Here is an 892,339-nt window from a genome sequence, read left to right on the forward strand (position 1 = left end):
TACCGGGGAAAAGAACGGCCGCTCGACCTTTACAGTACGTTCGACGCCGAGGATCACGTGCTCTTCGTGAGCCTCTATCAGGCCGGACCTTATCTGCTCGATCCGTTCTATCACGCCGCTCGTGCCCCCAAGCCAGGCGTGTGGCGCATGCGGGAACTGGCGCCCGACCGTTTCTTCTCGAGCGAATACTACCGGACCTACTACGTCCAGACGGGGCTTGCCGAGGAGGTCGGCTTCTTCGTGCCGGTCAGCGAACAGGTCACCGTCGTCCTCTCATTGATGCGGCGGGAGGCGACGGGCGTCTTCAGCGCGGCGGAATTCGCACTGCTGAAGAAGGCGGAGCCGCTGGTGCCCGCTTTCGTGCGCCATCATTGGGCGGAACTCGACCGTCGCTTCGATACGGCGCTCGCGAAAAAGGGCAGGGGCCGCCGGAAGGCGGCGCATCCGCCGGCAGACGGGGTCTGGCGGCATCTCAACCTCACCGAGCGGGAAGCCGCCATCATCGAACTCGTGCTTCAGGGGCATTCTTCCGAATCGATCGGATTGAAGCTCGGCATCTCGACGGGCACGGTCAAAGTGCACCGCCGCAACGTCTATCGGAAGCTCGGCATTTCCTCGCAAACCCAGCTCCTGTCTCTCTACATCAAGAATCTCGGTCAGTAGAGAGACCGCCTCCGCTTCTCCCGCTCGCCAGACTCCCTTGGCTTTTCGAAAACTCAGCGGAACGCATCGCCGATGTGCCCGCGTTTTTTCGGCATGCGACCAACTCAGACTTGACAATTTTTTCAACCCATGAAAATTATTTCATATCGAGATAAAAATATCATGCGCTGCAAAAATTATCATGCAATGCAGCATGGGTGGAGGACATGGCGATCATCGGTGGAATGGCTGTCCGCGACGACGAGGCGAGCATGGCGACCCGCGCCGCTTGGCTGCATTACGCGGGCGGGCTGACCCAGGCCGAGGTCGCCAAGCGTCTGGGACTGACGTCGCTCAAAGCGCATCGGCTGATCATGAAGGCCAATCAGGAAGGCTTGGTGAAAGTCTATATCGACGGGGACGTTTCCGAATGCGTCGAGCTGGAGCAGAAGCTTTCCAGCCGTTACGGCCTGGACTATTGCGAGGTGGTCCCGGACTTCGACAGCGACGACCTGCCGCTGAAGGCGCTCGGCATCTCCGGGGCACAGTTTCTCAGGCGCGAGATCGAGCGCGGAGAGACGGCGCTGATCGGCGTCGGCCACGGACGCACGCTCGCAGCCAGCATCGAGTACATGCCGCGCACGGCGAGCAACAATACGCGCTTCGTTTCGCTGCTCGGCGGGCTCACGCGAAAATTCTCCGCCAATCCGCATGACGTGATCCACCGCCTGGCAGAGCGCACGGGCGCCGAAGCCTATGTGATGCCGGTGCCGTTCTTCGCCAACACGGTCGAGGATCGCGATGTCCTTTTCAGCCAGCGCGGCGTGCGTGAGGTCTTCGATCTCGCGAAGTCGGCCGACCTTCTGATGGTCGGAATCGGCACGGCCGAGCGCGAGGCGTCGCTTGTGGCGACCGGGATGATCGAGATGCGCGAAATAGCGGAGATTCAGAAAGCGGGCGGCGTCGGCGAGCTGCTCGGCCACTTCTTCGACGAGAAGGGCAGGCCGATCGAGACCGCGCTTTCGAACCGCACTTTCACGCTTGGCCGGCAGGACCTGAAGAACCGCCGCACCGTGGCGATTGCCGGGGGCAGGGTCAAGACGCGCCCGATTCGCGCGGTCCTGGAGAGCGGATTCCTGAGCGGGCTCATCACGGACGAGCGCACTGCGCAGACGCTGGCCGCTTGAGAAACATGGGACCGAGGAGCGACGAAAATCGGCGCTGCGGTCCGGGGAGGCAATACCGGTTGGGTAGCCGGCAGCTCAGTCGAGCAGTTTTACCCGTAGTGGAGGAGAGAACAGATGTACGACAAGGAGAAAGACCTCATTGGCGCATTCCTGCGCGGAGAGGTGGACCGTCGCGGCCTGTTGAAGGGCCTTGGCGCGGCAGGCCTGACGGCGGGCACCGCCGGCACCCTGTTCAACATGATGTCGACCCAGGCGCTTGCCGCCGACTTCGACTGGAAGGCACATTCCGGCAAGTCGCTGAAGCTGCTCCTGAACAAGCATCCTTATGCGGATGCGATGATCGCCAATCTTCAGGCGTTCAAGGACCTGACCGGCATCGAAGTCACCTATGACGTCTTCCCGGAGGATGTCTATTTCGACAAGGTGACGGCGGCGCTCTCTTCCGGCTCGTCGGAATACGACGCCTTCATGACCGGCGCCTATATGACCTGGACCTACGGTCCGGCCGGCTGGATCACGGACCTCAACGAGTGGATCAAGGATCCGGCGAAGACAAATCCGCAATATGGCTGGGACGACTTCCTGCCGGGCGTCAAGGCTTCCTGCGCATGGAACGGCCAGCCGGGCGGTGCGCTCGGTTCGGAAGATGCCAAGCAATGGTGCATTCCGTGGGGCTACGAGCAGAACAACCTCTCCTATAACCAGGAGATGTTCGAAAAGGTCGGCGCCAGCGTTCCGAAGAACCTCGATGAACTCGTCGCCACGGCGGCAAAGCTCAACAAGGACGTAGGCGGCGGCGTCTACGGCATCGGCGTGCGCGGCTCCCGTTCCTGGGCGACCATCCATCCGGGCTTCCTTTCCGGCTACGCCAATTTCGGCCAGAAGGATCTGAACGTCTCGGAGGACGGCAAGCTTTCGGCCGCGATGAACACGGCGGAATCCAAGGCCTTCCACGCAAAATGGGTGCAGATGATCCAGGAAAGCGGCCCGAAGGACTGGTCGACCTATACCTGGTATCAGGTCGGCACGGACCTCGGCGCCGGCGCCTCCGCCATGATCTACGACGCCGACATTCTCGGCTATTTCATGAACGGCGGCGACAACAAGATGGCAGGCAAGCTCGCTTACGCTCCGTTTGCCGCCAACCCGGAGGCAAAGGCTCCGACGCCGAACATCTGGATCTGGTCGCTGGCCATGTCCAACTTCGCGAAGGACAAGGATGCGACCTGGTATTTCCTGCAATGGGCATCGGGTCTCGAGCACGCGATCTTCGGCGCGACCAAGATGGACTTCGTCAACCCGGTCCGGGCATCGGTCTGGAAGGACGAGATCTTCCGCGAGCGGCTGAACAAGAGCTATCCCGGATATGTGGAGATGCACGACGTTTCGGCGCCGGGCGCGAAGATCCACTTCACCCCCCAGCCGCTTTTCTTCGACCTCACCACCGAATGGGCGGCGACCCTGCAGAAGATGGTGGCGAAGGAAGTGCCGGTCGACGAGGGTCTCGACAGGCTTGTCGAGAGCATCAACCGGCAGCTCGCGGAAGCCGGGCTCGGCTGATCGCACTCCCGGCTTGGAACGGAAGCGGGCGGACATCATCGGACGTCGCCTTCCGCTCCAGGCCAGCCCGCCGCCGGCGGGCCGCCGTTTCGGCACGAAAAACAGATGGAAGAGGGGGTCTGGCTGCGCCGGCCGCGGCCGACCCCTTATGTCATAGACACAGGCATTTAGACGGAGCTGGCCATGGCTTCAGTAACGCACTCCAGCCCAAGGGGCAGCAGGTTCAGGATCAGCAAGAGGGCCTTGCCCTATGTGCTCTCCCTGCCGGCGCTTCTCGTGTGCATCGGTATCCTGATCCCGTTCTTCACGGCGGTGATCTATTCCTTCCAGCGCTACCGGCTCAGCCAGCCCTGGGCACGCCAGTTCAACTGGGGTGAGAACTATCTGAACTTCTTCACCGATCCGGGTTTCTGGAACACGCTGAAGATCTCGCTGCTCTATGCCGGCGTCACCGTGACCCTGGAGCTGCTGCTCGGTCTCGGCATTGCGCTGCTCCTGCAGCGCCGCTCGACGGTCAACAACTTCATCTCGATCATGCTGCTCCTGCCGCTGATGACGGCGCCGGCGCTTGCGGCGCTGATGTGGAAGCTGATGACCAATCCCGGCTTCGGGATCCTGAGCTATCTCGCAAGTCTCGTGGGCCTTGAGAACTTCCGCTGGGCATCGTCGCCGGACACGGCGCTGCTGACCGTCGTGCTCGTGGACATCTGGGTCTATACGCCCTTCATCATGATCCTGCTGCTCGCGGGCCTGCGCTCGCTGCCGACGCAGCCATTCGAAGCGGCCGCGCTCGACGGCGTGCCGCGCAGCTTCGTCTTTTTCCGCATCACCCTGCCGATGCTCACGCCCTATATCCTGACGGCGACGCTCTTTCGCCTGCTCGATTCCATCCAGCAGTTCGACATCATCTACGCGATGACGCAGGGCGGGCCCGGAGACACGCTGACGGTCTTCCAGGTCGAGGCTTACCTCAACTTCTTCCAGTCGACCAATGTGGGGCGTTCCGCGGCGCTGCTGATCATCCTGTGGGCGATCACCTACGCGCTGTCGAACATCTTTATCAAGAACTGGCTCCGGCTGCGCGAACGCGCCCGCGGCGAAGCGTAAGGAGGCCGAAAATGGAAACCACCTCTCCGGTCGAAAGACTCCTGCGCGGCGTCGCGCTTACCCTGGTCGTCGTCTTCTTCATGTTCCCGATCGTCTGGATCTTCCTCATGTCGTTCCAGACGAACGAGACGATCCTCAGAATACCCCCATCGGTGGTCTTCACGCCGACGCTCGAGAATTATGCGGCGCTGATCACCGGCAAACTCCAGACCGCTTCCGGCACGCTCGATATCGCCTTCATGCGCAATCTCGGCAATTCGGTCCTGCTGTCGGTCGCTTCCGTAGCGCTGGCGCTGGTCCTCGGCGTGCCGGCGGCCTATGCCTTCGCTCGGCACAAGTTCAGGGGATCGGAGGACATTGCCTTCACGCTCCTCTCCTTCCGCTTTGCGCCGCCACTGCTCGTGTTGCTGCCCTTGACGCAGTATTTTCAGTGGCTTGGCCTCTCGAACACCTATTTCGGTCTCATCTGGATCTACCAGCTGATCTGCCTGCCGCTCATTCTCTGGATCGTGCGCGGCTATTTCGAGGACATCTCGGCCGACGTCGAATATGCCTATCGCATCGCCGGCCACTCCTGGTTCTCGACGTTCCGCAAGATCGCCCTGCCGCTGGCAGGTCCCGGGATCGCAGCGGCCGGTCTGCTCGCCTTCATCTTCGCCTGGAACAATTTCGTGTTCGCCCTGGTGCTGGCTTCCGCAGACAAGCAGCCGGTGACGGTCGGCGCGCTGGCCTTCGTCACGGCCTCGGGCATCCAGTACGGCCAGATCGCCGCCGCGATCGTGCTCTCGATCACGCCGACGCTCGCACTCGCACTCTACGCCCAGCGCTACCTCGTCGAAGGCCTGTCGCTCGGTGCGGTGAAGGGATAATCGAATGACTACGCTGCAACTGAAAAACATCGTCAAGCGCTACAAGAGCCAGACGGTCCTGGACGATCTTTCGCTCGACGTGGCCAATGGCGAGCGACTGGTGCTCTTCGGTCCGTCCGGTTCCGGCAAGACCGTTCTGCTTCGGCTGATCGCCGGCGTCATCGAACCGGATGGCGGCCGGGTCCTGATCGGCGGCGAGGACATGACGGACGTGGACGCGGAACATCGCGGCCTCGGCATGGCGTTCCAGAACTTTGCGCTGTTCCCGCATATGAGTGCTTTCGACAACATCGCCAGCGCGCTGACCTCGCGGAAGTCGTCCAGGGATACGATCGCCGCCGGCGTGCACAAAGTCGCAAAGCTCCTGAAGATCGATCATGTGCTGAGCCATCATCCGAAGGCGCTCTCCAACGGCCAGAAGCAGCGCACGGCGCTTGCACGCGCCCTCGTGGGCTCGCCGCCGCTGCTGCTCCTCGACGATCCGCTTCGCAACGTCGACGCCAAGCTGCGCTTCGAGATGAGGCTGGAACTGCCGCGCCTGCTTGCCGCTCAAGGGGCGACCGTCATCTACGTCACGCAGGACTACAAGGAGGCAATGGCGCTCGGCGACCGCATCGCGGTCATGGCGCATGGGCGTATCCGCCAGATCGGCACGCCGGCGGAAATCTACAACGCGCCTGCCGACATCGAGATCGCCCGGCTCTTCGGCGATCCGACCATCAACCTGCTCGATGTCGTGCCGCAGCGCGGTCCGGACGGCGCCTTCGTCGAACTCTCCGACATGCGGCTGCGCCTGCCGGGCTTCGGCGCGGAAATTATCGAAAAGCAGTGCGTCCTCGGCCTGCGCCCCGAGACGATCGCTTTTGCCGAAGCCAGCGCGCATGGCGCGATTCCGGTGACCGTCGAGGCGGAAACGCCGCTCAACGAGAAGACCGTGACGCTGGCGCTGACCGCCCGCGGCCGCGAGATACTGGTGTCCCGCCCTGCCGGCACCCCCGGCCCGGTCGCCGGACCGGCGCATATCGCAGTCGACGGTCGGGCGGCCTTTCTGTTCGACAAGGCGACGGGTCAGCGCATCCTTCCTTCCGAACTGGCATCCAAGCGCGATGGAGAAGCGGCATGAACGCTACCGCTCTTTTGATCGACAACGTCGACAAGTTCTATGGTCCGGTCGACTACGGCGTTCACGCCGTGAAGCAGCTGAAGATGGAGGTGAAGAAGGGTGAGATCATCGCGCTTCTGGGCTCCTCCGGCTGCGGCAAGACCTCGACCCTTCGAATGATTGCCGGCTTCGAACCGGTATCGCGCGGCACGATTTCGGTCGCCGGCCGGCAGGTGCATATGCTTGCGCCGGTCCGCCGCAACGTCGCCATGGCCTTCGAGGGCTATTCGCTCTATCCGCCGCTGACGGTGCGGGAAAACATAGCTTTTGCGCTCAAGGCGTCGAAGCTTTCGCAGAGCGTCGTCGAAGAGAAGGTAGCGAGCATCGCCAAGCTGCTCGAGATCGAGGATATTCTCGGGCGTTATCCGAGTTCGATTTCCGGCGGCCAGCAGCAGAGGGCGTCCCTCGGGCGTGCGCTCATCCGCGATGCCGACCTGCATCTTCTCGACGAGCCGATGGGCCAGCTCGAGCCGCAATTGCGCGCCGTGCTGCGCGGCCGCATCAAGCACTACATCAAGGAGCGCGGGCTGACCGCCATCCTCGTCACCCACGACCAGACCGAGGCGAATGCGCTCGCCGACCGGATCGCCGTCATGGAAGGCGGGGTGCTGCAGCAGTTCGACACGCCCCAGAAGATCAAGGAACGGCCGGCGAATCTCTTCACCGGAACCTTCGTCGGCGAGCCGCCGATGAACGTCTTCGAGGCAAGCATCAGCGGCACGGATGCTCGCGTGACCTTCGGCCTCAAGGACGGCGTCCGGCTCGAGTATCAGGCCGCCGATTTCTCCCATGCCGTCCGCGATGCGCTGATGAAGCGCCAGAATGTGGTTCTCGGCATCCGGCCCTATTCCGTCCGGCGCAGTGCAGACGGGGTGACGGGCCGCGTTGCCGTCAATCAATGGCTCGGCGACCAGACCCATATCGCGGCCGATTTCGCCGGCGGCACCATGGTGCTGGTCGAACATGACCGTACCAGCCTGGAGATCGGTCAGCCGATCGGCATCCGGCTCGACCCTGCAAGCCTCCACGTCTTCGACAGCGAGAGCGGTATGGCGATCTCGCACGGCGAGGAGCTCGCCTGATGCGCGACATCCTCATCGGCATCGATGCCGGGACGTCCGTCATCAAGTCGGTCGCCTTCGATCTAGGCGGCCGGCAGCTGGCGATGACGGCGGTTCCGAACAGCTATGAGGCGGTGGGCCGCACCGGCAGCGTTCAGGAGTTGCGGCGTACCTGGACGGACACAGTCAAAACCCTGGTCGAGCTCTCGGCCAGGATCGAGAACCTCCCTGGCCGTGTTGCCGCCATCGCGGTGACCGGTCAGGGGGACGGCACCTGGATGATCGACAGAGAGGGCGAGCCGGTGGGCAAGGGCTGGCTCTGGCTCGATGCGCGCGCGGGCGCAATCGTCGAGCGCCTGCGTGCCGAAAGCGGCGATGCGGAGCGTTTCTCGCGCACCGGCTCGGGTCTTGCCGCCTGCCAGCAGGGCCCGCAGCTGCGCTGGATGAAGGATCATGCGCCGGAGATGCTGCAAGGCGCTGCGACCGCTTTCCATTGCAAGGACTGGCTCTATTTCAACCTCACGGACAAGCGCGCGACCGATCCCTCGGAAGCGAATTTCACCTTCGGCGATTTCCGCAAGCGCCAGTATTCCGATGAGGTGATCGACTTTCTCGGTCTCAACGAACTCAAGCACCTGCTGCCGGAAATCGTCGACGGGGCGAGCACGCATCACCCTCTCTCGGCCGCCGCCGCGGCTGCCACGGGCTTGCCGGCGGGGACGCCGGTGGTGCTCGGCTATGTCGACGTCGTCTGCACGGCGCTCGGCGCGGGCCTTTACGATCCCGGAACCGACACGGGCTGCTCGATCATAGGCTCCACGGGCATGCACATGCGTCTGGCGGCCGGCGCCGACGATGTCCGGCTCAACCAGGATCACACCGGCTACACCATGTGCATGCCGATACCCGGCACCTATGCGCAGATGCAGTCGAATATGGCGGCGACGCTCAATATCGACTGGATCCTGCAGTTTGCGGGAGGTCTCCTCAAGGGCATGGGGATCGAGAAATCGAAGAACGATCTGCTCGCCCATGTGGACGGCTGGCTTTCCGAAGCGAACGAGACTCCGCTTCTCTTCCAGCCCTATATTTCGGAGGCCGGTGAGCGCGGCCCCTTTGTCGATGCCTCGGCCCGCGCCTCCTTCGTCGGGCTTTCGATCAACCACGGCTTCGGGGACATGGTGCGCGCGGTCTTCGACGGCCTCGCCTTTGCCTCGCGGGACTGTTACGCCGCGATGGGGCCGCTGCCGGCCTGCGTCCGTCTGTCGGGAGGAGCTGCGCGCAGCGCCTCGCTACGCCGCATTCTCGGCGGGGCTCTCGGCGCCAGCATCCAGACCAGCGAACGCGAGGAGGCGGGTGCCGCCGGTGCGGCGATGATCGCCGCCGTCTCTCTGGGCATCTATCCCTCCATGGCCGACTGCGTCCGCGAATGGGTGCGGCCGCACCATCGGCCGGCAGAACCCGCGGATGAAGAGCTCGCGCGCCGCTATGACGCGCTTTTCCCCGCTTACAAGCAGTCGCGCCTCGCGCTTCAACCCGTCTGGCATGCGCTCTCCCACGCAGCCGGAACGGGAAACCAACAGGAAAGACCGCAATGAAGAAGATAGCCATTATCGGCGACCGGTTCATGCTGCCGGATGTTTTTCGCGACAAGATCGTCGAGGCATGCGGCGACGAGCATGAGATAAGCATGCTCGAGCTGCCCTGGCCGGACGTGCCGATGGAGCACGGCTATGCCGTCGAGGGGATGGACGGCCTCAAGGAATATCTCGGCAAGCCCGGGGACATCGTCGACTTCGTCGGCGATGCCGAAATCCTCGTGACGCAGCTTGCGCCGCTGTCCCGAACCATGCTGGCCGACCTGCCGGGATTGAAGCTCGTCGCCGTCTCGCGCGGCGGTCCGGTCAATATCGACATGAAAGCCGCTCGCGAGGCGGGCGTCCTCGTCGTCAATACGCCCGGCCGCAATGCGAGCGCCGTCGCCGAATTCACGATCGGTGCCATCCTCGCGGAGACGCGCCTCATCCGCGTGGGGCACGAGGCGCTGAGGCGGAGCGAATGGCGGGGTGATCTCTACCGCGCCGACCGCACCGGCCGCGAGCTTTCCGAAATGACGGTCGGCGTCATCGGCTACGGCAATATCGGCACCAAGGTGGTCCGGCTGCTTCGTGCTTTCGGCACCAAGGTGCTCGTCCACGATCCCTATGTGCAGCTCAGCGCCGAAGACCGGAATGCCGGCGTCGAACACGTCGCGTTGGACGAACTGCTTGCCCGCGCCGACCTGGTTACGCTTCATCCGCGCGTCAGCGAAGAGACGAAGAACTTGATGAATGCGGAGACCTTCGCGAAGATGAAGCCGGGGGCGATCTTCGTGAACACGGCCCGCGGGCCGCTCTGCGACTATGACGCGCTTTACGAGAATCTCGTCAGCGGCCATCTCGCAAGCGCGATGCTGGAGACCTTTGCCGTCGAGCCCGTGCCGGAAGACTGGCCGCTCTTGAAACTTCCCAATGTGACGCTGACGCCGCATATAGCGGGCGCGTCGGTGCGCACCGTGACCTATGCGGCGGAAATGGCCGCAGAGGAAGTGCGCCGCTACATCGCCGGCCTGCCGCCGGTCAATCCGTGCTGAGGTAGGACGATGAACGAACTTCAACTGCGCCAGTCGATCATCGACCATTGCCGCCACATGAATGCGATCGGCCTCAACCAGGGCACTTCGGGCAATATCAGCCTGCGCCACGGCGGCACGATGCTGATCACCCCGTCTGCGATCCCCTATGCCGAGATGACGCCGGACATGATCGTCGCCATGCCGATCGAGGGCGAGTATGGCGCCTGGGTAGGGCCGAAGAAGCCCTCGGTCGAATGGCCCTTCCACCTCGACATTCTGCGGGCGCGGCCGGATGTCGGCGCCGTCGTTCATACCCACGCGAGCTTCTCGACGATCCTCGCGATGGCGCGCAAGCCGATTCCCGCCTGTCACTACATGATCGCCGCCTTCGGCGGTTCCGACGTGCGCGTCGCCGATTACGCCCGCTACGGCACGAAGGCGCTGTCGGAAAACGTGCTGAAGGCGATGGAGGGGCGTTCCGCCTGCCTCATGGCCAATCACGGCATGATCGCGACCGGTTCGAGCCTGGAAAAGGCGATGTGGGCGGCGGTCGAGCTCGAGACGATCGCCAAGCAATATTACCACGTGCTCCTGATCGGCGGTCCGGTGGTCCTGCCGCAGGAGGAAATCGCCGGCGTCATCGAGGGATTTGCCACTTACGGCCATCAGGACAAACCCAAGGGCGAGGCCGCCTGACCGCATGACGACGACAGGAGACAAGCACGTGAGTTCCGAAACCGGCACATACGACCTTTTCGTCATCGGCGGCGGCATCAACGGGGCGGGCATTGCCCGCGACGCGGCAGGGCGGGGGCTCTCGGTCCTCCTCTGCGAGAAGGACGATCTGGCGCAGGGCACGAGTTCCCGCTCCGGCAAGCTCGTCCATGGCGGCTTACGCTACCTCGAATATTACGAGTTCCGCCTGGTGCGCGAAGCCCTGATCGAGCGCGAGGTTCTGCTGGAATCCGCACCTCACATCATCTGGCCGATGCGTTTCGTGCTGCCGCACAATCCCGCCGACCGGCCGGCCTGGCTCGTGCGGCTCGGCCTCTTCCTCTACGATCACCTGGGCGGCCGCAAGCGTCTCCCCGGCACGCGGGTGCTCAACCTGCGCACGGCCCCGGAAGGCGCTGCGATCAAGCCGGCCTATCGCAAGGCCTTCGAATATTCCGACTGTTGGGTGGACGATGCCCGACTCGTGGTGTTGAACGCGCTCGACGCGAAAAAGAAAGGCGCCCGGATACTGACCCGCACCGCCTGCACCAGTATTCGCCGGCGCGGCGACCTCTGGCACGTCGAGATGACCGATGCGGAGACCGGCGCGAAGACGGAGGCCAAGGCGCGCTGCGTGGTCAACACCGCCGGGCCTTGGGTCAACGACGTGATCGGCCGGGTTGCCGGACTGAATTCGAGCCGCAGCGTGCGCCTCGTCAAGGGCAGCCACATCGTCGTGCCGAAGTTCTGGGAGGGGCGGCAAGCCTATCTCGTCCAGAACCCAGACAAGCGCGTGATTTTCATCAATCCCTATCAGAACGATCTGGCGCTGATCGGCACCACGGATATTCCCTATGACGGGCGGCCTGAGGACGTCACGGCCGACGAAAACGAGGTCGCCTACCTCCTGAAATCGGTGAACCGCTATTTCAAGCAGCAATTGGCGCCGGGCGACATCCTTCACAGCTTCTCGGGTGTGCGTCCGCTTTACGACGACAATGCCGAAAATCCGTCGGCGGTGACACGCGACTATATTTTCGAGCTCGACGCCGCCGGGAAGGAAGCGCCGCTGCTCTCGGTGTTCGGCGGCAAGATCACGACCTTCCGCAAGCTCTCCGAGCACGCGCTCGAACGGTTGAGGCCTTTCTTTCCCACGATGGGCCCGGCCTGGACGGCGCGTGCGCATCTACCGGGCGGCGACATGGCGGATGCGGATTTCGACCAGTTCCTCGGCGAACTGCGCGCGCGCTACCGATGGCTGCCGGCGGACCTCGCCAAGCACTACGCCCGGCTTTACGGCACGCGGGCGCATGATCTGATCGGCGGCGCCACCTCGCTCGACGAGCTTGGAACGGCGTTCACCCCGCTCTTCCGGGAGCGGGAAGCCCGCTTCCTCATAGAGAATGAATGGGCGCGCACGGCGGAGGACCTGATCGAGCGGCGCACGAAGCACGGCCTGCACATGAGCGAAGCCGAGAAGCGGGCCTTCAGCGGCTGGTTCGAAGGCCAGCAGGCTGCGGCGTGAGAAGGAAGAATTGATGTTGCGAAGCTCCGAATTCGAAGCGCTTCTCGATCTGTCGGCGCGTGTCGGCGCCGATCCGGATCTCGTCCAGGGCGCGGGCGGCAATACCTCGATCAAGGAGGGTGGAACCCTCTGGATCAAGGCTTCCGGCCTGTGGCTTGCCCATGCCCGTCGGCGCGACGTGATGGTGCCGGTCGCGCTCGACCCGCTGCTCGACGCGCTGGAGCGGGACGACCCGGCGACGGAGAAGGCGCAGGATTTCGTCGTTAGGGATCTGAACCCCTCGGGCCTTAGGCCGTCGATCGAAACCACGGTCCACGCGCTGATGCCGCAGAAGGTGGTGGTGCACGTTCATTGCGTCGAGACGATCGCGACCGCCGTTCGCGCCGACGCGGCGGCGATTGCCGGGGAGAAGCTTCAGGGCATTCCCTACGCCTTCGTTCCCTATGCCAGGCCGGGGTTGCCGCTCGCCAAGGCAATTGCCGAGCGGATTCAGGCGGACACCTCGGTCCTGGTGCTCGGAAATCACGGGCTCGCCGTCGCCGCCGAGACGGTCGGGGACGCGGCGCGTCTTCTCGCAGAGGTATCCCAACGCTTTGCCGTGCCGGTGCGGCAGGCGCCTTCCGCCGACCTGGAGGCGCTGTCGCGCCTTGCGGTCAACAGCGCCTATCGGTTGCCCGACGACGGGCGGATCCACGATGCCGCGACCGACCTCGAAAGCTGCAGAATTGCCGCCGGAGGCAGCCTCTATCCGGACCACGTGATCTTTCTCGGCAAGGGATCGGTTGTCGCGGCTCCGGGAGAAAACGCGCTCTCTCTCGAAGAGGGCTTCCGTCGCGCCGGAGAGAGCCTGCCGCCGGTCCTTCTCTTTCCCGGCAAGGGCGCCTTGGTGCTCAAGGATATTTCGGCCGGCGCGCTCGCCATGGCGCACTGCCTTTCGGACGTGACGGCGCGAATCCCGGACGGTGCAAGTCTGCGCTATCTCACCGATGCGGAAAACGCGGAACTTCTCGGCTGGGACGCGGAAAAATACCGCCAGCAGCTGAACCGTGCAGGGCAGGTGCTGCAATGAGCGGGCAGGGCAAGCTCGTTCTCGGAATCGACCTTGGCACGTCCGGTGCGCGTGCCGTGGCGATGACAGCTGCAGGCGAGATCGTCGCATCGGGCGCAGCCAGGCTTACCGCCTTTTCCGATGACCATCGCGATCCGCTCGGCTGGTGGAAGGCGGTTCAGGCCGCGCTTGCGCAGGCACTCGAAGCGATCGACGGCTCGCATATATGTGCGGTCGGCATCGACGGCACGTCGGGCACCATGCTCCCGGTCGCTGCGGACGGCGCGCCGCTCGCGACGCCGCTCATGTATAACGACCCGGTCGGCGACACCGCCATTCTGGAGCGCATCGCCGTCCATGCGCCCAAGGAGAGCGCCGCGCATGGCGCGACCTCGGGGCTCGCCAAGCTGCTGACCTTCCAGTCGCTCCCGGAGGTCTTCCGTGTCATTCATCAGGCCGACTGGATTGCCGGCCATTTCACCGGGCTTTATGACATCAGCGACGAAAACAACGCGCTGAAGACCGGCTACGATCCCGTTGCCCGCAACTGGCCGGAATGGCTTGCGCGGACCGGCGCGCGTATCGATCTTCTACCCGATGTTTTGCCGGCGGGGGCGCCGGTCGCGACGATCTCGCCTGCCGCGGCGGAAGCCTTCGGCCTGCCGAGCGAAACCGTTATCGTCGCGGGTACGACGGATGGCTGCGCTTCTTTCCTTGCGACCGGGGCTGACCGGCCGGGTGACGCCGTAAGTGCGCTGGGCACGACGCTGACTGTGAAGATGCTCTCCGACAAGCCGCTCTTTGCCCCGGAATTCGGGCTCTACAGCCACCGGATCGGCGACATGTGGCTTGCCGGCGGCGCCTCCAACACAGGCGGCGCGGTTCTCGCCGCGCATTTCAGCAACGATCGGATCGCCGAGCTTTCGGAGCAAATCGATCCGGCGAGCGACACGGGCCTCGACTTCTATCCGCTGCTGAAACCCGGCGAGCGGTTCCCGGTGGCCGATCCCGCCTTCATGCCGCGCATGGAACCGCGCCCGACGGAGGACGCCGAATTCCTGAAGGCGATCTTCGAGGGCATCGCGGGCGTCGAGCGTCTTGCTTATGAGCGGCTCGTATCCCTCGGCAGCCCGGCCCTGGGCTCGATCCGCACCGTCGGCGGCGGCGCGAAGAACGGGGTGTGGACCGAAATCCGAAAACGGAGGCTCGTCGTTCCCTTCCTGCCGGTGCTATCGGAGGAGGCTGCTGCCGGCGCCGCTCGCCTGGCGCTTTCCGGAGCGAAAGAGGCGGGCGTGCTATGAGCGTCGTCCGGGAAATTCCAGCCCTCTCTGCGGTCGCAGACGCATATGATGCCTTCCTCGTGGATCAATACGGAGTGCTGAGAGACGGGCGCGGACCCTATCCGGGTGCGGCGGAAACGCTTGTCCGCCTCAAGCAGGCCGGAAAGCGGGTCATCATCCTCTCCAATTCCGGCAAGCGCTCGGCCGAGAACGACCGGCGGCTGGAGGCGCTCGGTTTCGAGGGCGGAAGCTGGGACTGGTTCCTGACCTCGGGGGAGGTTGCCTGGCAGCTCTTGAAACGAGAGGCCGAAGGCGAGGGTGGCGCAGCGCGCAAATGCCTTCTGATCAGCCGCGATGGCGATCAGTCGCCGCTCAAGGGGCTGAACCTCGTCCGCACCGAGAGCGGTGAGGATGCCGACATCGTGCTGCTGGCGGGGAGCGAGGGCGATATCCATCCGCTTTCCTATTACGAAGATCTGCTGGGCCCGGCGGCCCGGCGGGGCATCCCGTGCCTCTGCACGAATCCGGACAAGGTGATGCTGACGAGGAGCGGCCCGGCCTTCGGCGCCGGTCGCATCGCCGAGCTTTACGAAGAGCTGGGCGGTCCCGTCCGCTGGATCGGGAAGCCGTTTGCCGACATCTACGACTTCGCGCTCGATTTTCTCGGGCGGCCGGACCCGCGGCGCGTCTGTGCCATAGGCGATAGCGTCGAGCATGACATCGCCGGGGCTGCGGCGGCCGGGCTCGGCTCGGTGCTCGTCGCCACCGGCATTCTCGAGCACCGGTCGGACGCGGAGCGCCGGCAACTCTTCCGGGAGCACGGCGCGAGCCCCGATTTCATCCTCCCGAAATTCCTCTGGTAGCAAGGAGCCGGCAATGGCCTTCACGCTGTCGCTCAACACCAATCCTCTGGTCAACCGCTTTGCCGAGGCGGACGACCTGATCGATACCATCGCCGAGAAGATCCGTATCGGTCATGTCCAGCTCACCCATGAATTCGTCAATCCCGGCTGGCCGGCGGCGACGATCAACAAGACGCTCCGGCAGTTTCGAACGGCGCTCGGCCGTACCGGCGTGAAGATCACCTCCGGCATGACAGGCCCCTATGGCCGTCTCAATCATTTCGGACATCCCGACGCGGACGTCCGGCGCTATTATGTCGACTGGTTCAAGACCTTCGCCGATATCTCCGCCGAGCTCGGCGCTTCCGGCATGGGTACGCAATTCGCGATCTTCACGCTCAGGGATTATCACGACCCTGCGCGTCGGGAAGAACTGATGACGATCGCCATCGAATGCTGGCGCGAGGTGGCGGAGCACGCCAAGGCCGCGGGCCTTTCCTATGTCTTCTGGGAGCCGATGTCGGTCGGCCGCGAGTTCGGCCACACGATCGAGGAGTGCAGGGCACTCGACCGGCGTCTGGCGGCAGCCGACCTGCCGATCCCGATGAGGATGATGGTCGACATCGACCATGGCGACGTCACATCGCCGAACGCCGCCGATGTCGATCCCTATGCCTGGGCGGAGGCCTTTCCGCGGCAGTCGCCGATCATCCACGTCAAGCAGTCCTCGATGAACAAGGGCGGACACTGGCCCTTCACGGCCGTCTACAACAAGGACGGCAGGATCACGCCCGAGCGACTGCTCGACGCCGTCAGGAGGGGAGGCGGCACGGACAACGAGATCTGCCTCGAACTCTCCTTCCGCGAACGTGAACCGACCGACCGCAACGTGGTGGAGATGATCCGGGAGTCTGTTGAATTCTGGGAGCCGTTTATCGACACCGGATTCAATGCTTCGAAATATCACATGTGAATGTAACAAAATCCCAGATTTGAGTTGAAAAATAACATAAGAATGTTACCTTTCCCTTGGGGCAGCGGAGGCTGCACCTGACGGGACGATACGATGAAACCGGAAGACAGACGCCAGGCGATCATGGATGTTCTGATGGAGGCTGGGACAGCCTCCGTCGAGGAACTCGCCCTTCGCTTCGGCGTCAGCAAGATGACGGTTCATCGGGACCTTGACGATCTCGAGCAGGCGGGGCTCCTGCGGAAGGTCCATGGCGGCGCTTCCATTCAGTCGAGCCCGCAATTTGAAAGCGATTTCCGGTACCGTGAAAAGATCGCGACCGGCGAGAAGCGCCGCCTTGCGCAACATGCGGCGACGCTGATCGAGCCCGGCCAGAGCATCATCATCGACGACAGCTCGACGGCCGGCGCGATCGCAGGGTTTGTCAGGGATATTCGCCCGCTCACCGTCATCACCAACAATCTCGGCGTCATTGCCGATCTTTCGGGAGCACCGGGCATCAACCTGATCGCGCTCGGCGGTCATTACAGCAAGAAATTCAACGGCTTTTTCGGTGTCGTCACCGAGGAGGCGCTGCGCTCGCTGCGCGCCGACGTGGCCTTCCTGTCGAGTTCGGCCATCGAGGGCGCATCAGCTTTCCACCAGGATCAGGAGGTCGTGCAGATCAAGCGCCAAATGGTGAAATCCGCCAGCCGCAAATATCTCCTGGTGGACCACGGCAAGTTCGGCCGCTCGGCCCTGCATTTTCTGACGGGGCTCACGGCCTTCGATGCGGTGCTGACCGGAAACGAAGTGTCCGAGGGGAATGCGGCGGCGCTCGGTGACGCCGGCGTCAAGCTCGTCAGGATCGACGTCAGGAAAATATTGGAGAACGCATGAGCAAGTCTGGTCTCTGGGTCGGCACGAGCTGGAAGATGAACAAGACGCTGGCCGAGGCAATGGTCTTCGCCGACGGTCTTGCTGCCGCCGACGATGCGCGCGATCAGCGGATACAGCGCTTCGTCATTCCTCCGTTCACCGCCGCGCGGCAGGTGAAGGAAAGGCTTAAGGCGACGAGCGTCAAGGTCGGTGCGCAGAACATGCACTGGGACGATGCCGGCGCCTGGACCGGCGAAATTTCCCCGGTCATGCTGAGCGATTGCGATCTCGACATCGTCGAGCTCGGCCACAGCGAGCGGCGGGAGCATTTCGGCGAGACCGACCGCACCGTGGGCTTGAAGACGGCAGCCGCCGTCAAGCATGGGCTCGTGCCGTTGATCTGCATCGGCGAAACTCTCGCGCAACGCGAAGCGGGCGAGGCGGATACTGTCCTGAAGCGCCAGGTGGAAGGCGCCTTTGCCTTTCTCGAAGGCGCGGCGCGGAAGGCGCCCGTTCTTCTGGCTTACGAGCCCGTCTGGGCGATCGGCGTCAACGGCATACCGGCGACCGCCGACTATGCGGACGCCCGCCATCGCCTCATTGGCGAAGTCGCCGAGCGTGCACTCGGCGTGAAGGTTCCGGTGCTCTATGGCGGCAGCGTCAATCCTCAGAACTGCGAGGAATTGATCCTCCAACCCCATATCGACGGGCTCTTCATCGGCCGCTCCGCCTGGGACGTCGGCGGCTATCTCGACATTTTGCAACGCGTAGCCCGGGCGATCTGAGTTGCCGGGCAACAACACCTTAGGGAAAGGAAACGACATGAAAATCGCGATTGGAGCCGACAGCGCCGGCAAGCCCCTGCTCGACGTCATCGCCGCGCATCTCGCCAAGAGAAGCGATCTCGAAGTCAAGGACCTGAGTCAGACCGGCTACTATGCCGATCTCTCCCGCGATCTGGCGCAGACGATCACGGCCGGCGAAAACGAACGCGGTATTCTGATCTGCGGCACCGGCATCGGCGTGTGCATCTCGGCCAACAAGGTGCCCGGCATCCGCGCCGCGCTGACCCACGACACCTATTCCGCCGAGCGGGCGGCCAAATCCAACAACGCCCAGATCATCACCATGGGCGCGCGCGTCATCGGCCCGGAACTGGCGAAATCGATCGTCGATACGTGGCTCGCCTCCGAGTTCGACCCCAACGGTCCCTCGGCGGCAAATGTCGAAGCGATCGACCGCCTGGATCAGGCGAAGTAACGGTCGCGAATTCTGCGGGGCATGCTGATCCTCCCTCATGCGCACGCAGCGAGACGCCCGGCAGCAATGCCGGGTGTTTTCGTCTGGGGGGCGGTGTGCCGGGTGCTCCCCGTTTTGACGCTACGGCATGCACATATCTCTTGTTGTCCGGCCCTTCGCGGATTTACTCCGGAGTGGCCGCATCTGTATTTCCAGCAGTGGCGAGGCTTGGGGATGGGTCCTTGGGATCAAACCCGTATGCGCTAACATTGGCATTAGCGGTCACCCGCCCCTCATCCGCCTGCCGGCACCTTCTCCCCGCAGGCGGGGAGAAGGGACAAGCGGCGCCAACTGAACCCCGCATTCACCGTCCGCCCGAGGGAGCGAGCGGGCGCGGCATATCCCTTCTCCCCGCCTGCGGGGAGAAGGTGGCGGCAGCCGGTTGAGGGGCAATCCCGACCGAGCGAGGTTGAGGCGGTTGGGTTCCCGAGGGATCCCTTTCATGAGCAGTATCCGCCGCACCGGCGCGCAAGAGATATGTGCATGCCGTAGCATTTTTGGGTAGTGTGCTGAAGGTTCTGCAAATTCACTGAGAGAGGCGGTCATGGCAGGCTGGTGATGTTGACGTCACCTGATTCCCTGGAAGGAACGCCACCATGACCAAGACTGAAGGTAAGACAGCCAGCGCCGCCGTCAAAGACATTTTGCTTTCGAACCCCGATGGGCTGCGCGAGGTGATCCGCACGGTGATGCAGGAGGTGCTGGAAGCGGAGATGGACGAGGCGCTGGGAGCTGCGAAAGGCGAGCGCACGCCGGAGCGGCTCGGCTACCGTTCGGGCCACTATGGCCGCACGCTGATCACGCGGGTGGGCAAGCTCGAGCTGCGGGTGCCGCAGGATCGCTCGGGGCACTTCTCCACCGAATTGTTCGAACGCTATCAGCGCTCCGAGCGGGCGCTGGTGGCAACCTTGGCGGAGATGTATGTGCAAGGGGTGTCGACGCGGAAGGTCAAGGCGATCACCGAGGAGCTGTGCGGCCATGCCTTCTCGGCGTCATCGATCTCGGCGATCAACAAGCGGCTGGACGAGAGCCTGAAGGCCTTTGCCGAGCGCTCGCTTCAAGAGCCGTTTGCCTACCTGATTCTCGATGCCCGTTATGAGAAGGTGCGCGAGGCCGGTGTGGTGATGAGCCAGGCGGTGTTGATCGCTGTCGGCATCGACTGGGACGGACGGCGGCAGATCCTGTCGGTCGAGATGGCCGGCCGTGAAAGCCGTTGCGCCTGGAAGGACTTCCTCGTCAGGCTGAAAGGGCGCGGTTTGAAGGGCGTCGAACTGGTGGTCTCCGACGACCATGCCGGTCTCGTCGCGGCAATTGGCGAGGTGATCCCGGAAGCTGCCTGGCAGCGCTGTTACGTGCATTTCCTCAGGAACGCCCTCGATCACCTGCCGCGCAAACATGGCGACGATTGCCTGCAGGAGCTTCGATGGCTCTATGATCGCCGCGACCTTGATGAGGCGAAGGCCGATCTCGCCGCGTGGCTGGGAAAATGGTCGGTCCGCTATCCGCGCCTGACCTCCTGGGTTGAGGAAACCATCGAGCAGACGCTGACCTTCTTTCGTCTGCCGCGCCAGCATCACAAGCACCTCAAGAGCACCAACATGCTGGAACGCCTCAACGAGGAAATCCGCCGCAGAACCTACGTCGTGCGCATCTTTCCCAACACCGAGAGCTGCCTACGCCTCGTCCGCGCGCTCGCCGTCGAAACCCACGAAAACTGGATGGAGGCCAATCGCTACATCAACATGGACGACCTGCGAGAGCACAAGAAACTCGCACTCCGTCAAGCCGCATGACCAGCACGCATGACCGCCCAATTTTGCAGAACTTGACGCACACAACCCATTTTTGACGGGGAGAAGGGACAAGCCGCGAGGCCGCGAGTCCCCTTCGCCCCGCTTGCGGGGAGAAGGTGGCCGGCAGGCCGGATGAGGGGGAGGTCCCGCCCTTTACCACTTCTTGCTGAGCTTCAGCGTGAAGGTCCGGCTTTCGCCATAGCCGCAGGTCTGGAGACCCTGGCAACCCGCAACATATTCCTTGTCGAACAGGTTGGCGACGTTGAGCGACGCCGTCCAGTCGTTCTTCTCGTAGCGGATAGCGGCGTCCACGAGTGTCGCAGCGGGGACTTTCTTCGTGTTCTCCGCGTCGGCCCAGGATTCCCCCTGGTAGCGCACGCCGGCGCCGAGGCTCACGCCCTCGAACGTGCCGTTCGCAACCGTGTAGTCGAGCCACAGCGACGCCTGTGTTTCGGGAATGAGAACCGGTGTATTGCCGATGAGACTGGCGTTGAGATCTTCCGTGACCTCGAGATCGGTATAGGAGAAGGCGCTTATGATCTTCCAGTTGGTATTGAGATTGATCTTGCCCTCGAGTTCGACGCCCCTCGAACGGACCTCGCCAAGCTGCGAGTTGACGAAGAAGCCGGGAACGGCAATTGAGACGTTCTGCTTGGTTATCTGGAAGACTGATGCAGTCAACAGCCCGTCGATAAAGGAGGGCTCGTATTTGACGCCCGCCTCGTATTGATAGCCTTCCTCCGGCTCGAGCGCGACCATCTTTGCCGGATTCGTCGGATCCGATGGATCGCTCGTGCCCGTGCCGACCAGCGGATTGAAGAAAGTCGCAGCGCTTACATAGGGCGTGAGGCCGTTGTCGAACTCGTAAGCGAGGCCGGCACGGCCACTGAAGGCACCGTCATTCGATTCGTAGCTCGTGCCGATCGCGGCGTCGGATTTGGTGTCCACATAGTCGTAGCGGCCGTTGAGCGTAACCAGCCAGCCGTCGCCAAAACGAATCTGGTCCTGTGCGTAGAGGCCGATCTGCTGCTGCGTGACGATCTGATCGAGATATACGAAATTTGCACCCTGAGGTGTGCCGTAAACCGGATTGGTTGCGCTGATCGGGGTCGCGCCGCAGCATGCCTGAATATGGTCGAGCCGGTAGTATTTGTAATCGAGGCCGGCGAGGAAGGTGTGGGTCGTGGCGCCGAGATCGAAATCCGTTTCCGTCCGGTTGTCGATCGAGAAGCTGTCGACTTTCGACGTCGCCTCGAAGCCGATGCGGTTCAGGAGGTAGTCCGGGCCGGTAGGTGCGCCGCCGACATAGCCATAGGTGTACGGGTACTTCTCGTGTTTGTGAAGATTGGCGTAGCGCGCGTTCTGGGTGAAGGTCCAGCCATTGTCGAAGTCGTGCTTGAACTCGTAGCCGAGCATCTGCTGCGTATAGCTGCCCTCGTCGATATCAGGCTCGCTGTAATAGGCATCCCGGTCGATCTTGCCGAAGGGCGCGTCTTCGACGGTTCCGACATAGGGCAGGAAGCCGTTGCCGACATGGACCTGATCGAGGCCCTGGAGCAGGCCGAAGACGGTCAGGCTGGTTGCGTCATCAGGCGCATAGGTTACCTGAGGAAGGATGAAGCCGCGCAGGTCTTCGGAATAGTCCGAATAGTTGTCGCCGCCGGCGACCTTGCCGGTGAGGCGGTAGCGAACCGTTCCGTCATCGTTCAGCTTGTCGTTCACGTCGAAGCCGGTGAAGGCATTGCCGTTGCTGTTGATGCCGACCTCGGTGTAGTAGAGCGGCTCGTCAAGCGGCCGCTTGCTGATCAGGTTGATGATGCCGCCCGGATTGGACCCGCCATAAAGCACGGAGGCCGGCCCTTTCAGCACCTCGACCCGCTCCAGCATGAAGGGGTCGACCTGGAAATTGCCGAAGCCGAAGCTGAAGAGCGGCAGTCCGTCGAGGAAGAGGCCCGTCTGTGCCGCATCGAAGCCGCGGATGTAGAACCAGTCCGTATCCGGGTCGGTGCCGAATGGTGCCGACAGGACGCCCGGCGTATAGCGCAATGCTTCATCGACCTTGTTGACCACGGCGCGGTCGTCCAGTTCCTCACGCCCGACGACGGAGACCGACTGGGGGATTTCGTTGAGCGGCATGGCGGTCTTCGACCCGGTCGCGGTCGCCTTTGCGACGTAGCCGTCCACCGGTCCGGTCGCGCTGGCGCCGGCCGCATTGCCGCCCTCGACGACGATTCGCTCGAGCTGCGTGGCGTTTCCCTCCTGCGCCAGCGCGATTCCGCTCATCATCAGCGGCGCGAGCGCAACTCCGCTCGCCAAAAGAGTCTTCAGATGCGCCCCGCGGATCCTGCACTTCATCTCATTCATGCCCCGAAATCGGCCGGTCCCGCCGTTGCCCCGCGTGACCGGTACTGTCAACGATAAGATGAGTGTCTAGATCAACTATTTTGGCGGCGCTTGTCCCGATATCGGGAAATTGAACGATTTTGGGCAAAACTGCGCGGTGCCGGCGGACTCGTCAGGCGGTGTGACTTTTCTTCCAGAGGGCCGGAGTCGTGCCGACTGCCTTGCGGAACACACGGGTGAAGTGCGCCTGATCGGCAAAACCCGTCTCGGCGGCAATCGAGGTCAGCGGGGCGTCGCTCCTGAGCAGCATCTGCTTTGCCCGTTCGACCCGCGCATTCATGTGCCACTGGTGAGGCGCGACACCCGTCGAAGCCTTGAAGGCGTGGCTGAAGTGCGATTGGGAGAGGCCCGTGAGGCCGGCGAGCTCCTCGAGCCGGACATTACGGGCGAAATTCTCCTCGATGAAATCGACCGCCCGCCGCAATTGCCACGCCGCAAGCTGGCTGCGCTTGCGGCCGCTTCGCTTGCCGATCTTCATGAGATCGATGAAAAGCGCCACCGTAAGACTGTCGCCGTAAAGATCGTGGAGGGGCTGGGGATTGAGGCACTCGGCCGCGATCAGCCCGGCAAGCGTGAGGAAGCGTTCGTCCTGGAACATCAGCCGGGGCGTCTCGATTGCCGCGGCGTCCAGGTCTTCCTTCAGGCGCCTGCCGAGCGCATCGACGTCGAAGTGAAGATCGAGATGCCGGATGTAATGGATGTCCACGACATCGGTCCAGAGCTCCATTCCGGCCGGAATATAGGAGAGGGCCTGCCGATGATAGTTCTGGACGGCACCCTTGCCGTTCGCGGCGAGCTTCACCCTGCAATTGCCGCCGCCCCTGGCATCGAGCACGATGAACATGCGGGGGTCCTCGGCGACATAATAGCCGCCCGCATGCGGAACGCATTCCACGTCCCAGACATCCGCAACCACACCATTCCACTCTCGGCGGTTGAGACCGCCTATGATCGAAAACCCGCTGATCCTGTTCTGCATGCGCGGCTGGAACGTCATCGTCGCTTTCTCCGGTCCTGCCGGCTACAAGGCAAAACCGCAACAATCCTTCTCATTTAAGTCAAGTTTATTAGCGCGCAACGCGCGGGTTTTCAATCGCTTCAATGCCAAGGCGCGCGGCCATGCCGGCCGCGCGCCTTGGAATGCCGGAGGGCTGCCGCGAGTCTCCTTCGCCCCGCCTGCGGGGAGAAGGTGGCCGGCAGGCCGGATGAGCGGCAGCACCGTTCAGGCGTCGACCAGCGCAAGCTTCGCACGCGCATCGAGAATCTGCGCGCAGGCATTCGCGGCTTCCTCGCCCTTGACGACGAAATGGTCGCGGAAGAAGGCGATCAGCGGCTCGCTTTCCTGGAAGTTGTGGGGTGTCAGGACCGCGGAGAGCACCGGCACGTCGGTATCGAGCTGGACGCGCATCATGCCGTCGAGCACCGTGCCGGAGACGAAGTCGTGGCGATAGATGCCGCCATTGACGACGAAGGCAGTGCCGAGGATCGCCGCGTAGCGGCCGGTCCTGGCGAGCGCCTGCGCATGCAGCGGGATTTCGAGCGCTCCCGGCACGTCGAAGATCTCGACATCGGCGGCGCTGCCGCCGAGTTTCGTCCATTGCGCGACGAAGGCGTCGACGCAACGGTCGACGATATCGGCGTGCCAGCGGGCGCGGACGATGGCAATTTTGGCGGAGGGATGGGAAAGTATGGTCATGGTCTCAAGCCTTTCAGGGTTGGCATTTTTCCAATGATCCCGTCGGGCGAACATGCATGCGCGAAGACCCCGGGGAGGGGCGACGCTTCTGCTTGCTCTCTTCCATCCGGACTATAACCGTCGGCTCCGGAATTCGACCGGATCTGCTGACCTTCGCACGAAATGCGAAGCGCTCGCGGGCTCCGACCACCGACCATTCCCGATCCTGTGTTCGCTACCGCCGGTGGGGAATTTCACCCCGCCCTGAGAACGCTTGCGACTATAGCGGCTGTTTCGCCGCCGTCAAATCTGTGCTGCGACGTGAAAGCAAAAAATCACGACAGAATTTTCCAAGGATTTCACGCCCCTGAACAATTCATTCCGGCCGCTCTATTCGCGGATGACGAGCAGGTCCTTTGCCGCGAAACGCAGCGTGACGCTCTCGCCGGCGACCGGTGGGGTCATGCCCGGATCGTTGAACATATCGAAGGAGATGATGTCTTTGCCGACCCGCAGCTTGGTGCGGATGACGGAGCCGAGAAAGCTCCTCGATACCACTTCGCCCGGAAGTGCGGTATCGCCCCTGGCGCCCTCGGCGATCGAGCCTGCTTCCGGCCTGAGCGCCAGCGAGATGCTGTCGCCGCCTTTTGCCCCGGCAATCGGCTCTTTCAGTGAGATGCGCTGCCCGCCGATGGTGACTGCGCCGCTTGCGGGATCGGCCACCTTGCCCTCGATGATGTTGAGCGTGCCGACGAAGGAGGCGACGAAGCGTGTCGCCGGGGTGTTGTAGATCTCGAAAGGGGTGCCGATCTGATCGGCGCGGCCGGAATTCATGACGACGATCCGGTCGGAGATCGACAGTGCCTCCTCCTGGTCGTGCGTCACGAATACCGTGGTGATGCCGAGCTGCTGCTGGATCTGGCGGATCTCCTCCCGCAGCGAGATGCGGATCTTTGCATCGAGCGCGGAGAGCGGCTCGTCGAGGAGCAGCACCTGCGGCTTGACGGCGAGGGCGCGGGCAAGCGCCACGCGCTGCTGCTGTCCGCCGGACAATTGATAGGGGAAGCGGTCCGCCAGATGCTCTAGCTTGATCAGTCCGAGCATCTGCTTAACCCGTGCCTCGATCTCCGTTCTGGAGGCGCCGGCGACCTTGAGGCCGAAGGCGACATTGTCGTGGACATTCATGTTGGGAAAGAGCGCATAGGCCTGGAACACCATGCCGATATTGCGCTGGTTCGGCTTCAGCGCACCCTGGTCCTTGCCGTCGATGAAGATCGAGCCGCCGGACGGGGTCTCGAAGCCGGCAATCATGCGCAGGATGGTCGTCTTGCCGCAGCCGGAGGGGCCGAGAAAGGAGACGAACTCGCCCTTGTCGATCCCCATGTCGAAATTATGCACGACCTGAACCGGGCCGAAGGATTTCTGAATATTGGTCAATTGCAGGAATGCCATGTGATCAAGCCTTGGCCGGAGCGGATTTCTGGAAGCGCGACACGAGCTGGATCAGTCCCATGCTGAGCCAGGTGATCGCGAATGCGATGACGGCGAGCGCCGAAGGCTCATAGGCCTTGTTGGCGCCGACGAGCTGCAGGTAGGGGCCGAAGGCGGGGCGGTTGAGCAGCGCCGCCATAGTGAATTCGCCCATGACGATCGCGAAGGTGATGAAGGCCCCGGAAAGCACGCCGCTCATCACATTCGGGAAAATGCAGCGGAATAGGATCGTCGGCCACTTGGCGCCAAGGCTTTCCGCGGCCTCCGTCAGCGTCCTGACATCGATGGCCCGCATCGCCGTGTCGACGGCGCGGTACATATAGGGAAGAGACAGCGTCATGTAGGAGAACATCAGGAGCGCGTTGGTGCCTGAAGTGGAGCCGGTCAGCGGCAGGAACGATGAGGAATTATAGAGTCTGAGATAACCGAAGACGATGACGATCGCAGGAATGACGAGCGGCAGCAGGGTGATGAACTCGATGACGGGGCGGACCTGCGGCAGGCGCAGCCGCACCCAATAGGCGGTCGGCACCACCAGCAGCATGCCGAAGATGATCGTGAAAAACGCCATCAGCATCGAATAGCCGAAGGTCTCGCGAAACTGGAAGTCGGAGAAGACCGACCGGTAGGCGTCGAAGGAATAGGCATCGCGGCGCATGCGCAGCGAGAATTCCAGCGTGCCGAGCAGCGGAATGATGAAATAGCTCGCCCCGATGGCGATGGCGATCCAGGCGCCGAGACGTCTTGCCTTCATTTCTGCCACCGTTCGGCGCGCATCCGCAGCCAGATGTAGAGAATATTGGAGATGCCGGTGATGACGATCATGCCGAGCGCCAGCGCATAGCCAAGGTTCGGATTATGGAGCACGTCGCCGCGGATCTGCGCATAGAGCAGGATCGGCACGATATTGAGCGAACTGCCGGTCAGCGCGTAGGCGGTGGCGATCGCGCCGAAGGCGTTGGCGAAGAGCAGGAGCGTCGTGCCGAGCAGGCTCGGCCAGAGGATCGGCAACGCCACCATGCGCCAATATTGCCAGGTGGAGGCGCCGAGAATTTCGGAAGCTTCGCGCCATTCCTTCTTCATGCCGTCCAGTGCCGGCGTCAGGATCAGAACCATCAGCGGGATCTGGAAATACATGTAGGTGATGGTGAGGCCGAGGAAGCTCAGGAGGTTGAAGCCGGTCGAATAGAGGTTGAAGCCGAACCAGTCGCGCAGAAACACGGTGACGAGCCCGGTGCGGCCGAGGGTCGCGAGAAAGGCGAAGGCGAGCGGAACGCCCGCGAAGTTGGAAGCGACGCCGGAAAAGGTAAGGAGGCCGGAACGGATCCACTTCGGCATGCCGCCGAGCACGATGGCCCAGGCAAGAAAGAAGCCGATGAGGGCGCCGCCGAGCGAGGAGGCGACCGACACCCGGATCGAGATCCAGTAGGCGGAGAGGATCGACGGGGTGAAGAGGTCGGCGATGTTCTTGAAGGTGAATTCGCCCGCCGGCGTCAGAAAGGCGCCGGTGACGAGATAGAGCGTCGGGACGACCAGGAACATCAGCGCGAAAATCATGAAGGGTGCAATACCCAGCCAGTCGATAATCGCTCGTTTGCTGATCAGAGGTGCTGCTGCTGTTGTCGTGGTCATAAAGCTTTCGGCTGTCCCGGCATCGGAGGAAAATGACCTCCCCGCCACGTATGAGGCGGGGAGGCACGCAATGGCAGTTACTGCACGCTCGCGCCGACGACGCTATCCCACTTGGTGGTGATCGCTTCCTTGCCCTTGGCCTGCTCGTCGAGTGTCGGGAACACGGCCTTTTCGTAGGATTCGGCCGGCGGCAGCTTGTCGAGCATCTCCTTCGGAACCTTGCCGTTCTTGACGAGGTCGTTGAAGCGGATCGGGTGGCAATAGCCCTTCAGCCAGCCGAGCTGACCTTCGTCCGAATAGAGATACTCCATCCAGAGCTTGGCGGCGTTCGGATGCGGAGCGAAGGCGGAGATCGCCTGCACATAGACGCCGGCGACGACGCCGGAGGCCGGGACGACGACTTCGACCGGCGGGTTGCCGTTCAGGCTGTCGCGCCAGGAGAGGCCGTTATAGTCCCAGGCGATGATGATCGGCGTCGAGCCCTGCGCAAGCGAGGCGGACTTGCCGATGACCGGGACGAAGTTGCCGGCCTTGTTGACCTCGGCGAAGAACGCCAGGCCGGCTTCGCCGGCCTTGGCCGCATCCGTTTCACCGGCCGCAAGGCCGGCGGCGTAGACCGCCTGCACCGCCTGGTTGGATGCGCGCGGATCGCCGGCGAGTGCGACCGAGTTCGCATAGTCGGACTTCTTGAGGTCCGCCCAGTCCTTCGGCACGTCCTTGACGATATCGGTGTTCACCACGAAGGAGAGAACGCCGTAATAGTCGCCGTACCAATAGCCTTCCGGATCCTTGGCCGTGTCCGGGATCGTGTCCCAGGTCGACACTTTATAGGGTTGAATCAGGCCTTCGGCCTTGGCCGAGGGGCCGAAAGAGAGGCCGACGTCGATGACGTCGGGGGCCTGCGGGCCGGTGTTGCCCTTGTTGGCCTTGATCGCCTCGATCTCGTCGCCGGAGCCCGCATCCGGGTTCAGTTCGTTGACTTCGATGCCGTATTTGGCCTTGAAGCCGGCGATCACGTCGCCGTACCCGCACCAATTGTGCGGGAGCGCGATTGTCGTCAGCGTGCCTTCCTTCTTGGCGGCTGCGATGAGCTCTTCGCTCGGCTCGGCAACGGCTGCTGCCGTGGTTGCGAGCAGCATGGCGGTCGAAAGCGAGAGCAGGCGTTGAGTCCTTGAAATCACTGGCGTTCTCCTTATTGGGTTTTCAGTCAATTTCGCCGATGCAGTTAAAGATATGCGATGAAGCCTATGTGACAGGCTTTGTCCCGTCTGCGGCAGATATGTCGGCTTCGGATCAATCCGCTCCGGTTGCATTCGAAAGTCGCCTGAATGCTCTTCCATCAGGAATTCAAGCCGCCGGAGCCCTCCTAGACCGGCTTTCGGAAAATGCGGGTCGAATCGAAAAGGCCCTCCAGCGTCTTCATCCGGCCCCGGGTTTCATCCCAGTTCGAGCTCTGCACGGCCTCGACCAGCGCCTCCACGAGGAAGAGCAGCATGACCGAACTGTCCCAGGCCGAGGGAACCTCGATCCGGGCGCGGAAGACCTTGGACGAAGACTTGGCGACGGGAGAGCCCCACTGGTCGGTAAAAAGGATGATCTCGACGCCGCGGTTGCGGGCGAAGCGGGCGAGCGTTTCCATCTCCTGCTCGTAGCGGCGGATATCGAACAGGATCAGGACGTCTCCCGCCTTCATGTCGAGCACGTAGTGCGGCCACGAACTCGGATTGGCGGCGATCTGCGTCACCCCGGTGCGGATGACCTGGAGATGGGTGAAGAGATAGTCCGCAATCGAGCGGGTGATGCGCCCGCCGACGAGATAGACCTTGCGTTTCAGGTCGGCGACGAGTGCTGCGGCCGTGTCGAACTCCGCCGGCTCGATCTGCGACAGCGTCTGGCGCATATTGCCCATGATCGCGTCGGCGAAGCGGTTGAGCGTATGGGTTCCCGGCGCGCTGGCCGCCCAGCGATCATGTTTCGCGATGGGATTGGAGATCGTCGCCTCGAGCTCCTGGTGGAGTCGCGCCTGGAAGTCCGGGAAACCGCGAAAACCGAGTTTCTGGACCATGCGGGCGACCGTCGGCGTCGAAACGCCGGCGTTCTCGGCGACCGTGGTGATCGAACCGAGACCGGAGACCGGGTAGTTGTCGAGAAGTGTCTCCGCCAACTGCCTTTCGGCGCGCGTCAGCGCGGCGAAATGTGCGTTGATCACATCCGACACCGTCATGGAAGCCGTGTTGCCGTTCAATGTTCGCCCCTCGGCCGGTCTTTGCCAGCTTGTAAGAAATTAAACATCGCTGTCACAATCGGAGTCAATCGCAATTTTGAAAAGATCGTTTCAGTTTTCCATTGACACCTGCCGATTCGTGAAGAATTCTCTTCACAATCATCGTCTGACGAGGCATTGGGGAGCCGGTTTTGACGGGACTTTTGACTGAGGCAGAGGGCGACCCGGTCGCGATCGAGAATGCGCAAGCGAAGGGAGAATTCCTCTTCGTCTGCGAGCATGCCTCGAACCGCATGCCCGAGAGTTTGGGAACGCTCGGGCTCTCGAAAGAGGCGCTCGAGAGTCATGTCGCCTGGGATCCCGGCGCACTGGCGGTCTCCCGATTGCTCTGCGAGAAGCTCGACGGCACGCTGATCCACCAACGCTTTTCGCGGCTCGCCTATGACTGCAACAGGCCGCCGGAGTCCGACGCGGCGATGCCTGTTCTCAGCGAAGTCTATGACGTGCCCGGCAACAGGAGCATGTCGGCGGCAGAGCGGCGTTCGCGGGTGGAGGAGATCTATCTGCCGTTTCACGAGGCCGTCACGCGCGCGGTTGCAGACCGCAAGGCCGCGGGCAGGCGGCCGGTTCTCGTGACGATGCATAGTTTCACTCCGATCTATTTCGGCAAGCCGCGGACAGTCGAGTTAGGCATTCTGCACGATGCCGACGGCCGGCTCGCAGACGGCATGCTTGCCGCCGCAGCCATCGGCGAGGCGGGATACGACGTCCGCCGCAACGAGCCTTACGGGCCGGCCGACGGTGTGACGCACAGCCTGATCGAATACGGCATCCGCTTCGGCGTGCCGAACGTCATGATCGAGATCCGCAACGATCTCATCCGCGATAAAATCGGCCAAAGGGTCATGGCCGATTATCTGGCGGGGCTGCTCGCGAAGAGCGTAGCTGCCCTTCCGGCGCACTAGAAGACCCTGGGGGAGCGGCCAAAGCCGCGGTGCTGCTCCGGTTTCCGGAGCAGGGTGACATGATCTTCCGCAATGGCGCGGCGGGTCTTGGAGAAACAGGGGAAAAGGATGTCAGACTACACCGAAGTCGATAAGAAGCAGGATATGCAGATCCTGCATTCGATGGGCTATGCCCAGGAACTCGAACGGCGAATGAGCCAGTTCTCGAATTTCGCCGTCTCCTTCTCGATCATCTGCATTCTGTCGGGCGGCATCAACTCGCTGGCGCAGGCGACATCCGGGGCGGGAGGCGCCGCGATCGGCATCGGCTGGCCGCTCGGATGCTTCATCTCGTTCGTCTTCGCGGTCGCCATGGCGCAGATCAGCTCGGCCTATCCGACCGCCGGCGGCCTCTATCACTGGGGTTCGATCCTCGGCAACCGCTTTACCGGCTGGCTGACCGCATGGTTCAATTTGCTCGGTCTGGTCACCGTTCTCGGCGCCATCAATGTCGGCACCTATTATTTCTTCATGGGCTCGTTCGGAACGCCTTACTTCGGTCTCGAGGACACGACGATGACGCGCATCGTCTTCCTGGCGATCATCACCGGCGCGCAGGCGCTGGTAAACCATATGGGCATCGGACTGACGGCGAAACTCACCGACTTCTCGGGCTATCTGATCTTCGTTACCGCCATTCTCCTGGCGCTGGTCTGCCTTGCCGCTGCCGACACTTACGAGATCAGCCGCCTTTTCACCTTCTCCAATTATTCGGGCGAGACGGGCGGCAATGTGTGGCCGCAAACCTCGGGAACCTGGGTGTTCCTTCTCGGGCTGCTGCTGCCGATCTACACGATCACCGGCTATGACGCGTCGGCCCACACCTCGGAGGAAACGGTGAAGGCCGCACATTCCGTGCCGCGCGGCATGATCTCCTCGGTGCTCTGGGCGGCTCTTTTCGGCTACATCATGCTTTGCTCCTTCGTGTTGATGATTCCTGACATGGACGAGGCGGCCAAGCAGGGCTGGAACGTGTTCTTCTGGGCGATGGATGCGCAGGTCAATCCGATCATCAAGGACGTTCTCTACCTCGCCATTTTCGTCAGTCAGTGGCTGTGCGGGCTGGCGACGGTTACCTCGGTTTCCCGCATGATCTTCGCCTTCTCGCGGGACGGCGGCCTGCCGGCTTCCAAGGCTCTTTCAAAGGTGAGCCCGACCTATCGCACCCCTGTGGCGGCCATCTGGACGGGCTCCATTCTTGCGGTGCTCTTCGTCTGGGGATCGTCGCTCGTCTCCATCGGCGACACGCCGGTTTACACGATCGTCGTCTCCTGCACCGTCATCTTCCTCTTCTTCTCCTTCGCGATCCCGATCACCCTGGGTCTGTTCGCCTGGGGAACCTCGAAGTGGGACAAGATGGGGCCGTGGAATCTCGGTGAGGGCATGTTCAAGCTCTTCGCGATCCTTTCTATCGTCGCCATGGTGCTGATCTTCGTCCTCGGCATTCAGCCGCCGAACGATTGGGCGCTCTACATCACCGTCGGCTTCCTGATCGTGACGGGCATCATCTGGTTCGCCTTCGAAAACCGCCGTTTCCGCGGTCCGCCGATCGGCGACGAGGTTGCGCGCCGCCAGGCGGAGATTGCCGCTGCCGAAAAGGCGGTCGGCGAAGCCTGAACAATAACAAGAGAGTGGGGGTCGCGACCGCGATCCCCGCTTCGTTTCGCGGTTCAAGGGAACGGCCGCGCCGAACATGGGATGACACTTTCATGAGCTATTCGTTCGAGGAACTGAAAGAGGATGTTGCCGCCGGGCGCATCGACACGGTGCTCGCCTGTCAGGTGGACATGCAGGGCCGCCTGATGGGCAAGCGTTTTCATGCGGAATACTTCGTGGAAAGCGCGTGGAAGGAAACGCATAGCTGCAACTACCTGCTTGCGACGGACATGGAGATGGAGACCGTGCCCGGCTACAAGGCGACGAGCTGGGAGAAAGGTTACGGCGACTACACGATGAAGCCCGACCTTTCGACGCTCCGGCGCATTCCGTGGCTCGAAGGCACGGCGCTGGTTCTCTGCGACATGCTGGACCATGACACGCATGCGGAGGTGCCGCATTCGCCGCGCGCCATCCTGAAGAAGCAGGTGGCGCGCCTCGAAGCCATGGGCTTCAAGGCCTATATGGCGAGCGAGCTCGAATTCTTCCTCTTCGATCAGTCCTATGACGATGCGCGGCTCTCAGGATATCGCGACCTGCAGCTCGCCAGCGGTTACAACGAGGACTACCACATCTTCCAGACGACCAAGGAAGAGGATGTGATGCGGGCGATCCGCAACGGCCTTCAGGGAGCCGGGATCCCGGTCGAGAACTCCAAGGGCGAGGCGTCCGCCGGCCAGGAGGAGATCAATGTCCGTTACGCCGACGCCCTGACGATGGCCGACCGGCATGCGATCATCAAGAACGGCTGCAAGGAAATCGCCTGGCAGCGCGGCAAGGCGATCACCTTCCTCGCCAAGTGGAACTACTCGGCCGCCGGCTCCTCGTCGCACATCCACCAGTCGCTCTGGAGCAAGGACGGCGAAACGCCGCTGTTCTTCGACAAGAACGGGCAGTACGGCATGTCCGAGCTCATGCGCCACTATGTGGCCGGTCAGCTCGCCCATGCGAGCGAGGTCACCTATTTCCTGGCGCCCTATATCAACTCCTACAAGCGCTTCATGGCCGGTACCTTCGCTCCGACCAAGGCGATCTGGAGCAAGGACAACCGCACCGCCGGCTATCGCCTCTGCGGCGAGGGCAGCAAGGCAATCCGCATCGAATGCCGCGTCGGCGGCTCCGATCTCAATCCGTATCTTGCCTTTGCCGCCCTGATCGCGGCCGGCATTGCCGGCATCGAGAACAAGATGGAACTGGAGGCGCCGTTCGTGGGCGACGCCTATCAGGGCAAGGAGGTGCGCGAGATCCCGCATACGCTGAGAGAGGCGGGCGAGGCGCTCTCCGGCTCGAAGATGCTGCGCGCCGCTTTCGGCGAAGAGGTCGTAGACCATTATGTGCACGCCGCAGAATGGGAGCAGCAGGAATATGACCGGCGGGTGACCGATTGGGAGGTCGCGCGCGGGTTCGAAAGGGCGTAAGTTTTTGCGGCTTTACCCCTCCCCAACCCCTTCCCACAAGGGGGAGGGGCTTAGCCTGCGGCGCCATCTTGCCCAACTCGACGTTTCCGTAAATGGCGACGCTTCGAGTGGCGGAAAGGGTGCCTCGACTAGCCCCTCCCTTGTGGGGAGGGGTTGGGGAGGGGAATTCATTGTGAAATGAGAACAGGAAGACGATCATGACGATGATCCGATGTGTTTCGCCGGTCGACGGCGAGGTTTATGCCGAGCGCCCGGCAATACCGCTGGAGATGGCGAGGCAGGCCGTGGCACATGCGCGCCTCGCGCAGAAGGCCTGGGCCAGGCGCCCGCTCGATGAGCGTGTGAAGCTGGTGCTTGCCGGCGTCGCACGCCTCAACGAAATGGTCGACGAGGTGGTGCCGGAACTCGCCTGGCAGATGGGCCGGCCGGTGCGCTATGGCGGCGAATTCAAGGGATTCAACGAGCGCTCCAATTACGTAGCCTCGATCGCGGCCGACGCGCTGAAGCCGCTCGTCGTGGAGGAGAGCGACCGCTTCGAGCGGCGCATCGCGCGCGAGCCGCATGGCGTCGTCTTCGTCATCGCTCCGTGGAACTATCCTTATATGACCGCGATCAACACGGTCGCGCCGGCGCTGATGGCCGGCAATACCGTGATCCTCAAGCACGCCAGCCAGACGATCCTCGTCGGCGAGCGCATGGTGCGCGCCTTCATAGAGGCGGGCGTTCCGGCGGACGTTTTCCAGAATCTGTTCCTGGATCACGACACGACGGCGGCGCTGATTGCCGCCAAGAGCTTCGACTTCATCAACTTTACCGGATCGGTCGAAGGCGGCCGGTCGATCGAGCGGGCGGCGGCCGGCACCTTCACCGGCCTGGGGCTCGAGCTCGGCGGCAAGGATCCGGGCTATGTGATGGAGGATGCCGACCTCGACGCGGCCGTCGACACGCTGATGGACGGCGCGACCTACAATTCCGGCCAGTGCTGCTGCGGCATCGAGCGCATCTATGTGCATGAATCGCTCTATGACGCCTTTGTCGAGAAATCGGTCGCCTGGGTTTCCAATTACAAGCTTGGCAATCCGCTCGATCCCGAGACGACGCTCGGTCCGATGGCCAACAAGCGCTTTGCGGCAACCGTGCGCAATCAGGTCGCCGATGCGATCTCCAAGGGTGCCAGGGCGCTGATCGACCCGAAGCTCTTCCCGCAGGACGATGGCGGTGCCTATCTCGCGCCGCAGGTCCTTGTCGATGTCGATCATTCCATGGAGTTCATGCGCGAGGAGACCTTCGGGCCGGCCGTGGGCATCATGAAGGTGAAGAGCGACGCCGAGGCGATCGAATTAATGAACGACAGCCGGTACGGTCTCACCGCGTCGCTCTGGACGAAGGATGCGGAGCGCGCCGCACGGATCGGGCGTGACCTCGAAACCGGCACGGTTTTCATGAATCGCGCCGACTATCTCGATCCGGCGCTGTGCTGGACCGGCGTCAAGGAGACCGGCCGGGGCGGCTCGCTCTCGGTGCTGGGCTTCCACAACCTTACCCGCCCGAAATCCTATCACCTGAAGAAAGTGACCGCATGACCATCACCGCCAACTGGAGCTATCCGACCGCCGTCAAATTCGGCGCCGGCCGGATCAAGGAGCTTGCCGACCACTGCAAGGCGCTCGGCATCAAGAAGCCGCTGCTCGTAACGGATCGCGGACTTGCCCCGATGGCGATCACGCAGCAGGCGCTCGATATTCTGGAAGCGGGTGGCCTCGGACGGGCGATCTTCGCGGACGTCGATCCGAACCCCAACGACAGGAACCTCGAAGCCGGCGTGAAAGCGTTCCGTGACGGCGGCCATGACGGCGTCGTCGCCTTCGGCGGCGGCTCGGGCCTCGACCTCGGCAAGTGCGTCGCCTTCATGGCCGGCCAGACGCGGCCGGTCTGGGATTTCGAGGATATCGGCGACTGGTGGACCCGCGCGAGCGTCGAAGGTATCGCGCCGATCGTCGCCGTTCCGACGACCGCCGGTACCGGGTCCGAAGTGGGGCGCGCCAGCGTCATCACCAATTCGGCAAGTCACGTGAAAAAGGTGATCTTCCATCCGAAGTTTTTGCCTGGCGTCACGATCTGCGATCCGGAACTCACGGTCGGCATGCCCAAGGTGATCACCGCCGGCACGGGCATGGATGCCTTTGCCCATTGCCTCGAAGCCTATTCGTCCCCCTTCTATCACCCGATGTCGGCCGGGATCGCGCTCGAGGGCATGCGGCTCGTCAAGGAATACCTGCCGCGCGCCTATAAGGACGGAGCGGACCTCGAAGCCCGTGCCAATATGATGAGCGCGGCGGCGATGGGGGCGGTCGCGTTCCAGAAGGGCCTCGGCGCGATCCACTCGCTGTCGCATCCCGTCGGCGCGATCTACAACACCCATCACGGCATGACCAACGCCGTGGTGATGCCCCCGGTCCTGCGGTTCAACCGCTCCGCGATCGAGGAAAAGATCGGTCGCGCCGCCGCCTATCTCGGCATTGCGGGCGGCTTCGACGGTTTCTACGACTATGTGCTGCGGCTCCGGGAGGAACTCGGCGTACCGGACAAACTTTCCGCACTCGGGGTCGGCACGGACCGTATCGACGAGATGGCCGAGATGGCGATCGTCGATCCGACGGCCGGCGGCAATCCCGTCGAACTGACGCTCGATGCCGCGGAAAAGCTCTTCGCAGAATGCATTTGACGGGAGCCGTCGTTAATTTTTTCAAGCCCGGAAACCCATGTTTTCCGGGCTTTTTCGTTGCCCTTCAATGGAAAATGCGTCCTCCGGTTAACTTTTGGGGGCCAAAAGTTTCCATTTCGGAGTATATGTTTGTAATGAATTCAATAAGTTATTGGCTGGTTTCCAAAAGGTTTCCAAATTCCGGTTTCCAACCGGTTTCCAAGTTTATTTTTTATTGCTGACGATCAAGCGAGGCTTGCGGCGCGCCGTCTCCATTGCGGAGACCTTATCCATGGCCTGAATGGCCAGCCGGGCCTGCGATGCCTTGCGCGTATAAAGCTCGGCATATGCGATATTGCGGTGCCCGAGGGTGTCCATGATCTGGCGGGTGGATGCGTCGGCTTCGGCCAGCTTTACCCCGAGCGACTTGCGGAGCCCATGCATCGTGTAGCCGGGCGGAATTCCCGCTTTCTCGCACCATTCGGCCATGGCGATAGTGAGCGTGATATCTGCATAGAACCACCCGCGCTTTTTCGATTTCAGCTGCTTTTTCAAGACCGGCCCTTCCGGGTCGCGTTCCAGCGGCGCCAACTCGGTCGCGAGCATCGGCGTCATGGGCAGGAACATTGCCTCGCCTTTTTTCTTGCGGCCCTTCCATTGGACGAATTCAAAGCCTTCGTATTCGCACAACGTCCCATCGATCATGATCTGCTTGACGGTGTAGTGCGACCAGCTAAGGCGGGCCACATCACTGACGCGGTTGCCAAGCCATAACGCCAGAGCATAAGCGGTGCGCGGTCGGCTCCCTATCGGCCACTTCGCCTCGAATTTCGCCATGATGTCCGCAGGCCAAGGGTGGTGGCCTTGCGTCGGTGTGTTCTTCTTCAATCGATAGGTCGGGTCGTGCTTAATCCATTCTTGATCGAGAGCGATCATGGTCAGCTTTTTCATGCAGATCAGCGCCGTGCGCGCCATATGCGTCGGGAAATGCTTGAGGATGTTTTTGACGTGGGCGCGCTCCAGATCGGCGAAGGGGCCGTCTCCGATGGTGCTGTTATTGCCGGCGGGAAGGTCCAAAATCCGCTCGATCGTCCGCGCATAAGTCGCCTGCGTTTTCAGTGGATCGAGCGCGAGCCATTCATCCTCTTGCTTGAGAAGCTGATAGGCGGCCTTGAGGCTGCGCGGCGCGGCGGCCTTTGGGTGCCGGATGACATCGGCGTTCGGAAGCGCCCGGCCTTCAATGATCGCGCTGTAGGCAGCATCAAACTCGGGCGTGTGCGGCTCGCCCGGCATCATCGCTTCTTTCCCTTTCCGGCGATAGCGCCACAGCGTCTTGCCGTGCCGCGTGACCATCGGGGATACGCCGGGGTAATCAGGATGCTGCGCCATTTCGCCCCTCCAGCCGATCGGCGATCCACACCTTAATCAGCGCTTGCCGGGTGATCCCCAAGCGCTGCGCCTCTTGGTCCAATTTCCCAACCACCCACGAAGGGAAATCGACATTGACGCGATGGGGCTCCAGATTGGGGCGCTGCGCCTTATCCCAATCAACCGCGTCGGTGATATCCTCGCCGGCATCAAAGCGCCGGTCAAATTCAGAGGCTTTCATAGTGCTCTATCTCCTGTTTCCGGGCGCGGCGCACCGAAATGATCCGAATGGCTGTGCCACGATAGGTGAAAACCGCTGTCCAGTGCTTGCCGCCGATCTGGCCTATTGCCAGAAAGCGGGGCTCATCTTCGGTTTTCGCAGGGACTTCCAACAGCCGTTCATCGAGCCAGAGGGCCTGCGCGGCATCAAAGTCGATGCCGTGCTTTTCAAGGTTCGTGGCGCTCTTGGGTGGGTCAAATTCGAAGTCCATGGCCGGACGTTAGGATAGAAAATATATTCGTTCAATGGGTATTTCGCAACCTACCGGCGGCCCAATCACTGCCGCTTGGTCGCCGCTGCGCGGTCGAAGAAATTCTCCTGACCTTCCTCGGGAAGTTCCGAAAACGCCACGTCCAGTGCGACGCGATCCCATACCGTGCGCCCGTCAAGGCGCTTCGGCTTCGGCATGCGTCGGTCGGCCACCAACTGATCGAACTTGCTTAGGCCGACGCCGATATAGCGGGCGGCCTCCTCACGGTTAAGACCGCGAGGCGGGTAAGAGATGGGGTCTGATTTGAGCGTCATAGCGGCAAGCTCGTTTGCAACTCCTCCTCACAGGCCCACCGCAAATAGTCGTCGGCGATGGCCTGCATAACTTCGATTTCACGCTCGGCGGATTGCTGCCGCATGCGGCCCTCGGCGACGAGCCGGGAATAGACCCACCGCCGCTGCTTGACTTCGCGGGCGGCGCAATTGGCTTTCTCGCGGGTGGTAATCATTGGCGCGTCATCTCCCTATCCGGGTGCCCTTCCGGGCCGAAAAGGATCATTTCATTGACGGGGATCAGGTCGCCGACATTTGCAATAAGGGCGTCGAGCATCTTCTTGCGGAGATTAGGCGACCAGCCGGCAATGAAGGTGGCGACCAGATCGGCAAGCACGACGCTTTGGACCTCGGCCGGGTGGCCGGCCAGAAGAGGCTTAATAGCCTCCACGATCAAATTGACCTGATCGCAAATTTTAGCGGCTTCTTCCTGCGTCACCATTGCCTTGCTCCTTTGGCTTGGCGGCCAGCGCATCGAGATAGCGGGTCGCCTCCGGGCCTTTGATATCGCCTCGGATAAGCTGTTCCGCCGTTCGGCAGCACGCCTCAACAAAGGCGATATCGTCGGGCAATTGTTGCACGCACGCCGCCTTGACGGTTGGGGCGAGGTTTTCGAGCTTCCACTGCGCCGAGGTTTCCTCATCGGTCGCGAATTGCAGAAACTTCGCGATGCATTCGTCACGATGCGGGGTGGCAGCGGCGGCGGGGTTGCCTTCAGGATTGGGGGATTCGCCACCGCCGCTGCCTGCGTCGGCCTCGCTGGAGGATGAGGCCGGCGGTTCATCGTCGCCGGGATCGGGCGACTCCTTGGAAAGCGTCTCGGGATCGATGCCAGTCACGCGCTGCAAATAGAGCATGGCGTCTTCGTAGAATTCCTCAAATTCGGGCTCTGTCAGATCATTCAGGCTGCGCGGGTACATGATCCGCACGTTGCCGGCCGTGCCGCCGTCGTCCATCAGCCCGAACGTCCGCTTTATCGCGTTCGCGGCGTCCTTGACGGTGCGCCAGGGCGTGTTGCAATTCCTAATGACGAGTCCGAGGATCGCCCAAAATTTGCGGCGCTTCTTGCTTTGCGGATCGGTGATCGGCTGGACGAACATCGTCGTGCCATGCCGGTACGACTCGAGCCTTTCGGCGGAAAAGGCATCGGCCGGCGTCAGCTTGCCGGGGCCGACTGTCAGTCGGAGCGGGGGGATATCGTTCTTCATTGCTCTATTCCCATCAATCGCCGTGAGAACCGCGAATAGGTCGCGCCCATCCTCTGGTAGATCAGGCGGTCGGCGTCGCGGTCGCTTTCCACCGCTTTTTCATAATTGAGGGCGGCGAGGCGCTGGTATTGCTCGGCGCGCCACAATTGCTCCTCGTCCTTCGTCATGCCGGCACCCGATCGGCCAGCAGGGCGTCAAAGCGTTTCCGCATGCGCTTGAGTTCCGACATCGCCCCGCGCCCGTCGCGCTTGGCGACCTCCTCTAGATGGGGAATGCCCGAGGCGATGGACGCCTCGATTTCGGCGCGGGTCGCGGCGCGTCCGCGTGCGTAGAATTCCAGCCCTTCCGGCTCGCCGACGAAGAACAGGACGCCGTTTGAAACCTGCATCAGGCTATAGAAGCGCGTCACCCAAATCGCGGTCACGCCGGGATTGCGCTCAATCATGATCCCGGCGACCTCGCGGGCCTCGGGCAGATCGCGCTCGCGGCGCCGGGCGTCGGGATTGGAAAGAAAGGGGCATGCCTTGGCGGCAAAGACCGCGCATTCGTAATGCGACGGCGGCTCGGCCGATACCCGGTTTATGCAGCACATCGGGCCGAGGGCAAACGCCTTGCGGGTGCCCATCACATCGCCGCAAAGCCAGCAAAGGTTCTTCGCGGCAGCTGACGTAATCATAATATTGCTCCGGGTCCTGCGCGGCGATCCAATCAATCAGGGCGCCATTGTCGAACGTCGGCCTCATTTCCCATCCTCCTTTTCCAGATCGCGCAGCCGGCGCGCTTTGATCTTCTGGCAAATCTCTTGATCAAGGTCGGAGCCTTCGAACCGCGCCATCGGGTCAAGCTCTGTCCAGATTTCCTCCACGCTGGCGGCGTCTTTCGCCTCGGCCAGCCGGTCGCGCAGTTCGTCAAAGAATTCCGCGTCCGGGGTGGAGTCGGCATCGACGCCGCCTATTTCCTCGCGATCGGGGTCGGGCTCGTCATCAAGGGGGGAGGCCGAGTCTACCGGCGGCTGCCCGGTCCCGGACTCGACCTCCGTCGCATCGCCCTGCGCCGTCTGGATTTTTTCACCAGCAGGGCTCTGCTGACCTATGCGCGGCGCGCGCGGCGCTGGCGGCAATAGGGCAATGTTCTGATCTTCGGCGATCCGCCGGCCCTCGTCCTCGTCGTAGATGCCGGCAAAGCCGAAGGCATAGCGGGCGCATTGCATCAGCGCCTTGTGGCGCAACATGCGGTGCTTCATCTTCCACGGTTCGGTGTCGCGCCAGCACTCGGCGAGGTATTCGGTGACGGCGGTCGGGTGGCTTCGGTCCTTGCGATGCATGATGCATGTGCAAGAAATCGGATCGCCGTTGGCATCGCGCTCCCACGTGAATTCAAAGCCGTCGCAAGCCGGGTGCGAATTGACGAGGTTGATCCACCCGTCAATCGAGACGATCGGCACGACGCCGCCGCCGCGCTTCGGATAGGCGAAAATCTCGCGGGTTAGCGGATTGAGATCGTATTTCTTGGCGACCAGCAGGAAGGCGGCAAACTCCTCGCGGGTCAGCGGACGGAATTGCTCGCCCTTCTTTGGGGTCGGCGAGCATTGCGCCCGCACCGTCATTTCGAAGGCATCGGCCTCCATGCCGAAGTGCGCGGCCATATCGACAAGCACAGACCGGCGCGGCGCTTTTGCAAGCTGGTTCATACCACTGTCCTTTCCTCGACAATCTCCATTCCAGGCACCGCGACATTGGCTTTCGCCAAGCGCGCGCAGGCCTTATCGGCGGCGTCCTTGATTTCTTGGCTGTCCTTGATCGAGGCGAGGAAGGTTTCGAGATCGATGATCCGGCCGACGCGGCGGGTGCGCAGCGATGTCTTGGCGCCAGTCCGCCCGGCTTGCGGGCGCCTGTATTCCGCCTCGCGCTCTGCCTCTTTCGCGGCGGCCAGCTTTTCGCCGGCCTCGCGTTCGGCCTCGGGCGTCTTCGCTTTGCTCAAGGTTTCCTCGGCCTCGCGGCGCAAGCGCTCCGCTTCGGCTGCGGCGGCCCGCACGCGCTCCTTTTCAATCCGGTCTTGCTCTTGGAGCCACGCCAGCTGATGCCGTTTCAGGAGCTTTTGCAGGCCCTCGGGCTCCTCACGCAATTCGCGCCATTTGGAGTCGATCTTCCGGGCCTTGACGAGAACCGGCGCTTTTTCATCGGCGTGCAGCTTGTCGGCCCGGTTGGCGATGTCCTTGAGCCGCCGCGCCGATATGGCCGCCTTGTCGGCTTCCTCCTTGCTGGCAATCGGCTTTTTCAGGAAGGCGAGGGCCTGTTCCCTTTCGCCGAGCCATTCGATCCGCAGGGCCTCATATTCATCAGCCTCGGCGCCGCTGTTATGGCCGATGCCGGCGGCTGGCCGCTCGGGCTCGTCGGCCCATCCGTTGCCGGCCTTGGCCCGGTCAAACGCCTCCTCGCTGATGGGCTGCTTGACCGCCCACAGGAACAAATCATCGATCTGGTCGCGATCGACGGGGCGGCCGGATCGCGTCGCGTACCAATCGCCGTCAGCGCCCCGCCAAAACTGCACCGGCTCCCAATCGCCGCCCTTGCGGCGGACGCGGAAATAGCCGGTCCACGGCTCGCCCGGATGAATGGTGAGTTTTCCGGTGCCAATCTTGCTCGGATCGGCGAGCGCGGCCTGCCATTTATCCCAATCGTTTTGCATGAAGTCCTCCTATAGTGGAGATCCTCATGAAAACAATAATTTCACACATCCACAAGATCGGTGAAAAGCTTATTTGCAGAATCGGAGTAGCGTCGCTGGCTAACGTGGGTCAGTCCGATGGGGGGACTCGCCCCCGAAGCGCGTTTGCGGCCTCGGGCGGCGTCAAGATATCCGTAAGTGTGGTTAGCGATCGGCGCGCGCGATGGATCGGGCGGCCTGCTGCTTGGCGCGCATAATGTCGATATCCGCGCCGGTCAGCGTCATCGAGATCGGTGCACGCCTGGGGAAGTGAAGATGATAGTTGAACTCGTCGGTAGCCGGGTTAAACAGGACATGGCTCTTTTGCACATCCGCGCGTGCGGCGCGCCGGATCACCTCGGCGAATTGCCGGGCCGGGTAAGGGGCGTTTCGAACGCTGGAAATCATCGCTGCGAGGGCTTGGCTCGCCTCATGCTGGAGCCAAGCGGCGTCATCAAACGATCGGATCAACACGGCCATTCGCCGGCCGTCATCCGTTTGCATTTGGGCGATGAAATGATCGCCCACAGCAACGACGTGAAAATCTGTCAGAGCCGGTGGAAGCCCTTCCTCTGAATCCATTGCTGACGATACCAAGAGTCTACCCATAACCGCATGAATCCTCTCATTTATTTGGTTCCCGCCGCTTTGAATAATCCCCCGCTTGAACATCGGGAGGCCCCGAGTCCTCGTCGTCGTTTTGCTCCTTTCGCCCCAATGCGCGCAGCCGGTTATCAATCATGGTCTGAAAGTGCTCATAGAGCGTTTCGTATTCTTCCGGCGGCAACAATTCCAACTTTGAATCGATGCTCGGCTTTGCGATCGGGGTGCCTTTCCCCTCGGCCAGCCATGCATGCGAAATATTAAATTCCTTGGCGATCGTTATCAGGTGATCGCGTTTCATCCCGACGCCGATTTCCCAATTTCCTACGGCGCCTCGGGTCACCCCAAGGCGTTCGGCGAAATCGGATTGTCGGTGATAACCGAGGATTTCCTTCCTGAGGTATCTGATGCGTTTGCCAAGCTCCACAAGCTCTGCATGCTTTTCAGCCTCCCTTTTTTTACCCGCCGCCAATTCGGCTCGGCTCACCAATCGCCTTTTCCCGCTCGTCACAGGTGCATTTCCCCCACCAGGTTCAACCATGCCACACGCCAGCTTAACTTGTCACCGTGAAATTCTCAAAATCTCTTGATCCCGCGTGAAAATATTGCTTACATTTATAAATGAACGCGAGCAAACAAAACTTATCGACTGATCCTCGGGCCATTGCATGCGAGGCCGCCAAGACTCGCGCAGGCGGGGCAAAGTTCCTCGCCCAAAGGCTGGGCGTTTCCCGCCAGCTGGTCCACGCCTGGAAGATCATCCCGGCAAAGCACGTGCTGCGCGTCGAAAGGGAAACCGGCATTTCCTGTCACATTCTGCGCCCCGACGTATTCGGCCCGGCGCCAGTAAATAAGGAGGCGGCGGAATAGCCGCCTGATGTTCCGCCGACCATGCCCCGGCCGGCGGGAAAGGCCACCGCGCCCCCACTCTCCGCCGTGGGGCTTTCCTTCCCTCCACGGCGCCCTCGCGACGCGGTGGCCGCCCCTAACCCAAGAGGAGGCCCCCAATGCCCGCCACCATCGGCGATAATTCCAAGGACCTTACACCAGCCGAGCAACGTGCTCTTTACATGCACCACTTTAACCAAATCTTGGTCCAGACCGAGAAGTGCAAGGCCGAAAACGCCGTCCGGCTGAAACTTCGCAAAGAGGCCAAGGCGAACGGCATCGTCCTCGCCGACATCGATTTCGGCCTCCGCTGCGCGCAGATCGAGGACCCTTCCATCATCGTCAATGAGCAGAAGCGGCGCGCCGAGATCGGCCGCTATTTCGCGCTTCCGATCGGCGCTCAATCAGAATTCGACTTCGACCGCGAGCCGGCCGTCGATCGCGCACGGCGCGAGGGCGAAAGGGCTGGATATGAAGCCGTCAACGCCGACACCAACCCATATGACGAGAACTCGGCGCAGGGCCGGGCATGGGCGAAGGGCTGGAAAGAAGCGCAGGCGGAAATGGCCGCTAACCTACAGTCCGCCATGGAAAAGAAGCAGGCCAATCGCGCGCAGAAGGCCGCCGATCTGGCCGCCGCTGATGATGGCGAGAACGATCCCGAGGACGACGACGAGGCCGATCTGGCCGAGGCCGCCGAATAGGGGGCCGCCGCCATGCAACCCGAGAAAGTAATCTGGAAAGAGGCCGACCGGGACAAGGTGGCCGAGATGCTCAAAAAGGGCTGGTCGGCCGCAAAGATCGGCCAAGAGATGGGCATTTCCCGAGGCGCGGCCATCGGCCGGATTTTCCGCAATGCCCGGTTAAGGGCGCTGATGAAGCGCCCGCCCAAAGCCGCAAGCCCGAGGAGGTGGCCGGTGAAGAAAGTCGCGCGCTCGACCATTAAAGCCAACCCGGCGCCGGTCCTCCAGTTGCCTCCTCCGCCCATGCGATTTGTGCCGCTGGCCGAATTGAAGCGCGGCGATTGCCATTGGCCGGTGAGTCCGCACGGCGCCGCCCCGGATCAGCACCTATTTTGCGGCGCCGGCACCCGCAAGGGCGAGAAATGGTGTCCTTATCACCAACTGATCGGCTATCAGCCTCGGGTGCCCCGCCATGGGTAAGCGATCCGACTTCCCCCGGCGCAAGGCGGACGATTACGCCACGCCCTTGAAGGGGGGCACGCCAGTGCTCCCGCATCTTCGCGCCGAGGGGATCGTGACCTTTGTCGAACCGTGCGCGGGCGCTGGAAATCTGGTCGCGCATCTATGCAGCTTTGGCTTCCTTTGCGCCTTTGCCCGCGATCTGCGCGACGGCTTCGACGCCCTGACCTGCGATCCAAACATATTTCAGGGCGCCGACGCGATCGTGACGAACCCGCCGTGGACGCGGGCTGTGCTCCATCCGATGATCGAGCGCTTTTCCGATATCCTGCCGACATGGCTCCTGTTTGATGCCGATTGGGCGCACACCAAGCAAGCGGCGCCTTATCTCGATTATTGCTCCCACATCGTCGCTGTCGGCCGGCTCAAGTGGATACCGGGCACGAAGCATCAAGCCAAGGATTCCTGCGCGTGGCATCGCTTCGACCGCCGGCATTCTGGCGGCCCGCACTTCATCGGCCGGCCCTCAAATCAAATCGCAAATAGTTACGTGGAGGCGGCGCAATGACTGCGGAACTCGCCCGATACGATGCCATGTGCCGGGCCATCGATGAGGCCTACCAAATCGATGAGGTCAAAGATATTCGGGACAAGGCGCTGGCGCTTGAGGTTTATGCCCGGCAAGCGAAAAACATCGAAGCGGAACGCCGCGCGTGTGAAATCCGGCTCCGGGCCGAGCGCAAGGCCGGCGAGCTGCGGCGCCAAGAGGAAAAAAGCAGGGGCGGGCGACCTGCAAAAAACCCTCCCGACCAAGCCGGGAAGGTTTCGACCAATGCGGAGCGCCGCGCCGAACTCGGGATTTCAAAAGATCAGGACGAGCGCTGGCAAAAGCTCGCTGCGGTTCCCAAAGAGGAATTCGAGGCGGCACTCGCCGAGCCGGGCGTGCCGACCGCGAACAGCATCATCGCGAAGATTGCTGAAAAGCGATCGAAGCCCATGGACAGCGCCGCCCTATGGCTTTGGGGCCGCATGAAGGACTTCGAACGGAACGGAATTCTGGCCGACGATCCCGACCGCGTTTGGGCGGAAATGGCGGATCACATGCGGGCAGATATGCGCCGGCTGGTACCGCGCGTCTGTGAATGGCTCAACCAATTGGAGGCGTCAAATGCCGAACAAGGGAACATCGGAGGCCGCGAGGCTGCGCGAAATTCTGTCTGCCGTGTATGAACGGCGGAAAGATGAGGCCCGCGTGAGCCCGTCGTGGCTGGCGACCGAGGCAATGACCGAGCTTGACCCGGATCGGGAGGCGCCGCCTCTGGTCTATCTCGGTTGCCATTTGGAGCTACGCCAGATCGCGCGGGAATTCTGCCGAAAGCGCTTCGAGCCGGAAGATGATGGGGAGGCGCATGATCTTTTCCCCGCTCTACAGGCCCGCTATCCAACGGCGCGCTCATCCAAGGATGACACCGAATATGTGAAACTCGAATGTCTGAATCGCGACGACATTGCCTTTAACGTCAACCGGCTTCGGTCTGAGGCCGCGCACAAGCTGGCACACGCCGACGCTTTGGAAGAATACGGCGAGTTGCGGGCGGCCTGATAATGCTGATCCTCGGCCTCGACCAGTCCATAACACGCACCGGGTTCGCGCTCTACGAATACCCCGGTGACGAGCGAGACATGCGCTGCGGCTCGTTTTCGTGCAAGGACGGGGCCGATCCAGAGGAAAAATGCGAACTGTTCGCCCGCCAGTTCAAACGGCTGGTCGGGCCGAAAGAGCGCCGCCCGGATTTCATCGTATGGGAGCGCGCCCGGCGGCGCATCTCGGCTTATCCCAAGAAGCCGAACCCCAATTTGCTCGGCCTGGGCGGCGACGGTCCCGCCCTCTGGACGGTCAATGCCGATCAGCTGCTCTTGCCAGAAATCCAAGGCATCATCCGGGGCGAGGCGATCAGCTACCGCATTCCGCATGAGTCAGTTCCGCCGGCCACATGGCGCGCGGCGATCTATGGCAAGGGCGGCGGCAAGCTGTCGCGCGCCGACGCCAAGGCGCAAGCGAGGACCTATTGCAAGGCGCTTCGGATCGCGGCCGGCAACGAGGACGAGGCCGAGGCCGCATGCATCGCCAGATGGGCCGCGACGTGCTCGCAAAAACTCCGCCTCCTATTTGCGGAGGCGGCAGCATGACGGCGGAACGGTGGATGCGCTTCTATCCGTCCGACTGGCTCGGAGACCCCGCCTTGCGCACATGCAGCTATGCCGCGCGCGGCCTCTGGGTGGACATGCTTTGCCTCATGGATGCCGCTAAGCCTCGCGGTCATCTCAAGCTAGGTCGCCAGAAGGTCGATGCACAGACGCTCGCCACGCTGACAAACGGCACGCCGAGGCTGGTCGAAAAGCTGCTGGCCGAACTGCAAAAAGCGGGCGTTTTTAGCGTCAATTCGAGGGGCACGATCTACTCCCGGAAAATGGTACGTGAAGAAAAGTGGAGCAAAAAGGGAAAAAAGATGTCGGCGGCTCGGTGGTCGAAAACTGCTGAAAATAAAGCGGAATTCGGCACAAGCAATGCTCGCAGCATGACTCCAGAATCCAGAGTCCATAATAAGCAAGAATCTTGTAGCTCTAGACTCGGAGCCGCGCGCGCGAAGCGCCACCATCAGCCCGACCACGATCCCCCCGATTTCAGCAACGATCCAGTGAACCCAAGCGAGGCGCTTTTGCGCACTCGCATCGTCAAGCATTGAACCGAACGGAGGAAGCTATGGAGCTAAGTGAGTCGCGGCAGCGTTCAGGTTGCTGTCAACGGGGATTGCTAGAAGGTTTGTTATCCGGACAGCAGACGGGAGCGATTGAAGTGGCAAACGTCATGAAATTCCGATGTGCCCAATCACGGCGTCGCAAGCGACGCAGACCATACGCAAACACGTCACGAAACAGGGAACCTCCAATGAAAAGATCATCAGACAAGACCGTCGCCGCAGGTCTTACTGCATGGCCGAAATTCCGGTCTCGCTGGCTGAGTACAATACTTGCTGGCACCACGCTGGTCCTGGCCACGACTGCTCTTGCTCCGACCGCAAGCGCCGGCGTCGTCTACGGTTTCACGGCAGTCGTGTGCGCGCCTGAGGACAAAGCCTGTGAGAAATACCAGAAGTTCGTGGAAGAGTGCAGACAGGCAGGTGGTACTTCGAAGGGTACGTGCGTAATTCAGGAGTTAGGCGGCGCAGGTGGGCGGCGTTTAGATTGACCGGGCCATGCGCTTCAATGCGCATGGCCCCGAAGGGCTGATCAATGGCAAGGCTCCCGGTCTGCCATCACGTTTGAACGATCACAAGCACGGAACTGGCTCTCAAACCGCGTCGCGAAATCTACCAGGACATCGTCGCTCATTGCTGCGACGCCCGCCGCAAGCTCCAAAGTCAGCCTAGGCGCATCATGTCCATCGGGCAGAGAATGGGCAAATAGGTCTTGATCAATGAGAGGCCGTGCTATCGCCTATGGTCGGGTTATTCGGTCGCTGGGTCTCTCCAGTTTTCAGCCGCGTGCCACGCAGTGCGTTTCCGCCTGTGCGTTAGCGTTCGTGGGCGCCGTTATCCGACATGCTGAACCCGGCTCCATCGGCGTGCACCAATCGTCATTCTCGGCGAACGCTGTTCTGGATGGCCATACAGCAGTCGCTGCGGTACAGCAGATGACCGCGCAGATAATGACGTATCTGCTTGAGATGGGCGTCGACCCGAAGCTCCTGCAACTCAGCCTTTCGGTGGCACCCAACGATATGCGGTACCTGACAGCAGCCGAAATGGACGAATACAACGTGACGGCGGGGCTACAAAACGCCGTTCCCGAAACACTACCTGACACCACAATGACACCCTCGGACGAAACCACCGCTCACGAGGAAGAAGAAAGGCCCCTCGCAAATGAAGACAGGGCCCTAGCGTTTGTCTCTGCCTATTACCAGGCGTGGTCGCTGGGAAATGCGGAGGCGCTCGTGTTTATGGATCGGGCATATAACGAGACAGTGAGCTTCTACGGGAAACCAAGGTCGCGGATTTATGTTGTCGACGAGAAGGTGAAGTTCGTCATGCGCTGGCCGGTCCGGGCCTACAACGTCAAGCCGGGCACCGCTACGGTCTCATGCGCCGCCTACTGCGTTGTTGCAGGGATCGTCGACTGGTACGCGAGGCGTGATGTCGGGTACGGAGTATCATCCGGCTCGGCGCGCTTCCTGATCTCGTGGGACCCCTCAACACAGAAGATTGCTTCCGAGAGCGGTGAAGTGCTGGATGTGGACAAGGATGCTGTGGCTCCGGTCCGCGTCCTATCGCAGTGGTACGATCAGAATGCTGTTTGCCGCGGAACCGTCGACAACACCGAAAGGACACAGGCGGCCTGTACATATCGGGAAGTGATTGCAGCGAAGTTGAAGGCCGTCGGCTGGTGCTACGCGGGCGAAGGCCAGGCCGCATATCAGACGGACTGGCATAAATGCGATACCACCGGCTCGAGCTTCGCGAATGGGAGCCTTGCATCAAAGGCAGAGTTCCCACGCGCCGCGCGATATGCGGTGACGGAGCGTTTCACCGGCCGAACTAAGCTTCCAGATTTCCGCGGGAGAGACCGAAAGTTCAACTCGTTCCGCACCCGAATCCGCAACGGCATGCGCGAAGGCCCCAACTTTGCGGGGCATTTCTCTGTGATCCAGATTGGATGCGGAACTGGGTGTACCTTTGCAATTGTCGGTGACAATAACAGCGGAAGACCTGCCAATCTCCCGCGCGGCGGTGAGGAAAATATGTACATGCAGCTTCACTTCGAGATAGGAAGCCGCCTTCTAGCAGCGCAGTGGCTCGACTATAAAGCCAATAAGTGCTTCGTTGAGTTCTTTGATTACAACCGCAAGAAGTGGGAACTGATTAGTAAGCTCGATGTCGGATCGTCTGATGCATGCTACCGGACCGTGGCCGAAAACCTGCGCTGAGAAGAGCTCGTCCGCCAATGCTGACTACCAATGTCGTTGCACGTTTGATACGCGCCGCGAACGACGTTGGTCGTCCGACCAGAGCTAACCGGATAAAGGCTCAGCCCGAACCGGTAATAAAGCCAGACGGCATGAGCAACGATTTCGATCGGGAAGCGATGGTTCTTGTAGGTGGCGCATGCTTGGACCATGCGCCACCTGACCATCGTCAAACCGTTAAGTCAAAATCAATGTGACAGCACCGGTCGGCGACATGTCCGGGCACTGCGGCGACAAAGAAGCGCAGTGCAAAGGCCGGCCCCATCCGGCGGGGCCGGCCGAAAGGCAGCCTTGAAAAAGACGGCTGCCAAGACAGGAGGGCAGGCTTAACGGCCTGCCATCCGAGATTCAGCGCGCCGGAAGTTGTCCGATTTCCTCGCGCTCCGGTGCGGCGATCACTCTGTCAGCCTTCTCCTGGGCTTGCGCCGAAGGCTGGTTGCAACAAGCGCCGAAAACAGTCTTTGCGCGCTCGGTGGCTGCGGCTCTTTCTGCACCGCTCAGTTCGTTGTATGGCTCCGTCTCGAAAGAGAATTTGCCGGAATCGAATGCCTCCCCTTCGGATTGTTGGGCGACCATGGACCACATGGCCGATGTAGTCATGTCTTTTTGCCCGTAGGCGCTGAGGCCGGTCAGCAAGGCGGCAAGCTGGGCGCCTCTCAGATTTCCCTGTTCAGTCAGATGCACCGCTTCGTTCAGCCAATCCTTGTAAACGGCGGGATCGACGTCGAAGGCCTTGTTGGCAAGCTTGGCTTCGGCCCGGGCGGCATCTACGGCGCGGAAATCCTCGAACAAGACAATGGCCTTGGCATTGACATCCCCCGCGGCCGCGGCTTCGCGCATCAAATCGCCGGAATTGCGGATGTCTTCCGCGGTGACACCGCTGCACTGCACCTCCATCGTGCGAATCTTGAAAGCGGTGGCGGCGACAAGATCTTCGAAGTTCCTGTCGCCGCTTTTTTCCAGTTTTGCGGCATCGGCCAGATCCTGGTCGTGATGGCTCCGAGATTCGAAATAGTCGGCGCATCCCCGCGCCAGAATCGCTGCGCCGTAGGCGGGATGCCCTCCGTAATCCTTGGCCTGCAATGCATATTGCGCCGGATCCAACAGATCAAATCGAACGGGAGCTTGAGGGTCGGCAGCCAACTCCTCATTGTTGGATATGAGGATCTGATTCGGGATCGCAGGAGATTGCTGCTGGGAAATCTGTGGCAACACCTCGGCCATTGCTGCAATTCCATCCGACTGGACCGCCAAAGCTGTAAGCGATACGAGAAGGACGCGCAGCAATTTCTTTTTGCCTGTTGCCTTTGAGTCGTAGATCGGCATTTTTTTATCCTTGGATTTTGACGCCAGCCCACTGCTTTCAATGGGCCGGCCGAAGATTCGAACGGGCAAATGCAATTCAAGATTTCACGTCGGCAGCCAGTTCCTTGGCGTAGGCGGACATATCCCTGCCGTCATCGTTGAAGGTAACCAGCTTCTTCTCAGCGGCCGCTTGCGCACGGGCCCTGCTATCCCAGAGTTCGTCGCAGAGTGTGGACTGCGTGCGGGTCGAGCAGCCGTTTCTGCGCCATTCGCTCAACCAATACGCCGCATCGTTCAAGGCGCGCGCGATATCGCGGTAATTCTTCTCCATGGCCAGAAATGCGTTATTTACTTTTGTCTTGTCGTCGACGATTTCGTCGTAGTTCGGCTTATCGGTCCTTTTCGCCTTGTCGATGGCATTGTGCGCAGCAGACATTTCGGAATCGGTCTTTTTGAGAGTCGCCTGCGTCGCCCATCCGCAGGCGCTGGCGGCGGCGGCCACGCTCCCGGACTTGACGATTGCCTTGATGTGCGACGCAGCTCCAGGCCCGTCGGCCGGCTTCCACGCGGCTACAAAGCCGGCGGCGATAGCGCCGCAAAGATTGGTGACCACAACCTTGGTAAAGTCGCCGTCGCTCTCTCCGGTTCCCGCCGTAATGAGCATATTGGTCGCGCCAACCGAGCCCCAGCCAGCCCAGCCGCGCCAATCGAAATATTCCTTGATCAGATTCGCGGGGGTCCAAAAAGCGCTCAGGATCGAGTGATCGTCCGGCGTGACAGCATGCGCCGACCCTGCCAGCAAGCTGCCCGACAACAGGCAGGCACAGGCGATTTCTGAAAGCTTCCTCGGTGATTTTTGCTTATACGGCGCCTGTGGCAGATGCCACAGTTCTTTGCCGTGGCGCGGAATGCGCTCCGACGTCGACTCCATTTGATCGTTCGGATTGTCAGACGGTGCAGAAAAATGATCCATGACGCTTTTCCAACTACATGAGGGTTTTAGTCCGTCGCTGCTTATAAAGCATTGCGTGCTGCGTTAGTCAACACCCACCGTCGGTCACACGCGCGTCGTCTACGAACCGACAGACCCCTATCACCGGGCCTTCAAGCGGATCGAACGGTCTTTCGTGGTTATGGAGCCACGCGGCTTACCAGTTGCCTGCCTGCTGAAAGTGGAAACTCTACGGCAAGATTAAGAGCTAATGCTGACGGAACGGCACGAGAACACGTTCAGTACGGATGTGGATTCGGGAACAAAGCGGCCGAAGAATTGCGCCGCCAGCACCACAACGGCGAATTTGACGCCTCGAAAGCGGAAAGCAGAGCCGCGTGAATCATCGACGCGCCATGGGCGCACCTGGTCTGGAGCCGATATCTGCTCGTGCTCGACCGATCTGACCACGCCGGCCCCGAGGCGGGACGATGGTTTTCTACATGCCCGGCGCCACGCATGAATTCGTCCTGCAAGCGCTGGACCCGGAACGGCTCATCCCCAAGGACGCGCCGATCCATGGAAGCGGCTACCGGCCGCTGATCCCGCCAAACACCTGTCAGTTCAAGGCGACTGGCACACTGCCGCGCTGGCGAGACTTCAGGTAATCGTGACGCTATCGTGGCCGAGGAAAGAAGCCACTATGCCCCGGCGCAAATTTCCGCTCGCGCTGGAATAAGCTGCTTGCCGATGCCTATCCGCTTGCCTACTGAGAATTGCGGCCGAGCCCGCCTATGTGGCATGGGGCGGGCTCGGCCATTCCGGGTGCACCATAGTCGGCCCTGGTCAAGGGGGGATGCAGGGCGGCGGGCTACGTGGGGTTTCCCCGCCATTTCTCCGACTAGCAGCGTTCTTTCGCAGTTTTGGCTGCGCTCTGCTGCGATCAGCCACCCGGAATTAGAATTATTCTACGGCAGGTGCCCCGGGGGTCATCGCCGGAGTAGAGGCCTTTAACCGCTCCACCGCGAAAGTGACCAGCTTCAAGGGGACGGGCATTTCCGGCAAAGGATGGTCGCCCCGACGGCCGAACATAGCATTGGTCAGATTTCCAGCGCCTGGGCTTCCTTGTAGCGGCCAAAGTCGGCGAGTCGCTTTGCATATCCGTGACGACCCGGCCCCCACCAGCGGCGATGCTCGTTGGCCAATCAGGTAAATATTATTTTCTATCATACGTATTTTTCCCCTCAGTTTTTATGGCTAATGCCTCAAGCGCGAGCCCGATGATCCGGGGTGAGCCCTGGAACGCGTGGCGCTGAGACGTGTGAGGCCCTATTCGCAAGGATTCTGCGGCCATTTGAAACCCGTTCCGAGAGCGGCGAGCGCGGCTTTGTATTCGCTTGTTGTCACAACTGCCGGATGATAGTTGCCAATCTGATCGAAAACAATATTGACATAGAGAACTGTTATCTCAACCATCGAGCGTAAGGAAGGGCAAATTGAAAGAAATACGGGTAAGGGCAAGCGCAGATGCGCGTTGAACGGAGAAGAATGAGGGAGATGATGTGGTGCTGCCTCGGAGGCTTCGATCTGACCCGCTTCCTCGTCACTTCCGCCGCCCGGTCGACCCAATATTCTCGGTCGCGCGTGGAAGAGGATCCCAGCCTCGGGCCGATGGAAGGCAGGATGCGGAATTTCCTGCAATGAAAGGGCGGAGCATGAGACAGAGTTTGAAAGTCCAGACCACGGACATTGATCAGAAGATAGGCGCCCGCATTCGGGAATTCCGGCTGCTGCGGAGCATGTCGCAGGGAGCGCTTGCCGAAAAGCTCGGGATCACGTTCCAGCAATTGCAAAAATACGAGAAGGGCGCCAACCGGATCTCGGCCTCGGCGCTGATCCTGATCTGCAAGGAGCTTGGCATCACGCCCAACCATATTCTTGGCGCGTTTTTCGATAATGACGAGGACTCCGGGCTCGTCGATTAGCTGATGCATCAGATCGCCGTGCGCGACCGCGAGCTCAAGGCTATTCAGGCGGCTTTCTCAGAGAAAGGCCCGCCCTCGCGAGGCAGCGCTCGCGTCAGATTGAAGAGGGCCGTCCAATGATCCCGCAATATCGCGTCTTCGCGCTGGCCGTGGCGGTCGCCATCGGCCTACTCATGCTTCTGATCGTCCGAGCCGGGACTGCGGGTTTGTTATAATCGGGCGACCCCGTTTGATTCACGCCCGAGGCGTTCATGGTAAAGAGGAAACCGCACGATCCGCACCGTTCCCTGCGCGGCGTCGTTGTCGATAATCCATTCTACAGCCGCGCCCATTCAGGGACCGCCGGCAACCCCAAGCAGATCAGCGCGGTAATCAATACCCGCCAGAGCGCGGTCATCATGCTTTACTCGCGTGGCCGCCTCGATCCCGCGCAGCTGGCCGCCGCAAACAGGTTCGGCGCCCTTTGGGAAACCATGGGCGGCAAGGGTGCCGGCGCCATCGACTATGGCAAGGAGCCGGTAGACGGCGGCCAGCGATCCGATCCGATCACCGAACGCCAGCTGGTGGCCGCTGATGAATTGCGCCGCGCCCGGCGCCGCTTGCGTGATCCCGATCGCTACCGGCTGGTATGTCGGATATGCGGCGAAGGATATGCCTTGCATGAACTCGGCCGATCGAGGCGCGGCAAGCTGGCCGCCGCCAATGAACTCCGCTCCTGCCTGGACGATCTTGCCGATTTGTGGGGCCTTGCCACCCGCCGCTGAAATCCCCATATGCGTCGGGCAAAGAAGGAAGAGTAATATGTACCTGTCTATGGAGTCACAAGCTCCTGCAATTAAAGCGCAAAACTGGATAGGGGGCGAGCCCCTTGCGAACTTCCAGCCCGGCACAGTCTACGTCCTCGAATTTTTTTCCACCACGTGTCCACATTGTGTGGCGCCGATGCTCAATCTGATACAGCTGCAGGAGAAATACAGGGACCGAGGACTGGAGGTCGTTGGCGTGGCTGCAGAAGAACGGGCTGCGACTGCCGATGACGCTCGAGCGCATTTGGACCCATGGTTGACGGAAAACGTCCCGAAGTTGAACTTCCGGGTCGGGATCGACTGCACAGGCGAAATGGAAAAGCTATGGAAGGAAGCGAGCTTTTCTTTCGGAGTTCCATATTCGTTTGTGGTCGACCGAGACAGCCGCATCGCCTTTATCGGTCATCCGACGGACCTCGATTCTGTCCTGCCGCAGGTGCTTGACGGCACGTGGCGTAGCAGCGATCAAGCAAAAGCCGTCGAAAGGGAGCGGATCGCCAAAGGGCGAGACGACGCGCAACTGAACCCGATTCTAGACAAATTCACCGCGGCGATAGAGATGAAGGATTGGATGACAGCGCTCCCGGCGATCGAAGAGGCTATCGCTTTGATGCCAGATGACATCGACCTCCGCACGACTCATGTGGAAACTTTGCTTTACAAAATGCGCGACATGCAGACCGGCCTGACCGTACTGCGGCGATTGGTTCGTGACGCTATCGACAGAAACGACCAGGAGTGGCTGTTGAACGCGTTGGACCAACTCTTCAATCCAGATGAGTATGATTACACGCACTTTCCGTCTGCCGAGCGCCTTGCTATGGGCAAGGAGCTCTCCGAACACATCCTTGCACTGACAGGGCTGAAAGACGAGGTAAAGGCGTCGTATTATCGGGCCGTCGCTCCATACTACTATGAGAGCGGCAATAAAGCTCGCGCGGAGGAATTGCTCGAGCTCGCACTCAAGCTGGCGGACGGACTGCCTCGGGTAAACCCGTCCTGGCTAGAGGGTGTGCTGCAGACCCTCGCCACCTACAAGGGCGAGAAGGTTTGTCACGGAGCTCCTTGTGTGGCTCCGAAGGAGAATGTTCCGAATGGTGCCACACGGCAGGCGGAGAAGAAGAACCCGGCTTGAGGATGGCTCTAGATGTGAGCTTTCAGGACGTTGAGGGTGTAGACACCCCCTCGCTCCGTCGCTGCGGCAAAGTGCTGCCGTTGATCATTACTTGAATGGAGGCGTCGATGTCCGGCGCTTGCCGCGCGGGCAATGGTGGCATTGCAGCAACGTGATTACTAGGAGTCCTTTATAGTCATGCAATTTTCGGCAGCATTGCTGAGCTGACCGGTACTGAGTTTGCCAGCACTTGAGCCGGCCGTGCAGTATCGCGTCTGGAACTTCCATTCAAAGCTGAAGTGATGTTCGAACACATGTCCGAGCTGCACCGAATGGTCACCTCGCCCAACCACCGCCCCTTAACGGACCAGTCAAGTTTCTCTTGCCCCGAAACCGAAATGTCGGCGCATTTCTCGTTGCCGGACTCGTGCAAACTTGCTTTGCCGACTTGACAGGATGTGACCGGAATCCATATATAGCAGCTATATCCCCGTCATTGCCACTAGATTTAGGAAGCGCCAGCCCGATCGGCGTTCGATGCGATGCCTCGACTCCGCGCTTTGCAAGCAAACATTTCAACGCTGTCGCCGCTCGTCGGCTATGCCTCCGACGATGCCGACAAGAAGCGGCGAACCTTCCAGCCATGGCGTGCTTGGTACAATACCGCCGCATGGGAGGACCTGCGCCAAGCCGTGTTCCTGCGCGACAATTACACATGCCAGCGCACAGGCGAGCTTTGCACCGCAAAGGCGCCGGCCCCGAATAGTCCCGTCGCGCACCATAGGACCCCGCATCGAGGAGATCCGAAGCTCTTTTGGGACATCAACAATATCCAGACCGTATCCAAGCGGGTGCACGACGGAGAAATCCAGCGTGAAGAACAGGCCATCCCCCACGGCCAATGGGATTGACGCCATGCCTTGGCATCTTGCCTTCTCGGTGCTGATCATCGTCGGCGCCCTGATCATCTTCGTGCTCGTCACCGGCATCGCCCCATAGGGACGGAGGGGAAAGGTCGAAAGAAGGCCCCCCTGCTGGCGATGCGCACGCTGTCATCACGCCAGCCTTCTTCGGCTTGCCGTCAAGCAGCCGCTAGCCTCGACCTATTGCGACTTTGGCAACGTGGCATGGCGAACCTCGGCGAGCGAAACTGCTCAGACAGCTCACATTTTGCAGCTGACAGAGAACTTTTGTCCGGCTTCCAGGCGACCCTTCCACGTGCAGTCCGGGCGATTGTTGCGTGTCACAAGTAAATCGATCTCGCCCGGCTCGAAGGCATAGGTGCCGTCTGGCTTGGCCTCCCTTGGGCGCCATCCATTTATTTCGATAACGAAGTCCACAGGAGGGACTGGCTCGACGAGGACCGTCAGTGTTGGAAATTGGTAAAGCTGCATGAAGACGTATTTGGGCTGCAGGGTACTGACTATCTCCGCATACAGATGTGAGCCACCGAGCCTCAGGTCCGCCTTCCCGGCATCTCCTTCGCCAACTATGCCTCCTGGTACGGTGCTGACATAGCCGCCTTGTTCTATAACCGTCGCGAACTTCGCGACCTCAACCGGATCGACACCAGCTTTCAACGCGTTTGTGCTTATCTTGGTCGCCACATCCTTCAGTGCAGCTTCCGCCGCCGCAGGTGTCACAATAATACCAGCTTCGGCCGACCACTGAGCGATCACCTTTTCCAGTGTTACGTCGACCTCTTGTGCACGTGCCGATGTTGCGCCGGCGCTGAGAATTATCAGCAGAGCTCGTAGCCTCCAACTCAGCCGCCAAGCCCAACTGCTTGTCATGACGTTCCTCCGGAAGCTGTCTCCTTGAGACGTTCAAATGCAACTAAGGCGACTACAATTGCAAGCAAGAGGACGCCAAGCAAAAAGAAGCAAAAATGCATCCGATAAAGCGCTTGTATGCGCATTGTTCCGACCAGTTCGTAGCATCCATTAAACCAAAGATTTGAAATCTGAAACTTCCACAATATTGCACAAAGAACTGATGCGGCAATAGCTATCATAGATAGCAATGTGAAAAACATGCTCCAATTTGATAATTTAAGATTACCTTGAATTCCGATTAGGACAGCAGCGGATAATCCTAATAGGCCCGTACACAAGCCTAATACCAGTTCCATGGTTGTAGAGAGAAAGTCGACGGTCTCCTTGTACCTTTCGACGGGCGTACCGAGCGTACATGGGTCGAGCGGAATCCAGTGGACCGCCGCAATCATCACTCCCGTGATAACGACCACCCCCATAACCGCTGTAGCAACCGTTCGTATCGACACGATGTCCCCCACATCTATTTACGAGCAATCTGTCGCAACGTACAGGGGGGAGGGTGAAACATGATAGCCCAAAGCAGCCCAAGGACCGGCCCTCGCGCAATTCGGAGATTTTTTTCGCGCGGCGGAAAAAACGAGAGCGGAAATGGAGGATTTTTAAAGTCCATCATGGAAAACGCCGAAGATTGGGCGCCATAAGGTCGAGAGGCGGGCTGTATCGGTCCTTCAGGCTTTTGGCCAGCAGATCGGCGCGACCTCGCCGGGCCGCGTGACCTCCGGGTCGACGGGACAGACGATCAGACGATCCGGATAAGCATTCGGCCGGGATATTGCCCGGCGGTGACATGGAGAAGCAGCGGGCTGTCGTTGGCGACCGCATTGCGGATGACTTCGGCGGCGATGAACTCGACTTCATTAATGCAGCCATAGCTGGCTTTCTCGTCCAACCAGAGGCTGAAAGGCATGGTCTCGGGATTGTGTTCCAAGGCATGGACGACGGCGGGCTTTTCGCCCGCGTCCAGATTGGCATTGTGCATCAGGTAGACGCCATAATCGCAGCGCAGCCAAAAGCCCGGCTCGGGAGCATCCTGGTGCCAAAGGGCGCGCTGCCCCTTCGACCAGCTTGCCTCGGCGGATTTGAGCAGGTCGCGCAATTGCGCGACTGGGAAAGTCAGTAGCATTGTTGGGTGCTCCATTCATAGCATGCGGAAAGCACGCCTGCGCCGCTCGGGGCCTCGCATCCGATTTCTTGCCCGCCCTCGGCTGGTGTGCAAACCGCGCGAGCGCATGATTGCCGACGATAACCATACCGGCGGGTAAAATCATAGCGGTCATCCGGCCTCTCCGGTCGCGCCGGTTTTACTCGGCCCGTGCCGCGTTGCGCTGCGCCTCAAGGGCGGTGACCGCGAAGTTCCGGTATTTGTTCGTCGCCTTCGGCGAGAAGGAAACCGGATTGATCGGGAAGGCCTTTAAGGGTTGATATCGCCCTTTTCGCCCCCGGACGAGGAAAAGCGATGCGGTGAATTTGACCGCGTAGGCTTCCGGCGAGGTCAGGTCGGGGTGGTCTTTTAGGTCCTTCCTTGGTTTTTGCCGGCCCCTCATTGGCGCGTGCTCAACACCTATAGAGACCGGGGTCGGGAGTTATCACTAAGTGGTTGTTGTTGCAGTAAAACGGTAAGCCATGAGCAAGCGAAAACAAGCCGGCCGGCCGCCGCATGAGCCGAGCGAAAAAGATCGGAAAATGGTTGAGGTCCTATCGGGCTTCGCGGTGCCGACAAAGGATATAGCCGAGGTCGTGGGGATCACTCAGGCCACGCTATTCAAGCATTACCGGGATCAGCTGCGGCGCGGCGGCGCGCTCGTTCAGGCCAAGCTGGTCGCCAATCTCCTGCGGATCGCCAGCGGCAGCGATGGCACGGCGCTAAAGGCAATCACCTTCGCGCTGCAATGCCGCTTCGGCTGGTCGCAATATGTGCCGCGCCCGGATGGTGAACGCGATCGGCCTCCGGGCAAGAAGGAAATTCAGCAGCGCGAGGCCGAAACCGCGCATACCGAATCCGATTGGGGCCGGCTGTTGAATTGACCGGCTGGAACTTCGCCTGCCCGGATTGGGAGCAACGGCTCCTTGCCGGTAAATCGCTGATCCCGGATTTGCCGCTGGACGAGGCCGAGGCGGCCCGCGCCGTCGATATCTTCAATAAGCTCCGCCTGCCCGATGTGCCCGGCCAGCCGCTCCTGCGCGATGCGGCCGGCGAATGGCAGCGCGATATCGTCCGCGCCATCTTCGGCTCAATGGTCGGCGACACGCGCATGGTGCAGGAGCTTTTCTGCATGGTGCCGAAAAAGAACAACAAGACGACCGGCAGCGCCGGGGTCTCGTTGACCGCCTTGCTGATGAATTCCCGGCCGCATGCCGAATTCATCTATGTGGGGCCGACGCATGAGGTCTCCGACCAAGCCTTTCAGCAGGCGGTCGGGATGATCGAGGCCGACGATTATCTAAGCAAGCGGTTCCATATCGCGCACCATACGAAGACGATTCTGGACCGGCGCAACAAAGCCCGGCTCAAGGTCAAGACCTTCGACATGAAGGTCGTCACCGGCTCCAAGCCGATTTTCGTGTTGCTGGACGAACTGCACCTTATGTCGTCCATGGCCGCCGCCGCCCGGATCATCGTCCAGATTCGCAACGGCATGCCGGCGCCGGAATCGGTGCTGGTCATGATCACCACGCAATCGGACGAGCCGCCGGCCGGGGCATTCAAGACGGAACTCCGATATGCGCGCGGCGTCCGCGACGGCCGGATCAAAGAAAGCCGTATGCTGCCGATCCTCTATGAATTCCCGGAGGAGATGCAGCGCAGCGGCGCGTGGCGCGATCCGGCGGTCTGGCCGCTGGTCAATCCGAACCTCGGCCGCTCGATCACGCTGGAAAAGCTGAAATCGAGCTATCAGGCGGCAGTCGAAAAAGGCGACGAGGATTTGCGCCTGTGGGCGTCGCAAAGGCTGAACGTCGAAATCGGCGTCGCCCTGCATGACGACCGCTGGCTCGGCGCCGATTATTGGGAAAGCGCGGCCGATCCGTCCATCACGCTCGACTCGCTGATCGCCGAGTCCGATGCCATCGTTTTCGGCATCGATGGCGGCGGGCTGGACGATCTATTCGGGCTGGCGGCGATCGGCCGTTGCAAGCGCAATCGCAGTGAATGGCGGCTCTGGTCGCATGCCTGGGCGCACAAGGATGTGCTCTCCCGGCGAAAGGAAATCGCCGACCGGCTGCATGACTTTCAGCGCGACGGCGATCTAACCATTTGCGAGACGCCGACGCAGGATTTCGAGGAAGTCGCCGACATCATCGCCCGCGTCCGGGATACCGGGCTGTTGCCCGAAAAGGCCGGCGTCGGCCTCGATCCGGTCGGCGTCGCCAACATGGTCGATGCGCTGGCGGTGCGCGGCATCACTGGCGATCAGGTCGTCGCGATCCCGCAGGGCTACCGCCTTTCGGGCGTCATCCAAGGCACAGAGCGCAAATTGAAGGACGGCACGCTTTGGCACGCTGGCGCGCCGCTCATGGCGTGGTGCGTCGGCAATGCAAAGGTCGAACAACGTGGGAATGCGGTGCTGATTACCAAGCAAGTCGCGGGCAAGGCGAAAATTGACCCGCTCGTCGCCGCCTTTGATGCGGCCATGCTGATGAGCAAGAACCCCGAGGCGGTCGGGGCGGGCATGGATAGCTATTTCCTAAGCCTCGCAGGGGCAGCGGCGTGAGCCTCCTCCGCAAAATGGCGACCTTCTTCCGGCGGCTGTCCTTGCGCACCCCGGACGGCTGGTATCCCGATGGCCAGCGCTCGGACGCGGGCGAGCCGATCACCGACCAGAACATCCTCGCGATTTCGGCTGTATGGGCCTGCGTCAATCTGCTGGCCGGCACCATCGCATCACTCCCGCTCATGGTCTATCGGACCAACAGCCGGGGCGAGCGCACGCTGGCGCGCGATCATCCGTTGTTTCGCATCCTGCATGACAGCCCGAATTACGACCAGACGGCCACCGACTTTTGGGAATACTCCTCGGCCTCTATCGAGCTTTGGGGCAATTCCTACGCGGCGATCGAAAGGAATGGCGGCGGCCGGGTCGCGGCGCTTACGCCCTTGCGCCCGGATAGCGTCAGCGTCCGCCGGCTCGAGAATGGAAATCTGGAATACCGCTGGACCATGGACGGCGAGAACCATGTCGGCAGCGACCGCGCCATTCTTCATATTCGCGGCTTTGGCGGCGATCCCCTCGGCGGCATGTCCACCTTGCATTTCGGCCGGCATGCTTTCGGCCTTGCCCGCGCGATCGATCGGGCGGCGGCCGGGACATTCAGCAACGGCATGATTTCGCAAACGGCGCTGACATTCGAGCGGTGGCTTACCGACGAGCAGCGCAATCTGGCCGAAACCAAGCTCTCGGAGAAATACATCGGCGCCAAGAATAGCGGCCGGCCGATCATCCTTGAGGGCGGGACGAAAATCGATGTGCTTTCGATCAAGCCCGAGGACGCGCAGATGCTCGAATCGCGGGGATTTTCGGTCGAGGAGGTCTGCCGGTTCTTCGGCGTCCCGCCCTTCATGGTCGGGCACACGCAAAAGGTGACCAGCTTCGGCTCCGGGCTTGAGCAACAGGTTTTGGGCTTCCAGAAATTCACGCTTCGCCGCCGCCTAAAGCGGATCGAGCAGGCTTTGGAAAAGCAGCTGCTTACGCCGGCCGAGCGGGCCGCCGGGCTCACCATTGAATTCAATCTGGAAGGATTGCTGCGCGGCGATAGCACGGCGCGGGCGGCCTTCTATCAGTCGGTGCTGGCCAACGGCTGGATGACGATCAACGAGGTCCGGGAAAAGGAAAACCTGCCTCGCGTCGAGGGCGGCGATGTGCCGCGCATGCAGATGCAGAACGTGCCGATCACCGAGGCGGGCAAGCAACAGGAGGCATTGCCGGCGCCGGCCGAAAATCAGGAGCCGGAACCATGAAAACCAAAGATTTCACCCTCCAAGTCAAGGAACTGACCGAGGACGGCACCTTCGAAGGCTACGGTTCGATTTTCGGCAATGTGGATGCCTACGGCGAAAAGGTCGTTCCAGGCGCCTTTGTGGAGAGCCTCGCCAAGCACCGCCGCGAGGGCACCAACGTCCTGATGCTCTGGCAGCACGACCCCGACAATCCTATCGGCGTTTGGGAGGATTTGGCCGAAGATGCCAAGGGCCTTTACGGCAGAGGCCGGCTGATCCTCGAAATCCAGAAGGCCCGCGAGGTCCGCGCGCTGATGCTGCAAAAGGCAATCGGCGGCCTCTCCATCGGCTATCGCGAAGTCGAGACAGAGCCGGATGGCAATGTCCGCCTCCTGAAAAAGCTGGAGCTTTACGAGATTTCCCCGGTCGCATTCCCGGCCAATCGCCGGGCGCGGATCGAGGCCGTCAAATTCGGAGAATTCGAGGCATTGGCGCGGCGCGGCGAGCGCCTCCAAGAGCTGGCGCGGTGCTTCCGCGACGGCGAGCCGATGCCGGCAAAGGAATTCGAGGAAATCCTGCGGGATGCAGGCTTCCCGAAAAGCGCAGCCGTACAGATCGCCTCTGTCGGCTACGCCAAGGCCATTCGGAGTGAGTCCGAGGGCAGCAAGGCGAACGAGCAGGCCGCGTTTCTTCAAGCCCTTTTGCGCGGCTGATTTTTCCCCTCACTGCGAAAGGACTCCGCTATGCCGGACCCTGTAGAAAAGACCGCCGAGCAGCTGGCTCTGGAGGTCAAAGCCGAATTCGACAAGACCATAAATCAGGTCAAGGAGATTGCCGAAAAGGCACTCGCCGAGGCCGCCAAGGGCGTCGGCTTGACCGACGATTTGAAGGAAAAGGCCGACGAGTCTCTCCTGAAAATGAACGCCCTGACAGAGCAGGTCGCCGACATCGAGCAAAAGCTCGCGCGCGGCGGCGGCAACAAAAACACCCCTGAAAAGACCATCGGCGAGCAGTTCGTCGAGGACCAGGGCGTTAAGGACTGGGCGCAGTCCAGTCCGAGCAAGGGCAAGGCGGACGTTCGCTTTAAGGCGACGATCACCTCCGCGACGACCGACACGGCGGGCGCCGCCGGGGCCGCCGTCGAGACCACCCGCCTGCCGGGCATTCTTGCCCTACCGCAGCGGCGTTTGACCGTTCGCGGCCTGATTTCGCCGGGTCGCATGGACGGCAATTCGCTGGAATACGTCCGTGAGACGGGATTCACCAATTCGGCGGCGCCCGTCGCGGAAACAGCGGCCAAGCCGGAGTCGGACCTGAAATTCGATCTGGTCACGACCTCGGCGAAGGTCATTGCCCACTGGATGAAGGCGAGCCGTCAGATTCTTGACGACTTCTCGCAGCTTCGTTCGATCATCGACCAGCGGCTCCTGTATGGCCTCGCCTATGTCGAGGAAGGCCAGCTGTTGAACGGTGACGGCACCGGCCAAAACCTGCATGGGATCATCCCGCAGGCCACCGCCTATGCCGCCGCGTTCACGCCCGATGCGCCGACCGCGATCGATACCCTGCGGCTTGCTCAGTTGCAGGCGGCGCTGGCCGAGTATCCGGCCACCGGCCATGTCATGAACCCGACCGATTGGGCGCGGATCGAGTTGGAAAAGGACACGACCGGCCGGTACATCATCGGCAATCCACAGGGCATGATCGGGCCGACTCTTTGGGGCCTGCCGGTCGTCGCCACGCAGGCAATCGCGGTTGACAAGTTCCTGACCGGCGCATTCCGGCTCGGGGCGCAGCTTTTCGACCGCTGGGACGCCCGCGTCGAGGCTGGGTTCGTCAATGACGACTTCATCAAGAACCTCGTCACGATCCTCGCCGAGGAACGCTTGGCGCTGGCCGTTTATCGGCCGGAAGCCTTCATCTATGGCGATCTTGGCTATGTAGCCTGATCGATGGGGGCGGCTTTCGGGCCGCCCTTTTCCTTGCCTTGAAAGGGAGCAACCACCATGGCCGAGTTTACCGTGAAGCGGCAGCATCTTGGCGACCGTATGTATTTGCCGGGCGATACCCGCCAAGCGGACGAAAAACAGGTCGCGCATCTGGTCAAGGCCGGCGTGCTCGGCGCGGCGGGAAATCAAGCGCCTGAGACCGAGCCCGCGACGCCAACGCCAGCCCCGACTCCAGCCCCGGCGCCCGCGCCAGCCCCGACGCCGACGCCGACGCCGACCCCGACGCCCAAGCCGGAAACGCCAACGATCCCGGAGGAGCCGGTGCCCGAGAAACCCGAGAAGCCGGAAAAGCCCGAGAAGCCGGAAAGGCCGGAAAAGCCGAAAGCAAAGGCCGTGGCCAGCGCGCCGAGGAATAAGGCCCTGAAAGCGGCTCCCAAAAATAAGGGTGCATAAGCATGCTCGTTCCAACGCATCGCCCGGTCCTTGTCACGCCGCCGGCTGCGCCGCCGGTCAGCCTCGCCGATGTCAAGCAGGCGCTCCATGTCGAACACACCGAAGACGACGGCCGGCTCCAAGACGAGATAGACGCGGCCGTCGCGCATTATGAGGGGCCGGATGGCATTCTCGGCGGCGTCATTCTTTCCGAGCAGCAATGGCGGCAGGATTTCGATCGTGTCGAGCAAAAGCTGCTTCTGCCGCTGCGTCCGGTCGGCGATATCGTCAGCGTGATCTGGAAAGACGAAGACGGCGCGGAGTCGACCATCGGCGACACGAATTATGCGCTGCTGACCGACGCGGCTGGCCGATCTTATGTCCGCTTCCACGATTCCTATGAACTGCCGAACTATCTCTATGAGGTCGCCGGGGCGTCGGTCGAGTTTGCCGCTGGCTATGAGACCGTCCCGGCCGACATCAAGACTGCCATCATTGTCCGCGTGCAATTGCAATATGACGAGGTGGCCTCGGCGAATGGCCAGAACCTTGAGCGGGTCGAGGCGAATCTGATCCGCAAATATCGCCGACCGGGGATCGCATGATGGCTATCGCGGCCGGCGACCTGCGCGAAAAAATCACCATCGAGCGCGCCAGCTACGTGCCCAACGAATTCAACGAGCCGGTTGAAACATGGGCGCCCTATATCAGCCGCCGCGCCCGGCGCGAGGATTCGGGATCGGGCGAGAAAGAGGCGGCCGGGCAGGTTGGCGCCTTCCTGATGGCGCGCTTTGCGATCCGCCGCGACGCCCTTGTCGATGGCATCAAGCCCGCCGACCGCATCTCCTATGACGGTGCCCATTGGAACATCAAGGAGATGAAGCAACTCCGCGACAATACGCGCTTCCTCGAAATTACAGCGGTAAAGGACTTAGGTTGATGGCCGGCGTCCGGGTCTCAATCGAAGGGCTGAAACAGCTTGACCAAGCCCTGGCGGAACTGCCGAAAGCGACCGGCAAGGCGGTTTTGCGCCGCACGCTGATCAAGGCCGGCGAGCCGCTGGCCGATGATATGCGCGCCGAGGCGCCCGACGATCCGGCAACCGGCGGCAACGATCTGCGAAGCTCCATCGGCGTCGGAACCAAGCTGTCCAAGCGGCAGGCGAAACTGCATCGCAAGGAGTTCAAGAACGACAAGGCAAGCGCCGAGGTTTTCGTCGGCGCCGGGCCGGTGCCGCACGCGCATCTGCAAGAATTCGGCACCTCCCGCCATGGGCCGCAGCCTTTCGCGCGCCCCGCTTGGGATGCCGGCAAAAATCAGGTCCTCGACACCATCAAGGACGAACTCGCCGTCCAGATCACCAAGGCGGCGCAGCGGCTTGCGCGTAAGGCGGCAAGGCTGGCGGCAAAGGGCTAAATCCGAAATGGAAGAAGCGATTACGGCGCTCCTGTCCGGCGTGGCAGGCGGGCGGCGGTTCTGGACGCGCGCGCCCCAAAAGCAGGCGGACGGCTCGGCCATGCCGCGCCCCTATGTCGTGCTGTTCCGCATCGATGGCGTGCCCTCCTACCACTATCGGGGCCGCGACCTGATCTCATCGCGCATTCAGGCGAATTGCTACAGCGACACATTCACGTCCGCCAAGCAGACGGCCCGCGCCCTGATCGCCGCCGTAGAGGGCCATAGCGCCGGGATCATTCAGGGAATTTTCATCGAGGACGCCGGTCGGGATGTGACCGCCTCCGACCCCGGCGAGGTCACGCCGCTGTTCGCGATCGCCGTGGAATTCACGGTCATTCACTCCGCCTAACCCACCCCCAAGGAGCGCCGTCATGGTTACTGCCGCTGCAATCGGCTGGTCCACTACCTATGAGATTTGGGATGCCAGCCTTACCACTCCCGCCTTCGCGTTTGTCGCGGAGGTCAATTCCGTCACGCCCGGCGCCGCCGAGGTCGATCGCATCGACGCCACGCATATGCAAAGCCCGAACCGGCGCCGCGAATATATCGCCGGCCTGATCGACAACGGCGAGGCATCTTTCGAGATGAATTTCGTACCCGGCAGCGCAAGTGACGTGCTGATCAGGGGCCTCCTCGATAGCGGCGCCTCGGTCCAGCACCGCATCACTTTCCCGAATGGCCACCGCGTCACCTATAACGCGGTCATCACCGGCTACGAGAAAGAAATCCCGGTCGATGACAAGATGACCGCGACCGTGACCGTGGCGGTATCCGGGGCCGAAACTTGGGATGAGGCACCCTGATCATGGCAAATCCACACCGTGGCTCCGTCGCGTTCAACGTCGGCGACCGGGCCTATACCCTATCGTTCTCGATCAACGCGATTTGCGAGCTTGAGGAGCTTCTCGGCCAGCCGGTCCCGCAGATCGCCGCCACCCTCAACAAGCCCGAGGACATCCGCATGACGACCGTCCGCGCGCTGATCTGGGCGGCGCTGCGCGACTATCATGAGGAAGTCGATCTGAAAGAGGCGGGCGCCATCGCCAGCGAGGCCGGCATGCCGGCGGTTATGGAGGCGATTGGCCGCGCCTTTCAGCTTGCCTTCCCGGAGGCGGCGGACAACGCAAACCCTCGGAAAGCCCCGGCGCGGAAACCGGGGCGGGCGGCCTGAATCCGGTCGATCTGTTGCGGACATGGGTCGAAAGCGGTCAGGACCCCGCGCGGTTCTGGCGGCTTACCGTCCGGGAAATCACCGTCATCCTTGAGGGCTGCGCTAATCGCCTGAAACGCCAGCATAACGAGCGGGCGTGGCTGGCTTGGCATATCGAGGCGCTCGCCCGCCAGACCCGACTCCCGAAACTGAAAACGCTTCTCCACGGCGCGCCCGCCGGCAAGCGCCGCATGTCGCCCGAGGAAATCGAGGCGGTGGCGCGCACGTGGCTCGCCTCAAGGCAGAGGAAAAATCATGACATCAGCGGTCATCGGCGCCCTCCGGGTGAATCTCGGACTCGATAGCGCCGCCTTTCAGGATGGATTGAAAAAGGCGCAGTCCGGGCTATCGCGCTTCGGCTCGATGGCAAAGACTGGGCTCATAGCTGGCGCCGCAGCAGCCGCCGCCGGCTTGGCCGCTTTCGGCGTTTCGGTGAAGGGAGCGATCGACGCCGCCGACGACATGTCGAAAATGGCTCAGAAGATCGGCATTCCGATCGAGGAGCTATCGCGGCTGAAATACGTCGCCGATCTATCGGGCGTCTCGATGCAGACGCTTGCCACCGGGGTTCGCAAGCTCTCCGTTAATATGACGGACGCGCTGGCCAAGCCCACCAGCGAGGTCGCGGCGGCCTTCCAGAAGCTCGGCATTGAATTGACCAACGCTGACGGCTCGATGCGGTCGTCGCAAGATATCCTCGTCCAGCTGTCCGACAAATTCGCGGCCATGCCTGATGCCGCGGAAAAAACGGCGCTGGCGATGAAGCTGCTTGGCAAATCCGGCGCCGAAATGATCCCGCTGCTGAATGGCGGCTCGGCGGCCTTGAGCCAGATGATGGCCGAGGCCGACTCCTTCGGGCAGGTTTTCACGAAGGAAATGGGCGCCAACGCCGAGGCCTTCAATGACAATATCTCGCGGCTGACCGGCGTCATCGGCAATCTCGCGGCGCGGGTGGCGACCCAACTCCTGCCGCATATGGTGGCCTTCTCCGAATGGCTCGTCCAGAACGCCCCGGCAATCGCCAACTTCGCCGTCAAGATGGTGGAATTCGGCGCGGGCGTCGCTGAACTCGGGATGGCAATCGGAAAGCTCGGGCAGGATATTTATGCGCTGGTGACCGGTGCATGGGCGGAATTCGAGGCGGCTTGGAACCGCATCATCGAGAAGCGCAATCAGCTTGTCGCCGCGATGCAGTCGTTCGGGCAGGAGGTCATTGCGGCCTTCATGGCGCTGCCCGCGCGCATGGCGGAAGTCGGCGGGCAGATCATTGATGGGCTCTGGAATGCCATCAAAGCACGGTGGGAGGTGGTCAAGGCCGGCCTCGCCGCGTTCGGGCACGAAATCGTCGCCGCCTTCAAAGCGATCCCCGGCCAAATGGCCGCGATCGGCACAGATATTATTGATGGCCTCTATAGCGGCATTCAGCAAAGGTGGAACGCCGTCAAAGGCGGCCTTTCCTCGATCGGCCATGGCGTCATCAATTTCATCAAAAACCCGCTCCAGACGCACTCGCCGTCGCGCGTCATGCATGAAATCGGCGGCTACGTCATTCAGGGCCTCGCCAATGGCATCATGGCCAACCAGCCTTTGGCATTGAGCGCCGCGCAAGAATCCGCCGGGGCGATCACAGGCGCCTTCAATGGCGTGCAGCAGATCGGCGGCACGATTTCCGGGATGCTTACCAGCGCGTTCCAGGGCCTTATAGACGGCTCCAAAAAGGTCAAGGACGTTCTGAAAGACCTTCTCGGCCAGCTGGCGCAAATGCTGGTGAACCAAGCGTTCCAAACGCTGTTCGGCGGCGGCGGTGGTGGGAGCGATCCATGGGCCGGCCTCCGCTCCGTACGCGGCGGCGGTGGTGGTGGAATCTTTGGCTTGATCGGCAGTCTGTTCGGCTTTGCCAATGGCGGCTCGTTCAAAGTCGGCGGGGCCGGCGGCGCCGATAGCCAGATTGTCGCCTTCCGCGCCTCGCCGAATGAGCGCGTCAGCGTCACCAAGCCGGGGCAGGAGACGCGGCACGGTGCCCCGGTCGCGGTCCAGGTCGGCGTGACTGTCGATGATGACGGCAGAATTCGCGCCTATGTGACCGACATGGGCTCCAAGGCGGCGCAGACGGGCGCGGCAATGGCCGTGCGGCAAGTCAAGTCCAGCATGCCGCACCTGATCGCCAACGCGCAATCGCGGTCAATGTGATCATGACGCTACGTTGGCCGCTCGATATCTTGCCGCCGCGCGAGATTGTCGCCGATATCGCCCCGCGATCCATGGCCGCCCCGGCCGCCGTGTCCGGGGTCCAGCAAGTCGTCGCGTCCGACGCTGGCCTCTGGAAAGTCGCCTTCGGCGGCATCCCGGTTGTCAATGGCAATGCGGTGCTGACGTGGCGGGCGATCGCGGCCACGCTTGAGGGCCGTATCCAGCCGATCCTCGTCCCGCTTTCGCACTGGTATCAGCCGGAGCCGCCCAATGCCGAGGCGCTCGGTCTCTGGAACCCGGTGGCGCATTCCGACAATACCCGCTTTACCGATGGCACCGGCTATCAGGGCTCGGTCAATGACGTGCGCCTTCTCTCGGCCGTCGCATCGCGCGCGGTCTCGGCGACGTTCAATGTCGTTGCGGCCGGCGCCAAGATGCAGCCCGGCCAAATCTTCTCCCTCGGCGAGCGGCTTTATCGGCTGCGCACCGTCACTTGGACATCGGCCACAGTCGCGGCGGTGACATTCCGGCCGCCGGCCCGCGAGGCCGCCGCAGCCAGCCAGCGGGTGGAGCTTGATGATCCAGTGTGCCGGATGCGCCTTGCCTCCGATGCCGAAATGGACCTGCCGCTGGATTATGGCCGCTGGTCCTTCCCCACCGTCAATTTCATCGAGGATGTTTGATGTCGTCGTTTTTCAGTGCCGACCAGATCGAGGCAATGAGCGGCGCCGTTGTGCGCTGCGACTTGCTGGTCGAGATGGCGTTCCGATCGGAAACTATTCGCGTCTGGAATGGCAATACCGAGCTTATGGCCGGCGGCAGGAAATGGCTCCCGATGTATGGCTATGGCATCGTGGACGGCCTTTCCATGCCAACGTCGGCCGTCTCCGAATCCATCACGCTACAGCTGAACGGCCTGCCAAATCAGGCGGCCGATTTCCTGAAAGTCGCGATTGATGAAACGCCCGAGGTCGATCAGCAGACCGTCACCGTTTTCATCCAGCTATTCAACGAGGATTGGCAACCGTTCGGGGTCCCGGCGCCGATCTGGTGGGGCTACATGCAGCCGCCCCGCATTTCCCGGACCCAAGTCCGCGACCTTGAAGGCGCGGTTCAGACAATCACGCTGACGGCCGAGAATGCTTTCTTCGGTCGATCGCGCCCGCCCTTCGGCCGCTACACGGATCGCGACCAGCAGAACCGCTCGCCTGGCGACCGCTTTTTCCAGTTCACGGCCAGCCTCGTCTACAAATCATTCCGCTACCCGGATTACTGATGACGGTTGATGAATTCATCACGGCCGAGCTTTCCCGGCCGTTTTCATGGGGCAAGAGCGATTGCGCCGCCATGGCCGATCGCTGGGTGCAGGCCGTCGCCGGCTTTTCCCCTATGGACCTTTTCGGCCGCCGCCACCGCGACGAGGCCGAGGCTCTGGAATGGCTGCGCGAGCCCGGCAGCATTGCCGTGGCCGTCAATCGCGTGATGCGCGCCGCTGGCTTCAAGAAAACCGCCGAGCCAAGGATTGGCGACGTGGGGCTCGTCTTCCATGAGGGCCGGCTTTGCGTGGCGATCCTCGCGGGGTCGGTATGGATTTGCCGCGATGAGTCCGGCCTGATCGGCGTCGCACCGGCCGCGCTTTGGAAGGCGTGGAGGATCGAATGCCTGCGGCGGTAGTGGGCATCATTGGGGCGATCGGCGCCGCCGTATCCGGGATCGCCTCCACCGTCGCCGGATTGTTCGGGGCGATCGGCTCCACCGCGATCGGCACCGCCTTGCTGAAACTCGGCCTGTCCATCGGCCTGTCCTATCTGGTCAGCGCGTTCAACAGGCCGAAGCAACCCAAGCCCGAGGACGTGCAGCAATCGTTCCGGCAGGCGACGGCGCCGAGGGTCCGCCATTACGGCCGGGCGAAAGCCTCCGGGACATGGGTCTTTGCCGAGGCCAAGGGCGGGCATTTCTACAAGGTCCTCGCGATCGGGCAGGGGGAAATTGATGCGATTGAGGAATACTGGATTGATGATAAGCAGGTCACGCCCGATGCCGTGACCGGCAAGACCGGGACGAATGTTCGGCTCCGCGCGCGCCTCGGCAAAACCACCGAGACCTATTACGACGAGCTTGCCGCCGTCTTCCCGGATAGCTGGACGGCCGAGCATCGCGGCGACGGCGTGGCGTCGGTTTTCGTGACGCAATACGCGGTCGAGCAAAAAAACTACCTGCGCAATTTCCCGAACGGCATCAACACCACCGTCCGCCTCGTCTTCCGGGGCGCCAAGGTCAAAAATCCGATTACCGGCGCGACCGCATGGAGCGACAACGCCGCTGCGGTGATCCGGGATTACATGACGCATCAGGATGGCATGCGCCTCCCGGAGAAATTCGTCGCCACCGCCAAGGCCCACGCGGGCTGGCGCACGGCTTTTACGCGGGCGGCGGAAACGGTCCCGCTCAAGGGCGGATTGTCCGAGCCGCGCTATCGCCTTTGGGGCTCCTACCAGATGGACGAGCGGCCGGCCGACGTGCTGAGCCGCATGCTGGCCGCCTGCGATGGCCGGTTGGTGCCGACTGCTGACGGCGGGCTGACGCTGGATATCGGAACGTGGGCCGAGCCGGCGGTGGTCCTCGATAACGACTCAATCACCGGCTTTTCCGAGCTTGGCCGTGGCCGCGATATCCTGACGACCGCAAACACCGTCCGCGCCACGTTTCTTGATCCGTCGCAGGATTATCAGGCGGCCGACGCCGATCCGTGGGTCGATGCCGAGGACGTATCCCTTCGGGGCGAGATCGAGCAGGACATTCAGCTGAATATGGCGCCAAGCCACAGCCAAGCGCGGCGGCTGATGAAATTGGCGGCGTGGCGGGCGAATCCCGCATGGATTGCCACCTTCCAATGTAACCTGCGCGGCCTCGCCGCCTTCGGCGAACGCTTCGTCCGGATCGATTATCCGTTGCTCGGCATCAACTCCGTTTTCGAAGTGGACGATTTCCGCTTTGTCATCGATGAGGGCGGGCTTCTGGTCGGCGTGACCATTCAGGTGCACTCGATGCCGGCCACCGCCTATTCATGGGACCCGGATCAGGAACAGGGCGACGCGCCGGTATCTGAGAATTCCGAGACCGACGACGAAATCCCGGTGCCCGACCCGCCGACAGTGACCTTCGTCGGCATGGCCGCCGAGCTTTCCTTTGAGCCGTCGCCGTCGCCGATCCTCAATATTGAGGCGCGCTGGAAGCGGACAAACCAGAGCACGTGGACGGAGTCCGGCGTGCTGGCCAATGCCGCGTCCACCTTCACGACCCCGGCGCTAACAGAGAACGTCGAATATGAATTCCAGCTTCGCTATGTGACCGAGCGCGGCTTGGAGGGCAATTGGTCGGTGAGTGCGCTCGGCACGCCAAGCGGCGATCCGGCGGCGCTCGACTCCTTCACAGCGGTCGGCGGGTTGGGCCGCGCCACGCTCAATTTCGATACCGCGACCGTGGACGGCAATCTCAACACCATTGCCATCTACCGCGTGCCATTCGGCCAAGCGCTGAACAAGACGACGCATTTCCTTACCCGGATTTCGGCCGCTCCGAACGATACGATATCGCTGACCGATGGCGACGCGACACCCGTCAATCTGCTCACCAATCCGGGATTTTCGAGCGACGTGGGCTGGACGACGACCGCCGGGTGGGCAATCGCCAACGGCAAGGCATCGCACGCGCTCGGCGTCTATGGCGGCATTTCTCAGGCGGTCACGCTGGCGGCGGGCACTGTCTATCGCATCGCATATACCATCCTCGATTACGACGCCGGGGCGCTCCAAACGCGCCTGACCGGCGGCACCCCCGTTGATGGCGAGTGGATTTGGGGCAATGAGCGGAAATTGCTCAAGCTGACCGCCGCCAGCGGAAACACTGCATTCCAGGTGGACGCATCCACCGACTGCGGCGCCTCAATCGATGACGCCGTGATCTTCGCGGAAACCGGCACATGCGCGCCGCAGGGCGTGTGGAATTACTACGCGATCCCCGAAAGCGCCGCGCTGGTCGAGGGGCCGGCATCCGGCCCGATCACCGCGACAATCATCTGACAAGGGAGAAAACGAATGGCTACGGCAAATGAAATCTGGCGCGATTTCAATGTGGACGGCGTTCCGTCTTCCGGTCCTTATGATCCCGAAAAATCGCAAATCCGGCAGTGGGGCATGCAGCGGGTAGGGTCCACCGCCGTCTCCACAATTGTCAAGCTGACGCAAGCACAATACAATGCGCTCGGCACCAAGGACGCCAACACGCTCTACATCATCGTCGGTTAGGCCCACTCCATGTATGTCGGAACCGGCAAGGTCGCCGCCCTCCACGTGGGCAGCGATCTGATCAGCCGCGCCTATCTTGGCGATGAGATTGTTTATCCGCCGGGCTCCTATCCGCTCGGGTCGCTTTCGACCTTGGCATGGTGGCGCGCCGATGATGCCTCGTCGCTGACGCTTGTCGGCGGCAAGGTTTCGCAATGGCGTGACCAGATCGCCGGCCACTCCATGGCGCAGGGCACTGACGCCCGCCGGCCGGTCTATTCGGCTGCCAGCTTTGCCGCATCGCCGGGCGTCCAGTTCTCCTCCGCCGGTCAGACTTATCTTTCGATGAGCACGTCGCCTTGGCCGATCGAGGGCGATGAAGGCGCGGTGTTGATCGTCTGCGATCAGCTTTCGCCCGCCAGCGCGACCGTGCCGAAGACTCTCTTTTCCTATGGCAACACCGCTTTCACGCAACGCAAGGTCCAGCGCCTTGTCGTCGCGGGCGTCAATCGCGCGGCGGCGGATATCGGCAACACCTTTTCGACTTATCCGATCTATGAGGGCACACAGAACTTTTCCGGCATCCATGCCGTCACCGCCTTTTTCGGCGATGTGAATACGACCGTGGCGATCGAGGAAGAGTTTGCCGGCGTCAACACGCTGGCTTTGCGCACCGAGGCCGGGCGGACCCGGATCGGGGCCGATGCCTTGGCGGCGCCCACCGAATATTGCGACAGCATTATCCGGGATGTCGTCATAGTCGACACCACCACCATGGAGCCCGGCGAGTTTGACCGCTTCGTTGATTGGGCGATCGGCAGGAGGACTCCGGTGTGATCAACCTCGGCAGCGCTGAGATCGCCGATCTCCGGGTCGGCGCCAGTCAGGTCGCGCGCGTCTATCTCGGCGAAGACATCATCTGGCAACCGAACTTCGACTCGCTGCCCGCCGCGATCTATTTCTCGGCCGCCGGCAATGATGATACCGGCGCCGGGACGCAGGCCGCCCCGTTCAAGACGCTCAAGATGGCGAACGCCGTAGCGAGGGCCGGCAAGACGCTCTATTTCCGGGGCGGCGATACCTTCACCGGCACGCTGCTTTGCCGGCCCGGCTGCGTCTATAATTCCTATGGCACCGGCAAAGCCACGATCAGTTCGGGCAACTCCGAGGCGGTCCTGCTGGACAATGCCGATAGCGCCCAAGTCCGCCAGCTGATCGCGCAAGGATCGGGCACGACGGTCAACGGCTCGCACGGCATCCGGGCAATCAACAGCCATGCCGAGGCCATTCAGGTCGATGACGTGGTGATCGATAGTTGCGAGGTGCGCGGCTATGGCCGGAACGGCATCTTCGCGACGGTCGCCAATTATCCGTCCGGGATGGCGGGACTCCAGATCACCAACAACATCGTGGAGGATTGCACCGGGAACGATGTCCGGGGCCATACCGGCGGGATCATCGTCGCGGCCGAGGAGGCGGACTTTTGGGGGCTGGCCACCTATCCCGCATCGCATCGGGATGTCGTCGTCACCGGCAACACCGTCCGTCGCTGCAAGGGCAAGCGGGACGCGGCCAACCATGTCGGTTCCGGGATCATTGTCGCGCAGACCGAGGGCGCGCTTGTCGAAAGCAATCTCGCCGAGGATTGCGGCGAAAACTCCACCAACAACGCCGGCCCGGTCGGCATATGGGCGTGGGATGCGATCGGCGTCGTCATCCGCAAGAATACGACTTTGCGGCAACGTTCGGCCCGATCCGATGGCGGCGGCTTCGATCTGGACGGCGGCTGCAAGGATTGCGTTCTCGAATATAATTTCTCGATGGGATGCACCGGCCCCGGCATCATCATTTTCTCTTTTGACGATACCGCCTATCCGAACAAGCTGCTCGATTATTCCAACAATGTCGCCCGCTATAATCTGTCGGTGCGAGACGGCCAGACCGTCCGGTCGGAGTTCGGAATGTTCATCGGCACCATGCGACCGGTCGGCTCCGATTTCCAGAACATCCGCGTCTACAATAATACGATCGTCACCGATACGGTCGGGGCGTTCTCGCCGACGTGCCTTTCTATCCAGACCTTCGGCGGCGTCGATTTCAGCCATGCGACCGGCGTCATCGCCAACAATATCTTTCTCCAGAAAGGCGCCGGGCTGCTTTGCGACGTGCGGACGACCGCAATGCAAATTCACGGCAATTGCTTCCACTCCGTCCAGGGCACCGCCATGCGGTCCTTTGGCTTTGATTGGGAGACCGTCGATCAATGGATTTCGGCGTCGGGCAATAAGGAATTCCTGCACGGCACCCACACCATCTTTGTCGATAACCCGCAGCTGGTGAACGACTCCGGGAGCACCCCGGCGGATTTCCGCCCGGCCAATAGCTCGCCGCTCTATGGCGTCGGGATGGATATCAACGCGGAATTCGGTATTGCGCGCCCGACCGAGGATTACCTCGGCAACGCGCTTCCGGCGACGCAGCGGTTCTTTACGCCCGGCGCTATGGAGCCGGCCACGCCGCTGCCGAATTTGCTGACATCGCCGAACGTCCTAAACACCGGATGGGAGCTTAACGACATCGATCTGATTTCCGGCCTGCCCGGCATGTTCGGCGGCACCTCGGCGCAACTTATCAGGATTGATGACGATGGCGCGGCGGTGGGGCAAACCCGCTCGTTCGCATCAGGCACCGAGAAGATTTTCCGGCGTGGCGGCTTCGTCAAAATCAGCGGCGATGTGAAAGCGGCGGTGATCGGCAATCGCCAGCCCGATATCAACGACTATTGGTGGACGTGGTTCGATCTGGTCGCGGGGGAACTGGACGATGCCGAAGCATGGGGCGCCTATCTGCAATCCGTGCCGCGCTTCCGAATGCAAAAGCGGCCGAACGGCTTCTGGCTAATCATGCATGAAATGAAAGTCCCGAGCACTTGGACCAACGATAAGTTTTGGGCACAGCCCTCGCTCCCGTTCCCGGTCAGGGGCGGGCTTGAGGCAAGCGGCCAGCGCGGCCTCATCCACGACGGGTTTTTCGAGTTCCTCGTCGGCTAAATCCATAATTGGAGAAATCATGGCGACCAGCAGCTTCAAAGCGGCGCTGGCGCGGGTGCTCGTCCATGAGGGCGGGTATGTAAATCATCCGCGCGACCCCGGCGGCGCCACCAATCAGGGCATTATACAGCGGACATATGATGCCTATCGGCGCAGCAAGAAATTGCAGCCGCGCTCGGTCCAGAAGCTAACCGCGCCCGAGCGCGACGCGATCTATCGGCGCCAGTATTGGGACGCGATCAAGGGCGACAAGCTGCCGGTCGGCGTCGATTATGTCGTGTTCGACGGCGCGGTGAATTCCGGCCCGAACCAATCCATCAAATGGCTACAGCGCGCGCTCGGCTCGGCCTATCGCGGCCAGATCGACGGGGTGATCGGGCTGGCCACTTTCGCCGCCCTTGAGGCGACCGAGGATCACGACGCGCTGATCGACCGGATTTCCGATCGGCGCATGGCGTTCCTGAAAGCGCTTGAGCCCTGGCCGGTCTTTGCCGGCGGCTGGACGAGGCGCGTTCAGAACGTGCGCGCCAACGGCAAGGCCGAGGCCGCCGGCCGCAAGGATGTCGTCGCCGTCCATATTGCCGGCGCCGAGACAAAGGCGACGATCGAGGACGCCCGCAAGGCGCCGTCGCCAGCGCCAGCCGATGCGGCTACCGGCGGCGGGATCGGGGCGGGCGGCATCGCTGGCACATTGCAAACCCTTCAGGATCAGCTGACGCCGTTCAGCGCGGCCGGCAATTGGATCACCACGCTCGTCGTCGTGCTGGCCGTTTCCGGCGCCGGCCTTGCGGCTGGCGGGATCGCCTATCGCTGGTATGCGAAGCGGCGCGCGGCGCAGCTGGCCGACGCGCTTGATGCGGTGCCGGCATGATCGCTTTGCTTACCGGCCCATGGGGAAAGTGGATCGGCGTCGCGGCGATCGCCGTCGCGCTATTTGGCGTCGGCTATTGGAAGGGCCGCGCTGATATCCGCGCCGATAAGCTGAAAGATACCATCCGCGCAATCGAGAAAAGGGAGCGGATTGATGAACGGATTCAGGGCTTGGACGGCATTGCTCTTTGCAATGAGCTTCTTGGTGGCGGGATGCACGACGAATGCCAGCAATTGCGCGGGGTGGAGGAAGATACCCGTCAGCCCGGCCGGCGCCGTTAAGCTGGCCAGCGATCCCGATCTAGTTCCAACCGGCCAAGGCGTTGCCAGCACCAACTCTTTCGGGCGCGCGCAGAAGTGCTGGAAATAGGAGGCCGCAATGATTGAGGCACTGATTGCCTTGGCGATCACCATTCTCGTCGTCGGGCTGATCGCGGGGCTGGTAATATTCCTGATCCGGCGGGCGCCATTCATCCCCGCGCCCTTCGGTCAATGGGCCGAATATGTCGTGATCGTCATCGCCGTTTTGATTATCCTGTTGCGGGCGCTGCCGCTGTTAGGAGTCAGCGTGTGATGACCTTCGAAGTCGATACCCGGACGATCAATATCAACACGGTGGTCTCGGTCGCCGGGTTTCTCGCGACGTTCGTCTTCATCGGCATCGCGTGGGGCGCCTCGCAAGCGGCGCTGTCCGATCTGGAAGAATGGCGCATCCAGCATGAAGGCGTGCACCGCGATTTACAGGCCAGCGTGCGCTCGCATGATGCCGTGGTGGATCAGCAGATTTCGACCCTCCGCGCCAACCTCGCCAAGCTGGACCAGATCGAATACCGCATTACAGCGAACGAAAAAGGCATTGAGGCACTCGATACCCGGATAGGCCGGATTACCGAAAGCTACAGCAATCAGTTCTCCGATTTCCGCAATCAGCTGTCATCGATATCGACGCAGATCGCGTTGACCAATCAGACCCTCCAGCGGATCGAGGCGGCGACGCCGGCCGCCCCGCGCTGATCATTCCTCCCGGCGCGGGCTAGGCAAACCTCGCCCGGCGGCCCGCGCCTAACTGTCCCGCCTTTGGCTTCACGTCGGGGCGGGCTTTTTCTTTTTCGGGCGGGGGAAGGTTTCCAGAATGCCCATGAACGTATCAGAAACCAAATCTGGAAACCAAATCGTTAACGAATTGAAAATACATACTCCATGGGTAACATTTCGTTAACCATGTTCTGCAAGGTTCTATTAAGAAAACCGCGCGTCGGGCAAAGCTGGGCGGACCGGAAACGAGCAAGGACGAGGTGAGAGAAATGGCGGTCATCACATTCGCCAATGCAAAGGGCGGTGCGGGAAAGACGACCGCGGCGCTGATCCTGTCGACGGAACTGGCGAGGCAGGGGAATCGCGTCGTGGTATTGGACGCCGATCCGCAGCGCTGGATCACGAGCTGGTCCGAAGTGTCCGGCCGTGTCGCCAATCTCGAGGTGATTTCGCACGTCACTCCGGCTTCGCTTCCCTGTCATATCCGCGAGCTCAAGGGTGAGGCCGATTTCATCGTCATCGATCTCGCCGGCGCCAAGGATGCGATCGTCGCGTTGGCGCTGGGGCTGTCCGATCATGTGCTGATACCGGTTCAGGGCTGCGCCATGGACGCGCGTGGCGCCGTACAGATTCTTGAACTTATCCGCCATATCGGCGAGAAGGCGAGGGTGCGCATCAACCACTCGGTCGTCTTGACGCGCGTCAATTCGCTGGTGACGACGCGGGCGCTGCAGACGATCAAGGCGCTGCTCGCCTCCCGCGGCGTTTCGGTCCTCGATACGCCGATCGTGGAGCGTGTTGCCTATCGCGAAATCTTCGAGTGCGGCGGCACCCTGCAGATGATGGACCCGAACCGGGTCAGCAATCTCGACAAGGCGCGCGAAAACGCATACGCGCTTGCCGCCGAGGTGCAAAACCTGCTCCCCGTGACCGCACGCCGCGCCCTGATGTCCCGCCTGCGCTCGGCTTTGCCGCGGGCGGCGTAGCGATCGCTCGCGAAGGGCGGTTGCCGTTCAGAACCGTTTGTCGATGAAGTGTTTCGCCTGGGCGCCGGCGTGGTAGAAGGCGGACTTCAGAGTCCGCCACGGATCCGGCGTGACCGGCGTCTCCGCAAGCGGTATCGCGGACGTATCGCCGGTGACGTGGCGGGCAAGCGCCCGCCCGAAGACGGTGCCCGGCGCGATCCCTCGGCCGTTATAACCGCTGATCGATACGACGTTGGGAGCGAGCACATGCATGGCCGGCAGATTGTTGGTCGTCATGCCGATGCGACCGTCCCACCAGTGCTCGAAGCGGAAGTCCCCGATATAAGGAAAGAGCTTGCGCACCGAGCGCGCGGCGAAGGCCCGGTGCGTGCCTGCGGCGATCGCATCCAGCCTGCCGATCGAGCCGAAAATCAGCCGGTTCTGCCTGTCCATGCGGAAGGAGGTCATCACCAGCCCCGTGTCCCAGGCTCCCTGGCGTTCGGGCAATATCCGCGCGGCCACGTTGTCGGGCAGCGGATTGGTCGCGAACTGGAAATAGGGAAGGATCGTGAGTTCCTGCCGGTACTCCTTCCATGGGACGCCGGTGACAAGGCTCCCATAGGCGTTGGTCGCAAGAATGACGTGACGGGCCGTTACCGTTCCCCGCGGGGTCTTCACGTTCCAGAGATCGCCTTGGCGGCTGGCTGCAAGGAGGGGGGTATCGGTGAAGATTTCGGCGCCGGCGGCAAGCGCTGCACGGGCCAATCCTCGCGCATAGGCGAGCGGCTGTATCGTTCCGGCGCGGCGGTCGAGCAGTGCGCCGGTGAAGCCCTCGGCTCCTGAAAGCGCGTGCGCCTTTTCAGCCGAAAGCACCTCGACCGGAGCACCGCGCTTTTTCCATTGCGCCTCGCGCTCCCGGATTTCCTTGAGCCCTTCCGCGCCGACCGACATATGCAGCGTGCCGTTGCGAACGGCTTCGCATTCGATTCCATGTTTCGCAACGAGATCGTAGACGAATGACGGGCCGTCGCCGAGTTCGTCGAGAAGCCGGTTGCCCGCCGCTGCTCCGAGCGTTGCGATCAGGTCGTCCGGCTGCACCCACATGCCGGCATTGACGAGGCCGACATTGCGGCCCGAACCGCCGAAGCCGATCATCCGCGCTTCGATCACCGCAGTCCTGATGCCCGTCTCCGCCAGATGAAGTGCGGCCGAAAGGCCCGTGAAACCACCTCCGACGATCGCCACCTCGACCGTCAGGTCGCCTGCTAGCGGAGCGGTGCGCGGAGCGGCCGGTGCCGTCGCATGCCAGAGATTGGGGAGAGCACGCTCCGTTGCCATCGCGGACAGTTCCTTAAGGTCAGGGGTGTTTCGTCTGTGATAAAGGCAATGCGGCGGAGTTTTTCATGACAATGTTTCATGACGTCATGAGGCTGCTGCGACCGGCAGGGGGGTATGGCCTTCGAAGCAGCTCAAGCGCGTCGCGATCAACCGCATTGACGCGACACGCTTGGCTGATTGTCGTGCCTCAGTCGACGAATTCGACCGTGACGCCGGTGCTCACCATCTTGCCGAGTTCGGTCGCGTCCCAGTTGGTCAGGCGGACGCAGCCATGGCTCTGGGTCTTGCCGATCTTCGACGGCTCCGGTGTCCCGTGAATGCCGTAGGTCGGCTTCGACAGCGCGATCCAGACGGTGCCCACCGGGCCGTTCGGACCCGGTTGCAATTGCAGGATCCTGTCGTTCGCGCCCTGCTGGAAGTTGATCTTCGGGTTGTAGGTATAACCAGGATCGAAGGCGATACGCTCGACATGCACCGTACCGGAAGGCGACGGCGTGTCGGAGGAACCGATGGTGGACGGATAGGCGGCGATCAGTTTCCCCGCCTCGTCATAGGCGAGCACCTGCTTGCGGGCCTTGTCCGCGACGATGCGCGCCACCTTGCCCTTCTTGTTCGGGCCGGGATTGACGACCTTGATCGTAGTGCCGGGAATTGAAAAATCGACACCGGGATTGAGCTCGCGCAGATACGCCTCGTCCATGTGGAACTTCTCGCCGAGCATCTCCGTCACGGACGTGAAGGACAGATGCGGAAGCTGCGCCTTGTGGGCGTAATCTTCCGGGATGGAGGCGACAAAGGGGCCGGCCGCATCCGCGGCGGTGATCGTGTAGGTCGTAATCGGCAAGCCGCCGTTGAAGCGCAGCCGCTCCAAAATGTCTTCGGTATTGTTCGGATCGAGCGTTTCACCCGTTGCCTGCTGCCAGGCTTCGATGGCCTTGGTGACGTTCGAGCCCATCTTGCCGTCGATCACGCCGGGAGAAAAGCCCTCGCGGTCGAGGAAGACCTGCAGGGCAGCGATCTCAGCGCGCGACTTTCCCGTCACCGTCATGGCCGGCGGCATCGGCTGTGCCAGCGGGTCATCGTATTGCGGATCGTAGGCAGCCTCCTCGCGATCGGAGAGCGAGGGAAGGCTGTTGGGCAGATCCTCGCGCTCGACCGGAGCGGGCGCAATATCGCGGTATTCGGGGATGGCGCCGGTAAACTCGCCGGGTTCGGAATAGCCGTAACCGCGATCGCGGGGCTCGGGATAGCCATCGCGCCCGTATTCGCGGCGCCGCTGTCCGCGACCATAGCCGTCATTCGGCACGACGGTGGCGACGATATTGCCCCACGGATCCACGAGCACCGTGCGTCCGCGGCGGTCGCGCATGGCATGAACCTCGGCCTCTCCGGGGATATAGTCGAGAATGTCGCCTTCGGGCGTGACGAGCATCACGTCGCCGCCGCCCCAATAGCCACCATAGGCATCCTGTGCGTTGGCGGGCGCAAGCTCCATGGCCATGAGGGCGAGTGCTGCGAAGAGCGAAAGGCCGGTGCGGGTCGCGGGCGTCACTAGGGAACCTGTCTTCATGGCGGTTGCTTTGCGGCGGTACATACCGATTTGGACGTTAATGTGAAAAAAGTGAATTCATCATGAACAGCCGGTTAAATTAGTTAGGCCAACATCCTGCCCATTGCAACGCTCGCCGAAATGGCCCGGTTCCGAGGCTTCGACTATCATGGATTCCATGCCTGATTCCGGGCTCCTTCTCTGGAGGTGAAATGCGGACGACCTTGAACGCGGCCGATGGCGCGGCGAGCCACCTCCTGTTCGACCCGTCCTCGGCACTCGATGTCGCGGCCTTCGTCGTCGCCGGTGTCGATCTGTCGCCGGGCGCGGCGATCCCCTCGGACGGCGATCCGCGCATCGACCGCGCGCTCGCGGGTTTCCTGTTTACCTGCGGTCCCGAGCACATTCGACATCCCGAGGCTCTGGAAGGCGGCGCCGGCGCATATTATCCCCTGCATGGCTCGCTCGCCGGAACGCCCGTCAGCCGGACCGAGATGTGCGGTGCGGGCGATCGTTGTACTGCCGTCACCGAAGTCGATCTCGCCTGCGGCGGCCGGGCGGCTATCGAGCGCCTCTGGCAAGTCGATGCGGCCGCGCACGCCGTGACGCTTGCGGACCGCGTCATCAACATCGGTTCGTCTGCCTTTGCGCCGATGATGATGTATCACATGAACATCGCCGGCCGGCTGCTCGGCGAGGAAACGCGGATCGAAAGTCCGTCGGTCGACGGCGGATCGTTTCCTTGGCGCTTCGGCGAGGGGGAAAGCGCGCATTTCTGCCGTCCGGCCGTTGCCTGTGACGGATGGTCGGAGGTGGCGCTGACCGCAATGCCGGGTCTTAAGGGGCGCGCACTGCGTGTGCGGTTCCGGACCGACACGCTGCCGTTCCTGCAGATGTGGCGTTGTCAGCGCGGCGGCGCCAACGTCGTCAGCATCGAGCCGGCCTCGCATCGCCTGGCGAAGCGGCCGCAGCTTGCCGCAAACGGGGAGCTCGATCCTCTTCAACCCGGCCAATCGCGCGATTATAGCCTGGCTTTCACCGTCTCCTGATGACGCCTTCTCGATTGACGCCGCCCGGCGCCGGGCCTAAATCAGGGCAACGCTTTTCTTGAGGGACGCCACATGGACATTCGCCAGATCAACGATGAGTACTCGGTTTCGGGCCAGATCACCGTCGACGACCTCGACGAGATCAAGGCGCTCGGCTTCAAGTCCATCGTCTGTCATCGCCCGGATTTCGAGGCACCCGATCAGCCGACCTTCGACGCCATCGCCGCGCGTGCCCAGGAACTCGGGCTGGAGATCACCCATATCCCGGTCGGCCCGATGGGCGTGACCGCGGACGCGGTCAAGAGCATGGTCGACGCTCTGGACGAATTCCAGCGCCCGATGCTTGGCTATTGCCGCTCCGGCGCCCGCTCCACCGCAGTCTATCAGCAGACACTGCACATTCGGGGCTGAGGCGCCGAAAACGGTTGTGACGAGGGCTTCGCTCCGCGAATCATCTCACGGATTGCGATCTCTCTCTCATCCCTCGAGCACTGAGGAGGTTGGCAGGCATACCGCGATGCTCGCGAAGACGGCCGAGATCACGCATGATGTCGAGATGCAGACACGTCGAATGCAGTGGTTTGATCGGGCCGCCTCTGCCCCTCATCCGCCTGCCGGCACCTTCTCCCCGATTACGGGGAGAAGGAACAAGCGGGCACTGCTTCGTCCTCTTCTACAGCGCCGCGCGTCTTATCAGACGCGCAAAGGTCGCTGTAGCACTTTGATCTGCTGCATGTTTTTGTCCTTTGATCGGATACGATTAAAGGAAACATGCAGTAGAGGGCGGAGACGGGGCTGGGAGCTTGCCGCTTGTCCCTTCGCCCCGCTTGCGGGGAGAAGGTGCCGGCAGGCGGATGAGGGGCTTTCGAGAATTCCGCTGAGCGCCGCATTACGGCGGCCCCATCCTACCCTTTCCGGATCTCGCTCAGCGTCCGCGTCGGCGTGATCGCTTCCGGGTCGAGCTTGATCTCGATGATGGCAGGCTTGCCGCTCTCACGCGCCCGCAGGAAGGCGCCTGCGAATTCTTCCGTCCTCGCCACCGTTTCGCCGTGGCCGCCATAGGCGCGGGCGAGCGCTGCGAAATCCGGGTTCGTCAGATCCGTGGCGCTGACACGGCCGGGATATTCGCGCTCCTGGTGCATGCGGATCGTACCGTAGATACCGTTGTTGACGACGAGCACGATGATCGGGAGTTCATAGCGGACGGCGGTCGCGAACTCCTGGCCATGCATCAGGAAACAGCCGTCGCCGGCAAAGCAGACCACCTCGCGATCGGGATGCAGATGCTTGGCCGCGACTGCGGCCGGCAGGCCGTAGCCCATCGAGCCGGAAGCGGGAGCAGCCTGCGTCCCGTAACGGCGGAAACGGTGGAAGCGATGGAGCCAGGTGGCGTAATTGCCTGCGCCGTTGGTGAAGATCGTCTCCGGCCCCGTATTCGCCTCCAGCCAGTTCACGATCGGTCCCATCTGCACGTCGCCCGGTCCCTTTTCCGGCGGCGTCGACCATTTGAGATAGGCCGCATGCATTTCTCCGGTGCGGGCGGACCAGTGGGGCTCGGCTGAAGGCGTCAGGTTCGAGAGCGCGGCGACGAAGTCGCGCGGGCTCGCGGCAATTGCGAGGTCCGGACGGTAGACCCGGCCGAGCTCGCCCGGATCCGGATGGACATGCACCAGGGTCTGCCTGGGGTAGGGGACGTCGATCAGCGTGTAGCCGGAGGAAGGCATCTCCGAGAACCGCCCGCCGACGAGGAGGACGAGGTCGGCTTCCCGGATCTCGCCTGCCAGCGACGGATTGATGCCGATGCCGACATCGCCCGCGTAGTTCGGATGCAGGTGGTCGAAAAGCATCTGGCGGCGGAAGGAGCAGCCGACCGGCAGCTGCCAGCGCTCGGCGAAGCTCTGGAACCCGGCCACGGACTCGGCGGACCAGCGGGTACCGCCGAGAATGGCGATCGGCCTTTTCGCGGTGGAGAGAAGCTCTGCAAGCTTGGCAATCTGGCTTGGGCCCGGGTGGCTTTCCACCGGCTGGTAAGCGCGGGCGGCCGGTGCCTCGGTGCTCTGTGTCAGCATGTCTTCCGGCAAGGTCAGGACCACAGGCCCGGGACGGCCGGACGTCGCGACGGCGAAGGCACGCGTCACGAATTCCGGGATGCGCGCCGGATCGTCGATTTCGCCGACCCATTTTGCGACTTCGGTGAAGGCCCGCCGATACTCGATCTCCTGAAAAGCCTCCCGCTCGCGGGCTTCGCGCTGCACCTGGCCGATGAAGAGGATCATCGGAACCGAATCCTGCCGGGCCACGTGGAGGCCGGCGGAGGCATTGGTCGCGCCGGGGCCGCGGGTGACCATGCAGATGCCGGGCTCGCCCGTCAGGCGGCCCCAGGCATCCGCCATCATTGCGGCCCCGCCCTCCTGCCGGCAGACGACGACCTCGATGTCGGCGTCGTAAAGCGCATCGAGCACCGCCAGATAGCTTTCTCCCGGAACGCAGGAGATGCGCTTCACCCCGTTTGCGGCAAGCGCTTCCACCACCAGTTGTCCGCCCGTTTTCATATGCACCTCCCAATGCTGTCCTGTTTTGCCGATGTCAGATCGCCGGCGACACCGGCGCGATACCAGCCGTTTTCTGCACCTGCCGCTCGCGCCAGATGATATAAAGTCCTGAGCCGATGATGATCGCGATGCCCAGCCATTTCAGCGCGTCCGGCAGATCGCCGAAGACGAGCCAGCCGAAAATCGTCGCCGAGACGATCTCGAGATATTGCAGCGGCGCGAGCACCGAGGCCGGCGCCGCCCGATAGGCATAGACGCCGAGCACGCCGGAGATCGTCGCGGTGACGCCGACCCCGAGCAGGTAGTACCAGGCGCGCCCGTCCGGCCAGACCGGATCGAAGACGCTCGATCCGCTGCCCTCGCCGAACCAGAGCAGCGCGAGACAGAAGAGGCCTCCCCAGATGCCGGCATGGAACTGCATCGACCAGGGGTCCTCGTTCTGCGCGACCATGCGCGTCACGAGCAGGAAAACGGCGAGGCCGAAGGCGGCGACGATCGGAAGAAGTGCGACCAGACCAACTTCCTGCATGCTCGGCTGGATCACGAGCAGCGAACCGAGGAAGCCGACAGCGCAGGCGGTATAACGGCGCCAGCCGATCGTCTCCTTCAGGAAAATGCTGCCTAGAATCGTGAGGATGATCGGTTCAACGAAGAAGATGGCGATGGCATCGGCCACCTCCATGACCTTCAGCGTGGTGATGAAGGAAAGCATGGTCACCACCAGAAGGCCGCCGCGCAGCGCATGCAGCGCACTCTTGCGCCATGTGAGATCGAAGAGCGTACCGCGCACAAGGACGATCGGCAGGATGAAGACGATCTGCAGCAGGAAGCGTGCCGCCGTGATCTCGGCCGAGGGAACCGTCGCGATGGCTAGCTTCGAGAAGATGTCGATCAGCGGCGACAGCAACACCGAAAGGACCATCAGCGTCAGGCCGTAGGAAATCCGGTTGTGGTCGATTGCCGCCTTGGAAAGGGAGAGCTCGCTCATTGACCGTGGCGCTTTCCCCGGACTGCCTTCAGGCACCAGGCGGCGAATTCCTCCGTCGCTTTTTCCCGGCCGATCTCGTTGAGCGTTTCGTGGCGCATGCCCTCGTGAATTGCGATCGTGACATTCGTCATGCCCCGCGCTTTCATGCGGTTGCCCAGCCAGCGAACGGCCTCTCCGTTGAGGGTGGAAGGATCGGCACTGCCGCCGACGAGGTGTACCGGAAGGCTCGACGGCAGCCGCGACAGCCGGTCGGGGCGGGCACCGGCGAAGGCGAAGGCGAAGACGTCGAGCCACAGCGATACGGTCGGGTCGAAACCGCAGTGCGGATCTTCGATATATCTGGCGACCTCGCTTTCATCGCGCGAGAGCCAGTCGAAATCGGTCTGCCGGTCGGCGATGGTGGTGCTCCAGGCGCCGAAGGTGAGTTTCGTCACGAGCGGACTTGGCACGTCCGAACCCTTCAGCATCTTCTCGATCGCCAGCAGCAACTGGCCGCCGCGCCCGGCAAGGCCCGGCCGGAAATTGGAGTTCCACACAGCGAGCGCGTCGTAGAGGTCCGGATCGGTTTCGGCGGCGTTCAGCGCGATCAGTCCCCCCATCGAATGGCCGAACAGCACGACCGGCAGGCCTGGATGAGCGGCCGCTGCCATATCGCGGAGTGCGCGCAAGTCCGTGACGACCTTCGCCGCACCTTCCCGCTGGGCGAACATGGCGGGAGGCGCATCGGGGGCACAGCTCGTGCCGTGGCCGCGGTGGTCATGGGCGTAAACGTGGAAACCTTGGGCGGCCATGGTTTCGGCAAAGCGGGCATAGCGGCCGGAATGCTCGGCAAGGCCGTGGCTGATGACGAGAATGCCTTGCGGTTCGCCTGCCGCGCCCTCATGGCGCCAGCCGAGCGTCGCGCCGGTCGGGCTTTGATGCGTCCTCACCTGCCCGAACATGCCATGCGCTCTCCCCCACTTGCGGATGCCGTACGGATATCAAATCGATTTGGGTGGGAAAGGCAATCGCAGCTTGTTGCTCGTTGCGCATGAGATCACAACGAATCCGCGGATACCGATTCAGGGTTGCAATTTTCCCGTATATGGGGTTTTTTGTTCCTGTTTTGTTTTCCTTTAGAGGGTTTGGGGCAATGAAGACAAGGGCGATGATGCATCTGATGAGGTTGGCGGCTGTGGCGCTGGGGTTGGCGAATGCGCCCCTCGCGGCGGCTCAGGAGAGTTCCGCGAGCGAGGGCGAAACCGGCGGGGGGAGGACGGAATATGTGCTCGCCGTCAGCTGGCAGCCGGGATTCTGCGAGACGCGGCCCGATCGCAAGGAATGCATCGGCCAGACGGCGGAGCGCTTCGACGCGACGAATTTCTCGCTTCATGGCCTATGGCCACTCAAGAAGAGCTATTGCGGCGTGGAAGCGGATCTGAAAGCGCGCGACCGCAAGGGCGACTGGCTGGAACTGCCGGAAGTCGACATGGGGGACGAGACGGCCAAGCGCCTGCTTGTCGCCATGCCGGGGGTCAAGTCCGGCCTGGACCGGCACCAATGGCTGCGCAACGGTACCTGCCAGACGGCAAATGCCGAGGACTACTTCGCGCTGCAGCTCCGGCTTCTGGACGAGCTCAACCGTTCGGCCGTACGTGCGCTCTTTGCCGACGCGATCGGCAAGGAACTTGACGAAAAACAGATCAAGCAGGCCTTCGACCAGGGTTTCGGGGCGGGGGCCGGAGACCGGGTGCGCATGCGTTGCCAGTCGGTGAACGGCCGCGACGTGATCACCGGGCTGACGATCGGGCTCTCGGGCGACCTCTCGGGCAAAGCCGAACTGGCGGATCTGATCCAGGCGCAATTCGCATTGAGGGAGCGGCGTGGCAGCGTTGGGGCAAGGGCCTTTGACGTTGCCCCGCCACCATAATTCGCCTACATAGCGGGCAAAATTCCCTTCCGATGCGGAGCATTCCTTTATGGCACGTCAATTCATCTATCACATGGCCGGGCTGAACAAGGCCTACGGCAACAAGAAGGTCCTTGAGAACATCCATCTCTCCTTCTATCCGGAGGCGAAGATCGGCATTCTCGGCCCGAACGGGGCCGGTAAGTCGACCGTGCTCCGGATCATGGCGGGCCTCGATACCGAATATACCGGCGAGGCCTGGGTCGCCGAAGGTGCGAGGGTCGGCTATCTCGCGCAGGAGCCGCAGCTCGATCCTCAGAAGACCGTGCTCGAGAACGTGATGGAAGGGGTGGCCGCCAAGAAGGCGATCCTCGATCGCTATAACGAGCTGATGATGAACTATTCCGACGAGACGGCGGACGAAGGCGCCAAGCTCCAGGACGTCATCGACAGCCAGAACCTCTGGGACCTCGACAGTCAGGTGGAAATGGCGATGGAGGCGTTGCGTTGCCCGCCGGGCGATGCGGAGGTCACCAATCTCTCCGGCGGCGAGAAGCGCCGCGTGGCGCTTTGCAAGCTTCTGCTGTCGCAGCCCGAACTGCTTCTGCTCGACGAACCGACCAACCACCTCGACGCGGAAACGATCGCCTGGCTCGAAAAGCACCTGCGCGAATATCCGGGCGCCGTGCTGATGGTCACGCACGATCGCTACTTCCTCGACAACGTCACCGGCTGGATTCTCGAGCTCGACCGCGGCCGGGGCATTCCCTATGAGGGCAACTACTCCGCCTATCTGCAGTCGAAGGCCAAGCGGATGGCGCAGGAAGGACGCGAGGAGGCCGCCCGCCAGAAGGCAATCAGCCGTGAGCAGGAATGGATCTCTTCAAGCCCCAAGGCCCGCCAGGCGAAGTCCAAGGCCCGTATTCGCGCCTATGACGAGCTGGTCGAGGCGGCTGCGGACCGGCGTCCGGGCGACGCACAGATCGTCATTCCCGTTGGCGAACGCCTTGGGCAGGTGGTCATCGAGGCGGAAAATATTTCCAAGGGCTATGACGACCAGCTGCTGATCGAAGGCTTGAGCTTCAAGCTGCCGCCGGGCGGCATCGTCGGCGTCATCGGCCCGAACGGCGCCGGCAAGACGACGCTCTTCCGCATGATCACCGGCCAGGAGCAGCCCGACGACGGCTCTATCCGGATCGGGGACAGCGTGCAGCTCGCCTATGTCGACCAGAGCCGCGATGCGCTCGACGCCAACAAGACGGTCTGGGAAGAAATCTCGGGCGGCAACGACATCATCAAGCTCGGCAAGCACGAGGTCAATTCGCGGGCCTATTGCTCCACCTTCAACTTCAAGGGCGGCGACCAGCAGCAGAAGGTCGGGACGCTTTCGGGCGGCCAGCGCAACCGCGTTCACCTTGCCAAGATGCTGAAGTCCGGCGGCAACGTCGTCCTGCTCGACGAACCGACGAACGACCTCGACACCGAGACCCTGGCGGCACTTGAGGATGCGCTCGAAAACTTCGCGGGATGCGCTGTTATCATCAGCCACGACCGCATGTTCCTCGACCGCCTTGCCACCCATATCCTCGCCTTCGAGGGCGACAGCCATGTCGAGTGGTTCGAAGGCAATTTCGAGGACTATGAAAAGGACAAGATCCGGCGTCTCGGCCCGGACTCGGTCAATCCGAAGCGGGTAACCTACAAGCGTCTGACGCGTTGACCGTCATACGCTTGCGGCGGCGCATCGCTGAAGCGTAGAGCGACATGCGTCCAGATGGAGCCAAGAACAAAAGTCCTTCACGGCGCGGACGCGTCGTGGCTGGATGCCTGTGACAAGCACAGGCATGAGGGGAGTGTTTGGGCTGCCGTAATCGACCGGTATCGGTGAACGGGCGCCCGATCCTTCCTCATCCTTGTGCTTGTAACAGGGATCCAGCAGCGCCGCGTCCGCGGCGCCAGAGAGTCACGGCGAAACGCACGTCCGTAAGGGCGACCGCAAGGTCGCCCGCTCTTATCCTCCAAGCGCCATTCTGTAGCCCTTATGCGCAAATCTCTTGCGCCGTCGCCGCAAATCACATAAACATATCTTTATGTGTTGATGGGGAAGGCTATGGCTGATCGGGAAACGCTTGGTTTGGATGCGCTGGTCGACGTCCTGAAAGCGGCGGGCGAGCCGACGCGCCTGCGCCTGCTGGCACTGCTCTCGGCCGGCGACCTGACGGTCACCGATCTTACCGAAATTCTCGGGCAGTCGCAGCCGCGCATTTCCCGTCATCTGAAATTGCTGGCCGAGGTCGCGCTCATCGATCGCTATCAGGAAGGCGCCTGGGCCTATTTCCGTCTGCGACAGGAGGGCCGTCGCGTCGCGCTGATCCGCGAGCTTCTCGCATCGGCTGCGGCCGACGATGCGATTCTGGCCAGGGATGCGATCCGCCTTGCCACGTTGAAAAGAACCCGCGCGGAGAAGGCGCAGGCCTATTTCAGCCGCAACGCGGCCGAATGGGACAAGCTCCGACGTCTGCACATCGCCGAAGGCGACGTCGAGGCGGCGCTCAAGGCGATGGTCGGCGACGAGCCGGTCGACAGCCTGCTCGACCTCGGCACCGGAACGGGACGCATCCTGCAGCTCTTCGAGGGCATCTACCGGCGCGGCATCGGCGTCGACGCCAGCCGCGACATGCTGGCGGTTGCGCGGTCCAACCTGGACAGGGCCGGCATCACCAAGGCGTCGATCCGCCACGGCGACATCTTCAACCTGCCGCTGGATGGTCAATCCTTCGATCTCGTCACGATCCACCAGGTGCTCCATTATCTCGAGGAGCCCGAGGCGGCGATTGCCGAGGCCGCGCGCATGCTCGTACCGGGCGGCCGGCTCGTGATCATCGATTTCGCGCCGCACGGGCTTGAACATCTGCGTGACGACCACGCCCATGCGCGCCTCGGCTTCTCGCACCAGACGATGAGCGAATGGCTGCAGAAGGCGGATCTTTCGCTCGAGAAGACGACCGATCTTGCGCCGGAAGGCGGGCAGGAGGGGAAGCTGACTGTCACCATCTGGCTGGCGCGCGACCAGCGCGCGGCCGAAACCGTTGCCGACTTGCCGCGCCAGCGTCTTCATGCAGGGGGAGTTTGAGAATGAACGGACGGACGCCTTACCCCGTGGACTGTGACGGGCTTAGATTTTCCTTCGAGTACTTCCCGCCGAAGAACGACGAGATGGAGACGCAGCTCTTTCAGACAGTCACGGCCCTCTCCGTTTTCGCGCCCGCCTTCGTCACCGTCACCTGCGGTGCCGGCGGGTCGACCAAGGCACGCTCCCTGACGACGGTCAAGCGGATGATCGGCGAGATGGAGATCGCGAATACGGCGGCGCACCTCACTTGCGTCGGCGCGCCGAAGGCGGAGGTGGATGCGGTCATCGACGAGTTCCTGGCCTGCGGCGTGCGCCATTTCGTGGCATTGAGGGGTGATCCGCAAGGCGGTATCGGCAGCGTCTACGAGCCTTTTCCGGGCGGCTATGAGAATGCCGCCGCCCTCGTCAAGGCCCTGCGGGCGCGCGGCGATTTCGAGATCTCCGTCTCCGCCTATCCGGAAAAGCATCCGGAGAGCCCCGACGTCGCTGCCGACATAGACATGTTGAAGCGCAAGGTCGACAATGGCGCAACGCGCGCGCTTACGCAGTTCTTCTTCGACAATGACGACTTCGAGCGCTATCTCGAACGCGTAAGGCGTGCGGGCATCGCGATACCGATCGTACCCGGGATACTGCCGATCAATAATCTCACCCAGGTGCAGAAATTTGCCGGTCTTTGCGGCGCCAGAGTTCCGGAGTCGATCGTTTCGCGGCTGGGCCCTATTGACGATCAGCCGGAGGAGCGCTTCCGGGAGGCGGCCCATATCGCGGCCGAACAGGTCGCCGATCTCGTCCGGCGCGGCGTCAGCGATTTTCACCTCTACACGATGAACCGCCCGCAGCTGATCACCGCCGTTTGCGAACTGATGGGCTATGATCCGGAAATCGCGCCGGCTCAGCCGGCCGACACGGAGCGCTCAGTCCGGGCGGTCGCGAGGGCATGACGGCCGACCTCGGATAACGCAGCAGCAATAGCGAAAGCCCATGAGTGCCGCAGCATTCATGGGCTTTCTGATTGTTGCAGCCTGTCGAACTATTGCGCCTGAGCGGCCGTCAGACATGCCTCGCTGCAAAAATGGATTTTCCGGAAATTAAAGTCCCCGTTTCGGCTGGACTGTCAGTGGCCTTGGATCACACGAAAAGCATTACGGCCACGAATGCGAACGCTGCACTGATCATAAGGACGTTCAACGAGTGTGTAAGTCCCATAAGCTGATCCTCCCTGCGTTGACGGGTAAAACATAGGGCGAAAAAACGGCATGTGAAAGCGAAACTTGTGCTGCACTGCGAAATTCCGTATGTCAGATTTTCTCGCGAATACATCTAAATTGCTGAAATTATTTTATTATTTGGAATGCCACATTTTATTCACAATTCCTGCCGGGAGGTTAATGTAACCGTCTGTAACGCTGCGTGAGTGTGTGAAAATGACGGTGAATCACTTCATCGGCGTGCGCCGGGGCGGGATTGCGGCGCGCGGAACGGTCACCGTCCGGCGGAATATCCGAGCTTCAGGACGCGCCCGTCCAGGATCGCCAAGCCGGCGGCGATGAGCAACATGCCGCCGACGTCCGTCGCCTGCAGCATTTCTCCCAGGAAGAGATAGCCGAGCAGGATGGCGCTTGGCGGGACAAGCAGCGTTACCAGCGACGTGTTGGTGGCGCCCGCTTCGGCCATGATGCGGAAGAACAGGATATAGGCATAGGCGGTTGAGACGAGCGCCAGTCCGAGGATCGCGAGCACGGTCGTGAGCGGCGGCATCGGCATGGTCCATGGCATGTCGACGAGGACCGCGACCGGCAGCATGATGAGTGTCGATGCCGTCAATTGCCCAGCGGCCGTCACCGGCGGGGCCAGATCGCGGAAGCGTTTGCCGTAAGTCGCGGAAAAGCCGTAGCTGACTGCTGCCAGGACCGGCAGGACGAGCGCCCAGAGCGGCACGTCGCCGGCAGTGCCGAAGAGGCCGGCAAGCGCACTCGGTCCTATGAGCACGACGGTACCGGCAAGCCCGAGCAGGCAACCGCTGAACTTCGCGGTGCTCAACTTCTCATCCTCGGTCGCGACATTGGCGATGAGCACCGTCCAGACCGGCGTCGTGGCGTTGAGGATTGCCGCGAGACCGGCGCCGATGTGCGTTTGGCCGAGAAAGATGAAAGCATGCGGAATGGCGTTGTTGATGAGCCCCATGAGCAGGAATTCGCGCCAGCGCCCGGCGAGCGCCGGATATATGCCGTGTCGGCCCCGAAGATAGAGATGCAGGGCGAGGGCGGCGAGGCCGAGACGCAAAAGCACGAGCGTGAAAGGCGGCACATGGGCAACGGCGACCCGGGCGAAGAAGAAGGAGCCGCCCCAGATGAGACCGAGCAGCCCGAGCAATGCCCAGAGGCGCATGGTCATGTGGGTGCTGATGGAATTTGCGGATGAAGCCATATCTTGCCTGCGCAGCAGCTACCGCATCGGCCCGAAAATCGTCCGATTTTCGGAAAGCACGATGCGTCGGCTGAATCTAAGCCGGGATAGGAGCCCGACAATTCTGAATTGTGCAAGCAGTATTGCAGCGAAGCGGGTGTTGCCACCCGCTTCTTGTGTCCTGCAAAAGGTTAAAGCGCCTCCAGCAGGCCCGGTGTTGCCCACCCGTCGGCGGGAATCCCGAGCTTCAACTGCTCCTTCTGCAGCGCGGCCCGCGTGCCCGAGCCGAGAATGCCGTCGATCTTGCCGACGTCATGCCCAAGTGCCTGCAATCTGGTCTGCAGGGCCTTCATCTCGGCGTCGCCGAGCCCCGGTTCCGGATTTCCCTGTTGATAGGGAGGCGCACCGGCAAGCCGGGTCGCGAAATAGGCGGCGGAGGTCGTGTAGATGAAGGACTGGTTCCACTCGAGATAGATCTTGAAGTTCGGGTAGGTCAGGAAAGCAGCACCTTTGCGGCCCTGAGGGAGCACCAGCGAGGCTTCGAGCCCACTATTGGAGGTGTTGCCGTCACGCGGCGCGACACCGAGTGCGAACCAGTCGCCGGCGGTCATGCCGGGCTGCAGGCCGGTCTTTTCCCATGGCAACTGCTCCGGAACGCGGACCTCCTGAATCCATGGTTCCCCGGGCTTGAAGCCCAGGCTCTGGATGAATTTCGCCGCCGTCAGAATGGCATCCGGAGAACTCTTCTTGAGATTGACATGGCCGTCGCCGTCGCCGTCGACGCCATAGGCGATGATGTCCTCAGGCAGCATCTGTACCTGACCGATCTCGCCCGCCCAGGCGCCGGTGGTCGCGGCGGGATCGAGATCGCCGTGCTGCACCATCTCGATTGCGGCGAGAAGCTGCGGCCGGAACATTTCCGGGCGGCGGCAGTCATGCGCCAGCGTCACCAGCGCATCACGCGTATTGAAATCGCCCTGCACGGCGCCGAAGTCGGTCTCCATGGCCCAGAATGCGGTGATCACGGGCGCCGGTACGCCGAACTCCTGCTCGGCCCGGGCAAAGACGTCGGCATATTCCCGCATCTTCTGCGCACCGATGTCGAGGCGCGACTTGCTGACGGTACGCTTCGAAAATTCGGTGAAGGTCTGCTTGAACACGCCCTGAGCGCGGTCGCGGCTCAGCACCTTCTGGTCGATGGCGGCGCCTGCGAGCGCCCGATCGGCGACGTCTGCGGGGATGCCCTTGGCGACCGCTTCGGCCTTGACGCCCTCCAGAAAGGAGCCGAGGTCGCCGCCGCACGCGGCGGCTGGGTTCCCCGGTTGAGCCGGAGCTTGCGCCAGGGCCGGCGCGCCGGCGATCGCAAGGAATCCGAGGGAGAGAAGGGCTTTGCGCGCTGTGGCTGTCATTACAATTCCTTTCCATGCCGGCCGCACAGGAATGCCGCCGGGCCCGAAGTCTGTCGAGAATGAAATCTATCGATGCTCTCTCAGAGCATTATGACCGAATGAAGAAAATGCGGACCATGCCGCCGCGTCCTCTGGTCTATCTTGCCTGCGAGACGGTCGCGACCCACTTCTGCCAGTTCCTGGCGGAACCGGCGAAGGCGTTGATGTCCGTGCTGCCCTGAATGCCGGGGATCACGCCGGTGCTGGTATATTGCCAGAAGGCCCAGCGGCGTTCGACGTAGATGTCCTTCGGGTGCTTGGCTACCGAGCGCACCCAGAAATGATAGTCGTTGAAGGCGCCGACCAGATTGTCATGGTGGAAGTCGACGGACGTGTAGATGATCGGCCGCTTGCCGTAATGGGCCTCGAGCCGATCCATGAACCGCTTCATTTCGGACCGCACGGTTTCCGGCGCCGGCCGGTGACGGCAGGTCTTGGATTCGCCATTCCATTCGACATCCAGGACGGGCGGCAGGTGGACGGCGCTCTTCGGCACGTTGGCGATGAACCAGTCGGCCTGGGCGTCGGCGGTGGAGCAGAAATAATAGAAATGATAGGGCGCGTAGGCGAGGCCGACGGCGCGCGCCTGCTGCCAATATTCGTGGAAGCGCGAGTCCACCCGGTCCTTGCCCTCGGTTGCCTTGATGAACGCGAAGGACACCCCGGAATTCTTAACCTTCCGCCAACGATGTCGCCGTTCCACTTGGAGACGTCGATCCCGTGAACGCTGTGATGGTGCGGCGTGCGGCCGCCGAAATCCTGGGGATCGGTGTCGTGGAAGCGCGGCTGAATGGAGGCCGTCTTGACGAGATCGTAATCGGTGGAGGTACAGGAGGAGAGAATGGTGGCGATGGGCAGCAATGCCAGGAGAAGCCGGCGCATGGGGGTTCCGTTTCGAGACGAACGACGATCCTGCCTCACGCGATGGTTTCCATGATTGGTGATGTCCCCCAGGGAGGCGTGACCTCCTTTTCACCATATCATCGTAAAAATTGCGTTAGCTCAAGTGTGAATTGCAGCCGAATGCAATCCGCCACCGTCCGCTACGGTGCCGCGCGGCGATAGACGACAAGCCAGGCATAACCTCGTCTCAGCGATCTGACCTCGAGCGCCGCTCCGTTTCTCTCGGCTCTTTTGCGCATCACATCGAAAAGCGTTTCGCGCGGCGTGACGTGGAAGCGTCTGAGCCAGGCCTGGAGGAAGCGGCGGAAGCCGGCCGGCCAACCTTCCTGCTGGCCGAAGTCGGCGATATGCAGCGAGCCGCCCGGCTTGAGCGCGGCAATCGCGGCATCGACCGCCTTTTCCCATTCGGGAACCATGGAAAGGGCGTAGGAAATGACGATCCGGTCGAAGCCTTCCTGATCGAATGAGGCGGCGGTGAAATTCGTCGCGTCGGCGACCCGCAACACTGCGTCCGGCCGATTTTGGCGCCGGAGCTTGGCTTTGGCGGTCGCCAGCATTTCGGCCGAGATATCGAGGCCGAAGAGGCGCGCACCGGGGTAGAGATCCCCGATCACGGCGAGATTGCGGCCCGTGCCGCAGCCGACTTCCAGCACCGATGCGCCTGGCGGCGGGTTCAGTTCACGGATCAGCGTGTCACGGCCGAAGAGATAGTATTTGCGAGTGAAATCATAGATGTACCGCTGGTAGCGATACATGCGGTCCATCAGATGAGCGTGGCTTTCATTCGCGGTCTGCACGGCGCTCATGCTTTCTTCCGGTAGATGTGGAAGCCGCCATAGATCGCCGACCGGTCTTCAGCGCCGAGCCTCATCGAAGTCTCGGCATCATAGTACCACTGATCGAGGAGGGTGGTGGAGAGGCGCCCCGGCAGGATGCTCGCTTCGGCCGCCGTGCGGAAGATCACGACCGCGCCGGCGTCGGCGGTGCGGGTGATCTCCGTCCAGAGGTCGTTCAGCTGCTGGTCGGTCATCCAGTCCTGTGCGTCGAGGAGCACGTAGCGGTCGACTGAGGCGGCGGGCTTGCCGGCGAGAAGCTCCGTGAAGCTCGCATGGTGGACCTCGACGCGCTCCGCATTGTCGCGAATCGCTTCGTATCGCGATGCCTGAAGATAAGGTGGCAACTCGCCCTCGTCCGGCCGCGGGTAGCGCCGTGCAAAGGCCTGCCAGGCGAAGTAGTTATCGCGCAAGGGGAAATGACAGGTCAGCTTTTCCAGGCGATTGCGCAGCACCGCGGCGACGGATTTCTCCCGGCTCAGGCTCGCGAGTTCGTCGAACTGCTGCGGCGGGATGCCGAGGCCGAAAAGGGAGCTCTTGCGGCTGGTGATCCAACGGATGACCGGACGCTCGAAGAGCGGAGCGAGCTTGTCGTCGAAGAACTGCCGCTGCTCGCGCATGGAGCGCGCCTTGACGAAATCTTCCGGATTGATGCCGTGCAGCCGTGCGAGAGCATGGCTGGCGGAAATGAAACGGCCAAGCAGGCCGGTACGATAAACGTTGCGCCCGAAGACGCCGATGCGCCGGCGGCCGGTGAGATCTCGGCCGTTCCAATAGGCGCGGGTTGCCGGATCGAGCTTCGGCGCGAGGAACACGTCGTAGGCCTGGCCATTCGTGCGCGTACCTTCGACGGCGAGGAACCGCACCACGTCCTTGTGGCTCGGCAGGTGGCGAAAGGCAGACAGCTTCAGCCGGTTGAGCGCGATGTGATGGGGGTTGAGATCGACCACGTCTATCCGGGCAGGCTCGGCGGAGAGATAGGTCAGCATGTTGCAGCCGCCGGAACCGATCGTCACGATCCGATGTCCGGGACGGATCTGCATCGCTTCCATGTCGACAATCGGGTCCTCCCAGATCTGCGGGTAGACGAGTCCGGAAAAGAGCAGCCCGAACAGGCGTTCGGAGAGACCGGCGGGGGAGAGAGCTTTGTGCTGCAGGAGTGCGCTTTTCAGTTTCGGATTCTTCTTGCCGAAGCCGGCATCCGGGGCGAAGTCGGTCATCTTGCCTGTCGTCCAGTTGAAACTGAGCCGCTTCTAAGGTGACTCGGCTACACTTTGATGACGAGGTTTCGCACAGGGGCTTGCAGGGATTCGGGTATTGCCTCTCATCTGCCTGCCGGCATCTTCTCCCCGCAAGCGGTGCGAAGGAGAGTCGCGGCGACCACCAGGCCCTTCCGACAAAGCGGTTGCGGTGACGGCATTTTGCGACGAAAGGGCAAACCGGAGGAGAGGTCATCCTCACCACCTGAGCCTCTGCTGCCGGATACAAGACGCAATAGTCATGTACACTGGTCAGACGGGCGAAAGCGCTGTAGCACTTTATACAAAGGGCAGGAGGGCGAGAATGAAGGGTCTGCTGAAGACGCTTGGCGGGCTGGTTGTGGCTACGCTCGCGGGCCTCGTTGGCTGGCTGGCGCTGTTCCCGCCTGAACTCCTCAAGGTGGGCGATGGCTATGCCGCCAAGATCGTCTGCTCCAATGTGTTCCTCGCGGGACGCGATCCGCAGGAAGTGCTGGAGGAAGACGTGCAGGCGCCTGGCCACCCGCTCCTGAAGCTCGTGCGCGTTTCGGTCGATCGGGAAGAGCAGAGCGTGACGGCGCGTCTCCTGGGCTTTGCTGCCCCAGGCCGCGCCGTCTACCGTCCGGGCCGCGGTTGCGCCAATGTGAGCGGAGGCAGCGCCGAGGCCATCGCGGGGATGCGCGGGACCGAGTCGGCAACGGCGCCGCTCGCCCCCGATCCGAGCCTCGACTGGCCGGACGGGGACAAGCCGGACATCGACCCGGCCATTCAAAAGCTTGTCGAAGATCCGGCACTGGCAGGTCCGGGCATGCGTGCAATCGTGGTCGTCAGGGATGGCAGGCTGGTCGCGGAGACCTATGCGGCGGGCTTCGACCGGAACACGCCCCTGCTCGGCTGGTCGATGACGAAGTCCGTGACGGCGGCGATCATCGGCCGGCGCATTGCCGAAGGGCGGATGGATCTGGCCCAGACCAATCTGGTGACCGAATGGAACGGCGATGACCGGGCTCGCATCAAGCTGACGGACCTTCTCGCGATGCAGAGCGGGCTCGATTTCAACGAGGATTACGGCGACGTCACGGACGTGACGCGTATGCTCTATCGGGAAAGCGACATGGCCGGCTTCGTCGCCTCGAAGCCGCTGGAGGCGGCTCCGGGCACGAAATTCGCCTATTCGAGCGGCACGAGCAATCTTCTGTCCCGGCTCTGGATGCAGACATTCGACGATCCGGCCGAAGCGCTTTCCTATCCGCGCGAGGCGTTCTTCGCTCCGCTCGGGATGACGAGCGCCGTTATGGAGACGGATGCAAGCGGAACCTTCGTCGGCTCTTCCTACATGTATGCGTCGGCACAGGACTGGGCGCGCTTCGCCGAGTTTCTGCTTCAGGACGGAAGCTGGAAGGGGAGGCGGCTCCTGCCGGAAGGTTACGTGTCCTTCATGCGCACGCCGACTGCGGCTTCCGGGGGCGACTACGGGGCAGGCCAGGTCTGGCTCCAGGAAAACGGCACCCGCGCCGGAACGGCGAATTTCCCGCCCGATACGTTCTGGATGCTTGGACATGACGGGCAGGCGATCATGATCGTCCCCTCGCTTCGCCTCGCGGTCGTCCGCCTGGGGCTGACACCGTCGCGCCTCGGCTACGACGTGCAGAAGCTGAATTCGAGGATAATCGACGCGCTCGATTGAATGATGTCTGGCAGATAGGCCAGCCGCTGGTCGCGGCTTACCTCATATTCAGCTCGTCGAGCATGCCCTTGCGCTTGGCATGGTAATAATAGCCGCTGGCATAGAGCCTTACCGCGCCGTCGTGCTGGTTGTCGGCAACCATCCACGCTCCGCGCAGGTACTTCGTCGCGTATTTGAGGTTGGTTTCCGCGTCGAAGAGACCTTCGGCCGGGCCCTCATAGCCGAGACCCTTGGCCGTGTTGTAGCGGATCTGCATCAACCCGTAATTGCCTTTGCTGTAGGCTCGCGGGTTGTAGTTGCTCTCGCGCCTGACCACCCGGTGCACCAGCTCGAGCGGCAGACCGTTCAGCTCGGCATAATGTTTGATCAGCCTGTCAAGCTCCGGCCGCGAGCTGGTCGGTGTTTTTCCGGGCTTCAGCGAATCGGGGATGACGCTTGCGACCGCGCCGACTGCGGTGCCGATCACGCCTGTCTTCGGGCGCTCCGTCGGAACGATCATGCGCTTGGCGACAAGCGTTTCCAGACCGACCGGCTCGCCGGTGTCGAAATCCGATTCCCACGAGGCGGCGACCCCGATGAGCGGGACGGACTGTCCGGCGCCTTTTTCGGGGACCGGCGGCGCGGCTGCCGGGGCGATACCTGCCGAGGCGGGTGTCGCCATGGCTACTTCAAAGGGCTGTGCGGGTTTGGCCGCCGGCACGGCTACCGACTGGGGAGCCGCGAAAGCGAGGGTCGTGTCTGTCGCGGGCGCCGTCTGCGTTTCGCCGGCGGAACCGGTTCCTGCGGCGCTTGCCGGCACTGCCGACGAGGTTTGCGCGGTCAATGCGGCCGACGTGCTCGCCGCTGCGCCGATCGGCGCAGGCAGCGCGTAAGCCGTCGCCTCTGTGCCCGGCTTCGGCAGGGGCGTGACCGTCTGCACGGCCGTTAACTCCGCAAGCGACGTATGCTCGACCGTGGAACACCCGGAAGCAACGGCGACGGAAACGAGGGACACGGCGGCAAGTGCCCGCTTCGAAAGGGGAATACGGAAATTCGCCATGCTGTCACTTTCGTGCTTCTGGGCCCCGTAGCCCCTGCAAATCAGCGGTTGCCACCCGCCGCGCTTGAATCTCCATTAACCTATGCCGCCGGTTGCGGCAAGCACGTGGGAGCATTTCAGAGACTGCTCATTTCAGGACGTGGCGCGCTTCAGCCCTGCCGTCAGAAAGCCGGCGCCGATGAGCAGCGAACCACCGAGGCGATTGACGATGCGCCGGATATTCGGCTTGCGGATGGTGCTTCCGGCCGCGGCAGCAAGCCAGGCATAGAGCGCAGCGTTGATCGTCGCGAGTATCAGGAACGTCGTCTCGAAGATCGCCATCTGCGCGAAAAGCGGCCGCGACAGATCGAGGAACTGGGGCAGGAAGGCGACGAAGAAGAGAATGCTTTTCGGGTTAAGTGCGGTCACCGCATAGGTGTGAAGGAATATCCGCAGCGGTCTTTCCGCAGGACTCGTTTCAACGGTGCTCCCGCTGTCGTTGCCGACCGGCGCCCTCCAGAGCTTGATGCCGAGCCAGACGAGATAGGCGGCGCCGATCCACTTCAGCACGGTGAAAACCGCCGCCGAGGTTGCAAGCAGGGCACCGAGGCCGAGCATCGAAGCGGTCATTGCGGTGAAATCGCCAAGAGCGACACCAGCCACGGTCGCGCCCGCGATCTTGCGGCCGTGGCCGAGCGCGTAGGAGATGACGAGAAGGATCGTGGGGCCGGGAATGGCAAGCAGCACCGCAGACGCGGCGGCAAAGGCGAACCAGTGTTCGAAGGACATGAAGGGGCTCCGCGGTTGAATGCTCGTGAAGAGGAGGGAGCCATGCCGGCGCGCAGCCGTCAACTCCTCCCGACCAGAAGCCCCAGCGAGAAGCGGTTCGCCGCTTCAGAAAACAGCGAACCGTTCCTCGTCGTTCATCAGTCGGCCGTCTGCCACTTCTGGCCGACGACATCCATGACCTCGCCGAACCACTTCGCGGACGTGTCGAAATGCTTTCCGCCCTTGATGCGCGGGAACTCGATCGTGCGCAGCCGCCCGCCCTGATCCTCGTCGTGGCCCGTCACGCCGGAGACCTTGTTGAGCGCGCTCTCGACCGCCAGATCGACCATGCTCTGGATGAGGCGCAGATCGTCGACATTGGCGGGGGCGGAGCGTGCATAGTAGCCGGACTTCTGCACCATTGAGCGCTCGGCGCCGAGGAGCGCCGCGAACTGCTTGGAGAACCAGTTTCCGACGTTGATCGTATCGATCTTCACATGGCCGAACGCGTCGCGCTTGACCGTCTCGCCGGCGGCCTCCCGTTCGGCGACGATGGCGTCGAGGCAGGCGCCTTCGCTCACGAACAACGTGACGAAGCCGGCTCGATCCATGACTTCGCGCAGGCGCGCGGCTTCCGCTTCGAGATCGAACGCCATCTCGGGAAGGTAGAGGCCGTCGATGTTCTTCAGCTGTGCGTTCATCATGAAGCCGTCGACATATTCCTTGTTGCCGGCCAGATGGATATAGGCGCGCGCGGTTGCCGCGGTCAGCCAGCCGCAGTGTCGGCCCATGACTTCATGGACGACGAGGGTGCGCGGCGCGGCGCTCTGTTCGTTGCTGACATGGTCGAAGAAGCGTGCGCCGTATTCGGCGGCCGTCCAGGCGCCGAGCGTCTGGCGGATGGGCACCACGTCGTTGTCGACCGTCTTCGGCAGGCCGACGACCGTCAGATCGTAGCCGTTGGCCCCGAGATAGGCTGCGAGATCGGCGGCGGTGGTGTTGGTATCGTCGCCGCCGATCGTGTGCAGGATGCTGATGCCGTCGGACGCGAGCCTCTCGGCCGCGACGCGCAAAGGATTCTCCCCTTCCTTGACGAGGCCGCGCTTCACGCAGTCGGCAGTGTTGGTGAGCTTCACGCGGCTGTTGCCGATCGGCGATCCGCCGTGGCGGTGGAGCACATGCGCCTTCTCGCGCATGGCCGGGGTGATTTCGATCCGGTCGGCGAGAAGCAGGCCCTGATAGCCGGAACGGTAGGCCACGAGCTCATAGTCCGGCGCGATGTCGGTGTAGCGTTCGATCAGGCCGCCGACAGCGGATGAAAGGCAGGGCGCGAGCCCGCCTGCCGTCAACATTGCGACTTTCTTCTTGGCCATGGGGTCCTCCTGGGGATTTCGGCATCAAGCGATCGCTCGTGAGATCGACCGCATTCTAATTCCTTGCCTTGGATCAAAGATAGCGGTGGTCTAACCCAAATCCGATGGAAATTAAATGACAGGCCTGTGGATCGCGAGAAATGGGAACCGGCTCGCGGTTGCGGCGTTGCGCCTGAAAGTCGCACGGTGGCGTCCAGGAATTCGATTGAGATTTGTGGCGATATGAATTATTGAGGGGCCATCACAAATTCGTCATCCATGATGATTGACGCGGCTCTGCCGCTTGCAAATCGCCACCGCATAAGATCATGCTCGCGTGGTGGACAGGGAACAATCGCACTTATGTCATTTTGGGACAGCCTGCTCAAAATCGTCACGACCACTGGTAACGCGCTTACGGGAGTGGTCGAGGCGGTCCGGACGCTCTTCGAAGGAGATCCGGAAACTCGGCGAAAGGTCGCCTTTTCGGTCGCCATGATCGCCCTTTCGGCGAAAATGGCGAAGGCCGACGGCATCGTGAACGAGGCCGAGGTGAGCGCCTTTCGCGACATCTTCAAGTTTCCCGCGGACCAGGCGAAGAACGTCGCCAGGCTTTACAATCTCGCCCGCCAGGACGTTGCCGGCTACGAGGCCTATGCGGAGAAAATGGCTTCGCTCTGCTCCTCCTGCGAGAGGAATTGCCCGATCCTCGAAGACATCGTCGACGGCCTCTTCCATATCGCGAAGTCCGACGGGGCGGTGCACGAGAAGGAACTTACGTTCCTGAGGCGCGTGGCTGAGATATTCAGGATGGATGACGAGCATTTCGGATGCATCATGGCGCGCCACGTTCATGGCGACGACCGCGATCCCTATCAGGTTCTCGGCGTTTCGCCGAAGGATGACTTTTCCGCGATTCGCAAGCGCTACCGCGTTCTCGTTTCCGAGAACCACCCGGACATGCTCGTGGCGCGCGGCGTGCCGGAAGAATTCCACGCGATCGCCAACGATCGCATGGCCGTGCTCAACGCGGCCTACGAGGCGATCGAAAGAGAACGTCGCGCCGCATGACATCCGAGACCTGCGATTTCCCCGGCGCTCATCTCGTGCCCTCGCCCAACCATGGCGAGCGCGCCGGCGGGCGCAGGCCGGATATGATCATCCTTCATTATACCGGCATGGAGACGGCGGCGTCCGCGCTCGACTGGCTCTGTCGCGAGGAAAGCCAGGTCTCCTGTCATTATTTCGTGGACGAGGAGGGGCGAATCGCCCAACTGGTGCCGGAAGAACGCCGGGCCTGGCACGCGGGCAAGGGCGTCTGGAAGGGCGAGACGGATATCAATTCGTGCTCCATCGGGATCGAGATTGCCAATGCCGGTCACCCGGGAGGCCTCCCGGATTTCCCTGAGGCACAGATCGAGGCGGTCGCCGAATTGTGTCTGGACTGTGGCGAACGCTGGCAAATCACCCCGGAGAGGGTGCTTGCGCATAGCGATATCGCGCCGATTCGCAAGGTTGATCCTGGAGAAAATTTTCCTTGGGATGTGCTCTTTCGTCGCGGGGTCGGGCACTGGGTTGAACCGGCGCCCGTGAGGGGCGGCCGCTTCTTTCAGCGCGGCGACAGCGGTCAGCCCGTGGAAGCGCTCCAGTCCATGCTTTTGCTTTATGGTTATGGGGTTGAAATCACTGGTGATTTTTGCGCGAGAACCGAAGGCGTGGTCGCCGCGTTTCAGCGCCATTTCCGACAATCGCGAGTAGACGGCATCGCCGACGTTTCCACCATCGATACGCTGCACCGCCTGCTTTCGGCATTGCCGATTCCCAACGCCTGACAGGCGATTTTTGTTCCCCCTAAATTAGCGTGGGTTTGTTTTTCGTGCACGATTTTCTCGTGCTGCCACATGTTTACCATGATGCGCCGGTCATTTCCGTTGCATCAACTGCAGGGGATGTGGCGCCGAGCGCGGCACCTTTGTCAATGAAAACGATCGGGAAATTCGATCGTGGCGGTGGGGTGCGCCGCGCGATCGGTTCCCCAGACCGGAGACTTCAAACTAAATGAGAATAGCGTCTGTTGCTGCGGTGGCGGCATGCCTTGGCATGTTCTTCGCCGGGATTGGTACGTCGTATGCGGGGGGCATCGACAAAACCGTCAAGACTTCTGCGATTCCGTCGGTGACCAGAACGACGGGTTATCCGAAACCTGACCTGACATTGCCACGCGGATCCCAATATACGATCCTCATCCAGTCCTATGCCAAGCAATACGGCATTCCGGCCGATCTCGCTCACGCCATCGTCGAGGTCGAGAGCAACTTCAATGCCAAGGCTCGCGGAAGCGCCGGCGAGGTCGGTCTGATGCAGATCAAGCCGGCCACGGCCCGGATGATGGGCTATACCGGCTCGATCAAAGAACTCTACGAGCCTGAGACCAATATCAAGTTCGGGATGAAGTACCTGGCGAAGGCGCAGGAGCTTTCGGACGGGACGACCTGCGGCACCATCCTCAAATACAATGCCGGCCATGGCGCGAAGCGAATGAACCCCGTTTCGAAGCGCTACTGCGGTAAAGTCAAGAACATCCTGGACTGGCTGTGATCTACCGGATGTGACGCTGCAAGACATAGGCCGGATGGGTATCGCGTTCCGGCATATTGTTGATTGTTCGAAGGAATTCGGTGCGGAAGCCTGAACGGCATGCTATCTCGGTCGCGAAGCGAACATCGGGGAAGGGCATGTCGGAAAGCGTTGATTTCGTCATCATTGGCAAGGGGATGATGGGCGCAGCAGCGGCGCGTCATCTTGCGAGGGCAGGCGCCGGTGTCGCGCTTATCGGCCCCGATGAGCCGGAGGACTGGGCGAACCACGGCGGCGTTTTCGCCAGTCATTACGACAATGCCCGCATCACCCGTACGATCGACGACGACCCGGTCTGGGCGCGTCTGGCTCGGCGCTCGATCGATCGCTATCCGGAAATTGCACTGGAGAGCGGCGTCGAATTCTATTTTCCCGTCGGCTGTCTGATCGCGGCTCCGGCTCCCGGCGGCGCGTTCGATTATATCGAGAATGTCGAGCGTGCCCGCGACAGACTCGGCGTCGAGGCGCCGCTGATCCCTGGCGACGACCTTGCCGGGCGGTTTCCCTGGTTCCGCTTCCCGCAAGGCTATGCCGGAGTTCACGAGGCAAGCGGCGCAGGTTACATAAATCCTCGTTCGCTCGTCCGCGCGCAAACGATCGCGGCCGAGAAATCGGGTGCACGGGTGATTCGCTCGGAGGTGGTCTCGGTCGAAGACGGTCCCGATCGCGTGGTGGTCAGGACCATCGACGGGCACCTGGTTCGTGCCGGCCGCGCCCTGGTCGCCGCAGGCGGCTTCTCGCTATCGCAGGCGCTTCTCCCGCGGGCGCTCGATCTTGCGGTAAAGGCGCGCACCGTGCTTTTTGCGGAGGTCGGCGCGGATGATCTTCCCATCTATCAAGGCATGCCATCGCTGATCGGGGCCGCGCCGGAGCAGGAGAGAAGCTACTATCTGTTGCCGCCGGTTGCCTATGCCGACGGCAGACACTACATAAAGATCGGCGGCGATCCGACCGATCGGATCCTTGCGAGCGAGCCGGCGATCAGGGATTGGTTTCGAGGCGGTGCAAACGCGGAAGCGGCCGAACACATGCGCGGACTGCTCGCCGAGACGATCCCCGATCTGAGACCCGTTTCGACGCATTATTCGCCCTGCGTCACCGCGTTCACGCGACACGGCTATCCTTATATAGGTTTCGTGAGCGACCGCATCGCCGTGCTCACCGGCGGCAACGGCCAGGCTGCCAAGAGCTCCGACGAGATCGGCAGGCTCGGCGCGGTGCTGGTGGCGGACGGCCGGCTCGAGGCGGACGAGTACGAGACGGATTTCGCGGTCGCGTATCGTTAAGTAACCGCCGGACGGGGCGGCAGCGCCGATTTCTCTGGCGCTCGCTGCGCCGGTCGTTTAATGAGCCTCTGCCAGTTGGCCGGGCAGCCGCGCCTCGCAAGTGCCGAAAGGCCGCGGGGCGAGGAAAGTCCGGGCTCCACGGAAACACGGTGCCGGATAACGTCCGGCGGGGGCGACCCCAGGGAAAGTGCCACAGAAAGCAGACCGCTCCGCTTGCGGAGTAAGGGTGAAAGGGTGGGGTAAGAGCCCACCGCGGACATGGCGACATGGACGGCACGGCAAACCCCACCGGGAGCAAGACCGAATAGGGACGACACGGGCGCGCAAGCGCCCAGCCGGTTTCCAGGCGCGTCGTCCGGGTGGGTTGCACGAGGCTGCGCGCAAGCGCAGTCCCAGATGAATGGCTGCCAAGTTTCGTCTCTCCGGAGGCGGAGCCATACAGAACCCGGCTTACAGGCCAACTGGCTTTTTTCTTTGCAGCGCTCCTGCGGCAAAGCACGTTTCCTGAATTTCCCTGGTTCCTGCGAATCACGCCTGCGAGGTTTGCCGCACCTCACCGGCGTGGCTCGCTTTTGCGCGCGATTCCAAGGGATTAGGGTTCGGATCGTAACCCTTTGTTAAACTTAACAACCTATCAATATTTGATCATCCGCAAGGCTGGTTACGAGCTTCTCCCATTGACGCCCATTTGGTCCCATGTTATCCCATAATGGTACTGCGCAAGGGCCGTGCAATGGCCCGCCATCGCGAAATTCGAGGCTTCCGTCGATGGAAGGATCAGGCGGGCACGCACGTGCCCGGCGGGGGATCTTTGCGCGGTCGTGCGAGTGTATGTGCGGGCCGATGATCGTGGCCCGTCAATCGGGGGCGGCCGTTTCGCGTCATGAACCGCTTCTTGTCACATGTTACGAACCGGATCGATGCCAAGGGGCGGGTCTCCGTCCCTTCGGTCTTCCGTGCCGTGCTTTTGGAGGCGGGCGTGCGGGAGTTATACTGTTTTCAGGACTTCGTCTTTCCGGCGATCAGCGTCGGCGGACCGGAGCTTCTGGACCGGTTCGAGAAGCAGATGGCCGCCGAGGATCCGTTTTCGGATGCGGCCAACGAGATGTCGCTCCTTGTTCATGGGGGCGGGGTCTATGTGAAGCTCGACCCGGAGGGCCGGTTGATGGTGACGGATTTCATCCGCGACTTTACCGGCATCTCGAACGACGTGACCTTCGTCGGGCGGGGCGATCATTTTCAGCTCTGGGATCCGCAGGCGTTTGCGAGGGCGCAGGCGGAGGCCAGGGAAGGGCGCAAGCAACGGGGGCTGCGTTCGCAATAGAGTGGAGAGGCGGAATGGTGACGGATCAAGGCGGCGGAACTTCTGAAGCCGACGGCGGACCGGTTCGTCACATTCCCGTCCTCCTGAAGGAAGTTCTCGCAGCTCTGGACCCCGCTCCCGGCAAGATCATTCTCGACGGCACCTTCGGCGCCGGCGGCTACGCATCCGCCATTCTCGATGCCGGTGCCGACGTCGTCGCGCTCGACCGCGATCCGACGGCGATCGCCGCGGGGCAGTCGATGATGCACGCCAGCGGCGGGCGGCTGAAGCTCGTTCATTCCCGTTTTTCCGATCTGGCCGAACATGCGCCGGCACAAGGGCTCGACGGCGTCGTGCTCGATATCGGCGTCTCTTCCATGCAGATCGACGAGGCGGAGCGTGGCTTCTCCTTTCAGAAGAAGGGGCCGCTCGACATGCGTATGTCGGCCGCCGGGGTGTCCGCCGCCGATGTCGTCAATCGCGCGAAGGTGTCGGACCTCATCCGCATCTTCGGCTTCCTCGGAGAGGAAAAGCAGGCGGGGCGGATTGCGCGTGCCATCGAAAAGCGCCGCGCCGAGACGCCGTTCGAGACGACCCGCGATCTCGCAAATCTCATCGAGACGGTTACGCCACGCAAGGCCAAGGACAAGATCCACCCGGCAACGCGCGTCTTCCAGGCGCTGCGCATCTTCGTCAACGACGAGCTGGGCGAACTCGCCCATGCCCTGTTTGCGGCCGAGCGGGCTCTGAAACCCGGCGGCCGGCTTGTCGTCGTTACCTTCCATTCGCTCGAAGATCGAATCGTAAAGACGTTCTTCCAGGATCGCTCCGGCAAGGCGGGCGGCTCCCGCCATCTGCCGCTGGTGACGGCGCGCGCCGCAACCTTCACGCCAGTCGGCAAGCCTATGGTTGCGGCAAGCGAGGAGGAGGCGTCCCGCAATCCTCGTGCCCGGTCCGCGAAGCTAAGAGCGGGTGTCCGCACCGAGGCTCCGTCGCCGGGCGCCGATCTTTCGATTTTCAATCTGCCGGAACTGGCGAGCCTTGCAAGGCTGGGGGGCTAGAAGACGATGCTCAGAACGCTCGATATTGTCCTGATCGTCATCATGACGGCGGCCGCGACGGTCACCTACACGATCAAGCATAAGGCCGAGAACAAGCTCGAAGAGGTGCGCAGGCTCGATGCGGCGATAAAGCTCGAAGAGGACACGATCGATCTGCTCAAGGCCGACTGGGCGCTTCTGACCCAGCCGAACCGGCTGGAGAGGCTGGTGACTGTCTTTGCAGCCGACCTGCAACTCGCGCCGACCCCCTCGACGCAGCTGGCGCGGCCGGAGGAGCTGCCGATGCTGAGGGCCGATCTGCCTCCTTCCGAAGAGGACAAGAAGGCCAAGGACAAGGCGGCCGACAATATCGCCGCCGTCATCGAGGCCGATAATATCGCAACAGGTTCGGTGGCGCGCTGATGTCGTTTCTCTCTCGTATCATGGTGCTGAAGAGCAAGGCGCATTTTTCGGCGGGCGGCAATAATCGCCCTGCCGACAGCGGGCTCAACGTCGCTTTCGAAGGAACGCGCAAGAAGAGCGCAAGCCGGGCGAAAAGCCGGGTAGCGATCATCATCGCCAGTTTCGGCCTCGTCTATGCGGTGATCGGAGGGCGCCTCGTCCAATACGGTCTCGCGCAGCCGGAAACGGTTTCCTCGATCGGCCGCGCCGACAGTCTCATGGCCTCGCGGCCGGATATTCTCGACCGCAACGGAGAGGTTCTCGCAACCGATATCCGTACCGTCTCGCTCTATGCGGAGCCGCACAAGATCGTCGATGCCGACGAGGCGGTGGAGCGTTTGGCGACGGTGCTTCCCGATCTCAACGCACGCGAGATATACAACAAGCTCAAGTCGAATTCGCGCTTTCAATGGCTGCGCCGGCAACTGACGCCGAAGCAGCAGAGCGAAATACTCGCGCTCGGCATCCCCGGCATCGGCTTCCGCCCGGAGAAGCGGCGCTTCTATCCGGGCGGGCCGACTGCCGCCCACATTCTCGGTCACGTCAACATAGACAACCGCGGCGTCGCCGGCATGGAGCGCTACATAGACGAGCAGGGCCTCGCCGATCTTGCGGCGATCGGAATGACCAGCGATGCCAAGCTCGAACCGGTCAGGCTTTCGATCGACGTGCGCGTACAGAACATCGTGCGCGACGTCATCGACGCGGGCATGAAGAACTACCAGGCGATTGCCGCCGGTGCCGTCGTGCTCGACGTCCATACCGGCGAGGTGCTGGCCATGGCCTCCGTGCCGGATTACGACCCGAACAGGCCTGCGGAAGGCGCAGAAGAGGGCTGGATGAACCGCATGTCGAACGGCACGTTCGAGATGGGCTCCACCTTCAAGACCTTCACCATCGCCATGGGCCTCGACTCCGGCAAGGTGACGCTCAACGACAGTTTCGATGCGACGGCGCCGATCCGCATCGGCGGCTTCACGATCAAGGACTTCCACGGCAAGCGCCGCGTGCTCACAGTGCCGGAAATCTTCCAGTATTCCTCGAATATCGGCACCGCCAAGATCGCCGACCTGATCGGCATTCCGGGCCACAAGGAGTTCCTCACCCGGATAGGCCTGCTGACGAGGCTTCCGACCGAACTGCCGGAAGTCAAGGCGCCAAGCCAGCCGCGCGAGTGGAAGAAGATCAACTCGATCACGATCTCCTTCGGCCACGGCGTTTCGACGACGCCGCTGCAGACGGCGGTCGCAGGTGCCGCGCTGGTCAATGGCGGCAAACTCATCCCTCCGACCTTCCTGCCGCGCAGCGAGGAAGCGGCGAGCGAACTCGCGAGCGCCGTGGTCAAGAAGAGCACCAGCGAAGACATGCGCTATCTGCTTCGCTGGAACGGCATTGCCGGTTCCGGCAAGCGGGCGCTCGTTCCGGGTTTCAATGTCGGCGGCAAGACCGGCACGGCCGACAAGGTCGTCAACGGCCGCTATGCCAGCGACCTGAACTTCAATGCCTTCCTTGCGGCGTTTCCGATCGACGATCCCAAATACATGGTGCTGACCTTCATCGACGCGCCGAAGACCGGCGAAGGCGGGGGACGCACGGCCGGTTCGAATGCCGCCCCGATGGTGCGCGACATCATCAGCCGCTCCGCTCCGCTGCTCGGCGTGGAGCCGAAATTCGGAGAAGACGGTTCTGCCTTGCTTGTGTCTTATTGACCGTGAAATGAAAGGCGGACGATTCGCGATTCCGCTGCATGGCTCCCTGAACCCGGAGTCGATTCAAGGACGAGACCATGCTGCATTCAAAGTGTTACGGCGACCTTTGCGCGTCTGAAAAGACGCACGGCGCTGTTGGATCATATCGATGTGAGACGTGCAGTTCATGAAGATCACGGACCTGGCGGGATCGAATTTCCCGGAACTTTCGGCGCAGCTGAAGGGCGACGCCGCGACCATCGAGATCGGCGGCATCACGGCCGATAGCCGGCAGGTCAAGCCCGGCGACCTCTTCGTCGCGGTCGCCGGATCGAAGGCGGACGGGGCTGCCTACATAGCGGACGCGCTGTCTCGCGGAGCTTCGGCGGTCGTCGCCGGAACCGGCACCCCGGCAGAAGCGGGTGCGCCCGTCTTTGCGATCTCCGACCCGCGCAGGTTCCTTGCAAAAGCGGCATCCAGCTTCTACGGACGCCAGCCGGAGACGATGGTGGCGGTCACGGGTACGGCCGGAAAGACGTCCGTTGCCTCCTTCACCCGGCAGATATGGGCGCATAGCGGTTTCTCGGCGGCGATGATCGGCACCACGGGGGTCGTGGCGCCCGGCCGCACCGAATACGGCTCGCTGACGACCCCCGACCCGGTATCCCTGCACAAGCTGCTTGCCGAACTTGCCGACGAGGGCGTGACCCATGCGGCAATGGAGGCTTCGAGCCACGGGCTGGACCAGAGGCGGCTGGACGGGGTCGAGCTCGCGGCCGCCGCCTTCACCAATCTCGGCCGCGATCACATGGATTACCATCCGACTGTCGAGCACTACATGGCCTCCAAGATGCGCCTCTTCGGGGCGCTCCTGCCGAAAGGTTCGCCGGCGGTGATCTTCGCAGACGACCAATGGTCCGCCGAGGCGATCGCTGCCGCTCGCAAGGCAGGCCACGATGTGCGAACCGTCGGGCGCAACGGCGATTTCATCGCGCTGAAGCGCGTCGAGCACTTCCGCCACAAGCAGTCGGCGGAAGTTCATGTCGGCGACGACATCTACGAAATTCACGTTCCGCTCGCCGGTGATTTCCAGATCGCCAACGCGCTCGTTGCCGCGGGCCTCGCAATGTCCACCGGGATCACCGCAAAGGCGGCATTCTCGGCGCTGGAGAGGCTGCAGGGCGCTTCGGGGCGGCTGGAGCTCGTCGGACAGACGAAGGACGGTGCACTCGCCTATGTGGACTACGCCCACAAGCCGGACGCACTCGCAAACGTGCTGGAGTCCGTGCGTCCCTTTACCACCGGCCGGGTCGTGGTGGTTTTCGGGTGCGGCGGCGACCGGGACAAGGGCAAGCGCCCGATCATGGGAGAGATTGCCAGCCGCCTCGCCGACGTCGTGATCGTCACCGACGACAATCCGCGCTCGGAAGTACCGGAAGTGATCCGTGCCGAGATCATGGCCGCGGCCAAGGGAGCTACGGAAATCGGCGATCGCGCCGAGGCGATCCGCGCGGCTGTCGGCATGCTGAAGACCGGCGATACGCTGATCGTTGCCGGAAAGGGGCATGAAGAGGGGCAGACGGTCGGTTCCGTGACGCTGCCTTTCTCCGACCACGCGGAGGTCCGCAAGGCACTGGGAGGTCTTTGATTTGAACTGGCTCTGGACAAGCAGCGATCTTCTGGCCGCGATGAACGGCCGCCCGGTCGGAAACCTGCCGGAAGGTATCACCGGCATTTCGATCGACAGCCGCACGATCGGCGACGGCGAGGCCTTTTTCGCGATCAGGGGCGATCGCGTCGACGGCCACGACTATGCCGGTATCGCGCTTGCAAACGGAGCCGCGCTCCTGGTCGTCAGCGAAGCGAAGCTGCCGGCGCTCGGGCGCCTGATCGCCCCGATGATCGTCGTCGACGACGTGCTGGAGGCGATGATCCGGCTCGGTTGCGCGGCACGCGACCGCAGCGCGGCGAAAATCATCGCCGTCACGGGATCGGTGGGCAAGACCACCACGAAGGAGATGCTGAGGCACGTGCTGTCGCCCCTCGGCCGGGTCCACGCCTCCGTGGCGTCCTTCAACAATCACTGGGGCGTGCCGTTGACGCTTGCGCGCATGCCGGAGACGACCGATTTCGGGGTCTTCGAGATCGGGATGAACCATGCGGGCGAAATTCTGCCGCTGACACGGATGGTTCGTCCGCATGTGGCTGTTGTGACCAGCATTGCCGCCGCCCATCTCGGCAATTTCACGAGCCTGGACGAGATCGCGGCGGCCAAGGCCGAAATCTTCGAAGGCGTGGTCAATGGAGGTCATGCGGTCATCAATCGGGACAGCGCGCAATACGATCTCCTCGAAAGGGCGGCTGCCGCGGCCGGGGTGAGCCATGTCCATTCCTTCGGCGCAAATCCGAGATCGGAATTCCGTCTGGCCGAGTTCGCCGGCGGAGCGGAAGGCTCGGTGCTCTGGGCCGGCATCGGAGGCAGAACGCTTGAAATCGCGATCGGCGCCCCCGGGCGCCATATCGCGGAAAACGCCTTGGCGGCGATCGCCGCGGCGACGCTGGCAGGCGCGGATACCGACCGCGTCGCCGCGTCGTTTGCGACCATGCAGCCGGAAAAGGGCCGGGGGCTGCGGCATCGCCTCAGGATCGGCACCGGGCACCTCACCGTGATCGACGAGAGCTACAACGCCAATCCCGCGTCGATGCGGGCGGCGATCTCGCTTCTTCGCGACGCCGAGCCGGCGCCCGGCGGGCGACGCATCGCCGTTCTCGGCGACATGCTGGAAATGGGCGAGCATTCGGCGGCTGTTCATGCGGCGCTTGCGGGACCCGTTGTCGAGGCGGGTATTGCCGATGTCTGGCTGGCCGGACCCGAGATGGCCCATTTGCGCGACGCTCTGCCGCCGGAGGTATCCGTCGTTCATCGAGATGTGGTGGGCGATCTCACGGCCTACGCCCTCGGCGCGGTTTCGGCCGGCGACGTCGTGATGGTCAAGTCTTCGAAAGGCACGGGTTGCGCAAAGATCGTCCAGGCGCTTCTCGATGCCTATCCGCAGGAGACGGCCGGAGCAGGGGAAGTATAGGGACGTTGCCACCGCTGCATGTTTCCTCGAACCGGAACCGGTTTACGGAAGAACATGCGGCAACTGAAAGCGTGACGGCGGCTCTTGTACGCCCGAAAGGGTGCGCGGCGCCGCAGTGCTGGTGGATACGGCCTTCGGCCAGGGGAAATGGCCTAACATAGTCGAACGCAAGCGGGTATCTTCTGGCAGATGATTCTGTTGGACGATGTCCGATTATAAACTTCTGGGGGAAAGGTCCCTTATGCTGATCTGGCTTGTGGAACTGGCGGACCACTTTCAATTCTTCAATCTCTTTCGCTACATCACCTTCCGTACGGGGGCGGCTCTCTTTACCTCTGCCTTGATCGTGTTCCTGTTCGGCCCCGCCATGATCGCCTCGTTGCGCATCCGCCAGGGCAAGGGCCAGCCGATCCGCGCCGACGGCCCCCAGACGCACTTCAAGAAGGCCGGTACGCCGACCATGGGCGGGTTGATGATCCTGACCGGCATCGTGGTGTCGTCGCTGCTCTGGGCCGATCTGTCCAGCATCTACGTCGTATCGACGCTTCTGGTGACGCTCGGTTTCGGCGCGATAGGCTTCTACGACGACTATCTCAAGGTGACGAAACAGTCGGAAAAGGGCTTCTCCGGCAAGGCACGACTCGGCATCGAGTTCGTGATCGCCGCCGTTGCCGTCTTCTTCATGATGCAGGCGGCGCTTTCCGCAGGGGCGGCGGGTTCCACCTTCGGCTCGTCGGTGACCTTTCCCTTCTTCAAGGACCTGATGCTCAATCTCGGATATTTCTTCGTGCTGTTCGGCGGGTTCGTCATCGTCGGCGCGGGAAATTCGGTAAACCTGACCGACGGCCTCGACGGGCTCGCGATCGTTCCCGTCATGATCGCGTCGGCCGCATTCGGGCTGATCGCCTATCTTGCGGGTAACGCCGTCTTCGCCAATTACCTGCAGATCCATTTCGTGCCCGGCACCGGCGAACTCGCGGTGATCCTTGGCGCCGTGATCGGCGCGGGACTCGGCTTCCTGTGGTTCAACGCACCGCCTGCCGCGATTTTCATGGGCGATACGGGTTCGCTTGCGCTCGGCGGCCTGATTGGCACCGTGGCCGTCGCGACCAAGCACGAGATCGTCATGATCATCATCGGCGGGCTCTTCGTCATCGAGACGCTGTCGGTGATCATCCAGGTCTTCTGGTTCAAGCGCACCGGGCATCGCGTGTTCCTGATGGCGCCGATCCACCATCACTTCGAGAAGAAGGGCTGGACGGAAAGCCAGGTGGTGATCCGTTTCTGGATCATCGCAGTGATCCTCGCAATGGTCGGCCTCTCCACGCTGAAGCTGCGGTGAGCCACGATGATCCCGGTCACCTCATTCAAGGGCAGGAAGGTCGCACTCTTCGGGCTAGGCGGCTCGGGCCTCGCTACGGCTCAGGCACTCGTTTCGGGCGGCGCAGATGTCGTGGCGTGGGACGACAATCCTGACAGCGTCGCCAAGGCTGCCGCGGCCGGAATAGCCACCGCTGATTTGCGCGGCGCCGACTGGCATGCCTTCGCCGCCTTCGTGCTTTCGCCCGGCGTTCCGCTGACGCATCCGAAGCCGCACTGGAGCGTCGATCTCGCGCATCAGGCCGGCGTCGAGATCATCGGGGATGTGGAGCTCTTCGTGCGTGAGCGGCGCAAACACGCGCCCGATTGCCCCTTCATCGCCATCACCGGCACCAACGGCAAGTCCACGACGACGGCGCTGATCGCCCATATCCTCAGGACAAGCGGGCGCGACACGCAGCTCGGCGGCAATATCGGCACCGCGGTGCTGACGCTGGACCCGCCGAAAGCAGGGCGCTTCTATGTCGTCGAATGCTCATCCTACCAGATCGACCTTGCGCCAACGCTCGACCCGACCGCCGGGATACTGCTCAACCTGACGCCGGATCACCTGGATCGCCACGGCACGATGCAGCACTATGCGGACATCAAGGAGCGTCTGGTGGCGGGGAGCGGAACGGCGGTGGTCGGCGTCGACGACAGCCTCTCGAGCCTGATCGCCGACCGGGTGGAGCGGGCAGGAACAAAGGTCGTGCGTATCTCGCGCCGCCACCCTCTTGCCGAAGGCATCTATGCCGAAGGCTCGGCGCTGATGCGTGCGCAGGACGGGGCATCGTCGCTCTTTACCGATCTCGCCGGGATCCAGACGCTGCGCGGAGGGCACAATGCCCAGAATGCTGCGGCTGCGATCGCCGCCTGCCTGGCGGTCGGCATCTCCGGGAAGGATATCGTCGACGGCCTCAGGAGCTTTCCGGGCCTCAAGCACCGGATGCAGCCGGTTGCGAAAAAGGGAGAGGTCGTCTTCGTCAACGACAGCAAGGCGACCAATGCAGAGGCTGCAGCCCCGGCGCTTTCGAGTTACGACCGAATCTACTGGATCGCCGGCGGTCTGCCGAAGGAGGGCGGCATCACGTCACTGGCGCCGTTCTTCCCGAAGATCGTCAAGGCCTATCTGATCGGAGAGGCGGCCCCCTCCTTCGCCGCGACACTCGGCGAGGCAGTGCCCTACGAAATCTCCGGGACGTTGGAAAAGGCGGTTGCGCACGCGGCAGCGGATGCGGCGCGGGACTCGCAAGGTCCGGCGGCCGTGATGCTTTCTCCGGCTTGCGCAAGCTTCGACCAGTACAAGAACTTCGAGGTGCGCGGAGATGCCTTCGTCGGCCATGTGGCGGCGCTCGAGGGCGTGAGCATGCTGATCTGACGGCTCCGGCCGGTAGTGGATGTTGGCGCACTAGGCGCCGGGAAAGGGGACAGACTGATGGTAAGCCGAGCCGAACGTGGCCCCGTGGCCGACTGGTTCTGGACGATCGACAGATTTTTTCTCGCCGCCTTCATCCTGCTGATGGGCGTGGGCTTCATGCTCTCCTTCGCCGCAAGCCCCCCGGTCGCCGAACGGCTCGGCCTCGACAGCTTCCACTTCGTCAAGCGCCATGCGCTCTTCCTCCTGCCGTCGCTGGTGGTGATGGTCGGCATCTCCTTTCTCTCGCCGCGACAGGTGCGGCGCACGGCGATCATCCTGCTCGTGATTTCCACGGCGATGATGGTGCTGGCTCTGTTCTTCGGCCAGGAGGTCAAGGGTTCCAGGCGGTGGCTGTCGCTCGCCGGCATTTCGATACAGCCCTCGGAATTCATGAAGCCCGCCTTTGTCGTGGTCTGCGCCTGGCTTTTCGCCGAACATGCACGGCAGCCGGAAATTCCCGGCAATCTGCTTTCGATCCTCCTCTTCGGTATCGTCGGGGCGCTCCTCGTCGCCCAGCCCGACCTCGGCCAGACCATCCTCACGACGGTGGTCTGGGGCGGCATGTTCTTCATGGCGGGCATGCCATGGCTCTGGATCATCGTGCTCGCGTCGGTGGCGATAGGCGGGTTTTTCGCCGCCTATTCCATCCTGCCTCACGTCGCCGGCCGCATCGACCGGTTCCTGACCGGAGAAGGCGATACGTTCCAGGTGGATACGGCCCGCGAGGCGATCATTCGCGGTGACTGGTTCGGCCGCGGCCCGGGCGAGGGCGTGGTGAAGCGCATCATTCCGGACAGCCATACGGACTTCATCTTCTCCGTCGCTGCGGAGGAGTTCGGCATCGTCTTCTGCATGGTCGTCGTCGTGATTTTCGCCTTCGTGGTTATGCGCGGCCTCAATCATGCCTTCCGTGAGCGCAACGATTTCAACCGGTTCGCGGTTGCCGGGCTGGTCCTGCAAATCGGCATTCAGTCGATGATCAATATCGGCGTGAATCTGGAGCTGCTTCCGGCCAAGGGCATGACGCTCCCGCTGATTTCCTATGGCGGGTCGTCGATGGTGGCGATCTGCGTGACAGCGGGATTCATTCTGGCACTGACGCGTCATCGGCCCGAGAAGCGTGCCGTCGAGCGCAGCCTCTTTCGATCGGGCGTCGGAGTGCCGGCGGAGTGAGACATGGATAAAGGCATCATTCTTCTTGCCGCCGGCGGGACCGGCGGGCACCTCTTTCCAGCCGAGGCGCTGGCGCATGAGCTGAAAGCGACGGGTTATTCCGTGCATCTGGTGACGGACAGCCGTGCCGAACGCTTCACGGGGAAGTTCCCGGCCGACGAGATTCATGTCGTGCCGTCGGCGACGATCGGCTCGAAGAATCCGGTGAAACTCGCCCGGTCGGTGTGGAAGCTCTGGACGGGTCTGAGGGCGGCCCGGCGATTGATTGCCAGGCTTAAGCCCAGGGCCGTCGTCGGCTTCGGCGGCTACCCGACGGTGCCGCCGCTGCTTGCGGCCACGGGCATGGGCATTCCGTCCATCATCCACGAACAGAACGCGGTGATGGGCCGCGCCAACAAAATGCTCGCATCGCGGGTCAAGGCCGTCGCCGGCGGCTTTCTTCCGGAAGGCACCGGAGCCTTCGCGGCGAAGACCGTGGCGACCGGAAACCCTGTGCGCCCCGCGGTACTGAAGGCTGCCGGGGTTCCTTATGCGCCGGCTGCCGGCGATGCGCCCTTTCATCTCGTGGTCTTCGGTGGCAGCCAGGGCGCGCAATTCTTCTCGAAAGCGGTGCCGCAGGCGGTCTGCCGGCTCGACGACGCGCTGCGCCAGCGGCTGAAGGTGACGCAGCAGGCCCGGCCCGAGGACCGGGAAGGCGTCATCGCGGTCTACGAGAAGCTCGGCGTTCCCGCTGAGGTCTCCCCCTTCTTCACCGACATGGCCGGTCGGATCGCTTCGGCGCAGCTCCTTATCTGCCGCTCGGGCGCTTCCACCGTTTCGGAAATCTCGGTCATCGGGCGCCCGGCGATCCTGGTGCCATATCCCTACGCTCTCGACCACGACCAGGCAGCCAATGCCGCCGCACTCGCCGCGAAAGGGGGGGCGCGCGTGATCGCGCAGGTGGAGCTCAGCGCCGAGCGCCTCGCCGGCATCCTTGCGGATGCGATGAGCAACCCGGATGCGCTGGCGCAGATGGCGGCTGGCGCCCGCCAGACCGGCAAGCCGGATGCCGCGCGCTTGCTTGCCTTGCTGGTAGAGGCTATTGCCAGCGGCTCGACAGTCGCGAAGTTCAAGGAAACACGCTCATGAAGATGCCGAAGACGATCGGGCTCGTACATTTCATTGGTATCGGCGGCATCGGCATGAGCGGTATTGCCGAAGTCCTGCACAATCTCGGCCATCGCGTCCAGGGTTCCGACCAGGCCGACAGCGCCAATGTGCAGCGTCTGCGGGAAAAGGGCATCAGCATCTCCATCGGGCACAAAGCGGAAAATCTCGGCGATGCCGAGGTGGTCGTCGTCTCGACGGCGATCAAGAAGGACAATCCCGAGCTCATCGCTGCGCGCGAGAAATTCCTGCCGGTCGTGCGCCGGGCCGAGATGCTTGCCGAGCTGATGCGCTTCCGAAATGCAATTGCGATCGGCGGGACCCACGGCAAGACGACGACGACCTCGATGGTCGCCGCCCTGCTCGATGCGGGCGGCCTCGATCCGACCGTGATCAACGGCGGCATCATCAACGCCTACGGCACCAATGCGCGCATGGGCGCCGGCGAATGGATGGTGGTCGAAGCGGACGAATCCGACGGCACGTTCCTGAAGCTGCCGGCCGACATCGCGGTCGTCACCAATATCGATCCCGAACATCTCGACCACTACGGCAGTTTCGACGCCGTGCGCGCCGCCTTCCGGCAGTTCGTCGAGAACGTGCCCTTTTACGGATTTGGCGTGCTGTGTCTCGACCATCCGGAAGTCCAGTCCATGGTCGGCAAGATCGAGGACCGGAAGGTCGTCACCTACGGCGAGAACCCCCAGGCCGACGTGCGCTTCCACAATATCCGCATGGACGGTGCGACCTCCATCTTCGATATCGAGATCCGCCGCCGCCGCACGGGCCAGGTGATCGAGATCAAGGATCTCAGGCTGCCGATGCCCGGACGCCATAATGTCTCGAACGCCACGGCTGCCGTAGCGGTCGCACAGCGGCTCGGCATCAAGCCCGAGGACATAGCGAGAGGTCTTGCCACCTTTGGCGGCGTCAAGCGCCGCTTCACGCTGACGGGCGAATGGAACGGCGCGCGCATCTTCGACGATTACGGCCACCACCCGGTCGAGATCAGGGCAGTCCTGAGGGCGGCGCGGGAGGCGTGCCAGGGGCGCATCGTCGCGGTCCACCAGCCGCATCGCTATTCGCGCCTGTCGAGCCTCTTCGAGGACTTCACCTCCTGCTTCAACGACGCCGATACGATCCTGCTCGCTCCGGTCTATGCGGCCGGCGAGGAAGCCATAGAGGGCGTCAGTTCGGAAGCGCTTGTCGACCGCATCAAGGCTGCCGGCCATCGCGATGCCCGCCACGTCCCCGGACAGGAGGCACTGGCGCCTGTTATCGCGAAGATTGCGCAGCCGGGCGATTTTGTGGTTCTCTTGGGAGCTGGCAGCATTACCTATTGGGCCGCGGCCTTGCCCAAGCAGCTCGCGGAAATTTCAGGAAATCGAGCATGAAACAGGTCAACGGTCAGAAACTTCTCGATTCGCTCGGAAGCGGCGTCGCTGCAATCCGCGGACGTCTCACGCCCGATGCCCCGATGGACCGCGTCACCTGGTTTCGTGCGGGCGGCCTTGCCGAACTCATGTTCCAGCCGCACGACACCGACGACCTCGTCGCCTTCCTGAAGCTGGTGCCCGAAGAGGTGCCGGTGATGGTCGTCGGCGTGGGCTCCAACCTGCTCGTGCGCGACGGCGGTATTCCGGGCGTCGTCATCCGGCTTTCTGCGAAGGGCTTCGGCGATCTCGAACTCGCCGGTGAAAACCGCATCAAGGCGGGCGCGATCTGCCCGGACAAGAACATCGCCGCCATGGCGCTCGACCATGGCATCGGCGGCTTCTACTTCTATTACGGCATTCCCGGTTCGATCGGCGGGGCACTCCGCATGAACGCCGGCGCCAATAGCGGCGAAACCAGCGAACGCGTCGTCGAGGTCCATGCCGTCGACCGCAAGGGCAACAGGCATGTCCTGAGCAAAGCGGAGATGGGCTATGGCTACCGCCATTCCGGCGCGGCCAAGGAGCTGATTTTCACGCATGCGATCTTCGAGGGTTATGCGGAAGACAAGACCAAGATCCGCACCGACATGGACGCCGTGCGCCAGCATCGCGAAACGGTGCAGCCGATCCGCGAGAAGACCGGCGGATCCACCTTCAAGAACCCGGACGGCCATTCGGCCTGGAAGCTGATCGACGAGGCCGGCTGCCGCGGGATGATGATCGGCAATGCCCAGATGTCGCCGCTTCACTGCAATTTCATGATCAATACCGGACAGGCGACGGGCTACGAGCTCGAATATCTCGGTGAGACCGTGCGCCAGCGGGTGATGGAGCATTCGGGCGTGAAGCTGGAATGGGAAATCAAGCGGGTCGGCAATTTCATGCCGGGCTACGAAATCAGGGAATTCCTCGGCCGCGCCACGGCCTGAGCCGAAATCAGGACCAAAGAAAAGGGCCGCGACGGATATCCGCCGCGGCCCTTTTTCAGGATTATTCCATCTCAGCCCGAGACCTCTTCCTCGTTCGAAAGAAGCAGGCAGACGAGCGTGATCGAAGCCGCCGCCAGCAGATAGTAGCCGACATGGCCGAGGCTGTAATTGGTCGCGAGCCAGGTGGCGATGTAGGGCGCCAGCGACGCGCCGAAGATGCCGGCGAGGTTGAAGGTCATCGAGGCGCCGGTGTAGCGCACTGCGGTCGGGAAGGGGGCGGCCAGTGCGGCGCCGATCGGCCCGTAGGTGAGGCCCATCAGGCCGAGGCCGACGATCGAGAAGACGAAGGCCCCGCCGAGACCGGATGACAGGAGCGGTGCCATGAAGAGGCCGAAAACGCCGATCCCGATCGTCGTCAGTACCAGCACGAGACGGCGGCCGAAGCGGTCCGAAAGGATGCCGGAGACGGGGATCATCAGGCCGAAGAAGACGACGCCCGTCATCTGTACGAGGAGGAACTGTTCGCGCGAATAGCCGAGCTTGGTCGTGCCCCAGGAGAGCGAGAAGACGGTCATCAGATAGAACAGGACGAAGGTCGCGAGCGCCACGAAGGTGCCGAGTACGAGGCTTCGCTTGTGCGAGCGGAAGATCGCGGCGACCGGCACCTCGACGCGCTCGTGCTTGTCGATCGCCTTCTGGAATTCCGGCGTTTCGGTGATCTTCAGGCGGACATAGAGGCCGACGATCACGAGCAGCACGCTGGCGATGAAGGGAACGCGCCAGCCCCAGGCGAGGAAGGCCTCTTCGCTCATGACCTCGCCGAGGATGAGGAAGGTTCCGGCCGACAGGATGAAGCCGATCGGCGCGCCGAGTTGCGGGAACATGGCGTACCAGCTCCGCTTGCCTTCAGGCGCATTCTCGGTGGCGAGCAAAACCGCGCCGCCCCATTCGCCGCCGAGGCCGAGGCCCTGGCCGAAGCGGCAGAGGGCAAGCAGCAGCGGTGCCACGACGCCGATCGTCGAATAGGTGGGCAACAGGCCGATGACGACCGTCGAGATGCCCATGGTCATCAGCGCGGCGACGAGCGTCGCCTTGCGGCCGATCCTGTCGCCGAAGTGACCGAAGATCACGGCGCCGAGCGGGCGGGCGAAGAAGGCGATCGAGAAGGTGGCGAGGGACTGCAGCATTGCCGAGGTCGGATCGGCTGCAGGGAAGAAGAGGTGCGGGAAGATGATCACCGCTGCGGTCGCATAGACATAGAAGTCGAAGAATTCGATCGTCGTGCCGACGAGGCTGGCGAACAGCACCCGGGCAGGGGAGTTCACGGCCTGCCGATGCAACGCACCATCCTGCGGCGACAGCGAGGTTGTCGCGTCTGTCATTGGTTCGTTCCTGGAGCAATTGGCGGGAAAGCGAGTAACTCTCCCCCGCCGGAATTGCGTAGTTTCATAGGGTTAGATCAGTTCGCTGTCCGATGGACACAATCAAACGATCTGGCGGTCATGCCGTCTTGGGAGGCGGGCGGCCGGTTCTTAGCGCAAGTTTTCACATCGAGAAAGCCTGATTTCGTAAGAAATGCGAACTAAATGCGCTTGCCGGCGAAGGAATATTCCACCGGCATATCGCCGCCCGTGTGCTCGATCAGCCGGCATTCCCGCCTACGCGAATTCATTGTCTTCCCGTATTGCGGGCATCGCCTGAAAATACATCTCCCGCTTGACGGGAATCGAATACTGGAGAACTCTCGCCGGCGAAGCGTTTTGCTTCGGTTCGGGGGAATATTCATGTTCAGGAAGCTCTCTGTGGAATTTCTCGGTACTTTCTGGCTCGTTCTCGGCGGGTGCGGCAGCGCCGTGCTTGCCGCTGCCTTCCCGGAGGTCGGCATCGGCCTGCTTGGGGTCTCCTTTGCCTTCGGCCTTACGGTGCTGACCATGGCCTATGCGGTCGGCGGGATTTCGGGCGGTCATTTCAATCCGGCGGTATCGGTCGGGCTTGCCGTTGCCGGCAGAATGCCGCCGGCAAGCCTCGTCGGTTACATCCTCGCGCAGGTCGCCGGCGCGATCGCCGCAGCTGCCGTGCTCTACGTGATCGCCAGCGGCAAGGCCGATTTCCAGCTTGGCGGTTTTGCCGCCAATGGCTACGGCGAACACTCGCCGGGCGGTTATTCGTTGACGGCGGCGCTCGTCACCGAGGTCGTCATGACCGCCTTTTTCCTGCTCATCATTCTTGGCTCGACGCATAGCCGTGTGCCTGTGGGCTTCGCGCCCATCGCCATCGGCCTGGGGCTGACCTTGATTCACCTCGTCTCGATCCCGGTCACCAACACCTCGGTCAATCCGGCGCGTTCGACCGGACAGGCTCTGTTCGTCGGCGATTGGGCGATTTCCCAGCTCTGGCTCTTCTGGGTCGCGCCGCTGATCGGTGCGGTCATCGCCGGAATCGTATGGAAGATCGTCGGCGACGATAGCTAGGTCGAGAAAGATAGCGCGACGCAAGGCCTTGTAGAGCCCGCCTGCACACGCAGGCGGGCTCTACCTTTCCTAAGATTATTTCCCTTGCAAGCCACAGAAAGCTCTGATTCAGCTAGGAAATCTTGTCTCTGGTTGATTCTTGACGGGTGTCGCCGAAGCGCGTTTCGCGGCGAGAGTTAACCAAAGTAAACACTTCATTAACCATAATGTCGTTGTAGTGGTTCTACGCGGCGGTCTCGCGAATCGCGGCTTCGAAATCAGCCAGGTGCAAGCAAGCTTCGCGATAGTGGCGTATTGTTTGGGGGTTTGAATGAGCAGCAAGCATGTTGCTGTCCTGTTGGGCGGATTTTCCTCGGAGAGGCCGGTGAGCCTGTCTTCGGGGACTGCTTGCGCGGATGCCCTGGAGGCCGAAGGCTATCGCGTCACGCGCGTCGATGTCGGTCGCGACGTCGCGGCGGTTCTTCAGGAATTGCGTCCGGATGTCGTCTTCAACGCGCTTCATGGGCCGTTCGGCGAGGACGGGACGATCCAGGGCATTCTCGAATATCTCGAGATTCCCTATACCCATTCGGGCGTTTTAGCCTCGGCGCTGGCCATGGATAAAGATCAGGCAAAGCATGTCGCCAAGGCTGCCGGCATTCCGGTTGCCGAAGCCTTGGTCATGGACCGGCGCAGCTTCGGCAATCAGCACCCGATGAAGCCGCCTTACGTGGTGAAGCCGGTCCGCGAGGGGTCGAGCTTCGGAGTGGTGATCGTCAAGGAGGATCAGTCGCATCCGCCTCAGGTGATCACCTCGAGCGAGTGGCGCTACGGCGACCGCGTCATGGTCGAGCGCTATATTGCGGGGCGCGAATTCACCTGCGGTGTCATGGGCGACGTCGCCCTCGGCGTCACTGAAATCATTCCGCAGGGGCACGCCTTCTACGATTACGACTCGAAATACGTAAAAGGTGGTTCGAAGCACGTCATACCTGCACAGATTTCACCAAATATTTACCAAAAAATACAAACACTGGCGTTGAAGGCGCATCAGGCGATCGGTTGCCGCGGCGTCAGCCGGTCCGACTTTCGTTTCGACGATCGTGGGGATGGTGAGGGCGAGTTGATCTGGCTCGAGATCAACACCCAACCCGGCATGACCCCAACATCCCTGGTGCCCGAAATGGCGCAGCATGCTGGCCTTCAGTTCGGTGAATTTCTCAGGTGGATGGTGGAGGACGCGTCGTGCTTGCGCTGAGGGGCAGAAGGGGCAAGAGGGTTCGTTACCCGGCCGACGGTGTCGCCGAGGCGGATGAAGCGTTCGTCCTGCCGCGGCCGCTGCGCAGGGGCGTGCGCTTTCTGATCAGCCTTGGCGCCGGTCGAATCCGCTTCCCGAATCATACCGGAACAGTAGCCGCCGCAGCTTTCATGGTGGCGACGGGCCTCTATGGCATGTCGCTCGGCGGCCATACGCAGAGCTTCGCGCAGGTCTCGACGACTGCCGCCGGCTTCGCGATCGAGGACGTCCGCGTCTCCGGCAACGCGCAGACCTCCGAGATCGACATCCTCCAGCAGCTCGGCCTGGACGGCACGACGTCACTGGTGGCGCTCGATATCGAGGAGGCGCGTCGGCTGATCGGCGAACTGCCCTGGGTCGAGACCGTCACGGTTCGCAAGGTCTATCCGGGCACGATCGAGGTCGTTCTCAAGGAGCGCGAAGCCTTCGGTATCTGGCAGCACGGATCGGATCTCTCGCTCATAGAGCGCAGCGGCAGCGTCATCGCGCCGCTCAGGGACAACAAGTTCGCCAGCCTGCCGCTTTTCGTCGGCCGCGACGCGGAGACGGCGGCGGCCGCGTTCTACGACGAGTTTTCCCGCTGGCCGGAGTTCCGCTCCCGCGTCAAGGCCTTCGTGCGCGTGGCCGGGCGCCGCTGGGATCTGCGGCTCAACAACGGCGTCGTGGTGAAGCTTCCGGAAAAGGATGTCGCCCGCGCGATGAGCGTGCTCGCCGGTATGCAAGACACGCATCAATTGCTCGAGCGCGACATCGCCGCCGTCGATCTCAGGCTCGAAGACCGCACGACCGTACAGTTGACGCCGGAAGCTGTGAAGCGCCGGGAAGTCGCACTCAAGGCGAGGGAGAAGATGCTGAAAGCCCAGGAGAAGCGGATATGAGTTTGTTCGGATCCGCCAATTTCGGCCTTCCGCGTCTGAAGCCCTTGCCCTCGAAGCGGTCGCATGTCGTGTCGGTGCTCGATATCGGCTCGACCAAGGTGGTATGCATGATCGGCCGCCTGACGCCGCGTGCCGAGAGCCAGATCCTGCCCGGGCGCACGCACAGCATCGAGGTCATCGGCATCGGTCACCAGAAGTCGCGGGGCGTCAAGAATGGCGTCATCGCCGATCTCGATGCGGTCGAAAGCGTCGTCCGGCTTGCGGTCGATGCAGCCGAGCGCATGGCGGGACTGACGATCGACAGCCTCATCGTGAATGTTTCAGCCGGCCGCCTGCAGAGCGACGTCTATACCGCGACGATCGATCTCGGCGGGCAGGAGGTCGAGGCGAACGATCTGAAGAAGGTACTCGCTGCCGCGGGGCACCAGTCGCTGCGCACCGACCGCGCCATCCTGCACTCTCTGCCGACCGGCTTCTCGCTGGACGGCGAGCGCGGCATCCGCGACCCGCTGGCGATGTTCGGTGACGTTCTCGGCGTCGACATGCATGTGCTGACGGCGGAGCGGCCCGCACTGAAGAACCTCGAGCTCTGCGTCAATCGCGCTCACCTCTCGGTCGAGGGCATGGTCGCGACGCCTTATGCCAGCGGGCTTGCGGCACTCGTGGATGACGAGGTCGAGCTCGGATGTGCGGCCATCGACATGGGTGGCGGTACGACGACGATCTCGGTTTTCGCCGAAGGCAAGCTCGTCCATGCGGACGCCGTCGGCCTTGGCGGCCACCACGTCACGACCGATCTGGCGCGCGGCCTGTCCACCCGCATCGAGGATGCCGAGCGTCTGAAGGTCGTGCACGGTTCGGCGCTTCCGAACAGCGCGGACGAGCGCGATATCATTTCGGTTCCGCCGATCGGCGAAGACGACCGCGACCAGCCGACGCACGTGCCGCGCGCTCTGGTCTCGCGCATCGTTCGCGCTCGCATCGAAGAGACGCTGGAACTCATACGCGACCGCATCCAGCGGTCCGGTTTCAGCCCGATCGTCGGCAAGCGCATCGTCTTGACGGGGGGAGCCAGCCAGCTGACCGGTCTGCCGGAAGCGGCGCGGCGCATTCTTGCGCGCAATGTCCGCATCGGCCGCCCGCTCGGCGTATCCGGCCTGCCGGCCGCTGCCAAGGGCCCGGCCTTTTCCACGGCCGTCGGGCTGATGATCTACCCTCAGGTCGCCGACCTCGAGACACATGCCGCCGGCAGCGGCATGTTCTCCACCCTCGGCGGCAACAGCCGTTTCGCCCGGATGGGGCAATGGCTGAAAGAAAGTTTCTAGATCGGTCGGCATATCGCCGGACGAGACAGGTGTTCGAGTTTGAAGGAATTGGCCGGCTCGGCAAGGCGGCCAGGGAAAGAGAAGGAACAGGACATGGCCATCAACTTGCAGAAGCCGGACATTACCGAGCTGAAGCCGCGTATCACGGTCTTCGGCGTCGGCGGCGGCGGCGGCAACGCCGTCAACAACATGATCACCGCCGGGCTCCAGGGCGTCGATTTCGTCGTCGCCAACACGGATGCCCAGGCACTCACCATGACCAAGGCCGAGCGGATCATCCAGATGGGTGTTGCCGTCACCGAAGGTCTTGGTGCCGGCTCGCAGCCGGAAGTCGGCCGTGCGGCCGCTGAAGAATGCATCGACGAGATCATCGATCACCTGCAGGGCACGCATATGTGCTTCGTCACCGCCGGCATGGGCGGCGGCACCGGCACGGGTGCTGCTCCGATCGTCGCCCAGGCTGCCCGCAACAAGGGTATCCTCACCGTCGGCGTCGTCACCAAGCCCTTCCATTTCGAAGGCGGACGCCGCATGCGGATCGCCGACCAGGGTATTTCCGATCTTCAGAAGTCGGTCGACACCCTGATCGTCATTCCGAACCAGAACCTCTTCCGCATCGCCAATGACAAGACGACCTTCGCGGACGCCTTCGCCATGGCCGACCAGGTTCTTTATTCGGGCGTCGCCTGCATCACCGACCTCATGGTCAAGGAAGGCCTCATCAACCTCGACTTCGCCGACGTCCGTTCGGTGATGCGCGAAATGGGCCGCGCCATGATGGGTACGGGCGAAGCCTCCGGCGAGGGCCGCGCAATGGCCGCTGCGGAAGCCGCGATCGCCAACCCGCTGCTCGACGAAACCTCGATGAAGGGCGCTCAGGGTCTGCTCATCTCCATCACCGGTGGCCGCGACCTCACGCTCTTCGAGGTGGATGAGGCTGCGACGCGTATCCGCGAGGAGGTCGATCCGGACGCCAACATCATTCTCGGCGCGACCTTCGACGAAGAGCTCGAAGGCCTCATTCGGGTTTCCGTCGTCGCCACCGGCATCGACCGCACGGCCGCGGAGGTGGCCGGCCGCTCCGCCGACTTTCGTCCGGTAGCGCCGAAGCCGATCGTCCGCCCGTCCGCCGCCGTTCCGGCTCAGCCGCAGCCGACTGTCTCGCTGCAGCCGGTGCCGCAGCCGCAGCCGGTGCAGCAGCCGCTCCAGCAGCAGAATGTCGACCACATCGCGCTCGCCATTCGCGAGGCCGAAATGGAGCGCGAGCTCGACATCGCTGCGCGCGCCCAGGTCGCCGCACCGGCACCGCAGCCGCAGCCCCACCTCCAGGAAGAGGCCTTCCGTCCGCAGAGCAAGCTCTTCGCCGGCGTCGCTCCGACGGAGGCCGCACCGGTCATGCGGCCGGCGCAGCCGGCACCGCGCCCGGTCGAGATGCAGGCGCCCGTCCAGCCGCAGATGCAGGCGCAGCCGGTCCAGCAGGAGCCCACCCAGGTCGTGCGGCAGCAGGCCGAGCCGGTACGCATGCCGAAGGTCGAGGACTTTCCGCCGGTCGTGAAGGCAGAAATGGATTACCGGACGCAGCCGGCGCCTGCGCATCAGGAAGAACGCGGGCCGATGGGACTCCTGAACCGGATCACCAGCTCGCTCGGGCTGCGTGAACGGGAAGCGACGAATGTCTCGTCCGACATGACCGCCGCGGCACCGAGCGCCGCCTCGCAACAGCGCCGGCCGCTTTCGCCGGAAGCCAGCCTCTATGCGCCGCGTCGCGGCCAGCTCGACGATCACGGTCGCGCTGCACCGCAGATGCGGTCGCATGAAGACGATCAGCTCGAAATTCCGGCGTTCCTGCGCCGCCAGTCGAGCTGATACCTACGGCGCCGTGCGTCCGATCGGACGCGCAATGTCGCCGTAGTACTTTCAGTCGCCGCAGTTTTTCCTGAGCCGGCTCCGGTTCAGGGAAACATGCGGAGGCTGTTCCTTCACCTTGCCGATGCCCGGGCGCCAGCCCGGGCATTTTTCGATTTTTTACGCGAAATCAGAAGCTTATCAATTGCATTGCGCGCATATGAATTGCGTAACAAAACGAAACGAACAGTGATTTGGAATGGTGCCTCCAAACTCTTATTTTCAAGATCGGAATTGGGGACGCATACGATTCGATCGGGCGCTGTTAGTTCGAAGACGAGATTTCCGCCGGCTGCGCGGGTCCCGGTACTTCGTCTTGTGTCTTGAGCAGCGTGGCACCCTTTAGGATTTTGGCCGAAGGCCGCCTTGATTGAAAGTGACGAGAATGGGAATCGAACTGCTCGGGTTTCAGACGACGATCGCAAACCCGATAACCCTCAAGGGAATTGGCGTTCACTCCGGTGCGGAAGTCGAGATCACCTTCCAGCCGGCCGATGCCGACGTCGGGATCGTGTTCCAGCGTGTGCTTGCCGGCGGCCGGCTGAGCGAATTCCGGGCCGTCTCGTCGCAGGTCGGCAACACCGATCTGTGCACCGTCCTTGGCCTCTCGCCGGCAACCTCGATCGCGACGATCGAGCATGTCATGGCGGCGGTCTATGCGCTCGGCCTCGACAACCTGTTGATCGAGGTGCATGGCGCTGAAATGCCGATCATGGACGGCAGCTCAGCCCCCTTTATCGAGGCGATCGAGCAGGCAGGTATTCATTCGCTTGCCGAGAAGCGCCGCTATATCCGCATTCTCAAGCCGGTGCGCATCGAATCGGGCGCTTCCTGGTCGGAATTCACGCCCTATGACGGCATGCGCTTCGAAGTCGAGATCGACTTCGACTGCCCGCTGATCGGCCGTCAGGCATGGAAGGGCGACATGACGCCTTCCGTTTTCAAGCGGGAGCTGTCGCGGGCGCGTACCTTCGGCTTCATGCGCGATGTGGAGCGCCTCTGGGCAGGCGGTTTCGCGCTCGGCTCGTCACTCGAGAACTCCGTGGTAATTTCGGACGACAACACGGTCATCAATGTCGAGGGCCTGCGGTATACGGACGAGTTCGTCCGCCACAAGACGCTCGATGCCGTAGGCGATCTTTCGCTGGCGGGTGCTCCCTTCCTCGGCTGCTACCGCTCCTATCGCGGCGGGCACCGGATGAATGCCAATGCCCTCAAGGCATTGCTCAGCGATCCGACCGCCTATGAGGTGGTGGAAACGGCAACGCCGCGCCAGCGCACCCGTTCGCGGGACATGGTGGCGGTTGCCGCACCGGGCTTTGCGCCCTGGTCCGCCTGACGGCATAGGATATTCCTTCTCCAGTCGCCGGCCGAAAGGCCGGCATTTTCATGATGATTCGATAGTTGCCCTGAGTAACGCGTGTTCTTCGGCACCTATTTTCACGGTGCCAGAGGCGCTTTACACATCCGAAAAGGGGTGCAGCGCTGCAGCGCGCCACAAATTTGCATGAATTGCCGATCATGACGTTGCGGTCTTGAGGTAACTTGCTCTAAAACGCGCAAGTCTGGCGCGATGCTAGGCGCTGAGTGAAACGGGAATATCCGATGGTTCTTGCAGTTTCTGTCGACATAAGAAAATCAGCGCGCGTCGCCGCGGTCGTTCTTGCGGCTATCGCCGGCTCCAGTCTGATCACGGCCTGCCAGAACGATCCGGACATCGACATCACCAAGCTCACGGCCGAGACCGATCCGCCGGACGTGCTCTACAACCAGGGCCTCGCAAACCTGAACGCCGGCAAGACGACGGAAGCGGCGCGGAAGTTCGAGGCGATCGACAAGCAGCATCCGTTCTCCGAATATGCCCGGAAAGCGCTGGTGATGAATGCATTCGTTGCCTATCGCAACGGCCAGTATCAGGACGCGATCAACTCGACCAACCGCTACCTGAATCTTTATCCGCAGTCGGAAGACGCAGCCTACGCGCAATATATCCAGGGCCTCGCCTATACGAAGCAGATTCCGTCGGTGACGCAGGATCAAAGACCCGCGGCGAAGGCGATCGAGGCGATGCAGGTGGTCGTCGACAAGTATCCGGACTCCGAATATGTCGACGATGCGCAGGCAAAGATCCGCTTTGCACGCGACCAGCTCGCCGGCAAGGAGATGCAGGTCGGCCGCTATTATCTCGAGCGCAAAGAATATCTGGCAGCGATTTCGCGCTTCCGCACCGTCGTCGAGCGGTATCCGACCACCAATCAGGTCGAGGAAGCGCTCGCCCGCCTCGTCGAAGCCTATTATGCGATGGGCGTGACCGGGGAAGCCCAGACGGCGGCAGCGGTTCTCGGGCATAACTACCCCGACAGCCAATGGTATGCAGACTCCTACAAGCTGCTGCAATCCGGCGGGCTTGAGCCGCGCGAAACCGGCACGTCCTGGATCGCGCGGGCGGGAAAGAACCTCATCGGCGCGTGATTTTCCCGGCGCCTGACAACGAAGATATGAAACCGGATGCTCGCCCAGCTCGCGATCCGCGATATCGTCCTGATCGAACGGCTTGACCTCAGCTTCGATGCCGGGCTTTCGGTGCTGACCGGCGAAACCGGCGCGGGCAAATCCATTCTTCTCGACAGTCTGTCGCTTGCGCTGGGCGGCCGCGGCGACGGTTCGCTCGTGCGCCACGGCGAGGACAGGGGCCAGGTTACCGCTGTCTTCGACGTCCCGGCCGGCCATACGGCGCGGCTCTTCCTGCGCGAGAACGGCATCGACGACGATGGCGATCTGATCTTCCGCCGCGTGCAATCGGCCGACGGCCGCACCAAGGCGTTCATCAACGACCAGCCGGTGAGCGTTCAGCTGATGCGGCAGGTCGGCCAGACGCTCGTTGAAATTCACGGCCAGCACGACGATCGGGCGCTTGTCGATACCGACGCGCACCGCACGCTGCTCGATGCTTTCGGCGGCACCACCGAAGCTGCGGAAGACGTCGCGGCCTTCTATCGCGCCTGGAAGGATGCCGAGCGCTGTCTGAAGAAACACCGCGAGAAGGTGGAGGCAGCAGCCCGCGAGGCGGACTATCTGCGTTCCTCCGTCGAGGAACTCGAGACGCTTTCGCCACGCGACGGCGAAGAGGAGGAACTCGCCGAGAACCGGGCCCGAATGATGAAGGCCGAGCGCATTGCCGGGGACATCAGCGAGGCATCCGAGTTTCTGAACGGCAACGCCTCGCCGGTACCGCTCATCGCGTCGCTCGTCCGGCGGCTCGAACGCAAGAGCCATGAGGCACCCGGCCTGCTCGAAGAGACAGTCGAGCTTCTGGACGGGGCGCTGAACCAGCTTGCGGATGCCCAGATGGCGGTCGAGCGCGCGCTCCGCGACACCGAATTCGATCCGAAGGAGCTAGAGCGCGTCGAGGAGCGGCTTTTTGCTCTGCGCGCCGCGAGCCGCAAATATTCAGTTCCCGTCACCGAACTGCCGGCACTTGCCGCGCGGATGATCGCAGATCTTGCCGATCTCGACGCCGGCGAAGAGAAGCTGAAGCAACTGGAAATACAGGTCGCCGAAGCCAGGGCGGCCTTCGACGTTGCGGCCCGCTCACTTTCCGAGAAGCGCCACAATACGGCTGCTGCACTTTCGGCCGCCGTCATGGAAGAACTGCCTGCGCTGAAGCTCGAACGCGCCCGTTTCATGGTCGAGGTGACGAGCGACCCGGGATCGCCGACGGCCGACGGGATCGATGCGGTCGAGTTCCACGTCCAGACCAATCCCGGCACCAGGCCGGGACCGATCATGAAGGTCGCTTCGGGTGGCGAGCTCTCCCGCTTCCTGCTCGCGCTGAAAGTGGCGCTCGCCGATCGCGGTTCGGCGCCGACGCTCGTCTTCGACGAGATCGATACCGGCGTCGGTGGCGCCGTGGCGGATGCGATCGGCCAGCGCTTGAAGCGGCTTTCGAAAACCGTGCAGGTGCTTTCCGTCACCCATGCGCCGCAGGTTGCTGCGCGGGCGGCGACGCATCTCCTGATTTCGAAGGGGCCTTCCGCGGAAAAGACCGAGATGATCGCGACCCGCGTCGCCCGCATGGACGAAGCGGCACGCACGGAAGAGATCGCCCGCATGCTCGCCGGCGCCTCGATTACCGAGGAGGCGAGGGCCGCAGCCGCGCGATTGCTCGCCGGCAACGGTTGAATAGCCCTCACGTTCCTTCGCGTCGGTTACCCTCAAAATCGATTCCGATTTGAGGAATCATGCAGTAAAAGCGACTCCAAAGTTCTGGAGCCGCATCCATGCTGAATCAAAGAAAATCCGTCGAACAATTGAACGAAGCGGAAGCTGCCGAGGAACTCGCCTTCCTGGCGGCGGAGCTTGCCCGCCACGACATGCTTTATCACGGCAAGGATGCTCCGGAGATTTCGGATGCGGACTACGATGCGCTGAAGCGGCGGAACGATCTGATCGAAGAGCGCTTCCCGGTACTTGTCCGCGAGGACAGTCCCTCGCGGAAGGTCGGTGCCGCACCCTCGCTGACCTTCGCGCCGGTCGTTCATGCGCGGCCGATGCTGTCGCTCGACAATACCTTCTCGGACGAGGATGCCCGCGCATTCGTCGCCGGTGTCTACCGCTTCCTCGGCAAGCTCCCGGACGGCTCGATCGCCTTCACGGCCGAGCCGAAGATCGACGGGCTGTCCATGTCGCTGCGCTACGAAAACCGGCGGCTCGTCACGGCAGCTACCCGCGGCGACGGCACGACCGGGGAAAACGTCACCGCCAATGTCCGCACCATCGGCATGATCCCGCAGACGCTTCCCGCGGACGCGCCTGATGTCGTCGAGATCCGCGGCGAGATCTATATGGCGAAATCGGACTTCGCCGCGCTCAATGCCGAAATGGCGGCGCAGGGCAGGCCGCTCTATGTCAACCCGCGCAATACGGCGTCGGGTTCGCTCCGTCAGCTGGACGCGAAGGTGACGGCGAACCGCAAGCTGCGCTTCTTCGCCTATGCCTGGGGCGAGATGTCGGCGATGCCGGCGGATACGCAGCTCGGCATGGTGGAGACCTTCAAGGCCTGGGGATTCCCGGTCAATCCGCTGATGCAGCGCTTCTTCTCCGCCGACGAGCTCCTGGAGCACTATCACCATATCGAGCGGGAGCGTCCGGACCTCGACTACGACATCGACGGCGTCGTCTACAAGGTCGACCGGCTCGATCTGCAGGCCAGGCTCGGCTTCCGCTCGCGCAGTCCGCGCTGGGCAACGGCGCACAAGTTTCCGGCCGAACAGGCTTTCACGCGTCTGAAGGGCATCGACATTCAGGTCGGCCGTACCGGCGCCCTGACGCCCGTCGCGCGGCTGGAGCCGATCACCGTCGGGGGCGTCGTCGTCACCAACGCCACGCTGCACAACGAGGACTATATCCGCGGCGTCGGCAACACCGGTGAGCCGATCCGCGATGGGCGCGACGTCCGTATCGGCGACATGGTTATCGTCCAGCGGGCAGGGGACGTGATCCCCCAGATCGTCGACGTGGTGATGGACGAGCGGCCGGAAGGCGCCGAGCCCTACAGGTTTCCGACGACGTGCCCCATCTGCGGCAGCCATGCGGTGCGTGACATCAACGAAAAGACGGGCAAGGTGGATGCCGTGCGCCGCTGCACGGGCGGCTTCGTCTGCCGTGCGCAGGCGGTCGAGCATCTGAAGCATTTCGTCTCGCGCAATGCCTTCGACATCGAAGGCCTCGGCTCCAAGCAGATCGAGTTCTTCTTCGAAAGCGAAGACGAGAATCTGAGGATCCGCACCGCCCCTGAGATCTTCACGCTCGAACGCCGCCAGGAGGCATCGCTCAACAAGCTCGAGAACACCGACGGATTCGGCAAGGTAAGCGTCCGCAAGCTGTACGAGGCGATCAATGCCCGCCGCTCGATAGCGCTTCATCGCCTGATCTATGCGCTAGGCATCCGCCATGTGGGCGAGACGACGGCCAAGCTGCTTGCGCGCTCCTATGGCAGCTACGAGCATTTCGGGGCCGCCATGACCGAGGCGGCGGGCTTTTCGGGAGATGCCTGGAACGAGCTGAACAGCATCGACGGCATTGGCGAGGTGGTCGCGCGCGCCATTGTCGAGTTCTATAAGGAGCCGCGCAACCTGAAGGTCGTTTCCGAGCTGCTGCAAGAGGTTACGCCGGAAAGCGCGGAGTTGCCCGTCGCGACCGGCAGCCCCGTCGCGGGGAAGACGGTGGTCTTCACCGGATCTCTCGAGAAGATGACGCGCGAGGAGGCGAAGGCGAAGGCGGAGAGTCTCGGCGCCAAGGTGGCGGGATCGGTGTCGAAGAAGACCGACATCGTCGTCGCCGGCCCCGGCGCCGGCTCGAAGCTCGACAAGGCCCGCGAACTCGGCGTCCAGACGATGGACGAGGACGAGTGGCTGGCGCTGATTGGCGGGTAGAGCGTTCACTTGCCCCTCATCCGCCTGCCGGCACCTTCTCCCCGCAAGCGGGGCGAAGGGGACTCGCGGTGATGCTCCGCTTCTCGGGCGCTCAAGGAGAAATGGCGATCCAGCAGCTTGTCCCTTCTCCCCGCCTGCGGGGAGAAGGTGGCGGCAGCCGGTTGAGGGGCATCCCGTGTGACCCGTTACAGCGGCGCGCGTCTTATCAGACGCGCAAAGGTCGCTGTAGCACTTTGATCTGCTGCATGTTTTTGTCCTTTAATCGGATACGATTAAAGGAAACATGCAGTAGTTTAGATCGTCACGCCTGCTGCTGTGCCGACATGTCCATCCACATGAACTCCCAGACGTGGCCGTCCAGGTCCTGGAAGCTGATGCCGTACATGAAGCCGTAGTCGATTGCCGGCTTCCATGGCTTGCCGCCCGCGGCAATAGCCTTGTCGAACATGTCGTCGCATTCGGCACGGCTCGCGGCGGAGAGCGCAGTGATGACCTCGGTGCCCTTGGCCGTGTCGCTGATCTCGCCGACTATGAAGCTACGGAATTTCGGCTCGGTCAGAAGCATGGCGAAGATATTGTCGTCGATGACCATGCAGGCGGCGGTCTCGTCGGAAAACTGCTCGTTGAATGTGAAGCCCAGAGCGGAGAAGAAGGACCGGGAGGCTTTCAGATCCTTGACCGGCAGGTTGACGAAAATCATGCGCATGGGGTGCTCCTTGTTGAAGATGGGATGAGCCAAGGACGAAGACATGTGCCGCATGCCGACAGGTCTCGCCGAATTTTGTCGCCCGCTCATAGTCGACTACGTCTGATGCGCCGATCAGGTGCGGCGCTTCGAATTTGAGCCCATTTCCGTTTGTATTTTTGCGCTGCACAAGATAGAGCTTGCAGCCAAAATTTGTGCAATTGCCTTTTCGCGGGGCTGGCGCCCGCAGCCGCGCGTCTTATCGAACGCGCAACTGTCGCTGTAGCATTTTGACGATGCAGGAGCCATATCAGCGAAGCGGGGCGTGTCCAACGTCCCGGCGGATTGGAGGGTCCGGAATGAGAACCATCAGCACCATCGCCGATCTGCGAGAGGCCCTTGCCGAGCATCGGCGCGCGGGCAGATCCATCGGATTGGTCCCCACCATGGGCTATCTTCATGTCGGCCATATGGAGCTCGTGCGCCGCGCCGGCAGCGAGAACGACGTGGTCGTCGCCAGCATATTCGTCAATCCGCTGCAGTTCGGCGCGAATGAGGATCTTGGCAAATATCCGCGCGACCTCGCCCGCGATCAGGCGCTGCTGACCGATGGCGGCGTCGATTTCCTTTTTGCCCCCGGCGTTTCCGACATGTATCCGCGCCCGATGGAAACGGTGGTCGACGTGCCGAAGCTCGGCTCCGAACTCGAAGGCGCAGTGAGGCCCGGCCATTTTGCAGGCGTCGCGACGGTCGTGACCAAGCTCTTCAACATCGTCCAGCCGGACCGCGCCTATTTCGGCGAAAAGGATTTCCAGCAGCTCCAGATCATCCGGCGCATGGTCGAGGATCTGGCGCAGCCGGTTACGGTCATCGGCGTACCGACGGTGCGCGAGGAGGACGGGCTCGCCTGTTCGTCGCGCAACGTCTATCTGACGACGCAAGAGCGGCGTGCAGCCGCGATCGTGCCGAAGGCGCTGGACGAGGCCGAGCGGCTGATCGCAAGCGGCGTCACCGAACCGGCCGAGGTCGAGAAGCGTGTCTTGGAATTTCTCGCCGGCGAGCCGCTGGCCCGGCCGGAAGTGGTGGCGCTGCGCGACCCGGAAACGCTTGGGCCGGTCAGCGAGATCGAAGAAAAGCCGGTCCTGCTCCTGCTCTTCGTCCGCTTCGGCACCACGAAGCTGCTCGACAACCGCGTGATTGCCCCGAAATCCGCCCGTTTTGCAAAGGTAGCCTGAGAATGAGCGTCCAGACCACGAAACGGCGGCTCAGCCCCGCCAGCATCGAAGCCCTGAAGGGTGAGCGCCCGATCGTCAGCCTGACGGCCTATACGACGCCGATCGCACGGCTTCTCGATCCTCACGTGGATTTCCTCCTTGTCGGCGATTCGCTCGGCATGGTGCTCTACGGCCTCGATACGACCGTCGGCGTCACGCTCGACATGATGATTGCGCATGGCCAGGCGGTCATGCGCGGTTCGGAGCGCTGTTGCGTCGTCGTCGATCTTCCTTTCGGCGCCTATCAGGAATCCAAGGAGCAGGCCTTCCGCAGTGCCGCGCGCATTCTGAAGGAAACGGGCTGCAGCGCAGTGAAGCTCGAGGGCGGTGCCGAGATGGCCGAGACGGTCGAATTCCTTGTCAGCCGTGGCATTCCGGTGCTCGGCCATGTGGGCTTGATGCCGCAGCTCGTCAACACGACGGGGGGCTACCGCTCGGTCGGGCGCAACGAGAAGGAGGTGGCCAAGATCCGCCGCGACGCCAAGGCGATCGACGATGCCGGCGCTTTCGCCATCGTGGTCGAGGGAACGGTGGAGCCGGTCGCCCGAGAGATCACTGCCACGCTGCGCGCGCCGACCATCGGCATCGGTGCTTCGCCGGCCTGCGACGGCCAGATACTGGTATCGGACGACATGCTCGGTCTTTTCAACGATTTCAAGCCGCGCTTCGTCAAGCATTTCGCCGAGTTGGCACCGACGATCTCAAAGGCGGCGGAGGCCTATGCCAATGAGGTGAAGGCGCGCAGCTTTCCGGGCATAGAGCACACGTTTCAAGTAAAGCGCTGACGTGTCGGGGCGGGCGTGTTCTTTGCGTCCGCCTTCTTATGGTAGGCCGACCGAGCACCAGGTCTCGTGTGCTCGTTCGGGAATGACGCGCGTCCAACCATCAGAAAATTCAATCGCCGCATCAGAGTAATTGAATTGTCGCGATCTGCGGCAGCCCCTATCTGTCCGGCATGCTCGTTACGGGCGGCCCCGCAGGAGAATTTCATGAGCAGAGGCGATTTCCGGGAAGGGCTGCGCGGCGGCTTTCCGATCATGCTGGCGGCGTCGCCCTTCGGAGCGCTTTTCGGCGCGCTTGCGGTGGATAACGGGTTTTCGATTGCCGATGCGGTATTCATGAGCGCCACCGTCTATGCGGGTGCAAGCCAGATGGTCGGCATCGAACTCTTCGGAAGCAACGTGCAGCCCTGGCTGGTGGTGCTCTCGGTCTTTGCGGTCAACTTCCGCCACGTGCTCTATTCCGCTTCTCTCGCCAAGCACATCCGCCATTTCAGCTTCGTTCAAAAGCTGATCGCATTTTTCCTGCTCGTGGACCCGCAATATGCGGAGACCGAACAGCGCGGCCAGCGCGGATTGCCGGTCACCTTCGCCTGGTATGCGGGCTTCGGCGTCGTGATCTATGTTCCATGGCTCATCAATACGCTGATCGGTGCGATCTTCGGGCAGTTGATCGGCGATCCCAAGGCGATCGGCCTCGACGTGCTCCTCCCGATCTACTTTCTGGGGCTCGTGATGAGCTTCCGCACGCGCGACCGCTTTCTGCCGATCGTGGCCGTGAGCGCCGTCGCTTCCGTCGCTGCGATGCATTTCGTCGGCTCCCCCTGGCATGTCAGCATCGGCGCGCTTGCCGGCGTCCTGCTTGCGGCCTGTCTGCCGCCGAAGCGACCGGCGACCGAAACCCACGCCGTGGAAAAGGAGGCCTGATCCTTGGACGCGCAACACCTCGATCTGCTCTATCTCATCGTCGCGGCGGCGGTCGCCACTTATGTCACGCGCTTCGGCGGCTACGTGCTTATCACGCAGTTGAAGAACATACCTCCGCGCGTCGAGTCTGCGTTGAACGCAGTCCCGGCGGCTGTACTGACAACGCTGGTGGCGCCCGCCTTCGTCTATGGTGGCATGGACGTCGCCGCAGCGATGCTCGTCGCCTTCGTCGTCGGGCTGCGCTTTTCGACGCTTCGGATGCTGCTCGTGGGCTGGATCGCGGTCATGGCGATCCGGCACCTGATCATGTAGGTTCCCGCCCGCCTCAGCATGGGTCCGGCCGCTCGGATTGGCGCCAGGCCGGTTCTGGACTATCATCTTCTCGTTGCCGGGGAGGCAGCCGCCCCCCGGCCCACGGAGGAGCGACCATGATTACCAGAATTTCCGTTGCGCTGTTTCTCGCGCTTGCGCCTGTTACCGCGTTTGCCAACCAGTGCCCCGCCATGATGCAGGCGATCGATGCGGCCATGCCCAACGCATCATTGTCCGAGGCCGACATGGCCAAGGTGAAACAGTTGCGCCAGCAGGGCGAAGACTTGCACAAGGCTGGCGACCATGCGGGCTCGGAAGCAGCGCTCGGCCAAGCCAAGACGATGCTTGGGATCTGACCGGGAAGGGGCCTGCGCTCCATTCAGACTATTGTCGGATTAAGGCTGCGATTCAGTAAAATTCGCGGGTTACGCGAGAGCGTCGCCGCAAATATAACCATGCTGTTGGTTGAGAAATCGACCCTCCCAACGGAGGCCCGGCGGTACCCCAGCCCCAGCCCACACCGCCGGGCCGCCCGTTCCGACCCTATCGCACGATTGCTTCCGTAGCACTGGCCAGCCAGTCTCTCGTTTCCGTGCCCGACAGCAGCGGCATCAGCTTTTCCAGCGTTTCCGCGTGGTAGGCGTTCAGCCAGTCAAGCTCGTCGTCGGTCAGCAGGGCGGGAAGGACGAGCCGGCGATCGATCGGGCAGAAGGTCAGCGTGTCGAAGCCGAGCATAGGCTGGTCGCCGCCCTCGATCTCCTCCGGCTCGCGCACGACGACGAGATTCTCGATGCGGATGCCGAAGGCGCCGGGGCGATAGTAACCGGGTTCGTTGGAAAGGATCATGCCGGGCAGCAATTCCTGCGTGGCAAGCCGGGCAATGCGCTGCGGTCCTTCGTGGACCGAGAGATAGGAGCCGACACCGTGGCCGGTCCCGTGCGCATAATCGGCGCCCGCCTTCCATAGCGCGATCCGGGCGAGCGGATCGAGGTCGACGCCGCGTGACCCCTTCGGGAAGCGCGCCGTGCTGATTGCGATCATGCCCTTGAGCACGAGCGTGAAGAACCGCTTCTGTTCTTCCGGCACCGCGCCGATCGCGACCGTGCGGGTGATGTCGGTCGTACCGTTGATGTATTGCGCGCCGGAGTCGATCAGGAACATGGTACCGGCCTCGATCCGCCGGTCGGTTTCGTTCGTGACCCGATAATGCATGATCGCGGCATGCGAACCGGCGCCGGCGATCGTGTCGAAAGAAACGTCCTTCAGGGGGTTCTGCATGCGCTCGCCGACGGCCGCGCGCGTCGCCTCCAATTGCCTGGTTGCGCCGATTTCGGTGACGCTGCCGGGCTCCCTCCCGTCCAGCCAGGCGAGGAACTCGACCATCGCCGCACCATCCTGCAGGTGCGCCCGGGTCGATCCGGCGATCTCGGCTGCATTCTTGCAGGCGCGGGGCAGGCGGGCGGGATCGACCGCCTCGACCACCGAACCTTCCTTCCTGCGAATCAGCTCGCCGATCGCGAAGGGGGCGAGATCCGGATCGATCATGATGGCTGCGCCGGTTGAGGCGAGGGCGGCGAGCCGATCGTCGAAGCTCGCGGGCGCCATTATGTCGGCGAGCTGGGTCAGGTAGGCTTCCTGCTCGATGCCGGTCTTGCGTTTGTCGAGGAAAAGCTCGGCGCTGCCGTCCGCATGGATGATGGCGCGCGCCAGCGGGTGCGGCGTGTGCGGCACGTCACTGCCACGGATGTTGAAGGTCCAGGCGACGGAGGAGGGATCCGTGAGAACGACGGCGGCGGCCTTCGCCTTTGCCACGCCCGCCGCGATCTCCGCGATCTTGTCTTTCGCCAATTGCCCCGCATGCTCGACCGGCTGGATCGTCACCGGGCCGAGCGGCGTTGCGGGACGGTCGGTCCAGAGCCGGTCGAGCGGATTGTGGTCGAGAAGGACGACACTGCCGCCGATCGCGGCAAGCGCCTTTTCGAGCCGGCGAACTTCCGCCGCGGTGTGTAGCCAAGGATCGATGCCGAGGCGGAAGCCCTTGGGTCCATGGCGCTCCAGCCAGACATGCGGCGGTTCGCCGATGAGATCGCCGCCGGTGAAGACGCTGCCGTCCACCTGCTCCTTGAGCTGGGTTACATAACGGCCGTCGACGAAGACGATCGCTTCGCGCTGGGTCACGAGCGCTACCCCGGCCGAACCGGTAAAGCCCGTCAGCCACGACAGCCGCTCGGAACTGCGGGGCACATATTCCCCTTGAAATTCGTCGGCACGCGGCACGAGGAAGCCATCGACGCCCAAGGTTGCGAGGGCGGCACGCAGGGCGGTGGTTCTCTCCTTGCCGAACTGGGGCGTGGAGGTGACTTCGAAGGATTGGAACATGGACTTTCCCGGTAAGCTTGGCGGAGACCGCAGGTGAGATGGGCATGTTAATGCATCTCTTCCAAAAGTGGAGCAGCGGTTTTGGAATAACGACCTGCATAAAGTAACAACTTAAACTCGTTCGCGCAGGGGGGAGACGAGATTCGCCCATGAACAGCGTGTACCTCGGGTGGTGCAGGACGCGCATTTGCCCATTTGTCATACATATGCACGCGGCGCATGGCACCCATGCCGGAATGTATCTTTCTCTATCGGAATTATGGTTTATAAGCCCGCTCAACGAACACGGACGAACGTCCGCCGGTTCAAAAGACTGCAGTTCCGAGAATAGTTGGTCATCTGTTCTCCTCCTCCCTCAGGGTGGCCAGCTTCGGAACGGTAGAGCCCGCTTGAGCGCTCCTCCTCCTCAAGCTCGCGGGTATGGTCGGCCAAAAGCCGGTCAGCAGGCGATGCTTCGGCATCGCCTTTGTTTCGAGAAGGCTGCCCCGTCATGATGGACCGGGCGGCCTTTTCGTTTTCTCGGTTCCCCTTTCGGTCGATACTCCTTCTATCGTCATCCCTGCGCTTGGCGCAGGAGGGAGGATCCAGTTCGGCGCAATAGAGCCTGTCCGGGACGGAAGTGCCTGTGGAAACAGGCGGTGTCCACGGGAAAACAAATGAAGAACGGTTTGCTTCGTGATAAGCCTGCTTACGGTCGACTTGCGAGGATATCTCTCAAACGGAGCATGCAGAGGTAGGAGCGGCGATGCTGAAAACCGATACCCGCCAAGCGAATTGGCGCCGTGCCAATCCAGGGAAATACGATGCTCATCTCGCTGTGCAGCGAGCAGTGAAGGCAGGCGAACTGGAAAAGCAAACGTGCGAGGTCTGCGGGATCGAAGCGGTCGATGCCCATCACGATCAATACGACGAGCCTTTAAAGGTGCGGTGGCTTTGCCGCCGACATCACACGAGGCTTCATCACTACGGCGAAGACATGTTTCCGATCAGGGATGCACTTTAGAGATCCCCGGAGCTGAATTACGGCAGGGCAAGTTGGTCTTGCCGTCAGCGCGGCTGGATCACGATCAGCGAATGTAATTACGACGTTCTGGAACGATCGTACTACCTCGATTCCGGACAAGAACCGGTTGGTCGCTTCAGCGATGCGTTTCTTGAGAAAGTGCGACAAGCTTTCGTGCCGTTTTTGGCGGCAGGATCAGCGCGGGTCAATCGAACCTGACGGCGCGCCGGACCCTGGCGACAGCGTGCAAGAAATACGAGCGTATAAATGACGACCTTGATCGGGTATGCGCGAGTCTCGAAAGCGGATGGCAGCCAGCTTCATGACCATCAGCGCGATGCACTGATCAAGGCCGGCGTTCTACAGGAACATCTCCATAGAAATGCGGCGTCCGGACGCCGCGACCGGATGCGTCTGCGACAAGCGTGACTTACCTGGTCAGATGAATGGTTACCCAGCCATTGCGCCAGAGGGTGCGCGCATGTTTGAGGTTCTGACCGTTATAGGCTGCGAGCACCTTCCAGCGCTGTTCGGCGAGAATACCGGAAAGGATGACCGAACCGCCCGGAGCGAGGTTGGCCACGAGTTGCGGCGCCATCTTCATCAGCGGCCGCGCCAGAATGTTGGCGATGATGAGGTCGAAGGGGCCGTTGGTGCTGAAGGTGGTCGAGTGGAAGCCGGGCGCGGTGGCGAAGGTCAGGCCGGTGACGACGCCGTTGCGACGGGCGTTGTCGGCGGCGACGCGGGTTGCGATCGGATCGATGTCGGTTGCGAGCACCGGGACGTGCAGGAGCTTCCAGGCGGCGATCGCCAGCACGCCGCTTCCCGTCCCGAGGTCGAGCGCGTTGCGGACGGGCCGGGAGCGGGCGACGGAGGCAAGCATTTCGAGGCAGCCGGCTGTCGTGCCGTGATGGCCGGTGCCGAAGGCCTGGCCGGCGTCGATCTCGATGGCGATCTCACCCGGCTTCACCTTGTCGCGATCGTGCGAGCCGTGGATGACGAAGCGGCCCGCGCGCACGGGGGCGAGGCCCTCCAGCGACTTGGCGATCCAGTCGACATCCGGCAGCACTTCGCGCTCGATCGGAAGATGCGAAAATTCGACTTCGAGTGCCTGAGCGAGGCGTGATCTCACGCTCTCCTCTTCATCCGTCATCATGTAGACGGAGGCCTCCCAGACATCCCGCTTCTCGTCGATCTCCATGGTCGCGATCGCGTAATCGTCTTCTTCGAAAATTGCGCTCATGACGTCGAGGACGGCTGCCGCCTGCTTCTCGGTAGTGGTGACGAAAAGTCGTATCTCGCTCACGGTGCTTTCCTTCGGCGTGCAGCCATTCAAAAGGGCCACAGCGGCTTCGGCGCGTCCGATCGGATGCGCGGCGCTGTGGGCGGTTCGCCGCTATCATGAATGAGGTACAAAGGCAAAGCGCCGGGTTTACCGGCGCCCGCAGGATACACGGGCAAACATTGTTAGCCGCGCGTGAGGTTTTCCAGCTTCTTGACGGCCGTTTCCGGGTTTTCGCCATAGGCGATCGTTCCGCTGAACTGGCCGTTGGCGTCGAGCAGGAAGACAGAGGCGGTATGATCCATCGTGTAGTCGCCGTCCGGCTTTGCCTCGTCGGTGGGGACTTTCTTGTAATAGACGCGGTAACCCTTGACCATTTCCAGCACCTTGTCGGGCGGACCGGAGATGCCGGTGATGCGCTTGGACACGTTTGAAACATACTGGCCGAGCACTTCGGGTGTATCGCGCTCGGGATCGACGGTGATGAAGTAGGCCTGCAGCTTGTTGCCCTCGGGATCGACCTTATCGAGCCAGCCGTTGAGTTCGAACAGCGTGGTCGGGCAAACTTCCGGGCAATGGGTGAAGCCGAAGAAGAGCGCCGTCGGCTTGCCGGTGAACGCCTTCTCGGTGATCTGCTCGCCATTCTGGGCGACAAGGGTAAAGGGCACGCCGAAGGGGCCGGATGCGGCCTGCTGCTTCGGCTGGGTCATGTCGAAGGTCAGCCAGCCGAGGACGGCCACCATGACGAGAATGGCTACCCAGAGAACGATGCGTATGGATTTCATCATTGCCACCAGTCTGTTGCTGCCCCGACGCATCTGAGACAGACGCGCGGCGCCGTCGGGCCGTCAGGAATGTAGAGCGTTGATACCGCGTCGGACACACGGGTGCAAAGGGGACAATTGCCGCAGGTTCGCTTGAGGCGGTGCGTCTCAGATGCACCAGGCGAGACCGGCTTGCGCCAGCGACAGGAAAATGTCGGCGCCATTCGCGATCCAGCCTTTGAAGGCGAGCAGGAAGACGAGCGCGAGCACGCCGGTGGCGAGGGCGAAGATCAGGGGAGAGAGCGACTTCTTGGTATCCGTGCGCATGAAGCGATCATAGCACCGTGAGACGGAAGGAAAAGGGCAGCAGCGGTCGAAACGCGCGAACTTCCGCAAAGTCGCGGGCAGTGTTTTAGCGATTGTTTAAGGTCTGTTTGCCACTGTCCGCCGACGCGGAGAAGTGCACCACTTCGATATGACATGAGGTCATCCGGTTGATCGAGCCCGGTTTTCCGCATCGATCGCAACGGAGGACCCCGCCTGCCGCCGGCGGGTCCAGCTATGGACTGCCATATCGATGAACACCGTTCCATCCGCCAAGGGAAAGCTTTCCGTCAGCCTACGCCTTGCGACGCTTGCGGGCGCAGCCTTTCTAGGTTTCGGTTCCGTTCTCGCCGTCGGCCTTTATGAGCAAGGCGGCTCGCAAGAGGCACTCGACAAGGCGGTTATCGCTCAGCGCGGCATGGGAACGCTCGAGGAAATGCGCCTTGCCCGCCTGGAGCTCGTGCTTGCGGCAATGGACACCATCGTCGACCGCGGCGAACGCCGGATACAGCCGGAACGTGCGGCCCAGATCGGATCCTCGCTCGAGGTCATCGAGGGCAGGCAAGCCGATCTCGAAGCGCTCGCGCGTCTTATCGGCAAGCCGGAAGTTCTTGCCGGTTTCGAATCGGATATGGCCCAACTGCGCAAGGCCGTCGAGCAGGACCTGAAAGCGCTCGTGGAGGCCGGAGCGCCAGCCGAGGAATTCGCCCGCATCGACGATGTCATCGACGCCGCAGGCGAGCGCGTGGGCGCATCGCTTGCGCAATTGGCCGATGCCGCAGCCAGCCTGGCCGCGGGGCGCATCGCAGATGTCCGCACCAGTGGTGAGCATGCGCTCATGCTCCAGGCAGCCGCCTGTTTGCTGGCAATGGCGACCCTGATCGGCCTGATCTGGTTCCATGGGAACGTCTTGCGCCGGGGCATCCTCGGTCTGCGCGACAGCATGCGGCGGATACATTCGGGCGATCTCACGGCTGAAGCGGCGGGGCTCGACCGCGGCGACGAAATCGGCGAGATGGCACGTTCGGTGGAGCTTTTCCGGGTCTCGGCAATCGAGAAACGCGCGCTCAAGGAAAGGGCCAGGGCGAGCCGGCAGGAAACCGAGACGGAACGCGAGCGTCACGAGACGGAGCGCGAGCAGGCGATCGGACTGATCAACACCGCAGTCGAAGCCCTCGGCGGAGCGCTCAATCAGCTTGCAGACGGCAATCTGGCGGTTGCGATCCGCGAGCCTTTCGATGGCGGGCTCGATGCGTTGCGCCGTGACTTCAACGACACGGTGGAACGGCTGAGCCAGGTCCTTTCGAGTGTCAAGGAGAATACCGCCTCGATCGAATCGAACGGGCGGCAGATGCGCAGCGCTGCCGATGATCTGGCGCGGCGGACGGAAAAACAGGCCGCGTCGCTGGAGCAGACGTCGGCCGCGCTCGAGGAAATCACCGTCACGGTGAAGACAGCGACCGAGCGCGCCGAAGAGGCGAGCCACATGGTCGACGAGACACGCATCAATGCGGAGGAGTCCGGGCGCATCGTCGGCGAGGCGATCGCCGCCATGGCCCGCATCGAGGGCGCTTCCAGCGAGATCGGCAAGATCATCGACGTGATCGACGAGATTGCGTTCCAGACCAATCTGCTGGCGCTCAATGCCGGGGTCGAGGCCGCGCGGGCGGGAGAGGCCGGCAAGGGCTTTGCCGTCGTTGCCCAGGAGGTGAGGGAGCTCGCCCAGCGCGCTGCCGGTGCCGCGAAGGATATCAAGGCTCTGGTGAGCCGCTCGGGCAATGAAGTCAAGACCGGCGTCAGGCTGGTTCAGGAGACCGGCGACGCGCTCGGCCGCATCGGTGCCAAGGTGGCCTGCATCAACGAACATATGAGCTCGATCGTCATGGCGGCGCGCGAGCAATCGACGGGCCTTCGCGAAATCAATACCGCTGTCGCTCAACTCGATCAGATGACGCAGCAGAATGCCGCAATGGTCGAGCAGACCAATGCGGCGAGCCATACGCTTGCGCAGGATGCCGAGAAACTCAGCGAGATCGTCGGGCAATTCCGCCACGGGCAGGCGCGCGAGACGGCGATCCGCACGGCGGCGATCCAGCCGCCGGGCAGGGCAGGCTCGGCGACGGCAAGCGCTCCGGCGCGGGCGGCAACAGCGACTGCTGCCGCGCCCGTGTCGCTTCGCAAGCCCGCGGCCGCGCAATCATCCACGCGTCCAGCTCCATCTCCAGCAAAGGCGTTGATGGGAAAACTGGCTGGCGCATTCGGTAACAGGCCGGGATCAACGCCGTCGGTAACGGCGTCCGGTGAAAATTGGGAAGAGTTTTGATCATGAGCAACGCAATCAAGCAGTCAGGCGCCTATCTCGAAATCGTCTCCTTTCACCTGGGCGAACAGGAATTCTGCATCGACATCATGGCAATCCGGGAAATCCGCGGTTGGGCACCGGTGACACCGATGCCGCACACGCCGCCCTATGTTCTCGGCCTCATCAACCTGCGTGGCGCGGTGATCCCGGTCATCGACATGGCCTGTCGTCTCGGCATGAAGATGACCGAGCCGTCGGAGCGCTCCGCCATCATCGTCACCGACATCAACGGCAAGCTCGTCGGACTGCTGGTCGAGCAGGTCTCCGATATGATGACGATCCGAAGCGAAGACCTGCAGCCCGCGCCGGAAATCATCCCGGAAGCCCAGCGCGCCTTCTGCCGCGGCATCGTCGCGCTTGAAAAATCCATGGTCTGCTTCCTCAATCTCGACACCGTCATCGCCGAGGAACTGGCGCAGGCGGCCTAGATCACGATGTTTTCAGGTCGGATCGACCTCACGAACGTGATCGATTCGAAGAAGTTAGCGCGGGATGCGGGCGGAAAGCCGCACCCACTTTCCTCATTCCGCCCCGAGGATCGCCACGCACGGTTTCTGCAAAGGCCCGCGAAAGCGGGCCTTTTCGCATGAGCCGGCAGACGCTCGGCGGCTACTGCACGGCGGTCGGCATCACGGCGGAGCGAGCAAATGTGAAAACGTACCGGTCGCGCGCAAGGAACCCCTGCACGCGAAACGAGTTATGAACAGGCAGCATTTGGCGAGAAGCCCTCTGCTGGTGATTACAGCCTCCGCGTTTGGAAGCTGATGTGGAAACAGACAGGAGCAACGCCATGAAAGTTTCTTTCAGAACATCGCTCGCTGCATTTGCCCTCTCATCGGCGCTTGCCGGCGTCGCCGTGCCGGCCTTTGCAGACAGTTACTATCCGGGCATCGACCCGCATAATCCTCCGGGCACCCAGAACAGAGGGGCGGTAATGGTGCCGGCACGTCCCTATTATGTCGATCCTGCCCCGACCGGCAGCGTCTATGTCGATCCCGCACCGACGGGCAGCGTCTATGTCGATCCGGCGCCGACCGGCAGCATCTACATGGAACCGGCGCCGGGAAGCCGAGCGACCAACGCGCCTGGCCGGGTACGTGAACACTATACGAACGAGTATCAGGGCCCCGGCGACGGCGACTATTATCAAGGCATCTCGCCTCCGGCTCCCCGTCCCTAAACATTTTTAGTTGCCTTCGAGCGCATTGCGCTTTCGCGGACCATCGCCTTCAGAGGCGATGGTCCGCCGCTGTATGCTCTTTCAGTCCAAGGACGCGCCACGATGCCGCCCCGGTGGTGGGGGGGGGCGGTCAAGTTACAGTTATGTAATGAGCATCACTCTTGGATGAGCAAAAGTGACAAATCGTCAAACGCTTTCGACCGGTGCCGGGTGTTATCTTGGTAACCGCAGCATCCGTAGGAGGCTCGTATGCTGAACAGTAGCATCCATTGGGAGGTGGGATGCCTAACGGACATAGGAGTTAATGCCATGAGAGTTTCTCTGAAAACATCATTTGCTGCATTTGTCCTGTCATCCGCCTTGGTCGGTGCCGCGGTGCCAGCCTTTGCGGACAGCTATTATCAGGGCCTCGACCCGAACCACCCTCCGGGAACCCAGAACCAGGTACGCATGCCGGCGTCGCGTAACCTGCCTCCGTCTTCGGTCGACCCGACTGCAACGGGGAGTATCGACGGCGGCCGTATGATGTCTCCAAGCGGTACCTACCAGGAGAGATACGACCCGGGTGAGGGCGACTACTATCGGGGCATTGTGCCGCCTAAACCGTAAGGCGCGAAATCAGCTACTGCATGTTTCCTCGAGGCGCACCAGCTCAAGAGACGATGTATGCGGCGTAAAATGCGGCAGACCTTAGTCTCGCAGGAAGCGCGCACTGTAGCTCGGAAGGGGAGTGCGGAAAACCCGTACTCCCCTTCCGGCCGTCTTGATCTGCTGCGTTCGCCGGATCGATTATTCCGGCCGCCCATTCTTCCAGGTGACCGATTGGCCATAGAGCGGGACCGTGGTGATCGACATCTTGGCCGATCCGTCGGTCAACTGCCTCGAATGCGCCAGATAGATCAGCGTGTCGTTGGCCTTGTCGTAGATGCGGGTCACCAGCAGGTTCTTCCAGATGAGAGACAGTCCGGAACGGAAGACTTCCTCTCCCTCCTTCGACAGGTCGATATCATCGATGGCGATGGGGCCGGTCTGGCGGCAGGCGATGGAGTTGTTCGACGGATCCTCGAGCCAGTTGCCGTTCTTCAGGCGGTCGATGACGCTGCGATCGAAATAGGTGACGTGGCAGGTAACCCCGGTCACCTTCGGGTCGCTTACGGCATCGATCTTGATGTCGTTGCCGAGCCAGTCGACCCCGACCTGGCCAACGGTTTCGGCGTGGACCGGCGAAACCGCCGCGGCCGAGACGGTGAGGCCGGCGACAAGCAAGGCACGGATGCGGCGCAACATGAGTATCCTCCAATGAACTGCACCGTTCAGATAGGCAGCGGATGCTGCAATGCAAGCACCGGCCGCCAGACCCGTCGATATGCAGGATCCATCGTGCGAGAAGTCACGCCGAGTGGCGCAGTTCCGACCGGGCGGCACGGGCTTCGCGCAATTGCGCGGCGGCTGCCGCAAGGGCGCGGGCGCTGGCGTCGATGCGGCGATCCCTTGCTACCGAGCAACGGTCGCGACCATCCGCCTTTGAGTCGTAGAGAGCAAGGTCGGCGCGTATCATCACGTCGGTAATCGTCTCGCCCGCAATGGCGGCGGCGATCCCGATGCTCACGGTCAGACGGATGCGCTGATGCGAGCGGCCGGCCGGCGTCTCACGCACCACGCGGCAGATATCCTCCGCAAGCGCCCTTGCCTGCTCTTCCGTGTGGTCCGGCAGGACGATGCCGAATTCCTCGCCACCGATCCGTCCGAGGACGCCCCGTCCGGCGAGGAAAGCCGAGACGGTATCGGCAAAATGCGCGAGCGCCATGTCGCCGCAGGCGTGCCCATACTGATCGTTGATTTGTTTGAAGAAATCGAGGTCGAGCAGCAGGAAGGCAGCCGGCTCCTGGCGTGCCACGCACTCGGCGAAGATCCGCTCGCCCTCTTCCATGAGCGTCCCGCGTGACAGCGCACCGGTCAAGCCGTCGCGTGCGATCATGGCCCTCAATCCGGCGATGACCCGGGCCTGCATCGTGAGGATCATGGCCAGGAAGAGGAGGGGAAGGCACAGCACCCGCATGGTGACGAGCAGGAAATCGAACAGGCTCGAAGCGGGCGAGCCCGCCGGTCCCGGCAAGACGTGCGCCGATGGGCCGAGGGCATGGGCAAGGGCGGTGAAAACCACGGCGGCGGAGCCGACGACAACGACCTGGATCGCCGGCTTTTCGCCCGGCCAGCGGTCGGCTGCGGCCAGACCAAGGACGAGAAGTAGAGCTGCGACAACGCCCGCAACGACGATCATGCCGGCGGCCGGGCTGTCGTGGCCGCCGAGAGCGATGATGAAGCCGAGCACGCCGCTCGAGAACGCGAGCACCAGACAAAGCGAGGCCGGAATCGACAATGCGAGGAACCGGCGGAGGCCCTGGAGGACGAAAAACAGGGAAACGGCGAGACCCGCATAGCCGAACATTGCGGCGACCGGCGCCTGCAACGCCGCCGCAACCGTCAAGGCGCCTGCCGACGCTGCCGAGAGTGCGCAACTGGCGGAGAACTCCCGAACACCGGCAACCGGCCGCAGAGAAAGGAGAACGGGTAGCATGGCAAGAAGTGCGATGACCGGTATGGCGGAGAGAAAGCTCATTTCGAAACGGCCTGTCGTGCTAAAATAAAGTGCGGCTTGCGTTTCAGCCATTATGCGAGGCCATTGGTAACGATGGCGCATTAACGAAAGCTGGCGAAATTCGCTGCAATTTGAGCGATCACTCTCTCCATAGTTGTGGCGATCGGTCGCAGAGCTTTTCAGGGAGCGGTGTCATGGCCCAGGAAGGCATATCCTTTGCAGACATACCCTTTGCAGACAGGGCCGATGCGGGTCGAAGGCTTGCTCGCGTCATCGAAGCGCATCTCACCGAGAAAGCGGACTTCGCCGACCCGCTCGTGATGGCCTTGCCGCGCGGCGGCGTACCGGTCGCCTTCGAGGTGGCAAGAACTCTCGGCGCGTCCCTCGAGCTCCTCATCGTTCGCAAGATCGGCGCACCGGGTCATCCCGAATTCGGTCTCGGAGCGCTGGTCGACAGCGACGAACCGCAGGTCGTGCTCAATGCCGAGGCAATGCGTATCGCGAACCCTTCCGAGAAGTACGTTCAGGCGGAGACCGAGCGGCAAAGGCTCGAACTCGCGCGACGCCGCGTCCTCTATCTGGGCGACCAGGCGCGAATTTCTCCAAGCGGTCGCAATGTCATCATTGTCGACGACGGCATTGCCACGGGCGGAACGGCCAAAGCTGCGGCGAAAGCCCTGCGGCAGGCAGGTGCCGCGGCACTAATGCTCGCCGTGCCGGTCGCCCCGAAGAGCGCGATCGCAAGCCTGGGGGACGACGTGGACCGGCTCGTCTGTCTCGCCAGCCCCACCCCTTTCCATGCCGTCAGCATCTATTACGACGATTTCGAGCAGACCACGGATGCCGAGGTGATCGCGCTGTTGAGGCAGGCGAGGGGCGGTGACACAGGCTTCGGGCAAAGATAGTTGTAATGCGCCTGAACTTGCGAACGAGGATTGAGAATGTCCGACTATCTTGCCATACGCCCGGTAACGCGCCTCGACTATGAGCAGTGGCTGCCGCTTTGGGACGGCTACAACGCCTTTTACGGCCGAGCCGGCGAAACCGCGCTCCATCCCGACATCACCCGGATGACCTGGTCCCGCTTCTTCGATGCCTATGAGCCGATGCATGCGCTGGTCGCCGAAAGCGAGGGGCGGCTCATCGGACTGACGCACTACATTTTTCACCGCAGCACGACGTCGATCCAGCCGAATTGCTATCTGCAGGACCTTTTCACCGATGAGGCCGCCCGCGGCAAGGGAGTCGGCCGGGCGCTCATCAACGGAGTCTACGAAGCGGCGAAACGCGTGGGGTCGCCGCGTGTCTATTGGCTGACCCACGAGACCAACTACACGGCGATGCAGCTCTACGACAAGGTGGCCGAGAAGTCGGGCTTCGTTATGTATCGAAAGATGTTTTGAGGCCGACAAGGTAGAGCGGAAAACCGCTGCACGGTTTTCCCGGAAGTGCTCACACCCGTTCTACGAACCCATCCAGCACGCGCTTCTGCCCGGCGCGGTCGAAATCGATCGTCAGCTTGTTGCCCTCGATCGCCGCGATGTTGCCGTTGCCGAACTTGATGTGGAAGACCCGGTCGCCGACATTGAAGCGGGAGGGCTCGGCGCTCGTCGACTTGGCGACGAGCTCGCCTTCGATGGTGCGGGTGCGGGGGCCCGATTCGCCGTAACCGATGCGTTCGATGGCGTGGCCGGAGCGGGTGCCCCAGTTGTCTCGGGTGGCCTCCGACCGGTGCTGCTGGGCGCGTTTCCAGCCGGGCGTCTGGTAATTGTTCTCGAAGGGATCGGCCTTGTCGAAGCGCGACTGGCCGTAACCGCCGCGACCGTAACCGCCATAGGAGACCTCCTGTTCGGCCACTTCCACATGAGCGATCGGCAACTCGTCGAGGAAGCGCGAGGGAAGCGTCGATTGCCAGAGGCCGTGGATGCGGCGGTTCGAAACGAACCAGATATGACAGCGGCGCTTGGCACGGGTGATGCCGACATAGGCGAGGCGGCGCTCCTCCTCCAGACCTGCGCGGCCGCCTTCATCCAGGGCGCGCTGATGCGGGAAGAGCCCTTCCTCCCACCCCGGCAGGAAGACGGTGTCGAATTCCAGCCCCTTGGCCGAATGCAGCGTCATGATGGAGACGGCATCCATATTCTCGTTCTGCTCGGCGTCCATCACCAGCGCGACGTGCTCGAGAAAGCCGCGCATGGACTCGAAGGCTTCCATCGAACGAATGAGCTCCTTCAGGTTTTCGAGGCGCCCGGGCGCTTCCGCCGATTTGTCGGCCTGCCACATGGCGGTATAGCCGCTCTCGTCGAGGATCCGCTCTGCAAGTTCGGTGTGCGGCGTCGTTTCGAGCAATGTCTGCCAGCGGCGGAAATCGGCGACGACGTCGAAGAGGCCCTTGCGAGCCTTCGGCTTCAATTCGTCCGTCTCGACGATGTCGCTTGCCGCGGCCAGCATCGGGATGTCGCGGGCCCGGGCATAGTCGTGCAGGGTGCGGACGGTCGTCTCGCCGAGGCCGCGCTTCGGCGTGTTGACGATCCGCTCGAAGGCGAGGTCGTCGGCGGGCTGGCAGACGAGGCGGAAATAGGCCATGGCATCGCGGATTTCGAGCCGCTCATAGAAGCGAGGGCCGCCGATGACGCGATAGTTGAGGCCGAGCGTGACGAAGCGGTCTTCGAATTCGCGCATCTGGAAAGAGGCGCGCACGAGGATCGATATGTCGTTCAGATTGTGCTTCTTGCGCTGGAGCTGCTCGATCTCTTCGCCGATCGCGCGAGCCTCCTCCTCGGAGTCCCAGGCGGCATGAACATGCACCTTCTCGTCGTCGGGATTCGTGCGCTCGGTAAAGAGCGTCTTGCCGAGCCGGCCCTCGTTATGGGCAATCAGATGCGCCGCCGCGCCGAGGATATGCTCGGTCGAGCGGTAGTTGCGCTCCAGCTTGATGACCTTGGCGCCGGGGAAATCCTTCTCGAAGCGGAGAATGTTGTCCACCTCGGCGCCGCGCCAGCCGTAGATCGACTGGTCGTCGTCGCCGACGCAGCAGATGTTGACGGTGGGTTGCCCCTCACCCCGGCCCTCTCCCCGTTCTGACGGGGAGAGGGGGGATTGCGAACGCGCCGCTTGTCCCTTCTCCCCGTCGGACGGGGAGAAGGTGGCCGGCAGGCCGGATGAGGGGCGATTTCGCGACGCTTGCGTCTGCTGGGCCAGCAGCCTCAGCCACATATATTGCGCCGTGTTGGTGTCCTGGTACTCGTCGACGAGGATGTAACGGAACTTGGCGTGATACTCCTTCAGCACGTCCGGATTGGCGCGGAACATGCGGATCGGATGCAGCAGCAGGTCGCCGAAATCGCAGGCATTCAGGGTCAGCAGCCGGTTCTGGTAGGCGGCATAGAGCTCGCGGCCCTTGCCGTTGGCAAAAGCGCGGGCATCGCCTTCCGGGATTTGCGACGGGTCCAGGCCCTTGTTCTTCCAGGTGTCGATCATGCCGGCGAACTGCTTGGCCGGCCAGCGCTTGTCGTCGAGACCCTCCGCCTGGATGAGCTGCTTGATGAGGCGAACGACGTCGTCGGTGTCGAGGATGGTGAAGTCGGACCGCAGGCCCACCAGCTCGGCATGGCGGCGGAGGAGCTTGACCCCGATCGAGTGGAAGGTGCCGAGCCAGGGCATGCCTTCGACGGCGTGGCCGACGAGCACGCCGATGCGCTCCTTCATTTCCCGCGCCGCCTTGTTGGTGAAGGTGACGGCGAGGATCTGCGAGGGATAGGCGCGGCCGGTCGAAAGGATATGGGCGATCCGCGTCGTCAGAACGCGCGTCTTGCCGGTGCCGGCGCCGGCGAGCACGAGTACCGGACCTTCCAGCGCCTCGACTGCCTCCCGTTGCTCCGGATTGAGCCCGGAGACATAGTCCGGTCGCTGGGCCTTGTCGCGGGCGGCCATGGCGCGCGCGGCGATGCCGCCGTCGGCGGCCGCGGGTTTCCGCGGCGCGGGCTCCTCGTCGAAAAAGGGAATATCGTCAAAACCTTTGGTCATGCGGCCCAATGTAGTGATTCGGGACCGAAAGGCCAGAAAGGATGTTCTTCTTTTATTCCGAAACCTTCACCCACCCGGGCAGGCCTGTGGAAAGACTGATGTTTTCAGGCCGGCATGCCGACATTTTATGTTCTGCCGGACGCGTCGAACACCGGATCGACCGGCACCTGCAGGGCCGTCGCGAGCTGGTTGGTCTTGGCGGCAAGCGAAATGACGCGCAGGAGATCCGCGTGCTCGGCGTCCGTCATTCCCTTGGCCCTGGCGGCGGCGGTATGGGAATGAATGCAGTAGCCGCAGCCATTGGTCACGGAAACGGCGATATAGAGCATCTCCTTCACCAGTGGGTCGAGCGGCGAAGGCGTCGCCATCACCGCCTTGACCTCCGCCCAGGTCCGCTCCAGCAGATCGGGGTCGAAGGCGAGCCAGAGCCACATATTGTTGATGAAGTCCGATTTCCGGGTCGCGCGGATGTCGTCGAAGACGGCCTTGACGCGTGGGTCGGATTCGGGACCGGATGGCGGCGCAACAGTGCTCATGCTTGCTCCATGCGTTTCAAACGAGAGCGAAGACGCGGGCCGGGCCGCCGGTGCCGCCGCGGTGCTTGGGCGCGCCGAGGACCAGCGTCGCGCCCTTCGCCGGCAGCTTGTCGAGATTGGCGGCCGCCTCGAGCCCCCAGCGGCCTTCCGGCAGCCAGGCGTAGTGGGCGGCGAAATCGGGTGAGATGCCGTGGTCGAGCGAGAGCGTATCGACGGCAATGCCGGCTGCCCTCGTGTCCTCGATCAGGAACTTGGCTGCTTCGACGTGAAAGCCGGGGAAATGCATCTTTCCAGCCGTGTCGGCATTGCGGAACTTGTCGCTGCCGAGATGATCCGACCAGCCCGACAGCATGGCGACGCAGGCGTTCTCGGGAATGTCCCCGTTGGCGGCGATCCACGCTTTGATGTCGTCCGGCGTCAGCTGCGCATCCGGATCGGCGGCCGCCTTCTCGCGGATGTCGACGACGCAGAGCGGCACGATCAGCTTGTCGAGGGGCAGCTCCGCCACCGAAAGGCCGTCGGCGGAGAAGTGCAGCGGCGCGTCGACATGAGTACCGGTGTGCTCGTTCACCCGAAGTTCGAACAGGTTGAACTTGTGTTCGGCATATTTGAACTTCTGCTCCCGGAAGAATTGCTGCTGGCCGAAGAAGGTCGGAAACTCCTCATGAAGTTCATGGGTGAGATCGGTGACGCTGCCGTGGCCGGCGGCAAGCGCCGGAGGTACGATTCCCATGCCGGCGGCGGCAATGCCTGCCGTACCGACCGCGGCCGCACGGAGCAAACCGCGCCGCGACACCATCCGCTGCTTGACCGATTCGATGACGCATGCATCGCACATTGCCGTCTCCCTTCGTGTCGAGAGCCGGCCCGAAACAGCCGCCGGCGACGAACAGAATAACCGAGCCACGCAAGCTGTAAACATGCCGCCGCCTCACCGCCGGCGTGTGCGTTTCAGGACGGGCGCAAGCGCCATCATGCCGCCACCAAAATCGCTTTTGTTACAATTGCGTAATGATGCCATTCCGAGATTGCCCGGACGTCTGCAAACAACGATAATCAGCGCAAATCGGAACGTTCCATCGGGTGCGCGCCTCGTTGGAGCGCGCTTTTCTTTTGGAGAGCTTTTCTTTTGGAGACATGAATGCGCTTTTGGAATCAGCTCGCGATCAGCGTCGTCGTCCTCGCCGTCGGGGGCGCCGCGTGGGTGCGTCTTGCGCCCGGAGCGGGTGAGACCTTGGCCGCGATCGGGGTTTCGCAACCGTTGATCGATGCCTTGTCGGGACCGCAGGGCGGCGAAGGGGCAAGGGGCGGTTCGGGCGATAGCGAGCGCGGGCAGGGTCGACGCAGCGGCTTCGCGGAAGCACCCCTGGTCGTCGTCAAGCCGGCCGAGCGCGCCGTCGTCAACGACAGGCTGAACGCGATCGGCAACGGCGAAGCGATCCGCTCGGTTACCGTGACGCCGACCGCAACGGGAAATCTCACAGAAATACTGGTGAAGTCGGGCGACAGGATCACGGAAGGCCAGGTCATCGCGCGCCTCGACAGCGACGACCAGATGATCGCTGCCGAGCAGGCGCGGCTTACGCGCGACAGTGCCCGGGAGAAGGTCGAGCGCTACCGCAATCTCAGCACCGCGCGCGCAGTGACGGCCGTTGAGGTGCGTGACTCCGAGATCGCGCTGCAGGCGGCCGAACTGGCGCTGAAAACGGCCGAGCTCGACCTGAAGCGTCGCGATATCGTGGCGCCCTCCAAGGGGGTGGTCGGGATCATCACCGTCAATATAGGAGATTACGTCACGACCTCGACGCCGATTGCCGTCGTGGACGACCGGTCGCAGATCCTCGTCGATTTCTGGGTGCCCGAGCGCTTCGCCGGCAAGATCTCCGTCGATCAGCCGGTGACCGCGAGCGCGATCGCACAGCCGGGACGCGCGCTTCAGGGCGTCGTTCACGCGATAGACAACCGCCTCGACCCGGAGAGCCGGACGCTCCGGGTCCGGGCGCGACTCGAGAATCCGGATGACATGCTGCGCGCCGGCATGTCCTTCTCCGTCACCGTGGCATTCGACGGCGACCGATATCCCACCGTCGACCCGCTGGCCATCCAGTGGAGCTCCGAAGGCTCCTTTATCTGGCGGGTCAAAGGCGACAAAAGCGAGCGCGTGCCGATCAAGATCATCCAGCGCAATCCCGACAAGGTGCTTGTCGATGCGGAACTCGCCGAGGGCGACCGCGTCGTGACCGAGGGCGTGCAGCGGCTTCGCGACGGCGGCGTGGTGCGCATCGCCGGCGAGCCTGCGGCCGAGGCCGAGCAGAAGGTCGCGGGAGACGCGCAATGAATATCGGTATGGGAGGCCATCAACCGGGTGGAGGGCAGGGCGGAAAGACGGGTTTCACCGCGCTTTTCATCCGCCGGCCGATCTTCGCCCTGGTCGTCAACACATTGATCGTCGTGGCTGGTCTTGCCGCCTGGAATGGCGTCGAGATCCGCGAACTGCCGCAGGTCGACCAGCCGGTGGTCTCGGTCACGACCGAGTTCGACGGCGCCTCGCCGGAGACGATCGACCGTGAAGTGACCTCGGTCATCGAAGGTGCCGTCTCGCGCGTGCAGGGCATCAAGGGCATTTCGTCGTCCTCTTCGTTCGGGCGCAGCCGGGTCACGCTCGAATTCTCCGACACGACCGATATCGGCCAGGCAGCCAACGACGTTCGCGATGCGCTCGGCCGGATCACCGGCCAATTGCCTGATGATGCCGACGAGCCGCGCATCGTGAAGGCGGATTCCGACAGCCAGCCGATCATGCGCCTGGCATTGACCTCCGACACGATGAGCATGGACGACATGACGCTGCTCGTCGAGAACGAGATCAGCGACCGACTGGCGGCGGTCGAAGGCGTTGCCGACGTCACCGTCTACGGCGACCAGGAGAAGATTTTCCGTATCGACCTCAACCAGGCGAAGCTCGCCGGACGCGGCGTCACCGTGGCCAATCTTCGCGAGGCGCTTTCCGACGCCTCCTACGATGTGCCTGCAGGCTCGCTGACGAGCGCAAGTCAGGACATTTCCGTTCGGGCGACGGCCGATCTTCAGACGCCCGAGCAATTCGAAAACCTCATGCTCGGCAACAATGTCCGGCTTCGCGACGTGGCGACCGTGACCCTCGGCCCGGATACGGGCACCTCGGCGCTGCGCTCCAACGGCCGCGAGGGTATCGGCCTCGGCATCATCCGTCAGGCCCAGTCGAACACGGTCGATATTTCCGAAGGCGTGCGCAGCGTTGTGGACGCGATCTCCTCGGATATCCTCCCGACGGGAACCGAGCTCAAGATCACCAGCGACGACGCGGTGTTCATCAACGGCGCCATCCACGAGGTGGAGATCGCACTCTTCGTCGCCGTTTTCATCGTCACCCTCGTCATCTATCTGTTCCTGCTCGACTGGCGCGCGACGCTCATCCCGACCATCACCATGCCGATCGCGCTGATCGGAACGGTGGCCGCGATCTATCTTGCGGGCTTCTCGATCAACATCCTGACGCTTCTGGCGATCGTGCTTGCGACCGGGCTCGTCGTCGATGACGCGATCGTGGTGCTCGAAAATATCGTGCGGCGCCGGGCGGAGGGCCTCGGTCCGCGCGCCGCCGCCGTGCACGGTACGCTCGAGGTCTTCTTCGCCGTGCTCGCAACCACGGCCACGCTGGCGGCCGTGTTCGTTCCTCTCTCCTTCCTGCCGGGGCAGACCGGGGGCCTCTTCCGTGAATTCGGCTTCGTGCTCGCCTTCTCGATCCTCCTGTCGTCCTTCGTCTCGCTGACGCTCTGTCCGATGCTCGCCTCGCGCATGCTGACGAAAGAGCCGCATGAGCATGACGGGGTGATGCAGCGCTTCGGACGGCGCGCTTCCGCCTTCTACCGCGTGACGCTTCGCGCCTGCCTCAATGCGCCGCTCATCGTCTTCGCGGTGGCCGCTTTCTTTACCGCCGCCGGCGCTCTGGGCTTCCTGACGCTCAAGTCGGAGCTGACGCCGAACGAGGACCGTTCGCAGGTCATGCTGCGGATCAACGCGCCGCAGGGCGTCTCGCTGGAATACACGCAGGCACAGCTACGCCGCATCGAAGAGGGCCTGCAGCCGCTGCTCAAATCCGGCGAGATCAGCAATGTGTTCTCGATTTCCGGCCAGGGCGGCTCGGCCAATAGCGGCTTCATGGTCCTGACGCTTGCCCCGTGGGAAGAGCGCGAGCGTACGCAGGGCCAGATCGTCGCCGACATCAACAGGGCGACCTCGAAGATCCCGTCGGTTCGCGCCTTCACCATCCAGGCGAACAGCCTCGGTATCCGGGGTGCCGGCAGCGGCCTTCAGGTCGCGCTTGTCGGCAACGATTACACGAAGCTGGGCGACGCGGCGGCGAAGCTCGTCAGGGCAATGGAGGATACCGGCCGTTTCGAGAATGTGAGGCTCAACTACGAGGCCAATCAGGCGCAATTGTCGGTGACGATCGACCGCGAGCGCGCCTCCGACCTCGGCGTGGACATAGGTGGCCTCTCCTGGGCGCTGCAGGCGATGCTCGACGGCAGCAGCGTCGTCGACATCTTCGTGGAAGGAGAAGCCTATCCGGTCAAGCTGCTCTCTTCCACCGAGCCGCTCAACGACCCGACGGACCTGCAGAACATCTTCGTCAAGGCCGGCGACGGCCGCATCGTGCCGATGTCGTCGATCGCAACGGTCGAGGAGAAGGCAGTGGCGCCGCAGCTTTCCCGCGAATCGCAACTGCGCGCCGTTTCGCTCTCGGCGGGGCTGAAATCCGATCTCGCACTCGGCGAGGCGCTGTCGATGGTCGAAGAGATGGCCGAACCCCTTCTGCCGCCGGGATCGCGGGTCATGCCGCTTGCCGAGGCCGCGACACTGGACGAGAACGCCAACGGCCTGTTCGTTACCTTCGGCTTCGCGCTCGTCATCATCTTCCTGGTGCTTGCGGCGCAATTCGAAAGCTTCGTGAGCGGCCTCATCATCATGTCGACCGTGCCGCTCGGTCTCGCCTGCGCCGTCTTCGCAATGATCGTGACCGGCAACACGCTGAACATCTACAGTCAGATCGGGCTCGTCATGCTTGTCGGCATCATGGCCAAGAACGGCATCCTGATCGTAGAGTTCGCCAACCAGCTCCGCGACCGGGGGCAGGACGTCCGCAGTGCCATCGAGAATGCCGCCAATATCCGTCTTAGACCGGTGATGATGACGATGATCGCGACCGTCGTGGGCGCGGTACCGCTGGTGCTGGCAAGCGGTGCCGGCGCCGAAGCGCGCATCGCGCTCGGCTGGGTCCTCGTCGGCGGGTTGGGCCTGGCGGTGGTCGTGACGCTCTACCTGACGCCGGTCGCCTATCTGGTCATTGCCCGCTTTACCAAGCCGCATGCCGACGAGGAGCGGAAGCTGCAGGAGGAGATGAACGCGGCCGAGGTGCTCAAGATCTGAGATGGGCGAGATCTGGCGCGCAGCGGCAGGTGGCGCGGTGCGATCGCCGCGAGATCGTCAGAAGCCGCCTGCTGCGGCAGCGAGATAGATGACGGTGGCGAGCGCACCGAGGGCGCTGCGGCCGGCATGGAGCTTGCCCCAGCGCTCGATGAGTTCGCGGGTCTCCGCATTCGCCTGATCCGGACGGGTCGTCTCCAGGCGCTGATTGACGGGCATGATGACGAACAGCGTATAGGGCCAGTTGAGTATGATGACGGCCGCTCCCAAGCCCCAGAGCGCATCGCCCGACTGCCACCATGCCACAGCGCCGAGAAGGCAGGAAACGATCGCGAGAGGAGCCTGCATCTCGAAGCCGCGCCGATAGGCGGGCACCCATTCCCGGAGCGCTGCGCCTCCGTCCAGGGCAAGCCTGGCAGGCTGTTCAGCCACATTGATGTAAATGGCGGCGCCGAAGAAAATCGACGCGGTGATCAAAGCAAGCAGCCCGAACATGCGACGTTCTCCCTTTCCGGACATAATACCCTATAGGCCTGCAAACAAAAGACGCATTCGCTGCGGCGCCGGTGCAGTTGGCCGGACTTGTGACAAGCCGGTATCACCGGCGGTAATTTTTTGACGCGAGGGCACTCCAAACCGGTGAACTTCTGGACAAAGTGATTCCGATTTGCACAGTAGCCCGTTGAAATGTAAGCGCTTCCGGCCGGCCGGCTGGCTGGGACGCGTCCGGATCGATCTTCGAAGCCGTCCAAAGCGCCCGAGACGGATTTGCGAAAGCGGAGGCGGGAGAGTGAGCTCTCGCGTATTTTCCTTGTCGCGCCGGACCGGTGCCCTTAATTCGAGTGCGGATTAGGGATAGATTATGCGGGCGCTCAAGACGAAAGAGCGCTCTTCCGGGTGCCGCGAAGGCGCATCGGGAGATGAGAAGGAGAATTTTCGTGGCGTTGAACGCAATCCGGGCAGGGGCGAGAAACGAGAACGGTATCGCGGCGGCCAAAACATACCTCGCCACACGCTTCGGCGATCGATTCCAGACCGGTGAAGCGATCCGGGCCCAGCACGCCAACACGACGACCTACATTCCCGCGCAGCTCCCCGATGCCGTGGTTTTCCCCGAAAGTGCCGCCGAGGTGCGCGAGATCGTGGAGATCGCATGTGAACACCGCGTGCCGCTCATCCCCTTCGGAACGGGCTCCTCGCTCGAAGGTCACGTCAACGCGCCCCATGGCGGCATCTCCGTCGACATGATGCGGATGAACCGCGTGCTCGCGGTCAACGCCGAAGACCTGGACTGCACGGTGGAGCCGGGCGTGACGCGGGAGGAACTCAACAGCTACCTGCGCGACACCGGTCTCTTCTTCCCGATCGATCCGGGCGCGAACGCCTCGATCGGCGGCATGGCGTCGACGCGTGCATCGGGCACCAATGCGGTGCGCTACGGCACGATGAAGGAAAACGTGCTCGCCGTCACGGCCGTCGTCGCAGGCGGGCGCGAAATCAGGACGGCCCATCGGGCGCGCAAGTCGTCGGCCGGCTACGACCTGACGCGCCTCTTCGTCGGCGCGGAAGGCACCCTCGGCATCGTCACCTCGATCACGCTGCGCCTGCAGGGCATACCGGAGGTGATCTCCGGCGGCGTCTGCCCGTTTCCGACGATTGCCGACGCCTGCAATGCCGTGATCCTGACGATCCAGTCCGGCATCCCGGTGGCGCGCATAGAACTCCTGGACGCGTTGCAGATGAAGGCGTGCAATGCCTATTCGGGCCTGACCTACCAGGAAACGCCCACCCTTTTCGTCGAATTCCACGGCAACGGGGAGAGCGTCGAGCTGCAGTCCCGCCAATTCGCCGAAATAGCGTCGGAATTCGGTTCTACGGGTTTCATCTGGACGACCAATCCGGAAGAGCGGGCACGGCTCTGGAAGGCACGGCACAACGCCTACTGGGCGCAGAAGAGCCTCATGCCCGGGCGCGCCATTCTCTCCACCGACGTCTGCGTGCCGATCTCGCGCCTTGCCGACTGCGTCGCGGCGACGCATGAAGACATTGCTGCGCATGGCTTGGTCGCGCCGATCGTCGGGCACGCCGGCGATGGAAATTTTCATGTGGGGTTGCTCTTCGACGACAAGGATGCGGCTGATGTGGCGCAGGCGGAGGCTTTCGTCGAGCGGCTGAATGCGCGGGCGCTGTCCATGGACGGCACCTGTACGGGCGAACATGGGATCGGGCAGGGCAAGATGCCGTTTCTTGCGGCCGAACTCGGTGATGCGCTGGATCTGATGCGGCAGATCAAACGCTCTCTCGATCCCGACAACATCTTCAATCCGGGCAAGATCTTTGCCTGAGACTTGCAAAACCGGCTCAAAGCCGCAATGCAGGGGGCGAACGAACTGACGGGAATGTGACACGGTGCTGGCGCGAATTCTGGTTACCCTCGGAGGACTGTTGGTTGTCGCGCTCTTTGCCGCGCTGATCGCACCCCTGTTTATCGACTGGACCAGCTTTCGTAACGATTTCGAGCGGGAGGCAAGCCGCATCATGGGCAAGCCCGTGGTGGTCCACGGCAGCGTCGATGCGCGTCTCATTCCCTTTCCTACGGTCACGCTCAACGACGTCCGCGTCGGAGCGAGCGACGGCGGCGCACCGCTGATTCAGGTCGCGCAGTTTTCGATGAGCGCGGAGCTTGCTCCCTTCCTGAGCGGCGAGGCGCTGATATTCGACATGCGGCTCGACCGGCCGAAGGCGCGGCTCCGGCTCCAGCCCGATGGCACGCTGGATTGGGCACGCGGGTCGCGCGCCGCGATCCCCGCCCATACGGTCATCCTGGAGAAGGTGGAGATCGCCGACGGCGAGATCGAGTTTGTGGATGAGCAGACGGGGCGCACGCGCCGGGTCAGTGACCTCTCCGCCGACCTCTCGGCCCGCACGCTCGCCGGACCTTGGAGGGTCGAGGGCCGTGCGACGCTCGACGGGGAGGCGGGAAGCTTCTCATTGTCGAGCAACACCGTCGACGAAACGGGCGCCTTGAGCCTGCGGGCGCGGCTGGTGCCGGACGAACGGCCCTTCGGCGTGGAGCTCGACGGCGATCTGAAGATCGTCGATTTCAGACCGGTTTATGCCGGGCGCTTCACGCTCACGGAGAACCGGCCCGCCAGCGAGGTCAAGGCGGACGGCGCCCTTCGCATCAACGGCGAGTTCCAACTCACCAACGAAAGCATCCGCGTACCGGAATACCACTTCGAGATCGGGCCGCCCGACGATCCCTATATCGTCACCGGCGAGGCAACGCTCGACACCGGCAAGGACCAGAGATTCCTGCTGATCGCCGACGGCCAGCAGATCGATGTCAGCCGCATCGGCAATTCCGGCAGCAGCGGCAAGACCGGGCGCGACCCGGCCATTTCGCTGCGCCAGCGTATCGACGCAATGCTGGCGATCGCCGCCGATATCCCTATTCCGCAGGTGCCGGGACGGGCCAGTCTGAAACTTCCGGCGATCGTGATCGGCGACACGACGGTGCGCGACGTCCGCCTTGACGTCCGGCCCGACGGCGCCGGCTGGATCGTCGACAACGCGGTCGCACTCCTGCCCGGCCGCACGCAATTGGAAGCCAAGGGCCGGCTGAACCTCAAGGAGCAGCGCTCCTTTCGCGGGGACCTCGTCATCGCCTCGAACCAGCCATCGGGATTTGCCAATTGGCTGGCGGGATCGGTCGATCCGGCGATACGCACGCTGAAAACGGCCGGGTTTTCGGCGACGGTCAATCTGACCGACACTCTGCAGCAGTTTGAAAACCTTGAAGTGGCGGCAGGTCCGGCCACGTTGCGCGGCAGGATCGAGCGCCAGTCCTTCGCCGAGCAGCCGCCCGCGCTGTCGTTGCAGTTGAAAGGCAACCGCATAGATCTGGAGGCGCTTCAGGCCCTTGCCGGCCTTGTCGCGGGCGACGCCTCCACCGGGACGTTGCTGCAGCACGCCATCGCTGCCGATCTTTCCGCCGAGACATTCTCCGCTTTCGGTGAGGAAGCGCATGACGTCCAGGCGGTGCTCACCTTCAAGAACGGCCAACTGCAGGCGGAGCGCGTGGCGATCGGCGCTCTTTCCGGCGCACAGCTTGCCTTCTCCGGCCGCATGAGCGGCGGGCTCGAAAAACCGGTCGTGTCGGCGAAGATGAAACTCGCCGCGCAGGAGCTTACGCCCTTCCTCGACATGATCGGACGGCATAGCGCGGCCCATCCGGCGCTCGCACGGCTGATAGAGGCCGGACCCTATTACTCCGACGCTGCTTTCGATGTAACGCTGACGGCCGGCAACAAGGAGGGTAACGCGCCCTTCACCTTCGGCGTGATCGGGACCGCCAACGGAGGCAAGATAGCCGCCAGCTATCAGGCGCCCGATCTCGCCCAGGCGCTCGCCGGCCAGGGCATGCTGCTGGAGGCGACGCTCGAGAATCCGCAGACATCCGTTCTCCTGGGGCAGGCCGGATTGGACCCGCTGCCCTTCGAAGCGGACGCAAACGGCATTCTTGCCATAAAGCTGCAGAGCACGGACGGCTCGAAGGCCAATGGCTCGCTGACCTTCACCACCGAGCGGACGTCGCTTGCGGCGAACGGTGTCTTCGATCTTGCGCGCGCGCACTATCTCGAAGGGCAGGGGAAGCTCACGCTGAAATCCGAGGACCTGGAGCCCTATCTGCTGTTGCAGGGCATCGGGCTGCCCCAAATGGGCAGCGGTTTGCCGGTGACGGCCTCGGCTGAGTTTGCAACCGACCCCGAAAAAATCTCGATCACCGCAATAGAGGGCAAAGCCGACCAGAATGGCTTCGCCGGCGCGCTTTCGATCGACCGCAAGGTCCCCGGCAAGGCCGAAGGGGAGCTTGCGATCGACGCCCTCGATCTCGCTTGGCTCGGCGAAGGCATTCTGGGGCAGGTTCACGACACAAGCACCGGGGGACTGGCGCTGGCACCGGTCGTAAAACCGGCATGGACCGGACTCGATGTGGCGCTCAACGTAAGCGCGAAGCGGTTCTGGCCAGGCGTCTACGGCCCGGTGACCGGTTTTGCCGGGAAGCTGCAATGGAAGGGCGATGAACTCGCACTCAGCGACGCGACGGGAGACTGGCTGGGGGGCAAGCTCGCGGGGCGGCTGCAATTCGGCAATGCCAATGGCTCCGGCTACCTGCGCTCGAAGTTCGATCTCACGGGTGCCGACATTGCCGAAACGGGTTGGGTGCGGGCGACTGGCCCGGTGGCGACCGGCCGCTTCGATCTTGCGGTGGCGATGGAGGCTGCGGGCGCAACGCCGCAGGCAATGGTGCATTCGCTCAGCGGATCGGGAACGGCGAGCTTCAACGGGCTTACCCTCAACGGCATCAATACGGCGGCGCTGCCGCAACTGATGGCGGCGGCGGACGCCATGAAGACTGATATCTCGCCCGATGCGATCCGCAAGGCTGCAGAGAACCTGCTCTTCACCGGCCAGTCGGTCGTCGGCGCTGTGAAGGTGCCCTTCGGCATAGCAGGCGGAACCGTCAGGGCGCAGAACGTCACCGCGGGCGATGGCAACGCCGCTTTCAGCGGGGAGGCCGCTTTCGACTTGCCGGCAGGGCGAATGAACGGGTCGATCGATCTGACCTTCCGTCCCGGCGAGGAGGCGCTTGCGGGAGCAGAGCCGCGCGTCCGGTTCGGCTATGCCGGGCTGCTTGCATCGCCCGGTGTGACGGTCGACGTCACGGAGCTTTCGAACTTCCTGTCGCTCAGAGCCTTCGAGCGTGAGCGCAGGCGTGTCGAGACACTACAGGCGAATGTGCTCGAAAAGCAACGTTTGCGCCGCGAGGTCTCGCTTTACCGCGCGCGCGCGGCGGAGCGTGAGCAGCAGCGATTGCGGACGATCGCCGAAGAGCGTCGCCGTCAGGCAGCGGCGGCGGAAGCGGCGCGGATGCGGGCGGAGGCGGAAGCACGAGCCGCCGCCGAACGCCGCGCGGAGGAGGAGGAGCGGCTGAGAATGCGGCAGCTGCCGCCGCGCAGCATCGGTCGCCAGCAGGCGCCCGTCACTCCGCCGGAGGATGGCGGCACCCGACAGGGGCAGAATGCGGGCCCGCCGGCAGGTCATGGCCTGAATTTCGATATGCTTCCCGACATTACTGTGCAGTAGCAGAGCAGTGTGCGGCACCCGCCCCTCATCCCGCTGCCGCGACCTTCTCCCCGCAGGCGGCTACGGCATGCACATATCTCTTGCGCGCCGGTGCGGCGGATACTGCTCATGAAAGGGATCCCTCGGGAACCCAACCGGCTCAACCGCGCTCGGTCGGGGTTGCCCCTCAACCGGCTGCCGCCACCTTCTCCCCGCAGGCGGGGAGAAGGGATATGCCGCGCCCGCTCGCTCCCTCGGGCGGACGGTGAATGCGGGGTTCAGTTGGCGCCGCTTGTCCCTTCTCCCCGCCTGCGGGGAGAAGGTGCCGGCAGGCGGATGAGGGGCGGGTGACCGCTAGTCCAATGCCAATGTTAGCGCATATGGGTTTGATCCCAAGGACCCATCCGCAAGCCTCGCCACTGCTGGAAATACAGATGCCGCCACTCCGGAGTAAGTCCGCGAAGGGCTGGACAACAAGAGATATGTGCATGCCGTAGCCGCAGGCGGGGAGAAGGGATATGCCGCCCTCTCTACAGCGCCGCGCGTCTTATCAGACGCGCAAAGGTCGCTGTAGCACTTTGATCTGCTGCATGTTTTTGTCCTTTAATCGGATACGATTAAAGGACACATGCAGAAGTCGCCGACGATCCAACGGCCTGCAGAGAGCTATGCGCCGCCTTTCGCATCGGCGCGTGCATTGACCCAGGCGAGCACATAGACCCGTAAGGCCGACGACAGATTTCCATCCTGGCCGCGACCGTCGTCGATCTCGGCGATGAGCCGCGCGAGCGGCATGTCGCGGTCCCTGGCGATCGATTTCAATTCCAGCCAGAAGGGTTCTTCGAGAGTGAAGCTGGTGCGGTGTCCGTGCAACGTGGCCGAATGCTTGACGACCTTCCCCTTGCTCATAAGCGGATTCAAGCGGCTGCCAATTCGATTCGGGAAACTGCCGCAAGTCCTTGAGTGGGAATCGCTTTTGCGGCGGCGGTCGTCACGGCTTCTCCCGGTCGACTGAAGTCTCGCCGCCCGCTTGATCGAACCTGCCCTGATCAAGCTTCTTTGCTGCCTTTTCGTTCAAGGCCTTGGTCAGGGTTTTCTCGGCCTTGCTGCGGCCGAAGGTGACGCGATTCTGCTCGGCCTGCTTTTCGTGTTCAGTCCGAGCCTGGCGTTTGCGGAACTGACGCAGATTGATCACGTCGCCGGCCATGGTCCGCGCCTCCTGGTGTCGTCAGTTTTTCTTGCGGAAGGAATCGAGCGAGACGACGGAAGCGCCGCCGCCCTTCGGGCCGTCAGGCTTTTCCGTGTTGTCGTCAGTTGCGGTTTCGGTGGCTTCGTCGAGGGGATAAGCGGTTATTTCCGCCGAATCGGCTGCTTCCTCCTCGCCGGCCGCCACGTCGAACTCCAGTTCGAAGTTGACCGAGGGATCATAGAAGCCGCGAATCGCATTGTACGGGATCACAAGCTTTTCCGGTGTGTCCGAGAACGAAAGGCCGATTTCGAAGCCGGTCTCGGTAACCTTCAGATCCCAGAACTGGTGCTGGACGACGATCGTCATCTGTTCCGGATACTTGGCCTTGAGATGTTGCGAGATCCGGACACCGGGCGCACCGGTCAGGAACGTAATGAAGAAGTGGTGATCGCCGGGCAGATGGCCCGTGGCGGAAACTTCGGCCAACACCTTGCGAATGACGCCGCGAAGCGCGTCCTGCGCCAGAATGTCGTAGCGAATATGGTCCTGGCCCATTTGGTCCCCGTTCTCTTCAAGTCACTTGATGCATGATTCCTACGACCGGAACTCCATTCAGGAAATCATGCAGCGATTCAAGGTGCTACGGCCAAACCTGCGCCTTGACTATGTCGGCGCCGTGGCCTGCTCCTTCATTGCCCGTCTGTTTATGACGAGTCAATTATTGAGGCATCTATAGACCATTTCACGACGGGGGAGAAGGTGAAGGCTTCTGTTGCCAGGTGCCTTCGGACCCCGCCTTACGGTGCTACCCGGAAGGACTTGATTTGAAGTGTCGCACCGCCGTTAGGCAGCGAGACGTGCTTCAGCATAGTTGTCGTTTGCAACTATAAGTTTAGCCCGATAACGGTGGTACAATGCCGAGCAAAAAGTCGATCTTTACGCCCTTGTCGATCCTATTTCGCCCCCATCAAAAGCCGGTCTGCACAGGCCGGTTTTTGGTGGAGGCGCCGGGTACCGCCCCCGGGTCCAATGGGTTTATTGCATCGCCCGTTTATTGCCATAGCCGCCCGAAGACGGCACTCGTCATATAGGTCTTTCCGACGCCCAAGAAAAGGGCTTCTCGAGGGAAATGCCGGATTTATGTCGGTCTCGCCAACTCCGCACGAAATGCTTGACTTACACGAGCGGCGTGAAAAACTCCGCCTGCTGCACGCGGTTCGCGAGAAGGGCGGCAGCTTTTGAGAGCAAGTGCAAAGTGGAGGCTTCATGACTGATTATCTTGCGGACGTGCAGAAGTATGACAGCAGCGCCGACGAAGCAGTTGTCAACAAGATCGTGCGCCATCTCGGTATCGCCCTTCGCAATAAGGATTCCGCCCTCGTTTCGGCCTCGGATCCAAAGGAACTGGAGCGCGTCAGGGAAAAATGGTGCGAGAAGAAACTCGGCGTCGGCGGGTCAGATGCAGATGCCGCTATTGCCGCGACGGCCAAAGCGATGGCGGATGATCGCAGCAAATCGCGTGTGACCTTCTATTATCTGGTCGCCAAGAATCTGGGCAAGCTCCAGACGCTCTGAACGAGGCTGGTTGGCAATGCGCTTTCCGGTCGGCGACGAGCCGGCGGGCGCAGAGCTGCCTCGGCGGCGCCGCGACCCGGCGCCGATCGTCTTTTATTCGCCCCCTGTTTTCGGCTATTCGCGCGCGCCGACGCTGTCGGGCCACAGCGACTGGATTTCCTTGGGCAAGGTGTCGCGTACCTTTGCAGTCTGGCCAAGGTCGACATGCCGTGCCAGGACCCGAAATACGCTCCTCGCCGCGTCGGCGGGATCGACCGGACGCGTATCCTTCATTCCTTCGGCGATCCGGGCGAGAAATTCGTCGAGCGAACGGGTGCCCTTGTCCGGCGGGTGGTTCGGCCGGTATTGATCGTAATAGGCGCCTCGCACGATCAGCGGAAGCTCCGCGCCGAGATGGGCCGCGATTTCCGGAGGAAGCCGGTCCCGCAGGACCCGCAGCACAACGGTCAGGATGTGCCAGGCGACTTTCCGGTCGGGTCCGTGTTGTTCCATGATTTCGCCGAGCCAAATATGGGTCGTCTGCAGTGTTTTCTCGAAGACGTCGAGACCTGTGGCGCTCATCGTCACCTCCCTTGCTTGTTGGCTGAAGCGCGACCGCATGTCTCTCTGGTGGAGCCTGTCCAGGCACGAACATGCAGAATTTCGCGTCCCGCGAAGAACGCGGCGCTGTCGATTGGCCTAACAGCCATCCGCCGCGATTGTTTCGCCGCTGCCGACAAATACTGCTCCGCCTCGTGCTGCCGAACAGCGTCGCGATGGCGGAACATTCGCGGTTCAGTGCGGTTAAACGAGGGAGTGAACCAGGGGCGCCCCGGAACAAGTCGCAGAGCAGGAGGAAGGCCGATGACATCGTCCAAACATCCGAAGACACGCCGCCCGAGCGACAAGGACCTGAAGCAGGATCCTGGGATCGGACGCACGAAGGGCATTCGCGGACCGTCGGACTACGAAGCCCTGAAACGCGGCAACACCATCGAAGGAGATGTCGCGAACGACACGACCGCGCAAGGCGGCGCGAACCCGGACCAGCGCGGTCGCACCAACAAATAGGAGCAAGGCAATGGTCGGCAGAAAGACGCAAGAGCAGCAGAAGCGCGTGCTGCAGGGCCGCGAGAACACGTCGAACGCGGACAAGGACTTCAATGCCGAAGCGGATCTGCACCGTTCCGACGCCTTGAGAAAGGCGCAACGGAAAGGGCAGGACTTGAGCACCGAGCATGGCGATGCCCGCGAGGCGGACGATCGCAGCATTCTGCGCGGGAAGAATCAGGAGAGCAGGCATCACAAGGGCGCCGGCGACTGACGAAGCTCGGCCGGCGGCCGGCATTTCCGAAAATCGATGAAAGGAGACTGCGATGGCTCACGCCAGCAAGAAGAACATGGGAAAGCCCGACAAGGGCAAGGGCGACGGTAGCGGTGCGCAAACCGAGCTGAAGGAAGGCGTCCTCGGCGAAAACGACGTTCTGTCGAACAGGGACAAGGCGCAGCATTCCGACTCGCGCGGCCTCGACGAGAGGGCGGTAAGGAACGAGCAGTATCAGGACCACGCCGCAAACCGACGCCCGTCGAAATGAACCGGCGGGCGCGTTACCGGAGATCTTGGGCGGGTTGGCCCGACCCAAGGACGGCATGGCGATTCGAAGCGCGGGAAAACACCTTTCCACCATTGGTTCGCGCGGCGGTTCGTTCTATTTTCGCAGCTACGAACGAATCGTCGGCGGAAAAGCATGCGACAATATCTCGATCTCCTCGAACATGTGATCACAACGGGTACCGACCGGGGCGACCGTACGGGTACGGGCACGCGCTCGGTTTTCGGCTACCAGATGCGCTTCGACCTGTCGCAGGGTTTCCCGGTGCTGACCACCAAGAAGCTGCATCTGCGTTCGATCATTCACGAGCTTCTGTGGTTCCTCAGGGGCGACACGAACGTCGCCTATCTCAAGGACAACGGGGTGAGCATCTGGGACGAATGGGCGGACGAAAACGGCGAGCTCGGACCGGTCTACGGCTACCAATGGCGCTCCTGGCCGACGCCCGATGGCCGACATATCGACCAGATCGCGGCGCTGGTCGAAGGCCTGAAGACCAATCCGAATTCCCGCCGCCACATCGTTTCGGCCTGGAACCCGGCGCTTGTGGACGAAATGGCGCTGCCGCCATGCCACTGTCTGTTCCAGTTCTACGTGGCGGACGGGAAGCTCTCCTGCCAGCTCTACCAGCGCTCGGCCGATATCTTTCTCGGCGTACCCTTCAATATCGCTTCCTACGCTCTGCTGACGATGATGGTGGCGCAGGTGACGGGGCTCGAAGCCGGCGATTTCGTTCATACGCTTGGTGACGCGCATATCTACCGCAACCACTTCGAGCAGGCGCAGCTGCAGCTGACGAGAACGCCGAAGCCGCTGCCCAAAATGGAAATAAATCCGGCGGTGAAGGATATATTTTCGTTTAGATTCGAAGACTTTGAGCTCGTCGGCTACGAAGCCGATTCACATATCAAGGCGCCGGTCGCGGTCTAGCTAAAGCACTCGGTGAAAGCCGGTTCTCGCGTTCCCGGTGGTGCTCCAATGGGAGGTTTCCATGCTGACGCTGATCCACGCGCCTTTGTCGCGCTCATCGCGCATCATCTGGCTGCTCGAAGAGCTCGGTGCCGAATACGAGATCCGCTATGTCGATATCCGCCGTTGGGACGGATCGGGCGGCCCGGACGAGAACAATCCGCATCCGCACAAGCAGGTGCCGGCACTCCTCCACGACGGGACATTGATCTGGGAGTCGGTCGCGGTCGTGCAATATCTGACGGATCTCTATCCCGATTGCAGCCTGAGCCGGCCGCCGGGCCATCCCGAGCGCGGCGCCTATCTGTCGTGGCTCGCCTACTATGCCGGTGTCATCGAGCCGACCGCTCTCGCTCATATATCCGGAGTGACGGTGAACAATCCGGGGCTCGCGAGGCTTTACACCGAAATGTGTGCGCATGTGATCGACGCGCTTACGCGGCACACCTATCTCCTTGGTGAATCGATGAGCGCCGCCGATCTGTTGCTTGCAAGCGCATTGCAGTGGATGCGCAAGATCCTGCCGGAAAGCGACGTGATAGATCGCTATATTCGCGTCGTCACGGACCGGGCGGCGCTGGTTCGCGCGCGCGAAATCGACAACAAGCCGAGTGGTTTTCATGACTGAGGCGGAGCAGAAGATGACGACCCGACCGAAGATCGTTTTCGTCGTCGCTGTCGCGGCGAATGGAATAATCGGCCGCGAGGGCGATCTGCCCTGGCGGCTTTCGACCGATCTCAAGCGCTTCAAGGCGCTGACGATCGGCAAGCCGGTCGTCATGGGACGGAAGACCTGGGCCTCGCTCGGGCGGCCCTTGCCCGGCAGGCCGAACATCGTCATCAGCCGCAACCCCGATTTCGAGGCTCCCGGCGCGGAGGTGGCGCCGTCGCTTGAAACGGCGCTCACGATCGCGCGGGAGCGGGCGGCCGCGGTCGGGGCCGACGAGATTTGCATCATTGGCGGCGGCGAGATCTACCGTCAGTCGATCGGCATGGCCGATGTGCTGCACGTGACCGAAGTGCAGGCGGAGGTGGATGGCGATACGCGCTTCCCTTCTATCGACCCGGCGACTTTCGAGAAGGTGATGGAGGAAGATCTTCCGCGCAGCGAGAAAGACAGTCACGCAATGCATTTCGTGACCTGGCGCCGCCGCACGCCGCCGCCGGAAGGTGCGGGAGCCTGAGCGGTCTTCGGCGCTTATCCATGCTCTTGCCTATCGCTGCGGCGCAGCGGTGAACAATTTTAACGCATTTACGGTGAACTCGGCCGTATCGCGTTGAAAGCAATGCACATGATACCTATAACGGGTTCACATCGTGACCGGCCGCAATGCCTGCGGGGCGTTCAGCGACAGAGTTTCTTGGAAGTGAGGATTTGATGCCCTGGAGCAATCAGAATGGCGGCGGCGGCGGCCCGTGGGGCGGCGGCGGCGGCAATCAGGGGCCATGGGGCCAGGGGCCCAACCGGCCGCGCGGCGGGAGAGGTGGTCCGCCGGATCTGGAAGAGATCATCCGGCGCGGCCAGGACCAGTTGAAGAACGTGGTTCCGGGAGGCTTCAACGGCGGGATCTTCGTGATCGTCGGCCTGTTGATCCTCGGCTTCGTCCTGCTGAATTCCATCTATACCGTTCAGCCGGATGAACGCGGCGTCGAGATGCGCTTCGGCAAGCCGAAGGAAGAAATCTCCATGCCGGGCCTGCACTATCACTTCTGGCCGCTCGAAACCGTCGAGATCGTCAAGGTGACGGAGCAGCAGCAGAATATCGGCGGCCGCACGGGCCAGTCGAATGCCGGCCTGATGCTCAGCGGCGATCAGAACATCGTCAACGTGCAGTTCTCGGTGCTGTTCTCGGTTACCGATCCGAAGGCCTATCTCTTCAATGTCGAGAACCCGGCCGACACGCTGCAGCAGGTTGCCGAAAGCGCGATGCGCGAGGTCGTCGGCCGCCGTCCGGCCCAGGACATCTTCCGCGACAACCGCCAGGCCATCGCCGCGGACGTGAAGAACACGATCCAGGCGACGATGGATTCTTACGGCGCCGGCATATCGGTGAATACCGTTGCGATCGAGGATGCCGCACCGCCGCGTGAAGTGGCCGATGCCTTCGACGAAGTGCAGCGCGCCGAACAGGACGAAGACCGCTTCGTCGAGGAGGCGAACCAGTACGCCAACCAGGTGCTCGGCAGGGCCCGCGGCCAGGGCGCCCAGATCCGCGAAGAGGCGGCCGCCTACAAGGACCGCGTCGTCAAGGAAGCTCAGGGTGAGGCTCAGCGCTTCATCTCGGTCTACGACGAATATTCCAAGGCCCCGGAGGTCACGCGCAAGCGGCTTTACATCGAAACGCTGCAAGGCGTTCTCGGCAAGTCCAAGAAGGTCATTCTGGACGAGAAGAACGGCCAGGGCGTGCTGCCCTATCTGCCGCTCAACGAAATCGGCAGGCCCGTTCAGTCGGGAGGAAACCAATGATCAACAATCGCAGTTCAATAATCCTGATCGTCCTCGCCGCCGTCCTGTTCGTCGTCTATTCCTCGGTCTTCGTCGTGAACGAGCGCCAGCAGGCGATCGTCGTTCGCTTCGGTCAGATCCGGGAGGTGAAGAGCGAGCCGGGTCTCTACTTCAAGCTTCCATTCGGCTTCATGGACGCCGACCGCGTCCAGTATGTCGAAGACCAGGCACTCCGTTTCGATCTCGACAATATCCGGGTGCAGGTCTCCGGCGGCAAATTCTACGAAGTGGATGCATTCGTCGTCTACAAGATCGCCGACCCCCGCCGCTTCCGCCAGACGGTTTCCGGAGACCGGGAATCTGCGGAGTCGCGGCTTAGGACGCGCCTCGATGCGTCGCTGCGCAGGGTCTACGGTCTGAGGGGGTTCGAGGCGGCGCTTTCCGACGAGCGCGCATCGATGATGCGTGAGGTCCGGACGGACCTCAGCGCGGATGCCGAGTCGCTTGGCCTCAATATCGAGGACGTGCGCATCCGCCGTACGGACCTGACGCAGGAAGTTTCGCAGCAGACCTACGACCGGATGAAGGCGGAACGTCTGGCCGAAGCCGAACTGATCCGTGCCCGAGGCAACGAGGAAGGCCAGCGACGCCGCGCGATCGCCGATCGTCAAGTGGTCGAGATCGTTGCCGAAGCGCAGCGTGATTCGGAAATCCTGCGCGGTGAGGGCGAAGCGGAGCGGACCCAGATATTTGCCGACGCATTCCAGCGCGATCCGGGCTTCTTCGAGTTCTACCGGTCGATGGCTGCCTATGCGCAGTCGATCGGCAGCCCGGACACAACCATCGTGCTGTCGCCGCATTCGGAATTCTTCCGTTATTTCAACAGTGCGGACGGTGCGGATCAAACGCCACCGAGCCCGGGCCTGGCGGCGCCGACCACCGCAGATTGAGCGGACGATGTCCGACTTTCTGACCGGTCTGGCTTTTTTCCTGATCATCGAGGGGCTGGTGTACGCACTGGCCCCTTTGGTTTTGGTGGAACTGGCGAAGCGATTGCCGTATGTCCCTGAACATCAGCTCCGATTGGCCGGATTGACTTCGGTGGCCGTCGGCGTCGGGCTTGTATGGTTGCTTCGAGGATAATGCGAATGCCACATAAATTGCTCATCCGGCTGGTCGATGCCGAATATGCCATTACCCGTCTGAACGTCGGATCCGCGATTCCCGAGTGGCTGCCGGGTCCGGGGTTCTGGACGGTTTCCAGTTCCCGCGAGGAAATGACGCTCGTCTGTCGCGCCGCCCGTGTTCCATCGAGCGTGCAGAGTTCGCTCGGCTGGCGCTGCTTCCGCATCGAGCAGCACTTCAGTTTCGACGTGCCCGGCGTTTTGTCGTCGGTGCTGCGGCCGCTTTCGGAGGCAGGTGTCGGCGTCTTCGCCAATTCGACCTTCAGCACCGACTACGTCTTCGTCGCGGGGTCCAATCTCGAGCAGGCCGTGGAGGCTCTGAAGGAGCACGGACACGAAATAACCATCTGAGGCGCCGCCGGTTCGCTGCCCGGATCAGGAAATCGTGTTTGGACGCTTCGGAATTCCGCCGTATCTTCAAGAGAAGGTTCGCGTGTTGCGCGTCTCGATCAGGTCGCGCTGCGCTGTAGTTCGTTGCAGCCGAACGATGTTCATGCATCATCCTTGCCGGACGGCCGGGGACCGGCGTTACGTAAGGGAAATGATAGGAGCCTAGCGACTTGTCGAAACGACCCGAATTCTTCCGCGGCCTGGTGCTGGCGGCCGCGACGGCACTCATATTCACCAATGCGACGCTGGCCCAGACGGCCACGTCCCGGCCTCCGGCCGGCCCGCCGTCCGTCGCCGATCTCGCCGAGGGACTGCTCGACGCCGTCGTCAACATATCGATTTCGCAGAACGTCAAGAGCGACGACGACAATGCGCCGATGCCGCAGGTGCCGGAAGGATCGCCGCATCAGGAGTTCTTCGACGAGTTTTTCAGGGGACAGGGCGGCGAGGGCGGCCGGCCGCGCACGGTCAACTCGCTCGGTTCGGGCTTCATCATCGATCCGGCCGGCTACATAGTCACCAACAACCACGTCATTCAGGATGCCGACGATATCGAGATCAACTTCTCCGATGGATCGAAACTGAAGGCGAAGCTTGTCGGCATGGATACGAAAACCGACCTCGCCCTCCTGAAGGTCGAACCGAAGAAGCCGCTCAAGGCCGTCTCCTTCGGCGACTCGCGAAAGATCAGGATCGGCGATTGGGTGATGGTCGTCGGCAATCCGTTCGGCCTTGGCGTATCCGTGTCCGTGGGTGTCGTCTCCGCACGCGGTCGCAATATCAATGCCGGACCCTACGACAGTTTCATCCAGACCGACGCGGCGATCAACCGCGGCAATTCGGGCGGTCCGCTCTTCAACATGCAGGGTGAGGTCGTCGGCATCAATACGGCGATCCTTTCGCAGACCGGCATGTCGGTCGGTATCGGCTTTGCCGTGCCGGCGGAGCTTGCGGTGAACGTCGTCAATCAACTCAAGGAATTCGGCGAAACCCGCCGTGGCTGGCTCGGTGTACGGATCCAGCCCGTCACGGACGATATCGCCGAGAGCCTGAAGATGGAGCTGCCACGCGGCGCGCTCGTTTCGGGCATCATCGAAGGCGGTCCGATCACCAAGGGCGAGATCAAGCCGGGCGACATCATCATCCGCTTCGACGGAACGGATATCGCGGAAATCCGCGACCTCATGCGCACTGTCGGCGAGAGCCCGGTCGGCAAGGCGGTCGATGTGGTCATCATCCGCGACGGCAAGGAACAGACCGTTCGCGTGACGCTCGGTCGGCTGGAGGACGGCGAGCAGCTCGCCAATGCGAAACCGGGGGAAGTGCTGCCGAATGGCGGTGAGGCGAAGCCCGGCGAGCCGCCGGCCGCGCAACTGCCTGCGAGTGACACGGTGCTCGGAATGAAGCTTGCCGAGCTCGACGCCGACAGTCGCCAGAGTTTCGGCATCGCCGAAAGCGTCAAAGGCGTCGTGATCACCGAGGTACAGCCCAATTCGCCCGCGGCCGAGCGTCGGGTAGAGCCGGGCGAGGTGATCGTCGAACTCGGTCAGGAAGCAATGGAAACGCCGGAGGATGTCACCTCACGCGTCACCGAACTGAAGGCCGACGGGCGCCGCAACGCCTTGCTGATGATCGCGAACAAGAGCGGCGAACTGCGCTTCGTGACGGTGCGGATGGAATAGAGCTCGCGCTCCCGACCGTGGCGACGGGGTGCTACCGCTTCGCGGCCGAGCCATCCCGCCGCCATTCTTCCGCGGTTGTTGCGTAAAGCACGTGGCGTCTGAGATGGGGATGCGTGTCCGGGACGCCGGAATGATCGAAGTCGCGCTTGGAATCAGGACGCATGCCGATCCGCGTCATCACGGCGGTGGAGCGAGTGTTGGCCGGAACGGCGATGGCAACGATCTCCCCGAGCTTCCTCTCGCTGAATCCATAATCGAGAAGCGCCCGCGCTGCCTCCGTCACGTAGCCCTTTCCCCAATGGCGGAGAGCCAGGCGCCAGCCGATCTCGACGGTGCCGTCGGGCAGGTGCGGTTCGAGGTCGGTGCGTGCAAGTCCGCAGAAGCCGATCGGCGCGTCGTTCTCACGGAACGCGAGCGCGAAGAAGCCGAAGCCGGTTTCGCGGATGTTGCGGTTGTTGCGGTCGAAAAGCGCGTCGGCCTCCGCGCGGGTGCGGCGGAACGGGAAGAACTCCATGACCGCGGGATCGCTGTTGATCTCGGCAAAGAGTTCGCGATCGGTCTCGATCCAGGCGCGGAGCCTGAGCCGCCCGGTCTCGAGGATGATCACGTCACGAAATCCGTCTTGCGGTATCCCTGGAGATAGAGCAGGGCGGTGAGGTCGCCATGGTCGATACGGATCTTCGCCTGGTCGGCAACGACGGGCTTGGCGTGGAGCGCTACCCCAGTGCCGGCAAGCTGCAGCATTCCGAGATCGTTGGCACCGTCGCCGACGGCGATGACGTCCGCCGGCGTGATGCCGAGCCGTTCCGAAATGTCGATGAGTGCGTCGACCTTGGCCTGCTTGCCGAGGATCGGCCGGGCAACGTCGCCGGTCAGCTTGCCGTTCTCCTCAACGAGAATGTTGGCACGGTTTTCGTCGAATCCGAGCTTCTCTGCGATGGGGCCGGTGAACACGGTGAAGCCGCCGGAGACGAGGGCGCTGTAATGTCCCTTCGCCTTCATGGTGGCGATCAGTTCGCGGCCACCCGGCGTCAATGTGATACGCGTGGCTATGACCTCCGCGACGACGGTAACGGGCAAGCCCTGGAGAAGCGCCACTCTTTCGACGAGTGCCGGCTCGAAAGCGATCTCGCCGTTCATGGCGCGCGCGGTGATTGCCGCGACCTTTTCCTTCAAGCCGACTTCCGCGGCCAGCTCGTCGATGCATTCCTGTCCGATCATGGTGGAGTCCATGTCGGCGATCAGAAATCGCTTGCGGCGGCTTTCGGCATCCTGCACGGCGACGTCGATCGCGGCGCCGGCGACCGCCTGGCGCAGCCGAGCCTCCGCTTCGCCGGCCTCGGCGCCATCCCTCAATACGATGTCGCAGGCAATACCGTCCGCGAGCCAATAGAGCCCGGATGCATCGAGCCTTTCCGCCGCCGCTTCCGCGCGTGCCGGCGTCAGAACGGGATTTGACGGATTAGCGATAAGCGTGGCAACGAGAGCCATGATGCAAAACCTTGCGAGAGACATCGACGCGATCCTGATAACCGGGCCGACCGCCAGCGGCAAGTCCGCGCTCGCGGTGAAGCTCGCGCAAAGGCACGGCGGCGTCGTGATCAATGCGGATAGCATGCAGGTTTACGGGACGCTGAAAGTCCTGACAGCGCGGCCGGATCAAAGCGAGATGGGTGGCGTCGAGCATTTCCTTTACGGTCATATCCCGCCAGGCCGGGCCTATTCCACCGGCGTGTGGCTCCGCGAAGCGGAAGCGCTCGTGGCGCGGCTGGGGAAAGAAGGGCGGCTGCCGGTCTTCGTCGGCGGCACGGGCCTCTATTTCAAAGCGCTGACGGGAGGGCTTTCGGATATGCCCGAGATTCCGCTCGAAACCCGCAAGCGCTTGCGCACCCGACTGACAGAGGAGGGGGCCGAGGCGCTCCACGGTGAACTTTCCGCACGCGATCCGGAGACGGCGGGGCGCGTGCGGCCCAGCGATGGGCAGCGTATCGTGCGCGCGCTGGAGATAATCGAGGCGACGGGAAGGCCGATCGGATCTTACCAGCAGAGCCGTGGGCCGGTGATCATCGACCCGGCGCGAGCGCAGAAGATCGTCGTATTGCCGGAGCGGCCGGTTCTTCATGGCCGTATCGATCGGCGCTTCGAGACGATGCTTGCGAGAGGCGCCGTCGAGGAGGTCCGCGCGCTTCTCGCGCTCCGCCTTCCTCCGGAGATGCCGGTGATGAAGGCGATCGGCGTCCCACAGATCGCAGCGATGCTGAAAGGCGAGATGAGCGAAAAGCAGGTGATCGAGGCCGGCGCGGCTGCGACGCGGCAATATGCCAAGCGCCAGATGACCTGGTTTCGCAACCAGCTTGACGAGACCTGGCAGCGTATCGAGGACCCGGATGCCTTGGGCTAGATCACGATTTAGGTCGGGTCGACCTGTTTGACCTCCTCATCCCTGTCACAAGCACAGAGATGACGGGGGAGAGAGATTGTAGTCCCTATGCTGCGGTCTGAAGCGGCATCAGTCGATGCCGTGTTCCTTCAATACCGCCTCTTCGTCGCCGCTGATCCAGCCGAAAATCTTCGGCTCCCCGTCACGCAGCTGAACGAGGTAATGGACCTCGAAATCGATGGTGACATTCGGCTGCTCCTCCGCGTCGAAGACGGAGCGCCAATCGACCTGTACGAGAAAATGCAGCGCATCGATCGGGGTGACAGTGGTTTTGCGGATCTTCAATTCCCTGGTGCCGATCGCGCGATAGCGGGCGTAGCCCTTTTCCATGGAAACCGTCAGGGTTTCGTCGTTTTTCCCCGTCATTACTCCGGCCGGCGAGGCGGCGATAAAGTCCGAGGCGAAGGCGGAGGTCGTATCTCCGACCGGAAGCGTCCCCGCAAGGACCTGATTGGCCATGCTCTCGTAGCGCTCGAAGAAGCGCCTCAAAATCTCTTCCATGATTTTCATCCCAATTCGCTCCGCGCAACGGAGGCGGAGGCTTGCGGTGCTGCAGGTCAATCGACCGGCGTGTGCTGGTGTTGAATGAGCTTCCAGTCTGCTCCGACGCCGTGGTAGGTCGAGGTGCAACAGGCCGCATAAGGCCCGCCTTCCGCGCGTCGCGCCTCCGCAAGATAGCCGAGTACGATAAAGTTCTCGCCGATCCGGCTCATGACCTTCTCGCTGATCGTGAGATGCTCCCACCGCGGAATTCCCTGGAGACTTCGGATTATGACCGATCTTCCGCGCAGCAGACCGACCGGCGCAGGGAATGCCATGATGCAGTCTTCGTCCAGCAATTCGCGATATGGATCGGAACCCTCGAGCCAGAGCCGCCGCTCGTTTCTCCATGCGTCATTGTCGTCCATGGTCGTCTCCTCGCCTTGACGTCACCTCAACGCTTGAGAAGAGCCCCCGGATCCAAAATTGCAATCAGCGCAGGTTCAGCTGCCAGGACACGCCGTACCGTCCGCTTCTGCGTCATTTGCGGATAAGGCTGCCGAGTGGTCGTCTGAGCAGGCTTTCGCGAAGCGACCCCTCGTGACGCGGTGCCGGCTTGCCGAAGCCCGCATCCGATTGGCCGGGCGCCTTGGCGGGTCGGCCCGATATCCTCTCCGCCTCTCCGGACAGGACCTGCTCGCGGATCCGGCTGAAGCGTTCGATCTCCGGGTTTCCCGGCTCGGACGAGCGGGGAAGCATGTCGGGGCTATAGGGCTCGAATGGGGGGTATCGTCGCGAAAGGGAGTCCGCGACCTCGGTTCCGGTGTCTTTCCCGCTCCAGTTGTCGTCCTCGAGCACCGGCGCCTGCTTCGTCTGTGACGCCAGATAGCTCTGTTGGAAACTCGATATGTCGGGACCGTTCACGGCACGCATTCGGCTGACGATCGAACGGAGGTCGGCGAGGGGCGGCGCGTCGTCGTCAACCTTGTCGGTGATGCCGTGGGCGCGGGGCAACCGCGCATCGTCGACGCGGGCAAAGCGCATGCGCATCGGTACTGCGACCGCCTCGCCGAAGGCGATTGCCTCGCCGTTGCCGATCGACGAAATGAAGCTGGTGGTGGAGATCGACGAATTGGCGATCGCCGAGCGGATGATTTCCTGGTCGCGATCATTGGCGAGCCGCATGGCGAAGACGGTCGAGCATTGCGACAGGATCGTCGGATCGAGCTCGCCCGGCCGCTGGGTGATGATGCCGAGCGAGACTCCGTATTTGCGACCCTCCTTGGCGATCCGTGCAATAGCCTGACGTGTCGGCACAAAGCCGAGCGACGGATCGGCCGGCACATAGCGGTGCGCCTCTTCGCAAACGACCAGCATATGGATGGCGCCATTGCCCCAGAGGCCTATCTCGAAGGCCATGCGGCAGAGCACGGAGGCGAGGGAATTGACGACTTCCGAAGGGATCCCGGCAAGCTCGAAGGTGGCGATCGGCTTGCCGTCGCCCGGAATGCGGAAGATCTTTGCAATCGTGTCCTCGATCGTGTCCGTGATCGTGTTCTGCGAGAACATGAAATGGTAGCGCGGATCGTTGACTGCGGAGACGATCCTGACCTTGAGGGAGCGCAGGTACGGCTTGTCGTTGCGCCCCTCCAGCCGGCCGATGCGCTCATCGATCAGCGCCAGGAGGTCGGCGATGCGGTACGGGACGGGCGTATCTGCGGTGATCGAGCTCTTTTCCGTCTGCCGCCGCATCAGGCCGGATTCGCCGCCCTTGAACGCCTTTTTTGCGTCCGCGATGACGTCGCGCAGGATATCGAGCTCGTCCGGCACCGGCGGGCGCCCACGAAAGATGACCTCGGCCAACTCCTCGAGCCGGAAGAACCAGAAGGGGAGGTCGAGCGTATCCGTGTCGATGACCACCGCCTGGTCCGGAAAGGCGGCGGCGAACTCGTTGTGCGGATCGAGGATCAGCACACGCAGCTTCGGGTCGGCGGCGATCGCCTTGTTCAGGAGCAGTGTCACGGCGGTCGACTTGCCGACGCCGGTGGTGCCGACGATCGCAAAGTGCTTGGAAAGCATGGAAGGTACATGGATGGTGGCGTCGAGGCTTTCGTCCTGCGTCAGCTTGCCGATGACGCAACTGTCCGATTGACCGGAGTCGTAGATGCGGGCGAGATCGCTCACGCGGATGCGGTGGGCAATCGCTCCGAGATAGGGATAGCGGCTGATGCCGGCGGAAAACTCTTCCCGCCCATCCGGACCGACATGAACCTCGCCCATCAATTCCACTTCGATGCGGAAAGTGTTGTTGACCTCTTCGCCCCAACCCTCGGAAATGGTCTGCATCGAATAGACGAGGGCGACGACACGGTTGGTGCCGACGGAAATCGAAACCAGTTTGCCGACCGACCAGAGCTCGGTGAGCGAAGTCTCGCCATTTTCGGCGACCGCCGCGATCGTGGCGCGCGAGCCGTTGCAGGCGACGACCCGCCCGAGAAATCGATTGCCGGGCTTCAACGTATCGCGGCGATCCGTCTCGGCGGCGCGAGGCGCCGATTGATTTCCACTTTCGAGCAACGCAGCACCTCGGGCGAAAACGCCAATCACAGCAGGATGCGCACCGAAATCCGGCGCCTGTTTCCTTGCTGGTCCCAGGATAGCGGCTGCGGTTTAATAACTGGTTGCTCACAAGCCTTGCCGATCAGGTCACGCCAAAGCCGTTGACGGATGGGGAATTTCCGTTTAACAAATCGCCCCATGAAAAATTTCGCGGTTATTCTTGTGGTGGGACGGCGCATGGGCAGGGTGGTGTAACCATCCGGCGGTAGCCACCCATGCGCTGAACGAGGCTCCTGACGGGGCCTTTTTTTATGCCTTCAAACACGTTATTCACCCAAACCTGAACGAGGGACGGAAGCAGGCCAATGAGCGGAACTGAGAACCAGATGACGGGCGCGGAGATCGTTCTCCAGGCTTTGAAAGACAATGGCGTCGAACACATCTTCGGCTATCCCGGCGGTGCCGTGCTCCCGATCTACGACGAGATTTTCCAGCAGGAGGATATCCAGCACATCCTCGTCCGCCACGAGCAGGGCGCCGGCCACATGGCCGAAGGTTATGCCCGCTCCACCGGCAAGGTCGGCGTCATGCTGGTGACTTCCGGCCCGGGAGCGACCAATGCGGTCACGCCGCTGCAGGACGCGCTGATGGACTCGATCCCGCTCGTCTGCATCTCGGGGCAGGTACCGACGTCGCTGATCGGTTCGGACGCCTTCCAGGAATGCGACACGATCGGCATCACGCGGCCCTGTACCAAGCACAACTGGCTGGTCAGGGACGTCAACGAGCTCGCCCGCGTCATCCATGAGGCTTTCCGCGTCGCTCAGTCCGGCCGTCCGGGTCCGGTCGTCGTCGACATTCCGAAGGACGTCCAGTTCGCAACCGGCACCTATACGCCGCCTTCGGCCGTTCCGACGCAGAAGAGCTACCAGCCGAAGACCCAAGGGGACCTGAAGAAGATCGAGGAGGCGGTCGCGCTCATGAAAACGGCGCGCCAGCCGGTCATCTATTCGGGCGGCGGCGTCATCAATTCCGGGCCGCAAGCCGCGCATTTCCTGCGCGAGCTGGTCGAGCTCACCGGCTTCCCGATCACGTCGACCCTGATGGGCCTCGGCGCCTATCCTGCCTCCGGCAAAAACTGGCTCGGCATGCTCGGGATGCACGGGACCTACGAAGCCAACCTGGCGATGCATGATTGCGACGTCATGATCTGCATCGGCGCGCGCTTCGACGACCGGATCACCGGCCGGCTCAATGCCTTCTCGCCCAACTCCAAGAAGATCCACATCGACATCGACCCGTCCTCGATCAATAAGAACGTCCGCGTCGACGTTCCGATCATCGGCGATGTCGCCGCTGTTCTCGAGGACATGATTCGCCTGTGGCGGGCTGCGGCCAAGACGGTCGACCAGACGCGGCTTGGCGACTGGTGGAAGTCGATCTCCAAGTGGCGGGCGCGCAACTCTCTGGCCTATACGCCGAGTGCCGACGTCATCATGCCGCAATATGCGATCCAGCGGCTATACGAGCTCACCAAGGACCGCGACACCTACATCACCACCGAGGTCGGCCAGCACCAGATGTGGGCCGCGCAGTTCTTCGGCTTCGAAGAGCCGAACCGCTGGATGACCTCGGGCGGCCTCGGGACCATGGGCTACGGATTCCCGGCCGCGGTCGGCGTCCAGGTCGCGCATCCGGAGAGCCTCGTCATCGACATCGCCGGCGACGCCTCGATCCAGATGTGCATCCAGGAGATGTCGTGTGCGGTTCAGTACGGCCTGCCGGTCAAGATCTTCATCCTGAACAACCAATATATGGGCATGGTCCGGCAGTGGCAGCAACTCCTGCACGGCAACCGCCTGTCGCATTCCTACACCGAGGCGATGCCTGACTTCGTCAAGCTCGCCGAGGCCTATGGCGGCGTCGGCATCCGTTGCGAAAAGCCGGGAGAGCTCGACGATGCGATCCGGCAGATGATCGACACTCCGGCTCCGGTCATCTTCGACTGCCGCGTCGCCAATCTCGCCAACTGCTTCCCGATGATCCCTTCGGGCAAGGCGCATAACGAAATGCTGCTCCCCGACGAGGCCACGGACGAGGTGGTCGCCAACGCCATCGATGCCAAGGGCCGCCAGCTCGTTTGAGGACAAGGGTAGGAACAGGAAAATGAATGCACATCTTCAGCCGACGGGCTCCGCCTACTTCATCGCCAAGGAAACGGAGCTTGCGGAAACGCACACGCTTTCCGTTCTGGTCGACAACGAGCCGGGCGTGCTCGCCCGCGTCATCGGCCTTTTTTCCGGTCGCGGCTACAATATCGAGAGCCTGACGGTCTCCGAGACGGAGCACGAGGCTCATCTGTCGCGCATCACCATCGTGACCCGCGGCACGCCGCACGTGCTCGAGCAGATCAAGAACCAGCTCGAACGCCTTGTTCCGGTGCACCGGGTCGTGGATCTCACGGTCCGCGCCGCCGGCCTCGGCCATGAGCGGCCGATCGAGCGTGAACTGGCGCTCGTCAAGGTACACGGCTCGGGCGAACATCGGGTGGAGGCGCTCAGGCTCGCCGACGCCTTCCGCGCCTCGGTCATCGACGCCAATATCGATCACTTCGTCTTCGAGATCACCGGCAAGCCTTCCAAGATCGAGCAGTTCATCGCCATCATGAAGCCGCTCGGGCTGATCGAAGTCTGCCGCACCGGCATCGCCGCGATGAACCGCGGGCCCCAGGGGATGTAAAGAAGCTCCCTCAACCGCAATAGAGACGTTCTGTACCTGTGACTGCCCCTCTCCTCGGGTTTAACCCGAGGACTAGCCCTCTCCCCGCGCGCGGGGAGAGGGGACTTTGGAGCGAGAGTTCGAGGCTTGTCCCTTCGCCCCGCTTGCGGGGAGAAGGTGCCGGCAGGCGGATGAGGGGCAATCGGGGCAACGCTCGCCATGATCGCTCCTCAAATCACCTCCAGCCGCGTCTTCCTCCTCGGCGGCGGGAAGTGGCGGTCGAGTTCGGCGAGATTTTCCGTCGTCAGGTGGATATCCATCGCGTCGCGGTTTTCGCGGGCGCGTTCGGGCGAACCGGTCTTCGGGATCGAGATGACGCCGGAACACGTCTTCAAAAAGGCGAGTGCCACCTGGGCGGGCGTCGCCTGATGCGCCTTGGCGATGTGAATCAGATCGGCGTCATGCAGAAGGCGGCCCTCGTCGAGCGGTGAATAGGCCATGACCGGCACGCCTTGAGCGCGGCACCGGGGCAGCAGGTCGAATTCGATGCCGCGGCGGGCGAGATTATAGAGCACCTGATTGGCCGCGACGTTGCCGCCGTCAGGAACGGCCGACAGTTCCTCCATGTCGTCGACGTCGAAATTGGAGACGCCCCAGGCACGGATCTTGCCGGCCTTCTTCAGCTCTTCGAAAGCGGCGACGGTCTCGGCGAGCGGATAGCCGCCCCGCCAGTGCAGAAGGTAAAGATCGACGCAGTCGATGCCGAGATTGCGCAGGCTGCGTTCGCAGGCGGCAACCGTACCCGCCCGGCTGGCGTTGGAGGGCAGCACCTTGCTGACGACGAATGCCTCGTCGCGCCGACCCTTGATCGCTTCTCCCACGATACGTTCGGCAGCGCCGTCGCCGTACATCTCTGCAGTGTCGATCAGCGTCATGCCGAGATCGAGCCCGGTTTGCAGGCTGCGGACTTCGTCGGCGGTCTTCGCGCGGTTTTCACCCATCCGCCATGTCCCCTGGCCGAGCGCGGGAACCTTGCGGCCGTCCGGAAAAGCGATGGTCGGGATCGGATCGTGCATGGGGGATTGTCCTGAGAGTTGGTCCAGTGCGGAGATTTAAGGCCCGTTGGGGGAAAGTCCACAAGCTAATTGCAGCATTGCTGCCTTGGCCGGGCCGCCTGCGGTCGCGCCGATAGTCTTCTCCCGAAAGAAAATAAAATTGTGCCTTGTAAGAAACACAATGATGACCTACATAGCTCGGTATCGATATTGATCGACGATATTTGTTTCTGCGCCAAGGCGCATCGTCACGAAAATCCTGACAACATCGGTTTTGATACACCGTTTTTATGCGGTGGCGGTTTTCCATGGCTATTGAAAGGACATCGACGTGGCTTCTGGAACGGTAAAGTGGTTCAACAGCACCAAGGGCTTCGGTTTCATCCAGCCAGATGACGGCGCCGCTGACGTGTTCGTCCATATTTCGGCGGTTGAACGCGCCGGCCTGTCCACGCTGAAAGACGGGCAGAAGGTAAGCTTCGAGCTGACGCAGGATCGGCGCTCGGGCAAGACCTCGGCGGACAACCTTCGCGCTCTCTGAACGGATCGCGCGTTTGTGCCCTAACACGGCACTTCATGACATTATTGTCTCCCCGCCCGTGACCACGGATGTACTGGCGCGGCGGGTTGAGATGATGAGGAAGGTCGGGCCTGTCCCGGCCTTTTTTATTGGCTGAAATTTGATGGAGGATCTCGCATGAAGGACGTCGGCAACCGCATTTTCAAGGCCGAGAAGAAGAACCCTGCGGATCGCGCGGATCAGGCCACAATTGCGTCACGCGCCATTATCGAGCAGGAGGCTGCAGCGCGTGTGAAGAAGACGGCTCGCCTCAAACAGATGCGGCTGGAGAAAGAGGCCGAGGAGGCGGCAAATCCAGTTGCCGCTCCCGCCAAGAAGGGCAAGGCGCAGAAGCGAAAGTAGCCGGACCTTACGGCATGTTTCTTGAATTCGGCGCTTGCCCTATCCAATAGGGCGGCGCGAAGCGATCGCAAACACTACTCGCGCATCCCGCGCGGCCGACTCCTACCTTTGTGCGGCAACGAGCAGCATCATCGGCCGGTCGACCTCTTCCGCAAGGTCCGGATTGCGGGCGATCTCATCGGCGGTCGGGCTCCACTCCTGAACGCGGCGGATCGCGAAACCGGCTGCAATCAGGGTGTTCAATGTCGTGCCGAGCGTACGGTGATACTTGACGACGCCCTTGGCGAGCCAGTCGGTGACTCGCTTTCCTTCGACCGAGTAGCGGTCGAGCGGCCAGATGCGGCGGCCCTCGGCGTCCGTGGACCAGCCAGGGTTCGTCGGGGCCATGTAGACCGGGTGTTCGATGGTGAAGACGAAATGCGATCCGGGCAGGAGACTCCTATGGATCGTTCGCACCAACCGGTCGAAGTCTTCGATGTAATGGAAGGCGAGCGAGCTGTAGGCGAAGCCGAAGCTCGCTTCGGGCAGAACCAGATGCTCGAGGTCGGCGATTCGATACTCGACCGAAGGATCCTCCGTCTCTTGCCGCGCGCGTGCGATCATTTTCTCGGAGAGGTCGAGGCCAAGGACTTGAGCCGCGCCGTTCTCCCGCGCCCAGCGGGCGAACCAGCCGAAGCCGCAGCCGAGATCCAGGACGCGCAAGTCCCTGAGATCGGGCAGCATTGCGCGGATTGCGGGCCATTCGGCAGCGCCGGCGAGTCCATGCAGGGATCGCCCGAGTTGACTGTAGCCGGTGAAGAATTCGGGTCTGTCGTAAACGTTCTGTGCCATTTTCCATCTCCATGATGCCGATGGACGGGCGCCTGAACTACAGCGCCGCGCGTCTTATCAGACGTGCAAAGGTCGCTGTAGCACTTTGATCTGCCGCATGTTTTTGTCCTTTAATCGAATGCGATCAAAGGAAACATGCAGTAGAAGAAAGCCCCGTCCGCTTGGGCGAGGCTGCGGGGTTACGCGTGCTTGCGCATGCAATAGAACGCGCGGCGCTGTTGTCAGCGTGTGCGAAGCCCCTGCATCCCGCCTGTTGGGATGCCGGCGAACCGGGCGACAATGTGGGTGTCATGTTCACACATGGCGTGGCTATCCCATGGAAAACGTTAGGGGTCAAGCCTGCGCAGCATCCCCAGCTTTCGGTTTGTCACCGTGACAAGATTTGGGTGGCGGTTGCATTTGGGTCAGCTAGCTTGACCCACTGCTGCATGTTTCCTTTGATCGTAACCAATCAAAGGAAACATGCAGCAGATCAAAGTGCTACAGACGCGCGGCGCTGTAGGGGCGCCGCCCGGGGAGATTGCTCGATGCGAATCCCAGGTTTGCAGCGGCGTCCTCGGCAGACCCGCGGCTTTGGAGGAACTCATGCAACTGGATACGCTTCTGGCGCTGTTCCTGTTTGCCTTCACGACATCGATCACGCCCGGACCGAACAACATGATGCTGTTCGCCTCGGGCGTGAACTTCGGTTTCGTGCGCACGATTCCGCATATGCTGGGGATCGGCATCGGCTTCTTCGTTCTTCTCATTGCCGTGGGGCTCGGTCTCGGCGCACTGCTTCATTCCGTGCCGCTCCTCTATACGGCCCTGAAGTTCGCCGGCGGCGCATATCTCGTCTGGATCGCCTGGAAGATCGGCACGTCTCGCTCGCTCGGCGAAGGGAGGGCGAATGCGGTGCCGATGACCTTCCTGCAGGCGGCTGCTTTCCAATGGGTCAATCCGAAGGCCTGGGTAATGGCGGTTTCGGCCATGGCCACCTATACGAGCAGCGACAGCTATCTCATGAGCGTGCTCGTCGTCGGCCTCGTCTTCGCGCTCGTCAACGTGCCGAGCGTCTCGACCTGGGCGGGTTTCGGCTCGGCCCTCAGGCAATGGCTCTCGGAACCTGCGCGACTCAAATGGTTCAACATCACCATGGCCGTCTTGCTCGTCGTCAGCCTTTGGCCGATGCTCAGGTAGTCGGCCGACAGGGGACGTTTTAGGGTCAATGCATTAAGATCAGCAGCCTTCTGTAGAGGAGCCAGGAATGTCCGAACATCATCATGGGCATGGCGACGATCACGGCCATCACCACGACAACCACCTGACCGACATGGAAGCCCGGGTAAAGGCGTTGGAGACGGTGCTGACGGAAAAGGGTTTGATCGATCCTGCGGCGATCGACGCGATCGTCGACGCGTACGAGACGAAGGTGGGACCGCGAAACGGCGCACGCGTCGTCGCCAAGGCCTGGAGCGATCCGGGTTTTGCCGATTGGCTGAAACGCGACGCGACCGCGGCGATCGCCAGCCTCGGCTTTACCGGGCGCCAGGGCGAGCACATGCGTGCGGTGTTCAACACGTCCGAGACGCACAACCTCATCGTCTGTACGCTGTGCTCCTGCTATCCCTGGGCAGTGCTGGGGCTGCCGCCGGTCTGGTACAAGGCGCCGCCCTATCGTTCGCGCGCCGTCATCGATCCCCGCGGCGTGCTTGCCGAATTCGGGCTCGAGCTGTCGGCTGAAAAGAAGGTCCGCGTCTGGGATTCGACGGCCGAGCTCCGCTACCTCGTCGTGCCCGAGCGGCCGGAAGGGACCGACGGCTTCGGCGAGGACGCGCTGGCGGAGCTCGTGACGCGCGATTCCATGATCGGCACCGGGCTCGCCCTTTCGCCGGAGGATGTGCGATGAACGGTCCGCATGATCTCGGCGGCCAGCATGGCATGGGCCCGATCGCTCCGGAACGCAATGAGCCCATTTTCCATGCAGAGTGGGAGAAGCGGGCGCTCGGCATCACGCTTTCCTGTGGCGCTTTCGGTGCCTGGACGCTGGACGAAAGCCGGCACGCGCGCGAAAGCCTGGCCCCGGCGACCTATCTCTCCGCGAGCTATTATGAAATCTGGACTCGAGCCCTGGAAACGCTTCTCAAGCGCCATGGCTTCGTGACGCAGGCCGAGCTCGATGCCGGCCATATGCTCGACAAGGGGCGGGAGCCGAAACGGGTGCTCACAGCGGACATGGTGGCCGGCGTGCTCGCCAAGGGCGGGCCATGCGACCGGCCGGTCGAAGCGCCGCCGCGCTTTGCCGCCGGCGACAGTGTGCGTACGAAGAACTTCAATCCGGAGAGCCACACGCGCCTGCCGCGCTACGCCCGCGCCCGGACAAGCATGGTGGAGGCCGTGCAGGGCAGCTTCGTCTTCCCGGACGACAACGCCCACGGCAAGGGCGAGAACCCGCAATGGCTCTACATGGTGGTCTTCGATGCCGGCGAGATCTGGGGTGAGGGCGCGGACCCGACGCTTACCGTCTCCATCGATGCCTGGGAGAGCTATCTTGAACACGCTTAGATCGACGCCTGCTCTTCCCCGTTCCCCGCTTCTGGCTTCGGCGGAACTGCCGAAATCGCGCGAGGGCGACCCCGTCTTTGCCGAGCCCTGGCAGGCGGTAGCCTTCGCCATGACCGTGCGGCTTCATGAGCAGGGCGTATTTTCATGGAGCGAATGGGCGGAAGCGCTTTCGGCCGAGCTCTACAAGCCCGGCCGCAGGGCGGACGGGACCGACTATTACGATTGCTGGGTTGCGGCGCTGAGCCGCCTGGTGACGGAACTCTCCATCGCTTCCGGTCCCGAACTGGAAGCGCTGGTCGGCAGCTGGCAGCGCGCAGCGGAAGCGACGCCGCACGGAACGCCGATTGCGCTCGCGAACGATCCTCTGCGTTGAAGCATCACCCGCCGTTCCATCAAGAGCTCTCTGATCCCTCGAACTGGCGATAACATTCGTCGGCAACCTTCTGCAGCAGCTCGCGCGGTACTTCGCCGGTGACGGCATAGCCGATTTCACCGTCGATCCAGTAGAACGTCTCGACATTTCCCTGGCTGGCGATCCGGAAGCTCGTTTCGCGGTTCTCGGTGTTGCGGCCGAGAAGCACCGTCAGCCGCCCCCCGGTCCCGTCTTCATACATCAGCATCGCGCCTGCCTTGCCATTGACCGGGATGAGCCGTCCTCCGACGAGCGAGAAGCCGAGCGACGAAAGATCGGGGATTTTCAGCGCGTAGTCGAGACGCTTGCCGAGCCATGTGGCGAGATGATCCCGCTCGCCGGCGCCGACCTCCACGGGGTGGCGCACTTCGCTGGCATAGATCAGGAAAGCCGACTGCGCCTGCCGGGGGAGAGCCTCGGAGGCCGCGGCGGCCAATTGCGATTGCGGGACGATGAGATCGCGTGCGTAGGCGCCGGCGAGCGCGCCTGCGGCGAAGATCAGAAATCCGGCGGCGAGGCGCCGCAGCGTGGGCGCGGGTGATGCGAGACCGGTGCTTCCTGCCGAACGGCGGGCCCTTACCAGAGCGCGATCGTTCTCGCCGCTGCGGGCATAGGAGGCGAAATTCTGTTTCAGTGCCGCCGCCTGGGCCTGCCACTGGCGCACCTCTTCGGCCCTTGCCGGGTGCCTTTCCAACCAGGATGCGATGCGTTCGCGCTCCGGTGGGCTCAATTGGCCATCCACATAGGCGTGCAGTTCGTCTTCGGAGACGGTTTCGAATTCGTCGGTCATTTCGGTCTCCGCAGGGCGATCACGTTATCGTCCTTCATCGCTTCGGCAAGCTGGCGGCGGGCCCGGGAGAGGCGGGACATCACCGTCCCGATCGGGATTTCCATCATGTCGGCCACGTCCTGGTAGCGATAACCCTCTATGACGACGAGCATCAAGACGGCTCGGTTGTCGGCCGAGAGCCGCTCGAGCCCGCGCATCAGGCGTTGCCGCTCCAGGGGATCCGCATTGTCCTCCTCCGCACGAAGGCCGAGCGCCTCGTCGAACTCCACTTCGGGATGCTGGGCACGGCGGCGGTGGCCGTTGCGAAAAAGATTGGTCATGATGGTGAAGGCCCAGGCGCGCAGGTTCACGCCCCGCCATTGTTCACGTCTTGCGAGCACTTTCTCGACGCAGTCCTGCAACAGATCTTCGCCGTCGGGATCGGAGTGGGCGAGGCTGCGCGAATAGCGCCTGAGCGCCGGCATCAATTCCAGGACCTCTTCCTCGAAAGCATCAGGGGCGGCGGGATCGGCCCGCGCCCCTGTTTCCGGACCGTCAGGGCCGTGCGACATCCCATTCGCCCTTCACGCCGTCGCCGGTAACGTCACCCATCTTCTCGTCCTTTACCCAGAAATAAAGCGGCATTCCGTCCTTCGCCCATTGCTTGGTGCCGTCCTTTCGCTCAACGATCGAATAGGCACCCTCGGCCGCTGCATCGCCTTCCACCATGAAGGGCGGCCAATTCTTGGCGCAGGCATCATAGCAGGCGGAGACGCCTTTCTGGTCGTCCTTGTAGGTGTAGAGCGTCATTCCGTTCTCGGCGGCGAGCACAGGGCCTTTCTCTGATTCGACCGTTTTCACCGGCGGAGCGGCGAAGGCGGCGGCGGCCGTGCCAAGGGAAATGGCGATGGTCAACGCAAGCGTTCTCATGGGTTTCCTCCTCAAGATGTCTTCAACGCAGAACCGCGCACGGGCGGGTTCGAGGATAAGACACGGAGGGCTATGGATTTATTCCCGGCGCGAGTGACGATACGGACAAGCAGGAGCTTGCCGCCTTCGGACCACGCGGACGCGGTGACGCAGGTAGATCGATGGCGCTGGCCGGGTTTTCCGCGCGGCTGGTCCCTTCGACAAAGGAGTGTTGTTTCCATTGACAACACAAAATTCCGTTGTTAGTCATGATAACATGAGCGCGGTCCTGCTATCCAAGGAACGATCGGTCCTAAGCGAAGAGGCGTTCTTTGAAATCGTCATTTGGCAGGTTCCCGCGCCGGTTCCGGGCAGCGCTCACCTGTACAAGTATCGGCTCGCCCTCGTGGTGAAAGGCGAATGTGTTCTCCGTTACGACAATGAGCGAGGCAAAGGCGACCATCGCCACGTCGGAGAGCACGAGGAGCCAATTACCTTTTCATCGCTGGATGACCTCCTGATCGCTTTCCAGCAGGACATTGAAAGGATGGCCCTATGAATACACTCATTGTTCGGTTGGGCGGCATGGACGATATCCGCAACAGGATCGCAGTTGCCGCCAAGCTCGCCTCGGAGGGAAAAGACCCCGAGGCCAATTCCACTCTCAATTTCGCCAGTTATGAGGATATGCACCGCATCCTCGCCCCGTCCCGTCTCGCTCTCGTCAAGACATTGGCCGGACAGGGCGCATTGTCGATCAGGGAACTCGCGCGTCGTGTCGGCCGCGATGTGCAGGCCGTTCATCGCGACGTAACCACTCTCATCAATTCCGGCGTTATCGAGCGTTCCGACAAGGGGGTCGAATTTCCCTACGAAAATATCCATTTCGAGTTCGACGTAAGAGCCGCCGCTTGAATTCATTCACGCCCGGTCGGCGACGAAGCGGGCGAGGGCGGGGCCGATCAGCGTGATTATGAGCAGACGGGCCGTCTGCAAGGCCATCACGAAAGGAAGATCGACATTGCTGGAGGCGGCGATGACCGCGATCGAATCGAGTCCGCCGGGGCTGGTCGCGAGATAGGCGGTCAGCGGATCGATGCCCGCGACCTTGATGAGCAACAGCGCAAGAAGACCGGAAAAGGATATCAGCACGACGATGGAGACGATCGTCGGCATCAGGGCGCGGCGAGCGTGCGCCAGAATTGCCCGCGTGAAGCCGAGGCCGATATTCCAGCCGAGCATCGCGAAAGAGAGCGCCAGCAGCCATTGCGGCAGTTCGATCGTAAGCGTTCCGGTAATGTTGAGGGCCGAACCGATTGCAAAGGGCACGAGGAAGGCGCCGGCCGGTACACGCAATATCTTGCCAAGGATGCCGCTCGCGATTCCGACGGCGAGCGTCATGAAGAATGGCAGACCGGCAATCGGGGCAAACCAGTGAGTTGCCGTTTCGGCTTCGACGCCGCTCACCCAGAGATGGGACACGATGGTCGCAGTGCTGGCAACGAAGACGACGCGCAGATATTGCATGAAGGCGACGAGCCGGGCGTCCGCGCCATAGGCATCGGCCATCAGCAGCATCGTCGAGGCAGCGCCTGCCGACGAGCCCCAGATCGCGGTCGTGCCCGGCAGGATGCCCATCCGGGTGATCGTCCAGCCGCAGAGCGTGCTGACGCCGATCACCGACAGAATGATGGCAAGAAAGAGGAGCCAATTGCCGGAAAAGGTCACGAGAAGATCGGGGGTCATCGAAGCGGCGATCATCATCGCCAGCACGACCTGAACGCAAAAGAAGAGCTGTCGCGGCAGCCGGATCGTTCCGCCATTCATGCCGACGAGCGCACCGGCGATCATCGGCCCCATCAGCAGGCCCGCAGGAATTCCGATCATTTCGAGGACGCCGGCGAAGACGGCGGAAAGCAAGGCCAGCAGGCACCACTGCCAAACGGCGGACAGACGTCCCAGTCCGCCGTTCTTGGGCAGCATCGGGGTTGAGGGCTGTTCCGGCTTCAAGGTCATTCTCCGGCGGGCGGCGCGGCTTCCTGCACACTGTATGCAGCGCACCGTTGGTAGCAGGATCGGCCGCCCCAATTCAAGGTGCAGTGCAAAAAACTGTGCCACAGCCCGTTTTGCCGGAAGTTGGGCGCAAAGTCGGTGATTGCGCACGTGTGGCCGCCGCCTAGCAGCGCGCCTCACGAGCTTCGTCGGCTGGCCGGCCAAATCCGCACTTGCGCCGGGCGGCCGAATCCTGACACTCAAGGTCATGCAGTTCGCTCCGCAACAGGATGAGGCCCTGAAGGCCGTTTCGCAATGGTTGAAGGGAGGCCGTTCTCAGCTCTTCCGGCTGTTCGGCTATGCCGGCACCGGCAAGACCACGCTCGCCCGCCATTTCGCAGAAAATGTGGATGGCGAGGTGGTGTTCGCCGCCTTCACCGGCAAGGCCGCGCAGGTGCTGCGCTCCAAAGGAGCCACGAACGCCAAGACCATCCACTCGCTGATCTACCGCCCGCGCGGCGAGGAGGAAGTGGAGGACGAGGAGACCGGCAAGACGTCGATCGCGCCGATGTTCGCGATCAACCGCCAGAGCCCGGTCGCGAAAGCGGCGCTGATCATCGTCGACGAATGCTCGATGGTGGACGAGGCGCTCGGCAAGGATCTGATGAGCTTCGGCACGCCGATCCTCGTTCTCGGCGATCCCGGACAATTGCCGCCGGTTTCCGGCGGCGGCTACTTCACCAATCACGAACCGGATTTTCTCCTGACGGATATCCATCGCCAGGCGAGGGACAACCCTATCATCCAGCTCGCCATGCAGGTGCGCGAGGGCAAGGAGATCATGCACGGCGACTACGGCACCGCCCAGGTCATCTCCAAGGGGCAGGTGACACAGCCTCTGGTGCTGGAAGCCGACCAGGTGCTGGTCGGGACCAACAGGACGCGGCGGCGCTACAACCAGCGGCTTCGCGAACTGAAAGGCTTTACCAGCGAGTATCCGCAGTCCGGCGACAAGCTCGTATGCCTTCGCAACGATCCGGCCAAAGGCCTGCTCAACGGCTCGCTCTGGCAGGTGATGAGCTCGTCCAAGGAGACGGTCAAGCCAGGGATCAACCTGATGATCCGCCCGGAAGACGACGACATGGATCGCGGCGCCGCCAAGATCAAGCTCCTGAAGGCGGCTTTCGAGGACGTCGAGGGCGAAATCCCCTGGTCCACGCGCAAGCGTTACGACGAGTTCGATTACGGCTACGCGCTGACCGTGCACAAAGCCCAGGGCTCGCAATGGAACAACGTCGTGCTTTTCGACGAGAGCTGGGCTTTCCGCGATACGCGCGAACGCTGGCTCTACACGGCGATCACACGCGCCGCGGAGCGGTTGACGATCGTGCGGTGAAGCTTCGGCCTTCCGTCATGCCTCCAGCCGTTGCCCCTCACCCAAATTGGGGATTTGGCCCCTCATCCGCCTGCCGGCACCTTCTCCCCGCAAAGCGGGGAGAAGGGACAAGCGGCATGCACTCAGTCCCGATGAACTCGAGCGTGCACCGCCAGTCTCCTTCGCCCCGCTTGCGGGGAGAAGGTGCCGGCAGGCGGATGAGGGGCTGTCGCGCGGTCGTTCACTCTTTCAATAAGTCGGTGCTATCTGCAATTGCGGCAGCGGCCGCGGGGCGGTCTTCGTCAGGTCGGGGCCTTCACCGCTCCATTTCTCTCCCTCACCGATCAGCTTTTCGAGAAGCCGCGCCGCCTCTTCGCGCTCCGCCTTGCTTGCGAAGCGGTAAGAGGGCGGCTTCGACGTGGCGTCGTGGGCGAGCGCATAGGCGGGCTCGTAATCGGGGATTTTCGGCCGGTAGGCGTCGCTCGCGGCAATGTCGATGGTGTAGCGCTGGAGCGCCGAGGCGAGATTGCGCCACCGGATCCAGTAATGGTTCTCGAAGGAGAACCGGGCGAATGCCTCGCCGGCGGCCGTGCCTTTTTTCGAGACGGCCGCGAGGACCTCCTTCGACATGGCGAGGTTCAGGCCGCCTTCCTGCGGACTCAACGAGACGTGGACGATGCGTTCGCGATGCCCGGGCGCGCGTGACTGGAGGAGATCGCGCCAATTCTGCATGGTCGCGACAATCGCGAAGACGAAGGCGCAGAGTTCGTGGACTGCCGACTTGCGCGCAATCGGCTGATAGTGCCGCTGCCATCCCTGCCGGTTGTTCTCCGGCAGAAAGACCTCCGGCCGCGAGCCGGTATCGGAGGTCTCCGGATAAACGAGATTGATGGCGAAGGTGGGCCATCGCGGCAGCGCTCGGTCAAAGAGGTGGATCGGGAAGTTGCTGCTGATGCCGCCGTCGGAGAACCAGCAGATCCGGAACGCGGCGGGCCTCGCCCTGCGCTTCTTGCCGCCGGTGGTCAACGCTTCCGTGCTGTCCAATACGGTCTTCTGTTCGTCCTCGTCCGAAGTCGTATCTTCGGCTTCGTTTTCTCCGTCGGATCCCGGCAGGCTTTCGCGGCGGGCCGGCTCATGCAGCGGCACCGCGCTGATCAGGAGGGGGAAGCTGAGGCTCATCCGTGTTGCGACGAGGACCGGCATGTCGGCGCCATGCGGGAGCAGATAGTAATCCTCACCCGCCACGGTGACCGGCTCCCCGGCCTTCTCTACCATCCAGTCGACGACGACCTTCGGAAAAAGCGCTTCGAATTCCTTGCGCCGGAACCAGAAAAGCGCGCTTTCGAACGGCAGGCTGCGCGGCTCCTGGTGCGATATGCCAGTCGTGATCATCTTCAGGGTAACGGCGCGGTCGGAGCCCGGTTCGCCGGGGTAGCGCTCCGCCGTCCAAAGATCGCCGAAGGTGAGGGGCTGGCCCGAAGCCTTGCCGGACAGTGCCTGCAGGGTTTCGTGAAGCCAATCGGTCAAGACCATCCTTGGCCGGCGGGCGGGCTGATCCGGTGCCGTGCCGGTACAGAGGCCCATCAGATTGCGGCGCAGGACACGAGCGATGCGCAGTACCGCGAACACCACCCCTCCCAGATAGGCGCAGATCGCAGCCGGTAAAGCTGCGGCTATCATGCCTGTTTGCCCCCCGACAGCATAAGCAAGACCCGCGAGTGCCGCGAGCAGCAGCAGCGTTTCGACGGGGGCGATGCGAACGACGCTTCCAAGAAGCGCAACGCCTTTGCGAAGAACGCCGGTGTTGCCGGCGAGTGTGACGAGCAAGCGGAATGCCTGGCCTGCGCCGGCCGCAGGCTGGAGGAGGTCCTTGATGAACCCGGGCGAGGCGAGATTCGCCGATGCCTTTGCAAGGCCTTCGAAACCGACGCGCTCCTCCGGTTGAGCGATCGCCGCCTTCATCTGCTTCCGCCGGTCTCCGACTGCAGCCGCCGCACAAGCCGCAGCTGCGATCGCTCCGGCCGACGTGCCGCCGATATTCTTGAACCGGTAGTCCCGCGCAAGCGCCAGAGCGGCGTTCGGGTAGACGATACCGCTGGTGATGCCGCCCTTCATGACGAGATCGCAGTATTTCGCGGGAGTGCGTGCCATCGATCGTCTCCTGATGCAGATCTGACGAAAAATCATCCTCCAGGCGCCGGGTGCCTGCGCCGTCTTTCTTTTCAAGGTTGCGCTCAAACCGTGCGGCAATCCAGTGCCGCCTGCGATTACGGCATTGTCTTTGCAACACAAGAAGGCGCGTCCTAACGCTCGTCGAAGGGGAAAGGTTGCCCGGTTGCGCGTTTTGCAACTGCCCGCCGATTGACATTGATCTAACGGGCCATCAGCCTTCCCCGAGTCGGTCCCGACACCGCGTGCAGTCAGGGGTGATATTTCGCACGTCAGGTCGGGATCACGTCGGAAAATGCGAGACAGACAGGTCGCCCTGAAGCAGCGCCGCGCGTCTGAGCGGACCTGGCTGGCGAATGCGGGAGTGGTGCATGCTGCGCGAGAGCCGGACAAACACACCACGGCGAGCGGCCGAGCGCGGGAAGCGCCCGGGTGGTTCTTCCGTGCGTGGCGGCGAGCGGCGTATCGTCACGGCGCTTTGCTATGATCTGGTCGGGTCGACCGATCTGATGCACGTGATGGATATCGAGGATTACCAGGAGCTGATGTCCGCCTTTCAGCTTGCCTCGAAGCAAGCCATCGCATCGCATTCCGGTGTGATGCAGCACGAGGCCGGCGACGGCGGTGTTGCGCTCTTCCCGATCGAACTCGAGGCGAAGGACGCCGCCTCGCTCGCAATCCGCGCGGGGCTCGGGATCGTCGAGGCGTGCAAGCGCGTCGGCCGCGAGGCAGGGCAGGACGATCTGCAGGTCCGCGTGGGCATCGCGACGTCCGTTGCCCTCGTTCTCGAAGGATCCCGCGAAGGCTGGACTCGCGAACCGGTCACAGGCGCGGCCCTTGCCATGGCTGCCCGGCTGCAGGCCATCACGGCGCCGAACAGCGTTCTGGTCTCCGAGGAGACACGCCATCTTGCAGGCAGATCCTATGCCTTCGTGTTTCAGGGCAGCAAGGAGCTCAAGGGCTTTGCAGCGCCTGAGAAAGTGTGGCGGGCGCTCGGCCATAAAGTGGGGGTGGACCGCTTCTATGCCTTCGGACGGATGGGCGGGCCGCTGATCAACCGTGAGAACGAACTGAATACCATCGGGCAACTCTGGGATGGCGTCCTTGCGGGACAAGGCTCCGTGGTCCTGATCCAAGGGGACGCCGGCATCGGCAAATCGCGTCTTCTCAGGGAAATTCGCAGACGGACGCGCGCGAAGCGTTCCAAGCTTCTCTTCTTCCAATGCCTGCCCGGCGGTTTCCGCTCGACCCTTCATCCTCTCTTGAACAATCTCCCGGAGGCGGTGTCGGGGAGCGCAGGGCAGATGGGTCCGACGGCCGCCGCCGTGGCGGCGCTGTTCGAACGCAACGGCATCAGGGACCCGGCGGTCGTCGATGTCTTCTCCTACCTGCTTGGGGCGCAGGGTAGCCGTCTGCAGTCGAACGAAGATCCGAAGGCGATCCGCGAGAAGGCTCATCGCGCCCTGCTCCGTGCATTGGAAGCCGTGTGCCGACGCGGGCCGGCGGTGGTGGCTGTCGAGGACGTCCACTGGATCGATCCGACATCCCGTGACCTGCTTGGCGAAGCTGCGAGGATCATTGCAAAATTTCCCGTCTTGCTCGTTACCACGTCGCGCCCTTCCTATGCTTCGGAATGGCTCGACGCCGCCAATCCGACGCGGCTTGCGTTGCGGCCGCTCGATTCGGATGAAACCAGGCTGGCGATAAAGGCAAAATGGCCGGAGCACCGCCTGGCGTTGCTTCCCGATCTCTTCGACGCGACCGAACGGATATCCGGCGGCGTTCCGCTCTTCATCGAGGAGATCTGTCAATGGGTGTCGCAAAATGTCGAGCCCGACACGATGCGCCTGTCGGAGAGCGCCAACCCGTCGCATGTGTCGGCGTTCGAGTCGATATTGGAATCCCGCCTGCAGCAGTTGGGTACGGCCAGGGAGGTCGCGCGCGCGGCGGCAGTCGCGGGCACGCAGGTGACGCTGCCGCTGCTCCGGGCTCTTTTGCCGGATTTCGGCAAGAGCGCGCTTGCGAACGCAGCCGATACTCTCTGCGAGACGGGATTCCTGACGCGGATAAGGGTGCCGGGGCGGACCGCCTATGGCTTCCGGCATACGCTGATCCAGGAGACGATCTACAACGCCGTGCTGCGCAAGCAGCGGCAGGTGCTGCATCGGCGGCTCTTCACAGCAGTCAACCAAAATCGTGGCATGGCGGCCTGGATCGATACCGGCGCGCTTGCCGAGCATGCGGAAAGGGCGGGGCTTGTCGAAGAGGCTGTCCCCTTGTTCATCGCCGCGGGAAAGGAGAGTTCGAGCCGGTCCGCAATGATAGAGGCGAGGCAATTTCTGGAGCATGCCCTGGATCTCTGCGGCCAAATGAGCGAGAGCGACACCGCCGAAGCTCTGAAGCTTTTGGCGTTGACGGCCCTCGGTCCGATTTTGATAGGAACGGTCGGCCTGAGTTCCGAACCCGCGCGAAGGCTTTATGAGGACGCGGTGGAGATCGCCCGGCGACGACCGATGTCCGAGCAGTCCCAATGGTTTCCGATATATTGGGGTTGGTGGCTCACAGGACAGGACTTCCGTGTCATGCACGACCGTGCCCTGGAGGTGCGGTCGATGCTGTCGAAGGCCAACGAGCCGGAAATTCAGCTTCAGGTCAATCATTGCATCTGGGCGATCGATTTCAATCTCGGCCGTCACCGGGAAACGCAGGATGCGATCAAGGCCGGCCTGGCGCTCTATGACGAGAAGCGCGCCAAAGAGAGCCGAACGGAGTTCGGCGGGCATGATGCGAAGGTCTGTGGCCTCGGCCAACTCGCGCTCTCCCTATGGCTCACGGGGCGCACGAAGGCCTCGGACGCGGCGCTATCGAGAATGATCGCTTTCACGGACCGGATCGCGCATGCGCACAGCAAGGCACACTCCCTGGATACCGAGGCGGTGTCTGCCTTTTACCGGGACGATTTCGAAAGGCTCACCGAGGTTTCGGCGCGAATGGCGGATTTCGCCAAGAGGCACAAGATGCAGTCCCTGTCCGGTCAGTCGCTTCTCTTCAGCGGGTGGGCCGAGGCGCACCGCACGGGCCTTGCGAGTGGCCATGCGAGATTTCAGAACGGTCTGTCGCTTCTGCGCGAACTTGGGGCGGTGGCGGATCTGCCGATCTATCTCTGCATGCACGCTACCTTGCTGGGTCTGGCCGGCAAGATCGAACCGGCGATCGAGGTCGTCAACGAAGCGATCGGCAGGGGGGAGGAAACCGGCCACGCCTATTGGCTGGCGGAGTTGCACCGGTGCCGCGCAATTCTGCGGGCGCGGGCAGGCGAGCGTAAGGATGCCGTCGCTGCAGATCTGCGCTGCGCCGTTGAAATCGCGGAAAGCCAGGGGGCGACGGCGCTCACCAGGAGAGCGAGGCATTCGATGCGGGAGCTCGGCATTGTTATCGGGCGCTGAACGAAACGGTGCGAAATCGAACGACGGCGCACGCGCGGCCCTCGCTGATCTCCATGCCTCGATCGTTTCCGCGCGGAAGGCGCCCTTTTCGGATCGCCCGATCGAGGGGAGTCTGGAGCGCTGTCTCGCCGCCCTGGCGCCACTCTGCCGCCGCGCCCGCATTACGCGGCTGGGCGACCTGACGGGCCTCGATCGGCTCGGCCTGCCGGTGATGCAGGCCGTGCGACCCGCCGCGCTTTCAGAGGTCACATCTCTCGGACGCGGTCTGTCGAGGGCCGAGGCGGCAGTCGGCGCGCTGATGGAATCGCTCGAGCGTTATTTCGCCGAGGCCATTCCGGCGGAGCGGACCTTTCTGGCGACGGCCGACCAACTCGAAGTCACCGATGGCCTTTTCGAAAACCTCGTGGTTCCCGAATGGCGCGGGAAATGGCGGCAAAGGACAATTGCCTGGATCGAAGGTATCGATGTCGTCGGCGGCTCAGCGTACCCGGTGCCGCTGGAACTTGTGCATACGCGCTACAGCGAACCGCAGCCGGCCCATGACGGCGCCTTTCTGCGGACGACCACCGGGCTTGCCTGCCATACGAGCCGCCATGGCGCTTTCCTGCACGGATTATGGGAATGCCTTGAACGGGACGCGATCGCACGCGCATTCGGAACGCACGGCTTCTTCGACCGGTGGCGCATTGCGCCCTGCGGCCTCGGTGACGGGGTGGATCATATCCGATCGCTCGCGGGCGCTCGCGGAATATCGTTTGCACTGTGGCTCGCTCCGTCGCCGGCGGCTGTTCCCGTCGTCTGGTGTCAGACGGTCGAGGCCGGGCACGGGGAGCCAATCCTTGCGCTGCCGACGGAAGGCTACGCCGCCGGGCCAAGCATCGAAATGGCGGCGGCAAGCGCAATGCTGGAGGCGCTCTCGGCCAGGGCAGGGGCGATCTCCGGCGCCCGTGATGACCAAACGAGGGAACATTACCGCAGGAGCACCGATGCCGCGGTGGCTAAGGCCCGCGAGCTCGTCCTCGCCGATGCGGCGTCGAAGCCCGGAGAGGCGACGTACGCGACGATTCCGGACCCCGGTACATTGCTAGACCGGGTGGTCGAAGCCGGTCTTGGACCTGTGCTGGCCATTCCCGTGGGCGTCGACGAGGAGGCGGGCGTCCATTGCGTGCGAACCGTTCTTCCCGGAGCCTCTCCCTTTTTCGTCCTGCGATGAGTATGTGATGGCCGGCCGAGGCGACAATCCGATCCTGGTGTTTCTCGGTCCGACTGTTCGTCTTTCCGAGGCGGAGAAAGTCCTCGACGCGATTTATCTGCAGCCGGCCGCGCAGGGGGATGTCCTGCTTGCGGCACATGCCTTTCGCCCTCGGGCCATGATTCTGATCGACGGGCAGTTCGAGGACAGACCGGCTGTCCGGCACAAGGAAATTCTCTGGGCGATGGCGCAAGGGATCGTCTTCATCGGCGCCGGCAGCATGGGCGCACTCAGGGCCGCGGAGCTTGACGCTTTCGGCATGATCGGCGTTGGTCTCATCTACAGGTGGTATCGACGCTTCGGACGTGGTCCTCTTTCCAGCCCTGCGCCCGACGATGCGGTCGCCGTACATTCGGGACCGCCGGAACTCGGCTTTCTGCCTTTGACGGATGCCCTTGTCGACCTGCAGCGAACCTTTTCCGCGTGGTCGCGCCTCGGTGCTGTCAGCCCTTCGGAACGCGACCGCCTTACAACTCTCGCGCGAGACATGAATTTTCGGGAGCGCTCGCTTTCTGCGGTCTTGCAGGCCGCGGGCTGGGCTCAAGAGAGAAGCAGAGAACTGCGGCAGCAGATGATCGGGCAGAAGAGGCACGACGCGATCCTGGCACTACAGCAAGCGCCAACCCTTCTGGCGCAGCATAGCGGCACGCAGCAAGATGGCGGCTGGATCGCGACGAACACCTTCCTCCGCGACCTGGAGGCTGGCGGCATTGACTCGAATTTGGTGAACACCTATAAATTGAAACCATAATTTAGGCATTTTTATTCCGGGGGGCAGTGTGCGATGCGTCTGCTTCGAGACGAAGCCCTCGAGTCCGGCGATTCTCGTCTGGGCACGCGGTTCTGGATTTTCCCTCAGCCACCATTCATTCCGGGCTATGAAAAACCGGACCGCGTCTGGCTGCCGATACCGAGGGACGAGATCGGTGAGGGGCCGAGCGACGCGACGATGTATGTCGTCGATCCGCTCGATGACAAGGAACCCTACGGCTTCGACCGGCTGCCGCCGTTTCACGGCGCCGCCCGTGCACCGGTGGGACCGGGTCCGGATCTGCATTTCGACAACCTGTCTCCCGACTCCCGGGCGTTCCTTCCGGTTCATGCCTATGCGTGCGTGCATTTCGTTCTCAACATCTGGCAGAGTTATCTCGGCAGACCGGTCCGCTGGTTCTTCGACCAGACCTTTCCGCGGCTCGAGATCGTTGCCTTCGTGAACTGGGACAATGCCCAGGCAGGCTACGGCTTCCTGGAACTTGGCTGTTCCGACATTGACGGAATAAGGCGGCCCTACGCGCTCAATTTCGACACCATCGCTCACGAAACCGGACATCTCATCTTTCTTTCGGAAACCGGTATCCCGACGGCTGTGTCGCGCGGAGACGACTTCTTCTCCTTTTCCGAGGCCTTTTCAGATCTTGTGTCGCTGATCTCGTTCCTGCACTTCGATTCCGCGATCGACAGGCTGCTCCGGCGGACGAAAGGGAACCTCCTGCTCTACAACGAGCTCAACCGCTTCGCCGAGACGAGTCCGGAAACCCAGATCCGTCTCGCCACGAATTTCCGCCGCATGTCCGAGGTTACGCGCGAAGTGCATGACCGCGCACTGCCATTCGTGGGGGCGATCTTCGATTCGATCGTGGAACTCTATCACCGCGAGCTCGTGGCACGCGGCTGCGCCGACATCCGGCTGCTCGATATCGACCTCCGGCATCTGGAGCAGGATGATTTCGACCGGTTCCGTGAGACAACGGCAGAGGCTTTCCGGATCAAGCCGATGATCTTCGGACTTGCGCTACGGTCGGCCCGCGACGCGGTGGGGCAGGCGCTTGCAGCTTCGCTGCGGTCGGTCAATCCGGACACCTTGCGGCTGGATCAGGCCGCGGCCGCTATCGTTGCGGCTGCCGATGGAACGGCCGCCGGAGTTCTGGAGGCGAATTTCGCATGGCGTGAAATCATCAGCTCGAGATAGGGACAGAAAAGGAGAGGAAGATGAGCAATTGCAGCAGCCATCCCGGTGTGGGCAGAGAGCCGGGCGGCCTGTCCGGACCAGTCTACGATACGTACAATCCGAGCGAAGTACGCCTCTACGGGCGACCGGCAACGCGAGAAGAGATATTCAAGATCACGGACGAGCAGATCCGGCAAAGAATCAAGTCGTCGCTACGCGAAACTTCGCTTCGGGACGAAGACCTGAATACGCTCGTGAGAATAGTGAAGGAGGCGGCGATCGGAACGGTCGACAACGACGTTCTCGCCGGTATCTTAAAGCAGCAGATCGTCCTCGCCATATTCGATGATGAGCTGAAGTTCAGTCAGCTTCCGGTCAGCGTCAACATACCGGCGAAGAATTTCGAGAAGGGCGGCGAGCGATATATCAAGAGCATCGGCGTGATATACGGCTATGCCTATGAGGGACATTGTTACAAGTTGCCGAAGCCGCAGATCATGTATCTGCCGGAAGAGCCGCGCGAGATCCTCGGCGGGGATTGCGGATGCGACTGCGGATATGTTCCCGAACTCGGCTATGCCGTATGGCAGATCGACAAACTCGAGCGCGTCATTGCGCTGGACGTCCGCTCCGACGACGTGAAGACCCTGGTGCTCGACGAGAACATGCCCGGCAGCCGGTCGCCCATGGCCTATGCGCAGGTCATGGCGCTTGCTCCGCAACGGCATCGCGACTGAACCGTCGAGCGGCGCCGGTGCCTATTGCAGGCTGCCGTCGCCGCTTCTGTCGGCCGATTTGAAGTCGGCCATGACCCTGTTCAGGAACTCGGTTTGGCTAAGCTTCCCGTCGCGATTGGCGTCTGTCGCGGCAAACTGCTGCGCGTTCAGAACCTGCGCCACTTCTTCCGAGCGCAGACTTCCGTCCTTGTTCCTGTCCAGGTTCCCAAAGGCCGAGGTCATGAAGGCTTGGTATTCCGGCCGGTCGACGGCCCCGTTCCCGTCACGGTCCAGCCGATTCATCTGGCCCTGGTTCATGGCCATCGGCTGATCCTGCGCCGCCGCTGCAATCACCTGGGAAAGCGCGAACGCCGCCACGAGGACTGGTCTTTTCATCACCCTGCTCCTTTGGGTCAGGTGCAGGTCAGGGCGCTGCCCGCTGCGCTGCCGAGTACGGCACCGCCGCCCACGGCCCAGAGCTGCCCGGTTCCCGAGCCGATGGTCGCGCCGGCCAGTCCACCGACGACCGCGCCACCGACGGTGCCCGCGATACAGCCGAACTCACCGGTCCGCCCCCCGGTCATCGAGGCGGTTTGGCAGCCGGATAAGGCGAGGCAGGCTGCGAGAGCGAGAGTGATCGTGCAATTCTTCATTTCTTCCTCCAAGCATTCCGCCCGTATGAAATACAGATCGTAGGAGGCGCCATTAAGTGGCGTCGAATGGAAAAGGACTTCCGAATATCTCCCTCGTAAGAAGAGGGTTCTTCTGTTCCATTGGAAGCTGCCTCTCGGCAAAACACGCGGTCCATCTGAAAAGACGTGCGGACTGTCGGTAAATACTACCGCTGCCTATGAGTGAAAACAACTCTCGGGCCAGTTGATCACCGATCACCAATGGCAACATATGATGTCGGCCGTGATTGTGAGCTGGTCATATTTCCGTTTGGGGGCGGCTCGCCGGGTGAAGAACCATCTGTGTAGAGCTCAGTGACCGTTGATCTTGTGCGGACTGCTGACCGAGAGGATGAAGAAGGGCTCGTCGCCCTTGAGCGGCTTCAGCTTCTGCTGGCAGTTCCACGCCTCCTGGAAGCTGTCGCGCGTCAGCAGCTTGCGGTACCGCGCGGTCGCCGACATGCATTGCATCAGCGTGCTTTGCAGGCCCTCCAGTGCGGCATGAGCATAGATTTCGCCGTCCAGAGCGAAAAGCTGCGCCGCAAGCGAGGTGCTTTCGTAGAGGATGTCGCCCTCGCTATCGAGCCTGTCCGCGGTGATGAAGTCCTGGCGCAGGGGAATGCCTTCGCCGTCGTGGGAAAGCGTGACCCGGATTCCCGGCGCAGGCGCGTCATGCCAGGCGAGCGCGATGGAGAATGCTAGCGCCTGATTGCCGGAAGCCGGCTCACGGCCGCCGTCGGACGCGCTTGCCTTCGCAAGCGTTCCATGTCGAAGCGCCGCCTCGCGCAACTGGGCGGCAAATCGCCCGGTGCTCTTGTGCTGCGGGCCGGTAACGCTGATGCTGACGGAGGGAAGCCCCCGGACCGCGGCCATCGGACCATTGACGAGCTTGGCCTCGGCGTCGATGTCGAGCGACATTTCCGATTCCGGCAGAGGAGCAAAAAGGAGAAGCGGCAGCACCGTGAGCACGGCCCAGGGAGAGGAGAAGGGGGCGGGCTGCCAGGGCGGCCTGCGCCCGGACTGCCGGCTGCGGGCGCCCGCGGTATCGTGACCTGAAGCCACAGGCACACTGGACGACTGCCGGCGATACTCCGGCACATAGGTCCCCTTTGGCATGACGATCTGCCATTCTTCGTCGGCGCCGTCCGTTTCGTAAAAGGCCTTGAGCAGCTTGCGCAGCTTGCCGGCATGGACGCGGACAAGCGGATCGCTGTCCGCATCGAAGGTCTGACTGCGTCCGAAAACATCGATGGCGATCGAGTAGCCCTTCAACTGGGCGCCTTCACCGAGCATCTCCTTTTCCACCACATAGGCGAGAAACGCGCGCAGCCGCTCGGAGCGCTGAAAGCCATTGCTGTCGAGAATCCGGGCGAGCGCTCGCCGGATCGTCTCGTTGCATGGCCTTTCGGCTGGCGTCATCGATGGCTCCAAGAGAAGATGCGGCTCAATGCCGGAAAAATGTTTTAGAACATAAGCAACCTTAACCTGATTCGAAACTTAGGCCCAAAGATGGTGGTTGTCAGGCCGCGCGTCGGAAAGTGCGCGTTTTTCCAGCTGAGCAGCAGAAATGCATCGATTCGCGGGCGCGCGCGACCGTCACCTGCGCGGTCCTCTATGGACGGGCAGCGACGGTCCCTAAGACGGCCGGATCATCCGCCGCTGCTATATTCGAGTTTCGGGTACCAGTCGGCACCCCGGCCTTCGGGCGTGGTGTCGAGCAGGGTCCATAACGGGTCGGGATCGGGTGCGCCGCGCGGGTCCTGGCCCGGATCGGCCATCTCGCCGCTGATCTCCGCACTCCAGAAATGCCGGATCGTTCCGTCTCTCCGCGTGAAGACCGTGTAGCCCGGAACGTCCTCATCCTCGGCACTGACATAGTCTCGGGTGAAGGCGCCGTCGCTATCGGAATAGACCTTCAATTGCGTCCAGCCGCGGGCCTTCTTTGCAGCGAGCAGTCTCTCCACCGGCGAACGGGCGACCATGGCGAGTGCCACGCGCTGTTCGATATCGGGCACCTTGCCTTCCCAGCCGGCCATCAGGGAGGTGCACATGGGGCAGGGCCTTTCGCGCTGCGGTCCGAACATATAGCTGTAGATGATGAGGGTATTCTTGTCGCCGAAGAGATCGGCAAGTGTAACGGGTCCGTTCTCACTCTCGAAACGATAGGTCTTGGTCACTTCGCCGCCCGGCGGCAGTCGCCTGCGCAGCTCCGAAACCCGCTCGATGTGGCGCCTCAATTCGATCTCCTCGGCGAGAAGCGCATTACGCGCCCGGCGGTAGTCGGCACTTTCGTTGGGAAAGCGGGCGCGGTTTCGCGCTGCCAGCTCCTTAGCGGCGATCGGCGTCGTCTGCATGGTCATGTCTCACTCCTCCGGTTCGATATGGTGCACTCGGCGATTAAGTTGATATCAACGTATCTGACCGCTGTCAAAGAGGCGCGCTGCGCAGAACCGCGAATGAGCGATTCCTGTTTCCTGAAAACTGCGGTAGAACAGCGGCGTAGCCATCATTCGGCCCCTCGTGCAATTGGGGCGTCTCGTCTGAAAGTTCCGATATGCCTGCAAAGCTCTCCGTAAATCTCAATGCCATCGCCATGCTGCGCAACCGGCGTGATCTCCCCTGGCCATCCGTGACCGGCCTCGGGCGCACCGCCTTGCAGGCGGGAGCGAGCGGACTGACCGTTCACCCGCGCCCGGACCAGCGGCATATCCGCTTTTCCGATCTCCAGCCGATCCGCGACCTGATCGACGACGAGTTTCCGGCTGCGGAATTCAACATGGAGGGCTTTCCGAACGAGGCGTTTCTCGAACTGGTCGAGCGGCACGAACCGGAACAGGTGACACTGGTGCCGGACGATCCGGCGCAGGCGACCTCCGACCATGGCTGGGATTTTCGCAAGAGCCATAACCTGCTCGGCAACGTCGTCGGGCGGCTGAAGAAGAGAGGTTTCCGCGTCTCGCTGTTTGCCGACGGCATTCCCGACCCGGAGGCGCTGAAGCTTGCGAAGGAGACCGGGGCCGACCGCATAGAACTCTATACCGGACCCTATGGCGGCTGTTACGACGATCCGGAGAAAGCGGAGCGGATCGCGATCGAACTGGGCCGCACTGCGGAGATCGCGATCGGCCTTGGCCTGGCCGTCAATGCCGGCCACGACCTGACCGTCGCCAACCTGCCGTTGCTCGTCGAACACATTCCCGAACTCGCCGAAGTCTCGATCGGACACGGGCTGACGGCCGATGCGCTCGAATACGGAATGGCCGAGACCGTACGACGCTTCCGCCGTGCCTGCGGCGAGACGGCTTAACGCGACGGATTCATAGCTCGGCGCGCCTCCTGCGTTGCGCGCCGCTTTGACGAGGGACTTCCGCGAGCGCCCATTTTGAAATGAAGCTGCGCACCGAGTGCCGGCAGTTCTCTCTATCAGGACGATCTTGCGCGCTATCCCGCGTCCATGCAATATCCATACATTGCAAGAACTCGAAAGGCTCCGATGGCCGTGGATCGCGTGGACGTTTCCTGGGTGCCGGCCCTCGGCAGGGCGGGAGGCCCGCTGTATCTCGCAATTGCCGACGAGATCGCCGCGGACATCGCGGCGGGCCGGCTGGAGGATGGAGTGCGCCTGCCGCCGCAGCGCGCTCTGGCGGCCGCGCTCGGCATCGACTTTACAACCGTCAGCCGAGCCTACAACGAAGCGCGCCGGCGCGGCCTGGTCGAAGGTCGCGTGGGGCAGGGTACCTATGTCACGGCTCGGCGGAGGAGCGCGGTACGTCCCTCCTCGGGCGGTCTGGCGGGCGGCCTGTTGGGCAGTCTCGTCGACATGAGCATGAACCTGCCGCCGCTCTTCGACGACCCGGCCCTGTCGGAGAAGATGTGGGCGGATGTTGCGGCTCTCGATCAGCGTGGTCCCGAACTGCTGATGCGCTATCAGCCTGTCGGCGGCGCGGAGCGGGACAGGGCTGCGGGTGCGGCCTGGCTCAAGCCGCGGCTCGGCGATCTTCAAGCCGATCGGTTGGTCGTCTGTACAGGAGCGCAAGGGGCTCTGCTTGCGAGCGTCGGGATGCTGGCGACGAAGGGCGACAGGATCTGCGCCGAGGCGCTTACCTATCCCGGCCTCCGCTCACTGGCGGCGCATATGGGTATCGAACTCGTGAGCGTCGGGATCGACCGCAACGGGATATTGCCTGACGCCTTCGAGGAGGCGTGCGCCCGGTACAAGCCGAAGGCTCTTTACTGCAATCCGACCCTTCACAATCCGACGACCGCGACGCTTCCGCTCGAACGCCGCGAGGCGATCGTGGCGATCGCACGCCGCCATGGCGTGGTCGTAATCGAGGACGACGCCTACGGCGCATTGCCCGCGAACCCCGTTCCCCCACTGGCCGCGCTCGCGCCGGACCTCGTCTTTCACATAGCAGGCCTTGCCAAGTGCCTCTCGCCGGCGCTCCGCATCGCCTACCTGGTCGCGCCTGACCGATCGGCGGCCGTCCGCCTCGAAGGGGCGATTCGAGCGACAGTCGGCATGACGTCTCCGCTTTCGGCGGCCATCGCCACGCGCTGGCTGGAGGAGGGAACGGCGCAGGCGGTTCTGGCAGCGATCCGCACGGAAGCCGGCGCGCGCCAGCGGATCGCGATCAAGGGCCTCGATGGTGCCGATCTTCTCGCCGATCGCGAGGGTTTTCATCTTTGGCTGAAGCTGCCTTCCCGGTGGAGCCGCGGCGAGTTCACGGCGCAACTGCGAATGGCCGGGATCGGCGTCGTCGCCAGCGATGCCTTCGCGATCTCCGACCCACCGGAAGCCGTCCGGCTCGGTCTCGGCGCTGCGCGGACACGCGATGAACTGCGGCATAGCCTGGACGTCATCGCCGGTCTGCTCGCTCAGTTTCCAGCGGCCCATAACCTCATCGTTTAAAGGTGATACTCCTGTGCGAAGATGCTGCGTGGAATTGCCGCGCCCCTGAATGCATACAATTTATTGTTCTTGTATGGTTTGTATGTCATATTTTTTGGGTCGCCCAAGCGGGTGGTGCCCGGCCGACGGGAACGTCTCGCAAGGTTGCGGGTTTGCGGGGCACGCAGAAGACTGAAAGGAAGAACGATGCCGGATCAAGAGTGGCCGCCTCTATCGCCGCTGCATACGGGATTGCGCGGTCGCTGCCCCCGTTGCGGCCAGGGGCATATGTTCGATGGCTTCCTGAAGCTCAGGCGAGGATGCGAAGTCTGCGGGCTGGACTATTCCTTCGCCGATCCCGCGGACGGGCCTGCTTTCTTCGTCATCTGCTTTGCCTGCGTGCCGAGCGTTTTTCTCGGCGTGTGGCTGGAGGTGCAATACAACGCACCCCTTTGGGTCCATCTCCTGGTCACCGGGCCGTTCATGCTCCTGACCTGCATTCCGCCGTTGAGGCCGTTAAAGGGGTGGTTGGTGGCGAGCCAGTATTTCTACAAGGCCGAGGAGGGCAGGGTGGCTCGCCGGGCCGCAGCCGCGGCGCCGGAGAGTTCGAGCGAGACCGCCCTGCGCTGAACGCCGACCTCGGTCACTACCCTCGAATCAGCCCAGAAAAGGCCCGGTCGTTTTGCCGGGCCTCCTGCGACCTATGATCAGTGGGCGAGCGCCGCCCTATTCGCCTCCAGGAAGGAGGCAAGGTCGATGGGGTGCCTGCCGGTAAGGCCGGCGGTGTCGTCGGTTACGATGTCGAAATGTCCTTTGCGGGTATTGGCGTCGAAGGAGACGAGGATCGGAACGAAGAAGTCCGGCAGACCCGCATTCTTGAGACCGCCGGCCAGTGCTTCGTCAGAGACATGGACGACCTCGAGCTTCTTGCCCGTGGCTTTGGCAACAAGGGCGGCGATCTCGCCGGTTGTGAGAGCCTGCGTTCCGGTCAGGGTGTAAGTGCGGCTTTCCGCCGAGTCCGACTGGAGAGCGGAAGCGGCGGCCGCGGCAAGGTCACGGCGCCCGATGTGGGAAATACGGCCATCGCCGGCGGAGGAGAACCATTGTCCTGCCGCGAGTGCGTGCGGGAGCGACAGGAGGAGGTTTTCCATGTACCAGGCGTTACGCAGAATCGTGTAGGGAATCCCCGTCGCCTTGATGGCTTCTTCGGTGCCGAGATGGTCGGACGCGAAAGGGATCACCGACGCTTCCGGCTGCGGCATCGACGTATAGAGGATGTGCTTCACCGCCGCCTTCCTGGCCGCCTCGACGGCGGCAAGGTGCTGCTTCAGACGCTTGCCCGGTTCGTTGAGAACATCCGTCGAAATGATGAGTATTCGGTCGGCGCCGGCGAAGGCCCGCTCGAGCGAAGCCGGATCGTCGAAATCGGCGGCACGGGTCTCCACGCCCTTCGCTGCGTAGTCCGCCAGTTTGGCAATGTCCCGGCTGGTGGCGATAATATCGGCCGGCTTCGTCTTGCCGGATGCCAGGAGGGCATCGAGCACGAGTTTGCCGAACTGGCCGGCGGCGCCGGTTACGAGCAGTCTTCCAGACATGATTTTCCTTTCTTTTCCACTTTAGCGCGTTGTTCAGCATGTCCTGTCGACATGAGCTCATGCCGAAAGCTGGTCTCTTTTTGAGAGTTGCTCTTATCCCGTGATCTGCTAAGAGCTGTAAAGGAGGCAGTTTTTTCTGCCGTGGTTACGGAAAGGGTACCGCCATGACCAGGGCGTCGGGCACGTTGAAGGGCGAGCGGGTGGCAGTCGTCTGCGGCATGCCTGTGGACATCGACAATTGTCCGGTGCGGGACGTGATGGACAATATCGGCGGTAAGTGGAACTCGCTGATGATTCTGTCGCTCGCCGACGGTCCCTTGCGGTTCTCGCAGCTCAGGCGGCTCATCCCGGACATTTCACAGCGGATGCTGACCCAGACGCTGCGTGACCTGCAGCGTGATGGCTATCTGCGCCGTACCGTTTACCCGACGCAGCCCCCGAGCGTGGAATACAGCCTCACGGATCTCGGCCGCTCATTCCTTGCCGTCCTAAGGGTCTTCGTCGACTGGTCGCTAGAGAACCACCAGGCTATCCGACAGGCACGGGCGGAGTACGACGACGCGCAATAGGCGGATTGTCGCCACAGGCCTGTGGTATCGCCACGCTCATGGCAATCGGCATTGCAATCGGCGTAGGTGTTGGGGCAGCCGTGGGGTCCGCGCTCGACAATGTCGCGCTGGGCATCACGATCGGCATCGCTCTCGGTGCTGCGCTGGGCCTCCTATATCAGCGCCGTTAGGCAGGCAGCTTACTGCCGGTCGCGAAGCGAGAATTCGACCGCCGCCTCGGCGTGGATGGCGGTGGAATCGAAGCCCGGGAGCGGCAAATCGGCCGGATCGAGAAGGAGGCAGATTTCGGTGCAGCCGAGAATGACGGCGTCCGCACCTTCCGCTTTTGCTTTCTCGATGAGCCCGATCACTGCCGAGCGCGAGGCGTTCAGCACTTGGCCGGCGCAGAGCTCGTCGAAGATCACGTTGTGGGTCAGTGTCCGCCCATCGGCATCCGGTACCATCAGGTCGATATCATGTGTCTTCATGCGCTCGGCATAGAAGCCTTGTTCCATCGTGTAGCGTGTGGCGAGCAACAGGGGCTTGCGGCTGCCGGCGGCTTTCAGGCGCAGTGCCGTTTCGTCGATGATGTTGATCAACGGGACGTCGACCGAGGCATGCACCGCGTCGGCAATGAGGTGCATTGTGTTGCTGCAGATCAGGATGCAGTCCGCGCCGCCGGCGACGAGCCCGCGGGCAACATCGGAGAGAAGCAGGGCGGCGTCGTCCCAATGGCCGGCTCTCTGCAGGTCCACGATCCGCTGGAAGTCGACGGAATGCAGAAGCACTTCCGCCGAATGTAATTTGCCACGTCGCCTGCGCACGGCCTCGTTGACCAGGCGATAGTAGACTGCCGAGCTTTCGAAGCTCATGCCGCCGATGAGGCCGATTTTCCGCATTTCCATCGTCGCGTTCCCTGCTGCTGTCCTGTGGCCGGTCGGGAACGCTTCGCCACGTTCCCCGTTCCATTGCTAGATTATCGTGCGGGCCCGGTCGCATGTGTTTGCTTTGATCGGCGCTTGGCCAAATTTTAGCAAGCCGTTTGCGCCAAATCCGAATGTTCCGAAAAATTTCGGCGCACTCTATGGCAAGAGCAAGGAGTCGGAGCGTGCTTGACGAGAGAGACCGGAAGCTGCTCATGCTTCTGCAGCAGGATGCGAGCGTCGCCATGGGCGACCTTGCCGAGAGGGTGAGTCTTTCGCTTTCCGCCTGCTCGCGGCGCATTCAGCGGCTGGAGGAGGCGGGCTATGTTACCCGGCGCATCGTCGTACTCGACCGGGAAAGGATGGGCGTGCCGACCACGGTTTTTGCGCTGATCAAGACGGCGCATCACTCCGACGACTGGATCGAAAAGTTCCGCAGGGCCATCAGCGACATTCCGGAGATCGTAGAGGCGCACCGGCTGACCGGCAATTACGATTACATCGTCAAGGTGGTTCTGCCGAGGGTCGAACATTACGACGTCGTCTACAAGCAGATCGTGCGGAAGGTGGAGCTTTTCGACGTTTCCGCGTCGATTTCGATGGAAGTCCTGAAAAGTGGTACCGCAGTGCCCGTCGGCTATGCGGAGTAGGGCCGCCGAAACATCACGCGAAGACCATCCGCGGATGCAATGCAGCCATGCCGGGCGAAGGCTTGCGCTCCGGCTTGTGGAGTTGAACAGTCTTGCCAGCCAGAGCGGGATGAGGAACAGGACGAAAGACCATGCAGGAAAGACATCATGTCGTCGTGGTCGGCGGAGGTTTCGGCGGGCTGCAACTCGTCAACGACCTCAAGGGTGCGCCGGTCAAGGTCACGCTGATCGACCGGCGCAATCATCACCTCTTCCAGCCGCTGCTTTACCAGGTGGCGACCACGGTGCTTGCGACTTCGGAGATCGCATGGCCGATCCGCCGGCTCTACCGCGACCGACAGGAGGTGACGACGCTGCTCGGCGAGGTGGCGGGCGTCGATATGATTGCGAAGGAAGTGACGCTCGCGCATGGGCAATCGATCCCCTACGACACGTTGGTGTTGGCGACCGGCGCAACGCACGCCTATTTCGGCCACGATGAATGGGCGGCGGTCGCGCCCGGGCTCAAGACACTGGAGGATGCGACGACCATTCGCCGCCGCGTGCTCATCGCCTTCGAGCAGGCGGAGGTGGAGGAGGACACCGCCAGGCGCGATGCGCTGCTGACCTTCACGATCATCGGCGCAGGACCGACGGGGGTCGAGCTTGCGGGCATCATCGCCGAAATGGCCCATAGAACGCTGCCCGGCGAGTTCCGCCGGATCGATACGCGTTTGGCCCGCGTGGTGCTCGTCGAAGCCGGCCCGCGCATCCTTCCCGCCTTCAGCGAGGAGCTTTCCGCCTATGCTTCCCGCGAACTGGAGAAGCTTGGCGTCGAGGTCCTGACGGGCACGCCGGTGACCGACTGCACCGACGAGGGGGTCACGATAGGCGAGAGCTTCGTCCCGAGCCGGACGCTCGTCTGGGCGGCGGGGGTCCAGGCCTCGCCTGCAGCCAGATGGGTCGGCGCCGACGCGGACCGCGCCGGCCGCGTTAAGGTCGGGCCCGATCTGACCGCGCCGCACCACCCGGACATCTTCGTCATCGGCGATACGGCATCGGTCATCCAGGAAGACGGCAAGCCGGTGCCCGGCATCGCGCCCGCGGCCAAGCAGCAGGGAGCCTACGTCGCCCAGGTGATCCGTGGCCGGCTCACGGGCTCGCCGGCGCCGGGGCCGTTCCGCTACCGGCACCAGGGAAGCCTGGCCACCATCGGCAAGCGCGCGGCGATCATCGATTTCGGCCGGATCAAGCTCAGGGGATCGCTCGCCTGGTGGATCTGGGGCATTGCCCACATCTACTTCCTGATCGGTACCCGCAGCCGCTTTGCCGTGGCCTGGAGCTGGCTATGGACCTATCTGAGCGGCCAGCACAGCGCCCGACTGATCACGCAGAAGGATACGCTTCGGGAGGAGAGGTGACCGCGGGAGCGGATCTTCCACCTATTGCCAAGGCCGGACGAAAATCGGACAGTCCCGTGAAACGACAGTTTCATGAGAGTGCCGATGGCTGCCAAAGAACGATCCTTCCTCGCTCGTGTCCGCGAAATTCTGCCGGAGCTGCACCCGGCCGAGCGGCGGCTCGGCGATTTCCTCTGTGATTTTCCGGGGGAAATAGCGAGCTATTCCGCGCAGGAGCTGGCGGCTTTGGCCCATGTGTCGAAAGCGACCGTGTCGCGCTTCGTTCAGCGTCTCGGCTATGAAAACTACGAGGAAGCGCGGCGGCACGCGCGCGCGGACAAGCAGACCGGGTCGCGCCTCTTCCTGGCGACGGCCACCGACGCCGACGGCCGGCAATCGGTCGCAGCGCATGTCGCCCAGGGCGTCGCCAATCTCGAAGCCACGTTCCTCGCGATCGGCGAGGCTGAGATCGATGCGGCTGCCACAGCCATCCTGGAGGCACGCAAGGTGTGGGTCATCGGCTTTCGCGCCAGCCATTCCTTCGCGACCTATCTGCAATGGCAGCTCACGCAGGTGATCGAAAACATCGCTGCCATTCCCGGAGGCGGGCAGACGCTCGGCGAGCATCTGGTCAGCATCGGTCCCGACGACGTCGTCGTTCTCTTCGGCCTGCGGCGCCGCGTCGCTCTGATGGAGCAACTCATGGCGCAGGTGGAAAGAACCCAGGCGAAGTTGCTCTACATCACCGATGAAGGCGTGCCTCCCCTGAGCCGTGCGGCTTGGCACTTCCGTTGCCAGACGCTGGCGCCGGGACCGCTTTTCAACCACGTGTCGGTTATGGCGCTCTGCCATCTCCTGACCACGCGCTGCATCGAGACCGCAGGCGTGGCCGGCCGGAACCGGCTGCGTGGTATCGAGGCACTGAACGACACGCTGGAAGAGCTGTGAGTCCGCTGAATGCAGGCCGCGACGGCTTATCTCGCCGTCGATAGGGCTCTGGCTGGAACGCCTTGCGTGTGGATCCTCGGGTCAAGCCCGAGGATGACGACCGGGTCAAGCCCGAGGATGACGACCGGGTCAAGCCCGAGGATGAAAGGATGTTTCGATAAATTGCCGCGACGAGCGTCCCCCCCCCTGGCTGATATGAACCGTGCACGGGCCTCGCTGCGCCGGTTTCATGCGTCAACCCCTCAGCCAGTCATCCTCGGGCTTGACCCGAGGATCCAGCCACGAGCCACCAAGGCAGCGCGACCAAGCCCGTCAATGGCGACGCGCCGGGGACTGCCGGGAGGGGCAGGAATCCCTCTCCGTCGCCCCTGTGGATTCGGGGCTACGAAACTGTAGTTTCTTTATGTATGATTGAGAAGCTAAGTTTTCACGCTCGTTCAACCACAAGGGGAACAACAATGGCAGCGGAAAATATGGTGCCGACCGGCGGGAGTTCGCCGGTCATTCGACAACTGGAATCGGCTTTCACCAAAATCGGCGTTACCGGCGCGCACAAGCAGATCCTCGCCCTTGTCCTGATCGGTTGCCTGTTCGACAGCTTCGAACAGAACACGATCGGCGTCGCCGGCCCCATTCTCAAGGAGCACTGGGGTCTCACCGGCACGGATATCGGATTTCTCAACACGATCACCTTCGGCAGCGCCGCCATCGGGCGACTGCTGTCGGGCATTCTCGGCGACCGCTACGGCCGGCGGGTCATGCTGACGATCAATCTCCTGCTGTTCACCATCGGCTCGGCGGCCTGCGCGATGGCGCCGAACTTCACCATGCTTTGTTTTGCCCGCGCGATCGTCGGCTTCGGCGTCGGCGGCGAAATCTCGACGGCGGTGACGATGCTCTCCGAATTCTGCTCGCCCAAGTTTCGCGGCACGGCCGCAGGCCTCGTGAATGTCGGCGCCGGTGGCTTCGGCAATTTCCTGGCGCCGGCATTCGGTCTGCTGATATTCACGCTTTTCCCCGGAGAGAACAGCTGGCGCTGGCTATTCGCATCGCTGGCGCTGCCGGCACTTCTGGTCGTCTTCTATCGCCGCTTTGTACCCGAGACGCCGCGGTTCCTCGCCTCGAAGAACAAGATCGGCGAGGCGAACAAGGTGCTGTCCATCCTGGCCTCAGGCTCGCTCAAACCGCGCAATCTCGTGGTGCACGAATACCTGACGACAGACCATATGACGGACGAGGCACCCGATGAAGAGCGACTGGCGGGAACTCTTCCGCGCACCCTTCATCGGGCGGACCATACCGGTAGCGATCGCCATTCTCATGAGCTATGGCGCGCAATTGTCGGTCCTGACGCTGATGCCCGTCATCTTCGTGTCGATGGGCTATACGCTCTCCGGCAGCCTGCTCTACAGCATGATCATCCAGAGCGGCAGCGTCCTCGGTGCGATCGCCGCTTCGATGTTCGGCTACTATCTGCCGCGCAAGAAGGTGCTGACCGTGGGTGCGGCGCTCGCCTGCCTTGCGGCGGTGTCGATCGTCACTCTCGGCACCAATATTTACCTCGTTCTCCTGTTCGGAGCCATCTTCCAGTTCTTCGTCCTGCTCCTCAACACGTCGATCTGGATCTACGCGCCGGAACTGTTCCCAACGAGAATCCGTGCCTTCGGGGTGGCCCTCATCCTGGCAACGGGATCGGCGGCCGGCTCGTTCGTGCCCACGATTTCCGGCATGCTGTTCGACAGCTACGGAATGGTCGGCGTCTTCGGGCTTGCTGCGGGGATGTATGCGGTCTTCGCATTCTGCATCCAGCTCGGGCCGGAAACCTACGGCCGATCGATGGAGGATCTCTCGCAACCGGCGGAGGCCGATCAGCCCAAAGTCGCGCAGCAGCAGGGGCCAGTCGCCGTGGAGCTCAGAACGTGAGCTCCCATCTCCTGCTGATCAACCCGAACAGCTCGCAGGCGACGAGCGAGATGATGGTCTCCATCGCGCAGAAGGCTGCGAACGGGCGCCTGGCCGTGGCAAGCGCCACGGCCAGGCGCAGTCCCCGGATGATCCTGAAGCCGGACGAACTGGCGGCCGCCGCCGACGAGGTGGTGGAAATCGGCACCAGACACGAGCCGGGCTGCCTCGGGATCATCGTCAGTGCTTTTGGCGATCCCGGCCTTGCCCTGCTTCGGGAGCGTGTCGGTATCCCGGTCGTGGGCATCTGCGAAGCTTCGATGCTGGAGGCTTCCCGGGATGGACGACGGTTCGGCGTTGCAACCACGACGCCCGACCTCGCGGATGCGATCGCCGAGCGGGCACGGCATCTGGGGCTTTCGCATCTCTACTCCGGCATCCGCTGTACGCCCGGCGATCCGCTCGCCGTTGCCGGAGACGAGGAGCGTCTGCGGACCTCGCTTTGGCACGCAGTTCGCGCCTCCGTCGACCTTGATGGGGCAGAGGCAGTCATCATCGGCGGCGGTCCGCTAGGAAAGGCCGCCGAGCAACTGCAGCCGCTATTCGATGTGCCCGTCATCGGCCCGATACCGTCCGCCGTAATGCGGGTACTCGGGCTGTTGCAGGTCGATGCCTGAGCGCAATTTCCGCGCGGAAACTTGGAAACCGTCACGTTTCATGATCATAATTTGATCCAACCCGGATCGTTCCGCTGTCTCGTTGGAACATCGAAGCGATCCGGCTCCTCCCGGCAGTCTAAAAATCACCGTGATCAGGGAAGCGGATATTCGATGTCTTCCGCCGAAACGCCCGAAATCAGTACAGCCCTCGTCGAACAATTGATTTCCGAACAGTTTCCGCAATGGGCGGACCTGCCGATAAGGCCGGTCGAGTTCGGTGGGTGGGACAACAGGACCTTTCACCTCGGCGACGATATGAGCGTGCGGTTGCCGAGCGCCGCCCATTACGCGCTTCAGGTGGAAAAGGAGCAGCACTGGCTGCCTCGACTTGCACCGCACCTGCCGTTGCGTATTCCTGTGCCTTTAGCCATTGGGCGGCCGGGCAGGGGCTATCCGTGGCATTGGTCCGTCTATCGCTGGCTCCGGGGCGAGACCGCGACCCATGCGCCCATCGCCGATCTCGCCAGTTTTGCGACGACGCTCGGTGAATTCCTGGCTGCGCTGCAACGGATCGACGCGTGGAGCGGTCCGCCGCCCGGGCAACACAATTTCTACCGAGGCGGTCCTTTGGCCGTCTACGACCACGAAACGCGCCGGGCATTCGAAGCGCTCGAGGGCACGATCGACGTTGCCGCCGCACGTGTGGTGTGGGAGGCGGCGCTTGCCTCCGCATGGAACGATGATCCCGTCTGGTTCCATGGCGATGTCGCCTCGGGCAACCTCTTGGTCGAAAACGGCCGCTTGAGCGCCGTGATCGATTTCGGCACGTCCGGCGTTGGCGATCCGGCTTGCGACCTGTCGATCTCCTGGACGATGTTCGATGAAACAAGCCGCGCCGCATTCCGGGACGCCCTTCCGCTCGACGAAGAGACCTGGGCGCGTGGCCGTGGATGGACCTTGTGGAAGGCGCTGATCGTTGCCGCCGAGATGCCGGGCACCGATCGACTGGAAATCGAAAAATCGCGGCGGGTCATCGATGCGCTTCTGTCGGATCATCGCCGCTATGGGTAGCGAATTTTAATCCCGCGTCCTGTTGCCGATGCGGTTCAACCGGAAACGCGCGCGGTGGACTGACCGCACCACGACTGTGGCTGCCCGGTTCGCTTTCTGGCGAGCCCCTCCGATATGAGGATGTCTCCGAGGGACCTGCCGTTCCTGACGACGAGCCGCCGCTTGCCCGGCTCGTCGCCGGGGCTGGTTTCGGATGCAACGAGGGCGAAGTTTCCGGAATTCAGCAACTCGCGCAATCGTGCCTTGGCATAAGAGCCGCGCGACCGTTCCTCGTCGCATTTCGCGAGCTTCGTTTCCGGCGCGTCTATATCGGCGATGAGAATCCTCTGGCCCTGGTACAGGAAGGTATCGCCGTCGAGAACGCAGTTATCGTGGCGGATGCCGCAAAAATAAAAGGTGCCGCTCTCGGCCGGGCGCAGACTCGCCTGTTCGAGAGACTGCCTAACCGGTAGTTCAACGGGTGCAGGCGGGATCAATGCGGTCTTCGGCGCTATCGACCCGGTCTGCTCCTTCGGACGGAAAGGGATCGGAATGGTCGCCAGTTCCACCTTCTTTGGTGGTTTCTTCTCGGCCGGCTTCTTCGCCTGCGCTCTTTTCTCGGCCGGTTTCTCGGCGTGCGAAAGCAGTGCCGTCAGCTTCGATGCGCCGGGCAGATGGCCGAACTCCCCCCGATGCTCGTAGGCCACAATCCCGCCGACGATGACTGCGGCCGCCAGATACCAGCGGCCCATACCGCTCCGGCTGCTCTTGCGGGCCGTACTGCGCTTTCGTCTTTTGGAATTTGTCTTGGTCATGGGATTCGGTCCTCGATTGCGGCGGCATTATCGGGACCAGGGGTTAGTGAAAGGTTGTCGTAGCTGCGCGGGTCAAATCATTTCAGGTTCTGCACTCTTCCCGATCCCGCCCTGACTACAGCGCTCAAGAAGGGAAGGGCGGCACCTGCGGGAGCCGCCCTTCAAGAGTTACCGTTGACGTTGCTGGACAAGCGCCCCGGCTTGTCACTTTCCCAGTCTGACCGTAAGCCGTCAACGGTCGTGATCACTCTTCTTGCTGATGCCAGGGACTTCCGTCACCGCGGCGATTGCCGCGGCTGCTTACTTGTCGCCCTTGGCTTTTCCGCCCTTGTCCTTCCCGCCTTTGCCTCGGCCGTCTTGATCGCCCTTATTGTTGTCCTGGTGGCCCTTACCGCCGTCCTGGTTACCCTTGTCGTTGTCCTGGTGGCCCTTGCCGCCGTCCTGGTTGCCCTTGTCGTTGTCCTGGTGGCCCTTGCCCCCGTCCTGGCCACCCTTTCCGTTATCCTGGTGGCCTTTGCCGCCGTCCTGGTTACCCTTGCCATTATCCTGGTCACCCTTGCCGGGATCCTGACCACCGCCGCCGTTGTCGCCGCCGCCGCCGCCACCGCCGTTGTCGCCGCCGCCGCCGCCACCGCCGTTGTCGCCGCCGCCGCCGCCACCGCCGTTGTCGCCGCCGCCGCCACCGCCGTTGTCGCCGCCGCCGCCACCGCCATTGTCGCCACCGCCGCCACCGCCACCGCCGCCGCCGCCGCCGCCACCGCCGCCGCCAACACCGCCGCCGCCCTTGCTGCCGCCGCCTTTGCCGCCACCTCTCATCGGACCGCTTGCCGTGGAGTCGCTGCGATCGTGGCGTCCGGTGCCGGCGCCGATAGATGCCGTCGTCAGGGGCGGACACATCTTAATCTGCGCGGGGGTGAGAATCTTCGTTCGGTTTATTGCAACGCAACATGCCGCGAAGTTGTCTTCCGAAAGGGGACTGCACTGACGGGCAGTCATGCGCTGGCGCTGTACTGCATCCGCATCCGTCGTAACGATTACAGCTCCAATCGTGGCCGTGGATAGTATGAAGAATGTCCGAAATATCGATCTATTAATTCTTTTCATTTCTATACTCCTAAAAACATTAACTTTAAAAATACTTTTTAGAATTGAATTAAAATTAACTGTGGTCAATTTACAAATTGTTAGTAGATGGCCATATCGCTGCCTCATTTCGGGTTATCAACCATGGCTTAATCTATCTTAGCTAGTCTCTACGGCGGACCGGGGGACTTATGCCCGCCGTTGGAGAACGCCTCGTGAAACGCTTCATTGCGCAGACAGTCTTTTTGTTGCTGATTGCGGCCCCTGGGGCTGCCGATGCCGGTACAACCATGAGGACCGCCGGCAAGGCCTTCGCGCCGCCGGCCTTCGCATCCTTCTGCGTCCGCGAGCCGCGGCTCTGCAACACTGGCGGCGGAAAGAAGGCCGTCGTTCTCGCTCCGGAAAAAATCAGCGAGCTCAAGCAGATCAACAGCTCCGTCAATGCAAGCATCCGAGAACGCAGCGACCGCGCAAACGTCGGCAAGGAAGATGACTGGCGTGTGCCGACCGCCTATGGAGACTGCGAGGACTTTGCAATTCTGAAGAAGCGGGAGCTCCTGAAACGGGGTTGGCCGGCCTCGGCTCTGCTACTTACGGTTGCGCGCTACCGCGGGGAGGGCCACACGGTTCTCACGGTCCGCACGAGCGAAGGTGACCTCGTGCTCGACAACAGGACCAACTCGGTCAGAGATTGGTCGCGCACCCCTTATAATTACTTCGCCCGGCAGTCCCAGTCGAACGGTAAGCGCTGGGAATTGATCGCAGGCGCCCAAAATATCTGATTTCGACTGAAACGGCGCTTTTCCCGCGCGGGAAAACCGTTACTGCGTGGAAGTGATCTAATCCGCGCTGAGGGCCACCGCCGGCTGGAGGCGCGATGCGTTTCTGGCCGGCAGATAGCCGAAGAGCAGGCCGGTGAGAAATGCACAGGCGAAGGCAAGCGCGACGGGGCCAGGCGTGAAGCTGACGGGCATGCCGAAGGCTTTAGCGGCGTAACCTGTCGATAGACCGGCCACGACGCCGATCGCCCCGCCGATCGCGGAAACGACCAGCGCCTCGACGATGAACTGCACGAGTATGTCCCGCTCGCGCGCTCCGGTCGCCATTCTCACGCCGATCTCGCGTGTGCGTTCACTGACGCTGACGAGCATGATGTTCATCACGCCGATGCCGCCGACGAGCAGCGAAATCGCTGCGACCGACCCCAGGAAGAATTTCATGGTGTTCGAAGTCTCGGTAAAGGCCTCGCGCACGGAAGACATGTTGGTGATCTGGGTATCGTCCTTCCTGTGGCGCTCATTGAGCAACGCTTGAATTCTCTCCTGGGTCAGGTCTATTGCCGAGGCATCCTGCACCTTGACGGTGATCGTGCGGATGTTGCGCTGACCGAAGAGGCGCATGCTGCCGGTCGTGAGCGGCACGAGGACCACGTCGTCCTGATCGTTGCCGCCGGCGCTGGCGCCCATCCCGCTCATCACCCCGATCACCTGGAAGGGGATCTTGTTCACGAGCACGTATTGACCGATCGGGTCGGAGCCCTCCGGGAAAAGCGTCTTGACGACGGTCTCGCCGAGCACCGCGACCGGTGCATATGTTTCCATGTCGTTCCGGTTGATGAACTCGCCGCGGCCGATCTTCCAGGACTTCGCTTCCGTGAACTGCGGCACAGTTCCGTTGGCGGTCGTCTGATAGTCGATGTTGCCGCGCCGAAGCGTCACCGTGCTCGTCATTTCCGGGACGGCGAACGCGACATTCGCAAGCTCGGTGATCGCGTCCGCATCTGCCGGCACGAGGGTGACATTCGTCCCGCCGGCGCTGCCGCGGAAATTCGCCATGCTGGGGCGGACGACGAGAAGATCCGATCCCATCGACGAGATGCGGTCGAGTACCGAATTCTGCGCGCCGGTGCCGATGGCGAGCATGGCGACAACCGAGCCGACGCCGATGACGATGCCGAGAAGCGTCAGGATCGTACGGAAGAGGTTTGCCCGTAGCGCCCGCAGTGCCATCTTCACCGCTTCCGACACGTCCGCGATTGCCGCGAAGCCCTCACGCGTGCGCTGGGCGAGACCGACGGCTGCATCGCGATTGCTGCGTCTTTTCTTGGAGCGGTCGGCAACGATGTGCCCATCGCTGATCTCGATCAGCCTGTCGGCCTGTGCGGCCACCTCGCGCGAATGGGTGATGACGATGACGGTGTGGCCGTTTTCGTTCATATCGCGAAGGAGGCGCATCACCTCGTCGCCGCTTTGGCTGTCGAGCGCGCCGGTCGGCTCGTCGGCAAGGATGACGCGGCCTCCATTCATCAGGGCGCGGGCGATCGAAACGCGCTGCTGCTGGCCACCGGAAAGCTGGTTCGGACGATGATCGATCCGTTCACCGAGCTTGAGCGACTGCAGGAGCGCCTCGGCACGATCGTGCCGGTCGCGGGCGGAAACGCCGGCATAGACCGCGGGCACCTCGACATTCTCCCGGGCGCTCGCGGTCGGGATCAGATTGTAGGACTGGAAGATGAAGCCGAAGGTGCGGCGACGCAGCGCCGCGAGCTCGTCGCTGTCGAAGCCGGAGACGTTTTCGCCTTCGATGAAGTAGCTGCCCGAGGTCGGCTGGTCGAGGCAGCCGAGAATGTTCATCAGCGTCGACTTGCCGGAACCGGATTGTCCGATGATCGCGACGAACTCGCCGGCCTCGATATCGAGGGATATATGGTGCAGGACCTCGACGGCGATGTCGCCGTTGAAATAGGTCTTGCTGACATCCTGGAGTGAAATGAGCGGCGCCATCGGCGTGCTCAGAACATCGGCGGCATGCGCATGCCGCGCCGGGTGGCATTGGGAGCGCGGCTGCCGTTCGTGGCGGAGGCAGCGTCGACGACCACTTTCTCACCTTCCTGCAGCCCGCTGACGATTTCGGCGCTCACCCGATTGCGGACACCGACTTCGACGGTGCGCGTCTGCGTCGCACCGGACGGCGCGACGACGGTCACTTCCGCTCTTGCGGGCCCGTCGGAGGCCGCGGCTTCCACGGTGCGGAGTGCCGCGCTCGGCACGACCAGCACATTCTTGGCCGCCGCCTGGACAAAGAAGACCTGCGCGCTCATCGACATCATCAATTCGCCCGTGGGATTGGGGACATCGAAGAGGGCGTAGTAGAGGACGACGTTGTTCTCGGTATCGGGCATCGGCTCGATCTGGCGCAACTTGCCGGTGAAGCGCTTTCCGGGCTGTCCAAGCAGGGTGAAATACGCATCCATGCCGAGCTTCAGCTTGCCGACATCGGCTTCGGAGACCTGCGCCTTGACCGTCATCGTGGAAAGGTCGGCGATGGTGACGATCGTCGGCGTCGTCTGGTTGGCGTTGAGGGTCTGTCCCTCCTTGGCGGGATCGTCGACGATGGTGCCGGCCATCGGAGCATAGATCTTGGTATAGCCGAGATCGACCCGGTCCCCGGCAAGGGTGGCCTTCTGCTTGCGGATCTGCGCCTCGATCGCCTGCACATCGGCCCCAGCGGCCGCATGATCGGCGACGGCCTGGTCGAGCGTCGACTGCGAAACGCTGTTGGTGGCGACGAGATTGCGCTGACGCTCGATATTGGACTGCTTCAACACGAGCTGGGCCTTCTTCGAGACGAGCTGCGCTTCAAGATTGGCCAGTTCCGCCTCATCGATCTCGATCCTGTTCTCGATCGAGGCGGGGTCGATCTCAGCGATGAGCTGGTTCTGTTCGACCTTGTCGCCGATCCCGACATGCAGCGACTTCAACTGGCCGGAGACCTGTGCGCCGGCATCGACCGATTTGACCGCATCCAGCGTGCCGACGGCGGTCACGCTCTCTTCGATGTCGCCGCGCGTGACCGCCTGGGTGATCACGGTGGTGGCCGGCGGCGCCCCCTGGCGGCTCCAGGCATAGTAGCCCGTGCCGACAACCGCGAGCACCAGGAGCGCAAAGATCCAGGGGCGGCGCGAGCGGCGCTTCTTGCGCGGCGGCGTCACCGGAGCCGGGATGACCGTGACATTCGACGGTGTCGAACCACGCGCCGCTTCGTCTTCCCTCGTCATCGCTGTGTTGCTCATCGATTTTCTCTATCTCAGGCATCTTCATTCAAGATAAAGATCAACCTGTTCAGCGAAAAGCTTTGAGATCATTATATTTTCGTAATGTAGGGAGGGCCGCGCCGGCAAAGCGGGCTCGGGTGCGACGCAGGCAGGGAAACCGCACTCCGTCAGTGGGTTGCTCGGTTTTAGAGCAGGGCTGCCCTTAAAACGAGCCGGATATCCAAAACCGCTTGACGTTCCCCGATCGGACAATTAGAAACCTCACGAACCGTACCGTACGGTACTGATGAGGCGACAGCGAGTGCAAAACGTCGGAGCGATGAGAGAGGCAGGCGCCGCAAACGGCCTGACGGAGCGCCAGGGAGCGGTGCTCGAACAGGCGTTGCGCCTGCTTGTCGACGGGGGCGAAAAGGCGCTGACGACGGCGGGTGTGGCGCGCGCGGCGAACTGCTCCAAGGAGAGTCTCTACAAGTGGTTCGGCGATCGTGAAGGGCTCCTTTCGGCCATGATCGCCTTTCAGGCGAGCAAGGTTCGCACGCTCGACGTCTCCGCCGCAAAGCTGGACGGGGGCAGCTTGAGGGTGCATCTCGTCGCTTTCGCCAAGGACCTTCTCGACGTGCTGGCAGGCGACGTGTCGCTGGCGCTCAACCGGCTGGCGATCGGACAGGCGAGCCGGGAAGGCTCGAAGCTCGGCCACATGCTGCAGGAGCGCGGCCGCCGGCAGATCGGACGCAGGGCGGGAGCGCTGCTCGAAGCGGGCCGCAAGGCCGGTCTCCTCGCTTTCGACAACGCCGATGAGGCCTATGGCGCACTTTACGGCCTCGTCGTCTCGGACTGGCATTTGCGCATGCTTCTCGGCGAGGAGCCGGGCAGCCTGAAGAAGGATTTCAGCCGCAGGGCGGAGCGGGCGGTCGACGCCTTTCTCGCGCTCTACGGCGCGAAAAGGTAGGGCGGCCGTATCTGCGGCTGCCAAAGCGAAACGGACAAGCAAAGGGAAGGAAAATTCGATGCGCGTCTATTACGATCGTGATGCCGATCTCAACCTCATCAAGTCGAAGAAGGTCGCCATCATCGGCTACGGCAGCCAGGGCCGCGCCCATGCGCTGAACCTGAAGGATTCCGGCGCCCAGAACGTCGCCATTGCGCTGAAGTCGGGTTCCGCCACGGCAAAGAAGGCCGAAGCGGACGGCTTCAAGGTCATGACGGTTGCCGAAGCTGCCGCCTGGGCCGACCTGATGATGATGGCGACGCCCGACGAGCTGCAGGCCGACATCTACAAGGCCGACATCGCCGGAAACATCCGCGACGGCGCGGCAATCGCCTTTGCGCACGGCCTCAACGTCCACTTCGGCCTCATCGAGCCGAAGGCCTCGGTCGACGTCGTAATGATCGCTCCGAAGGGCCCGGGCCATACCGTCCGCGGCGAATACCAGAAGGGCGGCGGCGTCCCCTGCCTTGTCGCCGTTCATCAGGACGCTTCCGGCAATGCCCTCGATCTCGCTCTCTCCTACGCCTGCGGCGTCGGCGGCGGCCGCTCGGGCATCATCGAGACCAACTTCAAGGAAGAGTGCGAAACCGATCTCTTCGGTGAGCAGGTCGTTCTCTGCGGCGGCCTGGTCGAACTCATCCGCGCCGGTTTCGAGACGCTGGTCGAGGCCGGCTATGCGCCGGAAATGGCTTATTTCGAGTGCCTGCACGAAGTGAAGCTGATCGTCGACCTGATCTATGAAGGCGGCATCGCCAACATGAACTACTCGATCTCGAACACGGCCGAGTGGGGCGAATACGTCACCGGACCGCGCATCATCACCGAAGACACCAAGGCCGAGATGAAGCGGGTCCTCAAGGACATCCAGACCGGCAAGTTCACCTCGGAATGGATGCAGGAATACCGCTCCGGTGCCGCTCGCTTCAAGGGCATCCGTCGCGTCAACGACTCTCACCAGATCGAGGAAGTCGGCGCGAAGCTGCGTGCAATGATGCCCTGGATCGGCAAGAACAAGCTGGTCGACAAGGCGAAAAACTAAGATCCGCCTGCGATGAACAGAAAGGAAGCCGGAGCCCACGCTCCGGCTTTCTTATTTTCAGCGTCTTACATCGGATCCTTACCCTTCATGGCATTCGCCATATGGGACTTGCACTTTTCCTGGTCGTTCGCTGCCAGTGCCTCCTTGGCCATGGCGAGCTCCTTCTGCGCCATCTCCTTCCGGCCCGTGTCGGTGATCTGGCCCACGTCAGTCTCGAGCCTCGTCATGCCTGCCTGGTCGCAGACCATATCGGCCTGGGCAAAGGCTGGGGACACGCAAGCGGCGGATATCGCGGCTGCAACCAACATTTTCCTCAACATCTGTAACCTCCAGTTTCGTCGCTTCATGCGATACACGGCTCCAAACCGCCGAGGGACCGATCAGTTCCTTGCAGCAGGCTGCAGGTGCTCCCGCACGGGAAGCCGCTACACACTTTTCCCGGAAATGCTCCAAGCGCGCAGTGATGCCGCGGCAGATGCGTACGGCATTGAGAATCGCGACGGCGTCGCTATGGTGCCAGCGAGGCTCAGGCCTTCGAGCGAGGGCGAAATCCGATGCCACCAACACGCCGTAAGCTGACCACCATCTTCTGTGCCGACGTGCAGGACTATTCGCGCCTGATGGGCAAAGACGAGGAGGGAACGCTTGCGGCTCTCAAGCGCAGCCGGGATGCCATGGCGCGCCTGATCGAGGCGCGTGAGGGACGGGTGGTCAACACCTGGGGCGACGGGGTGATCGCGGAGTTTCCGAGCGTAGTCGAGGCGGTGAGGGCGGCGATAGACGTTCAGAACGAGTTGGCCGGACTGAATGCCGAACGGCACGGCGAGGCGCGGATGGATTATCGCATCGGCCTCAATCTCGGCGATGTGATCGCTGACGGCGACGACCTTTACGGCGACGGCGTCAATATCGCGGCCCGCCTGCAAGCCTCGGCACCGGCCGGTGGCATCGTGATTTCGAGCACCGTCTATGATCAGGTTCGCAACAAGCTGGCCGTCGGCTTCGAATTCCTTGGCGCGCTGACGGTCAAGAATATCGACGGGGGCGTTCCGAGTTATGTGGTCCAGATCGGAACGGCCGAGGGCACGGTGTCGCACAAAGGGGGCAGCGACTGGGGGCGACCGGGTGCACTTTCGGACCGCGGGACCCCGGCCGCCGACACCGGGGCAGGGCGAGCGACGATCGTCGAACGCACAGCGGCAGGCCGTCGCCTTTTTGGCGTCCTCGCCGTAGCCGCAGCGGCGGTCGTTGCCGTAAATCTGCTTTCCTGGGAGGGAACGTTCTGGGCCAGATGGCCCCTATTTGCGCTGGCCTTGATCGGGGTGCTCCGTTGCCTATGGACGTCCACGCGGCTCGACCGCGGGCTCGCCCTGCTCGGGGCAGCCGGATTTGCGGTCCTTGCGGTCAATCTCCTTTCCTGGGAGGGGAGATTCTGGGCGGTATGGCCTCTGCTTGGAATTGCGGTTGCGGCGGGAATTCGGTGGGTCACGCGCCGTCCCGTGCAGTGAGCACCGGCTCGCATAGGTTAAGCGGCGGAAGGGATGCGGTGTAACCGGAAGTTGACGGGACTCGGCAAGCCGTGCATTGTGCGCGCCAGGGAAGATAAAGCCCAGCAGGCATTCGTATCGGGACGACGTTCAGATAAACCTTTTCGGGGGGCACTGTGGGGAGAGGCCGGGAGTTCCTTTGTGCGGCGGCGCTGGCGTTGGCCGTGGCTGCGCCGGCAGCGGCGGCGGATCTGGTGATCGCAATGCCGCCCTGGCCATCCGGACAGGCAGCCGCGAATATTCTCAAGCTCGGCATCGCCAAGAAATTCAGCCTTGAGGCGGAGGTGCGCGAACTCGGGACGCTGACCGCCTTCATCGGCCTCGAAAAGGGGGAGGTCGATATCCAGCCGGAGGTTTGGCGGCCGAATTTCGACGAACTCGTCCGCAAATTCGTGACCGAAAAAGGCGTCGTGACGCTTAGCGAGCGTGCGGTACCGGCATGGCAGGGGATTTGCGCCACGCCGGAAGCGGCTGCGACGATCAAGTCCGTCGCGGATCTCGGCGATCCGGCCAAGACCAAGATCCTGGATACCGACGGCGACGGGCGCGGCGAAATGTGGATCGGTGCCGCCGAATGGCTTTCGACGGGCATCGAACGGGCGCGGGCGGCGGGCTACGGCTATGCGGCGAACCTGACGCTCGTCGAGGCCAAGGAGGAAGTAGCGATGGCGGCGGTCGACGCGGCGATCGCGACCGCGCGGCCGATGGTCTTCTACTGCTACGCTCCGCACCACGTTTTCAAACTGCACCAGATCTCCCGGCTCGAGGAGCCGCCTCACGACCCGGCGAAATGGAAGATCGCGCCGCCGAACGACCCGCTATGGGTCAGCAAGTCGAGCGCCGCCACGGCCTGGGACGCCGGGCAGTTTCAGATCGGCTATGCGACGGCCTTCGCAAAGAAGCATCCGGAAGTCGCGCAGTTCCTTCAGAAGGTGGACTTCTCGCCGGATGAAGTGACGGCGATGAGCTATGCGCTCGAAGTCGAGCGACAGGCCCCTGCGGACTACGCCAGGAAATGGGTTGAAAGCCACGCGGAACGGATCGACGGATGGGCGAAATGACGATGATCCAGACGCTCTCGAAAAGACAGGCAGGCCGCCGTAAATTCGGCAAGGCGCTGCTTCTCCTCGGTCTTTGCCTCGTTCCGCTTGCAGCGCTTGCCCAAACGCAGATCTACGATTCCAAGACGAAGAAATGGGTGAACTACGACAAGAGGAAAGCGCGGCAATATTTTGCGCGAAACAATCAGGTTCCCGAGGCCTTTCGCCGGCAGATGGTGCCGTTCCGCACGGCCGAAGTCCCGGGCACGATCATCATCGATGGCAACCAGCATTTCCTCTATCTCGTGCAGCCCGGCGGTCAGGCCATTCGCTACGGTATCGGCGTAGGCCGCGAAGGTTTCGGCTGGGCGGGCATCGTTCGGGTGGGGCGCACGGCCGAGTGGCCGACCTGGACGCCGCCGCCCGAGATGGTCGCGCGCGATCCGAACGCGGCAAAATGGGCAGGCGGCATGCCGGGCGGGCCTGACAATCCGCTAGGCGCTCGCGCGCTCTACCTTTACGAAGGTGATAACGATACGATCTACCGCATCCATGGTACGGTGGAGCCCTGGACGATCGGGCTGGACGTTTCCTCCGGGTGCATAAGAATGAACAATGATGACATTATCGACCTGCATTCGCGCGTCGGGGTGGGCGCGAAGGTCATCGTGCTGATGCAGGGGGCTGCGCTCTATAAGGGCGTGTGACCGGCCGAAACGCGGCCGGACGGGCGAGAGCGCGAAGATACGGGCTATATGTGCCAAGACCGGAGGATGTGGATTTGTCGACGAGTAACGTGGGAAGCCGTCCAATTCAAGCGTCTGTGGTGGCTGCGGCCTTGCTTCTTGCCGCATGCCAATCGAACCCTGAGCCTCAGGAAATGGCCCGCACGAGCCTCCAGACAGCCCCCGCCGACCTCCAGCTCCTGTGCGCCAATGCCGTGGTCGCCCAGGCCGGCGGCGCCAAGGTCCTGCCGATGAGTTCTCGACAGCTCGATGCGACGAGCTACAGCGTCGACCTCGATGCCGCCGGTCGCAAGTTTACCTGCATCGTGGACAGCAGCGGCAGCGTGAAGTCGGTCCAGCCGGCATAGCTCTTGAGACGGGCGTATCCGGGCGAAAACCTCTTTCCGGATTCTCTTTTGCGGCGCAGTATAAATGTTGCGATGCAAGAAAAATAAAGAATAGAGTTCTCCTTCGGCAGTTATTCTGCGAATTTTCTTCCAAAAACGCGAAAATTGTGTTCTGATACCATTGTGGGTAGGAGGAGCACTATGTCCACGATCATACAGCACTTCGCTCTTTTCGACTTGCTTATCTTGGCCGGGATTTCGTTTCTCTTGGTCTGCAGCTATTTCGACGAGGGTGAAGCTTAAATATCAGGAGACATTTGCCGCCTCCTGCTGACCGGAGCGCATCCGGGCCGATCGTTGGCATTTCAAGCCGCGACGACCGCTGTTTTTGACGCTGTTACCCGGAGCGCGAACTCCTCGACGCCGTCAGGCTGCCACCGGTACTCCATCGCTACTGGCATCAGTTCCGGGTCGCTGCCGCCTATCCGAGCGGTGCAGCCCTTATGAATTCGCGGCCGCCCCCTCATCCGCCTGAAAGCACCTTCTCCCCGCAGGCGGGGCGAAGGAGACGGCGCGGCTCCGCACTCGTTTGCCCGGTCGAAGGCACGGTCGAGAGCTCAGCAAGATAGGTCAGGAATATTGACTTAAATATTGCGCTGTGTTCATGTCCCTCGGGTGCAACCGGGAGGACCTCCATGCTGGATTGGGAAAGCATTTTCGCCACGCGCTCGAGCCGGATGAAGGCTTCGGAGATCCGCGAATTGCTGAAGCTGCTCGATCGCCCCGACATCATTTCCTTTGCGGGCGGAATTCCCGATCCGGAGCTTTTTCCGAATGATGCGTTCAGAGAGGCTTACGCCGAGATTTTCGGTGGGCCGTCGGTCGGTGCCGCGCTGCAATATTCGATAAGCGAGGGCTATCGCCCGCTTCGCGAGTGGCTCGCCGGGCAGATGGCGGCACTTGGCATTCCGGCGAGCGTCGACAACATCTTCATCACCTCCGGGTCGCAGCAGGGGCTCGACTATCTCGGCAAGCTGTTTCTGTCGCCGAAAGACACGGCGCTCGTCACCTGGCCGACCTATCTCGGTGCGCTGCAGGCCTTCAACGCCTATGAACCTAGCTACGATCAGCTGAACCCCGCCGGTAACCGGACGCCGGCAGCCTATGCCCAGGCCGCAGCGGAAGCGGGCGGGCGCGTCAAGTTCGCCTATCTCTCGGCCGACTTCGCCAACCCGACCGGCGAGACGGTGGGCCGCGCCGGGCGCGAGCGCGTCCTCGAACTTGCCGAGGAGCTCGACATCGCCATCATCGAGGATGCGGCCTACCAGTCGCTGCGTTATGACGGCGAGGCGATCCCGCCGATCCTTGCACTTGAGATCGCCCGCAAAGGCGACATAAACAGCACCCGCACGATCTATTGCGGCAGCTTCTCGAAGACACTGGCGCCTGGCCTTCGCGTCGGCTGGATCTGCGCCGCCGAACCGGTGATCCGCAAGCTGGTGCTGATGAAGCAGGCCGCCGACCTTCACTCCTCCACGATCAACCAGATGGCGATCGCGACCGTTGCCGAGCGCGGCTTCGAGGAGCAGGTGGCCAAGATCCACAAGGCCTACCGGCAGCGGCGTGACGCGATGCTGTCGGCGCTCGAAAAATACATGCCCGCCGGCGTCACCTGGACGAAGCCCGAAGGCGGCATGTTCATCTGGGTGACGCTGCCGAAGGGGAGCGACGGCGCTGAGCTGCTCGCCAAGTCGATCCAGACGGCCAAGGTGGCTTTCGTCCCCGGCCGCGCCTTCTTCGCCGACGGCTCCGGCGAAAACACCCTGCGGCTCAGCTTCTCCTGCGCCAACGACAGGATGATCGACGAGGGCATCCGCCGGCTGGGCGATCTCGTTCGCGGCGAGGTCGCGCAGGCGGCCTAGGCGGAAGTCGCGGCGGGCTCTGGGTATTGCCCCTCATCCGGCTGCCGCCACCTTCTCCCCGCAAGCGGGGAGAAGGGACAAGCGGCATTCACTCAGTTCCGATGAACGGTTGCGGAGAAATTTCGAGCGGCTACCGCGAGTCTCCTTCGCCCCGCTTGCGGGGAGAAGGTGCCGGCAGGCGGATGAGGGGCGGCCGCGGATCCAGAAAGTGCTGCCGTCACTCAGATATGCGGCCCGAGCAGCGACAGATCGGCTTCGCCGAGGCGGTCCTTGGCGGTCCAGAGCTGATGCCAATAGGGATAGAGCACCGGCGGCAGGCTGACGGCGTCGAGGAGTTCGCGTTCCTCGTCGGTGAGCTTCAGGCCGGCGGCGGCGAGATTGTCGCGGAACTGGTCCTCGGTGCGCCCGCCGATGATCACCGAGGTGACGGCATCGCGGCCGATAAGCCAGGCGAGCGCGATCTGCGCCGGGGACACGTTGCGCTCGGCGGCGATCGCCACCAGCATGTCGACGATCTTCCACAGCCGTTCCTCGTCGCGGATCGGCGGCTCGTTCCAGCCGGCAAGCTGGCGGGTGCCTTCCGGCGACTGTCCGCGCCTGTGCTTGCCTGACAGAAGGCCGCCCGCAAGCGGGCTCCAGACGAGGATGCCGAGACCCTGGTCGATCGAGATCGGGACCAGTTCGTACTCGGCCTCGCGTGCTTCGAGCGTGTAATGAATCTGTTGGCTGACGAAGCGCTGGCGATGTTCGAGCGCACTGATACCGAGTGCCTTCATGATGTGCCAGCCGGAATAGTTGGAGCAGCCGATATAGCGCACCTTTCCCTGGCGCACGAGCGTATCGAGCGCTTCCATCGTTTCCTCGAGCGGCGTCTGGCCGTCCCATTCATGCACCTGGTAGAGGTCGATCACATCGGTCTTCAGCCGCTTGAGGCTCGCCTCGCAGGCGCTGATCAGGTGATGGCGCGAAAGACCGCCGTCATTCGGACCCGGGCCCATGGAGAAGCGTGCCTTGGTGGCGATGAGCACACCGTCCTTGCGCTTTCCGCCGAGAACCTCGCCGATGATCTCCTCGCAGGCGCCGGTCGAATAGATGTCCGCCGTATCGATCAGATTGACGCCCGCATCCAGGCAGAGGTCGACATAGCGGCGGGCGTCCGCGATGCCGACATCGCCGACCTGGGCGAACTTGCCGCCGCCGCCGATCGTCATCGTGCCCATGGTGATGGTCGAGATCTTGAGCCCGGAGCGGCCGAGCCGACGATATTCCATTGTCTCGCTCCTTGTGTTTTTGGTCGAGTAGGGATGTTAGAGGAATCTCGCGGGTATCGCGTCCTTATAGGGAAAGAGCGGGAAATAAGGCCGCGCCTCGGCCAGCGTGCGCTGGAAGGAGGGGCGCTCCAGCAGGCGCTCGAAATAGGCGCCGAGGCTTGGATGCGTGCCGTCGAACGGGGCCACGATCCCGGCATAGAAGAGGGCGGGCGCGGCGGCGCAGTCGGCGATCGAGAAGCTTTCCCCAGCGGCAAAGCGCCGGTCCCTGAAGTGGCGTTCGGCAAGATCATAGGCGGTCGCGAGCGACGCTTGCGCATCGGCGACGCCGCGCCGGTCGTTCTCGCCGGAAGCGCGGAGCGTGTCGGTCACGATCTTCTGCATCGGCACCTGGACGTAAAGGTCGAAGAAGCGGTCCCAGAGCCGCGCCTCGAGCGCCAGGGCGTCGTCGCGCGGGATCAGCGGCTGCGCTCCGGGGTAATGCTGGTCGAGATATTCGATGATCACCGAGGTTTCCGGCACCGTCCTGTCGCGCGCACTGTCGTGCAACACGGGGATCTTGCCGACCGGCCAGACCTCCAGATAGCGCGCATGCTCCGCCGGGTTCCCGAGGTCCACGATCTGCGGCTTGAACGGAGTGCCGGCTTCGTAAAGCGCGATCAGCACCTTGTGACAGAAGGATGCGAGCGGATGAAGATAGAGGGTGAGCGTCATGCGACATTTCCTTGGGCCAAACCCCCAGTGACTATAGCGCGGATTCGGGAAGGGAAAAGTACGCTTGTCCGCAACGCCCTCGGTGGAAGTCCGTCATCGGCCTGGTCGAGGTGACGGCGCGCGGCCGCGTTGTGGGTCTGGGGGCTGCAAAGGCGCAGGAAAAGGGATCGCAGTGTCGAAGGAAACGCCGCAGAGGGGACAGAGCGACTTCACGCATGAAAACGACGCGCAAGGGCGCGTCGCAAAGTGGTACCAGCCTACAGCGGCAGACGTGCAAAGATCGCCGCAGCTGTTGTGCAGCCGGAGCGGCGCGCCTCAGCGCGCGCGGGCGACTTTCTTCGGCGACGGCAGCAGGCCTTCTCGCTGAAGCTTCTTGCGCGCCAGCTTGCGGGTGCGGCGGACAGCTTCGGCCTTTTCGCGGACGCGCTTTTCGGACGGCTTTTCGTAGGCGCTGCGCATCTTCATTTCGCGGAAGACGCCTTCACGCTGCATCTTCTTCTTGAGAACGCGAAGAGCCTGGTCGATGTTGTTGTCCCTGACGAGTACCTGCAAAGTAGATCCTTTCCGTATTTATGGGATTGCTGATTGGGTTCTTTATTTCGGCGTCCTGATGCTCAAGGGTTTGAACCAGGGCTTACCGTCGAGCGATGCCGCCTGGCCATGTTCCTGAACCGGCGAAGCCGTTTCCGAAGGATCGATGTCGTGTTCGAAGATGCGCCGCTCGAAGTTCTCCGCTCCGAACCGCACCCGATACTGCGCTTCCCCATGTTCGGCCGCGGGCAGGATCGACACGATGCGGCAGGTCCGGTCCGCAGCAGCCGTGCGCGTGAGATCGGCTCTCAGGACGACACTGTCGCCAACGCTGTAGGTGTTCCGGCCCATGGCCATCTCCTTCGTCCATGCCACCCGGAGGGCGGCACAAGCAAAAAAGGCCGGGCGTTACCCCGACCTCCTCTTGAGCGCCGCGCGTCTTTTCAGACGCGCTAGGGCGCCCCCGTCATTCAAACGCTCCCTGCCAGTACATCCGTGGTCAGCGGAGGCGAATGACGAATTTATGCGGCCCGCAGATTGTCTGCCGAGCTCTTGCCGGACTTGGTGTCGCGGACGATGTCGTAGGTAACCTTCTGGCCTTCTACGAGCGAACGCATTCCAGCGCGTTCAACGGCGGAGGCGTGCACGAATACGTCCGTAGCGCCATCGTCGGGCTGAATGAAGCCGAAGCCCTTGGTGCTGTTGAACCACTTTACGGTGCCTGAGTTCATAACGATTTCCTTTCAATCGCTAGAGTTCCCGGACGAATATCAGTCCGGTATGATCGATATTGAGAGGAAATCTGACGAAGCGCTTCGGCGCGTAGACAAAGGTCACAAGCAAGTTTCGATGAGCTATATATAAACGCTGCTTCGAGATATGCAATGGATGAACCGAATTTAATTGTGCGAGGGCCTCACCCCGTCCGGAAAATACGATCAAGCCGCTGATTTGAATCGCAAATAATATTCTCGAGGGATCGTTCGAAAACATTCGGGGGAATGCTCCGGCCGGCGGACGAGCTGAGGTTCTTCCGGCTTTTCGCTGTCACATCCCTGTAAAACACCCGCTCTATCCCTCGGCGCGATCTTTCTCCGACCGAGGGCAAACTCATGAAAACGCTTCTCCCTGCCGTCGCCGCCGCGCTCGTCGCCGGCCTTCTGTCCACTGCCGCTTTCGCTGAAAGCCTCGTGCTCTACACCAGCCAGCCGAACGAGGACGCGCAGGCGACGGTCGATGCGTTCGAGGCGGCGAATCCGGGTGTCGAGGTCGAGTGGGTGCGGGAGGGGACGACGAAGATCATGGCCAAGCTGATGGCCGAGATCGAGGCGGGCAACCCGGTGGCGGACGTGCTTCTGATCGCCGATACGGTGACGATGCAACGGCTGAAGGAAGCGGGACATCTGATGCCCTACAAATCTCCGGAAGCGGCGGCTTATGACGCCTCGCTCTTCGATGGGGAAGGCGCCTATTATTCGACGAAGATGATCACCACCGGCATCATCTACAACGCTTCCGCTTCGATGAAGCCGACCGGCTGGCAGGATCTTGCGAAGCCGGAGGCCAAGGGTCTCGTTACCATGCCGAGCCCGCTCACCTCGGGTGCGGCGCTGATCCATGCGCAGACGCTTGCCGGCATCGACGGGCTCGGCTGGGACTATTACAAGGCGCTCGCCGAAAACGGCGCGACTGCTGCCGGCGGCAATGGCGGCGTATTGAAAGCGGTCGCGACCGGCGAGAAGGCCTATGGCATGGTGGTCGATTTCATGGCCATCCGTGAGAGGGCCAAGGGTGCGCCGGTGGAATTCGTCTTCCCGGCGGAGGGCGTTTCCGCCGTCACGGAGCCGGTCGCCGTTCTGAAGACCGCAAGGAATCCGGAGACAGCAAAGAAATTCGTCGATTTCCTGCTCTCCGAGGAGGGCCAGCAGGTGGCCGTGAAAATGGGCTATATCCCGGCGCGCGACGGCATGGCCTTGCCGGCGGGCTTTCCGGCGCGCGAGACGATCAAGGTGCTTCCCGTCGATGCTGCCGAAGCCGTCAAGAACTCCGAGGCGGATCTGAAAACCTTCTCCGGCATTTTTGGTACCAACTGACCTTCCGATGCCGGACACTGACGAGATCGCCCGCAGCCGGCGCCGGGTACCTCGCACGCCGGCTGCGGACCCGAATGCCGAGGGAGGTTCCGGCTTGAAAATGCTGGGGCGCCCTCTGCGCGTAATGGCAAAGGCGCGGTCCTGGCGGTGGCTTCGGTTCGCATTCGGCGGCGCGACGGAGGAGGGGGCCGAGCGGAGCAGGGAACCGACCCGGGCCCCGCTACCGAAGGCGCTGACGCGGACGCTGCGCGGCTTCGAGGTGCCGCCGTCACCCTACGTGACGGAAGATCGATCACCTAAGACGAACTCCTCGAAGGCCGGGACGGGGTGGCGAGCGGCATATTTTCGACTTCGTGGCCAGCGCATGTCCGCGGGCGGGGAGCCCGCATGGCTCCTGGCATTGGTGTTCGGCGCAGTCTTTCTGCTTTCGGCGCTGCCGCTGATCCGACTCGGATGGGCCGGTATCAAGGGGCTCGAAGGAGGCGAGGCGGTGAGGGTGCTCTTCGAGGCGGCGACCTTCGCGGCGCTCCGCAATACGCTGATTACGGCGGCGGGCGGCATGGCGATCTCGCTCTTCGTCGGGGCACTCTTCGCCTTTGTCGTTGCGCTTACGGATATCCGCGGCAAGCTTGCCCTGAGCTTCGCCTTCATGCTGCCGATGATGATCCCGCCGCAGGTGACGGCGCTCGCCTGGGTGGAGATGTCGGGTCCATCGAGCCCCCTGCTCAAGACGCTGGGGCTTGCACCGCCGCTCGGCAGCCCGCAGCCACTCTATTCGCTTGCGGGGATCGCCTTGCTTCTCGGCGTACAGCATGCGCCGCTCGTCTTCCTGGCGGTCAAGGCCGGACTTGCAGCGGCCCCGCGCGACGGGGTCGAGGCGGCGCGGCTTTCCGGCGCCTCGCCCTGGCGCGTCTTCCGCGACATCGTTCTGCCGCTTTCCTCTCCGGGGCTCATCGCCGGAGCGGCGATCGCCTTCGTCTCCGGTATCGGCAATTTCGGTATTCCGGCGATACTCGGCATTCCCGCCTCGATCGAGACGCTGCCGACCTTGATCTTCAGCCGGTTTGCGAGTTTCGGTTCGTCCACCTTCGGCGAGATCGCCGTGCTTTCGACGCTGATCGCCCTGATTTCCGCAGCAGGGCTGCTGCTGCAGCAGCGAGCGCTCAAGGGCAGGGACTATCGCCTGATCGGCCTTGCCGGCGCGAGGGCCGCCTTCACGCTCGGGCGCTTGCGGATCGCCGCGGAGGCGCTGCTTTGGTCAATCCTGGCGCTGCTGCTGGTCGCGCCGCTCCTGGCGCTCGTCGCAAGTTCCCTGGTGCCGGCCTACGGCGTGCCGCTCAGTTTCGACACCATGTCCTTGAACGCCTATGGGGAAGTACTCTTCCGCCAGTCGATGACGCTGACGGCGCTCAAGAATTCCCTCTTCCTCGCCTCCGCCGCTGCAGTCGGCCTGCTTGCGGTCACCATACCGGCCGGTTACCTGCTCGTGACGCGACGCGGGCGGCTTGCCAGTCTGCTGGCGATCCTGATCGAGATCCCCTATGCGCTGCCCGGCATCGTGCTCGCCGTCGCCTTCATCCTTGCCTTCGCGGCACCGCTGCCGCTGATCGGCGTTTCGCTCTACGGTACGATCTGGATCATTCTTGCCGCCTATTTCTCCTCCTTCCTTGCCGTGAGCCTCAAGCCGGTGATGAGCGCCTTCCTGCAGATGGATCCCTCGCTCGAAGAGGCGGCGCGGCTTGCGGGTGCGGGGTTCCTGCGCCGTATGCGCGATGTTCTGCTGCCGCTTCTGGCCCCGGCCGCCGGCGCCTCGGTCATCCTCGTCTTCCTAATCGCGGCGAACGAATTGACCGTCTCGGCGCTCCTGTGGTCCGCCGGCACGCAGACGCTCGGCGTCGCGATCTTCAATCTCGACGACAGCGGCTCTTCCGATCTTGCCTCGGCGCTCTCCGTGCTCGTCGTCGTCATGGTCATCGGGTTGATGGCGGCGCTCGAATTCCTCGCGAAATACCTGCCGGAGGGCGTGCTGCCATGGCGCAATTGATCCTCAACCACCTGACCAAGGACTTCGGCGGCAAAGGTGCAGACCGTAAGGCCGGCTGTTTCGGACGTGTCGCTGGCGCTGCGCAAGCAGGGATTTCTCGCACTGCTCGGGCCTTCCGGCTGCGGCAAGACGACGGTGCTCCGGATGATCGCCGGCTTCGAGCAGCCGACGGACGGCTCGATCGAGCTCGGCGAGCGCAGGCTTTCGGATGCAACCCGCGTGCTGCCGCCGGAAAAGCGCAACATGGCGATGGTGTTTCAGTCCTATGCGCTCTGGCCGCATATGACGGTGGCGGAGAATGTCGGCTACCCGTTGAAGGTCCGCGGCATTTCCGGGGAAGCCTGGCGCAAGCGGGTAGGCGACGCGCTTTCGCTGGTGAAGCTTACGGATTTCGCCGATCGGCGGCCGGCTGTACTTTCCGGCGGTCAGCGGCAGCGTGTGGCGCTGGCGCGCTGCCTGGTCACGGAACCGGACGTGGTGCTGCTCGATGAGCCCCTCGCCAATCTCGATCAGCATTTGAGGAAGTCGATGGAGGAGACCTTCCGCGCCTTTCACGAGCGCTCCGGCGCGACGATGATCTATGTGACTCACGACCAGGCCGAGGCGATGGCGCTTGCGACCGATGTCGCGGTGATGTCGGAAGGCAAGCTTCTTCAGGTGGCGCCGCCGGCGGAAATCTATGCGCGGCCGGAGGGGCGGGTCGTCGGGGGCTTGATCGGTCGCGGCGCGATCGTGCGGTTGAATTTGCCGGAGGGAGGGGCGCGTGCGCTCGATTGGCCGCTCCTCGGCGCCGCGCTTGGTGAGATGCCCGCGGGTGAGGAGCATGCAGGCGGGGGGCCGCTTTCCGACGTGCTCGTCCGTCCGGAGCAGGTTCATCGGGATAGCGAAGGCATTCCGATGCGGGTTCTCTCCTCGGTCTTCGCGGGCGAACGCTTCGCTCTCACACTGGCGCTGCCGGACGGGCAGAGCGTCAAAGCCTATAGCAGCGTGCCGCTCTGCGAGGGCGCTCGCGTTCCTTCGTCGTGAGTGGAGGCTGGCGGCTTTGAACGAAGCTTGCGGCGACAGGCGGCCTTGCGGGCCGGAACCAGCCTTGGCCTTGCACGTTCCACCGTGCAGCACGACAATAGCGGCGGCTAACGATCGAGCGGATCTGGCGGCCGGCGACAGAAGGAGGCGGCGCGCAGATGTATGTCATGGCTCTTGCGACGGATTACGACGGCACACTTGCAGACTACGGTGCCGTCCGTCCTGAAACTCTGGAGACCTTGAAGAGGCTGAAGGAGAGCGGGCGCAAGCTTCTGCTCGTGACCGGGCGCGAGCTGCCGGACCTCAAGAGCGTGTTTCCCGAAATCGACGTGTTCGACAAGGTCGTCGTCGAGAACGGCGCGCTGCTCTATACGCCGGAAACCGGGGAGGAGCGGCTGCTTGCACCCTCGCCGCCGGAGGCCTTCATCGAGCGCCTCAAGGAGAAGGGCGTCGACAGGATGTCGGTCGGCCGTTCCATCGTCGCCACCTGGGAGCCGTTCCAGACAGCCGCGCTCGAGGCGATCAACGAACTCGGCCTCGAACTTGAGATCATCTTCAACAAGGGCGCCGTCATGGTGCTTCCGACGGGGGTGAACAAGGCCACGGGGCTCAAGGCGGCCCTCAAGGAGATGGGGCTTTCCTTTCTCAATGTGGTGGGGGTAGGCGATGCCGAGAACGATCACGCGCTTTTAAGGATGTGCGGCTGCGGAGCCGCGGTCGCCAACGCCCTGCCGGCGCTCAAGGATACGGCCGACGTGGTCCTCGAGGGTGTGCGCGGGGCCGGCGTCGAGCAACTGATGAACCGGATCATGGAGTCCGACTATGCGTTGTGCGCGAGTGCCCGTCACCAGGTGCCGATCGGTGAGGATGACGAGGGGCAAGTGGAGATCGGACCGCAGGACGTGCTGCTGATCGCGGGGAGTTCCGGCATCGGCAAGTCGAGGCTGGCGACCGCCCTTGCGGAGCGATTACGGGAGCGGCACTTCCAGCTCTGCATATTCGATCCCGAGGGCGACTATGAGGGGCTTGAAGGCGCCGTGACCGTGGGTAACGGGTCTGTCGCGCCTACGGGCAGGGAGGTGCTGGAGCTGCTGGCCAATCCGGACGACAACGTCGTCGTCAGCGCAACAGGCGTCGAACCCAACGACCGGCCCGAGTTCTTCGCCAACCTGATGCCGGACCTGTCGGCGCTGCGTGCCAGGACGGGCAGGCCGCATTGGCTGATTATCGACGAGGCCCATCACCTCATGCCGGCAGCGCGCGACAGTGCCTCGCTCGCGCTTTCCGACGACCGCTCCGGCATGATCATGATCACGGTCCATCCGGATTCCGTCTCACCGGATGCGCTCAAGGAGATCACTGCGGTCGCAGCGCTCGGTCCAAAGGCGCGCGACGTAATCGCGACGATATGCTCCGTCTTCGACGAGGCGCTGCCGGCCGGGCTGGACGCTTCTTTCGGGGAAGACGAGGTTCTTTTCTGGCGGCGCACGCCGCCCACGCCGGTTCGGCGGATCAAGGCCGAACAACCCCGGGAAGCCCGCAAGCGGCATACGCGCAAATATGCGGAGGGCCGGTTGGGCGAGGAGGCAAGCTTCTATTTCCGCGGTCCGAAGAACGAGATGAATTTGCGCGCCCACAATCTGACGATGTTTCTGCAGATCGCCGAAGGCATAGACGACAGGACCTGGGAGCACCATTTGCGTCGCGGCGACTACTCGAAGTGGTTCGAGGAACGCATCGGCGACGAGGAATTGGCCGGGGAGGCGGCAGGCATAGAAGAGGATCGTTCGCTCTCGCCCGCCGAAAGCCGGCAGAGGCTGGCCGAGGCGGTGCGCCGGCGCTACACCGCGCCCGCATCCGAAGCGGGTTGAGCCGGCGCCTGCCGCGGGCGTTGAAAGGACGACCTCTTTACTTTTTCGGCTTCTGCTTCGAGGCGGCGCTGCGGCCGTCGGAGCTTTTCGAACGTTCGTCGAACCGCTCGGCGCCTTTCCTAAGGTCGGACCCCTTTTGTGCTTCTGTCTTTTTCTCTTCCTTGGCGGCGCTTTTGCGCAGGCCGGTGGCGGATTGCTTGCCCTTTGCCGTCGGGGCTTGTTCGATACCCATGGCAGCCATTCCTCCTTGAGCGAAACCCAGATTGAACGTGCTCAGATATTTCTTTGTTCCTCTGCCGATGAAGGTAGTTGTGGACTGCCTTGATTTTGTCGCTCTTGCCTTCTCTGTGGCTTTTTTGAATTCCTAGAATGAAAGCGCCTGATTCGCGCCGCACCGCATACGATCTCCGTGTTCCGAGTTTTCGGGCGGCCGGGGAACTGCCCAAGGAGAAGAACCATGACGGAATACAAGAAGCCGATCATTACCGAGATGCGCCCGAAGATCACGGTCATCGGCGTCGGCGGCGGCGGCGGCAACGCGATCAACAACATGATCGCCGAAAACCTGCAGGGCGTCGATTTCATCGCCGCAAACACGGACGCGCAGGCGCTGGCGACATCGAAGGCGGAGCGGCGGATCCAACTGGGCGCTGCCATCACCGAGGGTCTCGGCGCCGGTTCGGTGCCCGACATCGGCAATGCGGCCGCCCAGGAATCGATCGACGAGATCATGGATCACCTCGGCGGCACGCATATGTGCTTCGTCACGGCAGGCATGGGTGGCGGTACCGGTACGGGAGCGGCGCCGGTGATCGCGGAAGCGGCGCGGCGGGCCGGCATCCTGACGGTTGCGGTCGTCACCAAGCCCTTCAGCTTCGAGGGACAGCGGCGCATGCAGACGGCGGAGCTCGGCGTCGAGCGGCTGCGGGAGAGCGCAGACACGGTCATCGTCATCCCCAACCAGAACCTCTTTCGCATCGCCGATGCCAAGACGACCTTCGCCGACGCATTCATGATTGCCGACCGGGTCCTCTATTCGGGGGTCAGCTGCATCACCGACCTGATCGTCAAGGAGGGGCTGATGAATCTCGACTTCGCCGACGTCAAGACGGTGATGAAGGGCATGGGCCGGGCGATGATGGGCACGGGCGAAGCGACCGGCGAGAACCGGGCGATGCTGGCGGCGGAAGCGGCGATCGCCAACCCGCTGCTCGACGAAGTCTCCATGCGCGGTGCCAAGGGCGTCCTCGTGTCGATCTCCGGCGGCATGGACATGACGCTTTTCGAGGTGGACGAGGCGGCGACCCGCATCCGCGAGGAAGTTTACGACGAGGCCGACATCGTCGTCGGCGCGATCTTCGACCGGAGCCTGGACGGCACTTTCCGCGTGTCCGTCGTCGCGACCGGCCTCGACAGCAACCGCAGCGCCCAGCCGACGGCGCCGGAGGCCATGAACGGCCAGACGGCGGCCGCCGTTCCTTCGCGTACGCTGCAGTAGGATAGCGGATACGGCGGATGCCCCCGTACGGGGGAGATGTCACGAAAGTGACAAACGGGTGCGAGTTTTCAGGAAACACAACACTACTGCAGTTTGCCCCTCTCCTCGGGTTAAACCCGAGGACTAGCCCTCTCCCCGCAAGCGGGGAGGGGGGACGTGCCTGATCGGGCACATCCCATTCCAAGCAATCTGGCGGAGGCAACAGAGCGCTGCGAGTCCCTTCGCCCCGCTTGCGGGGAGAAGGTGCCGGCAGGCGGATGAGGGGCGGGTCTTTCGGCAGCAGCTGGATATCAGTCAGGCAGGCCGGCGCGGTGCAGATCGCGGACGAAACGATCGATGAAATCTTCCGGCATGACCGGCACGCTGCCGAAGTAGAATTCGGCGCGGGCCGTTTTCACGGTCATGTCCGGCCGCCGGCGAAGAAGGTTCGCCACGGCTGAACCGGCTTCGTCGGACCGCTCCGTGGCACCGAGGGAGGCTGCCAGGACCATTGCCGGCCAGAAGGTGGCGTTCTCCTGGCGCAGGGAGGCGCGGGCCGCTTCGGCGGCTTGCGCGAAGCGACCCGACTGATAGTGGGCGATGGCCACCATGTTGTAGAACGTCCACAAATGCGGATCGCGGGGGCTCAGCCGGAAGGCTTCGTTGATCGCGGCAATGCCTTCCTCCGGGCGGCAGACATAGCAAAGCGCTTGCCCGAGGGCGAAGTGGCCCTGGGCGAAGCTTGCATCGAGCCTCAGCGCATTGCGCAGGTGGTCTATGCCGCGCTGCGGCTGGCCGCCGAGCGCCCGTGCCCGGCCGAGCGCAAGATGGGCAGCCGGCTCACGGTCGTCGAGCGCGATTGCGCGTTCCGCGAGCGCCGTCGCGTCGGCGATCCGCTCGGCCCGCTCGTCCAGGGGGCCATACCAGCCGAGCTGTATATGGACATAGGCAAGCCGCGCATGGGCCTGGGCAAAGGCGGGCTCGAGATCGATCGCCCGCTCGAAGAGCGCTTTGGATATCCTCAGATTCTCCAGATCGAACTTGTAAAGGTGCCATAGCCCCTTCAGATAAATGTTCCAGGCATCCATGTCCGTCGCGGTGTGGCCGCGTAGCGCAGCGAATTCGATGAAGCCGAGTTCCGGCTCCACGGTGCCGGTGATCTGCCCCGCGATCTCGTCCTGGAGCACGAAAACATCGTCCAGCATGCGGTCGTAGCGTTCTGCCCAGAGCAGCATGCCGGTCTCGCCGCTCAGCAATTGCGCCGTGATGCGGATGCGGTTCGCCGCGCGACGTATGCTGCCCTCGATCACGTATTTGACACCCAGGTCTTCCGCCACCCTCCTTACGTCGGCTGCCTTCCCTTTGAAGGTGAAGGAGGAGTTGCGGGCGACGACGCGCAACCACCGGCATCGGGCGAGCGTGGCGATCAGTTCCTCGGTAAAGCCGTCGGAGAAATGTTCCTGTTCTTCGACGCTCGAAAGATTGACGAAGGGCAGGACGGCGATCGAGGGGCGCTTCTTACCGGGCAGGGGATCGGTTTGCGCCGGCGCCGGCGGCTCTTCGCCTGCCGCGCCGCCCGGCTGCCAGCGCCAGGCGCGCAGCGGACCGGGGAGATCGGCAAATGTCCTGCAGCCGATTTCGGTCAAGGGGAAATCCACCTTCAAGCCGATCTGGTCATAGACCTGCTGCGACACGCAGACGCCCCCGGGCGGCGCCATCTCCTGCAGGTGCTCGGCAACGGCAATGCCTTCGCCATGGATATCGCCATCGTCAGCGACGATATCACCGAGATGGACGCCGATGCGCAATTCCAGACGCTCCGCTTCGGCGCCTCCGGCGTGGTCATGCATCGTTCGCTGGATCGCGACCGCGCAGGCGACCGCGTCGAGAACGCTTGCGAATTCCGCAAGCGTGCCGTCTCCCGCCTGCTTGACTATCCTTCCGCCATGGGCCGCGACCAAAGGCAGAATGAAGGCATCACGGCACCGTTTGACCGCCCGGTACGTGCCCGCTTCATCCAGTCCCATCAGCCGGCTGTAGCCGACGACGTCCGCGTCCATGATCGCTGCCAGCCGCCTCATGCCGTCCGTCTCCCGGCGATGTCGTGAGCGAAAAACCGATCGGTTGAACATGTGTGAGCGGTAATTCGTGCGTAGTTTCCGGTCCGCTCCAAAGTGCCGCGGACGCCATGAAAAGTCGCATTGCGATCGCCTCGAGTGGGAGAGTAGCAATGGGGAAGCGGCAAGTCTATCGGGGCGAAAACCGCTATCTTCGGCTGACGCGCCAGATGACATTGCCGACATCGTCGGCGACGAGCAGGGCGCCGCGCCTGTCGATCGCAACGCCGACCGGCCGGCCCATCGCCTTGCCGTCCCGGCCGACAAAGCCGGCGAGGACGTCTCGCGGCCGGCCGTTCGGCTTGCCGTTGGCGAAGGGCACGAAGATCACCTTGTAGCCGCTGTGCACGCTGCGGTTCCAGGAGCCGTGCTGGCCTACGAAGGCGCCGTTGGCATAGGCGCGCCCGAGCGATGCGCCTTCGGAGAATGTCAGCCCCAGCGAAGCGGTGTGCGAACCAAGAGCGTAGTCGGGTTTTACCGCCTTCGCTACGAGATCCGGGCGCGGCGGCTTGATGCGCGCATCGACGTTCTGACCGAAGTAGCTGTAGGGCCAGCCATAGAAGGCGCCGTCCCTGACGGAGGTCATGTAGTCCGGCACGAGATCGTCGCCGAGCTCGTCCCGCTCGTTGACGGCGACCCAGAGCTCGCCGCTTTCCGGGTTCCAGGACAGACCATTGGGATTGCGCAGGCCCGAAGCGAAGACCCGGGTGCGGCGGCTTGCCTTGTCCACCTCCAGGACGGCGGCGCGATATTTTTCCGCAGCCATGCCGTTTTCCCCGACATTGCTGTTGGAGCCGACGGTGACATAGAGCTTTCGTCCGTCCGGGCTCGCGATCACGTCTTTCGTCCAGTGATGATTGAGATTTCCCGCCGGCAGATCGATGATCTTTTCCGGCGTGCCCAGGCGCGTCTGGCCGCGGGAATAGGGGAACGCGACGAGCGCGTCGGTATTGGCGACATAGAGCTTGCCCTCTGAGAGCGTCATGCCGAAGGGCGCGTTGAGACCTTCGGCGAAGGTCCTGCGAAGATCGGCGATACCGTCGCCGTCGGTATCGCGCAGGAGCGTGATCCGGTTGGCGCTTGTCGCCGCGGCGCCCGCTCGCTTCATCGCCAGCTTCATGAATGCCTTCTTGAGGCTGAAGCCTTCGTCGTGCTTGGCCGGTGCATTGGTTTCGGCCACGAGCACGTCACCGTTCGGCAGCACATGCAGCCAGCGCGGGTGATCGAGGCCCGCAGCAAAGGCGTTCACCTTCAGCCCTTTTGCCGGCGTCGGCGTGGCGCCTTCCTGCCAGCCTTTTGCGTCGGCGATGTTGACGGTCGGGATCACCGTAGGGTTGGGCTTCGGCAAGTTCGGATTCGGGCCATAGCCGACAACGCCCGTCGTACGGGCCGCTTTTTGCGCCGAAACGCCGGCGCAGCCCGCCATAAGCGCACCGGCCATGGTGATGACGATCAGGTTTCGCGGAACGGTAGTCATCCCTATGCCCTCCGGAAGAGATCGGCTGTTCTCGCAGTGAGACGGAACGCCGTGTCATACTATTCCCTTCCGCATCCGATCGGCAGCGTTCTCGGCTCGTTCCCTGCAATCTTTGCGAGGGGCCGCATTCGGGAGTATTCTCTCCTGCAGCAAGAAAAAAACGGGGCGCAGCGCGTCTCCAGACGATGCTTGTGCCTCTTCAGCGATTGTGAATGCCCGCGAAAAAATCCGCTCCCAAGACGGGAGGGAGTTCGCGCGCAGCCTTGGGAGGAAAACATGAAACACAGAGCCGAAAGCGGGGGGACATCGCGCCGCAGATTCCTGCGCGGCGCTGCAGCGGCCGGGGCGGCCATGGCTGCAGCGCCAAGTATCGTGAGGGCACAAGGGCCGGTCAGCATGCGCTGGCAAAGCACCTGGCCGTCCAAGGACATCTTTCACGAGTTCGCGCTCGACTTCGCAAAGAAGGTCAACGACATGACCGGTGGCGACCTCAAGATCGAGGTGCTTCCGGCCGGTGCCGTCGTGCCGGCATTCGGACTGCTCGATGCGGTTTCCGAAGGAACGCTCGATGGCGGCCACGGCGTGATGGTCTATCACTACGGCAAGCAGACTGCACTGGCGCTGTGGGGATCGGGGCCCGGCTTCGCCATGGATGCCAACATGATGCTGGCCTGGCACAAATATGGCGGCGGCAGGGACCTGCTCGCCAAGCTCTACGAGTCGATCGGCGCCAATGTCGTGTCGTTTCCCTACGGGCCCATGCCGACACAGCCGCTGGGCTGGTTCAAGAAACCGGTCGCCAAGGCCGAGGATCTGCAGGGACTGAAGTTCCGCACCGTCGGTATCTCGATCGATGTGTTCACCGGGCTTGGTGCGGCAGTCAACGCTCTTCCGGGCGGCGAGATCGTCGCCGCACTCGACCGCGGCCTGCTCGATGCGGCGGAATTCAACAACGCCTCATCCGATCGCCTGCTCGGCTTTCCCGACGTCTCCAAGGTCTGCATGCTGCAGGGCTATCATCAGAATGCCGAGACATTCGAGATCCTGTTCAACAAAGGAAAGTTCGACGGCCTGCCGGACCAAATGAAGGCAATCATAAGCAATGCGGTGGACGCGGCGTCGGCGGACATGGCCTGGAAGGCGATCGACCGCTACTCCACGGATTATCGCGAGATGCAGACGGCCGATCAGGTCAAGTTCTACAAGACGCCCGAAGCGATCCTGAAGCGGCAACTCGAAGTCTATGACGAGGTGGTGAAGAAGAAATCTGCGGAAAATCCGGTGTTCAAGGAGGTTCTGCAGTCCCAGATCGCCTTTGCCGAACGCGCGACACGCTGGGAGCAGGATACCGTCGTCAACCGGCGGATGGCCTTCGACCACTATTTCGGGCGAGACGGGGTCGCCAAGTCGCTCTGACTTCATCCCGATCCCGCACATCACCGGCGCGGGGCCGGTGATGTGCGGTCAGGACCTGGCCATCCCGGGGGTGCGCGTGAACGTTCAGCATCTGCTCATGAGGATCGACGCCATCAGCGTCTGGACCGGCAAGGCGGCCGCGTGGCTGATCATCGGTCTGATGGTGCTGGTCTGCGGTGAAGTCTTCAAACGCTACATCCTGAACATGCCGACCGCATGGATATTCGATGCCAGCAACATGCTCTACGGCAGCCTCTTCATGCTGGCGGGCGCCTATGCGCTGGCGCAGAACGCGCATGTGCGCGGTGATTTCATCTACAGCTCGTTGAAGCCGCGCACGCAGGCGGCGCTCGACCTCATCCTTTACATCTTCTTCTTCCTGCCCGGCATCGCCGCCCTCATCTATGCAGGCTACGACTACGCCGCATTGTCATGGCGGATCGGCGAGCACTCGACAGTCACGGCTGAAGGGCCGCCGATCTACTACTTCAAGACGGTCATTCCGATCGCAGGCGCGCTCGTCATTCTTCAGGGACTGGCGGAGATCCTGCGCTGCATCGTCTGTCTCAGAACCGGGGCGTGGCCGGCGCGGCTTAAGGACGTCGAAGAGATCGACGTCGTAGCCGAGCAGCTTGCCCATAGCGAGCATCTGGACGAGGAAACGCGCGAGGCTGCCATCGAACGCGCGCAGGACATCGACAGGGCGGCCCGGCAGCGCGGCCTCGGAGGGGGAGAGCGGTGAGTGAACCATTCCTTGGCTTGACGATGCTGGGCCTCATCGTGGTCGTGATCATGATGGGATTTCCGACGGCCTTCACCCTCATGGGTCTCGGAATGCTGTTCGGTTTCTACGCCTTCTACAATCCGGTGGAACCCTGGATCGACAATCGCGTCTTCGATCTCATGGTCCAGCGCACCTACGGCGCCATGACCAATGACGTGCTGATCTCCATCCCGCTTTTCGTGCTGATGGGCTACGTGATGGAGCGGGGCGCGCTGGTCGACAAGATGTTCTACAGCATCCAGCTGTCATTCCGGCGCGTTCCGGCATCGCTCGCGGTGACGACGCTCATCGTCTGCACTTTCTGGGGCATAGCCAGCGGCCTTGTCGGCGCCGTGGTTGTGCTGATGGGGGTGATCGCCATGAACCCGATGCTGCGGGCCGGTTACGATGTGAAGCTTGCCTCGGGCGTCATCACCGCCGGAGGAACGCTGGGCATCCTGATTCCTCCTTCGGTGATGATCATCGTCTATGCGGCGGTGGCCGGCCAGTCGGTGGTCAAGCTCTATGCGGCGACGATGTTTCCCGGCTTCTTTCTGGCGCTCCTCTATCTCGCCTATGTCCTCGGCTGGGCGATGCTCAATCCGAAGATCGCGCCGCGGCTGCCGGAGGAACAGACGCGCGTACCGGTGCCGCCATGGATGAAGCATTTCGCAGAGGTCTATTCATCCAACATGCTCGCCGGTCTTCTCGTCGCTCTCGTTTCGCCGTCACGCGCGCTCGGGATCAAGGCGGGGGAGGGACGGCTCACCTATTGGAAACTCGTCAAGAACCTTGCTGCGGCGTTCGTTCCGCTTCTGCTGACGGCGTCCACGCTCGGTCTTCTCTGGTGGTATGTCGTCATTCATCAACAGGCCGCCGCGACCGAAGCGCCGGAGGGGCTGGAAGAGCTCGGCGCGCCGCTTGCGGATGCAGGGCCTGCGACGGCTGACGGCCCTGCGACGAGCTTCTACGTCTGGTTCGGCCTCGCCGCCGCGGTCGCCGTCTTCGCGCTCCTGCGCTACTATCGCAACATGACGGCCGAACGGCTGCAGGTGGTGAAGCTCCTCGTTTCCTCAGTCATGCCGCTCGCAATCCTGACGGTGGTGGTGCTCGGGGTGATCCTGTTCGGCATCACCACTGCGACGGAATCCGCCGCAGTCGGCGCGGCCGGTGCCTTCTTGCTGGCGCTCCAGGCGCGGACGCTTGACTGGCAGCGCACCAAGGAAGCGGTGTTCCTGACCGCCAAGACGACCGCCATGGTCTGCTGGCTGTTCGTCGGGTCGGCGCTTTTCTCCGCCGTTTTCGCGATCCTCGGTGGACAGGCTCTGGTGGAGCAATGGGTTCTCGCGCTGAACCTCACCCCGGTGCAGTTCATGATCCTGTCGCAGGCGATCATCTTCATTCTCGGCTGGCCGCTCGAGTGGACCGAGATCATCATCATCTTCGTGCCGATCTTCCTGCCGATGCTCCATCATTTCGACATCGACCCGATCCTCTGGGGCGTGCTCGTCTTCGTCAATTTGCAGGCTGCGTTCCTGTCGCCGCCGGTTGCGATGTCGGCCTACTATCTCAAGGGGGTGTCGCCGCCGCAGGTGACCCTCAACCAGATATTCGCGGGCATGATGCCTTACATGCTGATCGTCATTCTCTGCATGATCATGATGTATATCTGGCCGGGCATGACGCTCTGGCTGCCCGAATATCTCTACGGCTGACGCGCTTGCTGCGGCGGTGCAACGGCGCCGCCGATATGACGCGCGAATGTTCATCTGATACAGCGCCATACAAAAACAGGGCCCGCCGTCAGCGAGCGGGTCCTGGTAGATTGCGGCGAAAACTTCAATCTCTCTATATTCCCGGCGGCAATATCACGCCCGGGTGCCAAACGCACCGGGCATATCCATCACTCTCCGCCCGGGGGCCGCCGCGAGCTCGACCGGGTACATCCTCGCAATCGGAGTTCACCCTGAAGCGAGCTCCGATCTAAATTGCTACTGAAATCATTTCCCTGATTGCACCGCTATTTTTGACGAGATCGGTGGCCTTGGTCCAGTAACTTTTCAGGGCGATTTGTTACGAACTACGACCGATTCTTGCGCAAGAGGCGGCTTGAAGAGCGTTACACCCCGGGCGCCTCCGGGAATCCCGCCTTTTGTAAAGATTTCATAAAAGCCGAACGTGTTTCGTAACGGTCTCAAAATTAGTTAATGCTTATGTGTTGCGGTGGGGCTGCTGAGAGGGAAGGCTATGAGGGCCGCGACGTTCCGCCTGCATTTGAGAAGGCTGGTGCGCGACAGGGACGGCAACTTCGCCGTTCTTGGCGCGATCGCATTCGTTCCGATCATCGGTGCGGCTGCGCTGGCGATCGACTTCGCCGGGGCTTACTTCGAGGCGGAGAAAATCCAGAGCGCCCTCGATGCGGCCGCGCTCGGCTCGGTCCGAGCCTATGGCGAGGGTGCCACCGAGGACGACGCCTACGACGCGGCGCAAAAGTTCTTCTGGAGCAATTATGCGTTGCCGCAGGAGAGCGTCGTCGACGCGCTGGCCGTCGCCACGGAACCGTCCACGCAGGCATTGTCCGTAAAGTTCACGCGCAATGTGAATGAAGATACCGCTACCGCAGAGTTCGTGCTGGACCACAATCCGCTCTTCCTCGAGCGCCTCCCGCTGCAGATCCGGCGCCTGGCGGTTGCGGCACGCGCGTCCGGGGCCGAGGCCTGCATTCTTGCTCTTCATCACACGGCAGACCGGGCATTCGAGGTCAGCGGCAGCGCGATTGCCGATCTGACGGGATGCGCGGTCCTTTCGAACTCCGGTGACGATCAGTCGGTCTATATCGGCGGCTCAGGCAAGCTCAAGGCCGAATGTCTTTACGCAGCGGGCGGCATCTACAGCTCGCCGCAGGCGGTACAGCTCGCCTGCGAGGCCGCCGTGGAAGGGTCGCCGCGCATACCCGATCCGTTTGCGAGCAAGGCGCTCCCCAAACCTTCGGGCTGGACGGATCTTTCCGGCTGCGGCCAGGCCTTCGTCGCCGGAGGCGGCGGCAACGGCGATTGCAACGGCACCGGAAAGACACCCAAAAATGCCGACGGCTATGTGGTGACGCTGAAACCCGGCACCTATGGCGGCCTGGATCTGAAAGGAGCCGTCGCACTCCAGCCGGGCAATTACATCATCGATGGTGGCCGGCTCGAACTCGGCAGCCAGACGGTCGTCAGCGGCCAGGGCGTGACCTTCTTTCTGATGAACGATGCGGAGGTCAGGATCAACGGAGGCGCCACCTTCAATATCTCGCCCTCGCTCGAGGGCAGTTGGGCCGGCTTCTCGATCGTTGCAGAGCACGGCAACACCGCATCAGCCGTCATCAACGGCAACAGCAAATCCTCGCTGACGGGAATCGTCTATTTCCCCGACGCCGGCGAACTCCAATATGCCGGCAATGGCACGACCAGCGGTGAGTGCATCAGATTGATCGCACAGGAAATCACGCTGATCGGCAACAGTACCTTCAAGATGGATTGCAGCAAGGAGCTTGCAAATACCCACTTCAATTATCCGGGCGCCATCCGTTTAGTGCGCTGACCCTGAAAGCAGCGATGCCAGCCCTCCATTGGCAAGGCCGGCGGGGCGCAGGATAATCGTCAAACAGCCGCCCAGCGACCGGCAAAAACGCGCCATTCCTGGGTCACAGTAGCGAATCGGCGAAGAAATTTGCGCCATTTGCGCAAGAGAAGCGGTCCTTGCCACAATTTCGCTTCACCTAACCGGCAAGTTTTCGCCTGCTAACCACCGGCTGGCAGGGGAATTTCGAACTCTCGCAAAGCGACCGCCATCAGGTTGGGGGCACGGCCATTGCAATTCGCGGGCCGGCTGCAACACCGGGCTGAAAATCCATATTCGATTTTCGGGGGCCGGCCATGTGCAGCCTCAAAGCGCTAGAGAGTCCTTCGTGCTTTGTGACGAAGGCGTGGTGCAGCCTTGACGGCTGTCGACACGGTACTGCTTACGGGCGGACCGTGCAGCGATTCAGGCATGCGGGCTTGGAGCCTTTAACGGGCGCCGGGCGCGGCCGTTTGCTGCACGCCTCGTTCAAGGACGCTCTAGCCCTTTGATTCCGGAGCATTCTTCATCCGCGATCGGGACGCATTCCCGAATGCGGAGCGGCTCGGCGCGTGCATATGCGCGTCTGCGGAAGGGGCGAACTTCTTGCGGTGGACGGGAAACGAAGAGGCAGGCGAAGGCCGGCATGACGCCGTCCGCGCCGGCTGCATGTCGCCGGATCGCAGTCGATCCGGAAACAGGCAGCAAAACCAGGTGCTACGGCGACTTTTGCGTCTGATTGGACCGTAGCGCTGTGAGGGAGACCAACTCATGAAGGTTGTCGCGCTTCTGACTGCAGCATTTCTTGCGCTTACGTCACCCGACACCGCATCAGCGGGAATGCTGACCCAGGCGCAGCAATATGCCGGGCTGCACGAGGTGAAAAACAACAGGCGCCTGCGCGCCGCTCTCGGCATCAATCCGGCCCGTACGCCATGGTGCGGCCATTTCATGGGAATGGTTGCCCGGAAGTCCGGCCGGCAGCCACCGAAGAGCTATGGCATCGCCCGCTCGTGGCTGAGGTTCGGTGCTCCCGTCAAGCTGTCCTACGCACGCCCCGGCGACGTCGTCGTCGTCAGAGCCGGACGGAGCTATCACGTCGGCGTCCTGTCGCAGATGTCCAAATCGACCGCACGTCTTATCGGCGGGAACCAGTCGGGCCGCGTGCAATTGTCTTATTTCAGCCGGGCCCAGGTGGTGGCGGTAAGAAGATAGCGGCCAAGGCCGCGCACGGGTTCATCGCAACTTTCACTCTCTGGCGGACGGCTACGCTCCGGAGGGCTCGCGCGCGGCACAATCTGCAGCTTTACACTCTTGCTCGTCCCGCTCTAATCTCCGCGGCAATTCAATGTGGAATTGCCCCTGATGTCGCTTCGCCTTGCCACCTTCAATATCGAAAACCTCATGAGCCGTTTCGATTTCTCCGGCTTTCGCAATCAGCTCAAGCAGGATCGGGTGTTGCGGCTCTTCGACGTTCGCAGCGAGGCGGAATACCAACGTCTGGAAGAGGCGCGCACGATCGCGCACACGGATGACACCCGGCAGATGTCGGCGCTGGCGATTGCCGATTGCGACGCCGATATTCTCTGCCTGCAGGAGGCCGACAACATGGCGGCACTGCAGGCCTTCGAGTATGGCTATCTGTTCCGCATGGCCGGCAACGGCTATCGCCAGAAATACCTGGTCGAGGGCAACGACTCCCGCGGCATAGATGTCGCCGTGCTGATGCGGGAGGAGACCCGTGACGGCCAGAAGATCGAGTGCCTGGAGGTCAAGAGCCACGCTGCGCTCACCTATGAGGATCTCGACCTTTTCAACGACGAGCTGGCACTTACGAACCGGCCCCGCGACCGCATCTTCAAACGCGATTGCCTCGAAGTGGACGTGAGAATCGGCGGGCGGCCGCTGACCCTCTATGTCGTGCATCTCAAGTCCATGGGGCCGGCGCGCGAGGGTCTCGACGGCCGCCAGGCGACGATGGCCGTGCGTATCGCGGAGGTGAAGGCTGTGCGCCATATCATCGAACGCCGCTTCGGCCGTGGACATACGGCCGACAAAGTCTTCGCGATCTGTGGCGACATGAACGATTATCAGGAGAAGGTGAAGGTGCTGGGCGACAGGCGCAACGGCTATGAATTCTTGCCGCATGAGGAGACGACCAGCGCGCTCGACGTCCTCAGCCACGACGGTTTTGTCGAAAATCCCAATCTGCGCCGGCCGGTCCTCGACCGATGGACGCTCTTCCACAGCAGGGGGCCGGAAGATCGGCATCTCTGCCAGCTCGACTATATCTGGCTGTCGCCGGAGCTGGCGCGCCGCAACGCGGCCCGGCTGCCTGAAATCATCCGTGCCGGGCAGCCCTATCGCACGATCTTTCCCGCGGGGCAGGAGGTCGAGCGTTATCCGCGCACCGGCTGGGACCGGCCGAAGGCCTCCGACCACTGCCCTGTCGTGATGACCCTGGACATTTGAAGATGACCTTGCCCGAAACCGACCAGGCGCAATGGCCTCTCGACGGGACGATCTTTCCGGTCGCTGAAATCGATATAGAGGTCTCGCCCGAGCCTCACCCGTTCCATCTGGCAGAGGCGGAGCGGGCGCGCGAAAGCTGGGGGCGGGAAATCGCCGCGAACCCACACCTATTCGACGGCAGGATGGTACTGCAGAGATCGGTCCGGATCACAGACGGGCGCATCAGCGCGCGTGCCCATATCGTTCCCTATTCGACCTTTCTCTGGTGGCGGAAAACGAGGGCGGCGGGCGCGAGCCATATCTTTGGCATGCCGATGCTCGTCTCTTCGGACGGTGCCTTGATCGCTATCCGCATGGGTGCGCATACGGCCAATCCGGGGCGGGTCTACAGCCCAGGCGGTTCGCTGGAGCCTGAGGACATCATCGACGGGCGCTGCGATGTCGCCCGCAACATCGCGCGCGAGGTCATGGAGGAAACCGGCATCTCGCTTTCCGAGGCGATCGCAGAACCGGGCTGGCACGCCATCCGCATGGATGGCACCCTTACCGTTTTCCGCGTTTTCCGTTTGGCGGCCACGGCGGAGGAAATCCTTGCGCGGGTGGCGGCGCATGTCGCTGCCGATCCCCATCCCGAGATCGACGAGGCGGTGGCGATCCGCGGGCCGGAGCCGGCCGCACATAATTATCCGGAGTTCATTCCACCCATACTCGAATGGCTTTTTGCGCGTGTCCGCGGGCAGCAGACGGCGTGAAGGAACGCTGCCGCGGCATTTTGCCTTGCCGCCGGGGCGCTGGCGTTGCAAGGTCGCGAGCGGTGCGGCACCGCAGAGTTTTGCACCCGACGTCGCGGCGTCGGCAGAGGGGATCTTCGTAACACCGCGCTACCCGAACCTAACCCACAGCGACCCGGACCAATAAGGGGACATGTATGGCACGGCGTTACGCGATCTACGATGTCTTTACCGAAAGGCGGCTGGCGGGCAATCCTCTTGCCGTGGTGTTCGAAGCCGAGGGGCTTGCCGAGGAAGCCATGCAGGCTATCGCCCAGGAGTTCAACCTTTCCGAAACGGTCTTCATCCTGCGGCCCGGCAACGCCGCCCATTCCGCCCGCCTCCGGATATTCACGCCGGCACACGAACTGCCCTTCGCCGGGCACCCGACGGTCGGAGCGGCCGTAGCAATTGCGGAAGCGGCCTACGGGGAGGCCAACAGTGCGCTCGAACTGATGCAGGTGCTGGAGGAAAGCGTGGGGCCGGTCCGCGCTGCCGTCAGGCTGAAGCCGGGAGCGGCGACCTTCGCCGAATTCGACCTGCCGCGCAAACCGATCCGGCTCCACGCGCAGTTGGACCGGCAGGAGATCGCCGACGCGCTTGCGCTCAAGACGACGCAGGTCGGCTTTGAAAATCATGTTCCGTCGTTCTGGAGCGCCGGCGTTCCCTTCGTCATGATACCCCTTCGCGACGTCGGCGCGGCGGCTTCGGTGGAATTCGATCCGCAGCGCTGGGAGCACTTGGCACCCCTTGCCGAAGGCCGGCTCGCGGCAGCCTATCTCTACTGTCGCGGCGGCATCAACCATACAGCCCGCTTTCATGCCCGGATGTTCGCCCCGGGCATGGGCCTCGCCGAGGACCCGGCGACCGGCTCGGCCGTGGCCGCTCTTTCCGGCGCCATCAACTTCTTCGACGGCCTGGTCGACGGCCATCATCCGATGCTGATCGAGCAGGGCGTGGAAATGGGCCGCCCTTCCTTCATTCATCTGCATCTGGACATAGCGGAGGGCAAGATCGCGGGCGCGCGGATAGGCGGCCATGCCGTAAAAGTTGCCGAAGGGGAGCTGGCGGTCTGAAGTGGCGGCACGAAGGACGCACGAATGCACTGCGCTGAAATTTTTGCAGAAAACTTGCAAAGGGCGCTGGACAAGCCCGGCGAACGCCATTATACGCCCCACCAGACCGCTGCGAAGCGGTTCCGGTCGGGTGATTAGCTCAGTTGGTAGAGCAGCTGACTCTTAATCAGCGGGTCCACGGTTCGAGCCCGTGATCACCCACCAAAAACCTCTTGAAATCATTGTAGAATTTCCAAGTTGTCCGGTATTTCCGGACAGCTGGTTTCCAAGAAATTGGAAACGGTTTCCAATTCACGTTCCGTTCTTGTTCCTGAAAGCCGCCGGCTCGATCTCGCTCCAGCGTGCTTCCATGAGCTTCATCGCGTCCTTCGCCAGGCTCCTCAAAGCCACCTCTCGGCCGTAGTGCTGCACCATCTGCGCCGACATGTTGCAGATCGCTCCGACCTGGTTCTCGGTGCAGCCAACCTCCAGCAGATTGATCACAGCGTTCTTGCGCAGACCGTGGAAGACGATCCGGTTTTCTCGGAACGGCTTGAACGCGTCCTTCGCCATGAGCTTCTGCCATTCGGTCCGGAAACCGTCGGGGCTCTTGTATGACGTGGCGCGAGCGCCGGCGTGCAGCATCACGCTATCGGACGTCGGCACGCGATCGATCCATTTCCGATAGGCGAAGTGGATCGGAATCCAAACTGTGTTTCCCGTCTTCTGCGCACGAACGGCGATCGTGTTCTCGCCGGCCTTCGGCTTCGTCATAGCCAGCACATCGCCCTGGCGCTGCCCGGTGAAGAATGCCGACATGGCGATCATCTGCATATGGAACGGTGCGTGCTCCAGCAGGATCTCAAAAGCCCAGTTCGGCCACGGCACCCACGGTTCTCCGCCAGGTATCTTTTCCGTCATCTCCACGACGTTGGTCTTGCAGTAGCCGCGGGAGGCGCCCCACGCCATCAGGCGGGACAGGAATGCTCGGAACTGGTTTGCCTTCGCCGGCGTCTCTCCGAGGGCGTCTATCGCGTCCTGCGCGTCGACCGTCGTCAAGTCGACGGGAAGGTCGTCTCCCCATGTCTCCTTAATGATGTCGCCAGATGTTCGGTAGCCGCGCTGGGTGGAAGCCGCCAGCTTGGTCCAGAAGGGGTTGGTCTCGCTCTGGAAGGCTTCGACGAGCGCCTTGAAATCCTTGATGCCCTGGCGGCCACGGCGGATGAATGCTTCGTGTGCCTTCGTGGCCTCGGGCCAAAACTCTTTGCTCTTCAGGTCCGGTAGCCGCTTGCCGTCCAGCAGAAAGCCCTTCTCATCGCGGGCCATGGCTTCACAGATCGACAGGCGTTCGGAGAACTCCTTCTCGAGCGGTTCCGGAAGGGCGATCGACGGCCACGCCTCCTTGGTGTTCCGAAACCTTGTGTAGAAGGTGTAGACGGTTTGCGAACCGTTGGCGCGTCGCTTGATGACGCGGTGCACGTGCTTAGGCAGTTCCACCGTTCCGCTTTTCCCTGATCTTTTCACGGAACTTCGCTCCCAATCCTGAGGACATCGTCGATGTGCCGAGGTTCATCGCCCGGTCCAGATCCTCACGATACCAGAACTTCCGTCGCGTGCTGTCAACGATGCGCGGGTTCGGATAGGTCGTTCCGACGCGCTCGAGGAAATCTTCGACATGCTTTTCCCCGCAATACCCGGCAGCCATGTCAGCGGACATGCGAGGCGGCCAGCTGCCTGGGGGAACGAGGGATTGGCGACGTTCTCTCATCTTTCGCCTCTCTTCGCCGCTTCCCGCTCATTTGCGATCGCCGTCCCGATCGCCAACAGGACTTCGATATGGGTCATCGGCCGAGGCGGACCGGCTATAGCCTTTGCTACCGTGCGGATCTCCTCGGGAAGAGCGTAGTATTCGCGCGTGGCGGGGGTGGCGTTGGTCAGGTCGGGGATCATGGCTTCTCCTCGGCGCGCTGGCGGATGGCGGCATCGGCAAGCTCCTGGACTGTGCAATAGAATGCAGATTGAGCTTCCGACATCGCGGCATATTCGGGATCGACATTGAGCCAGTTGCCACGCTCCCGTTCCGCGCGAACGAACTCAAAGCGAGCGTTGTAAGCAGCTACCGCATCAACGTAGGCTTTGCGGGCGGCAACGATCGTGTCGAATGCCTCGGCTTCGCTCTGCGCGCCGTCCGTATCGGCGGGGGCGATGTTCCAGTTTTTAGAGCCACTTTTAGGGTCATTTGGGCAGGTTTTTTCCGGCGTTTCACTGTTCGTTCCACTGCCGTTCTTGTTGACAATTGGCGTGATCGGGGAATTCGCCGCTGCGGGAGGGGTGGAAGCGCCTTCCTCCCTCTTTTGTGGAGCGTCGTAGACGGTCAGAAGCCACCGTTCTAGATGGTTGTCTATGATCGATTCCAGATCGCCTGCCTTGACCAGCAGGGAGTCGGGATGTTCCGGGGCAGTAGTATCGCCGAGCTCGCAAACGGCCCTGACCACACGTTGGGCAAGCGTCAGTTTCTCAGTCATGCTTCGTCCCTCGACCGGAGCGCGCCGGCGTCGGCCAACGTCCGATTGATGATGGCAGTTGCGAATGGCGCCGCATCCTCGCCCATATCGGTCCAGAGGCCGTGTATGGTGAGGGCGAGCACGTGCGGGTTGATGCGGGCCGCGCGCCAGAACCGCTCTTCGCTCATGCCGTGCTGACGGCGGTGCTCGTCCGGATGAAGAGGCAGAACCCAGCGGTCGGAAACCTTGCTGCCCTTGCCGCGACCGTAGTGGCCGTACCGAGGAGCCGCGCAAGACAGGTGCGCAGCCTCGACGCCGTACCGGCCCGAAACGCAGCAGGGCAGTTCATGGATGAATGCCAGGTAGTTATTGCTCTTCGCCGGCTTGCGCTTGGGCGTCGGATCCGGGCGGATGGAATTGGCGATGCGATAGGCCACTATGCACTCTCCGAGTTGCGCGGAACCTTACTGAACGCGGGCGGTTGAAGCCGCGACACGAAAGGACTCCGACCATGAGTGATCCCAAAGACGGCAAACCTACCGAACAGCATACGCCATCCCGACGGACGACTGTGCCACCGGATATGGATTTCGAACCGGTTCCGTTGCCGGACCGGCAGGGCGGATCCGGTACCGAAGAAGTCGATGATCCCGCACGAAGCGGCAAGTCCAAAGGGCGGGGGAAGCCGACGCAAGGTGCCGGCAAGAATAGCCCCGGGGATCAAACCTAAGGTCTGGAAAAGGCGCAGCGACGCAATCATGCGGCCACCTTCTCGATCTGGTCGATGTTCTGCTTGATGACCGTGAAGGTGTAGGCGGCAACCCAAGGGTTGGCGTCCCATGCGCCTTTGCCGTTGATGCTGTCCATAGCGTTCGGTAGCTATCTACCGCAGAGGCGCAGCATTGGGTTTGCGGCATGAGGTAATCACGCCACCCATCACTATCGCGTTCGACACCCTCCGCTTCAGCGTCGTTCTCGCTGATGTCCTGCAGCCGCTCGACGCGAACGTCGGTGACGAGAAGCGTGAGGCGCGAATCCTGCCTGCGCATGAAGATCGACGGACGCCAGCGCGAAAGCTCCGGCTGCACGTCATCGGCTCGGTAGTAGACGAGCCTTGTCAGATCTGGACAGGCCATATGGTCGTCGCCGTTGTCGCCGACGCGGGCATGAGTTTCCTTTACCCACAGACGGTCGCCACGGCTTATCTTCACCGGAACTTCGCCTCCGAAGTTGCCGAATTTCGTGCGGCGCTCGAATGCGTGGTACGGCTCTTTGCCAAACGGCCGGATAGTCTTCCGGATGATCGTCACGCCTGGCGGCGACAGGTCTTTGCAAAGCCGACGCGTCTGCGTCTTGCGGCCGTCGAGCAGCGCACGGACCATCGGGCCGGAGAAGAGAATAGGGCGGTCGGTCATCATGCTACCTCCGGGAATGCATCATGCGTCACTCCGTCCAGTTCGCGGCCGGATAGCTTCTTGCCGATCTTGATCATTGGGATGCCGCCGACGGCGTGCTTGTTGTCGAAGCAATGAACCGTGCCATCCGTGGCCACGATGAAAGCCGGTGGTTTGCCGGCATTGCCTCGCGATGTGTCGTATTCGTGCTCTTCGGTTGCCGCGATCCACTCGCCGTTTTGCTTGTGGTGGTAGGCGAGCCCATGCGCCAGCGCCTGGTCGCGGATATTGCGGAACCAATCGGGATGAGTTGGGCGAGCCTTGTGGCTGCCCTGGTCCGTTTCGCCTCCGGTGATCCACCAACCGACAGCCGGCAATTTCGCCCAGCCATCTGCGCCGATCTTGATACCGCGCTCGAAACGCTCGCCTTCCAACCGGCGTTGAGTATGAGGGTCGCCCGTCATCCAAGGAGAAAGGTCGCCAAGATCACCGAGCAGCGGTTCGCAACTGGCAAACAGGAAGAGCGGGCGTAGGCCTGCGGCGACGACGAGCGACGCGAGGTTCTTTGTTGCCCGCTCGCGATCCTCGATGGTGGTGCCGAAGGCGATGTTCTTCGGCATGAAGCCAACGGCCTTGACCATCTTGACGATGTTCTGTGGACGCTTCGTGAGCAGAAGCCAAACCAGATTCGGCGTGGCCTCGATCAGCGTGAAAAGGTCAAAGCGCCAATCGGCGGGCACCTCGTTGTCGAATACGTCGGCGAGCGACGAGCAGAACACGAACGGGCGGCGGCCATCGGCGGCAGCCTTCTTGTTCCATGCGATCGGCTTTCGCCAGTTCGCCGCGCTCGTCCGCTCGCGGGTGCCGGAGCCGACGCCTGGTCCGCCCCACTTCACGCGACCCATACGCGTTTCCATAAGGTGAGCGGCATAGCAGCCGTCGCAAGCCGGGGAGACGCGAGTGCATCCTACCCACGGGTTGAACGTCATGTCTGCCCAAGAAATCAGGGTCTGGTCGGCCATCTCAGAAGCCTCGCTCATCGGGTTGGCGAGGAACGTCCCCGGGCTGAAGACGGCTCACCTTCATCTTCTTGCCGTCGCGGGTGACGAGGAACATGGGGAGCGGCCTGCCGACCCAATTGACAGAGACGTCATCAGCCTCGTCGAGTTCCAATCCGAATTCCTCGTCTTGGGTCATCGCGTCGGCCTTTGCTCTGGCCTTCTCCAAGCTTCCCGCCTTGATTGTCACGCGGATCGTGCCGCGCACCGAGAAGGTGGCCTCATATTCTCCGGGCCTCTCGTCAGCGATGAAATCGGCCTTGTTAGGTAAATCGCTCATGCCGCCAACTCCTTCGCGCTGTCGACGAAGTGCTCGCGGTACGTCCGGTCAAAGACGGCTTGGAACTGCGCGACAACATCGTCGGCGCGGTCAGCATCGACAAAGGTCGCGGCGAAGCTCGCATGCATCTGCATCATGTACGCGGCGATGCCGATGAGCATGTGATCGACATTCGCGCCCGGGCGCTGGATCTCCGAGTTGACGAACTTGACCAAACTCTCATGAACGGTGGAGACGGACATACGAGCGATAAGGCTCGTGATCGGATCGTCGCAGGTTAGCGCGTCCACTTCGGACATGCTTCCAGGCAAAAGACGGGCGTTCTCGGTCATGCTGCGGCTCCCGCGTTTCGTTGTGTGGTGCCGCGCTCAACCCCGATCAGATCGTCGAGGAAGTCGAGAACGGCCGTTTTGCTTTCCTGGAAATCCTGCTTGCCCATGGCCTTCATGGACTGGCTCTTTGCCACGTACCGAGTGACGGTCGCCTCCTTCACGTCGACGACGGAGAAGGCGTCGATCGGACGGATGAAGGCGGCTAGCCGCATCGCCTCGGCCTTCGTGCTGCAGACGATCGTATGAGCATCGCAGTAGCCGGTCCGGATCAGCGCATAGGCACGCAGGTGCTCGGCGGATTCGGCGAAGGGCAGGCCGGAATACTGTTCCGGCAGATTGCGCCAGGCATCGTTCACCGCGGCGAAATAGTGCCGGTGAGAATTCATACTGCGGTCGTTGTGCTCGGCGAGCGTATAGAACTCGCCGACCACGAAACGCTTGTCGCATTCGCGGGCCCAATGCCGGTTCGCCGGCTGGAAGGCCTCGCCGTTCCACTGCAAGAGGACCGGGCCGCTCATGTCAGCCCGCCATCAGCGGATGGCTGCGGAGCTCGGCATCAGACGGGCCTTTTGCCGCCGGCCGCGCAATTGCGGCTTCAAGCCGCCTCTTCAGTTCGAGCGCATCGCCCGGATGCTTCGACCAGAACATTTTCAGTGGCTCGCGGTTGGCGTCCCGCCATTTCGCTACTTTTGCCGGCGGCTCCTTTTCGATGAACTCGCAAGCCCGGTCGAAGAATTCGCCGACGGGCACATTTTCAAGCGCCCAATTGTCGCCCCAGGTGATCGTGATGGAATTGGAGGCGCCGACGGCTTTGAGGCGGTTTTCCTCGCGCTCGTGCTCGACAATCTCGGACGCGGTCAAGTCGATGATCTTCGCCCGATCCATTTCCGCTTCGTCATAGAGACCGGTGAACTGCTCCGGCCAGCCGGCGCGCAACGCCTGCATCTCGGCGCACTTGGCGATCATGAGGCGGGGCATCCGGCACCAGTTGCCGGAGTCATCCAGCGTCTGCTTGCCGGTCTTGTAGTTTTTGCCGGTCTTTTCGTTCTCCGCCCATTCATCTTTGATCGGGGCGAACTCCTCCCAATACGACTGGCCGGCGACCTCGTACCATTCGCCAGACTTTGGGTCCTGCTTCCAGAGATAGACGGTGGCGGATACGATGCCCTGGGGGTTGAGCGGGCTCTTGAGCGAGGCGTCGAGCTCATACGTGGCTGGCTTGCTCGCCGGCCGGTAGTCGCCGCAGCGCTGCGCAATGACGCGCTGGCCGTCGCGGCTGATGATGATCGTCATCTTCCGCTTGTTAGCGTTGTTCTTGGAGAAGACCATCGGAATGATCTGGCCGAGGAACGGATCGAGGCCCTTTGCCCGGGCAACCTCCATGAAGAGGTTGAACTCTTCGGCGTTGCAGTCTTTGGCGACGGTCTGCTGAACCAGCGCGATCTGGCGCGGCGACAGGTCGAATTTCGTGATGGCGTTCATGGATTACTTCCTCCGGACGGAAAGAGAGATGCTGCCGTTGTCGAGGTTTGCGCCGGGCACTTGCTCGCCGGCTTTGATCGCGGCGGCTAAGGCCTTCTTGTCCAGCTTCGGCGCGGGGCGCTCCTGCTCGACGAAGAACCGGGAAGGGATGTCCGCTTCGCTGTTGACGATCAGGCCGGGCGCGCGCTTCGTGAGCGACAGGGTGGCTGTAGGCAGCTTTAGCGAGGTTTGATCGGTGGCGAGCATCGCCTGTTCGATCAGAGCCCGAACGCGCTCGGCGCGTCGCTCGATCGACTTGCGGCGGGTCTCGAATTCCTCTTCCTTGGCTTTCAAGCCGGTGATGAGGACGTCGCACTCGTCGATCTGGGCGACGGCAGCTTCGATAGCCTCGAGGAGGTTGGTTTCGCCCTCGATCGCGTCAGCGACCAGTTCGGCGTCATCGTCAACGCCTTGGTCGCGAAGGCTGGACAGAAGCGACTTTGCCGCCTCGGTCTGGCGATGAAGGTTGTAGTCAAGGTCGGGCATGGCCATCAGATGTTCCTTTCGTGGGCGACGAGTTCCTGAACCCGGTCGGCATTCCAAAGGCCGGCCGCAAGCACGCCGAGAACGGCAGCCAGGAAGATCAGGGACATGGCGAGTGAGTAGCTTGCGCGGTTGAACTGCTTGAGCGCTTCAAGATCGTCGTCGCGATCGACAGCGCAGCGGTTGCAGGTGCAGCCGAACTCGGAGGCGGGGCAGTCCTTCATTGGGCTGCCTCCATCTGTGCGGCAACCGAGACGCGGGCGCGGTTCTCGTATTCGCGCTGGTCAATGTAGAAGCCCTCTCCGAAGCCCGATGCCCGGAGGATCGCCAGCACGTCGTCGATTGCATCGTTGTATGCTTCGTCGTCGGCGCATTCGTCAGCGCCGCCGAGCGCTTCAATTTCCCGGTACAGCTCGTGAAGCTTCACCCGACGCCGGCTCATGCTGCGCTCCGCTCGACCGAGACGGCTTCGGAGAGGAAGAAATCGGGGAAGGTCGAATAGCGTTCGAAGCGCTCGACGGTCGTCCCGGGGAATGCGGCGGCTTCTTCGAGAGCCTCGTCTTCGCGACGGAACTGCAGAGCGTCGTCGACTTCGTGGGAGAAGAAATATTCGTTGGTAAGGACCCGGCCGACCTCATCTTCAATCCTGTATCGGGTAACCATCGCCATTGCTTCGTCCTCTCGTCAGCGTCCTGCTGTAAAAGGATATAAGCACAACTAGAAAACCGATTCAAGCAAAACTTTAAAGCAAAACTAGAAAACGCCTCTCGACTCTTCGGCAAAAAGAATCAATTGTGAGAACAAGACGTGAACAAAGGAGAAAGGAATGAGGCTGCCTACGAGCGAGCCACTCTTGGGAGATGTGGCGTCCGTGTCTGTCGAGTGTTCAGATTGTGGGAGGGCGCGCTGGTGGCAAGTCGGCCAGTTATTGCGCTTTCCTGGCATTTTCGGCGGGACGCCGCTGGCGAAACTGTCGGCCCGGCTTACTTGCTCCGCCTGTCAGGAAGACGGGCTGCCGGGGAAGAGCATTTCCGTCCAAGCCCTATTTGTGAGCGAGAGAGCGCGCGTTCGAGTGGAAGCGCATATCCTCAATAGCCGAGAAGTTCTGCCAGAGGTATCACGCGCCATAGCGCCTTCACGGCGTACCGGTTGAACGTCAGTTCCTTTGGCGGGTTGTACTGGCTGACGATGATCTCGGATGCAGTCCGCCGAACGAAGTACTTGATGTAGGATTTCCCGACTTCCCCTTCATTCTCGGGGAAAAGCTCAATCACGATGTGGTCGCCAGGTACTGGCTCTCGGCCGCCAACGTATATGAGCTCGCCGGGGAAATAGCGCGGCACCATGCTGTCGCTGATCGTATGAAGTGCGAAAGCCTTCACCACGCCGATCAGCCCGGGCGGCCGGCGAACGAAGCCTTGGCGTTCACCGTTGAACCTGAAATCACCATCGTCGCCACCGGCTGTGGTTCCGAGGACTTCAATATCCAAGGGACCGGAAGGCGGCGGGGCAGGGTCGGTCACGCGCTCGGCATCTGCGAGCGGCTCATCTGTTAGGCTGACGACTTCGCCGTGGCTAAGCGCGCCCTGATCGACGCGAAGGAAATCGGAGAGCGCGATCAGGTTCTCGGTCGAGGGCAGGTTCTTGCCGCTCTCGTAGTTTCCGATCGCTGCAACGTGCACGCCGAGGTGTTCGGCGAGTTGCCGCATAACCAGGCCGCGCTGTTTTCGCGCCCGCTTGATTGCTGCACCCACAATCTTGGCTTTTTCCTTCGTGTCCATAGCCAGCATGTGAGTTATGGAACCCCATATCGTCTATAAAAGTTTTGCTTGAATATATTTTCTAGTTATGCTTATAATCAGGCATGAGCACAGAACCCCTCCCACTCACCCTGGTTTTCAAGCAGGCAGGCAGCGCCAGCGAACTGGCGCGTCGGCTTAAGATCACGCCTTCTGCCGTGTTGCAGTGGGACAAGGTCCCTCCGACGCGCGTTTTGGAAGTTGAAAGGATCACCGGAGTTTCGCGGCATTTGCTGCGGCCCGACATCTTCGGCGCACGCCCCATCGAAGGGGTCTCGGCATGAGTGCTGACGCCCAGATCATCCCCGAAGACATCATGAAGGCAGCCGAAGAGGCGCTGGATAACCTTCTCTGCAATTGCGCCGAGTCCTGTGGCGGTGCAGCCGGGCTTCGCAAAGCGTCGATCGAGGAGATCGCCAAGGCCATCCTCGCCGAGCGCGAGCGCTGCGCCTCCGTGGCGGACTATTTCAGTCAAGCCTGCGTCTGCTCCGAGTGGACAGAAGAAGCGCGGGGCGCCGGCTACTACGCTTGCGCTGACGTGGCCACCTCCATCCGCAATCCATCCCCGCCGAAACAGCCGTCGCCGCCTATCAGCGATGACGACCTTCCGTTCTGAGGAGCCACCATGTCCGACGCACACGGCATTGCCCGCGACCAACTCCGCGCTTTCATCGAGCGCATTGAGCGTCTCGAAGAGGAAAAGAAGTCGATCGCCGACGACATCAAGGATGTCTATGGCGAGGCGAAGTCGATGGGCTTCGATAGCAAGATCCTGCGCAAGGTCATTTCGATCCGCAAGCAGGACGCGGACGAGCGCGCCGAGCAAGAGGCAATCCTCGACACCTATCTGCACGCTCTCGGCATGATCCAGCTCGACATTTTTGAGGAGCCCGAGGCGGAAACCAGCCCCAAGCTCGTCGCCACGGTCGCGACCGCCATGCAGACGCAAGCGGGCAGGGCGGCACTGCTCACCGCAGTAGACATCATGATCGAGCGCGAAGAGCGCTTTGACGCCGAGACCGGCGAGATCCTCGACGACATTGAAGCTTCGGCCGGCACGGCTCCTGCCGTTGAAACCTCGCTGGCAGCGCGGGGGGCCGAAGAAAGCGCTGTTTCCAATTCCGGGATCGCCACTGCCTCGCAGGGCGGAACCGCATCCCCAAGCCCTGACGCTGAGTTGAGCAGCGCCGGCGCCAACGCAGGAGGAGGATATGTAAAGAGCAGCGCAGAGCGCGCATCCGTCGCAAACGTAGCGTCTGGCCCGGACGAGAAACAACGGGCACCCCTTTTCGCGGCCAAGCCGACGTCTATTCGTCGCCCGCACTGCCTCGATCGGGCTGGCTGCGCTTCCTACACGGAAGAGCACTGCGCACGCTGCAAGGCGGCGATGCAGGAGCGCGAGCAGGCGGAGGAAGTCGCATGATCGAGGCAAGGTCATCGTCCTCCGTAGCGGCAGCACGCCAAGTCCAGCGCCGCCAGTTCAAAGCGATTTCGCACCACGTCTGTGATCGGTGCGAGCGCGTCCTTTCCATAAGCGAAATGATCGAGCGGTTTTGCGAGAGCTGCGAGCAGCACACGACGCCGGTCAAAAAGGAGGCAGCATGAACACGTCCGTTCTTATCGCCTGCATCGCCGCCGTCTTGTGGATGGCCGCTCTCACCCTCGTTGTTCGCGGCTTCGCTGAACACGAATTCCGCCGCAACGGCTTCAAGGAAAAGATTAAGCGCTGAACTCCTCCCGAGGCGCTTAACGCGGCTGGTCCTGGTCCTCCTCCCTCGGGACCAGCCGCAACACATGCACCCTGATCCGCTTGTTCGCCAAATTCATAACCACGGCTCGAACAGCGTCACCCAGGGGAATAGGGGCCGGCGACGACGAGGTCACGTCGCCGGCAGTAGGGGCAGCTGCGGCGGAGCCCCTTCGAAACGGAAAGACCTGGGAGGGACCGGCAGCCGCGCCAACGGCGCCGTCCTCTCCTTCAGAAGTGAAGTTCCTGTGCATGACAGTGTCTCCTAAGCAAAGAGACATTCGCACAGGAGGCAGACAAGGTGTTGTCGAAGCGTGACAAGAAGTTGTCGAGTAAGGACAAGGTAATGAACGACACATTACGCGCCCAGCAACTATTTTTGGAGGCGTATCCCGAGATCCGCTACGGGAGCGTCAAGGAACTTTATAGGCAAGCCCACAAGTTCATTTCCAAGCATGTGACGAAAGAACTGACCTTCCGGCGTATCCGCTCGATCAAGGAAGGCAAGGCCCGCCGCATCGATGGCGAAGAATTGGACGCACTGCGACTGGCAGTAATCGAGGAGAGCAAGCGTGAACAATCCGAACTCCGTGCCCGTCTGGCTGCGCTGGATGCGAAACTTGCCTCTGTCGATGCGGTTGATGCTCGCTCGCCGTTGGCAACGCATCGCAAAAGAGCGCGCTGATTGGGTCGAGTTCATTGCTCCGGAACTGAAGGACGAGGACCAATGAGCATTTACGTTCTCAGATCAGACAACCTCGTGAAGATCGGGTTCAGCGACAACCTGAGAGCGAGGGTGCAATCGATCATTGCCACAGTCCCAGTCCCCGTTGAGTTCGTCGGACACATGCCAGGAGGCAAGGAAGTCGAAGAGCACCTGCACTCCATTTTCGCGGCCTCGCGCTTCTCTGGCGAGTGGTTCGTGGAGAGCGAGGAAATGCGCGCGGTGTTCGAAACACTTCTCACCCCACGTCTGCCAGATCCGGACCGACCGAAGCAGATCAGGCGGTCTGTCGAGAAGACCTCAACGCAGCAGGTTTCGCTGATGGTGAGGGAGGCCGCAGCCCACAAGTGGCCAACGAAAAACAAGTCCGAAATCGTGGATGCGCTGGCGAGCGATCTCGGGTGGAGCAGGACCAGGGCGAAGGATTTCTACTATGCCGATCCGAGAATTGCACTCCGAGCCTACGAAATGGCGGAAGTCGAGAAATGGCTTGCTGCGGTTCGCTCGGCGCTTGGCATTCGCAATCGCGCCTGAGCTGAGGGAAGAAGAGGGGGATCGCAATGTTCAGGACTGACCTTTTCAGCGAGACTAGCACCGGCGCTTTGATGGCCTCCGCCTATGTCGGCGCGCCCCTTATCGTCGATAGCTTCGCCGGCGGCGGTGGAGCCTCGACCGGCATTGAGATGGCGCTCGGCCGCTCGCCGGACATCGCCATCAACCACAACCCTGATGCGCTGGCGCTCCACGCGGCCAATCATCCAGAGACGCACCACCTCTCTGAGAACGTCTATCGCGTCGATCCTCTCGACCACCTCAAGGGCAAGCACATCGGCCTCGCCTGGTTCTCCCCGGACTGCAAGCATTTCTCCAAGGCCAAAGGCGGCAAGCCCGTGGAGCGCAACATCCGCGATCTTTGCTGGATCATTCCTGGCTGGATCGAGCGCATCCAGAAGAGTGGCGGCCGCGTCGATGTCGTCATCATGGAGAACGTCGAGGAGTTCAAAGATTACGGTCCGCTGGTCGCGACCGATCGCGGGCTGATGCCTCACCCTGAGCGACGCGGCGAGAACTTCGAGAAATGGTGCAAGAAGCTGCGGCGGCTCGGCGGCAAGATCGAGTTTCGCGAGCTGCGTGCCTGCGACTATGGCGCTCCTACGATCCGCAAGCGGCTGTTCGTGATCATTCGGTTCGACGGCAAGCCGATTGCCTGGCCTGAGCCCACTCACGGTAAACCTGAGGACCCGGATGTGATGTCCGGCAGGAAGCTGCCGTGGCGCACCGCAGCTGAATGCATTGACTGGTCTCTGCCTTGCCCCTCGATCTTCGACACTTCGGCAGAGATCTGGGCGAAGCACCAGCTACGCGCGGTGCGACCGCTCGCGGATGCAACGATGGCCCGCGTGGCCCGCGGCATGAAGCGCTATGTGCTTGATGCGGAGCGTCCGTTCTTGGTCAGTGTCGCGCACGGCGATAGCGGGGGTCGCAGGGAGTATCCCATTGACGAACCGCACGGCGTCGTCACCGCAGGAGGTATCAGCCATGCCGTCGTTGCCCCCTCGGTGATCCGCTTCAACACCGGCGCGACCGGACAGGATATGCGCGATCCGCTGTCAACGGTGACGGCGAACAGCTTTATCAAGCGGCCGGGTGGCGCAGCGCCTTTGGGCATCATTGCGCCGGTTCTGACCGCTGCTCAGCAAGGCGGCTCCGTCCGCTCGGTGGCGGATCCGCACCACACCATTACTGCCAGCAGCAAGGATCAGAATTCCGTCATCGTGCCGACGCTGGTGGGTTGTGGCGGCCGGGCAGGGCAAAGCCGTCCGCGTGCTGGCGACGAGCCTGTCGGAACGATCACGGCCAAGGCGGATGGCTGCGTTGCGGTCGCCTTCCTTGCGCAAAACAACTATCTTGAGCCTGGCCATGATGCGTGCGAACCACTGTCGACAATCGTCGGCAGGGGCAGCACGCAGAGCCCAATAGTTGCTTTCATGGCCCAACACAATGGGGATCCGCGCCCCGATGGTAGCGAGACCGCTCGTCCGGGCCGTGCGGCGGATGAACCGTTGGCGACCATCACCCAATCGGGAAGCCAACAGAGCCTCGTATCTGCATTTGTCGCTCGCCAGTTTGGCACCTCGACGGGTCATGCCGTTGACGATCCTGCAGCGACGGTTATGGCGGACGGTGGTGGCAAGTCGCAGCTCGTCATGCCCTACCTGCAGGCATACTACGGCACGGGCGACGGCCAGCACGAGACCGAGCCGATGCGGACGGTAACGACCAAAGATCGGCACGGCCACGTCGAGGCGACTATCAGCGTCCCGCCCTTTACCGATGCGCAGGCCGATCGCGCGCGCCAGGTCGCTAGCTTCATGCGCGCGCACGGCTTCTGGGACGATCGCGAGTTCGTCACAGTCGAGATCTCGGGCGAGACCTTCGTAATCGTCGACATCGGAATGCGGATGCTAACCCCGCGCGAACTCTTCAATGCGCAGGGGTTCCCGTCCGACTACGTCATTGATGGTGCTTGGAACTATCAAGCAGACGGCGCCGGCCCAGTCTGGCGCGAGTTCTCGAAGTCGGTCCAGGTCTCCTGTGTCGGCAACTCTGTCTCGCCCCCGGTCGCCTGTGCGCTGGTCTCGGCGAACTGCAGCCACCTCGCTGTTCAGAGGGAAGCCGCATGACCACCACACCTACATCAATCGGAGGCAAGGCGATGGCAGAGCATCTTCTTTTCAGTGAACATCTGACCGCAAAAGACGTGCACCGGCCGATTGCTGAAACCTACTTAGGCCAAGCGCACATCGCCGGCACGGGTCCGGAAGGCAAAACTTGTCGCGAGTGCATCTTTTGGCACGTATGGAAATCGAGGAAAGTGTCAGGGGGTACCGAGAAGATCCCCGCAGACCCGGGCTACTTCGGCAAGCGTCATGCAAAAACGCCCTGCGAGCTGAAAAAAGCCCGCTGCAACCGTCCTATCCTGAACAAAGCCAACCGTCTCATCCCGCACACCGCAAAGGCATGCCGGTTGTTCGAAGCGGCGGAACACGTCCTTCCGGCCAAGAAGAGCGGGTAAACGGATGCCGGCGATGATCCCAGAAAAGATCGCTTTTCTCGACAGCGAAATAACCGGTTTGCGCTCCCGAATCGGTGATGGCGGCAACTCCGTCCAGCGTGCCAAGCTCAAGATGTTGCGTGACATCCGCGAAGACTATCAGAAGTCGATCGATGTTGCCGCGCGCCGAGAGCAGGGAGGTGCGGCATGATGGGTTCAACCGCTCATCTTCGACGGAACCTCCTTGCCGGGCACCGGACTGATGTCGGGTGCGTCCGGGCCTACGTCGGGCTCTGGCTCTTCGATCGGTGGCTCCGGCAGATCTGGCGGCACATCCGTCGGCATGTCTGGTGCGTCCGGGCCTACGTCGGGCTCTGGCTCTTCGATCGGTGGCTCCGGCAGATCTGGCGGCACATCCGTCGGCATGTCTGGTGGGAATTCAGGGTCATCGGGCTTGGGGATCGGCTTGATAGGCATTCAGACCTCCTCTTTGATCGCGCAACCGATGCTGAGCTGTGTTTGTTCCACGAGCTGGGAGGTGTGGCATGACCTTCCTGGATGCCTACGCCAAGTTCGGGCCCGACACGATGGCGATCGCTGAGGCTTTGGATATCAAAGAGCACGAGGCCGACACCGTCATCAACATGAAGATGGACCGCGATCGTCTGGGCCCAACGATATGCCAGATGGCGGCTTTGAACGCTCCCCGTAAGCCAGTTCGTTTCGCCGGCTACGACGAAACAGAAAAATCGTGGTGGTGAGATGACCGTTTCAGCCGCCATCCGCCGCATGCTTGCTGCCGGTCTCACGATTGAGCAGGCTCTCGTCGCTGCTGAAGCGTTCGAAGCTGAGGCTGCGCCGCAAGAGCCGGTGCTCTCAAATAAACAGGCCAGAAACAGACGCTATTACGAACGTCTTAAATCGTCTGAAAAGCGTCTTAATGCAGACGATCAAGACGTTTCAGACGCTGGTGACGAACCTTCTTCCCCCGAAGGTTCTTCCCCCACACCCCCTTCTCCTAAACCCCAATCATCCATACCCCCTTCGCCCCCTAAAGGGGGCTCTTCCCCCACGGGGGTCGACCAGGTCGTCACGGCGTTTTCGGAAATGGCGCGTCAGTCCGGGCTTTCCGTGCCGAGGGCCGTCACGGCATCCCGGCGTCGCTCGCTGCTGCTGCGGATCGAGGAACATGGCCTCCCTGCAGTCCTCGACGCCATCCAGCGCATCGGCCGCAGCCGGTTCTGCCGCGGCGAGAACGACCGGGGATGGCGTGCCGATCTCGATTTCCTCTGCCAGCCCAAGAGTTTCGTTTCGATCCTCGAAGGCAAATACGACGACCGACCGCTGCAGCAATCGCAATCGCCGCCCCGGCCGCAAAGCCCATCCATGCAACGCCATCACGACATCCACGCAAGGCTGAAACGAGAACTCTACGGTGAACCAGATGAACAATTTGCCGGCCAAACTGTCGACCTTGCAGCAGGAGATTTCCGCTCTCACTGAGCAGCTTGCTCCGGCCGGCGCCGACGAAATCGGCCAGTGCATCGAAGGCCTCATGAGCGGCGGCATGCGCATCTCCGAAACGATCACTGCTGCAAACCCGGTCGAAGAATACCGCCTCTCGCTTCGCAACGTGCCGGTCCATGGGCTGCGCCGTGCCTATGTGAAACTGAAGCGCGGCGAATACGAGAACATCAACAAGGCTTTCATCCCCCTGCCGGCCGAGCTCGCGGCGATGGCGAATGCCGAATGCCGTCTCATCCGCGAGGACCGGATTCGCAAGCAGGAAACGCTTAGGGCGATCGAGGACTCCGTCAGCCGAACGCTGCCCAGCTCACATGGGCTCATGGACCTGCGCGTCACCCAGCGTGAGCGCGCCATCGCGCTGGCGGAGAAGGGCTTTGTCAGGGTTGCCGAAGGAGTCGACCATCTGGAATTCGCGCAGCTCGCCAAGTCTCGGGAATTGCCGGCGGGCACAGTCCACCTGTGGGCAATCGACGAGGTTTGGTCTCCGATCGCCGTCCGCGTCAACCGCAGTCGGATCCAGACGAAGCTGAACGTCCAGCCCCCACCGGTATCTCCGGAGCGCGCCGACGAGCTCGCCCGCATGCTGGCGCTTCCCGATGCCAGCCAGGTCACCGCCGAGCAGATGGCATATCGCGGCAAGGTGAAATCCGAAATCGAAGCGGCCGTGCCTGTCGAAGAGGAGCGCGCGGCATGACCATCCAGCACCGAACCGTCGACATCGAAGCCGCTGCGAAGCTCTGGAGGGATGATCTGCCCGCCTCCCAGATAGCCAAGCGCTTTGGCGTCAGCCGGAACGTCATTGTCGGGTTGGCTTTCCGCAACCGCAGTCTGTTCCCGTGGCGCGGCGATGCTGGGAAGAAGACCCGCGCACCCGGCCCAGCGAAGACGGTGCGACCTCGCAAGCGGGCGCCGGAACTGAGGCGGGAACCGGAGATCCCGGCGACCACCTATGATGCTGAGCGGCTCCAATCCGCAAAGCTCCTCCACCATCTCTCGGCCGGCGAATGCTGCTGGCCCCTAAACACCGGCGGCCCGTACCTGTTCTGTGCGGCGGAAACAACGGGCCTCTACTGCCGAAACCACAAAGCCAGAGCATAGCAGACGAGGGAAATGATCATGCTGAGAAACGAATGGTATGCGATCAAGGCCAGGCCGGGCACGCAGCGCAAGGCATCCCCGCGTGTAGGGGAAATCGAGGCACGGAAGGGCGAGTTCATCATTGAGCGCAGCCTTCGCGATGCGGGCTTCAATGTGTTCATGCCATCGTTCCGACGCGACATCAAACACCACCGAACGAAGGAGCTGCAAGAGCGGCGCTTCGCCATGCTGGTCGGCTACTGCTTCGTCAATCTGCCGACCCGAGAGTTCTTCCGCCTGTCGCGTGTCGATGGCGTCACGGCAATCCTAGGCGTTGCGGGATGCCCGCTGCGGATCGAAGACAAGCTCATCGAGGAACTGCTCGATGCCGAGGCCTCCGCTGAAGCCATTCTTGAGCGCGACAGGAACGCCCGCCGTAAGCGCACCAGGCGCGAGCTTCAAGAGGAGTTCCCCGAGGGCAAGGTCGTCACGATCGCGGCAACGCATCGCCTGGTTGGCGGTATGCTGGCAACCGTCCTCGACGTAACCGGCAGAAACACGGTGAAGGCTGCAGTAGAATGCCTCGGAGGCCTGATTCATGTCGATCTGCCGATAGAACTCATCGACAAGGTTGCATGAAGGGGCGCAATTTGCGCCCCTTCACCTAGTGACTTAGGCCAGAACCAAGATCGGCCAAGCTTTCAAGCCGAAAGTACGTGCCCAGAGGACCTTGCCGGTCCTTGCGCACTTCCGCCACGGGCGGAAGATGTACTTGTAGCCCGGGGGAGGCGGGGGAAGAACGTTCTTCGCCATTGCCTGCTCCCTAAGGGGCGCTGTTAACCTTGACACAAGCTTCGTGCGATACTATTTGGAACTGCGACATCCCGTATCGCTGCTTGAGTCTGAGGCTTCCGTTCGGCAAGCCCCTTTGCAAGCCCGAGACGGAAATTCTGTAGAAGGGAGATCTGGCTGCAACCAATCTCCCTTTTATATTAGGTTTTTTCCCCTCAAAAAATTGAACCGGTTGCGCGCTGCTTCATCCGAGACGCCGTGATTGCGGGCTATGTCGTAGTGGCTGCTGCCGCGGATCTGCAAGTGTCGAGGCATCAAGAATTCAGCAGCAAACTGATTGGCCTGCGGTTCGCTTCTCTTAAACGGAGCCACGGCGTCCCTGGTCGTCCGGGCGAGGGGCACGCCGGTGTGCAAGAACAGATGCCCCATCTCATGTGCCACCGTGAAACGGGCGCGGCCGTCGCCATTAACAGCCGCCTCGTACACGTCTTCACGGATCTGAATAAAGTGTCCACTTGGATCCGTGAGACCCTCTGCACCATCCATCTCGACGAACGTTCCAACCTCGAAACGAACTATGTTGAGCTGATAATCCAGTACCTTTTCCAGTATATCAATGACGGGGACATACGGGGATCGCTCCAGTCCAATGATCGATCGCAACCTCTCTGCAACGGAGTGAATGTTGTCCCACGAACGCGGCGGCACCACAAAGTCTTGACTACTCATTAGGCTTTGTTCCTCTACTCAGTATGTTCCGTATCTCCTCCAGATCGGATGCAGTTAAGTCATTCATTCTTCTCGCCATAAGGCCCGCAGTGTCTCTCCCAAGAGCATTGTGGGGCTCTAGTACGAATGCTTTTCTTGAGCGATCGGCAGCGATTCTGATCTTGTTGGCAGCTTCAGCCGCCAGACCATAAATGCGAACTACGATCTCTTCAAAGCCCGATGGTGGCGACTTCTTGCCGGTTTCAATCGACGAAATGAAAGCAGCCGATTTGTCGAGTTTTTGAGCCATCTCAATCAGCTTCTCGTCACGGTCAATTCGAATCTTGCGAAGTTCCTTTCCCAGCTCGGTCAACATTTTTCTTCTCCTTTTGTGCGCGCAAAGGCGGTTCAGGGGCGCGTACAATGATGAATATAGGCCGACGCGGAAAATATTCAAGGCAAAATCGTAAAATCGTTTAACCTGTCAGGTAAAATTTCGGGGCGACCGAGAGAACGTGTTGCGTTAATCGGCGATGTCGATTAACGTTCGGGTAACTAAGGGTGATTTGCAGGCTGTCCTGATCGCGGACCTCGATTAGAGGGAACACTCGCCGGGCCTTAGGGGAGAACTCACCGCTCCCCGCCTAGGCTGCATTTTGCCAATTTCCCGGCTGGATGATCAATGATCCTTACTGTCGAACTCGAAAATGCCGAGCACCCCGAGGTTGCCCTTTGCTTTGACCGCGAAGGGCTGGATTTCTTGATGGCTAAGCTCGAAGCGCTGCGAAATACGCCCGACCACATGCATTTGATGACGCCATCATGGGCTGGCGACTCGCTCACCGAAGAAAAGCAGGGTGGCGAGCGATACGAGCTCGTGAACAGTTTGCGACTGGTTCGGGTTCCGTAAAGGCCATCACACTCGGCGCATAGGAGAAATGCGGCCAAAATCTACTGGCCCATTTTACCTCTGCTGCGGCTAGCTCTCGGTTTTCGACATAACCACGTAAATTGCATCTCCGACCGTGATAACGGCTTCGGCCAAGTCATCTGAAATTTCGATATTGAACTCGTCCTCAATCATCATGACGATTTGAGCGACTTCGAGATAGTCGGCGCCGAGGTCATCTACGATGGACGCGTCGCCCACAACCCGGGCAGGGTTGATGCCCAACTGCTCGATGATTATTGCTCTTACACGGCTAGCGACGTCCGCGCTGGAGTTTTCCACCGATGCGCTCCCTCAAACGGCCCTGACTGCTCAGGCAGGCCTCAGGACTTCTTCACTTTCACGGCAAGCGCATTCGCTTTATCGCGATCGTTCCCGGCTTTCCTGATGATGTCACGGGCCTGCTCAATTGAAAGGCTGTGCTTCTTTCGAAAGTAGCTGAGCTCGTAAGGCTGTCCAGCGGCTACCCGATGACGGTCACGGCCAACGGCCTTCTTGTTGTCCGGCATAGGCTTCCTCCCAAAGTTGACCGCAATTAACGGCGGTCGATTGAGGTAAGTTCAACGTTTCGCACCTTGAGGAGATGAGCACATGCCCGCTTACCTCGTCGTCCCCTACGACTCCGGCCCCACAGGCTTCCCCGGCATGCAAGCCCTCATCAACGAGAAGGCTGCAGAAGGGTATGCGCTCCACCAGGTAATAGAGCGCAGCACGTACCAGTGGGTGCTGATCTTCAAGCGCGAGCCCGGTCGGTCCTGAAAAATTGCGACACCATCAAAGTCATGGCTCATAGTCGGCAAGGAAGGGTTCCTGACGCCCACCGATGGGGTCCCATCCCGTCAGTAACTCCATCGTCCACGAAAGAGCCTCCAACTGCTCCTTAACATCTCCGCCGGTGTTGTCTTTCAGTTCGCGATAGGCGGCTTCCATGCGCTTTAGGAATCGCTGCTGAAACGTCGGGTCGGTTTCATTCAGCGTCTGCACCAAGCAAGCAGATACCATAGCCATCCCGAGTTTAGCTCGGTGCAGATCTGATCGTTTGTCTTTGTCTTCCATGTTTGATCCCCAAGGTTAACCGATGCCCGTCCTAAAGAACGCACGGCACGAGAAGTTCGCGCAGGAACTCGCCAAAGGTAAGACGGCCGACGAGGCATATCAGCTTGCGGGGTTTAAGCCTAACCGGGGAAACGCAGCACGTTTGAATGCAAATGAAAGCATTCAAGAGCGCGTAGCCGAAATCCAAGGCAAGGGCGCCCTCAAGGCGGAAGCAACCGTCGAGCGTGTTCTGAAAGAGCTCTCCCGTATCGGCTTCTCCGATCTTCGCCGCGTGTTCGATGCGAACGGCAGGCTGCTTCGGCCCGAGGAGTGGGATGACGACACAGCCGCCGCTGTCGCTTCGGTCGAAGTGGTGACTCGCAACATCGGCGACGGTGAGGTCGAGCACGTCCACAAGATTAAGGTCTGGGACAAGAACAGCGCCTTGGAGAAGCTTGCCAAGCACCTCGGTATGTTCATCGAGCGTGTCGAGCACTCCGGGAGCATGAGCCTCAATGTCTTGCCAGAGGACGCCGAACTGTGACCCATGCAGGTAGCTCGATTAACGGAGAAACAGCGAGAGGCTAATCGCCTTCTCGCCGGCCCGGCGCGCAACATCATGCTCCGCGGCGGATCTCGGTCTGGAAAAACGTTTGTTCTTTGTCGGGCGCTGATCCAGCGAGCGATAAACGCTCCGGGTTCGCGGCACGTCATATTCAGGTTCCGGTTCAACCACGCGAAGACGTCGGTCTGGTCCGATACCCTGCCAAAGGTCCTGTCTCTCTGCTTCCCGTCGGTTCGGGTGCGATTTGACAAGACCGACTTCTATGTCGAGCTGCCGAACGGATCGCAGATCTGGATAGCGGGCCTGGACGATAAAGAGCGCGTCGAGAAGATCCTCGGTCAGGAATACGCCACTCTCTATTTCAACGAGAGCAGCCAAATCCCTTGGGTGCAAATTCCGAGGCAATCCGCCCCCTGATTCCGAAATGATCTCGCCCCCCAATTCCGAGAAATAGTCGCCCCCTGATTCCGAGATGATGCCGCCCCCATCGGAAAGCATCTGGCGTGGGTGTTCTGCTGGTGTGAAGTTTCTTCCTTCGACGTGACGAGGAAGGAACGGGATGCCTGCGGAGAGACTGGAGATGCGGCGTGTCCGCGAGATATTGAGATATCGCTTCGAACAAGGACTTGGCCACAAGTCGATCGCGGTTCGGGTTGGAGCTGCGCCATCGACGGTGCGCGAGACGCTTCGGCGTGCGGCCATTGCGGAGCTATCGTGGCCGTTGGGTGACGACGTCAGCGATGCAGTCCTGGAAGCGGCGCTTTACAAGGCAGGCGGGACGAAGACGGGTCATCGTCGGAGCCCTGAGCCGGACTGGGCGCAGGTCCACCGCGAGCTGAAGCGCAAGCATATGACGCTGCAGATCCTTTGGGACGAATACATCAGCCGTTATCCGGAGGGCTATCGCTACAGTCGCTTCTGTGACCTCTACCGCGGCTGGGCGATGAAGTTGCCTGTGACGATGCGGCAGGATCACGCGGCCGGCGACAAGCTGTTCGTCGACTACGCCGGCGACACGGTCACGGTTGTCGTTGATCGGCTGTCCGGCAAGACACGGCAGGCGCACCTGTTCGTGGCGGTTCTGGGAGCATCCAGCCTTTCATATGCGCAGGCACGTTGGAGCGAGACGCTTCCCGACTGGATTGAATGCCATATCCTGGCGCTGGAGTACTTTGGCGGTGCGCCAGCCTTGCTGGTTCCCGACAATGCCAAGGTAGCGATCATCAAGGCCTGCCACTTCGATCCCCAGGTCAACCGGACGTATTGCGGGATGGCGGCCCATTATGGCAGCGCCGTCTTGCCGACGCGGCCGCGACGCCCGCGGGACAAGGCGAAAGTGGAAGCTGCGGTTCGTATCGTCGAACGCTGGCTATTGGGCCGGCTGCGCCATCGCATCTTCTATAGTTTGGCCGAGGTCAATGCGGCGATTGGCCAATTGCTCCATGATCTCAATGATAAGCGCGTTCTGCGCCGTGTCGGCGCCACGCGCCGCCAATTGTTCGAGGAGCTTGATCGTCCGGCTTTGCGACCGCTGCCTGTCGAACGTTATGTCTTTGCCGAATGGCGTATCCGGCGCGCCGGGCTGGATTATCACGTCGAGATCGAGCGGCACTATTATTCCGTTCCCTATCGCTTTGCCCGCGAGCAGGTCGAGGCTCGTATCACCGCCAATACGATCGAGATCTTCCACAAGGGCGAGCGAATTGCCGCTCACCGGCGCTCCAGCGGCAACGGCAAGCACACGACGATCCCCGATCATATGCCCTCTGCGCATCGCCGCTTTGCCGACTGGACGATTGAACGGATTCAACGCGAAGCCTCTGCGATGGGGCCGGATGTTGCGCTGTTGTGCGAGCGCATTCTTGCCGACAGGCCTCATCCCGAGCAGGGCTTTCGAGCTTGCCTCGGCATCATCCGCCTCAACAAGAGCTTCGGCCGCGACAGGGTCAATGCCGCTTGCGGCCGTGCGTTGGAGATTGGCGCACGAACCTATGGCTCGGTGCGATCCATCCTCGACAATCACCTTGACCGGACGGCTGCCTCAAATGGAGCGGCGCCGCATGAACCGATCCATCACGCCAACATCCGCGGACCTCGCTATTACCACTAAGGAGAACGAAAGATGCTTGCCCATCCAACACTGGATAAATTGAATGCCATGGGCCTGGCCGGCATGGCAAAGGCCTTTGGCGAACTTGTTGCCAACGGCGAAGCCGAACATCTCTCGCACGCCGAATGGCTCGGACTGCTGCTCGAACGGGAGTGGAGCTCCCGTTACGATCGGAAGCTTGCGGCACGCCTCAGGTTTGCCAAGCTTCGCCACCAGGCCACCCCAGAAGATGTCGACTATCGCGCCGACCGCGGCCTCGACCGTGCTCTCTTCATGAAGCTGCTCGGTGGCGACTGGATCAACGCCCATGACAATCTGGCCATTTGCGGACCCTCGGGTGTCGGAAAGAGTTGGTTGGCTTGCGCTCTCGGCCACAAGGCTTGCCGAGACGATCGCTCAGTTCTCTATCAGCGTGTCCCAAGGCTGTTTGCCCAGCTTGCGCTCGCGCGTGGTGATGGCCGCTACGCCCGCCTGCAACGAACCTTGGGCCATGTTCAGCTCCTGATACTGGATGATTGGGGGCTCGAGCCGCTCAACGAACAGGCCCGCCACGACCTGCTGGAAATCCTCGAAGATCGCTATGGACGCAAATCAACGATCATTACCAGCCAACTTCCCGTGTCCGCATGGCACGGCGTCATTGGCGACCCAACCTACGCCGATGCCATACTCGACAGGTTGGTCCACAATGCCCACCGCATCGAATTGAGCGGCGATAGTCTGCGCCGAAATCTACCGCGCAAAGCTTGACACCTCGCCTGAATGAACTGACAACAATCATCGCCTGCAGACCCCACTAAACAGGGGGCGAGATCATCCCGGAAACCGGGGGCGCAATCATCTCGGAACAAAGGGGCGGCTTCATCGGAATCGGCACCCTTGGGCATCCGTGGAAACGGCAATGTCCCGTTTGGCGCAGAAGTGCGAGCTGGCCCCAGCGATAGCGGCAGCGACGGGTAGAAGGTACCTCGCCCTCAAGGCCTACTTCGACTGCAACCCGCCTTCTAAGCTCCATTGGAGCTTCCAGATGTTCCGGGCGAAGATGAAGCCAGGCACGAAGGAGAAGCTGGCCAAGCCGGAAGACTATGCCGAGATGCAGGTGAACCCTGCCGACAACTCGGAGAACCTGCCGCCCGAGTATTTCGAGGTTCTGGCCTCGATGTCCGCAGCGAAGAGGTTGCGGTTTGAGGCCGGAGAATGGGCGAGCGAAGTTAGCGGCGCGCTCTGGGCTCTTGAGGATCGCAAGGCGCCCGACGGGAAGCTGATGCCGGGCATAGACAGCCTGCGTGTCGCCAGCGCTCCTGAAATGCGACGCATCGTCGTTTCCGTCGACCCCTCCGGTACGAGAGGCGATGGCGCGGGTGACGATATCGGTATCGTCGTCGCCGGCCTCGGCATCGATGGGCATGGCTACATTCTTGAGGATGGCACTTGCCAGTTGTCACCAGAAGGGTGGGGCAGGCGAGCGGTCGACCTCTACCATCGTCATCAGGCGCACCGGATCATCGGGGAACGGAACTTCGGCGGCGACATGGTGCGCTTCACCGTCTCGACGGCTGACAAGACCGCGCCCTTCAAGGAAGTCGTCGCCAGCCGAGGCAAAGCGGTGCGAGCAGAGCCAATCAGCGCTCTTTATGAGCAGGGCAAGGTTCATCACGTCGGAGACTTCCCCGACCTTGAAGACCAGATGTGCAATTTCACGCCATCTGGATACCTCGGAGAGGGTTCACCTGACCGGGCCGACGCCCTGGTCTGGGCTCTCACCGAGTTGATGCTTGGAGGTTCGTCCTTCACGCTGACGAACGTTTAGGAGCGGACATGGCTAACATCATCGCGTTCGTCCGCGACAGCCTGACAAACATGGTCGCCAGCTTGGGTACCAGCCGGGACAAGGCAGCGGCCAACGTCTATTCGATGCCGATGCTTACCGACGAGGAGCTGCTCAACGCCTATCGGGGCGCGTGGCTCCCCCGGAAGATCGTCGACATCCCGGCATTCGACAGCATCCGTGCCTGGCGCGACTGGCAGGCGAAGAAGCCGCAGATCGAGGCGATCGAGGCGGAAGAGAAGCGCCTGAACGTGATGGGAAAGCTGCTGGAGACCCGCATCAAGGCGCGGCTCTGGGGTGGCGCCGCGATGGTCATCGGTACCGGCGAACAGGACCTGGCCGCTCCGCTCGACGTCGAGCGCATCGGGAAGGGCGGCCTGAAATACCTTACGGTCATGACGCGGCGCCATCTCACGGCCGGCGAGATCGATCGTGATCCGGCCTCGGAATGGTATGGCAAGCCGAAGGTCTATCAGTTGAATTCGGCCGATGGCGCGCAAGTCGAAATCCATCCGTCGCGCTTGGTCATCTTTAACGGCAGCCAGCAGCCGGACGAGGACATCATAACGACCACCTATGCCGGCTGGGGCGACAGCGTGCTTCTGTCGGTAGTCGATGCGATCAAGCAGGCCGACGGTACCGCGGCGAACATCGCCAGCCTCGTTTTCGAGGCCAAGGTCAACGTGATCCGCATTCCGGATTTCATGCAGAACCTCGGCAACGCAGAGTACCGGGCCAAGATCCTCGAGCGCTATACGCTCGCTGCCACGGCGAAGGGCATCAACGGCGACCTCCTCCTCGATAAGGAAGAGGAGTACGAGCAGAAGACGGCGAGCTTCGCCACGCTGCCCGACGTCCTCATGTCGTTCCTGCAGATCGTTTCCGGCGCGGCGGACATTCCGGCTACCCGTCTGCTCGGCCAGTCCCCGGCCGGCATGAACGCGACAGGCGAAAGCGACCTGCGCAACTATTACGACCGCCTGCAGGCTATGCAGACCGTCGAAATGACGCCAGCGATGGCCCGCCTCGACGAGTGCATTATCCGCAGCGCACTTGGCTCTCGCGATCCGGACATCTACTACGAGTGGGCGCCGCTCTGGGGCATGTCGGAGAAGGAAAAGGCGGAAGTCTTCAAAATGAAGGCTGATGCTGCTCGGCAGTTGGTCGGAACAGGCACGGGACAGGAGATCATCCCGCGCGAGGCTGTGTCCGACGCGCTGGTCAACACCTTCGTCGAGGACGGTTCGCTGCCTGGCTTGGAGGCTGCGATCGACGAATATGGTACGCTGGCAGAGCAAGAGCCGACGGAAGCCGAGCTTGCAGCTGCAGCAGCGATTCGAAATCGAAAACTATCCAAATCGGCTCAATAGAATAGGGATGATCTCTCTAATCGCTTTCGACTTGACGCAGTATCCTAAGTTCGTTGGTATTTGCGATAGAGCTATTGGCACCATTGAGGTGGGAACTGGTTGCGCGACTATCGTACCTTGGGTCGTGTACTGTGGCCCGCCCCAAAGTAAGCCCAGCAAGTAAAGGCGGCTTCCGAAGGTTATGCCGCCTCCTTTCATAGGGTAGTTGCCCTGGTTGGCTATCAACACGGGAGATCCAGATGATCCGGGGAAGCAGGCGCAATCAATCATGAACTCTGGGCGCCCATTGTAGTCCCGCGCATAAGGCGTTGCAGTAACACCCCGTCTTATGATCGGAAGGTTATTCGACTGGTCCCAAAGCCCGGTCGGGTAACCAATCATCAGTATGTCCTCGATCGCCGTCAACCCTTGGATCTGCTGATCAGTAGGGATCGAGGAAACATCAAACGCTCTGAAGTATGCAGGGGTGCCAGCATTAGCCATTTCGTGAAGGATGCCACCGACAGGAAAGGCCGCAAGATCAACGTTCGAATTTGGGTGTCGAACCACGACTTTTTGGATATCGTCAATGTTCCACGAATTGAACACCCCGAAAACAGGCCCATCTGGTCCACCTCGCGAAACATATATTCTGGCAGACTGCGCTCCATCGACAACATGCTTGTTAGTCACGATGATAGTCATGGTACCCTTGTCGGGTATTTCTATGTTGAAGAAGAACCCCGTGCCAACGGAACCACCGTTGGCCGTCACCGTCTCAATCCTGCTTGTCGTGTGCGGCAGTTGATCAAAGATCGTCATTAAAGAATCGCCCTTCCGTTGAGCGTCGATTGTGCTGAACCGCAGGGGTGGGAGCACAAATGCAGCGATTTCTTGTGGTTTCGCGCCTTCATAGCTGACGGGCAGCTACGCGCAAAAACGATGGGCACCGATCACCCGGCCGAGGCGGTGAACCGGACAATTGGATGGCCGTGACTACGTCAGAGGTGATTTGGCGCATCGCCAAATTTTGCTCGAAGCTCAGCAATTAAACTTTCGTCGTCGCTGCTCCAGATTATGTCATTGGTAACTTCGAGTCTGGAGAAGCTAGACGACAGGAATTCGCGATGCTCGACAGTCTGCACGCGGTCTTTTGGTGTAGGTTTGCTGTTTTTGGCAAAGTCGGTTTTGCTGTCGCCTTCCTCCCATCCACGAGGAGTAAGGTGCCATTCGGTCCATTCGTTGCTTGCTGACATGACGCTCCCCCTGACAGGCTAGGGACCATGTATCCAAGCGACGCAAAGACCGCAAGCCTCCCGCCGCCTGGGGCAGAGATATTCGAGAAATCAAGGATCGATGAGGCGCTGACAACTGAAAACCCAGCTGTAATTCTGTTAACCTCTACTCGTCCCTTTCCCAATCTTCGTCCACATCGTCGTCAATATCGGGTTCCGGCGGGCGATTTGTATCTCGTCCCTGAAAGGTCTCAGGAGGGTAATGCTTAGTCAATTCGTCGTATACGTCACCGGTCCTTGCATATTTGAGCAATCGGAACCGAATTACGAGCCGTTTGAAATCTTTCGCGAAATCGTTCAGGGCGTTGCATCCCGCGATCGCGGCTTCGAAGCTCGTCATCTGCCCGCGGACCAGATTGCCGAATTCGTCTTTTTCCTCATCGCTCAAAAACGGGTCGCGGTCGACCCGATCGAGGGTCTCGTAAACGAGGCGGAAGTAGGCTCCCAGTGTACTCTCGTATCTGACGTGGACTTTCTTCGCGTAAAGTGCAGCGAGCCCCTCGCAGTTCAGCGCTCTACCGGCTCTGTCTTCCTGACGAACCCAGTATCGCATTTCGCGATATGCTGCCCGGAAGGCGAAATGCCCTTTCTTCGTTTGGGGAACCGCCTTGACATTGGCAGTCAGGTATTTGTCTGAGTTCCTAAACCTGACGTCTTGTCGGTTCTCACGGATGACAGCCAACAACTGAAAGAAGTTATCCTCGAACCGCTGCCGATGTTGATTTTGCTCTGCCTTAAATATCTGGCGCTGCTGCCGTCTTAGATCATCCGCCTGCTGCTTGATGGTGAACAGCACGGCAACAAAGGCGAGTGCTGAGAAGAGCGCGTTAAGCGCGCCAAAGGTATCACCCAATTGGCCGAGCCTTTCGCTCTTCCAGGGGATGTCAAACCACTGAAAAACGAACTCTTGGAACACCCAGGCGATCCATACGGCACCAAAACCAATGGCTGCCGCCACGATCCATTTCAGCCTCATCTATTCCCCCAGCGATAAGTGCGGCCGCAACTTAAAGGAACTCGTCGATAATGCAATTCATCGACCATGCACCGATCGCGGGCACGCGACGGACCGCCGACGGCTACCTTGTTGCTGATGTCCGCACCGCGCGCACCGGCATCCAGCTCTATGCCGGCCATGAGGTCGGCAAGCCGGAGATGGCAACCGTCAAGGTCTATCGGCCGGAGGATCAGGTCTTCGACAAGGCCAGCCTCGGTAGCTACGCGCATAAGCCGGTGACGAACGACCATCCGGACGAGGCCGTGACCGCCGATAATTGGAAAGCGCTTTCCGTCGGACAGATCGGCGACGAGGTTGCCCGCGACGGTGAATTCGTCCGCGTCCCCCTCGTCGTCATGGACGGTGCCACCATCAGCGAGATCGAGGGCGGCAAGCGCGACCTCTCCGCCGGCTACACCTGCGATCTCGCCTGGGAGCCGGGCACCACGCCAGCGGGCGAGAAGTACGACGCCATTCAGAAAGATATCCGGATCAACCACGTCGCCATCGTGCAGCGTGGCCGCGCCGGGTCAGAAGCTCGCATCGGCGACGGTGTGAGGTCGTGGGGCGCTACCCCGTTCACCAGTGATCAGAAACCGAAAGAGGACAAGATCATGACCCTGAAGACGGTTACCGTCGATGGCATCCCGGTTGAAGTAACCGACCAGGGTGCCACGGTGATCGGCACGCTCCAGCAGCGCCTTGCCGACGCCAACACCAAGTTCGCCGATGCCGAGAAGGCACATCAGACGGCTCTGGCCGCCAAGGATGCCGAGTTGGCGAAGAAGGATGCCGAGATCGATGCTCTGAAGGGCAAGATCCTTTCCGATGCGGATCTCGACAAGCGCGTCCAGGCGCGTGCCGATCTCATCACCAAGGCGCACGCGATCGCCAAGGACGTGAAGACCGAAGGCCTCTCCGATGCCGCCATCCGCACGGCCGTGGTTGTCGCCAAGCTTGGCGATGCGGCCGTCGCCAACAAGTCGGACGCCTATATCGACGCCCGCTTCGACATGCTCGTCGAGGATGCCAGCAAGAACGGCGCCGATCCCTTCCGCACCGTCGTGCAGCAGGGCCTTTCCCAGGCCAACGACGCCGACAAGGTGGTCGTGGACGCCTATTCCCAGATGGTCGCCGACATGAAGGCCGGCAAGACCTCTGCAGCGACCAACTAAGGAGGCGCTTCAATGGCTACCTACCAGACCACTTATGGCGCGGCTCCCGCGAAGGGACTTGCAGGCCAGATCGCTTCCGAAGAGAAGTGCAACAAGGTCAGCCGTACAGTCGAGACGGCGGCCGGCATCAAGTTCGGCGCTCCTGCTCAGCGGGGAGCCGGCAATCATGGCGTTGCCATCCTCACCACCGGCGACTTCCTCGGGCTCGCAGTGCTCAACCCGGCGGTACCGCCGAGCGCCAGCAATCCCGACGCCTATCCGCAGTACTTCACCGGCGCCTTCATGACTATGGGCACGATGTACGTCACTGCGGGTGCAACGGTCGCTGCCGGTGACCCGGTCTACTATGTGACCGCAACCGGCCGCTACACGAACACGGACAACACGGGCGCCAACCCCGCAATCCCCGACGCCTTCTTCGAAGAATCGGGCACCGATGGCGCCATCGTCCAGATCAGCCTTGGCTTGCGCCATCAGGCGTAACGCTTCGCGAAAGGAACCCTGAACTATGAACCAGATCATCCGTCAGGCCTTCGCTGATGCGCAGGCCGCGTTCCCCTTCGTCATCGCGCAGGGGCGCAACATCGAGACCCGCATCTACCAGCGGCGTTATCCGACCTTTAACTACGGCGCCCACGTGCCCGTCGTTACGGAAGGGAACGCCTGGGCGATCGGGACGACCTTCTTCACCGTCGATACGGCAGGCGAGGCGAAATTCCTCTCCGGCGCCGGTACCGACATGCCCTTCAACCAGGCCACGAAGGATATGGCCAGCCATGACTTCGCGATGATCGGCTCCGGCTGGGAGTGGAACCTCGAGGAGGTCAATCAGGCTGCCCTTTACGGCATCGACCTGAACGGCACTAAGGCCATGTCGGCGTCCGACAAGGTCGAGCGCCTGCTCAACTCGGTTGCCATGGTCGGCACGACCGAGAAGAACTGGACCGGCTTCGTCAACGACCCGCAGGTCTCACGTGTCGACGTTGCGGCTGATGGCGCAGGCGGCGGCGGCTCGTCCACCTTCTGGGTGAACAAGACCAACGACCAGATCCTCCGGGACATCAACGACCTGATCTCCAGCGTTCGGGAGAACACGTCGGAAGTGGAGTGGGTCGACACGCTGCGGCTGCCGCCGGAAGCCTTCCGCCTCATCGCCACCCGCCGCCTCGGCGAGGGCGATGGTCTCCTGACCCTCCTGGAATACATCCGCCGCAACAACGTCTACACGGCGGAAACCGGCCAGCAGCTCGACATCCAGCCGCTCCGCGAACTCGCGACGGCATCCCAGGACGGCGGCGGCCGCATGGTCGTGTATCGCCGGGATTCGGAAGTTCTCCGCTTCCACCTGCCGATGCCTCGCCGTGTCCTCCAGCCGCGCCAGAAGTCCATCATGGGCTTCGAGACCGGCATCATCGCCCGTACCGGCGGTACCGAATGGCGTCTGCCTGGTGCCGCTGCCTATGGCGACGAAATCACCGCACCGTAACCGGAGGATCAGTCATGAAGGTCACCAACAACAGCAAGGCGTTGCAGGGCGTCCGCTCCAAGGGGCGGGCGGTCTACATCCCACCGGGTGAGACTCTCGACGTCGATCTCGAAGGCGTCGACCTCGAAAAGGCCAAGCGCCTTCGCTTCCTCAGGATCGAGGGCGTCTCCAAAGCTGCAAGCAACCAGGACGGCGACGGTCCGAAGACGGCACTCGAAGTGCTTGAAATGGCAAAGGACCAGAACGTGCAGTTCATGTCCTTCAAGTCTGCGGCATCCAAGCTTCTCGGCGATAAGACGCCGGGCAAGAAAGACGAGATCGTCGCGGCCCTCGAAGATCTGGCAACCAAGCCTGGCGCCTAAGCGCCGGGTTCTATTCCATCGGAGATTGACATGGCTGGATACGGCACGAACGACGGCTTCACGGCGTACGCCACCGAAGCCGGCTATGTCTTCCCCGAGGGCACGACCGAAGAACAGAAGACCGCTGCACGTCAGCGCGGTTCTCTGGTGATCGATCGATATGAGCCTCGGTTCAGCGGGCGGCGCACTGGCGGGTATGCCCAAGAGCGCGCTTGGCCACGCACCGGCGCCACCACCTATTACGGCGAGGCGATCCCTTCGAGTGAAACGCCGGTCGCCATTGTCAACGCCTCATACGAGGCCGCTTTCCTCGAACTGACGAATCCCGGCAGCTTGTCGCCAGTCGTGACCGGATCGCAAACGGTGAAGCGCGAGAAGATCGGACAGCTTGAGGTCGAGTATTCAACCTCTACTTCAACGGATATCGACGACCTCGTCGCGCTCGCAACGCCTGTCGTGACCACGATCGAAGGGCTGCTCTGGCCGTTTCTCGTGCCGGTCTGGCCGGGTGCTTTGGTGGTGTAGCTCCAGGCATCGCCCGCACTTGATCAGAATACGCCCAGTGAACCGAGCAACGAGACCATTCCGGCGATCAAAATAACGAATTGAGCCCTCTGCTTCATCGTAGGGTCAATTGGAAGCTTCTGCACGAGATAAAGCACAACCCCGGCGAAGAGGATGGTCAGGAGGATGCTGATTGTGGCGGACATGTCCCCCAGATCCTTGAACAAAGAGCCTTGCGGCAATGAGGCGTAAATAAGGCTTAGCTCTCGAAAAGGAAGGGCGGAGGATGGCAAACCCGATCTATGCGCGCCTCCCGGCGACCGCGCAGCGCCTCATCGCCAAGTACGGCCAATCCGCTACTGTGAAGCGGATCACGCCTCCGGATCCTGTTTACGGCGGCGAGCCTGTCGTCACGTCTTATCCCGCCACGCTCGTCCCGATGGCCTACGAGGCCCGCTACATCGACGGCACGGTCATCCAGACCGGTGACATGCAGATTTACATCTCCGCTGTCGGCCTCTCGATCGAGCCCACGGTCGGCGACGTCGTGACCGCCAATGGCGCCGATTACGCCATCATCAACGGCGACCCGAACAAATACGATGGCATCACGCCGGTCGTCTTCATCGTCCAAGGAAGGATTGCGGCTTAGTTCTCCTGAACCGAGATCCCGTCCTCGCCAATCTTGATCTCGACGCCTTGTGTCGTCTCCTCCTGGTAGACGTAGATGCCCAGTCCGACAGTAATGACGGCAAGCACGGCGATGATGAGATAGAGGGCGTTTCGGTTCATGCAGCGGAATCCTTACATGAATTTCGATCAGTTGCTCAGTGCATACGAGCCAGAGCTTGTGGCGGGCTTTCGGGAGGCGATCGATCCCTCGCGATAGCGCTTCGAATATCACGCTACCGCCCCGACACGGCCCAAGGAGAGGGTTGCCCTATGAGCATCATTGTTTCTCGAGCATAGCATCGCTCACCTCCCGCCCGGTGTGGCGCGGCCTGATAAGGTTCTTCAGGTCAAATCCCTGCCGCCGAGCCTCAGCTAGGTAGTCTTCCAGGGTACTTTCCGAAATGGCACTCTCGCGCGCGATCACCCAAAGAAACTTGCGATCAGGCGTGCCGACCAGTGCGACCCGGTACTCAGGATCGATTTTGAGCACCCAATAATCGCCGTCAGTGAAGGGTATCCAGCGAAGTGCAGCCGGAAGAAAGTTGACTTTCAGCTTCGCGTTCGTCGCATCGACTGGCTCTGCTTGGCCAAGCGCTTGCTTGGGCTGGTTGTTGTTATCGAAACAGCGGTTGTCGACGCGAATCTTTCCGTCGTTATCAAGGGAATAGTCTGCCGTGATGTCCGTCGCGGCATCTTCTTCATATTTGAGCGGCAGGCGGACGATCTCATACCAGCGCCCCAGATAACGGTTGAGGTCGAGACGCGGAATTGCTGTGACTTCGCCCATGGCTTCGGTTCTCCTTCAATGAGGAGCGGCAACGCCTGCAGGGTACTTCGGTTCCCTGGCAAGAAGATTGGATAACCTATGACGTTTGATGAACTCCTCGCCAAATACGAGCCGGCGCTCGCCGCCGCATTCCGGCAGGCTATCGAGGAGATCAAGTCGGGCATCGTCCTCCGCGTCGTGGTCGAGCGGCTGGAGCGCGGCGACGTCAACGGCGCGGTCGATGCCATGCAGATCGAGCCGGAGGTGTTCTCCGCGCTCGAAATTGCCCTGCAGGACGCTTTCAACGCTGGTGGCACCAACGCAGTCGCTGAGCTACCGAAGGTCATGGACCCGCAAGGCAATCGCGTGATCTGGCGCTTCGGCGTCCGCAATCCTGTTGCCGAGGCGATACTGCGCGACCTGTCGTCGACGATGGTCACGCACATCACCGATGACCAGCGACAGGGCATCCGCCTGGCGTTGGAGCAGGGGCTTGCCAGAGGCGCCAACCCGAGATCCACGGCCCTCGACGTCGTCGGCCGGCAGAGCCGCGTCACCGGCCGCCGAGAGGGCGGCGTGATCGGTCTGACCCGGTACCAGATCGAGTTTATCGAGCGGGCGCGCCTGCATCTTGATTCCGGCGACCCGGACCTGATGAACCGGTATTTCGAGCTCAAGACGCGCGACAAGCGTTTCGACCGAACCGTTATGGCAGCCATCAGAGCAGGGAAGCCGGTGACCGGCGAGGCGCTGGCCAAGATCATCGGCCGGCTGCGCGATAAGAACCTGCTTCTCCGCGGCGAAATGCTGGCGCGGACCGAGACCATGATTGCGCTCAGCTCCGCCCGCGACGAGGCGATGCGGCAGCAGATCGAGGCCGGCAAGGTCCGGGCGCAAGACGTCACGAAGGTATGGCGTTCCGCCGGCGACAGCCGTGTGCGGCACACCCATCGTGTCCTCAACGGCAAGGCCGTCGGCATGGATGAGGTATTTCAGAGCCCATCTGGCGCGCTTCTCCGCTTCCCGGGCGACCCGCGCGCGCCCATATCGGAGATTTCCGGCTGCCGATGCCGGCTCGAATACAAGGTGGATCACATCGGCGCGGTCGTGCGCCGGTACCGCGCTGAGGTCGTTTGATGGCAACGCTCTCATTTAGCGCTGCCGTGGCGCAGTGGGCCGACAAGGTCGAGGGTGCCGTCGAAGCTATCTTCAAGGAGGCGACACAGGAGGTCGTCGAAGAAATGCAGACGCCGGTCGGGCAGGGCGGCCGTATGCGCGTGGACACCGGATTTCTCCGGGCATCACTGCTCGCGTCCTCGACCGCCATGCCCGCGATCAACGCCGCTGCCAGTCCTGCGGAAGGAAGTACCTACGCGCCAGACTTTGCTCAGATCGAAGCGGTAATCGCTGGAGCGGACATCGGCGATACGCTCTACTTCGGCTACACGGCATCTTACGCTGGCTACCGAGAATATGGCGCTAATGGACAGCCCGCCGATGGCTTCGTCAGGCTCGCAGCTCAGAACTGGCCGCTCATTGTGGATCGGAAGGCCTCGGAGCTGAAGGCTCGTCTGGGGCTTTGACGGCTCGGTTCTTGTCGCTGCTTTGCTCCATCGCCGACAGAAGCCCAAGCTGCAACAGTGTCAGCGCCTTCCGTGCTGCTCTTAAACTAGTTTCGCCCCGAACCGTGGCCGCCGTCTCGCGCCCCAACGCGAGCAGCGCCGCATGGATGCGCTCATAGACCTGATCGTCAGTGAGAGGCGGCTTCTCAGACATAGGTAACGGATATATGGCGGCAGGCACCGACGCAATCATCTTCAAGGCCGTGACAGGCCGCCTCTTAGCAATGCCCGGTGTATTGCCGGTTGCCGCGCCGAACGTCGTGTTTCCGGCGGCAGGGCAGCCGCTACCGCCGAAATACCTTCGATTGACCTTCCTGCCCAACCAGACACGTCAGATCACCATGGGCAACGATCCGCAACAGAAGCGCGGACTACTTCAGGTCTCAGTCGTTTGGCCGGTCGGGCAAGGGATCATCGGCGCTCTCGATGTCGCCGACCAAGTGATCGATCACTTCAAGAACCAATCCCTATTCGCCTCTGGCGTGAAGATCACGATCAGCAGCGAGCCGTGGGCGGCGGGCCCGCTCCAAGAGGGTGAACGGGTGCAGATCCCCGTCACCATTCCGTACATCGCCTTCGAACCGGAGAACTGACATGGCAAACAAGGCAACGAAGAAGGGCAGCAAGGTCTATGTTTGCGCCACTGCCCAGAACACCGATCTTATAGAGTCAGCATATGCGGCGCTCACCTGGGTGCAGGTTGGCAAAGTCGGAAACATCGGCGATTTCGGCGCCGAGTCGACGATGAACAGTTACAACACCCTCGATGAGCCGGTGACCCAGAAACAGAAGGGCACGGCAAACGCCGGGGATCCGCAGATCGAGGTCGCCTCAGTGCATGACGATGCCGGCCAGGTCATCCTGCGCACTTTCGGCAACCCCCTCAACCTCGACAACATGGCGATCAAGGTCGAGCGCAACGATGGCGGCGAGGGGTTCACGAACACGATTTTCTACAGCCGCGGCGTCGTGTCCGGCCCGCTTTATCCTGGCGGCGGTTCCGACGACTTCGAGCTCGAGCGCTTCACGGTCGGCCTCAACCAGCTGCCGATCCGCGTCAATCCCGCTGTAATCCCGTAATCGATAGGTGACCCTTGGACATCTCCAAACTCGTCAATTCCGAAGACCTCTTCGAGCTCAATCTCACCGGCCCGGATACCGATGAGTTCGTAGGTATTCGTTTCATGATCCGTTCCGCGGAGAGCGATGCGGTGAAGCGCGTGGTCCGGCAGCATAGCGACAAATTCCTCGCGAGCCGGAAGAAGAAGCTTACGGCCAGCAAGGTCGAGGCCGAATATCTCGACAAGGCGGCAGCCTCCGTCGCGTCCTGGGACTGGGGCGATCACAACTGGAAAGGCGAAAAGCCCGAATGCACCTTCGAAAAGGCTCGCGAGGTTCTCGAAGAGGCCGGCTGGATCTATGACCAGGTCGCCACGGCCTCAGAGGACCGCGCAAATTTTACGAAGAGCTTGGCGAAAGGCTCTGCGAAGCCGTAGCGATTGTCGCGCGCTACGACAGCGTCCGAGACAAGGACGGTGAGACCAGGCGCGAGCGCAACGACAGCTTTGAGGTCGAAAGCCCGGAAGCGGAGGTGCCGGATAACGGTGCCTTCCTCTGGGATTGGTTTTGGGAGCTCCGGCAGGCGCAGCCGCCTGGGTTCTCCGGGCCAGTACCGATCTCGAACATCGAACTCTCGGTTTGGTGCCAGCTGACTGGCAATATCGTCCGGCGCGAGGAGCTTGCGATCCTTAGGGCAATGGACGCGCGGTTCTGCGTCGAGATCGAGAAGGAGAGCGAGGCGATCAGGGCGCGCGATGAGTGCTCTATACGATAGCCAGCGACAACGATGACCTACAACTATCCAGGTGCTAAGGCACATGGATGATTTCGCATGGAGGCTATATGGCAAAATTCGACCCAAAGATCATTCTCGATGATGTTCGAAGTCGGGACGTGGCGCTACTCACAATGTTATTGGCGACTGATCGTCAGGCTGTGGCGCTGTTTCGCGTTTATGTGACTTTGGCAGCAGCTTTGATATCAGCCGCTGTCGCGGGGGCGATTAAGGCGAATTGGGCGGTGGACATTTGGATCAATGTCGGTGTTGGACTATCCGCATCAGGCCTTGCACTCGCTTGCTGGTATTGCATAGTCGCAATCAAAACAGCCAAGGTGGGCATGCCTGGGAAAGGGGCCGAATTTTGGCAGTGGGCGCGTCGAGACGACATATCCGAGGATGTCGCACTCGACGCGTATCTGACTCAGGCGCTATTTGCCCAAGATACCAATATCGAGGTCAACCGCCGGTCGTCCAATTGTCTACGCATGGCCAAAAGGCTCGGGGTTGGTTCGGTTGCATTGGGCGGAATTGTAATATTGATCGGATTAAGCGGTTTTGCTTCTACCGCTTGGGAGGCTTTGAGCCGTCTTTTATAACCATTCTATCCGGCGGCGGAGGTGGCGGTGGTTCGCGCGGCGGCGGCGGGGATGGGTTCTTAGGATCGCTCATGTTTGTCTCCCTTTCCCAGTAACAAATCACGAGTCGCAACGTAGAGTCGAGTCAGCTACTTGAACTCTTCCTTGGTGCCGTCCGGAACGCCTTCATTTGTCGGCGTCGCGAGCCTGTTTAAAACGGGCCTGAGACACACGAAGTCTGGTCTGTGTCACGAGGATGCCGTCTAAGCACTTCTGATCGTTCTCCGCCGGTGCTTTCTTTTGATGATCTCGCCGTATTCTTTTGTCGAAATCGTCAGCAATGATAACGGCGTCGGTCTGCGATTTACCTCCAAGGATGGCGGTCTGTTCGACAGCGGATCGCGCAGCATAATAGTGCGAAGTCCCCAACGCGTCTTGGCAAAGATATGCCGCGCCAAGGTAAATGAACGCATCTTCCATCATCTGTTTGGCTGCCTTCTGAGCAGCCGCACGGGTATTGGCGTCAGCGTTGGCCGGGGCGGCACACAACACCAATGCCAAAGCAACCAATATCTTGCGCATCGTCGTCCTCCGGTTGAATCGACAGGACGATAGCGCACGTTCTTTGAAAAGGAAAAGCCATGGCAGATGTAGCCACGCTCGGGCTCCAGGTTGAAAGTGGCTCCGTTCAGAAGGGCACCGACGCTCTCAATCAGCTGACGGGAGCGGCCGCGCGCGCGGAAGCAGCCGCAAATGGGCTGTCGGGCGCTAATCGCGGTGCGACCGGAGCCGCGGCGGCCGCCGCCAAGGCTTATGCAACAGAAGGTGCCGCTGCGGCGTCAGCGTCGAAGCAGATCGAGATGATGAACCGGGCGGCCAATCAGAACCGCGCATCATCCCGCGGGAATCTTGGAAACATAGCCGCTCAGTTCCAAGACATTGCTGTCAGTGCGCAGATGGGCATGGGCCCGCTGCAGATTGCTCTTCAGCAGGGCACGCAACTGGCCGCCGTCCTTTCTTCTATGGAGAGACCAGTGCAGGGCTTGGGGGCAGCCTTCTTGTCAGTGCTCTCTCCCGTTAGCCTCCTGACGATCGGCATAATCGCGCTGGCGGCCGCTGGCCTGCAGATGGTTGATTGGGCAAAGCTGGCGCAATCGGCGCTGATGGCCTTGGCGGATGTTCTCGAAACCGTGGCACCCTACGCTGTCGCCGCAGCCGCAGCCCTGGCGCTGATCTACGCCCCGTCTATCGTCGTTGGCATCGTGAATGTTATCGCGGTTTTGTCGCGCCTCGTAGTCGCGGCTGGGACGGTTGCGGCCAGCTTCACGGCAGCTTGGTTGGCTGCGGTGGGGCCCGTTGGCTGGGTTATCGCTGGCTTCAGTACAGTTCTCGCGGCTGCAATCATTTTTCGCGAGGAGATGCAGCAGATCTTTGGGCGCGACCTCGTTGCCGATGCCAAAACAGGCGCCAACTTTGTAATCGGTTCGTTTGTAGCCGCCTATCACGACATCAAGTTCCTTTGGGATCAATTTCCCAATGTAATCGGAGCAGCTGCAATCGGGGCCGCTAACGCAGTTATCAAAGCCATGACCGATATGGTTCAGCGTGGCGCCGGTCTCATCGACAGTTTCGCTTCGAAAGCGAATCAGTGGCTACCGGAAGGGATGCAACTCGGAACGATTGGAGACCTCGGTCTGGACAAGGACTTCCAGTTCGCAAACAAGTACGCCGAGGAGCTCGCGAAAGCGGCAGACAAGCGTAACGGGCAGATAGCATCCGATCTCAGCGCCGATTATCTCGGAGACTTCGGCGGTGCCATTGCCAGAGGTGCTTTGGCGGCGACCGGCAAACTCAAAGAGCTTGCCGCAAGTCTGACCGAAGTCGACGAGAAATCGAAGGAGCGCACCGGCGGCAAGAGCGAGCAGGAGAAGTATTCCGACATCATCGCCGGCGCCGAACGCCAGATCGCGGCGCTTGAGGCGGAGCGTGATGCTATCGGGCTCACGGAGCAGGCGGCAGCCGCGCTCCGCTACGAGACGCAGCTCCTGAATGAAGCCCAGCAGCGTGGTATCTCGCTCACTGATGCGCAGAAGAGCGAGCTATCGTCACTTGCGCAGGTCATGGCCTCGATCGAGGAAGAGACCCGCCAGATGGGTATCGCGCTCGATTTTGCTAAAGAAGTAACCGGAGGCTTCTTCGATGACTTCTTCGCGGGAATTGAGAACGGCAAATCGGTATGGGAGTCTTTCGGCGACGCGGCTTTGGGGGTGCTTGACCGCATCGCCGACAAGCTGCTGAACGACGTCCTCGATGCCGTGTTTCAGGTCAGCGGGGCAGGGGCTGGCGGAGGAGGACTCCTCAGTTGGCTCTTCGGCGGTGGCTCAAAGGTGGACCCATGGGCTGGGCTGCGTGGGTATGCGAACGGAACGAGCTCCGCTCGTCCTGGCGTCGCATGGGTTGGTGAAAAGGGGCCGGAGCTCGTCCGTTTCAAGGGTGGCGAGGAGGTCATTCCGAACCATCGCCTTCAACGACCGGCTAATGGCAATGTGGCGCCATCGGGCGGTCAGCTAAACCAGAATGGGCCGCGCGAGATCATCCTTCGGGTGATTGCTGAGGAGGGGCCGATGTTCAGGCCCGTCATTCGGTCGGAGAGCCGAGGCGTCTCCGTCGAGACCATAAAACAGTATGACGCGGCGAAGGCAAACATCTACCAGAACGGCGAAGACCGCTAATCTTCGATGGATTTCCCGCCTTGGATCACGGTGAAGATGCTTTCGCCGCTCTTAGCCTTCCTCATTGATGTGAGGAATTCCTCCATTTCCTGCGCCATTACCTCGAAGGCACGTCGTGCACCGGACCGCTGCTCGGGTGTCAATTTCGGATCACTCGCGAATTTCTCCGCTGAGTTGATGTTCGATTTACGGGCGTTCTCTGTCATGGCCATCAGCGCCTCGTACTGAGATTCATCGATGTTCGATAAAGCGCTTGCAACAAACATAAACATAAAGCGATGGGCATTCGCCCTGAATTCCAGGTCCGATACTTGCTTGACCAGCTTGCTGTGTTCATCGGCCAAGAGCTGAAGCACCTGCTGGGTTGTCCCGCTGAAATCGATTGTGGGCACTGATTCTGCTCCCTAATTCCCTACCGCTGCATATTGCGGCCATTACCCTGGATTGCAACCAACATGGCTGATCCGATTCCATTGCCGATGCTGCCCTGGCGAGACTGCCAGTTTGATCCCATCAATCCGACAGACGTTTCCATGATGGAGGGCCGGCGTTCCGAAGAGCAGGCCGCGGGCACTCCATTTTGGAAAGCGCAATACACGACGAACTGGATGACGCCGGCCTTCTACGGGTTGTTCGATGCTTTTGTCATGAAGTCGAGTTCGCGCGGTGCACCTTTCCTCGGATACGACCTGTTTCGGCCGCGCCCGATCGCCCACAACAACGGAAAGCCGCTCGCCGGCACGAAAGCAGGGGGAGGGGTATTCAACGGCGGCGCGGTTCTTCAGGCCATCACCAATAGCCGAACGGTCGTTGTTGCTGGTCTGCCTGCTGGTTTCAAGCTAACAGCGGGAGATTATGTCGAGTTCAGGATGTCGGCGCTCGTCCGGTCACTTCACCGGATCGTCGAGAACGCCACGGCGAACGCCAGCGGCGTGGTCACTCTCTCGATCATGTTCGGCTTGGATACTCAGCATTTCACTACGTCGGCGACAGTCCATCTCGAGAAGCCGTCGTGTGTCATGAGTATTGATCCGGGCAGTGTGGCGGCACCGAAATCGTGGGCGGGTCGCGAAGCCTCTTTTTCCGCTACGGAGATGTTTTTCTCATGAGTGTGCTGGATCCTGCTGTCGAGAGTGCGCTCGAGACCGGCCGCCTTGCACGGCTCGACCTCATCCGCTTCGATTTACCCGGCAAGACCGTCGGCTACCATCGCGGTGGGAGGCCCTACACCTATAACGGTCTGACCTATCTTCCGAACCGCTTTCTCGAGCCGGGCGAACTGGTGAGCGCAGTGGGCGTCGCCGTGACGACGCGGACTATCGTCTTCTCAAACATCCCAGTCAGCAACCCCGAGGACGCAGTCTCTCAGATTGAGCAATATAATTACCAAAGTGCTCCGGTGATCATCTCCCATCTGGCGGGAGATCCCGAAACGGACGCAGTCCTCGGTATTCTCGCCTCATCGATCTACGAGATCGACCAGGTCCGCTACAACGAAGGCGCGGTCTCAGGCTCCGAACGGACACTTACGATGATGATCGACCTGCAGCCGCCGGGACGATCGGCGCGAGGCTCGACCGGCGTCAAGCGCTCGCAGGCCGAGCAGCAGTTCGACAATAATCCGACCGACACGGGCCTGGAGCACGTGGCGACGAATGCGACCATCCCCGAGGAATGGGGCCAGGTCGCGCGCTGATATCGATCTAAATCATAGAGTATAGAACGGCTACGGAACGCTTGGGGGACAAAGCGGGTCCGCCTCCTGCCGTCCATACCGCTACCTCAGAGGCAGCCCATGAACCGCTTCCGCATCGTCGAAGCCACGCTCGCGCGTGAGCTTGCGAAACCCTATGCCTATGGCTCGGCCGATTGCTTCATGCTCGGCTGCGCCTTCATCGACGCGCTGACGGGCTCGGCCGTGGCCGACAAATACCGTGGCGCCTATCGCACGCTCGCCGGTGCTCAGCGGGCGCTGCGCCGGCGCGGGCATACGTCGCTGGTGAGCTTCTTCGCGGCCGAGCTCGGGCAGGAGCCGAAGGGCGGGGCGGAAGCGCGGCTCGGCGATCTTGTCATCCTGCGCCTGGCCGACGGCGCCGAGCATGTTGGCGTCTGCCTCGGCGGCCGTTTCGTGACCAAGACCGAGCGCGGCCGCAGCGATCATGGCCTTGCCGACGTCATTGCTGCCTTTCACCTCGGATAATCAGACATGGCAATCTTCACTTCAATCGCGACGGCGATCGCCGGTGCGCTGTTCGGCGGCTCTGCGCTCGCTGCCAGCCTCATTGGTGGTGCGCTCGCTTTCGGTGCCAAGCTGGCGATCGGCAAGCTCAGCCAGCAGAAGCAGCAGAAGCGGAAATACACGGCCGTTCAGGGCGAGATCCAGTTCGGCGGGGATGTGCCGGTCGGCACGCTCTACGGCGTCGGCAAGACAAAGGGGCAGCGGACTTTCTATGCCAAGTGGGGGAGCGGCAATAAATGGAATGCCGAGGTCTTCGTGCTCGCGAATGGCTGGTGCGACGGGCTGGAGCCCTACGTCTACATTTACGGCGAGAAGAAAGCGCTGGTATCCCGGCCGGTCATCGGCAATGAGGTCGCGAACTATCATATTGAGGGCTTCGTCAACGGCTCTGGCGACCCGGTCCTGACGATCCGCTTTTACGATGGCAGGCCAGGCCAGTTGGTGGATCAAAAGCTGGTCGACGTGTCGGCGGGTCTTGGCAACAAGTGGAAGAGCACGAGCGTCAATGCCGGGATCTGCTACGTCGTCGTCGAACGCATCTATAGCGACAAGCTCTTCGGCTCGAAGGGTAGGCCGGAGCTTGAATTCGTGCTCCGCGGGCTTCGCGAATACGACCCGCGCAAGGACTCGACGGTTGCCGGTGGCTCCGGGACGCAGCGGCTCAACGATCCTTCGACCCATGTGCACACGAAGAACCCGGCCGTTCACCGCCTCAATTATCAGCTGGGGCTGCGCGCGCTCGTCTCCGGCCGCACGCTGATCGGCGAGGGCAAGAGCCTCGGCCAGATCGATCTCGCCACCTATTTCGTGGCGATGAACGTCTGCGACACGCTGCGCAGCAACGGCAAGAAGACCTATGAGTGCTCGCTCTTCGTCAGTGGCGACGATGATCATACCGAAGTGCTGAAGCAGTTCGACGATGCCATGGCCGGTTATGGCCTCAATCGGCGCGGCCTTTCCGGCGTCATCCCGGGCGCGCCGCAGATCCCGGTCAAAGACCTGACCGCGGCCGATATTCCTATCGACCGGGCGAAGGACGTGCAGTTCCGGCCTTCGGCTTTCGAGCGCTTTAATCACCTTTCCGGCCAGTTCACCTCGATCGAATCGATGTGGAACCCGGAAAGCCTGAAGCCGGTCTATGTGAATGCGGACATCGCCGCCGACGGCCGTAATCGGCAGACGAGCATCGACTTCCTGCAAGTCACCGATCCGGACATTGCGCAGTATCTGCTCAATATCCGCTATCGGCAGAACCGTATGGGCGGCAAGGCCACGGTTCCGGTCAGCCGTCGCTTCGGCCTGGCGGTGCAGGAAGGCGAGTGGATCACCTGGCGCGGCAAGAGCTGGTTGATCAGCGAGTGGCGGGCCGATGATCGGCTGCGCATCACGCTGGTGCTCTCCGAGACCAGTGCGGCAATCTATGACGACGATGACATCGAGCCCGGCCCGATCGTCATCCCGCCGACGCCGACGATCAACCCGTCGCTGCTGTCGACGGTGCAGAACTTTAACGTTGCCGCAGGCATGATCAATGGCGCGCAGGGCTACGACACGCCGGCGCTCGTCTTCACCTGGACCCCGCCGGATGATCCGACGATCACGGCCGTGCGCTTCTCGTATCAGATCGAGGGCACTACCGAGCTGTTCGAGGATCAATGCACCTCGCCCGAGGACGGTCTGTTCCGCACCACGAAGAACGTGGTTTCCGGCAAGGTCTATAATGCCCGGGCCACGATCACGACCGTGCCCGACCGGCTGCGCACCTTCACGCCCTGGATGACGACGGCGCAGCCGACCGGTTTGCAGACGCTGCTCACTGGCCTGCAGCAGCTGCAGGACGATGCGCTGAACCGCTTCAAGGAACTGCAGCAGGAGATGGACGAATTCTTCCGTCCGCGCCTCGTCGAGCTGCTGGATGCGTTCTCGCTCGAAGGCGCAGTCGGTCAGATCGAGCGCCAGCAGATCGTTGCGTCCATAGGTGACGCGTTGGCGCAGATCACCGAAGAGCGCCGGGTGCGCGTTTCGGAGAACGAGGCGACGGCGCAGCTGCTGAAGTATCTGCAGGCGAGCCTCGGCGGCACCAATGCGCGCCTGATCACTGAGGAGACTGTGCGTGCGACGGCAGATTCGGCGCTGAGCAGCCAGATCACGCAGCTCACGGCGGAAACGGGCAACAATTCGGCGGCCATTCAGGCGGAAGCTACCGCCCGAGCAAACGCTGATAGTGCGCTCTCCAGCAGCATTACCAGCCTCGATGCGGAAGTTGATGGCAATCTCGCCCGGCTGATCCAGGAAGAGACCGCGCGCGCCAATGGAGACAGTTCGCTCGCGACCAGCATCAACGGGGTGAGTGCCGATTTCAACGGGAGGTTCGCGCAGGGCCTTGTGAAGTTCGAAGCGGTCGCTGCGCCAACCGGGGTTGATGCCCGCTTTTCGGTGCTCTTGCGGGCGGGCACGAGCCAGAGCTTCAAGGTGTCGGGCTTTTACGTCGAGCTCTACACCCAAGGCGGAATTCAGAAATCGCGCATGGCCATCCAGGTAGACCAGTTTCTCGTGTTCTCGGGCAACAGCGGTCACTTGCCGTTCGCCTTCGAAAACGGGGAGCTGAAGCTGGCGATTGCCAATATCGGCACGGTCAACGCCGGCCTGCTTCAGTCGCTGAACGGCAAAATGAAGATCGATCTCAACAACGGCACGATCGAAATCTTTAGCTGAAAAGAGGGTTCAATCATGAAACGCAGGTCTTTTCTACTGGCGCTCATCAGTGTCCCAGCAGCCACCAGTGCGGTGCCGGCACGGAGTCCGCTAGTCTTCAAGGATGGCGCTATGAGGCTCGCCATCGCCGACATCGGCACGGCCGACGCCGGCCGGCTGCGATCTCGTAATGGCAAAATGAAGATCGATCTCGACAGCGGCACGATCGAGATCCTTAGCTGATGACGCGGACAATGATTGGCCGTGACAGTACGGGCGCAGGGTGCGTCAAAATCATGAAAAATGATGCTGACGACCCGCGCACCACGCCGGATAGCCAGCGGTCAAAGTTCCTCTACAACTCAAAATACGCTCTGAACGCTTCGATCGCGCACATCGAGGTTATCAATTCGGGCTTCAGTGGGAGTACATACCAGTATTTCCCCGCGGGGTCGAATTCAAGCAACTATCAAAAAGCGCTTGGTCAAGGCGGAGGGGAGGCGTGGTGGTTCTTCAGGAACTCCGCGTTCCCGAAGATGAAATACAATATGCCGCTATTCGACGTGAAAGCCACGCGGACGAACACGGGACGGTTCAATCAACAGCGCATCCAGCGCCGCTATTCCGGCAAATACTACAATGACCAGGGTGGCTATTTCTTCATGGGGAACTGGGCTCAAGAGCCTTGGGTGAAGAACTTCAGCGGCGTTGTCAGTCAGTATGGATCGTTTCCCTACGGGACGTTTGCTCACATCACAACGTCCACGCTCGACGACGCTTACAACCGTTTTCAGTCGAGAGACAAACGGCTGATTGTGTGGAACCTCCCCGGCAATGAGGATCCTTCACTCGAGGCTCCCGCATTGGCACCGAACGGCGCAAAGAACATCATCATCCGTTCGGACAAAATGGTGATCGCTAAGCCGGGCTACAACGCAGAAACTGCGACCGAGTGGCAAGTCGCCTTCGACAGCCGACGCGTTCCAGTCAAGGTTATCGCGGCTGCAGACATCGCGATCCCTGCGGGAGAGTCGTTCTATGAAACGGGCATCACCTTGCCTAACACCATCGCTCTCGACGTTCACTTCTACACGGGGTCAACAATCTACTATCCGTGGACGCCGAACTTGGGCGACGGTGTAGGGGCGGACTATTGGTTCAGCGGTTCACGTATCTATTTCAACGCGTCCGGAGCAATGCGAGCCCGATTTATGCTCTACCTCGATGCGGGGGATAGTCCGACAAGCGGCAGCAACCGCGTGCTTCGGGAGTTCACTGAGGGCGGTCAGGACGTCGTGCAGTTCTTGCGTCCAGGATCAGCCAACCCGCCGTCATGGGCCGATATCGTCATAGATACCCGGTGGCCGTGCGTTCAGATCATCGCGGAAGGCTATTTCAATGTAGCGGTAGGAAGCCCGCTCGAAACGGTGATCAATTTCGACGCGGCCGGAATGTTTCCGATGGTCAAATATATGACCAAGCACGGTGGCGGCTCAGAACAGAATTTTGGGAGTTGGCAAGAAGCTATCAAGCTCCCGTCGGTACGCCAACGCGTCTATTCGAGCAACAGCAATTTTGAGTGCGGTGATAGCTCGCATTGCCGGCTCACACAGACAAGCGCAACGTTTGTCACCAATCGCGGCCAGCCCGGCGATTACTACAACGATGCAGACGACCCCGGCACGTGGCGCACGGACGGCGCCGATAACGTGCTCGGCATCCGCTACTACATTCTCGGCATCCCAGCTTAGGAACTCCTGACATGACGATACCCTATGTAACGGGCACGGTATCCGTGACCGCCGGCAGCGCCGTGGTGACCGGTTCCGGGACCGCCTGGGCCACGGCGTTGATTGCCGGCGGGCTCTTCGGGCTCGACAGCAGCAACGGCAACCCGGTCCCGATCCTCTCCGTCGACAGCAATACGCAATTGACGCTGGCCAAGCCATGGCGGGGCACGACGGCGGCCGGGCAGGGATACTGGATCATTCGTGACACTGCATATCTGCAGCAGCAGACCGTCAACGCTCAGGCGCTCTCGACCTATATCCAGCGGCTCGACAATGCGGTGCTGTCGGTTTTGGCCGGCCTTACGCCGGCTGCTGACAGGCTTGCCTATTTCACTGGCCCCAACTCTGGCGCGCTTGCGGACATCAAGGCGAAGGGGCGCGACCTGCTTTCGTCGACGAACGTGCTCGACGCCCTTCTGAAGCTCGGGCCGGTGTGGGGCGGCTCCGTTCGGTCACCTGCTAACAGCGATGTCGGCTTGGTCGATGGCGATCTCAACACTATAACCATTGCTGGGGTTTATACGCTTGCGGGAAACTGGGCCAACACCTACGCCGGCGCCGCCTCGACAGCCACGACCGGAACGCTGGTCGTGCTCCAGCGAAGCTCCAACGCCGTCTTTCAGTATTTCTACCGGGACAACAACCAGGTCTTCAGGAGGAACACCGTCAACGGCGGCACAAGCTGGACGGACTGGACGATCGTGGAGCTTCCGGTTGTAGGCACTGCCTCAAACTCGGCAGGTTTCCCGGCTGGCGCAATCATTGAGCGGGGCAGCAACGCCAACGGCGAGTACGTGCGTTTTGCTGACGGTACACAGATCTGTTGGGGAACTGGAACCATCAACGTCTCGACTGCCCTCAACAATCACTTCGGATCTACCTCTGGAGCCTCGGTCACCGGCAACGCGCTAATCAGCTTCCCGGCGACGTTCTCGAATACAAACTACTCGGTGTCTGTCCTCCCGACCTTCCGCGGCTTCACAGTCCTTGGTGCCTACTCCAAGAACGGCGCCAATGCCGCCGTCAGGATGGGCGTATCAGGCTCAACCGCAAACGATGTTCCCTATGAATGGTCAGCTTTCGGAAGGTGGTTCTGATGATAATTGATCTCTCTCCCCAGCGCCGCGATGACTTCCTGGAGGTCACAAGGGCTGGTGACGCCCTCACGATCAACGGTGTGGCATTCGACTTCTCAGCGTTGCCGGACGGTGCGACGATACCGGCCGGCGAGGTTCCTTGTGGATGGCTTGTCGGCCCCGTCGAACGGATCGCCGGCGAGCTTCACCTGACGCTCATCCTGCCGCACGGCCCGAGCCCCTCTCAGGCCGTCGCATTTCCTCCGCCGCTCATCGACCCGCCCGACGGGGTGATTGCATTGCCGGCCGATCTGGCACCGTCGATCCCTGATCCTGCTGAAGAGGAGCCTGCCAATGTGGACGGTTGACCTATCGAAAGTTGTCACGGCCGAGCAGAAGGCTGCGGAAATGCGCGCCGCGCTCCAGGCGCAATACTCCGCCGCCATCCAGGCGCATCTCGATGCCAAGGCGCGTGAGCGACAATATGACGGCATCCAGACCGCCATCACCTATCGCGGCGACCCGAACCCGCAATTCTCGGCTGAAGGCGAGGCGCTCTTCGCCTGGCGATCGGCGGTGTGGACCTATTCCACGGACGAGCTGGTGAAGGGTAAGCGCCGTCTCCGCCCCATTGGACAGGCTGTATTTTGAGGCTGGCTGGGCGTGCGAAAAGGTTTCCAGGACTATCTGGAGATTTGCATGGCAGATGATGGATTTGTTGGGCGCTACGAAGTTGTCGAGCCGCGCCGCGGAAACCGACGTTGGCCGGATGCTGTGAAGGCGCGGATCGTCGCGGAAAGCCTTGAGCCTGGTGTTCGTGTTGTTGATGTCGCGCGCCGTCATGACGTTGTTCCGCACCAGCTTTCCTTCTGGCGCCGACAAGCGCGCGAGGGCATTCTGGCGCTGCCGTTTGAGGCTATGCCGGGCCTGTCGGAGAGCGGCGATGCCGAGCCTGCATTTGTGCCTTTGGCGATTGCGGCAGAGCCGAGCGAGGCTGTGAGTGTTTTGGCGCCGCCGCTGTCGGAGGCGGTTTCGTCGGTCTTGACGTTGGAGATCGGCCCGGACGTTGTGTTGCGGGTTCCCGGCGATGTATCGGTTGAACGTGTGGCGGCCCTGGTGCGCGCCATTCGAGGGACGGCATGATCGTCGCGGGCCAACGACTGCCGATCCTGGTTGCAACGCGGCCGGTGGACTTCCGCTGTGGGCATCAGGCGCTGGCTCTGATGATGCAGACCGAGTTGAAGCTCGACCCGCATTCCGGGGTGACGGTGATCTTCCGGTCGAAGCGCGGTGATCGTCTGAAAATCCTGGTATGGGATGGCACCGGCATGGTGCTAACCTACAAAATTCTTGAACATGGAAGCTTTGCCTGGCCCAAGGTTCAGGATGGGACGATGCGTCTTTCCAGGGGGCAATACGAAGCTTTGTTCGAAGGTCTTGATTGGCGACGGGTGATGGCGCAACGGGTGACGGCGCCGTCGGCGGCAGGGTGAGTATCCGGCCGTCTTTGCATTGTTTTGTTTGGCTTTTTTGTGCTGCCTTGCTATAAGGCCGCATGTCGTCACCCCTTGATCTCAGCCTGTTTCCGAACCTTCCGCCAGAGGTGGTGAAGGCGTTTGCGGCGATGCAGTTCGAGCTGTCGGTCGAGCGTGCTGCGCGTCAGCATGAGCAGGCTGTGGTGGCCGAAAAGGACGCGTTCATCGCCGAGTTGAAGGAACTGATCGAGAAGCTTGAGGGGCAGGTTCACGACTATCGGCGCACGAAGTTCGGGCCGAAATCGGAAAAGCTCGATCCGGCGCAGATGGAACTGGCGCTGGAAGACCTTGAAACGGCGATTGCCGAAACACAGGCGCGGATCGCCGCCGTCGAGAAAAAGATCGAAGCAAGCGCATCCGATCCGGACAAGGCCGTTCCTCGCAAGGAGCGTAAGGCCCGTGCACTGCCCGAACACCTGCCGCGGGTCGAGAGAGTGATCGAGCCTGAGAGCATCGTTTGTCCCTGCGGTTGCGGCAACATGGTCCGGATCGGCGAAGACCGGACGGAACGGCTCGACCGGGTCCCGGCGCGCTACGAGGTGATCGTCACGATCCGCCCGAAATACGCCTGCCCCAAGGGTCGAACGGGCGTCGTCCAGGCCAGAGCGCCGGCGCATCTCTTGGAAGGGAGCTGGCCGACCGAAGCCCTTCTGGCTGAGATTGCCGTCTCCAAGCATTCCGAACATATGCCGCTCAACCGGCAGGCCGAGGTCATGGCGCGACACGGGGTGCCGATAGACCGCACCGTCCTGGCCGATTGGATGGGCAGGACGGGTGCTGCGATCGCGCCGGTGGTCGACCATATGGCCAAACGGCTGCTGTGGGAAAGCACGCGGCTTTATGTCGACGAGACAACGGCTCCGGTGCTTGATCCGGGGCGAGGCAAGACGAAGACCGGTTATCTATGGGCCGTGTTGCGTGACGATCGCGGCTGGAATGGCTCTGCGCCGTCGGGCGTGGTGTTCCATTATCGACCTGGGCGTAAAGGCGAATATGCCGCTGAAATCCTCGACGGGTTTAACGGGACAATCCAAGTGGATGCCTACGGTGGTTACTCTCACCTCGCCACGTCGGACCGGGTGGGTGGCGATCCCTTGAGGCTGGCTTTCTGTTGGGCGCACGGGCGCAGAAAGCTGATCAAGGCCACGCCAAAGAGTGGATCGCCCATCGTCGACGAGGCGCTGGTGCGGATCGCCGCGCTCTACAAGATCGAAGACAGTATCCGTGGCTCAGATCCCGAACATCGCCGGGCAGTTCGACAGGACCTCTCCCTCCCGCTGGTGGACGCGTTCTTCGCCTGGCTGGCAGCGCAAGCCAAGCGCGTCTCACGCAAGTCTGACCTCGGAAAAGCCCTGGCCTATATGCTAACGCGGCAGGACGGGTTCCGGCTGTTCCTGGACGACGGCCACGTCGATATCGACTCCAACCTGGTGGAAAACGCGATCCGCCGACCGGCCATGAACCGCCGCAATGCGCTCTTTGCGGGGCACGATGAAGGGGGCCGCAATTGGGCCCGGTTTGCCAGCCTGATCGGCACTTGTAAAATGAACGGCGTTGAGCCCTACGCCTATCTGTGCGATCTCTTCACCCGCCTCGCAAACGGCCACCTCGCCAAAGACATCGATGCCCTGATGCCATGGGCCTATGCCGCCCGCATCACGGCCTCACAATGAGCTCGTCAGGTACTCTTCGGTGAGCTCATTTGACCGCCGAGGATCGGCCTCAGATCGCCGCAACTGAAAAATCAATGGGGCGTGGACGTCGCATACGGTGAAGGTGCTGGCCGGCGAGCGACTGCAGCCCAGCCTCGAAGAGTTCATGGCCGAGTTGCCGGTGTTTGAGTGGCCGCAGTCGTAGGGGTTGGGTCTCTCGCCCATTCGGGGACAGCAATCGCTGAACTGAGCAATATGGCCGGCAGCGCCAGCGCAGCGAGGAACCTGATCACGCTCTTCCGATAAGATCGCTTGCCGTCCCAATCGTAAGACATTGTGTTCGCCTCTTCGTGATCCGAACGACGGCTCCGGCTGAACCGTATGGTCACGGTTTCCGATACTGGTCGAGTGAATTTAGGTGAAACATGCTCGGGAAACTCTTCCCGTCGCCCTCGAACTCATGTTCGGGGATGAGGGCAACCATCCTTGTTGGGGAACGTTTCGTTCCAGGGGGCGCACCGAAGGAGGAGTGCGATGCGTCCTGATGAGCGCGTCAAGATAATAGAATGGACTGCAGCTCTCGCCGCAGCCGCTTTCGTAGCGGCGCTTGTCGTGGCGCTGGTGTCCTGAGGACGTCACTTTCAACGAAGGCCGGAGAATTCCCGCTGTGTCCGAATGTAAGTGATGGCGGCAGCTTCTAGGCTTCTGCACTCAGCTTCGCATCCAATCAGGGCGTCGTCGTCTTTCTCCGCGGCGCATCGAAGTCCGTCGCGGCGCAGACACGCATGTTCGTAAGCCACGCAAAGCTTCAGAAATACGGAGCTGTTCATCATCCACGCGCTAGCACGCAGATCTGGTGCCGCCAAAAACAACCGGGCCATTCCTGCCTTCTGCGCATTCATGGCGGTGTTCGCTTTCGTTTGAGAGCTAATTCGTCTTAACGGGTGCTTCGAGGGAATAGTTCCACCAAGTTGACCGGCACTGGGATTGAGCAACTCAAGAAATCGAATAGCTAAAAGGGGTCCGGCTCGGCTTATGTCGGGATTGGCTCGATCGGTCTTGCTGCTAGGGCTTTGAGGTCCTCGGCGAGGCCGGCAAGCTGTGCCGCAAAGTCCAGAAGGTTCGAAGCGGCGCACTGTGCCGCGATTTCTGAGAGGTCAGAAGCCGGCTCGATTGGGCCGGCGCTTTTCGCTTTGCTATCGTCCATGTTCAATTCCCATTTCCACTGATGTGGATCAATGGCGAGGCCCGTCAAGGGCCGCGGGCCAGTGACGAGCCTCCCGGCCGCCTGCGAGGGGGGGCAAAGCGACCAACGTCAGTCTAAACCCGAACACTGCGGGCCGCCATGCACCAGTGTGTGTGGCTAGCCGCCAAGCTTCCCCAACGACAATCAGGAGAAATCGATGAGCGCCATCACCGCTCAGCACGTTCGCGCTGCCGCAAAGGGCAGGGTGAACGAGAGCAACGTCGCGTCCGTGATCGTGGCGCTGGATAGATACGGGGAGCGTTTCGGCATGGATCGGCCGCACCGGCTCGCCCAGTACTTCGCCCAGCTCATGCACGAAAGTGGCGACTTCCGCTACGACCGGGAGCTCTGGGGCCCGACGCCGGCACAGCAGCGCTACGACGCCCGAACCGATCTCGGCAACACGCCGGAGAAGGATGGCGACGGGTATCGTTACCGTGGCCGTACCGGCATGCAACTCACCGGCAAGGACAACTATCGCCAGTTCCGCGACTGGTGCCGAGCGGCCGGGCTCGATTGCCCGGACTTCGTCAAGGAACCTGATGCGGTGAACACCGATCCTTGGGAAGGCCTGGTGCCTCTGTTCTACTGGGACACGCGGGATCTGAACCGCTGGGCCGACGAGGGCGACGCCGAGACCATCACGAAGAAGATCAACGGCGGTAAGAACGGCCTGGCCGACCGGTTCGACCGACTTGCGCGGATCTCGCTCGTTCTCCTCGGTTACCGTGCCGACAACGTCCTTCAGTTCCAGGCTGACCAGCGCCTGCAGGTGGACGGCGACGTCGGCCCGAAAACGCGCGCTGCGATGCACACGGCGCTTGTGGCTCTCACCCCGGGCGAAGCGGCACGGCCGGAGGTCAAAGCGGCGCCCGTAACAGAGGAGAAGCCGGTACCGGTTCCCGTCACGCCGCCTAGCCTCGATGCGCCGTGGTGGAAGTCGAAAGAGGTGATCACGCCGTCTGTCATCGGCGGCGGCGCTTCGTTGCTTACCGCGATCGGCGGCATACCATGGCAAAACCTGCTCCTGATCCTCGTCGCATTCGGGGGCATCGCCGGCTTCCTCTACTGGCGCAAGAACGCCGATCGGAAGGCGGTCGCCAAGCAGGTAGAGGGGATGGCCTGATGGCTGCCCTATCGAGAAAGCTCCGCAGCGTCGAGGGCGGCCGGCTCATGTTCTGGTGCCCGGGCTGCGATGGCGCCCACCACGTCGGCGTCGGCGCCGGACCGGGGCCTCGCTGGGGATACAACGGCAACCCGGATGCGCCAACTTTCACTCCTTCGGTACTTGTCACCTACGACGGTCCAGACGCCGGCAAGGACGGTGCGCCGCCTGCAATCTGTCATTCGTTCGTGACCGACGGCAGCATCCAATTCCTTTCGGACTGCACGCATGCGCTCGCTGGCCAGACAGTCGACATACCAAACTGGGAGGAGGCGTGATGTTCAGCCGCCTCTCTCTGGCCGCTGGCGCTGTTGCCGGCGGCATCCTCGTCTTTATCGGCATGCAGACGGTCAACGCGCTCTGGATCATCCCCGGAGCGCGGGAAGAGGGCCGGAAGCTCGAACGCGCCGAACTCGAAGCCGCCACCACCAAAGCAATCGGAGAACTCGCCAATGAAGCTGATCAGGCTCGGGTTAATCGTCGCCTCTGCATTGAGCGCGGCCGGGTGTATCTCAACTCAAGCGGTAAATGCGTCGAAAGACCGTCTCAACCAGGCGGCTAGGGCCGTCGTAGGTACATCCCTAATCGGCGCTCGAGGCGCAACGCCCGCCGATCAGGACAAGATCGACGAAACAGTCGCGGGACTATGCGGCGCCCGCGCCTGGACCCAGAGCGAATGCGCCCGCCACGACGCGGCGCAGCAGTAACCATCCAGCATTGCATACGAGGGGCAGGGCATTGGCTGAAACACAGGAAACCGAAAAGATGGTCGCAACTCCGAAATGGAGGTTTGAATTCAACCTCAACACATTCGTGATCCTGTTCGGCTTTGCCGGCGGCCTCGTAGCGTGGGGCGCGACATGGGAGAGGGTGAACGCCAATCAGGACTCGCAGGCGAATTCCATCGATCGCCTCGACAAGCGCCTGACGGCTGCCGAAGTCTCCCTTCGGCAGATCGACAATCACGAACTCCGAATTTCGGCGGTGGAGAAGCAGGCGGCCGAGGCGGCGACATCAATGAAGGCCGTCGAGAACACGCTCAACAGCCTGTCCATAGATACGCGCGTGATGCGCGAGATCCTGCAGCGGATTGAGGCCAGCCAGCGCGACGGCGTGCAGTTGCGGCGGTGAGCTGGCAGCGCCCCGATGAAGGGGAACGAGAGGCGCTGCCCGATGGGTCGACTTGGCGAATAGCGAAAGGGATAAAGTCGACCTCGCTGAAGTAGCCGCTTCATGGAACAGCGACTGCTAACGAACTCCTTGGGCCGCCGATAGTTCCAAGTTTTTCTTCCTTGGGGTTTTGCCGCGGTCCCTTCCGAGGCCTCTGATCTGCTGAAAAAAAAACAGCGCTCCGGCAGATGCGATCAGGAGCGCTGCAGTTGTCCGACACATGCGATTGTCCGCCAGTCGAAATTCAGAGGGAGAAAACAACCTCCTGAAATGAGGAACGCCTCTCAAACGCCGTGTTGGCTGGAATGTTCCGGAACAATGCTCGTTTTTGAGATTGGCAAATTTCAGGCCGGTTCGGGTAGCGGCTGCTGAGGAAGGGGGCTGTCGTCTCCACCGCCATGATCGTCATCCGGCCACCAACCTTGCCAGTCGTCTCCAAGGTCTTCCTTCGCCTGGCGACCGTCTAGGCGCGCGATGAGGTACCCGTGTGATGCGGGAGATCCTGCAGCGAATTGAGGCTAGCCAGCGCGACGGGGCTCAGCTGCGGCGCTGATTTGCATAATCATGCAATTGCGCGATGCGCCTGGGTCTGCTTTCTTCTTTGCATGGAAACGAAACTTGCAGACTTGAAACTCAGGCCTTGGCTTCTCCGGGAGTTAAACATGATCGGGTATGAGGTGGTCGAAGATATGCAGCATCTGCCGACTGCAGAATTGCTGCGAATACCCGGTATGGGCGGAAATGACTGGCGCAAGATTGCCAAGGCGCTGGGGCGAGATCCATTCCCCACCTTGAAGAAACGTCCATAAACCAGCTGGCAAATCAGGCGCTTTCCCTTGATTCCGGTTCTGCTGAGAGTAAAATGTCCGCAAGCGACGTTCGAAGCGGTTCCCTTGAATGGAACAGGGCAATTGCGCCCCAGCTAGGATGAAGAATGCGTCGCGTTCGGAGCTGCAGCACCCCCGCTGCAGCTCTATTTGTGTCAGCCAAGATCCGATTTTCCGGCAGGTCAACACCCAACCGCGTGAGCGTTCCCGCCGTTCGGCAGATCGGCGAACTCGGGACAGCCTCTAGCTGTAGCCAGGAACGGCAGCGCCCCGGGAGGGGCTGGGGCGCTGCCAAATGACGATCCTCCCCATGCGGTAGACAGGATCGACATTTCGAGGAAGATCCGGCGCTCAAATGAGTGCCGGCAGCGGTTAACTCACCGTGTTCTGGTTGGTTCCCGAAAACTAAATGAAGAAGTCAAATTAGAAAAAAACGGCAGCACCCCGAAGCTAGAAAGGCGCTGCCTAGCAGTTCTGGAGAACGTCACGTTAATCTTTCATCAGCAGCCCGCCTTTAGTCAGCGGTGCTCTCTAACCGCGGGCCTAGCGGATGGTTCCAAAGAAAACTAAGCCGGCTGGAGCTTGCGAAGTAAGGGCTGCGTCTCAAAGTGCGACCCATGCAAAGGCGAACAGTGCAATGACAATAAGTAGAATTAATATGCCGGCTAGATTGAGCGAGTGCATTTCTATGTTCTCTTTGTAGACTCCCTCGGCAGGTGAACACGTCACCGGGCATGAGGTTCCCGCCCTTGTCGTCATCCGTCCGGCTCCTATCCTTCATGTTTGATCATGGAGGAAAGCATGGCAGACAATCCAAAGAAGAGGGGCCGCGACCGCGAGCTCGTTTCCGAACAGGAGCACGAGGTCGCCTATTTGATGAAAACGGCGAAGGTGTCGCGACAGAGGGCGCTGGAAGCGATCCGCGAAGCCGGGCCGAACCGAGAGAAGGTGATGGCGTATCTGGGCAAGAAGTAACGGCTGCGCGATGCCTTATTGCCGGGGCTTTCCTATGAAGATCGTATTGCCGTCTCGGTTTTCGCACCTCTTACATCGCATTCTCGGCGCCAACTGAAGGATGCTCTGTCTTTTGCCGAAGCACGCGGCCAGAGCGCGCCGATTTAGTCGGTCGATGCGGCCGCAGCTCCGGCACTTGCACAGCACGTCGCACCATTCGGGGAGGTTCGCGAAAGTAATCTCTTCTGGAGCGCCGGCTGGGGCCGCATCACCAGCCGGCTCCTTCGAGAGACGGGCGGCTCTCCCGATGGCATGTCATATGTGAGCTTGCAGCGGTCGCGATATAGATTGCCGCTCTTGGGGCAACCGATCGCTTTGGAGAATTCGGAGAGCAACTCCGGCATGCTCCTGTCGCCGACCCGATCGAAAAGCTGCTGGACATCGTATTGCCTCTTTACCCCACACTCGCATTTGATTCGGATCTTCGTCCAGGCCAGTAGCTCCGAGAGCCACCATGCTCCGCCTCTAGGCATGCTTCAATTTCCATTCGGGCTGGTGCTCCGCGCAGAACCACCGCGGCTCCTCTTTCCCCAGGGCAAATCCGAAGCTGCCCCACTTCTTGCAGCCGGCATGCTCGCACCAGTGCTCGTACGCGACCGTTTCCTTGAATGTGCTCGCCCCGGCTTCATCGCTCATTTCGATTTCCCGTAATTCCCGCCGACATTTGTTCCTAATATGTTCTCTCAGCCGAAAGAGTCAATTCGGCTTTTCGCGGGCCTGTGCGTTAATGGGCTAATGGCCAAGCCATCGTCGAAAACACCGCGCGGCACCTCATCGCCGGACCCGATGCCGGAGCGGGTTGATCCATGTCTGGCGATACTAGTCGTACAAGCCGCCAAAAGGGCCGGACAGGGCCTTTGAGATGGGACGGCTACCGTCTGGCCGTTCACGTGGAGCCGGACAGGGTACGGATAATCACACGCGGCGGCTACGACTGGACGTCCCGCTTTGCTTCAATCGCGGCAGAGGCGCGCCAGCTTGGTTACGAAACCTTAATCCTCGACGACGAGGCGGTTGTCCTTGACGATCAGGGGCGGTCGGATTTCGGCATGCTTCAGCGCGCGCTCGGTAAGCGACCTAGCTTGCATGATCCACGCGAAATCATCTTTTTGCTTTCGACCTTCTCTATGTTGATGGTTGGGACCTGCGCCGACTGCCGCTTCGCGAACGCCGGTGGCTGCTCGACCCCATAGTTGCCGGCCGTGCCGGTGCCATCCGGCTATCGGAAGAGGTTCAGGCCGATGGCGACGAGTTCTTCCGCGTCGCCTGCGAGCACGGCCTCGAAGGCATCATCGCCAAGCATGTCGAGAAGCCCTATCGGTCCGGCCGGGGCGAGTGGTGGCAGAAGATCACCTGCAAGCGCCGGGATAGCTTCGTGATCGTCGGCTTCGAGCCTTCGACCGTGCCCGGCCACCTCGGCCGGTTGTTGCTCGCCGCGCGCAAGGGCGACGATCTCGTCTATGTCGGCGGCTGCGCACCGGCTGGTCACATGAGCTTTCGCGCGAGCTGCGCAAGCTGCTCGAGGGGATGGCGACGAAATCGCCAGCAGTCGTCCTGAGAAGGAAGGGAGCCGTCTTCGTCGAGCCTGTTCTCGTGGCCGACGTCGAGTATCGCGCCTGGACGGATGACGGCAAGCTGCAGCACGCCTCGTTCAAGGGGATTAGAGAGCGGGCCGACGACGCAACGGTGTTCGAATTACAGTGAACACTCAGTGGGCAAAAGGTTCCGTGCCACCTTTCCAAAGATCGAGTCTATGTCTGACTTTAACGTGATTGGACTAAGTGACCTTGGTGAATTACCAGTACATTTTTAGGGGTATTATATTAAAGTCGTTCATTAAACCATTATTTTAGAAGAGAGCTCGCTCAGGAGCGAGCTCTGCTTTCTATGCACCACCCAACATCCGCGAAGGTGAATCAAGCCGCGAGGCGATGACGCGACCGTATTCGAAATTCCTGTTGCAGATCAGCCAAAGAACAACTAATTTTCGGTTTCCAATTCACGAAACGTTCCGCGTTTTTGGGTGTAGGTATCGTACGGCATTGGAAACCGCTTTACTTGATTTGTAGGCTGTTCAGAGAAAAATAGATTACTCTTAATCAGCGGGTCCACGGTTCGAGCCCGTGATCACCCACCATTCTTCTCTTCTTCTCAAAGATCCGTTCATTGCTTGCCGGATACCAATGCCTTGCTTAAGGCATGGACACTCGTTCCAAGCTTTTGAAAGTACGCGCTTCCGCATGGAAAAGCGTTACACATTTTTGCTGGAAGTGCCCAAAGCCGACAAGCGGGATTCCGCATAGGCGTCGTGGCCGTCATTTGCCCGTTCGATCTCGTGCGTTGCAGCACGAGCAAGAAATCCAGACCGCGTAAGGCCGTGGGCTTCGGCGAAGGCATCTATCTGCTTCAGGACACCTTCGGGAAGCGTAACGTTCACTCGAATGGCTCTTTTTGCCTCGGTTTTCACCGCGACGAGAATAGCGACGCAATCCCTGTTCTCGGCGTCGGACATGACAACCTCAAGGGAGGAGGGCTCCGGGATGGCCTCGCCGTCCTCTACCAGCCCTTCAATATGCAAGGCCAAGGCTTCCTCTGCCATAGCGCGCGCGTCGTCGAGGTCGGCACCGGCGGTCACGACGCCGGAAAAATCAGGAAAGGAAACGCCGTAATCGCTCTCGGCGTCCTTGTGGATCAATCCGATATAGTTGCGCATGGCCTTACCTCAATTTCAAACCGGACTGCTTTTCAATGCTCCTGAGGGTACCGATTGGTAGATCCCTCTTCGGGTGAGGAACGGTAACCCGGCCGTGCTTTTTCGGATGTTTGAATTGAACGTGGCTGCCCTTGGTCGCAACCTCGTACCATCCGTCCTTCTGCAATGCTGCAATAATGTCGCCGCTCTTCATCTGATACGACAATACACACGCATGTGTATTCGTCCAATGAATTTGTCAAGCCAATCTAAGGCGGCTTTCTCGGATGGTCTCGAACCGTCGGATCATCAGCTTGTGCTAAAAAAGCCAATATTCATCTCTAACGACCGCCTGGCTGGGACTTCGAAGCGAGTTCGGACGGAGAGTTCATGCGAGGTTATCTGCTCCTGACGGAGGCGAGAAGCGGGTCGAACTGGCTGGGTTCGCTCGTCAATGGCGCCGGTAATATGGGGCGCTCGAGCGAGTGGCTCTCGCCCAAGATCCATCGGCTGGATACCGGCGCCTTGTCATGGGACGCATTCTTTCAGGAACTCCTCAGGAAGTGCTCTACGCCGAACGGCGTCTTCGGCTCGAAGATATTCCCGAACCAGCTTTTCGTGACGCATGAGGTCTATGGAAGGGATTTCATTCAGCATTGCCTCGCCATGCATGACGTTGCGCTCGTATTCCTGCGGCGCAGGGATACGCTGAGGCAGGCGATATCCTATGCGCGGGCGAGGCAAACACGTAGTTTTGCCGCTCACGTCGAGGGAAGGGCCAATCCCCAATACGACTTCGAGCAGATCGCCCGATGCTTTTTCTACATTCGCGACAGCTATGCCTTTTGGCAAAGCTATCTGGAACTCACCGGCGTTGAATTTGCCGAATTCGTCTACGAGGAGCTCGCCGCCGATCCGATTCCATTCGTCAGCCACTTGGCGGAGCACTTGCAGGTGCCGCTACCGGCGCAGCTGCAGACATCAATGGCAGTCCAGCGCGACGATCTGACGGAAGAGTGGATCGCCCGCTTCCACGAGGATCGCAGATCTGCGAACCTCCTGGAGGCCTATGACCGGCGCGAACATATTCCGGGAAAACTCAAGAACTTCGTCAAGTTGGGGACCCGGAGCCTGCGACCGCGGTATCCGTTTGCGTTCTAGCGCATTGGCCCGAAGTCTTGCGGCGGCAAGCGCCTCGAGTTGCGGCGGAGTTGAATTCCCGTGGCGATGCCGATAAACGCATCCTCCTGCAGCGGCCGATCGGAGCGAACCTTGAAAGATCTTCACTATCCTTCTCGCCAAGCTGAGAATGAGCGGGATCGGAGAGGGATATTCGATCGCGTGCTTACCCGGTACGAGACCTACAAGCTCACGGCGCGTGTTCGCAAGCGGAGGCGACCGATCGAAATGTCATGCCTGACCGAGGGCGGCCAGAGGCCTCTCGGCAAAGGCGACATTCCCGTCGTGTTCAATACGCATAACGATCGCAAGTTGATGCCGTCGTTTCTGGCGCACTACAGAGGGCTCGGCGTTACCCGCTTCATCTGCGTCGACGACGTATCGTCGGACGGGACGCGGGACTATCTGCTTGCGCAGGCCGATGTGGACCTTTGGAGTTCGCCGGTGCGGTATCGCGATGCCCGCAGGGGGCGTGAATGGCGCGAGGCTCTCTTCGAGCGCTATGGCTGGGACCGGTGGTATCTCAATGTCGATTCCGACGAGTTCCTGATTTACGAGGACTGCGAGAACCGGCCGCTCGGTGCGCTTCTGCAGGCATTGGAGAGCAGAGGGGAAAAGCGCCTCGCAGCCCCCATGCTCGACATGTATCCGACCGGACGGCTCGGGGCTGCCACGCTCGACAGCGACGACGGCCGCATGCCGTGGGAAATCGCCGATCATTTCGACGGCTCCGGATACGAGATCAGCTATACGAAGCGGGCGATCAGCATCACGGGCGGCCCGCGCAAGCGCAAATTCGCCCATCTGCTCGAACTCATCAAATATCCTGTCATCTTCTGGGACAAGGAATGCAGCCTGGGCGTCAGCATTCACCAGCCCTTGCCCTGCGAAAGGAATTTCCCCGCCGTCTCCGGCGTGCTGCTGCATTTCAAGTTCTTCTCCGACTACAAAGAGAAGATCGAGCAGGCAGTCGCCGACGGGCAGTACTTCGACGCTGCGGCCGTCTACCGCAAGATGCTGGAGGGTCTTCAGGAGACGGGTGAATTCGACTTTTCCGATGCATGCTCGACGCGATTCTCGGGTTCCAGGCAGCTGCTCGAACTCGGCTTTATCGCGCCCATCCGCTATCCCTAAAAGCGGCTGCGTTCTTTCCGGCTTCTATTCTTCCCGAAATGCGCGGCTGATCTGGTCCGACAGGGGCTTGATCAGATAGGAAAGCGCCGTTCTTTGGCCCGTTTGTATGAAGGCTTCAGCCGGCATGCCCGGGAGCGGCTCAAGGGAGCCCAACCGGGCCAATTCCGCTCCGGGTACGGCAACGCGCACGACGTAATAGGAGAGGCCGCTTCGGGGATCTTCCGTAAGATCGGCGGCGATCCGGGATACGGAGCCGCCGAGCTCGGGCGTGGTTCGCTGATTGAAAGCCGATAGCCGCAGCACCACGTCCTGGCCGAGCTGGATCTGGTCGATGTCCTGTGGCCGTATGCGGGCTTCGATCGCCAGCCTGTCGCTGTCGGGGACGATGGACATGACGACGTCGGCCGGCGATATCACGCCTCCAACAGTATGGACGTTGAGCTGATGCACAATGCCGCCCTGCGGGGCGAGCATATCGATGCGTCTCAGCTGATCCTCGGCGGCGATCTTGCGTTCGGTGAATTCGCCGAGCTGCGCCTGCACCTCCCGCAGCTCGCGGCCGACCTCTGTCTTGAGATCCTCGTCGATCTGAAGGATCTGCAATCTTGTCTCGGCAATCCTGCCAGCCGCCTGGGCCTGTTGAGCGATTTTTTCGCCTCGAAGGCCCTCAAAGGTTGCCGCCCTCGTTTCCAGTTCGTTCAATCGCTGCACCGACACGATACCTCTCTCATGCAGGCTCCGAAGAGACGCGATTTCGGCATCGAGTATCGAAAGGCCCCGGTCGTAAGCCTGCTGCTGGGCATCGAGGCCGGCGATTTCATGCTGGAGCTGGACGATACGTTCGAGCAGCTGCGATCTGCGCCCCTCCCGCGACCGTCTGCGGTATTCGAAGAGCTTGCTCTCACCATTGATGGCGGAGGCGACGGCCCTTTCCTTCGCGCGGACTTTGAGTTCCGTGGGAAATTCCAGCTCGCCGCGGTCGTCCCTTTCCGCCTCCAGACGCGCGAGGCGTGCCATGAGTTCATCCAGGCGCTTCGTCACGATGCGGAGATTCGCCTTGGTCTGTGTCGGATCGAGACGCATCAGCACCTGGCCCGCTTTTACCCAGTCGCCTTCCTCCACCAGGATCTCACCGATGACGCCGCCGGTCGGGTGCTGGACCTTCTTGACATGGGAGTCGACGACGAAATTTCCCGACGCAACCACGGCCCCGGCCAATTGCGTGGTCGTTGCCCAGGCGCCGGCAGCTCCTATTAGTGCCAGGCCGACGGCCATGCCGATCGCGAGGTGCCGGCGGATGGACCGGGTAACGGCCTCAGCTTCAGTGCTTGACATCGGCGTTCTCCGTATCGCCCGCTTCGGCTATCGTTGGTTCGGTGCCGGTGTTCGCAACCACCTTGAGTGGCGCAAGAGTCCGCCCGGAAACGGAAAAGGAACGGGCTGCCGCAGGGGTTGCGTCGCCGTTCTGGCGAGGCGGCAGCTTCAGAACCTGGGAGAGGACCTCGTCCCTTGGGCCGAATGCCTTGACCTGGCCGCTGTCGACGACAAGGACGAGGTCTGCCGCCCCGATGGCGCTCCGCCGATGGGCCACCACGACCGCGATGCCTTCCCGGTTCCTCACCGACAGAATTGCGTCGATCACCGCTTTCTCACCGTCCGCATCGAGATTGGCGTTGGGTTCGTCCAGAACGACGAGGAAGGGATCATTATAGAGCGCCCGGGCAAGACCGATACGCTGGCGCTGTCCGGCGGACAAAGCGGAGCCGGCCTCGCCGATGCGCGTCTCATACCCCTGTTCGAACCTCACGATGAGATCGTGAACTCCCGCGGCCTGCGCCGCCTTGACGATGGCCGTCGGGTCGGGACTGTTTTCGAAACGCGATATGTTCTCGGCGATGGTCCCGTCGAAGAGCTCGACTCCTTGCGGAAGATAGCCGATGTGCCGGCCGAGTTCCTCACGGTCCCATTGCTCGTAGCTGGCGCCGTCAAGACGCACCTTGCCGCTGGCAGGGGTCCAGGCGCCGACCAGCGCGCGGGTGATCGTCGATTTTCCGGAGCCGCTTGGCCCGATGATCCCGATGGCCCCGCCGGCCGGGACGGAAAAGCTTACGCCGGCCACTGTAGGCTTCCCGCCGGAGCCGGGCGGAATGACGGTGAGGCCCTCGACGGCCAGTATCGATTTGGGGGCGGGAAGGGGCATTGGCGGATGTGCGGGCGGGATAAGTTGCAACAGGTTCCGGAGCCGGTCCCAGCTCTGCCGTGCCATCAGGAAAGGCTTCCAGGAGCCGATAGCGAGATCGACGGGAGCAAGGGCTCTTCCCATCATGATCGAGCTTGCCACCATGACGCCTGCGGATACCTGCTGTTCGATGACGAGCCATGCGCCGACGCCGAGGATTGCCGATTGCAGGATCATCCGCAGCATCCTCGACACCGAACCGAAGGCACCGGCTACGTCGGCCGCACGGCGGTTCGCCTCGAGGTACAGATGATTTGCGGAGAGCCAGCGTTGCTGCAGGTGCCTCTCAAGGCCAAGCGCCCTCACGGTTTCCGCATTGCGGCGGGCGGCTTCCATCAAGGCGTTGCGGTCGGTGCCGTATCGCGTCGCGTCTCTGGTCGGCTGCACTGACAAACGATCGGTCAGCAAGGTCATTGCCACGAGAACGAGTGCCCCGACGAGCGCCGTCATCCCGATCCAGAAATGGAAGAGGAAGCATATTGCAAGGTAAAGCGGCATCCAGGGCAGGTCGAACAGGGCTGTCGGCCCGGCACCGGCGAGGAAGCCCCTGACATTGTCCAGGTCGCGAAGCGGCTGCAGCCCGTCGCCGGGCATGCGCGTTTCGAGCGGCAGACGGACGATCGCCGCATGCACGCGCCCCGAAAGCCGATGGTCGAAGCTTTCTCCGATCCGGAGCAGAGCGCGCGAGCGCACGATCTCCAGCATCGCCTGGAAACCGTACATGAGCGTGGCCAGGACGGCGAGCCCGACAAGGGTCGGAAGGCTGCGGCTTGCCAGGACCCGATCGTAGACCTGCAGCATGAACAAGGGAGACGTCAGCGCCAGCAGATTTACAATGCCGCTGATGATTGCTAGCCCGGTAAAGGCTGTCCTGGCTGCCGGAATCACCGCCGCAGCCTTAAGCTGCGGCGGCGTCCGTTTGGAGTTTCCAAACATGCTGATTTCGAGTCCGCGGGATCAAGCGACGAATTCGAAATTGCCGGCGACCAGGGCAGTCTTGGTCACACCGTTCAAGGTGATGTCGCCGAGCGCGCCGAGGTTGATGACCGTGTTGGCGCCGGCCTGGGATGAGGCGGCATAGACCTCGGCGAAGCTGTCGAAGGCCGTGCTCTGCAGCGCGAGGCGCACGATGTCGCCCTTGGCACCGGCGGTAAAGCCGTTGACCGCGTCGTTGCCGATCGTCGACGACAGCGCACCGTCGATGTCCCGGTCGAAGACGAACCGGTCGCGGCCTGCGCCGCCGTTCAGCGTGTCGTTGCCGTCGAAGCTGTAGAGCCAATCATTGCCGGAGGTACCGTTCTGGACGGTGCCGACCTCTCCCAGATAGTCGAAAAGGCCGTCCTGTTGCTTTCCGCTTTTCGAGGTAACCCCGGTGAAGTTCGCCAGCGGGTCCGAGTCGACGTTGCTGTTGTGGGTCAGCGAATAGATAGCGCCGGTAAAGGTTTTGGACGGGCTCACGCCGCCGAGATCGATGCTCAGGTCGGTGTTCGCCAGATCGAAGCCCGATGAGGACGAGCTGGTGAGGCCCCTGCCGAATTCGAGGCTGTCGACCGTTCCCGTAAAGCCGGCAGGGATGATATAAGAGAAATTGCCTTCGAGAATGACGCCGCGGCTCCCGGCGATATCAACTTGGCCACCCGCCCATTCATCGTAGGGTGGAAGCGTCGAGTCGAACTGGCCGTTGCCCTCGTAATTCAGATTGGTGGCCCAGCCCTTAAGATAGTTGAGAAGGTTGGCGCTTGCTGCTGTCAGATTGATGGTTGCAACCATGGTGAGTTTTCCTTGGTTCTGAACGATGGCCGCAGGTTGATCCTGCGACAGTGTGCTGTGAGCAATTGTTCCATGTCTTGTCTCCCGAAGTGGCTTTTCGTTTCGATTGAACGGGAGCGATAGATGCGCCCCACGTTACGCATGTCGAACGGAACTTCGCCCCTCATCCGCCTGCCGGCACCTTCTCCCCGCGAGCGGGGCGAAGGGGACTCGCGGCGCCGCTCTACCCTCAGCCCCTCAAGAGCGAGCGGTGAGGCCGAGGCTTGTCCCTTCTCCCCGTCAGAAAAGGGGAGAAGGTCGCGGCAGCGGGATGAGGGGCATCCGCTTCGCTCGAAGAACCGACAATCGGGCGCGGCCGCTTCACTCGAACCACTCTAGAACTTGAAGTTCAGCGATACCGTCGCGGTCCGCCCCGGAGCGGGATAGTAAAAGGCACCCAATGCCGGCGCATATTGCTCGTCGGTAACGTTGTTGATGGCGAGCCGCAGCTTGGCGCTGTCCGAGAAGCTGTAGGAGCCGTAGATATCGAATACCTTGTAGCCGGCGGTGTTGAACAGGCCCGCCAGCTGGCCCACCGTGGGCTTTGAATCGCTGACATAGGTCGCGCGTCCGCCGAGAACCAGCTTCCGCTCGAACAGGCGGATGCCGGCATCGAGCGTGAACTTGTTTTCCGGCGGGACGAACAGAACCGATGGCACCGGCGTGTTGCCACTTGCTGCAAGCGGGGTCCCGGACGCGGTCGGCCCGGAGTAACTGTAGGTGTCGGCGTAATCGGTTTTCAGGTAGGTATAGGAGGCGCCGACATAGGCTGATCCCATGTCGTAGCTCGCCTCGATCTCGACCCCGTTCATCGTGGTATCGCCGTCGAGATTGACATGCTGGAAGAGGTTTTTGTCGAAGGTGGCGAAGTAACCATTTCCAAGCGTGATATAGTCCTGAATGGTCCTGTCGAAGTAGACCGTCTTGAGGCGCAGGCTGTCGCCGGCCGTGAACAGCCCGTCCCGTGCGATGTTGATCCCGAGCTCCCATGTCCGGCCCCGTTCCGGCTTGAGGTACGGGTTGGGGATATAGGTGGCGATGGCATCACCGGGATGTCCGCCCGACGTCAGCGCTTCCATCACGGATGGCGGCCGGTAGGTATGCGCATAGGTAACGAAGGGTTGAATTCCTTCGAAGGGCATGACGGCGATCCGCGCCGACGGAAGAAGCGCGCCTCCGGACTTGTCGATATCGACCCGTTCCAAGACCGCCTCACCGCCGCCGTAAACGGGGTCCTCGTCGTAATAGGCGCACTCGCCGTCGTCATAAAAATAGCCGCACACTCCAGGGACCACGATGTAGCGCGGCTTCCTCCCTCCGACTTCCGTGAACCCCTTCAGGCGGTAGCGGTCGTAGCGAAGGCCGGCACCGACCTCCAGCCAATCGTCATGCTCCAGGGTGGCGTTGAGGAACGCGCTCGTCATCGACCGGCGGCCGACCGGGTTCAATCCCTTGTAGCCGTAGGCCTCGTCGAAGCCTTGGTCGTCGACGAGAGGCGGCGTGGTCGTCTTGCCGTTGTCGGAATAGGCCTCGCCGCCGTAATTCAGCGAGAGGTCGCCCAGCGCCGTTTCGAAACGGCTCGTATTGTCGAGGCTGCCGCCGAAGCTCGTCATCGCATAGGTGATCGGAAGCCTCGGGGTATAATCGCGCAGTTCGTCATTGACCACGCGGTTGTACCAGAGGCGCCCCTTGAGATCGATCAGTTCGCTGTCGGGATCCCATTCGAAGGATGAGCTGACGGTGTTGTTGAGGTAGTTCTGCGGGTCGTCGCGCAGGTCGCCGAAGACGAGTCCGCCCTGTATCGCCTCCGAGTCGTTGCGAAGCCAGCTGAGGTCGAAGGTGAAATCGTCCGACGGCGAGCCCTCGACTTTCAGAAGCGTGCCGAAGGTTTCGAGACGCGAGAACAGGAAAGAATCGTCGACTGCGGTCGTGACCGCAAGATCGAGCAGCGGGGACTTGCCGTTCTGGCCGAAGTCGTAGTCGCCGACCCGCTTGCGGCTGATGCCGCCGAGAACCGAGAAGTCCTCCGAGAATCTGGCAGCTCCGATCAGCGAGCCGTTGAAGTAGTAGGCATTGGTGCCGGTCTCGGCATTGAGTTCGACGCCCCGATCCCGGTCCGGCTTTATGATGTCGTCGGCCGTCACCGTGCGGAAATTCACCGCGCCGCCCAGCGAGCCTGCACCGCCGACGCCGGCGACTGCGCCTTTCTCGACCTCCACCGATCGAAGGAATGCCGTGTCCACATAAACCCGCTGGCTGGCGCCGTGGCCGGCCCGCTGGAAATCCTGCCGCGCGCCGTCGATCATGGTGGTGACCCGGTTCTGATCCTGGAGGCCGCGCACATTGATTGCGATGCCGGGGTTCTGCGCTTCCGAGCGGTTACTGGTGACGCCGGCAACCGAGTCGAGCACGTCGTTGGCGTTGCGCGCCGCCCGGCTCTGCACAGCGTCACGCGAGACGACGCTGACGGAAGCCGGTTCCTCGTAGACCCAGTCGGGTGTCCCCTGAAAGCCGGCGCCCGAATTGGCATTTCGCCCGGTTTTGCCGGTCACGACAATCCGCTTCAGAACGGTCGCGCCTTCCTCCGAGCCAGGCGCGCCAGCGTCTCCTGCGGGGCCGATGACCGCAGCGCGATTGGCCGTGAACTGATAGTGCACACCGGTGCCGTCCAGCAGTTGCGCCAGCGCCTGCTCCGGCGTCATCCTTCCGCGCACCGCACGGGTGGTGACGTTCGAGGTCCTGCCCGCTGCAGCCTGGCTGATCTGGATGCCTGACTGGCGGTTGAACAGGGCGAGGGCCGAGGCCAGCGGCTGCGACGGGATATCGAAGTTGCGGACCGCCTGCGACTGCTGCGGTGTGGCCGCGATTTCCTGGGCCGCCAGTTGCGGCGCAGTGCAGACCACGGCGATTGCTGCCGAGGTAGATAGAAGGAAACCGCGAAGGTACCTTGTGGTGAATTGTGTGTCGCGCTTTGACGCTGCCCCGTATGCCATGAAATGCCCACTCTTCTGCTTGTCACAGGCACCGCCCCCGGTGCCGTCGACCAAATAGACAAAGCGGCAGATCGGTTTTTTCACGGGGTCATGGAAAAAACTTGAAAACGGATGTCATATTTTAGAAGCGAGAGATGACGCGGGCGAAGCTCGAGATTCTCCTCACCTTGCCTCCATAAGGGTCGACCAGAGCGCCGAGCGCTTCGTCCGGCGCCGTGAGGTCGTAGATGCCCGTTACCCGCTGGCTGCCGAGCACGGGATCCGGCAGGGATATCCAGGCTGGATGGTAACGTTGAATCCGTTCCACGACGGAGGAGATGGTGGCATTAACGACGTGAAGGCGTCCCTGTCGCCAGGCGCCGATAGACGCCGCGTCGATGTCGGAGGTCGTCATATCCTGCGCATCGCGGTCGAAGACGAGCGCTTTCCCGGGCGTGAGACGCCGCTCAGCAGATGCCTCCTTCCCGGACGGAGAGGCCGTGACCAGTCCCCGTTCAAGACTTACCCGGGTGCTTTCACTATCGACCATGACGTCGAATGCCGTGCCGAGAACTTCGATTTCGAGACCGCCGGCATCGACGACGAATGGGCGCGCGGGATCGTGCGCCACATCGAAGTACGCTTCGCCCTGGAGCAGCCTGAGGCTGCGTCGGCTCTGACCGAAGTCCATGGCGATCGCGCTCCCGGGCGCCAAAGTCACGGTGCTGCCGTCCTCGAGCTCGAGGGAGCGGGTCTCCGCGGTCCCAGTGTGGTAATCCGATTGCAGGACGATCAGCAAGCCGGGAACCCACGCTACGAGAAGACAGATGGCCATCGCACAAGCTGCGATCGCCAAGGAAGCTCGGCCGCCGCGCCGGCCGGGCTTGAAGTTGTGCGCCGAGGGCTTGTCCCGAGCGGCTGGCAACGCTCCGACGGACAACCAGAGCCGACAGGTCTTCTCCCATTCCCGCCTGTGGTCTCGGGAAGTGGTGACCCATCGTTCGAAGTGCAAACGCATTTCGGGATCATCGGGCGCTTCGCGAATGCGAATGAGCCAGTCCGTCGCCTCTTTCGAGAGTTCCGCTGCATTATCGTCAGGCGTCATGGTTCCATCATCCAGCTGCGCGTAGTCCGCGTCTCGCTCACTTTGAAGATAGACAGGCGAGAGATCGGCTTTTTTCAGATGTACCGAACGTTCATTCGTCATGGTCGAGGCCTGCCTTCAAGTGCTCCATGGCGTCCCTGACGAGGCGATGGGCCGTCGGTATCGAGATACTCAGTTCTTCGGCGATGTCCTTCAAAGTCGACCCCTCGAAGCGGTACAGTTCGAATGCCCGTCTCATGCGATCCGGAAGAGCTCCGAGCGCCTGGGCGACCCGGTCTGCGGCCTCGGACATCAGGAATTGGGCTTCCGGCGTCTCGACGGCCTGTGGCAGCGCCCACCACGGTATATCCGCGGACTCGACGACGTTGTTCTCAAGCTTTCGCCGCGACCGCTTGTTGAACGAAAGGTTGCGCACGATGCGAAACAGGTAGGTCTTCGGCGGCATGTGCTCGTCTGCCGTTTCCCGCACGAAGCGAAGATAGGCATCCTGCACGATATCCTCGGCATCGTCCTTCGATCCCAGCAGCGGCGCGGCATAGTCGATCAGGGACCTGCGGTGCCGCAGGTACATGTGAAAGCGGTCGCCCTTTTTTTCGATAGTCATTGTCCAGCCAGATATTCCGAGATCGCCGCGCTGGCCGTCGGCCATTCTGGAAAGGACACCGGACGAACGCGCTAAACGAGCGGCTATGCTTATTCTGTCGCCCAGAATGCCGCAACAAAGTTGATTGAGATAATCATGTTTAAAGGCTGTTTTTCGTGGAAACGCCCCTCCAAAGCGAACTTTAAAAGCGAGGATCCTCAAACTGCTCCGAATTCTGCGAAAGACGCAGCGGCAGACTTAAATTCCGGCACTTCCGGCTCTATATGGCGTTCTATGACCTCTTTGCGGTCACGAAATAGGGAAGGATGGAAATGCAGCGTTTCGGACGAGTTATGGCCATTGCGGCGATTGGTTTGGCATCTGTACTGACACTAGCCGATGTCGCCGATGCAAGGCGGGCGGGGGGTGGCTTCGGCTCACGCGGCAGCCGGACCTTTTCCACCCCGCCTGTAACCCGGACGGCGCCCGCGCCGGCCGCGCCGATCGACCGGACGATGACGCCGCGTCAGAACGCGCAGCCTTCGACCTCCACCAACCCCGCTGCGCAGAATCGCACGACCAATGCGCGCCCGGGCTTCTTCAGTGGTTTCGGCGGATCGATGATCGGCGGTCTGATGATGGGCGGCTTGATCGGCATGCTGCTCGGCCACGGTATCGGCGGCGGCATCGGCTTCCTCGGACTGCTGCTGCAGGTCGGCCTCGGCGTTCTGCTGATCTCCCTTGCGATGCGTTTCTTCGGCCGCAATCAGCGTCCTGCCTATTCGGCGCCCTCGGCATCCGGCCGCTCTTCGGCGGCGACTGCGGGCTCGCCATCCTTCCGCATTCCTCGAATCGGTGAAGGTACGGGCGGTGCCGGCGCGGCGTCGCTCGCGACGCGATCGTCCGCTGCCGCACCGGCTTCCGGAAATGGCGATGAAATCACAGTCGGCCAGGAGGATCTCGATCGCTTCGAGGCGATGCTCAGAGATGTGCAGGCTGCCTACGGAGCGGAAGATTATGCGGCATTGCGCCGGCTGACGACGCCGGAAGCCATGTCCTACCTCGCGGAAGAGCTCAGCGACAACGCAACGAAGGGCCTGAAGAACGAGGTCCGTGACGTCCACCTCGTCCAGGGCGACCTCGCCGAGGCATGGAAGGAAAACGGTAGCGATTACGCGACCGTTGCCATGCGCTACGAGAGCGTCGACGTGGTGCGCGACCGAGCCACCGGCCGCGTCGTCAGCGGCGATGCGGGTCGGCCGACCGAAGCGGTCGAAATATGGACGTTTCAGCGCAAGCCCGGCGCCGACTGGCAGGTATCCGCCATCCAGGGCGTCGAGGCTTGACCTCGAGGCCATGGCGGCCCGGTTCCGTCGGGGGGAGGCTCTTGGTCATACAGGCGTTGCGACCCTCGACGGGGAAGGGCGAAGATCGGCTATTGACGGCGCCGCTCTTTGCCGCTCTTTTCTGACATGCGAGCTCGCCGTAACCTATTGATTCCAGGGCTTCGTTGCGGCGGTTCGGTGCAGTGGCTGTTTTTTTGACTGCAGCCCGGTCCAGGAGCAGCGATATGAAGAAGCTTGGCATGACAACGAACAGCTCGGGCGGGGCAGCGTTCTTCGCCGTGGCAATCACGGTGTCGGCTTTGGCCTCCAGCGCTGCCGTGGCGGCGGATTGCAAGAGCTCAGCCAGAGCCGGGATCGACTGGCAAGACTGCAACAAAAAGCAGATCATGCTTGGCGGCAGCGACCTTCCGGGGAGCAATCTGTTCAACACCGACTTCACGATGACCGACTTGCGCGGGGCCAATCTCACTTCCGCAAATCTCGAAAAGGCGACGCTCGTTCGCGCTTCGCTTGCCGGGGCGAGGGCGGACAAGGCGAATTTCAGCAGGGTCGAGGCCTATCGGGGCAATTTTTCAGCGATTTCTGCGGAAAACGCCTCCTTTGCGAGTGCGGAACTGCAGCGCACCGATTTTACCGGAGCGCGTCTAACAGGCGCCGACTTCGAGAAGGCGGAACTCGGGCGCGCCAATTTCGACAAGGCTGTGCTGACCGGCACGCGTTTTTCCATGGCCAATCTTTCGCGCGCCAAGCTGAGCGGTGCGGTGCTCGAAGGGCCGATCGATCTGGATCGGGCCTTTCTCTTTCTGACCAGGATAGAGGGCGTCGACCTTTCCAGCGCGTCCGGGCTCACACAGGAGCAGGTCGATCTCACCTGCGGTGACGGCGCGACCAAACTGCCATCGGGTCTGGCCGCGCCCGGCAAATGGCCGTGCCCTCCCGACGACGATTGAATGGTCCAGGGCGGTTCAACGGTCAGCGTTCGGTGCTGCAAGCCCGGCGGATACAAGCCTGAGACCGGGTAGGGCGGCCGGTGACGACTCCGCGCCGGATCTCCGTTCCTGCCGACTGTCGTGCGCCGCCGCTTCGGCCAGCTCATAGCCGAGAGCCAAGGCAATTTTCTTCAGCATTTCGCGGGCGCGAAACTCGTGACGGGTGATGGCCTGGCTCTCGGTGACGTAGTAGGCGGCACTGACCGCCTCGATGAGATTGAGGGCCGCGAGATTGACGACGGCGTATGTCTCGGCGCGGATCACAGGGCGCCTCCGAACTGCTGGCGGGAATTGTACGTACCGAGCTGCCGCTGCACCTGGTTCGCATCGGCGCCGCTGCCGAACTCGCGCTCGCGATTGAGTGCGAAGAAGGCATCGTCGACGAGGTCCGTCGCGGGCTGAGCTTCACGCTGGAAAACATGTCCATCTGCACCAAGGTGCCAGGCGAGCGAAGCCAGGCTGGAATAGGCGGAGGAGAGAAAGCACTTGAGCGCCATCTGGTTCTGCGCGTCGCTTGAACGGAGGAAATCGGCGGCGAAGAGTTCGTCGACCTGGCCATGAAGATCGGATCTGATTCGGGGGAGGGACATGTGGGTCTTATTCTCCTCGATTGACTGCCGGCGTTTCTCCGCCGCGCAATTTTTCCCTGTGTTCACTCAACATTGCACCTGACACGATACATGTCAACACGTTTTGTGTTGAGCTGACCGCCGCATCGAGGATGTCGTCGAGGTGCCGTCCAAACGAAAGGAGATCGTAACGGAGTTCGTATCGCTCAGGCGTTGCCGGCGAGCGCGATATAATGGACCGAGTGAACGGTATTGGCTTCGAAGCGCAGCTCCTTGTGAGGGTTGAACTGCTCGAGAACCAGTTCGGAGCTGTTGTGGCGCACGAATTTCTTGACATAGGCCAGCAGGGCGCCGCCTTCCTCCAGCCGAATCTGGGCGATCACATAGTCTCCCTTCCGGACGCGCCGGCTCGGATCGACGAAGCAGACCTCGCCGTCTTCGTAGCGCGGATACATCGAATCGCCTGAGACCGAGACCGCATAGGCGCCCGAGATATCCGAGAGTATCGGCGGCGCCATGACTTCGTACAACACATTGCCGTTCATTATGAATTCACCATCAACCCCGCCGACTGCCTGACCGAAGACCGGGATCTTTTCCCCCTGGCCGATGACCTTGGCGCCGATCCGGGCGTTCGGTACGTCGATTTCGGTCATTGTCGAGCCAAGCGCCGAGCCTGTAGGGATTCGGCGGTCGGTGCCGGTCAGCAGCCAAAGCGGGTCGACGTTGAACTTGCGTCCGTAAACTTCGGCTTCGCTGAGTTCGAACTCATTCTGCCCATTCTCGTGGGCGCGATAGGTCGAGGCGACGATGCCCAAGGCATTCGCCGCGTCGGAGGCGAACCGATAGCCCGCTTTGACGCGCGCCTCGCGCAATCTTTCAGCTCTTTCGCTCATGACACGGACATAGCAATGTTGAGAACACAAATCATGTTGACAACACGACATTATAGATGTCATGGATAAAGTCAAGTCGCGGCTGCGCTTGCTCCGTGACTGCTGGGAGCGCCGGAAAGGGAGTAGGAGAAGCGATGGTGGAGAATTCTGAACTGGCAAGGCAGACGCGGCACTATCTGGCCGTGCGGGAGCGGTTGGCCCGCCCGGGCGACGCGGCGGGCCGATCTGCTCGCATCAAAGAACTCGAAGGGCAGTTGGCCGACCTTGCTTCTGACAATGAAGCGAAAGGGCGGCGGATCGCGAGACTGGAAGCCGATCTTGCCGATGCGGGAGCCCGGCTGCTCGCGCAGGCCCGAATCCTGCTTGGCGGCCGCGATACCGGTGCGTCGAACGAGGACGGCGGCGACAGAGCGCCGATCGAGGAGATCGTTGCCGCCGTGCTCGAGGATTTTCCCGGTGTGAGCTGGGACGACATCATCAGCGTGCGCCGGGAGCGCCGGCTGGTGAAGCCGAGGCATGCCTGCATGCGCGCGGTCTATGAGCGCCGCCGGGATCTCTCGCTGGCGGGGATCGGCCGCATCTTCCATCGAGACCACACGACCGTGCTTGCGGTCGTGAACGATGGCGGTGCCGGAAGCGGAACAGCTTCCTGAGATGACACCTTCAGCCGGGCCTGGTGGCGGGCTCGCGTTCCATATCCACCCTCAGTTCACCTCGGATACCGTCCCGTCCCGCTGCTTCACGGCTGGTCGTCCGCGACGGATGTCTCAATCACCACGCTCGAAAGGATTCCCATGTTGACCAAGGCCCAGAAATTGCGTGCAAAGCGCAAGGCACAACTCGGACGGCCGCGGAAGGCCAATGCCGAGCGCTTTGCCTGCGGCAAGATAAAGCCGGAGTGGTCCAAACAGGAAAGCGAAAAGGAAGCGATGGCGGTGGCGCTTGCAGCGCGCAAGCGCATGCATGGCCTCGAGGCCAGAGGCGCCCTTGCCGGCTACACGCTCGGCCGGTTGTTTCTCGATGGTCGGATCACCGAGCAGCAGCGGGAGGCGGGCGACGACTACGCGGCGACGATGGTGCGCTATTATCATTTGACGGGCATTCCCTTTCCGAGCGTCAGGGCCCAGCAGATCGATCACGTAAGAGGGCACTCGGGCGAGCCAAGCGAGGCTCGCGCGTTGAAAGCGAAGAACGCGGCGGAGAGGATGATGCGGCTTGAAGGCCTGTTGCTCGGATGCGAGGAGGGGCGGCAGGTGAAAACCACCGTCTTCAATGTCTGCGTGATGGATTACGAAGGGTTAAGAATGATGCCGGAAGCCCAATTGGATTGGCTGAAGCGGGGCCTGAATGTCCTGCTCTTTGAAAAGGGCTTGCGTCAATATGGGAAGAAGGATAATTCGTTTACTCCATTATAGGAATATTATCCTTATCATGCGCCGCGCAAGAATGCCGGGCATGCCGTTGTCCCAAAACCGCTGCACTTTTGGGCGATTGAGGTTAAATGCTTTCAATGGATCCGCCTCGAACGAGCATGTCGAGGCGGATCGTTTTCTCCGAGCAGAAAGAAGGTGAGGTCCGTGAAAGCTTCAGCAACGCTCGCCTTAGCGGTGATTGCCGCAGCGATAGGTATGATACCGGTACAAGCCCAGACGTGCAGCACGGGAATTTGCGCCGGTCGTCCCGCGGGCAGCAGCAACCACAATCTCTTCATCGAGAGGGAATACCGCGACTTCCTGCAACAGCGATATCCGAACTACGGCTCCCGCTATCGCGGCAGGGCTCCTGATATCGGCATAGGCCCCGGTGCGACGGTAGGTGGCCCTTCGCCCGGAGCGGTGGACAGATCGCGCCTGCGCCAGAGGCAAAGGGTGCAGTTCGACGCCAATGCGCATCTTCGCTGGTGCCAGGAGCGCTACGCCTCGTATCGCTTGTCGGACGATACGTTTCAGCCCTTTGATGGCGCACGCCGGCGGTGCAACTCACCTTACAATTGACGTGCTGGACAATTGCCGTGCTGGGAATGCCTCAGCGTGTGTTCCGCAGAAGCTTCATGGCGACGTAAGCCGCGGACTGTGCCAGAAGCTGGGTACTGAACTGACCCTCCGCCGGATAAGTGACGCCGCGATAGCTGAGCACGAAGGCCCAGCGCCCGTTCGTCCGCTTCTCGACCTTAATTTCGCCGTCAGGTTTGTTATCTGAGTTCAACGCAGGCTTCCTCGATCGTCGTGCCGTGCCGGAAACCGCCGGCGCGAGTAACTTGCGCATCCGGCGGCGAAAGGCAAGGGCTCACGTCGACCCGGCAGCTAGCCCAGGCCAGTGCTGGTGAACGCCCTGTTTTGACGACTGTCATTCAACCGCTTGCGCAGGGCCGAAACGCTCCATGACGAACGAAGTCTGGATGCCGCCCTGGAGGCGGTCGGTCTTCTCGAGTTTTACGGTGGCGAACTGGTTGGACGATTCAGGTGTGCGCTGCCAGGCGGTTGTGACAAATAGGCCTGCACCGACGATAAAGCCGATGGCGACATAGATCCAATGATTGCGCATGGACAAAGCTCCTTCTCTCGGGAAGGCAAAATGCATCGCGGGCAGCTGTGGTTCCCCGGAACGACCGGAATGCGGGACTAAAATTCAGTCTTTAAAAATAAGCGTTCAAAGCAATGTGTTCTCGCCTCGGCACGCAGCGCCACCCGACATCGAGCACCGATGGCGAATTTGTTGCTGCCTTTCCTGCGAGGCATTATTAGTATCGGAGTATATACCCTAGCCCTTGAGCATCAGCCTGGTTGGATTGAAGCAGAGGCCAATGTCTTATGCAAGGAAATTATAATATACATTTGTACAACAAAATTTGAGCAGCCTCTTTCGGGCTGCGCGGCCGCAGCAGACGAACTCACCTTCTGCGGTCCGCTGTAGGACATAGAAATGATTTCCCGTGGGTAATTCGAAAAACGACCGCGGTTCACGTGACGAAGGCTTGCGCACCGAGGGGCAGTTGCGCTATTCCATAAATCAAGGATAGGAATTTTATCCTCTTCCGGCTTCAGCAGCGTGACTTGTGAGATTTCGGAGTACCCGCCGCGGCTTGTTTGATCTCCTCATCACTGTGCTCGTCATAGGATCCAGCGAGACCAAGTCCTTGGGCTGGAAGAACTCTTCCCGCGCCGCAGACGCGGCGCTGCTGGATCTCTGTGACAAGCACAGAGATGAGGGATTGCAGTCCTGCTCTGATCCTCCAGAGGCGATCTCGAAGCGTCCGGCGCTCCCCCCGGCGCGGCGTGCTCCCTCACTTCCGATTCATGGTTCACGGCGATGCTGCGCGTTCCAAACGCCGCGGCGCCGTGTACGGCCGGCGATGCGCCTTCCGCGTCTCCCGAATCCGCGAGGCGGATTCGGCGTGACGACGCGTCGATCCCAAACTCGCATGATCCAGACGCCGCAATCGGCACTGAGCGAGTGGCGGCATCGCCGGCCGGAACAAGAACGCATCAGCGCAGATCTTCGAGTGCGATGTAGAGCGTTCCGAATTCGACGGGGCCTTTGTCGGCCAGCTGCGCCGGGAGCCTGTAGTAGAGAATCTCGGCATGCGGCGTTCCGTCTCCGATGAATGCTTCTTCCGTTCCGTCGGCGAAGACGCAACAGGGGGCGGGAGCGTCAGGATCGGTGTGGACGCGGAGGCGATAGCTGTTTCCGGTAAGGAAAAGTTCAGCCGCAGCTCGTGACTGGCGAGTTCCAGGGTGCAGAGATCATTGCCGTCGCACCAGCCTGTCACATGTTCGAAGCTGTTGTCGAACTTCTGGACCCAGGCCTTGACGAGAAAGCGGGAGTCGCCGGTTCGCCCGGCCGCAGACGCGGAGACTGCAGCGGTGGCGAAAAGCATGAAGACGAGTGCACGCAGCATGTTTTCCTCGCGGAGACGCTTACAGTCGCGGAGGCTCGGGCGCCGAGTTGGGCTTGCCGAGATACTCGACGGCTATGACGAGTTTGCCGAAGGGTGTTCGCCCGGGATCGCCCGATATTCTCGGGGTGTAGTAAAGAGGAACGACGCGGGGACGCCCGCTCCAGAGGCGCAGCGCGGGAAAACCGGTGCGGGTCACACAGCAGGCATCCTGCTGCGAGGGGTCGGTCCAAAAGCTGAGCGAATACGAGGAGGCCGTCATCTCCCGCAACCGGATCACGTGCTCACCGATCGGCACGAAACAATCATCTTCTCCACCGCACCAGCCGGTCGTGTGCTCGAAGCTCCTGTTGGCCATTTGAAGCCAGGCTTTCACGAAGTAGCGCGGTTCGCGCGGCTCCCCCGCAAAGGCGGAGACCGTCGAGGCGGCAATGATAAAGGCGGTGGCAAAGTTTCGGCGCATGTTCCCTCCCGGTGTGGCGGTTAACTTTTCGATAATCGCGGTGGTGCAGTCCCGTTGCACCTCATCTGATCCGCGATTCTGGCGCAATTACGGATTGTATACGATGGAAATAATTTGCAGAAGTTGCGGGCGTATGTTGCCGGCTCCGGGATAACGACGAGCGGAGAAGTTCTTAATGAATGATCAAAGCGCCACGCCGGGAGCGGAAGCGCCGGACGACGCGGCGGGAACGCCGGCTGCGAGAGGTGAGGGCAGTCCGTTGGGAGGCAGCTTTCTGGGAGCCGTGCAGGCGGACTTCGCCCGGCATGGTGTCAACGTAATCGCTCGTATTCGCGAGGAGAAGCCGGAAGCCTATCTGAAGCTCGTCGCATCGGTTCTGCCGAAGGACCTGAGTGCCGCAACCGGCGGGGTTGACGATTTGTCGGACGAACAGATCATCGACCGGATCCGCGCGCTGGACGCTGCGATTCGGCCGTTGCTTTCACTAAGGAAGAGGGCAGGCGGCCTGCGAAAGCGCGTGCCGCCTGCGAAAAGGTAACTTTATAGGGCATATACACATCTGATCCTCTCGCGGGACCATTGCCTTGAGGCACGCGATAGACGGTTTGACCTTCGCATGCCCAAAACGATGCCGCGGACGAACGCAGAAGCGGAGGCGAGGGCCGCCGCATATATTCTCCCCCACAAGGGGGGAGACGACAAGCGGCTTGACCTTCACCTATGAATCTCAACAGGCCTTAGTTTAGTGAGTCGGCGCCACTCTTGCCGAGACAGACGCTTCGCTGCTCGAGAAGATGATGACGGCAAAGAGCAGAACGCCGGCGAAGGCGATGAGCGACGATATGGCGACGATCGGCTCCACGGCGGTGTTTCCGGAGAGCAGCAGGTAAAGCGATGGGATAAGCATTGTCACGCCGAAGGTGTAGACGGCGTACTGGATCATGGCCAGCCGTCTTGCCGCCTTTTGAGGATTGAGCGCGTGATAGCCGCCGAAAATCGCCATGGTTACCCAACCGAGCAGATTAGCGTGGGCATGGGCCCCCGTTGCGGCATGGTTGCCTGTGATCGACATGTGCAGGCCGATCGAAATGCCGAGGATCAAAAAAACAATCGCCGTTCTGAAATAAAGATTTGCAATACGTGGCATCGGTTTCCCCTCCGAGAAACGAGAAAATTAGCATGATCTCACCCATATGAGAACATCTAGATAAAAGCGCCTTTCACGCGGCCTCGCTGTTCCGGATGTGACAACTCGGAAAATGAAGACCGGGCTTCGAAGGAAACTGCGCCTTCTGATTGAGTGTTGCCCATATATGGGTCGCGAGGGGCGTGGAACATATTCTGCCTTTTCGCATTCGGTAGAATGAACGATGTGCTTTGTAGCGCACCCACGACTTTGGAGGCGCGCAAAAGTCGCTGCAGAAACTCGGTTTGGCGCGTGATTTCGTTCGCGGAAATTTCGATTGTGCAAGGGAGAACCGCAATATGCTTGGCACCGTCCTCCTCATTATTCTGATCTTGCTTTTGATCGGCGCCTTTCCGGCCTGGCCCTACTCGTCCGGCTGGGGTTACGGCCCTTCGGGAATTCTCGGCGTTCTGGTCGTGGTCCTGTTGATCTTGCTCTTGATGGGCAGAATCTGAAGGCCCGAGACAAACAGAGCCGATTTCACCAACTCGCGCCGTCGATGAGGCGGTGCGGGATATCTTCCCAGACCGAACGCTCGAAGACGCGCATGTTGACCCCCATGCGCGGTGAGCTGCGGCCGACCGGCGACCAGTGGGTTATGCAGCCGCAAACGCCGCAGTGATGCATGGTCAGGGTCCTGTCGCCTTGGACATATCCGACGAGCTTTTTCTCAGGATCGGTGATGCTGACCTCGCTGGAAGGATAATAGCCCCAAAGCGTTCCGAGCCTGCTGCAGAGCGAGCAGTTGCAATCGCCGAGCGTTTCGGGGCGGACGGGGACCGCGACGCGGACCGCCCTGCAATGGCAATGGCCTTCGATCATGATTTTCTCCCATCGGCGCTACGTATGTCAGCGGCAATGCGGACATTATTGATCTTATTCCGGCGCAGTCCAGCAAAGACGAAGCTAAGCTTACGCCGGCTACGACGGCAATTCGCAGCATATAGAGGCATGATCACGGATGAGCGTATCCAACCCATCCGAGGGGACCATTGCGTCCGGCCTTTCCGCGATGCTCAGGGAACAGATGCTGCTGATGGCGGAGCTCCACAGGCGGCAACGAACGAATATCCTCGCCGGTTACCGGCCCTATGCCAAGCAGCGGGAGTTCCATGCGGCGGGCGCGGCCTTTCGCGAGAGGCTGTTCATGGCCGGCAACCAGCTCGGCAAGACGCTGGCCGGCGCAGCGGAGGCGGCGATGCATCTGACCGGGCGCTATCCCGACTGGTGGCAGGGCCGGCGGTTCGACCGGCCGATCGTCATGCTGGCGGGCTCGGAATCCTATGAATTGACCCGCGACGGCGTGCAACGGCTGCTGATCGGTCCGCCGCTGAATGAGGAGGAGTGGGGCACCGGATTTCTCCCGAAGGCGGCGATCAAGGCGACGACACGCCGCGCCGGTGCTTCCGGTGCTCTCGACAGCGTGACGGTGCGGCATGTTTCCGGCAGAGCCTCGACCCTTCTCTTCAAGGCCTACGAACAGGGGCGCGCCAAATGGCAGGCCAATACGGTGGATTATGTCTGGTTCGACGAGGAGCCGCCCGAAGACGTCTATTTCGAGGGGATCACCCGCACCAATGCGACGCGCGGCGCGATCGCGGTCACCTTTACGCCGCTCAGGGGCCTGAGCGCGGTCGTGGCCAGGTACCTCATGGAAAAATCGCCGGACCGCGCGGTCATCACCATGACGATCGAGGATGCGGAGCACTACACGCCGCAGGAGCGACAAAGGGTGATCGACAGCTATCCCGCCCATGAGCGGGAGGCGCGCACCAGGGGCGTGCCGGCGCTCGGATCCGGCAGGATCTTTCCTGTGACGGAGGAGAGCATTCGTATCGATCCCTTCGAAATCCCGAAGCATTGGGTGCAGATCGGCGGGCTCGACTTCGGCTGGGATCATCCTTTCGCGGCGGTCGGCTGCGCCTGGGACCGGGACGCGGACGTTTTCCACGTGACGAAGATCTATCGCGAGCGGGAGGCGACGCCGATCATCCATGCGGCGGCACTGAAACCCTGGGGAGCGGCGATGCCCTGGGCTTGGCCGCATGACGGATTGCAGCACGACAAGGGCAGCGGCGAGCAACTGGCGGCGCAATACCGCGCACAGGGGCTGGCCCTTCTACCGGAGCGCGCGACCTTCGACGACGGCACCAACGGCGTGGAAGCGGGGCTCTCCGACATGCTGCAGCGGATGCAGAGCGGGCGCTGGAAGGTGTTTTCCACCTGCACGGAATGGTTCGAGGAGTTCCGCCTCTATCACCGCAAGGACGGCAGGATCGTCAAGGAACGCGACGATCTGATCTCCGCCTCACGCTACGCCTTGATGATGAAGCGCCACGCACGGGCGAACAACGGCTACGCAAACTGGAACTTCACCGCCAGAAAGGTTCTCTGATGGCCGCAATGACCGATGACGCCTGTCCGCCTACGTCAGGCGTCTACGATCTCGATCTCACGTTGAAGGTCAACAGCGTGGAGGAACGTTTCGAACACTACGTTTCCACGCCTGACGACTCGATTGGTGCGAACCCTGCAATCCGTATGTGGATGAAGCAGCATCCGGACTTCCCGGTTCAAAATTATGTACCGCCGACGAAGGAGCAAATCCGTGCGTCGCTTCCGTCACTGACCACCCGCCGGCTTCGTCTGGGCCTCCTCAACAACGGTTTTACTCCGTCTCAGGTCACGGCCGCCATTGAGGCAATGCAGGAAGGTCCTGAGAAGGAGGTTGCGAAAATCGAGTGGGAATACGCGACCACATTCAACCGCATGCATCCGATGATTGGGGCCATTGCCGCCGCCCTGGGAGTCTCCGACGACCAGATTGACGCAATGTGGTCCACATCTGCCGACCTCTAGACTTCCTATCAGGGATCGACCAACATAGAACTGAGTGGAAGTCGGCAAGGTGCGCCGTGGAAACGAAAGACCTTGCAGTCAAATGGATACTAGAAAACCCAGAACAGCTTGTATCGAGTCTTTCGTCGCGCATCGTTCCAACACATTCTAAAGAACTTCATCCGCGTCGACCAGCTGACGTCTGGAAGCTTTTTTACCAAAGCGTAGCACCCTGTAGTATATTTCAGCCTCTGAGTTAGACGATCCCGAAAACTCTTGGCACGATAACGCGCCTCAGATCCAGATCCCTCTGTAAAGTCAAGTGTCGCTCCGTCCACGTACGCTACCAAATCGAGGACGACAAACTCCGACACGACGTAGGATGCGAAACACCACGGATTTCCAAGTTCGAACCAGCGTGACATGAGCAGTTCTTTTGCGTCGGCTCTGTACAGACCGTAAATCCACTCAGCGGGGAAGGTGAGGTTTCTTGGCACCTGACCGGCCACATACTTTCCGGTGAAATTGAAGGCCGAGTCGTTCGGGGCTTTGATTCTGCTTCCGCTTGATCCCACCAGCTTTGTCGGACATGCGGCAAGAAGCTTTCCGGGATTGGTATCAAGTGCTTCCACGAGCCGGGCCAAAAAATCCGGGGAAGAATGGTCATCGCATGCACGCAGGCAAAAATATTCACCGCGTTCTGCGCCGAGCTGTACTGCTCTCGCGAAGTTCGCTATCGCGCCTACATGTTCTTCGCATTTGACGAGCGAAAAGCGGTCGTCCGACCGGCAAAATTGCTCGGCTATGTCGACCGTCTTATCAGTCGATTTATTGTCGAGAATGATTGCTTCGAAGCCTTCGAACGTCTGTTCGGCAATGCACCGTAGACTGCTGGCGAGTGTCTTTTCGCCATTGTAGACGGGGAAAACGACGACGACCTTCGGCTTGGGCACTGATTTTCTCTATCGTTGAATTGACCTTGCACATACCGAATGCCGCAGCGATCCGCAACGGGCCTCCATGGCGTGAGCGCCAAGCGCCTCTTCGGCGGCAGCAAGGTCGCAACGGATTAAGGCTGTTGAGATTCATCTCGAGTTTATGACGGCTGCTGCGAGATGGATAATGGCGTTGAAGCTCTGGTCAGTCTTGTCGGCACGCACGCCGGGGGACTGCAATCTCTCCTCTTCCGTCATCTCTGTGCTTGTCACAGAGATCCAGCAGCGCCGCGTCTGCGGCGCGGGAAATGTTTCTTCAGCCCAAGGACTTGGTCTGGCTGGATCCCTGTGACGAGCACAGGGATGAGGTAATCAAACAAGCCGCCGCGGCATTCCCGAATCTCAAAAAGGCCTGTCCGCCTGTCTTCAGTACGACCTGCAATCTTCAGCAAAAAGGTAACCCATGACCAAAACCGTGCCTCAAGGCGCGGCGATGCTGCTCGACTTTATCCGGGAGGCGGAAGTCGGCAGCAAGGGCCGCGCGTCTTACGACGTGATCTACGGACATAACCAGGGGAAGCTTACAAAGCCGCTTACGGAGATGACGATCGCCGAGGTGATCCGTGCGCAGAAGGGATGGGCGAGGGCGCACGGATCGAGTGCGGCGGGGGGCTATCAGTTCATGCGGGCCACGCTCACCGGGCTTTTGAAGGAAGTACCGGGACTGCGCGGAGAACAGCGCTTCGATCCCGCGCTTCAGGACCGGCTCGCCCTTCACCTTCTGAACCGCCGTGGCTTCGCCGGCTTTGTCTCCGGCGAAATCAGCCCTGTTGAATTCGCGAGGCGGTTGGCGATGGAATGGGCGTCCCTGCCGGTTCTCGCCGAAAGCCAGGGCGACCGGCAGCGGATAAGGCGCGGGCAGTCCTATTATGCCGGCGACGGGCTCAACCGAGCGCTGGTACGGCCGGAAAAGCTGGAGGCCGTGCTTGGCGCGGTGCTGGCAGCCGGTTCACGAGAGGATGAGGCGGACCGCGTGGGCGAGGAGGCGGCGCTTGTGGTTCCGGCACGCCCGCGCAGGCCGGTTTCCCGGTCCGGCCGCTTCTGGACCTGGCTGCTGACGGCCGGCGGCACGCTCGTCACGGCGCTGAAGGAGTTGAACCTTGTCGCGCTGGATTGGCGGGTGCAGCTTGCGATCCTCGCCGTAATCGTCGGTTTTGCCGTCTACGCCATCTCGTCGATGCCGGCGGTTCGCGATGCATTGGGTCTCACGCGATGACGTTGCCGTGGAGCAATCTGGTCATCGGTGCCCTGATTCTGGCCGGAATTTCGTGGGCCATACTCGAAATCCGTTCGAATGCCGCCCAGGCGGTCCGCAATTCAATCGAAAGGCAGAACAATGAAGCAGCAAAGAGCGCTGACGCGAAGCGCTTTGACTATGACGTCTGTTCTTCTTCTGGCGGGCTGTGGAACTTCGGGACCGGCCGATGTGAGCGGCCTTCGCGGCATCTCGGGAAGTGAGCTTGCCGGCGCACGCGGCGCGACGCAGGCCGACCAGCGCAAGATCGACCGCACGGTGGTCGGCCTCTGTGCGGCATCCGTCTGGACTCGGGCGGAATGCGCGAAACACGGGGAGGGCGGAGATGATTGATGCCGGCGTTCACCAGCAGCTCGGGACCTTGGTAGCCGAGGTGAAGAACCTGAGGGAGGACCTGCGCCGATCGGAGGATAGATCGGATGTGGGCCGCGTATCCATGACGCGCCGGATGGACGAACTGGTCGAGCGCATGCGGACGCTCGAGGGCTCGATGATGCTCGTCAAGGACGATATTGCCGCGATGAAGCCCGTGACCGAGGATGTGCGCAAATGGAAGCTGATGGGGATGGGCGCTCTCGGCGTTATCGGCATCGGCGGGGCAGCGCTCGGCGTGACATTTGCCGATGTGGCAAAACGCGTGCTGATGCTGACGAGAGCTGGGTAGAGGTCCTCTTTCGCTATCGTAACCGCGTAACCGGAAGCGGTGGATGCGGTAGCCCGCCAACACAATGCAGACGGTGCGCGAATAGCGGCCGCGCCGCTCTTCGATGCCTGATCATTGAATTGCGCAATCCAAGCAAATCGCTCGCGCTCTTCCGGTGAAGTGCTCCAGCGCAGGGACCGACGCGCCCATTCAATCGTCGTCGAAAAGGGGTAGGTCGCGGTAGCGGCGGCTTACCAGCCGCAGCGACCGGTCCGGTTCGATGACATAGGTTTCGTAGACCCGGCGGCCGAACCGGTCGATGAACTGATGCGGCACAATGCTGCCGACCGGCGCCTTGGTAAGCCTGGTGCGTGGCTGGCCCCCGTAGGTGATGCTGCCGGGAATCGGCTCCAAATAAGGCGAATAGCCCATCGAGGTCGCCTCGCAGCCGGTCAGAAGTGTGAGCACGCACAGGACAGGAAGAACATATTTCATGACGATCCTCGCCACTTGCATGATTCTCGCCGGCATTCAGTCGCTGAATATGTCGTAATCTATGCGGCGGCTGGTCAGTCGCAACGAGCGGTCCGGATTAATGACATAGGTCTCGTAGACCCGGTGACCATAGGTGTCGAAGAACTGGTGCGGCACCATGCTGCCAATCGGGGCCTTCGTCAGTTTCGTTCGCGGCTGACCGCCATAGGTGATGCTGCCGGGCATGGGTTCCAGTCTGGGGCCGTAGCCAACCGTTTGCGTCGATGTACAGGCGCTGAGCGCGACGGCGGCGCAGAGGGTGAAGAGAGCTGTGCTCACGGCGCCGCGCCTCCCGATGGACACGTGGCGATGTCCTGCCGGGGCCCGCATTGTTGTGCGGTTCTCCAGCTTCATTCCGGTTTCAGGGAAGATGCAGTAGGCTGCGGCGGATTGCATCGCGTGACGGTTCATGTACATGCTTCGCCCCATATGAGTTGCACCAGCTTATTCCTTATTCGACAACGTGCAAAGAAAGCAGGAAGTTCGGCGTGTCGCGGGCATCACGCGCGTTTCGTGGGGGATTTCGCGATATTTCGATTGCATAGGCAGGAATCTTTGAAGGATGTAATGGCCGAGGCCCGCCGATGCATGAGGAACCCCGTGCGAACCTTCCAGTGGGATCGCGCGTTTGATTCGGTGTCGGCGAATGGGCCTGCAAACAGAACCCCGGTTTCCGACGAGTCGCTGCTCAGGTACTGCCCATGACCGCCGAACAGACCCTTTCGTTTCTCGTGCTCGGCGCCATGATGATCTTCTTCATTTGGGGTCGCTTTCGCTACGACATCGTCGCCTGCTCGGCGTTGATGCTTTCGGTTGCGGTCGGTATCGTTCCTTTCGATAACGCCTTTGACGGCTTCAGCGACGACATCGTCATCATCGTCGGCAGCGCACTGATCGTCAGCGCGGGCGTTGCACGTTCGGGTGTGGTCGATGCCGCCATCCAGCGATTTCTTCCGGATCTGCAATCGGTGAGGGCGCAGCTTGCTCTGCTCGTCGTCACGGTCACGGTACTTTCGGCCTTCATAAAGAATATCGGCGCGCTGGCGATCATGATCCCGGTGGCGTTCCAGTTCGCGCGCCGCTCGAACGTGCAGCCCTCCGTCTTCCTGATGCCGATGGCTTTCGGCTCGCTGATCGGTGGCCTGATGACGCAGGTCGGCACCTCGCCCAACGTGGTCGTGTCCCGGGTGCGTGCGGATCTGACGGGCGAGAGTTTCACCATGTTCGACTTCACGCCCGTCGGCGCTTCTCTGGCACTGGTCGGCGCGGTGTTCCTGCTGTTCGGCTATCGCCTGGTGCCGGAGCGGAAAAGTCAGCAGGTCGGCATGCATCAGGCGATCGAGATCACCGACTACACGTCCGAGGCAATGGTCCCGGCCGGGTCGCCGGTGATCGGCAAGCCGCTCAGCAACCTGGTCAAGATCGGCGATGGCGGAGCCGTAGTGATCGCCGTCTTCCGTCGCGGCACGCATCTGGCGCCGCTGCCCGATGTCGTTATCGAACTGGACGATATCCTTCTGCTCGAAGGCGGTCCCGCTGCGCTCGACCGCATCGTCTCCCAGGCAAAGCTCAAGATCTCCGGCGATCGTGCGCCGATGCCGAACGACAAGGAGAAAGCCGAGACCGAAGCCATCGAGGCGGTGATCGCCACCGGCTCACCGCTGATCGGCATGTCGGCTCAGCGCCTGGCGCTCTTCAACAATCACAACATCAACCTGCTGGCCGTCAGCCGCCAAGGCGAACGATTGAAACAGAGGCTTGGCAGCATAAGACTGCGGGCCGGCGACATCGTCGTGCTTCAGGGTACCCGCAGGGAATTGCCGTCTTTCCTGCAGGACTTCGGCTGCCTGCCGCTCGCGCAACGGGAAATCCTGCTCGGCACCATTCGCCGTGCCACCGTTCCGTTGCTTGTTCTGGCGACCGCGATGGGGGCGACCGCGGTTGGCGTCGTGCCTGTGCAAATCGCCTTTTTTGCTGCGGCGCTTGCCATGGTGGTGTTTCGCGTCATCCCTCTGCGTGACGTTTATCGCGCCGTGGACGGACCGATCCTGGTCATGCTTGCAGCGCTGATCCCCGTCAGCGACACTTTGCGCACGACGGGCGGCTCGGACCTGATCGCGGGCTGGCTGAGCGGAATGGCGGCGAGTCTGCCGCCTGCGGGGGCGCTTGCCATCATGGTCGTTGCGGCCATGGCGGTGACACCCTTTCTGAACAATGCCGCCACGGTCCTCGTCATGGCGCCGATTGCCGCCAGTTTTGCAACGGCGCTCGATTACAGGCCAGACGCGTTCCTGATGGCGGTGGCCATCGGCGCCGGCTCCGACTTCCTCACGCCGATCGGCCACCAATGCAACACGCTGGTTATGGGACCCGGCGGTTACCGGTTCAGCGACTACCCACGACTGGGTCTGCCGCTTTCCGTCGTCATCGTGATCGTCGCGGTGCCGATGCTGATGTGGGTCTGGCCGCTGCGTTAGAATGCCGGGGAGAATTGGAACCGCGCGCGAATACGGATTGCCTGCCAAATTGCAGGCATTCGGTGGAAACGGCCTGATCGCCGCCTATCTTGCGGCGGAAGCGTATCTTTTGTGGAAGTGCTCTGGAATTGCTCTGGCAGTAGGGAGGCATGTGGGCGTCATGACTGGCGATATCGAGATCTGTACGCCGGAAGAGGTGCTGAAATTCTGGTTCACGGAACTTTCTTATGACCACTGGTTCACGCCGGATCCAGGGCTCGACGAGCAATGTGCGCAGCGCTTTCAGGCGTCGCACCTGGCCCTGTCCAGAAACTTCGACAATGTCTGGCGCGAGACCCCGCAGAACTGGCTGGCGGCCGTCATCCTTTTCGACCAGATGCCGCGCAACATGTATCGCGGGTCGCCGTTGGCCTTTGCCACGGATTGCCTTGCGTTGCGGGAGGCGAAGCTCGCCATCGGCGCGAGCGCCGACATGGCGGTGCCGAGGGAATGGCGCGCGTTTTTCTATATGCCGTTCGAGCACTCCGAAAACCTGACCGACCAGACCATGTCGGTCAAGCTGTTCACCGAACTCGGAGACGCCAGCTACCTCGACTATGCGATCCGGCATCGCGACGTGATCGAGCGGTTCGGGCGCTTCCCGCACCGCAATGGCATTTTGGCCCGCATGTCGTCAGCGGCCGAGGAAGAGTACCTCGCGCAGCCCGGCGCCGGGTTCTAGGCATGAACCATGGCGGAGAACGAAATCAGGAGGAAACCATGAGTGCCGGAGAACTGCCCTGGCAAGGGGGATGCCGCTGCGGACAGGTGCGCATCAAGGTGAGCGCGCAACCGCTTCTTACGATGGCATGCCATTGTACCGGCTGCCAGCGAATGACCGGCAGCGCGTTCTCGTTGAGCGTCGCCATTCCGAGCGAAGGCTTCGAGGTCACACGCGGCGAGCCTGTCATCGGCGGCCTTCACGGCGCAACGCGCCACTATTTCTGTCCTCATTGCATGAGCTGGATGTTCACGCGCCCGGAAGGCATGGACTGGTTCGTCAATCTCCGCGCGACCATGCTCGACGATCCCAGTTGGTGCAGGCCGTTCATAGAAACCTGGACCAGTGAAAAGCTGCCGTGGGTGAGCACATCCGCCGTTCATAGCTACGCGGCGTTGCCACCGCTGGAGAGTTACGAGCAGTTGCTGGCGGACTATGCCAGGCATTCCGAAGAGGATTGAGCCGCGAGACGATTCAGATCAGCCTGGATCTCAGAGGATTTGCATCTTTTTGCCGTTATGCATGTGCAGACCGGCAACTGGCAAAGCTCGGAGCGGTTCTGCGCGGCGCAGGGATTATCGAAGGGTAGGAAATTGCATCTCCTGGAAAAACTGAGGGCGCTTTCGATCGCCCTGTCTTTCGGTGCGCTGACGCTCGCTGCCGGCGGATCCGCAGTTGCGCAGGAGCCCGAGCCGAGCGTTGAGCAAACCCGGCCGGCCCAACAGGCGGCGCCTGCCCAGCCTCTCCAGCCTGCCCAATCCGTCCAGCCCGCGCCGCAGGCCGAACCGGCACAGCCGGCGACGCAGACCGGGACGGGTCAGGCGCCGGATGCCGCATCGCCGGTATTGCAGCAGGCGGAGGATCAGCTTGCCCAGGCCGACCGGGAGCTGAAGCGTCTCATCGAGCGTACCAATGCCGTCGAGGACGACGACGCCATGCTCGCCGAACTCAGGGTGCAGGTCGACGAGCTTTCGAAGCAGATCATCGCCGCCTCCGTCCCCACCCGTCCGAGGCTCGACGAAATCAAGGCGAGGCTCACGGAGCTCGGCGATCCTCCCGGTGAGGGGCAGCCGCCCGAAGACGCGGTCATCACCGATGAGCGCAAACGCCTCCTGGCGGAACGCGGGGCGATCAATGCTCTGACGGGCAGGGCGGAGAACCTCTCGGTCGAGGCGAGGAAACTTGCCAACCGGATCACCGCGACGCGCCGGGCGATCTTCTCCAACACCCTGCTGAGACATACGGATGTCTCGGCGGCGATGTTGAGCGAAGCCGTCACTGCAACGATGCACGAAGCGATGGCACTGTCGCGCAGCATCGGCGGTTGGCTGACATTCGCCTGGAATTACAAGCGCGTGCCGCTGCTGAGCGCGATCTTCCTTTCGCTCTGCGCCGCGCTGCTCTTCCTGGTCGGCGGTTACAGGCTTTTTTCGCCGGTCCTCATGCGCCACGAGGAAGACGACGAGCCCACCTATTTCCGGCAGCTTTCGCTTGCGTTCTGGTCGACACTCATCCCGACTCTGGCGCTCGCCGCCTTCGCTATGTCGAGCTACTTCTTCCTCAGTAGTTTCAACGTCTTGCGGCCGGATATTGCTCCCATAGTTGCGATCACGCTCGCCATGGGCGTCGTGCTGTTCTTCATAGCCAGGCTGGCAGGCGCGGTGCTATCGCCGAACCGATCGAGCTGGCGGCTCGTGCGCGTTTCGGATCGCGGCGCGAAAATGCTGATGGTGCCGATCTTCGCGATGGCGCTCGTCAACGGGCTCGACTATCTGCTCGGCAGCATCAGCGAGTCTCTCGGTTCTCCGGTGGTGCTGACGATCGCCAAAAGCTTCGTGGCATCGATCATCATCGGTCTCATTCTCATGTCGATGGCGTGGATCCGGCCTGTGCTGAGGGCCGATGAACCTTACGATGCACCGGGACGTCCCTGGCCGCGGGTTATTTCGCTCTCGTTTCTCCTGCTGGGCGCGGCGCTCATCGCGACTGCATTGTCGGGCTATGTCGGCCTGGCGCGCTTCATCGCCACGCAGATCACGGTAACGAGCGCGATCCTGGTGACGGTCTATATCGGCCTCCTTACGGGGAAGTCCGTGTCCAAGCAGGGCGCCTTTGCCGAAACGGTAGCCGGACGCTATCTGGAGCGCCGCTTCCATCTGGAGCCGGTTGCGCTCGACCAATTCGGCCTTTTTGCCGGTCTCGGCATTTATGTGCTCGTTCTCTCCTTCTTCATCCCGCTGATATTGATGCAGTGGGGCTTCAAGACTGCGGACATAGAGTCCTGGGCCTATCAGGTGCTGACCGAAATCAGGATCGGCACGATCACGATTTCGCTGGTGGGCATTCTCGCGGGGGTACTGCTCTTTGCCCTCGGCTTTCTCGTCACGCGTTGGGTGCAGCGCTGGATCGACGGCAACGTCATGGCGCGCAGTCGCGTCGACGCCGGCGTGCGCAACTCCATACGTACCGGTATCGGCTATATGGGCGTGGGCATTGCCGGCCTTATCGGGTTGTCGGCCGCCGGCATCGATCTTTCGAGTCTCGCCCTCGTTGCCGGCGCCCTCTCCCTCGGCGTCGGTTTCGGCCTGCAGAACATCGTCTCCAATTTCGTTTCGGGTCTGATCCTGCTGGTGGAGCGTCCCTTCAAGGTGGGCGACTGGATCGTCAGCGGTACGACCGAAGGCTTTGTGCGGCGAATCTCCGTCCGCGCGACCGAGATCGAGACCTTCCAGCATCAGTCGATCATGATGCCGAATTCTCTGCTCATCAACGCCTCGGTCGGAAACTGGACGCACCGCAACAAGCTCGGCCGGTCGGAAATTGCAGTGACGGTGACCTATGCCAGCGATCCGCGCCGGGTTATCGAACTGCTCTACGAAATCGCCGCAGCCCATCCGATGATCCTCAAGAACCCGGCTCCCAATGTCGGCTTCACGGCCTTCGAAGACGAGCGAATGACGTTTGAATTGCGCATCTATGTCGCGGACGTGCTGACGGCCGGCGGTGTTCGCAACGACCTTCGCGTCTCGATCTACGAGCGCTTTCGTGACGAGGGAATCGGCGCGCCGTTCCCGATGAAGATCGAGGATGTAACGCCTGAGGAAGAAGCCGGAAGCGCCGGACCCGAACCTTCGGTTATGGAGAAAGAGAAGGCCTGATCTCGCCGAAGACAAGGCCTGACGCGCCGGCGCCATTGGCGAAGGCAGGAAAGAGAAGAAGGAGCGGTAATACCGCTCCTTCTATCGGCCGAACCCCGGCCGCACGTTGAAACTGCGCACTTCCGCCCGGAAACGGTTACACACCGTTTCCGGGGAGTGCTCTAAAGCCCGGCCAGAGCCTGGGCCACCGGCATAACGTGTGGCCACACCTCCATTGCCCCGCGATAGATCATGTCGAGTGCGACGTAGAAGATGATCGCCAGGCCGATGTAAGCGATCCAGTGGTACCGGCTGAGCAGGCGGGCGATAAAGCCCGCGGCGATACCCATCATCGCGATAGAGAGCGCCAGACCAAAGACGAGCACGGTTGGATGCTCTCGGGCGGCACCGGCGACGGCGAGGACGTTGTCGAGCGACATGGACACGTCCGCTATCACGATCTGTGTTGCCGCCTGTTTGAAAGTCTTCTTTGGGGCCGAGGCGTCCGCATTTCCCAGGCCGTCAACGCCTTCGTGACCGCCAGTGCGAATCTCGCGCCACATCTTCCAGCAGACCCAAAGCAGGAGGAGCCCGCCGGCGAGCAGGAGCCCGATGATCGCAAGCAGTTGGACCGTGAAGATGGCGAGCACGATGCGAAGCACGGTTGCGGCGAGAATGCCGACGAGAATAGCCTTCTTGCGCTGCTCCAGCGGCAAGCCGGCTGCTGCAAGGCCGATAACGACGGCGTTGTCGCCGGCAAGCACCAGGTCGATCACAATGACCTGCAGCAGTGCCGTCAGGCCGGCGGAAGTGAAAATCTCCATGTGTGGTAACCCTTCTTGTCCCCGAAACGCCTGCGGCGTTGCAAAACGCATAGACCGCGAACAATCGACGGATCAAGTGGGCCGGGACAACTAATCGGCATTTTCGAAGGACACAGGAACGCCGAGCAGCTTCCGGTGTTCTGACGCGGCTCGAGCCGCCGCATTGTTTTTCCTGCACGGCGTACGCTTCGAGAAATTCTGGGCTACGGCGCCGCGCGTCTTATCAGACGCGCAAAGGTCGCTGTAGCGCTTTGATCTGCTGCATGTTTTTGACCTTTGATCGGTTACGATCAAAGGAAACATGCACTACAGCGCCGCGCGTCTTATCAGACGCGCAAAGGTCGCTGTAGCGCTTTGATCTGCTGCATGTTTTTGACCTTTGATCGGTTACGATCAAAGGAAACATGCACTACAGCGCCGCGCGTCTTATCAGACGCGCAAAGGTCGCTGTAGCGCTTTGATCTGCTGCATGTTTTTGACCTTTGATCGGTTACGATCAAAGGAAACATGCAGTAGGCTGGCCGTGGCTAGAGGGGTGGCCGGCGTCTTCCTTTTCGCGACGGGAAGGCGGCCGGCCGAAACGGGGGCGGCGCTCGAGCGCCGAATGTGATGAAGACGTATGCTGTCGTTATGGTGTCCGCAATGCTGTGGGCTGGCGTGGCCTATGCCGCGACCGTTACAAACAAGGATGGCGAGGCCGCTGTTCTGGTGATCGTCGAAGGGGAGAGCCGGATCGAAGTGGCAATCGATGCAGGTGCGACGGAAGTGATCTGCCCCGGCGGCTGCTTCGTCACTGCGCCGAGCGGCGACCGTGTGGGGCTCCAGGGCGACGAGACGATCGAAATCGTCAACGGCTCCGTCGTTGTGAAGTGACGCCACGTGCGGCTATCCTCCGGGAGCGGAAGGCCGCCGGAAGTTGGGCCTTTCAAAGATAATGCGGGGCCGTAGCCCCGCACCGTGTTTGGCGACGGCACGTGCAAAGCGGAAGATCAGCTCAGCTTTCTTCGCCGCTCCAGTTCCGCTTCGGTCGGCTGCTCGAACTCGAACGAACCTGTTACGACAGGGCCGCTGCGGACGTATTTGTTGGCGGTGACGCCCGTCCCGGAGACTTTTGAACCGAGGAGTTTCATGGCCATCGGCATGGCGCCGTGACCAAAGAGCCGCTTGCCCTTTCCGAGCACAACCGGAAAGTACGAGATGTACATCTCGTCTACCAGATCGTTGCTGAACAGGGTCTGCAGGAAGTCGGTCGAACCCTGGGTCAAAAGATCGGGACCTTCCTCGCTCTTCAGTTTCTTAAGCATTGCAACTGGGTCGGAGCCGAGAGTACGGCTGTTTTGCCAGTCGAGCCTCAGATCGGGGTTGCGCGTGGCGACATATTTGGTGATCCGGTCAAAGAGCGGACCGATCGGATCGTCAGGGCCGGCATAGGGCCAGTGTGCGGCGAAGATGTCATAGGTCTTCCGCCCAAGCAGAAGATCGAACGGCTTGGAAAACATCTCGTCCACCGCTTGTCCCATGGTCTCGTCGAAATAGGGGGCGGCCCAGCCGCCATGGTCGAAGCCGCCGACCGGGTCCTCGTGCGGTCCGCCCGGCGCCTGCATGATTCCGTCAAGGCTTACGAATGCGCCAACGATGATCTTTCTCATTCCGGCTCTCCTCGTTCGTGGTGTTACCGAACCCAGGACGCTGGACGATACCGACAGCAACGCCACAAGCTGCAAGAATTTCCTTGAGAACTTTGGCGTAAGAGCGGCTCACGGGATCGCGAAAATGCTGATCTCGTTGGCAATTCCTCTTAGCGTCACGTTGTGCGCCATCGGACTTAGGCCCCGATCAGAGAGCACACCGGATGCTCGAGGATCCTCGAGGACGGAGCCGGTCGCGAAGATCTCACGCGAGGTGGCGAGATGTTGCACGCGCGAGGCGATGTTGACGGTCTGGCCGAAATAGTCCTGCCGGTCGTTCAGGTTGACAGCGATGCACGGCCCCTCATGGATGCCGATCTTGAGGAGCAGGTCCTCGCTGCCGCGCTCTTCGTTGAGTTCGCGCATTGCCTCGCGCATCCGCATTGCCGCAGTGACAGCCCGGTCGGGCGTCGGGAAAGTCGCCATAACCGCATCACCGATCGTCTTGACGACGGCGCCGGCCTCGGCCGCGACGATTTCGTTCAAGACGTTGAAATGCGTTCTTACCAGGTCGAAGGCCGCGAGGTCGCCGACGCGCTCGTAGAGTTCCGTCGAGCCGCGCAGGTCGGTGAAGAGGAAAGTAAGGCTGGTGATCTTCAGCCGTTGGTCCACATCGAGCGTGTCGGTGCGGTAGATGTCGCGGAAAGTCTGGTTGGAGAGCAGCCGCTTGGCGGTGAGAAATGGCCGACGGCGGCCGAGCAGGGCATGCAGCGCTTCGCCTGCCACGCAGATCGAGGGCAGGGTACGAACCTCGGCGTGGTTCTCCACCGAGACGCGCAAGGGGCCGGGCGGCAAGCTCAGCGTCTCGTGATGGCGGTGCGAGCGATCGAAGACGAGCCCGAGATTCCTCCTTTCCCTTGTCGGTTCGCCGCTCACATCCAGGAATTGCGCGGCATGCGTCACCGGCTCGAAGATGATGACGAATTCCGCGGGAAGCTGCAGCGAGATCACGGCTTTCTCGCCTGGCGGCAGTTCCAGTGCCTCCAACAGGAATTCGTCGACCTTTGCTTCGTAATCCTCTTCCGGCAGGTCGATGCCGGAACCCCAATAGATCTGGCGGAAATATTCGGCCGGCGGCAATTCATGCGGCGTATGTGCTCCGATGCGGCGCACGCGCGGACTGACCGTGAAGGTGACTTCGACCATCTCGTCGAGCGTCGGCTCGTAACCGGCGGCACAAAGCGCGCAGGTATACTCCGTGCTCTGCACCGTCTTCAGGGACGTGTTGGCATCGAGTACACCGCCGCAACCCGGACAGAGCACATTCCAGGAAAGCTCGAAAATGCCCAGGCGCGACGCATGCAGAAAGCCTGCGATCGTCTCTTCCTCGTCGAGGCCCTCGCGCGCGGCAAAGGCGAGCGCATTGATCCGGCAAAGCCTGTGATCGGGTGCATCCCGAACGAGCCGCTCGAATGCATCGGCGACCTCCGTCCTTGCCGAATGGCGCAGCACATCGAAAAGGGGTTGGGCTTCGCTCATGAACACATTCTATACGGAAATCGGCTGGCGGTCAGGCCGCATTTCGGTTTGGGTGCAATGTAATTTTATATTTGAAGTAATGTAATTTATATTTGTAGTACGAAAATTATTTTTAGCCGTATCTCGATTTGTTCTTTGGAATTTAATATTAGTGGCCTTCTTCGCAACTCAGGGGATGAGCGACATGACTACAGTCGTGGGGACGGCCGGAAACGATACGCTATCTGGAACCGAGGAGAAGGATCGCATCTGGGGTCTAGCCGGCGCCGATGAGATCGATGCCGGCGGCGGCGATGACCTCGTCGACGGCGGGGCTGGAAACGATCGTCTGACAAGCAGGAGCGGGTATGACCGGCTCGACGGCGGCGAGGGAGATGATCTCATCAGCCTGATCGGGACCGGCGGCGCGGTTACAGGCGGTGCCGGCGTCGATACGCTGGTGGTCGACCTGTCGAACGTCAGCTCCGACGTCCGGTTCAGCGGCGAGCACGGTCACGGCATCATCGGCTACAACACGGCGAACTGGGAACACATCTTCTTCAATCGCATCGAGAGGCTGGTCCTGACGACCGGCAGCGGCAACGACCGGATATTCGGCGCCGCCACCGACGACATCATCTCGACCGGCGCCGGGAACGACGTCGTAGGCCCATATGGCGTCGACGGCGACGACGGCACCAGCATGCTGGGCGACGACGCGATCGACACAGGCAGCGGCGGCGACATCATCAACGACACTGTTGGCGCGAACCGGATCTTTGCCGGAGACCATAACGACATCATCATCACCACGCTTTCCTCCGCGGTGATCGACGGCGGTAACGGCTGGGATAAACTCTCCATCTTCGATGAAGGACGAACCGACGGCGTCACTATCGATTTCGGACAGGGGTTTGCCTCGACGGGCACTCTGATCAGCGGGATCGAGGTTGCAAGCGTGGATCTCGGCGGCGGCAGTGATACGCTGATCGCCGGAAATCTGTCTTCGCTCACCGCCCATATGGGCGACGGCGACAATTATGTCGCCGGCGGCAGCGGCAGGGACTATGTCGCCTCCGGAAGCGGCGACGATGCCCTTTATGGGGGCGCTGGCGATGACATCCTGATCAGTGCCGGCGGGAACGACGTGCTCGCCGGCGGCGATGGGAACGACGAGATTTACGACGGCGGAACGAGTTTCGGCGACGGAGAGACATATATAGACGGCGGCGCAGGCGACGACCTCATCCAGGTGGTTGCGCCATCCGGCTTTATCGATGGCGGTGGCGGCAGCGATACGTTGCGCGTCGTCGATCCCCTGCCGGGCACGAATTTCGACGCTTCGACCGGCACGCTGGGTACGACGCTGATCTTCACCAATATCGAGAGATTCGAGCTGTCCGGCGGCTCGGGGAACGATAGCATCCGCACGCTTGCAGGCGACGATCAGCTCGCCGGCAACGACGGCAACGACCGGCTGGACGGCGGCGCCGGAAACGACGTGCTTTGGGGCGGCGCGGGTGACGATGTCATGACGGGCGGAGCAGGCGCAGATACCTTCCTGTGGTCGTCCGATACGTTTTCGTTCGCAGGTGTGGATCGCATCACGGATTTCGATGCGGACGGCGGCGACCTGCTGCGCTTTACCGGATATGCACCCGACACCACGCGCATCGACAGCTTCGCCGACCTGGTTGCCGCCGCGACCGAGACGGAAGACGGGCTCTACATCGCCTTCAATGGATCCGATACATTCGGTCTGCTGCTGGACAAGGTCGCACTTGCCGACCTTTCGGCGGATGATGTCGTCTTCGTTTGAGGGATGCCTTCGCGGACATTTGGATGAGCGCGCCATTAACACCGGATAAAGCGTTTTGCTCATAGGGTGCCTTCCGGGGACACTCTATTCATAGGCGATCAATGTCATTCTTCGGCATTTCCGGAATGTACTTTTCCGGTGAATCCCTCGGCGAGCACCGTATCGTGCTTGCCGAGGACTCCAACCTCTTTGCTTCGATGGTCTCGAAGCGGCTGAAGGAGCTTTTCGATATCGATGTGATCGTCTGTCGTGACTACGAGGACTTGCAGTTCGCGGTCGAAAACGCTTCCTTCGCGCCATCTCTCGCCATTTCCAATATCAACCTTCCAGGCGCAGAGAACGGAGAGGCACTCACCTACCTGATCGAAATGAGCGTGCCGACGATCGTCTTCACCGGTTCGTTTCAGGAGAGCACGCGCGAGACGATCCTCGCCAAGGACATTGTCGATTATGTCATCAAGGACAGCGTCTTTGCTGTCGATATGCTGGCAGAGTCCGTCTGCCGATTCCTGACGAACCAGCAGCATCACGTGTTGATCGTCGACGATAGCGCGACGGCCCGGGCCGTGTTGACGACGCAGTTGAAGCGCTACAATTTCAGAACGAGCTCGGCGGAAAACGGCTCTGCGGCGCTGGAAATCCTGAAGAACAATCCGGACATCGCCCTCGTCATAACCGACTACAATATGCCCGATATCGACGGTTTCGAGCTTACGCGGCGAATCCGCGCCGCCCACGGCCCGCATCAGCTAAGGATCATCGGTGTGTCGTCGTCGAAGGACCGGCTGCTTTCCGCCCGGTTCCTCAAAGCCGGCGGCAACGATTTCGTCGTTCGCCCCTTCGTCAACGAGGAATTCTACTGCCGCGTCAATCAGAACCTCGATACGCTCACCAAGGTGAGAACTTTGAACGCGAGGACCAAGATCCCGGCCTGAAGGACGACCGCCATTCGGGCGGTCCGGGCGACCGGCGCCGCCGGTTGATTTGGGCCGGTTTCAGGAGAAAACGCCGGCGCGGATGACGCAGGGTCCGTCATGGGCGTTGACGTGGCACCGGCAGTTGCCGGTGCCGCCCGATGAAGGCCTCGCCGTTCAATCGTTCCGAAACGCGGCGATCTACCGCGCCATCTGCAGCGTCAGCTTTCGCTCGGCGCGTTCCTGTTGCGGCGAGCGGTTGTAAAGCTCGCGGTAACACTTCGAAAAATGCGAAGCGGAAACGAAGCCGCAGGCGACGGCGACTTCCACAACCGGCATGGACGACTGGATAAGCAGGTGCCGGGCGCGGTCGAGGCGGATTTCCAGATAATAGCGGGCAGGCGATCTGCCCATCTCCTGGCGGAAAAGCCGCTCGATCTGACGGCGAGACAGGTCCGCGCTTTCTGCGATCTCCAGTAGCGACAGCGGCTCGGAGAGGTTGCTCTCCATCAGTTCGATGATCGACAGGACCTTGGCGTTCTGGACGCCGAGACGCGCTCTCAGCGGCAGCCGCTGGCGGTCGTGCGGCCCGCGCACCCGATCGGTGAGCGCTTGTTCGCAGACGCGGTTGACGAGGTTCTCGCCGAAATCCTGATCGATCAGGTTCAGCATCATGTCGAGCGAGGCGGTGCCGCCGGCGCACGTATAGATGTTGCCGTCGATCTCGTAGAGGTCCGCATATACATCGGCCTGGGGGAAGCTCTCGGAGAAGCCCGGCAGGTTTTCCCAATGGATCGCGCAGCGCTTGCCCGTGAGCAGGCCCGCCGAGGCGAGCACATGGGCGCCCGTACAGAGACTGCCGACGGCGATGCCGCGGTTATAGGCTTCGCGCAGCCATGCATTCACCGACTTGTTCTGGAAGTCCTCGACATAGACGCCCGAACAGACCAGCACCATGGATGGGCGGCTTTCTCCGCCGAGATATTTGCGTTCGTCGGCGAGCGAGGTGTTGACTTCGAGCGCAATGCCCGCCGACGAATAGACCTTTTGGCCGTCGGTCGAGGCGAGACGCCACGTGTAGGCTTCGTAACCGAGCATCCGGTTGGCGATGCGGAGCGTCTCGATCGCCGCCGAAAAGGGCAGCATCGAAAAGTTTGGCACCAGAAAGAAGACGAGCGAACGCTTCTTCGTCAGCGGTTTGTGCATGAAACCTCCCAGGCTAAAGCACGTTGCATAGATCGAATTCATGCGACGCACTTCAGGTCGTCGCTTTCGTGCATGTCGTCAGCCCCAAACCGCTGCGCACTTTTGGCGACATGCATTAAGGCTCGCATATTCGTCGCTTGGAATATGCGCTTCAGCTTGTCGAATTGCGACATTGGCATGGAAAGCCGCGACTGGGAAGAGATTTCGCATTGCGACATCCCTCCGCCCGGGCCTGTCGCGTGCCGGGTCGACGAGTGTATGAAATGCGACAAGATCATGGACCGCGATGACGTAATCGAGCAAAAATGAGGCAAACTGAGCGAAAGTTGCGCAGGTGCGCTTGAGCTGCGGCTTTACCGCTAGCGACTTTTCACCTTTGCAGAATTCGGATGTCGGTATCTGACAAGACGCATTGGAGAGCGCGCAGCTTCAGGGCCTGTCCCCAATGCAACGCAGCGACGGTGCGGCTTGCATGGGCGTTTAAAATAGGGTACCCCCCTATGCTATGTCCCATACGATCAGAGATCAGGAAAAGTTGCTCGCCCGTGTCCGTCGGCTAAAGGGGCAGATGGAGGCGGTCGAGCGTGCGCTCGAAGCCCGCCAGCCCTGCGGCGATATTCTCAACCTCGTCGCCTCCGTGCGTGGTGCGGTCAACGGGCTGACGATCGAGCTGATAGAAGATCATATTCGCGGGCACGTAGCCGGCCACGAAACCCAGGGAGAGCGCGAAGAGGGCGCTGCCGAACTGATCGAAATCGTCAGGAGATACCTGAAATGAGCGAAACCCATTCACCGGCGCCCGCAGGCCATGATCATGTATTCCTCGGCGACAATCACCAGCGCAACGAAAGGCGAACATGGTTCGTCATCGCACTGACTGCGGGGATGATGGTCGCGGAGATCGCCGCGGGTACCTTTTACGGTTCCATGGCGTTGGTCGCCGACGGCTGGCACATGTCGACGCACGCCGCGGCCCTGCTGATCGCGGCGCTTGCCTATCTCTACGCCCGGCGCAACGCCCGCAACCCGCGCTTTACCTTCGGTACGGGCAAGCTTGGCGATCTCGCCGGTTTCTCAAGCGCGATCGTACTTGCCTTGATCGCTCTGCTGATAGGCTGGGAAAGCCTTCTGCGCCTTGCCAATCCGGTGGCGATCAGTTTTCCGCAGGCCATTTCGGTGGCCGTGCTCGGACTTGCGGTCAATCTCGCCTGTGCCTGGCTGCTTCGCGAGGATCATTCACATCACCACCACGGTCACCATCACCACGGCCATCATCACCATCACGAGCACCACCATAGCGTCTCGGCCCACGGCCGGGACAACAACCTGCGTGCTGCCTACCTGCATGTGCTGGCGGACGCGCTCACCTCGGTCCTCGCGATCGTCGCGCTTGCAGCCGGCAGCGTCTATGGCTGGATATGGCTCGATCCGATGATGGGCATCGTCGGCGCGCTGGTGATTGCCCGCTGGTCATGGGGCCTGATACGGGACAGCGGCAGCGTGCTGCTCGATTACATCCCGCCGGGCGAGGACCTGCCGGACGAAATACGCGCGGCGATCGAGCGGGACGGGGATCGGATCACCGATCTGCACGTGTGGCAGCTTGGGCCCGGCCACCACGGTGCCATCGTTTCGCTGGTGACGAAGAATCCGCAAAGCCCGTCGACCTACCGCCGCAAGCTCGAGCACATCCACGAGCTTTCGCACGTGACGGTCGAGGTCGAGCCGCTGGCGGCCTGAGAGGCAGGTCGATCTATCGCGCCTTGCGCCGCGGATAGGGCGTCTCGCCCCGGGCGAGCATGCCGACATATTTTTCGATGCGCGCGGCGCGCGTCTCGCTCTTCTTCGCGTCGTGAATGCGGAAGAGGATTGCATAGCGATTTCGGCTGTCGAGTTCGTCGAACAGCATCTTAGCGGCTGCATTCTGCGCGAGCGCATCGTGAAGATCGTCAGGAACGGTCGCCTTGCTCGGCGGTGGCGCGGCGGCATCCCATCGGCCGTCGGTCCTGGCGCGTTCAACTTCGGCAAGGCCGCGCGGCGTCATGCGCCCCTCGGCGATCAATTCGGTCGCCCGAGCGCAATTCACCTGCGACCATCGGCTGCGCGCACGGCGCGGCGTGTATTTGTTCAGGTAGAAGTCGCTGTCGGATCCAATACGCTGACCGTCGATCCAGCCGTAACAGAGCGCCACATCGAGCGCCTCCCTCGGCGTGATGCTCGCTATCCCGGACGCTTTCTTGGCGAATTTCACCCAGAGCCCTTTGCAATCGGAGCCTTGCTCCGCGATCCACGTTTCGAAGGTCTTTGCGTCCGCAAAATGGATCACCGGCAATTGGGCTTCAATTTCACTCATGAGGATTACCGATCTGCTGGGAGCTCTTGGCACGGGCCGCTTTTACGAAAGCAAAAACCTACCGCTGACGCCAGCTGCAAATTTTACCAGGAGGCGAGGGTCGTCCGAGCAAAGGCAGTCACAGGCCGCGCGCATTGCTGAAAAAATTGCGTTGATCAATGTCGGAGACCGGGAGCTCCGCTCGTCTTATCATCGAAACCGGCATAGGCCGGCCGCAAACCGAGGAGAAGACCTATGTTCCGCATCGCACTGATTGCCGCGACCCTGCTTGTTGCGGGCGCCACGCTTGCCCGATCCGAACCGGCGGGCAATCGGGTCAAGGTCAACGGCATGGAAATGTATTACGAAGTCTCGGGCGAGGGCGACCCGCTCATCGTGCTGCACGGCGCCTACATGAACATCCCCTCGATGGGTACGATCATCCCGAAGCTCGCCGAGACCCACAAGGTCTATGCGATCGAGTTCCAGGGCCACGGCCGCACCACGGATATCGACCGGCCGATCACCTATCCCAATCTGGCCGATGATGTCGCGGCCTTCATGGATGCCGTGAAGATCGAAAAGGCCGATGTCTTCGGCTACTCCATGGGTGCGGCTGCCGGTCTGCAGCTTGCCATCCGCCACCCGGAAAAGGTCGACAAGCTCGCCGCCGCCTCCGTCGCCTATGATGCCGAGGGCTGGCAGCCGGCGTTCAAGGCCTTCATTCCCCAGATGTCGGTCGAGATGTTCGTCAACATGCCGTTTGCCGAGGACTATCGCAAGCTCGCGGCCAATCCCGACGGTTTTCCCGAACTCGTCAGGAAGCTGATCGCGCTGGAGAAGGAGCCGATGGCATGGGAAGCGGACGTCAGGGCGCTGAAAACCCCGGTTTTGATCATCACCGGCGATGCGGACGTGGCGACGCTCGAACATTCGGTCGCTCTGTTCCGGCTGCTCGGCGGGGGCGTCATGGGCGACATGGGCAAACCGCTGCCCGCCTCGCGCCTTGCCGTCCTCCCGGCGACGTCGCATACCGCCGTCATCAGCCAGCCCGAGTTGCTTCATGCGTTCGTCGAACCATTTCTGAAGGGCAAGACGCCGAAGGGATTCTTCGAGTAGGGAGCACTGCTGACGGCGACTGTTTAGCGCTCCCTCGAAACAAGAAGGGCATTCCGTTGCGGGAATGCCCTTATAGTCTGGTCTTGCGGTCAATGCCGGGAGGGTGGCATCTGCAGTCTTTAATCATTGGTCCGTCTTATGTACTGCATCATCGACGGAGGGGAAGCCGATATCCTTCAACGTGTCGTAGGAGAGGTTCTCCAGGACACGTTCGTTGCGGTGCCGCTTCCAGGCTGCCCAGGCACGGGCCCGCAGGTTGAAAAGTCCGGGCAGGGCTGCAAGACCCTGGCTCGATGCGGATGACGAATGCTCGTTCATAGACATTGCTGGTTCCTTCTGAGTTCCTCAAAAGGTCGCGACCATGGACGTTATGGTGCAACGCGATTGATCATTCAAACGAATATGTTTGATGTAATTCATCAAACATCGTGATTGATTTCGCCCGCTATAGCCTTTCTATCGGATGCTCTGATCGGCTGCTGTTCCGCGGGTAACAGGTCGTTTCGCACCCTGGCTGGAAGTCTCGCCAATTGCCGGCGTGTTTCCACCCGATTCCTGACCAGATTGCCGGCACGCCGCCGCTCGGCAATCAGTTCAATAAGAGATCGGGCATGCCACAGCATCGCCAGAACGATGTCCCCCTCATCGATGGATCGAGCCTGCCTGGGCGCCCGATCGGTGGGTGCGGCGCTCGGGGCCGGTCTTTCATGAGGGGCGCCATTATTGATCGCCAACGTCAGAGCGGACATAGCCTTCTCCTTCTGGTTCAGGGCGTTTCCGTCCCTTGCAGCTTGACTATCGCGCATGCGTGATGTTCAATCAAACGAAATGAAGTTAAGCTATCTTTCAGTTTTTCTGATCGAGGATGCCGCCATGAACATGATGATGCGCCACGCGCTTCCGCTGCTCGAAATGGACGTGCTCAAGACTTTCGTCGCCATTGCCGAGACCGGTAACTTTACGACCGCCGCGGAGACGGTCTACCGCACGCCTTCGGCGGTTTCGATGCAGATCAAGAAGCTCGAGGAAATGCTTGGCTGCACGTTGTTCCTGCGCGACGCCCGCTCGGTGTCGCTGACGCCGAAGGGCGAGCTCCTGCTCGGCTATGCCCGGCGGCTTCTGTCGCTCAATAACGAGACGGTGTCCCGCTTCCTGTTGCCCGACATGAACGGTGTGGTGCGGGTCGGTGCGCCGGAGGATGTCGGCGAGCGAATCCTGCCTGATGTATTGAAGCGCTTTGCCGAGACGTATCCGAACGTCACCATCGACGTTTCGATCGGCATGAGCAACGCGATGCGCAAGCGGGTCGACGAGCACCGCCTGGACATCGCCGTGTTCAACAGCCTTTCCGAGGAATCTGCCAAGGGCGCCGAAATCCTGATGCAGGAGAAACTGGTCTGGGCAGGTGCGAAATGCGGGAACGCGCATCTGCGCGATCCTCTTCCGGTTTCCATGTGGGAGGACGGCTGCGTCTGGCGTGCCGATGCGGTCGAGAAGCTGTCGCGTGCGGGCCGCAAGTTCCGCGTCGCCTTTTTGAGCGCCTATACCACCGGACAGCGTGCGGCTGTTCTCGCCGGGCTCGCGATCGCGCCGCTGCCGCGCTACCTCGTCCAGGGCGAGATGGTCCAGCTCGGCGAGCGTGACGGCCTGCCGGATCTCGGTCACTACAACATCGGCCTCAAGGTCATCGAAGATGCGCCGGCGCCGGTTCTGGCGGTCGCGGAGCATGTTCGGGCTGCCTTCGCCGAGCTGCGGATGCAGGCGGCATAATTGCGCAAGCGGCTTCCCGGGACCGCCAAACGACCCGAGAAGCAAACGTCGCGCTGAAATTGGGGTGGACGATGATAAGTTATGGCTTATAATAAGCTATGACTTATGATCAGGACAGAGCCTTTATTGCCCTTGCCGATCCAACGCGCCGTGCCATCTTCGAGAAGGTGGCCGAGCGGCGGCAGTCGGTCGCCGAGATCGCCCGGGCGATGCCGGTTTCACAGCCGGCGATCTCACAGCATTTGAAGATACTCAAGGAGGCACACCTCGTGCGCGATGTGCCGTCGGGTGCGCGGCGAATCTATTCGATCGATCCGAACGGGCTGGGGCCGCTCAGGAAATGGCTCGACCGATTCTGGGACGATCAGCTCGCCGCTTTCAAGCAGGCGGCCGAGGGGGCCGAGCGTTCCGAAGAAGCCGAAGAGTAACTTTATCGCGATCTCACGGGAGGAGGACCTCATGAACATGATCGAGCCGGCACCGGTCCGCAAGTCGGTTACGGTGCGTACATCGCCGCAGCAGGCGTTCGACGTTTTCGTCAGCGGAATGGGGACGTGGTGGATCAAGGGCCACAGCCTCACGCAGTCCGGCCAAAAGACGGTTGTGGTGGAGGCCGTCGCGGGTGGCCGCTGGTACGAGATCGGCAACGCGGGAGAGGAGTGCGAGTGGGGGCGTGTCATCGCTTGCGACCGACCGAACCGAGTTCTCTTCGACTGGCAGCTCAACGCCGATTTCGACTACGATCCCGGCCTGCATACCGAAGTGGAGGTCCTGTTCGAGGCAAATGGGGAAGGTGGCACAACCGTCATTCTCGAGCACCGCCATCTTGAAAAATACGGCGTGAAGGCCAAGGAAATGCGCGGCATTTTCGATTCGGAGAATGGCTGGGGCGGCCTGTTGGCGTCCTATATGGAGAAGGCAGCAGCTTGAGTTCACGCGGGTTCCCGGACGCGTAGGGATGAGGAAATCAAGCAGGCCGCGGCGGGTATCCCGAAGCTCAACAGACCTTAATCCGGCTGCGAAATGCTGGCCATTCTGGCCAGCCGTTGGAATGCCGTCGGAGCCATGGGCTCTGCTTCGAGCCGCTTGCGGATGAGCGCGGCGCATTCGTCAGGCGTCATCATGGACGTGTCGACTGCGAGATCGTAGATACCGGGGCGATGCACCTCTCGCTGCCATGCGAGCACCTGGCGCGGAACAGGCTCCGCCTCGCTACCGGTGAGGTAACCGCCTTCGCGACCGGGCTGGCCGCGATTGCGTCGCTCCATTATCGTCTCGACCGGACACCGCACCCCGACGAAGAGGACGGGAAGGCCGAGAAGCCGGCGAGCGCAGTCGGGAAGGATATGGCGCGGTTCGCCATAGGCGTCGTGATGCCCGACATCGGCGACAACGTTCAGACCCAGCCGGCTATGCGCGGCAACGGACTCGTAGAGGGCAGCGTAGAAGAGAGGTACGAGCGCTTCGATTTCAGGTAATTCACCGCCGGGCCGCAACCCGATACCCGGCAGGCAGCGGCGAGGCATTACTCGCTCCATGTAGGCGTCGACGCCAAGGTTCATCCATGGTCCGTCGAATGTCTCCTGGATCGCCTCGGCTATGCTCGACTTGCCGGATCGTGGCGCCCCGTTGAGGATGACGATCCGTCCAGGATTGCAGCCGCTTTTCATCGGATCTCCTTGGCCGTCGACACAAGGTTCGGCTATTCGAAGCGGTGAGACGGACTACTCCCTGCTGCGTCGCCGCCTGCGGCCGCTTCCTTCGCCACCGTCATCGGTCAATGACTTGCGCGCCGGCAGGGTAACCACTTCGGCGAGTTTCGGGAAGGCATCCACCTTGTTCGGCATCGCCATGGCGTTGACGAAATGCTCCTGAAACTTCGATTCAAGCGCCGTCTCTATCTTCTCGATTTTCCTCACTGTTTGCTCGATCTCGCGGCGGTGACCGCGATTGAGGAGCGCCATCAGCGCGCCTGTGCCGGCGGCATTGCCGACCGCCTTCACCTCAGTGAGGTCGCAATCGGGGATCAGGCCGAGCACCATGGCATATTTCGGATCGATGAACGAGCCGAAGGCACCGGCAAAACGGATCGTGTCGACGTGATCGACACCTTGTTTCTCCATGAGCAGCTTGATGCCGGCATAAAGCGCCGACTTGGCGAGCTGGATCGCTCTGATATCGTTCTGCGTCACGGTGATGCGCTGTTCGCCTTCGTGGAGCAGATAGGAGAAGGTGCGGCCGTTCGGGATGATGCGCGGGCTCTTCGCGACCATAGCGCCGTCGACGACGCCGTCCTGCGAAATGATGCCAGTGAGGTACATCTCCGCGACGACTTCGATGATCGCCGAGCCACAGATTCCTGTGACACCGACTGCTGCAGCTGCCTCGGCGAAGCCTTCTTCATTCGACCATTTGTCGACGCCGATTACCCGGAACCGCGGCTCCAGCGTCTCGGGATCGATGCGGACGCGCTCGATCGCTCCGGGTGCGGCTCGTTGACCGGAGGAGATCTCTGCCCCCTCGAAGGCCGGGCCGGTCGGCGATGAGGCGGCGACGACGCGCTCCCTGTTGCCGAGCACGATCTCGGCATTGGTGCCGACATCGACGAGCAGCATCATCTTGTCCTGACGATGCGGCCCTTCGGAAAGCGTCGCACCCGCGGCGTCCGCTCCGACATGGCCGGCGATGCAGGGGAGCATATAAAGGCGCGCGCCGCGATTGACCTCTATGTCGATTTCGTGCGCCCAATATTGCAAGGCGCCGGATACGGCCAGCGCGAATGGCGCCTGTCCGAGCTCCGTCGGATCGATCCCGAGGAACAGGTGATGCATGATCGGATTGGCGACGACGACCATGTCGAGAATGTCGTGGCGGTCGACCTCGCCCTCAGCGCAGACCTTGCCGATCAGGCCGTTCAACGCTTCGCGGACCGCCTTGGTCATCGCCTCGCGGCCATCCGGATTCATCATCACATAGGAGACGCGGCTCATCAGATCCTCACCGAAGCGGATCTGCGGATTCGATGTGCCGGAGGAGGCCACGATGCGTCCGGAGAGCAGCGATACGAGATGCATCGCGATCGTCGTCGAGCCAATGTCGCAGGCGACGCCATAGGCCTCGTTCTTCAATCCCGGCCAGAGAGCGACAATGAAGGGACGGGAGGAGTCCATGTCGCGGTGGATCGCCGCAGTCACGGCCCAATTGCCCTTGCGCAATATGCCTTGGACCTGGGGGATCAGGTGGGGGGCGATCAGAAGGTCCTTCCAACCCCAGTCCTTTTCCAGGACGGCCTTCATCCGATCGAGATCGCCGAGCGGCTTATGCATGTCCGGTTCGTCGATCTCGACATAGCACAGTTGCACCGCCGCGTTGCGCTCGATCACACGATCGCTTGCGGCCTTGCGCACCACCTGCGCGTTGATGACGGTGTCCTGCGGGACGTCGATGACGAGATCGCCGAGAATCTGGGACGAACAGGACAGCCGCCGCCCGTCCGGCAATTCGCGCACGCTCGCGTAACGCTGCTCCTTGGGACCGATCGGCGAGATATGGTCGCTGGACGAAACGATCTTGTGCTTGGCGAAATTGCCTTCCTGGACGGAAACCTGGCAACGTCCGCAGGTGGCGCGGCCGCCACAGACGCTTTCGACATAGACCCCGAGCGAACGTGCGGCGTCGAGGATCGGCGTACCGACGGGGAAACGGCCGCGTTTGCCGGAGGGCATGAAGAGCACCAGCGGATCGTTCTTTTCGTCCTTCGAGGGCACGTTCAACATTTTCTGTCTCGCCAGCAGTTTATTTCGCGAGCCGGCGGGCGTTTGCCCGCACGCGCTTGGCATAGGGCCGAACTGCGGCCGCCGCTATCCGGTTGTGCGCGGCGGCAGAGCCCGGCTTTCCGGCGGCAAGTGCCGCGGCCGCACTCATTCCTTCCTTCACCAGGGCGACATTGGCGGCGACGACGCTTTCGGCGACGGCCGCCATTTTTTCAGTCACCATCCGGCTTGCCTCGACATAGTCGGTTGCCGAGCCGGTGATAGCGGCGACGGCCATGGCCTGCGTACGCGCGGCGATGACCATCGGAGCCTGAAACCAGAGTGCCGCCAGGTCGCTGGCGAAGGAGTGGTGCTTGGCCATTTTTACTCCGCCCGTGCGACGCCGGCGCGCGCCGCGCGTCCGCCGCGCCGCCCGCCGGCACCCGCCGGTGCTGCCGCAGCGGCGACGGCATGGCCGCCTTCGGCCGGCTTGTGGTCGCGATAGGTCATGATCCAGTTTGTGCAGTTCGGGTCGGTGCCGTTAAGCACGTTTGCGGCTCGAACCGCCTCCATCTCCTGCGGACGGCAGGGGTTCATGATGGCCGAGGTCATACCGGCGCCGATAACCATGGGGATGAAGCCGGCGTTGATGCCGTGGCGGTGCGGCAGGCCGAAGGAGATGTTGGAGAGGCCGCAGGTGGTGTTGACCTTGAGCTCTTCGCGAAGGCGGCGAAGCAGCGCGAAGACCTGCTGGCCCGCAGATCCCAGTGCGCCGATGGGCATGACGAGCGGATCGACGACGATATCGTGCGGCTTGATGCCGTAATCGGCGGCGCGCTCGACGATCTTCTTGGCGACCGCGAAGCGGACGTCCGGGTCCATCGAAATGCCGGTCTCGTCATTGGAGATCGCCACCACCGGAACGTCGTATTTCTTGCAGAGCGGCAGGATCGCTTCGAGCTTTTCCTCCTCGCCGGTCACCGAATTGACGAGCGGGCGGCCCTTTGCAACGCGCAGGCCGGCTTCGATGGCGGCGGTAACCGAACTGTCGATCGACAGCGGCACGTCGACGAGGCCCTGAACGATCTCCAGCGTCTTGACGAGGAGCGGCGGCTCGGTCTCGTTCGGGTCGACGGCCGTCACGCCCGCATTGACGTCGAGCATCGTCGCGCCGGCGGCAACCTGCTCCAGCGCATCCTTGATCACGGTGTCGAAGTTGCCCTCGATCATCTCGGCGGCGAGCTTCTTACGGCCGGTCGGATTGATGCGTTCGCCGATGACGCAGAAGGGCTGGTCGAAGCCGATGATGATCTCGCGTGTGGCGGAGGCGACGATGGTGCGGGTCATATAAGATCCTCTGAACCTTGAGCGTTGGCCTATGTAATAGGGCCGTTCTGTGTTTGTAAGGCGCTGGACGAGCAGGAGCGCCGGTTATCCTCTGCTAAAGCCGCCGATCACGGCTTTGTCTCAATGCGGGTGGTGCGCGGCGGCCTCGGCCATCTGCTGCTGATTTTCTTCTTTGCCTTCGCGGATATGTTCCAGCCGCTCGGCAACCAGCGCGTCGGTCGGCGCGGCTTCGCGCGTCCAGGGTTTACGGCCCCTCAGGACACCTGATTCATGGACGATTTCGGCAACGTATTCCTCCTGGCGATAGGCCATGACGTGGACGCCGGAGACGCCCTCGATCTCCTTCACCTCGTTCATGATGTCGATGCAGAGTTGCTTACCTTCCTTTTTCTGGTCCTGGGCGCCCTCGAGCCGTTTGATGATGCTGTCCGGAATGTGGATTCCCGGAACATTGGAGCGGATCCAGCGGGCAGTCTTGGCGGATGCCATCGGCCCGACGCCCACCAGGATGTAGCACCTCTCGTGAAGACCGAGATCGCGCACCTTCTTCATGTATTCGCGAAACATCGGAACGTCGAAGCAATACTGGCTCTGCACGAACTGTGCGCCGGCCTCGATCTTCTTGGCGAGGCGATAGGGGCGGAAATCATAGGGCGGAGCGAAGGGGTTGATCGCTGCTCCGAGGAATACCTGGGGCGGCGTCGTCAGCTTGCGGCCCGAAAGGAACTTGGAATTGTCGCGCATGATGCGCACCGTCTCGAGCAGGGACATGCAGTCGAGATCGAAAACCGGCTTGGCCCCGGGCTGATCGCCCGCCTGCACGCCGTCGCCGGTGAGGCACATGATGTTCTGGACGCCCATGGCCGAGGCGCCGAGCACGTCCCCCTGAATCGCGATGCGGTTCTTGTCGCGGCAGGCGATCTGCATGATCGGCGCATAGCCCATGCGCGTCAGGAGCGCGCAGATGCCGACGGATGACATGTGGCAGTTGGCGCCCGAAGCGTCGACCGCGTTGATGCCGTCCACCCATCCGTCGAAGATTGCCGCGCGCTCGTAGACGTCCTGGGGATCGGCGCTGTCCGGCGGATTGAGCTCGGCCGTCACTGCGAACTCGCCGCGGCGCAGCACGCGCTCCAACCGCCCGCGCGAGGAATGGCCGGGCAGGGGGTCGAGCGGAGCGCCTGGATCGTGGGGATTGATGTCCGGGCTCATTGCTGCGGGCCTTCCTTCTTCGCCGCTTCGCGGGCGGCCGCGGCCTCGGCCGTTACCCGCAACCAGGACGAGGTTTCGCGCAGCGACTGGTTGACCGGCTTCTGCACGTTCATGATCGCATCACCCTTCACCATGTTCTGCGAGCCCTTCCACGCCTGCACCCAGACACAGGGCATGTCCGGCTCGACTTCGCAATTGCCGTTTGCGCGTACGCCGCCGCAGGGCCCGTTCCTGAGCTGCTTCGGACAGTTCATGGGGCACGACATGCCGGTTGAGGACAGCGCGCACTGCCCGCACATGCGACAGTCGAAGAGGAAGCCCTTGACGTGGCGCTCGACGAATGTCACGGGCCTTTCAACCCGGTTGTAGCCAATTGCGTTCCACAGAGGATGGAGAAGCAGGAACATGTCGGCGAAACGGTTGTAGAACCACTCGAGGAAACGCGAATTGCGTACGGCCCAGAGACGCACCGTGTATTTGTGGCGCGAGCGGCGGCTGGGCGACACGCCCTGGGGTGTATAGGCGCCCGTCGCCGCCTTCCTGGCGGACTGGGCGTTGCCGGTCACGACCTTCGGGTCAGGCATTGTCCCGGCCTCCGGCCTTGATGAGTGCGACGAGGCGCTCCCGGTCAAAGGCGGCTTCCAATTCGGCCGCCGCCCTGTCGGCTTCCGCCTCGAGGTCGTCGGAGACTGGAACGGGATCGGCCTTGCGCCATTCGGCAAGGTAGTCGTCGGTCTCGGCGGCGCCGGTGCGCATGGCGCACATGTCGATCGCCTCGGTGAAGCGCAGCGAGAGCTCGCGCTTGGCGGTCTTGCGGCCCTGCTTGATGATGACTTGCGCGGGGATATCGCGCCAGTAGACGATAATGCGGTCTGCCATCGGATTCCTGTTCTCCTATAAGGGCGACAATGCGCATGTCCACGCGCCGTGGCTCACCTTGCCACGACGTCCGATATGTCCAAAAACGACGCTGCACAATCACGCATCCGAACCTTGCGCTCGCGGAGCGCGCCGCTTGCGCCGGCGCGGCGAAATGCCTGCCTTATCGGCGGCGACAAAGGACCGGGAACACGCGTGCACCGGCGCCTCGGATGGTCCTTAAGAATATCATGAATCTTGCATTCACTGCGCGTTCACCTGGCCGGCGGCAAAAGCTCTGACCTATTCGAACAGATAGGTGTGGAGATGAAGAAGATTGGGATCCTGTTCCTCGCGGCTGTGACGGCTTTCACCGGCTATGCGCCTGCGCAAGCCATGCCCGTCCCAACCGTTCCGGTGTCGCAGACGATCGACGTGCAGATGGTCGACCACCGCGGCTGGCATGGTCACCGGCATCGCCCGCGGCACGGCTGGCGCCGGCACGGCCATCGACACTGCTGGTATAACGGGCATCGCGGCTACAACTATCGCCGCCACGGCTACCGCCGGCACAGCGACGGCTGGTGGTATCCACTGGGAGCCTTCGGTGCCGGTATGATCATCGGCGGCGCCATCGCCCAGCCGCGTTACGCAGAGCCACGCTATGCGGCGCCGGGAATGCCTGCCAGCCACGTCAACTGGTGCTATGACCGCTACCGCTCGTACCGCGCTGCGGACAATTCCTACCAGCCCTATGGCGGCCCAAGACAGCAGTGCTATTCGCCTTACTACTGAGGTCGTCGAGCATTGTCCCTCCGGCAACGCACGGAGGGACAGCCGGCCCTTCTTTCATCGGACGATGACTTCAGATCCGACCGAAGATCCGCTCAGTAGCCGGAGCTGCCGCCGCCGGAACCGCCCATGCTGCCGCTACCGGCGCCTTCGCCGGAGCCGCCGCTTTGTTGAGGGCTGTTGCTGTTCCGGGCCGACTGGCTGCTCATGCAGCCTGCCATCGTCAAAAGGGCGAGCGCGGCTGCGACGATCGATGATCTGCCGGTCATGACGTTCTCCGATCACCGGATTTGACATGAGGAATATCTAATATTCTCTCATCTGTCGGCTAAAGACAAGATTCCCACCACGCTTGATTTCTCGCAGGCATGCATCATCTTTTCTTGGATTGCCGGGCTGTCTCCGAGGGTGTCATGTCGAAGACCGTATTTGCAGTTCTAATCCTGATCTTCGCTTCGTCCTGCGCCAACACGGCACGGGGATTCAGGGAAGACGGAACGCAAACTGGCCATGCCGTCGACCGGGCGACCCATCGGGTCTTGAGCGCGGGGGCGCAGTAGCAGGCAGGTCCCTCTGTCTACCACCTGCCGTGCCGCAGGCCATTCCAGAACCAAGTCCAGACCGGGGGATGGTACCACTGCCGCGACGGGGCCGCGATGGCGATCGGGCGCAGTTTCCCGGCAAGGGCGTCCTCGACCGCACGGATGGCGATGTCGGTTGAGGCGGCCGTCTGGAGAAGGGGGTAGGTGTGGATCGTGTCGGCGCGGCGCGGCGTCTGCCGCGATTGATAGAGGATGCCGCCGGTGTCGACGCCTTCGTCGACGAGATGGACGGTCGCGCCGAAATTCTCGGGATCGTTGTTGGCCAGCGCCCAGTAGCCTCCCATCAAGCCGCGATATTGCGGGTTGATGCCGGCATGGAAATTCAGAATCGGACAATTGACGGCAGCAAGCGTTTCCGGCTTCAACATGCGGCAACTGATTAGGAAGAGGACGGCGGGTTTCAGTAGCTGAAGCATTGCATGGCCGTCCGCGTCGTTGATCGAGTCAACGCGGTGGACGGGCACCGTCCGGTTGGGCGCGGCGGACGCATCATTCTCGCGAAGAATCTCGGCTGCCCGACGCCGGGTGAAGCGCTTGCCGATGCGGGAGACGAACATCGTCGCAAGTTGCCCGAGTGCCATTACCCATCCGAGTTTGCGCGCACGCCGCATGACGAAGAGCGCCTTTGATTCCGGCTCCTCCTGCAAAATTGCAACATTCGTGAAGCGCGCAGCCAATGCGTTGATCATGATGTTCGCATTGTCGCCTCCGGCGGTCACCACGACGATGCGTCCCTTGTGCTCGGCGCTCGACAGCGCCCCTTTTTCAGATTTCACGTTACACATCAGCGGATCGCGACAAGAATTTGCGCCAGATGGGATTTGAGGTGCGCTGCGCGGCAGGTCAGCGCAGGAAATATGCCGTCGATACGTTAGTACAGCCTTAAGCTGTGCCCTGCAAACGATCCCGAAGGATCGCGGGGCCATCGCACCGCCGACGAGGCGTGAGTGCCGGGACCGGAGAGAGCGGATCAAACCTCGATCAGCGATGTCGTAAGATCGCCATAGCCGGTATAACGGTACTCATATTCGAGCCCGAGAGTAACGGCGGCGCGCCGGGCCTTTTCCTGCAACGCGGCGTCCTCCTGCTGGGAGAGATAGACGAGCTTGCGGTAGTGGCCGAAATACATGTCGCGCAGTTCAGGGTGCCGGTCGAGGCCGAGCGGCTCGATGACGAAGGCTTCGAACTGCCGGGCAAGGAAATCCGTCAGGAAGAAAGCTGTGATGTCATCGTCCCAGCGGGCTGCGAAGTCCGCGTTTCCGGCGAAGAACGAGTAGCAATGCGGACCCGGGATGCGCGTCACCCCTTCCTCTTCGCAGAGTCGGTCGATAAGCCCGCCGGTGCCGCAATCGGCATAGGCGATGAAGATGCGCTCGAAACCGTTGGCGCGCGCCCGGGTGATAGCCTCACGCAGGCCCGGAGTGATCTTCTCCGGCGTGTTGTGCCAGATGGCCGGCAGACAGTTGAGCTCGATGTGATCAAGCCCGTTGGCCGCGCAGACGGCAAGAATTTCGCGCGCGATCGCGCCGCAACCAATGACATGAACTTTCTTCGGTTGTGCACGTTCTCTTGCCGACGTTGCGTTTTCCATCTTTATTCCGCCTTGCATCAACACAAAGGAATCACGGTCATGACGACAAAATCCATCGCGACCATCGGAGCCGTTCTGATAGCGCTGGCAGCCCTGAGTTCCTGCGCAAATACGATCCGCGGCGCAGGACAGGATACTGCAAACGCAGTCAACGCGACACAGGGAGCCGGCCAACGGGTCGCCAAGGCCGCCAACTGACGGCACCCGGTAAGTGCTCTTTCCGAAAAACAAAAAGCCGGCTGCTCGTTTCACACGGGCAGCCGGCTTTTTTCATGTCAGATCGTCTCAGCCGGCTGCGAGCTGATTGTGCTTGCGCTTCATGTAGTCCTTGGCGGTCTCGACGGCGACGGCGGCATCGCGGCAATAGGCGTCGGCCCCGACGGCCTTGCCGAATTCCTCGTTGAGCGGTGCACCGCCGACGAGGACGACGTATTCGTCGCGCAATCCCTTTTCCTTCATCGTATCGATGACGACCTTCATATAGGGCATGGTCGTCGTGAGCAGGGCAGACATGCCGAGGATGTCCGGCTTCTCACGCTCGAGCGCTTCGAGGTAGTTCTCGACCGGATTGTTGATGCCGAGGTCGACGACGTCGAAGCCGGCGCCTTCCATCATCATGCCGACGAGGTTCTTGCCGATGTCGTGGATGTCGCCCTTGACCGTGCCGATCACCATCTTACCGAGCTTCGGGGCACCGGTTTCGACGAGCAACGGGCGCAGGATGAACATGCCGGCCTTCATCGCATTGGCCGAAAGCAGCACTTCCGGGACGAAGAGAATGCCGTCGCGGAAATCGATGCCGACGATGCGCATGCCTTCGACCAGGGCCTGGGTCAGGACGTCGTAAGGCGTCCAGCCACGCTTGAGGAGGATGCGCGTCCCTTCCTCGATTTCCTCCTTGAGACCGTCATAGAGGTCGTCATGCATCTGCTGCACGAGTTCCTCGTCGGAAAGGTCCTCGAGAATGATTTCATCGTCTGCCATAGTTGGGTTCCTCGGTTCCTGGCACAGTCATTTCGCACGGGTGGCACGAGAGATGGCACAATCCGGACGCGTTGCCCAATCCTTAGCGGGCTACACCTAAAAATCTCTTGTTGAAAGCGACGTCGCATATGATGAAAAACGACGGCGCCCCGCGTAAATGCTCCCATGCGACAGCGGTAGCGCATTATTCCGCGGTTCGGAATCTGCCGCCTGCAAAATTATGCAGCACTTCAAGGCGTTAGAGTGGCGCTTGCGCGGTCCCGATCTGAAGCAGCGAAAGACGCACGCTCGACGCACTGCAATGGGAGCGACCGCAGACCGAGTGTCTAAGATGCGCCAGCCGTTGGCGCATTAAGACCCGTACCGGTCCGGCGCCTTGGTAGCATTAGGCTAAATCGACTACCGGATGCATATGCCCGCCGCTGGATTTAGCCTCGCGAAAGGGGTATGCGCCCACCCATCAAAGTGTTGCGGCGTTCATCGCGCATGATGCGCGGAGCACCGCGGGAAGAGGAATGAGCGAATGAGCGACGTTACAGAACAAGGTGCGGCCGAAGGCGGCGGACGCCGCGCGCGTGGTGAGGGGCGGGGAGCGGCAGCGCGTCGCGCTTCCCGCACCGGCGGTGGCCCGGGACCGTCTCTGCCCTATATCCAACGCAGGATTCGCGAATACGAAGTTCTTGACGAGGAAGGGCTGCAGCTCATCGAACGCAACGCCGACGTCGTTCTCGAAGAGATCGGCATCGAGTTTCGCGACGATGCCGAAGCGCTCGATCTGTGGAAGGCCGCTGGTGCCGACGTGCGCGGTCAACGCGTGCATTTCCCCAAGGGACTTTGCCGCGAGCTCTTGAAGACGGCGCCGAAGGACTTTACCTGGCACGCGCGCAACCCGGAGCGCAACGCTCAGATCGGCGGCAAGGCGACCGTCTTCGCGCCGGTTTACGGCCCGCCCTTCGTGCGCGATCTCGACGGCAACCGCCGCTATGCGACGATCGAGGATTTCCGCAACTTCGTGAAGCTCGCCTATATGGCGCCGTCGATGCACTCATCGGGCGGCACGGTTTGCGAGCCGGTCGATATCGCCGTCAACAAGCGCCACCTCGATATGGTTTATAGCCATATCCGTTATTCCGACAAACCCTTCATGGGGTCGGTCACCGCGCCCGAGCGCGCCGAAGACACGGTCGCAATGGCGAAGATCCTTTTCGGCGACGATTTCGTCGAGAACAATGCGGTGACGTTGAACCTCATCAACGCCAACTCGCCGCTGGTCTTCGACGAGACGATGCTCGGTGCCGCGAAGGTCTACGCCCGCCATAACCAGGCTTGCGTCGTTTCGCCCTTCATCCTGTCGGGCGCGATGAGCCCAGTCACGGTCGCCGGCACACTGACGCAGATCCTCGCCGAAGTGCTGGCAGGCGCGGCCTTTACCCAGCTCATCCGCAAGGGCGCGCCGGTGCTGTTCGGCACCTTCGCCGCGTCGATTTCGATGCAGTCGGGCGCGCCGACCTTCGGCACGCCGGAGCCGTCGCTCGTCTCCTACGGCGCTGCTCAGCTTGCTCGCCGCCTCGGCCTGCCGTTCCGTACCGGCGGTTCGCTCTGCGGCTCGAAGGTTCCGGATGCGCAGGCCGCGCATGAATCGGCAAATACGCTGAACATGACGCTGCTTGCCGGCACCAATTTCGTGCTGCATGCGGCCGGCTGGCTCGAGGGCGGTCTCGTCTCATCCTACGAGAAGTTCATGATCGACCAGGATCAGCTCGGCATGATGCAGAAGATGGCCGAGGGCGTGGACCTTTCCGAAGACGCGCAGGCGCTCGACGCCATCCGCGAAGTCGGCCCGGGCAGCCACTATCTCGGCTGTGCACATACGCAGGCGAACTTCCAGAGCGCCTTCTATCGCTCGCCGCTCGCCGACAACAACTCCTTCGAGCAGTGGGAGATCGAGGGCGAAAAGCGGATCGAACAGCGCGCCAACGCGCTCGCCCGCTCGTGGCTCGAACATTATGAGGCGCCCTATCTCGATCCGGCGATCGACGAGGCGCTGAAGGAATTCATCGCGAAGCGCAAGGACTCGATGCCCGACGCCTTCACCTGAAAGGCTCCCGAGCGAGCCAGGGAGCAAGGCGGCGCGGCGCAGGTGGCCGATATGATACAGAAAGAGGTCTGGCGCCCGCATTACGAAACTCAAGGGCCGAAACCGAAATGACGGCTCCTTACGCATCGGAAAGCGATGTGCTTGAAACCATCCGTGCGGCGCTTGCGCCGCACGGTCTTTTTTTGCGCGGAACCATCAATTTCGCGCCGGGCGAGGCGGGACCAACGCTCGAAGGCGGCAAGCCCGCAGCGTGCGTGGTGCTGATCGGCAATGTCGGCGGCTCGGTCTGGGAGCCTTTCCGCCGGTGGCGCGAAGGCGAACCCGACGGCGGCGGTGCGGAGCCGCTCGACAACTGGTCGAAACAGGTCATCCGCCCGGCGGCTGCGGCAGCAGGCGCCTCGGCGTATTTTCCGTCCGATCCCCCTTGGCAGCCCTTCCAGCAATGGGCAATGCGTGCCGAAGGGCTGAAGCCGTCGCCGCTCGGCATCCTCATTCATCCGCTCTACGGTCTATGGCACGGCTATCGCGGCGCGCTTGCGTTCGATCGAGCCATGCCGGTGACGGGCGAGCCGGCGGGTGGCCACCCCTGCGAAACCTGTGTTGGAAGGCCCTGCCTTTCCACCTGCCCGGCGGATGCTTTGGCAGGCGCTACATTCGATATCGGGCGCTGCCGCGCGCATCTGAGAACCGGGGAAGGGGTGGCCGGCTGCCTTGCTCACGGCTGCCTGTCGCGCGATGCCTGTCCGGTTGGGCGCGACTATCGCTATCCGGTGGGGCAGTTGCGTTTCCATATGGCGGCGATCGAGTTTTAATCAGAGCGCGCCCACATAAATCCGCTGCAATCCATGCGATGCTACGTCGTATGATTCCCTCCGGGTCTGTTCGATGCCGCTGTTTACAAGAGCCTTCATCGCCGGCGCCGCCCTTCTATCCGCCGGTCTCGCTACACCCGCGTTCGGTGCCTGCCGCGATGTTCGCCACCTCGGCGAAACCTACCTCGCCTGCAGCTTCGACCCGGCGACGAGCGACATACGACTCTACAACAAGGACCAGGCGGGCGTGCCGTTCAGGTCCTTCAGAGCGCTGTCGCTCGAACTTCGTCGTCGCGAACAGTATCTCGTCTTCGCAATGAACGGCGGCATGTACCACGAGGACCTCGCTCCGGTCGGGCTGCATGTGGAGGAGGGCGCGGAGCAGGCGCCGCTCAATACAAATCCGGGTTGGGGCAACTTTCACATGCTGCCGAACGGCGTCTTTTATGTCGGCGACGGCAAGGCCGGGGTCATGGCTGCGGAGGCCTATCGCCTTGCCGGCATCGAGCCGCGTTTCGCGACGCAATCCGGTCCGATGCTCGTCATCGACGGTGCGCTGCATCCCCGTTTCCTGCCGGATAGCGACAGCCTCAAGACCCGCAACGGCGTCGGGGTGACGCCCAATGGCCAGGTGGTCTTCGCCGTGTCGAAACGGCCGGTGCGCTTTCACGATTTCGCGACCTTGTTTCGCGACGCGCTGGATTGCCCCAATGCGCTCTTTCTGGATGGCACGATCTCGAGCCTTTATGCGCCGGAGATCAATCGGCACGACCGGCTGTTTCCGCTCGGCCCGATCATCGCTGTCGTCGCGAAGTTTCCGCGCTGACTTGCGATCGGATGTATTATAAGTCTAATATTGACAAAATATACAAATCCCGTCAGATGCCTGCATGAAGACTGAACCCATCATCCCCCAGAGTCTCGCGATCCACGCGCCGTCAGCCGCGGCGATTAATGCGCTGCTCTATCCCCATGCCGAGATCGTCCTGCACGATCTTGCGAGCGGGCGGATCGCCGCGATCTGGAATGCTTTTTCCGGCCGGGGCGTGGGCTTGGTATCGCTCATCGAGGATGGCCTCGGGGACATCGTTGAGGGCGCCTCCGTGCTTGGGCCCTACGAAAAGACGGGTGCGGATGGGCGGCGGCTGAAATCCGTATCCGCGGTGCTGCGCGACGGCGAAGAACGTGCCGTCGGGTTGCTCTGCATCAATCTCGATGTTTCCCGTATCGACGACGCCGTGAGGCTGCTCGCGGCCTTTGCCGGCACGCCGGAACGACGGCCGCAGGCATTGTTTTCGCGCGACTGGCGCGAGGAGATCAATGCAGCGCTGCACGCTTGGCTAAAGGTGAGGGGCCTTGCGCTTTCCGCCTTGAAGCGCCCGGATCGCGTGGCCCTGGTTGCGGCACTCGAAGAGCAGGGGCTCTTCAAGACCCGCAACGCCGTCGACCATCTGGCAAGCCTGATCGGCACCTCGCGCGCATCCATCTACAACTATCTCTCAGCCGCGCGCGACGAAGGCGCCGCCTGAATGAGCACCGAGCCTCGCCTTCAAAGGGAAGAACGACCATGACGACCTTGCCGGCCTTCCGCCTCGAGACGCATTTCTCGCGCTGGGAGTTCACGGCGCGCCACCACATGACCGCGAGCGACAGCGAAACCATGTCGATGGCCGAACTTCTTTCGCTTGCCGACGAGGCCGATCGCGACGCGTGGGAGCGGCTGACGCTCGGCTATACGGAGACCCATGGCGCTCCGGCGCTCCGCAAGGCGATCGCCGCGACCTACGAAGGGCTTGAGCCGGAAGATATCCTCTGCTTCGCCGGTGCCGAGGAGGGGCTCTACTGCGCCATGCTGGCTCTGCTCGGTCCCGAGGACCATGCCATCGTCACCGTGCCGAATTACCAGTCGATGGAAACCCTTCCGGTCACGATCGCCGCCTCGGTAAGCGGTGTTGCACTCCGTCCCGAGAACAATTGGCAGCTCGATATCGCCGATGTCCAGTCGGCGCTGCAGCCGAATACGAAGCTGATCGCGGTCAATTTCCCCAATAACCCGACGGGCGCTGTCGCCGAGCCGTCGGTCTTTCGCGCGCTCGCGGCACTCTGCGCCGAGCGCGGCATTCATCTTTTCAGCGATGAGGTCTATCGAGGGCTGGAGCGCGACGAGGAGAAGCGCCTGCCGCAGGCGGCCGAACTCTTCGACCGCGGTATTTCGCTCAACGTCATGTCCAAGGCCTATGGCCTTCCGGGGCTTCGGATCGGCTGGATCGCCTGCCGCGATCACGCGCTTCTCCAGCGCATGGAAGGCATGAAACACTACCTTTCCATATGCAATTCCCGGCCATCGGAGGTGCTGGCGACGATCGCGCTGAAATCCCGCCATCGGATACTCGAACGCAATCGCGCACTCTGCACGCGAAATCTCGAAAAACTCGGCGCCTTCTTCGCCGAGTTTGCCGATCTCTACGAGTGGCAGGCGCCGGACGGCGGCTGCGTCGGCTTCGCCCGCTATCACGGGCCGGGCAGTGTGGAGGAACATTGCCGGCGCCTTGTCGAGGAATCAGGCGTGCTGTTGCTTCCTTCAAGCCTTTTTGTCTCCGATCTGCTGCCGGTCGCGCAGGATCGCTTCCGCGTCGGATTCGGCCGTAGGAACATCGAAGAAGGGCTCGAAGCCTGGCGCAATCATCTGCGACGGGCGCGCGTGAGGTGATCGGCGGGGTGGCGCCGGCCGATTGCACATGTTAACGACGCGCCGACCTCACGGAAGTACCTGCCTCGCATTATGCATTATAGACCCGAGATCGACGGGCTGCGCGCCGTCGCCGTAATCCCCGTCCTGCTGTTTCACGCCGGCTTTATCTCCGGCGGTTTCGCGGGAGTCGGAGCGCGGTCGGTTCGGGGCACCTTTGCACGGGATTTGCGATCTCGAAAAGCTTGCTTTCGTGAGCGCCAGCGCCGTCCCGGCGGCGCACATGCGCACTCACTCTGGTCCCGTAAAATAGGATAGCTCCGGCTTTGCCGCCGGAGCTGCCGCAAGCATTACCTTACGCGCGCCGACGGCGCTCTCGGGCCGGGGCGGCGGGGCCTTCATTTGCCGATTTGTTGCGCAACGGTCCGATCTTCTCGACGATCGTTTCGAGCGTGGGGCGCTCGCCCCTGGTGTGATTGTCGATCGCAAGCCGCATTGCGGCCAGATGGTTGCAGGAGGTGCCGCAACAGCCGCCGATGATCTTGGCACCGGCATCGACGGCCAGCCGGGCATATTCCGCCATCAGCGGCGGAGTCCCGGAATAATGGATCTCCGAGCCGCGGAATTCGGGAATGCCGCAATTGCCCTTGACGACGATCGTAGCCTCTGGGCTTGCAGCCGTCATGTCGAGCAGCGAGGAAAGAATGTCCGACGCCCCGACGCCGCAATTCGCGCCGACGGCAACCGGACCTTCGCCGATATCAGCGGCGACGCCGTGAATGTCTTTCGGGTGCAGGCCCATCATCGTCTTGCCGGCGGTGTCGAAGGAGCCGGTGTAGACATAAGGGAGGCCGACCTTCGCCGCGGCTTCGGCGGCCGCACGAATTTCGTCCGGAGAGGACATGGTCTCGATCCAGGCGACCTCCGCGCCGCCGGCTTTCAGGCCCTCGATCTGTTCGACAAAGGCCGCGACCGCGTCCTCATAGGAGAGGGCGCCGAGCGGTATCAGCAGTTCGCCCGTTGGGCCGACGGACCCGGCCGTAATGACTTTTCGCGGAGCCTTGTCGGCGACGGCGCGCGCGATTTCTGCCGCCCGCTTGTTGAGCTGGTGGACCCGGTCTTCGGCCTGGTGAAGCTTCAGCCGGTGGCGTGTGCCGCCAAAGGAATTGGTGAGAATGATGTCGGCACCGGCATCCACGAAGTCCTGATGCAGCTTGGTGATGTTGTCCGGCTTGGTCTCGTTCCAGATCTCCGGCGCCTCGCCCGCTTCAAGCCCCATGGCGAAGAGCGACGTGCCTGTGGCTCCATCGGCAAGCAGGACGCCCTTCTGGGCGAGGAGATCGGAAAGGGCATGGGCTGCAACGGACATCGGATTTTCCCGGCTGAATGGAATTGCAATAAGATATAAAGATATCTTTATGTGTTGGCAACAGAATTGCACAGATCAACGCGGCAATTCGTCCGCAAGCAGCGCGGCAAGGTCGGCTGCGGGCTTATCCGCCCGGGCGTGCAGACGCAGGCTGAATTCCGCCGGCGGCAGGGATGGCAAGCCGAGATGGGCAGGAGCGCGCTCGATGCCAGTGCCGAGAAATCGTCCCGTCCGGGTGGTAACGGCGATGCTGCTCAAGACAGCCGCGCGTAAGCCCGACAGGCTGGGGCTCGTTGCCGCGATCCGAAAGCGGCGGCCGGTTCTCTCTAGGGCCGATATGGCGGCGGCGCGGAAGCCGCAAGGTGGGTCGAGCACGGCGAGGGGTAGCTCCTCTTCGTCCGTTGCCAAGCCCCTGTCGGAGCAGAGCCAAAGCATCTGTTCGCCGAGCACAAGCAATTCGTCATCTGCAGCCGCCTGTCGCATGGCAAGAAGAATGTCGATCTGGCCCTGATCGAAGTCGGCCGTCAATTCTTTCGACCTGCCGATCCTCAAATCCAGGCGAATGCGCGGATGGGAGCGCGCGAAGCGGCGCAGCAATCCGGGCAGCATCGTATCGGCAAAGTCCTGAGTGCTGCCGAGGGAGATCCGTCCATCGGCGCGCGCGCCCCTGAGGCTGAGCCAGGCGTCGCGATGCGCATCCAAAATGCGCCGGGCATGCGCGGCGAGTTCCTCTCCCACGGGCGTGAGCACACGTCCGCGCCCGGCGGGCGCAAGAAGGCGCTCGCCGATCAGCGCTTCCAACCGCTGCATTTGCGCCGTCACGGCGGAGGGCGAACGGTTGACGGCCATTGCCGCTCTTGCAAGCGAACCGCCTTCGGCGAATGCGAGAAAAGTGCGCAGCAGTTCGGGATCGATCGGATTCATACTTCAGTTTTACAGAAGTATTCCTGCAAAACAATTCGATTTTTTTGATGTGGCAGCGGTGGCAAATTGAAGAGGTGTTATTTCGAGAAAGGAACCTGTGATGCCCATCATCAACATCAGCGTTACCGGACAGCCGGAGCCGGAGCTTTCGGCGAAAGTAGCGGCAAAGGTAAGCGACCTCACTCAGTCGCATCTTCGCAAGGACCCCTCGGTGACGGCGGTCGTCGTCAGCTATGTCGATCCGCGGCATTGGTTCGCGGGCGGAAAATCGCTCGCATCGCAGCAGGCCAGCAGTTTCTGGCTCGACATCAAGGTTGTCGACGGCACCAATACCAAACAGGAACTTGGCGCCTATATCGAAGCGATCTTTGCGTCCTTCGAGGATATTCTCGGGACTGTCCATCCCGAAAGCTACGTGCTCGTGCATGAGGTACCGGCGGCAGCCTATGGCTATGGAGGCAAGACGCAGGAGTTCAGATACATCAGCGGAAGGCTGGCGGTCACTTAAATATCACCTGTCGAGCGCGCGCGGCGCTGTAGCAGAAGGTCGACCGCACCGATCGAGCATCCGTTTCAATGACTCTCGACTGGTTTGGATGCCGCCAGGGCGGCCAGCCGCCGAGGCAGGTTCGTGCGGGCGTGCAGGAAATCGACGATGATTACCTGCTCGGCATTGTCGACAAACACGATGAAGTGCTGGCCGCAGCGGGCAAACCGCAAATCTTCGGGCAGTTCTGAACTGATGATGCGGCGGCAATCCTGCGACGGCACCGTTCCCGCCGCGATCCCGGCGCAGCGAGCGATCAAATCCTCTTTATAACCCGCAGCCTGCTCGGTCCGAAGTTTTCAACTGTCCAGCGGGCGATAACGGTCAACGACGTTTCCGCGGATCGGGTCAGTCGCCAGGATTTCGGCATCAGGAGGCTGCATGCGCTGCCGCGAAAGCACGGCGGATCGCCTCTTCGCCCGTACCTTCGGCTAGATCGCCGCGACGGGCCTCATCGAGTCCCGTGCTCAGCCTTGCCCGCAAATCGTCCAGCTCGGCCTCTTCCCGTTCGAGCAGCCGCAACCCGGCACGCAAGACCTCCGAGGCATTTTGATAGCGCCCGGAGGCGACCAACCGTTCAAGCAGCGCTGATTGTGCGTCAGTCAGAACGACGTTTCGAGTAGCCATGCACATCTTCCTAAAAGCGACTGGCAATATATGCCATTAAATCGAAGCTGTCGACAGCGATCGGCCTGGATACGGTGAGATGCGCGGCCTGCCGGCAGCTCACCGTCGCGGAAGACGCAGAAGCAACGACACGGTCAGCGGCAAACCGGCCAGCCGAATATCCCCCGAACGAGGGCGCCCATGGGCGCCCCTCAATGCGAATCAAGCCGCCTGCCGGTCGGTATGCTGCACGGGCGTCACCATGGCGGAGATGATCATCTGCAGGTCGATCGCACCGATCGGGCGGCCATTGGCGTCGACGACATGCGCATTGCTTATTTGCGCGCCGGTCATGGTGCGGGCGGCGGCTTCGAGCACGGTGCCTGCGGCGAGCGGCAGGCCTTCCGGATTGCCGGACAGCGGCCGCATGATCGTTTCCACGTTGACCACCCGCCCGCGGTTCACTTCCTTCACAAAGGCCGTGATGTAGTCGTCGGCCGGCGAGAGCACGATTTCCTGGCCGGTTCCCTGCTGCACGACGCGGCCGTCGCGCAGGATGGCGATCTTGTCGCCGAGCCTCAGGGCCTCGTCGAGATCGTGGGTGATGAACACCACCGTCTTCTTCAACTCCTTCTGCAGTTCGAGCAGCACCGACTGCATGTCGACGCGTATCAGCGGATCGAGTGCCGAATAGGCTTCGTCCATCAGCAGTATGTCGGCGTCGTTTGTAAGTGCGCGGGCAAGGCCGACGCGCTGCTGCATGCCGCCGGAAAGCTGGTTCGGATAGTGCTTTTCGAAGCCTTGAAGGCCGACGCGCTCGATCCAGCCAAGCGCACGCTTCTCGCTCTCGCGCCGGTCCACGCCTTGGATCTCCAGACCGTAGATGGTGTTCTCGAGAACCGTGCGATGCGGCAGCAGTGCAAATTTCTGAAAGACCATCGCCGTCTTGTGGCGGCGGAATGCGCGAAGGTCGTTCTCGTTCATCTTGCAGACGTCGACGCCGTCGTAGAGGACTTCGCCGGAGGTCGGATCGATCAGCCGGTTGATGTGCCGGATCAGCGTCGATTTGCCGGACCCCGAGAGCCCCATCACGACCGTTATGCAGCCGCCAGGCATGGAAATGTTGATGTCCTGCAGTCCGAGCACGTGGCCGTGCTTTTCGTTGAGTTCGGCCTTACCCATCCCGTTCTCGACGAGCTTGACGTAATCCTCCCCGCGCGGGCCGAAAATCTTGTAGAGGTTCTTCACCTCGATTGCGTGACTAGCCATGGACAACCTTTCCCCTTCTCTTGGCTTGGAGCTTTTACGCCGACTGCGTTTTCGCGGCGCTTGCCGCTCCTTGCATCAGAACTGTGACAGCGGAAGACGCGGACCGCTTTACTGTTTGCGACGCAGGCGCGGCTCGTGCGTCGCGCATCAGGCAGCCGCATCCTCGAAGGGGCACCGGAATCGATCACGTTCACGACTTCAGGCCGATCCGACCGACAATCAGAGCGCCGCCTTCACCTTTTCGGCGACCTCCGGGCTTACCCACTGCGTCCATATCTCCTGGAAGTTCCCGAGGAAGTAGCGGGCGGCGCTCTCGTTCGTCCCCTGGTTCTGATCCATCCAGGCCAGAACCTTGTTTACCGTCGCGTTTTCCCATTGCCGCGCCTCGACGTAGTCCATGGCGCTGCCTGCTCTATCGGCAAAGGACTTGGTCACCACGGTATAGACGTCCGAGACCGGATAGGAGTTTACCTTTGGGGTCGGGCAATCCGGAGCGGCAGTGCAGGAGTCCCATTCCGCCTTGTCGTGATCCACACCGAAAGACAGCAAGGTCATCTCGTACTTGCCGAGCAAGGCGGTCGGAGCCCAATAGTAGCCGAGCCAGCCGGTCTTCTTCTCGAATGCTTCGGTGATCGACGCGTCAAGCCCGGCAGCAGAACCGGGATCGATCAGCTGGAAGCCGGCCTTTTCCGCATCGAGAGCCTTGTAGAGATTGGCGGTGGAGAACCGGCAGTTCCAGCTTGAAGGGCAATTATGGATCGCTCCCTTTGCGGGGTTCTCGTGAGAAGGGAAGAGTTCCGGGTGCTTCAACGCGTCCTGCACCGTTCGGATATCCGGGTGCGCGTCGGCGATGAACTTCGGAATCCACCAGCCTTCGACACCGCCTTCGCTCAAGATCTTGGCGCCCTCGACGAGGCGGCCCTCCTTGACTGCGGCATCGAAAGGCGTGCGTACGGAGTTGATCCAGAGTTCCGGCACCAGGTCGGGCTCTGCCTTCTCGTTCATCGAGGTGAAGGTCAGCATCGTGTCGCCGGCGACGAGCTTCACGCTGCAGCCATAGCCGTTTTCCAGGATGAACCTGTCCACGTGAGCCGCGACGCCCGCCGACGCCCAGTCCATCTCGGCTATGCTGACGTCGCCGCATTCGGCAGCTCCGGAGGGGCCCGCCAGAGAGCATATGCCTGCCGTGAGGATGAGGGTAGCAAGGAGTTTTTTCATGTCCGTCGACACCTTCACGTCACTGCGGCCACACATGGTGGATGGAGCGCCGCCTAACCGCTCCCGCGCTGAAGCTGCCAGCCGGCCCACTTCGTTGTCATTGCGGCAAGCCTAAGTGTTCGCGTTGAGAAATCAACCTTTTCATCCGGCGTCTGGCGCCGGCGGCGTATTCCGCCGTGACGCCCTCGCTGTACCGAGCACACGAACGGCGAAATCGACGAAATTCACTTTTGGTTAAGACCTCAATAACGATCCGGTAAGGTTGTGGGGATAATTGTCTGCCTGCGGCGGGCGACTGCCGCAGGTCCGGATCAGGTAGTGCGTGCCGGACCCGATATTCAGCAGAATAATCTGATCGCCGCACCCTTCCGTTCCAACGGTTGGGTGCGGCTTTTGCATTTCCGGGGGAAGCGTGAAGAAGCTGCCCCGAAAAAGGGGGCGGTTTCGAACGCGACGTGGCGCTTTATCCGACGTTGGACGTTCGGATGAGGCCGAGTGGGCCGACCGGCGCTTCCGCGACGACATTGCGGACGCGGGACTGGCCGTTCGGCGCCTTGGAGTTCCAGGCGATCTGAACGAAGTTGGGTTTGCCGAAGACGAACAGCATGGCTTTCTACCTTGGGAGACCGGGCAATTTCCGGCGGGGTTTCGATGGCGCGGATATAGGCTCTTGCCGGGACGACTTGAATGCCAGGCTCGGCACGGCATGTCGCAATTGAGCAAGCGTGCGAGAAATTTTCGCACGCTTGAAGAAGGCCGGAAATGCACCGTGACCGCCGGTGACGCAATCATGGCGGAATCGCGTCGGAACAGAGCTTTGCGGCGGGCGGTTTCGATGCTACGGGAAAGGCATGACACGCAAGATCATGCTGCAGGGAACCGGCTCGGATGTCGGAAAATCGGTACTGGTAGCGGGCCTCTGCCGGCTCGCTTCCAATCATGGCCTCAGCGTAAAACCGTTCAAGCCCCAGAACATGTCGAACAATGCCGCCGTTGCCGACGACGGCGGCGAGATCGGCCGTGCGCAATGGCTCCAGGCGCTTGCCGCGCGCGTGCCGTCCTCCGTGCATATGAACCCGGTGCTTCTGAAGCCGCAATCGGATGTGGGCAGCCAGGTCGTCGTCCAGGGCAGGGTGGCGGGCCAGGCCAAGGGGAAGGAATACCAGGCTCTCAAACCGAGCCTCCTCGGCTCGGTCATGGAGAGTTTCGAACAGGTGTCCGCCGGCGCCGATCTCGTGATCGTCGAAGGCGCCGGCTCGCCGGCCGAAATCAACCTGCGCGCCGGCGACATCGCCAATATGGGGTTTGCCACCCGCGCTGACGTGCCCGTGGTTCTCGTCGGCGATATCGACCGCGGTGGTGTGATCGCGTCCCTGGTCGGCACGCATGCGATCCTGCCGGGGGACGACCGGCGCATGGTCACCGGCTACCTCATCAACAAATTCCGCGGCGATGTCACCCTCTTCGATGACGGCATCGCATCGGTTCGTCAGTTCACCGGCTGGCCTTGCTTCGGCGTCGTGCCCTGGCTGAAAAGTGCCGGGCGGCTGCCTGCCGAAGACTCCGTCGTCCTCGAGAGGCTGACGCGGGGCGGCGGCAAGGCGCTGAAGGTCGCAGTCCCCGTCCTGTCGCGGATCGCCAATTTCGACGATCTCGATCCCTTGGCCGCGGAGCCGGACGTGGACATAGTCTTCGTTCGGCCGGGGACGCCGCTTCCCGACGATGCGGGCCTCATCGTCATACCCGGCTCGAAATCCACCATTGCCGATCTCGACGATTTCCGCAGGCAGGGCTGGGACCGGGATCTCGACCGGCATATGCGGCGCGGTGGCCGGGTCGTCGGTATCTGCGGCGGCTATCAGATGCTCGGAAGCCGGGTTGCCGACCCGCTCGGTATCGAGGGCGGCAAGCGCGAGATCGAGGGGCTGGGGCTGCTGTCCGTCGAGACGGAGATGGCTCCGGAAAAGACGGTTCGCAACAGCCGCGCCTGGTCGCGGGAATACGACGTCGCGCTCGAAGGCTACGAAATCCATCTCGGCAAGACGACGGGCGCCGATTGCAGCCGCGCGCCGGTCGAGATCGACGGCCGCCCGGATGGAGCGATGTCGGCGGACGGCCGCGTGATGGGCACCTATCTGCACGGTCTTTTCGGAAGCGACGCCTACCGGTCCGCGCTGCTCAAGAGCTTCGGTATCGAAGGCGGGGGAGGCAATTACCGCCGGTCGGTGGATGCGGCTCTCGACGAGATTGCCTTGGAACTCGAAACGGTACTCGATCGGGCGTGGCTCGGGACACTGCTCGGGTAGGGCCGGCCGGACGAGGCGTGCCCGTTTGGAGTTTCCCGCCCCGGCCCGTATCGTGCCGCCAGCGCAGCAAACGGCTCGTTGAAAGGATCGGAATGCAGCAATACGACGACGATCTTCGGCAGTTCGAAGCCCGGGGCGCACCGGCTCTGCCTCCAGCCGCGGAGCAGGGCTATGTGGAGCGCGATGGCGCCCGGATATGGTATTCGACATACGGCGCGGGAGCACCGGTGGTCCTTTTGCACGGCGGCCTCGGCCACAGCGGCAACTGGGGCTATCAGCTTGCGCCGCTTCTTGACGCAGGCCGTCGCGTCGTGCTCATCGACAGCCGCGGACATGGGCGCAGCACGCGTGATGAGCGGCCCTACAGCTACGAAGTGATGGCATCCGACGTCCTCGCCGTCGCGGACATGCTGCAGCTTCAGAAGTTCGCCGTGGTGGGCTGGAGCGACGGGGCTTGCATCGGCCTCGTTCTTGCGAACCGCGCGCCCGAGCGCATTGCCGGCGTCTTTTTCTTCGCCTGCAACATGGACCCGAGCGGCGCGACAGAATTCGAGGCCACTCCGGTTATCGATCGTTGCTTCGCCCGGCACCGGAAGGACTATGCCGAATTGTCGGCGACGCCGGATCAGTTCGACGACTTCGTCTCGGCCGTCAGCGAGATGATGAGTACGCAACCCAATTACTCGGCAGGCGACCTCGCCGAAATCCGAGTACCGGTCGCGGTCGTGCAGGCCGAGAAGGACGAGTTCATAAAATGGGAGCACGCCCAATATCTCGCCCGGAGCATTCCCGCAGCCGACTTGATCGCGCTTGAACACGTCAGCCACTTTGCGCCGCTGCAGAGACCCGACGTGTTCAACGGCGCCATGCTTGCATTTCTCGACAAGGTCCTTCCAACCAGGACCTGAGCTTTACACCCGTCTTCACGTTCTCCGTTGCATACGCCTTGCGAAAAATGCAGCATGGTTTCGGGGTAGGACGACCTCTTCGCCGCTGTGCATGGCGACGGCGTCCGGCGCGAAGGGCGCTGCCATGGCACGCACGCAGCTAGTTGGGGTCATTATCGGCCTGGCGATCGTCGCGGCGCTCACAGTGCTGCGTGCAACCGATCCGCCACTTTTGCGTCTCGCCCGCGATCTCACTTTCGACGAGTACCAGCGCCTGGCGCCGCGCAGCTTCGAGAACGTTCCGGTTCGCGTCGTCGACATCGACGAGGCGTCGCTGAAAGAGTTCGGCCAGTGGCCGTGGCCGCGCGACCGCGTTGCCGCTCTGGTCGACCGGCTCTCGGAAATTGGCGCGGCGGCGATAGCCTTCGACATCCTGTTCTCCGAACCCGACCGTCTTTCGCCGCGCAGCGTCATGCGCGACGTCGCCGGCGTCGATCAGGCGCTCCTTAAGCGGTTGCCGGACAATGACGAGATACTCGCACGATCGATCGGCGACCGGCCCGTCGTGCTCGGTTTCGGCCTTACCAACGCAGGCAACTACCGGCCGCCGGTGAAAGCGGGTTTCGCCTTCACCGGGGAAAGCCCGTTCGATGCGCCGCCGCGGCTTACGGCTGCGACTCCTTTGAGGCCGCAACTCGAAGCCAGGGCCGCGGGCCTGGGCCATATAAGCCTCAATCCCGGCAGCCGGTCGGCCGTCGTGCGCTCGGTCCCGCTGCTGTTGAGCGATGGCGAGCAACTCTATCCGAACCTGGCCCTCGAAGCGCTGCGCGTGGCTCAAGGCGCTTCCACCTACATCGTAGCGGGTGCTCCGGATGCGCCCGATACCATCACGCTGATCAAGGTCGGCGAATTCGTGGTGCCGGTGACCGCAGCGGGCGAACTCTGGCTCTATGTCAGTCCGGATCGCGCTGAAAGATATGTCTCTGCCGGCCGGGTGCTGGCGCCCGGCGGAGTTTCCGCCGAAACGAGGGCAGCGATCGAAGGCGGTATCGTATTCGTGGGCACGTCGGCAGCAGGCCTGCAGGACATTCGCACCACGGCTCTTGGGCACAATGTGCCCGGAGTGTCGCTGCACGCGCAGACTGTCGAGCAGGTCCTCTCGGGCCGCTTTCTCTCCCGCCCGGATTGGGCGGACGGACTGGAGATCCTTGCGATCGCGGCTGCAGGCAGCCTGCTTGTCCTGCTGACCACCTTCGTCAGCCCGGCCGTCGCGCTTGCCTGCGGCCTCCTGATAACCGCGCTGGCCCTCGTGGCCTCCTGGTCAGCCTTCCTTTATGCAGGCCTGCTATTCGACCCTCTGGCTCCAATCCTTGCCGGATCGATCACCCATTTTGCGGCAACCGCCTATCGGTTCCTGGTCATAGACCGGGAGCGGCGCGTGGTTCGGCGCGCCTTCGGCCAGTACCTGTCGCCCTCGCTTCTCTATCGCATCGAGCATACGCAGGACGCCCTGCGTCTCGGCGGCGACGATCGTGAGTTGACGATCATGTTCGTCGATGTACGCAACTTCACGGAGATCAGCGAGCGCCTGACGCCGGGAGAGGTGGTCCGTTTTCTCAATACGCTGCTCGACGCGCTGAGCCGCCATGTCATCGCCAACGAGGGCACGCTCGACAAGTTCATCGGCGATTCGATCATGGCGTTCTGGAACGCGCCCGTCGACGTCGCCGATCACCCCGGCAAGGCGGTCCGCGCCGCCTTGGCCATGCGCGAGACGCTCGCCCGGCTCAACGAGAGCGACGCCTTCGGCTTCGGGAGCGATCAAAAGGTGGCGATCGGCGTGGGAATCCATACCGGGCTTGCCTGCGTCGGCAATATGGGGGCGGAGATGCACTTCAACTATTCGGCCGTCGGCGACGCGGTCAACATCGCCGCCCGGATCGAGGCCGCCTGCAAGGACGTCGGCTTCGATATTCTTATATCCGAGACGACGGCGGATTTGGGCGAACGGTGCGCCGTGCTGGAGGCGGGGGCGCTGGCGCTGAAGGGCAAGAGCACGCGAACGCGGGTATACGCCGTGGTCGGTGACGAGCATATGGCCGCTTCGGCCGAGTTTTCCGAGCTGCAGCGCATTCATGAACAGTTGATCGGGGCGATGCGTTCGAGGTCACGGCCGCGCAGAGAACTCGTCAATGCCGCAAAGCTCAAGGCTCCGGCCCTATGTGGAGGATTATCGGATTTCTACCGCCGCATCGGGCGCCGGACAGACCACTTTGCCGGTGAGCCTTTGCCGTTCGCAGACGAAGTCGGATCCGCCGAGTAGAGAGGGAGTGCTCTAACCGCGGCCCTTCTTCGTGCCTGTGTCCAGTTGCCCGTTCTTGCCGGTATCCTGGCCCTTCTTGCCGGTGTCCTGCCCCTTCTTGCCCGTGTCCTGCCCCTTCTTCCCCTTGTCGAGGCCACGCTTGCCCGGCTCGTTGCTGGGTGTCTTGCCCGGGCGGGGCGCCTTTTGCGGGCTTGCTCTTTCGGGCGGCCGCGCGCGTTCCGGCGCGGTCGGCTTGATCTCGACAGCGGCCGAAATACCGCAACTGCCGCTCATGCTGCCGAAGGAGGCAGACAGTCTTTGGTCGCCCGAAAGAAAGGGCAGGGCCTTCCGGTTTCCGAGCGTCGCCAGTGTGCGGCGACCGGCCCTGTGCGTGTCCGTCATGGTTCCGTCGCGCTTTGCGATCACGCAATCGCAGCGTCGGGTGAGCTGCTGGCATCCCGCCGGGCCGCAGAACCGGGCCGCGCCCTCCAGGAGAACGATCGCCGTCGTTCCGTCATTGCCGATGTAGAAATCGAACACGGTTCCGCGTACGCCGATCGTTCCGGCAGGTGTCAGGATCTGATAGGCCGAGTGCTTCGAATTTCCGCTGATCCAGCGAAACGTGCCTTTGGCGGCGGCGACGGTGAGTTGCTGCACCGATTTCGAATCGTTGAAGACGAACTTGTCGATGACGACGGAAGAGCCTGCCCCCACCGCCAATTTACTGCCGTCGCGGAACACGAACTGGCCGAGCCCGGATCTGGACGTGCTTATTCGCTCGTCCCGGTGAACGGCGTCCCGCTCCACGAGCGGTCCGCCGCTGCCGGTGACCACCGTCCTGATCCGGACCGCTTCTCCAACCGGTTCGGCAGCAATTGTCGGTATGGAACCGTAAAACGCTGCGCCCAACACAGCGATTGCGGCACGACGCAAGTGAAACATCGCACCCTCCACGATGATCTCCTGCGGCCGACGTGGTCCGGGATCATGAGCGTGAATGAGAAATAACCGGATCGACACAATGTCGCCGGACCCCAAGCATTCATTCTTATCATGGGGTGGGCGGAAGTGTCTGCCTACCCGTTCGGAGTAGCCGACGCAAAGCGCATTTCTGCCGTAATCGGCGGCCCCGGTGTCGCAGGCCGTCGATTGACTTTGCCGCCGCCGCTTCATAATTAACGCAGTATGGATGGTTCTCTCGTGCCGAGGTGGGGCGAGGGAGTAAATGGGAATGCGAAGGGGCGGACCCACGCCGGGCGCCCTTATCGCAGCCGACCCCGCGACTGTAGAACGGTCAGGGTTCGCCATCGGGCATTTCGCCGGATTTCAACGCGCTGCATGGGCAGTCTCGTGAAGTTTGGCGGCATGTCGGAAAAGCCACTGGCGTGGCATTGCGATCAGCCGGGCAGGACGCCTCTTCTTCTACGAATCGTCCGCCTTTCGCGATGCCGCAAACGCCGGGAAGGCGAGGCGAGCCCGTTCGGTCTTTTGCCGCATCGTTTTTCGGGCCGAGCCGGTCCGGCGAACGTGCGGCCATGAGGATCGTGACGCCGTGAGCCAGGAGACCTGCCATCCGTCAGGGCATTCCGCCCGAGGGGAGATGCTCCCCGATGCCAGCACGGAGGTTGTCGTGGCTCATAGATCTTCGATCGAACGCGTTTTCGGCGTGCGCCGTTGCCGCTACAGCCATCGCTATGGCAAGCGGTAATGGACATTTCCAATCTCGGCCCGACCCTCGTGCTTGGCGGCGCGCGTTCGGGAAAATCCACCTTCGCGGAAAAACTCGTCGAAGCCACCGGGTCTCCGATGCACTATCTTGCGACCGGCCGGGCCTTCGACGAGGAGATGCAGGAGCGCATCGCCCTTCACCAGGCCACTCGGCAGGGCAAGGGCTGGACCACGCACGAGGAACCGCTCGATCTCGTGGGGCTGCTTCGCCGCATCGATGAGCCCGGCCGGGCTGTCCTCATAGACTGCCTGACCCTGTGGGTGACCAATCTGATGATGGAGGAGCGCGACATGGCCGCCGAATTCGCCGCGCTCGCCGCCTTTCTGCCCGAGGCGCGCTCGCGCCTCGTTTTCGTCTCCAATGAGGTGGGTCTCGGGATCGTCCCGGAAAACCGGATGGCGCGCGACTTTCGCGATCACGCCGGCCGGCTCCATCAGATCGTGGCGGAGAAATCCGCAGAAGTTTACTTTGTCGCGGCCGGACTGCCGCTGAAAATGAAGGGTTGATTCATGACACTCGCAAGGGCTCCGCAGCGCAAGATACCGGCTACCGTCATCACCGGCTTTCTCGGTGCCGGCAAGACGACGATGATCCGCAACCTGCTGCAGAATGCCGACGGCAAGCGCATAGCGCTGATCATCAACGAATTCGGCGATCTCGGGGTCGACGGCGATGTGCTGAAGGGCTGCGGAGCGGAAGCCTGTTCGGAAGAGGATATCATCGAACTGACCAATGGCTGCATCTGCTGCACCGTTGCCGACGACTTCATCCCGACCATGACGAAGCTGCTCGAGAGGGAGAACCGGCCGGATCATATCGTCATCGAAACCTCCGGCCTGGCGCTGCCGCAGCCGCTCGTCGCCGCATTCAACTGGCCGGACATCCGCAGCGAGGTAACGGTCGACGGCGTCGTCACAGTGGTCGATAGCGCAGCGGTCGCCGCGGGCCGCTTTGCGGATGATCACGACAAGGTGGACGCGCTGCGCGTCGGCGACGATAATCTCGACCACGAGAGCCCGCTCGAAGAACTTTTCGAGGATCAGCTCACCGCCGCAGACCTCATCGTTCTCAACAAGACGGACCTTATCGACGCCGCGGGACTCAAGTCCGTGCGCGAAGAGGTGGCCTCCCGCATCAGCCGCAAGCCGACGATGATCGAGGCGAGGAACGGCGAGGTAGCCGCCGCCATCCTGCTCGGGCTTGGCGTGGGTACGGAGGGCGATATCGTCAACCGCAAGTCTCACCACGAGATGGAACATGAGGCAGGCGAGGAGCATGATCACGACGAGTTCGACAGCTTCGTCGTAGAGCTCGGCGCGATAGCCGACCCTGCCGCTTTCACCGAAAGGCTCAAGGGCGTGATTTCAGAGCACGACGTGCTGCGCCTCAAGGGCTTCGTCGACGTTCCGGGAAAGCCGATGCGCCTCCTGGTCCAGGCGGTCGGCAGCCGCATCGACCAGTATTTCGACCGCGCATGGGCTTCCGGCGAAACACGCAGCACGCGTCTCGTCGTCATCGGGCTGCACGACATGGACGAGCCTGCCGTGCGTGCAGCGATTTCGGCACTCGTGTGAGGCGATTTTGAGTGTGAAACTGAAGTTCACCTCCCCAACCCCTCGGGAGGGGTCTTTGTTGCGGGAGCATCCATGCATCTCCTCCTAGCTCAGAAAGGAACGATCGCCGACGGTAATGAGGCGATCGACCTCGGACAGAGCCCGGGCGACATATTGTTCCTGTCGGCGGCCGATACGGAACTTGCCTCGATCGCGGCTGCCCATCGTCAGCGCGCGGGCGCAAGAAGCCTGCGGATCGCCAGCCTGATGAATCTCATGCACCCCATGTCGGTCGACACTTACGTCGAACGCACGGCGAGGCATGCGAAGCTGATCGTCGTACGGCCGCTGGGTGGTGCGAGCTACTTCCGTTACGTCCTGGAGGCGCTCTACGCCGCGGCGGTTGCGAATAAATTCCAGATCGCCGTGTTGCCGGGCGACGACAAGCCAGACCCGGGCCTCGACCCGTTTTCCACCGTATCGGTGGAAGACCGGCAGCGCCTTTGGGGGTATTGCACCGAAGGCGGCGCGGAGAATGCCGGCCTTTTCCTCGATTACGCGCAGGCATTGATCGACGGCGGCGACAAGCCGCAGCCGGCGCGGCCGCTGCTCAAGGCCGGCATATGGTGGCCGGGCAGGGGCGTGATCGGCGTCGAGGAATGGGTTCGCCTATCCGAACTGCGTCGGGCTGTACCCACCGCGCAGGCGGACAGAGCGGAACACGAACCCACCGTCGCCGTCTGCTTCTACCGCGCGCTCGTCCAGAGCGGGGAGACGAAACCGGTAGAGGCGCTGATCGAGGCGCTTGCGGCCGAGGGCGTGCGGGCACTCCCCGTTTTCGTCTCCAGCCTCAAGGATCCGGTCTCGATCGGCACGCTCGAAGCGGTCTTCGCCGAAGCCCTTCCGGATGTCGTGATGAACGCCACGGGCTTTGCCGTTTCCGCACCGGGCGCGGACCGCCAGCCGACCGTGCTCGAATCGGGCGGCGCGCCGGTGCTGCAGGTCATCTTTTCCGGGTCGTCGCGGGAGGGCTGGGAAACTTCGGCTCAAGGGCTGATGGCCCGCGATCTCGGCATGAATGTCGCGTTGCCGGAGGTGGACGGGCGGGTTCTCTCCCGTGCCGTTTCCTTCAAGGCAGCCTCGGTTTACGACCCGCTGGTGGAGGCCAATATCGTCGGCCACGAGCCGCTTGCCGATCGCGCGCGCTTCGCGGCACGCCTCGCCGCCAATTGGACGAAGCTGCGCCGGACCCGGCCCGAGGGCCGCCGGGTCGCAATCGTCATGGCCAACTATCCGAACCGCGACGGGCGCCTCGGAAACGGCGTGGGTCTCGATACGCCTGCCGGCACGATTGAAGTGCTGAAGGCGATGACGGCAGAAGGCTACGCTGTCGGCAATGTTCCTGATGACGGCGACGCGCTGATCGGCTTTCTGATGGCCGGGCCGACCAATGCGGCGAGCCGCGACCGGGAAATCCGCGAAACCATTTCCTTGAATCGCTACAAGGGTTTCTTCGACGCGCTTCCGAAAAAGATTCAAGAGGAAGTGACCGCGCGCTGGGGTGCGGCGGAGGCCGATCCCTTCTTCATCGACGGCGTATTCGCCCTGCCGCTCGCGCGCTTCGGCGATGTGCTCGTGGGCATCCAGCCGGCGCGTGGCTACAACATCGATCCCAAGGAAACCTATCACGCTCCGGACCTCGTGCCGCCGCACGGCTATCTGGCTTTCTATGCCTATCTGCGCGAGGTCTTCGGTGCCCATGCGATCGTCCATATGGGCAAGCACGGCAACCTCGAATGGCTTCCCGGAAAGGCGCTGGCGCTTTCCGAAGAATGCTACCCCGAGGTGATATTCGGCCCGATGCCGCATCTTTATCCCTTCATCGTCAACGATCCCGGCGAAGGCACACAGGCCAAGCGGCGGACGAGCGCCGTCATCATCGACCATCTGACGCCACCTTTGACGCGGGCGGAGTCCTACGGACCGCTCAAGGACCTGGAGGCGCTGGTCGACGAATATTACGAGGCCGCGGGCGGCGATCCGCGGCGGCTGAGGCTGCTCAGCCGGCAGATCCTCGATCTCGTCCGCGACATCGGCCTCGACCACGACGCCGGGATCGAGAAGGGCGACAGCGAGAACCGGGCGCTCGAAAAACTCGACGCCTATCTCTGCGACCTCAAGGAAATGCAGATCCGCGACGGCTTGCATGTTTTCGGCCTGGCGCCGGAAGGTCGGCTCTTGACCGATCTTACGGTCGCGCTCGCCCGTGTGCCGCGGGGTCTGGGTGAGGGCGGAGATCAGAGCCTGCAACGGGCAATCGCGGTGGACTTGGGGTTGCACGCGGCTTCACGCTCGCAACGCCCGCAACCATTCGACCCGCTCGATTGCGTCATGTCCGATCCCTGGGCCGGCCTGAAGCCCGATCTTCTCGCCGCCCTCTCGGATGCGCCATGGCGCACCGCCGGCGACACGGTCGAGCGCATCGAACTGCTTGCGGCGAAGCTCGTTTCAGGCGAAATAGCCTGTCCGGTGGGATGGACCAACACCCGCGCCGTACTTGCCGTGATCGAGACGCGGCTGAAGCCTTCGATCCAAAGCTCCGGCGAGGCGGAAATAAAGGGTCTGCTGACGGGCCTCGACGGCCGGTTTGTCGCCCCCGGTCCCTCGGGTGCGCCGACGCGCGGCCGTCCGGACGTGCTGCCGACGGGGCGCAACTTCTATTCGGTGGACAGCCGCTCCGTGCCGACCCCGGCGGCCTACGAGCTCGGCAAGAAATCGGCGGAGCTGCTCATCCGCCGCTACCTGCAGGACCATGGCGAATGGCCGTCCTCCTTCGGTCTCACGGCCTGGGGCACCTCCAACATGCGTACCGGCGGAGACGATATCGCCCAGGCTTTGGCACTGATCGGAGCAAAGCCCGTCTGGGACATGGCCTCGCGCCGCGTGACCGGGTACGAAATCATTCCGCTTGCCGTTCTCGGCCGTCCCCGTGTCGACGTCACCTTGCGTATTTCCGGCTTCTTCCGCGACGCCTTTCCCGAGCAGATAGCACTCTTCGACAAGGCGGTCCGCGCGGTCGGCGCGCTCGACGAGGACGATGCCGACAATATGATCGCCGCCCGCATGCGTGCCGAAACGCGGCGGTGGGAAGAGCGGGGCGCCGACGCGAAGGAGGCTCGACGCCGTGCCTCCTATCGCGTCTTCGGTTCGAAACCCGGCGCTTACGGAGCGGGCCTGCAGGCGCTTGTCGACGAGAAGGGCTGGGAAACGCGCGGCGATCTTGCCGAGGCTTACCTCAGCTGGGGCGGCTACGCCTACGGTGCCGGCGAGGATGGAAAGGCGGAGCGCGGCCTTTTCGAGGAGCGTCTGCGCTCGATCGAAGCCGTGGTCCAGAACCAGGACAATCGCGAGCACGATCTGCTCGACAGCGACGACTACTACCAGTTCGAGGGGGGCATGAGCGCCGCGGCCGAGCATCTCGGCGGCCAGCGCCCGGCCATCTACCACAACGACCATTCGCGCCCCGAAAAGCCGGTCATCCGCTCGCTCGAGGAGGAGATCGGCCGCGTGGTGCGTGCCCGCGTTGTCAATCCGAAGTGGATCGACGGCGTGATGCGCCACGGCTACAAGGGAGCCTTCGAAATCGCCGCGACGGTCGATTACATGTTCGCCTTCGCTGCGACCACCGGGGCGGTCCGCGATCATCACTTCGAGGCAGCCTATCAGGCCTATATCGCCGACGAGAAAGTCCTCGGGTTCCTGCGCGAAAAGAACCCGGCCGCGCTTTCGGAAATATCGGAGAGGCTGCTGGAGGCGATCGACCGCGGCCTATGGAACCCGCGCTCCAATTCGGCGCGATTCGAACTGAACAGCCTTTCCGGCCGCGCGGCTACCGACCGTCTGATGGCCGGAAATCAATAGGGAGGACATCATGAACGACGAGACCGCGAATACCGGCGAACCGATCGCCGAGAAGGATGAAGCGCGTCACGCCATGAAGATGGCGAAGAAGAAGACCGCCCGTGACAAGATCATGGCCACCAAGACGGACGAAAAAGGCTTGATCATCGTCCACACCGGCAAGGGCAAGGGCAAGTCGACTGCCGGATTCGGCATGATCTTTCGCCACATCGCCCACGGAATGCCCTGCGCCGTCGTTCAGTTCATCAAGGGCGCCATGCACACGGGCGAACGCGACCTGATCGAGAAGCATTTCGGCGAGATCTGCCAGTTCCACACGCTCGGCGAAGGCTTCACCTGGGAAACGCAGGATCGCGCGCGCGACATTGCCATGGCGGCGAAGGCCTGGGAAAAGGCCAAGGAGCTCATCCGCGACGAACGCAACTCCATGGTGCTCCTCGACGAGATCAACATCGCGCTGCGCTACGACTATATCGACGTCGCCGAGGTCGTAAGCTTCCTCAAGGAAGAGAAGCCGCACATGACGCATGTGGTCCTGACCGGCCGAAATGCCAAGGAAGACCTGATCGAGATCGCCGATCTGGTGACGGAGATGGAGCTGGTGAAGCATCCCTTCCGCTCGGGAATCAAGGGCCAGAAGGGCGTCGAATTCTGATGACGCAGAGCTGGCAGCTATTGGCGCTGCTCTCCGCAGCGCTGACTGCCGTCTTCGCCAAAATCGTCGCCGCTATGTCCATTCGTATTGACAAGTCGTATCCTAGCGTTAGGCTTGGCTGAAATTATCTGTCGGCATCTGGGCCTCGAAGAGAAACTTTGTTTCTCTGCGGGGCCTTTTTGCATTTGAGGGGCGAATGACAGGCAACGTTACCTACCCGGTGGGAGTATTGTTCTCGCGGAGCGGCAGCTATGCGCAGCCGGCGGGCCAGGGCTTTGGCGGCGCGATGGCAGCGATCGAGCATGTCAATGCATCCCGGCGTTTCCCGTTCAGGCTCGAGGCCCATCATTTCGATCCCGCGGGCGAGGCGGATCGCTATGCACCGTTTTGCAGGCAACTGATCCGCGAGCACGGTGTGCGCCATGTGGTGGGCTGCACCACCTCCTGGAGCCGCAAGGAAGTGATTCCCGTGGTCGAGAAGCTCGACGCGCTGCTCTGGTATCCATGCGTCTATGAAGGTTTCGAGGTTTCCGAAAACCTTATCTACGTTGCCGCCTGTGCCAACCAGCACCTGGTGCCGCTTCTCGACTATATCGCGCCGCGCTTCGGCAGCAGGGCGATGCTTGTCGGCTCCAACTATATCTGGGGCTGGGAGACCAACCGGATCGCACGCGACATTCTCCATCGCTCGGGCGGCGAGATCCTGGGCGAGCGTTTCGTGTCGATGGGAGACACGGATATCGCCCATCTGATCGACGAGGTGCGCGAGAAGAAACCGGATTTTATCCTGAACAACCTGATCGGACCGTCGTCCTACGCTTTTCTGCGCGCACTTCAGGCTCTCGCTGAAGCAGATGATCGCTTCCATCCGGATAGATGCCCGGTCATCAGCTGCAATCTGTACGAGGGCGAGATCGCCGGGCTCGGACACGCCGCGGCGGGACATTTCACGGTCAGCTGCTATTTCCGCACGATCCAGTCGCCCGAAAACGACTCCTTCCTGAAGACACTTGCGGCGCTGGATCCGGGTGCCGTGGTCGATGCCTTCTATGTGCAGGCATTCAGTGCCGTGGTGATGATCGCCGAGGCGATCGCGCGCAGCGGCAGCGACGATGCGGATCTTGTACGCGCCGCCCTGTGCGGGCAGGCAGTCGACACGCCGCTCGGGGCCATCAGCGTCGATCGATGGACGAACCACGTGGAATTGCCTGCCCATATCGGCCGCGCGGGTGCGGATGGCAGTTTCGAGATCGTCAAGCGCTCGTATGAAGCCATCGCGCCGGATCCGTTCCTGACATCCACGCCGCTTGTCCGCCCGTTGGGGCGGGACGAGGGGCGGCCCGAACTGAAGGTGGTGAAATGAGTTCCGTTCATAACACCCCGAATTTCGATGGCTGGCGGGCGCTCATTCTGCACCGGCCGCATCAGAACGTCGACGCTCTCTTTGCCCAATGCGCCCGCATAGGCATTGCGGCGGAACAGGCCTGGCCGGATTTTCCCAGGGATCGATCTGCAGAGGAGTTCAACGTCCTCCTGATCGACGCAGATATGGGTCACGACGAGCAATTTCCCTGGCGTCAGGGGGAAGCCCCCTTGCCGATGATCGCACTGATCGGCTCCGAGGCACCCGGCCGCATCGCCTGGACTATCGCGCAAGGGGCCGACGCGCAGCTCCTGAAGCCCATCGGCAGCGCCGGGCTGTACAGTGCTCTGATGGTCGCAAGCCACAGTTTTGTCCGCCGCCGTGCGCTCGATCGTGACGTCGCCGCATTGAAGGATCGCCTCGCGCGACGCCAGGAACTTGCGGAGGCGACGGCACTGCTGATGCTCCGGAAGAACTGCGGGGCCAGCGAAGCCTACCAGCACCTGCGCCTGACCGCGATGTCGCGCAGCTGCAGCATCGAGGACGTCGCTGCGGCCATCGTCCAGGAATTCGAGAACCACGGATTGAAGAATGCCGACCATGGTCGCTGAAACGGCGCGCAGCAAAGAGAACAGGACACCGGGCGTGTGGACGCGCCTCCTGCACAGGCCGCTTGCGCTCATCGGTCTTGCGGTTATCATCGTGGTGGTGGGCGCAGCAGCGCTTGCGCCTTGGGTCGTGCCCTATGACCCGCACGAGCAGTTCTTCGAGGGTCTGACCATCGAAGGCGCGCCGCTGCCGCCCAACAGCCAGTTCTGGCTGGGTACCGACCTTGTCGGACGCGACCTCCTTAGCCGCCTGATCTACGGCGCGCGCACCTCGCTCGTCATCGGCGTGGTCGCCAATGGCATTGCCGTCGTCATCGGCTCGCTCGTCGGCATTGCAGCCGGCTATTTCCGGGGCTGGGTGGACACCGTGCTGATGCGCTTCACCGATCTGATGATGGCCTTTCCGGCACTTCTCCTTGCCATCGTTCTGGCTGCGATCTTCACGCCCAGCCTGTGGATCGTGGCGATGGTCATCGCCATGGTGAACTGGGTGCAGATCGCCCGCGTCGTCTATACCGAAACCCGCTCGATCGCCGAGCGCGATTTCGTGACTGCCGAGCGGGCCATGGGCGCCGGCGCCGGACGCATTCTCTTCCGTCACATCCTGCCGCATCTTCTGTCCACGATCATCGTCTGGGCGACGCTCGGCATTGCGACGACTGTACTACTGGAGGCGACGCTTTCATTCCTCGGTATCGGCGTGCAGCCGCCCATCCCGTCGTGGGGCAACATCATTTTCGAAAACCAGACCTATTTCACGTCGGCACCCTGGCTGGTGTTCATACCGGGTGCGGCGATCCTGGCGCTCGCGCTCGCCTTCAACCTGGTCGGCGATGCGCTGCGCGATGTTCTCGATCCGACGCAGCAGGGGAGGCATTGATGGCAGCCTATATCGCGCGGCGACTGCTTCAGACGGTCGTCATCCTGCTTGGCATCAGCTTCGTCACCTTCGTTCTGCTCTATCTGATACCGGCCGATCCGGCCAGACAGATCGCCGGCCGCAGCGCAACGGCTCAGACCGTGGAGAACATCCGCGAACAGCTCGGGCTCAACCTGCCCTTCTACGAGCAGTATCTGCGTTACGTCACGGGCCTGGTGCAGGGCGACTTCGGCCGCTCCTATCTGCAGAAGACGGAAGTCGCCACTTTGATCGCATCGCGCCTTCCGGCAAGCCTCGTGCTGATGGCCGGAGCCATCACTTGTGAACTGATCTTCGGGCTCACCATGGGCATCGTCGCGGCGCTCCGGCGCGGCTCACGCACCGACGATACGCTGATGATCGCGTCTTTCGTCGGGGTGTCGGCGCCGCAATTCGTGATCGGCATCCTGCTGCTTTACGTCTTCGCCGTGAAGCTCGGCTGGTTCCCGATTGGCGGCTACGGCACCTTCGCCCATCTGGTCCTGCCCTCCGTTACGCTCGGCTTCCTGGGCGCCGGTTGGTATTCGCGCATGATGCGTTCCTCGCTGATCGAAGTGATGCGCCAGGATTTCATCCGCACGGCGCGCGCAACCGGTGCCGGTCGCGCCAAGGTCCTGTTCCGGCACGCAATGCCCAACGCGATACTGCCCGTTATCGCGATGATCGGCATCGACATCGGTCTGTTCATGTCCGGCATCGTGGTGGTGGAAAGCGTCTTCGGCTGGCCCGGCATCGGCCAGCTGGCCTGGCAGGCGATCCAGCGGGTGGACATCCCGATCATCATGGGCGTCACGCTCGTCTCTGCGTTTGCAATCGTGCTCGGCAACCTGCTCGCCGACCTCATCACACCGCTTATCGACCCGCGCATCAAGCTGCGCTGACGCGGGAAGAAAAAACTGCAGCATCAAGAAAGGAACTTCAGATGAGGAACTTGCTACTGGCCGGCGTCTGCACCGCCGCACTCATGGGAAATCCCGCGCTTGCCGACGACATCAAGCAGGGTGGCGAAATGACCGTCACCTACAAGGACGACGTTTCGACCCTCGATCCGGCGATCGGCTACGACTGGCAGAACTGGTCGATGATCAAGTCGCTGTTCGACGGTCTGATGGATTATGTCCCGGGCACGACCGAGCTGCGTCCCGACCTTGCCGAATCCTACGAAATCTCGGAGGACGGCAAAATCTTCACGTTCAAGCTGCGCAAGGGCGTCAAGTTTCACAACGGCCGCGAGCTGACTGCCCAAGACGTGAAATATTCGATCGAGCGCGTGGTGAACCCGGCGACCCAGAGCCCGGGTGCCGGGTTCTTTGCAACGATCAAAGGGGTCGAAGAGGCCTCGGCCGGCAAGGGTGGCGAGCTATCCGGCATCACGGTGCAGGATCCGCACACGATCAGGTTCGAACTGACCCGCCCGGACGCCACTTTCCTCCACGTCATGGCGCTCAACTTTGCCCATGTCGTGCCGAAGGAGGAGGTCGAGAAACACGGCGCCGATTTCGGTAAGAATCCGGTCGGTTCCGGTGCCTTCAAGCTTGCCGAATGGACACTTGGGCAGCGTCTGGTGTTCGAACGCTTCACCGACTATTGGAACGAAGGGCTTCCGAAGCTGGACCGCATCACCTTCGAGGTTGGCCAGGAGCCGGTCGTTGCGCTTCTTCGCCTGCAGAACGGCGAAATCGACGTGCCCGGAGACGGCATTCCGCCGGCGAAGTTCGTCGAGGTGACGAACGACCCCAACTTCAAGGATCTGATCATCCGGGGCGGCCAGCTGCACACCGGCTATGTGACGATGAACGTCAAGATGGCTCCCTTCGACAAGGTCGAGGTGCGCAAGGCTGTGAACATGGCCATCAACAAGGATCGTATCCTGCGTATCATCAACGGTCGCGCGGTCGCTGCCAACCAGCCGCTGCCGCCCTCGATGCCCGGCTATGCAAAGGACTACGCAGGCTATGCCTACGATCCCGAAGGCGCCAAGAAGCTGCTCGAGCAGGCCGGCCTCGGCGACGGGTTCTCGACCGAACTCTATGTCATGAACACCGACCCGCAGCCGCGCATCGCCCAGGCGATCCAGCAGGATCTGAAGGCGATCGGCATCACGGCATCGATCAAGTCGCTCGCACAGGCCAATGTCATCGCGGCCGGCGGCGAGGAAAACCAGGCGCCGATGATCTGGTCGGGCGGCATGGCGTGGATTGCCGATTTCCCCGATCCGTCGAACTTCTACGGCCCCATTCTGGGTTGCGGCGGTGCCGTGCCGGGAGGCTGGAACTGGTCCTGGTACTGCAATGAAGAGCTCGACAAGAAGGCAGCCGAAGCCGACGCCATCGCCGACCCGGCAAAGGCCGCGGAGCGCGAGGCCCTGTGGCGCGACATCTATCTGAAGATCATGGAGGACGCGCCCTGGGCGCCGATCTTCAACGAGGAGCGCTTCACCATCCGCTCGGAGCGTATCGGCGGCGACGACAAGCTGTTTGTCGATCCGGTCCACATCCCCGTCCACTACGATCAGGTATATGCAAAAGATGTGCAGTAACTGCGACTACACCATCCACGGACGCCATCACCACTACGGCTGGGATCATTCGATCCCGCCGGTGGAAACCGTGGCGCCCGGATCGCGGCTCGAGTTCAATTGCCTGGACTCCGGTTCCGGTCATTTCACCGCCGACAGCACGGTTGCCGATGTCTCGACGGTCGATTTCACGAAGGTCAATCCGGTCACCGGTCCCATCTATGTCGATGGGGCCAAGCCGGGTGACGCCCTGAAGGTGACCATCGAGCACTTCAAGCCGAGCGGCTTTGGCTGGACGGCCAATATTCCGGGCTTCGGGCTCCTCGCCGACCAGTTCGCGGAGCCGGCGCTGACACTCTGGAAATATGATCCGGCTACGCTCGCTCCCGCAGCCTTTGGCGAGTTCGGCCGGGTTCCTCTGAAGCCCTTCGCCGGCACGATCGGGCTCGCGCCGGCAGAGCCGGGGCTGCATTCCGTGGTTCCGCCGCGGCGGGTAGGAGGCAATCTCGACATTCGCGACCTGGCGGCGGGCACAACCCTCTATCTGCCCGTCGAGGTGGAGGGCGCCCTGTTCTCCATCGGCGACACGCATGCGGCGCAGGGCGATGGCGAAGTCTGCGGCACGGCCATCGAAAGCGCGATGGACGTGGTCCTGAAGCTGGAACTGGTGAAGGACGCCAATCTCAGGATGCCGCGCTTTACCACGCCGGGCCCCGTCACACGGCATCTCGATGCCGAGGGCTATGAGGTCACGACCGGTATTGGAAGCGATCTGATGGAAGGTGCGCGGGCGGCCGTGTCCGGCATGATCGACCTTCTCTGTGCGACACGCGGCATGAAGCCGGAAGACGCCTACATGCTCTGCTCCGTCTGCGGCGACCTTCGCATCAGCGAGATCGTCGACCAGCCGAACTGGGTCGTGTCCTTCTATTTCCCGCGCATCGTCTTTGCGTGACGAACCGGTCCTGCCCCGCCTCGGCGGGACAGGACGTCCTTCCGATGACATTGCCAAGGCCTCTGCCTGATGACTTCCTCTCTGCTTTCCGTGAAGGATCTGACCGTCCAGGTGGCTACGCCGACCGGGCCGAAGGTCGTGGTGGAGCGTCTGTCCTTCGATCTTCTTCCCGGCAGGACGCTTTGTCTTGCAGGCGAGAGCGGATCGGGTAAATCGATGACCGCGCTTTCGCTGATGCAGTTGCTGCCGAAGCCGATGGCACGAATTGCGGGCGGCTCGGCCACTCTCGATGGCGAGGACATATTGGCGCTTCCGGAAGCACGCATGCGGCGGATTCGCGGGCGCAAGATCGGGATGATCTTCCAGGAGCCGATGACCTCGCTCAATCCGGTGATGACGGTCGGAAATCAGCTGATCGGGGCGATCACCGCCCACGGAAACACCAGTGGCCGGCGCGCCGCGCGGGCGCGGGCCGCCGAACTCCTGGACCAGGTTCAGATTCCGGAGCCGGAGCGGCGGCTCGGCCAATATCCGCACGAGCTCTCCGGCGGCTTGCGTCAGCGAATCGTCATCGCGATGGCGCTCGCGCAAAACCCGAAAATCCTGATCGCCGACGAGCCGACGACGGCGCTCGACGTAACGGTTCAGGCGCAGATCCTGGCCCTTATCCGCAAGCTGCAGGCCGATCACGGGATTTCGGTGATCATGATCACCCATGACATGGGCGTGGTCGCGGAAATGGCCGACGAGGTGCTGGTGATGAAGCATGGCCGTACCGTGGAGCACGCAACCAGCAGGGATCTTTTCGCGCATCCGCAGGATGCGTACACGAAGGAGCTCCTATCCGCCGTGCCGCGCCTTGGCGAAATGGCGGGAACGGAGACGCCGAAGCGTGCAGCGGGGAAGGCGGTCGAGGCAGGATCTGAGCCAGGCGCCGAACAGCCGATGCTCCAGGTCGAGAACCTCACGGTTCGTTTCGACATAAAGGGCGGCATCCTTCAGCGCCCGGTCAGGCGACTTCACGCGGTGGAGGGCATCTCTTTGTCCGTGCGCAGGGGTGAGACGCTGTCTCTCGTCGGAGAGTCCGGTTGCGGCAAGTCGACGACCGGCAAGGCGCTCTTGAACCTTGTCCCGTGGACGGGAGACATACGCGTCGACGGACGCTCCACGCGCGGCTTGCGAGGGAGCACGATGCGGCCCATCCTGCGTGACGTCCAGATGATCTTCCAGGACCCTTACGCATCGCTGGATCCGCGTATGCGGGTCGGCGATCTGGTGGCCGAGCCACTTGTGATCCACGGCCTTGCAAGCGGAAGCGAGCTGCGTGACCGGGTGGAGTATCTTTTCAAGCGGGTCGGATTGTCGCCCGAGCAGATGAAGCGTTACCCGCATGAGTTTTCGGGCGGTCAGCGGCAGCGCATCTGTATCGCGCGCGCCCTGTCTCTCTCACCGAAGCTCATCGTCGCAGATGAGTCCGTCGCGGCACTCGACGTGTCGATCCAGGCACAGGTGCTCGATCTCCTGCAGGACATCCAGGACGAGACCGGCGTCTCCTACCTGTTTATTTCGCACGACATGGCGGTCGTCGAGCAGATCAGCCACCGGGTAGCGGTCATGTACATGGGCCGCTTCGTCGAAATGGGCACGCGGCGGCAGATCTTCGAGAGTCCGCAGCATCCCTATACGAAGAAACTGATGGCAGCCGTTCCCGTGGCCGATCCGGGCCGAGTACGCCGGGATTTCGTGCCGAAAGCGGAAGACCTGCCGAGTCCTGTGCGCGCCCTGGATTATGCGCCATCCTTCCCGCCGCCATCGGATCTGGGCGGCGGACATCTCGTCTGGAACGGCTAATCCGTGGTCAGTTTGGTATTGTGGCCTACAGCCTCAGCCAGATACGCAGCGGATATTCCGGGTCGGCGAGCAGCCGGATGGCGAGCGCGATCGAAACGACGACCAGCAGAGGCTTGATGATCTTCGCGCCCTTTGCCATCGCATAGCGCGAGCCGACCTGCGCGCCGAGGAACTGGCCGACGCCCATCGTCAGGCCGATCTTCCAGAGCACGACGCCGCTGAGCAGGAAGACGAAAAATGCGCCGATATTGGAGCCGAAATTCAGGAATTTCGTGTGCGCCGTCGCCTTGAGGATGCCGTAGCCTGCAAGCGAGACGAAACCGAGCATGAAGAAGGAACCTGTGCCCGGACCGAAAACGCCGTCATAGAGGCCGATCAGGGGCACGAAGGTGATTGTGAACAGGAAAACCGACAGGCGCCGATGCTTGTCGAGGTCGCCGATATTCGGCTTGAAACCGAAGTAGAGCGCGATGCCGATCAACAGGAACGGCAGCACGGCCTCCAGAACGTCCGCGGGAACGACCGTCGCCAGCAATGCGCCCAATACCGCGCCTGCCGCCGACATCAGCGCCATCGGGAGTTGCTCTCGGAGGTTCACGTGGCCGTGCCGGGCATAGGCGATGCTCGCCGAACCGGAGCCGAAAAGCGACTGCAGCTTGTTGGTGCCGAGCGTCTCGAGCGGTGGAATCCCCGCGATCAGCATGGCCGGGATGGTGATCATCCCGCCGCCGCCGGCGATCGAATCGATGAAGCCGGCAAGGAATGCGGCCGCGAAAAGAAAGAGCAGTATGTGGAGGGCCAGGTCGTGCACTGGAGTCTCGAGCAAATAGGGCGGCGGGAACTGCTTCAGCCGCCTTGTGTCAGAGGTGACGCCGAAATGCAAAGAATTGTCTGAGGTCGATCCCGTGGCTGCACGGATTGCGACACGTGGATGGCGCAATCCGGTTTGACCGACCTGAAGCGCTCCGATAAAAATGACGATCATGCGACGGCGTCCGTTCAGGCGGACTGAAAGAGCGTCCGGTGCGGCCGACCCATGCAGGGGGCTTGATCCGGTGCTGTCCGGACCGGTACGTGGCATTTCGCCGGGCCGGCGCTTCGTATGGAACGCCGACGCCGCATGGGAGCCGCACCGCATATGCCTTCCGCCGAAGGACACATCACCGCCAAACTTGTGCTCGGCCTTGGCTGCGAGCGCAACACTGCGCCCGAAGAGGTTATCGCGCTTGCCGAACAGGCGCTTGCGGACGCCGGCGCTTCCGGCAAGGATGTCGGACTCGTCGCCTCTCTGGATGCGCGGACCGATGAGCCCGCGATCCATGCGGTCGCGCGGCACTTTTCGGTGCCCACGCATTTCTTCGACGCTGCCACGCTGGAGGCGCAATCGTCGCGTCTAAAAAATCCATCGAAGGTCGTCTTTGCCCATACGGGTTGCCACGGCGTCGCTGAGGGCGCGGCCTTGGCGGCCGCAGGGTGCGACGCGGTGCTGCTCGTGCCTAAGATCCGATCGGTGCGGGCGACGGCGGCAATCGCCGGACCGGCCGATTATGCAAGGGGAGCCATGTGATGGCCTCGGGCGAATTTTGCAGTTTCTTTGATGAGCCGATTCAATTATCTGCCATTGTTTCCTGCATAACGACTTCAAGTTTTTCCTCGGTTGGATCGGATGGAATGCCTTGCTTTGCCCGGAGTATCGACCGATGACCGACATGTTTGCTGGCCTGCCTGAACTCGAGCCGGGTTCGGTCTGGCTCGTCGGTGCGGGCCCGGGGGATCCCGGCCTTCTGACCCTACACGCAGCCAATGCGCTTCGCCAGGCGGATGTCATCGTTCACGATGCGCTGGTCAACGGTGATTGCCTCAAGCTCGCCAAAGCGAGTGCAGCACTCGAATTTGCGGGCAAACGCGGCGGCAAGCCTTCGCCGAAACAGCGCGACATCTCGCTGCGGCTCGTCGAACTGGCGCGTGAAGGGAAGAGGGTGCTGCGCCTCAAGGGTGGCGATCCCTTTGTCTTCGGCCGAGGCGGAGAGGAGGCGCTGACCCTGGTCGAGCACCGCATCCCGTTCCGCATCGTTCCCGGGATCACCGCGGGCATAGGCGGGCTTGCCTATGCCGGCATTCCGGTCACGCATCGGGAGGTCAACCACGCGGTGACTTTCCTTACCGGCCATGACTCTTCCGGCGTCGTGCCGGACAGGATCAATTGGGAAGGCATTGCCAAGGGCTCTCCGGTAATCGTCATGTACATGGCGATGAAGCATATCGGCCAGATCTCCGCCAATCTGATGGCCGCCGGCCGCTCGCCGGACGAGCCGGTGGCCTTCGTCTGCAATGCGGCGACACCGGAACAGGTGGTGCTGGAAACCACTCTTTCGTCCGCTGAAGCCGATGTGACCGCTTCTGGGCTCGAGCCGCCGGCAATCGTCGTCGTCGGCGAGGTCGTCCGGCTTCGCGCCTCGCTCGACTGGCTTGGCGCGCTCGATGGCCGGGCGCTCGCTCCCGATCCGTTTTCGAGCCGCATTCTCCGGAACCCGGCATGAATGGACTGATGATTGCAGCCCCGAGCTCCGGCTCGGGCAAGACCACGGTCACGCTCGGCCTGATGCGGGCATTGAGACGGCGCGGGCTCTCGATCGCGCCTGGAAAGGCGGGGCCGGACTATATCGACCCGGCTTTTCACACGGCTGCCAGCGGCAAACCCTGCTTCAATTATGACCCTTGGGCAATGCGCCCCGAGCTGCTCCTAGCCAATGCGGCGGCTGCGGCGGAAGACGGCTCGGTGCTGATCATGGAGGCGATGATGGGCCTCTTTGACGGTGCAGCGGACGGCACGGGCGCGCCGGCGGATCTCGCCGCAGCACTTGGACTTGCAGTGATCCTGGTCGTCGATTGCGCGCGCCTCTCCCATTCCGTGGCCGCCCTGGTCGGCGGCTATGCCCGTCACCGCGACGATGTCCGTGTCGCGGGCGTCATTCTGAACAGGGTCGGCAGCGACCGGCATGAGGGAATGCTGCGCGATGCGCTTGCCGGAATTGCGATGCCGGTCTTCGGCGTACTGCGACAGGACGCTGCACTGAAGCTGCCCGAACGCCACCTGGGCCTCGTACAGGCAGGCGAGCATGGATCGCTGGAAGCCTTCATCGATCACGCGGCAATGCGGGTCGCATCGGGTTGCGATCTCGAGGCGGTGCTTGCTGCGGCGACGCCGCTGACGGTGGGAGAGAGGGCCGGAACGCTAAAGCCGCTCGGCCAGCGGACAGCCGTCGCGCGCGACGTGGCCTTCGCCTTCTGCTACGAGCATCTTCTTTCGGGCTGGCGCGGGCAGGGGGCCGAAGTCACATTCTTCTCGCCTCTTGCGGACGAGGCGCCCGATCCGCGTGCCGATGCGGTCTATCTCCCCGGCGGTTATCCCGAGCTTCATGCGGAACAGCTCTCCAATGCTTCGAATTTCCGCGCGGCCATGCACAAGGCAGCTGGGGGCGGGGCGCGCGTTTTCGGGGAGTGCGGCGGCTACATGGTGCTCGGCGAGGGGCTTGTCGCGGCGGATGGCGGGCGCTACGAGATGCTCGGGCTTTTGCCGCTCGTCACGAGCTTCGCCGAACGCAAGCGGCATCTCGGCTACCGGCGCGTCACGCCGGTTGACGACGTGTTTTTCCGGGGACCGATGACGGCGCACGAATTTCACTATGCCACGATCGTTTCGGAGGGCGCGGCTGAGCCGCTCTTCACGGTACGTGACGCGGCAGGGCTCGATCTCGGCCGCGCCGGCCTCCGTCGCCGGAACGTTGCCGGCTCCTTCATGCATCTCATCGATTTCTCGGAATGATCATGGCCGCTCCCATCATTCATGGCGGCGGGATCACGGAAGCCGCAGCGCGCTTCGGGGGGACGCCCGAAGACTGGCTTGACCTCTCGACGGGGATCAACCCTTGTCCCGCCGCCCTGCCGGAAATCGACGCGCGCGTCTGGCACCGATTGCCGGATCGGCATGTGGAAGAGGCAGCGCGTGCGGCGGCCAGTCGCTACTATCGGACGGGCGAACTCATGCCATTGCCGGTGCCCGGAACACAGGCCGCCATTCAATTGCTCCCGCGGATCGCCGGCCAGAGAAAGCGCGTCGCCATATTCGCGCCGACCTATGGCGAATATGCGCGCGTACTGAAAGCCGCCGGCCTGGTCGTCGATTCGGTCACGTGCGCCGGTGATCTCCAGGCGGCGCACGGCCTGGCGGTCGTCGTCAATCCAAACAATCCGACCGGCCGGCGCTTTCCGCCGGAGGAAATCCTTGCAATGGCGGAGGCGATGCGGGCGCATGGCGGCCTGCTCGTGGTGGACGAGGCCTTCGGGGATCTGGAGCCGGACGCAAGCGTCGCCGGACACGTTGCGGCCAATGACAACCTCGTCGTTTTCCGTTCTTTCGGGAAATACTTCGGTCTTGCGGGTCTTCGGCTCGGCTTTGTAGTCGCGAGCCGGACGGTCGAGGACTCGTTTCGTGACTGGCTCGGCCCCTGGTCGGTCTCGGGTCCGGCACTTGCGATTTCGGCGAAGCTGATGGAAGGCGACACGCTGGGGATCAAGGTCGGCATCGCGGAACGCAAGGCCGCGCTCGACGCGGTGCTTTTCGGCGCCGGGCTCGATGTGGTCGGCGGCACCGGCCTCTTCACGCTCGTAGAACACGAACGGGCTTACGATCTTCACGCGGCGCTCTGCGAGGCGCATATCCTGACGCGAAAGTTCGACTACGATCCGCGCTGGCTGCGTATCGGATTGTCACCGAACGCGCAGGGCGACCGTCGTCTCGCCGAGGCTTTGAACCGGATGGGTGTGTAGTGTCGGCTGAAATACTTCTTATCCTTGTGATAGCGCTGCTGCTGGACCGCGTCCTCGGCGATCCGGACTGGCTCTGGTCGCGTCTGACGCATCCGGTGGTGTTCTTCGGCAAGGCGGTCGAATACGTGGACGAGGCGCTTAACCGCGGCGAATTCACCAAGGCCTGGCTGAAATTCCGCGGTGTCGTCGGCATACTGGTACTGCTCGCCGGAGCCACGGCCTTGGGTGTCGTGCTCGCTCGGCTTTTCGATGTGCTTGGCGCCCTCGGCTCTTTGCTCGAGGTTGTCACGGTGGCCGTCTTCCTCGCCCAGAAGAGCCTTGCAGATCACGTTTCCCGGGTCGCCGCCGGCCTGCGACGCGATGGACTTGCTGGCGGCCGCGAGGCGGTATCGATGATCGTTGGACGCGATCCGAACACACTCGACGAGCCGGCGGTCTGCCGCGCGGCTATCGAAAGCCTTGCTGAAAACTTTTCAGACGGCGTCGTCGCTCCCGCCTTCTGGTATGCGGTTGCCGGACTTCCCGGCCTTCTTGCCTACAAGATGCTGAACACGGCCGACTCGATGATCGGCCACAAGAGCCCGAAATATCTTCATTTCGGCTGGGCCTCGGCGCGGCTCGACGATCTGGCGAACCTGCCCGCGGCACGGCTCTCGGCCCTCCTGATCGCAGCCGGCGCCTATTTCAGGCGCGGTGCGGAAGCGGCGAAAACCGCAATCGAGGTGGCGCGGCGCGATCACGGACTTCACCGCTCGCCCAATTCCGGCTGGCCCGAAGCTGCGATGGCAGGCGCAACCGGCGTTCAGCTTGCAGGACCGAGAATCTATGGTGGTGTGAAGGTCGACGAGCCCATGATGAACGACGCCGGCCGTGCGGTTGCTGCCATCGAGGATATCGAGGCTGCGGTCACCGTCTTCTATGCGGCCTGTTCGGTGATGACCTTCGCCTTCGCGGCTGCTGCTTTGCCGCTTCTGCTTTTCTAGGTCCCGGATCACGAAGTAACCCCGCTCAGGGCCTACACGGTCGTCGTTGAGCAACACCTTCTCCAAATCGCGGTGGCAAAAGACCATGGGGCATTGGCTTTTGCGGTGCATTTTTCTATAGGGTTCGCCAAGACTCGAATTTTAAGAGGTATGCGCGTGACAGCTACATTCGACAAGGTTGCCGATATTATCGCGGAAACGAGCGAGATCGATCGCGAGACGATCAAGCCGGAAAGCCACACGATCGATGATCTCGGCATCGACAGCCTCGACTTTCTCGACATCGTTTTTGCGATCGACAAGGAATTCGGCATCAAGATTCCGCTGGAGCAGTGGACTCAGGAAGTCAACGAAGGCAAGGTCTCGACCGAGGAGTACTTCGTGCTGAAGAACCTTTGTGCCAAGATCGACGAGCTGCGGGCCGCAAAAGCGGGTTGAGGAAAGCCTGAAGCGGCTTTCCGCGTGGATCGCGCTTTCATCTGCGATCGGAGCTTGGCGATCATCGCTGACACGGATCGGCCCCTTTCCCGATGCCGCCTGTCGCGCCCCGCGCTTGACAGGCGGCATCGGCATTTTTACTTGAGCGCGAAACGAATGGGATGAGCCTGCATGCTCCTTGAATATTTCCAGATGATCGACCGGGTCGAAACCGTCGATCTGTCGGCCGGCCGTCTGGTGGCGCGCTCGGTCGTGCCGGAGAAGAGCCCGGTATTCGAGGGGCATTTCCCCGGCTACCCGCTGGTCCCGGGCGTGCTGCTGATCGAAACCATGGCGCAGGCTTCCGGCTTCCTGGTGCTGGCCGCGACGAAATTCGCCGCAATGCCGTTCCTGATGACGGTCGACGGTGCGAAGATGCGCAGCTTCGTCGAACCGAATGCCGAGCTCGAGATAGAGGCTCTGCTCGAGCACGAGGGATCCGGCTTTGCAGTGACGAAGGCCAGGATTGCGTCTGGCGGCAAGAAGATATGCGATGCTCAGCTGAAGCTGAGGACGATCCCGTTCGACCAGGTGCCGCTGGGCGAAATCGTGCGCAAGCGTGCGGAAGAACTGGGGCTCATGGCCGCGATGGCCGGTTCGGAGAAGTGAAGATGACGAAATCCGCGAACGATGTGGTGATCACCGGGGTAGGCATCGTGACGAGCCAGGGCGTCGGCGCCGAGCCTCATGTGGCGCTGCTCGGCGCGGCCAAGCCGCCTGGGGTTCGCATCGAAACGGAACGTTTCGCACCCTATCCGGTCCACCCGTTGCCGGAAATCGACTGGTCGCAGCAGATTCCGAAGCGCGGCGACCAGCGGCAGATGGAGAACTGGCAGCGTCTCGGCGTTTTCGCTGCCGGCCTGGCGCTCGACGACGCTGGTCTCAAGGACAGTCTCGAAGCCTGCGGCAGCATGGACATGATCGTCGCGGCCGGCGGCGGCGAGCGCGACATCAATGTCGACTCGCTCATCGTCGACGAGGCGCTGAAGCGCAACGACCGCGAACGGCTCTTGAACGAGAAGCTGACGACGGAGCTGCGCCCGACGCTGTTTCTGGCGCAGCTTTCCAACCTTCTCGCCGGCAACATCTCCATCGTGCACAAGGTCACGGGTTCGTCGCGCACTTTCATGGGCGAAGAGGCGGCCGGCATTTCCGCGATCGAGACGGCCTTTGCCCGCATCAAGGCCGGTCAGTCGAGCCACACGCTGGTCGGCGGTGCATTTTCGGCCGAGCGTCTCGACATCGTCCTGATGATCGAGGCGATCCAGGGCCATGCGCTCGGTGAGTGGCATCCGATCTGGTCCCGCAAGCCCGAGGACGGGGGCGGCATGATCCTCGGTTCCGTTGGCGCCTTCCTGGTTCTGGAGTCGCGCGAATATGCCGAGTCACGCGGCGCCCGCATCTATGCGGCGATCGATGCGATCGGCGGCGACCGCGGCGGCCGCGAGGACGGGCGGCTCGAAGCGCGCCTCAGATATCTATCGAAGCCGGCCCTCGAGCTCGATCCGCAGTCGACCGTCGTCTTTTCCGGCACCTCGGGCTTCCATGACCTTGCCGGACGGGAAAAGGCGTTTCTCGAAACCGAACTCGCCGGCCGGCCGGTCCGTGCCTATGGCGGGCTCGTCGGTCACGGCATCGAGGCGCAGTTTCCGGTCGGCATGGTCCTTGCCGCGCTCTCGCTCGGACACGCAGCCAAGGTTCCACCTTTCGACCCCGCCGCCGAAGCCCCGATGCTGGCCCCGGCAAGGGCGGCGGTCGTCACCACCATCGGCCACTCCCGTGGCGAAGGCGTCGCCGTGCTTGCCGCGGAATAAGGAGCTCGAACTATGAGCAAGGCTTATAAGGACCACCTCGGCCGTCCGATCGTTGCCGTCACCGGCATGGGCGTCATCACCTCGCTCGGGCAGGGGCTCGACGACAACTGGGCGGCGCTCACCGGGGGCGTATCGGGCATTCACAAGATCACCCGGTTCCCGACCGATGCTCTTTCGACCCGCATCAGCGGCACGGTCGACTTCATCGAGATTCCTGCGGAGAATGCCGTCGAGCGTTCCTATGCGATGGCGCGCGAAACGACGCTGGAGGCCCTGGCTCAGGCCGGCCTTTCCGGCGATTTCAACGGCCCGCTCTTCCTGGCGGCCCCGCCGATCGAGCCCGAATGGAATGCCCGTTTCGAGCTTGCCGACCGCTCGCCGCCGTCGAGCCAGCCGGGCGACGCCTATAATCGGTTCCTCGCGGCAATGCGGCAGAAGGCGGATCCGACCTTCCACGAGGCCGTGCTATTCGGCTCGATCTCGGAGCGTCTTGCGGACCGCTTCGGTACGCGCGGCCTTCCGGTGACGCTTTCGACGGCTTGCGCATCCGGGGCGACCGCCATACAGCTCGGCGTCGAAGCCATCCGCCAGGGCAGGACCGACAGGGCGCTCACGGTTGCGACGGACGGCTCGGTCAGTGCCGAGGCCCTCATCCGCTTCTCGCTGCTCTCGGCGCTCTCCACACAGAACGAGCCGCCGGAAAAGGCTTCGAAGCCCTTCACCAAGGATCGCGACGGTTTCGTGATTGCGGAAGGCGCCGCGACGCTGGTGCTCGAATCGCTGGAAGCGGCGGTCGCTCGCGGCGCCCGCATCTACGGCATTCTCAAGGGCTGCGGCGAAAAGGCCGACCTCTTCCACCGCACCCGTTCCTCCCCCGATGGCGGACCGGCGATCGCGACGATCCGCGCGGCACTTGCGGATGCGGGCATCGACGAAGCCGGGATCGGCTACATCAATGCCCATGGCACCTCCACGCCCGAAAACGACAAGATGGAGTATCTGTCGATGTCCGCGGTCTTCGGCGAGCGGTTGCCGTCGATCCCGGTCTCATCCAACAAGTCGATGATCGGTCACACGCTGACGGCAGCCGGTGCGGTCGAAGCGGTCTTCTCGCTCCAGACGATGCTCAGCGGCACGCTGCCGCCGACGATCAACTACCAGAACCCCGACCCGGCGATCGTTCTCGATGTCGTGCCGAACGTGAAGCGCAGCCAGCAGGTGACTGCAGTGCTGTCGAACTCCTTCGGCTTCGGCGGCCAGAACGCCAGCCTTGTCATGACCGCCGAGCCGGCCTGAGTGGAAGAAAAAGGCCCCCTCTGGCCTGCCGGCCATCTCCCCCACAAGGGGGGAGAAAGGTGCGGTTGGCCTCTCGCTTCGCTCCAAGCGTCGCAACAAGATGAGCCTTGATTGGAAGGCGAAAGGCATGCCACGCCTACTCTCCCCCTTGTGGGGGAGATGGCTGGCAGGCCAGAGGGGGTCTATCCCTTCCGCGCAACTCTCGCGCGACAACGACATATGCAAAGGAAAAGACCATGCGCGCCCTGCAATTGCTCGATGACCGCAAGCTTGAAATCACCGATGTGCCGGAGCCGGAGGCGCCCGGTCCTGGCGAGGTGACGCTGCGGGTCAAGGCGGTCGCGCTCAATCATATCGACGTCTGGGGCTGGCGCGGCATGGCTTTCGCCAAGCGCAAGATGCCGCTCGTCATCGGCGCGGAAGCCTCCGGCGTCGTGGAGAGCATCGGCCCGGGCGTCGCCAATGTGCTCCCCGGCCAGCTCGTCTCGATCTACGGTGCGCGTACCTGCGGCCTCTGCCGCCCGTGCCGCGAGGGGCGCGACAATCTCTGCGAACATGTCGGGGGCGTCCATGGCTTCCATCTGGACGGCTTCGCGCAGGAGAAGGTCAACCTTCCGGCGCGCCTGTTGGTGCCTGCACCCCCCGGCGTCGACGAAATCGGCGCGGCGCTGGCGCCGGTCACCTTCGGTACCGTCGAGCACATGTTGTTCGACAACGCCAAGCTCGAACCCGGCGAGACGATCCTCGTCCATGCCGGCGGATCCGGTATCGGCACGGCCGCGATCCAGCTCGCCAAGAAGATCGGTTGCACGGTCATCACCACAGTCGGATCGGACGACAAGATCGACAGGGCGAAGGCGCTCGGTGCCGACCACGTCATCAACTACCGGATCGATCGTTTCGAAGGCGTGGTGCGGAAGCTGACGAAGAAAAAGGGCGTCGATGTCGTCTTCGAACATGTCGGGAAGGATACCTGGGCGGGCTCGATGCTGTCGATGAAGCGTGGTGGACGCCTCGTCACCTGCGGCTCGACTTCCGGTGTCTCGACCGACATGAATCTGATGATGCTGTTCCAGCAGCAGCTGAAACTGCTCGGCTCCTTCGGCTGCCGAATGGAGAACATGGCGAACGCCATGCAGAAGATGGGGCGCGGGCTCATTCACCCGGTGATCGACACCGAGGTGGGGCTCAACGATATCGACCGCGCGCTGGAGCGTATGGAGTCGCGCCAGATCTTCGGCAAGATCGTGTTGCGGATGGATTGATCTTCGTGCGGATGCTGATCACACGGCTGGTGCTTGCTGCGGATCGCTTCCGTCAATGGTCGATCGCGCAGTTCGTCCTGCTGCTTCTCACGATACTCAAGCTTTTCCCCGCGGACATGGCCATCAACTTCATGGATCGCGTTGCCCGCTGGATCGGGCCGAAGACTGGTCGTCACAAGCTGACGCTGATCAATCTGCGCAATGCCTTTCCCGAGAAGAGCGATGCCGAGATCGAGGCGATCGCGCTCGAGAGCTGGGGCAATATGGGGCGGCTCGCCGCCGAATACGTGTTCCTCGATCAGCTCTTCGACTTCGATCCGGCGCGCGCGGAGCCGGGCAGGGTGGAGGTTTCGGGCATCCCGCTCTTCCTGGAACTGCGGGACAATCCACGGCCGTTCATCGTCTTCACGGCCCATAGCGGCAATTTCGAGATGCTGCCGGTTGCCGGCTCGGCCTTCGGCCTCGACGTGACGGTGCTCTTCCGGCCGCCGAACAATCCCTATCTCGCCGACCGGGTATTCGAATTCCGCAAGGAGCGCATGGGCAACCTCGTGCCGTCGCATGCCGGCTCCTCTTTCGCCCTTGCCAGGCAGCTCGAACGCGGCGGCGGCGTCGGCGTGCTCGTCGACCAGAAGTTCCGTAAGGGCCTGAAGACGAAATTCTTCGCGCAGGACGTGCAGACGAATCCGCTGCTTGCCAAGCTCGTCCGCCAGTTCAATTGCGAGGTCTATCCCGCCCGCTGCATTCGCCTGCCCGGCAACCGCTTCCGGCTGGAGCTCGAGCCGGCGGTCGAGATCCCCCGCAGGGCCGATGGCAGCGTCGATGTCACGGCAACGGCGCAGATGCTGAACGACAAGGTCGAGAGCTGGGTTCGCGAATATCCGGGCCAGTGGCTCTGGTATCATGACCGCTGGCACATCAAGCGGTCTCTTTGAGCCGGTCTCCTGACGCACATCTTTTCCCCTCGTAAACCGCCGTCTCCTCAAATCGGTGCCGATTCAGGGATTGTCTGGAGTGCGCCGGGCATGCGCGAAGGGAATCGTGACAGCGTCCGCCGAAAGGAGGAAACGAGATGTCACAGGAGTGGCCCATGTTCATCCTGCAGTGCATCGTCGTCTTCGGGCTCGTCGGCGCGCTGTTCATCCGCTTCGGCGAATGAACAGGCGTACGGCTACTGCGCGGACCACACCGCCAGCTCATAGCCATCGGGGTCGGCAAAATGGAACCGCCGGCCGCCCGGGAAGGTGAAGATAGGCTTGACGATCTTGCCGCCTGCGGCTTCGACCCGTCGCTGAGCGTCCTCGATCTGGTCGGCATAGATGATGACGAGCGGACCGCCGCTGCGGACCGGGCCGAGTGTCGTGAAACCGCCGGTCAATCGCCCATCGGCGAACTCGCAATATTCCGGGCCGTAATCCGTGAAGGTCCAGCCGAAAGCGCTCCCGTAGAAGGCCTTGCTTGCGGCGATATCCGTCACGTTGAATTCGACATAGTCGATACGTTTGTCGTTACCTTTGCTGGCCATTATCTTTGCCGCTTTCCTGATTGTGGTTACCGGTTTCCAGGATGGATTTGAGCGCGGCAAGGTCCTTTTCGACCCAGGCCGCGTCCTCGGCGAATTGCGCATCGGTCATGCCGGGCTGCCTGAGCAGGGTGAACATGACTTCCGCACCGTCGCCGTTCGGCACGACGCGAAGCGCATTGTGGACGCGCGCGCCGTTATCGAGTGTCACCAGGTGATCCACCACACCGAATTCGTTATCGGCAACGAAGCGGACGCGGGCATTTCCGAGGGGGCCGGGTGCGATCCACTCGTCGCCGTCGCGCGTGAGCCCGGAGGAGAGACCGGTCGCCCAGAGCGGCATCTTCTCGTGGTCGGCCATGAAGGCATAGACCTCGCGCCAGTCGCGCTCGATCGAGGTGTGAATGATCCGGGCCGTCATCGTCGCCATGTGTTTCTCCGTCGAGGGGATTTATAGCATTGCGCCAAGCAATGGTCTTGAACGAAACGGCCAATCTTGCCGCGTAGGCTCGAAACCGATTAACGGTGCCGGTCGCCTATGGACGTGACAAAGTCTTTTGAATCAGGTCGTTGTGCGGAAATTCTCAACCCGGCCAATGCCGAAGCGCGCGGCCAACTGCCGCTGGATTTCGCGCGGCGTGAAGGATGTGAGCCCTCTTGCCTCCCGGGCAAGATGGGCCTGATCGGCATAGCCGGCATCGACAGCGAGATTTGCCAGCGTGTCCCCGGGCCGCGAGCGGCAGGCGGCCAGGAAGCGCTGCAGGCGAAGAATGCGGCCGAGGGTCTTTGCGCCGTAGCCCAGATGCTCGTGGCAGTGACGGCGAAGAGTCCGCTCGCTGGTGCCGATCTCACGGACAAGGGTCCGGATAGCATCGTCCACGGTCGACCGGCCGACCTGGAGATGTGCGACGCAAGCCGCAATGTCCGGCGGCGGCGGCTCGGCGGCGGATAGACGTCCAAGCAGGGCCGCGGCAAGAACACCGAGCCGCTCCGGCGTGCTCGCTGCATCCCTGATCCGCGCCTCGATCTCGTTCGTAGCCGGTCCCCAGACGAGATGGAGCGGCACCGTTTGGCCGGTCATTTCACGGAGCGGCGTCCGCAACCACGACGCCGCCGCGCCGATCCGGAATCGGGCGCCGATGATGGTTTCGCCGGCAGGAAGCTCGGGAAAGGCGGCAATCCTGTCGGGACCGACGATGGCGAGCCCCTTCGACGACCAGATGATGTCGCTGCAACCGTCGGGTACGACGGCGATGCTCGAAGGGGCGCCGTCGGGCATGCGATGCAGCCAGAGGCATTTGAAGTGGAAGGCGAGCGCCGCTGGGGGCGACTGCTCACGATAGATTCCGCTCGTCTGCGCGAGTGCGGGAGGGCCGAGCCTCAGCCTGGCCTCCTGCTGGAGCCGTTCGGGGGCGCGGGCGTCTTTGTCATATACGGGGCAGGACGTTCCCATTGCCCTCTTTTGCGCCGGCGAACCTGCGCGGTCAATGCCCGATCGCCGAGGCAAGGAGTGCCTCGGCGATCCCAGCTGGCTCTAATCGCGCGACCAGATCTCGCCGTCGATCTTTCCCTGCAGTTCCGGATAGTCGGCCGCGTGGAAAACCGGGACGGCGCCCGCTTTACGCTGTTCGAAATAATCTTTCGTCAGCTTTGCGATGGTCCCCGAAAGGAGCAGGATCGCGACGAGATTGATCGTCGCCATCAGTCCCATGGAGGCGTCGGCCGCGTCGAAAACGGTGGTGATACTTTCGTAGGCTCCCCAGACGACCATCGCCAGCGTGGCGCAACGCATGATCATAAGCCCGAGTCGGTTGCCCCCGCCGAGATAGGTCAGCGCGTTTTCGGCGTATGAATAGTTGCCGATGATCGAGGTGAAGGCGAAGAAGAAGATCGCGATGGCGATGAAATAGGTGCCGGCCGAGCCGATATGGGTGCTCATCGCCGCCTGCGTGAGCTGTGTTCCTGTGACGCCGGAGCCGGGTTCCAGCGTACCCGAAAGCAGGATCATCACCGATGTCGCGGTGCAGATCAGTATCGTGTCGATGAAGACGCCCAGGGACTGCACGAAGCCCTGCGACGAGGGATGGTGCGGTACAGGCGTCGCCACGGCTGCGATATTCGGGGCCGAGCCCATGCCTGCCTCGTTCGAGAAGAGGCCGCGTTTGACGCCGTTGAGCATCGCTGCAGCAATCCCGCCGGTGATGCCGCCGGCCGCTTCCTGAAAGCCGAAGGCGCTCGAGATGATCGTCCAGAGTACGCCCGGCACCGCCGAGGCATTTGCGATCAGCACGTAGACGGCCGTGAGCAGATAGGCCGCGGCCATGAAGGGAACGACAATCTCGGCGACGCGGGCAATCTGGCGGATGCCGCCGAAGATCACCACGCCGGAGAGGAGGGCAACGGCCACGCCGACTGCGAGTTTGGGCACGCCGAAGGCGCCCTGGACCGCATCGGCGATCGAGTTTGCCTGAACGGCGTTGAACACCAGACCGAAGGAGAGGATGAGGCAGGCCGAGAAGATCGTGGCCGCCCAGGGCGCATTGAGGCCGCGAGCGATATAGAAAGCCGGCCCGCCGCGGTATTGCCCGTCCTCGTTGCGAATCTTGTATAGCTGAGCCAGCGCGCTCTCGGCATAGGCGGTCGCCATGCCGACGAACGCCACGATCCACATCCAGAAGGTCGCGCCGGGTCCGCCGAGATAAAGAGCGACCGCCACGCCGGCGAGGTTACCGGTTCCGACACGTGAGGCGAGGCTGACCATAAGCGCCTGGAAGGGGCTGATCCCGGCCGCATCCTTGCTGCCGCCGCGGCTTAAGACCCGGAACATTTCGGAGAAATGAACGATTTGGGGAAAGCCGAGCCGGACCGTGAAATAAAGGCCGACCGCAAGCAGACCATAGATGAGCACATAGCCCCAGAAGATCGTGTTCAGAAAGCCGATGATCGTATCCATACGGTCCTCGCTCCTATTGCATTGGAGGTTGCGCGCCGGCCCCTCGTTCCCGTCGCGCGGGGGACTCGGACGTATTGTGCGGCATTAGGGCGCAAACTCGACTCAGATCAAGGCTCTGCGGGGCTGGATCGGGCAGAACACGGGGCATGAGGCGATATATCCCGTGGATTCGCTTCGGACGCATTCAGAAGGAGGGCGTAGAGGGTGCCTTCCGGCGCGTGTTCAAGGCGTCGAGCAGGGGTCGGAAAAGGTTTGATTTTGTCAGGAACGGCTTGTCGTAAATCGATTTGAATGCCAAAACAGCCTCCGCCGCCGCGTGCCGTCCGGTCCCTGATTTCCTTGGGGGGCGGCAGACACGCGCAGATCAATTCGAAGGGCCGGCACGCGCGCGATTGCGCCCCGTGGCCGGCTCTCCTGTCCAATGGAGGCAATCACGTGTCACAGGCGGAAATCGGCCTAATCGGTCTCGGAGTCATGGGCTCGAACCTGGCGCTCAACATCGCTGAAAAAGGCAACAGGATCGCCGTTTTCAACCGCACGGTCGACGCGACACGCAAATTCTACGCTGAGGCCGGCGCACTCAAGGACCAGATCGTCCCCTGCGAAACGATCGAAGAATTCGTCGCCGCCATCCGCCCGCCGCGTCCGATCATTATCATGATCAAGGCCGGTGATCCGGTCGACCAGCAGATGGAGGCCCTGAAGCCCCATCTCGCCAAGGGCGACATCATGATCGATGCGGGCAACGCCAATTTCCGCGACACGATGCGCCGTTTCGATGCGCTGAAGGACTCGGGTCTCACCTTCATCGGCATGGGCGTCTCCGGTGGCGAGGAAGGCGCGCGCCACGGGCCCTCGATCATGGTCGGCGGCACGGAAGAATCCTATCGGCGCGTCGAGAAGGTTCTGACCTCGATCGCTGCGAAATATGATAGCGACCCCTGCGTCGCCTGGCTCGGCGAGCACGGGGCGGGGCACTTCGTCAAGACGATCCACAACGGCATCGAATATGCCGATATGCAGATGATCGCCGAGATTTACGGGATCCTGCGTGACGGATTGAAGATGACGGCACAGGAGATCGGCGAGGTCTTCGGCGCCTGGAACAAGGGCCGGCTCAACTCCTACCTGATCGAAATCACCGAGAAGGTCTTGAAGGCCGCCGATCCGCTGACCGGCAAGCCCATCGTCGATATGATCCTCGACAAGGCCGGTCAGAAGGGCACCGGCAAATGGTCGGTGATCGAGGCGCAGAACATGGGCGTGCCTGCGACCGCAATCGAAGCGGCGGTCGCAGCGCGCAGCATCTCCTCGGCGAAGGAAGAGCGGGAAGCCGCCGAAAAGGTTCTCGGTCTGCCGCCGGTCGGCGAAATCAAGGTGGCCGACAGGGACGGCTTCATCAAGGACCTGGAAAACGCGCTGCTCGCCGCCAAGATCGGCGCCTATGCGCAAGGCTTCGCAGTGATGGCGGCGGCGTCGAAGGAGTTCGGCTGGAACCTGCCGATGCCGACGATCGCAAAGATCTGGCGCGCCGGCTGCATTATCCGCTCGCAGTTCCTCGACGAGATCACCACCGCCTTTACCAAAGCACCGGATGCCGCGAACCTGATCGTCACCCCCGCCTTCGCCGCCATGGTCAAGGAGAGCGACGGCGCGTTGCGACGGGTGGTTTCGACGGCCGTCCTCGGCGGTCTGCCGGTGCCTGCGCTGGCCTCGGCGCTCGGCTATTTCGACAGCTACCGCCGCGGCCGCGGCACGGCCAACGTCATCCAGGCGCAGCGCGACTTCTTCGGCGCCCACGGTTTCGACCGTGTCGATGGCGCAGACAGCCATCACGGTCCATGGGGCAGCGGTCTGAACGCTTGAGATCGCATGCGTTTAAGGGGGCGGCTTGGCCGCCCCCTTACGACAAGTCCAGGCAAGCCCAGGCGGTTAAGATCTCAATAAGGGAGCCATTCGAGAAGGCAGGCATGAAATTCACAGTGATCGAAGGGGGAAAGGCGGCGGAGGTCACGGCCGCCGGATCGGTGACCATCCGCGACGAGGCGGAGAGACGCATAAAGGCGGCGGGCTATGAGCAGTGGCGGGTGCGGAGCCTGGCAACCGGCGCGCCTATCCCAGGGCCTATCCAGTACCTGAAGATGCAGATCGATTTCGTCGCCGGAAAGCTCGAGCAGCTCAATCCCATCCCAAGCGATTTTACCGACGACAAGTACTGGCCTGCCGCCGGGATTTGAGCCCTGCTGCATCGGCGCGGAAGAGTCTTTTCAGCCCAAGGACTTGGACTGGCTGGATTCCTGTGACAGCACAGGAATGAGGGGCGCTGGTAACAGGCGGGGCAGGCCTACGATACCGCCGACCTCGCCATCGGCGGCTGGAATTCCGGTTGGCTGAGGCTCTGAAGCGTCTCCGGCGGGCGGCCTTCGATATGGCCGATCACAGCCTTTGCGAGCTCGCGCCCGGCAATGCGGATGTCCTCATACATCGTCATTACTTCCGGACGCAGCCAGCGCAGGAAGTCGCTCGGCACTTTCGACACCATTTCGGCGTCCTCGCCGACCTTCTTGCCTGCCGCTTCGATCCCTGCGATCAACGCGATCGCGCCGGAGCCGCTGCCGGAAACCACACCGTCGGGGGCATCGGGGGAACGCATCAGCTTCTCGAATGCATCACGGATGGCCACCAGGCTGTGGTCGATGTTGACCTGGTGAAAGCTTACGGCTTCCGCGCCGAAGTCCCTCACGCCCCTCTCGAAACCGGTGCGCATGTGCGAATGGAAGGTCAGGTTCGGCGGCGGCTCGAGGAGCACCAGCCGCCGCCTGCCGCGGTCGACGAGCTTTCGGACCGCCTCGTAGGCGAAGCGCTCGTTGTCGAAGTCGTGATAGGGATGGATCAGCCCCATCTCGGTGCGTCCATGGGTGGCGAAGGGCAGGCGGCGCTCGGTTAGTAGCGTTACGCGCGGATCGTTGGGTTCGGTTCGGGAGATGATCACCCCGTCCGCCGCGCCGGTATCGAGAATGTAGCGGATCGGACCGAGCGGATCCTTGGCCGAACTGTAGGGCGTCACGACCAGGTGGTATTGCGTGCCGGCGAGAATTTCGGTGATGCCGATGACCATGGGGCTGGTGATGCCCATGATCTCTTCCTCCAGGGTCAGCACGAGACTGATGACATTCGTCTTGCCCGTCCTGAGGCGAACACCCGCGCGGTTGGGCTGATAACCGATCTGTTTTGCTACAAGACGGACGCGCTCCTTGGTTTCCGCACCGATGTCCGGAGCATCCTTCAGGGCGCGCGAGACGGTGGTGACACCGAGCCCGGTCATGAAGGCGATCGTCTTAAGGGTCGGTCTGCCGCCTTCGACCGGCGCCGCCGTCGTCGCTCTGTTCTTCGTCTTGCCATCCATGCCCGTCACGCCAATCCGCTCTCCTGAACCACGGCCCCCCGTCGCACTCGTTCAACCGCAGGCCGCGTCGCCCCGCCTTATATACGAAATACGGCTGCCGGCCACATTCATCGACGCCGATGTTCAGCCGGAAATCTGTAACGATACAGTAGCAATGTCGAGCATTTTCGTTGCTGCAATGCGAAGGGCGCAACCCGCAGGTTGAGTTCCGCCACGGAGAGCGCCGATGTCGCATATGGGAAGACATTAAAGGCTCCTCCGAGACGAAAAGTATGGGAAGACCCAGCGTTACTAACAGCTTACCTCGAAAAACACGTTGAGAGCCTTGCCTCTGACCAGACGCTTCGTCGATACCTTTCTCACAGGAATGTGCTACCAAAAATTGTATTTTCACATTTATCGTGAATTGGCCGTTGTAGGTGTTGCGCGGGGAAATTCTTTGATCTAAGTTTTTACGGCAACGTTACAGTGAGGGAGGACACTCATGAATTTACGTTTTCTAGCTGCCGCTTTGGGCGCAACCGCTGCCTTGCCCTTCGGCGCTGCCAGCGCGACCGATCTCGAGGTCACGCATTGGTGGACTTCGGGTGGAGAGGCGGCCGCGGTTGCCGAGCTTGCGAAGGCTTTCGACGCAACCGGAAACAAGTGGGTCGACGGCGCGATCGCCGGCTCCGGGGGTACGGCGCGCCCGATCATGATCAGCCGCATAACCGGCGGTGACCCGATGGCCGCCACCCAGTTCAACCATGGCCGTCAGGCGGAAGAGCTGGTGCAGGCGGGATTGATGCGCGATCTCACCGATATCGCCACCAAGGAAAATTGGAAGGAAATCGTGAAGCCGTCGAGCCTGCTCGACTCCTGCACGATCGAAGGCAAGATCTATTGCGCGCCGGTCAATATCCACTCCTGGCAGTGGCTCTGGCTTTCGAACGCCGCCTTCAAACAGGCGGGCGTCGAAGTTCCGAAGAACTGGGACGAGTTCGTCGCAGCCGCACCGGCGCTCGAGAAGGCCGGGATCGTTCCGCTCGCCGTCGGCGGTCAGCCGTGGCAGGCGAACGGCGCCTTCGACGTGCTGATGGTCGCGATCGCCGGCAAGGAGAACTTCGAGAAGGTCTTCGCCCAGAAGGATGAGGAAGTGGCGGCCGGGCCTGAAATCGCCAAAGTCTTCAAGGCTGCAGACGATGCCCGCCGCATGTCGAAGGGCACCAACGTCCAGGATTGGAACCAGGCGACCAACATGGTCATCACCGGCAAGGCCGGCGGACAGATCATGGGGGACTGGGCCCAGGGCGAGTTCCAGCTTGCGGGTCAGAAAGCCGGCGTGGACTACACCTGCCTTCCGGGTCTCGGCGTCAACGAGGTGATCTCGACCGGCGGCGACGCGTTCTACTTCCCGCTTCTGGAGGATGAGGAAAAGTCGAAGGCGCAGGAAGTGCTGGCGTCGACCCTGCTCAAGCCGGAAACGCAGGTGGCCTTCAATCTGAAGAAGGGCTCTCTGCCGGTGCGCGGGGACGTCGATCTCGCGGCCGCGAACGACTGCATGAAGAAGGGCCTCGATATCCTCGCCAAGGGCAATGTGATCCAGGGCACGGACCAGCTTCTGTCGGCCGACAGCCAGAAGCAGAAAGAGGACCTCTTCTCCGAGTTCTTCGCGAACCACTCCATGACGCCGGAAGATGCGCAGAAGCGTTTCGCCGACATCATCGCCGCTGCGGATTGAGAGCGGCGCTCCAAGCCCCGCACTTTGACGGGGCTGATCTTCCCTCGCCGAGAGCACGGTGAAATCGTGCCGCCTGCGCTGATTTTTGTCGGCGCAGGCGTGGCGGGCGAGGGCGGCAAATGGGCGTGAGCCGCCGGCGCATTCCGCGGTGCCCATCACAAGAAAACCTTTTGCAGATCCGGAGGAGGAAACATGACAGGTCTAACACGTGGCTCGGCGCGGCCGAACCAGTGGCTGCGAAACCTGAATGCGAAGATCGCCTCTATCCCGATGATACTCACGGCCATGGTCATCTTCGTGGGCGGCACGGCCTGGACGGTCGTCTACTCCTTTACCAATTCCAAGCTCCTGCCGCGGCTCGCCTTCGTCGGCTTCGACCAGTATGAGCGGCTGTGGGCCGCGCCTCGCTGGCTGGTCTCGATCCAGAATCTGGCGGTCTTCGGTTGCCTCTCGCTGGTTTTCAGCCTGGTGATCGGCTTCGTCCTGGCCGCCCTGATGGATCAGAAGATCCGTTTCGAGAACACGTTCCGGACGATCATGCTCTATCCGTTCGCCCTGTCGTTCATCGTCACCGGTCTCGTCTGGCAATGGCTGCTCAATCCGCAATACGGAATCCAGTCGATCGTCAGGTCTCTTGGATGGACGAGCTTCTCCTTCGACCCGCTCTACAATTCGAACATCGTCATTTACGGCATTCTCATCGCCGCGCTGTGGCAGGGAACGGGCCTCGTCATGTGCCTGATGCTGGCCGGGTTGCGAGGGATCGACGAGGACATCTGGAAAGCGGCCCGGGTCGACGGCATCCCGATGTGGAAGACCTATGTGCTGATCATAATCCCGATGATGCGCGGCGTCTTCATCACCACTCTGGTGATCATCGCGAGCGGCATCGTCAAGGTCTACGACCTCGTCGTGGCGCAGACGAGCGGCGGCCCGGGCATCGCCTCCGAAGTGCCCGCCAAATACGTCTACGACTACATGTTCCAGGCCCAGAACCTGGGCCAGGGCTTTGCCGCCTCCACCATGATGCTCGTGACCGTCGCGATCATCATCGTGCCGTGGGCATATCTGGAGTTCGGAGGAGGGCGCAAGCGTGGATAACATCGCCAATCACAGCATGGCCGCGGCTTACGAGACTGCCCCCGGCGGTCCCATGGCCGGGCCTCGCGGCAGAAAGCCGCGCCGGACGCTCTCCCGCCGCAATATCATCGTCTACGGCACTTTGATCGTCGTGGCGCTCTACTATCTTCTGCCGCTTTACGTGATGATCGTCACATCGCTCAAGGGCATGCCCGAGATCCGCGTCGGCAACATCTTCGCTCCGCCGCTCGAGATCACTTTCGAGCCCTGGGTGAAAGCCTGGGCGGAGGCCTGCACCGGTCTCAATTGCGATGGGCTTTCCCGCGGCTTCTGGAATTCGGTGCGCATCACCGTGCCGTCCGTGATCATCTCGATCGCAATCGCTTCCGTGAACGGTTACGCGCTCGCCAACTGGCGCTTCAAGGGCGCCGATCTGTTCTTCACCATCCTCATCGTCGGCGCCTTCATCCCTTACCAAGTGATGATCTATCCGATCGTGATCGTGCTCAGAGAAATGGGCGTCTACGGGACGCTGACCGGCCTGATCATCGTGCACACGATATTCGGCATGCCGATCCTGACGCTGCTGTTCCGCAACTATTTCGCCGGGCTGCCGGAGGAGCTCTTCAAGGCCGCACGCGTCGACGGCGCAGGGTTCTGGACGATCTATTTCAAGATCATGCTGCCGATGTCACTGCCGATCTTCGTGGTTGCGATGATCCTCCAGGTGACCGGGATTTGGAACGACTTCCTTTTCGGCGTGGTCTTCACCCGGCCGGAATACTACCCGATGACGGTCCAGCTCAACAACATCGTCAATTCGGTTCAGGGCGTGAAGGAATACAACGTCAACATGGCGGCCACGATCCTGACCGGCCTCGTGCCGTTGACGGTCTACTTCGTCTCCGGCCGCCTGTTCGTCCGCGGCATCGCAGCCGGCGCAGTGAAAGGATAAGCAAGCATGACAAGCGTATCTGTCAGGGACCTGTCGTTGAACTTCGGCGCCGTCACAGTGCTCGACAGGCTCAATCTCGACATCGATCACGGGGAGTTCCTCGTCCTGCTCGGCTCTTCCGGGTGCGGCAAGTCCACGCTGCTCAATTGCATTGCCGGGCTGCTCGACGTTTCCGACGGGCAGATCTTCATCAAGGACCGCAACGTCACCTGGGAGGAGCCGAAGGACCGCGGCATCGGCATGGTGTTTCAGTCCTATGCGCTCTATCCGCAGATGACCGTTGAGAAGAATCTCTCCTTCGGCTTGAAAGTCGCCAAGATCCCGCCGGCCGAAATCGAAAAGCGCGTGAAGCGGGCCTCGGAGATCCTGCAGATCCAGCCGCTGCTCAAGCGCAAACCTTCGGAGCTCTCCGGCGGTCAGCGGCAGCGCGTGGCGATCGGCCGGGCGCTGGTGCGCGATGTCGACGTCTTCCTGTTCGACGAGCCGCTGTCGAACCTCGACGCCAAACTGCGCTCCGAACTGCGCGTGGAGATCAAGCGCCTGCACCAGTCGCTGAAGAATACGATGATCTACGTCACCCATGACCAGATCGAAGCGCTGACGCTGGCCGACCGGATCGCCGTCATGAAAAGCGGCGTGATCCAGCAACTCGCCGATCCGATGACGATCTATAACGCCCCGGAGAACCTCTTCGTCGCCGGCTTCATCGGCTCGCCGTCGATGAATTTCTTCCGCGGCGAGGTGGAGCCGAAGGATGGACGCAGTTTCGTTCGGGCCGGCGGCATCGCCTTCGACGTGACCGCCTATCCGGCGCATACCAGGCTGCAGCCGGGCCAGAAAGTCGTTCTCGGCCTGCGGCCGGAGCACGTGAAGGTCGACGAGGCGAGGGACGGCGAGCCAACGCATCAGGCGGTCGTCGACATCGAGGAACCGATGGGGGCGGACAACCTCCTATGGCTGACATTTGCCGGCCAATCGATGTCGGTGCGGATTGCCGGCCAAAGGCGCTACCCGCCGGGAAGCACGGTGCGCCTCTCCTTCGACATGGGCGTCGCGTCGATTTTCGACGCCGAGAGTGAAAACCGCCTCTGACAAGTCGCGAAGCGGACCGGGATACGAGACTCGGTCCGCATCAATGAAACGGCGCCGGTGCAGGCCGCCCGGTGCACGAATGGACCATGGAAATGCCTTCCGAGACCCCGAACCGCGATGCCGTCCGTATCGACCTTTCCGGCGATTGGCTGCTTGCCGCCGCCGACAACAGCCACGCCCTGACGATCGCGCTGCCGGGCGACGTGCACAGCGCGTTGCAGCGGGCCGGCATCATCGCCGATCCCTATCGCGGCCGAAACGAGGCCGATGTCCAGTGGGTCGCCCGGAAAGACTGGGTGCTCGAGCGCACCGTCGTCATCGATGCCGACGATCTGAACGGGGGATGGTATCTCGACTTCGAAAGCATCGACACGGTCGCCTCGGTCTACGTCAACGATGAACTCGTATTGCAGGCCGAGAATTGCTTCCGCCGTTATCGGCCTGACGTATCGGGCGCGATCGTCGCCGGCGAGAACCGCATTCGCATCGTGCTCCATTCGGCAATTGCCGAGGGAGCGCGGCGGCAGGCGGCGCAACCCTTCTACGTGCCCTATCACGACGGCAATTCGCCGATCGCCAACGGAAACATGCTGCGCAAGCCGCAATGCCATTTCGGCTGGGACTGGAATATCGCCATTGCGCCGCTCGGGATCTACGGCTCGCTGGCGCTCTGCCGGCTGGAAACGGCCCGCATCGAACATGTCACCACGCGTCAGATGTGGCTGGATGACGGGTCCGTCGATCTGCAGGTGACGGTCCAGCTCTTCGCCCGTGAACCCGGCATCGTGCCGGTCCATTTCATGCTCGACGGCGTGCGCGAGCGGCTGGATTGCGCGGTCGGCGCCGGGGAAACGCGCCTTACCCATGTCTTCACGGTGCAGGAGCCCAGGCGCTGGTGGCCGGCCGGCAGCGGCGACCAGGCGTTCTCGACGCTTAAGGTGGAGGTGCCCGGCGAAACCGTCACGCGTCAGATCGGCTTCCGCACGATCGAGCTCGTCACCGATAAGGACGAGGCGGGGAGCCGCTTCGCCTTCCGGGTAAACGGCCGCGAGATCTTCTGCCGCGGGGCCAACTGGATACCGGCGGATGCTCTGATGTCGCGGGTAACGCCCGAAAGTGTCGAGGACCTGCTTCGCTCGGCGGTCGACGCGAACATGAACATGATCCGCGTCTGGGGGGGCGGCTTCTATGAGCCCGACTGGTTCTACGATCTGTGCGACCGGCTCGGTCTGCTCGTCTGGCAGGATTTCATGTTCGCCTGCAATCTCTACCCGTCGACGCCGGATTTCCTGGAGAATGTTGCGGCCGAAGTGGACTATCAGGTCAGGCGGCTTTCGACCCATCCGTCCCTCGCGCTCTGGTGCGGCGACAACGAGCTTGTCGGCGCGCTTACCTGGTTCGAGGAGAGCCGCCGGGATCGCGACCGCTATCTCGTCTCGTACGATCGCCTGAACCGGACGGTCGAGGCGGTGATGAAGCAGGCCTGCCCGGAAGCGATCTGGTGGCCGTCCAGCCCCTCCGTCGGCTACCTCGATTTCGGCGACGCCTGGCACGCCGACGGCGCCGGCGACATGCACTACTGGTCCGTCTGGCACGAGAACAAATCCTTCGACAATTACCGCACCGTGCGGCCGCGCTTCTGCTCGGAATTCGGATTCCAGTCCTACACCTCGATGCAGGTCATCCGGCAGTTCGCCGAAGCGCATGACCTCAATATCGCCTCGCCGGTGATGGAGGCGCATCAGAAGAATGCCGGCGGCAACGAACGCATTGCCGGCACGATGTTCCGCTACTTCCGCTTCCCCAAGGATTTTCCGAGCTTCGTCTATCTGAGCCAGATCCAGCAGGGCCTCGCGATCCGGACGGCCGTCGACTACTGGCGGTCGCTGAAGCCCCATTGCATGGGCACGCTCTATTGGCAGCTCAACGACACCTGGCCGGTCGCGTCGTGGTCGAGCCTCGACTACGGCGGACATTGGAAGGCGATGCACTACATGGCGCGCCGCTTCTTCCAGCCGGTTGCCGTAGCCGCAATTCCCTCTGCGGATGGGCGGGAGATCGCCTTCTCGATGGTGAACGACACGGCCGAGCCGGCGACGGTCGAGTTGCAGGCGTTCCTGGTCTCGCTCGACGGCAATCGGCAGCGGCTGCTCGCCGCAGCGGGGACGTGCCCGGCCGATCGCGCGTCGACACTCGTGACGGTCGCCGCGAAGGACATTCCGCCAGACACGCTGCTCTTCTGGTCTTTCGAAGCTTCGAACGGGGCAACGGGCGAGGGACACTATGCCCACGGTACCTATAAGGCGCTCGATCTCGTGCCTTCCGGCCTGACCATCGAGGCGGTGCCTCGGCCGGACGGTTCCTTCGATGTCGCCGTAACGGCAGCCGGGCTGGCGCTGCACGTCATGATCGAGGCCGATGTCGAGGGACGTTATTCCGACAATGCCTTCGATCTGACCGCCGGCGAGACGAAATCGATCCGTTTCACCCCGAGGATAGCGCTCGACGCGGGCGCGAGCCCACGCTTCAGCGCCTACGATCTCGAATCCTGCCAGGGAAAAGGGTGACCCCTTTTACGCGCACTCCCAAGCAACCGTTCCAACGAAACCACCAGGAGATTTCGATGAAAGACGTCAGCTTCCAGCTCTACAGCGCCCGCAATTTTCCGCCCTTTGCCGAGGTCCTCTCTGCTGTCGGCTCTGCCGGCTACACACAGGTGGAAGGCTACGGTGCCCTTTACGCGGCCCTCTCGGACGCGGAGATCGCCGATTTCAAGGCAGGGCTCGATCGCAACGGTCTCTCCATGCCGACCGCGCATTTCGGCCTGGATATGCTGGAGAGCGACGCTCCACGCGTGCTTGAGATCGCCGAGGCGCTCGGCATTCGCGCTATTTATTGCCCTTACCTGATGCCGGACCAGCGCCCGGGCGATGCGGGCGGATGGCGAGCCTTCGGGGCACGGCTGCAGGCGGCCGGCAAGCCGTTCCGCGATGCGGGGCTCGACTTCGGCTGGCACAATCACGACTTCGAGTTCCATGCACTCGCCGACGGCTCGGTGCCGCTCGACCAGATTTTCGCCGGCGGTCCGGACCTTTCCTGGGAGGCGGATATCGCCTGGATCGTGCGCGGCGGGGCAGACCCCTTCGGCTGGATCTCCAAATATCCAACCCGCATCACGGCGGTCCACGTCAAGGACATCGCGCCCAAGGGCGAGAAAGCGGACGAGGATGGTTGGGCCGACGTCGGAGAGGGCACGCTCGACTGGAAGGCACTGATCCAGGCGCTCTCCAGAACCTCGGTTAAATACTTTGTCGCCGAACACGACAATCCCAGCGATTTCAGGCGTTTCGCCAAGCGCTCGCTGGCTTCGATTCAATCCTACTGATCGACGGATAAGTCCCATGACAAAAGAACTTGGTGTCGGCATCATCGGATGCGGCAATATTTCCACGACCTATTTCAAGCTCGCCCCCCTGTTCAGGGGCATTCGGATCGCCGCTTGTGCCGACATCAATCCGGCGGCGGCGGAAGCACGGGGCGCCGAATTCGACGTCACGGCGCAGAGCATCGATGCGTTGCTCGCCAATCCGGAAGTTGACATCGTTGTCAATCTGACGATCCCGGAGGCGCACTTTCCGGTCTCGAAAGCCATTCTGGAAGCCGGCAAGCATGTCTACTCCGAGAAGCCGCTGGTGCTTTCGCTGGAGCAGGGCGAAGAGCTCAGGAAAATCGCCACGGGGAAGGGGCTGACCGTCGGCTGCGCACCGGACACTTTCCTGGGTGGAGCCCATCAGCTTGCGCGCGCCTATATCGACGCCGGCAAGATCGGGCAGGTCACCTCCGGTACCTGCCACGTCATGAGCCCGGGCATGGAGATGTGGCATCCGAATCCGGACTTCTTCTTCCTGCCGGGCGGCGGGCCCGTGCTCGACCTCGGACCCTATTACATAGCAAACCTGATCAACCTGATCGGACCGGTGAAACGGGTAGCCGCACTCTCCTCCATGGCAAGCACGACGCGGACCATCACCAGCGAACCCAGAAACGGGGAGGTTATCCCGGTCAAGACGCCCACCAACATTCATGCCCTGCTCGAGTTCCGGAACGGCGCCACCATCACGCTATCGGCAAGCTGGGATGTCTGGGCGCATCGTCATGCGAACATGGAGCTTTATGGCACCGAAGGGTCGCTCTTCGTTCCGGATCCGAATTTCTTCGGCGGCACCGTCGAGGCGAGCGGGCGGAACAAGGACATCCAGCCGCTCGAAATGTGGGAGCACCCCTTCGCCGTCAACAACTGGGACCATCCGCTCGGCCCGATCGCCAATTATCGTACGGCGGGGCTTGCGGATATGGCCGATGCGATCCTCAAGGGGCGCGATGCCCGCTGCTCGCTGGAACGTACGCTGCACGGTGTCGACGTGATGGTGTCGATCCTGAAATCCGGCGAGGAGGGAAGCTTCGTCACGCTGTCGACCACCTGCACTCAGCCGGCGGCGCTCGGTATTGAAGAGGCGCGGGCGTTGTTGCGCTGAGCCTGCTTCTGCGTTGACCCTCCTCCGGTTGCCCGGGCCTTGCCGGTGCCCCTCATCCGGCTGCCGCCACCTTCTCCCCATTTTGATGGGGAGAAGGGACAAGCGGCCGGCTTCCTGCTGCTATTGTCGGTGTGAGAGGTGATCGAGCGTCTGCCGCTGTCCCCTTCGCCCCGCCTGCGGGGAGAAGGTGTCGGCAGGCGGATGAGGGGCCCTTTATCGATCTACCCCCTCTTGAGGGCCCTTGTGGGGAGGGGTATTCAAGGCCACCGAAGCGAACGAAGGAACATAAGTCATGGCCTGGCAACCGGCGGAAAACAGATACGAGAAGATGAAGTACAATCGCTGCGGCAGGAGCGGCTTGAAGCTGCCGGCGATTTCGCTGGGTCTTTGGCACAATTTCGGTGGCGACACGCCGCATGAGCGCAAGGTGGACATGTGCCGCACGGCCTTCGATCTCGGCATCACCCATTTCGATCTGGCCAATAATTACGGTCCGCCGCCCGGCTCGGCCGAAATCGCCTTCGGCGAGATCATGCGCAGCGATTTCGCCGCCCTGCGCGACGAACTCATCATCTCGTCCAAGGCGGGGTATGACATGTGGCCCGGCCCCTATGGCGAGTGGGGCAGCCGGAAATATCTTGTCGCCTCTTGCGATCAGAGCCTCAAACGCATGGGGCTCGACTATGTCGACATCTTCTATTCCCATCGCTTCGACCCGGAAACGCCCCTCGAAGAGACTTGCGGAGCGCTCGATCACATCGTCCGCTCGGGGCGTGCGCTCTATGTCGGCATCTCCTCGTATAACTCCCAGCGTACCCGCGAGGCGGCGGTAATCCTGAAGGAGATGGGCACGCCCTGTCTCATCCACCAGCCGAGCTATTCGATGCTCAACCGTTGGGTCGAGGATGACGGTCTCGTCGACACGCTGGAGGAACTCGGCGTCGGCTCGATCGTCTTTTCGCCGCTCGCCCAGGGCATGCTGACGACGAAGTACCTGAACGGCATTCCCGAGGACAGCCGCGCCGCGCAGAACCACTTCCTCAAGAAGGACTTCATCCGTCCGGGGATCATCGACAATATCCGCAAGCTGAACGCCATCGCCGAACGGCGCGGCCAGACGCTCGCCCAGATGGCACTCGCCTGGGTGCTGCGCGGCGGCCGCATCACCTCGGCGCTGATCGGCGCCAGCCGTTCCGCACAGATCGTCGACTGCGTCAAGGCGCTGGAAAACGACACTTTCACACCAGAGGAACTGAGCGAGATCGATCTTTACGCCCGCGAGGCCGACGTCAATCTCTGGGCCAAATCCGCCGAGCTCTGAATTGGCTCGAATGCATTGATTTGCCTCGATTTTGGCCAACCTCCAACCGCTTGCGGCGTCTTATACAAAAGTCGAAGAAGACGGCGCAAAACGGTCGCTGGACATGCATTATCGATTATGTATGGTGCACATGTGCCGCGGTGCGCAAAGCCTTCGCGGGCTTCAGCGTTGCCGGCAATAACGAGGAGGAAAGAGACCTTGCGACGTCCCGGACGGGGCGGACCAAGGCTCGACGGGCAGTGGCGCGGTCGATCCGTGCCGGACTGCTCGTGGCGGGAAACAGGGAGGAACCATGGATCGCCGTTCATTCATCAAACATGCGAGCATCGGCGGCCTGGGTGCGGCTGCTGCATCGGCGCTGGCTGCGCCGGCCATTGCGCAGACCAATCCGAAGGTCACCTGGCGCTTGACGTCGTCCTTCCCGAAATCGCTGGATACCATCTATGGCGGTGCGGAAGTTCTGTCGAAATACGTGTCCGAAGCTACCGACGGGAATTTCCAGATCCAGGTCTTCGCCGCCGGCGAAATCGTCCCGGGCCTGCAGGCAGCGGATGCGGCGGCTGCCGGCACCGTCGAGGCGTGCCATACGGTCGCCTATTATTACTGGGGTAAGGATCCGACCTGGGCACTCGGCGCAGCCGTGCCCTTCGCCCTCAATGCCCGCGGCATGAACGCCTGGCACTATCATGGCGGCGGCATCGACCTCTTCAACGAGTTTCTCGGAACCCAGGGCCTCGTCGGCTACCCGGGGGGCAACACCGGCGTTCAGATGGGCGGCTGGTTCCGCAAGGAAATCAAGACCGTTGCCGACATGAAGGGCCTGAAGATGCGCGTCGGCGGTTTCGCCGGCAAGGTCATGGAACGCCTCGGCGTCGTCCCGCAGCAGCTCGCCGGCGGCGACATTTATCCGGCGCTCGAAAAAGGCACGATCGACGCGGCCGAATGGGTCGGTCCCTATGATGACGAGAAGCTCGGCTTCTACAAGGTCGCACCGTATTACTACTATCCCGGCTGGTGGGAAGGCGGCCCGACCGTGCATGCCATGTTCAACAAGGCAGCCTTCGACGGCCTGCCGAAGGCCTATCAGTCGCTCCTGCGGACGGCCTGCCAGGCGACCGACGCGAACATGCTGCAGAAGTACGACTATCTCAACCCCTCCGCGATCAAGCGCCTCGTGGCTGCGGGGGCAAAGCTGAGCCCGTTCAGCCCGGAAATCCTGTCGGCCTGCTTCGACGAGTCCAACAAGGTCTACGCGGAAATGGAAGCGTCGAACGCGCCATTCAAGAAGATCTGGGAATCGATCAAAGCCTTCCGCGCCGAGTATTTCCTCAACGCACAGATTGCGGAATACAACTACGACACCTTCATGATGATCCAGCAGCGTAACGGCAAGATCTGAAGCTGCGGACTGGATTGCAAAATGAAGAACCCCGGAGCGACGGTGCTTCGGGGTTCTTTTTTTGCTTATCACCTGACGAAATCGGTTCTCATCTTCGTTTCACCGAATCGATGACCGGTAAAATGCTTCAACAAATTGAAATTCCGTTCGCACATACTTTTCCATCCCGCTTTAAGGCCTGTTGAGATTCATCTGGTGTTTATGACGGCTGCTGCGAGATCGGTGATGGCGTTTCTCCTGGCCCTCATCTCTGTGCTTGTCACAGAGATCCAGCAGCGCCGCGTCTGCGGCGCGGGAAATGTTTTTTCAGGCCAAGGACCTGGCCTGGCTGGATCCCTGTGACCAGTGTTTAGCCCGGGGACATGGCGGACACCTGTTCGGATACATCACTGACGGATTGCTTGTTGGTCAAGTTGATTGTTGCGATGTGATGGGCACCGAAGAAAGCGCCATAGTGGCCGTCGCGGTCGAGCGGGCGGATGGCGAGGCGTTCTCCGCAGAAAGCTTTGGGAACTTTCCATAGCCGGCCTTTGAAGCTGACATAGGCTTTGGTGGCGGAAACCTTGCGCACGATCTCGCCCTCGTCATAGACGGGCTCGGGCAGGCGATCCGGCATGGCGCGCGGACTGGGGTGGTAGCGGCTGGCCGGCACGTCATGATCGAGTGCCCCATGCGGGCGCTCGAAATTGTAAAGCTCGCGCCAGGCATCGAAGGCGCGCTGAACGGCAGCAAGATCCCTGAAACGGTCAAAGGCGAACACCTCGGCCTTGAGTGTGCGATGGAAGCGTTCATTCTTGCCACGGCTCTGCGGATGGTAGGGGCGACTGTGCAGTAGGGCGACGCCGAGCTTCAGAAGCCATACGCCGAGGCCGGTCCAGCCCTCGCCTGACGGATCGCCCCATGGCGCGCCATTATCCACGAACATGGCGTCCGGCAGCCCGTAGCGCCGGAATGTCCGCTCCAGATGGCCGCGTACGGTCGCGCCTCGCTGATCGGCGCAGGCCATGAGACAAGGCACGAAGCGGGAATGGTCATCGATCACCGTCAACGGGTGGCAGAGCGTGGCGTCGGCCAATTGCACCCAGCCCTTGAAATCCATTTGCCAGAGCTGGTTCGGCGCCTCCTTCTCGAAGCGCTGCAACGCCGGCGCGCCGCCCGGCGGTGCTACGATCCGATCATGGCGCTTGAGGATGGCATGAACGGTCGAAACCGCCGGCGGGTGGGTTCCCTGCCGTTCCAGATAGCCCACAATTTTGCGCGCCCCCCATGCCGGATGCGCATCGCGCACCCCAAGCACCTCGGTCTCTACCGCTTCGTTGCAACGCATCGGACTTATATGCGGGCGCCGTGAGCGATCCGCCAACTCGCGGTCGCCGGCTTCCCACCGCGCCAGCCATTTATAACCGATATCCGGGCTGATCCCGAACCGCCGGCACAATTCCCGCCGGTTCACACCCTCCTCAAGCGCAAGTCGCACAAACTCCCGCCGCTCTCCCATCGTCGATACCTCTCGCCACGGCATGGAATACCCCCTTCGAAGCCAAATCCATGCCAGTATGACGTGTCAGCCATCTCCCCGAACACCCGTCAGTTATGTCCCCGGGCTAAACAACCAGCACAGGGATGAGGAGATCAAACAAGCCGCCCCGGGGGTATCCCGAATCTCAACGGACCTTAGTTGAACGACGGCGGTGCGCTGAGATCGGGGGCCGGATTGTTCTGTTGAGGCGCCGTATTCGGTTGGGCCGGCTGCTGGCCACCCCCGTCGAGCGGACTGCCGCCCGGCAGCTGCAGGCCGCCGGGAAGGCCGAGGCCGCCGCCATTGTCGGGCAGGGTAAGACCGCCGCCGCCGGTGCCGAAGCCCGGGACCTCGATCTTGATCGTCGACGGATCGACCGCCGCGCCGCTGCCTTTATAATGCAGGACCATCTGCGGGAACATGAGGGTCAGCGCAACCATGACGACCTGTATGCAGACGAAAGGCACGGCGCCCCAATAGATCTGTCCGGTCGTCACGGGCTGCATCATCTTGCCGGTCACCCTGTCCAGATAGGGCACCCTGGCTGCCACGGAACGCAGATAGAAGAGCGCGAAGCCGAAGGGCGGATGCATGAAGCTCGTCTGCATGTTGATGCCGAGCAGCACGCCGAACCAGATCAGATCGATGCCCAGCTTGTCGGCCGCCGGCGCGAGCAGGGGGACGATGATGAAGGCGAGCTCGAAGAAATCGAGGAAGAAGGCCAGGAAGAAGACGAGCACGTTGACGGCGATCAGGAAGCCGATTTCGCCGCCCGGCAAGGCCGTCAGCAGATGCTCCACCCAGAGATGCCCGTTGACGCCGTAGAAGGTGAGCGAAAAGACGCGGGCGCCGATCAGGATGAACAGAACGAAGGCGGAGAGCCGCGTCGTGGAGGCGAGTGCGGCGCGGACCACTTCCATGTTGAGGCGGCCCTTGCCGGCCGCCATGACGAGCGCGCCGACGGCTCCCATGGCGCCGCCTTCGGTGGGTGTGGCGATGCCCAGGAAAATCGTCCCGAGAACGAGGAAAATCAGGGCCAGTGGCGGGATCAGAACGATGATCACCTGTTGCGCCAGCCGCGAAAGCGCGTTGATCTTGAGCGTCCTGTCGGCGAGGGCGGCCAGGTAGATGAATATGATGCCCACCGTCGCGCCGAGGATGTCCGCGTTTTCGCCCTGCGTCGGCGAAAGATAGACGTGGGCCGCATAGGCGATCGCGCAGGCGACCAGGAGCGCGATCGCAAGCGAGGTGACGCCGGACCCGAGCGTGCGCGCTTCCAGAGGCAGCGCCGGCATGGAGTGCCGCTTCACGAAGGTCATCAGCAGGATGTAGCCCATATAGAGCCCGGTCAGAACGAGGCCGGGGATGAGGGCGCCGGCATACATGTCGCCGACCGAGCGGCCGAGCTGGTCGGCAAGAACGATCAGCACCAGCGACGGCGGGATGATCTGCGCAAGCGTGCCGGAGGCGGCGATGACGCCGGAGGCGATGCGCCGGTCGTAGCCGTAGCGCAGCATGATCGGCAGCGAGATCAGGCCCATCGCGATGACGGAAGCTGCGACGACGCCGGTGGTCGCCGCAAGCAGCGCGCCGACGAAGATGACCGCGTAGGCAAGTCCGCCGCGCACGGGACCGAAGAGCTGGCCGATCGTGTCGAGAAGGTCCTCGGCCATGCCCGACCGTTCGAGCACTATGCCCATGAAGGTGAAGAAGGGGATGGCGAGAAGCGTGTCGTTCGACATGACCCCCCAGAACCGTTCCGGCAGTGCGTTCAGCAGTGGCCAGGAAAGATTGATGGAATCGGACAAAGGCGCGAGTTCGACGCCGATGATGAAGAACAGGAGACCGTTGGCGGCGAGCGAGAAGGCGACCGGGTATCCGAGCAGAAGGAATACGATCAGCGACACGAACATGATCGGCGCCAGGTTTTCAGCGACGAACTCGATCATGAACGGGCCTCCGGCGCAACGGCGTCATCGAGCGGTGCATGGGCCGGGACGTAAGGCGTCGGATCATCCATGTTCCCGGTCATGATGGCGATTTTTTTGATGATTTCCGAAACGCCCTGCAGCGCGAGAAGCACGAAGCCGATCAGCAGGATCGCTTTCGCCGGCCATATGATGAGCCCCCCGGCGCTCGAGGAAAGCTCGCCCGAGACATATGACATCCGTACGTAGGGTACGAGGTAATAGAGCATGAGAACCACGAAGGGCATCAGGAAGAAGACGTGCCCGAAGAGGTCGATCCAGTGCTGCACGCGGCGCGAGAACATTCCGTAGACGACGTCGATGCGGATGTGCTCGTTCTGGCTCAGCGTGTAGGCGGCAGCGAACATGAAGGCCGCGCCGAAGAGATACCACTGCGCCTCCAGCCATGCATTGGACGACATGTTGAACACTTTTCGGATGACGGCGTTGCCGGCGCTCACGAGCACGGCCACCAGAATAAGCCAAGAGACCGCCTTGCCGATCCTTTCGGTAATGGCGTCGATCAATCGGCTGAAGCCGAGTAACGGTTTCATCGAGTTCCTCCCCGCAATGGTTTTTGTTTTTTTGCCAAGCACAGGCAGAGTGCCCATTTCAAGCCTGCTTTCAAGTGCGACGGCCGATTTTCCGGGATAGGGGCGGGGTCTCAGACGAAAGTCGAATACAGTCCGCCGGCGAATGATCAAAACTTAGGCACGCGAGCGCGATTCCCGCCGATGTTCCGCCGCAGCTTTCGTGGAAAATAAAGCCCGTGCAGGGGATTTCACGCGATTCGAGAGGTGGCAACCTGCCAGGATCGCCGGTGTGGGAGCGCCTGCGTGAAAGGTCTTGAAAAGACGGTGAGCATGGGGCTGGATGCGGCACCGCGAAGAGGGAGATGCAAGAGATGACCGCGACGATCCGGAACCCGATCCTGCCCGGTTTCAATCCGGACCCATCCATCTGTCGGGTCGGCGAAGACTATTACATCGCGACCTCGACATTCGAATGGTACCCCGGTGTACAGATTCACCATTCGCGCGATCTCGTGAACTGGCGGCTCGTGCGCCGCCCGCTCGAGCGCGCAAGTCAGCTCGACATGCGCGGCAATCCCGACAGTTGCGGCGTATGGGCTCCGTGCCTCTCCTATTGCGACGGGCTGTTCTGGCTCGTCTACACCGACGTCAAACGCCTGGACGGCAACTTCAAGGATGCCCACAACTACATCGTGACGGCGGAAGCGGTGGAGGCCACCTGGTCCGATCCGGTCTATGTCAATTCGTCGGGCTTCGATCCGTCGCTGTTCCATGACGACGATGGCCGCAAATGGTTTCTCAACATGCAATGGAACCACCGCTCGGAAAGCTTCGCCGGCTCGCCCAAGAGCCCCGCTTTCGACGGTATCCTGCTGCAGGAATGGGACGAGCGGACCCGCAAGCTCGTGGGCCCAGTGAAGAACATCTTCGCCGGCAGTCCGCTCGGCCTTGTCGAAGGGCCGCATCTCTTCAAACGCGACGGTTGGTATTACCTGACGGTCGCCGAGGGTGGAACAGGTTACGACCACGCCGTGGGCATGGCGCGGTCCCGCACGATCGACGGACCTTACGAGATGCACCCGAATGTTCATCTCATCACCTCCAAGGATCACCCGGAGGCAGCTCTGCAACGGGCGGGGCACGGGCAATATGTCGAGACGCCGGACGGCCAGGCCTATCATACGCATCTTTGCGGCCGGCCGCTGCCGCCGCAGCGACGCTGCACGCTCGGGCGCGAGACTGCGTTGCAGAAATGCGTCTGGCGGGAGGACGGTTGGCTCTATCTCGAAAATGGCGGGCCGGTTCCCGGGGTGACCGTGCCCGCGCCGGGAGCCGCGGGAACCGTCGCTGAGCGCGTCCTCTTTGAAACGGACTTCGACGAGCAGGTGCTTCCGCCGGAGTTCCAGTGGCTGCGCACTCCGGTACCGGAGCGGATCTTCTCGTTAGCCGCCCGGACCGGGCATCTCCGGCTCTTCGGCCGCGAGAGCATCGGCAGCTGGTTCGAGCAGGCGCTGGTGGCGCGGCGGCAGGAACACCATTCCTTCCGCGCAGAAGCCGTCGTCGATTTCGCTCCCGATACCTATCAGCAGGTCGCGGGACTGACCCATTATTATAACCGGCACAAGTTCCATGCCCTCGGTGTCACACGGCACGAAACCCTCGGACGCGTCCTAACCATACTCTCCTGTCCGGGCGATTTTCCGAACGGGCGGTTGACCTATCCGGTCGGCAGCGGTTTCGCCGTACCGGACGGTCCAGTTCAACTCGCCATGGAGGTCAGAGACAACGATCTCCAGTTCTTCTGGCGGGGAGCGGCCCAGGCAGAGTGGCTGACCATCGGGCCGGTGCTCGACGCCGGCGTGATTTCGGACGAAGGCGGGCGCGGCGAGCACGGTTCCTTCACGGGGGCGTTCGCCGGCATTTTCGCTTTCGACATCTCGGGTTGCGCGACGCCTGCCGACTTCGACCGGTTCCGCTACCAGGCGCTCAGCGTTTGAAATGCCGTACGTTTATGAGGGAATTCTTATAAGCATCGGTAATCATTACTTATTTGTAATGTCACGCTTCATATTCGGTTCAGGAAGGGAGGCTTAGTTTCGGGGGGTAATAACGAAAGGGAAACCCCATGAAACGCCTTCTGATCGCGCTCGTCGCAAGCTCATTCTTCGCCACTCCGATGGCGCTTGCTCAGCCGGCCGGCTCCTTCGAGCTTGCGCAGGCGCATGATCGCAATCGCCACAGGCACGTCGATCGACATGTCGAGAAACGCGTCGACCGACACGTCGAGAAGCATGTCGAAAAGCGCGTGATCATCAAGAAGCACCGCTGGGCGCGCGGCCACAGGCTGAGCCCGTCCGAGCGGCGCCACATGGCTTATGTCCGTGACTACCGCCGCTACAAGCTGCGGCCGCCGCCGCGGGGCCAGCAATGGGTGCGTGTCGACAATGACTTTCTGCTGATCAGCCTCGCAACGGGCGTGATCGCAGGCCTTGCATCGGCTTATTGACGCCGTCGCGTCTCCGCGGCCCTCGTTCCTGTGCCTTTCACAGGAACGAGGAGATTGGGAGGGGGTGGGTGTCACGGCAGCTGCCGTTTGCGCGTATGTAAGCCATCTTGCCGACTGCGCGGTCTGGGAAACATCTCTGAGGCCTGCAATCTCTCCTCACCCTCATCTCTGTGCTTGTTACAGAGATCCAGCAGCGCCGCGTCTGCGGCGCGGAGAACGTTCTTTCAGCCCAAGGACTTGGTCTGGCTGGATCCCTGTGACGAGCACAGGGATGAGGAGATCAAACAAGCCGCGGGGGTATTCCGGATCTTACAGGCCCTAGCAAATGCTGGTCAAAAGAGCCCGAACGCGCTTCAGGGCCGATCCAATCCATCAAATGCCGGGACTAAACACTTAGCTCGCCGAAGAAAGGCATTCCTTCAGCGAGGCGCCGATGTTTTCCATCATCTGGAAGTAGAGATCCGGTCCAGCCTCGAGGGTGCCGGCTTCCGGATCGAGCGTGCCGGATTTCGCCGGCGTGCCTTCTATGACGACGCTGACGAGCTTCGGTTCGAACTGCGGCTCGGCGAAGACGCAGGTCGCGCCCAATTCCTTGATCTTCGCGCGAATCTCGGAGAGCCGCTCGGCGCCGGGCAGCACCTCCGGGCTGACGGTGATCGAGCCGGCGACGCGCACCTGGTAGCGGTTTTCGAAATACTGATAGGCATCGTGGAAGACGACGAAAGGCTTGTCCTTGACGGCAGCCACCGTCTCGGCGAGGCTCTTGTCGAGAGCGTCGATCCGCGCGTTGAACTTCTCCAGATTTGCCTTGTAGGCGGCGGCGTTGGCCGGATCGGCCGCGGCCAAGGTCTTCTCGATCTCGGTCGCCATGGCCTTGGCGTTCATCGGGTCGAGCCACATATGCATGTCGAACTCGCCCTCGGCATGATCGTGATCGTCATGCTTATCGGCGTGCTCGGCACCCTCCGCTTCGCCGGCATGGGCATCGCCGTGATCCTCGTGCCCCTCGTGGCCCGCTTCCTCGCCATGGCCCTCTTCACCGTGATCGTGCCCCTCGAAGGCGCCGCCCTCGCGGAACTTCAGCTTCGCGAGCCCGGGAGCCTCGCCGAGTTCGACCACCTGGGCTCCTGTGCCGAGCGTATCAAGCGGCTTGTCGAGGAACGCCTCGAGGCCGGGTCCGACCCAGAACACGACCTTTGCCGCCTGCAGTGCCGCGGCGTTCGAAGGCTTCATGGTGTAGGTATGAGGGGAGGCGCCGCCCTCGACGATGAGCGAGGGCTCGCCGATGCCCTGCATGATCGAGGCGACCAGCGAATGGACCGGCTTGATCGAGACGACCACATTGGGCGCCGCCGCAAATGCGGGGGAGGCCAGGAGAAGCGTCGAGGCGAACAGGAGGGCAGTCGTCGATTTCATCGTTTTCTCCGAATTGTCCGGTGGGCTGCAGCCGGCTTTTACGGCCGGACATTGCTTGTAACGGCGTTGTTATGTTATTACATCAATTGCGTTATGCTATAACGTGTGCGATAGCCAGTGGCAACCACCAGCCGGAACTTTTTGATGTTGAACTTCCGATCACCAGAAACGATGCCCTTGGTCAGCCTCGCCAATGCCGGGGTGCGGCGAAACGGCAGGTGGCTCGTGCGCGGTGTCGATTTTTCGATCAGCCGCGGCGAGATCGTCACCCTCATAGGGCCGAACGGATCGGGAAAGTCGACGACGGCAAAAACGGCGATCGGGGTTCTCAAGCCGGATGAGGGACACGTCGAGCGGCTCGCAGGGCTGAAGGTCGGCTATGTGCCGCAGAAGCTTGCGGTCGACTGGACGCTGCCTTTGACGGTGGAGCGGCTGATGACGCTGACGGGGCCGCTTAAAGGTCGGGAAATCGAGGAGTCGCTCGCAGCGACGGGCATGCTGCACATGGCGAAGGCCGAGGTACAGCACCTTTCGGGTGGCGAGTTCCAGCGGGCGCTGCTTGCCCGCGCTATCGCCCGCAAACCCGACCTGCTGGTCCTGGACGAGCCGGTGCAGGGGGTCGATTTTTCCGGGGAGATAGCCCTTTACGAGTTGATCAAGCAGATCCGCAACCGCACCGGCTGCGGTATCCTGCTCATTTCCCACGATCTCCATATCGTCATGGCGGAAACCGATACGGTCGTCTGCCTCAACGGCCATGTCTGCTGTCGCGGAACGCCGCAGGTGGTGAGCCAGAGTCCGGAATATCTCAAACTCTTCGGCCGCCGGGCCGCCGGCGCGCTTGCGGTCTACAGTCATCACCACGACCACACGCACCTCCCGGACGGGCGGGTGCTGCATGCGGACGGCAGCATCACTGAAAGCTGCTTCCCGGGCGACGGCCATCATCATCACGAAGAGGCCGACAACATTCATGACCACGATCCGGACTGCGGCTGCGGCCATCACGCGCGGCTCCAGGGTTACGACGGGACGGAGAAGCGCGATGCTTGACGATTTCTTCATTCGCGCGCTCGTCGCCGGAATTGGCATCGCCATGGTCGCCGGGCCGCTCGGTTGCTTCGTCATCTGGCGGCGCATGGCCTATTTCGGCGATACGATGGCGCATTCGGCGCTGCTCGGGGTGGCGCTCTCGCTGCTCATGGACCTCAACCTCATGGTAAGCGTGTTTATCGTCGCCTCGGTCGTCTCGGTGCTGCTTCTCTTCCTGCAGAAGCGCGGCGCGCTCTCGACCGACGCGCTGCTCGGCATCCTCTCGCACTCGGCGCTGTCGATCGGCCTCGTCATCGTCGCCTTCATGACCTGGGTCCGGATCGACCTCGTCGGCTTCCTCTTCGGCGACATCCTCGCGGTTTCCCGCGCCGATATCGACATCGTCTGGGGCGGTGGCATTCTGGTGATCTTCGCGCTCGTCTATCTATGGCGGCCGTTGCTCGCATCGACCGTCAATCCGGAGCTGGCCGAAGCGGAAGGCCTCAATCCCGAAAGGGCGCGGTTCTTTTTCATGCTGCTGATGGCTCTGGTGATTGCGATCGCCATGAAGATCGTCGGCATCCTGCTGATCACCTCGCTGCTGATCATACCGGCGGCGACCGCCCGTCGCTTCGCCTCGTCTCCGGAAGTCATGGCTGTCTGCGCCTCGCTGATCGGCGCGGTCGCCGTTGCCGGCGGGCTTTTCGGCTCGCTTCATTGGGATACGCCGTCGGGACCGTCTATCGTGGTTGCGGCGCTGGTCCTTTTCGTGCTGAGTCTGCTGCCGGTCGGCCGCCGGATCGAGAGCGCCCCGCATACTTCGCATGGAGGACATCACTGATGGTTACGCCCCAACTGACCAAGAACCAGTCGCTGGTGATGGGGGCGCTTGCCCATTCGGACGGTCCGATGAGCGCTTACACCATTCTCGACAAGCTGCGCGACAATGGCTTTCGCGCACCGCTGCAGGTCTATCGCGCACTCGACAAGCTGCTCGAATACGGGCTGGTTCATCGGCTGGAGAGCCTCAACGCCTTCGTGGCCTGCAGCTGCCCGCATGAACACGAGCACGACCACGGCGTCACGGCCTTCACCATCTGCGAAGGCTGCGGCCAGGTGACCGAGTTTCATGACGAGGTGATCGAGGATCGGCTTTCCACGCTCGTGCGGGCGCAGGAGTTCAAGACCGAGAAGACGACGATCGAGATCCGCGGACACTGCAAGAGCTGCGCGTAAGGCCGCGTATCAATCCAGCAGCGTAAACTGGGCGGCGTAACGCTGCCAATTCTTCACATAATGTTCGGCCGAACGCTTCAATCCCTCGACTGCGGCGTCGTCGAGTGTCCGCACCATCTTGGCCGGAGCGCCGACGATGAGTGAATTGTCGGGGAATTCCTTCCCCTCGGTCACCAGCGCATTGGCGCCGACGAGGCAATTGCGGCCGATCTTCGCGCCATTCAATATCGTCGCTCCCATGCCGATCAGCGAATTGTCGCCGATGGTGCAGCCGTGAACGATCGCCCGGTGACCGATGGTGCAGCCTTCGCCTATAGAAACCGGGTGACCGGGATCGACATGGATGATGACGGCCTCCTGGATGTTCGTGCGCGCGCCGATGCGGATCGGCTCGTTGTCGCCGCGCAGCGTCGCGCCGAACCAGATGCCGACGTCCTCGCCGAGCTCAACCTGCCCGATGATATTGGCGTCCGGCGCCACCCAATAGCTGCCTTCGGTCGGCGTCTGCGGTCTGAGCGGTCCTAGAGCGTAAAGCGGCATTGGCGGCTGCGTCCTTTAATCGAAGGCGGTGACTTTCGCTCTTCCTGTTTCTCAAACGATATTGACGGAGATCGCGCCGATCCCGTCGATGCCGCAGGCGACGACATCGCCTTGCGTGACGGGACCCACACCTGATGGCGTCCCGGTCATGATGATATCGCCCGGTGCGAGAGTGAAGAGGCGGGACAGTTCGGCGATGATTTCGGGCACCTTCCAGATCATTTGATCAAGATCGCCCTGCTGGCGCAGTTCGCCATTGACCTTGAGCCATATGTTGCCGCTTGCGGGATGACCGATCGCGGTGACGGGGACGATCGCGGAGACCGGAGCGGAATGCTCGAACGCCTTGGCGGCCGTCCACGGCTTGCCGGCCTTCTTCGCTTCCGCCTGCAGGTCCCGGCGGGTGAAGTCGATGCCGACGCCATAACCGAAGATGTGATCTGCCGCTTCCGAGACGGGAATGTCCGCTCCGCCGGTGCGCATCGCGACGACCAGTTCAACCTCGTGGTGAACGTCGGAAGAGCGCGTCGGATAGGGGAAATTCTCGCCCGGCGGCAGAAGATTGTCGGCGTTCTTCTGAAAGAAGAAGGGTGCCTCCCGGTCCGGGTCGTGACCCATCTCGCGGGCGTGGGCCGCATAGTTGCGGCCGACACAATAGACCCGGCGCACCGGAAACCCGACGGAACTGCCGGAGATCGGCAGCAGGATGAGCGGCGGGGGTGTCAGGGCTGTCTGCATGATCGTCCGGCTCCATCATTCGGTCTCGGTCTGGCCCGAGCGGTTCGTTCGCAGAATCGACGCACCGGCACCGCCCGGTAAGTCAGGGCGACGCCGAAGCGAATCTGGAGAGAAGGACGTTAGCAGCCGGACGGGCTGCTGCAATAGGCAGAGCATGAGGATGATGCCGGAGCCGCGCTCTCGGGCTCAGGCGCAGCGCGCATAGGCCTCGAGTTGGTCACGCGTGAGGAAGCGCCCGTCGGACCGCGAGTTTAGCTCCGGATGGCTGTATTCGAGGCTCGGTACCTGGGGAAGCTCAAGGGCCTGGCGTACGGTCATGATGCCGATTTCCTTCCGGCCGCTTTCGCGCTTCATGCTGACTTCGACGATACGATAGAGATTACGCTCTCTCATCATAGCTCTCCCGTATTATTTTCTTATGTCCCTCTTTTGATGGGACCTTAAACATTCGATATTGGTTTTTGTGAGACGGACTAAAATATAACCCCGCAAGATGAAGCCTTCACGACAGAAATCGGGCGGTTTGGCGAAGATTTCCGACTTATTTCGAGGCTGGACCGCGCGATTGCGAAGGTCGCATTCCCATATTCGCGGATTAAATCTCGGGATCGGTTATATTAGCGGTTTCTTTGTTTTTCAAGCGGTCCGACTGGGTGCAGGCGAATATTGCGCCGCACAAGAATTGTATTACGAATACATGGGCCCCGACTGGAGGCGCCGAGCAATGATCCGCGCAGGAGGCGGAGGATCACGCCATTCGCCATTCGCCATCGTCACCGGCAGCCGCCAACGCAAAGGATCGATCACGTGTCGCGGTCGGTTGCTCGGGTTATCGTGAGCTAGTGCGCTTTAAGGCGCGCCTCCTCAGCGGCGGAAAGAAAGAGTCTGCGTGCTTCCTCGCAGGTACGGCGCCCGTCGATCGCGGCGCGGCACGCGCTGCGCGCGGCGACATAATAGGGGCCGCGATAAGGCCAATGGTCCGCGAGGCACCGGAGCGCATCGGACGGTCCCTTGACCATGCGCACGTCACCCCCGGTCATTCCAAGCTCGATGGGATTGCTCCACAAGACCTGCATGCTTCTCCTCCTGGATTGCAGCGACGCGGCAATCGTGCCCCGCGTCGTGGGTATGTTCGGTTCCTATCGGGCGACAAGCGACGGACACCGGCTTCGACTGCCGCTTTCCCGCTCCCGGGATCATGTACAAGAACGCTGCCGGGTCAGCCCCGGTTCCCTGCCGCGAAAGGCCGGAGACCGAGCCAAGCGCTTCAATGTAGCTCAGGGATTCCGGTTTGTCCGCAATTTTGCTGAAACACAATTTTGCTTCTGTCCGCCGCCGCTGCGGCCGACCGGATATCTTCGCCGGAAGGGGCGCTAGCTCATCGCCGAACAAGCCCTTATCTGGAGTTGTCCTTTCCTTCGCCACCCGCATTGCGCTGCATCCCCTTAAATGGCGGGGTTTCAAGCACTTGGCCCCCATTCTATACCTTTTCTGCTGTTGGAGGGCTGGAATGGTGACGGTTGCAGAGATCCGTTTGACTTGGTTGCCGCTGCAGAATGGGACTTTCTGCGCGATGCTTGGCATACATGAAGTCGCCTTTGTCATGAAACGGCAGGCCATGAGCGATTGGGCCTGGCGTATCTCCCATTGCAACGGTACCGGTGAAACAGGCTTCCGCTACGCGCCGACGCTCGAGGGCGCCAAAGCGGAAGTTCTTGCCGGCATTCAGGAGTGGTTCCGTCAGGCGGGGTTTCAATGAGCTTCAACCGCCTCTGCCTGTGGCAGTAGAGCGGGATGAGGAGAAAAGTGTGCGGTTTTCCGTCCGCATCCCGCCCTAACTTCCTAGAGTCGATCACGTTCATGATGTCAGGTCGACCCGACCTGAAATCATCGTGATTCAGCGACTATTGGTGCTGTGTCAGTCGCTCGAAGTGGAAGCCGGGGTTTCTCCACCGCCTGAGCCGGTATCCTGGCCGCCGCCGGAGCCGCTGTCCTGACCGCCGCCGGAGCCTTCGCCACCGCCGGAGCCGCTATCCTGGCCGCCGCCGGAGCCAGTGTCCTGACCGCCGCCGGAGCCTTCGCCGCCGCCGGAGCCGCTATCCTGGCCACCACCGGAGCCGCTGTCCTGACCGCCGCCAGAGCCGGTATCCTGACCGCCACCTGAGCCGCTGTCCTGACCGCCGCCGGAGCCTTCGCCGCCGCCGGAGCCGCTATCCTGGCCACCACCGGAGCCGGTGTCCTGACCGCCGCCAGAGCCGGTATCCTGACCGCCACCTGAGCCGCTGTCCTGACCGCCGCCGGAGCCTTCGCCGCCGCCGGAGCCGCTATCCTGGCCACCACCGGAGCCGGTGTCCTGACCGCCGCCAGAGCCGGTATCCTGACCGCCACCAGAGCCGGTATCCTGGCCGCCGCCGGAGCCTTCGCCGCCGCCGGAGCCGCTATCCTGACCGCCGCTGGAACCGGTATCCTGGCCGCCACCTGAGCCAGTCTCCTGACTTCCGCCTGGCGCGCTGCCGGCGTCGGCAACGACAAGGACGTCACCATGAGGACCGGCGAGCGCTGTACTCTGACGCAGGCCGTCATCGAACGACGCTAGTGAGGCAAATGGCGTGGCAACGACATAGGCGAGACCAAGCAATGAGCCGATGATAGTTTTTCCTGTTCTACGCATTGTCCTGCTTCCTTCCCTAAAGTTTAGGACATGTTTCGAACCTCAGCCTCCAGCGCGGCGCAGGATGGCACAGAAAGTGCTGGCTTACGCAAGAATATTATAACTGACTGATCTGCAACAGAATATCCAGTTGCAGGCGCCGAGAGCTGCCCGATTTTGGCCACAAGATACAATCGACAGTATTAATTGCGAAGGAACAATACATCCAATAATCTGGTTCTGATCTGTTTCTTCTATCGGTTATATTAACGATCTCTCTTTCACTCGACGATTGTGCACGTGATTTGCTACAAGCCTCGGACCGCTGCCGCATGTAGCAATGGCAACGCAAAACGGGTTAAAAGGGATCAAACGAGAGCTGACGAGACATGATGGAATCGGTGCAAACTGACGGGAAGAGGGGAGAAAACAGGTACTTCAAGGCGCCTGTCTTTGCCGTGGCGCCTATGATCGACTGGACCGATCGTCATTATCGGTTCTTCGCGCGCCAGCTCTCGAGCCATGCTCTGCTCTATACGGAAATGATCGTCGCGGATGCGATCCTGCGAGGCGACCGGGAAAAGCTGCTCGGCCACGACACCTCGGAACATCCGGTCGCCCTGCAGCTCGGCGGCAGCGATCCGGCGAAGATGGCGGAGGCGGCGCGGATCGCCGAAGGCTTCGGCTACGACGAGATCAACATGAATGTCGGCTGCCCATCAGACCGGGTGCAGTCCGGCACCTTCGGCGCTTGCCTGATGCAGGAGCCGGCGTTGGTCGCCGACTGCATCGCGGCGATGAAGGCGGCGGTCAAGATTCCCGTCACGGTCAAATGTCGCATCGGCGTCGACGATCAGGATCCGGAAGTAGCACTTCGCGACCTCGTCCAGCGTGTCAAGGATGCCGGAACGGATGCCGTCTGGGTGCATGCCCGCAAGGCATGGCTCAAAGGGCTGAGCCCGAGAGAGAATCGCGAGATTCCGCCGCTCGATTATGGCCTCGTACACCGGCTCAAGGCGGAAAATGCGAATCTTTTCATCGGTCTCAATGGGGGTCTTCAAAGGCTGGATCAGGCGCTATCCCACCTCGATCCGCTGTCGCTGCCGACGGGAGGAACCACCGGGACTGCGGCAGAGCCGGCGTGCGGTGCTCCTCTCGACGGCGTGATGCTCGGCCGTGCGGCCTATCACGACAGCGGCCTGCTGACGGCCGCCGACGGCTATTTCGTCCACCCGCTGACGGGGGCCGAGCCCATGCCGGTCGATCGCGACGGCTTTTCCGATCATGACCATAAACTGTCGCTGGATTTCTGGTCCGGGATTCGTGACGCCATGGCGGACTATGCCGCCGCGCATATCGAGAATGGCGGCCGGCTGATCCACGTCACGCGGCACATGGTCGGGCTCTTTCAGGGCTGGCCCGGCGCGCGGCGCTATCGTCAGATACTCTCTACCGAGGCCACCCGCAAGGACGCCGGTCCGCAAGTGATCCATGCTGCCTTCGACGCGGTGTTCGAGGCGGTAACGGCAAGGCAGGCGGCAGAGTAGCTCGACTGCGGCGCGAGTCTCCGCCGCCGGCGAGGGGAAGGTGGGCGGCAGGCCGGATGGGCGCTCTCCAATGAAAAACGGCGCCTCTTGCGAAGCGCCGCTCTTCAAGCTTTGTCGAACGCCAGGCTTAGAGAGCCTGGAGGTTGACGGCCTTCGGGCCCTTGCCCATGCGATCCGGCTCCGTGTCGAAGCTGACCTCCTGGCCATCGTTCAATGTGGTGAGGCCTGCGGCCTGGACAGCGGTGATGTGGACGAAAACGTCCTTCGAACCGCCTTCCGGCGTGATGAAACCAAAACCCTTGTCCTGGTTGAAGAATTTGACGATGCCTTTGGTGGCCATGGAAGAAGTCCTTTTCCTTCAGTCTGTCTTTGCCGCAACCCTGCGCTTCAATATCACGCATCGGTTGCTTTAGGTAGTGTGTCCGCGCCCCCGGGAGGAAGCGAACGTGTCGTCTTCAGCGAAATGCGCTGAAAGGCGTCGAGTGGTCACGATATCGGGGAAAAGACGTCTACGATGCCGCTTGCGGCAGTCCCGGCGTCAAGCCAGGCTCAAAGCGAAAGTCCAGTCTCCGGGATTGAAAACGCCCGAACAGAGATAGGATTGGCAGTATTCCGCGAAAAAGGCAAGGGGGAGTTCTTGCGACCTCGCACCTGCGGCGATGCCTTATGCCGAAGCGCCGGCGTGACCTCTCGGTGCCATCTGCCGCAGGACGAATGTCGTGGATTGCTTCGTTTGACCACATTTTCGTCCCGGCACTGGATCACGATGTTTTTAGGTCGGATCGACCTAGAAACATGAACGTGATCGATTCCAATAGTTTAAGCGGGATGCGGGCGGAAAATCGCACACACTTTTCCTCATCCCGCTCTAAGGTCTGTTGAGATTGATCCTAGGAAACCTATCGGAGGACTGCAATCTCTCCTCCTCCTCATCTCTGTGCTCGTCACAGAGATCCAGCAGCGCCGCGTCTGCGGCGCGGGAAGAGTTCATTCAGCCCAAGGACTTGGTCTGGCTGGATCCCTGTGACGAGCACAGGGATGAGGAGATCGAACAAGCCGTGGCAGGTATCCCGAATCTCAACAGGCCTTAGGTTGAGCCTGCGCTCTCCCTACGGGCCTCGCGGGCTTGCTGCTGCCGCGGCGAACCGGTAGGTCTATACCGGAGACGAATATGCGAGTTGACGATGAGCAGGTGGCCGGCGTGATCGATCCCTATGCCCTCCTTGGAATTGAGCGCGACGCCGACGAACGGGCGGTCCGGACGGCCTACCGTCGGGCGGTGAAGACCGCGCATCCCGACCGCGGCGGTGATGCCGAGAAGTTCGGCAAGCTGCAGGCGGCCTACGACCTCCTGAAGGACCCAGTGCGCCGCAAAGTCTACGATGACACCGGCTACGATCCGCAACTCGCCGACCCGAAAGACCTGAAGGGCCTGATGATGCTGGAGACGCTCGTCAACGATTTCATTCTCGACGAGCGCGAGCCCGGCAGTTTCGATCCGGTCGCGGCGATGCGGCGCAAGCTCTCCGACGACATCGTCAAGAACCGCTTCCACATTTTGGAACTGGAACGCCACCGCTCCCGCGTGCGCAAGCATCTCGACCGCCTCGGCCGGCGGCCCGAGACAGACGTGCTCGGCTCCATGCTGCGCGCCCGCAGCCAGTCGATCGCCGAGGCGATCAGGAATGCCGAAGCCCAGATCGAGGCGATCGAGCAGGCCTACACCATGCTCGAGGGATATTCCTACGAATTGGAAGCGGTGGAGGCGAAGGCGCGCGCGGCGGAGTAGAGCAGGTGCCGCCTGTCCATGCCAGGGTACCGCTCGTTGGAGCACTTCCACTGTGAAATAGGTTCCCGTCCGGCCGTGGTTACCTTCAGAGCTGGATGCTCGCCGGCAACGCACCCGGATCTGCACGCATGTAGTGCGCGTGGTCAGGGCGCGGACGTCGTGCCGGCTATGAAAAGCCGGCACGACGTCCTGGTCATTTGCGGTCGAGCGCTCTTGCAACCAATCCTTCAGTGGCCCGACTTCCCGCCATCGCGGTGATCGTGACCTGGTTAATCCTGATTACCTTTGAGGCCGCCATCTTGGCTGCCTTTGCCGTTGTCCTGGTTGCCGTTGTCCTGGCTGCCCTTGCCGTTGTCCTGGCTGCCTTTGCCGTTATCCTGGCTGCCCTTGCCATTGTCCTGGCTGCCCTTGCCGTTGTCCTGGTTGCCCTTGCCATGGTCTTGGTTACCCTTGCCGGTGTCTTGGCCACCGCCACCGCCGGGATCGCCGCCGCCGCCGCCGCCGCCACCGCCGCCACCGCCGCCACCGCCGCCGCCGCCACCGCCGCCGGGATTACCACCGCCGCCGTCATCGCCGTTCAGGTTGCGAGGACCGCTGTCGGTGGAGGTCGTGGAAAACGAATTTCCGATGGCCGCCGTGGAGAGGGGCGGGCATTGCTCTATTTGCCCGGCCGTGAGGATATCCGCTCTGTTCTGAGCCATGCAGCATGCTTCGTAATTGGCGTCCGTCAGAGGGCTGCACTGCTCAGCCACGAGCATGGGGCCCGTAAGGTTCTGGGCGTGCGCGGGAATCGTTGTCGAAGTTGAAAAACCGACCATCAGAGCCAGGCCGGTGCTCGTAAGAAATACATCCAGGGTTTTCATGTTTTTCTCCCTAAATTAGTGTCAACTTAAATTCGAACCGGGAGAGAAATGTTCCATAAAAATTTATGGGTTTGAGTGGTATGTCGGGCTAATCATTTCGGATTACCACTAAAAAAAGGGGGTAGTTAGCGTATCCTTGGACGCGTTCTTACGGCCGCCTCTTGCAGCGACCCTCTCGAGCAATTCGACGGTCCGGAAAGGCCCAGCACCGGGTGGAGCCGGTTGCGACTGCGGCGGCAGCGAGTGCTTCGTGATCGGTAAGCGGCTCAGCAGATCGTCGGATTCTGATACGACCGGCTCACCGTCCCGGACGCCCTGTCTTGCCCTTTGTCCGGCTCTTGCGCCGCTTTTCCTCCGCCGGATCCTCGTAGGACCCCACGCCCGGCTTGGCGCGGGTGAGGGTCGGCTTCTCCGGTGCCTGTCCCGGTACCGGCTTCTCCGTGCGGCCGACGGTCATTTCGTCCAGGGTGTTTTTCCTGAATAGCGACTGCCCCTCATCTGCCTTTCGGGCACCTTCTTCTCGGCCGCGGGAAGAAGGGATCGCCACGTCGCGGCCCATTTCATCGAGTTCGGGTTTGCGGAAGAGGGGACGTTCGGTGTCGGTCCCCGGTCCCATATTGTCGAGCGAGGGCTTTTGGAAGTAGGACTGTGTCTTTCCCTCCCCATCGCTTTTCGCCTCCCCAACACTCCCCACAAGGGGGAGGGAGTCCGTTGTGCCGGGCACCCCCTTGCTGGCTCGCTTGCTGCTCTCCTGCGATTTCGCTTCCTCTCGCGCCATCGGATCGTCCAGCACTGCCAGTTCGGCCGCCTTGAGGCGCTTGATCTCGTCGCGCAGGCGTGCGGCCTTTTCGAAGTCGAGGTCCGCGGCGGCGTCGCGCATCTGTTTTTCGAGTGCGTTGAGGTGCGCCTGGAGATTGTTGCCGACGAGGTGGCCGCCATCGGCAAAGCCCTTGCCGGCGACGCCGGAGATATCGGCGCGGACATGGTCGCGTTCGTAGACCGAATCGAGGATGTCGGAGATCTTCGCCTTGACCGATTCGGGCGTGATGCCGTGCTCGGCATTGTAGGCCATCTGTTTCTCGCGGCGGCGGCTGGTCTCCTCCATCGCCCGCTGCATCGAGCCGGTGATCGTGTCGGCATAGAGGATGACCTTGCCGTCGACGTTACGGGCGGCGCGGCCGATCGTCTGGATGAGCGACGTTTCCGAGCGCAGGAAGCCTTCCTTGTCGGCGTCGAGAATGGCGACGAAGCCGCATTCGGGAATATCGAGACCCTCGCGCAGGAGGTTGATGCCGACCAGCACGTCGAAGGCGCCGAGGCGCAGGTCGCGGATGATCTCGATGCGCTCCAGCGTGTCGATGTCGGAATGCATGTAGCGCACCCGCACGCCCTGTTCGTGCAGATATTCGGTCAGGTCCTCGGCCATGCGCTTGGTGAGCACGGTGACGAGGGTGCGGTAGCCCGCGGCTGCGGTCTCGCGGATCTCGCCGAGCACGTCGTCCACCTGCGTCTTGGCGGAGCGCACCTCCACCGGCGGATCGATGAGGCCGGTCGGACGGATCACCTGTTCGGCGAAGACGCCGCCGGCCTGTTCCATCTCCCAGGCGCCGGGGGTTGCCGACACGGCGATGGTGTCGGGGCGCATCGCGTCCCATTCCTCGAAGCGCAGCGGCCGGTTGTCCATGCAGGAGGGCAGGCGGAAACCGTATTCGGCGAGCGTCGCCTTGCGGCGGAAGTCGCCGCGATACATGCCGCCGATCTGCGGAATGGTGACGTGACTCTCGTCGATGAAGATCAGCGCATTGTCGGGAATATATTCGAACAGCGTCGGCGGCGGCTCGCCCGGCCTGCGGCCGGTGAGATAGCGCGAATAGTTCTCGATGCCCTGGCAGGAGCCGGTGGCCTCGAGCATCTCGATGTCGTAACGGGTGCGCTGTTCCAGCCGCTGCGCTTCCAGAAGGCGCCCGGCGCGTTCCAGTTCGGCGAGGCGCTGGCTCATTTCCTCCTTGATCGCCTTGATCGCGGCGTTCAGCGTCGGCCGCGGCGTCACATAGTGCGAATTGGCGTAGATCTTCACCGACTTGAGGTCACCGGTCTTCTGGCCGGTGAGCGGATCGAACTCGGTGATCGAGTCGATCTCGTCTCCGAACATCGAGATGCGCCAAGCGGCATCTTCCAGGTGGGCGGGAAAGATTTCGATCGTGTCGCCGCGCACGCGGAAGGAGCCCCGCTGAAAATCCATGTCGCGGCGCTTGTATTGCTGCGCTACGAGGTCGGCCAGGAGTTGCCGCTGATCGAGCCGGTCGCCGACACTCATCTGGAAGGTCATTGCCGTATAGGTCTCGACCGAGCCGATACCGTAAATGCAGGAGACCGAGGCGACGATGATGACGTCGTCGCGTTCGAGCAGCGAACGCGTCGCCGAGTGGCGCATACGGTCGATCTGCTCGTTGATCGAGGATTCCTTCTCGATATAGGTGTCCGAGCGCGGGACGTAGGCTTCCGGCTGGTAGTAATCGTAATAGGAGACGAAATATTCGACCGCGTTGTCCGGGAAGAAGTTCTTGAACTCGGAGTAGAGCTGCGCCGCGAGCGTCTTGTTCGGGGCCAGAATGACGGCCGGGCGCTGTGTCGCCTCGATCACCTTGGCCATGGTGAAGGTCTTTCCCGAGCCGGTGACGCCGAGCAGCACTTGATTGCGCTCGCCCGAGGTGAGGCCGTCGACCAGGTCCGCGATCGCCGTCGGCTGGTCTCCGGCCGGCTCGTAGTCCGATTGCATGCGGATCGCGATGCCGCCTTCGGACTTTTCAGGCCGGGCCGGGCGGTGCGGCGTCCAGAGCTTGCCGTCCTTGAACAGCGGATTGCCGCTCTCGATGAGCTTCGCAAGCGCCTCGACGGTGGCGGTGACGCCGGAGCCCGAGGTGAGCTTGTCGGCATCCTCCAAGGCGACATCGAGGCCTGCCACCGGATTGAGCCCCGCGGCCGCTCGCGTCTTCGGATCGGTCGTTCCGCCCATCGATGTGCCGCGGGCCGATTTCGACGCGGAGATCTCCACCTTCTTGCGATGCCTGCCGGCCTTGGAGGCAACCTCGCGCCGGCTCTCGAAGGTGCTCGCTTCCGCTTCCGATTCGAGCTGCTTCACCCAGTCGGAGACATTGCCGGAGAGCGGCGTACCGGAAAGCGGCGCCTGCGGGGCTTCTTCGAAACCGCCGGGTGCCGACGATTTCTTCGGGGAATTCTTCGTTGATCTGGCCATGGCGGGAATATGGACAGAGTCAGGTCGAAAGTGAAGGGGGAACGAGTACAAAAGGGAAACGGAAAGCCGCGATCTTCTCGTCGTTTCCCGGACCTTCGAGGCGGCGGCTTGAACCGACGGTCGCATCGTTGCACTGGCAGCCTAAGGGCACTTGCAACGCCGGCACTCGGCGGAGCATCCTCGGCGTGCGATTCGCGCTCTTCCCGAGGTTTCCATGCCATTTGCCATCAATCCTGCCTATGTCTGGCCGGTCATCCTGCTGCTCCTCTCCAATGTCTTCATGACCTTCGCCTGGTACGGCCACCTGAAGTTCACTTCGTCGCCGCTCTACATCGTCATCGTCGCAAGCTGGGGGATCGCCTTCTTCGAATATTGGCTGGCCGTGCCGGCGAACCGCATTGGACATTCGGTCTATTCGGCGGCGCAGCTGAAGACGATGCAGGAGGTGATCACGCTTACCATTTTCGTCCTCTTCTCGATTTTCTGGCTGAAGGAACCGATCGGCTGGCATCAGCTCATCGGCTTCGCGCTGATCGCGCTCGGGGCGTCGTTCATCTTCAAGGGGTGAGACGTCGCCACGAGGGGCGTTTGCCCCTGTCAATCGAGAAGGTCGAAGGCGCGATACATCCATGTGAGCTGGTAAAGAACCGCGCCCACCAGAAAAGACGCATGGAAGCGCCGGTCGGGCGTGACCGCCGCGATGATGCAGAGCGCGATATAGGCCGCGTTGCGCAGCGGATATTCGATCCCGAAGGACTGGAAATAGGCCTTGCCCTTCAAGGCCGTGTCGATGAGGTCGACTGCGAATGCGATGGCGAGGAAGCCGAAGAACCAGGCGCGCCTGGACATGAAATAATGTTCGTAGCCGCTGTATTCGTCGAGCGTCGTCGGGAAGAGGAAGACGCAGAGGAGGAAGAAGACGCAGCTATAGAGGATGACGAACAGGTAGACGCTGACGTCGATCACCGCCAGCGAGTGCAGGTGATACTCCCACCACCAGAAATGGACGAGGAAGACGAACATGAACAGCACCCAGCCGAGGTGTATCCAGTAGACCTTCGTCTTGCCCGGGTGCTGCACGAAAAGCGCGACACCGCTGAGGAGCCGCGCAAGCGAGAGGCTGATCACCATGCCCATGACGACGCGTATGTGCGAAAAGATCGCCGGATCGGGCTGCACCTGCTCCATGAATGCGGCCCCTATTGCTCGGACGGAACCGGCGTCGGCTTGCCGGTCGAGTCGAGCGCCACCATCACGAAGATCGCGTCGGTGACCTTTTCCATGACATGCGAGAGGTAACGCTGCGCCCATGCCTCGACCTTGAGCGTCATCGACGTCCGCCCGACCGTGACGATGTCGGTATAGATGCAGAGTGTGTCGCCGATCTTCACCGGCATGGCGAAGGCCATTTCCTTTACCGCCGCAGTCACGACGCGGCCCCTGGCGCGCTCGGCGGCCCGGATACCGCAGGAAAGGTCCATCTGCGCCATGACCCAGCCGCCGAAGATGTCGCCGGCGGCATTGGCGTCGCCGGGCATTGCGAGCGTGCGCAAGGTCAGTTCGCCATTCGGCTTGCTTGCTGCGTTCATTCGGCCTGTCTCCCTGTTGACGAACAAGGTTTAACGCACTGCCGTCAGGCGAGCAAAGAGGCGCCGGAACAATTCCACGCTGAAGAAGCAAAGGCGGCACGCGTGACGGTTTTATCGTTAATTTGATCACCCTCAAATCTAGTGAGTGTTTGTTAGGAGCTTTGCAAATAACCGCTCATATTCTGCATGCCTCGAAATGGAGGCAGGGGATGAGAAGAATTCGGATTTCAGCGCGTCTTTACGCGCTGGTCGCGTTTGCGCTTTTGACGATGGCGGCGGCGCTGACCTTCGGACTGATCCAGGCGCAGGACAAGCTGGTTGCCGAGCGCAAGGCCATGCTCGCGGCGATGAACGAGAACGCGATCACGGTGTTCGACGCCTATCACGCCCAGGAAAAGGCCGGAACGCTCACGCGCGAGGAGGCGCAGGGCTGCGCTCTGGAGGCGATCCGGGCGATGCGCTATCAGGACAGCGGCTATTTCTGGGTGAACGATATGCATCCGAAGATGGTGATGCATCCGATCAAGCCCGAACTCGACGGCGCCGACCTGACGCAGAACAAGGACCCGAACGGCAAGTTCCTGTTCGTGGAATTCGTCAAGACGGTGCAGGCGCACGGCAAGGGCTTCGTCGATTATTACTGGCCGAAGCCCGGCGCCGACGAGCCCGTGCTGAAATATTCGCATGTGGCCGGTTTCGAGCCCTGGGGATGGGTGGTCGGCACCGGTGTTTATGCAGACGATCTCGCCGCCATGTTCCGCGAGCGCGCCTGGCAGATGGCCGGCATTCTGGTCGCGGCAGCGCTCGCGATCCTCATGGCGGCCTTGGCGATCGTGCGCAGCGTCGTTCGGCCCATCGAAAAGCTGAAGGTCTCGATGCGGGCGATCGCAGACGAGGACCTTTCCTCGGATGTTCCGGAAACCGATCGCGCCGACGAGATCGGGCAGATGGCGAAGGTGCTCGTCGTCCTGCGCGACTCCGTCAGGGAGCGCCTCGAACTGCGATCGCGCGAGGCGGAGCAGCAGGACCGCCTCGACGCAGAACGGCGCGGCCACGAGGAGCGCCAGCGTACGACTGCCGCAACCCAGGCCGAGGCGATGGAGACGCTCGGCGCCGCGCTCGAGCGGCTGGCAAACGGCGACCTCACCGCCGCGGTCGCCCGGATCGCGCCGGAATATGCCAAGCTCAAGGACGACTTCAACACGGCGGTCGCCGCGCTTCGCGACGTCATCGGCGCCATTTCCCGATCCACCGAAATCGTCCATGGCAGTGCCGCCGATATATCAGAGGCGGCCAACAACCTGTCGCGCCGGACCGAACAGCAGGCGGCGGCTCTTGAAGAGACAGCCGCGGCTCTTGACGAGATCACCTCCACCGTACGTCATGCGTCGGGTCGTGCCCTCGAGGCGCGCGACATGGTCGACGAGACGAAGGCGAGCGCCGCAAAATCCGGTGATATCGTGCGCAACGCGATCGATGCCATGGGGCGGATCGAAGCCTCATCGAGCCGGATCAGCCAGATCATCGGCGTGATCGACGAGATCGCCTTCCAGACGAACCTGCTGGCGCTGAATGCAGGCGTCGAGGCGGCGCGGGCAGGGGAGGCCGGCCGCGGTTTCGCCGTCGTTGCCCAGGAGGTCCGCGAACTCGCGCAACGCTCGGCCGGCGCGGCAAAGGAAATCAAGGCGCTGATAGGCACCTCGGTGAAGGAAGTCGGTGCCGGCGTCGAACTCGTCCGCTCGACGGGTGATGCGCTGATGGAGATCGATGCTCTGGTCAACCGTGTCAACGAGCAGGTGGCCGCGATTGCGACCGCTGCTCGGGAACAGGCGACCGGACTGCAGGAGGTCAACACGGCCGTCAACAGCATGGACCAGATGACGCAGCAGAACGCGGCAATGGTCGAGGAGACGACCGCGGCAAGCCAGACACTGGCGCAGGAAAGTCGTGAGCTGAAGGCGCTGCTCGAACAGTTCAGGCTCGAGGAACGGGGCGCGCAGCCGGCCTATGGCAGGGCAGCGTAAACGATAACAGCAAGCGTAGCGGCGACAAGGCCTGCGTTCGGAAGGACGTGGGCCTCTTCGTTAAACCTGCGTCGCTCGGGCGGGTGAGCCTGCTCCTGTCGGTGGTGAGTGGATGGCGCATCTCGCGGGAGTTGACGCGTGGCCGCAAGACAGGCGAGATGGTGCGACGGAAGGACGGTCGCTATCGCGCGCCGATCCGGCCGCATCCGAGATGCCAGTCAAGGGGGAGACCTGTGTTGCCTTTCAAGCGTTTCATCATGAAGTCTGCCGCCATCTTCCTGGCCGCCGCCGGCTTCCTTTCTGCCTGTACCGTGGTCGTCGACGAACCGCGCCCCGGTCCGGGGCCGATCCGCCCGCCAGGCCCGCAAATGTGCACGATGGAATTCGCGCCGGTCTGCGGCGAGCGCGGCAATCGCATGCGGACCTTCCCCAATGCCTGCCAGGCACGCGCCGACGGCTTCCGTGTCGTTCATCGCGGCGAATGCCGCCCGGCATCCCGTCCGCCGGAAGAACAGGCCTGCACGCGCGAGTTTTCGCCGGTGTGCGGTCAGCGCGGCCCGAGAAGGCAGACCTTCCCCAATTCATGCGTGGCGCGCGCCGAGGGTTTTCGCGTCGTCGCACCCGGCGAATGCCGCCGCGAGGATGATCGCCCGCAGCAGCCGCAATTCTGCACCCGGGAATTCGCGCCGGTCTGCGGCGAGCGCAACGGACGATCAAGAACATTCCCGAATGCCTGCGAGGCACGGGCGGACGGGTTCCGCGTGGCTCATCCCGGGGAATGCCGTTAACCGGACGAAAACCGACGTTGAAAAGGCCCGCATTCGTAAGGATGCGGGCCTTTTCTTTTGTGCCCGCTCGCCTGATTTGGCGTGCCGCCGGCAAGGCTTCGTTTACCACGTTTGCTTAAATTGCCTTGCAAAGCCGACTTTCTCGACCGAGCGCCCGTTTGGCGACATTCCGCACGTTCATTCTCGGCTGTGGGCAGGCGGCGCACGGACAAGGCCGAAGCTTTGTCATGGATGAAGGCGGCAATCAGTATGGCGTATGTTTCTCTTCTTCATCGTCCATTGGCGGCGCTGCTGTTGTCCATTCCACTCGTTGCCTGCACGACCGACGTGCTTGCGCCACCGGCCAGGATCGACGGGAGCTCTCGTGTCGGCGCGATCAGGCCGGCGCCTGCAGCCATGCCGGAGCAGGAAGTCGCTGCCTATCCGTCGTCAGAGCCGGTCGCCATGGCCAGCCAGACCTCGGTTGCCCCGGTTTCCGATAATGCGGCCGTTGCGCCGCAGGGCCAGGTCGCCGCGGCCGGATCGATGACGGTTCCGCCCGAGGGGGTGAACATGGACGCCATGCTCGGCGTCGAACCGGTCGTCGGCCTGGCGCAGGAGCAGGCCGGTGAAATCGCCGAGGGGAATACGACGCAGCCGGTCGTGGCCGGTATCGGCGACAGCGATGTGCGCCAGCTTGCCGGAGCGCCGCAGCCGGTACCGGTGGCTGAGGCGAATCCCGGCTATGATCCCGACCTGCCGCCCCTTGCGCCCGCGCAGAGCGCGGCCGAGGAAGCGAATCGAACGCATGTACTCCAGCCGCAGCGGGCGACGCGCACCGAGCAGCCGCAGCAGGTCGCTTTCATACCGCGCGCCCGCAGCCCGGTGTCGACGCCGGAATATACCGGCGAAATGCCGGGCTCGGAGGTCGCGTGCAGGCAGCGGTTGAAGAAGCTCGGGGTCGTCTTCCGCGACGTTCCGCGAGTCCATAACGGACCGTCCTGTGGCATCGACTACCCGATCGAACTCAGCGGCCTTTCCGGCAATATCGGCGTCAAGCCCGCGGTGAAGCTCAATTGCCAGGTGACGGAAGCCTTCGCCAAATGGGTGAAGTATGAGCTCGCGCCATCGTCGCGCTACCGTTACTGGTCGGGCGTCAAGACGATCAAGCCGCTCGGCGGCTATTCCTGCCGGACGATGAACTCCCGGCGCGGCAATCCCATGTCGGAACATGCGCGCGGCAACGCGATAGACGTCGGCAAGTTCGTGCTGAAAAACGGCAAGGAAATCGATGTACGCAGGAAAGGTCTCTTCGCTTTCCGCGAAAGAGGGCTCTTGAAGGCCGTGCGCACCGATAGCTGCAAGTATTTCAACACCGTGCTCGGCCCCGGCAGCGATCCTTTCCACAAAGACCATTTCCACTTCGATCTGAGGACGCGCAAATCCGCCTACCGGCATTGCGACTAGGCGCGGCCTGAAAGCGCCCCTGCTCGACAGACCGGATTCGGTATTAGCCTCTGGCGACGCTGTGCGGTAGATTTTCTCTATGCGGCGGATATCGGCCAGCTCGACGCTACATCGTAGCTAAATAACGATACATATTATATTTAACCGTATACTTATCATTGGAGGTGGCCACGCCTGCAGCGCGTCTTGCTTGGAACGACATCCTCTACCAGAATAGATTTGAATGCTTTCACCACTTGGAACCCGGAAGGAGCCTTGGCAGCACCTTGGCGGTCGCAAACTCAACGCTGTCCAGTTCCGGCACTGGACCAAGATGCGGGAAGGAGTTCTGCGGGTTCAGCGCAGCCTTTTTCTTTAGCGGCGTTGCCGGATTGGCCGACAACAATTGCAGATGGATCGGCGCGATAAGCATTTCACCGAACGCGGCAACGTCATCCACCGTCCCGACCTCGCAACCGATGGCCGATACGCCGGATCGTTTCGGTCGTCTGGAATTGCTCAACATGACCTGATGACCGGCTTTCACCGCAATCGATCCAACGGCCTGTGCCATTCGACCCGCGCCTATGATCCCGGTCATCTTTGTTCCTTCCGTGCCTATGGCGTTCATCTGAGTTCAACGCGACAAGGCTTCCGCCTGCATCGCCTTCTTGCCTCCGAAGACAAGGAAGCTCATCAGCGCGAGGCTCCAAGCCGAGACTGCGCCATAGAGAGTGACCCAGCCGATGCCATGCGCCAGCGCGTCGCGGGCCGTGTCCGTGCCTAGCGGTCGAGGTCTTGGTCGATAATTCGCGCGCACTGCTGGACGCCTATGAGGACGGAACGCTGGACGCCGTGATCGTGCGCAGCGACGACGACCGGCGGGACGGAGAAGTGCTCGGCCCCGAGCATTTCGGGTGGTTCGCGTCATCGGATTTCGAGCATCACACTGGCGAGCCGTTGCGGATCGCAAGTCATCCTTCGTGCTGTACGGTTCGAGAAGTGGCGACACGCTTGCTCGATGCCGCTTCGATTCGGTGGACCGAGGTATTCGTTGGCGGCACCTCGGCGGTGACGGCAGCATTGTCCGCCGGTCTTGCGGTTGCTGCATTCCCTTGTCGGCTGGCAACTGCGGACATGATCGAGGTTAGCCAGATGCTCAACCTGCCGTCAATTCCGTCATTGTCCATCGTTCTGCACTCGTCCCTGACTGACCCCAAAACGCGCGAAACACTTCGCGCGATCACCGCGGCGTTCAGTGAGCATCGCAGGAACAGCAACAAGCAAATCAGCCTCGTTCCCTCGGAGTGGCCGGACGGAAAGCGCCCCGACAAAGAGAGGCCGGCTAATGACAATCGCCCAACTGATGGAGATGCCGGCAACGAAACCGACGTCGCCGCGCGGCTCGCGGTGGTGCTGTCCATCCCCGCCTGATCGGCAGGCGCGTGGCGCGTGAGGACTTCGAGAAGGCCATGCGTGCCGCCAATGACCCGCGCCGAATCCGACGACGAGAAGTAACCATCTTGATTTTCTTTAGTGGTACGGGTATCGTCCGTACGTAACGGAGATCGATATGGCCCAGACGCTTCCCAACCGTGACGACCGCATCGAATTGCGCACCACGCGCGAGGAAAAACGGCTTCTCACCGCCGCCGCCGCCCATGAGCGGCTGGACGTGACCAGCTTCATCATGCGCGCTGTTCTGCCCGCCGCCCTCGATGTGGTCGAGAACGCCGAACGCATCTCGCTCTCGGAGCGGGACTCCTTGCGCCTGCTCGACCTTCTGGAAAACCCGCCCGCTCCGACGCCGGCTCTGCTTGCCGCAGCACGCCGCCGCATTGCCCGAGGCGGGAAGAGTGCTTGACTGGCGCGAAGAGCCCATCGGACGCAACCATGACCGCAAGGCGTTCGATTGCGGCACGCCGGAACTGAACGAATATCTGCGCCGACATGCCCGCCAGAACCATGAGGGCGGCGGCTCCAAGACCTTCGTGGCGGTGGCTCCGTCCGCGCCCGAAAGCATCCTCGGCTACTATTCCATCAGCCCTGCCTCGATTGCCTTCGCAAAGGTCCCCGATTTCCTGACCAAAAGGCTGGGGCGCTACGAGGTCGCCGTTTACCGGCTTGCCCGTCTGGCCGTAGCGCTGCCATTGCAGGGTCAGGGGCTTGGCGGCGATCTGTTGCTGGCAGCGGGCGCGCGGGCGCTGGCCGTGGCCGCGCAGGTCGGCGGGGTGGCGCTGGCTATCGACGCCAAGGATGAAAAGGCGGCGCGCTGGTACGAGCGTTTCGGCGCAATGCCACTGCTTGACAGCAGCCCGCTCAGCCTGATCCTGCCGTTCAAGACCATCATCGACGCTCTGGACGCCGCGCAGAGCGAATAACCGATCAGAAAGGCCTCCGTCACGCTCCGCATTGCCCGTTACGCCTGCTCCGAGAACCAGCGTAACGCCTCCGTCGAGGACCAGTTGCGCCAGTGCCGCGAGCGTACGGACCGCGGCGGCCGTCTGCCGGAACCGGAGGCCGATGGCGCCCGTTACCTGAAGTTCAACGCGCTCAAGGGAGCAGCGTGGGGCTGAGGGCCTGACCATGGGAACGGTGACCAAATTCCGGAATATACGCCCTTGCATGACCGAAAGGGCAGACGAAGCTGCGGCGCTGCTCAAGGCGGCGGCGAACCAGAACCGGCTGATGATCCTGTGCACGCTCATCGAAGGCGAGCACTCGGTCGGTCAGCTGGAAGAGATGCTCGGCATCCGCCAACCGTCCTTGTCGCAACAGCTGACCGTGTTGCGTGAGGCTGGTATCGTCGCAACACGACGCGACGCCAAACAGATCTTTTACCGGCTCGCCGAGGAGAAGGCCGTAAGGCTGGTAATGGCGCTCTATCAGATATTCTGCCGCTGAAGCGACTGATTTGACGGAGTGTCAACGCAAATTTGGCTTGGATGGGCTGCAAATCCATGTGAATCGGCCCATATAGAGCAGCACCCTGCCGACTTTGCACCTCTTCCCCGGATCTGTTTCATGGCGCCAATCGTTTCCGTCTCCAATCTGTCGAAGACCTATGCCTCGGGGTTCCAGGCTCTGAAAGGCGTCAGCCTCGACATCGAGGAGGGCGAAATTCTTGCCCTCCTCGGTCCGAACGGCGCCGGCAAGACGACGCTCATCTCGATCGTCTGCGGTATCGTCAATGCGACGGGCGGCAAGGTTACCGTCGGCGGCAACGACGTCGTGCGCGACTTCCGCCAGACGCGGGCGATGATAGGCCTGGTGCCGCAGGAACTGACCACCGATGCTTTCGAGACCGTGTGGAACACCGTTTCCTTCTCGCGCGGGCTTCACGGCAAGAAGCCGGATCCGGCGCATATCGAAAAGGTGCTGAAAGACCTCTCGCTCTGGAACAAGAAGGACAGCACGCTGCGCGAGCTTTCCGGCGGCATGAAGCGGCGCGTGCTGATCGCCAAGGCGCTCTCGCACGAGCCGCGCGTCCTTTTCCTCGATGAGCCGACGGCCGGTGTCGACGTCAGCCTGCGCAAGAGCATGTGGGAGGTCGTCCAGCGGCTGCGCGCTTCGGGCGTGACGATCATTCTGACGACGCACTACATCGAGGAAGCGGAGGAGATCGCCGACCGGATCGCGGTGATCAACAGCGGCGAGATACTGCTCGTCGAGGACAAGAACGCGCTGATGACGAAACTCGGACGCAAGCAGCTGCGCGTCGATCTGGCCCAACCTCTGGAGCGGGTTCCCGATTCTCTCGCCTCCTACAATTTGTTGCTTGAGGGCGAAGGCGAACGCCTGATCTATGAATACGACACCAGCGCTGACCGGACGGGCATCACGTCGCTGCTCGCAGCCCTGGCCGAGGCGGGCATTAGGCTCCGGGACATTTCCACGAGGCAGAGTTCGCTCGAGGATATTTTCGTTGAGATCGTGGAGGCGGGGCGATGAACATAGAAGCAGTGAAATCCATCTATTTCTTCGAAATGGCGCGCACACGCCGCACGCTTCTGCAAAGCGTGGTGTCGCCCGTCATCTCCACCTCGCTCTATTTTATCGTTTTCGGCGCCGCCATCGGTGGGCGCATCCAGGAAATAGACGGGATTTCCTACGGCGCCTTCATCACGCCCGGGTTGATGATGCTGACGCTTCTGACGCAGTGCATCGGCAACGGCTCATTCGGTATCTATTTCCCGAAGTTTACCGGCACGATCTATGAGGTGCTGTCGTCACCGATATCCATGCTGGAGATTGTGCTCGGCTATGTGGGGGCGGCGGCGACAAAGGGGATGATGATCGGCACGATCATTCTTGTCACGGCCTCGCTGTTCGTCGATCTCAGCATCGCTCATCCCTTCGTGATGCTTTTCTTTTTCGTTCTGACGGCGGTGACCTTCAGCCTGTTCGGTTTCCTGATCGGCATCTGGGCGAAGGATTTCGAGCAGCTCAACCTCATTCCGATGCTGGTGGTCCCGCCGCTCGTCTTCCTCGGCGGCAGCTTCTATTCGATCGACATGCTGCCGCCATTCTGGCGGGCAGTAAGCCACTTCAACCCGGTCCTTTATCTGATCAGCGGCTTCCGATGGAGCTTCTTCGAGATCTCCGACGTAAATCCGCTCGCCAGCGCGGCAATTATTCTCGTCTTTCTCGCCCTCTGCATGTCCGCCCTGACATGGATATTCCGGACCGGGTACAAGCTGCGTAACTGAGGCTGGATCTGCTGGGGGCTCAGTCCCTGAGCCGAAGCTCGTCGCTGCGCATCTGCAGGAAGTCGAGGGTCGAGAGGAAGCTCATGCCGAGCAGGCTGCTGTCGAGTCGCCCCTCGGCCGCGACCATGGCGCGGATATTCGTCCGCCGGATCGGTCCGATGGCGATCTCCGGCAGGATGACCGGGGCCGCAAGTGCCGGCCCGTTCGCGGTCATGACAGTGATCGTGTAGCCGAGATCTGCGACCTCGAGACCGGCCCTGGCCGCGTCCTCATGGGTGAGCACGACACTGCTCGCACCGGTGTCCACAAGCATGCTGACCTCACGCCCGTTGATCGTCGCATCGGCGGCGAAGTGGCCGTCGATCCGCTTGTGCAGCACCACCTCCTGCTGACCCTCGCTGTCGGTGATGACCATTGCCCGGCCGGGCATAAGGCCCGCCAGTACCCGGTCGCCGACGGACTGGAGCTCGAAGCGGTAGACATAGAGTGCAACGAGGACGAGCGCGATCAGCAGCCAGATCGCGATCTGCGTCAGCCCTTCTCCCAGTGTTCGGCGGCTTCTGACGATACCAGCCGCAAAAAGCGTTGCCAGAGCGCCGAGGGCAACGAGCTGCCCGAAGTCGTCGTTGTTCATGCCGAAAGTTCGGCCGGAATCGTGATTGAGGATCAGCAGCACGAGGCCGATGCCGAGTATTGCGAGGAGGATGATCAGTCTGCTCATGCGCCGTTTCGTTCTCGCGCCATGCGCGACCGGCGCGTCTCCCGCCGCGGTTTGCGCTCGACCGTTTCCAGTCGCGCCGGCAAGGCCTGCATGATGCTGTGCCGTTCGGTGTCGGTGTAGAGCGTCCAGGCGCCGATCTCCTGACGTGTGCGCCCGCAGCCGAAACAGTAGCCGGTCCTATCGTCGATCGTGCAGACGAGAATGCAGGGAGATTCCATGATCAGGACAATGCTCTGCTGTTTCGTTCGAAAATATATCGGCCTTTCAGATGGCCAGTGCAAGAGCGCCCAGAACGGCGACCTCCGTCAGTTGCTGGGTTGCGCCGATGGTGTCGCCGGTATGGCCGCCGAGCTTGCGTGAGGCGATCCGGGTGAAGCCTGGCACGGCAAGGCCGAAAGCGGCGAACGAAAGCAGGACGGCGACGGTCGGGATGCCGGCGAGGAAAAACAGCACGAGCGCGAGGAGAACGCCCGAGCCGAGCGCAACCGATGTCGCCCCCGGCTCGGGAATGCCCGCCGAGGCGGCGACCCCGCCGCGGCGGGCCGGCGGAAGGCGGGACCAGTGCCAGACCATCGCGGCGCGGCTCAGCGCAGCGGTTGCCAGCAGCGCGATTCCGCCGCCTGTCGGCGTCAGCAGCGGCAGGAAGGCGGCAAGGGCGGAGACGCGAAGGCCGAACGAAAGAATGAGGGCAACCGCGCCATAGGTACCGATGCGGCTGTCCTTCATGATCTCCAGCGCGCTTTCCCGATCGCGCCCGCCGCCGAAACCATCGGCCGTATCCCCAAGGCCGTCCTCATGCAGGGCGCCGGTGACCATCGCCTGCACCGCGACGACGAGGAAGGCGCTGAAGAGCGAGCTCGCGTGAAGCGCGCCCAGAATGAACGCTATCGCGGCGGCAGGAAGGGTGATGAGGATAGCCGCAAGCGGGAAAGCGCGCACGGCGCGGCCGAGCCCGCCGTCATAGCCGTGGAAATATCGATCCGGCACGGGAATGCGGCTCAAGAAGGCAACCGACCGTGCGACGTCATCCCAGAGCTCGCGAATATCTGCCATCTCGTCTCCCGCATCCCGAATCGCCCGGCGTTCCGCGGGATCATGCGAGACGACGGCAATTGGCGCAAATGCCGTTGCCGCGGGCGGCCTCACACTCTATGACGAGCCCCGAGCGAGTTCACATTGCAAGGATGATCCATGAGCGCCAGCGGCCTGCCGTTTGATGATTTCCGCGAACTACTGCGCAATCTGCCGGGGCCGGACACGGCGGCACTCGTTGCGGCGCGCGAGCGGGACGGGCAATTGACGAAGCCGCCCGGCGCTCTCGGGCGCCTCGAGGAAATCGCCTTCTGGCTTGCCGCCTGGACGGGACGTCCGCCGGCGGTCAACCGGCCGCTTGTCGCGATCTTCGCCGGCAATCACGGCGTGACCCGTCAGGGGGTGACGCCCTTTCCGGCTTCGGTGACGGCGCAGATGGTCGAGAACTTCGCCGCCGGCGGTGCTGCCATCAACCAGATCTGCGTAGCACACGACCTCGGCCTCAAGGTCTTCGATCTGGCGCTCGATTATCCGACCGGCGATATCACCGAGGAACCGGCTCTCTCGGAGCGTGACTGCGCCGCCACCATGGCTTTCGGCATGGAAGCGATCGCCGGAGGCACGGATCTGCTGTGCATCGGCGAGATGGGCATCGGCAACACCACGATCGCGGCCGCAATCAATCTCGGCCTCTATGGCGGCACGGCAGAGGAATGGGTCGGCCCCGGTACCGGTTCGGAAGGCGAGGTGCTCATGCGCAAGATCGCTGCTGTCGAAAAGGCCGTTGCGCTGCACCGCGACCACTTGTCCGATCCGCTCGAAGTCATGCGGCGGCTTGGCGGCCGCGAGATCGCGGCGATGGCGGGCGCAATTCTCGCCGCGCGGATGCAGAAGGTGCCCGTCATCATCGACGGCTACGTCGCGACCGCGGCCGCGGCGATCCTCAAGGCCGCCAACCCGGCGGCGCTCGACCATTGCCTGATCGGCCATGTTTCAAGCGAGCCCGGTCACATGCGGGCGATCGAGAAACTCGGCAAGACACCGCTCCTGGCTCTCGGCATGCGGCTTGGCGAAGGCACGGGTGCGGCTCTTGCAGCAGGCATCGTCAAGGCGGCGGCTGCCTGCCACAGCGGCATGGCGACCTTTGCGCAGGCCGGCGTAAGCAACAAGGAGTAGGGCACGCTCCGGCGCTTGCTGTCGATTGGCCGTCATGCGTGCTATGCTCGTGCCGTGCAGCTATTGATGCGGGGCGGCTTCTCGCATATCCGGGAAGCGCCGGGTCATCGGTTCGGGCGGCCTCGCAATGCGGCATTGGTGCCGCCTTTGATTCGCCTCAATAGGAACGTCGAAGCTGTGCCATCTCCCAACCCGCGAGACGAAATGGACGCCAAGAACACTACCTCCCGCAACGGCACCGCCGCGCCGGTCCACAAGCATCGTGGTATCCGGCATCTTTTCGCCGCGGCCAGCTATTCCTTCGGCGGTGCGAAACGCCTGATCGGCGAGGCGGCATTCAGGCACGAACTCATCGCCTTCGCGGTCGCGATGGTCGCGTTCATGATCGTCGGCGCGAACCTGTTCCAGTACGTCGCGATGGCAATCCTGTTTCTGCTGATGATGGCCTTCGAGGCGATCAACACCGCGATCGAGGAGATCGTCGACCGCGTCTCGCCGGAGATCTCCGAAATGGGCAGGAACGCAAAGGATCTCGGCTCCTTCGCGTGCCTTTGCCTCATTCTCGCCAATGCGGCCTATGCGCTGTACGTGATATTTCTCGCTCGCTTCCTGGGCTGACCAGCAACGCGGCGCCGCATGCAGATGATCAGGCAAAGCTCCTTCGCCGGCGGGTGAGGGAAGGGACGTCCTCGACCGGGGGCAAGCTATGCAGTACGCGACGCGGCGGCAGGATGGCGATCGCCTCGGTGCCTTCCCGGAGTTTCGAGCGCAGGATGAACTGGCCGCCATGCTTGACGAGGATCGCCTGGACGATCGGCAGTCCGAGGCCGGTACCCTGTTCGGCGCTCTTGATGGCGATCGAACCCTGGCCGAAGGCGGAAAGGACGATCGGGATTTCCTCTTCCGGAATGCCGGGGCCGTTGTCCCTGATCGAAAGATATTGTCCGCCGCCGGCGGTCCAGCCGACCTTCACGCTGACCTCACCGCCCGACGGGGTGAACTTGACGGCATTCGAAAGAAGGTTGAGCGTCACCTGGCGCATGGCCTTCTCGTCCGCCCAGACAGACGGCATCGCCTGTTCGAACTGATGGCCGATGGTTATGTTCTTGCCGCGAGCGCGGAGCTGAACCATGCCGATGCAATCCTCGACGATCTCTGCCAGGTTTACCGCATCCTCGCTGAGCTCGTACTTGCCGGCTTCGATACGCGAAAGATCGAGAATTTCGTTGATGAGATTCAAGAGGTGCTCGCCGGAGCGATGGATGTCCAGCGTGTATTCCTTGTAGGTCGGGTTGCTGAGCGGCCCGAGTACCTCTGTCGACATGACCTCTGAGAAGCCGAGGATGGCATTGAGCGGTGTGCGCAGCTCATGCGACATCGAGGCTAGGAAACGGGACTTGGCGAGGTTCGCTTCTTCCGCGCGGCGGCGAGCCTCGTCCGACATGGACTTCGCCACCTCGAGTTCGGCGATGAGATCGTCCTTTTCGGACTGTACCGAGAGAATATGGACGTTGGCGCGGTTCATCCTGTCGGTCATGAACGCCAGGAAGACGAGCGAGAGCGCCAGAATGCCCGTGAGGCCGATATCGACCGCGTCGCCGGTCCTGAGTGAGGAGAAGCCGAGCGCGGCCAGGACCGGCAGAAACGTGTAGTAGAGGGCGTTGCGCAACAGGAAAGTGCCCATGGCGGTGACCGCAAGGGCAATGAAGAGCACCGTTCCCTCGAAGAGTCCGGAAGCGATCTCGCCGCAGGACGCACAGTCCGGGAGCGTGAAGATCGCCCAGCACAGGCCGGTCAGCATCTGGCCTGCGAGGAAGCGGCGGCGCCAGACGGACACTTTTTCGGTGACGACATCCTCGCGCTTGGCCTTTCGCGCGAGAAAGATGGTGACCGCATGCGCCGAAAGCGCCAACAAGGCCCAGGCGAGAATATGCGGGTCGCCCGATAGGTAGATGCCGCTGACCGCGATCAGGATCACGAGGAGGGGCAGGGCCATCGCGCCGTGGAGCACGGACTCGATGTGGAGCAGGAGCATTTCCCGTTCGAAGCCGGACGGTGCCGAGGAGCCGGTCTGCAGCCGCTGACGCGTCGCGCGAACGGTCTTCGAAACAGCCTTGTTTCGATGGCTCCGCGACTTGTCCACGATGATCTTGTCGGTCGATGTGCTGGCGGCGATGCTCATGCTTCTGGTCAGGATTGGGTTCAGCTTGCACTCTAGGATGCAATCCTTAAGAAGTTGCTGCCCCCATGAAGGATTCGACAACCATTGTGGCGCGATTGCGGTTTTCGAGGTCGGAACGCGGGCAGGAACAACACGAGGAGGCGCTGGGCGTGAAGTCGCAGAACCGCAGATTTCGGATTGTCGGCGGCAGCGGCGCAGGCCCGGGCTCTGCTGGAAGGCGCTTTGGCTTCGGTCGCTCCGGAGTTCCTGCCCGGCGAAAAAGGCCGTCCGGCAGCGGCGGCATGGCCGGCGGGTGGATCTTCCTGGTCCTGCTCGGTATCGGCGCCTATATAGCCGCGCAGCTGCCCGCGCCGGAACGCCCCGTGACCGGCGAGTTGAGCGGCCCGGCGTCGGCGAGCGATGGCGACAGCCTGCGGCTCGACGGGCGCCGCATACGCATCGAAGGCATCGATGCCCCGGAGATCGGTCAGATGTGCCGACGCGGGGAAACCGCGTGGGACTGCGGCGCGCAGGCGCGGCGACGGTTGGTTGCTCTCGTCGCGGGAACAACAACCGTCTGCCGGCTCCATGGCCGCGATCGCTATGGCCGGGAACTGGGTGTCTGCGCGGCTGGCGGGGCCGACCTCGGAAGAGAGATGGTCCTCTCCGGTCATGCGGTCAGCTATGGGCTCTACCGTGACGAAGAGGAAACGGCGCGAACCGGCCGGCTGGGTCTCTGGGGAGGCGATTTCGTGAGGCCGCAGGAATGGCGGCGTTCGAACGGCGGTGCGGAGGAGGCCCCGCACCGGGCGGGTGACTGGCTGGAGATCATTATCCAATGGCTTCAGGAGCATTCGAGCGCGATCATGGCGAGGATCGGCGGTGACTGAGGAGCAGCTGCAGGCGTTGCGGGCGGCGATCTCGGTCTGTCGCCGGTGCCGTGACGAGCCGGCGCGCGGCGAAGGCCACCGGCTGCCGCACGAGCCGAGGCCGGTGGCGGTGCTTTCCGCGTCGGCTCGGATTCTGATCGCCGGGCAGGCGCCCGGCCTGCGGGTCCATGAAAGCGGTCTTCCCTTCAACGATGCTTCGGGCGATCGGCTGCGGCAATGGCTGTCGGTGGACCGGGCGGCATTCTACGATCAGCGAAACTTCGCGATCGTGCCGATGGGTTTCTGTTTTCCGGGCTACGACAGACACGGCAGCGACCTGCCGCCGAGAAGCGAATGTGCGCCGCTGTGGCGGCAGAGGGCGATGGACGCGATGCCGCAGATCGAGCTGGTGCTGGCGGTCGGCCATTACGCGCAGCGCTGGCATCTCGGAACGGACTGTCCGAAATCCATGACGGAGACCGTGCGCAACTGGCAACGCTACGCGAAACGCAATTCCGGCATCTCCGTATTGCCGCTGCCGCATCCGAGCTGGCGCAATACCGGCTGGCTCCGGCGTCATCCCTGGTTCGAGGCCGAGCTGCTGCCCTTCCTGCGTGAACGGGTGCAGGCGCTGACGATCTGAAACAATTTTCTTTATTTTCATAAATCCCGCGCTATGAAGGGAAAAATATTCGAGAGGACTTTCCATGGATCGCCTAGACCGCAAGATCCTGCGGCTTTTGCAGGAAGACTCGACCTTGGCCGTAGCCGACCTCGCAAAAAAGGTCGGGCTTTCCACCACGCCATGCTGGCGGCGCATCCAAAAGATGGAAGAGGAGGGCGTGATCCGCCGCCGTGTCGCGCTTCTCGATCCGGTGAAGGTCAACACCAAGGTCACCGTATTCGTGTCCGTGCGCACCAATTCGCATTCCATGGAGTGGCTGCGGCGGTTTTCCGAAGTCGTGGCGGATTTTCCGGAAGTGGTGGAATTCTATCGTATGAGCGGCGACGTGGATTATCTCCTGCGCGTGGTCGTTCCGGATATCGCGGCCTATGATGCCTTCTACAAGCGTCTGATCGCCAAGATCGAGATCCGCGACGTTTCCTCGGCCTTCGCCATGGAGCAGATCAAATATACGACGCAGCTGCCGCTCGATTACATGGTCATCGACCAGGCAAAATCGAGCGAGGATTAGAAGACCGGGTCGTTATCCCCGGGTCCAGCCCGGGTAGGCGACCTTCATGCGGGAAGCCCCAGTCGCTCGCGGACCTTGCCGTTCGTCAGTTCGCGGAGCGCGTCCTTGCCGGTCCATCGTGCCGTGCGGTCCGTGCTGGCCGCGAGCTTTTGCGCGAGCGCCAGGGCCGGGCCGTGGCAGGCGGGGCTGCGCTTGCCGATCTGCCTGAGTGCCCAGTTGACCGACTTCTTCACGAAGTTGCGCTCGTCGGCCGCATGAGTCTCGATCAGCGGCAGCCAGGCAAGCAGCGTCGAATCCGGTTCCTTCTTGAGATGCACGGCGGCTGTTGCGATCATCGCGAAGGCCAGGCGGCGGACGAATTCCCGCTCATCGGCGGCGAATTCAGGAATGAGGACTTGCTCGAGGCGCGCTGCGACGAAGAGGTCGGCAACGGTATCGACCACTTCCCAGGAGTTGCAGGCATTCGCCCATTGCCGCGCTTCAGCGAGCGTCAGCGCCTTCGGGTCCGCGGTGAACGCTGCCAGCAGACGTGCTTCGCGGATGCCGGAAGTCCAGAGGTCGAGCGCGGGCATGGTCGGTCTTTACCATGCGGGCGACGCGGCGAAGCTGGACGTTCGAAAGCCCCAGGGCGGTTTCGGTCGCAATGCCGAAGCGCGCCATGCCGGCGATGTTTTCGTCCGAGCCGAGGGCGCGGAGGTGTTCGATGATCTCTTCCGCCGTCGACGCCGGACCAGGCGTCATTTTTCGAGGCGGGCCAGCAGGGAAGACGTATCCCAGCGATTGCCGCCGAGCGCCTGGATGTCGCCGTAGAACTGGTCGACGAGGGCAGTCACCGGAAGCTTGGCGCCGTTGTGCCGGGCCTCGGCGAGGACGATATCCAGATCCTTGCGCATCCAGTCGACCGCGAAGCCGAAGTCATACTTGCCTTCGTTCATGGTCTTGTGGCGATTTTCCATCTGCCAGGAACCGGCCGCTCCCTTGGAGATGACCTCGATCACCTTCTCGATGTCGAGCCCTGCTTTCTTGCCGAAATGGATTCCCTCTGCGAGCCCCTGGACGAGCCCTGCGATACAGATCTGATTGATCATCTTGGTGAGTTGGCCGGCGCCGGCGGGGCCCATCAAACCGACCATCCGGGCATAGGCTTCGATGACGGGCTTGGCCTTGTCGAAGGCTCCCGCATCGCCCCCGCACATGACGGTGAGCACGCCGTTTTCCGCTCCGGCCTGTCCGCCGGAGACCGGCGCATCGATGAAATGCGCACCCTTCGCCGCCGCCGCCGCATAGAGCTCGCGCGCAACCGCGGCCGATGCCGTCGTGTTGTCGATGAAGACCGACCCGGGTGCCATCGTTTCGAAGGCGCCGTTCTCTCCCGTGGTTACGGAGCGGAGGTCGTCGTCGTTGCCGACGCAGGCGAAGACGAAATCCTGGTCCTTGGCCGCCCCGGCCGGCGTTGCCGCGGTCCGGCCGCCGAATGCCGCTGCCCATTGCTCCGCCTTGGCGGCGGTCCGGTTATAGACCGTGACATCGTGCCCGCCGCGGGCCTTGAGATGACCGGCCATCGGGTATCCCATTACGCCGAGACCGATGAATGCGACTTTGGCCATTTCCTTGAGACTCCGTTTGCGATGGCATGTTCCGCCCGACGATAGCCGCGGTCGCAGCAGCCTTCAATCAGGGTTTGAAGCGGGCGATCACCAATTGGCCGGCAATCGGCTCGCCTTCCTCCATGCGCACCGTGATGTCGGTGATGTCAACGATCTCGAACCCGGTCGCCGCCAGGCGTTCGCGCAGGTAGGTCTCCGAGTGGGCGAAGCGCTGGTGCGGTCCGACGGCGAAGCCTTGCCCCGCCGGAGTCTCGTCCGGCAGGCTCTCGCTCGAGAAGATCAGGAGCCCGCCCGGCACCATGTTGTCAACCGCGCCGAAGAACAGCGGCTCCAATGCGCCGATATAGGGCAGGACGTCGGTTGCGGCGATCAGGTCGAACGGTTCGTCGTCATTGTCGTCGAGAAAATCGACCGCCTCTGCAACATAGAGCGTCTCGTAGAGGTCCTTCTCATGGGCGATCTCCACCATGTTTTCCGAAAGGTCCACGCCGGTTATGTCTTCCGCCATGTCGCGCAGCGCACCTCCGGTCAGCCCGGTGCCGCAGCCAAGATCGAGGACGCGCTTGAACGGTCCGAGCCCGAGCGCCTGAATCCGCTGGCGCACGAGCAGTGGCACGCAATAGTGGAGCTGGTCGACGAGAACATTGTCGAAGACGTCGGCGTGCTGATCGAAGAGCGTTGCCACATAGGCGTCCGAAGCCTTGAGCGGCGTCTCGCCGCGGCCCATCGATGCCAGCCGAACGGCGGCACCGCCGTGGTCCTCCGGGTCGATTTCCAGAACTTCCCGATAGGCGGCGGCGGCCGCGTCGAAATGCCCGGACTTCTCCAAGGCAAGCGCGCGGTTATAGGCCTCTGCGAGGGCTTCCTCGTCGATCTTCTTGATTTTCTGCGTCATGGGCGCTTCTTACGACCCCCGGCGGCCTTTGACAATCGCCGGTCGCGGCCGTTCCTGTAAGTGGCCCCCGATTCCTGCGGAGTCATAAGATCTCGCGGCGCGAGGGAGGGTCTCCCGAGTGAGCAGAATAATGGGAACAATCGCCTGCGGCAAAGATTTTGACCAGGTCGGGGCGCGCGGCATTTAACCTTGATCGAAAAGGAGTCATCATTCCTAAAAGAATGAAAAATCCGGAGGAATGCCGATGTCTGCCGAATTGAGCCCGTTGACATTGGAAACGGAGATACCGGAGCGGCAAACGCCGCCTCTGCCGCAGACACCGCAGGAGACGATCAACGCGATCATCCACTATTATCGCGGCGAAATCGGGCGGATGGCCGGTTGGCGGGACCGCATAGACCGAACATCGAACTGGGCGATCACCGTGGTCGCAGCGATGCTTTCGGTTTCGCTCTCGACGCCGTCGTCCCATCACGGTGTCCTTCTCTTCGCCATGCTGCTCATCAGCCTGTTGCTGCTGATTGAAGCGCGGCGTTACCGTTTCTTCGACGTTTATCGTGCCCGCGTGCGCCAGATGGAACGCGGCTACTTCGCGCAGATCCTGTGCCCTGAAGGCACGCCGAGCTTCAGATGGTCGGTGTCGGTCGCCAAGAGCCTGCGCCAGCCGGCTTTCCTGATGGGCTACAGGGAGGCCCTCTGCCGGCGGTTGCAGCGCAATTATTGCTGGATGTACCTGATCCTGCTCCTGGCATGGGCACTGAAGATTTCCTCCCCGAAGATTTCGAGCACGGGAGAGCCCTTCGGCCATGTCCGTTCCTGGGCCGATGTTGCCGAGAACGCCGCTCTCGGTCCGGTGCCGGGCGTTGCCGTGGCGATTGGCGTCGCGCTCTTCTATGCGGTCGTGCTCTACGGTTCCCTCCACAGGGCGACAGGCGCCGGCGAATTGGCTCATGGCGAGGTTCATGTCTGAGACGCTGCGTGCGCCGCTGCGCCGCATTGCTGATGCCGCCTTCAGAAATTCTCATTTGATGCCGGCGCGCAGGCCTGCTTCAACTGCGCTTCTCTCGGTCATGCCAAAAGGAGCACAAGATGAGCGAACAGAAGGTGGCGATCGTCACGGCCGGCGGTTCCGGCATGGGGGCCGGGGCGGCACGGCGGATGGCGGCAGAGGGCTACAGGGTTGCAATCCTTTCTTCGTCCGGCAAGGGCGAGGCGCTCGCAAAGGAACTCGGCGGTATCGGCGTCACCGGATCGAATCAGTCGAACGACGATCTGAAGCGGCTCGTCGATACGGCCTATGACGCCTGGGGGCGCGTGGACGCGCTGATCAATTCGGCAGGCCATGGCCCGCGGGCTCCGGTGCTCGAACTCACCGACGAGGAATGGCACCGGGGGATGGATGTCTATTTCCTCAATGTCGTGCGGCCGACCCGGCTGGTGACGCCGATCATGGTGGAGCAGAAATCCGGCAGCATCGTCAATATTTCCACCTACGCTGCCTTTGAACCCGACCCATTGTTTCCAACGTCGGGGGTCTTCCGTTCCGGGCTTGCGGCTTTCACCAAACTCTTTGCCGACCGGTATGCCGCCGACAATATCCGCATGAACAATGTTCTGCCCGGCTTTATCGACAGTCTGCCTGAAACGGAGGAACGCCGTCGGCGGATTCCGATGGGACGCTACGGCGCATCGGAGGAGGTGGCCGAGTTGATCGCGCTGCTCGCAAGCGACCGCGGAGGCTATATCACCGGCCAGAACATCCGTATCGACGGCGGCATCACCCGATCCGTCTGACCCATCCGACAACGACGTGCACCGGAACCTGGAGCAGGATGAGGAAAAATGTGTGCGGTTTTCCGCCTGCATCCCGCGCCAATTTCTTGAATCGATCACGTTCATGTTTTTAGGTCGACCCGACCTGAAAACATCGTGATCTAGTGGACGATAAACTCTCCCTTGAGAGCCCGCCATTCGGACGCCGAGATCAACTTCCGGTGCACATAGCGTACCGAATGCAGCGGGCCGTCCAGCTTCTCCTGCCAGAATTTGAGGAAGCTGTGCATTTCCGGAAAGTCCGGCGCGATGTCGTAGTGTTGCCAGATGTATGTCTGCAGGAAAGCCGGGTGGTCGGGCATCCGATAAAGTATCTGAGCCGTCGTCAGCCCGTAACCCTTGAGCTGCAGTTCCATGTCGTTCGTCATGCGGACCTCACTTTTCACAAAGGTTGGTCTCTATGATGGAGCGCTTGATTGCTTAATCAAGCCTTAATGTAGGTGAATAAAGCGAGAAATCTCTTACAAAAACAACCGCTTGGCAGCACATGACGGCGAGTGCTGCCAAGCTACGGGAATACGGCCTGCGGCCAAACGCGTTTAGCGCTTCAGATGGCGGGTCAGGCGGGCTTCCAGCCAGCCCCAGATGTTGCGCAGCAATTCCACCATCAGCAGATAGAGGATCGCCGCCCAGATATACATCTGGTAGTCGAAGGTCCGGGAGAAAGCGCGCCGCGTCTCACCCATGAGATCGAAGACCGTGACGATCGCCACGATTGCCGAGCCCTTGATCATCAGGATGATTTCGTTGCCGTAGGGGCGCAGCGCTACGATCATCGCCTGGGGCAGAATGACCTTGAAGAAGGCTACGCGTTCCGGCAGGCCGAGCGCGGCGGCCCCCTCGCGCTGGCCGCGCGGCACGCTTTCGATGGCGCCGCGCAGGATTTCCGCCTGATAGGCGGCGGTGTTCAGAGTGAAGGTGAAGAGCGCGCAGTTCCAGGCATCGCGGAAGAACCACCACAGTCCAACGGTTTCGAGCTGCGGACGGAAGCTGCCGAGCCCGTAATAGATGAGGAAGAGCTGGGTGATGAGCGGCGTGCCGCGGAAGAAATAGACATAGGCATAGGCGAGCCAGCCCCAGAGCCTGTTCTTCGACATGCGCCCGAGCGCCACGGGCAGCGAAAGGACGGCGCCCATGAGAATCGACGAGATGACGAGTGTCAGCGTTACTCCGAGGCCGGAGAGGAAACTCGGTCCGTAGCGGGAGAATTTTTCCGGGTCCCAGCCATTGACGACCGTCAGGAAGATGCCGACGCCGAGCGCCAGCCAGATGCCGAGCGCCACACTGCCGAAAAAGCGCGAGAAGGTGTAGGGCTTCGGCGGGGAGGGCGGCGGCGCCTGCGGCGGGATCATGGTCTCGGCAATGCTCATCGGCCCGCCTCCGCGCGTTTGGTCGAGCGCTCGAGCGCCGAGAATACGACGGAGGAAATCATCGCCAGGACGAGGAAGAGAACGCAGGCGATGCCGAAGAACTCGAAGGCATGCTTGGTGACGCGCGCCGCGATCCCGGTTTGCCGGAGAATGTCCGGAAGGCCGATGACCGAGACAAGGGCGGTATCCTTGAGCAGCGCCATCCAGAGATTGCCGAGGCCGGGCAGCGCGATTCGGATGAGCTGCGGCAGGATGATGAGGCGCATCGTCTTGCCCCGGTGCAGCCCGAGCGCGTCACCGGCTTCGTACTGCCCGTGAGGAATGGCCTTGAAGGCCGAAAGCAGCACCTCGGAGCAATAGGCCGAAAACACCACTCCGAGTGCGATCATTCCCGCTACGAAGGCATTGATCTCGACCGCTCCCTCATAGCCGACCGTCGCGAGGAACTGTTGAACCAGGATCTGCAGGCCGTAATAGACGATGAAAAGCGTGAGGAGTTCCGGCAGGCCCCGAAAAATCGTCGTATAGATGTTGCCCGCCAGTCGCAGGGATTTTTCCTCAGATTGCTTGGCGAGCGCGACGAAGAAGCCGATGACCAAGCCCACCGGAAGCGTTGCGACCGCGAGACTGGCGGTGACCAGGAAGCCATAGGCGATTTCATCGCCCCAACCCGCGTCTCCGCATGCAAGTAGCGTTCCCGAGCCGAACCAGCGAAAGATCCCCGCGGGACCGCATAGCGGATCGATGATCGCACCGATCCAGGCGAGACCGGCGGAAAGGGCGGCAAACAGTCCGCTCATGCCAATAATTCCCCGTACCGTTTTTGGCGTCTACTGCATGTTTGCTGTAATCGTAAATAACCAAACGACAAACCATGCAGCAACTTAAAGGGTTACAGCCGCCTTTGCGCACCTATAGGACGCGAGACGCTGTAGACGCTTATTTTCGAGATTCCTTGTCAAACAAAAACGGCGGAAGGGCAAGCCCGTCCGCCGTTGCATTTTTCTCATCAACCGAGATTTTCCCGGCATTAAAGCCGGATACTCGCAGGAAACGCTGCGATTAGCTGCCGTAGACGTCGAAGGGGAAGTACTTTTCGTTGATTTGCTTGTACTTGCCGTTCGCGCGGATGGCCTCTATCGCCTTGTTGAGCTTTTCGCGCAGCGCATCGTCGCCCTTACGGATTGCGATGCCGGCGCCCTCGCCATTGATGACGGGATCGATGGGCAGGGTGCCGAGCAGCTTGCAGCAGGCGCCGTCTTCGGTCTTCAGCCATTCGGAGAGCACGACGACGTCGTCGATGGCTGCGTCGATGCGGCCGTTTGCGAGGTCGAGCTTGTATTCATCCGCGGTCGGATAGAGCTTCACCTCCGACTCCTTCATATGCGCTTCCGCGTAGTTGGAGTGAGTGGTCGAGCCCTGCGCGCCCAGCGCCTTGCCGGAAAGGGCCGCCGCGGTTGCCTCGGTTATCGGTGAATCCTTCGGCACCACGATTGCCGGTGGCGTGTTGTAGTATTTGTTGGTGAAATCGACCTGCTGCTTACGCTCTTCGGTAATCGACATCGACGCGACGATAGCATCGAACTTCTTGGCGATCAGCGCGGGGATGATGCCGTCCCAATCCTGCGTCACGAAGGTACATTCGGCCTTCATCTCTTCGCAAAGCGCCTTCGCGATGTCGATGTCGAAGCCGGTCAGCGTGCCGTCCGACTCGAGATTGTTGAAGGGCGGGTAGGCGCCTTCGGTACCGATCACGACCTTCTCGCCCTCTGCCATGGCAACGCCGGCCATAAGCACGAAAACGGCAGCCGATGCGGTGGCTGCAAGCCGTCTGGAAATACGCATGATGTCCTCTCTGTTGGCTCGGCATCCGGTTCTTCTTGTTTCGCGGATGCCAATTGGCGCCGGGGCTTCAAGCCGCCGGTTGCGGCGATATTCGTACGGTTTTCCTGCAAAAATCAACTGGAAAGCTTTGCTTCCCACTGTTCGACGCGAATCATGTCCTTCGATCGTCGCAGAAGTTGCGCGCGAAGATGAACGGGCCGTTCAGGACCGGTTAATGTCGGCTTCTATAGGCCTTGCAGCGGAACCGATCCGCGGCTGCAGCGTTGCGGCTACGGCATTTCGGCCGAGGCATAAAAGGCCGGGACCGCGGATCATGGCCCTGTGACGAGGGCGTCATGGTGGGCGAGGCGATTGCAGTCGCGGTTGCACACCAGCGTCAGGACCTCCGAACAAGAGGAAGAAACAATGTCGATACGATCCAGACTTTTCGCAACAGTGGCCTTGCCCGTTCTTTCGGCGTCCCTGATGATCCAGCCGGCCTTCGCTGACAGCCTGACCGCTCCGTTCGAAGTCGCTCAGGAAGGAGAGGGCCAACCGTCGCCCGAGGAGTTGTTGCTGAAGCGGAAGCAGCGCCAGGCCGAGGAGGAATCACAGGGGCAGGCGGAAGAGCAACAGCCGCAGGCCGAGGAGCAGCAAACGCCGCGCAAGAAGCGCCAGCAGCAGGCTGAAGAGCAGCCGGCAGCCGAAGAGAGTGCTCCGCAGCAGGCCGAAGAAGAGGCTCCGCGGCGCAAGAAGCGCCAGCAGCAGGCTGAAGAGCAGCCGGCAGCCGAAGAGAGTGCTCCGCAGCAGGCCGAAGAAGAGGCTCCCCGGCGCAAGAAGCGCCAGCAGCAGGCTGAAGAGCAGCCGGCAGCCGAAGAGAGCGCTCCGCAGCAGGCCGAAGAAGAGGCCCCCCGGCGCAAGAAGCGCCAGCAGCAGGCTGAAGAGCAGCCGGCAGCCGAAGAGAGTGCTCCGCAGCAGGCCGAAGAAGAGGCTCCCCGGCGCAAGAAGCGCCAGCAGCAGGCCGAAGAGCAGCAGCCCGCAGCCGAGGAGGGCGCGCCGCAGCAGGCCGAGGAACAGGAGCCTACGCGCAAGAGACGCCAGCAACAGGCCGAGGAGCAGCAGCCCGCAGCCGAGGAGGGCGCGCCGCAGCAGGCCGAGGAACAGGAGCCTACGCGTAAGAGACGCCAGCAACAGGCCGAGGAGCAGCAGCAGACGGACGAACAGAGAGCCGCCGAGCAGCCGGGTGCCGAACCTGAGGGCGGCACGACCGTTGAGCAGCCCGCTACGGAGGCGCCGGCCGAACAGACGGGCGAGGGCGAGCAGCAGCCGGTGCCTGGCGCGGAACCACCCGCAACTGCAGAACAGCAGGGTGAGCAGCCCGCCGGCCAACCGGCTCCCGAAGTCGTCGATGAGCGCTCGACGGAAGAAAGGCAGAAGATCGCTGAGGATCCCGCAGCCTCGGATGATACCGTCGTGCTTCCCGTCGAGAGGGGCGCAGCCGTCCTCGACAGCGACAAGGACGCCGACATCGCAGGCGGCAACCAGTCGCGCGAGACCCGACGCAAGCAGCGCGAGGAACTGCGTGCCAAGCAGGAGAGCGTAGAAGTACCGACCGACGATGCGTCGGCACAGGCGGCGATCCCGGCCGAAGCCAGGGAAGAAATTCCGCAGAAGATCGAGGCTGTGCTCAGCGAAGAGGGCGAGCGCGTCGAAGAGGCTCCGACCTTTACAGTGCCGCAGACGACCAACATCATCAACAACACCGTCATAAACAACACGGTGAACAACACGACCGTCAATAACACCACCGAGAACAATGTGACGGAGGTGAGGGTTGTCGAAGAGGTCGACGATCGTGTCATCCTCGGCGTCGGCGATCGCATCTTCGTGCGCGGTGACGACCGGCCGCGTCTGCGCAGGAATTCGGAAGAGAGTTTCTACGAGACTCTTCCGCGGGGCCGCGTCCGCGAGACGATCGTCCGCCCCGGCGGCTATCGGATCGTCACCATCTACAACGAGTACGGAGACATCCTGACGCGCACGCGCGTCGATCGCGGCGGCGAGGAATATGTCATGATGTACGCGCCGGAATATGAAGAAGACCGGCCTACTATCGTCGACGTGGGTTACGATCTGCCGCCGATGCGCCTGTCGATACCGGTGGACGAATATATCGTCGACGTCGCCGAGGATCCGGACCGGGATTACTACGAGTTCCTGTCCGAACCCCCGGTCGAGCCGGTCGAACGCGTCTACACCATCGATGAGGTGCGTCACTCCGCCCGCCTGCGCGACAAGGTTCGCCGTATCGATCTCGACACCATCACCTTCGCGACGGGAAGCGCCGAGGTATCGATGTCGCAGGCGAAGACCATGCGCAACGTCGCGGAGGCAATGAACAAGGTCCTTGAGAAGGATCCGGGTGAAACCTTCTTCATCGAGGGTCACACGGATGCCGTTGGCGCCGACCAGTCCAACCTGGTCCTCTCCGACGAGCGTGCCGAGTCCGTCGCAGTGCTCCTGACCGAGGTCTATGGCATCCCGGCCGAAAACCTCGTCACCCAGGGCTATGGAGAGCGGTTCCTCAAGATCCGCACGGATGGGCCGGAGCAGGAGAACCGCCGCGTCACCATTCGCCGCGTGACACCGCTGGTGCGCCCTGTAGCGCAGCGGTAGGGGCAACGAAGCATGCGAACTGACATCGGGGCCGGGAAACCGGCCCCGATTATTTGTGCGTTCTACAGCCCGCCTGTGTGCGCTTGTCTTGGATGGATGCCGTCCACTCGACCGTCAGTCACGCAGTCCCGTGACCTTCTCGACGAAATCGGCGATCGCCTGCGTGTCGTCCAGGTCGAATACGGGGAGCCCGGTGTCCGCGACCGGGTGATCGGCAGCGATGGCCATGATATGCGGATCGCTCGGAGCGAGCGGTTCGCGATGGGCCGATTCCTCGCGGCGCGCCTCGATTTTCGGGACAGGCTCGCGCTTGTAGCCTTCGATCAGTACCAGGTCGCAGGGGCCAAGACGCGACAAGATCTCTTCGAATGTGGGCTCCGGCGCCCCACGCAATTCATGCATGATTGCGAAGCGCGTCGATGAAACGATCGTTACCTCATGCGCGCCGGCCTCGCGGTGGCGGTAGCTGTCGGCGCCGACCTTGTCGATGTCGAAGTCGTGATGCGCGTGCTTGATCGTGGAGACCATATAGCCGCGCCGGGTCATTTCGCTGACAAGACGGACCATCAGGCCGGTCTTCCCGGAATTCTTCCAGCCGGCGATTCCGAAAATCTTCGGTGGGCGCAAGGGGTCGTTCATGGTTCGCGATCCTCCAGATAGGGCAACCAGGCCTCAGCCTGCCGAAGCTCTTCGGGGGTGTTGATGTTGAAGAAAGGGTCCAGCGGTCCGGCCGCCGTCGGGATCAGGGGAAACTCTACCGTTGCCGATTCGTGCCGCGCAATGAAGGCACGGACGCGCCGCTTTTCGTCCGCATGAATCCACGCCTCAAGATCATCGGCGAGCGCGACGGGCCAGAGCGCGAAAAGCGGATGCATCTCACCGGCCGAGAAAGCGACGGCGATTTCACCCCCGGACGTGATGGCGGTCTTCAGCCGGGCGGCAAGGCTCTTGGGAAAGAGGGGCGTGTCGACCGGCACGGTGAGCACATGGCTAGCCCCCGGTGACTTGCGCACAGTATGGCGCATGGCGGCCAGAATGCCGGCCAGCGGGCCGACGAATCCGGGTATCGTGTCCGGCACGACCTCGAGACCAAACGCAGAAGCAGGATCCGGATCGGCATTCAGATTGATGGCGATGCCGGCGACCTGTGGCCGGAGGCGCTCGATCACGCGCGTAAGCATGCTCCTGCCCCCGAGCACCAGTCCTGCCTTCGGGCGCCCCATGCGCGAAGAAAGTCCGCCGGCGAGGATGACTGCCGGAGGGAATGTGGCGTGGGAGGGGGCGCCTGTCATCGAGAACGTCCTCAGCTATTCCAGGGGGCCGCCGAGTGCGCGCTGCGCGACCGCCTGCCGGCCGCGCTTGCTCTCGCGATAGAAAGTATAAAGGCCGGAACCGATGATGATGGCGACGCCCGCCAGCATCCAGCGGTCCGGCGTCTCTGCGAAAAAGACGACCCCGAGGGTGACCGACCAGAGAAGGCTCATGTAGCGGAATGGCGCAATGACGGAGATCTCGCCCTCGCGCATCGCGAGTACGATCGTCTGATAGCCGAGCATCAGAAGCACGCTGGCGCCGGCGATGTGGCTGAGAGACGTCGCAGACATCGGTTGCCAGCCACCGAGCGGGACGATGAGGGCCGCACCGACCAGCGTCGTCACGAGTGAGGTCGTCACGGTGATGTACAGCGACGGCACGTCGGTGCCGATGCGGCGGGTGCAGAGGTCGCGGGTCGCGGTGCAGAAGACGCAAGCGACGACGGTGAGGGCCGCCGCGGTGAAGCCCTCGGGACCAGGACGCAATACGATGAGGACGCCGGCGAAGCCTACGACGATCGCCGCCCACCGCCGCCAGCCGACGGGCTCGCCGAGAAACAGCGCGGCGCCGAGCGTGACCGCCAGCGGAAGTGCCTGCATGATCGCCGAAGCGTTGGCGAGCGGGATCTGGCCGAGCGCGGAGATATAGGTCACCGATGCAAGCGCCTCCATGGCGATGCGCAGCAGTATGGCCGGCCTGAAGATCGTCCGAACCGGCCGGAAGGCGCCGAAGCGGTATGCGACTACGACCACCATCAGCGTCGTCAGCAATCCGCGCATGAACATGATCTGGCCTGTATTCATGGCGCCGGTGACCGATTTTACCAGCGCATCGTTGCAGGCGAACCCGATCATCGCGAGGCACATGAAGACGATGCCGCGGAAATTGGCTGACGAGCGCATTCTCATTCCTGATAGCTTGTGGCCGAACGGCGCGAGCCTTCCCGGCGTGGCGAATCCCTACTGCATGTTCCTTAAATCCTATCCGATAAAGGACAAAAACATCCAGCAGATCAAAGAGCTGAGCGCTTCAAAACCGGTGCGATAGGAGATGTGACATAGAGCCGAGCAATGCCTTGCCGCTTGTCCCTTCGCCCCGCTTGCGGGAAGAAGGTGCCGGCAGGCGGATGAGGGCCAAGACTGTCGCCGTTATCCCCCGGTGACGCTCATGTGGCGGGCGACGGCGGGGCGGTTGTGCTCGCGGTCGATGATGAAGTCGTGGCCCTTCGGCTTGCGGCCGATCGCCTCGTCGATGACCTGCGCGAGATAGGCGTCGTCGTCGGTGGCGCGCAATGCGGCGCGCAGATCGGCGGCGTCGTTCTGGCCGAGGCACATATAGAGCGTGCCGGTGCAGGTCAGCCGGACGCGATTGCAGCTTTCGCAGAAATTGTGCGTGAGCGGCGTGATCAGGCCGAGGCGGCCGCCGGTCTCCGCGACCTCGACGTAGCGCGCCGGGCCGCCGGTGCGGTAGGGGATGTCGCTGAGCGTGAAGTCGGCCTCGAGCCGCCTGCGCATCTCCGAGAGCGGCAGGTAATGGTCGGTCCTGTCCTCGTCCACTTCGCCCATAGGCATGGTCTCGATCAGCGTCAGATCCATGCCGCGGCCATGCGCCCAGCGCATCAGTTCCGGTATCTCGGCGTCGTTGAAGTCCTTGAGGGCGACCGCATTGATCTTCACCTTCAATCCGGCTGCCAACGCCGCATCGATGCCTTCGAGCACCCTTGCCAATTCGCCCCAGCGGGTGATCTGGCGGAACTTGTCGGGGTCGAGCGTGTCGAGCGAGACATTGATCCGCCGCACGCCGCAATCGACGAGTTCGGCGGCAAATTTGGAAAGCTGCGATCCGTTGGTGGTGAGTGTCAGTTCATCCAGCCGTCCCGCTTCGATCTCCTTGCCGAGTTCGCGAATGAGGAACATGATGTTCTTACGCACCAGCGGCTCCCCGCCGGTGAGCCTCAGCTTGCGCACGCCCTTGGCAATGAAGGCGGAACAGAGGCGCTGGAGTTCCTCCAGCGTCAACAGGTCCTTCTTCGGCAGGAAGGCCATGTGTTCCGCCATGCAATAGGTGCAGCGGAAGTCGCAGCGGTCGGTGACCGAGACGCGCAGATAGGTGACCGCGCGGCCGAATGGATCGACCATCGGGGCAGTCGTGGTGTCGAGCGGTCTGGCGTCGGTCTGGTCTATAGCGGCCGTGTTCAAGTCTTTTCTCCCTGCGCATTCAATGTCGTGGTCAAAAAGGGTCGCGTCAAGGCGCATCCTGTCGCAAACTGTTTCAAATATCTGGAAAGCCGTCTGCGGACGATTTCCGACCGTTCAATTCTGCTTTACTTGAACGGGGACGAACACGGAGCAATGACGATGAGCGTATTCTGGCCCACCGAACTGCGGATATCTAGGGATCGCCACCGCCTGTCCGTTACCTTCGACGACGGCGCGGCCTTCGACCTTTCCGCGGAACTCCTGCGGGTCCTCTCGCCCTCGGCAGAGGTGCAAGGACACGGCCCCGGCCAGCGGGTGACGGTCCCGGGCAAGCGCAACGTCCAAATCATCTCGGTCCAGCCGACGGGAAATTACGCGGTGCGAATCGGTTTCGACGATTCGCACGACACCGGCATCTACACCTGGACCTATCTGCGAGAGCTCGGCGAGAAAGGCGAAGAGCTCTTCAAGGCCTATGAGCAGGAACTCGCCGACAAGGGTATGTCGCGCGACAAACCCGAAAAGCCGCGCTGACGTCTGGCAGCGTCCGGTAGCCGCCGACCGGGGAAGCCTCGTTCAGCCTCCCGCCGCCAACTCATCGTCCTTGAGCAAGGTGGCGATGATCCGCTCCATCGACTCGGCGACCTTGACGCAGTCCTCGATCGGCTCCCCGCCGTGCGAACTCTCGATGAGCGCCGTCTGAATTTCCATTGCCTCCTCGGTCAAGGCCCTTCCTGCTGAGGTCAGCGACAGACGCAACACGCGTTTGTCTCTTGCGTCGCCCCGCCTTTCGATGAGGCCGCGCCTTTCGAGCTGCGGCAGCAGCATGCTCATGTTTGAGCGGCCGACGAGCAGCTTGCGTGCAAGCTCCTGCTGGGTGATGCCGTCGAAGCGGTAGAGATTGACCAGGATGTCCAGGTGCGGCGGCTTCACATCGAGATGGGTCAGCCGCCGCGTCAATGTCTGCTGCATCAGCTGACAGGCGCGGGCAACGGCGATCCAACTTCGAAAACGAGGATGATCCCAGGGAAAGTGGTGGCTTTCGATCTGTGCTTGCTTTTTGTTCATCGTTGTACAATTATGTTCATGGTTGAACATTAGAAAGCGCCACTATGCCATCCTTTGCGATCAAGGTCATCCGTCTATCGCTGAAGGCCGTTTCCGCGTTTTCGGCCGACAAGGCGGGCAAGTCCGCATTCTGGATATTCTGCCGCACCCCGAGCCGGAAGCCAAAAAACGGCAAGGAGGCGGCGCTGCTCAAAGCGGCAGTCCCGATCATGCAACGATCGCGGAAGGTCACGTTGTCCTTTGCGGGCGGCTGGGCTGCCGCTCGGCATTTCGAACGGCGGATGGGCGGCCGCGGGCCGCGGGTACTGGTCGCGCACGGCTGGGGATCTCGCAGCGACTATCTGGCAACGCTGATCGACGGGCTGCTCTCCTCAGGCGCTGAGGTGGTGGCGCTCGACTTGCCGGGACATGGAGCGTCGCCCGGGCGGACGCTGACCATGCCGCAAGCGGTGAGGGCGATCGATGCGGCGTGGCGCCATTTCGACGGATTCGATGTCGGTATAGGCCATTCCTTCGGCGGCGCGAGCCTTGCTTGCGCGGCCGGGGCAGTGCTCTGCGATGTACCGGCGCGCGTTCCCGGGAAACTGGTCCTGATCGGTGCGCCAAGCGAAATGACATGGCTCTTCAGGGGCTTCGGCCGGACGTTGGGGCTCGCGCCGAAGGCGCAGGCAGCTTTCGAGGGCATGGTGGAGCGGCTCTCCGGGCGTCGCATTGAGGGTTTCGATGCCACCCGCATCCTGGCGGCACTCCGCAAGCCGGTTCTGGTCATCCATGCCGAGGACGACAAGGAGGTCCCTGCCGATCACGCGCGCCGCTACGGCGCGGTCGGACCAAATGTAGAATTGCACTGGGCGAACGGTCTCGGGCATCGCCGCATCGTTTCCGCCGCTCCGGTCATCGAGAGGATCACGGAATTCCTCTGGGAGCGCAGGAAAGAGGCTCCCATGTCAAAAATCGCCTGATGGCGTCATCAGGCCGTCATGCTATTCCTCGAAACGGGCGCGCAGAGATCGCGATTTTCGGCGTGGCAGCCGCAGCACCGTTGCAGGAGGGATGAGATGACGATTATCGGAACGGTCGAGGAGTTGCAGGCGCTCTATGGCGGAACGAGCGAGGCATCGATCGTCAAGGTAACCAGTGCACTGACGGCCGAATACAGGGAAATGATCGAAGCCTCGCCCTTCGCAGCGCTCGCCACCGTTGGTCCTGAGGGACTCGACTGTTCGCCGCGGGGCGACGATCAATGCGTCGTCCGCATCGCGGACGACAAGACCGTGCTGATGCCCGACTGGCGCGGTAACAACCGGGTGGACTCGCTTGCCAATATCGTGCGCGATCCGAGAGTGGCGCTGCTCTTCCTCGTGCCCGGATCGAATACGACCATCCGCATCAACGGCACCGCCGTCGTCAGCGTCGACCCTGCCTTGACCGGTTCCTTCGAGGTCGATGGGAAGCATCCGCGCAGCGTCATCGTGGTCACGATCGGCGAGGTCTATTTCCAATGCGCCCGGGCCCTGATCCGTTCGCAGCTCTGGAATGCGGAGCGCTTCGCCGATGCGGCCTCGCTGCCGACGCCCGGCGCGTTGCTGAAAGCTGCCAAGGCCGATTTCGACAAGGAAAGCTACGACCGGGAATGGCCCGGCCGCGCCGCGAAGACGATGTGGTAGGCGGCCGCGGCGGCACCATGTCGAGCCGCGGCCGCATGAAGTGCGATCAGGCCGGGCCGATCATGGTTTCGGGGCGGACGACGGCGTCGAACTCCTCGTCCGTGACGTAACCGCCGCCGACGGCCTCCTCGCGAAGCGTGGTACCGTTCTTGTGGGCGGTCTTGGCGATCTTGGCCGCGTTGTCGTAGCCGATCTTCGGCGCAAGCGCAGTCACCAGCATGAGCGAACGGTCGAGCGCCGCCTTGATGTTGTCCTCCCGCGCCTCGATCCCGACGACGCAATTGTCGGTGAAGGAGATAGCCGCATCGGCGAGCAGTTGCACCGACTGCAGGAAGTTGTACGCCATCAGCGGATTGTAGACGTTGAGCTCGAAGTGGCCCTGGCTGCCGGCAAAGGTCAGCGCCGCATGATTGCCGAAGACCTGGACGCAGACCTGGGTGAGCGCCTCGCACTGAGTCGGGTTGACCTTGCCCGGCATGATGGACGAGCCCGGCTCGTTTTCCGGCAGTGAAAGCTCGCCGAGGCCGGAGCGGGGGCCGGAGCCGAGGAAGCGGATGTCGTTGGCGATCTTGAAGAGCGCGGCGGCGGTGGCGTTGATTGCCCCGTGGCTGAAGACCATCGAGTCGTGGGCGGCCAGCGCTTCGAACTTGTTCGGCGCGGAAGTGAAGCCGATGCCGGTGATGGCAGCGATTTCCTCGGCGACCTTCTCGGCAAATCCGACCGGCGCATTGAGCCCGGTGCCGACCGCGGTCCCCCCCTGGGCGAGCTCGCAAAGGCCGGGGAGCGTCATCTCGATCCGTTTGATCGAGGAGGCGACCTGCGCCGCATAGCCGGAAAACTCCTGCCCCAGCGTCAGGGGCGTTGCGTCCTGCGTGTGGGTGCGGCCGATCTTGATGATGTGATCGAAAGCCTTCACCTTCTCTTCGAGCGCCTTGTGCAGGTGCTTGAGCGCCGGCAGCAGATCGTGGATCACGCGCTCCGCACAGGCGATGTGCATGGCCGTGGGATAGGTGTCGTTCGACGACTGGCTCATATTGACGTGATCGTTCGGGTGAACCGGCTTCTTCGAACCCATGACGCCGCCGAGCAGCTCGATCGCACGGTTGGAAACGACCTCGTTCGCATTCATGTTCGACTGGGTTCCGGAGCCCGTCTGCCACACGACGAGAGGGAAGTGCTCGTCAAGCTTGCCGTCGATCACCTCCTGTGCGGCCTTGACGATGGCGTCGCCGATCGCCGGGTCGAGGCGGCCGAGCGCCATGTTGGCGCGGGCAGCCGCCTGTTTGACGATGCCGAGTGCGCGCACGATTGCCAGAGGCTGCTTTTCCCAGCCGATTTTGAAATTGCCCAGCGATCGCTGCGCCTGGGCGCCCCAATAGCGGTCGCTCGCCACTTCGATGGGGCCGAACGTATCTGTTTCCGTGCGGGTCGATGTCATCGTGATACCTGCTTTCGTCATGCGGTTCATGAAGCCGAGGCGGGGACCGGGTCCAAGGCCGATCTTACTCCCCGCTGCCGGGCATTTCTCTGCCTTGGCCATGCTGCCTTGTAAAGGGGCCGCGGGGGCTCGGAACACCTACAATCGTTTGAATTGCCGCCGAGCGGCAAGCTCCGACCGGGCATCGCCGACATGGGTTTCCGGCCGGCAGCGATGTGTCCTTTCCGTCACATCCGCAATCTTCCGTTGCGCGTCTTCCTTGTGTCGCAGGGAACATCGGCATCGCGCCCGGCCGGGCAAAGTAGATGCAAATCAGATTTTTAGGCGAAGGGGCATGGCTGAAAACGGATCGCGGCGAGACGCGGGGCGCGGATTCGGGAGGCTTCGTTTCCTTTTCATTCACCATCCTTTTCTATAACTCTCGGAGCACGAGGGCGTGGCGAGAATCTGGCGGCGGCTGCATTCGGCGGCGACGCAATACGGGGACGTTTGTATCTATGAGAATCATCAAGTCGGCAGCGATTGTCACGCTCATGAGTGGCTGTGTGGTTGCAACCATGGATGTGCAGCCGGCGTCTGCAATCACCTTCATGGACTTCATCCGCGGAGGCAAGAAGCGCGACGTGCAGGAGCAGGTGCAGCCTCGGCGGCAGCTTCCGGGCGTGGACATGTTCGCGCCGCAGCGGCTTGATCAGAAGGCGGCGAAGCCACCGCGCATCACCGGCCCGCGCTATTATACCTACAAGGCGGAGCCGCTGCGCCGGATCGCGACGGATCGTCTGGTCGATCCCGTCGTCACCGGCTCGGTGCTGAACGGGGCCCTGCCGCCCATGCTGCGCTCGCCGCTTGCCGACGCGCGCCAGTTTCTTCCGGAAGTCGATGTGCGCGCCCCCGCCGAGGTCGCAAAAGCCGTCGAGAATTTCTACGGCACGCGGACGGATTTCCTGTGGATCGAGGGGACGGGCGTCAGCGGCCGTGCCAAGGCGGCGCTTGGCGTCTTGTCCGACGCTGCGAAGGTCGGTCTCGACCCGCTCGACTACGCCGTCATCGTTCCTCCGGAAGATTTCGACCGCGGCGACATGATCGCCCGCGAGAAGGATCTGGTGCGTTTCGAAATCGCGATGTCCGCGGCCGTGCTCACCTATGTCCAGGATACCGTGCGCGGCCGTATCGATCCGAACAGGATCTCCGGCTATCACGACTTCAAGCGGAAAAACGTCGATCTTCTCGGCTTTCTGGAGAAGATCGAGACAAGCAGTGATGTCGCGGCGCTTGTCGAAAGTCAGAATCCGAAAAGCGCACAATTTACCGCATTGAGGCAGGAACTCGAGCGGCTTCGGACGCAGGTGGAAGCCGCGCCGCGGGTGGAGATCGCACCGGGGACGTTGTTGAAGCCCGGCGAAAGCAATCCGGAACTCGCGAATGTTATCGCCGGAATCAAGTTGAAAGCCTCGGAAGCGTTGAAGACGGAGCATGCGGTCGTGCTCGCGGCCTATGAGGGGACGCCGGACTACACGCCCGAGCTGGTGCCGCTCGTCGAGGCCTTCCAGAAGGAATATGGCCTGAAGGCGGATGGCATTGTCGGGCAGGCGTCGATACGCGCCCTCACCGGCGGCGATACGACCCAAGGAAAGATAGACAAGGTCGAAATCGCGATGGAGCAGGCGCGCTGGTTGCCGGATGGGCTTGGCGACCGCTATGTCTTCATCAACCAGCCGGCCTTCACCGCGTCCTATACGGAACAGGGCACGGAGCAGTTCTCCATGCGCGTGGTCGTCGGTTCCAAGGCCAACCAGACATATTTCTTCCAGGACGAAATCCAGACGGTCGAAGTAAATCCCTATTGGGGCGTGCCGCAGTCGATCATCGTCAACGAAATGCTGCCGAAGCTTAGAAACGACCCGGGTTACCTGGACCGCATGGGTTATCAGGTGGAAGTCGGCGGCCGCGTCGTTCCTTCCACCGCGGTGAACTGGTACGGATCGACGAACTCGATCGCCGTGCGCCAGCCGCCGAGCAGCGACAATGCGCTCGGCGAACTCAAGATACTCTTCCCCAACGCGCACGCGATCTATATGCACGACACGCCGTCGAAGAGCTTCTTCAAGCGCGACCAGCGGGCGCTAAGCCATGGCTGCGTGCGTCTTGCCGATCCCCGGCGCATGGCGGCGGCGGTTCTGGGCGTAAGTGTCGACGAGGTCGGCATGGAAATATCGGGCGGCCGCAACAAGGCGCTGCCGGTATCCGCCAAGGTCCCGGTCTATGTTTCCTACTTTACCGCCTGGCCGAACAAGGACGGAACCGTCGAGTATTTCGACGACGTCTACGAACGCGATATGTATATGAATCGCGCTTTCGAGGCCACGCGCAAGGCGCGGAGTCTGGAAGGATGAGGAGGTGGGCCGCGTTACACGAGCGGCCCCTTTCACTTCGGCTTGCGGGAGAGCACAGTCTCGACCAGATCCGGTGTCAATTCGTCGAAGTGCCCGATGATACGATCGGGCAGCAGGCTTTCGATCGGCACGTCCGAATAGCCGAAGGGCACGACGATCGACGGAACAGAGGCATTTCGGGCGACGAGAACGTCGTTGAGACTGTCGCCGACCATGACCGCCCGTTCGGCCATCCCCCCGGCATTCGAGACCGTCGACAGCAGGTGGTCGGCATGGGGTTTGCGGACGGTGAAGGTATCGCCACCGGAGATCGCCGCAAAGCGGCCAAGTAGTCCCAACCCTTCCAAAAGACGCTTTGCCAGCATTTCCGGCTTGTTGGTGCAGACTGCGAGTTTCAGCCCCGCATCCTGCAGGCGGTCGAGCGCTTCGATCAGCCCCGGATAGGGAAGGGATTCACCCGGCATCGATCCGTGATAAAAATCGACGAACTCTTTCATCTGCCAGGTCAGTTCTTCTTCGGCGATCGTTCTGCCGCGAAGCGCGAAAGTCCTCTCGATCATGGCCCGTGCGCCGTGGCCGACCAGATGCGTGAGATCCGCGTAGGTCACCGGCTCGATACCGGCTTGCGTCACCGCATGGTTCAAGCTGGCGACAAGATCGGGCGCTGTGTCGACGAGCGTACCGTCGAGATCGAAGACGACTAGGGGCAGGGACACCGGCAACCTCGTTCTGCAAAACCTTGTCCGTCCGGGTAGGCGAAGTCGGCGCGGAATGCAATGGCGACCTAGGTCGTAGCGCTGCCCGAATCCGGTTCCGGCCGTGCATTTTGACTTTTGTTTGCCGCGGCGGGCGTGTAAGTGTCTCAGCGGAATTGGAGGGTGGCGGCCGAGGGCGACGCCCCCGCCTGACGTGGATCGAGAGGGAGCGAGTGGCGCATGGACGCCCGCCAGATGAAGATCAAGGCCGCCGAAGCGGCACTTGAACATGTCGAAAGCGGCATGCGGCTTGGAATAGGCACAGGCTCGACGGCTGAAGAATTCGTCCGATTGCTGGCCGAGAAAGTGGCATCCGGCTTTCAGATCTCCGGCGTTCCGACGTCCGAGCGGACTGCGCGCCTCTGCCTCGAGCTCGGTGTGCCTCTAAAGTCGCTCGACGAACTGCCGGAACTGGACCTGACGATTGACGGGGCCGACGAGGTCGACGGAAAGCTGCGCCTGATCAAGGGCGGCGGCGGTGCGTTGCTGCGCGAGAAGATCGTTGCGAGCGCCTCGACGCGGATGATCGTCATTGCCGACGAATCGAAGGTCGTGGACGTGCTGGGCGCTTTCAAGCTGCCGATCGAGATCAATCCTTTCGGCCAGGTCGCCACGAGGCTCGCGATCGAGAAGACCGCCTCGCGGCTGGGTCTGGCAGGGGAAATCGTCGTACGATCCTCCGGCGATGGAGTCTTCATGACCGATGGCGGACACCTCATTCTCGATGCATCTTTTGGCCGTATTCCTGATGCAGATGCGCTCGCGGTGGAGCTGAACGCCATCCCGGGGGTCGTTGAGCACGGGCTTTTCATAGATGTGGCGTCGATGGCGATCATTGCCGGTCCTGAGGGAGCGCGCACGCTTACGGCGTCTTGAGCCGCTTCGGCTGAGTGGCGCGGGGCGTATCGAGAGACAGATTTTGCACAGGTCAGCCAGGCGGCGGCTATCGGCCGGGCGGCACGTGCCAACACAGGAGCATGGATAAATATGAACAAATTCGCAGGTCTTGCCCGCACTTTCGCTACTGCTGCGATCCTCGTTTCGGTTTCGGTTCCGGCGGTACGGGCACAGGACGTGACGGAAGATCAGATCAAGGCTGCGCGTGCGACGATCGCGGCGCTCGGCGTGACCAACAGCTTCGACAACATTCTGCCGAACCTCGCCGAACGCCTGAAGAACACGCTCATTCAGGCGTCGCCGAACCATCAGGAACTGATCACCGCGACCGTGGACGAGAAGGCGCTCAGCCTCGCCGGGCGGCGTTCGGATCTGGAGCGCGAAGCCGCGACCATCTACGCGAAGACCTTTACCGTCGAAGAGCTGAACGCCATCGCCGACTTCTACAACTCGACCGCGGGCAAGAAGCTTTTGAACGACGGCCCGATCGCCTCGCGTGAGATGCTGAAGGCTGCCGACATCTGGGCGGCAGGCGTTTCGCGCGACCTGACCAGCGAAGCGACGAAGTCGCTCGATGAGAAGATAGGCAATGCGCCGGCGGCAAATGCAGGCGCTGCGGCGCCCGCCCAATAAGCCCTCGGGCGAACCGGCGGTCTGGCCACCCGAAGCTGACCGCACGAGGTCGGCCGCAAGACAGGAGCCCGGAGTGATCCGGGCTTTTCTTTTTTTGCGTCGCAATACTATATCAGGGGCGAAAGGCGACTCCGTTCGCGCTTTCCAGCCCGACGTCTTCCGGCCGACGGCGTATTCGACATTTCATTTCCTGCAGGAGTTCCCATGAGCGCTTTCGACTATGACCTCTTCGTGATCGGCGGCGGTTCGGGCGGTGTGAGAAGCGGGCGGCTGGCTGCGGCGCTCGGCAAGAAGGTGGCGATCGCCGAGGAGTTCCGGTATGGCGGGACGTGCGTCATTCGCGGCTGTGTACCGAAGAAGCTCTATGTTTATGCCTCGCAGTTTGCGGAACATTTCGAAGATGCGGCGGGCTTCGGCTGGACCGTCGGCGAGAGCCGTTTCGATTGGGCCAAGCTCGTTGCCGCGAAGGAACAGGAAATCGCCCGGCTGGAGGGTCTTTACCGTAAGGGCCTGGCGAATGCCGGCGCCGAGATCCTGGATACGCGCGCCGAGCTCGCCGGTCCGAACACGGTGAAGCTGCTTGCCAGCGGCAAGACCGTCACGGCGGAGCGCATCGTTATCGCGGTCGGCGGACATCCGAGCCCGCATGACGCGCTGCCGGGCCACGAACTGTGCATCACCTCCAACGAAGCCTTCGATCTTCCGGCGCTGCCGGAATCGATCCTCATTGCCGGCGGCGGCTACATCGCCGTGGAATTCGCCAATATCTTCCACGGGCTGGGCGTGAAAACGACGCTGATCTATCGCGGAAAGGAAATTCTATCCCGCTTCGATCAGGACATGCGGCGCGGCCTGCACGCAGCCATGGAGGAAAAGGGAATCCGCATCCTCTGCGAGGACATCATCCAGTCGGTGTCGGCGGATGCGGACGGACGGCGTGTGGCGACGACGATGAAACATGGTGAGATCGTCGCCGACCAGGTGATGCTGGCGCTCGGGCGCATGCCGAACACGAATGGTCTCGGGCTTGAGGCCGCCGGCGTCAGGACCAATGAGCTCGGCGCAATCATCGTCGACGCTTTTTCGCGCACCAGCACGCCGGGGATCTACGCGCTCGGCGATGTGACCGATCGCGTGCAGCTAACCCCCGTGGCGATCCACGAGGCCATGTGCTTCATCGAGACGGAATACAAGAACAATCCGACTTCGCCGGACCACGACCTGATCGCGACCGCCGTGTTCTCGCAGCCCGAGATCGGCACGGTCGGGATCACGGAAGAGGAAGCGGCCCGGAAATTCCAGGAGATCGAGGTCTATCGCGCCGAGTTCCGGCCGATGAAAGCGACGCTCTCCGGCCGTAAGGAAAAGACGATCATGAAGCTCGTCGTCAATGCCGCTGACCGCAAGGTCGTCGGGGCGCATATTCTCGGCCATGATGCCGGCGAGATGGCGCAGCTGTTGGGGATTTCGCTGAGGGCCGGCTGCACGAAGGACGATTTCGATCGGACGATGGCGGTTCACCCGACGGCGGCGGAGGAGCTCGTCACGATGTATCAGCCGAGCTACCGCGTGAGGAACGGAGAGAGGGTCGGCTGAGCCTCTCCCGTCGGCGTCGTGGCGGTCCACGTTTTCTGGTAGGATGGCTTTCCAAGCCCCCTGTTAACGTTTATAAGCCCGCATCCGCGAAAGTAGTCCGCCCGGGCGTTGTGGCAGATCGCAGGTATCGGCAGGGCTGCCGACGCGGGCGCATGCAAATCCGGATGCCGGGCCGCATGACGGCCGCAGGGCGCGACGCGGGCCGATCCGCGTCAGACAACAGGTGATGGAAATGGCACAGACTTGGACTCCGAACAGCTGGCGGCAAAAACCCATTCAGCAGGTGCCGGACTATCCGGACCTCGCAGTGCTCGATAGCGTGGAAGCGCGTCTTGCCAAGTATCCGCCACTTGTCTTCGCCGGAGAGGCGCGCCGTCTCAAGAGCGCGCTTGCCAACGTTGCCGAGGGGCGCGGCTTCCTGTTGCAAGGGGGCGACTGCGCCGAGAGCTTCGCCGAGCATGGCGCCGATACGATCCGAGATTTCTTCCGCGCCTTCCTGCAGATGGCCGTCGTCCTGACCTTCGGTGCGCAGCAGCCGGTCGTCAAGGTGGGCCGCATTGCCGGCCAGTTCGCCAAGCCGCGCTCGTCGGGCGTCGAGAAGCAGGGCGATGTGACGCTGCCGAGCTACCGCGGCGACATCATCAACGGCATAGAGTTCACGGAGGAGGCACGCGTGCCCAATCCGGAACGTCAGGTCATGGCCTATCGCCAGTCCGCGGCGACGCTCAACCTGCTGCGCGCCTTTGCCATGGGCGGTTACGCCAATCTCGAGAACGTCCATCAGTGGATGCTCGGTTTCGTCAAGGACAGCCCTCAGGCAGAGCGCTACCGCAAGCTCGCCGACCGGATCTCCGAGACGATGGATTTCATGAAGGCGATCGGCATCACCGCTGAAAACCATCCGAGCCTGCGTGAAACGGATTTCTTCACCAGCCACGAAGCTCTGCTGCTCGGTTACGAGCAGGCGCTCACGCGCGTCGATTCCACCTCGGGCGACTGGTACGCGACGTCCGGCCACATGATCTGGATCGGCGACCGTACGCGCCAGCCCGATCACGCGCATATCGAATATTGCCGCGGCATCAAGAATCCGCTTGGCCTGAAGTGCGGCCCGTCGCTGACGGCGGACGGCCTTCTCGAATTGATCGACATCCTCAATCCCGCCAACGAGGCGGGACGTCTCACGCTGATCTGCCGCTTCGGGCACGACAAGGTCGCCGAGCATCTGCCGCGCCTCATCCGAGCCGTCGAACGGGAGGGCAAGAAGGTGGTGTGGTCCTGCGATCCGATGCATGGCAACACGATCACGCTCAACAATTACAAGACCCGGCCGTTCGAGCGGATTCTGTCCGAAGTCGAAAGCTTCTTCCAGATTCATCGCGCCGAAGGTTCGCATCCGGGCGGCATCCATATCGAGATGACCGGCAACGACGTCACGGAGTGCACCGGCGGCGCGCGTGCGCTTTCAGGCGACGACCTTGCCGATCGCTACCACACCCATTGCGATCCGCGCCTCAATGCCGACCAGGCGCTTGAGCTGGCCTTCCTGCTCGCCGAGCGAATGAAGGGCGGCCGCGACGAGAAGAAGATGGTCGTCAACGGCTGATCCAATCGATTAAGCCATCAGTTCAATATTTCTGAACCTGCGGCGCATTCTCTGAATTTGACTTTGGCCGGGCCAGCTTGAAAGCTTGTCCGGCCTTTATGTGTTGAAGTGCATAGGTTCGAAGGGGGGCAGACGATGGAAATAAACGAGGGCGGTTGCCTTTGCGGCGCTGTTCGTTTCAAGACGCGCGGAAAGCTTCGCGAACTGATCTTCTGCCATTGCTCTCAATGCCGAAAGCAAACCGGGCTCTACTACGCGGCCACCAATGTGCTCGACCGTGAAATGGAAGTGGAAGGCGTCGAGAACGTGACCTGGTACCGTTCCAGCAATGAGGCGCGACGCGGTTTCTGCCGGTATTGCGGATCGGCCCTGTTCTGGAAGGCGGATGGACTGGACTACACGTCCATTCTCGCCGGTACATTCGACGGGTCGGTGGCGCTCGAGCCCGGCTATCACATCTTTTGCGCGGACAAGGGGCACTATTACGATATCAGCGACGACCTGCCGCGCTTTGCAGGATCGCGGCCGTAGCGGGCAGAGAATGCTCGGCAGTCAAGCAGCCCAATCGGAGGCTTGATCATAGGCACTGGCCAACGCCTCGATCTTGACCGCCTGCCAGGAGACATATTCCTCGATCAGCCGTGCGCTCAGCCAGAACCGTCCGCGTCGTCCATCCTCGGATTTTCCAAGGAACCCGGCTGCGTCGGCTCTGGCGAATATCCGGCGGACATGGGTATTCGATATCAGGTAGTGCTCGGCCAGTTTCGCCAGGCTGACCTCGACCCATACCTTGCCGTCCATTGGCGCGAATTCGGAGACGCGCGTCATGAGATCGTCGAGGATCACACCGCCCGATTCGGACCAGACAAAGATGGCGACACCCTTCGGTGGCGTCGTCCATCTGCTGTCGGAGAGGAGGCGCCGTGCCGCGAGCGGCTGGGCGCGCTCGAAAATCGATTTGTCCGCTTCGACGCGTTCGACCCTGGTGCCGCCGTCAAGGAGATCGATCGTGCTCATCTGACTCTTGAACCAGAGTCGCATCGCGGTTTCGCTGACCTCGGTCGGCTCGAGGGGACGCGCTCTCTTGGTACGTCCGCCGGATGCCGGCTGAAGCATCTTGTAAGCGACCAGTTCCGCGAGGAAAGCGGCGGCCGTGTTGCGGCTGGCGCCCCCGGTATCGCGCATGAATTTGAGCAACCGTGCGGCGGTGATACCCGATTCCGGGTTGTTGACGTCCCGTTCGAGATGGAGCGAATAGGCCGCTTGCGTCAGCATCCACTTCTGGTGTGACGCCACCAGGCGCGCCACGCGCGGAAAGAGGTCATTGAGGGCGATCAGCGTTCGCGCGCCTGCCTGCAATATCTGCGGGAAATTAGGATTTCGCACCAAGTCGCCAACCGTCAAGCCGGTTGGCACCTGCTGCTCAGAGCTGCCCTTCTCCGCGACCCGCTGCATCTGCTGCGCGTGCCCCCACTCCTGCGCTGGGGGCACTGCATGGTCCCTTCGCCCCACATTTACCATTCACGCGTTATGCTCAATGCGCAAGGCCTGCGTTTTGTTTCACACGAAATTGAAATCTGCACGTGTGCGAGCGCTTTACTGAACGAGAACGGGCCGTTGGCATTTGACGCCGGTGACGCGCACGTCGGCCTCGCCGACGCGCACGCCGACCAGGAGCAGGAGATTGTAGAGCAATTGATCGACGGGTGCGGTCACGGCGCCGAGTGTTTGCGCCAGAGCCTGCTGCAACAAAGTCGGGCTTCCGATCGAGAGGAGACCGCCCACATTGATCTGCGCGTCGAGATTGCCGAGCAGGGTCCTGGTCGTCGATGAGAGGATATCCCTGGTCGAGACGCTCTTGATCGTCCGCGAGGAAACCTCGGCAGGGCTGAATGCCAGGCGAGAGGGTTGCAGGTTCTTGGACTCGACATGGGCGATGCCGTCGATCTTGATGAGACCGTCGAGGAGCCGCGCCCGCGTCACCCGGGCATCGGACGAAAAGCTCGACAGGACGGTGGGATCGACATCGCCGAGGGCGATCTCCGCCACGCCCGGGACCGCATCTATGATCACCGCCGCATTCTCCGGCGTTCCGCCGTAGCAGCGGATATCCGAGAGCTTTGCTTCCGCATGGGCGAGTTCGACATAGATCGGCAGCCGTATGCGGGTCCCGGCGAGAGCCGCGAGACCGTCGATGACGACTTCGACAGCGAGGCGCGTTTGTGCCGTTCTTACGGCCGCGCCGGGTGAACCCAGGCGATGGCTCGGCGTTTCCAGGGGCGGTTCGCCGATCGCGAGCCTGACCTTTACCGAGGCGATGCCCGGCAAGCCTGCAACGGCGTCGAGTGCGATCTGATGCTCGCCGTTGGCGATCACCGCAGCGGCGGAGACGATCTGCAATGCACTGACTTTCATCGCCCAGTCCGAGCCCGCATCGACGCCGAGGCTCTTCTTCGGGTCGATGTTGAGGATCTGCGCCAGAGTGAGTGTCTGCTTGTTTCCGGCTGTCGCGAGTTCGACGGTCTTGAGCGCTGAAGTCACCGTTCCGGAGAGGCCCTGCACAAGCCGAAGCGACCCGAGCAATTGCGGCACCGTCAGCTCCGCCGTCAGCACGTCTTCGTAGGAAGCGGCCGTGAGACTGAGGCGGGTGGCGATGATCTTGAGGAATGGCTGGATATCGATGTCGGCGTCGATCAATGCCTCGTAATCCATGACCTTCAGCGCAATATTGGTGCCGAGCATCTGGCCGAGGATCGCGTTCAAGAGACCGCCGTTGAGGCTGGCAAGGCGGGAGCCGACGGAGAAGGCAGCGATCTTTGAACTCGCCGCGGTACCGATTACGCTCAAATCCGGCGGCTCGCTGAACAGCGCCGCGAGATAGATGTCGCCCTTCTTCTCGAGCGTAACCTGGACGGCGTCGGCGGGCAGGGCCCCCCTGATGAACCTTTGGCCGGCATCGATCGCCGGGTCGGGGACGTAGCGCCCGCGCACGATCGTCGCCACCCCCTTGGCGGCGGTTTCGACGTCGTTCGGCAGCAGCTTGCCGTCAACCGTCATCAGCCCCGAGGGAGTCGAGACGGCGAAGCCGAGATCGTTGCTCCGGAAGTGGGCGAGGACGGCCTCTTCGGCGGAGCTTACATCGGCGGCCGCCGCAATGGAGGCGAGGTCCGCGACAGACTGCAGCTCGCGCCGCTGAAGGGTAAGATAGCCGTAATCGATGCCGAGCCCCATCGACGCGACCACCAGCGGCATGACGAGCGCCGCCGAGACCCCAATATTGCCGGTGCGGGACTTCAGGCATCGGCGGAAGGCGGTTGTCGCTCCATGCATCTCAGATACCTCCCACGCGTATCGTCGCGTAACGCTCGATCTGCTCGCCCGGCAGGGCAAAGGTGAAAAGCTTCCAGATCGGAAGATCGCTTGCGTCGTAGGAAATGGTGACGGTGAACTGGTTGGTATTGTTGGCGTCATCGCGGACGGTGACGTTCATGCGGGAGGAGTCGATGAAGGTCTGGTTCATCGTCGTGCGCCGGATGTAATCGGTGGCAAGGCGCTCCCGTTCTTCCAGCGAAAGGCCCGCAATCGCAGTCCGTGCCGCATCCGCGGCGACCTGCTGGATGGAATGTGCGGCGCTCAGATAGATCCCGTAAGCTATCAGCGTCAGCACGCACATGAAGAAAAGCGGCGCAATGATCGCGAATTCAATGGCGGCAGCACCCTTCCGACTGGCGAGCAGGCGGTTGAAAACGGACATGCAGCATCTCCGAGTATTCTGTATTTGTTTCCAATTGTCCCTGCAGCTTCAGGGTGCGCCACAATCGTTAATTTTCTTATACTTTTTCAACCCATTGTTTTTGCTTGTGGAATATCGCCTTTTAGGAAATCTTTATTCGCGTTTTAATTGATTCACAGGGCGTCTTGCCACATTTCATGTGGTTGAAAGCAGTCGCCGCAATGACTTGGTCTGGCTGGATTCCTGTGACAGGCACAGGAATGAGGGAGGCGGGGATGCACGGCCTAGGAGAAGTATTCCGACGGACCGTACCCTCTCTACCTCATCCCTGTGCTCGTCACAGGGATCCAGCAGCGCCGCGTCTGCGGCGCGGGAGAGTCTTTTCAGCCCAATGACTTGGCCTGGCTGGATTCCTGTGACGAGCACAGGAATGAGGGAGGCGGGGATGCACGGCCTGCGAGAAGTATTCCGATGGACCGTACCCTCTCTGCCTCATTCCTGTGACAAGCACAGGAATGAGGGGGCGGCGGGGAAGCATGACCAATGAGAAGTATTCCGACGGACCGCACCCGCTCCACCGTCACCCCTGTGCTCGTCACAGGTATCCAGCGCGGAGCGCTTGTGCTTCGCCCTCCGACCGAGTCCGTTCACAAACCGGCGCTGTAAAGCTCGGCATGGGACTTGAAGAAGCGCTCGGTGCTGTAGCGCTTGCCGAACATCATGTCGTGCTGCAGGAAGCGGTAGTCACGCAGCGATGCGGGGACCTTCGGCTGGCGCAGCCAGTCGGCGACGTCCTTGCCGTTCTTGCGGATCAGCATGTAACGGTCGAGCACGCGGTAGTGGTCGTAGACCTTGCCGAGGAACCCCGTGTAGTAGGGATGCTCGTAGCCGGCCTGTTTCAGGATCTGGTAGGAAAGGAAGGCCGGGCTGATCGTGCCGATGTTCTTCTTCGGACCCGTCTTGTTCGACCAGACGACGAGCGGCGTTTCATGCTCAGCCTTCATCTGATCCTTCGGTCCCTTGCGCTCCGCCGTAATGCCCTTCATGTAACCGGTGCTGGAATAGACCGTATTCAGCGGCGGCAGGTGGTCGCCGAAGAGAACGATGATCGTCTCCCGGTCGCGTTCTTTCGCCCAGTCCATCAGCATCTTGAGGCTGTCGTCAGCCTCCTTCACGCCTTGCGCATAGGTGGCGAGCACCTGGCGATCGGCTTCGGGAAGGTCGCCCTCGACCTTGATCGTGTTCTTCGCATAGCGGTTGGCCTCATACGGACCATGGCCCTGCAGGGTCACCGCGAAAAAGAAGAAGGGGTCCTCCACTTCGTCCGCCTGGCGGATGATTTCCTTCGTCAGGGACTCGTCCGACGCGAAGATGCCGCGCTTCTGCATGGCCGGCATGTTCTCTTCCGACCGGAACATGTCGAAACCGAAGGCCTTGTAGACGGCTGTGCGGTTCCAGAACCACCCCTGGAAAGGGTGAATGGCGCGCGAAACATAACCCTCGCCGCGGAAGAACGTGGCGAGCGAGGGAATCGGATTGCGGATATATTGCTGGTAGGGGATGCTGCCATAGGGCAGGAACGCGTTGGAAAAACCGGTCAGCGCTTCGAATTCGACATTGGCGGTCATGCCGCCGAACTCCGGAGAAAAGACGTTGCCGCCCTGCAGTTCACGGATGGTCGGCATGGGATCGGGCGTCAGCTTCACCTTGGGAAGACGGGTCGGATCCCAAAAGGATTCGCTCATCAGCACGATCACGTCCGGTTTGCCGCGATGGGTCGTGCCGGCGGGAAGCGGCTTTACCGGAATCCGGTCGATCGCGTCCGCCATATAGCCGGCGGGCGCGTTTACATTGGCCATCGGGAGGTTGATGGCAAAGGCAAGCGCGAAGCCGTTATGGCGGTAGTTCTCGGTCTGATCCCACATGATCGGGATGACCCGAAGCCGGTCACGGATCCACGAGAACTGGTTGTAGTCCATGATGTTCCAGAATGCGACCAACAGCGGCAGGGCGAATGCGATCCGCATCAGCCGCTCCCGACGTGTCAGCTTGGGAAAGTTCTGCCAGGCGAACCGCAGCAGGAGAGCGCCAACGACGATGGCCGCGATCAACCCGGCGACGACGCCGACCGCGGTCCACGGCCTGTCCTTCACGAGTACCGGCATCAGTTCCATGATCTGCCGGCCGAAAAGAAAATCGGTCGGATAGAGCGGATCGGACAGGAAGACCTGCTTCTGCTGACTGATGAATGCCGGCACGACGGCGAGCGGCGCGATGAGCAGCGCGGCCTTGTGTTCGCGACCGAACAGGGCATCGACGCCAAGCATGGCGAGGAAGAACACGGCGACCGTGGTCCAGGCCGGGCGCATGGGATCGGCGAAATAGGCGACGGTGTCGGGCCAGGACCAGCGCACGATCACTTCGACGGTGAAGACGAGCGCTATCGCAATGAGAAGCGTGAAGAGCGCACTGCGGGCGCCCGACAGGGTTCTCGTGTATCTTGCGGAAGAGCTTTCCCCGTCGGCGTAGACTTGAGAGCTGCTCACGGCGGAATCGATACGGGCCAACGGGCGTCTCCAGTTTCACAAATATTTCACTCCACCGTCATACGACTGTCATCTTGAACAGGGGATGAATGGCGGAAACGGCGCCGCCGCCGCCTGGTTCCTGTGGCCGCGCAAGAATTTCTGCACTTCGTGTAACGGTCCGAAAACACGGAGCTTTTCGGAATTTTTCCGCCGGATCTCGATTGAGTGTGGGTTTTTTCCCGCCGGATGCGGTAAGAACAACGCGAACGAAACATGCATTCGCTGACGAGAGACGACGGGCCCGCTCATGACTGCACAGAAAGCCGCTCCCTCAACGCTACGGATCGCCGTGGCACAGCTCAATCCGACGGTCGGAGACATTGCCGGCAACGTTGCAAAGGCACGCGAGGCACGGACGGCGGCGGCGCGCGAAGGCGCCGATCTGCTGCTTCTGACCGAACTCTTCATCTCCGGCTATCCGCCGGAGGACCTCGTCTTGAAGCCCGCTTTCCTGAAGGCCTGCGAACAGGCGGTGGAGAAGCTTGCGGCGGAGACGGCAGATGGCGGGCCGGGCGTCGTCATCGGCTTTCCGCGGCAGGCCGCCGGCCTCCGGCACAATTCCGTTGCGGTTCTCGACGGTGGCAGGGTCATCGCCATCCGCGACAAGGTCGACTTGCCGAACTACGGCGAATTTGACGAAAAGCGCGTCTTCGATGCGGGTGAGATGCCGGGCCCGGTGAATTTTCGCGGCGTGCGGATCGGCATACCGGTATGCGAGGACATATGGGGCGATCTCGGCGTCTGCGAGACCCTCGCGGAGAGTGGCGCCGAAATCCTCCTGTCGCCGAACGGCTCGCCCTACTACCGCGGCAAGGTCGACGTGCGCCATCAGGTGGTGCTGCGGCAGGTGATCGAGACCGGCCTCCCGATGATCTACGCCAACCAGCTCGGCGGCCAGGACGAGCTGGTTTTCGACGGCGCGAGTTTCGCCTTCAACGCGGACAAGTCGCTGGCATTCCAGATGAGCCAGTTCGAAGAGGCGGTCGCCGTCTCCGAATGGAAAAGGGGCGCGGGCGGCTGGATCTCGGCCAACGGGCTCAAGTCGCGCATACCGGAAGGCGAAGAGGCGGATTACCGCGCCTGCATGCTGGGCTTTCGTGATTACGTCAACAAGAACGGTTTCAGGAACGTCGTTCTTGGCCTGTCCGGCGGCATCGATTCGGCGATCTGCACGGCGCTTGCGGTGGATGCGTTGGGCGAGGAGCGGGTTCGCACGGTCATGCTGCCCTACCGCTACACCTCGCGCGAATCGTTGCGGGATGCCGAGGCATGCGCCAAGGCGCTCGGCTGCCGCTACGACATCGTAGCGATCGAAGAACCGGTCGAGGGCTTCCTCAGCGCGCTCGCCGACACGTTCGAGGGAACCGAAGCGGGCATTACCGAGGAAAACCTGCAGAGCCGCACGCGCGGGACGATCCTGATGGCGATCTCCAACAAGTTCGGCTCCATGGTGGTGACGACGGGCAACAAATCCGAAATGTCGGTCGGTTACGCCACGCTTTACGGCGACATGAACGGCGGTTTCAATCCGATCAAGGATCTCTACAAGATGCAGGTTTACGCGCTGGCACGCTGGCGAAACGGCACCGTTCCGCCGGGAGCGCTAGGCCCGTCAGGCGAAGTCATTCCGCAGAACATCATCGACAAGGCGCCGTCGGCCGAACTCCGCCCCGACCAGACGGATCAGGATTCGCTGCCGCCCTATCCCGTGCTCGACGACATTCTCGAATGCCTGGTCGAGAAGGAGATGAGCACGGAGGAGATCGTCGCCCGCGGACATGAGGAGGCAACCGTTCACCGGATCGAACACTTGCTCTACATCGCTGAATACAAGCGCCGCCAGTCGGCGCCGGGCGTGAAGATCACCAGGAAGAATTTCGGCCGCGACCGGCGTTATCCCATCACCAACCGCTTCCGCGACAGGGGGTAATCATGCGCAGTTCGGTGGAGATCTTCGACATTGCGACCGGCGAGACGCGCGTCGTCTGGCAGACGGAGCGGCTGGTCGAGGCACCGAACTGGTCACCCGACGGAAAATTCCTCATCATCAACGGCGACGGCAGGCTTTACCGGCTTGGCTTCGACGGTTCCGATCCCACGGAGATCGACACCGGCTTTGCCCGGCACTGCAACAACGATCACGGAATCTCGCCCGACGGCAGCACGCTCGTGATCAGCGACAAGACGGAATTCGGCAGTTCGGCAATCTATCTCCTGCCGGCAGAGGGCGGCACGCCGCGGCTCGTCACACGCAACCTGCCGTCCTACTGGCACGGCTGGTCGCCCGACGGGCGCATGCTTGCCTATTGCGGGATCCGCGATCAGGTCTTCGACATCTACACGATACCGGTCGATGGCGGGGAGGAACGCCGCCTGACGCAGGGGCAGGGCCGCAATGACGGGCCGGACTGGTCTGCGGACGGGGAGTGGATCTATTTCAATTCGAGCCGTACCGGCCGCATGCAGATCTGGCGGGTTAGGCCGGACGGCAAGGATGTCCAGCGCATCACCGACAGTCCTTATGGCGACTGGTTTCCGCATCCTTCTCCGGACGGCAGACACCTGCTCGTGCTCTCCTATGACGGCGATGTCTTCGACCACCCGCGCGATCTCGACGTGCGTCTCCGCCTGATGGATCCGGACGGCGGCAATGCGCGCGTACTGCTCGAACTCTTCGGCGGGCAGGGGACGGTGAACGTCCCGAACTGGTCGCCCTCGGGCACCGCCTTTGCCTTCGTACGCTACGAACCGGAGGAATAGCCAGCGGGGGTCAGATACGCGGCAGGTTGTAAGGGGTGATTACTTCGACCGCGGAAAGATGCCGCTTTTCGGAGGCGCGCAGTGCGCCCCGGCGCTCCAGGACCGCGTGGAAAGCCATGCGGACGTCCGTTTTCAGGTCGTGGTGAAGAACGAACTGGACCAAGCCCTGACGCAGGAGATCCAGATTGTCCTCATCGAGGTCGTGAGCGACGAAGAGAACGCAGCCGCGCTGCAACTGTCCGAAGGCGTCGAGCACAGCGCGATTGCCTCCGCCGATCGAATAGGCAGCATTGATCTCCGGATGGCTGGCGATTGCCTTAAGGGCAAGAGCGCCTGTCTCCTCGTTCCTGCCATGGCCCTCGCTGATCTCGACCACGCCGATATGCGGATATTTTTCCCGCAGCACGCGGCGAAAACCGATCTCGCGTTCCTCTTCGCCGCGAAAGCGACTGCTCGATATGGTGACCAGCACAGTCGCAGGCCGGTCCGCGAAGCGCTCGCCGATCAGGTAGGCTGCGGTTTCACCGGCGGCGCGGTTGTCAGCCCCGGCATAGGCCGTTCGCGATGAATGCGGCAGATCGGTAACGAGCGTGACGACCGCAACTCCGGCATTTTCGAGCCGCGCCACGGCGGCGGCAATCTCCGGCACGTCGGGCGCCTTGAGGACTACTCCGTCGGTTCCTCGAAGCCGAATACGGTCGAGCAACTGGCTGATGTCCTGCGGCCGCATGGTCTCGGCGAAATGGAAGCGGGACCGGAAAACCGTAGGCATGAAGGTCGCGGCTTCGCTTTCGAATGCCTTGCGCACCGCTTCGGTGAAGCGTTCCGGCGCCTCCATCACCACGTCGACGGCATATTTGCGTCCCTGTACCTCAAGGCCCGCCTGCTGTCTCTCGAGTTCACGAATGGCTGCATTGACGCGCATTACCGTTTGCTGACGCACGCCCCGCCGGCCGTTGAGGACGCGATCGACGGTCGCCGTACTGAGTCCCGCCTGGAAGGCGATGTCCTTGACAAGAAACGGATGTGCCACCGGTCCCTCCTGATGGCTTTTTGATGGATTCTTGCTCTATATCAGAAGCAGGCAAGCCGTATAGTCGGATCATCGTCATCCTTGAGGAGGAGAACTGATGAAGACGGACAATCCCGCGCGGGCGCGTCTGGAACGCGTGTGGCTCAATGAGGCGGCCTGCGATATCGAGGAATTTCGTGCGGCGGTCGAGCACCGAGTCAGCCTGGCGGACTATCCGCACGCGGCGGACTGCCAGAAGAACATCCTGATCTATGACAGCGCCCGTCTTGCCGGCGATTGCGCCACGCAGGACGGCAGGCGGTCGGTGCTTGCGGAGATCTGCGAGGCGCTTGCGACGGGGCCGGGCGTGGCGGTCTTCAAGCGCGCCTTCACCGATACGCGGGTGATCGACGAAGCAAGCGGCATCTTCAACGAGATCATCGAGGAACAGCACCGCACCAACAGCGGCGGCGGCGATCATTTCGCCAAGCCCGGCGCCAACGACAGAATCTGGAATTCACTCGAAAAGCACTGCCTGAAGAACCCCGAGAATTTCGCGGCCTATTACGGCAACGCCATCATCGCGCTCGTCAGCGAAGCCTGGCTCGGTCCGAACTACCAGATGACGGCGCAGGTCAACCGCGTCAATCCCGGCGGCGCGTCTCAATCGCCGCATCGCGACTATCATCTCGGCTTTCAGACCTCGGCCGTTATAGAGCAGTATCCGGCGCATGTGCACAGGCTCTCGCCGGTCCTGACGCTCCAGGGCGCGGTCGCCCATTGCGACATGCCGGTCGAAAGCGGGCCAACCCTGTTCCTGCCCTATAGCCAGACGTATCTGCCCGGATATCTCGCTTTGAAACGGCCGGAGTTCCGCACCTATTTCGAAGAGAACCACGTGCAATTGCCGCTGGAGAAGGGCGACGTCGTGTTCTTCAACCCGGCGCTTTTCCACGCCGCGGGCAGCAACCGGTCTGCCGGGATCAAGCGTGTGGCCAATCTTCTGCAGGTATCCTCCGCTTTCGGCCGGGCGATGGAAACGGTGGATCGCGAACACATGTGCGTCGTGCTCTTTCCGGCTCTGAAAGTCCTTGCGGCCGGAGGCAAGCTCACGCAGGACGAAATTGCCAATGCGGTTGCCGCGTGCGCCGAGGGGTATTCGTTCCCGACCAATCTCGATCGTGATCCGCCGGTTGGCGGTCTGGCGCCCAGGACGCAGGCACAGCTGATGCACGAAGCGCTCGCCGGCGAATGGAGTGTTGAGGCGTTTGCCGAAGCGCTGGCCGATCAGGCGGCGAAAAAGCTAAGCTAGCCGTCTTGGCTTAAGGTCTTTTGAGATCTTGAGTTTATCACGGCTACTGCGAGATGGATGATGGCGTTGGTGCTCTGGTGGATTTGTCGGGGCGTAGGGCGGTGCGGACAAGGTTGCCGAGCACGTCGGTCAGCGTGGGGAGGACTGCAATCTCTCCTCCTCATCTCTGTGCTTGTCACAGAGATCCAGCAGCGCCGCGTCAGCGGCGCGGGAGGAGTTCTTTCAGCCCAAGGACTTGGTCTGGCTGGATCCCTGTGACGAGCACAGGGATGAGGAGATCAGACAAGTAGCGGCGGGTATCCCAAATCTCAACAGGCATTAATGCACGCTCACCAAGGCATATTCACCAACATCTCAAAGGGAGGATCAGGATGAGCACGGACCACGCCCTACTGGACGGGAAGATCGCCATTGTGACCGGGGGCACGCAGGGGCTCGGTGCCACGATTGCCGCACTCTTCGCGGAGCGCGGCGCCGCCGGCGTCGTCATTTGCGGGCGCAACGCGGCGAAGGGCGAGGCGAAAGCTGCCGAGATCGCCGCGGCGACGGGTTCGAAGGTCGTCTATGTACCAGCGGATCTCGAGCGGGTGGAGGATGCCCGTGCCGTCGCGGCGGCTTGCGACCGCGCCTTCGGCCGCGTCGATGCGCTGGTCAACGCCGCAGCGATCACCGACAGGGGTACGATCCTCGACACCAGCCCGGAACTCTTCGACCGGATGTTCGCGGTCAATGTGCGGGCGCCATTCTTCCTGATGCAGGAGGTGATAAAGGTGATGCGGCGCGAGAAGACAGAGGGCACGATCGTCAATATCGGCTCCATGTCGGCGAAGGCGGGTCAGCCCTTCATCGCAGCCTATTGTGCGTCGAAGGGGGCACTGGAGACGCTGACCAAGAACACCGCCTATGCCGTCCTTCGCAACCGGATACGGGTCAACGGCCTCAACATCGGCTGGATGGCCTCGGAAGGCGAAGACCGGATCCAGCGCGAATATCACGATGCGCCGGCGAACTGGCTCGAAAAGGCGGCAGCGAGCCAGCCCTTCGGCAGGCTCGTCGACCCGGCCGAGGTCGCGCGTGCCTGCGCCTATCTCTCATCGGCAGAATCCGGCCTCATGACGGGTTCCGTCATCTGCTTCGATCAGTCGATCTGGGGTGCCTATGACGCCTCGCCTCATCCGGAGGCGCCGCTCTGAAGCTCCCGCTTGCTTGCCTTGCCTTTCGTGGGGACCTGTGGCCATATGCCGCCGTCAGGTGCCCGCGAAATGCGGGAGAATCGGGAAGCCGGTGCAGTTCCGGCACGTGCCCAACGCTGTGAAGGGGACGTTCTCGCCAAAAAGGGCTCTGAATCTTTTCAGAGCTTTGCCACTGAATATTGAAGCTATTCGGGAAGGCGGCGCGAACGGATGATCCGAAGTCAGAAGACCGGCCTGGCGAGATAGACCGGCCCCGCGCGGACGGCGGGAGGTTTCCGCATTGTTGGGGATCGAACGATGCTGCCTGACCCGAACGGCTGCCTTACGGCTGCCGGAGCTTTTTCGTCGGACGAGCGCGCCGCCGTCTATCGTGCCATTGAGACGCGTCGCGACGTGCGCGACGAGTTCCTGCCCGAACCATTGTCCGAGGAACTGATCGCCCGCCTGCTCGGTGCGGCGCACCAGGCGCCGTCCGTCGGCTTCATGCAACCCTGGAACTTCGTGCTCGTGCGCCAGGACGAGACGCGGGAGAAAGTCTGGCAGGCTTTCCAGCGCGCCAATGACGAGGCCGCAGAGATGTTTTCCGGCGAAAGGCAAGCGAAGTACCGGTCGCTGAAGCTCGAAGGCATTCGCAAGGCGCCGCTCAGCATTTGCGTGACCTGCGACCGGACGCGCGGCGGAGCGGTCGTCCTGGGCCGCACCCATAATCCGCAGATGGATCTGTACTCGACCGTTTGCGCCGTCCAGAACCTCTGGCTCGCCGCGCGGGCGGAGGGCGTGGGCGTCGGCTGGGTCAGCATTTTCCACGAGAGCGAGATCAAGGCTATCCTCGGAATCCCGGATCATGTCGAAATCGTCGCCTGGCTGTGCCTCGGTTTCGTCGACAGGCTGTATCAAGAGCCGGAACTCGCCGCGAAGGGCTGGCGACAGCGCTTGCCGCTCGAAGATCTCGTTTTCGAGGAAGGCTGGGGCGTCCGTTAGATCGATGCTCGCAACGGCGTATGTCAGTTTTCCTGCAGCGGCTGGTAACGGGGCCCAAGCGGATGCTTGAGGTCGATCGCGCTTTCTTCCTGCGGAAGGAAGGTCGGACCGACGACGCGGACCTTGTTTTTGGCCGGGTCGTAGGGCCGTTCTGCTATCGGCTTGGCCGGCGCCTTCTTCTCGCTGCCAATGGTTATGACCGACGGGCTGACGACGGTGAGCTTGCCGGCGGAGACTGCCTTTTGCCCGTTGGCATCCGTTGCGGGGTCCGGGATTCCGCAGCCACAGATGCCGGGTGAGCCGACACTGCGCGCCCGGTAGGCGAAGGCCGTTGGGAGATCGGTGTAGGGCCGGCCGGTCGTCGCCGAAACCATCTGGTCGGCTTCTTCCGTCGCGAGCACATGATAGTAGAGCTCCGTCTCCGCACCCGGGCATCGCGCGCGGCAGAGATCGGCGTCACGACCGAAGTCTGCCGGCGTGGCATGCGAGGAGATGGGAAAGAAGGCGCCATCGCATGTCCTTACGCACATGGTTCTGAGGCTGCCGGCGAAATCGTCATCCGTGAGCGGTAGCTCTGCCCGGGGGGCGTCGAGCAGAAGCGGATAGGCACCGCTGTCCGGCGGCAGGTCGCGCAGGATGTTCCGGTGAACCTCCGTGCCGTCGGCGGCGCTCGCAAACTGGCCTTCGGCGCTTCCGGCATCCCAGCCCTCTCGGGGCGCTCCCGAGCAGCCGTTGAGTTCCATGGCAGCGAGGATGCGCCGACGAACGTCGTCGTCACCACCGCCGATCAGATGCCTACGCTGCGCCTTGAGTTGCCGCAGATTCGCCTCCATGCGCGCGATCGTGTCGTCGAGTTCGGCGCAAGCGGCCTCGTCATCGCCGCCGATGACGACGACGCTGTCGCTGCTGCATTCCATTCGGCGGCGATCGTTCTTGGCGCGGCGCAACTCGATGTTCTGGCGGGAGACCGCACCTGTGAAGTCGCGCAGGCTGGCATTCGTCGTGAAACCTGTGGGAAGGCCGGCGAGGCGTGCGCTCAGCCGTTCGCAAACGCCGGACGCTGCGGCCGGGCCGGCTGCGGCCAGCGCCAGCGGTACGAGAACCGCCGCGATGCGCCGGATCTTGGATGCCACTTTCGGGGACGCGGACACGTGCTTCTTCCTGCATTGCAGCGGACCGTTGCCGATGTGTCCGCCTTACCGTCTCATCATAGGACCTTGTCGAGATGGCGCAACGGGAAGAGGGCATCTGCGTTAATTCGCAATGCCCGTGGATGGAAGCTGTGGGCCGTGCGATCTGCACGGCCCGGATTATCGGGTCAGGCGGCGCGTGCCGTTTCAAGCGACATCGGGCGATCGAGAACGGTGCCCTCGATGGAGGCCACCGCCTTCATCGTTTCGAGCAGGTTCCTGCTCACCTCCCACGCGATGGCGACCGCATGGACGGAGCCGATCCTGTGCGGATCGGCGATGCGCTCCCCAGGGCAACCCATGCGGCGGAACATTCGCTCCAGGAACACATCGGTGACCGTGACGATATGGCTGATGCCCGAGGCAAGGCTCATTTCGCCCACACCGCACATCAGTTCGGCCGCGGCGATGGTGACCTGGTTCGATGCGCGATCCTGGGAGATTTCGGGATCGATGCAGAAGCGGCTCGATTCCCACACCGACGCACTACGGATTTCCGGATTGTCCCCGAGCAGGATCGGGAACGTATCGTCCAGCATATTCGGACCGAGCGTCGGAAGGAGCCTGAGGGAGCCACGAATCTTGCCGGTGTCCGGCGAGTACGACATGACATAGAGCGGATTGGCCTTGTCGTAGTGGTCGATTTCCCAGTCCCCTTCGGTCTTGACGTCCCATTTCAAGAAGTCGTGGAACACGCGCTTACGCAGCCGGAACATCTCGTCGATGGCCTGGGGGTGCTGGCTGCGACCGTTTCCGTTCACTATCCTGATCATTTTTTCGCTCCATGCGTGATTACGCGATGTAGCGATGCTGTCAGGCTCGGATGACACATGTAACTGTCTATAGTGACAGTTTATTTCCTCATTTTTTCCCAATAGATTTGTGGGGGAATCTGCGGGTGGCCGGTCCTGTCCCGGGCCGGCAACCCGTCAGATGGTGGGGATCAGAGCATGTCGAACAGCGTGCGCTACAGCTTGCGTGTTGGACACTACATTGAGTTTGCGGCGGGCATTGGTCATGAAGAAACGCACCGTTCGCTCGGATATGCCGAGAATCGTTGCGATCTCCCAGTAGCTCTTGCCGGCCGCCGACCACGTGAGCACCTCCGTTTCCCGCCCGGTCAGGCGGAGATCGCGCTCGTCGAGCGCCCCGGCCATCGCCGAATGTTCGAGCATGGAGGCGTGGAAGAGGTTGGCAGCCAGCTGGAAATCGCGCAGATGGCAGCGGCGGTAGGCGGACCACTCAACCGGCGACATGTTTGCACCGATTGCGAGAAGCGCCATGCGGCCCGCAGGCGAGGGGAGCGGTAAGGCCACGCCTTCGGTGGAAAGCCCGATTTCTTCGGCCGCCTCGAAGAGGGGCTCGCATTCCGGAAAGCGGCGCCGCGCTGTCGCCCATTCCACCGGCCTGACGCCGCCGAGCGCAAGCTTGAGGATCGGGTCGATCCTGTAAAGCCCCCTGGCGGCGTAGATTTCGGCGGCGTAGGCGCCGAAAGTGTGATGCAGGCGGCAGATTCTCAAACCATCCGGAAGAGACTCCGCCTCCAGATACAGGAGATGCGAGATGTTGAAGGTTCGACGCATCAGGGCGAAGAAGCGCTCGGGGTCTGCGCAACCTCCATATTCCACGATATCCAGCAAATTGAGGACAGCCTGTTGATTAGCCATGCCGTAACACCGAAACTTGCCCCTATAATAAACATGGTTTACGGCGGCCGGTTTTGTCTAGTGCAATATTTCATAAACGGTGCAGTAATCCCGCTTATGCAATCATAAGTTGACTTTTTAGCCAAATATCGCTGACGCGGCTGCGTCGGTCCCGTGGAAGCGGCGTTTTTTCCGCCCTCCAGTGAATGAGGAGGCGCGCCACCCCTCAGACGGGATGGCTTGATTCGACGACGGCCAGCGCTGCCATGTTGACGACGCCACGCGAGGTGACGGACGGCGACAGAATATGCGCCGGCAGCGCCGAGCCCAGAAGGATCGGGCCGACATGCAGGCTGTCCGTCATGGTTTTGACCACGCCGAGCGTGATATTGGCCGCGTCGAGATTGGGGAAGACGAGCAGGTTCGCTTCGCCGTTCAGCGTGCTGTCCGGCATCACGCGTTGGCGCAGGACCTCGGAGATGGCGGAATCGCCGTGCATCTCTCCGTCCACCTCGAGATCGGGGGCGAGCTCGCGCACGAGCTGCAGTGCGGTGCGCATCTTGAAAGCGCTCTCGGAATCGCGCGAGCCGAAGTTCGAGTGGGAGACGAGGGCAGCACGCGGCGTGATGCCGAAGCGGCGGATTTCGTTTGCCGCCATCACTGTCGTCTGAGCGATCTCCTCCGCGCTCGGGCTGAAGCTCACATAGGTATCGGTGAAGAAGGTCGCGCCGCGTTGTGAGATCAGGAGGCTGAGCGCCGAGAAGTCGAGTACGCCCGAACGCTTGCCGATGATCTGCGATACATCGCGCAAATGCCTGCTGTAGCGTCCCTCGACCCCGCAGATCAGCGCGTCCGCCTCGCCGCGCTTGACGGCGAGCGCGCCGATGACCGTCGTATTCGTGCGCACGATCGTGCGGGCCGCCTCGGGAATGACGCCGAGCCGCCCGACGAGGGCGAAATAATCATCGACATAGTCGCGATAGCGCGGGTCGCCCTCGGGATTGACGACCTCGAAATCGACATCGGGGCGGATTCTGAGGCCGTAGCGCCGCAGGCGGGTCTCGATGATTTGCGGGCGGCCGATCAGGATCGGCTTGGCCGTGCCTTCTTCCAGCAGCACCTGGGCGGCGCGCAGCACCCGCTCATCTTCGCCCTCGGCGAAGATGACGCGGTTCTTCGCCGCGTTCTTCGCTGCAGCAAAGACCGGCTTCATGATGAAGCCGGAGCGGAAGACGAAACGGTTGAGCTTGTCGAGATAGGCGTCGAAGTCCTGGATCGGACGCGTGGCGACGCCGCTTTCGGCCGCGGCCTTTGCAACGGCCGGCGCAATGCGCAGGATCAGCCGCTGATCGAAGGGCGAAGGGATCAGATAGTCGGGGCCGAAGACCGGCGTTTCGCCGGAATAGGCGCGCGCGGCGACATCCGACGGTTCCTCGCGGGCAAGGCCGGCGATCGCGCGGACCGCCGCCATCTTCATTTCTTCGTTGATGGTGCGTGCGCCGCAATCGAGCGCGCCACGGAAGATATGCGGGAAACAGAGAACATTGTTGACCTGGTTCGGGAAGTCCGAGCGTCCGGTGCAGATCATGGCATCGGGCCGCGCGGCGCGGGCCACCTCTGGCATGATCTCCGGCGTAGGATTGGCCAGCGCCATGATCAGCGGCTTTTCGGCCATCCGGGCCAACAGTTCAGGCTTGAGGACGCCGGCGGCCGAGAGCCCCAGAAACACGTCCGCCCCGCCGATGCTGTCGGCGAGCACGCGATTGTCGCTCTCCTGCGCGTAGACGGCTTTCCACTCGTCCATCAGGGCCTCGCGCCCTTTGTAGACGAGACCTTCGATGTCGTGGACCCAGATGTTTTCGCGCCTGGCGCCCAGCGTGACGAGGAGGTTGAGGCAGGCAAGCGCCGCCGCCCCGGCACCGGAGGCCACGATCTTGGCCTCGGCAATGTCCTTGCCGGCGAGTTCCAGGCCGTTCAGGACGGCGGCCGCGACGATGATCGCGGTCCCGTGCTGGTCGTCGTGGAAGACCGGTATTTCCATTTTCTCGCGCAGACGCCGCTCCACCTCGAAACATTCGGGAGCTTTGATGTCCTCGAGATTGATGCCGCCGAAGGTCGGCTCCAGCGCCGAGATGACGTCGACCATCCGATCGACCGTCGGTGCGTCGATCTCGATGTCGAAGACGTCGATCCCTGCGAACTTCTTGAAGAGAACAGCCTTACCTTCCATCACGGGTTTGGAGGCGAGGGGACCGATATTGCCGAGGCCGAGGACGGCGGTGCCGTTCGATACCACGGCGACGAGATTGGCGCGGGCGGTGAAATCGGCTGCGGTCTCGGGATTGTCCTTGATGGCGAGGCACGGTGCGGCGACCCCGGGCGAATAGGCGAGCGCCAGGTCGCGTTGGTTCCCGAGCGGCTTGGTCGGCTGAATCTCGAGCTTGCCGGGGCGGGGATAGCGATGGAAGAAGAGTGCCTGCTGATCGATGTCTCCGCTGGCGGGAACGGCCTGGGATTTCGCTTTATCGCCCGTGTTCATGCCTTTGCATTCCTTGAATTCTTGCGTGGACCCGAGAGCGCGTTTGTGAAATCGCGTTCACGTCCGGTGCTGATAGATGTCGTGCCTTTTGGCATGAATCGCCCGGCACGTACAGTTTCGACGCGGTTCTTTCCAGCCATGGCTACTCGGCGCTCGCTGCGTGCTCGGCGTCCCATGTCATCTTCCTGAAACACGAGTCTGATTTTGACGGTCGTGAAACGGCTAAACCAGGATGAGGCTGGCATGGCGGCGGCATCGGCACCCCAACAGGATTCCGTTCGGAAACTGCGGACGCTTTTCATTTCCGATGTTCATCTGGGCTCGAAAGCGGCCAAGACGGACTTTCTCCTGGATTTCCTGCGGCACCACGAGGCGGAGACGATCATTCTCGTCGGGGATATCGTGGACGGCTGGCGTCTCAAACGCAGCTGGTATTGGCCGCAATCCTGCAACGACGTGGTCCAGAAGCTTCTGCGCAAGGCACGAAAAGGCACGCGCATCATCTACATCCCCGGCAATCACGACGAGTTCCTCCGGGACTTTCCGGGCGTTCACTTCGGCGGTATCGAAGTGGCGCAGCGCTATCTCCACAAGGGCGCGGACGGGCGGACCTATCTCGTGCTGCACGGGGACGAGTTCGACGTGGTCGTGCGCAACGCACGCGTTCTCGCCTATCTCGGCGACTGGGCCTACGACATGGCGATCGCCATCAATATAGGCCTTGCGGCAATACGTCGTCGTCTTGACATGCCTTACTGGTCGTTTTCCTCCTGGGCCAAGCTGCAGGTCAAACATGCGGTGAACTTCATCGGCGAGTTCCAGAAAGTCGTGACCGAGGAAGCCCGTCGTCACGACGCGCAAGGCGTGATCTGCGGCCACATCCATCATGCGGTCATCGAGGACATCGACGGCATCCGGTACATAAACACGGGCGACTGGGTGGAGAGTTGCACGGCGATCGCCGAGCATCACGACGGCACGATGGAGCTCATCACCTGGCACCAGATGCGCGGCGACACCGCCGCTGGGCAGCGAGCCGGGGAGGCCGAGACGATGCCCGTCAGGCGGTTCGCACCGCAGGCCGCCTGAGTGATTCTGCGGGGTAAGGGAAAACTCCCGGAGGGAGCCGGCTATCGTTCCGGTGGACAAGCACCCGCAGTGACGAGCGGGATGAGGAAAAGTGTGCGCGGTTTTCCGCCCGCATCCCGCGTCTCAACTTCTAGGAATCGATCACGTTCATGTTTTTAGGTCGACTCGACCTAAAAACATCGTGATCTAGCCGATGGCAAACACACGCGCGGTTGTGCTAATGGTGGCCCACAGCCATCAGGTCCTTCCATGATTCCGTCATCTGCTCCCGCATTCGTCGCGGGGCCCCCGCCGCGCCATTTCGCACTCCGCATCGCGCTTCTCTTCTCAGCGCCGCTGATCGTCAACGGTTTCGCCATGCCGTACTTTCCGGTCTGGCTGAGCAGCCTGTCGCTCAGCGACTTCGAAATCGGCATAGTGCTTGCAGTTCCGATGTTCGTCCGGGTAATCACCGCACCACTGGCGGGCGTTCTCGCAGACCGCATCGGCGAGCGGACGATCGTCCTGATCTGGTCGGGTATCCTATCCTTCGCCGGAGCCGTCGTTCTTTTCTATGCGCAGAGCTTCTGGCCGGTGCTCGTCATCTACACGCTGCAATCTGCGGTTTATTCGCCCTATGTGCCGATCGTCGAGGCGATCGCCCTTTCGGGCGTGCGGCGCTGGGGCTTCGACTATGCGCAGATGCGTGTCTGGGGATCGGTCGCCTTTATCGGGGCGACGATGCTGGGTGGCTGGCTGATCGGAGTCGTCGGTGGGCAGATGGTCCTGCCCGCCATGGCGGCGGGCTTCGCGCTCACCATCCTTTTGGCGGTGGCCGCGCCGCGTGTCGGCCGTCCGCGCAGGCCATCACCGATTACCGCAATCACCGAGCCGCCGCCGCAATCGCTGCGACAGGCGGATCTGCAACTGCTGCTGGTCGGCGTGACGCTGGTCAACAGCAGCCATGCGATGCTCTTCGCCTTCTCTGCCATCTATTGGCAGCATATCGGCTACAGCGGCACCCAGATCGGCATTCTCTGGAGTGCCGGCGTCGCGGCGGAAGTGCTGATGTTCTTCCTCGCCAGGGCGATCGTCCGCCGTTTCAGCGTCTGGACGATGATCTTCTCCGGCTGCCTGCTCGCGGTCGTACGCTGGCTGATCTTCCCGATGGATCTCGGCTTCTCGGGCTATTTCGTTCTGCAGTGCTTTCACGCCTTCACCTATGCGATCATGCATACGGGCATGCAGCACAAGCTGGTCGAGCGTGTCGCGGAGGAGCAGGAGGCGTCGGCGCAGGGGCTCTACTTTTTCTACACCGGCATCTTCACGGCGATCTTCACCTTTCTGTCGGGCTATTTCTACGCCTGGTTCGGCGTCGACGGCTTCTACTCCATGTCGGCGGTCGCGCTTTCGGGCTGCCTTTTCACCTTCCTCGGCTGGTATCTTCAGCCCCAGAGGCTGGCCTCCGGCGGAAAGACGAGCGAGGCCTCGTAGCGAAGGCCCGGCGAGCGGTCTTTCGAGAGCAGCAGCGGTCCGTCGAGATCCACGAAATCCGCGTCCTGCGCGACGAGTACCGCCGGCGCCATGGCGAGCGAACTGCCGACCATGCAGCCGACCATGATCTTCAGGCCGAGGGCTTCGGCCGCAGCGCGCATGCGCAGGGCCTCCGTCAGCCCGCCGGTCTTGTCGAGCTTGATGTTGACCGCATCGTAGCGGCCGACGAGCCTTTCGAGGTCCTCCGTGGCATGCACGCTTTCGTCGGCGCAGACGGGTACCGGGCGAGGCAGGGAGGCGAGTATCTCGTCGCGGCCGGCGGGCAGCGGCTGTTCGATGAGGCTGATGCCGTTCTCGGCGCAGGCGGCGAAGTGGGCGGCAATGTTGGCTTCCGTCCATCCCTCATTGGCGTCGAGAATGATGCGGCTCCCCGGCGCGCCGCTCCTGACGGCGCGAATGCGCGCCGTGTCGTCTGACGTTCCGACTTTCACCTTGAGAAGCGCCCGATGGGCGTGTTTCGCGGCCTGGGCCCTCATCTCCTCCGGCTCGGCGAGCGACAAGGTGTAGGCGGTGGTCAGAGGCGTCGGGCCAGCGATTCCGGCGAGCGCGGCAGCGGAGCTTCCGCTGCGCTTTGCCTCGAGATCCCACAGGGCGCAGTCGACCGCGTTTCGCGCGGCGCCGGCCTTCATCGCCGTCTGCAGGTCGGTGCGGGTCATGTCCTCTTCGATGAGGGGCCGCACGGTCTCGATGGCGCTCAGCACCGACTCGACCGATTCGCCGTAGCGGGCATAGGGCACGCACTCGCCCCAACCCGATAGCTCGCCGTCGGTGACGCGGCAGGTGACGACGCTTGCCGTGGTTTTCGAGCCGCGCGAAATGGTGAAAGCGCCTGCGATCGGGAAATGTTCGACGGTGGCTGTAAGAGTAATCGGCATAGGGACCCCATGACTTCATCCGCTCCGGACCGCGAATGGCGGAGTTTTGCGAAGCTTGCGGCCCATTGTGTCATTTCTGTCGCACCAAGGGCACTGTACGACTTTGAATTCCCGCATGATTTTGTCATCAAATCGATTCTGGTTTAAGAGACTATGCGGAGAACGAACTGAAAGACCGATATCACGTGACGCGTGCCCCAACAGAGACCGCTGCCGACGTCGTCGTCGATGAGGGCGCCGCCGGAAACGGTCGGCGCTATGTGTTCAGCGGCGACTGGCGGCACGAGACGGCGGAGGCGATGGCCGCCAAGCTGAAGCGGCTTGAAAAGCCCGCGGGCGGCCAGAGCGAATTCGACTTCTCCGGCATCACCCGGATGGATACGGCGGGTGCGTGGATCATTCGCCGCTTCATGAATGGGACAGCCGACGAAGTTCGTTTCACGGGCGGCGAGCGCTACGCCGAATTGGTCCGCGCACTGCCGAAGCAACTGCGTCGCCCGGAAGAGAGTGCGACGAGAATGCCGCTTTTCCAGCGGCTGTTTACGCCCGTGGGCGAGCTGACGGTCTCCATCTGGACCGACACGGTGGCTGCCATGTTCATCCTGGGCTCTGCGGTACGCGGCGCGCAGATGAAGCTCGGGCGTCACGCCGGCGTTTCGCCTGCTGCGATCGTCCACCAGATCGACCGTATGGGCGTCATGGCGACGCCGATCATCACCCTGATGTCGTTCCTGATCGGCGCCATCATAGCGCAGCAGGGAGCGTTCCAGCTCCGCTCATTCGGCGCGGAGATTTTCGTGGTCGATCTCGTCGGCATCCTGCAATTGCGCGAGATCGGCGTGTTGCTTACCGCGATCATGATCGCCGGTCGGTCGGGCAGCGCGATTACTGCCGAGATCGGCTCCATGAAGATGCGCGAAGAGGTCGATGCGCTCAAGGTCATGGGCTTGAGTCCGGTCGGCGTTCTTGTCTTTCCGCGTCTCGTGGCGCTGACGATCGTCCTGCCGCTCCTGACGATCATCGCAAACTTCGCCGCGCTTGCCGGCGCCGCCATGGTGGCATGGACCTATTCCGACATCACGATACCGACCTTTTTGGCGCGGTTGCAGGAAGCGGTCGATTTCTCCTCGGTCGCGGCCGGCATGATCAAGGCGCCCTTCATGGCCCTCATCATCGGCGTCGTTGCCGCAGTCGAGGGACTGAAGGTCGGAGGCAGCGCCGAGTCGCTCGGGCGGCGCGTGACCTCCTCCGTCGTCAAATCCATATTCGTCGTGATTCTGATCGACGGATTGTTCGCCATGTTCTACGCGGCAATCGATTTCTGAGGTAGGCGAACATGGTTCAGGCGGTCATCGAAAAGCAAGCGGATGCGGGGGGCGAGCGAGAGGCGGTCCTCTCCGTTCGCGATCTGACCGTCGGCTTCGGCGACCATGTCGTTCTCGACAATCTCAATCTCGAAGTGCTGCGGGGTGAAATTCTCGGCTTCGTCGGCGCCTCCGGTACCGGCAAGTCCGTACTGATGCGCACGGTCCTTCGGCTTCTGCCGAAGCGCTCCGGCACGATCGAGATTCTTGGCGCCGACTACGACAGCATGGGCGAGGCCGAGCGCATCGCACTCGATATGCGCCTCGGCGTGCTGTTCCAGCATGGCGCGCTTTTCTCCGCCCTGACGGTGCGTGAGAACATCCAGGTGCCGATGCGCGAATATCTCGATCTGCCGCAAGACCTGATGGACGAGCTCGCGCGCCTGAAAATCGAACTGGTCGGCCTCGCACCGGAGGCCGCGGAGAAATACCCTTCGGAGCTTTCCGGCGGCATGATCAAGCGCGCGGCGCTTGCGCGCGCGCTCGCGCTCGATCCCGACCTCGTCTTTCTCGATGAGCCGACGTCCGGCCTCGATCCGATCGGTGCTGCGGAGTTCGACGAGTTGATCGCCAAGCTGCGGGACACGCTTGGATTGACCGTGTATATGGTGACGCACGATCTGGACAGCCTGTTCTCGGTCTGTGACCGGATCGCGGTGCTCGGCAAGAAGCGCGTTCTCGTCGAAGGCACCATCGAGGATATGCTCGCCTGCGACGAGCCCTGGGTGAAGTCGTATTTCCGGGGCAAGCGCGCAAGGGCAATCGTGCGCGAGCAGGATTGAGCCGGGAATGCGCAGGCGGGGGAGCTACGGCAAGCCTGCTCGCAGAAGTACATGAACAGGCGGCAAGGGCCGCAAAGGTAGGTAATGCCGATGGAAACTAAAGCGAATTATGCCATTGTCGGCTTCTTCACCGTCCTGGTCATCGCCGCGGCCTTCGGCTTCGTCTACTGGATGTCGCAATATGGCCGGACCGGCCAGATGGTCGAACTCGTCGTCAACATTCCCGGATCGGCCAATGGTCTGTCGGTGGGCTCACCGGTGCGCTTCAACGGGATCAACGTCGGCAGCGTGCGTAATCTTGCGATCGACGCCAACGATCCTCGCTATTCGATTGCGATCACCGAAGTCTCGGCCGATGCCCCGGTCATGAAATCCACGACGGCGACGCTCGAGGTGCAAGGGCTGACGGGAGCGGCCTATATCGAGCTCAGCGGCGGGCGCAAGGGGGACGAAAACATCCTCAAGACCGCGCTGGAAAAGGGCACCCAGGCGCATATCCTTGCCGATCAGTCGAGCGTCACCAGCCTGCTGGCGACCGCGGACCAGATCCTCGACCGAGCGAATTCGGCGATCACGGATATCCAAAGCTTCGTCACCGACGTCCGTGGCCCGCTGACGTCAACCATCGGCAATGCGGAGCGCTTTTCCAAGGCGCTCGCGGACAATTCCGGTGCGATCGACCAGTTCCTGAAAAGCGTCGAACAACTGTCGGGCTCCGTCAATGCAGCATCGAAGAAGCTCGACGATACGCTTGCGAGTGCCGACAGGCTGATCAAGTCGGTCGACCCGAAGAAGATAGACAACATCGTCAGCAATGCCGAGCAGGTGAGCAACAATCTGAAGGATGCTTCGGGCGGGGTATCGGAAGCGATCGCCGGATTCCGGCGTACGGTGGAAACCTACGATCAGTTCGGCAAGAGCGCGCAGGAGACGCTGAAGCGGGTCGACACGCTGGTGGCCGCCGTCGACGCGCAGAAGGTCGGGCTGGTCGTCAACGACATCACGGCCGCGAGTGCGGACGCCCGCAAGGTCGCCGCACAGGTTTCGGACTTTGCCGAAAAGATTTCCGCCCGGCAGGATGATATCGATCAGACGATCACCGATTTCACGCAAATGTCCAACAAGCTGAATGCGGCATCGAACCGGGTCGACAGCATCCTGGTGAAGATCGACGGCTTCCTCGGCGACGCGGATGCTCCGTCGCTTTCTGCGCAGGCACGCGAAACGCTCGAGTCCTTCCGGCGGGTGGCGGAAAACCTGAATGCGCAACTGGGCCCGATCGCGGAAAATCTCAAGCGTTTCTCCAATTCGGGACTGCGGGACGTGGAGGCGCTCGTCGGCGACACGCGCCGCACGGTTCAAAGCCTGCAGAATACGATTTCCGATTTCGATAAAAATCCGCAACGCCTTTTGTTCGGCGGCGAAACGGTTAAGCAATATGATGGCCGCACGCGGCGGTGATTCGTTTAGCGAGGGTCGCGGGCAGGTTGCGTTGAGGGCGGGGAGCTGAACGGCGCCGCGTTGTTAGGGGATATTTGGCGTATGGGTTTTCCGGGTCTGGTAGGTTTTCGTGGCGCGGCGGCGTCCCGGTCTGCGGTGGTCCTTGCATTGGCGGCGATACTGGCAGGGTGCGGCTCGCGCCAGGCGGCGAACGACACGTTCAGCCTGGCGTCCGTTCCTGCCGTGGAGCGTCCGGGGGCTACAAACCGCCAGCTTCTCGTTCCGGAACCGACGGCGCTGAAGACCCTGGGCAGCGACCAGATCGTGGTTCGCCTTTCGAGATCGGAACTGCAATATCTCGCCAGAGCCCAATGGGGAGACAGTCTGCCGCGCATGGTGCAGGACAGGCTCGTCCAGACCTTCGACAACACAGGCAGGATTCGCGTCGGCAAACCCGGCCAAGGGCTCGCCATCGATTATCAATTGATAACCGAGCTCAGAGCCTTCGAAATATCTACCGATGGAGCGGCAACGGCGGTCGTCGAGATATTCGCCAAGATACTGGATGACCGGAACGGCACCGTCCGCAAACAGCAGGCCTTCCGCGCCGTCGTGCCCGTGCGAGGCGCCGGCAATCCCGCTTTCGTCGCCGCGCTCGATGCCGCGTTCGCCCGGGTCGCGGCCGACATCGTGGGCTGGACGCTCAGCTCCATCTGAAGGAAGTCCTCCAGGAGCTATCGCCCCTGTCCCGCCTTGATATTTGTATCTTATAAGATACGTTTCAGATGATTAGAATGCTGCAGTCGGCCACGTTCAGGAAGTGGCATTCGAAACTTCGGGATGAACGGGCCAAAGCGGCGATAGCGAGGCGCTTGCTGCGTCTGGCGCAAGTAAATCCCGGCGACGTCTCGCCGGTGGGAGAAGGTATCAGTGAACTGCGCATTCATCACGGCCCTGGGTATCGGGTTTATTTCCAGAAGCGCGGGGAACTGATCATGCTGCTCTTGTGTGCTGGGGACAGGGCACACAGGATAGAGACATCGGAACGGCGAAAGAGATCGCCGCCCAATGGAGTGATATCGATGTCTGAAAAGTTTACTGAGTTTGACGTGTCAGATCTGCTCACCAGCGAACGCGCCATTGAGGCTTTTCTGACCGAGGCAATGGAAACGGGGGATGCGCAACATATCGCTTCCGCCCTCGGTGCGGTTGCTCGCGTCAAAGGGATGACCAAGATCGCCCGCGAGACTGGCCTTGCTCGTGAACACCTGTATCGCTCGCTTAGCGAGAACGGGAATCCGACGCTCGAGACAACGCTTGCCGTGCTCAAAACCTTCGGTTTTCACCTGATGCCGAAACACGATGCGGCCGTCTGACGCTGGATGAAAGCCTGAACTGGATTTATTGTTCCTGATCTGAGATCAGCCGCTTTTCTGCAGGTGAAAGGCTGTTCAACCCCTCCCGACCTTCGCGAGTTCGATGCGATTGACCACCTCGGCGACCCCTTCGACCGATCGGGCCGCCTCTTCCGCGCGGGCGATCTCCTCTTCGGTCGCCACCGTACCTGCGAGCAGGATCGTACTGCCCGAGCCGGTCACCGTGACCTCTATGGCGTCGAGGCCGGGCGCGACCGCAAGACAATGAGCGACTCGGCGCTCGAGTTCGGCCGGATCTTCGGCAGGCAGCCTCTCGGGGTCACTGCCGAAGAATGTCCGTTTCTTGAAGACCATGCGTCGCTCCTTCTCTCCTGGAGAGGAAACGCCGAGGCGGCGCATTTGTTCGCCGTCTCTAGGGTGGCCGAATAAGCTGCGATTCACGGCCAGCGTACGAGTGGGGGCAGGGAGGAGAGAATCGACTCCACATTGCCACCGGTCTTGAGACCGAAGATCGTGCCACGGTCGTAAAGAAGGTTGAACTCGACGTACCGGCCACGGCGCACGAGCTGCTCGTTTCGATCCTGCTCGGTCCAGGGCTTGTTGAAATTCGTCCGGACGATTCTCGGATAGACGAGTGCGAAGGCCTTGCCGACATCGCGCGTGAAGGCGAAATCCGCATCCCAGCCGCCGAGCTCCTCCGCAGAACGCAGCCAATCGTAGAAAATCCCGCCGGTGCCGCGCGGCTCGTTCCGGTGCTTCAGGTAGAAATACTCGTCGCACCACTGCTTGAATTTTGCATGATCGGCGACGGGATGCCGATTGCAGGCGATCTCCATGGCACGATGAAAGAGCACGGTATCCGGATCGGTCATGATGCGCCGGCGGTCGAGGACCGGCGTGAGGTCCGCACCGCCGCCGAACCAGTTGCTGGTGGTCACGACCATGCGCGTGTTCATGTGCACGGCGGGGACATTGGGGTTGACCGGGTGGGCGATCAGCGAAATGCCCGATGCCCAGAAGCGCGGATCTTCGCTCGCGCCGGGTATCTGTTCGCGGAACTCCGGCGAGAACTCGCCGAAGACGGTGGAGGTGTGAACCCCCACTTTCTCGAAGACGCGTCCTTCCATCATGGACATGCGACCGCCGCCGCCGGCGCCTTCCTCGCGCAGCCAGTCCTTGGCGACGAACCGGCCTGCCGGACGATCCGACAGCGGACCCGTCAATTCGTCCTCTATCGCCTCGAAGGCGGCGCAGATCGTGTCGCGAAGGCTTTCGAACCAAGCCTTTGCCGCTGCCTTCTTGTCTTCGATGTCGGCCGGCAGGCCCTGTGGCAGTTGCGGTCTTTCCATGGGATGCACTTCCGTTCGCGGATTTCCCTACTGAAAACCGCCGATTCGATGTCGCCGCCACAGTCCATATTTTCAGCTGCTTGGCAACGGTGCCACGGCGACAGCGACAGTCTACCGCAATCAAGGCCTCGGCGGAGGATCGGGACAAATGACTGGCAATAATGCGGCGCTCATCCTATCTTTTCGCCAGAGGTATGGCCCATGGCGAAGATACCCCCAGGACCGCCGCTGGACGGCTTGCGGCGCCAGATCGCCCGGCATCGCCGGGAGCATCCCACACGAAGAGACGGGCTTTTCGTGCGCGAGACGTTTCGGCTCGAGCGCGACGCCGCGCGGGCCAAGGCGCGGGAGTGGTTCGATACCTGGCCAAAGGCCGCCTATTGGACCGAAGTCGAGAGCTGGCGCCAGCTCGAAGGCGGCGAAATCGAGTTCACGATGCGCCGTCTCCCGAGCGCAGACTGATTGCGCCCAATCCCACCGCTGGCACCGACAGGCAAGAAAAATCTTCGGCGATCGATAATAGCGTGGCCAAGGTCATGGCGGCGCGCTAAACCATTTGGTGTCTCCCTCTCGCCATTGCGCGTACTCCCGAACCTGCCCCGATGCCCGTTCTCCGTTCCATCATCGTGCTCTCCATCACTCAGATCATCGCTTGGGGAGCGATGTTCATGTTCGTCTCGGTGACGGCGGCCGGAATGGCGGACGATCTTCTCCTGAGGCCTTCGGCAATCTATCTCGGCCCGACCGTCATGCTGGTCGCGATGGCCTTCTGCTCACCGTTGCTTGCGCCGGTCTACGCGCGCCACGGGGCGCGGCTCGTGCTCGCTTTCGGTTCGGCAGCCGCGGCTCCGGGGCTGTGGTTGCTGGCCGGCGCCGGAGGTCCGGTTTCCTATTTTGCGGCCTGGGGCATTCTTGGTCTGGCCGGGGCCGCAGCACTCACGACTTCGGCTCAGGTGTTCCTGACAGAGATCGCGGGCGAGGGCGCGCGTCGTGCCATCGGGGCGCAGATGCTCGCCATGGCGCTCGCGCCCACGATCGCCTGGCCGGTCACGACTTTCTGCGAGGCGGCTCTCGGCTGGCGCGGCACATTCGTCCTCTATGGCGCGGTCATGCTCCTCGTCTGCGCGCCCTTGCATTTTTTCGCCTTGCCCAGACGCGAGCCGCCGAAACGCAATCCCCGGGTCCCCAATTCGAATCAGTCTGCGTCGCCGGCTGCTGTTCGTCGCCAGTGGCGCGTCGTTGCCCTGATCACGGCGGCGGTCGCGCTCAACGGCTTTGTTACCTGGGGCTTTCAGCTCGTGGTGATCGATCTTTTCCGCAGCTTTGCCGTGCCCGGCTACCTGGCGGTCGGCTTCGGATCGGCCATCGGTTTCATCCAGCTCTCGGCGCGGCTTTTCGATTTCCTCGGCGGCAATCGCTGGGACGGGTTGACGACGGGCTTGGTAGCCGCGGCGATCATGCCGCCGGCACTGCTGGCGCTCGCGCTTGGCGAAGGGGCGGAATGGTCGATCATTCTCTTCCTCGTGCTCTATGGCCTTTCAAGCGGCGCCATGTCCGTCAGCCGGGCGACGATGCCGCTCGTCTTCTTTTCCTCTGCGGAATATGGGGCGGTGGTGGCGCGCCTCGGCCTGCCGCTCAACCTCGCTTTCGCGGCGGCCCCGCCGTTCTTCTCCTTCCTGCTTGGCGAGGCGGGCAACAGGTGGACGCTGGCGTTCGCGCTTCTCTGCTCCCTCGGTGCATTGGCCAGCATGGCTCTGCTCTCCCGTATGAGGCCTGCGAAGCCGGGTTAGCTCGCCTCATGCTCCGTCCCGTCGGCGGGATCGATGAGGCGCGGCCCCGTTCCTTCGGAGGCAAGAACGTCCCATGGATTGCGCAAGGGACAGTCGCGCATCGACAGGCAACCGCAGCCGATGCAGCCTGTGAGCTGATCGCGCAGCGCCGTCAGGTTTGCGATCCGCTCATCGAGCTGCTGCCGCCAGGTCTTCGAGAGCCGTCCCCAGTCTTCGACCGTCAGCGGCCGGTCGTCGGGGAGCACCGACAGGGCCGACTGGATCTCGGCAAGCGGGATACCCGTACGCTGGGCAACCTTGATCACGGCCACCCGCCTCAGCACGGAACGCGGGTAGCGCCGCTGATTGCCCCGGCTGCGATTGCTGCGGATGAGCCCCTTGGCCTCGTAGAAATGAAGCGTCGACACCGCGAGGCCGCTGCGTTCGGCCACTTCGCCGACCGTCAGCTCGCGCTTGATATCATTGGGCTTGTCTTTTTTCACGGCTGCTATTGACCTCAACTATAGTTGAGGTTCTATAGCATGAGCTCCCTGCAACCGACAACATGGAGCCGACACAGCATGACTGAGAAGATGACCCTTGCCTTGATCTACGGCAGCGCACGGCAGGGCCGTTTCTGCGATACGGTCGCCAGCTGGCTCATTCGTGAGCTCGAGACATCCGACGTGTTCAGCCTGACGATCATCGATCCCGTCAGAATGAAAAGCGCTCGCGGCGACAAATCCGCCGGACCAGCCGAGTGGATGGAACGGAAGGTCGCCGAAGCGGACGCATTCATCGTCATCACTCCGGAATACAACCACGGCTACCCGGCGGCGCTGAAGGAGATGATCGATGCGGTCTATGAGCCCTGGCACGCAAAACCGGTCGCCTTCGTTTCCTATGGCGGCGCATCGGGCGGCATAAGGGCCGTCGAGCAATTGCGGCAGGTCTTCGGCGAATTGCATGCCGTCACCCTGCGCGACGGCATCTCCTTCGCCAAGGCCTGGTCGAAGTTCGATGCGGCGGGAAATCTCTACAAACCGGAAGAGATGCGAGCGCCGCTGTTCCTGATGATCGACCGGCTGACCTGGTGGGCGCGCACGCTGAAATACGCGCGCAAGGCGACCCCTTATAACGAGATCGCCGCATGAGCGCCGTCAGGATCGCCGGACTCCCGTACCGTTGATGGCCGCCCGTTTCGGCTCAGAAAGCACCGGTCTGCCGCAGCGCTTCGCCGGCGATCATGGCGGCTGCCATGGCGATGTTGAGCGAACGCTGGCCGGGCGCCATCGGTATGAGGATGCGCGCGTCGGCCCGCTCGTGGACGTGATCGGGAACCCCGGCGCTTTCCCTGCCGAAGAGAAGGACGTCGTCCGGCCGGAAGCTGAAGCGCGTGTAGGGAGCGGCCGCCTTGGTGGAGGCGAGCACGAGGCGTCTGCCGGTGCTCGACCGCCATGTTTCGAAACGCTCCCAGCTGTCGTGCCGCGTCATGGTTACCGCCGCGATATAGTCCATTCCCGCACGCTTGAGATTGCGGTCCGAAAGATCGAAACCGGCCGGCTCGATGATGTCGACCGAAAGACCGAGGCAGGCGGCGAGCCGCAGGATCGTTCCGGTATTGCCAGGAATGTCAGGCTGGTAGAGGGCGATGCGGAGGTCGTTCATGCGCTTGCCGAAAGATTGATCGTGGGAGTGATTGTGATGACCGTCTATGCCACCGATCGGCCTCACGATCCATGGTCGGGTGTGCTCCGACGCGGTTCATTCGGGGGCGCTGCTTTTGCCGCCGCTAATTTGTGCCGTATTGGCAACAGACCACCGGCCGGTGAAAAAATGGGCAAGAAAATGCCTGCGACAATCTGGCATGGCGGCGCGAATGAGGATAAAGCTCAGTCCTCTTCAACGCGAACCGAAGGAGGCATGCATGACTGTTCTGATGTTGACGCGCCTCCCACGAGTAACACGGCCTTTCCTGGCCTGACCGGTTCCGCGCCTCTGCTTCTTTCGACCGAGCGATGCGCGCTCCGGTTTATCCGGAGGTCATGGTCCGCTCGCGGGCGTCATTTCCGGGTTGCATTTTTCAAGATAAAGAATGCGGGGCGACCCGCTTTCCTTCAAGATATCTGAAGGGGCTAGACAATGTTCGGCTGGTTTGAATCCCGCCTCGATCCTTATCCGACGGAGGAGCCGACGCTTCCGCCGAAGGGTCTCTTTGCCTTTTGCTGGCACTACACCAAGCCCGCGGCTCCGTGGCTCTTGATCATGTCGATCTGCACCATGCTGATCGCGATCGGAGAAGTGGCCCTGTTCCAGTTCCTGGGCAATGTGGTCGATTGGCTATCCACCGCCGATCGCGAAACCTTTCTTGCGACCGAGGGCGGCAGGCTCGCCTGGATGGCAGCGCTGATCCTCATCGGCCTGCCGGGGCTGGTGGCGCTCGACTCCTTCGTGATGCATCAGGTGTTGCTCGGCAACTATCCGATGATCGCGCGTTGGCAGATGCATCGCTATCTGCTGAGGCAGAGCATGACGTTCTTCGCCAACGAATTTGCCGGGCGGGTGGCGACGAAGGTCATGCAGACGTCGCTTGCCGTCCGTGAAACGGTGATGAAGATCCTCGACGTCTTCGTCTATGTGGTGAGTTATTTTGCGACGATGTTGATTGTCGTGGCGGCCGCTGATTGGCGCCTCGTGATGCCGCTCGGGTTGTGGCTCGTCATCTATATCGTGATCGTCACCTATTTCGTTCCGCGGCTGCAGAGGATCTCCAAGGAACAGGCCGACGCGCGCTCGATGATGACCGGGCGCATCGTCGACAGCTACACCAACATAGGCACGGTCAAGCTCTTCTCCCATGCAGGGCGGGAGGAGACATACGCCCGCGCGGGCATGGACGAATTCCTGGGCACTGTTTACCGGCAGATGCGGAAGGTTACGCTCTTCCACATATTCGTCTACGCAAACAACTGTATCGCCCTTTTCTCTGTCGGCGCTCTCGGAATCTATCTGTGGCTGACGAGCGGAATCTCCATCGGCGCGATCGCCGTCGCGATCGGTCTTGCCATGCGTGTCAACGGCATGTCGCAATGGATCATGTGGGAAGTTTCGGCGCTGTTCGAGAATATCGGCACGGTCTATGACGGCATGGGCATGATGACCAAGGCGCATGACATCGTCGACAAGCCGACTGCCGTGATGCTCAAAGCCGACCAGGGTGCGATCAGCTTCGAGGACATCCGCTTTCACTACGGTAAGTCCAAGGGAGTCATAGACCGGCTGTCGCTGGATATCCGGCCCGGGGAGAAGATCGGTCTGGTCGGCCGCTCCGGCGCCGGCAAGACGACCTTGATGAACCTGCTTCTGCGCATCTACGATCTGGAATCCGGCGCGATCCGGATCGACGGCGTGGACATCTCGACGGTCACGCAGGATAGCCTGCGTTCACAGATCGGCGTCGTGACGCAGGACACGTCGCTCCTGCATCGCTCCATTCGCGACAACATCGCCTATGGGCACCCACAGGCAAGCGACGACGACATCATTGCCGCCGCGAAGAAAGCGAATGCCTGGGACTTCATCCAGACGCTCGAAGACAACATGGGCAGGCGAGGGCTCGACGCTCAGGTCGGCGAACGCGGCGTCAAGCTTTCGGGCGGCCAGCGGCAGAGGATTGCGATCGCCCGCGTTTTCCTGAAGGACGCACCGATCCTCATCCTCGACGAAGCGACCTCTGCGCTCGACTCGGAGGTAGAGGCCGCGATTCAGGAAAATCTCTTCGCGCTGATGTCCGGCAAGACGGTGATTGCCATCGCCCACCGCCTGTCCACGCTGACGGAGATGGATCGCCTGGTCATCCTCGAAGCCGGCCGGATCGTCGAGACCGGTTCTCACAGCGAACTCGTCGCCAGGCGCGGCATCTATGCCGATCTCTGGTCTCGCCAGTCCGGCGGCTTCATCGCCGACGAGGTCGAAAAGGAGGAGGCGGCGGAGTAATCCGCCGCCTCCCGCGCCTCAGCGGGCCGAGTCCAGCGGTCCGGAGTTACGCAATTGTAATGGGCGCGACAGCGAAAACGGATTGCCCGGATTTCAGAACCGCCTATATCGGAACAATGCTGCGCGCCATCGTCAAGATTTTCGAGAACTGGATTGACCCCTTTGCGCCGCGCGAGCGGTTGCAGCCGCCGCGAACGCTCTGGGGTTTTGCCTGGTTTTACGCCAGCCAGGCAAAAGGTCCTTTCCTCGCCATGGCCGTGCTCGGCGGTCTGGTGGCGATGCTGGAAGCCGGCCTGTTCTATTTCGTCGGCCGGCTTGTCGATGTGCTCGATACGATCCGGCCGGAGGACGGCTGGCACGGATTGATTTCGACCAACGGGCCGGAACTGCTCTTCATGCTGCTTACGGTCCTGGTGTTCCGCTTCCTTGCGGTGACGCTTGCCGCACTCGTGGAGGAGCAGTCGATCATCACGGGGTTCCTCAACCTGGTGCGCTGGCAATCCTATGTCCATGTCGCGCGGCAGTCGCTCGCCTTCTTTCAGAACGACTTTTCCGGGCGGATCGTTACCAAGGTCTGGACCGGCGCACAGGCGACGAGCGACCTGATCGTCTCGCTGCTGCAGGTGGTCTGGTTCATCGTCATCTACACGGCTTCGACCATGGCGCTGATCGCCCAGTTGGACTGGCGGTTGGCGGCGATGGTCGCCTTCTGGATCGTGATCTTCCTGGTGCTCGCCCGCTATTTCGTCCCGCGTGTGCGAAAGCATGCCCGCGATACGGCGGAGATGGCGTCGATGCTGAACGGCCGCATGGTCGATGCCTATGCGAACATCCAGACTCTGAAGCTCTTCGGCAGTGACGAGGAGAACGATCGTTACATTCGGGGGGGCTTCCACCGCTTCCAGGGAGCAGTCATCCCTTTCACACGTCTGCTCACCGGGGTGAGGGCGTCGCTCGCGCTTTTGTCCGGCATGATGATCGCGGCGATCGCGGTCTACTCGGTTCACTTGTGGCTGGCGGGCGCGGTCAGTTCCGGCGCCGTCGCGTTCACCCTTGCGCTGGTCCTGCGCCTCAACATGCTGCTCGGGCGGATGATGTCGCAATTCAATGCGATCATGCGCAATATCGGTACGATCCAGAATTCGGCCGAGCTGGTATCGCAGCCGATCGGGCTGACCGACCGGCCCGGCGCACCGGAACTGCAGGTCAGCCGCCCGGAAATCCGCTTCGAACATGTGACGTTTCACTACGGCAGGGGCGGCGGGGTCATCGACGACTTTTCCCTCACCATCCGCCCGGGCGAGAAAGTCGGCATCGTCGGCCGTTCGGGTGCCGGCAAGTCGACCCTCGTCAATCTGCTGTTGCGCTTCTACGATCTCGAAGCCGGGCGAATCCTCATCGACGGACAGGACATCGCTGCCGTCCGGCAGGAATCGCTGCGCAGCCAGATCGGCATGGTCAGCCAGGACACGTCGCTCCTGCACCGATCGATCCGCGACAATATCCTCTTCGGGCGACCGGGGGCGGGCGAGGAGCAGTTGATCGAGGCGGCGCGCAAGGCGGAAGCCTATGACTTCATCGTCGATCTCCAGGATCAGCGCGGCCGTAGAGGCTTCGATGCACATGTGGGCGAGCGCGGAGTCAAGCTTTCCGGCGGCCAGCGCCAGCGTATCGCGATCGCCCGGGTCATGCTCAAGGATGCGCCGATTCTCGTGCTGGACGAGGCGACTTCGGCGCTCGATTCGGAAGTGGAAGCGGCGATCCAGTCCAATCTGGAGCGGCTGATGCAGGGCAAGACGGTGCTGGCCATCGCGCATCGGTTATCGACGATCGCGGCGCTCGACCGGCTCGTCGTCATGGACAGGGGCCGTATCGTCGAGGACGGCACGCATGCCGAACTGATCGCCAATGGTGGTCTCTACGCCGATCTCTGGTCGCGCCAGTCGGGCGGTTTCATCGCGCGCGAAGAGGCCGCGGAATAGGGCGCTCCGCGGTGCGGCTATAACCCGTCAAGTCCTTGTGCCAATTGGTCGCGCCTTTCCCCGCGACAATCTGCCCGCGGCCCCTTGTCAAGGCTGGACATAATCTGCGATCAGGCATAGAACGCGCCGGATTGATGGGGAATCTGCGTGCAGAATTTTTCCCGGATTCTGACATCCGATCCGTGGCTTGCCTCAAGGGGCCGGATGGGGTGCCAGCGTTTGACGGGGCGTGATTCCAGGCTCGGGACGGGGCAGGAAGCGCGCCGGGGGCGGATGCGGTTTCCGCAACATTTGCGTGAGAGGATGTTTTAGCCGTGAGCGAACACGAGACTTCAAGCGAGACCATGGGCGAGCCCACTCGCCGCGATTTCCTATACCTGGCTACCGGTATGGCCGGCGTCGTCGGCGCCGGTGCGGCGGCATGGCCGTTCATCGACCAAATGCGTCCGGACGCATCCACGCTGGCGCTTGCTTCGATCGAAGTCGACGTTTCGAGCTTGCAGCCGGGCATGTCGCTGACGGCGAAGTGGCGCGGCAGACCGGTCTTCATCCGCAACCGAACCGATAAGGAAGTGGAAGAGGCCAAGGCCGTCGCACTCGAAGAATTGAAGGATCCGGTGGCCCGCAACGCCAACCTTCCGGCCGATGCCGAGGCAAGCGATCTCGATCGTTCCGCCGGCGAAGGCAAGGAAAACTGGATCATCATGGTGGGTGTCTGCACCCATCTCGGTTGCGTGCCGCTCGGTCAGGCGGGCGACTTCGGCGGCTGGTTCTGTCCCTGCCACGGCTCGCACTACGACACGGCCGGCCGTATCCGCAAAGGCCCGGCACCGGAAAACCTCGCCGTGCCGACCTTCTCGTTCGTTTCCGACACAGTCATCAAGATCGGTTGAGGGGACTACTGATAATGAGTGCTGATCATTCAACCTACACGCCAACGACGGGCATCGAGAAGTGGGTTGACTCCCGTCTTCCTCTGCCCCGGCTCGTTCACGACTCGTTCGTCTCCTATCCGGTTCCGCGCAACCTGAACTATGCTTACACCTTCGGTGCGATGCTCTCGGTGATGCTGATCGTGCAGATCCTCACCGGCATCGTCCTGGCCATGCATTATGCCGCCGAAACGAGCGTCGCCTTCAATTCGGTCGAGAAGATCATGCGCGACGTCAATCACGGTTGGCTGCTGCGTTATCTGCACGCCAATGGCGCGTCGTTCTTCTTCATCGCGGTCTACCTGCATATCGCCCGCGGCCTCTATTACGGCTCCTACAAGGCGCCGCGAGAGATCCTCTGGATCCTCGGCGTGGTCATCTATCTCCTGATGATGGCGACCGGCTTCATGGGCTATGTGCTGCCCTGGGGACAGATGTCCTTCTGGGGTGCAACCGTCATCACCGGCTTCTTCTCGGCCTTCCCGCTGGTAGGCGAGTGGATCCAGCAGTTCCTGCTCGGCGGTTTCGCCGTCGACCAGCCGACGCTGAACCGCTTCTTCTCGCTGCACTACCTTCTGCCCTTCATGATCGCCGGCGTCGTCGTCCTGCACATCTGGGCGCTGCACGTTACCGGCCAGACCAACCCGACCGGGGTAGAGGTCAAGTCCAAGTCCGACACCGTGCCCTTCACGCCCTATGCGACGCTGAAGGATGCGCTCGGCGTATCGGTCTTCCTGATCGTCTATGCCTGGTTCGTCTTCTACATGCCGAACTTCCTCGGACACCCGGACAACTATATTCCGGCGGACGCGCTGAAGACCCCTGCTCATATCGTTCCGGAATGGTACTACCTGCCGTTCTACGCGATGCTGCGCGCGATCACCTTCAACGTCGGCCCGATCGACTCCAAGCTCGGCGGCGTTCTGGTGATGTTCGGCTCGATCCTGATCCTGTTCTTCCTGCCCTGGCTCGATACGTCGAAGGTCCGGTCGGCCGTCTACCGCCCGTGGTACAAGCTGTTCTTCTGGATCTTCGTTGCTGACTGCATCCTGCTCGGCTGGCTGGGTTCGCGCCCGGCGGAAGGCCTCTATGTCGTGATGTCGCAGCTCGGCACGTTGTACTACTTCGCCTTCTTCCTCGTCATCATGCCGATCCTCGGTCTGATCGAGACGCCGAAGCGCATTCCGAACTCCATCACCGAAGCGGTGCTGGAAAAACAGAATGCCAAGGCGCAGTTGAAGCCCGCACGCGCCTGACCGGAACAGCGATCGATAAGGAATCCACAACAATGAAAAAGCTTGTTACAGGCATTCTGTCACTCGCTGTCGTCGCCGGTCTCGGTTTGGGGGCGGCATTGGCCCAGGGAGAGGATGAGGGCGGCGAAGAGCACGCTGCCGGCGCCACGCCTCACTATCCGATCCACAAGCCGGAACAGCAGGACTGGACCTTTGCCGGCCTCTTCGGCCACTACGACAAGGGGCAGCTGCAGCGCGGCCTGAAGGTCTACACCGAGGTCTGTTCGGCCTGCCACTCGATGGAGCTCGTCTCCTTCCGCACGCTCGAGGACCTCGGTTACTCCGAAGCACAGGTGAAGGCCTTCGCAGCGAACTATGAAGTCGAGGACGGTCCGAACGCGGATGGCGAGATGTTCACCCGCAAAGCCGTTCCGTCCGATCACTTCCCGCCACCCTTCCCGAACAAGGAAGCGGCGGCTGCATCGAACAACGGCGCGGCACCGCCGGACTTCTCGCTGATCGCGAAGGCACGCGGCATCGAACGCGGCTTCCCGCAATTCGTCTTCGACATGTTCTGGCCCTACCAGGAAGGCGGTCCCGACTACATCCATGCGCTTCTGACCGGCTATCAGGATCCGCCGGCGGGCGTGGAAGTGGCCGAGGGCACGCACTACAACCCGTATTTCGCCAGCGCCGCGGCACTGGCGATGGCACCGCCGATCTCCGACGACCAGGTCACCTATGACGACGGCGCCCCCCAGACCGTCGACCAGTACGCCAAGGACGTCTCCGCGTTCCTGATGTGGGCTGCCGAGCCGCACCTGGAAGATCGCAAGCGCACCGGCTTCATGGTCATGGTGTTCCTGCTCATCTTCACCGGCCTCATCTACCTGACGAAGAAGTCGGTCTACGCGAACAAGGAACATTGATCCGTTTGCTGGTCAGCAGGCGCGATTGACAGGAAGCCTCGGTTTTTACCGGGGCTTTTTTGTTGCGGGGCAGCCGATCGCTCGAGCAGTGCGTTCGCCGCCGCCCCTCATCCGCCTGCCGGCACCTTCTCCTCATTTCATGGCTACGGCATGCACATATCTCTTGCGGTCCGGTGCGGCGGATACTGCTCATGAAAGGATCCCTCGGGAACCCAACCGCCTCAACCCCGCTCGGTCGGGGTTGCCCCTCAACCGGCTGCCGCCACCTTCTCCCCGCAGGCGGGGAGAAGGGATATGCCGCGCCCGCTCGCTCCCTCGGGCGGACGGTGAATGCGGGGTTCGGTTGGCGCCGCTTGTCCCTTCTCCCCGCCTGCGGGGAGAAGGTGCCGGCAGGCGGATGAGGGGCGGGTGACCGATAATGCCAATGTCAGCGCATACGAGTTTGATCCCGAGGACCCATCCGCAAGCCTCGCCACTGCTGGAAATACAGATGCCGCCACTCCGGAGTAAGTCCGCGAGGGGCTGGACAACAAGAGATATGTGCATGCCGTAGCATCGAAATGGGGAGAAGGGACAAGCGGGGCGCCCTTCGCCCTGACCTGAATATGTGCGGAGCCTTGCCGCGAGTCCCCTTCGCCCCGCTTGCGGGGAGAAGGTGCCGGCAGGCGGATGAGGGGCTGGAGCAGTCCACCTCATCCTCTTTAGATCACGATGATTTTAGGTTGCAGGATGCGGGTCAAAGACCGCATACACTTTTCCTCATCCGCGCTAACCCAATAAAAAACGGCCCCGTCTTGCGACGAGGCCGTTCCCGAGAGACCGATTGCGTGTCAGCTGAAGCGCCCTGCCGCGTGGGCAAGCATGGTGTAGACCTTGCCAGTATCGGACGTCAGATAGGTCTGCGTGATGCGCTTATCCGGATCGTTGCGCGCCACATCGGCGAGCAGCTTCTCGAAATCGGCGATATACCGGTCGACGGCGGTGCGGAACTCCGGCTCGCGATCGTATTTGCGCTTGATCTCGTCGAAGGTCTGCTGCCCCTTCAGCGTGTAGAGCCGGCGGGTGAAGACGTCCCGTTCGCCGCGCTGATAGCGCCGCCAAAGCTCGACGGAAGCGTCGTGGTCGATCGCACGCGCAATGTCCACCGAGAGCGAATTCAGCGACTCGACCACATGGCGGGGGTTGCGGCTGTCCCCGGCCTTTGCGACCGGCTGGCTTTCTGCCGATCGCGGCCGTGCTGCTGCGGGCTCTTCCTCGCGGGACGCGGCGCGCAGGAGATCGCGCATCCAGCCGCCGCCTTCTTCGGCACGTTCCTCCGTTGCCGGCGGCCGGGCAGGCTGCAGCGGACGGGTGGCCTGCTCTATGCCCAGGCTTCCGCGCAGAGCGGCATTCGGGGCCGGCTGAGGTGCGGCAGGCTGCGGCGCGGCGACTTGCGGTGCGGCGGCTTGTGGGGCGACTACGCGGGCGGCCGGGGCAGCGGGGGCTTCCTGCTGGCGAACCGGCTGGGCGACTTCGAGCTGCGAGGACGACTTGCCGATGATCTCGGACAATTCCTGCAGCGCCTTGATCTGCTCGCCGACGGCGCGCCGCATCAGCGCGGCATTTTCCTTGGCCTCTTCCGGAAGGTCGAAAGCACCGCGCTTCAATTCTTCGCGGGTCATGTCGAGTTCCTTGCGGATTTCGCCGGCGGAACGACGGATGTCGTCGGTTGCGCCGTTGAAACGGCCGATCGCATCTTCGATCGCCTGGCGGACTGCTTCGCGCAGCTGCGCCGCGACGCCGTCGGACTTCTTGCCGCTCTCCGCCAGCATGCGCTCGACGTCGGAAACCGAGGCACCGATAGTGCCGCGCAGCCGCGACGCGGCGTCCTTGGCACGCTCTTCCACGGAGGCGAACGCTCCTTCGAGCGCCTGGCCGGCTTCCTCGCCGGTCTTTGCCATGACCTGACGCAGGGCCTCGGACGCGCTGAGTGCACGTCCCTCCACCTGCGAAAGCGTCTTGTTTGCGTCGGCGAAGGACGTTTCGACGCCGGAGCGCAGCCTGTCGGCGATCTGGCGTGAGCGTTCTTCGGCCTGCGAGAAGACCCCTTCGACCGAAGCGGCAGCTTCATCGCTCGCCTTCACAAGCGTATCGCGCAGGGCTTCGGCAGCCTCGGTTGCCCGCTGTTCGGTGTTCGACAGCAGTCGGCCCACATCGGAGAAGGAGGATTGGATGCCACTGCGCAGATTGCCGGCAACCTGGCCGGAGCGTTCCTCGGCGCGCTGGAACGCGCCGTCGACGAAGCCCTCGAGTGCCCGCATGGTCCGCTCGATCTCCTCCGAACGCTGGACGAGGCCGACAGACAGCGTCCGGAGAGCGTCCTGGCGCTCTTCGAGCGTGCTGACCAGGTTCGACTGGGCGGCGGCGAGGAGGTCGGAAGCCTGTCCGAGAACCTTCGAATGGTCTTCGAAGCGGCCGACGATGCCGCCGATCTGCGACAATGTCGAGGAGGAAATGTCCGACAGCTTGTCGACTTTGCCTTCGATCAGGCGGGTCGAGGTGGAGAGCATGTCGGAGGCTTGCCGCGCGGTCTCCGAGACCTTTGCGGCGGTCGCCTCGAGCCGCTGGTCCATATCTCCGAGATTGCCGCTCGCCTGGTCGATGACCGTGGCGATCGCCGAATTGCTTGACGCAAGCTGGTCGATCAGGCCCATGGCCGTCGATTGCAGCCGGTTCTCGACCATCTTCATCGCCTTGGCGGTCTCTTCGGCACGCAACGAGATGGCGTCGAGCGTCTCGCCGGTCCGTTCGGTGATGGCGTTGATGAGCGCGGCGTTTTCGGCACGCAGGCGGTCGGCGCTTTCCTGGGTGAGGGAAGCGATGCGCTCGGCCGCCTCCTTGCCGGTAGCGGCATATTGTTCGATAACCGGGCGAGCCTGCTCGTCGAGAAGACGCGACAATTCCATCGAGCGCCCGGCGAGCATCGAGTTGAGTTCGCGGGTGCTTTCGTCGAGCGTGCTGCGGATGGACTGACCGCGCGCATCGAGCGCTTTCTCCGCCTCGGTCAGGCTCTGCTGAATGCTCTTGGCATGGGTCGCGATCTGGCTGTTGGTCGAGGCCAGTCGGGCGGTCGCCGTGTCCGCGGCCTCCGCGACCGAGCGGGCGAGATCGGCGTGGCGTGCGGCCGTGGCCGATGCGGTTTGTTCGATCGACGATGCAAATTCGGCGTTGCTCGCCGCGAGCGCGCCGGCGAAATCCGCGCCCGCCTTGGACAGGAGCCCCGCCGACCGGGCGGCTTCCGCGTCGATCTCCTGGGTGGCGTCGCTGACGGCACCACGCAGGCTGGTGACGAGCGCGGCGGCCTTCCCCTCGATCGTGCGGTTTACGTTTTCGAGGCCGATATTGAGGGCCCGGTCCATCGTGCCGAGCCGCTCCTCGATCCGGCCCGTGCCGGTTTCGATGGCAGTCGATATCCGCGTTGCCGCAGCCTCGCTGATCCGGTCGATCTCGCCTGCGCGCTCACCGAGACTGTCGGCGATCCGCTGTCCGGCATTGTCGACGATGGCATTGACGCTGCCGACGCTGTCGCGGATGCGCTCTTCCAGGGAGCCGAGGCTCGTTTCGATGCGGGCGCCGGTATCACCGAGAATGGCGTCGACGTCACCGACGCTGCCGCGGATGCGCTCTTCGAGCGAACCGAGGCTCGTTTCGATGCGGGAGCCGGTTTCGCCGAGAATGGCGTCGACGTCGCCGACGCTGCCGCGGATGCGTTCTTCGAGCGAACCGAGGCTTGTCTCGATGCGAGCGCCGGTTTCGTCGAGGCGGCTATTGACGCCGCTGATCGAAATGTCGACGCGGTTGGTGAGCGTGTCGGCCGCCAGACTGATCTGATCGGCTGTTTCGGCCAGGCGTTCGGCAATCTCGCCCGTCGTCGAGCGCATGCGGGAGTCGAGCGCCTCGGCGCTGCGATCGATCGCTCCGGCGATCGATGCCTGGCGCTCCTCGAGCGACATTTCGAGCATGCTGGCGCTGGTCGCCAGAGTGGTGGCCATCGCTATCGACTGGTCGGACAGCAACTCTTCGAGCCGCTCGCGTCCCTGGCCAACCGACAGGTTGATGGTGTTGATCCGATCGTCAAGTGTCGTGCGCAATTGCTCATGGGTCGTCGCCAGCGTGTCGCGCAGTTGCGCGGCCTTGCCGGAGAGCGTCCGATCGATCTCGGTCGCCTTGTCGGCAAGCGACGCGGTTGCTTCCGACGTGCGGGCGGCGAGCGCCTCGGTGCTGCGCTCGATCGCTCCGGCAATCGAGGCCTGGCGCTCTTCCAACGACATTTCAAGCATGCTGGCGCTGGTCGCCAGCGTCGTCGCCATCGCCATCGACTGATCCGAGAGCAGCTCTTCCAGCTGCTCGCGGCCCTGGCCGACGGCAAGGTTGATCGCGGTGATCCGGTCGTCGAGCGTCGAGCGGATCTGGTCGTGCGTCGTCGTCAGCGTATCGCGCAGGTGTGAGGCCCTGCCGGTGAGCGTCTGTTCGATCTCGGCCGCTTTTCCTGCAAGCGAAGCCGTTGCTTCCGACGTGCGGGCGGTAAGCGCCTCCGCAATCTCGGCGCTGGTGCCGGCCAGCGTCTCGGAAATCTTTCCGACGCGGCTGCTCAGGTCCTCGGCGATGCGGGCGCTGGTATCGGTGAGCGTATCGGCGATCAGGCTGACGCGACCGCCCAGGTTTTCGGCGACTTCGGAGACGCTCTGCGAAAGCTTGTTCTCGATCTCGCCGACGCGGTCGGTCATGGTCTCGGCGACCGCCATAGCGCGGAAAGTCAGGCTGTCTGCGACGTCCTCTGCATGACGGCTGAGCGAGTCAGCCATTTCGCTGGCGCGGGCCGACATGGTGGAGTTGATCTGCGTCGCGCGTTCGGCGAGCACGCCGTCGAGCGCTGCGGTCTGGGTGGACAGCGCGTCGGTAATCGTCTGGCCGCGCTCTGAGAGGACGCGCTCCAGCCGGTCTGCGGTGCCGCCGACGGCACTTTCAATGACGCTTGCTCCGGAGGTGAGGGCGGTCGACAGTGCAGCCGTACGCTCCGAAAGCGTGTTGTCGAGGCGATGCTGGCTCGCGGCGATCGCGCTCGTGATCTCGTCGGTGGAGCCGGTAAGGGTCTGCTCGATGCGGGCATGAGCAGACTGCAGGCCCTCGATGAAGGCGGACGTACGGGAGTCGAGTCCGTCCGTCAGGCTTCGTTCGCTCGTCGTCAGCGCGTTGGCAAGCGCATCGGCGCGCTGGCCGAAGCCGTTTTCGATGCGCTCCTGCGCTTCGGTCAGGGCGCCCATCAGCGAACCGGTCTTGTCCGAAAGTACGCTCTCGATGCGGTTGTGCGCGTTGCCGATCAGGCTGCTGAGCTCGGAGGTGCGGCTGCCGATCGTCTCCTCGATGAAGTCCTGCGTCGCGCCGAGCGCCGTTGCCAGGGTGAGCGACTGCTCGGAAAGCGCCGAATTGATCTTGTCCACACTGCTGTCAAGGGCGCCGCCGATGGCCTCCGAGCCGCCGGAAACGGTCTCGTTGATCCGGTGGAGGCTTTCCATGAGCTTGGTGTCGAGCTGGCTCGCCCGCTTGTCGAAGGCGCTTGCAAATTCGTGGAAGCGTTCGTCGAAGGCGCTTGCCAATTGGCCGACCGTCGTCTGCAGCTTTTCCTCGAAAAAGCCGCCGCGCAGATCGAGATCCATGATGGCGTCGTCGGCGCTCGACTTGAGGCTTTGGCGGAAGCTCGCTCCCTTTTCGTCAAGGGCCGAGTTGAGCGAGGAAAGCACGTCGTCGAGGCCGCCGGAAATCGCCTGCTGGCCTATCCTGAGGCTCTCATTGAGATCGCGCGTCCGGGCGATCAGCGTCTCGTTGAGCTGACGGGCGCGTTCGTTCAGGGCGGCGTTGAGCTTCTCGGTATTGGCGTCGAGCGTCGAGGCACGGGTTTCGAATTGGCTGAGCAACTGCTCGCCACGCTGCGTCAGGTTATCGCTGAGTGCATCGAGACGCGCGTCGAATTCGTTGCTGAGCGCCACTCCGGCGGTCGTCAGGCCCGAAAGCAACGCGTCGGTCCGGGTGGTCAGCATGGTGCTCAGATTTTCGAGCGCATGGTCCGATTTGTCGGTAAGTGCCGCGGCCCGGGTATCGATGAGCGAAGCGAAGGCCTCGCCGGAGACGGCGATGCGCGACGCAATGTCCTCGCTTGCCGTTTCGAGGTCGTCCTTCAGCTTGGTATGCGCGCCAGCGATCGCCGTGCGGATCCGATCCGAATGGCCGATGATCGCTTCGCGTTCGAGACCAAGCTCCTGGACGAGCGTGCGGACACGCAGTTCGTTTTCGCTGTAGCTGCGTTCGAGTGCGCTGACTTCCGAATGCACGAGCGCTTCGAGCTCGGTTGCCCGGGCGATGGTGCGCTCTATGCCCTCGTTCATCGCCGAGACTTCGCGGCGCACGGCCTGGCCGACCGTCATGACGCGGTCGGCGGCATTGGTTTCCGGCTCGGCGAGGCGCATCGCAACCTCGGCCATCGAACGCGCGGCGCTGCGCAGTTCCTGAGCACGCGCGATCATGATCGCGAAGGAGAAGAAGAGCATGACGGGCAGGGCGATGCCGAGCAGGATGCCGATTGCTCCAGGCATGGCCGCGAGATCGCCGAGAGAGCGGATCTGCCAGATCCCGGGCGCATAAAGAAGGTGGGCGACGCCAAGCCCGGCAACCGTCCAGACCAGTGAAATGATGGCAGCGACCCGGATTGCCGCGCGGCTCGAGCGAACCTCCAGCGAACGCAGCATGGCGGCTGGAGATTTGCGCGTGTCGTCGTTGGCGGGCGCCAGGGGAGGCTGTTTCGGCGCCATCTCGCTCGCAAAACTGCGCGGTGCTTCCGCGCCGCGCGCGGGCTTGGGAGCTTCCTGTTGCGCTCGTGCGGCGCGGGCCTCACCGGATCCGGCGGCCTGCCGGGCGGTCTCGGACACATTTTCCGGCACCGGCTCCTCCAGGGAAGTCTCGTCGTTCAAGGCCGACTTCAGGTCGTCAAAGTCGATCTTCAGGGCAGCTTCCAGCGCCTGGAATGCCTTTTCGTCGATCGACTCGTTGGTCTTCTTCGTCGCCATACGGATACGCCTCACTACTATTGCCCGATGATGGCCGTCTTCCTGTGCCGCCAGGTGCCCAGCGGAACATCCGAACCAGGGCGGTGACCGCAAGGTCCAAGCTTCGCAATGAAGCCATAGATTGACTGATCACCCATTACATCGCCTCGATGGATAGCCGCAGCCTATGCCCTGCGACACCTTGTGACGCAGCTTATCCACCGGAACAGTTGCCATTTTCATATACGGACCCGTTCCTAATCGTATCGTAGTGACACATTAGCCGGGCTCTTACAATTATGAGCGTTCCCCATTCATTAAAATCCTAATGATTTCTTAACGGAAACACGGTCTCCGGACCCGAAAAGCCAAGGGAATCAGCCGGTTTAATGGCCGTTAACCATTTCCTCAATTTTTCTGCCTCCATTGCGCCGCGTTTTAGGTCAATGGCAGTGCCGCGCACCGATAATCCTGTTTGAAAACGGTGCGATTGTTTAGAGCGGGATGAGGAAAGTGTGTGCGGTTTTCCGCCCGCGTCCCGCTCTAATTTCTTGGTGACGATCACGTTGATGTTTTTAGGTCGACCCGACCCAAAAACATCGTGATCCAGGCGAAATCGATTGTAGGAAACGAGCCCATGGCGGCACTCAAGATAGCCTTCGAGGTACCGGACACCCCCGCAAATTCCATTCCCTCCAGCAAGAATCCCATCGACCTTGCGCATCTCTACAAGCAGACGATGGGGGACACGGCGCTCGAGATCGAGGTTTTGAAGCTCTTCGCCCGTCAGGCACGCCAGGCGATGGCCGAGATGGCGGAGCGTGACGCAGAGGCCTGCAGCCAGGAGGCCCACCGTCTGAAGGGGGCGGCTCTCGCGGTCGGTGCGGTCGCAGTCGCCGAGGCTGCAGCCGCCATCGAGAAATGTCCAGCCGACGCTGCACTGCAGAGCGCTCTCGGCGCTGCCGTTCTCGAGGCAGAGCTCTTCGTTTTGAAACTCTGCCGTTGACCCTGAAGCGCGTCCTGATCGGGCGCAGGAGGGGATGAGGAAAAGTGTGGGCGGTTTCCGCCCGCATCCCGCGCCTCAACTTCTTGGAATCGATCACGTTCATGTCTTCAGGTCGACCCGACCTGAAAACATCGTGATCTGGTCGCTGCTGCGGCTTGTCGCTATTGTGCATGTCGTTGTCCCAAAACCGCTGCGCACTTTTGGGCCGGATGCCTTAAAACCTGTCATCAAACGCGATCTGCCCAACCGCCGCGGCAATTTGAGGCTGTGCGGATGGGCCGCATCGTGTTGACTGGCCGGTTGATTTGTTGGAAGAACGTGCCCTGAATTCAAAGCCGGGGCACCGCCTAGTCCTGACAAGCCCTGTGCCAGCCGGCCGGCCCCTTCAATTCGTTCCGGAAAGAGAAATGACAAAACTTACGATCGTAGCCTTTGACGGCGCGCGCCACGAACTCGATGTCGAGAACGGCTCCACGGTCATGGAGAATGCGGTTCGCAATTCGGTCCCCGGGATCGAAGCGGAATGCGGCGGGGCCTGCGCCTGCGCGACCTGTCATGTCTATGTCGACGACGCCTGGGCGGCCCAGGTCGGCACGCCCGAAGCGATGGAAGAGGATATGCTGGACTTCGCCTACGACGTGCGTCCGACCTCGCGTCTCTCCTGTCAGATCAAGATGAGCGAAGCTCTGGATGGGCTCGTCGTTCATGTTCCCGAGCGCCAGGCCTGACCGGCTCGAAGGGCCATCGTCGCAAAAAAAAGCCTCGCCGGTCAATCGACAAGCGAGGCTAGGAGGGCGCATCGCATGCAGATGAGGGAGGGAACATCTGCCGCACCAGGACACGCCAGGAGAACCTGTGCTGCCTCATCGCCCGGATAATGCTGCATTAGCCGAAGACGACGAAGCCAAACTCACGCCGGTTGCCACTAAAACGCGAGATCTCGGTATCGATCCGCAATCCAATGTCAACTTCATCGAGCAGTTGAACTTCGGTTCCTCCGCTCGTTGCATGATTTTAATATAGCTGAGTCGGCTGCTGCTCGCTATCGTTAGATTCCGCCAGTAAAATACTGTGGGTTTCTGGCGTTTTCTTCTGAAGCTGAATTTATATCCTACCGTTTCTTTGGGGTATTCCGATCCAAAGAGCAAACACGGTCCCGCGTATCGCGCGGCGGCGATGCACGGCCTGCCTCACGTCATCAGCAGGTCTTGATCAGCGGGTCTTGGCGTTCTTCTTCAGGCTTTCGAGGCGGTATTGCAGCAACCGGATCATCCGTCGGTCGAAATTCGCCGCCTCGGTGCGGTCGAAGCGCGCCTGGTCCTTGTCGTGCCGCTCGACTTCCTCGGCGCTCACTTCCGCTACCCGGGCCTGCATGCGCTCGCAACTGTCCTCGGCTTTCAATGAAAGCAGCGCCTTTTCCATCTGGCGCGCGTGAATGCGCGCGATCTCTGCATGGCGTTCCTCGTGGCGCTTGATGTCGCTCGCCAGCGTGTCCCAGACCAAGGCCAGATCGCGACCCGCCTGTCGACGATACTTCCAGCGCGGCAGAATGATGCGCGTGTTGAGCGTGACCTTGGCCGAGCCCACCGCGCAGCGGTCGTCGCGACTGACATAGGTGACCGTGCCGCCGAACTTGATCCGGGTGGCGCCCGGATGCCGCGTTCCGGTGCTCTTCATCATGGGGCCGGACGCCGAAAGCGCCTTGTCGAGTTCTGCGGCCGTGCGCCCGCCGATCGAGAAGTAGGAGATTCTCTTGCTGATCAGTGTTTCGCCCGAGGCATTGCCAAACGGGACGCCGACGAGCAATGCGACCAGGGCTGCACGCAGCGGGATATGTAGTCGGGACATGGAAGCGCGTTCTCGCCGGTTGAACTTCATTGAAGCTTGGGGCATAGCCAAAGCCAGCGCAACACAAATCGGCCCCAACCGACGTCGACAAGCTTGCATAGTATGTGAGGAAGACGTCATAACGTGTTGCTTTCGAAAGATATATTTGCACCATGACGGGCGGTTGATTCGAGCCGTTCAGCTGCGGACCGGAACAATGACATACGATCCATTTCAGCCTTCTCGCTGGCATTTGGCGCATGGACGCGATCTCGAACTGGGCCCGCGTGGCGTTTTGATGGCGATCATCAATGTTACACCGGATTCATTTTCCGATGGTGGGCGATTCGCTGATCCTGACGCTGCTGTCAGAGCCGCGCTGCGCGCACTGGAGGCGGGCGCGGAAATCCTGGATATTGGCGGCGAATCCACGCGCCCGGACGCCAAACCGGTCAGCGCCGACGAGGAACAGGCCCGCATCCTGCCCGTTATCGCGGCGATCGCGCGGCAGTCCCAGGTCGTCATTTCGGTCGATACTTACCGCGCGGAAACCGCCCGTTTGGCGGTTGACGCCGGCGCCCACATCGTCAACGACGTGTACGGGCTCCAGCGCGAGCCGGCGATCGCGACCGTGGCGGCCGAAACGGGCGCCGGGCTCTGCATCATGCATACCGGGCGCGACCGGGAGAAACTGAGCGATGTGATCGAGGATCAGTTCCATTTCCTGGAACGTTCCCTGCAGATCGCCGCCGACGCCGGCGTAGCGCGGGAAGGGATCGTGCTCGATCCGGGCTTCGGGTTCGCGAAGGACACGAACGAGAACCTAGAGCTGATGGCACGCTTCCGGGCGTTGCATGAGTTTCGACGGCCGCTTCTCGTCGGAACGTCGCGCAAGCGCTTCGTCGGCGCGGTGACCGGCCGGGAGGCGGGAGGCCGCGACGTCGGTACCGCCGCGACGACGGCGCTCCTCAGAACTGCCGGCGCTGCTATTTTTCGGGTACATGATGTCGCAATCAACAGGGATGCGTTAGCGGTGGCCGATGCTATGCTGGCCGCAAAGAACAGCTGACGGGACATGAAGCCATGACTGCGACCTACACGATCACACTGAAGAACTGCGCGTTCTTTGCCCGCCATGGCGTGCTCGACGAAGAGGAGTTCCTCGGGCAGCGTTTCTTCGTCGATGCGGAACTCGTGGTCGATCAGGGGACGGCGCTTGCCGAGGACTGCATCGACGACACCGTGCATTACGGCATCGCCTTCGCCGAGATCGAGAGGATCGTCACTGGACGCCGGCGTTACCTGATCGAAGCGCTGGCGCTTGAGGTCGCCAAGACGCTTTGCGCCCGTTTTCGCCAGATTCGCAAAGCGAAAGTCTCCATCCGCAAGCCGAACGCGCCGGTTCCGGGCATCCTGGACTACGTGGAAGTCACGGTCGAGCATGTCGCCGAATAGGAGCTGGCGGCACGCGATACTCGGTCTCGGCGGCAATCTCGGCGATCCGCGCCGGTCGATGGCAGAAGCCCTGCGGGCGCTCGACGCGCGGTCCGATTGCCGGGTCGTCGCGGTGTCGCGGCTCTACCGCACCCCGCCATGGGGCAAGACGGATCAGGATTGGTTCTTCAACGCCTGTGCGGAAGTCGAGACGACGCTGGATCCGGAGGCATTGCTTGCGGCCTGTCTCGATATCGAACGGGCCATGAAGCGCGTGAGAATGGAGCGCTGGGGTCCCCGAACCATCGACATCGATCTCCTGACCTTCGGTGACCTCAACAGGGCGAGCGCGACGCTCACGCTGCCTCATCCGCGCATGACCGAACGGGGCTTCGTGCTGAAGCCGCTCGCCGACTTTGCGGCAGACCTTGCCGTCGAAGGACGGACAGTCATTGAATGGCTGGGCCGGGCGGATGTGACGGGCATCGAAGTGGCCGACGAAAGCGTCGAATGGTGGCGCGCGGAGGAATAGGCAGAGAGGCCGTGATCGCGTATCTGTCGGGAAGGGTGGTTACTCGATCGAACCGACGGCGATATCGTCCATCTGCCGGTTGAGGCTCACGCCGATGACCGGGACCATGGTGTCCTCGACCTTCACCGAGATCGTGATGTTCATGGTTTCTTCGCCCTGCAGGCGCGCGATCATCGCACCATTGAGCTTTTTGCGGTTGATCCCGACGACCACCTTGTCCTTGGCAACGCTGCCGGACACGACATCGAGACCCTTGCCCTCGGCTCCGTCCAGGAACTTTCCAGTGTAGCTGTTGCCCTTCCGGACGATCGTCGCCGACATCGGCTGCTTGAACACCCCGACGCGGCAGAAACCGTCCAGTTTCAGGCCGGCTTCATTGCCGGGGGCCGCTTCACCGGTGAGATCGCAGGTAAACTTCGTGCCCTTGTACTTGCCGGCAACGATTTCGCCCGGGCCTTTCCATTGCCCGGCAATCCTGTCGAAGAACGCCTTGTCGCGGGCGCCGGAGAACGCGGGTGTCGCAAGGCCCGCGGCGGCGACAAGCGCGATAACGGCAACGCCGCGAACAATCGGAGAAGGGCGCGAGAGCATGAGCAGTCCTTGATGGATCAAGCTGGAAACTGACGCCTACATTGCCGTGAAAATGGTTAACGGATGGTTTCATTCCGGCTTCCATGCCGCCTTATCTTGCGAAGAGAGCAGGGCGCCGGCGATGTGATCGACGATCAGCCGGCTGAGCCCTCGGACCGTGCGGTGCCCGGCGCCAGGTCGCCCAGAAAGTCGCCGATGCTGGGGCGCTTCAGCGCGCGAAACGGCATCGGCCTGCAGAGATCCATCGCCGCGATCCCGATGCGCGCCGTCATCAGCCCGTTGATCACGCCCTCGCCGAGGCGCGCGGACAGCTTGGATGCCAGGCCGTGGCCGAGGATCTGCTGGATCAGGCTGTCGCCGACGGCGATCGAGCCCGTGACGGCGAGATGTGCGATGACATCGCGCATCAGGCGCAGCAGGCCGAGCGTGCCCGGGCGGCCGCCATAGAGTTCGGCCATGGCACGGATCATCCGCGCGGATTCGTAGATCACGTAGCCGAGGTCCACGAGAGCGCGGGGACTGACGGCAGTCACGATCGACACCCGCTTCGCGGCGCCAAGAATGATCCGCCGCGCCTCGCGGTCGAGAGGCGCCAGCAATTCACGTTCCGTCAGTTCGATGAGATGGGGTGCATCGATGATGTCGCCCTCGGTCTCCGCCAAACGGGCACGGCCCTTGGCCGTCCGGGGATTGCCGGCGAGCAGGTGAACGAGCCTGGCGGTCGCAGCGCGCGCGGCTTGCGTCTTTCCGGATGCGGCGGCCGCGGCGAGATCGGCCTTCAGCGTCTGGACGGCGGTCAGCTGCATCATGCCGAAGACTTCGCGCGCGACCACGATCAGGAAAGCGATGACGCCGATCGCCACGACTGCGACAGCTCCATAGCCAAGCCAGTCGGCGCGCGAAAAGAGATCGCGCACGAGCCGGTCGATCCAAAGCCCGACCGCAAGGGAAATGAGGATGCCGAACGCCCCCGCGGCGATCTTGCCGAAGGAGAGCCGGCGCCGACGCGGCATTGCTTCCGGCAGGTTGAGCGATTCGACAGCCGCGGTGGTGCCGATGAACGGGTCCTCGGCATCGGGCGTCATGACGACCTTTTCGCTAAAACTCCCCGGTGCGCGCCGCGGCGTCTGTTCCATCTCGCGTTCGATGGCCTCCTCGGCTTCCACGGAAAAGGCGGCCGGCCTGCGTCGACGGTCGTTGAAATCATCACTCATGCCAGGCGATCTCCGAGCAGGAACTGCATGGCCCTGTCGAGCCGGATATGCGGCACGGAGAGTTTCAATCCGCCGCGCGTCTCTTCGAGGTGCGGCGGTCGGAAGCGGACGAAATTCAGTTCCGGCATCGCTTGCTCTGGGGCGGAGGCGGATAGGGCGGATGCGGAGACGCGGTCGACGGCTTCAAAAAGAAGTTCAGGATCTTCCGGTAAGTCTCCTGGAAATATCGCTGTTTTCTTTTCGCCGTCGAATATCTCGCCATTGATCTTCTCACCGGCGATCGGCGTTCCGACGATCACGGGCAAACGATGGCCATCGTGGTCCACGGTTGCCTCGCGCGTTGCTCTGACAGATGCGAGCGCCATGACCTCAAGGCCCGCGCCGCTCATTCCTATTCGCTCGGTCGCCCGGCCGACGAGGCGAGCCGTGATGCGCTCGAGCCGGTCGTGACTTTCGTGGTGCAGGTGATCGGCCTTGGTGGCGGCGATCAGTACGCGGTCGATCTTGCGCGTAACGAACGAGGTCAGCCAGGAATTGACGCCGGGCCGGAAGCAGGCAAGCACGTCTGCCAGAGCCTGTTCCAGATCCTTCAGCGCCTCCGTGCCGCGGTTGACCGCCTGGAGCGCGTCGACAAGCACGATCTGGCGGTCGAGGCGGGCGAAATGTTCGCGGAAGAACGGTTTTACGACATGCGTCTTGTAGGCTTCGTAGCGTCGCTCCATCATCGCCCAGAGCGAACCTTTTGGGGCGCGGCCCGCCGGCAGGTCGGGGAGCGGCGAGAAGGTCAACGCCGGCGACCCTTCGAGATCGCCCGGCATGAGGAACCGGCCAGGCGGCAGGGTCGAGAGGGACCGGTCGTCCTCCTTGCAGGCCTTGAGATAGGCGGTGAAACTCTCGGCAAGCCTGCGGGCGCTGCCTTCGTCGGCCGGCGTCGAAGCTCCGAGCGCGGCGGCAAGTCCCAACCATTCGCTCGACAGTTCGGCGCGCATGCCGGTGCGCGCGCGTTGAACCGTTGCGTCGCTGAACTGCCGGAAGTCCTGGCTGAGCAGCGGCAGATCGAGCAGCCATTCGCCGGGGTAATCGACGATGTCGATCGACAGCCGCCCGGGAGAGAGCAGGCGGCTCCAGCCGCTGGCGCTTTCGTAATCGAGCGTGATCCGCAGCTGCGATATGGCCCTGGTCGAATCCGGCCAGGACCGATCCCGAACCAACGCCGCAATGTGATCCTCATATTGAAAGCGCGGCACCGCGTCGTCGGGCTGCGGTTCGAGCCGGATCTTGGACACACGGCCCGAGCGGACCGGTTCGAAAACCGGCAGCCGCCCTCCGTTCAGCAGGTTGTGGACGAGCGACGAGATGAATACGGTTTTGCCGGCCCGCGAAAGGCCAGTGACGCCGAGCCTGACGGACGGGGTGACGAGACCCGCTGCGCGGTCGGCGAGATTGTCCAGGGCGATCAGCGCGTCGTCTTTGAAGCTGGTGAGAATGGGCGCCAAATTCTTTCGTCCCTTCGGGAATGATGAGCGGTACGGTTGATTTGCCGATATCCCAACCGGGGCGCGGGCATCCGCGTAGCGTCTGGAGCGATATAGGAAATGTTTCCGTCAGCGCAACAACGCGAAGCGAATTCGCCGTTTCCGCAGGCGGAAGCGGCTGGCAAGGCCTCATCCTTTCTCGGCTTCTTCAGGGGCGGGAACGAGGAACTTCGAAAGTGTCGCGGTCCATGCTGTTCCGGCTTTCGGCCGCGCCGCAAAATCGATCACCGCCATTCCGGCCGGCGGATATCCGTCAGCGAGTGCCGCAGCTGCCCGTTCTTCACCCAGAATTCGTCGAAAGAGCTCCTCCATCATCGGATTGTGCCCGATGATCATCAGCGAGGGTCGGCTCGCATGTGCCTCGACAAGGTCGGCATAGACGGTTGTGGGTCCAGTATAGAGTGTGTCGAGGTAACGAATGTCGATATCTTCGCCAAATGCGCGGTATAGCGGTTCGGCCGTCTGCCGGCAGCGGACGGCTGTCGAGCAAAGGATCAGGTCCGGCCTGATGCGATGGTCGGCTGCGGATTGTGCCGTCAGTTCCGCCTCCGCAAAGCCGATATCGTCGAGTGCGCGATCGAAGTCGCTCTGGCCGGGCAGAGCCCAGCCCGATCGGGCATGGCGAAGAAGCAGAAGCTGGAAGGCCGGGACGACGCTGTCTTGCATGTATTCACCCGGTGTTGGAAATCCCCAGGATGGAGGCGTCCGTCGTTGCCGACGGCTCGAAACGCCTTGCGGATGCTCCGTTGTCCCGCCGGTCGGCGTAAAGATCAAGCCGCGCTTCGCGGTTTTTTGATCCGGCGGGCCCATTGAACCGACGCCCGTCGCGCACCAAATGTCGCAATCCGAAACGCCGCCGTGCTCGCCCATGGAACGTCAAACGGCTGGCGCCGTGGGCGGTGAGCGGTGTTTCGGCGTTAAAGACTTTGCGTGTAATTGTGATGAAATATTAGCCGGTTAGCCTGCGATGCGGGCAGTGTTAAAATGCAGTTAAGCACTGATTACAAGGCTTGAATCAGAGCTTCCATAGGTCTATACACCGCCGCAATGAGATGTTCTTCAGGAGAATCGCGTTGAGTGAGAAGATCGATCTTAGTACCTATGTCCTGTCGGAGGACGAGGATTTTATGAATGCGAACCACCGGGCATACTTTCGTGCGAAGCTGAATGCCTGGAGAAACGACATCCTTCGCGAAGCCCGCGAGACACTGGATCACCTGGCGGAGGAGAGCGCCAATCATCCTGATCTTGCGGACCGCGCCTCATCCGAAACGGACCGGGCGATCGAGTTGCGTGCTCGGGACCGTCAGCGGAAGTTGATTGCCAAGATCGATGCCGCGTTGCAGCGGCTCGATGAAGGCACCTACGGATACTGCGAGGAAACCGGGGAGCCGATCGGACTGAAGCGCCTGGACGCCCGACCGATCGCAACTCTCTCGATCGAGGCGCAGGAACGTCACGAGCGTCGCGAGAAGGTCTACCGGGACGAATAAGTCCGGGGACATCGTTGGGACTATCGAAAACGGCGCGGTTCGACCGCGCCGTTTTCATTTGTGCATCGATGCGTTGTTCCGGGATGTACGAATTACAATTTGCGGCTCACGGAGATATCGGCGAGCATCCTTTCCATCTCCTCTTCGATCGTCGGCTCCTTGCGGGTGTCCTGCGAGGGCGATCCGAGTACCGGTTCCTGGCGACCGGCGGGCCTGATCTCCGGACGCGGCGGCCCCGAAGGTGTGAAGCGCTGGAGATCGCCGCTGATTTCCGCATCGAGCATGCGCTCGAATTCTGCGGCTGCTTCCGGCGCGGCGGGCCGAGGCGGGAGAGATTGGCCCGGCATGCCCTTTACCGGTTCGATCGCCGTAAGCGGGACGGGGCGCTCGTCGCGAGCCGCGGGCTCCACCGGAAGCGGGCGGTCACGCACCGCGCCGAAATCGGTATGCGACGGCTCGATGGCGGACACCGGCGGAATGTGAGGCGCAGGTAAAGGCCTGGAGACCTGCTGCGGCTGCGACGAGCCGAGTGCGGGGGCCTGCTGCTGATCCGGGACCACGCGCACTGGAGGCTCCGGGCGCGCGGCGACCCGCGGCGGCTCACTCGGGCGCGCCGGTTGCCGCACGGGTTCGGCCGCAGCTTCCGTCGGGAGAGGGGGCTCGGGCGGGACAGGGGAAGGAACCGGCCGGGGCCGGACTTCCGCAATCGGGGCGCGGGTCGTCTTTTCTTCCGGCTCCGCCTGAAGCGTGGCCGGAACCGGGCTTTCTCCCTCGGGGGCGATGCGGCTTTCGATCACGATGTCCGTCGGGCCGCCGATCATGATCAGGTGTTCGACGTCGTCGCGGCGGACGAGCACCAGGCGCCGACGCGTGTCGACTGCGGCGGCATCGAGCACCGCAAGCCGCGGCTGCCTGTTCTTGCCGCCGCGGACGAAGGGAGAGGAGGGCTTGTTGCGCATGAGCCGAAGCACGGCCACGAGGCACAAGAGACCGATCGCAACCGCTCCGGCGGCGATCATGAACCGGCTGGCGTTGTCCCCGAGGATTGTTTCCATCATAGGCTGAACTCCTTACTGCCGCTCGCATGGCAACATTTGACGGCTTTTTTCGGGCTTGGACAAGCTTCGGCCCGACATTCCCTGTGAATTGACCGCAGCGCTTCCGCAGAGACGCTTTTTGCTGTTATCTCTGATTGTTAAAGATGATTCCAGGTCGATGCGCGAAAGCGCGGAGGGCGGCCATCGATTTAGCGACGATGCCTTCGGACCCGGCCACCGCATGGTTCCTCAAACCGGAAACGGATTGGGGATAAATCATGCGGCAATTCAAAGTATTGCAGCGGCCCTTGTGCATCCACGGGGATGTACGGCACTGCAAGCGCTCGGGATCGCGTTCGATGCGACCCGGCAGCAGGTGAGGACCCGATGACGAAATTGCGGCAGGCAGGTGACTACCAGATGCCGGTCGTTGACCGGGGCGTTCGTCCGGGAACCATCCTCAGGATCATCCTGCTTGCGATCGTCCTCACCGCGTCGGCCGCCGCTTTCGTCGTCTTCAAGGACCAGCTCGAAAACGAGATCGTGCTCGGCATTCTCGGCGTGCTGGCCATGGTCGGCATATTCTTCCTCGTTTCTTCCGTCATCGGCTTTATCGAGGTGATGCCGCAATCGCGGCCGGACGAACTGGCGCGCGCCTTCCTCGACGCGCATGAAGACGGGACGATCGTGACCGACCGCAAGGGGCGCATCATCTATGCCAACGCCGCCTATGGTGCCCTGACCGGCACCAAGAGCGCGGCAGGCATTCAGTCGCTCGAAACGATCCTGTCGCGCAACCGCGAGGCGACAGAAGCGATCTATCGCCTGACCAACGGTCTGCATGAGGGCAAGCAGGGTCACGAGGAGTTCCGGCTGCTGAAACCTCTGGCAAACGGCAAGGTGGCTGGCTCCGGCGCCCATTGGTATCGGCTGAAGGCGCGGGTATTGCCGCTCGAGGATGCGGGCAGCAATCCGCTCTACCTGTGGCAGATCGCGGATATTACCGCCGAGCGCGACGAGCAGGAGCGCTTCTTCAAGGAGCTGCAGAACGCGATCGACTATCTCGACCACGCACCCGCGGGCTTCTTCTCCGCCGGGCGAAAGGGCGAGATCTTCTATATCAACGCGACGCTCGCCGACTGGCTCGGAATCGACCTGACCAAGTTCCAGCCCGGCTCCGTCAGCATTGCCGATCTGGTCGCGGGCGAGGGGCTGGCGCTCGTACAATCGGTACAGGCGGAGCCCGGTCTCAAGAAGACCAAGATCCTGGACCTCGATCTCAGAAAGGCCAACGGCCAGAGCCTGCCGGTACGCTTGATTCATCGCGTTTCCTCGGCGCGGGACGGTGCGCCAGGCGAAAGCCGGACGATCGTGATGTCCCGGGAAGGCGACGATGGCGATCAGTCGGCGTCGAATGCCGCGATGCGGTTCACCCGCTTCTTCAACAACACGCCCATGGCAATCGCCTCGGTGGATGGAAACGGCCGCATTCTCAGAACCAACGCTCCGTTCATGAAGCTCTTCGCCGGGCTCGTTTCGCAGGACGAGGTCGAGCGCGGGGCGGTGATCGACGCTGTCGTGCATCAGTCCGAAAGAGGGCGTCTGCAGGAGTCGCTGGCTGCCGCGAAGGACCGGCAGAGCGATATCGCACCGATCGACGCGCTTCATCCCAAGGATGAGGGGCGTCACTTCCGCTTCTATGTCAATGCAGTCATCGACCAGAGCGATCAGGCGCCCGAGGAGGCTGCGATCATCTACGCCCTGGAGATCACCGAGCAGAAGGCGCTCGAAAACCAGATGGCGCAGACGCAGAAGATGAATGCCGTCGGAACGCTCGCCGGCGGCATCGCCCATGATTTCAACAATGTCCTGACGGCCATCCTGCTTTCCGCCGACCATCTCCTGCTGTCGGCGCGGCCGGCGGATGCGACCTTTGCGGATCTGATGGAGATCAAGCGTAACGCCAACCGGGCAGCCGTGCTCGTTCGGCAACTGCTCGCCTTCTCGCGCAAGCAGACGATGCGTCCGACGGTGCTCAATCTCACCGACGTTATCGGCGATCTCAGGATGCTCGTCGACCGGATGACCGGCACCAACGTCAAGGTCGAGGTGGACTACGGCCGCGATCTCTGGCCGGTCAAGACGGACCTCGGCCAGTTCGAACAGGTGCTCCTGAACCTCGCCGTCAATGCCCGCGACGCCATGCCTGCCGGCGGGATCATCACGCTTAGGACACGCAATCTGCCGGCGAGCGAAGTGGCGGCGCTTGGACGTCGCGAACTGCCCGAGGAAGACTTCGTCATGGTCGAGGTGTCCGACCAGGGTACCGGCATTCCGCCGGAAATCATGGACAAGATTTTCGAGCCCTTCTTCACCACGAAGGATGTCGGCAAGGGCACCGGGCTCGGACTGTCGATGGTTTACGGGATCGTGAAGCAGTCCGGCGGCTATATCTATCCCGAGTCGGAGATCGGTAGCGGGACGACCTTCCGCATCCTGCTGCCGCGCCACGTCGACATTCCCGAAACGCAGGATGAGGACGCGTCCGCAGCGCAATCCGCGGCGCCGGCGAGGAGCGAACCGGTTGCGGTGCCCATGCCTCGGGCCGAGCCTGCCGATCTTACCGGGGATTCCGCGGTCGTGCTGCTGGTCGAGGACGAGGAAGCGGTGAGGCGCGGCGGCAAGCGCATGCTGGAGACGCGCGGCTATACGGTTCACGAAGCGGGATCGGGTATCGAAGCGCTGGAGATCATGGACGAACTCGACGGCGCCGTGGATATCGTCGTGTCCGACGTCGTGATGCCGGAAATGGACGGGCCGACGCTGCTGCGCGAGCTGCGCAAGACGTATCCGGACCTGAAGTTCATCTTCGTATCCGGCTATGCCGAAGATGCTTTTGCGCGAAATCTGCCGGCCGACGCGAAGTTCGGCTTCCTGCCGAAGCCCTTCTCGCTGAAGCAACTTGCGGTCGCCGTGCGCGAGATGCTCGACAGCTGACAAGGCTTCTCCTCTGAACTATGCGGCGCGAATGCCCCTCATCCGCCTGCCGGCACCTTCTCCCCGCAGGCGGGGAGAAGGGACAAGCGGCGCCAACCGAACCCCGCATTCACCGCCCGCCCGAGGGAGCGAGCGGGCGCGGCATATCCCTTCTCCCCGCCTGCGGGGAGAAGGTGGCGGCAGCCGGTTGAGGGGCAATCCCGACCGAGTGGGGTTGAGGCGGTTGGGTTCGCGAGGGATCCCTTTCATGAGCAGTATCCGCCGCACCGGCGCGCAAGAGATATATGCATGCCGTAGATTTTCGATGGGGAGAAGGGGACAAGCGGCGGCGCAGCGGATCCCCTTCGCCCCGCCTGCGGGGAGAAGGTGCCGGCAGGCGGATGAGGGGGAAAGTGGGCCGAAAGGCCCAATTTGCCTTACCGTTGCGTCAATCGTTAGCAGCGAGAGCGACGGCGATCCCGGCGGCAAGGCGTGCATTGTTCTCGACCAGCGCGATATTGGTTTCGAGGCTGCGCCCGTCCGTCAAACGGAAGAGGTTGTCGAGCAGATACGGGGTGACCGCCTTGCCGGAAATCCCCTCGCTCGCCGCATTGTCCAGCGCGCGGGTGATGTAGATCTCCATCTCCTCGCGCGGGATTTCGCTTTCTACCGGCACCGGATTGGCGACAAGCATTCCGCCGTCGATTCCGAGCAGGTCGCGCGTCCGCTGGAAACTGGCGATCGCCGCCGGGCTGTTCAGCATCAGCGGGCTCTTGAGGCCGGATTCGCGCGACCAGAAGGCGGGGAAGTTCTCGCTGTCATAGGTCACGACAGGAACACCGCGCGATTCGAGCACTTCGAGCGTCTTGGGAATGTCCAGAATGGCCTTGGCGCCGGCGCAGACGACGATGACGCCGGTACGTGCGAGTTCGTCGAGATCCGCCGATATGTCGAAGCTCTGTTCCGCCCCGCGGTGAACGCCGCCGATGCCGCCGGTCGCGAAAACCCGGATGCCGGCGCGGGCGGCGGCGATCATCGTTGCGGCAACGGTCGTGGCGCCGGTGCGGCGTTCGGCGATCGCAAAGGCGAGGTCGGCGCGCGACAGTTTCATGGCGCCCTGCGTTTTCGACAAAGCCTCCAGTTTGGCATCGTCCAGACCGATATGCAGGACCCCGTGGATCACGGCGATGGTTGCGGGCACGGCACCCTGTTCACGGATGATCGCCTCGACGCTGCGGGCCATGTCGAGGTTGCCGGGATAGGGCATGCCATGCGTGATGATCGTGGATTCCAGCGCGACGATCGGCGCACCTCGTTGCTTGGCGGCTGCGACTTCATCTGAATATTCCATCGGCAGGGACGGGGAGGAGGGTTTGGTCATGATCGTTTCCTTGATTGATGACATCCTCGACGGCAAAATTGCTCGGGGATGCCTGATCGATTCCGGTGCCTGGAGCAGAGGATGCGGAAGTACCGCTCGCATTCCGTGCCGCGCGGCTCCCGATTCAGCCGCCAAATCTCATGACAGCATTTCCGTTTCCGGCACAAGCTGCAGAACCTGCTCCAGCATGTCCTGCGACATCTCGTCGGAAGCCGCGAATGGCGAATGCAGCGTTATGACGGCGGCCGCCATGCCGAAGCGAAGGCAGGCGGAAAGGTCCGCACCTGCAAGCCGGGCGGCGAGAAAGCCCGAGGCGAGCGCGTCGCCGGCGCCGGTGACGTCGGCAAGTGCTGAAAGAGCCGGCGGCGTAGCGAGGCAGGCACCCTCAAGATCAAAGGCGACCGCGGCCCGGCCTCCGCGCGTCACGACACCGCCGGAAAGACCGGCAGAGCGCAGCAGCAACGGCCATTCCTCGGCGGTCGCGGCCTCGGTTCCGGTAAGCGCGCGCGCTTCCGCCTCGTTCATGAACAGGAAATCGAGCCCGTCGAGACAGTCGCGGTAGCGGACCACCTTTGCAGGCGAAACGGCGATACCGGCACGTAGCGGGCAGAACTTCGCAGCGGTGCCGATGAGGGCCGCCAAGGTCTCCTGCGGCAGATTGGCGTCCATCAGCACGAGTTCGCTCGCAGCCAAGATCTCGCGCGTCGCCCGCTGCTGCAGCCGGCGCGGCGTAAACAGAGTATAGAGGTCCATGTCCGCGAGCGCGATGACGAGGTTGCCGTCGTTTTCGAGGATTGCCGTATAGCTCGGCGTCTTGCGATCGAGAAAGGTGAAGGGGCGGTCGATCACACCGGCAGCTTCCGCAGCGGCCGCTACCGTGTCGCCGGCGGGATCGCCGCCCCGCGGGCTGATCATCGTCACGCGATGGCCGAGGCGCGCGAGATTTCTCGCGGCATTGAAGCCGCCGCCCGGCTTCCTCGAACCAAGCGCCCAGATTGCTCGCGCCCGGTGCCGTCGCGCCGCTGATCCGGCCGCGCCTGTCGATATGAGCGCCGCCGAAAACGGCAATGTTCTGCGACTTCACCTGTGCTTGCATCTGGTCCTCGATGAAGGGCGGAGAAAAGGTGGCGAAGTCTCTCTTCCGCCGGCATTCCGATCTATCGTTTCGGACTACCTTTTAGGGCTTTGTCCGGATTTGATCCATCGTGAATCACGAGCGAATCGGGGCGGCGCGTGAAAGCCGGCATGCGTTGACGCGCTGCCTGTGGATACAGTGGATGAAAGGCGTGAACAAGAATCGAACGTGATGAAATATGGCAAGCGTTTTCAATCACTTGACGTGCCATTGCCAAGTTGGAACAAAACATGTACAAAAAGGCTTGCGGCGGCTTCATTGCCTCGATAGCTCCAATAACCTAAAGGTGGACCAATGGCACAAAATTCTTTGCGGCTCGTAGAGGACAAATCGGTGGACAAAAGCAAGGCACTTGAAGCGGCTCTTTCCCAGATCGAACGTTCGTTCGGCAAGGGATCGATCATGAAGCTCGGAGCGAAGGACAGCGTAGTTGAGATCGAAACCGTCTCCACCGGTTCGCTCGGCCTCGATATCGCGCTCGGCATCGGCGGCCTGCCGAAGGGCCGTATCATCGAGATCTATGGTCCGGAAAGCTCGGGCAAGACGACGCTGGCGCTGCAGACCATTGCCGAGGCACAGAAGAAGGGCGGCATCTGCGGCTTCGTCGATGCCGAGCATGCACTCGATCCGGTCTATGCACGAAAGCTCGGGGTCGATCTCGAAAATCTCCTGATTTCGCAGCCTGATACGGGCGAGCAGGCGCTGGAAATCACCGATACGCTGGTCCGTTCGGGTGCGATCGACATTCTCGTCATCGATTCGGTGGCCGCACTCGTGCCGCGCGCCGAAATCGAGGGCGAGATGGGCGACAGTCTGCCGGGCATGCAGGCGCGCCTCATGAGCCAGGCGCTGCGCAAGCTTACGGCATCGATCTCCAAGTCGAACTGCATGGTGATCTTCATCAACCAGATCCGCATGAAGATCGGCGTGATGTTCGGCTCGCCGGAAACGACGACGGGCGGCAATGCGCTCAAGTTCTACGCTTCGGTGCGCCTCGACATTCGCCGCATCGGTTCGGTCAAGGAGCGCGAGGAAGTGGTCGGCAACCAGACCCGCGTCAAGGTCGTCAAGAACAAGATGGCACCGCCCTTCAAGCAGGTCGAGTTCGACATCATGTATGGCGAAGGCGTTTCGAAGACGGGCGAATTGATCGATCTCGGCGTCAAGGCGGGCATCGTCGAGAAATCGGGCGCCTGGTTCTCCTATAACAGCCAGCGGCTCGGCCAGGGACGGGAAAACGCCAAGCTCTTCCTGCGGGAGAATCCCGAACTGTTGCGCGAAATCGAAACGGCTCTGCGGCAGAATGCCGGTCTCATCGCCGACCGGTTCCTGGAGAATGGCGGGCCGGAAAGCGACGGCGACGAAGCCGCCGATATGTAATCGGGAACAACCGTCTCGTTGAAGCATGCAAAACCGGCCGTCGTCACCTGCGGCCGGTTTTTTGCTGCCCGCTGGACAGCATGATATGCGAACGATAAAAGCCTGTGGTTCCGACGGCTCGGCCGGCGGAAAGCGTGACTTGATTGAACGCGACGCGCTTGATGCGCGGGGGTGAAGAGTGCGGCTGGGAGCCTGGAGAGATCGGGCTGCCGCCGGAGTGTACACAGATAGGACGCAAGATGAGCGGCGTGAATGAAATCCGGTCGATGTTCCTCGACTATTTCCGCAAGAACGGTCACGAGATCGTGTCGTCCAGCCCCCTCGTGCCGCGCAACGACCCGACATTGATGTTCACCAATGCGGGCATGGTGCAGTTCAAGAATGTGTTCACCGGCCTCGAGCAGCGACCCTATTCGACCGCGGCGACGGCGCAGAAATGCGTGCGCGCCGGCGGCAAGCATAACGACCTCGACAATGTCGGCTACACCGCCCGGCACCACACCTTCTTCGAGATGCTCGGCAATTTCTCCTTCGGCGACTATTTCAAGGAGCGCGCGATCGAGCTTGCCTGGAACCTGATCACGAAGGAATACGGGCTCGATGCCAAGCGTCTGCTCGTCACGGTGTACCATACCGACGACGAAGCCTTCGGCCTCTGGAAGAAGATCGCCGGCCTGAGCGACGACCGCATCATCCGCATTGCGACGAGCGACAACTTCTGGGCCATGGGAGATACCGGTCCATGCGGTCCGTGCTCGGAAATATTCTACGATCACGGCGACCATATCTGGGGCGGACCTCCCGGCTCGGCCGAGGAAGACGGCGATCGCTTCATCGAGATCTGGAACCTCGTCTTCATGCAGTACGAGCAGATCACCAAGGAAGAGCGCGTCGACCTGCCGCGGCCCTCGATCGACACGGGCATGGGGCTGGAGCGCGTCGCCGCCGTGCTCCAGGGCCAGCACGACAATTATGACATCGACCTTTTCCGCGCCTTGATCGCTGCTTCCGAAGAGGCGACCGGCGTCAAGGCCGAAGGGGACCGGCGCGCGAGCCATCGCGTGATCGCCGACCATCTGCGTTCCTCGGCCTTCCTGATCGCCGACGGGGTTCTACCGTCGAACGAAGGCCGCGGTTACGTGCTGCGCCGAATCATGCGCCGCGCCATGCGCCACGCACAGCTGCTCGGCGCGCGGGATCCGCTGATGTGGAAGCTCCTGCCGGCGCTCGTGGGCCAGATGGGCCGGGCCTATCCGGAACTCGTCCGCGCCGAAGCGCTGATCTCGGAAACGCTGAAGCTGGAGGAAACGCGCTTCCGCAAGACCCTGGAGCGCGGCCTCAACCTTCTGGCGGAGGCTTCGGCCGATCTTTCCGAAGGTGACCAGTTCAACGGCGAGACGGCCTTCAAGCTCTACGACACCTATGGTTTCCCGCTCGACCTCACCCAGGACGCGCTGCGCGCCAAGGGCATTGGGGTCGATACGGACGCATTTACGGCGGCCATGCAACGGCAGAAGGCCGAGGCCCGTGCCAACTGGGCCGGTTCCGGCGAAGCCGCGACCGAGACCATCTGGTTCGAGCTCAGGGATAAACACGGCGCGACCGACTTCCTCGGCTACGACACCGAGTCGGCCGAAGGGGTCATCCTGGCAATCGTCAAGGACGGTGCCGTCGTCGAGTCCGCTGCCAAGGGCGAGAACGTACAACTGGTTTTGAACCAGACGCCCTTCTACGGCGAATCCGGCGGCCAGGTGGGCGACACCGGCGTTATCACCACCGAGACCGGCAAGCTTACGGTGACCGACACGCAGAAGCGTGGCGAAGGGCTCTTCGTCCACTATTGCACCGTGGAGGAAGGCAGCGTGAAGACCGGCGAGGCGGCCGCCTTGACGGTCGACCATGCGCGCCGTGCGCGCCTGCGCGCCAACCATTCCGCGACGCACCTGCTGCACGAGGCGCTGCGCGAGGTCCTCGGCACCCATGTTGCCCAGAAGGGCTCGCTCGTCGCGCCTGAGCGCTTGCGCTTCGACGTCTCGCATCCGAAGCCGATGACGGCCGAGGAGCTGAAGATCGTCGAGGAGATGGCAAACGAGATCATCGTCCAGAATACGCCGGTCGTCACACGGCTGATGAGCGTCGACGATGCGATCGCCGAGGGCGCCATGGCGCTCTTCGGCGAGAAGTACGGCGACGAGGTGCGGGTCGTGTCCATGGGGCAGGGCCTTCGCGGCTCCAAGGCCGGCAAGCCCTATTCGGTCGAGCTCTGCGGCGGCACGCATGTGTCCGCCACGGGCGATATCGGCCTCGTCCGCGTCGTCTCGGAGAGCGCGGTCGGAGCGGGTGTCCGCCGGGTGGAAGCGCTGACCGGTGAGGCGGCGCGCGCCTATCTCGGTGAACAGGACGAACGGGTGAAGACACTCGCCGCCGCACTCAAGGTCCAGCCTGCGGATGTTTTAGGTCGGGTCGAGGCTCTCCTGGACGAGCGGCGCAAACTGGAGCGGGAGCTTACAGAGGCGAAGAAGAAGCTCGCGCTTGCGGGCGACGGCCAGAACGGTTCCGGGGATGCCGCCCGCGACATCGGCGGCGTCCGTTTCCTCGGCAGGGTGGTATCCGGGGTCGAGCCGAAGGATCTGAAGAGCCTTGCGGACGACGGCAAGAAGTCGCTCGGTTCGGGCGTCGTCGCCTTCGTCGGCGTCAGCGGCGACGGCAAGGCAAGTGCCGTCGTGGCAGTCACCGACGACCTCACTTCGAAAGTAAGCGCCGTCGATCTGGTGCGCGTCGCTTCGGCGGCACTTGGCGGCAAGGGCGGTGGCGGACGCCCCGACATGGCCCAGGCGGGCGGCCCGGACGGCGGACGTGCAGCAGAAGCGATCGAGGCTGTTGCGGGCGCGCTCGCCGGTTAAGCCGGGGGCGCGCTGAACTTCTGGAGGGCGCTGCGGCGCCCTTTTTCATGGCACCCGTTCGGTCCGGATGGTGTCCAGCGCTGCTGCGACCGAGGCGCGCATCATCACGCGCGGCGGCCGGACGTGGTGCTGATAAAGCGCGCGGCGCACCTGCGATCTCGCACCGGTGATGATGAAGCGCACGCCGGTTCGTTCCGCTTTGCGCAGCGTACCCTCGATGACATTGGCAGCGGTGGAATCCATGAAGGGCACGTCGGAACAATCGAGAATGAAATTGCGACGCTGATCGGCGATGCGATCGAGAACGGTCCCCACGGTTGCGGCCGAACCGAAGAAGAAAATCCCGGAAAGGCGATAGATCACCGTGTCCGGATCGTCGGCGATTACAGGACGTTCGTCGCCATTCTCCTGCCTCTGAGCGGAGAGCGGCCGGGCCTCCTGCACGGAGATGCTCCTTGCCATGCGATCGATGAAGAGCACGGCGCCCAGCGCAAAGCCGACGACGATACCCTCCGTAAGCTCGCGAAAGACGACGATGAGGAAGGTGGCGAGCAACACGACCGCATCCCCGTAGGAGGACCGCAGAAGCGCCATGAAGGCCGGTTTCTCGATCATGTTCCAGGCGACGATCGCAAGCACGCCGGCGAGCGAGGCGAGCGGTATATAGCTCGCAAGCGGAGCGGCGAGGAGCATGAACAGCAGAAGAAAGGCGGAATGAAGAATGCCGGAAACGGGGCTCGTCGCGCCGGCACGCACATTCGTGGCGGTGCGGGCAATCGTCCCGGTAACACAGATGCCCCCGAAGAGCGCCGAGCAGATATTCGCGGCTCCCTGCGCGACCAGTTCCACGCTGGAGCGGTGACGGCGCCCGGTCATGCCGTCGGCAACGACTGCGGAGAGAAGCGATTCGATCGCGCCGAGGAGCGCGAAGGAAAGGGCATCCGGAAAGACGGCAGCGGCCTTTTCGAGCGAGAGCGGCGGCAGGGCGGGTAGCGGCAGTCCGCGCGGAATGCCGCCGAAGCGGCTGCCGATCGTTTCCGTCGGCAATTGCAGCAAGGCGACGAAGGTGGACGCCGCGGCAACCGCGATCAGCATGCCCGGCCAATGTGGCCGCACGCGCCGCAGCGCGAGGATGATGCCGACGGTAAGGGCTGCGGTCAGCACCGCCGCCCAGCTGACGGTTCCGGCGGCTTGGGCAAGGGCCGCGACCTTGTCGACGATGGGGCCCGGTTCCGCACCCGCGAGCGTCAGGCCGAAGAGGTCGCGCAGCTGGCTCGCAAAGATGATCACCGCGATTCCCGCAGTGAAGCCGACCGTAACCGGATAGGGGATGAACTTGATGTATCGCCCTAGCCTGAGATAGCCAGCGGCGATCAGCATGAACCCGGACATGAGGGTCGCGAGCAGCAGGCCGTCGACGCCGTGCCGCGCAACCGTGGCGGCGACGAGCACGATGAAGGCACCGGCGGGGCCGCCGATCTGGACTCGGCTGCCGCCGAGGAGCGAAACGAGAAAACCGCCGACGATCGCGGTGTATAGCCCGCGGTCGGGCGTGACGCCCGAGGCGATCGCGATCGCCATGGAGAGCGGCAGTGCGACGATCGCAACGGTCAGACCGGCGAACGCGTCTGCTTTCAAGCGGGCGGCACCATATCCTTCCGCAAGAATGCTGACTGTTTTCGGTACGAGGGAGTCGGGCATAGGCGGGCTTTCCGGATGCCGCCACGTTGGCGACATCGGACGTGGCGGACGCCCTCAGCCTATCTGAGTCGCAGTTCCCTACAAGGGGATCGAACGCAAGGGAGGTGCTGATCACACCATCAGGGCAGGGTAGATCCGGAATCGAATGCCGCAGCAGAACGCTGCGGCAACGACGGGCATATGTGGACGACGCCGGATGTCAGATTGCCTTTCGGGGAGGCGCGGGGGCCTTTCGGGCTCGGCCTGAGTGGTCATCGAGCCAGAGTCGCCGACCACTCAGGTCACCATCGAACTAATTGACCTTCTCGATATCAGGCAGCGACCAGGATTTATCGAAGAAGGGCTCGGTCGGTCCGTAGAACCGGAAATACGCGAACCATCCCTTGTCGGCATTTGTCTGCACCCAGTTCGCCTCGTGACCTTTCGGTGCAGTGGGACCGAAATATACGTCAATCGATCCATCTTCGTTTTTTACTATGTCTTCTTTTCGCGACGAGATGTCCGGCCGTCCCTGTTCGGTGACCGGCATCTGCCGGGTCGACTCGTCGTAGGCCGTCACAGACCAGAAGCCCTTGGCCGGCGGATCGGCAGGGACATGAAGCCGATAGTTGTTCTCGCCCGAGAGCCATGCGTCGTCTGCATCCTTGTAGGAGGCTATGTACCGCTGGCCGACGCCCGGAGTTTGGGTGAGCATTGCCTTGGAGATCACGACCGCTTCGTAGAACCAGGCAGCACGCTCATCGAGCTGGTCATAGGTGTTGGCCTTCTGGTCGGTCGCAACCACAAGCGCATGTTTCCAGTTCGTGCCCTCCCAGAAGGGCGGTTCGACGCGCTTGTCTGTCGTATTTACCTTGGCCATGGCTTCGCCGACGATCGCGCCGTCCTGAAGAATCTTCTTCTGGCGTTCGTCGGGTTGATAGGGTTTCCCTTTCTCAATGCCGAGGAACTTCAACTGCGCCATCATGAAGCGATCACGCTCTTCGACGGGTTCTCGTTGAATGACCTCGTTCAGGCTGTCCCAATAGGCCATTCCATGGGGCGGCATTTGGGTCCACTTGACGTCTCCCGCAGCGCGCACGGGCATCGGCTCGCCAGTTCCGTCAAGCGTCCAGGTGTAGGTCTTGATCTGCGGGATGAGTTCTGCAATTGCCTTTTCCTTGTCGGCATCGAGCAGGCGGAACCCCGCCAGCACGTCCCGGCTCGTGGATTGGATGACAAAGTATCCCTCGGCCTCCACCGGGCCGTATCCGGGCGGGAGGATCAGATACTTTCCGCCCTTGCCCATATCCGGGCCGACCACGCCTAGATCGGCCATGACGCGCTGCCACTGGTCAAGCACCATGCCTGCAATCAGCCCCGGCGGTACAACCACGACCATCGGCCCGGATTCTTTGAGATCGATGAACGTCGCGATGTAAGGCGTGGTGTAGTTCGGCGTCAAAATGCCAAGCTTCTCGGCAAAATCGAGATAGGAAAGCATTTCACCGTTCTTGGCCTTGAAGACGTTGAAATGGGCCTTTCGCCATTCGTTGAGGCCGACGGCAGGAATGCCCCACAGGTAAGCTTGCGACGCTCGCTGGAAATCCATTTCGTCGTAAAGCTTGGCCACGGTTTCCTTCGAGGGGTAGCCGCTCTCGAATGTCAGTTTGCCGATGCGGGTATCGAGTTCGTCGGGCGTTTCCTGAGCATGAGCGCCAATGCCTGCCACGCTATAAAGCAGGGCGGCAGTCAGGGTCGTGCGGGCAAATCTTCTCATTGCAGCCTCCATCGAGGGTTCGGGATTCACGGGTGCGCTTGTCGGGGTCGATGACCTATTCAACCTTTTCCACGTCCCCGGGCTTCCAGGTGCCATCGATCGCCGCTTCGGCCGGAGCATAGAGGCGAAGGATCGCGAAGAAGCCTCGCCCCGGCACGGTTGCCAGCCAGTTGCCCTCCTTGCCCGCCGGTGCTTTCGGACCAATGTAGATGTCGGTACTGCCATCTTCGTTCTGCGCCGGCTTGTTGAGTTTGCCGAGCGAGGGGAAAGGCTGGCCGTTATCGAGGCCGGATGCGTTCTCCGCCTCGTAAAGCGTCACGGACCAGAAGAGTTCTGCCGGAATGTCCTTCGGCAGATTGACCTTGTAGCTGTGCTCGCCATCGAGCGGATCGCCGTCAGCGTCCTCGAAAGCGATCATGTAGAACGCACCCTTGCCGGGTGTCATCGACACCATGCCGGGGCTGATCGAGTAGTAGTCGGTAAAGAACCAGGCGCGGGCGTCCAGTTCCCTATAGTTTCCGTTGCTTACAAGGAAGCTCAGGTCGATTCCTGCATTGGGCCAGCGCCCGCTCAGATTGTTGATGGGATTGAGCCAGCGCCGATCCTCGTAAACCCGGAAGTCCGCGCCGGCGATACCTTTTTCAAAGCCGGTCACGCGGCTCATCTTGTAGCCGGTCTTGGCGGCGGCATCGAGGATCGCGCGCGTTTTCTCGTCCGGCGAGAATGGCTGGTTGGCGGCAATGCCGATGCTTTTCAGCATGCCGAGCCAGTCGGGATCCGCCAGAACAGCCCCCTCTACATCCAGGAGACTCTTGATCTGTTCGAAGGCGCTCACATCGGCGCGGGGAAGCATATTGAGTGAACGGCCCGATGCGTCCGGAAACTCCATCGGTTTCGCCGTCTGCTCTTGCCCGAGCGGATAGATTTTCGATTTTTTAATCACCTCGACTGCCGGCTCGATATTGTCGAGCGACTGGTAGAACGAGCGAAGAAAAATGAAGACGCTGTTCGTCCCCGAGCGGTAGACGTAATAGCCTTCGGGCACATCGCCCTTGTATCCTGGCGGAAGCAGCAGGAACTTGCCGCCTTTGCCGCCATCGGGCCCCGGCAGACCGACGTCGCCTGCAAATTTGCCGCTGTCTTCCGGGATAGGTCGCTGCCAGAAATCGAGCAGAATTCCCTGCAGTTTCTCCGGCGATTCAAAAACCAGCGGCCCGGTTTTCGACAGGTCCGCAAAGGCCATGCCGTAGATGAGGTCCGAGTTCGGCGTGGTGACGTGGGTCTTTGCGTCCAGACGTTTGGTCCAGATCGGCATGACGTTGTAGCCGGTGCCGAAGGCCTCCTCCGCGCCGACTTTCATGCCGAGCGTGTTGATGAGCGGCAATGCCCAAAGATAGGTTTGCGTGGCCCGCTGAAACAACAGCTCGTCTTTCAGCGTCTGAGCCGTTTCCGCAGTGGGCCGATTTTTTTCGAACGGCAGATTGGCGATGCTGTCGAAACGCGACTGATCTGCGAAGGCGGCGCTCAACGGCGCAAGCGACAGGCCGATGGCAGTGGTCAAAGCAAATAGGTGTTTCATCTCGATGGCTCCTTACTTGGCCTTCACGATGCCTCCTCCGGGCTGGAACCCCGGATACGGGAAACATCGACGTCGCTGCTGCACTCGTTTCAATCACTTAACCCGTCGTACCCGTCGTCCAACGCCCATCGCCCGGTGCTGACCCCATTCGCAATCCGCGAAAGGAGCTCGGCGATGCTTTGAGCAACCACAGGGCGATCGGCTTCGTCATAGAGAAACCAGATGATCTGGCCGTATCCGTTGGTAAGTTCGGGACGAAGATCGATACAGTAGTGATCGCCGCGCGGGCTGCCGAAGAGCGGAAGCCAGTTTGGAGACCAAACCATCGTTCCTAGAAATTGCCGGCCGTCGCCGCGGGAAGGATAAACTTCGCCCCCATATCGCAGGCAGAGGTCTTCCCAGGCAATGAGGACAAGATCGAGCGGCAACCACCGTTGATTGAGGTATAGGGCGGGGCTGCCTGCGGGCTGTCCATCATGGGCGGCGTACAAGCGTCGGATATCCGGAGGTAACCTTCTCCCGAATTTGGCCTCGACCCGCTGGATGGTCCCGCAATCCGCGCCGGGTCTCACGAAGGGCAAGCGATCGGGGTGGTGGCGGGCAACCCAGGTATCGATGCGTTTCAGTGCAAGCACGGGTTCAAGCTGGTTCGGCATGGGGTCTCCATGGAGGCGCTAAACTCTAGGTCTTGCCCATCCATCGAATTTCGCGTCGAAGGATATGCGCGCTCCCACTATCCTCAAGACCACGTCCGTGCCAAAAATTGGCTGAGCGTGCCAATCTGGAAGAAACTGTAGGACGAATTTCCTATGAGTGGTTCGGCTATTGAGAGCACCCATTTCTCCTGCCGGGATTTCGATGTCTGGCGGGAGAGCATCAACGTCGTCTTCGACGTCGAGCGGCGTTCGCAAGACGGCAACAGGCCGTTCACGGCGAGCGTCGAGGCTTTCCAGTTGGGCGACATGGTCGTAACTGATGCGGTTCTCGGTGCGCAACGCTACGTGAGATCGTCCGCACGCGTGCGGCGGGACGGCATGGATCACTTTGTCCTCAATCTTTATAGGACGGGTGGCTGGATAGCTGAAACGGCAAGAGGCGAGTTTGAAGGAAGAGCGGGTCAGGTGTCCGTGCTCGACCTTTCCTGTGAACTGATCAGCGATGAACCGGACTGTCACCTCGTTGCAATGTTCCTGCCGAGGTCGCTGATAGAAGACCGGCTTCCCAATTTGGGAGGCCTCCACGGTTCGGCTCCAACTGGCCCCTACGCCATGCTCCTGGCCGAATATCTGGACATGCTGGCACGGCGATTGCCGTTCTTGCACTCTGGAGACGAGACGGCTCTGGCAGGAGCCGCATGCCAAATGCTTGCGGCCTGCCTGGCTCCGTCACTTGCCAATGTCGAAGCGGCGCGCCCCGGTCTTGAACTGGTGCTGCTACGTCGCGCGAAGCGCTATATCGAAGGTCATCTAAATTCCAGCGCGCTGAACATCGATGCGATCTGCAATATCGTCGGCGTGTCCCGCAGAACGCTTTTCAGATTGTTCGAACAGGAAGGAGGCGTGCTTCACTACATCCAGGGCCGTCGGCTGGAGCGAATCAGAGCCGTTCTGTCGGACCCCAACGAAACGCGTCGCATTTCCGACATTGCTGCGGAGTTTGGATTTTTGCGTGGCGATCACTTTGCTCGGGCATTCAAGCACCAGTATGGGGAGACCGCGCGGGAGATAAGAGAGCACCAGAATTTGGACGATCGTCGCGACACCTCGTCGGTGCAGCAGAGCCGACGTCAAGGGTTTGACGACTGGATACGGCGGCTTCCGTCGTAGCCGCGCAAGGTGAGAACGACGGTTACGATGGAACGCCGCCGGCTCCCACGACAAAAAGAAACCCGGCGCGAGGCCGGGTTTCCAAAATCCTGGCGACAGATCACGCTGATTACGCCGCCATTGCCTTCCTGAGGTTCTCGTCGATCTTGTCGAGGAAACCGGTGGTCGACAGCCAGGGCTGGTCGGGACCGATGAGAAGTGCCAGATCCTTGGTCATGAAGCCGGACTCGACCGTATCCACGCAGACGCGCTCCAGGGTCTCGGAGAACTTCGCGAGTTCGGCGTTGCCGTCGAGCTTGGCGCGGTGGGCGAGGCCGCGGGTCCAGGCGAAGATCGATGCGATCGAGTTGGTCGAGGTTTCCTCGCCCTTCTGATGCTGGCGGTAGTGGCGCGTCACCGTGCCGTGGGCGGCTTCCGCCTCGACCGTCTTGCCGTCCGGCGTCATCAGCACCGAGGTCATCAGGCCGAGCGAGCCGAAGCCCTGCGCGACGATGTCGGACTGCACGTCGCCGTCGTAGTTCTTGCAGGCCCAGACATAGCCGCCGGACCACTTCAGCGCCGAGGCGACCATGTCGTCGATCAGGCGGTGTTCGTACCAGAGCTTCTCGGCCTTGAACTGGGCGGCGAATTCCTCGTCGAACACCTTCTGGAAGATGTCTTTGAAGCGGCCGTCATAGGCCTTCAGGATCGTGTTCTTGGTCGAGAGATAGACCGGAACCTTGCGCTGCAGGCCGTAGTTGAACGAGGCGCGCGCGAATTCGGTGATCGATTCGTCCAGGTTGTACATGGCGAGTGCCACGCCGGCGCCCGGCGCGTCGTAAACGTCATGCTCGATCGTCTGGCCGTCTTCGCCGACGAATTTGATCGAGAGCTTGCCCTTGCCCGGGAACTTGAAATCGGTCGCGCGGTACTGGTCGCCGAAGGCGTGGCGGCCGACGATGATCGGCTTGGTCCAGCCGGGGACCAGGCGCGGCACGTTCTTGCAGATGATCGGCTCGCGGAAGATGACGCCGCCGAGGATGTTGCGGATCGTGCCGTTCGGCGACTTCCACATCTTCTTCAGCTTGAACTCCTCGACGCGACCCTCGTCCGGCGTGATCGTGGCGCATTTTACGCCGACGCCGTGCTTCTTGATGGCGTTTGCGGCGTCGATCGTCACCTGGTCGTCAGTTGCATCACGGTTTTCGACGCCCAGGTCGTAATATTCGAGATCGAGGTCGAGATAAGGGTGGATCAGCTTGTCCTTGATGAACTGCCAGATGATGCGGGTCATCTCGTCGCCGTCGAGTTCGACGACCGGATTGGCGACCTTGATCTTTGCCATTGATATGCCTCGTAGCTTGCGGAACACCGCGCGCGGCATTCCGACGGTGGGAGAAATCCAGAGCCCTATAGCACTGTGAGCCAGCAAGGCAAAGCATGCTTGGCCGAAACTTTGGGCCAAGGCGGCGGGCTCGGAATCGGCTCGTTGCGCCCGGTCTGCAGACCGGGAGCCGCTCACCTCACAGCTTTGAAAAGACCGCGGGAAAGGCTATTCAGAGATCGAGCGGCGGCATGCTTCAACTGTTTTGTGCGTGTCGTCATCCCGGAAACGCTGCACGCTGCGGGCGTGGGGACAGGCGGAGGCGCCATGACGTTCAGGCTTCGCTTGCGGGACTGGCTGCTGGCCAATGATCCGGCCTTTTCCCGGCTGCGGCAGGCGTCCCGCATAACGGCGACCGTGGTGATCTCGGTCGCTCTGCTGATCGCCTTCCATTTCATCGCCACCCCGCTGCCGCCGGCCGCCTACGGACTTGCGATTACCCTTTCGATCGAAGGCGGTCTGGCGGTTCGCGACCGGACGGCATCGGAACAACTGGTCACGCGCATTCTGGCGGTCGTCACCGGCGTTGCGATGGTCACGCTCGCCTCGGCGCTGGAGGGTTACCGGCACGTTTCCGATCTCGTTTTTCTCGTAGTCATCTTCGTGGCAGTCTATGGCCGCGTCTTCGGCCAGCGCTGGTTCGCCATCGGCATGTTCGCCTTCATGTCCTATTTCACCGGAGCCTATCTGCGCCCCTCGCTGGACCAGTTGCCGGCGCTCGTTCTCGGCGCCGGGATTTCAGCGGCTATCGCGCATCTGGTGCGGACCGTCCTTCTCCCGGACGACCGCTACCGCGATCTCCTGCGGGCGATCGCGAGCGTCCAGCAGAGGGTGGATGAAATCCTTCATGGGATAGCGGCGGCTGCGCGCAGGCCCATTCTCAGGGCTGCCGATCGCCGCAGGCTGCATGCGCTGGAAGAGAGGTTGAAGGAAGCCGTGTTGATGGCGGAGAGCTTCATTGCGACGGACACCCGCCGCCCGGCGCCGGAACCCGGGGACGTGTCTGCGGACCTCGCCATCGGGCTCTTCGACATTCATCTTGCGGCCGAGAGTGTGATCGTGCTCAGCCTTCAGGCAATGCCACCTGCGGCTGTTGTCGACGCGGTTCTGGCGCATGATGCGGGCGAGATGGAACGGGGAATGCAGTCGCTGGGCGAGGCGAACGTCAAACAGCTCGAGGCTGCCAGGGCTCTGCTTTGGCTTCATACGGTTCGAGATCGCCTCAACCGCAGTCTGGCCGACCTGGAGGCGGCGGACCTCGATGAACCGCCTCCGGCGCCATCTCCAGAGCCACCGGCGGCAACGGCTCGCTTTTCCCTCGCCGACCCGGCTTTACGAAGCGCGATCCAGATTACCCTCGCCTCGGGCATCGCAAGGGTGTTCGGCCTGATGCTTTCACGCGAGCGCTGGTTCTGGGCGGTTCTCGCTGCCTTCCTCGTCTTCACCAATACGCGCTCCCGCGGCGACACCGCAGTGAAGGCCCTGCAACGGTCGGCCGGCACACTGGCGGGCATCGTCGTCGGACTTGCGGCGGCAAGCGCGATCGGCGGGACCGTCTATATAGTCCTGCCCCTGGGGGCGGCCTGCATCTTTCTGGCCTTCTATTTCCTCCCGGTCTCCTACGCGACCATGACTTTCTTCGTCTCGGTCGTCCTCTCTCTCGCCTACAGCCTCCTCGGCGTTTTGACGCCGCAGCTCCTGGAACTGCGTCTCGAGGAGACGCTCGTCGGCTCCGTCGCCGGCGCGGCGGTGGCTTTCGTCGTGTTTCCGACGAAGACCCGCACGACGCTCGATGCGGCGATCAGAAACTGGTGCGACAAGCTCTCCGAGTTGCTGGAGGAGGCAAGGAGGGGGACGTCCGGCCTTGATCTCGTCAGCCGATCGCAGGCGCTCGACCGCGCCTACAGGGAACTGGCCGCTGCCGCCAAACCGCTCGGCGTTTCCTGGCAGCTCGTCACCCGCCCGGGGCACGTGCGCCAGACGCTGGCGGTGTTCATGGGCTGCACCTATTGGGCGCGCATAGTCGCGCGTAAGATGTCGCAAGACCCGGAAAGCCCGAACGACTTCGCGGCGCAGATCGAGGAAAATCTGAAGCTCGCAAGCAAGGTGCGCGAAACCGGAGCGGACTATTTCTATCGGTCCCGCAGCGTCGCTGCGCCGGTCGAGCGTCATCTGCCGGTATCGCGCGACGATGCCGGCCTTGGACTGGAGATGGTTGCCGTTTCGCTCGAGCGCCTTCATTCGCCGCGCGTTCGGCCCGCCGGGGAGGAGCGCGGGCTTTAAATCCGCGTCCATATATGCGAGGGAAGCGCCGAACAGAAGGCACACAGGCGATGGCAGGCACCAACAGCGAGCGCGAACTTTTGACGGAAGGTCCGGCGATCATTCTCGCCTTTCCCCAGCTCGGCGAGAATATCGGCATGGTGGCGCGCGCCATGGCGAATTTCGGCCTGTCCGAACTGCGCCTCGTCAGCCCCCGCGACGGCTGGCCGAGCGAGAAGGCACGCTCCGCCGCCAGCCGTGCCGATCACGTCATCGACGGCGCCAAGCTTTACGAAACGCTCGAAGAGGCGCTCGCCGATCTCAATTTCGTCTACGCGACCACCGCGCGCGACCGCGACGGCTTCAAACCCGTGCGCTCGCCGATCGTCGCCGCCCGGGAACTCCGCCACCGGTTCAAGGAGGGTGAGAAGGTCGGCATCATTTTCGGCCGCGAGCGTACCGGACTGACCAATGCCGAGGTCGCGCTTGCCGACGAGATCGTGACGTTCCCGGTCAATCCCGCCTTCGCTTCGCTGAACCTCGCCCAGGCAGTGCTGCTCATGTCCTATGAGTGGCTGAAGACCGGCATGACCTCCGAGGACGAGACGTCTTTCCAGGCGAGCCAGCAGCGTCCGGCGACGAAGGAGCAGTTGCATGGGCTCTGCGAGCATCTGGAAGAGGCGCTCGACGCGCGCAACTATTTCCGTTCCGCCGACAAAAAGCCGAAATTGGTCGAGAATCTGCGCGCGGTTCTGACCAGGCCATCCTTTACCGAATCGGAAATCCAGGTGCTGCGCGGCGTCATTTCATCGCTCGACCGTTTCACGCGGGAAAATCCGCGTGGCTCCGCCGCACCGCCCGGGCACAGCAGAAAAGAACAGGGCGGCGGTGACAAAGACTGAGCTGAAGCCCATCCTCGTCTTCGACAGCGGGATCGGTGGCCTGACGGTGCTGCGCGAGGCGCGCGTGCTGATGCCGGAGCGGCATTTCATCTATGTCGCAGACGATGCCGGTTTTCCCTATGGCGGCTGGGAGGAGGGCGCTCTGAAGGAGCGGGTGATCGCTCTTTTCGGTCGGCTGCTTGCCGAGCTTGATCCGGAAATCTGCATCATCGCCTGCAATACGGCCTTTACGCTCGTCGGCGCGGATCTGCGCGCCGCCTATCCGCAGATGACCTTCGTCGGCACTGTCCCGGCCATCAAGCCTGCGGCCGAGCGCACCCGTTCGGGTCTCGTTTCGGTGCTTGCGACGCCGGGTACCGTGAAGCGCGCCTACACCCGCGATCTCATCCAGTCCTTCGCCTCGCAATGTCACGTCAGGCTTGTCGGCTCGGAGAACCTCGCGCGCATGGCGGAAGCCTATATTCGTGGCGACGCATTGGCCGATGAGGCGGTCCTCGCCGAGATTGAGCCTTGCTTCGTGGAGGCGGAGGGAAAGAGAACCGATATCGTCGTGCTGGCCTGCACGCACTATCCTTTCATGTCCAATGTTTTCCGCCGGCTGGCGCCCTGGCCGGTGGACTGGCTGGATCCGGCCGAAGCGATCGCAAGGAGGGCGCGCTCCCTGGTGCCGCTGCCGAACGGGTTCGAACCATTGAACGGCGAGGATCCGGCGATCTTCACGTCAGGCAGGCCCGATTTCGCGACTCGCCGGCTGATGCAGGGCTTCGGGCTGAGAGTCATGGCGGATGCCGTATCTGCGGACCGGCGTGAACGGATCTAGATCGGCTGCCGGGCCGCCCGATTATTCCCTGTGGGTTTCGATATTCGGCGGCGCTTGGGGGCACGATCCATGCTAGGTGTTGCCCGTTTTGGCGGTCCAGGCGTGGCTGCGAATCAATCCGCGAAGATGAGGTAAGGATGAAAGTCGGCATCGACATGGGAACGACGTCCGAAGGGACTTCGGCCTCGCTCGATATCGAAGAGCTTCTGGCGACGCGTCTCCTCGTGCAAGGCAATTCCGGCTCCGGCAAGTCGCATCTGCTTCGCCGTCTGCTGGAACAATCCGCGCCCTGGGTGCAGCAGTGCATCATCGATCCGGAAGGCGATTTCGTCACGCTTGCCGACAAGTTCGGCCATGTGGTGATCGAGGGGGAGCGTACCGATGCGGAGCTCATCGGCATCGCCACCCGCATCCGTCAGCACCGCGTTTCCTGCGTGCTTTCTCTCGAAGGGCTGGATGTCGAGCAGCAGATGCGCAGCGCCGGCGTGTTTCTGAATGCGATGTTCGATGCGGACCGGGAATATTGGTATCCCGTTCTGGTGGTCGTCGACGAGGCGCAGATGTTCGCGCCGTCGGTCGGCGGCGACGTTTCGGAGGAAATACGCAAGGTTTCGCTCGGCGCAATGACCAATCTCATGTGCCGCGGCCGCAAGCGCGGCCTTGCCGGCGTCATCGCCACGCAGCGCCTGGCCAAGCTCGCCAAGAACGTTGCCGCCGAAGCCTCGAACTTCCTGATGGGACGCACCTTCCTCGACATCGACATGCTGCGCGCCGCCGATCTGCTCGGCATGGACCGGCGCACGGCCGAGATGTTTCGCGACCTGAAGCGCGGCTCCTTCGTGGCGCTCGGTCCGGCGCTTTCCCGTCGCCCGTTGAGGGTGACGATCGGTTCGGTCGAGACCTCGGCACGGTCGATGAGCCCGAAGCTGATGCCGCTGCCCGAAGCGCCCCAGGACGTGGCGGATCTGATCTTCACGCCCGACCCGGAGGAATTCACCCGCCCGGTCGTCCGCCGGACAGCGCCGCAGCCGCGCCCCGCGAGCGATATTCTCGCGGAGCTGTCGCGCCCAAGGCCCGAGCCCGGAGCGCCCGTGGAAGCCAAGCCGGCGCAACCGGAAATCTCGGCGGAGGAGAGGGAGGCGCTGATCGGCAGCCTCTTTGCCGAAATCGTCGCTAATCCGGAGGCCGCGTTCAGGCCCGATGCGGAGCTCTACCAGGATTTTCTCGTGCGCTGCCGCATTCGCCGCGTCCCCGGACCGGCACTCTCCTTGAGCGCATTCCGCCGCAAGATGGCCGTCGCCCGATCGGGCATCGATGCCGAGACGGCGGCAAGCGAGGATTGGGCCTCGGCGCTTGGATTGGCCGACCGGGTGACGGAAGACCTGCAGGCGGTTTTCCTGATGCTGGCACAGGCGGCCCTGCGCGGGCTGCCGTGCCCATCGGACGCCATGATCGCCCGTGCCTACGGAACGCATTCGGCCCGTCGCGCACGGCGATTGCTCGGCTATTTCGAAGAGCAGGGGCTCGTCGTGGTGCATGCGGATTTCTCCGGCAAACGCATCGTCGCTTTCCCCGATCTCGGCAAGGAAACGGCGCCGGGCGACGCCAATGCCCCGGACACGGGAGATTCAGCGCGCGCGGCCGCCGAGTGAGATTGCATTCGGAAGTACGGCTGAATTTGCCATTGTTCCTGTCATATTCCGTTGACAATTCGCCGCCCAGTGCTTAAAGACCCGCTCAACGCCGGGCAGTGATGCCCGGTGTTTCATTTGACATGTCCCGTGGTTTCTCCGGCAGCGATCGTGAGAGGCCTGTCAGAACCCCAAAAATGGGTTCAGAGGAGGGCGTGTTTCCTTGATCCGGTTTGGCAACAAACTGGTGTAACACCTTGAAAGGAAATACGATGAGCAAGCGCGAATCGTCCAAGTACAAAATTGACCGCCGTATGGGCGAAAACATCTGGGGTCGCCCGAAGTCCCCGGTGAACCGTCGCGAATATGGCCCGGGCCAGCACGGTCAGCGCCGCAAGTCCAAGCTTTCCGACTTCGGCGTGCAGCTGCGCGCCAAGCAGAAGCTGAAGGGCTACTACGGCGATATCCGTGAAAAGCAGTTCCGCGCGATCTTCGCCGAAGCATCGCGCCGCAAGGGCGACACCCCGGAGAACCTGGTCGGCCTGCTCGAATCGCGCCTCGACGCGATCGTTTACCGCGCCAAGTTCGTTCCGACGGTTTTTGCTGCGCGCCAGTTCGTCAACCATGGCCACGTCAAGGTCAACGGCGTTCGCGTCAACATCGGTTCCTACCGCTGCAAGCCGGGCGACGTCATCGAAGTCAAGGAAAAGTCCAAGCAGCTCGTTACGGTTCTGGAAGCCGTACAGCTCGCCGAGCGCGACGTTCCTGATTACATCGAAGCCGATCACAACAAGATGGTCGCGACCTTCGTTCGCGTTCCCGCTCTCTCCGACGTGCCGTACCCGGTCGTCATGGAGCCGCACCTGGTCGTCGAATTCTATTCGCGTTAATCGGGCTTCGCCTGAAAGAATTTGGAAAACCGCCCGGAGACGGGCGGTTTTTTTGTACGAAGTTGCCGGTCGAATCCCATAAGCTGGACGCGGGTGCAGGACGGAGTGTCCTGACCGAGACCGCTTCCGAAGTGAGAAGTGCCGTATGCGCGAGCCGAAACCGCAAGAAGACCTCCAGGCGATCATCGACGACATCTATCGGGAACTGACGCCGCGCCTCGGCGAAGGGAAGGTCGCGGACTATATCCCTCAGCTCGCACGCGTCGATGCCCGTCACTTCGGCATGGCGATCGTCACGACGGGTGGCGAGGTCTATCGCGTCGGCGATGCGGAGATGCCGTTCTCCATTCAGAGCATCTCCAAGGTGTTCACGCTCACGCTGGCGCTGGGCAAGCACGGCGAAAACATATGGAACCGGGTGGGGCGAGAGCCTTCGGGCTCGGCCTTCAATTCGATCGTCCAGCTCGAGCATGAGGGTGGCAAGCCGCGCAACCCCTTCATCAATGCCGGCGCGATCAGGATAAGCGACCTCATTCTCGCCGGCCACACGCCGAAGGAACTGATCGGCGAGATCGTTCGCTTCGTTCGTTACCTCGCGGATGACGAGAACATCGTGATCGACCACGAAGTCGCACGCTCGGAGACAGCGACCGGATACCGCAACATCGCGCTTGCGAATTTCATGCGGTCCTTCGGCCGGCTCGATCATCCGGTCGAGCACGTGCTTGGCGTCTATTTCCATCATTGCGCGCTCGCCATGACCTGCAGCCAGCTCGCCAAGGCCGGGCTGTTTCTAGCCGCCGGCGGCACCAACCCGCTGACCGGACATTCGGTCGTGTCGCGCCAGCGCGCGCGGCGGATCAATGCGCTTATGCTCACCTGCGGCCATTATGACGGCTCCGGCGATTTTGCCTACCGCGTCGGTCTGCCGGGGAAGAGCGGCGTCGGCGGCGGCATCATGGCGGTGGCGCCGGGCAAGGCATCCATTGCCGTCTGGTCGCCGGGACTCAACGATTACGGCAATTCGCTGCTGGGGTCGCTGGCGCTGGAGATGCTGGCTGCGCGTACGGGTTGGTCGGTGTTCGGGCCGTAAGCACGCGGAATGCAGCCGCCCCTCATCCCGCTGCCGCGACCTTCTCCCCGCAGGCGGGGAGAAGGGGACTCGCGGCACCACCTTCGCCACCATGACCATGACCGCCTGCGAACCATCGGGCACGTCCTCTCCCCGTGCGCGGCAGGGCTGTCCGGGGAAAATTCATGCATAGCGGAAGACCATTTGGTTTGGGATGGTCCGGGGTTTTGGTCGGCTTGGATTGACCTGCGGCGGCTTGTGGATTTCGGCGATGCTTTTGCGCTGGAACAGGCACTGGGTGACGAGGTCGGTGAAGCGCAGGATCGGTAGAGGGACGCGGGCGAGGCGGGCGGCGATGCGCAACAGTGCATAGGCGATCATCGCCGCGAAGATCTGCAGGCGGATGGCGTTGTCGTTGTTGCCGAGGAACTTGCGGATCTTGAGGTGCTGTTTGATCCAGCGGAACAGAAGCTCGATCTGCCAGCGATCCTTATAGAGCTGGCCGATCTCGACGGCGGAGCGCTCGAGGTCGTTGGTCAGAAGCGTGATCGTATCGCCGTCCTGGCGCTTGACGATTACCCGGCGCAAGCCGATCGGCAGCTTGGAATCGCCCTTGCTGGCGAGGCTGACCTGGCTGTCTTCGAGGACCAGGAAGCCATCGCCTTGAGGTTGCTCAACGGGGCGTTCAGCGACCAAAGCCAGTCCCATGTTGGTCTTCGGCCGGGTGACGAAACTGGCGCCGGCTTCGGCGATCGCCGTCCACCAGCCGTAATGGCAGTAGCCCTTGTCGAAGACATAGGTTGCGCCCTTTTCGATGGTGATCGTGCGGCCGATCTGGGCGTCGTTGACGTTGGCGTCGGTGATGTCGAGGATGCCTGGACAATCGGCCTTGGGATCATAGACGACATGCAGCTTCATGCCGCGGATGCGGCCGTTCGACTTGGCCCAATCGTACAGCTTACCCAGCGGTATCGGGGTCGAATCGATCAGCCGCAGCATCTTGGTGCCCTCCCGGCGCGTCTGCCGGTCGAGCTGACCGGCCAGAAGCGCGAAGGTCTCGGCGAAGACGGCGACCGGGCGGCGGCGGTTGGCGTCCGACAGCGTCGAGCGCATCAGCCGGCCACTGCCGAGATGGTAATGATGCTGACTGTTGGCGTTGAAGCTCGCCTCCAACCCGCGCAGGCTGGTCGTGGCGCTCAACTGGGCATAGATCAGTGCCACCAGATGATCCCAGCTGGTAAAGCACTTGTCGTAGGCATCCCCGGCATGACGATCCACAATCGCCTGAAAGCTGCGGCGATCAATCGCTTTCAGCAGCTGGGCGAAAATGCTAGGGGTGAACCGCATGCTCCGTCTCCTTTTCTGAGTCTCGACAACCAGAAAATAGACGGAAAAACGCCGTCTGACGGGGCATGCGCCTGCGACATTTCGATTCACCCGGAACTTTCCCCGGACAGCCCTGCGTGCGCGGGGAGAGGGTTAGGGTGAGGGGCAAACTGGTTGAGGCCAAGGCTCGCACGCCCGTTTTTTCTTGATCTTCCCGGCCGGACGGGGCAAGTGCTGCTTCAGAAAACAGAGCGCAACCTGCGCTCTGCACAATCCGAGATTGCCGCCATGGAACTCGCACAATCCTCCCCGGACGAGACAGACAGCGTCATTGTCGATGACGCCGCCTTCGAAGGTGCGGCCCATCCGCTTTTTTCGCGCATGCCGTCCTCCGTCTCCTTCAACAAGCTGCGCAAGCGCCTGCTCAGACAGGTGCGCCAGGCGCTCGACGATTTCGGCATGCTCAAGGGCTCCAGGCGCTGGCTTGTCGGGGTGTCGGGTGGAAAGGACAGCTACAGCCTGCTGGCGCTGCTCATGGATCTGCAGTGGCGGGGTCTGCTTCCCGTCGAACTCGTCGCCTGCAATCTGGATCAGGGGCAGCCGAACTTTCCGAAGCATGTCCTGCCCGACTATCTCCGGTCGATCGGCGTCAAGCACCGCATCGAATACCGCGACACCTATTCGATCGTGAAGGAGAAGGTGCCGGCGGGCGCGACCTATTGTTCGCTCTGTTCGCGGCTTCGGCGCGGCAATCTTTATCGCATCGGCCGGGAGGAGGGCTGCGACGCATTGGTGCTTGGCCACCATCGGGAGGACATCCTCGAGACCTTCTTCATGAACTTTTTCCATGGCGGGCGCCTGGCGTCGATGCCGGCGAAGCTTCTCAACGATGAGGGCGATCTGACGGTCTTGCGGCCGCTTGCCTATGCTGCGGAAGACGATCTTGCGAAATTCGCCGCGGCCATGGAGTTCCCGATCATTCCCTGCGACCTCTGTGGTTCGCAGGACGGGCTCGAGCGCAACGCGATGAAGGCGATGCTTGCGGATATCGAGCGGCGCATGCCGGGCCGCAAGGACACGATGCTGCGCGCGCTCGGACACGTGAACGCCTCGCATCTGCTCGACCCGAAGCTTTTCGACTTTCAATCCCTCTCTCCGGAGCCCAAAGAATGAGCCATTCCGTCGACATCGCCGCACTTGCCAACCTGCTGCAGGAAGCGGCGGTAAAGGAAATCCTTCCGCGCTTTCGCAATCTCGGCTCCGGCGATGTGCGGATGAAGTCGGAAGCGATCGACCTGGTGACGGAAGGCGACGAGGCCGCCGAGAGGCTGATCAAGGCGAATATCGACGCGATTGCGCCGGGGGCCGTGTTCATCGGCGAGGAATCCGTCGCCGCCGATCCGGCGCTCCTCGACAAGCTCGCCGGTGCCGATCTGGCCATCGTCGTCGATCCGATCGACGGCACCTTCAACTTCGCGGCCGGCCTGCCGCTCTTCGGTGTGATGGCGAGCGTCGTCGCCGGGGGAGAGACCGTCGCCGGGATCATCTACGATCCGCTCGGCAACGACTGGGTCATCGCCGAGCGGGGCTCCGGCGCGTGGATGTGCCGGCCCGACGGCACGCAGGAGAGACTGTCGGTCACAGCCGGGGTCACCGTCGAAAACATGGTGGGCGTCGCATCGGCCGGGTTCTACGCGCAGGCCGAGCGCCGCATCGTCATGGGCAATATGGCGAAGGTCCGCATGGCCACGAGCTATCGCTGCGCGGCGCATGAATACCGCATCTTCGCCGGCGGTCATCTGCACTTCCTGATGTATCAGAAGCTTATGCCGTGGGACCACCTTGCCGGCACCCTGATCGCCGAGGAAGCCGGCGCCTATGCGGCCCGTTTCGACGGCTCACGTTATCTGCCCGCGCATACGAATGGCGGGCTGCTTCTGGCGACCGACAGGGATAGCTGGGAGGAGTTGCGGCGGGAGGTCTTCACCGTCTGATCGGAAAAGACCACCCTTTACATGACAGAGGCCGCCCGGTCTTTCCGGGCGGCCTCTGTCATTAGACCCAATGCAATCCGGACGGAAAACCGTTCACATTTTTCCTGGAAGCGCTCTAAAGGTGTCCGCCGCCGTGTTCGTGCGTCGCATCGCTGTCGCCCGGATGGGTGAACAGCTTTCCATTCTCCGCCCAGAGCGTCGCCAGGATGGTCAGCAGGCCGAATAAGGCGTAGCCGCCGAAGAGCGGCTGCAGCGTGCCGTCGAAGAGCTGGCCGACGGCACCGCCGATCAGCGCACCGCCGGTGGTGGAGACGAAACCCGTGACGGCGGTTGCCGTACCCGCCAGATGTCCCATCGGCTCGAGGCTGATGGCGGTGAAGTTGGTGGCGATAACGGCGAAGAACATCAGCAATAGCGAAAACAGGAGATAGCTGATGGCGAAGGCCGGAGTGCCTGCGAGCGACAGGACGTAACCGATCGCAGCAAAGAGGGTGAAGAGGATCATCGCGGCATGCGAGATGCGGCGCATGCCGAAACTGCGTACGAAATAGCCGTTGGCGAAGTTCGCGACCGCTATCCCGCCGGCAGTGCCCGCAAAGGCGATCGGCATCCAGTCGCTGAGGTTGTAGACCTCGCCGAAGACCTGCTGAACGCTGACCACATAGGCGCAAATGACGGCGGTAAACAGGGTCATTCCGATCATGTAGCCGCAGGTGATGCGGTTCGTGAGCACCGTGCGGAATCCGGAAAGGACCGCGCCCACCGATAGCGGCAGACGTTCCTCCTTCGGCAGGGACTCCTTCATCCGTGTCAGCGCCCAGACAAACAGGGCGGCGCCGACGACGCCGATCAGGATGAAGATCCAGTGCCAGTCGGCATAGGCGATCACCACCTGGCCAAGTGTCGGCGCGACGATCGGCACGATCATGAAGACGATCATGACGTAGGACATGACGCGCGCCATGTCGCGGCCGCCGAAACAGTCGCGGACGATCGCCATGGTCGTGATGCGCACTGCGGCACCGCCGATCCCCTGGATGAAGCGGAGCAGGAGCAGCGTCTCGATGCTTTCGACCCAGGAGGCGGCGAACATCGACAGGCTGAAGAGCGCAAGGCCGCCAAGGAGAACGGACCGGCGCCCGAAGGCATCCGAGAGACTCCCGAAGAATATCTGGGAGAGGCCGAAGCCCAGGAAGAAGACGCCGATCACGAGTTGCGTATCGTTGGCGTTGGCAACGTCGAGCGTCTGGCCGATGCTTGGCAGAGCCGGCAGCATGCTGTCGATCGCGAGCGCAATGCTCGCGGTCATGACCGCAATGGTGACGATGAATTCGACAAGGCCCATTCCGAGGCGCGCGGCGCCCGAGGCCTGATCGGCGTGGCCCGATGATTGTTCACCGAGCGAAGACTGTTGGGAAACGGAAGTCATGTTGAAAATATCCAAAATGGACTGGGAGGAAAAATCGGTGTCCTGGAGCCAATCCGGCTAGCCGGCCGGATTGTGCGGTTTGAAGAGCTTGCCGCCCTCTGCGATCAGCACGCAGACAAGCGCGACGACGGCGACCGTGAAGAAGCCGACCGCAAGGGGCGTGACGCTGTTATTGAAGGCCTGGCCGATGAAGGCGCCGATGATTCCGCCGCCGATCGTCTGCGTGAAGCCGAGAACGGAAGAGGCGGTGCCGGCCACGTGGCCGAGCGGCTCCATCGCCATGGCGTTGAAGTTGGCGGCGATCAGCCCGAACTGGAACATGGTGGCGGCATGTAGGAGCATGAAAAGCGGCAAAGGCAGCGGCCCGATCAATGAAGCCGACATCCAGATGAAACTCGCCAGCGTGAAGCCGAGAAGTGCTGCATGCGACAATGCCCGCATCCCGAACGTCCGGACGAGTCGCGAATTGGTGAAGGAGGCGACCGCCATCATGCCGGCGAAAGCGGCGAAGACGGCCGGAAACCAGACGCCAAGACCATAGACGCCGACGAGAATCTGCTGCGCCGAGTTGATGAAACCGAAGAGAGCGCCGAGGAGGGCCGACGTCGCGAGCGTATAGAACAGCGCCAGCCGGTTCGTCAGCACGATGCGGAAGCCCGCAAGTATGGACGAGGCCGTGAAGGGGCGCCGGTTGGCGGGAGCCAAAGTCTCCCGAAGGCGCAAGGCGACCGGAAGCGCTACAGCAACCGCGAACAGAGCGATCACGACGAAGATCATGTGCCACTCGGAAAAGAGCATGATCAATTGTCCGATGCTCGGTGCGATGACCGGGACGATCATGAACACCATCATCACCAGCGACATGATCTCGGCCATCTGCCGCCCGCCATAGACATCGCGCACGATGGAAACGGTGATGACACGGGTTGCAGCCGCGCCTATGCCCTGCACAAGCCGAAGGAACAGGAGTGCCCCGAAGGTCGGTACGAACACGATCGCAAGAGCGCTGACGCCGTAAAGTGCCAGCCCGCCCAACAACGGTGCCCTTCGCCCGAAGCGATCGGACAGCGGGCCGAAGAAGAGCTGCGCGAACCCCATGCCGAGCAGGTAGGCGGTTATGACGTATTGCCGATGGTTCTCATCCGCCACGCCGAGGCTCGCGCCGATTTCCTGCAGCCCCGGCAGCATGATGTCGATCGAGATCGCGTTGATGGACATCAGCATGGCCATCAATGCAATGAACTGGACTTTCGTCAGTCCGGAGATGGTGGCGGCTTGGTCTATGGGCCTTGTCATTTCATACATCCTGCCGGCTGCAGCTTTCCTGCAGCCGGTTCTTCGCCACGCCGAGCCAGTGCGTGGCACGTTTCGCAATGATTTGGATCTGCTGAATAAACTCAGTCTTTTGTTGTGTCGGATCGAAAAGGACGCAGTACTTGCCGGTGGAAATCGGAGCAGGCCGCACCCCGGACAGGGCTGCATGCGAGACCGCGCGCCCGCTCGTCCATGGCGATTCATGATTGGCGTGAATTTCGCCGCCCGCTCATGAAGCGTATTGAAAATTAGATGCGCGGCATATTGCTTCGGAATCAAAAAAGGCGGTTACCCGCCTTTTCCGATCATCGCGAAGATGCGGTTCGGAAGTGTCAGGCGGCGCCCTTGACGGAGATACCCTGTCCCTGAAGAAGCGACTGCAACTCGCCAGCCTGGAACATTTCCCGCACGATGTCGCAACCGCCGACGAATTCGCCCTTTACATAAAGCTGCGGAATGGTCGGCCAGTTGGAATAATCCTTGATGCCCTGGCGCAGATCGGCATCGGCGAGCACGTTGATGCCCTTATAGTCGACGCCGACGTAATCCAGGATCTGCACCACCTGGCCGGAGAAACCACACTGCGGAAACTGCGGCGTTCCCTTCATGAAAAGAACGACGTCGTTGCTCTTGACCTCGTTATCGATGAAATCGTTGATTCCGCTCATCTCGTCTTCCTTCCTGCGCCGGTTTCAAGGACCGGATATCGATTAGGGTCTAGATAGCACGCATGGACGTGGTTTTCACCACCCAATCGCAAAATTATTGATGGTCCCTCAAAGTTCGGCTTCCGCACCACTCTCGGGGCGGGATGAGGCTTAGAACACGTGATCTAGGCCGAGCGGCGGCGCAGTTTGCTCCGGGAAGCCGCGGTCCGGCGACGGCTCACCTGCTTCTTTGCCGGTTTACGGAAGGCCGCCTCGACGATGTCAGCCAGTATGCCGCCTGACTTGGCTTTCCTGCTTCGCCGTTTCGCCCGCTTGGCCGCGGTTCCGGTCGCTCTGGTTTTCTTGAGGATCTCTTTCAACGCGCTGTCAACGACCCCGCTTACGAGCTCCTTGATCAGGTCGGCCATTTCCGTCTTACTCCGGCGCGCTGGTTTGAAGGGCAAGTGCATGGAGTATGCCGCCCATGTTGCCCTTCAAGGCATTGTAGACCATCTGGTGCTGCTGCACGCGCGTCTTGCCACGAAACGCTTCGGCCACGACTTCGGCGGCATAGTGGTCGCCGTCGCCGGCCAGATCACGAATCGTGACCCTTGCGCCGGGAATCCCGGCCTTGATCATGTCTTCGATATCGCCTGGTGCCATGGGCATGATACGCCAACTCCCTTGTTATTCTTGCGGCGCGGCCGCATTGCCGCCGCCCGCTATGAGCTCAAGGGAAACACGATTCAGGGGCCGAAGGCAAATGCTGTTTCGGCCACCTGCCGGCCGGCGGGTCAATTGTCCGGTGCGAGATCGCCGCCCATGTAATTGGGGAACCACGCTTCATGTGCGGAACGCAATTCATCGACGGATACGGGCCTGGCGTCTCCGAGCTGCACCGCATTCCCGCCTGTCCTGCCGATCACCGGCAGCGCAACGCCGGCGGCTTTTGCACGTGCGGCCACCGTCTCGGCCGAACCCTCGGCCACGGTTACGACATAGCGGCCCTGGTCTTCGCCGTAGAAGACCGGGATCGGGTCGTGTTCCGCAGGTGCATCGATCGTCGCGCCGATGCCGGAAGCGATGGCCATCTCGGCGACGGCGAGCGCAAGTCCGCCCGAGGAACAATCGTGCACGGCCGTAACCAGGCCGTCCTCGATCAAGCCGCGAACGAAATCGCCGACCTTGCGTTCATGGCCGAGGTCGACATGCGGCGCCGGACCGTCGGTGCGGCCGTGTATATCGCGCATGTAGACCGACTGGCCGATATGCGTTCCCCAGCTCTCCGGAGCGCCGGCGAGCAGGATGGTTTCGTTCGCCGCCGCAAAGCGAATCCGCGCCATCTTCGACCAGTCGCGGACGAGGCCGACGCCTCCGATGGTGGGGGTCGGCAGGATCGCCTGGCCGTTGGTCTCGTTGTAGAGCGAGACGTTGCCGGAGACGATCGGGAAGTCGAGTGCCTGGCAGGCTTCGCCGATGCCTTTGATCGCATGGACGAGCTGGCTCATGATCTCCGGCCGTTCGGGATTACCGAAGTTCAAATTATCGGTCGCGGCGAGCGGCAGCGCGCCGGTCGCAGTCAGGTTTCGCCAGCACTCGGCGACCGCCTGCTTGCCGCCCTCGAACGGATCGGCTTCGACATAGCGCGGCGTAACGTCCGAAGAAAAGGCAAGTGCCTTCGTCTCATGGCCCTCGACGCGGATCACGCCGGCGTCGCCGCCCGGCAGCTGCAGCGAATTGCCCTGGATCAGCGTGTCATATTGCTCATAGACCCAGCGGCGCGAGGAATTGTTGGCGGAGCCGACGAGCTTCAGAAGCGCATCGGAAACATCAGCCTGCGGGACGTCGTTGGTGGCGAGCGGCGAGGGTGCCCTTGCCGGCGTCCAGGGGCGGTCGTATTCCGGCGCCTCGTCGCCGAGCTCCTTGATCGGCAGGTTCGCCACTTCTTCGCCCTGGTGCAGGATGCGGAAACGCAGATCGTCGGTGGTCTTGCCCACGATCGCGAAATCGAGGCCCCATTTGACGAAGATCGCCTTGGCTTCCTCTTCCTTTTCCGGGCGCAGCACCATCAGCATGCGCTCCTGGCTTTCGGAAAGCATCATCTCGTAAGCCGTCATGCGCTCTTCGCGCACCGGCACCTTGTCGAGATCGAGTTCGATGCCGAGATCGCCCTTGGCGCCCATTTCGACGGCCGAGCAGGTGAGGCCGGCAGCGCCCATGTCCTGGATCGCAATGACCGCGCCGGTCTGCATCAGCTCCAGGCAGGCTTCGAGCAGGCATTTCTCGGTGAAGGGGTCGCCAACCTGAACGGTCGGGCGCTTCTCCTCGATCGACTCGTCGAACTCGGCCGATGCCATCGTCGCACCGCCGACACCGTCGCGTCCGGTCTTGGCGCCGAGATACACGACCGGGAGGCCGACGCCTTCCGCCTTCGAGTAGAAGATCGCGTCGGTCTTGGCGAGCCCCGCCGCGAAGGCATTGACGAGGATGTTGCCATTGTAGCGCGCGTCGAACTCGACTTCGCCGCCGACCGTCGGCACGCCGAAGGAATTGCCGTAGCCGCCGACGCCTGCAACGACGCCCGAGACGAGGTGGCGGGTCTTCGGGTGATCCGGCGAACCGAACCGCAGCGCGTTCATCGCCGCTACCGGACGCGCACCCATCGTGAAGACATCACGCAGGATGCCGCCGACGCCCGTTGCCGCTCCCTGGTAGGGTTCGATGTAGGAGGGATGGTTGTGGCTCTCCATCTTGAAGACGACGCAGTCACCGTCGTCGATGTCGACAACGCCGGCGTTCTCGCCAGGGCCCTGGATGACGCGCGGCCCCTTGGTCGGAAGCGTGCGCAGCCATTTCTTCGAGGATTTGTAGGAGCAATGCTCGTTCCACATCGCCGAGAAGATGCCAAGCTCCGTAAAGGTCGGCTCGCGCCCGATCAGGTTCAGGATGCGTTCGTATTCGTCGGGCTTGAGCCCGTGCGAGGCGATCAGGTCCGGGGTGATTGGGCGGGTGTTGGAAATCGTCATCGTCGACCGTCAAATCCTTCGGGCGGCGCGCAGCCCTCGCTTCAAGGGAAGGCGCGTGCGTACCGCAACGTAACAGGGGCGCTTTTCGGCTTCTTTAGCCTATGCTGCGGCGCGGCGCGACAGAAAAATACGGCCGATCAACAGGGCGGCAGCCCGGATTTCAGCCAGGCGGGCCGGGGCTCTAGATCACGATGTTTTTTAGGTCGGGTCGACCTGAGTTTATGACGGCTGCTGCGAGATGGATGATGGCGTTGGTGCTCTGGTGGGTTTGTCGGCGCGTAGGGCGGTGCGGACAAGGTTGCCGAGCGCGTCGGTCAGCGTGGGGAGGACTGCAATCTCTCCTCCTCATCTCTGTGACGAGCACAGGGATGAGGAAATCAAACAAGTAGCGGCGGGTATCCCAAATCTCAACAGGTCTTAGAACGTGTAGCCGAGCATCAACCCCGCACGCGTGAGCCCGTCGTTCGGACCGTCGCAGAGGTTGGCATTGGATGCATGCTCGACCGTGGCCGAGAGATTCCAGTGGTCGTCGAAACGGTAGCCCGCGGCCGCATATTCGCGAAACAGCAGCCGGCAGCCAAGTTTCGGTCCGTCCGATCCATCGTCATCGAGATCGCCGTCATGCACCGTGGCGCCGGTGCCCAGCTCGATGAAGAAGCGCTCGGTGATGTCGGCATCCCAACTCAAGCCGGCGTAGATCTCGCTCGCGCCGCTCGACGAGGTCGCGACGGAGGCGCCGGCATGGATTCGCGGCCGCAGGATTTTTTCGGCAAGACCGTTTGCGCTGCCGGCGCCGAGCGGATCGAAGAACACTGTAACGGAAGGGAAGACCCCGTCTTCCTGATTTGAGCCGTCGCCGATCGAGGTCGTAGCGCCGAACCGCAATTCATCGAAGACACTTTCTGCTGCACCGGCCTGAGAATTACCGATGAGTGCGCTCGAAAGTGTCAGGGCTGCTGCAATGAATATAAACGGTCCCCGACCTGCAACCGAGCGGAAATCTCTCATGCTCAAACCTTCCAGTGCGAATCAATCTCTGCGGGATCAAAAGCAAGAGTAGATTGCCGAGGCTTGCGCGAAAGTCACCTTTAAAAACTAATCAATCGAAACTGTCGTATCCGGCGCGCCCGCTATCGAGAAGCCGGCGTAGTATTTCGAAGCCTCTTCGCACCTCGGATCGTTCGGTGGGCGAGGAGAAACCGACGCGGATACGATGGAAAACCCGGTCGGAGCGTCCGGCCTTGAACTCATCCTCATCGTCGATGAGAACGCCCTCCTGCAGGGCGGCCTGCTTGAAGGTTCCGGAAAGCCAGGGCTCGGGCAGCTTCAGCCAGAAAAACGGGATCTTCGGATGCGAGTTGAAATCGAAGCCCGTAAAGATCTCGCGCGCCAGAGCTTCGCGTGCGCCGATTTCCTCGGCGCCGCGATTGCGCAATACCGACGCCGATCCGGAGAGGACCAGACGGGCGCAAAGCTCCGCGAGAATGAAAGGCAGGCCGCCGCTCACCATCTTGTGGGCGACGCGGATGCGCTGGCTGAAATGCGGCGGGCAGGCGACCCAGCCGCCGCGTACGCCGGCAGCAACGGACTTCGAAAGACCGCCGACGAGGAAGGTCCGCTCGGGCGCTAGTTCCATCAGCAACGGGAGCGGGTCTCCGGTCATGGAACCGTAGAGATTGTCCTCGACCAGCCAGACGCCGTATTTGCGCGCGATGTCGGCGATTGCCTGGCGCCGGTCGAGCGGCATGACCGCGACCGTCGGGTTCTGCGCGCCGGGCATCAGAAAGGCGAGTTTCGGGTGCTGCTGGGCACAGACACGCTCGAAATCCTCCGGCCGCATCCCGAATTCGTCACTTTCCACCAGCGCGATCCGCCGGCCGATGAGGCCGGCGCTGCGGCTGATCTGGGAATAGGTCAACGTCTCGAAGGCGATGCGGTCGCCAGGGGAGGTGACGGCCGAGATCACCGCGACGACGGCGGCATGAGCCCCAAGCGTCGGAACGACCGTTTCCGGTCCCGGCCGGAAATTGCCGCGTGCCAGCCATTGAGACCCGGCCTCGAACCAATGATCCGGAAAGTTGCGGGCATAGCTCGCAATGTCCCCGTGATGCTCGCGACTGATATCTCCAAGCAGTTGGGCCAGAATGTCGCCCTGTCCGATATCAGGAGCGGCGGTGCTGTCGAAGCGGAGTTTGCCGGCCGGGGCTATGAGCGGGCGTGTCCCTGAAAGCGACGTCGTCAGCGGATCCGACTGCTCCGGCGGCCGGCTTTCCGGATGATCGAGAACGTAGGTGCCGCGGCCGACCTCGCCGCTGACGAGACCACGTTCGCGCACAATGCCGTAGGCACGCCCGATCGTGCCGATCGTCACGCCGACATCGAAAGCGAGATTGCGCTGGGGCGGCAGCTTCGTACCCGCGGGCAGGGTGCCGTTGCCGATCGCCTCTTCGATCTGATCGGCAATGCGCGCGTAAAGCGGCCCGTGACCTTGTTCAATGTCGGGAAGCCAAGTTGTCATAGTGACAATTCTCTATATTGCGCGACATTTCATGTCAATTATCTCTATGGCAGCAGATGCAATGCGGGCAATGGTGATGACAATGGGTGCAATTGATGCAATTCGGCCTTTGGAGCGAGATCCGCGGCCACCGGCGCGCTTCGGCATTGATTCGCGAGGTGGCGCGGGAAATGTGTTGTCGCGGCTTTGGCAGCTCTATTGCGCGCTCGCGTCCAAGAGGCGCAGCCGTTTGGCTCTCGACGAACTGAGCACGCATCTGCTCGACGATATAGGCGTGAGCGAAAAGGAGGCGCGGCGTGAGTCGGCCGTCCCCTTCTGGCGGTAGGGTGTCCGGCAAAAATGTTTCCTCCCTCACCCCTGTGAGAGACACGGGAATGAGGGCAATGAGAGCGTCGCCACGCGGAAGGTGGCGTTGCCGAAGACGGTCGGATCAGCTGCAGCCTTTGCCGCCGGCAGCCCAGCGGCGCACATCCGCGGCGATGCGCGTCCCTACGGGCTCGCTCATCAACGGGCCGAAGGCCTGCAGGCGGGCGGGTTGACCCTCGGCCTCGACCACGGCAAGCGGGCGCGATTCCGGTGATTTGCGCGGGACAATCAGGATGCGCGGGCGTCCGGAGAAGGAGTTGAGTTCGGGGGCGAGGCGATAGGCTGTGAACGCCGCATCGCCCGACTTGAACCAGCAGCCGCTTGCGCCGAGAGCGACGCGCTCCATCGTCGGCAGCGCCGCGGAACTTGCGGCCGGTGCGGCGGGACGCCCCGACTGGCAAGCGGCGACAAGCGTCAGGCTGGCGGCAACGCAGGCGAGCGCAAGGGAACGTCCGTTGAAAATGGATGACATAGGATGTCTCGCGGAACTGGTGGCGAACGCCGCCTTCCAGCGGCGACCGGAGCAATTTCAAAAAGTACGAAGCGGTTTTCCACCCGTATTGCTACATGACAAAACTTAAGCAGCAATTACGTCCAGCGCGGAGGCGAAGAGTCCTCGGCCGTCCGCGCCGCCATGAGCGGACTCGATCAGGTTTTCCGGATGCGGCATCATGCCGAGCACATTGCCCTTCGCGTTCAGGACGCCGGCAATGTCGTTGACGGAGCCGTTCGGATTGGTTCCTTCGGCATAGCGGAACACGACCTGGCCATTGCCTTCGATTGCCTTCAACGTTTCAGCATCGGCGAAATAGTTGCCGTCATGGTGGGCGACGGGGCTGCGGATCACCTGACCCTTGGCGTAGGCGCGGGTGAAAGCGGTGTCGGCGTTGACGACTTCCAGCTTCACCTCGCGGCAGACGAACTTCAGCGAGGCGTTGCGCATCAGCGCGCCTGGCAGGAGGCCCGCCTCGACGAGGATTTGGAAACCGTTGCAGACGCCGAGTACGCGCACGCCTTGCTCTGCCTTGGCCTTGATCGCCTGCATCACCGGCATGCGTGCAGCGATCGCGCCGCAGCGCAGGTAGTCGCCATAGGAGAAGCCGCCGGGAATGACGATCAGGTCCACATCCGGGATTTCGGTCTCCGTCTGCCAGACGGTGACCGGCGCCTTGCCGGAAATCTTCGTCAGCGCCGCGATCATGTCGCGGTCGCGATTGAGACCAGGAAGCTGAACGACGGCGGACTTCATGACGTACCTATCTTGCCTTTGCCCCCGGCATATAAGGATTTCCGGGGCTGTTTCAACGCAGTGCAATGGCCGCCCCCGCCGTCAGGCGAGGGAGATGCTGTAGTTTTCGATAACGGTATTGGCGAGCAGCTTTTCGCACATGGCCTTGAGGTCGGCTTCCGCCTTGGCCTTGTCGGCGGTTTCGAGCTGAAGATCGAAGACCTTGCCCTGCCGCACCTGGCCGATGCCGTCAAAGCCGAGAGCGCCGAGCGCGCCTTCGATCGCTTTGCCCTGCGGGTCGAGAACACCGTTCTTCAGCGTCACGGTTACGCGTGCCTTGATCACTTTTGCTTATCCCCGAGATTACTTGACCAGCACCGGACCCGAACCGCGCGGCGGCTCGTTTTCATTGATGATGCCGAGGCGGCGGGCCACTTCCTGATAGGCTTCGACAAGTCCGCCCATATCGCGGCGGAACCGGTCCTTGTCCATCTTTTCCTTCGTCTCGATGTCCCAGAGACGGCAGCTGTCGGGGGAAATCTCGTCGGCCAGGACGATGCGCATCATGTCGCCCTCATAGAGGCGGCCGCATTCGACCTTGAAGTCGACGAGCTGGATGCCGACGCCGAGGAAGAGGCCGGAAAGGAAATCGTTGATGCGGATGGCGAGCGCCATGATGTCGTCGAGTTCCTGCGGGCTCGCCCAGCCGAAAGCCGTGATGTGCTCTTCGGAGACCATCGGGTCGTCGAGGGCGTCGGCCTTGTAATAGAATTCGATGATCGAGCGCGGCAGTACGGTGCCTTCCTCGATGCCGAGGCGCTTGGCAAGAGATCCGGCAGCAACATTGCGCACGACGATCTCGAGCGGAATGATTTCCACTTCCTTGATCAACTGCTCGCGCATGTTGAGGCGGCGGATGAAATGGGTCGGAATGCCGATCTTGTTCAGATGGGTGAAGATGTACTCGGAAATCCGGTTGTTGAGCACGCCCTTGCCGTCGATGACGTCATGTTTCTTCTTGTTGAAGGCGGTGGCGTCGTCCTTGAAGAACTGGATCAGCGTGCCCGGTTCCGGACCCTCGTAAAGGATCTTGGCCTTGCCCTCGTAGATACGGCGGCGACGATTCATGGATCTGTCTCTGTGGTTGTTGGCGCTCTTGGGAGGCGCATTGGGAATTTTCTCAGCGGGTCCATATCCGAAAAGAAGACAATTAACAATCGGCGTGTCTTTCCATCCCCGGATTAGATTAGGCTATCATGAAAGTCGCCGAAGGCGAAAAGGCGCATTGCACTTTCGAGAGCCTTTTGGTTTATGCGATGGTGCTTCGGGCAGCATATTTTTGAGGGAGATCGATTGATGACCACGATGCAGGATCGCGAGAAGGCTTTCGAGGCGAAGTTCGCACTGGACGAGGAGTTGAGGTTCAAGGCGACCGCACGCCGCAACAAACTGCTTGGCCTTTGGGCCGCCGGTCTGCTCGCCAAGTCGGACCCGGAAGCCTATGCGAGCGAAATCGTCGCCGCGGACTTCGAAGAGGCCGGGCACGAGGACGTCGTGCGCAAGATCAAGACCGATTTCGATGCGGCCGGCGTTGCCATATCCGAAGACGACATTCGCGTCCGCATGATTGAGTTGCTCTCGGAAGCGGTCGCACAGCTACAGAAAAACTGAACCGATACCTCCATGCCGCCGCCCGGCAGAGACCGGGCGGCGTTTCTTTGAGCCGCGCCCGCTGTCATGCGAAGACGCGACCATCGAAGAGCTTTCGCGCGGTGCGCAGAAACGAGCATTCCTCCACGCTGCCGGCGTTGTCGAGCCGAAGCAGGATTTCCATACGTCCCGTCGGGTGCTCGACGGCCACGGTCTTTTCCTCGCCCTCCGGCAAAATGGCCAGGGACGCTGCGGGACTGTTTGGCAGCAGGCACGCCGTGGCCACGCTGAGTGCGCCAAAGACGCCGATCGAAGCATGTACGCGGTGGGGAATGAAGCTGCGGGTCATGATGGCGCCGCCATTCACCGGAAGGGCGACCAAGGTCATCTTGGGTACGGACTTTTTCATGACGTCGCCCAAATTCATCAGCGGTCCTGCGGCGAGGCGGATGCGCTCGATACGCGCCTTGACGGACTCGTTCGCCTCGAGCTCTTCGCGGCTCTCATACCCCGTCAGGCCGAAATCCGCCGCCCGCATGACAACGACCGGCATTCCGTTGTCGATCAGGGTGCAGGCAACACCCTCGATCTCGTTTGCGGCCGAGCCGGTCGGCAGCAATGCGCCACAGCTTGAACCGGCGGCGTCCGTAAAGGTCAGATAGACGGGTGCTGCGGGAGTCGGCACCCCGTCGATCGATGCGTCGCCCGCATAGACCGGTCGGCCATTCGCGGTGCGGATGCGCGCGACAGCCGACTGGGACGTGTTCTCCATGTAGATTCGGATGGCGGTTTCGCCTTCCGCGGCTTCGACCAGCCCGCGCTCGACGGCAAAAGCGCCGACTCCGGCAAGTATATTGCCGCAATTCTGGCTGTCGCTTACCAGTGCCTGATCGACGAAGACCTGGAGAAAGAGAAAGTCTACGTCGAAATCGGGCCGGGCCGAGGCGCGAACGACGGCCACCTTGCTCGTCAGCGGATCGGCCCCGCCGATGCCGTCGATCTGACGCGGGTCGGGCGACCCCATGATGCGCAGCAGGAGCCGGTCGCGCTCCCCGGCGTCGGCGGGAAGATCGTCGGCGAGGAAATAGGCGCCTTTCGACGTGCCGCCCCTCATCATCATGCACGCGATGCCATCCGGCGTCATGTGTTCACTCCTGTCAGGTCGTTTCAAGGAAGAGGAAGCGCGAGCAGCTTGCCGAAGACCAGATAGGCGATCGCCCAGAAGCCGGCCCCGGTTGCGACGGCTCGGACGAGCGGTTTCTCGCCGGGAAAGAGCAGCGTCGCCACGCCCGCGCCGATTCCGAGGCAAAGGGCCAGCCCGATCCAGTTCGCGCCGAGACACACCGCGACGAAGAGAGCCATCAGGCCGCTGACGCGTGCAATGTCGACCCTGCCGTGCGTTCCGCCGAGATCGACGCCCCTCAGGACCTGAACGAGATAGACAGCCGACACGGCCGTACCGAATACAGCAACCTGAATGGGCAGCGAACCCGGCCCGACATCGCCTCGTGAATGTCCAGCCGGCAGTCCGAGGCTCAACAGCAGGAAGCCCACGTTCCAGCCGATGCATACAAGGGCCGCGACGAGGTTTTGCCAATAATGCCCGTGCGGTGCCTCCCCGCCGTGCCCGGCGGAGAGGACATGTATCGAAGTACCCGATGCGTGATCGCTCATTCGACGTATCCGTTGGCCTTGAGGAATTCGAGCTGGTTGGCGAGGTCGCTCTGCGCCCGTTTGGTGAACTCCTCTTCCTTCCAGTCGGGGCTATCCTGGAACTGCTCGGTCTGGAACTTCTTCCAGTCCTCGGATGCGGTCACTTTGTCCACTGCAGCCTGGATGGCGCCGACGGCGTCGTCGGGTGTTCCCGCCTTTACCGCGACACCGCGCCAGATCGCCCCCTCGATGTCGTAGCCCTGCTCCTTGAACGTCGGTACGTCGGGCAGGAACGCGCTACGCTCGTCGGTCGAAACGCCAAGCAGCTTGATCTCGCCGCTTTTGACCTGCGCAAGGCCGGTCGATGGCGTCATCATGGCAGCATCGAGGTGCTTGCCGAGGAGGCCGAGCGTCACCTTGCCTGACGCGTCATGCGGGATCCAGCCGCTCTCGAAACCGCCCTTCTTCATGAGCTGGTACAGCATGTACTGATGAAAGCCGCCGGGCGCATGGCCGCCGACCTTCAGCCCGTTCGGATTGTCCTTCATGTATTTGGTGAAATCGTCGACGGACTTGAATTGGCTGTCGGAAAGCACCGCAAGCGAAGACGGCTCCGACTGCATGGCCCGAAGCAGGCGGAAATCCTCGAGTTCGAAGGGAATGAGCCCCTGGGCGATGCCGAAGGTCAGCGTTCCGGTGAGGACGAGGATGTTGTAGCCGTCGGCCGGCTGCGTCATGATCTGCGAGACGCCGACGGCGCCGCTCCCGCCCGGCCTGTTGTCTACCTTCACCGTCCACCCTGCCTCCTTTTCCAGGAGCTCGGCGAGCTTGCGGCCGTAAGTGTCGAGCGCTCCTCCGGCACCCGCCCAAACCACCAGCGTCACCGGCTTTTCCGGAAATTCCGCGGCGATCGAGTTCGCCGGTACGGCAAATCCCGACAGGGCGAGGGCCAGTCCCACAGCCGCGCCTGCCATGCGCGTCCCAAACGTTCTTCTTGTAATACTCATTTCTTCTCCTCCAGTTGGATGCTTTTCAACGGACGGTGCCGTCCGCCGTTTCTTCGGTCCGCGCACTGGCGCGGTGCGCCTGGATCCGCCGCCAAAGCGGCGTCAGCAGGCTGACGAGGCTCAGGATGAGGAAGATCAGGCTGATCGGATCGGTGACGAAGATCGTGTAGTCGCCTTGCGAGGACACGAGCGCGGTACGGTAGTTCGACTCCACCAGATAGCCGAGCACCATAGCCAGAATGACGGGGGCGACCGGGAAGCGGAGCTTCTTCATGAGATAGCCGACGACGCCGAAGCCGAGCATCAGATAAACGTCGAACATCAGGTTGCGGATGGCGAAGGCGCCGAGAACGGCAAAGGCCATGATGCCGACGGCGATCACCGCATCGGGCAGTCGCATCACTCGGGCCATGAGCGGCAGGAAAAGAGAGCCGGCGGCATATTGCACCAGCGACGCGATGATCGTACCGAAAAGAATCGCATAGACCAGCGATGGCGCCTCGTTGAAGAGCTGCGGACCGGGATGCAGACCGTGCATGATAAGTGCGCCGACCATGATCGCAGTCGTCGGGGAACCGGGAACACCGAGCGCAAGGAGAGGCACGAGTGCGCCGCCGACTGTGGCGTTGTTGGCGGCTTCAGGTGCCGCGATGCCGTTTGCGGAGCCATTGCCGAACTCTTCGGGATGACGGTCCCGGGCGCGGGCATAATCTCGGGCGACCCAACAGGCGATGTTGCCGCCGACGCCTGGAAGAATTCCGAGCAGCGTGCCGATGACCGAACCGGAGAGCATGGAGTGCCAGGTTTCCTTCCACAGCGCCGCTGACATGAAGACGTGGCCAACCTTGTCCTTGATGGACGGCGCCGACACCACGCGGCTCTCGACCATCGCTAGCGCTTCCGACACGGCGAAGAGGCCGATGAGTGCCGCCAGAAACGGTACGCCCTCATAGAGCTGGAAAAGTCCGAAGGTGAAGCGCGGCGTGCCGGCGATCGGATCTATGCCCACCGTCGCGAGCGCAAGACCGAAGGCCGCACAGGCAAGACCCTTCACCAGCGAACCGCCGGACAGTGCCGCGACCGAGCTCAGGCCGAATACGCCGACGGCGAAATATCCGGCCGGGCCGAACTTCAACGCCAGCGAGGCGAGCGGCATGGCCAGCAGCAGCAGCGCGAGCCCGCCGAGAACCCCGCCGACGGTGGAGGCCGTCAGTGAGATCGAGATCGCCTCGTTCGCCTTGCCCTGTCGAGCCATGGAATAGCCGTCGATCGCGGTCGCCGCAGCGGCGGCCGTGCCCGGCGTCGACAGGAGGATCGCGCTTATCGAGCCACCATATTCGGCGGAGGTATAGAGCGAGATCATCAGCAGCATGCTGAGCTCGGGGCCGAGATTGTAGGTGAACGGGATGAGCAGGCTCAATCCGATCGACGGACCAAGCCCGGGCAGGGCGCCGATGACGATCCCGAGCAGGGCCCCGGTGACGAGTACGGCAACTCCGGAAAGGCTGAAGATGACGCCGAGCGACTGTAAGATACCGTCCATCTCAACTGTCCCTCGCCAAGCGGCGTGCGAGCACCGGCACGAAACCGCGATAGCCATCATTCACGGAGAGCCCCTGATCCTTCATCGCCGCATGGGCGGCGGCGATCGTCTCGCAGGCAGCCCGCGACATGGGGGCGTTCAAGCCGAAGGATTCTATCGTTTCGGCCGCTTCGGTCATCTCCGTCACGCGACGGGCGCCGTGCTCGAAGGTTCGGGAAAGGTAATAGTCGGCGACATCACGCCAGTCGAGGCCGGGAAAGGTCTCCTGGACCGAATCGAGAATGCGCTCGGTAACGCCGGCCCGTTCCGCCGAGGACAGAGCTTCGATCAGCAGGGCCTCGACGCCTTTGATCATCACCGAACGGATCATCTTCAGCGACGAAGCTTGGCCCGGGGTCTCACCGACCGCTTCGAGGTTCATGCCGAGCGCGTTTAGGCGCTCAGCCACCTCGACGGCGCGCCTGCCCGCGACGAGGATCGGAACCTTCTCCGCATAGGGTGGCACACGCGCCATGACGGCGCCTTCCACGAAGCTGCCCTTCCCGGTCGCGATGGCGCCGGCTGCGAGTGCCTTGGTGTCGGGCCCGACGGAGTTGAGGTCGATGAAGACCGCCTCGTCGGAAAGATGCGGCGCCGCCGAGGCGGCGACGGCCTTCGTCGCGGCACCCACGACGAGCGACAGCACGACATCCGCGCAAGCAATGCCGGCCACGTCGTCGAGCGGTTCGACACCGAGTTCCGCCGCTCGAGCCCGCAGGGCGCCGGAAGCAGCCGGGTCGTTGAAGCGCAAATCGTAAGCGGCGAGCCGCGCGGCGTTCCGGCCGCCAAGCCCGCCGGCGATGGACTGCGCTGCCTCGCCGAAGCCGATGAATGCAATCGTGATCATTCGTCCTCCCTGCAGAAATGGCTCCTGCGCCATCTCCCGCTCAATCGATATATTTCAGTCCTTTGGCGGCCAGTGCGCCGCGCATGTCGTAGATGTCCAGTCCCAGTTCGCCGGCGGCCAGCCGCTCACGCGTCTTGCGCTCCTTCTCGAGCCGGGCGCGCGAGGCCGCGACCGCTTGTTCGGCCTGCGCTTTCGGCACGACCATGACCCCGTCGTCGTCGGCGATGACGACATCGCCGGGTGCCACGGTGGCGCCTGCGCAGACGATCGGCACGTTGACCGAACCAAGCGTCGCCTTCACCGTTCCCTGTGCCGAGACGAACCGCGACCAGACGGGAAAGCCGATTTCCTCCAATTCGCTGACGTCCCGTACCCCGGCCTCGATGATCAGTCCGCGCACGCCACGCACCATGAGGGAGGTCGCAAGCAATTCGCCGAAATAGCCGGCGTCGCAAGGTGAGGTCGGTGCGACAACGAGAATGTCGCCTTCGCGGCATTGCTCGACCGCTACATGGATCATCCAGTTGTCGGCAGGCGGTATCGAGACCGTTACCGCCGTACCCGCCACGCGCGCCCCGCGCCAGACGGGCCGCATATAGGACTGCATCAGGCCGGTACGGCCCATCGCCTCGTGCACCGTCGCAACGCCGCACTCCGCCAGGGCGTCTGCGAGGCTTCTATCGGTGCGCTCGATATTCCGGTGAACCACGCTCATGCCAGCGCTCCATGGCCGAGGGTACCGGTGACGTGCGGGAAGACGGCCTCGTAGGCCTCTCCATAGGTGATCTTGTAGTCGGAATTGCGCGAGGCCTGGACGCCTCGCTGGAGGGCGACACGGGTATAATATTCCCAGAGATGCTCTTGTCCCTCCATGCACTTGATCGCCGCCAGTTTCTTCTCCCAGACATCGGTGATGTCGAGCAGGAAGTTTGGCTTCCAGTTGCATTGTTCCGGCTGGTGCGGCTCGAAGAGATAAACCGGCGGGGCGCCGAGTACGGGCGTGCTGGGCTTGTGCCCATGCGCCTGGGCTATGACACGCGCATGCTGGGCGAATTCGGTCGCCATCGGATGATCGAAGTTGTACGGGTCCTGCCGCGAGTGCGTCAGCATGAACTCCGGGCGTATTTCGCGGTAGAGGTCCACCAGCCGATCGAAAGCTTCCGGCGTCACCTGAATGGGATAATCGCCAAGATCGTAGAACAGGATATCGTGAACGCCGAGCGCCTTCGCGGCGTTCTCCGCCTCGCGCCGACGGTCCGCCTTCACGGTCTCGAGAGTCATTCCCGACTTCTTCCAAAGCTTCGCCGACTCGCCGCGCTCGCCGAAGGACAGGCAAACGACGGTGACTGCATAACCCTGTCTTGCGTGGGCCGCGATCGCGCCGCCAGCCCTCCAGACGAAGTCGGCCGAATGGGCGCTGACGACGAGTCCGGTCTTTTGATGCATATCCATGCTCCTTCATTCTTCGGAGTGGACACTGGCACCGAACAGGGCTCGGGTGCTAATACGAAAGCCGAGCCACGCTATAGTTTTTTTCGAATCTGCCTCTGGAGCAGAGATGATCGCAATGGACATCAACCTCCGGCATCTGCGGGTCTTCATGCAGGTCTGCGAGACGGGCAGCCTCAACCGGGCGGCCGCCGAGCTGCACATTTCACAACCCTCCGTCTCGGTTGCGCTGGCGGGTATCGAGCGCCGCTTCGGCGCGAAACTCCTGTCACGCTATGCTGCCGGCAGTCAGCCGACGGCGGCCGGCGAGGTTCTCTTGATGCGGCTTCGCCGCATGGAGAACCAGATCGCCTCGGCGCTGGCCGAACTCTTCGGCGTGAGTTCGCAGCGAGACCCGACGCTGGTCGCCAAATGTCTCGCCCGGATCGGCTTTCGGCAGATCGAGGCGCTGATCGCCCTTTCCGGCAGCGGTTCGATTACCGAGGCCGCGCGCAGCGGCGGCGGCTCGCCGGCAGCGCTGCACCGGGCCTTGCACGACCTGCAGACCAATATCGGCAGGGCCATCCTTATGCGCAGTCCGGCCGGCGTGGCGCCGAATGCGCTAGGCCGCCGCCTTGCGATCCGCTGGCAGGTCGCTCTCACCGAACTGGAGCAGGCTGTGGATGAAATCCGTGAAAACGAGGGGCGCATGGAGGGGCGGATCAAGATTGCAAGTCTTCCGCTTGCGCGCACCCTGTTGCTTGCGCGCGCCGTCAACCCGCTTATGGCGGCTCACCCGAATGCTCGGGTGGAAGTCATGGATGGCTCTTACGAGGCTCTGTCGCAGCAGTTGCGCACCGGCGCGAGCGACATTCTGATCGGAGCGCTGCGTTCGGGCAGCGACCTCGAGGGGCTGCGGGCGGAGCCCCTTTTCGAGGACCCCTATGCGGTCGTCGGACGATCCGGGCACCCGCTTCTCAACAGCGACGGCAAGGGCGCATCGCTTGACCAGCTCGCCGCCCAGCAATGGGTCGCCCAGCGGCCCGGCACGCCTATCCGGGCCGCATTCGACGCGCTCTTTGCTGGTTGCCGGGATGCGCCAAGGGCGAGCATCGAGACGAGCTCGCTCGTTCTCACGCGTGCCATCATTCTGGAAAGCGACCGGCTGTCGATGCTCTCTCGCCGCCAGATCGCCATCGAGGAAAGAGAAAACCTTCTTGGCTGCGTTCCGGTCGCCGACGAGGTGCGCAGCCGGCTCCGGACGCGAACCATCGGTATCACCGTTCGGGAGAACTGGTTGCCGAGCAGGCTTCAGAAAACTTTTCTCGAATGCCTGCGCGTCGCGGCAGCGGGTCTCGGCCAGGCGTGAGTTCCGGTGTCCAACACGGACGTGCCTTACGCCCGCAGGCGGCTCAGGAACTGGGCGAAGACCATCGAGCCTTCCGGCCAGGGGCCGTGGCCGGACTCCGTGTTGATGTGGCCGGCGTCGCCGGCATCGACGAGCAACGATCCCCAGGCGTTGGCGATGTCGCCGGCGTGCTCGTAAGAGCCGAAGGAATCGTTGCGGCTGGCCACCATGACCGACGGGAAGGGCAGGGGATCGCGCGGATAGGGGCCGAAGGTCATCAGGTGTTTCGGCCGGATCTTCGGATTGGCGACGTCCGGCGGAGCAACCAGGAATGCGCCGGCAATCTGCCGCGTGCAGTGAGGCAGTGCGTGGATCGCCGTGGCAACGCCGAGCGAATGCGCGACGATGACGACAGGCTTCTCAGCGGCGTTGACCTCCTCGATCATGCGCGCCACCCAATCCTCCCGCACCGGCTTCGACCATTCTGCCTGCTCGACGCGGCGCGCGGTCGACAGTTTGCGCTCCCATCGGGTCTGCCAATGGTTCGGGCCCGAGTTGGTGTAGCCGGGAACGATGAGGATGTGCGTTTCGGAAACCTTCATGATCGTCGCGATTTGAAGTCGAAAAAGGCCGAAGTCAAGGCGGAGGCGACAGAGGCCGCATTTTCTGTATAATCGCACTCACAGCCGCGGTTCGACAGCGGCCAATCTTTTACCGCTGTCGCGGGTCCGTGGCTGCTCTGGTTCGTTGAGGAGTGTGAGCCATGACAACCTTCCATGTTCTGTCGGGGGCAGATCCGACCGTCACGCATCCCGGCATACGAAAGATTGGCATTGCGGATGTGTTCGACGCGTTGCGTTTCGGGCTGGATGACTTCCGGGAAAAGCCGTCGCATTATGTTTTTCTGTGCCTCATATATCCAATCGCCGGCGTCGTGCTGATGACGTGGAGTGCGGGAGCGAACATGCTGCCGCTGCTCTATCCGCTCGCTTCCGGCTTTGCCCTCATCGGGCCTGTTGCTGCCATCGCCCTCTACGAGGTCAGCAGGCGTCGCGAACTCGGCATGGACGCGCGATGGCCGCATGCAATGCGGCTGCATCGCCATCCGGCAATCCCGTCGATCCTCGCGGTTGCCGCTGTCCTCTTCGTGATCTTCGTCGTCTGGCTGCTCGTCGCCCAGGGTCTTTATATAACCATGTTCGGTCCGACGCCTCCGGCTTCTATCTCGGAGTTCTGGACCAGTGTGACGACCACCGAGCAGGGGTGGAACCTGATCCTCGTCGGCAATCTCGTCGGATTCGTCTTTGCCGTCGTCGTGCTGTCGATCAGCGTCGTGACCTTCCCGCTGCTGCTCGATCGCGACGTCGGTGCGCTGACGGCGATGGAAACTTCCGTCAGAGCGACGCTCGCCAACCCGGTGCCGGTGGCCCTGTGGGGTTTGATCATCGCAGCCGGACTGGTGATCGGCTCCATCCCGATCTTCGTCGGTCTTGCCGTCATCATGCCGATCTTCGGCCACGCGACGTGGCATCTCTACCGCAAGCTGGTGGAACCTGTCGGGGCGGCGCGATAGCGTCTCTCGAGCGGGGCGTTGGACGGCAGCAGCCCTCAACGCCCCGTGCCTCGATCCGGTCCTTCACTCAAGGTCAGCGAAAGAACTTGTAATAGGACGAGATCTGGGCCGCCGTGTTCGAGGACAGGTTCAGCTTGATGCCGATCCTGTCGCCGCGAGCCCAGCGCACCATGCCGGAGAGAAAGCCGAGCTCCTCGCTCCGGATCGTCACCTCTTGGCCTGTCCGTGCGCCGATATCGAAGAGCAGCCTGAAGCAGATGCCTTCGTCGGAAAGATCCACCACAATCCCGTTGGTCGAACCCGTCTTGCAGGTGACGGTTCCGGTTATCTTGGTCTCTTCGCGCGAAGAGGCACGCTGAACACTGTCCTTGTAAACCATGGTTTCCTCGAAACCTGATTGAGACAGCTGCAATCTTCACATGGAGCACCTAAAGGAACGCTAAAGACTTCGCCCGCATTTGAGCGAAGGACGTCAAATGCGGGCCATGGAAGGACGCGCGCCAACCAGGGATCGGCGGTTTCTGTTCTACAGCGCCGCGCGTCTTATCAGACGCGCAAAGGTCGCTGTAGCACTTTGATCTGCTGCATGTTTTTGTCCTTTAATCGTATACGATTAAAGGAAACATGCAGTAGCTAGACGGAACCGAAAACCCGCCGGAAGATCGTGTCGACATGCTTGGTATGGTAGCCGAGGTCGAATTTCTCCCGAATGTCCTCTTCGGAAAGAGCCGCACGGACTTCCGTGTCGGCGAGCAGTTCTTCGAGGAAGTCCTTGCCCTGTTCCCAGACCTTCATGGCGTTGCGTTGTACGAGGCGGTAGGCGTCCTCGCGCGACACTCCGGCCTGGGTGAGGGCGAGAAGGACACGCTGCGAATGAACAAGCCCGCGGAACTTGTTCATATTCTTCAGCATGTTGTCCGGGTAGACGAGAAGCTTGTCGATGACGCCGGTCAGGCGGGCGAGCGCGAAATCGAGCGTAACCGTCGCATCCGGACCGATCATCCGCTCGACCGACGAGTGCGAGATATCGCGTTCGTGCCACAGCGCGACGTTTTCCATGGCCGGAACGACGAAGGCGCGGACCATTCGGGAGAGGCCGGTCAGGTTTTCCGTCAGGACCGGATTGCGCTTGTGCGGCATGGCGGAAGAGCCCTTCTGGCCCGGAGAGAAATATTCCTCCGCTTCCAGAACCTCGGTGCGCTGCAAATGCCGGATCTCGGTCGCAAGGCGCTCGATCGAGGAGGCGACGACGCCGAGTGTGGCGAAATACATCGCGTGGCGATCGCGCGGGATCACCTGGGTCGAGACGGGTTCAGGCTTGAGGCCGAGCGCCTCTGCCACGTGTTCCTCGACGCGCGGATCGATGTTGGCGAAGGTGCCGACCGCTCCGGAAATGGCACAGGTCGCAATCTCCTCGCGGGCAGCGAGAAGGCGTTGCTTGCAGCGGTCGAACTCCGCATAGGCGAGCGCGAGCTTGACGCCGAAGGTCGTCGGCTCGGCGTGGATGCCGTGCGAACGACCGATGGTCACCGTGTCCTTGTGCTCGAAGGCACGCCGCTTCAGCGCTTCGAGCAGCTTATCGAGATCGGCAAGCAGGAGATCGGTGGCGCGGACGAGCTGAATGTTGAAGCAGGTGTCCAGCACGTCGGAAGAGGTCATGCCCTGATGGATGAAGCGGCTGTCGGGGCCGACGAATTCCGCAAGATGGGTGAGGAAGGCGATGACATCGTGCTTGGTGACGGCTTCGATCTCATCGATGCGGGCGACGTCGAAGGTTGCCGCGCCGCCCTTTTCCCATATGGTCTTTGCAGCTTCCTTGGGGATCACGCCGATTTCGGCCAAGGCGTCGCAGGCATGCGCCTCGATCTCGAACCAGATGCGGAACTTGGTTTCCGGCGACCAGATGGCCACCATTTCCGGCCGGGAGTAACGGGAGATCATGGGCTTCAAGCTTTCGTCGAGAGTGGAGGATGGCTGTGCCTCTATCAAAGATGGCGGTGAAGCTCAACGCCGTTGCCGCGCGTCCGATCGCGCGAGCAGCAGACTCGTTGCTACGAGCGCGACTGCACCGAGGGGTAGGTAAAGGCGAACGCCGAGGACCAGAAACTGGTAGAAGGCGGCAAGCGACGTGAACGCGAACTGGAACAGCCAGGTGCGTGTTCCGGTCATCGCATGCCACTGCGCATAGAAAGTGCGGTAGTCGAGCGCGAATAGGAATGCCGTCGTTCCGATCGTGCCTGCGGCGAGGCACAGGAAAAAGGCCGAAAACCGTGTCTCGGCCGGTCGGTTCTGCGACAAGCAGCGGGCGGCAAACAGAGAAAGCGGCCATGCGACGATGCCGCCCCATGCGTAAAGCCCGAGAATGCTTTTCAGGTGGAACGTGACGTTATTTTCGCGGAACCAAAGTGCAAGCCACGCCGAGAGAGCCATCGCGAAGCCCCAGCAGAGCGCGCCGAGGATCGCTTCCCGCAGGCTCGGAACCGAATGCGCGAGACGGTAGCGCTTCGGCCGGTCCGGGTCTGCGATGAGCACCTTTGCCCGGACCGCGGCCTTCCCCTCCATCAACCGGGAATCCGCACCGGTACCGCGATCCAGCGGCCGTCGGTGGTGCCCTCGAAGCCGAGCGACTCGACCAGGATCATCACTGCATGGACCTCGGAGCCGTCGGCCTTGACATGGGTCACGACGCCGCCGATGCGGTAGCCTGTCGGGCAACGGCGGCTCAAGGGAATGCGCTTCTCGTCTTCGAGTATGTCCGATGCGGGCTTCCCGGCCTTTTCGGTCATCGTCAGACGGAAGCCTTTGACCTCTTTCAGAAAGCCCTCGCAGATCCCTTCCGGTTCGAAGACCTTCTCTTCGAGCTTCAGCGCATAGGTCTTGCGGAAGGATGCATCGGCGGGAAATGAGGAATAGGTCAGTGTGCGCGGCTCTGCATCGAGCTCGGTCACGGGATTATATGCAGCGAGCACTCCCGGCGTGTCGTGGAGACGATAGGCATCGATGAGCGGCGCAGAGCGCCTGTGGGCTTCACCGCGCGCCCTGTGCAGATCGGCTCCGTCCTCCTCCGCAACGGCGCGCACGGGAGCGCCGGGCAGGAAGGCGTCGGTATTCGTGTCGAGAACGTAGATCGTCGAATAGGGAAAGCCGGAGCCGTCCTGGATACCGTATTCCTCGAAGGCGAAGACATCGCCGTCCGACGAAAAGCCGATCGGTTGGAAGGCGGCGTAGTCGCCGGCCGCCGCACCCGATGCGGCAAGCATCGCCAGAATGATGCCCGCAGTCGCTGCGCGCGCCGTCATCCGCGTGCCTTTTGCGCCTGCGTGCGGAGCACTTCGATGGCGCTGCGATACGCATCGACGGAATCGCCCTTGAAGATGGCGGATCCGGCGACCAGCACATTGGCGCCCGCTTTCGCCGCGACGCCGGCCGTATCGGGCGCGATACCGCCATCCACCTCGATCTCGATCGGGCGGCTGCCGATCATTGCCTTGATCCGCCGGATCTTCTCCTCCGTCGCGCCGACGAACTTCTGGCCGCCGAAGCCGGGATTGACCGTCATCACGAGAATGAGATCGACGGTGTCGAGGACATATTCGATTGCGCTTTCCGGCGTCGCCGGATTGATCGAGACGCCGGCTTTTTTTCCGAGCGACTTCACCGTCTGCAGCGACCGGTGCAGATGCGGGCCTGCTTCGGCATGGACGGTTATGATGTCGCATCCGGCCTTCGCAAAGGCTTCGAGGAAGGGATCGGCCGGCGCGATCATCAGGTGGCAGTCGAAGGTCGCCCGGGTGTGCGGGCGCAGCGACTTGATCACGTCGGGTCCGAAGGTGATGTTCGGTACGAAATGTCCGTCCATGACATCGAGATGGATCCAGTCGGCGCCGGCCTCGGCGACGTCGCGAACCTCCTGGCCGAGTTTGGAGAAGTCGGCCGCCAGGATCGACGGGGCAATGCGAATGGGGTGGGTCATCATCGTGCTCCGGCTCTTTCCCGCGCCATAGCATTCTCGGGCCTCCCGAACAACCGGCGCGAAGATCAGGAGCGTGAGGACCAGGCAGGCATCAGATCGTCTCCGGCATCTCGTGCGTCGTATACGCCGCGCGCGATCGCACGGGCCATGGTGGCGGCTGCCGCGGCGCTGAGATCGATGAAATCCTGAAGCAGTGGCGCCTTTCCGCTCGTGCCCGTCGAAAGCGCAAAGACCAGATCGCCGTCAAGCGGCGTATGAGAGGGCCACAGGGCACGCGAAAAGCCGTCATGGGCCGCTATCGCCAGACGCTTAGCCTCCGCCTTGGTGAGCAGCGCATCGGTGGCGATGACCGCGATGGTCGTGTTCGTCGCCGACGCTTGCCGCTCCCGAAACTTGAAGCGAGGGGCAGCGGCGTCCTGCGGCCAGGGCGTGGGCTGGCCCAGCCCGCCGAACTCGTCGTCCATCTCGAAGGGTGCTGCCCAGAAATGACGTGTGTCGCCGACGGTCGCCGAGCCGATGGCATTCACTGCCACAAGTGCGCCGACGGTGATCCCGTTGGACAGTACCGTCGACGCGGAGCCGAGACCGCCCTTGAAGGTCGCAGTAAGCGCGCCCGTGCCTGCGCCGGTGCTGCCGGTCCCGAAATCCGCCGATACCGCACGCGCCGCTTGGTAGCCGAGATCGCGATACGGCGCGTAGCGTCCCCAATCCTTGTCGCCGCCATTTGCCAGATCGAAGAGGATCGCCGCGGGCACGATCGGCACACGATGCGGGCCGACGGCGAACCCGCGCCCCATCTCGCGCAGCGCCGCCTGAACGCCCGACGCGGCATCGAGGCCGAAGGCCGAGCCACCGGAGAGCACGATCGCGTCGACGGCCTGGACCGTATTGTGGGGAGCGAGCAGGTCGGTCTCGCGCGTGCCGGGAGCGCCGCCTAGAACCTGGACGGCAGCCGTCGCCGGCGGATCGCAGAGCACGGCCGTAACCCCGGATTTCAGCCTGATATCCTCGGCATTGCCGACCAGCAATCCGGGCACGTCCGTGATGAGATTTCTGGCCCCTTTCCGCATCATTCCGTACTGCCCGTAGCGGCTGCATCGACGAAACGCCCGTCCTGCCATCGCATCAGCCTGTAAGGGGTTTCGGCCAGCTCGTGCGCACTATTGAACCCGATCGGGCCGAGCACTGTGGGATAGGGTCCTTTCGTCAGGGCGTCGGCAAGCGAGCTGCCGTCTTTTGCCGCCTGGTCCTTTGCCTGCTCGAGGAGCGACACTGCGGCAAAGGCGGGGAGAACATATCCCTCGGGCTCGACCTTGGCGGCGCGCATGGCCTTTGCCACCGCCGCAGCCTCCGACGATCGTGCGGGGTCGGGGATCGTCATGGCAAGGACGCCGTTCTCAAGCGGGACGTCGAGATCGGCAGCGTTCAGCGTGTCGCCGCCCAAAAGGATTATCGGAACGTTTTCCGCTGTCGCGTCACGCGCGATGACCGCCGTATCGTTGCGGTCGCCTCCGGTGAAGACATGCGTTGCACCGCTCTTCGCCAGTCGCCGCACGAGGCTCACCTGCTGTTCCTGCGAGGGGCGGTAGGTGTCGGTGAAAACCGGTGTTATACCGATCTCGGCCAACCCGTTGCGCACGCTCTCGACAAGCTCGCGGCTGTGGATCGTCCCGTCGTCGATGAGAGCGAGCGGCCGGCCTTTCCAGTTCGCGACGATGGCATCGGTGATCGCCGCCGCTTCGGCCTTGCCGCTTGGGGCCAGGCGATAGAACGGCCACTCTTTCTTGAGTGCGTCCTCCATGAGGATGTCGGAACGGACGCTGACTGTGATCGCCGGAATGCCGGCTTCGGCGAGCGCCGGCAGTGCGGCTTCAAGGCTCTCGGTGCACAGAAAACCGATTGCCGCTTCCGCGCCGCTTGCAAGCAGGGCTTTCGTCAGCGCCTGGCCGCCGGCAGGATCGCAGTTTTCGTTGATCGGGATCACCTGGCTTCCGCGGTCGCCGGCCTGGAATGCTGCCCCGGCAGAAATCTGCCTTCCGAGAGAGGCGAAAGCCCCTTCCTCTGGAGCCACGACCGCGACCTTCACGCCGGCAGCGAAAGCAGGACCGGTCAGCGCAAGCGCAGCGACGAAGAGGCTGGTGACGAGTGATTTAGGCATGTTTTTTCCCGCTATCGACCGCCATGTTTTAAGGATGTGGCCGCGCCCGTCAAAGGAAAAGATCGAGGCATAACGAGGCTTTGTCGCCGCATCGATTGCAAGCGCCGCTGATCCGCAAGATTCTCGCGCCGCCGGGTTTCATATTTTCCGCGAGAGTCTATGTATGTGCGAGATATCGTTCCGGAGCGAGATGTGTTGGAGAAGACCCGGCTGGACCCGATAACCTACCGTGATGCGATGAGCCGCATGTCGTCGCATGTGCAGCTGATCACGGCGGCCGATGGCAAGGAGCGGCGCGGCGTGACGATCACCGCGTCCTGCTCGGTATCCGACGATCCGCCGACCGTGCTCGCTTGCCTCAACGCAGCCAACCGGCGCAACGACATCTTTTCGCGTGGCGGCAGCTTCGCGCTGAACCTGCTTGGCGCCCAGCATCACGCCCTGGCTCACGCCTTTTCGGGCCGCGACCAGCTCGACATGGAACGGCGTTTTGCCTTGGGCCGGTGGACGCAGCGCACGACCGGTGCGCCCATCCTCGTCGAGGCGATCGCTGCCTTCGACTGCCGCCTGATCGAAGTCAAGGAAGTGGCCACACATCTCATCCTTATCGGCGAAGTCGTGGACGTACAGCTCGGCCCGAAGCAGCCACCGCTCATTTATGTGGACCGCGGATATCACACGCTATAGGTTTTCGTCCAGGCGGGAGGAAGCATGGCGAGACAGCTGACAGGAAAGCTGCCCCAGTCCATCGACGAGACGAGGGCGATGCTGGAGGCGCAGGATTATCTCGCCGGAACCGCGCTGGCGACCGTTCTCTTCCTGGCCCTCAGGATGAAGCGCCCGCTATTCCTCGAAGGCGAGGCCGGGGTCGGCAAGACCGAGATCGCCAAGGTACTGGCGCGCGCCCTCGACCGCCCCCTCATCCGGCTTCAGTGCTACGAGGGTCTTGATGTCGCCTCGGCCGTCTACGAATGGAACTATCCGGCTCAAATGCTGGAAATCCGCCTGTCGGAAGCGGCGGGCACCGTCGACCGCCAGAGAGTGGAAAGCGACATCTTCTCCGAGCGGTTCCTCATAAGACGGCCGGTGCTGCAGGCGATATCGACGACTGCCGGGAGGGCGCCGGTGTTCCTGATCGACGAGCTCGACCGCACCGACGAAGCCTTCGAAGCCTTTCTCCTGGAGGTGCTTTCCGATTTCCAGGTCACAATCCCCGAACTCGGGACGATCAAGGCCGACGAGCCGCCGATCGTCATCATCACCACCAACCGGACCCGCGAAATCCACGATGCCTTGAAGAGACGCTGTCTCTATCACTGGGTCGACTACCCCAAGGCGGCGCAGGAACTGGAGATCATCCGCCGCAAGGTTCCGGGCTGCAACGCGGCGCTTTCACGCGAGATCGTTGCCTATGTTCAGAGGTTGAGGGCGCTCGACCTCTTCAAGAATCCCGGCGTCGCGGAAACGATCGACTGGGCCACGGCGCTCACCGAGCTCGACGCGCTGGCGCTCGATCCCGAAACGGTGGCCGACACGCTCGGTACGCTTCTCAAATATCAGGACGACATCGCCCGGATCGAAGGTGCCGAAGGCCGCCGCCTGCTTGCCGAGGTGAAAGCCGAATTGCTGGCGCAGGACTGAGCAGGATGACCGGCGGAGCCCATTCGGATGAAGGAAGGCTTGCCGACAACATCGTCTTCTTCGCCCGTGCCCTGAGGCGGGCGGGACTGCGGATCGGTCCGGCCGCCATCGCCGATGCCATCGGTGCCGTAAAGCTGATCGGCATCGGCTCCCGTGGCGAATTCTATGCAGCGCTCCAATGCATCTTCGTCAAGCGTCATGAAGACCAGGCCGTATTCGACGAGGCGTTCCGGCTCTTCTGGCGTTCGCCGGATCTGGTGAACAAGATGATCGCGCTCATGTCGCCCATTGCCATGCCCCGCTCCGGGGAGGATCGGCGTCGGCGCGCCGGCGAAGAACGCGTTCGTGATGCGCTTCTTGCCGGCCGGGACGGCGCGCAGCAGCCGAGCGAAGCGCCGGAGGTGGAGGTCGATGCACGCTACACCGTCTCGGGCCGGGAACTCTTCCGCAAGGCGGATTTCGGCCAGATGACGACCGCGGAGATCGCCGAGGCAAGAAAGGCATTGTCCGCGATCCTGCTGCCGCTCGACCGGGTACGAACGCGCCGCTATCGACGGTCCCATCGCCCGGTGCGGATCGATCCGCGCTCCACCATGCGCGATGCCATGCGGTTTGGCGGGGACTTCATCCTGCCGCGCTTTCGCGAGCCGCGGCTCGTCCATCCGCCATTGGTCGTGCTTGCGGACATTTCCGGATCGATGAGCAAGTATACCCGGATATTCCTGCATTTTCTGCACGCGCTGACCGAACAGCGCCATCGCGTCCATACTTTCCTTTTCGGGACGCGGTTGACGAATGTCACGAGGCAGATGCGCAACCGTGACCCCGACGAGGCGCTGGATGACTGCATCGCGGCGGTCAAGGACTGGTCGGGCGGCACGCGTATCGGAGAGACGCTGCACGATTTCAACCGCCGCTGGTCGCGGCGGGTGCTCGGGCAGGGGGCCGTCGTCCTCTTGATGACCGATGGGCTCGAGCGCGACGATACGGCCGAACTGGAGACCGAGATCGATCGTCTGCATCGTTCCTGCCGGCGTCTCGTCTGGCTCAACCCGTTGCTGCGTTTCGACGGTTTCGAGGCGCGCGCCCGAGGAGTGAGGGCCATGCTTCCGCATGTCGACGAGTTCCGCCCGATCCACAATCTCGAATCCGTCGCCGATCTGGTGAAATCGCTGTCCGGCCGCGGAGCTCGCGATGCCGATCCGCGGCGTTTCCTGAACCATGGACGGCTTGCCGTTGACCGTGCGCCGGCGAATGCGTCACAGTGATGTGACTTGATCCGAAGCAGGATCATTGCCTGAGTGCAGTTTTCGGAGTTGCAGCATGCAGAACGAGCCGAACGTCCTCGATCCTTTGGCTGTCGCCCAGACCTGGCATGGGCAAGGGCGTTCCGTGGCCCTTGCGACCGTGATCGAAACCTGGGGCTCGGCGCCACGCCCCGTCGGCAGCCACCTGGTGATCGACGGGGAAGGTAACTTCCAGGGCTCCGTTTCCGGCGGCTGCGTCGAGGGCGCGGTCATCGCGGAGGCTGCCGACGTGATTGCGTCCGGTACCCCGCGGGTTCTCGAATTCGGCGTCGCCGACGAGACTGCGTGGCGCGTCGGGCTTTCCTGCGGTGGCCGGATCCGCGTCTATGTCGAACGAATTGACGGCTGAACGATGGAACTGAGCACACTGCAGATACTCAATGACGCCCGCGCGTCACGCCGCGCCGCCGTCGTCGTCAGCGATCTTTCGGACGGCAGCAGTCAGGCTTTTGTCGAAGGCGATCGCATTCCCCCTGAATGGGCCGCGCCCGTCTCCGAAGTGCTGCACTCGGGCCGGCCCCGCCTTCTGAACCTCGAGGAAAGAGCGCTTTTCTTCAACGTTCATCTGCCGCCCCCTCGTATCGTCGCGATCGGAGCGGTTCACATTTCGCAGGCATTGGCGCGTCTGGCGCCGGTCGCAGGTTTCGACATGGCGGTCATCGACCCGCGCACCGCCTTTGCAACGGCCGAGCGTTTCCATGGCGTCGAGCTTATTGCCGACTGGCCGGAAGACGTTCTGCCCGCTCGACCGCTCGATCGCTATACGGCACTCGCCGCCCTCACGCACGATCCGAAGATCGATGACTATCCGATCAGCGCGGCACTGGAGGCGGGATGCTTCTATGTCGGCGCGCTTGGCAGCCGCAAGACCCATGCGGCTCGGACCGAACGCCTGCAGACGCAAGGAGTGCCGGGAGAGGCGATCACGCGTATCAAGGCCCCGATCGGCCTCGATATAGGTGCCGCGAGCCCGGCGGAGATTGCGGTTGCCGTGTTGGCAGAGATCATCGGGGCGCTGCGGCGTCGCGACGTGAACCTGCCGGCGGAGGGGGCCAAGTGAGGTTCGGGCCCGTACCGCTTGCCGAGGCCGAAGGCGCTCTCCTGGGCCATTCGGTAAAGATCGGCACGATGAAGCTGTCAAAGGGGGATCGCCTGAGCGCCGACGATGTCGCGGCGCTTGCCGAAGCGGATGTCACGGAGGTCATTGTCGCGCGGCTCGAGCCGGACGACCTGCCGGAGGACGAAGCCGCGGCGCGCATAGCTGCGGCGATCGCTCCGGATCACCTGCGGTTCTCGCGGGCCACGACCGGCCGGGTCAACGTCTATGCTACCGCTGCCGGCCTTTTCGTTGCCAATCGCGCCGTCGTCGATCGGCTGAACCGTATAGATCCGGCGATCACGCTCGCCTGCCTTGCCGATCATGTTGCCGTCGACGCCGGCGACATGGTGGCGACGATCAAGATCATCCCTCTTGCCGTGCCGCAAGCGCTCGTGGAGCGAGCGCAGGCACTGCTTCGGGCGGATCGGGCCTTCGAGGTCAAGCCGTTCACGCCGCGGCGCGCGGCCCTGGTGGCGACTGAGCTGCCTTCGTTGAAGAGCCAGGTTATGGACAAGACGCGCGCCGTCCTCACCGCAAGGCTCCTGCAATCGGGCAGCCGCCTCGATAGCGAGCAGCGCGTGGCTCATACTACCGAAGCGGTCGCCGCCGCGATCTCGGACGCTGCCGATTCGCACGACCTGATCATCGTCTTCGGCGCTTCGGCCGTGGCCGATCCGGACGATGTGATCCCTGCCGCCATCCGGCGCGCGGGCGGCGTCGTAGAACACGTCGGAATGCCGGTCGATCCGGGCAACCTGCTCGTCCTCGGGCGATTAGGGGAAATCCCGGTCCTCGGTGCTCCCGGATGTGCACGAAGCCCGAGGGAAAACGGTTTCGACTGGATTCTCGACCGGTTGATCGCGGGCGAGTGGCCGAGCAAAGCCGACATTACCGGGCTCGGCGTCGGCGGGTTGCTCAAGGAAATACCGACGCGTCCGCAGCCGCGGGAAGGGAGCGCCGGCAAGCGGCCGGGTCCCGTCGGGATCGTGGTGCTCGCAGCCGGCCAGGCGAGCCGGATGGGGCCGGATAGCCGCCACAAGCTGCTTGCGGAGTTCGAAGGCATGCCGCTCGTGCGCCGGTCGGTGGAGACCGCCATCGCGGCGGCTCCGGGCAGAGTGATCGTGGTAACCGGCCACCGTGAAGCGGAGATCCGGGCGGCACTCGCGGGGCTGCAGACCACATTCGTCTCGAACCCCGATTACCGGAGCGGCATGGCCTCTTCGCTGGTTGCCGGTCTCTCCGCCCTGGATGCCGGCGCCGGCGGGATGCTCGTCATGCTTGCCGACATGCCGGGCATTACTTCGGCACACCTGGCAAAGTTGATCGCTGCCTTCGAAGCCGAATCCGGCCGTGCTGTGGTGCGTGCCGTCGCTGGCGGTCAGCGCGGCAATCCGGTCATTCTGCCGAAGGAGACTTTCCATGCCGTCCGGCAGCTCGTCGGCGACGTCGGGGCGAGACACATTGTCGAGCGCTGCGGCTTGCCGGTGATCGACGTCGAACTCGGTGCTGCGGCGCGTCTTGATCTCGACACGCCGGAGGCGATAGTGGCTGCCGGCGGGCTATTGAGGGATTGAGCGATGGACAATGCGGCAATCGAGGAGATCTTCGAAACACTCGGCCCGATCAAGATTCGCCGCATGTTCGGCGGCAAGGGCATCTATTTCGACGGCATCATTCTTGCGTTGGAAGTGAACGGCGAAATTCTTCTGAAGGGGGATGCCGAATCGGCGCCGGCGCTCGAGGAAGCAGGCGCCCGGCAGTGGGCCTATGAAGGCAAGGGCAAGCCGGTGAAAATGCCCTATTGGAGCATCCCTGAGCCGGCCTGGGACGATCCGGATGAAATGGCGCGCTGGGTTAGACTTGCCTACGAGGCCGCGCTCAGGTCCAAAAAGTAGAGATGATCGTCCCGGGTTTCAGGCGAGCGCCCGCACCGCATCTGCCGCAAAGCGGGATAGAGGCTGGGGCAGGGCGGTCAGGTCGAACCAGCGGATGTCGGAGAGCTTGTCCGGCTCGGTGAGACGCGGCTCGCCGGAAAAATTCTCCGTCACATAAATCAGCGAGATCCAATGTTGCCGATCGGCTTCGATCATCTGCTCGCTGACGCATAAAAAGCGGGTCGAATGGATGGAAAGGCCGCTTTCCTCCTCCGCCTCGCGTCGGGCCGCATCCTGCGCGAGTTCCATATGATCGACTTTGCCGCCGACGATGCTCCAGTGGCCGGCTTCCGGCGCCTTCAGGCGTCGGCAAAGGAGGATCTTTCCATCCCGCAGGATTGCCAGACCGCAGCCGAGACCGGGGAAATCGATACCGGGCAGTGCCATGAGCGAGAATCAGGCCTTGCCGACGATCAGCATGAAGGCCGGAATGTCGTCGCCGAAACCAACCGGCGTCGGGCCGTCGTCATGATCGCGGCGGTTGCGCTGGCGACGGTCGCGATTGTCGTCATTGGCTGCATTCTGCGCGCGGCCGGGACGGTCGCTGCGGCCGTTATGACGATCCTTGCTGTCGGCATTGCGTTCGATCTTCACCGCGTCGACCCTTTCCGGGACTGTTTCGAGTTCTTCTGTATTATTGCCTGAGGCTGTGACAGGTTTGCGATCGGCGTGAACCTTGCCGGGACGCTCCCTCTTCCGGTCCTTGCGCCCGTCGCTGCCGCGGTCGCGACGGCTGTCGTGGCTCTCCATCGGCTCGGGAAGCTCCGAAAGGTCGCCGTTGAACCATTCGACCTTCTGGCCGATCAGCTTCTCGATGGCATCGGAAAACTTCGTCTCGCGCTTTGTGACGATCGTGAAAGCGGCGCCGGAACGCCCAGCACGGCCGGTTCGGCCGATGCGGTGGACATAGTCTTCAGCGTGGATCGGCACGTCGAAATTGAAGACATGGCTGACGTCGGGAATGTCGAGTCCTCGCGCCGCGACGTCGGAGGCGACCAGCAGCTTGATGTTGCCGTCCTTGAAGTTGGCAAGCATGGCCATGCGTGAACGCTGATCCATGTCGCCGTGCAGCGCGCCGACCGAAAAGCCATGGCGATCGAGCGAGCGGAAGAGCTCGGCGACATCCTTCTTGCGATTGCAGAAGATGATCGCGTTCTTCAGGTCCTCCTGGGACCGAATGAGTTCACGAAGCACGGCGCGCTTCTCGTAATCCTTGCCGTGTGCGGCGACAAAACGCTGCGTAACGGTTATGGCCGTCGAGGACCGGCGTGCCACCTCGAGCCGCTCCGGATTCTGCAGGAAGCGATCCGCAAGCTTCTGGATTTCGGGCGGCATCGTCGCGGAGAAGAACAAGGTCTGCCGCGTGAAGGGAATGAGCTTCGCGATGCGCTCGATGTCGGGAATGAAGCCCATGTCGAGCATGCGGTCGGCCTCGTCGATAACGAGGATCTCGACCCCCGTCATCAGGAGCTTGCCGCGCTCGCAATGGTCGAGCAGGCGGCCGGGCGTGCAGATCAGCACATCGGCGCCGCGCTCGAGCTTGCGGTCCTGCTCGTCGAAGGAAACGCCACCGATCAGAAGCGCGATGTTGAGCTTATGATTCTTGCCGTATTTGTCGAAGTTCTCGGCAACCTGCGCAGCGAGTTCGCGCGTCGGCTCGAGGATCAGCGTACGCGGCATGCGTGCGCGTGCGCGTCCCTTTTCCAGAAGGGTCAGCATCGGCAACACGAAGGATGCGGTCTTGCCGGTTCCGGTCTGGGCGATGCCGAGAATGTCGCGGCGCTGAAGCGCCGGCGGGATGGCACCAACCTGGATCGGTGTCGGTATCGTGTAGCCCGCATCGGTAACTGCGGAGAGAACTTTCTGGCTCAGGCCAAGGTCAGCGAAATTGGTCAAAGGGGAAACTGTTTCCGTTCCGGTTCTGATGAACTCTGATCGATCGTTGGAAAATGCAGCAGCATGTGGCGGCGCTCATACGACCAAAGGCGCCGAAAGTCAAGAAATCCAGCACGTTGAAACACTGGAAGTTGAATCCGCCCGATTCTCATGCTTTTCGCGTCAGGCGCGGGAGAGGTAGCTGCCCGCACGCCCATTGTCAATCGAGATAGCCGGCGAGCTCCGTTCCGGCCCTCAGGAAGCGCGCCGGATCGACGGCGTGCCCGTTCAGGCGAACCTCGTAATGAAGATGCGGGCCCGTCGACCGTCCGGTGCTTCCCGACTTGGCAATGACCGCGTCTGCCTTCACCGCATCGCCGACATTGACCAGGATGGCGGACAGATGTGCATAGCGGGTCGAGACGCCGTTGCCGTGATCGATCTCGATCATGTTTCCATAGCCGCCCGCAGGACCCGCGGCCGTGACGGTGCCACCCGCGGTCGCGCGGACTCGCGTGCCGGTCGGTGCGCGAAAATCCGTTCCGGCGTGCAGCGCCGGACGGCCGAGAAATGGATCCAGCCGATTTCCGAAGCCGCTGGAGACATCGGCTGCCGGCGCCGGGCTGGCGAGAGGAAGTCTTTTTGCTGCGTCACGGGTCTGCTCAAGCTCCAGGAGAGCGCTGTCGAGACCGACCAGGAACCGATCGAATACGTCTCCGTCCTGCGGTTCGGCGAAGGGGCCGCCGATTCCGGCTTCCGCGGCCGTATCCGCGTCGAGCGCTTCCCCGGCTTCCGGGAGCGTGAAGCCGGTATCTTCCACGATCGCCCTGATTGTCGCGGACGTCCTTAGCGCGCTGTCCGTCATCTGCCGGAGATGCGCCATCTGTTCGCGCTCCACGCCCTTGAGCGAAAGCGTGACGTTGGAAAACATACGGTCGGCCCGGTCGGAAGCGCTTTCGCCACCCACATTCCCGGAGGAGACGGGTGCATAGCCGAGTACGGCGGGGCGGGGAGGCCGGTCGTCATCCTTGCCGGCGATGCCCATGATCGTCTCGATGGCCTTGACGCCGCCCCGAGCTTCTTCGCGCCCGTCATAGGCCAGCGGTTCCGTCGCAGGAAAAGTGTCTTGCTGCCCGGTATGATTCAAGTCCGCACCGTCTTCCGGGAGTGCGCCGAACCGGCCGCTTCTCGAGGTCAGTGCCAGCTGCCGCTGCAGAAGTTTCTCGACCTTCTGTTCGACAACCTGCTGATCCAGCAATTGCCGGCTCGTGACACGGTCCACCTGCGCTCGCAGTGCAGTGATCCGGTCCTCGTATTCATGCTGCATCCGCGCCTGCCGTGCGATCGTTCCGCCGATCAGGTCGTCGCGAAGCACCAGATATGTGGTTGCGGCAAGATATCCTGTGCCGAACATGCCGACGAAACAGATGGCCAGGGTCGCCATCCATGGGCGGACCGTCATGTGCCGGACCCTGTCGCCGCTCGCCAGGATCAGGACGTGACTTTGCCTGCGCTTCCCGAAGGCGTTTACCGAACCAACAGACACCACACCACCCCCGCCGATGCGCCCCAGTTTGCGCGTCCGGAGGCGCGCTGCGCTGTAGTTCGCGTTGCTCGACGGCAATTACACTTTGTTAGGGTTAATAAAGCGTGTGTGCGAGGCGTTTTCTCAGATGTTGGTTGAGGCGGTCATCGATCGGTAGAAGGAGGGAGTCAATCCCGCCTCCGCCCGGGCAATGTCGTTGAACGGAGGCTTCAGCGGTCCGCGGAAATTCGCCCGCACGAGCGTTTGAAAGGTTGCGGCGGGGTCCTTCTTCTGCCGGGCGCAGAGAAAGCGGAACCATTTCGCTCCGACCGCGACGTGGCCCTTCTCGTCCTCGTAGATGACGTCGAGGACGGCAGCGCTCTCATTGTCGCCGGTCTCCCGCATCTTTGCGCGCAATGCCGGAGTCACATCAAGTCCACGGGCCTCGAGAATCAGCGGCACGACGGCCAGGCGGGCGGTCAGGTCGTTGCGCGTGTCGTGCGCCGCCTGCCAGAGGCCGTCATGGGCGGGAAGATCGCCATAGTCGGCGCCGAGGTCGTTCAGCCTTTGCCGTACCATGCGAAAATGCTTGGCCTCTTCGAAGGCAACCTGCATCCAACCGTCAAAGAAGGAATTCGGCACCGGCTCGGATGCAAAGCGTGCGACGATGTCGAGGGCCAGATCTACGGCGTTCAGTTCGATGTGGGCGATAGCGTGCAGCAGAGCGATCCGCCCTTTCAGCGAACCGAGCGAGCGCCGCTTGACCTGCGTCGGTGGCGTCAGAACGGGCTTGGCCGGCCGGCCGGGCCGCTCGGGCACGGTGCGGTCCAAAGGCGAGCGCAAGGATAGCGTTCGCGCCTTCCAGCGCCGCGCCGCCTCCTGCGCGACCTCTGTCTTGACGGCAAGATCGGCGGCACGGATCGCTTCGACGGCCGCCCCGCGCAGGCTATGGAATTGCGGAAGTCGCGTCATGGTCTTGCCGTATCTGCTCAAAGCGTCTTTGCGGCGGCCAGAACCTCGTCGGCGTGGCCGGGGACTTTGACCTTTTCCCAGACGCGGCTGATCACGCCCTGCCGGTCGATCAGGAAGGTGGTCCGCTCGACCCCCATGTATTTACGGCCGTACATGCTCTTCTCGACCCAGACGCCGTAGGCGTTTGCCGCGGCCTTGTCCTCGTCCGCGCCAAGGGCGACCGTGAGGCCGTGTTTTTGTGTGAAACGATCGTGGCTCTTGGCCGAATCGGGCGATATGCCTACGAGCGCAATCCCGGCTTCCTGGAATTCCTTCGCCAGAGCCGAGAAGGAAATAGCCTCCTCGGTGCAGGCTTTCGTATCGTCCTTCGGGTAGAAGAACAGAACTATCGGCTTTCCGCGCAGCGCAGCGAGCGAGATCGAACCGCCGCCATCACGAGGAAGTTCGAACTCCGGGGCGACATCGCCTTGTCCCAATCCTGCCATGATCAAACCTTTCTTACGTCACGTTTTGTGGGCATTCCGCGGTTAATGCATGTCCCCAAAATCGTGCATCGTCTTCGGGATCGAATGCAACGCGCTTGAGGGCATATCGGAGATCGCCGAAGCCCGTCCAGCAGAGTTGTGATAGATTTGACAGGTGCCGGACGGCTTCGTAGCTACTGTATGATCCTTTAACTCGGATTCGAGCGGAGGTGAAATCGTGCAGGCTCAATGCCATAAGCAATCTTGCGCAAAGGGGAAATGGCGAGTCTTCTCGCTCCCGCGAGAGGCGAAGCATGGTGATTTGGTGAGACGAGTATCGATCTAAATGGGGCGAATGAAAGATCCGGCCATCGCTTGCGTCGCGGCGGCCCGATGGGAAACATGCAATGGGGCAATCAGGTCGGACGCTCGTGCCGATGACTGAAATCCGCGGCGAAAAAGTCGACTTTCGCAGGGAAGACATCGTCGCGCTGCATGCGTTGCCCTCGGCTCAAGCGCATGATCCGGTCATTGTGCACACGCCGCGTCCGGGCGGTGCCTGGCGCTTATGCGCACGGCTTTTCCTGTGCTGCTCGCTCCTCGTCTTCATCGCCGTTGCTTCGCTCGTCGCCATCATAGAAAGCGGGATCGTCGACGGACCGTTGAACGCCCGGGCGCGTACGGCACTCAATGCGGCGCTGGGTCAGGGATACAGCGCCGATGTCGAAAGCACGGTAATCCGCTTGACAGGCGGCGGCGCTCTTGCGCTCAAGGCGCGCGGCGTCACGCTGAAGGAGAGTGGCTCGGGCCGGCACCTCGCCAGGCTGGGTGCGATTTCGATCGCGCTCGATCCCTTCGCCCTGGCGACCGGCCGCATCGACGTGTCGAGGCTCGAAGCGGAAGGAGGCGAACTCGACACCGGCCTCTTGCCGCGCGGCGAGCCGATCGATCTCACCGCCATCCGCATCGCCGATGTGGGCAACGCGCTTGAAGAGCTGTTCGCGCAGGGGGACCGGATGTCACGGTTGACCGCCGGGCGAGCGACGCAGACCGTCGTGCTCTCGAATTTCAGCCTGAAAGTCAGCGGCGTCCGGGGGCGCGTTGTTCCCGTCGAAATCAAGACGCTGGAGTTCAGCCACGATCCGGACAGTTCGATGCGCGTTGACGGCACGATCGCAGTCGATGGGACAGAATCGCTGCTGACGGCAAAGGCCCTCGGCAACAATGGGCGCATTGCCGCCTTCGAGGCTCGCCTCGACGCGCTCTCGCTCTCGCCGTTCCTCTATCACGGCAAATCGGCCAAGGAGGAGGCCTTCGGCATCGAGGCCGCCGCCGATGTGACGCTCAACGCGGCTCGCGCGACGGACGGCAAGAAGCCGGCACTCACGGCAACCGTCAAGACTTCCAAGGGCGCCTTCCACGCCGGCGGACTCGTCTCGACTCTCAATTCCTCTGACCTCAACCTCTCTTACGATTTCGAGCGGGCCTCTGTCGAAATTTTGTCGTCGATGGTCAGGATCGGCCGTTCGAGCTTCCCCTTTACCGGTGCCCTGATCGACCTCGACAAGGTCGCCGGCGCGGACCGGAAGGGCTTTGCGGTCGACCTCCTGCTCAAGAACGCCAGTTCCGATCCCGAGGACCTGCAGGAGCGCCCGCTTGCCTTCGATGCCAAGGCGAGCGGCCGTTTCGAGTCGGACAGCCACCGGCTGATTTTCGATCAGCTGGCAATATCGAGCCCGCTCGGTTCCATGGCGGGGTCCCTCTCGGTCGCTTTCGGCAAGACATCGCCGCGAATCAGTTTCGCCGCACTCAGCGACAGGATGCATTCCAGGGTGGTCAAGCAGTTGTGGCCGTGGTGGCTTGCGAAGGGTGCTCGCCGTTGGGCCCTCGCCAACCTCTACGGCGGCACGGTCACCGATGCCCGCATAGAGGTCTCCATCCCTGAAGGGCGCATCGCCAGCAGCGGCGGTGAGTTGCGGCTGAACGAGCGGGAACTCAACATCAATTTCGCCATCGACGATACGCGCATCAACATCGCGGGCGAGATCCCGCCGTTGCGCGACACGGCCGGGCATTTCAGCCTCAGCGGCGAACGGATGTCCGTCGCGGTCAAGAAGGGTGCCGCGTTCTTCCCCTCCGGCCACTCCGTCGCCTTGAATGGCGGCGATTTCGTCATTGCCGACGTCTATAGCAAGCCGCTCATGGCGGAGATGAAGATCGAGGTCGCGGGCCAGGCGGATGCGATAGCGGAGCTCGTCCGCTACAAGCCGATCCAGGCGCTTCAGAAGACGCCCTTCACTCCGGAGGATTTCACCGGCCCGATGAAGGCGCTGGTCGGTGCGCGATTTGGGCTCATATCCGACCAGAAGCCGCCACCACCGCTGTGGCAGGTGGAAATGCAGCTCGAGAACGTCACGATAAAGCGGCCGATCGCCGGACGTTCGATCGCCAATCTCGACGGTACGATGCGGATCGACAATGAACGTGCCGTACTTCAGGCGAACGCCTTGATCGACGGCGCGAAGATGCGCATCGCGCTCACCGAGCCGGTGGATGCCTCCGCCAATGTGAAGAGAACGCGGGAAATTTCCGGAACGCTCGACGAGGCGGCGCGGGCGAAAATCGCTCCGGCCCTATCCGGTATGGTCAGCGGGCCCGTCGGCATCGACGTATCGCTTGCGGAAGATGGCAGCCAGTCGGTGAAGGCCGATCTCGGTAAAGCCGTCCTCTCGCTGCCCTGGATCGGCTGGAGCAAGGGATCCGGCATCGCCGCAGAGGCGCATTTCACCATTCGGGCTACCGGCGGCATTACGGAAATAAACGACTTTCATCTCACCGGCGAAGGCTTTGGCGGCAATGGCGAATTGCGCGTCGATGAGTCCGGCCTCGCGTCGGCCCGCCTGGGGGGCGTGCGCCTGGCCAGCGGCGACGACTTCGCCGTTACGGTGGATCGCAGCAGGGGCGGCTATTCGATAGACCTCACAGGCACGGCAGCGGATATCCGACCGGCGCTTGCCCGGGTGAAGGGCGGGGCCGCTGCTAAGGATGGCGGCAATGTGAAGATCAATGCGCGGCTCGATCGGGTCACCGGTTTCAACGGCGAGGTTCTCTCGAATGTGAACCTGGCCTATTCGAGCCGCGGCCAGCAGATCGACGATGTCGACCTTTCGGCGGTAACGGCAAGCGGTCAGGCCGTCGTCGCCAGATTGGTGAAGGCCGGAGCGGACAATACGCTGGAACTGACAACGAGCGATGCCGGGGCATTTGCGCGCTTCATCGACATCTACCGCAATATGCGCGGCGGTCTCCTCAATCTGCGTCTGCGTGATCGGGGCGCCAATTCCTGGCGCGGAACCGTGGACATCCGCAAGTTCTCGCTCGTCGGCGAACAAAGGCTGCAATCGATGGTCTCGACGCCGGCGGGGCAGGACGGGCGTAGCCTCAATCAGGCGGTTCGGCGCGATATCGATGTGAGTACGGCTCAGTTCGAGCGTGGTTTCGCGCAACTCCTGCTGGATCAGGGCGCGATCCGCGTCGGCAGCGGGGTCGTCCGCGGCGTCGACGTCGGCGCGACGTTCCAGGGTACCGTCCGCGACTCCAATGGCCGCATGGACATGACGGGAACGTTCATGCCGGCCTATGGACTGAACCGCCTCTTCGGCGAGCTGCCGCTGATCGGCGTCCTGCTCGGAAACGGCCGCGACCGCGGTCTGCTCGGCATCACGTTCAAACTCACCGGTCCGTTCAGCCAGCCGAATCTGACGATCAACCCGCTGTCGATCATAGCGCCGGGCGTTTTCCGCAACATTTTCGAGTTTCAATGAAAAGGCCGGCGCTGCGGCCGGCCTCCGGTTACCGAATGTCTCGCCCGCTCACACTGGCCGAACGAGCAGGTGCTTCTTCTTGCCGAGCGAGAGCTTGATGACGCCGTCGCCGGTCACGTCGCCGCTTCCAATGACGCGGCGTTCGTCGCTGACCTGATCGTCATTGATCCGGACGGCGCCGCCCTGAACATGGCGGCGCGCCTCGCCGTTCGAAGCGGCGAGGCCGGCGCGGACCAGAAGCGTCAGCAGGCCAAGCCCCGATTCGAGTTCGGGAGCCGGGACCTCGACCGAGGGCAGGTTCTCGGCAAGCGCACCTTCCTCGAAGGTCTTGCGCGCCGTTTCGGCTGCCTGTTCCGCCGCCGCCCGCCCGTGCAGCATGGCGGTAACCTCGGTTGCCAGAACCTTCTTGACCTCGTTGATCTCGGAACCGCCGAGCTTCGACAGCCGGTTGATTTCAGCCATCGGCAGGGTGGTGTAGAGCTTGAGGAAGCGTGCGACGTCGGCGTCCTCTGTGTTTCGCCAGTACTGCCAGAACTCGTAGGGGCCGAGCATATCCGGATTGAGCCAGACGGCACCGCTCAAGGATTTGCCCATCTTCGCGCCGGAGGCGGTGGTCAGCAGCGGCGAGGTGAGGGCGTAGAGCTGCGGCGTTCCCATCCGGTGGCCGAGATCGATGCCATTGACGATGTTGCCCCACTGGTCCGAACCGCCCATCTGGAGCCGGCATCCGGTGCGCTCGTAAAGCTCGACGAAATCGTAGGCCTGCAGGATCATGTAGTTGAATTCGAGGAAGGACAGCGACTGTTCGCGCTCGAGCCGCATCTTCACGCTGTCGAACGACAGCATGCGGTTCACCGAGAAGTGGCGGCCGACGTCGCGCAGGAATTCGAGATAGTTGATGCCGAGCAGCCAGTCGGCATTGTTGATCATCAGCGCGTCCTTGGGGCCGTCGCCGTATCTCAGGTAGTTCGAAAAGACCGTCTTGATGCTCGCTATGTTGGCGGCGATCGTTTCGGGCGTCATCAGTTGCCGCGCCTCGTCCTTGAAGGACGGGTCGCCGACCATGCCCGTGCCGCCGCCCATCAGCGAAATGGGTCGGTGTCCGGTCGCCTGCAGCCAGTGCAGCATCATGATCTGAATGAGCCCGCCGGCGTGCAGGCTCGCAGCCGTGGGGTCGAAGCCGATATAGGCAGTCACAGTTTCCGTACGGAACAGCTGGTCGAGGCCGGCATCATCCGATGTCTGATGGATGAAACCGCGTTCGCTGAGAGTATGAAGGAAATCGGACTTGAACTCGGACATAACCTGTCTCTTTCGGCTGGGTAGAACGTGTGCGCCGGGCCTTTATCATTGTTTCTTCGAAAGTGCACGTTTTTGCTTGCCGGGTGTTTTGCTATGAACGCAGATGCGGGTCGGAGGCGGCGCGCGTTCGGCGGAGGATAATGCATGGGCAGAGTATTGACGGCGATCGGACTGATGAGCGGCACGAGCATGGACGGCATAGATATCGCAGTCGTGCGAACCGACGGCGACAGCATCGTCGATCGCGGCCCGTCTGCCGGATATGCCTATGATCCGCGGTTCCGGGAGCGCCTGAAACAGGGCCTCGAAGACGCCCGGTCGATTCTCAAACGAGAAGAGCGGCCGGGTACCCTCGCAGACCTCGAGCGCGACCTGACGCTGCGGCACGCACTCGCGGTTCGGATGTTTCTCCAGGAAAACAATATTTTGCCGGATAATGTTAATGTAATAGGTTTTCACGGACAAACCGTCCTGCATCGCCCTGATCAAGCGTTGACGGTACAGCTTGGCGATGGCGAGCTGCTGGCGCGGGAAACCGGGATCGACGTGGTCTACGACATGCGGGCCAATGACATGACCCATGGAGGCCAGGGCGCACCCCTCATTCCCGCCTATCACGCCGCCCTGGCGCGCGGTCTCTCCAAAGTCGGGGAGATTGCCACTCCCGTCGTCTTCGTCAATATCGGCGGCATTTCCAATCTCACCTACATAGGCGCAGGCGAAGAAATCGTCGCCTATGACAGCGGACCCGGCAATACGCTGATCGATCAATGGGTGGAGGCTCACGCCGGTATTCCCTACGACCAGGGCGGCATGATCGCGAGCGAGGGCGGCGTCCTGCGGGAACTCGCCGACCGTTATCTTTCTCACCCGTTTTTCAGCGCCGAGAAACGCCGCTCGCTCGACCGTAACGATTTCGCGCCGCCGGCGGCAGGCGATGCCAGCCTCGAGGATGGGGCGCGTACCCTCGCTCATGTAACGGCCGCCGGCATCGTCCGGTCCGCGCGCCATCTTCCGGCAAATCCGGCAACCTACATTGTCTGCGGCGGCGGCCGCCTGAATTCCGTCATCATGAGCGACCTTCACGCGCTTGCCGAAGCGGAGGGCGCGCGCGTGCTTGCCGCAGAAGCGCTGGATCTGAACGGCGATTCGATGGAAGCCGAGGCCTGGGCCTATCTCGCCGTGAGATCGCGATACTGCCTGCCTTTGACCTATCCTGGAACGACGGGCGTCAGCTGTCCGGTAAGCGGGGGTAGGCTCGCGGCAAAGCCGGGGCGGATTGCGGCCGTTTCATGAGTTCTTCGTGCGCGTTCGTCGTCACAGACGTTCACGGCTGCCGCGCCTCAATTGCGTCATGCCGCCGCCGGACCTCGGCCAAACGGCCGCCTCCATATCGTCCAGCGATTTCGGCTCGCCGCTGAAGGACAGCAACCCGAACACGTCCTTCGGCTCGGATGGCTCAAATAACGGTGCGTGTTTCAGCAGGACACCGTCCGGGGTCTCTTCCACGATCAGGCGGGTGCCGGCGTCCCATTCCAGCCGCTGGCGGATGACCTTGGGCAGGATGACCTGCCCTTGTCGAAACCGGCGTCTCGAGATGCTCGGCTTTCGGCACCGGATAGTCCTCCGCAAGACAGAAGTAAGTCAGGCCTTGAGCACCTCTGCAGCAACGGGCGGCGCCGTTCAGCGAATGCGCTTCGCTGCCGGCTCAGGTACCAGTTCGCCGTTGAGACGGCGGTCGAGATAGTCTTCGCATTCGGCCATGAGGGTTTCGACCTGGCCATTGAAGAAGTGGTTGGCGCCTGGGACCGTCTTATGGGTGATCAGTATGCCCTTCTGCGCCTTGAGCTTCTCGACGAGCCCATTGACGTCCTTCTCCGGCGCGACCTTGTCGGAATCGCCGTTGATGATCAGGCCGGAGGAGGGGCAGGGCGCCAGGAAGGAGAAGTCGTAGATGTTCGGCTGCGGTGCCACCGCCATGAAGCCCTCGATTTCCGGACGCCGCATCAGCAGCTGCATGCCGATCCAGGCGCCGAACGAGTAGCCGGCGACCCAGCAGCTCTTGGAATCCGGGTGCAGGCTCTGCACCCAGTCGAGCGCGGACGCCGCGTCGGAAAGCTCGCCGGCACCATGGTCGAATTCGCCCTGGCTGCGACCGATGCCCCGGAAGTTGAAGCGCAAGGTGGTAAAGCCGCGCTTCTGAAACATGTAGAAGAGCTGGTATACGATCTGGTTGTTCATCGTGCCGCCGAACTGCGGGTGCGGATGCAGGATGATCGCAATCGGTGCGCTCTTCTGCTTCGAAGGCTGATATCGGCCCTCGAGGCGACCGGCCGGTCCGTTGAAGATGATTTCGGGCATTGGCTCTCCGGGAGTGCTTTGGTTCAATTCCGTCGTTCTTGGTGCCGATCTGTCTTGACTAAACCAGTCAGCTTTTCTAGAACCTACTTTAGAACCGTTCAAAACTTTGGTGCGGGCGTCCGCATGAGCTTCGTCTCTTAAGGCAAGCGGCGCGGAAAATTCAAGGAAAATGCAACGGGCCGCTCGAAGCGGTCGCAGCAGGCCTAGCGAAGGAATCGATGTCGGGATCGCGCATCTACATGGACTGGAACGCCACGGCGCCGCTTCTGCCGGAAGCGCGCGAGGCGCTCCTGTTCGCGCTCGATCAACTCGGCAATCCCTCTTCGGTCCACGGCGAAGGGCGTGCGGTGCGCGCCCTTGTCGAGAGCGCCCGACGCGATGTTGCCACTCTCTGCGGCGCGCAACCCGCAGCGGTCGTCTTTACCAGCGGCGCGACGGAAGCGGCGAACCTGGTGCTGACGTCTGAGTTCCGCATGGGGCGCACGCCGCTGAAGGCAGGCAAGCTCTATGTTTCGGCCATCGAGCATCCGGCAGTGCGCGAGGGCGGGCGTTTCGCGCGCGAGGATGTTTGCGAGATAGCGGTGACAAACGCCGGGATCGTCGACTGCGCAGCGCTCGAAGATCTGCTTCGGGCCCATGACCGTGAGACCGGTCTGCCGATGGTGGCCGTGATGCTTGCCAATAATGAAACGGGCATCATTCAGCCGGTCGCCGAGGTTGCGGCGCTCGTGCGCGCGCATGGCGGCATCCTGGTCGTCGATGCGGTTCAGGCTGCCGGCCGGCTGCCGCTTTCGATCTCATCGCTCGGTGCGGACTTTCTGATCCTGTCGTCGCACAAGATCGGCGGCCCCAAGGGAGCGGGCGCACTCGTCGCCCGCGGCGAGATCATGATGCCTTCTCCGCTGATCCGCGGCGGCGGACAGGAAAAGGGACACCGTTCGGGGACCGAGAATGCGGCGGCGCTTGCGGGCTTCGCGGCTGCGGCCCGAGCCGCGGCCGCGGATATCGACGGGCGCATGGCCGCCATAGCCGCGCTGCGCGACGGCCTCGAGGCGGAAATGCAGTCCTGCGCCCCCGATGTGGTCATCCACGGGCGAGACCAGTCCCGCCTGGCAAATACATGCTTCTTCACGCTTCCGGGGCTGAAGGCCGAGACCGGACAGATCGCTTTCGATCTCGAGGGCGTCGCCTTGTCGGCAGGCTCGGCCTGCTCGTCCGGGAAGGTCGGGCAAAGCCATGTTCTGACCGCCATGGGCTATGATCCGCGCCAGGGTGCGCTGAGGATTTCGATCGGTGAGGCGACCACGCAAGCGGAAATCGAGCGTTGCGCGGCGGTATTCGCGAAAGTGGCGGCGCGGCGACGCTCGGCCGGACAGGCGGCGTGAAGCGGAGAGCATTGAATGAAATTGCGGAAAAGCAATTTTCCGCTTGGCAAATGGGGTGAAAAACGCCTTTTAGCCATTACATAAGCGGTGCGCGAATACTTGCATCGTATTGACAAGCTGCCGGACCTTGGATCCGGCGAGATTGGAGAACGACATGCCTGCCGTGCAGGAAACCATTGATCAGGTCCGCCAGATCGACGTGGACCAGTATAAATACGGCTTCGAGACGACGATCGAGATGGACCTGGCTCCGAAGGGGCTGTCCGAGGATATTATCCGTCTGATCTCGTCCAAGAAGAACGAACCGGAATGGATGCTCGAATGGCGCCTCGAGGCTTATCGCCGCTGGCAGACCATGGAGGAGCCGACCTGGGCGCGCGTCCGCTATCCGAAGATCGACTTCAACGACATCCATTATTACGCGGCGCCGAAGGGCACGACCGGGCCGAAATCGCTCGACGAGGTCGATCCGGAACTCCTCAAGGTCTATGAGAAGCTCGGCATTCCGCTGAAGGAACAGGAGATTCTCGCCGGCGTCGAGAAGTCGAAGATCGCCGTCGATGCGGTGTTCGATTCGGTCTCCGTCGTCACTACCTTCAAGGAAGAGCTGAAGAAGGCCGGCGTCATCTTCATGTCGATCTCCGAGGCGATGCGGGAACATCCGGACCTCGTGCGGAAGTATCTCGGTACGGTCGTACCGCAGTCGGACAACTTTTATGCGACGCTGAACTCCGCGGTCTTCACCGACGGCTCCTTCGTCTATGTGCCGAAGGGCGTTCGGTGCCCGATGGAGCTTTCGACCTATTTCCGCATCAACGAGAAGAACACGGGCCAGTTCGAGCGTACGCTCATCATCGCCGACGAAGGCGCCTATGTCTCCTATCTCGAAGGCTGCACGGCGCCGCAACGCGACGAGAACCAGCTTCATGCGGCAGTGGTCGAACTGATTGCGCTCGACGATGCCGAGATCAAGTATTCGACGGTGCAGAACTGGTATCCGGGCGACAAGCAGGGCAAGGGCGGCATCTATAATTTCGTGACCAAGCGTGGCGATTGCCGCGGCAAGAACTCGAAGATCTCCTGGACCCAGGTCGAGACCGGATCGGCCATCACCTGGAAGTATCCGTCCTGCATCCTGCGCGGCGACGGTTCGCGCGGCGAGTTCTACTCGATCGCGGTTTCCAATGGTCACCAGCAGATCGACTCGGGCACGAAGATGATCCACCTCGGCAAGAACACGTCGAGCCGCATCATCTCCAAGGGCATTGCGGCCGGTGTTTCGGAAAACACCTATCGCGGTCAGGTCTCGGCGCACCGCAAGGCCGAGAACGCCCGCAACTTCACGCAGTGCGATTCGCTTCTGATCGGCGACCGGTGCGGTGCGCACACGGTGCCCTATATCGAGGCGAAGAATTCGACTGCGCAGTTCGAGCACGAGGCGACGACGTCCAAGATTTCCGAGGACCAGCTTTTCTACTGCCTGCAGCGCGGCATTCCGGAAGAGGCGGCGATCGCTCTGATCGTCAACGGCTTCGTCAAGGAAGTCATCCAGGAACTGCCGATGGAATTCGCCGTCGAGGCGCAGAAGCTGATCGGCATCTCGCTCGAAGGCTCCGTGGGCTAAGGCCCGCCCGAATACCGAACCGGCGCACGGAATTTGTGCGCGATAGAAGATTTCGTTTCCCAAGAGGACGAACACACATGCTTGAAATCAAGAACCTGCACGCACGCATCGCCGAGGACGGCACCGAGATCATCCGCGGCCTGAACCTGACGGTGAAGGCTGGCGAAGTCGCGGCCATCATGGGGCCGAACGGCTCCGGCAAGTCGACGCTCTCCTACATCCTGTCCGGGCGCGAAGATTATGAAGTGACCGAGGGCGACATTCTTTACAACGGCGAAAGCATCCTGGAGCTCGATGCATCGGAGCGAGCTGCGAAGGGCATCTTCCTCGCCTTCCAGTATCCGGTCGAAATTCCGGGCGTCGCCACCATGCAGTTCCTGAAGGTGGCGATGAACGAACAGCGCAAGTACCGCGGCGAAGAGGAATTGACGACGCCTGAATTCATGCGCCGCGTCAAGGAAGCTGCCGCCGAGCTGAAGATCGCGCCCGAAATGCTGCGCCGTCCGCTCAATGTCGGCTTCTCGGGCGGCGAGAAGAAGCGCGCGGAAATCCTGCAGATGGCTCTGCTCGAGCCGAAGCTCTGCGTTCTCGACGAAACCGACTCCGGCCTCGACATCGACGCGCTGAAGATCGTTGCCGATGGCGTCAACGCGCTGCGCTCGCCCGATCGCGCGGTCGTCGTCATCACGCACTACCAGCGCCTGCTCAACTACATCGTTCCGGACACTGTCCACGTCCTCTACAAGGGCCAGGTCATCAAGTCCGGCGACAAGACGCTGGCGCACGAACTCGAGGCCAACGGCTACGCGGATATCATCGAGGCGGCAGCCTGACGCCTGTCGAAGGAGTGTTCGAATGAATATGCAACAGGCCATCAAGATGACGGCGGCCGAAACGGCGCTCGTCGATGCCTATACGGCGCAGATCGGTGATCTGCCGGGCGACGGGGCCGTGCTGTCGCTTCGCGACACGCTGGTTCACGAGTTGAAGACGGCAGGTCTGCCGACGCGCCGCGTCGAAGCCTGGCACTATACCGACCTGCGCACGCTGCTGCGAGCGGTGCCGGCGGCCGATCCGACCGCCTTCGCCGATCGCGTAGAGCCGGTCGTTCCGGGCTCGTCTGTTCTGTCCGTGCGCAACGGCCAGGCGGATATCAAGAGCGTTCCCGAGCATTTGACGGCGCGCTCCTATACCGAGAGCCTGCTCGATGGTTCGGCGGTAGCCGGGCTCTCCGTCCTCGGCTCGGACGATGCGATCGGCCGGATCAATGGCGGCCTCGTGCGCGGCGGACTGGAAATCACCGTCGCCGCCGGCGCGCAGATCGAAGCTCCGATCGAAATCCAGGTGGTTCAGAGTCATGGTCAGGCGCATACGCGCTTTCCGGTTTCCTTCGGCGCCGGCGCGAAAGCGACCGTGATCGAGCGCCATCTGTCGACGAATGCCGAGCCGAGCTTCGTTTCCTCGGTAAGCGACGTGACGCTCGCCGACGGCGCCGACGTGATCTGGATCATCCTGCAGCAGCAGGGTCCGGCCGATACGCATCTCGGCCAGATCCGCTTCGATCTCGGCAAGGACGCGAAACTGCACCTCTTCGTCATCAATGCCGGCGGTAAGCTGGTCCGTCAGGAGCTGCATGGCCGTGCGAGCGGCGAGGGCTCCGACCTCACCCTGCGCGGGATCAACCTGCTCGGCGGCGACAGCCACACGGATCTGACGTTCACGCTGAGCCATGACGTGCCGCACACGACATCGAGCGAGATCATCCGCAACGTCGTCTTCGATCGGGCGAAGGGCGTGTTCCAGGGTAAGATCCTGGTCGCGCAGGACGCACAGAAGACCGACGCGAAAATGTCGTGCAACACGCTGCTCCTTTCCGACGACGCCGACTTCTCTGCGAAGCCGGAACTCGAAATCTTTGCAGATGACGTGCAGTGCGGTCACGGTGCAACGGTCATCGATATCGATCACACGCAGCTCTTCTACCTTCTCGCTCGCGGCATTCCGGAAAACAAGGCGCGCGCGATGCTCGTCAATGCTTTCGTCGCCGAGATCGTCGAGGAATTGGAAGACGACGAGGCGCTGGTCGAGGCGCTGGAAGATATAGTCGCGGCCTGGCTCGAAAAGCACGCCTGATTGGATAAAGACATGGAACATCCTGCGCCGCCGGTAGCGGCATACGACGTCGAAGCGGTCAGGAAGGATTTCCCGATCCTTTCACGGACGGTCTATGGCAAGCCGCTTGTCTATCTGGACAACGGCGCGTCGGCGCAGAAGCCGCAACTCGTCATCGACGCCGTTGCCCATGCCTATTCCAACGAATACGCCAACGTCCATCGCGGTCTGCATTTCCTGTCGAATGCCGCGACGGAGGCCTATGAACAGGCGCGCGAAAAGGTTCGCCGTTTCCTGAATGCCCCGTCGGTCGACAACATCATCTTCACCAAGTCCTCGACCGAGGCGATCAACACGGTCGCCTACGGCTATGGAATGCCGAAACTCGGTGAGGGGGACGAGATCGTCATCTCGATCATGGAGCATCACTCCAACATCGTTCCCTGGCACTTTATTCGTGAGCGGCAGGGCGCGAAGCTCGTCTGGGCGCCGGTCGACGACGACGGCGCATTCCACATCGAGGACTTCGTCAAGTGCCTGACGGAGCGGACGAAGCTGATCGCCATCACGCACATGTCGAACGCGCTGGGCACGGTGGTTCCGGTCAAGGAGATCTGCCGCATTGCCCGCGAGCGCGGCATTCCGGTGCTTGTCGACGGCAGCCAGGGTGCGGTGCATATGCCCGTCGACGTCCAGGACATCGATTGCGACTGGTATGTGATGACCGGTCACAAGCTCTACGGTCCTTCCGGCATCGGCGTGCTCTATGGCAAGACCGGACGGCTGAAGGAAATGCGCCCCTTCATGGGTGGCGGCGAGATGATCGAGGAAGTGACCGAGGACCGCGTCACCTACAACGATCCTCCGCATCGCTTCGAGGCCGGCACGCCGCCGATCGTCCAGGCGATCGGGCTCGGCTATGCGCTCGACTACATGGAGAAGGTCGGCCGCGAGGCGATCAGGGCACACGAGGCGAGCCTGACGGCCTATGCCCGCGAACGCCTGTCTTCGGTCAATTCGCTGAGGGTCTTCGGCGACGCGCCCGGCAAGGGGAGTATCTTTTCCTTCGAGATCGCCGGCATACACGCCCATGACGTATCGATGGTCATCGACCGTGCCGGCATTGCGGTGCGCGCCGGAACGCATTGTGCGCAGCCGCTCTTGAAACGGTTCGGCGTCACCTCCACATGCCGGGCGTCCTTCGGTCTTTACAATACCCGGGCCGAGGTCGATGCGCTGGCGGACGCGCTGGAACACGCACGCAAGTTTTTCGCTTAGGGAGACGGACATGGGTCTCGAGCAAACACAAGAAAAAGTCGACGTCCGCGAAGGCATCGTTCATTCGGCCATTCCGCCGGAGGAACTGGCGCGCCTCAGCGACGACATCATCGCGGCGCTCAAAACCGTCTATGACCCGGAAATACCGGCGGACATCTTCGAACTCGGTCTCATCTACAAGATCGATATCGAAGACGACCGGATGGTGAAGATCGACATGACGCTGACCGCGCCGGGCTGCCCCGTGGCTGGTGAGATGCCGGGTTGGGTCGAAAATGCCGTCGGCACCGTCGAGGGCGTTTCGGGCGTCGAAGTGTCGATGACCTTCGATCCGCCGTGGACGCCTGACCGGATGTCGGAAGAGGCGCAGGTTGCGCTCGGCTGGTATTGAGCACCTGCCGATATTGATCCGTTGGCAAGCGGGCATTACATTCAGTCTGGAAAGCGCCGGGCCTTTAACCCGGCGATACGAAGGAGATGGAGCCTATGGGCTTTGCCGTAATGAGCCTGACCGATGCCGCCGCCAGCCGGGTCCGGTCGATCGTGGAAAATGCCGGAGGCGAGGCCAAGGGCATCCGTATCAGCATCAAGAAGGGCGGCTGCGCCGGCATGGAATATGCCGTCGATCTCGTGAGCGAACCCAATTCGAAGGACGACCTGATCGAGCAACAGGGTGCGAAGGTCTGGGTGGCCCCCGAGGCCGTGCTTTACCTTCTGGGCACGCAGATGGATTTCGAGACCACCACGCTGCGCTCTGGCTTCACCTTCAACAACCCGAATCAAACGTCGGCCTGCGGCTGCGGCGAGTCGGTGGAACTGAAGCCTGCGGATCTCGCAGCACTTGCCGAGCGCGGCGACGCGGTGGTCCGCGCCAGCTGATTTCGTAGCCGCTGCGTTTCGAAACGCCCCTCATCCGGCCTGCCGGCCACCTTCTCCCCGTTTTAACGGGGAGAAGGGACAAGCCGCGAGCGCTCGCCCTACATCAAATCGGAGCAAGACAGCAGCCGCGATTCCCCTTCGCCCCGCTTGCGGGGAGAAGGTGCCGGCAGGCGGATGAGGGGCGAGTCTTCGTCTAGGTGTCTAGTCCCGCCGTCACTCCGCCTTGATCTCTCCCATGCGGTTCCAAGCGTCCAGGCCGGCAATCTTGTATGCCTCGGCGAGGGTCGGGTAGTTGAAGGTGTTCTCGACGAAATATTCGACGGTGCCCTTCAGGTTCAGGACGGCCTGGCCGATATGGACGAGTTCGGTCGCACCTTCGCCGATGATATGGACGCCGAGCAGCCGCCGCGTCCTGAGCGAGAAGATCATCTTCAAGAGTCCCGAATCCAGGCCCATGATGTGCCCGCGCGAAGTCTCGCGGAATCGGGCGATGCCGCATTCGTAGGGAATCCCGCGCTCTTTGACCTCTTCCTCGGACAGGCCGCAGGTGGATATTTCCGGCACGGCATAGATGCCGTAGGGGAAATATTTCTGCGGCTCCTTGGCGATTGCGCCGACCGCAACGCGGGCTGCGACGCGGCCCTGTTCCATCGAGGTCGAGGCGAGGCTCGGAAAGCCGACGACATCGCCGGCGGCGTAGATATTCGGAACCGTCGTCTGGAACGTTTCCGGATTGACCTTCAGCCGACCGCGGGCATCGGCCTCGAGACCTGCCGCGGGAAGGTTGAGCGCATCCGTCGCGCCCATCCGGCCGGCGGCGAAAAGCACCATTTCCGTCGTGATCTTGCGGCCGTTGTCGAGGGTAAGCAGCACCTTGCCATTGTCGAGCCGCTCCACTTTCTCCGCCTTTTGGCCCAGGTTCAGTTTCATCGCGCGGTCGCGCAACTGATAGGTGAAGTCCTCGACGATCTCCCGGTCGATGAAATCGAGCATGGTGGTCTTCGGGTCGATGACCGTCACCTGGATGTCGAGGGCGCTGAAGATGGTGGCGTATTCAATGCCGATGACGCCGGCGCCGATCACCACAAGCGAGCGGGGCAGTTCACGGATGTCGAGCAGTTCGTCGCTGTCGACGACCGTCCTGCCGTCGAAAGGCATGTAGTCGGGCCGAAAGGGCTTCGTTCCCACGGCAAGCAGGATGCTGGTGCCGGAAACGAGCATGCTCTCGTCGTCGTCTTTGGAGATCTCGAGCGTCGTCGGCCCGACGAAGCTCGCCCTGCCACGGATGTGCTGTACGCGGTTTCGCGCGAACTGGTGCTCGAGCACCTCCACCTCGTGGTTGAGCGTGATGATGAGACGACGGCGCAGATCTTCGGCGCTGATTTCCTGCTTGACCCGGTAGGAGCGGCCGTAGAAGCCGCGCTCGCGCCAGCCGGTGAGGTTGAGCGCCGTTTCACGCAGCGTTTTCGACGGAATCGTGCCGGTGTGGACGGAAACGCCACCGACCCGTTTTCCCTGTTCGATGACGAGCACCTTCTTGCCAAGCTTCGCGGCCTGGATGGCTCCCCTGCGCCCGGCCGGACCACTGCCGACGACGATGAGATCGTACTGGTTCATGAACGCTTCCCCTGCTCGCGTGAGAATCGTTGTGCGATGCGGCATCTTTCGCGCAGGCACAGCTATATCGTCAATCGCACCGTTTGATGACGTGCAATGCCGTAGCGCCCTGTTCTGGATGCGTCTGCTGCATATTTTCCATCAGAACAATCGAAGCCCTTTGAGGCTGACATGCCGTCCTTGCCGATGATGACGTGATCGTGAAGCGCAATGCCGAGCGGCTTGGCGGCCTCGGCGATGAGCTTGGTCATGTCAATGTCCGCGCGTGACGGCGTCGGGTCGCCGGAGGGATGGTTGTGCACTAAAATCAAGGCGGTAGCGGAAAGCTCCAAGGCGCGCTTGACCACCTCGCGAGGATATACGGGCGTGTGGTCGATCGTTCCTTGCTGCTGCACCTCGTCGGCGATCAGCGTGTTGCGCTTGTCGAGGAAAAGGATGCGGAACTGCTCCTTCGTCTCATGCGCCATCGCTGCGTGGCAATAGTCGATCACGGCGCTCCAGGAGGACAGAACCTGCTTGTTGCGCAATTCGCTCCTGAGCATGCGGTGGCTGGCGGTGGCGACGAGCTTGAGATCGAGCGCAACGGACTCTCCGACGCCTTTGACTTCCTGAAGGAGGTGCAGGGGAGCGCCGAAGACGGCCGCAAGCGTGCCGAAGCGGTCGAGCAGCGCCTTGGCGATCGGCTTGGTGTCGCGGCGGGGGATGAGGCGGAAGAGGATGAGCTCGAGGATTTCGTAATCCGCCAGCGCCGCATCCCCGTGTTCGCGGTAGCGGGCTCTCAGGCGATCCCGATGGCCGTGATAGTGCGTATCGGTTGCCGGCGCCGGCGCGGTTGCGGGGCTGTTGCGGGTCCGCTTCTCAGGGAAAAACCCGCGTTCGTCCGCGGCGTCGAAAAGCTCGTCGGGTTCGCCGGGCGGGATCTTCGTCACGCGTCGCCCGCGACGTGAATGCCGGGCTTGAAGAGACCGGCCGGTGAGAGCGTGAATATTTCACAGCCGTCCGCCGTGACGCCCACCGTGTGCTCGTATTGGGCCGACAGGGATCGATCGCGTGTAACCGCCGTCCAGCCGTCCGAGAGGACCTTCACATGCGGGCGGCCAAGATTGATCATCGGTTCGATCGTGAAGATCATGCCTTCCTTGAGCTCCGGCCCGTCATTGGCGCTGCCATAGTGAAGGATGTTGGGCGCGTCGTGAAAGAGCCGGCCGACGCCGTGACCGCAGAAGTCGCGAACCACCGAACAACGCTCGGCTTCGGCATAGGCCTGGATCGCCTCGCCGATTGCCCCCGTGCGCGCGCCGGGGCGAACCGCCGCTATGCCGCGCATCAGGCATTCATGCGTCACGTCCAGCAGGCGCTCGGCGGCACGCTTTATCTCTCCGACGGGATACATCCGGCTTGAATCACCGTGCCAGCCATCGACCACATAGGTCACGTCGATATTGACGATGTCCCCTTCGCGCAGCGGCTTGTCGTTGGGGATGCCGTGACAGACCACGTGATTGATCGAGGTGCAGGAAGATTTCGTGTAGCCGCGATAATTGAGGGTTGCAGGGAGCGCGCCGTGGTCCATGCCGAACTCGAAGACGAAGCGGTCGATCTCGTCCGTCGTCACGCCCGGGCTCACGCGCGCCACGAGCTCGTCCAGGCAGCGTGCCGTCACCTGACAGGCCTTGCGCATGCCTTCAAATCCCTCCGGCCCGTAAAGTCGAATGACACCGGTGTTCTTGTAGGGAGCCGCGTCGGCCTCGATGTAAGTTACCATTCCAGACTTCCGTTGTTTCAGGCGATTTTCATAAAACAGCAGGGACCGGTTCGTCCACTACGATCGGTCCTGCCGCCACGATTTGCCCCGGCGATACCGCGCACTTGACCGCATAGGCCTCGACCCCGCGGGCGCTCGCCCTTTCGAAAGCACGAGCATAAACCGGGTCGAGCTCACGGCATATGCGGAAGCGACTGCAATCGCCTCTCTGGATAAGATAGAGCATGATCGCGCGGTGTCCCGCCTCGACCATATCGCCCAGTTCCTCTAGATGTTTCGCGCCGCGTTGTGTCGGGCTGCCGGGAATTCGGCGAGACCGCGGACGCGGCTGAAATGGACGTTCTTCACCTCGACATAGGCGAGGCCCTTTTCCGCATCGCTGAGCAGAATGTCGATCCTCGAATTGCGGCCGTATCTCTGCTCGCGCCGGAGCGTGCCGTAGGTGTGGAGATTGCCCACCTGTCCGGCCATGATCGCCTCTTCGGCGATCCGGTTCGGCAATCCGGTGTTGATGCCGACCAGCGTGCCGTCCGCCTCGACGATCTCCAGCATGTGGCGATACTTGCGTGTTGGGCTGTCGTGTTCCGAGAGCCAGATCGGCGAGCCCGGTATGGTCAGGCCACGCATCGAGCCGGTATTCGGGCATGAACCGGTGATTGCCGTTCCATCGGCCAGAATAGCGTCGAACAGGAAGCGCTTGTAACGCTGCACAAGCGTCGCAGGTACGAGCGGGCGAGGGAAATTCAAGGGGATTGAACTCTCTGCGGTCAGTCGTTGCGGTCAGGCGCGCACGCGCACGTAGGAGCCGGGCGCTTCCTCGATGGAATTGAGCGGACCTCCGGCCTTCCGCGCCGGAACCCTGCGTTTGTCGAGCCGTTCGACCCAACCCTGCCAATGCGGCCACCAGGACCCGGCCGTCTCCTTCGCTTTACCCATCCAGGTCTCGATGTCGCCCTTCGGCGCCCCTCCCGTCCAGTATTGATACTTGCTTCGGGCCGGAGGGTTGACGACACCGGCGATGTGCCCGGAGCCGGAGAGCACGAAGGTCACCTTGCCGCCGAAGCTGCTGCTGCCGAGGAAAACCGACTTTGCCGGCGCGATGTGGTCCTCCTTCGTCGCGAGATTGTAGATGGGAATCTTTACGTCGCCGAGGGATACGCGGCGGCCGGCCAGCACCATCTCGCCCTTGGAGAGCCTGTTCTCCAGATAGCAGTTGCGCAGGTAGAAAGAGTGGTTGGCCGCGGGCATCCGCGTCGAATCGGAGTTCCAGTAAAGCAGGTCGAAGGGCAGGGGATCCTGGCCCTTGAGGTAATTGTTGACGAAATAGGGCCAGATCAGTTCCGAAGCCCGGAGCATGTTGAAGGCCGACGCCATCTTCGAGCCTTCGAGGTAGCCGGTGGCGCTCATATTGGCCTCGAGGTGGCGGATCTGGTCGTAGTCCACGAAAACCTTGAGATCGCCGGCGTGGGTGAAATCCACCTGCGTGGTGAAGAGCGTCGCGGAGCGAATGCGTTCGTCGCCTTCGGCGGCATGGAGCGCCAGGGTGGCGGCAAGCAGCGTCCCGCCGACGCAATAGCCGATGGAATTGACTTCGCGCTCGCCGGTTGCCTGCTCGATGATATCAAGCGCGAAGCCTATGCCTTCGCGTGCATAAGCTTCCCAGTCCTTGGAGGCATGGCGTTCGTCCGGGTTTACCCAGGAGATGACGAAGACCGTCTGACCCTGGTCGACAGCCCATTTGATGAAGGACTTCTCCGGGTTGAGGTCCAGCACGTAGAATTTGTTGATCCAGGGCGGGCAAATGAGCAACGGCCTCTTCAGCACGGTCTCGGTACTCGCCTCGTATTGCAGCACCTGGCAGACATCGTTCTGGGCGATCACCTTGCCCGGAGTGATCGCGATGTTCTCTCCGATGGCGAACTTGCTGGTGTCCGTCTGGCGGAGCCGAAGCTCGCCGCGCCCGGCGGCTATGTCTTCCGCCAGCATCTGCATGCCTTTCACGAGATTGGCGCCGCTCGACGCCACGGTCTCGCGATAGAGCTGCGGATTCGTCGTGATGAAGTTGGTCGGGGAAAGAGCGCTGGCAATCTGGCGAACGTAGAAGGCCGCCTTGTGACGGGTATGATCATCAAGGCCCTCGGCGTCCCTCACCATGCGCTCCGCCCAGTCGGAGGTGACGAAGTAGGCTTGGCGGATGAAATCGAAAAACGGGTTCTTCACCCAGTCTTCGTCGGCGAAGCGCTTGTCGTTGCGCTGAAGGTTGGCCGGGTCCTCCACGGCGTCGCCTGCCATGCGCTGGAGTGTCCGCGACCACATATCGAAGAAGCTGCCGAGAAGATGGGTCTGGGCTTCGAGTGTCCGCCGGGGGTCGGAGAGCCAGTATTCCGAGACCTTGGAGAGGGTCTTGACCATGTCGGAGACCGGCTCGGCGAAACTATCCGTCTTCTCGCCCGCTTCGCGGGGGGCGAGCCATGCGGAAGCGGCTTTTCCGAGCTGCTCTGCCGCGCGAGCCATGTTGATGGCCAGGCTTTCGGGATCCTTGACGATGTAAGGCTCGACCGATTTCGGGTCGAAGCCGGCAAAGCCCGTAGCGCCCTCAGCCTTCTCTGCTGTCACCCGGCGTCCTCCACAGCATCTTGTTTGTTTTGTATTTTTACATTCTGCCCGAAAATGATTACAAGGGCTACGGCATGTTCCCTTGATCGTAGCCGGTCGAAGGACAAAAACATGCAGCAGATCAAAGTGCTACAGCGACCTTTGCGCGTCCCAGGAGACGCGCGGCGCTGTAGCGCATCGTCGCGCCGCAGAAACAGAGGTCATCGCCAGCATGCTTGCCGTCGGAAAACAGCGTTCGCTTTCTTGGATGTCCGCACTGATTCTCGCAGGCGTGCTCGCGGGCTGCAACTCGACGGCGGACCTTGCCACCTATCCCTCTGTTTACGGTCAGAAGCCCGCCGCCATGCAGCAGATGACCAGTGAGGAGGCGCTGAACATGCAGGGCCAGCTGACCGCACTTGCCGGACAGCGCCGGTCCGGCGCGATCTCCGAAGCCGAGTATCAGCGTCGCCTTAAGGAATTGCAGCTTCTGGCCGAGCAGCACGGTGCCGACACGCTGAAACAGATCGAGAATTAGCGCTTGCCTTTCTCGTGATTTGGCCGCAAAGCGTTGAATGGCCGCGATGGCGGCCGTTCACCCCGCGCATGTCGAGCGAAGAGCCCAAGGGCTGGCAAAGACGCGCGCCAAATGAGGTCTGGAGATGGAAGAGTTTCATAAAGTCCGGCGTTTGCCGCCCTACGTTTTCGAACAGGTCAACCGTTTGAAAGCTAGCGCGCGAGCGGCCGGTGCTGACATCATCGACCTCGGCATGGGCAATCCGGATCTTCCGACCCCGCAGTCCATCGTGGACAAGCTGTGCGAAGTCGTCCAGGACCCGCGGACGCATCGTTATTCGTCATCGAAGGGCATTCCCGGGCTGCGCCGTGCGCAGGCCGCCTATTATGCACGCCGCTTCGGCGTCAAGCTCAATCCCGAGACGCAGGTCGTCGCGACCCTCGGCTCCAAGGAAGGCTTCGCCAACATGGCGCAGGCCATCACCGCACCCGGCGACGTGGTCCTTTGCCCAAATCCGACCTATCCGATCCACGCCTTCGGATTCCTGATGGCAGGCGGTGTCATCCGCTCGATTTCGGTCGAGCCGGACGAGAGCTTTTTCCCGCCGCTCGAACGTGCGGTCCGGCACTCGATCCCGAAGCCGCTGGCGCTGATCCTCAATTACCCGTCCAATCCGACGGCGCAGGTCGCCACGCTCGATTTCTACAAGGATGTCATCGCCTTTGCGAAGAAGCACGACATCATCGTGCTGTCGGATCTCGCCTATTCGGAGATCTACTTCGACGACGCACCGCCGCCTTCGGTTCTGGAAGTGCCGGGTGCGACCGATGTGACCGTCGAATTCACGTCGATGTCGAAGACCTTCTCCATGCCCGGCTGGCGCATGGGCTTCGCCGTCGGCAACGAACGACTGATCGCGGCGCTGACGCGCGTGAAGTCCTATCTGGACTACGGCGCATTCACCCCGATCCAGGTGGCGGCGACGCAGGCACTGAACGGTGACGGCAGCGACATCGCCGAGGTGCGCGCCATCTACAAGCGGCGCCGCGACGTCATGGTGGAAAGCTTCGGCAAGGCCGGTTTCGAGGTGCCGCCGCCGCCGGCGACGATGTTCGCCTGGGCGAAGATCCCCGAGAAGTTCCGCCATCTCGGCTCGCTGGAATTCTCCAAGCTTCTCGTCGAGAAAGCGGATGTCGCCGTTGCTCCGGGTATCGGCTTCGGCGAGCAGGGGGACGACTATGTTCGTCTCGCGCTGGTGGAGAACGAACACCGCATCCGCCAGGCCGCGCGCAATATCAAGCGCTTCCTTTCTTCGGCGGACGAGACGATGCACAACGTCATCTCGCTCAACGCACATCGGTAAGGAGCCGGGCTGTGCCCGTTTCCGCACCCAATTTGCCCCGCCCGGTCTGGCGGGGCGCCTCTACGTGTTAGGAACTTGCTATGGCAGATGCCCTCAAAATCGGCATTGCGGGCTTGGGGACCGTCGGTGCCTCGCTCGTGCGGATTCTCCAGGATCGTCATGAGACGATGGCGACCACATGCGGCAGGGCGATCGAAATTACGGCCGTAGCGGCAAGGGACCGGTCGAAAGATCGGGGAGTGAAGCTTACGGGAATTGCCTGGTTCGAGGACGCTGTTTCGCTGGCGTCGGAAGCAGACATCGACGTCTTTGTCGAACTGATGGGCGGTGCCGGAGATCCGGCCTATTCCTGCGTGAAGGCGGCGCTCACGCGCGGCGTTCATGTGGTGACCGCCAATAAGGCACTTCTGGCAGCACATGGTATTGAACTGGCGGAAATTGCCGAGCAGCATGGCGCGCTTCTGAATTACGAAGCTGCGGTCGCCGGCGGCATTCCCGTCATCAAGGCGCTTCGCGAGTCGATGACCGGCAACACGATCTCGCGCGTCTACGGGATCATGAACGGCACGTGCAACTACATCCTGACGAAAATGGAGAAGGAGGGGCTCTCCTTCGAGGAGTGCCTCAAGGAGGCTCAGCGTCTCGGCTATGCCGAGGCCGATCCGGCCTTCGACATCGAGGGCAACGACACCGCGCACAAGCTCTCGATCCTGACGAGCCTTGCCTTCGGCACCGCGATTGCTGCCGACGACATCTATCTCGAGGGCATCACCAACATCTCGATCGAAGATATTCAGGCGGCTTCCGACCTCGGTTACCGCATCAAGCTTCTCGGAGTGGCCCAGCGAACCGATAGCGGCATAGAGCAGCGCGTCCATCCGACCATGGTACCCCACGACACCGTCATCGCGCAGGTCGACGGGGTGACAAATGCGGTTGCGATCGAATCCGACATTCTTGGCGAGCTCCTGATGGTGGGCCCGGGCGCCGGCGGGGACGCGACCGCATCGGCCGTGCTTGGCGATATCGCCGACATTGCCAAGAGCCGGCCCGGCGCGCAGCACGTGCCGGCATTCGGCCGTCCGGCGAAGGCGCTGCTGCCCTATAAGCGCGCCCGGATGCAGAGCCATGAGGGCGGCTACTTCATCCGGTTGAAAGTGGTCGACCGCACCGGCGTCTTCGCCAATGTGGCGAAGCACATGGCGGAGAACGACATCTCGCTGGAATCCATCATGCAGCATTCCAAGCACTATGCCGACCCGGCCGAGCCGAAGACGATCATCCTCGTCACGCATGCGACATCAGAGGCCTCCGTGCGCAAGGCGATCGTCTCGATCAAGGGCGAGGGCTATCTCGTCGGCGAGCCGCAGGTCATCCGGATCGAGCGTCCGAAGGCCTGGTGACCGCGCGTCCCCATCAAATCTGTTGAGAAGCCGCGTCAACTCGCGACTTGCAGGCCGAACTGCGCCCCCGCCGGTTTTTCAGTGCCGAAATCTTCGTTAAGAACGGAGGGACTTCGGGCGGGTAGACAGATGGACGTTTTGGCGGATCCGATCCAGCGGGCATTTCTCGGCGTTGAACGCTCGGTCAGCGGTCAGCGCTGGGTGTCGCGCCTCGATCAGGCGGGCCAGAACCGTGCGCTGGCCATCAGTCAGGTCCACGGCTATTCCGAACTCATCGCCCGCGTGCTTGCCGGACGCGGCGTCGGACTGGACGACGCGGCGGCATTCCTCGAGCCCACGTTGCGCGCACTGATGCCCGATCCCGACACCCTGACCGACGGCCGCAAGGCGGCCGAGCGACTCGCGGATGCTATTCGTCGCCGCGAGAAGGTGGTGATCTTCGGGGACTACGATGTCGATGGTGCGGCCTCATCCGCGCTCATGGCGCGTTTCCTGCGGCATTTCGATATCACGGCCGAGATCTATATTCCCGACCGCATCTTCGAGGGCTACGGACCGAACCCGCAGGCGATCGATCAATTGATCGATCGGGGCTCCGAACTGATCGTCACGGTCGACTGCGGCTCGACGAGCCATGAAGCGCTGGCGGTGGCGGCTGAGCGCAGGACCGATGTCGTGGTCATCGACCACCATCAGGTCGGCTCAGTGCTGCCGCCGTGTCACGCCCTGGTGAATCCGAACCGGGAGGACGATCTGTCGGGGCAGGGGCATCTCTGCGCCGCGGGCGTCGTCTATCTGGTACTCGTCAATACATTGCGCGTGCTCCGCCTCAGGGGCGACCCGCGCGCGGCATCCTTCGACCTTCTGTCGTTGCTCGATCTGGTGGCGCTTGCGACCGTCTGCGACGTGGTGCCGCTCAAGGGTCTCAACCGGGCCTATGTCGTCAAGGGACTGCTTGCCGCACGGCACATGGGCAATGCGGGCCTTGCCGCACTCTTGCGCAAGGCGGCGATCGGCGGACCCGTGACCCCCTATCATCTCGGCTTCCTGCTTGGCCCGCGGATCAATGCCGGCGGGCGTATCGGCGACGCTGCGCTCGGCAGCCGTCTGCTGACCCTCGACGTTGCCGCGGCGGCGGAAGCCATCGCCAGCCAGCTCGATGAACTCAATCGCGATCGCCAGGCGATGGAGGCGGCGATGCTTGCGGAGGCGGAAGCCGAGGTGCTGGCGGAATACGGAACGGGCGAGGGCGCGTCGGTGATCGTCACAGCCAGGCAGAACTGGCACCCCGGCATCGTCGGTCTCATTGCGGCGCGCATTAAGGAGAAATTCCGCCGGCCGGCCTTTGCAATTGCGTTCGATCCGAACGGCCGTGGAACCGGATCCGGCCGTTCGATCAACGGTTTCGACATGGGGCGGCTCGTCCGTGCGGCCGTCGACAACGGCCTGCTGGTCAAAGGCGGTGGGCACGCAATGGCTGCCGGGCTGACGGTCGAGCGCGGTAAGCTCGGCCAGCTTCGGCAATTCTTCGAAGAGCGCGCCGAAACTGCCATTCGCGATCTCGTCGCCGTCCAAACGCTGAAGGTCGATGGCGCGCTGGCCGCCGCCGGGGCGACGCTCGACCTCGTCGATCTTCTCGACCAGGCGGGCCCATATGGCTCCGGCCATCCGCAACCGCTCTTTGCCTTCCCGCAGCATCGGCTGCGGGATAGCCGCCAAGTCGGGGCCAACCACGTGAAGGTGACGCTCGAGGGGCAGGACGGCAGCCGCATGGAAGGCATCGCCTTCCGCGCGGCGGAGACGCCGCTCGGCGATTTCCTGCTCGGCAACCGCGGCGCCACCGTTCATGTTGCGGGTTCCGTGTCAGCGGATCTGTGGCAGGGGACACGCAAGGTTCAACTGCGTGTGACGGACGCGGCGAAGGCTAACTGAGGCGTGATCCGACGCGGCGGTTCCCAGCCGAATCAGCCTCTTATGAAATTCTCTTAAAGACTTTGAAGAGGAATGGCACGCCCAACGGGAATCGAACCCGTGTTTCCGCCGTGAAAGGGCGGCGTCCTAGACCGCTAGACGATGGGCGCCTGCTGCAGCGTTTTGTGCTCCGAAAGGCGCACGCGCTGTAAGACAAGGCGGCTTATAGAGAGCGCTTCGGATTCTCGCAAGAGACCGCGAGCGGTAAATTTCGATTTTCCTTGGAAAAAGATCGGGAGCAAACGCAGGCGCTATTCGGAAGCGAAATGGTGCGCTTTCAGGGTAAGAAATTGGTACGCCCAACGGGACTCGAACCCGTGTTACCGCCGTGAGAGGGCGGCGTCCTAACCGCTAGACGATGGGCGCCTGCTGGTGACGATCAGCACCATACTATGAAAAACATGAAATGGAAAAGAGGTGGAATGGCACGCCCAACGGGAATCGAACCCGTGTTTCCGCCGTGAAAGGGCGGCGTCCTAGACCGCTAGACGATGGGCGCCTGCTGCAGCAACCTTTGTACCTCTGAAAAGGCGCAAGCCGCTGTAAGACAAGGCGGCTTATAGAGAGGGCATCGGGTTCATGCAAGTGATGAGAGGCGATTATTTTGTTTTTTCGGCAAGAGATTCGCGCAGGTCACCTCGTTCCTATGGTGACGGAAAGCATAGGCGTCTCATTCGCGCGCAAGGCGAAGTATCCACAAGTATAAGAGGGGGAAGTGGCACGCCCAACGGGAATCGAACCCGTGTTTCCGCCGTGAAAGGGCGGCGTCCTAGACCGCTAGACGATGGGCGCCTGCTGCAGCAACCTTTGTGCCTCCGATAAGACGCAAGTCGCTGTAAGACGAGGCGGCTTATAGAGAGGGCTTCGGATTCCCGCAAGTGGCAGTTTTCATTTTTTCTCGGAAAAATCGCCTCTGATCACGACGGGCCTTGTTTGAATGTAGCGATCGCCGATCAGCCTTTGCGACGGCGACAGCGCCAGTTCCAGTCGCGCTGGGGGCCGATGTCGATATGGACGGAGTTGGTATGGCAGTAGGTGCCGACGCCGCCGCGGCCGGGAACGTTGCGCAGGAAATTCGCTAGCTCCCATTTGCTGACGCCCGCCACCTGGATATCCGCCGCCTCGCAGCGTGTGTGGAGAGACTGGCGCTTGCGGTTGACCTTGATGGCGCGCAGGCCCGAGGTGACCATGACTTTGCGGCCGTAGTGACCCTCCACCGTCTTCAGGATGTCGAGAAGCTCCGGTTTGAAACAGCCTGTTTCCACCTTCTCCGTTTGCAGGATGAGGCCGCTCGGCGTGAGTCGGGCAAGGCCGGAGAGGTTCGCCACTTCCAGGGGCGCGTCGTCCTCGTCAGCCTCGTGCGCTTCGTGTTCCATGCTGAAAAGCGGGTTCATATTGACGCCGGGCAGTGAGGTATAGGCGAGGGAAGCCACCTGCGGCTGTCCCGCATTGTTTGCGGTAATCGTTTTCTTCTCGCCTGCCGGCACAGCGCGTATCGAGTCGGCCCGCGGCTTTTCCCTGCGTTTCGGCGCAAACAGGCTTGCGAGGGTCCAGGTCTTCTTCGTCTCTTGAGTCTCTTTCTCGCCTTGGGTGGGGCCCGCCGGTTGGGTGGCATCCGCCGGCGTCCCCGAGGCGACTTCGACCGGCTGCAGGGCGGCCGCCGTCGCGCCTGATAATGCGGCCTGCGCGCTCAAAGGCAACGGAACGGCCGCGGGCGTATCGCTTTCGCCGGTGGCTGCCGGAGTTGCACCAGCGATCGCTTCGTTTGCCGCTGGAACGTCGCCTGCCGCGCCCTGTTGCGGTTGAATAACCGGTTGGGCCTCGGATTGCCCGTTGCTGAAGAGGCTATTGGCCTTGGCATTCATAGTCGGTGATGCGCCGGCCGGCGGCGTTGCCGTCGGCTGGCTGCTTGGGTCCGGCTGCGCTGCCCCGGACGGGCCTGCTGGCGATTGCCCGTAGATGCTCGATGATGTCGCGCGCAGCGCAGTGCCCTGCATGGCCAGGCCGGGCTGCATGGCGGCGCTGCTTTGGCCCGGTGCGCCGTCGGACGCCTGCGCCGTCGTGCCGGCACCAGGCGCAGCCTCTTGCCCGTCTTGCATCGTCTCCTGGGATGCCGCCGGCGCTGCTTCCGCCACCTGTTGGGATTTGAGCTGGCCGATTGTCTCGTTGTCGGCGACGGCCGACACACAGCCGGCCAGTGCCAGCAGCGATACGGATAGTGCCGCGGCGCGTCCGATCGTCAGGAGCCTGTATCCTGGTTCCAGATGTTGCAACGCCTTTTCCCCGCTCTCCGTGCATGCGGGTGGCCTTGCACCGCGCACACAACACGTCCCGGTTCCGAATACTGTCCGGAACGGCACAACAATTTCACGCGGAGGGCGCTAGGCTCCCCACGGGAAAGGTCAGGCAAGTATAGGGCTATCCCCGCAAGTGACGACGAAGCAGAGCCCCGTTTCAACGTCTGCGCGGCAAGGTAATGAACGCCGCGTGTTTTGTAAACCTGCACCAACCTATTTCAGCTTCGCAAAATATAAGCGAAGGCCCGGCAATAGCCGGGCCTGAAGATCATCCGCTGTTCTATTGATCCTCTTGCTCCGGCCAGTGCCGCGCCGCTCGGCAGAGCCGGCGACGGCTGACGATTAGCCGGTGGCAGTTGTGCGAGGCTTACCAGACCCCCGTATTGGCCATCGAAGCCCAGGGTTCCTGGGCCGCCAGGTGTTCGCCTTTCTGCAGGATCTCGATCGAGATGCCGTCCGGCGAGCGGACGAAGGCCATGTGGCCGTCGCGCGGCGGACGATTGATCGTCACGCCGTTGTCCATCAGATGCTTGCAGAATGCGTAGATATCGTCGACCTCGTAGGCGAGGTGGCCGAAGTTCCGCCCGCCGGCATATTCCTCGGGATCCCAATTATAGGTGAGTTCCAGGCAGGGCGCGGCTTCATCCTTGGCGCGGTCGACATCGCCGGGGGCAGCGAGAAAGACGAGCGTGAAGCGGCCTTTCTCGTTCTCGTACCGGCGAATCTCTTGGAGCCCGAAAAGCTTGCAATAGAAATGAAGAGCCTGGTCGAGGTCTTTGACGCGAACCATTGTATGCAGATACCGCATTGGAGAATGTCCCTGTTTCGTGGAAGATGGCGTATAGTGAGGCGACGGCAAGCCAGACGCAAGGCTGCGTGCCTATAAACGTCTCAGGCCAAAATATGTCGAGGGGCTTGCACACGCGCAGCGGGACGATGTTATTCTGGCCCATAAGAATCAGTTAACCGTATCGAAGTGTTGCGCGTAACGAGGGGCTGCGAGAATGGCTGACAGGACATCTTCGAAAGACGTCATCCATAATGGCGAATTTGGCAACGACGCCCTTGATCTCATCGAAATTACCGGCGTTATCAAGTGGTTCGACGTTGCCAAGGGTTTCGGCTTCATCGTTCCGGACAACGGCATGCAGGACGTTTTGCTGCATGTGACTTGCCTCCGGCGCGACGGATATCAGACCGTTCTGGAAGGTGCCCGGGTCGTCGCTCTCATTCAGAAGCGGGATCGTGGCTACCAGGCCTTCCGCATACTCTCGATGGACCAATCGACGGCCGTTCACCCCTCCCAGCTGCCACCGGTCAGAACACATGTTCAAGTCACCCCGACGAGCGGCCTCGAGCGCGTGCTCGTGAAGTGGTTCAACCGAACCAAGGGATTCGGCTTCCTGACGCGGGGGGAGGGCACCGAAGACATTTTCGTGCATATGGAAACGCTGCGCCGCTTCGGCCTGACGGAGCTGAGGCCCGGCCAGGTGGTGCTCTGCCGTTTCGGGGACGGAGAGAAGGGTCTGATGGCTGCGGAGATTCATCCCGACGGACCGACGCCGACCACGCGGTCGCACTGATGTCCGGAGTCGTCGGCATAGCTGCAAGAAGCGCCCTGACGGCGCTTTTTTTGTTGTTGCTGCTCGTTGCCTCAGCCATGGCCGAGGTTTCCTATGCGAAGGAGCGGGTGCGGCTGATAACGGCGAGCGGACGCACGCATGATCTGACGGTGGAGCTCGCGGTCGACCCGAGTCAGCGCGAGCAGGGGCTGATGTATCGCCGGCAGATGGCGCCGGATCACGGCATGCTGTTCGATTTCGGCGAGACGCGGCCGGTGATGATGTGGATGAAGAACACCTATCTGCCGCTCGACATGCTTTTCATCGCAAGTGACGGCACGATCCGCACCATCCACGAGAACGCGGTTCCGCATTCCGAAGCGATTATCGATTCCAGGGAGCCCGTGGCCTATGTGCTCGAGCTTAACGCCGGAACCGTGAAGCGGCTCGGCGTCAGCCCCGGGGACAGGCTCGAAGGCGCGGGACTTCCGGCGACGAAGCGGGCGAACTGAAGCATCCGCCGGCTCCGCGCCAGCCGCGAAATTTGCTGTTGCAGCAGCAGGGCGAAGCGTGTATCTCCGCCTTCGTGGTGCGGAGTGTAGCGCAGTCTGGTAGCGCATCTGGTTTGGGACCAGAGGGTCGGGAGTTCGAATCTCTCCACTCCGACCATCCAATCACGTGAAAACATTGATCTCTTGGTCAACGGGAGCCGTTCGAAACAATGTCCGCGAAGATCTATCGTCCCGCAAAGACAGCAATGCAGTCCGGCAAGGCCAAGACGCATCTGTGGGTGCTGGAGTTCGATCAGGAGAGACCGCGCACGATCGACCCGATCATGGGCTATACGAGTTCCGCCGACACGCGGCAGCAGGTTCGCCTGACCTTCGAAAGTGCTGAGCAGGCGATCGCCTATGCCGAGCGCAACGGCATCGAGTATCGTGTGATCGCGCCCAAGGATGCGGCTCGCAAGAATGTTTCCTATTCGGACAATTTCCGTTTCAACCGGATGCAGCCCTGGACCCATTGAGGCTCACGTGCTGAGACGGCCCCTTAGCTCAGCTGGATAGAGCACCTGCCTTCTAAGCAGGTTGTCGCAGGTTCGAGTCCTGCAGGGGTCGCCAACCACCATCTAAGTTATTGATCTTATTTTAAGGTGCGACCTACATTCTGTTCGCTAGGCGTTCCGAAGCCGCCTTTGCGAGGCGCTTCTTATCGGCTTCCTTCGTGTAGATCTCGGCCATTGCGAGCGGTGGATGTCCAACCTTCGGGGGTCGGTTCATTCGGGCGGGTCTTTTTATTGCCTATAGGGCAGACACTCCCTCCCGAACAGTAGGGCGAAACATGGCTCGGACCCGCGATCAGATCGCGGGTCTAGCTGCGGCCATGTTTACGAAAGTACCGCCTATGAACCTGCTGTTGACTGCTCGAGGCTGATAGACTTGATCGCAGTTAAAGGAAGAAATCGTCGACCCTGAGGCTCGTGGCGCCGTTCACCCTTACCTGGAAATCAGCGTAGCCATCGCCATTGACGTCGCCAGAGATGATTCCGGAGCGGAAGTTGAGCTCTCCAGCCTCGCCCGAGAAGGCATTCCCGCCGATATAGGTGAAGCTCTGGTTTCCGCTCCAGGTCGTGTCCGCATCGATTGTGGAAAGATCGATGACGTCGAATTCCGACCGATGGAAATCGGTGATCACATCGCGCCGGCTGCCTACGGCCGATTCGCTGATTGAGTTGAAATCGAAACTGTCGGTGCCGGTTCCGCCGACCAGGTAGTCGAAGCCGGTGCCGCCGCGCAGGATGTCGGCGCCGGAACCACCATAAAGGTCGTCGTCGCCGCTGCCGCCGTCGAGAACATCATTACCGCCGAGGCCCTCGATAATGTCGTGGCCGCCGAGCCCGCGCAGGGTGTTGGCTACGGCGCTGCCGGTAATATCATCATGGCCGTAATTCGTGCCGGTGGCGTTTTCAATGCTAATGAGGTCCTCACGCCGACCGCTGCCGGTGGTCGCATAGTTATAGCCGAGGTCGATCGTCACGCCCATGCCGCGCTCCGCGCTCCAATCATCCTGGAACTGGTAGCTGATAGTGTCGGTGCCCGTGCCGCCGTTGAAGTAGTTGTTGAAGCCGACTGAGAAGAAGGTGTCGTTACCGCTTTCGCCGTAATAATCGCTCGCATAGCCTTCGATCTCGAAACGGTCATTGCCGCTGCCGCCATAGACAATGTCGTAGGAGCTGGCATCGCGTACGCGAATGTCGGCGACATAGATGTCGTTGCCGCCACCAAGGTAGATGTCGTTGCCTCCTTCGTAGGAGTTCACCACGAGATCGTTGCCGTAGCCCGCATCGACGAAATTGTATCCGCCGTAGCTGTCAGTCCGGTTCAGGTAGATGTCGTCGTCGCCATCGTAGGCGTAGATCTCGATCGCGATATAGCCGTTCTGCTTGATGATGTCGGCGTAGTTCGTTCCGTAGATGCGCGTAGCCATTGCTCGACCTTTCGGCAAAACCATTGAAATCTCAGGCTGATCATCGATCAGCATAGCTGAATGGCCGGTGAACTGATTGCGGCGCTTTCGTGATTTTATCGTCCATAGGGCAGGCAATTCCTCCCGAACGGTAAGGTGGCAAAATTGCTCGGGATACTCTTCCCGTCGCCCCCGATATTCGGGGCCGTGGCTGGGCTGAAACGTTCCTTAAGCAGGAGCGTTTCTTAGCTAGGGGCGCACCAAAGGAGGAATGCGATGCGTCCTTCCGAACGCGTCAAGGTTATAGAATGGGTCGCAGCTTTCGCCGCAGTCGCTTATATCGCCGCGCTTCTTGTGGCGGTGCTGCCTTGAGGGCGTCTTTCAAGCAAGCCCCGACAATTGCCGCTGCTTGCGAATGTAAGCGATTGCGGCTGCTTCAAGGCTTTTGCACTCCGTTTCGGACCTGAGCAGGGCCCCTTCGTCTTTCAGGGCTGAGCAGCGAAGGAGGTCGCGCCGTAAACACGCATGCTCGTAAGCCTCGCAGAGCTTCCGAAATGCCGGGCTTTGCATCATCCACGCGCTGCCGCGGAGATCTGGGGCTGCCAAAAACAGCCGTGCCATTCCTGCCTTTTGCACATCCATGTCGGCGCTCGCAAACTTCGTCGAGCTAACCGTTGCAACAGATACTGTTAGGAAAGGTTCCACGCGGCACCTCTGTAGCTTCGCCGGCTTTGATTAGGTCGATGCCTCCCATAGGAAGACCGCCAACGCGGTTCCAAGGACAGTCATGACGGCCAGCTTTAAAGCTTTCATTCTGCGTGTTCTTTTGCCGCTCCAGTCGTAATCCATCGTGGTCACCGTGCCAGCGAGGTTGGCCGCCTCGGCGGCGGCAGGCCTCTGACCGCCTTCGTGTCAGCCCCAGGACGAGGCCAGCTGCCAGAAGCGCCCGACCTCTAACCGCCTCCTCCCCGTGCGAGACGGCTGAAAGAACCTAGCGCCTCACGCCTGCTGAGGGTCATTAGCCCATCCGTCGTAATCCCACACCTCATGGTCGTAATCAGGAGATACCAATGAGCGCCATCACCGCTCAGCAGGTTCGCTCTGCCGCAAAGGGCAAAGTGCGCTTGGCGTGACTTTGCTGATGTCGTCAAGCGCGGCCTGGCGATACTTCTTCGGGGAGGGTGACGCCGCGTCCGGCTTATCGAAGTGACAGCCACCTTCTGCCGAGATATTCCAGCGCCTTCAGGCGTCCGGGATCGGCATCGCGGATGACGCCAACCGACTTCCGCCGCTTCGCAATCGTTTTCTTTCCAGTTTCTAGTCCCGTATTCTCTTCGGATGATGCACTTTGCTCCGGCAACGCGTGGTCGTCTCTGTCTTGCATCAATCAATTCCCCAATGCGCTGTAGTTGGTGGAGCCTCAGAGCTGCGGAGAAGGGACAATCTTTACAGCTCTGAGGCCATCACTCACCCAAGCGGCTGGGTCGCCGCTCGAGGGTGACAACTCCAATATGCGTGAAAGGTTTCGCTCGGCGGCGTGCCTCAGACCTTTGTCATTGATCAACCAGACAAAGGTCCGATACTGCCTCTTGAACCCGCTTTCGCCCTCACTATCTCCATAGCAGAAGCGACGTTCGAAGCGGTTCCCTTGGATGGAACGGGGCGAATGGGCCCAGCTAGTTGATGACAACGTCGTAATCGGAGCTGCAGCGGATCCGGCCAATCCAACTGCAGCTCTGTTTGCGTCAGGCCATCTCGCGATCTTGAGGAGCGGGGCTGCCGCCGTCGTCGTCCCCGCCGTCATCGTCAGGCCACCAGCCCTTCCAATCGTCTCCCGGCGCTTCCTTCGCTTGACGTCCGTCCAGACGGGCGATGAGCATCATCACCAGCTCGTGTTCCGAATCTCTCTGGATCATCGATCGTGTAGCAGGCATTGCGAAACTGCACGTCAGTGGGTTCGCCCAAGCACATCGAGGAGCCAAACGAGGCCGCCGTCCATGAGCGCTGCCTTCGGAGCCACCGCCTGAATGGTGGGCGCGCCGAGATCCAGCGGCAGCTTTGCAGTAGCGACTGCGAAACGCTCCGCATGCATCTCGACGAACCGTTTCGGCAGGACGCAGACGAGCTGCGTCTTGGTGAGGAGATCGAGCGCCAGCATGAAATTCGGCACGGCCAAGGCCACGCGACGGGAAAGGCCACGGCTTTCGAGCAACTCGTCGACGATGCCCGATGGGTCGCCTCTCGGCGCGACGAGCAGGTGCTGCATGCGGCAGTAGTTCTCGAGCGTCGGGTTTTTCAGGAAGGGATGACGGCTCTGCGCGGCGATCACGAAGTCGTCCTCGTACAGCCGTTGGGCGGCGAATCGGGCCGGCAGCTCGTAAAAAGGTGCGATCGCCACATCGATCAGCCGCCCGTCGAGATCGGAAAGCGCCGTCTCCATCTGCATGTGCCGGACGACGAGATCGATGCCCGGCGCAGTGCGGGCGATCTCGTCGAGCAACGGCGGCAGGAAAACCGAAAAGCCGTCGGCCGTGCCGATCGTGAAGCGGCGGCGGGAGCGCGCCGGATCGAAGGGTTCGGCGGTGGAGATGACAGTTCTCACTCGCGCGAGGACATCGCGGATCGGCGCCTCCAGTTCCTTTGCCCGCTCGGTCGGCACCACACCCTTCGGCGTCTTTAGGAATAGCGGATCGTTGAGCAGGCGCCGCAAGCGGCCGAGACCGTGGCTGACGGCGGACGCGGAGAGGTTCAGCCTTTCCGCGGCGCGACCGACATTCCTCTCGTCGAATACCGTTTCGAAGAGCACCAGCAGGTTGAGGTCGGCGCGAGAGAGATCGATTTCGTTCAGCATAATGGTGAAATCATATCAGTTCATTCAGCATCGGCAAAGGCGTAGTCCTTCGGCGTGGCGAGGCCTTGCGGTCTCCAACCAAGCGGAGGAACAAATGAGCGATTTCATCGGCTACATCGAAGCCCTGGCGCTGCGCAACTCGCAGCCTGCAGAGGAGCAAAGCCGCGCGCCAGCACTTGCTGATCGGGCCTTCAACATGCGGCTGCGCGAGGCGCTTGCGGGGAGCGACGAGGCAGCGGCCATCATTCGCTTCTGGCGCGAAGCGGGGCCGACGCGGTGGTTCGCCAAGGAGGCCGAATTCGACCGCGCCTTTCGCGAGCGCTTCCTCACAAGCCATAAGGCGGCGGCGCGCGGTGAGCTCCTGGATTGGACGGTTTCGCCGGAGAAGACTCTGGCACTCATTCTTCTTCTTGATCAATTCCCCCGCAACGCTTTTCGCGGCACGCCACGCGTGTACGAGACCGACGCACTGGCGCTCGGCGTTGCACGGGCGGCGATCAACGCGGGTTACGATCTCAAGGGACCGGCCGACCTGAAGCTCTTCTTCTATCTTCCCTTCGCCCACTCGGAAAGGCTCGCCGATCAGGAACAATCGGTCGAGCTTGCGCGCCGCCTCGGCGAGCCGAGCCTTTCGCACGCCAAAGGCCACCGCGACATCATCCGCCGCTTCGGCCGCTTCCCGCACCGGAACTGGATACTCGCAAGAGCAATGACGGAGGATGAGCAGCGGTTCCTGGACGAGGGCGGGTTTGCGGGCTGAGGTATAGGTGCCGTGACGGACTTGTGGAGGATCCATAAATCCAGGCGAGCATGGAAAGGAAGTGCAGGGCCATGCGCGACGGGTGCCTCCAGATACCTCCCGGAGGACTGCAATCTCTCTCACTCTCATCCCTGTGACGAGCACAGGGATGAGGAGATCAAACAAGCGGCGGCGGGAATCCCGAATCTCAACAGGCCCAATCATCGGAACACTGCTACCCGAATGGGTGAGTTAACTCCCCGGCAATCGGAGCGTATGCTTTGTAAGACGGCATCTTTCCATGCCGCCATCCTTTTGGGGAGGATGCCATGGCCAGACTTCTGACTGCCATGTTCGCCGTGTTCGGTATTTGCCTCTTCTCGCTCGCCTCTGCCAGGGCCGACCCGGGCGACGACGTAAAGGCCGCCTACTCGGCGTGGGACGCAGCATTCAACAATGCGGACGCAAAAGCCATCGCGGCGTTCTACACGGACGACGCTATTTTCTTGCCTGCCACCCATGACGTGATCAAGGGACCTGCCGGGGTTGAGAAATTCTTTGGCGGGATCTTCGGCATGGGCGTGACAGGCCACAAGCTTGAATTGATCGAGGCGCAAGGCGAGGGCAACCTGCTGATCGGCACAGCGAAATGGTCGGCCAAGGGCAAAGACGCCAAAGGTGCCGATCAGCCATGGGCTGGAGTGGCAACCCATGTCTTTGAGAAACAGGCAGACGGCAGCCTGAAACTCAGAGTGCACACGTTCAACTGAGATCCACGCGTCCCGCGAAGCCAAGTGCGACAGTGTACTATCTTGCAAATGGCCTTCGGCTTCTTTGGAGCCGCCGACAGCCATGACGGGTTCGGACGGCTGGGGCGATGATCGACCCGGTGGGCGGCGCCTCCGGTTCTCGCTCGACCGCAAGTATGCTCATCACGATAGAGATGAGCACGAGTATGAGCACCAGAAAGGCGAGTCCCGCTTTATCCATCCCCCATCATGGCAAGGTGAATGCGAGCAAACCGGGGCAAACATCGACGAAGAAGGTCACCGACGCCTGTCACGGTTAATTTTATCTGAATCAACCTGCTCCTGCCGCAACCGGGCATCTCGACGCCGGACGGCACACAGTTTTCCCGCGAATGCTCCGGACGGCTGCGATCCGTTCCGGCCGATCGTTTGCCACGCCCGCGTCAGGAATGCAGCGTCAGTTTTTTCAGTATCTCGATCCTTCGCTCGCCCGATTGATAGATCGAGATCAATCTTGCGGCCAGCGCCTCCGCCTGGTCGCCGCAGTTGGGTACCTGACGCTCTTCCAGCAGTTGCTCGAACACACGGCCGAGTAAATCGATTTCGCCGGGATGAAAGGCTTGGGGAGAGTAGTTCCGGGATGCCGACACAGCGCGCAACTCCTCGGCTTGGGGCGAAAGCGCTATGATCTCCCGGCCATCGGCGCCCGTGCCACATGCCGATGATCGTGAAGCCTACGCTCATTTGCGCAATTGGCGACGCCTCGGCGGTTGCAAAGGATATCGACAAGGCCGAGCCGCGCAAATTCAGCCCCTAGATCACGTCGGGTCGACCTCAAAACATGAACGTGATCGATTCCAAAAAGTTGAGACGCGGGATGCGGGCGGAAAACCGCACACACTTTTCCTCATCCCGCTCTGGCCTTAAGCTGCGGCGCACCGCGCCTCGGTCACTGCCGCCCGAACATGGACGTGGTGGCGCAGAATGAGCACATAGATCGCCGCGTAAATGCCGATCACGATCACGCCCACCCATTCGATCCTGAACGGCGTGAACTGGTAGGCCATGACCAGGCCGAGCTGAAGAAGGAAGTGCAGCGGATAGTATGCTCTCGCTCCGAGCCGCGACTTCGTCCAGCCGAGATTGAGGCCGTAGAGACGGATCAGGGAGTCGAGCGAATTCACGACGAAGATGATGCCGACCGTGACCATGAACCAGTTCAGCCATGTCGGAAAAACGATCTGCTGCTGGAAATAGATGTAAAGCACCGCGAACCACACTGCCAAGGGGATCGAAGGCAGGAGGATCATGGCGACCGCCAGCCGCCATGTCCTCAGCCCTCCGGCGAACATGGAAACGAACTGGCCGATCATGATGCTCCAGGAGAACCACCAGAAAAGGTAGAACTCGTGATATTCGGTGATCGGGCTGACGAAGCGGTGCAGATTGGCAAAATAGTCCGACAGCAGGCCCATATTCGACGCAAGGCCGCTGATGCCTATATCACTGTAATAATAGGCGGCTGCCAAAAGCGCCACGACAGCCAGGGTCACGAACATCCATGTCGAGGTGACGGCCAGCCATTTCATGAAGCTGACGTTGCTGCTGGAATAGACGGACGCCGCGATGACGGCGACGACGATAGCCCAGCGCGCCGGCATCGAGATTCCCTCGATGTAGCTCGGCAATGCCGTGAGGAAGAGATAGCAGGTGAACGCGCATGTCGCGATGACCGTGAGATTGTAGACCCATTTGACGAGGGCGATCTCGAAGATCCTGAGCCGAGGCTCGAGCACCACGAAGTAGAAGGCCGAGAGGAAGTACATCATCCAGACCAATGGTCCCCACATGCCGAACTCGATTGCGAGGGGATTAGTGAAGCCGTAGGCGTCATCAGCCGCATAGGCCGGGAACTCGGTCAAGGGGAGCATGACCAGGCCCATATCCAGGCCAGCCGTGAACAGCAGCGCCACGAAGGTGTATATGCCGACAGGAGTTTGCCCGCGACAGTGGACACTGCCCCAGCGGACGATGACGAAGACGGCGCTGAGAAGGACCGCCGCATAGGCGGTGCTGATGATATAGCTCACGGCAGATCTCCCCCTCTTGTCGTCCCGCCGCATCCGATCGGACGGGAGCGGCATGAGGCCATAAGCGTGCCGATTTCAAACGCCCATGAGCGACGCGGCGCTAATCGTGAACGACGCGCACCGCGGCCGTTTCGAGCCGCAAGCGATCGACAATGGCCCTGAAAGTGCGCAATTCGAGAGGCTCACCGGAGACGCGTCAAATCCACAGGGCGGTTGTCAATGATCGCTTCCATCGAAAAGAAGCCCGTCACGGTGGCGAGGTCGAAATTTGTGATGAGCTTCTGATAAAAGGCGTCATAGCCGGACATGCCCCTGGTGACGACTTTGATCAGGTAGTCCCATTCCCCGCCGATGCGGTAAAAATCAATGACTTCTGGAAGTTTCTCGACATGCGCCCTGAAGCCGTCGCTCCACTCCTTGGAGTGGTGACGGGTGCGAATCATCACGAACACGATGAGATCGAGGCCCAACGCGCCGATATCTATATCGCTATGGGACCCGCGGATCATTCCGATCGAGTGAAGCCGCTGGAGACGGCGCCAGCAGGCATTTTGCGACAACCCTACCTTCTCGGCCAGTTCGCGCTGCGAGAGGTTCGAATCCTTCTGCAGCGCCGCCAGGATCTTCAGATCGACTCCATCGACTTTAGCTTGAGATTCGATCATGTGACACAAAATCCGGGATGAACTGCAGAAAATAGGTGAACATTTCGACGGTGCGGCAGAATACAATCGATGTCAACATCCAAGCCTCGGAGGTGATCGTGCAAGCTGTCCGCTATGAGCCAAAAGACAACGTCACGCCTCTTGAGCGGTTTCGCCGAGGGCTGGACCGCAGCGGTGTTATAGAATTCCTGCGGGATGATCTCGTCGGGGCCACTTCGCAGATCGAGGGGCCCTACGGCATCAGGAACCTGGTCTATGCCGACTATGTTGCATCCGGCCGGGCGCTTCTAACAGTTGAACGTTTCATCCTGGAAGACGTTCTGCCATTTTACGCCAACAGCCATACCGAGGCTTCCTACTGCGGCGGTTTCATGACCCGCATGCGGCGGGAGGCGCGGGCGTTGATCGCCGAATGCTGCGGAGCGGATGAGAGACATGCGGTCATCTTTACCGGATCCGGCGCGACTTCAGGGCTGAACCGCCTCGTCAAACTGTTCGGCGTCACCGAAGCGATCGCGGCAGGGAAGACCGTGCGGGTCATCATTGGTCCGTACGAGCACCACTCCAACATACTTCCCTGGCGCGAAAGCGGGGCGGAAATCGTAGAGCTGACCGAGTCGCCCATGGGCGGGCCGGACCTTTTCCTTCTGGATCAGGCGCTGCGAACCGGATCTCCCGACCTGACCATCTGTACATTGTCCGCGGCCTCGAACATTACGGGAATCACCAGCGACGTCGCGGCGATTACCGACTTGGTGAAATCGGCCGGGGCCAAGATGATCTGGGATTATGCAGGGGCCGGTCCCTATGTACCGATTTCCATGTCGCCGAGCGGTTCTGCGGAGATCGACGCCATCGTTCTCTCGCCACACAAGTTCATTGGCGGCCCGGGCGCTTCCGGCATTTTGATCGTCCGGCGCGACGGCCCGGCAACGAACAAGCCCTCCTGGCCGGGTGGGGGGACGGTGAAATTCGTCTCGCCGGAGACGCATGACTACAGCGACAGCCTCGAAGCCCGCGAAGAGGCGGGGACACCGAACGTCGTCGGCGACATCCGGGCGGCGCTCGCCTTTGTCGTCAAGCACGCAATCGGATTGAAGGAAATGGCGCGGCGCAATCGCCAACTTACCGTTCGTGCCTTTTCCGCATGGAAGGATGTCCCACAATTGGAGATACTTGGACTTCCTGCGCTGGACCGGCTACCGATTTTTTCCTTCCGCATCCGCAACGGCAAGGGGGGATATATGCACCAGCAACTCGTTACTCGCATGCTGAGCGACCGGTTCGGCATTCAGGCCCGTGGCGGTTGCGCCTGCGCCGGGCCCTATGTTCACAGGCTGCTGTCGATCGATGCGCAGCAGTCGGAGCAGATGCGCCAAGCCATTCTCGCCGGCGACGAAATAAAAAAGCCGGGCTTCACCCGGCTGAATTTCAGCGTTCTGCTCTCGGACGAAAAGGTGAAATTCATCCTCGATTCCGTCGCGAAACTGGCTGCCGACGCTCCGGCGTTCGAACCGGATTACGACTTCGATCCGGCACGTGCGATCTTCTTCCCTCGTGTAGCGGCCGAGAACGGAGGGGCACATGCACAGGCCTGATGTAGCTGCCTTTTACGACGCGGCCACGGGCAGCATTCAGTATGTCGTGGCCGACCCGGAAACGGGAAAATGCGCGATCATCGATCCGGTGCTCGACTTCGATCAGAAGTCGGGTTCTACCGCGACGACGAACGCCGACGCCATCCTCGATCATGTGGCCAAGCAGGGTTTGAGTGTCGAATGGATACTGGACACCCATCCGCATGCGGATCATTTCTCGGCGGCACGCTACCTCAGGGATCGAACGGGGGCGCCGACGGCCATCGGCGAGCACGTGAAAGGCGTGCAGCATATCTGGAAACAGATCTACAATTGGCCGGATTTCGTGTGTGACGGTTCGCAGTGGGATCGGCTGTTTCGCGACGGCGATATCTTCAATATCGGGAATCTCGCAGTCCGTGTACTGCACTCGCCGGGGCATACACTCGCGTCGATCAGCTACATCGTCGGCGATGCGGCCTTCATTCACGACACGTTGTTCATGCCTGACAGCGGTTCCGCCCGGGCCGACTTTCCCGGCGGCAGCGCCGAGAGCCTGTGGAACTCGATTCAGGCCATTCTTGCCCTTCCGGGCGAGACCCGCCTCTTCACCGGACATGACTATCGGCCAGGCGGCCGTGACGCTTTGTGGCAAAGTACGGTGGCGGAACAGAAAGCAAAGAATGCGCATGTTGCCGGAAAATCACGGACGGATTTCGTCAATCTGCGGGAGGCGCGCGACAAGACCTTGCCGATGCCCAAGCTTATCCTCCATGCCCTGCAGGTAAACATTCGCGGCGGAGAACTGCCTGCCGTCGAGGCCAATGGCCGCCGCTACCTCAAGATACCGCTGGACGCCTTTCCCGGTGCCGTCTGGGAATGACGAGGGCAGGGACGATCTTCGTATGGATTCCATGGATCACTAGAGGGGCACGTATTGTCCCCGCATCGCCGGGGAGCGTTCGCCCCTCATCCGGCTGCCGCCACCTTCTCCCCGCAGGCGGGGAGAAGGGACAAGCGGCGCCAACCGAACCCCGCATTCACCGTCCGCCCGAGGGAGCGAGCGGGCGCGGCATATCCCTTCTCCCCGCCTGCGGGGAGAAGGTGGCGGCAGCCGGTTGAGGGGCAACCCCGACCGAGCGGGGTTGAGGCGGTTGGGTTCCCGAGGGATCCTTTCATGAGCAGTATCCGCCGCACCGGCGCGCAAGAGATATGTGCATGCCGTAGCATCGAAAATGGAGAAGGTGCCGGCAGGCGGATGAGGGGCGGCTCCAATCCAATGCTGTCCATTGGCCTCTGAGTTAGCGGAGACCGGGTTCGCCGTCCTTGGCGAGACGCAGCCGGCAGCCGAGCTTTTCGAGAAGGGCGCGTGCCGATTGGTCGAACTTCGTTCCTTCCATCCGGATCCAATCGGTAAACAGGCGGACCGGGCGGCGGTTGATGTGCCGGCTCGGACAGACGATCCAGTAGGCGGGAAATTCGACGACCTCGAACGCGGTGGACAGCGGCACAAGGCTGCCGCGCTCCAGTTCCTCTTGCGCCAGCGTTGCCGAATCCAGCACGATCCCGGCGCCGTCGCGCGCAAGCTGGATCGCCATCGAGGAACGATCGAAGCGTAACGGGGCCTGCTCCGTCGGCGGGTCGATGTTATGGACGACAAGCCAGACGTCCCATTGGTAAAGCGCCTTCACCGAATGGATGAGCCGCGCCTGGGCAAACTGCAGCACCGGATCGTCGCTGACCGAACGCAGCCGGTCGCGATAGTCGGGGCTGCACATCGGCAGGACGAAATCGCTGATGATGCACTCGGTACGCAGCCCCTCCCAGGCGCCGGAACCGTAACGCAAGTCGAGGTCGATCACTTCGGTCTCGAAATCGGAAAAATCCGGCGTTGCATCGACACGAACGCCCCAGTCGGGATTGGCATCAAGGAAGCTCTTGAGGCGCGGTGTAAGCCAGCGGACCGCGAAACTGGGGCTGGAGCGCATCGTCAGCTGACGGCTGTTGCGCTGGCGCAGAACTGCCGAGCGGGCGTCGCGAATCATCCGGAAAGCACTCGTCGTCGTCTGGAAAAGCAGCTCGCCGTCGATCGTCAGGCTGAGCCGCCGGTCCTTTCGGCGGAACAGCCGTACGCCCCATTGTTCTTCCAGCTGCTTCAACTGCTGGCTGACGGCCGCTGCCGAGACCCCCAGTTCCGCGGCGGCAAGGGAAACGCGGCCTGTACGGGCGACCGCCTCGAAATAGGCGAGCGAGTTGAGGTTGGGGTTGATCGGCAAGCTTGCCTCCGGGGCGGAGTTCCGCCGCGCTGACGGAAGGATGATGCGCAGCCATCCGTCAATTGCTGCACGCGCGCCGTTTATGTCAAGTGATGCCGTTCAGGCGTCGATAGGCGGCAATCACCTGGCTGTCGTCCTCCAGGCCATTCCCGCTGCCGCTTTCGGCCAGGAACATCTGATGGGCGGCCGCCGCAAGCGGGAGCGCCATGCTGACCGACCGCCCTGTTGCAAGTGCGATGCCGAGATCCTTGACGAAAATATCAACGGCACTGGTTACGGGCGGCGTTTTCGTGATCATGCGAGGTCCACGGTCCTTCAGCATCCAGCTCGAGGCAGCGGAGTTGGAGACGATTTCGAGCAGGGTCGCGGCGTCGACACCTGCCTTTTCGCCGAGCGCCAGGGCCTCAGCCGCGGTGGCGAGGTGCACGCCGCAGAGAAGTTGGTTGATCGCCTTGACGACGGCGCCCTGGCCTTGCTCCGGTCCGCAATGGAAGACCTTGTCGCCCATCGCCTGAAGCACAGGCACAACCGCGTGGTACGCCTTTTCGGGAGCCCCTACCATGATGGTGAGCGCGCCCGCCTTTGCCCCGACCACGCCGCCGGAGACCGGGCAATCGACGAGGACCCTGCCGCTCGCTTCCACTTCGTCAGCCAGTCGCTTGACCTCATCGGGCGGGCAGGTTGCCATGAGGCAGATATGAGCACCTTGGGGCAGAGAGGAAAGAGCGCCGGATTCGAGGAGCACCGAACGCGCCTGTTCCGCATTCACGACCATCAGCACCAGAACGTCTGCTCCCGAGCAGGCTTCTGCGGGGTTTGCAGACCTGATCCCGCCAGTAGCAGCGAGTGTCTCCATAGCCGCGGCCCTAACGTCGAAGCCGCGCACCGCATGACCCGCCCTGATCAGATTCTCGGCCATTGGCAGTCCCATGGAGCCGAGGCCTACGAATGCAACTCTCTTCTTATCATTCATGATCGGTCCTCAGTAGATCGTCAGAGCGGGAACATATGACATCAGCACCAGGACGGCTGCTGCAACGATGTAGAAGGGCCACAACTCCTTGACCACAGCCCCGATCGGCACGCGGGCGATCACGGCGCCAATGAAAAGCGTGGTTCCGATCGGCGGCGTAAACAGTCCGATCGAAAGATTGATGCAGATCATCACGCCGAGCTGGATTGGGTCCATGCCGATTGCATGACCGATGGCGACGAAGGTGGGCCCGAGCAGCAGGATTGCCGCGGGCAGGTCGAGAAACATCCCCACCACCAGCATGATGAGATTCATCATGAGGATGATCAGGATGGCGCTTCCGAGCGTTTCCAGTGCCCAGTTGGCCACGATGGTGGGCACACGCTCGGTAATGAGGACGTGGCCGACGAGGCTCGATGCGGCGATGACCAGCATGACGACGCCGGTGGTGATCACGGTTCCGACCAGGGCTGCGTAGATCCGCTCCCAGGTCAGGTCCCGATAGAGCAGCAGGCTCACCAGCAGCGCATAGAAGACGGCGATCACGCTGACTTCGGTCGGCGTTGCAATCCCCGCCCGCAGCAACAGGATGATGAAGAACGGCATGGCCAGTGCCGGCAGTGCCGACAGCATAGATCGGCCGAAGGACTTCAACTGCCCGGCATCCGTCAGGCGGGGGAAGTTCCGAATGCGCCCGGACAGGTAGCAAACGATCATCATCCCGCCGGCGAGCATCAATCCCGGCAGGACTGCAGCCGAAAACAGCGATGCGATCGAGGAATTTGCCACCGTCGAAAAGAGGATCAGGGGAATGGACGGCGGGATCAGGCCGGCGATGGTCGAGGAAGAGGCGGTAACGGCCGCCGCAAAGCCTGCCGGATACCCCTCTTTCTTCTGCCAGGGGATCAGCATCGATCCGAGCGCGGAGGCTTCGGCGACTGCCGAGCCGGAGACACCGCCGAAGATCGTGGATCCGACGACCGTGACCTGACCCATTCCGCCGTGGAACCGCCCGACGAGTGCTGCCGCGAACTGCACGAGTTTCTGGCCAAGCGTGCCTGACATCATGAGTGAGCCGGACAGGATGAAAAAGGGTATCGCGAGCAGCGGAAAGCTCTGGGTCGGCTGGAACAGCTTCACCACCGCCAGCACGGTTGGCGTTCCGCCCTGCCATAGGATCGCTGCGCCCGCAGCGATGATCAGCGCGTAACCGACTGGAACCGAGATGGCCAGCAATGCGGCGAAGAGGCCGGTCATGATCGCGGTCATGTCATATGCTCCGTTTCCGGTTTATCCAGCGTCCTCGGGTCGTCGCAAAATGCGACGCGTATGAGGTTGACCAGGGAGGCGAGCGCGATGCCGCCGAAGCCGAACAGCAAGGAACTATAAGCCCAGGCCTGCCCCAGTCCGGTCATCGGAAAGACCTGCGCCCTGGTGATCGAGATCACCTGAAGCGACAGGTAACCGAGATAGGCAAAGGCCACGGCGACCAGGAGATGGATCAGCATCAGCAGGATGCGCAGCTGCTCGGTGGTGAGCAGGCTTCGGAATGCTTCGGCGGCGATATGAGATCCCCGATGCGCGCCGAGTACGATGCCTCCCATGATGAGCCATGGGAACAGCAGGTTCGGCACTTCGTTGGGCCAACCGAGGCTCGCATGGGTGAGATAGCGCACGACGACCTCGGTCATGAGGGCGAGGAAGATTGCGACTATCGAGGCGACGGCAACGACGATCGCGGCCATGTCCAGAACGAGGCCGACCCGATTGGCGATGCGCAAGGCGGGCAGGTCCGCACTTGCGCCGCTATTGCGGACGTTGTCCATCGCCATCACTGGACGGCCGCTGCTTTGGCGGCCCCGACGAGTTCGTCGACGAGGTCGGGATACTGTGCCCGCCATTTGTCATAGACCGACTGCGTCGCCTGGACGAACGGCGCCGGGTCGACGTCGTTGATCTTCACGCCGGCGGCTTCCAGCTCGCCGCGCAGGCGGGTGGTCTGTTCGCCGACCATCTGCCGGTTCAGTTGGCCGGCTTCCCGGGCGGCGTCGCGGATGATCTGCTGATCTTCCGGCAGCAGCGCGTCGAACACGATCTTCGAGGCCAGGAACGGCGTCGATTCATATTTGTGGTTGGTCATGGAGATATAGGGCTGCACCTCGTGCAGCTTCGACGAGTGTATGTTGATCAGCGGGTTTTCCTGTCCGTCGACGACACCCTGCTGCAATGCGATGTAGAGCTCCGAGAAGGCCATCGGCGTCGGCGAGGCGCCGAGCGCGGTGAAGATGTCGACGGTCATCTGATCCGGCGGTGTGCGGATCTTCATTCCGGCGAGATCCGACGGTGCCGTGATCTGCCTCTTCGAGTTGGAGGTTTCGCGAATGCCGTTGTTCCACCAGGCAAGCACGACCAGGCCCTGCTGTTCGGCGGCGGCGGCGATCTTGTCGCCGACGGGTCCGTCCATCACGGCCTCGGCCTGTTTCAGATCCTGGAACAGGAACGGCAGGCCAAGGAGCGCGATTTCCGGCACCACGGCCGATGTCGTGCCCTGGGAGTTGGCGGAGAAGGCAATGGTGCCGAGCCGCATGTTGGTAATCGTCTCGGCGTCGTCGCCGAACTGAGCGCTGCCGCCGACGTCGATCTTGAGACGTCCTTCCGATTTCTGTTCGACGAGCTCGGCGAATTTCAGCGATGCAACGTCCTTGGGGTTGCCCGCGGCGGCATTGTGCGAAAGCTGATAGGTCTGGGCGGCGGCGGGGCCTGCGCAAAGCGACAGCACGGCAGCGGTCAGCAGATGACGAAGGTTCATTTTTTCTCCTCCCTGAGAATTTTCTGTCCCGATCGGCGAAGAGAATCGTCCGCTGCTGCACGAAGCCGGCCCTGTGCTCGACATCCCTGGGAAATCGTTCAGAGGCAACTCGCTTTAGCGGCGCACTGCATGCAGTTGAGCGTCCTCCTCGCTCCGCCTGGGCTTGACCATCGCCGATCTTGGCTGGGGCGTCACCTAAGTTTTGCTTAACAACTTGTTCGATCTGCTTAATTGCCGGCGGCCCCTGCCGCGTTCAGTAATTACAGCGCGGACGTCTTTTGCGCCGACAGGTGAGGGGAGGAACCATGACCAGCCAAAGCCCGGCAGTTCAGCTGTCGAACACGAGCCTTGCGCGTCGCGCCTGGGAAATCCGGCGCAAGGCCGTTCGGATGGGCGAGGTTCAGGGACAAGGATATGTGGGCCAGGCGCTCGGCATCGCCGATGTCCTCGCGGTTTCGTATTTTCATGCGTTGACCTATCGAAGGCAGGACCCGGAATGGGAGGGGCGCGACCGATTTTTGCTGTCGATCGGACACTATGCCATTGCGCTTTACGCGGCGCTTATCGAAGCGGGAATCCTTCCTGAACAGGAACTCGAGACCTATGGCACAGATGACAGCCGTCTGCCGATGTCCGGCATGGCAGCCTATACGCCGGGAATGGAAATCACCGGCGGTTCGCTGGGCCAGGGACTTGGCATCGGCGTCGGCATGGCGCTCGGGTTGAAGGCCAAGAAAAATCCGGCCTTCGTCTATAACCTGATGTCGGATGGAGAACTGGGCGAAGGCTCGACCTGGGAAGCGGCGATGTCGGCCGCTCATCACAAACTCGGCAATCTGATCTGTCTCGTCGACTTCAATGACCAGCAGGCGGACGGCAAGTCGACCGAGATGCTGTGTTCGGAGCCGCTCGGCGCAAAGTGGGCCGCCTTCGGCTGGCATGTTCAACGGGTCGACGGCAATGACATTCCCGCCCTCGTAGCCGCCTTCGATGCGGCACGTGCGCTCGAAGAGGCCATGCCTCGCGTCATCATCTGCGACACCTTGATGTGCAAGGGCGTGCCGTTCCTCGAACAACGCGAGGTGACGCATTTCGTCCGGGTCGACGCAGACGAATGGCAGAAGGCGCTGGCCGCCCTCGACGCGAACCGGCCGGATTGAGGAGAACAGACCATGAGCGTCAACCGCAACTACGACCCGCACCGCAAATGGGAACCGCGCCCGCCGCCGAAGAGCGGCGAGGGAGGGCGCACCTCCGCGATGATCGCCTCGCTGGCGGCGGAGGGCTATGAGACGGTTTCTGCCCCGTTCGGCCATGCCCTGGTCGCGGAAGCTCGCCGCAATGATCGGATCGTGGGCCTCACGGCCGATCTCGCGAAATACACCGACCTGCATGTCTTCGCGGAGGCCTTCCCGGAGCGATTCTACCAGATGGGCATGGCCGAACAGGTAATGATCTCGGCGGCGGCCGGGCTGGCGCGCGAGGGGTTCATGCCTTTTGCCACCACCTATGCGGTCTTCGCCTCGCGCCGGGCCTATGACTTCATCGCCATGGCGATTGCGGAGGAGTATCTGCCCGTCAAGATCGTCTGCGCCCTGCCGGGCCTGACCACCGGCTATGGGCCGAGCCATCAGGCAACCGAGGATATGGCGATCTTCCGCGGCCTGCCCAACCTGACGATCGTCGATCCATGCGATGCCATCGACGTGGCCGAGGCGATACCCGCCATCGCAGCCCATGAGGGTCCCGTCTATATGCGGCTCTTGCGCGGCAAGGTGCCGTCGGTGATCCGCCGGCATTGCCCGGATTACAAGTTCGAGCTGGGCAAGGCGAAGCTTCTGCGCGACGGCACCGATGCGCTGATCATCGCTTCGGGCTTCATGACGATGCGGGCGCTCGATGCGGCGGTCGAACTCGACGAGCAGGGTATCTCGGCTGCGGTCCTCCATTGCCCGACGATCAAGCCGCTCGATACCGGGACGATCCTTGCCGAGGCTCGGCGGGCGGGCCGGCTGGTCGTCACTGCGGAGAACCACACATGCGTTGGCGGACTGGGCGAGGCCGTGGCGGCGACGCTCCTTTCGAACGGCGCGACGCCGGCATTCCGAATGATCAGTCTGCCGGACCAGTTCCTGGATGCCGGAGCGCTGCCGACGCTTCATGAGCGCTACGGAATCTCGACCAAGTCGATGGTGCAGAAAATCCGCAGCTGGCTTTGACGCGCCGTTTCGGCGCATTAACCCCTTCGCTCCGGCGATCTGCGCCGGACCTTCCGGAAAACAGGAGAATTTCAATGGGAACCGCTCTACTCGAGGGGAATTTTGCCGTGATCACCGGTGCTGCATCCAGGCGCGGCCTGGGCAAGGCCACCGCCAGGCTTTTCGCCGAACATGGCGCCACGGTCGCCATTCTCGACCTTGACGAGGCCGATGCCAGGGAGGCGGCCGCCAGCCTCGGTCCCCGGCATGTCGGCATGGCATGTAATGTGACCGACCTCGCGAGCGTTCGCACCGTCATGGATGCCTTGGTTTCGCAATGGGGCCGGATCGACATCCTCGTGAACAATGCGGGGATCACCCAGCCGCTGAAGATCATGGAGATCGCGCCGGAGAACTACGATGCCGTGCTCGACGTGAACCTGCGCGGCACGCTTTACTGCAGCCAGGCGGTGATCCCTCATATGCGATCGCGCAAACAGGGCAAGATCGTCAACCTTTCCTCGGTCTCCGCGCAGCGCGGCGGCGGTATATTCGGCGGTCCACACTATTCCGCCGCCAAGGCGGGCGTCCTCGGCCTGACGAAAGCGATGGCCCGCGAGTTGGCACCCGACAATGTGAGGGTCAACGCGATCTGCCCCGGTTTCATCGCGACCGACATCACGGGCGGCCTGCTGACGCCGGAGAAACTGGAGGAAATCAAGGCGGGCATTCCCATGGGGCGCCCGGGAACCGCGGATGATGTGGCCGGTTGCGCGCTCTTCCTCGCCTCCGACCTTTCGGCTTACGTCACCGGCTCGGAAGTCGACGTGAACGGCGGCTCGCTGATCCATTGATCGGGAAGCGGCGCCTCGGCAGGCACCTTTTAAATTTTGGAGGAGCCCATGAAGCTCGGACTGGGGAGTTATGCCTTCCGCTGGTCGATAGGCATCAAGGATCTGCAGCCTGTCCGGCCGATGACCGCGATGGAGGTGCTGGAGATCGCCCACGCTCACGGCCTGAGCGTGGTTCAGTATGCCGACAATCTGCCGCTCGACCGCCTGACTCCCGCCCAGCAACTGGCGCTCAGGGAGCGCGCCGACAGCTACGGTATGGCGCTGGAGCTTGGTACGCAGAGCTTCGACGCGGAGGAACTCGGCCGCTATATCCCGATCGGCGAGCGGATCGGTTCCGGAATCCTGCGCGTCGCGCTTGATGCCGCCGATGCGCAGATTCCCGTGCACGAACTGGCTGCCCAGATCCGGGAGATACTCCCGGACGGGAAACGGTCAGGCCTGCGCTTCGCCATCGAGAACCACTTCAACTATCCCTCTCCGCGAATGGTGGACTTGCTGGAGGCTGTTGCGGACGAATCACTCGGGGTCTGTCTGGACGTGGCAAATTCGATCTGTGCCGGCGAGTGGCCCATGACGACGATCCGGATGCTGGCGCCCTACACGATCAACCTGCATCTGAAGGACTACCGGATTACCCCCGATCCCTATGGCGTCGGCTTCCGTATCCATGGCACGCCGCTTGGCGAGGGCCGGGCGGAGATCGAGGAAATCCTCGCGTGCCTGTCGCATTGCCCGGACGACATGAGTTGCATTCTCGAGCACTGGCTGCCGCAGACGGAGGACATGGAGGCAACCCGCAGGCTGGAGCACGAGTGGCTCGGCCGGACCGTTGCGGCTGCCAGGCGACTGATACCCGGTGACCATAGGGCCTAGGCTCGAAGATGAGGCCAAGGTTCATATTATGGACCCGTCTTAACAAGAATTACCTCGTGGTTTCAGTGTCTTGTATGAACGTGTTGCTTGGTGTTTTTCTTTCACCTACAAAATGGACCTGATCGAAAGTCGCTGCGGAGGGCGACGGACGATCTGGAATGTCGATCCGATGCCGCCATTGGTTTCGGTCGACGCCTCTGGGGAGGAGCTTTGACGCTGTTCGATCCGCCGTGATGCGCACGAATTGCGCGCGCAACGCAATCGGACGGTTCAAAAGGGAGGAAAGCCGATGACCACCACGACGGAGGGCGTTTCCGAATTCGCCGTGCTCGCAGAGACGATGGAGGCCCGGCCGGGTTCGCGGCTGATGCGCCCCGTCGAAGCGCTATCCGCCGTTCTGCTTGTGGCGATCATCGCCATGCTGCTCTCCGGCGTGGCTTTTCGCTATGGCCTGTCGAGACCGATCGTCTGGATCGATGAAGCGGCGTCGATCGCTTTCCTGTGGCTGGCCATGCTGGGTTCGGCCATCGCGATCGACCGTTGCGAGCATCTGCGTCTGACAATCCTTCTCAATGCTCTCGGCGAAAGGGCGCGGCAGTTCACCGAAACGCTCGGCATGGTCGCCATCATGTCGTTCCTTCTCGTCCTGCTGCCGGCAGCTTACACCTATGCCGCCGGCGAAATGGACATCACTTCGTCGGCATTGAACATCCCGGCGGGTTATCGCGCCGCGGCCATTGCAGTCGGCATGGTCCTCATGGTGCTGCTGGCCGTCGCTCAATTGCTCAGAACCGCCAAGCCGCTCGACGTGGTGGTTTCAGTGGCGTTCGTGCTCGCGGTCGCTTTGGTGCTCTGGTTGCTGACGCCTGCGCTCAGCGCGTTCGGCAACGGCAACATTCTTATCTTTCTCGTCGGCGGTGCCGCCGTCTGCCTCGCGATGGGCGTTCCGATCGCCTTCTGCTTCGGCATTGCGACGCTTCTGTTTCTCGCCTTCACGACATCGATGCCGCTGGTGGTCATGATCGGCCGCATGGATGAGGGCATGTCCAGCCTCATTCTGCTTTCGGTCCCGGTCTTCGTGCTTCTCGGCTGCATTCTGGACGCGACCGGGATGGGCAAGGCGATCGTCGATTTCCTTGCCTCCATGCTCGGCCACGTCAAGGCCGGCATGTCCTACGTTCTGTTGGGCTCGCTCTTTCTCGTGTCCGGAATTTCCGGGTCGAAAGTCTCGGACATGGCAACGGTTGCCCCGGCGCTGTTTCCGGAAATGAAGCGCCGTGGTCACAAGCCGAAGGAGATGATAGCGCTCCTGGCGACCGGGGCCGCCATGGCCGACACCGTACCGCCGAGCATCGTGCTGATCGTTCTCGGCTCGGTGGCCGGCGTGTCGATCGCGGCGCTGTTCACCAGCGGATTTGCCATCGCACTCGTGCTGCTGGTCGCGCTTGCCGCGCTTGCACGCATCAAGGCAGCCCGCGAAAATGTCGACGGCGTCGTGCGCCCGTCGCTGAAACGCATCGGCGGCACGGCGCTGATCGCGGCGCCGGCCCTGGTGCTGCCGTTCATCATCCGCAGCGCCGTCGCGAGCGGTGCGGCGACCGCGACCGAGGTCTCGACCATCGCGGTCGTCTACGCCTTCATCATCGGCACTGTCCTTTATGGCGGCATCGGCATGCGGCGAACCTACAGGATGCTGGTCGAGACCGCCGCGATGAGCGGTGCGATCCTCCTGATCCTCGGTACCGCCGCGGCGATGGCCTGGGCGCTCACCCAGACCGGATTCGCCTTCGAGCTCACCGACATGATGAGCGGCCTGCCGGGTGGATGGTTCACCTTCATGCTGGTCTCGATCGCCCTGTTCATGCTGCTCGGCTGCGTGCTCGAAGGCCTCCCTGCGATCGTGCTCCTGGCGCCGATCATGTTTCCGATCGCGCGTGCGATGGGGATCCATGACGTCCACTATTCCATGGTCATCGTCACCGCGATGAACGTCGGACTGATGGCACCGCCGATCGGCATCGGCTTCTACATCGCCTGCAAGATCGGCAACGTTTCGCCCGACGAGGCCATGGGAGCGATCTGGCCCTATATCGGCGCGATGGTGCTCGGCCTCTTGCTGATCGCCGCCGTGCCCTGGTTCTCGCTCGCATTGCTGTGAGCCCGCCACCCACATTCATCATCGACGATCAGGAGGAGAACAGAGCGATGAAAATGACCCGTAGGACGATGCTGCTCGGCACCGGAGCAGTGGCGCTTGGGGCTTCGATCCGCACCAAGGCCCATGCAGCGGACTTCACCTATAAGCTGGCAAACAACCTGCCAGTCACCCATCCGCTGAACATTCGCCTGAAGGAAGCCGCCGACAAGATCCTGGAGGAGACGGGCGGCCGCCTGAAGATCAACATCTTCCCGAGCAGCCAACTCGGCAACGACACCGAAACGCTTTCGCAGCTTCGCAACGGCGCAACCGAGTTCTTCTCGCTTTCACCGCTGATCCTTTCGACCCTGGTGCCCAACGCCGCGATCAGCGGCATCGGCTTTGCCTTCCCCGACTACGACACCGTCTGGAAGGCAATGGACGGCGAGCTCGGCGCCTATGCGCGCGGCGAGATCGAGAAGAAGGGTCTCGTGCCCATGGAGAAGATCTGGGACAACGGCTTTCGCCAGATCACCAGTTCGAACAAGCCGATCAACACGCCGGAGGACCTCAAGGGGTTCAAGATCCGCGTTCCGCCGAGCCCGCTCTGGCAATCCATGTTCACCGCCTTCGGCGCTGCACCGACCACGATCAATTTCGCGGAAGTCTACACGGCGCTCAGCACCGGCACCGTCGACGGCCAGGAAAACCCGCTGGCCATCGCCTCGACCGCCAAACTCTATGAGGTGCAGAAGCATTGCGCCATGACCAACCATATGTGGGACGGGTTCTGGATGCTGGCGAACAAGCAGGCCTGGGAAACCCTGCCGGAAGACATAAGGGAGATTGCCGCCAAGCATCTCAACGAGTCGGCCATCGCCCAGCGCACCGATACCGCCAAGGTGAACGACACGGTGCGCGAGCAGCTCACCCAGAGCGGCATGACGTTCACCGACCCGGACAAGGCAGCCTTCCGCGAGACGTTGCGGTCGGCGGGTTTCTACGCCGAGTGGAAGGGCAAGTTCGGCGACGAGGCCTGGGCCATTCTCGAGAAGGCCGTAGGCACCAGCCTCGGCTGACCACCTGAGCATGACGAGGCGGGCGGCCGTTCACCCGGCCGTTCGCCGACCGATGCAGCGACGCGGCGCGTACGAGCGTGTGGCGCCTTCCGAGGTTTCGAAGTGGCAGACCGTCTCAAGGGAAAATCGGCAATCGTCTTCGGCGCAGGTTCCTCAGGCCCCGGCTGGGGCAACGGCAAGGCTGCCGCCGTGCTTTATGCGCGTGAGGGCGCCAGGGTCGCCTGTGTCGACGTCGACATGGAGGCGGCCGAGGAAACGGCGGCAATCATCGCGTCGGAAGGTGGGCAAGCCGTAGCCATCGCTGCAGACGTCACCGCTCTCGCATCTGTCGAGGCGGCCGTCGCGGCCGCACGGCAGGCATTCGGCATCATTTCCATTCTGCACAACAATGTGGGCGTCACGCATATGGGCGGACCGGTCGAGTTGTCGGAAGCGCAGTTCCAACAATCCGTGGATCTCAATCTCGGCTCGGTGTTCCGCACCGCCAAGGCTGTCATCCCGCACATGATCGAAGCCGGCGGTGGCGCCGTCGTCAACATCTCGTCGCTCGCCGGCATCCGGTGGACCGGCTATCCCTATTTCGCCTATTACGCGACAAAAGCGGCGGTCAACCAGGCGACGGTCGCGATCGCGGCTCAATATGCGCCGCACGGGATCCGCGCGAACTGTGTCGTCCCCGGCTTGATCGACACGCCTCTGATCTACAAGCAGATCTCCTCGCAATACGCCTCTGCCGAGGAAATGGTGGCAGCCCGCAACGCGGCGCTTCCGGGCGGGCGCATGGGTGATGCCTGGGATGTCGCCAATGCAGCGCTTTTCCTTGCCTCCGACGAAGCGAAATTCATTACCGGCGTTTGTCTGCCGGTCGATGGCGGCCAGAGCTGCACGATCATGGGGGTACACTGAAACATGGGCGACCCGGCCGACAGGGACATGACCGGTTCGCAGAGCGTCGATCGTGCGGCGAAGCTCCTGTCGCTGGTTGGCCGGCAGTTGGACGGCATGTCCCTGAGCGCCGTCGTCGAGAAGAGCGGTCTCAACAAACCTACGGTTCGCCGCCTCCTGCTCGCCCTGATCAGGGCCGGTCTCCTGGAGCAGGACGACCGCGACCGGCGCTACTATATCGGCGAAGAAGCCTATGTGCTCGGAACCCTCGCATCGACCCGGCACGGGCTCCTGCGCCTCGCGACGGAAAGCCTGCATCGCCTGGCGCAGAAGACCAGCGACTCCTGTTTTCTCTCCGTGCGCCGCGGAGCGTCGTCGGTCTGTCTCCACCGCGAGGAGGGGAGCTTTCCGATCCGCACCCACGCGCTCCAGGCGGGCTTCGTGCATCCGCTGGGCGTCGGCGCCGGCTCTCTGGCCATGCTGGCCGCCTTGCCGGACGAGGAGGTTTCGTCCGTGCTGGAGCAGAATGCCGCCGTGCTCGAGGAGCAGTTTCCGATGCTTGCGCCGGACGAGCTGCGCCGGCGCGTCGAACTCACCCGCGCTCAGGGCCATGCGGTCAATCCCGGCCTTATCCTCACCAACTCCTGGGGTGTGGGCGTCGCAATCCGCTATCCCGACGGCGGCGTCGCCGGGGCCATCAGCATTGCCGCCATCGACAGCCGCATGCAGGAGCCGCGGCAGAGCGAGCTGGCAGCTCTTCTCAGGCAGGAAGCGTCACGCATCGAAAGCAAGCTCGCCGAGCAGTTCCGCGACCGCGGGACGCGACACATAGCCTCCATTGCAAGACCTCTCAAAAGGAGATTGTCCAGATGACCAAGGCGCAGATCGTAGGCTGGGCCCACTCCCAGTTCGGCAAGACCGACCACGCGGACACAGAGGCGCTGATGGCCGCGGTTGCGGCGCCGGCACTTGCCCATGCCGGTCTTGCCGCCTCGGATGTCGACGGCATCTTTGTCGGAGTCATGAATGGCGGCTTCTCCAAGCAGGAGTTTCAGGGCGCACTTGTCGGCATGACCGACGAGGCGCTCGCTCATGTCCCGTCCGTGCGCCTCGAAAACGCCTGCGCGACAGGCTCGGCGGCGATCTATACCGCGATGGATTTCATCGAGGCCGGCCGCGGCCGCATCGCGCTCGTCATCGGCGCCGAAAAAATGACCGCCGTTCCGACGGCAGAGGTCGGCGACATCCTTCTGGGCGGCAGCTACAGGAAAGAGGAGGCCGACGTCGAAGGCGGTTTTGCGGGCGTCTTCGGCCGCATTGCACAGCATTACTTCCAGCGTTACGGCGATCGTTCCGAGGAACTTGCGATGATCGCGGCCAAGAACCACGCGAACGGCGTAGCCAACCCTTACGCGCATATGCGCAGGGATTTCGGTTTTGCGTTCTGCAACACCGTTTCCGAGAAGAATCCGATCGTCGCGGCTCCCTTGCGCCGCACCGACTGCTCGCTCGTATCGGACGGGGCGGCAGCCCTCGTGCTCGCCGACGCGGACACGGCTGCGACGCTGCAGCGGGCAATCGCCTTCCGGGCCCGCAGCCACGTCAACGACGTGTTTGCGCTCAGCCGCCGGGACATGCTGGAATTCGACGGGCCACGGCGGGCATGGAAAGCGGCCCTTTCCATGGCCGGCGCCACGCTGGGCGATCTCTCCTTCGTCGAGACGCATGACTGCTTCACCATAGCCGAGATGATCGAATACGAGGCGATGGGCCTGACCGCACCCGGCGAAGGCTACCGTGCGATCCGCGACGGCACCACCACCAGAAGCGGAAGCTTGCCGGTCAATCCCTCCGGCGGCTTGAAATCGAAGGGTCATCCGATCGGTGCGACGGGGGTCTCGATGCATGTCATCTCCGCCATGCAGCTTATGGAGGAGGCGGGCGAAATGCAGATCCCCGGCGCCGGTCTCGCCGGTATCTTCAACATGGGCGGCGCTGCCGTCGCAAACTATGTCTCCATCCTGGAACGGGCGAAATGACGAACAACGAACCCAAGGGCGGCGTCACCCCTGTTTCGACGCGGGTCATGAACCTTGCCAATTTCCTTTCGCAGGCAGCGAGACGCAATCCGGACGAAATCGCCCTCGTTCACGGCGACCGCCGGTGGCGCTGGAGCGAGATGGAGGCGCGGGTCGACGCCATGGCATATGCGCTCGTTCATGAGTTCGGCGTGCGTAAGGGAGATCGGATTCTCGTCCACTCCGCCAATTGCAACCAGATGTTCGAGTCCATGTTCGCGGCTTTCAGAGCAGGTGCGGTCTGGGTTCCCACGAATTTCCGGCAATTGCCGGAGGAGGTAGCCTATCTTGCCGAATCGAGCGGTGCCAGGCTGGTGATATTCCAGGCCGCCTTCGAGGCTCATGCCGAAGCATGTCGGGCGGCGGGCGAGCAGATCGGATCATGCATCCCGATCGGCTCGTCACGGGTCGGCGAAGACTATGACGCGATCGTTGCGCGCAATCTTGGAAGGTCGGTTTCGCCTGTTGCCGTCGATCGCGATGATCCATGCTGGTATTTCTATACGTCCGGTACCACCGGCCGACCCAAGGCTGCCGTGCTGACGCACGGGCAAATGGCCTTCGTCATCAACAACCATATCGGCGATCTCTTTCCGGCTACGACCCATCGCGACCGGTCGATCGTCGTTGCGCCGCTGTCGCACGGCGCCGGGATCCATCAGCTGTGCCAGGTCGCAAGGGGCGCAACCACCATCCTCTTGCCATCCGAGAAGCTCGACATACCGCAGTTCTGGGCCCTAGTCGAAAAATGGAGGGTCAACAACCTCTTCGCCGTACCGACTATCGTAAAGCTGCTCATCGAGGACCCGTCGGTCGATCGATACGACCACTCGTCGCTGCGCTATGTCATCTATGCCGGCGCACCGATGTACCGTGCCGACCAGAAAAAGGCGCTGGAAAAGCTCGGCGCCGTGCTGGTGCAGTATTTCGGTCTCGGCGAAGTGACGGGAGCGATCACCGTCCTGCCGCCCGCCTTCCACAGCTCGGAGGACGGCCCGGATGCGCGTATCGGCACATGCGGCTTCGAACGGACGGGCATGCAGCTGCAGATCCAGGACGAAGACGGCAACGAAGTCCCGGCGGGCGCAACCGGCGAGATCTGCGTGATCGGCCCGGCGGTGTTTGCCGGCTATTACCGGAACCCGGAGGCCAACGCGAAAGCGTTCCGCAACGGCTGGTTTCGTACAGGCGACCTTGGCCATGTCGATGCGCAGGGCTTCCTCTACATCACCGGCCGCGCCTCCGATATGTACATCTCCGGCGGGTCCAACGTCTATCCGCGCGAGATCGAGGAAAAGCTCTTGATGCATCCGGATATCAGCGAGGCGGCGATCGTCGGCGTTCCCGATCCGGTCTGGGGAGAGGTCGGCATCGCGGTTTGCGTCGCACGTGGCGGTGCGACGGTCGGCGCGGCGGCTCTGAGGGAATGGCTGGACGGGAAGATTGCCCGCTACAAGCTTCCGAAGAAGATCGTGTTCTGGTCCGAAATGCCAAAATCGGCCTATGGCAAGATCACCAAGAAGTTGATCCGCGAGGAACTCGAACGGCGTGGCGAACTGGATATCGGTTCCGCTGGCATCGGAGAGCGCAGGAGTGCTGCCCCGTGAGCGATGGAATGAAATCCGTGCTCATCACGGGAGGCGCCTCCGGTATCGGCCTCGAAATAGCGAGGCTTCTGCACGAGCGCGGCTGGAGGGTCTACCTGATGGATCGCAATGCCGATGCGCTGGCGGACGCATGCCGCGCGATCCCGATCGATCCCGCCCAGGCAATCGCCTGCAGCGTGACGGATGAAAAGGAGGTCGAATCGGCCATCGCGACGGCCGCGGCGGCGGGCGCACCGCTGCGGGCGGTCATCAATTCGGCCGGCATCGCAATGGACAGGCCTGCCGTCGAGACCAGCGTCGACGATTTCCGCCGCATTCTGGACGTCAATCTGACCGGCACGTTCATCGTCTGCCGCGAGGCGGCGCGTCATTGGCTGGCGACGGCCACCCCCGGTGCAATCGTCAACATCTCCTCCGTATCCGGCCTTGTCGGCAACAAGGGACGCGCCGCCTATGGCGCCTCCAAAGGCGCGGTCAACCTGCTCACTTACATTCTCGCGACCGAGCTCGGACAGGATGGAATTCGCGTCAACGCCATCGCTCCCGGTGCAATCGACACGCCTTTGTCGCGCGCCGTCCATACGGATGACGTGCGTGCGCAATGGCACGAGCGCATCCCCCAGCGCCGCTACGGTTCATCGCGGGAAATCGCGGCCAGTGCGGCGTTCCTGATCTCGGAGGAGGCGAGCTATATCAACGGCCAGATCCTGGCGGTCGATGGAGGGTTCGTCAACGCCGGTCTGGCTTTGAAAGGACGATGATGCGGAGTCTCCGCCAACCTGGTGCACCGTTCACGCCGAGGGTAATCTCTCTCGGGTGCCACGCCGAGAAGGCGCGATTGACCTTCAAACCGGGCCGGAGCGTGCTCGAAGCCGTCCATGAGGCGCTCGCGGAAACAGGCTGCGACAGCGCGATGATAGAGGTCAGGGGCGGTGCGTTTGCGCCGCTTGCCTATGTCACACCGACTCTCTCGGATGACGGCATTCATGCCGCCTGGTACAGCGACATACATGCGCCTGATGGCCGCGCACCCATCGAAGATCTGGTCATGACGTTCGGCCGGCGCGACGGGGAGCCGTTCCTGCACGGCCATGGTGTCTGGCGGCACGAGGACGGGTTGCGCGCAGCCGGGCACGTAATGCCGAAGGACTCGCAATTCGCCGAACTGGTGGAGGCGGAAGCCTGGCTCATGTCGGGCGCCATCATGGACCAACTGGAGGACAGCGAGACCCGGTTCCGTCTGTTCACGCCTGTGCCTCATACCGCCGCACCGCCCATCACGACGCGGCGCGCCGTTCTCTGCCGGTTGAAACCGAACGAACCGATCCATCCGGCGATCGAGCGCACCGCAGCCGAGCACGGCATCGAGCGGGCGACTTTGCACGGCATCGGCAGTCTCGTCGGCTGCACTTTCGCCGACGGCCAGGTCATGGAATCGGCCGCTTCGGAATTGCTTATTCGCAAGGGGACGCTTTCACCCGATCGAAGCGGACAGGCTAAAGCGAAACTCGATATCGCGATCGTCGATACGGAATGCACCATATTCGAGGGTGAGATAGCCTACGGCGTTGATGCCGTTTGCATAACGTTCGAGGTGCTGATCGTCGAAGAGTGACGGTCGATGGCAAGCCTCACTCCTTCTTCGCTGAGTTTCGCCGCTCGAGCAATTGCTGGAAAATATCGGCTTGCCGGTCTGCCGCCGAGCGTATGGCGGCAAGGTGGTCGAGCATCGCGCCGAAGGCGACGAGGAGAAGGCCGCCGGCAACCGCCGGAAAGGCCCAGGGGAGGACAGCGACAAGGCTTTTCACGTCGGGAGAGGGGACCAGTGTCATCGCCAGCAAAACCAGCGTTCCGATGACGATCGCACCGCCCAAGAACTCCAGAAATCTTCCCATCCTTCCTCCCCGTAGTGTTTCGACGTGCTGCGGTTACATCCCGTCCCGCTTCCGCAACCCGTCTCCTGATGCCTGCTGCTTTCTCATGTCGGAGCCGATATGGCCTTCAGAAAAAACCCGGCGATTGCCGGGTCCTTGATCGAAACTCCTGCGGCGATCAGAATTTCACGCCGACGCCGACGGTAAACTGGTGTTGGTCGAGGTCGACGTTGACGCCGCCCACATCCTTGTCTCCGAAATCGTTGTAACGATATTCTGCGCGTCCGAAGACGCTGTCGGTGAAGCCGTAGTCGACGCCTCCGCCGATAGTCCAGCCGTTGAAGGTTTCCTTTTCCTTGGGCGCGCCGGCGACATCGACGAAGCCGCGCGTTACTGCCCAACCGCCGGTGGCGTAAATCAGCGTCCGGTCGTTTACGGTGTAGCCGAGGCGGGCGCGCACGGATCCGGAAACATCCGTCCCGGCTTCGGTGTCGGATCCGAAGACGGTGACGGTCTCATCGTTCCAGTTGTAGCTGACATCGCCCTCGACGCCGACGACCCAGTCGCCATGCTGATAGTTGTAGCCGGCGAAGGCGCCGAAGAGGCCGCCGCTGAATTTTTCGGAGGCGCTGCCGCCCGGAACGCTGAGGTCGCTGTTCAACCAGCCGCCTCCGCCCTGCAAGCCGAGATAACCGCCCGTCCATACGAAGCTGGATATCGTCTCGACCGTCGGCGCCGGCTCCGGTGCCTGTGCCAAATCGGCTGCATGGGCCGCTCCCCCGAGCAGCGAAGCCCCGAAGACTGCAACAAGCACATTTCTGATCATCACAGATGCCTCCTGTTGTTGCGGCAGAGATTAGCAACATATCGGGTGCGAGTCTGCGAAAAACAACGCCTTCGAGCCGCCCGTTCCGAGGGAAAGAAAGAGGGCCGGCGGTTGTTCCGGCCGGCCCTTCCGAAAGTAGCGGAAAAGGGGAACATCATCTCCGAGCGGGCCTGCAAATGCCCGCAAAAGAGATCGATTGCCGGTCGATAATGCCCTAACGCGCGTTTGAGATTTGACATATCACGCATAAAATTTGACGTTATGCGCATGATTGCGAACCGTTCTCCACAATCGTCGATTGAAGTCGTGGTGGTCGTCCTGCCCGAATCATCGATCATGTCCTTTGCCTCGGTCCTCGATCCGATGCGCGCGGCAAATCGAGTGGCCGGGCACGAGGTCTTCCGCTGGCGGCTGCTGTCTGCCGACGGCCAGGCGGTGATGCTGACCTGCGGTGTGCCGATTGCCGTGGACGGAAGTTTCACCCTGCCTGTCGTGGGAGATCTTCTCCTCATCATCGGCGGGTTCAATCTTCACAGGCACGCCGGCAAGCGGTTTCTCGCGACCCTGCAGGAATGTGCGCGACATTTCGACATCGTTGCAGGCGTCGAATCGGGGTGCTGGCTGCTCGGCCGTTCGGGGCTCATCAATGGCCGCAAGGCTACCGCCCATTGGGAGGAGCTCGAAGATTTCAGCCAGGCTTTTCCGGAATTGGAGGTGATCGGCGACCGTTTCGTGATCGACGGTAAATACTGGACCTCAGGCGGCGCGTCGCCGACCTTCGACATGATGCTGCATCTCGTCGCCGAGAGGCTGGGGCCTGCATTGGCGCTGGATGTTGCGAGCATTTTCGTCTACGACCAGATGCACGGCCCGACGGATGTCCAGCCTTTCGTTTCGCTCGGCCGTATCGAGGCACGCGACCCGGAGCTTGCCGCGGCCATCAGGCTCATGGAGCGCACGCTCGAGCGTCCGATGACCGTCGCGGCGCTGGCGCGCCGGCTTTCCGTCTCCCAGCGCAAGCTCGAAACGCTCTTCGCCAAAGGCCTCTCGACGAGCCCCGGCGCCTATTACCTGCGCCTCAGGCTGCAGGTCGCCCACCGCCTCGTGCGTGATACCGGAATTCCGATGCGTGACATCGCCCTGCGTTGCGGATTCGACAGTCTCTCGGCCTTTTCGCGCGCCTATCGGCGCGAATACCGGACGAGCGCTTTGAAAATGCGCAGCGCACGTGGCGCAGGCGTTACACCGGACGCGTCAGACAAGGGGTAATTGCGCTGCGCTTACGATGACCTGCAACAAGCGGGAGCAACGTGCCGCAGCGACTTGCGCTTCAAACGGTTACCTTCGTGCGTGTCCGGCCGACCCGGCGCAGGCCTCTTCGAATTCCTTGACCGTCTCCGGCTCGTTGTCCTCCGGCAGCACGGCATCAGCCATGTCGGCGCGGTCCGCCGAAGCGGCTGCATCGCCTTCATAGACATAGGACTGGATGTAGTAGGCCAGCTCGCCCTTCCATACATTCCTGCCGTCTATCTGCCGGCAGGCCACGGCAGTTTCGAAATCGGACTGGAGATCATCGACCGTAGCGGTGGCCGAGACGAGACTCGAAGGCGCCGCGAGTGAGGCAATCAACAAGGCGGTAAACATGGTGGCAGCCCTCCGGAAGCGAACCTAGGGGGAAACGGCGGGATGGTTCCTTGGTTCCCCTCGATAGAGGGCGATTCCGACTTGGAAGGAAGCGGCAATTTTACATGAATGAGTTTTTGCTGAAAAGCGATGTGTATGTGCCACACCATCGGGAAATGCGCGGAAACGAAGGGCGTGAGCATTTCCGCGATTCGAAGAAGCGCGGAAATGCTCTGGACCACGATGATCTCAGGTCGGGTCGACCAAGATCATGAACATGATCTATAAGGTTGAGCGGGATGAGGTCGGAAAAGCGCATAGACTTTTTCCGCACCCCGCTCCAATGCCTCTTACTGAACGACCTGGACGACCGTGTAGGTTCTTGGGTCGACGATCACGCGTTGGTTGTTCACCACGGCGAACGCGTAGGAGGGATTCTCAGGAACGGGCGTCAGAGCCACGGTCCGCGGCAGCGGACGACCGACGGCGATCCGCTCCTGCAGCACGACGGTATCGGCGGGAACCGGCTGCTGTCGCACATAGGTTACGACCTGCTGCGGCGGAGGAGCGATAACCGCGCCGGCGACGAGCCCGACCGCGCCGCCGATGGCAGCGCCCACGGGACCGCCAACGATAGCGCCGGTAACGGCTCCACCCGCGGCACCCGTCACCGCACCCTGGTTGGTGTCGTTTGCAATAGCGGGCGCGGCAAAGATGCCCGTTGCGATCGCAGTAACAATGAAGATCTTGGCGTTCATCTGTCGTACTCCCTTGATATACGATGGAAGAACGATGTACTTCGTGATTTGTTCCTGTTTTTACTGTAGGACTATCAATCGGATACAGTAACGTTACGTTACCTGAGTGAAATATACCGTGACGGCAGGCGAGTTGCCGGCGCGACCCAGCGGTTCGGCGAAGCCCCAGAGCGGCGCTGCCCGAAGGGACTACTGGGACGCCGCTCCGGGGCCACTCGCGGGGTCCGCCGTCCAGCGGCGGCTGGCTTCGGACCTCGCGATCTCTCTGCAACAATCGCCGATGGCTTTGCTGCAGCCTTCCATGCGAACAATATCGCAGCCGGCAGCGCAGCGTATCGGACCTTTGGCCAGCCAAGAGCCTTATGACACCGGGACCAAAGTCCGGCAGATCAGTGATATCTCCGCGTCGACTCCCGCATCCGCCGCAAACGCGCATGCATCAAGGCCGCGGCGGGACGTGGAGCTATGGCGATAAAAAAGCCCCGCTCGATGGCGGGGCAGGCACGCATCCGCTTGGCAAACGAAATGCGGGGAAAGATGTAGCTCCAACGGAACTACGACGCGGACGCTATCTCCGAGCCGAACTGGTGGGAAGGTCCGAATCCCGATTTCCGGTACGCCGCAGCGAATAAATCCACGGCGTCCGTGAGGGAAGCTGCGGAAAAGCCGGGTCGGCTTGGCCGCGACGATGAGCCGATCGTCTCAATTCAGCTCAAGCCGAAGAACGACAAGATGGCTATCACGATCACGACGAGGCCGACGAGGTAGATAATCTGGTTCATCGCTCAACTCCTTTCATCACGGGTGAACGGGCACGCCGCGGGTAAGTTCCAGGCCGGCGGTAAACGCGGGCCGGCCTGGCGCCCTATGCGAAGCGTGGGTGGCCGTTCTGACCACCGTGAGGTCAGTTGATGACCTGAACGACTGTGCGCGACTTCGGCTCCACAATGAGACGCTGCTCATTGACCACCGCGTATGCATAGGTGGGATTATCCGGGACCGGAGTCAGCATAACAGTTTCGGGAACGGGCTTGCCGACAGCAATCGGCTGCTGAACGACCACCGATGGCGGTGCCGGCTGCTGCTGAACATACGTGACCACTTCGGGTGGAGGCGGCGTGAGTGCGCCGCCGAGCGTGGCGCCTACCACGGCGCCGACCCCGGCCCCGATCGGGCCGCCGATAATGGCGCCGGTTGCGGCGCCGCCGACCATGCCGGTTGCCGCATTGGTACCATCGGCTTGCTGCGCGACAGCACCGCTGGCGATGAGCGCGACAGTCGCGGTAATAAATACGAGCTTCTTCATAGCATTTCCTCTCGTTGAACTCGTCACTCAACGGGGAAATAAGCAAGCGGTTCCACTCTTTGGACTTTAGTCCGACTCAATGTCAGACGATTGCCCGATTAAGCGTGCGAACTTCGAGGATATATTTCGTTGATAGTCGATTTTCCTTGGATACGCGCCGTTTCGAGGGCGTTGCGTTGTTCATCAGCGGTTCAGGCATGATGGCTCAAGCTGATAGGCAGCGAGAAGGAGTAGACCATGAAATAGCTCTTATCCGCCCTCACAGCCGTAGTCTTGGCTGCGTCTTTTTCCCTTCCGGTGAGCGCTGCACCGATATTCGTGCCTATGCCGGAACAAGTGAAGACCGACGCCGTCGAGCAGGTCAATCACCGGCGCCATCGCCATTGGCGCGCGGAGCGCCACTGGAACAGACGGTACGCTTCGCGTTCCTGCCGCTACTACGGCAGGTGCTATCCCCGCCATTACAGGCACTACAGCTATCGTGACTATCACCGCTACCACCGGCGCCCGGGCGTGACGATCTATTTTAACTTCTAGCGACGGTTCACACGGGCGCCAGTCCTTCCTCGAAGCGCTATTCGGGGAGGGATTTCTTTTTGCGGCGGATGGATGTCACCGGTGCCAACGCGCACCACGAGCATTCCTGCGGAACTTTGCCAGCGATCGTCTGAGTTTCGTCATGTTCCGGGCGACTTGCTCTATCGTGATCAAGTGCTTTTCGTTCGCCAACACGATGGCGGTCCCACATCTCCTGCAGGGGAGTTCGTCGTTCGCCTTCACCCAAGCGACAGGCCTGCTGGTCTCATGGCCGCATTCGGGGCAGGGGATGCCGATCTCTTCATTATCGAACATGGCAGCACTCCGGTTGAGTGCGAATTGCAGCACAACCTATTTCGAGGCGCAATGCTTACTCTCTGACTAAAATGGGCTACAAACGGACGTCGCGACCGCATCCTTATGGGCATGAGGGAGAGCGGACGATTCCGTGTCGGGTGCCTCGAATTGGTTGCCCGAGCTGTACCATCGGCCACGAAAAAGCCCCGCACAATGGCGGGGCAAGCCCTCATCCAGTTGCCTTCATTGGATTCGGGGACGCAGCCAGAATGCAGCTGCGCAGAGACGCTATCTGCGGTTTCATCAGCGAGAAAGGTCTGATTCCGCGATTCCGGTACGCCTCTTCAAAAATACATGGGCAGGTAAAGCGCTTTTGCACATTTACATCAAGCGCGATTTTCCGTGTCCTGATCACATCAGCGGCATTGCGGGCGGAACGAGCCTGCCGTCGTGAAGGCGACGGGGCAAATCGGCGCAGATCAGCAGCGTCAATGGACGGTGCGGATCGACTGATCGAGAAAGCTGCGTATCCCGTCGCGATGGACGGTCGCCAGAAATTCCTGGAAAGCATCGCGGTCGGTAGCGAACTGATCATCCCAGACGGTCGAATATCCCTCTTGATCGACGACCTCGAGCGTCCAGTCTGCGTTGCTGCCGGCCGGGCGGTATATGCCGATAGTGACCATGATGTCGTCGTCGACGAATTCGCCGGAGAACTCGGAAAACTCGTACTGCTGTTCGTTTTCGGTCATCGATCTCTTATAGCATGCGAGAGTGCCGAGGGGCAGCCTTCATGACGTCACCCCTGTATGTACGCAGGTATATCTGTTCGGGTCCCAGGTGCCGTCCTGACAGGGGACATCGGCAAATCCGGATACGAGCAGGAACAACAGCAGCACTGCGATCAGAATGGCCGCCAGGGCGAGCAGTCTCATGGCGCGCACGTTACGCTTCAATATCGCTTACTCCAGACCACGTGTTGATGCGAGTGATTTGCTCAATTCTGGTTGTGCAGGGCGATTTGATTTATTGCTTTTTATACGAAGCCCGCAGCACGGATGTAGTGCTACCAAGGCATAAAGACTAACTCGAATCGGCGGACTGGCATAACGGCGTCAAACGGAGCCGCGTTTACGGACACGCGCTCACCAACTTAGACGTGGCTCCTGTCCAAGCGCCATGCTGATCTTTTCAGCGTTCAACCGAAGGCAAATGGCAGCCACACGAGCACAAAGGCGGAGATGATGATCACTGCCACCGCAATCAATTCACCTCTTCGTCCCATCATCTACGGCCATTCGGAAATTATGTCGCTAACTTGGGGCAAACAGCAGAACCACAGCGATAACGATCAACAGCGGCCCCATCCAGAGAAAGTGCCTTGTAAGTTGAACGAGCCACGGCATTTGAGTGTTCGTCTGAACGAAGCCAAAGCCTGACGCTGTCATCCAGAGACCGGCGCCAAACATGATTATTTGATCGATATTGGCCATTCGTCACAGGTTCGAACGTGTTACTTGGTCGGCTTCACAAGCGAGATGACCCGCGGCTTAGACGGCGCGTCCAGCCATTCGATCCACGTGTCCCGTTCCTCGATCGTGTCGAAAAACCGCCAGAGCTTGTACTCTTCTTCGGTGGTGTCCAGCATCTCGCCGACTGTCACGAGTTCCAGGGGCAATGTAACCTCGTTGCCGTCGAACCGAACGAAATAGAGTCCCTCGGCAGCAAGACGGATCACTTGACCAGTGGAGTAACTCCCATCGGGGGCGTCCATCGTGAAGTACATGCCGGTCAAGGTCTCAAAAATTTTGCTGCTCATCGGTTTCACATGCCAGTTCAAGAAATGGGAATCAGAGATTCGCCCAGGCCGCCGGCAAACGCAAGAGATCACTATGATAGGTGAGGGCCGACAGGCACCGCGCTGACTGGGAGGCAATAGAGCGCGCGAGTATGGCGTCGGCAAGGGCGCAGTGGTGAGCGCGCAGGGATTCGAACCCTGGACCTACTGATTAAAAGTCAGTTGCTCTACCGGCTGAGCTACGCGCTCCCATACCGGGCCTTGAGGCCCGGCGGAGTGGCCGGACATATGCACGCAGGCTTTGCGCCGGTCAACCCAAAAATTGCATTGAGGCCCGAGTTTATAACGGCTGCTGCGAGATGGGTAATGGCGTTGAAGCTCTGGTCGGTTTTGTTGGGTACGCCTGGCGCGATGCACTTGAATTCCTTGAGTACCGACTGCCTGGCCTAGGAAAGCTTTCGGAGGACTGCAATGTCTCCTCACCCTCATCTCTGTGCTTGTCACAGAGATCCAGCAGCGCCGCGGCGGCGGGCGCGGGAAGAGTTCTTTCAGACCAAGGACTTGGTCTGGCTGGATCCCTGTGACGAGCACAGGGAGGAGGAAATCAAACAAGTCGCGGCGGGTATCCCGAATCTCAAGAGGCCTAGACCATGATTATGGATTCGGAGCGAGCGGCTGCGCGGCGGACCGCTCGTCTTCGGCGCGGCTATGGCTCCGTGCGTCAAAATGATCGCCAAAAGGTGATTGGTTTCGCTCCATACATGCGGGTAAGAAGGCGGCAAGTCGAGTGCCGGAGTTCTGATACCTTGTCGATTGCAGATATTTCCATCTGGACCGCCGTTCTTGCAGGTGCTCTGTCCTTTCTCTCGCCCTGCGTCCTGCCTCTGGTGCCGCCTTACCTGTGCTACATGGCAGGCGTTTCCGTCGATCAGTTCCGGGACGGAAATGCAGTGGCAACCGCAAGCACGCGCAGGGCCGTGCTGCCGGCGGCGTTGTTCTTCACGCTCGGCTTTGCGACGGTCTTCGTGGCGCTCGGAGCAGGCGCCTCTTCGATCGGTCTTTTGCTCAGGCAGCATCTCGATCTTCTTTCGCGCATCGGCGGGATCATCATCATCATCATGGGGCTGCATTTCCTCGGGGTCTTCCGGATCGGACTGCTTGCCCGCGAGGCACGTTTCCAGGGCGGCAAGCCGGCGACCCTGTCGGGAGCCTATGTGATGGGCCTTGCCTTCGCCTTCGGCTGGACACCGTGTATCGGCCCGGTACTCGGCACCATCCTGGGTGTTGCCGCCGCGCGCGATACGGTCGCCGACGGCGCTGCTCTGCTGGCGATCTATTCGCTCGGACTCGCAGTACCGTTCTGGATCGCGGCGGGCTTTTCCAGTGCCTTCATGCGTTTTCTTTCGCGTTTCCGCCGCCATCTGGGGCTCATCGAAAAGCTGATGGGCGCTCTGCTTGTCGCCGCCGGCCTTGCTTTCCTCTTCGGTTTCGTCAGTTCCGTCGCGATCTGGTTCCAGCAGACCTTCCCAATTCTCTCCCAAATCGGCTAAGCACGCCCAGCTACAGCTTCCGGACGGGGAAACCTTACCCACTTTTCCGGGAAGCGCTGAGTTTTTGAACAACGCACTTCCAGACGGAAAACCGCTACGCATTTTTCCTGGAAGCGCTTCTGCAGCGGCGAGGGAGATCATGGCGGAAATCACGGGTCTGGTGCTGCCGTTCTTCGGCCTCATCTTTCTCGGCTACCTGACGGCGCGACTCGTCGACCATCCGGGCGAGGCGATGGGCTGGCTGAACACGTTCATCGTCTACCTGGCGCTGCCGGCGCTCTTCTTCAAGCTGGTATCGCGCACGCCGGTGGAAGAGCTTACCCGTGCCGATTTCATCCTGACCAGCGTGGGCACGACCTATGTCGTCTTTGCGCTGATCTTCGCCATAGGGCTGTTCCTGCGCCGCAATACGGTTGCCGAGGCGACGATGCAGGGCTTCGCCGGTGCTTATGGCAATATCGGCTACATGGGCCCCGGTCTGGCGCTGCTGGCCCTCGGGGAGACGGCGGCCGTTCCGGTAGCGCTGATCTTCTGCTTCGAGAATGCAGCGCATTTCACCGTCGCTCCGGCGATGATGGCGGCTGCGGGCGGCAGCAAGCAGAAGCCGGCAGTCGTCGCACTCGGCATTGCGCGCCGAATAGCGTTTCATCCATTCATCCTGTCGACCTTTGCCGGCGTCGCCGCGGCTTTTCTCTCTTTCGAACCCCCGCTGCCGCTGCAGCGGCTTATCGACTATCTGGCGCAAGCGGCGGCGCCTTGCGCCCTTTTTGCGATGGGGGTCACGCTTGCGCTGCGCCCGCTCAAGCGTATTCCTGCAGAGATCGGCTACATCGTTCCGGCGAAGCTCGTGCTTCATCCGGTGCTCATGTACCTGGCGCTCAGCCTTGGCGGTGCCTACGATCCCATCTGGGTACAGACAGCCGTGCTGCTCGCCTCCTTGCCGACCGCAACCAATGTCTTCGTGATCGGCCAGCAATACGGCGTCTGGCAGGAGCGGGCATCGGCGACGATCCTCATCACGACGTTGCTTTCGGTCGCGACGGTGACCGGCCTGCTTTATCTGATACGCTCAGGCGCTCTTCCGGCGGATCTGTTCCCGTAAACCCTCCTTGAACGCCTGCAGCGCGCTGCCGGGATGTATTCCCTCGCGCATCAAAAGTCCGCGCAACGGCCCCGCAGAGGAGAGGAGATGCAGGCCGGCCGCACGCAGGGCCTGCACCGGCAGGAAATTGGAGAGCAGCGAACGGTTGAGCAGGTCGACGCTCGCCGTTCGGCTGAGAATGTCGGCGCGCCGCCGGCCATCGAAGCGGTCGCCTGTGTCTGCCGGCAGGCGGCTGCCGGTTGGCCGGCCGATGAGATCGACAAGGGTCATGATGTCGCGAAGACTGAGGTTCAGCCCTTGGGCCCCGATTGGTGGAAAGGCATGGGCGGCTTCGCCGACGAGCAGGGTGCGGCCCTTGCCGAAACGACGGGCGGAAAGGCCGGAAAGCGGAAATGATTGCGGCATTCCCTCCGTCGTGACTTTGCCGAGAATCGACTGCATTCGGTCCTCGATGGTGCGCGAGAGGACGTCCGGTGCAAGCGTCAGCGTCTCCTCGGCGTCCCGGGGCTTGCGAACCCAGACCAGGCTCGAGCGGTTGCCGGGAAGAGGCACCTGCGTGAACGGACCGCCCTCCGTATGGAACTCGGTCGAAACGTCCTGGTGCGGCAGTTCGTGGCTGAAATTCAGGACGATAGCGGCCTGCGGATAGGACCAAGTGCGAACGCCGATCCCGGCGGCCTCGCGCACCGCCGAGCGTCGCCCGTCTGCGCCGACCACCAGGTCGGCAGTAATCGAGCGGTCATCGCCAAGACCGATCCGAACCTCTGCGCCGTCGATGTCGAATCTCGTTGCCGCGGCGGTCGCACGCTCGAGCGTCGGCAGTCCCGCTTCGTGCCGTTCCAGAATCTCCAGGAAGGGCGCGTTCGGAATGTTGTAGCCGAAAGCATCGAGGCCTACTTCGGAGGCGCGGAAATTGACCGGAGGCGCCCGAAAAAGCCGCGAGGTCCCGTCGAGGATGCGAATGGCGACGAGCGGCGCAGTCAGCGGCTCGACCTCACCCCAAAGATCGAGCTTCTTCAGATATTCGATCGACTGGTCCATGAGCGCGGTGGTGCGGCCGTCGGCGATGGCAGGCCGCGGGCCGACGAGCGCCACGCGGTGACCTTCGCGGGCAAGAGCGATCGCCGCCAGAGAGCCGGCAAGCCCCGCGCCGATAATTGCGATGTCATAGTGATCCATGGTCGACAGGACCTCCCATGCGGTTGCCCGCTTTCGTCTCGATATCACAGCCTGAAGTGCCCGCATTCATCCGAAGCCCTTCAGCGTGTTGCTTCGTGCCCGCATCTTCGGGCGACATGCATTAGTTCTAGCCGCTTAGCTCATTGAAATAAATGGGCAGATTCAGCGCAGGGGCACGCGCCGCATGTCCACAGGACAATGCCGCCCCAAGGCGACGAACGTTTGGAATTTGCTGGCGATGCTCGGCAAACGGTGCATATTACGGCCAAAGCGGTGCCGGTGCTGAAATAGCGGCTGACCGGCGGCGCAGAGGGACGGGACAAGGGACAGGGCGGCTTCGCACATGAAGTTCTTCAATTACAGACGCGTTCCTTACGCGGAAATACGCGCCTTTTCCGTGCATATCCTCACAGCGTCCGGATCGTTCCTGGCCTTTCTCGGTGTCGTCGCTGCGGCAGAGCACCGCTTCGTCGACATGTTCTGGTGGCTCGGTCTGGCCTTGCTCGTCGACGGCATCGACGGGCCGATCGCCCGCAAGGTCCAGGTCAAGGAGGTGCTGCCCAACTGGTCCGGCGATACGCTCGACAACGTCATCGACTACGTGACCTATGTGCTGCTGCCGGCCTTCGCGCTCTACCAGAGCGGCATGATCGGCGAACCCTGGTCGTTCGTGGCCGCCGGCGCGATCGTGGTTTCCAGCGCTATCTACTATGCGGACATGGGAATGAAGACGGACGAGTATTTCTTTTCCGGATTTCCGGTCGTCTGGAATATGGTCGTCTTCACCCTTTTTGTGATCCAGGCGAGCGAAGTCACTGCATCGATTGTCGTTTTCCTATCGGTGATATTGACGTTCCTGCCGATCAACTTCCTGCATCCGGTGCGTGTGAAAAGGCTGAGGCCGCTCAATCTCGGCATCTTTCTCGTCTGGTCGGTGCTCGGAATGTATGCGTTGCTCCTGCATTTCGAGACCCCGCCCTGGGTAGTGGTGGGCGTCGTGGCAACCGGGCTTTACCTCTACGTCATCGGTTTCATACTGCAGATCTTCCCGAAACTCGGGCGTGCCTGAGCGCGATCGATAGGCTCGGCGCGAAATCATTGCAATCGGTTAGGAGTTGGACATGGCACAGGCGATCGTCGTTCGCGAACTTGGCGGACCGGAAGTTCTGAAGATGGAGGGCGTTACGCTGGCGGCGCCCGGACCCGGCGAAGTGCAGATCCGGCAGGTGGCGATCGGCCTCAATTTCATCGACGTCTACTTTCGCACCGGCCTTTACAAGTCGGCGACCGGGCTTCCCTTCATTCCGGGCAAGGAAGGCGCCGGAGTAGTGACTGCAGTGGGTGACGGGGTGAGCATGTTCTCGGTCGGCGACCGCGTCGCCTACGCATCCGCTGATGGCGCCTATGCCAGCGAGCGCAACGTAGACGCCTCGCAACTCTTGAAGGTGCCGGAGGGAATCAGCCTCGAGACGGCGGCTGCGATGATGCTCAAGGGCATGACCGCGCAATACCTTCTCAACCAGACCTTCAAGGTGGGCCCGGAGACGACCTTGCTCTTTCACGCCGCCGCCGGCGGCGTCGGGCTCATTGCGGGGCAGTGGGCCAAGGCACTTGGTGCGACGGTGATCGGAACGGCCGGATCGCAGGAGAAGATCGATCTGGCTCTTGCCCATGGCTACGACCACGTCATCAACTACCGCACGGACAATTTCGTCGAGCGCGTCAAGGACTTGACCGGAGGGCGCGGCGTCGACGTCGTCTATGATTCCGTTGGGCGCGACACCTATCCGGCCTCGCTCGACTGCCTGAAGCCGCGCGGTCTCTGGGCCAGCTTCGGCAATTCCTCCGGGCCGGTGGATGCTTTCAACATCGGCATCCTGGCGCAGAAGGGTGCGCTCTATGCGACGCGCCCGACGCTCTTCACTTACGTCGCGACCCGGCCGGCCCTGGAGGCATGTGCAAATTCCCTGTTTGATGTTGTGCAAAGCAACAAAGTGCGTATCAATATCAACCAGACCTATCCGCTCGCCGAAGCCGGTCGGGCGCATACGGATCTCGAAACAAGAAAAACAAGTGGAACGACATTGCTGATTCCCTGACCGAAGCCTTACGGCGCCGGCGTCTTATCGGACGCGAAGGTCGCTGTAGTCTTCACGTTGCTGCAGGTTCCTGTCGATTGATCGGGTACGATCAAAGCAAGCGTGCAGTAAGGCGGGCGGGGATCGAAGAGGGGAAAGAGGGCAGCGTGCCTGAAAAGGGACAAACCGCGAGCGGCCCGCTGCTGGCCGTTCGCAACCTTACGAAATTGTTCGGCTCGTTCGCGGCCTGCAATGCAATCGATCTGCAGATAGAACCCGGAGAAATCCACGCGCTGCTCGGCGAGAACGGCGCGGGAAAGTCGACGCTGGTGAAGATGCTGTTCGGCGTGCTCGCGCCGAGCGCCGGCGAGATCATGTGGCAGGGGGCGAATGTCCGCATCGCCAGCCCGAGCGACGCCCGCCGGCTCGGCATCGGCATGGTCTTCCAGCATTTCTCCCTGTTCGAGGCCCTGACGGTCGCCGAGAACATCGCCCTTTCCATGGACCGGGCCGTTTCGCTCGCCCGCGTCGCCGAGGAGGCGTCACGGCTGTCGCGCATCTATGGCCTGCCGCTCGATCCGAAGGCACATGTCGCCGATCTCTCCGTCGGCGAAAGGCAGCGGATCGAAATCGTCCGGGCTCTCCTGCAGAACCCGCAGCTCATCATTCTCGACGAACCGACTTCGGTGCTGACGCCGCAGGAAGCGGACCGCCTTTTCGAGACGCTGCAGAAACTGCGATCGGAGGGGCGTTCCGTCCTTTATATCAGCCATCGTCTCGAGGAAGTGCAGCGCATCTGCGACCGCGCGACGGTGCTGAGACACGGTAAGGTAACCGGCGCCTGCGATCCGCGCGCGGAAACGCCCGCCTCTTTGGCAAGAATGATGGTCGGCAGCGATGTCGCGGTCGTCACACCGGAGGGCACGAGCACCAGAGGCGACGTGCAATTGGAGGCGCGGCATCTTACGGTCGCGGCGCGCACGCCCTTTGCGGTCTCGCTGAAGGACATCTGCCTGAAGGTCAGGGCGGGCGAGGTACTGGCGATCGCGGGAGTGGCCGGCAACGGGCAGAGCGAGCTTTTCGACGCGCTTTCGGGCGAATATCCGTTGGCCGACGACGATGCCATCCAGATCCGCCAGCGGCCGGTCGGGACCAGGAACATCAATGCGCGCCGTCTGATGGGCGCCGGATTCGTGCCGGAGGAACGCCATGGGCACGCCGCGGTCTCGGCGCTGTCGCTCTCCGACAACCTTGTGCTCGCGCGCAGCCAATCGGATCGCCGGGCTTTCCTCGGCGGCGGCGCACTGAAGATCATCCGCCACGGCGCCGTCAAGGCGGCGACGAAGCGGATTGCCGAGGCGATGGACGTGCGCAAGAGCGGCGAGGACCCGCCGGCCGGTTCGCTGTCGGGCGGCAATCTGCAGAAATTCATCGTCGGACGGGAACTCGACCGGCAGCCGGCCGTGCTCGTCGTCAACCAGCCGACCTGGGGCGTGGACGCCGGGGCGGCGAGCCGCATACGCCAGGCCCTCGTGGATCTCGCAAAGGCCGGTTCCGCCGTGCTGGTGATCAGCCAGGACCTCGACGAGATATTCGAGGTGGCGACGGAGATCGCAGTGATCAGCGACGGGCGTCTTTCCGATCCCTATCCTGCCCGCGAACTTTCGCGCGAAAAGATCGGCCTCCTGATGGGCGGCATGCATGGCCAGGCGCAAGGCCAGGCCGAAGGCGAGGGAGCGGCGCATGCGCATTGAACTCGAAAAGCGCGCGAAGGCCTCGACGCTGTTTTCCATCCTTTCGCCGTTCATCGCATTTGCGCTGACCATCGTCTTCGGCGGCGTGATGTTCGCACTTCTCGGCAAGAATCCGGTAACCGCGCTCTACAGCTTTTTCGTGGAGCCGCTGAGCGAGGTCTGGTCGCTGCACGAACTCGCGATCAAGGCGGCGCCGCTGATCCTGATCGGCGTCGGGCTCTCCGTCTGCTTCCGCTCCAACAACTGGAACATCGGCGCAGAGGGTCAGTTCATCATGGGCGCAATCGCCGGCTCGGCCCTGCCGGTACTCTTCTACGATTGGCAGTCACCGTTGATATTGCCGCTGATGATGCTTCTCGGCATGCTTGGCGGAGCGCTCTTCGCGGCGATACCGGCCTTCCTGAAGGCGCATATGAATACGAACGAGATATTGACGAGCCTGATGCTGGTCTATGTGGCCCAGCTCTTTCTCGACTGGCTCGTACGTGGCCCTTGGCGCAACCCGCAGGGCATGAACTTCCCGGAAACGCGAACGTTCGGCGCGGATGCGATCCTTCCCGAAATGCTCGCCTCGGGGCGTACGCATTGGGGTTTTGCCTTCGCGATCATCGCGGCGGTGCTGGTGTGGTTCATGATGCGCTATACGTTGAAGGGCTTCGAAATCACCGTTCTCGGCCAGTCCGAGCGGGCAGGGCGCTTTGCCGGCTTTTCCTCGCGCAGGATGATCTGGTTCTCGATGCTGTTTTCCGGCGCGCTGGCGGGGCTCGCCGGTATTTCGGAAGTGAGCGGCGCCATGCAGCAGCTGCGTCCGGTGATCTCGCCCGGTTACGGATTCACGGCTATCATCGTCGCGTTCCTCGGCCGGCTCAATCCGCTCGGAATCGTGGCCGCCGGTCTCGTCCTGGCGTTGACTTATCTCGGCGGCGAGGCCGCGCAGCTTTCGATCGGCGTATCCGAAAAGGTGACGCGCGTCTTCCAGGGGCTGCTGCTGTTCTTCGTGCTGTCTTGCGACGCGCTCATTCACTACCGCATCCGGCTGGTGTGGGACCGCTTCGCAGCGGTCAGGACGGAGGAGGCGCACTGATGGGCATAGTCGAAGCAATCCTCTTCAGCGTCATCACGGCTGCGACGCCGCTGGTCCTCGCCGCCCTGGGCGAACTCGTCGCCGAGCGGTCCGGCGTGCTCAATCTCGGCGTCGAAGGCATGATGATCATGGGAGCTGTCTGCGCCTTCGCGGCGACGCAGCTCAGCGGCTCGCCCTATGTCGGAATTCTTGCCGGCATTGCTGCCGGCGCCGTGTTTTCGCTGCTGTTCGGCTTCCTGACGCTGACGCTTGTTGCCAACCAGGTAGCGACCGGCCTGGCGCTGACTCTCCTCGGGCTCGGCGTTTCCGGGATGCTCGGAGAAAGTTTCCTCGGCATGCAGGGGATCAAGCTGCAGCCGATCGCGATCCCGCTCCTGTCGAAGATACCCGTGGTCGGACCGCTTTTGTTTCGGCAGGACGCCATATTCTATGCGTCGGTCGCGATCGTGGTGGGCGTCCATCTGTTTCTGTTCAGGAGCCGTGCGGGATTGAAGTTGCGGGCGGTGGGCGACAGCCACGCCTCGGCCCACGCCCTCGGCGTGAACGTCATTCTCACCCGCTACCTGGCCGTTCTTTTCGGCGGCGCCTGCGCCGGACTTGCCGGCGCGCAACTGTCGCTCGTCTACACGCCTCAATGGGTGGAGAACATGTCGGCCGGCCGGGGCTGGATCGCGCTGGCATTGGTGGTTTTCGCCTCGTGGCGGCCCTGGCGAGTCGTCGCCGGAGGATATCTCTTCGGAGCCGTATCGATCAGTCAGCTTCATGCCCAGGCCTTCGGCATCGGCATTCCCTCGCAGTTTCTCACTGCGCTTCCCTATCTCGCGACGATTGTCGTACTCATTCTCATATCGCATAACCGGCGCATGACCCTGATCAACACGCCGGCATCGCTCGGCAAGCCGTTTGTGCCGGACCGGTGAAGAACAACAGCCAGACGGACATTTCTCAAACCGACAGAGGTCAAAAATGAAAAAACTACTCGTCGCCCTCGCAACCACCGTCGCCGTGCTCGGCATCGCGCCGGCCGCAAGCGCTCAGGAAAAGGCAAAGATCTGCTTCATCTATGTCGGCTCGAAGACAGACGGCGGCTGGACCCAGGCCCACGACATCGGCCGCCAGGAGCTAGAAAAGGAACTCGCCGACAAGATCGAAACGCAGTTCCTGGAAAACGTGCCGGAAGGTCCGGACGCCGAACGCGCGATCGAGCGCCTGGCGCGTTCCGGCTGCGGCCTGATCTTCACCACCTCCTTCGGCTTCATGGATGCAACGATCAAGATCGCGGGCAAATTCCCGGATGTGAAGTTCGAGCACGCGACCGGCTACAAGACCGCGCCGAACGTCGCCACCTATAACAGCCGTTTTTACGAAGGCCGTTACATCCAGGGCCAGATCGCCGCGAAAATGTCCGAAAAGGGCGTTGCCGGCTATATCGCCTCCTTCCCGATTCCCGAGGTGGTGATGGGCATCAACGCCTTCGTCATCGGTGCCCGGGCGGTCAATCCGGATTTCAAGATCAAGGTCGTATGGGCGAACACCTGGTTCGATCCGGGCAAGGAAGCGGACGCCGCCAAGGCGCTCATCGATCAGGGTGTCGATATCATCACGCAGCATACCGACACGACCGCGCCGATGCAGGTCGCCGCCGAGCGCGGTATCAAGGCCTTCGGTCAGGCATCCGACATGATTGCCGCCGGCCCGCAGACGCAATTGACTGCGATCGTCGATACCTGGGGCGCCTATTACGTGAAGCGCACCAAGGCCTTCCTCGATGGAACGTGGTCGACGACTTCGAGCTGGGATGGTCTGAAGGACGGCATCCTGACCATGGCGCGCTACACGAACATGCCTGATGACGTGAAGGCGATGGCGGAAGCGACGGAGGCGAAAATCAAATCCGGCGAGCTGAAGCCGTTTACCGGTCCGCTCAACAAGCAGGACGGCAGCCCGTGGCTGAAAGAGGGCGAAACTGCCGACGACGCGACGCTGCTCGGCATGAACTTCTATGTCGAAGGCGTCGACGACAAGCTGCCGCAATAGTCGAACGTCCGAAACACGGCAACCCCGCGCCTCGCGCGCGGGGTTTTCTATAGTCCGACCCGGCCTACCTGCAGCTCTCTGCAGGCCTTTCAGGAATCGTCTATTCGATCTAGTGTTGATCGTCGCCGGCAAGAATCACGCTGACGATGAGGAGTTTCCTGGGGAGGATTGGTTGAAGAGCGTGCTTGAGACCGTGATATCCGGCACGCCGAAGCGGACGAGCCATGCACAGGTCGTGGATCAGCTCGGCAAGGCGATCGTTTCGGGCGAGTTCCCGGTCGGCAGCATTCTCCCCGGAGATCCTGAATTGGCGCTGCGTTTCCGCGTCTCGCGGACGGTACTGCGCGAAGCGATGAAGACGCTTGCCGCCAAGGGCATGATCGTACCGCGCGCCCGGATCGGCACACGCGTCACGCCCCGCAAGGAGTGGAACCTCTTCGACAGCGACATTCTCACCTGGCACTTCGCCTGCGGCGTCGACGAGGATTTTCTCTATCATCTGAGCGAGGTGCGGCTGGCCTTCGAGACGCATGCCGCGGCACTGGCCGCAAGAAACGCATCGGACGCGGAAATCGCGGGGATGATGCGGCTCGCCGTCGCCATGGGCGAGGCGAGTCACACCCCCGAGAGTCTCGCCGTAGCGGACCTCAAGTTTCATCTCTCCGTCATCGAAGCGTCCGGCAATCCCTTTCTGCGTACCGTCGGCGGCTTGATCGAGGCAGCCCTTGTGGGCGTCTTCAAGCTCAGTTCGCCGACCGCCGAGAAAGGCGGTATCGACGAGGTTGCGCGCAACCATATCCGCATCGTCGAGGCGATCGGCAAAAGGGACGAGGCGGCTGCACGCCTGGCGATGGAGCACGTGATCAAGGTGGGGCGTGCGCGTATCCGTCAGGCGCTGAGCGGAGGCAAGGCGAAGGCTTGACCGGAACCTCGTCGCGCACCTTAGCTCCTGCCGTGAAATCCTGCAGGTGACCTTGCCCGAACTTGCGGCTTAGCCTATCTGGGATGGGGGCAGTCGCGAGGCCGCCCCTTTTTCAACGGTGAACCGGAGACTATGTTCGAGCTTCTTGTCATTTTCCTTCTGCTTTTGATCAACGCTTTCTTCGCGTTGTCGGAAATGGCAATCGTCTCGGCAAGCAAACCGCTGCTTCGTCAGATGGTGAAGCAGGGCAACCGGCGCGCGGAGGCCGCGCTCAAGCTCGCCGAGGACCCGGGCAAGTTCCTGTCGACGGTACAGGTCGGCATCACCCTTGTCGGCATCCTCGCCGGCGCCTATGGCGGCGCGACGATCGCTGCCAAGATTGCGCCGTTCCTGAACGACATCGGCTGGATCAGCCCTTACGGCGACACGATCGCGGTCGCACTGGTCGTCACGCTGATTACATTTCTGTCGGTGGTCATCGGCGAGCTCATCCCCAAGCAGCTGGCGCTCCGAAATCCCGAAGGGCTGGCCATGTTCGTCGCCGGTCCGATGGCGCTGCTTTCGCGTATCGTGGCGCCGGTCGTCTATATTTTCGAAACGGCGGCCTCTATCGCGATGCGGCTCATGGGCATGAGGCCGGAAGATTCCGATCGGGTCACCGAAGAGGAAGTGCAGGCCATCATGGCGGAAGGCGTCGAAAGCGGCGCCATCGAGAAGAGCGAGCACGAGATGCTGCGGCGAATCATCCGCCTCGGCGACCGCAACGTCAAATCGATCATGACACACCGTACAGAGGTGAGTTTCATCGACGTTCACGACAGCCTGGAGACGATCGGGCAGAAGATCCGGCAGTTCGGCCACTCGCGTTATCCGGTGATCGACGGCCCGTCGGGTGATGTCATTGGCGCGGTCCTTGCCAAGGAGATATTGAATGTTGCGCCGGCCGCGCCTTTCAACATCCGCGATTATGTCCGCGAAATTCTTACCCTGCCGGAGACGGCCTCCTGTCTGAAGGCGCTCGAAGCCTTCAAGTCGTCCAGTATCAATATGGCGATGATCGTCGACGAGTACGGGAGCACGGAGGGGATCATCACCACCGCCGACATCCTTGAGGCGATCGTCGGCGTCATCCCTTCGAATTATGATAATTCGGAGCACGCCCTCATTCGCCAGCGCGACGATGGCAGCTATCTCGTAGACGGACGGACGCCGATCGATGAAATCCACCTCCAGATCGGCATCGATGGAATCGACGCGGACGGCGATTTCGAAACCATAGCCGGCTTCCTGGTGCAGCAGTTGCGCAAGACTCCGGAGGAGGGCGACACCGCCGAGGCGCACGGCTATCGCTTCGAGGTGATCGACATGGACGGCCGACGCATCGACAAGATCCTCGTCAGCCGGGCCGGTGAGGCACTCTCATGACGCGGGTTTCCGCGACATTCCGCCTCTCAACTCATCAGAATCGATCACATTCATGATTTCAGGTCGATCCGACCTAAAATCACCGTGATCCGCCTGGAAGTAGTCCAGGATGGATGCGCGCAGGCGATGCAGATGGCAGCGAAGGCGGAGAATCGTAACGGACGCGGGAGACTCTGGAGGAGAGCGGCGTGGGGCGCGGCCGCAGCGCTTATGCTGCTGCCCTTGCTGGCGATGCAAGTCACGGAGGAAGTGGCCTGGGATGTCGCCGATTTCGCTATCTTCGCAGCCATGCTGATCTCCGCAGGCGGCGTCTACGAGTTGTCAGCGAGGTTCTCGGCCAGCAGCGCATACCGCGCCGCCATCGGCCTTGCGCTCGCGACAGCATTCCTCCTGACGTGGGTGAATCTCGCGGTCGGCATCGTCGGGACCGAGGATGACCCCGCCAATCTCCTCTGTGGCGGCGTGCTGGCGGTCGGCATCATCAGCGCCTTCATTGCGCGCTTCCGGCCGGCCGGAATGGCACGTGCTTTCTTCGCAACGGCGCTCGCGCAGGCGCTGGTCGCCGCGGTCGCGGTGGCCGCAGGAATGGGTTACCCGGCAAGTCCGCCGCTGGAGATCCTTGCCGTCAATGCCTTGTTCGCAATGCTCTGGCTCGCATCGGCTTCGTTGTTTCGGAAAGCGGCGCGGGAAAAAACTCCCGCCGGCAGGGCGCCGTAGCTCAGCTCTCCAGCCTTTTTCGCCGATCGCTGATCGTTTTCGCCACCGCGACGTCAAGTCAGGCGGGATCTCTGAGCCTGAAAACGCTGCATGCCTCTCCGCTCGCGGCTTCGGGAGCACCCGGTCGCCGCACGATCAGCCCATCGGATTGCGCGAAAATGCTGACCATGGACGAATCCTGGCGCGGGAAGGGATGCGCTACGAGCGAACCGTCCGCCTCGAGCGTGAGGCGGGCACGTATATAATCCTGGCGCCGGTCATTGGCCGGCAGCGTTGCGGCGAGCCGTGCATCGACCAGTCTCGAACGGGGCGGCAGATGCGCAAGCTTGCGCGTCAGAGGTTCGAGGAAGAGCAGGGCGCAGACGAGGCTCGAAACGGGGTTTCCCGGAAGGCCGAGCACCGTGACGCCGTCGAGATCCCCGACCATCAGCGGTTTTCCCGGTCGCATGGCGATGCGCCAGAAATCAAGCGTCATGCCGCAGCCGAGAAGCGTCGACTGGACGAGATCGTGATCGCCGACCGAAGCTCCTCCGAGGGTGACGAGCACGTCCACCTGGGCTGCCTGTGCCTTGGCGACGGCGCCGGCGATCGCTGTCCGATCGTCGCCGACGATGCCGAGATCAAGAACTTCGGCCCCGTTGTCGCGGGCAACCGCAGCGATCCCGAAACTGTTCGAAGCGATGATCTGGTCGGGGCCAAGGGAACTTCCCGGCGGCAACAATTCGTCGCCCGTGGCGATGATTGCGATTTTCGGTCGCGCGAAAACCGGCAGCTCCCGATGATTCATGCCGGCCGCGAGCGTCAGGCGGCCGGCGTCGAGTGCGCTGCCGGCGGAAAGCGCGACGTCACCCGCCAGGAAATCCTGGCCCGCCAAACGGATGTGGCGGCCCTTTGCCGGCGCAAACAGGGTGCGGATGCGTCCGTCCGGCAGTTTTTCCGTGTCTTCCTGAATGATGACGGTATCGGCGCCTGCAGGTACCGGCGCGCCGGTGAAGATGCGTACGGCCTCCCCGCCCTTCACGCCGCCGCGAAAACGGCGTCCTGCGGCGGACTCGCCGACAACGGAGAGCTCCGCTCCGACTTCGGCGATATCCTCGTGGCGGACGGCATAACCATCCATCGCGGAATTGTCGAAAGGGGGGTGGGTCAGCTTGGCCGCTACGTTCTCGGCAAGCACCCGTCCGAGGCATTCATGCAGCGCAAGGCGCTCCGTCCGTCGCAGCGGATTGGCCCTGGCCAAAATTCTCTGTAGTGCTTCCTCGACCGAAAGAAGCGACATCAGCGCATCTCTCCCGCGCGGTGATAATCGCCGGAGCGCCCGCCCGACTTGCTGACCAGCCGCACGCCGCCGATTTCCATTTCCCGGTCAGCGGCCTTGGCCATGTCGTATATCGTCAGGCAGGCGACGCTGACGGCAGTCAACGCCTCCATTTCGACACCCGTCCGTCCGGTCAGCTTCGCCATTGCCTCGACGCGCAAACCGGGAAGGGCGTCGTCCGGCGTGATATCGACGGACACTTTCGTCAGCATCAAGGGATGGCAGAGCGGAATGAGGCTGGATGTCTGCTTGGCGGCCATGATGCCTGCGAGCCGTGCGGTCGCGATAACGTCGCCCTTCTTGGCATTGCCTTGGCGAATCAGAGCCAGCGTCTCCGGCTTCATCCTGACGAAGCCCTCCGCGACAGCGACACGGACCGTCTCGGCCTTGTCGCCGACATCGACCATGCTGGCTTCGCCGGCGCTGTCGATATGGGTGAGGGCCGGCCCGCTCATCACTCTGCCGCCATGATGCTTGCCGAGCCGGTCAGCAGCGCACGCGTCGCCGCCTCTACGTCGTCCTTCCTCATCAGGCTTTCACCGACCAGGAAGGTGGTAATCCCGCTCTTCTCTAGGCGCCGGCAGTCTTCGTGCGTGAATACGCCGCTTTCGCCGACCAGGAGACGGTCTGCGGAAACCATTGCCGCGAGCCTTTCGGAGACGGCGAGATCGACCTCGAACGTCCTGAGATTGCGGTTGTTGATCCCGACGAGCGGAGATGACAGGCGAAGTGCTCGTTCCATCTCTTCCGCGTCGTGTACTTCGACGAGGACATCCATGCCGAGTGCAAATGCGGCTTCTTCCAGCCGGCGCGCATCATTGTCGCCAAGCGAGGCCATGATCAGCAGAATGCAATCGGCGCCCCAGGCGCGCGCTTCGAAAACCTGATAGGTGTCGAACATGAAGTCCTTGCGCAGAGCCGGGAGCGGGCAGGCCTCGCGTGCCTTCGTCAGGAACTCCGGCGCACCCTGGAAGCTCGGCGCGTCGGTAAGGACGGAGAGGCAGGCGGCGCCGCCCGCGGCATAGGCCTTCGCCAGTTCCGGAGGATCGAAATCCGGGCGGATCAAACCCTTCGAGGGGCTCGCCTTCTTGATTTCGGCGATCAGCCCGAACTCGCCTTTGTCCCGCCGGGCCGCAAGCGCGGCGTGGAAACCGCGCGGCGCGGACTGATCGGCGGCCCGCGCCTTCAACTCTTCGAGCGGAACGCGCGCTTTCGCGGCGGCGATCTCCTCTCGCTTATAGGCTTCGATGCGGCGCAGGATATCCGTCATGTCTTCTCCTCAAGCCGCGTTCGAGACGGTGATCAACCGCTGCAAGGCGACCTTGGCGCCGCCGCTCGAAAGCGATTGCCGGGCCAGCGCCATGCCTTCGGACAGGTCGCCGGCGCGCCCTGCTATCATCAACGAAGCGGCGGCATTCGCAAGGGAAATGTCCCGGTAGGCATTTTCCGCACCGTCGAGAACGGCCTGCAACGCAGCGGCATTATGGGCTCCGTCTCCGCCCTTCAAGGCATCGAGCGACACCCGTTCGAGGCCGAAATCGGCGGGCGTCAGCTCGAAGTTGGTGATCGTGCCGTCCTTGAGCGCGGCCACTTTGGTCACGCCGGTCGTGGTGATCTCGTCGAGCCCTTCGCCATGCACGACCCAGACGCTTTCCGAACCCAGATCGCGGAGCACTTCCGCGAGCGGGTCGACCCATTGCGGCGCGTAGACACCGACGAGTTGCTGCCTGACGCCGGCCGGGTTGGCGAGGGGGCCGAGCAGATTGAAGATGGTCCTCGTTCCGAGTTCCACCCGCGTCGGACCGACGTGGCGCATGGCCGAATGGTGCTGCTGGGCGAACATGAAGCCGAGACCGGCCTCGGCAATGCAGCGCGAGATCACCGCAGGCCCGATATCGAGATTGACCCCGAGGCACGAGAGCGCATCGGCCGTTCCGGACTTCGAGCTGAGCGCACGGTTGCCATGCTTGGCGACCGGTACACCGGCACCCGCGACAATCAGCGCGGCCAGCGTCGAAATGTTGTAGGTACCGGCACCGTCGCCGCCGGTGCCGACGATGTCGATCGCACCGTCGGGCGCTTCCACGGGCAACATGCGTGCGCGCATCGCGCCGACCGCACCCACGATCTCGTCGACCGTTTCGCCGCGCACCCGAAGCGCCATCAGAAAACCGCCGATCTGCGATGGCGTGGCGGCTCCGGACATGATGATCTCGAAGGCCGCGCGCGCATCTTCGCGACTCAGTGCCTCGCGCGCTGCGACTTTGGCGACGAACGGCTTCAAATCACTCATGAGTTCGCTTCTCCGTCGTCACCGTTGCGCCAGTGCCGTTTCGGCAAGCGACTGGTTGATCGAAACGCCATAGGCAGTTTGCAATGTGGAGACCATCTGATCCAGGATGTCGTCGCCGCTCGCGCGCGCAATCGCTTCGATCTGGCTGCTGTCGTTGTCGAGGGCGTCCGCAGGCGCCTTCTCTTCGACCGCCGTAACCTGCATGAGCACCTGGCCGTCGCCGCCGATCCCCGGGGCGTTGGCGACGTGGCCGTTCGGACCGGCGAAGGCCGCGATCACCGCGGCAGGGCTCAGGGTCGCATCGTTGGTCGCGCGGGTCAGCCCGGTCTTGCTCTCGACGACAAGGCCGAGTTCGCTTGCGATATCGGCGAGCTTGGCGCCCTTTTCGATACGTTCCTTGAGTTCCTTGGCCTTGGCGGCCAGTGCCGCGCGCTGCTGTTCCGCGGTCCAGTCGGCGGCCACTTCGTCGCGAACTTCGTCAAGCGTCCGGTCCCGGGCCGGAATGATCTCCTCGACGTCGAACCATGCGGAGCCGTCCCGCCCGATATTGACGGCAAGCGTATCCGTTCCGACATCGGCCTTGAAGACTTCCTGGAGAAGGGCGCGCGGTTCCGGAAGATCCTTCACTTCGTCGCCGTTCTGATCCTTGCCGGAAGCGTCGACGGCGTCGACCGTGACGAGCTTGAGCTTCAGCTGTTCGGCGATCTCCTTTACGGACACGCCGCCGGCGCGTTCGTCTTCGATCTTGTCATGAAGACCGACGAGCTGCTCGCGCGCGGCGTCGAGGGCGATTTCCTTGCGCAATTCTTCCTTGACTTCGTCAAAGCTGCGAACGGCATCGGGCCGGATGTTGGTTACGCGCAGGATGACCGGGCCGAATGCACCTTCGACGACGGGCGTGGTGCCGCCATCCTGGGCAACGGCAAAGGCTGCGTCGGCAATCTTTGCGTCCGGCATGCGCTCCTTGGTGAAGTCGCCGAGGAGTACATCTGCCGACGTCTTGCCCTCGGCCTTGACCAGATCGTCGAAGGAGGTGCCGGCGGCAAGCTTGGCGGCCGCGGCGTCGGCGGCCTCGCGCGACGGGAAGGTGAGCTGCTCGACCGTTCTGGTTGCCGGCGTGCGGTAGCTCTCCTTGCGCTTCTCATAATCGGCGCGAAGCTCTTCCGAGGTCACGGCGTCCGGTGCGGCCAGGTCCTCGGGCTCCAGCTTGATGTAGCTGATCTTGCGGTATTCCGGAGCGCGATAGTTCGCCTTGCGGCTTTCGAACCAAGGCGCGAGAACGTCGTCGCCCGGCGTTTTGACCGCGTCGATATTTGCGTTGGAGAGCAGAAGATAGTCAATCGTGCGCGTCTCGTGGCGGTACTTGCCAATGGCGTCGACGAGTACCTTGGGCGCCGTGTAACCGTCCGTGAGCGCATCGACGATCTGCGATCGAACCGCGACCTGGCTGCGGTTGTTGATGTAATCCTGCTCGGTCAGACCGGCATTGCGCAGCACGCTCGAAAATGTCAGACGGTCGAACTGCCCGTTGGCGCCGTGGAAGGCCGGGTCTTCGCCGATCAGCCGCGCAAGCCTGTCTTCCGAAAGACCGAGATTCATGTCGGTAGCGAGCTGGTCGAGTGCAGCACCCGCGACGAGCTGGGCGTAGACCTGGTTCTCGACCCCGAAGGCTTGGGCCTGCTGGCGCGACAAAGGCGTACCGAGCTGGCGCGAGAGCAGGGCGACCTGCCGTTCGTAAGCCAGGCGAAAGTCGCTCGCCGACACCTTGACGTCGCCGACGGTGACCACCGCGTTGGGCGTGTTTGGCACCATCAATGTCTGACCGCCCCACACCATGAATGAGAGGATGAGAAGGGCCAGCAGGCCTTTGACGACCCGCGTCTGGGCAGCGTTTCTCAGGGAGTCGAGCATGGGGGCAGAAAACCTCGTTGGGATGCGCTGGCATTACGCCGAATGAATTCGTTCCTTAGAACAAACCAGAGAGGAATTGAAGGCCGGTTCGTCGCAAATTGCGGCCGGCGGAGTTGAACTTGCCAACCCGTCGCCATGGCCGCGCGCCTCAGGGCTCCCGGGGCATTCAAGAGCAAAGGCCGCAAAAGGCGCTAACGACGAAGGCAATGTCGGAATTCGTTAGCCGGCAACTTAAAGCGCGCTGCAAATTAAGCGTTGGAAGCGCGTCCCGCTGTGGCAAACTGATGGGAATCGTTTCTTCGATACTCGACCGGGACTTTCGATCCGCCGGCCATTACGGGAAATCACCTCCATGCAGTCCACGATCGTGATGGTCAATCTCTTCGGTGCAGTGGCGCTGCTGCTCTTCGGCCTTTCGCTGGTCAAGGACGGGGTGACGCGTGCCTTCGGGGCGCGGCTGCGGGCAGCTCTTGCGCGCGGAACGAACGGTCCCTTCCGGGCTTTTTTGACGGGGCTCGTCGCAACGCTCGGGCTCCAGAGTTCGACGGCCACGGCACTCATGACGGCCTCTTTCGTCGAGAAGGGGCTGATCCGTTCGCAGATGGCGCAGATCGTGCTGCTGGGCGCCAATGTCGGCACCGCGATGACGGCCTGGATCGTCGCACTCGGCATCGGATGGCTTTCGCCGCTGCTCATCCTCGCAGGCGTGGCCACGCACCGCCTGAGCCGGTCGAGCGCGCGCCAGGGCGCCGGCTATGCGCTCGTGGGCATCGGTCTGATGCTTTTGTCGCTAGAGCTGCTCGGCGCAGCGACCGAGCCGATGCGCCAATCCCAGGCTCTGGGAGCATTTCTCGGAATGCTCGACAACGCCTTGCCCGTGGCGATGATCATTGCGGCCGGTCTTGCCTTTGCGTCATCGTCCAGCCTCGCCGTCGTCATGCTGGTGCTGTCGCTTTCATCCGCGGGCGTGCTTTCTCCCGTATTGACGGTCGCGCTCGTGCTCGGTGCCAATCTCGGTGGCGCAATCCCGCCGGTCATCACCACGCTCGGCTCGCCGCCCGCCGCCCGCCGGGTCACGCTGGGCAACCTCGTGGTGCGCGGCATCGGCTGTCTCATCGCCCTTCCGGCGGTTGGCGCCAGCGCCGACTTCCTGCAGAGCCTGCCGCTGCCGCGCCAGAACCTGCCCGTCGACGTGCACCTGCTTTTCAATCTGCTCCTGGCGATGGTTGCCTGGCCGTTCGCGGGGTTGCTCGCCCGCACCATGAACCGCTTCTTCCCCGACGACGAAGCGACGGAGACCGGGCCGCGCTACCTCGATGAGGCGGCGCTCGATACACCGGTCATGGCCCTTTCCGGAGCCACGCGAGAGGTCCTGAGGGTGGGCGACCTGATCGAGGTCATGCTGATGCGGGCCTCCGAAGCGTTCAGCAAGAATGACGTCAACGAACTGGGCGACATCGAGAACATCGAACGGCAGGTCGACCTCCTGCAGCAGGAGGTGAAAATCTTCCTTTCGCGGCTGGGGCGCGATGGCCTGAACGAGGAGGACGGGCGCCGCTCGATCGTGATCATCGACTATGCCATCAATCTCGAGCACATGGGCGACATCATCGAAAAAGGTCTCTGTGAACAGATCGCCAAGAAGGTGAGGGGCGGCTTGCGGTTCTCGGAGGACGGCTATCAGGAGCTGAAGGGGCTTTTCAACCTCACCATCGATAATCTGCGCATCGCACAGACCATCTTCGTCACGCGCAACGCCGACCTGGCGCGTCATCTCATCGAGGTCAAGGTGGACGTGCGGCATATGGAAAAACGCTCCGCGGAGCGCCACCTGGAGCGGTTGCGCGATGGCCTTCTCGAAAGCCTGCAAACCAGTTCGCTGCACCTCGATATGCTGCGGGACCTGAAGCGCATCAACGCGCACATCGCCTCCGTCGCCTATCCCATTCTGGAGGAGAGCGGCCTGCTCACCGAAAGCCGGCTGCGGCCGCCGGGCTGATATCATACGGTTTGAACCGGATTAACGCGACGTGATTGTGCGAATTATGGTTCTCGCAATATGTTGCTGATAGGAACGCGCAAAAAGCGCGCGGGCAGAGGCGCGAGACGCCGCGTCGAAGAAATGTCCCGAGAGGGTATCAAGGAGATCAGAGTATGGAACGGACTTGCCTGGCGATCATCCTGGCAGCTGGCGAGAGCACGCGGATGAAATCGGCCATGTCGAAGGTGCTGCATCCGGTCGCGGGGCGGCCGATGATCGCCCATGTCGTCGACGCCCTGGCGAGTGCATCGATCTCGGATGTGGCGCTGGTCGTCGGGCGCGATGCGGACGCCGTATCTGCCGCCGCGGCAACCGACGAAGTGGCCGTCACCTCCTTTCTGCAGAAGGAGCGACTTGGCACCGCCCACGCGGTGCTTGCTGCCCGCGAAGCGATCGCGAAAGGCTATGACGACGTTCTCGTTGTTTTCGGAGACACGCCGCTTATCACCGCCGCACCTCTGAAGGCAGCGCGCGACGGTCTCGCGGCCGGAAACGACGTCGTGGTGATCGGCTTCCAGGCGACGGATCCGACCGGGTACGGGCGTCTCATCGTGAAGGATGGAGCGCTGGTCGCCATCCGTGAACACCGGGACGCCTCCGACGAGGAGCGCCGCATCACCTATTGCAATGGCGGGCTGATGGCGATCGACGGCCGCAAGGCGCTCGATCTGCTTAACCGGATCGGCAACGCCAATGCGAAAGGCGAATACTACCTGACCGATCTCGTCGAGATCGCGCGCTCCCTCGATGGCCGTGCAATCGCTGTCGAAGCGCCCGAGGAGGAACTTACCGGCTGCAATACCCGCGCCGAGCTTGCCTATATCGAGCGCCTCTGGCAGCAGCGCCGTCGTCACGAACTGATGCTGGCGGGCGTGTCGATGATCGCACCCGAGACCGTCTTCCTCTCATGGGACACCGCACTTGCCCAGGACGTTCTCCTGGAGCCGAACGTCGTCTTCGGGCCCGGCGTGCGCGTGGAAAGCGGTGCGGTCATCCACGCCTTCTCCCATCTGGAAGGCGCTCACGTCCGTGCCGGCGCTACGGTCGGACCTTTCGCGCGCCTGCGCCCGGGTGCCGACCTCGGAGCGAAATCGAAGGTCGGCAATTTCTGCGAGGTGAAGAACGCAGAGATCGGTGCCGGAGCCAAGGTCAATCACCTCACCTATATCGGCGACGCCTTTGTCGGCGCCGGATCCAATATCGGGGCCGGAACCATTACCTGCAACTATGATGGCGTGAACAAGCATGTCACCCGCATCGGCGCGAACGCCTTCGTAGGCTCCAATTCGTCGCTCGTCGCTCCGGTTTCGATCGGCGACGGGGCGCTCGTGGCGTCCGGAAGCGTGATCACGGAAGACGTGCCGGCGGATGCGGTCGCTTTCGGCCGTGCGCGCCAGGACGTGAAGCCCGGCAGGGCGCCGATATTGCGCGAGCGCTACGAGGCGGAAAAGGCAGCCAGGAAGCGGGCCAAGGCTGCGGAGTAGATGCATTAAATATTGAAACTGAAAGTGAAATCGAAACGGATTGCGTCGCGACGCAATTTCGCTACCAAGGCTTTCAACAGGCACCTGCGGCGCCGCGCGTTTGTCGGACGCGCAATGGTCGCTGCAGCATTTTAGATTTGCTGCATATTCCTGTCCTCGAGCCGGTACGATTCGGGGAAACATGCAGTGGTCGTTACATTTGAGCTGATACGCCGCAGGGCGTGAAGAGACGCGGAGAGGGATATGTGCGGGATTGTTGGCATCGTGGGGAATCAGCCGGTATCGGAGCGGCTGGTCGAAGCATTGAAGCGCCTGGAGTATCGCGGCTATGATTCGGCCGGCGTCGCGACGATCGACGCGGGAACGCTGCAGCGCCGGCGGGCCGAGGGCAAGCTGGTCAACCTCGAGAGCAGGTTGAGAGAGGAGCCTCTGGCCGGCACCATCGGCATCGCCCACACGCGCTGGGCAACCCATGGAGCACCCACGGAACGCAACGCCCACCCGCATTTCACTGAAGGCGTCGCCGTGGTTCACAACGGCATCATCGAGAATTTCGCCGAGCTCAAGGACGAGCTGGCGGCAGGAGGAGCGGAATTCCAGACGGAGACGGACACCGAGGTCGTCGCGCATCTTCTGGCGAAATACCGGCGCGATGGACTGGGGCGGCGCGAGGCGATGCATGCCATGCTGAAGCGCGTCAAGGGCGCCTACGCACTGGCCGTTCTCTTCGAGGACGATCCGTCGACCATCATGGCGGCACGCAACGGACCGCCGCTGGCGATCGGCCACGGCAGCGGCGAGATGTTCCTGGGTTCGGACGCGATCGCGCTTGCTCCCTTCACCAATGAAATCACCTATCTCATCGATGGTGACTGGGCCGTCATCGGCAAGACCGGCGTCCATATCTTCGATTTCGACGGCAATGTCGTCGAACGTCCGCGCCAGATTTCGACGGCTGCTGCCTTTCTGGTGGACAAGGGCAACCATCGCCATTTCATGGAGAAGGAGATCTATGAGCAGCCGGAGGTCATCGCCCATGCTCTCGGGCATTATGTGAATTTCATAGAAAACCGTGTCGTTCCGATTTCCGACGCCATCGATTTCGGCAAAGTCCCGAGCCTGGCGATCTCTGCCTGCGGCACAGCTTATCTCGCCGGCCTGATCGGCAAATACTGGTTCGAGCGCTATGCCCGCCTGCCGGTCGAAATCGACGTTGCGTCCGAATTCCGCTACCGCGAGATACCGCTGTCGCCGCAGTCGGCGGCTCTTTTCATCTCGCAGTCGGGCGAGACCGCCGACACACTGGCCTCGCTGAGATATTGCAAGGAGCACGGCCTCAAGATCGGCGCGGTGGTCAATGCCCGCGAGTCGACCATCGCACGGGAATCCGATGCGGTCTTTCCGATTCTTGCGGGCCCGGAGATCGGCGTCGCCTCGACCAAGGCTTTCACCTGCCAGCTTGCCGTCTTGGCCGCCCTTGCGGTCGGCGCGGGCAAGGCCCGCGGAACGATCAGCGGCGAAGAGGAGCAAGCGCTCGTAAAGAGCCTTGCCGAAATGCCGCGCATCATGGGCCAGGTGCTGAACAGCATCCAGCCGAAGATCGAGAGTCTGTCGCGCGAACTGTCCAAATGCCACGACGTCCTTTATCTCGGCCGCGGCACCAGCTTCCCGCTGGCAATGGAAGGGGCGCTGAAGCTCAAGGAGATTTCGTATATCCACGCCGAAGGTTACGCCGCGGGCGAACTGAAGCACGGACCGATCGCCCTGATCGACGAAAACATGCCCGTCATCGTCATCGCGCCGCATGACCGCTTCTTCGACAAGACGGTATCGAACATGCAGGAGGTGGCCGCACGCGGCGGCCGTATCATCCTGATAACCGACGAGAAAGGTGCGGCCGCGTCGAAGCTCGATACGATGCACACGATCGTGCTGCCGGAAGTCGACGAGATCATCGCGCCGATGATCTTCTCCTTGCCGGTCCAGCTTCTCGCCTATCATACGGCCGTCTTCATGGGGACCGACGTGGACCAGCCGCGCAACCTCGCCAAATCGGTGACGGTCGAATGATCATCCGACCGGAAACCGCGGGCGACGCCGAGGCGATCCGGCAGATTACCGAGGCGGCTTTCGCCGGGCAGCCCTATAGCGACCAGACGGAGGCCCGGATCATCGACCGGCTGCGCTCCGAGGACGCGATGACGCTGTCCCTCGTTGCCGAGGAAGAGGGTGAGGTGATCGGCCACATCGCTTTTTCGCCTGTCACGATCACCCCGTTCGCGGTCGGCTGGTACGGGCTCGGTCCCGTGTCGGTGCGGCCGGACTGGCAAGGACGCGGCACGGGGAGCGCACTTGTGCGCCGCGGGCTCGACATGCTGCGCAAGGCGGGGGCTTCAGGCTGCGTCCTGGCGGGCAATCCGGCCTTCTATGAGAGATTCGGGTTCCGCAACGAGCCTGCTCTTGTTTTTCCGGGTTGTGCGCCGCAATATTTCATGGCTTTACCCTTGTCGGGAGGGCTGGTTTCCGGCACCGTCACTTATCATCCCGCCTTCGGAGCGGACTGACGGATCGATGGCAACGGCATGACGGAAAGTTCCAAAAGCGGCATCATCGCGGCCCGGCTGCGCAACTACTTTCTTACCGGGCTTATCATCTGCGCGCCCCTGGCGATTACGGTGTGGCTGGTCCGCTCCTTCATCGAGTGGGCCGACGGTTGGGTGAAACCGTATCTGCCGAGCTTCTATAATCCCGATAATTATCTGCCGATCGCGATCCCGGGTTTCGGGCTGCTCGTCGCCGTCGTGGTCATCACCCTGGTCGGTTTCCTGACCGCGAACCTCGTCGGACGCTCGATTATCAATTTCGGCGAGTCGCTCCTCAACCGGACGCCGCTCGTCCGCTCCATCTACAAGTCGCTGAAACAGATCTTCCAGACCGTGCTGCAGGACCAGTCGTCCTCTTTCAAGAGGGCAGGGCTGATCGAATATCCAAGTCCGGGGCTGTGGTCGCTGGTCTTTATCGCCACGGACGTGAAGGGCGAGATTGCTGCCAGGTTCGACGAGCGCGGCATGGACATGGTGACGGTCTTCCTGCCTCCGACACCGATCCCCACCGCCGGCTTCCTGCTCTTCGTGCCCCGCGACAAGATCATTCCCCTGCAGATGAGCGCCGAGGATGCTGCGAAGCTGCTGATTTCCGGAGGCCTCGTCGCGCCGGATTACAACCCGCTGGCCAATGCGCCCCCGCGTGCGATCAAGCAGCAGGAGAGCGTTTGAGGTCCCGGGGATGATCAGCCGGCCCGCAGGAACCGGATCGCCTCGTCGCGCCGGAAGAGGTAGAGCAGCGTCCTGAGCGCCTGGCCGCGTTCCGACGTCAGTTCCGGATCCCTGTCTATGACATAGGCGGCGTCCTTGCGCGCCATCTCCAGGAGGTCGGCATGCGCCTCGAGGCTTGCGATGAGGAAACCCGGCGTGCCGGACTGCCGCGTGCCGAGAAGCTCGCCTTCGCCGCGCAGCTTCAGATCCTCCTCGGCGATCAGGAACCCGTCTTCGCTTTCACGGAGGACCGAAAGACGCGCGCGCCCTGCTTCGCTGAGCGGGCTCTTGTACAAAAGGATGCAGGTCGAGGCTTCGTCGCCGCGCCCCACGCGGCCGCGTAGCTGGTGCAGTTGCGCAAGGCCGAAGCGTTCGGCGTGCTCGATGACCATGATCGTGGCATCCGGCACGTCAACGCCGACCTCGACGACCGTCGTAGCCACGAGCAAACGGATTTCACCGTTCTTGAAGGCGAGCATGACGGCGTCTTTTTCCGGTCCTGCCATGCGCCCGTGCACCAGGCCGACATCCTTGCCGAACCGTCGAGCAAGGCTCTGGTAGCGCTCATCGGCGGACATGGCGTCGGTCTCCTCGGATTCCTCGACGAGCGGGCAGATCCAATAGGCCTTCTTGCCCTGCCGGAGCGCTGCGTCGAGCCTCTCCACGATCTCGTCCGTCCGTTCGTTCGGAATCGTGACGGTCTGGATCGGTTTGCGGCCCGCCGGCTTCTCCGTGAGCTTCGATACGTCCATGTCGCCGAAGGCGGCGAGCACGAGTGTTCTCGGAATCGGCGTCGCGGTCATCACGAGCATGTGCGGCGAGATACCCTTGGCCGTCAGCCGCAGCCTCTGATGCACGCCGAAACGATGCTGCTCGTCGACCACGGCGAGGACGAGTTGGCGATAGATCACAGCGTCCTGGAAGAGTGCGTGCGTGCCGATGACCAGCTGCGTCTCGCCGGAGGCAATGCGTTCCAGTATCGCGTCCCGTTCCTTGCCCTTCGTCCTGCCGGTCAGGATATCGATCGTGATGCCCGCCGGCGCGGCCATCCTCGAAAGCGTGGCGTGGTGCTGCCGCGCGAGAATTTCCGTCGGCGCCATCAGCACCGCCTGGCCGCCGGATTCCACCGCCGCCAGCATCGCCATCAAGGCCACGGCCGTCTTGCCGGAGCCGACGTCCCCCTGCAGCAGCCGCAGCATGCGGTCGGCTCCGGACATGTCGGCAAGGATCTCGTCGACGGCCGCCGACTGGCTGTTCGTCAAGGAGAAGGGCAGGGCTGCGATTACCGGACCGCTCAACCGGCCGGTCGGATGAATCGGCGTACCGGCGACCTTGCGCAATCGCTGGCGAACGAGGGAGAGCGAAAGCTGCCCCGCCAGGAACTCGTCATAGGCGATCCGGCGGCGCGCCGGCGCCTGCGCATCTATATCGGTTTCGTCCCGCGGTTCGTGCAGGCGCTGGAAGCTTTCTTTGGCGCTCTTGAAGCCCTGTTGGCGCAGAAGTGCCTCATCCAGCCACTCCGGCAGGTCCGGGACGCGCGCCACTGCCGCCTCGATCGACTTGCGAAGGGGCCTCGAGGTCAGGCCTGCCGTCAGCCCGTAGACAGGCTCGACGAGCGGCATGTTCTCCGATTCGGCCGCACGGACCATGTAGTCGGGGTGGACCATGGAAGCCCGCCGGTTGAACCAGTCCACCTTGCCGCTGACGATCACCGTCTCATCGATGGGCAGGGCCTTCTCGAGCCAGTTCCCCCTGACGCGGAAGAAGGTGAGCGCCAGTTCGCCGGTCTCGTCGTGGAGAAAGACGCGATAGGGCACGTTCGATCTGCCACTGGGTGCCGGCTGGTGCCGGTCTACCCGGCCCGTGATGGTAACGATCGCACCGTTTGGAGCATGGGCAATGCCGGGCTGGCGGCGACGATCGATCAGCGAATGAGGGATATGGAACAGGAGATCGACGACGCGGCAGTCTTCAACCGTCTCGCGCCCGAGCAGGCGCGCGTAAAGTTCGCCGGTCTTCGGGCCGATGCCGGGCAATGTGTCGAGGGGCGAAAACAGCGGATCGAGCAGGGCAGGGCGCATAGCAATGAAATTGCGACGATAATTCCGGCTTTGGCAAGGCTGACAACCTGCTTTCCAGCGTTTATAGAGCCCATGATCTCGATCCGCAGAGCGGCGGAGAGCAGGAAGGACATCCCATGACCGGCATTTCGCGCACGAGCGCCGATCTCGACCCGCGTCGGCGCAGGATTCTCTTCCGCGCGTGGCACCGCGGCATTCGGGAGATGGACCTGATCCTCGGCCAGTTCGCCGAGGCGGAGCTCGCCACCTTGTCCGAAGCGGAGCTCGACGAACTCGAAGCGATCATGGGGGAGGAGGACAACGACCTCGTCCGCTGGATCACCGGAGAAAAACCGCTGCCCGAGCGTTATGCGACGGAACTCTTCTTCCGCATCGCTGCCTATCGCCCGGATTTCGACCCGGTTCGCCACGAAACGAAGTAGACATGACGATGATACCTGGCTTCGACCCTAGGAAGATTCTTGCGGCGACGCGGGAAATTACGATCGGCCCGGTGCCCACGGGTGCCGAGGCGCTCGTTCTCGCCGAACTGGCCCGGGCCGGGGCCCCCGTCGCCTATATCCTCTCCGATGGCCAGAAGGTCGCTGACCTCGAACAGGTGCTCGGTTTCGTCGCTCCCGATATCCCGGTCCTGACGCTGCCGGGTTGGGACTGCCTGCCTTACGACCGGGTCTCGCCGAGCGCCGACACCTCGGCGCGCAGGCTTGCCGCGCTGAGCGCGTTGATCGCCCACCGCAGGAAACCGCATCCGGCGATCGTGCTCGTCACCATCAATGCAGCGCTGCAAAGGATCTCGCCGCAGGATGTGATCGAAAGCCTCGCCTTCACGGCACGGCCCGGCAACCAGATCCGCATGGACGACCTTGCCGCCCGGCTGGAGCGAAACGGCTTCGAACGGGTCCCGACCGTGCGCGAGATGGGCGAATTCGCCGTACGGGGAGGCATCCTCGATGTCTATGTACCCGGCAGCGGCGAGCCTTTGCGCCTCGACTTCTTCGGCGACACGCTCGAGGCGATCCGCTCCTTCGATCCCGCAAGCCAGCGCACGATCGGGCAGGTCCGGTCCCTCGACCTCAATCCGATGAGCGAGGTATCCCTGACGCCCGAGACGATCAGCCACTTCCGAAAGCAGTATCTTTCTCTCTTCGGAGCGGCGACGCGCGACGATGCGCTTTATCAGGCCGTGTCGGAGGGACGGCGCTATGCCGGCATGGAGCATTGGCTGCCGCTTTTCTACGATCGGCTCGAAACGGTCTTCGACTATCTCGACGGCTTTCGCATCGTCACCGACCATCTGGCGCGCGAGGCCGCGGCAGAGCGCTCGAAGCTCGTTCTCGACTATTACGACGCACGCCTCGCCTCGGCTTCGCCGGGCAAGTCTCAGGTCACCCAGGGCACGCCCTACAAGCCCGTGCCGCCGGACATGCTCTATCTCACTGCGAAAGGCTTCGGCGAAGCCCTGAATGATCTCAATGCGGTCCGCCTTTCGCCCTTTACCGAACACGAGGGCGAAGCCCGCCAGGTCGTGAACATCGAAGCGCGTCAGGGCCTGCGTTGGGCCAAACCGGCGGGCGAGGCCGACAACGACGGCACGCGCACCAATGTTTTCGATCAGGCCGTGAAGCATATCGCCGAGAAGCGGGCAAAAGGCGCAAAGGTCATCGTGTCCGGCTGGACGGAGGGCTCGCTCGACCGGCTGCTTCAGGTTCTGGCCGAGCATGGTCTCGCCAATATCCGTCCGGTCAAGGCGCTCTCGGATATCGGTTCGCTCAAGCCGGGGGAGGCCGCATCCGCGGTTCTCAGCCTCGAAGCGGGATTCGAGACCGGCGACCTCGTCGTCATCGGCGAGCAGGACATTCTCGGCGACCGTCTGGTTCGCCGCTCCAAGCGGCGCAAGCGCGGCGCGGATTTCATCGCCGAAGTGACCGGCCTCGACGAGGGCAGTTATGTCGTACACGCCGAGCACGGTATCGGGCGCTTCGTCGGCCTCAGGACGATCGAGGCCGCCGGCGCACCGCATGACTGCCTCGAGCTCGTCTATGCGGACGATGCCAAGCTGTTCCTGCCGGTGGAAAATATCGAGCTTCTGTCGCGCTACGGCTCGGAAGGAACCGATGCTGTCCTCGACAAGCTCGGCGGCGTCGCCTGGCAGGCGCGCAAGGCCAAGCTCAAGAAACGGCTGCTCGACATGGCCGGCGGCCTCATCCGCATCGCTGCCGAAAGACATACGCGCCATGCGCCGGTCCTTGCGGCGCAGGACGGGGTCTATGACGAGTTCGCCGCCCGCTTCCCCTATGACGAGACCGAGGACCAATTGAACTCGATCGATGCCGTCCGCGACGATCTCGGCCGCGGCCGGCCCATGGACCGCCTCGTGTGCGGCGATGTCGGCTTCGGCAAGACAGAGGTGGCGCTGCGTGCCGCCTTCATCGCGGCGATGAACGGCGTGCAGGTCGCCGTGGTGGTGCCGACGACCCTGCTTGCGAGGCAGCACTTCAAGACCTTCTCCGATCGTTTCCGCGGCTTGCCGATACGGATACAGCAGGCCTCACGGCTGGTCGGCTCGAAGGATCTGGCGCTCACGAAGAAAGAGGTCGCCGAAGGCAAGACGGACATCGTAGTGGGCACGCACGCGCTGCTCGGCTCGTCGATCAAATTCGCCAATCTCGGCCTGCTCATCATCGATGAGGAGCAGCATTTCGGTGTCAAGCACAAGGAACGCCTGAAAGAGCTGAAGACCGATGTGCACGTCCTCACGCTCTCGGCGACGCCCATTCCGCGGACGCTGCAGCTTGCCCTCACCGGAGTGCGCGAATTGTCGCTGATCACGACGCCGCCGGTCGACCGCATGGCGGTGCGAACCTTCATTTCGCCCTTCGATGCTTTGGTGATCCGAGAGACGCTGATGCGCGAGCACTACCGCGGCGGCCAGAGCTTCTATGTCTGTCCGCGCGTGAGCGATCTTCCGGAAATCCACGATTTCCTGAAATCCGACGTGCCGGAACTGAAGGTTGCCGTGGCGCACGGGCAAATGCCGGCGACCGAGCTCGAAGATATCATGAACGCCTTCTACGAGGGGCGCTACGATGTGCTCCTCTCGACGACGATCGTAGAGTCCGGTCTCGACGTGCCGACCGCCAACACCCTGATCGTGCATCGTGCCGATATGTTCGGCCTCGCCCAGCTCTATCAGCTGCGCGGTCGGGTAGGGCGCTCCAAGGTCCGCGCCTTCGCGCTCTTCACCCTTCCCGTCAACAAGACGTTGACCGGGCCGGCGGAACGGCGCCTCAAGGTTCTCCAGTCGCTTGATACGCTTGGAGCCGGGTTCCAGCTCGCCAGCCACGACCTCGACATCCGCGGAGCGGGCAACCTGCTCGGCGAGGAGCAGTCCGGTCACATCAAGGAGGTCGGCTTCGAGCTCTACCAGCAGATGCTGGAGGAGGCGGTCGCCGAGCTCAAGGGCGAAGAGGAGATCCACGATACCGGCTGGTCGCCGCAGATATCGGTCGGAACGCCGGTGATGATCCCCGAAGAGTATGTGCCGGACCTCAATCTGCGGCTCGGCCTTTATCGGCGCCTGGGTGAACTGACCGACCTCAAGGAGATCGACGGCTTCGGTGCGGAGCTGATCGACCGTTTCGGGCCGCTGCCGACGGAGGTGCAGCACCTCCTGAAAATCGTCTACGTCAAGTCGCTCTGCCGCACGGCGAATGTCGAAAAGCTCGATGCGGGGCCGAAGGGCGTCGTGGTCCAGTTCCGCAACAAGGAATTTCCCAATCCCGCCGCGCTCGTGGGCTACATCGCGAAACAGGGAACAGTCGCCAAGATCCGCCCGGACCAGAGCATTTTCTTCCAGCGCGAGCTCGCAACTCCGGAAAAACGCCTTTCCGGCGCCGCGATGGTGATGACGCAGCTTGCAGCGCTCGCAAAGGCCGGTTGAGATACATCTTGAGTTTCTGGCGGCAGCTGCGAGATCGCTGATGGCGTTGAAGCTCTGGCCGGTTTTGTCGGCGCGGAGGTCGGTGCGGACAAGGTTGCCGAGCGCGTCGGTCAGAGCGGGGAGGACTGCAATCTCTCCTTCTCATCTCTGTGCTTGTCCCAGAGATGAGAGCAGCGCCGCGTCCGTGGCGCGGGGAAGAGTTCTTCCAGCCCAATAACTTGGGCTGGCTGGATTCCTGTGACGAGCACAGGAATGAGGAGATCAAACAAGCCGCGGCGGGTATCCCGAATTTCAACAGAATCCGCCGCGTGCTGCTGCGTCAGATCGCGATCACCAACTTCATAAACCCGTGCTGACCGGCGACACCGTGCCGGACCATTCTCGAAGTCTCGTTCACCCTTAGTCGGCGGCGGGCCAATTGTTGGACGGTTCTTCGATGACCTGCTCGCTGATGTCGTCGGCGGGATCAGGGTCTCGTTCGTAGGCGAGCCGAAGCTGTCCAATCTCGTCAAGAATGGCGGCGTAGACATCCCGTTGGCGCGCGCCGGCAACGACAGCGGCGTCGACCAGTTTTTCCAGTTCGAGGCGCAGCTCGGCGCGCCAATCATTCATCGTCATTGATCTTCCTCCGCAGGTCCATCCGACAGTTCGATCCAGGCCGGTGCGTGATCGCTCGTGTGCTCCCATCCCCGGACATGCCTGTCGACCCCCGCAGCCGAAAGCCTCAAGGTGACATGCGGGCTGAGCAGGAGGTGATCGATGCGAAGGCCGGCATCCCGCGCGAAGGCATTTCGGAAGTAGTCCCAAAAGGTGTAGACGCGTTCCCCGGGGTGAAGCTGCCGGAGGGCATCCGTCCAGCCCTGTTCAAGCAGGCGATGATAAGCGTCTCTGACCTCGATGCGGAACAGCGCGTCGTTCACCCAACGCTCCGGTTTGTAGACATCGAGTTCTGTCGGCATGACGTTGTAGTCGCCAGCGAGGATCACCGGCACGTCGAGTTCCAGCAGCTCTGCCGCGTAAGCCGTCAGCCTGTGGAACCATGCCAGCTTGTATTCGAACTTCGGGCCCGGATAGGGATTCCCGTTGGGCAGATAGAGACAGCCGATCACCATGCCCTCGACCGCTGCCTCGATATAGCGGCTATGGGTATCGTCCGGATCACCGGGAAGGCCCTTGCGCGTCAGCGTCGGCTCCCTGTCTCTGGCGAGGATCGCCACGCCGTTCCAACTCTTCTGGCCGTGCCAAATCGCCCCGTATCCGGCAGCCTCGATGGCTTTCACGGGGAATTTCGGGTCTGGTGCCTTGAGTTCCTGAAGGCAGACGACGTCGGGTGACGCCTCCTCCAGCCACCGCAGCAGGACACCCAGACGGCCATTCACCCCGTTGACGTTATAGGTGGCGATCTTCACGGCCTAGTTCTTGCGATCGCCCTTGTCGCCCTGGCCGGGCTTGGCATCGTGCTTCGCCTTCTGTTTCTTGTCCGACGACAGGGAACGGCCGACATCCACCGAATGTTTGAACTTCCCGCTTTCGTCGCGCCGCACGTAGCGCTTGTCGGTCCCGGTATCGATGAGTTCGCGCTTCGACATCACTGCCTCCATTCGTCAGGTCGCCCGACAGAACGCACGGAAAGCCGAAAAGTTACAAACCGCTGGCCGCGGCGCGCGAGATGAGCTTCCCACCAGGAGCGTGAACAGAGCCTTTCAAGGCAAGTTCGGCGGCGCGACGAAATGGTAATACGCCCATACCAGAAACAAACCCGCTATCAACGCGAGCCAGGTGAGTGCTTTCCGTTGCATCGGGCCGACCGACCTTGGCTCCTGCTTCGGTTTCGGTCGTTCAAACTTAATGATGTTGTCGTCGCTCATATGATCCCATTGGTCTGGCGGTGGACCTCATAGCAGTCCACCTTCTTGTCGCAGCCGATCTGCAAAGCCTACCCTAATCAAGACTCCCCGCAAAGCGCTCGGGCCATCTCTATCGATAAGGGAGCGAAGGCGGCGCTGCCGGGCTAGAGGTTGCAGTGCACGGACCTTGCCAGGCTCTCCTCCCTGCACGCAATGTCGGCCGTGTTTCATCTCGTTGCGCCGGATGGCTCGGCGAGTGCCTCGACGTGGTGGACGTAATTCCGCCGCGTGTTCTGATCGACAATGGCAGCGGGAGCGGCAACGACCAGTCCCGCCGCTGTTCCGACGGTATGGGCGGCCCCGGCGGTCGCAGCGACGATATGGTCGCCGAGTCCCAGGCGACTGTCGGTCAAGGTCTGGCCGCTGGACAGGCGGCTGCCGATCAGTCGTACGATTTCCGGCGACTCCGCAAACTTGGTGTGATGCAGATTGTCGCCTGCCTTGATTTTGGTGAGGTCGACGACGGTGATCCCATTCGCCGCCAACTCCTCCTTGTAGGGCGACTGCTCCGGATCGATCGCTCCCAACCGGGAGACATTTCCCCAGACGCGGCGGGAAACGGCGAGTGCACGGTCGTCGCGCGAGACGAAGAGTGTAAAGCGCGGCCGTTGCTTGCCCATGTCGGCGATCTGCGATCCGAAGACGTCGACGTCGACGTCCGGCGCCGCCAACATGACATTCCTGAACTTCGCCGGCAGGCCGTCGTTGCGAATGGCCATCTGGCGCAGGGACTCGAGCGCCAACCAATTGCCCATCGAATGTGCCAGGATCGATACTTCCTTGACCTCGGGATCACGCGCCAGATACTGGAAAAGGCGTTCTACTGCGTTGCGGGTGTAGTTGGTGCTTTCGCGATCGTAGCCATAGGCCAGCAGGCTCCCGCGCGACGGCCACGTCGCGAGCACCGGAACGCTGCGCGCGCCCGAGTCGTGGATGATCTGCGCGAAGCGGAAGACCGCATCCTCGAAGTGGTTGTTGAACCCATGGATGAATACGAGGACGCTGCCGTCCGGGCTCTTGCGCACATGCGTGTTCAACCATTTCTCCGCCGCACCGCGATCGACTTCCACCGCCTTCAGTGTTGCGAAATCCGTCTCGGGATTGGGTGGAAGCTTGCTCGGCCAAGCGACTTCACCGGCCTTGCGAACGGTATCGGGCGGAATCGACACCGTCATTTCCGCAAATGTCGGGCTGAGCGCACGCTCGCCGCTGAACATCTCGCCCGGTTTTTCCGCCCGGCTTCGGGTGGTCGTGACCAGCATCTCGACTTGGGCGGCTGACGGATTGGCCGCTACCGGCTCGAGGACCCCTGTCGGGCGGCCCGCACATCCGTAGAGCAGCACAAAACTCCAGGCGGCGCACGCCAAAAGCGGCCGTATTGGTGGTACGCCGGCTTTGGCGTTCCGGGCGAGGTGCCGCTTCAATCCAATCACTCCTGTTGAATGCCGTGTGTACGCCGGCGGAAAGTGGAGCGGCGAACTGGGAGTTCGCCGCTCCTCCGAGCGACCAGCGAGACCGATGCTTACTTCAGATATTCGACTTTCAGGCTTTCGATCTTGCCGTTGAAAGCAAACGGCTTGCGGTCGAAATACGCAAGGGCGACTGGAGAATAACTGTCTTTGCCCACGTCGAAGGCGTCGTTGGCGGTAAAGGCAAGTGGAGCGGAACGCGGCACGTGTCCTTTGGCCACCTCTTTGCCATCGATGCGGATAACGACGTCTAGCGGTGCAGCGTGATCGCTGCTGACCTTACGTGTTTCGACCTCGATGTTGACCTTGCCGCTCGGCAACGGATCGGAGGATTCGAGACGCGTCCGCTCTATCTCGAACAGGTTGTACTCGTAGGTGAGCTTGCCGTTCTCGACCCACAAAGCGACCCCGCCCGAAAAAGCCCCCAGAGCATACAACACGCCTTCGGAGTCCGGCCGCAATTCCGCCTCGATGGTCACAAGGTTGCTGCGGGCTCCGACTTTCGGTGCCGTGAACTCGGGAACACCGACCACGTCTTGGGTGAATTGGAACTCGGTCGCGGGATTGGACGGCGCATCTTCAGGATGGAAGACGGCAGACCACAATCCTCCCCCGACCGGGAACACCTTATTGGCTTCGGCCTGCACGCCAAACGCCCTCTTCAGCGCCTCGACCTTTTCCGGATGATCGGCCGCGACGTTCTTTGCCTGGGAGTAGTCCTGGCTGAGATCATGGAGTTCCCATAGGTCATTATCCGGCGACCATTTGAAGATGGCGGGATCGAGGCCGGCCTTCCATGGTATCCGGGGTCCGAAGACGGATGCGATCCACTCGTCCTGATAGATGGCACGGCTGCCCATGATTTCGAAGTACTGCTCCTTCTTTTGGCCCGACGCCTCGGGAGAGTCGAAGGTGTAGGTCATGCTGACACCATCGAGGGGATCCTGGCTGATGCCGTCCACGAGCTTCGGCGGCTGGATGTCCAGGACGTCGTAGATCGTGGGTACGATGTCGTTGAGATGATGGAACTGGGAGCGCGGGGTCTGGTCGGGTTTGATTTTACCTGGCCAGGAGACCACGAGCGGCGTTCGCGTGCCGCCGAAATGGGCCGCGACCAGTTTGGTCGACCGGTGCGGCGTGGAACCGGCCCATGCCCAACCCGCATGATACATGTTATCGGCCTTGGGTGATCCGAGTACGTCCATCCCGCCCAACTCGTTCATCGCACGAATGTGGTCCTTGATCTCGGTGCGGATGCCGTTCTGCGCCAGAAGTTCGCTGATGGTGCCATTCTGGCCCTCCGCGCTGGACCCGTTGTCGCCCCAGACATAGAAGATCAGGGTGTTGTCGCGAATTCCAAGTTCGTCGAGGGCCTCGAGCAGGCGCCCGGCCTGAACGTCCGCATGCTCCGTATAGCCGGCAAAGACTTCCATGAGCCGGCGCTGGAACGGCTTCTCGTCTTCCGGAATATCCTCCCATCCTGACAGCGTATCCGGACGGGGCGTCAGTTGCGTGTTCTGCGGTATCCATCCGAGTTGTTTTTGGCGGGCATAGATGCGTTCTCGCATGGCATCCCAGCCGTCATCGAATTTGCCTTTGTACTTGTCCGCCCAGTCCTTGAAGATGTGATGCGGACCATGCGCGGCGCCGGGCGCCCAGTACATGAAGAAGGGCCGGTCCGGCGTCAGCGCGTGCACCTGCTTCATCCATATGACCGCCTTGTTGGTCATATCCTCGGTGAAGTGGTAGCCTTCCTTCCCGTGAGACGGGTCGACGCGAACGGTGTTTTCGACCACTGCGGGCTCCCACTGCGAGGACTCTCCAGCAAGGAAACCATAGAAATAATCGAACCCGATACCTTCGCCCGCGGGCCAGTCCGTATATGGCCCGACGGCTGTCGTTTCATTGGCCGGGGTGTTGTGCCACTTGCCGAATGCTGCGGTCGCGTAGCCATAATAGCCAAGGACTTTCGCGACGGTGGCGGAGGTGCGTGGTATCCTGCCGGTGTATCCGTCCCAGTCGTTCGCCAACTCGGCGATCTGGCCGTTCCCGACCCGATGGTGATTGCGCCCGGTCAGCAATGCCGCCCGCGAGGGAGAACACATGGCGGCATTGTGGAAGCGATTGTAGGACAGTCCGTCTTGCGCAAGCCGGCTCAATGTCGGCGTTTCGATCACTCCGCCGAAGGTGTCCGGCAAGGCCGGACCAACGTCGTCGAGCATGATGACGACGATGTTCGGAGCATTCGCGGGGAGATGCGGCTGCGCGGGCAATGGACTGTAAGTGGACTGAGCTATTGTCGGGCCGGCCTTGCTCCCTGAGGGCTTCGGCGGAAAAGGCAGCGATTCCTGAGCCGTTGCGGGCGCTCCCAAAAGCAGGATTGCCGTGCTTAGCGCCAACAAACGTATTCTCGCGAGCTTAGGTGACTTCATGCGACCCTCCTGGTGCCGACAACGCATCTGAACCCTGCGTGATATGTCGACGTGTCTATCGGGTCGGCATGCCGCACACCGGCGTGCCGACGGACCCAGCCGCCGGCGCAAACACCGGCCGCCGTGAGTTCACGACGCGTAATGTCCATTCTTCCCTCCAGCAAAAGATTAAGTCCAACGCGATGTACTGAATTGGCGAATGTAAACGGCCACGCTCCGCCCGTCGTATATTGCTGGCGAGCCTTCCCAAACGGTTGCATACTGCTATAGTGCTCAACTTATTTCTTGCCTTTTCATGCCAAGTTTGCTGCTCGGATGTCACATTCTGCACCCTCCATCAGGGTTAGGGCCTTCCTGCCGATGGCGCCCTATCTCGCCAAGCACGATGTTTCGGCCATAGAGTTCTGTGCGCGCCTCGGCATCTCACCGAACGTGTTCCGGAACGCCGACGGCTGGCTTCCGCGCGCCCAATGCTTCCACATGGCCAACGAAGTGGCTGCCCTCCTGGGAGATCCATTCGCGGGTGCGCATGTCGGGCGCTTGACCGAACTGCATGATCTCGGCCCATGGGGCCAGTCGCTTCTGGCAGCGGAGAGCGTGGCTGAAGCATGCGTGCTCGCGGTAGCGAACGTGTCGTCGATCCATCAGGGATCGGATATACGCTTCGTGGTGGAGGGCGGAACCGCTCGCATCATCTTCCGTTTCGTCGATCGTTTCGAGTTCGATCCCCGGCAATTCATCCTGGGCAGCCTCGCTGTCCTGCGGAAGGTGCCGCTTCTGGCGGGTGAACCCGCTGCAATAAGGGTTCGGTTGACGGCTTCGAGGACGCATGGAAGCACGGCACTGGAGGAGTGTTTCGGTCCCAAGATAGAAACAGGGTGCGACTACGATGCGATCGAGTTCGATCGAGATTTGCTCGATCTTTCTCTGAAAACCCCTGGAAATCGGCCATCGAACGTCACAGAGTCACTGGCCTCGACGATAGAGGCGGCAAAGATGCTCAGCGAAAGGCTGTCCGATGGTCATAAGCTTGGACTACAGACCGTAGCGAAAAGCCTCGGCATGTCGGTTCGCACACTGCAGCGGCGGCTGAAGTTTTGCGGCGTCGATTTTGAAGAGTTACTCGACGACACGCGCCGCAACGAGGCAATCCGGCTGATCTGTGAAGGTGTTCATAGCATGACCGACATTGCCTTAAGGCTGGGCTACAGTGATTCCGCGCATTTCACCCGCGCTTTCAAACGCTGGACGGGAGTAGCGCCATCCCGCTTCCGGACCGACCGGATATGACCGGCGGTGGTTATCCCCGCGGAAAGAAGCTTTTCACCCGATGCAGTGAAACGCCGTCGTTCCAGGCGGCATTTGCTCTGCTGTCGGGCGTCAGTGAGCCGGATGCTCGGCCTTCATCTGCGCGATCTCGCGCAAAGCGCTGGTCAGCACTTCGACCGATTGCGCCCCCATGACCGCATACTGCTGCTCGATGATGAAGCAGGGAACGCCGGTCACGCCGATTTCCCGGGCCATGTCGATTTCCTGCCTTACGGCGTCCCTGTCGGCGTCTGAAGCAAGGAGAGCCGCGATCACCGGCCTTTCGAGGCCGGCCTGTTCGGCGATGTCGAGGAGTACGGCTTGGTCGCCGAGGTTGCGACCCTCCTCGAAGTTCGCCTTGAACAGCAGGCTCACCACCGCGTCCTGCGCCGCTTCGCCGCCGGTCGCGGCCCAGCGGATCAGCCGGTGCGCATCGAGCGTATTCGGGCTGACCTTGACGGCATCGAAATCGAAGGCGATGCCGTCTTCCACACCGAGGCCTTCGAGCGTCCGGTGCGCCTCGTCGACCGCGGCCTGTCCGCCGAGCTTGGCCGCCAGGTGCTCTTTATGGTCGATGCCTTCCGGCGGCAGATCGGGATTGAGCTGGTAGGGACGCCATTGGATAGCGACGTTGATCTCGCCGGCGACATTGGCGATCGCCTGGTCGAGGCGATTCTTGCCGAGATAGCACCAGGGGCATACGACGTCCGAGACGATATCGATATTGACGGTTTCCATGGTGCCGGCCTTTCGGTTTACCAAAACTGCGACATAGGCCGGCCGGAAACATCTTTCAATGCGTTAGCGAACGGATGCCAGCTTACTGAACGCGCTCGTCCCACCAACTCGGCAACTGATAACCGTAAAGCGGTACCGTCGTCGGCCGGCCGATATGCTTCCAGCGGGCAATCCATTGCGCGTCGAGATGGTAAAGCGGAACCAGATAGGAATTGTTGACGAGGAGCCGGTCGTGCGCGCGAACGGCGGCGGTGAAGTCCTCGGGGTTGCGCGCCTGCAGGATGTTGTTGATCAGCTTGTCGACGTCCTTGTCGGCGACGCCTGCGAAGTTGTCGCTGCCTTGCCTGTCCCGAGTTTGCGAACTCCAGCGGTTGATCTGCTCGAGACCGGGAGAGAGCGACGAGGGGAAGGACTTGATGATGACGTCGTAATCGAAGGACTGGCTGCGCAACTGATATTGTGAATCGTCGACGGTCCGAACCCGCGCTGCGATGCCGAGCGGCGCGAGAAAGCGCTGATAGGCAAGCGCAACCTTCTCCTGGCCGGCATTCTGGCTCATGATCTCGAAGGCCAGCGGCGTCCCCTTGGCGTCGACCATCTTGCCGTCCTTGATGGAGTAGCCCGCTTCGCGAAGAAGGGTCACCGCTTCCCGGAGCACATTGCGATCGCGGCCCGAGCCGTCCGTCACGGGGAGTCGATAGCTTCCGTCGAGGATCGCCGGATTGATGCGCTCCCTCACGTCGCCCATGAGGTCCAGTTCACGATTGTCGGCTGCCACGCCGAGGAAGGAAAGCGACGAATTCTGCCAATAACTCTGCGTACGCGTATAGGCGCCGTCGAAGAGATTCTTGTTGACCCATTCGAAGTCGAAAACGAGAGCGAGCCCCTGCCTGAGCTTGATGTTGTCGAACATCGGTCTGCGCGTATTGAAGACGAAGCCGAGCATGCCGGACGGTGTCTTCGGCTTGAACGTTTCCTTGATCACATTGCCGCTGCGAACGGCGGGAAAATCGTAGGCCCGGGCCCATTTCGTCGCGCTGCCTTCGGCGTAGATGTCCACCACACCCTTCTTGAAGGCTTCAAAAAGGGTGTTCTCCTGCAGGAAATATTCGACGGAGATCTCATCGTAATTGTCGAGGCCCACCTTCGAGGGCAGATCCTTGGCCCAATAGTCGGGGTTTCGGCGATAGACGATCCGCTCGCCAGGCCTGACTTCCGCGACCCGGTAGGGGCCGGAGCCGAGCGGCGGCTCCAGACTCGTCCGATCGAACGTCTCGACGTTGATCGCATGCTTCGGCAGCACGGGCGAAAGCCCCAGCAGAAGCGGAATCTCGCGATCGGCCTCCTCGGTGAAGGTGAAGCGCACGCTACGTTCCCCGACCTTCTCCATCTTCGCAACCTTCGAGAGGCGGTTGCTGAAAGGCGCACGCCCTTTGTCGCGCAACAATTCGAAGGTGAAGATCACGTCTTCGGCGGTCACCGGCCGGCCATCGGCCCAGCGCGCCTTGGGATTGAGGTTGAACTGGATGAAGGTGCGGTCATCGTCCCATTCGACGGTTTCGGCGAGCAGGCCGTACATCGTGAAGGGCTCGTCCTGTGAGCGCTGCATGAGGGATTCATAGACCAGGTTGCCAAAGCCAGGGTCCCACATGCCGCGCGCGGTCGTGCGCATGCTCTTCAAGATGAACGGATTGAGGCTGTCGAACGTACCGACGACCCCGTAGGCGATCTTCCCGCCCTTCTTCACCTGCGGATTGACGTAAGGGAAGTGCTTGAAATCGGCAGGCAAGGCGGGGTCGCCATGCATGGCGATCGCATGCACGGGCGCGGCCAGAGCACCAGTGGCAAAACTGCTGGCTGCCAGGAGCATCACCAGGCCGGAAACAACTGCGCGCAACTTCACCTCCCGTGGGGATTCAACAGGCCGATTCCGCGCAAGGTATCAATGCGGGAGCGCATTTCCAACCGGCGCCGGGTCGGGAAAAGAACAAAGCAGGCTCCTGCCACATCCCGCACCGGTTCGAAAGGGCCGCTCAAAGCAAATGATTGCACAAAATCGCAACAAACACTGGATAAACCGCACAAGCCAATGTAACAGGTGTTTCCGGAATCGGGGCCATTCAAATGCCTCATTTGGCCAACAGGACAACGGCGGCTGACGATACTCACTCTGCGGAACTCTGTTCCGTGACCGGATTTCAGGAGACGGAATCACAATGATCTTCAAGTCGAACTTCACCACACGCGCGGGATTGGCAGCGCTGGCGCTTTCTTTCGCAGCAGCCGGTGCGCCGAGCGTCGCATCCGCGCAGCAGGCGGGAGGCAAGCCGCCGCAGGGTTGGTTCAAGGTCTGCACCAAGCAGGAAGACAACGATGTCTGCATCGTCCAGAACCTGCTCACCGCCAATAACGGCCAGCTTGTGACGGCCGTCGGCCTCATTACCGTCTCCGGCAAGGTCAATCGCAAGGTCATGCAGGTTTCCGTACCGTCCGCGCGCATGATCCCGCCCGGCGTTCAAATGCAGATCGACGGTGGCAAGGGCGTCAAGCTCGATTACGCGATCTGCATGCCGGACAAGTGCGTTGCCGAAGCGCCGCTCTCCGACGCGCTTATTGCGCAGCTGAAGAAGGGCAACGAGGTCGTCTTCACCTCGGTCAATTTCCAGCGCGCTCCGAACCCAATCAAGATGTCGCTCGAAGGCTTCACCGGCGTATTCGACGGCGAACCGATCGAGCAGTCTCAGCTTGAAGAGCGTCAGCGCCTCCTGCAGGAAGAGATGCAGAAGAAGGCAGAAGATGCCCGCAAGAAGCTGGAAGAGGCGCAAAAGGCTGCCAAGCAGCAGTAATCATTAGCTTCTCTGAGTAAAGAAAGACGCCCGGGTCAACGATCCGGGCGTATTTTTGTACCTGCATCCGCCGACAATTGCGGCGACTCCACGTTTTCAGCCCGGCGCCTGAGCGGACGCGGCAGCTATCCGCACGCACCCTTTCCTCATCCCGCTCTAATGCTGATAAGTGGCCTTGGGCTTGTAGTGTCCGGCGTCGGCCTTTTCGAACAGAGCGTCCACCTGGGGATGGCGGATCGGCCTGTCGCTGTCATCGGAAACGAGGTTCTGTTCCGAAACATAGGCGACGTATTCGCTTTCGTCGTTCTCCGCAAACAGGTGATAGAAGGGCTGGTCCTTTTCGGGCCGGATCTCCTGCGGAATCGCATTCCACCATTCCTCGGTGTTCGCATATTCCGGGTCGACGTCGAAGACGACGCCGCGGAACGGGAACATCCGATGGCGAACCACCTGTCCGATCTCAAACTTGGCGTTTCTTTGTTTCATGACGCAACACATCCTTTCAGACAGTTATCTGGGTTGTCGCATATGGAACATCAAGAGGCGCGCGCCTCCGGGGGCGAGCCTTCCATCGGCGTCGAACTGAAAAGGCGGGTTTCGGATGAAGCCCGCCTTCCCTCGTTTCATCTTGCATGGACAGAACCTGTGAGGGCCGTCCGCTCCGCCATCAGACGGAATAGTACATGTCGAACTCGACCGGGTGCGGCGTCATTTCGAAGCGCATGACTTCCTGCATCTTCAGTTCGATGAAGGAGTCGATCTGGTCGTCGTCGAAAACGCCGCCAGCGGTCAGGAACTTGCGGTCCTTGTCGAGGCTTTCGAGCGCTTCGCGCAGGCTGCCGCAGACGGTCGGGATCTTCTTCAGTTCCTTCGGCGGCAGGTCGTAGAGGTCCTTGTCCATGGCCTTGCCGGGGTGGAGCTTGTTCTTGATGCCGTCGAGACCGGCCATCAGCATCGCGGCGAAGGCGAGGTAGGGGTTCGCCGTCGGATCGGGGAAGCGGACTTCGACGCGCTTCGCCTTCGGGTTGGTGCCGAAGGGGATGCGGCAGGAGGCCGAGCGGTTGCGGGCCGAATAGGCGAGCAGGACCGGTGCTTCATAACCCGGGACGAGGCGCTTGTAGGAGTTCGTCGACGGGTTGGTGAAGGCATTCAGCGCCTTGGCATGCTTGATGATGCCACCGATGAAGTAGAGGCAGGATTCGGAAAGCCCGGCATACTCGTCGCCGGCAAAGGTCGGCTTGCCGTCCTTCCAGATCGACAAATGCACGTGCATGCCCGAGCCGTTGTCGCCGAAGATCGGCTTCGGCATGAAGGTCGCGGTCTTGCCATAGGCATTGGCGACCTGGTGCACGACATACTTGTAGATCTGCATCTTGTCGGCATTGCGCACGAGGGCATCGAACTTGACGCCCAGCTCGTGCTGCGCCGCTGCCACTTCGTGGTGATGCTTTTCAACCGTCACGCCCATTTCGGACAGCACGGTCAGCATTTCGGAGCGCATGTCCTGGCTGCTGTCAACCGGCGGAACCGGGAAATAGCCGCCCTTGACACGGGGGCGGTGACCGAGGTTGCCGGTCTCGTAGTCCGTGTCGTCGTTGGAGGGCAGTTCGGAGCTGTCGAGCTTGAAACCGGTGTTGTACGGATCGGCCTTGTACTTGACGTCGTCGAAGACGAAGAATTCCGCTTCCGGACCTACGAAGACCGTGTCGCCGATGCCGGAGGCCTTGAGGTAGGCTTCTGCCTTCTTGGCCGTGCCGCGCGGGTCGCGGTTATAGGCTTCGCCCGAAACCGGATCGAGAATGTCGCAGAAGATGACCATCGTGGACTGGGCGAAGAACGGGTCCATATGCGCCGTTTCCGGATCGGGCATCAGCACCATGTCGGATTCGTTGATAGCCTTCCAGCCGCCGATCGAGGAACCGTCGAACATGACGCCGTCGGCGAACATGTCTTCGTCGACGCAGACGACATCCATCGTCACGTGCTGCAGCTTGCCCTTGGGGTCGGTAAAGCGCAGGTCTACGAACTTGACGTCGTTTTCCTTGATCTGCTTCAGAACTTCATTCGCAGTCGTCATTTGTTGCAATTCCCTGTGTGATGACGAGGATTGGAAAGACGGGGCCGGACGGCCCCCGGATAGGTGAGATCGCCAGACGCGATCAGATGGCGTCGAGGCCGGTTTCGCCGGTACGGATGCGGATCACTTCTTCCACATTAGATACGAAAATCTTGCCATCGCCGATGCGGCCGGTTTGCGCGGCATTGCGGATGGCTTCGATCACGGCCTCCGCATTTTCGTCCGCCAGCACCACTTCGACCTTCACCTTCGGCAGGAAGTCGACGACGTATTCTGCGCCGCGGTAGAGCTCCGTATGTCCCTTCTGCCGCCCGAAGCCCTTGGCTTCCGTGACGGTGATCCCCTGCAGGCCGACCTCCTGAAGGGCTTCCTTCACTTCGTCGAGCTTGAAAGGCTTAATGATCGCTTCGATCTTTTTCATGAGAAAATGTCTCTCCGCTTCTCCCTTTAAAGCAGGTTCTGCCCGCTTGGCCTCACACTATGCACGTAGCGTGCCACTTTTGTAGAGGAATGACGCGCAGATTGCGAAATTTCCAGTGGTAACGCGATAGGTGCCGATGGGGCAGTGGCTTCTGCAATGGCATTCTGCCTATTTTTTATGAGGTTTTGAGTGTTCGACGCCGGCGCGCGACGGAGGATCGCTGCGTTTCGTGCTCGAAGCATGTTATTTGAGCACTTATAGTGTGCAAATGCACATTTCTTAGTCACGTCGCTTTCCGTCAACGCTGCTCTTGTCTTGCGCTTTCGGTCGGGATTAGATCGCTTCCATGCTTCAGGCGCTTTCGAATGTCCTCGTGACCCCGGCGGAAATGACAGCGGTCGACAAGGATGCCGCGCGTTCGGGGATCGATAGCTTCTCGCTCATGCGTTCGGCGGGAACGGCCGTATCAGCCGCCGCCTTGCGGCTTTACCCGGAAGCATTGCGCTTTGTGGTGCTTTGCGGCCCGGGCAACAACGGCGGCGATGGCTATATCGCCGCTGCCGCGCTCGCCGATACCGGCGCAAGCGTCGCCGTCTTTGCGCTCGGCGACGCGGCGATGCTGAAGGGCGACGCCGCGCGGGCGCGCGATGCCTTTGCGCTTGTACCGCGACCCCTCGACGCCTACGGGCCGCAATCGGGTGATGTCGTCATCGACGCACTTTTCGGGGCAGGGCTTGCGCGCGATGTGCCGGACGAGGCGAGAACAGTCATCGAGCAAGTGAATGCGAGCGGAGTACCGGTCCTCGCCGTGGACCTGCCATCCGGCATAGACGGGCGGACGGGCGAAATCCGGGGCTTGAGTTTCGTTGCGGCCCACACGGTGACGTTCATGGCGGCCAAACCCGGCCATCTGCTGATGCCGGGTCGCGCCCGCTGCGGCACGCTTGAAATTTTCGATATCGGCATTCCGGCAAGGCTCGTTGCGGATAGAGCCGGCGATCTTCACGTCAACACACCCGCGATGTGGGAGCAACACCTCGGCGCGCTCGATCCCGCGACCCACAAATACAAACGCGGCCATCTCGCCGTGCTTTGCGGCGGACCGGTTTCGACCGGGGCCGCGCGGCTGTCGGCGGCGGCCGGCCTGCGCGCCGGCGCGGGGCTGGTGACGCTTGCCTCTCCGGCGGAAGCGCTCGCCGTCAATGCGGCGCACCTCACCGCCGTCATGCTCAAGGAAATCAACAACGCTGCCGGCCTTGCCGCCTGGCTCAAGGACAGACGCCTGAATGCCTTCGTTCTCGGACCCGGCTTCGGCGTCGGCAAAAAGGCGCGGGATTTCGTGCTCATGCTCTGCGGCCGCGCACTGGTGCTCGATGCCGACGGGATAAGTTCGTTCCGAGAGGGCAGGGAGCAACTCTTCGACAGGATCGCGGCAGAGGGCGGTGAGGTGGTGATGACGCCGCACGAAGGGGAGTTCGCCCGGCTCTTTCCGGATATCGCCGAGGATGCGGCGCTGTCCAAGATCGAAAAGGCTCAGGCCGCAGCAAGGCTCAGCCATGCCGTGATCGTCTATAAGGGGCCGGATACGGTCGTTGCCGCGCCGTCCGGCCGGGCCGCCGTCAATGTCAACGCGCCGCCCTGGCTCGCGACGGCAGGTTCGGGCGACGTACTTGCGGGGATCATCGGCGCCCACCTGGCACAGGGGATGCCTGCTTTCCAGGCGGCAGCGTCCGCGGTCTGGCGCCACGGCGAGGCCGGTGTCGTGGCCGGCCGCACGGCAACGGCCGAGAGCCTTGTCGAGAGCATAGCGCCGCTTCGAGGGAATGCTTAGAACGCCGAGCGTCCTGTCAGGAGAGCACTTCCAGCAAAGTGTTGGGGTGTTTCACTTTGTCGATGAAACAGTGAAACACGCTAGCCGCGCGTGCCCTTGGCAATCGGTTCCTGGTAGGTGAAACCGAGGTCCCAGGGGAAGTAGATCCAGGTATCCTGGCTGACTTCGGTCACGAAAGTGTCGACGAGGGGGCGACCCTTCGGCTTTGCGTAAACCGCAGCGAAATGCGCCCTCGGCAGCATCGCGCGAACCTCGGCGGCAGTCTTGCCGGTGTCGGTCAGATCGTCGACGATGAGAACGCCTTCGCCCCCATCCTTTGCGATCTCAGGCGAGATGCTCTTGAGCACCTTCATCTGGCCCTGCGTGTCGTAGTCGTGATAGGAGGCGATGCAGACCGTTTCGATCATCCGGATGTTGAGTTCCCGGCTGACGATAGCGGCCGGAACAAGGCCGCCGCGCGTGATGCAGACCATCGCGCGCCATTCCTGCCCGTTGTCGGCCAGCCGCCAGGCCAGGGCACGGGCGTCACGGTGGAATTGATCCCAGGATACAGGAAAGGCTTTCTCGGGAAGAGACATGACGGACTCCGGCTTCTTTGCGCTGTCGGCGATAAGCGTTGCTGCAGTTCGACGGCCACGCCGCCGACACTAGTTCATGCCTGATGCAATAGCGGCAATGAAGCCGAAAGTGCAAGAGCCAGTCCAGCCGCGAGCACCGCGATCTGCAATGATTTCGCCGACGCGGAGTTCAGGGCTGGTGTTTCTCGCGTGATCGGCCGATCGCCTCGATCATCGCGATCACCTCGGTTTCGGCGGCGCCAAGCACCGTGGCATCGCGGGCCCGGATCACGATATCCGTCGAGAAGCTCTTGCCGTCGAATCTCGGATAGGAGCCGATGCTCGTTTCGGGATGGTTCTTCTGCACCTCGGTCAGCGGCGCTCCGATGTCGCCCTCGCCATAGGGCGAGCGAACCGTACGGGAAAGGACGGGCGTGCCGGTCTCAAGGCTCGGCAGCAGCGCGTCGAGCATCGCCTGGAACACCTGGGGCACGCCGGCCATGACATAGACGTTCTCGATGGCGAAGCCGGGTGCGGTCGATACCGGATTGGGAATGTGGGTCGCGCCTTCAGGCATGCGGGCCATCCGCTTGCGCGCCTCGGTGAACTCCATGCCGCGGCGCTCGTACATCGCGGCAAGCAGCTCCATTGCCTTCGGCTCGTGAATGCACTCGACCCCGAAGGCCTTCGAAATCGCATCGGCAGTGATGTCGTCATGGGTCGGACCGATGCCGCCGGAAGTAAACACGTGGCGGTAGCGGCTGCGCAGGGCATTGAGCGCCTCCACGATCGCGTCCTGGTCGTCGGCGACGATGCGCACCTCGCGCAGATCGATGCCGACCATCGTGAGCATATCGGCGAGGTGGCCGATGTTCTTGTCCTTGGTCCGGCCGGAGAGAAGCTCGTCGCCGATGGCGAGCATGGCGGCGGTGACGATCGTGGGGCTGGTCATTGGCGCTCCAGGCGTATTCGGATCGCGAACGCGATCTCGTCAGTGTTGAAAAAAGCTGAACAGTCTGTCGACCATCCCTGCACTGGCAGTGGTATGCGTTTTGATAAATCCTGCCGGCCGCGGCGATCAAGCGGAATTGCCGGACAACAAGGAGTATCGTTTTGGCTAGAGTACTGGTTCTTTACTATTCGGCCTATGGGCATATCGAGACGATGGCCCATGCGGTCGCGGAAGGTGCAAGATCGGCCGGTGCCGAAGTAGCCGTCAAGCGCGTTCCGGAACTCGTGCCGGAGGACGTGGCGAAAGCTTCGCATTTCAAGCTCGACCAGCCGGCACCGGTCGCGACCGTCGAGGAGCTGGCGGATTACGATGCAATCATCTTCGGCGCGGGCACCCGCTACGGGACCGTCGCTTCGCAATTGCGTAACTTTATCGACCAGACCGGCGGCCTCTGGGCAAAAGGGAAGCTCGTCGGCAAGGTGGGCTCCGCCTTCACCTCGTCGGCGACCCAGCACGGCGGCCAGGAATCAACGATTCTCGGCCTCATTCCCACGATGATGCATCACGGCATGGTGGTCGTCGGACTTCCCTATGCCTTCCAGGGTCAGATGGGCGTTGAGGAAGTCAAGGGCGGATCGCCCTATGGCGCCTCGACGATCACCGGCGGCGACGGTTCGCGCCAGCCCTCCGCGGTCGAACTCGAAGCCGCCCGCTTTCAGGGTGCGCATGTCGCGCGGATTGCCGCAAAGCTCGCGGACTGACGACCTTCAACCTTCGTGCGCGGCTCCCGATCGAGCCGCGCCCTTTTTTGCGGGCGATTCGGATCACAGTCCGCCCCTCGGCCGGGTCGCGGAATATCGGCCCGCAAGCCTTCGCAAATGTGGCCCAATGGGGCAATTTTGTGTTAACATCGCCGCATTCGGCATCAGAAATGCCCGACGGCGACGTGCTTTTTTTAGCAGGCAAGGTCGCTACAGCACTTTGAATGGCTGCGTGTTTTTCTCAGACCGGCTCCGATTCAGGGAAGCATGCGGCAGCAAGGAGGAACTAAAGGGCCCGCGCGGCGCGGCCCGTCGAGGGCAGGGACTGTCCTTGAACATCCATGGGAGTGAAGGATGGTGCAGATCACTTATTTCATCGTTCCACACGATGGAGGCTGGGCCTACAAGGCAGCCGATGCATATTCAGAGCCCTTTCCCAGTCGCGAGATGGCGCTGGCGGCCGCCAAAGCTGCAGCAGCCGAACAGCAGGTCGGCGGCGACGACGAGGAGATCAGCTTCCAGGATGAGAAGGGAAACTGGCATTTCGAACATGCCGACGGCGGAGATCGACCGGAAGCAACCGTAGAGGATGGCTGACGATGCTGCGTTGGAGGGCAATTGACGCGAAGCCGTTGTCCTTGGTTATGCGACCCGCGCAGGCGGCGACCGAAAATGGAGAATTTCCATGCATTACAATGTTCAGATCTTTACCTGGACTGCACGCCTGGGCGTTCACCAGGTCGGATCAGTCATCGAAATAGACGCGCCGAATCCCAAGGCGGCGGCGATTTCGCTGTTGGGATTGCGGCTTGACGAGACCGGCGAGTCGTCAAAGCTGGCCGTCAGGGTGTGGAGAGGAGAGGACGCCACGCGAGCCGACTGCGACTGTTTCTACTATCATTGAGCCGGTCATTGCCGGCGCCCTCGCCGCACAGCCGGGCCTCTGTTCAGGCCAGTTTCTTTTGTGCGTTGGCCTGACTGACGAAGGCTTGTCCCGCTCGCAGAAGAAGTCCCTCATCTCTCGTGCCGGACTGATATTCCCGGATCAGCATCCTCCCGAACCGCCGAGCCTGCGCGCTCTCGCGCGGCCATCGATGTTCGCGGCACAGCTTGTCGAACACGCGCTGCAGCGTGTCGAGGTCTTCGGAAAGCAAGGCTATGCCGCCGAACGCTTGCAGTGAACGCACGCCCCACCCTCCGTAATCATCATCAAGGATGCCCTTGAGCCCTGCATTATCTTGCCATTGACATGCCGCGATTGAACCCCTGGCGAATCAGGGGTTGCAAAATTTCTTGGGCAGATGCCATTCCCCGATCCTCGAACGGGCCGGCAGGGCCATGAGGAACCTTCAGAAATGTCCGGGGTTGATCTGGCGAGACCGAAAGGAGCGAGCCATGAGCAATCCCAAATATGACGATCTGACGGACCAGCCGATGCCGTCTCCCACATGGAAACCGGAACCGAAAGAAATGGACATGGAGCCACAGCCGCTCCCGGATCAGGCGGCGGAATCCGGCACCGACGAGCCGCCGGCCAGAAGTGGCCAAACCACAAAGAAAGAGAAACCGGCCGAAGGCGCAGGATCGGACAATCCGACCCATCACACCGGCCGCGTTCCTCCAAAGGTGACCGATGGCGAGCTTTGAGCACGTCGAGCGGCTGACCCAACTTCAGGCGCGCGATTGGTGCGCGCCCCGTTAGAAGCCGGGCTTGCCCGCGCGCTGCAGAAACGATCTAATCGCTTCGATTCATGAGGTGCGGTTCCTCGGGATCGTTTCGCATCCGCGTGACTGTTTCATGCATGTCGTTGTGCCTGACCCGGGCACCGTATGGGGTTTTGGAGAGGGATCCATGTTCTACGCGATATTGGCCTATCACGAGGAAGAGGTGGTCGAATCCTGGACCAGGGAGGCAGATGCCAAGCTGATGGACGATCTGCTGCAGGTCAATGATCGCCTCGTCCGGGAAAAGCGATTGGGACCGGCCGCACGGCTTGGCTCGACCAGGGATGCCGTGACGTTGCGGGGCGATGGTGCCGGCATGATCATCGACGGTCCCTTTGCCGAGACCAAGGAGCAGTTGCTCGGCCTCTACGTGGTCGACTGCCCGAACCTTGAAGCCGCCGTCGAGACGGCGCGCGAATTGCGCCGGGTCAACCCGACCGCCGTATACGAGATCCGACCGATTTCGCTCTACCTGCCCGGTGCGGCGCTTTCGGCGCCCGACGAGGGTCCGGCTTGACGTGAGGCAGGGCGGCGGCAAAACATCCCCTTGACTGAATCGCCTATGTGCCTGATTTAAGCTGCGGGCGGACGTGGCGAAACTGGTAGACGCAAGGGACTTAAAATCCCTCGGGAAACCGTACGGGTTCGATTCCCGTCGTCCGCACCAAAGCTGCAAGATCGGCAATCCCTCAAGGGCCGGAGATCTCGAATGGTTGATCGACGCTTGCGCTCCTGCCGCTGTTGGTGTCGTTGAAGCGGTAGCGCAGCACATAATTCCCTGATGGTGCCCCGGCGACGTCGATCCTCAGCGTCGCATAGATTTCCTGGTTGCGCTGATAGCCCTTGAAGGTGAAATCGCCGAACGCCTTCTGGCTGGCGAGGACCTCTCCCTTCGGATTCAGGATGTCGAAGTCGACCGTGAAGCGTGTCTCGAGCTTACCCTCGTCGCTTGCCTCCTTCCAGGTAAGTCCCACGGGCTCGACATAGGATATGAGCGTTTCGCCGGCTTCGAATACCGGATCGGGCCGGGGCTCGTACATTGCAAAGCCGGCCGGTGCTGCTGTGACGAAGACCGCCTTGCCGATGGCGAAGGGAAGGGTCTGCGAAAAGTCGCTCATGGCCTTGCGCAAGGTTTCCTGGGCGCCGGCGGCATCGCCGGAGCTCGCCTGCTGTTCGGCCTTCGCCGCAGCGTCGGCAAGCGGACCCGCCTCTGCCTGCGTGTCGGCGAGGATGACGGTGGCGTTCGTGAGTGCCGCCAGCAGGAGCAGGTATCTCGGCATCGCGCTTTCCAAATGCCCGATCGCTCTGAGCTTTCGGCATTTGGCACACCAAGTCAAGGCAAGGCTGCAGCCGAGCGGCGGCTGTTACTGCTTCCAGAAGATCGGAGTGAGCACGACGAGGACGGTCAGGACCTCCAGACGCCCGAGCAGCATCATCAGCGACAGCAGATAGAGCTCGGGATCCTGGAGTGTCGAGAAATTGCCCGCAGGGCCGATAAGGCTGCCGAGGCCGGGGCCGACATTGGAGAGACACGTGATGACGGCCGACACGGCCGTGACGAGATCATAGCCGAGGGCACCCATGACCAGACTGCCGAAGACCCAGAGCAGGATATAGGTGATGAAGAACAGCAGAATGGCGCGCTGCACGTCCGCGTCGACCGTATTCTTCCCGTACCGGACCGCGTAGATCGCATTCGGGTAGACGAGCTTGTTCAGGGCAGACCGGATGGCGTTGAAGAGCACGACGAACCGATAGGCCTTCATGCCGCCCGCTGTCGAGCCTGAACAACCGCCGATGAACGTGCATATGAACGCGACCATGACCACGAACGGTCCCCAAAGGCTGTAATCTTCGCTCGCATAGCCCGTGGTCGACAATATCGACGTGATGTTGAAGAAGGCATAGGTAAGCGCGAGGTGGAACTCGACGCCGTTGGCGAGCCGGTGATAGGCCGCGACCGCAACCGAGAATGCGGTGAGATAGCCCAGAAATACGATGATCTGAGGATCGCGAAGGGCGTCCAGGCGCCCGCGCACGACGAGCACGATCAGGATGGAGAAGGGCAGGCTGCAGACCGTCATGAAGAACGTGCTGGCCCAGAGCAGGGGAATGCTGGAAAAGTAGCCGAATGACGCGTCGTGCGTAGAAAAGCCGCCCGTCGCGACGGTCGTCATCGCGTGGTTGATCGCGTCGAACCTGTTCATCCCGAGCATGGCATAGCTGATCGCGCACAGCAGAGTGATCGACACGTACACGACGAGGAAGGCGCGGCCGAAGCTCGCGAGCCGGGCAAAGGGTTTGTCGCTGGTGTCGGAGGATTCCATCTTGAAGAAGGACATTCCGCCGACACGCAGATAGGGGATGATGAACAGGCCGAGAACGACGATGCCGATGCCGCCGAACCAGCTCAGGAGCGACCGCCAGAGCAAGAGGCCGGGCGGCGCGTCATCGAGCCCGACGATTACGGTCGAGCCGGTCGTCGTTACCGCCGAGACGGACTCGAACAGGGCCTGGGCAAAATCCAGCTTTACCGAGGACAGCCAGAGTGGAATGGCGCCGACGATCGAAAACACGATCCACAGGACATTCACAACCAGGAAGCCGAATTTCTTCGAGAAGGGCGGGGGGCCTGCGCGGGTCGCCATGAACGTCGTCGACGAGATTGCGCCCGACATGAAGGCGGTCACGGCGAAGACCTGCCAGTCCGGGTGACCATAATAGAGATCGACCAGGGCCGGAATCAGCATCGCGCCGGAGAGATAGAGCCCCAGGATCGCCGCGAGATGGACAGCATGCCGGATCAGATTCGCGTTCAAGCTCTTGATTTCCTGCAAGCGGTTTGTCGGTGGGCCGGCGATCGAAGCGGCCGCGATAGTGCCGTGCGTGACCGATTCGTGTCAAATCGATGGTCTCCGGCGCGGCAATGTGCAATAGCGACTGCCATCGGCAAACTCAACGGGTGAAGTCACGTGATGAAGCAGGATGTTGAAAAAGCGGCAGCGGCGATGCGCGAGATCTTTCCGCCGACGCCGCTTCAGCTCAACGAGCACCTGAGCGCGCGCTGTGGGGCGACCGTCTTCCTGAAGCGCGAGGACCTTTCGCCGGTGCGCTCCTACAAGATCCGCGGCGCCTTCAATTTCTTCCGCAAGTCGCTCGGCTCCGGAGCGGCCGGGAAGACCTTCGTTTGCGCTTCCGCGGGCAATCACGCTCAGGGCTTTGCTTTCGTCTGCCGCCACTTCGGCGTTCCCGGAGTCGTCTTCATGCCCGTGACGACGCCCCAGCAGAAGATCGACAAAACGCGCATGTTCGGGGCCGAGTTCATCACGATCCGCCTCGTCGGCGATATTTTCGATCAATGCTACAAGGCGGCGCGCGAGCATGTGGAAGCGATCGGCGGCGTCATGGTGCCTCCCTTCGACCATGACGATATCATCGAAGGCCAGGCCACGGTTGCAGCGGAGATAGCCGAACAATTGCCGGCCGGCCCCGTTGCCGATCTCGTCGTCCTGCCCGTCGGCGGCGGCGGCTTGGCCGCGGGCGTGACCGGGTATTTGGGCGACAGCCTCTCGGCCGACCGTTTTCTGTTCTGTGAACCGGAGGGGGCGCCGAGCTTCAGGCGCAGCCTGGAACTCGGCGGCGTCGTCACGCTCGACCAGGTGGACAATTTCGTCGATGGCGCGGCGGTCGCACGGATCGGCGACCTGAACTTTGCTGCGCTCCGGAGATTTTCGCCGGAACAGGTGATGCTGCTGCCTGAGAATGCGATCTGCCTGACGATCACCGAAATGCTGAATGTCGAGGGCGTGGTTCTCGAACCCGCCGGCGCGCTTGCAATCACCGCACTGGAAGCGCTTGGCCGCGATAGTCTCGAAGGCAAGATCGTCGTAGCGGTCGTTTCCGGAGGCAATTTCGACTTCGAGCGCCTGCCGGACGTGAAGGAGCGGGCCATGCGCCATGCGGGGCTCAAGAAATACTTCATCCTGCGCATGGCGCAGCGTCCGGGCGCGCTTCGCGATTTCCTCGGTCTCCTGGGAGAGGAGGACGACATCGCCCGGTTCGAATACCTGAAAAAGTCTGCTCGAAACTTCGGCTCCGTGCTCATCGGTATCGAAACGAAACACGCGGAGAATTTCCCCGTTCTCAAACAGCGTTTCGATGCGGCGGGTCTCCGCTACCAGGACATCACCGAGAACGAGATGCTGGCCAACTTCGTCATTTGACAAGGCGGGAAGTGGCCGGCGCCGGGCTCACCAATTTTAGCTTTGACAGGGCCGGCGAGCACGGCTAACTGTGAGGCATGGCATCGTTTTTCTCGAAATTATTCGGTCGCTCCAGCGGCTCTGAAACGCAGGCACAGCCTGCGGCAGGCAAGACCGAGAACTATGCGGATTGCGTGATCCGGGCGACGCCTCAGCGCGAGGGATCGCAGTACCGGCTTGCCGGCAGCATCGAAAAGTCGATGCCGGACGGTGCAACGAAAGTGCGCAGCTTCATCCGGGCAGATCTCTTCACCTCCGAGCAGGACGCGATCGACTCGGCGATGCGCAAGGGGCGCCAGATCATCGACGAGCAGCGCGCGGCCCTCTTTTCCGACGACGCTCAGTCGCGGCCTGTCTGATATCCGGCGGCGGTAATCGCCAGTCCAAACAATATCCTACGGGTGATTCCTCATATTCCGCACTAAGGCCCGTTTGACCTCCTCATTCCTGTGCTCGTCACAGGAATCCAGCCAGACCAAGTCCTTGGGCTGAAAAAACGCTTCCCGCGCCGCAGACGCGGCGCTGCTGGATCTCTGTGACAAGCACAGAGATGAGGGCGAGGAACGCCATCATTCATCTCGCAGCAACCGTCATAAGCTCCAGATGAATCTCAACAGGCCCTTGGGGCGTGAGGAAAGGTATGTTCGGTTTTCCGCCCGCATCCCGCGTCAGAGCTTGATTCTGAACCGGGCGAAACCGTCGCTGCCGTCGCCGGCATTCTCGATTTTCACCGCCTTGACCTCTGCCAGGAATTGTCGCGCCCTCGGGCCGCTGTCGAACAGCACGCTCGTGTCCTTCTGCGGCGCGAAGGTCCAGTTCGCGTCCGCCGAGGGGTTGATCGTTCCCTGTTCGACGATGTAGCGCACGATGACGTCGCGGTTGGTGTCCGGCGCGACGAAGACGACCTTGTCGCCGGCGATGCCCGGAAAATTGCCGCCGCCGCCGGCGCGGTAGTTGTTGGTCGCTACGACAAATCTCTGCTTGGGATCAATCGGCCTGCCATCGAATTTCAGATCACGGATGCGGCTGGCCTCCGGGTTCGCCACATTGCCGTCCTTGTCGTATTTCGCAGGCTGCGAAAGAACGATCTGGTAGGTGACCCCGTCGATCACGTCGAAATTATAGGAAGGGAAGTCGCCATTGATCAGGCTTGCATCGACCGATCCCGGTGCAATCCGGTTGAAGATGCCGGCGGACATTTCGAGCCAGTTGCGCACCTCTTCGCCGGTGATGACGACCGCCTGCACCGTATTCGGATAGAGGTAGAGGTCGGCGACATTCTTGATGGCGATGTCGCCCGCTGGAACATCCGTATAGTACTCGGCGCCACCGCGCCCGCCGGCCTTGAACGGGGCTGCGGCGGACAGGACCGGCAGGTCGCTGTGCTCGGTGTCCTTGAGCATTTCGCGGATATACCACGTCTGGGCCTGGCTCACGATCTGCACCGACGGATCGTCCGCAACCAGCGCGAAATAGGAGTATAGCGGTGCCGAAGTTTTGCCGACGGGGGTGCGCACATAGGCAAGCGTCGCTTCGTGGTCCTTCTGCGCGGCTGCGAGCACTTCCGGCTTGTCACCGACCTCGGCGATCACCTTCTTTTCTTCCCGGCGAAAGATCGGCCGCGCCTCGCTTGTCGAACCGATCACACGCCACTGGCCGCCGTCGCGTTCGAGCAGCAGATCGATGAGGCCGAGATGGGATCCCCAGAAGCCGCCCATGACGCCGGGCTTTCCTGAAATCAACCCTTTGGCATTGTCGACGCCCGGAATTCCGTCGAACTTGGGTCCCGGAAAGTCGAGGTGGCTGTGGCCGGTGACGATGGCGTCGATACCCTCGATTGCCGCCAGGGGTACGGACGCGTTTTCGAGATTTTCGGCATAGGCCTGCTGCCCTATGCCGGAATGTGAGAGGGCGATGACGATGTCGGCGCCTTCCTCGCGCATCTGCGGCACCCAGGCTTCCGCGGCCTTGACGATGTCGCGCGCATTCGCCTTGCCTTCGAGGTTCTTGGCGTCCCAGGTCATGATCTGCGGCGGTACGAACCCGATGAGGCCGATGCGGATGGGGTGTTCCTGACCGGCGCCGTCCTTCACTTTTCGATCGAGGATTACGTAGGGCTTGAGGAAAAGCTCGTCCTGGCGCGGGGCGGCGGCCATGGCGCCTTTGGTCAGGTTGGCGCAGACGATCGGAAAGTTTGCGCCGTTGATCACATTGAACATGAAATCCAGGCCGTAGTTGAACTCGTGATTGCCGAGCGTGCCGCAGTCGTAGCCGAGCACGTTCATCGCGGCGATGACCGGATGCATGTCGCCTTCCTTCATGCCGCGCTTGTAGGCGATGTAATCGCCCATCGGATTGCCCTGAAGAAAATCGCCATTGTCGACGAGGACCGCGTTCGCCGCCTCGGCGCGGATGGCGTCGACGATCGAAGCGGTGCGCGCTAGGCCAAGCGTGTCGTTCGGCTTGTCGGCATAGTAATCGTAGGGAAAGACGTGGACGTGCAGGTCCGTGGTTTCCATGATCCTGAGATGCGCCTGGTTGGCAGCCGCGCGGGTCGAGAAGGGATGCAGCACGACAAATGCCGACGTGGCGGCAAGACCGCCGATGAGGGTCCGGCGCGAAATGGGATGCAAAGCAGTCATCGGTGATCTCCGAAAGCGCGTTCGATGCGTTCAGACAAGCGCGACTATGGCGGAATGGCCCGGCCACGCAAAGCGGCTGATTTTTGCAGACGGGATTGCCGCCGCGTCTCGCTGCATCACGGTCTCAGATGCCGACATTGGGGCGATCGATGACCTCGCGAAGCGAAAAACTCGAATTGATCTTTACGACGTGCGGCAACGCCGAGAGCCAGTCGCGATGGATGCGCTCATAATCCTCCAGATCCTTCGCTGCCACGCGCAGGATGTAATCGTATTCCCCGGACATCAGGTAACACACGAGCACATTGGGGCAGAGCTTCACGGCGGCTTCGAACTCCGCAAGGGTCTTGGCGAACTGCCCGGACAGCGAAATATGCACGATGACCATGATCCTGTAGTCGAGCGCCTTGTGGGCGATGCGCGCATGGTAACCGGCGATCGTCCCGGACTTTTCGAGAATATCGACCCGCCGCGAACAGGCCGACGGGGAGAGGCCGACCCTCCCGGCGAGGTCCGCGTTCGAAATTCGGCCATCCTGCTGCAGAATGCGCAGAATCGAACGATCGATAGCATCCAAGCCAGTCATTCGCATCTTCTTTCGAATAGTCGCAATTTTGTGCAATAATCACCGAAATCAATGCATGGATGAGCACTTCTTTGCAAGGACATTCTGGATGCCATCTGCTTTGCTGGACCCCTCATCAACGCGGCAGAAAGCCCATGGATAGGAGAGGAACGCAAAGATGCGTGTCGGTTGCCCGAAGGAAATCAAAAACCATGAATACCGTGTCGGCCTTACGCCCGGATCAGTACGGGAATATGTAGCCCACGGCCACGAGGTCATCGTGGAAACCAAGGCCGGGGCAGGGATCGGGGCCGATGACGACTCCTATCGCGCAGCCGGTGCAAGGATCGTACCGACAGCCAGAGAAGTCTTCGAAAAAGCGGACATGATCGTCAAGGTCAAGGAGCCGCAACCGTCCGAATGGGCGCAACTGCGCGAAGGCCAGATTCTCTACACCTATCTTCACCTCGCACCGGACCCGGAACAGACCCAGGGACTTCTTAAGTCCGGCGTCACGGCGGTCGCCTATGAGACCGTGACGGATGAGCGCGGCGGACTGCCGCTGCTTGCGCCGATGTCCGAGGTCGCGGGACGGCTTGCGATCCAGGCTGGCGCTACCTCGCTCCAGAAGGCAAATGGCGGCCGCGGAATCCTGCTCGGCGGGGTACCGGGGGTTCTTCCGGCCAAGGTCGCGATCATCGGTGGCGGCGTCGTCGGCCTGCATGCAGCCAAGATGGCTGCCGGTCTCGGGGCCGATGTTTCTATCCTGGACCGGTCGCTGCCGCGTCTGCGCCAACTCGACGATATCTTCAACGGCCGTGTCCATACGCGCTACTCGACGATCGATGCCTTGGAAGAGGAGGTCTTCTCCGCCGACATGGTGATCGGAGCGGTACTCATTCCCGGCGCTGCTGCGCCGAAGCTCGTCACACGCGAAATGCTGTCCGCCATGAAAAAAGGCGCCGTCATTGTCGATGTCGCGATCGACCAGGGCGGCTGCTTCGAGACGTCGCATGCGACGACGCACTCCGAACCTACCTATGAGGTCGAAGGCATCGTGCATTATTGCGTTGCGAACATGCCGGGGGCGGTGCCGATCACGTCGGCGCACGCGCTCAACAATGCGACACTCCAATACGGACTGCAGCTCGCCGACCGCGGCCTCAAGGCGATTGCCGAAGACCGGCATCTGCGCGCCGGCCTCAATGTCCACCGAGGCCGCGTCACCAATGCCGCCGTGGCCGAAGCACTCGGCTACGACGCCCACGCTCCCGAGGCCGTCCTCCACGTCGCCTGACACGCTGAACCGCCCGGCGCCATCATGCGCCGGGCTCCCGCTCAGGCCGCTTCGATGCGGCACTGGTAGCAGTTGTATTTTCCCGAGCGAACATGCACGAAGGCGACGTCCGGCCGTGCCAGCAATTCCATGGCCCGCTGCTCGAGGTACTCGGCATCAACGGCCCCGCCCGTGCCATAGACGATGCGCTCATCTCCCCCGTAGCCGCGCAGAAGATAGCTCTTGCTGGATGCGAGTATCGGCGGCAAGGCGTCACCGTCGTGAATGGCGCAATTTTCAGCGTGCATGAAGATCGGTCCCGTTTCGGCATAGGCCTGAACCGACGAAAACGGCCGGTAGGCGAGAACGAGATAAGGCTGGCCCTCATCGACATTGCGAAGGCAGTGCCGGCACGGCACGCCGTCGCCGTCCGAAATGCGCCGTTCGGGCTGGTCGCCATAGGCGTCCGGCCCGCCTTGCCTTAGCCGCTCCGCCTCTCCGACGGGCATTGCAACGTAGTTGAGTTTCATGGCGCTTCTCCCGATTGGCTGAATTCAGGAGAAAGATGCGCACTTGTGTCTGGGAACGACACCCGATACTTGCCGAGCTTAGATCCAACATCCGAAAGCGTTCAGAGCTTCTTCGCGAAGGTGAGAAGTTCCTCGTCGCTCAGCGGCTCGACCACCATCTCGCGCGTCGCGACCGGAGAAAAGCCGAACTGCTGGTAAAGCTGCAGCGCCCGGGGATGATCGAGATTGTTCGTCGTGACCGTGACCTTGCGCGGGTTCATGGCCCAGGCCGCAAACAAGGTCTGCAGCAAGAACCACTTGCCGAGTCCCAGGCCGAGCGCGTGCTCCATGAGCCCGAAATGGGTGAGGTCGATGACGTCATCGTCCAGTTGCTGGAATTCGAAGAAACCGGCCGGCGCACCGTCCACGTAAAGCACCATGACCGTCGTTCGCTTGTCGTGGAGGATAGCCGCCAGATCGTCGTCGCTCATGCGCAGGCGCTCCGCCCAGTGCCAGCGCTTTCCGACACGCAGATAGAGAAAGCGGTAGTAGGCAAGCGGAATGTCCGAGACGCGCAGGATCGCCGTGTGGATGTTGATCGGCATCGGCAGGCTTTGCTTTGGCGGCGATGTCATTTCGAGTTCGGTCACGTGCGCCGTGATCGCGGCAGGCTTCGACCTTGGCATGGCTCTCACTCTTTACCAATTGCAACCGGGGTATCCGGCCGGCTACCCCATTCCGACCAGGAGCCATCATAAAGCGTATTGTCCTTATGTCCCAAGGATTGAAGCGCAAGCGTGATGATGGCGGCGGTTATGCCGGAGCCGCAGCTCGTGACGACCGGCTTCGTCAGATCGATGCCGGCATCCGCAAAAGTTCGGCGCAGCGCATCGAGATCCTTGAACCTGCCCTTGTCGGAGAATACGCCCGAGGGCAGGCTCCTTGCACCTGGCATATGGCCCGACCGCATGCCCGCCCGCGGCTCCGGTTCCTCGCCGGCGAAGCGCCCGGCGCTGCGCGCATCGGCAATCTGGGAGAGCCGGTGCTCGACCACATCCCTCATGCGCTCGAACGAGGTGACCGCGTTCGGGTTGAAGACTGCGTTGAAAGCCTGCGGGCTGGGTTTCGCAACCTCGGTCGTCGTTGGCCGGCCGTCCGCTTTCCAGCCGTCCATCCCGCCATCGAGAACGAAGACGTTCTCGGCGCCCATGATTCGGAACATCCACCAGACCCTCGGGGCGGTGAAGATCCCCGGGCCGTCGTAGACGACGATCGTGTCGTTCTCGCTGATTCCCATTGCGCCCACGGCCTCGGAGAATGCCTCGGGAGAGGGCAGGGTGTGCGGCAGCGCGCTCGTCCGATTGGCGATCGCGTCCTGGTCGAAGAAGACCGCCCCGGGAATGTGCGCGGCGGCGTATTCGGCTTTCGCGTCGCGGTTCTGCGCCGGCAGATACCAGGCGGCATCGATTATCTTGACCGACGGATCATCGAGGCGCTGTTCAAGCCAATCCGCAGAAACGACAAAGCGGCTCTTGTTTTCGTTCTCACCATTCATCGTCGTCACTCCACTGGCTTGCTGATGTAAAAGAACAGTTCGCTGCCCGCGCTAAGGCCTGTTGAGATTCAGGATACCCGCCGCGACTTGTTTGATTTCCTCATACCTGTGCTTGTCACAGGGATGACGCGAGGAGAGATTGCTGTCCTCCGGCACGGTTCCTAGGCCGCGCAATCGGCACCGAATCTCAACGGGCACTAAACCGCAACCCCGTCTTCGGGCGTCGCGAAGCGTATACGGAAGCGCCTGTTTTCCTTGCCCTTCTTCTCGATCTTGGCAATGTGGATCGCACCCACTTCCTGCGTCTCGGAAACATGCGTTCCGCCGCAGGGCTGGCTGTCAATCGATGAATTCTCGCCGATGCAGACGAGACTGACCCGGCCAAGCCCCATCGGCGGGCGGACATTCTTCGACTTGACGATGCCCGGATTGGCGGCCAGCTCCTCGTCGGTGATCCACTGCACGTAGACCGGATGGTTCTCTTCGACGAGTTTCATCAGCCCTGCCGTGACCTCGTCCTTGTCGATCGTTTCGCTCATGTCGAAGTCCACGCGGCTTTCCTCCTCTCCCACGGCTGCGCCGGTGATCGGGAAGGGGCAGACGACCGACAGCAGATGGCAGGCCGTGTGCATGCGCATCAGCCTGTAGCGGCGCGGCCAGTCGATGTGCAGCACCAGCTTCTCGCCGACCGCCGGCACGGGCGCGCCATCGGCGGACATGTGAACGATGACGTCCTTGTTCGCGCCATGCCGTGTTTCGACGATGTCGATGCGGCTGCCGTCTTCGCGCTCGAGGAAACCCGTGTCACCCGGCTGCCCGCCGGATGTCGCATAAAAGCAGGTCTGATCAAGCTCGATGCCGCCGCCTTCCAGGATTGCCGTCACGCGTGCTTCGCAGGTCGAGAGGTAAAAATCGTCTCGGAAGAGGGCGGTGACGGTTCCGGTCATGGCAATCCTATCCAGCGGGTTCGTATGGCACTGCTATGTTCGAAGCGGTCTTCAGCCAGTCCGGAACCGGCAGGCCCTTGGAGGTCAGGAAGTCCGGATTGAAGAGCTTCGACTGATAGCGGTTACCATAGTCGCAGAGGATCGTCACGATCGTGTGTCCCGGCCCGAGGTCCCGTGCAAGCCGCACGGCGCCGGCGATGTTGATGCCGGTCGAGCCGCCGACGCAAATACCTTCCTTTTCGATGAGATCGAAGACGTAGGGCACCGCTTCAGCATCCGGAATCTGGTAGGCGAAGTCCGGCGTGAAGTCTTCGAGGTTGGCGGTGATTCGGCCTTGACCGATGCCTTCGGTGATCGAGCTGCCGCTCGACTTGAGCTCGCCATGGGCATAAAAATTGTAGAGTGCGGCCCCCTCAGGGTCGGCGATGCCGATCTTGATCGCCGCATTGCGGGCGCGCAAGCCTTCCGCCACGCCGGCAAGCGTGCCGCCGGAGCCGACGGCGCAGATGAAGCCGTCGACCTTGCCGTCGGTGTCGCGCCAGATTTCAGGCGCGGTCGTGTCGACATGCGCTTGCCGGTTGGCGACATTGTCGAACTGGTTCGCCCAGATGGCGCCGTTCGGCTCGGTTTCGGCGAGTTGGGCCGCCAACCGGCCGGAGATCTTCACGTAGTTGTTGGGATTCCTGTAAGGCACAGCCGGAACTTCGACCAGTTCGGCCCCAAGCAGGCGTAGCGCGTCCTTCTTTTCCTGGCTCTGGGTTTCGGGAATGACGATGACGGTGCGGTATCCAAGTGCGCTGCCGACAACGGCAAGGCCGATCCCCGTATTGCCGGCCGTACCTTCGACAATCACGCCGCCCGGCCGCAACTGGCCGGACTTTTCGGCCTGGCGGATGATCCAGAGCGCTGCCCGGTCCTTTACGGACTGCCCGGGATTGAGGAACTCCGCTTTGCCGAGAATGTTGCAGCCGGTCGCTTCGGACACGGCCTTGAGCCGGATCAGCGGCGTATTGCCGATTGCTTCGAGCACGGACGGAAGAACAGGCATATTGAAAACCTCGCGCTGGACGGAACGGATGCCGGCATTAGCCAAGCACTAACCTCGGTCGACGGCAAGCCGATGAACATTTGGTTTCATGGGCAGGATCGCCGAAATATTGGCGTGTTTTCGGCTCAGTCTGTCCTACAGGCAAGGAATAGCGTTTCGCAGCTTTCCTGTCCCGGGCAAAAAACGTCTCTGCCGTCAATCGACGGGCGGGAAGCGGAGATTGCGGGGCAGGCGCTTGCCGTCCGGAGAGGTATAGGGACCGACCGCTTATGCGGTGGCCCCGGTGAGAACCCCCGTCGACGAGCGAGGAAAAGATGACAGCTGTATTCACCGCCCGCCCCGAACATGGATTGGCATGGATCACCGGTGCAAGTTCCGGCATCGGTCGCGCCGTGGCGCTCCGATTGGCCGAGGAAGGCTATTCCGTGGTCGTCACGGCGCGAAGTCACGAGAAGCTGGTAGACCTTCAGCACCAGGCGGCCGAACCGGGGCGGATGATCGTTCTCGATGGAGACGTCACCGATCCGAAGGACATGGAGCGGCTGCTGGCCAAAATCGAATACGAGCACGGGCAGGTGGCACTCGCCGTCCTCAACGCCGGCGTCGCCCTCCCGGTCCGTGGCGACGACCTGCGTCGGGAGCCCTTCGACAGGAGCTTCGCCGTCAATCTCAACGGCGTCGTCAACTGTCTCGTACCGCTTGTCGAGCATATGAAGACCAAGGGGCATGGACAGATCGCGATCATGTCGTCGGTGGCCGGCTATGGCGGCTTGCCGATGAGCGCCGCCTACGGTGCGAGCAAGGCGGCGCTCATCAACATGGCGGAGAGCCTGAAATTCGACCTCGATCGCATCGGCATCCGCCTGCAAGTCATCTGTCCCGGATTCGTGGATACGCAGGCTGCACCGAAAGGCGGTTTCCCAAGACCCGCGCTGGTGAGCACGCAGGAGGCGGCAGACCGGATATGCGCCGGCCTGAAGTCTTCGCGTTTCGAGATCACCTTCCCGAAACGATTTACGTACCTGGTCAAATTGCTGCGTATCCTGCCCTATGGGCTTTATTTCGCGCTTCTCGACCGGCTGGTACCGGGAAGGGCAGCCGTGGCTGCGGTTCCAAAGAACAAGCGCTCAGGCTCCGACGGACAGCCGCGTCAGGCGATATGAAGCACCAGCACCGCGCCGAAAATCAAAAGGCGAGCCACCTCAGCCGATCAGCCTCAGCCTTTGGCCGAAGAAACGCCGCCGCGCCGATAGCCCCGGCTGGGGCCGAAGACCGGCATAAGCGACCAACCCTGCAATCTTGACCTTATACGCCGTTCGCATTACTTTTTTCCTTGTAAAATGTAAGGAGAATGGCGTGCCGACCTCGACGATCACTTCGAAAGGTCAAATCACCATCCCGGCCAAGGTCCGCATCGATATGGGTCTTTCCGCCGGGGATCGTGTGGACTTCATCCGTATGGAGGACGGCCACTATGCGGTTGTGCCCGCTTCCCATTCGATCAGGTCGCTGAAGGGGATTGTTCCTCGTCCGGACAGGCCAGTCAGTCTTGAGGATATGCAGAAAGCGATTATCGCCGGAGCCGCCGGCGAATGATCGGCGTCGATACGAACCTGCTGGTGCGTTACCTGGCGCAGGACGATACCACCCAATCACCGTTGGCTTCACAGATCATCGACGGCTTCACACCCGAGGCGCCCGGCTACATCTCACAGGTGGTTCTCGTCGAAACCGTCCGGGTCTTGACGCGATCATATAGGATGTCACGCGAAGCCGTTGCCAGCGTTATCGAAACTTTGTTGCGGGCGCGTGAGATCGTTGTTGATCGAGCGGATGCCGGCTATCTGGCGCTTGCCACCTACCGAGCGACAAAGGCGGACTTCTCCGATGCGCTGATCGCTCACGGCGGACTCTTGGCAGGCTGCACCGAAACGCTGACCTTCGACAAGCTGGCAGCCGATCATGCCGGAATGCGCCTCGTAAGCCCATGATCAGTGGCAGGTGCCGGGAGGCAGCGTCGCTTCGGCCCTGAGGGAACAAGCGCTCAGGCTCCGACGGACAGCCGCGTCAGGCGGTATGAAGCACCAGCACCGCGCCGAAAATCAGTGACAGTCCAAGCCAGCCGACCGGTTTCAGCCTCTGGCCGAAGAAAAGGCGGCCGCAGATGGCCGTACCGAAGATTCCGGTTGCGCCGAGAAGGGCATAGGCGACCGCCAGGTCCATATCCTTGATCGCTTCCGCCAGCAGCGCGAACGCCGCAAGCACCAAGACGATCGAAAGGGCACCCCAGCCGCGGCGGGCAAAGCCGTTCGACTTCGTCGAGGCGAGATTCGCCGCCACATCGAGCACGCCGGCGGCGATCGCGAATGCGAAGGAGAGACCCGACGCGCTCATGCGGCGGCTTCCTCCGCATCGCTCCTGCCGGCATTGAGGAGAAGTATTCCCGCAACAGCCATCGCGAGGCCCAGCATCTCGCGGCCGGAGAGCGCATGGCCGAAAACGAAAACAGAGACGAGCGTTATCACGGCGACGCCGGATCCTTCCCAGACGGCATAGGCGACGCCAACCGGAATGGTCTTCACCGCTCGTGCCAGGAAGACGTAGGAGAGCGCGATCGAGGCATACATGACCACATGCCCCCAATAGGAGCCGGAGCCGGATGCCGCCTTCATCACAGTCAGGCCGACGACCTCGGTCGCGATCGCGAGGACCAGGAAAAGCCATGCAAGACGCATGAGGAAACCTACGAGAAATCAGCCCGACAAAATGAAAAGAGCCATTCGGGCTTTGCCGCGAATGGCTCTTTCGAAACTGGCTCCCCGGGCCGGAGTTGGCTCCGGTAGGAGAGCGGCAGCGCTAGCCATATTTTACAAGACGTTAGAAGAACCTTCTAAAGCTCTAAGATTAGCGATGTAGCCAAAATGTAGCCAAAATGTAGCCAAAATGTAGCTCACTTCGCTCCGATCAATTTGCGGATACGATCGACGTTTTTGCCGCGCTCCTTTGCTGCGAGGTATTCCCGCTCCATGCGGTCCAGCAGGGGTTGCGCGATCGGTCCACGCCGGTCGACGAGTTCGGCGCAAACTAGCAGCATCTTCTCGATGCGTCCCAGCGAAATTTCGCCGCTCGGGTTGGAAGCGTTCGCCTTCATCAGCTACTCGCCTCCATTTCCTGGCACTCGAACTTGGGTCCGCAGTTGTGGCTGATCATGCCGCGCTTCGCCTGTTCTCGGCGTTTGGCGTTTTCCTTGCGGGTAACCATCTCGACGTGATCCGTTTCGGCTCGCACGCAAAGGCGATTGCGGCAGGCGTGGTCCAGTTCTTTCTTGCCGGGGATATAGCCGTGCTCGTTGGTCCACATGGCGATGTGGACTGCGACCGTCTGGCCGTCGAGAGACATGCGGGGGTAGCCCTTGCCTCGACCGGTCTTGCCCGAATCACGGCCGGTCCACTCCCAGCAGCCTGCTACCGGATCGATGCGGACCCGGGACATGATCTTGGCGCGGATGCGATCACGACGACTGCTCATCCTCGGCGCCTCCAGGCATCGAAGGCGCTGCGCAGATCCTGCCAGCGGGCGGCTGCGGCCGGGTCGGCGTTCAGCTCGGCGCGCGAGTCGATGTTGAGGATGGATCGGATCTTCGTTGCGGCGCGATCGTCGGTGAGCGGTCGCGCCAGGCCGTGGCACTCCTCGAGAAATTTCTTGAAGGCCGGCTCGGCGCATTTCATCGCGCATTCGGCGGCGTAGTCTTTCGGCTTCTGCTGGTGCTGCGGAGGCGCGTGGCGGCGCAGCTCGGCGACGAGGGTGCGATACCGGCCGGCGAGGGTGTTATAGGTACCGAGCAGCCAAATCAGATCGAAGGGCGCGTTCAGCACCATCTCCCTGTCGCCGATCGGCGCGTCGGCGGCTATCGTCGCGATGAGGAAAGTGCCTTCGCTGCTGGCCGCAGTCAGGCAGAGCCGGCCCCCGTCCGACTCAATGCCCCAGTCCCGGGTCGCGAGCGCGACCCGGTTGCGGATCGCGTCCATGCGTTTCTGCTGCGGCGAGGGTTCCGGGTGGCTCATCGGCGGACCTCGTCGCACGGGCGATTGGCCACCTGGAGAAGCACGTCTCCATGGCAGGGTTCGTCTGGCTTGCACCAACATGCGAGATTTTTGCCGCGCAGCTCATCGGCATTCTCAGCGACAAAACGGCGGGTGCGCTCCAGCGCCTGGATATTGGGATCGGCGCGGACGCGTAGCAATCCGGCGAGCAGTGCTTTGTATAGATCGACGCAATAGGAGGCGTCGCCATGCTTGCCGACGACGGGGGGATTTCCCCATGGGCCGGGGCGACCGACATGCACCACTTCAAGGCCATTGATCGACTTGGAATGCGCCTGCAGGTCGAAGCCCTTGCGCCGAGATAGCTGGAGGCGAACAGGCTTCGTCATTCGGCGGCCTCGCTGTTTTGGGTCTCCCTATTGATCTTGACCTTGCGGTTGGCGCCGGCGGGGACGCCGCGACGGTTGGCGGCGAGCTGGCGCGCGTTCTCGGCGGCGCTCGCGTCGAGATCGAGCGGGGCGATCTCCGGATCTGCGAAATGGATGCGGAAGGGCAGGAGATCAGTCATCGAGCTTCTCCCCGCAGAAACCGGCTGCTTCGTTTACGCACTCGACGATGAAGAGCGCGATCGCCAGCGCCTCCTCGTCGGGGCGTTCGTTGTTCACGTCGACGGTGAAAATGTCGCAGCCGTGGCGATCGAGCACGACGCCGATATCCGTCTCGGAGAGGCGCAGCGGCACCTCGACATTCTGATCGAAGAAGGCGGTGCGGATGGTGCGATGGCTGACGGGCTGCGGCTTGGCGGCTGTCGCTTTGAAGGCGTTGATGTGCGCGTCGGGGGCGAGCCGCTTGATATGGTTTATCTGCTCCAGCGCGCCGCTCATGCCCGCGCCTCCAGTGCCCTGATGTGCATGGTGATGCGTGGGACGGAGATCGGACGAATGTCGTAACCGCCGGTCTCACGTGAGGCCCGGGTGAAGACGACGGTGCGGCGGCCATCCTCATGGATGCCGCGATGCGCGGCGACGTTCCAGCCCCAGCGCCGCTCGGCGACATAGTCTTCCATGACATATTCGGCGACGCCGAAGGCCAGCGCCAGGCGCGGGACCGTCATGCCGGACAGATAGCCGGCGCGCACGGCCGGCTCTTTCAGAAGCGCCGTCGAGGTGGAAAGGCCTGATGGCGGAACGGGATTTCGGACAAGGTTGGCCATTTCGATTTCCTTGGATCAGCGGCGGGAAGGGGTGAGGAAGAGATCGAACCAGAGATCCTGCAGCCGCTCGCGCTCGAGGCCGTGCGTCGTGGCGATTTCAAGGAAGGTGCGATCGGGCGTGGCGTAGCAGTCGAGCAGCGCGGAGCGCTCGGCAACAGTGAGATCATGGCCGCGAAGGGCGGCGATCGACACGGAGCTGGCGCGCTCATGGCACGTGGCGGCATCGTGGCCGACAGGGAGGATGGCGAGCTGCGGCATCATACCTTCGCGTCCGACGCGAACTGCCATTCCTTTCGGAAAGCCGTGGTGCCGGCCAGCGCGGCTGACATCAGGAACGCGATCGAGAGCGCGAGGATGGCGCAGGCGAGGAAGAAGCGATTGGGGCAGGCTTCGAGCCGCGCCTTGTTATGTCCGGTGAAACGCTCAGTCATGGCCAGAGGCTCCAGAGCAGGATCAGGTGAAGGTGAAGGGGAAGGGTGAAGACGAGGCCGCCAAGCGCGCCTCGCATGACCACAAGTGGGGGCAGCTCAGGGCGGCGCTCCACGGCTCGTCACTTCACCGGTGCGGGAATATCAGCGCCGGCGCCGTTACTATTGTCGATGGCGATCGGAGCGATGATCGGATCTACTGCGAGCCGCTGCCCATCGAACCACTTTGGCTCTTTGTCGGGGTTCCGAGGCGACAAAAGGTATTGGTCGCAACCGGTTATGTATTCCGCATGGCCAGTCACCACGCCTGCAAAGTTCGTGATGCAGTCCTTCGCGAAGGATCCAAGCTTTATCATTTCGGAAATCTCCGGAGAGTTCTTCGGGGGCCGGCAAGCGCGCCGCGCATGAACCACAGGGATCCACGGCGACGCGCCCTCTTCGTCATGACGCTACGCCGCGTGGGCCATGACGGTGGCCAGCTCGGTGGCTTTGGAGCCAAAGAGCGTGATCTGCCGCTCGGTGAAGCCTTTCAGGATCAGGTCGTGATCCGTGCAGCCCTCGCCGATGGTGCGCATCGCCTCGGCCATGCGCTCAATGGTGTTTCTGGTGTGAATTCCGCCGTTCGGTTGCAACGTTCGTCTCCGGGTTAGAGGATGAACCCCCTGGGCGACATTCGCGCTTCGAGGGACGAAACGAAATATTGCCAAATAGGCAAATGTGGTCAAGAGGGAATTTGCCTATTTGGCAATTTCCATGAGGGAGGCCGTTCGGCTGTTGCAGAAGTTAGTCCGGAATACAGAGTTGTGGTAAGCGGGCGGGGATCCACTTTCAGGAGATTCGGCGTGCTCGCGACATTGGCCATCATCGTTCTGGCTGCTTCAGGTCCTTCTCCGACTTGCGTCGCGGCTGCACATCGGTTTACGAGTTTTCTTGTCGAGGAGGCGAAAGGGACCAGGCATGAGGCGCAAATAAAGGCTTCAACGGAAGCAGCCGGCGGCCTCGACAAGAAGGTCCATGAGCTAGCGGCTTCCATGGATGAAGATCGCTGCGCTTTCATACTTGCGGCTCCGGATAGCACGGTAAGAGCGCTGGCAATTGCCGCGCTTCCGGAGCGGAACGGCAAATGAAACTGGGGATCATCTTAGTTCTGGCCAGTGCCGGAATAGCAGATCCGGTTTCGATCACGGGGCGCGCTTCGATCGTGGACGGGGACACGATAGAGATTCAGGGGCGCCGTGTAAGGCTCAATGGTGTAGATGCGCCCGAGACTCGCCAGCTTTGCAAAGACGAGAAGGGCAAGTCCTACCGCTGCGGGAAGATAGCTGCGGATGCTCTGGATGGCTTTCTAGCCTCATCGCGCCCGACGACTTGCCGAATACTAGGAAACGACCGCTATCGCCGTTTGGTAGGCTCTTGTTACCGCGCAGACGGGCCGAAGTTGCCGCTTGGATGGTGCGCCACGGTCATGCACTTGACTGGCCACAGTACTCCCAAGGGCCCTATGCCGCAGAGGAAGCAGCAGCAAAGAATAACCGTGCCGGTGTTTGGCGAGGTACATTCGCCCCCCCCTTGGCAATGGCGGAAGGCAAGCCGCCGTTAGCCGGAAGCAGTCATTTTCTGTACCATACGCTGTCGAGCTGAAGGCGTGAGCTTTTTCCATTGGCCGCTGCGAATCACGGATTGGATAGCGGCAACCCACACCAGGCGCACGCCTCTTATCGGCGGTGCATTGTGACTCTCTAGATCGAAGGTCCCTCGTTCTGCACCCTGCAGCACGCGCTTCAAGTAACGCTGCCCGGTGGCAGTCTTGACGGCCGCTTCCCAGCCCAAGACCTCCTCCACGACTACACCTTGGCGCCAGCAGATGATGATATCGCCGTCGTCGTAGCGAGGCCACATGGACTCGCCGGTCACCTCGAAAGCTATCGCGTCAGGGGGCAGCGGGAACGGCGTTTCGATTTCATAAAGCCCTTCAGGCGGGATCTGCTCTTCCTCCGGCAAAATTTCGGCTCCTGCTCCGATCCGGCCCATTACCCCAACTACATTGGGTGCTTTGACCGGCGCTTTTGCGAGGATGTCCTGCGCCGCCACATCGAATGCGTGTGCGAACAAGTTGAGGTTCTTGACCGAAAGGTTCCGCTCGCCGTTTTCGAGCCGCGACACATAGGACACGGAGAGGCCGGTCCTCTCTGCCAAATCTTCGATGGTCATGCTGCGTTCGTTGCGGAGTTCGTTTATGCGGTTTGGGTAACTTTTGTCCATATGGCAAATTTCCAAAGTTTGACAAAGAACTCCATGGCCATATAGGCAAAAACTCCTTGACTGCGTTTTGCCTATTTGGCAACTTCAGCGTATGGATGCTTTGTCAACTTACCTCAGCGAGACGGGCGAGCGGCTATCGGCCTTTGCCGTGCGCATCGGCCGTTCTCCGAGCACACTGTCGCGCGCGCTTTCTGGCCAGCGGGATCCGAGTGTCGATCTTGCGCGAGATGTCGAGAAAGGTACCGCCGGTCGTGTCACAAAACTCCAATTCCTCGAATTGTGCCTTTCGGCGCAAGACCCAGTCGCCATGTCGCGTCGTCAGACGCGGGAGGCGGCGGAATGATGTTCCCCCAGCAAGGCACCGGTCTCCTCCTCCCAACTGGCGACCTTGCCACTTGGCAGGGACGCGCCCGATTTCGGCGCGTCCCTGTCTCTGTTTTTCCCTCTGCCTATCCATGCGGCCCTCCTTGATCTGATGGGCTACCCTAAGCCGCCGGCGCGCGGCCTTCACGGAATCCTTTCGTTTGATTTTTTCCTTGACCCAAACTCAGGGGTGTTTTCGTGCGTGCAATTTCTGACGAACATGCATCCATCATCAAGGCCGCTACGGCTGCGGCTTTCGAGGCGCTCGGCGGAGTTAGCCGGGCAGCCGAGGCGCTCGGCGTCGCCTCCTCGACGCTGAGCAAATATGCCTCCACCGGCGAGGAATGGCGCGACAGCTTCATCCGCCTCGATCTTGCCGTCGAACTAGACCGGCGGTGCGATCATCCTTTCCTGCTCACTGCCATGTCGCGGATCGTGAAAGACGAGCGCGTTTCGAGCTTCGGCGCGGTCACCGCCAGCGCAGTCCTGCGCCTGGATGGCGTTCTCGACGATGTCGTACGTGCCGTCGCCGCGGCGCTCGAAGATGACGATCACATCGACGCTGCGGAACGACAAGCTATCCGCAACCGCATCGTTGCGGCTCAACAATATCTGGCCCGCCTCGACGCCATGATGATGGCGGGTGCCCGCTGATGCATGGCAAACCCAAGAACTCAATCAAGACGGTGACGGCGATCTGCGCACTGTTGCCGGACGACCCGGAAGCTGCCGTCAGCCTTGTCACAGTTGCCTGCGCTGCTGCCGCCATCACGGCCGGGCTCGACGACGAGGCAACGGTACACGGCCTGCGCGCGGCGCTTATATCCATGCGGGAAAACGGGTTCGGCGACATTGGTCGCAAGGGGGTGCACTGATGGAGCGCGCCACCCTTTCCCCCACGCGCTGGACTGCCAGTGGGCCGGTCGGGCCGCGCGGCATCGCATTGTTGCGGCGGGTGCGGGCGAGCGGCGACGCATACACGCTCATCCGCAACGTCGACCGTGATGCCGTGGTCAAGGCGCTTGCCGCCGGCTTCGTCGCCTGGGTCTTGCCGGAGCCGCGACGACGTGCGGCTGACGGCGAGGGGTGCGGAATATCTCGATCGCCTGGCGAGGGTGGAATGAGGTTTTCTGCCCCGCCCTTAAGCTCCTCCGTGCCGTCGTCGCTGGCGGGGGCCCCGCCGCTCTCCCGCCAGGTCCTCGTCGAGCGCGTCCTGACGCTCTGGGTTCAGGAAAACCGCGACACGCACTCGATCGCAGCCGAACTCGGCATCGACGAAGACGAAGTCTGCAAGATCATCGAACAATCGGAAGGAAGAAGGCCGTGAGCGATCAGCTTCCGAAGCTTGGCCCGAAGGCGCGCGAGATCGTCGACGCAGTGTTGCGGGACGGCATCTATCGCGCATCGAAGGAGTCCGAAATCGCCGTTTGCCGCAATCTGAACAGCCGTCAGCTCCTCTCTCGCGACAAGAGAGATGGCGCGGTCTGGTATCCGACGGCAAGGCTTTGCGAGCTCGCCGGCGTGACGCCGCCGGAGATCGGGCAGGGGGGCGAGGGCGGACCCGGCGCGCCGGATTCCCGGGTTCAACCCGAGCAGGGCGCCGATCGCCCCCCTGCGCCGGCCGAGATCGAGCCTTCGCCGACGGCTGACCTGCCGCCGCTCACGCGCCTGCAGCATCATCCGCTCGCGGCCCTTTTCCCCATGCTGCCCGACGACGAGCTGCGCCGCCTCGCCGACGATATCGAGGCGAATGGGCAGCAGGAACCGGTCTGGCTGCTCGACGGAAAGATCCTTGACGGGCGGAATCGCGAGGCGGCTTGCCATCTGGTCGGCATCGACGCCTGGACGAAGGAATACGAGGGCAAGGACCCGCTCGGCTTCGTGCTCTCGCTCAACCTGCATCGCCGACACCTGACGGAAAGCCAGCGCGCCATGGTGGCGGCACGGATCGTCGATTGGGAACGCGGCATCAACCAGAGCACAGCCGGGGATGCAAATTTGCACGCCCGCGAGGCAGGGCGCCGGCTTTCGATTTCCGAGCGCGCGGTTAAGGCCGCAAAGCGGGTGCGCGACCACGGTGTCGAGGCGCTGTCCGATGCCATCCGCGACGGGCGGATCTCCGTTCATGCCGGTGAGGCTCTGAGCCACCTGGAACGGGCGGCGCAGGAAGAGGCGCTGCGGCTCGAGGAAAAGGAGATTATCCAGCGCGCCAAGGAAATCCGCCAGAAGCGGCAGGAGATCCGTCACGCCGTGCGGCTGACGCATATGGCGCATGTGGCCGACGCCGGCTCGTCGACTGCTGGCAAGGTCGACCAGAAGTTCCCGGTCATCTATGCCGATCCGCCGTGGCAGTTCGGCGTGCGCTCGGAAGTGACGGGACGCGAGAAGAGCGCCGAGAACCATTATCCGACCATGCCGACGGATGCGATCTGCGCGCTCTTCGACGAGATCGGCGCACCGGCCAAGGCGGATTCCGTCCTCTTTCTTTGGGCGACGAACCCGATGCTGTCCGACGCTTTCCGCGTCATGGCGGCGTGGGGCTTCACCTATGTGCACCACTGGATTTGGGACAAGGAAGTGGCCGGAACCGGCTATTGGGGCCGCGACCGGCACGAGCTGCTCCTGATCGGTAGGCGCGGCGACCCGGTTTCGCCACTCCCCGGCTCGCAACCGGAGACGGTCTATCGCGAGCGGAAGGGCAGGCATAGCGCCAAGCCCGATTACTTCGCCGAGCAGATCGAGCGGCTCTATCCCGCCATGCCGCGGCTCGAAATGTTCTGCCGCAGCCCGCGCCCGGGCTGGACGGCATGGGGGTTTGAAGCCGCGACAGAGGAGGCAGCTGAATGACCTCCATGCTTCCCATCATCGAGGAACTCGCCGATGCGCCGGATCACAAGGCGCGGGCGCGCTGGCTGCTCGAAGTGCCGCTCGCGGTGATCATCCGCGATCAGGTGACCATCCACCGGCTGCTCTCTGCGGCCGGTTTTCACGAGGGCCTTGCCTACTTCGCAGCCGAGATCGCGGCGCTTTCGGCGACGCGCGGCCGGGATGGGCTCGCGCCGAACACAATCCGCATGACGCGGGAACACGCCCGCATTGGAGTTCAGATCATTGCGCGTAGGGGCACGGAAAAGGGGGCGGTTCTTTGATGAAACTAGTACGCGACAGCAATGCCAATTTCCTTGGCGGCTTCAACAAACGCCCGGCGCGCCAGGTAAGAGGGGGATTGCCCGATCAAAACGTCGGCGCACGTCTGCACGGCAAATGTGTAAGCCAACCCGTTTACTGCCGGCCATCGCTCACCCAACAATGTGGCGGCGCTTCGCGTCGTCGCGACACTTTCAATAAAGCCTGTGTCCGGCAAACGGACGAGCACCGCTTCACTCCACGGACCGACATTCATGGCGAGCCTCAATTGCGCGATGCTGCCCAAACGTTCCGTCAGTTGAATGGTTCCGGCAGAGAGCTTGTGAGCACACCGTTGGCCCAAAAGGCGGCTTTATGGAGCGTGGAATGAGCCAGGAAGCCACAATCCGGCGCGGTGTGCGCAATGCGCGCTATGCGGCAATACCGAACCATGTCTTTGAGGATGCGCGGTTGTCGATGGAAGCAAGGTGGCTCTTGAGCTACCTGCTCTCCAAGCCAGACAACTGGACCGTCGTCATCGGCGATATCATCAAAAAGGGCAATTGCGGGCGCGACAAGGCTCGCAAGATGATCGCCGAGTTGGTCGACATTGGTTATGCAGAGCGCGAACAGCAGCGCGAGGATGGCAAATTCGGAGCTTCCGTGCTCGTGATCTTCGACGAGCCGCGCTGCGCCACGGCCGCTGAAAACGCTGCCGAAGCGTCTGGTGTTGCAATTCTACCGCAGACGGATTTACCGGCGACGGCATTACCGGCGCCGGTTTCGCCGGCGCCGGTAAAATCGGCACATAGTAATAACTCAGATTCAGCAAATACTGATTATCAGATTCTGAGAGAGGGCGGGCGCGAGGCTCCGGAAGATGGGCAGGAGCCGGAAGACCCGAGGAAGATCGACGCCGCCTTCTGGGCGCTGGTGAAGGATTGGCCCGGCTTCGCCGGCATGCCGAAAGAGCCGGCGAAGCGGGCGTGGCTCGCGCTGACGGCTGACGAGCGCCGGGAAGCGGCCGAGCGCTTCCCCCGTTGGCTGCAACTGCTGAAGGCGCAGAAGAAATCCCACACCCCGGCACCATCGACCTATTTCGGCGAAAAGCTCTGGATGGAAGTTCCTGCGCAGGATGAGGCGGCGAAACCTGCGAACGCCATGGCTGCGCCGTTCGGCAAGCTCTGGTCGGCAACGCGGTTCGCCGAGCTGCTGCTGCCGCCGTCTGGGATCGTCGCTCCTCCGACGAAGTTCGAACAGATGCAGATCGACGCGGGGCAGGTGTCCCTTGCTGACGTGATGGCCGAGAAGCGCATGCGCGCCGGATGGCCGTCGGTAAACAGCATGCAGGAGCGGGCACGCTCGGCGCAGGGTTCGATATGCCCGCTGGCGCTTGAAGAGGCGGGGCAGGGCTTCCAGGCGGTGAAGCGTGACGGCGAGCTGCTCGCCGCGTGGCAGCGTGAGCACAAGCGGCGCGGCTGGCCCTTTCCGGAAGGGCGCTTGCCTGAGTGGGTCTATTTCCCGGCGATCGAAGGCGAGGGCGATCTCGACTTCCTCGTGGCCGAAGCAATCGAGCGCTACCGCGAACGAATTTCCGACTATCTCGCGAACAGGAGCAAAGGCGATGATCATGCAGCGTAGCACGTTTACCGGAAGCCCGATTGCGCTGCAGGGCCCTGATCGTTTCGCCGATCGGATGCGGAGAATCACCGACGGCCTCCTCGACGAGGGCGCGTTGGTCACGGCGAATCTTCGAATCAATGGCGGCAAAGCGCCGTGGTTTGCGCTTCGGGTCTGGACGGGCCGCGAGAAGACTGTGGAAAACAGTCTCGATGCCATGGGCGTGCGGTCGCTCGTGCCGATGCGGAAAGGCCCCGACTTGCGCCGTCGCGGTCGCGTGATCGAGGGGCAGATGATGCCGGTTATCCATGGTTATGTTCTCGTGCAGATGATGGCACTGTCCGAGTACCTCGCCGGATTGCTGGGCGTCGAGCATGTGATCGATGTGCTTGGCGGGTGCGAGCGCCCCATGCGCTTGAGCGACAAGGAAGTCAACAGATTCAATGGCCTCGCTCGCAATGGTAATTTTGATTGGGAGCGCCCTGTTCACCTGGTGGTGAGGCCTGGAGAACCGGTATGGATCACGGCTGGGCCCTTCTGCGATCGAAAGGCAACCGTCGTCACTCGCAGCAGAAAGGGCCGTGGCGACGTGGTGGTCGCTATCGACTTGATGGGCGGCGAGGTGCCGGTGACAGTGCCTCTTGCTTTGCTCAAGAAGTTGTGAGAGTCATCGTGCCATTGGATGAGCTGATGATCCTGCAGTGAGCCTCTGAGAACGCACGAGAGTGCGGGGCGAAAAGCCCGAGGTCGGTACACCGGTCAGCCCCAGCCTGAGAGCCTCGAAGCCGAGGCGCCGATTCAGGGCAAGTGCGAAAGCTATGACCAGACGACAGGCGGCCGAAAGGTCGCGTTTTTCGTTCAAGGATATGCACACGCTTTTTCGGAGCTGCTGATGATCGATGCTCAGATCAAAGTCGATCTTCGGCAGTTCAATCGATCCCTGACGGATATCGAGCGGAAGCAGCTGCCCTATGCCATCATGCTCACGCTGAACGAGACGGCCAAGGGCGGTCGCCTGGAAGTCCAGCGAGAGATGGATAGGGTCTTTGATCGGCCAACCCCTTACGCAAAGCGTGGCGTTGTCTTTGACCGGGCATCGCGGCAGAACCTGCGGGCAGCGGTTGTTGTGACCGGTGATCGCACCAAGGGCGGCTTGCCTGCCACCGCATTTCTCGGTCCGCAGATCGAAGGTGGCATGCGCACGCATAAGGCCTTCGAGCGGCAGCTCGTCGATCGTGGTTTGATGCAGCGGAACCTGGTGGCCGTGCCAGCAAAGCGGGCGCCGCTCGATCGCTACGGCAACATGACGCAAGGGTTTCTCAACCGCGTCATGGCCGACCTGCAGATCGACTATCGTGGAGCTGGTGCGACCCGTACCCGCACATCATCGTCGCTCAAGCGGAACAAGAACTACAAAAGCGCTCGGTTCTTCGTGCCGAGGCAGCCTTCGCACCTCTACCCGGGCGTTTACCAGCGTGATCCGGCAACGAACGCCATCCATCCGGTGATCCTGTTCGTGCCTCAGGTCTCGTATCGCATCCGTCTTCGCCTGCGTGAAGTCGTCGAGCGGTACGTGGTCGCTAACGTCCACGATCATTTCGCCGTCGCCTTCCAGCGGGCGGTTCGGACGGCCCGATAGGTCCTCCGACGTTTCGCGGGTCCTTCCTGGCATCCGCCCGCCTGCGGGTATTTGGCACGGCGGAGGTTGTCCAGTCTGAGCGATTTTTTGAAGCCTAAAGTCAGAGCCTAAACTAAAGAGCCGGGCTAAAGAACGAGCGTTCCTAAAGATGAGCCTTGCAGCTGACATCATGACGAAGAGCGCGTTTGCGGCTCATGTCGGCGTCAGCGCCGGGCGCATCTCGCAGTATATCGCCGAGCGGAAGATCTTCGGCGATGCGCTCGAAGGCGAGGGGCGGAACGCGAAGATCCGCGCATCGGTTGCGGTCGAGCAGCTGCGCAAGACCCTCGATCCATCGCAGCGGTTCGGAGCGAACGGCGCGGCGACGCGATCGGCGCCAGCACCGGTTGCTTCCGAGCTGTCGTTCGATGGGCCGGAAAAGCCGAAGGCGCCCGTGAAGCCGACCGTCATCGCCGACCCGTTCATTGACGAGGTCGCGGCCGAGAAGCTGAAACAGCAAAAGATCACCACCGCGCGCATGGAGCGCGAGGAAGCGCTCGAGCTCGGCCGGTACATGCTGACCGACGATGCCCGGCGAGAGATGGTCAAGGCCGTGGCTGAAGCGTTCAAGGTCATGGAGCAGGCCATCCCCGAGATGGCGAAGGCGATTGCCGCGCAGTTCTCGGTGTCGACCCATGATGCGACCCATGTGCTGCTGAAGTCCTTTCGGGACCATCGGGCTAAGAAGGCGCGCGACTTCGCCGACGCGGCGGCCGAGTTGGAAGAGCATGTCGAGGACGAGCAGCAATGACCGTGCTGTTCAATCCTGAGCGGCTCGCTCTCAGCGTGCTTGCCGAGATCTGCGAGCCCCCGCCGGCAGTCGATTATCTCGACTGGGCGAAGCGCAACATCGTGTTCTCGGAACGCATCACGGACCATCCGGGGCCGTACAACGAAGACCTGGTGCCGTTCTTCTCGGAGATCCTGCGGGCGCTGTCGCCGGAAGATCCGTGCAACATCGTCAGCCTCGCGAAGTCGGCGCAGATCGGCGGTACAATCTGCGCCAACATCTTCACGCTCGGCTCGCTCGACATGGCGCCCGGCGATTTCCTCTATGTCCATCCGACGGAGGAGAACGCCGCCCGCTGGTCGAAGACCAAGCTGATGCCGCTGGTGCGCGAGATGCCCGCGATCGCCAAGCTGTTCTCGCAGAACAGCCGCGATGCGAGCAATTCGGTGCTTTACAAGGAACGCATCGACGGGCGCGGCGCCATCCAGGCGGCCGGCGCCAATTCGCCGGCAGGCCTGTCGATGATCTCGCCGCGAAAACAGGTCCAGGACGATCTTGCCAAGTGGCAGATGAACGAGGCCGGCGATCCGGAAGTTCAGGCGGACAGCCGCAGCAAGGCGTTCTTCAACGGCAAGATCTTCAAGATCTCGACGCCGATGGTTTCGCCGGGTTGCAAGATCACGTCGAACTATCAGGAAGGGACGCAGGAGACCTACCACGTCCCGTGTCCGCACTGTCACGAGTTGCAGGAGCTGCGCTGGGAGAATATGCGGGATCACATCGATCCCGAGCATCCCGAGCAGGCGCATTTCGTTTGCATCCATTGCGGCTGCGAGATCCACGAGCACCATCGCGAATGGATGGTGAAGCCGGAAAACGGCGCGAAGTGGGTTGCCAAATATCCGGAGCGCGGCCGCCGCCATCGGTCCTTCCGCATCTGGATGGCCTATTCGCCATTCGAACGCTGGGAGAACCTGGCGCGCGAGTGGCTGACGGTCCAGGCCGGCGGACCGGAGAACCGGGAAAAGGGCTCCGGCGCCGAGCAGACGTTCTGGAATGACTGGCTCGGGCTCGCCTTCGAGGCAGACAACAAGGCGATCGATTGGGAAGTGCTCAGGGATCGCGCCGAGGACCACGGTTTTCAGCGCGGTGTCATCCCGGCCGAGGCGCTGGCGCTGGTGCTGGGCATGGACGTGCAGGGCGACCGCGTCGAGTGGCTGCTGGTCGGCTACGGCAGGAATCGGTACCGGGCCGTCATCGACCACGGCGTTGTCGACCATCGCGCCGGCAGCCACCTGGCGGACGCGAAGGAACATTCCGGCCACATCTCGGAGCCGGAGGTTCGCGCCGCCCTCGATCGGCTGCTGCAGCGCGAATGGCTCGACGATGCCGGCCGCAAGCGCACCGCTGACCGCGTCGCGATCGACGGTAACGCCTACACCGACGATGTCTGGAACTGGGTTCGCAAGCATCCGAAGTCGCGCGTCATCATGGTGCGCGGCGGCAATACGGAAGCGGCGCCACCGATCGTGCAGACGAAAGAGTACGACCGGAAGGGCAAGCCGAAGAAGCAGAAGTGGTCCTCCCGCTTCTTCACCTTCAACGCTTCCGCCTTCAAGATCCGGCTCTATCGGGACTACAAGAAAGACGATCCGGAACAGGCGGGCTACATCCGTTTCGCCCGCGGCTTCGGAGACGATTTCTACCAGCAGGCGACATCGGAAGCCCGCGTACCGGAGAAGACCCGGAGCGGTCACACCCGCTACGTCTGGAAGCTCGCCGAGGGCAAGCGCAACGAAATCATCGACATGCTCAATCAGAGCCTGGCCGGTGCCTATCGCTGGGGCGTGCCCTATTGGACCGACGAGGACTGGGACGCGATCGCCGATCGGCTCGGCCGGCTCGAAGCGCCGCAGCAGGGTGATCTCGAGGATCACCTGAACCAGATCGCCGTCAAAACAGAACCTGCCGCTGGCCAGACCGCCACGGCAGAACAGCAATCGCCGCTCGTAGCGGCCGCCCTCGCGCGCGCCGCCCGGGCAGCGCAGCGAAACCGCTAGGAACATCCATATGGCACTGACCGAACAGGAACGCGCCGTGCTTCTGGCACGGCTCGACGACGCACGTGAGGCCTTGCACCAGATGGAGCTTGGCCGCGCCGAGGTCTCGCTCAGCTATAACGGCGAGAGCGTCACCTATGCCGCGGCCAACATCGGCGCGCTTCGTCAATATGTCCGCGACCTCGAGGCGAAACTCGGCCTTCGCCGCTTCGCCCGGGCGCGCAGCCGTGGAGTGATCTTCGGATGAGCGGCGAAGTCACGATCCTCGGCCCCGATGCGAAGCCGCTTTCGCCGGCAGTTCGTGCCGCTGCGCGCGTGCAGGTCGCGAAAAACCGGCTGATGGCGTCTTCGGCCTACCAGGGTGCATCCTACGATCACCCGTCCTTCGCCAAATGGCGGCCGGGCACCTGGTCCGGTCAGTCGGCGCTGACCTGGTCGCGCTCCGAGCTCGTCGACCGGCTAAACGACGTCGCCCGCAATGACGGCTGGGGCGCCGCCGGCACCTCGCGCCTCGTCGACAATATCATCGGCTCGGGCTGGACACTTGCAGCGCGGCCGAACCACGTCTCGCTCAACATGACGTTTGAGCAGGCGGAGGAGATCGCCGACAAGATCGAGGCCCTGTGGCGCGATTATACGCAGGATGTCGACAAATGGTGCGACGCCGAGCGGACGAAAACCATGGCCGGCGTTCTCGGCCTTGCTGCCCGTCAGCGGTTCGGTCCCGAGGGCGAGGCCTTCGGTGTCATCGTCTGGCAGGACAATGCGCCGCTGTTCCAGACGGCGATCCATGTCGTCGATCCGGCACGGTGTTCGAACCCCCACGGTCGCATGGACGAAGAGTTCCTGCGCGACGGCGTCGCCATTGACGGTTACGGCGCACCGGTCGGCTATCACTTCCGTAAGTCGCATCCTGGCGAGTTCTTCGCCGGGAATACCGGCATGTGGCACTGGGAGTATGTCGAGCGGGAGACCGAATGGGGGCGCCCGATCGTCATTCACGCCTACGAGCAGAAGCGCGCCGGCATGACGCGCGGCGTTTCCGACTGGGCGCCGGTGATGCGGTCGATCAAGCAGTCGACCGATTACGAGGATTATGAGAGCCAGGCGGCAATGCTGAACGCCGTCATGGCCGCCTTCATCGAAACGCCCTTCGATCCGGAAGAGATGCTCGAGGCGATGGGCGCCGATTACGGCAACGACGGTATCGCCAAGCTCTTCGGCGAAATGTCGGCCGCGCAGAAAGCATATTACGGCGCTGCACCGATCGACTTGCCCGGCGTTCGCATCAACACGCTGCAGCCCGGCGAAAAGGCGACGCTGACCAAGCCGGAGCACCCGAACGCCAACTTCGAGGCCTTCGTCAATGCGGCGCTGCGCAAGGTCGCGAGCGCCATCGGCGTCACCTACGAGCAGCTGACCATGGACTGGAGCCAGGTGAACTATTCGTCGGCACGCGCCGCACTCCTGGAAATCTGGCGCGGCTTTACCGCCAAGAAGGGCGGCTTCGCCTCGCAGTTCATGGCGCCGATCTATCGGGCATGGCTCGAGGAGGTGTTCGACAAGGGCCTGATCGAGCTTCCGGCGGGCGCCGTTCGCTTCGAGCAGAACCCGGCCGCATGGTGCCATGCGGACTGGATCGGTCCCGGCCGAGGCTGGATCGACCCGCTGCGGGAGGCGCAGGCCGCCAGCGAGCGGCTCGCCGGCAATCTCACCACGCTCCAGCAGGAAGCGGCCGAGCAGGGGCGGGACTGGAAGATGGATGCGCAGCAGCGCGCCCGGGAACGGGCCTTCTACGAACGGCTCGGCCTCGATCCCGATCCGGGCAAGCCCGAGGCCAGATCGCAGGCGAGTGCCGCTCCGCCAGCCGAGCCGGGCGACGAGACCGAGGAAGAAGTCAACGGCCGGACTTCGGCACGGCATCCCGCCGGCATCCCGAGGATCTCCAGAAGGAAAACGGCATGAGGAACTATCCCGAAATCGCCAGTCGGATGTTCGGCGCGCCGCTGATGCTGCATCCGTCAAAGGGCGACATCATTGCGCGGGCTTTCGGCCCGCGCGTGCTCGGCAGCCCGGACGCTCCGGCGCAGGTCGGCGGCGGCGAGGAGATGGGACTTCTCGGCGAGAAGCTCCGCAATGCGACCGACTGGGACGGTGAGCGTGTCTACCCTGGTCCGGATCTCGTCGCGTCCGGCATTGCGTTGATCGAGATCGAGGGCTCGCTCGTGAACAAGGGCAAGTGGATCGGCAAGTCCTGCGGCATGACCAGCTACGAAGCGATCGGAGTGCAGGTCCGGGATTGCATCGAGCGCGACGACATCAAGGCCGTCGTGTTCGAAGTCGACAGCTATGGCGGCGAGGTGACCGGCGCCTTCGATTGCGCCGAGCAGATTTTTGAGCTTTCGCAGGTGAAGCCCACGATCGCCGTTCTGACGGATCATGCGTGCTCGGCCGGTTATCTGCTGGCCTCACCTTGCCGGCAGCTGGTCATTCCGCAGACCGGTATCTGCGGCTCGATCGGCGTCATCTCGATGCATGTCGATATGAGCGCCTGGCTCGCGAAGGAAGGCCTCAAGGTCACCATTCTGAAGGCCGGCGAGCACAAGGCCGACTTCAATCCGTACGAAGCCATCCCCGACGATGTGCTTCAGCAGGAACTCGCCGAGCTAGAGGAGCTCCGCGTCGAATTTGCAGCCACCGTCGCGCGGTACCGCGCCGGCCGGCTGACACAGCAATCCGCTCTCGCCACTGAGGCGCGGGTCTATCGCGGACAGAAGGCGGTTGATGCCGGCCTCGCCGACGCGGTTGCACGCCCTTCGCAGGTTCTCGAGGCCTTCGAAGCTGAACTGAGCCGGACAGCCGGCTAACCCCAACATCAACTGGAGACGACGAATGTCGAACTTGACGCGTAGCAGCGCGCTCACGCGGAGCGTGCTCGCCGCCATTAGCGGCAAGAAGGGCTCCCGGCTGGAAGACGAGCGGCCGGAAGACGAGGAAGTGATCGAAACCGAAGAGGAGGACACTTCCGCCGAGGATACCCCTTCCGATCCGGAGAGCGAGACCGAGGAGGAGGACACCAGCGCCGAGGCCGAGGGAGAAGAGACCGACGACGGCAAGACGTCGGCAAGCACCGTCCGCCGCGCCGAGCAGGGTCGCATCCGCTCGATCCTCATGCACCCGAAGGCCGAGAGCAATCCCGGCCTCGCCGCCGAGCTTGCCTTCGGCTCGAGGTTCTACTCGGCCAAGGAAGCGGGTGCGCTTCTCTCCTCCGCTTCCGCCGGCGGTTCGCGCCTTGCCGGTCGCATGGCCGGAAAGAGCCCGACTCTCGGCGCCGGCACGCCGGGCGGCGGCAAGGCCACCGAGAAACAGGCGGTGATCTCCACCGTCCGCTCCACCATCCTGGCCCGTCACGGCCGTAACCGGAAGGATTCCTGATCATGGGAGAAGCAACCTTCGCCCCGAACGACCTGCTCGTTTCCGACGTTCCGGTCATCACCCGCAACATCACCATCGTCAGCGGCCAGAACCTCAAGCGCGGTGCTGTCCTCGGCAATATCACCGCATCGGACAAATACACCCTGTCCGCTTCGGCCGCTGCTGATGGGTCGCAGACGCCCGGCCTGGTGCTGGCGACCGATTGCGATGCATCCGCCGGTGACGTCGTCGCCGCGGCTTACGCGAGCGGCGCCTTCGATTCGACGAAACTCTTTCTGGGCGCCGGACACACGGCCGCGACCGTCGAGGCCGCTTTCCGCAAGGCAGGCGCTCCCCTCTACGTGCGCGTCCTGAAGTAAGCCAGAGACCGAAAGGACACCACACACATGGAAGAACTTCTCCTCTCCACCGCGGAACTCGTTGCGGTTCTGCCGCCTCGCGATCGCCCGGAAGCTTTCCTGCGCGATCGCTATTTCTCCACCACGGTCCTTTCCGACATGGAACAGATCGTCTTCGACAAGATCCTGCCGGACCGTGAGCTCGCGCCGTTCGTCCACCCAGATGTTCCCGGCAAGGACTCGGCCAACCGCGGCTTCAAGGCGACCAGTTTCACGCCGGCTTACGTCAAGCCGCAGAATACGCTTCGCCCCGGCGGCAACATGATCCGCATGCCGGGCGAGCCGATCGGCGGCCGCAACTCGCCGGCGCAACGCTACGCCTACAATCTGGCGACGATCATCGACGACCAGGACCAGCGGATCACGCGGCGCGAGGAGTTCATGTGCTCGCAGGTTATCCGCACCGGTCAGGTGATCGTCGAGGGCGAGGACTATCCGACGCAGACGGTCAACTTCGGCCGCAATGCCGCGCTGACGATCGCGCTCGCCGGCGCAGCGCGCTGGGGCGAAGCCGGCGTCGACCCGATGGACGATGTCGAGGCGTGGGTGCAGCTGCTTTCCGATACCAGCGGCTTCACCGCCCGCGAGGTGCTGCTCGGCCCGGGCGCTGCGGGTCTCCTGAAGAAGTCGCTGCGCTTCCTCGAGGCGCTAGACAACCGGCGCCAGGACGGCGGCATCATGCAGCTGGGGCCGGTCAGCACCGGCGCGGAGAACAAGTATTACGCGGTTCTCGGCACCATCGGCGAGCTGACGTTCATCCAGTATTCGCAGCCCTACACGGTTGGCGGCGTGCGCAACAACTTCTGGCCTTCCATGGGCGTCGGGATCTTCGATCCCTTCGGCTTCATGGGCCACTTCGCTTACGGCGCCATCCTCGACAACGACGCGCTCCTGTCTATGGAGCGCTTCCCCGACATGTGGCGGGAACGGAACCCCTCGCGAACCATCGTCCAGACGCAGGCAGCACCGCTTCCGATCGCTCCGGAGCCCGACGCCAGCCTGTTCGCGCTGGTCCGCTAATCCCCAACCCCGTGTTCGTCCGCATATCCGCCGGTTTCCAGCCGGCGGATATCGGGACTTGAAAGGACGCTCCGATGAGCAAGAAAACCGAGCAGTTCAATGTGACCGTCAAGGTCGGCAAGAAATCCTACAGGCCGGGTGAGCCGGTTCCGGTCGGTACCGGCGGGATCACGGCCGAGGAAGCGGAAAACTTCCGCAAAAATTTTGGTGCCTGGACCGCCGGTCCCGACGCCACGTCCGCGGCGCCCGTGCCTTCCATCGATCTCGACAAGCTTCGCGAGGCGATCGAGAAGCTCTCGGCCGACAACGACAAGCTTTCGGCCGACAATGACCGTATGACGGCGGAGCGCGACAGCGCCATCGGCGACCGCAACACGCTGCTCAAGCAGAACGAGCAGCTTGAGGCCGACAATGCGACGCTGGCTGGCGAAGTCACCAAGCTTCAGGCCGAGATCGAAAAGCTCAAGGCTCCAAAATGACGCCGCGTCCCGCCATGTTCGAACGGATGGGGCCGAAGTTCGCCAAGGCCTTCGGCAATGCCGACGCGGTGTTCACGGTCGACGGGGTCCCGAGGCCTGCCGTCCGGGTCATCCTGCGAGTGTGGCGGGAAACCGACCTGGCGGAGGAGCAGGAGCAGGCGGTCGAAGGCACCACCCATCTGCTCGCCGTGTCCGCCTCCGCGGTTCCCGGTCTCGCCAGCCAGCGCGACAGCGTCGCGATCGGCGGCGTCACCTACCAGGTCATCAACATCGACGATGATGCGCGGGCCATGCTCCGCATCTCGCTTGCCGGAGACATCTGATCATGAAGACACAGGAACAGGAAGCGCCGGCCGCCGCGGTCGACCCGATGGAGGACCTCTGCCAGGCGCTGTTCTCGACGGAAGAGGGCGCCAAGAAGAAGGCTGCGCGCCAGACCGCCGGCGCTATGACGCAGCGGCCGTGGCCGCAATTGCCGTCGCGGCTCCGCTCGGCGATCCGCTCCGACATCGGTCGCCTGCTTGATAGTGGCAAGGCGCGCGCACGGATTCTCGAGGCGGGTTATTCCGCGGTTGTCGTGAACCAGGTGCTGCGCGACCTCGGCCGCACGGTCGCCTGATATGCCGCATCTCCGCAGTCAGATCTTCGCGGCCGTCATCGCGCGCCTCTCGGCCATTTCGGAGTTCTCCGGTGCTGACAAGGTGAAGCGCGGCCGCAAGGGTGCCATCCCGCAGGAGAAGCTGCCGGCCCTCACGGTCACCTGGGCCGACAGGTCGGAGACCTTGACGGTCCGGCCCTCGTCAGGGCCAGCCGGAGAAGACGGCTACGATCGGTCCTTGCCGCTCTCGGTCGTCGTGCATTTGCAGGACGATGAACCGGAAGAGGAATTCGATCGACTTTGCGTGCTGATCGAGGCTGCGATGGCCTCGGACATCACTCTCGGCGGCCTCGCCATTGAGGCGCTGCTGCAGTCGGAACAGTATTTCGTCAACCCGCAAACCGGCATCTCCCTGCTTGCCGGTTCGCTCAACTACCAGATCGCCTACAAGACGCTCGCCGCCAATCCCGACCAGGCTGCGCTCTAAACGCTCTGCATGCCGTTATCCCAAAACCGCTGCACACTTTTGGGCGGCATGCAGTAGCGCCACCACTCCCACCAGCACGAAGAGGAATTTGCCATGGCTCTCGGCCGTCAGCTCACGCTTGCCCGCTCGACCGGCGCAGGTGCCTTCACCTTGGCCTGCATCACCGAACAGCGATCCCTCGAGATCAACAACGAGGAAATCGACATCACTAAACCGAGCTGCACCGATCCCGGCAGCAAGCTCACGCTGGCGCTGATGTATGGCATCCAGTCCATCCGTTTCAGCGGGCAGGGCGCCTTCGTCGATACCGTCACGATGAAGGCGGTCACCGCCGACGCCGTCAACCAGGTCATCACCGAGTATCAGGTCACGGTGCCCGGCGTCGGCACCTTCGAAGGCGACATGCTCGTCTCAATGACCTTCTCGGGCGACAAGACGAACGAGCTGCAGGCCGACATCCGTTGCGCCATGACCGGCGCTCTCACCTTCGTGCCGGCTGTCTAAGCGGAGATTTCCATGCTGCCTGCCAATCCATTGCGCGGCGAGGCGGAGGTTCGCATCGGTGCGATCGACTTCCGCATCGCCGTCACCTTCTCCGGGCTCGCTCGTCTCTCCGATGCGATCGGCGCCCGCACCCTCGACGAGCTCTACGGCCGCCTCCTCGGTTTCGAGCCGAAGGCGGTTGCCTGCGCCGTCCGCTGCCTGATTGTCGCGGATGACGAGGATCAGATATCGGCGCTTTCGGCGAGGATCCTCGACGACGGTAATATCTCGGCCGCCGACCAGCTTGCCTGGCGCGAGGCGGTCGAAAAGGCGCTCTCGGCTCACATTGCTGCCGGGACAATACGGCGGGACGAGCGGACCGCGTCGCAGATTGCCGGAGACGCTGTCCTGGGAAAGTCCGTAAGCCCCTCCTGATCAAGAATCATCTCAAGGCGCTGTACCGGATCGCCACGAACCCGAAGATGCTCGGCTGGTCGCCGGAAATGTTCTGGAAGGCGACGGCGGCGGAATTCGAGATGACCGTGGAGGGGCTTTCCGGGAATGTTCGCGGCGGACCGTTCATTTCGCGTGAGGAGGTCCGGCGCATTGCCGCAGAGCATGGCGTTCGTCCATCGCTGAAGGGCAGTCCGAACGCGAGGACGATCGGCAGTTGATCAGCTTGGTTTCACGTAGTCGTCAATCTTGGCAATATTGATGCCGAGCGCCGCGCCGACGACGCCGAGGCCGAAGGAAATGGCGCCGACAATCTCATTCATTGCAGATTTCGCTGCGAAAGCGACAAGTACGCCACCGACAATCTGCAAAATACCTAACAAAAATATGCCGGCGGCCACGGCTTCCCTCCCAATACCAATGCGGCAAAAGTTGCATAAAGCCAGTGGGAGTCAACTGGTAACTGCGTCGCTAATCCTCAATTTCGGTTTTCGAGGTTCGCAATGAGCCGTCCAGATATTCCCGTCACGATCTCCGGTGATCCGAAGGGCTTCGAGTCTGCTCTTGCTCGAGTGCGGGCGCTTTCGAAGTCGACCGCGACGGATGTCGTGACCTCCTTCGGCCGAATCAAGAACCTGGTCGCGGGCGGGGCCGGCCTCGTGACCGGGCTTGTCTCGGCTGCAAGCGTTACCGCATTGCGCGATGCAGCGGGCGCGATTGCTGCGATCGGCGACGAGGCTCGCCGCGCCGGCCTCGACGTCAAGAGCTTCCAAGAGCTCAAATATGTGGCCGAGCAGAACCGTGTCGGCGTCGACGCACTAACCGACGGGATCAAGGAACTGAACCTCCGTGCCGACGAATTCATCGTCACTGGAGGCGGCTCGGCAGCAGAGGCATTCCAGCGCCTCGGCTACTCGGCCGAGGATCTGAAGCAGAAGCTCGAGGATCCTGCCGAGCTCTTCACCGAAATCATCGGCCGTTTGGGCGAGCTCGACAGAGCGGCGCAGATCCGCATCATGGACGAAATTTTCGGTGGGACAGGCGGCGAGCAGTTCGTGCAGCTGATAGAGGCGGGCGAGGCCGGCATCCGCGACACCATTCGGGCCGCGAACGATCTTGGCATCGTCCTTGACGAGCAGATGATCGATAGGGCGCAAGAGATCGATCGCAAGTTCAACATGCTCGCGACGACCGTCGGGACGAATCTCAAGGGAGCGATAGTCTCAGCCGCCGACAGCTTGATGGAATTCATCGACGGCTTCCGTGATTTCCAAAACCAGATGAACAGCACGCTTCAGGGCAGGCAAGCTGAAATCGGAGAGCGGCGACTTGCGATCGAGAATGAGATCCTCAGAAAAAAAGAAGAGCAGGCTCGACAGGACGAAAAGCTTTCCGACGTCGCCAAGAAACTTGGATTTGAAAACAGCAAGAACGCGAATCTTGCCGGCTACACCGGTCAGATAGAGGCTCTGAAGGAAGAGAGCCGCAAGCTCGCAGAGGAAGAGGCAAAGATCGTTGACGTGCTGAACGGTCGGCTTAGCCCAATGAACCGCTCAACAGAGCGGTCCTGGACGCCGATCCCTACGGAAGAAAAAGGCGGCGGGCGGTCCAAGAAAGTCTCTGAGGCCGAAAAGGAAAAGAAGGCGATCGACGACGTCATCGCGTCGCTGCGCGAGGAACTGGCGATCATCGGGCTCACCGACATCGAGCGGGAGCGGACCATTGCGCTCCGCGAGGCAGGTGTCGAGGCGACCTCGAAGGAAGGCCAGCAGATATCGGCGCTCATCGACGAAAAGTACCGCCAGCTCGCAGCCGAGGAGGCGCTGGCCGAGCAGTATGAGCGGAGCGAGGAAGCAGCCGAGCGGATGGGACAGGTCCTCGACGACCAGCTGATGCGCATCGTGGACGGGAGTTTCGATGCGAAGGAGGCGATCGCGGCGCTGCTGTCCGAGATCATCAATGTCCAGACGAACGGGAAGGGGCTTTTCGGTTCACTCTTCAGCGAGATCTTCGGCGGCGGAGGCGGTTCCGCCTCCAACTTCGTGCCGACCACGACCCTCGGCGGATTCCTCGGCTATGGCGGCGCGCGCGCCGGCGGCGGCGATGTATCGCCAGGTCGCATCTACCGGGTGAACGAATATGAGGACGAGTTCTTTGCCCCGACGAGCCACGGCCGGATCATCGCGCCGAGCAAGCTGTCCGGCGCGTCAAGCGATGGGGAGGGCGGCGGCGGTCGCACCGTAGTTGAGATCGTACTGAGCAAGGATTTGTTGGCCAGTGTCCTCGAGCAAACCGGTGATCAGACCGTGCGCATCGTGCGCAGCAACGAGGAAGCCCGGGCGAACTATCGCCAGAATGGCGGGGAAGATTTCTGATGGCGTTTGTCATTTCGCTTCCGAGCGTGGTTTACGGGCAGGTCGCGTTCGACCCGGTGCGCATCCGCGACACGAACCGCATGGAAGGCAGGCGGACCGAGACGGCGTATTCCGGGACGCCTTACTGGATCGCCTCCTATTCGGCGTCGAAGCTGACAACGACCGAGGCGGCCTTGTTCGACGCTTTCAACATGGATGCGAACGACGGCGGTGTAATCGCCGGCTACGATGCGCACCGACCACGGCCGATCGCCTATCAGGGCAGCAATCCCCTTTCCGGCGTGAAGGCTGGCGGAGGTGCTTTCAATGGTGACGCCGTGCTGCAGTCGATCACTGACGGCAACACGATCGTCGTTTCGGGACTGCCTGCCGGGTTTAAACTGGCGCGCGGTGACTATGTCGAGGTGCGGAAGTCGACCTTCGTGCGATCGCTGCATCGGATAAGCCAGGTTGCGACTGCGGATGCGACCGGCATCGTCACCCTGAAGATCCGCTTCGGGCTCGACCTGCAGGTGTTCACCCTGCCGTGCACCGTCCATTTCGAGAAGCCATCCTGCATCATGGAGATGGATGCGGGTAGCTTCAGCCTGCCGAAGACCTGGCCGAACTATAACGTCCAGTTTACCGCAACGGAGCTGTTCCTCTCATGAGCGTGCTATCTCCCGAGGTCGAGGATCTGATCGAGAGCGGCGAGTTCGCGCTGCTGGACCTGATCCGCTTCGATCTGCCCGGCAAAACGGTCGGCTATCACCGCGGCGGCCGCAAATTCAGCTACAATGGCTTGCTGTACCTGCCGAACCGGTATCTCCAGCCCGGTGACCTGGTGAGCGCCGTCGGCGTGGCCGTCACCACGCGGACCGTCGTCTTCTCCAATATCCCGGTGACCGATCCTGAGGATGCGGTCGCGAGGATCGAGGAGTTCAACTACCAGAACGCGCCCGTCATCATCACCTCGCTCGCCGGCGAGCCGAACACGAGCAACGTCGTCGGGGTGCTGGTCTCGACCATCTACGAGATCGACCAGGTGCGCTACAACGAAGGCGCGGTCTCCGGCTCCGAACGAACGCTGACGATGATGATCGATCTGCAACCGCCGGGACGATCGGCGCGGGGCTCTACCGGCGTCAAGCGCTCGCAGGCCGAGCAGCAGTTCGACAATAATCCGACCGACACGGGCCTGGAGCACGTGGCGACGAATGCGACCATCCCCGAGGAATGGGGACAGGTGAGCCGATAGGAGTTCCTTCGATGAAAAACGTAATAGCAGTAGATTACAAGTCTCAGGGCGTGCGCCGCACGAATGTCCCCGAGACGCCAACCAAAGACTGAACACGATAGCCCTTCGATTGGCCACAGCCATCGGGAGGTCAACGGCTCTCTTGTTATGACAATCGATCCTGCCGTGTTTTGTCCGTCGCCTGCTTCAACTTAATGGTTTCAACGAGTGCCAACAAGGCGTGGCGGGCGTGATCTTTCGCCCGATCCTTGTCTATGTTCGATGCTTCGTCGATGGACCGGTTCACAGTATGCAACGCAATCGACTTGACTTCCTCAATAACGTCGTCGTGGCCTAACCACAGCAGCATTTCCAGCGCAGCAGCCGCCAATGCTTGCGCTGCTACTCCGGCCCCAACGGCCTGCTCGTTCTTCGCCATGCTTTATCTCTCCTGGAAGTTGCGGGAGATAAGCATCCCCAGTCGAAAATGTCGAATCCTGATAGGTCCCCATGAACCGCTTCCGCATCGTCGAAGCCACGCTCGCGCGTGAGCTTGCGAAACCCTATGCCTATGGATCGGCCGATTGCTTCATGCTCGGCTGCGCCTTTGTCGATGCGCTGACGGGCTCGGCGATCGCCGACAATTACCGTGGCGCCTACCGGACGCTTGCCGGTGCGCAGCGGGCGCTGCGTCGGCGGGGGCACACGTCGCTGGTGAGCTTCTTCGCGGCCGAGCTCGGCCAGCAGCCGAAGGGCGGCGCGGAAGCGCGCCTCGGCGATCTCGTCATCCTGCGTCTTACCGATGGCGCCGAGCACGTAGGCATCTGCCTCGGCGCCCGTTTCGTCACCAAGACCGAACGCGGCCGCAGCGATCACCGCCTCGCCGACGTCATTGCCGCCTTTCATCTCGGATAATCCATCATGGCAATCTTTACAGGAATCGCCACGGCAATCGCCGGCGCGCTGTTCGGCGGCTCTGCGCTTGCCACCAGCCTGATCGGCGGCGCGCTCGCCTTCGGCGCCAAGTTTGCCGTGGGCAAGCTCACCCAGCAGAAACAGGGCAAGCAGAAGCACACGGCCGTTCAGGGCGAGATCCAGTTCGGCGGCGACGTGCCGGTCGGCACGCTCTATGGCGTTGGCAAGACCAAGGGCCAGCGCGCCTTTTATGCCAAGTGGGACAAGGGCAACAAGCGCAACGCGGAGGTCTTCATCCTCGCCAACGGCTGGTGCGACGGGCTCGAGCCTTACGTCTACATGTATGGCGAGAAATATAATCTCGTGGCGCAGGCGACGATCGGCAACGAGGTCGCGCGTTACGGCGTGCAGGGCTTCATCGACGGCGACGGCAACAGCGCAATCTCGATCCGCTTCTATGACGGCCGGCCGGGACAGGGCGTCGATCAGCGCCTCGTCGACGTTACGGCCACTCTCGGCAACAAGTGGAAGGCGACCAGCAAGCTTTCGAGCATGTGCTATGTTGTCGTCGAGCGCTACTATCATCTCGAATTCTTCCGCGACGCCGGCAAAGGCAAGCCGGACATCGATTTCGTGCTGCGCGGCTTGCGCGAATACGATCCGCGCAAGGACTCGACGGTGGCCGGCGGCTCCGGGACGCAGCGGCTCAATACACCGTCAACCTGGGTGCACACGAAGAACCCGGCCGTGCACCGGCTCAATTATCAGCTGGGGCTGCGCGCGCTCGTATCCGGCCGAACGCTGATCGGCGAGGGCAAGAGCCTCGGCCAGATTGATCTCGCCACCTATTTCGTGGCGATGAACGTCTGCGACACGCTGCGGGCGAACGGGAAGAAGACCTATGAGTGCTCACTCTTCGTCAGCGGCGACGATGACCATACCGAGGTGCTGAAGCAGTTCGACGATGCGATGGCCGGCTATGGGCTCAACCGCCGCGGCCTCTCCGGCGTCATCCCCGGTGCACCGCAGATCCCGGTCAAGGATCTGACCGCGGCCGACATTCCTATCGATCGCGCCAAGGACGTGCAGTTCCGGCCGTCGGCATTCGAGCGCTACAATCACCTTTCCGGCCAGTTCACCTCGATAGAATCGATGTGGAACCCAGAGAGCCTGAAGCCGGTCTATGTAAATGCGGACATCGCCGCCGATGGTCGTAACCGGCAGACGAGCATCGATTTCCTGCAGGTGACCGATCCGGACATTGCGCAGTACCTGCTCAATATCCGCTACCGGCAGAACCGCATGGGCGGCAAGGCCACGGTTCCCGTCAGTCGTCGCTTCGGTCTGGCGGTACAGGAAGGCGAGTGGATCACCTGGCGCGGCAAGACCTGGCTGATCAGCGAGTGGCGGGCCGACGATCGGCTGCGCATCACGCTGGTGCTCTCCGAGACCAGCGCGGCGATCTATGACGACGACGGCATCGAGCCCGGGCCGATCGTCATCCCGCCGACGCCGCCGATCAACCCGTCGCTGCTCTCGACGGTGCAGAATTTCAATGTTGCCGTCGGCATGATCAACGGCGCTCAGGGCTATGACACGCCGGCGCTGCTGTTCACCTGGACACCGCCGGACGATCCGACAATCACCGCCGTGCGCTTCGTCTATCAGATCGAAGGCACGACAGAGATCTTCGAGGATCAGTGCACCTCGCCCGAGGACGGCAGCTTCCGCACCACGAAGAACGTCGTTTCCGGCAAGGTCTATAACGCCCGGGCGACGATCACGACCGTGCCCGACCGGCTGCGCACCTTTACGCCCTGGATGACGACGGCGCAGCCGACCGGTCTGCAGACGCTGCTCACTGGCTTGCAACAGCTGCAGGACGATGCGCTGAACCGCTTCAAGGAACTGCAGCAGGAGATGGACGAATTCTTCCGGCCGCGCCTGGTCGAGCTGCTGGATGCTTTCTCACTTGAGGGTGCTGTCGGACAGATCGAGCGCCAGCAGATCGTTGCCACCATCGGTGACGCGCTGGCGCAGATCACCGAGGAGCGCCGGGTTCGCGTCTCCGAGAACGAGGCGATGGCGCAGTTGCTCACGTACCTGCAGGCTAGCCTCGGCACCACAAATGCGCGGCTGATCACCGAGGAGACCGTGCGCGCAACGACAGACAGCGCCCTCGCAAGCTCGATCACGACACTCGACGCTGAAGCCGATGGCAACCTCGCCCGCTTGATCGCCGAGGAGACCGCTCGCGCAGACGGCGACGGGGCGCTTGCGAGCAGCATCAGCGGCGTGAGCGCTGATTTCAACGGCCGGTTCGCACAAGGACTGGTGAAGTTCGAGGCGGTCGCGGCGCCGACCGGCGTTGATGCCCGTTTCTCGGTGTTGTTGCGAGCCGGGACCAACCAGAGCTTCAAGGTGTCGGGCTTCTATGTCGAGCTTTACACCGAAGGCGGTGTGCAGAAGTCGCGCATGGCCGTGCAGGCGGATCAGTTCCTCGTCACGTCAGGCAACAGCCGGCACTATCCGCTCGTCTTCGAAAATGGCGAGCTGAAGCTGGCGATTGCCAACATCGGCACGGTCAATGCCGGTCTTCTTCAGTCGCTGAACGGCAAAATGAAAATCGACCTCAACAACGGCACGATCGAGATCTTCAGCTGATGACCAGGACTATGATTGGCGTCGACAGCACCGGCGCCGGCTGCATCAAGATCATGAAGAATGACGCCGACAATCCGCGAACCACTCCGGACAGTCAGCGGTCGAAGTTCCTCTATAACTCGAAATACGCTCTGAACGCGTCGATTGCCCATATCGAGCGTATCAATCAAATTAGCTCTGGGGGAAGTGTCCAATACAATTATTACCCGGCAGGGTCGAATGCGTCCAACTATCAGAAGATGGAAGGATCAGGCGGCGGAGAGTCCACATGGCTGTTCCGTAATTCCGCGTTCCCGAAATGCAAATACAATATGCCCCTGTTTGACGTGAAAGCCACACGGACGAACACCGGGCGTTTCAACCAGCAGCGAATTCAGCGCCGCTATTCAGGGAAATACTATAACGACCAAGGCGGTTATTTCTTTATGGGGAACTGGTATCAGGCCCCGTGGATGAAGAACTTTAGCGGCAGTGTCGGTCAATGGGGTGATTTCCCATATGGTACTTACGCCAAAATCACCACGTCAACGAATGACGATGCATACAACCGCTTCTTGTCACGAGAAAAGCGGTTGATCGTGTGGAACCTGCCCGGCAATGAAGACCCGTCGCTGGAAGCGCCGCCCTTGGCTCCAAATGGATCGAAGAACATCATTCTGCGATCCGATAAGATGATAATCGCAAAGCCCGGCTACAACGCGGAGACGGCGAACGAATGGCAAGTTTCGTTCGACAGCCGCCGTGTGCCTGTGAAGGTCATTGCCGCTGCGGACATCGCAATTCCTGCCGGTGAATCCTTCTATGAGACCGGCATCACCTTGCCGGCAAACATGGCCCTTGATGTTCATTTTTATGAGGGATCAACGATCTACTACCCTTTCAATCCGAACATGAGTAACGGCCTGGGTGCGGATTATTGGTTCAGCGGCTCGCGAATTTATTTCAATTCGTCCAATACGATGCGCGCCCGGTTCATGCTCTACCTCGACGCAGGAGACCCGCCGACGAACGGCAGTAACCGCGTGCTAAGGGAATTCACGGAAGGCGGGCAAGACGTTGTGCAGTTCTTGCGCCCCGGTTCAGCCAACCCGCCCTCATGGGCGGATATCATCATAGATACGCGCTGGCCTTGCGTGCAAATCATTGCCGAAGGCTATTTCAGTGTTGCGGTAGGAAGCCCGCTCCAAACGGTCATTAATTTTGACGCTTCCGGCATGTTCCCTATGGTCAAATACATGACCAAACACGGGGCGGGGTCCGAAACTAGCGTTGGTAGTTGGACCGAGTCGATCAAGCTTCCGACCGTTCGTCAACGCGTCTATTCGACCAGCAGCAATTTTGAGTGCGGTGATAGTTCCCATTGCCGGCTCACGCAGACAAGCGCCACGTTTGTTACCAATCGCGGGCAGCCGGGCGACTATTACAACGATGCGGACAATCCCGGCACGTGGCGAACGGAAGGCGCCGATCACGTGCTCGGCATCCGCTACTACATTCTCGGCATTCCAGCTTAGGAACTCCTGACATGACCATACCCTATGTAACGGGCACGGTTTCCGTGACCGCCGGCAGTGCCGTTGTCACCGGCTCCGGAACTGCCTGGGCGACCGCGTTGATCGCCGGCGGCCTCTTCGGCCTCGACAGCAGCAACGGTAACCTGGTCCCGATCCTCTCGGTCGACAGCAACACCCAGCTCACCCTCGCCAAGCCATGGCGGGGCACCACGGCGGCCGGGCAGGGGTACTGGATCGTTCGCGATACGGCCTACCTGCAGCAGCAGACCGTAAACGCCCAGGCACTCTCGACCTACATTCAGCGGCTCGACAATGCTGTGCTCGCGGCTTTGGCGGGGCTAACGCCGGCAGCTGACAAGATCGCCTACTTCAATGGTGCGGCGACTGCTGTCCTGGCCGACATCAAGGCGAAGGGACGTGACATCATTTCGGCAGCGGACATGATCGGCTTGCTCGGCAAGCTCGGCCCGGTCTTCGGCGGAACGCCACCTAGCCCGACTGGCGCGGGCGTTGGCCTCTCCGATGGCGATTTCAACACGATTATGGTGCCAGGGGTGTATTCGATCGCGGGCACCTGGTCTAACGGCCCGGCAGCTTATGGCGCGTCCAACATATGGACCGCGATCCTGGTTATGCATGGCCGAAACGCCAACAATCTCATGTATCAAACCCTCTATCATTCATCGCGGGGAGTCTGGTGGCGATACTCAACCGATGCCACCGGCGCCACGTGGCAGCCCTGGAACGTCATCCCGCGCGAAGTGGTCGGCCTTGTCGGGCAAGCATCTGGAATTCCGACAGGAGCAATCATCGAGCCCGGCAGCAACGCCAACGGCGAGTACGTGCGTTTTGCGGACGGCACGCAGATCTGTTAGGGAACGGGAACGATTAACGTTTCGACCAACCTCAACAACCACTTTGGCTCTACCTCTGGAGCCTCCGTCACCGGCAACGCGCTGATCAGCTTCCCGGCGACGTTCTCCAATACAAGCTACTCGGTATCAGTCTTCCCAACGTTCCGCGGCTTCACAGTGCTTGGTGCCTACTCCAAGAACGGCGCCAATGCCGCCGTCAGGATGGGCGTGTCAGGCTCGACCGCAAACGATGTTCCCTATGAATGGTCAGCTTTCGGAAGGTGGTTCTGATGATAGTTGATCTCTCTCCCCAGCGCCGCGATGACCTCCTGACGGTCACCAAGGCTGGTGACGCCCTCACGATCAACGGTATGGCATTCGACTTCTCGACCTTGCCGGACGGTGCGACGATACCGGCCGGCGAGGTTCCTTGTGAATGGCTTGTCGGCCCCGTCGAACGCATCGCCGGCGAGCTTCACCTGACGCTCATCCTGCCGCACGGTCCGAGCCCCTCTCAGGCCGTTGCGTTCCCTCCGCCACTCATCGACCCGCCTGACGGGGTAATTGCGTTGCCGGCCGATCCGCAGCCGTCGATCCCTGATCCTGCTGAAGAGGAGCCTGCCAATGTGGACGGTTGACCTATCGAAAGTTGTCACGGCCGAGCAGAAGGCGGCAGAGGCGCGCGCAGCGCTGCAGGCGCAATACTCGGCCGCCATCCAGGCGCATCTCGATGCCAAGGCACGCGAGCGGCAATATGACGGCATCCAGACCGCCATCACCTATCGCGGCGATCCGAACCCGCAGTTCGCGGCCGAGGGCGAGGCCCTCTTCGCCTGGCGATCGGCAGTGTGGACCTATTCCACGGCTGAGCTGGTGAAGGTGTTGGCCGGCGAGCGGCTGCAGCCCAGTGTCGAAGAGTTCATGGCCGAACTGCCGGCGTTTCAGTGGCCGCAGTTGTAGCGGCTGGATCTCTCGCCCATTCGGCGACAGCAATCGCTGAACTGAGCAATATGGCTGGCACGGCTAGCGCGGCGAGGAACCTGATCACGCTCTTCCGATGAGCTCGCTTGGGGTCCCACTCGTAAGACATTGTGCTTGCCTCTTCATGATCCGAAAGACGGCTCCGGCTCAACCATATGGGCACGGTTTCCGTCGCTGGTCGAGTGAATTTCCCGCAATCCCGCCTTGCGGGGCTTAAACCCCAACCCAAAGGAAAAATCAAATGGATAAAACCGTGCCTCCCGGCGCGGCGATATTCGATTGCATCAACCGCGTTCAACACGTAAATGGAAGCGTCTGTGAATTCGAACGCTCAGACGCGGGGCCTCTTCTTTCGTCGAGAGAGAAGGGGCCCTTTCGCGTCTAAGAACAGACCGACCCGTTATTCTGGCTCTGCACCGCCCGGCTCCGGCCGATCGTCGGCCTCGGTCAATATCGGCACGGGCTCGATTGGCCTTGCCGCTAGAGCTTTGAGGTCCTCGGCGAGGCCGGCAAGCTGCGCCGCAAAGTCCAGAAGATTCGAAGCGGCGCACTGTGCCGCGATTTCTGAGAGGTCAGTAACCAGCTCGATTGGGCCGGCGCTCTCCGCTTCGCTGTCGTTTATGTCCAAGCCCAAGTCCAAGCCCCCAATTTCCCATTGATGTGGGATCATTGGCGAGGCCCGTCAAGGGCTGCTGCCGGCGACGAGCCTCTCGGCCGCCTCCGAGGGGCAAAGCGGCCAACGTCAAGTTAAGCCTGAACATTGCCGGCAGCCATACACCAGCCGCCGAATATTCCCCAACGACAACCAGGAGACTTCAATGAGCGCCATCACCGCTCAGCACGTTCGCGCGGCCGCAACGGGCAGGGTGAACGAGAGCAACCTCGCGTCCGTGCTTGTGGCGCTGGACAGGTACGGGGAGCGTTTCGGCATGGATCGGCCGCACCGTCTCTCCCAGTATTTCGCCCAGCTCATGCATGAAAGCGGCGACTTCCGCTATGATCGCGAGATCTGGGGCCCGACGCCGGCGCAGCAGCGCTACGACACCCGCACCGATCTTGGCAACACGCCGGAGAAGGATGGCGACGGACATCTCTACCGCGGCCGAACCGGAATGCAACTGACCGGCAGGGATAATTATCGCCAGTTCCGCAACTGGTGCCGCGCGGCCGGCCTCAACTGCCCGGACTTCGTAAAGGATCCGGACGCGGTCAATGCCGATCCGTGGGAAGGCCTGGTGCCTCTGTTCTACTGGGACACTCGGGATCTGAACCGCTGGGCCGACGAGGGGGACTGTGAGACCGTTACGAGAAAGATAAACGGCGGCAAGAACGGCTTGGCCGACCGGTTTGACCGGCTCGCCCGGATCTCGCTCGTTCTGCTCGGCTATCGTGCCGACAACGTCCTTCAGTTCCAGGCTGACCAGCGCCTGCAGGTCGACGGCGACGTCGGTCCGAAAACCCGTGCTGCGATGCATACAGCGCTCGTGGCGCTCACTCCGGGCGAAGCGGCACGGCCGGAGGTGAAGGCGGCGCCCGTGACCGAGGAGAAGCCGGTACCGGTACCCGTCACGCCGCCCAGCCTCGATGCGCCTTGGTGGAAGTCGAAAGAGGTCATCACCCCGTCTGTCATCGGCGGCGGCGCTTCGCTGGTCACGGCGATCGGCGGCATACCTTGGCAGAACCTTCTCCTGATCCTCGTCGCCTTCGGCGGCATCGCCGGCTTCCTCTACTGGCGCAAGAACGCCGATCGGAAGGCGGTCGCCAAGCAGGTAGAGGGGATGGCGTGATGGCTGCTCTCTCGAAGAAGCTCCGCAGCGTCGAGGGCGGCCGGCTCATGTTCTGGTGCCCGGGCTGCGATGGCGCGCATCAGGTCGGTGTCGGCGAGGGCGCCGGGCTGCGCTGGCGCTATAACGGAAACCCGGATGCGCCCACGTTCACCCCTTCCGTCCTTGTCACCTACGACGGTTCCGACGCCGGCAAGGACGGGGCTCCGCCGGCGATCTGCCATTCATTCGTGGCCGATGGCCGCATCCAGTTCCTTTCTGACTGCACGCATGCGCTCGCTGGCGAGACGGTCGACATACCAGACTGGGAGGAGGCTTGATGTTCAGCCGCCTCTCTCTGGCCGCTGGCGCTGTTGCCGGCGACATCTTCGTCTTTATCGGCATGCAGACGGTCAACGCGCTCTGGATCATCCCCGGAGCGAGGGAAGAGGGCCGGAAGCTCGAACGCGCCGAACTGGATTCCGCAACCAACAAAGCCATCGGAGAACTGCGAGATGAAGCTGATCGCGCTCGCTTTAACCGCCGCCTGTGCATTGAGCGCGGCCGGCTGTACGTCAACGCAACAGGTCAGTGCGTCGAAAGACCGCCTCAACCAGGCGGCTAGGGCCGTCGTCGGTACGTCCCTGATCGGCGCTCGAGGCGCGACGCCGACCGATCAGGACAAAATTGACGAAACGGTCGCGGGGCTATGCGGCGCCCGCGCCTGGACCCAGAGCGAATGTGCCCGCCACGACGCGGCGCAGCAGTAACCATCCAGCATTGCATACGAGGGGCAGGGGATTGTCTGAAACACAGGAAACCGAAAAGATGGTCGCAACTCCGAAATGGAGGTTTGAATATAACCTCAACACCCTGGTGATCCTATTTGGCTTTGCCGGCGGCCTCGTTGCGTGGGGCGCGACTTGGGAGAGGGTGAACGCCAACCAGAATTCGCAGGCAAATTCCATCGATCGCCTCGACAAGCGCCTGACAGCGGCCGAAGTCTCCCTCCGGCAGATCGACAATCACGAGCTCCGGATCTCGGCGGTGGAGAAGCAGGCGGCCGAAGCGGCCACCTCTATGAAGGCCGTCGAGAATACGCTCAACAGCCTCTCGATCGATACACGTGTAATGCGCGAAATCCTGCAGAGGATCGAGGCTGGTCAGCGCGACGGCGCGCAGTTGCGGCGCTGATTTGCATAGGCATGCACTTGCGCGATGCGCGTCGGTCTGCTTTCCTTGTTCGCATGGACACAAAACTTGCAGACTTGAAACTCAGGCCTTCGCTTCTCCGCGAGCTAAACCAGACCGGCTATGAGGTGGTCGGAGATATGCAAAATCAGCCGACCCCAGAATTGCTGCGAATACCCGGGATGGGCGGACAAGACTGGCGGAAGATTGCCAAGGCGTTGGGGCGAGATCCATTCCCTGGATTGAAGAAGCGTTGATATCCCGCTGGCAACGGAAAGGCCGACGCCGCGGCAAAAGCTTTCCCAATAGGATTCTCTATATTGTCAGCTTTTAACCCTGCCGTAATCTAAGTGGGCGGCTTGGTGCAGATTGCCACTCGACACGATGAATGTCATTCGACAGGTGATTCGACGAAAGGCCGCGCTCGTAACTGGTTGTGAGGGTAAAGCAATGAAACGGCTTATCGCTGTATTGCTTCTCGGGGTGGCACACTTGGTTGCAACGCCGCTGGTGGCAATCACCGTCTTTGAAGACGGTGGCAAGGCTTACGCAGATAGCCGCGACGTCGGACACAAAAAGGGGACAAAAACGGTAACTGAAAGCGCTGTTCCTAGGTCATTCCTAAACTGAGAACGCCCGCGCCGGGTGACCTGCGCGGGCACTACGAACAGGTTGGGGGACCTGGTGCCAAATTGCTCGGCGCCACAGAAATGCGGGCGACTTTTGTTCCGCTCCCCGGGCGCGAACTCAGACCGGGAAACGCTATAGCGCCTCCGCTACGAGAAGACGCCGAGCTTTGGTGCACATGGAATAGAAGTCATTCAAGAGCTCCCCTTTCAGCCGGGTTCTCCTGCTCCGCCTTCGGCGTGGCACTGGTCCGCGGCACCACACAAACATCGCCGTAACAAACCTCTTCGCCCTTGTAGTTGGCCAGCGTCTGCAGCAGATCTGGTTTAAAGTCTTTTTTCAGTCCGTGCATATCAGGATCTGGTCCGTCCAGCGACTTCAACGCCAGTTCGATCAACTCGACGGCGCGGTCTTTGTTGCCGATTTCATGATAGTAGCGAGCCACCTCCCGAAAAAGCAGGGACGGGGGGAGACTGCATTGCGCGAGATCAAGGGCCAGGATGTGTTTTGAAAGTACCTTGCCCATCGCGAAACGCTCGCCAGAGGGAAGGCTCTGATGGAAGATTTGCATCATCGCCGTAAGCAGCCAATGTGCGCCGCCTCTGTCGACGGCTTCGCGAACGAATTGCCATAGCACCGCCAGGCCAGTTTCCATGTCGCAGATTTTATCAAGCAGCAGATGGACTTGAGACGCGCGCAAATTGTAGTTGTCCGAATCAAGGGCGATGCCCTCCTCGATCGCCGCAAGGGCCGTCTTCCAATCCCCTATTTCCTCCGCCGCCCTTCTTTTGCCTCTGATTGGCTCCATCAATGCTTGTTTGCGCGCTTTTGGTTCATCTACGGCGATCCGCTCCCTTTCGGCGGCTTTCGCCTGAGCGCTGGTGCGCCAGGTGCCGTCAAGCAATTGCGGAAGAACGTCGTGCAATTTGTCCGGATGGCCGATAAAGGCGATGGAGCCGTCTCTGTCGATCACGAACACCCTCGGAATCCCGATCGAAAAACTCGGCTTCATCCAAAGCGTGTCCATTGCGCCTGTGTCGTCGAGCCCGACCCGAAAGTTCAACTTCGGGAAATTCTCAGTTAACCACGCGTCAAGCTTGGTGCGGGCCTCATCGGCGGATGCAGCCCTTTCGTCTGCCGCCACTGCGACGACCTCAACTCCACTGTCCTTGTAAGTCTCCTGCAGCTCTATCAGGTTGAGCATCGCCCCCACACAAGGTCCGCACCAGGTTCCACAAAATTCAAGAATGTACAATTTACCTGGCTGGAAGTTCGCGAGGGGCTCGCCACGTACCCAGTCCCGCACTTTCAGTGCAGGAGCCTGTGACTCCACGGAAAGGATCTTATTGCTCTCCAAAGCTGTTTACTCCGTTGTTTGTACCATGCGGTTTTTCGGGACACCTGAATGCCCAACAGCATGCACGGGGTTATAGCCGTTCCCGGTCGTAAGGGGCTACTAAAATAATGATAATGCTGATAAAATGATGGAAATGTTTCTTAGTCAGATCGGGAAACTGACAGATAGTTCAACGAACAAATCTGTGTCCAGGAGCCGACAAACGCGACGAACAACGTCATATGGCTGCGGCAGTCATCCGCTCGCCGCCGATTGATGTGATCGACGCATTAAGAAATTCTGACGCGTTATAGCTCTGTCGCATTTGTGCGGGCGCTCGGGCGCTTGCCAACGGCGGTAGACATTGTCCAACACCTGCCGATTGTGTGCGGTCGCGGAGCGGTCACGGCGGAGCCTTTGAGCACCACCGTTTCCGGTCCAGGAATTACCCAATCAGCCTCCATGTCCTTGTCGCCAGGCCTTCGCCAGATTGGCGTCGAAGTTGTAAGAGTTGAATGGCACAGCCACTTTGCCGAAGTTATAGTTGTCGAGCGTTTCCCTTGCTTCCTCGGTCAGGTCGGACCAGCTGACTGCAGGCTGCTTGCGGCCACGGTACCGGGTGTCCGCGAGTAAAAATTGGTATCCGCCTTCCGGCCGGTAGTATTTGACCAGCGGATGTGTTCCATCCATGTGCGGCTGTGGCGTCACGTTGTAACGACCACCGCTCCAATAGCTGACCGCTTCAACCTGCGCTTCGCTATCGCAACGCGTCAGCCATACGATGACATCCTCCCAATCATACCGAGACCCGCCCTTGAGGGGCCAGGTCTGGTTCTGGTCCTTGGGAAAGAACCACGAGTACATGACGGCACACTGACCGTTATACTCCCCAGCTCTGACATAGATCTGTCCAGGGCTGCGTGAGCAACCGCCGTTCGCCTTTCCTGATGGCTTCAGACCGCCGCTGACGTTGCCGTCGGCATCCACGGCCGGGAAAGGGACGCAGCCTCGGATAACTTTGAGAGAGGGCTGAAAGGCCTTGAGGAGACCCGAGGTGCTGTCGGGAAACCCTTTCACCTTGTCGTGATCAATGACTTCAGCCGCGCGCGCCGGCACCGATAGTCCGCAAACAAAAACGAACATTAAGGCGGTTAGCGGCATTCGCCCATTGAGTGGAGAGGCGGTTATCATCTTGTTTCCCTTTTTGTTTTGAACCATTTTGGTCCGCAACATGAATGTCACAACAGCATGCACGCCCAGGGGCTAGATCGTGCAAAAGTGGTGCTTGGTCGCAGGGGTGAGAGCTGAAGGAAGGACATTGCGGAGATTACAAGCCGGGCCCCTATAATAGGGCCGTCCGGCGTGGCGAACGAGAGGGCGGCAAGCGCCAGGCAGATTAAGGCAATTAGCCGGCGCCCCATCTGGTTCAGCCGAAAAGAAAAGCCCGACCAAGCCGGGCTTTCCTACTTCTGTGTTCAGGTCCGGAGACTCGCCAGCGCATTCAAAATCGAGGAGCGGAATGAGCCGGTTCCGAAGTCGATGGCGGCGACGGCGACTTCACCGTCCTTGAAAAGGGCAAGCGTTGGGTAGCCGCGTACGCCATACCGCGCCACGAGCTCGGGGTTTTCGGCCTTGTTGATCTTGACGACCTTGACCTTGCCAGCAAGCTCGGTGGCGATTTGTTCGAGGAAGGGTGCAATCATATCGCACGGCTGGCACCCGTTTTTCCAGAAGTCGACGATGACCGGTTCGGCCGACTGCAGAACTTCTTCCGAGAAATTGGAAGTATCGACTTTAACAATAGCCGAGGGGTGCTCATTGGGAGTGGTGGTGTTCATCGTGGTTCCTTTGTGTTCGAACCATTTTCGAAATCCAGGAGGGGAGTGAGCCGGCTCCGAGGTAGACGACTTCCCCCACCCTTGAACATGGCAAGCGCTAGGATCGATGCGCTCGCCATACTGCGCCGGCAGCTCGGGGTTTTCGTCGGTGTTGAGCTTGACTTGACCCCGCCGACAAGCTCGGTCGCCGCTTTGTTTCAGGATGGGTACAATAAGTCAACGTTCACAACGACGTTCGTATTTCCACCACTGCCACGCTGCCCTCGAACAGGTCGCCCCGCCGCAGGCACCTTCGGGCCGTGAGGGCACACAGGGGCCTGCAGTCGGCCACGGAGCGCAAGCCCCGTCTGGTGAGGCACAGCAATAGTCGTCAAAGCTAGCCGTCTAGCGACGACTCACTAGTAACTGGCGACCGTTTTTGGTGACGCGTGGTCATTTACCCCGCTCCCCTGACGTGTGCAGACGACCCGACGTTTTTCGAGTTCTCGTGAGCCGCCATGCGCCAATCGTCTAGGTGGAGAGCTCGCATTGCCGTCATCGATCTGAGCGGGTAGGAAGCGCCAACTGCCGACGCCCAGCGGCAGATAATGAGTGTCCTGTCTGGGGCCGGGAGCAAAATGTCGGCAACTAATTCATTATACCGGAAAGCAGACGGAGGCAGCAGCAGATGCCGTGACACATCCGCGATGGAATACAGTCGTTCCTTGCACAGGCTACACCTGAACGAGGGTTGCGCCCTGTCAACCACTTCACGTTGCAATACTGGCGTTGTAGTCGGTCAGGGCGCATCAATGGGAGCGTTTCGTGTCCAAGGAAAGGTGTGTTCACGCTCAGCGTACGATATCCGACATTGTGTCGGCTTTGGCGGGTTTACAACACGGCGTTGTATGACTAAACGACTGAAACAAATGTACAACCCTTTCCTCGGCGCCGTCCTCTAGATTGGCATGAAGTTTGCGGCGGTGCGATGAGAGGGCTGCCGGACAGAGTGAAGAGATGGCTCGGCAAAATTGAAGGACGGGGGCGACTGGTTGCGATTGAACACGTTGTGCGCTGGCGGCCATGCGTCTGCGGCAAGGGCTTGGCCGCTCAAACGATGGGCGTTGCAGATGCCCATTGAGACGACGGTGGGTTTCGTCCTGTTCGTGATGGCATTCTTCGTCAGCGCGATGACTGCGAAAGGACACGAGACCAGCCTTGTCGGCATTTACCAGGGTTCGGAGCTAACCGCCACCGCCGATCATCTGGGACAAGGCGGATACGAGCTGTCGGATGGCACCCTGGTGTCTTTTGACAAGTGGTACCATAGCAATTGGATCGACATGCGATTTGAAATGTTGACGCAGCTGTCGGACGATTTCGGTATCCTGTGGGGCGCGAGCACCGGTCAGCGTGCCGAAAAGGTCCGAATCGAGCCGAGTGTGAAACTCGGCTTTATTTTGCAAAAGCGACCGACAGCATCCACGACGCTTTCTCTCACCGTCAGTTCAATTTTGGGCGGGAACCTGACGGAACGACCTTGCACAGCTGACTATGGTGCCATCAGCGGTGAGCAGAGTGTGAATTGCCGGCTGGCCGCGTCGCAATTGCGGCCCTCGGACACGTTGAAATACATGATAAACCTCGAGCCAAGCCGATTGAAAATCGATCTTCGGTTCACGGGTGAATTCTAGCGATGGTGAAAGGCAAGGCGGTACATTTCGTTGATGAAGAACAATCAGACAGGAGATTTTTTATGCACAAAACGCAATGGTTCCCGGTAGGTTTTGTTGCCGGTCTTGTAGCGTTGGCGGCACCCGGTTTCGCGGGTGATCTTGGTGCCGCTGTCAGCGGCAAAGGAACGACCGGTTCTCCAGCCGCGGAAAGCAGTAGCTCGGGCTGTCCACAAAATGCCGACGGCACATTTTGCTGGATGAGCCCGGATATTGGTCAAGCATGGGCATCAGGCTTTATCGGTTCCGGCGTATCGATAAATGTCTCAGATGACTTCACGGGACAGCCAATTGATGGAGATCTCGGTCGCGGTACGCAGAGGCAGCGCCATGGGGATTGGGTCGCTCAAATTGCCGGCATGGTCGCCCCTGGCGCAAACATATTCAAGTATGATTATCTCGAGGAGTCTTCGATCGTGCTGCAGGACGGCCTGAATGTCATCAATGCGAGCTACGGCATGTGGGAGCCACTGAGCCAGCATCCGCGCGAGCAGGCGATCGTCGATGCCGGCTGGGCGGGGACTGCCATCGTCACAAAGAGTGCCGACAACCACAGCCTCGAGGTAGGTCAGCCGCACGAAGGGGATTTCGATGAGCTAACCATCGGGCTGATCGGGGCGCCATCGGCAATCTTTGTGGGTGCGCTGGAGCACAATGGCACTCCCGAGAACAAGGCACGGCTGGAACCATACTCGAATTATGCCGGCTCAAACCCTGAGGTGCAGAACCACTTCCTGACCGTGGGTGTCGAGCGTGAAGAGATCGGCCAACGCGGCACGTCTTTCGCGGCACCTGTGGTTGCAGGCTATGCCGCCATCCTTGGCAGCAAGTTCACATCCGCAACACCGATACAGATTACTAATCAGCTGCTGGATACAGCCAGGACCGACACGCTCGTCAACTACAACCCGGCGGATTACGGCCGCGGCGAGGCCAGCCTTTCGAGGGCGCTGGCACCCGTTTCGATCCACTAGACTGCCTCTCTACCCTGCGTCCGAACGTGGGTGGGTCGCGGCGCCCAGGCGGTGGATTGCCGTCTGTGCCGTCGCGGCTCCGGCCGGGGAACACGTTGCGATACCTGGCGAACGCTCATCTGAACCCCCTGAACATCGGTCTCTGGTTCAGAGGTCGTTCTAGCTACAAGCTCCTGATCATCGACGAGCTGGGCTTTGTGCCGCTGTCAAAGACCGGCGCGGAATTACTGTTCGAACTGATCTCGCAACGCTACGAGCGGGGTGCCACCCTGATCACCAGTAATCTGCCTTTCGACGAATGGACGGAAACTCTGGGATCCGAGCGCCTGACCGGCGCGCTGCTCGATCGCATCACCCACCACGTCAACATCCTCGAGATGAACGGCGACAGCTATCGTCTCGCTCAAAGCCGCGCCCGCAAGGCTGGCTGAAACCCCTCTCCAGAAAGCGTCGCGCGCGCATGAGACCCCGCTCGGGCTACGCCCTCCCGGGGGTCTCATGCGCGCGCCACAGTGGCCGACTTTTGCTCCGCCCCGTGCCTGTTTTTACTCCGCCGTTGATATACGGCCGAATTGGGTGCGTGTTCCGGACGTGGCTAGCGTAGCGGACGGACAGCTGACCTGATCGGTCAGCGTTTGCCTGAGCACTCCCAGGTCGAGTGTCTTCTCACCCGATTGGAAGCCATGATAAACAAAGCCTATGGGCATCAAGAACTATCTGATCGAAGGCGGTTCCGGCACTGGAAAGACGTCTGTCGCTACAGAACTGGAGCGGCGGGGCAACCATGTCATCCATGGTGATCGGGTCTTAGCTTATGTCGGTGACCCCGAGACAGGCCAGGCACTCGCCGGACCACCCAAAGGCGCAGACCGCGTCGCTTGGCGATATGCGCACTGGATCTGGCCCGTTGACAAGGTCCGCGCTATTGCTGCCGACACCACCCACCCTGCCACATTCTTCTGTGGCGGCTCACGCAATTCCCAAAAATTTCTGCGCCTGTTCGACAAGGTATTCGTGCTCTACATCGACGTAGAGATGTTGAACCGAAGATTAGATGAACGGCCCCATGACTTTGGCTTTAAACGGGCCGAGCGGGCACTGGTACTCCGCTACCATCGTACTCGGGAGTATCTTCCTGCCGGCATCACCATCGAAACGGCAAATACCGTCGCACGTGTGGTCGATGATATCCTCGCTCACCTCACCTGAAGCCTGAGCGATTGGTGAACGGAAGGAAGCACCAGGTTATGGCGGGAAAAATCGAAGCCGCTTGGACCGGTCACTATGCATCGTCACTTCATAGCCGACCGGCAGCTTTCAGCGAACGTCTTGAGGGTGCGAAGCGGTCATTTAACTCAAGCTTCTCGTCCATTCAAAAGTGGTGTGTGTCGCACATAGCGCATCGACGAGTTCGCTACTCGGCCTTGAAAGGCGAGTTGAAGACGAAAGCCACTAAGCTCGGATGGCGCCCATCCCCCGTATGCGCGCCTAGAATGAGAACAAATCGGAACATACTGCACGGATTGTGCACGTGAAACCCGTGCATTTCGCTCTTTGTTCCGCGCAATTGCGCGCTTTCGAGCAGCATAGGCCACTGAGTTTCCACGGCTAAATCACTGTCTTCGCGGAGAAAACTGGTGCCGCTAGAGAGATTTGAACTCTCGGCCTCTCCCTTACCTAGGGTGAGATCGGGGTTCCGCAGTTGCGCGTTACTATGCTGACGCCGTGTCTAACTCGAGCCGTGCCGCAGGCGTGAGACAAGCGCGACGGAAAAGGTAATGAACCGACTGGTGGCCGCGATGTCCCACAAATTTGCAAGTGTTTGATCTGGCATGCTTACGTCGCGCCGGCATGGGGCACCATTCCCGGCGCACTTGCGCTTTCAGGCATCAAACAGGATGCCTCTTTCGCTCGAAGGGGCTGAACCCCGTCTCCTTCCAGCGCGCGACCGTCTCGCGGAAAACGGCATAGGAGCCTTCGGCCGAGAACTGAAGGTCAGGAACGTACTGGTCTCCGGCGCGCATCACGTCCCACATGTACCAAGTCATCGCCGAGTCCGCCGCCACCCTGGCGCGCTCCCTGGCAGCATCGTAACCACCTTCGGTGGACTGCATGAAGAAAGAGGTCTGGTAGAGGATGCTGAAGGCTGCGCCGGTAGGGATGAAGCGCATCAGCGACAATTCCATGTCCACTCTTGCCTGCGGCGAGGCCCGGTAATCATCGACAGTGCCCAAGAGCTTAAGAGGGGCAGCGCTGACTTCGACCCATCCGAGCCGCAGCCTATTGTAATAAACGATCCACCGGCGGCCGTGGTTGGGGCTGTCAAGATAGGAGGCCCTCCGCATCGTGTCGCTGGTTTCCTCGAAACTCCACTCATCCTCTGTGCTCCAGTCCAGTGTCGCGCCGAGCCAAGCGAATTCGTGGAAAGCAAATTGGTCGACAGTATCGACCGTGCCCCAACTGCTCTGTGGGACAAGGGGCACGTCGTGCTGTGGTTCACGCCTCTGCCCCTCGTCGATTTCGGCTATAGTCTTCGCGTACTCGTCGTGAAGCGTTTTCCGGCTGAACATGTCCCCTCCATTTGTTGCCGGAGACTAGCTTTTCGGGCGTGGGATGCCAAGGTTCCCTGTCCAGCCCTGACTGAGGCGAAACGCCGATCCCCACGGACGATTATGCTGCAGGCGCCGGCATGCGCGCCACACGGCTGAGAATACGGCGAATCATGCGCCAACCGTGCGCCAACGAATCCCCGCTAACGATCGGAAAACGCGGAAATTCTGGTAAATCTGGTAAACCAATGGCGCGCGAAATATCGCGCGGAGATCAAGCTAAGCTGTTGAAACGACTGGTGATCCCGGCGCGATTCGAACGCGCGACCCCCAGATTAGGAATGTTGTCGTCAAAGCCAAAAGACCATATTCTGTGGGTTGTATTCGGCAAACATTCGAAGCCCGGGATCGTCACGGCGAACCGCGCGCAACGCATCGAGCAAGTCCGGATGGAGCGTCATCGTTGCAGGATTGGCGTCTGGCGCTGGCCGGTAGAGGATCGATGGCAGAATTTGCGTTTCGAACAGGGTCAGGACGCCGAGCTTGAAGGCGGTCTTGCGAAGGCAACCATAATCGAGATTGTAGCCGTCGATGCAGACTCTTGTTCGTAACGCAGGCACTCCTTGCTCCCAAGACATAAAAAAACCGGCTTGCGCCGGATTTTTCCCCCAACCGCCCGGAGCACATGTCTCTCAAGGATGCTGGGTTAGTTGTTAGCTCTCAACATAGTGTTGGGTGGCCCTTAGTTAACGGACATTGACCGCCACCCACGTGTTGACCGGCGATTTTGCCGTGAATTCACCTAAATAGGCCTGCCTCGGGAAATCTGCAACGGAATGACACTGTCCTCCACGGGCACTGTCCGCCAGCGGACCCGAGAAGACCCCCCACCTTCCGCACCACGCCACTTGACAGTCCCGCCCGCCGCCGTGGGTGCGGGCTGTCGCCCGCCCCCCTCTGTCCGGGGAGTCTTCGCCCGAAAGGGCTTTCCCTTCGGGAAGCACACACCCAGGAGACAGACCATGACCGAACTCGCAAACTTCATTCGCTGGCGAAACCACGTTCGTCCACAGGTGCAATCTTTCTTCTGTCAAATAAAATCACCTCGTACGAGCTTCCATATTCCGTCTTCACTCCATCCAAGCCGTATGTCTGCGCCAAGGGAGCCCATGCGCCTAGTTCGTCAGGGAACACTTGAGCACCTTGCTCGTCCATGACCGCTAATTTGAGGGGCTCTTGCGCCTCGATAACAAAGTACTTTCCAGAACTACCTGCATAGCCGCGTGCCGCGTTTACATCGTTTTCTGAGGTCATCCAAATGGCTTCACCCGTGTGCCCGGTTTGCCCCGAACCGCCCCACACCCCATCCCTATTAGCGTGGATGAACTTTGTTCCCGCCGAAAGTTCTTCCATCTTCTTCGTCTCCCAACCAACTGAGATTGCAAGTTCTTCCATCTCCTGGCTTTCCCAACCAACTGAGGCTGCCATCTGTATGTGGTGACCGGTTTGCCCCTTGTCCTCAGCGGACACCTGACTACTCGGTACGAGGACGGTCGCAGCAAGGATCATCCCCTTCCAGAAAGACGGGGGATGCACTCGATGAATCGGGATGGCCGGGGTGGCGGTCTCTTTCGGTGAGGATCTCATGTAAGGATTTCCGTGTGCTCGTTTGTGAATTGTCCGCCATGCATCCGTCTCGCGATCGTCAAGTCGAACGGAACTTGTATGCGGCCAGAACTGACAATAGCCTGAAAGCATTGCGCGAAGGTCAGCGACTTGCTGTATGTTAGAACGTGCTTTCCTTGCTTCGAAAGGTGGGATCCGCGCCAGCTATTCATGGATGCCTACCGCAATTTGCTGCCTTGGGCAATGTTCGCCGCGCGGAGGAGAAGATGCTGCGATGGCTTGAAAAGGTTTCGACATCCGCTAACACCTTGCGGCCGCACGTGTGTGATGACGCAGGGAGCCCGTCCATGGGCGTGGTGAGATAAGAAAATGTTGGGGGATAACGGCATTACCTCCCCTCGAATCTGCCCTGCGATGGCCCCTATTCCAGACCGAAGTTCATTTCCATCCGTCGAATGAGCCCCACCGTCAGGTAGCGGCGGAAACATTCGCCACCCATTCGGCGTGGTGTGAGTGAGTCAGACATAGACGGATTGTAGCAAAACGACACTCGACCCACGTGGCTCACATGCCGGCAAGCTGTTGATATTTGGATCTCCCTTTGCTCCGGCATTGAGCGCCACCCAGCGGCACAGCCTGAAATTTTTTTGCTGGACACTCTCGCGGAAAAACATAATGAAATTGCTGGACGAACAAGTATCCAGAAATTCAGCAAGCATTTGAATTTATTAAATTCAGGTGGCCCGGCATGGGGCACCATTTTTCACTTGCGGTGGACCGGCGAACGGACCTCGGGTGGTACGCCAAATATCGAGAACATTCACGAAACGCGGTTGGCTGCGGCGCGACAATCAACTTGGGAACAGCGTCAATCTGGATGGGAGCGTCGCCAGGGGCGTCACGGAGGGAGGGCGTAGCCCGACCGGAGGGACGTTCCTGGCGACGGCGCGAACCCACATAGGGGTTCACGCCGTCTGGTGATCGCGATGTGTCGGGTGCATTTCTTCTTCCGGCTCAAAGGAAGAATGAATGCCCGGCAGACACATCACGGATCAACAATCGAGGCTCTATATGCAAAATCGCCAGAAGCACAGTGTCCCTGTCGCGGCCGCAAAATCAGGTTTCAGCCCATCCACTGGTTATCGGATCGAAACAGACCCCCGTCCGCCAAGCGAGAAGAAGGCCAAACACGAACGACGTCGGCCCGATCCATTGGAAGGGATATTCACCGAAGAGGTTGTTCCCATGCTGCAAAGCGCTCCCGGCTTGCGGCCTGTCGGTATTCTTCGTGAGCTTTGCAAGCGCCACCCCGAACTCGGTTCTGGTATTCGCCGCACACTTGAGCGCCGCATCCGCGCATGGCGCGCGAGCCATGGCGAAGATCAGGAGGTCATGTTCCGGCAGGTTCACGAGCCGGGACGCATGGGGCTGTCGGATTTTACCCACGCACCGGGCCTCAAGGTCACGATCACCGGCGTGATCTTCGAGTATCTGCTCTATCACTTCCGGCTGGCCTATAGCGGCTTCGAGCATGCCGAGATTGTCGAAGGCGGCGAGAGTTTTGCCGCGCTGACGAGTGGTTTGCAGAACGCCCTTTGGTCTGTCGGCGGCGCACCGCGCGATCACCGCACGGACAGCCTTTCGGCTGCATTCCGCAATCTCAATGCCGATACCGCGCAGGACATGACAGATCGGTATGAAGCGCTTTGCGCCCATTATGGCATGAAGGCCAGCCGCAACAATCGCGGCGTCGCCCACGAGAACGGCGCGGTCGAAGGATCCCATGGCGATCTGAAGCGGGAATTGGAGGATGCTCTTCTCCTGCGCGGAACGCGGGACTTTGCCGACGTCAGCAGTTTTGCCGCCTTCATCGATGAGGTCGTCGGTCAGCGCAATGCCCGTCGGGCCAGGGAGATCGCCATTGAGCGCGACAGCCTGCTGGCGCTACCGCGCAAGCGCCAGCCCGAAGGCGAAGATGAGATCGTTTATGTCACCAGCAGTGGAGGGTTTACCCTTCGCCGGGTCTTCTACACCGTTCCTTCACGGCTGATCGGACATCGGCTGCGCGCACGGCTCTTCAAGGACCATATCGAACTGTTCCTCGGCGGCACGTCGCTGATGAAGCTGCCGCGCGTCAGAGGCCAGCTCGGTTCCAGCCAGCATGTCGTGAACTACCGTCACGTCATTCATTCCCTTCGCCAGAAGCCGGGGGCGCTGCCCAGACTCGGCTATCGCGATCAGCTCTTCCCAAGGGATGCCTACCGCAATCTCTACAATGTCGCCATGGAGGCGCTGCCGGAGCGCGATGCCTGCCGTCTGACAGTGGAACTGCTGAGCCTGGCCCATGAGCGCAATGTCGAGGCCGCGCTCGCTCACGCCATTCAGGGCGAGCTCGATGCGGGAACCTTGCCGACGCTTGACGGCATGCGCGCCCGCTTCGCGCCGAACCCGGCCTGTGTCCCGCAGGTCAGCGTCAATCTGGGCAAGCTGGTCGATTACGACAGGCTTATCAGCACCCGCGTGGAGGTCACGGCATGAGACCCAACGATCCTGTCGATACCGCGCGCCTGTCCCTGATGCTGACCGATCTGCGGTTGCCGGGCATCTCCAGGGCCTGGCACACCTTCACCGAGCGGGCTGACACGGAAGGCTGGCCGGCTTCTCGGCTGCTGGCAGCGCTTGCTGAGTTCGAGGTCGCCGAACGTGAAACGCGACGGATGCAGCGCCACCTCACCGAAGCGCGTCTTCCTCCAGGCAAAACCCTCGACACTTTCGACTTCACGGCTGTGCCCATGGTCTCGAAGGCCCGGGTCATGGCATTGGTGGCGGGCGATGTCTGGTTGAAGAACGGCGCCAATCTGATGCTGTTTGGCGGGCCAGGCGGCGGAAAATCGCATCTGGCGGCCGCCATCGGCGCCGGGCTGATCGAGAATGGCTGGCGGGTTTTGTTCACCCGGACCACCGACCTTGTTCAGAAACTGCAAGCCGCCCGTCGCAATCTTGATCTCGAAGGGGCCATCGCAAAGCTCGACAAGTACCATCTGCTGGTGCTCGACGACATGGCGTATGTGAGCAAGGATCAGGCTGAAACCAGTGTGCTCTTTGAGCTGATCAGTGCGCGATACGAGCGCCGTTCGCTTCTCATCACCGCAAATCAGCCCTTCGGTGAATGGGACAAGGTCTTTCCCGACAAAGCCATGACGTTGGCCGCCATCGACAGACTGGTTCATCACGCGACGATCTTCGAAATGAACGTCGAAAGCTACAGGCGCAAAACCGCAATATCCCGTTTGACGGAAAACAGCGACGGCGCAACGCCGACGCTGGCCTCAGCCCTGGCTGATTGACGCGCCGCGACAAACAACCAACGCCTCTGATTGACGCCAAAGAAGGTCGGCCTCCCACTTCAAACGGAGGTCGGCCTTCTTTGGGGAGCATCGCAGTGGTCCGCGACAAACACCCCCAATCCAGATTGACGCGCCGCGACAATCTAAAAGCCGACCGCGTGTCGCGCAGCGTCAATTAAAAAATTCCCCCCTTGCAACGAACCGATTCACAGTCCATCTTCGCCAAATCGCGACCACCTATCTCGTCATCCTGATCGTCGCGCCTTCCCATCCAAATTGTCGCGCCATAGTTGGCTAACCTTTTTGTTAGCGTATTGGTTTTGAACGGTCTTTACAGTCCCTCCGGGGACCGCCATTTTCACGCTGCAGCCAACTGCGGCCACGCGAAGGCGATGCCTTCCAGGAACTCCTGCCGCCGCTTCATCTCAGCGCCGTCGCCATATTTCGGGCGGCCGAACTCGTGCCCCATCAGGTCCGCCTGCATGCGATCGGAGCAGCCGGCATTCTCAATCCGATCCTGGAAGCTATGCCGCAGCGAATAGATCGTGTGATCTTCGGTGGGCATCAGGCCGTTGTTGCGCATCACTTTGTTGATCAGCGCAGACGCCGAGTCGGATTTGTCGTGGTACTTGCCGAAGCCCTGCGGCCGCTGGCGCATCGCCCATAGCGAAACGCCGACCAGCGGCACGCGTCGGATCGAGTGATCGGTCTTTTGCCGCCGGTCGGTGCGCTCGGCAATTTCGATGTGCGGCACCTCGTCGATCAGGCGAATATCCTGAGGTCGAAGATTGCAGATCTCGCCCAGCCGCGCGCCCGTCTCCACCATCGCATAGACGATCAGGCGGGCCTCCTCGTCGAGCATCTCCATCGCGCCTGGCGCAAGAATCTTCTCGCGAATCCAGTCGACGGGGAAGGGTGGTCGCGTTCCGCCTTTCGTGGCGTTCGTCTCTCTGATTCGCGCCTTCTCCCATGCCGCGTGATAGTTCGTATGCAGGGCATTGTCGATGGGCGTGAGCATGCCCATGATGTCGCTGAAGGAACGGTTCGCGCTGTCGGCGGCAAGCCGCTCGCTGATCACCTTGTTGGTCCACCACTCGCGAAACTGCAAAACGTCCTTGCGGGTGATCGCCGGCAGCTCCAGATCGCCCATCACGTCGATCGCGTAGCGGATCGCTCGCTCGCGCGACACCTTGTGCTTCCGAAGCTGATTCTTCGACATGCCGGTGAGACCGGCCGCATTGTGTTTCTCGTAGAGGGACCAGATGTTGCTGAGGCGCGGAGCCGGCTCCTCGACCGTGCCGGCAAGCGAGTCGACGATGATCTGCGATCGGTCCATGTTTTCCCCGATCACGGTCAGCCGCCGTTCCAGCTCGTCGAGCGGCAGGGCGGCGACTTCGGCAATCGGCCTGTAAGTGAAGCCCATGGACTGAGCGAGCTTCACGGCCCACTCGTATCTGGCGAATGCCGCTTCATTGTCATTTCCGGCCAGGAGCGCTCGCCAGAAGCTCTCTGCGGCGTCATGGACCGCCTGAGCCTTCTCCAGTGCCTCTTTGAGGCTCTTGGTCTTGAGGGACTGCTTAACGTGCGTTCTCTTGTCGAGATGAGCAATTTCGGTCGGGACGCGGCGATAATAGCGATAGATGCCGCTTGCGGGGTGTTTCACCACATACCGCGAAATATCTTCGGATCCCATGAATTCCCCGTTTGTCGCCTCTGTGGTCCGAAACGTAGCCAAAATGTAACCAAAAAAGCAAGCCCACGTCGAACCATAAGGGGCGACGCGCGTTTACGGATACAGGTAAAGCATTGAAAAGGCTCAAAGAAAAAGCCCCGCACCGTGAGGTGCAGGGCTTTGGAAACTGGCTCCCCGGGCCGGATTCGAACCGGCGACCTATCGATTAACAGTCGAGTGCTCTACCGCTGAGCTACCAGGGATCATCTGCGCCGCAGAAGTGAGGCTGCTAATACAAATGCTTTTCCGATTTGCCAAGCGGTTTTTCAAAAAAAATGACGGTAGGCGGTTGCCGCCCTGTGGAGAAGGCACCAACTGTGGGGTCATTGGTACGAAAGAAGAGTGATGGCGACCGAAGGCAAGAAGAAGCATTTTGGCATCGATCCCAAGACGCGTGAGATCGTGCTTGGCAAATGGCGGATGAGCCTGCCCAATTCGCCGGCATTGCGCGTCCTCATCGGCGTTCTGCTCGTCTTCGGCGGTATGCTCGGTTTTCTACCGATCTTGGGCTTCTGGATGGTTCCTCTGGGCCTGCTCGTGCTTTCGCACGACATTCCCTCGATGCGCCGACGGCGGCGCAAGCTGGCCGTATGGTGGGCCCGATGGCGCAGCAAGCCGAACTCGTCCGGCAAGTCCTGAGAGGTGGACCTCGCGAAGAGTCCACCAGCATGCGGATGCAGCGCATGTCAGTCGTCGGAATTGCCCGGCTTTCGGCGTCGTTTGGGCAGGAGGGCCACAATGACGCAGGCGAGGACCAAAGCGACCGGCCAGAAGTCGGTCGCCTGATCCCAACTCCACCTCCACATTTCATAACCCTCTAGGTGAGGCGGCGGCAGCTTTGCGCTGATCTCGAAATCACGTTTTTCGCGGCCGTGAAAGTGTCCGATGGCGAAGGCGAGGCCGATGATCAGCGCCAACCTTCTCGGCGCAATCACCATGAACAGCAGGGCGACGACTGCTGCAATAAAGACGCCCTCGACCACATGCCCGAGCCAATCGAAGTGGCGCTGAATGTAGCCCCAAGGAATATCCATCACATCGCGCTTCGAGTGCCGCCCTCCCGATGAGGCCGGCCGACGGGACGCTATAGCACAACCGCCGATCACGAGACCACATGATCCTCCGGGTTTCTCTCTTCGTGGACGTCGTCCGGAGCGTGGGCAACCTCTTCCGTCTTCCAGAATCCGGACGCGGGCCTTCACCGGAAAGTACAACCTGTAGTTAATCCGAAGTGGTCAATGGACAGGAACATCGCGTTCGGCAACATTAGAGCACTTTCAGGAAAAGTGTGGACGGATTTCCGTGCGGAAGGGCGTATTTTCAAAGCGTTAGCCCGCTCGTCACTCCGACGAGGCCGGACGAGGTCGACGCCCCCAAGGCCGTCCGGGTCCCCAAGACGAGCATCACCTGCTTTGCAGCACTGTGGAGAGAAAAATGGCGCATCTGATCGGTGGCATCGCCCCTTGGCTCGGGCTCGACAACCACATCTTCGGCACGAACGATCCGGACATTGTCTTCGGAGACCCATTCACGACCGACAATAGCCTGGGAGTCTTCGAAATCGGCGGCTTCCTGTCTTCGGGGCAGGGTGGCCGCGACAGCCTTGACGGGCACGGAGGCGACGACACGCTCTTCGGCGACGCTTGGGCGATCTCCGATCAGGGGCGTGGTGGCGACGACCAGCTCGACGGCGGCGCCGGCGACGACACGCTGTACGGCGATGCCTTCTCGATCGATGTGAGTGACTCCGCGATCGTCGCCGGAGGGAACGATCGTCTCTCGGGCGGCAAAGGCAACGATACACTCTACGGCGATGGCTACAATTGCCTCAGAGGACGTGGTGGCGACGACTGGCTCGACGGCGGCGCCGGAGACGATATTCTCTCGGGCGACGCTTTCTCCCTCGGCGATTTTTTCGTTGGCGGGAACGATCGGCTCCAGGGCGGAGAGGGCCATGACAAACTCTACGGAGATGGCCTCGACCAGGGCGTCGTGGAATCCGGCATCGGCGGCGACGACCACCTCTATGGTGGTTCTGGCAACGACTTTCTTGTTGGAGATGTTCTTTTCTCACGTGGCGGCAGTGGCGGCAACGACCTGCTCGACGGAGGCAAAGGCGATGATGTCCTGTATGGCGATGCAGAGGTCGGCGTGGACACCGCGGGTGGGGACGACCTCTTGATTGGCGGCGCCGGTAACGATCAGCTCTGGGGCGATGGCCGACTTACCGCAGCCTTCGCGGTCGAGACCGGTGCCGATCAGTTCCTGTTTGCGCGGAACAGTGGGCGGGATGAGATCTTCGACTTCGAATTGGACAAGGACATCATCCAAATCGCCGGCTATGGCTACGACGACTTCGCCGATTTTCTGTCCAACATCGGCGACGATGCTGACGGGAACGCTGTCCTGCAGCTGAATGGCACGGTCGATCAGGTCACTCTGATCGGCATCCACGCTGCCGACCTCAGCGCTGCCAACTTCGTCTTTGCGAATGCGGATTTCGCCCTCGTCTGACGAGGGGAAGTTTGTCGGTAACAAAGCTGATCAGGTGTGGCTTTTGGAGGCCTCGGCCGGAATTGAACCGGCGTACAAGGATTTGCAGTCCTCTGCGTCACCACTCCGCCACGAGGCCTCTACGATTTGCGTTTTCAAATCGTGGCGCGGATTTAGAATGATTGACCGCAATCCGCAAGAGGGTACATTTGGAATAGGGACTTTTTTATTCTGTATAAATGTGTCTTCCGTTCTATGACCGGGCGTGGTCATAGCGTCCCAAGGCGCAATACTCCCACGTCAGCGCTTTGAAATTGCGTACTTTCGTAGGAAGCGGCTGCGCACCTGGTCAGGAAGCTCTAATGATAGCGCCGGATGAGGCCGACGAGCCTGCCTTGGATCTTGACCCGGTCCGGACCGAATATGCGTGTTTCGTAAGCCGGATTGGCGGCCTCCAGCGCAATAGAGGCGCCCTTGCGACGGAATCGCTTCAGGGTCGCTTCCTCGTCGTCGATCAGCGCGACGACGATATCCCCGGGGCTGGCGGTGCTTCCGTTCCGGATGATCACCGTATCGCCATCGAGGATGCCGGCCTCGATCATCGAATCGCCCTTGATCTCGAGAGCGTAGTGCTCGCCGCTGCCGATCATTTCAACCGGTACGGATATATCGTGCATATTGTTCTGGATTGCCGAAATCGGCACACCGGCGGCAATGCGGCCCATGACCGGAACGGCGACCGATGCGGCCTCGGCCGGCGGCGCCGGTTTCGGTGCGGGGGGCGGCGCAGCAGGCTTGCCCAGACTGCCTTCGATCACGCTCGGCGAAAAGCCGCGGCGGACCTGCGAAGCGCCTGCATATGCCTCCGGCAGCTTGATGACTTCGAGGGCCCGGGCGCGATTAGGTAGCCGGCGAATGAACCCACGCTCTTCGAGTGCGGTGATCAAACGGTGGATGCCCGATTTGGACGCAAGGTCCAAGGCGTCCTTCATCTCGTCGAAGGACGGCGGGACCCCGGATTCCTTCATTCGTTCGTGAATGAACAGAAGCAATTCCTGTTGCTTGCGGGTCAGCATGGCGTCACTCCAGAATCGCGAAACAAATCAAGAACAGAACCTATCTGTTCCATATGTGTTCCGCAAGTGCCTAAAATTCCGTGAATTTCGCTTGCTGTTGAATGCCGATCCGCCCCGCGATCCGGCGTGTCGATGGCGATCGCTCGGAATTCGGGGCAGGGGCCGATACGCTCTCGCATGTTTTGGGCTTACGGCGGGCGGCGCAGTCGGTCGCCTATGCAATGCTAATAGGCAAGGCGCAGTCCGCCCGGCGTAAGAACGTCGAATTCAGGCTCGGGATAAGGCCCGTACCACTGGGTGTAGGTCGTGTTGGTCGAGCCTGTGCTGGCGCACCCCGAAAGGGCGAAGAGGGAAAAAATTACGGCTGCCAACAAAGATTTAACAGGCATGTTTTTCTCCACTCGCGGGAGTTGCCCAGACCTCGAACGGGTCAGACTAAAACTTTCTCTCAAATCAGCTTTTTTGGCAAGCAGCGAGCCGGCAGGGAGGACTGGTGGATGGTGGAGCCGAAGGGAGTCGAACCCTCGACCTCCGCAGTGCGATTGCGGCGCTCTCCCAACTGAGCTACGACCCCACTGGTCAACGATTGTATAAGAGTTTTCGGCCGACCGCGCCAGTGCATTCCACTTGCCGAATGCATCGCAATACAGAGATGAGGCTGACGACTGCAAGCCGCGTCGGTGCCCGCCGGCCGGCAGATAGGGCGGAGTGCAAGGTCACGAACACACAACGCCGCTATCGGCTTTCAGCACTGGCTATTGAGCCACCTCGATCGCGGGCGGCTGCCAAGAGCCATCGAGAATTGCCTCTTTGCCCCAATAGGCGCGGATGTAGAGCGAGAACTTCCCGTCCGGCGCGGGCAGCCAGTTGTTTTCCTTGTCGCCCCCGGGCGACTTCGCGCCTGCGTAGAGGGTAAGCGAACCGTCGGAGTTGCGCTTTAGGTTCTTGTTCTTGGTGCCGAGTGAGTAGCGTTTGAGGTCGTTCGCGTGGAAGAGATGCTTGTCGTTGTACAGGGTCAATGACCAGAACCCGTTGACCGGCGGCTCCTGCCCGGCTGGGAAGGTGATCGCATAGCTGCCGCTGCCGCTGCCGCTGAGTTCTCCGCCCGCGCCGTCGTGGTCGGTGTAGAAATATTGCGTCTCGTTCGGCCGGTTGTCGAACATGTTCGATTTTGCCGTTCCGGTCCGGTTGAAATAGTCGACGCCGAACTGCGCATTGTTGGTAGAACGGTTCCATCCGTTCCCGGCCGGACGTCCGTTGTGCTTCCACTGGAAGAACGGCTGGATGACCTTGTCTTCGGTCTCGACCGCGGTCGCAACCAGCACCTTTTTCAGTTCGGGGTCCTTGGACGCTGCATCGAGCAGCAGGCGGAATTGGCCATAGAGAGCCTCCTCGCCCGGCAACGGATCGACAGTGTCGAGAACCTCGCCGAACTGATCGAAGAACTTATCCGGGACCACCCATTTGGTTTCCTCGCCAGACGATGCCGGTCCGGGAATGTCCGGGACCTTTGCCCATTCGATCGTCTTCATCTCTCCGTCGAAATCCTTCAGCGGATAAGCGACGACCTGGTTGATGACCTCTTGAATCGCTTTCCTGTCCTCGGGCGTGTCGTCCTGGAAGACCCTGGGAATGGCGTTGGCGAGCGAGGTAGGGCAGCGCAAAACATCTGTGGTCCCGTCCGGTTTCAGGCCGCTCCACCTCGGACCGGCGAGCAGGTAGAATCCGGGCTTCGAGCCATATGGTTTGCCTAGATGACCGAACTGGTCGGTGCGTGCGTCGTACAAAGCATAGACCCAGAAACGGTCGCCGAAATCTGGCACCTGAATCACGACCGGCTCTTCATCAAGCGCGAAGAAGCCCAAGCCGTAGACGACATCCTGGTTCGGGCACGTGACAAAAGTTTCCGACGGCTCAATGTAGTCGTTGAGCATCGCGATCTGGCCCCGCGGTGCGGCGGGCAGGACGCCGTTGAGGTGGCCCGGTTCCGGTGCCTGAGTGATCGCCGCCCTGCGGTTGATCATGTTAACCATCGGCCAGCCCCAGACGTAGGCCATCTGCGCAACCGTTCTTGCATAGTCGGGAGACATCACGATACCCGTGGCGGGTTGCGTAACAGTTGCGGATGCGGCGTGCTGCTGTGCCTGCGCCGCATTGGCCGTGACGGCGACCGAGGCCGCCGTCACGGCGGCGGGAACCGCCGCTCCGGCGCTCACCGCTGCCAGCGATGCCGCACCCATGCCGCCCTTCATCAAGTCGCGCCGGGTGATGTCGAGTTGATCATTGAAACTCGTTTTCATAGCATATTCCTCTGTTGAATCGCTCCGGTTGGGCACTTGGACATAGGCGCGTTTCGTTGGGGACGCGCCCCGACCTCACTTCACCATGACCACATCATCCGGCTTCCAGGTCTGATCGAAGAACTCGACGCCGGTTCCGTAGAGACGCAGCGCTATCAGGAAATTCCGGCCGCCGACGGTCTGGATCCAGTTCGAGTCCTGCGCGTCGGCAGGTTTTTCCGGTCCGAACCACAGGTCCACCGAGCCGTCCTGGTTCGTCGCGACCTTGTTGAAGCCGTTGATGGACGGCATCAGCTGCGGCGCTTCCACCATCGTGCCGTCGGTGATGTTGTAGGCGGTAACCGCCCAGAACAGGGCAGCCGGCGGATTGGGTGGCAAATGCAGCCTGTAGGTGCTGGAGCCGCTGAGGAACTCGCCCGCGGCATCTCGGTATGCAACCGGGTATTTGGAACCTGCCCCCAGCGTCCGCATGACCATTGCCGGAGCCGATGAATAGGCAACCTGGAAATAGCCAGCCCGCTGGTCGACATCGAGATAACTGTCCTGGAGCCATTCGGATGTGCCGCTGGCCCAGACATTTTCATACTGCCTGTCGGTGTAGTAGCGATTGCGTCCGTCCGGTCGGCCGAGCTGGCGCTGCGCCAAGATCATCTTGGGCGCTGTCTCGACCGCCTTTTTCAAGAGTTCCTGCTGCTTCCCGGTCGGCTCGAAGGGCTGGCCCTTGATGATGCCGATCGATGCCAGCACACCGCGCAGTTCGGAATCGATCGCCGAGACCGGCTCGTGGTCGACGAACTCCTTCAACTTGGTCCAGTAGGCGTTATCGACCGGATACATCATGTTGATGCGCTTGCCGCTGCCGTTAGGAAACTGCATCGGCTTGACGTCTTTCTCGGGCGTCCAAAGCGGATAGACGCGCGTCTGCTCCGCGAGCGCCACGGCGGGCTTGGGGTCCGGTCCGTTTTCGCCCTTCGCCATGATCGTCCGGAAGAACAGAAAGACATTGTAGGTCTTCGCTTTGAGCGCGAAGTAGCCCTGCGGAACCTCGCCGTCATAATCAGGCGGCAGCAGGAGGTAGAGGCCGCCGCGCGCGCGATCCGGTCCAATCAGTCCGACATCCGTGATCGTACGCTGGAAGAAATCGGTAAACATGCCGATGACGTTGGGTGGCGCGGCGACGACGAGCGGGCCGGTTTCCTTCAGGTCGAGATAGCTCATCGAGTAGATTACGTCGGCGTTCGGTGTCGGCACCCACGTGCGCGAGTCCATCCGGTCCTTCCAGATTGGCAGGATGTTGTAGCCTTTACCGAATGTCGCCTCCGAACCGTCGCGCATACCGATCACGTTCAGCGCCGGAAGCATGGTTATGTAGGCATGGATCGCGCGTTGATAGTAGAGTTCGTCGCGCAGCGACTCCGCTTCCTCCTGCGGAAGCCAGTTGCCGTTGCCGATCTGCGTCACAAGCGGTGGTGCGGCCTGATCCTGCGCATTGACAGAGGAGGTGACGACCGTCGCCGAACAAAGCATTGCAGCGACGATCAAGTTCGCACGTTTTCTGGTCATGATTTCAACCTCGGTCGACTTCGGAAGACGCCACTGGGACGGATCAACCAAAGACTAGTACGAGCGCGAACCGTCTGGCAGTTGGACCATGGGGCAATGCGGCAGCTGGTTCGCATAGCGCGAGGGCGGGTAGCCGCCGAGAAATCCGCTTCCGTAGACGCCAGTCGCTTGTGATTGCCGCGCGGAAGACATGGGGGGCGGTGTAAAGTTGATCGACTCCGCCACTGCATAGCGGCACCCCCATTCGGGGATTTTTTGTCTGAGCCGAAAACTCCAATGTGCGAATTCAAGTGCGTGGATGCAAACAGCAACTGCGGAATGACGTCGCCCAGCTTCAGCGCCCGACGGCGGGCAATGCTGAGGTGTTTGCAGGCATAGCGAACATTGAAGGCGGATAGGGCGGAGCTTTTGAACGACAGTCCGGCACGCCCGCCAACAATGCCACGTCGGCGAGTGAGCGTCACATTGATGGCGGACAGGGTGGGATTCGAACCCACGGTACGGTTTCCCGTACGCTGGTTTTCAAGACCAGAGCCTTAAACCACTCGGCCACCTGTCCATGCCGGTGCCATACGCGATTCTTCGCGGCTGACATTTTTGGTTTTTGCGCACGCCAAAATGCTGTGAGATTCGTGAAATTCGTTTCCGAGTTCTCGATAGACCGGCGATCGCTACCGGGCTTGCTGCCCATTCACCAACGGCTGGCTTTTTAGCAGCTTTGATCGCAGCGTCAACTTGCTCCGGAGCATTTGCGTGCATTCCAGGCGTGCCGCGCCGGCAGAGAATCGGGTGCTGTCGTGGATCCCTGATGATCATTGTATGCGACGGTTGAGAATTATCCTGAGGCGGGGGCTGGTCCGGTCGCGGCCGGATTGTTCATCCAGTCGTTCCTCCGGCGCAAATGGCGGCCAGTCGAAGTCTTCGTCAAGCGCGTCTCTGGCCTGCAGTCCATCGAGGCGATGGAGCAGGGCGATGATCATCTCGCGGTCGCTGATGCCGCTGCCGGGCGCCAAATAGGCGAACAGGTCCCTGCGACAATCCTCTATGAGCATTCTCATCTTCTCGGTGTTCATGAGCGTCCTTCCGAGGGTGCACTTGGCCGCATACGCCCATGACACGGTTGTGGGCCATCGTCACGGGCGCTGTCCGGTGTCAGGCGCTGCAGTCAGACTTCCGTCGCCTGCCCGGGGGACGTCGTACGCCGCGACGTCCCGACTTCTACCCTCCAGAAGCGCCGCTCCGGCAAGCAGATAAACGGCAATCGCCAGCACCGACAGGAGCATTACGCCCAAGGGCAGGCCGGTTGCCGCCCGTCGCTCCGGCGGCCCATAATCGTCTCTATCGTACATTGCGAGATCCTCTCGGACGCCGGGCGGAACACGGGCAGCACGCCAACCGGTAACGGAGCCTCAGAGTTGCACCGACGGGAAGCTTCGGCCAGCTCTGAGGCCGCCGCACCCCGCGGCTGACGGGCCGTGCGGGTGCTTATTACGATATGTGTCGGCACGGATACCCGGCAACGGGTTTAGGACCTTTGGCAGGTTCTCTCGGACTATGGTCCAGCGGCTCATTTACGTTCCGTAAACCATAGCGAGCGTTTTTTGGCGCCCCTTCGTCCTCCGGTTCGCAATTTCGCCTTGTTGTTGTCATGATTGTTCGACTGTTCCGTTTCGGGACGGCGAAATTCTCGCGGGGGGAATTACTGCACGATTGCGCCGATCCTTGCGCGTCCGGTCGGAAGCGTGAGCGCTGCAGGAGCGGAATTCGGGTGTGGCTTTGCGAATGATCTTGTGGGACAGATGACATCCAATAACGGTGCGGCATATCTTGTGAGGGGGCTCCGTCTCGCAGCGGTTCCGTTGCTTTGCGCGGTGCTTGCGGCCTGCGGATCGACATCGAGCGTCAAGAAGACCAAGTCGCGGAGCAAGGAATACTTCGCGGAGTCCGTTTATGGCGTCAAAGCCAGTCCCAGGGTCGCTACCGGAAACAACATTCCGAAGGGCGGCGGCCGCTACCAGGTAGGCAAGCCCTATCAGGTCAAGGGCAGGTGGTATCAGCCGAAGGAGGATTTCGGCTACAACAAGAGCGGGATGGCCTCCTGGTACGGGTCGGCCTTCCATGGCCGTCTGACGGCAAATGGCGAGGTCTACGACAAGCATCACCTTTCGGCCGCTCACCCGACCTTTCCGCTGCCGAGCTATGCGCGCGTGACCAACCTGGAGAACGGCACGTCTGTCATCGTGCGTGTCAACGATCGCGGCCCCTATGAATACGGCCGGATCATCGACGTCTCTTCGAAGACCGCCGATCTGCTGGACATCAAGCGCAAGGGCAGCGCCAATGTCCGCGTTCAATATGTCGGCCGTGCGCCGCTCGAAGGCAATGACATGCCCTCCCTCATGGCTTCGTACGTCAGGAAGGGCGACCGTGGCCCGAGCGTGATGCCGGAAGGGCAGATCGCCTCAGGCGTGATGGTGGCTTCCAACGAGCCGCTGCGCGACATGGTTCCGAATCTCCGCGCCGTCCCGGTTCCGAATAAATCGATGCTCGATGCCGGCGTGCCGGTGAACGCGCTCGCCAAACCGGCGCAGGCCCCGGCGGCAACAAGCGCCTTCGGCGAATTCGTCGTTCTGCCGCAGATAGGGCCCATGCCGACGTCGCGCCCGCAATTGATCCCGCTGCCGGACGGCAGCATGGCCTATGCCGCGGCATATGTCGAAGTCCGCGTCAGCGACAAGCCTTCGCCCTTCGAGGCGATCATGGTCGATCGCAATCCGCTGACACCCGATTCCATCCTCGCCTATGCGAAGCGCCAGCACCGAAACGCCGACTCGCGCTGACGCCGGTTGAAGAGGGCTTTTCGCGCTGATATGCCCATGAAGAACCGGAGTTTCTCATGCGCATGAAGTGGCTTGCGGTCGTAGGTTTCCTCGCGGCCGTCGTTTCGGGGCAAGCGGTCGCCCAGACGCCCGCCTTCGACACCAAAGCGAAGCAGATATATCTCGTCGATGCCGAGACGGGCACGGTGCTGTTTTCACGCGACGAGGATGCACCCGTCCCGCCTGCCTCGCTCGCCAAGCTCATGGCGATGGAGGTGGTTTTCGAGGCCCTGGACAAGGGCGAACTGACGCCCGAGACGAGTTTCGAGGTTTCTGAACACGCGTGGCGTACAGGCGGGGCCCCCTCCGGCACGTCAACGATGTTCGCCGCGATCAAATCCAGGATCCGCGTTGCGGACCTCATCCAGGGCGCAACGGTGCAGCTCGCGAACGACGCATGCATTGTCCTGGCTGAGGGAATGGCTGGCAGCGAGGCTGCTTTTGCCGAACTGATGACCAAGCGGGCACGCGATCTCGGGCTGCCGGTCGCCACCTTCAAGAATGCCACGGGGCTGCCGCATCCCGAAAACAAGGTCACGATGCGCGAACTCGTCGCCCTTACGCGGCACCTATACGAGGCGCACCCGGATTACTACCGGCTCTATTCGCAGCCGGAATTCGAGTGGAACAAGATCCTTCAGCGCAACAAGAACCCTCTGATCGCCGCGAATGTCGGCGTCGATGGGTTGGCGACCGGCTTTGCGGAGGGTTTCGGCTTCTCGCTCGCCGTCTCGATGCAACGCGGCGACCGCCGCGTCTATCTCGCGATGGGGGGCCTCGAGAGTGAAAAGGAGAGGATCGAGGAGAGCCGCAGGGTCCTGGATTGGGCGATGACCGCTTTCGAGAAACGGCGCATCTTCGCCGATGGTGAAACCATCGGAGAGGCGAGCGTCTACGGCGGTGCGGATTCCCGAGTGGCGCTCGTGGCGGGCAGCCCGGTCGACGTTCTGCTGCCGGTCAAAAATCCTGAACGGCTGACGGCACGCATCGTCTACAAATGGCCGCTCAACGCACCCGTCGCTGCCGGTCAGCAGGTCGGCGTCGTCAAGCTCTGGAACGGGGACAAGCTGCTGCGGGAAGTTCCCGTGAAGACGGCGAGGGCGGTCGAGCCCGGGACGCTCACGAGCCGGGCGATCGACGCGCTGCAGGAACTGCTGTTCTTCTGGCTGTGACAAATGCGCGTCGCGACGGTTCCTTCCGCCGGACCGATCGGCTAAACAGGGACGATAATGCACGCCGATCCGGGAATTGAAGTGTCGCTGGCCAAGGGTTTTTTCATAACATTCGAGGGGGGAGAGGGGGCCGGAAAGTCGACCCAGATGCGCCTTCTTGCGGAAGCGCTGAGCGCGCGCGGCTACCGCGTGCTCACCACGCGCGAGCCGGGAGGCTCCGTGGGCGCCGAAGCCGTTCGCCACGTGCTTCTTTCCGGCGCGGCCGAGTCCTTCGGAGTCCGCATGGAGGCGATCCTCTTTGCGGCCGCCCGCAGCGATCATGTCGAGGAGGTGATCCGGCCGGCGCTTGAGCAGGGAACGATCGTCCTTTGCGATCGGTTCATGGATTCCTCGCGTGTCTATCAGGGCGTGACGGGCAATCTGGAACCGGCTTTCGTCGAGACCCTGGAACGCGTTGCGGTGAACGGTGTCATTCCCGACTGCACCATCATCTTCGACCTTCCCGCTTCGGTCGGGCTGGAGCGCGCCCGCCGCCGCGCCGCAAACGACAGTCCCGACCGATTTGAAAAGGAACAGCTGGAGACGCATGAAAAGCGGCGCGAAGCCTTTCTCGATATTGCTGCGGCCGATCCGGAGCGTTGCCGCGTCGTCGATGCCAACCGTCCGCCGACCGCGATCGCTGCCGAAGTATTGAGTCTCGTCGAGGCGCTATTGCCTCTCGAGGGCAAGCCGCAACCCTCCAATGCGGAAGCGACGTCATGACCGCGGAGCAGCCACGTGTGCTGGAGGGGGCGCTTGCTCCCGCGACGAACAGCAAGCTCTTCGGTCATCAGGAGGCGGAAGCCTTTCTCGCGCAGAGCTACAGGTCCGGAAAGGGGCATCACGCGGTCCTGATCGAAGGGCCGGAAGGGATAGGCAAGGCAACTCTCGCCTTTCGCTTCGCCAATCATATTCTGAGCCATCCGGATCCGGCAGACGCCCCCGAAAGGCTTGCCGACCCTGATCCAGCCTCGATGGTCACGAGACAGCTTGCTTCGGGCGCATCGCACAACCTCCTGCATCTCGCGCGCCCAGTGGACGAAAAGACGGGCAGGGCGAAGGGCGCGATCACGGTCGACGAGGTTCGCCGCGCCGGCAAGTTCTTCGGCCAGACGTCGGGCACCGGAAACTGGCGCATCGTCATCATCGATCCGGCCGACGATCTCAACCGCAACGCCGCCAATGCCATTTTGAAGATGTTGGAGGAGCCGCCGCGCCGTTCGCTGTTCCTGGTGCTCACCCATGCGCCGGGAAAACTCCTGCCGACCATCCGTTCGCGTTGCCTGCCTTTGCGGCTGAAGCCTCTGGATACACAAGCCCTGCGCCAGGCACTTGCGCATCTCGGGCTCGATCTCGCCGGTCCTGACGCCGAACGGGTCCTCGCCGCGGCGAGCGGCAGCGTTTCGGAGGCGCTGAAGCTGATCAACTATGGCGGACTGGACATCGCGGGGGCTTTCGACGACATCCTGGCAGGGCAGGGACCGGCCGCCCGCAAGAACATGCACAAGCTCGCTGACGTCCTTTCGGGAAAGGACAGCGAGACGATTTTCGATTTCTTCTCGTCGCTGCTGTCGGGACGCATCATGCAACTGGCGCGCGAAGCGGCGATCGCGGGGGACGTGGGCAGGGCCGAACGGTTCGCGAGACTCTCCAGCAGCGTTGGCGAACGCCTGGCGGTGAGCAATGCCTACAATCTCGATCGCAAGCAGACCATCCTTTCCTTGCTCGACGATCTCAAAGATGCTCTATAGGGAATGAGGAAGAGTGTGCGCGGTTTTCCGCGCATCCCGCGCCTCGACTTAATGAAACGATCACTTTCATGATTTTAGGTCGGTACGGGCCTAGTCATCACGACTAGGCGCGAATTTCCATTTTCGCTCTATCGCCGCAGCGAGATCGATATCGTTGTGGTGGGCGAAGAGCAGGACATGACCGAGAATATCTGCCGTTTCGTCTGCAAGCGACTGCTGCAGGGCGTCCGGCGGGACCTCCCGATTGCGCCCGCGGCCGGTTGCATTGTTCCATGCCTGCGTCAGTTCCCCCACCTCTTCCTGTAGTTTCAAGATATACCAATCCGGGTCACGTCTGATCGCATGCCTGGCCGCATAGATCGCGGACGCTTCCTCGAATTTTCGTTTGAGTTCGCTGAGCACGCACGCCTCCCTGGAGCACTTCCAGGACACGGTCTTCCGTCCCGGAACGCGTAGTGTGAAATGATCTGGTTGTTTTCGTTTTGTTCCCGTTTTCCGCTCCTGTCAACCGGGACCGATTCCCGGCGAGGTCGCGCGACGGAGGGCTTTTTCTTTCCCCGGCAGTTTCCTACCTGAAGCCTATGCGCTAATAGCACCCTTAGTTCCGATCCCGAGGATATCGAAGCCCGCTATGAGAGATACGTCCCCGTTCTACATCACCACCGCGATTTCCTATCCGAACGGCAAGCCGCATATCGGTCATGCCTATGAACTGATCGCGACGGATGCAATGGCACGCTTCCAGCGGCTCGACGGGCGCGAGGTCTTCTTCCTGACCGGGACGGACGAACATGGGCAGAAGATGCAGCAGACGGCAAAGAAGGAAGGAATTTCGCCGCAGGAGCTTGCCGCCCGCAATTCGGCCGAGTTCCAGAACATGGCGCGGCTGCTCAACGCCTCCAACGACGATTTCATCCGCACGACCGAACAGCGCCACCACGAGGCATCGCAGGCGATCTGGATGCGCATGGGCGAGGCGGGCGACCTCTACAAGGATTCCTACGCCGGTTGGTATTCCGTTCGAGACGAGGCCTACTACCAGGAGAACGAGACGGAGCTGCGCGGCGACGGCGTACGTTACGGACCGCAGGGAACGCCCGTGGAATGGGTGGAGGAAGAGAGCTATTTCTTCCGGCTCTCCGCCTACCAGGACAAGCTCCTGAAGCACTATGAGGAAAATCCGGACTTCATCGGCCCGGCGGAACGGCGCAACGAGGTCATCTCCTTCGTCAAGTCGGGCCTGAAGGACCTCTCCGTCTCGCGCACCACATTCGACTGGGGGATCAAAGTTCCGAACGATCCCTCTCATGTCATGTATGTATGGGTCGACGCACTGACCAACTACGTCACGGCCACCGGCTGTCTGACCGACCCGACGGGTCCGCGGGCGAAGTTCTGGCCGGCGAACATCCACGTCATCGGCAAGGACATCATCCGTTTCCACGCCGTCTATTGGCCGGCATTCCTGATGTCGGCCGGTCTTCCGCTTCCCAAGCGCGTCTTCGCTCACGGCTTTCTGCTCAACAAGGGCGAGAAGATGTCGAAGTCGCTCGGCAACGTGGTCGATCCGTTCAATCTGGTCGAGCACTTCGGTCTCGATCAGATCCGCTATTTCTTCCTTCGCGAAGTCTCGTTCGGCCAGGATGGCAGCTACAGCGAGGAGGGGATCGCGACCCGCATCAATTCCGACCTCGCCAACGGCATCGGCAATCTCGCCAGCCGTTCCCTGTCGATGATCGTCAAGAATTGCGACGGCCAGGTCCCGCTCTGTGGTCCGCTGACGGACGAGGACAAGGCGATGCTCGCCGCCGCCGACTCGCTGATCGGCACCGCACGCGAAGAAATGGGCAAACAGCTCATCCATCGCGCACTTGCGGCGATCATCGCTGTCGTGTCCGAGACCGACCGCTACTTCGCAGGCCAGGAACCCTGGGCGCTGAAGAAGACCGATCCGAGCCGCATGGCAACCGTGCTCTACGTCACGGCGGAGGTCGTTCGCCAGGTCGCGATCCTTCTGCAGCCCTTCATGCCGGAATCGGCCGGAAAACTCCTGGATCTCGTCGCCGTCCCGACCGACCGCCGCGATTTTGCGCATCTCGGCGAAGCCGGGCGCCTCGTCTCCGGAACGCCGCTCGAAGCACCCAAGCCGGTCTTCCCGCGCTATGTCGCGCCGGAAGCCTGAGTGAAGACGAAACCATGCTGATCGACACCCATTGCCACCTGGATTTTCCGGATTTCGAGGCCGAGCGCGACGCCATCATCGAGCGCGCGCGCGACGCCGGCGTGGGGCAGATGGTCACGATTTCGACCCGGGTGAAACGATTCGACACGATCCTCGCGATCGCCGAGAGATATCCGAACGTCTTCTGTTCCGTCGGCACGCATCCGCATAATGCCGATGAGGAACTGGACGTGACGGCCGACGATCTCGTTCGGCTCTCCGCCCATCCCAAGGTCGTCGCGATCGGCGAGGCGGGGCTGGATTATTTTTACGACAACGCGCCGCGCGACGCGCAGGCGGTGGGCCTGAGGCGGCATATCGCGGCAGCGCGAACAACCGGACTGCCGCTCGTCATACATAGCAGGTCGGCCGACGACGATATGGCTGCCATTCTAACCGAGGAATCGGGGAAGGGCGCCTTCCCCTTCCTTCTCCATTGCTTCTCGTCCGGCCCGGATCTCGCCCGGATCGGCGTCGAGCTCGGCGGCTATGTGTCCTTTTCGGGGATCCTGACTTTCCCTAAATCCGAGGAACTGAGGGACATCGCCAGGACGGTCCCGCGCGATCGGATGATCGTCGAGACGGACGCGCCCTATTTGGCGCCGAAGCCGTTCCGAGGCAAGCGCAACGAACCGGCCTACGTGGCGCACACGGCCGAGGTGCTGGCGCAAGCCATCGGGGTCTCCAGGGAGGAGATTGCCGAAATCACGACCGAAAACGCCTTCAGGATCTTCTCGAAGATGCCGAGGCTTTGAAATGGCGTTTCGGCGGGCCTTCACCATTCTGGGCTGCGGCTCGTCGCCGGGCGTGCCGCGCATCACCGGTGATTGGGGCGCCTGCGATCCGTCGAACCCCCGCAACCGTCGCATGCGGGCGGCCCTGCTCGTAGAACAGTTTGCGCCGGACGGCGGCAAGACGACCGTCGTGATCGACACCGGCCCGGATTTCCGCGCCCAGATGATCGCGGCGAATGTACGCCACATCGATGCCGTGCTCTACACCCATGCCCATGCGGACCATCTGCACGGGATCGACGATCTGCGCGGTTTCGTCATCGAAAATCGCAGGCGCGTGCCGATCTGGGCCGATGCGTTCACGATGGCCCGTATTCGCGACGGCTTCCGCTATTGTCTGGAGTCGCCGCCAGGCAGCGGCTATCCGCCGATCGTCGAGCCCTATGTGATTCCCGACGACCTGCCGCCGTTGACCATCCATGGAGCCGGCGGGCCGATCTCGTTCGAGCCGCTGATGCAGTTTCACGGCAACGTCCATTCGCTCGGCTTCCGCATCGGCGGTTTTGCCTATTGCAGCGACGTCAGCGACTTTCCGGTGGAAACGGTCTCGAAGCTCGGCGGGCTCGATCTGCTCGTCATCGACACGCTGCAGTACAAGTTTCACCCGAGTCACTTGTCCCTGGTGCAGTCGCTCGTGTGGATCAACCGTCTGCAGCCGAAGCGCGCCGTACTCACGCATATGCATGTGCCGATGGATTACGAAACCGTATGCGGCGAGACGCCGGATCACGTCGAGCCGGCTTACGACATGATGCGCCTGGAGTTCGATATCGACCGGCCGACGGTGGATGACGCATAAAGTCTCATATCAGCGATTTTCTCTAAGGCACTGATCCGATGCGGCTTACATCGGTTCTAAGTCATGTCGAGATTCATCTTATGACGCCGGTTGCTGCGAGATGGATGATGACGTTTCTCCTCGTCCTCATCTCTGTGCTTGTCACAGAGATGAGAGCAGCGCCGCGTCTGCGGTGCGGGAAGAGTTCTTTCAGCCCAAGGACTTGGTCTGGCTGGATCCCTGTGACAAGCACAAGGGATGAGGAGATCAAACAAGCCGCGGCGGGTATCCCGAATCTCGACAGGCCTTAGTTCCATAATCTATCTTATGTGATCCGCTTGTGTAGCCGGGGTACATTCTATTTCCAAGTGCGACATGCCAATAAAAACAAAGGCTTCGCCTTGGAGATTTTTGGATGCCGCTCTGCTATTCGCAGCTCACCCTTTCCGATCGCCGACGTTTGCATCAGCTCGTGGAACGCAAAGTTCCTGTCGGTGAGATCGCCCGTCAACTCGGTCGGCATCGATCGACGATCTATCGTGAACTGAAGCGCAATACCTTTCATGATGCCGAGTTTCCGGAATACAGCGGCTATTACAGCGGTATCGCCAACGACATTTCCAAGGAGCGTCGGCGACGGCTGCGCAAGCTCAGCCGCCACCCGCAATTGCGCGAACTGGTCATCGAGCAGCTGAAGGCACTTTGGTCGCCGGAGCAGATCGCCGGCCGTCTGCTTGCCGACGGTGTGAGCGCCGTCCGCGTCTGCACCGAGACGATCTATCGCTTCATCTATGGCAAGGAAGATTGTGCGCTGGAGCTTTTTTGAGGCTCTTGGCAGTCGGTCAGGACGGGACCCAGTAAGTCCCGCTGGTCTTGTCGTTGACAATCCCGTCGACTATGCGGGCGAGGCCTTCTAGCAGTATCCTGACTTGTGGATTTGCTGGATCAAACCCTGTCCATCCCGCCAATACGAATATCCCCTGATCGGTAGTTGTCGCCGACTCGTCGTCAGCGTCCCCGAATGCTAAACGTGCATCGCAGATGGAAAGCTTGGCTCTTACCTCCAAAGGCGCAAGATGTGAAAATTCCTCTGCTTCTTCAATCACCCACTCTTCGTCTTCCAACTGCACAAGGAACATGACGGGGCTGGTTACCTGCAACTGCGGGACCACAACGTCCCCTAAGCGCCACTCTGTTTCTTTTACCTCTGCACCCATCTCTTGCAGATATTCGTTCACCTGCAAGAGCGTAAGTGGCGTAGCGGACATCTGAAACCATATAGCAGCTGCTTGCATAAGCTAACCCTCGGCGCGTTGTCTTCCTGCCTAGGAAAAAGACCACAGCCCGGCTATGACCGCAATGTCTGCAAACCGGAAGTGCTGCACGGTCGCTTGCGATCGAGGAAGCTGAAGCCGAAAGGGCACTTCCTCACCCGCCCCCTCCCTTCCCTTGCAACCCCGACCAGCCGGGGAGTTTTGGGAGCTAGACCATGGCGCCCGTCGTGACACCGTTGTCGCATTCCTATTCGGCTGGAATGTCTATTCTCTATGTTGCTTTAACAGCTCGTGTACCCCCGTACATTCTATCTTCGAGTGTGACATCGCAATGAAAACAATGGCTTGCGTTGAATGTCTCAAGAGACGGTAATCTCGGCTTGGGTGTCGGATTCCAACTCTAAGCAGGCCGCCCATAGAGGTGTTTTGTAATAGGTACCGTCCTGCAGAAATCTTAGCCCTTCGCGCTCTTCCCGCAGCAATCCCAGCCAGCACAGGGGCCGCATGATGTCGTGGCGGAACTCCGCTCTGACCATTGAAGCTTGCGTCACTGAGTCCGACTCGCTCGGGTATAACTCGTTCACCAGGTCATCCAGCGAACAGCCCTTTCTCGCCTTGATATTGATAAGATTGAGAAAGACGTGCCACCACCGCATCCGCTCCCGCACATCGTCCTGTGCCTGCCCGTAGTCGATATAGGCATAAAGATAGTCTGTCGCGATCTGATCGAAGAAGGTGTGGGGTCTTGCGAGAAAGTCCCGACCGCGTTTGGTGGGAAGCAGTCGGTCTTTGTTTCGCCGCACAAGCCTCAGATGCTTGAGCATGTCGCGGACCACCCAAAGCGGCGGCATATCAGCTTCGTTCAGAACCTTGCTGATGCTGTACAGATCCTCCGACGTGTAGTCGGGCCAATCGAAGTGAACGGCGGCCCAGTGCACGAATTTGCGGTTCATCGCACCAGACGCAGTCAGGCCGATGCCTCCTTCGGTGTCGGCATAGGATACGGCCATGACCATGCCGCGAACCAGTGGTGACATGGCCACTACATCGACGTCGGCAACGAGCTCAATTTCTGGAAGCATTGCGCGCTCCTGGCGTATCCGGTGGTATGAATTCATCCGGAACCATCTCCCAAGAGCGAGGTGATTGAAACTCCAAAATGCTAAGCATTGGATGGCCCCTCACCCGACCCACCTGACCTTGCAAGCCGGACCAGCCCGTCACATTCTACATGGGCCAGATAGAACTGCGACAAGCCGCGTCGCTCGTGGCGCTGGTCAACGTCAACGCTGGACCGCTTGATTTGAAGGAGACGCAGTATGGATCGATTCCCAGGCGGTTGCCTGTGCGGCAACGTGCGATTTGTGGCGACGGGCCGACCATACCGGGTAGGCCTCTGCCATTGTCTCGACTGCCGCAAGCATCACGGGGCCCTTTTCCATGCGTCCGCCATTTTCCCTGAGAACTCTGTGACGATCGATGGCGAGACGCGCGATTACGCCGGTCGGCATTTCTGCCCCCGCTGCGGCTCGACCGTCTTCGCACGCAGCGGAGACGAAATCGAAGTGAACCTCGGATCCTTGGACGCCCCTGATCAATTGATGCCGACCTACGAAAGCTGGACCGTCCGCCGCGAATCCTGGCTGCCGCAGTTTCCCCTCAAGAGACGATACGAGCGGGACCGTGACGAAACGAGTCGCTTCGAGGAATAGGCCGCACGAACGAACGATCGATTCGCGTCACTCCGGAAGGCCCGCCTTACGGTAGCCGTCGACAAAATGCGCAAGCGTCGCAGCGTCGCGGAACGGCTCCGTATCCGCCCAGTGGCGGGTTGTAAAATGCGGGTTGCCGACGAGGAACAGTTCGACCTCCGCGCGCGCCTCGTCGAGCCGGCCCAGTTGGGCAAGGCTTGCCGCCAGGAAACGTCGCGAGCTGGTGCGATAAGTCTCGTCCCGGCGCAGTGTCTCGACGGCGGCTTCGTATTCGCCGGCGGCATATTGCGCCTGGCCGAGCGTCAGATAGTACCAGCTTGCCGGAAACGGGTTCAGCCGGAACGCCTTGCGGATGTGCTCAACGCCCTCCTCCACCCGCCCGGCCAGGACCGCGATGTCGGATAACGTCGCCCAGGTATCGGCCTCGTTCGGATCGAGCTCGATCGCCTTGGCGAATTCCGCATCCGCCTCGGCGAAGCTGCGCTCATAGGCAAGCAGGTTGGCCAGCACCCAGCGGCAACCGGCATCGTTGGGATCGATCGCCACGGCTTTGCGCGCCAGCTCCAAAGCAACGCTACGGTTGGGTTCGACCGGTTCGCCCCAATGCACCCATCTCATCCAGTGGTTCATGGCGAGCCAGCGATAGGCCTCGGCGTATTCCGGATCGAGCGAAACCGCGCGCGTGAGCATCAGATGCGCTTCCCGCGCCGTCTGAGGCGAATCATCGATCAGCTTGCGCGCCCGCACGCAGAGATCGTAGGCCTCGAGATTTTTGGGGCGGTTGCGCGGCGCCTGTGGGCGCAGCCGGCCGAGCAACGCCTCCACGATCTTGCCGGTGACCTCGTCCTGAACGGCAAAGATATCTTCGAGGCTGCGATCGAAGCGTTCCGCCCATAGATGATTGCCACTCACCGCATCGACCAGCTGCGCGTTGATGCGCACCCGCCCCGCAGCGCGTCGTGCGCTACCCTCCAGCAGATAGCGCACGCCAAGGTCCTCAGCGATCTCGCGCACGTCCCTCGCCTTTCCTTTAAAGGCAAAGGTCGAATTGCGCGCGATGACGAACAGGCCGTAGATCCTGGACAGGTCGGTGATCAGGTCTTCGGTCAACCCGTCCGCAAAGGATTCCTGCTCCGGATCGCTGCTGAAATTAACGAAAGGCAACACGGCTATGGACGGTTCGTCCGGCAGCGGCAGTGGATTTCGCTTCGCGCCACCGGCCTTTTCGACAGGCCCCGTGAAGCGGTAGCCGACCCGCGGAATCGTGGCGATCCATTCGCCGCCGTCGGGGGGCGCACCAAGCATCTTCCGCAGTTGCGCGATCTGGACGGTGAGGTTGCCTTCCTCCACCGCCCTGCCCGACCACGCCGCATCCATCAGCTCGGCTTTTCCCAGGATCTCACCAGGCCGTCCGACGAGCGCCTCAAGCAGCTTCAGCCCGCGATAGCCGACGGCAACGGGCTCATCGTTCCGAACGAGCGTTCCCGCACCCGGATCAAGGACGAACGGACCAAAGACGAAGCGCGATCCCTGCATAGGGCGCATCTATAGTCCGTTTGGAAATTTTTGAGAACTTTTTGGAAGAGCTTAATTACCACGCTGTTCGCATCACGCAGAATTCATCCTCTTTCGGGTCGAGGGCTCTGCCCCTCAAACCGTGTGGAGGTTACCATGAACGATATCCCCTCCGTTGTGACGGAAACGCCGCGTCGTCCCTACCGCCCCGCCACCCTTCGAAGCATTATCGCGACCTGGGACGAGCGGAAGCGCTTTCGCTGCGAACTTGAGCAAAAGTTGAAGGACGATCCCCATTTGATCAGCGATATCGGTCTGACGAGGCTTGAGGCCGAGGCGGAGATCGCCAAGCCCTTCTGGCAAGTATAAGGCAAGTCTGCATGACCGCTGAAAGCACGACTTTATCGCGACAGGACCAGATCCCGTGGGCCGCTATGGCCGGCATCATCGCGACCGTCACGGTGTTCGCCGTGGCACAGGGGCTGACCTATCCCCTGCTCAGCTTCATCCTGGAGCGGCAGGGGACGACGCCTGGCCTGATCGGCTTGTCGGCGGCGATGACCCCGCTGGGTTTCATCGTATCCGCCCTCTTCATTCCGGCACTGGCGCGGCGCGTGGGCGGGGCGCGGCTTGCGATCCTGTGTTCGGGCCTGGCCGCGCTCACGCTGATCGCGATCGGCTGGACGCAGGAGGTCTGGGCCTGGATGCCGCTGCGTTTCCTGCTCGGGTTCTTCGCCAATCCGCTGTACGTGATCAGCGAGACCTGGCTGCTCTCGATCACGCCCGCGCGGCGGAGGGGCCGAATCATGGGCCTCTATTCGTCGATCGTCTCGGGCGGCTTCGCCATCGGCCCGCTCTCGCTCGGTCTGGTCGGCACGCAAGGCTGGCCGCCCTTCATGGTCGGCATCGTGGCCTTCCTTCTCTGCGGGCTGATCGTGCTTGCGGTCGTGCCGCACCTGCCGAAGATGCCACATGAAGGCGAGGCGACATCGGTCGGCGGCTTTTTCGCACTGGCGCCGCTCCTCTTGTTCGCGGTTTTCGCCGCAGCCGCCTTGGAGCAGACCCTGCTTTCCCTGTTCGCGGTCTATGGCGCGGCGCTTGACAGCACAGAAGGGCGTATCGCCTCGCTCATCACCTGTTTCATCGCAGGCAACGCCGTGCTGCAGATATTGCTGGGACGGGTGGCCGAACGGTTCGGGTCGCTGCGGACCATGATGCTCTGCGCCTTGGCTTCACTGGGTGGCTGCCTGCTGCTGCCGGCGATCTTCGAATCATGGCTCATCTGGCCGCTCTTTTTCGTCTGGGGCGGGGCCTCGTTCGGCATCTACACCATGTCGCTGATCCAACTCGGCGAGCGATTCACGGGTCAATCCTTGATCGCCGGCAACGCGGCCTTCGCCTTCGTATGGGGCATCGGCGGCATCGTCGGCTCGCCCGCGACAGGACTGGCGATGCAACTGATCGGACATCAGGGGCTGCCATTGTCCCTTGGCCTGCTTTGCTTTGTGCTGGCGGTGTTTCTAATCCCGCAGCTCAACAGGCCTTAATGCGCCGTAAAAGCCCCGTCGACCGGATGATAGCTGCCGGTGATGAAGCTCGCCTGTTCCGACAGCAGGAAACAGACGAGAGCCGCGACTTCCTCCGGTTTTCCCCGCCGGCCGAGCGGCTGCAGCGCTTCCAGGCGTCGTGTCTTCGCCAATTCCGAATGTCCCGACAGAAGCGGCGTTTCGATCCAGCCGGGGCCGACCGCGTTGATGCGAATCCCCATTCTTGCATATTCGATCCCGGCCGCCTTGGTGAGCCCCACCACCCCGTGCTTGGCGGCGGTGTAGGCGGACGCGGTAGGCAATGCAACCGCACCGAGAATCGAGGACATGTTGACGATAGCGCCGCCGCCCTTTCCGAGCATGGCGGCGATCTCGTATTTCATGCAGTAGAAGACGCCGTTCAGGTTGACTTCGATCAGCCTGCGCCAATCTTCGAGCGGGTAGTCCGCGGTCGCTTGGCGCGGGCCCTCTATGCCTGCATTGTTGACCGCAAGATGCAATCCGCCGCATTCCCGCACGGTGAAGGCGACCATTTGCTCTACCGCCCCCGCGTCGGTGACGTCGACGGTGAAGTCTCGCGCCCTGCCCCCGGCAGAGCGAATCTCGGCCGCGACGCTGCGCGCCGCATCGGCGTCGCGGTCGGCGACTATCACTTCCGCACCCTCGCCGCCAAGTTGCCTGGAGACGGCGGCGCCGATGCCGGAACCCGCGCCGGTCACGATTGCGATTTTTCCTTCCAGGCCGAGTTTCATCGTGCCGCTCCTTGTCTCCGCTGCTTCCCCGAACCAGTCGATCAGACGCCGGTTCCGGTCGCAAGAGGTTTCATCCTTGCGGTCGTATCCGTTGCAAGGCTTGGCCGACACGCGCTTGGGTGTTAAACACGAAATCGTAGGGACTCACAATTTACTCAGCAGGTGAGAATGGAGAAGGATCGCATTACGCGCCGGGTACTCGTGCTGGGTAGCCTGGCTCTCTTCGCCTCTGGCTGCAGTTCGTTGCGCTCGGCGGACAGCCCGCAATCAGCCAGGACCCGTATAGACCCACGATACCGCAGGCAGGAGGTCGCCTATTATGGCGGCGAATCGCCTGGAACGATCGTCGTCAATACGGAAGAACGTTATCTCTATTATGTTCAGGGAGGCGGTTCGGCGGTTCGCTACGGGATCGGCGTAGGCGAGGAAGGGCGCACCCTCAAAGGCCGGGCGAAAATCGGCCGCAAGGCGGAGTGGCCCTCCTGGACGCCGACTGCAAACATGATTCGCCGCAAGCCGCATCTGGCGCAATATGCCGGCGGGGTGAGCGGAGGGCTGCATAACCCGCTTGGGGCCGCCGCGCTCTATCTCTATCAGGGCGGAAACGACACCATGTTCCGGCTGCACGGGACGAATGAGCCCTGGACGATCGGCCAGGCCGTATCGAGCGGTTGCATTCGTTTGACGAACGACGACATCGTCGATCTCTACAGCCGCACCCCGGTGGGTGCGACCGTGCTGATCATTTGATGGCGTTTTCCGTTACATTTCGGTATAAATGACTAAGCCCCGTGTGTTCCGACGCGGTTGATAACCCGGTAACCATAAAGCGGTTATCAACTGTGTCCTTTCTGCACTAGGCCCCGGCGCAAATCGCCACTATTACTTGGAGTGTTGCCTTCGATAACCCATTCCGACTATTGAGGAAAGGACTACTTGATGAGCCGAATTCTAGTTGTGATGATTGCGTTGCTTTCTGTTGCCGGCCTCACCGCGTGTGATACGATCGGCAAGGGTAAGGGTAAGGCCCCGCCGCCTGCTGCCGTCGATACGGTAGAACCGGCGCCGGTATACAAGTAACAGTGACTTTGCGCCGTGGGAGAGCTCAACGACCGCCCTCCCACGGCGCGTTATTCAGGCTAGACCGGCTGTGAGACTGACGGCATAGTACGCGTCAAGAACTCCAGAGAGCCGGCCCGAGGTCTGGATTGTCAGACTCGGAAGACAATCTAAGTGGTGTGATGACGCTTGCACGAGGCCGCATATCCCTTGTGATCTTGGTCGCACTGGCAGCAGCTGCATGCCAGACACAAGACAAAAATCCCGAACCCCGCTACGTTTCCAGCAGCCTGAATGGGCCGGCGAAACTCGAATCTCAAGCGAGAGAGCAGGGATATTTCATCGAATTTCGCTCCCGCTACGCGCTGAGCTATGGCCACACCTACGTTATCTACGGGCGCACGAACAAGTCTGGTGCGGTCGTTCAGCGCCAGGTTGCCGGCCTTGCACCGGCTACCCTTGATCCGACACCGTATGTCCTTGGCCATTTCGTGCCCGTTCCGGCTGAAACCGGCGCGAGCGACGGTGACCTTGAGGAAGAATACCGCTCGGCAAGCTGGCGCGTCATGCTGACGCAGGCGGAATACAACAAGGTCGTGGCTTTCATCGACAAACTGAAAGCCAAGTCGAAGTTCTGGCACGCGTCGCTCTACAACTGCAACGCCTTCGTGGCCGAAATCGCCCGCTCCATGGGCTATAAGACACCCGGCATCTGGCTTAGGCCGCAGGAATTCATTACAAGGCTTCGGGAGATGAACGGAGGTTGAGAGGCGACGGGCACAGAGCTCGCGATCCAACCGTCACCGTTCGAAATAGAATCACGCTGCGAAGCATCGGCTGAAGAAGGTTCCCGCCCGATCGTTGACGCCAGGCGCAGGCTAAGGACTTGGGGAACTAGACATGTCGGTATCCTCCATCGGCGAGATCGCCTGGGTGCTCGGAATCGTTGCCTGGTACTTCATTCGCCGCCCTTATGAACGCCGCGCGAAGCGCGTGCGTGTCGTCAGCCACCGCCGCTCAACCTCCGAAAAGCTGGGCCTGGCGGCGGCCCTGCTTGGCCTCGCGATCATTCCCGCTTTTTATGTCGCTACCGGGATCCCGGAGGGGGCCGACCACCCTGCCCGGCTCTGGGCCGTCGTGCTCGGTGCCGTGATTTTCTGTCTGGCCATGTGGGTCTTTCGCAGAACCCACAAGGAACTCGGTCGCAACTGGTCGATCACGCTCGAGATTCGCGACAAGCACGAACTGATTCGCCGCGGTCCTTACGCCCTGGTCCGCCATCCCATGTATACTTCGTTCCTGCTGATGGGCGTAGGCCAGGCGTTTCTTCTGCCGAACTGGGTCGCAGGGCTGGCGGGTCTTGCCGGTTTCGCGGTCCTCTTTCTTCTGAGAGTGGACAAGGAGGAACGCATGATGATGGAAATGTTCGGCTCCGAGTATCGCGACTACATGGCGGACACCAAGCGGATCATTCCTTACATTTACTAGAGGTGCATGATGCGAGGCCGAGCCCTCAAGCTTTCAGCGTCTCGGCGCCTGGTCGGGGATCTCATGCGATTTTCGATGAAGGTGCCGCGGGTGAGCGTGCAGCGGCGGATGAATCTCGGGCCGTTGCTCGAGGCCAGAACATCGCTTGAAAGCAGGCCATCCTGGACGGCGCTCTTCCTAAAAGGATACGGCCTTCTCGCTCAGGAGACGCCCGAGTTGCGGCGCGCTTACGTCAAATTTCCCAGACCGCAGCTATACGAATATCCGGGAAGCATCGCTTCCATCGCGCATGAAAGGGAGTACGAGGGCGAACGAATCGTGCTGCTGACGACGATCAAGAATCCGGAGCGCCGTCCGATCGCGGAGCTGGGGTCCTTGATGCAGACGGCGCGAACCAGTCCCGTGCTGGAGGTCAAGGAATTCCGGCGCGCCCTGAAGATCGCCCGCCTCCCCGGTCCGATCAGATGGCTTCTCATGTGGCTCGGATTGAACATCGGCCGGCAAAGGGCGCGCCGTTTCGGTACATTTCAGCTGTCGGTCTATTCGGGCCTCGGCGCGGAATCGCTCAACCCCCTCACGCCGTTAACCTCGCTTCTCAATTACGGCCCGATCGACAACGATGGCTCGGTCACCGTGCGCATCCACTATGACCACCGGGTCATGGATGGCGCCAACGTCGCGCGTGCCCTCGAGCGGTTCGAGAGGATATTGAACGGCGAAGTCACCGCGGAGCTGGAAGGGCTTGCATCCGGGCGCGACGTAACCGCTGCGGCAGGTTCCGGAGCGGCGCGATGAGGCCGGGCGATCAACTTCGTCCCGCTGTCGTCGTCGTCGGTGCCTCCCGGGGAATCGGCAAGGCAATCGCCGAAGTGGCCGCGAGGGATGGTGCACCGGTCGTACTGGTGGCGCGTTCGGAAGTGGCGCTGGCGGCGGCCGCCGACGATATCCGGAACGCCGGAGGCGAGGCGTTCACGGTCCCGCTGGATTTCCTGGCTGATGATGCGGCGCTCGGTCTCGAGGACTTCCTGTCCGCAAACGGCCTGTTCTGCGACGTACTCGTCAACAGCGCCGGTTATGGATTGCGCGGCGGCGCGACGGTCCTGCCGCTCGATGAACAGCTCGGCCTCGTCGACCTCAACATCCGCGCCCTTACCGAACTCACCTTGCGCCTCCTGCCGGGCATGGTCGCGCGCCGTCGCGGCGGCGTCATCAATCTCGGTTCGGTCGCGAGCTTCACGCCGGGTCCGTATATGGCGCTCTACTATGCCAGCAAGGGCTTCGTCCGCTCCTTTTCGGAAGCGCTGCACCAGGAACTGCGTCACACGGGCGTGACCGTCACTTGCGTGGCGCCGGGCCCGGTCTCGACGGAATTTCTGGCAACCTCAGGCGCCAATCGCGTGGCACTGTTCAAGATCTTGCCCAAGCTCGAGGCGGGCTATGTCGCTGAAAAGGCGTGGCGCGGCTTCAAAACAGGCCGCCGCCTCGTCATACCCGGCCTCTCGGCCAAGCTGACGATCCTGTTGGCGGCGCTGGTGCCCTCCGCGATCATGCTGCCCCTGATCGGCCGATTGCAGCGCAGGAGCAAGGATCCGTGCCCCTGCGGCTCCGGCAAAAGTTTCACGTCGTGCTGCGGTGCCCGCGGAAATTCGCTAGGAACCACCACGCAAAGTCGGTAGAGAAGCATTCGCGGAATAGGAGCGGCCACGAAACATCGCCCTCTCCGATGACGTCGAGTCGTTACGGTCTCTGAATATAGACATTAAAAAGTTTCAATATCTTATTGATATTCAATCGCTATCCTCGATAATCACCTCTAGCTAAGTCCAGGGAGGAAGCACGTCCCGGCAGGAAAACTGCTACGGCGATCAGCTGATTTCCAGATCCGAGACGTCCCATGGACGACGAGCGGCCTTTCCTTGACACGGGCAAGAACCAGGGCACCGGTTCCAGAAAGACCGAATGCTCTGTCTCCGCCTCACGGATTAGGCGTCTCCGAAGCCACTCTTCGTAGCGTTATCAGTCCTTGCTGTAGTCAGCGCCGTACCATTTGGTCGTCAGTTTTCCAAGCGTGCCGTCAGCCTTCATCGCTTTGATGATTTCACCGATCCTAGCGGTCCATTCCGAGTCGCCTTATCGGCAATGACGACCGCAGGCGACCGAAAGGGATACACGCCCTCGAGGATACGAACGGGATAGCCGTTTCTGACTGCATTTTGGGCGGTCTGCTCGGGGGCGATGACAGCGTCCAATCGAACCCCGTTTCCAAGACGCAGGTCATCGAAGGGCATCATTGAATCCGGAAACGTGCGCACTTCGCCCGGTTCGAGATTGTATTGGACCGGCGGCAAGCCCGGCGCATCGATCTCCAGGCGACGGTTGATGAAGTCCTCGGATGCCGTGCCTGTTTCGACGCCGATAATCTTACCATCCAGATCCTCTTCCGATTGAATGCTGCTCTCGGCATGAACGACGTAGACATAAGGGCTGTAATAATAGATTCCGGCGAAATCGATGACCTCTGCCCGCGCCTTGGTTGGAGCAACGGAACCGACCCCGAGGTCGAAACGTCCCTGCCAGTGGCCTCCCGTCATGGTTGCCCATTCCGGGGTTTCGAAACGTACATTCGCGCCCAACCGTTTGCCGATTTCATTGGCGACATCGATGTCAAAGCCGACAAGGACGTTGTTCTCATCGAGAAAACCCTGCGGAGGCCAGCCGACATTGGTGGCGACGACCATCTCTTTTCTTTCATTGACGCGATCAAGCGTTGAGCCTGCCATTGCCGAACTGCAGAATATAGACAGCGATACCGATGCTATAGCTACCATGCTTTTCATGTTGTCTCCTACCCCCGTTGAACGGTCAACAATGCCCCGGACGTTTTTTGCTGGGAGAGTTCTACAAGCGGACGACCTCCGCAAACCTATTTATTAGAATTCTGCTATCGGAATTTCCGATTCCGACTTCCAGAATAGAGCGATAAACTCAGATGCTGAAATGAAACCATCGCCGCCGGCAAGCTCATTTCGTTTCCGTCGGTGGAGGTCGTCGGCGACGACGTGGCTCAGGAAGCGCCTAACTTTCGGGCGCGCAGATTGCCGTTACCGGCTCAACGGCGTGGTCATGGTTGAGGCGGCGACAGCCGTGGCCTCTATCCTTCGGCCAGAACGTTGTGTGCAATCGTCGCTCGACTGCGCGGCGTCGGACGGACATTCCTATGAATGTTAAAGGGATGGAGCATTTCCGCGATCCCGAAAAAGAATGGGAATGCTCTGGCCGTGAAGCTCACACCGGTGGCAGATCGCCGCGTTGCCAGCCTTCCATGGTCTCCGCCATGAAATCGGTATAGCGCCCTTCTTCGATAGCCTTGCGGATGCCGGCCATCAGCTCCTGATAATAGGCCAGATTGTTCCAGCTGAGCAGCATGCCGCCGAGCGATTCGTTTGAACGAATCAGGTGGTGCAGATAGGCGCGCGAATAGTCGCGAGTCGCCGGACAGGAAGACTGTTCGTCGAGCGGGCGCGTGTCTTCCGCATGTCGGGCGTTGCGCAGATTGATGCGGCCGTAGCGCGTGAAGGCGAGGCCATGGCGTCCGGAGCGGGTCGGCATGACGCAGTCGAACATGTCGATCCCATGCGCGACGGACTTCAGGATATCGTCCGGCGTCCCGACGCCCATCAGATAGCGCGGCTTGTCGGCCGGCAGGACGGGGCAGGTCACGTCCAGCATGCCGAGCATGACCTCCTGCGGCTCACCGACGGCGAGACCCCCAACGGCATAGCCCTTGAGGTCGAGATCCCTGAGTGCCAGGGCCGAGCGTTCGCGCAGCCTGGGAATGTCGCCGCCCTGTACGATCCCGAACATCGCCTTGCCAGGCTGATCGCCGAAGGCGACCTTGCAGCGCTCCGCCCAGCGCAGCGACATTTCCATCGCACGTTCGATTTCGTCGGGTTCCGCCGGCAGCGCCACGCATTCGTCGAGCTGCATCTGAATGTCGCTGCCGAGCAGGCCCTGGATCTCGATCGAGCGTTCCGGCGACATGTGATAGAGCGCGCCATCGACATGGCTCTTGAAGGTCACGCCCTGTTCGTTGAGCTTGCGCAAGCTCGACAGCGACATGACCTGGAAGCCGCCGCTGTCGGTCAGGATCGGCCGTTCCCAGCGGATGAACTTGTGCAGCCCGCCAAGCCTGGCGACCCGTTCGGCGCCCGGGCGCAGCATCAGGTGATAGGTATTGCCCAGAATGATATCGGCGCCCAGATCGCGCACCTGGTCGAGATACATCGCCTTGACCGTGCCGACGGTACCGACCGGCATGAAGGCAGGCGTACGGATCGTCCCGCGGGGGGTCACGACTTCGCCGCGGCGCGCATTGCCGTCAGCCGCAAGCAGTTTGAATTGGAACGTCTCGGTCATTTAATCTTTCCGGAAGAGCAGGCTCGAATCGCCGTAGGAATAGAAGCGGTAACCCGTTGCGATCGCGTGGGCATAGGCCGCGTGCATCGTTTCGAGCCCCGCAAACGCCGAGACCAGCATGAACAGGGTCGATTTCGGCAGGTGGAAATTGGTCATCAGCATATCGACTGCGCGAAAGCGATAGCCCGGCGTGATGAAAATCCCGGTTGCGCCCGACCAAGGACGGATGTTCCCGTCTTCGGCGGCTGCGCTCTCGATCAGCCGAAGCGATGTCGTGCCGACACAGACGATGCGGCCGCCGCGTTCGCGCACGGCATTGAGCTTCGCAGCGGTCACCGGGTCGACGTGGCCGATTTCCTCGTGCATCACGTGGTCGGCGGTATCGTCTGCCTTGACCGGGAGGAAGGTTCCCGCACCTACATGCAGCGTGACGAAATACCGTTCGATCCCGCCTTCGTCGAGTTTGGCGAAAAGGCGGTCGGTGAAATGCAGCCCTGCAGTCGGCGCGGCTACCGCCCCCTCCTCGCGCGCATAGACGGTCTGGTAGTCGGTCCGGTCCTGCTCGTCGTCGGCACGCTTGGATGCGATGTAAGGCGGCAAGGGAATGTGTCCGACGGCCATGATCGCCTCATCGAGCGAGGGGCCCGAGAGATCGAAGCGAAGCGTCACCTCGCCGGCATCGCCTTTTTCCTCGACCACGGCCTCCAGCGAACCGAGCAGGCAGGCATTGCCGCCATGTCCGAAGCTGATCCGGTCCCCGGGCTTCAATCGGCGGGCCGGGCGGGCGAAAGCTTTCCAGCGACTGGGTGCAACCCGCATATGCAGCGTCAGCGACACGGGCGTGCTTATATCCTCACCCCGGTAGCGAACGCCTTCGAGCTGCGCCGGTATGACCTTGGTGTCGTTGAAGACCAGCGCATCTCCCGGCCGCAGGAACGACGGCAGATCGAGGACGCCGCGATCTTCGAGAACCGGTGCGCCGTCGGGGCGAACGACGAGCATGCGGGCACTATCGCGCGGGCTTGCGGGCCTCAGCGCAATGGAATTTTCCGGCAGGTCGAAATCGAACAGGTCTACGCGCATCTATGGTATCAATTAAAAGCAAACCCGCCCCGGCGGCTCGCGCGATCGGGGCGGGCAGGTCAGTGCGCTACAGCGCCGCGCGTCTGACAAGACGCGCAAAGGCCGTAGCACTTCGAACCGCTGCATGTTCCGTCCTTGCATCGGGGACGATCCAAGGAAACATGCAGTAGCCCAGATCAGGCGTCGGCGGCAACCCGCATCGAAACGATGGTATCCGGATCGCGGACCGGTTCGCCGCGCTTGATGTTGTCGATATTCTCCATTCCTTCGACGACCTGGCCCCAGACAGAATACTGCTTGTTGAGCCAGGGAGCATCGGTGAAGCAGATGAAGAACTGGGAATTGGCCGAGTTCGGCATCTGGCTGCGCGCCATGGAGCACGTTCCGCGCACGTGTGAAACATCGGAGAATTCGGCTTTCAGGTCCGGCTTGGAGGAGCCGCCCATGCCCGCACGGGACGGGTTGAACTGCTCGCCGCCGGTCTTGCCGTATTGCACGTCGCCGGTCTGGGCCATGAAATCCTCGATCACGCGGTGAAAGACCACCCCGTCATAGGCGCCTTCACGCGTCAGCTCCTTGATGCGGGCGACATGGCCCGGAGCCACATCCGGCCGCAGCTCGATCACCACCCTGCCCTTTGTGGTTTCCATGATGATCGTGTTTTCCGGATCCTTGATCTCGGCCATGATTCTTCTCCTTCTGTTTTCAGTCTTACCTGCCGACCTTAACGCTGATCATGCGGTCTGGATCGGCGACGGCACCATTATTGGCGTCATCGCCGAGCTTAATCTTGTCGACATTCTCCATGCCTTCGACGACCTTGCCGACGACCGTGTATTGGCCGTTGAGGAAGTCACCGGGCGCGAGCATGATGAAGAACTGCGAGTTGGCGCTGTCGGGATCCTGCGCGCGGGCCATTCCGACGGTGCCGCGCTCGAAGGGAACGTCGGAGAACTCGGCCGGAAGGTTGGGCTTGGACGAGCCGCCGGTTCCGGCGCGGTCGCCCTGGAAACCGTCCTTCATGTCGCCGAATTCGACGTCGCCGGTCTGGGCCATGAAGCCCTTGATGACACGATGAAAGGCGACATTGTCATATTCGCCTGCCGCGGCCAGTTCCTTGATCTGCTGGACGTGCTTCGGGGCGATATCCGGGCGCAACTCGATGACGACGGGGCCGTCCTCGAGCTGAACCGTCAGGATATTTTCGCCGGACTGCGCCAGCGCACCTCCCGTGAAGGCGGCGAGCGCCAAGGCTCCGGCAACAGCGAATTGGAGAATCTTCATTGGGACTCCTTGCGTGATGTAAAGCTTATTTGCGCTTCGCCTGCAGCGCCTGGTGAACCGCCCCAGGGACGAAAGCGCTGACGTCACCGCCCATAGCCGCGATCTGCCGAACCAATGTGGCCGTAATGGGCCGGGAGGCGGTACCTGCCGGCAGGAACAGGGTCTGAATGTCAGGGGCCATCTGCCGGTTCATGCCCGCCATCTGCATCTCGTAGTCGAGGTCCGTTCCATCGCGGAGCCCCCGGACCAGCAGCCTTGCGCCGTGCTCGCGGGCGGCATCCACCACCAGGTTGTCGAAAGAGACGACGGATATGTCGGCTGCCCTCTCCGGCAACGTCTCCTCAAGCGCGGCCCGGATGAGATCCGCCCTTTCGTCGAAGGAGAAAAGCGGTGCCTTGCCGGGATGAACGCCAATCGCGACGATGACTTTGGCTGCGACGTTCAATGCCTGCACGAGTACATCGAGATGCCCGTTGGTGATCGGATCGAAGGAGCCGGGATAGAAAGCCGTGGTCATCGCGCCTGTTTCCGTTTGGTGAAGCCTTTTGTCACGGACGGCCGCGGACCGCAAGGGTTGTACGATCCTTGCGCCCTGTTCCCCGGGAAACAGCGGCGGCAAAAGGCTGAATGCTAGATGAATGCAACGTTCAAGAGGGTTTCACACTGCAAGCCGTAACGTGAACCCAAGTTAACGGGAACTTTTTTGAGTACATGCCGTTTAAACCGACGAAAGGAGACGGCCATGGGACTTGCTCTATTTTCGATGGCGATGTTCTTCGCGATGGTCGTTGCGACGATCCATGCGCTGCGAGACGAGGACCGTGACCGCGCGACCGTACTGTTGCCGCTGGCCGATAGACGCAGGCGGAAATGACGAGTTCGAGTGTCGTCGCTTGCCACAGCTGAAACCAATGCCTCCAGGAAACTTCTCGCCGGAAGTTTCACAAGCGATCCCATTCTTCCCCTGATGCGATCGCTTCTACAAGCCGGACGGTCTCCCCTGCCCGTCCGGCTTTTTCTTTGCGCAGCTGCATATAGAACAGAAAGCTCCAGCAACACGCCGATGCCGTTCAGAGCATGGGCGCGCCTTGTATCTTTTCGGTTCGACGGCTCGCGATGAGGCCCGTGCGGTATCAAGCAGTTCCTTGAGGAGAAGCTTTCCATAGAGGTGGATGTCACTACTCGAAACAGCCTTCGTCCGATGCTCCGCACCGATATCGAGAAATCCGCGGTCCGCGTTTTCTAATGGCCAAGCGCAAGGTTCTCGCCGAAATCCTGGAAGCCATCCACGGCATCGAGACTCATGCCGCCGGAAAGTCGCTGGGCGACTTTGAACGGGACTGGCTGTTGCGCCTCGCCATTCAGCGCGCTTTGGAAATCATCTCGAAGCAACCCGCCACGTTCCAGACGAACTGCTGACGATCGCGCCGGATGTTCCATGGAAGCAGATTCGCGGCATCGGCAACATCCTGCGCCACGAATACCATCGGATTGCCGACGACGTTATATGGGTGGTTGTCACCGAACACATTACCCCGCTTGGGGTTGCTGTTGCAGCATATCGGCGACGAGCCACAGGCGTGAGCGACCAGACGTCTCGCCAAACACCACCGCAACACGTTTCCAGCAATCTGCTAAGAAGCGGCCGGCGCCGCGCTCACCCTACGGAGCAGACGGAAGAAGCGCCAATTGAGCAGCAAGGCCGCAGACGCGAGCCCCAGGACAAAACCGAACCAGACGCCGACGCCGCCGAAACCCAGCGGAAAGGCAAAAGCCCAGGCGCAGAAGAAGCCGATCGGCCAATAGGCTATCATCGCCAGGATCATAGGTATGGTCGTGTCCTTGAGGCCGCGCAGCATGCCGGCGGCAATGGCCTGGAGGCCGTCGACGAGCTGGAAGGCGCCCGCGATGACGATCAGCGGTCCTGCAAAGGCGAGAACCTCGGCTGCATCGGGCCGCCTCGTATCGAGGTAGAGGCCGGCAAGCTCATGCGGGAACAGAGCGAAGATGGTGCTGCCGACGGCAGCAAAGCCGACGCCGAGCGTCAGCACGGCAATTGCGGCACGCTTCACGCCTACCATGTCGCCGCTGCCATAGGCCAATCCAATGCGCACCGTTCCGGCCTGCGCCAGGCCGAGCGGGATCATGAAGGCAATCGATGCGAACTGGAGTGCTATGCCATGGGCAGCCAGTTCGATGGTTCCGATCGTGCCCATGAGCAGCGAAGCCACGGTAAACAGGCTGACTTCCGCGAGAATCGTCACCGAGATCGGAATGCCGAGATGGACCACCTCTCCGAAAGCCGGCCAATCCGGCCGCCAGAAGCGGACGAACAGCTCGAAGCGATGCAGTTCCGGTTGCCGGCGGATATAGCCGATCGTCAACGCCGCACCGAGCAGCGCCACGCCGAGAGCGGCGACGGCCGCGCCGAAGATGCCCAGCTCCGGAAAACCGAAATGGCCGAAAATAAGGACATAGCAAAGCGCGGCGTTCAGAACCAATGTCACGAGCGTCACGTAGAGGATCACCCCTGCCCGCTCGAGCCCGCTCAAAAATGCCCTGAGGACCATGAAAATGAGGCTGGGAAAGATCGCCCACTGGGCGATATGCAGATATTCTCCGGCGAGCGCAGCGACCTCGGGTTTCTGGCCGGCAAAGAGAAGGATCGGCTCGGCCATCCAGAGGACCGGCGCAGTCAGCACGCCGTAAAGCAGCACCACCCACATGCCCATTCGTACCGAGCGCCGCACGGAGACCTGATCGCCCCGGCCCTGCGCCTGAGCGACCATGGGAACGACCGCATTAGCAAATCCGCTGCCGAAGATGAAGATCGTGAAGAAGACCTGCGTCGCGAGGATGATTGCCGCCAGCTGAGTGGCACCCAGCTGGCCGACCATGAGCACGTCCGTCGTATTGATCGCCAATTGGGCGAGCTGGGCGCCGATGAACGGCACGCCAAGATAGAGGCTCGCGCGAAAATGCGTGGGCCATGAATTGTCGCTCTGCGCAAGCACGAGGTCTTTGGTCGCGGTCAGCATGAGGAATCCTGGCTCTGCACCGGCAATGGGCAAAGGGAAAAATGAAGAAGAGAGAACGAATTAGAGCACCACCAGGGCTTGCGCCAGCGGTAAAGGCCGAACTGCTCAATTTTTCATCGATTGATCAAGAAAATTGATCAATCTGCAGGCATGGAAGCAACGGACCGCTAGGACCTGTGGACACTTATGGATAGGGATTTGACGGCCCATATTGCGAGGGACTTTCGTGGAAAATCCGGCGCCGCAGGCCGTCCGCCTGCAAGCCGGATTTTTCGCGACAAGGCACCGCAATATGGGCCGCCCGAAGGGTTTTGCACAAATCGCCCACTGCCGGCGGCTTTTCCCTTGCAAAGGGGGCAACCCTTTGCTGCGGAAAAATCCTTGGCATTGACCGATTTGTGCAAAATCAAACCCCTATCCATAAGTGTCCACAGGTCCTAAGCCTCCGTCACGCTCGCACGGCACCGCGGACGGCGCCTCCCCGGCCGGCGCCGACCTTGGCAAGGAAGATCACCAGCGCGGCGACGATCAAGCAGCCTGCCAGGGCATAGGGAGCGCCGGCAAAGCTATGGGCGGCTGCAGGGTCGGTGAAAAAGGCGAAAATCTGCGTGAACATCAGAGGTCCGAGGATCGTCGTAATGCTCGATATGCTGGTGAGCGCACCTTGCAGCTCGCCCTGTGCCGACGGCGGGACATGGACGGAGGCTATGCTGCGGAGCGGTGGATCGGCTAGGCTTTCGAGCGCGGTCGCGACGATCACCGCGTAGACCATCCACCCCTCCCAGGCGGCCGCATAGCCCGCCATCCCGAGGGCCGTGAAGGTGAGCCCGAGTGCCGCCGTTCGCCTTTCTCCCAGTGCCGGCACGACACGCGGGAGCACCAGCGCCATCACGATTGCGCCGCCGACGCCGAAGATCCCCAGCGAAAGCCCGATCTGCCCTTCGCTCCACCCGTAGCGATAGGAGCCGACGAAGGACCAGACGGCCGGGTAGACGGCGTGAGCCAGCCAGTAGAGGAAGAAGACGAGGCCTACCCAGCCGATGCCCGGGTAATGGCGCATCTGCTTGAGCGCGCCGAGCGGGTTTGCCCGGTGCCATTCGAAGCGCCGCCGGTTGGCCGGGGCGAGCGTCTCGGGCAGGAGAAAGACCCCCATGATGAAATTGAGGAATGAAAGCGCTGCCGCACCATAAAAGGGCACTCTCGGGCCCAATTCGCCGAGGAAACCTCCGATGACCGGGCCGAGCGCAAAACCGGTGCCGAAGGCAATGCCGATCAGCCCGAAGTTCTTGGCGCGATTCTCATCGTCGCTGACATCGGCAATGTAGGCGGATGCCGTGCCGAAGCTCGCGCCGCTGATGCCGGCAAGGCTGCGCCCGATGAAGAGCATCCAATAGCTGGTCGCAAGCGCGCAGATCAGGTTGTCGAGCGCAAAGGTCAGCACGGACGCAAGCAGGACCGGCCGACGCCCGAATCGATCGCTCAGATTCCCGATAAGCGGTGCGAAGAGAAACTGCATCGCCGAGTAGACGAGCAACAGCCATCCACCGTCGACCGCGGCCTCGCCGATATCCGCGCCGGTCAGTTCCTCGAGATAGGTCGGCAACACCGGCACGATGATCGCGATGCCCATGATGTCGAGGAAGAGAATGAGGAAGACGAGGAACAGACCGCGTCTCACGAATTTCTTGTCGAGCATGAAGCTCTCTCCCCGCTTTCCGCCGGAGCGGAGACAGAACGTGAACGACGTTACCAGAATAGGTGTAACGGCTTGCCTGGTCCGAAACAATACGTGAACATGTCAAAGTTTCTGATCATACCGATCGGTTGTACTTATAGCTCGCATTCGCCTCCGCGTGCATCATTGCCTCGCCGCTCCGACTTCAGGAAGTCCACGAAGGCGCGCAAAGGGCGCCGGGAGGTGCCGGCGACCCGCATGGTAGAGGAATGGTCCGGGAAAGGCGGTTCGGAAGCACAGCTCATGCACATGGACAGTGAGCGGCGGAAATGACGGAGAATCGCCGGACGGGCTGCCCGGTCCGGTGATGTGATCAGACAGCGCCGGAGAAGGTGTCGCAATCCGACATCTTGCCACTGTCGAAGCCCCGCTGGAACCACCGCATCCGCTGCTCCGACGTGCCGTGATTGAAACTTTCCGGGACGACATAGCCCTGCATGCGCTTCTGCAATGTGTCGTCGCCGATCTGGGTCGCAGCGTTTAGCGCCTCCTCCAGATCGCCTCGTTCCAGGAGCCCCTTCTGCTCGGTGTATTTGCCCCAGATCCCGGCGAAGCAGTCCGCCTGCAGCTCGACCCGGACCGACATCTGGTTCGCCTCGGCCTCGCTCATGCGCTGCCGCATCTCATTGAATTTGGGCAATACGCCGATCAGGTTCTGGACGTGATGACCGACCTCATGCGCAAGCACATAGGCCTGGGCGAAATCGCCGGAAGCTTCGAATTTCTGGGCCAGCTCGTCGAAGAAACTCATATCGAGATAGACCTTGCGGTCGCCGGGGCAATAGAAGGGACCCGAGGCGGAAGAGGCAAAGCCGCAGGCCGAACGGACCGAGCCGTTGAACAGCACCAGCCTCGGTTCCTCATATTGCTCGCCGCTCGCCTGGAAGATGCCGTTCCAGGTGTCTTCCGTTTCGGCAAGAACCGTGGCCATGAAGGCCTTCATCTCTTCTTCCTCGGCCGTGCCCTGCGGCGCCCCCGACCCGTCGCTCTGCTCGAAGCCCGGCATGTTCGCCGGACCACCGCCTTCGAGCACCTGAAGCAGGTCGATGCCCATTGCCTTCAGGACGAAATAGAGAATCACGAGGAAGATGAGCGTGCCAAAGCTCATGCCGCCGCCGGCGCGACGCATTCCGCCGCCGCCACCGGGCAGGCGGAATCCACCGCCACGGCCGAAAGGGCCGCCTCCCCGGGGGCCGGCCCCGCGCTGATCCTCGATGTTTCCGGACTGGCGGCGGCCCTTCCATTCCATGATCTGTCCTCCAGAAGGCGTCGCCTCTACTTTAGCGCGCTGAGTGATTTTATAAGCCGGGGCGGCGATCCTTGTAAAACGCAATCGCCGCCACCCGGTTGCATCCGGCGCATCGTTTTGTCGAGCGGAGCTGCCGGCCTAAAGGGCAAGGCGGCAGGATTGACGCTCGCGCCGTGTTCGGCTCCAATGGAAAACAGGCGGCGGGAGGAACAGATGAAGGCAGTGCGTCTTGAGTCGGTCGGCAATATCTCCGTTCGGAACGTTGGGATTCCTGAGCCCGGGCCTGACGATCTGCTCGTCAAAGTGGAAGCCTGCGGCATCTGCGGGACCGATCGTCATCTCCTTCATGGAGAATTTCCGTCGACGCCGCCGGTCACGCTCGGCCACGAATTTTGCGGCATCGTCGTCGAGGCCGGGAGCGCCGTTCGAGATATCGCACCGGGTGCGAGGATCACCGGAGATCCCAACATCTCCTGCGGCCGCTGCCCGCAGTGCCAGGCGGGCCGGGTCAATCTCTGCCGGAACCTGCGCGCGATCGGCATCCATCGCGACGGCGGCTTCGCCGAATACGTCCTGGTGCCGCGGAAGCAGGCCTTCGAAATTCCGCTTACTCTCGATCCCGTGCACGGCGCTTTCTGCGAGCCTCTCGCCTGCTGCCTGCACGGTGTCGATCTTTCGGGAATCAAAGCGGGGTCGACGGTGGCGATCCTGGGCGGCGGCGTGATCGGCCTGCTGACGGTGCAACTCGCAAGGCTCGCCGGCGCCACGACGGTCATTCTCTCGACACGCCAGGCAACGAAGCGTCGCCTGGCCGAGGAAGTCGGCGCCACCGCAACGGTCGACCCGTCGGCCGGCGACGTGGTCGAGGCGATCGCGGGTCCGGTGGGTCTCGTCCCCGGAGGTGTCGATGTCGTCATCGAGTGCGCCGGAGTCGCGGAAACGGTGAAGCAGTCGACGCGCCTCGCCAAGGCGGGCGGTACGGTCGTGATCCTCGGCGTGCTGCCGCAAGGAGAAAAGGTCGAAATCGAACCGTTCGACATTCTCTTCCGCGAGCTCCGCGTGCTTGGCTCCTTTATCAATCCCTTCGTCCACCGCCGCGCGGCCGACCTGGTTGCGACAGGCGCGATCGAGATCGACCGGATGATTTCACGGCGCATATCGCTCGATGAAGCACCTGATGTCATTTCAAATCCCGCCGCTGCCGGCGAGGTGAAGGTATTGGTGATCCCGTCCGCCGAGCGGGTGGCGCAGCAGTAGTGTTTCTATCGGAGAACCGTAGGTTCGAGAGGCGGAACAAATATCTTTGCTTTCTTGTCGATTCCCGAATTTTCGGGGTTCCGCTGGCGAAAACATTTGCCTATAAGCCGCTTCTAGCCTGAAAAGACCATCAATGCGCGACCCGGCCGGTGACCTCCCAACCTGGCCGGTTTTTCGCGCAGCTAGAAACGGATGATTGCCCATGCCGAAGCGCCAAGACATCAAATCGATCCTCATCATCGGCGCGGGGCCGATCGTCATCGGTCAGGCATGCGAATTCGACTACTCCGGCACCCAGGCGTGCAAGGCGTTGAAGGAGGAAGGCTACCGCGTCATCCTGGTCAACTCCAACCCGGCGACGATCATGACCGATCCGGGTCTGGCGGACGCGACCTATGTCGAACCGATCACGCCAGAGGTCGTCGCCAAGATCATCGCCAAGGAACGCCCCGACGCGCTGCTGCCGACCATGGGCGGACAGACGGCGCTCAACACGGCCCTGTCGCTGCGCCGCATGGGCGTGCTCGACCGCTACAATGTCGAGATGATCGGTGCGAAGCCCGAGGCGATCGACAAGGCGGAAGACCGCGCCCTGTTCCGCGAGGCCATGGCGCATATCGGCCTCGAGACGCCCAAGTCGCGTCTGGCGAACGCCACGGACATCAAGGACCACGACCGCAAGTCGCACGAGGCGGAGCGCTCAGCGCTCAAGGCGAAGCTTTCCGGTGACGAACTCGACAAGGCGCTGGACGAACTCGAAAACCAGTGGAACCTCGGCGAAGGCGATCGCAAGCAGCGCTATGTGAACCACGCCATGGCGATCGCCGCACAGGCGCTCGACGATGTGGGCCTCCCCGCGATCATCCGGCCGTCCTTCACGCTCGGCGGCACCGGGGGCGGCATCGCCTATAACCGTTCGGAGTTCTTCGAGATCGTCGGCAGCGGTCTCGACGCGTCGCCGACGACGGAAGTCCTGATCGAGGAATCGGTCCTCGGCTGGAAGGAATATGAAATGGAGGTCGTCCGCGACAAGGCGGACAACTGCATCATCATCTGCTCGATCGAGAACATCGATCCGATGGGCGTCCACACGGGCGATTCGATCACCGTTGCGCCGGCACTGACCTTGACCGACAAGGAATATCAGATCATGCGCAACGCCTCGATCGCGGTGCTGCGCGAGATCGGCGTCGAAACGGGCGGCTCGAACGTCCAGTTCGCCGTCAATCCCGAGAATGGCCGCCTCGTCGTCATCGAGATGAACCCGCGCGTCTCGCGCTCCTCCGCACTCGCATCGAAGGCCACCGGCTTCCCGATTGCCAAGATCGCCGCCAAGCTCGCAGTCGGCTATACGCTCGACGAACTCGAAAACGATATCACCGGCGGCGCGACGCCTGCATCCTTCGAGCCTTCGATCGACTACGTCGTCACCAAGATCCCGCGCTTCGCCTTCGAGAAATTCCCGGGAGCCGAGCCGACGCTCACGACCGCAATGAAGTCGGTGGGCGAAGTCATGGCGATCGGCCGGACCTTCGCCGAATCGCTGCAGAAGGCGCTGCGCGGTCTCGAGACCGGACTGACCGGACTTGACGAGATCGAGGTGCCTGATTTCGACGACAATGGCGACGGCCGCAATGCCATCCGCGCCGCGCTCGGCACGCCGACGCCGGACCGCCTGCGCATGGTCGCACAGGCGCTGCGTCTCGGCATGAGCGAAGCCGAAGTGCATGAAGCCTGCAAGATCGACCCCTGGTTCATTGCCCAGTTCAAGGCGATCGTCGACATGGAGGCGCGCATCCGCGAGCACGGCCTGCCCGCCGACGCCGAGAACCTGCGCATGCTGAAGGCAATGGGCTTCTCCGACGCCCGGCTTGCGACGCTTACCGGCAAGCGTCCGAAAGAGGTGGCCGAGCTCCGCAACGCACTGAACGTGCGCCCCGTCTACAAGCGCATCGACACCTGCGCGGCCGAGTTCGCATCGCCGACCGCTTACATGTATTCGACCTATGAGACGCCTTTCGTCGGTGCCGCCCGGTCGGAGGCGCAGGTTTCCGACCGGAAAAAGGTCGTCATCCTCGGCGGCGGCCCGAACCGGATCGGCCAGGGCATCGAATTCGACTACTGCTGCTGCCATGCCGCCTTCGCACTGAAGGACGCCGGCTACGAAGCGATCATGATCAACTGCAACCCGGAGACGGTTTCGACCGACTACGACACCTCCGACCGGCTCTATTTCGAGCCCCTGACGGCAGAGGATGTGATCGAGATCATGCGTGCCGAACAGGAAAACGGCACGTTGCATGGCGTCATTGTCCAGTTCGGCGGCCAGACTCCGCTGAAGCTTGCCGAAGCGCTGGAAAAGAACGGCATCCCGATCCTCGGCACCGCGCCGGACGCGATCGATCTCGCCGAGGACCGTGATCGCTTCCAGAAGCTCCTGATGAAGCTCGATCTCAACCAGCCGAACAACGGCATTGCCTACTCCGTCGAGCAGGCCCGCCTCGTTGCCGGCGAAATCGGCTTCCCGCTGGTCGTGCGCCCGTCCTATGTTCTCGGCGGCCGCGCCATGCAGATCATCCATTCGGAAAGCATGCTGCAGAGCTATTTGCTCGACACCGTTCCGGGGCTGGTTCCTGAAGATATCAAGCAGCGCTATCCGAACGACAAGACCGGCCAGATCAACACCTTGCTCGGCAAGAACCCGCTCCTCTTCGACAGCTACCTGACGAATGCGATCGAAGTGGACGTCGATTGCCTTTGTGACGGCAAGGATGTCTTCGTTTCGGGCATCATGGAGCATATCGAGGAGGCCGGCATCCACTCGGGCGACTCCGCCTGCTCGCTGCCGGTGCATTCGCTCGGCACGGACATGGTCGACGAACTGGAGCGTCAGACGGGGGCGCTCGCCAGAGCGCTGAACGTCGGCGGCCTGATGAACGTGCAGTTCGCCATCAAGGACGGCACCATCTATGTGCTCGAAGTAAACCCGCGCGCCTCACGCACCGTTCCCTTCGTCGCCAAGACGATCGGCGCGCCGATCGCCAAGATCGCCGCCCGCGTCATGGCCGGCGAAATGCTCGACGAGGCGATCGCCGCCTATGGCAAGAAGCCGAATCCGCGCAACCTGAAACATATCGCCGTCAAGGAGGCCGTCTTCCCCTTCGCCCGCTTCCCGGGCGTCGATACGCTGCTCGGCCCGGAAATGCGTTCGACCGGCGAGGTCATCGGGCTCGACACCGATTATGCGCTGGCCTTTGCCAAGTCGCAGCTCGGCGCCGGCGTCGACCTGCCGCGCGACGGAACGGTCTTCGTCTCGGTTCGCGACGAGGACAAGGAACGGGTGCTGCCCGCGATCCGCATTCTCTCCGACATCGGCTTCAAGGTCATGGCGACCGGCGGCACGGCGCGCTTCCTCGGCGAGCAGGGCATCGTTGCAACCAAGATCAACAAGGTCCTGGAAGGACGGCCACATGTCGAGGACGCCATCCGCAACCGGCAGGTCCAGCTCGTGATCAACACGACCGACGGCAACAAGGCGATCTCCGACTCGAAATCGCTTCGCCGCGCGACGCTGATGCAGAAGGTGCCCTATTACACCACGATGGCCGGCGCCGAGGCCGCGGCACTCGCCATCAAGGCACTGAAGGCGGGCAACCTCGAAGTGCGTCCGCTGCAGAGCTACTTCGAAACCTGACCATTGCGGATTTACGCTTGTGAACGCAGCCTGAATGTCCGATTCAGGCTGCGTTCCATTGCGGCATGGTTCCATGTCCCAACATGCGGAAACGGATCACCCGTGACGCGCGTGGTTGGGGCAACGACATGCAGCTATATTTCTTCGATCTCCATTGGGACGACGATTGTTTCACCGATGACGAGGGTATCCTTCACTTCGATGAGGGATCGGCGCTCTATTACGCCCAGCGTATCGCCGACAGGATCGGCCGCGACGCGGATTATGGTTCCCTGAAGGTCAGGATACGCTCGCAGACAGGCGCGCTCCTCGCAACCGTCACGCCCTCGCTGGGCCGCGTCGCCGAACAGGATGCCCTGCTCGGCCGCCGCCGCCCCGGCCTTTTCCCGCATCCGTTCAAAGCCGGCCTTGCGCCGTCCGCGGCTCGGTGAACGCTACTGGATGGTTGCCCTGCCTTCGCATCGCGCCAGCCGCAGGGTCCTGATCCCGAAGACGAGCGACGCGGCGGCGAGAACGCAGCCGAGCGCGAAAACACCCAGCATTGCGGCCGAAATCACCCGGGCGCTGACACCTTCGTCGAATCCTCCGGCGTTGGCGACCGCTCCGAAAACGGCCGCGCCGATCGCGTAGCCGGCTGATTGCAGCGTCGGCAGCAGCGCCGAGGTCTTGTCGCGTTCCTCAATGGACGAGACGTTCATCAGCAGCTGGCTCAGCGTTCCCCAGCAAAGGCCGAATCCGGCTCCGACAGCACTCTGGCTGACGAAGACAAGGCCGTATTCGCCGGAGGCGACGGCGAGCGTCAAGCCGCCGAGGCCGAGGCAAAGGAACAGCGGCCCGGTCCAGACCAGCCGCACGCGCGTCTCGTGGGAGCGCAGGCTCGCGACGATGATCGCCGTCAGGCTCCAGGATATGGCCATCAAGGCGTTTGAAAAGCCCGCGGCGGTCGGGCCGAAGCCCCAAAGATGTTGCAGCGCGTAGACGAGATAGACGGAGCCCGAGGCTTGTGCCAGAGGCATCAGCAGCACGACCCAAAGCCCTGTTCCGAGCGGGCGATCGAACGAAAACGCGCCGAATGGAAGGATGGACTGCGGCGATCGGCGGTCGAAGTGAACGGTCGCGACGAAGACCGCAAGTGCCGCCGCCAGCAGCGCCGACATGCTGTAGCCGTCGGCAGCCGTATTGGAGAGCGAGATCAGCATTATGCCGAAGCCGAACGCCACCAGCCGCAGCAAGGGTACCGATCCGGCCGCCCTTGGACTTTGCTTTGGTTGACGAAGGATCGCGACGACGAGCGCTATGAAGATTGCGGCTGCCGGTATGTTGACGAAGAAGGCGGCGCGCCAAGACCAATATTCCGTGAGCAGGCCGGATATGAGCGGCCCGCCGAAGGCGGCGGCAGCCCATACGATCGCTTCTGCGCCGAAGATCTTGGGCACCAGCCGCTGCGGAAAGAGCTCCGGTATCAGTGCGTAGCACAGGGCGGCAATGATACCCTCCCCAAATCCCTGGAGCACCCTCCCGGCCAGAACCTGCGGCATGCTGCTCGCCATCGTCGCGATGGCCGTGCCCGTTGCGAAGACGAGCGCGGCGACGATCAGCGTATTGCGCGCGCCGAACCGGACCTTCAGGCTCGCCGCCAAGGCGCCACCGACGATGGCGAAAACGAGGTAAAGCGTGAAGGCCCAGGACAACAGGGCGGCTCCGCCAAACTCCGCGACGGCCGTCGGCAGTGCCGTCGAGACGAAGAACTCGTTGAAGGCAAAAAGCGCGACGCCCAGGCACAGCGTCACGGTTGCGGCGAGGTGGCGCGGGCGCAGGAGCTCGCTCCAGCTCCCCTCCTCCAGGTCGACCTCCGTCTGCGGCGCCGGATCGGCCACTTGTGATTCCTCTTCGACTAAACTCATGATTCGGCCCCGTGTAATTGGTATGGAGCCGGCACTGATACGACCTCAATCGCGGTTGAGGTAAAGAGGCTTTACTGCAGAATTTCACCTTTACCCCAACCCGCCGGAGGCCGCGGATCGATATGAAGCGCCGCGCGAGGATCGCGAAAAATCTGGCTTTCGGACTTCCGATTCTGTTATAAGATCGGTTCGGTTTGTTAGGACGGTTCCGGTGCTTGCGCTCCGGAGGCCGTTTTCTTTTGCGCTGGCGCCGCCGAAAGGCGGCGCCGCGTGCTTGATGAAGGATGATGAAATGGTCGACAAGGTGCCCATGACACAGGGTGGATTCGTCAATCTGCAGGAGGAGCTGCGCTGGCGCCAGCAGGAAGAACGGCCGCGCATCATCGAAGCGATCGCCGAGGCCCGCGCCCATGGCGACTTGTCGGAGAACGCCGAATATCATGCGGCAAAGGAAGCGCAGAGCCATAACGAGGGAAGAATTTCCGAACTCGAAGACCTGATCGCGCGCGCCGAAGTCATCGATCTTTCGAAAATGTCCGGATCGAAGATCAAGTTCGGCGCAAGGGTGAAGCTCGTCGACGAGGATACGGAAGAAGAAAAGACCTATCAGATCGTCGGCGATCAGGAGGCCGACGTCAAACAGGGACGCATTTCCATCTCCTCTCCGATCGCCCGCGCGCTGATCGGCAAGGAAGTCGGCGATTCGATCGAAGTCAATGCACCCGGCGGATCCAAGGCGTATGAGATTCTCGCCGTTCAATGGGGCTGACCTGCCTTTCGGGGCGCGCGCGCGGTCCCGCGCCGCCCCTCCTCCCTTGAATTGATTGTCGCAGGCGCAAGGAGAGCGCACAGGTGGTCGATATCCGCGACGTCGAAGTGATCGCGCCCAATTTCAAGCAGCGTCTGTCCGGCGTTACCTCGACAATCATCCAGCTGGTGCCTGTGCAGCGTGCCCTTGGACAGAAGATCGCGGTTCTCGGACCAGGCCTTCCCAAGAGCCTTCCGTCGGTTCGCTTTCGCGATCTCATTCATCTCTGGAAGAGGCCCGAAGGCCGGCCCTGCCGCGTTTGGCACGCGCGTCGAAACGTCGAAATGCTCCCGGCCATCCTTCTGCGCGACCTGCTGCGCATGAAGCTCCGGATCGTCTTTACCTCCGCTTCGCAGCGCCGGCATACCGGATGGAGCAAGTTCCTCATCCGCCGGATGGACGCGGTGATCGCCACCAGCGGCAGGACGGCCGCCTATCTCGATGTACCGAACACCGTCATCCTGCATGGGATCGACACCAAGCGCTTTCAGCCACCCTTCGACAAGACGGAGGCGAAGAAGGCGCTCGGCCTCGATCCCGCGAAGAAATTCGTCGGATGCTTCGGGCGCGTACGCCATCAGAAAGGGACCGACCTCTTCGTCGACAGCATGATCGCCCTCCTGCCCTGCCGTCCGGACTGGGGTGCGATCGTTGCGGGGCGGGCCACCGGCCCTCACCTCGCCTTCGAGTCGGAACTGAAGGAGCGCGTCGCCAAGGCCGGCCTCGCCGACCGTATCCTGTTCGTAGGCGAACACACGAATATTCCCGACTGGTACCGCGCTCTCGATCTCTTTGTCGCCCCGCAACGCTGGGAAGGCTTCGGCCTGACGCCGCTCGAAGCAATGGCGACCGGGGTCCCCGTCGTGGCAACCGATGTCGGCGCGTTTTCGGAACTGGTAACCGGCGGCTCCGAGGAGACGGGCCTCATCATTGCGGCCGACGATCTCAAGGCGATGGTCGATGCGGCAGCCGCCTTCATGGACGACCGGCCGCGGCTTGCCGCCGCAAGCGCCAATGGTCTGGCACGGACCTCCAAAAACTTCGCCATCGAGCAGGAAGCCCGCGCGATCGCAGCGGTTTACGAAAGCCTGATGCGTTGATCTTGGCTACGGCTTCGAGGCCAACAGCTGCAGATAGGCGTCAGTGATCGCTTCTCTGGAAAACTGCCCGACAAGCGTCTCGTGTCCGCGCTCGGCCAGGCGCGTTCTTAGGGAATTGTCGGCCACGATCTGCTCGATGGCGCGGGCGAAACCCTCGGCATCGCCGATATCGACCATCAGACCGTTTTCGCCGTCGCGCATGAACCATTGCGGCCCTTCGGAACGGGTCGATACGACCGGCGTACCCTGGGCCCAGGACTCGAGGATGACGTTGCCGAGCGGCTCGTGGCTGGACGACATCACAAAGACATCGACCGCAGCCAGGAAAGGTCTCGTGTCGTCCTGCCAGCCGGCAAAGCGAACGCGGCCGGAAACGCCGAGGTCCGTCGCGAGTTTGTGCAGATTGTCACGCTCCTCTCCATCGCCAAGCAGCCAAAGATAGACCCCCGGCAGTCTGGCGACCGCTTCGATCAGCGTATGAAACCCTTTCCGCTCGACGAAGCGGCCCATGGACATCACGACGGGCGCATCGGCGGGCGTATCGAGCTTTGCGCGGTCAACCGCCACGACACGCCCGGTCCCGGTGAAATTGGAGATGACCCTTATCTCCCGTTTCCAGCCCAGGTCGCTGACGCGCTCGGCAATGCCCGGCGTGTTGCACACGATGCAGTCGGTGTTTCTGAAATAGCTCAGGCGGGTCGGATAATCGCCGAGGCGCGAGATCTTGAATGCGCCTTTGTAGTTCGGCATCAGTTCGCTTGCCCGGGGCGCCCAAGCCATCAGGACATCCGGCTTCTCGCGCCGGGCCATGTGCTTCACCTTCAACGGGAGCAGGATTCGATCGAGCGAGAGGTTGCGAAAATGGCTTTCCCGGATCTTCGCGGCGCCTTCGATGTCTCGCCGCCAGCCGCGCCCGGGGCGGATGATCGCCGTCTGCTCGACGCCGCGTTCCGCAAGCGCATTGACCAGGTGTACGAAGAAGCGCTCGGCGCCGCCGTCCTTGCCGAAATGAAAGTGAGTGACTTTCATCGCTTTGCGACACCTCTGTCGAACAGGTCGAGATAAGCGTCGGTGATCGCTTTTTCGGAGAATCGCGTGCGCAAGGTTTCGCTGCCGCCGGCGCTCAGCCTCTCGCGAAGCGCCGGATCGTCGCGCAGCCGGCGAATGGCCGCCGCAAGACCCACGTCATCGCCGCAATCGACCATGAGAGCGTCGCTCTCATGCGTCATCACCCAGGATGGCCCCTCAGCGCGCGAGGCTATCGTGGGCTTTCCGGCGCCCCAGCCTTCGAAGCAGACATTGCCGAGAGGCTCGTGCGACGAGTTGATGACGAAGGCGTCGCCGGCGGACAGAAAACCATAGGCGTTGGTTTGCCATCCGGTGAAGCGGACGCGATCGCGAAGCCCGAGTTCGTCGGTCAGCTGCTCGAGCTGTTCTCGTTCCGGACCGTCCCCGACAAGCCAAAGATAGGTGTTCTCCACCTCCTTCACGGCGCGGATGAGCCCTGCGAAACCCTTACGCTTGACGAAGCGGCCCATGCCGACCACGACGAAGGCGTCCGCCGGTGTCTGCAGGTCGGCCCGCGCTACGGGCGGTGCAGGCCTTGCGCGGGTGAAGTTCGCAATCACCTCGATGTCGCGCTTCCAGCCAAGTTCACGAACCTTGGCGGCCATATCCGGTGTGATGCAGACGAGCGTCTGGACATTGGTATAGTAGCCGAGATGTTCGGGATAATCCCCCAGCCGGGAGATGCGAAATGCCTTGGCATGAGCCGGCATGAAGCGGCTCGCCCGCAACTGCCAGGCCATTATGACGTCCGGCTCGAACTCGCGAAGGACCCGGTTCATTCGCCATTTCAGGAGGAAGCGAGAAAGCGAAATGCGCCGAAAAACCCCTTCATAGATCGTAGCACCGTTCTCCAGGTCCTTGCGCCAGCTGCGGCCCGGTCGGATCAGTGCCCGCTGTTCGACGCCCCTCTCGTGCAGCGCATTGACGAGATTGACGAAGAACCGCTCCGCACCGCCCTCCGTGCCGAAGTGAATATGCATGACCTTCATGCCGAACCCCTTGATCGATCAGTGCGAAAGCGCATCATCCACATTCGGGCGCGCCTTCAGAGCGTGCCGCTGGTAGATCTTCGCCGCCGTCAGGAAGGCATAGACCGCCCCGGTCATGGCCTCGATGAAGCCCGACAGGCCGCAGCGCCAGAGACCGTTGCGGAAATAGAGCCTGAGAAAATAGATCGGCGGGGTGAAGATGAGCTTGTAAAAGCGCGGCCGTTTTCCGGACTCGACCTGCTGGTCCGCTTTCAGCGTTGAATATTTGTTTTCCTTCAGAATCTGCTCGTCCATGACCAGCGGGCGGAAATGAAGGAGACTGCCGGTCCGGGCATTGCCGACATTTCCCTCGGGCACGATGCCTTCATGGACTTTCTGACTGAGGTCGTAACGTCCCTTGCCGCGCCGGATCAGCCGCAAGTTCCGGCGCTCGCGGACGTTTTCTGGGGTATAGCCATAGCCGATCAGATAGGGGCGACGCGCCACCCGCCAGCCGACGATCTCGTCTGATGCTGCGAGCAGTTCAGGCAGCAGTTCTCGCAGCGCCTTATCCAATCTCTCGTCCGCGTCGATGTTGAAGCACCAGGGCTGGCTGCATTGCTCGAGCGCAAACTGCTTCTGCCCGGCATAGCCGCGCCACGGCTCGTACATGAAACGGATGGGCCAGCCCGCGTCGATATAGGATTGCACCAAAGCGGCGGTGCCGTCCGTCGACCCGGAATCGACGATCACGATTTCCGCGCAGCGCTCGAGACTCTCGATGCACTTGCCGAGATAGGCCTCCTCATTCAAGCAGATGATGAAGGCTGAAAGGGGAAGCTTGGGGATCATATGGCCGTCCCGCGTCGCCGGAAGCGGCAGGGCTCCCTCGCTCTCGTCCTGGAAATTGTTCAATTCATTCGGTCCGCGAGGCGTTTGGTTGCGATGCGCGGCGGCCGGGCCGCCCTGCACATCAGATTTCTACCTGACATGCGTCCTTCACTTGACGGATCGTCAGCATCGTCCGCACCGTGTCGACATTCTCGGTGGCGGTCAGTTCTTCAATAACAAAATCCTGAAAGCTCGCAAGGTTTTCGGCCACGCACTGCAGCAGAAAGTCCGATTCCCCGGACACCATCCAGGCCTCGCGAACAAGCGGCCACGAGGCGGTGCGGGCGGCAAACGCCTTGAGATTGGCGTCGGACTGGTGCTTGAGGCCGACCATGCAGAAGGCGACGAGGTCGTATCCCAACGCGGACGCATTCAGAAGCGCACGATAGCCTCTGATGACGCCGGCCTCCTCGAGCTTGCGCACGCGGCGCAGGCACGGAGGAGCCGAGATCCCCACTCTCTCGGCCAATTCCACATTCGTGATCCGGCCGTCGTCCTGCAGTTCGCGCAGTATCTTCATATCGATGGCATCGAGCTCGACGCGTACGACCATTGCCCAAATCCCCAATCCTGTCGGCCTTGCGGGGAAGGCCTTATTTTATCCGCCGATCAACTGCACGACAGGCCGAAACCGCAGCGCCGATCCGTCCGCACCAAGAGCCGCCCGGCGGCGGCCTTCACGGCGCTTTCTCCGTGCTTGGGTAGCACGTAACCGAATGCCGATACGAGAGCGCTTGCAGTTGCATGCACAAAAACCTTGTACGCACGGGCCCTGGAGCGTCTTATGACGGTACTGCGGGTCAAAACCGATGCAAATATGCCCGATCTGGTGTCAAAACGACGCTGACCACGCAACCACTTGTGTGTATCAGAGCGCGCGCCCTTGAAAGTGCGCGCCGTGAATACCTAAAGTAAGGCAATATTTGCATTATCGGATTGCACCGGAGGACGCTCCCGGCTCTCTCCGGCGGACGAAGGACAAAAGCATGACTGCGCGCCACACGAAAGTGCTGATTATCGGTTCCGGACCTGCCGGTTATACCGCTGCCATCTATACCGCGCGGGCCATGCTTTCGCCGGTCCTCATCGCCGGCATGGAACAGGGCGGCCAGCTGATGATCACCACGGATGTGGAGAATTATCCGGGCTATGCCGATCCGGTCCAGGGACCCTGGATGATGGAGCAGATGCTGAATCAGGCGATCCACGTCGGCACGGAAATCGTCAACGACCTCGTAACCGATGTCGACCTGTCCGTCCGCCCCTTCCGGATCAAGACGGATAGCGGCACGGATTGGACGGCGGACGCTTTGATCATCGCCACCGGCGCCAAAGCGAAATGGCTCGGCATCGAAACCGAGCCGACCTTCATGGGATTTGGCGTTTCCGCCTGTGCTACCTGCGACGGGTTCTTTTACCGCAACAAGGAAGTCATCGTCGTCGGCGGCGGCAACTCCGCCGTGGAGGAAGCGCTTTATCTCTCCAATCTGGCGAAGACCGTCACCGTCGTTCACCGCCGGGATGCTTTTCGTGCTGAAAAGATCCTGCAAGAGCGCCTTTTCGCAAAGCCGAACGTCAAGGTGATCTGGGACCACGAGGTTCTGGAATATCTCGGGACGCCTGCAAAGCCGCCGATGCCGGCCTCGGTCAACGGCGTGAAGCTTCGCAACACCAAGACCGGGGAAACATCCGACATGGCAATCGACGGTGTTTTCGTCGCGATCGGTCATGCGCCTGCGGTCGAACTCTTCAAGGGCAAACTTCGCCAGAAGCCGAACGGGTATCTCTGGACTGCGCCGGATTCCACCGCGACCGACGTCGCGGGCGTCTTCGCCGCCGGCGACGTGACCGACGACATCTATCGCCAGGCGGTTACCGCCGCCGGCATGGGTTGCATGGCTGCGCTCGAAGCGGAGAAATACCTTGCGGGTCATATGCCCGTCGCAATTGCAGCCGAATAGAAGCTGCTGAACAGGGCGCGCGCCGGGATCGGGGGCGCGGCTCTGAGTGGGAACATGCATCGGTCGTCTCCGGAGAAAAGTGGCAAGCTTCTCCGGCTGAGCCTTTATGGGGGATTCTATGTCGCTGGACTGGGACAAACTGCGCATTTTCCATGCGGCGGCCGAGGCTGGCTCGTTCACGCACGCGGCAGACAAACTCCACCTTTCGCAGTCGGCGATCAGCCGGCAGGTCAGTTCGCTCGAGCAGGACGTCGGCATCAAGCTCTTTCATCGGCACGCCCGCGGCTTGATCCTGACCGAACAGGGCGAAATGCTCTATCGCACGGCGCACGACGTGCTGATGAAGCTCGAAAGCGTCAAGGCCCAGCTTAGCGAGACGACGGACAAGCCAAGCGGCAAGTTGCGGATCACGACCACGGTCGGCCTCGGCCAGGGGTGGCTGACCGACAAGATCCAGGAATTCATGTCCTTGTATCCGGAAATCCAGGTACAGCTCATCCTCGACAACGAGGAACTGGACGTGAACATGCGCCATGCGGACTGCGCCATCAGGCTGCGGCAGCCGCAACAGTCGGATCTGATCCAGCGCAAGCTCTTCACGGTGCACATGCATGTCTATGCCGCGCCGTCCTACATCAACAAATATGGCGAGCCGCAGTCGCTTGACGATCTCGACAATCACCGGATCATCACCTTCGGCGAGCCCGCCCCCAACTATCTGCTCGACGTGAACTGGCTGGAGATTGCCGGACGCGATTCCGACAATCCGCGCATATCGCATCTGCAGATCAACAGCCAGACATCGATCAAGCGCGCCTGCCTGCTCGGCATCGGCATCGCCATGCTTCCGGACTATATCGTCGGTCGCGATCCCGGCCTCATTCAACTGCCGATAAGCGCCGATATCCCCTCTTTCGATACCTATTTCTGCTATCCGGACGAACTGAAGAACGCAGCGAAGCTGAAAGTCTTCCGCGATTACATCGTCGCTAAAGCGAGAAACTGGAACTTCTGACGATCCGTTCAATTGCCCGATTTGTGAGCAATTGCCAAAAGCCTGCGTAAGCCTTTGTTATTCCTCGGCTCTTTTCAAGGGAAAGCGAAGCTCTTCGCAAACCGAATCCTTGTGCGCTGCAAAAATGAGCAGCGATGCGCAAACGGCATGGCTGTCATGCATATTAAATGATTGCCGATAGCCCAAAAAAGCAGCATACCACACTCAGCTGATGCATCTTTGGTGGCTTCTCCTCCCAGTGCCACCGCAGCAGCTGTTCCCCTCTGGAGGTTTTAATTACCTTCACAACTACAAGGGCCCAAGTTTTTCTTGTGGCCCTCTTTTTTTTGCCTGGCGGAGCCCCACAGCCCTCAGTTGCGAAAATCTTGGGAACGGCTATTGAAAGCGGCTACGGCCCTACCCATATCTTTTTCAGCTGGTGCATCTAGCGGCTTTCTCCTCCCCAGCCGCTGCAGCAGCTGTTCCCCTCTGGAGGTTTGAAACCTTCACAACTGAAAGGGCCCAAGTTTCTTGTGGCCCTCTTTTTTTGTCGGCATTTTGCCCGGCGTTTATGGCCCGCTTCCTTTGTAGCCCACAGCATTCACGACGTTGTGACTTCCAGTATCGAATTTTAGCGATATATATATCGAGAAAACTGAATACGCCGAAATACGATGGATAGAGACGAAATTCTGAAAGCACTGGCGCATCCGACGCGCATGGAGATCCTGACCTGGCTGAAGGAGCCGCAGGCGCATTTCTCCGGCCAGGAGCATCCGCTCGACATGGGCGTCTGCGCAGGGCAGTTCGAAAGATGCGGCCTGTCGCAGTCGACGGTTTCATCTCATCTCGCCGTGCTGCAGCGCGCCGGTCTGGTGACGACCCGCCGCGTCGGCCAATGGGTCTTCTACCGGCGCAATGAGGAGACCATCACAGCGTTTCTGAAGACCATCGGCGATCTCTGATAACCCCCACTTCCTCCCAAGTCTCAAACGCAATGGAAAGGACAATCCATGGCCTCTCTCTTCGACCCGATCACGATCGGCGATATCAGCCTCAGCAACCGCGTGGTGATGGCACCTCTGACCCGGAACCGTTCACCCCAGGCAGTGCCCAATGATCTTAACGTCGCCTATTACGAGCAGCGCGCATCCGCCGGCCTGCTGATCACCGAAGGGACGGCAATAAGCCACCAGGGCCAGGGCTATGCCGACGTGCCCGGGCTTTACAAACCGGAGGCCCTCGCCGGCTGGCGCAAGGTCACGGATTCGGTCCACAAAGCCGGTGGCAAGATCGTCGTGCAGATGTGGCATGTCGGGCGGATATCCCACGACTCGCTCCAGCCGCAGGGCGGCAAACCGGTCGCCCCTTCGGCTATCCGCGCCAAATCGAAGACCTACCTCGTCAATCCCGATGGGACGGGCAGCTTTGCCGAAACCTCCGAGCCGAGGGCGCTCGAACCGGCGGAGATCGCCGGCATCGTCGAGGATTACCGCAAGGCCTCTCGGGCCGCGATCGAAGCCGGATTCGACGGCGTCGAGATCCATGCTGCCAACGGCTATCTGATCGACCAGTTCCTGCGCTCCGGCTCCAATGAACGCACGGACGCCTATGGCGGCTCGATCGAGAACCGCGCCCGCTTTCTCTTCGAGGTGGTCGATGCCGTTACCAAGGAGATCGGCGCTGGCCGGGTCGGGATCCGCATCTCTCCCGTGACCCCCGCCAACGACGCCTTCGATCCGGACCCGCAGCCGCTCTTCACCTATGTCGTCGAAGGCCTCGCCCGATATCCGCTCGCCTATGTGCACGTCATCGAAGGCGCCACCGGCGGAGCGCGTGACCACCAGCAGGGCGATCGCCCCTTCGACTACACAAGCCTCCGTGCCGCCTACGCAGCGGCCGGCGGCAGGGCGGCCTGGATGACGAACAACGGATACGATCGCGGTCTGGCGCTGAAGACGGTCGAAAGCGGCGAAGCCGATTTGGTTGCTTTCGGCAAACCCTTCATCGCCAATCCGGATCTCGTTCGTCGTTTGAGAGACAACGTGGCCCTGAATGCACCGGACCAGGCGACCTTCTATGGCGGTGGCGCCAAGGGTTATACGGATTATCCGTCGCTCGAAAACGTCGCCTGAAATCGATAAGGAGGAAGGAGCCCCGCCCAATGCGCGGGGCTCCTTGCGCAGCGAATCGATTATGCTGCCCCGATGTTCACGTCTTTCATCGATGAATGGTCTCTCGAGCCCGCGGGCGACCCGATCCTCACGAGGACGAGCCGGCTGCTGCCCGTTCGCTGGCGCGGCCTGCCGGCGATGCTCAAGGTGGCAGACGAGCCGGAAGAAAGGTCTGGCGGGCAGTTGATGCGATGGTGGGACGGTCACGGCGCCGCCCAGGTTTACGCCGCAACCGATAGCGCCATCCTCCTCGAACGGTCGGAGAGCCGCCGTTCGCTTTTTCATATGGCGATGACCGGCAGCGACGACGACGCCACCCGGATCGCCTGCCGCGCCGTTGCCATGCTGCATGCACCACGCCCCTCCCCGCCGGCGGGTCTCGCACCGCTCGAGCGCTGGTTCCAGGCGCTGGCCCCTGCAGCCCGCCTCCATGGCGGTATTCTCAGGACCTGCGCAGACGCTGCCCAACATCTCCTATCCACGCCCGATGTCCCGGTCGTCCTGCATGGAGACATTCACCACGGCAACATTCTCGACTTCGATGCCCGGGGCTGGCTGGCCATAGATCCCAAGGGCCTCTGTGGCGACCGCGGTTTCGATTACGCCAATCTCTTCTGCAATCTGGAGCTTCCCGTCGTAAGCGCTCCGGGGCGCCTAACCAGACAGCTTGCAATCGTCGCCCATGAGGCGCGGCTGGAGCCGAAGAGGCTCCTGCAGTGGATCATCGCCTATGCCGGCCTGTCGGCGGCCTGGTTCCTTGGCGACGGAGAAAGTCCGGAAAGCACTTTAGCAGTGGCCGCGATTGCCGACGCGGAGCTGAGGGGTTAGAGCGGGATGAGGAAAAGTGTGTGCGGTTTTCCGCCCGCATCCCGCTCTCACTTTTTGGAATCGATCACGTTCATGTCTTTAGGTCGACCCGACCTAAAGACATCGTGATCTGGTGGACAAAAAGAGATTCGGCTGTTGAGCTGAAAAGTCCGCTGGACCCGGAGGAAGAGTATGGAGATCAGAGACGCCGCCGAAACCGATCTTCCGGCGATATGCGCGATCTACAATGACGCTGTGGCGAACACGACGGCGATCTGGAACGAGACCCTTGTCGACGTCGCCAATCGGAAGACCTGGTTGAAAGCACGCAATGCTGCCGGCTTCCCGGTGCTTGCCGCCCTTTCCCTTGACGGCGAGGTCGTCGGCTACGCCTCCTTTGGCGAGTGGCGCGCCTTCGACGGATACCGGCACACGGTCGAGCACTCGGTCTATGTGCGGGCGGACCAGCGCGGCGGCGGCATAGGCCGGGCGCTGATGCTCGAGCTCATCGATCGGGCCGAAGCACTTGGCAAGCACGTGATGATCGCGGGGATCGAGTCGGGAAACCTGCCGTCGATCCGTCTCCATGAGCAACTCGGTTTTCGCGAGACCGGCCATATGAAGGAGGTCGGCACGAAATTCGGCCGCTGGCTCGACCTCACCTTCATGCAACTGATCCTGCGCACCGGTTCTCCCGACTGAAAGCTTTGCAGCCCGATTTCTCGTCCGCGACGAAGATGCTATCTATATGCACTCGTTGGTCGCCGAGGGCCGCATGGTCGAGTACGAAAAGGCAGGCACAAGCCGCATCCGGAGCACCCTGAAAGGACATCTGGCACGCGTCGCCGCGGCCGTATTGTCCGTGGTCATGTGTTTTGTCTCCGGCCACTCCGGGGCCGCGGAGGCGCGCACCGACGCGCCGGCTCCGCCGCGGAAATGCCTCTACTCGGGGGTGTCGACTGAAAACCCCTTCCTCCGTCTCTGCATCACCCCCGACAATTTCGCCCGGGACGTCTGCGGCATCATCGAACATTATGCCAAGGCGAACGACCTGCCCGCCGCTTTCTTCGCCCGTCTGATCTGGCGCGAAAGCCTTTTCCAGCCGGACGCCATCAGCCCGAAGGGCGCAGAAGGAATTGCCCAGTTCATGCCCGCGACGGCAAAGCTGCGCGGCCTGTCGGACAGCTTCGACGCGGTGGCGGCGCTGGGCAAATCCGCCGAGTATCTGAGCGAGCTCAAGTCCCGTTACGGCAATCTCGGTTTTGCGGCGGCGGCCTACAATGCCGGCGAAGCAGGCCTGGAGCGCTTCCTGGAAAAAGACCGCTTACCCTATGAAACGCGGGATTACGTGCTGGCGATCACCGCCTATTCCGTCGAAGACTGGCGCGACAATCCACCGAAGTCGCTCAACATCGAACTCGACAAGGACAAAAGCTTCCTCGATGGCTGCGTCGCGCTCGCCAATACGCGGCGCTTGCGCGAGCTGGTTATCGCCGATGAAGCCGTCTGGGCGCCCTGGGGCGTTCAGCTCTCGGCCCACTATCAGAAATCCATGGCGCAGCGGCTGTTCCTGAATGCCGTGAAAAGATTGCCCGCTCCGATCAACAGCGAAAAGGCGGTTCTGGTGCGGGAGCGTAATGCCAGCTTCGGATCCAGGCGCCGCTACGCTGCCCGCATCGGCCGGCAGACGCGCGCCGAAGCCGATCAGCTTTGCGCCGCCATACGAAAAAGCGGCGGCGCCTGCGTCGTTTTCAAGAACTGACGGCGCCTTTCGCCGATACAGCGATGGAACGAGGATGTGCTTGACCTCCTCATCCCTGTGCTCGTCACAGGGATCCAGCCAGGCCAAGTCCTTGGGCTGAAAGAACATTCCCCGCGCCGCAGACGCGGCGCTGCCCTCATCTCTGTGACAAGCACAGAGATGAGGGCGAGGAGAGATTGCAGTCCCGGATACGTTTCCTAGTAGGCCGCGCAGTCGGCACTCGAAGAACTCAAGCCCAACCCCGAGCGCACCTTCTGGGTGACCTTTGCACATATGATAAGGCCCGACGCTGGATAGCCCCGGGCCTTGAAATCTTTCCTGCGCTTAGATCACTCGTCCGGTGTCGACGTGGTGTCCGGCGGCGACTCCGGTTCGGCCATGACGCCTTCGGCACCTACGGCTTCGATCTCCTCGTCGCCATCCGGCTCAGTGATCCGCTCGACCGAAACGACCTTCTCGTCCTTGGCGGTGGAGAAAATGGTCACGCCCTTGGTGGCGCGGCTCGCCAGGCGAATGCCTTCCACCGGGACCCGGATGAGCTGACCTCCATCGGAAACGAGCATGATCTGGTCGTTGTGCTCGATCGGGAAGGCGGCGACGAGTTCGCCGATTTCCGCCGTCTTCGAGGTATCGGTGGCGCGAATGCCCTTGCCGCCGCGGCCTGAAGTACGGAAGTCATAGGACGAGGAACGCTTGCCGAAGCCTTTCATCGAGACCGTCAGGATGAATTGCTCGCGCGCCTTCAGTTCCTCGTAGCGCTCGTTGGTGAGTTCGCCGCCATTGGTGACCTCCTCGCCGACAAGCACGATTTCCTCTTCTTCACCGGTCAAGGCGCGACGCTCCGCGGCCGATCGCTTCAGATAGGCGGCACGCTCCCACGGCTCGGCTTCGACGTGAGCGACGATGGCCATGGAGATGATCCGGTCGCCGTCACCGAGCGAAATGCCGCGAACGCCGATCGAGTTGCGGCCCGCGAAGACGCGGACATCGGCGACGGGGAAGCGGATGCACTGGCCGAGCGCCGTCGTGAGCACCACGTCGTCGAACTCGGTGCAGGTGTCGACCGAGAGGATCTCGTCGCCCTCCTCCTCGAGCTTCATCGCGATCTTGCCGTTGCGGTTGACCTGGACGAAGTCGGAGAGCTTGTTGCGACGGACCGTGCCGCGGGTCGTCGAGAACATGACGTCGAGGTTTTCCCAGGTCGTCTCGTCCTCGGGCAGCGGCATGATCGTGGTGATGCGCTCGCCGGGTTCCAGCGGCAGCATGTTGATCAGCGCCTTGCCGCGCGACTGCGGCGTGCCGATCGGAAGCCGCCAGACCTTCTCCTTGTAGACGATGCCGCGGGAGGAGAAGAACAGAACCGGCGTGTGCGTATTGGCGACGAACAGCCTGGTAACGAAATCCTCGTCGCGGGTGGCCATGCCCGAGCGGCCCTTGCCGCCGCGGCGCTGCGCCCGATAGGTCGTCAGCGGCACACGCTTGATGTAGCCCAGATGGGACACGGTCACCACCATGTCCTCCTGCGCGATCAGGTCCTCGTCGTCCATGTCCGGACCGCCTTCGGCGATCTCGGTGCGGCGCGGCGTGCCGAACTCGTCCCGGACCGCGGTAAGCTCGTTCTTGACGATCTGCATGATGCGGAGCCGGGACGACAGGATGTCGAGGTAATCCTTGATCTCCTCGCCGATCTTGTTGAGTTCGTCGCCGATCTCGTCGCGGCCGAGCGCGGTCAGGCGCTGCAGGCGCAGGTCGAGGATCGCGCGGGCCTGTTCTTCGGACAGGTTATAGGTAGCGTCGTCGTTGATCCGGTGGCGCGGGTCGTCGATCAGCCGGATGAGCGCATCGACGTCGTGCGCCGGCCAGCGGCGCTCCATCAGCTGTTCGCGCGCGGTCTGCGGATCCGGCGCCTGGCGGATGAGCTTGATCACCTCGTCGATATTCGCGACGGCAATCGCGAGACCGACCAGCACATGCGCCCGCTCGCGCGCCTTGCGCAGCAGGTATTTCGTGCGCCGGCTGACGACGTCCTCGCGGAAGGAGACGAAGGCGCGCAGCATGTCGAGCAGCGTCATCTGCTCCGGCTTGCCGCCGTTCAGCGCCACCATGTTGCAGCCGAAGGAGGTCTGCAGGGGCGTGTAGCGGTAAAGCTGGTTGAGGATCACTTCGGCGTTGGCGTCGCGCTTCAGTTCGATGACGACGCGATAGCCCTGGCGGTCGGATTCGTCGCGAAGATCGGAGATGCCCTCGATCCGCTTCTCGCGGACGAGCTCGGCCATCTTCTCGATCATCGTCGCCTTGTTCACCTGATAGGGGATCTCGGTAATGATGATCTGCTCGCGATCGCCGCGCATAGGCTCGATATGGGCACGCCCGCGCATGATGACGGAGCCGCGGCCGGTCTCGTAGGCCTGACGGATGCCCGAACGGCCGAGGATCAGCGCCCCGGTCGGAAAATCCGGTCCCGGAATGATCTGCATCAGCTCCGGCAGCTCGATCGCGGGATTGTCGATCAGGGCGATACAGCCGTCGATCACCTCTACGAGGTTATGCGGCGGGATATTGGTCGCCATGCCGACGGCGATGCCACCGGCGCCGTTGACGAGCAGGTTCGGGAACTTTGCCGGGACGACGACGGGCTCGTGCAAGGTGCCGTCATAGTTGTCGCGGAAATCGACCGTGTCCTTGTCGAGATCGTCCAGCAGCGAATGCGCCGCCTTCTGCAGCCGGCACTCGGTATAACGTTCCGCCGCCGGCGGATCGCCGTCGACGGAGCCGAAGTTGCCCTGACCGTCGATCAGCGGCAGCCGCAGAGACCAGTCCTGCGCCATGCGTGCGAGCGCATCGTAAATCGCCGTGTTGCCGTGCGGATGGTATTTACCCATCACGTCACCGGTGACGCGGGCGCATTTTACGTATTTCTTGTTCCAGTCGATGCCGAGCTCGCTCATCCCGTAGAGGATGCGGCGGTGAACGGGTTTGAGACCGTCGCGCACATCGGGAAGCGCACGCGACACGATCACGCTCATGGCGTAATCGAGATACGACCGCTGCATTTCCTCGATGATGGAAATCGGCTCGATGCCTGGCGGATTTTTTCCGCCGCCGGGGGTGCTTTGCTCAGTCAATGGTGATCACGATCTTTGTTCAGAATCAGTCGGTTTTTTATAGCCGAATGCGGCTCGGAGCGCCAATTTTCGGCCGGTGTTTTGAACAGTCTTTTGCCGCAGGAACAGGCTTTTCTAGGGCAAGGAAAGGAGCTCGCAAGGAAAGCTGCGCGCCTCGGGGATGGCGCTGGTTTAAGCCATTGCGTTGCGCTTGGCTACCCGCTCTTTCCAAGCTCGCACCGCTTGCCTAACAATGCGGGCCACACCACCGGGAATAGCCGGGGTAAAATCCGGAAGGGGACACGGATGTTCGACGTCGATCTCTTGATCAATGCGCTGACGACGCTGCTCGTCACGCTTGATCCGCCCGGCCTTGCGCCGATCTTCCTGAGCCTGACCGTCGGCTTGAGCCGGCAGCAGCGCTTCCAGGTCGCGACCCGCGGCTCGCTCATCGCTTTTTTCATCCTCGCCGCCTTTGCGCTATTCGGCGACGGCATCCTCGGTCTGCTCGGCATCTCGATCGGCGCCTTCCGGATCGCCGGCGGCATGCTGCTCTTCTGGATCGCTTTCGAGATGATTTTCGAGAAACGCCAGGAGCGAAAGGAGAAGGCCGGGGAAACGGCGATCACGAAGGACCACCTCCACAATATCGCGGTCTTCCCTCTCGCACTGCCCCTGATTGCCGGGCCGGGAGCGATCTCGGCAACCATCCTTCTCGGCAGCTCATTTCCCTCGGCACTGGAGCGGGTGCAGCTCATCGTCGTCATCGCCGCATCGATGGCGATACTGTTCCTGGCGCTGGTGATCGCCGAGCGTATCGACCGGTTCCTGGGCGTCACCGGCCGGGCGATCCTCACCCGCCTCCTCGGCGTCATCCTTGCGGCACTCGCCGTTCAATTCGTCGTGGACGGCGTGCGTTCGGCGTTTCAGGTCTGAACGCACAACGAGAACGGCCCGCAACGAAGCGGGCCGGATGGTCTCGGACTGGCTGGCGCAGTCGATCAGAACGGAATGTCGTCGTCGAGATCGCGCGAGAAGTTGCCGCCCTGGTTCGGCTGGTTCGATTGACCGCCCGACCGGGCGCCGCCCGAGGAGGGCCGCGACTGATCGTATTCCTCGTAGCCGCCACCGCCGTAGTCGCTGCCGCCGCGACCTGCGCCGCCGCCCTCGCCTCCGCGACCGTCAAGCATCGTCAGGGTCGAGTTGAAGCCCTGAAGGACGACCTCGGTCGAATAGCGGTCATTGCCGGTCTGATCCTGCCACTTGCGCGTCTGCAGCTGGCCTTCGATGTAGAGCTTGGCGCCTTTCTTCACATATTGTTCGACGACCTTGCAGAGGCCTTCGTTGAAGACGACGACCGTGTGCCACTCCGTCTTCTCGCGGCGCTCGCCCGAATTACGGTCGCGCCAGGTCTCGGATGTGGCAATTCTGAGGTTGGCGATCGGCCGGCCGTCCTGCGTGCGCCGGATTTCCGGGTCGGCCCCGACGTTTCCGATCAAGATCACCTTGTTGACGCTACCAGCCATATCGCTTTTCCCGTTCTTGCCGCCGGACCGCTCGGCCGGCTCTCCAATGTCTCATGAGCAAACACCTTAACGGGCCGCCGCCGCCGATACGCCCCGTATCGCGCATAATCCACAGCTGATTTGGCGTGGATATGGCAGAGTTTGTTCTTTTTTTGTTCTAGTATTCCTCTATGATCCTGTCAACCGAATCGCAATTGAGCCGCCTCTTTTGCCGATTGCGCCTCGACATGGGCGCGGCCGTCATTACATAGGGGGCTTTCAACCGACATACAAAGCTGGCCTTCCGATGAGCGAACTCAAGACCATCTCCATTCGCGGCGCTCGCGAGCACAATCTCAAGGGCATCGACCTTGATCTGCCGCGCAACAAGCTGATCGTGATGACCGGCCTTTCGGGCTCCGGCAAATCGTCGCTCGCCTTCGACACGATCTACGCCGAGGGCCAGCGGCGCTATGTCGAGAGCCTCTCGGCCTATGCGCGCCAGTTCCTGGAAATGATGCAGAAGCCCGACGTCGATCAGATCGACGGGCTCTCGCCGGCGATCTCGATCGAGCAGAAGACCACGTCGCGCAACCCGCGTTCGACTGTCGGAACCGTTACCGAGATCTACGACTATCTGCGCCTGCTCTTCGCGCGCGTCGGCGTGCCCTATTCTCCCGCCACAGGCCTGCCGATCGAAAGCCAGACGGTCAGCCAGATGGTCGACCGGGTGCTGGAGTTCGGCGAGGGGACGCGCCTCTACATGCTGGCCCCGCTCGTGCGCGGGCGCAAGGGCGAGTACAGGAAAGAGCTCGCCGAGTTGATGAAGAAGGGCTTCCAGCGCGTAAAGGTAGACGGGCAATTTTACGAGATTGCCGACGTGCCGGCGCTCGACAAGAAGTACAAGCACGACATCGACGTGGTCGTCGACCGTGTCGTGGTGCGGCCCGATATCGGAACCCGTCTCGCCGACAGTATCGAAACCTGTCTTACGCTCGCCGACGGCTTGGCGATCGCCGAATTCGCCGACCGCCCCCTGCCTCCGGAAGAGACCTCCGCCGGCGGCTCGGCCAACAAGTCGCTGAACGAAACGCATGAGCGGGTGCTGTTTTCCGAGAAGTTCGCCTGTCCCGTCTCGGGTTTCACCATTCCCGAGATCGAACCGCGGCTTTTCTCCTTCAACAATCCCTTCGGAGCCTGCACGACCTGCGACGGGCTGGGCAGCCAGCAGAAGATCGACGAGGCGCTGATCGTTCCGGAGCCGAACCGCACCCTCAGGGACGGCGCCATTGCACCCTGGGCGAAATCCACGTCGCCCTACTACAACCAGACGCTCGAGGCCCTCGGCACGGTTTTCGGCTTCAAGCTCGGCAGCCGCTGGAGCGAGCTTTCCGAGGAAGCACAGGAAGCTATTCTCCACGGAACGAAGGACAAGATCACCTTCCACTATCAGGACGGCGCCCGATCCTACAACACGACGAAGACGTTCGAGGGCATCGTGCCGAATCTCGAACGCCGCTGGAAGGAGACCGACAGCGCCTGGGCGCGCGAGGAGATCGAGCGCTATATGTCGGCGGCCCCCTGCCCCGCCTGTGCCGGTTACCGGCTGAAACCGGAAGCGCTTGCCGTCAAGATCCACGCGCTGCATATCGGCGAGGTCTCCGAAATGTCGATCCGCGCCGCACGCGACTGGTTCGAGGTCTTGCCCGAGCATCTCAGCACGAAGCAGAACGAGATCGCCGTGCGCATCCTCAAGGAGATCCGCGAGCGCCTGCGATTCCTGAACGACGTCGGCCTCGAGTATTTGAGCCTTTCGCGCAATTCCGGCACGCTTTCGGGCGGCGAAAGCCAGCGCATCCGGCTCGCGTCGCAGATCGGCTCAGGGCTGACGGGTGTTCTCTACGTTCTCGACGAGCCCTCGATCGGCCTGCACCAGCGCGACAATGCCCGCCTCCTGGATACGCTGCGGCATCTGCGCGACATCGGCAACACGGTCATCGTCGTGGAGCATGACGAAGATGCGATCCTGACGGCCGATTATGTCGTCGACATCGGCCCGGCGGCCGGCATTCACGGTGGCGAGGTCATTGCGGAAGGGACCCCTTCCGATATCATGTCCAATCCGAAGTCGTTGACGGGGAAATATCTCTCCGGCGAGCTTTCCGTTGCCGTGCCCGGCGAACGGCGCAAACCGAAGAAGAAAAAGGAAGTCACCGTCGTCGGCGCGCGTGCCAACAATCTGAAGAACGTGACCGCGTCGATCCCGCTCGGTGTCTTCACCGCCGTCACCGGCGTATCGGGCGGGGGCAAGTCCACCTTCCTGATCGAGACGCTCTACAAGGCTGCCGCCCGCCGCGTCATGGGCGCGCGCGAAAATCCGGCCGAACACGACCGCATCGACGGCTTCGAGCATATCGACAAGGTGATCGACATCGACCAGTCGCCGATCGGGCGCACGCCGCGCTCCAACCCGGCGACCTATACCGGAGCCTTCACGCCCATTCGCGACTGGTTTGCCGGGTTGCCGGAAGCAAAGGCGCGCGGCTACCAGCCGGGCCGCTTCTCCTTCAACGTCAAGGGCGGCCGCTGCGAGGCCTGCCAGGGCGACGGCGTCATCAAGATCGAGATGCACTTCCTGCCGGATGTCTACGTCACCTGCGACGTCTGTCACGGCAAGCGCTACAATCGCGAGACGCTGGACGTTCACTTCAAGGGCAAGTCGATCGCCGATGTGCTCGACATGACGGTGGAGGAAGGCGTCGAGTTCTTCGCGGCCGTTCCGGCGGTGCGCGACAAGCTGGTGACACTGAACCAGGTGGGCCTCGGCTATATCAAGATCGGCCAGCAGGCGAACACACTTTCAGGCGGCGAGGCCCAGCGCGTCAAGCTCGCCAAGGAGCTGTCGAAACGCTCAACCGGGCGCACGCTCTATATTCTGGACGAGCCGACAACCGGCTTGCATTTCCACGACGTAGCCAAGCTTCTTGAAGTTCTGCATGAGCTCGTCAATCAGGGTAATTCCGTGGTGGTCATCGAGCACAATCTCGAAGTCATCAAGACGGCCGACTGGATCATCGACTTCGGCCCGGAAGGCGGCGACGGCGGTGGCGAGGTCATTGCGCAAGGGACGCCGGAAGAGGTCGTGAAGGAGCCGCGCTCCTATACCGGCCAGTTCCTGAAGGAGCTTCTGGAGCGCCGGCCGGTGAAGAAGGTGGTTGCGGCGGAGTGATGCGTGGCCTCCTGAAAGCGGGTGGCGTCTCTGATTCGCCCCGGCTACAGCGGTTTTGCGTGTCTGAGTGAGCATCGAGGAGGAAGAGGATGGCAGATTCGGGACAGATCCGTGTCGGCATCGGCGGATGGAACTTCGAACCCTGGGAAGGCACCTTCTATCCGGACGATCTTCCGAAAAAGCGGCAGCTCGAATTCGCCGGCAAGGAATTGCGGACGATCGAGGTCAACGGCACCTATTACAGCTCACAGAAGCCGGCGACTTTTGCCAAGTGGGCGGCGGAGGTTCCCGACGGCTTCATTTTTTCGCTGAAGGCCAGCCGCTTCGTGACAAATCGCAGGGTCCTGTCCGAAGCCGGTGAATCCATGGAGCGGTTCCTGACGCAGGGGCTGACGGAACTCGGCGACCGCCTCGGTCCCATCCTCTGGCAGTTCGCGCCGACCAAGAAATTCGATGCGGAGGATTTCGAGGGATTCCTGAAGCTCCTGCCGGAAAAGCAGGACGGCCTGAAGCTCCGCCACGTGGTCGAAGTCCGCAACCCCAGCTTCCAGGTTCCGGACTTCGTCAAGCTCATTGAAAAATACAAGGTTGCCGTCGTTCTCGCCGAGCATGCGGACTACCCGATGATCGCCGATGTCACGGGTGATTTCGTCTATGCACGGCTGCAGAAGGGCAGCGACGAGGTGAAGACCTGCTATCCGCCGAAAGATCTCGATCGCTGGGCCGAGCGGCTGAAGACCTTTGCCGCCGGCGGTGAGCCGGACGACCTGGAGAAAGCTGCGCCGGAACGCCAGCCCGAGATGGCACCCCGCGACGTCTTTGCCTTCTTCATCACCTCAGGCAAGGTCAACGCTCCCAACGGCGCTAGGGAACTGCAGAAACGCGTGGGCTAAGGCCTGTTGAGATTCGGGATTCCCGCCGCGGCTTGTTTGATTACCTCATCCCTGTGCTCGTCACAGGGATCCAGCCAGACCAAGTCCTTGGGCTGAAAGAACGCTTTCCGCGCCGCAGACGCGGCGCTGCTGGATCTCTGTGACAAGCACAGAGATGAGGCAGGAGAGATTGCAGTCCTCCGATACGTTTCCTGAACCTAGGCGCCCCGCAACTAAAATCGTTAACGTGATCGATTCTAATGAGTTAAGACGCGGGGTGCGGGCGCCAGGGGAGTCCCAACGTCGCCCCTCCGAATCACCAAAACGGGCCGCATCACACACCCACCTGATTCGCAATCGCGAGTAGCGCTAGGCCGCGTCTTGTACCCGCTTTTTCATCCATAAAAATTTGAATTTGGGCCTGCCGCTAGCTCATCTTCGCAGGCAAGCGGTGGAAGTCCCTGTTTTTCAACGGATTGATCGATGTCCCCGTTTTCCACAGTCGACCCACACAAGATATAGCGCTCAAACTTCCGTCACAAACCACCCCTTGACGCCCCGAGGCGATTCACGGTTAATGGATTTCACGTTGCGACGGCGGCGGACCGGGAAGTTCAGAGGCCGGTTCACACCCCCAAATCGTCGGTTCCGACATGCGGCCCGGGCGGATGACCCCGAGCGGCTGCAGTGGCGGAATTTTGCGCGAAATTTGGGTCGCTCAAGCGGCATTTCGAGCTGGCGTAAAGAGCCTGTTAATACTATATTTAGTGTTTGCAGCCAGCATCATCACAAGATACAGGATTACCCAGGAGCTGGGTTTCCTCACATCGACAGAAATTTTCAGGCTGGCTGCGAGATCCATCGCGGCCGGGCGAGGTTAACTGCGCTTTAGCGCATGGCAACAAAGGACGGGACAATGAAGATCGAGCGCCGTTTCACGAAGGCAGGGCAATCCGCCTATGCCGAGATTGAGTTCCGCAAGGCGACGAGTGAGATCAAGAACCCGGACGGGTCGGTGGTCTTCCGCCTTGCGGATATCGACGTGCCGGCGCAGTTCTCGCAGGTCGCCGCCGATATTCTCGCCCAGAAATATTTCCGCAAGGCCGGTGTGCCGGCAAAGCTGAAGCGTGTCGAGGAAAACGACGTGCCGTCCTTCCTCTGGCGCTCGGTTCCGGACAACGACGCGCTGAAGGCGCTGCCGAAGGAAGAGCAGTACGGCTCCGAAACCGATGCCCGCCAGGTTTTCGATCGCCTGGCCGGCACCTGGGCCTATTGGGGCTGGAAGGGCGGCTATTTCGACACGGAAGAGGACGCCAGCGCCTTCCGCGACGAGCTCGCCTACATGCTCGCCACCCAGCGCGTTGCTCCGAACTCGCCGCAATGGTTCAACACCGGCCTCCACTGGGCCTATGGCATCGACGGCCCCGGCCAGGGCCATTTCTACGTCGATCCCTTCACCGGCAAGCTGACGAAGTCGAAGTCCGCTTACGAACACCCGCAGCCGCACGCCTGCTTCATTCAGTCGGTCGCGGACGACCTCGTCAACGAGGGCGGCATCATGGATCTCTGGGTGCGTGAGGCGCGCCTCTTCAAATACGGCTCCGGCACCGGCTCCAACTTCTCGCATCTGCGCGCCGAAGGCGAAAGGCTCTCGGGCGGCGGCAAGTCCTCCGGGCTCATGAGCTTCCTGAAGATCGGCGACCGCGCCGCGGGCGCCATCAAGTCGGGCGGCACGACGCGCCGCGCCGCCAAGATGGTCGTCGTCGACATCGACCATCCCGACATCGAGGAATACATCAACTGGAAGGTCAAGGAAGAGCAGAAGGTCGCCGCCCTCGTCACCGGCTCCAAGATCGTCGCCAAGCACCTGAAGGCGATCATGAAGGCCTGCATCAATTGCGACGGCAGCGACGATGCCTGCTTCGATCCCAAGCAGAACCCGGCGCTGAAGCGCGAGATCCGTGCCGCCAAGCAGGCGCTGGTTCCGGAAAACTATGTCAAGCGCGTCATCCAGTTCGCGCGGCAGGGCTATAAGGACATCCAGTTCAAGACCTATGACACGGATTGGGATTCGGAGGCCTATCTCACGGTTTCCGGCCAGAACTCCAACAACTCGGTCTCGATCAAGGACGACTTCCTGCGCGCCGTGGAGGCGGATGGCGATTGGCACCTGACCGCCCGCAAGGACGGCCGCGTCATGAAGACCCTGAAGGCGCGCGACCTCTGGGAGTCGATCTCCCACGCGGCCTGGGCCTCGGCCGATCCGGGCCTGCACTTCAACACGACGATGAACGACTGGCACACCTGCCCGGCTGCAGGCCCGATCCGCGCCTCCAACCCGTGCTCGGAATACATGTTCCTGGACGACACGGCCTGCAATCTCGCCTCGCTCAACCTGATGCAGTTCAAGGATGCCGCGACCAAGCGGATCAATATCGGCGACTACGAGCATGCCGTCCGTCTCTGGACCGTCGTTCTCGAAGTCTCTGTGATGATGGCGCAGTTCCCGTCCCGCGAGATCGCCGAGCTCTCCTACGAATACCGCACGCTCGGCCTCGGCTATGCGAATATCGGCGGCCTGCTGATGTCGTCAGGCATTCCCTACGACTCGCCCGAGGGCCGCGCCATCGCCGGCGCGCTGACCGCGATCATGACCGGCGTCGCCTATGCCACCTCGGCCGAGATCTCCGCAAAGCTCGGCCCCTTCCCCGGCTTTGCGCCGAACCGCGACAACATGCTGCGCGTCATGCGCAATCACCGCCGCGCGGCTCACGGCGAGACCGCCGGTTATGAGGGCCTGTCCGTCAACCCGGTCGCGCTCGTCCACGGCGACTGCCCGGACCAGGATCTGATCGCCCATGCCAAGGGCGCCTGGGACAAGGCGGTCGAGCTCGGCGAGAAGCACGGCTACCGCAACGCCCAGGCCACCGTGATCGCGCCGACCGGTACGATCGGGCTCGTCATGGATTGCGACACGACCGGCATCGAGCCCGATTTCGCCCTGGTGAAATTCAAGAAGCTCGCCGGCGGCGGCTATTTCAAGATCATCAACCGCGCGGTTCCCGAGGCGTTGCGCACGCTCGGCTACTCGGAAAGCCAGATCGCCGAGATGGAGGCTTATGCCGTCGGCCACGGTAACCTCAACCAGGCCCCGGCCATCAATCCCACGACGCTCAAGGCCAAGGGCTTCACCGACGAGAAGATCGAAGCCGTCAATGCGGCGCTTAAGGCTGCCTTCGACATCAAGTTCGTCTTCAACCAGTGGACGCTCGGCGCCGACTTCCTGAAGGAGACGCTGAAGGTCAGCGATGAGCAGCTCGCCTCGATGGACTTCAACCTGCTCGAGCATCTGGGCTTCTCCAGGAAGGACATCGAAGCCGCCAACATCCATGTCTGCGGCGCGATGACGCTCGAAGGGGCACCGTTCCTGAAAGCAGAGCACCTGCCGGTCTTCGATTGCGCCAATCCCTGCGGCAAGATCGGCAAGCGCTACCTCTCGGTCGAAAGCCATATCCGCATGATGGCGGCCGCCCAGCCCTTCATTTCGGGCGCAATCTCCAAGACGATCAACATGCCGAACGAGGCGACCGTCGAGGATTGCAAGAACGCCTACATGCTCTCCTGGAAGCTCGCGCTGAAGGCGAATGCGCTCTACCGCGACGGTTCCAAGCTCTCGCAGCCGCTGAACGCCTCGCTGATCGAGGACGAGGAAGACGAGGACGCGATCGAGGAGCTGATGCAGGCGCCGGCAGCCGCCCAGGCGGTCGCCGTCACCGAGAAGATCATCGAGCGCGTCATCGAGAAGGTGGTGCGCGCCCGCGAGAAACTGCCGAACCGCCGGCAGGGCTATACCCAGAAGGCGATCGTCGGCGGCCACAAGGTGTATCTGCGCACCGGCGAATTCGGCGATGGACGGCTCGGCGAGATCTTCATCGACATGCACAAGGAAGGTGCGGCCTTCCGGGCGATGATGAACAACTTCGCCATCGCCATCTCGCTCGGCCTGCAATATGGCGTGCCGCTCGAGGAATATGTGGAGGCCTTCACCTTCACCAAGTTCGAGCCGGCCGGCATGGTCCAGGGCAACGACGCGATCAAGAACGCGACGTCGATCCTCGACTATGTCTTCCGCGAGCTTGCCGTTTCCTATCTCGGCCGCCACGACCTTGCTCACGTCGACACCTCCGACTTCAGCAATACCGCGCTCGGCCGCGGCATTCAGGAAGGCAAGACCAACCTCGTCTCCACCGGCTGGACCCGCGGCTACAAGCCGTCCATCGTCGGCGGCACCGGCGAGCGCTCCGAACCGAAGGGTGCGTCGACGGCCGCCCCGGCCCGCGCCTCGGCCGGCGCTTCCGTAACCTCGATCTCCGGCAATGCCGTGCGCAAGCTGGAGCCGGCAATCGCCGCCGCCACTTCCGAAGTCGTCGCCTTCAAGCGCGATTACGAGGAACGAGCCGTCGAACTCGCCGAGGAGATTGCCGAAGAGGCGGAACAGGAGGTGACTGCCCTCTTTTCCGACAAGGCCGCGGCAGAGGCCGCTGCGGCGAAGTCCGAGGCAAAGAAAGTCGAAGCCGAACGCCGCGCCCGCTCGATCATGCAGGGCTATACCGGCAACATGTGCTCCGAGTGCCAGAACTTCACGATGGTCAGGAATGGCACTTGCGAGAAGTGCGACACATGCGGCGCCACGAGCGGGTGCAGCTGAGACAGCGGCAGAAGTTGTAGTGTAGTCAGCCATTGGTTACGACGCACAGCCACTGAAATGACGCAGTAATCGATATGGCCGCCTCCCTGGAAGCGGCCATATCTATGTTCTGCACAGGGATATCCGCGGGCTTCACGGAAGAGGAAACTCAGGCTATGCGGGCCGCGTCTCCATCATCGAGCGCCTCACCGACATCCGCGCCCACCACGCCG

901 protein-coding genes, 13 tRNA genes, 2 other RNA genes, 19 pseudogenes and 2 riboswitches (2 of these 937 only partly in view) are annotated in these 892,339 nt (G+C 62.1%); of the genes and pseudogenes, 543 read left to right on the forward strand and 392 right to left on the reverse strand.

The window, feature by feature from the left end; all coding sequences use genetic code 11:
• The 19 genes from JOH52_RS12460 to JOH52_RS12550 all read left to right on the forward strand — a co-directional run.
• Positions 1-663: the 3' portion of a helix-turn-helix transcriptional regulator gene (locus JOH52_RS12460; RefSeq protein ID WP_017266167.1), read on the forward strand. It extends 141 nt beyond the left edge of the window; the window shows 663 of its 804 coding nt (coding positions 142-804); its start codon lies off the left edge, out of view; the stop codon is at positions 661-663.
• Positions 664-869: 206 nt separating this feature from the next.
• Positions 870-1,829 (forward strand): sugar-binding transcriptional regulator, encoded by a 960-nt coding sequence (locus JOH52_RS12465; RefSeq protein WP_003536397.1) that lies wholly within the window; start codon positions 870-872, stop codon positions 1,827-1,829.
• 114 nt (positions 1,830-1,943) lie between these two features.
• A complete protein-coding gene (locus JOH52_RS12470) occupies positions 1,944-3,389 on the forward strand; it encodes an ABC transporter substrate-binding protein (protein WP_003536396.1) in 1,446 nt (481 codons plus the stop codon).
• Between the two features lie 183 nt (positions 3,390-3,572).
• The gene (locus JOH52_RS12475; RefSeq protein WP_003536394.1) at positions 3,573-4,496 is read left to right on the forward strand and encodes a carbohydrate ABC transporter permease; all 924 of its coding nucleotides are present in this window, start codon (positions 3,573-3,575) and stop codon (positions 4,494-4,496) included.
• 11 nt (positions 4,497-4,507) lie between these two features.
• Positions 4,508-5,365, forward strand: coding sequence for a carbohydrate ABC transporter permease (locus JOH52_RS12480; RefSeq protein ID WP_010969796.1), 858 nt, complete (start codon positions 4,508-4,510; stop codon positions 5,363-5,365).
• Between the two features lie 4 nt (positions 5,366-5,369).
• Positions 5,370-6,488 carry an ABC transporter ATP-binding protein gene (locus tag JOH52_RS12485; RefSeq protein WP_010969795.1) on the forward strand — a complete coding sequence of 373 codons (1,119 nt, stop codon included), beginning with the start codon at positions 5,370-5,372 and terminating at the stop codon, positions 6,486-6,488.
• Entirely contained in the window at positions 6,485-7,609 is a 1,125-nt protein-coding gene (locus JOH52_RS12490; RefSeq protein ID WP_010969794.1) for an ABC transporter ATP-binding protein, read from the forward strand. The genes JOH52_RS12485 and JOH52_RS12490 overlap by 4 nt, the downstream gene beginning before the upstream one ends.
• On the forward strand, positions 7,609-9,186 hold the full coding sequence (locus JOH52_RS12495; protein WP_010969793.1) for an FGGY-family carbohydrate kinase: 1,578 nt from the start codon (positions 7,609-7,611) through the stop codon (positions 9,184-9,186). Before JOH52_RS12490 ends, JOH52_RS12495 begins: the two co-directional genes overlap by 1 nt.
• Positions 9,183-10,220, forward strand: a complete 1,038-nt coding sequence (locus JOH52_RS12500) for a 2-hydroxyacid dehydrogenase (RefSeq protein WP_010969792.1) — start codon at positions 9,183-9,185, stop codon at positions 10,218-10,220. Before JOH52_RS12495 ends, JOH52_RS12500 begins: the two co-directional genes overlap by 4 nt.
• Positions 10,221-10,229: 9 nt before the next feature.
• Entirely contained in the window at positions 10,230-10,898 is a 669-nt protein-coding gene (locus JOH52_RS12505; protein ID WP_010969791.1) for a class II aldolase/adducin family protein, read from the forward strand.
• 4 nt (positions 10,899-10,902) lie between these two features.
• Positions 10,903-12,441 carry a glycerol-3-phosphate dehydrogenase gene (locus JOH52_RS12510; RefSeq protein WP_003537289.1) on the forward strand — a complete coding sequence of 513 codons (1,539 nt, stop codon included), beginning with the start codon at positions 10,903-10,905 and terminating at the stop codon, positions 12,439-12,441.
• Between the two features lie 13 nt (positions 12,442-12,454).
• Complete coding sequence (locus JOH52_RS12515) at positions 12,455-13,510, forward strand: class II aldolase (RefSeq protein ID WP_014529252.1); 1,056 nt, start codon at positions 12,455-12,457, stop codon at positions 13,508-13,510.
• Positions 13,507-14,790: an FGGY-family carbohydrate kinase gene (locus JOH52_RS12520; protein WP_010969788.1), complete on the forward strand. Its 1,284-nt coding sequence runs from the start codon at positions 13,507-13,509 to the stop codon at positions 14,788-14,790. Before JOH52_RS12515 ends, JOH52_RS12520 begins: the two co-directional genes overlap by 4 nt.
• Positions 14,787-15,632, forward strand: a complete 846-nt coding sequence (locus JOH52_RS12525; protein WP_010969787.1) for a TIGR01459 family HAD-type hydrolase — start codon at positions 14,787-14,789, stop codon at positions 15,630-15,632. The genes JOH52_RS12520 and JOH52_RS12525 overlap by 4 nt, the downstream gene beginning before the upstream one ends.
• 13 nt (positions 15,633-15,645) lie before the next feature.
• On the forward strand, positions 15,646-16,584 hold the full coding sequence (locus JOH52_RS12530; RefSeq protein WP_010969786.1) for a sugar phosphate isomerase/epimerase family protein: 939 nt from the start codon (positions 15,646-15,648) through the stop codon (positions 16,582-16,584).
• A gap of 93 nt (positions 16,585-16,677) precedes the next feature.
• Positions 16,678-17,463: a DeoR/GlpR family DNA-binding transcription regulator gene (locus JOH52_RS12535; RefSeq protein WP_010969785.1), complete on the forward strand. Its 786-nt coding sequence runs from the start codon at positions 16,678-16,680 to the stop codon at positions 17,461-17,463.
• Complete coding sequence (locus JOH52_RS12540) at positions 17,460-18,227, forward strand: triose-phosphate isomerase (protein ID WP_010969784.1); 768 nt, start codon at positions 17,460-17,462, stop codon at positions 18,225-18,227. Before JOH52_RS12535 ends, JOH52_RS12540 begins: the two co-directional genes overlap by 4 nt.
• Positions 18,228-18,264: 37 nt before the next feature.
• Positions 18,265-18,702, forward strand: a complete 438-nt coding sequence (derI, locus tag JOH52_RS12545) for a D-erythrulose-4-phosphate isomerase (protein ID WP_003537271.1) — start codon at positions 18,265-18,267, stop codon at positions 18,700-18,702.
• Between the two features lie 635 nt (positions 18,703-19,337).
• Positions 19,338-20,534: an IS256-like element ISRm5 family transposase gene (locus JOH52_RS12550; RefSeq protein ID WP_015241349.1), complete on the forward strand. Its 1,197-nt coding sequence runs from the start codon at positions 19,338-19,340 to the stop codon at positions 20,532-20,534.
• A 153-nt stretch (positions 20,535-20,687) separates the two neighbouring features.
• On the opposite strand, the gene JOH52_RS12555 is transcribed toward JOH52_RS12550, so the two are convergent.
• The 8 genes from JOH52_RS12555 to JOH52_RS12590 all read right to left on the reverse strand — a co-directional run bounded on the left by JOH52_RS12555 (position 20,688) and on the right by JOH52_RS12590 (position 29,980).
• Positions 20,688-22,898: a TonB-dependent siderophore receptor gene (locus tag JOH52_RS12555; RefSeq protein WP_013844649.1), complete on the reverse strand. Its 2,211-nt coding sequence runs from the start codon at positions 22,896-22,898 to the stop codon at positions 20,688-20,690.
• A gap of 151 nt (positions 22,899-23,049) precedes the next feature.
• On the reverse strand, positions 23,050-23,934 hold the full coding sequence (locus JOH52_RS12560; protein ID WP_010969781.1) for an AraC family transcriptional regulator: 885 nt from the start codon (positions 23,932-23,934) through the stop codon (positions 23,050-23,052).
• 225 nt (positions 23,935-24,159) lie between these two features.
• On the reverse strand, positions 24,160-24,633 hold the full coding sequence (locus JOH52_RS12565) for a 6,7-dimethyl-8-ribityllumazine synthase (protein ID WP_013844648.1): 474 nt from the start codon (positions 24,631-24,633) through the stop codon (positions 24,160-24,162).
• 90 nt (positions 24,634-24,723) lie between these two features.
• Positions 24,724-24,888, reverse strand: a riboswitch (FMN riboswitch).
• A 114-nt stretch (positions 24,889-25,002) separates the two neighbouring features.
• A complete protein-coding gene (locus JOH52_RS12570) occupies positions 25,003-26,064 on the reverse strand; it encodes an ABC transporter ATP-binding protein (RefSeq protein WP_010969779.1) in 1,062 nt (353 codons plus the stop codon).
• Positions 26,065-26,068: 4 nt separating this feature from the next.
• Positions 26,069-26,857 (reverse strand): ABC transporter permease, encoded by a 789-nt coding sequence (locus tag JOH52_RS12575; protein ID WP_010969778.1) that lies wholly within the window; start codon positions 26,855-26,857, stop codon positions 26,069-26,071.
• On the reverse strand, positions 26,854-27,735 hold the full coding sequence (locus JOH52_RS12580; protein ID WP_003529194.1) for an ABC transporter permease: 882 nt from the start codon (positions 27,733-27,735) through the stop codon (positions 26,854-26,856). The genes JOH52_RS12575 and JOH52_RS12580 overlap by 4 nt, the downstream gene beginning before the upstream one ends.
• 77 nt (positions 27,736-27,812) lie before the next feature.
• Positions 27,813-28,916 (reverse strand): ABC transporter substrate-binding protein, encoded by a 1,104-nt coding sequence (locus JOH52_RS12585; protein ID WP_003529193.1) that lies wholly within the window; start codon positions 28,914-28,916, stop codon positions 27,813-27,815.
• A gap of 185 nt (positions 28,917-29,101) precedes the next feature.
• On the reverse strand, positions 29,102-29,980 hold the full coding sequence (locus JOH52_RS12590; protein ID WP_003529191.1) for a MurR/RpiR family transcriptional regulator: 879 nt from the start codon (positions 29,978-29,980) through the stop codon (positions 29,102-29,104).
• 170 nt (positions 29,981-30,150) lie between these two features.
• On the opposite strand from JOH52_RS12590, the gene JOH52_RS12595 reads away from it, so the two are divergent.
• The 5 genes from JOH52_RS12595 (at position 30,151) to JOH52_RS12615 (ending at position 36,762) form a co-directional block, all read left to right on the forward strand.
• Positions 30,151-30,924, forward strand: a complete 774-nt coding sequence (locus JOH52_RS12595) for an N-formylglutamate amidohydrolase (RefSeq protein ID WP_010969776.1) — start codon at positions 30,151-30,153, stop codon at positions 30,922-30,924.
• Between the two features lie 108 nt (positions 30,925-31,032).
• Entirely contained in the window at positions 31,033-32,580 is a 1,548-nt protein-coding gene (locus JOH52_RS12600; protein ID WP_003529187.1) for an amino acid permease, read from the forward strand.
• 92 nt (positions 32,581-32,672) lie between these two features.
• The gene (locus tag JOH52_RS12605; protein WP_010969775.1) at positions 32,673-34,037 is read left to right on the forward strand and encodes a glutamine synthetase family protein; all 1,365 of its coding nucleotides are present in this window, start codon (positions 32,673-32,675) and stop codon (positions 34,035-34,037) included.
• Positions 34,038-34,234: 197 nt separating this feature from the next.
• Positions 34,235-35,620: an aldehyde dehydrogenase family protein gene (locus tag JOH52_RS12610; RefSeq protein WP_010969774.1), complete on the forward strand. Its 1,386-nt coding sequence runs from the start codon at positions 34,235-34,237 to the stop codon at positions 35,618-35,620.
• Complete coding sequence (locus JOH52_RS12615; protein ID WP_010969773.1) at positions 35,617-36,762, forward strand: iron-containing alcohol dehydrogenase; 1,146 nt, start codon at positions 35,617-35,619, stop codon at positions 36,760-36,762. The genes JOH52_RS12610 and JOH52_RS12615 overlap by 4 nt, the downstream gene beginning before the upstream one ends.
• Before the next feature lie 204 nt (positions 36,763-36,966).
• Here JOH52_RS12615 and JOH52_RS12620 read toward each other — a convergent pair whose 3' ends face one another.
• From JOH52_RS12620 to JOH52_RS12680, 13 genes are all read right to left on the reverse strand, one after another.
• The gene (locus JOH52_RS12620; RefSeq protein WP_017266410.1) at positions 36,967-38,130 is read right to left on the reverse strand and encodes a tyrosine-type recombinase/integrase; all 1,164 of its coding nucleotides are present in this window, start codon (positions 38,128-38,130) and stop codon (positions 36,967-36,969) included.
• Positions 38,114-38,350, reverse strand: coding sequence for a type II toxin-antitoxin system BrnA family antitoxin (brnA, locus tag JOH52_RS12625; protein ID WP_014529256.1), 237 nt, complete (start codon positions 38,348-38,350; stop codon positions 38,114-38,116). The genes JOH52_RS12620 and brnA overlap by 17 nt, the downstream gene beginning before the upstream one ends.
• Entirely contained in the window at positions 38,337-38,600 is a 264-nt protein-coding gene (locus tag JOH52_RS12630; RefSeq protein WP_014529257.1) for a BrnT family toxin, read from the reverse strand. The genes brnA and JOH52_RS12630 overlap by 14 nt, the downstream gene beginning before the upstream one ends.
• Positions 38,601-38,665: 65 nt before the next feature.
• Positions 38,666-38,914, reverse strand: coding sequence for a helix-turn-helix transcriptional regulator (locus JOH52_RS12635; RefSeq protein ID WP_014529258.1), 249 nt, complete (start codon positions 38,912-38,914; stop codon positions 38,666-38,668).
• A complete protein-coding gene (locus tag JOH52_RS12640; protein WP_014529259.1) occupies positions 38,911-39,108 on the reverse strand; it encodes a hypothetical protein in 198 nt (65 codons plus the stop codon). The genes JOH52_RS12635 and JOH52_RS12640 overlap by 4 nt, the downstream gene beginning before the upstream one ends.
• On the reverse strand, positions 39,105-39,374 hold the full coding sequence (locus tag JOH52_RS12645; RefSeq protein ID WP_017272640.1) for a hypothetical protein: 270 nt from the start codon (positions 39,372-39,374) through the stop codon (positions 39,105-39,107). Before JOH52_RS12645 ends, JOH52_RS12640 begins: the two co-directional genes overlap by 4 nt.
• Positions 39,349-40,140 (reverse strand): hypothetical protein, encoded by a 792-nt coding sequence (locus tag JOH52_RS12650; protein WP_014529261.1) that lies wholly within the window; start codon positions 40,138-40,140, stop codon positions 39,349-39,351. Before JOH52_RS12650 ends, JOH52_RS12645 begins: the two co-directional genes overlap by 26 nt.
• Positions 40,137-40,307, reverse strand: a complete 171-nt coding sequence (locus JOH52_RS12655; RefSeq protein ID WP_014529262.1) for a hypothetical protein — start codon at positions 40,305-40,307, stop codon at positions 40,137-40,139. The genes JOH52_RS12650 and JOH52_RS12655 overlap by 4 nt, the downstream gene beginning before the upstream one ends.
• The gene (locus tag JOH52_RS12660; RefSeq protein ID WP_014529263.1) at positions 40,304-40,816 is read right to left on the reverse strand and encodes a hypothetical protein; all 513 of its coding nucleotides are present in this window, start codon (positions 40,814-40,816) and stop codon (positions 40,304-40,306) included. Before JOH52_RS12660 ends, JOH52_RS12655 begins: the two co-directional genes overlap by 4 nt.
• A gap of 63 nt (positions 40,817-40,879) precedes the next feature.
• Positions 40,880-41,830: a RecT family recombinase gene (locus JOH52_RS12665; RefSeq protein WP_014529264.1), complete on the reverse strand. Its 951-nt coding sequence runs from the start codon at positions 41,828-41,830 to the stop codon at positions 40,880-40,882.
• Positions 41,827-42,828, reverse strand: coding sequence for a hypothetical protein (locus tag JOH52_RS12670; protein ID WP_026031340.1), 1,002 nt, complete (start codon positions 42,826-42,828; stop codon positions 41,827-41,829). The genes JOH52_RS12665 and JOH52_RS12670 overlap by 4 nt, the downstream gene beginning before the upstream one ends.
• Before the next feature lie 183 nt (positions 42,829-43,011).
• Positions 43,012-43,428 (reverse strand): hypothetical protein, encoded by a 417-nt coding sequence (locus JOH52_RS12675; protein WP_234834452.1) that lies wholly within the window; start codon positions 43,426-43,428, stop codon positions 43,012-43,014.
• Between the two features lie 43 nt (positions 43,429-43,471).
• Positions 43,472-43,990: a helix-turn-helix domain-containing protein gene (locus JOH52_RS12680; protein WP_014529267.1), complete on the reverse strand. Its 519-nt coding sequence runs from the start codon at positions 43,988-43,990 to the stop codon at positions 43,472-43,474.
• Between the two features lie 80 nt (positions 43,991-44,070).
• On the opposite strand from JOH52_RS12680, the gene JOH52_RS12685 reads away from it, so the two are divergent.
• The 9 genes from JOH52_RS12685 to JOH52_RS12725 all read left to right on the forward strand — a co-directional run bounded on the left by JOH52_RS12685 (position 44,071) and on the right by JOH52_RS12725 (position 50,466).
• Complete coding sequence (locus tag JOH52_RS12685; RefSeq protein WP_014529268.1) at positions 44,071-44,319, forward strand: transcriptional regulator; 249 nt, start codon at positions 44,071-44,073, stop codon at positions 44,317-44,319.
• A 137-nt stretch (positions 44,320-44,456) separates the two neighbouring features.
• Positions 44,457-45,041 (forward strand): ribosome modulation factor, encoded by a 585-nt coding sequence (locus JOH52_RS12690; protein ID WP_014529269.1) that lies wholly within the window; start codon positions 44,457-44,459, stop codon positions 45,039-45,041.
• Positions 45,042-45,053: 12 nt separating this feature from the next.
• Positions 45,054-45,500, forward strand: a complete 447-nt coding sequence (locus JOH52_RS12695; protein WP_014529270.1) for a GcrA family cell cycle regulator — start codon at positions 45,054-45,056, stop codon at positions 45,498-45,500.
• Complete coding sequence (locus tag JOH52_RS12700; protein ID WP_127657887.1) at positions 45,493-46,047, forward strand: hypothetical protein; 555 nt, start codon at positions 45,493-45,495, stop codon at positions 46,045-46,047. The genes JOH52_RS12695 and JOH52_RS12700 overlap by 8 nt, the downstream gene beginning before the upstream one ends.
• A 26-nt stretch (positions 46,048-46,073) precedes the next feature.
• Entirely contained in the window at positions 46,074-46,709 is a 636-nt protein-coding gene (locus tag JOH52_RS12705; protein ID WP_234942940.1) for a hypothetical protein, read from the forward strand.
• 52 nt (positions 46,710-46,761) lie between these two features.
• A complete protein-coding gene (locus tag JOH52_RS12710; RefSeq protein ID WP_153530140.1) occupies positions 46,762-47,082 on the forward strand; it encodes a hypothetical protein in 321 nt (106 codons plus the stop codon).
• A gap of 2 nt (positions 47,083-47,084) precedes the next feature.
• Positions 47,085-47,669 carry a RuvC family protein gene (locus tag JOH52_RS12715; RefSeq protein WP_127661892.1) on the forward strand — a complete coding sequence of 195 codons (585 nt, stop codon included), beginning with the start codon at positions 47,085-47,087 and terminating at the stop codon, positions 47,667-47,669.
• On the forward strand, positions 47,666-48,226 hold the full coding sequence (locus JOH52_RS12720; protein WP_127661893.1) for a hypothetical protein: 561 nt from the start codon (positions 47,666-47,668) through the stop codon (positions 48,224-48,226). The genes JOH52_RS12715 and JOH52_RS12720 overlap by 4 nt, the downstream gene beginning before the upstream one ends.
• Positions 48,227-49,173: 947 nt before the next feature.
• The gene (locus tag JOH52_RS12725; RefSeq protein WP_234942941.1) at positions 49,174-50,466 is read left to right on the forward strand and encodes a hypothetical protein; all 1,293 of its coding nucleotides are present in this window, start codon (positions 49,174-49,176) and stop codon (positions 50,464-50,466) included.
• A 91-nt stretch (positions 50,467-50,557) separates the two neighbouring features.
• Here the strand turns inward: JOH52_RS12725 and JOH52_RS12730 are convergent.
• The 3 genes and pseudogenes from JOH52_RS12730 to JOH52_RS12740 all read right to left on the reverse strand — a co-directional run.
• A pseudogene (locus JOH52_RS12730) lies at positions 50,558-50,657 on the reverse strand (IS6 family transposase); the annotation flags it as partial.
• A 196-nt stretch (positions 50,658-50,853) separates the two neighbouring features.
• Positions 50,854-51,831: a hypothetical protein gene (locus JOH52_RS12735; RefSeq protein ID WP_014529279.1), complete on the reverse strand. Its 978-nt coding sequence runs from the start codon at positions 51,829-51,831 to the stop codon at positions 50,854-50,856.
• A 76-nt stretch (positions 51,832-51,907) separates the two neighbouring features.
• Positions 51,908-52,783 (reverse strand): hypothetical protein, encoded by an 876-nt coding sequence (locus tag JOH52_RS12740; RefSeq protein ID WP_014529280.1) that lies wholly within the window; start codon positions 52,781-52,783, stop codon positions 51,908-51,910.
• A gap of 449 nt (positions 52,784-53,232) precedes the next feature.
• Here JOH52_RS12740 and JOH52_RS12745 point away from each other — a divergent pair, with 449 nt between their 5' ends.
• From JOH52_RS12745 to JOH52_RS35905, 5 genes are all read left to right on the forward strand, one after another.
• The gene (locus JOH52_RS12745; protein ID WP_014529281.1) at positions 53,233-53,409 is read left to right on the forward strand and encodes a hypothetical protein; all 177 of its coding nucleotides are present in this window, start codon (positions 53,233-53,235) and stop codon (positions 53,407-53,409) included.
• 1,047 nt (positions 53,410-54,456) lie between these two features.
• Positions 54,457-54,726 carry a helix-turn-helix domain-containing protein gene (locus tag JOH52_RS12750; RefSeq protein WP_014529283.1) on the forward strand — a complete coding sequence of 90 codons (270 nt, stop codon included), beginning with the start codon at positions 54,457-54,459 and terminating at the stop codon, positions 54,724-54,726.
• A gap of 251 nt (positions 54,727-54,977) precedes the next feature.
• Complete coding sequence (locus JOH52_RS12755) at positions 54,978-55,490, forward strand: hypothetical protein (RefSeq protein ID WP_014529284.1); 513 nt, start codon at positions 54,978-54,980, stop codon at positions 55,488-55,490.
• A 37-nt stretch (positions 55,491-55,527) separates the two neighbouring features.
• Positions 55,528-56,667 (forward strand): peroxiredoxin family protein, encoded by a 1,140-nt coding sequence (locus tag JOH52_RS12760; RefSeq protein WP_014529285.1) that lies wholly within the window; start codon positions 55,528-55,530, stop codon positions 56,665-56,667.
• A gap of 852 nt (positions 56,668-57,519) precedes the next feature.
• Positions 57,520-57,645: a hypothetical protein gene (locus tag JOH52_RS35905; RefSeq protein ID WP_267899156.1), complete on the forward strand. Its 126-nt coding sequence runs from the start codon at positions 57,520-57,522 to the stop codon at positions 57,643-57,645.
• Between the two features lie 164 nt (positions 57,646-57,809).
• Here the strand turns inward: JOH52_RS35905 and JOH52_RS12765 are convergent, their stop codons facing one another.
• From JOH52_RS12765 to JOH52_RS12780, 4 genes are all read right to left on the reverse strand, one after another.
• On the reverse strand, positions 57,810-58,439 hold the full coding sequence (locus tag JOH52_RS12765; protein ID WP_017265736.1) for a hypothetical protein: 630 nt from the start codon (positions 58,437-58,439) through the stop codon (positions 57,810-57,812).
• A complete protein-coding gene (locus JOH52_RS12770) occupies positions 58,436-58,930 on the reverse strand; it encodes a hypothetical protein (protein ID WP_234835374.1) in 495 nt (164 codons plus the stop codon). The genes JOH52_RS12765 and JOH52_RS12770 overlap by 4 nt, the downstream gene beginning before the upstream one ends.
• 293 nt (positions 58,931-59,223) lie before the next feature.
• Positions 59,224-59,607 (reverse strand): DUF3085 domain-containing protein, encoded by a 384-nt coding sequence (locus JOH52_RS12775; RefSeq protein WP_014529287.1) that lies wholly within the window; start codon positions 59,605-59,607, stop codon positions 59,224-59,226.
• Positions 59,608-59,785: 178 nt separating this feature from the next.
• Positions 59,786-60,028 carry a hypothetical protein gene (locus tag JOH52_RS12780; protein WP_014529288.1) on the reverse strand — a complete coding sequence of 81 codons (243 nt, stop codon included), beginning with the start codon at positions 60,026-60,028 and terminating at the stop codon, positions 59,786-59,788.
• Between the two features lie 139 nt (positions 60,029-60,167).
• Between JOH52_RS12780 and JOH52_RS12785 the strand changes: the two genes are divergently transcribed.
• The 25 genes from JOH52_RS12785 (at position 60,168) to JOH52_RS12905 (ending at position 80,883) form a co-directional block, all read left to right on the forward strand.
• A complete protein-coding gene (locus JOH52_RS12785) occupies positions 60,168-60,509 on the forward strand; it encodes a hypothetical protein (RefSeq protein WP_017272372.1) in 342 nt (113 codons plus the stop codon).
• Positions 60,506-62,194, forward strand: a complete 1,689-nt coding sequence (locus JOH52_RS12790) for a terminase large subunit (protein ID WP_153530120.1) — start codon at positions 60,506-60,508, stop codon at positions 62,192-62,194. The genes JOH52_RS12785 and JOH52_RS12790 overlap by 4 nt, the downstream gene beginning before the upstream one ends.
• Entirely contained in the window at positions 62,191-63,438 is a 1,248-nt protein-coding gene (locus tag JOH52_RS12795; RefSeq protein WP_127657909.1) for a phage portal protein, read from the forward strand. The genes JOH52_RS12790 and JOH52_RS12795 overlap by 4 nt, the downstream gene beginning before the upstream one ends.
• Positions 63,435-64,130 carry an HK97 family phage prohead protease gene (locus JOH52_RS12800; RefSeq protein WP_014529292.1) on the forward strand — a complete coding sequence of 232 codons (696 nt, stop codon included), beginning with the start codon at positions 63,435-63,437 and terminating at the stop codon, positions 64,128-64,130. Before JOH52_RS12795 ends, JOH52_RS12800 begins: the two co-directional genes overlap by 4 nt.
• A gap of 30 nt (positions 64,131-64,160) precedes the next feature.
• On the forward strand, positions 64,161-65,366 hold the full coding sequence (locus tag JOH52_RS12805; protein WP_014529293.1) for a phage major capsid protein: 1,206 nt from the start codon (positions 64,161-64,163) through the stop codon (positions 65,364-65,366).
• Positions 65,367-65,423: 57 nt separating this feature from the next.
• A complete protein-coding gene (locus JOH52_RS12810; RefSeq protein ID WP_014529294.1) occupies positions 65,424-65,819 on the forward strand; it encodes a hypothetical protein in 396 nt (131 codons plus the stop codon).
• 2 nt (positions 65,820-65,821) lie between these two features.
• Positions 65,822-66,403, forward strand: coding sequence for a head-tail connector protein (locus tag JOH52_RS12815; protein WP_014529295.1), 582 nt, complete (start codon positions 65,822-65,824; stop codon positions 66,401-66,403).
• Positions 66,403-66,738, forward strand: coding sequence for a phage head closure protein (locus JOH52_RS12820; protein ID WP_020479543.1), 336 nt, complete (start codon positions 66,403-66,405; stop codon positions 66,736-66,738). The genes JOH52_RS12815 and JOH52_RS12820 overlap by 1 nt, the downstream gene beginning before the upstream one ends.
• Positions 66,738-67,214, forward strand: coding sequence for an HK97-gp10 family putative phage morphogenesis protein (locus tag JOH52_RS12825; RefSeq protein ID WP_014529297.1), 477 nt, complete (start codon positions 66,738-66,740; stop codon positions 67,212-67,214). Before JOH52_RS12820 ends, JOH52_RS12825 begins: the two co-directional genes overlap by 1 nt.
• 7 nt (positions 67,215-67,221) lie before the next feature.
• Positions 67,222-67,605, forward strand: coding sequence for a tail completion protein gp17 (gene gp17, locus JOH52_RS12830; RefSeq protein WP_014529298.1), 384 nt, complete (start codon positions 67,222-67,224; stop codon positions 67,603-67,605).
• Positions 67,606-67,627: 22 nt separating this feature from the next.
• On the forward strand, positions 67,628-68,059 hold the full coding sequence (locus JOH52_RS12835; protein WP_013844689.1) for a phage tail tube protein: 432 nt from the start codon (positions 67,628-67,630) through the stop codon (positions 68,057-68,059).
• A 2-nt stretch (positions 68,060-68,061) separates the two neighbouring features.
• Complete coding sequence (locus JOH52_RS12840) at positions 68,062-68,427, forward strand: GTA-gp10 family protein (protein ID WP_013844688.1); 366 nt, start codon at positions 68,062-68,064, stop codon at positions 68,425-68,427.
• 294 nt (positions 68,428-68,721) lie between these two features.
• Positions 68,722-70,656 carry a phage tail tape measure protein gene (locus JOH52_RS12845; protein WP_014529299.1) on the forward strand — a complete coding sequence of 645 codons (1,935 nt, stop codon included), beginning with the start codon at positions 68,722-68,724 and terminating at the stop codon, positions 70,654-70,656.
• A gap of 2 nt (positions 70,657-70,658) precedes the next feature.
• Entirely contained in the window at positions 70,659-71,339 is a 681-nt protein-coding gene (locus tag JOH52_RS12850; RefSeq protein ID WP_014529300.1) for a hypothetical protein, read from the forward strand.
• Positions 71,339-71,932: a hypothetical protein gene (locus JOH52_RS12855; protein WP_014529301.1), complete on the forward strand. Its 594-nt coding sequence runs from the start codon at positions 71,339-71,341 to the stop codon at positions 71,930-71,932. Before JOH52_RS12850 ends, JOH52_RS12855 begins: the two co-directional genes overlap by 1 nt.
• The gene (locus JOH52_RS12860; protein WP_014529302.1) at positions 71,932-72,330 is read left to right on the forward strand and encodes a DUF6950 family protein; all 399 of its coding nucleotides are present in this window, start codon (positions 71,932-71,934) and stop codon (positions 72,328-72,330) included. The genes JOH52_RS12855 and JOH52_RS12860 overlap by 1 nt, the downstream gene beginning before the upstream one ends.
• Positions 72,315-74,738, forward strand: a complete 2,424-nt coding sequence (locus JOH52_RS12865; RefSeq protein ID WP_014529303.1) for a phage tail protein — start codon at positions 72,315-72,317, stop codon at positions 74,736-74,738. The genes JOH52_RS12860 and JOH52_RS12865 overlap by 16 nt, the downstream gene beginning before the upstream one ends.
• A 15-nt stretch (positions 74,739-74,753) precedes the next feature.
• Complete coding sequence (locus JOH52_RS12870; RefSeq protein ID WP_014529304.1) at positions 74,754-74,963, forward strand: phage upper tail fiber protein; 210 nt, start codon at positions 74,754-74,756, stop codon at positions 74,961-74,963.
• A gap of 9 nt (positions 74,964-74,972) precedes the next feature.
• The gene (locus JOH52_RS12875) at positions 74,973-75,779 is read left to right on the forward strand and encodes a hypothetical protein (protein ID WP_014529305.1); all 807 of its coding nucleotides are present in this window, start codon (positions 74,973-74,975) and stop codon (positions 75,777-75,779) included.
• Positions 75,776-77,992, forward strand: a complete 2,217-nt coding sequence (locus JOH52_RS12880) for a right-handed parallel beta-helix repeat-containing protein (RefSeq protein ID WP_014529306.1) — start codon at positions 75,776-75,778, stop codon at positions 77,990-77,992. The genes JOH52_RS12875 and JOH52_RS12880 overlap by 4 nt, the downstream gene beginning before the upstream one ends.
• Positions 77,993-78,011: 19 nt before the next feature.
• Positions 78,012-78,863 (forward strand): glycoside hydrolase family 108 protein, encoded by an 852-nt coding sequence (locus tag JOH52_RS12885; protein ID WP_014529307.1) that lies wholly within the window; start codon positions 78,012-78,014, stop codon positions 78,861-78,863.
• Positions 78,860-79,144 carry a TrbC/VirB2 family protein gene (locus JOH52_RS12890; protein ID WP_017266494.1) on the forward strand — a complete coding sequence of 95 codons (285 nt, stop codon included), beginning with the start codon at positions 78,860-78,862 and terminating at the stop codon, positions 79,142-79,144. The genes JOH52_RS12885 and JOH52_RS12890 overlap by 4 nt, the downstream gene beginning before the upstream one ends.
• A 97-nt stretch (positions 79,145-79,241) precedes the next feature.
• Positions 79,242-79,436, forward strand: coding sequence for a hypothetical protein (locus tag JOH52_RS12895; protein WP_013844677.1), 195 nt, complete (start codon positions 79,242-79,244; stop codon positions 79,434-79,436).
• The gene (locus JOH52_RS12900; RefSeq protein ID WP_014529310.1) at positions 79,436-79,876 is read left to right on the forward strand and encodes a hypothetical protein; all 441 of its coding nucleotides are present in this window, start codon (positions 79,436-79,438) and stop codon (positions 79,874-79,876) included. The genes JOH52_RS12895 and JOH52_RS12900 overlap by 1 nt, the downstream gene beginning before the upstream one ends.
• Positions 79,877-80,166: 290 nt before the next feature.
• Entirely contained in the window at positions 80,167-80,883 is a 717-nt protein-coding gene (locus JOH52_RS12905; protein ID WP_003529183.1) for a ParA family protein, read from the forward strand.
• Between the two features lie 27 nt (positions 80,884-80,910).
• Here JOH52_RS12905 and JOH52_RS12910 read toward each other — a convergent pair whose 3' ends face one another.
• Positions 80,911-82,200, reverse strand: a complete 1,290-nt coding sequence (locus JOH52_RS12910) for an NAD(P)/FAD-dependent oxidoreductase (protein ID WP_014529311.1) — start codon at positions 82,198-82,200, stop codon at positions 80,911-80,913.
• 187 nt (positions 82,201-82,387) lie between these two features.
• A complete protein-coding gene (locus tag JOH52_RS12915; RefSeq protein WP_013844647.1) occupies positions 82,388-83,794 on the reverse strand; it encodes a L,D-transpeptidase family protein in 1,407 nt (468 codons plus the stop codon).
• 167 nt (positions 83,795-83,961) lie between these two features.
• Here JOH52_RS12915 and JOH52_RS12920 point away from each other — a divergent pair, with 167 nt between their 5' ends.
• Positions 83,962-84,798: an aldose 1-epimerase family protein gene (locus tag JOH52_RS12920; RefSeq protein ID WP_010969770.1), complete on the forward strand. Its 837-nt coding sequence runs from the start codon at positions 83,962-83,964 to the stop codon at positions 84,796-84,798.
• A gap of 72 nt (positions 84,799-84,870) precedes the next feature.
• Positions 84,871-85,209 carry a protein tyrosine phosphatase family protein gene (locus JOH52_RS12925; RefSeq protein ID WP_010969769.1) on the forward strand — a complete coding sequence of 113 codons (339 nt, stop codon included), beginning with the start codon at positions 84,871-84,873 and terminating at the stop codon, positions 85,207-85,209.
• A 494-nt stretch (positions 85,210-85,703) separates the two neighbouring features.
• Here JOH52_RS12925 and JOH52_RS12930 read toward each other — a convergent pair whose 3' ends face one another.
• From JOH52_RS12930 to JOH52_RS12940, 3 genes are read right to left on the reverse strand one after another with little or no spacing between them, the layout of a single operon-like run.
• The gene (locus tag JOH52_RS12930) at positions 85,704-87,350 is read right to left on the reverse strand and encodes a thiamine pyrophosphate-binding protein (RefSeq protein WP_010969768.1); all 1,647 of its coding nucleotides are present in this window, start codon (positions 87,348-87,350) and stop codon (positions 85,704-85,706) included.
• Positions 87,351-87,384: 34 nt separating this feature from the next.
• Entirely contained in the window at positions 87,385-88,338 is a 954-nt protein-coding gene (locus JOH52_RS12935) for a DMT family transporter (protein ID WP_010969767.1), read from the reverse strand.
• The gene (locus JOH52_RS12940) at positions 88,335-89,279 is read right to left on the reverse strand and encodes an alpha/beta fold hydrolase (protein WP_010969766.1); all 945 of its coding nucleotides are present in this window, start codon (positions 89,277-89,279) and stop codon (positions 88,335-88,337) included. The genes JOH52_RS12935 and JOH52_RS12940 overlap by 4 nt, the downstream gene beginning before the upstream one ends.
• A 191-nt stretch (positions 89,280-89,470) precedes the next feature.
• Between JOH52_RS12940 and JOH52_RS12945 the strand changes: the two genes are divergently transcribed.
• From JOH52_RS12945 to metF, 4 genes are all read left to right on the forward strand, one after another.
• Positions 89,471-90,247 carry a ribonuclease T2 family protein gene (locus JOH52_RS12945; RefSeq protein ID WP_017266692.1) on the forward strand — a complete coding sequence of 259 codons (777 nt, stop codon included), beginning with the start codon at positions 89,471-89,473 and terminating at the stop codon, positions 90,245-90,247.
• Between the two features lie 49 nt (positions 90,248-90,296).
• Positions 90,297-91,946 carry an energy-dependent translational throttle protein EttA gene (ettA, locus tag JOH52_RS12950; protein WP_010969764.1) on the forward strand — a complete coding sequence of 550 codons (1,650 nt, stop codon included), beginning with the start codon at positions 90,297-90,299 and terminating at the stop codon, positions 91,944-91,946.
• Between the two features lie 390 nt (positions 91,947-92,336).
• The gene (locus JOH52_RS12955; RefSeq protein ID WP_003529172.1) at positions 92,337-93,359 is read left to right on the forward strand and encodes an ArsR/SmtB family transcription factor; all 1,023 of its coding nucleotides are present in this window, start codon (positions 92,337-92,339) and stop codon (positions 93,357-93,359) included.
• Between the two features lie 2 nt (positions 93,360-93,361).
• Positions 93,362-94,303 (forward strand): methylenetetrahydrofolate reductase [NAD(P)H], encoded by a 942-nt coding sequence (gene metF / locus JOH52_RS12960; RefSeq protein ID WP_107010510.1) that lies wholly within the window; start codon positions 93,362-93,364, stop codon positions 94,301-94,303.
• A gap of 541 nt (positions 94,304-94,844) precedes the next feature.
• Here metF and JOH52_RS12965 read toward each other — a convergent pair.
• From JOH52_RS12965 to JOH52_RS12985, 5 genes and pseudogenes are all read right to left on the reverse strand, one after another.
• A complete protein-coding gene (locus JOH52_RS12965) occupies positions 94,845-95,789 on the reverse strand; it encodes a DMT family transporter (protein WP_003529170.1) in 945 nt (314 codons plus the stop codon).
• A gap of 170 nt (positions 95,790-95,959) precedes the next feature.
• Positions 95,960-97,177: a lytic murein transglycosylase gene (locus JOH52_RS12970; RefSeq protein WP_010969761.1), complete on the reverse strand. Its 1,218-nt coding sequence runs from the start codon at positions 97,175-97,177 to the stop codon at positions 95,960-95,962.
• Between the two features lie 136 nt (positions 97,178-97,313).
• A pseudogene (locus JOH52_RS12975) lies at positions 97,314-98,098 on the reverse strand (glycoside hydrolase family 25 protein).
• Positions 98,099-98,259: 161 nt separating this feature from the next.
• Positions 98,260-98,925: a class I SAM-dependent methyltransferase gene (locus JOH52_RS12980; RefSeq protein WP_010969760.1), complete on the reverse strand. Its 666-nt coding sequence runs from the start codon at positions 98,923-98,925 to the stop codon at positions 98,260-98,262.
• Positions 98,922-100,172, reverse strand: a complete 1,251-nt coding sequence (locus JOH52_RS12985; RefSeq protein WP_010969759.1) for a BtaA family protein — start codon at positions 100,170-100,172, stop codon at positions 98,922-98,924. The genes JOH52_RS12980 and JOH52_RS12985 overlap by 4 nt, the downstream gene beginning before the upstream one ends.
• A 343-nt stretch (positions 100,173-100,515) precedes the next feature.
• On the opposite strand from JOH52_RS12985, the gene JOH52_RS12990 reads away from it, so the two are divergent.
• A complete protein-coding gene (locus tag JOH52_RS12990; RefSeq protein WP_010969758.1) occupies positions 100,516-101,877 on the forward strand; it encodes a serine hydrolase domain-containing protein in 1,362 nt (453 codons plus the stop codon).
• Between the two features lie 37 nt (positions 101,878-101,914).
• Here the strand turns inward: JOH52_RS12990 and JOH52_RS12995 are convergent, their stop codons facing one another.
• From JOH52_RS12995 to JOH52_RS13005, 3 genes are all read right to left on the reverse strand, one after another.
• On the reverse strand, positions 101,915-102,916 hold the full coding sequence (locus JOH52_RS12995; protein ID WP_003529156.1) for a lytic transglycosylase domain-containing protein: 1,002 nt from the start codon (positions 102,914-102,916) through the stop codon (positions 101,915-101,917).
• Positions 102,917-103,048: 132 nt separating this feature from the next.
• Positions 103,049-103,684: a LysE family translocator gene (locus JOH52_RS13000; RefSeq protein ID WP_010969757.1), complete on the reverse strand. Its 636-nt coding sequence runs from the start codon at positions 103,682-103,684 to the stop codon at positions 103,049-103,051.
• Positions 103,685-103,821: 137 nt separating this feature from the next.
• Entirely contained in the window at positions 103,822-105,036 is a 1,215-nt protein-coding gene (locus JOH52_RS13005; protein WP_010969756.1) for a pyrophosphate--fructose-6-phosphate 1-phosphotransferase, read from the reverse strand.
• A gap of 342 nt (positions 105,037-105,378) precedes the next feature.
• Here JOH52_RS13005 and JOH52_RS13010 point away from each other — a divergent pair, with 342 nt between their 5' ends.
• The 17 genes from JOH52_RS13010 to murB all read left to right on the forward strand — a co-directional run bounded on the left by JOH52_RS13010 (position 105,379) and on the right by murB (position 123,977).
• The gene (locus JOH52_RS13010) at positions 105,379-106,086 is read left to right on the forward strand and encodes a J domain-containing protein (protein ID WP_003529150.1); all 708 of its coding nucleotides are present in this window, start codon (positions 105,379-105,381) and stop codon (positions 106,084-106,086) included.
• Positions 106,083-106,847, forward strand: coding sequence for an N-acetylmuramoyl-L-alanine amidase (locus tag JOH52_RS13015; RefSeq protein WP_013844643.1), 765 nt, complete (start codon positions 106,083-106,085; stop codon positions 106,845-106,847). The genes JOH52_RS13010 and JOH52_RS13015 overlap by 4 nt, the downstream gene beginning before the upstream one ends.
• 226 nt (positions 106,848-107,073) lie before the next feature.
• The gene (locus tag JOH52_RS13020) at positions 107,074-107,613 is read left to right on the forward strand and encodes a lytic transglycosylase domain-containing protein (protein ID WP_010969754.1); all 540 of its coding nucleotides are present in this window, start codon (positions 107,074-107,076) and stop codon (positions 107,611-107,613) included.
• Between the two features lie 137 nt (positions 107,614-107,750).
• Positions 107,751-108,938, forward strand: coding sequence for an NAD(P)/FAD-dependent oxidoreductase (locus JOH52_RS13025; RefSeq protein WP_010969753.1), 1,188 nt, complete (start codon positions 107,751-107,753; stop codon positions 108,936-108,938).
• A gap of 71 nt (positions 108,939-109,009) precedes the next feature.
• Positions 109,010-109,407: RNase P RNA component class A (rnpB, locus tag JOH52_RS13030), an RNA gene on the forward strand.
• A gap of 414 nt (positions 109,408-109,821) precedes the next feature.
• Positions 109,822-110,262, forward strand: a complete 441-nt coding sequence (mraZ, locus tag JOH52_RS13035) for a division/cell wall cluster transcriptional repressor MraZ (RefSeq protein ID WP_010969752.1) — start codon at positions 109,822-109,824, stop codon at positions 110,260-110,262.
• A 14-nt stretch (positions 110,263-110,276) separates the two neighbouring features.
• Positions 110,277-111,302, forward strand: a complete 1,026-nt coding sequence (rsmH, locus tag JOH52_RS13040; protein WP_003529142.1) for a 16S rRNA (cytosine(1402)-N(4))-methyltransferase RsmH — start codon at positions 110,277-110,279, stop codon at positions 111,300-111,302.
• Between the two features lie 6 nt (positions 111,303-111,308).
• A complete protein-coding gene (gene ftsL / locus JOH52_RS13045; protein ID WP_003529141.1) occupies positions 111,309-111,704 on the forward strand; it encodes a cell division protein FtsL in 396 nt (131 codons plus the stop codon).
• Entirely contained in the window at positions 111,704-113,452 is a 1,749-nt protein-coding gene (locus JOH52_RS13050; RefSeq protein WP_010969751.1) for a peptidoglycan D,D-transpeptidase FtsI family protein, read from the forward strand. Before ftsL ends, JOH52_RS13050 begins: the two co-directional genes overlap by 1 nt.
• Before the next feature lie 166 nt (positions 113,453-113,618).
• Positions 113,619-115,079, forward strand: a complete 1,461-nt coding sequence (locus JOH52_RS13055) for a UDP-N-acetylmuramoyl-L-alanyl-D-glutamate--2,6-diaminopimelate ligase (RefSeq protein WP_010969750.1) — start codon at positions 113,619-113,621, stop codon at positions 115,077-115,079.
• 1 nt (position 115,080) lies between these two features.
• Entirely contained in the window at positions 115,081-116,514 is a 1,434-nt protein-coding gene (locus tag JOH52_RS13060; RefSeq protein WP_013844642.1) for a UDP-N-acetylmuramoylalanyl-D-glutamyl-2,6-diaminopimelate--D-alanyl-D-alanine ligase, read from the forward strand.
• 241 nt (positions 116,515-116,755) lie between these two features.
• On the forward strand, positions 116,756-117,856 hold the full coding sequence (gene mraY / locus JOH52_RS13065) for a phospho-N-acetylmuramoyl-pentapeptide-transferase (RefSeq protein ID WP_003529135.1): 1,101 nt from the start codon (positions 116,756-116,758) through the stop codon (positions 117,854-117,856).
• Between the two features lie 6 nt (positions 117,857-117,862).
• Positions 117,863-119,254: a UDP-N-acetylmuramoyl-L-alanine--D-glutamate ligase gene (gene murD / locus JOH52_RS13070; protein ID WP_010969748.1), complete on the forward strand. Its 1,392-nt coding sequence runs from the start codon at positions 117,863-117,865 to the stop codon at positions 119,252-119,254.
• 57 nt (positions 119,255-119,311) lie between these two features.
• Positions 119,312-120,466: a putative lipid II flippase FtsW gene (gene ftsW / locus JOH52_RS13075; protein WP_003529129.1), complete on the forward strand. Its 1,155-nt coding sequence runs from the start codon at positions 119,312-119,314 to the stop codon at positions 120,464-120,466.
• Positions 120,467-120,469: 3 nt separating this feature from the next.
• Positions 120,470-121,594 (forward strand): undecaprenyldiphospho-muramoylpentapeptide beta-N-acetylglucosaminyltransferase, encoded by a 1,125-nt coding sequence (murG, locus tag JOH52_RS13080; protein ID WP_010969747.1) that lies wholly within the window; start codon positions 120,470-120,472, stop codon positions 121,592-121,594.
• Positions 121,591-123,006 (forward strand): UDP-N-acetylmuramate--L-alanine ligase, encoded by a 1,416-nt coding sequence (gene murC, locus JOH52_RS13085; RefSeq protein WP_003529126.1) that lies wholly within the window; start codon positions 121,591-121,593, stop codon positions 123,004-123,006. The genes murG and murC overlap by 4 nt, the downstream gene beginning before the upstream one ends.
• A complete protein-coding gene (gene murB, locus JOH52_RS13090; protein ID WP_010969746.1) occupies positions 123,003-123,977 on the forward strand; it encodes a UDP-N-acetylmuramate dehydrogenase in 975 nt (324 codons plus the stop codon). Before murC ends, murB begins: the two co-directional genes overlap by 4 nt.
• Before the next feature lie 71 nt (positions 123,978-124,048).
• Here murB and JOH52_RS13095 read toward each other — a convergent pair whose 3' ends face one another.
• Entirely contained in the window at positions 124,049-125,359 is a 1,311-nt protein-coding gene (locus JOH52_RS13095; RefSeq protein ID WP_003529121.1) for an MFS transporter, read from the reverse strand.
• 402 nt (positions 125,360-125,761) lie between these two features.
• Between JOH52_RS13095 and aqpZ the strand changes: the two genes are divergently transcribed.
• The 9 genes from aqpZ (at position 125,762) to ligA (ending at position 138,266) form a co-directional block, all read left to right on the forward strand.
• Entirely contained in the window at positions 125,762-126,448 is a 687-nt protein-coding gene (gene aqpZ, locus JOH52_RS13100) for an aquaporin Z (protein ID WP_003529119.1), read from the forward strand.
• A gap of 310 nt (positions 126,449-126,758) precedes the next feature.
• Complete coding sequence (locus JOH52_RS13105; protein WP_010969744.1) at positions 126,759-127,685, forward strand: D-alanine--D-alanine ligase; 927 nt, start codon at positions 126,759-126,761, stop codon at positions 127,683-127,685.
• Positions 127,673-128,602, forward strand: a complete 930-nt coding sequence (ftsQ, locus tag JOH52_RS13110) for a cell division protein FtsQ (RefSeq protein ID WP_010969743.1) — start codon at positions 127,673-127,675, stop codon at positions 128,600-128,602. Before JOH52_RS13105 ends, ftsQ begins: the two co-directional genes overlap by 13 nt.
• Positions 128,599-129,927 carry a cell division protein FtsA gene (gene ftsA, locus JOH52_RS13115; RefSeq protein ID WP_010969742.1) on the forward strand — a complete coding sequence of 443 codons (1,329 nt, stop codon included), beginning with the start codon at positions 128,599-128,601 and terminating at the stop codon, positions 129,925-129,927. The genes ftsQ and ftsA overlap by 4 nt, the downstream gene beginning before the upstream one ends.
• A gap of 93 nt (positions 129,928-130,020) precedes the next feature.
• On the forward strand, positions 130,021-131,793 hold the full coding sequence (gene ftsZ, locus JOH52_RS13120) for a cell division protein FtsZ (RefSeq protein ID WP_010969741.1): 1,773 nt from the start codon (positions 130,021-130,023) through the stop codon (positions 131,791-131,793).
• A 424-nt stretch (positions 131,794-132,217) separates the two neighbouring features.
• Positions 132,218-133,171, forward strand: coding sequence for a UDP-3-O-acyl-N-acetylglucosamine deacetylase (lpxC, locus tag JOH52_RS13125; RefSeq protein WP_013844639.1), 954 nt, complete (start codon positions 132,218-132,220; stop codon positions 133,169-133,171).
• Between the two features lie 266 nt (positions 133,172-133,437).
• A complete protein-coding gene (locus tag JOH52_RS13130; RefSeq protein WP_003529108.1) occupies positions 133,438-134,304 on the forward strand; it encodes an outer membrane protein assembly factor BamD in 867 nt (288 codons plus the stop codon).
• 36 nt (positions 134,305-134,340) lie between these two features.
• Entirely contained in the window at positions 134,341-136,014 is a 1,674-nt protein-coding gene (recN, locus tag JOH52_RS13135) for a DNA repair protein RecN (protein ID WP_010969739.1), read from the forward strand.
• Positions 136,015-136,112: 98 nt separating this feature from the next.
• A complete protein-coding gene (ligA, locus tag JOH52_RS13140; protein ID WP_017267199.1) occupies positions 136,113-138,266 on the forward strand; it encodes an NAD-dependent DNA ligase LigA in 2,154 nt (717 codons plus the stop codon).
• A gap of 301 nt (positions 138,267-138,567) precedes the next feature.
• Here the strand turns inward: ligA and JOH52_RS13145 are convergent, their stop codons facing one another.
• Positions 138,568-138,972: a VOC family protein gene (locus JOH52_RS13145; protein WP_010969737.1), complete on the reverse strand. Its 405-nt coding sequence runs from the start codon at positions 138,970-138,972 to the stop codon at positions 138,568-138,570.
• 338 nt (positions 138,973-139,310) lie between these two features.
• Between JOH52_RS13145 and panC the strand changes: the two genes are divergently transcribed.
• From panC to JOH52_RS13170, 5 genes are all read left to right on the forward strand, one after another.
• The gene (gene panC / locus JOH52_RS13150) at positions 139,311-140,186 is read left to right on the forward strand and encodes a pantoate--beta-alanine ligase (protein WP_010969736.1); all 876 of its coding nucleotides are present in this window, start codon (positions 139,311-139,313) and stop codon (positions 140,184-140,186) included.
• 2 nt (positions 140,187-140,188) lie between these two features.
• Positions 140,189-141,010, forward strand: a complete 822-nt coding sequence (gene panB, locus JOH52_RS13155) for a 3-methyl-2-oxobutanoate hydroxymethyltransferase (protein WP_010969735.1) — start codon at positions 140,189-140,191, stop codon at positions 141,008-141,010.
• Between the two features lie 204 nt (positions 141,011-141,214).
• Positions 141,215-141,931: an AzlC family ABC transporter permease gene (locus JOH52_RS13160; RefSeq protein WP_003536218.1), complete on the forward strand. Its 717-nt coding sequence runs from the start codon at positions 141,215-141,217 to the stop codon at positions 141,929-141,931.
• 3 nt (positions 141,932-141,934) lie between these two features.
• Positions 141,935-142,243 (forward strand): AzlD family protein, encoded by a 309-nt coding sequence (locus tag JOH52_RS13165; RefSeq protein WP_010969734.1) that lies wholly within the window; start codon positions 141,935-141,937, stop codon positions 142,241-142,243.
• A 116-nt stretch (positions 142,244-142,359) separates the two neighbouring features.
• Positions 142,360-142,599, forward strand: coding sequence for a hypothetical protein (locus JOH52_RS13170; protein ID WP_003536221.1), 240 nt, complete (start codon positions 142,360-142,362; stop codon positions 142,597-142,599).
• A gap of 187 nt (positions 142,600-142,786) precedes the next feature.
• Here JOH52_RS13170 and JOH52_RS13175 read toward each other — a convergent pair whose 3' ends face one another.
• On the reverse strand, positions 142,787-144,622 hold the full coding sequence (locus tag JOH52_RS13175; protein ID WP_010969733.1) for an aminopeptidase P family protein: 1,836 nt from the start codon (positions 144,620-144,622) through the stop codon (positions 142,787-142,789).
• Between the two features lie 745 nt (positions 144,623-145,367).
• Here JOH52_RS13175 and JOH52_RS13180 point away from each other — a divergent pair.
• Positions 145,368-145,625 (forward strand): hypothetical protein, encoded by a 258-nt coding sequence (locus JOH52_RS13180; RefSeq protein ID WP_003536225.1) that lies wholly within the window; start codon positions 145,368-145,370, stop codon positions 145,623-145,625.
• A gap of 267 nt (positions 145,626-145,892) precedes the next feature.
• Positions 145,893-146,030, forward strand: a pseudogene (locus JOH52_RS35040) (resolvase); the annotation flags it as partial.
• A 25-nt stretch (positions 146,031-146,055) separates the two neighbouring features.
• On the opposite strand, the gene JOH52_RS13185 reads toward JOH52_RS35040, so the two are convergent.
• The 3 genes from JOH52_RS13185 to JOH52_RS13195 form a co-directional block, all read right to left on the reverse strand.
• Positions 146,056-146,931 (reverse strand): 50S ribosomal protein L11 methyltransferase, encoded by an 876-nt coding sequence (locus JOH52_RS13185; protein ID WP_010969732.1) that lies wholly within the window; start codon positions 146,929-146,931, stop codon positions 146,056-146,058.
• Between the two features lie 161 nt (positions 146,932-147,092).
• Entirely contained in the window at positions 147,093-147,692 is a 600-nt protein-coding gene (locus JOH52_RS13190) for an SCO family protein (protein ID WP_003536231.1), read from the reverse strand.
• A 147-nt stretch (positions 147,693-147,839) separates the two neighbouring features.
• The gene (locus tag JOH52_RS13195) at positions 147,840-147,998 is read right to left on the reverse strand and encodes a hypothetical protein (protein ID WP_010969731.1); all 159 of its coding nucleotides are present in this window, start codon (positions 147,996-147,998) and stop codon (positions 147,840-147,842) included.
• 250 nt (positions 147,999-148,248) lie between these two features.
• Here JOH52_RS13195 and JOH52_RS13200 point away from each other — a divergent pair, with 250 nt between their 5' ends.
• From JOH52_RS13200 to JOH52_RS13215, 4 genes are all read left to right on the forward strand, one after another.
• The gene (locus JOH52_RS13200; RefSeq protein WP_014526938.1) at positions 148,249-150,318 is read left to right on the forward strand and encodes a methyl-accepting chemotaxis protein; all 2,070 of its coding nucleotides are present in this window, start codon (positions 148,249-148,251) and stop codon (positions 150,316-150,318) included.
• A gap of 2 nt (positions 150,319-150,320) precedes the next feature.
• A complete protein-coding gene (locus JOH52_RS13205) occupies positions 150,321-150,785 on the forward strand; it encodes a chemotaxis protein CheW (protein ID WP_003536237.1) in 465 nt (154 codons plus the stop codon).
• A gap of 362 nt (positions 150,786-151,147) precedes the next feature.
• Positions 151,148-151,537 (forward strand): hypothetical protein, encoded by a 390-nt coding sequence (locus tag JOH52_RS13210; RefSeq protein WP_010969729.1) that lies wholly within the window; start codon positions 151,148-151,150, stop codon positions 151,535-151,537.
• Between the two features lie 249 nt (positions 151,538-151,786).
• The gene (locus tag JOH52_RS13215) at positions 151,787-152,146 is read left to right on the forward strand and encodes a hypothetical protein (protein WP_003536241.1); all 360 of its coding nucleotides are present in this window, start codon (positions 151,787-151,789) and stop codon (positions 152,144-152,146) included.
• A gap of 180 nt (positions 152,147-152,326) precedes the next feature.
• Here JOH52_RS13215 and JOH52_RS13220 read toward each other — a convergent pair whose 3' ends face one another.
• A complete protein-coding gene (locus JOH52_RS13220; protein WP_014529322.1) occupies positions 152,327-152,824 on the reverse strand; it encodes a CreA family protein in 498 nt (165 codons plus the stop codon).
• 103 nt (positions 152,825-152,927) lie between these two features.
• The gene (locus JOH52_RS13225; RefSeq protein WP_010969726.1) at positions 152,928-154,208 is read right to left on the reverse strand and encodes a GGDEF domain-containing protein; all 1,281 of its coding nucleotides are present in this window, start codon (positions 154,206-154,208) and stop codon (positions 152,928-152,930) included.
• 122 nt (positions 154,209-154,330) lie between these two features.
• Here JOH52_RS13225 and JOH52_RS13230 point away from each other — a divergent pair, with 122 nt between their 5' ends.
• Positions 154,331-155,041 carry a phosphoribosyltransferase gene (locus JOH52_RS13230; RefSeq protein ID WP_010969725.1) on the forward strand — a complete coding sequence of 237 codons (711 nt, stop codon included), beginning with the start codon at positions 154,331-154,333 and terminating at the stop codon, positions 155,039-155,041.
• Positions 155,042-155,077: 36 nt separating this feature from the next.
• Positions 155,078-155,539, forward strand: coding sequence for a GNAT family N-acetyltransferase (locus JOH52_RS13235; protein WP_010969724.1), 462 nt, complete (start codon positions 155,078-155,080; stop codon positions 155,537-155,539).
• 49 nt (positions 155,540-155,588) lie between these two features.
• On the opposite strand, the gene JOH52_RS13240 is transcribed toward JOH52_RS13235, so the two are convergent.
• The 3 genes from JOH52_RS13240 to JOH52_RS13250 form a co-directional block, all read right to left on the reverse strand.
• Positions 155,589-158,162, reverse strand: a complete 2,574-nt coding sequence (locus JOH52_RS13240) for an ATP-dependent helicase (RefSeq protein ID WP_010969723.1) — start codon at positions 158,160-158,162, stop codon at positions 155,589-155,591.
• Positions 158,163-158,287: 125 nt separating this feature from the next.
• A complete protein-coding gene (locus JOH52_RS13245) occupies positions 158,288-158,698 on the reverse strand; it encodes a carboxymuconolactone decarboxylase family protein (protein WP_003534958.1) in 411 nt (136 codons plus the stop codon).
• A gap of 16 nt (positions 158,699-158,714) precedes the next feature.
• Entirely contained in the window at positions 158,715-159,536 is an 822-nt protein-coding gene (locus JOH52_RS13250) for a cyclase family protein (RefSeq protein WP_003534956.1), read from the reverse strand.
• Between the two features lie 303 nt (positions 159,537-159,839).
• On the opposite strand from JOH52_RS13250, the gene JOH52_RS13255 reads away from it, so the two are divergent.
• The gene (locus tag JOH52_RS13255) at positions 159,840-161,036 is read left to right on the forward strand and encodes an efflux RND transporter periplasmic adaptor subunit (RefSeq protein ID WP_010969722.1); all 1,197 of its coding nucleotides are present in this window, start codon (positions 159,840-159,842) and stop codon (positions 161,034-161,036) included.
• Positions 161,033-164,167, forward strand: coding sequence for an efflux RND transporter permease subunit (locus JOH52_RS13260; RefSeq protein ID WP_010969721.1), 3,135 nt, complete (start codon positions 161,033-161,035; stop codon positions 164,165-164,167). The genes JOH52_RS13255 and JOH52_RS13260 overlap by 4 nt, the downstream gene beginning before the upstream one ends.
• Positions 164,168-164,224: 57 nt before the next feature.
• Here the strand turns inward: JOH52_RS13260 and JOH52_RS13265 are convergent, their stop codons facing one another.
• Entirely contained in the window at positions 164,225-164,659 is a 435-nt protein-coding gene (locus JOH52_RS13265) for an anthrone oxygenase family protein (protein WP_003534951.1), read from the reverse strand.
• A gap of 443 nt (positions 164,660-165,102) precedes the next feature.
• On the opposite strand from JOH52_RS13265, the gene JOH52_RS13270 reads away from it, so the two are divergent.
• Both JOH52_RS13270 and JOH52_RS13275 read left to right on the forward strand, forming a co-directional pair.
• Positions 165,103-166,509 (forward strand): FAD-binding oxidoreductase, encoded by a 1,407-nt coding sequence (locus JOH52_RS13270; protein WP_010969720.1) that lies wholly within the window; start codon positions 165,103-165,105, stop codon positions 166,507-166,509.
• A 64-nt stretch (positions 166,510-166,573) separates the two neighbouring features.
• Positions 166,574-170,314 (forward strand): AsmA family protein, encoded by a 3,741-nt coding sequence (locus tag JOH52_RS13275; RefSeq protein ID WP_033043939.1) that lies wholly within the window; start codon positions 166,574-166,576, stop codon positions 170,312-170,314.
• A gap of 645 nt (positions 170,315-170,959) precedes the next feature.
• Here JOH52_RS13275 and JOH52_RS13280 read toward each other — a convergent pair.
• From JOH52_RS13280 to ssrA, 4 genes are all read right to left on the reverse strand, one after another.
• Positions 170,960-171,202 carry a ribbon-helix-helix domain-containing protein gene (locus JOH52_RS13280; protein ID WP_014529325.1) on the reverse strand — a complete coding sequence of 81 codons (243 nt, stop codon included), beginning with the start codon at positions 171,200-171,202 and terminating at the stop codon, positions 170,960-170,962.
• Positions 171,203-171,284: 82 nt separating this feature from the next.
• Positions 171,285-171,500 (reverse strand): DUF4169 family protein, encoded by a 216-nt coding sequence (locus tag JOH52_RS13285; RefSeq protein WP_010969717.1) that lies wholly within the window; start codon positions 171,498-171,500, stop codon positions 171,285-171,287.
• Positions 171,501-171,521: 21 nt separating this feature from the next.
• Entirely contained in the window at positions 171,522-172,037 is a 516-nt protein-coding gene (locus JOH52_RS13290; RefSeq protein WP_010969716.1) for an SspB family protein, read from the reverse strand.
• A gap of 203 nt (positions 172,038-172,240) precedes the next feature.
• Positions 172,241-172,599: a transfer-messenger RNA gene (gene ssrA / locus JOH52_RS13295) on the reverse strand.
• A gap of 149 nt (positions 172,600-172,748) precedes the next feature.
• Here ssrA and JOH52_RS13300 point away from each other — a divergent pair.
• On the forward strand, positions 172,749-173,057 hold the full coding sequence (locus tag JOH52_RS13300; protein ID WP_003534939.1) for a DUF2853 family protein: 309 nt from the start codon (positions 172,749-172,751) through the stop codon (positions 173,055-173,057).
• Between the two features lie 114 nt (positions 173,058-173,171).
• Here JOH52_RS13300 and JOH52_RS13305 read toward each other — a convergent pair whose 3' ends face one another.
• Positions 173,172-173,618 (reverse strand): DUF2267 domain-containing protein, encoded by a 447-nt coding sequence (locus JOH52_RS13305; protein WP_003534938.1) that lies wholly within the window; start codon positions 173,616-173,618, stop codon positions 173,172-173,174.
• Between the two features lie 282 nt (positions 173,619-173,900).
• Here JOH52_RS13305 and JOH52_RS13310 point away from each other — a divergent pair, with 282 nt between their 5' ends.
• The 11 genes from JOH52_RS13310 to JOH52_RS13360 all read left to right on the forward strand — a co-directional run bounded on the left by JOH52_RS13310 (position 173,901) and on the right by JOH52_RS13360 (position 181,320).
• A complete protein-coding gene (locus JOH52_RS13310; protein WP_003534936.1) occupies positions 173,901-174,107 on the forward strand; it encodes a hypothetical protein in 207 nt (68 codons plus the stop codon).
• A 10-nt stretch (positions 174,108-174,117) separates the two neighbouring features.
• Positions 174,118-174,360, forward strand: a complete 243-nt coding sequence (locus JOH52_RS13315) for a hypothetical protein (RefSeq protein WP_010969715.1) — start codon at positions 174,118-174,120, stop codon at positions 174,358-174,360.
• Between the two features lie 52 nt (positions 174,361-174,412).
• On the forward strand, positions 174,413-174,631 hold the full coding sequence (locus JOH52_RS13320) for a hypothetical protein (RefSeq protein ID WP_003534932.1): 219 nt from the start codon (positions 174,413-174,415) through the stop codon (positions 174,629-174,631).
• A 153-nt stretch (positions 174,632-174,784) separates the two neighbouring features.
• Positions 174,785-175,579 (forward strand): thymidylate synthase, encoded by a 795-nt coding sequence (locus tag JOH52_RS13325; RefSeq protein WP_010969714.1) that lies wholly within the window; start codon positions 174,785-174,787, stop codon positions 175,577-175,579.
• 61 nt (positions 175,580-175,640) lie between these two features.
• Positions 175,641-176,246 (forward strand): glutathione S-transferase, encoded by a 606-nt coding sequence (locus JOH52_RS13330; protein ID WP_003534929.1) that lies wholly within the window; start codon positions 175,641-175,643, stop codon positions 176,244-176,246.
• A gap of 13 nt (positions 176,247-176,259) precedes the next feature.
• A complete protein-coding gene (locus JOH52_RS13335) occupies positions 176,260-176,802 on the forward strand; it encodes a dihydrofolate reductase (RefSeq protein WP_010969713.1) in 543 nt (180 codons plus the stop codon).
• Between the two features lie 194 nt (positions 176,803-176,996).
• Complete coding sequence (gene hflK / locus JOH52_RS13340) at positions 176,997-178,085, forward strand: FtsH protease activity modulator HflK (protein ID WP_003534926.1); 1,089 nt, start codon at positions 176,997-176,999, stop codon at positions 178,083-178,085.
• A complete protein-coding gene (gene hflC / locus JOH52_RS13345; RefSeq protein WP_003534924.1) occupies positions 178,082-179,014 on the forward strand; it encodes a protease modulator HflC in 933 nt (310 codons plus the stop codon). Before hflK ends, hflC begins: the two co-directional genes overlap by 4 nt.
• Positions 179,015-179,021: 7 nt before the next feature.
• Entirely contained in the window at positions 179,022-179,207 is a 186-nt protein-coding gene (locus JOH52_RS13350) for a DUF2065 domain-containing protein (RefSeq protein ID WP_003534922.1), read from the forward strand.
• A gap of 5 nt (positions 179,208-179,212) precedes the next feature.
• Positions 179,213-179,599: an ACT domain-containing protein gene (locus JOH52_RS13355; protein WP_003534920.1), complete on the forward strand. Its 387-nt coding sequence runs from the start codon at positions 179,213-179,215 to the stop codon at positions 179,597-179,599.
• Positions 179,600-179,808: 209 nt separating this feature from the next.
• Positions 179,809-181,320, forward strand: coding sequence for a Do family serine endopeptidase (locus JOH52_RS13360; protein WP_003534918.1), 1,512 nt, complete (start codon positions 179,809-179,811; stop codon positions 181,318-181,320).
• Between the two features lie 31 nt (positions 181,321-181,351).
• On the opposite strand, the gene JOH52_RS13365 is transcribed toward JOH52_RS13360, so the two are convergent.
• Positions 181,352-181,927, reverse strand: coding sequence for a GNAT family N-acetyltransferase (locus JOH52_RS13365; protein ID WP_010969712.1), 576 nt, complete (start codon positions 181,925-181,927; stop codon positions 181,352-181,354).
• Complete coding sequence (serB, locus tag JOH52_RS13370) at positions 181,924-182,811, reverse strand: phosphoserine phosphatase SerB (RefSeq protein ID WP_010969711.1); 888 nt, start codon at positions 182,809-182,811, stop codon at positions 181,924-181,926. The genes JOH52_RS13365 and serB overlap by 4 nt, the downstream gene beginning before the upstream one ends.
• On the opposite strand from serB, the gene miaA reads away from it, so the two are divergent.
• Positions 182,810-183,721, forward strand: a complete 912-nt coding sequence (miaA, locus tag JOH52_RS13375) for a tRNA (adenosine(37)-N6)-dimethylallyltransferase MiaA (RefSeq protein ID WP_003534915.1) — start codon at positions 182,810-182,812, stop codon at positions 183,719-183,721. The two genes, serB and miaA, sit on opposite strands and share 2 nt — an antisense overlap.
• Before the next feature lie 108 nt (positions 183,722-183,829).
• Here the strand turns inward: miaA and JOH52_RS13380 are convergent, their stop codons facing one another.
• The 3 genes from JOH52_RS13380 to JOH52_RS13390 form a co-directional block, all read right to left on the reverse strand.
• A complete protein-coding gene (locus JOH52_RS13380; RefSeq protein ID WP_010969710.1) occupies positions 183,830-184,270 on the reverse strand; it encodes a hypothetical protein in 441 nt (146 codons plus the stop codon).
• A 47-nt stretch (positions 184,271-184,317) separates the two neighbouring features.
• A complete protein-coding gene (locus JOH52_RS13385; protein WP_003534912.1) occupies positions 184,318-184,668 on the reverse strand; it encodes a hypothetical protein in 351 nt (116 codons plus the stop codon).
• Positions 184,669-184,780: 112 nt separating this feature from the next.
• Positions 184,781-186,817, reverse strand: a complete 2,037-nt coding sequence (locus JOH52_RS13390; RefSeq protein WP_014526935.1) for an ATP-binding protein — start codon at positions 186,815-186,817, stop codon at positions 184,781-184,783.
• 347 nt (positions 186,818-187,164) lie between these two features.
• On the opposite strand from JOH52_RS13390, the gene JOH52_RS13395 reads away from it, so the two are divergent.
• Together JOH52_RS13395 and ilvN are read left to right on the forward strand one after the other, a co-directional pair.
• Positions 187,165-188,943 (forward strand): acetolactate synthase 3 large subunit, encoded by a 1,779-nt coding sequence (locus JOH52_RS13395; RefSeq protein ID WP_010969708.1) that lies wholly within the window; start codon positions 187,165-187,167, stop codon positions 188,941-188,943.
• A gap of 22 nt (positions 188,944-188,965) precedes the next feature.
• Positions 188,966-189,538, forward strand: coding sequence for an acetolactate synthase small subunit (gene ilvN, locus JOH52_RS13400; RefSeq protein WP_003534906.1), 573 nt, complete (start codon positions 188,966-188,968; stop codon positions 189,536-189,538).
• Positions 189,539-189,747: 209 nt separating this feature from the next.
• Here ilvN and JOH52_RS13405 read toward each other — a convergent pair whose 3' ends face one another.
• Positions 189,748-190,593 (reverse strand): aldo/keto reductase, encoded by an 846-nt coding sequence (locus tag JOH52_RS13405; RefSeq protein WP_010969707.1) that lies wholly within the window; start codon positions 190,591-190,593, stop codon positions 189,748-189,750.
• A 310-nt stretch (positions 190,594-190,903) separates the two neighbouring features.
• Between JOH52_RS13405 and JOH52_RS13410 the strand changes: the two genes are divergently transcribed.
• The gene (locus JOH52_RS13410; RefSeq protein ID WP_003533862.1) at positions 190,904-191,113 is read left to right on the forward strand and encodes a cold-shock protein; all 210 of its coding nucleotides are present in this window, start codon (positions 190,904-190,906) and stop codon (positions 191,111-191,113) included.
• Between the two features lie 156 nt (positions 191,114-191,269).
• Positions 191,270-191,494 carry a hypothetical protein gene (locus tag JOH52_RS13415; protein WP_003533858.1) on the forward strand — a complete coding sequence of 75 codons (225 nt, stop codon included), beginning with the start codon at positions 191,270-191,272 and terminating at the stop codon, positions 191,492-191,494.
• A 102-nt stretch (positions 191,495-191,596) separates the two neighbouring features.
• Here JOH52_RS13415 and JOH52_RS13420 read toward each other — a convergent pair whose 3' ends face one another.
• On the reverse strand, positions 191,597-192,325 hold the full coding sequence (locus JOH52_RS13420; protein ID WP_010969706.1) for a class I SAM-dependent methyltransferase: 729 nt from the start codon (positions 192,323-192,325) through the stop codon (positions 191,597-191,599).
• Between the two features lie 585 nt (positions 192,326-192,910).
• Here JOH52_RS13420 and JOH52_RS13425 point away from each other — a divergent pair.
• The 4 genes from JOH52_RS13425 (at position 192,911) to JOH52_RS13440 (ending at position 195,242) form a co-directional block, all read left to right on the forward strand.
• A complete protein-coding gene (locus JOH52_RS13425; protein WP_003533855.1) occupies positions 192,911-193,504 on the forward strand; it encodes a LysE family translocator in 594 nt (197 codons plus the stop codon).
• Between the two features lie 67 nt (positions 193,505-193,571).
• Complete coding sequence (nthA, locus tag JOH52_RS13430; RefSeq protein ID WP_003533852.1) at positions 193,572-194,213, forward strand: nitrile hydratase subunit alpha; 642 nt, start codon at positions 193,572-193,574, stop codon at positions 194,211-194,213.
• Complete coding sequence (nthB, locus tag JOH52_RS13435; protein WP_017266387.1) at positions 194,210-194,869, forward strand: nitrile hydratase subunit beta; 660 nt, start codon at positions 194,210-194,212, stop codon at positions 194,867-194,869. The genes nthA and nthB overlap by 4 nt, the downstream gene beginning before the upstream one ends.
• Positions 194,856-195,242, forward strand: a complete 387-nt coding sequence (locus JOH52_RS13440) for a nitrile hydratase accessory protein (RefSeq protein WP_003533848.1) — start codon at positions 194,856-194,858, stop codon at positions 195,240-195,242. Before nthB ends, JOH52_RS13440 begins: the two co-directional genes overlap by 14 nt.
• Positions 195,243-195,261: 19 nt before the next feature.
• On the opposite strand, the gene JOH52_RS13445 is transcribed toward JOH52_RS13440, so the two are convergent.
• From JOH52_RS13445 to JOH52_RS13455, 3 genes are read right to left on the reverse strand one after another with little or no spacing between them, the layout of a single operon-like run.
• Entirely contained in the window at positions 195,262-196,071 is an 810-nt protein-coding gene (locus tag JOH52_RS13445) for an anti-sigma factor family protein (protein ID WP_013844632.1), read from the reverse strand.
• Positions 196,068-196,622, reverse strand: coding sequence for an RNA polymerase sigma factor (locus tag JOH52_RS13450; RefSeq protein WP_003533844.1), 555 nt, complete (start codon positions 196,620-196,622; stop codon positions 196,068-196,070). Before JOH52_RS13450 ends, JOH52_RS13445 begins: the two co-directional genes overlap by 4 nt.
• Complete coding sequence (locus tag JOH52_RS13455) at positions 196,606-196,980, reverse strand: COG4315 family predicted lipoprotein (protein WP_003533842.1); 375 nt, start codon at positions 196,978-196,980, stop codon at positions 196,606-196,608. Before JOH52_RS13455 ends, JOH52_RS13450 begins: the two co-directional genes overlap by 17 nt.
• 220 nt (positions 196,981-197,200) lie before the next feature.
• On the opposite strand from JOH52_RS13455, the gene JOH52_RS13460 reads away from it, so the two are divergent.
• Together JOH52_RS13460 and JOH52_RS13465 are read left to right on the forward strand one after the other, a co-directional pair.
• Positions 197,201-197,518, forward strand: coding sequence for a toxin-antitoxin system TumE family protein (locus JOH52_RS13460; protein ID WP_014529329.1), 318 nt, complete (start codon positions 197,201-197,203; stop codon positions 197,516-197,518).
• Positions 197,515-197,874 (forward strand): HVO_A0114 family putative DNA-binding protein, encoded by a 360-nt coding sequence (locus JOH52_RS13465; protein ID WP_003533838.1) that lies wholly within the window; start codon positions 197,515-197,517, stop codon positions 197,872-197,874. The genes JOH52_RS13460 and JOH52_RS13465 overlap by 4 nt, the downstream gene beginning before the upstream one ends.
• Before the next feature lie 6 nt (positions 197,875-197,880).
• On the opposite strand, the gene JOH52_RS13470 is transcribed toward JOH52_RS13465, so the two are convergent.
• A complete protein-coding gene (locus JOH52_RS13470) occupies positions 197,881-198,969 on the reverse strand; it encodes an AbrB family transcriptional regulator (protein WP_107010512.1) in 1,089 nt (362 codons plus the stop codon).
• A 250-nt stretch (positions 198,970-199,219) separates the two neighbouring features.
• Here JOH52_RS13470 and JOH52_RS13475 point away from each other — a divergent pair, with 250 nt between their 5' ends.
• Positions 199,220-200,347, forward strand: coding sequence for an ATP-dependent DNA helicase (locus JOH52_RS13475; protein WP_014529331.1), 1,128 nt, complete (start codon positions 199,220-199,222; stop codon positions 200,345-200,347).
• 228 nt (positions 200,348-200,575) lie between these two features.
• Here the strand turns inward: JOH52_RS13475 and suhR are convergent, their stop codons facing one another.
• Entirely contained in the window at positions 200,576-202,477 is a 1,902-nt protein-coding gene (gene suhR, locus JOH52_RS13480; RefSeq protein WP_010969699.1) for an RpoH suppressor SuhR, read from the reverse strand.
• Between the two features lie 389 nt (positions 202,478-202,866).
• Here suhR and JOH52_RS13485 point away from each other — a divergent pair, with 389 nt between their 5' ends.
• From JOH52_RS13485 to JOH52_RS13505, 5 genes are read left to right on the forward strand one after another with little or no spacing between them, the layout of a single operon-like run.
• Positions 202,867-205,941, forward strand: a complete 3,075-nt coding sequence (locus JOH52_RS13485; protein ID WP_014526933.1) for an ATP-binding protein — start codon at positions 202,867-202,869, stop codon at positions 205,939-205,941.
• Positions 205,925-207,154, forward strand: a complete 1,230-nt coding sequence (locus JOH52_RS13490; RefSeq protein WP_010969697.1) for a YcaO-like family protein — start codon at positions 205,925-205,927, stop codon at positions 207,152-207,154. The genes JOH52_RS13485 and JOH52_RS13490 overlap by 17 nt, the downstream gene beginning before the upstream one ends.
• A gap of 7 nt (positions 207,155-207,161) precedes the next feature.
• The gene (locus tag JOH52_RS13495; protein ID WP_010969696.1) at positions 207,162-207,944 is read left to right on the forward strand and encodes a TfuA-like protein; all 783 of its coding nucleotides are present in this window, start codon (positions 207,162-207,164) and stop codon (positions 207,942-207,944) included.
• A 33-nt stretch (positions 207,945-207,977) separates the two neighbouring features.
• The gene (locus tag JOH52_RS13500; protein ID WP_010969695.1) at positions 207,978-209,162 is read left to right on the forward strand and encodes a gluzincin family metallopeptidase; all 1,185 of its coding nucleotides are present in this window, start codon (positions 207,978-207,980) and stop codon (positions 209,160-209,162) included.
• A 20-nt stretch (positions 209,163-209,182) separates the two neighbouring features.
• Positions 209,183-209,878, forward strand: coding sequence for a hypothetical protein (locus JOH52_RS13505; RefSeq protein ID WP_010969694.1), 696 nt, complete (start codon positions 209,183-209,185; stop codon positions 209,876-209,878).
• A gap of 21 nt (positions 209,879-209,899) precedes the next feature.
• Here JOH52_RS13505 and JOH52_RS13510 read toward each other — a convergent pair whose 3' ends face one another.
• The 4 genes from JOH52_RS13510 to JOH52_RS13525 form a co-directional block, all read right to left on the reverse strand.
• On the reverse strand, positions 209,900-210,253 hold the full coding sequence (locus tag JOH52_RS13510) for an EF-hand domain-containing protein (protein ID WP_010969693.1): 354 nt from the start codon (positions 210,251-210,253) through the stop codon (positions 209,900-209,902).
• Positions 210,254-210,270: 17 nt separating this feature from the next.
• Positions 210,271-210,510 (reverse strand): glycine zipper 2TM domain-containing protein, encoded by a 240-nt coding sequence (locus JOH52_RS13515; protein WP_003533819.1) that lies wholly within the window; start codon positions 210,508-210,510, stop codon positions 210,271-210,273.
• 330 nt (positions 210,511-210,840) lie between these two features.
• Entirely contained in the window at positions 210,841-211,947 is a 1,107-nt protein-coding gene (locus JOH52_RS13520; protein ID WP_010969692.1) for a hypothetical protein, read from the reverse strand.
• Positions 211,948-212,177: 230 nt separating this feature from the next.
• Positions 212,178-212,888 carry a DUF899 family protein gene (locus tag JOH52_RS13525; protein ID WP_003533815.1) on the reverse strand — a complete coding sequence of 237 codons (711 nt, stop codon included), beginning with the start codon at positions 212,886-212,888 and terminating at the stop codon, positions 212,178-212,180.
• Between the two features lie 194 nt (positions 212,889-213,082).
• Between JOH52_RS13525 and JOH52_RS13530 the strand changes: the two genes are divergently transcribed.
• From JOH52_RS13530 to JOH52_RS13540, 3 genes are all read left to right on the forward strand, one after another.
• On the forward strand, positions 213,083-213,835 hold the full coding sequence (locus tag JOH52_RS13530; RefSeq protein WP_003533813.1) for a pyridoxine 5'-phosphate synthase: 753 nt from the start codon (positions 213,083-213,085) through the stop codon (positions 213,833-213,835).
• 186 nt (positions 213,836-214,021) lie between these two features.
• Complete coding sequence (locus JOH52_RS13535; protein WP_010969691.1) at positions 214,022-215,440, forward strand: aminotransferase-like domain-containing protein; 1,419 nt, start codon at positions 214,022-214,024, stop codon at positions 215,438-215,440.
• A gap of 186 nt (positions 215,441-215,626) precedes the next feature.
• Positions 215,627-216,049: a DUF983 domain-containing protein gene (locus JOH52_RS13540; protein ID WP_013844628.1), complete on the forward strand. Its 423-nt coding sequence runs from the start codon at positions 215,627-215,629 to the stop codon at positions 216,047-216,049.
• 77 nt (positions 216,050-216,126) lie between these two features.
• Here the strand turns inward: JOH52_RS13540 and JOH52_RS13545 are convergent, their stop codons facing one another.
• Positions 216,127-217,014 carry an SDR family oxidoreductase gene (locus JOH52_RS13545; RefSeq protein ID WP_010969689.1) on the reverse strand — a complete coding sequence of 296 codons (888 nt, stop codon included), beginning with the start codon at positions 217,012-217,014 and terminating at the stop codon, positions 216,127-216,129.
• A 164-nt stretch (positions 217,015-217,178) separates the two neighbouring features.
• Here JOH52_RS13545 and JOH52_RS13550 point away from each other — a divergent pair, with 164 nt between their 5' ends.
• Positions 217,179-217,583 (forward strand): winged helix-turn-helix transcriptional regulator, encoded by a 405-nt coding sequence (locus tag JOH52_RS13550; RefSeq protein ID WP_003533805.1) that lies wholly within the window; start codon positions 217,179-217,181, stop codon positions 217,581-217,583.
• Positions 217,584-217,621: 38 nt separating this feature from the next.
• Entirely contained in the window at positions 217,622-217,753 is a 132-nt protein-coding gene (locus tag JOH52_RS35910) for a glycine zipper domain-containing protein (protein WP_003533803.1), read from the forward strand.
• Between the two features lie 9 nt (positions 217,754-217,762).
• Here the strand turns inward: JOH52_RS35910 and JOH52_RS13555 are convergent, their stop codons facing one another.
• On the reverse strand, positions 217,763-218,467 hold the full coding sequence (locus JOH52_RS13555) for an aspartate/glutamate racemase family protein (protein WP_010969687.1): 705 nt from the start codon (positions 218,465-218,467) through the stop codon (positions 217,763-217,765).
• 203 nt (positions 218,468-218,670) lie between these two features.
• On the opposite strand from JOH52_RS13555, the gene JOH52_RS13560 reads away from it, so the two are divergent.
• The 6 genes and pseudogenes from JOH52_RS13560 (at position 218,671) to JOH52_RS13585 (ending at position 225,094) form a co-directional block, all read left to right on the forward strand.
• A complete protein-coding gene (locus tag JOH52_RS13560) occupies positions 218,671-219,135 on the forward strand; it encodes an Lrp/AsnC family transcriptional regulator (RefSeq protein WP_003533799.1) in 465 nt (154 codons plus the stop codon).
• A gap of 131 nt (positions 219,136-219,266) precedes the next feature.
• The gene (locus JOH52_RS13565; protein ID WP_010969686.1) at positions 219,267-220,535 is read left to right on the forward strand and encodes an NAD(P)/FAD-dependent oxidoreductase; all 1,269 of its coding nucleotides are present in this window, start codon (positions 219,267-219,269) and stop codon (positions 220,533-220,535) included.
• 84 nt (positions 220,536-220,619) lie between these two features.
• Entirely contained in the window at positions 220,620-221,462 is an 843-nt protein-coding gene (locus JOH52_RS13570; RefSeq protein WP_010969685.1) for a MurR/RpiR family transcriptional regulator, read from the forward strand.
• A gap of 458 nt (positions 221,463-221,920) precedes the next feature.
• Positions 221,921-223,385, forward strand: a pseudogene (locus tag JOH52_RS13575) (MFS transporter).
• Positions 223,382-224,041, forward strand: a complete 660-nt coding sequence (locus tag JOH52_RS13580; RefSeq protein ID WP_010969683.1) for an aspartate/glutamate racemase family protein — start codon at positions 223,382-223,384, stop codon at positions 224,039-224,041. The pseudogene JOH52_RS13575 and the gene JOH52_RS13580 overlap by 4 nt, the downstream one beginning before the upstream one ends.
• Positions 224,042-224,194: 153 nt before the next feature.
• On the forward strand, positions 224,195-225,094 hold the full coding sequence (locus JOH52_RS13585; RefSeq protein WP_003533789.1) for an aminoglycoside phosphotransferase family protein: 900 nt from the start codon (positions 224,195-224,197) through the stop codon (positions 225,092-225,094).
• 35 nt (positions 225,095-225,129) lie between these two features.
• Here JOH52_RS13585 and JOH52_RS13590 read toward each other — a convergent pair whose 3' ends face one another.
• Both JOH52_RS13590 and JOH52_RS13595 read right to left on the reverse strand, forming a co-directional pair.
• Entirely contained in the window at positions 225,130-225,888 is a 759-nt protein-coding gene (locus JOH52_RS13590; RefSeq protein ID WP_013844626.1) for a thermonuclease family protein, read from the reverse strand.
• A gap of 300 nt (positions 225,889-226,188) precedes the next feature.
• The gene (locus tag JOH52_RS13595; RefSeq protein WP_209566037.1) at positions 226,189-226,992 is read right to left on the reverse strand and encodes a hypothetical protein; all 804 of its coding nucleotides are present in this window, start codon (positions 226,990-226,992) and stop codon (positions 226,189-226,191) included.
• A gap of 170 nt (positions 226,993-227,162) precedes the next feature.
• Between JOH52_RS13595 and JOH52_RS13600 the strand changes: the two genes are divergently transcribed.
• Entirely contained in the window at positions 227,163-227,753 is a 591-nt protein-coding gene (locus tag JOH52_RS13600) for a transglutaminase-like cysteine peptidase (protein ID WP_003537029.1), read from the forward strand.
• A 57-nt stretch (positions 227,754-227,810) separates the two neighbouring features.
• Here JOH52_RS13600 and JOH52_RS13605 read toward each other — a convergent pair whose 3' ends face one another.
• Both JOH52_RS13605 and macA read right to left on the reverse strand, forming a co-directional pair.
• Positions 227,811-229,754, reverse strand: a complete 1,944-nt coding sequence (locus JOH52_RS13605) for a MacB family efflux pump subunit (protein ID WP_010969681.1) — start codon at positions 229,752-229,754, stop codon at positions 227,811-227,813.
• Between the two features lie 8 nt (positions 229,755-229,762).
• Entirely contained in the window at positions 229,763-231,043 is a 1,281-nt protein-coding gene (gene macA, locus JOH52_RS13610) for a macrolide transporter subunit MacA (protein WP_014526928.1), read from the reverse strand.
• 283 nt (positions 231,044-231,326) lie between these two features.
• Here macA and JOH52_RS13615 point away from each other — a divergent pair, with 283 nt between their 5' ends.
• The gene (locus JOH52_RS13615; RefSeq protein ID WP_010969679.1) at positions 231,327-231,974 is read left to right on the forward strand and encodes a TetR/AcrR family transcriptional regulator C-terminal domain-containing protein; all 648 of its coding nucleotides are present in this window, start codon (positions 231,327-231,329) and stop codon (positions 231,972-231,974) included.
• Between the two features lie 58 nt (positions 231,975-232,032).
• Positions 232,033-233,052, forward strand: coding sequence for a ketol-acid reductoisomerase (gene ilvC / locus JOH52_RS13620; RefSeq protein WP_003537021.1), 1,020 nt, complete (start codon positions 232,033-232,035; stop codon positions 233,050-233,052).
• A gap of 65 nt (positions 233,053-233,117) precedes the next feature.
• On the opposite strand, the gene JOH52_RS13625 is transcribed toward ilvC, so the two are convergent.
• Complete coding sequence (locus JOH52_RS13625) at positions 233,118-233,372, reverse strand: hypothetical protein (protein ID WP_010969678.1); 255 nt, start codon at positions 233,370-233,372, stop codon at positions 233,118-233,120.
• A gap of 234 nt (positions 233,373-233,606) precedes the next feature.
• Between JOH52_RS13625 and JOH52_RS13630 the strand changes: the two genes are divergently transcribed.
• The 5 genes from JOH52_RS13630 to JOH52_RS13650 all read left to right on the forward strand — a co-directional run bounded on the left by JOH52_RS13630 (position 233,607) and on the right by JOH52_RS13650 (position 238,633).
• Complete coding sequence (locus tag JOH52_RS13630) at positions 233,607-234,560, forward strand: adenylate/guanylate cyclase domain-containing protein (protein ID WP_010969677.1); 954 nt, start codon at positions 233,607-233,609, stop codon at positions 234,558-234,560.
• A gap of 155 nt (positions 234,561-234,715) precedes the next feature.
• Positions 234,716-235,660 carry an ABC transporter substrate-binding protein gene (locus JOH52_RS13635; RefSeq protein ID WP_010969676.1) on the forward strand — a complete coding sequence of 315 codons (945 nt, stop codon included), beginning with the start codon at positions 234,716-234,718 and terminating at the stop codon, positions 235,658-235,660.
• Positions 235,648-236,346 carry a L,D-transpeptidase gene (locus JOH52_RS13640; RefSeq protein ID WP_010969675.1) on the forward strand — a complete coding sequence of 233 codons (699 nt, stop codon included), beginning with the start codon at positions 235,648-235,650 and terminating at the stop codon, positions 236,344-236,346. The genes JOH52_RS13635 and JOH52_RS13640 overlap by 13 nt, the downstream gene beginning before the upstream one ends.
• Before the next feature lie 50 nt (positions 236,347-236,396).
• Positions 236,397-236,732 (forward strand): hypothetical protein, encoded by a 336-nt coding sequence (locus JOH52_RS36490; RefSeq protein ID WP_013844623.1) that lies wholly within the window; start codon positions 236,397-236,399, stop codon positions 236,730-236,732.
• A 674-nt stretch (positions 236,733-237,406) separates the two neighbouring features.
• Positions 237,407-238,633: an aminotransferase-like domain-containing protein gene (locus tag JOH52_RS13650; protein ID WP_010969673.1), complete on the forward strand. Its 1,227-nt coding sequence runs from the start codon at positions 237,407-237,409 to the stop codon at positions 238,631-238,633.
• Positions 238,634-238,854: 221 nt separating this feature from the next.
• Here the strand turns inward: JOH52_RS13650 and JOH52_RS13655 are convergent, their stop codons facing one another.
• From JOH52_RS13655 to JOH52_RS13675, 5 genes are all read right to left on the reverse strand, one after another.
• Complete coding sequence (locus tag JOH52_RS13655; protein ID WP_010969672.1) at positions 238,855-239,904, reverse strand: aldo/keto reductase; 1,050 nt, start codon at positions 239,902-239,904, stop codon at positions 238,855-238,857.
• A gap of 36 nt (positions 239,905-239,940) precedes the next feature.
• Positions 239,941-240,615, reverse strand: a complete 675-nt coding sequence (locus tag JOH52_RS13660; protein ID WP_010969671.1) for a glutathione S-transferase family protein — start codon at positions 240,613-240,615, stop codon at positions 239,941-239,943.
• Positions 240,616-240,930: 315 nt separating this feature from the next.
• Positions 240,931-241,167, reverse strand: coding sequence for a 30S ribosomal protein S21 (gene rpsU / locus JOH52_RS13665; protein ID WP_003537123.1), 237 nt, complete (start codon positions 241,165-241,167; stop codon positions 240,931-240,933).
• A gap of 42 nt (positions 241,168-241,209) precedes the next feature.
• Positions 241,210-241,497, reverse strand: a complete 288-nt coding sequence (locus JOH52_RS13670) for a hypothetical protein (RefSeq protein ID WP_014529343.1) — start codon at positions 241,495-241,497, stop codon at positions 241,210-241,212.
• A gap of 170 nt (positions 241,498-241,667) precedes the next feature.
• Positions 241,668-241,877: a cold-shock protein gene (locus JOH52_RS13675; protein WP_003537120.1), complete on the reverse strand. Its 210-nt coding sequence runs from the start codon at positions 241,875-241,877 to the stop codon at positions 241,668-241,670.
• 381 nt (positions 241,878-242,258) lie between these two features.
• Here JOH52_RS13675 and JOH52_RS13680 point away from each other — a divergent pair, with 381 nt between their 5' ends.
• The 4 genes and pseudogenes from JOH52_RS13680 (at position 242,259) to JOH52_RS13695 (ending at position 248,180) form a co-directional block, all read left to right on the forward strand.
• Positions 242,259-243,239: an ABC transporter substrate-binding protein gene (locus tag JOH52_RS13680; protein ID WP_010969670.1), complete on the forward strand. Its 981-nt coding sequence runs from the start codon at positions 242,259-242,261 to the stop codon at positions 243,237-243,239.
• A 7-nt stretch (positions 243,240-243,246) separates the two neighbouring features.
• Positions 243,247-245,283, forward strand: coding sequence for an ABC transporter permease (locus JOH52_RS13685; protein ID WP_013844621.1), 2,037 nt, complete (start codon positions 243,247-243,249; stop codon positions 245,281-245,283).
• Positions 245,271-246,329, forward strand: a pseudogene (locus JOH52_RS13690) (ABC transporter ATP-binding protein). Before JOH52_RS13685 ends, JOH52_RS13690 begins: the two are co-directional and overlap by 13 nt.
• A 138-nt stretch (positions 246,330-246,467) precedes the next feature.
• The gene (locus tag JOH52_RS13695; protein WP_010969667.1) at positions 246,468-248,180 is read left to right on the forward strand and encodes an HAD-IIB family hydrolase; all 1,713 of its coding nucleotides are present in this window, start codon (positions 246,468-246,470) and stop codon (positions 248,178-248,180) included.
• A 37-nt stretch (positions 248,181-248,217) separates the two neighbouring features.
• Here JOH52_RS13695 and JOH52_RS13700 read toward each other — a convergent pair whose 3' ends face one another.
• Entirely contained in the window at positions 248,218-248,412 is a 195-nt protein-coding gene (locus JOH52_RS13700) for a hypothetical protein (RefSeq protein WP_003537108.1), read from the reverse strand.
• A gap of 225 nt (positions 248,413-248,637) precedes the next feature.
• Here JOH52_RS13700 and ftsZ (JOH52_RS13705) point away from each other — a divergent pair, with 225 nt between their 5' ends.
• Positions 248,638-249,678, forward strand: a complete 1,041-nt coding sequence (ftsZ, locus tag JOH52_RS13705) for a cell division protein FtsZ (RefSeq protein WP_010969666.1) — start codon at positions 248,638-248,640, stop codon at positions 249,676-249,678.
• Between the two features lie 290 nt (positions 249,679-249,968).
• On the opposite strand, the gene JOH52_RS13710 is transcribed toward ftsZ (JOH52_RS13705), so the two are convergent.
• Positions 249,969-251,738 carry a tetratricopeptide repeat protein gene (locus tag JOH52_RS13710; protein ID WP_013844619.1) on the reverse strand — a complete coding sequence of 590 codons (1,770 nt, stop codon included), beginning with the start codon at positions 251,736-251,738 and terminating at the stop codon, positions 249,969-249,971.
• A gap of 184 nt (positions 251,739-251,922) precedes the next feature.
• Positions 251,923-253,251 (reverse strand): PQQ-dependent sugar dehydrogenase, encoded by a 1,329-nt coding sequence (locus tag JOH52_RS13715; RefSeq protein ID WP_010969664.1) that lies wholly within the window; start codon positions 253,249-253,251, stop codon positions 251,923-251,925.
• A gap of 276 nt (positions 253,252-253,527) precedes the next feature.
• Here JOH52_RS13715 and JOH52_RS13720 point away from each other — a divergent pair, with 276 nt between their 5' ends.
• The 9 genes from JOH52_RS13720 to JOH52_RS13760 all read left to right on the forward strand — a co-directional run bounded on the left by JOH52_RS13720 (position 253,528) and on the right by JOH52_RS13760 (position 263,552).
• Positions 253,528-254,667, forward strand: a complete 1,140-nt coding sequence (locus JOH52_RS13720; protein ID WP_010969663.1) for a TRAP transporter substrate-binding protein — start codon at positions 253,528-253,530, stop codon at positions 254,665-254,667.
• A gap of 40 nt (positions 254,668-254,707) precedes the next feature.
• Positions 254,708-255,409, forward strand: a complete 702-nt coding sequence (locus tag JOH52_RS13725; RefSeq protein ID WP_003529993.1) for a TRAP transporter small permease subunit — start codon at positions 254,708-254,710, stop codon at positions 255,407-255,409.
• Entirely contained in the window at positions 255,406-257,145 is a 1,740-nt protein-coding gene (locus JOH52_RS13730) for a TRAP transporter large permease (RefSeq protein WP_003529994.1), read from the forward strand. Before JOH52_RS13725 ends, JOH52_RS13730 begins: the two co-directional genes overlap by 4 nt.
• A gap of 532 nt (positions 257,146-257,677) precedes the next feature.
• A complete protein-coding gene (locus JOH52_RS13735; RefSeq protein WP_010969662.1) occupies positions 257,678-259,012 on the forward strand; it encodes a TadE/TadG family type IV pilus assembly protein in 1,335 nt (444 codons plus the stop codon).
• Between the two features lie 789 nt (positions 259,013-259,801).
• Positions 259,802-260,245: an NlpC/P60 family protein gene (locus JOH52_RS13740; protein WP_003529999.1), complete on the forward strand. Its 444-nt coding sequence runs from the start codon at positions 259,802-259,804 to the stop codon at positions 260,243-260,245.
• A gap of 150 nt (positions 260,246-260,395) precedes the next feature.
• Positions 260,396-261,502, forward strand: a complete 1,107-nt coding sequence (locus tag JOH52_RS13745) for an endonuclease/exonuclease/phosphatase family protein (protein WP_003530001.1) — start codon at positions 260,396-260,398, stop codon at positions 261,500-261,502.
• Between the two features lie 2 nt (positions 261,503-261,504).
• On the forward strand, positions 261,505-262,254 hold the full coding sequence (locus JOH52_RS13750) for an NUDIX hydrolase (protein WP_010969660.1): 750 nt from the start codon (positions 261,505-261,507) through the stop codon (positions 262,252-262,254).
• A 176-nt stretch (positions 262,255-262,430) separates the two neighbouring features.
• Positions 262,431-263,348 carry a PhzF family phenazine biosynthesis protein gene (locus JOH52_RS13755; protein WP_003530005.1) on the forward strand — a complete coding sequence of 306 codons (918 nt, stop codon included), beginning with the start codon at positions 262,431-262,433 and terminating at the stop codon, positions 263,346-263,348.
• 128 nt (positions 263,349-263,476) lie between these two features.
• Positions 263,477-263,552, forward strand: a tRNA-Lys gene (locus JOH52_RS13760).
• Positions 263,553-263,639: 87 nt separating this feature from the next.
• Here the strand turns inward: JOH52_RS13760 and JOH52_RS13765 are convergent.
• The 5 genes from JOH52_RS13765 to JOH52_RS13785 are packed head-to-tail and all read right to left on the reverse strand — an operon-like array spanning position 263,640 to position 266,268.
• Positions 263,640-264,824: a site-specific integrase gene (locus tag JOH52_RS13765; RefSeq protein ID WP_017267203.1), complete on the reverse strand. Its 1,185-nt coding sequence runs from the start codon at positions 264,822-264,824 to the stop codon at positions 263,640-263,642.
• Entirely contained in the window at positions 264,811-265,044 is a 234-nt protein-coding gene (locus tag JOH52_RS13770) for a hypothetical protein (protein ID WP_017267204.1), read from the reverse strand. The genes JOH52_RS13765 and JOH52_RS13770 overlap by 14 nt, the downstream gene beginning before the upstream one ends.
• Before the next feature lie 47 nt (positions 265,045-265,091).
• Positions 265,092-265,277, reverse strand: a complete 186-nt coding sequence (locus JOH52_RS13775) for a hypothetical protein (protein WP_017267205.1) — start codon at positions 265,275-265,277, stop codon at positions 265,092-265,094.
• Positions 265,274-265,852, reverse strand: a complete 579-nt coding sequence (locus JOH52_RS13780; protein ID WP_017267206.1) for a hypothetical protein — start codon at positions 265,850-265,852, stop codon at positions 265,274-265,276. Before JOH52_RS13780 ends, JOH52_RS13775 begins: the two co-directional genes overlap by 4 nt.
• On the reverse strand, positions 265,849-266,268 hold the full coding sequence (locus tag JOH52_RS13785) for a DUF968 domain-containing protein (RefSeq protein ID WP_017267207.1): 420 nt from the start codon (positions 266,266-266,268) through the stop codon (positions 265,849-265,851). The genes JOH52_RS13780 and JOH52_RS13785 overlap by 4 nt, the downstream gene beginning before the upstream one ends.
• A gap of 74 nt (positions 266,269-266,342) precedes the next feature.
• Here JOH52_RS13785 and JOH52_RS36125 point away from each other — a divergent pair, with 74 nt between their 5' ends.
• Positions 266,343-266,561, forward strand: a complete 219-nt coding sequence (locus JOH52_RS36125) for a hypothetical protein (RefSeq protein ID WP_017267208.1) — start codon at positions 266,343-266,345, stop codon at positions 266,559-266,561.
• A gap of 26 nt (positions 266,562-266,587) precedes the next feature.
• On the opposite strand, the pseudogene JOH52_RS36495 reads toward JOH52_RS36125, so the two are convergent.
• From JOH52_RS36495 to JOH52_RS13840, 11 genes and pseudogenes are all read right to left on the reverse strand, one after another.
• Positions 266,588-267,246: pseudogene (locus JOH52_RS36495) on the reverse strand (hypothetical protein).
• Positions 267,246-268,247 carry a DUF5131 family protein gene (locus tag JOH52_RS13795; protein ID WP_017267210.1) on the reverse strand — a complete coding sequence of 334 codons (1,002 nt, stop codon included), beginning with the start codon at positions 268,245-268,247 and terminating at the stop codon, positions 267,246-267,248. Before JOH52_RS13795 ends, JOH52_RS36495 begins: the two are co-directional and overlap by 1 nt.
• Before the next feature lies 1 nt (position 268,248).
• A complete protein-coding gene (locus JOH52_RS13800; RefSeq protein ID WP_017267211.1) occupies positions 268,249-268,563 on the reverse strand; it encodes a hypothetical protein in 315 nt (104 codons plus the stop codon).
• Positions 268,560-268,895, reverse strand: coding sequence for a hypothetical protein (locus tag JOH52_RS13805; protein ID WP_017267212.1), 336 nt, complete (start codon positions 268,893-268,895; stop codon positions 268,560-268,562). The genes JOH52_RS13800 and JOH52_RS13805 overlap by 4 nt, the downstream gene beginning before the upstream one ends.
• Positions 268,892-269,413 carry a hypothetical protein gene (locus tag JOH52_RS13810; RefSeq protein WP_003528100.1) on the reverse strand — a complete coding sequence of 174 codons (522 nt, stop codon included), beginning with the start codon at positions 269,411-269,413 and terminating at the stop codon, positions 268,892-268,894. Before JOH52_RS13810 ends, JOH52_RS13805 begins: the two co-directional genes overlap by 4 nt.
• A 1-nt stretch (position 269,414) precedes the next feature.
• Positions 269,415-270,377 (reverse strand): phage recombination protein Bet, encoded by a 963-nt coding sequence (bet, locus tag JOH52_RS13815; protein WP_017267213.1) that lies wholly within the window; start codon positions 270,375-270,377, stop codon positions 269,415-269,417.
• 3 nt (positions 270,378-270,380) lie between these two features.
• Positions 270,381-270,908 (reverse strand): siphovirus Gp157 family protein, encoded by a 528-nt coding sequence (locus JOH52_RS13820; protein WP_017267214.1) that lies wholly within the window; start codon positions 270,906-270,908, stop codon positions 270,381-270,383.
• Positions 270,908-271,123, reverse strand: a complete 216-nt coding sequence (locus JOH52_RS13825) for a hypothetical protein (RefSeq protein WP_017267215.1) — start codon at positions 271,121-271,123, stop codon at positions 270,908-270,910. The genes JOH52_RS13820 and JOH52_RS13825 overlap by 1 nt, the downstream gene beginning before the upstream one ends.
• The gene (locus JOH52_RS13830; RefSeq protein WP_017267216.1) at positions 271,120-271,341 is read right to left on the reverse strand and encodes a hypothetical protein; all 222 of its coding nucleotides are present in this window, start codon (positions 271,339-271,341) and stop codon (positions 271,120-271,122) included. The genes JOH52_RS13825 and JOH52_RS13830 overlap by 4 nt, the downstream gene beginning before the upstream one ends.
• Entirely contained in the window at positions 271,338-271,568 is a 231-nt protein-coding gene (locus tag JOH52_RS13835; RefSeq protein ID WP_017267217.1) for a hypothetical protein, read from the reverse strand. The genes JOH52_RS13830 and JOH52_RS13835 overlap by 4 nt, the downstream gene beginning before the upstream one ends.
• 419 nt (positions 271,569-271,987) lie before the next feature.
• Complete coding sequence (locus JOH52_RS13840; protein WP_017273102.1) at positions 271,988-272,680, reverse strand: XRE family transcriptional regulator; 693 nt, start codon at positions 272,678-272,680, stop codon at positions 271,988-271,990.
• 83 nt (positions 272,681-272,763) lie between these two features.
• On the opposite strand from JOH52_RS13840, the gene JOH52_RS13845 reads away from it, so the two are divergent.
• From JOH52_RS13845 to JOH52_RS35915, 4 genes are all read left to right on the forward strand, one after another.
• Positions 272,764-272,982, forward strand: a complete 219-nt coding sequence (locus JOH52_RS13845) for a transcriptional regulator (RefSeq protein ID WP_003528115.1) — start codon at positions 272,764-272,766, stop codon at positions 272,980-272,982.
• Positions 272,979-273,314, forward strand: coding sequence for a hypothetical protein (locus JOH52_RS13850; RefSeq protein WP_017267219.1), 336 nt, complete (start codon positions 272,979-272,981; stop codon positions 273,312-273,314). Before JOH52_RS13845 ends, JOH52_RS13850 begins: the two co-directional genes overlap by 4 nt.
• A 9-nt stretch (positions 273,315-273,323) precedes the next feature.
• Positions 273,324-274,121, forward strand: coding sequence for a DUF2312 domain-containing protein (locus tag JOH52_RS13855; protein WP_017267220.1), 798 nt, complete (start codon positions 273,324-273,326; stop codon positions 274,119-274,121).
• 178 nt (positions 274,122-274,299) lie between these two features.
• The gene (locus tag JOH52_RS35915) at positions 274,300-274,428 is read left to right on the forward strand and encodes a hypothetical protein (protein ID WP_017267222.1); all 129 of its coding nucleotides are present in this window, start codon (positions 274,300-274,302) and stop codon (positions 274,426-274,428) included.
• 16 nt (positions 274,429-274,444) lie between these two features.
• On the opposite strand, the gene JOH52_RS35045 is transcribed toward JOH52_RS35915, so the two are convergent.
• Positions 274,445-274,699, reverse strand: a complete 255-nt coding sequence (locus JOH52_RS35045) for a hypothetical protein (protein WP_017272911.1) — start codon at positions 274,697-274,699, stop codon at positions 274,445-274,447.
• A gap of 50 nt (positions 274,700-274,749) precedes the next feature.
• Here JOH52_RS35045 and JOH52_RS13860 point away from each other — a divergent pair, with 50 nt between their 5' ends.
• From JOH52_RS13860 to JOH52_RS13880, 5 genes are read left to right on the forward strand one after another with little or no spacing between them, the layout of a single operon-like run.
• On the forward strand, positions 274,750-275,130 hold the full coding sequence (locus JOH52_RS13860) for a hypothetical protein (RefSeq protein WP_026030846.1): 381 nt from the start codon (positions 274,750-274,752) through the stop codon (positions 275,128-275,130).
• A 42-nt stretch (positions 275,131-275,172) separates the two neighbouring features.
• Complete coding sequence (locus tag JOH52_RS13865; RefSeq protein WP_017267225.1) at positions 275,173-275,703, forward strand: GIY-YIG nuclease family protein; 531 nt, start codon at positions 275,173-275,175, stop codon at positions 275,701-275,703.
• A 26-nt stretch (positions 275,704-275,729) separates the two neighbouring features.
• Positions 275,730-277,853 carry a DNA cytosine methyltransferase gene (locus tag JOH52_RS13870; RefSeq protein ID WP_127650405.1) on the forward strand — a complete coding sequence of 708 codons (2,124 nt, stop codon included), beginning with the start codon at positions 275,730-275,732 and terminating at the stop codon, positions 277,851-277,853.
• Between the two features lie 32 nt (positions 277,854-277,885).
• Entirely contained in the window at positions 277,886-278,245 is a 360-nt protein-coding gene (locus tag JOH52_RS13875; RefSeq protein WP_017267227.1) for a hypothetical protein, read from the forward strand.
• 4 nt (positions 278,246-278,249) lie between these two features.
• Positions 278,250-278,435 carry a hypothetical protein gene (locus JOH52_RS13880; protein WP_017267228.1) on the forward strand — a complete coding sequence of 62 codons (186 nt, stop codon included), beginning with the start codon at positions 278,250-278,252 and terminating at the stop codon, positions 278,433-278,435.
• Between the two features lie 5 nt (positions 278,436-278,440).
• Here JOH52_RS13880 and JOH52_RS13885 read toward each other — a convergent pair whose 3' ends face one another.
• The gene (locus JOH52_RS13885) at positions 278,441-278,701 is read right to left on the reverse strand and encodes a hypothetical protein (RefSeq protein ID WP_127657812.1); all 261 of its coding nucleotides are present in this window, start codon (positions 278,699-278,701) and stop codon (positions 278,441-278,443) included.
• A 68-nt stretch (positions 278,702-278,769) separates the two neighbouring features.
• On the opposite strand from JOH52_RS13885, the gene JOH52_RS13890 reads away from it, so the two are divergent.
• Genes JOH52_RS13890 through JOH52_RS13910 form a run of 5 tightly spaced genes read left to right on the forward strand, consistent with a single transcriptional unit; the run spans position 278,770 to position 281,467 of the window.
• The gene (locus JOH52_RS13890) at positions 278,770-278,985 is read left to right on the forward strand and encodes a hypothetical protein (protein WP_017267113.1); all 216 of its coding nucleotides are present in this window, start codon (positions 278,770-278,772) and stop codon (positions 278,983-278,985) included.
• Between the two features lies 1 nt (position 278,986).
• Complete coding sequence (locus JOH52_RS35050) at positions 278,987-279,727, forward strand: DNA replication protein (RefSeq protein WP_234896711.1); 741 nt, start codon at positions 278,987-278,989, stop codon at positions 279,725-279,727.
• The gene (locus tag JOH52_RS13900; protein WP_127650842.1) at positions 279,669-280,445 is read left to right on the forward strand and encodes a hypothetical protein; all 777 of its coding nucleotides are present in this window, start codon (positions 279,669-279,671) and stop codon (positions 280,443-280,445) included. Before JOH52_RS35050 ends, JOH52_RS13900 begins: the two co-directional genes overlap by 59 nt.
• On the forward strand, positions 280,442-280,849 hold the full coding sequence (locus JOH52_RS13905) for a GcrA family cell cycle regulator (RefSeq protein ID WP_017265623.1): 408 nt from the start codon (positions 280,442-280,444) through the stop codon (positions 280,847-280,849). The genes JOH52_RS13900 and JOH52_RS13905 overlap by 4 nt, the downstream gene beginning before the upstream one ends.
• Positions 280,850-280,867: 18 nt before the next feature.
• A complete protein-coding gene (locus JOH52_RS13910; RefSeq protein ID WP_234842759.1) occupies positions 280,868-281,467 on the forward strand; it encodes a transcription termination/antitermination NusG family protein in 600 nt (199 codons plus the stop codon).
• Positions 281,468-281,815: 348 nt separating this feature from the next.
• Here the strand turns inward: JOH52_RS13910 and JOH52_RS13915 are convergent, their stop codons facing one another.
• Positions 281,816-282,349 (reverse strand): ImmA/IrrE family metallo-endopeptidase, encoded by a 534-nt coding sequence (locus JOH52_RS13915; RefSeq protein ID WP_017265621.1) that lies wholly within the window; start codon positions 282,347-282,349, stop codon positions 281,816-281,818.
• Entirely contained in the window at positions 282,342-282,704 is a 363-nt protein-coding gene (locus JOH52_RS13920; protein ID WP_017265620.1) for a helix-turn-helix domain-containing protein, read from the reverse strand. The genes JOH52_RS13915 and JOH52_RS13920 overlap by 8 nt, the downstream gene beginning before the upstream one ends.
• Positions 282,705-283,010: 306 nt before the next feature.
• Between JOH52_RS13920 and JOH52_RS13925 the strand changes: the two genes are divergently transcribed.
• A complete protein-coding gene (locus tag JOH52_RS13925) occupies positions 283,011-283,238 on the forward strand; it encodes an Imm32 family immunity protein (RefSeq protein WP_017265619.1) in 228 nt (75 codons plus the stop codon).
• Between the two features lie 69 nt (positions 283,239-283,307).
• Here JOH52_RS13925 and acpP read toward each other — a convergent pair whose 3' ends face one another.
• Positions 283,308-283,559 (reverse strand): acyl carrier protein, encoded by a 252-nt coding sequence (gene acpP, locus JOH52_RS13930; RefSeq protein WP_017265618.1) that lies wholly within the window; start codon positions 283,557-283,559, stop codon positions 283,308-283,310.
• A gap of 41 nt (positions 283,560-283,600) precedes the next feature.
• Positions 283,601-283,786, reverse strand: a complete 186-nt coding sequence (locus tag JOH52_RS13935; protein ID WP_017265617.1) for a DUF3606 domain-containing protein — start codon at positions 283,784-283,786, stop codon at positions 283,601-283,603.
• 82 nt (positions 283,787-283,868) lie between these two features.
• Here JOH52_RS13935 and JOH52_RS13940 point away from each other — a divergent pair, with 82 nt between their 5' ends.
• Entirely contained in the window at positions 283,869-284,036 is a 168-nt protein-coding gene (locus tag JOH52_RS13940) for a hypothetical protein (protein WP_017265616.1), read from the forward strand.
• Between the two features lie 21 nt (positions 284,037-284,057).
• Here the strand turns inward: JOH52_RS13940 and JOH52_RS13945 are convergent, their stop codons facing one another.
• On the reverse strand, positions 284,058-284,333 hold the full coding sequence (locus JOH52_RS13945) for a hypothetical protein (protein WP_017265615.1): 276 nt from the start codon (positions 284,331-284,333) through the stop codon (positions 284,058-284,060).
• A 22-nt stretch (positions 284,334-284,355) separates the two neighbouring features.
• Between JOH52_RS13945 and JOH52_RS13950 the strand changes: the two genes are divergently transcribed.
• The 6 genes and pseudogenes from JOH52_RS13950 (at position 284,356) to JOH52_RS13975 (ending at position 290,185) form a co-directional block, all read left to right on the forward strand.
• A complete protein-coding gene (locus JOH52_RS13950; protein WP_014529537.1) occupies positions 284,356-284,856 on the forward strand; it encodes a terminase small subunit in 501 nt (166 codons plus the stop codon).
• Positions 284,857-284,859: 3 nt separating this feature from the next.
• Positions 284,860-285,273 (forward strand): annotated as a pseudogene (locus JOH52_RS13955) (phage terminase large subunit); the annotation flags it as partial.
• Between the two features lie 184 nt (positions 285,274-285,457).
• On the forward strand, positions 285,458-286,987 hold the full coding sequence (istA, locus tag JOH52_RS13960) for an IS21 family transposase (RefSeq protein ID WP_012477342.1): 1,530 nt from the start codon (positions 285,458-285,460) through the stop codon (positions 286,985-286,987).
• Between the two features lie 12 nt (positions 286,988-286,999).
• A complete protein-coding gene (gene istB, locus JOH52_RS13965) occupies positions 287,000-287,737 on the forward strand; it encodes an IS21-like element helper ATPase IstB (RefSeq protein ID WP_012477343.1) in 738 nt (245 codons plus the stop codon).
• Between the two features lie 127 nt (positions 287,738-287,864).
• Positions 287,865-288,797, forward strand: a pseudogene (locus tag JOH52_RS13970) (phage terminase large subunit family protein); the annotation flags it as partial.
• A gap of 8 nt (positions 288,798-288,805) precedes the next feature.
• Positions 288,806-290,185 carry a DUF1073 domain-containing protein gene (locus JOH52_RS13975; protein WP_127657879.1) on the forward strand — a complete coding sequence of 460 codons (1,380 nt, stop codon included), beginning with the start codon at positions 288,806-288,808 and terminating at the stop codon, positions 290,183-290,185.
• On the opposite strand, the gene JOH52_RS13980 is transcribed toward JOH52_RS13975, so the two are convergent.
• The 3 genes from JOH52_RS13980 to JOH52_RS13990 all read right to left on the reverse strand — a co-directional run bounded on the left by JOH52_RS13980 (position 290,165) and on the right by JOH52_RS13990 (position 292,435).
• Positions 290,165-290,986: a S1 family peptidase gene (locus tag JOH52_RS13980; RefSeq protein WP_017265454.1), complete on the reverse strand. Its 822-nt coding sequence runs from the start codon at positions 290,984-290,986 to the stop codon at positions 290,165-290,167. The genes JOH52_RS13975 and JOH52_RS13980 overlap by 21 nt on opposite strands.
• Before the next feature lie 179 nt (positions 290,987-291,165).
• Entirely contained in the window at positions 291,166-291,420 is a 255-nt protein-coding gene (locus tag JOH52_RS13985; RefSeq protein ID WP_127650848.1) for a hypothetical protein, read from the reverse strand.
• Positions 291,421-291,565: 145 nt separating this feature from the next.
• A complete protein-coding gene (locus JOH52_RS13990; RefSeq protein ID WP_017265453.1) occupies positions 291,566-292,435 on the reverse strand; it encodes a putative phage abortive infection protein in 870 nt (289 codons plus the stop codon).
• A 50-nt stretch (positions 292,436-292,485) separates the two neighbouring features.
• Between JOH52_RS13990 and JOH52_RS13995 the strand changes: the two genes are divergently transcribed.
• Genes JOH52_RS13995 through JOH52_RS14015 form a run of 5 tightly spaced genes read left to right on the forward strand, consistent with a single transcriptional unit; the run spans position 292,486 to position 296,004 of the window.
• The gene (locus tag JOH52_RS13995; RefSeq protein WP_017265452.1) at positions 292,486-293,631 is read left to right on the forward strand and encodes a DUF2213 domain-containing protein; all 1,146 of its coding nucleotides are present in this window, start codon (positions 292,486-292,488) and stop codon (positions 293,629-293,631) included.
• A gap of 12 nt (positions 293,632-293,643) precedes the next feature.
• A complete protein-coding gene (locus JOH52_RS14000; RefSeq protein WP_017265451.1) occupies positions 293,644-294,114 on the forward strand; it encodes a structural cement protein Gp24 in 471 nt (156 codons plus the stop codon).
• A 25-nt stretch (positions 294,115-294,139) separates the two neighbouring features.
• Positions 294,140-295,117: a DUF2184 domain-containing protein gene (locus JOH52_RS14005; RefSeq protein ID WP_102761261.1), complete on the forward strand. Its 978-nt coding sequence runs from the start codon at positions 294,140-294,142 to the stop codon at positions 295,115-295,117.
• A 14-nt stretch (positions 295,118-295,131) separates the two neighbouring features.
• Positions 295,132-295,479 carry a hypothetical protein gene (locus JOH52_RS14010; RefSeq protein WP_017265449.1) on the forward strand — a complete coding sequence of 116 codons (348 nt, stop codon included), beginning with the start codon at positions 295,132-295,134 and terminating at the stop codon, positions 295,477-295,479.
• Positions 295,480-295,509: 30 nt separating this feature from the next.
• Positions 295,510-296,004: a DnaT-like ssDNA-binding protein gene (locus JOH52_RS14015; protein WP_017265448.1), complete on the forward strand. Its 495-nt coding sequence runs from the start codon at positions 295,510-295,512 to the stop codon at positions 296,002-296,004.
• Between the two features lie 23 nt (positions 296,005-296,027).
• On the opposite strand, the gene JOH52_RS14020 is transcribed toward JOH52_RS14015, so the two are convergent.
• Entirely contained in the window at positions 296,028-296,189 is a 162-nt protein-coding gene (locus tag JOH52_RS14020; RefSeq protein WP_015007748.1) for a Thivi_2564 family membrane protein, read from the reverse strand.
• 80 nt (positions 296,190-296,269) lie between these two features.
• Here JOH52_RS14020 and JOH52_RS14025 point away from each other — a divergent pair, with 80 nt between their 5' ends.
• A complete protein-coding gene (locus tag JOH52_RS14025) occupies positions 296,270-296,635 on the forward strand; it encodes a hypothetical protein (protein WP_017265446.1) in 366 nt (121 codons plus the stop codon).
• On the opposite strand, the gene JOH52_RS14030 is transcribed toward JOH52_RS14025, so the two are convergent.
• Positions 296,632-296,775 carry a hypothetical protein gene (locus JOH52_RS14030; RefSeq protein ID WP_015007746.1) on the reverse strand — a complete coding sequence of 48 codons (144 nt, stop codon included), beginning with the start codon at positions 296,773-296,775 and terminating at the stop codon, positions 296,632-296,634. The two genes, JOH52_RS14025 and JOH52_RS14030, sit on opposite strands and share 4 nt — an antisense overlap.
• A gap of 157 nt (positions 296,776-296,932) precedes the next feature.
• Positions 296,933-297,442 carry a lipocalin family protein gene (locus JOH52_RS14035; RefSeq protein WP_017265444.1) on the reverse strand — a complete coding sequence of 170 codons (510 nt, stop codon included), beginning with the start codon at positions 297,440-297,442 and terminating at the stop codon, positions 296,933-296,935.
• Positions 297,443-297,520: 78 nt separating this feature from the next.
• On the opposite strand from JOH52_RS14035, the gene JOH52_RS14040 reads away from it, so the two are divergent.
• The 7 genes from JOH52_RS14040 (at position 297,521) to JOH52_RS14070 (ending at position 301,479) form a co-directional block, all read left to right on the forward strand.
• Positions 297,521-298,558, forward strand: a complete 1,038-nt coding sequence (locus JOH52_RS14040; RefSeq protein ID WP_017274451.1) for a phage minor head protein — start codon at positions 297,521-297,523, stop codon at positions 298,556-298,558.
• Complete coding sequence (locus tag JOH52_RS14045) at positions 298,558-299,004, forward strand: hypothetical protein (protein ID WP_017265443.1); 447 nt, start codon at positions 298,558-298,560, stop codon at positions 299,002-299,004. The genes JOH52_RS14040 and JOH52_RS14045 overlap by 1 nt, the downstream gene beginning before the upstream one ends.
• A gap of 206 nt (positions 299,005-299,210) precedes the next feature.
• Positions 299,211-299,636 carry a phage tail terminator-like protein gene (locus tag JOH52_RS14050; RefSeq protein ID WP_017265442.1) on the forward strand — a complete coding sequence of 142 codons (426 nt, stop codon included), beginning with the start codon at positions 299,211-299,213 and terminating at the stop codon, positions 299,634-299,636.
• A 1-nt stretch (position 299,637) separates the two neighbouring features.
• A complete protein-coding gene (locus JOH52_RS14055) occupies positions 299,638-300,123 on the forward strand; it encodes a hypothetical protein (RefSeq protein WP_017265441.1) in 486 nt (161 codons plus the stop codon).
• 14 nt (positions 300,124-300,137) lie between these two features.
• The gene (locus JOH52_RS14060) at positions 300,138-300,539 is read left to right on the forward strand and encodes a hypothetical protein (protein WP_017265440.1); all 402 of its coding nucleotides are present in this window, start codon (positions 300,138-300,140) and stop codon (positions 300,537-300,539) included.
• Positions 300,540-300,634: 95 nt separating this feature from the next.
• Positions 300,635-300,877 (forward strand): phage tail assembly chaperone, encoded by a 243-nt coding sequence (locus tag JOH52_RS14065; RefSeq protein ID WP_017265439.1) that lies wholly within the window; start codon positions 300,635-300,637, stop codon positions 300,875-300,877.
• 68 nt (positions 300,878-300,945) lie between these two features.
• The gene (locus JOH52_RS14070) at positions 300,946-301,479 is read left to right on the forward strand and encodes a hypothetical protein (RefSeq protein WP_017265438.1); all 534 of its coding nucleotides are present in this window, start codon (positions 300,946-300,948) and stop codon (positions 301,477-301,479) included.
• Between the two features lie 165 nt (positions 301,480-301,644).
• On the opposite strand, the gene JOH52_RS14075 is transcribed toward JOH52_RS14070, so the two are convergent.
• The gene (locus tag JOH52_RS14075; protein ID WP_017265437.1) at positions 301,645-302,040 is read right to left on the reverse strand and encodes a hypothetical protein; all 396 of its coding nucleotides are present in this window, start codon (positions 302,038-302,040) and stop codon (positions 301,645-301,647) included.
• A gap of 59 nt (positions 302,041-302,099) precedes the next feature.
• On the opposite strand from JOH52_RS14075, the gene JOH52_RS14080 reads away from it, so the two are divergent.
• Positions 302,100-304,190, forward strand: coding sequence for a phage tail length tape measure family protein (locus JOH52_RS14080; RefSeq protein WP_017265436.1), 2,091 nt, complete (start codon positions 302,100-302,102; stop codon positions 304,188-304,190).
• Here JOH52_RS14080 and JOH52_RS14085 read toward each other — a convergent pair.
• Positions 304,187-304,582 carry a hypothetical protein gene (locus JOH52_RS14085; protein ID WP_014529559.1) on the reverse strand — a complete coding sequence of 132 codons (396 nt, stop codon included), beginning with the start codon at positions 304,580-304,582 and terminating at the stop codon, positions 304,187-304,189. The genes JOH52_RS14080 and JOH52_RS14085 overlap by 4 nt on opposite strands.
• Positions 304,583-304,645: 63 nt before the next feature.
• On the opposite strand from JOH52_RS14085, the gene JOH52_RS14090 reads away from it, so the two are divergent.
• The 11 genes from JOH52_RS14090 (at position 304,646) to JOH52_RS14145 (ending at position 315,197) form a co-directional block, all read left to right on the forward strand.
• Positions 304,646-305,299: a hypothetical protein gene (locus JOH52_RS14090; RefSeq protein ID WP_017265435.1), complete on the forward strand. Its 654-nt coding sequence runs from the start codon at positions 304,646-304,648 to the stop codon at positions 305,297-305,299.
• On the forward strand, positions 305,296-305,886 hold the full coding sequence (locus JOH52_RS14095; protein WP_017274610.1) for a DUF2163 domain-containing protein: 591 nt from the start codon (positions 305,296-305,298) through the stop codon (positions 305,884-305,886). Before JOH52_RS14090 ends, JOH52_RS14095 begins: the two co-directional genes overlap by 4 nt.
• A gap of 99 nt (positions 305,887-305,985) precedes the next feature.
• Positions 305,986-306,390 carry a DUF6950 family protein gene (locus JOH52_RS14100; RefSeq protein ID WP_017274609.1) on the forward strand — a complete coding sequence of 135 codons (405 nt, stop codon included), beginning with the start codon at positions 305,986-305,988 and terminating at the stop codon, positions 306,388-306,390.
• A 6-nt stretch (positions 306,391-306,396) separates the two neighbouring features.
• Entirely contained in the window at positions 306,397-309,144 is a 2,748-nt protein-coding gene (locus tag JOH52_RS14105; protein WP_141333422.1) for a phage tail protein, read from the forward strand.
• Positions 309,145-309,365: 221 nt separating this feature from the next.
• Positions 309,366-310,874: a hypothetical protein gene (locus JOH52_RS14115; protein ID WP_127642336.1), complete on the forward strand. Its 1,509-nt coding sequence runs from the start codon at positions 309,366-309,368 to the stop codon at positions 310,872-310,874.
• A gap of 11 nt (positions 310,875-310,885) precedes the next feature.
• The gene (locus JOH52_RS14120) at positions 310,886-312,010 is read left to right on the forward strand and encodes a pyocin knob domain-containing protein (RefSeq protein ID WP_017275164.1); all 1,125 of its coding nucleotides are present in this window, start codon (positions 310,886-310,888) and stop codon (positions 312,008-312,010) included.
• On the forward strand, positions 312,010-312,357 hold the full coding sequence (locus JOH52_RS14125; RefSeq protein ID WP_017266737.1) for a hypothetical protein: 348 nt from the start codon (positions 312,010-312,012) through the stop codon (positions 312,355-312,357). The genes JOH52_RS14120 and JOH52_RS14125 overlap by 1 nt, the downstream gene beginning before the upstream one ends.
• Positions 312,344-312,640: a hypothetical protein gene (locus tag JOH52_RS14130; protein WP_153530124.1), complete on the forward strand. Its 297-nt coding sequence runs from the start codon at positions 312,344-312,346 to the stop codon at positions 312,638-312,640. The genes JOH52_RS14125 and JOH52_RS14130 overlap by 14 nt, the downstream gene beginning before the upstream one ends.
• A 48-nt stretch (positions 312,641-312,688) precedes the next feature.
• Positions 312,689-313,132: an IS66-like element accessory protein TnpA gene (tnpA, locus tag JOH52_RS14135; protein ID WP_127657905.1), complete on the forward strand. Its 444-nt coding sequence runs from the start codon at positions 312,689-312,691 to the stop codon at positions 313,130-313,132.
• Entirely contained in the window at positions 313,129-313,482 is a 354-nt protein-coding gene (gene tnpB, locus JOH52_RS14140; RefSeq protein WP_014531098.1) for an IS66 family insertion sequence element accessory protein TnpB, read from the forward strand. Before tnpA ends, tnpB begins: the two co-directional genes overlap by 4 nt.
• Before the next feature lie 62 nt (positions 313,483-313,544).
• A complete protein-coding gene (locus JOH52_RS14145; protein WP_209566040.1) occupies positions 313,545-315,197 on the forward strand; it encodes an IS66-like element ISRm14 family transposase in 1,653 nt (550 codons plus the stop codon).
• A 620-nt stretch (positions 315,198-315,817) separates the two neighbouring features.
• Here the strand turns inward: JOH52_RS14145 and JOH52_RS35055 are convergent.
• Positions 315,818-316,078, reverse strand: a complete 261-nt coding sequence (locus JOH52_RS35055) for a hypothetical protein (protein ID WP_017266899.1) — start codon at positions 316,076-316,078, stop codon at positions 315,818-315,820.
• Positions 316,079-316,579: 501 nt separating this feature from the next.
• Between JOH52_RS35055 and JOH52_RS14150 the strand changes: the two genes are divergently transcribed.
• The 7 genes from JOH52_RS14150 (at position 316,580) to JOH52_RS14175 (ending at position 320,559) form a co-directional block, all read left to right on the forward strand.
• On the forward strand, positions 316,580-317,548 hold the full coding sequence (locus JOH52_RS14150; protein WP_127650796.1) for a peptidoglycan-binding protein: 969 nt from the start codon (positions 316,580-316,582) through the stop codon (positions 317,546-317,548).
• On the forward strand, positions 317,548-317,865 hold the full coding sequence (locus JOH52_RS14155; protein ID WP_017274956.1) for a ubiquitination-like system serine protease family protein: 318 nt from the start codon (positions 317,548-317,550) through the stop codon (positions 317,863-317,865). The genes JOH52_RS14150 and JOH52_RS14155 overlap by 1 nt, the downstream gene beginning before the upstream one ends.
• Positions 317,865-318,149 carry a hypothetical protein gene (locus JOH52_RS14160; protein ID WP_026030459.1) on the forward strand — a complete coding sequence of 95 codons (285 nt, stop codon included), beginning with the start codon at positions 317,865-317,867 and terminating at the stop codon, positions 318,147-318,149. Before JOH52_RS14155 ends, JOH52_RS14160 begins: the two co-directional genes overlap by 1 nt.
• Positions 318,040-318,294, forward strand: coding sequence for a hypothetical protein (locus JOH52_RS35060; RefSeq protein ID WP_017274957.1), 255 nt, complete (start codon positions 318,040-318,042; stop codon positions 318,292-318,294). Before JOH52_RS14160 ends, JOH52_RS35060 begins: the two co-directional genes overlap by 110 nt.
• 58 nt (positions 318,295-318,352) lie before the next feature.
• A complete protein-coding gene (locus JOH52_RS14165; protein ID WP_017275251.1) occupies positions 318,353-318,718 on the forward strand; it encodes a hypothetical protein in 366 nt (121 codons plus the stop codon).
• A 644-nt stretch (positions 318,719-319,362) separates the two neighbouring features.
• Positions 319,363-319,566, forward strand: a complete 204-nt coding sequence (locus JOH52_RS14170; RefSeq protein ID WP_026029857.1) for a hypothetical protein — start codon at positions 319,363-319,365, stop codon at positions 319,564-319,566.
• A gap of 819 nt (positions 319,567-320,385) precedes the next feature.
• Positions 320,386-320,559 (forward strand): DUF3606 domain-containing protein, encoded by a 174-nt coding sequence (locus JOH52_RS14175; protein ID WP_017266546.1) that lies wholly within the window; start codon positions 320,386-320,388, stop codon positions 320,557-320,559.
• A gap of 504 nt (positions 320,560-321,063) precedes the next feature.
• Here JOH52_RS14175 and JOH52_RS14180 read toward each other — a convergent pair.
• Positions 321,064-321,234, reverse strand: coding sequence for a hypothetical protein (locus tag JOH52_RS14180; protein WP_017266548.1), 171 nt, complete (start codon positions 321,232-321,234; stop codon positions 321,064-321,066).
• Between the two features lie 99 nt (positions 321,235-321,333).
• On the opposite strand from JOH52_RS14180, the pseudogene ligD reads away from it, so the two are divergent.
• Positions 321,334-322,302 (forward strand): annotated as a pseudogene (ligD, locus tag JOH52_RS35065) (non-homologous end-joining DNA ligase).
• 547 nt (positions 322,303-322,849) lie between these two features.
• Here the strand turns inward: ligD and JOH52_RS14200 are convergent.
• Together JOH52_RS14200 and JOH52_RS14205 are read right to left on the reverse strand one after the other, a co-directional pair.
• The gene (locus JOH52_RS14200; RefSeq protein ID WP_010969659.1) at positions 322,850-323,311 is read right to left on the reverse strand and encodes a type II toxin-antitoxin system HicB family antitoxin; all 462 of its coding nucleotides are present in this window, start codon (positions 323,309-323,311) and stop codon (positions 322,850-322,852) included.
• A 4-nt stretch (positions 323,312-323,315) separates the two neighbouring features.
• A complete protein-coding gene (locus tag JOH52_RS14205; protein ID WP_003530010.1) occupies positions 323,316-323,504 on the reverse strand; it encodes a type II toxin-antitoxin system HicA family toxin in 189 nt (62 codons plus the stop codon).
• A 176-nt stretch (positions 323,505-323,680) separates the two neighbouring features.
• Between JOH52_RS14205 and JOH52_RS14210 the strand changes: the two genes are divergently transcribed.
• The gene (locus tag JOH52_RS14210) at positions 323,681-324,451 is read left to right on the forward strand and encodes a Stf0 family sulfotransferase (protein ID WP_010969658.1); all 771 of its coding nucleotides are present in this window, start codon (positions 323,681-323,683) and stop codon (positions 324,449-324,451) included.
• A 180-nt stretch (positions 324,452-324,631) separates the two neighbouring features.
• The gene (locus JOH52_RS14215) at positions 324,632-325,603 is read left to right on the forward strand and encodes a glycosyltransferase family 2 protein (protein ID WP_017265202.1); all 972 of its coding nucleotides are present in this window, start codon (positions 324,632-324,634) and stop codon (positions 325,601-325,603) included.
• 24 nt (positions 325,604-325,627) lie between these two features.
• Here the strand turns inward: JOH52_RS14215 and JOH52_RS14220 are convergent, their stop codons facing one another.
• The 6 genes from JOH52_RS14220 to JOH52_RS14245 all read right to left on the reverse strand — a co-directional run bounded on the left by JOH52_RS14220 (position 325,628) and on the right by JOH52_RS14245 (position 334,332).
• Positions 325,628-326,938, reverse strand: coding sequence for an HlyD family type I secretion periplasmic adaptor subunit (locus tag JOH52_RS14220; RefSeq protein WP_010969656.1), 1,311 nt, complete (start codon positions 326,936-326,938; stop codon positions 325,628-325,630).
• Complete coding sequence (locus JOH52_RS14225) at positions 326,925-328,778, reverse strand: type I secretion system permease/ATPase (RefSeq protein ID WP_014529347.1); 1,854 nt, start codon at positions 328,776-328,778, stop codon at positions 326,925-326,927. The genes JOH52_RS14220 and JOH52_RS14225 overlap by 14 nt, the downstream gene beginning before the upstream one ends.
• Positions 328,779-328,799: 21 nt before the next feature.
• Positions 328,800-329,612, reverse strand: coding sequence for a calcium-binding protein (locus JOH52_RS14230; RefSeq protein WP_014529348.1), 813 nt, complete (start codon positions 329,610-329,612; stop codon positions 328,800-328,802).
• 374 nt (positions 329,613-329,986) lie between these two features.
• Positions 329,987-332,644 (reverse strand): TonB-dependent receptor, encoded by a 2,658-nt coding sequence (locus JOH52_RS14235; RefSeq protein ID WP_014529349.1) that lies wholly within the window; start codon positions 332,642-332,644, stop codon positions 329,987-329,989.
• Positions 332,645-332,765: 121 nt separating this feature from the next.
• Positions 332,766-333,830: a FecR family protein gene (locus tag JOH52_RS14240; RefSeq protein ID WP_010969652.1), complete on the reverse strand. Its 1,065-nt coding sequence runs from the start codon at positions 333,828-333,830 to the stop codon at positions 332,766-332,768.
• The gene (locus JOH52_RS14245; RefSeq protein WP_013844615.1) at positions 333,820-334,332 is read right to left on the reverse strand and encodes an RNA polymerase sigma factor; all 513 of its coding nucleotides are present in this window, start codon (positions 334,330-334,332) and stop codon (positions 333,820-333,822) included. Before JOH52_RS14245 ends, JOH52_RS14240 begins: the two co-directional genes overlap by 11 nt.
• A 311-nt stretch (positions 334,333-334,643) precedes the next feature.
• On the opposite strand from JOH52_RS14245, the gene JOH52_RS14250 reads away from it, so the two are divergent.
• Both JOH52_RS14250 and JOH52_RS14255 read left to right on the forward strand, forming a co-directional pair.
• Complete coding sequence (locus JOH52_RS14250) at positions 334,644-335,657, forward strand: Tim44 domain-containing protein (protein ID WP_107010508.1); 1,014 nt, start codon at positions 334,644-334,646, stop codon at positions 335,655-335,657.
• A 224-nt stretch (positions 335,658-335,881) separates the two neighbouring features.
• The gene (locus JOH52_RS14255) at positions 335,882-336,607 is read left to right on the forward strand and encodes a pentapeptide repeat-containing protein (protein ID WP_003530025.1); all 726 of its coding nucleotides are present in this window, start codon (positions 335,882-335,884) and stop codon (positions 336,605-336,607) included.
• A gap of 15 nt (positions 336,608-336,622) precedes the next feature.
• Here JOH52_RS14255 and JOH52_RS14260 read toward each other — a convergent pair whose 3' ends face one another.
• The 3 genes from JOH52_RS14260 to JOH52_RS14270 form a co-directional block, all read right to left on the reverse strand.
• A complete protein-coding gene (locus JOH52_RS14260; RefSeq protein WP_010969649.1) occupies positions 336,623-336,910 on the reverse strand; it encodes a hypothetical protein in 288 nt (95 codons plus the stop codon).
• On the reverse strand, positions 336,907-337,236 hold the full coding sequence (locus JOH52_RS14265; protein ID WP_013844613.1) for a hypothetical protein: 330 nt from the start codon (positions 337,234-337,236) through the stop codon (positions 336,907-336,909). Before JOH52_RS14265 ends, JOH52_RS14260 begins: the two co-directional genes overlap by 4 nt.
• A gap of 185 nt (positions 337,237-337,421) precedes the next feature.
• Positions 337,422-338,111, reverse strand: a complete 690-nt coding sequence (locus JOH52_RS14270) for a S24 family peptidase (RefSeq protein ID WP_010969647.1) — start codon at positions 338,109-338,111, stop codon at positions 337,422-337,424.
• A 134-nt stretch (positions 338,112-338,245) separates the two neighbouring features.
• Between JOH52_RS14270 and JOH52_RS14275 the strand changes: the two genes are divergently transcribed.
• The 3 genes from JOH52_RS14275 to JOH52_RS14285 all read left to right on the forward strand — a co-directional run bounded on the left by JOH52_RS14275 (position 338,246) and on the right by JOH52_RS14285 (position 340,105).
• Entirely contained in the window at positions 338,246-338,764 is a 519-nt protein-coding gene (locus tag JOH52_RS14275; protein ID WP_003530032.1) for a helix-turn-helix domain-containing protein, read from the forward strand.
• Positions 338,765-338,905: 141 nt separating this feature from the next.
• Positions 338,906-339,526: a hypothetical protein gene (locus JOH52_RS14280; RefSeq protein WP_010969646.1), complete on the forward strand. Its 621-nt coding sequence runs from the start codon at positions 338,906-338,908 to the stop codon at positions 339,524-339,526.
• Positions 339,527-339,739: 213 nt separating this feature from the next.
• Entirely contained in the window at positions 339,740-340,105 is a 366-nt protein-coding gene (locus JOH52_RS14285; protein ID WP_010969645.1) for a BA14K family protein, read from the forward strand.
• Positions 340,106-340,136: 31 nt separating this feature from the next.
• Here JOH52_RS14285 and JOH52_RS14290 read toward each other — a convergent pair whose 3' ends face one another.
• From JOH52_RS14290 to JOH52_RS14300, 3 genes are all read right to left on the reverse strand, one after another.
• Positions 340,137-340,316 carry a hypothetical protein gene (locus JOH52_RS14290; protein WP_003530036.1) on the reverse strand — a complete coding sequence of 60 codons (180 nt, stop codon included), beginning with the start codon at positions 340,314-340,316 and terminating at the stop codon, positions 340,137-340,139.
• Between the two features lie 141 nt (positions 340,317-340,457).
• The gene (locus tag JOH52_RS14295; protein ID WP_010969644.1) at positions 340,458-340,655 is read right to left on the reverse strand and encodes a membrane protein; all 198 of its coding nucleotides are present in this window, start codon (positions 340,653-340,655) and stop codon (positions 340,458-340,460) included.
• Positions 340,656-342,028: 1,373 nt separating this feature from the next.
• Positions 342,029-342,469, reverse strand: coding sequence for a hypothetical protein (locus JOH52_RS14300; protein ID WP_003530039.1), 441 nt, complete (start codon positions 342,467-342,469; stop codon positions 342,029-342,031).
• A gap of 175 nt (positions 342,470-342,644) precedes the next feature.
• Here JOH52_RS14300 and JOH52_RS14305 point away from each other — a divergent pair, with 175 nt between their 5' ends.
• Positions 342,645-343,007 (forward strand): hypothetical protein, encoded by a 363-nt coding sequence (locus JOH52_RS14305; protein ID WP_003530040.1) that lies wholly within the window; start codon positions 342,645-342,647, stop codon positions 343,005-343,007.
• Positions 343,008-343,211: 204 nt separating this feature from the next.
• Here JOH52_RS14305 and JOH52_RS14310 read toward each other — a convergent pair whose 3' ends face one another.
• Entirely contained in the window at positions 343,212-343,616 is a 405-nt protein-coding gene (locus JOH52_RS14310) for a hypothetical protein (protein ID WP_010969643.1), read from the reverse strand.
• A 338-nt stretch (positions 343,617-343,954) separates the two neighbouring features.
• On the opposite strand from JOH52_RS14310, the gene JOH52_RS14315 reads away from it, so the two are divergent.
• Positions 343,955-344,110, forward strand: a complete 156-nt coding sequence (locus JOH52_RS14315) for a DUF3309 family protein (RefSeq protein WP_010969642.1) — start codon at positions 343,955-343,957, stop codon at positions 344,108-344,110.
• Between the two features lie 25 nt (positions 344,111-344,135).
• On the opposite strand, the gene JOH52_RS14320 is transcribed toward JOH52_RS14315, so the two are convergent.
• The gene (locus JOH52_RS14320) at positions 344,136-344,477 is read right to left on the reverse strand and encodes a GFA family protein (protein ID WP_003530046.1); all 342 of its coding nucleotides are present in this window, start codon (positions 344,475-344,477) and stop codon (positions 344,136-344,138) included.
• A 139-nt stretch (positions 344,478-344,616) separates the two neighbouring features.
• On the opposite strand from JOH52_RS14320, the gene JOH52_RS14325 reads away from it, so the two are divergent.
• Both JOH52_RS14325 and JOH52_RS14330 read left to right on the forward strand, forming a co-directional pair.
• Positions 344,617-346,050, forward strand: a complete 1,434-nt coding sequence (locus JOH52_RS14325; RefSeq protein ID WP_010969641.1) for a terminase large subunit domain-containing protein — start codon at positions 344,617-344,619, stop codon at positions 346,048-346,050.
• Complete coding sequence (locus tag JOH52_RS14330; RefSeq protein WP_010969640.1) at positions 346,050-346,514, forward strand: hypothetical protein; 465 nt, start codon at positions 346,050-346,052, stop codon at positions 346,512-346,514. The genes JOH52_RS14325 and JOH52_RS14330 overlap by 1 nt, the downstream gene beginning before the upstream one ends.
• An 89-nt stretch (positions 346,515-346,603) precedes the next feature.
• Here JOH52_RS14330 and JOH52_RS14335 read toward each other — a convergent pair whose 3' ends face one another.
• On the reverse strand, positions 346,604-347,446 hold the full coding sequence (locus tag JOH52_RS14335) for a glycosyltransferase family 2 protein (protein ID WP_010969638.1): 843 nt from the start codon (positions 347,444-347,446) through the stop codon (positions 346,604-346,606).
• Positions 347,447-347,891: 445 nt separating this feature from the next.
• On the opposite strand from JOH52_RS14335, the gene JOH52_RS14340 reads away from it, so the two are divergent.
• From JOH52_RS14340 to JOH52_RS14350, 3 genes are all read left to right on the forward strand, one after another.
• Positions 347,892-348,704, forward strand: coding sequence for a lysozyme family protein (locus JOH52_RS14340; protein ID WP_010969637.1), 813 nt, complete (start codon positions 347,892-347,894; stop codon positions 348,702-348,704).
• Between the two features lie 120 nt (positions 348,705-348,824).
• Positions 348,825-349,076, forward strand: a complete 252-nt coding sequence (locus JOH52_RS14345; RefSeq protein ID WP_017267038.1) for a hypothetical protein — start codon at positions 348,825-348,827, stop codon at positions 349,074-349,076.
• On the forward strand, positions 349,069-349,407 hold the full coding sequence (locus tag JOH52_RS14350; RefSeq protein ID WP_010969636.1) for a DUF1515 family protein: 339 nt from the start codon (positions 349,069-349,071) through the stop codon (positions 349,405-349,407). The genes JOH52_RS14345 and JOH52_RS14350 overlap by 8 nt, the downstream gene beginning before the upstream one ends.
• A gap of 189 nt (positions 349,408-349,596) precedes the next feature.
• On the opposite strand, the gene JOH52_RS14355 is transcribed toward JOH52_RS14350, so the two are convergent.
• Both JOH52_RS14355 and JOH52_RS14360 read right to left on the reverse strand, forming a co-directional pair.
• A complete protein-coding gene (locus JOH52_RS14355; protein WP_003530069.1) occupies positions 349,597-349,881 on the reverse strand; it encodes a hypothetical protein in 285 nt (94 codons plus the stop codon).
• Positions 349,882-349,917: 36 nt separating this feature from the next.
• Entirely contained in the window at positions 349,918-350,199 is a 282-nt protein-coding gene (locus tag JOH52_RS14360) for a hypothetical protein (protein ID WP_227692111.1), read from the reverse strand.
• A gap of 422 nt (positions 350,200-350,621) precedes the next feature.
• On the opposite strand from JOH52_RS14360, the gene JOH52_RS14365 reads away from it, so the two are divergent.
• The 4 genes from JOH52_RS14365 to JOH52_RS14380 all read left to right on the forward strand — a co-directional run bounded on the left by JOH52_RS14365 (position 350,622) and on the right by JOH52_RS14380 (position 356,315).
• On the forward strand, positions 350,622-352,397 hold the full coding sequence (locus JOH52_RS14365) for an SLC13 family permease (RefSeq protein WP_003530071.1): 1,776 nt from the start codon (positions 350,622-350,624) through the stop codon (positions 352,395-352,397).
• A gap of 160 nt (positions 352,398-352,557) precedes the next feature.
• A complete protein-coding gene (locus JOH52_RS14370) occupies positions 352,558-353,118 on the forward strand; it encodes a DUF924 family protein (protein ID WP_015007710.1) in 561 nt (186 codons plus the stop codon).
• A gap of 38 nt (positions 353,119-353,156) precedes the next feature.
• On the forward strand, positions 353,157-353,618 hold the full coding sequence (locus tag JOH52_RS14375; protein WP_010969632.1) for a GFA family protein: 462 nt from the start codon (positions 353,157-353,159) through the stop codon (positions 353,616-353,618).
• A gap of 39 nt (positions 353,619-353,657) precedes the next feature.
• The gene (locus JOH52_RS14380; protein ID WP_013844606.1) at positions 353,658-356,315 is read left to right on the forward strand and encodes a mechanosensitive ion channel family protein; all 2,658 of its coding nucleotides are present in this window, start codon (positions 353,658-353,660) and stop codon (positions 356,313-356,315) included.
• A 161-nt stretch (positions 356,316-356,476) separates the two neighbouring features.
• Here JOH52_RS14380 and JOH52_RS14385 read toward each other — a convergent pair whose 3' ends face one another.
• The gene (locus tag JOH52_RS14385) at positions 356,477-357,118 is read right to left on the reverse strand and encodes a TerC family protein (RefSeq protein WP_003530075.1); all 642 of its coding nucleotides are present in this window, start codon (positions 357,116-357,118) and stop codon (positions 356,477-356,479) included.
• A 609-nt stretch (positions 357,119-357,727) separates the two neighbouring features.
• Between JOH52_RS14385 and JOH52_RS14390 the strand changes: the two genes are divergently transcribed.
• Entirely contained in the window at positions 357,728-357,991 is a 264-nt protein-coding gene (locus JOH52_RS14390; protein ID WP_013844605.1) for a hypothetical protein, read from the forward strand.
• 116 nt (positions 357,992-358,107) lie between these two features.
• Here the strand turns inward: JOH52_RS14390 and JOH52_RS14395 are convergent, their stop codons facing one another.
• Entirely contained in the window at positions 358,108-358,767 is a 660-nt protein-coding gene (locus JOH52_RS14395; RefSeq protein ID WP_003530077.1) for a dihydrofolate reductase family protein, read from the reverse strand.
• Between the two features lie 108 nt (positions 358,768-358,875).
• Positions 358,876-360,285, reverse strand: coding sequence for an adenylate/guanylate cyclase domain-containing protein (locus tag JOH52_RS14400; RefSeq protein WP_010969629.1), 1,410 nt, complete (start codon positions 360,283-360,285; stop codon positions 358,876-358,878).
• A 184-nt stretch (positions 360,286-360,469) separates the two neighbouring features.
• Here JOH52_RS14400 and JOH52_RS14405 point away from each other — a divergent pair, with 184 nt between their 5' ends.
• Positions 360,470-362,083 (forward strand): SMc04171 family calcium-binding repeat protein, encoded by a 1,614-nt coding sequence (locus tag JOH52_RS14405; RefSeq protein ID WP_013844604.1) that lies wholly within the window; start codon positions 360,470-360,472, stop codon positions 362,081-362,083.
• Between the two features lie 101 nt (positions 362,084-362,184).
• Positions 362,185-363,018 carry a response regulator gene (locus tag JOH52_RS14410; RefSeq protein WP_010969627.1) on the forward strand — a complete coding sequence of 278 codons (834 nt, stop codon included), beginning with the start codon at positions 362,185-362,187 and terminating at the stop codon, positions 363,016-363,018.
• A gap of 180 nt (positions 363,019-363,198) precedes the next feature.
• Here JOH52_RS14410 and JOH52_RS14415 read toward each other — a convergent pair whose 3' ends face one another.
• A complete protein-coding gene (locus tag JOH52_RS14415) occupies positions 363,199-364,203 on the reverse strand; it encodes a GlxA family transcriptional regulator (protein WP_003530649.1) in 1,005 nt (334 codons plus the stop codon).
• A 505-nt stretch (positions 364,204-364,708) separates the two neighbouring features.
• Here JOH52_RS14415 and JOH52_RS14420 point away from each other — a divergent pair.
• A complete protein-coding gene (locus tag JOH52_RS14420; protein WP_003530653.1) occupies positions 364,709-364,981 on the forward strand; it encodes a metal/formaldehyde-sensitive transcriptional repressor in 273 nt (90 codons plus the stop codon).
• Positions 364,978-365,943 carry a CDF family Co(II)/Ni(II) efflux transporter DmeF gene (gene dmeF, locus JOH52_RS14425; RefSeq protein WP_010969625.1) on the forward strand — a complete coding sequence of 322 codons (966 nt, stop codon included), beginning with the start codon at positions 364,978-364,980 and terminating at the stop codon, positions 365,941-365,943. Before JOH52_RS14420 ends, dmeF begins: the two co-directional genes overlap by 4 nt.
• 13 nt (positions 365,944-365,956) lie before the next feature.
• Here dmeF and JOH52_RS14430 read toward each other — a convergent pair whose 3' ends face one another.
• Positions 365,957-366,556, reverse strand: a complete 600-nt coding sequence (locus JOH52_RS14430) for a YdeI/OmpD-associated family protein (RefSeq protein WP_010969624.1) — start codon at positions 366,554-366,556, stop codon at positions 365,957-365,959.
• Positions 366,557-366,790: 234 nt separating this feature from the next.
• Between JOH52_RS14430 and JOH52_RS14435 the strand changes: the two genes are divergently transcribed.
• Positions 366,791-367,654 carry an alpha/beta fold hydrolase gene (locus JOH52_RS14435; protein WP_013844602.1) on the forward strand — a complete coding sequence of 288 codons (864 nt, stop codon included), beginning with the start codon at positions 366,791-366,793 and terminating at the stop codon, positions 367,652-367,654.
• A gap of 123 nt (positions 367,655-367,777) precedes the next feature.
• On the opposite strand, the gene JOH52_RS14440 is transcribed toward JOH52_RS14435, so the two are convergent.
• Positions 367,778-367,978 (reverse strand): hypothetical protein, encoded by a 201-nt coding sequence (locus JOH52_RS14440; protein WP_010969622.1) that lies wholly within the window; start codon positions 367,976-367,978, stop codon positions 367,778-367,780.
• A gap of 95 nt (positions 367,979-368,073) precedes the next feature.
• Positions 368,074-368,460: a hypothetical protein gene (locus JOH52_RS36130; protein ID WP_017266499.1), complete on the reverse strand. Its 387-nt coding sequence runs from the start codon at positions 368,458-368,460 to the stop codon at positions 368,074-368,076.
• Positions 368,461-368,527: 67 nt separating this feature from the next.
• On the opposite strand from JOH52_RS36130, the gene JOH52_RS14445 reads away from it, so the two are divergent.
• The 3 genes from JOH52_RS14445 (at position 368,528) to JOH52_RS14455 (ending at position 370,354) form a co-directional block, all read left to right on the forward strand.
• Positions 368,528-369,424, forward strand: coding sequence for a LysR substrate-binding domain-containing protein (locus JOH52_RS14445; protein WP_010969621.1), 897 nt, complete (start codon positions 368,528-368,530; stop codon positions 369,422-369,424).
• A 98-nt stretch (positions 369,425-369,522) separates the two neighbouring features.
• The gene (locus JOH52_RS14450; protein WP_003530664.1) at positions 369,523-369,852 is read left to right on the forward strand and encodes an ArsR/SmtB family transcription factor; all 330 of its coding nucleotides are present in this window, start codon (positions 369,523-369,525) and stop codon (positions 369,850-369,852) included.
• Positions 369,853-369,883: 31 nt separating this feature from the next.
• Complete coding sequence (locus JOH52_RS14455; protein WP_010969620.1) at positions 369,884-370,354, forward strand: SRPBCC family protein; 471 nt, start codon at positions 369,884-369,886, stop codon at positions 370,352-370,354.
• Between the two features lie 77 nt (positions 370,355-370,431).
• On the opposite strand, the gene JOH52_RS14460 is transcribed toward JOH52_RS14455, so the two are convergent.
• The 7 genes from JOH52_RS14460 to JOH52_RS14490 form a co-directional block, all read right to left on the reverse strand.
• Positions 370,432-371,094: a phosphotransferase-like protein gene (locus JOH52_RS14460; protein ID WP_010969619.1), complete on the reverse strand. Its 663-nt coding sequence runs from the start codon at positions 371,092-371,094 to the stop codon at positions 370,432-370,434.
• A 54-nt stretch (positions 371,095-371,148) separates the two neighbouring features.
• Entirely contained in the window at positions 371,149-373,200 is a 2,052-nt protein-coding gene (locus tag JOH52_RS14465; RefSeq protein ID WP_003530667.1) for an ASKHA domain-containing protein, read from the reverse strand.
• A gap of 19 nt (positions 373,201-373,219) precedes the next feature.
• Entirely contained in the window at positions 373,220-373,558 is a 339-nt protein-coding gene (locus tag JOH52_RS14470; RefSeq protein WP_010969618.1) for a hypothetical protein, read from the reverse strand.
• Positions 373,559-373,560: 2 nt separating this feature from the next.
• Positions 373,561-374,523, reverse strand: coding sequence for a methyltetrahydrofolate cobalamin methyltransferase (locus JOH52_RS14475; RefSeq protein ID WP_010969617.1), 963 nt, complete (start codon positions 374,521-374,523; stop codon positions 373,561-373,563).
• 120 nt (positions 374,524-374,643) lie between these two features.
• Positions 374,644-375,735 carry a methylenetetrahydrofolate reductase gene (locus JOH52_RS14480; RefSeq protein WP_003530674.1) on the reverse strand — a complete coding sequence of 364 codons (1,092 nt, stop codon included), beginning with the start codon at positions 375,733-375,735 and terminating at the stop codon, positions 374,644-374,646.
• On the reverse strand, positions 375,732-376,319 hold the full coding sequence (locus JOH52_RS14485; RefSeq protein ID WP_003530675.1) for a methylenetetrahydrofolate reductase C-terminal domain-containing protein: 588 nt from the start codon (positions 376,317-376,319) through the stop codon (positions 375,732-375,734). Before JOH52_RS14485 ends, JOH52_RS14480 begins: the two co-directional genes overlap by 4 nt.
• A complete protein-coding gene (locus tag JOH52_RS14490; protein ID WP_010969616.1) occupies positions 376,312-376,614 on the reverse strand; it encodes a virulence factor in 303 nt (100 codons plus the stop codon). The genes JOH52_RS14485 and JOH52_RS14490 overlap by 8 nt, the downstream gene beginning before the upstream one ends.
• Before the next feature lie 306 nt (positions 376,615-376,920).
• Here JOH52_RS14490 and JOH52_RS14495 point away from each other — a divergent pair, with 306 nt between their 5' ends.
• Positions 376,921-377,388, forward strand: a complete 468-nt coding sequence (locus JOH52_RS14495; protein WP_014529363.1) for a BA14K family protein — start codon at positions 376,921-376,923, stop codon at positions 377,386-377,388.
• A gap of 92 nt (positions 377,389-377,480) precedes the next feature.
• Here JOH52_RS14495 and JOH52_RS14500 read toward each other — a convergent pair whose 3' ends face one another.
• Positions 377,481-377,654 carry a membrane protein gene (locus tag JOH52_RS14500; protein ID WP_010969614.1) on the reverse strand — a complete coding sequence of 58 codons (174 nt, stop codon included), beginning with the start codon at positions 377,652-377,654 and terminating at the stop codon, positions 377,481-377,483.
• Between the two features lie 144 nt (positions 377,655-377,798).
• On the opposite strand from JOH52_RS14500, the gene JOH52_RS35070 reads away from it, so the two are divergent.
• A complete protein-coding gene (locus tag JOH52_RS35070; RefSeq protein ID WP_010969613.1) occupies positions 377,799-377,945 on the forward strand; it encodes an entericidin in 147 nt (48 codons plus the stop codon).
• A gap of 17 nt (positions 377,946-377,962) precedes the next feature.
• Here JOH52_RS35070 and JOH52_RS14505 read toward each other — a convergent pair whose 3' ends face one another.
• Positions 377,963-378,772, reverse strand: coding sequence for a formyl transferase (locus JOH52_RS14505; RefSeq protein ID WP_013844599.1), 810 nt, complete (start codon positions 378,770-378,772; stop codon positions 377,963-377,965).
• Positions 378,773-378,957: 185 nt separating this feature from the next.
• Positions 378,958-379,578: a DUF1638 domain-containing protein gene (locus tag JOH52_RS14510; RefSeq protein ID WP_003530684.1), complete on the reverse strand. Its 621-nt coding sequence runs from the start codon at positions 379,576-379,578 to the stop codon at positions 378,958-378,960.
• 39 nt (positions 379,579-379,617) lie between these two features.
• On the opposite strand from JOH52_RS14510, the gene JOH52_RS14515 reads away from it, so the two are divergent.
• The gene (locus tag JOH52_RS14515) at positions 379,618-379,776 is read left to right on the forward strand and encodes an entericidin domain-containing protein (protein ID WP_003530686.1); all 159 of its coding nucleotides are present in this window, start codon (positions 379,618-379,620) and stop codon (positions 379,774-379,776) included.
• A gap of 87 nt (positions 379,777-379,863) precedes the next feature.
• Here JOH52_RS14515 and JOH52_RS14520 read toward each other — a convergent pair whose 3' ends face one another.
• The gene (locus tag JOH52_RS14520; RefSeq protein WP_013844598.1) at positions 379,864-380,562 is read right to left on the reverse strand and encodes a corrinoid protein; all 699 of its coding nucleotides are present in this window, start codon (positions 380,560-380,562) and stop codon (positions 379,864-379,866) included.
• Positions 380,563-381,085: 523 nt separating this feature from the next.
• Here JOH52_RS14520 and JOH52_RS14525 point away from each other — a divergent pair.
• The 5 genes from JOH52_RS14525 to JOH52_RS14545 all read left to right on the forward strand — a co-directional run bounded on the left by JOH52_RS14525 (position 381,086) and on the right by JOH52_RS14545 (position 386,182).
• Positions 381,086-382,660, forward strand: coding sequence for a trimethylamine methyltransferase family protein (locus JOH52_RS14525; RefSeq protein ID WP_014529367.1), 1,575 nt, complete (start codon positions 381,086-381,088; stop codon positions 382,658-382,660).
• A gap of 107 nt (positions 382,661-382,767) precedes the next feature.
• Positions 382,768-383,472: a 4Fe-4S dicluster domain-containing protein gene (locus tag JOH52_RS14530; RefSeq protein WP_010969610.1), complete on the forward strand. Its 705-nt coding sequence runs from the start codon at positions 382,768-382,770 to the stop codon at positions 383,470-383,472.
• A 73-nt stretch (positions 383,473-383,545) separates the two neighbouring features.
• The gene (locus JOH52_RS14535) at positions 383,546-384,298 is read left to right on the forward strand and encodes a phosphodiester glycosidase family protein (protein WP_014529368.1); all 753 of its coding nucleotides are present in this window, start codon (positions 383,546-383,548) and stop codon (positions 384,296-384,298) included.
• 64 nt (positions 384,299-384,362) lie between these two features.
• Positions 384,363-385,001 (forward strand): helix-turn-helix transcriptional regulator, encoded by a 639-nt coding sequence (locus JOH52_RS14540; protein WP_010969608.1) that lies wholly within the window; start codon positions 384,363-384,365, stop codon positions 384,999-385,001.
• 38 nt (positions 385,002-385,039) lie between these two features.
• On the forward strand, positions 385,040-386,182 hold the full coding sequence (locus tag JOH52_RS14545; protein ID WP_010969607.1) for an aminotransferase class I/II-fold pyridoxal phosphate-dependent enzyme: 1,143 nt from the start codon (positions 385,040-385,042) through the stop codon (positions 386,180-386,182).
• Between the two features lie 334 nt (positions 386,183-386,516).
• Here JOH52_RS14545 and bmt read toward each other — a convergent pair whose 3' ends face one another.
• The gene (bmt, locus tag JOH52_RS14550; RefSeq protein ID WP_003530700.1) at positions 386,517-387,530 is read right to left on the reverse strand and encodes a betaine--homocysteine S-methyltransferase; all 1,014 of its coding nucleotides are present in this window, start codon (positions 387,528-387,530) and stop codon (positions 386,517-386,519) included.
• Between the two features lie 75 nt (positions 387,531-387,605).
• Complete coding sequence (locus JOH52_RS14555) at positions 387,606-388,454, reverse strand: LysR substrate-binding domain-containing protein (RefSeq protein WP_010969606.1); 849 nt, start codon at positions 388,452-388,454, stop codon at positions 387,606-387,608.
• 100 nt (positions 388,455-388,554) lie between these two features.
• On the opposite strand from JOH52_RS14555, the gene JOH52_RS14560 reads away from it, so the two are divergent.
• A complete protein-coding gene (locus tag JOH52_RS14560; protein WP_010969605.1) occupies positions 388,555-388,962 on the forward strand; it encodes a tautomerase family protein in 408 nt (135 codons plus the stop codon).
• Positions 388,963-389,027: 65 nt separating this feature from the next.
• Here JOH52_RS14560 and JOH52_RS14565 read toward each other — a convergent pair whose 3' ends face one another.
• The 5 genes from JOH52_RS14565 to JOH52_RS14585 all read right to left on the reverse strand — a co-directional run bounded on the left by JOH52_RS14565 (position 389,028) and on the right by JOH52_RS14585 (position 392,701).
• On the reverse strand, positions 389,028-389,261 hold the full coding sequence (locus tag JOH52_RS14565) for a type II toxin-antitoxin system RelE/ParE family toxin (RefSeq protein WP_010969604.1): 234 nt from the start codon (positions 389,259-389,261) through the stop codon (positions 389,028-389,030).
• A gap of 109 nt (positions 389,262-389,370) precedes the next feature.
• Entirely contained in the window at positions 389,371-389,628 is a 258-nt protein-coding gene (locus tag JOH52_RS14570; protein ID WP_013844596.1) for a type II toxin-antitoxin system ParD family antitoxin, read from the reverse strand.
• 201 nt (positions 389,629-389,829) lie between these two features.
• Entirely contained in the window at positions 389,830-390,876 is a 1,047-nt protein-coding gene (locus JOH52_RS14575; RefSeq protein ID WP_003530709.1) for a quaternary amine ABC transporter ATP-binding protein, read from the reverse strand.
• Between the two features lie 219 nt (positions 390,877-391,095).
• A complete protein-coding gene (locus JOH52_RS14580) occupies positions 391,096-392,094 on the reverse strand; it encodes an ABC transporter substrate-binding protein (protein WP_010969601.1) in 999 nt (332 codons plus the stop codon).
• A 463-nt stretch (positions 392,095-392,557) separates the two neighbouring features.
• Positions 392,558-392,701, reverse strand: coding sequence for a hypothetical protein (locus JOH52_RS14585; protein WP_010969600.1), 144 nt, complete (start codon positions 392,699-392,701; stop codon positions 392,558-392,560).
• 244 nt (positions 392,702-392,945) lie between these two features.
• Here JOH52_RS14585 and JOH52_RS14590 point away from each other — a divergent pair, with 244 nt between their 5' ends.
• From JOH52_RS14590 to cyaD2, 3 genes are all read left to right on the forward strand, one after another.
• Positions 392,946-394,400: a cobyric acid synthase gene (locus JOH52_RS14590; RefSeq protein ID WP_013844594.1), complete on the forward strand. Its 1,455-nt coding sequence runs from the start codon at positions 392,946-392,948 to the stop codon at positions 394,398-394,400.
• Between the two features lie 92 nt (positions 394,401-394,492).
• A complete protein-coding gene (locus JOH52_RS14595) occupies positions 394,493-395,308 on the forward strand; it encodes an alpha/beta fold hydrolase (protein WP_003530716.1) in 816 nt (271 codons plus the stop codon).
• Positions 395,309-395,432: 124 nt separating this feature from the next.
• Positions 395,433-397,610 (forward strand): adenylate cyclase CyaD2, encoded by a 2,178-nt coding sequence (gene cyaD2, locus JOH52_RS14600; RefSeq protein ID WP_010969598.1) that lies wholly within the window; start codon positions 395,433-395,435, stop codon positions 397,608-397,610.
• A gap of 12 nt (positions 397,611-397,622) precedes the next feature.
• Here cyaD2 and JOH52_RS14605 read toward each other — a convergent pair whose 3' ends face one another.
• A complete protein-coding gene (locus JOH52_RS14605) occupies positions 397,623-398,531 on the reverse strand; it encodes a FecR family protein (RefSeq protein WP_013844592.1) in 909 nt (302 codons plus the stop codon).
• A 765-nt stretch (positions 398,532-399,296) separates the two neighbouring features.
• Here JOH52_RS14605 and cobU point away from each other — a divergent pair.
• The 11 genes from cobU to JOH52_RS14660 all read left to right on the forward strand — a co-directional run bounded on the left by cobU (position 399,297) and on the right by JOH52_RS14660 (position 413,661).
• The gene (gene cobU, locus JOH52_RS14610) at positions 399,297-399,824 is read left to right on the forward strand and encodes a bifunctional adenosylcobinamide kinase/adenosylcobinamide-phosphate guanylyltransferase (RefSeq protein ID WP_003530724.1); all 528 of its coding nucleotides are present in this window, start codon (positions 399,297-399,299) and stop codon (positions 399,822-399,824) included.
• A gap of 3 nt (positions 399,825-399,827) precedes the next feature.
• Positions 399,828-400,892: a cobalamin biosynthesis protein CobW gene (cobW, locus tag JOH52_RS14615; protein WP_013844591.1), complete on the forward strand. Its 1,065-nt coding sequence runs from the start codon at positions 399,828-399,830 to the stop codon at positions 400,890-400,892.
• Between the two features lie 72 nt (positions 400,893-400,964).
• Positions 400,965-404,792: a cobaltochelatase subunit CobN gene (cobN, locus tag JOH52_RS14620; protein ID WP_014526918.1), complete on the forward strand. Its 3,828-nt coding sequence runs from the start codon at positions 400,965-400,967 to the stop codon at positions 404,790-404,792.
• A gap of 10 nt (positions 404,793-404,802) precedes the next feature.
• Positions 404,803-405,447 (forward strand): cob(I)yrinic acid a,c-diamide adenosyltransferase, encoded by a 645-nt coding sequence (gene cobO / locus JOH52_RS14625; RefSeq protein WP_003530731.1) that lies wholly within the window; start codon positions 404,803-404,805, stop codon positions 405,445-405,447.
• A gap of 196 nt (positions 405,448-405,643) precedes the next feature.
• Positions 405,644-406,810 carry a transporter substrate-binding domain-containing protein gene (locus tag JOH52_RS14630; RefSeq protein WP_010969594.1) on the forward strand — a complete coding sequence of 389 codons (1,167 nt, stop codon included), beginning with the start codon at positions 405,644-405,646 and terminating at the stop codon, positions 406,808-406,810.
• Positions 406,807-407,421, forward strand: coding sequence for an ANTAR domain-containing response regulator (locus JOH52_RS14635; protein ID WP_010969593.1), 615 nt, complete (start codon positions 406,807-406,809; stop codon positions 407,419-407,421). The genes JOH52_RS14630 and JOH52_RS14635 overlap by 4 nt, the downstream gene beginning before the upstream one ends.
• Positions 407,402-408,298 (forward strand): ABC transporter permease, encoded by an 897-nt coding sequence (locus JOH52_RS14640; protein ID WP_010969592.1) that lies wholly within the window; start codon positions 407,402-407,404, stop codon positions 408,296-408,298. Before JOH52_RS14635 ends, JOH52_RS14640 begins: the two co-directional genes overlap by 20 nt.
• A complete protein-coding gene (locus JOH52_RS14645; RefSeq protein WP_010969591.1) occupies positions 408,298-409,218 on the forward strand; it encodes an ABC transporter permease in 921 nt (306 codons plus the stop codon). Before JOH52_RS14640 ends, JOH52_RS14645 begins: the two co-directional genes overlap by 1 nt.
• A 41-nt stretch (positions 409,219-409,259) precedes the next feature.
• Positions 409,260-410,876, forward strand: coding sequence for an ABC transporter substrate-binding protein (locus tag JOH52_RS14650; protein ID WP_010969590.1), 1,617 nt, complete (start codon positions 409,260-409,262; stop codon positions 410,874-410,876).
• A complete protein-coding gene (locus JOH52_RS14655; protein WP_003530745.1) occupies positions 410,866-411,810 on the forward strand; it encodes an acetamidase/formamidase family protein in 945 nt (314 codons plus the stop codon). Before JOH52_RS14650 ends, JOH52_RS14655 begins: the two co-directional genes overlap by 11 nt.
• A gap of 69 nt (positions 411,811-411,879) precedes the next feature.
• Positions 411,880-413,661: an ABC transporter ATP-binding protein gene (locus tag JOH52_RS14660; protein WP_010969588.1), complete on the forward strand. Its 1,782-nt coding sequence runs from the start codon at positions 411,880-411,882 to the stop codon at positions 413,659-413,661.
• A 25-nt stretch (positions 413,662-413,686) separates the two neighbouring features.
• On the opposite strand, the gene JOH52_RS14665 is transcribed toward JOH52_RS14660, so the two are convergent.
• The gene (locus JOH52_RS14665) at positions 413,687-414,472 is read right to left on the reverse strand and encodes a TSUP family transporter (protein WP_026029710.1); all 786 of its coding nucleotides are present in this window, start codon (positions 414,470-414,472) and stop codon (positions 413,687-413,689) included.
• 327 nt (positions 414,473-414,799) lie between these two features.
• Between JOH52_RS14665 and JOH52_RS14670 the strand changes: the two genes are divergently transcribed.
• The 11 genes from JOH52_RS14670 to JOH52_RS14720 all read left to right on the forward strand — a co-directional run bounded on the left by JOH52_RS14670 (position 414,800) and on the right by JOH52_RS14720 (position 425,261).
• A complete protein-coding gene (locus JOH52_RS14670) occupies positions 414,800-415,228 on the forward strand; it encodes a cobalamin biosynthesis protein (RefSeq protein ID WP_010969586.1) in 429 nt (142 codons plus the stop codon).
• 133 nt (positions 415,229-415,361) lie between these two features.
• On the forward strand, positions 415,362-416,201 hold the full coding sequence (gene cobA / locus JOH52_RS14675) for a uroporphyrinogen-III C-methyltransferase (RefSeq protein WP_010969585.1): 840 nt from the start codon (positions 415,362-415,364) through the stop codon (positions 416,199-416,201).
• Positions 416,198-417,487 (forward strand): cobyrinic acid a,c-diamide synthase CobB, encoded by a 1,290-nt coding sequence (locus tag JOH52_RS14680; protein WP_010969584.1) that lies wholly within the window; start codon positions 416,198-416,200, stop codon positions 417,485-417,487. Before cobA ends, JOH52_RS14680 begins: the two co-directional genes overlap by 4 nt.
• Before the next feature lie 2 nt (positions 417,488-417,489).
• Positions 417,490-418,491, forward strand: coding sequence for a threonine-phosphate decarboxylase CobD (gene cobD, locus JOH52_RS14685; RefSeq protein WP_010969583.1), 1,002 nt, complete (start codon positions 417,490-417,492; stop codon positions 418,489-418,491).
• A complete protein-coding gene (gene cbiB / locus JOH52_RS14690; protein ID WP_010969582.1) occupies positions 418,491-419,474 on the forward strand; it encodes an adenosylcobinamide-phosphate synthase CbiB in 984 nt (327 codons plus the stop codon). The genes cobD and cbiB overlap by 1 nt, the downstream gene beginning before the upstream one ends.
• Positions 419,475-419,624: 150 nt before the next feature.
• Positions 419,625-419,912 carry an acyl carrier protein gene (locus JOH52_RS14695; RefSeq protein WP_010969581.1) on the forward strand — a complete coding sequence of 96 codons (288 nt, stop codon included), beginning with the start codon at positions 419,625-419,627 and terminating at the stop codon, positions 419,910-419,912.
• 171 nt (positions 419,913-420,083) lie between these two features.
• Positions 420,084-420,560, forward strand: a complete 477-nt coding sequence (locus JOH52_RS14700) for a 3-hydroxyacyl-ACP dehydratase FabZ family protein (RefSeq protein WP_013844588.1) — start codon at positions 420,084-420,086, stop codon at positions 420,558-420,560.
• A gap of 2 nt (positions 420,561-420,562) precedes the next feature.
• Positions 420,563-421,765 (forward strand): beta-ketoacyl-ACP synthase, encoded by a 1,203-nt coding sequence (locus tag JOH52_RS14705; RefSeq protein ID WP_010969579.1) that lies wholly within the window; start codon positions 420,563-420,565, stop codon positions 421,763-421,765.
• 12 nt (positions 421,766-421,777) lie between these two features.
• Positions 421,778-423,061, forward strand: a complete 1,284-nt coding sequence (locus tag JOH52_RS14710) for a beta-ketoacyl-ACP synthase (RefSeq protein WP_003530769.1) — start codon at positions 421,778-421,780, stop codon at positions 423,059-423,061.
• A 236-nt stretch (positions 423,062-423,297) separates the two neighbouring features.
• Positions 423,298-424,326, forward strand: a complete 1,029-nt coding sequence (locus tag JOH52_RS14715; protein WP_010969578.1) for a zinc-binding dehydrogenase — start codon at positions 423,298-423,300, stop codon at positions 424,324-424,326.
• 11 nt (positions 424,327-424,337) lie between these two features.
• Positions 424,338-425,261 (forward strand): lipid A biosynthesis lauroyl acyltransferase, encoded by a 924-nt coding sequence (locus JOH52_RS14720; protein ID WP_013844587.1) that lies wholly within the window; start codon positions 424,338-424,340, stop codon positions 425,259-425,261.
• A gap of 236 nt (positions 425,262-425,497) precedes the next feature.
• On the opposite strand, the gene JOH52_RS14725 is transcribed toward JOH52_RS14720, so the two are convergent.
• The 4 genes from JOH52_RS14725 to JOH52_RS14740 all read right to left on the reverse strand — a co-directional run bounded on the left by JOH52_RS14725 (position 425,498) and on the right by JOH52_RS14740 (position 428,801).
• Positions 425,498-425,851 carry a VOC family protein gene (locus tag JOH52_RS14725; RefSeq protein WP_010969576.1) on the reverse strand — a complete coding sequence of 118 codons (354 nt, stop codon included), beginning with the start codon at positions 425,849-425,851 and terminating at the stop codon, positions 425,498-425,500.
• The gene (locus JOH52_RS14730) at positions 425,835-426,278 is read right to left on the reverse strand and encodes an SRPBCC family protein (RefSeq protein WP_010969575.1); all 444 of its coding nucleotides are present in this window, start codon (positions 426,276-426,278) and stop codon (positions 425,835-425,837) included. The genes JOH52_RS14725 and JOH52_RS14730 overlap by 17 nt, the downstream gene beginning before the upstream one ends.
• A 132-nt stretch (positions 426,279-426,410) precedes the next feature.
• Positions 426,411-427,301 carry a helix-turn-helix domain-containing protein gene (locus JOH52_RS14735; RefSeq protein WP_014529374.1) on the reverse strand — a complete coding sequence of 297 codons (891 nt, stop codon included), beginning with the start codon at positions 427,299-427,301 and terminating at the stop codon, positions 426,411-426,413.
• An 81-nt stretch (positions 427,302-427,382) separates the two neighbouring features.
• Positions 427,383-428,801, reverse strand: coding sequence for an alanine/glycine:cation symporter family protein (locus JOH52_RS14740; RefSeq protein WP_010969573.1), 1,419 nt, complete (start codon positions 428,799-428,801; stop codon positions 427,383-427,385).
• 435 nt (positions 428,802-429,236) lie between these two features.
• Between JOH52_RS14740 and gndA the strand changes: the two genes are divergently transcribed.
• Together gndA and JOH52_RS14750 are read left to right on the forward strand one after the other, a co-directional pair.
• The gene (gene gndA, locus JOH52_RS14745) at positions 429,237-430,667 is read left to right on the forward strand and encodes an NADP-dependent phosphogluconate dehydrogenase (RefSeq protein ID WP_107010507.1); all 1,431 of its coding nucleotides are present in this window, start codon (positions 429,237-429,239) and stop codon (positions 430,665-430,667) included.
• 104 nt (positions 430,668-430,771) lie between these two features.
• Positions 430,772-431,038 carry a hypothetical protein gene (locus JOH52_RS14750; RefSeq protein ID WP_013844584.1) on the forward strand — a complete coding sequence of 89 codons (267 nt, stop codon included), beginning with the start codon at positions 430,772-430,774 and terminating at the stop codon, positions 431,036-431,038.
• 107 nt (positions 431,039-431,145) lie between these two features.
• Here JOH52_RS14750 and JOH52_RS14755 read toward each other — a convergent pair whose 3' ends face one another.
• The gene (locus tag JOH52_RS14755; RefSeq protein ID WP_014529376.1) at positions 431,146-432,207 is read right to left on the reverse strand and encodes a LacI family transcriptional regulator; all 1,062 of its coding nucleotides are present in this window, start codon (positions 432,205-432,207) and stop codon (positions 431,146-431,148) included.
• 484 nt (positions 432,208-432,691) lie between these two features.
• Here JOH52_RS14755 and JOH52_RS14760 point away from each other — a divergent pair, with 484 nt between their 5' ends.
• The 9 genes from JOH52_RS14760 to JOH52_RS14800 all read left to right on the forward strand — a co-directional run bounded on the left by JOH52_RS14760 (position 432,692) and on the right by JOH52_RS14800 (position 444,309).
• Positions 432,692-433,927 carry an ABC transporter substrate-binding protein gene (locus JOH52_RS14760; protein WP_003536827.1) on the forward strand — a complete coding sequence of 412 codons (1,236 nt, stop codon included), beginning with the start codon at positions 432,692-432,694 and terminating at the stop codon, positions 433,925-433,927.
• 192 nt (positions 433,928-434,119) lie between these two features.
• Positions 434,120-435,028: a carbohydrate ABC transporter permease gene (locus JOH52_RS14765; protein ID WP_003536826.1), complete on the forward strand. Its 909-nt coding sequence runs from the start codon at positions 434,120-434,122 to the stop codon at positions 435,026-435,028.
• Complete coding sequence (locus JOH52_RS14770; RefSeq protein ID WP_003536825.1) at positions 435,021-435,962, forward strand: carbohydrate ABC transporter permease; 942 nt, start codon at positions 435,021-435,023, stop codon at positions 435,960-435,962. The genes JOH52_RS14765 and JOH52_RS14770 overlap by 8 nt, the downstream gene beginning before the upstream one ends.
• A 6-nt stretch (positions 435,963-435,968) precedes the next feature.
• Positions 435,969-437,054: an ABC transporter ATP-binding protein gene (locus JOH52_RS14775; RefSeq protein ID WP_010969568.1), complete on the forward strand. Its 1,086-nt coding sequence runs from the start codon at positions 435,969-435,971 to the stop codon at positions 437,052-437,054.
• A gap of 92 nt (positions 437,055-437,146) precedes the next feature.
• On the forward strand, positions 437,147-439,621 hold the full coding sequence (locus JOH52_RS14780; protein WP_013844583.1) for a beta-mannosidase: 2,475 nt from the start codon (positions 437,147-437,149) through the stop codon (positions 439,619-439,621).
• Positions 439,622-439,677: 56 nt separating this feature from the next.
• The gene (locus tag JOH52_RS14785; RefSeq protein ID WP_010969566.1) at positions 439,678-440,439 is read left to right on the forward strand and encodes a sugar phosphate isomerase/epimerase family protein; all 762 of its coding nucleotides are present in this window, start codon (positions 439,678-439,680) and stop codon (positions 440,437-440,439) included.
• A 16-nt stretch (positions 440,440-440,455) separates the two neighbouring features.
• Positions 440,456-441,589 carry a Gfo/Idh/MocA family protein gene (locus JOH52_RS14790; protein WP_010969565.1) on the forward strand — a complete coding sequence of 378 codons (1,134 nt, stop codon included), beginning with the start codon at positions 440,456-440,458 and terminating at the stop codon, positions 441,587-441,589.
• Between the two features lie 292 nt (positions 441,590-441,881).
• Positions 441,882-442,910, forward strand: a complete 1,029-nt coding sequence (mgrA, locus tag JOH52_RS14795; RefSeq protein ID WP_010969564.1) for an L-glyceraldehyde 3-phosphate reductase — start codon at positions 441,882-441,884, stop codon at positions 442,908-442,910.
• Between the two features lie 292 nt (positions 442,911-443,202).
• Positions 443,203-444,309, forward strand: a complete 1,107-nt coding sequence (locus JOH52_RS14800) for a TRAP transporter substrate-binding protein (protein WP_010969563.1) — start codon at positions 443,203-443,205, stop codon at positions 444,307-444,309.
• 349 nt (positions 444,310-444,658) lie between these two features.
• On the opposite strand, the gene JOH52_RS14805 is transcribed toward JOH52_RS14800, so the two are convergent.
• The 3 genes from JOH52_RS14805 to JOH52_RS14815 all read right to left on the reverse strand — a co-directional run bounded on the left by JOH52_RS14805 (position 444,659) and on the right by JOH52_RS14815 (position 448,349).
• A complete protein-coding gene (locus JOH52_RS14805; protein ID WP_010968459.1) occupies positions 444,659-445,831 on the reverse strand; it encodes an IS481-like element ISRm20 family transposase in 1,173 nt (390 codons plus the stop codon).
• A 152-nt stretch (positions 445,832-445,983) separates the two neighbouring features.
• Complete coding sequence (locus JOH52_RS14810) at positions 445,984-447,777, reverse strand: TRAP transporter large permease (protein WP_013844582.1); 1,794 nt, start codon at positions 447,775-447,777, stop codon at positions 445,984-445,986.
• Positions 447,774-448,349 carry a TRAP transporter small permease subunit gene (locus tag JOH52_RS14815; protein WP_010969560.1) on the reverse strand — a complete coding sequence of 192 codons (576 nt, stop codon included), beginning with the start codon at positions 448,347-448,349 and terminating at the stop codon, positions 447,774-447,776. Before JOH52_RS14815 ends, JOH52_RS14810 begins: the two co-directional genes overlap by 4 nt.
• A 350-nt stretch (positions 448,350-448,699) precedes the next feature.
• On the opposite strand from JOH52_RS14815, the gene JOH52_RS14820 reads away from it, so the two are divergent.
• Together JOH52_RS14820 and JOH52_RS14825 are read left to right on the forward strand one after the other, a co-directional pair.
• Entirely contained in the window at positions 448,700-450,325 is a 1,626-nt protein-coding gene (locus JOH52_RS14820) for a glycoside hydrolase family 43 protein (protein WP_010969559.1), read from the forward strand.
• Positions 450,326-450,453: 128 nt separating this feature from the next.
• Positions 450,454-450,834 carry an RcnB family protein gene (locus JOH52_RS14825; protein WP_013844581.1) on the forward strand — a complete coding sequence of 127 codons (381 nt, stop codon included), beginning with the start codon at positions 450,454-450,456 and terminating at the stop codon, positions 450,832-450,834.
• 393 nt (positions 450,835-451,227) lie between these two features.
• On the opposite strand, the gene znuA is transcribed toward JOH52_RS14825, so the two are convergent.
• Complete coding sequence (gene znuA / locus JOH52_RS14830) at positions 451,228-452,250, reverse strand: zinc ABC transporter substrate-binding protein ZnuA (RefSeq protein WP_010969557.1); 1,023 nt, start codon at positions 452,248-452,250, stop codon at positions 451,228-451,230.
• Between the two features lie 144 nt (positions 452,251-452,394).
• On the opposite strand from znuA, the gene JOH52_RS14835 reads away from it, so the two are divergent.
• Genes JOH52_RS14835 through JOH52_RS14845 form a run of 3 tightly spaced genes read left to right on the forward strand, consistent with a single transcriptional unit; the run spans position 452,395 to position 454,518 of the window.
• The gene (locus JOH52_RS14835; RefSeq protein ID WP_013844580.1) at positions 452,395-453,303 is read left to right on the forward strand and encodes a metal ABC transporter ATP-binding protein; all 909 of its coding nucleotides are present in this window, start codon (positions 452,395-452,397) and stop codon (positions 453,301-453,303) included.
• Positions 453,296-454,123: a zinc ABC transporter permease subunit ZnuB gene (gene znuB / locus JOH52_RS14840; protein WP_010969555.1), complete on the forward strand. Its 828-nt coding sequence runs from the start codon at positions 453,296-453,298 to the stop codon at positions 454,121-454,123. Before JOH52_RS14835 ends, znuB begins: the two co-directional genes overlap by 8 nt.
• Entirely contained in the window at positions 454,123-454,518 is a 396-nt protein-coding gene (locus tag JOH52_RS14845; RefSeq protein WP_003536852.1) for a Fur family transcriptional regulator, read from the forward strand. Before znuB ends, JOH52_RS14845 begins: the two co-directional genes overlap by 1 nt.
• A 9-nt stretch (positions 454,519-454,527) precedes the next feature.
• Here the strand turns inward: JOH52_RS14845 and JOH52_RS14850 are convergent, their stop codons facing one another.
• The 4 genes from JOH52_RS14850 to JOH52_RS14865 form a co-directional block, all read right to left on the reverse strand.
• A complete protein-coding gene (locus JOH52_RS14850) occupies positions 454,528-455,058 on the reverse strand; it encodes a gamma carbonic anhydrase family protein (protein WP_010969554.1) in 531 nt (176 codons plus the stop codon).
• A 51-nt stretch (positions 455,059-455,109) separates the two neighbouring features.
• Positions 455,110-455,796, reverse strand: a complete 687-nt coding sequence (locus JOH52_RS14855) for a fumarylacetoacetate hydrolase family protein (RefSeq protein WP_003536848.1) — start codon at positions 455,794-455,796, stop codon at positions 455,110-455,112.
• 186 nt (positions 455,797-455,982) lie between these two features.
• Positions 455,983-456,192, reverse strand: coding sequence for a hypothetical protein (locus JOH52_RS14860; RefSeq protein WP_003536846.1), 210 nt, complete (start codon positions 456,190-456,192; stop codon positions 455,983-455,985).
• Between the two features lie 443 nt (positions 456,193-456,635).
• A complete protein-coding gene (locus JOH52_RS14865; protein WP_003536844.1) occupies positions 456,636-456,872 on the reverse strand; it encodes a DUF982 domain-containing protein in 237 nt (78 codons plus the stop codon).
• Between the two features lie 434 nt (positions 456,873-457,306).
• Between JOH52_RS14865 and JOH52_RS14870 the strand changes: the two genes are divergently transcribed.
• Positions 457,307-457,555 (forward strand): hypothetical protein, encoded by a 249-nt coding sequence (locus tag JOH52_RS14870; protein ID WP_003536840.1) that lies wholly within the window; start codon positions 457,307-457,309, stop codon positions 457,553-457,555.
• 159 nt (positions 457,556-457,714) lie between these two features.
• On the opposite strand, the gene JOH52_RS14875 is transcribed toward JOH52_RS14870, so the two are convergent.
• Positions 457,715-458,467, reverse strand: a complete 753-nt coding sequence (locus JOH52_RS14875; RefSeq protein WP_010969553.1) for a membrane protein — start codon at positions 458,465-458,467, stop codon at positions 457,715-457,717.
• Positions 458,468-458,835: 368 nt separating this feature from the next.
• Here JOH52_RS14875 and dusA point away from each other — a divergent pair, with 368 nt between their 5' ends.
• Positions 458,836-459,993, forward strand: a complete 1,158-nt coding sequence (gene dusA, locus JOH52_RS14880; RefSeq protein ID WP_015241224.1) for a tRNA dihydrouridine(20/20a) synthase DusA — start codon at positions 458,836-458,838, stop codon at positions 459,991-459,993.
• 127 nt (positions 459,994-460,120) lie between these two features.
• On the opposite strand, the gene JOH52_RS14885 is transcribed toward dusA, so the two are convergent.
• The gene (locus tag JOH52_RS14885) at positions 460,121-460,333 is read right to left on the reverse strand and encodes a cold-shock protein (protein WP_003535347.1); all 213 of its coding nucleotides are present in this window, start codon (positions 460,331-460,333) and stop codon (positions 460,121-460,123) included.
• Between the two features lie 831 nt (positions 460,334-461,164).
• Here JOH52_RS14885 and JOH52_RS14890 point away from each other — a divergent pair.
• Positions 461,165-461,782: a J domain-containing protein gene (locus tag JOH52_RS14890; RefSeq protein ID WP_010969551.1), complete on the forward strand. Its 618-nt coding sequence runs from the start codon at positions 461,165-461,167 to the stop codon at positions 461,780-461,782.
• A gap of 269 nt (positions 461,783-462,051) precedes the next feature.
• Here the strand turns inward: JOH52_RS14890 and JOH52_RS14895 are convergent, their stop codons facing one another.
• Positions 462,052-462,645, reverse strand: coding sequence for a hypothetical protein (locus JOH52_RS14895; RefSeq protein ID WP_015007670.1), 594 nt, complete (start codon positions 462,643-462,645; stop codon positions 462,052-462,054).
• 298 nt (positions 462,646-462,943) lie between these two features.
• The gene (gene uvrB, locus JOH52_RS14900) at positions 462,944-465,901 is read right to left on the reverse strand and encodes an excinuclease ABC subunit UvrB (protein ID WP_003535341.1); all 2,958 of its coding nucleotides are present in this window, start codon (positions 465,899-465,901) and stop codon (positions 462,944-462,946) included.
• A 214-nt stretch (positions 465,902-466,115) separates the two neighbouring features.
• On the opposite strand from uvrB, the gene JOH52_RS14905 reads away from it, so the two are divergent.
• Complete coding sequence (locus JOH52_RS14905) at positions 466,116-466,469, forward strand: DMT family protein (protein WP_003535339.1); 354 nt, start codon at positions 466,116-466,118, stop codon at positions 466,467-466,469.
• A 29-nt stretch (positions 466,470-466,498) separates the two neighbouring features.
• Here JOH52_RS14905 and JOH52_RS14910 read toward each other — a convergent pair whose 3' ends face one another.
• Both JOH52_RS14910 and JOH52_RS14915 read right to left on the reverse strand, forming a co-directional pair.
• Positions 466,499-467,089, reverse strand: coding sequence for a hypothetical protein (locus JOH52_RS14910; protein ID WP_010969549.1), 591 nt, complete (start codon positions 467,087-467,089; stop codon positions 466,499-466,501).
• An 11-nt stretch (positions 467,090-467,100) separates the two neighbouring features.
• Positions 467,101-467,490, reverse strand: coding sequence for an acyl-CoA thioesterase (locus tag JOH52_RS14915; protein ID WP_003535335.1), 390 nt, complete (start codon positions 467,488-467,490; stop codon positions 467,101-467,103).
• Between the two features lie 209 nt (positions 467,491-467,699).
• Here JOH52_RS14915 and JOH52_RS14920 point away from each other — a divergent pair, with 209 nt between their 5' ends.
• The 3 genes from JOH52_RS14920 to JOH52_RS14930 all read left to right on the forward strand — a co-directional run bounded on the left by JOH52_RS14920 (position 467,700) and on the right by JOH52_RS14930 (position 471,748).
• Positions 467,700-469,514 carry a methyl-accepting chemotaxis protein gene (locus JOH52_RS14920; RefSeq protein WP_010969548.1) on the forward strand — a complete coding sequence of 605 codons (1,815 nt, stop codon included), beginning with the start codon at positions 467,700-467,702 and terminating at the stop codon, positions 469,512-469,514.
• 233 nt (positions 469,515-469,747) lie between these two features.
• Positions 469,748-470,302: a Kazal-type serine protease inhibitor domain-containing protein gene (locus JOH52_RS14925; protein WP_010969547.1), complete on the forward strand. Its 555-nt coding sequence runs from the start codon at positions 469,748-469,750 to the stop codon at positions 470,300-470,302.
• A gap of 249 nt (positions 470,303-470,551) precedes the next feature.
• Positions 470,552-471,748, forward strand: a complete 1,197-nt coding sequence (locus tag JOH52_RS14930; RefSeq protein WP_017266299.1) for an extensin-like domain-containing protein — start codon at positions 470,552-470,554, stop codon at positions 471,746-471,748.
• A gap of 229 nt (positions 471,749-471,977) precedes the next feature.
• Here JOH52_RS14930 and JOH52_RS14935 read toward each other — a convergent pair whose 3' ends face one another.
• Positions 471,978-472,358 (reverse strand): NAD(P)-binding domain-containing protein, encoded by a 381-nt coding sequence (locus JOH52_RS14935; protein WP_017263222.1) that lies wholly within the window; start codon positions 472,356-472,358, stop codon positions 471,978-471,980.
• A gap of 6 nt (positions 472,359-472,364) precedes the next feature.
• A complete protein-coding gene (locus JOH52_RS14940; RefSeq protein ID WP_014529448.1) occupies positions 472,365-472,547 on the reverse strand; it encodes a hypothetical protein in 183 nt (60 codons plus the stop codon).
• On the opposite strand from JOH52_RS14940, the gene JOH52_RS14945 reads away from it, so the two are divergent.
• The 6 genes from JOH52_RS14945 to JOH52_RS14970 all read left to right on the forward strand — a co-directional run bounded on the left by JOH52_RS14945 (position 472,526) and on the right by JOH52_RS14970 (position 476,436).
• Positions 472,526-473,161, forward strand: coding sequence for a LysR substrate-binding domain-containing protein (locus JOH52_RS14945; RefSeq protein ID WP_010969544.1), 636 nt, complete (start codon positions 472,526-472,528; stop codon positions 473,159-473,161). The genes JOH52_RS14940 and JOH52_RS14945 overlap by 22 nt on opposite strands.
• A gap of 139 nt (positions 473,162-473,300) precedes the next feature.
• Positions 473,301-473,591: a type II toxin -antitoxin system TacA 1-like antitoxin gene (locus JOH52_RS14950; protein WP_010969543.1), complete on the forward strand. Its 291-nt coding sequence runs from the start codon at positions 473,301-473,303 to the stop codon at positions 473,589-473,591.
• On the forward strand, positions 473,584-474,108 hold the full coding sequence (locus JOH52_RS14955; RefSeq protein WP_010969542.1) for an acetyltransferase: 525 nt from the start codon (positions 473,584-473,586) through the stop codon (positions 474,106-474,108). The genes JOH52_RS14950 and JOH52_RS14955 overlap by 8 nt, the downstream gene beginning before the upstream one ends.
• Positions 474,109-474,313: 205 nt before the next feature.
• The gene (locus JOH52_RS14960) at positions 474,314-474,631 is read left to right on the forward strand and encodes an ArsR/SmtB family transcription factor (protein WP_010969541.1); all 318 of its coding nucleotides are present in this window, start codon (positions 474,314-474,316) and stop codon (positions 474,629-474,631) included.
• 120 nt (positions 474,632-474,751) lie between these two features.
• Positions 474,752-475,678 carry an ABC transporter ATP-binding protein gene (locus JOH52_RS14965; RefSeq protein ID WP_003535323.1) on the forward strand — a complete coding sequence of 309 codons (927 nt, stop codon included), beginning with the start codon at positions 474,752-474,754 and terminating at the stop codon, positions 475,676-475,678.
• A complete protein-coding gene (locus tag JOH52_RS14970) occupies positions 475,675-476,436 on the forward strand; it encodes an ABC transporter permease (protein ID WP_003535321.1) in 762 nt (253 codons plus the stop codon). The genes JOH52_RS14965 and JOH52_RS14970 overlap by 4 nt, the downstream gene beginning before the upstream one ends.
• 19 nt (positions 476,437-476,455) lie before the next feature.
• On the opposite strand, the gene JOH52_RS14975 is transcribed toward JOH52_RS14970, so the two are convergent.
• From JOH52_RS14975 to JOH52_RS14985, 3 genes are read right to left on the reverse strand one after another with little or no spacing between them, the layout of a single operon-like run.
• Positions 476,456-477,157 carry a TIGR02281 family clan AA aspartic protease gene (locus tag JOH52_RS14975; RefSeq protein ID WP_010969540.1) on the reverse strand — a complete coding sequence of 234 codons (702 nt, stop codon included), beginning with the start codon at positions 477,155-477,157 and terminating at the stop codon, positions 476,456-476,458.
• A complete protein-coding gene (locus tag JOH52_RS14980; protein ID WP_003535317.1) occupies positions 477,154-477,375 on the reverse strand; it encodes a DUF1289 domain-containing protein in 222 nt (73 codons plus the stop codon). Before JOH52_RS14980 ends, JOH52_RS14975 begins: the two co-directional genes overlap by 4 nt.
• A gap of 46 nt (positions 477,376-477,421) precedes the next feature.
• Positions 477,422-478,210 (reverse strand): adenosylcobinamide-GDP ribazoletransferase, encoded by a 789-nt coding sequence (locus JOH52_RS14985; RefSeq protein WP_013844518.1) that lies wholly within the window; start codon positions 478,208-478,210, stop codon positions 477,422-477,424.
• Positions 478,211-478,348: 138 nt separating this feature from the next.
• On the opposite strand from JOH52_RS14985, the gene cobT reads away from it, so the two are divergent.
• Both cobT and JOH52_RS14995 read left to right on the forward strand, forming a co-directional pair.
• Positions 478,349-479,365 carry a nicotinate-nucleotide--dimethylbenzimidazole phosphoribosyltransferase gene (cobT, locus tag JOH52_RS14990; RefSeq protein ID WP_003535313.1) on the forward strand — a complete coding sequence of 339 codons (1,017 nt, stop codon included), beginning with the start codon at positions 478,349-478,351 and terminating at the stop codon, positions 479,363-479,365.
• Positions 479,366-479,569: 204 nt separating this feature from the next.
• Positions 479,570-479,983, forward strand: coding sequence for a diacylglycerol kinase (locus JOH52_RS14995; protein ID WP_010969538.1), 414 nt, complete (start codon positions 479,570-479,572; stop codon positions 479,981-479,983).
• 28 nt (positions 479,984-480,011) lie between these two features.
• On the opposite strand, the gene JOH52_RS15000 is transcribed toward JOH52_RS14995, so the two are convergent.
• The gene (locus tag JOH52_RS15000; RefSeq protein ID WP_107010505.1) at positions 480,012-481,547 is read right to left on the reverse strand and encodes a sensor histidine kinase; all 1,536 of its coding nucleotides are present in this window, start codon (positions 481,545-481,547) and stop codon (positions 480,012-480,014) included.
• A 149-nt stretch (positions 481,548-481,696) separates the two neighbouring features.
• Here JOH52_RS15000 and JOH52_RS15005 point away from each other — a divergent pair, with 149 nt between their 5' ends.
• The 3 genes from JOH52_RS15005 to JOH52_RS15015 all read left to right on the forward strand — a co-directional run bounded on the left by JOH52_RS15005 (position 481,697) and on the right by JOH52_RS15015 (position 483,591).
• On the forward strand, positions 481,697-482,416 hold the full coding sequence (locus tag JOH52_RS15005; RefSeq protein WP_013844517.1) for a thermonuclease family protein: 720 nt from the start codon (positions 481,697-481,699) through the stop codon (positions 482,414-482,416).
• Positions 482,409-483,038: a uracil-DNA glycosylase family protein gene (locus tag JOH52_RS15010; protein WP_010969535.1), complete on the forward strand. Its 630-nt coding sequence runs from the start codon at positions 482,409-482,411 to the stop codon at positions 483,036-483,038. Before JOH52_RS15005 ends, JOH52_RS15010 begins: the two co-directional genes overlap by 8 nt.
• A gap of 64 nt (positions 483,039-483,102) precedes the next feature.
• Complete coding sequence (locus JOH52_RS15015; RefSeq protein WP_003535303.1) at positions 483,103-483,591, forward strand: Lrp/AsnC family transcriptional regulator; 489 nt, start codon at positions 483,103-483,105, stop codon at positions 483,589-483,591.
• Positions 483,592-483,635: 44 nt separating this feature from the next.
• Here the strand turns inward: JOH52_RS15015 and JOH52_RS15020 are convergent.
• The 3 genes and pseudogenes from JOH52_RS15020 to JOH52_RS15030 form a co-directional block, all read right to left on the reverse strand.
• Positions 483,636-484,332: pseudogene (locus JOH52_RS15020) on the reverse strand (DNA alkylation repair protein).
• Positions 484,329-485,198 carry an NAD(P)-dependent oxidoreductase gene (locus JOH52_RS15025; protein WP_010969533.1) on the reverse strand — a complete coding sequence of 290 codons (870 nt, stop codon included), beginning with the start codon at positions 485,196-485,198 and terminating at the stop codon, positions 484,329-484,331. The pseudogene JOH52_RS15020 and the gene JOH52_RS15025 overlap by 4 nt, the downstream one beginning before the upstream one ends.
• Positions 485,199-485,265: 67 nt before the next feature.
• Positions 485,266-486,093, reverse strand: a complete 828-nt coding sequence (locus JOH52_RS15030; RefSeq protein ID WP_003535118.1) for a class I SAM-dependent DNA methyltransferase — start codon at positions 486,091-486,093, stop codon at positions 485,266-485,268.
• Positions 486,094-486,337: 244 nt separating this feature from the next.
• Between JOH52_RS15030 and JOH52_RS15035 the strand changes: the two genes are divergently transcribed.
• Entirely contained in the window at positions 486,338-487,063 is a 726-nt protein-coding gene (locus JOH52_RS15035; RefSeq protein ID WP_003535111.1) for a DUF2270 domain-containing protein, read from the forward strand.
• A gap of 119 nt (positions 487,064-487,182) precedes the next feature.
• On the forward strand, positions 487,183-487,887 hold the full coding sequence (locus JOH52_RS15040) for an SDR family oxidoreductase (RefSeq protein WP_003535109.1): 705 nt from the start codon (positions 487,183-487,185) through the stop codon (positions 487,885-487,887).
• A gap of 140 nt (positions 487,888-488,027) precedes the next feature.
• Here the strand turns inward: JOH52_RS15040 and JOH52_RS15045 are convergent, their stop codons facing one another.
• From JOH52_RS15045 to JOH52_RS15060, 4 genes are all read right to left on the reverse strand, one after another.
• A complete protein-coding gene (locus JOH52_RS15045) occupies positions 488,028-488,294 on the reverse strand; it encodes an usg protein (RefSeq protein ID WP_003535108.1) in 267 nt (88 codons plus the stop codon).
• 171 nt (positions 488,295-488,465) lie between these two features.
• A complete protein-coding gene (locus tag JOH52_RS15050) occupies positions 488,466-489,296 on the reverse strand; it encodes an ABC transporter permease (RefSeq protein ID WP_010969531.1) in 831 nt (276 codons plus the stop codon).
• On the reverse strand, positions 489,293-490,096 hold the full coding sequence (locus tag JOH52_RS15055) for an ABC transporter permease (protein ID WP_003535103.1): 804 nt from the start codon (positions 490,094-490,096) through the stop codon (positions 489,293-489,295). Before JOH52_RS15055 ends, JOH52_RS15050 begins: the two co-directional genes overlap by 4 nt.
• 262 nt (positions 490,097-490,358) lie before the next feature.
• Positions 490,359-491,141, reverse strand: a complete 783-nt coding sequence (locus JOH52_RS15060) for an ABC transporter substrate-binding protein (RefSeq protein ID WP_003535100.1) — start codon at positions 491,139-491,141, stop codon at positions 490,359-490,361.
• A gap of 405 nt (positions 491,142-491,546) precedes the next feature.
• Between JOH52_RS15060 and JOH52_RS15065 the strand changes: the two genes are divergently transcribed.
• Positions 491,547-493,796, forward strand: coding sequence for an OmpA family protein (locus tag JOH52_RS15065; protein WP_013844516.1), 2,250 nt, complete (start codon positions 491,547-491,549; stop codon positions 493,794-493,796).
• Between the two features lie 114 nt (positions 493,797-493,910).
• Here JOH52_RS15065 and mobB read toward each other — a convergent pair whose 3' ends face one another.
• From mobB to moaA, 4 genes are all read right to left on the reverse strand, one after another.
• Entirely contained in the window at positions 493,911-494,435 is a 525-nt protein-coding gene (gene mobB, locus JOH52_RS15070) for a molybdopterin-guanine dinucleotide biosynthesis protein B (RefSeq protein ID WP_010969528.1), read from the reverse strand.
• Positions 494,432-495,088, reverse strand: a complete 657-nt coding sequence (gene mobA / locus JOH52_RS15075; RefSeq protein WP_010969527.1) for a molybdenum cofactor guanylyltransferase MobA — start codon at positions 495,086-495,088, stop codon at positions 494,432-494,434. The genes mobB and mobA overlap by 4 nt, the downstream gene beginning before the upstream one ends.
• A gap of 15 nt (positions 495,089-495,103) precedes the next feature.
• Positions 495,104-496,012, reverse strand: coding sequence for a DMT family transporter (locus JOH52_RS15080; RefSeq protein ID WP_003535093.1), 909 nt, complete (start codon positions 496,010-496,012; stop codon positions 495,104-495,106).
• A 246-nt stretch (positions 496,013-496,258) separates the two neighbouring features.
• A complete protein-coding gene (gene moaA, locus JOH52_RS15085; RefSeq protein WP_010969526.1) occupies positions 496,259-497,308 on the reverse strand; it encodes a GTP 3',8-cyclase MoaA in 1,050 nt (349 codons plus the stop codon).
• A gap of 159 nt (positions 497,309-497,467) precedes the next feature.
• Here moaA and JOH52_RS15090 point away from each other — a divergent pair, with 159 nt between their 5' ends.
• Positions 497,468-497,842 carry a gamma-butyrobetaine hydroxylase family protein gene (locus tag JOH52_RS15090; protein ID WP_013844515.1) on the forward strand — a complete coding sequence of 125 codons (375 nt, stop codon included), beginning with the start codon at positions 497,468-497,470 and terminating at the stop codon, positions 497,840-497,842.
• Positions 497,843-497,884: 42 nt separating this feature from the next.
• Here JOH52_RS15090 and JOH52_RS15095 read toward each other — a convergent pair whose 3' ends face one another.
• Positions 497,885-498,376: a MarR family winged helix-turn-helix transcriptional regulator gene (locus JOH52_RS15095; RefSeq protein WP_010969524.1), complete on the reverse strand. Its 492-nt coding sequence runs from the start codon at positions 498,374-498,376 to the stop codon at positions 497,885-497,887.
• Between the two features lie 44 nt (positions 498,377-498,420).
• Here JOH52_RS15095 and JOH52_RS15100 point away from each other — a divergent pair, with 44 nt between their 5' ends.
• Positions 498,421-499,338, forward strand: coding sequence for an alpha/beta fold hydrolase (locus JOH52_RS15100; RefSeq protein WP_013844514.1), 918 nt, complete (start codon positions 498,421-498,423; stop codon positions 499,336-499,338).
• Positions 499,339-499,434: 96 nt separating this feature from the next.
• On the forward strand, positions 499,435-500,043 hold the full coding sequence (locus tag JOH52_RS15105) for a pyridoxamine 5'-phosphate oxidase family protein (RefSeq protein WP_003535083.1): 609 nt from the start codon (positions 499,435-499,437) through the stop codon (positions 500,041-500,043).
• Between the two features lie 46 nt (positions 500,044-500,089).
• On the opposite strand, the gene fumC is transcribed toward JOH52_RS15105, so the two are convergent.
• Positions 500,090-501,583 carry a class II fumarate hydratase gene (gene fumC / locus JOH52_RS15110; RefSeq protein ID WP_013844513.1) on the reverse strand — a complete coding sequence of 498 codons (1,494 nt, stop codon included), beginning with the start codon at positions 501,581-501,583 and terminating at the stop codon, positions 500,090-500,092.
• Between the two features lie 395 nt (positions 501,584-501,978).
• Here fumC and JOH52_RS15115 point away from each other — a divergent pair, with 395 nt between their 5' ends.
• The gene (locus JOH52_RS15115) at positions 501,979-503,874 is read left to right on the forward strand and encodes a L,D-transpeptidase family protein (protein ID WP_010969521.1); all 1,896 of its coding nucleotides are present in this window, start codon (positions 501,979-501,981) and stop codon (positions 503,872-503,874) included.
• Positions 503,875-503,906: 32 nt separating this feature from the next.
• Here the strand turns inward: JOH52_RS15115 and JOH52_RS15120 are convergent, their stop codons facing one another.
• Entirely contained in the window at positions 503,907-504,590 is a 684-nt protein-coding gene (locus JOH52_RS15120; RefSeq protein ID WP_010969520.1) for an HAD family hydrolase, read from the reverse strand.
• Between the two features lie 219 nt (positions 504,591-504,809).
• Between JOH52_RS15120 and rpiA the strand changes: the two genes are divergently transcribed.
• The 5 genes from rpiA (at position 504,810) to JOH52_RS15145 (ending at position 509,892) form a co-directional block, all read left to right on the forward strand.
• Positions 504,810-505,505, forward strand: a complete 696-nt coding sequence (gene rpiA / locus JOH52_RS15125; RefSeq protein WP_003535076.1) for a ribose-5-phosphate isomerase RpiA — start codon at positions 504,810-504,812, stop codon at positions 505,503-505,505.
• Positions 505,506-505,616: 111 nt separating this feature from the next.
• Positions 505,617-506,159, forward strand: coding sequence for a DUF2059 domain-containing protein (locus JOH52_RS15130; protein WP_003535074.1), 543 nt, complete (start codon positions 505,617-505,619; stop codon positions 506,157-506,159).
• Between the two features lie 204 nt (positions 506,160-506,363).
• Positions 506,364-507,755: a glutathione-disulfide reductase gene (gene gor, locus JOH52_RS15135; protein WP_010969519.1), complete on the forward strand. Its 1,392-nt coding sequence runs from the start codon at positions 506,364-506,366 to the stop codon at positions 507,753-507,755.
• 232 nt (positions 507,756-507,987) lie between these two features.
• The gene (locus JOH52_RS15140) at positions 507,988-509,361 is read left to right on the forward strand and encodes a class II 3-deoxy-7-phosphoheptulonate synthase (protein WP_003535070.1); all 1,374 of its coding nucleotides are present in this window, start codon (positions 507,988-507,990) and stop codon (positions 509,359-509,361) included.
• A 135-nt stretch (positions 509,362-509,496) separates the two neighbouring features.
• Positions 509,497-509,892: a GFA family protein gene (locus tag JOH52_RS15145; protein ID WP_010969518.1), complete on the forward strand. Its 396-nt coding sequence runs from the start codon at positions 509,497-509,499 to the stop codon at positions 509,890-509,892.
• 21 nt (positions 509,893-509,913) lie between these two features.
• Here the strand turns inward: JOH52_RS15145 and JOH52_RS15150 are convergent, their stop codons facing one another.
• The 4 genes from JOH52_RS15150 to JOH52_RS15165 all read right to left on the reverse strand — a co-directional run bounded on the left by JOH52_RS15150 (position 509,914) and on the right by JOH52_RS15165 (position 515,661).
• Positions 509,914-510,852 carry a hypothetical protein gene (locus tag JOH52_RS15150; RefSeq protein WP_013844511.1) on the reverse strand — a complete coding sequence of 313 codons (939 nt, stop codon included), beginning with the start codon at positions 510,850-510,852 and terminating at the stop codon, positions 509,914-509,916.
• Positions 510,853-510,957: 105 nt separating this feature from the next.
• Positions 510,958-512,691, reverse strand: a complete 1,734-nt coding sequence (locus tag JOH52_RS15155; RefSeq protein WP_013844510.1) for a TadG family pilus assembly protein — start codon at positions 512,689-512,691, stop codon at positions 510,958-510,960.
• 1 nt (position 512,692) lies between these two features.
• The gene (locus JOH52_RS15160; protein WP_010969515.1) at positions 512,693-513,115 is read right to left on the reverse strand and encodes a TadE/TadG family type IV pilus assembly protein; all 423 of its coding nucleotides are present in this window, start codon (positions 513,113-513,115) and stop codon (positions 512,693-512,695) included.
• 626 nt (positions 513,116-513,741) lie between these two features.
• Positions 513,742-515,661, reverse strand: coding sequence for an LTA synthase family protein (locus tag JOH52_RS15165; protein WP_003534093.1), 1,920 nt, complete (start codon positions 515,659-515,661; stop codon positions 513,742-513,744).
• A 268-nt stretch (positions 515,662-515,929) separates the two neighbouring features.
• On the opposite strand from JOH52_RS15165, the gene JOH52_RS15170 reads away from it, so the two are divergent.
• Positions 515,930-517,612, forward strand: a complete 1,683-nt coding sequence (locus JOH52_RS15170) for an NAD+ synthase (RefSeq protein WP_010969513.1) — start codon at positions 515,930-515,932, stop codon at positions 517,610-517,612.
• Positions 517,613-517,614: 2 nt separating this feature from the next.
• Positions 517,615-518,442 carry a TolB family protein gene (locus JOH52_RS15175; RefSeq protein ID WP_010969512.1) on the forward strand — a complete coding sequence of 276 codons (828 nt, stop codon included), beginning with the start codon at positions 517,615-517,617 and terminating at the stop codon, positions 518,440-518,442.
• Between the two features lie 10 nt (positions 518,443-518,452).
• On the opposite strand, the gene JOH52_RS15180 is transcribed toward JOH52_RS15175, so the two are convergent.
• Positions 518,453-519,475 (reverse strand): LacI family DNA-binding transcriptional regulator, encoded by a 1,023-nt coding sequence (locus JOH52_RS15180; RefSeq protein WP_013844508.1) that lies wholly within the window; start codon positions 519,473-519,475, stop codon positions 518,453-518,455.
• Between the two features lie 97 nt (positions 519,476-519,572).
• Here JOH52_RS15180 and JOH52_RS15185 point away from each other — a divergent pair, with 97 nt between their 5' ends.
• From JOH52_RS15185 to bluB, 3 genes are all read left to right on the forward strand, one after another.
• Positions 519,573-520,766 (forward strand): phytanoyl-CoA dioxygenase family protein, encoded by a 1,194-nt coding sequence (locus JOH52_RS15185; protein ID WP_010969510.1) that lies wholly within the window; start codon positions 519,573-519,575, stop codon positions 520,764-520,766.
• A 371-nt stretch (positions 520,767-521,137) separates the two neighbouring features.
• Positions 521,138-521,959, forward strand: coding sequence for an SDR family oxidoreductase (locus tag JOH52_RS15190; protein WP_014529459.1), 822 nt, complete (start codon positions 521,138-521,140; stop codon positions 521,957-521,959).
• 39 nt (positions 521,960-521,998) lie between these two features.
• Positions 521,999-522,211, forward strand: a riboswitch (cobalamin riboswitch).
• Positions 522,212-522,256: 45 nt separating this feature from the next.
• Positions 522,257-522,940, forward strand: a complete 684-nt coding sequence (gene bluB, locus JOH52_RS15195) for a 5,6-dimethylbenzimidazole synthase (protein WP_010969508.1) — start codon at positions 522,257-522,259, stop codon at positions 522,938-522,940.
• A gap of 23 nt (positions 522,941-522,963) precedes the next feature.
• Here bluB and JOH52_RS15200 read toward each other — a convergent pair whose 3' ends face one another.
• From JOH52_RS15200 to JOH52_RS15215, 4 genes are all read right to left on the reverse strand, one after another.
• Positions 522,964-524,091 carry a DUF2865 domain-containing protein gene (locus JOH52_RS15200; protein ID WP_013844507.1) on the reverse strand — a complete coding sequence of 376 codons (1,128 nt, stop codon included), beginning with the start codon at positions 524,089-524,091 and terminating at the stop codon, positions 522,964-522,966.
• 167 nt (positions 524,092-524,258) lie between these two features.
• Positions 524,259-524,903, reverse strand: a complete 645-nt coding sequence (locus JOH52_RS15205; protein WP_003534106.1) for an acyl-homoserine-lactone synthase — start codon at positions 524,901-524,903, stop codon at positions 524,259-524,261.
• Between the two features lie 156 nt (positions 524,904-525,059).
• Positions 525,060-525,797, reverse strand: coding sequence for a helix-turn-helix transcriptional regulator (locus JOH52_RS15210; RefSeq protein WP_003534108.1), 738 nt, complete (start codon positions 525,795-525,797; stop codon positions 525,060-525,062).
• A gap of 205 nt (positions 525,798-526,002) precedes the next feature.
• Positions 526,003-528,315, reverse strand: coding sequence for an NADP-dependent malic enzyme (locus JOH52_RS15215; RefSeq protein ID WP_003534110.1), 2,313 nt, complete (start codon positions 528,313-528,315; stop codon positions 526,003-526,005).
• Positions 528,316-528,558: 243 nt separating this feature from the next.
• Between JOH52_RS15215 and JOH52_RS15220 the strand changes: the two genes are divergently transcribed.
• Complete coding sequence (locus JOH52_RS15220; RefSeq protein ID WP_003534112.1) at positions 528,559-529,404, forward strand: UDP-2,3-diacylglucosamine diphosphatase; 846 nt, start codon at positions 528,559-528,561, stop codon at positions 529,402-529,404.
• 249 nt (positions 529,405-529,653) lie between these two features.
• A complete protein-coding gene (locus tag JOH52_RS15225; RefSeq protein WP_013844506.1) occupies positions 529,654-530,877 on the forward strand; it encodes an MFS transporter in 1,224 nt (407 codons plus the stop codon).
• Here the strand turns inward: JOH52_RS15225 and dgcA are convergent.
• Positions 530,829-531,812: an N-acetyl-D-Glu racemase DgcA gene (gene dgcA, locus JOH52_RS15230; protein WP_010969505.1), complete on the reverse strand. Its 984-nt coding sequence runs from the start codon at positions 531,810-531,812 to the stop codon at positions 530,829-530,831. The two genes, JOH52_RS15225 and dgcA, sit on opposite strands and share 49 nt — an antisense overlap.
• A gap of 185 nt (positions 531,813-531,997) precedes the next feature.
• On the opposite strand from dgcA, the gene JOH52_RS15235 reads away from it, so the two are divergent.
• The 6 genes and pseudogenes from JOH52_RS15235 (at position 531,998) to JOH52_RS15260 (ending at position 536,774) form a co-directional block, all read left to right on the forward strand.
• Complete coding sequence (locus JOH52_RS15235; RefSeq protein WP_010969504.1) at positions 531,998-533,137, forward strand: ABC transporter permease; 1,140 nt, start codon at positions 531,998-532,000, stop codon at positions 533,135-533,137.
• Positions 533,138-533,148: 11 nt separating this feature from the next.
• On the forward strand, positions 533,149-533,958 hold the full coding sequence (locus JOH52_RS15240; RefSeq protein ID WP_010969503.1) for an ABC transporter ATP-binding protein: 810 nt from the start codon (positions 533,149-533,151) through the stop codon (positions 533,956-533,958).
• A 90-nt stretch (positions 533,959-534,048) separates the two neighbouring features.
• Positions 534,049-535,419 (forward strand): MlaD family protein, encoded by a 1,371-nt coding sequence (locus JOH52_RS15245; RefSeq protein ID WP_003534122.1) that lies wholly within the window; start codon positions 534,049-534,051, stop codon positions 535,417-535,419.
• Between the two features lie 81 nt (positions 535,420-535,500).
• Positions 535,501-536,115 carry an ABC-type transport auxiliary lipoprotein family protein gene (locus JOH52_RS15250; RefSeq protein WP_010969501.1) on the forward strand — a complete coding sequence of 205 codons (615 nt, stop codon included), beginning with the start codon at positions 535,501-535,503 and terminating at the stop codon, positions 536,113-536,115.
• A gap of 77 nt (positions 536,116-536,192) precedes the next feature.
• Positions 536,193-536,366, forward strand: a pseudogene (locus tag JOH52_RS36135) (type II toxin-antitoxin system RelE/ParE family toxin); the annotation flags it as partial.
• 114 nt (positions 536,367-536,480) lie between these two features.
• Positions 536,481-536,774, forward strand: a complete 294-nt coding sequence (locus JOH52_RS15260; RefSeq protein ID WP_013844505.1) for an addiction module antidote protein — start codon at positions 536,481-536,483, stop codon at positions 536,772-536,774.
• Between the two features lie 75 nt (positions 536,775-536,849).
• Here the strand turns inward: JOH52_RS15260 and JOH52_RS15265 are convergent, their stop codons facing one another.
• A complete protein-coding gene (locus JOH52_RS15265) occupies positions 536,850-537,128 on the reverse strand; it encodes a BON domain-containing protein (protein ID WP_014529462.1) in 279 nt (92 codons plus the stop codon).
• Positions 537,129-537,211: 83 nt separating this feature from the next.
• Positions 537,212-538,123 carry an oxygen-dependent coproporphyrinogen oxidase gene (gene hemF, locus JOH52_RS15270; RefSeq protein WP_010969498.1) on the reverse strand — a complete coding sequence of 304 codons (912 nt, stop codon included), beginning with the start codon at positions 538,121-538,123 and terminating at the stop codon, positions 537,212-537,214.
• A 201-nt stretch (positions 538,124-538,324) separates the two neighbouring features.
• Between hemF and JOH52_RS15275 the strand changes: the two genes are divergently transcribed.
• Entirely contained in the window at positions 538,325-538,585 is a 261-nt protein-coding gene (locus JOH52_RS15275; RefSeq protein ID WP_003534130.1) for a hypothetical protein, read from the forward strand.
• A 140-nt stretch (positions 538,586-538,725) separates the two neighbouring features.
• Positions 538,726-539,913 carry an MFS transporter gene (locus tag JOH52_RS15280; RefSeq protein WP_013844503.1) on the forward strand — a complete coding sequence of 396 codons (1,188 nt, stop codon included), beginning with the start codon at positions 538,726-538,728 and terminating at the stop codon, positions 539,911-539,913.
• On the opposite strand, the gene soxR is transcribed toward JOH52_RS15280, so the two are convergent.
• Positions 539,910-540,395: a redox-sensitive transcriptional activator SoxR gene (gene soxR / locus JOH52_RS15285; RefSeq protein WP_010969496.1), complete on the reverse strand. Its 486-nt coding sequence runs from the start codon at positions 540,393-540,395 to the stop codon at positions 539,910-539,912. The genes JOH52_RS15280 and soxR overlap by 4 nt on opposite strands.
• A gap of 78 nt (positions 540,396-540,473) precedes the next feature.
• On the opposite strand from soxR, the gene JOH52_RS15290 reads away from it, so the two are divergent.
• Positions 540,474-541,046, forward strand: a complete 573-nt coding sequence (locus tag JOH52_RS15290) for an NADPH-dependent FMN reductase (RefSeq protein ID WP_010969495.1) — start codon at positions 540,474-540,476, stop codon at positions 541,044-541,046.
• A gap of 52 nt (positions 541,047-541,098) precedes the next feature.
• On the opposite strand, the gene JOH52_RS15295 is transcribed toward JOH52_RS15290, so the two are convergent.
• Entirely contained in the window at positions 541,099-541,560 is a 462-nt protein-coding gene (locus JOH52_RS15295; RefSeq protein ID WP_010969494.1) for a tRNA (cytidine(34)-2'-O)-methyltransferase, read from the reverse strand.
• Positions 541,561-542,034: 474 nt separating this feature from the next.
• Between JOH52_RS15295 and JOH52_RS15300 the strand changes: the two genes are divergently transcribed.
• From JOH52_RS15300 to JOH52_RS15320, 5 genes are all read left to right on the forward strand, one after another.
• Complete coding sequence (locus JOH52_RS15300; protein ID WP_017266691.1) at positions 542,035-543,888, forward strand: ABC transporter ATP-binding protein; 1,854 nt, start codon at positions 542,035-542,037, stop codon at positions 543,886-543,888.
• A 116-nt stretch (positions 543,889-544,004) separates the two neighbouring features.
• The gene (locus JOH52_RS15305; RefSeq protein WP_015445613.1) at positions 544,005-545,870 is read left to right on the forward strand and encodes an ABC transporter ATP-binding protein; all 1,866 of its coding nucleotides are present in this window, start codon (positions 544,005-544,007) and stop codon (positions 545,868-545,870) included.
• Positions 545,871-546,184: 314 nt separating this feature from the next.
• Positions 546,185-546,763, forward strand: a complete 579-nt coding sequence (gene petA, locus JOH52_RS15310) for a ubiquinol-cytochrome c reductase iron-sulfur subunit (RefSeq protein WP_003534144.1) — start codon at positions 546,185-546,187, stop codon at positions 546,761-546,763.
• Between the two features lie 14 nt (positions 546,764-546,777).
• Complete coding sequence (locus tag JOH52_RS15315; protein ID WP_003534151.1) at positions 546,778-548,058, forward strand: cytochrome b; 1,281 nt, start codon at positions 546,778-546,780, stop codon at positions 548,056-548,058.
• A 32-nt stretch (positions 548,059-548,090) separates the two neighbouring features.
• A complete protein-coding gene (locus JOH52_RS15320) occupies positions 548,091-548,966 on the forward strand; it encodes a cytochrome c1 (protein ID WP_010969491.1) in 876 nt (291 codons plus the stop codon).
• Between the two features lie 830 nt (positions 548,967-549,796).
• On the opposite strand, the gene JOH52_RS15325 is transcribed toward JOH52_RS15320, so the two are convergent.
• Complete coding sequence (locus tag JOH52_RS15325; RefSeq protein WP_010969490.1) at positions 549,797-556,066, reverse strand: apolipoprotein A-IV repeat region-like domain-containing protein; 6,270 nt, start codon at positions 556,064-556,066, stop codon at positions 549,797-549,799.
• Between the two features lie 616 nt (positions 556,067-556,682).
• Here JOH52_RS15325 and JOH52_RS15330 point away from each other — a divergent pair.
• From JOH52_RS15330 to JOH52_RS15345, 4 genes are all read left to right on the forward strand, one after another.
• On the forward strand, positions 556,683-557,051 hold the full coding sequence (locus JOH52_RS15330) for an Hpt domain-containing protein (RefSeq protein WP_003532977.1): 369 nt from the start codon (positions 556,683-556,685) through the stop codon (positions 557,049-557,051).
• 34 nt (positions 557,052-557,085) lie between these two features.
• Positions 557,086-557,343, forward strand: a complete 258-nt coding sequence (locus JOH52_RS15335) for a hypothetical protein (RefSeq protein ID WP_164829518.1) — start codon at positions 557,086-557,088, stop codon at positions 557,341-557,343.
• 115 nt (positions 557,344-557,458) lie between these two features.
• Positions 557,459-557,779, forward strand: a complete 321-nt coding sequence (locus tag JOH52_RS15340; RefSeq protein ID WP_003532979.1) for a 2Fe-2S iron-sulfur cluster-binding protein — start codon at positions 557,459-557,461, stop codon at positions 557,777-557,779.
• A gap of 127 nt (positions 557,780-557,906) precedes the next feature.
• A complete protein-coding gene (locus tag JOH52_RS15345; protein WP_010969489.1) occupies positions 557,907-558,074 on the forward strand; it encodes a hypothetical protein in 168 nt (55 codons plus the stop codon).
• A gap of 189 nt (positions 558,075-558,263) precedes the next feature.
• Here the strand turns inward: JOH52_RS15345 and JOH52_RS15350 are convergent, their stop codons facing one another.
• Positions 558,264-558,899 (reverse strand): DUF922 domain-containing Zn-dependent protease, encoded by a 636-nt coding sequence (locus tag JOH52_RS15350; RefSeq protein ID WP_003532981.1) that lies wholly within the window; start codon positions 558,897-558,899, stop codon positions 558,264-558,266.
• Positions 558,900-559,095: 196 nt separating this feature from the next.
• On the opposite strand from JOH52_RS15350, the gene folP reads away from it, so the two are divergent.
• The 3 genes from folP to folK are packed head-to-tail and all read left to right on the forward strand — an operon-like array spanning position 559,096 to position 560,844.
• Positions 559,096-559,947 (forward strand): dihydropteroate synthase, encoded by an 852-nt coding sequence (gene folP, locus JOH52_RS15355; protein WP_013844501.1) that lies wholly within the window; start codon positions 559,096-559,098, stop codon positions 559,945-559,947.
• Between the two features lie 14 nt (positions 559,948-559,961).
• Positions 559,962-560,333 (forward strand): dihydroneopterin aldolase, encoded by a 372-nt coding sequence (gene folB, locus JOH52_RS15360; RefSeq protein WP_003532985.1) that lies wholly within the window; start codon positions 559,962-559,964, stop codon positions 560,331-560,333.
• Positions 560,320-560,844 carry a 2-amino-4-hydroxy-6-hydroxymethyldihydropteridine diphosphokinase gene (gene folK / locus JOH52_RS15365; RefSeq protein WP_010969486.1) on the forward strand — a complete coding sequence of 175 codons (525 nt, stop codon included), beginning with the start codon at positions 560,320-560,322 and terminating at the stop codon, positions 560,842-560,844. Before folB ends, folK begins: the two co-directional genes overlap by 14 nt.
• Positions 560,845-560,883: 39 nt before the next feature.
• On the opposite strand, the gene JOH52_RS15370 is transcribed toward folK, so the two are convergent.
• From JOH52_RS15370 to JOH52_RS15385, 4 genes are all read right to left on the reverse strand, one after another.
• The gene (locus JOH52_RS15370; RefSeq protein ID WP_003532990.1) at positions 560,884-561,435 is read right to left on the reverse strand and encodes a hypothetical protein; all 552 of its coding nucleotides are present in this window, start codon (positions 561,433-561,435) and stop codon (positions 560,884-560,886) included.
• Positions 561,436-561,569: 134 nt separating this feature from the next.
• Complete coding sequence (locus JOH52_RS15375) at positions 561,570-562,649, reverse strand: YcjF family protein (RefSeq protein WP_010969485.1); 1,080 nt, start codon at positions 562,647-562,649, stop codon at positions 561,570-561,572.
• Positions 562,646-564,145 carry a YcjX family GTP-binding protein gene (locus JOH52_RS15380; protein ID WP_003532993.1) on the reverse strand — a complete coding sequence of 500 codons (1,500 nt, stop codon included), beginning with the start codon at positions 564,143-564,145 and terminating at the stop codon, positions 562,646-562,648. The genes JOH52_RS15375 and JOH52_RS15380 overlap by 4 nt, the downstream gene beginning before the upstream one ends.
• 168 nt (positions 564,146-564,313) lie before the next feature.
• On the reverse strand, positions 564,314-564,850 hold the full coding sequence (locus JOH52_RS15385) for a SixA phosphatase family protein (protein ID WP_010969484.1): 537 nt from the start codon (positions 564,848-564,850) through the stop codon (positions 564,314-564,316).
• 407 nt (positions 564,851-565,257) lie between these two features.
• Here JOH52_RS15385 and dksA point away from each other — a divergent pair, with 407 nt between their 5' ends.
• On the forward strand, positions 565,258-565,677 hold the full coding sequence (dksA, locus tag JOH52_RS15390; RefSeq protein WP_003532995.1) for an RNA polymerase-binding protein DksA: 420 nt from the start codon (positions 565,258-565,260) through the stop codon (positions 565,675-565,677).
• A 92-nt stretch (positions 565,678-565,769) separates the two neighbouring features.
• Here the strand turns inward: dksA and JOH52_RS15395 are convergent, their stop codons facing one another.
• Positions 565,770-566,735, reverse strand: coding sequence for a flagellar biosynthetic protein FliO (locus JOH52_RS15395; protein ID WP_013844500.1), 966 nt, complete (start codon positions 566,733-566,735; stop codon positions 565,770-565,772).
• 366 nt (positions 566,736-567,101) lie between these two features.
• Here JOH52_RS15395 and cckA point away from each other — a divergent pair, with 366 nt between their 5' ends.
• Positions 567,102-569,711 carry a cell cycle histidine kinase CckA gene (gene cckA, locus JOH52_RS15400; RefSeq protein ID WP_010969481.1) on the forward strand — a complete coding sequence of 870 codons (2,610 nt, stop codon included), beginning with the start codon at positions 567,102-567,104 and terminating at the stop codon, positions 569,709-569,711.
• 427 nt (positions 569,712-570,138) lie between these two features.
• On the opposite strand, the gene JOH52_RS15405 is transcribed toward cckA, so the two are convergent.
• Positions 570,139-571,071 (reverse strand): pseudouridine-5'-phosphate glycosidase, encoded by a 933-nt coding sequence (locus JOH52_RS15405; RefSeq protein ID WP_014529465.1) that lies wholly within the window; start codon positions 571,069-571,071, stop codon positions 570,139-570,141.
• Between the two features lie 138 nt (positions 571,072-571,209).
• Positions 571,210-572,167: pseudogene (locus tag JOH52_RS15410) on the reverse strand (carbohydrate kinase family protein).
• A 333-nt stretch (positions 572,168-572,500) separates the two neighbouring features.
• Between JOH52_RS15410 and recA the strand changes: the two are divergent.
• Positions 572,501-573,586, forward strand: coding sequence for a recombinase RecA (gene recA, locus JOH52_RS15415; protein WP_010969478.1), 1,086 nt, complete (start codon positions 572,501-572,503; stop codon positions 573,584-573,586).
• Positions 573,587-573,825: 239 nt separating this feature from the next.
• Positions 573,826-576,489: an alanine--tRNA ligase gene (alaS, locus tag JOH52_RS15420; protein WP_010969477.1), complete on the forward strand. Its 2,664-nt coding sequence runs from the start codon at positions 573,826-573,828 to the stop codon at positions 576,487-576,489.
• Between the two features lie 45 nt (positions 576,490-576,534).
• Here alaS and JOH52_RS15425 read toward each other — a convergent pair whose 3' ends face one another.
• The 4 genes from JOH52_RS15425 to JOH52_RS15440 all read right to left on the reverse strand — a co-directional run bounded on the left by JOH52_RS15425 (position 576,535) and on the right by JOH52_RS15440 (position 582,181).
• On the reverse strand, positions 576,535-578,190 hold the full coding sequence (locus JOH52_RS15425; RefSeq protein WP_010969476.1) for a SulP family inorganic anion transporter: 1,656 nt from the start codon (positions 578,188-578,190) through the stop codon (positions 576,535-576,537).
• Between the two features lie 292 nt (positions 578,191-578,482).
• The gene (locus tag JOH52_RS15430) at positions 578,483-579,946 is read right to left on the reverse strand and encodes a DUF1254 domain-containing protein (RefSeq protein WP_014529469.1); all 1,464 of its coding nucleotides are present in this window, start codon (positions 579,944-579,946) and stop codon (positions 578,483-578,485) included.
• A 55-nt stretch (positions 579,947-580,001) separates the two neighbouring features.
• Positions 580,002-581,525, reverse strand: a complete 1,524-nt coding sequence (locus JOH52_RS15435) for a DUF1254 domain-containing protein (protein ID WP_010969474.1) — start codon at positions 581,523-581,525, stop codon at positions 580,002-580,004.
• Positions 581,526-581,614: 89 nt separating this feature from the next.
• On the reverse strand, positions 581,615-582,181 hold the full coding sequence (locus JOH52_RS15440; protein WP_010969473.1) for an SMI1/KNR4 family protein: 567 nt from the start codon (positions 582,179-582,181) through the stop codon (positions 581,615-581,617).
• A 153-nt stretch (positions 582,182-582,334) separates the two neighbouring features.
• Here JOH52_RS15440 and JOH52_RS15445 point away from each other — a divergent pair, with 153 nt between their 5' ends.
• On the forward strand, positions 582,335-583,351 hold the full coding sequence (locus JOH52_RS15445) for a helix-turn-helix domain-containing protein (RefSeq protein WP_010969472.1): 1,017 nt from the start codon (positions 582,335-582,337) through the stop codon (positions 583,349-583,351).
• Between the two features lie 109 nt (positions 583,352-583,460).
• Here the strand turns inward: JOH52_RS15445 and JOH52_RS15450 are convergent, their stop codons facing one another.
• Positions 583,461-584,675 (reverse strand): NADP-dependent isocitrate dehydrogenase, encoded by a 1,215-nt coding sequence (locus tag JOH52_RS15450; RefSeq protein WP_010969471.1) that lies wholly within the window; start codon positions 584,673-584,675, stop codon positions 583,461-583,463.
• A gap of 306 nt (positions 584,676-584,981) precedes the next feature.
• Between JOH52_RS15450 and JOH52_RS15455 the strand changes: the two genes are divergently transcribed.
• From JOH52_RS15455 to JOH52_RS15480, 6 genes are all read left to right on the forward strand, one after another.
• Positions 584,982-586,997, forward strand: a complete 2,016-nt coding sequence (locus JOH52_RS15455) for an FUSC family protein (protein WP_014529470.1) — start codon at positions 584,982-584,984, stop codon at positions 586,995-586,997.
• 50 nt (positions 586,998-587,047) lie between these two features.
• A complete protein-coding gene (locus JOH52_RS15460) occupies positions 587,048-587,878 on the forward strand; it encodes an RNA methyltransferase (protein ID WP_010969469.1) in 831 nt (276 codons plus the stop codon).
• Positions 587,865-588,698 carry a glutamate racemase gene (murI, locus tag JOH52_RS15465; protein WP_010969468.1) on the forward strand — a complete coding sequence of 278 codons (834 nt, stop codon included), beginning with the start codon at positions 587,865-587,867 and terminating at the stop codon, positions 588,696-588,698. Before JOH52_RS15460 ends, murI begins: the two co-directional genes overlap by 14 nt.
• A 137-nt stretch (positions 588,699-588,835) precedes the next feature.
• Complete coding sequence (locus JOH52_RS15470) at positions 588,836-590,350, forward strand: ATP-binding protein (protein ID WP_013844497.1); 1,515 nt, start codon at positions 588,836-588,838, stop codon at positions 590,348-590,350.
• 251 nt (positions 590,351-590,601) lie between these two features.
• Positions 590,602-591,219, forward strand: coding sequence for a 30S ribosomal protein S4 (gene rpsD, locus JOH52_RS15475; RefSeq protein ID WP_003533017.1), 618 nt, complete (start codon positions 590,602-590,604; stop codon positions 591,217-591,219).
• A 145-nt stretch (positions 591,220-591,364) separates the two neighbouring features.
• Positions 591,365-592,312 (forward strand): glutaminase, encoded by a 948-nt coding sequence (locus tag JOH52_RS15480; RefSeq protein WP_010969466.1) that lies wholly within the window; start codon positions 591,365-591,367, stop codon positions 592,310-592,312.
• Positions 592,313-592,474: 162 nt separating this feature from the next.
• Here JOH52_RS15480 and JOH52_RS15485 read toward each other — a convergent pair whose 3' ends face one another.
• Entirely contained in the window at positions 592,475-593,638 is a 1,164-nt protein-coding gene (locus JOH52_RS15485; protein ID WP_003537933.1) for an IS4-like element ISRm16 family transposase, read from the reverse strand.
• A gap of 267 nt (positions 593,639-593,905) precedes the next feature.
• Between JOH52_RS15485 and ttcA the strand changes: the two genes are divergently transcribed.
• Together ttcA and JOH52_RS15495 are read left to right on the forward strand one after the other, a co-directional pair.
• Positions 593,906-594,790 carry a tRNA 2-thiocytidine(32) synthetase TtcA gene (gene ttcA / locus JOH52_RS15490; protein ID WP_013844495.1) on the forward strand — a complete coding sequence of 295 codons (885 nt, stop codon included), beginning with the start codon at positions 593,906-593,908 and terminating at the stop codon, positions 594,788-594,790.
• Positions 594,787-595,611 carry an inositol monophosphatase family protein gene (locus JOH52_RS15495; protein WP_003531372.1) on the forward strand — a complete coding sequence of 275 codons (825 nt, stop codon included), beginning with the start codon at positions 594,787-594,789 and terminating at the stop codon, positions 595,609-595,611. Before ttcA ends, JOH52_RS15495 begins: the two co-directional genes overlap by 4 nt.
• A gap of 115 nt (positions 595,612-595,726) precedes the next feature.
• On the opposite strand, the gene JOH52_RS15500 is transcribed toward JOH52_RS15495, so the two are convergent.
• The 8 genes from JOH52_RS15500 to JOH52_RS15535 form a co-directional block, all read right to left on the reverse strand.
• Positions 595,727-597,040, reverse strand: a complete 1,314-nt coding sequence (locus JOH52_RS15500; RefSeq protein WP_013844494.1) for a multidrug effflux MFS transporter — start codon at positions 597,038-597,040, stop codon at positions 595,727-595,729.
• 57 nt (positions 597,041-597,097) lie between these two features.
• Positions 597,098-598,345 carry a multidrug effflux MFS transporter gene (locus JOH52_RS15505; protein WP_017263637.1) on the reverse strand — a complete coding sequence of 416 codons (1,248 nt, stop codon included), beginning with the start codon at positions 598,343-598,345 and terminating at the stop codon, positions 597,098-597,100.
• A 341-nt stretch (positions 598,346-598,686) separates the two neighbouring features.
• Positions 598,687-599,022, reverse strand: a complete 336-nt coding sequence (grxD, locus tag JOH52_RS15510; protein ID WP_003531377.1) for a Grx4 family monothiol glutaredoxin — start codon at positions 599,020-599,022, stop codon at positions 598,687-598,689.
• A 164-nt stretch (positions 599,023-599,186) separates the two neighbouring features.
• On the reverse strand, positions 599,187-599,429 hold the full coding sequence (locus tag JOH52_RS15515) for a hypothetical protein (protein WP_013844493.1): 243 nt from the start codon (positions 599,427-599,429) through the stop codon (positions 599,187-599,189).
• Between the two features lie 7 nt (positions 599,430-599,436).
• Positions 599,437-599,670, reverse strand: a complete 234-nt coding sequence (locus JOH52_RS15520) for a BolA/IbaG family iron-sulfur metabolism protein (RefSeq protein WP_010969462.1) — start codon at positions 599,668-599,670, stop codon at positions 599,437-599,439.
• 125 nt (positions 599,671-599,795) lie between these two features.
• Positions 599,796-602,027 (reverse strand): phosphoribosylformylglycinamidine synthase subunit PurL, encoded by a 2,232-nt coding sequence (gene purL / locus JOH52_RS15525; RefSeq protein WP_010969461.1) that lies wholly within the window; start codon positions 602,025-602,027, stop codon positions 599,796-599,798.
• A 417-nt stretch (positions 602,028-602,444) separates the two neighbouring features.
• A complete protein-coding gene (locus JOH52_RS15530) occupies positions 602,445-603,035 on the reverse strand; it encodes an acyloxyacyl hydrolase (protein WP_010969460.1) in 591 nt (196 codons plus the stop codon).
• 91 nt (positions 603,036-603,126) lie between these two features.
• A complete protein-coding gene (locus tag JOH52_RS15535; RefSeq protein WP_010969459.1) occupies positions 603,127-604,545 on the reverse strand; it encodes an aminotransferase-like domain-containing protein in 1,419 nt (472 codons plus the stop codon).
• 175 nt (positions 604,546-604,720) lie between these two features.
• Between JOH52_RS15535 and JOH52_RS15540 the strand changes: the two genes are divergently transcribed.
• Positions 604,721-604,870 (forward strand): DUF1127 domain-containing protein, encoded by a 150-nt coding sequence (locus JOH52_RS15540; protein ID WP_017263638.1) that lies wholly within the window; start codon positions 604,721-604,723, stop codon positions 604,868-604,870.
• A 105-nt stretch (positions 604,871-604,975) separates the two neighbouring features.
• On the opposite strand, the gene JOH52_RS15545 is transcribed toward JOH52_RS15540, so the two are convergent.
• The 4 genes from JOH52_RS15545 to purC all read right to left on the reverse strand — a co-directional run bounded on the left by JOH52_RS15545 (position 604,976) and on the right by purC (position 607,267).
• On the reverse strand, positions 604,976-605,383 hold the full coding sequence (locus JOH52_RS15545; RefSeq protein WP_014529476.1) for a hypothetical protein: 408 nt from the start codon (positions 605,381-605,383) through the stop codon (positions 604,976-604,978).
• Between the two features lie 105 nt (positions 605,384-605,488).
• Positions 605,489-606,160, reverse strand: coding sequence for a phosphoribosylformylglycinamidine synthase subunit PurQ (purQ, locus tag JOH52_RS15550; protein WP_013844491.1), 672 nt, complete (start codon positions 606,158-606,160; stop codon positions 605,489-605,491).
• Positions 606,161-606,241: 81 nt separating this feature from the next.
• Complete coding sequence (purS, locus tag JOH52_RS15555; protein WP_003531405.1) at positions 606,242-606,484, reverse strand: phosphoribosylformylglycinamidine synthase subunit PurS; 243 nt, start codon at positions 606,482-606,484, stop codon at positions 606,242-606,244.
• 18 nt (positions 606,485-606,502) lie between these two features.
• Positions 606,503-607,267 carry a phosphoribosylaminoimidazolesuccinocarboxamide synthase gene (gene purC / locus JOH52_RS15560; RefSeq protein WP_003531407.1) on the reverse strand — a complete coding sequence of 255 codons (765 nt, stop codon included), beginning with the start codon at positions 607,265-607,267 and terminating at the stop codon, positions 606,503-606,505.
• A gap of 228 nt (positions 607,268-607,495) precedes the next feature.
• Here purC and JOH52_RS15565 point away from each other — a divergent pair, with 228 nt between their 5' ends.
• A complete protein-coding gene (locus JOH52_RS15565) occupies positions 607,496-607,810 on the forward strand; it encodes a DUF1476 domain-containing protein (protein ID WP_003531408.1) in 315 nt (104 codons plus the stop codon).
• Between the two features lie 64 nt (positions 607,811-607,874).
• On the opposite strand, the gene JOH52_RS15570 is transcribed toward JOH52_RS15565, so the two are convergent.
• The 7 genes from JOH52_RS15570 to JOH52_RS15600 are packed head-to-tail and all read right to left on the reverse strand — an operon-like array spanning position 607,875 to position 614,324.
• Positions 607,875-608,933, reverse strand: coding sequence for a 4-oxalomesaconate tautomerase (locus JOH52_RS15570; protein WP_010969456.1), 1,059 nt, complete (start codon positions 608,931-608,933; stop codon positions 607,875-607,877).
• A 23-nt stretch (positions 608,934-608,956) separates the two neighbouring features.
• Positions 608,957-609,463, reverse strand: a complete 507-nt coding sequence (locus tag JOH52_RS15575; protein ID WP_010969455.1) for a tripartite tricarboxylate transporter TctB family protein — start codon at positions 609,461-609,463, stop codon at positions 608,957-608,959.
• Positions 609,460-610,449 carry a tripartite tricarboxylate transporter substrate binding protein gene (locus tag JOH52_RS15580; RefSeq protein ID WP_014526839.1) on the reverse strand — a complete coding sequence of 330 codons (990 nt, stop codon included), beginning with the start codon at positions 610,447-610,449 and terminating at the stop codon, positions 609,460-609,462. Before JOH52_RS15580 ends, JOH52_RS15575 begins: the two co-directional genes overlap by 4 nt.
• Positions 610,450-610,474: 25 nt before the next feature.
• On the reverse strand, positions 610,475-611,992 hold the full coding sequence (locus JOH52_RS15585; protein WP_010969453.1) for a tripartite tricarboxylate transporter permease: 1,518 nt from the start codon (positions 611,990-611,992) through the stop codon (positions 610,475-610,477).
• Between the two features lies 1 nt (position 611,993).
• Complete coding sequence (locus JOH52_RS15590; protein WP_014529478.1) at positions 611,994-612,878, reverse strand: NAD(P)-dependent oxidoreductase; 885 nt, start codon at positions 612,876-612,878, stop codon at positions 611,994-611,996.
• 40 nt (positions 612,879-612,918) lie between these two features.
• The gene (locus tag JOH52_RS15595) at positions 612,919-613,593 is read right to left on the reverse strand and encodes a 4-carboxy-4-hydroxy-2-oxoadipate aldolase/oxaloacetate decarboxylase (protein WP_010969451.1); all 675 of its coding nucleotides are present in this window, start codon (positions 613,591-613,593) and stop codon (positions 612,919-612,921) included.
• The gene (locus JOH52_RS15600; protein WP_010969450.1) at positions 613,590-614,324 is read right to left on the reverse strand and encodes a PIG-L deacetylase family protein; all 735 of its coding nucleotides are present in this window, start codon (positions 614,322-614,324) and stop codon (positions 613,590-613,592) included. The genes JOH52_RS15595 and JOH52_RS15600 overlap by 4 nt, the downstream gene beginning before the upstream one ends.
• A gap of 112 nt (positions 614,325-614,436) precedes the next feature.
• Here JOH52_RS15600 and JOH52_RS15605 point away from each other — a divergent pair, with 112 nt between their 5' ends.
• Positions 614,437-615,675 carry a LysR substrate-binding domain-containing protein gene (locus tag JOH52_RS15605; protein ID WP_010969449.1) on the forward strand — a complete coding sequence of 413 codons (1,239 nt, stop codon included), beginning with the start codon at positions 614,437-614,439 and terminating at the stop codon, positions 615,673-615,675.
• Between the two features lie 26 nt (positions 615,676-615,701).
• On the opposite strand, the gene JOH52_RS15610 is transcribed toward JOH52_RS15605, so the two are convergent.
• On the reverse strand, positions 615,702-616,256 hold the full coding sequence (locus tag JOH52_RS15610) for an RBBP9/YdeN family alpha/beta hydrolase (protein ID WP_003531424.1): 555 nt from the start codon (positions 616,254-616,256) through the stop codon (positions 615,702-615,704).
• Between the two features lie 161 nt (positions 616,257-616,417).
• Here JOH52_RS15610 and JOH52_RS15615 point away from each other — a divergent pair, with 161 nt between their 5' ends.
• Positions 616,418-617,227, forward strand: a complete 810-nt coding sequence (locus JOH52_RS15615; RefSeq protein ID WP_014529479.1) for a DUF2189 domain-containing protein — start codon at positions 616,418-616,420, stop codon at positions 617,225-617,227.
• A 73-nt stretch (positions 617,228-617,300) separates the two neighbouring features.
• On the opposite strand, the gene JOH52_RS15620 is transcribed toward JOH52_RS15615, so the two are convergent.
• The 7 genes from JOH52_RS15620 to JOH52_RS15650 all read right to left on the reverse strand — a co-directional run bounded on the left by JOH52_RS15620 (position 617,301) and on the right by JOH52_RS15650 (position 623,358).
• A complete protein-coding gene (locus JOH52_RS15620; RefSeq protein WP_003531426.1) occupies positions 617,301-617,606 on the reverse strand; it encodes a PilZ domain-containing protein in 306 nt (101 codons plus the stop codon).
• A 254-nt stretch (positions 617,607-617,860) separates the two neighbouring features.
• Complete coding sequence (gene purB, locus JOH52_RS15625) at positions 617,861-619,168, reverse strand: adenylosuccinate lyase (protein ID WP_010969447.1); 1,308 nt, start codon at positions 619,166-619,168, stop codon at positions 617,861-617,863.
• 63 nt (positions 619,169-619,231) lie between these two features.
• The gene (locus JOH52_RS15630) at positions 619,232-619,789 is read right to left on the reverse strand and encodes a hypothetical protein (protein WP_010969446.1); all 558 of its coding nucleotides are present in this window, start codon (positions 619,787-619,789) and stop codon (positions 619,232-619,234) included.
• A complete protein-coding gene (locus tag JOH52_RS15635) occupies positions 619,789-620,526 on the reverse strand; it encodes a DUF2259 domain-containing protein (protein WP_010969445.1) in 738 nt (245 codons plus the stop codon). The genes JOH52_RS15630 and JOH52_RS15635 overlap by 1 nt, the downstream gene beginning before the upstream one ends.
• The gene (rpe, locus tag JOH52_RS15640) at positions 620,523-621,203 is read right to left on the reverse strand and encodes a ribulose-phosphate 3-epimerase (RefSeq protein ID WP_010969444.1); all 681 of its coding nucleotides are present in this window, start codon (positions 621,201-621,203) and stop codon (positions 620,523-620,525) included. Before rpe ends, JOH52_RS15635 begins: the two co-directional genes overlap by 4 nt.
• 62 nt (positions 621,204-621,265) lie before the next feature.
• Complete coding sequence (locus JOH52_RS15645; RefSeq protein ID WP_014526837.1) at positions 621,266-622,273, reverse strand: P1 family peptidase; 1,008 nt, start codon at positions 622,271-622,273, stop codon at positions 621,266-621,268.
• A complete protein-coding gene (locus JOH52_RS15650) occupies positions 622,270-623,358 on the reverse strand; it encodes a branched-chain amino acid ABC transporter substrate-binding protein (protein ID WP_010969442.1) in 1,089 nt (362 codons plus the stop codon). Before JOH52_RS15650 ends, JOH52_RS15645 begins: the two co-directional genes overlap by 4 nt.
• Before the next feature lie 159 nt (positions 623,359-623,517).
• Here JOH52_RS15650 and JOH52_RS15655 point away from each other — a divergent pair, with 159 nt between their 5' ends.
• The 7 genes from JOH52_RS15655 to JOH52_RS15685 are packed head-to-tail and all read left to right on the forward strand — an operon-like array spanning position 623,518 to position 629,300.
• Positions 623,518-624,045, forward strand: coding sequence for a flavin reductase family protein (locus JOH52_RS15655; protein ID WP_003531440.1), 528 nt, complete (start codon positions 623,518-623,520; stop codon positions 624,043-624,045).
• 24 nt (positions 624,046-624,069) lie between these two features.
• Positions 624,070-624,999 (forward strand): AAA family ATPase, encoded by a 930-nt coding sequence (locus JOH52_RS15660; protein ID WP_010969441.1) that lies wholly within the window; start codon positions 624,070-624,072, stop codon positions 624,997-624,999.
• 5 nt (positions 625,000-625,004) lie between these two features.
• Entirely contained in the window at positions 625,005-626,267 is a 1,263-nt protein-coding gene (locus tag JOH52_RS15665) for a vWA domain-containing protein (protein ID WP_003531444.1), read from the forward strand.
• A 55-nt stretch (positions 626,268-626,322) separates the two neighbouring features.
• Positions 626,323-626,655 (forward strand): XdhC family protein, encoded by a 333-nt coding sequence (locus tag JOH52_RS15670; RefSeq protein ID WP_003531447.1) that lies wholly within the window; start codon positions 626,323-626,325, stop codon positions 626,653-626,655.
• A 3-nt stretch (positions 626,656-626,658) separates the two neighbouring features.
• Complete coding sequence (locus JOH52_RS15675; RefSeq protein WP_010969440.1) at positions 626,659-627,366, forward strand: XdhC family protein; 708 nt, start codon at positions 626,659-626,661, stop codon at positions 627,364-627,366.
• Positions 627,363-628,979: an NTP transferase domain-containing protein gene (locus JOH52_RS15680; RefSeq protein ID WP_010969439.1), complete on the forward strand. Its 1,617-nt coding sequence runs from the start codon at positions 627,363-627,365 to the stop codon at positions 628,977-628,979. The genes JOH52_RS15675 and JOH52_RS15680 overlap by 4 nt, the downstream gene beginning before the upstream one ends.
• Positions 628,980-628,982: 3 nt before the next feature.
• Positions 628,983-629,300 carry a TfoX/Sxy family protein gene (locus tag JOH52_RS15685; protein WP_010969438.1) on the forward strand — a complete coding sequence of 106 codons (318 nt, stop codon included), beginning with the start codon at positions 628,983-628,985 and terminating at the stop codon, positions 629,298-629,300.
• Positions 629,301-629,318: 18 nt separating this feature from the next.
• On the opposite strand, the gene JOH52_RS15690 is transcribed toward JOH52_RS15685, so the two are convergent.
• From JOH52_RS15690 to JOH52_RS15710, 5 genes are all read right to left on the reverse strand, one after another.
• Positions 629,319-629,726, reverse strand: a complete 408-nt coding sequence (locus JOH52_RS15690; RefSeq protein ID WP_003531455.1) for an NUDIX hydrolase — start codon at positions 629,724-629,726, stop codon at positions 629,319-629,321.
• Between the two features lie 9 nt (positions 629,727-629,735).
• Positions 629,736-631,235, reverse strand: coding sequence for a DEAD/DEAH box helicase (locus JOH52_RS15695; RefSeq protein ID WP_010969437.1), 1,500 nt, complete (start codon positions 631,233-631,235; stop codon positions 629,736-629,738).
• 199 nt (positions 631,236-631,434) lie between these two features.
• On the reverse strand, positions 631,435-632,838 hold the full coding sequence (locus JOH52_RS15700) for a M23 family metallopeptidase (RefSeq protein WP_014526836.1): 1,404 nt from the start codon (positions 632,836-632,838) through the stop codon (positions 631,435-631,437).
• A 45-nt stretch (positions 632,839-632,883) separates the two neighbouring features.
• Positions 632,884-633,711: a ferritin-like domain-containing protein gene (locus JOH52_RS15705; RefSeq protein WP_014529483.1), complete on the reverse strand. Its 828-nt coding sequence runs from the start codon at positions 633,709-633,711 to the stop codon at positions 632,884-632,886.
• Positions 633,712-633,728: 17 nt separating this feature from the next.
• Entirely contained in the window at positions 633,729-634,196 is a 468-nt protein-coding gene (locus JOH52_RS15710) for a peroxiredoxin (RefSeq protein ID WP_010969433.1), read from the reverse strand.
• Positions 634,197-634,582: 386 nt separating this feature from the next.
• Between JOH52_RS15710 and JOH52_RS15715 the strand changes: the two genes are divergently transcribed.
• Positions 634,583-637,999: a YhdP family protein gene (locus JOH52_RS15715; RefSeq protein WP_013844485.1), complete on the forward strand. Its 3,417-nt coding sequence runs from the start codon at positions 634,583-634,585 to the stop codon at positions 637,997-637,999.
• Between the two features lie 48 nt (positions 638,000-638,047).
• Here the strand turns inward: JOH52_RS15715 and tyrS are convergent, their stop codons facing one another.
• Positions 638,048-639,301, reverse strand: coding sequence for a tyrosine--tRNA ligase (gene tyrS / locus JOH52_RS15720; RefSeq protein ID WP_003531473.1), 1,254 nt, complete (start codon positions 639,299-639,301; stop codon positions 638,048-638,050).
• Positions 639,302-639,445: 144 nt separating this feature from the next.
• Between tyrS and JOH52_RS15725 the strand changes: the two genes are divergently transcribed.
• Entirely contained in the window at positions 639,446-640,597 is a 1,152-nt protein-coding gene (locus tag JOH52_RS15725; protein ID WP_003531474.1) for an anhydro-N-acetylmuramic acid kinase, read from the forward strand.
• Between the two features lie 21 nt (positions 640,598-640,618).
• On the opposite strand, the gene JOH52_RS15730 is transcribed toward JOH52_RS15725, so the two are convergent.
• Entirely contained in the window at positions 640,619-640,933 is a 315-nt protein-coding gene (locus JOH52_RS15730) for an AbrB/MazE/SpoVT family DNA-binding domain-containing protein (protein ID WP_003531476.1), read from the reverse strand.
• Positions 640,934-640,984: 51 nt separating this feature from the next.
• A complete protein-coding gene (locus JOH52_RS15735; RefSeq protein WP_003531477.1) occupies positions 640,985-641,662 on the reverse strand; it encodes an alpha/beta hydrolase in 678 nt (225 codons plus the stop codon).
• Between the two features lie 218 nt (positions 641,663-641,880).
• Here JOH52_RS15735 and JOH52_RS15740 point away from each other — a divergent pair, with 218 nt between their 5' ends.
• The 7 genes from JOH52_RS15740 (at position 641,881) to sufA (ending at position 648,940) form a co-directional block, all read left to right on the forward strand.
• Positions 641,881-643,047, forward strand: a complete 1,167-nt coding sequence (locus JOH52_RS15740; RefSeq protein WP_010969431.1) for a cysteine desulfurase family protein — start codon at positions 641,881-641,883, stop codon at positions 643,045-643,047.
• Positions 643,048-643,201: 154 nt separating this feature from the next.
• Positions 643,202-644,671 carry a Fe-S cluster assembly protein SufB gene (gene sufB, locus JOH52_RS15745; RefSeq protein WP_003531481.1) on the forward strand — a complete coding sequence of 490 codons (1,470 nt, stop codon included), beginning with the start codon at positions 643,202-643,204 and terminating at the stop codon, positions 644,669-644,671.
• 77 nt (positions 644,672-644,748) lie between these two features.
• Entirely contained in the window at positions 644,749-645,504 is a 756-nt protein-coding gene (gene sufC, locus JOH52_RS15750) for a Fe-S cluster assembly ATPase SufC (protein ID WP_003531483.1), read from the forward strand.
• A 22-nt stretch (positions 645,505-645,526) separates the two neighbouring features.
• Complete coding sequence (sufD, locus tag JOH52_RS15755) at positions 645,527-646,804, forward strand: Fe-S cluster assembly protein SufD (protein ID WP_003531484.1); 1,278 nt, start codon at positions 645,527-645,529, stop codon at positions 646,802-646,804.
• Positions 646,805-646,816: 12 nt separating this feature from the next.
• Positions 646,817-648,061, forward strand: a complete 1,245-nt coding sequence (locus tag JOH52_RS15760) for a cysteine desulfurase (RefSeq protein WP_010969430.1) — start codon at positions 646,817-646,819, stop codon at positions 648,059-648,061.
• A 10-nt stretch (positions 648,062-648,071) separates the two neighbouring features.
• Positions 648,072-648,452 (forward strand): SUF system Fe-S cluster assembly protein, encoded by a 381-nt coding sequence (locus JOH52_RS15765; protein ID WP_003531488.1) that lies wholly within the window; start codon positions 648,072-648,074, stop codon positions 648,450-648,452.
• Between the two features lie 95 nt (positions 648,453-648,547).
• On the forward strand, positions 648,548-648,940 hold the full coding sequence (gene sufA, locus JOH52_RS15770; RefSeq protein WP_010969428.1) for a Fe-S cluster assembly scaffold SufA: 393 nt from the start codon (positions 648,548-648,550) through the stop codon (positions 648,938-648,940).
• A gap of 213 nt (positions 648,941-649,153) precedes the next feature.
• Here the strand turns inward: sufA and sthA are convergent, their stop codons facing one another.
• The 5 genes and pseudogenes from sthA to phaC all read right to left on the reverse strand — a co-directional run bounded on the left by sthA (position 649,154) and on the right by phaC (position 654,938).
• Positions 649,154-650,557: a Si-specific NAD(P)(+) transhydrogenase gene (sthA, locus tag JOH52_RS15775; RefSeq protein ID WP_003537057.1), complete on the reverse strand. Its 1,404-nt coding sequence runs from the start codon at positions 650,555-650,557 to the stop codon at positions 649,154-649,156.
• 141 nt (positions 650,558-650,698) lie between these two features.
• A pseudogene (radC, locus tag JOH52_RS15780) lies at positions 650,699-651,486 on the reverse strand (RadC family protein).
• Positions 651,483-652,322, reverse strand: coding sequence for a type I methionyl aminopeptidase (map, locus tag JOH52_RS15785; protein WP_003537051.1), 840 nt, complete (start codon positions 652,320-652,322; stop codon positions 651,483-651,485). Before map ends, radC begins: the two are co-directional and overlap by 4 nt.
• A 28-nt stretch (positions 652,323-652,350) precedes the next feature.
• Positions 652,351-653,069, reverse strand: a pseudogene (gene sfsA, locus JOH52_RS15790) (DNA/RNA nuclease SfsA).
• A 33-nt stretch (positions 653,070-653,102) separates the two neighbouring features.
• Complete coding sequence (phaC, locus tag JOH52_RS15795; RefSeq protein ID WP_017265729.1) at positions 653,103-654,938, reverse strand: poly(3-hydroxyalkanoate) polymerase subunit PhaC; 1,836 nt, start codon at positions 654,936-654,938, stop codon at positions 653,103-653,105.
• Positions 654,939-655,149: 211 nt separating this feature from the next.
• Here phaC and JOH52_RS15800 point away from each other — a divergent pair, with 211 nt between their 5' ends.
• From JOH52_RS15800 to recJ, 4 genes are all read left to right on the forward strand, one after another.
• Positions 655,150-655,455: a hypothetical protein gene (locus JOH52_RS15800; RefSeq protein ID WP_003537044.1), complete on the forward strand. Its 306-nt coding sequence runs from the start codon at positions 655,150-655,152 to the stop codon at positions 655,453-655,455.
• A gap of 124 nt (positions 655,456-655,579) precedes the next feature.
• Positions 655,580-656,797, forward strand: a complete 1,218-nt coding sequence (locus JOH52_RS15805; protein ID WP_010969423.1) for an LL-diaminopimelate aminotransferase — start codon at positions 655,580-655,582, stop codon at positions 656,795-656,797.
• Between the two features lie 80 nt (positions 656,798-656,877).
• Positions 656,878-658,200: a homoserine dehydrogenase gene (locus JOH52_RS15810; protein ID WP_013844484.1), complete on the forward strand. Its 1,323-nt coding sequence runs from the start codon at positions 656,878-656,880 to the stop codon at positions 658,198-658,200.
• Positions 658,201-658,329: 129 nt separating this feature from the next.
• A complete protein-coding gene (gene recJ, locus JOH52_RS15815; protein WP_010969421.1) occupies positions 658,330-660,132 on the forward strand; it encodes a single-stranded-DNA-specific exonuclease RecJ in 1,803 nt (600 codons plus the stop codon).
• A gap of 73 nt (positions 660,133-660,205) precedes the next feature.
• On the opposite strand, the gene JOH52_RS15820 is transcribed toward recJ, so the two are convergent.
• The 6 genes from JOH52_RS15820 to JOH52_RS15845 all read right to left on the reverse strand — a co-directional run bounded on the left by JOH52_RS15820 (position 660,206) and on the right by JOH52_RS15845 (position 663,276).
• Positions 660,206-660,281, reverse strand: a tRNA-Glu gene (locus JOH52_RS15820).
• 181 nt (positions 660,282-660,462) lie between these two features.
• Positions 660,463-660,537, reverse strand: a tRNA-Glu gene (locus tag JOH52_RS15825).
• 57 nt (positions 660,538-660,594) lie between these two features.
• Positions 660,595-660,670, reverse strand: a tRNA-Glu gene (locus JOH52_RS15830).
• 217 nt (positions 660,671-660,887) lie between these two features.
• Positions 660,888-660,963, reverse strand: a tRNA-Glu gene (locus tag JOH52_RS15835).
• A 161-nt stretch (positions 660,964-661,124) separates the two neighbouring features.
• On the reverse strand, positions 661,125-662,444 hold the full coding sequence (locus JOH52_RS15840) for a YcbK family protein (RefSeq protein WP_010969420.1): 1,320 nt from the start codon (positions 662,442-662,444) through the stop codon (positions 661,125-661,127).
• A gap of 391 nt (positions 662,445-662,835) precedes the next feature.
• Positions 662,836-663,276: a VOC family protein gene (locus JOH52_RS15845; RefSeq protein WP_003530919.1), complete on the reverse strand. Its 441-nt coding sequence runs from the start codon at positions 663,274-663,276 to the stop codon at positions 662,836-662,838.
• Positions 663,277-663,472: 196 nt separating this feature from the next.
• Here JOH52_RS15845 and JOH52_RS15850 point away from each other — a divergent pair, with 196 nt between their 5' ends.
• The 5 genes from JOH52_RS15850 to JOH52_RS15870 all read left to right on the forward strand — a co-directional run bounded on the left by JOH52_RS15850 (position 663,473) and on the right by JOH52_RS15870 (position 665,151).
• The gene (locus JOH52_RS15850; protein WP_003530922.1) at positions 663,473-664,051 is read left to right on the forward strand and encodes a cold-shock protein; all 579 of its coding nucleotides are present in this window, start codon (positions 663,473-663,475) and stop codon (positions 664,049-664,051) included.
• Entirely contained in the window at positions 664,051-664,542 is a 492-nt protein-coding gene (locus tag JOH52_RS15855) for a DUF192 domain-containing protein (protein ID WP_010969419.1), read from the forward strand. The genes JOH52_RS15850 and JOH52_RS15855 overlap by 1 nt, the downstream gene beginning before the upstream one ends.
• A gap of 80 nt (positions 664,543-664,622) precedes the next feature.
• Positions 664,623-664,699 (forward strand) — tRNA-Pro (locus tag JOH52_RS15860).
• Positions 664,700-664,751: 52 nt separating this feature from the next.
• Positions 664,752-665,057: an ETC complex I subunit gene (locus JOH52_RS15865; protein WP_003530925.1), complete on the forward strand. Its 306-nt coding sequence runs from the start codon at positions 664,752-664,754 to the stop codon at positions 665,055-665,057.
• A gap of 17 nt (positions 665,058-665,074) precedes the next feature.
• Positions 665,075-665,151: transfer RNA gene (locus tag JOH52_RS15870), tRNA-Arg, on the forward strand.
• A gap of 328 nt (positions 665,152-665,479) precedes the next feature.
• On the opposite strand, the gene JOH52_RS15875 is transcribed toward JOH52_RS15870, so the two are convergent.
• The 5 genes from JOH52_RS15875 to JOH52_RS15885 form a co-directional block, all read right to left on the reverse strand.
• On the reverse strand, positions 665,480-666,517 hold the full coding sequence (locus tag JOH52_RS15875; RefSeq protein ID WP_014529488.1) for a calcium-binding protein: 1,038 nt from the start codon (positions 666,515-666,517) through the stop codon (positions 665,480-665,482).
• A gap of 360 nt (positions 666,518-666,877) precedes the next feature.
• Entirely contained in the window at positions 666,878-667,138 is a 261-nt protein-coding gene (locus JOH52_RS35075) for a hypothetical protein (RefSeq protein WP_013844482.1), read from the reverse strand.
• 556 nt (positions 667,139-667,694) lie between these two features.
• A complete protein-coding gene (locus tag JOH52_RS36140; protein WP_017273565.1) occupies positions 667,695-667,880 on the reverse strand; it encodes a hypothetical protein in 186 nt (61 codons plus the stop codon).
• Positions 667,881-668,241: 361 nt separating this feature from the next.
• Positions 668,242-668,430, reverse strand: coding sequence for a hypothetical protein (locus JOH52_RS15880; protein WP_017272672.1), 189 nt, complete (start codon positions 668,428-668,430; stop codon positions 668,242-668,244).
• Positions 668,431-668,444: 14 nt separating this feature from the next.
• Positions 668,445-669,347, reverse strand: coding sequence for a LysR family transcriptional regulator (locus JOH52_RS15885; RefSeq protein WP_003530936.1), 903 nt, complete (start codon positions 669,345-669,347; stop codon positions 668,445-668,447).
• Between the two features lie 94 nt (positions 669,348-669,441).
• Between JOH52_RS15885 and JOH52_RS15890 the strand changes: the two genes are divergently transcribed.
• Positions 669,442-670,107, forward strand: coding sequence for a DUF924 family protein (locus JOH52_RS15890; protein ID WP_010969414.1), 666 nt, complete (start codon positions 669,442-669,444; stop codon positions 670,105-670,107).
• A 308-nt stretch (positions 670,108-670,415) separates the two neighbouring features.
• A complete protein-coding gene (locus JOH52_RS15895; RefSeq protein ID WP_010969413.1) occupies positions 670,416-670,856 on the forward strand; it encodes a YybH family protein in 441 nt (146 codons plus the stop codon).
• Between the two features lie 422 nt (positions 670,857-671,278).
• On the opposite strand, the gene JOH52_RS15900 is transcribed toward JOH52_RS15895, so the two are convergent.
• From JOH52_RS15900 to JOH52_RS15910, 3 genes are all read right to left on the reverse strand, one after another.
• Positions 671,279-671,485: a hypothetical protein gene (locus tag JOH52_RS15900; protein ID WP_003530942.1), complete on the reverse strand. Its 207-nt coding sequence runs from the start codon at positions 671,483-671,485 to the stop codon at positions 671,279-671,281.
• A 273-nt stretch (positions 671,486-671,758) separates the two neighbouring features.
• Complete coding sequence (locus tag JOH52_RS15905; RefSeq protein ID WP_010969412.1) at positions 671,759-672,925, reverse strand: BCCT family transporter; 1,167 nt, start codon at positions 672,923-672,925, stop codon at positions 671,759-671,761.
• A 182-nt stretch (positions 672,926-673,107) separates the two neighbouring features.
• On the reverse strand, positions 673,108-673,590 hold the full coding sequence (locus tag JOH52_RS15910; protein ID WP_010969411.1) for an Lrp/AsnC family transcriptional regulator: 483 nt from the start codon (positions 673,588-673,590) through the stop codon (positions 673,108-673,110).
• 35 nt (positions 673,591-673,625) lie between these two features.
• On the opposite strand from JOH52_RS15910, the gene JOH52_RS15915 reads away from it, so the two are divergent.
• Positions 673,626-675,188 carry an aminotransferase class V-fold PLP-dependent enzyme gene (locus tag JOH52_RS15915; protein ID WP_017264205.1) on the forward strand — a complete coding sequence of 521 codons (1,563 nt, stop codon included), beginning with the start codon at positions 673,626-673,628 and terminating at the stop codon, positions 675,186-675,188.
• The gene (locus JOH52_RS15920) at positions 675,175-676,050 is read left to right on the forward strand and encodes an MBL fold metallo-hydrolase (RefSeq protein WP_010969409.1); all 876 of its coding nucleotides are present in this window, start codon (positions 675,175-675,177) and stop codon (positions 676,048-676,050) included. Before JOH52_RS15915 ends, JOH52_RS15920 begins: the two co-directional genes overlap by 14 nt.
• 418 nt (positions 676,051-676,468) lie before the next feature.
• On the opposite strand, the gene JOH52_RS15925 is transcribed toward JOH52_RS15920, so the two are convergent.
• The 5 genes from JOH52_RS15925 to JOH52_RS15945 all read right to left on the reverse strand — a co-directional run bounded on the left by JOH52_RS15925 (position 676,469) and on the right by JOH52_RS15945 (position 681,225).
• Complete coding sequence (locus JOH52_RS15925; protein WP_010969408.1) at positions 676,469-677,443, reverse strand: LysR substrate-binding domain-containing protein; 975 nt, start codon at positions 677,441-677,443, stop codon at positions 676,469-676,471.
• Between the two features lie 85 nt (positions 677,444-677,528).
• Entirely contained in the window at positions 677,529-678,416 is an 888-nt protein-coding gene (locus JOH52_RS15930) for an NAD(P)-dependent oxidoreductase (RefSeq protein WP_010969407.1), read from the reverse strand.
• A gap of 9 nt (positions 678,417-678,425) precedes the next feature.
• Positions 678,426-679,685 (reverse strand): TRAP transporter large permease, encoded by a 1,260-nt coding sequence (locus JOH52_RS15935; RefSeq protein ID WP_010969406.1) that lies wholly within the window; start codon positions 679,683-679,685, stop codon positions 678,426-678,428.
• The gene (locus JOH52_RS15940; protein WP_010969405.1) at positions 679,682-680,248 is read right to left on the reverse strand and encodes a TRAP transporter small permease; all 567 of its coding nucleotides are present in this window, start codon (positions 680,246-680,248) and stop codon (positions 679,682-679,684) included. Before JOH52_RS15940 ends, JOH52_RS15935 begins: the two co-directional genes overlap by 4 nt.
• Positions 680,248-681,225, reverse strand: a complete 978-nt coding sequence (locus tag JOH52_RS15945; protein ID WP_010969404.1) for a TRAP transporter substrate-binding protein — start codon at positions 681,223-681,225, stop codon at positions 680,248-680,250. Before JOH52_RS15945 ends, JOH52_RS15940 begins: the two co-directional genes overlap by 1 nt.
• A gap of 305 nt (positions 681,226-681,530) precedes the next feature.
• Between JOH52_RS15945 and JOH52_RS15950 the strand changes: the two genes are divergently transcribed.
• The 12 genes from JOH52_RS15950 to JOH52_RS16005 all read left to right on the forward strand — a co-directional run bounded on the left by JOH52_RS15950 (position 681,531) and on the right by JOH52_RS16005 (position 694,551).
• A complete protein-coding gene (locus JOH52_RS15950) occupies positions 681,531-682,385 on the forward strand; it encodes a transketolase (protein WP_010969403.1) in 855 nt (284 codons plus the stop codon).
• Between the two features lie 12 nt (positions 682,386-682,397).
• Positions 682,398-683,444 carry a transketolase family protein gene (locus tag JOH52_RS15955; protein WP_010969402.1) on the forward strand — a complete coding sequence of 349 codons (1,047 nt, stop codon included), beginning with the start codon at positions 682,398-682,400 and terminating at the stop codon, positions 683,442-683,444.
• A gap of 74 nt (positions 683,445-683,518) precedes the next feature.
• On the forward strand, positions 683,519-684,277 hold the full coding sequence (locus JOH52_RS15960) for an SDR family NAD(P)-dependent oxidoreductase (protein WP_010969401.1): 759 nt from the start codon (positions 683,519-683,521) through the stop codon (positions 684,275-684,277).
• Positions 684,278-684,325: 48 nt separating this feature from the next.
• Complete coding sequence (locus tag JOH52_RS15965; protein ID WP_014529495.1) at positions 684,326-685,150, forward strand: sugar phosphate isomerase/epimerase family protein; 825 nt, start codon at positions 684,326-684,328, stop codon at positions 685,148-685,150.
• Positions 685,151-685,439: 289 nt separating this feature from the next.
• Positions 685,440-687,308 (forward strand): TRAP transporter large permease, encoded by a 1,869-nt coding sequence (locus JOH52_RS15970; protein WP_010969399.1) that lies wholly within the window; start codon positions 685,440-685,442, stop codon positions 687,306-687,308.
• Between the two features lie 47 nt (positions 687,309-687,355).
• Complete coding sequence (locus tag JOH52_RS15975) at positions 687,356-688,366, forward strand: TRAP transporter substrate-binding protein (protein WP_010969398.1); 1,011 nt, start codon at positions 687,356-687,358, stop codon at positions 688,364-688,366.
• 102 nt (positions 688,367-688,468) lie between these two features.
• The gene (locus tag JOH52_RS15980) at positions 688,469-689,272 is read left to right on the forward strand and encodes an SDR family NAD(P)-dependent oxidoreductase (RefSeq protein WP_010969397.1); all 804 of its coding nucleotides are present in this window, start codon (positions 688,469-688,471) and stop codon (positions 689,270-689,272) included.
• Between the two features lie 3 nt (positions 689,273-689,275).
• Positions 689,276-690,124: an IclR family transcriptional regulator gene (locus tag JOH52_RS15985; RefSeq protein ID WP_003530962.1), complete on the forward strand. Its 849-nt coding sequence runs from the start codon at positions 689,276-689,278 to the stop codon at positions 690,122-690,124.
• Positions 690,121-691,290: an acetyl-CoA acetyltransferase gene (locus JOH52_RS15990; protein WP_010969396.1), complete on the forward strand. Its 1,170-nt coding sequence runs from the start codon at positions 690,121-690,123 to the stop codon at positions 691,288-691,290. The genes JOH52_RS15985 and JOH52_RS15990 overlap by 4 nt, the downstream gene beginning before the upstream one ends.
• The gene (locus JOH52_RS15995) at positions 691,287-692,936 is read left to right on the forward strand and encodes an acyl-CoA synthetase (RefSeq protein WP_010969395.1); all 1,650 of its coding nucleotides are present in this window, start codon (positions 691,287-691,289) and stop codon (positions 692,934-692,936) included. Before JOH52_RS15990 ends, JOH52_RS15995 begins: the two co-directional genes overlap by 4 nt.
• Positions 692,937-692,944: 8 nt before the next feature.
• Positions 692,945-693,697, forward strand: a complete 753-nt coding sequence (locus JOH52_RS16000; RefSeq protein ID WP_014529496.1) for an SDR family NAD(P)-dependent oxidoreductase — start codon at positions 692,945-692,947, stop codon at positions 693,695-693,697.
• Positions 693,694-694,551, forward strand: coding sequence for a PCC domain-containing protein (locus tag JOH52_RS16005; protein WP_010969393.1), 858 nt, complete (start codon positions 693,694-693,696; stop codon positions 694,549-694,551). The genes JOH52_RS16000 and JOH52_RS16005 overlap by 4 nt, the downstream gene beginning before the upstream one ends.
• Before the next feature lie 16 nt (positions 694,552-694,567).
• Here JOH52_RS16005 and JOH52_RS16010 read toward each other — a convergent pair whose 3' ends face one another.
• Positions 694,568-694,831, reverse strand: coding sequence for a hypothetical protein (locus tag JOH52_RS16010; RefSeq protein WP_010969392.1), 264 nt, complete (start codon positions 694,829-694,831; stop codon positions 694,568-694,570).
• Between the two features lie 157 nt (positions 694,832-694,988).
• The gene (locus JOH52_RS16015; RefSeq protein ID WP_003530975.1) at positions 694,989-695,636 is read right to left on the reverse strand and encodes an outer membrane protein; all 648 of its coding nucleotides are present in this window, start codon (positions 695,634-695,636) and stop codon (positions 694,989-694,991) included.
• Positions 695,637-695,897: 261 nt separating this feature from the next.
• Between JOH52_RS16015 and JOH52_RS16020 the strand changes: the two genes are divergently transcribed.
• Positions 695,898-696,905, forward strand: coding sequence for a GlxA family transcriptional regulator (locus tag JOH52_RS16020; protein ID WP_003530977.1), 1,008 nt, complete (start codon positions 695,898-695,900; stop codon positions 696,903-696,905).
• A 69-nt stretch (positions 696,906-696,974) separates the two neighbouring features.
• Here JOH52_RS16020 and JOH52_RS16025 read toward each other — a convergent pair whose 3' ends face one another.
• The 3 genes from JOH52_RS16025 to JOH52_RS16035 form a co-directional block, all read right to left on the reverse strand.
• Positions 696,975-697,280 (reverse strand): hypothetical protein, encoded by a 306-nt coding sequence (locus tag JOH52_RS16025; protein WP_003530979.1) that lies wholly within the window; start codon positions 697,278-697,280, stop codon positions 696,975-696,977.
• Between the two features lie 329 nt (positions 697,281-697,609).
• On the reverse strand, positions 697,610-698,017 hold the full coding sequence (locus tag JOH52_RS16030; protein ID WP_003530981.1) for a DUF1236 domain-containing protein: 408 nt from the start codon (positions 698,015-698,017) through the stop codon (positions 697,610-697,612).
• A 904-nt stretch (positions 698,018-698,921) separates the two neighbouring features.
• Positions 698,922-699,323, reverse strand: coding sequence for a DUF1236 domain-containing protein (locus JOH52_RS16035; protein WP_003530983.1), 402 nt, complete (start codon positions 699,321-699,323; stop codon positions 698,922-698,924).
• A 273-nt stretch (positions 699,324-699,596) separates the two neighbouring features.
• Here JOH52_RS16035 and JOH52_RS16040 point away from each other — a divergent pair, with 273 nt between their 5' ends.
• On the forward strand, positions 699,597-699,860 hold the full coding sequence (locus tag JOH52_RS16040; RefSeq protein ID WP_086017816.1) for a hypothetical protein: 264 nt from the start codon (positions 699,597-699,599) through the stop codon (positions 699,858-699,860).
• A 75-nt stretch (positions 699,861-699,935) separates the two neighbouring features.
• Here JOH52_RS16040 and JOH52_RS36150 read toward each other — a convergent pair whose 3' ends face one another.
• From JOH52_RS36150 to JOH52_RS16065, 6 genes are all read right to left on the reverse strand, one after another.
• The gene (locus JOH52_RS36150; RefSeq protein ID WP_003530986.1) at positions 699,936-700,175 is read right to left on the reverse strand and encodes a hypothetical protein; all 240 of its coding nucleotides are present in this window, start codon (positions 700,173-700,175) and stop codon (positions 699,936-699,938) included.
• Positions 700,176-700,645: 470 nt separating this feature from the next.
• On the reverse strand, positions 700,646-700,909 hold the full coding sequence (locus tag JOH52_RS16045; protein ID WP_003530987.1) for a hypothetical protein: 264 nt from the start codon (positions 700,907-700,909) through the stop codon (positions 700,646-700,648).
• Between the two features lie 39 nt (positions 700,910-700,948).
• The gene (locus tag JOH52_RS16050) at positions 700,949-701,101 is read right to left on the reverse strand and encodes a hypothetical protein (RefSeq protein ID WP_162145857.1); all 153 of its coding nucleotides are present in this window, start codon (positions 701,099-701,101) and stop codon (positions 700,949-700,951) included.
• A gap of 369 nt (positions 701,102-701,470) precedes the next feature.
• Positions 701,471-701,650 carry a hypothetical protein gene (locus tag JOH52_RS35080; protein WP_013844477.1) on the reverse strand — a complete coding sequence of 60 codons (180 nt, stop codon included), beginning with the start codon at positions 701,648-701,650 and terminating at the stop codon, positions 701,471-701,473.
• Positions 701,651-701,670: 20 nt separating this feature from the next.
• Positions 701,671-701,976, reverse strand: a complete 306-nt coding sequence (locus JOH52_RS16060) for a hypothetical protein (protein WP_010969388.1) — start codon at positions 701,974-701,976, stop codon at positions 701,671-701,673.
• 152 nt (positions 701,977-702,128) lie between these two features.
• Positions 702,129-702,204 (reverse strand) — tRNA-Lys (locus tag JOH52_RS16065).
• Between the two features lie 557 nt (positions 702,205-702,761).
• Here JOH52_RS16065 and JOH52_RS16070 point away from each other — a divergent pair.
• Positions 702,762-703,505, forward strand: coding sequence for a cytochrome c biogenesis CcdA family protein (locus JOH52_RS16070; RefSeq protein WP_003533210.1), 744 nt, complete (start codon positions 702,762-702,764; stop codon positions 703,503-703,505).
• A 139-nt stretch (positions 703,506-703,644) separates the two neighbouring features.
• Positions 703,645-704,607: an AEC family transporter gene (locus JOH52_RS16075; RefSeq protein WP_003533213.1), complete on the forward strand. Its 963-nt coding sequence runs from the start codon at positions 703,645-703,647 to the stop codon at positions 704,605-704,607.
• On the opposite strand, the gene JOH52_RS16080 is transcribed toward JOH52_RS16075, so the two are convergent.
• Positions 704,575-705,786, reverse strand: coding sequence for a UbiH/UbiF family hydroxylase (locus tag JOH52_RS16080; RefSeq protein ID WP_013844473.1), 1,212 nt, complete (start codon positions 705,784-705,786; stop codon positions 704,575-704,577). The two genes, JOH52_RS16075 and JOH52_RS16080, sit on opposite strands and share 33 nt — an antisense overlap.
• Before the next feature lie 343 nt (positions 705,787-706,129).
• Between JOH52_RS16080 and pcsA the strand changes: the two genes are divergently transcribed.
• From pcsA to JOH52_RS16125, 9 genes are all read left to right on the forward strand, one after another.
• Positions 706,130-706,855 (forward strand): phosphatidylcholine synthase, encoded by a 726-nt coding sequence (pcsA, locus tag JOH52_RS16085; RefSeq protein WP_003533217.1) that lies wholly within the window; start codon positions 706,130-706,132, stop codon positions 706,853-706,855.
• Between the two features lie 52 nt (positions 706,856-706,907).
• Complete coding sequence (locus tag JOH52_RS16090; protein WP_013844472.1) at positions 706,908-707,885, forward strand: quinone oxidoreductase family protein; 978 nt, start codon at positions 706,908-706,910, stop codon at positions 707,883-707,885.
• 146 nt (positions 707,886-708,031) lie between these two features.
• Positions 708,032-709,618, forward strand: a complete 1,587-nt coding sequence (locus JOH52_RS16095; protein WP_003533224.1) for an ABC transporter ATP-binding protein — start codon at positions 708,032-708,034, stop codon at positions 709,616-709,618.
• A complete protein-coding gene (locus JOH52_RS16100) occupies positions 709,608-710,702 on the forward strand; it encodes an ABC transporter permease (RefSeq protein WP_010969385.1) in 1,095 nt (364 codons plus the stop codon). The genes JOH52_RS16095 and JOH52_RS16100 overlap by 11 nt, the downstream gene beginning before the upstream one ends.
• Complete coding sequence (locus JOH52_RS16105) at positions 710,702-711,622, forward strand: ABC transporter permease (protein WP_003533228.1); 921 nt, start codon at positions 710,702-710,704, stop codon at positions 711,620-711,622. Before JOH52_RS16100 ends, JOH52_RS16105 begins: the two co-directional genes overlap by 1 nt.
• Before the next feature lie 46 nt (positions 711,623-711,668).
• A complete protein-coding gene (locus JOH52_RS16110) occupies positions 711,669-712,739 on the forward strand; it encodes a BMP family ABC transporter substrate-binding protein (RefSeq protein WP_013844471.1) in 1,071 nt (356 codons plus the stop codon).
• Positions 712,740-712,911: 172 nt separating this feature from the next.
• Positions 712,912-713,661, forward strand: coding sequence for a FadR/GntR family transcriptional regulator (locus JOH52_RS16115; protein WP_010969383.1), 750 nt, complete (start codon positions 712,912-712,914; stop codon positions 713,659-713,661).
• 132 nt (positions 713,662-713,793) lie between these two features.
• Positions 713,794-715,086: a hemolysin family protein gene (locus JOH52_RS16120; protein WP_010969382.1), complete on the forward strand. Its 1,293-nt coding sequence runs from the start codon at positions 713,794-713,796 to the stop codon at positions 715,084-715,086.
• A gap of 126 nt (positions 715,087-715,212) precedes the next feature.
• Positions 715,213-715,803 (forward strand): hypothetical protein, encoded by a 591-nt coding sequence (locus JOH52_RS16125; RefSeq protein ID WP_014529501.1) that lies wholly within the window; start codon positions 715,213-715,215, stop codon positions 715,801-715,803.
• 58 nt (positions 715,804-715,861) lie between these two features.
• Here the strand turns inward: JOH52_RS16125 and JOH52_RS16130 are convergent, their stop codons facing one another.
• The 5 genes from JOH52_RS16130 to JOH52_RS16150 are packed head-to-tail and all read right to left on the reverse strand — an operon-like array spanning position 715,862 to position 721,325.
• Positions 715,862-717,082, reverse strand: a complete 1,221-nt coding sequence (locus JOH52_RS16130) for a molybdopterin molybdotransferase MoeA (protein ID WP_010969380.1) — start codon at positions 717,080-717,082, stop codon at positions 715,862-715,864.
• The gene (moaC, locus tag JOH52_RS16135; RefSeq protein WP_010969379.1) at positions 717,082-717,576 is read right to left on the reverse strand and encodes a cyclic pyranopterin monophosphate synthase MoaC; all 495 of its coding nucleotides are present in this window, start codon (positions 717,574-717,576) and stop codon (positions 717,082-717,084) included. The genes JOH52_RS16130 and moaC overlap by 1 nt, the downstream gene beginning before the upstream one ends.
• A complete protein-coding gene (gene trpC / locus JOH52_RS16140) occupies positions 717,576-718,391 on the reverse strand; it encodes an indole-3-glycerol phosphate synthase TrpC (protein WP_010969378.1) in 816 nt (271 codons plus the stop codon). The genes moaC and trpC overlap by 1 nt, the downstream gene beginning before the upstream one ends.
• A 9-nt stretch (positions 718,392-718,400) precedes the next feature.
• Positions 718,401-719,414, reverse strand: a complete 1,014-nt coding sequence (trpD, locus tag JOH52_RS16145) for an anthranilate phosphoribosyltransferase (RefSeq protein WP_003533254.1) — start codon at positions 719,412-719,414, stop codon at positions 718,401-718,403.
• Positions 719,415-719,432: 18 nt separating this feature from the next.
• Positions 719,433-721,325 (reverse strand): peptidylprolyl isomerase, encoded by a 1,893-nt coding sequence (locus JOH52_RS16150; RefSeq protein ID WP_013844469.1) that lies wholly within the window; start codon positions 721,323-721,325, stop codon positions 719,433-719,435.
• Between the two features lie 352 nt (positions 721,326-721,677).
• On the opposite strand from JOH52_RS16150, the gene JOH52_RS16155 reads away from it, so the two are divergent.
• The 5 genes from JOH52_RS16155 to JOH52_RS16175 all read left to right on the forward strand — a co-directional run bounded on the left by JOH52_RS16155 (position 721,678) and on the right by JOH52_RS16175 (position 728,125).
• The gene (locus JOH52_RS16155; protein ID WP_010969376.1) at positions 721,678-723,324 is read left to right on the forward strand and encodes a Na/Pi cotransporter family protein; all 1,647 of its coding nucleotides are present in this window, start codon (positions 721,678-721,680) and stop codon (positions 723,322-723,324) included.
• A gap of 155 nt (positions 723,325-723,479) precedes the next feature.
• Positions 723,480-724,850 carry a bifunctional UDP-N-acetylglucosamine diphosphorylase/glucosamine-1-phosphate N-acetyltransferase GlmU gene (gene glmU / locus JOH52_RS16160; RefSeq protein WP_003533259.1) on the forward strand — a complete coding sequence of 457 codons (1,371 nt, stop codon included), beginning with the start codon at positions 723,480-723,482 and terminating at the stop codon, positions 724,848-724,850.
• A gap of 243 nt (positions 724,851-725,093) precedes the next feature.
• Positions 725,094-726,920, forward strand: coding sequence for a glutamine--fructose-6-phosphate transaminase (isomerizing) (gene glmS, locus JOH52_RS16165; protein WP_010969375.1), 1,827 nt, complete (start codon positions 725,094-725,096; stop codon positions 726,918-726,920).
• Complete coding sequence (locus JOH52_RS16170; protein WP_010969374.1) at positions 726,917-727,414, forward strand: GNAT family N-acetyltransferase; 498 nt, start codon at positions 726,917-726,919, stop codon at positions 727,412-727,414. The genes glmS and JOH52_RS16170 overlap by 4 nt, the downstream gene beginning before the upstream one ends.
• Positions 727,415-727,432: 18 nt before the next feature.
• Positions 727,433-728,125, forward strand: coding sequence for a DUF502 domain-containing protein (locus JOH52_RS16175; protein WP_003537698.1), 693 nt, complete (start codon positions 727,433-727,435; stop codon positions 728,123-728,125).
• A gap of 14 nt (positions 728,126-728,139) precedes the next feature.
• Here JOH52_RS16175 and recG read toward each other — a convergent pair whose 3' ends face one another.
• Positions 728,140-730,245: an ATP-dependent DNA helicase RecG gene (gene recG / locus JOH52_RS16180; protein ID WP_010969373.1), complete on the reverse strand. Its 2,106-nt coding sequence runs from the start codon at positions 730,243-730,245 to the stop codon at positions 728,140-728,142.
• 116 nt (positions 730,246-730,361) lie between these two features.
• Between recG and JOH52_RS16185 the strand changes: the two genes are divergently transcribed.
• The gene (locus tag JOH52_RS16185; RefSeq protein WP_003537695.1) at positions 730,362-730,667 is read left to right on the forward strand and encodes an FAD assembly factor SdhE; all 306 of its coding nucleotides are present in this window, start codon (positions 730,362-730,364) and stop codon (positions 730,665-730,667) included.
• 2 nt (positions 730,668-730,669) lie between these two features.
• Complete coding sequence (gene mfd / locus JOH52_RS16190; RefSeq protein ID WP_010969372.1) at positions 730,670-734,185, forward strand: transcription-repair coupling factor; 3,516 nt, start codon at positions 730,670-730,672, stop codon at positions 734,183-734,185.
• Between the two features lie 399 nt (positions 734,186-734,584).
• Here mfd and JOH52_RS16195 read toward each other — a convergent pair whose 3' ends face one another.
• From JOH52_RS16195 to JOH52_RS16215, 5 genes are all read right to left on the reverse strand, one after another.
• Positions 734,585-734,803 carry a hypothetical protein gene (locus tag JOH52_RS16195; RefSeq protein ID WP_010969371.1) on the reverse strand — a complete coding sequence of 73 codons (219 nt, stop codon included), beginning with the start codon at positions 734,801-734,803 and terminating at the stop codon, positions 734,585-734,587.
• Positions 734,800-735,594 (reverse strand): exodeoxyribonuclease III, encoded by a 795-nt coding sequence (gene xth / locus JOH52_RS16200; RefSeq protein ID WP_010969370.1) that lies wholly within the window; start codon positions 735,592-735,594, stop codon positions 734,800-734,802. The genes JOH52_RS16195 and xth overlap by 4 nt, the downstream gene beginning before the upstream one ends.
• Positions 735,595-735,597: 3 nt before the next feature.
• Complete coding sequence (locus JOH52_RS16205; RefSeq protein WP_010969369.1) at positions 735,598-735,774, reverse strand: hypothetical protein; 177 nt, start codon at positions 735,772-735,774, stop codon at positions 735,598-735,600.
• Between the two features lie 485 nt (positions 735,775-736,259).
• Complete coding sequence (locus tag JOH52_RS16210) at positions 736,260-737,516, reverse strand: alpha/beta hydrolase (protein ID WP_014526828.1); 1,257 nt, start codon at positions 737,514-737,516, stop codon at positions 736,260-736,262.
• A gap of 98 nt (positions 737,517-737,614) precedes the next feature.
• Positions 737,615-739,993, reverse strand: a complete 2,379-nt coding sequence (locus tag JOH52_RS16215) for an arylsulfatase (protein ID WP_017265548.1) — start codon at positions 739,991-739,993, stop codon at positions 737,615-737,617.
• 360 nt (positions 739,994-740,353) lie between these two features.
• Here JOH52_RS16215 and JOH52_RS16220 point away from each other — a divergent pair, with 360 nt between their 5' ends.
• Positions 740,354-741,283: an AraC family transcriptional regulator gene (locus JOH52_RS16220; RefSeq protein ID WP_010969366.1), complete on the forward strand. Its 930-nt coding sequence runs from the start codon at positions 740,354-740,356 to the stop codon at positions 741,281-741,283.
• Positions 741,284-741,373: 90 nt separating this feature from the next.
• Here JOH52_RS16220 and JOH52_RS16225 read toward each other — a convergent pair whose 3' ends face one another.
• Together JOH52_RS16225 and JOH52_RS16230 are read right to left on the reverse strand one after the other, a co-directional pair.
• Positions 741,374-742,039 (reverse strand): DsbA family oxidoreductase, encoded by a 666-nt coding sequence (locus JOH52_RS16225; protein ID WP_107010504.1) that lies wholly within the window; start codon positions 742,037-742,039, stop codon positions 741,374-741,376.
• Positions 742,040-742,121: 82 nt separating this feature from the next.
• Positions 742,122-743,936 carry an extracellular solute-binding protein gene (locus JOH52_RS16230; protein WP_010969364.1) on the reverse strand — a complete coding sequence of 605 codons (1,815 nt, stop codon included), beginning with the start codon at positions 743,934-743,936 and terminating at the stop codon, positions 742,122-742,124.
• A gap of 319 nt (positions 743,937-744,255) precedes the next feature.
• Here JOH52_RS16230 and JOH52_RS16235 point away from each other — a divergent pair, with 319 nt between their 5' ends.
• Positions 744,256-744,885, forward strand: a complete 630-nt coding sequence (locus JOH52_RS16235) for an invasion associated locus B family protein (protein WP_003528049.1) — start codon at positions 744,256-744,258, stop codon at positions 744,883-744,885.
• A gap of 156 nt (positions 744,886-745,041) precedes the next feature.
• Here JOH52_RS16235 and hspQ read toward each other — a convergent pair whose 3' ends face one another.
• From hspQ to JOH52_RS16250, 3 genes are all read right to left on the reverse strand, one after another.
• Entirely contained in the window at positions 745,042-745,371 is a 330-nt protein-coding gene (gene hspQ / locus JOH52_RS16240) for a heat shock protein HspQ (protein ID WP_003528052.1), read from the reverse strand.
• Between the two features lie 181 nt (positions 745,372-745,552).
• Positions 745,553-746,962, reverse strand: a complete 1,410-nt coding sequence (gene glnA, locus JOH52_RS16245) for a type I glutamate--ammonia ligase (protein ID WP_003528053.1) — start codon at positions 746,960-746,962, stop codon at positions 745,553-745,555.
• An 82-nt stretch (positions 746,963-747,044) separates the two neighbouring features.
• Positions 747,045-747,383 carry a P-II family nitrogen regulator gene (locus JOH52_RS16250; protein WP_003528058.1) on the reverse strand — a complete coding sequence of 113 codons (339 nt, stop codon included), beginning with the start codon at positions 747,381-747,383 and terminating at the stop codon, positions 747,045-747,047.
• A gap of 346 nt (positions 747,384-747,729) precedes the next feature.
• Here JOH52_RS16250 and JOH52_RS16255 point away from each other — a divergent pair, with 346 nt between their 5' ends.
• Entirely contained in the window at positions 747,730-749,214 is a 1,485-nt protein-coding gene (locus JOH52_RS16255; protein ID WP_010969363.1) for a bifunctional ADP-dependent NAD(P)H-hydrate dehydratase/NAD(P)H-hydrate epimerase, read from the forward strand.
• 80 nt (positions 749,215-749,294) lie between these two features.
• Here the strand turns inward: JOH52_RS16255 and gpt are convergent, their stop codons facing one another.
• Both gpt and JOH52_RS16265 read right to left on the reverse strand, forming a co-directional pair.
• Positions 749,295-749,792, reverse strand: coding sequence for a xanthine phosphoribosyltransferase (gene gpt, locus JOH52_RS16260; protein WP_010969362.1), 498 nt, complete (start codon positions 749,790-749,792; stop codon positions 749,295-749,297).
• 169 nt (positions 749,793-749,961) lie between these two features.
• Positions 749,962-750,723, reverse strand: a complete 762-nt coding sequence (locus JOH52_RS16265; RefSeq protein WP_010969361.1) for a competence/damage-inducible protein A — start codon at positions 750,721-750,723, stop codon at positions 749,962-749,964.
• Between the two features lie 161 nt (positions 750,724-750,884).
• On the opposite strand from JOH52_RS16265, the gene wrbA reads away from it, so the two are divergent.
• From wrbA to JOH52_RS16280, 3 genes are all read left to right on the forward strand, one after another.
• A complete protein-coding gene (gene wrbA / locus JOH52_RS16270; protein WP_003528068.1) occupies positions 750,885-751,484 on the forward strand; it encodes an NAD(P)H:quinone oxidoreductase type IV in 600 nt (199 codons plus the stop codon).
• A gap of 354 nt (positions 751,485-751,838) precedes the next feature.
• Positions 751,839-752,081 (forward strand): DUF2188 domain-containing protein, encoded by a 243-nt coding sequence (locus JOH52_RS16275; RefSeq protein WP_003528075.1) that lies wholly within the window; start codon positions 751,839-751,841, stop codon positions 752,079-752,081.
• Positions 752,082-752,169: 88 nt separating this feature from the next.
• Entirely contained in the window at positions 752,170-752,388 is a 219-nt protein-coding gene (locus JOH52_RS16280; RefSeq protein ID WP_003528078.1) for a hypothetical protein, read from the forward strand.
• Between the two features lie 43 nt (positions 752,389-752,431).
• Here the strand turns inward: JOH52_RS16280 and JOH52_RS16285 are convergent, their stop codons facing one another.
• Positions 752,432-752,671 carry a hypothetical protein gene (locus JOH52_RS16285; RefSeq protein ID WP_014529503.1) on the reverse strand — a complete coding sequence of 80 codons (240 nt, stop codon included), beginning with the start codon at positions 752,669-752,671 and terminating at the stop codon, positions 752,432-752,434.
• Between the two features lie 208 nt (positions 752,672-752,879).
• Here JOH52_RS16285 and JOH52_RS16290 point away from each other — a divergent pair, with 208 nt between their 5' ends.
• The 3 genes from JOH52_RS16290 to JOH52_RS16300 all read left to right on the forward strand — a co-directional run bounded on the left by JOH52_RS16290 (position 752,880) and on the right by JOH52_RS16300 (position 753,876).
• Positions 752,880-753,131 carry a hypothetical protein gene (locus JOH52_RS16290; RefSeq protein ID WP_010969360.1) on the forward strand — a complete coding sequence of 84 codons (252 nt, stop codon included), beginning with the start codon at positions 752,880-752,882 and terminating at the stop codon, positions 753,129-753,131.
• Between the two features lie 205 nt (positions 753,132-753,336).
• Positions 753,337-753,726, forward strand: a complete 390-nt coding sequence (locus JOH52_RS16295) for a YciI family protein (protein WP_010969359.1) — start codon at positions 753,337-753,339, stop codon at positions 753,724-753,726.
• A gap of 67 nt (positions 753,727-753,793) precedes the next feature.
• Positions 753,794-753,876, forward strand: a tRNA-Leu gene (locus JOH52_RS16300).
• 22 nt (positions 753,877-753,898) lie between these two features.
• Here the strand turns inward: JOH52_RS16300 and JOH52_RS16305 are convergent.
• Positions 753,899-754,489 (reverse strand): hypothetical protein, encoded by a 591-nt coding sequence (locus JOH52_RS16305; protein ID WP_003528236.1) that lies wholly within the window; start codon positions 754,487-754,489, stop codon positions 753,899-753,901.
• An 84-nt stretch (positions 754,490-754,573) separates the two neighbouring features.
• Positions 754,574-756,028 carry a TrkH family potassium uptake protein gene (locus JOH52_RS16310; protein ID WP_010969358.1) on the reverse strand — a complete coding sequence of 485 codons (1,455 nt, stop codon included), beginning with the start codon at positions 756,026-756,028 and terminating at the stop codon, positions 754,574-754,576.
• Between the two features lie 156 nt (positions 756,029-756,184).
• On the opposite strand from JOH52_RS16310, the gene ilvA reads away from it, so the two are divergent.
• Both ilvA and JOH52_RS16320 read left to right on the forward strand, forming a co-directional pair.
• Complete coding sequence (gene ilvA, locus JOH52_RS16315; RefSeq protein ID WP_010969357.1) at positions 756,185-757,432, forward strand: threonine ammonia-lyase; 1,248 nt, start codon at positions 756,185-756,187, stop codon at positions 757,430-757,432.
• A 77-nt stretch (positions 757,433-757,509) separates the two neighbouring features.
• A complete protein-coding gene (locus JOH52_RS16320) occupies positions 757,510-757,830 on the forward strand; it encodes an HlyU family transcriptional regulator (RefSeq protein ID WP_003528242.1) in 321 nt (106 codons plus the stop codon).
• Between the two features lie 309 nt (positions 757,831-758,139).
• Here JOH52_RS16320 and JOH52_RS16325 read toward each other — a convergent pair whose 3' ends face one another.
• Both JOH52_RS16325 and JOH52_RS16330 read right to left on the reverse strand, forming a co-directional pair.
• Positions 758,140-760,113, reverse strand: a complete 1,974-nt coding sequence (locus tag JOH52_RS16325; RefSeq protein ID WP_107010499.1) for a bifunctional 2',3'-cyclic-nucleotide 2'-phosphodiesterase/3'-nucleotidase — start codon at positions 760,111-760,113, stop codon at positions 758,140-758,142.
• A 124-nt stretch (positions 760,114-760,237) separates the two neighbouring features.
• Positions 760,238-760,699: an Lrp/AsnC family transcriptional regulator gene (locus JOH52_RS16330; RefSeq protein ID WP_003528246.1), complete on the reverse strand. Its 462-nt coding sequence runs from the start codon at positions 760,697-760,699 to the stop codon at positions 760,238-760,240.
• A gap of 157 nt (positions 760,700-760,856) precedes the next feature.
• On the opposite strand from JOH52_RS16330, the gene ald reads away from it, so the two are divergent.
• Entirely contained in the window at positions 760,857-761,975 is a 1,119-nt protein-coding gene (gene ald, locus JOH52_RS16335) for an alanine dehydrogenase (RefSeq protein ID WP_010969355.1), read from the forward strand.
• A gap of 41 nt (positions 761,976-762,016) precedes the next feature.
• Here the strand turns inward: ald and JOH52_RS16340 are convergent, their stop codons facing one another.
• From JOH52_RS16340 to JOH52_RS16360, 5 genes are all read right to left on the reverse strand, one after another.
• Positions 762,017-762,484: a DUF1203 domain-containing protein gene (locus JOH52_RS16340; protein WP_010969354.1), complete on the reverse strand. Its 468-nt coding sequence runs from the start codon at positions 762,482-762,484 to the stop codon at positions 762,017-762,019.
• 101 nt (positions 762,485-762,585) lie between these two features.
• Entirely contained in the window at positions 762,586-763,149 is a 564-nt protein-coding gene (locus JOH52_RS16345) for a GNAT family N-acetyltransferase (protein WP_010969353.1), read from the reverse strand.
• A gap of 5 nt (positions 763,150-763,154) precedes the next feature.
• Positions 763,155-764,018: a 3-mercaptopyruvate sulfurtransferase gene (gene sseA, locus JOH52_RS16350; RefSeq protein ID WP_010969352.1), complete on the reverse strand. Its 864-nt coding sequence runs from the start codon at positions 764,016-764,018 to the stop codon at positions 763,155-763,157.
• 197 nt (positions 764,019-764,215) lie between these two features.
• Positions 764,216-764,965, reverse strand: coding sequence for an alanyl-tRNA editing protein (locus tag JOH52_RS16355; RefSeq protein WP_010969351.1), 750 nt, complete (start codon positions 764,963-764,965; stop codon positions 764,216-764,218).
• A 7-nt stretch (positions 764,966-764,972) separates the two neighbouring features.
• Positions 764,973-766,013 (reverse strand): cysteine synthase A, encoded by a 1,041-nt coding sequence (locus tag JOH52_RS16360; protein WP_014529584.1) that lies wholly within the window; start codon positions 766,011-766,013, stop codon positions 764,973-764,975.
• A gap of 314 nt (positions 766,014-766,327) precedes the next feature.
• Between JOH52_RS16360 and JOH52_RS16365 the strand changes: the two genes are divergently transcribed.
• The 3 genes from JOH52_RS16365 to JOH52_RS16375 all read left to right on the forward strand — a co-directional run bounded on the left by JOH52_RS16365 (position 766,328) and on the right by JOH52_RS16375 (position 768,004).
• Positions 766,328-767,176: an SDR family NAD(P)-dependent oxidoreductase gene (locus tag JOH52_RS16365; protein ID WP_107010498.1), complete on the forward strand. Its 849-nt coding sequence runs from the start codon at positions 766,328-766,330 to the stop codon at positions 767,174-767,176.
• A 193-nt stretch (positions 767,177-767,369) separates the two neighbouring features.
• A complete protein-coding gene (locus JOH52_RS16370; RefSeq protein WP_003528289.1) occupies positions 767,370-767,609 on the forward strand; it encodes an AbrB/MazE/SpoVT family DNA-binding domain-containing protein in 240 nt (79 codons plus the stop codon).
• Complete coding sequence (locus JOH52_RS16375) at positions 767,606-768,004, forward strand: PIN domain-containing protein (protein ID WP_010969348.1); 399 nt, start codon at positions 767,606-767,608, stop codon at positions 768,002-768,004. The genes JOH52_RS16370 and JOH52_RS16375 overlap by 4 nt, the downstream gene beginning before the upstream one ends.
• A 76-nt stretch (positions 768,005-768,080) precedes the next feature.
• On the opposite strand, the gene JOH52_RS16380 is transcribed toward JOH52_RS16375, so the two are convergent.
• From JOH52_RS16380 to JOH52_RS16445, 14 genes are all read right to left on the reverse strand, one after another.
• Positions 768,081-768,407 carry an SMR family transporter gene (locus JOH52_RS16380; protein WP_003528293.1) on the reverse strand — a complete coding sequence of 109 codons (327 nt, stop codon included), beginning with the start codon at positions 768,405-768,407 and terminating at the stop codon, positions 768,081-768,083.
• Positions 768,404-768,748, reverse strand: coding sequence for an SMR family transporter (locus JOH52_RS16385; RefSeq protein WP_010969347.1), 345 nt, complete (start codon positions 768,746-768,748; stop codon positions 768,404-768,406). The genes JOH52_RS16380 and JOH52_RS16385 overlap by 4 nt, the downstream gene beginning before the upstream one ends.
• Before the next feature lie 215 nt (positions 768,749-768,963).
• Positions 768,964-769,164, reverse strand: coding sequence for a hypothetical protein (locus JOH52_RS16390; protein ID WP_014529585.1), 201 nt, complete (start codon positions 769,162-769,164; stop codon positions 768,964-768,966).
• Positions 769,164-769,541 (reverse strand): HNH endonuclease signature motif containing protein, encoded by a 378-nt coding sequence (locus JOH52_RS16395; RefSeq protein WP_014529586.1) that lies wholly within the window; start codon positions 769,539-769,541, stop codon positions 769,164-769,166. Before JOH52_RS16395 ends, JOH52_RS16390 begins: the two co-directional genes overlap by 1 nt.
• Positions 769,538-770,077, reverse strand: a complete 540-nt coding sequence (locus tag JOH52_RS16400) for a hypothetical protein (protein WP_014529587.1) — start codon at positions 770,075-770,077, stop codon at positions 769,538-769,540. The genes JOH52_RS16395 and JOH52_RS16400 overlap by 4 nt, the downstream gene beginning before the upstream one ends.
• Positions 770,074-770,445, reverse strand: a complete 372-nt coding sequence (locus JOH52_RS16405) for a DUF4326 domain-containing protein (RefSeq protein WP_014529588.1) — start codon at positions 770,443-770,445, stop codon at positions 770,074-770,076. The genes JOH52_RS16400 and JOH52_RS16405 overlap by 4 nt, the downstream gene beginning before the upstream one ends.
• Positions 770,442-770,624 carry a hypothetical protein gene (locus JOH52_RS16410; protein WP_017265688.1) on the reverse strand — a complete coding sequence of 61 codons (183 nt, stop codon included), beginning with the start codon at positions 770,622-770,624 and terminating at the stop codon, positions 770,442-770,444. The genes JOH52_RS16405 and JOH52_RS16410 overlap by 4 nt, the downstream gene beginning before the upstream one ends.
• A complete protein-coding gene (locus tag JOH52_RS16415; RefSeq protein ID WP_014529589.1) occupies positions 770,617-770,940 on the reverse strand; it encodes a hypothetical protein in 324 nt (107 codons plus the stop codon). The genes JOH52_RS16410 and JOH52_RS16415 overlap by 8 nt, the downstream gene beginning before the upstream one ends.
• Positions 770,937-771,269 (reverse strand): hypothetical protein, encoded by a 333-nt coding sequence (locus JOH52_RS16420; protein ID WP_014529590.1) that lies wholly within the window; start codon positions 771,267-771,269, stop codon positions 770,937-770,939. The genes JOH52_RS16415 and JOH52_RS16420 overlap by 4 nt, the downstream gene beginning before the upstream one ends.
• Positions 771,270-771,284: 15 nt before the next feature.
• On the reverse strand, positions 771,285-771,530 hold the full coding sequence (locus tag JOH52_RS16425) for a hypothetical protein (RefSeq protein WP_017265689.1): 246 nt from the start codon (positions 771,528-771,530) through the stop codon (positions 771,285-771,287).
• Complete coding sequence (locus JOH52_RS16430) at positions 771,527-771,700, reverse strand: hypothetical protein (RefSeq protein ID WP_017265690.1); 174 nt, start codon at positions 771,698-771,700, stop codon at positions 771,527-771,529. The genes JOH52_RS16425 and JOH52_RS16430 overlap by 4 nt, the downstream gene beginning before the upstream one ends.
• A 119-nt stretch (positions 771,701-771,819) precedes the next feature.
• Positions 771,820-772,053: a hypothetical protein gene (locus JOH52_RS16435; protein ID WP_017265691.1), complete on the reverse strand. Its 234-nt coding sequence runs from the start codon at positions 772,051-772,053 to the stop codon at positions 771,820-771,822.
• Positions 772,054-772,146: 93 nt separating this feature from the next.
• A complete protein-coding gene (locus JOH52_RS16440; protein WP_014529594.1) occupies positions 772,147-772,329 on the reverse strand; it encodes a hypothetical protein in 183 nt (60 codons plus the stop codon).
• 964 nt (positions 772,330-773,293) lie between these two features.
• Positions 773,294-773,959 carry an XRE family transcriptional regulator gene (locus JOH52_RS16445; protein WP_014529595.1) on the reverse strand — a complete coding sequence of 222 codons (666 nt, stop codon included), beginning with the start codon at positions 773,957-773,959 and terminating at the stop codon, positions 773,294-773,296.
• Positions 773,960-774,520: 561 nt separating this feature from the next.
• On the opposite strand from JOH52_RS16445, the gene JOH52_RS16450 reads away from it, so the two are divergent.
• From JOH52_RS16450 to JOH52_RS16570, 24 genes and pseudogenes are all read left to right on the forward strand, one after another.
• Entirely contained in the window at positions 774,521-774,976 is a 456-nt protein-coding gene (locus JOH52_RS16450; protein ID WP_014529596.1) for a hypothetical protein, read from the forward strand.
• Positions 774,976-775,197 carry a hypothetical protein gene (locus JOH52_RS16455; RefSeq protein WP_014529597.1) on the forward strand — a complete coding sequence of 74 codons (222 nt, stop codon included), beginning with the start codon at positions 774,976-774,978 and terminating at the stop codon, positions 775,195-775,197. Before JOH52_RS16450 ends, JOH52_RS16455 begins: the two co-directional genes overlap by 1 nt.
• A pseudogene (locus JOH52_RS36155) lies at positions 775,197-775,446 on the forward strand (hypothetical protein). The gene JOH52_RS16455 and the pseudogene JOH52_RS36155 overlap by 1 nt, the downstream one beginning before the upstream one ends.
• A 199-nt stretch (positions 775,447-775,645) precedes the next feature.
• On the forward strand, positions 775,646-777,169 hold the full coding sequence (locus JOH52_RS16470; RefSeq protein WP_014529599.1) for an MT-A70 family methyltransferase: 1,524 nt from the start codon (positions 775,646-775,648) through the stop codon (positions 777,167-777,169).
• Entirely contained in the window at positions 777,166-777,471 is a 306-nt protein-coding gene (locus JOH52_RS16475; protein WP_014529600.1) for a hypothetical protein, read from the forward strand. Before JOH52_RS16470 ends, JOH52_RS16475 begins: the two co-directional genes overlap by 4 nt.
• The gene (locus JOH52_RS36800; RefSeq protein WP_421668522.1) at positions 777,471-777,839 is read left to right on the forward strand and encodes a hypothetical protein; all 369 of its coding nucleotides are present in this window, start codon (positions 777,471-777,473) and stop codon (positions 777,837-777,839) included. The genes JOH52_RS16475 and JOH52_RS36800 overlap by 1 nt, the downstream gene beginning before the upstream one ends.
• Complete coding sequence (locus JOH52_RS16485; protein WP_014529601.1) at positions 777,836-779,089, forward strand: helix-turn-helix domain-containing protein; 1,254 nt, start codon at positions 777,836-777,838, stop codon at positions 779,087-779,089. The genes JOH52_RS36800 and JOH52_RS16485 overlap by 4 nt, the downstream gene beginning before the upstream one ends.
• Positions 779,073-779,732: a transcription termination/antitermination NusG family protein gene (locus JOH52_RS16490; RefSeq protein ID WP_014529602.1), complete on the forward strand. Its 660-nt coding sequence runs from the start codon at positions 779,073-779,075 to the stop codon at positions 779,730-779,732. The genes JOH52_RS16485 and JOH52_RS16490 overlap by 17 nt, the downstream gene beginning before the upstream one ends.
• A gap of 228 nt (positions 779,733-779,960) precedes the next feature.
• Entirely contained in the window at positions 779,961-780,707 is a 747-nt protein-coding gene (locus JOH52_RS16495; protein ID WP_014529603.1) for a hypothetical protein, read from the forward strand.
• A gap of 148 nt (positions 780,708-780,855) precedes the next feature.
• Entirely contained in the window at positions 780,856-781,497 is a 642-nt protein-coding gene (locus tag JOH52_RS16500) for a hypothetical protein (protein ID WP_014529604.1), read from the forward strand.
• The gene (locus tag JOH52_RS16505) at positions 781,494-783,536 is read left to right on the forward strand and encodes a phage terminase large subunit family protein (protein ID WP_014529605.1); all 2,043 of its coding nucleotides are present in this window, start codon (positions 781,494-781,496) and stop codon (positions 783,534-783,536) included. The genes JOH52_RS16500 and JOH52_RS16505 overlap by 4 nt, the downstream gene beginning before the upstream one ends.
• A 10-nt stretch (positions 783,537-783,546) precedes the next feature.
• Positions 783,547-783,783 carry a gpW family head-tail joining protein gene (gene gpW, locus JOH52_RS16510; RefSeq protein ID WP_014529606.1) on the forward strand — a complete coding sequence of 79 codons (237 nt, stop codon included), beginning with the start codon at positions 783,547-783,549 and terminating at the stop codon, positions 783,781-783,783.
• Positions 783,780-785,501 (forward strand): phage portal protein, encoded by a 1,722-nt coding sequence (locus tag JOH52_RS16515; protein WP_014529607.1) that lies wholly within the window; start codon positions 783,780-783,782, stop codon positions 785,499-785,501. The genes gpW and JOH52_RS16515 overlap by 4 nt, the downstream gene beginning before the upstream one ends.
• Positions 785,498-786,403, forward strand: coding sequence for a S49 family peptidase (locus JOH52_RS16520; protein WP_014529608.1), 906 nt, complete (start codon positions 785,498-785,500; stop codon positions 786,401-786,403). Before JOH52_RS16515 ends, JOH52_RS16520 begins: the two co-directional genes overlap by 4 nt.
• A gap of 25 nt (positions 786,404-786,428) precedes the next feature.
• A complete protein-coding gene (locus JOH52_RS16525) occupies positions 786,429-786,971 on the forward strand; it encodes a hypothetical protein (protein ID WP_014529609.1) in 543 nt (180 codons plus the stop codon).
• Positions 786,972-786,973: 2 nt separating this feature from the next.
• A complete protein-coding gene (locus tag JOH52_RS16530; protein WP_014529610.1) occupies positions 786,974-787,330 on the forward strand; it encodes a head decoration protein in 357 nt (118 codons plus the stop codon).
• A 27-nt stretch (positions 787,331-787,357) separates the two neighbouring features.
• On the forward strand, positions 787,358-788,389 hold the full coding sequence (locus JOH52_RS16535) for a major capsid protein (RefSeq protein WP_014529611.1): 1,032 nt from the start codon (positions 787,358-787,360) through the stop codon (positions 788,387-788,389).
• 74 nt (positions 788,390-788,463) lie between these two features.
• Positions 788,464-788,868 (forward strand): hypothetical protein, encoded by a 405-nt coding sequence (locus JOH52_RS16540; protein WP_014529612.1) that lies wholly within the window; start codon positions 788,464-788,466, stop codon positions 788,866-788,868.
• On the forward strand, positions 788,865-789,191 hold the full coding sequence (locus JOH52_RS16545) for a head-tail joining protein (RefSeq protein WP_014529613.1): 327 nt from the start codon (positions 788,865-788,867) through the stop codon (positions 789,189-789,191). Before JOH52_RS16540 ends, JOH52_RS16545 begins: the two co-directional genes overlap by 4 nt.
• 2 nt (positions 789,192-789,193) lie before the next feature.
• On the forward strand, positions 789,194-789,487 hold the full coding sequence (locus JOH52_RS16550) for a hypothetical protein (RefSeq protein WP_014529614.1): 294 nt from the start codon (positions 789,194-789,196) through the stop codon (positions 789,485-789,487).
• 1 nt (position 789,488) lies between these two features.
• Positions 789,489-789,953 (forward strand): hypothetical protein, encoded by a 465-nt coding sequence (locus JOH52_RS16555; RefSeq protein ID WP_017265746.1) that lies wholly within the window; start codon positions 789,489-789,491, stop codon positions 789,951-789,953.
• 93 nt (positions 789,954-790,046) lie between these two features.
• Entirely contained in the window at positions 790,047-790,457 is a 411-nt protein-coding gene (locus JOH52_RS16560; protein ID WP_011975792.1) for a phage tail tube protein, read from the forward strand.
• Positions 790,458-790,469: 12 nt separating this feature from the next.
• A complete protein-coding gene (locus JOH52_RS16565; RefSeq protein WP_014529616.1) occupies positions 790,470-790,871 on the forward strand; it encodes a hypothetical protein in 402 nt (133 codons plus the stop codon).
• Between the two features lie 47 nt (positions 790,872-790,918).
• A complete protein-coding gene (locus JOH52_RS16570; protein ID WP_014529419.1) occupies positions 790,919-791,110 on the forward strand; it encodes a hypothetical protein in 192 nt (63 codons plus the stop codon).
• Here the strand turns inward: JOH52_RS16570 and JOH52_RS16575 are convergent, their stop codons facing one another.
• Positions 791,111-791,290: a hypothetical protein gene (locus JOH52_RS16575; protein ID WP_014529617.1), complete on the reverse strand. Its 180-nt coding sequence runs from the start codon at positions 791,288-791,290 to the stop codon at positions 791,111-791,113.
• Positions 791,291-791,392: 102 nt separating this feature from the next.
• Between JOH52_RS16575 and JOH52_RS16580 the strand changes: the two genes are divergently transcribed.
• Genes JOH52_RS16580 through JOH52_RS16590 form a run of 3 tightly spaced genes read left to right on the forward strand, consistent with a single transcriptional unit; the run spans position 791,393 to position 794,501 of the window.
• The gene (locus tag JOH52_RS16580; protein WP_014529618.1) at positions 791,393-793,264 is read left to right on the forward strand and encodes a coiled-coil domain-containing protein; all 1,872 of its coding nucleotides are present in this window, start codon (positions 791,393-791,395) and stop codon (positions 793,262-793,264) included.
• A gap of 56 nt (positions 793,265-793,320) precedes the next feature.
• Positions 793,321-793,914, forward strand: a complete 594-nt coding sequence (locus JOH52_RS16585; RefSeq protein ID WP_373865780.1) for a hypothetical protein — start codon at positions 793,321-793,323, stop codon at positions 793,912-793,914.
• Positions 793,911-794,501 carry a DUF2163 domain-containing protein gene (locus JOH52_RS16590; RefSeq protein WP_014529620.1) on the forward strand — a complete coding sequence of 197 codons (591 nt, stop codon included), beginning with the start codon at positions 793,911-793,913 and terminating at the stop codon, positions 794,499-794,501. Before JOH52_RS16585 ends, JOH52_RS16590 begins: the two co-directional genes overlap by 4 nt.
• A 145-nt stretch (positions 794,502-794,646) precedes the next feature.
• On the opposite strand, the gene JOH52_RS16595 is transcribed toward JOH52_RS16590, so the two are convergent.
• Positions 794,647-794,919: a hypothetical protein gene (locus tag JOH52_RS16595; protein ID WP_013843999.1), complete on the reverse strand. Its 273-nt coding sequence runs from the start codon at positions 794,917-794,919 to the stop codon at positions 794,647-794,649.
• A 71-nt stretch (positions 794,920-794,990) separates the two neighbouring features.
• Here JOH52_RS16595 and JOH52_RS16600 point away from each other — a divergent pair, with 71 nt between their 5' ends.
• The 6 genes from JOH52_RS16600 to JOH52_RS16625 all read left to right on the forward strand — a co-directional run bounded on the left by JOH52_RS16600 (position 794,991) and on the right by JOH52_RS16625 (position 801,387).
• Positions 794,991-795,395, forward strand: a complete 405-nt coding sequence (locus JOH52_RS16600) for a DUF6950 family protein (protein WP_014529621.1) — start codon at positions 794,991-794,993, stop codon at positions 795,393-795,395.
• 6 nt (positions 795,396-795,401) lie between these two features.
• Positions 795,402-798,059, forward strand: a complete 2,658-nt coding sequence (locus JOH52_RS16605) for a phage tail tip fiber protein (protein ID WP_014529622.1) — start codon at positions 795,402-795,404, stop codon at positions 798,057-798,059.
• Positions 798,059-799,573: a hypothetical protein gene (locus JOH52_RS16610; protein ID WP_026029902.1), complete on the forward strand. Its 1,515-nt coding sequence runs from the start codon at positions 798,059-798,061 to the stop codon at positions 799,571-799,573. The genes JOH52_RS16605 and JOH52_RS16610 overlap by 1 nt, the downstream gene beginning before the upstream one ends.
• Before the next feature lie 11 nt (positions 799,574-799,584).
• Positions 799,585-800,448, forward strand: coding sequence for a pyocin knob domain-containing protein (locus JOH52_RS16615; protein ID WP_234842741.1), 864 nt, complete (start codon positions 799,585-799,587; stop codon positions 800,446-800,448).
• A gap of 269 nt (positions 800,449-800,717) precedes the next feature.
• Positions 800,718-801,065 (forward strand): hypothetical protein, encoded by a 348-nt coding sequence (locus tag JOH52_RS16620; RefSeq protein ID WP_014529625.1) that lies wholly within the window; start codon positions 800,718-800,720, stop codon positions 801,063-801,065.
• Positions 801,052-801,387, forward strand: a complete 336-nt coding sequence (locus tag JOH52_RS16625) for a hypothetical protein (RefSeq protein WP_014529626.1) — start codon at positions 801,052-801,054, stop codon at positions 801,385-801,387. Before JOH52_RS16620 ends, JOH52_RS16625 begins: the two co-directional genes overlap by 14 nt.
• 421 nt (positions 801,388-801,808) lie before the next feature.
• On the opposite strand, the gene JOH52_RS16630 is transcribed toward JOH52_RS16625, so the two are convergent.
• Positions 801,809-802,078 (reverse strand): hypothetical protein, encoded by a 270-nt coding sequence (locus JOH52_RS16630; protein ID WP_014529627.1) that lies wholly within the window; start codon positions 802,076-802,078, stop codon positions 801,809-801,811.
• A gap of 148 nt (positions 802,079-802,226) precedes the next feature.
• Here JOH52_RS16630 and JOH52_RS16635 point away from each other — a divergent pair, with 148 nt between their 5' ends.
• The 7 genes from JOH52_RS16635 to JOH52_RS16655 all read left to right on the forward strand — a co-directional run bounded on the left by JOH52_RS16635 (position 802,227) and on the right by JOH52_RS16655 (position 804,992).
• The gene (locus JOH52_RS16635) at positions 802,227-803,195 is read left to right on the forward strand and encodes a peptidoglycan-binding protein (RefSeq protein WP_014529628.1); all 969 of its coding nucleotides are present in this window, start codon (positions 802,227-802,229) and stop codon (positions 803,193-803,195) included.
• Positions 803,195-803,512 (forward strand): ubiquitination-like system serine protease family protein, encoded by a 318-nt coding sequence (locus tag JOH52_RS16640; RefSeq protein WP_014529629.1) that lies wholly within the window; start codon positions 803,195-803,197, stop codon positions 803,510-803,512. Before JOH52_RS16635 ends, JOH52_RS16640 begins: the two co-directional genes overlap by 1 nt.
• The gene (locus JOH52_RS16645; RefSeq protein WP_014529630.1) at positions 803,512-803,796 is read left to right on the forward strand and encodes a hypothetical protein; all 285 of its coding nucleotides are present in this window, start codon (positions 803,512-803,514) and stop codon (positions 803,794-803,796) included. Before JOH52_RS16640 ends, JOH52_RS16645 begins: the two co-directional genes overlap by 1 nt.
• Positions 803,687-803,941: a hypothetical protein gene (locus tag JOH52_RS35090; protein ID WP_017272411.1), complete on the forward strand. Its 255-nt coding sequence runs from the start codon at positions 803,687-803,689 to the stop codon at positions 803,939-803,941. Before JOH52_RS16645 ends, JOH52_RS35090 begins: the two co-directional genes overlap by 110 nt.
• Positions 803,942-803,999: 58 nt before the next feature.
• Positions 804,000-804,365, forward strand: coding sequence for a hypothetical protein (locus tag JOH52_RS16650; protein WP_014529631.1), 366 nt, complete (start codon positions 804,000-804,002; stop codon positions 804,363-804,365).
• 53 nt (positions 804,366-804,418) lie between these two features.
• Positions 804,419-804,619: a hypothetical protein gene (locus JOH52_RS35095; RefSeq protein ID WP_026030363.1), complete on the forward strand. Its 201-nt coding sequence runs from the start codon at positions 804,419-804,421 to the stop codon at positions 804,617-804,619.
• A 193-nt stretch (positions 804,620-804,812) separates the two neighbouring features.
• A complete protein-coding gene (locus tag JOH52_RS16655; RefSeq protein WP_080567524.1) occupies positions 804,813-804,992 on the forward strand; it encodes a hypothetical protein in 180 nt (59 codons plus the stop codon).
• Positions 804,993-805,179: 187 nt separating this feature from the next.
• Here the strand turns inward: JOH52_RS16655 and JOH52_RS16660 are convergent, their stop codons facing one another.
• From JOH52_RS16660 to JOH52_RS16670, 3 genes are all read right to left on the reverse strand, one after another.
• Entirely contained in the window at positions 805,180-806,346 is a 1,167-nt protein-coding gene (locus tag JOH52_RS16660) for a TlpA disulfide reductase family protein (RefSeq protein ID WP_080590401.1), read from the reverse strand.
• A gap of 432 nt (positions 806,347-806,778) precedes the next feature.
• Positions 806,779-807,516, reverse strand: a complete 738-nt coding sequence (locus JOH52_RS16665; RefSeq protein WP_014529436.1) for an NPP1 family protein — start codon at positions 807,514-807,516, stop codon at positions 806,779-806,781.
• A gap of 284 nt (positions 807,517-807,800) precedes the next feature.
• Complete coding sequence (locus JOH52_RS16670) at positions 807,801-808,163, reverse strand: thioredoxin domain-containing protein (protein ID WP_014529437.1); 363 nt, start codon at positions 808,161-808,163, stop codon at positions 807,801-807,803.
• Positions 808,164-809,173: 1,010 nt separating this feature from the next.
• Between JOH52_RS16670 and JOH52_RS16675 the strand changes: the two genes are divergently transcribed.
• From JOH52_RS16675 to JOH52_RS16690, 4 genes and pseudogenes are all read left to right on the forward strand, one after another.
• Positions 809,174-809,836 carry a hypothetical protein gene (locus JOH52_RS16675; protein ID WP_017267102.1) on the forward strand — a complete coding sequence of 221 codons (663 nt, stop codon included), beginning with the start codon at positions 809,174-809,176 and terminating at the stop codon, positions 809,834-809,836.
• Between the two features lie 2 nt (positions 809,837-809,838).
• Positions 809,839-810,849 carry a S8/S53 family peptidase gene (locus tag JOH52_RS16680; protein WP_234827099.1) on the forward strand — a complete coding sequence of 337 codons (1,011 nt, stop codon included), beginning with the start codon at positions 809,839-809,841 and terminating at the stop codon, positions 810,847-810,849.
• Between the two features lie 158 nt (positions 810,850-811,007).
• Positions 811,008-811,280 (forward strand): annotated as a pseudogene (locus JOH52_RS16685) (ATP-binding protein); the annotation flags it as partial.
• 268 nt (positions 811,281-811,548) lie between these two features.
• Complete coding sequence (locus JOH52_RS16690) at positions 811,549-812,058, forward strand: nucleoside kinase (protein ID WP_014529440.1); 510 nt, start codon at positions 811,549-811,551, stop codon at positions 812,056-812,058.
• A 680-nt stretch (positions 812,059-812,738) separates the two neighbouring features.
• Here the strand turns inward: JOH52_RS16690 and JOH52_RS16695 are convergent.
• The 3 genes from JOH52_RS16695 to JOH52_RS16705 all read right to left on the reverse strand — a co-directional run bounded on the left by JOH52_RS16695 (position 812,739) and on the right by JOH52_RS16705 (position 814,853).
• Positions 812,739-813,419, reverse strand: a complete 681-nt coding sequence (locus JOH52_RS16695) for a hypothetical protein (protein ID WP_014529638.1) — start codon at positions 813,417-813,419, stop codon at positions 812,739-812,741.
• A gap of 329 nt (positions 813,420-813,748) precedes the next feature.
• Positions 813,749-814,018 (reverse strand): hypothetical protein, encoded by a 270-nt coding sequence (locus tag JOH52_RS16700; protein ID WP_017265457.1) that lies wholly within the window; start codon positions 814,016-814,018, stop codon positions 813,749-813,751.
• A 421-nt stretch (positions 814,019-814,439) separates the two neighbouring features.
• Positions 814,440-814,853, reverse strand: a complete 414-nt coding sequence (locus tag JOH52_RS16705) for a hypothetical protein (RefSeq protein WP_234827098.1) — start codon at positions 814,851-814,853, stop codon at positions 814,440-814,442.
• A 1,200-nt stretch (positions 814,854-816,053) separates the two neighbouring features.
• Between JOH52_RS16705 and istA (JOH52_RS16710) the strand changes: the two genes are divergently transcribed.
• Together istA (JOH52_RS16710) and istB (JOH52_RS16715) are read left to right on the forward strand one after the other, a co-directional pair.
• Entirely contained in the window at positions 816,054-817,562 is a 1,509-nt protein-coding gene (istA, locus tag JOH52_RS16710) for an IS21-like element ISRm9 family transposase (RefSeq protein ID WP_012477324.1), read from the forward strand.
• On the forward strand, positions 817,559-818,371 hold the full coding sequence (gene istB / locus JOH52_RS16715; RefSeq protein WP_014529334.1) for an IS21-like element ISRm9 family helper ATPase IstB: 813 nt from the start codon (positions 817,559-817,561) through the stop codon (positions 818,369-818,371). Before istA (JOH52_RS16710) ends, istB (JOH52_RS16715) begins: the two co-directional genes overlap by 4 nt.
• A 358-nt stretch (positions 818,372-818,729) precedes the next feature.
• Here istB (JOH52_RS16715) and JOH52_RS16720 read toward each other — a convergent pair whose 3' ends face one another.
• Together JOH52_RS16720 and JOH52_RS16725 are read right to left on the reverse strand one after the other, a co-directional pair.
• Complete coding sequence (locus JOH52_RS16720) at positions 818,730-820,064, reverse strand: site-specific integrase (RefSeq protein WP_014529640.1); 1,335 nt, start codon at positions 820,062-820,064, stop codon at positions 818,730-818,732.
• Between the two features lie 167 nt (positions 820,065-820,231).
• A tRNA-Asn gene (locus tag JOH52_RS16725) sits at positions 820,232-820,306 on the reverse strand.
• A gap of 142 nt (positions 820,307-820,448) precedes the next feature.
• Between JOH52_RS16725 and JOH52_RS16730 the strand changes: the two genes are divergently transcribed.
• Entirely contained in the window at positions 820,449-820,742 is a 294-nt protein-coding gene (locus JOH52_RS16730) for a hypothetical protein (protein ID WP_013844461.1), read from the forward strand.
• 47 nt (positions 820,743-820,789) lie between these two features.
• Here the strand turns inward: JOH52_RS16730 and JOH52_RS16735 are convergent, their stop codons facing one another.
• Positions 820,790-821,137: a membrane protein gene (locus tag JOH52_RS16735; protein WP_010969345.1), complete on the reverse strand. Its 348-nt coding sequence runs from the start codon at positions 821,135-821,137 to the stop codon at positions 820,790-820,792.
• 400 nt (positions 821,138-821,537) lie between these two features.
• Between JOH52_RS16735 and JOH52_RS16740 the strand changes: the two genes are divergently transcribed.
• Entirely contained in the window at positions 821,538-822,617 is a 1,080-nt protein-coding gene (locus JOH52_RS16740; protein WP_014526762.1) for a calcium-binding protein, read from the forward strand.
• Positions 822,618-822,661: 44 nt separating this feature from the next.
• On the opposite strand, the gene JOH52_RS16745 is transcribed toward JOH52_RS16740, so the two are convergent.
• The 9 genes from JOH52_RS16745 to JOH52_RS16785 form a co-directional block, all read right to left on the reverse strand.
• A tRNA-Cys gene (locus JOH52_RS16745) sits at positions 822,662-822,735 on the reverse strand.
• A 220-nt stretch (positions 822,736-822,955) separates the two neighbouring features.
• On the reverse strand, positions 822,956-823,672 hold the full coding sequence (gene lexA / locus JOH52_RS16750; protein ID WP_003528303.1) for a transcriptional repressor LexA: 717 nt from the start codon (positions 823,670-823,672) through the stop codon (positions 822,956-822,958).
• A gap of 224 nt (positions 823,673-823,896) precedes the next feature.
• Positions 823,897-824,061 (reverse strand): hypothetical protein, encoded by a 165-nt coding sequence (locus tag JOH52_RS16755; RefSeq protein ID WP_014529642.1) that lies wholly within the window; start codon positions 824,059-824,061, stop codon positions 823,897-823,899.
• 109 nt (positions 824,062-824,170) lie between these two features.
• Positions 824,171-824,246, reverse strand: a tRNA-Ala gene (locus tag JOH52_RS16760).
• Positions 824,247-824,427: 181 nt separating this feature from the next.
• A complete protein-coding gene (locus JOH52_RS16765; protein ID WP_014529643.1) occupies positions 824,428-825,972 on the reverse strand; it encodes a DUF1254 domain-containing protein in 1,545 nt (514 codons plus the stop codon).
• Positions 825,973-826,047: 75 nt separating this feature from the next.
• Complete coding sequence (locus tag JOH52_RS16770) at positions 826,048-827,535, reverse strand: DUF1254 domain-containing protein (protein ID WP_013844459.1); 1,488 nt, start codon at positions 827,533-827,535, stop codon at positions 826,048-826,050.
• 469 nt (positions 827,536-828,004) lie between these two features.
• A tRNA-Ser gene (locus tag JOH52_RS16775) sits at positions 828,005-828,094 on the reverse strand.
• A 253-nt stretch (positions 828,095-828,347) separates the two neighbouring features.
• Entirely contained in the window at positions 828,348-828,608 is a 261-nt protein-coding gene (locus JOH52_RS16780) for a hypothetical protein (protein WP_003528309.1), read from the reverse strand.
• A gap of 60 nt (positions 828,609-828,668) precedes the next feature.
• Positions 828,669-828,884 carry a hypothetical protein gene (locus JOH52_RS16785; RefSeq protein WP_003528311.1) on the reverse strand — a complete coding sequence of 72 codons (216 nt, stop codon included), beginning with the start codon at positions 828,882-828,884 and terminating at the stop codon, positions 828,669-828,671.
• A 450-nt stretch (positions 828,885-829,334) separates the two neighbouring features.
• On the opposite strand from JOH52_RS16785, the gene JOH52_RS16790 reads away from it, so the two are divergent.
• The 4 genes from JOH52_RS16790 to JOH52_RS16805 are packed head-to-tail and all read left to right on the forward strand — an operon-like array spanning position 829,335 to position 833,376.
• Positions 829,335-830,375 carry a septal ring lytic transglycosylase RlpA family protein gene (locus JOH52_RS16790; RefSeq protein WP_014529645.1) on the forward strand — a complete coding sequence of 347 codons (1,041 nt, stop codon included), beginning with the start codon at positions 829,335-829,337 and terminating at the stop codon, positions 830,373-830,375.
• A gap of 56 nt (positions 830,376-830,431) precedes the next feature.
• Positions 830,432-831,586: a D-alanyl-D-alanine carboxypeptidase family protein gene (locus JOH52_RS16795; protein WP_010969340.1), complete on the forward strand. Its 1,155-nt coding sequence runs from the start codon at positions 830,432-830,434 to the stop codon at positions 831,584-831,586.
• 57 nt (positions 831,587-831,643) lie between these two features.
• Complete coding sequence (gene tmk / locus JOH52_RS16800) at positions 831,644-832,348, forward strand: dTMP kinase (RefSeq protein WP_003528315.1); 705 nt, start codon at positions 831,644-831,646, stop codon at positions 832,346-832,348.
• Entirely contained in the window at positions 832,345-833,376 is a 1,032-nt protein-coding gene (locus JOH52_RS16805; RefSeq protein WP_010969338.1) for a DNA polymerase III subunit delta', read from the forward strand. Before tmk ends, JOH52_RS16805 begins: the two co-directional genes overlap by 4 nt.
• Before the next feature lie 90 nt (positions 833,377-833,466).
• Here JOH52_RS16805 and JOH52_RS16810 read toward each other — a convergent pair whose 3' ends face one another.
• Entirely contained in the window at positions 833,467-833,778 is a 312-nt protein-coding gene (locus tag JOH52_RS16810; protein WP_010969337.1) for a pyrophosphohydrolase domain-containing protein, read from the reverse strand.
• A 229-nt stretch (positions 833,779-834,007) separates the two neighbouring features.
• On the opposite strand from JOH52_RS16810, the gene metG reads away from it, so the two are divergent.
• The 4 genes and pseudogenes from metG to JOH52_RS16830 all read left to right on the forward strand — a co-directional run.
• Positions 834,008-835,558, forward strand: a complete 1,551-nt coding sequence (gene metG, locus JOH52_RS16815; RefSeq protein ID WP_010969336.1) for a methionine--tRNA ligase — start codon at positions 834,008-834,010, stop codon at positions 835,556-835,558.
• 14 nt (positions 835,559-835,572) lie between these two features.
• Positions 835,573-836,352, forward strand: a complete 780-nt coding sequence (locus JOH52_RS16820) for a TatD family hydrolase (protein WP_003528321.1) — start codon at positions 835,573-835,575, stop codon at positions 836,350-836,352.
• A gap of 1 nt (position 836,353) precedes the next feature.
• Positions 836,354-837,190 (forward strand): MBL fold metallo-hydrolase, encoded by an 837-nt coding sequence (locus tag JOH52_RS16825; protein ID WP_010969335.1) that lies wholly within the window; start codon positions 836,354-836,356, stop codon positions 837,188-837,190.
• A gap of 394 nt (positions 837,191-837,584) precedes the next feature.
• Positions 837,585-837,992, forward strand: a pseudogene (locus tag JOH52_RS16830) (IS30 family transposase); the annotation flags it as partial.
• A 19-nt stretch (positions 837,993-838,011) separates the two neighbouring features.
• On the opposite strand, the gene JOH52_RS16835 reads toward JOH52_RS16830, so the two are convergent.
• Both JOH52_RS16835 and JOH52_RS16840 read right to left on the reverse strand, forming a co-directional pair.
• Positions 838,012-838,407, reverse strand: coding sequence for a hypothetical protein (locus tag JOH52_RS16835; RefSeq protein WP_227692129.1), 396 nt, complete (start codon positions 838,405-838,407; stop codon positions 838,012-838,014).
• A gap of 395 nt (positions 838,408-838,802) precedes the next feature.
• The gene (locus JOH52_RS16840; RefSeq protein WP_014529647.1) at positions 838,803-839,525 is read right to left on the reverse strand and encodes a hypothetical protein; all 723 of its coding nucleotides are present in this window, start codon (positions 839,523-839,525) and stop codon (positions 838,803-838,805) included.
• Between the two features lie 237 nt (positions 839,526-839,762).
• On the opposite strand from JOH52_RS16840, the gene JOH52_RS16845 reads away from it, so the two are divergent.
• Entirely contained in the window at positions 839,763-840,155 is a 393-nt protein-coding gene (locus tag JOH52_RS16845) for a GFA family protein (RefSeq protein WP_013844456.1), read from the forward strand.
• A 27-nt stretch (positions 840,156-840,182) separates the two neighbouring features.
• On the opposite strand, the gene JOH52_RS16850 is transcribed toward JOH52_RS16845, so the two are convergent.
• Positions 840,183-841,700: a winged helix-turn-helix domain-containing tetratricopeptide repeat protein gene (locus tag JOH52_RS16850; protein WP_014526760.1), complete on the reverse strand. Its 1,518-nt coding sequence runs from the start codon at positions 841,698-841,700 to the stop codon at positions 840,183-840,185.
• Positions 841,701-841,826: 126 nt separating this feature from the next.
• Between JOH52_RS16850 and JOH52_RS16855 the strand changes: the two genes are divergently transcribed.
• Both JOH52_RS16855 and JOH52_RS16860 read left to right on the forward strand, forming a co-directional pair.
• Positions 841,827-842,039 carry a DUF1127 domain-containing protein gene (locus JOH52_RS16855; protein WP_010969330.1) on the forward strand — a complete coding sequence of 71 codons (213 nt, stop codon included), beginning with the start codon at positions 841,827-841,829 and terminating at the stop codon, positions 842,037-842,039.
• An 11-nt stretch (positions 842,040-842,050) separates the two neighbouring features.
• The gene (locus tag JOH52_RS16860) at positions 842,051-843,217 is read left to right on the forward strand and encodes an MFS transporter (RefSeq protein WP_014526759.1); all 1,167 of its coding nucleotides are present in this window, start codon (positions 842,051-842,053) and stop codon (positions 843,215-843,217) included.
• On the opposite strand, the gene JOH52_RS16865 is transcribed toward JOH52_RS16860, so the two are convergent.
• On the reverse strand, positions 843,214-843,969 hold the full coding sequence (locus JOH52_RS16865) for an SDR family NAD(P)-dependent oxidoreductase (protein ID WP_010969328.1): 756 nt from the start codon (positions 843,967-843,969) through the stop codon (positions 843,214-843,216). The genes JOH52_RS16860 and JOH52_RS16865 overlap by 4 nt on opposite strands.
• 168 nt (positions 843,970-844,137) lie before the next feature.
• Between JOH52_RS16865 and JOH52_RS16870 the strand changes: the two genes are divergently transcribed.
• The 6 genes from JOH52_RS16870 to JOH52_RS16890 all read left to right on the forward strand — a co-directional run bounded on the left by JOH52_RS16870 (position 844,138) and on the right by JOH52_RS16890 (position 848,192).
• Entirely contained in the window at positions 844,138-844,719 is a 582-nt protein-coding gene (locus JOH52_RS16870) for a L,D-transpeptidase (RefSeq protein ID WP_010969327.1), read from the forward strand.
• 189 nt (positions 844,720-844,908) lie between these two features.
• A complete protein-coding gene (locus tag JOH52_RS35100) occupies positions 844,909-845,049 on the forward strand; it encodes a hypothetical protein (protein ID WP_003529619.1) in 141 nt (46 codons plus the stop codon).
• Positions 845,050-845,210: 161 nt separating this feature from the next.
• The gene (locus JOH52_RS16875; RefSeq protein WP_010969326.1) at positions 845,211-845,795 is read left to right on the forward strand and encodes a lipoprotein; all 585 of its coding nucleotides are present in this window, start codon (positions 845,211-845,213) and stop codon (positions 845,793-845,795) included.
• 133 nt (positions 845,796-845,928) lie between these two features.
• Positions 845,929-846,516 (forward strand): protein-S-isoprenylcysteine O-methyltransferase, encoded by a 588-nt coding sequence (locus JOH52_RS16880; RefSeq protein WP_010969325.1) that lies wholly within the window; start codon positions 845,929-845,931, stop codon positions 846,514-846,516.
• A gap of 9 nt (positions 846,517-846,525) precedes the next feature.
• Complete coding sequence (locus JOH52_RS16885) at positions 846,526-847,311, forward strand: hypothetical protein (protein ID WP_013844449.1); 786 nt, start codon at positions 846,526-846,528, stop codon at positions 847,309-847,311.
• Positions 847,308-848,192, forward strand: a complete 885-nt coding sequence (locus tag JOH52_RS16890) for an SDR family NAD(P)-dependent oxidoreductase (protein ID WP_010969324.1) — start codon at positions 847,308-847,310, stop codon at positions 848,190-848,192. The genes JOH52_RS16885 and JOH52_RS16890 overlap by 4 nt, the downstream gene beginning before the upstream one ends.
• A gap of 340 nt (positions 848,193-848,532) precedes the next feature.
• Here the strand turns inward: JOH52_RS16890 and JOH52_RS16895 are convergent.
• The 6 genes and pseudogenes from JOH52_RS16895 to coaD all read right to left on the reverse strand — a co-directional run bounded on the left by JOH52_RS16895 (position 848,533) and on the right by coaD (position 853,816).
• Positions 848,533-849,353, reverse strand: a pseudogene (locus JOH52_RS16895) (transporter substrate-binding domain-containing protein).
• Positions 849,354-849,801: 448 nt separating this feature from the next.
• Positions 849,802-850,932 (reverse strand): tRNA guanosine(34) transglycosylase Tgt, encoded by a 1,131-nt coding sequence (gene tgt, locus JOH52_RS16900; protein WP_003529609.1) that lies wholly within the window; start codon positions 850,930-850,932, stop codon positions 849,802-849,804.
• Positions 850,933-852,015 carry a tRNA preQ1(34) S-adenosylmethionine ribosyltransferase-isomerase QueA gene (queA, locus tag JOH52_RS16905; protein WP_003529606.1) on the reverse strand — a complete coding sequence of 361 codons (1,083 nt, stop codon included), beginning with the start codon at positions 852,013-852,015 and terminating at the stop codon, positions 850,933-850,935.
• 176 nt (positions 852,016-852,191) lie between these two features.
• Positions 852,192-852,701 carry a peptidylprolyl isomerase gene (locus JOH52_RS16910; protein WP_003529604.1) on the reverse strand — a complete coding sequence of 170 codons (510 nt, stop codon included), beginning with the start codon at positions 852,699-852,701 and terminating at the stop codon, positions 852,192-852,194.
• Between the two features lie 25 nt (positions 852,702-852,726).
• Positions 852,727-853,299: a peptidylprolyl isomerase gene (locus JOH52_RS16915; protein ID WP_010969321.1), complete on the reverse strand. Its 573-nt coding sequence runs from the start codon at positions 853,297-853,299 to the stop codon at positions 852,727-852,729.
• Between the two features lie 25 nt (positions 853,300-853,324).
• Complete coding sequence (gene coaD, locus JOH52_RS16920; RefSeq protein WP_003529599.1) at positions 853,325-853,816, reverse strand: pantetheine-phosphate adenylyltransferase; 492 nt, start codon at positions 853,814-853,816, stop codon at positions 853,325-853,327.
• Positions 853,817-854,041: 225 nt separating this feature from the next.
• Between coaD and JOH52_RS35920 the strand changes: the two genes are divergently transcribed.
• The 3 genes and pseudogenes from JOH52_RS35920 to JOH52_RS35110 form a co-directional block, all read left to right on the forward strand.
• A complete protein-coding gene (locus JOH52_RS35920) occupies positions 854,042-854,173 on the forward strand; it encodes a hypothetical protein (protein ID WP_003529597.1) in 132 nt (43 codons plus the stop codon).
• Positions 854,174-854,544: 371 nt separating this feature from the next.
• Positions 854,545-854,718, forward strand: a complete 174-nt coding sequence (locus JOH52_RS35105) for a ribonuclease HepT family protein (RefSeq protein ID WP_010969320.1) — start codon at positions 854,545-854,547, stop codon at positions 854,716-854,718.
• 2 nt (positions 854,719-854,720) lie between these two features.
• Positions 854,721-854,780, forward strand: a pseudogene (locus JOH52_RS35110) (HepT-like ribonuclease domain-containing protein); the annotation flags it as partial.
• A 153-nt stretch (positions 854,781-854,933) separates the two neighbouring features.
• Here JOH52_RS35110 and JOH52_RS16930 read toward each other — a convergent pair.
• The 3 genes from JOH52_RS16930 to ypfJ all read right to left on the reverse strand — a co-directional run bounded on the left by JOH52_RS16930 (position 854,934) and on the right by ypfJ (position 859,321).
• Positions 854,934-856,337 carry an MATE family efflux transporter gene (locus tag JOH52_RS16930; RefSeq protein WP_010969319.1) on the reverse strand — a complete coding sequence of 468 codons (1,404 nt, stop codon included), beginning with the start codon at positions 856,335-856,337 and terminating at the stop codon, positions 854,934-854,936.
• 448 nt (positions 856,338-856,785) lie between these two features.
• Complete coding sequence (locus JOH52_RS16935; protein ID WP_010969318.1) at positions 856,786-858,033, reverse strand: TCR/Tet family MFS transporter; 1,248 nt, start codon at positions 858,031-858,033, stop codon at positions 856,786-856,788.
• Between the two features lie 352 nt (positions 858,034-858,385).
• Positions 858,386-859,321 carry a KPN_02809 family neutral zinc metallopeptidase gene (ypfJ, locus tag JOH52_RS16940; protein ID WP_010969317.1) on the reverse strand — a complete coding sequence of 312 codons (936 nt, stop codon included), beginning with the start codon at positions 859,319-859,321 and terminating at the stop codon, positions 858,386-858,388.
• 213 nt (positions 859,322-859,534) lie between these two features.
• Here ypfJ and JOH52_RS16945 point away from each other — a divergent pair, with 213 nt between their 5' ends.
• The 3 genes from JOH52_RS16945 to JOH52_RS16955 all read left to right on the forward strand — a co-directional run bounded on the left by JOH52_RS16945 (position 859,535) and on the right by JOH52_RS16955 (position 864,703).
• A complete protein-coding gene (locus tag JOH52_RS16945) occupies positions 859,535-860,578 on the forward strand; it encodes a zinc-dependent alcohol dehydrogenase family protein (RefSeq protein WP_010969316.1) in 1,044 nt (347 codons plus the stop codon).
• Between the two features lie 202 nt (positions 860,579-860,780).
• Positions 860,781-864,272, forward strand: coding sequence for a carbamoyl-phosphate synthase large subunit (carB, locus tag JOH52_RS16950; protein ID WP_010969315.1), 3,492 nt, complete (start codon positions 860,781-860,783; stop codon positions 864,270-864,272).
• A gap of 83 nt (positions 864,273-864,355) precedes the next feature.
• Positions 864,356-864,703, forward strand: coding sequence for a DUF6894 family protein (locus JOH52_RS16955; RefSeq protein ID WP_014526756.1), 348 nt, complete (start codon positions 864,356-864,358; stop codon positions 864,701-864,703).
• Positions 864,704-864,706: 3 nt separating this feature from the next.
• Here the strand turns inward: JOH52_RS16955 and JOH52_RS16960 are convergent, their stop codons facing one another.
• A complete protein-coding gene (locus JOH52_RS16960) occupies positions 864,707-866,149 on the reverse strand; it encodes an MFS transporter (RefSeq protein ID WP_014526755.1) in 1,443 nt (480 codons plus the stop codon).
• Positions 866,150-866,468: 319 nt separating this feature from the next.
• Between JOH52_RS16960 and greA the strand changes: the two genes are divergently transcribed.
• Both greA and JOH52_RS16970 read left to right on the forward strand, forming a co-directional pair.
• Positions 866,469-866,945, forward strand: coding sequence for a transcription elongation factor GreA (greA, locus tag JOH52_RS16965; RefSeq protein ID WP_003529568.1), 477 nt, complete (start codon positions 866,469-866,471; stop codon positions 866,943-866,945).
• 83 nt (positions 866,946-867,028) lie between these two features.
• Positions 867,029-868,084: a glycosyltransferase family 4 protein gene (locus JOH52_RS16970; RefSeq protein ID WP_010969312.1), complete on the forward strand. Its 1,056-nt coding sequence runs from the start codon at positions 867,029-867,031 to the stop codon at positions 868,082-868,084.
• A 6-nt stretch (positions 868,085-868,090) separates the two neighbouring features.
• Here the strand turns inward: JOH52_RS16970 and JOH52_RS16975 are convergent, their stop codons facing one another.
• From JOH52_RS16975 to JOH52_RS16990, 4 genes are all read right to left on the reverse strand, one after another.
• Entirely contained in the window at positions 868,091-869,113 is a 1,023-nt protein-coding gene (locus JOH52_RS16975; protein WP_010969311.1) for a glycosyltransferase, read from the reverse strand.
• On the reverse strand, positions 869,110-870,141 hold the full coding sequence (locus JOH52_RS16980; protein WP_010969310.1) for a glycosyltransferase: 1,032 nt from the start codon (positions 870,139-870,141) through the stop codon (positions 869,110-869,112). The genes JOH52_RS16975 and JOH52_RS16980 overlap by 4 nt, the downstream gene beginning before the upstream one ends.
• Positions 870,142-870,159: 18 nt before the next feature.
• Positions 870,160-870,972, reverse strand: coding sequence for a glycosyltransferase family 2 protein (locus JOH52_RS16985; protein WP_010969309.1), 813 nt, complete (start codon positions 870,970-870,972; stop codon positions 870,160-870,162).
• 121 nt (positions 870,973-871,093) lie between these two features.
• Positions 871,094-871,564: an Lrp/AsnC family transcriptional regulator gene (locus tag JOH52_RS16990; RefSeq protein WP_003529557.1), complete on the reverse strand. Its 471-nt coding sequence runs from the start codon at positions 871,562-871,564 to the stop codon at positions 871,094-871,096.
• Between the two features lie 433 nt (positions 871,565-871,997).
• On the opposite strand from JOH52_RS16990, the gene trxB reads away from it, so the two are divergent.
• From trxB to JOH52_RS17025, 7 genes are all read left to right on the forward strand, one after another.
• Positions 871,998-872,972 carry a thioredoxin-disulfide reductase gene (gene trxB, locus JOH52_RS16995; RefSeq protein WP_013844435.1) on the forward strand — a complete coding sequence of 325 codons (975 nt, stop codon included), beginning with the start codon at positions 871,998-872,000 and terminating at the stop codon, positions 872,970-872,972.
• Positions 872,973-873,090: 118 nt separating this feature from the next.
• Entirely contained in the window at positions 873,091-873,987 is an 897-nt protein-coding gene (locus JOH52_RS17000; protein WP_003529555.1) for a LysR family transcriptional regulator VtlR, read from the forward strand.
• A 653-nt stretch (positions 873,988-874,640) separates the two neighbouring features.
• Positions 874,641-874,931: an ArsR/SmtB family transcription factor gene (locus JOH52_RS17005; RefSeq protein WP_010969306.1), complete on the forward strand. Its 291-nt coding sequence runs from the start codon at positions 874,641-874,643 to the stop codon at positions 874,929-874,931.
• A 48-nt stretch (positions 874,932-874,979) separates the two neighbouring features.
• On the forward strand, positions 874,980-876,101 hold the full coding sequence (locus tag JOH52_RS17010) for an alkene reductase (protein WP_010969305.1): 1,122 nt from the start codon (positions 874,980-874,982) through the stop codon (positions 876,099-876,101).
• 72 nt (positions 876,102-876,173) lie between these two features.
• Positions 876,174-876,968 carry an aminoglycoside phosphotransferase family protein gene (locus JOH52_RS17015; protein WP_010969304.1) on the forward strand — a complete coding sequence of 265 codons (795 nt, stop codon included), beginning with the start codon at positions 876,174-876,176 and terminating at the stop codon, positions 876,966-876,968.
• A gap of 171 nt (positions 876,969-877,139) precedes the next feature.
• Positions 877,140-877,649 carry a GNAT family N-acetyltransferase gene (locus tag JOH52_RS17020; RefSeq protein WP_010969303.1) on the forward strand — a complete coding sequence of 170 codons (510 nt, stop codon included), beginning with the start codon at positions 877,140-877,142 and terminating at the stop codon, positions 877,647-877,649.
• A 46-nt stretch (positions 877,650-877,695) separates the two neighbouring features.
• The gene (locus JOH52_RS17025) at positions 877,696-878,709 is read left to right on the forward strand and encodes a lytic transglycosylase domain-containing protein (RefSeq protein ID WP_017264193.1); all 1,014 of its coding nucleotides are present in this window, start codon (positions 877,696-877,698) and stop codon (positions 878,707-878,709) included.
• A gap of 329 nt (positions 878,710-879,038) precedes the next feature.
• Here JOH52_RS17025 and gyrA read toward each other — a convergent pair whose 3' ends face one another.
• Positions 879,039-881,834, reverse strand: a complete 2,796-nt coding sequence (gene gyrA, locus JOH52_RS17030) for a DNA gyrase subunit A (RefSeq protein ID WP_014526751.1) — start codon at positions 881,832-881,834, stop codon at positions 879,039-879,041.
• 285 nt (positions 881,835-882,119) lie between these two features.
• Between gyrA and JOH52_RS17035 the strand changes: the two genes are divergently transcribed.
• Positions 882,120-882,749 carry a MarC family protein gene (locus tag JOH52_RS17035; protein ID WP_010969300.1) on the forward strand — a complete coding sequence of 210 codons (630 nt, stop codon included), beginning with the start codon at positions 882,120-882,122 and terminating at the stop codon, positions 882,747-882,749.
• A 65-nt stretch (positions 882,750-882,814) separates the two neighbouring features.
• Here JOH52_RS17035 and JOH52_RS17040 read toward each other — a convergent pair whose 3' ends face one another.
• Positions 882,815-883,339 (reverse strand): single-stranded DNA-binding protein, encoded by a 525-nt coding sequence (locus JOH52_RS17040; RefSeq protein WP_003529546.1) that lies wholly within the window; start codon positions 883,337-883,339, stop codon positions 882,815-882,817.
• 286 nt (positions 883,340-883,625) lie between these two features.
• On the opposite strand from JOH52_RS17040, the gene uvrA reads away from it, so the two are divergent.
• The 3 genes from uvrA (at position 883,626) to JOH52_RS17055 (ending at position 892,127) form a co-directional block, all read left to right on the forward strand.
• Positions 883,626-886,547: an excinuclease ABC subunit UvrA gene (uvrA, locus tag JOH52_RS17045; RefSeq protein WP_003529545.1), complete on the forward strand. Its 2,922-nt coding sequence runs from the start codon at positions 883,626-883,628 to the stop codon at positions 886,545-886,547.
• Between the two features lie 89 nt (positions 886,548-886,636).
• A complete protein-coding gene (locus JOH52_RS17050) occupies positions 886,637-887,440 on the forward strand; it encodes a DUF72 domain-containing protein (protein ID WP_107010497.1) in 804 nt (267 codons plus the stop codon).
• 895 nt (positions 887,441-888,335) lie between these two features.
• The gene (locus JOH52_RS17055) at positions 888,336-892,127 is read left to right on the forward strand and encodes a vitamin B12-dependent ribonucleotide reductase (protein WP_003529536.1); all 3,792 of its coding nucleotides are present in this window, start codon (positions 888,336-888,338) and stop codon (positions 892,125-892,127) included.
• A gap of 153 nt (positions 892,128-892,280) precedes the next feature.
• Here JOH52_RS17055 and JOH52_RS17060 read toward each other — a convergent pair whose 3' ends face one another.
• A protein-coding gene (locus tag JOH52_RS17060; protein WP_010969298.1) for a glutathione S-transferase family protein crosses the window boundary here: on the reverse strand, positions 892,281-892,339 show its final stretch. 580 nt of this gene lie beyond the right edge of the window; the window shows 59 of its 639 coding nt (coding positions 581-639); its start codon lies off the right edge, out of view — the gene reads right to left on this strand; the stop codon is at positions 892,281-892,283.

This window comes from Sinorhizobium meliloti (assembly GCF_017876815.1).
In the GTDB taxonomy this organism is placed as follows: domain Bacteria; phylum Pseudomonadota; class Alphaproteobacteria; order Rhizobiales; family Rhizobiaceae; genus Sinorhizobium; species Sinorhizobium meliloti.

What these genes read in the sequence shown, in the direction of transcription:
- JOH52_RS12465 (WP_003536397.1), top strand. Translation starts at nt 870, where the DNA reads ATGGCGATCATCGGTGGAATGGCTGTCCGCGACGACGAGGCGAGCATG.
- JOH52_RS12470 (WP_003536396.1), top strand. Translation starts at nt 1,944, where the DNA reads ATGTACGACAAGGAGAAAGACCTCATTGGCGCATTCCTGCGCGGAGAG.
- JOH52_RS12475 (WP_003536394.1), top strand. Translation starts at nt 3,573, where the DNA reads ATGGCTTCAGTAACGCACTCCAGCCCAAGGGGCAGCAGGTTCAGGATC.
- JOH52_RS12480 (WP_010969796.1), top strand. Translation starts at nt 4,508, where the DNA reads ATGGAAACCACCTCTCCGGTCGAAAGACTCCTGCGCGGCGTCGCGCTT.
- JOH52_RS12485 (WP_010969795.1), top strand. Translation starts at nt 5,370, where the DNA reads ATGACTACGCTGCAACTGAAAAACATCGTCAAGCGCTACAAGAGCCAG.
- JOH52_RS12490 (WP_010969794.1), top strand. Translation starts at nt 6,485, where the DNA reads ATGAACGCTACCGCTCTTTTGATCGACAACGTCGACAAGTTCTATGGT.
- JOH52_RS12495 (WP_010969793.1), top strand. Translation starts at nt 7,609, where the DNA reads ATGCGCGACATCCTCATCGGCATCGATGCCGGGACGTCCGTCATCAAG.
- JOH52_RS12500 (WP_010969792.1), top strand. Translation starts at nt 9,183, where the DNA reads ATGAAGAAGATAGCCATTATCGGCGACCGGTTCATGCTGCCGGATGTT.
- JOH52_RS12505 (WP_010969791.1), top strand. Translation starts at nt 10,230, where the DNA reads ATGAACGAACTTCAACTGCGCCAGTCGATCATCGACCATTGCCGCCAC.
- JOH52_RS12510 (WP_003537289.1), top strand. Translation starts at nt 10,903, where the DNA reads ATGACGACGACAGGAGACAAGCACGTGAGTTCCGAAACCGGCACATAC.
- JOH52_RS12515 (WP_014529252.1), top strand. Translation starts at nt 12,455, where the DNA reads ATGTTGCGAAGCTCCGAATTCGAAGCGCTTCTCGATCTGTCGGCGCGT.
- JOH52_RS12520 (WP_010969788.1), top strand. Translation starts at nt 13,507, where the DNA reads ATGAGCGGGCAGGGCAAGCTCGTTCTCGGAATCGACCTTGGCACGTCC.
- JOH52_RS12525 (WP_010969787.1), top strand. Translation starts at nt 14,787, where the DNA reads ATGAGCGTCGTCCGGGAAATTCCAGCCCTCTCTGCGGTCGCAGACGCA.
- JOH52_RS12530 (WP_010969786.1), top strand. Translation starts at nt 15,646, where the DNA reads ATGGCCTTCACGCTGTCGCTCAACACCAATCCTCTGGTCAACCGCTTT.
- JOH52_RS12535 (WP_010969785.1), top strand. Translation starts at nt 16,678, where the DNA reads ATGAAACCGGAAGACAGACGCCAGGCGATCATGGATGTTCTGATGGAG.
- JOH52_RS12540 (WP_010969784.1), top strand. Translation starts at nt 17,460, where the DNA reads ATGAGCAAGTCTGGTCTCTGGGTCGGCACGAGCTGGAAGATGAACAAG.
- derI (WP_003537271.1), top strand. Translation starts at nt 18,265, where the DNA reads ATGAAAATCGCGATTGGAGCCGACAGCGCCGGCAAGCCCCTGCTCGAC.
- JOH52_RS12550 (WP_015241349.1), top strand. Translation starts at nt 19,338, where the DNA reads ATGACCAAGACTGAAGGTAAGACAGCCAGCGCCGCCGTCAAAGACATT.
- JOH52_RS12555 (WP_013844649.1), bottom strand. Translation starts at nt 22,898, where the DNA reads ATGAATGAGATGAAGTGCAGGATCCGCGGGGCGCATCTGAAGACTCTT.
- JOH52_RS12560 (WP_010969781.1), bottom strand. Translation starts at nt 23,934, where the DNA reads ATGACGTTCCAGCCGCGCATGCAGAACAGGATCAGCGGGTTTTCGATC.
- JOH52_RS12565 (WP_013844648.1), bottom strand. Translation starts at nt 24,633, where the DNA reads ATGACCATACTTTCCCATCCCTCCGCCAAAATTGCCATCGTCCGCGCC.
- JOH52_RS12570 (WP_010969779.1), bottom strand. Translation starts at nt 26,064, where the DNA reads ATGGCATTCCTGCAATTGACCAATATTCAGAAATCCTTCGGCCCGGTT.
- JOH52_RS12575 (WP_010969778.1), bottom strand. Translation starts at nt 26,857, where the DNA reads ATGAAGGCAAGACGTCTCGGCGCCTGGATCGCCATCGCCATCGGGGCG.
- JOH52_RS12580 (WP_003529194.1), bottom strand. Translation starts at nt 27,735, where the DNA reads ATGACCACGACAACAGCAGCAGCACCTCTGATCAGCAAACGAGCGATT.
- JOH52_RS12600 (WP_003529187.1), top strand. Translation starts at nt 31,033, where the DNA reads ATGTCAGACTACACCGAAGTCGATAAGAAGCAGGATATGCAGATCCTG.
- JOH52_RS12605 (WP_010969775.1), top strand. Translation starts at nt 32,673, where the DNA reads ATGAGCTATTCGTTCGAGGAACTGAAAGAGGATGTTGCCGCCGGGCGC.
- JOH52_RS12610 (WP_010969774.1), top strand. Translation starts at nt 34,235, where the DNA reads ATGACGATGATCCGATGTGTTTCGCCGGTCGACGGCGAGGTTTATGCC.
- JOH52_RS12615 (WP_010969773.1), top strand. Translation starts at nt 35,617, where the DNA reads ATGACCATCACCGCCAACTGGAGCTATCCGACCGCCGTCAAATTCGGC.
- JOH52_RS12620 (WP_017266410.1), bottom strand. Translation starts at nt 38,130, where the DNA reads ATGGCGCAGCATCCTGATTACCCCGGCGTATCCCCGATGGTCACGCGG.
- brnA (WP_014529256.1), bottom strand. Translation starts at nt 38,350, where the DNA reads ATGAAAGCCTCTGAATTTGACCGGCGCTTTGATGCCGGCGAGGATATC.
- JOH52_RS12630 (WP_014529257.1), bottom strand. Translation starts at nt 38,600, where the DNA reads ATGGACTTCGAATTTGACCCACCCAAGAGCGCCACGAACCTTGAAAAG.
- JOH52_RS12635 (WP_014529258.1), bottom strand. Translation starts at nt 38,914, where the DNA reads ATGACGCTCAAATCAGACCCCATCTCTTACCCGCCTCGCGGTCTTAAC.
- JOH52_RS12640 (WP_014529259.1), bottom strand. Translation starts at nt 39,108, where the DNA reads ATGATTACCACCCGCGAGAAAGCCAATTGCGCCGCCCGCGAAGTCAAG.
- JOH52_RS12645 (WP_017272640.1), bottom strand. Translation starts at nt 39,374, where the DNA reads ATGGTGACGCAGGAAGAAGCCGCTAAAATTTGCGATCAGGTCAATTTG.
- JOH52_RS12650 (WP_014529261.1), bottom strand. Translation starts at nt 40,140, where the DNA reads ATGAAGAACGATATCCCCCCGCTCCGACTGACAGTCGGCCCCGGCAAG.
- JOH52_RS12655 (WP_014529262.1), bottom strand. Translation starts at nt 40,307, where the DNA reads ATGACGAAGGACGAGGAGCAATTGTGGCGCGCCGAGCAATACCAGCGC.
- JOH52_RS12660 (WP_014529263.1), bottom strand. Translation starts at nt 40,816, where the DNA reads ATGATTACGTCAGCTGCCGCGAAGAACCTTTGCTGGCTTTGCGGCGAT.
- JOH52_RS12665 (WP_014529264.1), bottom strand. Translation starts at nt 41,830, where the DNA reads ATGAACCAGCTTGCAAAAGCGCCGCGCCGGTCTGTGCTTGTCGATATG.
- JOH52_RS12670 (WP_026031340.1), bottom strand. Translation starts at nt 42,828, where the DNA reads ATGCAAAACGATTGGGATAAATGGCAGGCCGCGCTCGCCGATCCGAGC.
- JOH52_RS12675 (WP_234834452.1), bottom strand. Translation starts at nt 43,428, where the DNA reads ATGGATTCAGAGGAAGGGCTTCCACCGGCTCTGACAGATTTTCACGTC.
- JOH52_RS12680 (WP_014529267.1), bottom strand. Translation starts at nt 43,990, where the DNA reads ATGGTTGAACCTGGTGGGGGAAATGCACCTGTGACGAGCGGGAAAAGG.
- JOH52_RS12685 (WP_014529268.1), top strand. Translation starts at nt 44,071, where the DNA reads ATGAACGCGAGCAAACAAAACTTATCGACTGATCCTCGGGCCATTGCA.
- JOH52_RS12690 (WP_014529269.1), top strand. Translation starts at nt 44,457, where the DNA reads ATGCCCGCCACCATCGGCGATAATTCCAAGGACCTTACACCAGCCGAG.
- JOH52_RS12695 (WP_014529270.1), top strand. Translation starts at nt 45,054, where the DNA reads ATGCAACCCGAGAAAGTAATCTGGAAAGAGGCCGACCGGGACAAGGTG.
- JOH52_RS12700 (WP_127657887.1), top strand. Translation starts at nt 45,493, where the DNA reads ATGGGTAAGCGATCCGACTTCCCCCGGCGCAAGGCGGACGATTACGCC.
- JOH52_RS12705 (WP_234942940.1), top strand. Translation starts at nt 46,074, where the DNA reads ATGTGCCGGGCCATCGATGAGGCCTACCAAATCGATGAGGTCAAAGAT.
- JOH52_RS12710 (WP_153530140.1), top strand. Translation starts at nt 46,762, where the DNA reads ATGACCGAGCTTGACCCGGATCGGGAGGCGCCGCCTCTGGTCTATCTC.
- JOH52_RS12715 (WP_127661892.1), top strand. Translation starts at nt 47,085, where the DNA reads ATGCTGATCCTCGGCCTCGACCAGTCCATAACACGCACCGGGTTCGCG.
- JOH52_RS12720 (WP_127661893.1), top strand. Translation starts at nt 47,666, where the DNA reads ATGACGGCGGAACGGTGGATGCGCTTCTATCCGTCCGACTGGCTCGGA.
- JOH52_RS12725 (WP_234942941.1), top strand. Translation starts at nt 49,174, where the DNA reads ATGACCGCGCAGATAATGACGTATCTGCTTGAGATGGGCGTCGACCCG.
- JOH52_RS12735 (WP_014529279.1), bottom strand. Translation starts at nt 51,831, where the DNA reads ATGCCGATCTACGACTCAAAGGCAACAGGCAAAAAGAAATTGCTGCGC.
- JOH52_RS12740 (WP_014529280.1), bottom strand. Translation starts at nt 52,783, where the DNA reads ATGGATCATTTTTCTGCACCGTCTGACAATCCGAACGATCAAATGGAG.
- JOH52_RS12745 (WP_014529281.1), top strand. Translation starts at nt 53,233, where the DNA reads ATGGTTTTCTACATGCCCGGCGCCACGCATGAATTCGTCCTGCAAGCG.
- JOH52_RS12750 (WP_014529283.1), top strand. Translation starts at nt 54,457, where the DNA reads ATGAGACAGAGTTTGAAAGTCCAGACCACGGACATTGATCAGAAGATA.
- JOH52_RS12755 (WP_014529284.1), top strand. Translation starts at nt 54,978, where the DNA reads ATGGTAAAGAGGAAACCGCACGATCCGCACCGTTCCCTGCGCGGCGTC.
- JOH52_RS12760 (WP_014529285.1), top strand. Translation starts at nt 55,528, where the DNA reads ATGTACCTGTCTATGGAGTCACAAGCTCCTGCAATTAAAGCGCAAAAC.
- JOH52_RS12765 (WP_017265736.1), bottom strand. Translation starts at nt 58,439, where the DNA reads ATGACAAGCAGTTGGGCTTGGCGGCTGAGTTGGAGGCTACGAGCTCTG.
- JOH52_RS12775 (WP_014529287.1), bottom strand. Translation starts at nt 59,607, where the DNA reads ATGCTACTGACTTTCCCAGTCGCGCAATTGCGCGACCTGCTCAAATCC.
- JOH52_RS12780 (WP_014529288.1), bottom strand. Translation starts at nt 60,028, where the DNA reads ATGAGGGGCCGGCAAAAACCAAGGAAGGACCTAAAAGACCACCCCGAC.
- JOH52_RS12785 (WP_017272372.1), top strand. Translation starts at nt 60,168, where the DNA reads ATGGTTGAGGTCCTATCGGGCTTCGCGGTGCCGACAAAGGATATAGCC.
- JOH52_RS12800 (WP_014529292.1), top strand. Translation starts at nt 63,435, where the DNA reads ATGAAAACCAAAGATTTCACCCTCCAAGTCAAGGAACTGACCGAGGAC.
- JOH52_RS12805 (WP_014529293.1), top strand. Translation starts at nt 64,161, where the DNA reads ATGCCGGACCCTGTAGAAAAGACCGCCGAGCAGCTGGCTCTGGAGGTC.
- JOH52_RS12810 (WP_014529294.1), top strand. Translation starts at nt 65,424, where the DNA reads ATGGCCGAGTTTACCGTGAAGCGGCAGCATCTTGGCGACCGTATGTAT.
- JOH52_RS12815 (WP_014529295.1), top strand. Translation starts at nt 65,822, where the DNA reads ATGCTCGTTCCAACGCATCGCCCGGTCCTTGTCACGCCGCCGGCTGCG.
- JOH52_RS12820 (WP_020479543.1), top strand. Translation starts at nt 66,403, where the DNA reads ATGGCTATCGCGGCCGGCGACCTGCGCGAAAAAATCACCATCGAGCGC.
- JOH52_RS12825 (WP_014529297.1), top strand. Translation starts at nt 66,738, where the DNA reads ATGGCCGGCGTCCGGGTCTCAATCGAAGGGCTGAAACAGCTTGACCAA.
- gp17 (WP_014529298.1), top strand. Translation starts at nt 67,222, where the DNA reads ATGGAAGAAGCGATTACGGCGCTCCTGTCCGGCGTGGCAGGCGGGCGG.
- JOH52_RS12835 (WP_013844689.1), top strand. Translation starts at nt 67,628, where the DNA reads ATGGTTACTGCCGCTGCAATCGGCTGGTCCACTACCTATGAGATTTGG.
- JOH52_RS12840 (WP_013844688.1), top strand. Translation starts at nt 68,062, where the DNA reads ATGGCAAATCCACACCGTGGCTCCGTCGCGTTCAACGTCGGCGACCGG.
- JOH52_RS12845 (WP_014529299.1), top strand. Translation starts at nt 68,722, where the DNA reads ATGACATCAGCGGTCATCGGCGCCCTCCGGGTGAATCTCGGACTCGAT.
- JOH52_RS12850 (WP_014529300.1), top strand. Translation starts at nt 70,659, where the DNA reads ATGACGCTACGTTGGCCGCTCGATATCTTGCCGCCGCGCGAGATTGTC.
- JOH52_RS12855 (WP_014529301.1), top strand. Translation starts at nt 71,339, where the DNA reads ATGTCGTCGTTTTTCAGTGCCGACCAGATCGAGGCAATGAGCGGCGCC.
- JOH52_RS12860 (WP_014529302.1), top strand. Translation starts at nt 71,932, where the DNA reads ATGACGGTTGATGAATTCATCACGGCCGAGCTTTCCCGGCCGTTTTCA.
- JOH52_RS12865 (WP_014529303.1), top strand. Translation starts at nt 72,315, where the DNA reads ATGCCTGCGGCGGTAGTGGGCATCATTGGGGCGATCGGCGCCGCCGTA.
- JOH52_RS12870 (WP_014529304.1), top strand. Translation starts at nt 74,754, where the DNA reads ATGGCTACGGCAAATGAAATCTGGCGCGATTTCAATGTGGACGGCGTT.
- JOH52_RS12875 (WP_014529305.1), top strand. Translation starts at nt 74,973, where the DNA reads ATGTATGTCGGAACCGGCAAGGTCGCCGCCCTCCACGTGGGCAGCGAT.
- JOH52_RS12885 (WP_014529307.1), top strand. Translation starts at nt 78,012, where the DNA reads ATGGCGACCAGCAGCTTCAAAGCGGCGCTGGCGCGGGTGCTCGTCCAT.
- JOH52_RS12890 (WP_017266494.1), top strand. Translation starts at nt 78,860, where the DNA reads ATGATCGCTTTGCTTACCGGCCCATGGGGAAAGTGGATCGGCGTCGCG.
- JOH52_RS12895 (WP_013844677.1), top strand. Translation starts at nt 79,242, where the DNA reads ATGATTGAGGCACTGATTGCCTTGGCGATCACCATTCTCGTCGTCGGG.
- JOH52_RS12900 (WP_014529310.1), top strand. Translation starts at nt 79,436, where the DNA reads ATGACCTTCGAAGTCGATACCCGGACGATCAATATCAACACGGTGGTC.
- JOH52_RS12905 (WP_003529183.1), top strand. Translation starts at nt 80,167, where the DNA reads ATGGCGGTCATCACATTCGCCAATGCAAAGGGCGGTGCGGGAAAGACG.
- JOH52_RS12910 (WP_014529311.1), bottom strand. Translation starts at nt 82,200, where the DNA reads ATGGCAACGGAGCGTGCTCTCCCCAATCTCTGGCATGCGACGGCACCG.
- JOH52_RS12915 (WP_013844647.1), bottom strand. Translation starts at nt 83,794, where the DNA reads ATGTACCGCCGCAAAGCAACCGCCATGAAGACAGGTTCCCTAGTGACG.
- JOH52_RS12920 (WP_010969770.1), top strand. Translation starts at nt 83,962, where the DNA reads ATGCGGACGACCTTGAACGCGGCCGATGGCGCGGCGAGCCACCTCCTG.
- JOH52_RS12925 (WP_010969769.1), top strand. Translation starts at nt 84,871, where the DNA reads ATGGACATTCGCCAGATCAACGATGAGTACTCGGTTTCGGGCCAGATC.
- JOH52_RS12930 (WP_010969768.1), bottom strand. Translation starts at nt 87,350, where the DNA reads ATGAAAACGGGCGGACAACTGGTGGTGGAAGCGCTTGCCGCAAACGGG.
- JOH52_RS12935 (WP_010969767.1), bottom strand. Translation starts at nt 88,338, where the DNA reads ATGAGCGAGCTCTCCCTTTCCAAGGCGGCAATCGACCACAACCGGATT.
- JOH52_RS12940 (WP_010969766.1), bottom strand. Translation starts at nt 89,279, where the DNA reads ATGTTCGGGCAGGTGAGGACGCATCAAAGCCCGACCGGCGCGACGCTC.
- JOH52_RS12945 (WP_017266692.1), top strand. Translation starts at nt 89,471, where the DNA reads ATGAAGACAAGGGCGATGATGCATCTGATGAGGTTGGCGGCTGTGGCG.
- ettA (WP_010969764.1), top strand. Translation starts at nt 90,297, where the DNA reads ATGGCACGTCAATTCATCTATCACATGGCCGGGCTGAACAAGGCCTAC.
- JOH52_RS12955 (WP_003529172.1), top strand. Translation starts at nt 92,337, where the DNA reads ATGGCTGATCGGGAAACGCTTGGTTTGGATGCGCTGGTCGACGTCCTG.
- metF (WP_107010510.1), top strand. Translation starts at nt 93,362, where the DNA reads ATGAACGGACGGACGCCTTACCCCGTGGACTGTGACGGGCTTAGATTT.
- JOH52_RS12965 (WP_003529170.1), bottom strand. Translation starts at nt 95,789, where the DNA reads ATGGCTTCATCCGCAAATTCCATCAGCACCCACATGACCATGCGCCTC.
- JOH52_RS12970 (WP_010969761.1), bottom strand. Translation starts at nt 97,177, where the DNA reads ATGACAGCCACAGCGCGCAAAGCCCTTCTCTCCCTCGGATTCCTTGCG.
- JOH52_RS12980 (WP_010969760.1), bottom strand. Translation starts at nt 98,925, where the DNA reads ATGAGCGCCGTGCAGACCGCGAATGAAAGCCACGCTCATCTGATGGAC.
- JOH52_RS12985 (WP_010969759.1), bottom strand. Translation starts at nt 100,172, where the DNA reads ATGACCGACTTCGCCCCGGATGCCGGCTTCGGCAAGAAGAATCCGAAA.
- JOH52_RS12990 (WP_010969758.1), top strand. Translation starts at nt 100,516, where the DNA reads ATGAAGGGTCTGCTGAAGACGCTTGGCGGGCTGGTTGTGGCTACGCTC.
- JOH52_RS12995 (WP_003529156.1), bottom strand. Translation starts at nt 102,916, where the DNA reads ATGGCGAATTTCCGTATTCCCCTTTCGAAGCGGGCACTTGCCGCCGTG.
- JOH52_RS13000 (WP_010969757.1), bottom strand. Translation starts at nt 103,684, where the DNA reads ATGTCCTTCGAACACTGGTTCGCCTTTGCCGCCGCGTCTGCGGTGCTG.
- JOH52_RS13005 (WP_010969756.1), bottom strand. Translation starts at nt 105,036, where the DNA reads ATGGCCAAGAAGAAAGTCGCAATGTTGACGGCAGGCGGGCTCGCGCCC.
- JOH52_RS13010 (WP_003529150.1), top strand. Translation starts at nt 105,379, where the DNA reads ATGTCATTTTGGGACAGCCTGCTCAAAATCGTCACGACCACTGGTAAC.
- JOH52_RS13015 (WP_013844643.1), top strand. Translation starts at nt 106,083, where the DNA reads ATGACATCCGAGACCTGCGATTTCCCCGGCGCTCATCTCGTGCCCTCG.
- JOH52_RS13020 (WP_010969754.1), top strand. Translation starts at nt 107,074, where the DNA reads ATGAGAATAGCGTCTGTTGCTGCGGTGGCGGCATGCCTTGGCATGTTC.
- JOH52_RS13025 (WP_010969753.1), top strand. Translation starts at nt 107,751, where the DNA reads ATGTCGGAAAGCGTTGATTTCGTCATCATTGGCAAGGGGATGATGGGC.
- mraZ (WP_010969752.1), top strand. Translation starts at nt 109,822, where the DNA reads ATGAACCGCTTCTTGTCACATGTTACGAACCGGATCGATGCCAAGGGG.
- rsmH (WP_003529142.1), top strand. Translation starts at nt 110,277, where the DNA reads ATGGTGACGGATCAAGGCGGCGGAACTTCTGAAGCCGACGGCGGACCG.
- ftsL (WP_003529141.1), top strand. Translation starts at nt 111,309, where the DNA reads ATGCTCAGAACGCTCGATATTGTCCTGATCGTCATCATGACGGCGGCC.
- JOH52_RS13050 (WP_010969751.1), top strand. Translation starts at nt 111,704, where the DNA reads ATGTCGTTTCTCTCTCGTATCATGGTGCTGAAGAGCAAGGCGCATTTT.
- JOH52_RS13055 (WP_010969750.1), top strand. Translation starts at nt 113,619, where the DNA reads ATGAAGATCACGGACCTGGCGGGATCGAATTTCCCGGAACTTTCGGCG.
- mraY (WP_003529135.1), top strand. Translation starts at nt 116,756, where the DNA reads ATGCTGATCTGGCTTGTGGAACTGGCGGACCACTTTCAATTCTTCAAT.
- murD (WP_010969748.1), top strand. Translation starts at nt 117,863, where the DNA reads ATGATCCCGGTCACCTCATTCAAGGGCAGGAAGGTCGCACTCTTCGGG.
- ftsW (WP_003529129.1), top strand. Translation starts at nt 119,312, where the DNA reads ATGGTAAGCCGAGCCGAACGTGGCCCCGTGGCCGACTGGTTCTGGACG.
- murG (WP_010969747.1), top strand. Translation starts at nt 120,470, where the DNA reads ATGGATAAAGGCATCATTCTTCTTGCCGCCGGCGGGACCGGCGGGCAC.
- murC (WP_003529126.1), top strand. Translation starts at nt 121,591, where the DNA reads ATGAAGATGCCGAAGACGATCGGGCTCGTACATTTCATTGGTATCGGC.
- murB (WP_010969746.1), top strand. Translation starts at nt 123,003, where the DNA reads ATGAAACAGGTCAACGGTCAGAAACTTCTCGATTCGCTCGGAAGCGGC.
- JOH52_RS13095 (WP_003529121.1), bottom strand. Translation starts at nt 125,359, where the DNA reads ATGACAGACGCGACAACCTCGCTGTCGCCGCAGGATGGTGCGTTGCAT.
- aqpZ (WP_003529119.1), top strand. Translation starts at nt 125,762, where the DNA reads ATGTTCAGGAAGCTCTCTGTGGAATTTCTCGGTACTTTCTGGCTCGTT.
- JOH52_RS13105 (WP_010969744.1), top strand. Translation starts at nt 126,759, where the DNA reads ATGAGCAGCAAGCATGTTGCTGTCCTGTTGGGCGGATTTTCCTCGGAG.
- ftsA (WP_010969742.1), top strand. Translation starts at nt 128,599, where the DNA reads ATGAGTTTGTTCGGATCCGCCAATTTCGGCCTTCCGCGTCTGAAGCCC.
- ftsZ (WP_010969741.1), top strand. Translation starts at nt 130,021, where the DNA reads ATGGCCATCAACTTGCAGAAGCCGGACATTACCGAGCTGAAGCCGCGT.
- lpxC (WP_013844639.1), top strand. Translation starts at nt 132,218, where the DNA reads ATGGGAATCGAACTGCTCGGGTTTCAGACGACGATCGCAAACCCGATA.
- JOH52_RS13130 (WP_003529108.1), top strand. Translation starts at nt 133,438, where the DNA reads ATGGTTCTTGCAGTTTCTGTCGACATAAGAAAATCAGCGCGCGTCGCC.
- recN (WP_010969739.1), top strand. Translation starts at nt 134,341, where the DNA reads ATGCTCGCCCAGCTCGCGATCCGCGATATCGTCCTGATCGAACGGCTT.
- ligA (WP_017267199.1), top strand. Translation starts at nt 136,113, where the DNA reads ATGCTGAATCAAAGAAAATCCGTCGAACAATTGAACGAAGCGGAAGCT.
- JOH52_RS13145 (WP_010969737.1), bottom strand. Translation starts at nt 138,972, where the DNA reads ATGCGCATGATTTTCGTCAACCTGCCGGTCAAGGATCTGAAAGCCTCC.
- panC (WP_010969736.1), top strand. Translation starts at nt 139,311, where the DNA reads ATGAGAACCATCAGCACCATCGCCGATCTGCGAGAGGCCCTTGCCGAG.
- panB (WP_010969735.1), top strand. Translation starts at nt 140,189, where the DNA reads ATGAGCGTCCAGACCACGAAACGGCGGCTCAGCCCCGCCAGCATCGAA.
- JOH52_RS13160 (WP_003536218.1), top strand. Translation starts at nt 141,215, where the DNA reads ATGAGCAGAGGCGATTTCCGGGAAGGGCTGCGCGGCGGCTTTCCGATC.
- JOH52_RS13170 (WP_003536221.1), top strand. Translation starts at nt 142,360, where the DNA reads ATGATTACCAGAATTTCCGTTGCGCTGTTTCTCGCGCTTGCGCCTGTT.
- JOH52_RS13175 (WP_010969733.1), bottom strand. Translation starts at nt 144,622, where the DNA reads ATGTTCCAATCCTTCGAAGTCACCTCCACGCCCCAGTTCGGCAAGGAG.
- JOH52_RS13180 (WP_003536225.1), top strand. Translation starts at nt 145,368, where the DNA reads ATGCTGAAAACCGATACCCGCCAAGCGAATTGGCGCCGTGCCAATCCA.
- JOH52_RS13190 (WP_003536231.1), bottom strand. Translation starts at nt 147,692, where the DNA reads ATGAAATCCATACGCATCGTTCTCTGGGTAGCCATTCTCGTCATGGTG.
- JOH52_RS13195 (WP_010969731.1), bottom strand. Translation starts at nt 147,998, where the DNA reads ATGCGCACGGATACCAAGAAGTCGCTCTCTCCCCTGATCTTCGCCCTC.
- JOH52_RS13200 (WP_014526938.1), top strand. Translation starts at nt 148,249, where the DNA reads ATGAACACCGTTCCATCCGCCAAGGGAAAGCTTTCCGTCAGCCTACGC.
- JOH52_RS13205 (WP_003536237.1), top strand. Translation starts at nt 150,321, where the DNA reads ATGAGCAACGCAATCAAGCAGTCAGGCGCCTATCTCGAAATCGTCTCC.
- JOH52_RS13210 (WP_010969729.1), top strand. Translation starts at nt 151,148, where the DNA reads ATGAAAGTTTCTTTCAGAACATCGCTCGCTGCATTTGCCCTCTCATCG.
- JOH52_RS13215 (WP_003536241.1), top strand. Translation starts at nt 151,787, where the DNA reads ATGCTGAACAGTAGCATCCATTGGGAGGTGGGATGCCTAACGGACATA.
- JOH52_RS13220 (WP_014529322.1), bottom strand. Translation starts at nt 152,824, where the DNA reads ATGTTGCGCCGCATCCGTGCCTTGCTTGTCGCCGGCCTCACCGTCTCG.
- JOH52_RS13225 (WP_010969726.1), bottom strand. Translation starts at nt 154,208, where the DNA reads ATGGCTGAAACGCAAGCCGCACTTTATTTTAGCACGACAGGCCGTTTC.
- JOH52_RS13230 (WP_010969725.1), top strand. Translation starts at nt 154,331, where the DNA reads ATGGCCCAGGAAGGCATATCCTTTGCAGACATACCCTTTGCAGACAGG.
- JOH52_RS13235 (WP_010969724.1), top strand. Translation starts at nt 155,078, where the DNA reads ATGTCCGACTATCTTGCCATACGCCCGGTAACGCGCCTCGACTATGAG.
- JOH52_RS13240 (WP_010969723.1), bottom strand. Translation starts at nt 158,162, where the DNA reads ATGACCAAAGGTTTTGACGATATTCCCTTTTTCGACGAGGAGCCCGCG.
- JOH52_RS13245 (WP_003534958.1), bottom strand. Translation starts at nt 158,698, where the DNA reads ATGAGCACTGTTGCGCCGCCATCCGGTCCCGAATCCGACCCACGCGTC.
- JOH52_RS13250 (WP_003534956.1), bottom strand. Translation starts at nt 159,536, where the DNA reads ATGTGCGATGCATGCGTCATCGAATCGGTCAAGCAGCGGATGGTGTCG.
- JOH52_RS13255 (WP_010969722.1), top strand. Translation starts at nt 159,840, where the DNA reads ATGCGCTTTTGGAATCAGCTCGCGATCAGCGTCGTCGTCCTCGCCGTC.
- JOH52_RS13260 (WP_010969721.1), top strand. Translation starts at nt 161,033, where the DNA reads ATGAATATCGGTATGGGAGGCCATCAACCGGGTGGAGGGCAGGGCGGA.
- JOH52_RS13265 (WP_003534951.1), bottom strand. Translation starts at nt 164,659, where the DNA reads ATGTTCGGGCTGCTTGCTTTGATCACCGCGTCGATTTTCTTCGGCGCC.
- JOH52_RS13280 (WP_014529325.1), bottom strand. Translation starts at nt 171,202, where the DNA reads ATGAGCAAGGGGAAGGTCGTCAAGCATTCGGCCACGTTGCACGGACAC.
- JOH52_RS13285 (WP_010969717.1), bottom strand. Translation starts at nt 171,500, where the DNA reads ATGGCCGGCGACGTGATCAATCTGCGTCAGTTCCGCAAACGCCAGGCT.
- JOH52_RS13290 (WP_010969716.1), bottom strand. Translation starts at nt 172,037, where the DNA reads ATGGGCCAGGACCATATTCGCTACGACATTCTGGCGCAGGACGCGCTT.
- JOH52_RS13300 (WP_003534939.1), top strand. Translation starts at nt 172,749, where the DNA reads ATGACTGATTATCTTGCGGACGTGCAGAAGTATGACAGCAGCGCCGAC.
- JOH52_RS13305 (WP_003534938.1), bottom strand. Translation starts at nt 173,618, where the DNA reads ATGAGCGCCACAGGTCTCGACGTCTTCGAGAAAACACTGCAGACGACC.
- JOH52_RS13310 (WP_003534936.1), top strand. Translation starts at nt 173,901, where the DNA reads ATGACATCGTCCAAACATCCGAAGACACGCCGCCCGAGCGACAAGGAC.
- JOH52_RS13315 (WP_010969715.1), top strand. Translation starts at nt 174,118, where the DNA reads ATGGTCGGCAGAAAGACGCAAGAGCAGCAGAAGCGCGTGCTGCAGGGC.
- JOH52_RS13320 (WP_003534932.1), top strand. Translation starts at nt 174,413, where the DNA reads ATGGCTCACGCCAGCAAGAAGAACATGGGAAAGCCCGACAAGGGCAAG.
- JOH52_RS13325 (WP_010969714.1), top strand. Translation starts at nt 174,785, where the DNA reads ATGCGACAATATCTCGATCTCCTCGAACATGTGATCACAACGGGTACC.
- JOH52_RS13330 (WP_003534929.1), top strand. Translation starts at nt 175,641, where the DNA reads ATGCTGACGCTGATCCACGCGCCTTTGTCGCGCTCATCGCGCATCATC.
- JOH52_RS13335 (WP_010969713.1), top strand. Translation starts at nt 176,260, where the DNA reads ATGACGACCCGACCGAAGATCGTTTTCGTCGTCGCTGTCGCGGCGAAT.
- hflK (WP_003534926.1), top strand. Translation starts at nt 176,997, where the DNA reads ATGCCCTGGAGCAATCAGAATGGCGGCGGCGGCGGCCCGTGGGGCGGC.
- hflC (WP_003534924.1), top strand. Translation starts at nt 178,082, where the DNA reads ATGATCAACAATCGCAGTTCAATAATCCTGATCGTCCTCGCCGCCGTC.
- JOH52_RS13350 (WP_003534922.1), top strand. Translation starts at nt 179,022, where the DNA reads ATGTCCGACTTTCTGACCGGTCTGGCTTTTTTCCTGATCATCGAGGGG.
- JOH52_RS13355 (WP_003534920.1), top strand. Translation starts at nt 179,213, where the DNA reads ATGCCACATAAATTGCTCATCCGGCTGGTCGATGCCGAATATGCCATT.
- miaA (WP_003534915.1), top strand. Translation starts at nt 182,810, where the DNA reads ATGATGCAAAACCTTGCGAGAGACATCGACGCGATCCTGATAACCGGG.
- serB (WP_010969711.1), bottom strand. Translation starts at nt 182,811, where the DNA reads ATGGCTCTCGTTGCCACGCTTATCGCTAATCCGTCAAATCCCGTTCTG.
- JOH52_RS13380 (WP_010969710.1), bottom strand. Translation starts at nt 184,270, where the DNA reads ATGAAAATCATGGAAGAGATTTTGAGGCGCTTCTTCGAGCGCTACGAG.
- JOH52_RS13385 (WP_003534912.1), bottom strand. Translation starts at nt 184,668, where the DNA reads ATGGACGACAATGACGCATGGAGAAACGAGCGGCGGCTCTGGCTCGAG.
- JOH52_RS13395 (WP_010969708.1), top strand. Translation starts at nt 187,165, where the DNA reads ATGAGCGGAACTGAGAACCAGATGACGGGCGCGGAGATCGTTCTCCAG.
- ilvN (WP_003534906.1), top strand. Translation starts at nt 188,966, where the DNA reads ATGAATGCACATCTTCAGCCGACGGGCTCCGCCTACTTCATCGCCAAG.
- JOH52_RS13405 (WP_010969707.1), bottom strand. Translation starts at nt 190,593, where the DNA reads ATGCACGATCCGATCCCGACCATCGCTTTTCCGGACGGCCGCAAGGTT.
- JOH52_RS13415 (WP_003533858.1), top strand. Translation starts at nt 191,270, where the DNA reads ATGAAGGACGTCGGCAACCGCATTTTCAAGGCCGAGAAGAAGAACCCT.
- JOH52_RS13420 (WP_010969706.1), bottom strand. Translation starts at nt 192,325, where the DNA reads ATGGCACAGAACGTTTACGACAGACCCGAATTCTTCACCGGCTACAGT.
- JOH52_RS13425 (WP_003533855.1), top strand. Translation starts at nt 192,911, where the DNA reads ATGCAACTGGATACGCTTCTGGCGCTGTTCCTGTTTGCCTTCACGACA.
- nthA (WP_003533852.1), top strand. Translation starts at nt 193,572, where the DNA reads ATGTCCGAACATCATCATGGGCATGGCGACGATCACGGCCATCACCAC.
- nthB (WP_017266387.1), top strand. Translation starts at nt 194,210, where the DNA reads ATGAACGGTCCGCATGATCTCGGCGGCCAGCATGGCATGGGCCCGATC.
- JOH52_RS13445 (WP_013844632.1), bottom strand. Translation starts at nt 196,071, where the DNA reads ATGACCGACGAATTCGAAACCGTCTCCGAAGACGAACTGCACGCCTAT.
- JOH52_RS13450 (WP_003533844.1), bottom strand. Translation starts at nt 196,622, where the DNA reads ATGTCGCACGGCCCTGACGGTCCGGAAACAGGGGCGCGGGCCGATCCC.
- JOH52_RS13455 (WP_003533842.1), bottom strand. Translation starts at nt 196,980, where the DNA reads ATGAGAACGCTTGCGTTGACCATCGCCATTTCCCTTGGCACGGCCGCC.
- JOH52_RS13465 (WP_003533838.1), top strand. Translation starts at nt 197,515, where the DNA reads ATGAATACACTCATTGTTCGGTTGGGCGGCATGGACGATATCCGCAAC.
- JOH52_RS13475 (WP_014529331.1), top strand. Translation starts at nt 199,220, where the DNA reads ATGCAGTTCGCTCCGCAACAGGATGAGGCCCTGAAGGCCGTTTCGCAA.
- suhR (WP_010969699.1), bottom strand. Translation starts at nt 202,477, where the DNA reads ATGGCACGCACTCCCGCGAAATACTGCGATCTCGTCATGAAGGGCGGC.
- JOH52_RS13485 (WP_014526933.1), top strand. Translation starts at nt 202,867, where the DNA reads ATGCTGCGCGAGAGCCGGACAAACACACCACGGCGAGCGGCCGAGCGC.
- JOH52_RS13495 (WP_010969696.1), top strand. Translation starts at nt 207,162, where the DNA reads ATGGCCGGCCGAGGCGACAATCCGATCCTGGTGTTTCTCGGTCCGACT.
- JOH52_RS13500 (WP_010969695.1), top strand. Translation starts at nt 207,978, where the DNA reads ATGCGTCTGCTTCGAGACGAAGCCCTCGAGTCCGGCGATTCTCGTCTG.
- JOH52_RS13505 (WP_010969694.1), top strand. Translation starts at nt 209,183, where the DNA reads ATGAGCAATTGCAGCAGCCATCCCGGTGTGGGCAGAGAGCCGGGCGGC.
- JOH52_RS13510 (WP_010969693.1), bottom strand. Translation starts at nt 210,253, where the DNA reads ATGAAAAGACCAGTCCTCGTGGCGGCGTTCGCGCTTTCCCAGGTGATT.
- JOH52_RS13515 (WP_003533819.1), bottom strand. Translation starts at nt 210,510, where the DNA reads ATGAAGAATTGCACGATCACTCTCGCTCTCGCAGCCTGCCTCGCCTTA.
- JOH52_RS13520 (WP_010969692.1), bottom strand. Translation starts at nt 211,947, where the DNA reads ATGACGCCAGCCGAAAGGCCATGCAACGAGACGATCCGGCGAGCGCTC.
- JOH52_RS13525 (WP_003533815.1), bottom strand. Translation starts at nt 212,888, where the DNA reads ATGACCATGCAGACGACGCCGATCGCCGCTAAGGAGCTGGCAGCGCGA.
- JOH52_RS13530 (WP_003533813.1), top strand. Translation starts at nt 213,083, where the DNA reads ATGCCTGCAAAGCTCTCCGTAAATCTCAATGCCATCGCCATGCTGCGC.
- JOH52_RS13535 (WP_010969691.1), top strand. Translation starts at nt 214,022, where the DNA reads ATGGCCGTGGATCGCGTGGACGTTTCCTGGGTGCCGGCCCTCGGCAGG.
- JOH52_RS13540 (WP_013844628.1), top strand. Translation starts at nt 215,627, where the DNA reads ATGCCGGATCAAGAGTGGCCGCCTCTATCGCCGCTGCATACGGGATTG.
- JOH52_RS13545 (WP_010969689.1), bottom strand. Translation starts at nt 217,014, where the DNA reads ATGTCTGGAAGACTGCTCGTAACCGGCGCCGCCGGCCAGTTCGGCAAA.
- JOH52_RS13550 (WP_003533805.1), top strand. Translation starts at nt 217,179, where the DNA reads ATGACCAGGGCGTCGGGCACGTTGAAGGGCGAGCGGGTGGCAGTCGTC.
- JOH52_RS35910 (WP_003533803.1), top strand. Translation starts at nt 217,622, where the DNA reads ATGGCAATCGGCATTGCAATCGGCGTAGGTGTTGGGGCAGCCGTGGGG.
- JOH52_RS13555 (WP_010969687.1), bottom strand. Translation starts at nt 218,467, where the DNA reads ATGGAAATGCGGAAAATCGGCCTCATCGGCGGCATGAGCTTCGAAAGC.
- JOH52_RS13565 (WP_010969686.1), top strand. Translation starts at nt 219,267, where the DNA reads ATGCAGGAAAGACATCATGTCGTCGTGGTCGGCGGAGGTTTCGGCGGG.
- JOH52_RS13570 (WP_010969685.1), top strand. Translation starts at nt 220,620, where the DNA reads ATGGCTGCCAAAGAACGATCCTTCCTCGCTCGTGTCCGCGAAATTCTG.
- JOH52_RS13585 (WP_003533789.1), top strand. Translation starts at nt 224,195, where the DNA reads ATGTCTTCCGCCGAAACGCCCGAAATCAGTACAGCCCTCGTCGAACAA.
- JOH52_RS13590 (WP_013844626.1), bottom strand. Translation starts at nt 225,888, where the DNA reads ATGACCAAGACAAATTCCAAAAGACGAAAGCGCAGTACGGCCCGCAAG.
- JOH52_RS13595 (WP_209566037.1), bottom strand. Translation starts at nt 226,992, where the DNA reads ATGAAAAGAATTAATAGATCGATATTTCGGACATTCTTCATACTATCC.
- JOH52_RS13600 (WP_003537029.1), top strand. Translation starts at nt 227,163, where the DNA reads ATGCCCGCCGTTGGAGAACGCCTCGTGAAACGCTTCATTGCGCAGACA.
- JOH52_RS13605 (WP_010969681.1), bottom strand. Translation starts at nt 229,754, where the DNA reads ATGGCGCCGCTCATTTCACTCCAGGATGTCAGCAAGACCTATTTCAAC.
- macA (WP_014526928.1), bottom strand. Translation starts at nt 231,043, where the DNA reads ATGAGCAACACAGCGATGACGAGGGAAGACGAAGCGGCGCGTGGTTCG.
- ilvC (WP_003537021.1), top strand. Translation starts at nt 232,033, where the DNA reads ATGCGCGTCTATTACGATCGTGATGCCGATCTCAACCTCATCAAGTCG.
- JOH52_RS13625 (WP_010969678.1), bottom strand. Translation starts at nt 233,372, where the DNA reads ATGTTGAGGAAAATGTTGGTTGCAGCCGCGATATCCGCCGCTTGCGTG.
- JOH52_RS13630 (WP_010969677.1), top strand. Translation starts at nt 233,607, where the DNA reads ATGCCACCAACACGCCGTAAGCTGACCACCATCTTCTGTGCCGACGTG.
- JOH52_RS13640 (WP_010969675.1), top strand. Translation starts at nt 235,648, where the DNA reads ATGGGCGAAATGACGATGATCCAGACGCTCTCGAAAAGACAGGCAGGC.
- JOH52_RS13650 (WP_010969673.1), top strand. Translation starts at nt 237,407, where the DNA reads ATGCTGGATTGGGAAAGCATTTTCGCCACGCGCTCGAGCCGGATGAAG.
- JOH52_RS13655 (WP_010969672.1), bottom strand. Translation starts at nt 239,904, where the DNA reads ATGGAATATCGTCGGCTCGGCCGCTCCGGGCTCAAGATCTCGACCATC.
- JOH52_RS13660 (WP_010969671.1), bottom strand. Translation starts at nt 240,615, where the DNA reads ATGACGCTCACCCTCTATCTTCATCCGCTCGCATCCTTCTGTCACAAG.
- JOH52_RS13670 (WP_014529343.1), bottom strand. Translation starts at nt 241,497, where the DNA reads ATGGGCCGGAACACCTACAGCGTTGGCGACAGTGTCGTCCTGAGAGCC.
- JOH52_RS13675 (WP_003537120.1), bottom strand. Translation starts at nt 241,877, where the DNA reads ATGAACTCAGGCACCGTAAAGTGGTTCAACAGCACCAAGGGCTTCGGC.
- JOH52_RS13680 (WP_010969670.1), top strand. Translation starts at nt 242,259, where the DNA reads ATGAAAACGCTTCTCCCTGCCGTCGCCGCCGCGCTCGTCGCCGGCCTT.
- JOH52_RS13685 (WP_013844621.1), top strand. Translation starts at nt 243,247, where the DNA reads ATGCCGGACACTGACGAGATCGCCCGCAGCCGGCGCCGGGTACCTCGC.
- JOH52_RS13695 (WP_010969667.1), top strand. Translation starts at nt 246,468, where the DNA reads ATGTATGTCATGGCTCTTGCGACGGATTACGACGGCACACTTGCAGAC.
- JOH52_RS13700 (WP_003537108.1), bottom strand. Translation starts at nt 248,412, where the DNA reads ATGGGTATCGAACAAGCCCCGACGGCAAAGGGCAAGCAATCCGCCACC.
- ftsZ (WP_010969666.1), top strand. Translation starts at nt 248,638, where the DNA reads ATGACGGAATACAAGAAGCCGATCATTACCGAGATGCGCCCGAAGATC.
- JOH52_RS13710 (WP_013844619.1), bottom strand. Translation starts at nt 251,738, where the DNA reads ATGAGGCGGCTGGCAGCGATCATGGACGCGGACGTCGTCGGCTACAGC.
- JOH52_RS13715 (WP_010969664.1), bottom strand. Translation starts at nt 253,251, where the DNA reads ATGACTACCGTTCCGCGAAACCTGATCGTCATCACCATGGCCGGTGCG.
- JOH52_RS13720 (WP_010969663.1), top strand. Translation starts at nt 253,528, where the DNA reads ATGAAACACAGAGCCGAAAGCGGGGGGACATCGCGCCGCAGATTCCTG.
- JOH52_RS13725 (WP_003529993.1), top strand. Translation starts at nt 254,708, where the DNA reads ATGTGCGGTCAGGACCTGGCCATCCCGGGGGTGCGCGTGAACGTTCAG.
- JOH52_RS13735 (WP_010969662.1), top strand. Translation starts at nt 257,678, where the DNA reads ATGAGGGCCGCGACGTTCCGCCTGCATTTGAGAAGGCTGGTGCGCGAC.
- JOH52_RS13740 (WP_003529999.1), top strand. Translation starts at nt 259,802, where the DNA reads ATGAAGGTTGTCGCGCTTCTGACTGCAGCATTTCTTGCGCTTACGTCA.
- JOH52_RS13745 (WP_003530001.1), top strand. Translation starts at nt 260,396, where the DNA reads ATGTCGCTTCGCCTTGCCACCTTCAATATCGAAAACCTCATGAGCCGT.
- JOH52_RS13750 (WP_010969660.1), top strand. Translation starts at nt 261,505, where the DNA reads ATGACCTTGCCCGAAACCGACCAGGCGCAATGGCCTCTCGACGGGACG.
- JOH52_RS13755 (WP_003530005.1), top strand. Translation starts at nt 262,431, where the DNA reads ATGGCACGGCGTTACGCGATCTACGATGTCTTTACCGAAAGGCGGCTG.
- JOH52_RS13770 (WP_017267204.1), bottom strand. Translation starts at nt 265,044, where the DNA reads ATGTCCGCTGACATGGCTGCCGGGTATTGCGGGGAAAAGCATGTCGAA.
- JOH52_RS13775 (WP_017267205.1), bottom strand. Translation starts at nt 265,277, where the DNA reads ATGATCCCCGACCTGACCAACGCCACCCCCGCCACGCGCGAATACTAC.
- JOH52_RS13780 (WP_017267206.1), bottom strand. Translation starts at nt 265,852, where the DNA reads ATGACTGAGAAACTGACGCTTGCCCAACGTGTGGTCAGGGCCGTTTGC.
- JOH52_RS36125 (WP_017267208.1), top strand. Translation starts at nt 266,343, where the DNA reads ATGAGTGATCCCAAAGACGGCAAACCTACCGAACAGCATACGCCATCC.
- JOH52_RS13795 (WP_017267210.1), bottom strand. Translation starts at nt 268,247, where the DNA reads ATGGCCGACCAGACCCTGATTTCTTGGGCAGACATGACGTTCAACCCG.
- JOH52_RS13800 (WP_017267211.1), bottom strand. Translation starts at nt 268,563, where the DNA reads ATGAGCGATTTACCTAACAAGGCCGATTTCATCGCTGACGAGAGGCCC.
- JOH52_RS13805 (WP_017267212.1), bottom strand. Translation starts at nt 268,895, where the DNA reads ATGACCGAGAACGCCCGTCTTTTGCCTGGAAGCATGTCCGAAGTGGAC.
- JOH52_RS13810 (WP_003528100.1), bottom strand. Translation starts at nt 269,413, where the DNA reads ATGAGCGGCCCGGTCCTCTTGCAGTGGAACGGCGAGGCCTTCCAGCCG.
- bet (WP_017267213.1), bottom strand. Translation starts at nt 270,377, where the DNA reads ATGAACGCCATCACGAAATTCGACCTGTCGCCGCGCCAGATCGCGCTG.
- JOH52_RS13820 (WP_017267214.1), bottom strand. Translation starts at nt 270,908, where the DNA reads ATGGCCATGCCCGACCTTGACTACAACCTTCATCGCCAGACCGAGGCG.
- JOH52_RS13825 (WP_017267215.1), bottom strand. Translation starts at nt 271,123, where the DNA reads ATGAAGGACTGCCCCGCCTCCGAGTTCGGCTGCACCTGCAACCGCTGC.
- JOH52_RS13830 (WP_017267216.1), bottom strand. Translation starts at nt 271,341, where the DNA reads ATGAGCCGGCGTCGGGTGAAGCTTCACGAGCTGTACCGGGAAATTGAA.
- JOH52_RS13835 (WP_017267217.1), bottom strand. Translation starts at nt 271,568, where the DNA reads ATGGCGATGGTTACCCGATACAGGATTGAAGATGAGGTCGGCCGGGTC.
- JOH52_RS13840 (WP_017273102.1), bottom strand. Translation starts at nt 272,680, where the DNA reads ATGGACACGAAGGAAAAAGCCAAGATTGTGGGTGCAGCAATCAAGCGG.
- JOH52_RS13845 (WP_003528115.1), top strand. Translation starts at nt 272,764, where the DNA reads ATGAGCACAGAACCCCTCCCACTCACCCTGGTTTTCAAGCAGGCAGGC.
- JOH52_RS13850 (WP_017267219.1), top strand. Translation starts at nt 272,979, where the DNA reads ATGAGTGCTGACGCCCAGATCATCCCCGAAGACATCATGAAGGCAGCC.
- JOH52_RS13855 (WP_017267220.1), top strand. Translation starts at nt 273,324, where the DNA reads ATGTCCGACGCACACGGCATTGCCCGCGACCAACTCCGCGCTTTCATC.
- JOH52_RS35915 (WP_017267222.1), top strand. Translation starts at nt 274,300, where the DNA reads ATGAACACGTCCGTTCTTATCGCCTGCATCGCCGCCGTCTTGTGGATG.
- JOH52_RS35045 (WP_017272911.1), bottom strand. Translation starts at nt 274,699, where the DNA reads ATGCACAGGAACTTCACTTCTGAAGGAGAGGACGGCGCCGTTGGCGCG.
- JOH52_RS13865 (WP_017267225.1), top strand. Translation starts at nt 275,173, where the DNA reads ATGAGCATTTACGTTCTCAGATCAGACAACCTCGTGAAGATCGGGTTC.
- JOH52_RS13870 (WP_127650405.1), top strand. Translation starts at nt 275,730, where the DNA reads ATGTTCAGGACTGACCTTTTCAGCGAGACTAGCACCGGCGCTTTGATG.
- JOH52_RS13875 (WP_017267227.1), top strand. Translation starts at nt 277,886, where the DNA reads ATGGCAGAGCATCTTCTTTTCAGTGAACATCTGACCGCAAAAGACGTG.
- JOH52_RS13880 (WP_017267228.1), top strand. Translation starts at nt 278,250, where the DNA reads ATGCCGGCGATGATCCCAGAAAAGATCGCTTTTCTCGACAGCGAAATA.
- JOH52_RS13885 (WP_127657812.1), bottom strand. Translation starts at nt 278,701, where the DNA reads ATGCCTATCAAGCCGATCCCCAAGCCCGATGACCCTGAATTCCCACCA.
- JOH52_RS13890 (WP_017267113.1), top strand. Translation starts at nt 278,770, where the DNA reads ATGACCTTCCTGGATGCCTACGCCAAGTTCGGGCCCGACACGATGGCG.
- JOH52_RS35050 (WP_234896711.1), top strand. Translation starts at nt 278,987, where the DNA reads ATGACCGTTTCAGCCGCCATCCGCCGCATGCTTGCTGCCGGTCTCACG.
- JOH52_RS13900 (WP_127650842.1), top strand. Translation starts at nt 279,669, where the DNA reads ATGAACAATTTGCCGGCCAAACTGTCGACCTTGCAGCAGGAGATTTCC.
- JOH52_RS13905 (WP_017265623.1), top strand. Translation starts at nt 280,442, where the DNA reads ATGACCATCCAGCACCGAACCGTCGACATCGAAGCCGCTGCGAAGCTC.
- JOH52_RS13910 (WP_234842759.1), top strand. Translation starts at nt 280,868, where the DNA reads ATGCTGAGAAACGAATGGTATGCGATCAAGGCCAGGCCGGGCACGCAG.
- JOH52_RS13915 (WP_017265621.1), bottom strand. Translation starts at nt 282,349, where the DNA reads ATGAGTAGTCAAGACTTTGTGGTGCCGCCGCGTTCGTGGGACAACATT.
- JOH52_RS13920 (WP_017265620.1), bottom strand. Translation starts at nt 282,704, where the DNA reads ATGTTGACCGAGCTGGGAAAGGAACTTCGCAAGATTCGAATTGACCGT.
- JOH52_RS13925 (WP_017265619.1), top strand. Translation starts at nt 283,011, where the DNA reads ATGATCCTTACTGTCGAACTCGAAAATGCCGAGCACCCCGAGGTTGCC.
- JOH52_RS13935 (WP_017265617.1), bottom strand. Translation starts at nt 283,786, where the DNA reads ATGCCGGACAACAAGAAGGCCGTTGGCCGTGACCGTCATCGGGTAGCC.
- JOH52_RS13940 (WP_017265616.1), top strand. Translation starts at nt 283,869, where the DNA reads ATGCCCGCTTACCTCGTCGTCCCCTACGACTCCGGCCCCACAGGCTTC.
- JOH52_RS13945 (WP_017265615.1), bottom strand. Translation starts at nt 284,333, where the DNA reads ATGGAAGACAAAGACAAACGATCAGATCTGCACCGAGCTAAACTCGGG.
- JOH52_RS13950 (WP_014529537.1), top strand. Translation starts at nt 284,356, where the DNA reads ATGCCCGTCCTAAAGAACGCACGGCACGAGAAGTTCGCGCAGGAACTC.
- istA (WP_012477342.1), top strand. Translation starts at nt 285,458, where the DNA reads ATGCGGCGTGTCCGCGAGATATTGAGATATCGCTTCGAACAAGGACTT.
- istB (WP_012477343.1), top strand. Translation starts at nt 287,000, where the DNA reads ATGCTTGCCCATCCAACACTGGATAAATTGAATGCCATGGGCCTGGCC.
- JOH52_RS13975 (WP_127657879.1), top strand. Translation starts at nt 288,806, where the DNA reads ATGGCTAACATCATCGCGTTCGTCCGCGACAGCCTGACAAACATGGTC.
- JOH52_RS13980 (WP_017265454.1), bottom strand. Translation starts at nt 290,986, where the DNA reads ATGACGATCTTTGATCAACTGCCGCACACGACAAGCAGGATTGAGACG.
- JOH52_RS13985 (WP_127650848.1), bottom strand. Translation starts at nt 291,420, where the DNA reads ATGTCAGCAAGCAACGAATGGACCGAATGGCACCTTACTCCTCGTGGA.
- JOH52_RS13990 (WP_017265453.1), bottom strand. Translation starts at nt 292,435, where the DNA reads ATGAGGCTGAAATGGATCGTGGCGGCAGCCATTGGTTTTGGTGCCGTA.
- JOH52_RS13995 (WP_017265452.1), top strand. Translation starts at nt 292,486, where the DNA reads ATGCAATTCATCGACCATGCACCGATCGCGGGCACGCGACGGACCGCC.
- JOH52_RS14000 (WP_017265451.1), top strand. Translation starts at nt 293,644, where the DNA reads ATGGCTACCTACCAGACCACTTATGGCGCGGCTCCCGCGAAGGGACTT.
- JOH52_RS14005 (WP_102761261.1), top strand. Translation starts at nt 294,140, where the DNA reads ATGAACCAGATCATCCGTCAGGCCTTCGCTGATGCGCAGGCCGCGTTC.
- JOH52_RS14010 (WP_017265449.1), top strand. Translation starts at nt 295,132, where the DNA reads ATGAAGGTCACCAACAACAGCAAGGCGTTGCAGGGCGTCCGCTCCAAG.
- JOH52_RS14015 (WP_017265448.1), top strand. Translation starts at nt 295,510, where the DNA reads ATGGCTGGATACGGCACGAACGACGGCTTCACGGCGTACGCCACCGAA.
- JOH52_RS14020 (WP_015007748.1), bottom strand. Translation starts at nt 296,189, where the DNA reads ATGTCCGCCACAATCAGCATCCTCCTGACCATCCTCTTCGCCGGGGTT.
- JOH52_RS14025 (WP_017265446.1), top strand. Translation starts at nt 296,270, where the DNA reads ATGGCAAACCCGATCTATGCGCGCCTCCCGGCGACCGCGCAGCGCCTC.
- JOH52_RS14030 (WP_015007746.1), bottom strand. Translation starts at nt 296,775, where the DNA reads ATGAACCGAAACGCCCTCTATCTCATCATCGCCGTGCTTGCCGTCATT.
- JOH52_RS14035 (WP_017265444.1), bottom strand. Translation starts at nt 297,442, where the DNA reads ATGGGCGAAGTCACAGCAATTCCGCGTCTCGACCTCAACCGTTATCTG.
- JOH52_RS14040 (WP_017274451.1), top strand. Translation starts at nt 297,521, where the DNA reads ATGACGTTTGATGAACTCCTCGCCAAATACGAGCCGGCGCTCGCCGCC.
- JOH52_RS14045 (WP_017265443.1), top strand. Translation starts at nt 298,558, where the DNA reads ATGGCAACGCTCTCATTTAGCGCTGCCGTGGCGCAGTGGGCCGACAAG.
- JOH52_RS14050 (WP_017265442.1), top strand. Translation starts at nt 299,211, where the DNA reads ATGGCGGCAGGCACCGACGCAATCATCTTCAAGGCCGTGACAGGCCGC.
- JOH52_RS14055 (WP_017265441.1), top strand. Translation starts at nt 299,638, where the DNA reads ATGGCAAACAAGGCAACGAAGAAGGGCAGCAAGGTCTATGTTTGCGCC.
- JOH52_RS14070 (WP_017265438.1), top strand. Translation starts at nt 300,946, where the DNA reads ATGGCAAAATTCGACCCAAAGATCATTCTCGATGATGTTCGAAGTCGG.
- JOH52_RS14075 (WP_017265437.1), bottom strand. Translation starts at nt 302,040, where the DNA reads ATGCGCAAGATATTGGTTGCTTTGGCATTGGTGTTGTGTGCCGCCCCG.
- JOH52_RS14080 (WP_017265436.1), top strand. Translation starts at nt 302,100, where the DNA reads ATGGCAGATGTAGCCACGCTCGGGCTCCAGGTTGAAAGTGGCTCCGTT.
- JOH52_RS14090 (WP_017265435.1), top strand. Translation starts at nt 304,646, where the DNA reads ATGGCTGATCCGATTCCATTGCCGATGCTGCCCTGGCGAGACTGCCAG.
- JOH52_RS14095 (WP_017274610.1), top strand. Translation starts at nt 305,296, where the DNA reads ATGAGTGTGCTGGATCCTGCTGTCGAGAGTGCGCTCGAGACCGGCCGC.
- JOH52_RS14100 (WP_017274609.1), top strand. Translation starts at nt 305,986, where the DNA reads ATGAACCGCTTCCGCATCGTCGAAGCCACGCTCGCGCGTGAGCTTGCG.
- JOH52_RS14105 (WP_141333422.1), top strand. Translation starts at nt 306,397, where the DNA reads ATGGCAATCTTCACTTCAATCGCGACGGCGATCGCCGGTGCGCTGTTC.
- JOH52_RS14115 (WP_127642336.1), top strand. Translation starts at nt 309,366, where the DNA reads ATGACGCGGACAATGATTGGCCGTGACAGTACGGGCGCAGGGTGCGTC.
- JOH52_RS14120 (WP_017275164.1), top strand. Translation starts at nt 310,886, where the DNA reads ATGACGATACCCTATGTAACGGGCACGGTATCCGTGACCGCCGGCAGC.
- JOH52_RS14125 (WP_017266737.1), top strand. Translation starts at nt 312,010, where the DNA reads ATGATAATTGATCTCTCTCCCCAGCGCCGCGATGACTTCCTGGAGGTC.
- JOH52_RS14130 (WP_153530124.1), top strand. Translation starts at nt 312,344, where the DNA reads ATGTGGACGGTTGACCTATCGAAAGTTGTCACGGCCGAGCAGAAGGCT.
- tnpA (WP_127657905.1), top strand. Translation starts at nt 312,689, where the DNA reads ATGGCAGATGATGGATTTGTTGGGCGCTACGAAGTTGTCGAGCCGCGC.
- tnpB (WP_014531098.1), top strand. Translation starts at nt 313,129, where the DNA reads ATGATCGTCGCGGGCCAACGACTGCCGATCCTGGTTGCAACGCGGCCG.
- JOH52_RS14145 (WP_209566040.1), top strand. Translation starts at nt 313,545, where the DNA reads ATGTCGTCACCCCTTGATCTCAGCCTGTTTCCGAACCTTCCGCCAGAG.
- JOH52_RS35055 (WP_017266899.1), bottom strand. Translation starts at nt 316,078, where the DNA reads ATGAATGCGCAGAAGGCAGGAATGGCCCGGTTGTTTTTGGCGGCACCA.
- JOH52_RS14150 (WP_127650796.1), top strand. Translation starts at nt 316,580, where the DNA reads ATGAGCGCCATCACCGCTCAGCACGTTCGCGCTGCCGCAAAGGGCAGG.
- JOH52_RS14155 (WP_017274956.1), top strand. Translation starts at nt 317,548, where the DNA reads ATGGCTGCCCTATCGAGAAAGCTCCGCAGCGTCGAGGGCGGCCGGCTC.
- JOH52_RS14160 (WP_026030459.1), top strand. Translation starts at nt 317,865, where the DNA reads ATGTTCAGCCGCCTCTCTCTGGCCGCTGGCGCTGTTGCCGGCGGCATC.
- JOH52_RS35060 (WP_017274957.1), top strand. Translation starts at nt 318,040, where the DNA reads ATGAAGCTGATCAGGCTCGGGTTAATCGTCGCCTCTGCATTGAGCGCG.
- JOH52_RS14165 (WP_017275251.1), top strand. Translation starts at nt 318,353, where the DNA reads ATGGTCGCAACTCCGAAATGGAGGTTTGAATTCAACCTCAACACATTC.
- JOH52_RS14170 (WP_026029857.1), top strand. Translation starts at nt 319,363, where the DNA reads ATGGAAACGAAACTTGCAGACTTGAAACTCAGGCCTTGGCTTCTCCGG.
- JOH52_RS14175 (WP_017266546.1), top strand. Translation starts at nt 320,386, where the DNA reads ATGGCAGACAATCCAAAGAAGAGGGGCCGCGACCGCGAGCTCGTTTCC.
- JOH52_RS14180 (WP_017266548.1), bottom strand. Translation starts at nt 321,234, where the DNA reads ATGAGCGATGAAGCCGGGGCGAGCACATTCAAGGAAACGGTCGCGTAC.
- JOH52_RS14200 (WP_010969659.1), bottom strand. Translation starts at nt 323,311, where the DNA reads ATGCGCAACTATATCGGATTGATCCACAAGGACGCCGAGAGCGATTAC.
- JOH52_RS14205 (WP_003530010.1), bottom strand. Translation starts at nt 323,504, where the DNA reads ATGAAGAGCGGCGACATTATTGCAGCATTGCAGAAGGACGGATGGTAC.
- JOH52_RS14210 (WP_010969658.1), top strand. Translation starts at nt 323,681, where the DNA reads ATGCGAGGTTATCTGCTCCTGACGGAGGCGAGAAGCGGGTCGAACTGG.
- JOH52_RS14220 (WP_010969656.1), bottom strand. Translation starts at nt 326,938, where the DNA reads ATGTCAAGCACTGAAGCTGAGGCCGTTACCCGGTCCATCCGCCGGCAC.
- JOH52_RS14225 (WP_014529347.1), bottom strand. Translation starts at nt 328,778, where the DNA reads ATGTTTGGAAACTCCAAACGGACGCCGCCGCAGCTTAAGGCTGCGGCG.
- JOH52_RS14230 (WP_014529348.1), bottom strand. Translation starts at nt 329,612, where the DNA reads ATGGTTGCAACCATCAATCTGACAGCAGCAAGCGCCAACCTTCTCAAC.
- JOH52_RS14235 (WP_014529349.1), bottom strand. Translation starts at nt 332,644, where the DNA reads ATGGCATACGGGGCAGCGTCAAAGCGCGACACACAATTCACCACAAGG.
- JOH52_RS14240 (WP_010969652.1), bottom strand. Translation starts at nt 333,830, where the DNA reads ATGACGAATGAACGTTCGGTACATCTGAAAAAAGCCGATCTCTCGCCT.
- JOH52_RS14245 (WP_013844615.1), bottom strand. Translation starts at nt 334,332, where the DNA reads ATGACTATCGAAAAAAAGGGCGACCGCTTTCACATGTACCTGCGGCAC.
- JOH52_RS14250 (WP_107010508.1), top strand. Translation starts at nt 334,644, where the DNA reads ATGCAGCGTTTCGGACGAGTTATGGCCATTGCGGCGATTGGTTTGGCA.
- JOH52_RS14255 (WP_003530025.1), top strand. Translation starts at nt 335,882, where the DNA reads ATGAAGAAGCTTGGCATGACAACGAACAGCTCGGGCGGGGCAGCGTTC.
- JOH52_RS14265 (WP_013844613.1), bottom strand. Translation starts at nt 337,236, where the DNA reads ATGTCCCTCCCCCGAATCAGATCCGATCTTCATGGCCAGGTCGACGAA.
- JOH52_RS14270 (WP_010969647.1), bottom strand. Translation starts at nt 338,111, where the DNA reads ATGAGCGAAAGAGCTGAAAGATTGCGCGAGGCGCGCGTCAAAGCGGGC.
- JOH52_RS14275 (WP_003530032.1), top strand. Translation starts at nt 338,246, where the DNA reads ATGGTGGAGAATTCTGAACTGGCAAGGCAGACGCGGCACTATCTGGCC.
- JOH52_RS14280 (WP_010969646.1), top strand. Translation starts at nt 338,906, where the DNA reads ATGTTGACCAAGGCCCAGAAATTGCGTGCAAAGCGCAAGGCACAACTC.
- JOH52_RS14285 (WP_010969645.1), top strand. Translation starts at nt 339,740, where the DNA reads ATGATACCGGTACAAGCCCAGACGTGCAGCACGGGAATTTGCGCCGGT.
- JOH52_RS14295 (WP_010969644.1), bottom strand. Translation starts at nt 340,655, where the DNA reads ATGCGCAATCATTGGATCTATGTCGCCATCGGCTTTATCGTCGGTGCA.
- JOH52_RS14300 (WP_003530039.1), bottom strand. Translation starts at nt 342,469, where the DNA reads ATGCGCCGAAACTTTGCCACCGCCTTTATCATTGCCGCCTCGACGGTC.
- JOH52_RS14305 (WP_003530040.1), top strand. Translation starts at nt 342,645, where the DNA reads ATGAATGATCAAAGCGCCACGCCGGGAGCGGAAGCGCCGGACGACGCG.
- JOH52_RS14310 (WP_010969643.1), bottom strand. Translation starts at nt 343,616, where the DNA reads ATGCCACGTATTGCAAATCTTTATTTCAGAACGGCGATTGTTTTTTTG.
- JOH52_RS14315 (WP_010969642.1), top strand. Translation starts at nt 343,955, where the DNA reads ATGCTTGGCACCGTCCTCCTCATTATTCTGATCTTGCTTTTGATCGGC.
- JOH52_RS14320 (WP_003530046.1), bottom strand. Translation starts at nt 344,477, where the DNA reads ATGATCGAAGGCCATTGCCATTGCAGGGCGGTCCGCGTCGCGGTCCCC.
- JOH52_RS14325 (WP_010969641.1), top strand. Translation starts at nt 344,617, where the DNA reads ATGAGCGTATCCAACCCATCCGAGGGGACCATTGCGTCCGGCCTTTCC.
- JOH52_RS14330 (WP_010969640.1), top strand. Translation starts at nt 346,050, where the DNA reads ATGGCCGCAATGACCGATGACGCCTGTCCGCCTACGTCAGGCGTCTAC.
- JOH52_RS14340 (WP_010969637.1), top strand. Translation starts at nt 347,892, where the DNA reads ATGACCAAAACCGTGCCTCAAGGCGCGGCGATGCTGCTCGACTTTATC.
- JOH52_RS14345 (WP_017267038.1), top strand. Translation starts at nt 348,825, where the DNA reads ATGAAGCAGCAAAGAGCGCTGACGCGAAGCGCTTTGACTATGACGTCT.
- JOH52_RS14350 (WP_010969636.1), top strand. Translation starts at nt 349,069, where the DNA reads ATGATTGATGCCGGCGTTCACCAGCAGCTCGGGACCTTGGTAGCCGAG.
- JOH52_RS14355 (WP_003530069.1), bottom strand. Translation starts at nt 349,881, where the DNA reads ATGAAATATGTTCTTCCTGTCCTGTGCGTGCTCACACTTCTGACCGGC.
- JOH52_RS14365 (WP_003530071.1), top strand. Translation starts at nt 350,622, where the DNA reads ATGACCGCCGAACAGACCCTTTCGTTTCTCGTGCTCGGCGCCATGATG.
- JOH52_RS14370 (WP_015007710.1), top strand. Translation starts at nt 352,558, where the DNA reads ATGACTGGCGATATCGAGATCTGTACGCCGGAAGAGGTGCTGAAATTC.
- JOH52_RS14375 (WP_010969632.1), top strand. Translation starts at nt 353,157, where the DNA reads ATGAGTGCCGGAGAACTGCCCTGGCAAGGGGGATGCCGCTGCGGACAG.
- JOH52_RS14385 (WP_003530075.1), bottom strand. Translation starts at nt 357,118, where the DNA reads ATGGAGATTTTCACTTCCGCCGGCCTGACGGCACTGCTGCAGGTCATT.
- JOH52_RS14390 (WP_013844605.1), top strand. Translation starts at nt 357,728, where the DNA reads ATGAAGACGTATGCTGTCGTTATGGTGTCCGCAATGCTGTGGGCTGGC.
- JOH52_RS14395 (WP_003530077.1), bottom strand. Translation starts at nt 358,767, where the DNA reads ATGAGAAAGATCATCGTTGGCGCATTCGTAAGCCTTGACGGAATCATG.
- JOH52_RS14400 (WP_010969629.1), bottom strand. Translation starts at nt 360,285, where the DNA reads ATGAGCGAAGCCCAACCCCTTTTCGATGTGCTGCGCCATTCGGCAAGG.
- JOH52_RS14405 (WP_013844604.1), top strand. Translation starts at nt 360,470, where the DNA reads ATGACTACAGTCGTGGGGACGGCCGGAAACGATACGCTATCTGGAACC.
- JOH52_RS14410 (WP_010969627.1), top strand. Translation starts at nt 362,185, where the DNA reads ATGTCATTCTTCGGCATTTCCGGAATGTACTTTTCCGGTGAATCCCTC.
- JOH52_RS14415 (WP_003530649.1), bottom strand. Translation starts at nt 364,203, where the DNA reads ATGCACAAACCGCTGACGAAGAAGCGTTCGCTCGTCTTCTTTCTGGTG.
- JOH52_RS14420 (WP_003530653.1), top strand. Translation starts at nt 364,709, where the DNA reads ATGTCCCATACGATCAGAGATCAGGAAAAGTTGCTCGCCCGTGTCCGT.
- dmeF (WP_010969625.1), top strand. Translation starts at nt 364,978, where the DNA reads ATGAGCGAAACCCATTCACCGGCGCCCGCAGGCCATGATCATGTATTC.
- JOH52_RS14430 (WP_010969624.1), bottom strand. Translation starts at nt 366,556, where the DNA reads ATGAGTGAAATTGAAGCCCAATTGCCGGTGATCCATTTTGCGGACGCA.
- JOH52_RS14435 (WP_013844602.1), top strand. Translation starts at nt 366,791, where the DNA reads ATGTTCCGCATCGCACTGATTGCCGCGACCCTGCTTGTTGCGGGCGCC.
- JOH52_RS14440 (WP_010969622.1), bottom strand. Translation starts at nt 367,978, where the DNA reads ATGTCTATGAACGAGCATTCGTCATCCGCATCGAGCCAGGGTCTTGCA.
- JOH52_RS36130 (WP_017266499.1), bottom strand. Translation starts at nt 368,460, where the DNA reads ATGCGCGATAGTCAAGCTGCAAGGGACGGAAACGCCCTGAACCAGAAG.
- JOH52_RS14445 (WP_010969621.1), top strand. Translation starts at nt 368,528, where the DNA reads ATGAACATGATGATGCGCCACGCGCTTCCGCTGCTCGAAATGGACGTG.
- JOH52_RS14450 (WP_003530664.1), top strand. Translation starts at nt 369,523, where the DNA reads ATGACTTATGATCAGGACAGAGCCTTTATTGCCCTTGCCGATCCAACG.
- JOH52_RS14455 (WP_010969620.1), top strand. Translation starts at nt 369,884, where the DNA reads ATGAACATGATCGAGCCGGCACCGGTCCGCAAGTCGGTTACGGTGCGT.
- JOH52_RS14460 (WP_010969619.1), bottom strand. Translation starts at nt 371,094, where the DNA reads ATGAAAAGCGGCTGCAATCCTGGACGGATCGTCATCCTCAACGGGGCG.
- JOH52_RS14465 (WP_003530667.1), bottom strand. Translation starts at nt 373,200, where the DNA reads ATGTTGAACGTGCCCTCGAAGGACGAAAAGAACGATCCGCTGGTGCTC.
- JOH52_RS14470 (WP_010969618.1), bottom strand. Translation starts at nt 373,558, where the DNA reads ATGGCCAAGCACCACTCCTTCGCCAGCGACCTGGCGGCACTCTGGTTT.
- JOH52_RS14475 (WP_010969617.1), bottom strand. Translation starts at nt 374,523, where the DNA reads ATGACCCGCACCATCGTCGCCTCCGCCACACGCGAGATCATCATCGGC.
- JOH52_RS14480 (WP_003530674.1), bottom strand. Translation starts at nt 375,735, where the DNA reads ATGAGCCCGGACATCAATCCCCACGATCCAGGCGCTCCGCTCGACCCC.
- JOH52_RS14485 (WP_003530675.1), bottom strand. Translation starts at nt 376,319, where the DNA reads ATGCCTGACCCGAAGGTCGTGACCGGCAACGCCCAGTCCGCCAGGAAG.
- JOH52_RS14490 (WP_010969616.1), bottom strand. Translation starts at nt 376,614, where the DNA reads ATGGCAGACCGCATTATCGTCTACTGGCGCGATATCCCCGCGCAAGTC.
- JOH52_RS14495 (WP_014529363.1), top strand. Translation starts at nt 376,921, where the DNA reads ATGAAGAAGATTGGGATCCTGTTCCTCGCGGCTGTGACGGCTTTCACC.
- JOH52_RS14500 (WP_010969614.1), bottom strand. Translation starts at nt 377,654, where the DNA reads ATGACCGGCAGATCATCGATCGTCGCAGCCGCGCTCGCCCTTTTGACG.
- JOH52_RS35070 (WP_010969613.1), top strand. Translation starts at nt 377,799, where the DNA reads ATGTCGAAGACCGTATTTGCAGTTCTAATCCTGATCTTCGCTTCGTCC.
- JOH52_RS14505 (WP_013844599.1), bottom strand. Translation starts at nt 378,772, where the DNA reads ATGTGTAACGTGAAATCTGAAAAAGGGGCGCTGTCGAGCGCCGAGCAC.
- JOH52_RS14510 (WP_003530684.1), bottom strand. Translation starts at nt 379,578, where the DNA reads ATGGAAAACGCAACGTCGGCAAGAGAACGTGCACAACCGAAGAAAGTT.
- JOH52_RS14515 (WP_003530686.1), top strand. Translation starts at nt 379,618, where the DNA reads ATGACGACAAAATCCATCGCGACCATCGGAGCCGTTCTGATAGCGCTG.
- JOH52_RS14520 (WP_013844598.1), bottom strand. Translation starts at nt 380,562, where the DNA reads ATGGCAGACGATGAAATCATTCTCGAGGACCTTTCCGACGAGGAACTC.
- JOH52_RS14525 (WP_014529367.1), top strand. Translation starts at nt 381,086, where the DNA reads ATGAGCGACGTTACAGAACAAGGTGCGGCCGAAGGCGGCGGACGCCGC.
- JOH52_RS14530 (WP_010969610.1), top strand. Translation starts at nt 382,768, where the DNA reads ATGACGGCTCCTTACGCATCGGAAAGCGATGTGCTTGAAACCATCCGT.
- JOH52_RS14535 (WP_014529368.1), top strand. Translation starts at nt 383,546, where the DNA reads ATGCCGCTGTTTACAAGAGCCTTCATCGCCGGCGCCGCCCTTCTATCC.
- JOH52_RS14540 (WP_010969608.1), top strand. Translation starts at nt 384,363, where the DNA reads ATGAAGACTGAACCCATCATCCCCCAGAGTCTCGCGATCCACGCGCCG.
- JOH52_RS14545 (WP_010969607.1), top strand. Translation starts at nt 385,040, where the DNA reads ATGACGACCTTGCCGGCCTTCCGCCTCGAGACGCATTTCTCGCGCTGG.
- bmt (WP_003530700.1), bottom strand. Translation starts at nt 387,530, where the DNA reads ATGTCCGTTGCAGCCCATGCCCTTTCCGATCTCCTCGCCCAGAAGGGC.
- JOH52_RS14555 (WP_010969606.1), bottom strand. Translation starts at nt 388,454, where the DNA reads ATGAATCCGATCGATCCCGAACTGCTGCGCACTTTTCTCGCATTCGCC.
- JOH52_RS14560 (WP_010969605.1), top strand. Translation starts at nt 388,555, where the DNA reads ATGCCCATCATCAACATCAGCGTTACCGGACAGCCGGAGCCGGAGCTT.
- JOH52_RS14570 (WP_013844596.1), bottom strand. Translation starts at nt 389,628, where the DNA reads ATGGCTACTCGAAACGTCGTTCTGACTGACGCACAATCAGCGCTGCTT.
- JOH52_RS14575 (WP_003530709.1), bottom strand. Translation starts at nt 390,876, where the DNA reads ATGGCTAGTCACGCAATCGAGGTGAAGAACCTCTACAAGATTTTCGGC.
- JOH52_RS14580 (WP_010969601.1), bottom strand. Translation starts at nt 392,094, where the DNA reads ATGAAAAAACTCCTTGCTACCCTCATCCTCACGGCAGGCATATGCTCT.
- JOH52_RS14585 (WP_010969600.1), bottom strand. Translation starts at nt 392,701, where the DNA reads ATGCTGTTCGTCTTCGGCAAACCCAACTTCGTTCAGATCGCCTGGAAC.
- JOH52_RS14590 (WP_013844594.1), top strand. Translation starts at nt 392,946, where the DNA reads ATGACACGCAAGATCATGCTGCAGGGAACCGGCTCGGATGTCGGAAAA.
- JOH52_RS14595 (WP_003530716.1), top strand. Translation starts at nt 394,493, where the DNA reads ATGCAGCAATACGACGACGATCTTCGGCAGTTCGAAGCCCGGGGCGCA.
- cyaD2 (WP_010969598.1), top strand. Translation starts at nt 395,433, where the DNA reads ATGGCACGCACGCAGCTAGTTGGGGTCATTATCGGCCTGGCGATCGTC.
- JOH52_RS14605 (WP_013844592.1), bottom strand. Translation starts at nt 398,531, where the DNA reads ATGTTTCACTTGCGTCGTGCCGCAATCGCTGTGTTGGGCGCAGCGTTT.
- cobU (WP_003530724.1), top strand. Translation starts at nt 399,297, where the DNA reads ATGGACATTTCCAATCTCGGCCCGACCCTCGTGCTTGGCGGCGCGCGT.
- cobW (WP_013844591.1), top strand. Translation starts at nt 399,828, where the DNA reads ATGACACTCGCAAGGGCTCCGCAGCGCAAGATACCGGCTACCGTCATC.
- cobN (WP_014526918.1), top strand. Translation starts at nt 400,965, where the DNA reads ATGCATCTCCTCCTAGCTCAGAAAGGAACGATCGCCGACGGTAATGAG.
- cobO (WP_003530731.1), top strand. Translation starts at nt 404,803, where the DNA reads ATGAACGACGAGACCGCGAATACCGGCGAACCGATCGCCGAGAAGGAT.
- JOH52_RS14630 (WP_010969594.1), top strand. Translation starts at nt 405,644, where the DNA reads ATGACAGGCAACGTTACCTACCCGGTGGGAGTATTGTTCTCGCGGAGC.
- JOH52_RS14635 (WP_010969593.1), top strand. Translation starts at nt 406,807, where the DNA reads ATGAGTTCCGTTCATAACACCCCGAATTTCGATGGCTGGCGGGCGCTC.
- JOH52_RS14640 (WP_010969592.1), top strand. Translation starts at nt 407,402, where the DNA reads ATGCCGACCATGGTCGCTGAAACGGCGCGCAGCAAAGAGAACAGGACA.
- JOH52_RS14645 (WP_010969591.1), top strand. Translation starts at nt 408,298, where the DNA reads ATGGCAGCCTATATCGCGCGGCGACTGCTTCAGACGGTCGTCATCCTG.
- JOH52_RS14650 (WP_010969590.1), top strand. Translation starts at nt 409,260, where the DNA reads ATGAGGAACTTGCTACTGGCCGGCGTCTGCACCGCCGCACTCATGGGA.
- JOH52_RS14655 (WP_003530745.1), top strand. Translation starts at nt 410,866, where the DNA reads ATGTGCAGTAACTGCGACTACACCATCCACGGACGCCATCACCACTAC.
- JOH52_RS14660 (WP_010969588.1), top strand. Translation starts at nt 411,880, where the DNA reads ATGACTTCCTCTCTGCTTTCCGTGAAGGATCTGACCGTCCAGGTGGCT.
- JOH52_RS14670 (WP_010969586.1), top strand. Translation starts at nt 414,800, where the DNA reads ATGCCTTCCGCCGAAGGACACATCACCGCCAAACTTGTGCTCGGCCTT.
- cobA (WP_010969585.1), top strand. Translation starts at nt 415,362, where the DNA reads ATGACCGACATGTTTGCTGGCCTGCCTGAACTCGAGCCGGGTTCGGTC.
- JOH52_RS14680 (WP_010969584.1), top strand. Translation starts at nt 416,198, where the DNA reads ATGAATGGACTGATGATTGCAGCCCCGAGCTCCGGCTCGGGCAAGACC.
- cobD (WP_010969583.1), top strand. Translation starts at nt 417,490, where the DNA reads ATGGCCGCTCCCATCATTCATGGCGGCGGGATCACGGAAGCCGCAGCG.
- JOH52_RS14695 (WP_010969581.1), top strand. Translation starts at nt 419,625, where the DNA reads ATGCGCGTGACAGCTACATTCGACAAGGTTGCCGATATTATCGCGGAA.
- JOH52_RS14700 (WP_013844588.1), top strand. Translation starts at nt 420,084, where the DNA reads ATGCTCCTTGAATATTTCCAGATGATCGACCGGGTCGAAACCGTCGAT.
- JOH52_RS14705 (WP_010969579.1), top strand. Translation starts at nt 420,563, where the DNA reads ATGACGAAATCCGCGAACGATGTGGTGATCACCGGGGTAGGCATCGTG.
- JOH52_RS14710 (WP_003530769.1), top strand. Translation starts at nt 421,778, where the DNA reads ATGAGCAAGGCTTATAAGGACCACCTCGGCCGTCCGATCGTTGCCGTC.
- JOH52_RS14715 (WP_010969578.1), top strand. Translation starts at nt 423,298, where the DNA reads ATGCGCGCCCTGCAATTGCTCGATGACCGCAAGCTTGAAATCACCGAT.
- JOH52_RS14720 (WP_013844587.1), top strand. Translation starts at nt 424,338, where the DNA reads ATGCTGATCACACGGCTGGTGCTTGCTGCGGATCGCTTCCGTCAATGG.
- JOH52_RS14725 (WP_010969576.1), bottom strand. Translation starts at nt 425,851, where the DNA reads ATGGCCAGCAAAGGTAACGACAAACGTATCGACTATGTCGAATTCAAC.
- JOH52_RS14730 (WP_010969575.1), bottom strand. Translation starts at nt 426,278, where the DNA reads ATGGCGACGATGACGGCCCGGATCATTCACACCTCGATCGAGCGCGAC.
- JOH52_RS14735 (WP_014529374.1), bottom strand. Translation starts at nt 427,301, where the DNA reads ATGGGAACGTCCTGCCCCGTATATGACAAAGACGCCCGCGCCCCCGAA.
- JOH52_RS14740 (WP_010969573.1), bottom strand. Translation starts at nt 428,801, where the DNA reads ATGGATACGATCATCGGCTTTCTGAACACGATCTTCTGGGGCTATGTG.
- JOH52_RS14750 (WP_013844584.1), top strand. Translation starts at nt 430,772, where the DNA reads ATGAAATTCACAGTGATCGAAGGGGGAAAGGCGGCGGAGGTCACGGCC.
- JOH52_RS14755 (WP_014529376.1), bottom strand. Translation starts at nt 432,207, where the DNA reads ATGGATGGCAAGACGAAGAACAGAGCGACGACGGCGGCGCCGGTCGAA.
- JOH52_RS14760 (WP_003536827.1), top strand. Translation starts at nt 432,692, where the DNA reads ATGAATTTACGTTTTCTAGCTGCCGCTTTGGGCGCAACCGCTGCCTTG.
- JOH52_RS14765 (WP_003536826.1), top strand. Translation starts at nt 434,120, where the DNA reads ATGACAGGTCTAACACGTGGCTCGGCGCGGCCGAACCAGTGGCTGCGA.
- JOH52_RS14775 (WP_010969568.1), top strand. Translation starts at nt 435,969, where the DNA reads ATGACAAGCGTATCTGTCAGGGACCTGTCGTTGAACTTCGGCGCCGTC.
- JOH52_RS14780 (WP_013844583.1), top strand. Translation starts at nt 437,147, where the DNA reads ATGCCTTCCGAGACCCCGAACCGCGATGCCGTCCGTATCGACCTTTCC.
- JOH52_RS14785 (WP_010969566.1), top strand. Translation starts at nt 439,678, where the DNA reads ATGAAAGACGTCAGCTTCCAGCTCTACAGCGCCCGCAATTTTCCGCCC.
- JOH52_RS14790 (WP_010969565.1), top strand. Translation starts at nt 440,456, where the DNA reads ATGACAAAAGAACTTGGTGTCGGCATCATCGGATGCGGCAATATTTCC.
- mgrA (WP_010969564.1), top strand. Translation starts at nt 441,882, where the DNA reads ATGGCCTGGCAACCGGCGGAAAACAGATACGAGAAGATGAAGTACAAT.
- JOH52_RS14800 (WP_010969563.1), top strand. Translation starts at nt 443,203, where the DNA reads ATGGATCGCCGTTCATTCATCAAACATGCGAGCATCGGCGGCCTGGGT.
- JOH52_RS14805 (WP_010968459.1), bottom strand. Translation starts at nt 445,831, where the DNA reads ATGCCGTGGCGAGAGGTATCGACGATGGGAGAGCGGCGGGAGTTTGTG.
- JOH52_RS14810 (WP_013844582.1), bottom strand. Translation starts at nt 447,777, where the DNA reads ATGATCGAGTTCGTCGCTGAAAACCTGGCGCCGATCATGTTCGTGTCG.
- JOH52_RS14815 (WP_010969560.1), bottom strand. Translation starts at nt 448,349, where the DNA reads ATGAAACCGTTACTCGGCTTCAGCCGATTGATCGACGCCATTACCGAA.
- JOH52_RS14820 (WP_010969559.1), top strand. Translation starts at nt 448,700, where the DNA reads ATGACCGCGACGATCCGGAACCCGATCCTGCCCGGTTTCAATCCGGAC.
- JOH52_RS14825 (WP_013844581.1), top strand. Translation starts at nt 450,454, where the DNA reads ATGAAACGCCTTCTGATCGCGCTCGTCGCAAGCTCATTCTTCGCCACT.
- znuA (WP_010969557.1), bottom strand. Translation starts at nt 452,250, where the DNA reads ATGAAATCGACGACTGCCCTCCTGTTCGCCTCGACGCTTCTCCTGGCC.
- JOH52_RS14835 (WP_013844580.1), top strand. Translation starts at nt 452,395, where the DNA reads ATGTTGAACTTCCGATCACCAGAAACGATGCCCTTGGTCAGCCTCGCC.
- znuB (WP_010969555.1), top strand. Translation starts at nt 453,296, where the DNA reads ATGCTTGACGATTTCTTCATTCGCGCGCTCGTCGCCGGAATTGGCATC.
- JOH52_RS14845 (WP_003536852.1), top strand. Translation starts at nt 454,123, where the DNA reads ATGGTTACGCCCCAACTGACCAAGAACCAGTCGCTGGTGATGGGGGCG.
- JOH52_RS14850 (WP_010969554.1), bottom strand. Translation starts at nt 455,058, where the DNA reads ATGCCGCTTTACGCTCTAGGACCGCTCAGACCGCAGACGCCGACCGAA.
- JOH52_RS14855 (WP_003536848.1), bottom strand. Translation starts at nt 455,796, where the DNA reads ATGCAGACAGCCCTGACACCCCCGCCGCTCATCCTGCTGCCGATCTCC.
- JOH52_RS14860 (WP_003536846.1), bottom strand. Translation starts at nt 456,192, where the DNA reads ATGATGAGAGAGCGTAATCTCTATCGTATCGTCGAAGTCAGCATGAAG.
- JOH52_RS14865 (WP_003536844.1), bottom strand. Translation starts at nt 456,872, where the DNA reads ATGCAGGTCTTGTGGAGCAATCCCATCGAGCTTGGAATGACCGGGGGT.
- JOH52_RS14870 (WP_003536840.1), top strand. Translation starts at nt 457,307, where the DNA reads ATGGTGACGGTTGCAGAGATCCGTTTGACTTGGTTGCCGCTGCAGAAT.
- JOH52_RS14875 (WP_010969553.1), bottom strand. Translation starts at nt 458,467, where the DNA reads ATGCGTAGAACAGGAAAAACTATCATCGGCTCATTGCTTGGTCTCGCC.
- dusA (WP_015241224.1), top strand. Translation starts at nt 458,836, where the DNA reads ATGATGGAATCGGTGCAAACTGACGGGAAGAGGGGAGAAAACAGGTAC.
- JOH52_RS14885 (WP_003535347.1), bottom strand. Translation starts at nt 460,333, where the DNA reads ATGGCCACCAAAGGCATCGTCAAATTCTTCAACCAGGACAAGGGTTTT.
- JOH52_RS14890 (WP_010969551.1), top strand. Translation starts at nt 461,165, where the DNA reads ATGCGAGTTGACGATGAGCAGGTGGCCGGCGTGATCGATCCCTATGCC.
- JOH52_RS14895 (WP_015007670.1), bottom strand. Translation starts at nt 462,645, where the DNA reads ATGAAAACCCTGGATGTATTTCTTACGAGCACCGGCCTGGCTCTGATG.
- uvrB (WP_003535341.1), bottom strand. Translation starts at nt 465,901, where the DNA reads ATGGCCAGATCAACGAAGAATTCCCCGAAGAAATCGTCGGCACCCGGC.
- JOH52_RS14905 (WP_003535339.1), top strand. Translation starts at nt 466,116, where the DNA reads ATGCCATTTGCCATCAATCCTGCCTATGTCTGGCCGGTCATCCTGCTG.
- JOH52_RS14910 (WP_010969549.1), bottom strand. Translation starts at nt 467,089, where the DNA reads ATGGAGCAGGTGCAGCCCGATCCGGCGATCTTTTCGCACATACGCGTC.
- JOH52_RS14915 (WP_003535335.1), bottom strand. Translation starts at nt 467,490, where the DNA reads ATGAACGCAGCAAGCAAGCCGAATGGCGAACTGACCTTGCGCACGCTC.
- JOH52_RS14920 (WP_010969548.1), top strand. Translation starts at nt 467,700, where the DNA reads ATGAGAAGAATTCGGATTTCAGCGCGTCTTTACGCGCTGGTCGCGTTT.
- JOH52_RS14930 (WP_017266299.1), top strand. Translation starts at nt 470,552, where the DNA reads ATGGCGTATGTTTCTCTTCTTCATCGTCCATTGGCGGCGCTGCTGTTG.
- JOH52_RS14935 (WP_017263222.1), bottom strand. Translation starts at nt 472,358, where the DNA reads ATGAACGCCATAGGCACGGAAGGAACAAAGATGACCGGGATCATAGGC.
- JOH52_RS14950 (WP_010969543.1), top strand. Translation starts at nt 473,301, where the DNA reads ATGGCCCAGACGCTTCCCAACCGTGACGACCGCATCGAATTGCGCACC.
- JOH52_RS14960 (WP_010969541.1), top strand. Translation starts at nt 474,314, where the DNA reads ATGGGAACGGTGACCAAATTCCGGAATATACGCCCTTGCATGACCGAA.
- JOH52_RS14965 (WP_003535323.1), top strand. Translation starts at nt 474,752, where the DNA reads ATGGCGCCAATCGTTTCCGTCTCCAATCTGTCGAAGACCTATGCCTCG.
- JOH52_RS14970 (WP_003535321.1), top strand. Translation starts at nt 475,675, where the DNA reads ATGAACATAGAAGCAGTGAAATCCATCTATTTCTTCGAAATGGCGCGC.
- JOH52_RS14975 (WP_010969540.1), bottom strand. Translation starts at nt 477,157, where the DNA reads ATGAGCAGACTGATCATCCTCCTCGCAATACTCGGCATCGGCCTCGTG.
- JOH52_RS14980 (WP_003535317.1), bottom strand. Translation starts at nt 477,375, where the DNA reads ATGGAATCTCCCTGCATTCTCGTCTGCACGATCGACGATAGGACCGGC.
- JOH52_RS14985 (WP_013844518.1), bottom strand. Translation starts at nt 478,210, where the DNA reads ATGGCAGATATTCGCGAGCTCTGGGATGACGTCGCACGGTCGGTTGCC.
- cobT (WP_003535313.1), top strand. Translation starts at nt 478,349, where the DNA reads ATGAGCGCCAGCGGCCTGCCGTTTGATGATTTCCGCGAACTACTGCGC.
- JOH52_RS14995 (WP_010969538.1), top strand. Translation starts at nt 479,570, where the DNA reads ATGGACGCCAAGAACACTACCTCCCGCAACGGCACCGCCGCGCCGGTC.
- JOH52_RS15000 (WP_107010505.1), bottom strand. Translation starts at nt 481,547, where the DNA reads ATGAGCATCGCCGCCAGCACATCGACCGACAAGATCATCGTGGACAAG.
- JOH52_RS15015 (WP_003535303.1), top strand. Translation starts at nt 483,103, where the DNA reads ATGGATCGCCTAGACCGCAAGATCCTGCGGCTTTTGCAGGAAGACTCG.
- JOH52_RS15025 (WP_010969533.1), bottom strand. Translation starts at nt 485,198, where the DNA reads ATGGCCAAAGTCGCATTCATCGGTCTCGGCGTAATGGGATACCCGATG.
- JOH52_RS15030 (WP_003535118.1), bottom strand. Translation starts at nt 486,093, where the DNA reads ATGACGCAGAAAATCAAGAAGATCGACGAGGAAGCCCTCGCAGAGGCC.
- JOH52_RS15035 (WP_003535111.1), top strand. Translation starts at nt 486,338, where the DNA reads ATGTCTGCCGAATTGAGCCCGTTGACATTGGAAACGGAGATACCGGAG.
- JOH52_RS15040 (WP_003535109.1), top strand. Translation starts at nt 487,183, where the DNA reads ATGAGCGAACAGAAGGTGGCGATCGTCACGGCCGGCGGTTCCGGCATG.
- JOH52_RS15045 (WP_003535108.1), bottom strand. Translation starts at nt 488,294, where the DNA reads ATGACGAACGACATGGAACTGCAGCTCAAGGGTTACGGGCTGACGACG.
- JOH52_RS15050 (WP_010969531.1), bottom strand. Translation starts at nt 489,296, where the DNA reads ATGAGCATTGCCGAGACCATGATCCCGCCGCAGGCGCCGCCGCCCTCC.
- JOH52_RS15055 (WP_003535103.1), bottom strand. Translation starts at nt 490,096, where the DNA reads ATGAGCGGACTGTTTGCCGCCCTTTCCGCCGGTCTCGCCTGGATCGGT.
- JOH52_RS15060 (WP_003535100.1), bottom strand. Translation starts at nt 491,141, where the DNA reads ATGCGTATTTCCAGACGGCTTGCAGCCACCGCATCGGCTGCCGTTTTC.
- JOH52_RS15065 (WP_013844516.1), top strand. Translation starts at nt 491,547, where the DNA reads ATGTCGATACGATCCAGACTTTTCGCAACAGTGGCCTTGCCCGTTCTT.
- mobB (WP_010969528.1), bottom strand. Translation starts at nt 494,435, where the DNA reads ATGAACGACCCCTTGCGCCCACCGAAGATTTTCGGAATCGCCGGCTGG.
- mobA (WP_010969527.1), bottom strand. Translation starts at nt 495,088, where the DNA reads ATGACAGGCGCCCCCTCCCACGCCACATTCCCTCCGGCAGTCATCCTC.
- JOH52_RS15080 (WP_003535093.1), bottom strand. Translation starts at nt 496,012, where the DNA reads ATGCGCTCGTCAGCCAATTTCCGCGGCATCGTCTTCATGTGCCTCGCG.
- JOH52_RS15090 (WP_013844515.1), top strand. Translation starts at nt 497,468, where the DNA reads ATGAGCGTATTCTGGCCCACCGAACTGCGGATATCTAGGGATCGCCAC.
- JOH52_RS15095 (WP_010969524.1), bottom strand. Translation starts at nt 498,376, where the DNA reads ATGAACAAAAAGCAAGCACAGATCGAAAGCCACCACTTTCCCTGGGAT.
- JOH52_RS15100 (WP_013844514.1), top strand. Translation starts at nt 498,421, where the DNA reads ATGCCATCCTTTGCGATCAAGGTCATCCGTCTATCGCTGAAGGCCGTT.
- JOH52_RS15105 (WP_003535083.1), top strand. Translation starts at nt 499,435, where the DNA reads ATGACGATTATCGGAACGGTCGAGGAGTTGCAGGCGCTCTATGGCGGA.
- fumC (WP_013844513.1), bottom strand. Translation starts at nt 501,583, where the DNA reads ATGGCCAAGGCAGAGAAATGCCCGGCAGCGGGGAGTAAGATCGGCCTT.
- JOH52_RS15115 (WP_010969521.1), top strand. Translation starts at nt 501,979, where the DNA reads ATGAGAATCATCAAGTCGGCAGCGATTGTCACGCTCATGAGTGGCTGT.
- rpiA (WP_003535076.1), top strand. Translation starts at nt 504,810, where the DNA reads ATGGACGCCCGCCAGATGAAGATCAAGGCCGCCGAAGCGGCACTTGAA.
- JOH52_RS15130 (WP_003535074.1), top strand. Translation starts at nt 505,617, where the DNA reads ATGAACAAATTCGCAGGTCTTGCCCGCACTTTCGCTACTGCTGCGATC.
- gor (WP_010969519.1), top strand. Translation starts at nt 506,364, where the DNA reads ATGAGCGCTTTCGACTATGACCTCTTCGTGATCGGCGGCGGTTCGGGC.
- JOH52_RS15140 (WP_003535070.1), top strand. Translation starts at nt 507,988, where the DNA reads ATGGCACAGACTTGGACTCCGAACAGCTGGCGGCAAAAACCCATTCAG.
- JOH52_RS15145 (WP_010969518.1), top strand. Translation starts at nt 509,497, where the DNA reads ATGGAAATAAACGAGGGCGGTTGCCTTTGCGGCGCTGTTCGTTTCAAG.
- JOH52_RS15155 (WP_013844510.1), bottom strand. Translation starts at nt 512,691, where the DNA reads ATGCATGGAGCGACAACCGCCTTCCGCCGATGCCTGAAGTCCCGCACC.
- JOH52_RS15160 (WP_010969515.1), bottom strand. Translation starts at nt 513,115, where the DNA reads ATGTCCGTTTTCAACCGCCTGCTCGCCAGTCGGAAGGGTGCTGCCGCC.
- JOH52_RS15170 (WP_010969513.1), top strand. Translation starts at nt 515,930, where the DNA reads ATGACTGCACAGAAAGCCGCTCCCTCAACGCTACGGATCGCCGTGGCA.
- JOH52_RS15175 (WP_010969512.1), top strand. Translation starts at nt 517,615, where the DNA reads ATGCGCAGTTCGGTGGAGATCTTCGACATTGCGACCGGCGAGACGCGC.
- JOH52_RS15185 (WP_010969510.1), top strand. Translation starts at nt 519,573, where the DNA reads ATGAAGACGGACAATCCCGCGCGGGCGCGTCTGGAACGCGTGTGGCTC.
- JOH52_RS15190 (WP_014529459.1), top strand. Translation starts at nt 521,138, where the DNA reads ATGAGCACGGACCACGCCCTACTGGACGGGAAGATCGCCATTGTGACC.
- bluB (WP_010969508.1), top strand. Translation starts at nt 522,257, where the DNA reads ATGCTGCCTGACCCGAACGGCTGCCTTACGGCTGCCGGAGCTTTTTCG.
- JOH52_RS15205 (WP_003534106.1), bottom strand. Translation starts at nt 524,903, where the DNA reads ATGATCAGGATAGTGAACGGAAACGGTCGCAGCCAGCACCCCCAGGCC.
- JOH52_RS15210 (WP_003534108.1), bottom strand. Translation starts at nt 525,797, where the DNA reads ATGGCTAATCAACAGGCTGTCCTCAATTTGCTGGATATCGTGGAATAT.
- JOH52_RS15215 (WP_003534110.1), bottom strand. Translation starts at nt 528,315, where the DNA reads ATGAACACGGGCGATAAAGCGAAATCCCAGGCCGTTCCCGCCAGCGGA.
- JOH52_RS15220 (WP_003534112.1), top strand. Translation starts at nt 528,559, where the DNA reads ATGGCGGCGGCATCGGCACCCCAACAGGATTCCGTTCGGAAACTGCGG.
- JOH52_RS15225 (WP_013844506.1), top strand. Translation starts at nt 529,654, where the DNA reads ATGATTCCGTCATCTGCTCCCGCATTCGTCGCGGGGCCCCCGCCGCGC.
- dgcA (WP_010969505.1), bottom strand. Translation starts at nt 531,812, where the DNA reads ATGCCGATTACTCTTACAGCCACCGTCGAACATTTCCCGATCGCAGGC.
- JOH52_RS15240 (WP_010969503.1), top strand. Translation starts at nt 533,149, where the DNA reads ATGGTTCAGGCGGTCATCGAAAAGCAAGCGGATGCGGGGGGCGAGCGA.
- JOH52_RS15245 (WP_003534122.1), top strand. Translation starts at nt 534,049, where the DNA reads ATGGAAACTAAAGCGAATTATGCCATTGTCGGCTTCTTCACCGTCCTG.
- JOH52_RS15250 (WP_010969501.1), top strand. Translation starts at nt 535,501, where the DNA reads ATGGGTTTTCCGGGTCTGGTAGGTTTTCGTGGCGCGGCGGCGTCCCGG.
- JOH52_RS15260 (WP_013844505.1), top strand. Translation starts at nt 536,481, where the DNA reads ATGTCTGAAAAGTTTACTGAGTTTGACGTGTCAGATCTGCTCACCAGC.
- JOH52_RS15265 (WP_014529462.1), bottom strand. Translation starts at nt 537,128, where the DNA reads ATGGTCTTCAAGAAACGGACATTCTTCGGCAGTGACCCCGAGAGGCTG.
- hemF (WP_010969498.1), bottom strand. Translation starts at nt 538,123, where the DNA reads ATGGAAAGACCGCAACTGCCACAGGGCCTGCCGGCCGACATCGAAGAC.
- JOH52_RS15275 (WP_003534130.1), top strand. Translation starts at nt 538,325, where the DNA reads ATGGCGAAGATACCCCCAGGACCGCCGCTGGACGGCTTGCGGCGCCAG.
- JOH52_RS15280 (WP_013844503.1), top strand. Translation starts at nt 538,726, where the DNA reads ATGCCCGTTCTCCGTTCCATCATCGTGCTCTCCATCACTCAGATCATC.
- JOH52_RS15290 (WP_010969495.1), top strand. Translation starts at nt 540,474, where the DNA reads ATGACTGAGAAGATGACCCTTGCCTTGATCTACGGCAGCGCACGGCAG.
- JOH52_RS15295 (WP_010969494.1), bottom strand. Translation starts at nt 541,560, where the DNA reads ATGAACGACCTCCGCATCGCCCTCTACCAGCCTGACATTCCTGGCAAT.
- JOH52_RS15300 (WP_017266691.1), top strand. Translation starts at nt 542,035, where the DNA reads ATGTTCGGCTGGTTTGAATCCCGCCTCGATCCTTATCCGACGGAGGAG.
- JOH52_RS15305 (WP_015445613.1), top strand. Translation starts at nt 544,005, where the DNA reads ATGCTGCGCGCCATCGTCAAGATTTTCGAGAACTGGATTGACCCCTTT.
- JOH52_RS15315 (WP_003534151.1), top strand. Translation starts at nt 546,778, where the DNA reads ATGAGTGCTGATCATTCAACCTACACGCCAACGACGGGCATCGAGAAG.
- JOH52_RS15320 (WP_010969491.1), top strand. Translation starts at nt 548,091, where the DNA reads ATGAAAAAGCTTGTTACAGGCATTCTGTCACTCGCTGTCGTCGCCGGT.
- JOH52_RS15325 (WP_010969490.1), bottom strand. Translation starts at nt 556,066, where the DNA reads ATGGCGACGAAGAAGACCAACGAGTCGATCGACGAAAAGGCATTCCAG.
- JOH52_RS15330 (WP_003532977.1), top strand. Translation starts at nt 556,683, where the DNA reads ATGGCGGCACTCAAGATAGCCTTCGAGGTACCGGACACCCCCGCAAAT.
- JOH52_RS15335 (WP_164829518.1), top strand. Translation starts at nt 557,086, where the DNA reads ATGAGGAAAAGTGTGGGCGGTTTCCGCCCGCATCCCGCGCCTCAACTT.
- JOH52_RS15340 (WP_003532979.1), top strand. Translation starts at nt 557,459, where the DNA reads ATGACAAAACTTACGATCGTAGCCTTTGACGGCGCGCGCCACGAACTC.
- JOH52_RS15350 (WP_003532981.1), bottom strand. Translation starts at nt 558,899, where the DNA reads ATGTCCCGACTACATATCCCGCTGCGTGCAGCCCTGGTCGCATTGCTC.
- folP (WP_013844501.1), top strand. Translation starts at nt 559,096, where the DNA reads ATGACATACGATCCATTTCAGCCTTCTCGCTGGCATTTGGCGCATGGA.
- folB (WP_003532985.1), top strand. Translation starts at nt 559,962, where the DNA reads ATGACTGCGACCTACACGATCACACTGAAGAACTGCGCGTTCTTTGCC.
- folK (WP_010969486.1), top strand. Translation starts at nt 560,320, where the DNA reads ATGTCGCCGAATAGGAGCTGGCGGCACGCGATACTCGGTCTCGGCGGC.
- JOH52_RS15370 (WP_003532990.1), bottom strand. Translation starts at nt 561,435, where the DNA reads ATGCTCTCGCGCCCTTCTCCGATTGTTCGCGGCGTTGCCGTTATCGCG.
- JOH52_RS15375 (WP_010969485.1), bottom strand. Translation starts at nt 562,649, where the DNA reads ATGAGTGATGATTTCAACGACCGTCGACGCAGGCCGGCCGCCTTTTCC.
- JOH52_RS15385 (WP_010969484.1), bottom strand. Translation starts at nt 564,850, where the DNA reads ATGCAAGACAGCGTCGTCCCGGCCTTCCAGCTTCTGCTTCTTCGCCAT.
- JOH52_RS15395 (WP_013844500.1), bottom strand. Translation starts at nt 566,735, where the DNA reads ATGATGGAAACAATCCTCGGGGACAACGCCAGCCGGTTCATGATCGCC.
- cckA (WP_010969481.1), top strand. Translation starts at nt 567,102, where the DNA reads ATGACGAAATTGCGGCAGGCAGGTGACTACCAGATGCCGGTCGTTGAC.
- JOH52_RS15405 (WP_014529465.1), bottom strand. Translation starts at nt 571,071, where the DNA reads ATGACCAAACCCTCCTCCCCGTCCCTGCCGATGGAATATTCAGATGAA.
- recA (WP_010969478.1), top strand. Translation starts at nt 572,501, where the DNA reads ATGGCACAAAATTCTTTGCGGCTCGTAGAGGACAAATCGGTGGACAAA.
- alaS (WP_010969477.1), top strand. Translation starts at nt 573,826, where the DNA reads ATGAGCGGCGTGAATGAAATCCGGTCGATGTTCCTCGACTATTTCCGC.
- JOH52_RS15425 (WP_010969476.1), bottom strand. Translation starts at nt 578,190, where the DNA reads ATGCCCGACTCCCTCGTACCGAAAACAGTCAGCATTCTTGCGGAAGGA.
- JOH52_RS15430 (WP_014529469.1), bottom strand. Translation starts at nt 579,946, where the DNA reads ATGAGAAGATTTGCCCGCACGACCCTGACTGCCGCCCTGCTTTATAGC.
- JOH52_RS15435 (WP_010969474.1), bottom strand. Translation starts at nt 581,525, where the DNA reads ATGAAACACCTATTTGCTTTGACCACTGCCATCGGCCTGTCGCTTGCG.
- JOH52_RS15440 (WP_010969473.1), bottom strand. Translation starts at nt 582,181, where the DNA reads ATGCCGAACCAGCTTGAACCCGTGCTTGCACTGAAACGCATCGATACC.
- JOH52_RS15445 (WP_010969472.1), top strand. Translation starts at nt 582,335, where the DNA reads ATGAGTGGTTCGGCTATTGAGAGCACCCATTTCTCCTGCCGGGATTTC.
- JOH52_RS15450 (WP_010969471.1), bottom strand. Translation starts at nt 584,675, where the DNA reads ATGGCAAAGATCAAGGTCGCCAATCCGGTCGTCGAACTCGACGGCGAC.
- JOH52_RS15455 (WP_014529470.1), top strand. Translation starts at nt 584,982, where the DNA reads ATGACGTTCAGGCTTCGCTTGCGGGACTGGCTGCTGGCCAATGATCCG.
- JOH52_RS15460 (WP_010969469.1), top strand. Translation starts at nt 587,048, where the DNA reads ATGGCAGGCACCAACAGCGAGCGCGAACTTTTGACGGAAGGTCCGGCG.
- JOH52_RS15470 (WP_013844497.1), top strand. Translation starts at nt 588,836, where the DNA reads ATGAAAGTCGGCATCGACATGGGAACGACGTCCGAAGGGACTTCGGCC.
- rpsD (WP_003533017.1), top strand. Translation starts at nt 590,602, where the DNA reads ATGAGCAAGCGCGAATCGTCCAAGTACAAAATTGACCGCCGTATGGGC.
- JOH52_RS15480 (WP_010969466.1), top strand. Translation starts at nt 591,365, where the DNA reads ATGCGCGAGCCGAAACCGCAAGAAGACCTCCAGGCGATCATCGACGAC.
- JOH52_RS15485 (WP_003537933.1), bottom strand. Translation starts at nt 593,638, where the DNA reads ATGCGGTTCACCCCTAGCATTTTCGCCCAGCTGCTGAAAGCGATTGAT.
- ttcA (WP_013844495.1), top strand. Translation starts at nt 593,906, where the DNA reads ATGGAACTCGCACAATCCTCCCCGGACGAGACAGACAGCGTCATTGTC.
- JOH52_RS15495 (WP_003531372.1), top strand. Translation starts at nt 594,787, where the DNA reads ATGAGCCATTCCGTCGACATCGCCGCACTTGCCAACCTGCTGCAGGAA.
- JOH52_RS15500 (WP_013844494.1), bottom strand. Translation starts at nt 597,040, where the DNA reads ATGACTTCCGTTTCCCAACAGTCTTCGCTCGGTGAACAATCATCGGGC.
- JOH52_RS15505 (WP_017263637.1), bottom strand. Translation starts at nt 598,345, where the DNA reads ATGTATGAAATGACAAGGCCCATAGACCAAGCCGCCACCATCTCCGGA.
- grxD (WP_003531377.1), bottom strand. Translation starts at nt 599,022, where the DNA reads ATGAGCGGAATCAACGATTTCATCGATAACGAGGTCAAGAGCAACGAC.
- JOH52_RS15515 (WP_013844493.1), bottom strand. Translation starts at nt 599,429, where the DNA reads ATGGCCGACCTGATCAAGGAGCTCGTAAGCGGGGTCGTTGACAGCGCG.
- JOH52_RS15520 (WP_010969462.1), bottom strand. Translation starts at nt 599,670, where the DNA reads ATGCCCATGGCACCAGGCGATATCGAAGACATGATCAAGGCCGGGATT.
- purL (WP_010969461.1), bottom strand. Translation starts at nt 602,027, where the DNA reads ATGACGATTTCCAACACCCGCCCAATCACCCCGGACCTGATCGCCTCG.
- JOH52_RS15530 (WP_010969460.1), bottom strand. Translation starts at nt 603,035, where the DNA reads ATGAGAGATTTCCGCTCGGTTGCAGGTCGGGGACCGTTTATATTCATT.
- JOH52_RS15535 (WP_010969459.1), bottom strand. Translation starts at nt 604,545, where the DNA reads ATGACAACTTGGCTTCCCGACATTGAACAAGGTCACGGGCCGCTTTAC.
- JOH52_RS15545 (WP_014529476.1), bottom strand. Translation starts at nt 605,383, where the DNA reads ATGTCATCCATTTTCAACGGACGTTCCCTTGCGCTCGCCTGCGTTGCC.
- purQ (WP_013844491.1), bottom strand. Translation starts at nt 606,160, where the DNA reads ATGAAGTCCGCCGTCGTTCAGCTTCCTGGTCTCAATCGCGACCGCGAC.
- purC (WP_003531407.1), bottom strand. Translation starts at nt 607,267, where the DNA reads ATGAATCGTCGCCGCCGTATCTACGAGGGCAAGGCCAAGATCCTTTAC.
- JOH52_RS15565 (WP_003531408.1), top strand. Translation starts at nt 607,496, where the DNA reads ATGACCACGATGCAGGATCGCGAGAAGGCTTTCGAGGCGAAGTTCGCA.
- JOH52_RS15570 (WP_010969456.1), bottom strand. Translation starts at nt 608,933, where the DNA reads ATGACGCCGGATGGCATCGCGTGCATGATGATGAGGGGCGGCACGTCG.
- JOH52_RS15575 (WP_010969455.1), bottom strand. Translation starts at nt 609,463, where the DNA reads ATGAGCGATCACGCATCGGGTACTTCGATACATGTCCTCTCCGCCGGG.
- JOH52_RS15580 (WP_014526839.1), bottom strand. Translation starts at nt 610,449, where the DNA reads ATGAGTATTACAAGAAGAACGTTTGGGACGCGCATGGCAGGCGCGGCT.
- JOH52_RS15585 (WP_010969453.1), bottom strand. Translation starts at nt 611,992, where the DNA reads ATGGACGGTATCTTACAGTCGCTCGGCGTCATCTTCAGCCTTTCCGGA.
- JOH52_RS15590 (WP_014529478.1), bottom strand. Translation starts at nt 612,878, where the DNA reads ATGATCACGATTGCATTCATCGGCTTCGGCGAGGCAGCGCAGTCCATC.
- JOH52_RS15595 (WP_010969451.1), bottom strand. Translation starts at nt 613,593, where the DNA reads ATGAGCGTGGTTCACCGGAATATCGAGCGCACCGATAGAAGCCTCGCA.
- JOH52_RS15600 (WP_010969450.1), bottom strand. Translation starts at nt 614,324, where the DNA reads ATGCATCAAAAGACCGGACTCGTCGTCAGCGCCCATTCGGCCGACTTC.
- JOH52_RS15605 (WP_010969449.1), top strand. Translation starts at nt 614,437, where the DNA reads ATGATCGCAATGGACATCAACCTCCGGCATCTGCGGGTCTTCATGCAG.
- JOH52_RS15610 (WP_003531424.1), bottom strand. Translation starts at nt 616,256, where the DNA reads ATGAAGGTTTCCGAAACGCACATCCTCATCGTTCCCGGCTACACCAAC.
- JOH52_RS15615 (WP_014529479.1), top strand. Translation starts at nt 616,418, where the DNA reads ATGACAACCTTCCATGTTCTGTCGGGGGCAGATCCGACCGTCACGCAT.
- JOH52_RS15620 (WP_003531426.1), bottom strand. Translation starts at nt 617,606, where the DNA reads ATGGTTTACAAGGACAGTGTTCAGCGTGCCTCTTCGCGCGAAGAGACC.
- purB (WP_010969447.1), bottom strand. Translation starts at nt 619,168, where the DNA reads ATGATCTCCCGTTACTCCCGGCCGGAAATGGTGGCCATCTGGTCGCCG.
- JOH52_RS15630 (WP_010969446.1), bottom strand. Translation starts at nt 619,789, where the DNA reads ATGGAGGGGAAGGCCGCGGTCCGGGCAAAGGTGCTCATCGCAGACCCG.
- JOH52_RS15635 (WP_010969445.1), bottom strand. Translation starts at nt 620,526, where the DNA reads ATGACGGCGCGCGCAGCGACTGCGGGCATCATTCTGGCGATGCTTGCC.
- rpe (WP_010969444.1), bottom strand. Translation starts at nt 621,203, where the DNA reads ATGATGACCCACCCCATTCGCATTGCCCCGTCGATCCTGGCGGCCGAC.
- JOH52_RS15645 (WP_014526837.1), bottom strand. Translation starts at nt 622,273, where the DNA reads ATGATGCGGAAAGGGGCCAGAAATCTCATCACGGACGTGCCCGGATTG.
- JOH52_RS15650 (WP_010969442.1), bottom strand. Translation starts at nt 623,358, where the DNA reads ATGCCTAAATCACTCGTCACCAGCCTCTTCGTCGCTGCGCTTGCGCTG.
- JOH52_RS15655 (WP_003531440.1), top strand. Translation starts at nt 623,518, where the DNA reads ATGTATGTGCGAGATATCGTTCCGGAGCGAGATGTGTTGGAGAAGACC.
- JOH52_RS15660 (WP_010969441.1), top strand. Translation starts at nt 624,070, where the DNA reads ATGGCGAGACAGCTGACAGGAAAGCTGCCCCAGTCCATCGACGAGACG.
- JOH52_RS15665 (WP_003531444.1), top strand. Translation starts at nt 625,005, where the DNA reads ATGACCGGCGGAGCCCATTCGGATGAAGGAAGGCTTGCCGACAACATC.
- JOH52_RS15670 (WP_003531447.1), top strand. Translation starts at nt 626,323, where the DNA reads ATGCAGAACGAGCCGAACGTCCTCGATCCTTTGGCTGTCGCCCAGACC.
- JOH52_RS15675 (WP_010969440.1), top strand. Translation starts at nt 626,659, where the DNA reads ATGGAACTGAGCACACTGCAGATACTCAATGACGCCCGCGCGTCACGC.
- JOH52_RS15685 (WP_010969438.1), top strand. Translation starts at nt 628,983, where the DNA reads ATGGACAATGCGGCAATCGAGGAGATCTTCGAAACACTCGGCCCGATC.
- JOH52_RS15690 (WP_003531455.1), bottom strand. Translation starts at nt 629,726, where the DNA reads ATGGCACTGCCCGGTATCGATTTCCCCGGTCTCGGCTGCGGTCTGGCA.
- JOH52_RS15705 (WP_014529483.1), bottom strand. Translation starts at nt 633,711, where the DNA reads ATGACGCGACTTCCGCAATTCCATAGCCTGCGCGGGGCGGCCGTCGAA.
- JOH52_RS15710 (WP_010969433.1), bottom strand. Translation starts at nt 634,196, where the DNA reads ATGGCAGGATTGGGACAAGGCGATGTCGCCCCGGAGTTCGAACTTCCT.
- JOH52_RS15715 (WP_013844485.1), top strand. Translation starts at nt 634,583, where the DNA reads ATGGGGCAATCAGGTCGGACGCTCGTGCCGATGACTGAAATCCGCGGC.
- tyrS (WP_003531473.1), bottom strand. Translation starts at nt 639,301, where the DNA reads ATGTCCGAGTTCAAGTCCGATTTCCTTCATACTCTCAGCGAACGCGGT.
- JOH52_RS15725 (WP_003531474.1), top strand. Translation starts at nt 639,446, where the DNA reads ATGGGCAGAGTATTGACGGCGATCGGACTGATGAGCGGCACGAGCATG.
- JOH52_RS15735 (WP_003531477.1), bottom strand. Translation starts at nt 641,662, where the DNA reads ATGCCCGAAATCATCTTCAACGGACCGGCCGGTCGCCTCGAGGGCCGA.
- JOH52_RS15740 (WP_010969431.1), top strand. Translation starts at nt 641,881, where the DNA reads ATGTCGGGATCGCGCATCTACATGGACTGGAACGCCACGGCGCCGCTT.
- sufB (WP_003531481.1), top strand. Translation starts at nt 643,202, where the DNA reads ATGCCTGCCGTGCAGGAAACCATTGATCAGGTCCGCCAGATCGACGTG.
- sufC (WP_003531483.1), top strand. Translation starts at nt 644,749, where the DNA reads ATGCTTGAAATCAAGAACCTGCACGCACGCATCGCCGAGGACGGCACC.
- sufD (WP_003531484.1), top strand. Translation starts at nt 645,527, where the DNA reads ATGAATATGCAACAGGCCATCAAGATGACGGCGGCCGAAACGGCGCTC.
- JOH52_RS15760 (WP_010969430.1), top strand. Translation starts at nt 646,817, where the DNA reads ATGGAACATCCTGCGCCGCCGGTAGCGGCATACGACGTCGAAGCGGTC.
- JOH52_RS15765 (WP_003531488.1), top strand. Translation starts at nt 648,072, where the DNA reads ATGGGTCTCGAGCAAACACAAGAAAAAGTCGACGTCCGCGAAGGCATC.
- sufA (WP_010969428.1), top strand. Translation starts at nt 648,548, where the DNA reads ATGGGCTTTGCCGTAATGAGCCTGACCGATGCCGCCGCCAGCCGGGTC.
- sthA (WP_003537057.1), bottom strand. Translation starts at nt 650,557, where the DNA reads ATGAACCAGTACGATCTCATCGTCGTCGGCAGTGGTCCGGCCGGGCGC.
- map (WP_003537051.1), bottom strand. Translation starts at nt 652,322, where the DNA reads ATGGTAACTTACATCGAGGCCGACGCGGCTCCCTACAAGAACACCGGT.
- JOH52_RS15800 (WP_003537044.1), top strand. Translation starts at nt 655,150, where the DNA reads ATGCTTGCCGTCGGAAAACAGCGTTCGCTTTCTTGGATGTCCGCACTG.
- JOH52_RS15805 (WP_010969423.1), top strand. Translation starts at nt 655,580, where the DNA reads ATGGAAGAGTTTCATAAAGTCCGGCGTTTGCCGCCCTACGTTTTCGAA.
- JOH52_RS15810 (WP_013844484.1), top strand. Translation starts at nt 656,878, where the DNA reads ATGGCAGATGCCCTCAAAATCGGCATTGCGGGCTTGGGGACCGTCGGT.
- recJ (WP_010969421.1), top strand. Translation starts at nt 658,330, where the DNA reads ATGGACGTTTTGGCGGATCCGATCCAGCGGGCATTTCTCGGCGTTGAA.
- JOH52_RS15845 (WP_003530919.1), bottom strand. Translation starts at nt 663,276, where the DNA reads ATGCGGTATCTGCATACAATGGTTCGCGTCAAAGACCTCGACCAGGCT.
- JOH52_RS15850 (WP_003530922.1), top strand. Translation starts at nt 663,473, where the DNA reads ATGGCTGACAGGACATCTTCGAAAGACGTCATCCATAATGGCGAATTT.
- JOH52_RS15855 (WP_010969419.1), top strand. Translation starts at nt 664,051, where the DNA reads ATGTCCGGAGTCGTCGGCATAGCTGCAAGAAGCGCCCTGACGGCGCTT.
- JOH52_RS15865 (WP_003530925.1), top strand. Translation starts at nt 664,752, where the DNA reads ATGTCCGCGAAGATCTATCGTCCCGCAAAGACAGCAATGCAGTCCGGC.
- JOH52_RS15875 (WP_014529488.1), bottom strand. Translation starts at nt 666,517, where the DNA reads ATGGCTACGCGCATCTACGGAACGAACTACGCCGACATCATCAAGCAG.
- JOH52_RS35075 (WP_013844482.1), bottom strand. Translation starts at nt 667,138, where the DNA reads ATGGATGTGCAAAAGGCAGGAATGGCACGGCTGTTTTTGGCAGCCCCA.
- JOH52_RS36140 (WP_017273565.1), bottom strand. Translation starts at nt 667,880, where the DNA reads ATGCAAGACAGAGACGACCACGCGTTGCCGGAGCAAAGTGCATCATCC.
- JOH52_RS15880 (WP_017272672.1), bottom strand. Translation starts at nt 668,430, where the DNA reads ATGCCTGCTACACGATCGATGATCCAGAGAGATTCGGAACACGAGCTG.
- JOH52_RS15885 (WP_003530936.1), bottom strand. Translation starts at nt 669,347, where the DNA reads ATGCTGAACGAAATCGATCTCTCTCGCGCCGACCTCAACCTGCTGGTG.
- JOH52_RS15890 (WP_010969414.1), top strand. Translation starts at nt 669,442, where the DNA reads ATGAGCGATTTCATCGGCTACATCGAAGCCCTGGCGCTGCGCAACTCG.
- JOH52_RS15895 (WP_010969413.1), top strand. Translation starts at nt 670,416, where the DNA reads ATGGCCAGACTTCTGACTGCCATGTTCGCCGTGTTCGGTATTTGCCTC.
- JOH52_RS15910 (WP_010969411.1), bottom strand. Translation starts at nt 673,590, where the DNA reads ATGATCGAATCTCAAGCTAAAGTCGATGGAGTCGATCTGAAGATCCTG.
- JOH52_RS15920 (WP_010969409.1), top strand. Translation starts at nt 675,175, where the DNA reads ATGCACAGGCCTGATGTAGCTGCCTTTTACGACGCGGCCACGGGCAGC.
- JOH52_RS15930 (WP_010969407.1), bottom strand. Translation starts at nt 678,416, where the DNA reads ATGAATGATAAGAAGAGAGTTGCATTCGTAGGCCTCGGCTCCATGGGA.
- JOH52_RS15935 (WP_010969406.1), bottom strand. Translation starts at nt 679,685, where the DNA reads ATGACCGCGATCATGACCGGCCTCTTCGCCGCATTGCTGGCCATCTCG.
- JOH52_RS15940 (WP_010969405.1), bottom strand. Translation starts at nt 680,248, where the DNA reads ATGGCGATGGACAACGTCCGCAATAGCGGCGCAAGTGCGGACCTGCCC.
- JOH52_RS15945 (WP_010969404.1), bottom strand. Translation starts at nt 681,225, where the DNA reads ATGAACCTTCGTCATCTGCTGACCGCTGCCGTGCTGTCGCTTTGCGCA.
- JOH52_RS15950 (WP_010969403.1), top strand. Translation starts at nt 681,531, where the DNA reads ATGACCAGCCAAAGCCCGGCAGTTCAGCTGTCGAACACGAGCCTTGCG.
- JOH52_RS15955 (WP_010969402.1), top strand. Translation starts at nt 682,398, where the DNA reads ATGAGCGTCAACCGCAACTACGACCCGCACCGCAAATGGGAACCGCGC.
- JOH52_RS15960 (WP_010969401.1), top strand. Translation starts at nt 683,519, where the DNA reads ATGGGAACCGCTCTACTCGAGGGGAATTTTGCCGTGATCACCGGTGCT.
- JOH52_RS15965 (WP_014529495.1), top strand. Translation starts at nt 684,326, where the DNA reads ATGAAGCTCGGACTGGGGAGTTATGCCTTCCGCTGGTCGATAGGCATC.
- JOH52_RS15970 (WP_010969399.1), top strand. Translation starts at nt 685,440, where the DNA reads ATGACCACCACGACGGAGGGCGTTTCCGAATTCGCCGTGCTCGCAGAG.
- JOH52_RS15975 (WP_010969398.1), top strand. Translation starts at nt 687,356, where the DNA reads ATGAAAATGACCCGTAGGACGATGCTGCTCGGCACCGGAGCAGTGGCG.
- JOH52_RS15985 (WP_003530962.1), top strand. Translation starts at nt 689,276, where the DNA reads ATGGGCGACCCGGCCGACAGGGACATGACCGGTTCGCAGAGCGTCGAT.
- JOH52_RS15990 (WP_010969396.1), top strand. Translation starts at nt 690,121, where the DNA reads ATGACCAAGGCGCAGATCGTAGGCTGGGCCCACTCCCAGTTCGGCAAG.
- JOH52_RS15995 (WP_010969395.1), top strand. Translation starts at nt 691,287, where the DNA reads ATGACGAACAACGAACCCAAGGGCGGCGTCACCCCTGTTTCGACGCGG.
- JOH52_RS16000 (WP_014529496.1), top strand. Translation starts at nt 692,945, where the DNA reads ATGAAATCCGTGCTCATCACGGGAGGCGCCTCCGGTATCGGCCTCGAA.
- JOH52_RS16005 (WP_010969393.1), top strand. Translation starts at nt 693,694, where the DNA reads ATGATGCGGAGTCTCCGCCAACCTGGTGCACCGTTCACGCCGAGGGTA.
- JOH52_RS16010 (WP_010969392.1), bottom strand. Translation starts at nt 694,831, where the DNA reads ATGGGAAGATTTCTGGAGTTCTTGGGCGGTGCGATCGTCATCGGAACG.
- JOH52_RS16015 (WP_003530975.1), bottom strand. Translation starts at nt 695,636, where the DNA reads ATGATCAGAAATGTGCTTGTTGCAGTCTTCGGGGCTTCGCTGCTCGGG.
- JOH52_RS16020 (WP_003530977.1), top strand. Translation starts at nt 695,898, where the DNA reads ATGCGCATGATTGCGAACCGTTCTCCACAATCGTCGATTGAAGTCGTG.
- JOH52_RS16025 (WP_003530979.1), bottom strand. Translation starts at nt 697,280, where the DNA reads ATGTTTACCGCCTTGTTGATTGCCTCACTCGCGGCGCCTTCGAGTCTC.
- JOH52_RS16030 (WP_003530981.1), bottom strand. Translation starts at nt 698,017, where the DNA reads ATGAACGCCAAGATCTTCATTGTTACTGCGATCGCAACGGGCATCTTT.
- JOH52_RS16035 (WP_003530983.1), bottom strand. Translation starts at nt 699,323, where the DNA reads ATGAAGAAGCTCGTATTTATTACCGCGACTGTCGCGCTCATCGCCAGC.
- JOH52_RS36150 (WP_003530986.1), bottom strand. Translation starts at nt 700,175, where the DNA reads ATGTTCGATAATGAAGAGATCGGCATCCCCTGCCCCGAATGCGGCCAT.
- JOH52_RS16045 (WP_003530987.1), bottom strand. Translation starts at nt 700,909, where the DNA reads ATGACCGAAAACGAACAGCAGTACGAGTTTTCCGAGTTCTCCGGCGAA.
- JOH52_RS35080 (WP_013844477.1), bottom strand. Translation starts at nt 701,650, where the DNA reads ATGGCCAATATCGATCAAATAATCATGTTTGGCGCCGGTCTCTGGATG.
- JOH52_RS16060 (WP_010969388.1), bottom strand. Translation starts at nt 701,976, where the DNA reads ATGAGCAGCAAAATTTTTGAGACCTTGACCGGCATGTACTTCACGATG.
- JOH52_RS16075 (WP_003533213.1), top strand. Translation starts at nt 703,645, where the DNA reads ATGGCGGAAATCACGGGTCTGGTGCTGCCGTTCTTCGGCCTCATCTTT.
- JOH52_RS16080 (WP_013844473.1), bottom strand. Translation starts at nt 705,786, where the DNA reads ATGGATCACTATGACATCGCAATTATCGGCGCGGGGCTTGCCGGCTCT.
- pcsA (WP_003533217.1), top strand. Translation starts at nt 706,130, where the DNA reads ATGAAGTTCTTCAATTACAGACGCGTTCCTTACGCGGAAATACGCGCC.
- JOH52_RS16090 (WP_013844472.1), top strand. Translation starts at nt 706,908, where the DNA reads ATGGCACAGGCGATCGTCGTTCGCGAACTTGGCGGACCGGAAGTTCTG.
- JOH52_RS16100 (WP_010969385.1), top strand. Translation starts at nt 709,608, where the DNA reads ATGCGCATTGAACTCGAAAAGCGCGCGAAGGCCTCGACGCTGTTTTCC.
- JOH52_RS16105 (WP_003533228.1), top strand. Translation starts at nt 710,702, where the DNA reads ATGGGCATAGTCGAAGCAATCCTCTTCAGCGTCATCACGGCTGCGACG.
- JOH52_RS16110 (WP_013844471.1), top strand. Translation starts at nt 711,669, where the DNA reads ATGAAAAAACTACTCGTCGCCCTCGCAACCACCGTCGCCGTGCTCGGC.
- JOH52_RS16120 (WP_010969382.1), top strand. Translation starts at nt 713,794, where the DNA reads ATGTTCGAGCTTCTTGTCATTTTCCTTCTGCTTTTGATCAACGCTTTC.
- JOH52_RS16125 (WP_014529501.1), top strand. Translation starts at nt 715,213, where the DNA reads ATGCAGATGGCAGCGAAGGCGGAGAATCGTAACGGACGCGGGAGACTC.
- JOH52_RS16130 (WP_010969380.1), bottom strand. Translation starts at nt 717,082, where the DNA reads ATGTCGCTTCTTTCGGTCGAGGAAGCACTACAGAGAATTTTGGCCAGG.
- moaC (WP_010969379.1), bottom strand. Translation starts at nt 717,576, where the DNA reads ATGAGCGGGCCGGCCCTCACCCATATCGACAGCGCCGGCGAAGCCAGC.
- trpC (WP_010969378.1), bottom strand. Translation starts at nt 718,391, where the DNA reads ATGACGGATATCCTGCGCCGCATCGAAGCCTATAAGCGAGAGGAGATC.
- trpD (WP_003533254.1), bottom strand. Translation starts at nt 719,414, where the DNA reads ATGAGTGATTTGAAGCCGTTCGTCGCCAAAGTCGCAGCGCGCGAGGCA.
- JOH52_RS16150 (WP_013844469.1), bottom strand. Translation starts at nt 721,325, where the DNA reads ATGCTCGACTCCCTGAGAAACGCTGCCCAGACGCGGGTCGTCAAAGGC.
- JOH52_RS16155 (WP_010969376.1), top strand. Translation starts at nt 721,678, where the DNA reads ATGCAGTCCACGATCGTGATGGTCAATCTCTTCGGTGCAGTGGCGCTG.
- glmU (WP_003533259.1), top strand. Translation starts at nt 723,480, where the DNA reads ATGGAACGGACTTGCCTGGCGATCATCCTGGCAGCTGGCGAGAGCACG.
- glmS (WP_010969375.1), top strand. Translation starts at nt 725,094, where the DNA reads ATGTGCGGGATTGTTGGCATCGTGGGGAATCAGCCGGTATCGGAGCGG.
- JOH52_RS16170 (WP_010969374.1), top strand. Translation starts at nt 726,917, where the DNA reads ATGATCATCCGACCGGAAACCGCGGGCGACGCCGAGGCGATCCGGCAG.
- JOH52_RS16175 (WP_003537698.1), top strand. Translation starts at nt 727,433, where the DNA reads ATGACGGAAAGTTCCAAAAGCGGCATCATCGCGGCCCGGCTGCGCAAC.
- recG (WP_010969373.1), bottom strand. Translation starts at nt 730,245, where the DNA reads ATGCGCCCTGCCCTGCTCGATCCGCTGTTTTCGCCCCTCGACACATTG.
- JOH52_RS16185 (WP_003537695.1), top strand. Translation starts at nt 730,362, where the DNA reads ATGACCGGCATTTCGCGCACGAGCGCCGATCTCGACCCGCGTCGGCGC.
- mfd (WP_010969372.1), top strand. Translation starts at nt 730,670, where the DNA reads ATGACGATGATACCTGGCTTCGACCCTAGGAAGATTCTTGCGGCGACG.
- JOH52_RS16195 (WP_010969371.1), bottom strand. Translation starts at nt 734,803, where the DNA reads ATGACGATGAATGATTGGCGCGCCGAGCTGCGCCTCGAACTGGAAAAA.
- JOH52_RS16205 (WP_010969369.1), bottom strand. Translation starts at nt 735,774, where the DNA reads ATGTCGAAGCGCGAACTCATCGATACCGGGACCGACAAGCGCTACGTG.
- JOH52_RS16215 (WP_017265548.1), bottom strand. Translation starts at nt 739,993, where the DNA reads ATGAAGTCACCTAAGCTCGCGAGAATACGTTTGTTGGCGCTAAGCACG.
- JOH52_RS16220 (WP_010969366.1), top strand. Translation starts at nt 740,354, where the DNA reads ATGGCGCCCTATCTCGCCAAGCACGATGTTTCGGCCATAGAGTTCTGT.
- JOH52_RS16225 (WP_107010504.1), bottom strand. Translation starts at nt 742,039, where the DNA reads ATGGAAACCGTCAATATCGATATCGTCTCGGACGTCGTATGCCCCTGG.
- JOH52_RS16235 (WP_003528049.1), top strand. Translation starts at nt 744,256, where the DNA reads ATGATCTTCAAGTCGAACTTCACCACACGCGCGGGATTGGCAGCGCTG.
- hspQ (WP_003528052.1), bottom strand. Translation starts at nt 745,371, where the DNA reads ATGAAACAAAGAAACGCCAAGTTTGAGATCGGACAGGTGGTTCGCCAT.
- glnA (WP_003528053.1), bottom strand. Translation starts at nt 746,962, where the DNA reads ATGACGACTGCGAATGAAGTTCTGAAGCAGATCAAGGAAAACGACGTC.
- JOH52_RS16250 (WP_003528058.1), bottom strand. Translation starts at nt 747,383, where the DNA reads ATGAAAAAGATCGAAGCGATCATTAAGCCTTTCAAGCTCGACGAAGTG.
- JOH52_RS16255 (WP_010969363.1), top strand. Translation starts at nt 747,730, where the DNA reads ATGCTTCAGGCGCTTTCGAATGTCCTCGTGACCCCGGCGGAAATGACA.
- gpt (WP_010969362.1), bottom strand. Translation starts at nt 749,792, where the DNA reads ATGTCTCTTCCCGAGAAAGCCTTTCCTGTATCCTGGGATCAATTCCAC.
- JOH52_RS16265 (WP_010969361.1), bottom strand. Translation starts at nt 750,723, where the DNA reads ATGACCAGCCCCACGATCGTCACCGCCGCCATGCTCGCCATCGGCGAC.
- JOH52_RS16275 (WP_003528075.1), top strand. Translation starts at nt 751,839, where the DNA reads ATGGTGCAGATCACTTATTTCATCGTTCCACACGATGGAGGCTGGGCC.
- JOH52_RS16280 (WP_003528078.1), top strand. Translation starts at nt 752,170, where the DNA reads ATGCATTACAATGTTCAGATCTTTACCTGGACTGCACGCCTGGGCGTT.
- JOH52_RS16290 (WP_010969360.1), top strand. Translation starts at nt 752,880, where the DNA reads ATGAGCAATCCCAAATATGACGATCTGACGGACCAGCCGATGCCGTCT.
- JOH52_RS16295 (WP_010969359.1), top strand. Translation starts at nt 753,337, where the DNA reads ATGTTCTACGCGATATTGGCCTATCACGAGGAAGAGGTGGTCGAATCC.
- JOH52_RS16305 (WP_003528236.1), bottom strand. Translation starts at nt 754,489, where the DNA reads ATGCCGAGATACCTGCTCCTGCTGGCGGCACTCACGAACGCCACCGTC.
- ilvA (WP_010969357.1), top strand. Translation starts at nt 756,185, where the DNA reads ATGAAGCAGGATGTTGAAAAAGCGGCAGCGGCGATGCGCGAGATCTTT.
- JOH52_RS16320 (WP_003528242.1), top strand. Translation starts at nt 757,510, where the DNA reads ATGGCATCGTTTTTCTCGAAATTATTCGGTCGCTCCAGCGGCTCTGAA.
- JOH52_RS16325 (WP_107010499.1), bottom strand. Translation starts at nt 760,113, where the DNA reads ATGACTGCTTTGCATCCCATTTCGCGCCGGACCCTCATCGGCGGTCTT.
- JOH52_RS16330 (WP_003528246.1), bottom strand. Translation starts at nt 760,699, where the DNA reads ATGACTGGCTTGGATGCTATCGATCGTTCGATTCTGCGCATTCTGCAG.
- ald (WP_010969355.1), top strand. Translation starts at nt 760,857, where the DNA reads ATGCGTGTCGGTTGCCCGAAGGAAATCAAAAACCATGAATACCGTGTC.
- JOH52_RS16340 (WP_010969354.1), bottom strand. Translation starts at nt 762,484, where the DNA reads ATGAAACTCAACTACGTTGCAATGCCCGTCGGAGAGGCGGAGCGGCTA.
- JOH52_RS16345 (WP_010969353.1), bottom strand. Translation starts at nt 763,149, where the DNA reads ATGCCAAGGTCGAAGCCTGCCGCGATCACGGCGCACGTGACCGAACTC.
- sseA (WP_010969352.1), bottom strand. Translation starts at nt 764,018, where the DNA reads ATGAATGGTGAGAACGAAAACAAGAGCCGCTTTGTCGTTTCTGCGGAT.
- JOH52_RS16355 (WP_010969351.1), bottom strand. Translation starts at nt 764,965, where the DNA reads ATGACCGGAACCGTCACCGCCCTCTTCCGAGACGATTTTTACCTCTCG.
- JOH52_RS16360 (WP_014529584.1), bottom strand. Translation starts at nt 766,013, where the DNA reads ATGCCTGTTCTTCCGTCCGTGCTCGAAGCAATCGGCAATACGCCGCTG.
- JOH52_RS16365 (WP_107010498.1), top strand. Translation starts at nt 766,328, where the DNA reads ATGACAGCTGTATTCACCGCCCGCCCCGAACATGGATTGGCATGGATC.
- JOH52_RS16375 (WP_010969348.1), top strand. Translation starts at nt 767,606, where the DNA reads ATGATCGGCGTCGATACGAACCTGCTGGTGCGTTACCTGGCGCAGGAC.
- JOH52_RS16380 (WP_003528293.1), bottom strand. Translation starts at nt 768,407, where the DNA reads ATGAGCGCGTCGGGTCTCTCCTTCGCATTCGCGATCGCCGCCGGCGTG.
- JOH52_RS16385 (WP_010969347.1), bottom strand. Translation starts at nt 768,748, where the DNA reads ATGCGTCTTGCATGGCTTTTCCTGGTCCTCGCGATCGCGACCGAGGTC.
- JOH52_RS16390 (WP_014529585.1), bottom strand. Translation starts at nt 769,164, where the DNA reads ATGAAGGCGAACGCTTCCAACCCGAGCGGCGAAATTTCGCTGGGACGC.
- JOH52_RS16395 (WP_014529586.1), bottom strand. Translation starts at nt 769,541, where the DNA reads ATGAGCAGTCGTCGTGATCGCATCCGCGCCAAGATCATGTCCCGGGTC.
- JOH52_RS16400 (WP_014529587.1), bottom strand. Translation starts at nt 770,077, where the DNA reads ATGAGCCACCCGGAACCCTCGCCGCAGCAGAAACGCATGGACGCGATC.
- JOH52_RS16405 (WP_014529588.1), bottom strand. Translation starts at nt 770,445, where the DNA reads ATGACGAAGCCTGTTCGCCTCCAGCTATCTCGGCGCAAGGGCTTCGAC.
- JOH52_RS16410 (WP_017265688.1), bottom strand. Translation starts at nt 770,624, where the DNA reads ATGACTGATCTCCTGCCCTTCCGCATCCATTTCGCAGATCCGGAGATC.
- JOH52_RS16415 (WP_014529589.1), bottom strand. Translation starts at nt 770,940, where the DNA reads ATGAGCGGCGCGCTGGAGCAGATAAACCATATCAAGCGGCTCGCCCCC.
- JOH52_RS16420 (WP_014529590.1), bottom strand. Translation starts at nt 771,269, where the DNA reads ATGGCCAACCTTGTCCGAAATCCCGTTCCGCCATCAGGCCTTTCCACC.
- JOH52_RS16425 (WP_017265689.1), bottom strand. Translation starts at nt 771,530, where the DNA reads ATGATGCCGCAGCTCGCCATCCTCCCTGTCGGCCACGATGCCGCCACG.
- JOH52_RS16430 (WP_017265690.1), bottom strand. Translation starts at nt 771,700, where the DNA reads ATGACTGAGCGTTTCACCGGACATAACAAGGCGCGGCTCGAAGCCTGC.
- JOH52_RS16435 (WP_017265691.1), bottom strand. Translation starts at nt 772,053, where the DNA reads ATGATAAAGCTTGGATCCTTCGCGAAGGACTGCATCACGAACTTTGCA.
- JOH52_RS16445 (WP_014529595.1), bottom strand. Translation starts at nt 773,959, where the DNA reads ATGGACAAAAGTTACCCAAACCGCATAAACGAACTCCGCAACGAACGC.
- JOH52_RS16455 (WP_014529597.1), top strand. Translation starts at nt 774,976, where the DNA reads ATGCATGGCAAACCCAAGAACTCAATCAAGACGGTGACGGCGATCTGC.
- JOH52_RS16475 (WP_014529600.1), top strand. Translation starts at nt 777,166, where the DNA reads ATGACCTCCATGCTTCCCATCATCGAGGAACTCGCCGATGCGCCGGAT.
- JOH52_RS36800 (WP_421668522.1), top strand. Translation starts at nt 777,471, where the DNA reads ATGAAACTAGTACGCGACAGCAATGCCAATTTCCTTGGCGGCTTCAAC.
- JOH52_RS16485 (WP_014529601.1), top strand. Translation starts at nt 777,836, where the DNA reads ATGAGCCAGGAAGCCACAATCCGGCGCGGTGTGCGCAATGCGCGCTAT.
- JOH52_RS16490 (WP_014529602.1), top strand. Translation starts at nt 779,073, where the DNA reads ATGATCATGCAGCGTAGCACGTTTACCGGAAGCCCGATTGCGCTGCAG.
- JOH52_RS16495 (WP_014529603.1), top strand. Translation starts at nt 779,961, where the DNA reads ATGATCGATGCTCAGATCAAAGTCGATCTTCGGCAGTTCAATCGATCC.
- JOH52_RS16500 (WP_014529604.1), top strand. Translation starts at nt 780,856, where the DNA reads ATGAGCCTTGCAGCTGACATCATGACGAAGAGCGCGTTTGCGGCTCAT.
- JOH52_RS16505 (WP_014529605.1), top strand. Translation starts at nt 781,494, where the DNA reads ATGACCGTGCTGTTCAATCCTGAGCGGCTCGCTCTCAGCGTGCTTGCC.
- gpW (WP_014529606.1), top strand. Translation starts at nt 783,547, where the DNA reads ATGGCACTGACCGAACAGGAACGCGCCGTGCTTCTGGCACGGCTCGAC.
- JOH52_RS16515 (WP_014529607.1), top strand. Translation starts at nt 783,780, where the DNA reads ATGAGCGGCGAAGTCACGATCCTCGGCCCCGATGCGAAGCCGCTTTCG.
- JOH52_RS16520 (WP_014529608.1), top strand. Translation starts at nt 785,498, where the DNA reads ATGAGGAACTATCCCGAAATCGCCAGTCGGATGTTCGGCGCGCCGCTG.
- JOH52_RS16525 (WP_014529609.1), top strand. Translation starts at nt 786,429, where the DNA reads ATGTCGAACTTGACGCGTAGCAGCGCGCTCACGCGGAGCGTGCTCGCC.
- JOH52_RS16530 (WP_014529610.1), top strand. Translation starts at nt 786,974, where the DNA reads ATGGGAGAAGCAACCTTCGCCCCGAACGACCTGCTCGTTTCCGACGTT.
- JOH52_RS16535 (WP_014529611.1), top strand. Translation starts at nt 787,358, where the DNA reads ATGGAAGAACTTCTCCTCTCCACCGCGGAACTCGTTGCGGTTCTGCCG.
- JOH52_RS16540 (WP_014529612.1), top strand. Translation starts at nt 788,464, where the DNA reads ATGAGCAAGAAAACCGAGCAGTTCAATGTGACCGTCAAGGTCGGCAAG.
- JOH52_RS16545 (WP_014529613.1), top strand. Translation starts at nt 788,865, where the DNA reads ATGACGCCGCGTCCCGCCATGTTCGAACGGATGGGGCCGAAGTTCGCC.
- JOH52_RS16550 (WP_014529614.1), top strand. Translation starts at nt 789,194, where the DNA reads ATGAAGACACAGGAACAGGAAGCGCCGGCCGCCGCGGTCGACCCGATG.
- JOH52_RS16555 (WP_017265746.1), top strand. Translation starts at nt 789,489, where the DNA reads ATGCCGCATCTCCGCAGTCAGATCTTCGCGGCCGTCATCGCGCGCCTC.
- JOH52_RS16560 (WP_011975792.1), top strand. Translation starts at nt 790,047, where the DNA reads ATGGCTCTCGGCCGTCAGCTCACGCTTGCCCGCTCGACCGGCGCAGGT.
- JOH52_RS16565 (WP_014529616.1), top strand. Translation starts at nt 790,470, where the DNA reads ATGCTGCCTGCCAATCCATTGCGCGGCGAGGCGGAGGTTCGCATCGGT.
- JOH52_RS16570 (WP_014529419.1), top strand. Translation starts at nt 790,919, where the DNA reads ATGCTCGGCTGGTCGCCGGAAATGTTCTGGAAGGCGACGGCGGCGGAA.
- JOH52_RS16580 (WP_014529618.1), top strand. Translation starts at nt 791,393, where the DNA reads ATGAGCCGTCCAGATATTCCCGTCACGATCTCCGGTGATCCGAAGGGC.
- JOH52_RS16590 (WP_014529620.1), top strand. Translation starts at nt 793,911, where the DNA reads ATGAGCGTGCTATCTCCCGAGGTCGAGGATCTGATCGAGAGCGGCGAG.
- JOH52_RS16595 (WP_013843999.1), bottom strand. Translation starts at nt 794,919, where the DNA reads ATGGCGAAGAACGAGCAGGCCGTTGGGGCCGGAGTAGCAGCGCAAGCA.
- JOH52_RS16600 (WP_014529621.1), top strand. Translation starts at nt 794,991, where the DNA reads ATGAACCGCTTCCGCATCGTCGAAGCCACGCTCGCGCGTGAGCTTGCG.
- JOH52_RS16605 (WP_014529622.1), top strand. Translation starts at nt 795,402, where the DNA reads ATGGCAATCTTTACAGGAATCGCCACGGCAATCGCCGGCGCGCTGTTC.
- JOH52_RS16610 (WP_026029902.1), top strand. Translation starts at nt 798,059, where the DNA reads ATGACCAGGACTATGATTGGCGTCGACAGCACCGGCGCCGGCTGCATC.
- JOH52_RS16615 (WP_234842741.1), top strand. Translation starts at nt 799,585, where the DNA reads ATGACCATACCCTATGTAACGGGCACGGTTTCCGTGACCGCCGGCAGT.
- JOH52_RS16620 (WP_014529625.1), top strand. Translation starts at nt 800,718, where the DNA reads ATGATAGTTGATCTCTCTCCCCAGCGCCGCGATGACCTCCTGACGGTC.
- JOH52_RS16625 (WP_014529626.1), top strand. Translation starts at nt 801,052, where the DNA reads ATGTGGACGGTTGACCTATCGAAAGTTGTCACGGCCGAGCAGAAGGCG.
- JOH52_RS16630 (WP_014529627.1), bottom strand. Translation starts at nt 802,078, where the DNA reads ATGATCCCACATCAATGGGAAATTGGGGGCTTGGACTTGGGCTTGGAC.
- JOH52_RS16635 (WP_014529628.1), top strand. Translation starts at nt 802,227, where the DNA reads ATGAGCGCCATCACCGCTCAGCACGTTCGCGCGGCCGCAACGGGCAGG.
- JOH52_RS16640 (WP_014529629.1), top strand. Translation starts at nt 803,195, where the DNA reads ATGGCTGCTCTCTCGAAGAAGCTCCGCAGCGTCGAGGGCGGCCGGCTC.
- JOH52_RS16645 (WP_014529630.1), top strand. Translation starts at nt 803,512, where the DNA reads ATGTTCAGCCGCCTCTCTCTGGCCGCTGGCGCTGTTGCCGGCGACATC.
- JOH52_RS35090 (WP_017272411.1), top strand. Translation starts at nt 803,687, where the DNA reads ATGAAGCTGATCGCGCTCGCTTTAACCGCCGCCTGTGCATTGAGCGCG.
- JOH52_RS16650 (WP_014529631.1), top strand. Translation starts at nt 804,000, where the DNA reads ATGGTCGCAACTCCGAAATGGAGGTTTGAATATAACCTCAACACCCTG.
- JOH52_RS35095 (WP_026030363.1), top strand. Translation starts at nt 804,419, where the DNA reads ATGGACACAAAACTTGCAGACTTGAAACTCAGGCCTTCGCTTCTCCGC.
- JOH52_RS16655 (WP_080567524.1), top strand. Translation starts at nt 804,813, where the DNA reads ATGAAACGGCTTATCGCTGTATTGCTTCTCGGGGTGGCACACTTGGTT.
- JOH52_RS16665 (WP_014529436.1), bottom strand. Translation starts at nt 807,516, where the DNA reads ATGATAACCGCCTCTCCACTCAATGGGCGAATGCCGCTAACCGCCTTA.
- JOH52_RS16670 (WP_014529437.1), bottom strand. Translation starts at nt 808,163, where the DNA reads ATGAACACCACCACTCCCAATGAGCACCCCTCGGCTATTGTTAAAGTC.
- JOH52_RS16680 (WP_234827099.1), top strand. Translation starts at nt 809,839, where the DNA reads ATGGTGAAAGGCAAGGCGGTACATTTCGTTGATGAAGAACAATCAGAC.
- JOH52_RS16690 (WP_014529440.1), top strand. Translation starts at nt 811,549, where the DNA reads ATGGGCATCAAGAACTATCTGATCGAAGGCGGTTCCGGCACTGGAAAG.
- JOH52_RS16695 (WP_014529638.1), bottom strand. Translation starts at nt 813,419, where the DNA reads ATGTTCAGCCGGAAAACGCTTCACGACGAGTACGCGAAGACTATAGCC.
- JOH52_RS16705 (WP_234827098.1), bottom strand. Translation starts at nt 814,853, where the DNA reads ATGGAAGAACTTGCAATCTCAGTTGGTTGGGAGACGAAGAAGATGGAA.
- istA (WP_012477324.1), top strand. Translation starts at nt 816,054, where the DNA reads ATGCCCGGCAGACACATCACGGATCAACAATCGAGGCTCTATATGCAA.
- istB (WP_014529334.1), top strand. Translation starts at nt 817,559, where the DNA reads ATGAGACCCAACGATCCTGTCGATACCGCGCGCCTGTCCCTGATGCTG.
- JOH52_RS16720 (WP_014529640.1), bottom strand. Translation starts at nt 820,064, where the DNA reads ATGGGATCCGAAGATATTTCGCGGTATGTGGTGAAACACCCCGCAAGC.
- JOH52_RS16730 (WP_013844461.1), top strand. Translation starts at nt 820,449, where the DNA reads ATGGCGACCGAAGGCAAGAAGAAGCATTTTGGCATCGATCCCAAGACG.
- JOH52_RS16735 (WP_010969345.1), bottom strand. Translation starts at nt 821,137, where the DNA reads ATGGATATTCCTTGGGGCTACATTCAGCGCCACTTCGATTGGCTCGGG.
- JOH52_RS16740 (WP_014526762.1), top strand. Translation starts at nt 821,538, where the DNA reads ATGGCGCATCTGATCGGTGGCATCGCCCCTTGGCTCGGGCTCGACAAC.
- lexA (WP_003528303.1), bottom strand. Translation starts at nt 823,672, where the DNA reads ATGCTGACCCGCAAGCAACAGGAATTGCTTCTGTTCATTCACGAACGA.
- JOH52_RS16755 (WP_014529642.1), bottom strand. Translation starts at nt 824,061, where the DNA reads ATGCCTGTTAAATCTTTGTTGGCAGCCGTAATTTTTTCCCTCTTCGCC.
- JOH52_RS16765 (WP_014529643.1), bottom strand. Translation starts at nt 825,972, where the DNA reads ATGAAAACGAGTTTCAATGATCAACTCGACATCACCCGGCGCGACTTG.
- JOH52_RS16770 (WP_013844459.1), bottom strand. Translation starts at nt 827,535, where the DNA reads ATGACCAGAAAACGTGCGAACTTGATCGTCGCTGCAATGCTTTGTTCG.
- JOH52_RS16780 (WP_003528309.1), bottom strand. Translation starts at nt 828,608, where the DNA reads ATGAACACCGAGAAGATGAGAATGCTCATAGAGGATTGTCGCAGGGAC.
- JOH52_RS16785 (WP_003528311.1), bottom strand. Translation starts at nt 828,884, where the DNA reads ATGTACGATAGAGACGATTATGGGCCGCCGGAGCGACGGGCGGCAACC.
- JOH52_RS16790 (WP_014529645.1), top strand. Translation starts at nt 829,335, where the DNA reads ATGACATCCAATAACGGTGCGGCATATCTTGTGAGGGGGCTCCGTCTC.
- JOH52_RS16795 (WP_010969340.1), top strand. Translation starts at nt 830,432, where the DNA reads ATGCGCATGAAGTGGCTTGCGGTCGTAGGTTTCCTCGCGGCCGTCGTT.
- tmk (WP_003528315.1), top strand. Translation starts at nt 831,644, where the DNA reads ATGCACGCCGATCCGGGAATTGAAGTGTCGCTGGCCAAGGGTTTTTTC.
- JOH52_RS16805 (WP_010969338.1), top strand. Translation starts at nt 832,345, where the DNA reads ATGACCGCGGAGCAGCCACGTGTGCTGGAGGGGGCGCTTGCTCCCGCG.
- metG (WP_010969336.1), top strand. Translation starts at nt 834,008, where the DNA reads ATGAGAGATACGTCCCCGTTCTACATCACCACCGCGATTTCCTATCCG.
- JOH52_RS16820 (WP_003528321.1), top strand. Translation starts at nt 835,573, where the DNA reads ATGCTGATCGACACCCATTGCCACCTGGATTTTCCGGATTTCGAGGCC.
- JOH52_RS16825 (WP_010969335.1), top strand. Translation starts at nt 836,354, where the DNA reads ATGGCGTTTCGGCGGGCCTTCACCATTCTGGGCTGCGGCTCGTCGCCG.
- JOH52_RS16840 (WP_014529647.1), bottom strand. Translation starts at nt 839,525, where the DNA reads ATGCTTCCAGAAATTGAGCTCGTTGCCGACGTCGATGTAGTGGCCATG.
- JOH52_RS16845 (WP_013844456.1), top strand. Translation starts at nt 839,763, where the DNA reads ATGGATCGATTCCCAGGCGGTTGCCTGTGCGGCAACGTGCGATTTGTG.
- JOH52_RS16850 (WP_014526760.1), bottom strand. Translation starts at nt 841,700, where the DNA reads ATGCGCCCTATGCAGGGATCGCGCTTCGTCTTTGGTCCGTTCGTCCTT.
- JOH52_RS16855 (WP_010969330.1), top strand. Translation starts at nt 841,827, where the DNA reads ATGAACGATATCCCCTCCGTTGTGACGGAAACGCCGCGTCGTCCCTAC.
- JOH52_RS16860 (WP_014526759.1), top strand. Translation starts at nt 842,051, where the DNA reads ATGACCGCTGAAAGCACGACTTTATCGCGACAGGACCAGATCCCGTGG.
- JOH52_RS16865 (WP_010969328.1), bottom strand. Translation starts at nt 843,969, where the DNA reads ATGAAACTCGGCCTGGAAGGAAAAATCGCAATCGTGACCGGCGCGGGT.
- JOH52_RS16870 (WP_010969327.1), top strand. Translation starts at nt 844,138, where the DNA reads ATGGAGAAGGATCGCATTACGCGCCGGGTACTCGTGCTGGGTAGCCTG.
- JOH52_RS35100 (WP_003529619.1), top strand. Translation starts at nt 844,909, where the DNA reads ATGAGCCGAATTCTAGTTGTGATGATTGCGTTGCTTTCTGTTGCCGGC.
- JOH52_RS16875 (WP_010969326.1), top strand. Translation starts at nt 845,211, where the DNA reads ATGACGCTTGCACGAGGCCGCATATCCCTTGTGATCTTGGTCGCACTG.
- JOH52_RS16880 (WP_010969325.1), top strand. Translation starts at nt 845,929, where the DNA reads ATGTCGGTATCCTCCATCGGCGAGATCGCCTGGGTGCTCGGAATCGTT.
- JOH52_RS16885 (WP_013844449.1), top strand. Translation starts at nt 846,526, where the DNA reads ATGCGAGGCCGAGCCCTCAAGCTTTCAGCGTCTCGGCGCCTGGTCGGG.
- JOH52_RS16890 (WP_010969324.1), top strand. Translation starts at nt 847,308, where the DNA reads ATGAGGCCGGGCGATCAACTTCGTCCCGCTGTCGTCGTCGTCGGTGCC.
- tgt (WP_003529609.1), bottom strand. Translation starts at nt 850,932, where the DNA reads ATGACCGAGACGTTCCAATTCAAACTGCTTGCGGCTGACGGCAATGCG.
- queA (WP_003529606.1), bottom strand. Translation starts at nt 852,015, where the DNA reads ATGCGCGTAGACCTGTTCGATTTCGACCTGCCGGAAAATTCCATTGCG.
- JOH52_RS16910 (WP_003529604.1), bottom strand. Translation starts at nt 852,701, where the DNA reads ATGGCCGAGATCAAGGATCCGGAAAACACGATCATCATGGAAACCACA.
- JOH52_RS16915 (WP_010969321.1), bottom strand. Translation starts at nt 853,299, where the DNA reads ATGAAGATTCTCCAATTCGCTGTTGCCGGAGCCTTGGCGCTCGCCGCC.
- coaD (WP_003529599.1), bottom strand. Translation starts at nt 853,816, where the DNA reads ATGACCACGGCTTTCTATCCCGGCTCCTTCGATCCGATCACCAACGGG.
- JOH52_RS35920 (WP_003529597.1), top strand. Translation starts at nt 854,042, where the DNA reads ATGGGACTTGCTCTATTTTCGATGGCGATGTTCTTCGCGATGGTCGTT.
- JOH52_RS35105 (WP_010969320.1), top strand. Translation starts at nt 854,545, where the DNA reads ATGGCCAAGCGCAAGGTTCTCGCCGAAATCCTGGAAGCCATCCACGGC.
- JOH52_RS16930 (WP_010969319.1), bottom strand. Translation starts at nt 856,337, where the DNA reads ATGCTGACCGCGACCAAAGACCTCGTGCTTGCGCAGAGCGACAATTCA.
- JOH52_RS16935 (WP_010969318.1), bottom strand. Translation starts at nt 858,033, where the DNA reads ATGCTCGACAAGAAATTCGTGAGACGCGGTCTGTTCCTCGTCTTCCTC.
- ypfJ (WP_010969317.1), bottom strand. Translation starts at nt 859,321, where the DNA reads ATGGAATGGAAGGGCCGCCGCCAGTCCGGAAACATCGAGGATCAGCGC.
- JOH52_RS16945 (WP_010969316.1), top strand. Translation starts at nt 859,535, where the DNA reads ATGAAGGCAGTGCGTCTTGAGTCGGTCGGCAATATCTCCGTTCGGAAC.
- carB (WP_010969315.1), top strand. Translation starts at nt 860,781, where the DNA reads ATGCCGAAGCGCCAAGACATCAAATCGATCCTCATCATCGGCGCGGGG.
- JOH52_RS16955 (WP_014526756.1), top strand. Translation starts at nt 864,356, where the DNA reads ATGCGGAAACGGATCACCCGTGACGCGCGTGGTTGGGGCAACGACATG.
- greA (WP_003529568.1), top strand. Translation starts at nt 866,469, where the DNA reads ATGGTCGACAAGGTGCCCATGACACAGGGTGGATTCGTCAATCTGCAG.
- JOH52_RS16975 (WP_010969311.1), bottom strand. Translation starts at nt 869,113, where the DNA reads ATGAAAGTCACTCACTTTCATTTCGGCAAGGACGGCGGCGCCGAGCGC.
- JOH52_RS16980 (WP_010969310.1), bottom strand. Translation starts at nt 870,141, where the DNA reads ATGAAGGTCATGCATATTCACTTCGGCACGGAGGGCGGTGCGGAGCGG.
- JOH52_RS16985 (WP_010969309.1), bottom strand. Translation starts at nt 870,972, where the DNA reads ATGATCCCCAAGCTTCCCCTTTCAGCCTTCATCATCTGCTTGAATGAG.
- JOH52_RS16990 (WP_003529557.1), bottom strand. Translation starts at nt 871,564, where the DNA reads ATGGTCGTACGCGTCGAGCTCGATGCCATCGATATGAAGATACTGCGC.
- trxB (WP_013844435.1), top strand. Translation starts at nt 871,998, where the DNA reads ATGACTGCGCGCCACACGAAAGTGCTGATTATCGGTTCCGGACCTGCC.
- JOH52_RS17000 (WP_003529555.1), top strand. Translation starts at nt 873,091, where the DNA reads ATGTCGCTGGACTGGGACAAACTGCGCATTTTCCATGCGGCGGCCGAG.
- JOH52_RS17005 (WP_010969306.1), top strand. Translation starts at nt 874,641, where the DNA reads ATGGATAGAGACGAAATTCTGAAAGCACTGGCGCATCCGACGCGCATG.
- JOH52_RS17010 (WP_010969305.1), top strand. Translation starts at nt 874,980, where the DNA reads ATGGCCTCTCTCTTCGACCCGATCACGATCGGCGATATCAGCCTCAGC.
- JOH52_RS17015 (WP_010969304.1), top strand. Translation starts at nt 876,174, where the DNA reads ATGTTCACGTCTTTCATCGATGAATGGTCTCTCGAGCCCGCGGGCGAC.
- JOH52_RS17020 (WP_010969303.1), top strand. Translation starts at nt 877,140, where the DNA reads ATGGAGATCAGAGACGCCGCCGAAACCGATCTTCCGGCGATATGCGCG.
- JOH52_RS17025 (WP_017264193.1), top strand. Translation starts at nt 877,696, where the DNA reads ATGCACTCGTTGGTCGCCGAGGGCCGCATGGTCGAGTACGAAAAGGCA.
- JOH52_RS17035 (WP_010969300.1), top strand. Translation starts at nt 882,120, where the DNA reads ATGTTCGACGTCGATCTCTTGATCAATGCGCTGACGACGCTGCTCGTC.
- JOH52_RS17040 (WP_003529546.1), bottom strand. Translation starts at nt 883,339, where the DNA reads ATGGCTGGTAGCGTCAACAAGGTGATCTTGATCGGAAACGTCGGGGCC.
- uvrA (WP_003529545.1), top strand. Translation starts at nt 883,626, where the DNA reads ATGAGCGAACTCAAGACCATCTCCATTCGCGGCGCTCGCGAGCACAAT.
- JOH52_RS17050 (WP_107010497.1), top strand. Translation starts at nt 886,637, where the DNA reads ATGGCAGATTCGGGACAGATCCGTGTCGGCATCGGCGGATGGAACTTC.
- JOH52_RS17055 (WP_003529536.1), top strand. Translation starts at nt 888,336, where the DNA reads ATGAAGATCGAGCGCCGTTTCACGAAGGCAGGGCAATCCGCCTATGCC.